Genomic DNA, 922,746 nt, shown 5'->3' on the forward strand with positions numbered 1-922,746 from the left:
ATGACAAATAAAGATTTTTTAGCGCTTATTGAAAAAGAAGCAACATCTATTGATTATGATAGGTACTTAAAACAGTTAACATACAAGAAAATCTCATCTGATGAGAAGCTTGCTGTATTTGAAGTATCAAATAAATATGTAGCTTCATGGATAAAAAGTAAATTCACAGGACTTATTCAAAATTGCTTTGAGCAGTACGATGGTACAAAGCCTAAGGTAGAGATTAAAATAGCTGGTGAAAAAAAATCCAAAAAAGAGATTATAAAAGAGCAAGTACGAAATGAAACAGCAGAAAGTACTATACTAAATCCATCATATACATTTGATTCATTTGTAGTAGGACCATCTAACCAAATGGCCTATAATGCGTCACTTGCAGTATCAAACAAACCTGGAACACAGTATAATCCACTATTTATTTATGGGGGGACTGGTCTTGGAAAAACACACTTACTTCAAGCTGTTGGAAATGCTGCTATTGAAAAAGGTCAAACAGTTATCTATGTAACAATTGAGCAGTTTATGAATGACTTTACATTCTCAATTAAAAACAAAAATATGGAGCATTTTAGATCAAAATATAGAAAGTGTGATGTTCTACTAATAGATGATATTCAGTTCTTAAGTGGGAAAGAGCAAACTCAAGAAGAGTTCTTCCATACATTTAATGAACTACACAATGCAAAAAAGCAAATTGTAATGACAAGTGATAGACTTCCATCACAAATTGCAGGTTTAGTTGATAGACTAAAGTCTCGGTTTGAGTGGGGTTTAACAGCTGATATTCAAATTCCAGGACTTGAAACAAAAATTGCAATTATTGAGAAAAAATCTGAGTTAAACGGTATTGCCTTAACAAGAGAGATTATTAACTTTATTGCTACGAACCTTGATAATTCTATTAGAGAAATAGAAGGAGTGCTTATTAGAATTAATGCAAGTGCTTCTTTATTAAATCAAGATATTACACTTGAGATGGTACAAGGTTTACTAAAAGAGCAAATAAAAGAGACAAAAGAGAATATTAAACTCCCTGACGTTATCGATATAGTCGCACGTGAGCTTAATATTAAACCAAGTGATATTAAATCTAAGAAAAGAACAGCAACTGTAGCAAATGCTAGAAGAGTTGTTATATATCTAGCAAGAGAGCTTACACATAACTCAATGCCTGATATTGCAAAGTTCTTAGGAATGAAAGATCACTCTTCAATTTCTCATAATATTAAGAAAGCAAATGAGTTAATTGAGAAAGATGAAAACTTTAAATTAATCATTGAAAATTTAAAGAATAAAATCATAAATAAGGAGTGGTAAAAAGTAGTAAGAAAAAAAAGTTTCAAAGCAATGTGTGAAAAGGTGTGAATATTTCATTTCGTTATATCACATGAAAGTCTTTCGATACAGTCGTCGATTTGAAAGTGTTTTCATCTTTTCACACACACTACTACTTCCACTAAAGATATATAAATAATAGGAGATATAAAATGAGGTTTATAATTACTAAAAATATCATTGAAAATGTAATAGCTTCAATGCAACCTTTTTTAGAAAAAAAAGATGCTAGTGCAATTACATCACATATATATTTAGAGATTGCAAATACAAAATTAATTTTAAAAGCTACTGATTATGAAATAGGATTAGAGTCTCATATCGATAGTATTAATGAAATAGAAGAAGGTAAGGCAACCGTAAATGGTTCTAATTTACTTGGAATTATAAAAAGATTAAAAAATGAAGATATTATATTTGAAACTACAGGAAACAATCTTGTAATAAAACAAAACAAGTCTATATTTAAATTACCAATGTATGATGCATCTGAATATCCTAATATGCTAAAAGATGAAAATCTTAATAAACTAGATATATCTACATTAAACTTTATTAATTCTATTAGAAAAATAACACCAGCAGTTGATAACAATAATCCTAAGTTTGAATTAAATGGTGCACTAATAGATGTAAAAAATGATAAAATTAACTTTGTAGCAACAGATACTAGAAGACTAGCTATTTCTCATTTACAAAATATAGCAAATAATGAATCTCAATTTATTATCCCTAAAAAAGCTATTATTGAAATACAAAAACTTTTTATAGATGAAGCAAGTATCTCTTATGATGAAACAAATTTAGTAATACAAAATAGTAACTCTAAATTCTTTACAAAGTTAATTAATGGTAAATTCCCTGATTATGAAAGAATTATACCTTCTAACTTAAAATATAGTTTATCATTACCAAAAAGTCAACTAGTAGAGTCAATCAAATTAGTTACATCACTATTTTCAAATATCAAAATTTCATTTACATCAAATGCAATTATATTTGAATCTTTAGATGAAGATAGTGAATCACAAACACAAATAGATATAAATTTAAATATTGAAGAAAACTTCTATTTAGCAGTTAATGCAAAATATTTATTAGATTTCTTAAGTATGACAAACAATGAAAATGTTACTGTTGGATTTAATGAATCCAATTTACCATTCTACTTAGAAGATGAAAAATTCTTTACAATTGTAATGCCAATTGTTTTAGAAAAATAGATTTAAATATATAAAAAATAGAAATTAGAAATAAGGACAAAAATAGATGAGTCAAGAATACGGCGCTAGTAATATTAAAGTTTTAAAAGGTTTAGAAGCAGTTAGAAAAAGACCAGGAATGTATATTGGTGATACAAACACTAATGGTTTACATCATATGGTTTATGAAGTTGTTGATAACTCTATTGATGAAGCTATGGCTGGTTACTGTAGAAATATTAAAGTAACTATGACTAAAGATAATTGGATTAGAGTTGAAGATGATGGTAGAGGTATTCCTGTATCTATTCATCCAACAGAAAATATATCTGCTGCTACTGTTGTACTTACAGTATTACATGCAGGTGGTAAGTTTGACAAAGATACATATAAAGTATCAGGGGGATTACACGGAGTTGGTGTATCTGTTGTAAATGCATTATCTTCTGAACTTAAAATGACAATTCATAGAGAAGGAAAGATTCATTATCAAGAATTCTCTAAAGGTATTCCAAAAGCTCCTTTAGAAGTAATTGGTGATGCTCCTAGAAAAACAGGAACTACAATTGAGTTCTTAGCTGATGATTCTATTTTTGAAGTATGTGATTACCATTTTGATGTTCTTGCTAAAAGATTCAGAGAAGTTGCATATTTAAATCCATTTATTTCTATTACTTTAGAAAATGAAAAAACAAAAGTTAAAGAGGTTTACCATTTTGAAGGTGGTATTAAACAATTTGTAACAGATTTAAATAAAGAAACACCTGTATGTGATGCAGTTTCTTTTTCAGATAAAGCTGATGATATAGAAATTGATATTGCCCTTATGTACAATACTACATATACTGAAAAAACTATTTCATTTGTAAATAATATTAGAACAATTGATGGTGGTACACATGAAGCTGGTTTTAAAGCTGGACTTACAAGATCAATTGTTAAATATTTAAACAATAATGCAAATGCAAGAGAAAAAGATACAAAAATTACAGGTGATGATGTAAGAGAAGGTTTAATTGCAATTGTTTCTGTAAAAGTTCCAGAACCTCAGTTTGAAGGACAAACAAAAGGGAAACTTGGATCTTCTTATGTAAAACCTCTATGTCAAAAGCTAACAAGTGAGTGTTTAGATAGATATTTTGAAGAAAACCCTCAACAAGCAAAAGCTGTAATGGATAAAGCTTTAATGGCAGCGCGTGGTAGAGAAGCTGCTAAAAAAGCTAGAGAGCTTACTAGAAAAAAAGACTCAATGTCAGTTGGAACACTTCCTGGAAAACTTGCTGAATGTCAATCAAAAGATCCTGAAGTTAGAGAATTATACCTGGTGGAAGGGGATTCTGCGGGTGGTTCAGCTAAACAAGGTAGAGATAGAGTTTATCAAGCAATTTTACCACTTAAAGGTAAGATTTTAAATGTTGAAAAATCAAGACTTGATAAAATTTTAAAATCTGATGAAATTAGAAATATGATTACAGCTATGGGTTGTGGTATTGGTGAAGACTTTAATGAAGAAAAAATTAGATATCACAAAGTAATTATCATGACGGATGCGGATGTTGATGGATCTCACATTCAAACACTTCTTTTAACTTTCTTCTTTAGATTTTTAAGACCTATAGTTGAAAAAGGATATTTATATATAGCTCAGCCGCCATTATACAGATATAAAAAAGGTAAAAATGAAATTTATCTAAAAGATGATACAGCCTTATCAAACTTCTTAATTGAAAATGGAGTAGAAAACTTCTCTTTTGCTGGATTAGGAACAAATGATATGATTGATTTATTTAAAACAGTTTCTAGATATAGAGATATGTTACAACAATTAGAAAAAAGATACTCTTTAGTTGAGGTATTAAAACACTTAATTGAAAATCCTGATTTAGTAAAACTAGAACAAATGGATTTATATGAAGTTGTTAGAGGCTTCTTGGAAGACAAAGGTTATAATATTCTTACAAAAAATATTAACTCTGAGATGATACAGCTGTTTGTTCAAACAAACGAGGGGCTAGAAGAGCTTATTATTGATGATGAGCTGTTTGCATCACCTTACTTCTCTGAGGCCACATACATCTTCTCTAAGCTAGTTGAGAGAGATATCTCAATGTTTGATGGAAGAGATTTAATTGAATTACTAGATGAAGTAGAAGGCTTAGCTAAAAAAGGCGCATATATCCAAAGATATAAAGGTCTAGGTGAGATGAACCCTGAACAGTTATGGGAGACTACTATGACTCCTGAAGATAGAAGACTTTTAAGAGTTAAAATCGATGATGCAGAAGCTGCTTCTGATGCCTTTACACTATTTATGGGTGATGAGGTAGAACCAAGAAGAAACTATATTGAAGAACACGCAAAAGACGTTGAGCATTTAGACGTTTAATCTATTTAGAGACTAAATAGAGACTTTTTTAAAAAGTCTCTAAAAAGTCTCCTTTTTTAAAAATCTTACAATTTGAAATAAAAAACCAATCATTTACTTTTTTAATATATAATTTCTTACATATTCAAAAAAAGGATTTAATATGAAGTTATGTGGAGTAGAATTAAAAGCAAATAATGCAATTTTTTCGGTATTTGAGAAAAATGATGATGATATTATAATTTATATTGACCTAAAAATAAAAAAAATCACTTTAGATGATGATGAGTCAAGTGAATGCGTAAAAGAGTTTACAAGTAAAGTAAATAGCTTTTTGCAAGAAAATCAAATAGAAAAACTATTTATTAAAAAAAGAGCAAAAAAAGGAAACTTTGCAGGTGGAGCTGTTACATTTAAAATGGAAGGACTTATTCAATTAAATAGCTTTTGCAAAACATCTTTAGTATCTTCTCAAAGTGTAAGTTCATTTGAGAAAAAAAATATGATTGAATTTCCGAATGAATTAAAAAAATATCAAGAAGGATCTTACCTTACTGTACTTGCAGCTGCCTAAAATGTTATCTAAATAGTTATGTTGAGTTTTTTTATTTTTCTAACTTGATACATAATACTTCTTTTTTTCAAATCTCAAGAAAACCTTTATAAAAAAACTAGAAACTTAAATTCTTTGAAATTTTTACTTAGTATTAAAACAAATGTTTAAATCATTAAATAAACACAATTAAAAACTTATAAAAATCACAAAAAGTTTATTTTTTATTGTTTTTATATTAATAAAACTTTAAACTTATGATATAATTTCACTCTTTATAGATAATTAAAGGAGACTCACATGGGACTTATTGGTAAAACAATAGATGAATTAATAGACCTAGCAAATAGTACTACAAATCTAAGAGAAATGTTATTTTTAGTAAAAAACCCTTCTATGAATGTAAGAAGAGCTCTAGCAAGAAATAGAAATTTATATGATGAAGTATTAAATACACTATTATATGATCCCGTTGAAAATGTTTCTTATATAGCTTCAAAACATCCAAACATTAAAGAAAAAAGAGAATTTGATAATCCAAGACCTTGTGTTACTTGCAATAAGGATGAAAAAAACTTAAATTGTAAGGACTGTGTACTTCTAACAAGTTATTACACAAGCCAATAAGTTTTGAGAGTTAGATAAAACACCTAAGTGTTTTATCTAAAATTAGTTAGCAGGGTTTAAAACGCTAGCAACTTTTTCAGTGTGAGAGAAGATTCTTCCTCTTTTTCTTATGATATTATTTACAATATGATATCCGTGATTTAAAGCGATTGCAATAGATCCACCTGATTTAAATGCAATATCACCAGCAACATATACACATTTTGCAGAAGTTTCTTGGTGCTCATCGAAGATCGGTTGGTTGTTTTCATTTACTTCTACACCACACGACTTTAAGAAGTCAACAGGAGTTGTTCCACCAATTGCGTAAATTACTCTATCATAAAGTACTGAAAAACCATCATTAAAGTTTACTTTTACTTTTCCTGAATCATTTTCTAATGATTCAATATCAGTATTCATTCTAAGTCTTAATTTCTCTTCACCATGGTATTTATGTAAAATCTCTTCATTTGTTTCATTTAATCTTGAAAATTCTGCTTTTCTATAAACCATAGTTACATTATTGCTTTGATCAGCTAAGTCATAAGCATATTCAGCAGCAGAGTTTCCACCACCAACAACTAAAATTTTCTCATTTGAAGAACATTTGTCAAGGTTAAAGTTAACATTTGCTTTAATTGATGGAGGGATTTTGTATGATGGTTTATTAGGTTTACCCATTTTTCCAATAGAAATTACTGCATTTCTAGATTTTACTAGTCCAGAACTAGTATGAATGTATAATAAGTCATCAGTCTCTCTTACAATCTTTTCAACTTCTGTATTAAACATCGAGTCAATTTTCTCACTATCTAATAAATCATCAAAGTAATCAAGTGTTGTTTCTTTTGTTCCATCGTAAAAATCAACATTTCCTTGAAGTTGTGTTACTTGACCTTTATAATCTTTATCTACTCTTTTATTGTCTTTATAAAATTTTCTAATAGTATTTGAGTGATTATCTGTTTTTTCAATTAGTAATATCTCCCCAATTTTATGAGCTGAAGCTTCAATAGCAGTACCAATACCACCAGGACCTCCACCGATAATTACAATGTCATATATTTTTTGTTCCATATTACCTTCTTATAGTTTTTATATTTTGTTAGTTTTATAGCATAAGTATAGCGATTATACTTAAATATGAATTATTATTCAATAAACAATTAAATATGCTAACTATAAGAAAGTTATTATTTAGAACTTACCATTACTATTTTGCCATTTATCTTTTGGTAAAATTTCTTCTTTAATTTTCCAACTTTTTTCAATTTTGTTTCTTTTTACAAAAAACAGTTCATAAAGTGCAATCTCTTTATCTATTGAATTTGTTTCATTTACTGCTAAAACAAACTCACCTTGACCTAACAATAGATGATTTCTTCCATACTTTTTATTTTTGATATGTTTTTTTACAATATCTTTATTTGATTTTGTTTTTTCAATATCTTTTATAGTTGTAGGAAAGTTATTTATTAAATCTTTATTTTTTATACTTTCAATATTATCCCAGTGTTCTACCATTAAGCCATTCTCAAACCTAAAAATATCAATTATATGAGAATAACTATTTTCATATCTCGACAAACTTTGAGCTACAACATAATTATTGTCCTCAAATACTCTTATTACTTTTGTTTCGATATCTTTGCCTTTTAGGTAATCTAAATACCCAACTAATCCATTTTTCCCATTTGCTGCTTGTAAATTATGTTGAATGTACTTTTTGTCATTTACATATTTTAATACACTTCTATCTTGATTTTTATTGAAAGCTTTTTCTAAAACTAAAACTGTTTTTTCTTTGTTTGATAAGTCACTTGCTAAAGTGTTTATTCCTATAATTAAAAGGAAAATTGTTAATAAATTTTTTAATTTCATTTTTTACTCCTGTGGTAATTTTAAGTAATTATATACCTATTAGAATTGATAATAAAGGTTAAAAATGATTTAAAAATGGTAAAAATCGAACTAGATACTATGACTTTGCCTAAAAACACTAGGAGAAATATTGGTATGCTTTTTAAAATATTTTACAAAATTTGTAGTTTCTATAAAACCTAATTCATATGAAATCTCTTTTATAGCTTTGTTTGTGCTTATAAGTCTTCTTTTTGCTTCTAAGATTATGTAGTTGTCAATTATCTGTTTTGTATTTAGTTTTGAATGCTCTTTACATATAACATTTAGGTGTTTTGGTGTGATTTTTAATAAATCACTATAAAAGTTCACGCTTCTGTTTTTATTGTAATTATTATAAAGATGGTTTTTAAATTTATTATATATCAGTGTATATTTTTCATTTATATTTGCTAGGTTTTGTTTTGAGATATCCTCTTGAGCTTTTAAAATTATATAGTTAAATAAGCTACTATTGAGTTTCTCTTTATATAAAGAATTATTTTTATAGTCTTTATAAAGTTCTTCAAATAAGAATTTATATTTTGAAGACGCCTTTGCTAAAATTGAGGGTTTAAGAAGTATATTAAACATAGATTTTTCTAAATTTAGTAGGTTTCTTTTTAAAAACTCATCAGTAAGAAGTATCACGTAACCTTCATAGTTTGCTGTTTTACTAAAACTATGAACTTGATCTTTTGATAAAAAAAGTAAAGTATTATCTTCAATTTTATAGTTTTTAAAATCAATAAAGTGATAATCATTTGATTTTGTAAAGTATAAGATATGATAAAACTTTATTCTATGAGGTTTTGTCATAAAGTGAGTATTTAAATCTATATTTTTAAATAACTCATTAAAACTTGCTATTTCAAAGCCATAATCTTTTAAACTATCCAAAAACTCTACTTCTAGTAATTCTTCCATATTTTATTTTAATGTATAAATACTTCATTTTTCATTTGTACTAAACATGTAAGGGATTTTTAGATAAAATGGCCTAAAATAAAGATATGAAAGGTTATAAAACATATGGAAATGAAATATGGTGAAAAAGAGATTATTGAGTTTGATATTAATAATGAAGAGAATTTTTGGCCTAACACAAATGATAAAAATTATATTATAGATATTGAGTTACCAGAATTTATGGCAAAGTGTCCAAGAAGTGGATATCCTGATTTTGCTACAATAAAACTTCAATATACACCGAATAAAAAAGTTATTGAATTAAAAGCATTAAAAATTTATATTAATACTTTCATGTATAGAGAAGTTTCTCATGAAAACTCTGCAAATGAAATTTTTGATACACTTTTCGAAAACTTACAGCCAAAATGGATGAAGGTTATTGCAGATTTTAAACCAAGAGGAAATGTACATACAGTTATTGAAATTGACAGTGCAAAAATGTAAGGACTTATACCTTGGAAAGATTAGTTACTACCTCACAAGCGGCTCAAATTTTGGGTCTTTCTTTACAAGGTGTACACTATAGAATAAAAAAAGAACAATTAAAATCTATCAAAAAATCAGGTAGAACTTATGTTTATATAAGTGATGAGATGGAAAGAGCTGCTTCAACAAACAAAGTAAATGTTCAAGCAGTTCAAACTCCAAATACTACTAATAACTCACAGACTCAAAAAGAAAATGAAGAGCATATACAATCTATTATAGAAGTAAAAAATGAACAAATTTTGCTTTTAAAAGACTCTATGAAATGGATGAAAAAGCAATATAAGTCAGAAATAAACAGATTAGAAAAAAATCAAAAAAGAATTGTAAAGGTGTTTAATTCAGAAATAAAGCTACTCCAAGGTGCTTTTAATGAAATGAGAACTATTTATAAAAATCAACCTGCACAAATTCAAAATATTCAAGCTTCTCAAACACAGCAAGAACAAAATATTGAAAATAAAGATTTAAATCTTATGACACTACAAGAGTTTTCAGTTCTTATGAAAAAGTATAATAAAACTCAAAAAGAGATAAAAATTATAATATTTAAAGCCATTCAAGATGGTGATAATAGGTTTATTTATAATAAAAGAGATAAAAAACTTCTAATTTTAAAATCAGATTTCCAAGATTTAGTGTAAATTTAGTAAATAAATTGTTATTAGATTTTGTGATAGTGCAAAAAAAAAGAGTACTTTAAAAAAGTACTCTTCTCCAGATACCCAAACACACCACTAAGAGAGGTGCCTTGCTATGTTCCCATCCTGGGGCGTTATCTCAACATAATGATTGTAAGGGTCTAAAGAAGAGCACTCAAAATATTTGAAATATTCTCAGTGTTCCTCTTTGTGAAACGAAATTATACTAAAATAAACTTTAACTTTTTATAAATTAATTTTTTTATTTGGAATAACAGATATAATTTCAAAAAAATTTCATATAAAAAGTATAAAAATTGACAAATAATTTTAATTTAATCGGTATTTTATCGCTTGTTTTTGCGATGTTTATTTGGGGAAGTTCATTTATTGCTTTAAAAGCTGCTATGGATGACTTAGCACCTTTTACTGTAATCTTTATTAGAATGCTTGCAGCTTCTTTATGTTTTGTTTACTTCATAAAAAGTTTTTTGAAGTATGATTTTACAAAAAAAGATATAAAGTTTATTTTGCTATTAGCTATTTTTGAGCCATGCTTGTATTTTATTTTTGAGGCTAAGGCTTTACAGCTCACATCTGCTTCTCAAGCAGGAATGATTGCATCACTTATGCCTTTAATTACTGCAATGGCAGCTGGATATTTCCTAAAAGAGATTATTACAAGAAAACTTATTTTAGGTTCAGCTTTAGCAATGATTGGAGTTGTGAGTTTAAGTGTTAATGCTACTACTAGTGCTAGTGCACCAAATCCTCTATTAGGAAACTTTTTAGAGCTATTAGCTATGAGTTGTGCAGCAGGATATACTATAGTTGCAAGATATTTAACCCATAAGTTTTCAGCTCTTTTTATTACAGCCATTCAAGCATTTATTGGAGCAATATTTTTCTTTCCTTTCTTTATTTACGAGTATTTTAATACTCCTATGGTATTCTCAGTTGAGGCTTTAAGTTGGACTTTATATCTAGGTGTTGTTGTAACTTTAGGTGGTTATGGCTTATATAATTTCGCTTTAACAAAACTAGAAGCTTCAAAAACAGCAGTTTTTGTAAATTTAATTCCTATTTTTACTTTGCTTTTAGCTTATATAATTTTAGGAGAAAAATTAACTAATTTTGAACTTACAGCTTCAGCTGTAATTTTAGCAGGTGTTATACTTTCGCAAATGCCACCTATGAAAATGCCTAAAATTAGAAGGAAGAAAAAAATCTAATGGTTTATTTAACTCTTTTTGTATCAGCTTTAGTATCTGCAACACTAATTCCTTTTGGAAGTGAAGCATTATTAATTTATGATATAAAAGAGGGATATAACCTTTATTTACTACTTTTCTTTGCAACACTTGGAAACTCTCTTGGTTCTATAATAAACTATTTTTTAGGTTTAAAAGGGGAAGAGTTTCTAGTGAGAAAAAAGCTTTTGAATAAAAAAAGAGTTTTAGAAACTAAAAAGTACTTTGATAAGTATGGTTTTTGGTGTATTTTACTTTCATGGGTTCCAATAATAGGTGACCCTATTACTTTCATAGCAGGAGTTTTAAAATTTAATTTAAAACTCTTTATTCTACTTATAGTTATTGCTAAGTTTTCAAGATATGCTTTTATAGCTTTTTTGATTTAAGAATTAAACTCATTTATAATATCTTTGTTTTTAGAGAAGATTTTGTAAATCACTCCTTGAAAAGTAAACTCTAAATAGTTTGCATGAAGCCAAAGCCTTGAGGCTTTAGTCTCTTTTTCTCTTATACTTTGTTCCAAAGTTTTATTTAAATAAGCTTCAGCAATATCATCATTAACTCCATATATAGGATCACCTATGATTCTATGTCCTATTGAGTATAAATGAACTCTAATTTGATGTTGCCTTCCTGTGATGGGTTGAGCCTCTACTAAAGTAATGTTTCTTTCACTATTATATTTTATTGGTTTTATAATAGTACATGACTCTTTTCCTTCATCTCCTGCACTCATTCTAACACCAATATTTTTACCCTCTTTTTGAAGTTTACTATCAATAGTTACTTCCTTATCAATTTCACCCTCAACTATTGCAAGATATGATTTATGATACTGTTTTGTTTCAAACATATCTTTTAATTGTTTTTCAGATTTTTTATTTTTTCCAACAATTACAAGTCCTGATGTTTCTGCATCAATTCTATGAATTAAGTTTGCATTTTCTCCAAAATGGTATCTAATTTCATCTAGCAATGAATATTTAGTGTTCTTAGAAATTGGGTGTACCATAAGGTTCGTTGGTTTATCAAAAATAGCAAAATTTTCAAACTCAATTAGAGGCTTTAAACCCCTCGTAGCACCCTCAAAAACAGCCATGTATATGTAATGTGTATCTATTATGTCTTTTGGTTTTAAAACCTTCATGTTTTCATCAAAGACTCTTCCTCTAGAAGCGTACTTCTGGGCTTTTGTATGGTGTATAGTTAAGTTTTGTAGCAAAAAAAGGCTTAGTTTTTTACCTTTTTCGGCTTTTATTTTCTTTAAAATAAATGGCAAATTCTTTTCCTGAAACAATCAAATAGGGCAATTTTTGTCTTATTTAATTCTTTTGTATTTTTTAGTTAAATTTTTTATCTTATTTAATCAAATTTTTTGACTTTTTTAGATAACATATCATACATAAATTAAAAGAAAAATGTGATAAATTTTGAAAACATTGATAATAGGGGATTTGTAGATGGTTGAAAGATATGCAAGAGAAGAGATGGCAAAACATTGGACACAACATGCAAGATATGCAGCATGGCTTGAAGTTGAAAAAGCAGCTGTAAAAGCTTGGAACAAATTAGGACTTATTCCTGATAAAGATTGTGAAAAGATTGTAAAAAACGCAACTTTCTCAGTAGAGAGAATTGAGGAAATTGAAGCAATTACTAAACATGACTTAATCGCATTTAACACAAGCGTTTCAGAGTCTTTAGGAAAAGAGTCTAGATGGTTCCACTATGGTATGACTTCATCTGATGCAGTTGATACTGGTGTTGCTTTACAAATGAGAGATTCACTAAAATTAGTTATCAAAGATGTAAAAATGCTTATGAAATCTATCAAAAGAAGAGCTAAAGAGCATAAATATACACTAATGGTAGGAAGATCTCACGGCATTCATGGTGAGCCTATTACATTTGGTCTTACTTTAGCTGTATGGTATGATGAAATGAAAAGACACCTTAAAAACTTAAAAGAGACTCTAAAAGTTATCTCTGTTGGACAAATTTCAGGTGCTATGGGTAACTTTGCTCACGCTCCTTTAGAGTTAGAAGAGTATGCAATGAAAGAATTAGGTTTAAAACCAGAGCCTTGTTCAAACCAAGTTGTTCATAGAGATAGATACGCAAGACTTGCTACTGCATTAGCTTCTATGGCATCAACTATTGAAAAATTTGCTGTTCAAGTAAGACACTTACAAAGAACAGAAGTTTATGAAGCAGAAGAGTTCTTTGCAAAAGGTCAAAAAGGATCTTCTGCTATGCCTCACAAAAGAAACCCTATTTTAACTGAAAACATTACAGGACTTGCAAGATCTATTAGAGCTCACGCAATTCCAGCTATGGAAAATGTAGCTTTATGGCACGAAAGAGATATCTCTCATTCATCAAGTGAAAGATTCTGGTTACCAGATGCATTTATTACAACTGATTTCATGTTACATAGAATGAACAATGTAATAGCAAATTTAACTGTAATGCCTGAAAATATGATGAAAAACTTAAATCAAACTGGTGGTTTAGTATTCAGCCAGCGAGTATTATTAGAGTTACCACTTCAAGGTGTAAGTAGAGAAGATGCATATAAAATCGTTCAAAGAAATGCAATGAAAGTATGGGCTGAGATTAAAGAAGGTAAGCCAACAGTAAATAAAAAAGGCGAGTCTTTATACTTAGGACACTTATTATCTGACAAAGATTTAAGAGCTAAATTAAGCGAAAAGCAAATTAGAGAGTGTTTCAACTTTGATTACTACACTAAAAACGTTGATGCAATCTACAAAAGAGTATTTAAATAAAAATACTCTTTCATTTAACAAAAAATTGATAAAAATACTAACAAATATAAACAAGGTAATTAAGAAAGGCAATTAAAATGGCAATTATGATTCAAAAAAGAAATGGTCGTAAAGAGGTTTTAGATATTACTAAAATCCAAAAAATGACTATTGATGCAACAAAAGATTTAGATGGAGTATCTCAAAGTGAATTAGAGCTTGATTCTCAAATCAAATTTGTAGATGGAATGAAAAGTTCTGATGTACAAGATGCTCTAATTAAAACAGCAGTAGAAAAAATTGATATAGATGTTCCAAACTGGACATTTACTGCAGCAAGACTTTATTTATTTGACCTTTACCATAGAGTAGGAAAAGAGACTCATGGTATCAAAGGTGAGCCTTATTGCCATTTAAAAGATTACCTAAAGTATGGTAAAGATGCTGGAAGACTTATCCCAAATTTAGGTGAAGGATATGATTTAGATGATTTAAATAATCATATGGATCCTTCTAGAGATTTACTTTTTAATTATCTTGGAATTAAAACTCTATACGATAGATATTTAATTAAAAACAAAAAAGGTAACCCTATTGAGTTACCACAGCAAATGTTTATGGCAATTGCAATGTTCTTAGCTCAAGATGAAGATAATAAACAACAAGCAGCTAAAGACTTCTATGATGTAGTATCTAAGTTTGAAGTTATGCTAGCAACTCCTACTTTATCAAATGCAAGAACAAATAGACACCAATTATCTTCATGTTATATAGGTTCTACTCCTGATAATATTGAAGGTATTTTTGATTCATACCATGAAATGGCACTATTATCTAAATATGGTGGCGGTATTGGTTGGGATTGGAACCAAGTAAGAGCTTTAGGTGGCGTTATTGATGACCATAAAAGTGCTGCTGGTGGAACTGTACCATTCCTTAAAATCACAAATGACGTTGCTTTAGCAGTTGATCAATTAGGTACTAGAAAAGGTGCAATTGCTGTATATCTTGAGCCTTGGCATATGGATATAGTTGATTTTATTGACCTTAAGAAAAATTCTGGTGAAGAAAGAAGAAGAGCCCATGACTTATTTCCATCATTATGGATTACTGATTTATTCATGGAAAGAGTATTAGAAGATTCTCATTGGACTTTATTTGACCCTTATGAAGTAAAAGATTTATCTGAACTTCATGGTGATGCATTTAGAGCTAGATATGAAGAGTATGAGCAAGATGAAAACATCACAAAAGATAGAATAAAAGCAAAAGATTTATGGAAAAAAATCCTTACTTCTTACTTTGAGTCTGGTTCTCCATTCCTTTGTTTCAAAGATAATGCAAACAAAGCAAATCCAAACTCTCATGTAGGACATATTAGATCTTCAAATCTTTGTACAGAGATTTTCCAAAATACAAATCCTAACCACTATAAAATCAAATTAGAGTTTGAAGATGGAAGTATCGAAACATATGAAGAAAATGAATTAATCACTGTTGATGGTGGTATTCAAAAGAAAGCAAATAAAGTAACTGCACTTGATTCAATCAATGGAAAAAGAGTATTTATCGTAGAAAAAGATAAAACAGATGGAGATACTGCTGTATGTAACTTAGCATCTGTTAACCTATCTAGAATTAACACTCAAGAAGATATTGAAAGAGTTGTTCCTATTGCAGTTAGAATGCTTGACAATGTTATTGATTTAAACTTCTACCCACTAAGAAAAGTAAAAGCAACTAACTTAAAATCAAGATCAATTGGTCTTGGAGTAATGGGTGAAGCTCAAATGTTAGCAGAACAACAACTTGTATGGGGAAGCCAAGAGCACTTTAAAAAGATTGACCAAGTTATGGAAGCAATTTCTTATAATGCTATTAAATCTTCATCTGATTTAGCTCTTGAAAAAGGAACTTACCCTACTTTTGAAGGTTCTAAATGGTCGCAAGGTCTTATGCCTCATGATCACGCACCTCAAGCAGTAAAAGCTTTAGTAAATAGAGATTTATTTGACTCTGCTTATAACTGGGAAGAGTTAAGAGAGAAAGTTAAAAAAGACGGTATGAGAAATGGTTACCTAATGGCAGTGGCACCTACTTCATCTATTTCTATTTTAGTTGGTACTACTCAAGCAATTGAGCCTGTATATAAAAGAAAATGGTATGAAGAGAATTTATCAGGATTAATTCCTGTTGTTGTTCCAAAATTAAGCCCAGAAACATGGTCTTACTACACTCCTGCATTTGAAGTTGATCAATTAAATGTAATTAGAGCAGCAGCTATTAGACAAAAATGGATTGACCAAGGTCAGTCAACAAATATCTTTATGAGTTTAGATAAAGCAAGTGGTAGATATTTACATGAAATTTATACACTAGCTTGGAAACTAGGTCTTAAATCAACTTACTACCTAAGAAGTCAATCTCCTGAAGCTAACAATGATGTAGAAGATAGAAGTATGGAGTGTGCAGGTTGTCAATAAGATAACCTTACACTTTTTTCATACGAAAAATTTAAAAAAATTAATAAAATATATTAAAAACTTAGAGGAAAATCCTAATGGATAGAAAAACAATATATAACCCACAATCAAATGAAAATCTAACAGATAGAAGAATATTTGGGGGAAACCCTGATGGTATGATCAACTTTACAAAGATGAAATACCAGTGGGCATTGAACTTATGGGATACTATGGAAGCAAATACTTGGTTTCCTAAAGAAGTTCAAATGACAGGTGATGCAAAAGATTATAAATATCTAACAGCACCTGAAAAAAGAATGTATGATTTAGTTTTATCACAACTAATCTTCATGGATTCATTACAAACAAACAATTTAATGGATAATATGAATCCATATATCACAGCTCCTGAAGTAAATGCATGTTTATCAAGACAAGCATATGAAGAGGCAAATCACTCTAAATCATACGCTGTTATGGTAGAGTCTATTTCTGATAACACAGATGCTATTTATGATATGTGGAAAACAGATACAAAATTAAGAGAGAAAAACAACTATATCGCAGATGTATATAAAAGCTTAACAGCTGGTGATGAAAGTGATATTACTGATGAGAAAATTTTACTTGCTATGTTTGCTAACCAGATCTTAGAAGGTTTATACTTCTATGCAGGATTTGCAGCAATGTATGCACTAGGAAAATCAGGAAAAATGCTTGGTTCTTCTCAAATGATTAGATTTATTCAAAGAGATGAAGTAACACACTTACTTTTATTCCAAAATATGATTAACTCTGTAAGAAAAGAAAGACCTGATTTATTTACACCTGAATTAGAGCAAACTGTAAGAGGTATGTTTAGAAAGGCTGTAGAGCTTGAAGCTTCATGGGGTTCATATATCACGCAAGGACAGATTTTAGGGTTCACAGACGCTATTATCACTCAATATATCCAATACCTAGCAGATAGGAGACTAGAAGCAGTAGGGTATAAACCAGAATACAACGTAAAACACCCTATTCCGTGGGTAGATGGTTATGCGTCATTTAATGACCAAAGAACCAACTTCTTTGAGGGGAATGTTGTAAACTATTCGAAAGGTTCGATAGACTTCGACGATTTTTAATAGGTCTTTTTCTCAAAGAGAGTCTAACGACTTGACCTAATCTCTGCGTTGGAGCAGTTTTCTTACTCAGTCACTTACTGACTGTAAGCTCCTTCGCAATAAAACTGCTCCGCTTTGACCTTGACTAAAATACCTATTAAAAGGAGTCATTTTATGTTTGATTTTTCTATTCTAAATGTATTAAATAGATTGGGTAAAATTCCATTTTTTATTTTTTTAGCTCTATCTTTATTAACTACAATTTTACTTTTTCATCAAATACTTTTTTAAATCAGTTAGGTTTATTAGATATTAGCGATAATTATAAGTCTTATTTAGGTATTACTTTTTTATTATCATCTATAATTGTTGTAATTAAAAGTATTGATTATTTATTTGTCTCAATTATTAAAGAATATATTGATGATTATAAAAGTCTAAAAAATATAAAACAGTTATTGGAAAATTGCTCTGCAGATGAAAAAGAGTATTTGAAAAAATATATAGAAGAGGATAAATCTACATTTTACTTCCCTATATCTGATGGAATAGCAAATGGTTTAAAGTTAAAAGGTATTTTATTTGTATCTTCGAATATTGGAACACATGGAGCTACTTTTCCTTTTAATATTCAACCTCATGTAAAGAAGACTTTGTTAAATTATCCTAATATTATAAAAGCTTAATATCTTACTAATCCAGACTTTGTGTGAAGTCCTATCTTTAGTATTTTGATTGTTTTTTTAATAAAAAAAGAATATAAATTTGAATTAACAGCTTAAATATAGAAACAGTATCAGGGGAGTGATTAGTTCCCCCTTTCGTTAATATGCTCTAATTGCGAAAATTAGAAATATTAACAGTAATACTGTTAACTTATAATACATGCTTGTCCTTTTATTTGCACTCCCACCCATCACTACCCACAAAGCAAAAAAAAAGGCAAGAGGTTAACCTCTTGCCTTCAGTGCTATTTTTTCAGGTAATCACTCCTGATAGAATAAGCATGTATTTAAGTTAGAATAATTATAGTAAAAATTAATAAGTTTGTCAATACATAATAAAAAAATTATTAATATAATAAACCAAACATTCAAACAAAATTCTATATAATCAATCCATATAAATACAAACAAAATTACTTAGGAGAGAGTTTGAAAAATATATTTATAATAGTTTTGATTGTTGTTTCGATGGCTTATATGGTAAATATTTTAGTTGATAAATACAATAATATCATAGAGCAAGAACAACAGCAAAAACAAAAGGTTTTACCTCAACAGCCAGTACAAAAGTAGTAAAGAAGAAAAACTTCTGTTTTCTTCTTTATATGCTTATGATATTATCTCCTGATTGTATCCAATCAGTTAGAAGTTTTCCCGTGTGAAAAACATCTATATTACAAGCCACTAGGCTATCTTTTACTCCTAGATTTTCGCTACATTTTTGACAAGCTACAATTTTTACACCATCAGCTACCATCTCTTTTACTTTTTCTTGGATTTCTTTATCTTCATTTATTAGCTCTTGTGAGGCTCCCCATACAAGAATAGTTACATCTTCAATCCAGCCTTGTTTTTTTGCGTTGTGTGCATAAAGACACACCATATTTAGTGATGTTTCTTTATTGTTTGTAGTCCATAGTATTTTTGCTTCTGATTGCACTTATCTCTCCTATTTTAAAGTTTCTTGTAAAACTTCTGTAAATCTATTCCATGACTTTTTATCTGCTTCTTCATGGTATCTTTTACTTCCAAATACTGTAAAAGCATGAGGAGCACCGCTGTATGTAATCATTTCATGTTTTAAGCCAGTTTGTTCAAGTTCAACTGCAAGGTTTGCAAACTCTTGCATACTCACAGCCTTGTCTGCTGTTCCATGAAATACTACAACTTTACCTTTTGTATTTTTATAGTCTTGCCCCTTTGGAGTAGAAAGCCCTCCATGGAAAGGTACATAAGCCTTTAGCCCTGCACCACTTCTAGCAAGTTCTAAAATAGCTGCACCACCAAAACAGTATCCTGTACCTAAGGCATTTGCAGTATTTGCACCTTGTTTTTTAGCCACTTCTAGTCCTGTAAAAAGTCTTTTTCTCATTTCTTCTCTATTTGTATATAAAGATTTAGTTAAAGCTTTTTTATCTTTTGTTTCTGTGGGTCTAATACCTTTTCCATATAAATCCACAGCAAAAGCTGCATAACCAAGCTTATTTAGCATTTCAACTCTTTTGATTTCATAGTCAGTAACTCCATCCCAATCATGAACCATATAAACTAAAGGAGCATTTTTAGCAGCTGAACTGTAGTAACCTTCATACTCTTTACCATCAATCTCATAAGTAACATAGCCATTAGCAAAAGCTAAACTTGAAAGAACTGTAAGTGTTGTAAAATTTTTTTTCATATCTTTTCCTTATTCAAACTCTTTTTCTATATTATGATAGTACTTATTTACTTCATTGAATCCCTCAAGGAAGTATAAAAAGTGTCCAACTGTTCTTATCTCATCTTCTGTAATTTTACCTTTCATACTAGGCATTGTATCAAAGTGTCTTATTACAGCTTCTAGACATATAGTCTTTTTTATATCTGGATTATAAAGATAATCTACTAAGAAATCCCCTGTCTCCATAAGTTGAAACTCTATATCATCTTTACTTCCAATTTGGCTTTTAAGTCTATATGATATTTCATTTCCTGTAGGAGCTTTTAGATTTAATAGTTTGTTATCTTCTTCTACAAAGTTTTTCATAAGAAGTCCTATGTTCATAGACTTTTTATGACATTCACTACATTTATTATCAAATATTTGCTCGCCCTCATTATAAAGTTCCCTATCAAACTCATCCGGTGGGGAAGCAAAAACAGCACTTATTAACACAAAAATAGTAAGCAATGTTTTCATAGTCTCTCCTTTTTTAAATTCTAACATAAACATGAGTAAATTACTATATTATATAGCTTCAAGGTATAAAAACATAAAATACGCGTATTAAATAGAAACAAGGATTTTATAATGATAAAAGAAAAAGTAAAAGATTTTTTAGATAAACAGTTAGTAGATTTTACAAACTTTAGGTATGAATTTGAAGAAGATGGTGAGTATTTATATGTTATGTTCAAAGAAGCCTTTGGAGAGCAAGTAGATATTGAAACTACTTTTAAAATAATCAAAGATACTTTATATTTTCATTCTACATCATTTGGATGGAAAGCTGTAGAAAAAGGAAGTGGTAATAAGTTTTTTTGGATAGAAATAACTAAAGAGAGTAAAATATAGATTTTTTGTAATGATATATAAAATTATAAGGCAATGACTATGATAAATACTTCTCACTTAGACCATCTTGTTTTAACTGTAAAAGATATTCATAAAACAGTAGAATTTTATGAAAAAGCCTTAGGTATGAAAAAAGAGATTTTAAAAGAAAATCGAATAGCCTTAAAATTTGGAAATTCTAAAATAAATCTTCATCAATTAGGAAAAGAGTTTGAGCCCAAAGCATTTAACGTAAAAACTGGAAGTGCTGATTTATGTTTTATTATTGATACACCAATAGTAGAAGCAAAAAAATATATCGAGTCTTTAGGTATTAAAATAGAAGAAGGAATAGTAAAAAGAACAGGAGCAAATGGCGAAATAAACTCTATTTATCTAAGAGATCCAGATAAAAATCTTATTGAACTTTCAAATTATCTCTAAAGTTAAAAGTACTTGACTTATGTACAAAAAATGTGATATATTCTTTCCTTGACTGTATAGTCAAAATTAGGAGAGAATATGTCACTGTTTTTTATAATCTTACTTAAGATTTTTCCACTTTATATAAATATAGTTTTAGGTTATGTAGCCACTAAGTTTTTAGATGTAAAAAGAGAGTCAATAGCTAATGTATTGATTTATATTTTAGGCCCTATTGTTGTATTTTCAGCAACACTTAGTGTTAAAATAGATTTATCAATTCTGTTTTTACCTGTCTTTTTATATCTGTTTTGCTCTATTATTGCCTTTTTGTCTCTATTTATCTGGGGTAAATCATGGAATGACCCAACAGGAAATATCTTAGCTTTTAGTGCAGGAACGGGAAATACTGGATATTTTGGTATTCCTTTAGCGATTATATTTTTTCCTCCCCATTTAGCAGATATCTATATCTTTACTGTTTTAGCTTCTCTTTTATATGAAAGTACAAGTGGTTTTTATGTAACTGCAAAAGGAAACTTTACTGTAAAACAATCAATTCAAAAGATGTTGAGACTTCCTATTTTATATGCATTTATTTTAGGTATTATTTGTAACTTAATAGGGGTTCAAATACCTGAGGCTATTAGTGCTTATACTGGACAGTTTAAAGGTGCTTATGGAATCTTAGGAATGATGATGCTTGGTATGGGTCTTATTGGTCTTCAAAGGGGAAGTGATTTAGATGCTAAGTTTATCTCTATTACTTTTATTTTGAAGTTTATTTTCTGGCCTTTAGCAATGCTTGCTGTAATTTACATAGACAAAACATATATTATGTTTTTAAATGAAGATTTATATAAAGTACTATTTTTGTTCTCAATAGTTCCACTTGCAGGAAACACAGTAACCCTAGCAGTACTTTTAAATGCAAAGCCTCAAAAGGCAAGCTTTACAGTGATTTTAAGTACTATAGTTTCTATTCTTTATATACCTATAGTTCTTGCTTTATATGGAGGTTTTTAAATAAAAGAGCAAAAGCTCTTTTATTTATGCAATAAGAAGTTTTTGTAAGTCATCTTTTGCATTAGTAGTAAGTGTAAGATTAAATGTTTCTGATAAAAAATTATAAATATCTTCATTTACAAATTGTGGAGGTTTTGGTCCTAAATAGATATTTTTTACACCTAGTGAGAATAAAGCAAGTAAAATAATCACAGCTTTTTGTTCCATCCAAGATAATACAATTGATACAGGTAAATCATTTATTGGTGTATTTAGTGCCTCACTTAAAGCTTTTGCAATTTCAACAGCACCATTTGAATCATTACATTGTCCTAGGTCTAAGTATCTTGGAATTCCAGTATCTTCTATCTCTCCAAAATCAATATCATTGAATCTAAATTTACCACATGAAGAAGTTAAAATAACTGTATCTTTTGGTAAAGACTCAGTTAGTTCCCTATAGTACTCACCTGGCTTTCCAGGGGCATCACATCCAGCAACTACAAAGAATTGTTTGATTTTACCCTCTTCTAAAGCTTTTAGAATTTGAGGTGCTAAAGTAAGAACTGTTTTATAGTGATGTCCTGTTGTTAAAGTACTATCTTCATTTAAATCAACACCATTTGCATCAGGGCAAGATAAAGTTTTTTCTATTAATTCATCAAAATTATAATCAAGAATAGGAGTTGAACCTTCAATACCAACTATTTTATGTGTAAATACTCTATCAAGGTAAGAACAGTTTTTCTTTGGTGGTACAATACAGTTTGTATTTACTACAAATGTTCCTGTGAATTTTTCCATAAGTTTGGCTTGATCAAACCAAGCTTTTCCTACATTTCCTTTTAAGTGTTTAAACTTTCTTAACTCTGGGTAAGCATGTGCTGGTAACATTTCCGAGTGCGTATATACGTTAATACCTTTACCTTCTGTAGCAATAAGTAGTTTCTCAAAAAACTCTAAGTCATGTCCTGAAACTAAAATAGCTTTTCCTTCTACCTTGTTTTGAGAAACTTTTACAGGTGTTGGAATACCAAATTTATTAGTATGTGCATTTGATAGTCTATCCATAACTTTAACCCCTGCACTACCTATTTTCATTAGCTGATTAATATGGTCTTGGAAATTAAAGTTTACATTTGTAAGTGTAAAATATAGTGTCTCAGACATTACATCATCAATCTCTTTTGTAAGTTCTGGTTTAAAGGTATTTAAATGCTCTCTATAGGCACTAAGACCCTTAAGCCCAAAAATCATAATATCTTGTAGTCTAGCTAAGTTTTCATCCTTACCACAAGTTCCAACTGTTGCACCTGTACTACCACAACCACCTTTTTGACTCATTTCACATTGGTAACAAAACATACTCATGTTATAAATCCTTTTTTATTTTGTATTTTAAAAATTTGAGGAATTATATGAGCTTTAATTGATAAATACATTGATATAAATCAATGAATAAAAATAACTATTGTTTTCAATTTCTGTTTATTGTAGAATAAATGTATAAATAATTAGGATATTCAATGATTTATAAAAACACATATAAAAAGCGTATTATACTTTTTATAATATTAGCTATCTTATCTTTTTTTATATCTGTATTTTTAATTATAAATATAAATAAAAATATTAGTAAACATAAACATATTGAAGAAAATATTGTTTTATCTCAAAAAATAAAATATTATGATGAAGTTCTTACTATGTCTTCAAGAATGGCTTTATATCAAGATACTTTATATTGGAATAATAGATATTACAAGTATGTCCAAAAACTTGATGAGGTAATAAATCAAATAAAACAAAATATGCCCATTGTAAGACAAGAGCTAAAAAAAGTTGATAAAGCAAATATGAAATTAGTAGAGCTTGAAGAAAAAGCTTTAGAATATGCTATGAATAAAAAGTATGAACTTGCAAAAGGTTTTCTTTTTTCAAAAGAGTATGAAGAATCAAAAAGTATTTATCAAAAGGCATTAGATAAAGCACTACTTTTATTAGAAATAGAAGTTAAAGAACTTGAAGAAAAATTTCAAAGGGATATTTTACTTTCATCTTTTGTGACACTATTTTTTATAGCTTTAATTTTGATTTTCTCATACTATATTTTTAAATATCTTATTAATTATAATAAGACTTTAGAAAAAGAAGTAAAAGAGCAAGTAAAAAAAGCAAATAAAAAAGATTTACTTTTAATAGAGCAGTCAAAATTAGCTTCAATGGGAGAAATGCTTGAAAGTATCGCTCATCAATGGAGACAGCCATTATCTTCTATTAGTACTTCTGTATCAGGAATAAGACTTAAAAAGAGTTTTAATGAGTTAGATGATGAAGTTTTAGAGTATTCATTAAGTTCTATTGCACGTGCTACAAATCATTTATCAACAACTATTGATGTATTTAGACAGTTTTACAAGGATGATTCTCTTAAAGAGTTTAGTTTAAAACAAATGCTTTTAAAAGTACAAGCACTTCTTAGTTCGAAGTTTAAGCATAAAGATATTTTGTTTTTAGATGAAAGTATAGATTATAAAGTAATTGGTAGAGAAAACGAACTTGTACAAGTGATTATAAATATAATCTCAAATGCAATTGATGAACTAGAACAGCTTGAAAAAACCAAACTTATAAAAATCCAAACACTTCAAAAAAATGAATTTATTAGCTTAGAAATTATAGATAATGCAGGAGGAATAGATGATGCTATCTTAGATAAGGTTTTTGATTATAAGTTTAGTACTAAAAAAGATAAAAATGGTACAGGTATAGGCTTATATATGAGTAAACTTATTATGGAAAAAGCAAAGGGATTTATTAGTGTAAGAAATATGAAGTTTGAGTATGAAAACGAACTTCAAGTAGGTGCATGTTTTAAACTTGATATAAAAAAATAGTATTTATGCACCTATTTTATGTTTTAAAGAAAATTAGACTTGCTAAGTTTACTTAATTCTTCGTTTATCTCAAAGATTTTGCTTTTAATATCTGTATATCCAAAAGATTCAAGTCTTGTTGTGTGTTTTTCTAAATATTTTTTTGCATCATCAAGATTATCAAAAAGATAAATTCCACCAGCTTCTTTTGCATCTTTATTTTCAGTCCATAATTTAAATATTAATCCATTTTCATTTGCTATATCTTTTGCTAAATCACTCATAGCAGCAGTTAATTCATCACCAAAAGGTCCTTCATGAGGAAAGTCAATCTGCATAAGGTATTTCATGTTATACTCCTTTAAATTTATTAGTGTAAGTTTACACTAAAACTATACTTATGTCAACTAGGTTTACAAAATGTCAATATGTTTTTTATCTTTAGAAACAAGCAAGGTTTTTAATGAGTTAATTTTAAAAGAGTTAGAAGAAGTTGGTTTTTCTGGTCTTTCAAGCTCTCTTATAACTATTTTTCCTTATATAAAAGAGTATGAAAATATTTCTATTTCAAATTTAGCAAAAAAGCTTGGATATTCAAGACAAGCCATGCACAAAAATTTAAAAAAACTAGAAGATTTAGGCTATCTTAGCTTTTCTCAAGAGTTAAATAAAAAAGAAAAAACAGTAATATTAACTAAAAAAAGTGAAAGCTTAATAAGCAAAGCAAATGAGTTTATCCAAAAGATTCAAGATGAACTTTGTAGTACCTTAGGAAAAGAAGAGTTAGATAAATATATAAAAACTCAAAATGTAATTTATGAGTTTTTAGAAACAAAAAATAAGGCTTAAGAAGTCTTATTTCTTATTAAAATACACTTTATTTAAAATCTTCAAACTATTTTTTCTTCCAAGCTAATATTTGTCTTAAAAAAACTCACTATTACAGTTATTTTTTATAAATTTTATATATAATATAGTTTTTAAATAATCTACCTATTTTAGGGAGTAAAATATGTCATTTGGTACAAAGATTTTTTCGTTATTATTTATCTTAATAGCTCTAATAGTTTATACTGTAGCTAGTTTTGATTATAACAAAGTACAAGATAGTTCAGGTCAAGCTATAAGTACAAATGAGAAGCTTATAGACTTCGATACAAAAGTTATTATAAACTATATTGAAGAAGTAAAAAACAAAGCCCTAAAAATTAAAGATGAACTATTAAAAGATAGTTTAGACTCAAAGCCACAAGTTGAATTGAATAAAGTGGATAAGATCGTAGAAAATGAACAAAAAATTCAAGATAAGTTAACTGTTGATGATAATATGGCAGATGAAGAGGCAATGCAAGATAATGAAGATCAAGTAGAAGAAAGTCAAGAAAATTCTCAAGAAGAAGCTAAAGAACAGCCTGTAATTGAAGAGACTTTACAAGAAGAAACTCTAGAAGAAGAGCAAGTGCCTGTGCTAACATCAGAAGAAATACAAGAACAAATAAATGCTATTTTAAAAGATAATAAAATTATATTTAAAAGAGGAAGTGCGGATATCGCAAAAAACTCTTTTTCAAGTGTACAAAAAGTATCAGATATTTTAAAAGAACATGAAAATATAAAAGTAGAAATTGCAGGACATACAGATTCAAGAGGAAGAGCTTCATTAAACTTAAGAATATCACAAGATAGAGCAAATAGTGTTAAAAAAGCATTAGGTTCATTAGGTATTAGTGATAATAGATTAAAAGCAGTTGGTTATGGAGAGAAATTTCCAATAGCAAAAGATGATAAAAACGGCTTATCTGAAATAAACAGAAGAGTTGAAATAAATATAATAGGAGAAAATTAATGTTTGAAATAGCTTCTTTAATTGTACTAAATTTAGTCATAGCAGCATTTGTAGGTCTTTTAATAGGCTTCATGCTAGGTAGAGCTTCAAAGGCTTCATACACACCACCTGTGGATAACACAGAAAGTATGGATGATGGTGCTGGTTTAAAACCAAATGCAAGAAGATCAAATATTAATCCTATATTCAAAAAAAATTCAAGTGTTGATAACAAACCTTTAATTTTATCAAGCCCTAAACAATCAGGGAAGGATAATCTTAAAAAGATAAAAGGTATTAACAGTAAAATTGAAGAAGATTTAAATAAAATTGGAATTTTCCATTTTGAACAAATTGCTAAATGGACAAGTAAAAATTGTGATTGGATAGAAGAGTTTTTACAACTTCCAAGATGTGTTAAAAAATACCAATGGGTTGACCAAGCTAGAATTTTAGCTTCAGGAAAAGAAACAGTATATTCTCAAAAAGTAGAGGATAATGAAGTAGAAGTTGATTAATATAACTAGATCTCTAGTTATATTTAATCTACTTTATAAGTTTAAACCTTAGCAGCTCTTAATTTTCTAATAATTGAAGCTATATCTCTTGAGTATTTTCTAGCTCTTTTAGAGTTGTAACTCCATCCGCCATTATAACTACTCCAAACTCTTCTCCAATCATTTTTATGAACTTTTTTCCAGTATTTAAGCTCAGCAATTGCATTTTTTGTGGCAAATTCGAAGTCTGAAATAAGTTTCATAGCGTATCTATTTCTATTCCATGAAGTATCTCTTACTTTTTCTCTGCTTATAACAGTTTTAATATTTGCTTGGTATAAGCCAAAGTCTTTACTATTAACATTTACAAGGTACTTACCTATAGAAGACTCTTTAATAGCTATAGCCATAAGTGAGTAGCTAAGACCATACTTAGCGCCTTGTTGTTTAATTAATTTTAGCATTTTAATATCTTCCTTCGATAGTTTTGAAGGATTAAAGTTAGTTGCGAAGATATTGCTAATTAACAGTGAAACAAATAGAATTATTTTCAAATTCATTAAGGTTCTCCTTTATTTTCACTTAATTTTGGCGCGCATTATATATAAAATAGAATTATTTGTCAAATTCTAACTATAAATTACTTGTTTTATGCCTTAATTTAATCTAGTATTTAGCTTTTAAGAATATAATTCCGAAAAAATTTTAACGAGTTATAAAAATTGGAAAAAAGAGAATTTAAGAAAACAATAAAAGAAATAGGTTTCTCTTCACAGAAGAGTTTTGCAGAAAATATAGGTGTAAAAGCAACGACTTTTACAACATATAAAAGTATACCAAGTCATATAGAAAGAATTGTAAATATGGCATTAATGGCTAAAAAAAATGGTATTCCTTTTGAAGAAATCAAAGAAGCTATGAAGATAGATTAATAAATCTATCTTTTAGCACTTTTCCTTAATAAGGTTTTCTACACAAATTTCAATCATTTCATAAACTTTATCAAAACCTTCAAAACCTTCAAAGAAGTATGGATCTGGTACATCTTGTCCATCAAAGCCAAAATCTCCTAGTTTTAGTACATCTTTAGCACCTAATTTTTTAAGGTTTGTTATATTTGAATCATCTAAACCAACAACTAAATCATAATTTTTTAAATCTTCAATAGTTACTTGCTGAGCTCTTTGTTTTGAGATATCAAGGTCATTTTGTTTACAAACTTTTATAGAGTTTTCACAAGGTGGCTCACCTATATGCCAGTCACCTGTTCCTGCACTTTGTACATCTAGGTCTAAATTATTTTGTTTTGCGTATCTTTGTCCTACTCCTTGAGCTATTGGAGATCTACAGATATTTCCAAGGCAAACAAAGATAATTGATTTTACTTTACTCATTTTTATCTAATCCTATATTTATATATTTTCTAACTTTTTTTATTTCATCTAAATCGGCACTTACTTTGATAATCTCTTTATCATCATCTTTTACTACATTTCCAAAAGGTGAAATAATCGCACTTCCTTTTGCCATATTTTCATCAGCACTATTACTTGCTATTACAAAACATTGATTTACAAGAGCTAGAGATTTAGAGATAGTTTCATAGTGGTCTTTTCTTTTAAGTCCCCACATAGCAGGATTTAAAACTACATCAGCACCTTTAACTTTTTCCCAAAGTTGAGGAAATCTAAGCTCAAAGCAAATTAAAGTGGCTACTTTAAGACCGTTTATATCAAGAATTTTAATATCTTCTTTATTTCCTGCTTTAAAATGTTCAAGTTCATTTCCTAAAGGAAATAGTTTTAATTTTGATTGAGTATGTAAAATTTCTTGATTATGAAATATATGTAAAGTATTATAAAAAGCATTATTTTGCTTAGTAATAAATGTTAAAGCAATAGTTTTATTCTTTGCAAGGCTTTTTAGCTCTTCTATAGCCTTTATACTAAAATCAGAAGCCTCTTGCATCCTATCATAACAAAAGCCACTAAGAGCTATCTCAGGGGCTAAAATAATAGAGTTTTCTTCACACTTTTGAATCAAACTTTTTAAATGCTCTAAGTTTTTCTGAAAATCTTCACTTGTTTTAATTTGAAGTGCTATTAAGTTCATTTAATACCTTTTTTATTAAGTTTTCTACAGCAGTTTGATAAGAAATAGCTGTAGCATGAGAAGTGGCTTCATATTTAGTAACTAATTTTGGTTCTGTATTTGAAGCTCTAACTAAAGCCCAACCATACTCAAATACTATTCTAATACCATCTACTTTAATTATCTCTTTTATTACAGGAAAACCCCTTTGAGGTTTTTTAATCTCTTCTTTTAGTTTTTTTATTAAAGCGAATTTAATATCTTCGCTTGTAAACATTTCTATATTTGGACTTGTATAAACACTTGGAAGTTTTTCTATTTGCTTATCAAGGTTTACACCTTTAAAAACTAGTTCTAATACTCTAAGTGTGGCATATATAGCATCATCATATCCATAATATCTATCATTGAAGAAAATATGTCCTGATACTTCTGCTGCTAGGTCTGCATTTAACTCTTTTAATTTTAATCTTAAGTTTGAATAACCTGTTTTATCCATAACTGTTTTACCATGATTATTTATTTCATCAAAGATATTTTGAGAGTAAGTAACCTCTCCAATAATGACAGGGTTTTTCATAGTTTGTGAGAAAAGATAGGCTAAAGTATCACCTTTTATATTATGTTTTTGAGTTAATACAGCAATTCTATCAGCATCTCCATCATAAGCAAAACCAAGATTTGTATCTTTTTTAAGAAGTTTTTTTAAACTAGCTAGGTTTTTCTCTTTTGATGGGTCTGGATGATGGTTAGGAAAGTTACCATCTGGTATTGTATTTAAAGCTTTATATTTTAAATCAAGTTTATCAAGTATTTTACATATAACAGTATTTGCAACACCATTTCCACAGTCTATTGCAAACTTTTCTTTAAAACCTTGAAGATGTGAAAACTGTTTTACCATGTAATCTATATAAAGCTTTCTAGCATCTACTTTTTCGTATGTTAAATCTTTTTTGATTTCTATATTTGAATTCTTTTTGATTTGTTTATAAACTTTTATTAAATCATCTGCAAAAAAAGGTTCATTGTTTACTGTGATTTTAAAGCCATTGTATTTTTTAGCATTGTGACTACCTGTAATCATAATAGAAGCATTTGGTTTTATTTTTTGCTTTTTTATTTTAAAGCTTTGAAAAGAAGCAAAATAGTTAACACCAGTTGCAACTAAGCCACAGTTTAAAACCCTACAACCTGAGGCATTAAGACCACTAACAAGTGCTTTAAAAAGCATTTTTGAGTGTTTTCTTATATCATATCCTACAACTACATAGGCATTTTCACAACTTTTCTTTTGGATTTGCTTTCCTAAGTGGTAAGCTATAATCTTTGTGTTTTCTTTTGTAAGTTGCTTGTTTACAACTCCTCTAATGTCATACTGTCTAAAAATATTTTTATCTATCAATTCTTCACTTCTTAATAATTTTTTGTATTATACTTAAGATTTTTTGTTTTCTAAATTAAGTAGAAACTCTTTTTTCTCATCTCCACCTGCATAGACATTTGAAACACCCTCTTCTTTCATAACCCTATGACAAGGAACAATTATATTTAGCATATTTTGAGCACATGGACTCTCTAAGGCTTTCTTTGATTTAAGTCCTTCTATTTGAGAGGCTATTTGTTCAAATGTTGCTGTTTGCCCATAAGGTATTTTTAGAAGCTCTTTCCATACTTGTATTTGGAAAGTAGAACCAACTAACTGCATAGGTAGCTCAAAACTTGTTCTTTGTTTATTGAAATACTCATCAAGTTGTACTCTTAACATATCAAAATACTCACAGTTTGATGGAATAATATCCACATCAAAACTCTTCTTTAAAGTATCTATTCTAGCTTCTATATTAAAAGGTGTAAAGTAACATAACATCACTAAACCTTTTTTTGTAGCTGCTGCAAACATTTGCCCTAGTGGTGTATCTATTGTTGTTGTTAAAATAATCTCTTTTGATTGTGTTTTATATTCTCTCATGGTGGGATTTTATCATAAAGAAATTAAGATATAATACAAATATGCAAAATATGGATACTAAAAATATAAAAGTTTTATTTGTAGAAGATGATGATATAGCAAGACAAAATGGTGTTGAGTATTTAGAAAACTATTTCGATTTTGTATATGAAGCAAGTAATGCCTTAGAGGCTTTAAAAATTTTTGAAAAAGAGCAAGCTCATATTATAATCACTGATATACAAATGCCAAAATTAAATGGTTTGGAGTTTGTACAAAAAATAAGACAAAAAGACAAAAAAGTACAAGTTATAGTAATCTCTGCTTTTTGTGATAAAGACTATTTGTTTAAAGCTATAGAGTTACAGCTTGTAAAGTATCTAGTAAAGCCTGTGGATGACAAAAAGTTTGATGAGGCACTAAGCCTTTGTGTGAGTGCATTAAAAGAGGATAGCTCAAATATCATAAAACTAGATGAGCACTTTAGTTTTGATATGTTTAATTTAACTTTGTTTAAAAATGATGAGCTTGTAAAACTAAGAGCAAAAGAGCTTGATTTCTTATCACTACTATTAAAAAATAAAAATAGATATGTAACCCATAGTGAGATTGAAAACTATGTTTGGAGAGATGATGCGATGAGTAAGGATGCTTTAAAGACTTTGGTTAAAAACCTGAAAACAAAAATCCCAAAAGAACTTATCTCAAACCAATGGGGAGTGGGTTATAAAATAGATGTATGATTTAGCCCTTGTTTTAACTTATGGAATTACTTTTGGAATTGTTTTGATGACAATTATATATACTTTTATTAGGTATGTATACTCTAAAGAAATATTTTATATAAGCTATTGTTTGATGCAAATAGCTTCACTTATCTATATAGTTTCTTATAGTTCAATGTTTGATATAAGCATTCTTGTTCAAGAGTTAGCTTTAGTTATTGCTAGTTTAAGTGCCTTGGTCTTTGCTGTAAACTTCTATGAGGGAAAGTTTATACCAAAGATTACAAACTATAAAGAGTTGATACTAAATACTTTTTTATTAAATGTAGTGATACTTACAGCCTTTTACCACTATATGCTTTTTGAGTATTTGCCTTATACTATTATTTATGCTGTTTTATTTATCTCAGTGATTTTTAATCTAAAGCAAGGAATAAAACCAACTTTAGTTTATGTTCTTGGTTGGTCGGTTTTTTGTTTGATACTTTTTATTGGTGACTTCAAAGGCTTTTATACAACAAATGGCTATATGGATTTAGTAATAGTTGCTTTCTCTATTGAAGCAGTGCTATTTACTATGTCAGTAGCTTATAAATACAATAGTTTAAAGCAACAAAGTCAAAATTATGAAGAGATGCTATTTCAGCAATCAAAACTTGCAAAAACTGGACAAATGCTTCAAAATATCACCCATCAATTTAGACAACCTTTAAATAATATTTCATATATCTTGATGAATCTAAAAAAAAGATATGAAAACAAAAGATTAGATGATGAGTTTTTTTTCAAAAAAACCCAACAAGCAAATGAACAGTTACAGTATTTATCTAAAACTATTGAAGATTTTAGACAGTTTTATACACCATCAAAACAAAAAGATAACTTTTTAGTAAAAGATGCAATACAAAAAGCCATAACCATAATAGAACCTGATTTAAAAAAGCACAATATAGAACTTGATTTTAGTATTAATACCCATGAAAATATTGAGATTTATGGAATTTTAAATGAACTATCTCAAGTAATACTATCTTTACTTACAAATGCAAAAGATGAGTTAATAAATCTAGAAAAACCAAAAATAAAATTAGAGTTAGACTCTTCAAGTGCTGAGGTAGTAATAAAAATACTTGATAATGCAGGTGGTATAAAAGATATAAATAAAATTTTTGAACCATATTACACGACAAAAGATGAAGGCTTAGGCATAGGACTTTATTTAGTAAAACAGATAATAGAAGATAGTTTTGAAGGAAAAATCGAAGTTCTAAATCAAAAAGAGGGAGCTTTATTTACCCTCTTTTTGGAAAAAGCTAATTAGTTTTTTTCTTTGAAAAGTGAATTTCTAGGGTAAATAAAAGATAAGTCTTTTGTTTGAGTAGCTTCTTTATTTTCTAAAGCTTTTATATTTACCTTTATACTTAAAGCTGTATCTTTTTTATCTGATAAAAAAAGTCTCTTTTTAGTCTCTAAAATCACTACTTTCTTTACTCTACTGTTTGGTTTTAGTTTAAATGGCTTAAATCTTTTTACATAAAAGTCTTTATTTTGAACATCTAAATTAAAAGTATAGGCTTTGTTACTTGTATTGTGGAAGGTAAATATATAGTTGTTTGAAACTTTTCCTTCATCTTTTATAGTATAAAGCTTAGTTGTTTTGTTTATATTTACTAAGAAATACTCTTTTGTTGAAGCAAAAGATATTGTAAGTATCACACATAAAGCAAGAGATACAAAATAAGCGATATTTCTTTTTGAGAATATTGATACTTTTTTCTTTTTTATAACTTCATTTGTACTTCCCCAGTTAATAAGTGATTCTTTACCCATTTTTCCCATAACAGTATCACAAGCATCACTACACTCTAAACAGTTGATACACTCAACTTGTAAACCTTTTCTAATATCAATATGTGTAGGACATACTTTTACACAGGCTTCACAAGTAGTACATTCATCATTTTTTTCAAGCTCTTTCATTTTGAAAATTGACTTTACATTGTCTTTGTAAATATCTCCACCTCTATTTGTATCATAAACTACTTGTTTTGTGTCATCATCGTAAAGTACTGATTGAATTCTTGAATAAGGACACACATAAACACAGAAGTTCTCTTTCATAAAAACAACATCATAGATTAAAAATAGTGCAATACTTAAAATAAACATTATTAAAAGTGAATGGTTTAGTGGATCTTGAAGTTTAGCAAAGAACTCTTCAGGTGGTACAAAATACCATAGGAAATTTGATGCAGCTACAAGTGATAAAAATCCCCAGATTAATATAGCTAGATATTTTTTAATTTGATTTGATTTTTTTGAATAGTCAATATCTTTTTGTTTATTTTTATGCCTTCTCATACCTAAAAGTTTTGTCTCAATTAGGTCTCTATAAATAACTCTAAAGATAGTTTGAGGACAACCCCAACCACACCATAATCTACCAAACATTGAAGTTATTGCAAAAATACCAATAAATAAAAGCATTAATAAAAATGGCATTATATAAAGTTCATTTACATTAAAAGCAAAGCCCATAAAATGAAACTGCATTTTCTCGAAAGATAACAGTAATAAGTGGTTCCCATTGATTGTGATAAATGGCAGTAAAAAAACAACAATACTAATGATTGAATATGTAAGATATCTCTTTTGTGTATATTTCATCTAAAACTCCTTTTAAAAGATTTTATAACTACTTGGTGTTCACTTAGTGGTATAAAAAGCTTTTTTCTATTTTTTTGATACAATATTGAATAATTTTATAAAGGTATTTTATGATTGAACTAACAGAGCTTTATATGTTTATAATCGCTTCATTTTTATTATGTTTAGCCCCCGGTCCTGATAATATATATGTTTTAACACAAGGGATGACAAAAAGTAAAAAAGCTGCAATAGTTACTACTTTAGGTTTAGCAACAGGTCTTATTATCCATACATCAGCAGCTGCTTTTGGTATTTCTGTGATTTTTCAAACTTCAGAGCTTGCTTTTGATATTGTTAAGTTTGTTGGGGCTGCTTATTTACTTTATATAGCTTATCAAGCTTTTAAACATAGAAATGAAAAACTTGATTTGAGTGCTCAAAACTCTACAAAAGAGCTTAAAAAGCTTTACTTCAAAGGCTTTATTATGAATATTTTAAATCCAAAAGTATCTATTTTCTTTTTGGCTTTTCTTCCTCAGTTTGTAAATACACAAGCTGGAAATGTACCAATGCAGATGATTATTTTAGGAGCTGTTTTTATGGCATTAACTATTATAGTTTTTTCAAGTATTGGAATAGCTGGAAATTTACTAAGCAAGAGACTTTTAGAAAAACCTAATATTGTAAAGTATATGAATATTTTAACTTCTTTTGTTTTAGTGGGACTTGGAATAAAACTTGCATTATCACAAAGGTAGAGAATGAAAATCTTAATAATAGCTTTTCTTTTAGTAAGTTCAGTTTTTTCTCTTAGTTTAAAAGAAGAGATTGAAAAGTGTACAACTTTAGAACAAAATGAAAATAGACTTGTGTGTTTTGATAAAATAGCCAAAAAAATAAAGCCAAGCCAAGAGTTTATCACCAAAGGTTATATCATGGTTACTGAGTGTAAAAACTGCCATGGTAAGAACTGGGAGATTTCAACTGATGGGGAAATGTTAGTTAAGGATATGAGTGAAGAAGAGATTTATAACTCACTAATTGCTTATAAAAATAAAGAAAAAAAATTTCTTGCTATGAACTTTCAAATGAGCAAATACACAAAAGAAGAAATCAAATTCATGTCTGAATATATAAGTTATGAAATAATGACTTCTAAGTAAAAAATACTTAGAAGTTAAAAAAAGTCTTTACAAAACCAAATAAAATAAATCCTAAAATTAAAAAGAAAATATTAGTTTTATAAACTCTTAGAATAAATAGCCCTATTAAAACTACTAAAAAATCAAAGATTGAGTAAACAGCATTTGGAAAGACTGTATTTATAAGTACTGCAAAAAGCAAGGCAACAACTCCTGCATTTATACCTATCAAGGCTTTTTTGATACTTTGTTTTTTACTCAATGACTCAAAACTATCATAAAAAGCTAAAATCAATAAAAACCCTGGAAGAAAAATAGCTAGTGTTGCAATCAAAGCTCCCATGAAAGCTTGCTCTTCTGTGATTGTTGCACCTAAATATGAAGCAATTGTAAACATAGGTCCAGGAACTGCCTGCGCAAGTGAGTATGAAAGTATAAAATCATCTTTTGATACAAGGCTTCCTAGAGTATCTTGAAGTAGGGGAAGTACAACATGCCCTCCTCCAAATACTAAACTTCCAGTTTCATAAAAAGAGCTAAATATCTTAAGTTCGATACTACTTGAAGCAATAAGAGGCAAGATAAATAAAAGAGCAAAAAATATAAAAAGTGGAAATTTTTTACTTTTTATGTTTGTACTGTTTTCCTCTTTTTTGTTTTCTTTTTTTACAAAAAAATAGCTAACAACTCCTGCAAAAACTAAAACTAAGATTTGCATATATACAAATGAAAAGCTAATAAGTAAAATAGTACTTATTGCAAATATTGATATTGTAAGCTTGTCTTTACAAAAGCTTTTAAACATAGAGATAATAGCATCACTTACAATCACAACTGCAAATAGTTTTAAACCTATAATCAAAGCTTCAATACTGCTATTTTGGCTTGAAGATAAATCAAAAGTGGCTATAAAATATAAAAGTATAAAAGAAGGAAAAGTAAAAGCTACAAAAGCTGTAATAGCTCCTATTAAACCACCTTTTTTAAGTCCTATTGCAAAGCCAACTTGTGAAGAGCTAGGTCCTGGAAGAAATTGGCTTAAAGCTAAAATCCTTGAGTAAGAACTATCATCAAGCCAGTTTAGTTTTTCAACAAATGTTTTTCTAAAATAGCCTATATGAGCCATAGGACCACCAAAACTAAAAAGTCCTAAAGTAAAAAATTTTATAAAAATATCAATGTAGTTTTTCATTACAACCTCTTAAAAAAGAGATGATTATATCTACTTTTTTAAGAAAGGCTTGTAATCAATTTGTAATAATTAATTTACTTCGTCTGTGTATACACAAACGTTGAAGTCTGCAACTAAACCATCAGGGTTTACGCAATGAGTTTCAAAAAACTCTGTGATGTAAGGTTTTTGGCAGTGAAGTTCAAAGTCTTCATTTGATGCCCAGATTTCATTAAAAACTATAGGAAAAGATTTTCCCATAGCATTTGGATGTTCAAAATGTTTTGTAACTATATATTGAATACATCCATCTTCTCTTGTAGTTTGAGGTTCTAAGCCTTGTAAAACTTCAATTAACTCTTGCTCTTTCCCCTCTTTTGCTTTAAATGAAGCAACACAATATACTTTTTTTGACATTATCTTGTTTGCCCTTTTCCGTAGATTTTATACTTAAATGTTGTTAAGTCATTAATACCCATAGGTCCTCTTGAATGAAGTTTATTAGTTGAAATACCAACTTCTGCTCCAAGTCCAAAGGCTCCACCATCTGTAAATCTTGTACTTGCATTTGCATATACACAAGCAGCATCTACAGCATCTAAAAACTTATTTACAGCTGTATAGTTTTCACTTAAAATTGACTCTGAGTGTCCTGAACCATATTTTGAGATATGAGCAATAGCTTCATCTACATTTTGAACTATTTTAATATTTAAAATATTTGCTAAATACTCTGTATCATAATCTTCATGTGTTGCACACTGAATATCTAAGTGTTTTAAAGTCTCTTTACAACCTTTAAGTTGTGTTCCATGTTCCATAAACGCGTCATAAAGTCCAGGTAAAATATAAGGGGCAATTTCTTGATGAACTAGTAATGTTTCCATGGCATTACAAACACCAGGTCTTTGAACTTTTGCATTTAAAGCAATATCTATGATTTTATTATGAGCTGCATCTCTATCAATATAGATATGGCATAAACCTTTATCGTGCTTTATTACAGGAACTGATGAGTTCTCACTTACATATCTAATTAGAGCTTCTCCACCTCTTGGTACGATTAAATCTACATATTTATCTTGTTTGATTAGCTTGGCTACACCTTCTCTTGTAGAGTCTGGAAGTAAAGAAATTGCTTGTTCTGGTAGTTTGTTTTTTGCTAATACTTGTCTTAAAACATTTGCAATTGCTTTATTTGAATGTTGAGCCTCTTTACCACCTTTTAGTACACAAACATTTCCACTTTTAAAACAAAGTGCTGCTGTATCAGATGTTACATTTGGTCTACTTTCATAAATAATACCAATTACTCCAATAGGAACAGATACTTTTTGGATATTTAGGTCATCTTCTGTTACCCATCCATCAAGTAGTCTTCCTACTGGCTCTTTTTGTGAAGCAATTTGTCTAATTGCATCAGCCATTCCTTGAACTCTCTCTCCTGTAAGAAGAAGTCTGTCAAGTAAGGCTTCACTTAAGTCATTCATATTTCCTTCATGCATATCTTTTCTATTGTGGTCAACTATATAATCACAATGTGCCATTAATGCATCAGCCATTTCGTTTAGTACTTTGTTTTTTGTTTTAGTACTAAGGTTTGCAATAGTTCGGCTAGTTTTCTTAGCCTCTTCTAAAAATTGTTGCATTACATATCCCTATATTTTATTTTAATGCGATATTATATCAAAATTAGCTATTAAGTCTTTTAATCACTTATTTTAACTACGTATCTTCCTACAGCTTTACCTTCAAGTAGTAATTCATAGGCTTTTTTTACTTCATCTAAAGCTATTTCATTTGTGATATTTTTAAGGTCTTCTATCTTCCATTTACTTGCTATTTTTTCCCAAGCAGCTTGTTTTTTCTCTAGTTTACACTCAACAGAATCAATACCAATAAGTCTAACCCCTCTTAAAATAAATGGGAATACATTTGTATTTAATTCATGTGAAGATGTAAGTCCACAACAAGTAGCAACACCATCATATTTGATAAGTTTTAAAGCATTTGCTAAAACCTCTCCACCAACAGTATCAACTACACCTGCATATTTTTCACCTAAAAGTGGTCTTTTAGAACTCTCTTCATTAAATTCATCTCTTAAGATAACTTCACTAGCTCCTATTCTTTTTAAGTAGTCAACTTTTTCAGATTTTCCAGAAATAGCTACAACTTTATAACCAATCTTACTTAAAATAGATACAGCAATAGAACCAACTCCACCAGTTGCACCTGTAACTAAAATAGCTCCATTTTCTGCTTTAACGCCATTATCAATTAATTCATTTATTGATAGAGCTGCTGTAAGTCCTGCTGTACCAAATGTCATGATTTCTTTATCAGTAATTGCATCAGGAGTTCTTGCTACCCAAGAAGAAGGAACTTTTACATATTGAGCATGTCCTCCATCTGTATTCATTCCTAAATCATAACCAGTTACAAGTACCCTCTCCCCTGCTTTAAAAATAGGTGATTTTGACTCATAAATCTCACCAGCTAAATCTATCCCTGTGATATGAGGAAAGTTTCTTGTAACACCAGGATTTCCAGCTGAGCTTAGGGCGTCTTTATAGTTTAAAGATGAGTAGTTTACTTTTATAATTACCTCATTATCTCCACACTTTGGCATAGATAATTCTCTAACTTCTGTACTAAACTCTTTATCTGCTATTTTTTCTACAACTAATGCTTTCATATATATAATCCTTAGTTTTGATATTTTTAAAAGTTTAGCTAAAATACATCTAAAGAGCAAGAACTGACAAAAAAGATAGGTACTTACTAAAAAGATGCTATGGAGTATTAAAATGACTAAAAAAATAGATGAAAAAATAGAACAAAGTATTGAGAAATGCCCAGTAGAAACGGCACTTGATGTACTTGCAGGAAAATGGAAAATATTAATTTTATGGTATTTAAGAAGTGAGAAAAAGAGATTTAATGAATTACAAAAACTTCTTCCAAGAACAACACAAAAGATGTTAATCCAAAAATTAAGAGAGCTGGAAGAGGATGGAATAGTTCATAGGGAAGTATACCCAGTTGTACCTCCAAAGGTGGAGTACTCTTTAACTGAATATGGACAGAGTTTAAAACCTATATTAAAACAAATGTATTTATGGGGTGAGATACATAAAGAGAAGTTTAACTCTTAGTTTAAACTTCTCTGCTTTAGAAGAAAATAAATAACTATACTAAGTCCTGTTCCTGATAGAACCATTGACATTATCATAATTTGATACCTTACAGCTATTAGTGGGTCAACTCCTGATAGGATTTGACCTGTCATCATCCCAGGTAGTGATACTAATCCTACTGCTAATAATGAGTTGATTTGAGGTATCATTGAAGCTTTAAATGCGTCTCTTCTTGAAGTTATAAAATCTTTTGTTCTATCATACTCACTTTCAAATCTCTCAATAGCCAAAGATAGGCCATTCATATTATTTGCAAAGACCATTCCTGCAAGTGGTATTACGTACTGTGGTTCGTATATATTTACTAAACCTAATACGAAATATAATATCAAAATTAGATGGATTAAACTAGAAGTAGTAGATGAAATAAATACATTTATATATTCGCTTTTTGTTTTGTTTTTTATGTTTCTTATACATATCCAAGTAGAAACTATTAACATAAAAGAAATGACTACTATTCCCATATAGATATGTTTGTTTTCAAAAAGTATTAAAAGTAAATAACCTATTGCTAGTAGTTGTACTACCATTCTAATGGTAGCATATAAAATCTCTGTTTGATTGCCAACCCAAGATTTATAAAAATACCAAACTATAATTAGTGGTAAAAGTAAGTACAATAAGTTTATTAAAGGAATTGTTTGCATAAACTTATTGTAGAAGAACTTTACTTTTTATCTTCTTTTGTTACTAAAAGAAGATTTGATAGTGAGAGTTTATTTAGTAAATCAAGTAGCTTTACTACTCTTTCGTATTTTACTTCTTTATCAATTCGTACTATCAAAGCTCTTTTTTTATCTATGTCTTTTAAAGACTCTTCAAGCTGTAAAAAATCAGTTTCTTTACTATTATAAGCCAGTTTTTCTTTTGTAATCTCTATTACAACTTCTTCTTTTTTAACAATTTGAGAACTACTTTGTGAAGCAGGAAGGCTTAGATTTAAAATAGTTTCATTTTTTTTAAACTCACTTGCAACAATAAAAAAGATTAATAGTAAAAACACCACATCAATAAGTGGTGTTAAATCCATAGAAATTAGCTCTCTTTTTTTAACTAATCTTCTCACGAGTTATCCTATGTACTATTAAAGACTCATATTTAGCCTCTAGCTTTGTAAAAGCACCTTGAAGATAGTTATATCCCACATAGTGAGGAAGAGCAACTATAAGCCCTCCTACTGTTGTAATAAGTGCAAGGGAAATACCTGAGGCAAAAGAGTTAGCCCCACTTGAAAAACCAGTTGCTGCAATAGTCTCAAAAGATGAAAGTACACCTATAACAGTTCCTAAAAGTCCTAAGATAGGAGCAATAGTTGCGATTATCTTGATAGTATTCATTCCTGATTCACAAGAAAGTAAATATTTTGAAGCTTTATTGTATATCTCATCTTCTAAATGAACAAAGGCTGTAGAGTGTTCTTTTTGTACTTCATTAAAGATATTTGTTACTATTTTTTGGGCTTTTCTTTTTTCAACTTGTAGTTGTATAAACTTCCAAAGTAAAATAGTAAGACCAACTATATTTAAAAATACTAAAATATACATAACATAACCACCTAGGTGTATGTATTCTATTAGCGAGTGTTGCATAGGTTTTCCTTATTGTAGTTTAAACTCTATAGGGATAATTATATCCATATATGAGGCTTTTATTTTTTTATCAAATGCCATAAAAGAGTTTGTATCTGATATTGCTTCAAGTGCTGCTTTATCCAATCTTTTTTTAGAACTTGTTTTTAAAACTTTTATATTTATAAAATTTCCATTTTTTAATACTCTAAAAGAGATATTTACAACTCCTTGTTCTTTTAGTCTTTTTGAGATTCTTGGATAGTGTTTATTCTCATTTATTTTTGCTCTTAGTGCATGTAGATATTGATTTTTTAATCTATCTTGTTCTTTTTTGATTTTCTCTTTGTTTATACTTATTATAGGCTGTACGCTTTTTATAGGCTTTGTTGGCTTTTTTACTAGCTCTTGTTTTGTCTCTTTTACTTCTTTTTTTACTTCTTTTGTTTTTTTAATTTCTGATTTTACTTTTTGTTTAATTATTCTTTCTTTTACTGGTTTTTTCTTTTCAACTTTTTTCTTTACTGTCTTCTTTATAATAGGTTTTTTAGTCTCTTTTTTGGGAAGTTCTTTTTTTATAACAGGCTTTTCTTTAGGTTTTGGTTGTGGTTTTTGTATTTGAGCCATTTGAAGATGTACTTTATGCTCTTTTGCGATATCTTGTTTTATAGGTATGTTTTTATTTTCAGGCATAGGCATACTAAATAAATAGTAATGAATAGTAGAAATTGATAAAAGGGATATTGTAAATAAAAATAAGTTCATAATTGCCGTTTTTCTTTTTTGATTAGGCATATTTTAGTAAAGAAGTGTTAAAAAACTATTAATTACTTAATAAGTCTTTTAAACTATCTAAGGGATTTTTCCCATCAAGTACTAGTTTTACTTCCTTTGCTATGGGTGTATATATTTCATGTTTTGAAGATAGGTTATAAATAGCTTCACTTGTTTTAACACCCTCTGCTACTTCTCCAAGCTCTTCTAAAATATCTTCTAAGCTTTTATTTTCTGCAAGACCAAGTCCTACTCTATAGTTTCGACTCATAGTAGAACTAGCTGTCAAAAACAAATCACCTGCACCACTTAAACCTACAAAAGATGATTTTTTAGCACCAAAGTGCTTACCAAATCTTTGCATTTCTACAAGACCTCTTGAAATTAGTGAGGCTTGTGCATTTTTACCAAGATTTAAACCTTCACAAATACCACTAGCAATTGCAAGTACATTTTTGTAAGCCCCTGCTACTTCAGCACCTATTACATCATCACTATAATAAGTCTTAATAAAGTTAGGGAAAAATGGTTCAAAATCATCATATAGCTCTTTTGAAGATGAGTTTAAAACTAAAGCACAAGGAAGCCCTTGTATAACTTCAGCTGCAAAAGAAGGACCTGAAATAAAACCTATATTTTTTTCAGGTACAAAATCTGCATAAATTTCATTTAAAAACTCTCCTGAGCTTGCTTCTATACCTTTTGAAGCTACTAGGATTTTGTGATTATTGAATTTGAAGTTGTTTTTTAACCAAGCTCTTATTTCTTGAGCAGGAATTGCTATTACTAAAAAGTCACATTTTAAAGCAGTATCTAAATCAACAAAATTCTTAATATCTCTTTTTGTTCTTGATGTGATTAAACACTTTTGTTTTTGTGATAGTGCAAAGTGTAAGGCTTGACCCCATTTACCTGCACCAATTACTGCTATTGAACCTTTCATTTCAGCCTTTCTAACCTAGTCTTTCTTTTAATAATTCATTTACTTTTTGTGGGTTTGCGCTACCTTTTGATGCTTTCATAGTTTGACCTACAAAGAATCCAAATAGTTTATCTTTTCCACTTTTGTATTGTTCTACTTTATCTTGATTTGCTGCAAGAATTCCATCAATGATTTCTAAAATAGCTCCATCATCAGATACTTGTTTTAATCCAAGTTCATCAATAACTGCATCTACTTCAACTTCTGGTTTTTCCATTAAGTAATCAAGTACTTCTTTTGCTGCTTTTCCAGAGATTGTTCCATCTTCAATTGCTTTTACAACAGAAGCTAGCTTTTTGGCTTGAACTGGTGAGTTTTCAAGTGTAACTCCCTCACCAAATCTTGCAGGTAATTCAACTGTCAACCATGTAGCAGCATTTTTACCTGTAATTCCTTCTTTCATCATCTCATCAAAGAAGTTAGCAGTTTCTAGGTTTGCTGTAATAACCGAGGCATCATACTCTTTGATACCAAAGTCATTTACAAATCTAGCTTTTTTCTCATCTGGTAGTTCTGGAATCTGTGTGTATTTTTCCATCATTTCATCTGTAATAATTACAGGTAATAAATCAGGATCTGGGAAATATCTATAATCAGCTGCGTCTTCTTTCCCTCTCATAGATCTAGTTTCACCTTTTTCAGGGTCAAATAGTCTTGTTTCTTGAACGATTTCAGTATCATGAATACCATCTTCCCAAGCTTCAATATGTCTATTTACTTCATATTTAATAGCTTTTTCGATGAATTTAAATGAGTTCATGTTTTTGATCTCACATCTTGTATATAACTTATCATCACCCTTTGGTCTAATAGATACATTAACATCAGCTCTAAATGAACCCTCTTGCATATTTGCATCACTTATTCCTAAGTATCTTACAATAGAGTGAAGTTTTTTAAGGTATAAAATAGCCTCTTCTGAACTTCTCATATCAGGTTCTGATACGATTTCAAGTAGTGGTGTTCCTGCTCTATTAAGGTCAACATGAGAAGCATTTCCGGCATGTATACTCTTACCTGCATCATTTTCTAAATGGGCTCTTGTAACACCAATAGTCTTAGAAGTTCCATCTTCAAAATCAATAACTAATTCACCAAGTCCAACTACAGGCACTTCAAATTGTGAGATTTGATATCCATTTGGTAAATCTGGATAGAAGTAATTTTTTCTATTAAAAATAGATTTTTTATTTATTTGTGAGTTTAAAGCAGTTCCTAGCATAATAGCTTTATGAACAGCTTCTTTATTTAATACAGGAAGTGCTCCTGGAAGTCCTAAACAAGTTGGACATACATTTGTATTTGGTTCTTCTCCAAAACTTGTTGCACATGAACAAAATAGTTTACTTTTAGTATTTAACTGAGCGTGTACTTCTAAACCAATAATTACTTCAAACATATCTGACATAAGTTTTTATCCTTTTTATTTTTTCCTGTTTTATCTTACTATTTTAATATTTGCTGTTAGTCTTTCTTTTTCAAAATAGTCTTTTAAATACTTTTTCTCTCTTATCTTCATAATATCATTGAAGATTTTTCCTTTTACAATTTCAAAGTCTAAAGTAGTTGAACCTTTTTTCTCTTTTACATAAAGCGTATTGTATGCTTTGTTTGATGTGAAAATAGGTGTAAAATTACTTTTTTTAGTTTTATTTAAAATAAATTGTAATTGAGGATTAAGTCTTGCACTATCTAAACTAATAGCATTTCTTGTTACTTCATTTGATACTAATAAAGGGTTTTTAATAGTAGCTAATAAAGCTTTTTTGTTTTTTGATGAGTATTGAATAACTTCTATTGTTTGGGCAGTTTTAAACTGCTCTTGATTGTTATTATAATAGATTTTTAAATCTTCTTCATTTGCAATTTTTAATTGACCTTTAACAAGTTTTTCAATTAATTTTTGTCTAACTACAGTTTTTTTAGCTTCTTGTTCAAAAACATCATAGTCACTGTATTGTTGTCTAACAATAGATTTAAAAGAGTAAACATCCATACCATTCGCAGCTGCTAATTTTTCAATGTAGTTATTTACATCAAAAACATCTGCTGAAACATTATGTTTTTTTACTAATTGCTCAAAAAGTATTTCATCAATAAGGTCATTTACTACCTTATTTTTAGATACATCTTTTTGAACCATTTGTTTATCTATATCATAAAGAGTTATAGGCTCGCCATTTACTGTAATTGCAATACCATTTATAATACCAGCAAAACTAAGCGTTGAGCCTACTAGTAGGGATAATAAAAGTTTGTACATCAAAAATCCTTTTTAATAAAACAGACATTTTACCAAAAAAATGGTAAATATCTGTTTTGACTAAAAAAAGATTATAAATTTTTAGCTTTTGTAACTTTATTTACAAGATAGAAGATTGAGTTATAGTCAAGTCCTGACTCATCACTTAATCCAATTTCACAAGTTTTTGAAGTTGAAAATGCCATTTTAGCACCAGCTGTTTGAGTTTTTAAACTTCTTAATGCAGATTTATTTAATTCAGGAAAATTAAATCCTCTATCCCCTGCAAAACCACAACATTGTACATCAGCAGGAACTATAACTTCTGTAGAGCATAAACTTGCTAGTTCTTTAAACTTAGCTTCTAATCCCATTTTTCTTGAACTACAAGTTGTATGAATTGTAATTGGTTCATTTATAGTTGTAAACTCTAAATCTTTAGCTAAGAAATCTAATGCAAACTCAATAGGCTCATAGATACTAATATCACTTTCAAAGCTTTCCATCATTTTTTTAGTACATGGGCTTGTGTCACAAAGCACTGGATATTCACCATTTTTACTTGCTTTATTTAAAGCTTTCTCAAGCTCTTGTGATTTTTGTTTTGAAGCGTCATTGAAACCTTTTGAACTAAATGGCATACCACAACATAAATTACCCATATCTTCAGGGAAGATTATCTCATATTGAGCTTTTTGAAGTAACTCAACTGTCACATCAAATAGTTCTTTTTCTTCTTGTGATACTGAGCTTCTACCCATAGTTCTATTGATACAAGATGGGAAATAAACTACTTTTTTATCTCTAGATTTTTGTTCAAATTTAGTATTTATTGTAATTGCTTTTGGCATAGATGTAGACCATTTTGCACTTTTACCTTTAGTCCAATCTCTAATTGTATCTGTTACACTTTCCATGCTAGCAGTTCCAATTAATTTATGCATTAAATTTGCTCCATGAAGACCAAATTTCATACCTGTAAGTGTAGTTGAGAAGTTACTTGCTACAAAATTAGCAACACCATTTGCTCTTTGGCTATTTTGCTCTGCTCTTAGGTATTTAGTTAGGCTTCCTGTGTCAATCTTTACAGGACAAGCAGTTGAACACAATGAACATGTCGCACATGTTTCAATTCCATCATATTGATAAAGGTCTAAATACTCTTTAGCTTCTTCATCTTTTCCATTTCTTTTAAGTTCTGAAATTTCTCTATTGATTACAATTCTTTGTCTAGGACTTAAAGTCAATTCATTTGATGGACAAGTTGGCTCACAGAATCCACACTCAATACAAGTATCAACTAAATCATTTGTTGCAGGCATTGCTTTTAGGTTTTTAAGATGAGCTTGGGCATCATCATTGATAATAACACCTGGATTTAATAAACCTTTTGGATCAAATAAATCTTTGATTCTTTTCATCATTGAATAAGCAGTTCTTCCCCACTCTACTTCAATAAAGGCAGCCATGTTTCTACCTGTTCCGTGTTCAGCTTTTAGTGAACCTTGGTATTTTACAGCAACAGAATCAACAACATCATTCATAAACTCATCATATCTTTTAACTTCTTTTTCATCTGAAAAGTCTTGTGTAAATACAAAGTGGAAGTTTCCTTCTAAGGCATGACCAAAGATAAGTGCTTCACTGTAACCATGTTTTTTAAATAAGGCTTGCAGTTCAAGTGTAGCTTCTGCAAGGCTTTCTATAGGATAAGCAACATCTTCAATAATTACAGTAGTTCCAACTTTTCTAACTGCACCAACAGCTGGGAATAAACCTTTTCTAATTTTCCAGTAAAGTGTATACTCTTGTACGTCTTTAGTGAAGTAAATATCCCTTACTACATCAAATTCTTCTAGTAACTCTTCTAACTGTGAAATTTGAATATCTAATTCTTTGTCATTTATAGCTCTTGTTTCAACTAATAAAGCTGTTACATTTTCGTCAAAGTCTTTGATAAAGTCAGGCATTGCTGGATCATTTTCAATACTTGCTAAACCTGCTCTATCCATTAATTCAACTGCATCAACAACTATAGTCTTAGCATCTCTTGCAAGTTTTAGTTTTGTAACTGCATTACAGGCTTCTTTTACATCTTTAAAGTACATTAGAGCAGATGCTTTATCTTTTAAATCCTCAACTGTGTAGTAAGTAATCTCTTCAATAAAGGCCAAAGTTCCCTCAGAACCAATGATTAAGTGTTGTAAAATCTCAAATTCATCATCAAAATCAACAAGCGAGTTTATTGAATAACCACATGTATTTTTGATTTTAAATTTCTTTTTGATTAAAGCAGATAGTTCTTCATCATTTTTTGTTTCAGTAGCAATATTTTTTAAAGCTGTTAAAAACTCACCATGAGATTTTCTAAAAGCATCTTTACTTTCACTACATCCTGTATCAAGCCTTGCTCCATCAGCAAAAATAAGTTTCATTGATTTTAAAGTCTTATATGAGTTCTGTGATATACCACAACACATACCAGATGCATTATTAGCAGCAATACCACCAATCATAGCAGCATTAATAGAAGCTGGATCAGGACCTATTTTTTTACCAAATGGTGCAAGTAGGTTATTTGTTTGTGCTCCTGTAAGTGCAGGTTGTAGTGAAATTTCTGTTTTATCATCTGAGATTCTAAAATCAGAAAACTTTCTTGAAGTGATGATTAATATAGAATCCGAAATAGCTTGACCAGAAAGTGAAGTACCAGCTGCTCTAAATGTTACACTTAGATTCATTTCATTTGATAAAGTAACTATTTTATGAACTTCATCTGCATTATCAGTTTTGATAACAATCTTAGGAATTAGCCTATAAAAAGAGGCGTCAGTTCCATACGCTAAGGTATGTAACTTATCAGTAAAAATATTCTCTTTTTTAATTTGAGTACTAATTTGTGTGTAAAAATCTTGATATTTACCTTCTAACATTTTCTATCCTTTTGTTGTTTTTATTATATTGTTTTTTTTAATTAAAGGAATATGTATTATTCAAGGCGAGGTACAGTATAGATTCTTTGTTGTGGATCATCAATAAATCCAAACATTTTATCTCTTACTTTTAAGATGATACTAGAGATTAGTTTTTTTAAGTCTTTTTTCATAGGCTAACTCCTATTAAAAAGTAAAAGCCAAGCTTTTACTTTTAATTATCCTTAAGCATTTGGATTGATACCAAATACCTCTGGATAGAATGCAACTAATAGAAGAACTATTATTTGTATTGCAATAAACGGTAACACACCTTTGTAAATCTGTGTTGTTCTAACAGTTGCTGGTGCAACTCCTTTTAAGTAGAACAGGGAGAATCCAAATGGCGGTGTTAAGAACGATGTTTGTAAGTTCATAGCAATTAAAATTGCGAACCATACAGGGTTAATATCTAATGCCATAGCAATTGGAACTAAAATAGGAACAATAATATATGAAATCTCAACGAAGTCAATAAAGAATCCTAAAACTAAAATTGCAATCATTGTAAAGATAATGAATCCCCATTTCTCATCACCAGGTAAACTTAACATAAAGTGCTCAACTAACTCTTCTCCACCTGTGTATGAGAATACCATTGAGAATGCAGTTGCACCAATTAAGATACCAAATACCATAGAAGTAATTTTTACAGATTCTAGTGAGGCTTCTTTTACCATAGCAATAGAGAATGTTCTATAAATAAATGATAATCCAACAGCACCTAAACATCCAACAGCTGCTGATTCAGTTGGAGTTGCAACACCACCAAAAATTGAACCAAGAACTAATAAGATTAGTGTTAATGATGGAATAATATCAATTAAAGCTCTAACAACTTGCTTACCTTTTGAACCTCTTGATGGATCAGGTGGAATAGCAGGTGCTGTTTCTTTGTTAATAAATGCTAATACAACTATATATAAAATATATGCACCAACTAATGCTAACCCTGGCCATACAGCTGCTCTAAATAAATCACCTACAGGAACTTGGAAAACATCCCCTAAGATAATTAATACAATTGAAGGAGGAATAATCTGTCCTAGTGTACCAGATGCACAAATTGTACCACAGGCTAAGGAAACATTGTATTTATACTTCATCATTACAGGAAGTGATATAACACCCATCGCAACAACTGAAGCTCCAACAACACCAGTAGAAGCTGCTAATAATGCACCAACTAATACAGTTGAAATAGCAACTCCACCTCTAATTTCTCCAAATAAGAATCCCATAGATTCTAATAATCTTTCAGCAAGTCCTGTTTTTTGTAAAACAATACCCATGAAAATAAACATTGGAACAGCCATTAAAATTGTGTTTTGCATAATTGACATAATTCTAAATGGCATAAAGTCGAACATTAAAACACCCTCAGTTAAACCATCTAAGAATATCGCTGTCATTGTCATGTCTGGGTCTGCATAAGACCAAATTTCATAAATTCCAGCTATCATCCCAAAAAATACTGATACAGCTGCGAATGTAAATGCTACTGGAAATCCAAGAAGAAGCATAAACAATGCAGTAAAGAACATTATAATACCAATCATTTTTTATCTCCTTCTTCGATATTGTGCATGTGGTCTTGAATATCTTGTCTTAAGTGATCAATTTCACTTTTTAAACCACTTTCGTTGTATTGGTGTAAACCTTTAAAAATATTAAGGTTTTTAATAAAGAAACCAACTGATGTGATAATCAGTAAGAAAAATGATAATGGAATCAATGCTTTTACAATCCATCTATTTGTTAATCCACCTGGATCACCACTTTGTTCATTTGATGTGTAAGATTCTATTACATAATCAATTGAACCAATACCAATTAATAAAGCAATTGGTAAAATAAATGTAACTACACCAACCATATTAATGATTGCTTTTTTCTTATCAGTTAATCTGTCATAGATTAAGTCAACTCTTACGTGACCATCTTCTTTTAATGTATATGATATACCTAAAAGAATAATTACAGAGAATAGGTGCCATTCCATCTCTTGCATTGCAATACTTCCTGTATTAAAAAAGTATCTCATAATCACATCATAGAATACATTTAATATCATAAGCACCATAACAAATGCAGTAGTATATCCTATAATATCGGCAAATTTATCAAATGCCCTTTCTATTTTTAACAGCATAAAAATCCTTTTGATTCATGAATAGGTCATATAAATATAAGCTTCCCATATATATTTACATTACCCATTAGTTAAGTTCATCTTGAAGAATATAACCCCTCTTAAGAAGAAGAGGAGTTATAACATATATCTTATAAGTTATCTTTTAAGTATAAGTAATCTGACATTTTAGTCCATTCTCTAGCTTTCTTTTGGTAAGCGTCTTGAGAATCTAAAATCTCTTTTAATAATGGGTTGTTTTTAGTTTTTTCTGCTTTAAGTTCAGCATTTGCTTTCTTCATAGCGTCCATAACTTCTTTTGGGAAAGTTTTGATTTTGATGTTAGGGAAATCTTTTTCAATTTTTGCCCATGCTTCAGCACTCATATGGTAGTTTTGAATATACATATCATATGCAGAAACTCTCATAGCTGTAATTAAGATTTGTTGTAAATCTTTTGGTAACTTTTTGAATTTTCTTTCATTTACAAGGTATTGTAAATCTAAACCTGGTTCATGCCATCCTGTGTAGTAGTAAGGTGCAATTTTGTTGAATCCCATTTTGATATCCATACCAGGGCCAACCCACTCTAGTGCGTCTAATGTACCTCTTTCAAGTGAAGTATATAATTCACCTGGAGCAATGTTAGTAACTGTTAATCCTAATTTTGCCATAACTTCACCAGCAAATCCAGGAATTCTCATTTTAAGACCTTTTAAGTCTTCAGTTGTATTAATTTCTTTTCTGAACCATCCACCCATTTGGTTTCCAGTTGATCCACCAGGGAAAGATAATACTTTATGTTTTTTGTAAACTTTTTTCATAAGTTCCATTCCACCACCGTGGTAGAACCATGCATATTGCTCAGGTGTAGTCATACCAAATGGCATTGTACTAAAAGGCATAGTGTTAATATCTTTACCTTTCCAGTAATATGACGCTGAGTGACCCATATCATATTGACCACCTTTTACCATATCTAAAATACCAAGTGCAGCTTTATGTTTATTTGAAGCATCAACTCTGATTAGTAATTGTCCATCAGACATCTCTTCAACCATTTTAGCCATGTTTTGTGGTGCATCAATAAATGGTGTAAGTGTAGAACCCCAAGTTGTTGCAAGTTTCCACTTGTAAACTTTTTCTTTTGCTACAGCAGCTGTACTTAAACCTGCAATTAATGCAGAAGTTAAAAGTAGTTTTGTTGTCTTTTTTAACATCATCATTCTCTCCTTTGATTTGTTATGCTTAAATTCTAACCTTTAGAAATGATAATGATATGATATTTTCACTGATAAAATGTACTTTTTATGTATATTTTCATATAAATATTTTTATTTCATGCTTATATAATATGTTAAATTATATATTAGGCCTCTTGCCATATTTTTATCATTATTTATATGTAACATTATAAAAATAATTTTGGAGAAGCAAATATGAGAAAAGTTATTATTATAGGGGCTAGCTATGCAGGACTTTATGCAATAAAAGAATTATCTAAGAATAAAGATATAGAGATTTTGCTTTTTGATAAAAAGGATTATCATTACATACAGGTCGAATCTTATGGCTTTGTAGCTACAAAATACAGTATTTCTGATGTAACAATAAACATTAGTAAATATATTAATGATATAAATTCTAATATAAAATTTTATAAAGAAGAAATTACACACTTTGATTCAGAAAAAAAAGAAGTTACATCGTCTAACAATATTAAATACAAATATGATGATTTGATAATCGCAACAGGAGCACTTACAAATTTTCCTCCTCAAGTTCCTAACATTAAGAAGTATTCTATTGGAATCAAAACTCTTCAAAAAGCGACAATAGTTAACCAGTCTTTTGATTCTTTGATAAGTAAAACAGTTTTAAAACAAGAAGATGAAGATAGTGTTTCTTATAATATTGTTATTGGAGGTGCAGGTCTTTCTGGGGTAGAAGTTGCTAGTGAAATGGCCACTTTGATAAGAGAAGTAATACCTTATTCTAAAGCAAGTAATATAAAAGTTTATATTGTGGATGGTATGAAAACAGTTTTACCAAATATGGATAAAAGGCTAATTAGTGCATGCGAGAAAAGACTAGAAAATTTAGATGTCAAAACTTTTTTAGGCACCTTTATTAGAGATGTAGATGAAAATAAAATTTATTTAGATAATGGCGATGTTATTGACTATAACTGTTTTATTTTTACAGGAGGTATTAGAGGTATAACTATAGATTCAAAGAAATTTTATAATGTTAATAAATTAAATCAGTATATTGTAAATGAATATCTTCAATTAGAAGCAGAGGAAAATGTTTTTGTTATTGGAGATGCTGCTGAGATTATGTATGATAATAAATATATTCCTCCTACAGCACAGTTAGCTATACAAACAGGTACATTTGTTGCAAAATTTATAAAAAATAGAATGAGTAATAGATCTAATGAAAATTTTGTTCCTAAATCAAATGGTGTTTTAATTTCACTAGGTGGTTCATATGCTATTGGTTTACTTTTTAATACTTTATTTGTAAAAGGTTATATAGCACATTTTATTAAGCATTTTGTAACATATATGCATAAAATAAAATTTAAAAAGCTCAAGGCAAAATAGTAATCAGCTGCCATTTTTTTGTCATTTAATAAATATATACTAAATTCAAATAAATAAATAGGAGAAGTAACATGTCTAAATTAATTAATTTTGATACGCTATTATTTGAAGATATAAAAAGAGGGATGGAAGTTAGTTATACTCAAACGATAACAGATTGTGATATTAAAACTTTTGCAGGTCTTTCAGGAGATCATAATCCTGTACATATTAGTGATGAATATGCTCAAAATACAAGATGGGAAAGAAGAATTGCACATGGATTAATTTCTGTATCTTTTTTTTCTGGCTTAATGGGTACTAAACTTCCTGGTATTGGTTGTGTTTGGGTTTCTCAAACTATAAAGTTTTTAAAGCCAGTATATATTGGTGATACTGTTACTGCCAAATTAATTGTAACTGATATTGATCCTGAAAGAAGAAGAGTTTTTTTACAATCTATTTGTATTGTAAAAGGGGAAATTGTTATTGATGGTGAGTCAGAAGCTTTTGTTCCAAAACAATAATTCTAAATAAACTTCATTTAGTAAAAGCTATAATTTATAGCTTTTACCTTTATAATTAAGACCTAAAAATATTTTATAAGAGTAATCTTAAAAACAATAAAAAAATTATATTTTTTTATTAAAAAAAAACTTTCATTATCATTAAATTGTCATCTTTTCCAAATATACTTTTTTAAATTAATAAGGAGAGATACATGAATATTAATTTAATTATCACAGCTACAAAAAGGATTTCTTATGCCATTATATAAAAGAGTTGATGGTCAAGAACAACCACATTGGCCTTTAGGTCCTTTTAAGATAAGACTTCCTTTTGTTCATTATCGTTGGGAATTACCTGAGATGATACAAGGTTTCTTTATGTTTGTTGTAGGTTTAGCAATGATTCCATTGCTTCAAACTTATTTAGGTATGCCTTATGAAGCAGCTTTAGCATTTACATTTATTGCAGGAATTGGATACATTCTCCCTGGTCTTCTAGGAGTACCTTTGGTACCAGGGTGGATTACTCCAGCTATTCCAGTTGTTTTATTATATCTAAAAGGTTTTGAACCAGGTCCAGAAGCTATTAAAGCAATGTTTGCTTTACAAATTGAAGTTACACTTATATTCCTATTTTTAGGAATAACAAGACTTGGAAGTAAGCTAGTTAATGCAATTCCCAACTCTTTAAAATCAGGGGTGATTATTGGTGCAGGTGTGGCAGCTTTAATGGGTGAGTTAAAAGTTGGAGGAAGAATTGATACAACGCCTATTTCAATTATTATAGGTTCATTAGTTTCAGCTTATGTATTATTTTCTTTATCTTTTAAAAATGTAATACAAAATAACCCTTTTGCAAAACAAATTGCAAATTTTGGTTTGGTTACAGGTATGATTATTGCTATTTTTGTTGGTTGGGCTGTTGGAGAATATCCTTTACCTGATATACAAATGGGAATTACTCAACCTGATTTTGCTTTGATGTGGAATTATTTAGTATTTGCAAATGGACTACCTTCATATGATGTATTTTTATTAGCAATACCTACAGCATTAATTGCTTATGTAATTGCTTTTGGTGATATTATTATTGGATTTACATTAGTAAAAAGAGTTGATCATATTAGACAAGATGAAAAAATTGAAGAAAATGTAGATAGAGTACATTTAGTTACAGCAATTAGAAATGGGCTTCACGCTTTCTTTGCACCTTGGCCTGGTTTATCAGGACCTTTATTTACTGCAGTTCATGCAACTGTAGCTGAAAGATATGCAATGGGTAAAAAGTCTATGGAATCCATTTATAGTGGTGGAGGAACATTTTGGATTAGTGGAATGATAGCTTTATTTATGTTGCCACTGGTAACTTTCTTTAAACCAGTACTTCCTATTGCTTTATCACTTACTCTAATTCTTACTGCATATATTTGTATTTTAGTTGGAATGGAACAGTTAAAAAATTCTACTGAAAGAGGAGTTGCTGGTATTGTTGCAATTACTTTATCAATGCCTGATCCAAAGTCTACTTTATATGCTGTAGTTATTGGTTTAATCTTATATTTTTTACTTGAAAGACCTAAACTTCTAGGCAAACATGATGGGGAAAATAGTATTTTAGACTCTGAAGAAAACTCAAAAGAAAAAACTGCAAGTTAAATAAACTTATATCTCTTTTGTAAGTACTTTATATAGTACTTACAAGGGATAAATACTTTTTTACACAAAAAAATATTTTAAATATTAATAATCTAATTATATATCTGGTGACATTTTTATGTCATTTTTTCTAATTATACTACTTTTATAAATTAACTAGGAGTAAATGATGAATTTTGAATTAAGTGAAGATCATAATGTATTAATAGATAGTCTTAAGGACTTTGTTAATAATGAAATAAAACCTTTGGCAGTTGAAATTGATGAAAAGCATGAAATCCCTTCATCTTTAATTTCTCAAATAAGTGAATTAGGATTTATGGGTACTTATATCCCTGAAGAGTATGGTGGTGCGGGAATGGACTACTTTTCATATATTTTAACAGTTGCAGAAGTATCAAAAGCTTGTGCTTCTACAGGAGTTTTAATTGCAGCACATACTTCATTATGTTGTGGACCAATCTTATCTTATGGTACGGAAGAGCAAAAGAAAAAATACCTTCCTTCTTTAGCAAGTGGTGAAAAAATTGGTTGTTTTTTACAAACAGAACCTAATGCTGGAAGTGATGTATCTAATATTGATACTAGGTATAAAGAAGAAGAAGATTGCTATGTAATCACTGGATCAAAAATATTTATTACAAATGGTGCATATAAAGGTACTGGAATTGTAATTGCAACAAAAGATAAAACTTTAGGACATAAAGGGCTATCTGCTTTTATTGTTGATTTAGAAAGTCCAGGAGTTGAGATTACAAAAAATGAAGTAAAAATGGGAATTAGAGGAAGTTATACAACGGCATTTGCTTTGGATGGAGTAAAAATTCCTAAAGAAAATATGTTAGGAAAAGAAGGTGATGGTTTTAAAATTGCTATGGAAACTCTAAATGCAGGAAGAATTAGTATTGGAGCACAGGCCTTAGGTATTGCAGAGGGAGCTTTGGAAAGATCGGTTGAATATACTCAAGAAAGAAAGCAGTTTAATAAGCCTCTTTCGGCATTTCAAGCAGTATCTATGAAACTTGCAGAAATGAAATTAAGAATTGAGCAAAGTAAAATTTTAATTTATAAAGCAGCGTGGCTTAAACAGAATAATAAAACATATATTATGGAATCAGCAATGGCAAAATTATCTGCTTCTGAAACTGCAACTTTTGTTACAAAAGATGCAATACAAGTTCATGGTGGATATGGCTTTATTTGTGAGTATGAAGTTGAAAGAATGTACAGAGATGCCAAAATCACAGAGATTTATGAAGGTACTAGTGAGATACAACGTGTGATTATTGGAAAGATGTTGTTTAAATAAGAATAAATTAAGAATAAAAGCCTTTTTAAAAGGCTTGTTTAGGGAGTATTATGGAAGCTACTACAGAGATAACTAGAGAAGTATATTGGAATATAGGAAAAACTGCCACAACGGTTGGTCTAATGTATGCTTTAACTTTTTTAGCAATGGGGCTAGTTGTATATCTTTTTTATAAGAGATATAAGGTATATCAATTAGGAAGACCTTTAAATAGAACAGATAATATTGGTGAAAGAATAAAATATATGCTTACTAATATGATGGGGCAAATTAGAGTTAGAAGAAATAGTAGATCTGGTATTGCCCATAGTTTATTTTTTTGGTCGTTTATAATTCTGTTCATTGGAACATTCTTGATTTTTGTTCAAACAGATATCACGGGAGTATTATTTGATTATGTCTTTTTAAAAGGTGATTTTTATAAGATTTATTCTTTATCTTTGGATATTGCTGGACTAGTTGGAGTTATCATGATGACAGGCTTATTTGTAAGAAGATTTATTCTTAAACCTGAAAACTTGATTACATCTCGGGAAGATACAATTATTCATGTGTTGCTATATATCATTTTAATTACTGGATTTTTAATTGAAGGATTAAGAATGGCTGCTACTGAACTTAAGACCAATCCTGAATGGATGATTTTTTCTCCAGTAGGAATGGTTATTGCAAAAATGCTTTCAGATGTTAGTCAAGTATCTTTATTATTATCTCATAAAATATTATGGTGGTTTCATCTCGTTATAGTTCTTGCTTTCTTTGTTGTAATTCCGCTAACTAAATTAAGACATATGTTTACAATTAGTGCTAATTATGTATTTAAAGATAAAGGTCCTACCGGAAAGCTAGTTACTTTAAATATGGAAGATGAAAATATAGAATCTTTTGGAGCTTCAACTGTAAAAGATTTTACTTGGAAAGATATATTTGATGCAGATGCTTGTATTAGCTGTAATAGATGTGAAGATATTTGTCCTGCCAATGCAACAGGAAAACCCTTATCTCCAATGAGTGTAATTCATAAAATCGGTGATGCTGCTTTTAATGATCCAGAGAGAAACTTAGTTGATGATATTGGGCAAGATGCTATTTGGTCATGTACAACGTGTAGAGCTTGTGAGGATATTTGTCCATCAGCAAATGAGCATGTAAGTAAAATTGTAGATATTAGAAGAAACCTTGTTTTAATGGAAGGTGAATTTGCTGGCGAAGAAGTAATGAAAGCAATGGATAATGTTGAGGTAAATGGAAATCCTATGGGATTAGCATTGGCTTCAAGAGGAGATTGGGCAGAAGGTTTAGATGTTGCAATCATGAGTGATGCTACAGATATTTTAAAAGATCCAGTAGATGTTCTTTATTATGTTGGTTGTTATGCTTCATTTGATGCAAGAAACCAAAAAATTGCAAGAAATTTTGTAGAAATCTGTAATGCTTCAGGTATTAAAGTAGGAATTTTAGGAAAAGAAGAAAAGTGTTGTGGAGAGCCTATTAGAAAAATGGGTAATGAATATTTATATCAAGAATTAGCAAAAGAAAATATTGAAAATCTTCATAAATATAATGTTCTAAAAATCGTAACTACTTGTCCCCATTGTTTTAATACTTTAAATAAAGATTATAGGGACTTAGGTTTAGAAACAGAAGTTGAACACTATACAGTTTTCCTTGATAGGTTAGAGAAACAAAAACTTATTCCTATGGAAGAAAAAGAGTTTGATTGTACTTATCATGACTCTTGTTATTTAGTAAGACACAATGATATTGACTCAGAACCTAGATCTCTTTTAGACTCAGCTGGTGCAAATATCATTGAAATGGCAAAAAGTAAAAAAGATACTTCTTGTTGTGGTGCTGGTGGAGGAAGAATCCTTGCAGAAGAGCATCTAGGAAATAAGAAAATTAATGTTGATAGAGTAAACATGGCTCAAGAAACAGGAGCCCCTACCCTGATCTCTAACTGTCCTTTCTGTCTTACAATGTTTGAAGATGGAATTAAGATGGCAGATTGTGAAGATAGTTTAGTTGTAAAAGATTTATCAGAAATTATAGTTGAAAGACTAAAAAAATAAAAAAGGATGTATAAATGAAAGTGCTTGTATGTATTAAACAAGTTCCAGATATGGAATCAAAATTTAAAGTAAATGCTCAAAATAATTGGTTTGATGAAAATGATTTAGCTTATCGTATCAATGAATATGATGAATATGCTATTGAACAAGCTGTTCAATTGAAAGAGCAATTATCAGATGTTGATGTTACTGTTTTATGTGTAGGTCCTGCAAGAGTAAAAGAAGCCTTAAAAAAAGCCTTAGCAATGGGTTGTGATAGAGCTGTTCATATCGAAGATGCAGAGTCTTATATAAAAGACTCATCTCAGGTTGCTAGTTTAATTGCTGATTTTGCAAAAGAAAAAGAGTTTGACATTATTTTTACTGGAATGCAGTCACAGGATAGAGGTTCTGCTCAAGTTGGAGTTATAGTTTCAGAGTTATTAAATATTGCTTGTGTTTCTACAATTGCTGATTTTGAATACTCTGATGGAATTACAGTGAAAAGAGAGCTTGAAGGTGGATTAAAATCTATTATTAAAGTAGACACTCCTGTTGTATTAACTTGTCAATTAGGTCTTAATACTCCAAGATACCCTACTTTACCAAATATCATGAAAGCAAAAAAGAAAGAACTAATAACTATTGATAGTTTAGAATTATCAAGTAGTGAGAGTTTGAATGAAACGCTTAATTTTTATTATCCACAAAAAAGTGGTGGTAGCCTTGTTTTAGAAGGTGATGTTCCAGAGCTTGCAGATAAATTGATTGCAATATTAAAAGAAAAAACTTCGGTTCTTTAGAAAGGAAATTATTATGAAAATATTATTAGTTGGTGAGTATAGAGAAAATAAGTTATTAGATGTAACATATGACTTAATAGGATTTGCAGATAAATTAGAAGCAGATAAAGTAATGTTAGCAGTTGGTTATGAAGAAGATATTCCAAAATTTGATGGGAAACTTTATTTAGCTGATGCAAATACTCTTGGAGAGTATAATCCAAGTGCACATAAACAATTAGTTTTAGATGTGGTTAAAAAAGAGAATCCAGATTTAATTGTATTTATTCATTCTTCTTTTGGTTGGGACTTAGCTCCTAGAGTTGCTACTTCATTAAAAGCTACACAATTCACAGAAGTAATTGATTATAAAGAAAACTCTTTTATTGTTCCTTCTTGTAATTCAAAATTAAGAAGAGATTTAAAATCTAAGACTGATAAGACAGTTATTACTATTCAAGCTGGAGCATTTACTCCTATTGATGAACCTAGTGGTTCACCAGAAGTTGAAAATATTTCAGGTGATACAGCTTCAAATGTAAACTTTGTAGCTTATGAAGAAGCTGAAGCTAAAGGTTTGGATTTAACAAAAGCAGAAATTATAGTAACTGCTGGTCGTGGTGTTGGTAAAAAAGATAATATCCCTATTATTCAAGCTTTAGCAGATAAGTTAGGTGGAGAATTAGGTGCTAGTAGGCCAGTTGCTGATAATGCATGGGTTGATCAAAGTCATCAAGTAGGAACAACAGGACAAACAGTTTCTCCTAAATTATATATAGCTTGTGGTGTTTCTGGAGCTATTCAACACTTAGCTGGAATGAAAAAATCAGAGTTTATAGTTGCTGTTAATACTGATAAAGATGCACCGATTAATGAAGTTGCAGATATTTTAGTTGTAGCTGATGTACTTCAATTTGTACCAGCGTTAACTTCTAAATTATCATAAAAATAAAAAGTGGAGATATATCGTGGATCTAGATTTTTGGAATGAGAGATGGGAAAAGGAAGAAATTGCTTTTCATATGAAAAAAGTTAATCCTATGTTGATTAAATATTTTCATAAATTAAATCTAGCACAAAAAAAACGTATATTTCTACCTTTGTGTGGTAAAACTTTAGATATTGCATGGTTATTATCAAAGGGTTATTCTATTGTTGGTATTGAGTTAAATAAAGATGCTATTGATGCGCTTTTTCATGAGTTAAATATTACTCCCTTAATATCAAAAGAGAATGATTTTGTTAAATATAGTGCTAAAAATATCGATATTTATGTGGGTGATTTTTTTAAGATGAGTGCAGAAATATTAAAACCTATTGATGCTATTTATGATAGAGCTGCATTAGTTGCTCTTCCTTTAGAAATGCGAATAGAGTATGTTTCTCATCTTTTAAATATTACAAATGTTGCTCCCCAATTACTCATAAGTTATGACTATGAGCAAAATATTATGAGCGGTCCTCCTTTTTCTGTTCCCTTATCAGAAATAGAACATCATTATAGTGATTATTATGAGATTAAATTACTTGATGAGAATATTGATATTCCTAGTGGTTTAAAACGTAAATCACAAGCAATAGAGACTGTTTGTATATTACATAATAGTTAAAATATAAATTATAAAAGGTAAAAAAATGAATATAAAAGAAGTTGGAATTATAGGATCTGGACAAATGGGTAATGGAATTGCTCATGTTTGTGCCTTATCAGGATATAAAGTAGTTTTAATAGATATTGCTCAAGATGCACTTGATAAAGCAATGGGAGTTATTAATAAAAACCTTAGTAGACAAGTTCAAAAAGGAAAAATTACACAAGAAGATATGGATAGTTCATTAGATAGAATATCTATTAGTACGGATTCTAGTACTCTAAACAATGCTGATCTTATTATTGAAGCTGCAACAGAAAACTTCGATTTAAAAGTAAAAATATTTCAAGGTTTATTAGAACACATAAAAGATGAATGTTTATTATCTACAAATACTTCTAGTATGTCTATTACTAAATTAGCAGCTGCTACAAATAGACCAGAAAGGTTTATCGGATTACACTTTATGAATCCAGTTCCAGTTATGAAATTAGTTGAACTTATTCCAGGAATTGCTACAAGTGATGAAATGTTAACAATTACAAAAGAATTTGCTCAGTCTTTAGGTAAAACAGTTGCTACTTCAAAAGATTACCCTGCTTTTATTGCTAATCGTATTTTAATGCCTATGATAAATGAAGCTATATGTGCTTTATATGAAGGGGTAGGAGATGTTGAATCAATTGATACAGCGATGAAACTTGGTATGGGTCATCCTATGGGACCTTTAGCCTTAGCAGATTTTATAGGCCTTGATACTTGTTTAGCCATTATGAATGTATTACATGAAGGCTTTGGCAATCCAAAATATAGCCCTTCTCCATTGTTAGTTAAATATGTAGAAGCTGGATGGTACGGTGTTAAATCAGGAAAAGGTTTTTACGAGTACCCTAAAAAATAACTTCTAGGAGAAATTTATGAGTATTTGGAATAAAAAACTTAGCTTAGATGATCTTAATTCAATGGCTAAGAATACAGCTATTGAGAATTTAGGTATTAAACTTACTAAAATGGGAGATGATACTTTAATAGGTGAAATGCCAGTTAATTCAAAAAGTCACCAAATTCATGGAATATTACATGGTGGAGCTTCTGTATTATTTGCTGAAACATTAGGAAGTTTAGCAGGAGTAATGGCATGTAAAGAAGGTTTTACAGCTGTTGGTTTAGAGATTAATGCAAATCACTTAAAAGGAGTAAAAGATGGTGTTGTTGTAGGTGTTGCAAGTGCTATTCATATAGGAAGAAGTACACATGTATGGGATATTAAAATTAGCCATAAAGAAAGTGGGAAAATAGTGTGTGCTTCAAGATTAACAGTAGCAGTTATAAAAGAATAAAATATGAAAATTAGAATATATTACGAAGATACAGATGCCGCAGGAATCGTCTATCATACAAACTTTATAAAGTTTTGTGAGAGAGCTAGGTCTGAAGTATTTTTCAAAGAAGGTTTATCCTCCCACGATGAATCAAAAAAAGAACACTTTGTTGTAAGAAATATAATTTGTGACTTTGTACAAGTTGCATTTTTAGGAGATCTACTAGAAGTAAGGACTCAAATTCTAGAGAGAAAAAACTCCTCAGTAATACTAAAACAAGATATATTAAAAGACACAGAACTTATTTGTTCTTTTGAAGTAGTATTAGTCTATGTAAAAGATTATAAAGCTATAAAAATACCGGATAATATCTTTAATATATTAAAAAAAATCTAACAATACAATTAATACAATAGCTATGAAATGCCTCCACATAGCTATTGTTTTTATAAAAACTTTAATCTAAAAAATTATTTTATAAATTAATCTTTTAGTCTTGTTATTGCCATAATTTTATCATTATTTACTCATATACTTTCATTGTAAACAAATCTGATTTATAAAAGGAAATACTAGAATGGATAAGAAAATAGAAATAAGTGAAATTGGAAAGTTTCTTACAGACGGTATGACAATTTCCATTGGTGGATTTTTAGGATGTGGAAATGCTCATAATATTATTGATGAGATATTAAAAACAGATGTAAAAGATTTGACATTAGTTGCAACTGATACTTTCTTTGAAGGAAAAGGAATTGGTAAGTTAATAACAAATAAAAGAGTATCTAAATTAATGGCTAGTCATATAGGTACAAATAAAGATACACAGCAACAAGTTAATGATGGCTTTATTGAAGTAGAGTTAGTTCCACAAGGTACTTTAGCTGAGAGATTAAGATCTGCTGCTGCTGGACTGGGAGGTGTTTTAACAAGAACAGGTTTAGGAACATTAGTTCAAGAAGGAAAAGATGTAGTTACAGTTGATGGTGTAGAGTATATTCTAGAAAAACCAATACATATTGATTTAGCAATTCTTAAAGCATATAAATCAGATAAGGCAGGGAATTTACTATATAAAGGGGCAACAAGAAATTTTAATGTTCCTATGGCAGGTGCTGCAAAAGTTACAATTGCAGAAGTTGAGGAAATAGTTGAAAATGGAGAACTTGATCCTAGTATTGTGCATACTCCATTTGTATATATTAATCATATCGTAAAGGTTTAAAAATGTTAGTGAAAGAATTAATTGCAAAAAGAGTCGTAAAAGAGTTTAGAAGTGGGGATTTTATCAATTTGGGAATAGGCCTTCCTACTTTAGTTCCAAACTATGTACCCTCTGATGTAGAAATAATTCTACATTCAGAGAATGGTTTTGCAGGAATATGGGATAAGGCTAATGAAGAAAATAAAGATGAAAATGTTATAGATGCAGGTGGAACACATGTAAATTTAAAACCAGGTGGTGTTTTCTTTGATTCTTCCACATCTTTTGAAATTATTAGAGGTGGACATATTGATATTACTGTTTTGGGAGCTTTAGAGGTTGATGAAAATGGAAGCTTAGCAAGTTGGAATATTCCTGGGAAGTTTGTGCCAGGGATGGGTGGTTCAATGGATTTAGTAAGTGGTGTAAAAAAAGTTATTGTAGCTATGCAACATACTGCAAAAGGACTTCCTAAAATACTAAAGGAGTGTACATTACCTCTTACTGGAAAAAACGTAATTGATATGATTATTACTGAATTAGGTGTTTTTGAATATATTGATGGAAAATTATATTTAATAGAATTAATGGGTGATACATCTTTGGAACAAATAAAAGAGCTTACCCCAGCAACTTATACAGTTGCTCTTAAAAAATAATAAATAGAAGGAACTAAATGAAAGTTTATATAGTTGAAGCAAAAAGAAGTGCAATAGGTAGTTTTTTAGGAACACTAAAAGATGTTAAACCTGGTGATTTAGCTGGACAAGTAATAAAAGATTTAACTAAAAACATTGATAATACAATAGTTGATGAGGTTATAGTTGGAAATATTTTATCAGCAGGTCACTCTCAAGGTATTGGAAGACAGGCATCTATTTATGGGGGCTTACCTGAATCTACAGTTGCATATTCTGTAAATATGTTATGTGGTTCTGGTATGAAAGCTGTTATGAATGCAATTTCTGAAATAAAAGCTGGTGAGAAAGATGTAATTATTGCAGGTGGTGTTGAAAATATGTCTTCAGCACCTTTTTTAGTTTCTTCAAAAGTAAGAGCAGGAACAGCCTTAGGTGATAGTAAATTAATCGATTCAATGAGTGATGCTTTAGTTGATGCCTTTGAAGGCTATCATATGGGAATAACAGCTGAAAATATAGCTCAAAAATTTCATATTACAAGAGATATGCAAGATGAATATGCAATATTTTCTCAAGAAAAAGCTGCAATAGCAGATGATGCAGGAAAATTTATTAATGAAATTACTCCAATTAAGGTTAAAACTAGAAAGGGTGATATTCTTTTTGATAAAGATGAATATATAAATAGAAATACTTCAATTGAGAAATTAAAAAAACTTAGACCTGCATTTAAAAAAGATGGAACAGTTACAGCTGGTAATGCATCAGGAATAAATGATGGGGCTAGTTTTACATTAATTGTCTCAGAGGATGCTATTAAGAAATATAATTTAACTCCTTTAGTAGAAATAGTTGATGTGTCTCAGGTAGGTATTAGTCCTTCTATTATGGGACTTAGTCCTGCATATGCTATTGAAAAACTTTTAGAAAAAAATAATATGTCAATTGATGAAATTGATCTTATAGAAATTAATGAAGCTTTTGCTTCACAAATTCTAGGAGTATTTGAGTTATTGAAAGAAAAAGTGAATTTAACTGATGAGATACTTCAGGAAAAAATTAATGTAAATGGTAGTGGAATTGCTTTAGGTCATCCAGTAGGTGCTAGTGCTAATAGAATAATTGTTTCCTTAGTACATCAAATGAAAAAAGAAAATTCAAAGTATGGATTAGCTTCATTATGTATCGGTGGAGGAATGGGTACAGCAATTTTAGTCAAAAATATAGAATAATTTTATGTATAATGATATAATTTTTATAAATTATTTAGGAATTGATATGAATAAAGAATATTATCATGCTTTAGAGAAAAAATTAAATTTTGAGGATGTTTTATTGGATGCTTTACCTAATCCTATATATTACAAAGATATAAAAGGTGATTTTATAAGATGTAATACTAGATTTTCAGAGCTTACAAATACTTGTAAGAAAGAAATCATAGGCAAATCTGCTTATGAATTCTTTCCTAAAAGTGCTGCAGATAGAAACAAATTAATCGATAAAGAAATAATGAAAACTCTTCAACCTTATGAAGATGAAGTACATTTTATTAAAGATAATGGTGAAGTTAGATACTACAATTTAAGTAAAGCTGTTTGTCAAGATAAATCAGGTGTTGTAAAAGGTATTGTTTGCATTATGACAGATATAACACAAAGAATTAAAGAAAAAGAGATTCTAATACAACAAAGTAAGTTCGCTGAAATGGGTGAGATGATTGCTTCTATTGCTCATCAATGGAATGAACCTTTGGTTGAACTCTCAGCTCAAGTGCAAAAAATGGAACTTTTTTATTCAACCAACCAAATTGATAAAGAGAAAATTTCCAATTTTGTAGAGGATTCTATGATTCCTATTCAATATATGTCTGAAACATTAAGTGATTTTAGAAATTTTTTAAAGCCTTCAACTGTTAAGAATGAGTTTGACTTAAAAAAAGCAATTAGAGAGATCTTTGACATTGTTGGTAAACAAATATTTTATTTTAATATAAAAGTTAATTTTGACTATGATAAAAATGAAACATTTATGATTTTAGGTTATAAAAATCAGTTAAAACAAGTAATACTTAATATTATTAATAATGCAAAAAATAAAATAACAGCTGCCTATGAAAATATTGATTTTGAAGGGGTTATTACAATCAAACTAAGAAATAAAAAAAATTTAACAGTTATCGAAATTATAGATAATGCAGGCCCTATAAAAGATGAAATAAAAGGACAGATATTTGATCCTTTTTTTACCACTAAAGAGAATGGTACAGGCTTTGGTTTATATATGGTGAAAACCATTATAGAAGATAAAATGTCAGGTAAAGTTTCGGCAAGAAATAATGGTAATAATGTAATTTTCTCTATTGAAATACCACATAAAGAAGTATAATATGAAAATATTACTCTTAGAAGACAATCAAACTCTAAATGAAACAATCAAACTTAGATTAGAGCTAAAAGGTTATAAAGTACACTCTTATTCTTGTGGACAAGATGCTTATGATAATATAACAAATGGTTATTCTTGTTTTCTTTTAGATATTCATGTCCCAAATGTTGATGGAATAAAAATACTGAAAAAAATCAGAGATTTTTATGCGGATTGTCCTGTAATCATAATTTCATCAACAGTAGAACTTGATATCATTAAGGAGTCATATAGTTTTGGATGTAATGATTATTTGAAAAAACCTTTTTTTATAGATGAACTTGAAATTAAAATTGATAAATTATGTAATATTCCTACTAATGAGATTATATTAGGAAGAAGTTGCATTTTTAATTTCAAAGAAAGTGTTTTAACAGTAGATAATAAAAGAAATGATCTAACTGAAAAAGAAAGCTTATTAGTTAATCTTTTCGCAATAAATCTAAATAAATTAGTTACTTATGAGAATATACAAAACTATGTTTGGAAAGGTGAATATGCTTCTATTGATGCTATTAGAACATTAATTAGAAGATTAAGAAAAAAAATGCCTCTTACAATTAAAGCTTCATCTAATAGAGGCTATTATTTACTGCTAACTGAAAATTAGGAGTTTTATGACTTTATCTATTGTAGATTTAAAAAATAATGATTTATTTTATAAAGCTTGGAGTTTGTATGAAACATCTTTTCCTTCAATTGAAAGAAGAAGTTTAGAAGAACAAAAGCAAATTCAAAATGATTCTAGATATAAAATGCATGCTTACTTAGATGATAAAACTTTTGTAGGAATAGTATTTTATTGGGACTTTGATAAATTTAGATTTATTGAGCACTTTGCTGTTGATTTAGGCTTTAGAGGGAAATCATATGGTTCAAAAATTTTGAATAGCTTACTAAGCTCACATAAAGAAGTAGTTTTAGAAATTGAGTTAATAAATGATGAAATTAGTAAAAAAAGATTAAGGTTTTATGAAAAATTTGATTTTAAAGTAAATGATTTCAAACACTATCAAGTGCCTTTTAGACAAAAACAAGAGAGTTTAGAACTTCTTTTTTTATCCCATAAAAGAGTATTAACTAATGAGGAATATGAAGAGTTATATACTCAAATGAAAGCTTCTTTAGGAATCTAAGAAGTCTCTACTTTGAATATATAGCCTGTATCTACTACTGTTTGGATGTAGTCCCTTTGAAGTACTTTTCTTAATCTTCTTATTAAACTTCTTATAGATTCTAAAGAAGCAAAGCTTCCTTCCCATACGTAGTTTTCAATACTTTCATAAGATAGAACTTGATTTTTCTTAGTTAAAAACAGGTTCATTAAAAGTCTTTCTTTTTTTGTAAGTCTATGCTCTTGCTTATCTATTACAACTGTTGAGGATTTATAATCAAAATAACAATCCTTGTCAAAATGTAAATAATCATCCTGAATGTTACATAACTTCTCAATTTTGATTTCAAGCTCATCTATAAAGAAGGGTTTTTTCAAATAATCATTACATCCAAAATCATAAGACTCTTTAATTACATCTAGTTCTACACTTGCTGAAATGATAATTACAGGAATAGTTTCATAAAACTCTCTGATTCTTTTTAGAATTTTTATTCCATCAATATTTGGAACATTTATATCCAAAATAAAACAGCTATATCCATCTGTAATTTTTTCATAAACTTCTGCCCCATCCATATAGGCTTCAACAGTATAACCTTTTAGCTTTAGTCTTTTTTTTATTGTTTCATTTAGTTTTTTATTGTCTTCTAAAAGTAAAATTTTCATTTTCAAACCTTTTTATGAGGAAGTTTTATTGTAAAGATAACATTATTATGGTCATTTTTAACTGTAATAGAACCTCTCATTTTATCTTCTATTATAACTTTTGCCATATAAAGCCCAATTCCTGTACCGTCTTTTTTAGTGGTAAAATAAGGCTGGAAGATTGAGCTTATAATTTTATCTTCAATAGCTCCACCATCATCACATATTTCTATTATATTATAATTATCATCTCTTTGGATATTTATATCAATATTTCCTTTTTGCGTGTGGGGATTATCTTGTTCAAGAATCTTGTTTTTAGAGTTATTGATAAGATTTAATAAAACTTGTTTAAACTCATTTTCATAACCATATATTAAAAGCTCTTCATTTTTATTTTTGTAGTTAAATGACATATTAATATTTGAGTAGAATATCTGTTTTCCTATAATTTCATTTATCTCATTTAAAGCTTTAGAAATCGAGAACAGTTTCTTCTTTGTTGATGGTTTTAGGAAGTTTCTGAAATCATTTAGCGTTCTTGACATGTATTTTATTTGAATCATTGAGTCATTTACAAAGTCTTTTACATCTGTATCTTTTAGTTCATTTAATAAATAAGAAGTTTGAATATCCTGAACTTGCGCTGATAACTCTATTAGTGGTTCATTCCATTGATGAGCAATTGCAGCAACCATATCACCCATTTCAGCTAATTTACTTTGTTGGATTAAAAACTGCTTTTGTTGAACTCTTTCAGTAATATCATCCATAATACAAACTATTCCACCAACACTTCCATCGATATTTTTATAAACTGCTTTGTTTAAGATTATATGTTTCATATGACTAGATGAAGTATAAAAAGTAAATTCAGAAGTACTTGTACTAAAGGTTTGCATTAGTTCTTGGTCGATATTTGTATTTTTTAAAGCAACTTCATAGGGAAAGAAATCAAAAGCACTTTTCCCAATTATCTCATCTCTATCTTTACTTACAAGATTTGCAAAACTTAAATTACATCCTTGAAATTTACCTTCTACATTTTTATAGTAAATAGGGTTTGGTATAGTGTCAAGTAGTACTTTATCAAATTCAAGTTGATTTGATAAGGCAAGTTCTAGTTTTTTTCTTCTTTTTATATTTGCCCTTAAAACCACAACAATAATACTTAAAACCATAATTATAATAATCGCTAAGACAATGAATTTTATAAATTTTCTATAAACAGAGTTTGGTTCATTTATCAAAATATAATCGCTTAAATGATTATCTACTTCTATATCAAATCTTTCAAGTTCATTGTAATCAAACATATATCTATTTGGTGATTTATCAATAACTGGAATATCTTGTATCTTTTTACCATTTAAAACATCAATAGCCATTTTTGATACAGATTCACCTTGTGCTATTGCTGATGTTAAAAGTCCTCCTGCAATTCCATAGTTTAAATAAAAGTCCCAAAGCCCATATATAGGAACATTACTTACAGCTTTAACCTCTAAAAAGCTTTGTTTATATGTGAAGTATTTACCTGTTGTATCTTTAAATAAAAGTACAAACAAAATCACATCATTCTCCCCAAGTTTAGAGACTTTATCCTTTAGGGTTTGAATTTCCATTTTATCTACGTACTCTATTGTAAACTCTTTTTGATACTTTTTTATGATGTTTCTTAGGTCTCTTTTTACAGCTAAACCAGTTTTTGATCTATCATTTATAATTAGAAGTTTATTGATATTTGGATGTAAATCTTTTATAAGTTCAAAGTTTTTTTCTAAATCTACTTGTTCAACTACTCCTGTCATATACTTTTTCATATTATTTTCATCAAGTAAGGCTTCATCAAAATTATTTATTCCACAAAAAAGTACAGGTAGGTCTTTGAAAAGATAGTCATGGTATCTAATTGTAAAATCAAAAGCATTATTATCACTTGCAATTATTAAATCAAAATCTCTTGTTTTAAATTGCTCTTTATAAAGTGCAGCTAGTTTATCTAAATAAATGGGATCTGCTATATGTTTAGTATCCATATAAACTGTTGTAAGCTCGATATTATTGTGTTTTGAAAAAGCTTGTTCTATAGTTTTTGAAATATCATCACTCCAAACATATCCTTTATGATATGAGTGAAGTAACAACACTTCTTTTGCATTATTTGCATATAAAAAATTAATTATTAGTAAGCTAAATAGTATAAATTTCTTCATTAAAAACCCTTCTATTTAGCTATTATATCAAGATTTTGTAAAAATTACATATCCAGATTTTGGTCCATGAGCACCAATTACTAATGATTGTTCAATATCAGCAGTTTTTGATGGTCCTGAAATAAATACACCATAACCATTGTCTTCAAAATTGATTTTAGTGTATGCCTCATGCATATTATTTAAAATATCTTTCTCATCTAAAACTGTTACGATATTTTGTGCTATAAAGTATAAAGCTCTATGTCTATTGTCTTCATTTTTCATCCATACAGCACCATTTTCTGCAATTGCAAAATTACCTTTTACAACCGCTAAATCAATATCTTTTAGTTCATAGGCTGTTTCTTTTTCATTTGCATCAAAGTTTTTTAATGAAAAACCTTCAACATTTGAAGCTATGATTTTTTCATCAGGATAAAGTTCACTTATTGTTTTTTCTAAATCTGCTTTATCAATAAGTAAAGCTTTTCCTCCCACTGATTCAATCATTGTAGAGAATTTTTCAAATTTATCTTCAAAAGTTAGACCAAAGTTTTCATATGAATTTGGAAGTTCAACATTTTCAACTACATTATTTTTTCTAATACTATTTAGAATTTTTTCTTTACTAGTCATCTAATTCTCCTTGTTCAAACATCTCTTTGAAGCTTTTCTCTGGCATTTTAGGTAAGTCTCTTTGTCTTCCCCATACATTTGATTTATTGTAAACAAGTGAATTTGGAAGTTTTGGAACAACTTTTCTAGCTACTTTTCCAGCTAAATTAAATAGACTTGGTTTACTCATAAGCCAAGCAGTTACTTTCATTGCCATTTTTTTCTTTGGATCAATTAAATCCATTTCACTTAAGTCTTGTCTTCTTGCATAAAGTTGAGAATCCAAGTCAATCTTTGCAGGACATACATGAGAACATGAACCACATAATGTACAAGCAAATGGTAAAGTACTGTGTTTTTCTGGCTCTTTTACTGCACCTAAAATAGAACCGATTGGTCCAGGAATAGTATATTCATAAGAGTGCCCTCCACTTCTTCTATATACAGGACAAGTATTCATACAAGCCCCACATCTAATACAGTTTAGAGCTTTTTTATATTTTGAAGAACTTAAGAATTCACTTCTTTTATTATCTACAATAATAATATGCATTTCTCCCCCTTCAACAGGACCATGGAAGTGTGAAGTATAAGAAGTAATTGGTTGACCTGTAGCACTTCTTGCAAGTAGTCTTGTAAATACTGATAGGTCTTCTAATCTTGGAATAATCTTTTCCATTCCCATTGACGCTATATGTAACTTCGGAACAGAAGCACCCATATCTGCGTTACCTTCATTTGTACAAACAACAACACCACCTGTATTTGCTATGGCAAAGTTTACACCTGTCATTCCTGCTTCTGCTGTTAAGAAATCTTCTCTTAAACTTGCTCTTGCTGCTCTTGTTAGATAAGTTGGATCATCATTTCCCTTTTCAGTGCCTAATTTTTCATGGAATGTATCAGAAACATCCATTTTCTTTAAGTGAATTGCAGGAAGTACAATATGTGAAGGTGGTTCATTTCTTAATTGAACAATTCTTTCACCTAAGTCTGTATCAATTACTTCAATTCCTCTTTGCTCTAAGAAAGGGTTTAAGTGACACTCTTCTGTTAGCATTGATTTTGATTTTACAAGCTTTTTAACATTTTTTTCTTTTAAAAGTTTATAGGCAATTTCATTATGCTCATTTGCGTCATTAGCCCAGTGAACTGTAATACCTTTTGCATTTGCATTTTTTTCAAACTCTAAAAGATACTTATCAAGATTTGACATTGTATGAGTTTTTATTTGACTTGCATACTCTCTTAATTGTTCCCATTCAGGAATAGATTTAGAAGCTAAGTCTCTTTTTGCTCTTACAAACCATAAAGCCTCATCGTGCCAGTGCATTCTTTCATCATTAGCTACGAATTCTTTTGCATTTTGTGGATGTGTACTCATAGTTCTTCTCCTGCTAAAATTTGTGCAATATGCATTACTTTTATTGGATAGTTGTTTCTATTTATTAGCCCATCCATGTGCATAAGACATGACATATCTGCACCTGTCATAACTCTTGCTTCTGAGTCTAAATGATCTTTAATTCTATCTTTACCCATAGCAACAGATATATCTTCTTCTGATACTGCGAATGTACCACCAAATCCACAACACTCATCTTTTCTTTTAAGCTCAACAAGCTCTATATCTTTTACTATATTTAATATATTTTCTAATTTTGAGTTATATGGAACATTAAGTTCACTTGCAGTTCCAAGCTTTAAGGCTCTATGCCCATGACATGAGTTATGAAGACCAACTTTGTGAGCAAAACTTACATCTATTTTTAGATTCTCTATACCTATTACATCATGTAAAAATTCACAAACTTCATAAATAGAAGCTTTTACTTTATTGTAATCAGAGTCATTATCGAAAAATGGTGCATAATGTTCTTTTACCATCGCAACACATGATCCACTAGGGGCAACTATATAGTCATAGTCTTTGAAGTTTTTAACAAACTGTTTTGCTAAAGTTTCTATACTTTTTGAGCATCCAGAGTTTGCCATAGGTTGACCACAGCAAGTTTGACTCATAGGATAATCAATCTCTAAACCTTGTTTTTTTAATACTTTATATGTTGCTTTACAAATGTCTGGGTAAAGTTCATTCATAAAACATGGAATAAATAGACCAACTTTCATACATACTCCTTTATTGTTATAAACTAATTCTATACTTTGCGTATGAAATATGTATGATATTTTGAGTTTTACTTAACTAATTAGTCAAGTGATTTCTTTAAGTACACACTTATATCATTTTCTAAGTAGCCATTTTGTACTTTTATTTCACATGGAAGTTCCCTGCAAAATTCGATTATATCGTTATAGTCTACATTATTAAGAGTGTCTTTTTTTAAAAAGTTAAAGATAAAACCTTTATTTGAGTTATTGAAACATTTACTTATAAAAATAAGTGTTTCTTCTTTTGTTAATATATTCAAAGCTCCACTACATATATAATAGTCTTTGATTAATAGTGTTTCTTTTAAAATATTTGATACTTTCAAATCTAAATGATTAAGTCTTTTTTTTGCAAGTCTAATCATATCTTCTTCCATATCTAAACCTATATACTCTTTAGGTTCTAAAGAGTTTTTCTTAAGATAAACATAGAACTCAGCAAAACCACAGCCTGCATCAACAATACTGCTGTTTTTTATATCATCAATTATAAAAGAAGTTAAAATTTCAAATCTTTTATATTGAGTATATTTTGATTGCCAATGTACTGCTTCATGACTTATTCCATGTTTTTTGATTACATTAGAGTAAAAAGAGTGGTTGTATTTACTACCTATTTTATATTTTGTATTAAAACTAATTTTTCTGTACCTGCTGTATTACTACATTATTGTCTTTTATAAACTTTGATACAACTTCTGAATTAGTATGCTCATAAGCTCTATCATAAACTATTCTTTTTATACCTGCTGCAATTAGATTCTTAGAACATTCACTACATGGCTCTAAAGTTACATAAATAGTAGCATCTTCAATACTAATACCTTTTCTTGCTGCCCAAATAAGAGCATTCATCTCGGCATGTATCTCATATGTCTTAGACCAATCATGATGATCTTTAGTATATTCACCTTTCCAGTGGTCACTACAGTTTGTATATCCTGATGGAGTACCGTTGTAACCAGTTGATAAAATTCTTCCATCTTTTACAATTACTGCACCAACTTGTTTAGATACACATTTTGAAGCACTTGCAATTTCATGTGCTATGTTTATAAATGTTTGATCATTAAGCATTTTATTCCTATAAAATTTTTTGAAATTATAGCAAATTTAATTGAATAATATTAAATTTATAAAAAAAATTAGTTTTTTCCTTAAAGGAAGCTTTTATTATATGTTAAAAATTTAGTTATAATCTAATTTTTGATAATATATCTTAAAAATTTGACGAATTAAAAGGCTGATTATGGATTTTAAAGAAATAAAAGAACTAATAAGAGTATTTGATAAGAGTGAACTTAACAAACTTAAAGTAAAAGAAGGTGAGTTTGAAATTGCTATGCAAAAAGGTTTTGAATCAGGTACTGTTGTTACTTCAAGTGAGCCAGTTTATACTCAAACTGTAGCACCAGCTGCGGCTCCTGTAGCTGCTGCTGCACCAACTGCATCAGAAGCACCAGCTGCAAGTACAGCAGGTGAAAGCATTAAATCACCAATGGTAGGAACTTTCTACGCTTCTCCATCTCCTGAAGCACCAGCATTTGTAAAAGTTGGAGATACTGTTAAAAAAGGTCAAACTTTATGTATCTTAGAAGCAATGAAGATTATGAATGAAGTTGAAGCAGAGTTTGATTGTAAAATTGTTGAAGCATTAGTAAAAGACGGTGACCCTGTTGAATATGATATGCCAATTTATGTTGTTGAAAAACTATAATAAGAGCTAACTATGGCAGAAATTAAAAAAATATTAATCGCTAATAGAGGTGAAATAGTTCAAAGAGCTATTAGAACTATTAGAGAGATGGGTAAAAAGTCTGTTGCTGTTTACTCTGCTGGAGATAAAAATGCTTCTTATTTAAAGCATGCAGATGAAGCAGTATGTATTGGTGGCGCTAAGTCATCTGATTCATATTTAAACATTCCTGCAATTATTACAGCAGCAGAAATGACTGGATGTGATGCAATTTTCCCAGGTTATGGTTTCTTATCTGAAAACCAAGACTTTGTAGAAATTTGTAAACTTCACGGTATTAAATTTATTGGTCCTTCTACTGATGTAATGGAAAAAATGGCTGATAAATCTAAAGCAAAAGAAGAAATGATTAGAGCTGGTGTTCCTGTTGTTCCTGGTTCTGATGGTGCAGTTCATACACTTGAAGAAGCTAGAAAAACAGCAGAAGAAATCGGTTATCCTATCATGGCTAAAGCATCTGCTGGTGGTGGTGGAAGAGGAATGAGACTTATTATGGATGAGTCTGAATTCGATCAATTATTCATGGCTGCATCTTCTGAAGCATTAGCTGCCTTTGGTGATGGTACAATGTACCTAGAGAGATTTATTAACAACCCAAGACATATTGAAGTTCAGGTTGTTGGAGATTCTCATGGAAATGCTATTCATATTGGTGAGAGAGATTGTTCATTACAAAGAAGACACCAAAAAGTTATTGAAGAGTCACCTGCAATTTTATTAAATGATGAAACAAGAGCTCATTTACATGATGTTGCTGTAAAAGCTACTAAATACTTAAAGTATGAAGGTGCTGGTACTTTTGAATTCTTAGCAGATGATAAACAAAACATTTACTTTATGGAAATGAATACTAGACTTCAAGTTGAACACCCTGTATCTGAAATGGTATCAGGAATTGACATTATTGAATTAATGATTAAAGTTGCAGAAGGTGAAGAATTACCTCCTCAAGAAAAAATCAAATTTAGAGGTCATGCTATTGAGGTTAGAATTACTGCTGAGGATCCAAACTCATTCTTACCTTGCCCTGGAAAAGTAAAACAATGGTTTGTTCCAGGTGGAAGAAATGTAAGAGTTGATTCTCATGTATATGCTGGTTATGTAGTACCACCATACTATGACTCAATGATTGGGAAACTAATTGTATGGGGAAGAGATAGAAATAAAGCTATTAACATTATGAAAAGAGCTTTAAATGAGTTTGAAGTAGAAGGAATTAAAACAACTATTCCTTTCCACCAAAAAATGATGGAAAATGAAGACTTTATCTCAAATAACTATGATACTAAATATCTTGAAGGTTATAAAAGCCTAGAAGACTTATAATAAAAAGAGGCTAATTTAGCCTCTTTTACTCTTAAAGCTTAAATTTATATAAAATTAAGTATAATGAATCCAAATTATACACATTTTATATACCCTATTAATTCTTTTGTACGAAAAGAATATTATAATAAACTGACTTACTCACAAAAAAACAACATATTTGTACAAATGTTTATGTTAAATTTTATTGAGAAGATAACTATATAATCCTGTGTATCAATTTTACAAATTATACTAAGGTAACGAATGACATTTAACGAATTTAATTTAAAAGAAGATTTACAAAAGGCGATAGACAGTGCTGGATTTCAAGAGCCAAGTCCTATTCAAGAGAAAGCAATTCCTGTTGTTTTAAGCGGTAAGGATATTGTAGGACAAGCTCAAACTGGTACTGGAAAAACAGCTGCATTTGGTCTTCCAATATTAAATATGATGAAGTGTGATGGTTCGGTTGAAGCAGTTATAATAGTTCCAACAAGAGAGCTTGCAATGCAAGTTTCTGATGAAATTTTTAGGTTTGGAAAATTTTTAGGTATTAATACAGCAACTGTTTATGGTGGACAATCATATTCAAGACAATTAAAGAACATTTCAAATGCAAGTGTTCTTATTGCAACACCAGGTAGATTTTTAGATTTATTAAGAGACAAGAAAATAAATATTAAACCATCTTACGTAGTTTTAGACGAAGCTGATGAGATGTTAGATATGGGATTCCTAGATGACATTAAAGAGATTTTCACTTTTATGCCTGATGCTAGACAAACAGTTCTTTTCTCTGCAACAATGCCTACGGCGATTAAAAATCTAGCTAAAACGATTTTAGTTGAGCCTGAGTTTATTACAATTACAAAGAAAGAAGTAACTAACTCAAAAATTACTCAAACATATTATGTAGTTGATGAGCATGAAAGAGATGATGCTTTAATCAGACTATTTGATTTTAAAAACCCAGATAAATCAATCATTTTTTGTAGAACAAAAAAAGAAGTTGATAGATTATCTACATTTTTAGTATCTTTAGGATACATGGCTAAGGGTCTTCATGGTGATATGGAGCAAAGACAAAGAGAAGAAGCTATTAGAGCTTTTAAAACATCTAAATTAGAAATCTTAATTGCAACAGATGTTGCAGCAAGAGGACTTGATGTAAGTGATGTAACTCACGTATTTAATTACCATTTACCATTTGATTCTGAGTCTTATGTACATAGAATTGGTAGAACTGGTAGAGCAGGAAAAGAAGGTATGGCAGTTTCAATTGTAACTCCACACGAATTTAGAATGCTTAAGAAAATTGAAAAAACTACAGGTTCTAAACTTGAAGCAAAACAAGTTCCTAATATCTCTTCTGTAAAAGAGAAAAAAGTTACTGATTTAAAACAAAAGATTACAAATCAAGATGTTAAAGATCACGCTTTACAACTTGTTGAAGACTTAAAAGAAGAGTTTGATATTTCAACTATTGCATTTAAATTAGCTTCAATGATTTCTGAATCTACTTATGTTAAAGGTAACAATAAGATAGGTAAATCAGAAAATGATATTGAAAGATTAATTGAAAGAGCTAAAAATAGTAGCGGTTCTGATAAAAGAGGCGGAAATAGAAACTCAAGAGGTGGACACAGAGGTGGATCAAGAAATGGTTCAAGAGGTGGAAGCAATGGAAGAAGAGATTCTAGAAATAGAGACTCAAGAGGTCCTAGAGGTGGAAGCTCAAGTGGTGGAAGCAGAAATAGAAGAAGAGATTAATCTCTTCTTTTATTAATTATAATAGCTTTTTAAAGCTTTCTTAGCTTTTTTGTAAGCTGCTTTTGTATCTTTACCAAATCCTCTAAATACACCATCTTTATTAAAAAACTCAATCATATCAAGCTTTTCTCTAGTTTTTACTTTTACTACTCTAAAAATATCAAACTCGTCTTGTATTTTTTCAATATTTGGAAGATCTTTCTTAGAAAGAATCGTAACTTTCATTTTATCTCCTTTATGTATTTTATCTATATTATATGACTATTATATATAAATAAAAAAAATTTGTCAAATGGAATGTAACATTGATAAATAAATTTTTTGAAGAAATTTGAAAAAAAATCAGGAATATAATATAGAGATATGTTGTAATATAGGTATTTTAGTCATAATAACTTTAAGTTTTCTTAAATGATAAGTAAGGAACTATCCATTAAAATATTAGTAAATTTAAGTTACAAAATGGTTACTAAAAGGGTTACATTGGACATTAAAACATATAACAAGCTTGACAAAGCTACAGATAAAACACTTCCTGGTTTTGCAAAAGTTTCATTGGCATTGCTATTCGTAGCATTAGTATTCTTGTGGTCTTATACATCTCATGGGGATGTTCCTAATAATACATTCTTGATTATTGGTGCAGTATTTGGTGCATATATGGCTATGAATATTGGTGCAAATGATGTTGCAAACAATGTTGGACCTGCTGTTGGTTCTAAAGCACTTACTTTGATGTGGGCTATTATAATAGCTGCTATCTTTGAAGCAATGGGAGCATTTATAGCTGGTGGTGATGTTGTAAAGACAATTAAAAAAGGAATTATCGATCCTGCTTTAATTGCTGATCCACAAATTTTTATCTGGGCAATGACTGCTGCATTGTTATCTGCTGCTTTATGGCTTAACTTTGCTACTTCTGTTGGAGCTCCTGTATCAACTACTCACTCTATTGTTGGTGGAGTTATGGGTGCTGGTATTGCTGCTGCTGGTTTTGCTATTGTTTCTTGGGGAACTATGGGTAAGATTGCTGCATCTTGGGTTATCTCTCCCGTACTAGGTGGTTTAATTGCTGCTGGATTCTTATATTTGATTAAAACCAAAATTGTTTTCAAAAAAGATATGATTAATTCTGCAAAAGTTGTTGTTCCTTATTTAATTGCAATTATGACTTGGGCATTTTCTACTTACTTAATTCTAAAAGGAATTAAAAAAATTATCAAATTAGATTTTATTACAGCTTCAATTATTGGTTTGATTATTGCTGCTATTATTTATTTTGTTGTAAAACCACTGATTGCAAAATCAGCAGACAAATTGTCTAATGATAGAGAATCAGTTAATAGTTTATTTACTATCCCTTTAATTTTTGCAGCTGCACTTCTTTCTTTTGCTCATGGTGCAAATGATGTTGCAAATGCAATTGGGCCATTAGCAGCTATTAATGATGCTATTATGAGTAATGGTATTAACTCTAAAGTAGATATTCCTTTATGGGTTATGGCTGTTGGTGCCCTTGGTATTGCTGTAGGTCTTGCTTTATTTGGTCCTAAGCTTATTAAGACAGTTGGTTCAGAAATTACTGAGCTTGATCAAATGAGAGCCTTTTCTATTGCTATGGCTGCTGCTATTACTGTTATTATTGCATCACAACTAGGTTTACCTGTATCTTCAACTCATATTGCAGTTGGTGGTGTATTTGGTGTTGGTTTTTTAAGAGAGTATTTAGATAACCATGAAACAAGAGCTTTTCAACAAATAAGAAAGAAGTTTAAAAAACATAAAAAAGAGCTAGATTCTATGACAACTGAGTTAGATGAGTTAGAAACAATTGAGAAAAAGTCTAAATCTGATTATGTAAGAATCGTTGAATTATACAAAGGTATAGAAGAAAAGCAAGAAGTTGTTAAACAAGAGAAAAAAGATGTAAAAGAAGCTAAAAGTACAAAATATGTAAAAAGAGATGCAGTTAAGAAAATCGTAGCTGCTTGGATTATTACAGTACCAGCTGCTGCAATGTTAAGTGCTGCAATCTTCTTTATGATTAAAGGTATTATGGGATAATTTATTATCCTGTAATAACCTCTTCAATAGAGTCTATTAAATCTTTGATTTCAATAGGCTTTCTAAGATACATAGTAAATAAACTCTTTGACTCATTTAGCATATTGTCATCATCTGAATATGCTGATACACCAATTATTGGTGTATTAAACTCACTAGAACTTCTAAGTTTTTTACACATTTGAATACCTGTTAAAATAGGCATATTTATATCTGTAACTATTGCATCTATACTATTTGAATGTTCACTAAATAAAGAAAGACCTTCTTGTCCATTTTCTGCAATGTGAACATTTCCAAATACAACATTTAAAAGGGAAGATGTTTGTTCTCTAATAAACTGATCATCTTCAATATATAAAACTGTTTTGTTTTTTAAATTTTCATACATTTAGAAAATATAGCTAAGATTATATTACATTATGATAAAATTCGAAAAAATAATTTAGGATATACTATCGAAGCACTAGTCTCTGTAGCAACTATATACATCTTTATTCTTATAGGATTTACTTTTAAACGTATTTTTAAAAATGAAGTAAATGAAAGAAGTTTTGTAATTTTAAACTTGTATTTTTTACAACCAATTCTTATTTTTTGGGGATTAACTAGAGCTCCTATAACTGAAGAGTTTATAATTTCACCACTTATATATTTCATTGCTATATTTATTACTATGGGAATAGCTTTTTTTTACTCTTTAAAGCTTTTTAGAAATGATTATCAAGATAAATCTATATTCATGGCATCAGCTCTTGTTGGAAATACTGGAAATCTTGGTATTCCTTTAGGAATTGCTTTATTTGGGGAGTCAAGTGTTCCTTATACTTCTATTTTAAATATTGCAAATATATTCTTTATTTATATTTTCTCTGTTTATTTTTTTGCAGGGGATAAGTTTAAATTTAGTGATGCTTTAAAAGAGATATTTAAAATACCTGCTATTTGGTTTGCTGTTGCTGCCTTGGCTTTTAACTATAATGGTTTTGAATTAAGTGATAATTTTGATAAAGTATTTACTATGGGCGCATATGCTGCTATTGTTATGCAACTTGTAATCTTTGGTATATTTATGTCACAAGTTAGAATAAAAACAGCAAATTGGAAGTTGTCATTAAATATCACACTTTTTAAGCATATAATTTTACCTATAGTTGGTTTATATGTTATTTTATTATTTAAAATGGATCCTTTTGTTTCTGCAATTATCTTTTTAGAGTTAATAGTGCCTCTTGCTGTGAATAATGTGAATTTATCAGCTTTATATAATTGTAAACCTATTGATACAACTTTTTCAGTATTAGTTAGCTCGTTTTTCTTTGTTGCTTTAATGTATTTTTATATTTTAATTATAAATAGTTTTTTTGGATTGTAATATGTGTGGAATTTTAGGAACAAATTTTTTAAACAATAATTTTGCTGCTTCTTTGAAGATGTTGAATAATAGAGGACCAGATTATCAAAATTCAATAAAAATTGAAGATAAGCAGTTTGGACATACAAGGCTTGCTATTATTGATTTAGAAGAAGAAGCAAATCAGCCTATGGTTTTTGATGATATAGTTTTAGTTTTTAATGGTGAGATTTATAACTATAAACAACTTATACTTGATGAGCAATTAGAGTGTAAGACAAAAAGTGATAGTGAAGTTCTAATAAGACTTTATCAAAAGTATGAATTTGATTTTTTAAATAAATTAAATGGTATGTTTGCTTTTACTCTTTATGATATAAAAAAGAATAGATATTTTTGTGCAAGGGATAGATACGGTAAAAAACCATTCTTTTATTACTTTAAAGATAAAAAGTTTATTTTCTCTTCTTCTATAAAATCAGTAGTAAACTTACTTGATAATAAACCAAAACTAAATAAAGTAGCTCTTTCAAAATATATGCAGTATTTTGTCTCTTTTGGTGAAGATACTTTCTTTCAAAATATTTTCAAGCTAGATGCAGCTACATATATGGTTTATGAGCCAGATAAAGCCAATGAGCTTAAAAAGAAGCGTTTCTACAAGATAAACACTTATAAAGCTGTAAAAGACGAAAATGAGGCTTTAGAGAAGATTGAAGAGCTTTTATTTAATTCTATTGAGTCAAGACTTACATCTGATGTAGAAGTTGCATCACTTTTGAGTGGTGGAATTGATAGTTCATTAGTATCAGCACTTTATACAAAAATCTCAGGAAAAAAAATAAATACTTTTTCTGTTGGATACAATGAGTATAAAAACTATTGTGAGTTAGATTATGCAAAGATTACAGCAGAACATATAGGTTCAAATCATAATCCAGTTGAGATATCTAAAAAAGACTTTATAGAGCATTTTGAAGATAGTTTAGATGCTTTAGAAGAGCCACATGGTGATTCTGCTGCCATTCCTTTAAATATATTAACTAAAAAAATTCATAAAAGTGGTATAAAAACTGTTTTATCAGGTGAAGGTAGTGATGAGATTTTTTTAGGTTATGATAATTATGCTAAGTTTTTAAAATATTATAGTTTTGAGAAAACTTTATCAAGTGATCAGAATGAATTTCTAGATGATATTATTGGTGCATTGCAAAACAATACTAAAGAGAGTGAGTATTTAAGAAGAATAGTTAAGAAGCAAAATCTTTATAACTCTTTTGGGGAAATATATACAGATATTCAAAAGAAGAGACTTTTTAAAAAAGTTCCAACTTTTAAAAATGAAAAAGCAAAAAAAGATCCAGTTGATTGGATGAGTTATATTGATTTAAAAATTTGGTTAGGTGAAGGATTACTTTCAAAAGTAGATAGAATTTCTATGAGAAACTCTTTGGAAGTTCGAACGCCATTTTTGGACTATAATCTCGTAAACTATATGTTTAGTATTCAATCAGATATTAAAGTTGGAAATACAAATAAATATTTATTAAAGAAAATTGCTTCAAAGTATATCCCTGAACAAATTATAAATAGAACAAAAAAAGGTTTTAACTCTCCTTTTAATGAATGGCTAAATCAAGAGTATGGAAACTCAATTTTAGAAACTATTCTTGATGTAAATAAACATACAAATCTATTTAATGATGAATATGTAAAACATATTTATGACTTATCAAAACAAAGAAAATTTAAACAGCATCTTTACTCATTATTTGTTTTTTCTTTATGGTACAAAAAAGAGTTTTTATCTTAAGATAAAAAATTGTAAAATCCAATGATATAAAAAAGAAAAGAGGATTTATGACAGTACTAATACCTGTTGATAATAAAAGTAGACATGAATGTACTATCGCATCTATTGAAGAGAATAAAGCTTGGGCTTTTATTACTTTAGATGAAGGTAAGATTTCAGATGTTGAATTTTATGATAGAAGAGAAGATATTTTAGAGTGGATTGATGCTGTTGTTGTAATAAATGATAAAGAGTATGTATGGCCTTTTATGGATGAAGGAATTATTGCTTTAATTGCTCCAACACAAAAAAGTATAGATGAAATTGTTGAAGCCTTTTTATTTAAAGACTTGCACGATTTTACTGTTTAATGAAATTTACAAAAAAAGAGCTAAATGCTCTTGAAAAGATTATTGCTTCTAGACGTGATGTTAGAGGCAATAGTTTTACTTCTAAGAAAATCTCCCAAAAAAAACTAAATAGAATTTTAAACGCTGCATTACATGCTCCATCTGTTGGATACTCTCAACCTTGGAGATTTGTTATTGTTGATGATAAACAAAAACATAAAGTATATAAACACTTTAAGAACTCATTTGATAAGAGTAAATTAAAATTTAGAGACAGACCTGTATATAACTCTTTAAAGCTTGAAGGTATAAAAGAATCAAATATAAATATTGCTGTGTATTACAAGAAACCTAAGAAAAATGTATTAGGACAAACATATATGAAAAGAACTGGAGAATATTCTGTTGTTTGTGCTATTTTAAATATGTGGCTAACTGCAAGAGCTATGAATATAGGTATGGGTTGGGTATCTATATTAAAGCCAAAAAAAGTAAATAAAATACTTGATATCAATAAAAAAGAGTATAAATTTATTGGATACTTATGTTTTGGCTATGTAAAAGAGTTTTATGATGAACCTGAATTTAAAACTATCAAGTGGAATAAAACTAATAAAATAAAAGACTGTATCTTATAAATAACTCATATTATCACATAAGCTAAATAATATTTCTATAAATATATAATTCAAAACAAATTTTATATATAGGAGTATTTATGAAAAAAATGATAGGAAAATTAGGTGTAACATCTGTAATACTTATTGCAATGTCAATGTCAGCACAGGCTAAAGAGAAAGTTTATAAATTAAAGATGGCTACAACATGGGGTAAAGCTGCTACTCCACTTATTGATACTGCACACAATCTATCTAAAATGGCAGAAGAGATGTCAAATGGAAGACTTTTAATTAGAGTTGATTCTTCAAATAAACATAAAGCGCCTTTAGGTGTTTTTGATATGGTAAAAGGTGGACAATATGACATGGGTCATACTGCTTCTTATTATTGGAAAGGTAAAGATATAAACACTTTACCATTTACTTCAATGCCTTTTGGTTTAACAGCACCTGAACAATATGCATGGTTTTATCACGGTGGTGGTTTAGAACTTATGCAGAAGGTTTATTCTAAGCATAATCTTTTATCTTTCCCTGGTGGAAATACTGGTGTTCAAATGGGTGGTTTCTTTAGAAAAGAAATTAAGACACTTGAAGACTTAAAAGGTCTTAAGATGAGGATTCCAGGATTTGCTGGAGAGGTTATGGCTAAACTTGGTATTCAAGTTACAAATATAGCTCCAGGTGAATTATATACAGCTTTAGATAGAAATACGATTGATGCACTTGAGTGGGTTGGTCCATCAATGGATATAAATATGGGATTTCATAAAATTGCTCCTTATTACTACACAGGTTGGCATGAGCCAGCATCAGAACTACAAGTTATTGTAAATAAAAGAAAGTTTAATAAACTACCAAAAGATTTACAAACTATTTTAACAACAGCTATTAGAGTTAGTGCTTATGATATGTATATTCACAACTATGATATGAATGCAACAGCATGGGCAAAAATGAAAAAAGAACAGCCTAATATTAAAGTTAAAACTTTCTCAAAAGAGATTATGGATGCTATGAAAAAAGCAAATCAAGAGTTAAGAAATGAGATGTCAGCTAAAAGCCCTTTATTAAAAGAGGTATTAGATTCACAAGATGCTTATATGAAAAAAGCTAGAGAGTGGACTAAAATGTCTGATTACTTATACTTAAAAGATAATTTATAATATCAATTTAAGAGCAGTTTTCTGCTCTTAAATATTAAAAACCTCCATTTGGATTAAATCCAAAATCATTACTATCAAAACTATCAAATCCCATACTATTGTCAAAATTATTCATATAAGGATTAGTATAACCTTTTTGTGAAGATATATTTTGTAATTGCATAATATCCATTTTAGGATCAATTCCTTGAGGACATACAAAAGTACAGGCACTACATAAAGTACAATCCCAAATACCATTTGCCTGAACACTATTTATAATCTCTTCATCTTGTGATTTTAAATCATTTTCATATCTAAGTGCTTTAGTTAATGCAAATGGCCCTAAGAACTCTTTATTTACCTCATACACAGGACAAGAACTATAGCAGGCATTACATAAAATACAATTACTTTGTGTATCTATTTTTAGTACATCTGCTTGAGATATATTTTTAGAAGCTGACTCTTTTATTCCTATATTTGTTTTTTTGATTAGCAATGTTTCATGTGAAACATCTACAACTAAATCTTTTATAACTCTTGAATTTTTAAGAGGTTCTACTAAATCACCCTCCTTTATATTTGTTCTACAAGCAAGTTTTTCTACTCCATTTACTCTTACTGTACATGAACCACAAACACCACTTTTACAACCACATCTATATGTTAAAGTTGGATCATCATTTGTTTTTATTTCTTCTAGGGCTTTTAAAAGATTTTCTTGTGATACTGTAAATTCAAAAGTTTTGAAATCATTAGTAGCTGTGCTGAGTCTATTAATTTTTAATTTCATTTTATATCCTCAAAATTTAAGTCTATTTGATCATTTTTATATGTAAGTATTGAAGGCTTTTCATAAAGTTTATTTGCTTTATTGAAGTCTTCTCTATAATGAGAACCCCTACTTTCTTTTCTTTTCATGGCACTAAAAATCAATGTTTTTGATACACAAATAGAGTTTTCTAATTCAAAATATTCAAGAAGGTTCTTGTTATATATACTTGATTTATCATCAATATGAATTGAATCAAGTGAAGCTTCAAGAGCTTCAAGCTCTTTACTTAATGATAATAAAGTCTCTTCCTCTCTAAATAAACCTGCCTTCTTAAACATCAAATCTCCTAGGGTATTTTTTGTTTTGTGTATAGAATAACTTGATTTATCTCTTTGTAGTAAAGTCTTTATTTTTGATTTATTTTGATTTATATATTTATTTATAGTCTCTTGATTTATAGTTTCAGTACTTAAATTTTTCGTGGCATTTATTCCTGCGATTTTTCCAAATGTAACTATTTCAAGTAGTGAATTTCCACCAAGTCTATTTGCCCCATGTATATCTGTTTGAGCACACTCTCCACATGCATAAAGTGATTTTATTGATGTATTTGTATTTATATCTGTTTTAATTCCACCCATACTATAATGAGCAGCTGGTGTAATAGGAAGTAGTTCTTTTGATATATCAATATTTGAAAATTCACTTGCAAGTCTCATCTCTTGAGGAATTAGCTCTTCAATTTTTTCTTTTTCTATATGTCTTAAATCAAGATATACTTTTTCTTTTTTTACTATTTTTTTAAATATTTCTCTTGAGATTTCATCTCTAGTTGAAAGTTCATCAATAAATCTATTTTCGTTTTCATCTAATAATAATCCACCCTCACCTCTAGCACTTTCACTTATAAGAATATTTGTATTTTCTAAAGTAGTTGGATGAAATTGTACAAACTCCATATTAGATAAATCCGCACCTGCTTTAAATGCTATAGCAATACCATCAGCAGTTGTAGATAAAGAGTTTGTTGTATGATTTTTATATATACCTGCATACCCACCTGTTGCTAATATAGTGCTTTTTGACATAAACTCTTTAACTTTACCATCAACTATATCATAGGCAATACAACCAAAACACTCATTATTTGACACTATTAGTTCTAGGACTTGATGTTCATTATAAAACTGTATATCATTTGATATACATTGATCATAAAGTGTATGAACTATCTTTAAGCCTGTATAGTCACTACTATAACAAGTACGTATTTTTTTAGTTCCACCAAATTTTCTTTGAGCTATTTTGTCATTTTTATTTCTATTAAAAGGAACACCTATGCTATCAAGCCACAAAATAGTATCTTTAGCATTTTTACACATATATTCAATATTTCTTTTATTTGAAATATTATATGAGCCTTTATATGTATCTTCAATATGCTGCTCTACGCTATCATCATCCTCATATAAAACGGCATTAATACCACCTTGAGCTTGAACTGTTTGTGAGTGAGTAGGAAGTGTTTTTGCTATAACAGCAACTTTTGCACCATTTTTTTTTGCATTCAATGCAGCTGTTAAACCCGAAGCCCCTGCTCCAATAATAATTACATCATATTGCATATTTATTCCCAAAAGTCTTTAAGTGCTTCTTGTTTTTTTATAGATTCATTCTTTTTATCTAGACTAATATCAAGTTGTTCAATTTGTGCTAAGGCATTTTCTAATTCATCACTACTTATCGCATCTTCTTTTGGTTGTTTCAAAACAGTAGGTTCACTTGAAGTATTTTGCTCTGTTCTTAATTCAGTAGTTTTCTTTTTTTCTTTTAATTTTTTATTCTCTTTTTTTAGTTTCTCATACTCTTCAATTATTGATTCATATCTATCAAAATCTAAAAGCATAAAACTTGGTTTACCATCTCTTAGTATTACAGCTTTTTCTATTTCTTCATCAGACAATTTATCAAAAACCATTTTACTTTTTCTAATTAATTCTGTAGATGAAAACATCTCTTTTGATGTGTATTGTAATAAGTTCATTATAACTCCTATACATATTATAGTATGTATTATAACACAAATTAAAATATTAGTTTTATAATTTATTTATCTTTATCATTAGTTAGATACTTACTTGAACAATAGTAACAATAGGTATTTGTTTATAAAAATTGTATTTATATTTGTTTTGATTTTGTTTTAATAGTTTTATATGTATTGTAGATTTTATATAAATTTAGAAAATAAATTAAATATATAAGATGTATTAATTTGTGTTTTTTAATACACCTTATATTATGTTTTTATTTATTTGAAAAGATTTGTTCAGCCCACTCCGTAATTGGCCCTCTAAGGACTTTTTCTAGTTTGATAGCAAATGTATTAACTAAACTATTCTCGTGCCTTGTAGCCTTTAATAGAGTTGTTAATGAGTTAGTATATTTATTAACATAGAAGTTATCTATTTGTTTATTAGAACCTAGTACTACAACCTTACATGAATTGTCTATTCTTGATAGAACCATTTGCATAGTTTTATTAGACATATTTTGAGCTTCATCTATTATTACAAAGGCATTAGATAATGTTCTACCTCTCATCTCACCTACCCACATAGTTTCAATACTATAGTTAGTAATTAACTGCTCTATTCTTGCACTTACTTCACTTTCATCTAGCTCTTGAATATTTTCTGGATTCTTTTTTGATTTTTTCTTTTTATAATCACTTCTTATTATATAGTCTAAACTATCCATAAGTGGATGATTATATATTTTAAATTTTTCTTCAAGTCCAGGTAAATATCCTACATCCTCACCCTTATCTAGTGATTCAACAGAGTTTCTTATATATATGATTCTTTGATAGTTTTTCTGTCTCACTAGTCTTAATGCTGCACTTAATGCAAGTAAAGTTTTACCTGAACCTGCTTTAGCTTCAACTATTAGTACATTGTAAAAGTGATTTAATAAAGCATTAGAAAAGAATAGTTGTTCTTTATTTAAAGGTGTAATTATTTGATTTCTTACATCACCTTCATCTAAAAGTCTAATTCTTTTGTTTTGAATTGTTGCTAAAATTACTTGATCTGATGATTTTATTTTAAAGCAATATGAATAATTATGGGCTTCGTGTTCTTTATCAAATTTTATGATTTCTTCATTATCAAGATATTCTTGTTGATTAAAGTCTATTGTAAGCTCTTTTACAAACTTATAATCAAACTCCCCTTTTTCAGATGCTGTTAATGAGTCAGTTTTTATATCAAGGGATATAGCTCTTGTTCTAGCCATTATATCAAGTGAAATAAACTCTATATCTTTTTGATAATATTCTTTTGCAAAACTTGCTACTTCTAAAATCTTTCTATCATTGATTATATTAAGTGATGTACTATTAGTTTTTACATCATAAGTGTCTTTTGAAATTACATCTATATTTGTATTTTCATTTATTGTAAGTCTTATAATCTTGTATTCATCTTGACTTTTTGAGAAGTTTATTTTAGAGTTTTCTAGAATTCTTGCAAACTCTCTTGCTTGAAAGTTTATCTCATCAAATCCACTTTTTTTAGTATCAATCTCATCTAATACTGTTTCAGGAAGTATTATAAGATTGGTTCCATCTTGCGATAATTTAAAGATATTATTTGCATCTTCAAGTAAGATATTTGTATCTAGAACATAGTATTTATCGAAAGACATTAGCTTTTATCCTTTTTAGGTTTCATTATCATATATCCGATAAAGGCAAATAAGGCGATTGTTCCTACTGTAAAGATTATAGATACTGATTTTGTAATAACATACCCTACTACTAAAATTGCAAGCATTGTAGGTATTTCATTATACATTCTAAAGAATTTTCCACTTTTTTTACAAGTGTCATTTTCAAGTTCTTTTCTATATTTCTCTAAAGAAAATGAATAAGCAATTAAAAAAGCTAAGACAGTTAGTTTTGCGTGCATCCAGCCACCTGAACTTAAAATTGAGCTATTAAGTCCTAACATTAATGCACCACTTGCTATTGTAGCCCACATAGCCGGAGCACCTATATATTTATAGATTTTATATTCTTGAATTTTCACTATTTCAACATACTCTTTTTTATCAGAGTTTTCAACATGATAAACAAATAGTCTTGGTAAATAAAATAGCATTGCCATCCATGACATAAATGCTACAACATGAAAAGTAAGTATCCAAGTATAATATTCCAAAATGATTCCTTCTATTTTATATTTTTGATTTTTTCTAACCAATCATTTAAGGTTTTTTCAAAACCTATATTTAAACTTTCATATAGTTCTAAGGGTTTATCTAGATATTGTTGTTCTACATATCCACCATAATCATGAGGATATTTATATCCTACATGTTGTGAATCTAAATGCTTTGGTATTTCTAGTATTCTACCATTTTTAACTTCACTAAGGGCTTTATTTATCGCTTTATATGCACTATTTGACTTAGGAGAGCTTGCTAGGTAAATAATACATTGACCCAATATTATCCTTGATTCTGGATAGCCTATTTTATTGCAAGCTTGCATTGTACTTACTGCTAAATTTAAAGCATTGGGATTTGCATTCCCTATATCTTCACTAGCAAAAATCACAAGTCTTCTTGTAATAAAGTCTACACTCTCCCCTCCATTTATTAGTCTTGCCAAGTAGTATAGTGCTGCATCTACATTTGATCCTCTAATAGATTTTATCATAGCACTTGCTAAGTCATAGTGAGTATCAGAAGATGATACTCCATCCCCTATTACATTCTCTCTTAACTCTTTTAGTAAAGATACATCAATATTTTTTGATACTTTATATGAAAAGTTTAAAAGTGTAAGCATAGCTCGAGCATCACCACTACTAGATATCATTAGATACTCTTTAGCTTCATTTGATAAGTTTATATCCACTTCATTTGTAGCAATTAAAAGTATTCTTTCCATTTCAATTTTTGTAAATGCTTTAAATTCATAAAGAAAAGATCGTGATCTTATTGCATTTGTAAGAGTAAAAAATGGATTTTCAGTACTAGCACCAATAATAATAGCATCATAGTTTTCCATTATTGGAAGTAAAACTTCTTGTTGGTTTTTTGATAATCTATGTACTTCATCTATAAAAACTAAGGGTTTAATCAAAGCATTTTTATATCTATCAAATACTTTCCTTAAGTCTTCAACCTTTATAGATGTAGCATTGAAATAGTAATAATCAGTGTTTATTTCTTTTGCAATAATTTTTGCTAGTGTAGTTTTTCCAGTTCCAGGTTTTCCATAAAAAAATAAGTGGGGTATATCTTTTTTCTTGATAAGTTTATAGAGGGCTTTGTCTTTTGATATTATATGAGATTGACCAACAAAAGTTTCTAAACTTGTTGGTCTTAGTTTATTTGCTAGATCTGTCATCTTCGTTTAAAAAATGTCTTAGGTTTCTATACTCATCTCTTGTTAAGAATCTTGATTTTCCAGTTGGTAGGTTATTTAGTGATACTCCACCAAATTCTAATCTTTTTAAATCTAAAACATCTAATCCAAAGTGTCCAAAGAATCTTCTTAATTCTCTATTTTTTCCTTCATTAATTACTACTTTAATTCTAGAAAAATTTGATTCATTTCTTTGAATATCATAAGCTAAGAAAGGTTTAAAAGTCATTTCTTTAATTTTTGAGTTTTTGTGTGCCCCAAGACTTGCATCTTCAAGTTCTAAACCATTTTGCATAGCATCTTCAACTTGTTTGCTGATTTCACCATTTACTTTGATTTTATATACTCTTTCAAGATTAGAATGTACTAGTGCATTTAAGGCTTCTACAGAGTCCGTTAAAAGCAATAAACCTTCACTGGCATAGTCAAGTCTACCTACAGGTAAAAAGTGTTTATATTTCTTCCCTAATGAATCAAAAATAGTTTTTCTTCCTTGTGGATCATTTTTAGAAACAATCTCACCTTTTGGTTTATTATAAACTATTGCTGTGATTAATTTATCTTTTTCATGTTTAACATTTTGCTTACCAATTTGAACTTTATCACTTGGTAAAACTTTTGTAGCTAAGTTACTTATAACTTTGCCATTAACTTTAACTTTACCCTCTTCTATTAGCTTATCAGCTTCTCTTCTTGAAAAGTTACTATTATGAGATATAAACTTGTTAAGTCTTACAGGTTCAGTAGATTCTTCTTTCGTACTGATCCAGTTATTGTTTTCTTTCATTATTTTATTCCTGCTTCAATTAGGTCATGTATATGTAATACACCTACAAGCTCATCATTCTCTTGAGTAACTACTAATAGTTGAATTTTGTAATCTTCAATAATAGATAATGCATCACTAGCTAATAAGTTCTTGTTTTTTAATGTTCTAGGATTTAGCGTTGCTATGTCTTCTACATTACAATCTAAACTAAAACTTTCATTCATTAGAGCTCTTCTTAAGTCACCATCACTTAATAAACCTATAACCTTGTTATTATCTATGATAATAACATTTCCAAGTCTTCCTTCACTCATTACAACAATTGCATCTTTTAGTTTAGTTTCACGTGAAACTATTGGAAGATTTTCTTTTCTTAGTAAGTCATCAACTTTTACAAAAAGTTTTTTCCCTAAGCTACCACCTGGATGAAATGATGCAAAGTCTTCTTTTTTAAAGTCTCTTTTTTTCATAAGACATACTGCAAGTGCATCACCCATTGCCATTGTCAATGTAGTTGACGATGTAGGTGCTGTATCAAGTGGACATGCTTCTTTTTCAACACTGATATTTATAAAAATATCTGAGTATTTAGCTAAAGTAGAGTTTTCATTTTTTGCCATAGCAATTAAAGGAATATTAAATCTCTTTAAATGAGGAAGAATTTGTACAAGCTCTTCACTCTCTCCACTATAAGAAATTCCAAGAACGATATCATTTTCACCTATCATTCCTAAATCCCCATGCATAGCTTCTGTTGGATGTAAAAAGAATGATGAAGTTCCTGTACTAGCAAGTGTAGCAGCAATTTTTGAACCTACAAGTCCTGATTTACCAACACCTGTAATAATTAGTTTACCTTTTGAGTTGATTATCATATCAACGGCTTTATCAATATCAAAAGATAGATTAGCTGCTGCTTTTTCTATCTCTTTTGCTTCTGTTAATAAAACATCTTTAATAATCTCATTAAAATTCATATTGCCCTACTCCTTATTATTATTGTACAAATATTGTTGGAACAATCATAGGATATTTTTTGTATTTTCTAATACAGTGTTTTCTTACAACTTTTCTTAATTCATCTTCTAAAACTCTAGTATTTTTGAAAATACCTGGCTTTGCATTTACTAAGAATGTATTTAATAAGTCTTCAATCTCTTTTGCAAAGAATCTATCTTGTTTATCAGGAACAAGACCAAATGAAGCTACTTTTGGTTTTTGTGCTAAAGTTCTGTCATTTTCATTGATTTGTGCAACAATCATAACAACACCCTCGTTTGCCATTGTTTGTCTATCAATTACAATATCATCAGAGATTTTGTGGTTTAGTTGATTATCAATATAAACCTTACCTGTTTTAACAGATTTCACTTTTTTAAGATATTTAGGTGATACTTCAACTTGTTCACCATCACTCATAATATATAAGTTTCTTTCTAAAATACCACAATCAATACCTGTTTGACCATGTTTAAGTGCATGGTTATACTCACCATGTACTGGCATAAAGAATTTTGGTTTAACAAGTCTTAACATTAATTTTTGCTCTTCTTGTGCAGCATGACCTGAAACATGAATATCTGCATAATCTTGATAAGCAACTTTTGCACCAGCTTTTAATAAGTGGTTGATAATTCCAGATACACTTCCTTCATTTCCAGGAATTGCTTTAGCTGATAAAATAATTTGATCAGTTGGCTTAATCTTAATATGTCTATGTTCATGAATAGCCATTCTATAAAGTGCTGACATAGATTCACCCTGAGAACCAGTAGTAACAATAAGTACTTCATCATCTTTATATTTATTTACTTCATGTGGATCAATAAATTGATCTTTAGGGAATTTGATATAACCTAAGCTCATTGCTAAATCAAGGTTTTTCTCCATTGATCTTCCAATAACACAAATTTTTCTATTGTATTTTAAACCCTTCTCAATTGCTTGAGAAACTCTATGGATATTTGAAGAGAATGTAGACATAATAACTCTTCCTTTTGCACCTGCAAAAATTCTCTCAAATGTAGGCCCTACAGTTTTTTCAGTTTTTGTAAATCCTGGTGAGTGTGAGTTAGTTGAATCTGATGTTAATAATAAAACACCCTTCTCCCCATAATGAGCTAATCTATGTATATCAGTTGGATATCCATCAATTGGTGTATGGTCAATTTTAAAGTCACCTGTATGTATTATAGTTCCAGCTTCAGTTGTAACAGCGATACATGATGAATCAATAATAGAGTGAGTAATATGCATCCATTCTACTTCAAAGTCCCCTATTTTGATAGGTGTTCTTTTTTGAATAGCTCTAAATAATTTTCTATGTTCTCTCATTTTATGTTCATCAAATTTTGAACCAATCATTTCTAATGGTAATGATGTTCCATAAACAGGGAATTGCATCTCTTTAAATAAATATGGCATTGCACCAATATGATCTTCATGACCATGAGTAATAACAATACCAGCAATCTTATCTTTAATTTGTCTAATATAAGTAAAATCAGGTATTAAAATATCAACACCGTGCATATCATCATCAGGGAAACTCATACCAACATCAATAATAATTGCAGACTTATCAGTCTCCATTACCATCATATTTCCACCAATTTCACCTAGTCCTCCAAGAGGAGTAATTCTAACTTTGGCACTAGTATTTAGATTTAATTTATAGTGTGGATTTAATCTATCTTTTTGAATTTTTTCATTAATTGCATGTGCTTTTTTAAGATCATTTACCCAACCCTGACCTTTTAATGGCTGTTTAGGCCTAGGCTTTCTTTTTTTGTTTTGTGGATTTGGTTTTCTTTGTTCTTTTTTTTCTTCTTGATTTTTAGGAGCAGATGTGTTTTCTTCTGATTTAGTTTCTTCAGTTTTAGTTTCTTCTTTTGCTACAACAGTCTCTTCTTGTTTAGTTTCTTCTTGCTTAGTCTCTTCCATTTTTAACCTTTGTATACATTTGGCTATACAAAGATGAACTAACTTCATGAGGTCTTATATTAGAATCTATTTCTAGCTCTTCATATATAGAAGATAGAGTTTGTTTGTCAAATACTGATGATAGATTTTTAGAAAGTTTTTTTCTTGGTTGTGTAAAACAAGATTTTAAAAACTTTTTAAATTCCTTATCAATAGATTTACTCATATCTTTTTTTATATAAAGTATAGAAGACATAACTTTTGGTGGAGGATCAAATGATTCAGGAGGTACATCAAATAGTATCCTTGACTCACTTGATAAAAGCTCGCTTATAATTCCTAAAGATGAATATTCTTTATCATTTACTTTTGAAGTAAATTTTAAAGCAACCTCTTTTTGAATCATTACCATGATATGTTCACAGTTGTTATCTTCTAATGCTCTTAATATAATATTTGTCGCAATATAGTATGGTAAGTTTGCAATCATGTCATATTTACCATCTTTCAGGGTTCCTTGCTTATCCCAAGCCTCTAAAACGTCAGTGTGGATCAGTTTTAGTTTCCCCTGCTCTATTTGCTCTTTAAATTTCGATTCTAAAATACCAATTAAATCGGTATCTACTTCATAAGCAGTTGTATCTTTGTACTTGACTAAGTATTTAGTCAAATCACCTAATCCAGGCCCAATTTCTACAATATCATTACTGTTGTTGGGCATCGATTGGATGATCTTTCCTAAAATCGATGAATCTATTAAAAAATTTTGTCCGTATTTTTTCTTTGCTTTTACTTTTTCCATTATTCCGAAGAGTATATCTGTTTTTAACTTACAATTAGATAAGATAATTACTAGTTATAGTAAAGGAATTTATTTGAGTAATTTTGCAAAAAGAATAATACCATGTTTGGATGTTGATAACGGAAGAGTAGTAAAAGGTGTAAACTTTGTAGGTTTAAGAGATGCAGGTGATCCTGTAGAAGTAGCTAAAAGGTACAACAATGAAGGTGCTGATGAGATTACATTTTTAGATATTACAGCAAGTCATGAAAATAGAGGAACTATAGTTGATATAGTAAAAGAAGTAGCAAAAGAGGTTTTTATTCCTTTAACAGTTGGTGGAGGAATTAGAAAATTAGATGATATTTATAAACTTTTAAATGTTGGTTGTGATAAAGTTTCAATCAATTCTTCAGCTGTTACAAATCCTGATTTTATTAATGAAGGTGCTAAAAGATTTGGTTCTCAGTGTATTGTAGTTGCAATTGATGTTAAAAAAGTAGAAGATGGCTCTTATCATGTTTTTGTAAAGGGTGGTAGAGAAGATACTGGAATTGACGCATTGCAATGGGCTAAAGAGGTTTATGATAGAGGTGCTGGTGAAATCCTATTAACTTCTATGGATACAGATGGAGCTAAAACAGGTTTTGAACTTAATATTACAAAACAAGTATCATCATTAGTTGATATTCCTGTTATTGCAAGTGGTGGAGCTGGAACTATGGAACATATGAAAGAAGCATTTGATCATGGAGCTAGTGCTGCATTGGCTGCATCAATTTTCCATTTTAAAGAGATTGATATTATGGATTTAAAAAGATATTTAAGACAGAACAATATTCCCGTAAGGATTTAATTATGATAAAAAAAATTATGTTAATGGCAATATTTACTTTATTACCATTACAATTATTTGCATATGATATAAGTTTTAATAAAAAGTTTTCAAGTGTAGTGACTCCTGATGTATTAACTACATTTATTTCTGTAAATATAGAAGGTGATGATGAAAACTTTATAAATAGAAATATAGATAGATTTAACGATTTTATAAAAGATAGTGATAGTGTTACTAAAAAAAATGGTTCATATATTTTAAACCCTAAATATAGATACTATAAAAATAAACAAGAGTTTATGGGATATGTGGGAACACTAAGATATGAAATACAATCAACTAATGCAAAAAAAATAAATAAATTTATTGATGAACTTATTGCTTTAAAGAAAATAGTTGATATAAGAAAAGCTAAGGTAAATATTTCAAATTTATCTTGGAAGATTAGTGAAAGCTTATATGAAAAATCAGTTGATTTATTAAGAATTGAAGTTATTACTTGGGCAAGTAAATATAGTAAAAATTTAAGTGCAAAACTTTTAAAAAGTTGTGAAGTAAAAAATATAAATATAAACAATATTTCAAGAAACAATTTTTTTAGAAGTGAAGCTATGCCTATGAGTGCTAAAGCGGTTTCAGATTTAGCCCCTGTAAATAGTGATAAGACTATTTCTTTAAACCCAAACTTTTTAATGGAGTGTAAATAAATGATAATATGTGCTGGAAGAAATGAAGTATTTCCATTTGCAACACCAATTGGAGTAGGGCTTGTAGAATCTGCTATAAACCTTACAAGACAGTGTTTATTTGATAAGCCAGATTATTTACTATTTATAGGAAGTGCTGGTTCGTATGGTGAACATAAGGTATTTGATATTCTTGAGTCAAAAAGAGCTTCAAATATTGAGCTTAGTTTTTTAACTAATAGTTCATACACTCCTTTAGATAATGTTTTAGAATCAGAAAATAAGTTTGCAAGAAATGATACTATTGTAAACTCATCAAACTATATCTCTACAAACAGTGAACTTACAAAAAACTTTAAAGAGTACGGTATAGGTATTGAAAACATGGAGTATTTTTCTGTACTTCAAGTTGCAAAACAGTTTGAAATACCTGTTGCTGGTATCTTTGTTGTTACAAACTTTACAGATGAAAATGCCCATGAAGACTTTATGAAAAATCATAAAGTTGCAATGGAAAAACTAACTAATTATTTAGTTGAAAAACAAATTATAAAATAAGAGTAGAAAATATGTCAAAATTTGCAGAACCATCTATATATGATTTTACTTTAGATGATTTAAAAAATACTTTAAAGCCATCATTTAGAGCAAAACAAGTATATAACTGGTTATATAAAAACTATGCTTCATCATATGATGAAATGAAAAATATCCCTAATGATTTAAAACAAACATTAGAAAATGAATATCCAATAGATATTATGGAAATTGTGAAAAAAGAACAAAGTAGCGATGGAAGTATAAAATATCTATTTAAATTAAGAGATAACCATACGGTTGAGGCTGTATTGCTTCTAATGAAGAAAAAAAAGATTGATGAAGATGGAAATATCCAAAGAAGTGAGCAGTATACTGTTTGTATTTCTTCACAAGTTGGGTGTAAAGTAGGGTGTACTTTCTGTCTTACAGCTAAAGGTGGGTTTGTTAGAAATCTTACTGTAGGAGAGTACATAGCTCAAATTGTAAATATCAAAAGAGATAATGATATTCCTGAAAATAAGTCTTTAAATATCGTATATATGGGAATGGGTGAGCCACTTGATAATTTCAATAACTTTACTAAAGCAGTTGAAATTTTTTCAGATGAAGATGGTTTATCAATAAATAGAAGAAGACAAACAGTATCAACATCAGGTGTTGCTTCAAAGATTGAAAAACTTGGTGAAAAAGATTTAGGAATACAACTTGCTATTTCTTTACATGCTGTTGATGATGAGCTAAGAAGTGAACTTATTCCTATGAATAAGGCTTATAATATTGCTTCTATTATTGCTGCTGTTAAAAAGTTCCCAGTTGATACTAGAAAAAAAGTTATGTTTGAATATCTTGTAATTAAAGGTAAAAATGATTCTATTGAAGCAGCAAGAAAACTTCTTGTTTTACTAAATGGAATTCATGCAAAAGTAAATTTAATTTACTTTAATCCATATCCAGGAACTACATATCAGCGACCAGAAGAAAAAGATATGATAAAATTCAAAGACTTTTTAAATGATAGGGGACTTATTTGTACTATAAGAGAGTCAAAGGGGCTTGATATTTCAGCTGCTTGCGGGCAGTTAAAAGAGAAGGAAACAAATGGCAACACTTGAGATAGCACTTTTAGCTTTTATAGTAGTAGTGGTAGTAGTTTCGGCAGTAGGTTTTTATATAAGTAATAAAGAAGATAAAGAAGAGGAGAATTAATTTAAAATGGCAATTACAAGATTTGCACCAAGCCCAACAGGATATTTACATATTGGAGGTCTTAGAACAGCTTTATATAGCTATTTATGGGCTAAAAAAACTGGTGGTGAGTTTAAATTAAGAATTGAAGATACAGATAATGCAAGAAATAATGAAGATGCAGTAAGAGCTATTCTTGAAGCTTTTGAGTGGGTTGGAATGCCAAGTGACTGTGAAATTGAATATCAATCAAAAAGAACAGATATTTATAAAAAATACATCGCTCAATTACTAGAAGAGGGTAAAGCATATAAATGTTATATGAGTAGAGATGAACTTGATGCCCTAAGAGCTAAGCAAGAAGCTGCAAAAGAAAACCCAAGATATGATGGTACTTGGAGACCAGAGGATGGTAAAGTATTACCTGAAATTCCTGAGGGAGTTGAGCCAGTAATTAGAATCAAAGCTCCAACTGAGGGAAAAATTGAGTTTGAAGATGGTGTAAAAGGAAAGATGAGTTTTGATGCTTCTCAAGTAGATGATTTTGTAATTGCAAGAGCAAATGGTATGCCTATTTATAACTTTGTTGTTGCTATTGATGACCATTTAATGGGAATGACTGATGTATTAAGAGGTGATGACCATGTATCAAATACTCCAAAACAAATCGTAATTTATAATGCTTTAGGATTTGATGTACCAAAATTCTATCATATGCCAATGATTAATAATCCATCAGGTAAAAAACTATCTAAAAGAGATGGTGCTATGGATGTTATGCAGTATAAAGAAGATGGATATTTACCAGAAGCACTTTTAAACTTTTTAGTAAGACTTGGTTGGTCAAATAAAGATCAAGAGATTTTCTCAATGGATGAGATGTTAGAATTATTTGATCCAAATAATATCAATAAATCAGCATCAGCTTATAATGCAGAAAAGCTTTTATGGTTAAATGCTCATTATATTAAAAATGTATCAAATGAGAGATTAGCAAAAGAGTTAGAGTATTTTGATTGTCACTTAGAAGGACATGATAAAAAAGAGATGTTATTAGACTTATCAAAAGAGAGAGCTCAAACATTAATCGAATTAAAAGATGCAATTTCTAAAATAGTTGAAGTTCCTACATCTTATGAATCAAAAGGTTCTAAGAAGTTTGTAAAAGAGGGAACTGTTGAGATGTTAGAAAACTATTTAGCTTTATTAGAATCAAATAAAGATAGTTTACATTTAGCACCAGATTATGAACTTATAACAAAACCTTTTATTGAAGAAAATGGTTTAAAATTTCCTCAATTATTCCAACCAATTAGAATTGCTTTAACAGGTGGAACACAAGCACCTTCTGTATATGATATTATGGCAATATTAGGATTTGATGAAGTAAAAACTAGAATAAACAATGCAATAGCGCAAAATTTTGGAAAAGAGTAGTACTCTTTACTTGATTATTATTTCATAATAGGGCATAATGATTATACTTAAATAAAGGAAGAATTAACATGAACATTTATGTTGGAAATCTGTCTTACCAAATGACAGATAAGAGTTTAGAAGAAGTTTTTGCTAAGTTTGGCGAAGTTAAAAGTGCTAAAGTTATCATGGATAGAGATACTGGAAGATCAAAAGGTTTTGGTTTTGTTGAAATGAATTCAGCAGACGCTGGAAGTGAAGCTATTGAAGCATTAAACGGTAATGACTGCGAAGGTAGAACTTTAAGAGTTAATGAAGCAAAACCAAGAGAAGAAAGACCTAGAAGACAATACTAGTCATTTTTTCTTATCATAAAAAAAGCCTTAGATACATTGTATCTAAGGCTTTTTTATTTTAGAAACTTTCCCATTCATCATCTGAACTATTAGTATTACTTTTTATTGTTGTATTACTTGAAGGAGTATGTTTTTTAACCTTGATTGGTTTTACTTCTTTTACTTCAATAGCAGAAGAATCATAACTAGGCTGTTTTACCTTAGCTGTACCCTTACCTTCAAAGTTGTTTTTATTAACTGCTTCAACAACTTCTTGTGCAATAGTATTTGTTTCTTGTGCAATAGAGTTTGTTTTATCTGCAATAGCAGCATTTTGTTGTGTAAATTGATCTAATTGTCCAACTGCATCAGCAATTTGAGTCATACCTATTGTTTGCTCATTTGCTGCATGTGTAACATCATCAATAAGTTTACTTGTTTCCACAATCTTTTCATCTAATTGATTAAAGCCTTCAATCATTTTACTACTGATGCTTTTACCTGTATTTGCTTTTACAGTTGCTGTTTCAACTAAATCTTTAATCTCTTTAGCAGCTTCAGCTGATCTGCTTGCTAGGTTTCTAACTTCTTGTGCAACTACGGCAAAACCTTTACCAGCTTCACCAGCAGTAGCAGCTTCAACAGCTGCATTTAGTGAAAGAATATTTGTTTGGAATGCAATTTGATCAATAACTGAAATTGCATCGTTTATGGCAACAACAGTATCATTTATCTCATCCATTGATTTTACAGTTTCATTTGCTAGGCTTTGACCCTCTGCAGCAGATGATTTTGTCTCATTTGAGATATTAAGCATCTGTTGTGCTTTTTGATTTGTTTGTTCAATATTACTTGTAATCTCGTCAATAGATGCAGCAGTCTCTTCAAGTGAACTTGCTTGAGAAGTTGCATTATTACTTAAAGTTCTTACATTTTGAGTTAATTCACTTGAACTATTTTGTAATGATATACCATCTTCTTCACTATCTTGAAGCATATGTGTAATCATTCTATTCATCTCAATAATCTCATTTCCAATCTTACCACAGCTAGAAGAGTCAAGTTTCGCTGTAAAGTCCCTATTTGTATAGCTTCCTAAAACGTCACTAATTTTATTTAAATCTTTTCCTACTAAACTTTCAAGAGTATCAAGCATAGAGTTTAGAAGTTCTTTTAACTCATTTAATGATTCAGTTGAAGTTGAATTTGAAATTCTTTTATCTAAATAACCTTGGCTTACAGTATTAGCAACAGTTTTAACATTTTCAATTAATGAATTGTCTTGTTCAATTCCTACTTTAATTTTCTCTACGTTTGTATTAATTGAATAAGCCATTACTCCAAATTCATCACTACTTTTAACAGCAATGTCATTTGTTGTTGTTGATTCTTTATTTAGGTATTTAAAGAATCCTTCAAGCCCAATAGAAATATCACTTAAGTTAGAGTTCAACTTTCTAACTGATAAATAAATAACACCTGCAATTAAAAGAAGACCTATTAAACTTGCCACTATAGAGAAGTTTCTAATAAATATTGCATTTCCTAAATATTCAGTTGTTGGAGCTAAAACTACAAAATTCCAATATGTATCAGTTCCTTTTAATTCAAAAGGAGTTGAGTAGTAAAATGATTCATTTCCAGTATTTTCAGATATTTTTGTAAATGAATATGGCTTATTTTCCTTAGAGTTTGATAATAGATTTTTATAGTCTTGAGAATTATTAGTAATATCTAATATATCTTTTCCTAAATAATCTTTATTTTTGTGACCAACCATAATTCCATAGTTATCAATTAAGAAAGTATAACCTGTGTCAAATACTTTAATTGAGTTTGCCATTTTAGCAAAAGTATCAAGAACAATATCAACTCCAATAGTACCTAAAAATAATCCATCTTTATACATAGGAAGAGCAATAGTTGTCATAAGTACTTCAACTCCATCAACAGGATATTTGTAAGGTTTAGTGATGAAAGTTTTTCTAGCTTCTCTAGGGCCTTTAATCCATTCTAAATCATCACTATACACTGAACCTGTATCTAGTACATACGAGCCTTTTGATCTTACAACATAAGGATTAAACTGACCTGTTTTATCATATCCAGCTTTTTTTGTACCTTCTGGGATTAAATCAAAAAAAGTACCTTTTTCTTTAACTTTAAACCAAACACCAATAATACTTTTGTTGTGTTCTAAAATAGATTCAAAAAACTTGACAGTCTCTTTTTCACTCATTTTAGTATTATGAGCTACTGCTTGCTCAAACCTTGAAGTCAAACCTCTTGTAACAATAATAGATTGTTCAATTTGACCTTTAATATTTTCAGCATGTTTAGCTGAAAGCTCTTTTAAATATTTCCTTGCATCTTCTTGAGATGTTTTATATGAGTAACTTGATACAAAGTACATAGTAATAGAAAATACTAATACCGTAGCACCAAGAACTTGTAATAAAAGTTTCTTTCCAAAGCTAGATTTCTTTTCCATGTTAAATCCTTTTTTTCGCTATATAAAAATTATACCAGTAAAAAGTATCATTTGAGTTATAAAAAGTGTTATAAAACAAACAAATATATAAAATAATGAAACTAGATACCATAAATGATAATAATGACAATTATATAATAAAAATCAATAGATAATCTTTAAATTATTTACAAATTTTTAGTATTTATAGAAGTTTATTAACTTTTATTTGATAAGATTAAATTTTAAGGATAAATAATGAAAATATTACTTTTAGAAGATGATTTATTGTTAAATGAGATTATCGAAGAGCATTTAGAAGAAAAAGCTTATGATGTTGATTGTGTTTATGATGGAAATGAGGCTTTAGATTATATTTATGAAAGAAACTATGATATATTTTTATTTGATGTTAATGTACCTTCTTTAAATGGTTTTGATCTATTAAAACAAATAAGACAAAGAGGAATAAACACAGCAACTATTTTTATTACTTCTGCAAATTTACTTGAAGATGTTGAAGAGGGCTTTCGTTCAGGTTGTGATGACTATATAAAAAAGCCTTTTGAGTTAAAAGAATTAGATTTACGAATAGAAAATATTTGTAGATTACATAATATCTCTCCCATAAAACTTATCAAAATAGATGAAACAACTAACTTAGATGCGAATAATTTAGAGGTTTTAAAAGAAAATAATAGCTATCATATTACACAAAAAGAGTGTGATGTTCTTTTATATCTAATAAAAAGAAAAAATGTAGCTGTGAGTGTTGATGAGTTAAGTATGAATGTTTGGGCATATGAAGATACTCCAAGCGCATCAACTATTAGAACTTATATTAAAAATTTAAGAAAAGTCTTAAATGAAAATATAATATCAAATATTAGAGGAGTGGGTTATAGATTTAACAGTAAATGAAAAAAGTACTTATTATAAATTTGTTGGACTTTTTTTAGGCTCTTCTTTAATTCTAATTTTATTTTTAGCATTTTTTTATTTTCAAAATGAACAAAGACTTTATTATGATTTAACAAAATCAAAAATGCAAAATAATTTATCAAAACTCTCATCAAATATCATTTTATCTCATATGTCAAATACTAAGTTTGATACTAGTAATTTATTAAAAAATCAAGATTACAAAATAGCTTTTTATGATTATAATAAAAAAAAGAGTTTTGGAAACCTAGATAGAGCAATTGATTTAGATAAAAAAGTTATTGAAATGAACAATAGTCTAATCTTAGTTGATGATTCAACTTTAGGTCATTTAGGAATTTTTTATCTGGCAATAGAGGATAACTCTTATCATAAAAAAATCTATGATTTAAAAATAGATATCTTACTATTTTTTTGTTTAGTCTATTTATTTATAGCAATTATAGGATTTTATCTAGCAAAGTTATTTTTAAAACCTATAAAAGAAGAGAGAATTAAACTAAATAATTTCATCAAAGATACAACACATGAGTTAAATACTCCAATCAGTGCTATTATGATGTCAACTGAAAGCCCAAATCTAAATGAAAAGAAGATAGAACGTATAAGACTTAGTGCCCAAAGAGTCTCTGAAATATATAAAGATTTAACATATATTTTTTTACAAGATAAAAGTAAAAATAGAAATATCCAAAGTCATAATTTAAAAACACTAATTGAAGATCAGTTAGAGTATTTTATTCCACTTGCTAATAAAAAACGAGTTGAAATTGTATGTAATATAGAAAATTATGCTTATGATATCGATAAAGATGATTTTATTAGAGTTATTAACAACCTTGTCTCAAATGCTTTAAAATACAATAAGGTGAATGGGAAAATATACCTAAGTTTAAAGGACAATATCTTAAAAGTAGAGGATACAGGTATAGGAATAAAAAAAGAGAAATTAGATGATATCTTCAAAAGATATTATAGAGCCACAAACGAACAAGGTGGTTTTGGTCTAGGCTTAAATATAGTAAATGATATTTGCAAGGAATATAATATCAAAATTGATGTATCTTCAATATATCAAAAATCTACAACTTTTCAACTAAAGTTTTAACTCCACACAAACTCCATACAAAAAAGATAAGATTCCTAAAATCAAAAAATAGGAGTCTTAAATGAAGTCAATTTTCAAAGTAATTGTAGCAATGTTATTTACAGTTGGTATCTTAAATGCCGAACCTGTTTCTCAAACAGGTGAAAAGGGTGGATATACGATAAAGCTATCATCTGAAAAATCTTTAGTAGTTGGTGAAAATGATATTTTTGTTGAATTATCAAAAGATGGGCAAGTAGTAACAAATGCAAAAGTTAAATCAAAGTTCTTTATGCCAGAAATGCCAGGTATGCCATATATGGAGTACAAAGATAAAGCAAAACTTGTAAATGGTAAATATAAAATGATGATTAATTTCTCAATGGGTGGAACTTGGCAGTATCAACTTAAGTTTAAAACTAAAGAAGGGAAAGTTCATACTGTAAGAGGAAGCGTGAACTTATAATGAAAAAGCTAGCTTTAACTTTAACTCTATGTACCTCTTTTAGTTTTGCTGTATCAATTGATGAGATTGTGTCAAATAGTTTGCAAAATAGTAGTGATTTAAGAAGTTTAAATCAAGCCATTAAAGTTGCAAACGAGAATATCAAACTTACTTCAAAGTGGAGTGACCCAATACTTAGTTTTGGATTTAATGATATTCATTTTGATGAACCATTTAAAAGAGATAAAGAAGCAATGCAAGCAACTTTTATTGGTCTATCACAAGTTATTCCAACAAATGGAAAGTTAGAAATAAAAGAAAAAATTGCTTTAAAAGATATGCAAATAAAAACACTTGTATTAGAAGATAAAAAGTTAAAGTTAAAAGCTAAAATCTATGAATTAGCTTACTCAATAGTGGTTTTAGAAAATAAACTAAAACTACTAAATGAGTATGAAAAAAATATTAAAATATTAGAAGACTTATCTAAATCTCTTTATGAGTTTGGGAAGTCTACACAAAATGAAATACTTGATACAAAAGTTTTGTTTTTAAATGTACAAATTCAAAAACAAAAACTAAAAAATTTAATTGATAATTTATATTTAAAGTTAGAGCAAATATCTTATATGAATATAGATGAAATTTCTCAAAAAAGAATAGAAATAGAAAAACTAGTTTTAAATATGAATGTAAAAGAACATCCTTTCATAAAACAAGAGTATGTAAAATCAAAAAGATATATGTATCTTTCAAAACTTGAAAAAGCAAATGAAGTACCAGATATAAAAGTAAATGTAGCTTATTTTAATAGAGATAACAAGTTTGAAGATTATGCAAATATTTCTGTGAATATTCCCTTAACCATAAATAATACACAAAGTGTAAAATCTTTAAAAGCAAAGTTTGAATCAAATAAAGTATCTTCAAAACTTGATGATACAAAAAGAGTTTTACACACTGAACTTAAAACATATATAAATAGTGCAAATAGTGCATTAGTAAACTATGAACTTATAAAAAATCAAATTATACCCCTTAAGCAAAAGATTCAGAAGAGTCTTGAAAACTACAATAGTTTTTCAAGTGTAAAACCTCAATCTTTAATCAAAAACCTAAATGAGCTAATCTCTTTTGAGATAAAAGCCCTTGATGAGAAGTTTGAATACTTTTCAAACTATTCAAAAACAAAATATTATACATTAGAGGATTAGTAAATGAAAAAATATTATTTTAAAAGTGCAGTTTTTTTATCAATATTTATTTTTACAAGTTTAAATGCAAAGATTATAGAAGTAGAGCAGCTTTTTAATAGAAAAACAGTAAAAGTAAAACAAGAAGAGCTTTCAATAACAAAAAGTTTTTATGGAAAGATGGCAATTGATGAGTCAAAAGTAGTTGATGTGGTTACTAGATTTGATGGATTTGTCACTAATTTAAAGGCTAATAAAACTTTTATGAAAGTAAATAAAAATGAAGAGCTTTTTCAAGTTTATTCAGATGAAATTTACTCAACTCAAAAAGAGTTGCAAATTGCAAAGAGAGTTAATAAAGCACTTTATTTAAGTACTTTAGAAAAACTAAAAGCTTTAGATATAAATAAAAAAGAGTTAGAAAAAATCAAAAGAAATAAACTCTCATATAATGGTGTAAAAGTGTACTCACCTATAAATGCAATAGTTTTACAAAAAAATATAAACCACAAAGGTGCCATCAAAAAAGGTAACCTTTTATTGCAACTTGCAAATATCGAAAAACTTTGGTTTATTGCAAATATTTACCAAAAAGATTTGAACTTTTTAAAAGATGAGATGAAAGCTTTAGTTTATGTAGATGGAATATCTAATCCTATTAAAACAAAACTTGATTATGTTTATCCAACTGTAGATGAAAAAGATAAAAGTGTAGATGTAAGGTTTGTAGTTGATAACAAAGATTTAAAACTTTATCCAAATATGTTTGGAAACATTAAACTAAAATCCATACAAAAAACAATGCTTACTCTTCCTAAAACAGCAGTTTTATCAAAAGGAAGTGAATATTATGTATTTAAACCTATTTCTAAAAAAGAGTTTGAGCCTGTGAAGATTGAAGCAAAGAGATTGTCTTCTTATAAGTATGAAATACTTGATGGATTAGAAGAGGGTGATGAAGTTATAAATAATGCTTTATTCTTATTAGATTCTGATGCGGTTACAAATGCACTTTATGACTCTGATACAGATGATGATTGGTAGGAATATATTATGGTTGAAAGTATAATCTCATATAGTATTAGAAATAAATTTTTAATTCTATTTTCAGTAATAGTTTTAAGTTTTGCTTCTTTTTGGGCAGTAAAAAATACTTCTCTTGATGCAATTCCTGATTTATCACCACCTCAGGTTATTGTACAAGTTAAATGGCCAGGGCAAAGTCCTAAAACAATAGAAGAGCAAGTATCATATCCTTTGATTTCAAATCTTATGAGTTTACCTGATATTGAAACAGTAAGAGCCATGAGTTCTTTTCAAAATGCTTTGATTTATATCATTTTTAAAGATGGCACTGATTTATATGACTCAAGAAATAGAATTTTAGAGCAATTATCACAGCTTCAAGGAACATTTCCTGATGGTGTAAATGTTGCTATTGGACCAGATGCTACAGGAGTTGGTTGGGCTTATGAGTATGCTTTAAAATCAGATACAAAATCTCTTGATGAGTTAAGAACTTTACAAGATTACTATTATAAATATGCACTTTTAGGAGTTGATGGAGTAAGTGAAGTTGCTTCAATTGGTGGGTTTATAAAAAACTATGAGATAACACTAAATCAAGATAAATTAGTGCAGTATGATTTAAGTATAGATGAAATAAAAAAAGCTCTAACTTCAAACAATGATGAACAAGGTGGAAGAATAGTATTAGAAAATGGTTTTGAACATATGATTCAAGCTAAAGGCTATTTACAAAGTGTTGTTGATATTGAAAATATTACAATTAAAACTTTTAATAGTACACCTTTAAAAATAAAAGATATAGCTGATGTAAATATTACTTCAACAAACAGAAGAGGTATGGCTGATTTAAATGGAGAAGGTGATACAGTTGGTGGAATAGTTGTTGTAAGATATGGTGAAAACCCTTATGCTGTAATCAAAGACGTAAAGAAAAAGCTAGAAACTTTAAAAGTAGAGGGAGTTGAAGTAGTTGAGACTTATGATAGAACATCACTAATTGATAAGGCTATTGATACTTTAAAAAATACTCTTATTGAAGAGTCTATTATAGTTATTATTGTTAGTGCCTTATTTTTATTTCACTTTAGAAGTGCTTTGATTATTATCATTACTTTACCTATTACTGTTTTAATTACCTTTTTACTGATGAAACTATTTGGAATGGGCTCAAATATTATGAGTTTAGGTGGTATTGCTATTGCCATTGGAGCAATGGTAGATGCAACTATAGTTATGGTTGAAAATGCCCATAAGTATCTTCAAGGAAAAGAGAATATCTCTAATAAAGAGCGAGTAGAGATTATCATAAAATCAGCAAAACAAGTAGGGCGTCCAATCTTTTTTGCACTTATTTTGGTTGTGGTATCTTTTTTACCTATATTTGCTTTAACAGGACAAGAAGGAAGACTATTTACTCCTCTTGCCTTTACTAAAACTTTTGCCATGATAGCAGGAGCTATTTTATCTATTACTTTAGTACCTATTTTAATGGTATTTTTAATAAAAGGAAAAATATTAAGTGAGAATAAAAATATCTTAAATAGATTTTTCACACTTTTATATTCGCCAATGTTAAAAGCTTCTCTAAAACTAAGATACTTAATAGTATTAGGCTTTATAGGAACCATCATAGCTGCATATCCAGTTTATAAAAAACAAAACTGGGAATTTATGCCTATGATGAACGAACAAACTTTTATGTATATGCCTGTAACTCCTTATGGAATAGGTGTTGATCTTGCAAGAGAGCTTACAAATAAAACAGATAAGATTATCAAGTCTTTCCCTGAGGTAGATACCGTATTTGGTAAAGCAGGGCGAGCAGATACAGCTACTGACCCAGCACCACTTGCAATGATTGAAACGATTATTACTTTTAAGCCTGAAAATGAATGGCGTGAGGGAATGACATATAAAAAGCTTATGCAAGAAATGGATGATAAGTTAAGAGTAGCAGGGCTTATAAACTCTTGGACATATCCTATTAGAGGAAGAATTGATATGCTTTTAACAGGTATTAGAACTCCTCTTGGAATTAAACTTTATGGAAGTGGCCATGAACAACTAGAAACAACAGCTGGATTAATAGAGCAAAAACTAAAAGAGTTTGATAAAACTTTATCTGTATCAACTGATAAAATAAATTCGGGATATTATTTAAATATAGAGGTAAAAGAAGAGCTTTTATCAAGATATGGAATTAGTAAAAATGATATTTTATCAACTATTAGTTTAGGAGTTGCAGGAAGTAAAATCTCAACTTTTATTGATGGTTTAGAGAGATACCCAATAAGTCTAAGATATGAAACAGCTCAAAGAGAAGATATTACAGCTTTAAAAAACTTACAAGTTAAAACAAAGCTAGGTTTTCAGCCTTTAGAAATGTTTGCAGAACTTTACTATGAAGAAGGGCCATCTGTTATAAAATCTGAGAAGGCTTTAAATGTAAACTTTATTTACATCACACCAAAAAATGGTATTTCATCTAAACAGTACAAAGATGAAGCTGTAAAACTTCTTGAAGATATTAAACTTCCAGAAGGCTACTATTTTGAGTGGGCAGGGCAGAGTGAATATCTTGAGTCAGCAATGCAAAGACTTGCATATATCATTCCTTTAACATTTGTGCTTATCTTCATTTTGATATATTTTGCACTAAGAAATATCACTTATACAGTAATAATCTTTTTTACATTGCCATTTGCATTAACAGGTGGGATATTCTATTTAGATTATCTAAACTTTAATATCTCTATTGCTGTAATAGTTGGTTTTTTAGCTCTTTTAGGAGTTGCTGCTGAAACTTCTATTGTGATGCTTGTTTATTTACATGAAGCCATGAATGAGCTAGTTAAAAAACAAGTAAAGTTTACAAAAGAGCATATATTCAATGGTATATATAAAGGTGCTGTTTTAAGACTAAGACCTAAACTTATGACACTATTTGCTATTTTGGGTGGACTAATTCCTATTATGTATATAGATGGAGTAGGAAGTGAAGTTATGCAAAGAATTGCAGCACCTATGATTGGAGGTATGATTAGTTCAGCTTTATTAACGCTTATCATTATTCCGGCAATATTTTATATATATGCAATATACAAGGGTGATAAGTTAAAAGATATTACAGTTAGTCACTAAAGTTATAAATTTAGTGACTACTTAACATTAACTACACAAAAAACATATAAAATTCTTTTATCAAAACAAATAAGGGTTAAATAAAAGGAGACAAAATGGGATTTTTTAGTAAGCTTTTAGGTACAGCAGTATTAACAGCAGGTGTAGCATTTGCAACACCATATAACTTAGATGGCTCACATACAAATGTAGGTTTTTCAGTAAAACACCTGATGATTACAAATGTAAAGGGTGATTTTAAGAAATATGATGCAAAAATTGATTTTGATAATAAAACAAAAAGTTTCAATACTTTTGAAGCAAATATAAATACAGCTTCAATTGATACAGGTATTGAAAAAAGAGATAATCACTTAAAAAGTGGAGATTTCTTCTTATCTGAAAAATTTCCTAAAATGACTTTTGTGATGAAATCATATAAAGCAAATGGTGATGAAGGAAAAATGCAAGGTGATTTAACTATCAGAGGTATTACAAAGCCAGTTACATTAGAAGTTGAAGATTTAGCAACAGTTAAGGACTTCAAAGGAAATAATAGAGTTGGGTTTACTTTAAAAGGTAAAATCAATAGAATGGACTATGACTTAAAATGGAACAAAGCTTTAGAGTTTGGTGGTGTTGCAGTTAGTGAAACTGTTAAGATTATCGTAGATGTTCAAGCAATTGAAAAATAAATAAAAATTTAAATTAAACAAAAGGAAGAAAAAATGAGTAAGAAAATGAAATTAGCAGGAATTATGCTAGGAGCGGCACTTTCAACATCTGCTGCGTTTGCAGGAAGTGGATCTTGTGGAGCTGGAAAATGTGGTGGTGAAACTAAGAAAATGGAAAAGAAAGGTGCTTGCGGTGCTGGTAAGTGCGGTGGTGAAGCTAAAAAAGATATGAAAAAAGGTGCTTGTGGAGCTGGAAAATGTGGTGGTGACATGAAAAGCGACATGAAGAAAGATATGAAAAAAGGTGCTTGTGGTGCTGGTAAGTGTGGTGCTGACAAGAAAAAAGTAGAGAAAAAAGCAACTGGTGCTTGTGGCGCTGGTAAGTGTGGATGAAACGGAGAAGATGATTAGATGATAAATTTAAAAGGCTGTGGCTTAGGACTTCGAAGCGATTTTCTGCTTGATTTAAAAGATACAAAGTTTAGACCAGATTTTTGGGAGGTGACTCCTGAAAACTGGATGCATATGCCAAAACTTTTTGAAAAAGCTTTTGAGGAAGCAGTTTTTGAAAGACCAACTATAGCCCATGGTTTATCTCTATCAATTGGATCTGTTGACAAACTTAATAAAAAGTTTGTCAAACAGATCAAAACTTTTTTAGATAGATATAATATTGAATACTATTCTGAACATCTAAGTTTTTCATCACTGGATAACAGACAGTCTTACGAATTATTACCTGTTCCTATGACTAAAAAAATGATTGAAGTTATAAGTGATAGAGTTAAAGAGGTTGAGGATATTATTCAAAGAAATTTGATACTTGAAAATGCTACTTATTATTTAGTGCCTTATAGTGAAATGGCAGAAGTTGACTTTATAAATGAAGTTATGGAAAAATCAGGTGCTAAAATGCTTCTTGATGTAAACAATGTATTTGTAAACTCAGTAAATCATGGCTTTAAAGCAAGAAAGTTTATTGACCAAATAGATAAAAGTAAAGTTGCTTACATGCACATGGCAGGGCATTATTTTGATGAAGAAGCAAATATGAAGATAGACTCACATGGAATGCCAATAGACAAGGGTGTATGGAAGCTTTTAGATTATACTTTAAAGCAAGTAGATGCTCCTGTTATGATTGAAAGGGACAATAATATTCCTCCTTTAGAAGAGTTGATAAGTGAATATAAACAAATGAGAAAAATTTGTAAAGAAGTTAGAAATGGCTAAATTAGAAAGAGATGTAGAAAATAGATTTTTTGATATTATTTCTAATCAAAAAGAAAATCCAAGTTCTAATGCTTTTGGGATTTATCAAAAGTTGGTATTTTATAGATATGAAGAGATTATCAATAATACCTTTCCACTTTTTTTAGAATATATCTCACCAAAAGAGTTAGAAGAAACTCTATACTTATTTATAAAAAATCCACCTTCAACTCCTTTTGTTTGGCAAATAGCAAATGATTATAGAAAAATGGTGAAAAAGAATAAGCTATTTCATGATAGAAAATATCTATATGAACTTTTATATTTTGACTGGATAGAGTTAGAACTTCTAATGAAAGAGTATAAAGTAAAAAAGCCAAAAGAGTTTTCATGGGATAGTTCACACTCTTTAAGTAAAAGCTCTAGAATCAAGAGATTTAAATATGATATTATAAATGCTAATTATGAAGAAAAAAGAGAAAACTTCACAGTAATATACTACGACTTTTCAAGTGATGAGGTATTATTTAGAGAGGTAAATGAGTTTCTATATGCTCTTTTAAAAAATCTAAATAAAAAAGAATCAATCAAAAAAACACTTAAAAAACTTTGTAAACAAAATGATATAGATTTAAATGAAGCTATAGAGGTTTTACAAGAGCCTTTAAAAGAGCTGCTTTATAATAAAGTTATACTTTAATTGCCACATCATTGACACATAGATTTGTTAAACTTCAAAAAATATTTGGAGTTATAAATCATGATTGGCGCACTATGGACGGGGATATCTGGACTATCTTCACAACAACAAGCATTAGACAATGAATCAAATAATATTGCCAATGTAAATACAATCGGATTTAAGTCATCAAGAATATCATTTGCAGACCAAATGTACCAAGATAGAATTGGTAAAGGTTCAAAGATATTAGATGCAGAGAAACTATACACACAAGGTAACCTAAAATTAACAGGTGTTGATTACGATATGGCCTTAAGTGGTGAGGGTTTCTTTACAGTTGCAAATACAAGAGCAACAGGAACAACTGAGAACTTCTATACAAGAGCTGGAAACTTTAGAATGGGTGATAATGGAACCCTTCAAGATTCAGCTGGAAATGAAGTACAAGGTTGGATGATGACTTCAATTGATCCACAAAAAGATGTAACAAGTACAAATCCAAATGTAAATGTATTTACAAATGATTATACTAAACTTTTATCATCGAAAATCATAAAACATAGTACATATGTAGAAACAATTACAGCAAAAGCCACTGATTATACTCAAACAGCAAAGGGTGACTCAGAAACAGTATTTGACGGAGCAGGATATAAAAGTAAATCTGCAAAAGTATCAGATATTGAAGCTGCAATAAAAGATTATGCTACGTGGCTACAAAGATTATCAGAAGAGCCAGATGGAGCATCAGCAACATCAACAGCACAAGTATCACATATTAACTTTAAAACATCAGATGCAGACTCACTAGTAAGTAAAGAGGGTGAAGAAATATATGTATTTATAGATGGTGTAAAAAAATCACAAACATATATATCAACAACAGCAACTGAACAATGGATTAAAGACTTTTATGTAGATGCAGCTGCAAATACACCATTTGGAGATACATACCTAGCAGATTATAGTTTACCTGCAACAGGAACATTATCATCACCTCCAACAGATGCAGAAATTGATGCTCTAACAAGTGCACAAAAAGATACTTTAAATATGATAGCAAGTAGAATTGAGACATATAAAGGTTTAGCAAATAAGATTTCTGATGAAGTACCAGGCTTAGTAGCACATATATCAGATGAGGGTGGAGGAACAAATAATGATGTATTAGAATTAGATGATACATTAAGTCCAAATTCTCATGATTTATACCAAATGTCAAAAGGTATAATACAGATTAAATCACTTATACCAGGACAAGAGTTTACAATATCAGAAGTGGGTGAAAGTTCAGGTAATACAACAGTACAAGGTAACTATTTAACAACAATTGCAGCTAAAAAAGGTGAGGGTATTGGAGCATTAGAATCATCAAAAGATGCTTTATCTAAACTTATTACTGGTAAGCAAAGAGATGTTTATACTACTAGTGATTTACAACTTGGTAAATCAACTGTTTTTAATTATAATATAACTATATACGATAAAGAGTTAGAACAAAGTATTCCAGTTCCAAATGATGGAGCAACACCACCAAATCCTGTACCTATGTTTATTGATGCAACTGCCAGTAGTCCTTCTGGATCAATAGACAAATTTGTAGAAAATTTTAATAAAGGTTTAGATGCAGATGGAAACCCTCTTTCTCCTGCTATAAGTGATTATGTTGTTGCAAAAAATATTAATGGAAGCTTAGTAATTGAAACGTTAGATGAGAATTATGATGTTGAGTTTACTAGTTCTCTTAAGCATGTACCTTCTATAAAGATTGACTTGAATGAAGTGGTAGACAATTCAATATATAATTTTGATTTAGTTGTTGATGGTACTAATATCTCAATAGGGCATGATTTTACAGGAAATAACATATTAACAAGTAGTGATGTTTTTAATGAAATACAAACCAACTTCTTAACTTCTTTCCCTAATATTCCTGGTCAAGATATTAAAATAAGTAGCTTATCTGATGATACTTTTGTTATTTATTCTACAAATGAGGATACAACTTTTGCAAGTTCAAGTTCAGAAATAGTATCTGAACAAAAGATTACAGGTGTATTAACACCTTCTACTACACCTTCAACTCAGATGCAAATTGGTAATATTGAAATAGCCTCATCCGGACCATTTGTCGGAGGGGAGGTTTTTGACTTTGAAATATTGGGCCAGACATTTTCTTATACGGCAGTTGCAGGCGATACTCAAACTACAGTTAGAGATGAATTATATAATCAAGTTTTATTAAATAATAGTGTAACTGATTATAGTTCTATTTCAACAGTGGGTTCAAATGGGATTAGATTTAATCAAACAAGTTTAAATTTATCACCTTCATTACCAGACTATACTTTAAATATAAATGGTGGAAGTAATACTAATAATTCTGGCGATACTCAAGCTTTTATTCTTCGTTCCGCACATGTTGATAGTTATACTTTAGATCTAGCTAATAAATCAGATTCAACTTTAACATTAAATGTTGAAGGAGTATTATTTACAGTTAGGACTACTCAAGATGCTACAAATGCAATATCACAAACTTTAATAAACACACAATTAAGTGATCAACTTGCAAGTAGTACTTTATCCTCAAGAGTAGATAGTATAGTTCTAAGTGGTACAACACTTACAATTACAGAAAAACTTGATGAAAATGGATATAGACCTTTTTCTTCTAATACTATTTCTGTTCAAGATTTAGATAATCCAAATGATGGTTATGAAACAATGACATACTCTGTTTCAGAAACATTACCTCTTGATAAAAATAATAACTTCAGTGGTAGACAAGGAGCAGGTGCAGAGTTTATTGAGCTTATAAATAAAGTAGATCAAACTGCTACAAAAGGGTCATTACAATTAAGACTTGATACTTTAGGTATTTCTGATTCTGCCTTTGGTGAGTTCTCAGTTGATAGTACGGGTCTTATTATGATGAAACAAGATGGAGCTGATTTTGCAATTGGTCAAGTAGCAATTGCTTTATTTAATAATAATAGAGGTTTAAATCCATCAGGAGATAACTTACTTGCTAAAACAAATGATTCTGGTGAGCCAATTTATAACTTAAATAATGATAAAACTGCAAAAGTTGAAGGAAGTACTTTGGAGTTAAGTACAGCTGATTTAAGTGAGAGTTTAGTAAATCTTATGGTATTTCAAAGAGCTTTTGAAGCAAATGCTAAGTCAATTACAACATCAGATCAGTTATTGAACACTTTAATAAATTTAAAAAGATAGGATTAATTTTTAAGAAGTTCAAGAACTCTTTGTTGGGTTTCGTTACCTTTTGCTTGGGCAAAAGAGCCCCCTTGACTCATTACATTAAGTTTAGAGAAGTTTGCACTCTCTTGTGCGTAGTCAACATCTCTAATAATGCTTTCGGCATTTTTTGTATTAACATAATCTGTCATAAGATTTCTTGTAGTAGATTCAAGTTGGTTTGTAGATGAACCAACATCACTTCTTATGGAGTTTAATTGGCTTAATGAATGGTCAATTATATCTAGTAAATCAATTGCTTGCTGTTTTAAGTTATCATCATTTCTAAATTCTTCAGAAATGGGCTTAGAAATAGGATTTGTATTATCATAAGTAAAGTTAAATGGACCAATTTTTTGTTCATTAACTGGAATAGAGACTTTTCTTTCAATAATATTATCACCTCTTTTTAAAGTTACAGTAATATCTATAGGCTCGTTATTAGGCCAATTATTTGAATAGTTATTTATCCAATATTTATACTCTCCATTTGGAGCTACTGTATCCCAATAAAAATTTTCTTGATTAGGATTATTCATTGAAGTTGAATTGTTTCCAGTGTCATCAATATCCCATATACCTAAAGATGGTGATCCATTAGAAGTATCATGGGTTGAAGAATTAAAGCCAATAGCATTACCATTAGGGTCAGCTACAATAGGGTCTATATCTAAATCTTCATTCCAAGAAAAATTAACTCTTATCACTCCTGATGAGCCTGCTAAGTTTCCTTCTTCTTCTAAAGGATTAATGACTTCATTAAAGCCAGTAATAAAGCCTACTACTTTCTGAGGAATATTTAAACCTAAATCATGGGAGTATGATGAGTCGATTTGTGCAGTAACAATATCTGACTCTTTATTTCCAACATGAAAATGAAAAGGGGTCAATTCTCCTGTTAATAAAGGCATATTATTATAATTCGTTTGTCTTACAATTGAGTCATAATTATCAATTAGTTTTAAAATCTCTGTTTTTATAATTTTTCTACCTTCTTCTGAGGTAGTATCTGTAGCCATTTGAATAGATTTTGTTTTTATAATATCTAATATATTACTTAATTCATCCATTGCTTTATCAGCAATATTTAGCATAGCAATACCACTATTTGCATTTGCAATACTTTGTTTTATTCCACTTGCATGAGTTCTAAGTTTATCTGCTATAGCAATACCTGATGCATCATCACTAGCTTTATTTATTCTAAGTCCTGAAGATAGGTTATTTAATGATTTAGTTGTCTTTTTAGTGTTGTTTGTATAATTTTCATTTATTGCAGAAATTATATTAAGATTCATTTCCTGAATGCCTTAACTGATATCCCTCTTCTAAAACATTTTCTATTAAGTCATAAGGTATTTTTTTTCTTAGTCTTTTTACCATACTTCTTATCGCATCTGAGCTTTTTGATTCACCTTGATAAACAAAGTTTTCTATTTGCTCGTGATTTATGATATCTGCTTTATTTGAAACTAGTAAGTATAAGAAATTTTTTTCATTTTTTGTTAGGCTACATTTTTGATTTTCTATTACTAGCTCTTTTTTATTTCTGCAAAAGTGTATTGATGAGTTGATTTTAAAAATACTTTTGTTTAGGTTTGTTTTTTCTAATCTTTGAATTTTAAATAAAAGTTCATCTATTTCAAAAGGCTTTTTTATATAGTCATCACAGCCTAAATCATAGGCTTCTTTTATCTTAAGAATATCTATTATTGCACTAATCATGATAACATTTGAGTTTGTATTGATTGACTTTATATGAGATAGAATATCTAAACCTTCAATTGAAGGTGTATTTATATCTAAAATAAATAAATCATAATCATTTGATATATTTGAATAAGCTTCAAGTCCATCATAAAAACTTTCAACTATATAATTCTGGCTTTCAAGAGTCTCTTTTATAGCTTCATTCAAACTATAATCATCTTCTAATAATAATATCTTCATTTTTTAATTATATACTTATGAAATGTCATCGCTGTGGCAATTAAATGTATACTCAAATATATTTTCACCATTTTTAGATGAGACATCTATAGATATACTATTTTTTAAAGCCACATCTTTTACTATACTTAGTCCTAAGCCATGTCCTCCTGTTGAATTGTCATATCTTTTGTATTTTTCAAAAATTGCTTTTGTGTTTTCTATTTTTTTACCTTGCGAGGTAAAGATTAAACTATTTTCTTTTAACTCTACTTTTATAGTGGATTTTATTTTAGAGTATTTTATAGCATTTGATAGGTTATTATCTATAAGTCTGGATATTTCAGTTTTTGAAATGTTTAAAAATAAATCATTATTTACTTCAAGCGATATTTCTCTTCCTTGTTCAATAGCAATAGATTTAAAGTAATCAACTCTGTTTTTTAGAAGCTCTTTTATATTTATTATTTCTTTGTCATAATCAATATAATTTTGTGAAATGAAAAATGACATATCTTCATATGAGTTTTTTAGGGTTTTTATTGCACTATTTATTTTTTTTGTGTACTTATCTTCTCCTAAAGTTTTTTCTCTTAATTGATTATTTAACGAAATTATAGTTAATGGTGTTTTTATTTCATGTACTGAGTATTTTATAAATGTATCTTTTTGAGTTAATGATAACTCTTTATCTCTCATCTTTAATAAAAAATAAATAGAAATTAAAAAAATAGTTACTAGAAAAATAGTTAAAATATTTATAGTTTTTATCTCTTTGATTAGACTTTCTTGATCAAACTTAACACTATAAACTATTTTTGCATCTTTAAAAATAGGATTTTCATGTCTAAAGTAGTAGTTTTTATATATTTTATTTTCTATAGTTACTTTTTCTATATGTAAATCAAGATTTTTCAACTTTGAGGATAACTCTTTTGCTTTTGAAATAGTATCTTTGATAGCTTTTTTATTTATTTTTTTTGATTCAAACTCTTTAAACATAAAAGCACTAACATATCCATCTTCAAATACAATGTAAGCATTACTATCAGCTATAATTTCATTTTGATTTATGATATCTTTAATATCTTTTTGAAGCTTATTTGTGTCGTCATACCTATAACTTACTTGCATTAGTCTTGAACTATTTTTTAAATAAGCATCTGTAAAACTAAAAAATTTTTTTGAATAAGTTTCAAATACAGGTGCTGAAATTCCTATAATATTATCTTTTTTATGTTTATCAAACTCTTTCTTTGCAAAACTTAAGTCAAAACCTATATCAGGTTTAAATGTAGTATTGACTATTTTTAAACTTTCATCAGTAATGTAAATATTATAAGGTTTGTTCTTTATACCTTTATTTATTTCTTCATAAATATTTTCAAGGTTTACATCAGGATTATTTTGATTTATGTATGTTTGAACTTTTTTATGTACTTGCAGTAGAGGTTCTTTATTTTTTGAGTACTCATATAGTAAATAAGATAGCAGTTTACTTGATTGGGTTTGTATCTTATAAAAAAGTATTTGCTCATCTTTATGGTGTTTTGCTTTTATATTACTAATTAAATTTGTATATCCTATATAAATTATAATACTGATTAAAAATAGAATTATAAACATAAGAGTTGATATGTTTTTTTTGCTTTTAGATATTAAAATACTCAAACCTTCAATATATTATTTTATTTATAGTATATAATTATTATATTTTTACTAATAGAAACTTTGTAAAAGATGAAATAACAAAGAAAAATAATAATAGCTAATAAAGATACTAAAAAAGTATCATTTTATACATATATTATAACTAAAATTATGTATTAAAAACTCTATATAGTATTAATTATTGAAAAAATATTAAAATAAATTTATTTAATCTAAAGAAATGACAAATGACACATGGCTGACATTTTAATAATATATTATTTTAAGTAATAACACAGGCTAAGAAAATTATTTAGCTCAAAAGGAATATTATGAAAATAAACAAAAAGCTTACAGGTTTAGTAGCATCAGCATTATGTGCTAGTTCATTAAGTGCAGGTGTATCGCTTGCGACAGATGGTACAGGAGATTTTTTAATAGCTCCATTCTATGAAGCTAAAAATGATGTTTGTAGTGAAATAAAAGTATTTAATACAAATGAAACTAACTCAATTTTAGCAAAAGTAGCTATTAGAGAACAAATTAGTTCGCAAGAAGTAGATTTACCAATCTTCTTATCTCCAGGTGATGCATGGTCAGGAACGCTATGTGAAGTAGAAGGAAAGGTTCTATTAAGAAGTACAGATGATTCAAATCATCCTATAGTAAAAGATATTTTGGCTAATGGTAAAGATTTAAATGCTCATAGTTTAAATGCAGGACATAAAAATGTAGATTTTAGAAATGGATATGTGGAAATTTATCCTATTGCACAATTTAATGAAAAAAGCACAGCAAAAGTTAAAAAAGATATCTTAGTTAAAAGATGGGACGCTTTAATAAATGGTAGTTTAAATGTTAGAAATTTAAAAAGAGATGGTGTTGATAACGATAGTTTAAGTGGAAGTATATCTTTTAGAACAAATAATAAAGAAACTAGTACTCAACAAATGAAAGCTTTTGAAAATGCTCACTCTAAACAAAGAGTAGGAGGTAGTATCGCTTATGCAGAAGATACTAGTCCTGAAGTATTATTAGGTCAGCAAGAGAAGTTTGATATTTTAAGATTACTTCAAAACAGTACAACATCAGTTATGTATGAAGACTTTGGTAAAAACCAGTTTATATACTTTAGTTTTCCATTTGGTTACACAGAAGGACAAGAGAGAAGTTTTGAATTTGTAGTAAGAGATATGAGTGAAAATAAAGATTTAGAAAAAACTGTTGTTTTTTCTCCAAGACCAAGACAAATGAATTATGTCCTAGAAAATGAGCTATATATAATGCCAGTTAGTGAACTTATTAGTAAAACTCAAGATTCTACTATGTATAAAAAAGGAATGATTCAAATAAAAAATATTAGAAATAGATCTAATCATCAATTAGGTATTGGTAGATATGCATCTTTCTTACCAACTTCAGTTATAATAGAGAAAAATGGACTAAAAGGTACAGAAAGTTATATTAGTTCTGTAGTTGAAACACCTGTTAAGTAAAAAATTTGCAAAAAATTAACTTTTTAAAACAGAGTAAAAGAGCTATTCTTTTACTTTGTTTATTATCAACATTTTTGTATTCAAAGTATAAACCCATATATAATTTTGAAGATTCTAATTTCTCTTATAATATTGTAGACGGTAAATACAAAGTAATTTTAAGTGATGTTGATACTATCTCTAAAAATGCTTATGGCTTTAAACTATACTTACCAGTTTTTTTAGAAGATTTTTCCTTAGAGATATTAAGAGTTGGTTCAATTGGAAACTTTTCAGGTCTTTTATTTAAAAACTTTAAAAGAGCAAATATTTTAACTGTAAACTCTTATGATTTAAAGTATTATGTAACTAATTATAAACAAAAAAATTTAAGACAGTTAGATTATCTTTTAGAAGATAAAGTCATACCTTATAAAAAAATGACCTCAATGGTTTTAGAAGCTTATAGTATTCCTAAGAGAGTTAGTAAAAAACTTGATAAATTGATATATTTTAAGTTCTTAAGACAAGAGAATATTAGAGGTTTATCTTATGCCTTTTCGATGACTTTTGATAAAAAAACTATTGACTCTTTTGTTAAGAAAAAAAGACTTGAACTTATAAAAGATACTAAGTCTGAGTATTTTTATATTAATACTTTTATGAAAAATCTATCAATGAAAAAAAGATATTATAAGAGTAAAAAAACTGATAAAAAAGTTTATAAACAAAAAGAGAAAAAAGCTGAAAAAAAAGTAGTTAAAAGTACTCTTTCATATAGTCTTGATATAAAAAGAGTATATCAAGCAAAAAAAATAAATGGTAGATATTTATCAAAAAAAGAACTTCTAGAGTTTATAAAGCATACTGATTTAAAAGAGCAAAAAGCAATTGCATTTTATAATCTAGGGGTTTTTTATGCAAAAATAAACACAAACAGTGCAAATAGAAAAGCAATAGAGTATTTCAAAAAGTCAAATATAAAAGAAGCAAATTTTAATTTAGGTATTTATTACTATATAGGTTTATCAATAAAAGAAAATGATAAGCAAGCTTATAAATATTTCAAAAGGTCATCATCTCAAGGCTTTTTAAGAGCTTCCCAAAATGTTGAAATTATGGAAAAATATAAAATAGGTATTTATTAGCCATAGAACTATAAAGTTCTATGACAATGTTTTTTAAGAAGATTGTTTGTATAAAAGTATGCAAATATTGCAGCTGAATTTATCACTATAAAAATACCTATCCAAAGTGAAGCAAAGCTCATTTCAAAATATTTTACTATGATAAATGCAACTATAAGTTTTGCAAAAATTTGTCTATATAAGGCTATGTATAAAATCATTTTTGGCTTTTTGATTCCTTGAAGTGTTGATACACAAATAAATAAAACCACATAAGCATAGAAAATCCAAACTTCAATAAGTAAATAATCTAAACCATAGTTTACAACTATTTCATTTGAGTCAAATTGGGAGATAATAAGTCTTCCAAATATACTTAAAAAGATTATTCCAAAAGTAGAGATTATAAAACCATATTTAATAGCAACTTTTAAAGTCTCAATTACTCTATCATATTTTTTAGCACCATAGTTATTTGATACTAGCGTTAAAACAGCTGTATTAAGACCAAGTGCAGGCAAAAGCATAAGTTGTTCAACTCTAAAACCAATACCATATCCAGCTACTGCTTCCATACCATAGTGTGATACAAAATATGTAAGTATAAGTGAACCTATAGACATAATAAGCATATTTAAACTTGCTGGCAATCCTTGATTTAAAAAGTCTTTATATACTCTAAGGTTTGGTAAAAAGTAATCAAGTCTATCATAGTTTATGATGTTTGTTTGATTTACTTTATAAAGCATGTAAAACATAGTTATTACTTGGATTAAAACTGTAGCTATTGCTATACCTTGAAGCCCCATTTCTGGAATAAATAAAAATCCATATATAAATAAAGGGTTTAGTACAAGGTTTGCAAAGAAACCAAAAATCAAAGTATTTCTGTATGTTTTTGTATCACCCTTTGCTACAAGTATTGCATTTAAAGCAAAGTTAATCATAAAGAAAATACTTCCATATAAAATAGGATTTATATATGTCATAGCATCTTGTAAGTAGGCTTCTTTTGCTCCAAGTAATATAAATAAACTAGGGGAAAAGATAATCCCTAATATAGTTAAAACAATTCCTATTAAAGGAATAAATACTAAACCTTTTTGGGCATAAAGCGAAGCTAGTTTGTATCTTTTTTTTCCAAAGTGATTTCCGATAAGTGCAGTTGTTGCAGATGAAAACCCATATCCAAAGCCAATAATAGTAAAAAATATCATAAAAGATAAAGATAGTGCTGCAACTGCTTGTGTTGAGATAAGACCTGCATAAAATGTATCAACTACATTATACATAGTATTAAAAAACATTCCAGTACTTGCTGGAATTGCTAGTTGTCTTATTAAAGAGGGAATCTCTTTAGTTGTTAATTCGTTTGTTTGTTTCAAAATAAAATATCCTGTAATATTGAATAAAAATGGATTATAGTGTAAAAAGTTTGATTTAAAAAGAAAAAAAGAAGTAAATAATAAAAATTATAAAATAGAGGAATTAATCCTCTATTCTAATCATCATAGGTTTTCTAGTAACTACACTAGCATCTTCTAAAGTTTTGATAGCATCATTTATATCTTTTTCAATAGAAGTATGAGTTGAAAGTAAAATATGTGCTGTTTCATCATCAATTGGTTTTTGAATCATTTTTTCAATAGAGATATTTCTATCTCCTAAAATATTTGCAATTTTTGCTAAAACACCAGCTTTATCTTTAACTGTAAGTCTTAGGTAATATTTTGTTTGAATATCATCTTTTGCCATTAGTGAAAGTTTTTCACTATTTGGAGTTTTAAATCCAAGCATTGGTGAACCTTTACCACGTCTTGCAACATCAATGATATTTGCAATTACAGCAGAAGCTGTAGCATCACCACCAGCTCCTGGTCCATAATACATAGTTTCCCCAACTTTATCTCCAATTACAGAAACACCATTCATTACTCCATCAACTTTTGCAATCATTTCATCATTTGGAATAAATACAGGGTGAACTCTAAGTTCGATTTGGTTTCCTACTTTTTTGGCAATTGTTAAAAGTTTAATTGAGTAGTTAAACTCACCTGCAAATTCAATATCAGCAGGTTCAATATTTTCAATACCTTCAATTAAAATATCTTCAGGTTTAGCATCAATACCATATGCAATTGATCCAAGAATTAGCAGTTTATGAGCAGCATCAAATCCACCAACATCAAATGTTGGATCAGCTTCTGCATAACCTAACTCTTGAGATTCTTTTAAGATAGTATCATAATCAACACCTTCGTTAATCATCTTTGTAAGCATATAGTTACAAGTACCATTCATAATACCTCTAATAGTCTCAATATTATTAGCTGTAAGACCTTCTCTTAAAGCATTAATAATTGGAATACCACCAGCAACTGCTGCTTCATATTCAAATGCAGTATCACCAGCTATTTCTTGTAACTCGTATCTGTGGTATGCTAATAAAGCTTTATTAGCAGTAACTACAGCTTTACCTTTTTCAAGGGCTTTTTTTACAATCTCATAAGGTTTTTCAACCCCACCCATTAACTCAACAACAATATCAATTGATTCATCATTTAATACTTCATCAATATTGTCAGTTAATTTTATAGATACATCTCTGTCTTTTTTTAAGTTTGAAACTACACCTAGTACAGGCTCTATTTGTGTACCAGCTCTTGCAGTAATAATATCTTTGTTATCTTTTAAAATATTTGCAACACTAGCTCCAACAGTTCCTACACCGATAATTCCTACTTTTAACATTTCTATTCCTATTTTTCTAAAGTTTTTAAATAATTTTTTATATTTCTTGCAGCTTGTCTAATTCTTTTTTCATTTTCAATTAGAGCAATTCTTACATATTTATCTCCATATGTACCAAATCCAATCCCTGGACTTACTGCAACTTTTGCTTCTGTAAGAAGTTGTTTTGAAAACTCCATACTTCCTAAGTGCTGTGCACATTCTGGAATTTTTGCCCAAATAAACATCGAAGCGTTTGGAGTATTCATTTTCCAACCTGCATCAGCAAAAGCCTCAAGCATAACATCTCTTCTTTTTCTATATTTTTCAATATGTTCATCAACACAGTCTTGTGGTCCATCAAGTGCAACTGTAGCAGCAACTTGAATTGGAGTAAACATTCCATAATCTAACCAAGACTTAATTCTTTTTAAAGCTCCCACAAGTTTTTCATTTCCTGTGATAAATCCAACTCTCCATCCTGCCATGTTGTATGATTTAGATAGTGTAAATGATTCAACAGCTACATCTAAAGCACCTTTGGCTTGGAAAATTGAAGGAGTTTTATATCCATCAAATGTAATATCAGCATAAGCAATATCAGAGATGATATAAAATCTCTCTTTTTTAGCTAAATCTACTAATCTTTGGTAAAACTCAGGAGTTACCGTAGCTGATGTTGGATTATGTGGGAAATTAACTACTATATATTTTACTCTTGGAATTGATTCATCAATTGTTTTTTGTAATCTTTCAAAAAATAAGTCTTCATCAACTCTATAATCATCACCAAATGCTAATTCAAATTTATGTACAGCAGCACCTGCTAACATAAATGCGTATGAGTGAATAGGGTAAGTTGGATCTGGAACAACTGCTACATCACCTACATTTACAATAGCTTCAACTAAGTGAACATAACCTTCTTTACTACCCATTGTAGCAACTGCATGTTTATCAGGGTCTAAATAATCAACACCATATTTTCTTTTGTACCAATTACAAATAGCAAGTCTTAATTTATAAATACCTGCACTTGCACTGTAGCCGTGATTTTTTGGCTTTTGTGCAGCTTCTGTTAACTTATCTGTAATATGCTGTGGTGCAGCACCATCTGGATTTCCCATTGAGAAATCTATAATATCTTCACCATTTCTTCTTGCTTCCATTTTTATGTTATTTACTTCTGCAAACACATAATTAGGAAGTCTTTTCATTCTTTCAAAATCTATTTCAGGAAACACTTTTCTACTCCTTAGTTATACTAATTCCTCTTCTTAAATTTGCAAGGGAATATAAGTCATCTATTTTTACATAAGATGTATCAACTGGTACATCAACTTTAAAACTTCTTTTTAAACTATTTTCTTTAACAATCTCTAAAATATTCATATTTTCATCATAGAAAGTAATATTTGGATGCCATCTATTACCTGTATTTGAATTGATATTTAAAGAAGTGGCATTTTCAACACTTAGCATATAAGCTCTAAATGGTTTTTTTAATGTCACTTGGCTGTTAATTTTTAAATCTTCAACTTTTGCTAATTTACTATTTGTAAAATCAATTACATAAGTATAATCAGAACTACCCTCTTTAATTATGTTTAGTATCTTGCTATTTGTTTTATCAAGAGACTGTGATAATCTAAGAGGGTTGATGGCGACATCCGTTTTTAGTTTGATACTCCATAAAAGTTCATTTTCTGTAAAGTTTGCTTCTTTTGTAAAATAGTAGTAGTGACCTAAAGATTTTAAAATATCTTTTACAATAAGCAAAGATTTTTTTTCTTTACCTATTAATTTAAAGTTTACATTTATATATTTAGTTGTAGAAAATTTTAGTTTTAATAAATTATTATTACTTAGTTTTTGAGTTACTAATGTATAGTTTAATTGACCATTTTTATAATAAGAACTCTTTTGTGCAAAAATAAAGTTAATAAGGTTTTTATGAGTATTGTAAGTGCTCGAACCTAATAGGTTTTTAACCTTTGTGTTTATATTTGCATTTAAAGTAATACCTAATGCTAAAATTAAAACTAAATTTCTAATCATATTTAATCTCTACTTTTTTAAATTATAAATTAATATTCCTGCTGCAACTGATACATTTAATGAATTAAAATCGTGTTCCATTCCAATAGATACTTTTAAGTCAAGTTTCTTTTGAACTTTAGGTGAAATACCTTCACCTTCACTTCCTAAGAAAAGTGCTACCTTATCTGTTTTTTCGATTTTTCCATATTTTTTTAAATCAGTTCCATCCATTGTTGCACCAATTAAAGCAAAACCATATTGCTGAAGTTCATTGGCTAAATCAACACTCTTTGGATAAAGTGCAAAAGGTACATCTATAAGTGAACCTGCACTTGTTCTAAATATTCCTGAGTTATTTAGTGTTCTTACATTTGAAGCTACAATACCTTCAACTCCAAGTGAGTAAGCAGTTCTAACAATAGCTCCAATGTTTCCAACATCAGTTAATCCATCTAAAACTAAAATAAAGTTCATATTTTTAATATCTTTGATATCTGTATATTCAAACTCTTTTAGTTTTAAGAAGAAGCCTTGATGATTTCCACCTTTAGAAAGTCCTTGGGCTTTCATATTATCAAGCTTAATAATCTTCTTACCAAGCTTTAAGAACTTAGAGAATAGTTTTTTATCTATCTCTTTTGAAAACATTACTTCTTCAATTAAATGGGGATGTTTTTCTAGTACATAAAGTACAATTTGTTTACCGTATATTATCATGACAAGATTTTATCTAAAAGTTGTTGATAATCCTCTTTTATAATAAAAATAGCTTTTACTGCTATATTTAAGCTTTATTATTTTAATATAATTTCCTAAAAGCCATAATACAAAATAAAAAAGAGAACTTCCAATGAATAATTTTATAAAAATAATTGATATAAATGCTTCAAGTGTAAATAAAGAAAATATTGAAAAATTATATTTTGATAATCAAGAACCAGCCTTAGTAATGGGTTTTATCTCTCCTCATGTGGATTTTCATGATGTATCGAGGAAAATAAAGTCTCTTTTATCAAATAACGTAAAAGTGGTATTATCAACAACTGCAGGTGAGTTGTGTACTATTAATGATAATAGTAAAAAACAGAAACTTTACAATGATGCAAGCAGTTCTTGGGACAATATAGTTATACAATCTTTTTCAAAAGAAATGATAGAAGATATTGAAGTTTTAACTATTCCATTATTTAGTGAAAACTTAGATGCAAACTCACTATCTCATGCTCAAAGAGTTGATAAAATAAGTGATTCTATAAAAAGAGTGAATATTCCTTTTAAGATAAATTATGAAGATACTTTTGCTCTAACAATAGTTGATGGTTTATCAAATAGTGAGAGTTTTTTCACAGAGGCAGTTTATAAAAGTGGGAAATTACCATGTTTAATTATTGGAGGTTCAGCTGGAGGAAAACTTGATTTCAAAGAGACATATATTTACAATGGAAATGATGTTTTAAGACACAACGCAGTTGTTGTACTTGTTAAATTAAAACAAGGTATCAAGTATGGAGTATTTAAATCACAAAGTTGTGAAGAAACAAGAGCTTCATATTTAGTAGCTCAAGCTGATGTACTTAAAAGAACAGTTAAAAGTGTTTTAAATAAATCAACAAATCAAATTGTTAGTTTTGTTGATGTGTTATGCTCTCAGTTAAACTGTACTTTACAAGATTTACCAGAGGTTTTAAAAGATTATAATTTTGCTATTAAACTTGAAGATGAAATATATATAAGATCTGTTGCAAATGTGGATATAGAAAATAAAGAGATTGCCTTTTTCTGTGATATTTCATTTGGGGATATTTTGTATTTAGTTAAAAATAAAGATTTTGTATCGCAAACTGAAAGTGATTATAGAAGGTTTAGTTCAAACAAAAGAGTTGAACCTTTTGGAGCTTTATTTAATGATTGTATTTTAAGAAGACTACTTAACCAAGATAGATTAAACTCTTTAAATACTTTTAATGACATTCCAGTAGCTGGTTTCTCTACTTTTGGAGAGTTGCTAGGTCTTAACATCAACCAAACACTAACAGCATTGTTTTTCTATAAAATAGATAATGAAAACGACTTTGCTGATGAGTATGTAGATAACTTCGTGCATAAATATGCTCAATTCTCTTCTTATTATGAGAAAAAGCAACTTCACCAATATCAGTTATTTGCAAGGGTTAGAACTTCTATTTTGGATACTCTAAAAGATGCCTTTCCTTTAATCCAAGATATGGTAAATATCATAAATTCTGTATATGGAAATACAAAAGAGGGTAATGAGATAATAGACAAGGTAAATATCAAATTTGAATCTTTTAGTAATGATATTATGAAAAATGTTGATACAAATAATAACCTAGTTTCTAGTATGCAAACACTTACAAAAAACGCAGATGAGATTAAAAAAGTTTTATCTTCTATTTCTGATATTGCAATTCAAACAAATCTTCTCGCACTAAATGCTGCTATTGAAGCTTCAAGAGCAGGTGAGTATGGAAAAGGTTTTAAAGTAGTAGCAGATGAAGTAAAAAAACTTGCAAAAAGAACTCAAGATAGTTTAAAACTAAGTAATACTTCTGTTGATATAACAGTATCAGGGGTTACTAAGATTTCTAAAATGATTGATGAAGCTAGCAGTAGTCTCGAAACTGTTACTAGTAATGTAGAAGAAATCAGCACATCTTTTGTAGGTGTAAAACAAAGTAGTACTCAAACAAATGCTATTATTGAAGATAAACAAGATAGATTTGAAGCTTTAATAAATAGTATTGAAAGAATTGAACAAATTCAAAGAAGTTTAGAAAAACTTGAAAATAATATGTAAAAAGTAGTTTTACTTTTTACATAAGTTCTTGATAAATCTCTTTTGTTTTTCTTCCAGTCATTTTGGCAAGAAGTTTTGCTTTAACTTTTGGAGCAAGATCTAAGTCTTCAATATCTTTTATACTTAAAGCCTCACCAGTTTTTTGTATAGGTTCAATAACTACTACCCATTCGCCTCTAATATTTTCACTTTTAAACAGCTCATATAGGGCTAAAGTTTTATCTTTATAAGTTTTTTGGTGTAGTTTTGAAATCTCTTTTACTAAAAATATTGTTCTATTTTCATCTTTTTTTGCAAGCTCTTCTAATAGTTTTAAAAGTCTGTGGGGTGATTCATATAAAATGGCTAGTTTATCATCATTTAAAATAGCATCTAATTTTGAACTTCGCTCACTTCCTTTGTGGGCTAGAAAACCATGAAATGAAAAAGTAGTATTAGTAAAACCACTCATAGCATAAGCCGTTAATACAGCATTTGCCCCTGGTAATACATCATATTTTATATCATTTTGTATACAAAAATCTACAAGCGTAGCTCCTGGGTCTGAAACACAAGGCATTCCGGCATCACTTACATAAACAACATTTTTAGTAAAAGTTTCATTTGATAGTGTTTTTAAGACTTGATTTTCATTGTGAGAATGAAAAGATTTATATTCTTTATTTGAAAAGTCTAGGTTATTTTTTTCGCCTAGTAAATTTAAAAGTTTTTTTGTGACTCTTGTATCTTCACAAAAAATTAGCTCGGCCTCCAATAGGGTATTTAAAGCCCTCAAAGAAATATCTTCGAGGTTTCCTATTGGAGTTGGAACTAATGTAAGCATAAATATAATTACTTGTTATATTTAGCTTTGAACTTCTCAACTCTACCAGCAGCATCAACAATTTTTTGCTCTCCAGTAAAGAATGGGTGACAAGCGTTACAAATGTCAATTTTCATTGTTTCAACATTTGATTTTGTTTCGAAAGTATTACCACAAGCACAAGTAACTGCACAAGTTTTGTAATCTGGGTGGATGTCTTTTTTCACGCCATATTCCTTATAATAATTAATGTAATATAAAAGAGCAAGTCTAATGTTGTCCTTTATAAAACTCTTTGTAAGGCGGGATTATAGCGAAAAATACTTAAGAATATCTGAATTTAAGTTTTCTATTATATTTGATGTTTTATTCTCAAATTGCCCTTTATTGAAGGTATTTTGTCTTTTAGCTAATTTTGCAGTATTTAAAGATATTTTCTCTTCTAATTGTTCTTTTGTAATTTTCCCATCTAAATACTCTAAGCCTTCAACTATTCCAATTGAGCTCATACAGTTAGGCTCTCTTGTATATTTATTTTCTAAGTAAATTACTTCATCTATTAGTCCATCTTTTATCATCTGTTTTGTTCTAAGGCTTATTCTTCTTCTTAGTTCATCCCTATCCCATAAAATCTCAAATATTTTAAGATCTGGTGCTATTGGTTTTTTTGGGTTTGCTTTGAAGTATTGTGTAGGAGTTAATTTTGATTCTTTATAGATAGCATAAGCTTTTTCAACTCTATATCTATCATTTTTTTCAATTTTTTGCATATACTCTTTATCAAGACTATAAAGTAAATCATAGGCTTCATCTACTGGAATATCAAGTTTAGTCTTTGAGTCAATACCCGTTGACATGCCTTCAATTAAAGTTTTAAGATAAAAACTAGTACCACCTACAATGATAAGATTCTTTGAGTTTTCTTTTGCATAATTTTTCGCTTTTTTGTAAAGCTTGATAAACTCCATCACATCAAATTCTTCATTTGGGAATACTTCATCTATTCCAAAATGAAGAATATCTCCTCTTTCAAGTTTTGTGGGTTTTGCAGAGGCAATGTCAATTTCTTTATATACACTAAGTGAATCAAGTGATAATATAATTGAGTCTGTTTTTTTGGCAATATCAATAGATAAGCCTGTTTTTCCTGAGGCAGTTGAGCCAATGATTGCTATTTCTTTCATGTGAAAGATTTTACCTAAGTTTTAGTGAAAGCTTACTTTGATTTCTCTTTGCAAGCTTCTAGTTGTTTTGTAAGTTTATTTATCTCTTTTTCTTTTTCAATAAGTTGCGATAATAAATCTGATACATCTTGTTTGCTAGAGTTTAGTACATCGTTTTGTGATTTCGAACTACATGCAGTAAAGAAAATAGTGATACCTAGAGTTAAAATAGTTAATAGTAGTTTTTTCATTTTTCCTTCTTTAAAAAAGATAAAAGCAATATGCTTTTATCTTTTAAATTTTATTATAATCCTAGAGATTTTAACGTTTTTAAAGTTAAAGCTCCCTCGCTTAACTTATTATCTCTTTGATATGCTTGTACAGCAGCTCTTGTTTCTGGTCCATAAACACCATCAACAGAAGTGATATTGTATTTTTTATTTTTTAATGCTTGTTGTAAGTTTGCAACTACATCTTTTGTAGTATTTGTTTCACATAAAATTTCTTGCCATCTTAGGTACGAATCAGCTTTTTTAACTTGAATAGGTACATTTTTGTAAATAGCAGGAATTGTTGTTTTTACTTCTTTTGCAGGAGTATCAATAACTCTTGTTTTAACCATTTTACAAATAGCTGGTGATTTTACTTCTTTAGTTGTAGCAGGTGTTGCAACTACTTGTTTAGTAATAGTTTTGTAAGTTGCAGGAATTTTAACTTCTTTTTGACTTGCAGCAGTGTCTACAACTCTAGTTTTTACATTTCTATATACAGCAGGTGTTTTAACTTCTTTTGTATATGCTGCTTTATCAATAACTTTTTTACTAACAGTTTTATAAACAGCAGGAACTTCAACTAAACATAAAATATCACCTGTACTGTTGTCAACTTTTTCAATCTCACCTCTACCTTTTTTCCAAGTAGTGTAAGCATCTGATACTTTGATTTTTTCAGTAACTGTTTTATATGTTGCAGGAACTGTAACTAACTGAGTCTTTTCAGGTTCTACCATAATTTTTTCAGTAATAGTTTTATATGTAGGTGCTACAGTTACTATTTTTGAGCTCTCAGGAGTAATCATAATTTTCTCAGTAACTGTTTTATATGTTGCAGGAACAGGCACTAGTTTTGTAGATGCTTCTCTTAAAGTTACTTTCTTTTCAACTACCTTGTAAGTTGCTGGAATGATTTCAATTTTTTCTTGTTCTTCTTGAACCATTTTTTTGATGTATTTAGTTTCATAAATAGATGGAACTAATACTTTAGCATAACACTCACCAGCCTTTGCATTTGGTGGAACTAAAGAGTTCGCTACTGCATTTTTATCTTTTGATTCATTGTTCATTGCATTGATTGAATTTAATGCTTTCTTGTTTTGGCTTTCAAGTTCAGAGATTTTACTATCTTTTAATTCAATCTCTTTTTGAAGTTGTGTAATTTTTACATCATTTGCAGATAGATTAGTATCTTTTGATGTACATCCTGTAAATAACAGTAAAGCCGTAGTTGCAGCGATTGCTGAATTTCTTAAATAATTAGTCATCTTTATGCCTTTAAAAATAATTTTAAAAATTTTAGCAAAATAAGATTGAAAATTACTTTAAAATTAGATTAAAGATGTTATAATTTTCAAAATTATCTAAAGGAGTTAAGTTTTGAAAAAAATTTTAGCATCAACATTTATCAGTTTAATCACTATGACAAGCCTAAACGCTGGGGATTGTATCATGGTTAAAGATTTAAATGTACAGTTTAAAAATGATTCTACTATTTATAGTGATTCATCTGAAAGTAAAGAAGTTCAAGAGTTTGCACAATTCTTAAAGAAAACTAAATTATATGCAGTTATCGAAGGACACACAAGTGCAAGTGCACCTGCTGGGTATAATTATGATTTATCTACAGATAGAGCTGCGAAAGTTAGAAACTCACTTGTAAATTTAGGGGTAAATAGTAAACAAGTTAGATATATGGGATTTGGTGAAAGCTCTCCTTTATATAACAACTCAACAGACGAAGGTGCTGCTAAAAACAGAAGAGTAATTGCAGAAGTATTTAATAGTGCTGAAGAATTAGCAACTTATATTGAATCTGAAAAAGCAAGAATTTCTGATATCAAGTATAAAGAACAATAAAAATAAAGACTAAATTTTTAGTCTTTATTTGAAAAACACATTAAACTTACATTTTTAATTATTTTGATAGAATTCCTTTTATGGAAAAACTCATAAAAAAAATTAACGATTTCAATGAACTAGTAATGTTTAAACACTCTATCTTTTCTCTTCCATTTATTTTTATTGCGATGGTTGTAGCTGCAAAAGGATGGTTTGGATTTAAACTACTTATCTTAGGTGTTTTAGCCGCATTAACTGCACGAAACTTTGCAATGGGCTTTAATAGGTATATGGATAGAGACATCGATGCTTTAAATCCAAGAACTGAAAATAGACCAAATGTAGATGGAAGAATTTCTGTAAAATCTATGCTTATTTTTAATATTGCAAATGCTTTAGGTTTTATAGCTGTTGCTTATTTTGTAAATGACTTAGCTTTTTATTTATCAATACCCATTTTGATAATAATTGGTTCATATTCTTATTTTAAAAGATTTTCATATTTAGCACATGTTATCTTAGGTATCTCTTTAGCATTAGCCCCAATAGCAGGGGTAGTTGCTGTAAGTGAATCTATACCTTTATGGACAGTACTTTTAAGTATTGGTGTTATGTTTTGGGTGGCGGGGTTTGACTTGCTTTACTCACTTCAAGATATGGAAGTAGATAAAAAACTAAAGTTACATTCAATACCATCAAAATTTGGTGCACAAAAAACTATGTATATTTCTAGGGTATTTCATACCTTAACAGTACTTTTTTGGTTGTTATTTGTAATAACATCAAATAGCGGTATCTTTGCTTATATAGCAGTACTAGCAAGTGCTATTATGCTTTCATATGAACACTATTTAGTAAATAAAGATTTTACAAAAATAGATAGGGCATTTTTTACTGTAAATGGATATTTAGGAATTGTATTTTTTGTTCTTATAGTTATAGATAATATATTTTAAGTTATATTAATTGTTATATTATCTAGACATTTATGTCTTTTTTCTGTATAATTCGGAAAAATCTTGTAAGGAATAAATATTTATGAGTGAAAAACTAAAAGAAGTTACATATCTTACGGTAAAAGATTTAAAAAATAATGAGATAGTTTTGCCTGGTGACTATTCAAAAAAATTTGCCGAGTTTGCAAAAGAATTAAAAGTAGATATTGAAAATAAACAAGCTGTTTTAGATGAACTGCATTATGACAATAGTAGAGTAGAAAAAATAGTAAAATCTACACATGAAAACTTAGATAGTATCAAAAACTCTACAGCTCAAGCTAAAGTTGCTATTGAAAATAAAGATAAAAAAGCTCTTGATTCAATCACAAGTGAATTAAGCGAAATGCAAAAACAAATACAGTTTTTACAAAAAGAGCTTTTTTCTGATAGTTTAACATCTGCTTATAATAGAAAATGGTTTATGGATTCTTTTTTAGAAAATGAAAGTTTTAAAGAAGAGGGTAAACTTTGTTTTATAGATTTAAACAAATTTAAAAGCATAAATGACACATATGGGCATCTTTTAGGTGATCAGGTTTTAAAATATCTAGTAAGATTCTTATCAAAAGAGCTTGATTATGAGGGAGCTGATGTTGTACGATACGCAGGTGATGAGTTTATGGTACTTTTCACAGGTGAAATATTAAATAGTATAGATATTGAAAATACTATGCTAGAAACACAAGTAAAACTTTCAAAACAAAAACTAAAATCTGCAAAAATAGAAAGCTTACAGTTTTCCTTTTCTTATGGAATAGTAGATTTTAAAGAAGGTGATAAGATAGAAAATATCTTAGAGAAAGCAGATGAACTAATGTACGAAAATAAGATGAAAAATAGGTAACTTAAAAATTTAAGTTTACCTATGCTAATATTCCACCCTTAAAACACACGCGCCTGTGGCTCAACTGGATAGAGCGCCCGGTTTCGGCCCGGGGGGTTGTGGGTTCGAATCCTACCAGGCGTGCCATGTTACTTACAAGCCCGATAACACCGATGTTTTTCCCTTAAAATTTTTTTACTGTGCTACCATTGTGCTAAAAATGTGTTTATCCATTGAAACATTTCCCAAAATCTAGGTTTTTTACAGGTATATATTCAGAGTATTTTTCTAATGTAACTTTTACATTTTCATGTCCTGCAATTTTACTTACATAATTAATATCCTCTCCATTTGATATAAGAGTTGATATAAATGTACCTCTTGTTTGATGTAGATTTCTATAAGGAACATTAGCTTCTTTTAAAGCTTTTACCCAAATTTGTTCTCTTATCTTCCCAGAACTATGATAATGTTTATTTGTTCTAGCTGTTAAGAATACATAAGAGTTTTGTTTTCCAGTTAATTCGTATTGATGTTTAAGGTATGGAATTAGAATATCAATAATAGGAATTGTCCTCTGACTTCTTGCAGTTTTTAGTATTTCTTTTTGAACACCATCAACCATTTGTTCTCTAACTGAGATTGTCTTTTTATTGAAGTCAATATATTCCCATTTTAAACCTATACATTCTCCTGCTCTCATTCCAGTATAAAATAGAGTAGCAATTAAATTTTTATCAGAATCTTTTAATACATTTAAAATTGATTGAATTTCCATAAGGTTAAAAGGTTTTAGTTTAACTCTCTTTACTAGTGGATTTTCTGTTTCTCTAAGCTTCTTAGCTTTTTTAACTGGATTGACTTGAACTATATCATTTTCAATTGCATCTTCATACATTACATTTAGACAAGACCTAATTCTTAAGATACTTCCTTTTGCTAAATGTAGATTCTCTCTTAAGTTGTTTTGCCAATATGTTATATGGTTACTGGTAACCTTATCTAATCTCATATGACCCAATACATCTTTTATATGTTTATTGTAATTTCTTTTATACATAAGACTAGTAGAATTTGAACGACTTCCCTTATGCAGTTCAAAAGACTCTTTCATATATTCATCAACTGTTGGAATATTTTTAACACTTTCATTTTCAAAGAACTTCCCACTATATACCTTTAGAAGTATTTGTGGAATTATTTCTGTTTTAACCAGTTTTCTATTTTCCTTAGTATCGTCTAGGTAAAGAGGTTTTCTAATATTTTGGTTATCAAGAGTAAATCTTATCCAAAGTTTAGAGCCTCTATTAAATAGTTTTGGTTGTGTCATTTTATACATTTATGTAAATCCTTTCACATAAATCCTATAAAGGCACTTCTAACAAGTAATATTTTACACAAAGTTTCATTATAAAATACCTTCAAGTAATTTTTCTGTTATTGCTTTTGTGTCTTTATTCGCTAATGAAGTGGTTACCCATGTATCTAATTCTAACTTATCAAACAAAACTCTACCAGCCTTTTTATAGTAGTGTTTACCCTCAATTAAATAGTTATCTTTTAGTTTATGGATATGCTCTTTTGAATATCCAAGATAATAAGATGCTTCTTTTGTATTTAGCCATCTTTTCTCACTATTAATCTTTTGTTCTAATATATTTAATTTTTCTAATACTTCATTTATTTTTTCTAAATTCTCAAATGGTATATTCATTGTTTTAATTCTCCTTTGATTATCTGTTTAAGGGAGGGAATAAATCCCTCAAAGCTGTATATACTTTTTAAAAAAGTATCAAAAACCTTGTGCTTCATCTGCTGATATATCTAACACTAAATTCCTCTTTGTAGCTTCTTTTAAAGCAACATAGTAAATATGCTTATCTCTTGAAGATAAATGTTTCTTCTCTCTTGTCTTATCAAGATAAACAAGTAAGTCATAATCTTGTAATTTAGATACTGTTTCAGTTCTTAGAGGTTTAATTAAATTTCCATCTTCTAATAGTCTAAGATTTTCAATTTGACCATCTTTATTTATAATCTCTACATCTGTATATCTTTTCTTTAACTCTTTTGTAGATGTTGTTTTATTTAAACTATCTTTTGCTTTCTTGTAAAGCTCATTTATATAATCATCATCTAAATTTAAATTACTAATTAAAGCTTTTCTAACTAAGGCTATAAATTCAAACTCAAATTTATTATCATCATAAATTGATACTTTCCTTTTTAATCTCTCTAATGGTAATGATGATTGTAAAAAGTCTTTTAAATTGTATTCTTGTTTTATTTCTTTCCATAGTGGATGTGTATCAGCTTGATACTTATTGTTTTTAAGTCTTTCTTTTGAAACTGAATCTATATCTATTAATCTAATCTCATCCATTGATATTTGAAATAAGTTTTTTGCATTAGTTAATAAATCATCTAATGTTTCTATTTGGTACTGTCTTAAATGTGTTCTGTGCATTTGAAACTCTATGTTAAATATAGACTCTTCAATATCAAAGTCATTATTTAAAAAGTACTCATTCATTAAGTCATACTTCTTTGATTTCTTTAGCTCTAAAGATTTGTTATATAATCTTAGTTTAAATGGCTCTTTTCCTATATAAATAGTTTGTGTTGAGTTTGCATCTCCTATTTCATTTATAGTTGAGTATTTTCTTTTACGAGTTGAGAACATATCTTTTTTTATAAAAGATAAATCATACTGGATAAAGCAGTTTAAATCTGCTCTTGTAATAGGTATATAATCAGTTATATACTCTTTAACTAAATCTTTGAGTAATTCAATAAGAGAATTAATACCAATAGCATAAATACCATTTCCTTGAAGCTGTACTCTAATATCATTTAAACCTCTGTTCTCATACATACTTTTAAAACCAATTCTAAAAAATTCATTTAAATCTTTAAACCAGTAAAAACCTTCTTTTTTACCAAGAAAGTTTAATCTTGTATCTTTGATAGATACATATAAGTCTTTATTCTCATAATCTATTTCTTTCTTTTGGAACTTACCTTTAATCTCTTCTAGTTGGTCTAATATTTCAAGATATAAATCATCATAGTTTTCATTAGTTTCAAAGAAGAGATAAAGAGTATCAATTCCAAAAAGTTTTTTAACTTTATTCACTTTTATTCCTTTGAGTGTTTTAGAAAGGGGTATTACTAAATACCCTTTTTTCTTGTTGTCACGAAAAAAAGATTTTAAACCGCGAGCGCTCTTAAAATCTGTTTTTTCTTAGACACCATAGAAACTATGTTGTTTTGAGATAATCCCCACATGAACTTCAACATCTTTGTTTACTTTGTCACTATAGAAAGCTATCTTATTATCAGGAATAGAGATAGTATGTAATTCTTTAACTTTTGTACCATTTGACCTAATGTTTTCTACTAAAATTTGTAGTTTAGCTTTTACAGGAGTAGCTAAAGTTTCTCCTTCTTTTTTATATTCCGATTTTGGAATGATGTTTAGTAAATTGCCTTTGATTGTTAGCATAATTTTTCCTTTGTAATTTTTATTTACAAAGAGCTCTTTGATTTAATTTCGATATCGATAGGGGAAGTTTAATAGAAAAGTTGATGAGTTTACATATTAACTAGGAGTATAAAAAACTCTTAGTTAATTTGTTCTTGAAAATAATAGTTTAAAAATATTGATAAAGTTACAGTTTCTTTTTTAGTAAAATTAAATTCATGTTTTATTTGTACTAGTGCTTTAATTAATGAATATGTACTAATTTCTTTGTCATCTTCTTTATTTTTAATATCTTCTTCATCAAAAATTGTAGATAGTCCAAACATTGACATAAAACCAAGTGTAATAAGTTCATTTAAGGCATCATTGGTATTTTTATTGTAATAAGTATAAATAGGAGTATTAGATAGATATGTTTTTACTATGTATTCTTTTTCTATATTTTTAATATTGTATGTAATTGTTTTTTTGTTTTTTGTTTTTTCAACTTCTAAAATAGTATCTTTAAAAAAGAATCTTACTATATTAATGATTGACTCAGATAGTTCTTTATATTGTTTTTTATCTTCATTTTTTATATTTGATTTTATTCTTAGAAATATCATTACACTTTTTAATAGTTCTTCTTTAGATGTTCTAATACCATTGAAAAAATCAGTTAATTGTTTAAATGTTAATATTTCAATATCTGTTAAGTTAAAAGATTGATGGTCAAAGCCTAAATAAGTATTTGCAAAGTTTAACCATTCAGGTAAGTTCTCATATTCCTTTTTTAAAGAATATTCTATAAATTTGATTTGTGTTTTAGTCTTTTTAATTTCTTCTTCATTTTCTAAAGTAAAGAACCTTCCATCTAATCTACTTTTTAAAGTATTCAATTGAGCTGTTAGTAAACTCTTTTTTGAGCTTTGTCTATGCTTAGTACCATAATGATTTCCATTGTATTTTGGGTACTTACTAATTATTTGAGATATTGATTTAATATAATTTAAAACTTCAATAATTTCAATATAAATAGGAGTATTACTTTTAGTTAGGATTTTAACTTTATTATTAAAAGTAAATAAGTTGAATTGATTTATTAGATATTCTACATCATTTTTTTCTAAATCAGGTAAGCAGTACAATATACTGTTATTTATTACATGGAGTTTTGTTATTTTGGTGTCCTCTAAATAGTCACTTTCATTATTGAAATTTAAATGATTTTTAGGAACTAATTTATTTAAAGTTGATTCCCATAATTTTTTATGTTGATTATTAAAACCTTGCAAGAACTTATTAAACACTTGATTCATAAGAATATCTAAATGTTCTTTTGTTATGAATTTACTTGCGTTGACATTTTTGTTTATGTATTGTTCTTTTGATAGTTTATTCATAAATATAATTATATATATGCTTTACTTAATTATTATTATTTTATAATAAATAAAAAAGGAATTAGATGAAAAGAAATATATTTTATATATGTTTATTGTCAATATTTATATTTACGGGCTGTGTTTCTAGTACACCAACGCTTAAACCAAAATATAATAATGTAGAAAAGAGTGTAAATATCGGAAATATTAAACTAGATAAAGTTACATATTATTCTAAAAAAGAGAATAGACCCGCAAATAATCTTCGTTTTGCAAATGGAATAAAATGGTATTATGAAAGAATTAATTTAGATAATGCATATTGTAATAAATTACACATTAAGGTTTCTGAATCAAGAATGGATAAATATTATATTTATTCTTGTAAAGATGATATTTTAAGACATTATAATAACAATTGCAATGTTGAAAAAATATCAGATACTAATATATATGTAGGTAAATGTATGAACTTAAAGAAACAAACTGTTGACGGTATTGAAAAAACTATAAGTAAGGATGTTTATGGAATATGTCAGTCTGAACCTAAAAGAAGTGGTTATGGAACTAAAGTTCAAATAGGTTTATATGGTAATGAGAAGTGTTTTAATTATATAAAAGATAAATTAAAAAAATTAAAGGGAAGGTAGATGTTAATTATGAGAGTTTTAAATATTTTTATTGGATTTCTTGTAGTTATATTTTTTTCAGGTTGTATGGCATCAAGTTTTAACGAAATGAAAAGTGATAGTGATATTGTGCAAAATACATATAAAATTAATCAAAATTATCAAAGGCTTTATAAACGAGGTTTCTCAATGTTTCAAGAGTGTCATGAGGGAGGTTTAATAACAGCTGCAATCATAGCAGATGGAAAATTATATACTGAGTTAAAAGAAGCTGAATTGACAATATATTTAATGGGAGGATTAGGTAGACAGATGCATCATGCTGCTGAGATAAAGGCATTAGATAATGAAAGTTCATTATTAAGGATTTATTCTTATACAAATTACGAAATTATTGATATTCTGAAAAGAGAGATAACAGGAGAATGTTTAACTTGCAATTGTGAATAGAAAGTTTTTTGTTTTATATTTACTCAGAAAAAATTAATTGTAATTAATGGCATGCCGTATCAGGTATTGTGCTAAAATTGTGCTAAAAATAGCTTTATTTTACAAGATAGATAAAACTTATTTTGTTAAGAAGTACCTATTTATAGGGATTTATGGTTTTTTATATCTTGTTTTTGAATTTCCTACCAGGCGTGCCATAAAGCCAGATATGAAAACTTCTTGAGTTTTTTTGTCTGGCTTTTTTTATGTTCATCTTTTATGGTTTAGATACTTTTTAAGTACTTCTTTTAGTTTATTAAAATTTATAGGTTTTGTAAGGTGCTCATTCATTCCTGCTTTTAAAAACTTTTCTTTATCACCTTTTATAGCATTTGCTGTAAGGGCAATTATTGGGATGGATTTATCAAATTTTCTTATTTTTTCACAGGCTTCTACTCCTCCACAAAGAGGCATGTTTATATCCATAAAGATTAGGTTATAACTATTTTCATTAAAAAGCTCTATTGCTTCAAGTCCATTATTTGCAAAGTCTACTTGTAGTTTTAGTTCTTCAAAAATTGCTTTCATTAGCTCTTGATTTATTTCATTATCTTCTGCTATTAATACTTTTTTATTTTTTGTTTTAATAGGATTAATCTTTTCTTCTATTTTTTTTGTTTTTTCTTCTGCAACTTTTAGTTTCAAATCAAAACTAAAAGTACTCCCTTCATTTTCAACACTTTCAAGTTTTATATTAGAGTTCATATGTTCTAATATTCTAGAAATAATTGCCAATCCTAAACCAGTACCTCCATACTCTTTTGAGATACTTTGATCTGCTTGAGAAAATGGTTTAAAAATCTCTTTTTGTTTCTCTTTTTTTATTCCAATTCCTGTGTCTTTTATTGATATATTTATTTTTGCATAATCATTATCTTGTTTTATTAGATTAACATTTAAATATACATTTGATGCTTCTTTTGAGAACTTTATAGCATTTGATATCAAGTTTGATATTACTTGTTGAAGTCTTGTATTGTCAAAGATTAAATATTCAGGGATATTTTTGTTATAGTCAAAATTTATAGTTATATTCTTTTTAGAGGCTTGAGCTTTAAATAGAGTTTGAACTTCATCGCATAGTTCATAAAGATTATTTGATTGGGAGTGAAATTCTAGTTTACCACTCTCTATTTTTGAGAAGTCAAGGATTTCATTTATTATATGAAGCAATGAATTTGCACTTTTTGAGATGATATTTGCTTGTTTTTTTTGTTCTTCTTGTAAGTTTGCATCTTTTAAAATATTTGAAAAACCTATTATGGCATTTAGTGGTGTTCTTATTTCATGGGACATATTAGCTAAGAAGGTATCTTTTGTTTTATTTGCTTTTATTAATTCATTATTTCTTTTTTGAAGGTTCTCTTTCATTTTATTTAATGACTTACTTAATATACCAATTTCATCTTTATTGTTTTGATATGGAATAGATACAGCTTTTTCTTTTCCTATATCTTTTGCTACACTTGATAAATTTGTAAGCATTTTAGTAAGTCGTGAGCCTATTAGGTATGATAATAGTGTTGAGATTAAAATTTCAATTAAAACTATAAGTATTGTTTTTTCTTTATTCTCTTCTATAAAGTTTGTATTAGCTGTATTATCAAAAACTAGATAAATAGAGCCTAGGTATAAGTCATCTTGATGCAGTTTTATATATCTACTCTCAAAACTATTATCTTCATAGTTAAGACTTCTATTTGTTTTTTTATTTAAAAACTCATTTATCTTTTCATACTTAAAATCATACTTTTTAGAAATCAATTTATCTTGAGCATCAAGAACAACTATGGAGTTAATATAGTCTATTTCATAAGTTTTTTGTACTAGATTATCTAATGTAGCTAAGTCATAAATAGCAATAGGTACACTAAGTAACTCTTTTAAAAACTTTTCATTTGAAGATATTTTTTCTTCTGTAAGGGTTTTTGAAGAGCTACTTATGGCTACAAAATTTACAGAAACTATTAAAATAATAAAAAACACTTCTAGTAAAACAAAAGATAAAATAAACCTATATTTAAATGACATTTATTATTTAACACCTATATTTTCAATTACTTTAAACTCATCACTATTAGTGATTTTGAACTTCTTAATGCTAAGTGTTTTTTTAATATCCTCTGGCATATTGATAAAAGCATCTTGAAGTTTTTTTACTGTTTGTTTATCTACTCTTGGATGTGCTGCTATTGGATGACTTGGATAAGGCTTAGTTTTATATACTATGTGCAAGTTTTTTTTATCTTGTTTTGCTTGAAAATTATTGTAAGTTCTTATAATTCCTCCACCTATGTATCCAATATCTCTTGATATACCTTTATATACAGAATCATGAGAATTTACATATAAAACCTTAGCTTGTTTATCTATGTTAAAACCAAATTTTTCTTTTAACTCATATTTAGGTAGAAGTGTTGCTGCAAAGGCATTTGGAGCTGGGAATAAAAAAGTTTTCCCTTCTAGATTTTCTTTTGAAAAATCAATTTTTTTATCTTTTGCAAGTAAAATTCCGATGATATTTTTATTTGCTCTTGTAAATGCGTCATAATTTTGCTGTTTTTTAGCAACTGTAAAGTGATAAGGGTTCATATATGAGATATCATATTTTCCTGCATAAAGCTCTTTTTCAAATTGAGGAATTGACCTTTCTGTTTTAAAAATAACTTTGATACCAGTAGTTTCTTCAAGATACTTTGTAACTTTAACCCATTTATTAAAAAGCTTTAAGGGGCTTTGTTGGGGTACTACACCTAGTGTTAATTGCTGAGCTAGTGCAAAAGAAGCACAAGTAGTTAGTAAAAGTAATTTTTTCATAAGAACCCTTTTTTATTTTATTATATTACAAAAACGTATCATTAGTGTATCAAAAAAAGGTTTTACAAGCTTATTTATCCCCAAAGTTGAAGAGATGGAATATTTGAAACAGCTTTTATAATATCTGTTTTAGAAACAATTCCTACTAATACATCTTCTTCATTTACCACAGGAATTGCATCAAGTTTAAAATCAATCATCACTTTTGCTACTCTTCTAATATCTGAAATTGGATCAGTTGTAATTAGTTCATTTGTTTGAATATCTTCTATTCTTTTTTGAATAATAAGTCTTGGATTGTCAATATCATCCATTATTTGGTTTAAAATTATCTTTTTATTTATAAGACCGTAAATTTTCTTATCTTCGCTAACTACAGGAATTTGACTAACTCTTTTTTCTTTTAAGACTTCATAGGCTTCTTTTAAAGTTGCATTGCTTCTTACAAAAGTACAGTTCTCTGTCATAATATCACCCACATGATAAATAGGCTCACTAGTGTCAATATTTGCCATTTTTTTGTAGCTATTTAAGGCATGGGTATTAGCACCTTGATTTGAGTTTTTTTTATTTTTTGAATCCATATACTCTTGAAATAAAGTATCATCATCAGGTTTTAGTCTAGCCTCATTTGGTGCATCTGTATTTTTAAGTTCATAAAGGTTGTCAGCAGTACTTCTAAATCCTACACTTCCACTATTATAAATTGCAAACATGACTTATCCTTTTATTTACTCTATAATAGTATAAGTTATTTAATAAAAAGTTAATATTTAATCCACTTCATCTTGTGACTTACCAATATAATAACCTTGTGAATAATCAATTCCCATAGATTTTACATAATCAAAAAGTTCTAAATCTTCCACATATTCAGCTATTAGCTTTATTTGTAAGGTATCGCAAATAAATTTGATACTTCCTACTAAAACATGAACTTTAGGATCTTTATGTACAGTTGTTATTAGTGAACCATCAAGTTTCACATAGTCTATATATTCACTAAGTTTTACTATATATTCATAATTTGAGTAACCACTTCCAAAGTCATCAATGGCTACTTGGCAACCATAAGATTTCACATCTTTTAAAAACTCTTTAAACTCTTCAATATTCTCAATAGCTTCTGATTCTACAATCTCAAGTACAAGTTTTTCACTTATATTATATTTTTGGATTTGTTTAAAAAGATGGGATTTAATTTCTTTATCATTTATATCTTCTAAGGTAAGATTTATTGAAAATTCATAATCTTTATCTTGAAAATACTCAAAGGCTTTATCTATTACTATTTTTGTAAGGTCTTTGTATTTTTTAATATCTTTAGCTATAGATATAAAATCATTTGGATAGATAAGTTTATCATCTTTTTTTATTCTAACTAAAGTTTCATATTTATCAATTTTGTTTTTAAAGTTATTGTATATTGCTTGAAATTGTATTATAACATCATCATTTTTAAGGGCATCTCTTATTATTTTTACAGTTTGAAGATTTTTTTTATTTAGTGTTATGTCTTTTGCTAAATTTTCTTCATAAATACAAACATCTATTTTCTTTTCATTACAAACTTCGATTGCAATACTAGCTTCTTGAAGCTTTTCTAGTTTTTTATTGATATTTGAAGTAGAGCTTGTTCCTATTGATACTAAGAGCTCAAAATCATCATAATTGTTTTCTATACTATTTTGAAGGTCTTTAAGAGTTTTTTTGTCGATGTTTTTATAAAAAAGTGCAAAATGGTTTTTTGAAGTTTTATATAATTTAAAGGCATTACTATTTTTTAAATAATTTTTTAAAAAAATAGAACATTTAACTACAATTTTATCTGCAATTTTGTAACCATAGACATTTTGTATTTTTTGGTAGTTATCAATACTTATTAAAACCAATATAAATTCATCATAATATGCACTTTCCAAATCATTTATTAGTTGTTGTTTATTTGGTAATCTTGTAATAGGATCTGTAACATTTTGAAGATTGATTTGGTTTCTTAAACTCTCAGGTTTTTTTGAAAAGTATAATGTTATAGGTAAAAACAATAGTGTTAAAAATACTATAAATACATAAATCAATATTTCATTATCTTTTTGCTCTTTGATTAAAGTATCAAATTTACTTTTAAAAACGATTTTGATATTTTGATTTTTATTTGATAAATCTATTTTCTTGCTAAAAAGCTTTTCATTTATAAAAGAGTCATTACTTAGAACTTTTAAAGCTGCATTTTTACCTAGCTCATTATATATATCAAAACTTTCAAAACTTGAAGTTCTAATTCCTCTTTTTTTATCGTAGTGTAGAAGAAATCTTCCTTTATTATCTATTAGCATTACATTATAAAAAGATGAATTCTCTAGAATTTCAAAGAAGTTTGTTAAATCAATATTTAGAACGACAAAACCTTTTCTAGCTTTTTCTTTTGTCCTTACTAAGGAAGCCATTCTTAGTGTAATAGTTTTGTTTTTATCAACTTTTCCATGTTCTTTATTTAAATTTATGTTAGATAATCCAAGTTGATTATCTTGTAGGTTTATAAATTTTTTAAAATAAGAACTTTGAGATTTATTTTGAAGTTCATCTTCGCTTTTTATAAATATATGATTAGTATTTTTAAGTGTACTCTTTTCAACTCTTATCTTTTCTAATCCATTTTCATCTATGTATCTTATTTGAAAAACATTTGGTAAAAATTTCAAATATGAAGCAAATAAATCATCAACATAATCTTTGTTTTGTTCATTTTGTAAGTATTCTTTAAATAGTTTGTTCTGTGATAGGGAAATTAAAGATTCATTATATAATTTCAAAAAACTTTGTATTTTAGAGTTTTTTTCATTATATTCTTCATAAAATTTATTTGATGAAACTTTATTTATATTTGTAAGGTTGTTATTATCTATAATAAAAAAAAGGATAAAAAAAGATATTATAACTATTGTGAAATAAATAAAAATAAATGAGAATTTATAACTTACTTTATTCATGAGTATGCCTTATTATTTTATCTTATCATATTATATAGTTAAAAAGTATCAAAAAAGTATTGTCACATAGGTATGTTATTATTTATGTTACTATATGGAAAGATATTATAAAATAGTTTTTTAAATAATTTTTAAATCTTAATAGTTTATTGTATAATCAACTAAAGAAAATGTATATAGGTGAGTTCCATGAGTAAAAATAGTTTAGTAGTAATTGGTATTGGAGCTAGTGCAGGTGGATTAGAGGCCTTACAAATTATGCTTAGTAACCTTAATGAAAATGATAATTGTGCATATGTTATAGCTCAACACTTAAGCCCTACTCATAAAAGCATGATGGTTGACTTGCTTTCAAGAACTACTAATATTCCTGTTATTGAAGTAAAAAATGGAATGCTTATAAAAGCAAAAACTATTTATATGACGCCTGAAAACACTGATATATATGTGAAAGAAAATAAGCTCTTTTTGAAAAGTATTGAGCAGTCTTTTGGTCCTAGACCATCCGTAAACTACTTTTTTAGTTCACTTGCAAATAGTTTTACACATAGAAGTATTGGAATTATTTTATCAGGTACTGGAAGTGATGGTTCTTTTGGTATTAGAAATATAAAAGCAGAAGGTGGAATAACAATAGCTCAGTCTCCAAATACTGCAAAATATGATGGTATGCCTTTATCTGCTATGAATACAGGAAAGGTTGATTTAGTAATTCCTATAGATCAATTAAGTAGTGAAATATCTAGAATTGTAAATACTATTGATAGTGATTTTAAGATTACAGAAGATGAAAGAAATTTACAACAAATATACAAAATATTGTTTGAAGAACAAGGTATTGATTTTTCTTTATATAAAAGAAATACGCTTATTAGAAGAATAGAAAGAAGATTAGCAGCTTTAAAAGTTGAAACTTTAAGTGAGTATTTAAAAATTTTAGAAGACTCTAAAGAGGAAGTTGTAAATTTATATCATGATATTTTAATTGGAGTTACAAGCTTCTTTAGAGATACAGATTCTTTTGAGTCTATAAAAAAATACATTGAATTACTAATAAGTAAAAAAGAACAAGGTGAAGAAGTAAGATTTTGGTCTATTGGTTGTTCTACCGGAGAAGAAGCTTATTCTGTAGCAATATTACTTTCTGAAATCCTTGAAGAAAAGATTAGTAAATACAAAATAAAAATATTTGCAACAGATGTTGATGATGAGTCTTTGAAAATAGCAAGAACAGGCATCTATTCTGAAACTTCATTGGAAAATGTTCCAAAAAACTTGATTCAAAAATATTTTAGTGTACAAAAAAACAATTTTGAGATAAAAAAATCAATTCGTGAACTTGTTATTTTCTCAAAACATAATATTATCTCAGATTCTCCATTTTTAAGACTAGATTTAATTACCTGTAGAAATATGCTTATTTATTTTAATCAGAATCTTCAAAATAGATTTTTCCCAATTATTCATTATGCTTTAAAAGATAGTGGCTATTTATTTTTAGGCAAATCAGAATCAGTTGGACAACATTTAGATTTATTTAGTTTAGTAGATAAAAATGCAAAAATATTTAAAGCTCAATTTACAGGAATTAAAGAGCCTCCTAGACTTTATAACTATTCTACATCTTATAAAAATTATGAAGAACCAAAAGTTAAGAAATATAAAAATGAAGAAGAGATTTTAGAAGAAAAAATAAATCAAGCTGTAAGTGAAGTTGTTCTTGATAAGTGTGTAGTTGTAAACTCTTCAAATGATATAGTTTATGTAAAAGGAAATATTCCTTTTTTAAAATTAGGTCAAGGAAGAATGTCTAATAATATTTTTAAGCTAATAGGGGATGAGCTTTCATTAGACTTAAGAAGTACTTTAAATGAAGCGAAGAAAAGTAAGTCAATAAAACTAACACCTTTTAGAGCAATAGAGATTTTTGAATCAATTATAAGATATGTAAGAATTATTGTAGTTCCTTTTAAAGATGAAAAAAGTGATGATTGGATGAGTGTTCTTTTCTTTCAAAGTGAAGAGAGTCAAAACATAAAAGGGCACATAATAAGTTCTACTGATGAAAATGAAGTAATTGAAAAGCTAACTTTAGAGCTTGATAGTACGAAGTCTCATTTACAAAATGTTATTGAAGAGTTAGAAACTTCATATGAAGAGATGCAAAGTTTAAATGAGGAGCTACAAAGCTCAAATGAAGAACTTCAAAGTTCTAATGAAGAGTTAGAAACAACAAATGAAGAACTACAAAGTACAAATGAAGAACTTCAAACAGCATATTCTGAACTTAGGGTTTTATATGATGATAAAGAAAAAAGAACTAAACAGCTTGAAGAATTGACAGAAAAACTAAGCTCAAAAAGTGAAGAGTATAGAAAACAAAAAGAGCTTACAGAAACTATAATAGATACAGCAACAACATCAATAATGATGGTTGATATAAACTCTGAAATAAATTTTGTAAATAAACAAATTTTAACTTTGTTTAATCTTAAAAAAACAGATTTATTAGGTATGAAATTTGATTCAACTGATATGGATATGCAAACTTTTGATGGTAAGAAATTCGATGAAGAAGATACACCTTTTTCACTTATAAGAAAAAACTTTGAGGCAATTTCTGATGTCAAATTAGTAATTCAAGTTGATTTTAATAAGCTTTATTTATTAGTTAGTGGTGCGCCACTTTTTGATGTTGAGGGTAAATTCAAAGGAGCAGTTTTCTGTATAGATAATCTAACTTACTCAGAAATGATGAGAAGTGATTTAGAACATTATGAAAATAGTCTTATTTTAAATAATCCAATAAATGAAGGTATTGGAGATGATAGGTTTGATATTCTTGAAATAGCTTTAATTGATACTACAACTACAATTAGAAATGAGCTAAATAATATCTCTTTAATGTCCCATTTAGTTGAAACTCAAGATGAAAATATAAATGAAAGTATTCATCAGTTAAAGAATAAAATATCTTTATTATCAAAAACATTAGATATAAAAGTAGACACTTATTTAGAAACAATTAAATATAAAAGGTCATATTTAAATCTAGAAATAAAAGCTATGTTAGAGCTTTTCTCTTCTATTTTTGATAATTATTTAATAAATATAGATTATGATCCACAAATACAAACAGACTATAAAATTTCAGTTAAACATATCAGAAAAGTATTATATGTTTTAATAGAGTTTATATTAAGTTTAAAAGTACAGTATTTAGAAACTAAAGAGTTAAACATTAATTTAAAACTAATAAAACAAGATAAAAAAAGTATTTTAGAATTAAGTTTTGAAGATAAAAAACTTTTAGATAGTCAAAAAGAGATACTAGATAGTTTTAATAATAGCTTTTATGAGTTCTTTAAAACAATTGGTGTTCAAATAGAACTAAGTTTTGATAAAAAAATGAAATGTAAGTGTGTAGTATAGTATGAATTCTAATAATGATGTATCTATAAGCTTCTTTTTTGATGATAAAAACATAGAAAATTTTTATATAAATATCTTTAAAAAGTTTAATTTTCAAAATATCGAGACTTTTTCTATCAATCAAGAAAGTCAACTAAAAAAGATAAAAAATGAACTAATTGTAATAGATATAAGTTCAAAAAAAAGTCTTTTAAAAATAAAAAATTTTGATTTTTCTAAAACATCAAAAGTTATAGTTATATCAGCTTTTTTAAAAAAATACCTAACCTTGCCTTCTAATATTGAAAAAAGACTTTATCATTTTTTTTCTAAACCCTTAGATTTTAAAATATTTTCAAAGGTTTTAGAAAGTTGTGTTATCCAAGTAAATAGATATAAGTTTTTGGATAATAAAGAAAGAATATTAGTTGATTTAGTTGATAAATCCCCTTTTAAAATGGCAGTTTATACCTTAGATGAAAAACTAGTTTATGCTAATAAAGATTATATTGATTTAAAAGAGCTTGATTATTTAACTGAAAATAAAAACTTCTCAACTCTTTCTCATTCTGATCTAAAATTTAAAGAGATATTATATAACCTCAAAAAAATAAGCACTTATGTTTATGAGTATGAGTACTTAAATACTTTTTATCGTTCATTTTACTATTTTATAAAAAATGAGAGTTTTGTAGTAGATATTTGTTTTGATATTACAAAAGAAAAAACTCGAATTGATGATTTAAAGAAAAGTGCACTTTTCTTTGAAAAAAGTAGTGAAGGTGTTGTTGTAACAGATAAAAATGCTAATGTACTTACAATAAATACAGCTTTTGCAAAAATTACAGGCTTCACAAAAGATGAGGTAATAGGAAAAAGTATAAATGTTTTATCTTCTGGTATACATGAAAAAAGTTTTTATAAAAACTTATGGGATAATCTAATCTTTCATGGAAAGTGGCAAGGTGAGATTTGGAATAGAAGAAAAAATGGAGAGGTTTATCCAGAGTGGCTTTCAATTACTCAAATAAAAGACCCTAAAACAGATGAAGTAAATTATATGGCTTTGTTTACAGATATTTCATCTATAAAAGAAGCAGATAAAAAACTTCAATTTTATGCTAAGCACGACCACTTAACAGGGCTTTTGAATAAAGTACAGTTTGAAAATATTCTAAATTTTAGTATGGAGCGAGCAAAACGAAATAGTTCTAAATTAGCACTAATGTTTATTGATTTAGATCACTTTAAGGAGATAAATGACACTTATGGTCATAATGTTGGAGACTTAGTTTTAAAAACAGTTGCTTCAAGAATATCAAAAACCTTAAGAAAAGAAGATGTTATAGCTAGAATTGGTGGTGATGAGTTTAATATCTTGATTGATTACATAGAAGATGAAAGTGATGCTTTAGAAATTGGAAATAAATTAAATGAAGCAATAAAAAAAGATATGTATTTAGAAAATGCAACTTTTTATCTATCTTTTTCTATAGGAATATCTATTTATCCCTACCATGGAATAAATACAAAAGATTTAATCAAAAACGCAGATGCTGCTATGTATGAAGTTAAAAAAGCAGGTAGAGATGGTGTTATGCTTTATAACTCAGAGTTTACTAAAAATTTATTAAAAAAAGTAGAACTACAAAACAGTCTAAAAGAAGCCACAAAAAATGAAGATTTTGAAGTTTATTATCAACCAGTAATAAATTTATCTTCTAAAAAAGTAATTGGTGCTGAAGCTCTCATACGATGGTATGATAGTAATACCAATGCTTATATCTCTCCTGAGAAATTTATTCCAATAGCAGAAAATCATGGGATGATTTATGATATAGGGCGTTTTGTAAGAAAACAAGCCTTTGAAGACTTATTGATTATTTTAAATAGTTATGACCCTAATTTTATTATGTCTATAAATGTATCATCAAAAGAGTTTTTCCAAGATGAATACATAAAAGATTTATTGACTATGATGAAAGATTTTTCAATTGATACAAAAAATATCGAACTTGAAATTACAGAAACTCATATTATGAAAAATAGTGATTTAGCTATAAAAATACTTAATAAACTAAAAGAAAACAACATAAACTTGGCCATAGATGATTTTGGTTCGGGGTATTCTTCTTTAAACTATTTAAAAAAGTTTCCAATTAGTAAGCTAAAGATAGACAAATCTTTTGTTTTAGATATGCTAAAAGTTGAAGATGATAGGCTTATTACTCAAACTATTATAAACATATCAAAAATATTTAAAGTAAAAGTTCAAGCTGAGGGTGTTGAGTCAAAAGCTCATGAATTTGAGTTAATGCAGATGGGCTGTGATCTCTCTCAAGGTTACTATCATGCAAGACCTATGCCAATAAATGATTTTTTAAACTTTTTAGAAGGAAGAAATAAATGAAGAAATATGATTTAACAGTTCCTTTAGATGTTTTTAATGAGATAATAAGATATAAACAAGAAATATTAATACTCATGAATGAACACACTTTAAATACTCAAGATAACTCTATAAAAGATGCTTTAGTGCATGTCTCTGAGTCTGAAATATACTATCTTTTAGAATACCATCAAAAGGTTTTTATTAACTATTTGTATTTTAAAGAAGAGAGTATTTTGGAAAACTACTTGCATTGGTTTTATAGAGTTTATTTAAATAAAGATTTACATATAGATTTCTTTTCTTCTATTTATAAACTTTGGGTAATAGCATATTCAAAGTATTTAAATAAAACAATGCTTATTCCTGTAAAAAAGTTTTATGAATTTCTAGATGCAAATAATGAAGAAATTTCAAAAACAGCTATGGAGTTAAAAATATTTTACATAGATAATAAAAGTGATGAATTATATAGTTTTTTAGTAAATGCTCAAAAAGATAAATTCAGAGAAGAAATTTTAAAAAATGCTTCAACACAAGAAGATTTTTTGCACTTTTTTTCAACTCATGTAGTAAAAGCTATGCAAAAAGTTGGCTTCATGTGGGAAATAGGAAAAATAAGTGTAGCAAAAGAGCATATTTCAAGTTCAATACTAGAAGAAATATGCTTTGAAGTAATAAACACTTTTCAAAAACAAGAATCAAATAACAAATCAGTATTACTTGTAAATGCTCCTAATGAGTTCCATGGTTTAGGCTTAAAGTTTATTTCTAAGTTGCTAGAGAATATGGGGTATAAAGTCATAAGCCTAGGTGCAACAGGAACACCTAAAAAAGATATATTAAAAGCAGTAGAAGAGTTTGAACCTTCTTATTTAGTAATAGGTGTGTCAATCAGTATAAATTTATATGAAGTAGCACTTATAATAAAAGAAGTAAATAAATTAAATCACCAAAACTCTTCTAATATAGAAATACTACTTGGTGGAAATGCTTGTAATGATTTAAATAAACCAAAAGAGCTACTTAAAGCACACGAATATTTTAAAAGTGTTGAAGATATAGTAAAGTATTTTGATTAAAATTCTCTAAAAATTAATAATAGAATCTAAGAGTTCTAATTGTAAATTTAATACTCAAATATTATTCATTTAAGCTAAATTTAAGACATGCTAAATAATGTAATAATTGTGTAAAAGTAGTGTAAAAGATGTGTTTATGGGGTGGGCGTAAGTATAAAATAACTTTTTTTAGGCTCAAAGAATATTGATTTATGCAAAATTTAAGCTTTGTTTTAAAATAAATTGTAGTATAATAGTTATATAACATAGAACTAGGCAAGGAAAATATATGGCATATTTTGTAGCATCTATTATAGCTGTGACATCTGCTATGATTATTATTCTTACTAGATATGAGGCGGATGATTCTACTATAAAAGCAGAACTAGAAGAAATGAGAGTGATGTTTGAGCTAGTAGATGGTTATGTGAATACATATATTCAAGCAGGTGAAAGTTTATCGACTTTGAGCTTTAACTTTTTGAATAAAAATGGTTTTTTATTAGAAGGTAGTACAGTTGAAGGTACAGGTTTTGCTTCAACAGTGAAACATCCAAATAAAGATGATGTTGTATGGCAAATCATACCTACTAAAGATCATGAAAACAACTCATACTCACTTATGGTAAATATGAGTGGAAACGCTGCTTTGATGAGTAAAGCTAGATTCTCAGAAAGCTTTATAGGAAGAGAATTTTGTGAAAAAGCTTTATTTGGAAAAGTAAACTATATCTTTAATACTCATGATACTACAAATAAAGTATTTACAGGTACAGGTACAAATAGTGATGGCTTCTTGGTGTGTGAAGTACATAAATAGTTTTAAGTAACGGGTGGTAGGTAGGTATTATGTCAAATTTAATTAATAAACAGAAAGGATAAAAATGCCACAATTGATAGCAATGGTAATAGTAGTAGTTGGAGCTATGATTTATATGTTCCAAACATTTGGAGGAACTGGTGATAAGATTGAGGGAATGGCTCAAAAAACAAGTATTATATCTGAAATAAGAATGATTAAAGATGGTGTTCAAAGAGCAGCAGCGACAAGACAAATTGGAGTAGCAGGTGGTACTGAGGTAACAGCTGGAACTGCAGCAGCTACATTAGAAGGTATTATTGAATTAGGAGATTACTTTCCAGAGCAAGTTAATGAACAACTAGATCCTTTAGATACTCCTGCACGATTAGATACAAATAATACATATCAAGCAATATCTTTTGGAGCTGATGACTCTATGGAAATTACATTAGTTAATAATGTTGCAGGAGCTACACCTGGTTTATTTGTTAATTTATCTCAAGGGACATTAGCTCCAAATGCAGGATTTTTGGAAACTCAAGTAGCATTTGATTTAAGAGGAGTTGCAACTTTTGATAGACAAGCAACAAGTGCAACAGCTGGAGCTTTAGATGCAGCAGCTTTAGGAATTGCCTCAAGAAGACCTGCAGATAATGGTGATGGTGGAACTGATACTGATGGAATGTTTATTATCTATTTCAATGATCTTTTAGCTGATGAAGTTGTAAGACCATAATCTGTTTTACAAAAATGAAAAAACATGCTAGGAAACATATGGCTAAGTTCGGCACTTGCAGTAGTAGCCATATTTTCTGCATCTGTTGCTTATAAATCTTATAGCGATTTGCAAGATGTAAAACATATGCAAGAAAGCTATGAGATTATAAGAGATATTAAAACACTTCTTGCTTACAAATACTCAATCGACCCACAAGATATTTCAAGGGATGAAATCATAGCTTTATTACCCCAAGATGGTAACTGGGAATGGTTACTTTTACTTGATAGAACTTCAAGCGCTTCTTTAGAAAATGATGCCTTACTTCAAGAAGATGGTACTTTACAAATAAATGAAGAGCAAAGACTTAAACTTTTTGCACTAAGAGCAAAGCTTAATGAATCAGGAAATGATGTAACAGGTGTTACAACAGATGGAGTTGTAGGTGAGAGAACATTTATTTTAGATGTGGGAATAGAAGAAAAAAATATTTCTTACAAAGATGAAGCAATACAAAAAGCAATACATAGAGTTATACAAATAGCTTATTATATTTACCCTATTATGAATGCTTCAAATTATGGTAATTTAGTAAAACAATATATTCCATATAATCTTATGTATCAAGACTTTTCAAAAGAGGGTGAGACTTTGCCTTTAAATGCTGATATTTTAAAGCAAAGACAAGAAGAGTATTTTAAACAAAGAGTCTTAGAAGAGCTTTTAAAATCTCAAAGCCCAAGAGATGTAAGACTATACAATAAATTAAAGAGTTTTTTATGATGAAATATATATTAGTTCTATTTTTTATAATAAACTTTTTACAAGCAAATAGTGATTTTTTTGAACAAAGAAAAATCTTAGTTGATAAAGTAAAAAGGATTATTCAACAAGAAGAAGCCATAGCAAGAGCTTATGAGAGATATATTATAAATGAGATGAAATATCCTACAAGTATATCCCAACTAAAAACAGATGAATACTTAGGTAGTAGTTTTAAAAGTAGTTTTGATTCAGGAGATGAACTGCTTTTTGAAGATTATGTTTTAGATAATACTGGAAAATTAAATTTTAATTATAGGTTAAGAACCTCAAACTCTAATATAGATACTTCAATTAGAGCTTTATATAGAAGTGCAAATTATAGAGAAAATACATTTGTTTATGATAACAAGGTTATTATTAGATTAAATGACAGCTATGCAAAAACACTTCATACTTTAATGCAAATGCAAAGCAAAGCTATAAATGCGTGTAGTGATACTACTATAAAGTATTGTTTAAAAGATAATCATATTTATATTTTTAATTCAACGGATAAATTTGAAAATAATGGAAATATAAAACTAGATAACTTACTGATGTTCTTTTATATAGAGAACTTTAAAACAGGCCCTATTATCATCACAGATGATAGAACATTACATGATTCAGAAGAGTTTTTAAACCTAGTTCCAGGGACACAGCTTATTGATTTTAAAAATGAAAAGTATCTAAAAACTTATGATGATATTAGGAGATTACAGTGATTAAAGCTATCTTGATATTGCTAGGTGCTTGTATATCTTTAAATGCAAACCCAAATATCTTAAAACATAAAAATGTTTTATATGTACAAAATCTTATAAAAAAAGAAGAAAAAATTGCTTTAGCATATGAGAACTATTTGTTAAATGAGTTTAAAATACCATCAAGTATAAGTGATTTAATGACATCAAAATATTTGGGTGAAAATTTTGATGTGAAAAATCCTTTAGGTGAAAATATTGAATTTAAAGCAAATAAGACATTAAAATATGCACTTATAAGAAAAGGTTTACCACACCATTTAAGAGCTTTATATTACAGGGATGTATATAGAAACAGAACTAGTGTAAGGGTAGTTTTACCATATTCAGATTCATATATAACTATATCTCTTAAAGATGAGAAAGCAAAAACTATTTTTAATCTTTTAGATACAGGAAATACAATATCTAAGACTTGTGAAAATGTTACAAATGCTTATTGTAATAAAAATGAAATAAGTTTAAGATGGATAGACTCTAGTGCTTCTGATTGGATAGAATATGATAAAGAAGAGTTTAATTTAGGAAATGTAACTGTAAGCAATAAAAGTATGTTAAATAATACGAAACTAAATAGTCTAGCAGTTGGAAGATATATATATGTACAGAATTCAGTTAGATATATCAAACTTATAAACAATGAAATAAAAGAAGTGGATTAAAATGAGAACTTTATTTTTCATATTGATTTTAAACTCTTTTATTTTTGCAAGTATTCAAAATAAAACAGCAATGAATACAATAAAAAGTGTTATAAAAAAAGAGGAGTTCATAGCTCTTGCTGTAAATAAATATATACAACAAACAGGAGAAATACCTAAAACTACAGCAGAGGCTTTAAACTGGACACTTTTAAATAGTGATGATTATCTAGCAGACTTTGAAAGAACTAATGAGTATACATTAAACAATTTAGTTACAAGGTTTGATGCAAACAACAATTTATTTATTTTAGGAGCAATTGAAAAAACAGATGATTATGACTCTAAGCAGATGTTTTTATATAATTTTTATCAATCAGCACTTTTTAGAGTAAATACAATTCCTCCTAAAGATACAAGTCAAGTTGAACTTCTAAAAGGTTCACAGATAAAATACAATGAAGTTGTAAAGCAAATAGTAAAACTAAAAAATGATAATAAATTAATTTCTCTTGATACAAAAGCTTGTCCAAAATTAAACTATTATTATGAATTAAAAGGCGAAGAGTTAATATATAAGTTTTGTAAAGCAGATCAAAAATCAATTCAAGTCTATCAAAGACCTCCTATTATCTTAGAAGATTTAGATGATTTACAGTACATAAAAGCAAAAGTAGGAGATAAAGTTTTTGGTCAAAAAAACAATAACTGGTATGAATATTATTATCAAGGAGATATAAGTGGTACTAGTTGGGTTCCTGTAGAATCAGGAAGTATATTAAATAGCCAAGATGAAGAAGCAGATGCTGAGGATAGAATCATCTCTTATATTCCAAATGCAAAAGATTTAGTTTTAAGAAATGATGGCGGTTGTATGCTTGCAAATGGAGATATTTTTTGTTGGGGAAGTAACCATAATAAAAAAGCAGGAATACAAACACATGGTCAGTTAAATCCAAATTTTTCACCTGATTTTATAAATACCCCTGTAATGTTAAAAGTACAAATTGATAATGAAGTATCAATTACTGATAATACAGGAACTTCGTATACAAGAAGAGATAAAAGATGGTATAACAATCCATATAGAGTAAAGTTTGAAAAAATGGCAATAAATAGTACAAATGTTTGTGGAATTTCACCTATTTTTGATTACTTTCAGTCAGGTTCTTATGTGAAGTTTGGAGGAGATTTATACTGTAATGGACGAATTAATTCATTTTATTTTGAAGATGTTGATACTACACAAAACTTAAAAGAAGTTAGAACATCAATTTTAAAGAAAAATAGATTTTTTTCAACAGGAAAACAAGATAAAACAGAAGATGGAAATGAAACATATCTAATTGATGTTGCGATGGTTGATAGAGCAATGGCAGTTCTATCTCAAGCAGGTGATATTTATACTTTTGGTATTAATAATAAAGGTGTTTTAGGTATAGATAATAGTGACGAAACTTATATTAATAATATCCCTACAAAAGTAGATACGAGTGGGCAAGTCTTTAAGCACTTGTATGCCTTAAGAGATACTAAGACATTTGCTGCTTTAGATGATGATAATAGGCTTTGGGTTTGGGGTGAAAAATCAGATGGAACTGTGCTTTTAAAGCCAACAAAAGATAGTAGTGATAGAAGATTTGATCCAAATAGAGTATTTGTAAATAGTGATACTTTGATTTTAAGAGGGGATAATAAGATTTTTTATAGGTTTGAAAATATTACAAATGGTATTTCAACACAAAGTATCTCAACATCATATGTCCCTTCAACTGCTTTGAGTGTATCAACTATGCTTATACCAAATCACTCAAGTAAAGTTATGGAGAGAAATTATATTTATATAGGTGAAGATAGAAAAATTTATGCACATAATCTAGGTTCTAGTAGAGATGATAAGTTACTAACTTGTAGATTTAAATTTGACAATTACTGTACTGGACAACCTAATAGAGATTTATTTAAAAATATGATTGCAAAGTTTGATAAAACAGCAGATGAAGAAGGTGATTTCTCAAATGTATCTATTTTTAAAACAAATAATGTAAGTGCAGTCTCTTTTGAAGACTTTGAAGATAGTATAAGTGGTTGGAATACAAATCTTGTATATGATGGGAATGAATCTACAAAATTTTTAGGAAGATTTGGTAAGGGAGTGAATTTAGGTTCTAGTACCTTTAGTGCTGATGGTTCACAAGAAGTTTATAAGACATATAGTTTTGGAAGTTCAAATGCAAGTAAAGATGTTAAAATATCCTTTGTAATGTATGAGATTGACTCTTGGGATGCTGGTGATTATGGTGGTGATGGGGGAATAACAGAGTCCTTAACTGTATATATAAATAATAATAGAGTTATCCAAGATACATATAAAGTTGATGGTTCAGGAGAGGACAAAGATGATAGACATGGCTATGCTATAACAGTTTTAGGTTCTTTAGGATGGGCAGATGAAAAGCACTACTATGAACTTGATTCAACACTTGATTCAAATGGAAATCTAAAATTAGGTTTTGGTGCATTTCTAGGTGAAGCAATGAGTAATGAATCATTTGGAATTGACAATATAAAAATTGAAGTAAAAGATTCTCAAAAGTACTTTGTATGTGCTATGACAGGTCTTGGAAGCGCTTCACAGATGTATTGTTGGGGAAATTCTGGAAGATCCCTACCTCTTTTAAGTACTTCTTTGTATGATGTAGGTAAAATAAGTAGTATTAACAAATTATTTATAACACAAAACAGTGAATTAAATAACAGTATGACAAACAATGAGTTTGATAATGCAAATAAACCATTTCTAAAATTTCCCACGTACATAGGGGGTTTTGACTATGAATTCTATTTTAAATAAGGAAAAAAATGATTAAAGTGTTTAAGTATTCCATTTTATTATTTTTACCATTTTTATTTACAGCATGTGGAATGAAAAACTTTCACAGTGATATGATGACTGATATAAAAAAAGGTGTAAATGAAAAAAGTTATGGGAATATAAAAGAGTCTTATTCTCAAACATTAGTAAATGAGAAAAGAAGTAAAAAAGAGTTTATTAGTGTAATAAATGATAAATCGCTTTCAGAAGTTTTAAAAGAACTTGAATTAATAGATGGAAATTTTTACTTTTTAAAAAGCAGCGATACTTTAATTCCAAAAAGCAGAATAAAAATTCATAATATGACAGAGCTAAATCAGTATTTAAATGCAGTTTTAGATAAAGAGCTTTTTATTAAGAAGAGTGGCTCAATTTACCTTGTGAAACTATTAAGTAAAAGTGAATCAAAAAAACAAAACATCAATAGAATATCTTTTAAGTTAAATGGGGAGATTTCAGTTGAAGAGTTAATTAAACTAATCACATCTCAGTCAGGTTATGAAGTTTCAATTGGTTCATATATAAAAGATATTAGTGGTTTTCAAGATAGTATCATCTCAGTAAATACTAGAAATTTAATGGATGCTTTAAACTCAATAGCTCATTCAAAAAATGTTTATGTTGATGTGGATTATGATAAAGAGACTATTTATATTAAAAGATACAAAGATTTAGTAATTGAATTAAATATTCCAGTGCTTGATTTAAAATCAACAAGTCAAACAGCAACTCAAGAAACTAGTGCTGAAAGTACAGTAGAGAATAGTTCACAAATAGTTCTATATGATGAGTTAGATAGTATGCTTAAAAATATTATAGCAAGTGATGATGTATCAACTTATCATATAGATAAGGCAAGTGGTTTAATATTTTTAAAATCTACAAAAAGTGTAGAAAGTGCTGTAAGAACTATAGTAAAAGCCTATGAAGATAGTTTTGCAAAAGAAGCTACAATTGAGTTTGAAAGAATAGAACTTGTATTAAATAAAAATAGAGAGTATGGAATAGGTAGTATTAGTTCAAATAGACAATCAAATACAGGTACAGGTATCATAAAATCTATTAAAGATGCAGGCGAGATAACATTTGAAAGTAATAATGCAACAAGACTACTTCAAATTACAGCAAAAGCAAATAATAAAATAGGAAAGATTTTAAATTATAGTAAAAATGTAATTGTATTAAAAAACAATATTCCATCAGTTCAAGCTATCAGTCAAAATACAGACTATATTGAAAAAATAGAAACAACTAAAGATGAAGATACAAATACTACAACTACAGATATAACAATAAATACTTTAAAAGATGGTACTTCAATCACTGCTATGGCAAAGGTATCAAGGGATAAGATATTTTTAAATATTAGTCCAAGTATTAAAAAACTTATTGATTTTGAAGATGTTACAGTTGAAGGAACTAATATAAAACTTCCTCAATATAAAGATCAAAGTTACAATATTTCTAGACAAATAGCTTTAGGTGAAACTGCTATTGTAGGCTCAATTATAGTACATGATGATTCAAAAGAGTATCAAGGGGTTTTACCTTTAGAAGGTTTTGCCATAGGTGGAAGTGACTCAAAAACTTATGTAAGAAGAGAAATTGTTTATGTTGTTACTGTAAGAGATATTAAAGGCTTTTAGTAATGAGTTTATTTAAAGATCCCTACGAACAGTTTTTACTTGATTATTTAGTAACAAAGCTTGAAAATGGTTCAAATACAAGAAAGGCTTTAGTTTTATATAAAGAGCAAATAACAAGAGAAACAAACTTCAAAAAAAGATTAGAATCTGCAATTAGGGATTTAGAAGTAGGTAAACATAAAATTGAAGCTATCTTATATAAGAATAAGTTTTTAAACTCTTTTCAGTATAGTTTAGTAGTAAATAGTACAAATCCAGTTGATGGTTTAAAACTAGTATTATCTTTTGAAAAAGCAAATTCTAATCTTTTATCAAAAATGATAAATCCTATTTTATTTCCTATGTTAATTATTATAGGAACTTTTTATGGGATGTTGCTTTATTTAGATATTTTACAAAAAGATTTAGTACAACTTAAAAAGCTAAATGCAGACGTTGAACAGTTTTTAGGAATACCTGATTATTTTACTTACGACTTTGCTTATGTTGGTTTATTTATTTCTATATTAATAACTGCGGCAATTTTTCTTGGATATATTTATACAGAAAAGTATAAGCCTGCATTATTGTATAAGGTTTTTAAAACGCAGGCTTTTTCAGATGGAAGGTTTATGTTTAGAATTTTAAATGGTATGTTAAGTGCGGGTATTTCTTTTCATAAAACATCATTAATTTTATCAAAGGATTATTTTAAAGTAGGACTTAGACCTTTTTTTAGAGAGCTAGCAGATGTAATACATAAAAACAAAAAACTATATACAGTTTTTGAAAAGTATAATTATCCTCCTATTATTACAGCAGACATTAAACTATCAGAGTTAAGCCAGACAAGTTATTCAGAAGTTACAAAAGCCTTGTATCAAACAAGTGATACTATGTATGAAAAAAACATTAACTATATAGTTTTGCAATGGAAATTTTTCTTTTGGTTAATTGCTATGTTGATTACAGTTATAGTTGGTTCGGATATTATAAACCTTGTAATTAGTACATTTACTTTTAAAACTTTATATCAATAAGAGACAAAGATGAAAGATATATTAAGTAAATTTTGGAAGAAAAAATTTAAAAGCACAGTTAGAAAAAATCTACCTATGTTTTTAAATAAAGATGAGAAAATAAGTGAAAGCTTACTTCCTAAAGATAAAAAGAAAAAAACCTTTGATATAAAAAAGGTTTTAGAAAAACAGAAAAATAAGATAAACGCTACTTTTAATAAAAAAACAAAAGATGATAAAAACTTAGCAGAGATTATAGAAAGTATGATTAAATCTAAATATAAACTTATTGGTGGTTATGGAGATTTAATTGCTGATGAATCAAAATATTCAGGTTTTGTAAAAAGTTTAGGCTATGAGTATTATCCTTCCTATGCACAGTTATCAGAAAAGTATCAAGATACTTCATATTTATTAAATGAAGAGAAACTAGAACTTTGTACAAGTATGTATATTATTACCTTAGAAGATAAAAGAAGTAAAAATAAAGTATTGGGAATTAGAGATATTGTAAATCTTGATTTTGATATTTTAAGTAAGTTTTATTTTACAAAGATTGTTATTTTAGGTGAGGGTGTTTTATCTTCTGTTTTTGGTGAAGATAGAGAGATTATCTTTACTTCACAAGATGATGTTGAAGATGATGATGAAATTAATAAGTATTTTGAAAAAATGATGGGTCAAGCTATTTTATTAGGTGCTTCTGATATCCATATTCAAAAAAGTACAAGATCAGCTTCTTTATGGTTTAGAATTGATGGTGTAAAGCAAGATATGGGAACTATGCCAATTACTTTAGCTAAAACTTTAAAAAGAAGACTTGTAACTATGGCTGATCAAGAAGATTCAGATTATGAATCTATTAATGGTATGATAAACTATGAGTATGGAAAGAAAAACATCAAGTTTAGACTAGGACTTATCAACTCAAAAATGAACTTTTCATTAGTTATGAGAATGATTGGTGGTAAGGGTGTTGTATCTCATGATTTAAGAGGACTTAATTATCCTCAAGAAACAGTAGATATTTTACATAATTTAACTAGATACGCAAATGGTATGATTCTAATTACAGGACAAGTTGGTTCTGGTAAAACACATTTAATGTATGCACTTTTACAAAAACTTGCACGACAACAACAATATATTGTAACTATCGAAGACCCTGTTGAGTATGTTGATGACTCTTTCTTTCAAATTGATTTATCTGAGTATGCAAGTGCTAGTGAAGAGTTTAAGTATGGTTACCCTGAAGCTGTTGTAGATATTTTAAGACAGGATTCAAATATTATTCTTATTGGTGAAACAAGAGAGCCTGAAACTGCTTATCAGTTAGTAAATGCTTCAAACTTAGGACAGTTGGTGTTTTCTACTATGCATACAAACTCTGCTCCTGCAACAGTATCAAGAATGATAAGTTCACTTGGAATTAATGAAGGTGATATTACAGATAACTTAAGAGGTATTGTATCTCAAAGGTTAGTTAGAAAGCTATGTGAGTATTGTAAAGTGCCAGATGATCAGGGTGGATATACAAATGTTGGATGTGATGAGTGTAATAAGACAGGATTTAAAGATAGGGTTCCTATTGCTGAGGTTGTTAGATTTAAATTAGGTGAGGGTGGAAACTTTGAAGATGCTGCTGAGTATATGACAGTTGAAAAAGCTTGTATGGCTCAATATTATGAAGGCCTTATTACAAAAGAAGATGCAAATGCTATTATTAAAGGAGAAGAGTTATGGTTCGACTAGTAATAACTGACTTTTCTTCAAAAGAGGATAATTATGACTTATATGTAGATGATGAGTTTGGTGATAATCAAACTATGTTTACATATGATACTTTTAAAAAACATAGCCTTGTTTTGTCAAAGTATGATATTCATGATGAAATTTACTCACTAAATTTATTATCAAAAAAACATTTAGATAATAATCAACTTTTGGTGCATATATCAGATGAAGAGTATTATATTTTATTCAATCACAAAACTGTATATACAGCAAAGATAAATTCAAATTTTATTTCAGATGATATTATGAAATCTATTTTAATTACAAAGCATATAGCTATGCTTTCAAGTGGTGGAGAGATAGAGCATATTTATTATGTGACAAATACTAAATATAATGCAGCTATTGAGAATATTCTAAAACAGAATACAAAAAATGAAAAAGGTGAAATAATTGCAGAGAGTTTAGGGAATTTAAATGTACTTATTGAAAAACTAAACCCTTTGGATACTATAAATACCTATACTCTAAAAAGTGCTTATGTTGTTGGACTCATATCATTTATTATAGCAATTGCATTTTATATTTTGCCTACTATTGAAAAAGAGTATATTGAAACAAGTTCTTTAAAAGCAATTGAAAATGAAATTAAAATACAAAAAAGATTAGTGGTTCGTGAAAAGATATTACTTAGAACAGCAAAAAGAAAACATAAAGAACTAACTCAATGTATTAGTAATGGAGTAGTAAAATGATTAGTATTAATTCAAATAAATTAAAAAGCTTATCAAAAATCGCTATTTTATTACTTGTATTATATATCATAGGTTTTACAGTTTTAAAAGCAGCAACTTACTATCAAACACAAAAGAAAAAAGAGTATTTAGCACAAGAGTTACAAAATAAAAAAATCGAGTACTCAAAGCTTAAATTAGAAGTAAATAAAATAAAACAAAAAACCCAAGAAGTAAAAGATAGCTATATAAAAAAAGATGAAATTAAAGATAAAGTAAGTGAAGTTTTTAAAAGAATGTCTGTCTTTGATTATAATTTAAAATATTTAGATGCTAAAGAGATGTGTGTAGATAGACATATAATAATAGCACAACTAACAGCAAATAGTGAAAAAGGTATTGTCGCAGGGGAAGGAATATTATCTTATTTAGGAGAGATTAGAAAGAGTGATACTAATGAAACTTTATATTTCATAGATTATATTTCAAAACCAAAGGAAATTAAGAAGTGAAAAAACTATTTATAATCTTTTTTACTATTGTTTCTTTAAATGCTTCTACTTATATGGACACTATTACTTTCTTAAAAGTAAAAAGACTAGTTGAAAAAGAAGAGCAAATAGCAAAAGCTTATAAAGATTATGTATTTTATAATGCAAAGGGTTCAAGTCAATTAAATTTGATAGATAAAAACTACTTACCTTCTGGTTTTAACCCTTTTAATCTTTTTAATGTGGGAATAAATGTAGACACTAGCAGTCATATGATAAATACACGAATACCTAAAGATATAAAAGATAAAACAAATCTATACGATTATTATTACTCTAATATAAATAGAAAATATACAAGAGCTCCCATAAGTTATGAAAATGATGATGTAAAAATAATTCTAGATGCTAATGAAAAGTACAAAATTAAATATAAAGATGATATAACTACAAGTGATACAGCCCCTACAAATAAATACTACTTAGATTCTCAAGGAGTCTTACATTGGTATGATAATAACTCAGAGTATAAGTTTTCAATCACAGAAGATAAACTACTCGTTGATAGTAGTGTAGGACAGCCAGGTTCTAAAGCATATGAAAATTTTTTTGAGAAATTAGGAAAAGAAGTACTTTATGCTGGACAAGAAACTTTATCTTTAGGATCTACTACAGTTGGTGAGTATGTGAATTTAGGTGAAGAAATAGGTTATGTAAAAATTGGACAAGAAGATAGTGATGTAGGTAAAGCAGTTATTCAGTTTACAAGAAGAGCAGGTGGTATGCTTGTAAATGGAGATATTTACACTTGGGGGAATAATGCTAATAAGATTACAGGAATTGATGCTCAGAATTATTATAATAGTACGGGAATAAAAGTAGATACTGAAACAAGCAATAGGTTTCCTGTCGTAAACACTTTAGTTAGAATGAAAGCAAAAAACTATGAAGATGATTTAATTAATGATAAGAGATATTACTCTTCACCTAAAAGACCTTATTTTGTTGATTTTTTTAGTACAGTTTATCATTCTACATGTGGAGTTACTAATAAAGGTGAACTATATTGTGGTGGAAAAGAAGCAAAATATAAAGAAAGTATATACACTAATATTGATAGTTCAAATGAAGGTGAAAAACTATATAGAGGACTATATTTTGATGGTTCTAGTAATAAAAAAGCTAACAAAATCTTTGCAAATAATGCAATTTGGCTTATTTTAGCAAATGCTACAAAAGATAGTGAGGGTAATTTAGAAAATGGCCAAATTTATAGATGGGGTGAGGATTATGCAGGATTTGCTGGTTCAAGCTCTACTACTTATTGGAAATATTTAAATCAAGGCTCTCCAACAGAGTTAGTAGTATATGACAATGGAGCAAAAGAGTATTTTAAAGATATTACATATACTTTAACAATTGGTTATAGAAAAATTGCTGCATTGTCTAATCAAGGGGAGCTTTATACTTGGGGAGTAGGAGAATATGGGAATAACAATAATTCTACGTGTTATCAAAATCTTAATAATGGAAGTACTTACGTAGGAGTTAACTTATGCATGCCTAATAAAATAGCAGCTCCAGTAGCATTTAAAAAAATAAAAGGTGGCTTACAATCGATTATAGCACTTGGTGAAAATAATCAGTATTATAAAATTTATCAAAACTGGGGATATACTCCAACAGTTACAGCAATTAACAGTATAATTAGTAGTTATTCAAATTATGATTCAAATGATGATGCTGAGCTTTTAGATGTTGATATTTCAAGTAAGTTAGTATCTGGTTCTTTACAAGAAAATAGCGGTGTAGTTTGGATAAATTCAAAAAATGAATTAAAGGGTGATTATTTTACAGTTTCAAATGCAAATGATGACTTTTTTAAAGCCTCTATTGCAAAAATAAAGTGGAAAAAAATAAAAGTAATTGAAGATGACAATGGTATGTGTGGAATAGATATTTACAATCAAATGTATTGTTGGGGTATTATATCATATTTCAGAAATGAGAATGGATATTTAGCCAATAATGCTGGTAATACTTTTATGCTACCTATTTTTAATACAAATTTATATGATTTAAATAAAGATTATATGCTTACAGAAGGCGGGTATAATGGATACCTAACTAATATGACATCAAATGATTGGAGTACTACAAATAGTGATGGTAAGACAGGGGCATTTTTTATGAAGTATCCTACATATATAGGTGGATTTAATTATGAATTTGAGTTTAAGTAAATTTTGAAAAGGGAAAAAATGAAAAAAAATATATTATTTGCTTTATTATTTATGGGATTTATAAGTCTTAATGCCCAAGAAAAAAGCATGAAAGATATTGATAAACTTGATGTTCTAGATAAGCAATCAAAAGAGTTTTTTAATGCTATTACAGGTTTAGAAAAAGACTATTTAGAGGAACAAATATCAAATATTCAGCAAAAGCAAAAACAAAGAGTAATTACTCAAGTTCCAGGTGCAACACCAAGTGCTTCTGGAACAAATCAAATAATTCAATCAAATGAAGATTACGCAAAAAATGTCTTTAAACATGAAAATGAAATTGCAAGACTTACAACAGATTTTACTAGAACAAAAAACCTAAAAGACATAAAAATAAAAAGTATGTACTCTTTTAATGGAAAAAATTTCGTTGTTTTAAAACTTGATAAACAAAGTGAAAATAAAAATACAGAACAAAGTTTGAATATTGAGGGTAGATATAAAATTGGTGATGATATTTTAACCCATAGAATTGTAGGTATTAATACTCAAACAAAAACTGTAAAATTATACAAAAAACTTGATGAAGAATATGGTTATTATATTGTATTAAGTAATTATGGAATTTCAGTTAGTGATCTTAAAAAAGAAGAACAAAAGAAAGAGACTAAAAAAAGAAAAGAAGAAAAAGAGAGTCATAAAAAAGTAATAAGTGAAGAAAATAATGATATAAAAGAGATATTCCAAAAAGCATCTCTTGTAAAAAAGAGTCTTAGAAATATAAATGAGTGTTTATACAAAGTAAAAGTAAGTAGTTTAAATGTTAGAAATGATAATTATGAAGATGCTACTATTTTAAGAATTTTAAGAAAAGGTGATGAGTTTACAATTAAATCAAAAAAAGCAGAGTGGGCACAAATAAATACTATTTATAAAAATAAGTCAGGAGATGTTATGGCTGTTGAAAACAAAAGTAACTGGATTATTTTATTAGATAAGTTTGTTTCTTCAAGTCCAGAGTGTTTATAAAAGGTTAATACTTTGAATAATCAAGTAAAAGAAATGCAGCTTGCTATTAAAGCAACTATTGTAAATATCAAAGAAGAACTTGAAAAAATAAAACCTCAATATACATCTTTATTTGTATTTGATAATATGTTCACAACAGAAAGTAGTGGAAAAACAAAGCTAAATAGAGATTATTACAATCAAATTCATGCAACAATTTTAAATCATATACATAGAATTAGAGATTATCTTTTTGATGTATTAGAAGAAATAAGAGATACTATTGTAAGTATTTTAGATCAACATGGTTTTAAAGATATAAAACTAGATAAAAATCTTATATATGATGATGCAAGTTTCCATGAACTTTTTAAGATGGATTTAGACCTGATGGACTTGCCAAGACTTCAAAAACAAGAGTTAATTGAGAGTTTAGATACTTTAACAATCTATAAAAATAAGATTTATACTTTAAAATATTTTATATCAATGTTTGATACAACACCTTTAAATAAGTATCTTAATAAACTTGGTATGGATGATTTAATTAATAGTAGATTTATTTTTGAATTAATTGATAGTTATAGTTTAGAATATGAAGAACTTAAGAGATTTGAGCAAAATCTAGAAAACTTTGATAATTTTGAAAAAGATACAAAATCTTTAAATGAGTTTGATGGTCCAGTTGAGATTATAAAAAGAAGAATTGATAATTATGTTTATGATAATGTAAGATACAAAATATCATTAGAGTATGAAAATCAAGTAAAGAGACTAAAAAAAAGTGTTGATTTAAGTGTTGCATATTTAGAAAATATAATAGTAAATTTTATTGAGCAATCATGTTTAGACTTAATAAAAAAAGAGCTAAAAAGAGGAAAAATCTCTAAACTTATTGAATTAAAAGTTATCCAAACAAAAAACAGTATTCAGCTAATAGTAAAGAATAATGGGTTCGAAGAAAAAAATATTCATATGATGTATTTAGGCTCAGCAGGTTCTACAAATAGTTATATAGTAGAAGCTAGAAATTTAGCAAGAATGATAGGTGGAACTGTTGATATTTCTACTTTAGATGAAAAAGGTGGAATGCAGTATATATTAGATCTAAAAATCTAATAACTAAAAGCTTTCGCTTTTAGCTATTTTCTAATTATCGTGGAAATTTCCAATAATCTCTTTTGACTTTTGTAAGGCTTTATCAGATGAGTCTTTATCAAATGTTAAAGCAACAGCCATTCTTCTTCCCTCATGTGACTGAGGTTTTCCAAATACTCTAATAATAGACTCTTTTGTAAATGATGAATCAAAAATATCTACTTTTGGATTAAAGCTATCACCTTTTGCTTTATAAGCAGCACTAGCTCCTGCTCCATAATCAATATAATCTAAAGGAAGACCTAATACAGCTCTTACATGAAGTGCAAATTCACTAGCACTTTGAGTAATCATAGTAACCATTCCAGTATCATGTGGTCTAGGACTTACTTCTGAGAAATAAACTTCATCACCTTTGATAAATAGTTCAACACCAAAAATACCTCTACCACCTAAACCATCAGTGATTTTTTTAGCTAGGTCTTGAGATCTCTTTTTTGCAAGTTCACTCATATTCATTGGTTGCCAAGAGAAGATATAATCTCCATCTTCTTGGATATGTCCAATTGGTTCACAAAATACAGTCTCTTTTTCATTTCTAGCTGTTAATAAAGTGATTTCGTAATCAAAAGTAATAAATTCTTCAACGATTAATTCACTAGCATCACCTCTAGCTTCTTTTGCAATTTCCCAAGATTTTTCTAAATCATCAGCACTTTTAGCAATACTTTGCCCATGTCCTGATGAACTCATAACAGGTTTGATTACACATGGGAATCCAATATTGTTTGCTGCATTTTTTAAGCCATCTAATGTAGTAACAAACTCATATTTTGAAGTAGGAATTCCTAAATCAACAGCAGCAAACTCTCTAATATTTTTTCTATTCATTGTTTTGTTTACTGCATCAGCATTTGGTATTACATTAAAACCTTCTTTTTCGGCTTCAAAAAGTGCTTCAATACTTAAAGCTTCAACCTCAGGTAAAATATAATCAGGTTTTTCTCTTCTAATTACATCTAAAACTTCATCTTTATTTTTCATATTAATTGTATAGGCTTTATTTGCTACAAGTTGTGCAGGAGCATTGTTATATGAATCAACTGCAATTGTTTCAATACCTAATCTTTGTGCTTCAATTACTACTTCTTTTCCTAATTCTCCACTACCAAGTAACATCATTTTTATTGAATCTGATTTAAGAGGTGCTGTAAATATCATTTTTCTTCCTTTATTTTATTATAAAATTTTTCATCAAATTTGATTAAGTTGTTTTTGCTAATTACACTATTTAGAATTTCTAAATAGTTATGACCAATACCTGAATAGTTAAGCATAGTTTGTGATAACTGCTCTCCTTGAGGAATTAAGCCTTGTTGTCTTTGCTCATATCTTTTATTTTGAAACTCTTTATAGGCTCTATTTCTATTTAGATTTAGCATATATGCACTAATTGAGTCTTGAACAGTTTTAAAGATTCTAATAAAGTGCCTTGCCCCTTCATCTCTTTGAAGTGGCAGCATTCCAATTTTTGGATTATATGTCCAATGTCCAAATACATTATTAGCTTCTTTAATAAATCTACTTCTTCCCCAACCGCTCTCAACTGCTGCTTGTGCTAGTGCCATAGATGGAGGAACAATATCAATTTTTCTAAGATATTTATCAAGAGTATAAGTCTTTTTGATTCTATATTTTCTTTTTAGTTCAAGAAGTCTGTTAAATGAAGTAGATGAGGGATTTATTGCTAAGATATTTGAGTTTAAATAGTTTTTTACAAACTCTCTTTCATTAAGAATTTTTATATTTTCATTCTCAATTAGTTTATAAAAGTACTTAAAAAAGTATTCTTTTGATTCTTTTGTTGTGTTTATCTTATAGTACTCTTCTGGTAGGGCACCACTTAAAGTAGTGGTGGTTACCAATCCAAAAGTAAGTAGTAATTTTTTTATAATAGTTTTTTTCATATATTAAACTGTAGTTGTAAATACTTTTTTTACAGCACCTTTAAAATAGATTTTTTCATCTATTTTAGAGATTGTAAGTTCTTCATTACTTTTTGGATAAACAAAGGCTTTTTCTTTAATAAGTCCTAAGTCATTAGCTCTTAAAAAACACGCTACCATACCTGTTCCACAAGCAAGTGTCTCACCCTCAACACCTCTTTCATAGGTTCTAACTTTTAATGTTCCGTTTTTTTCAACTTTTGCAAAATTAACATTTGCATTATGCTCATATCTCATTTTTGAACATAAGTCATGATCGTAGTTTTCTAAATCATCTGCTAAAGTTACTAAGTGAGGAACACCTGTATCAATTAGGTACCATGTAAGACCTTCTTGTTCAAATGGCTCTTTTATAACAATAGGCTTTGTCATTTGCGTTTCAACAATATTTTCTTCAACATGGGATTCTATTAATCCAGCTTGAGTTATAAACTTCATTGATGAATTTGCTAAACCATTATTGAAAGCATAGTGGGCAACTGCTCTTGTGGCATTCCCACACATACTAGCTTCACTTCCATCACTATTATAAAAAAGCCATTTGAAATCAGCTTCATTACTTGGAACAAGTGCTACAAAACCATCTGCCCCAATTCCTTCGTTTCTATTACAATACTTTACTGCTTCTTGTGAGTAGTCTTTTTCAATAAAAGTGTGAAAAATTACAAAGTCATTTCCACTTGCACTATATTTTGCATATGTCATATTATCTCCTCCATAATTCTTTCAACTTCACTTTGAAGGTTTTTTAAATCTTTTGAGTTATCTATTACCATATCAGCTAAATCTTTTTTCTTTTCTATATCCCATTGGTTTGAGATTTTTAAGATAGCTTCTTCTTCATTGATATTATCTCTTTTCATTAATCTTTGAATTTGAATATCTCTTGGAGTATAAACAACTAAAGATCTAGGAATTGGATAATGCATTTTCTCAAAAAATAATGGTATATCAACAAAGTAGGGTTTATTTTGACTTTCAAATAGTCTTGATTGTTTTATAATCTCTTCTTTAATAAGTGGATGAAGTAGGGCTTCAAGTCTTAGTTTATTCTCTTCATTTGAGAAGATGATTTTACCTAATTCTTTTCTAATTACTTTGCCATTAGTATCTACATATTGAGCACCAAACATCTCTGCAATTTTAGCACTATTCTCATCTAGGAGTTTGTGAGCTATCACATCTGCATCAATAATTAAGAAACCATGTAGTTTAAAAAGGTTACAAACTGTACTTTTTCCTGTGGAAATTCCGCCTGTTAAGGCTATTGCATTTTTAAATAAATCACTATTCATAGAAAGATTCTACAATAATAATGATTTATTTAAAATTTAATGTAAGATTTTATCTTTTAGCTATACCTGTAAGTGCATTATGTTCACCTTTTGGGAACACAAAAACTGCACTATGGATTTCAGTTGAGTAGTATTGTAAATCATCTAATAAATCAGATCTTTGTAATACAACGTCAGCTGTTGGGTGGTATCTTTTAGAAGCTAAGATAGAAGTTTGGTGTCCAAATCTAAATGGCATAGCAATCCAGAATTTCTCACCTACTAATGTTAAATCAGCTTTTAATTTTTCTTCATTTTTAGAGAATGATTCACTTGCAAAAGTGATTAAACCATCATCTTTTAAAACTCTTTCAATATTAGCTAATAATAATTCATCAATTTCTACATCTGTTAAAATAATTACATCAATATTTTTGTCATCTTTAGATGTTAAAAGTGATTTATCTCCAAACTCAATGTTTGAAACTTTATTATGTTTAGCTGCCTGTTCTTTTAATTCTTCATCTGCACTACCGATAATTAATACATTTGAAGCTTCTTTATGCGTACATAATGGTACGTGTACCATCATTTCATTAAATGCGTTATTATTCATTGTATATAATCCTTAATATTTATAAACATTTTGTTATAATACCAAAAAATTTTTAAACTAAGTTAGATATTAGAAAACTCGTAAAAAAAAGGTGAAAAATGGCAACAGTTAGTTACAAAGATGCTGGTGTAGATATTGATGCTGGGAATCAGTTTGTAGAAAACATTAAACCACATGTTAAATCAACTATGATACCAGGTGTATTAGGTGGAATTGGTTCATTTGCAGGTGCATTCGAATTACCAGAAGGTTATAAAAAACCTGTAATTCTATCAGGAACTGATGGAGTTGGTACTAAATTAAAGTTAGCAATTGATGCTAAAAAATTTGATACAGTTGGAATTGATTTAGTTGCAATGTGTACAAATGATTTACTTTGTAACTTTGGAGAGCCATTATTCTTCCTAGATTATTATGCAACTGCAAAATTAGAAGTTGAAGAAGCAACTGATGTTGTAAAAGGTATTGCTGAGGGATGTATTAGATCAGAGTGTGCCCTAGTTGGTGGTGAAACTGCTGAAATGCCAGGTATGTACAAAGAAGGTGATTTTGATTTAGCTGGTTTTTGTGTAGGTATTGCAGAAAAAGAAGAGTTAAATAGAATTGAAAGAATTGCTGCTGGTGATACTTTAATTGCACTTCCAAGTTCAGGTGTTCATTCAAATGGTTTCTCACTAGTTAGAAAACTATTATTAGAAAAACTAGGAATGACTTTAGATGATGATTTCCAAGGTAAAAAATTATCTGATGTATTATTAGAGCCAACTAGAATTTATGTAAAAGAGTTCAAAGCAAACAAAGAAAATATTAATGCTTTAGCTCATATCACTGGTGGTGGTATTACTGAAAACTTACCAAGAGTTTTACCTGATAACTTAAAAGCTGTTGTTAAAAGAGATTCAATCAAAGTTTTACCAATCTTTGAATTTATGAGTGAACATGTAGAATTAGAAGAAATGTACAGAACATTCAACATGGGTGTTGGTATGGTTCTTGTAGTAAATCCTGCAAATGTAGATGCAGTATTAGCAAACACTGATGGTTATGTAATCGGTGAAATTGCAGAGGGTGAAAAAGGCGTAGAGTTTATCTAGTCTTAGTTTTACAAAATAAAAAAGGGCAAGTTTTTAACTTGCCCTTTTTTTATGTGTATAATATTTTAAAATCTCTATTGTTTTTGAAGCATAACCCCATTCATTGTCATACCAAACTAAAAGTTTTATCATTTTCTTGTTTTTTACATCTGTATATCTATGATCTATTATTGTTGTAAATTTTTCTTTTTTAAAATCACTTGAAACAAGTGGTTCTGTATTATTTAAAACTATTGGGTAGTTTTGATTTTCTTCATACTCTTCAAATATTTTTATAATCTCTTCTTTGTATGAGTCTTTTTGTGTGAATAAACACACATTTATAGCTCCCACTGTATCAGTTGGAACTCTAAGAGAGTTTGATGAGATCAAGTCATGATTTATTGAAGGCATTACGTAAGAGCAGGCTTTAATAGTTGTAGTATTATTTGGGATGATATTTTGAGTTGCAGACCTTCCAAATTCAAAGTTATAGTCAACATCTCTTGTGGCACTTCCTACAAAATTACCATCTAAAACCCTTTGATGATTTAACAGTGGGTGAATTGCAGCTATATCACCACAAATAATATGTTTTTTATCATCTATTATTTTAAGAGCTGGAAGTAGGGCTGTTGCATTGCATGAACTAGTTGAGATTACTTTATGTATATTTGTATTTAGTTCTTTTTCATTTACGCCTAAGATAATGTTAATATTGGCATTTTGATTTGCATGAGTTAAAAATATAGCTTTTACATCAAGTTTTTCAAGTATCTTTATATCATGTTTTACACCACTTGCATCTATAATAAAGTCTATATCTTTTAAATCTATTTCATTTATGTTTTTATAGTTTAATATTTGAATTTTATTTTGTGAGTTTTTTATAAAGTTTTCATCTTTAACTTTAAATTTATCTTCTAAATTTCCATAAGTAGAGTCATGATTTATGGAATAAACTATATTTTTGATATATGGATTTATTTCATTTATTGCAACTACTTCAAAGTTTTCATCATCTAAAAGCTGTTTTAAAATAGCTTTTCCTATTCTTCCTACACCATTTAATAGTATTTTGTGTTTCATCTTAAAGCCTAAAATTAATATGCACTATTTTAGCATAGAAAAATTTAGGCTTATAAATATTATTGTTCATTCATTTCAATAAATAAAAAGTGTGAGTTCTCAGTAGCTTTGATTTCAATATTACTCTCTTTTGTAATCTCCATAGCATCACCATAATTTAACTCAATACTATTTATTAAAGCACTTCCTTCAATTAAAACAAAATAAACTTGTCTATTCTTTTTTATATCAAACTCTATACTTTTATCTTTTTCAAGTTCACTCACATAAAACTGTACATCTTGATAGATTTTTATTTTTGCGTTTCCTTCTTGGGAAGACACTATGTTTAAAAGTTTATTTTTTCTTTCTTCTTGTGTGAACCTATAAGAACCATAAAGTCTAGGAAGTCCTCTTTTAGGAGGATAAACCCAAATCTGTAAAAGTCTTAAATCTTTTGTTTCATGAAGATTATATTCACTATGAAAGATACCATCACCTGCACTTAAGTATTGAACTTCTCCTTTTTTTAAAGTCTCTTGATTACCCATAGAGTCTTTATGTGTAATCTCTCCATCAACTATATAAGAAATAATTTCCATATTTTCATGAGGGTGCATATCAAAACCACCTTGTGGATGAACAATATCATCATTTAAAACTCTTAAAACTCCAAAGTTTACATTTTCAGGGTTTCTATACTCTGCGAAAGAGAAGTGAAATCTACTCTCTAACCAACCTAAATTTGAAGTTCCCATATTTTCTTTTGGTAATTTTTTTAACATTTCTAATCCTTTGTATCAAAAGCAAAACATTCCATTGAGATATTTGAGTAAACAATCTCACTATTAAATGAAATGGCTTTTTTATTTGAAGCACTACCAAATGCAATAAATAGTGGTAAAAAGTGCTCATCACTTGGATGATTCATATAAAAAGTAGGCTCTTTTCTACTTTCTAATAATTTTTGTGTTTTACCATTAGTTATAGCATCATATATATAATCATTAAAATCTTTCGCATACTTTTTTACAGCTGGATTTGCATTCATATCACTTAAATTATGTGTTAATCCACCACTTGCAATTATCATGGCTTCATCTTTTAACTCTTTTAGAGTTTCTCCTAAATTTATAAGTTCTTTATCACTAAAATTTTTAGGCAAGCTTATTTGTACAACTGGAATATCTATTTTTTTATACATCATAGATAAAGTTGTCCATACTCCATGATCAAAGCTGTTTTTGCCTTTGTGTATAGAAGCATTTAAATTATGGGAATTTAAATGCTCTAAAACTTTAAGAGAACAAAGTTTATCACTATTTATTTCGTACTCATATTCATATAATTCTTTTTCAAAACCATAAAAATCATATAATAATTCAGGCTTTTCATAATCTAAAATCTTTAAGTCATTAGTAATATAATGAGCTGAAAAGATTATGATATATTTAGGTTTTTCAAGAGTTTTTGCAAACTTTTTTATATTTTTCTTTGAAAAGGAATTACCTAATATTATATTAGGTGCTCCATGTGAAATAAATAGTGATGGGTACATGATATAGCCTTATTTTTTTAATATACCTTCTAATTCAACAATTAGTTTTACTTTTTCACCAACTGCAACACCACCTGCTTCTAAAACAGAGTTATATTTAATACCATAATCAAATCTATTTACTTTTCCTTCAAGTACTAAACCAGCTCTTGTATTTCCCCAAGGATCTTTGATTGTTCCATTTGTTTCAACATCTAAAACAACATCTTTAGTAACCCCTCTCATAGTTAATTTTCCATAAGCTTTATCATCTTCTACTTTATTTAAATCAAATTTAATTTGAGGGTATTTCTCAGCTGCAAAAAAGTCACTTGCTCTTAAGTGTTTATCTCTTTTTTCATTTGCAGTATTGATAGATTTTACTTCAACTACACCATTTAATGATTTTAAAGTATTTGTTTTCTCATCATAATCAAATGAACCCTTGAAAGTATCAAACTTACCTGTCACATTTGAAATCATCATATGTTTTACTTTAAATCCTATATTTGAGTGACTTGTATCTACATTGTATGTTCCTGCATATAATGCTCCTGCACTTAAAATTGAAGCTAATCCTAGTTTTACTAATTTTGTCATTTTGTTTGTCCTTTTATATTTAATTTTATAAATTTCTTTTGCTACTAGTTAGTACTAATAGTTTAAATTTTTTTAATTTGCTTTATAAACTTTATTTAGAAGTTCATATAAAGTATCTAACTCTTCTTCACTTAAAACTTCTAATAGTTTGTACACATTTCTTGCGTGATCTGGGAATAACTTTTCAATTATGTCAATACCTTTTTGAGTAATAGTTAAAATCGAAGCTCTACTATCATCTGGGTCTTTTATTGCTGTAATCCATCCATCTCTTTTTAGATTTTTTACAACAACTGTAATATTTCCAGGTGTACTCATAGTAAGTTTTGTAATTGAACTGATATTTAAATCACCTCTATGATAAAGTACTTCAAGTACCTTAAACTGATTAAAGGTTAAGTCAAATCCATTTAAATACTCAATTAATTGATTATGAAACTTTGTTCTAAACTTCTCTATTCTAACAATAGTTCTCATAGATTTATCTGTTCTTTTTCCATAACTTTTAATTGATTGTGTATTCATGTTTTTAACTCCTTGTGAAATTATAGTACTAATTAGTACTAAATGTCAAATGATATTTTGCTTAACTTATTACTAACTAGTATTAAATAGTGACTATGAAACGATTTTGTGGGCTTTTGCTAAATTTTAAAATTTCTATGATTTTTTTGCTGTAGACATAAAAATAGCTGCTAAAATTAAAAAACTTCCTGTAATTCTATTTTGAATCTTCATAGCTTTTACATCTTTAATCAAGAATTTTAGCTTTGAAGCAAGTCCTGAGTATCCAGTCATCACAAAAATATCGACTATACATAAAGTAAGACCAATAATCGTAAATTGAAAAAATAGTGATTCATTTGGATTTAAAAACTGTGGAATAAAAGCAACTAAAAATACAGTAGCTTTTGCATTTGTAAGATTTATAAGTGTAGCACTAATAAAAGACTTTTTTGCACTATAAGTATTTAGTTGATTCTCTTCATCGATTACTTCAACTTTTTCAAAAAACTTTGAAAGACCTAAATATACTAAATATGCTACACCAATCCATTTGATAATATTAAAAAGCATTACAGATTTTGCTATCAGTGCTCCAAGACCAATAACTACAATAAAAGTTTGAATTAATAATCCAGCTTGTAAACCAAAAATGGCAGGATATGATTTTTTCAATCCATATTTAATACCATGGTTCATTGATACAACAGCACCAGCTCCTGGGGATACAGAAATTGCAATTGAAGCAAGAAGTAGAGTTAACCAAACATTTAGTTCCATAATTTATATCTTTGTGTTAAATTTGATTGAATATTTTAGTTTATTTACAGTTAAAAGGGCATAAAAAAAGGTAGTACATTTGTACTACCTTTTGAAGAAGGGTGTTAAAAAAGTGCTTAATTATGCAGCTTTTTTAGCAACTTTTTTAGCTGCTTTCTTAGCTTCTTTTACTTTTGTAGGTTTTAATTTTAAAACTTTTTTAGTAACTTTTTTAGCAACTGCTTTTACATCTTTTTTCTTAGATACAACTTTTTTAGTAGCTTTCTTAGCTATTTTTGCAACTTTTTTTTCTTTTAATTCTTTTGCCATTTGTTATTTCCTCTGTTATTTTTATGGTTTTTTACTATTACTTCTGTATAAAAGTAATAAATTATGGAGATTCTACAGGAAAAAAATTTATTTGTCAAGAGAAAATAACAGTTTTTTTATAAAAATTGTTATTTTATATGCTTAACCGTTTAATAATAAACAATTAGCTAAAATATCATGTTTTGCTATAAAGAAAGAAAATTAAGGAATATGAAATGCTATTAACTCCAGGTCCTACTCCAGTACCAGAATTTGTAAGAAAGGCGATGGCTGATGTAACTATTCACCATAGAACGCCAGAGTTTGAAGCAATCTTTGCTGAAACTAGAGAATTACTATTTGAATTATATGGAATGGATGAGGTTGTAATGCTTGCATCAAGTGGTTCAGGAGCTATGGAAGCTTGTATTACAAACTTAACTCATAAAAAAGCTCTTACTGTAAACTCAGGGAAGTTTGGTGAGAGATTCGGAAAAATCTGTAAAGCTTTTGATATTGATTATACTGAAATTAAAAATGAATGGAATGTACCTGTAAGTGTTGAAGCAGTAGTAGAAGCTGTTAAAAATGACAGTGAAATTGATGCAATTTTTATTCAACTTTGTGAAAGTGCAGGGGGATTAAGACATCCTGTTGAACAAATTGCACAAGAAGTGAAAAAAATAAACAAAGATATTGTCATCGTAGCTGATGGTATTACTGCAATTGGTGTTGAAAAAATTGATACTTCTAACTTAGACGCAGTTATTACAGGAAGTCAAAAAGCTTTAATGCTACCACCAGGTTTAGCAGTAATTGGTTTATCAAATGAAGCAGTTGCAAAAATAGAAACAAAAGCTAGAGGTTTTTATTTTAACTTAGCAACTGAGATTAAAAAACAAAGAACTAACACTACAGCATGGACAGCAGCAACGACTTTAATCATTGGTTTAAAAGAGATTTTATCTCATATCAAAGAAAATGGTGGATACGATGCTTTATACGAAAAAACAGCATTAAGAGCAAAAGCTTCAAGAGAAGCATTAAAAGCAATAGGATGTGAGATATTCCCTCAAAGTCCTGCTAATGCTATGACAACTGTTTATACAGAGCATGCACCAGAAATTAGAAAAGTTTTAAAAACTAAATACAATGTAAACATCGCAGGTGGACAAGACCATATCAAAAAATTAATCTTTAGAATTAATCATATGGGATTAGTTGAAGATTATGAAGCATCTTGGGCTGTAAATGCAGTTGAACTTGCTATGGATGAATTAAATTTAAGAACATTTGATGGAACTGCAAACAAAGTATTCCTTGAACAAATGTTTAAAGGAAACTAGTAGTTATGGTTTTTGAACACGAAATTCCAAAAGGAAGTAGATTATATTTTGCAAAGGCTGCAAAAGCTAAAAGAGCTTTAGAAAATAAAGTTTGCGAAATATTAGACGATAATGGTTTTGAAGAGATTCTAACACCTAACTTTTCATACTCACAACATCAGTCAATTGCTGATGAAAAGAAACTTATTAAGTTTTCAGATGAGGATAATGAACAAGTATCTTTAAGAGCTGATTCTACTTTAGATGTAGTAAGAATTATTTCAAAAAGATTAGGAAGAACAACTGACCATAAAAAATGGTTTTATGTTCAACCTGTATTCACTTATCCATCAAATGAAGAGTATCAAATTGGTTGTGAGTGGATAGGTCATGATGATATCTCAGATGTGATGAATTTAACAGCAGATATTTTAAAAGCACTAGATTTAGAACCAGTATTTCAAATATCAAATATCAATATTCCAAAGTTAGTTGCAAGTGAATTAAATATTGATATTGATTTATTTAAAAATGGTGAAATAGCATCACTATTTAAATTAGATTGTAAATGGCTAAACGAGCTTATAAAAGTAAAAAATATTGAAGATTTAAAAAGTGTAATCGAAATAGTTCCAACATCAATAAAAGCAGAGTTAGAAAAACTACTTGAAAAAGCAAGTGAAGTTAACTACAATAATACAGTAATTGCTCCATTATATTATGGTTCATTAAAGTATTACAATGGTGTTTATTATAGAGTAATTAGTGATAATTTAACAGTATGTAAGGGTGGTATGTATTCAAGTGAAGGTACTTGTTCATTAGGTTTTGCCCTATACACAGATAGTTTATTAAAAATTTTAGAGGATTAATATGAGTAAAGCAGATTTAATTGTAGGGATACAATGGGGTGATGAAGGTAAAGGTAAGATGGTTGATATGCTTGCCCAAAATTATGATATGGTTTGTAGAAGTCAAGGTGGACACAATGCTGGTCATACAATCTGGGTTGATGGTGTAAGATATGCTTTACACTTAATCCCATCTGGAGTTTTAAACCCTAAAGCTATTAATATTATTGGTAATGGTGTTGTTTTATCACCTGAGTCAATTATTAAAGAAATGGAACAATTTGGAAGTTTAGAAGGAAGATTATTTATATCAGATAAAGCTCACTTAAACTTACCATATCATGCTTTAATTGACCAAGCTAAAGAAAGACTAAAAGGTGATAAAGCTATTGGTACTACTGGAAAGGGAATTGGACCAGCATATGCTGAGAAAATTTCAAGAACAGGATTTAGAGTTGGTGAATTATTAAATCCAAGTAAATTAACTACTTCTATTTTAGAATTTTTTGAACAAAATAGAGCTATTTTTGATGTATTAGAAATTGATACACCTAATGAAAATGAGTTATTAGCATTACTAGAATCATATAAAGAAAAACTAGCACCATTAATTGCAAATACAACTAACATGGTTTGGGATGCAATTGATAAAGATAAAAAAATATTATTAGAAGGTGCTCAAGGTACTTTACTTGATATTGATCATGGTACATATCCTTATGTAACTTCTTCTAGTACTGTAAGTGCAGGAGCTTGTACAGGTTTAGGTATATCTCCAAAAGATATTGGTATTGTAACTGGTATCGTAAAAGCTTATACTACAAGAGTTGGAAATGGTCCTTTCCCTTCTGAAGATTTTACTGATGAAGGTCAAAAGATTGCTGATATCGGAAAAGAAGTAGGTGTTACAACTGGAAGAGGAAGAAGATGTGGTTGGTTTGATGCTATTGCTGTTAAACATGCTGCAAGACTAAATGGTTGTGATCAATTATCATTAATGAAATTAGATGTTTTAGATGGTTTCCCAAAAATAAAAATTTGTGTTGCATATGATTTAAATGGTGAAAGAATTGATTATATGCCATCAGATTTAGATAATGTTAAACCAATTTATGAAGAATTTGATGGATGGGATACAGTAGAAGGTGTAAGAGATTATAATGCACTTCCTGAAAATGCAAAGAAATATATTGAGAAAATTGAAGAGGTAACAGCTGTAAAAGTGGGAATTGTTTCGACATCTCCTGAGAGAGCAGACACTATTATAAGGGGGTAATACGATGAGAATCAAATTACATCATACACCATATATCTCTAGAAGAATCACAAGGGACATTATCAATTGTGAGTTCGTAGAGGTAAGAAAAGACAAAAATGCTATAGAAGCCGAAATTGAAAGAATCATGGATGCTGATATAGAAAAAGAGTTTGATTTAGACGAAAAAGTTGATGATATTCTTGATGATCAAGATGAAGAAATCGAAATGTTAAATGCCGATAGAAGGCAACTTTTTTGGATGACTAAAAAAAGATTAGCAAACGATTTTGGTGTTATTTTAAATAATGAAGATAGATTCTCTGACATTGCTCATCAAGTTTTAGACTTTTTATGGGAAGAAGATTATATTCATTATACTTGCTCTGACAATCAAGTTAAAAATATCATTTTCTCATCAATTGATGAGTTTATGAAAGGTTTTGAAGAAGCAGATTCATCGGTATTAGCTAAACTTAAAAACTATAAAAGAAAGTTAATACCAGGGACTGAGGATTATGATTTAGTTTATCATAGATTATATGAAGAAGAATTAATTAAAAGAGGGTTAATATAAGATGCAAAAAGTTTGGATTTACTTAGAAAACGGAACATTTTTAGAAGCAAAATCTTTTGGTGCAACTGGTACATCTGTTGGAGAAGTTGTATTTAATACATCACTTACAGGTTACCAAGAAATCATTACTGATCCATCATATGCAGGACAGTTTGTAACATTTACAATGCCAGAAATTGGAAATGTTGGTGTAAATGAAGATGATATGGAAAGCAAAACAGCATACTGTAAAGGTGTATTAGTTAGAAATTATCATCACAAGTACTCAAATTATAGAGCTCAAGGTGACCTAGATTCACTTTTAAAAGAGCACAATGTTTTAGGTATTACTGCAATTGATACAAGATATTTAACAAAAATGTTAAGAGATGAAGGTGCAATGATGATGATTGCATCAACTGAAATATCTGATAAAGATGAGCTTGCTAAAAAACTAAGTGAAAGCCCAAGAATTGAAGATATTAACTATATTGAAGAAGTTTCTACAAAAGAGACATATATTCACAAAAGTGGTGCTTGGAATCATAATGAAAAAGCATACAACAAAGCTGTGATGAGCGATAAAAAAATCGTTGTTGTTGACTTTGGCGTAAAAAGAAATATCTTAAATGAATTAGTTCAATCAGGATTAGAAGTTGAAGTTGTTCCATCAACATTTAAAGCTGATGATTTAATAGCTAGATTTGAAGCAAAAGAAATCGGTGGTATTTTCTTATCAAATGGACCAGGTGATCCACTTACTTTAACAGAAGAGAAAAAAGAAGTGCAAAAACTAATTGGTGCAGGTATTCCAATGTTTGCTATTTGTTTAGGACACCAGATGTTATCAATCGCTCATGGACACGATACATATAAATTACCATTTGGACAACATGGTGGAAATCACCCAGTTGCTAACCCTAAAACAATGATAGTAGAAATCACTGCACAAAACCACAACTACAATGTTCCAGAATCAATTGAGCAAATTGCTGAAATTACTCACAAGAATTTATTTGATGGAACTATTGAAGGTGTAAAATACAAAAATAAAGATATCTTCTCAGTACAACATCACCCAGAAGCGTCTCCAGGGCCGCATGAGTCGAAATATATTTTCGACGAATTCGCAAAAATAGTGAAATAATTCACTTTTTTTGCCGAATTTCGGCGTTAAAATTTAAAATTCACTCGTCACGTACTTAATGTACGCTCCTCATAAATTCCAAATTTCGCCTTGAACTTCAACAAAACAGTGAACTCTTTCACTATTTTAATTATAAATAAAAACTTTTTAAATTTATTAGTATTAAATAGAAAATATATGTAGAAGTAAAAGCATTGCTAGCTAGTCTGATTTAGACTAACTAGCTTTTATTAGATAAACTGTGTAATTAAGTGATAAACTGCAGAGGCTGAGATACCTGCTGCTATTCCGGCGATTACATCGTCACCCATAACACCCCATCCACCTTTTACTTTTTCATCAATTCTTCCAATAATTGAGGGTTTCCATATATCAAATATTCTAAAGAAGATAAATGCTAAGGCTGCCATGATTAGTAGGTTTGATTCTGTTGGTTTACAAATTGATAGTGCTATCCACATTCCTGCAAGTTCATCTATTACGATTTCTTTACTATCATGCTCTCCAACTTCTTTTTCATAAATGTTTATTTGTTTTACTGCAATTACAGTAATTAGTAAAGCTAATAAAAATAGAGTTGATACATCAAATACTTGTAGTATTCCAATTGCCATGATTAATGATACAAATGAACCTACTGTTCCAGGTGCTTTTGGAGATAATCCTGAATATCCAACTGTTAGGAAAAACTTTCTTAAATTCATGTTTTACCTTATTTCTTTTTTTCTATACCAAGTTTTTTTCTCTTTTCCCAAAGAGATTTTCTTGAAATACCAAGTTTCTTAGATAGTTCTGTATCTGGGTATTTTGATTGGTATGATAAAACCATAAGTTTTACATAATCATTAATTGTCATGATATTTGTAGTACTCATAAGTAAGTTTTCATTATTAAACTCTATTTTTCTATATGGAAAGTCTTCTTCACCTTCAAGAGATGAAATGACACAATTCTTATGCTCAATTAGTTTAATAAGATTGTCTTTTGCTGTTCTTTTTAAACTATGATACTCTGTAAGGTATATAATGCCTTTATCGCCTAAAGCATTTAGTTTCTTTTGCCAATTTGCACAGTTAAGTGAGATAAATGAAATAGGCATATCAAGTCTTCTTGATAATTCAAATACAAGTTTATCCGCACATTTTTGTGAGTTTGATTCAACTAATGTTGGGAATGATGGAGGCAAAAATGTATCAGATGTATCAACATCAGCCATAATAAAGTCCATATATTCTCTTAATGTTTGTAATTCCCTTTTTAAGCTTCTACACTCTTTATAATGGTAAATTTTTCTTACAAGTTCATCCATTAAAAATGGCTTCATAATATAGTCTTTTGCACCATCTTTAATAGGGTTTGTAACTGTTTCATCTGATATATATGAAACTAAAAGAAGAATGATAGAGTTTTCTTTATATTTTTTGATTATATTTTTACATAAACTTGATGGAAGTGAAGTAGATAAAAGTACTATGTCATAATCTTTTGATAGGTTATCAATATTTGGTGATTCTATATAATCACAACTGTGTCCGTCATCAAGTAGTCTAGAAACTACCTTTTGTGCTAAATAAATTTCATTTTCAATAATTAAAATATTCATATTTTACTTCCATTTATAGTATTTCAGTGTGGCAATACTTTGAACAGCCACACCCTCTTTTCTACCCACAAATCCCATCTTTTCACCTGTAGTTGCTTTTATATTAATAAACTGCTTCTCAAGGGCTAAAATTTCTGATAATTTCTTTTTTATATCTTTTTTGAAAGGATTGATTTTAGGTTGTTGGGCTAATATTGTAAGATCAATATTTACAATTTCATAGCCAACATTATAAATAAACTCTACAATCTCTTGAAGTAATAGTTTTGAATCAGCACCTTTATATTTTGGATCAGTATCAGGAAAGAACTCTCCAATATCACCAGCACCAGCAGCACCTAATAAGGCATCTATTACTGAATGAATTAATACATCACCATCACTATGGGCTTTAAAACCATAATCACAAGGAATCTCAACACCACCTAAATACATCTTTTTACCATCTTCAAACTGATGAATATCAATACCAGTTCCTGTAAAGAAGTTATTAGAAGCAGGCTTTAAACTAGGCATATCATGTATTTCATCACCGTGAGTTAACTTCTTACTTTTAATACTTCCTTTTACATATTTAATAGAGCCATTAATAGCATTTATTGCTGAGCTATCATCAGTAAATTCAGTAGTAGTATTTAGGGCTTTTTTTAGGATTTCTGTTTTTGAGAGTTGAGGAGTTTGGATAAGTTTTACATTATCTCTATTTATTGTATTTTCATTGTATATAACTGTATCAGAGACATCTAAAACAGGAACAATACAATCATCTACACCTTTTTCATTGAGTAGATTATCAATTACACTTTTAGGAACACACGCTCTTGCTACATCAGTTACCATCACATATTTTGTGGTAACTTCTTTTAAAGAGTTTGCCATTGATTCTTGTCTTGTCTCACCACCTGTTACGTATGTGTAGTCATCATCGAAGTTTTGCATATAGCCAATTTCATTTTTATGGGCAGTAACAATAATCTTCTCAAATTGAGCAAAACCTGATAATCTTTTAGTCACATTAAGCCATAGTGGTTCATTTTCAATTCTAAGCCACTGTTTTTTCGCTTTATGTTGAAATCTAGTAGAATTACCAGCACATAGTACAATTAAAGTAAGGTCAGACACCAATATCCCCTTTGTGTAAAAAAGTTACATATTATAATCTAATGTTACTTATGAAAAGTTAAGAATTATTTAGAATTTCATCTTTTATTGATTGAATTGAACTATTTAAGAGTTTTTCATCAAAGCCATAAGATTTTGATAGTTTGATTGCTGCATCAATAGAAGAATCACCAAGTGTATCTTTGAAATTTGTAAGCTCTTTTGTGATTTTTAAAATTTGAGCTTTTTTCTTATATTCAGAAGTTGCATTGTTTATATCATCAACAAAATTGATAGGATATATTATGTTGTGAGTCAAGCCCCAATGCTTAAATAAGTTCGCAGTAATTTTAGCTGTAGTAAATCCTGTGAAATTTAGTTCAACTGTAGAAACATCTTTTTCTTTATTTAAAGCATCTCTAAAATCATCGATTTTGTTTTCTTGCTCAATTATACTTGCAATTATAAATTTACCTGTTTCTTGTAAAAATGCAGGCATTAGTAAATCATCTTTTAAATCATTGTCTATTTTTGAAACCCATTCATTTATGATTTTTGTAGATAAAGCACTTAAGTTGATAAAATCATCAGTTGACATGCCATAAGCTAAAAGGTTGCATTTTACTGTATTTTGAACAATTGATCCAATAGCCAAAGAAATAGTAAAGTTTATACCAAGTAAGTTAATAGCTCTACTTAAAGTGTCTACACTACTTCTAAAACCAAACATAGATGAGTTTGCTACTTTGAGTATATTCGCTACAAGTAAGGGATCTTTTTCAATTATTGTTATTAATTCATCAGGAGAAGAGTTTTTAACTTTTTTAAACTCTTCTAGTTCCATAATACTATTAGGTAATGGTGGTAGTGAATCGATTTTATCTTTTACTTTATTTTTCATAATTATCCCGTTATTCTTTCTTTAACTATTATATAGAAAAGAAACTTATACAAATAATAAATAGAAATTAATTGCTTGAATTAAGGTTTTATAAACAAATTTAGATATAATCTTCACACAATCAAATAAATATTATAGGATTTTTAAAATGAGAGATTGGCTAGATAATCATAAAAATGATAAAGTTAGAACACAAATGTATTATGCAAAGCAAGGTATTATTACTCCTGATATGGAATATGTTGCAAAAGTTGAAAATTTAGATCCTGAACTAATCAGATCTGAGATTGAAAGAGGAAGATTAATTATTCCTGCGAATGTAAATCATAGAAACTTAAAACCAATGGCTATTGGTATTGCTTCATCTTGTAAAATTAATGCAAATATTGGTTCTTCAGCCTTAGCTTCTGATATTGACGGAGAAGTTGAGAAAGTTGATGTATGTTTAAAATATGGAGCTGATACTATTATGGATTTAAGTACAGGTGGTGACTTAGATGCAATTAGAGAAGCTGTTATTGGACATTCAAACGTTCCTATTGGTACAGTACCAATGTATCAAATTTTACATGATGTAAACAATAAGATTGAAGACTTATCTATTGAAGTTATGTTAAAAGTATTAGAAAAGCAAGCACAACAAGGTGTTTCTTACTTTACTATTCATGCTGGATTCTTACTTCAATTCATGCCTCATGTAGCAAAAAGAAAAATGGGAATCGTATCAAGAGGTGGTTCTTTAATGGCTGCATGGATGATGCACTACCATAAAGAAAACCCATTCTATGATGCTTTTGATGAAATCTTAGAGATTTGTAGAAAGTATGACGTATCATTATCTTTAGGTGATTCATTAAGACCTGGATGTTTAGCAGATGCTTCTGATGAAGCTCAGTTATCTGAACTTAAAGTAATGGGTGAATTAACAAAAAGAGCATGGGAAAAAGATGTTCAAGTTATGATTGAAGGACCAGGTCACGTTCCTTTAAATCAAATTGAAAGAAATATGAAAATAGAGCAAGAGTATTGTCATGAAGCTCCTTTCTATATCTTAGGACCTTTAACAACTGATATTGCTGCTGGATATGATCATATTTCATCTGCAATTGGTGCAGCTGTTGGTGGATGGCATGGAGCTTCTATGCTTTGTTATGTTACACCAAAAGAGCACTTAGGTTTACCAAATGCAAAAGATGTAAGAGAAGGAATTATCGCATATAAAATTGCTGCTCACTCTGCTGATATTGCAAGAGGAAGAAAAGGTGCAAGAGATATTGATGATGAAATGTCAGATGCAAGATACTCGTTTGATTGGAATAAGCAATTTGAACTTTGTTTAGATCCTGAAAGAGCAAAAGAGTACCACGATGAAACTCTTCCTCAAGATGTATTTAAAGAAGCAGAGTTTTGTTCTATGTGTGGACCAAAGTTCTGTTCATATAAAATCACACAAAAAATCGTAAAAGACCACGGTGATGCGATGGTTAACGCTGGATAAAAAGAGTGAAGAGTTTCACTCTTTTCAGCGTTAACGAGCTTTTTATGAAAATAGCAAATCTTGATTTGCGTAAATTTTCAAAAAGGTCAGACAAAATGCTGGATAAAAAAGTGAACAGTTTCACTCTTTTCAGCATTAACGAGCTTTTTATGAAAATAGCAAATCTTGATTTGCGTAAATTTTCAAAAAGGTCAGACAAAATGCTGGATAAAAAAGTGAAAACACAAACTTGTCCAAAACTATCTAAGAAAAAACACTCTTCAAAATAATTTGAAGAGTGCCTTTTTTATTTAAAACTTTCAAAACTATTTCCAAAAATCAAAATTACAAAAACAATAAAACTAAAGCCTTTAAAATTCTATGTATTTCATAAACTTTTGATAAAATATCACTGTTTAAAAAAGTAAATAAACCTTTACTTTTTACAAAAAAATAGAAAATTTAGCTTAATTAAGACAAAAATTATCCTATTTCAATTATAATACAAAAAATTTAAATATAAAACTTTATAAAAAGGATTTTTCTATGGCAAATATAGAAGATATTAAAAAAGAACTTGAGAAAGTTAAGTACCCTGGATTTGAAAAATCTATTATGGACTTTGGGTTCGTAAAAGATGTTCAATTAGAAGGAAATATAGCTTCAATTGTATTAGATATTACATCTACTGCTCAAGAAGTTGAAGAACAATTAAGAAAAGATATTCATGCCTGTATCAATGCTATTGGACTAGAAGTAAAACTTGGGTTCAATAAGCCACAAGCTCCAAAACAAAACTCTAACTCTGTAAGTGGTAAAAATATTGCTCCTCAGATTAAGAAAATTGTAATGGTAAGTTCAGGAAAAGGTGGAGTTGGTAAATCAACTACAACTGTAAACTTAGCAGTTGCTGCTTCTATGCAAGGTAAAAAAGTTGGTATTTTAGATGCTGATATCTATGGTCCAAATATTCCTAGAATGATGGGATTACAAGGAAAAGAAGTAGAAGTTATTGGTGAAAAAGCAAGACCACTTAATGCATATGGAGTAGATGTAATGTCTATGGGTGTATTAATGGATGAAGGTCAAGCAGTTATTTGGAGAGGGGCTATGATTATGAAAGCTATCCAACAACTGTTAAGAGATATTTTATGGGAAGAGTTAGATATTCTTTTCATTGATATGCCTCCTGGTACTGGTGATGCACAATTAACACTTGCTCAAAGTGTTCCTGTTGCAGCAGGTATCAATGTAACTACTCCTCAACATGTTGCACTTGATGATTCAAGAAGATCATTAGATATGTTCCAAAAGTTACATATTCCTGTAGCTGGTATTGTTGAAAATATGAGTGGATTTATTTGTCCATCATGTGAGACAGAATCAGATATTTTTGGAATGGGAACTTGTGAAGATTTAGCTGATCAATATAATACTCAAGTATTAGGAAACCTACCAATTGAGCCTGCAATTAGAGAAGGTGGAGATGGTGGTAAACCAATTACTTACTTTAATCCAGAATCAATCTCTGCAAAAAGATATATGGAAGCAGCATCAAAAGTAATTGCTTTCTTAGACAATGTAGATGATGATAGAACTAATGCTGATATTCAACCAACTACACCTCCTGGTGTAAGTGCTTGTTCAACAACAGCTGCAAGTGCTAGCTCTGCACAACAAACTCAACAATCATCAGGTGGTAGTTGTGGTACAGGGTGTGGTTGTCACTAAGACTTCAAGATAAAAAGTAGCAAAGCTACTTTTTATCTTATTTAAAATACTCTAAATAAATCTCTTCAATTTTTTGTTTTACTAGATGTTCTTTCCACTTGTGTCTTTCGCAAAATTTTAGAATCTCAGCTTCTTTCTCTTCTTCGTTACAAAAAAAGTATAATTTCTTTACAAAAGGTTTAGGAATATTTATAATTGCTTTTTCAAAATAGTTCTCTTTACACTCTTTAGAGCAAAAAACTTTTGAAATAGGTATTTTTTTAGAGCAGTATTGACAAGTATTTGCCATAATAACTCCTTTTTTGGAATTATATCTTTTAAAGTTTAAGTGCAACTTACTTGCATGAGTTGCACTTTAAAATTAATTTATTTAGTTCTTGAGTTTTTTTCTTCGATTCCAGACATACCAAATCTTCTAGCTAACTCTTGTTTAACTCTATCTGGGCTTATATTTTTTGAAGCAAGGGCAACTAAAACGTGATATGTAATATCAGCTGCTTCATAAATAATCTCTTCTTCATCATTATCTTTTATTGCAAAAGTAAATTCACCTGATTCTTCTACAATTTTTTTAAGCATAGAGTTTTGTTCACCATTTAAAAGTTTTGAAGTGTATGATTTACTTGGGTCATCATTTTTTCTTTCAAGTATAGTGTGATATAAGGTATCTATTACTCCATAAGCAGCTGTTGTATCAACTTCTACTTTTGATACTTCTTCATTTGTTTGTAAATCAGTAAAGAAACATGATTTTCTTCCTGTATGACAAGCTACACCTTCTTGATTTACTTTTAATAAAAGTGTGTCGTTGTCACAATCAAGCATAATATTTACTATTTCTTGTGTGTGATTAGAGCTTTCACCTTTTTTCCAAATTCTTTGTTTTGTTCTGCTAAAGTAGTGAGCGTAGTTTGTCTTGATTGTTAGCTCTAATGCTTCTTTATCCATGTATGCTAGCATTAATACTTCATTTGTTGTTGCATCTTGTGTAACTACAGGAATTAAACCATTAGTTTTTTCCCAATCAATTTTTTCTATTGCTTCCATTTTTGCCCTTAAAATTTTTTGCTTATATCAAGTTTTAGTTTTTCTACTTCTCTTGTGACTTTATCTACTTCAACTTCGCCGCCTATTTCTATATCTTTTTCTTTAAGCTTTTCTGTCTCAGCTATAGTTGGAGGAGGTGAATATTTTTCTTGCTTGTACTTTGAATATCTATCGTCTTCAAGTGGTATATCTAAGTTTATTTCATTTTTATTCTTAATACTCTCTTCTTGTTTCTCTTGTGCAAAGATAGTTGTTGTAAGTAAAAAAGTTAGTATTAAAATTAAGTTGTTTTTTTTCATTTGATTACTTTGTATAAAGTAGGGAAAACCCTACCTTATTATTTACCGTGTATTGCAGTATCTCTTGATTTGTCTTTAGTATCAACCCAGATATTTGGAGTTGAACCACCAGGAGTTAAGAAAATCTTAGCATCTTTGTTTTCTCTAAGTGCGTCGTTGAATTTCCCTTGAACTTGAATTTGTTGCATTCTTAATAAATCAGATGTTAAAGATTTTGCAATCTCTTTATTTGCTGCTGATTGAGCTTTCGCTTCAATAGTTACAGCATCTGCTCTACCTTGTGCTTCAATTCTGTTTTTATCAGCCTCACCTTTTGCAAGTGCAGCTTTTTTCTCAGCTTCTTGTTTTGCTCTTAAAACCTCGTATCTTACTCTTTCAGATTCTTGGTTAGCAATTTGAACTCTTTCAATTTGTTCTTTAATTTTTTCAGGTAATACAATCTCTCTTAATTGAACAGATTCTACACTTACAGGTGTATCTTCTAAAGCTTCAACTTGAGTTCTAATACCATTTTCAATTAAAGTAGCAATTTCATTTCTTCTTGTTGGTAATTCTTCTGCGTTAAATCCACCAACAATATTTCTTACAATATTTCTTACAACTGGATCAACAATTTTGTCTTCCCATCCAAGACCCCATGTAGCAATAGTAGTTGGAGCTCCATCTGCTGTTAATCTATATTGAACAGTTAATTCAATAGAAACAGGTAAACCTCTTGCATCTAAGATATTAATTGCTGGGTTTGATCTAATACTTTGGTCAAATCCACCCATTTGTTCAACACTTCTATAGTTGATAAGTCTTACTTTTGTATCAACTACAATAACTTTTTGGAATACTGGAAGGTATAAATGGAAACCAGGAGTTAATGGTTTATCTTCATATTTACCTGTAGTAACTTTAATACCTACTTGACCTGATTCAATAATCACAAATGGTTTAAAGATAAATAATGCAGCAATAATTATGATAATCACATAAATAAATCCTGCTTTTTTACCAAAGTTCTTGAAAAATTCTGGTGGCTCAAAAGGTGGTTGATAGTTTCCACCACCACCATTATTGTTGTTAGAACCACCACCATTATTCTGTTGTCTGTTTTTAAAATAGTCGTTGTCTATTGGCATTTTTTCCCTTATTTTATATTAATTTTAAAATATTAACTAAGATTAGTTAATGTATGTTAAATACTTAGTGTATTTTTCATTTCTACCTTGAACTACATCAAAGTATGCTTTTTGTAATACTTCTGTAATTGGACCTCTTGAACCACAACCTATAATTCTTGCATCAATATCTCTAATTGGTGTAACTTCAACAGCAGTTCCAGTAAAGAATGCTTCATCAGCAATATATACTTCTTCTCTTGTTAATCTTCTTCTTGTTACTGTGTATCCTAAGTCTTTTGCTAAGTCAATAACAGTAGCTTGAGTAATTGATTCTAAAGAGTTGTCATTTGGTGGAGTAATAATTTCTCCGTCTCTTACAATAAAGAAACAAGCACCAGAAGCCTCAGCAATGTAACCTTGGTCATCTCTTAATAATGCTTCATCATAACCACACTCAACAGCTTCACCTTTTGCCATTTGAGAGTTTAAGTAATTAGCAACTGCTTTTGCTTTACCCATTCCAGAAGTATTTGAGTTTCTAGTCATAGAGGCAATTTTTACTCTAACACCTTTTTTCATTCCTTCTTCACCTAAATATGCTCCCCATTCCCATGCAGAAATAGAAACATTTACAGGAGCTTGTTTATGATAAAGTCCCATAACTCCATATCCTAAGTAAACAAGTGGTCTAATATAAGCACCTTCAGTTAATTCATTTTTTTGTAATAATTCAATTTGTGCTTTATTTAGTTCCTCAGTACTAAATGGAACATCAATTAGTGTCATTTTAGCTGAGTTTATAAGTCTTTTAGTATGCTCTTCAAGTTTAAAAATAGCACATCTTCCATCATGAGTTTTATATGCTTTAGTACCTTCAATAGCACCATTTCCATAGTGAAGTGTATGTGAAAGAACATGTACTTTTGCATCATGCCAATCTACAAACTTTCCATCCATCCATATATATTTTGCTTCAGTCATCTTATAAATTCCTAATGATTTAATTTTTAATGATTATTCTATCTAAGATATTATTAAATTTAGGTCATAATTTAAAAGCTAGATTTCTTTTAGGGCTTTGAATAGTTACTTATGGTATATTATCAAAAAAATTTTAGGATTAGTTTTTTAGATGAGTAGATTTATAAAAAATATTGTTTTAGGTACATCGATTATATTAGTTATTGCAGGTTGTTCGGTTAAGGATTTTGATAAAATAGTTCAGCCAAAGAAAAAAGAGTTTGTTTATGAAAGACCAGTTGTTTCTGATGAACTTTTAAAGACAGTTCATGAGATAGTAAAAGCTATGTCTCAAAATAATTTACAACTTTTAAATAGTAAATTTATAAATCAAAACTTTGGTTTATATAACTTATATAAAATAGATGGTTTTGAAAACTTTACTTTTCAAAAAATGTTTTTCAATGTAGTTGAAGAAGAGACTATAAAGCTTGAAGAGTTTTCGCATTTTGTATCAAGAGTGCCTAAAAAAGCTATAAACTTACCAATAATAGAAACTGATTCTACTTTTAATTGTAGTCCTTACAATGATGCTTATTACGGCTGGACAAATCATGGGCTTTTTTTAAGTACAAATACTTCTACAAAATTAAAAAAATTTATGGAAGAGAAAAATATGCTTAAAAAAGACTCTTTTAAAAAAGAGGATTTTCATAAAGCAAAAATGATTGAACTTATGTCATATAAAGTTATATTAACACCTGAAATTGTGTTTCATTTAAATAAGCTAAATGATGGTAAATGGTACATAACTTTAATAGATAGAATAACAACAAACTGTAGCGTAAAAAAGGATTCTAAAAAATGAGTCAACAAGAATTTTGGAATAGTAAGTTTTCAAGAGATGGTTACCTTTATGGTATAAAACCAAATAGTTTTATTGCTTCAAAAGTAAAATCTTTTCCAAGGGGCGGAAAGGTTTTATGTTTAGGTGAGGGTGAAGGAAGAAATGCTATATTTTTAGCAAAAAGAGATATGGAAGTAACAGCAATTGATGCTTCAGATATCGGACTTTCAAAGCTTCATTTTAGAGCCTTAGAAGAAGGTGTTACGGTTGAGACTATTTGTGCTGATTTAAATGACTGGGAAGTGAAAGAACAATACGATGTAATAGTTGCTTCATATTTGCATATGTATAAAGAAGATAGAGCTAAACTTTTTGAAAAAATTCAGGATTCACTAAAACCTGATGGAATTTTTGTTGGTGAGTTCTTTTCTGTAAATCAACTAAACTACAATAGTGGTGGGCCAAAAGACAAAGATTTACTTTACACAATTGATGATTTTAAAAAAGCTTTTGCTTTGTGTCAAGGTGATATAAATGAAGTAGTAACTATTTTAGATGAAGGTAAAGGTCATCAAGGTGAAGCTTCTGTAATTAGAGTAGTTGTAGAAAACTAAAAGAGAAATTTTTTCCTAAGTTATAAATTGGTATATTATAACTTAGATATATAATAATTATAAGATTTTCAAATAAGAGTAAAAAATATGATAGATAAATTAAAAAGTATAATAAATGAAAGAGTATTAGTTATTGATGGAGCTATGGGAACACAGCTTCAATTAGCGGATATTAAAGACAAAGAGTGGGAATATGAGGGAATAAATTTAGAGGGTTGTAATGAACTTTTAAACTTAACAGCTCCTCATGTTTTAGAAAAGATTCATGATGATTATTTAGAAGCTGGGGCTGATATGATTTCAACAAATACTTTTGGTTCTATGCCATGGGTATTAGATGAGTATCAAATTCCTGAGACATCATATGAATTATCTAGACTTGGAGCAAAACTTGTAAAAGATTCTTGTGATAAGTTTAGTACACCCCAAAAACCAAGATATGTTTTAGGATCAATTGGACCTGGTACTAAACTTCCATCATTAGGTCATATAGCTTATGATGATATGTATGAAGGTTATAAGATTATGGCACAAGGACTTGCTGATGGAGGAACAGATGTGTTCTTACTTGAAACTTGTCAAGATCCCTTACAAATTAAAGCAGGATTACATGCTTTAAATGATGTGGCACCTCATATTCCTGTTATGGTATCTGTAACTATAGAGCTTAGCGGTACGATGCTTATAGGAACAGATGCTATGACAATTGCTGCAATTTTAGAACCATTTAATATTTTATCACTTGGATTTAACTGTGGTACTGGTCCTAAACAAGTACACAAACATGTAAAAACATTAAGTGAAATTTGTAAGTTCCCTATTTCTGTTCATGCAAATGCAGGACTTCCACAAAATAAAGGTGGAAAAACTTACTATCCAATGCAGCCTAAAGAGTTTACAGAGTTAACAAAAGAGTTCTTAGAGTTTAATGGAGTTTCATTTTTAGGTGGTTGTTGTGGTACTACTCCTGAACATATTAAAGCATTAGTTACAGATATTGAAGGTGTAGTTCCTAAGAAGCCTAGTGGATTTTTAAAAGCTTCATTAGCAAGTTTATTTAATGTAGTTCCATTAAAACAAGACCCAGCACCACTTCTAATAGGTGAGAGATCAAATGCTACAGGTTCAAAAGCCTTTAGAGAATTACTAAAAGCAAATAACTATGAAGGAACTTTAACAGTTGGTCAACAACAAGTTAGAGCAGGAGCTCACGTAATTGATGTATCAGTTGGATTTGCAGGTCGTGATGAAAGAGAAGATATGGATAAAGTTGTAGGACTTTACTCTCAAAAAGTATCACTTCCTTTAATGCCTGATTCAACACAAATTCCAGCACTTGAAGCAGCACTTAAACAAATAGGTGGAAGACCTATTATCAACTCAGTAAACCTTGAAGATGGTGAAGATAAGTTTGATGAGATTTGTTTACTAGCTAAAAAATTTGGTGCTGCTCTTGTTTGTTTAGTTATTGATGAAATTGGTATGGCTAAAACTTTAGAGAGAAAATTAGAAGTTGCTGAGAGAATTTATGACTTATGTGTAAATAGACATGGCTTTAAACCTGATGATTTAGTATTTGATATGCTTACATTTACTATTGGTTCTGGTGATGATGAGTATAGAACAGCTGGTGTTGAAACTCTTGAAGCTATTAAAGAGTTCCAAATAAGACACCCAGAAGTTGGAACTACTTTAGGACTTTCAAATATCTCTTTTGGACTTGACCAAAAAGCTAGAATTTACTTAAACTCAATTTACTTAGACCATTGTGTAAAAGCAGGACTTACAACAGCGATTGTAAATGTAAAACATATTTTACCTCTAAATAAAATTTCTGATGAAGACAGAAAAGCTTGTGATGATTTAATCTTTAATAATCAAGAAAATGGTGACCCATTATTTGCCTTTATTGACCACTTTGCAAACGTAGGTGATATGGAAGAACAAAGTGATGAAGAGTACCAAAAATTAGAGCCAGTTGAGAAAGTTAAAAAACTTTTATTAGATGGTGATAAAGATAGAATGTTACCACTTGTAGAAGAGTTAAGACATGAAGTAGAACCAGAAGTTATAGTAAATGAATGGCTTATTGATGGTATGAAAATTATTGGGGAACTGTTTGGTTCAGGTCAAATGCAGTTACCATTTGTACTTCAAAGTGCTGAAACTATGAAAGCAACAGTTGATAGCTTAAATCCTTATTTACCGAAAAAAGAGAAAGCTAGTGAAACTGTACTGGTACTAGGAACTGTAAAAGGTGATGTACATGATGTTGGTAAAAACTTAGTTGATATTATTCTTTCAAATAATGGATTTAAAGTAATCAATATTGGTATTAAAGCAGATTTAAATGACTTTATTATTGCTGTAAAAGAGAATAAAGCTCAAGCTATTGGAATGAGTGGATTACTTGTAAAATCAACAGCTGTGATGAAAGAAAATCTAGAAACACTTCAAAAAGAAGGAATTGATATTCCAGTACTTTTAGGAGGAGCTGCACTTACAAAAGGTTTTGTAAATGATTATTGTAGACCTATTTATGATGGTCCAATATTCTATTGTAGAGATGCCTTTGATGGAGTTGTTTCTATGCAAAGAATTGAAGAGGGTGATTTAGATAATACTGCACTTGCTGCTGATCTAATTGAAGAAGTTGATACAAGTGATAGGGTTGCAAAAGAAGAAGTTGAAATTCCTCCATATGAAGAGATAGAACTTCCAAAACCTACGCAGTTTACTTTCCCTCCACTTTGGGATAGAGTTGCAAAAACTGGTGATGAAGTAGATAAAGAGTTAGTGTTTAAATGGATTAACCATAGAGTTTTATTTAGACAAAGATGGGGATATAAAAGAGGAAAACAAAAAAGTGCAGATTTTATCAAGCATGAAGAAGAAGTTGTTAAGCCTTTATATGAAGAGTTAAAAGAAGAGTTAATTGATAAAAATATCTTTGATCCAATTGCTATTTATGAATACTACCCTTGTATGTCTTATGATAATAAACTTTATATTTTTGACAAAAAGTATTTATTTAACTCAGAAGATGAAGCTAGAAATAATAAGCCATCTTTGGATGAAGCGATAAAAGTATTTGAGTTCCCAAGACAGCAAAGAAAACCTTTTAGATGTATTGCTGATTATTTTGCAAATGATAGACTTGATGTAGTTGGATTTACTCTTGCTAGTGCAGGGCTTAAAGTAGCTGATTATGAAAGAGAGTATTACAACAAGGGTGAGTTTAATAAATATTATCAAATTCATGGACTTGGAGTTGAACTTGCTGAGGCTTTAGCTGAGGTTTTACATAAGCAAATTAGACTTGATTTAGATATTGTACCAAAAGAAGGACCAACACTAAATGATGTTCAAATGAAACAGTATGTAGGTTGTAGATACTCTCCTGGATATGCAGCTTGTCCTGATTTAGCTATGAATAGAGATATCTTTGATTTACTAGATCCTGAAAAATTTGGAATTGAGTTATCTGAGACATTCCAAATGCATCCAGAACAAACTACTTGTGCAATAGTAGTTCCTCACCACGACGCAAAATATTATAATATTTAAAAAGTAGGGTTTCCTACTTTTTAAAGTATAAAATAACTTCCAAAAACCCCATTAGATAGGGATTTAAGTTTATATAGGGCAAAATATATAAAATAATTACATCATGGGGTTTTAAATGGGGTTTTTAAAGAAAAAATCAACACTACTTTTACTATTAACTACTTTTTTTATAAGTGGATGTACAGTAACTCCCCAACCTCTAAGCAAAGAAGAAATAGCACTAAAAGCAAATCAAGATTTAAAACTAATAAATAGAATTTCTCCAATTATTACAGAACCAATTACAATAGATGAAGCAATAAATAAAGCCCTAAAAAATAATGTAAGAAATAAAATCAAGTTAATGCAAACAGCCCTAGCAAAACAACAAATTGATTTAGTTTATTATGACATGTTACCAAATCTAACTACAAGTGCAGGATACTCAAAAAGAGATGAGTATGCTGCATCTGCTAGTACTTCATTTAGTGGTGGAAATCCTGAGCCAATAACAGGTGAGCCTTCATACTCAGTATCTCAAGATAAAGAAAGAATTGATGCTGATATTTCTTTTAGTTGGAATGTTCTAGATTTTGGATTATCGTATGTGAAAGCTCAACAACAAGCTGATAAATACTTAATGGCAAAACAAAATGAAAGAAAAGTAATTCACAACATCGTACAAGAAGTAAGAAGAACTTACTATAAAGCTGCATCAGCTCAAGCCTTACTTAAAAAAATTGTTCCTATGATGAAAGATGTACAAGTAGCTTTAAATGATTCAAATAAAATTAAAAAACTTAGAATCAACTCGCCAATGGAGTCTTTGGCGTATCAAAGGGATTTACTTGAAGTATTAAGATCTCTTCAAGCTTTAGAGAGAAATCTTATGAATGCAAAAGTCGAGTTAGCTGAGCTTATGGGTTTAAAAGCTGGAACTCATTTTACACTTGCACAAGAAATTAAAACAGATTATGAGCTTCCCAAATTAAATCTTGGTTTAAAGCAAATGGAAATAATGGCTTTAGAGAATAGACCTGAGATTTTAGAGAGTAGATATAAACAAAGAATTTCACATAAAGAAACAACAAGAGCAATTTTGCAAATGCTTCCTGGAATTAAACTAAACAGTGGTATTTCTTATGATAATAATGATTATTTACTAAATAACAATTGGACTTCATACGGTGCAACTATTTCATGGAATTTATTAAATATCTTTAAAGCAAATACAAGTCAAAAAATTGCAAAAACAAAAATAGCTTTAGCAAAAGAACAAAAACTTGCTATTTCAATGGCAGTATTATCACAAGTTCATTTATCACTTGCAAACTTTGAACAGTCAAAAAAAGAGTATAAGCTTTCAAAGAAATATTTAGATGTGGCTCAAGAAATATACAAGTTAACAGAAGTTACAAATAAACTAAATATGAATAGTAGATTGATTTATACAAAAGAGAAATTAAACTATATCTTAGCACTTCTAAGACACTCTTCATCTTATGCAAATGTACAAAATAGCTATGGAAGAGTTTTTGCTTCAATTGGAACTTATGAAGATATAGGAAAAGAGACTTTAGAAAAAAATAGTGTTATAAAAGTAAAAGAGCCTAAAAAAACTAAAAAGAAAAAAGTAGAAATCAAAAAAGCTAAGCTTGAAAAGTTGGTAAAAACTGCTCAAACAACTCAAAATGTATATTTAAGAAAAGAAGCTCATAAAGATAGTATTTATAGTGTGGTTTTACTAAAAAATAGAAAAGTAAAGGTTTTAAGAGAGTTTGAAAATAAATATGGAAAATGGATAGAAACACCTCTTGGATATATCTATAAAAGTGCTGTATTTATAAAAGATGAAAAAGAAGATAATTTAAGTTTAGCAAGTAAAAAAGAGATAAAAAAGAGTATTTTTAAAGGGGTAGCTTTTAAAAATGCAAATATAAGAACAGAAGCAAATTGGCAAAGTCCAGTTCTTTTTTTACTTCCTAAAAACCAAGAAATAAATATTGAAGAGATTATATCAAACAACAAAGATGTTTGGTATAAAACATCTTTTGGATATATAAGTAATTTAGTGATGGATATAAAAGAGTAGAGAATGAAAAAGATATTTTTAATAGGATTTTTAATCACATATATTTTTGCCCAAGATGAAATTAGTTCAAGGGCTGTTATCACTTCTTATGATAAAACTATTTTATCAAGTGAACTAGCTGGAAATATCACTTATTTAAAAAAAATTGAGGGTGATTCTTTTAAAAAAGGTGATCTTTTAATAAAATTAAATTGTGATATTTATAAAGCACAAAAATCAAAAGCTGCAATTGAAAAAAATATAGCTTATTTAAAATATAAAAAAAATAAAAAATTAGAAAGCTTTAAATCAATAGGTAAGTTTGAAGTTGATATTGCAAGAGAAGAGTTTAGAAAACAAGAAGCAGAGTATAAAATAGCTTCAATAAATGTAAAAAGATGTAATATCTATGCTCCTTATAACGGAAGAGTAGTGACAAGAGAAGTCTCACAACATCAAAGTGTAAAACCAAATGAACAGATATTAGAGATTATCTCAACAGAGAGTTTGGAAGCAAAAACTTTTGTTCCCTCAACATGGTTAGCAATTCTAAAAAAAGATATGAAAGTTGTTTTAAACATAGATGAAACACAAACTTCAATTAGTGCAGTAGTAAAAGAAATAGGTTCGGTTGTTGACCCTATTAGTCAGACTGTTTTAGTTAGAGTCTCACTAGAAAAACCTTATGACAAAATAATACCAGGAATGAGTGCAACAGCAATATTTCAGATAAATGAGCAAAACTAAAGGCTTAATATGAAACGAAATCCACTAATAAGTGCCTTAGAACCAAGAGTTTTATTTGATGGGGCAGCAGTAGCAACTGCTGTTGATGTTTTAGATAATAATAGCTTTGAAAACAATGACACACCTGATAACCCTCCACAAGAAAATAAAAATAAAGAAATGGTTTTTATAGATAGTGAAGTTGAAAATAAAGAAGAAATAGTAAGTCAACTTGATGAAGACATAGAAGTCTATTTTTTAAATGATAAAAGTGATGTTTTAGAACAAATAGATACTATCTTAGAAAATAAAGAGGGTATTGATACTTTACATATAATCTCCCATGGTAAAGAAGGTGAACTCCTTTTTTCAAATGGCTCTTTAGATTTAGAAAATATAGACGATTATGAACAAACTTTAAAAAATATATCAAATAGTTTAAATAAAGAAGCTGATATTTTACTTTATGGATGTTCTATTGGTCAAAATAATCAAGGAAAAGATTTTGTAGATAAACTTGCCTCTTTAACAGATGCAGATGTTGCAGCATCTGATGATTTAACTGGTGATAAAAAACTTGATGGAGATTGGAACTTAGAGTATAAAAGCGGTACTATTGAAAGTCAAAGTATAGTTATTGAAAATTATGAAACACTTTTAGCAAATGATGCACCTTATCTTTCAACTTCCACTGATTATGACTCAATCCCTGCAAGTGATTTTTCAGATAATAGTGCATCTTTCGCTTTTGACAATAATGTAAATACCTCTTTTTCTTTTCCTTTAGGTTCAGGAACAAGCTTTGATTTTGATGCCTCAAACCCTTATATTGTAAACTCTTTTGCCATTACAACTTCAAATGGTTCTGATGATCTTGATCCAACAAAATTTGCTATTTATGGTTCAAATGATAGGTCAAATTTTGATCTTATTGTATCTATGGATATAAATCCTAGTACAAACAGAGGGGAAGAGGTAAAAGTAGAATTTTCTAATACAGAAGTCTTTAGATATTATAGAGTTGAGTTTAATAAAATCAGAGGTGGTGGAGCAGGTGAAGTTGCTGAAATTAAACTTGGTGGTTCTGATGTAACCACTTTTACATACACAGAAGATGGTCCCTCTTCTGAACTTGTAAATTTAGTGATTTTAACTGATGATGGAGTAGATTTACAGAGTGCTGAAATATCAATAACAAGTGGCTTTACAAGTGGAGATACTTTGGAGTTTACAAATGATGATAATTCAGTTTATGGAAATATACTATCTTCATATGATTCATCATCAGGTGTTTTAAGTCTTAGTGGAACAGCGACAATTGAGCAGTATAAAAATGCACTAAAAGCAATAAGATTTTATTCAACAAATGATTCTCCTGAAACAGCTTTTAATCAAAGAACTTTATCTTGGAAAGTAAATGATGGAGTAAATGATAGTAATATCTCTAAAACAGTATTAGAAATAATTGGAGTAAATGATACTCCTATAATTGATAATGCAGATGATAGCTCAAACTTAGTTGAAGATGGAATTATTAGTGCATCAGGAGATATAGATGTAATTGATAAGGACTTAAATGATACCTTATTGGCTAGTTATATCTCAAATAGTTTTGAAGCATATGAAAGTGATGGAGTAACTTCTCTTTCTTTGAGTCAAAATCAACAAAATGACATAATCAATGGCTTTAACTTTACAAATAGTAGTGTAAACTCAAACACAGGAACTTTTTCTTGGAGCTATTCTGTATCAAATGATAAGTTAGATTTTTTAGCAAATAATGAAAGCGTAATCGTAAAATATACAATACAAGTAAGTGATAGTAATGGGGCTTCTGTTAATCAAATAATTACAATCAACATACAAGGTGTAAACGATACAGTTAGTGTAAATAGCACAAGTAGTACAGCAGATGTTGTTGATAAGGGTGTGGTTTCTCAAAATGGAGTAATAAATTTTGTTGATACAGATACAACAGATAAAATTACTGCTTCTTTACTTAGTACAAGTATAAATGGTTATAGTTTAAGTTCACAAGAAGAACAAGCTATTTTAGATGCTTTTTCTTTTACAAATGCAAATCCAAATAGTAATACAGGTTCTATAAACTGGGACTTTACAATCTCTCAAGGAGATATTGAGTTTTTAGGTGAAAGTGAAGTAATCACAGCAGTTTTTACAATAGAAGTAAATGATAATAATGGTGGAACAAGACAGCAAGATATTACAATACAGATAAAAGGAACAAATGATAAACCTTCAATTCAAGTTGTAGATGATGAAGGTCGAGTATCTGAGGGCTCAACCCTAAGTGATAGTGGAAAAATTAGTTTTAATGATATAGATAAAACAGATCAACCAAGTATAAGTGAAACTCTTACCAATATGCAATCAGTGGACTCAAATGGAAATAGTATCACAGTAAGTCCTTCAAATCAAACTATCTTAGAAAATGCCTTTTCAATTACTCAGTTAACGCCTAATTCAAATAGTTCTGAAATTCAATGGGATTATTCTTTAACTGAAAGTCAATTAGACTTTTTAAGTCAAGGTGATGAGATTACTTTAACCTTTCAAATAAGAGTACAAGATGCCCAAGGTGAGTTTGAAACACATGATATTACTATATTAATTGTAGGTGAAAATGATGTACCTTTAATAACAGCAGTTGAAGTGGAAGGTCAGATACAAGAAGGCGCAACTTTAAGTGATAGTGGTTCAATTGATTTTTCTGATATAGATAAGGATGATACACCTGTAGGGAGTTTTGATGTAAAAGATGTAATTGCTAAAGATAGTAATAACCTAGATTTTACTTTAAGTACTGCACAAAGACAAGCAATAGAAAATGCTTTTTCAATAACTAATCTTTCTTCAAATACAAACACAGGAACAATCACTTGGGATTATAATATAAATGAATCAGATATAAACTTTCTAGCCCAAGGGGAAACAGTAACAGCAATATTTACAATAACTGTTACGGACAATGATGGACAAACTTCAACACAAGATGTTGAAATAACAATCCAAGGAGCAAATGACACTCCCTCACTAAGTGGTTCAGATATATCAGGAAGTATTCAAGAAAGCTCAACTTATAATGATAGTGGAACAATAAACTTTAATGATTTAGATTTAAGTGATGAAATAAGTATTAGTGATTATTTTGATTCAATTACAGCATATAGAGCTGATGGAGTAACAACTTTTAGTTTAACTACACAACAAGAAATTGATTTTTTAAATGCTTTTAGTATTTCAAGTGTAGGTGAGGGAACTAATAGTGGAACAATTACATGGAACTATACTATAAGTGAAGCCCAACTTGATTTTTTAGCTGAAAATGAGTCCGTAAGAATCACATATAATATAGAAATTACAGATACTCAAAATCAAAAAGATATGCAAACTATTACAATAAATATTGGCGGGCAAAATGATGCACCAATAGTTTCAGATGATAATATCGACTCAATAATCACACATGGGCAAGATTATTCACAAGAAATTTCATTTTTATTTACAGATGTTGATAATAGTGATAATTTAGTATATGAAGCCGTAGGGCTTCCAACTGGAATAAGTTTTGATCGTGTTACTGGTTTAATAAGTGGAACACCTCTTGAAATAGGAATATTTGAAGTTACAATCACAACTTATGACTCTTCATCTATGCAAGCTTTAGCTTCAAGAACTTATCAAATTGATGTTTTAGGACCTCCAAAAGTAGTTGACCCAGAGTTTGAAACTGCAAATCCAATAGAACCACCTACACAAGTAGATGAAGTGGAAGTATCTGACAACTCACAAAAAGTTGAACAAGTAGGAGTTATTGGAAGTAATACAGTTCAAGAACAAGAAAATAGTAAGTTTAGTGAAGACTTTCAAAAACTTGATACCTTAGCTAAAGGATATACAGACTTTAAGACTATAGATGAAGCACAGGCTTTTACAAATGTGAACCAATTTAATCTTTTAAAATCTATTGATATTACTTTAGGAACAAGAGGAGAGATTGACTTTCAAGTTCAACAAAAAGAGGCATATGATACTTTGGGACTTACAATAGAAGATTTTTCTTATATAAATGATTATATGCAGTTAAAAATAGTAGATATAAAACAAGCAAGAGCATATGAGGTTTTAATGGCAAATGGAGATAAACTACCAAGTACAATAGTTTTTGATGAAAAAACAGGGGAGTTGAAAGGTTTACTAAAAGACAATATGGAGTTTGTTATAAAAGCCTATGATTTTGATAATAAAACTAGAATATTAAATATAAAAATAGATATATCAGCACTAAAAGAAGAAGCTATACAAATTACTTTATCTGATATAAATAATGACTTTTCATCTCAAGTTGCAAGTCAAAGTAATGAAATAGAGTCTTATGGTACAAACTTAGTGCAACTATTTTCAAGTAAAGATGCCTAAGGATTATTTTTGAAATTAAATGTGGCAAATCTTCTTCAAATAGAGCATAATTGTAGGAACTCACAAAGCTATGAAGAACTAAGATATACAATAGTAAATGAAACTAGAAAATTAGTGCCATATAAAGCAGCTTTATTTTTTAGCCTTGATTCAAAACAAAATCTAAAAGTAGAAGCCATCTCAGATGTTGCAACTATAAATACAAACTCTATTTTTGTACAAACTTTAGAAGGTATTGCCTCAAAGGCTTTAAAAAATAGTGATACTTTACATGAAATAGATACTCAAAAACAGTTAGATAACTATGAAGAAAAAGTTTTAAATGAATACTCTTATAAACATCTTCTTTTTATTCCCATTAAAGTTGAAAAAAACGATGCTTCAATACAGTATTATATGGTTTTATTAAATGATGAAGCTTATGAAAAGAAACATTTAGAAGTGATAGCTCATCTTAGTTCTTCATATGCTTATTTTTTATATGCAACAACAAAAAATAGTTTTAGAAGTAAAATTAAAAAATCAAGATTTTTTAGTGGCTATTTTAAATACATTTTTATACTGCTTATTTTACTTATGTTTATTCCTGTTAAACTTTCAGTTTTAGCACCTCTTGAAGTGATACCAAAAAATCCTTTTATTGTAACTTCACCCCTTGAAGCAGCAGTTAAAAAAATAGAGGTAAAACCAAATGATGAGGTAAAAGAAGGTGATTTATTAGTAGTTTTAGATGATACTTTTTATAAAAATGAGTATGAAATAGCTAAAAAAACTTTAGATATTTCTAAGGCTCAATTACATACCTCTTCCCAAGCTAGTTTTTATGATATAAATCAGAAAAGAAAAATAGCAGAACTAAAAACACAAGTTGAGCTTAAAAAAACAGCTTTAGAATATGCAAAACAGCAATTGGAAAAAACGAAAATCTATTCAACAAAAGATGCAATAGCAATAGTTCATAATCCAAATGAATGGAAAGGTAAACCTGTAGTTATAGGTGAAAAGATTCTTTATTTAGCTAATAAAAAAAGTGTAGAACTTAAAATAATGCTTCCTGTAAGTGATGCTATTTTTATAGAAAAAGGCTCAAAAGTAAAAGCTTTTTTTGACAATGACCCTTTAAACTCATGGGAAGCAAAGGTTAAATATATATCTTACAAACCCCAACTTAGTAATCAAAATATCTTATCATATGAGATAGTAGCCTCTTTTGATAATCTTGAACTAAATGAAATACCAACTATTGGATTAAGGGGAACTGCAAAGATATATTCACAAGAAGTGACACTATTTTTCTATTTATTTAAAAAGCCTATAACCTCACTAAGACAGTATATAGGTTGGTAGTTTATGCTAAAAAATAAGCAAAAACTACTTCCTACTCTAAGGCAAGATTTAAAACTTTTAGAGGCAATGCCAAGTGAAACTGGGGAGAAAAACTGGCTTATTTTTGACCCCTTACAAGATAAGTATTTCAATATCTCTTATGATGCTTTTAAACTTTTAAATCATTGGCAAAATAATCAAGATGTAGATAAGTTTTTAGATTTTTTACAAAAAAATGACTATGAAATAGATGAAAACTCTTTGGATATTTTTATTGAGTTTCTAAGAAAAAACTCTCTTTTACAAGCTAGTAATTCACAAGATGTAAAGCAACTTTATGAAGAGTATAAAAAAACAAAGGTTTCACCTTTTAAATGGCTTTTAAAAAACTATCTTTTTATAAAAATACCACTATTTAAAAGTGACAAATTCTTAGAAAGAAATCTATCAAAAGTTAGTTTTTTTTACAGTTCTTTTTATAAAAATTTAGTTCTATTTTTAGGCTTTATTGGGATTTTATTTGCCCTTAGAAATTATGAAGAGTTTATGAATACTTTTTCTTATCTTTTTTCTATGGAAGGTATGATTTATTATATTTTATCAATTATTTTTGTAAAAATCTTACATGAATTAGGTCATGCTTTTACAGCAAAAAGAAACGCTGTTCGAGTTCCCACCATGGGTGTAGCTTTTTTGGTTTTATTTCCTGTAATGTATACAGATACTACAGACTCTTGGAAACTAAAGTCAAAGTATAAAAGACTTCAAATAGTCCTAGCAGGTGTAAAAACAGAGCTATATCTAGCATTAATAGCTACTTTTCTTTGGGCTTTTTTACCTGATGGTATTTTAAAAACCATAGCTTTTATAATTGCAACAACAAGTTGGATTACATCAATACTTATAAATATAAGTCCTTTTCTTAGATTTGATGGTTATTATGCTTTAAGTGATGCCACAAATACAAAAAACTTACAGCCAAGAAGTTTCGCTATGGCTAGATGGTTTTTAAGAAAATATATATTAGGGTTAAACATAAATCCTCCTGAATTTTTGCCTTTATATAAGCAAAGATTTTTTATCATTTATGCAATTGCAACTTGGATATATAGATTTTTCCTTTTTTTAGGTATTGCCTTACTTGTGTATTTTTTTGCTTTTAAAGTTTTAGGTATTATTCTATTTATAGTTGAGATTGTTTGGTTTATTTTAATGCCAATTTATAATGAATTGAAGATTTGGTTTAAAAAGTTTAATGAAGTGAGTTTAAATATGAGAAATATTACTAGTTTGATTTTGTTTGTTCTGTTTTTAGGCTTTTTAATCTATCCTTGGAATACTAAAGTAAGTATGCCAGCAGTTCTAGAAGCAAAACAGTTTAATCAACTTTATGCCAAAGATGAAGCTTTTATACAAGAGATATTTATAAAAGAGCAAAAGCAAGTAAAACAAGGGGAGGTTTTAGCAGTTTTATCTTCTCCTAAAAAAAGCTTTGAATTAAAGCAAGTAGATAAAAAAATAAAGCTTTTAAATCTAAAGCTAAATAGTATGGCAGGAGCAAAAAAGCTTTTAGAAAATAGACTTGTTTTAGAAGAACAGTTATTAAAACTTGAAAAACAAAAAGAGTCATTAAAAAAAGATATAAAAAATCTTCAAATAAAAGCACCTTTTGATGGAATAGTTTCTCTAAATGAAAACTTAGAAAAAAGCACATGGGTAAATAAAAAACAGCCTTTATTTACTATATACAATCCAAACTCTTTTGAGGTAATAGCTTATTGTAAAGAAGAAGATTATTCATATATAAAACAAAGCAAAGAAGCTAAACTATTATTAGATAATGCCCTTGAAAAGATTGATACTTCTATTTTAAGTATTTCTACATTTTCATTACCAAATATAGAATTTAAAGAATTAAGCTCCTTATATGAAGGTAGCATCGCTTCAAGTAAAAATGAGAGTGAAAATATAGTAAGTCAAAAAGCTTACTATAAAGTTTTTGCAAAAGTTAAAAATTTAGAAAAAAACTTCTCTTATCGACAAAGAGGGGTCTTAGTTGTAGAGTCAAAACCTCAAAGTATTCTTGAAAAAGCTTATATAAAAGTTTTAGCAACGCTTATTAAAGAGAGTGATTTTTAAGGTATTAATTTTTATTTAACTCTATTGTAAATAAAGCACCTTTATACTCTTTTTCTTCATGTATGAAGCTGTTGTTCTCTACTTTTAAATTGCCTTTCATAGTTTTATGTACCATTTGTTTACTCATATATAAACCAATTCCAGTACCTTGTGTTTGGTGTTTTGTAGTAAAATATGGCTCAAATACTTTTGGAATAATTTTTTCATCAATTCCTTTTGCATTATCTTGTATTTGTATAAAAACACTATTTTTTTCTTCATATATATTTATCAAAATTAGTTTTTCATAATCTTTATTTTCAAGTGCATCTTTTGCATTGTTCAAGATATTTATTAAAACCTGTATAAGCTCATTTTCATGGGTTGTTATCTCCACATCTTTTACATTTAAAACTATCTCAATATCATTGTTTTTAAATTGAGCATCAATTAGATTTAGAGTTTTAGAAACAAGTTGTTTTGTTTTAAATGAAAAAGCAGGTTTATTTCTATTTAAAAAGTTTCTAAAATCATCAATTGTATTTGATAAATATTTTGCAGATGTTACAATCTGATCAATACAATCATCAAACTCTTTGTCATCTAAGCTATTTAGTTCTTTTTTAAACTTCATTCCTGTTGCAGTTATAGTAATTAAAGATAGAGGTTGTCTCCATTGATGAGCAATATTTCCCATCATTTCACCCATAGCTGCAAGTTTTGCTTGTTGGTTCATAACTTGGTTTTGTTCATTGTTTTTCTTTATTTCATCTGCAACTTTTTTTCTTAGGTTTTCATTTAATTTTTTAAGAAGAACTTGTCTGTAAATCAAGAAAACTAAAAAAAGTATTATAAATATTAAAGCAATAATTTTAAATAAAAGGTTATAGTCAAAACCTCTTTCATAATTAACAGAAATCCAATTATTTAAAATGGCTTGTTTTTTTGTATTCTCAATACTGTTTATTGCTTTTTCAAAAATTGATTTAAGTTGTGGTATATCATTTCTAGTTCCTATACTTAGACTCCAAGTTTCTTCAAACTTACCACTAATTTTTAGTTGACCTATATACTCTTTTTGTATATGGTATCCAACTGTTCCAAGGCTACCAATAAATCCATAAACTTCATCGTTTTGTATCTTTTCAAGTCCTTCTTCAATGTTTTCTACTTCAATGATATTTAAATACGGATATTTGTATTTTAAGATATTTGCATATGCATAGTCTTTAACAATTGCAAGTTGTTTCCCCTTTAAATCAGAGATTGTATTTACAAAGGGGTTGTTAAGTTTTGAAGCAACTACCACCGGTATTTCTAAATAAGGCTTTGTAAAGTCTAAAAATAGTTTTCTATCTTCAGTTGGCATTATCAAAGAGAAAATATCACATAATCTTTTTTTACCAAGTTCTAAAGATTCACTCCAGCTTTTTGTTGGAATTAGTTCTATTTTTGTATTTATTTTATTTTCTATCAGTTTTATAAAATCAGCTGAAATTCCTATGTGTTTACCATCTTCAATACTTTCAAAAGGCATCCAACTAGGATCAATACACATTTTTATTGTTTTCATTTCTTGTAGAATTTGAAGTTCTTTTTTTGTAAGGGTATTTTTACTTTTAATATGTTCTTGATAAATTAAATCATCAATATCTAAAGGTTTTTCAATCAGTCCCATAACTCTATATGTATTTTCTATTAATGCAATTTTTTCTTTAGTAATAGGACCTATTTTCCCATCTTTGTTATAAACAAGTTTTTTCATTTCTTTTGCTTCAAAAAGAAGACTTTCTAAACTTTTGTTTTGAGGGTTGTAGTTTTCAAAGATAATTTTTGCTGTTTCATTTATATTATCAAAAGCATATTCCCATCCTTTTATACTAGCTTCGTAGAAGTTCCTAACTGTAGTTGGATTATTTTGGGCAAACTCTTTTGATGTGAAGATTAGTTCTTCATAAAAATCAAAACCATAATCCTTTGGATGAAATATTCTTGCTTCATAACCTAACTCTTTTAGTAAAAAAGGCTCATTTGTAGTATATGCTTGTACAAAGTCCGTGTTATTATTTATCAAGTCTTTTACATCAAAAGTATGCTCTACAAAAGTAATTTCATTTGTAGATACATTTTTACTTGCAAGCATAGCTTGTAAAGTTGCAAATCTTTGTTTGTTATTTACAGTCATAATTCTTTTATTTTTGATATCCTCTAAAGAATTAATACGCGAGTTTGCTAATGCCAAAAGCATCAAAGGTGAAGATTGAAAAATAGAGCCAATTAAGACTATTTCTTTACCGTTTGATTTATCAATAATTAGTGAGCTTGAACCTGTTCCAAAGTCTGATTTTTTTGTTAATACTCTATTTGTTAAGTTTGTTTTAGCTGTATATTTATGAAAGCTTACATTCAAGCCAGTATTTTTATAAAAGCCTTTCTCTTTTGCCATATAAAAGCCAGCAAATTGAAATTGGTCATGCCACATAAGCTGTATAGAAATATCACTTTTTTCATTTGCATATAAAAAAGAGTAAAAAAAAGTCAAAAGTATTAAAACTATTTTTTTCATAGCAAAGCCTAAATGTTTTATTTATATTTTACCTAGTTTATAGTGTTTTAGATTAAATTTTTATATAAATTTTATTTATATAAAAAATATAAAGAAACATAAGCATTAAGTAATATATAAAGTTTTCAGTTTGTTTGATTAACCCATTATTATCCTTATTTTAGATAAGATATATATAAAATTTTATAGGGAAAGTTTCATGCCTAAAAAAAGAACATTTAAAGAAAAGATTTTAGATTATATTTACATCACATCAAAACAACCAATACTTTTAAGAGATTTATTAATCGCAAATAGACAATACAATGAAGGAATGCATGTAGATCCTGCAAAGTTAGGATTTAGACTTAGACTTACAAGAGCTTATTTAGTTTATTTAGGTTTAGTTTTATCTATTATTGTTCCTATTTCATTACTTACTCATAAAACATTAGCAAAGATTGATTCTCATGTTTCTATCTTAGGAGCTATGGCAATAACAGCAGCAATTTTTATTGGCTTTAATTTTTTTAGATCAAGAATGAGAGATTCTATTAGTTTACTTCTTATTAAAAGATCATGGAAGTTGCATTTTCCTTTATTTCCTTATGAAGATTACTCAAAAAAAATAGAAGAAATTTTTGAAAAGTCACTAAAAGATGAAGTTTCAAAAAGAGATTTAGAAAGATATATTTTAGATAATTTAAGTGAATAAGTGTAAGATTTTACTTACACTTTTTTTCACATTCATTTAAAGATTCAAAAGGAATATTTCCTCCACATCCTCCCCAAATAAACTGCTTACATTTTTTTTCATTTTGGTCAAAATAATATTTTGAGAACATTGCTTTACACATTCCAGTTTTTGGAAGTTCATAGCATTTACTATCAAGTTTTACCTCTTTTGTGGAACTACAAGCACTAAAACCTAAAACTATTAAGATAGAAAATATGATATTTTTGTACATGAAAGAAAGCCTTTTTATAATTTTTATGTTAGTATATATGTTACAACAAATTTCATTATATAAAGTTGGTGCAACTTGATTTTCGACAAATTTACAAACGGATATGTATTTACGTTGGGCGCAGAGTTAGAACTAAGAATTCTTAATGCTGATGATTTAAACTGTGCAAATGAGTACGACTATTTCAAAGAAAATATTTCTGCAAGATTTAAAGACAATATTACTTCTGAATTTTTGCAATGTATGCTAGAAATAAACACACCTGTATTTAATAATTTATCAGATTTGATTAAATACTTTAAAGAAATTACTTTAGAATTAAATAGTTTAGCATCTAAGAAAAACTTACTTCTTCAATCAAGTGGTTCAAGTGCTTTAAAACAAGAGCATTTAGAATTATCTTCAAATAAAAGATACCAAGAACTATCAAATGAACACAAAATACTTTTAGATGATTTTTCAATATGTGGTTTACATGTGCATGTGGGCTTCAAAAATTTTGATAAGGCTTTGAAAGCTTATAATTTTTCACTTTCATATATGCCTATATTTCTTGCTTTATCAGCTTCATCTGTTTACTCAAATGGTCAAGATACGGGTATTCACTCTTATAGAACAAAGGTTTTTGATAGGCTTCCAAAAGCTTCAATACCTGAATACTTTACTAGTTATACTCAAATGAAAAATGTATATAATGTACTGTATAAAACAGAGGTAATACAAAGTGAAAAAGATGTTTGGTGGGATGTGAGAATTCAGCCAAGCTTTAAAACTATTGAGTTTAGAGTTTGTGATGCTATAAATGATTTTGATAGATTAGAGATAATTATAGGATTATTTAGAGGAATATGTAAACTCTCTCAATTAAAAGAGGTTTCTTTTGAGCCTATGCAAGTTTTAAAACAAAATATGTGGAAAGCTTCAAGGTACTCAATGAATGCAAACTTTATTTGTAAAAGTCAACAAAAAACTATAAGAGAAGTTACAAATAAACTAATAGATGAACTTTATGAACATCATATTATAAGTGATGAATTCATGGATAAAGCAAGAGAAATTGTAAGTAAAAACTCAATTGCACAAGATATGATAGAAATTTATGAAAAAACAAATGACTTAAGAGAAGTAGAAAAAATAGGAGTGATTAAATGAAAGGCGTAGTCTCAGCAGGGGATACAAACTCAGCTCAAGCAGGAGCTGATATATTAAAACAAGGTGGAAATGCCTATGATGCAGCACTTGCAGTAATGCTTGCAGCACCTTTAACAGAACCTTTGTTTACAAGTCTTGGAGGAGGGGGATTTCTTCTTGGACTTGAAAAAGGCAAAAAGCCTGAACTTTATGATTTTTTTGTACAAGTTCCAAAAAAAAGAGTGGAAGAACCAGAGTTTTATCCAATATATGTAGATTTTGGAGCAGCTGTTCAAGAGTTTCATATAGGAGCTGGAAGTGTAGCTATTCCAGGACTTGTTGAAGGTATTTATCAAGTACATAAAGATAAAGGAACACTTCCTTTATCTGAGATAATCAAACCAGCAGTTAAATACGCAAGAGAGGGTGTATATCTATCTTCTATGCAAGCAAGTTTTGTAAAACTTCTAGAGCCAATTTTCACATCTACTAAATCCTCTATGGATGTATATGGGGTAGATGATAAAAATCTAATTGATGAAACACATCTATTTAAAAACCCAGCATATGCTGATTTTTTAGAAGCCTTTGCAAAAGAGGGAAGTAAAGTTTTCTATGAAGGGGTAGTTGCTGATGAAATAGAGAAAATCATGAAAGACAATGATGGACTTATTTTAAAAGAAGATTTAAAAAACTATCAATGTATTAAAAGAGAGCCTATTGATTTTAACTATAAAGGTTATGAAATAGTTACAAACCCACCGCCAAGTGGAGGAGGAATACTAATAGCCTTTACCATGAAAATACTTGAAAAGTATGACCTAAAAGATTTTAGAAGTTTAGAGTATGTAAAAGGAATGATTGAGGCTTTTAATACTACAAGTGATTTTAGACGTGAACATGTAGATGAGTTTTTACATGATGAAAAACTAAAAGATATTTTACAAAATGATAGACTTATCAAAAACTACTGTACTACTATGCACTCAAGACTTAATCTATGGGGAAATACAACGCACCTATCAGTAATTGATGAGTTAGGAAATGCTGTATCAGTTACTACTACAAATGGCGAGGGTTCAGGTCATGTAATACCAAGTTCTGGAATCATGCTAAATAATATGATGGGAGAAGAGGACTTAAACCCTCATGGTTGGTTTGCATGGGAAGAAGGACTTAGACTTCCATCAATGATGGCACCAACAGCAGTACTAAAAGATGGAAAACCAGAGCTTATATTAGGAAGTGCAGGAAGTAATAGAATACGATCAGCTATAACTCAAACTATTGTTAATAATCTTGATTATGGCAAAAGCTTGCATGAGAGTATAAATAGTCCAAGAATACACTTTGAAAAAGGAAGTGTTTGTATGGAGCCTGATTGTTCACAAGCTATACGAGATGAGTTAGAAAAACACTATAAACTTCAATACTTTGATGATTTAAATGTATTTTTTGGTGGAGTTCAAGCTGTTGATGGAAACCTAAATGGTGGTTGTGATAGTAGACGTGGTGCTGCTGTAATAAAAGTGGATTAAATTTGAAAACAAAAGCTATCTATCATAAATAGCTTTTGCCTCTTTGTTTCTTTGTTTTTTTAGTTCCATATCTATGTACTTTCCAATATCATCTTGGCTTTGTTTAAAAGCTAAAGTAATCTTTCTTTTTACTGGAATATGTTGATAGATAAGGTAACCAGCTTCATAAAGTGATAACCTTATTGGTGTGGCTATTGCATAAGTAGATAAAATAGAGTCTTGTTTTGAGATTCTAAAAATATCATCAAAATACTCTTTTGTCCAAAGCTCCATATTTACCTCACTTGAAAAAGCATCTTGGTAAACTATATCAAAAAACTCTTTTTCAAAGCTTCTAATATACTCTCTTGCATCACCTATAAAAACCTCTATTTTTATATCTCCATCTTCATAAAAGTTCTTAAGGCTCACTTCTTTGATGATGTGCTTTATTTCATCAAACTCTTTTGGAAACTCAAAGTTTTCTAAAGACTTTACTAAATCTCCATCAAGTTCTGGTGAGTAGATATTTACTTTATGTGAAAGCTTATTCTTTTTTATGTAGTACAAAGTAGTAAAAGTGTTGTAGCCTAAGCCAAAACAAATATCTAGGATATTTAACTCTTTTTTGTTTTTTTGAAACTCTAAAGTTGGTATGATATGTTTTGATAAAGCTTCATTTACAGCACCATCATCGATATTGTGATAGTGCTGATTGTACTTTGGTGAATAAAGGGTGTTTGACCCATCTATTGTTTTTACTATTTCTTGCAAATTTATAGTCCGTTGTCCCAATGGTGCATTTTTTTTGCAGTTATTGTGTTGTATTCATCAAATAAATCGATGTTGTTTACAGCTTGAAAACCAGTATTTTCTATAAGCTCCAAAAGTTCATAAATATTATCATTTGTTTTTTTCTCCAAGATGATAATATTTCCTGAGTTTTCAATAGCCTTATACATAAGCTTCAAAATTTTATCTTTGTTTGGACAGTAAGATAAAATATCTCCTAAGATTACATACTCATACTCTCTAGCTGTTGCTCTAAGTCTTGCTGAGGTTTCATCTTCAAACTTGATGTATTTGATGTTTCCGTCGTTTTTTTCTCTTACTTGCTCTAGGGTATTTGTAACTAAATCCAAAGAGTTATCCACATGTAAAATAGCGATATTTGGATAATCAGCAAATAACTCTTTGAAAAGCTCTAGCTTTTTACTCAAAACTTAGTTTCCTAGTGAGTTTAGTTTCTCTTCTGATAAAAATAACTCTTTGTTTGACATAACACCAATTTCGCTATCTAAAATATCTTGTGCGATTTGTTTTGCTTCTTCTAGTGAGTGCATTTCGTATGTACCACATTGGTATTCGTTTAGTTCTGGAATGTCATTTTGAGTTTCAACTTTTAATACATCTTCCATAGCTGCTCTCCAAGCTTTACCAACTTGCTCTTCTGATGGAGAACCTAATAAACTCATATAAAAACCAGTTCTACAACCCATAGGAGATACATCAATAATCTCAACTGTATCAGAGTTTAAATGCTCTCTAATAAATCCAGCAAAAAGGTGCTCTAAAGTGTGAATACCTTTTTCTCCTAACATCTTTTCATTTGGAACACAGAATCTTAAATCAAATACAGTGATAATATCACCAGATGGTGACTTCATTGTTTTTGCAACTCTAACTGCTGGTGCTGGCATAATTGTATGATCAACTCTAAAACTATCTAATAATGGCATATTTTTTCCTTTTTGTAATTATAAATTATTCGATTTTCTAAAGAGTGATTGTATCTAAAGTTTTGTAAGTAGTAGCTAATTTGATTTTTTTATAGTTTCATACTTATCTAAAATCTCATTTATAAACTTAGTGGCTTTTTTCTTTTGTAAATATGTGTAAAGTATCACTAATACTACACCTATTCCATAAGTAAGTAAAATAGCTAAGATAATCAAAATAGTAAGTACCAAAGTATCATGTAACTGTCCTTCAAGATGAAATGAAGTTGCTTTTTTTTGTTTGTCTAAAGTGATTTTACAGTTGTACTTCAAGAGTGTATCAAGATGAAGTTTTTCTATTTCAAGTGAGCTTTTATCTAGTTTTGTTTCGTACTCTTTGTCTTGAATAAGTGAAGTCTTTAACTCTTCTAAAAACTCTTGCTTTGAAAGTGTAGAGGGTAACTCTTTTTTTATACTTATATCAAATAGTCCCATAAATAGCCTTGTTTTATTTTTAGTATAGCAAAACAAGATAGTAAGAGTTCAAAAAAACTGAACATAAAATATACAGCTGTATAAAATATGAAAGTGTAAAATTAAAGCAAAACTAAATAACATTTTTACTACCATATAAATAATATAAAATAATGAAAGTAAAATATAAGAACTTAATCTATAATAATTAATTTAAGATTTAGTTCTAACTCTTGAGTTTTTAGCTCTTCTCATGAGTGTATTAACTCTATCTTCATATTTATTCGATAAACTTGTTGAAAGCTTACTTTGATATTTAACATTTTGAATATTAGAATTATGTGACAATTCAAGATCCTCTAACAAAAAATATTTATATGTAAAATAACCTTTTTTTGTTTTTTTAGAATAATGGATTACTTTTTTCTTATTTTTTATAGAAACATAATAATCAATATGTTTATAATAGTCATCCAAATTGGGATGTATAAATTTATAAAAGTTTCTATTCTTATAGTTTAGTGATATTTTTTTTAAATTTATTTTTTTTAAAAAACTAATATCAGTTTTTTTAATTCCGGCATTACATCTTCTGCATGAAATAGAAAGGTTGTTATTAACATCAAACATAAATTCTTTAAATATAGATTTAGGGAGAATATGTTCAATATCAATTACCATATATGTTTCTCCATGTAAGTTTTTTCTACAATAAGAACATTCATAATTCTCTTTTTCTAATAAAAAGTCTTTTATTCTTCTTTTAAACTTTTCTAGTTTAATTTTTGTTAACTTTGAATGCTTTTTCGTATGACTCCAGGCGTCTGTATAATGAAATTTTTTTAAACTATTAATAAGTCTTACATCATCTTTTGTGTATATAAACTTATTCTTATTTTTTTGAATCAATTTCACAACCTATCTCATAAATACCATCTAATAATTCAATTTGTCTAACATCATAAACAAAATTTTTGTAGTTTGAAATTTTTGAATTAAAATCTTCAAATATCAGTGTTCCTTCATCTAACTCATTTAATAAATCAACTAGCTCATTTGACAACGACCTATTTTCAGGAGTAATAATATTAAATACTTCTCTAAGTAGTGTTTCATGGTTTAATGAATTATTAAGTAGCTTTTTATACGATTTTTTTTCTGAAACAAATATATTAATTTGGTTATCTAAAAATTCAGATACAGATATAAGAATAGGAGAGTGAGTCGCAATTATTATTTTAGAATTATATTCAGAAAAGAAATTTATTAATGTTTTAATAAAATCTTTTTGCCATTGTGGATGTAAACTATTTTCTGGTTCATCTATTAAAATCACACTTCCATAACTACTTATATGGTTTAAAATATATGTAAATATACTTATTAGTGTTAATTCTCCTGAACTCGCATGAGAAAGTGGAATATCAAGATTATTTCTTGATAGAAAAAAGTCAAAAGATATATTTAATTTCTCTGCGGTAAGTTTATTTACTGAATTAATAAAATTTTCAGCCTCTGTAATATTGTTTGAATGTCTGATCCATAATATCTCATCATTATTTTGTAAAAATTTATATTCATTTATAAAAATATTGTTTTTTTCATTAATATTACTTCGATCTTTTTTTGTTAAATTGTTAATATTTAATTTTAATCCAATTTTATCCTGATAGTCAATTAGTTTTAAAAATTCTAAAAATTTATTAAAATTCTTTTTCTCATAAATACATTTTTCTATTGTCTTTGAGATGGTTTTAGGCCCAGTTTTTGCACCTAAAAAATGATACTTGTCTTCATCAAATTCTTTCAAGTCTTTTTTAGAGATGTCTGAAAACTTGTCATATATTGAACTCGATATTGCTATTACATGTTTATTTTTTCTTAAATATTCAAATACTAAATTTCTTAAAAGTTGGCTCTTCCCTGTACCATTCTTACCAATAATAATAGAAATATCATTATTAGTATTTAATAATTCAATAGGTACTTCTCTTACTGTCTGAGTTTCCATATTTTTTGATCTTTTGATATACTTTTTTAATAAATCCATTAAAGGAGGAATAGCTTCTGTTAAATATGCTCCTTGTCGTAAAGAAATTATATCTCTATTTATATATTTTATATAAAAAAGTTTATTATAATCTCTTTTAATTTCTTGAAGTACTTCATTATTATTGATAAAAAACTCTCTAATATTTATATCTGGAATATAAGGAGTGAATTTTTCTAATTTGATTCTGTAATAATCTCTATCTTCAATAGTTATTTCTTCTAGTTTAGATATAACTATTGATTGACCAATAAATGCATCTTTTGATTGATCTAAGTGTATGATAATGTCTCCTATTTCAATATCTCTCATACTTTTATAAATATCAGCATTATTTTTACTCCTAGCAGGAGAAAGTAATACTTTTTTAAATTGACCCTCTTTATTTAATATTCTTTTATGCGAATATGTTTTCTCTATCCAAAATTTCATTTTTAGCCTATTATAAATTTCATTTGTATATATTATTAAATTACTACTTAATAAAATATTATTACTAAAAAACAATATAAGTAACTTATCTTTTTTTATTATTTCAATTTTATATTATTCATAAAAGTACATAGTTAGAATTTGTATTTATAATTATTAATGTTGAGTAGATTATTCTAAATATGGTGTACTATCTATTAATCACTAGAAAGATAATATTCCTAAATTAAAAAGTAAGTTTATAGATATTTTAGATGAGCTAAATAAATAATAGTCTAATCCTTCAATCTCTTAGCAAAAATAGGAGCTATATTCATCACTATAAAAAGTCTTACTATATGGTGTAGGGTTATATATGGCACATTTGCACCTACTAGTATTGCTATTAGGTTTAGTTCGGCTTGTCCACCTGGACTAAAAGCTAGGATTGTAGAGATGATAGGGAAACCAAAACTAAAGTAAGCGATACTTATAAAGATACTTGATATTAAAGCTAGTATGATAAAGTGCCCAAATGTTCCTATCAAAGTTGAGATGATTGTTTTCATCTTCACACCTCTAAAAGTAAAACCTATGATTGTACCAAATACCACTTGTACAAACTTCAAAAACTCATCAGGTACGGTTGTTGTGATAACTCCTGTAGAGTGAACAGCTATACTTGCTATCATAGGACCTATTAGATAGGCAGCTGATAGTTTTATTTTTTTTGCTATTACTCCACCTGCTACACCTATAAAAACTAAAGCTAAAAATTCAGGTATATTTATAGTAGTTATTGGTTGTGTGATTAGTTTGTTTCCACTTATGTCTACTTTGAAGATATACTGTATTACAAAAGGTAGAGTAACTACTATAAAGAAAAGTCTTGAAGATTGAACCAAAGTGATTTTTGAGATATTTGCTTTTATCTCTTCACCTATGATTACCATCTCTATTACACCACCTGGCATGGAGCTTAGGTAAGCAGTCTTTTTATCAAAACCTTGAAATCTATAATAGTAATACATCCCACAAAGAATAGTCAAAATAGTAAAAGGTATCACAAGAAGTAAACTATAAAAATATACATCAATATACTGCAATATCTCAGGAGTAAAAGCACTTCCAATAGTAAGACCTATAAGTATTCTAGCAGGAGTTGAGAAAGGCTTAGGGCTTAATATAGGAAGCTTTTCAAACCTCATAGCAATAGAAGAAGCAAAGATAGCTCCTAAAAGCCAAGGCAAAGGTAAACCTAAAAAAATAAATACAATAGAACCACAAACACCAATTCCTAAAGCTAATAACATTTGGTATAGAGTATGTAAGTTAATCATGATATTCCTATGGTATATAAAAGTATTATAGAAATTGTATTAAATAAAAACTTCAATTCCCAAAAGGAGGAAGCAAAAAAAATGGGTTGAAGTATTTATTCCTAGTCACAGGATAGGTATATTTGGAGGTATTAGGTTTAAATACTTGCTCTTCTATAATACTCATAAAGTAATAGTAGTAAAATAAAATGTAAGAAAAATCAAATCTAAACTTCTATACTAAAAATAGCACCATTTTGCGAATTTTTAACTTTGATAGCTCCATTCATTTTTTCTTCTATAATAAGTTTAGTCATATAAAGCCCAATACCAGTTCCATAATCAAACTTTGTAGTAAAGTAAGGATCAAATATCTTATCTATGATCTCTTTATTTACGCCACCTGCATTATCTTCTATACATAGATTATTATCATCTTTCATATAGATTTTTATTAATGGGTTTTGTATTTTTCTTTCTATCAAAATATCTTTTGCATTTGAGATTATATTTACTACAGCTTGAGCATATTCATTTTTGTAGCCATTTATTTTAAGGTCTTGCTTTACTTGTATATCTATTTGTATATTGTGGTATTTCAATGTTGAGTTTACAATCTTCACAGCATTTGTAAGAGCTTCTTGTATGCTAAACTCTTCTTTTATAGAGTTTGGATTAAAGAAATTTCTAAAGTCATCAATAGTTCTTGACATATATTCAAGTATATCGTTTGCTTCATCAACTCTTTTTGTAAGATACTCTTTATCAAGCTCTTTAAAATCATATGCAGATTCTATATCAAAGAAAAGCCCTGATATTTGAGATAGAGGCTGTCTCCACTGATGAGCTATATTTCCTATCATCTCGCCCATAGCAGCCATTTTTGACCTTTGTATTAAAAGGTTTTCTTGCTTTATATTCTCTTTTTTTAGTTGGGTTCTCTCAGTTATATCTCTAAGAGATGCAAAAAGTAAGTTTTCATTGTCATATGAGTATACGATGACATTTAACTCAATAGTTTTTATATCACCTTCTTTTGTTTCAAGTTCTACTGTTTTAAATAGTGACTTATCTTCTTCAAGGGCTTTTATATCAAGATTTATGAAAAGTTCAAAAAACTCTTTATTTACTAATTCATCTTTTTTATATTTAGTGACTTCTAGTGCTGTATCATTGAAACTTGAAATTCTAGTATTATCTTGCGATAATTCAGAAATTATAAATGCATCATTTGTGTGATTAAAAAGAAGTCTAAACCTTTGTTCATTTCTTATTACTTTTCTTTTATACTTTTCAAAAAGCTTTTCTATTTTTTTTGTAAATAAAATCGAGAAGATAAAGAAAATAATAGTCATAACAGTTATGATAATAAATAGTTTGATGATATTTTTATACATATTATCCAAAGATATAACTCTTTCTTTCTCAATAATATTATATATTTGTGATAAGTCAACTCCCACAGCTATAAAGTATCTAAGGTTTCTAAGAAAAGTTCCATAAAAGACTTTTTGATTGTTATCGTAGATGAGGTAGTCATTTCCTTTGTAATTTGACCTTATCATTAGTTTTTGTATTGCTTCAAGTTCATCTTTTGAAGTTTGTATATTTTTTTCTATAAGAAGATTACTTTGTGTTGTGATATTATTTAAACTATTTATTTTATATATAAATAAAAATTCTTCGTTATTGAAGTTTTGAAGTACTATTTTTTTTAGTAGTTTTTCTTTTAACTCTTCTTTTCTACTCTCCAAAAATGAAGCTGAACCTATGATAAGTCCAAGCTCTTTTAGATGTCTTGAATATGTGATTCGTTTATTTGGCTTATACCAAAAGTATTCCACGTAGTTTTGTTTATCTTGTTTTACATTTATCATCTCATTTATAAACTTCACACCGTTTATATCTTCAAAATCTAAAAAATTTACCCCTTCATCCCTTGGGTTTTCACTATTTAAAAGTAAATCTCCATTTGTATCATAGATGAAATAGTGAATATCACTTTGTTTTTGGGCTATTTGTCTAATAGATGAAATGATTAGCTTTTTTTGCTCTTCTTTTGATAAGTTTTTTGAGTTCTCAAAAAGTGAATAGGCAAGATTATGAGCAATAATAGATTGGTTTTTGATTCTTTGTTTTTTACTATTTAAAATAGAGAGTCTTTCAAACTCAATATCATTTTTTAGGTTTTCTATGGCAGTTTTTATGTAAAACTTTTCTCTATCTATTATAGTATTTTTGAAGTTTTTGATATGACTTTTGAAGTTGTCATATTCTGTTTTTATAAGATTTGAACCTATAATAGTTGCAACAAGTAGTATGATAATAGTAGAACTAAGAAGTGTGATTTTTTTGATTCTTTGTTCTACATTTTCCTCATAGTTTTTTTTCAAGATTTAGCTTATACCCCATATTTGATATGTTTTTTATACAATTAAAAGGAATTTTTTTCCTTAAAAACCCAATACTAGTTCGAAGTGAATTTAAACTCATAGGCTCATCTTCCCAAACATACTGTTCAATCTCTTCATAGTTTACAACTCTATTTTTATTTGTAACTAAAAGCTTTAAAAATAGTAGTTCTTTTTTTGTTAAATCAAGAGCTTTTTCATCTACATAAAAAAGTGATGTTGTGTTATCAAAGTAGAAATTTTCATCTAAATATATCTTTTTCTCTTTTGTTTTTTCTAAAGTCTCAATAGCTTTTGTAAGAGCAGGAAGTAAATTTCTACTTGTAAGTGGTTTGATTATATATTTTTCCAAATTAAGCTCAATGGCTTCTAGTAAATAGTCTTTGTCACTAAAGGCTGTTGAGATTATGATTTTTGTGGTTTTATCTGTTTGTCTTATTTTTTTTGCAAGTTCAATGCCGTTTAATTTGGGCATATTTATATCTGTTAGTATTATATCAGGTTGGTGTTTTTTATAAAGTTCAAAACCTTCTTCTCCATTTTCTGCTTCATAAAGTTTATAAAACATTCGAGTTAGAAACCTTGAGTTTACAGTTCTTACACCCTCATCATCTTCTACATATAGTATTGTGTACTCTTTAAACTTTTCCATGATAAATCCATGTGAAAAAAAGAAGCTATTAAGCCTCTTTTCTTTTTTCTTTCATTTTAGCTAAAAGTTCACTAATTACTGGCATAAATAAAACTAAAACAGTAACTATTAAAATACTTAAAGTAATAGGTCTTTCCCAAAGAAAAGCCAACGAACCATCACTAATAGTAAGTGCACGTCTAAGATTGTCTTCCATCATTCCACCTAAAATAAATCCTAAAATCATAGGTGCCATAGGATAATCAATAAGTCTTAAGAACAATGCAACAACAGCAAAGATAGTCATCATATAAATATCAAAGTTGTTAAATGTCACTAAATAAACCCCAATTAATGAGAAGAATATAATAAGTGGCAACAACAGCTGTCTCGGTAATGTTAATAACTTAGCGATATAAGGTATTAAAGGTAAATTTAAAATTAAAAGAACAATATTTCCTATATACATAGAAATAATAACTGACCAAAATAGGGCAGGGTTATCAACATACATTGTAGGTCCTGGTTGAATTCCATAAGAAATCAATGCACCTAAAATAATAGCAGTTGTACCAGACCCTGGAATACCAAGAGTTAAAAGTGGTACAAAAGAACCTGAACATGCTGCATTGTTTGCACTCTCAGGAGCTGCTAAACCTTTTATATTTCCTTTTCCAAAAGTAAGTTTCTCTTTTGCTTTTGCAAAACTTCTCTCCATTCCATAAGCTAAAAATGAAGCAATTGTAGCCCCAGCTCCTGGAAGAACACCTACAAAGAAACCAAGAACTGATGACCTACCAACTGTAGGTGCCATTTCTTTTACTTCTTCTTTTGTAAGTTTAAGTGAACCTATTTCTTTTTTTAACTCTTCTTTTTCTTCTTTTGAATGCTCTTTATTTTCAAGAACATTCATAAGTGCTTCTGATAAAGCAAAGGCTGCCATAGCTAAAAGTAAAAATGAAATACCATCAATTAAATCTAATCTTCCAAAAGTAAATCTAGCAAGTCCTGAGTCACTATCTGTACCAACGGTTGCAAGCATAAGACCAAAGATTGTCATAATAGCTGCTTTTAAAAATTTTCCTTTTCCAGCAAAAGCAGCAACAGCAGTTAATCCTAATACCATTAAAGCAAAGTAATCAGATGACTGAAAACTTAAACTAACACTTGCAAGAGCAGGGGCTGCAATTAGTAAAAACACAGCAGCAATAGTACCACCTGTAAATGAAGCATAAGCTGCAATTGCTAAAGCCTTACCTGCTTGTCCTTTTTTAGCAAGAGGGTAACCATCAAATGAACTAGCAACAGTTCCTGCAACACCTGGGGCATTGATTAGAATTGATGAAGTTGAACCACCAAAAATAGCACCATAATAAACACCTGCAATTAAGATAAGCCCAGAAGCTGGATCCATACCATATGTAATAGGAATCATAAGTGCAATAGCTGAAATAGGTCCAAGTCCAGGAAGCATTCCAATAAATGTACCTGCAAAACAACCAATCGCTACCATAAAAATATTGTAACCTGAAAGGGCAGTACTTACCCCTTGAAATATACCATCCATCATGATTCACCTCCTGCTAAACTATCAAAAATCATTCCTGGGTCTATATATACACCTAAAAGATTGTTTAGTATCAGATAAAAACCTACAGATACTCCCACTGATATTAAAAATATTCTCTTTAAATTTCTCTCTTTTAGTATTAAAAAACCAATCCCTAAGAAGATAATTGTTGCTATTATAAATCCTAAAGTTCTAATAGTAAAACCATAAAAAATCATTGCAAGTATAAATAAAGCAGTGGTTTTAAAATCTAAAGTTTTAAGATATGATAAAGATAATATATCTTCGTCTTTTTTTACTATTGATAAAATTAAGATTAGTATTGATATAACAATTCCTGCAACTCCTATATAAAAAGGAAAAGTAGAAGCTGTCATCACTTCAAACTGAGATCCTGGCATCTTTTTTATGTTAAATACATTGTAAAAATAAAAACATGAAAAAACTAAAAAGAATATTGCTCCAATTGAATTTTTTGTCATAATAAATCCTTTGTCAAAGTAGAGATTTCTCTCTACTTATCCTATAGAAATCCCATTTCTTTCATAAGTGAAGAGATAATTTTCTCTTGCTTTTCTAAGAAAGTATTAAACTCTTCTTTTGGTTGATAAAGATTAGTCCATCCATTTCTTTTTCTTACATCTTCCCACTCTTTTGTATCATACATTTTTCCTAAAGTAGCTGCAAAAGCATCAACTTTTTCTTGTGGTAAGTTTGGTGCACCAAAGAATCCTCTCCAGTTTGCAAAATAAGCATCAACACCCATACTTTTGAAGCTTGGAATTCCTTCAATATCTTCATTTGAAGTAATACCAATAATTCTTACTTCACCTCTTTTGTGTTTTTCAAGTACTTCTCCAAGTCCAGTTGAAAGTACATCAACCTCACCAGTTAAAAGTCCTGCAAGAGCTTTTCCACCTGCATCATAAGCTACATATCTAACTGAGATTGGGTTTCCACCTGCTGCTTTAAATACTTGTGCAGCAACTAAGTGATCCATAGAACCTCTTGAACTTCCACCAGCAATTTTTACTTTTCTTGGGTTTTTATCAAATTCAGCTTTTACATCTGCCCATGATTTGTATTTTGAGTCAGTTTTTACAACTAAAGCACCATAATCGGCAACAACAGAAGAAACTAAAGTTAAATCTCTAAATGATTGAGGAAAAACACCTTGTAGTGATCTAATAACAATAGGAGTTGAATTTACCATTAAGGTATCTTGTTGTTTTTTAGCAGTTTCAATTAAATAAGCGATGGCTTTACCACCTCCACCACCAGACATGTTTTCAAATGATGTTTCTTTAACTAGGTTAGAATTCTTAAGTGCCTCTCCAACACCTCTAGCAGTTCCATCCCAACCACCACCAGCTCCACCTGGAATTAAAAAGTGAACTTTATCAACACTAGAAGCTAGTGTTGCTGTTGCACTTCCTGCAACTAGTAATCCAGCGATTGTTAAACTTTTACAAAATTTCGTAGCTATATTTTTCATTTTTCTATCCTTTTCGTTTTTGTATATTTTAAGTTTAGGTGAAAAAAATGTAAGAAAAATAAAATTGTGATAAAAAATAGGGATTTTAAAAGATTTATCATATAAACCCCAAATCCAAAGAAAGGAAGCGAAATTGGATTTGTAGGTTTATATTATTTCATGTTAGTATTAAGTCAAATATTTTAATAATATTTTATTATGCTGCCCTAGAAAAAAGGAGCCTCCCTAGAGCAAGCATAGAGAAATTACATTCTAATTTCTTCTCTTTTTTGTAAGAATGCCCATCTCTCGTCAATTCTTTTTTGCCATTCTTCAATTAAGTACTCATTCTCTGGTTTGAATAAGTGTTTGAATCTTGGTTGTGCACCTAAGTAATCTCTTACTGGTACAATATTTTTAGGTCTGTAAGTTATGTTTAATTCTCTTCCCTCAATGATTTCATATAATGGGAAAACTAATGAATCAACTGCTAAATCAGAAACTTCAATAGTTTGGTTTGGTGCGAATTTCCACTCAGTTGTACAAGCAGACATTGCATTGATAAATACAGGACCTTCTGTATCAAATCCTCTTTGAATTTTCTTAACCATATCTTTCCATTTATTTGGAGCAACTTGTGCAACATAAGGAGCACCGTGAGCTGCCATAATAGATACGATATCTTTCTTCTGTCTTTTCTCACCATAAGAGTGAGATCCAGCAGGAGCAGTTGTAGTTGAAGAACCAATAGGAGTTGAAGAAGATCTTTGACCTCCTGTATTTGCATATACTTCGTTATCTAAACAAACGTACATGAAATCATGTCCTCTTTCAAAACAACCTGAAATCCATTGGAAACCAATATCATAAGTAGAACCATCTCCACCAAATGTTACAAACTTTGGTTGTGGCTCATTAGCATCAATTCTACCTTTGTTTCTTAAGGCTTTGTTCATAGTCTCAACACCTGCCATTGCAGTTGAAGAGTTTTCAAATCCAATATGAATCCAAGAACAGTCCCATGAAGTATGAGGGTAAATTGCTGTACAAACTTCTAAACATCCTGTAGAAGCAGATACAACTAAGTTATCATTAGTTGCATTTAAAACTTCTCTTACGATAATAGAGTGAGCACAACCAGGACATAGAAGGTGTGAACCTTCAAATCTCTCTGCTGCTGTTGAAAACGTTTTTAAGTTTTTAATTACTTTTTGTGTACTCATATTTATTTTCCTTCCACATTGTAGAAGCTTAATTCAGGACCTCTAACACCAATTAATCTTTGGATGTTACCTGATAGTTTACCGTCTTTTGCTTCTTTATCTAATGTTCTAAAGATATCTTTTAATCCTGCAACTGTCATATCTCTACCACCTAATCCATAGATTAAGTTAGACATTAAAGGTCTTGCAGGTGTATTGAATAATGCACCAGAAACTTCGTTGTATAATGCACCAACAGTTCCACCAGGAGCTGATCTGTCCATACAAGCTACTGCTTTTACATTTTGTAATGCTGCTGCTACTTCTTCAAGAGGGAATGGTCTAAATAATCTAGGTGCAACAACACCAGCTTTAATACCTTCTTCTCTTAATTGATCAATTGTAATCATTGCAGTTTCAAAAGTTGAACCTAAACATACGATTGCAACTTCAGCATCTTCCATACCGTAAGATTCAACTAGTTTATATTCTCTTCCAGTTAATTCTTTAAATTCAGCAAATACTTCTTCAACTACATTTTTAGATGCCATTAAAGCAGCATGTTGCTTAGCTTTGTGTTCAAAGTGCCAATCTTGCTCAGTTTGTACACCGTGAGTTACTGGTTTATCAAAGTCTAATAATGCATTAACTTTTGTATATTCACCTACAAAGTTTGCAGCTACATCATCTTTTAAAGGAGTAACATTTTGAGCAGTATGCGAAGTCATAAATCCATCTTGGTTAGAAATTACTGGTAATCTAACAGCTGGATGCTCAGAAATTTTAAATGACATTAAAGTCATATCATAAGCTTCTTGTGGGTTAAATGCGTCGATTGATACCCATCCTGAATCTCTTGTTAAATATAAATCAGAGTGATCTCCATTTACATTTAAAGGTGCAGCTAATGCTCTATTTACTAGACATAATACAACTGGGATTCTCATACCTGATGCTTGGTATAAAGTCTCAATCATAAGTGCTAAACCTTGAGAAGAAGTTGCAGTTGCAACTCTACCACCAGCAGCACCAGCACCAATACATCCTGACATTGCAGCATGTTCAGACTCAGTCATAATAACTTCACCATCAATATATCCATTTGCGTGGAACATTGCATAGTTTTCTACTGTAGCAGTTGAAGGTGTAATAGGATAAGCAGCAACTACATCAACGTCAGCTTGTCTGAAAGCTTGAGAGTTAGCCATGTTACCATCCCAAACCTCTACTTCGTTTAATTCCATTTGTCTACTATTCATTACTTTTCACCTCTTTTCTTCTTTTCTGGCCATTTCGAAAGAGCACTTTCAACAGTTTCATACTCTTCGAACATTAATAAAGATTTTGGATTCGTAGGACATACACTTACACATAAACCACATCCCTTACAGTGTTCGTAATCAACACCTTTCATCTCTTTATTTCTAGCAATAATTGAAGTATCCGGACAGAATACCCAACAGTTTTGACAGTCAATACATGTTTCAGAATTCCAAACTGGTTTAATAACTCTCCAGTCTCCTACTGACATGCTCTTTGAACTTGTCTCAGAATAATTTCTTTCTTCTGGTTGTATATCAGCAATGTTGTAATCAACATCACCTTCGAATGTATATAAAGCAGCACCTGGTACTAGCTCATCCCATCCCATTTCATTAATTGGTTTACTCATATCTTATCCTTTAGTGAACTTCGTCGTAAGCTCTTTGGATAGCAATCATATTAGCATCAATAATATTTTGAGGTAATTTTTTTAATACCCCTTTCATTGCTTCTTTAAAGAACTCTAATTCGTACATTCCGCTAACTTTCATAAATGCACCTAACATTGGTGTATTTGGAATTGCTCTACCAATAGTATCTCTAGCTATTTGTAGACAGTCTAAAATGTATACTCTATCTTCAATTCCTTGTAATTCAGGAACAGAGTCTATTAACTCTTGTTTGCTAAGGTGTGTAGTAATAATATATTTTGTAGTATCTTTACCATTAGCAGTAAAATCATCAGTAAATGCTAATCCTGGATCTAGTATAAAAACAAAATCCGGACTCATAAATTTTTCGTGATTTAAAATAACTTTATCATCAATTCTATTGTAGGCCGTCATTGACGCACCTCTTTTTGCTGAACCATAAAATGCAAAAGCTTGAACTTCTTTTCCAGATTGTGCAACAATTGAACCAAGTCCTTTTGCTCCAGTAACTGCACCTTGACCTGCACGGCTATGCCATCTAATTTCTAACATAGAGGCTCCTTAATTATTAAATTTGACTTAAAAAATTTAATTAGTCTTGATTATTATATATATTTTTAACTTAGAAGCTACTTTCATTAAGTTTAATTAAGCTTAATATGTAACTTTTCAACACACTATTAAAATTTTTAAATACTAGTTTTTTACTATAAATAATAGTCCAAAATAATAAATTCGATGTTATTAAAAATGTTATAAAGTAGAAAAGGTTCTATTCTATAGTTATTCATAAAGATTAAACATTTATTATTATTTTAGTGAACTATAATATAAAGTATACCTTAAGTTTATGTAGGAATTATGTATTAATATTAAAAATTAAGTTTAAAATAAGGTGTATCTATTTAAGAATAGTAGTAAAAAGAGCAAAAAAAATTTAATTTTTTTGCTCTTTAATAAATTTTACAGCTTCTAAGGCATTAGTTTGTATATATTCAGTATAAAGTGAAAGTTCTTCTTCTTTTCCATAACCACATAAAACGCCAACACTATTTACATTAGCTTCTTTTGCTGCTATTAAATCAAGTTTAGTATCACCTATCATCCAAACATCGTGAGAGTTCTTATCGTAATTCATTTGTTCTAGAGTTATATTTATAGGTTCTGGGTGTGGTTTAGGATTTTCTACATTTTCTCTTCCCGTAACTATTTCAAAGTGTTTATCTATATTTAGGTTTTCTAAAAGAGGCATTGTGTACATTCTAGTTTTTGTTGTTACAACTGAAACCCTTGCATATGATGCAGCGTATTCTACAGCTTCAATTGCATTTTCTAAAAGATATGTTTGAGCTTTTGAGATTTGTCTATATTGGTTCTTATATGAATCAACAAAATCCCATTTTTTACTATCTTCAACTCCAAGATTTACATACATTACATCAAGTGGATAACCAATAAGATTTTTTATATCTTCAGTTGTTCCAGTAAAATCAAAACTTAACTCTTTAAATGAGTGGTAAAAACATGAAACAATTGCATCTGTTGAGTCTATTAGTGTTCCATCTAAATCAAATAGTATTATAGTATCTTTATTCATTTATGTTTATTCCTTTATCCAATCTTTTTGATTGTGTGTTATTCCTGTAAAAGCAGGTTCTATATTTTTTATATCTTTATTTACAACTGTAATAGAGTTAGGAATATATAAAAATATATAAGGCAAATCACTAGCTATTATTTTAAATATTTTTCTATATATTTCACCTAACTCTTCTCTATCTACAGTTCTTGCACCTTTTTCAATCAAACTATCAACTTCTTTGTTTTTATATCCTACAAGATTAAACCTTCCAATCTTCGCAGAGTCACTATGCCATAAAGGATAAGCATCAGGCATTAAAGCTAAACTCCAACCTAAAAGAACTGCTTCATAGTTTCTTGGATGAACAACTGTATTTAAAAAAGCTTGCCATTCCATAACTCTAATTTTCATTTTAATACCTGCTTGTGCTAATTGATATTGAAGTATTTGCGCAGCGTTTATTCTTGTATCATTTCCTGTATTTGTAACTACTTCAAAAGTAAATGGATTATTTTCATCAAAGCCAAGTGATTTTAAAATCTTTTTAGATTTATTTATATCTTGCTTTATTGTTTTAACTTCATTATTATAAGCAAAACTTCCAGGTAAAAAAGGTCCATTACAAACTTGCCCGTGTCCAAAAAAGAGTATATCTACTAATTGTTCTTTATTTATTGCTAAAGATATAGCTTCTCTTATTTTTTTATTTTTGAATTTTTCATTATTTAGATTGAAGCCTAAATAAGAATAGGAAAAACTTTGACTCTCAACAATTTTATAGTTTTCTTTAAACTCATTATTGATTTGTCTATCAATTTGAATAGGAGTTAAACTTCCTATATCTAATCTTTTTTGTTTTAAAAATAAAAATGAAGTATTAGTATCAGGTAAAAACTTGAAATGAATTTCATCAATTTTTGCTCGTCCATCAAAATAGTCATCATTTGCATATATTCTAATATCAGCACCTGTTTCAAAACCATCTATTTTATATGGACCTGTACCTATTGGTTTTTTATTAAAACTACTTGTCATTAAGTCTTTTTCATCTTTTAGTAAATGATAAGGTAAAATTCCTACCATCCAAGTCTCTAAGGCTTTGAAATAAGGCTTTTTATACATTATCTCAATAGTATAATCATCTAAAGCTTTTACACTTTTTACTTGCTTGAAATTTGATTTAATGGATGTGAAAACTTTTGGTGAGATTATTTGCTCATAAGTAAAAATCACATCCTTTGAAGTAAATTTTGTTTTATCATGCCATAAAACATTTTTTCTTAATTTTATAAGTAAATGAGTAGGTGTCTTAAACTCATAAGACTTTGCTAAATCAACTATTGGTTTGCCATCCTTATCATATTTAAATAGGCCATTAAAAAGCCAACCTGATACTGTTGAACTAGCTGTATCATTTGAAAGAATGGGGTTAAGTCTACTTGGACTTGAACTAATTGACATATTTAATGTACTTGAATAAACACTTGTAACAAGCATAAAAAGTAAAGGTAATGTTTTAAATAGTAGTTTTAGATTTTTCATAAGGTATTGTAGTAAAATTGTGATAAAAAAAAAGGAAGCAATTTCTTGCTTCCTTTTGTGTTTTGTAAAAACAAAGTATAAAAAGATAAAATATTGACTATCTTTTTGAGAATTGACCGCTTTTTCTTGCTTTTCTTCTTCCGTATTTCTTTCTTTCTACTGCTCTTGCGTCTCTTGTTAATAATCCGTAAGGCTTTAAGATAGTTCTGAATTGCTCATCATAAGCAACTAGAGCTCTTGAAATTCCGTGTCTAATAGCATCAGCTTGTGCAGAGTAACCACCACCTAAAGATTTAACTACGATGTTTACAGAAGTTTCTTGTTTAGATACTTCTAATGGTTGCATAACTCTTTTTTTGATTGCTTCGTGTCCACCTAACCATGCGTCTAAAGACTGACCGTTGATTGTAAGTTGACCGTTACCATTTTCTAACCATACTTTAGCTACAGCTGTTTTTCTTCTTCCTGTTGCGTAAACTTTTGCCATTAGTCCTATCCTTTAATTTGCGCAGTGTGAGGGTGCTCTGAACCTGCGTATACTTTTAATTTTTTTAACATTGCTTTACCTAGAGTAGTTTTTGGTAGCATACCTCTAGTTGCAAGTTTATATAACTTCTCAGGGTTGTTATTTAACATATCAGACATTTTATGAGTCTTAGTTGAACCAAAGTATCCTGAGTGAGTGAAGTAATTTTTGTCTTCTAATTTAGCACCTGTAAATTTTGCTTTAGATGCGTTTATGATTACAACGTAATCTCCACAATCAACATGTGGTGTGAAGCAAGGTTTATTTTTACCTCTTAAGATAGTTGCAACTTCAGTAATGATTCTACCAAAAACCTTACCTTCTGCGTCTACTACTATCCAATCTCTTTCGATTTCGTTAGCTTTTGCCATTTGAGTAAATTTCATTTATTTTCTCCGCTTTTATTAATGAGGTGGAATAATAGTGTAGTGATACTTAAAAAATACTTAAATTAAGTAAAATTTAAAATTTTATTGAAAATTCTGAACCTTTATTATGAACAGAGTCTATTTCTAGCTCAAAAGAGTGCAGATTTAGGATAGATTGAACGATAAATAAACCTAAACCTAAAGAGTTATTCCAGCCATTTTTAGAAACTCTGTAAAATTTTTGTTTGATTCTTTCTAAATCGTTCTCTTCAATTCCTATACCTCTATCAATTATTCTAATGCAATCAGAAGTTATTTCTACACTTACTTTATCTTCTGAATATTTTAAAGCATTTTCTACAAGGTTTGAAATAGCCATACTAATTAAAGTCGAGTCTACTTTTAACTCAATATCTTCACCTATAAGTTCAATCTCTCTGTTTTTATAGTTATCATTTAAATCAGATATTATCTCTTCAATCAATTTTTTCATTGAAGTTGCTGTTAAAATGATTTCTTGTTTACCTTCTTCAAGTTTTAAAGTAAGTCTTAATTTATCAATAATATCTGACATTTTCAGTGAATTTGAATGAATTTTTGTTAAAAACTTTCTTTTTATACTTGGGGGCATATCTTCATCGTTTAAAATAGTTTCACTATAGCCTGATATAATTGCAATTGGGTTTTTAAATTCATGGGATAAAGCAGAAATTATTTCATCTTTTTGTCTATTTGCTAATTTAAGTTTTGCATTTTGTTTAGCTTTTTGTTTCTCTTTTTTCTTAAGTTTTATTGCAACTTTATTTAATATCTTTGTGATTTTATGAAATTCTAAAGTAAAACTTGATTCTAAATGTGAAGTTGTTTTTTTAGAGCTAAGTTGTGTAAGAAAATCTAATATAGCCTCTGTTTCATATTTTATTTTTAAACTAATAAAGTAAGAAGCTAAAAAAGCGACTATTATAAAGAAAGTAATAAAAGCAAATATTTGTATTGCTAAACTCATAAAGTTATCAGTGATATTATCTGTATAATCAGACATTCTAATAAAATAAATCTTTTTGTTTATATTTACTTTTTTTGCTATATAAAGTAGCTCCTTGTGCATAGTAGTTGAATATCTAATACTTTTACCAATACCAAAATCTTTTGCTTCTAAGATCTCTTTTCTATTTGAGTGGTTCTCTAATAGCTCTTTATTTTTATCACTTTCAGCTATTACATTACCTTTTTCATCAACAATAGTAATTCGAAGTTCTATTTGGGAGTGTAAATCTTTGATTATGTTATCCACATTTTTTAAATCATTTAAAACTATTGATAATGTATCTATATTTTGAATAAGATTTTTTTCAATTTGATTTAAATATATATTTTTAGACCAAAAATATGTGACAATACTTAAACTAATTAAAATAGCAATAAATATAAGTGAGAAAGTTCTTAGAAAAAGTTGATGTATTTTTAACAAAAAATGTAACCTTCCCCTCTAATTGACTTGATATAATTTTTCTCTCCATCAGGGTCAATTTTAGCTTTTAGTCTTTTTACTGCAACATTTACAGTTTTCATTTTCTTATCAAGTGAGTCTTCCCAAACAGAATTTAGTAAATGTTCTCTTGTCATCAAAATATCTTTGTTTTTCATAAACTCTAAAAGTAAATCATGCTCTAAATGAGTTAGTTCTAACTCTTCATCATCAATAAAAAACTTTTTATTTGAAGATTTGTAAACTATATCTCTTATTTTTAGAATGGCAATATCTTTTGTTGATCTTTTAATGACAGCTTTTATTCTAGCTACAAGCTCCTTTACATTAAAAGGTTTTGTTATATAATCATCAGCATGTGATTCAAAACCTTCAAGAATATCTTCATCCTTATCTTTAGCAGTTACATAAATAACAGGCGTTGTATAACCTTTTTTTCTAATATCATTAATAAATGTAGTCCCCTCGCAACCTGGAAGGTTTCTATCCATTAGGATTAAATCAACTTTTTCTTCATCAAAAATCTTTTCAAGGTTTTTGTCAACATTTAAAAAACCAATAGTTTCAAAACCATCTTTTTGAAGTGTATACTCTAAAAGTTCTAGTATATCCTCTTCATCTTCTACGATTAAAATTACTTTATCTTCCATTATTTATATCTCTTTTATTTAGATAGGATTTTACTTCTCTTTTTTTATTTCACCAGGAGAGAATTTTATTGCTAAAATTCTAAAGATAAAAAACACAAAAATTACTATAAGTAAAAAGCTTATGTCAAAATAATCTTTATTGACATTTGTTGATAGTATTATAACATCACGAATTAAAAAAATGATAAAAATATCAATAACAAATCTAAGTCTTAGTTTATGTTTTTTAATAAAGTCAGAAATCATCTTAACAACTTCCATTACTACAATGAACTCAAGCATTAAGATAATAGCCTTATAAAAGTCTAATCCTGTGGCAAAAATAGCCACAAAGATTATAGTAGCAGCAAGCACTTCAAAGTTTGAACTAAAGTACGCTTTTATTTTTAATATTGCTTTTTTCATTGAAGAAGAACAATTATTTAGATTGCTCTATATCTCCTCCCATTTCAGCAAATAATAAAAGATTAGCAATAGATGCAGCTCTATCTGCTGTTTTTGCAAGCTTTCTTAATGCACTTAAAACATCAAAATACTCTTTTGATAATTCTAAGTTTTTAGAGATAAGTTTTAGAATATTTTTTTCAATCATTGAATATAAATCATCTGTTTTACTCTCTTCAACAATAACTCTTTGATATTTCTCTTCTATATGTTTTGAGTTCGTTTCTTTTAGCATACTCATTGAAGTTTGAAGGGCTAAAGTTGCTGATTTTTGTAAAGGAATTGCATACTCTAAAATTGTTTTAGTATTTAAATCATCACTAAATGCTTTTCTAAAAATTTTTGCAAAGGCTTTTGTATTTGCACCTGCTCTTACTAATTCATTTGTGATTTTTAAATAAGAAACTAATTCTCTTAAATCTTTTGCTTCTGGTGAATATAAAGCTAAAGTTGTAACAATTAAGTTATCAATTTCATTTGATTTATTAGAAATCTTTTTTACTGATAAATCAATCTCTTTTAACTTTGATAAGTCCTCATCTTTTAAACCTGTAAGTGTTAACTCTAAGGCTTCAACAACACTATTTCCAATCTCTAAAATCTCATCTTGGATTTTTACTTTTTTCTCTTCATATGTTCTTAACATTTCTTATCCAAACCTTCCTGTGATGTAATCTTCTGTTTTCTTATTATTAGGATTAACAAAAATTGTTTCAGTTTCATCATACTCTATTAGCTTTCCTAAGTGAAAGAATGCAGTATAATCAGCAACTCTTGCCGCTTGTTGCATATTATGAGTTACTGTGATTATTGTATAATCTTTTTTAAGCTCTAACATAAGTGCTTCAATCTTTTCTGTTGAAATAGGATCAAGTGCTGATGTTGGTTCATCCATTAAGATAACCTCAGGTTTAACAGCAATAGTTCTAGCAATACATAATCTCTGTTGTTGTCCACCAGAAAGTGAAGTTCCAGGTTGATTTAGTTTGTCTTTTACTTCATCCCATAGTCCAGATTTTCTAAGTGAAGTTTCAACTAGTTCATCACACTCCTTACCTTTTCTTACAATTCCATGTTTTAATGGAGCATAAGCAACATTGTCATAGATTGATTTAGGGAATGGGTTTGGTTGTTGAAATACCATACCAACTCTTTTTCTAACACTTACTTCATCTACATCTTTATCGTAAATGTTTTTCTTGTCAATTACAACTTCACCATCAATTTTTACGATGTTAATTAAGTCATTCATTCTATTTAAACATCTTAAGAATGTTGATTTACCACATCCAGAAGGTCCAATTAATGCAGTGATTTTATTTTCATATAAATCAGCAGTAATATTGTGTAAGGCATGATTATCACCATACCAAAGGTTTAATTCATCTACTTTAATTTTTACTTTATTATCTTTTGACATTTTAATTTTTCCTTCTACCATTTAACTTCGAATTTTTTTCTTAAATATATTGCAAGTGCATTTAGTGAAATAAGTACCGATAAAAGTACCATAATACCTGCTGCTGTTTTTTCTATATACATTTTTTCTGGCATACCTGCCCATGTGAATAACTGTGCTGGCATAACTGTTGCTGCATCTGTAACCATACTTGGAGCATCTGGAATAAATGCAATCATACCAATAATAATCAATGGTGCAGTCTCACCCATAGCTTGTGCTAAACCAATAATAGAACCTGTTAAAACCCCAGGGAATGCAAGAGGTAAAACATGGTCTCTTGTAACTTCTATCTTTGTAAGACCAAGTCCATAACCAGCTTGTCTAATACTATCTGGAACTGCTCTTAAAGCTGCTCTTGAACTTACAATAATAATTGGTAAGGTCATAAGTGCTAGTGTTAAACCACCAACTAAGGGTGAACTTCTTGGCATCCCAAAAAGGTTGATAAAAATAGCAAGCCCTAAAAGACCAAATAAAATTGAAGGAATTGCCGCAAGGTTATTGATATTTACTTCAATAAATCGTGTAAATTTATTATCATCTGCAAACTCTTCTAAGTAAATAGCTGTCATAACCCCAATTGGGAAAGCAACTAGCATTGTGATCATTAGTGTTAAAACAGAACCAACCATAGCAGAGAATAAACCTGCATACTCAGGAGTTTTAGAATCCCCTTGTGTAAAGAAAATTGAGTTGAATTTAAGTTCAACTAAACCCTGTGCTTTCATATCATCAACTAAAGCTCTATCTTTTCTTTTTAATCTATAGTGATGTTCTTTAATATACTGATCAACTTGATCATCAGCTAAAACCCATTGAGTCTTTTTTGTGTTAAGAAGTGTAGGGTCATTTTTAATTATTAAAGGTAATTCTCTAAGCCAAGCTCTTGAGATGATATTTCTATATTTTCTATCAACAGCTTTTCTATAATCTTTTACAGCCTCTTCACTATAGTTTACTTCAACTTTTACATAAGTTACGTTAAAAGCAGGAATACCTTTTCCAATAATATCAAATAAAAAGAATGCCAAAAATGCAATAGAGAAGACTAATGAAGTTAAAGTAAACTTTTTAAATCTTCCTGCACTTGCGTGTCTTTTCTTTAACGATGGATCGTAAAATGGGTTTTCTTTTTGTTTTTGTTTATCTTTTTTACTAATCATAATGTGTTCACTTTATATTTTTCTTTGAATTTTCTAATTAATGACAATGAAATCATATTTAAAACTAATGTAACAATAAATAGTATTAAACCTAAGGCAAATGCTGATAATGTTTCAGGAGAATTAAATTCAAAATCACCAACTAATGAGTTTACAATTGTAACTGTAACCGTAGTCATATCTTCAAGTGGATTCCATGATAAGTTTGGTCTAAGACCTGCTGCCATAACAACAATCATAGTTTCACCTAAAGCTTTTGAAAGTCCTAGAAGTGAAGCTGAAATAATACCTGGCATGGCAGATGGTAAAACGATATTTTTAATAACTTCACCATGTGTCATACCTAAACCATAAGCAGCTTTTCTTTGAGAATCAGGAACTGATCTAATAACATCATCTGAAAGTGATGATATAACAGGAATGATCATAATCCCCATTACGATACCAGATGCTAAGGCTGAGTTAAAAGTAGCTTCTAGACCTACAGTATTTGCTGCTTTAACAATAAAAGGAGCTACTGTAATTGCTGCGAAGAAACCATAAACAACTGTAGGAATACCTGCAAGTACTTCTAAGATAGGCTTTAAATAGTCTCTTAATTTCGGGCTTGCATATTCACTCATGTAAACAGCAGATCCTAAACCAATAGGTATAGCAACACTAAGTGCAATAATAGTAATTACAAATGTACCTGCAAAAATTGGTACTGCACCAAATTTACTTCCTACAACTCCAGGTGTCCATTCACTTCCTGTAATGAAGTACCAAAAACTTCTCATTTGGAAAAATTCAATTGCTTCAAAAAGAATTGAAAATAAAATACCAAATGTAGTTAAAATTGCAATAACAGAAGCTGTGATTAATGCTAATTTAATTAGCTTTTCAATAACTTCCGTTTTTTTGTTCTTAGATTCAAAAGTGCTCAAATAATTGCCTTTTTGTATAAAATTTGAGCAGATTATAATTAAAGATGGTTACACAATGGTTACAAGGTTTAAATAGAGGCGCAAAGTGGGAAGTTGTATTTTTTTGAGTGTTTTTTCAAAAGGCTAATTGTATAGTCGAAGTTTTGTATTTTTGACTTTTCTGATACTTCAATTATAGCACAAGAGGTTGATAATAGATGAAATTTTCTTTTTTGATCAAATCTGTCTTTTGTAATAATGTAGCCATTTTTTTTATCAGAACTATTATAAAGATTTTTCACGCTATCTTTAAACTCTTTTAATACATTATTTGTAAGTTCAAATAAATCTTCAAAACTTTTGTTTTTTGCACCAATAAAGAAATCATCTCCTCCAATATGAGCGATAAAAAAATCATTTGAGTATTTCTTCTGAATTAATTCAGAGAAAATCAAAATAGCTCTATCCCCTTGTCTAAAACCATAATAGTCATTAAAAGGCTTGAAGTCATTAAAATCAAAATAAAGCATATGTGAAATATGAGAGCTTTTATTTTGAGAAGCCTCATATATAAAGTTTTCTATTTGTTGATTTCCAGGTAACTTAGTAAGAGGATTTTGATTTGATGCTATTTCAATATTTCTTTTGTGTGATAATTCAAGTAAAGAATTTAAGCCAATAAAGCCTTTATATTTATTTGCATTGGTAATAAATATACCCATAGATTCTTTTGAATTATGATTAAATCTATCTAAAGTTTTATCAATACCCCAAGATGACTCAACTGAGACTACTTCTTTTATATATTTTTTTAATGTTGAAGATATGTTTTTATTTTTAGCTAGTGATAATCCATATTGTGAATAAGATATTTTTTTTATATCAATTTCATAAATCACACCAAGTAGATTTTTATAATCATCAATTATTGGAACAAAGATATTTTTAGTTTGATTTTTAAAATAAACAAATAAATCATGTAGGGAGCTATTTATATTTAAAGGTTCTATATTTTCAATATATTTTTTTTCTATTATGTGAATTGTATCGTTTCTTTTATCATTATGTATTAAGTCAATAATCTTTTTATACATAGGCTTTATTTCATTTGTTTTTACAGTAGGCTTTTGAACTAAGTATCCTTGAATAAAATCAACACCCATATCTTTACAAGTTAAGAATTCATTTTTAGTTTCAACACCTTCTGCTATGACTTTCATTCCCATTACATGAGCCATTTCTACAATTGAGCTACAAAATAGTTTTTTCTTTGAGTCTGTATCAATATTTGATACAAAAAATCTATCAAGTTTTATAATATCTGCCTCTGAAAAATATAGAAGTTTTAAGCCAGAAACACCAATTCCAAAATCATCAATTGCTAATTGGTATCCACTTTTTTTATAAGTCTGTAACATGCTTGATAGAGCACTTTGTTCTATAGTTGTACCTTTTTCACTTAGCTCAAAACAAACTGTACTTTTTGTTAAATTATACTTTTCAAGTATCTTTGAAGTATTACCTGATCTATAAGTTTTGTTATAAATTATTCGGTTATCTAGATTATAAAATAGTCTTAAATTTTCCACCTCAATTTGTGAAAACTTGCTAATTGCTTTTTCTCTTAGTATTAAATCTAGCTCATATATAATATCTTCTTGAAAAGCCATATCAAAAAGCTCTTGAATTGAGTTTACATATTCAGTATCATTTACATTTCTAAGTAAGGCTTCAACAGCAAAAGTTTTACCTGTATGAGCATGAATGATTGGTTGAAAGGCATAATCTAACCTTCTTAAAATTGTATTCCATTTTTTTGTCATTTTTTAATCCAAAGAGAGTTATAAGCTTACTGATAGGCTTTTATCTCTTCGTTCGCGTGAAACAGATAAAAGCCTATGAGTAAAGTTACAAAGAGGAGGGAAGCTTCTCCTCTTTATAATAATTTGTTAGTTTTAATTAGTGTTTTTTTAATGCGTCTAAAGTTAATTTTTCTCTTTTTGAAACAGATGCTCTAATAGCATTTCTTGTAGCATCAGGTAAAGCAATTAGACCGATTTCACCTAAAATTCCATCTTTTCCAATCATTTTTTCACTCATGAATAAATCAACATATTTGTTCATTGCTGGAACTTTTTCAGAGTGAGAATTTTTCACGTAGAAGAATAATGATCTAGATACTGGGTAATCTCCTGATGAAATAGTATCTGGAGTTGGAGCAATACCATTGATTGTTGCACCTTGTAGCATATCATCATTTTCAACTAAGAAAGAGAATCCAAATACACCAAATGCAGATTTGTTTTTATTTAATTTTTGAACGATTAAGTTATCATTTTCACCAGACTCAACATAAGCACCATCTGTTCTAACTACAGAGTATTTTTTATATTTTTTGTTAGCTTTTTTGTCAGCTTTGTAAAGGTTAGTGTATAAAGGCATTTTTTTGAATACTTTTTGCATTACTAACTCTTCAAATGCATCTCTTGTACCAGATGATTTTGGTGGTCCATAAACAATGATTTCTCTATTTGGTAATGAAGCGTCAATATCAGACCATTTTTTGTATGGGTTAGCAATTAATGATTTACCATCTTTTGAAGGTACTTCTTTAGCTACTGCTAATGCTAAGTGTTCTCTTGAAATATCAAAAGGAGCATTTGAGTTAGATTGTGCGAATGCAATACCATCATAACCAATTACAGATTCAGTGATATCAGTAACACCATTTTCTTGACACATTTTAAATTCTTTAGCTTTTATTCTTCTTGAAGCATTAGTAATATCAGGAGTATTTAATCCATTACCAGCACAAAATAGTTTCATACCACCACCTGAACCAGTTGATTCAACTACTGGAGTTGGGTATTTAGTTGTAGCACCTAATTCTTCAGCAACTGATGATGCGAATGGATATACAGTAGATGAACCTACGATTTTGATTTGATCTCTAGCACTTAAACTAGTAACTAATAATGCACTTGCCCCTAAAGCTAAAAGTGTTTTTTTCATGTTTATTTTCTCCGTTAAATAAATTTTATGGTGAAAGTATAATATGAGTAGGTTACATTTTGGTTACTATTTAACTAAGTGAAAAAAAGAGAGGAACATATCGTTTATAATAAAGGTATATGAAAATAAAAAGTATTTAAAATTAGTTTACTAAAGAGAATTTTTCTTGGAACTCTTTAAGTGCTCTAACAAAAAGTTCATCACAATCAGTTGGTCTATAAAGTACAGCTTCAACCCAAATGTCATTTTCTTGAATTTTACAGAAATCTATTACTTCATAAGTATGATTGTTTTTGTAGTGTTTGTAAATTGTATTTTTTGAGATATTCATATTAAGAAAAAAACAAATGGATTATAATCCATTTGCTTCAATAAGTTTTGTTTGATGATCAGCAATAAGAGGATCAATTACTTCATCAAACAATCCATCATTCATTATTGCATCCAGTCTATATAAAGTAAGATTTATTCTATGGTCGCTAATTCTTCCTTGTGGATAATTATAAGTTCTAATTCTTCCACTTCTATCTCCTGTACCAACTTGTTCTTTTCTGTTGGCACCTTCAGCTTGCATTTTCTCACTCATTTGCACATCATAAAGTCTAGCTTTTAAAACTTTCATAGCTTTGTCTTTATTTTTGTGTTGAGACTTTTGATCTTGGTTTGTTACAACAAGACCAGTTGGAATATGTGTAATTCTTACAGCCGAGTCTGTAGTATTTACAGATTGACCACCATTTCCACTAGCTCTCATTACATCAATTTTTAAATCATTTGGATCAATTTGAACATCAACATCATCAACTTCAGGCATTACAGCTACAGTAATAGCAGATGTATGGACACGGCCTTGAGACTCTGTTGCAGGTACTCTTTGAACTCTGTGTGTACCACCTTCAAATTTTAACTTTGAAAATACATGGTCACCTTTTACCAAAATTACAATCTCTTTATATCCACCTGATTCACTCTCTGAAGAGTTCATGATTTCAACTTTCCAATTGTTATTTTCTGCATATCTTAAGTAAGCTCTAAATAAGTCACCAACAAAGATAGCTGCTTCATCACCACCTGTTCCTGCTCTTAACTCTAAATAAATATTTTTATCATCATTAGGATCTTTAGGAATCATTAAAAATTTAATTTCTTCCTCAAGCACAGGTTTTTTTGATTCAAGTTCTTTAAGTTCTTCTTTTGCAAGTTCACCTAATTCATCATCATCTAAAAGCATTTTATTCTCATCAATATCTTCTAATACTTGAATATATTCTTGAGCTTTTTTAACTATTGGTTCGATGTTTGACTGCTCTTTTGAAAGTTCAGTCATTTTTTTAATATCACTAGTAATATCAGGAGAGATTAACAGATCATTAATCTCATTGTACCTATTAATAAAGGGTTGTAATTTTTCTTGAGTCATATTTACCTATATTCTTTTAACTGTTGACTATAAATTATATAGCGTTAACTTTAGTTTGTAATCTAGAAACTTTTCTAGCAGCATTACCTTTTTTAAGGATACCTTTAGATACACAATGGTGGATGTATTTGTTTGCAGTAGCCATTGCAGTAGTTGCAGCTTCTTTGTCAGCAGCTTCAACAGCAGCTAATACAGCTTTGATTACGTTTTTAATTCTTGTTTTGTAGAATCTGTTTCTTTCAGTTCTAACCTTAGTTTGTCTAGCTCTTTTCTCAGCAGATTTATGATTTGCCATTTTATTTAACCTCTTTGTAAAATTTTTAAGGGTAGAATGTTATCTAAAATAACTTAAACTTAGTTTAATTTTAGGAAGATTTAATGAAGCTATTTGGAACTGATGGTGTTAGAGGTAAGGCTGGTGAGTTTTTAGATGCAATGACTGTACTTAAATTAGCAAAAGCTGCAGGTATCTATTTTAGAAAGCATTCAACAACTAAAAAAATTCTTGTAGGAAAAGATACAAGAAGAAGTGGTTATATGATTGAAAATGCTTTAGTATCAGGATTAACTGCTGTAGGTTATGATGTAATTCAAATTGGTCCTATGCCAACTCCTGCTATTGCATACTTAACTGAATCAATGAGATGTGATGCCGGTATTATGATATCAGCTTCTCACAATCCTTATGAAGATAATGGTATCAAGTTTTTTGATAATCACGGTAACAAACTTAGTGTATCTTGTGAGAAAAAAATAGAAGAGATTTTTAACAATCAAGAAATTATGATCAGTGAGCAAGTAACAGGAAGGAATATCGGTTCTTCTAAAAGAATTGATGATGTAATTGGAAGATATATTGTTTCAATTAAAAGCTCATTCCCTACTGATTTAAACCTTAGTGGTTTAAGAATTGTTCTTGACTGTGCAAATGGTGCTGCTTATAAAGTTGGCCCTACAATTTTAGAAGAATTAGGTGCTGATGTAATTACTATAAATGATAAACCAAATGGTTACAATATTAATGAAGATTGTGGAGCAATGCATCCTGAAAATGTTGGAAAATTAGTAAGAGAATATAGAGCTGATATTGGTCTTGCACTTGATGGTGATGCAGATAGATTAGTTGTTATAGATGAAAATGGTGATGTTGTTGATGGTGATAAATTAATAGGTGCTTTATGTAAATTTTTAAATGATGAAAAGTTATTAAAAGGTAAAGCATGTGTTGCTACTATTATGTCAAATAAAGCTTTAGAAGATTATCTAGCAAAAGATGATATAGAACTTCATAGATCAAATGTTGGGGACAAATATGTTCTTGAAACTATGAATGCTGAAAATATAAACTTTGGTGGTGAACAAAGTGGACATATTATTTTTGCAGATGCTGCAAAAACAGGAGATGGCTTAGCTTCGGCACTTCAAGTTTTAGCATTAGTGCTAAAATCAGGTAAAAATGCAAGTGAAGTTTTAAATCCATTTGATTTATATCCACAATCACAACACAATATGAAAGTTGATGAAAAAATACCTTTAGAAGAAATTAAAGGTTATGCAGAACTAATCTCTAAAATGAAAGAAAAAGGTTTAAGAGAAGTAGTAAGATACTCAGGAACTGAGAATAAGATCAGACTACTTTTAGAAGGGAAAGACAAAAAAGTAGTTGAAGAGGAAATGGAAGAATTAATTGCATTCTTCAAAAAGGCACTATGAAAAAAAAGTTTAATATAACTTTAATAATATTTGCTTTCATCTTTGTAATTGATCAAGTTGTTAAATATGGTTTTGTAAACTTTGATTGGGATGTAGAAGGTCCTATTATGTCTTTGCAACTTGCATACAATTACGGAGTTGCTTTTTCAATGTTTGCTTTTTTAGCTGAGTATTTAAAATATATTCAGCTTTTAATTTTAGCAGGTGCTACAATATACCTTTTAAAAAATAAGGATGTTTTTAATGACTACTATATTGCAATTGCACTCATTTACGCAGGAGGACTATCTAATATTTTAGATAGGTTTACTTATGGGGCTGTTGTTGATTATTTTTATTGGCATTATGGCTTTGAATTTGCTATATTTAATCTTGCTGATGTGATTATCAATTTAGGTGTAGCTATTGTAATATTTATTCAAATTAAAAAAGCAAGAGAAGAGAAAAAACAAAAAGAGTTAAGTTCTTAATATTTGGGAGCTTAAAATAAATTTAGATATAATCGCAAAAAATTATATAAATAAAGTATAGGAAGAGTACAAGATGGGTCAAACGATTACAGAAAAAATTTTTAGTGAACACGTAGGAAGAGAAGTAAAAGCTGGAGAGATTGTAAGAAGTCCAATTGATATGGTAATTGGTAATGATATTACAACTCCTATTTCTATTAGAGCATTTGAAGAAAGTGGAAGAGAAAAATTAGCTAATCCAGATGGATTTGCTATTGTATTAGACCACTTTATTCCAGCAAAAGATATTGCATCAGCTAACCAAGCTAAAATCTCTAGAGATTTTGCAATGAAACATGATTTAAAACACTTCTTTGATGAAAAAGATATGGGTATTGAGCATGCATTATTACCTGAAAAAGGTTTAGTATTACCTGGTGATGTTATTATTGGTGCAGATTCACATACATGTACACATGGTGGTTTAGGTGCATTTTCAACTGGTATGGGTTCAACTGACATCTCATTTGGTATGATTACAGGTGGTAACTGGTTTAAAATTCCAGAAACAATTAAAGTTGTAATGACAGGAAAACCATCACAATATGTATCTGGAAAAGATATCATTCTTGAAGTTATTAGACAATTAGGTGTTGATGGTGCATTATATCAAGCATTAGAATTTGTTGGTGATACAGTTCAGTACTTAACAATGGATGATAGATTCTCTATTTGTAATATGGCAATTGAAGCAGGTGCTAAAAATGGTATCTTTGCTTATGATGAAGTTACAGAAGATTTCTTAAAGAAAACAGCAGAATTAAACGGTGGTTTAAGAGCTGAGCCAAAAATTCATTATTCTGATGAAGATGCAATTTACACTAGAGTAATTGAAATTGATGTGGCAAAATTAGAGCCAGTTATTGCTTATCCTTTCTTACCTGATAATGGTCATTCTGTTTCACAAGCAGTTGCTGATGAAATTAGAGTTGATCAAGTATTTATTGGTTCTTGTACTAATGGTAGATTATCAGACTTTAAAGCAGCAGCAGAAATCTTAAAAGGTAAAAAAGTAGCAAGACATGTAAGACTTATCTTAACTCCTGGTACTCAAAAAATCTTAAGAGATGCAACAAAAGCAGGATACATTGATGATTTAGTTGATGCAGGTGCTGTTGTATCAAACCCTACATGTGGTGCATGTTTAGGTGGATATATGGGGATCTTAGGTGATAATGAAGTGTGTATTTCTACTACAAACAGAAACTTTGTAGGAAGAATGGGTTCTAGATCTTCTAAAATTTACTTAGCAAACAGTGCAGTTGCAGCAGCAAGTGCTATTTCTGGATATATTACAGACCCAAGAAGCTTATAATGCAAAAGCCTTCATTTGAAATACCATGTGTAATTTTATGTGGAGGTAAAAGCTCACGAATGGGAGAAGATAAATCTCTTCTTCCTTTTGATGATAAATCTACATTAACTCAATATCAATTTGATAGATTAAAACCTTATTTTAAAGATATATACATTTCTTCTAAAATTGATAAGTTTGACTTTTTAGACAAAAACAGACTTTTACTTGATGAAAGTGAAGTTTACTCTCCTATTGCTGCAATAGATTCAATTTTAAATAAACTAAATGAAGAAAAAATCTTTATTATTACTGTTGATACTCCTTTGGTTTCAATAGATTCAATAAATAAGCTTATAAGCTCTTCAGATGATTATGATATTACAGTTGCAAAAACAATAAGAACTCATAACTTATGTGGAGTATTTTCTAAATCTATAAAAAATACTACAGAGAAAATGCTAAATGATGATTTTCATAAAGTAGGATTTTTACTACAAAATAATAAAACAAATATTATACAACTACCAAATGACGATGAATTTATCAATCTTAACCATAAAGAAGATTATTTAAAATCACTAAATTTAATAAGCTAATCTTATAATTAAAATCAAAAATAAACTTATGGTATAAGTCTTTATTTATCTCTTTTTAGATATTCTTTTTTGAAAAGTAAAATAAGAAATATTTATAATTATACTAAAAGGAAAACTTATGTCAAAAAAAGAATTTGATGAAGCTTTAGAGATAATAGATGAAGAAATAAAAAAATCAGGATTAAGCAGAAGGGATGCTTTTAAACTTGCAGGTTTAGGAACAGCATCTTTTCTACTTAATCCTAAAGAAGTGCAAGCTGCAACTAGTGCAAATGCTAGTGAAGCAAAAGGAAAGATACTTATAATCGGTGGAGGTTTAGCTGGAATTGCAACAGCAGCTAGATTGTCAAATACATTAACTAATCCAGATATAACTATAATAGAACCAAATCCTAAGTCAGTTTCCTATCAGCCTGGAAATACTTTAATAGCTGCTGGTATTTATGAAAAATCTGATGTTATGTATGATACAAGTGATTATTTACCAGATGGATGTACACTTATAAAAGACAAAGCTGTGGAGTTTTATCCTCAAAACAATAGTGTTGTTTTACAATCAGGGAAAAGAGTTGATTATGATTTTATGATTGTAGCTGCTGGACTTACATTAGACTTTGCTTCAATTAAAGGTTTAGAAGATATTGGCGATAAGTTATCTTTAGATAATGGTAAAGCTATTACAGATAAATTTGCAAACAGTGGAGTTTGTTCTATTTATAATACTGACTCAGCAGTTGCAACATGGACACAAATGCAAAAGTTTATACAAGAAGCAAAAGAGGGTAAGAAAGTAAAAGGTGTATTTACTCACCCAAATACTTCTATTAAATGTGGTGGTGCACCTAAGAAAATCATGTATCTTACGAATTCAAGACTTGAGGAAGCAGGAGTAAGAGATAATGCTGAACTTACTTTCTATCCAAATGGAGCTAGTATGTTTGGAGTAAAAGAGTATCACGAAGCAATTTTAGCACAGTTTAAAAAAAGAGATTTTAAATGGCACTATAAACATAATCTTACAGCTGTAAATTTAGATAAAAAAATAGCTACTTTTGATAAAAGATGGGATGAAAAAGGTGCTTGGGATGAGGACTTAGAAGAGTATGATATGATAACTAAACATCAAGATGTTGAAGTTCCTTTTGACTTTTTACATATCACTCCACCTATGAAAGCTCCTGATGAAATTGGAAAGTCAGAAATAGGTTCAGCAAAAGGCTGGATTCCTGTAAATAAAGAGACACTGCAACATGTAAAGTTTGATAATATCTTTGCCATAGGAGATATAGCAGCTGTTCCAATGGGAAAAACAGGTGGAAGTGTAAGAAAACAATACAAAGTATTAGTTGATAATCTAATTGCCTCAATGGAAGGAAAAGAGTTAAAAGCTAAATATGAAGGATATACAGTATGTCCTTTAATTACGGATATTGGAAAAGTAATGCTTGCTGAGTTTAACTGGACTAAAAAGCCAACTCCTTCATTTCCTTTAGATCCAACACAAGAGAGATATATTTGGTGGCTGATGAAAGTATATATGCTAAAACCTATGACAATGTATGGGATGTTATCAGGAAGAGCATAGAATGAAAAGGCATTTATCCATTTTTTTAATAATACTATTTATACTATCAATTATTTTTCATATTGAAGAATGGGTAAATAATCCAATATTACATATAAAAAATCTAAGCCATGCAGGTGCATTTGGTTTAGGTTCTTTTCATCCTCTTATTTTTGCATTGTTAGTTTATATTATATTCGTGACACCTTTTATAATATTTATAAAAATAAAGAAAAAAATCTCAAAAAAATAACAATAATAATCTAGTCTTATTCTTATTATATTTAAATCTTATAGCTTGTAAATTCTTTGTAATTATTCTAAGCTAAAATTGCATACAATGATTAGAAATATTAGTTTTAAACAAAAAAATGAATAAGTATTCATAATAAAAGTAGTATAATTAATATAGATAGTTTGTATTAAAGGAGAGCAAAATGAGTAATGATTTACGACATGAGTTTGAAAATGAACTAAATAAAAATGGTATATCAAGAAGAGATGCCTTGAAGTTAATGGGTGCTTCAGGAACAGTTTTATTTATGGGTAATGAAGCACAAGCAAGTACAGCAAATGCAAGTGATGTAAAGGCAAGAATTATAATAGTGGGAGGAGGATTAGCAGGAATTTCAACAGCTGCAAGGCTTGCAAGTAGTCTTTCCTCTCCTGATATTACAATAATAGAACCAAATGATAAATCCGTGTCGTATCAACCAGGAAATACATTTATTGGGGCAGGGCTTTATGAAAAAAGTGATGTTATATATGAAACTAAAGATTATTTGCCTAATGGAGTAAAACTTCTTAAAGATAAAGCAATAGAATTTGATCCAAAAAATAATAAATTAAGAGTTTCAAAAGGTGAAACTTTAGAGTATGATTTTTTAGTTATTGCTGCTGGTTTAGTACTTGATTTTGAAAAAATTGAAGGTTTAGAAGAATTAGGTCATATGTATACAGTTCAAGACTCTCCTAAAATGAATAAGTTTTTTAAAAATACAAATGCAAATACTATTTATAATGTTGATGGTGCTGTTCAAACTTGGAAAAACATGCAAGAGACAATAGAAAATGCCAAAAACGGTAAAAAGCAAAATGCAGTATTTACTCATCCTAACACAGCGATTAAGTGTGGTGGAGCACCAATGAAAATGATGTATTTAATGAACTCAAGATTAAATGAAGTTTCAGCTAGTGCAAGAGCTAATGTGAATATGACTCTATATAAAAATAGTAGTAAAATGTTTAGTGTAAAAGAGTATGAAGAGGCAATTTTACAACAATATAGTACAAGAGATATGAATTATCATCTAAAGCATAATCTAACAAAAGTGGATTTAAAAAATAAAGTTGCAACTTTTGATAAATTTTGGAATGAAAAAGGTGCATGGGATGAAGATTTAGAAGAGTATGACACTATTGTAAAACATATGAATGTGGAAGTTCCATATGACTTCTTACATATAGCACCACCTATGAAAGCTGCACCCGAAATTGCTAATTCAGAAATAGGATCTACAAAAGGTTGGGTTCCTGTAAACAAAGAAACACTTCAACATGTAAAGTTTGATAATATTTTCTCTTTAGGAGATATTGCAGCTGTTCCTTTAGGGAAAACAGGTGGAAGTGTAAGAAAACAGTACAAGGTTGTAGCTGAAAATATAATCTCTCTTATGGAAGGAAAAGACTTAAAAGCTAAATATGATGGATATACAGTTTGTCCAATTATAACAGATATTGGAAAAGTAATGCTTGCTGAATTTGATTGGTCAATGAAACCAAAACCATCTTTTCCACTTGATCCAACACAAGAGAGATATATTTGGTGGTTACTAAAAGCATATATTTTAAAACCAATGACACAGTACGGTATGCTTTCTGGAAAAGTTTAATTTTAATAAAATAGGGGGATTTTATGAAAACAAGTTTATTTTTAGGTTCAGTAATAACAGCAACACTTTTATTTACAGGGTGTGCAATAAGTCAAACATCTTTGGATAATGCAAGTCCTAAGGTTAAAATGTTAATTGAAAAAAACAATTTAGAAGTTGTAAGTTTTGATTATGTAAAAGAAAAAGTTGCAAAAGGTTCAAGAAAAAGCGCAAAAGCAATTTTAATTGATGCTAGACCAGAAGCTAAGTTTAAAAAAGGTGCAATTCCTTCAAGTATAAATATTCCAGATACAAAGTTTGAAGAGTTTTATTCTCAATTAAAAGATGTAAAAAAAGATAAAGAACTTATTGTTTATTGTGGTGGATGGAAATGTGGTAAGAGTCCAAAATTAGCTTCAATGCTTAAGAAAAAAGGTTTTACGAATATAAAACTATATCAAGCAGGTGAACCTCAATGGTCTAAAAAAAGTTATTTGGATGTAGATTTAGTTGTTGCAAAAGCAGCTCAAGCTAAAAATAGTGCTGTATTAGTTGATGCAAGACCATATGCAAAATATCTTCAAGAAACAATTCCTGGTGCTATTTCTATTCCTGATACTAAATTAAAAACATTAGAGGGAAGATTTCCTGTAAATAAAGATGAGAAAATCATTACATTTTGTGGTGGGTATGTATGTGCGAAATCACATATTGTTGCAAATAGATTATTAGATTTAGGATATAGTGATGTATCAGTTTTTGCAGGTGGTATGCCAGCATGGAAAAAAGCTGGACTTGCCACTACAAAAAGTGCAAGTAATGCCAAAACAACTGATATTAAAACAAAAGTTCAATACAGTAAAAATGGTTTAAAAAAAGGTCTAGATGAAGGAAGTGTAGATGGTGAATGGTTATATAGTTTAATCAAAAACAATAAAGTGCCTTCATATATCCAAATAGTAGATGTAACTGCTCCTGATGAATTCAATAAAGGTCATTTAAAAGGTGCTATAAATATCGAAGCTGAAAAACTAAATGCAAAAGAGTTATACTCTAAACTTCCAAAAGGCAAAACTATTGTATTTAATTGTACAGCAGGGGGAAGATCAATGGATGCATGGGTAAAACTAAAAGATGCAAAAATTGACATGGGTGAAATTTATTACTTTGATGCAAATATAGATTGTAAAGGTGATAATTGTAAAATAGAGGTTAATGAACCTTTAGGTGTATAAATAAAAAAAGGAAGCAAGGTAAAACCTTACTTCCTTTTAGTTTTTTATGATTTGCAAATTTATTAGTTAAGTGCTTCTTTAGCTTTTACTACTAATGAAGCAAATGCAGCAGAATCATTCATAGCCATATCAGCTAAAATTTTTCTATCTAATTCAATTCCCGCTAATTTCATACCGTTCATGAATCTTGAGTAGTTGATATCATTTAATCTACAAGCTGCATTGATTCTGATAATCCAAAGTCTTTTGATATCTCTTTTCTTTTGTTTTCTATCTCTGTAAGCATATACTAAAGAGTGCTCTAATTGCTCTTTTGCTTTTCTAAAGTGTTTTCTTCTACCACTAAAGAAACCTCTAGCTTGCTTTAATACTTTTTTGTGTCTTCTTCTTCTAACTACACCAGTTTTTACTCTAGGCATTTCTTTCCTTTACCGTATATTATATTGTTAATATTAGGTGTCAACTTTAAAGTTGAACTTGTCCACATATGTGGAGGGACTTATAATTTTTATATAAAATAAATAATTACGCTTTGTTTAACATTCTTTTAATTCTAGTTGCGTCAACTGCTGCAACTGTTTTAGGACCTCTAAGATTTCTTTTTCTCTTTTGAGTCATTTTAGTTAAGATGTGGCTTCTATAAGCTGATCCTCTTTTAATAGAACCATTTTTTTTCACTTTAAATCTTTTTAAAGCGCCACTGTTAGTCTTCATCTTTGGCATGGAAGAATCCTCCTTTTAAATTTGCATTTTCAAATAAACTGAAAAAGTTCGTGATTTTACTTAAAAATTACTTAAAAGATGTTTAAAGAAGGATTTTTGAGAGTAGAAGAGAGTAGTATCTCTTCTATTTATATAAATGTTAGTGTTTTTCGTCTTTTTTAGGAAGAACCATCATATTAACAAATCTTCCTTCTTGTTTAGGTTTTGCATCTCTTACCCCATACTCTTCAAGCATTGGCCATACTCTTTCAAGTACATCAGCTCCAGCTTGAGGATGAGCCATTTCTCTACCTTTTAAGAATACTCTACATTTTACGTGGTATCCTTTTTCTAAGAATTCAATTGCATGTTTAACTTTATAATTAATATCATTTTCAGCAATTTTTACAGAAAATTTAACTTCTTTTACAACGATAACTTTTTGTTTTTTCTTAGCTTCTTTTTTCTTTTTTTCTTGTTGGTATTTGAATTTACCATAATCCATAATCTTTGCAACAGGTGGTTTTGCATCTGCTGAAATAAGAACTAAATCTAATCCTAAATCATCTGCTGTTGATTGTGCATCTCTTGTAGGGATGATACCATAGTTAGTACCATCATCTCCCATACATCTTACTTCTTTAGCAGTAATGTCCTCATTCATTATTGCTTCGTTCTTTTTACCTTTTCTCATACTACTCAAATTCTACTCCCTTTATTTATTTCATTTAACATTGTGATAAATTCATCTTTAGTCATATTAGACTGTTCTCTTTTTCTTCTATCTCTTAATGCAACAGTTTTATTTTCTACTTCCTCATCCCCTACAACTACAATCATAGGAACTCTTTGTTTCTCTGCCATTCTGATTCTTTTATTTAAAGATTCATTCATGTCAAAGATTTTAGAATCCATTTCATTATATGTTAGCTCTTTTTGTAACTCTTTTGCATATTCTACATGAGTGTCTGCAATAGGTACAAAGATTACTTGAGTTGGTGCTATAACAAATGGGAACTCCCCTGCGCAGTGCTCTGTTAAAATACCAATGAATCGCTCAAATGAACCTAGAATTGCTCTGTGAATCATTACAGGTTGCTCTTTAGCACCCTCTGCATTGATATATTCAACTTCAAATCTTTCAGGTAAGTTCATATCTACTTGAACAGTACCACATTGCCATTTTCTTCCAATAGCATCAAGGATTTTAATGTCGATTTTTGGACCATAGAATGCTCCTCCACCTTCATCAATACCATACTCTAAACCTTCTTGGTCAAGTGCGTCCATGATACCTTTAGTAGTCATTTCCCAGAATGTATCATCACCGATTGCTTTCTTAGGTTTAGTAGATACTTCCATCTCATATTTAAAGTCAAATAATTTCATTAATGAATCAACAAACTCTAATACATCAATGATAACATCTTTAACTTGATTTTGAGTACAGAAAATATGTGCATCATCTTGAGTAAACTCTCTTACTCTAAATAATCCGTGCATTGCTCCACTCATTTCATGTCTATGAACAACACCATACTCAAATAGTTTTTTAGGTAAATCTTTGTAAGAAACTAAATCATTTTTGAAAATTTGAATATGACCAACACAGTTCATAGGCTTGATACCATACTCTTGCTCATCAATTTCAGTAAAGTACATATTTTCTTTATAGTTTTGGTAGTGACCAGAGATCTTCCACATGTCAGATTTTAACATCTCTGGACCTCTTACAGGTTCATAACCTCTAACTCTATGTGCTTTATATAATAAATGCTCTAGTTTAGATCTAAGTCTTGAACCATTTGGTAACCATAATGGTAACCCAGCACCCACATCTTCATTAAATGTAAATAGCTCTAATTCTGTTCCAAGTTTTCTATGATCTCTTTTTTTAGCTTCTTCAAGCATTCTTACGTAATCATTTAATTCTTTTTTGTCAAAGAAAGCAATACCGTAAATTCTAGTAATCATTTCATTCTCTTCATCACCACCAAGATATGCTCCAGCAACTCTTGTTAGTTTAAATGCTCTAATCATTCTAGTATTTGGTAAGTGAGGTCCTCTACATAAATCTTCAAAGTCACCTTGTTTATATAGGGTTAATGTATCATCAGTGATATTTTGTAGTACAGCTTGCTTTAACTCATCGTTAGCAAACTTGTTTAAGATCTCTTCTTTTGAAGTTTCATATCTTTCAATAGGTAGTTTTCTATTTGCAATCTCTTTCATTTTCTTCTCAATCTTTGGAAGATCTTCATCTGAGATTTTAGATTCAACTTTAAAATCGTAGTAAAATCCTTCTTTTACAACAGGACCTACGAAAAACTTAGCTTCAGGATATAATTCTTTAATAGCTTGTGCCATCATATGAGCACATGAGTGTCTAAGAATCTCTAAAGATTCACTAGAGTTGTCAGCTTTAATATCCTCTCCCTGAATGTCTAAAGCTTCAGCAGTTTGAAGGTCATATATTTGACCATCTTTTAATACACCAATAGGTTCCAATAAATTCCTTTTTTTTATGTTTTTTTATTAAATTTAGCTTATTTTATCGCAAAGCTTCTTAAAGTTAATTAGATATTTCATAATTTAACAAAGTTTTGTTACAATTAAGTATGATTTTAAACCTATCGAAGATAAAAACGGAAAGCCTACTATTATTTTGTAAAGACTTGATTCTTTCTTACAAAGATAAGGAAGATATAGATAGTTATGGAATAGATAAAGAAGTGGTTGAAAAATTTAACAAAATTGGCGATGATATGCTTACTCAGATAAGTAGTGTAACTTTATCTTCAAATTATTATTTACAAAATAGAAAGCATTATAGAATAAAAGCCATTTTAAATGCTTATAATTTTATCAATCAAGAGTTATCCAAACTTTTAAAGCAAAATCAATCTTTTAATCCCTCAATGCTTTATTTTGCCATGTTAGCACTTTGGTTTAAAGAATTAAATAAAGAAGCAAAATCAAAAGAGTATATTTACTTTATCTTATATCCTTATGGAAATGTTTATGATGACTTTATAGTAAATATAAAAGATAAAGAGTTTAAAAAGTTAAATATAGAAATGTTGGATTTAGCAGAGAAAATTATTTATAAGTTTGATAGAATCTCTTTATCATAAATTTTAAGGAAATACTTCCTTAAAATCTATATCTAATATTTGCTGTAATATTTTGAGCTTCTTTTACATTATCCCCTATAACTTCCTTTGGTGCTCCTAGCTCTCCAAAAAAGCCATTGCTTCCTGTGTAATCATATTTTATATTTGTATATCTCATTGTAAGACTTAAGGCTTTTGTTAGTTGTTGATGTCTATATACTTCCCAAGCTGTACCACGAGCAGCTATTTTACTTCCAGCCATTGTATCCTCACCATAAGTCATAGATCTCCAATATTTACTACCTTTATTCCATTCAACTCCAATTTTTGCGTCATCAGGACTTAAAGGACATGGTGCATTAATTCCTAACCAAATAGAATGACCTGTTTTAGAATCACTTGAACCTAACATACTCATACCTTCTTTTGGATGAGTTTTACTCATAGCAAATGAAGCAAAAAAAGTTGTATAGTCTAAAATATCATTTATACCATCACCAATACCATCAGTTTTAAACATTAAAGTTGCTAAATCTATTTTCCCAAAGTCTTCAAATGAGCTTCCACCATTTTTCATTCCTATCAAATTCCAAGCTCTAGCATAGTTTGTATGAATAGAGTATTGACCATCATCATAAGGAACATAAATTAATCCAGCCATATCAATATTTTCACTACTTGAATCTTTTGTATAAGCAGGTGCCCCATCAGTTGAGAATCTAAGTTTTGCATTTGTTAATCCTCTACCCATACACATTTTTGCCCATGAACCTGTCATTCCTGTAAGTTTATCTATATTAAATCTTGCACTTGCTCCATCAAACTCTACATTTACAGTATGAGCTAAGGCTGATTTTCTTTTTTGATCTACTCTATAGTTTATACCTAAACCATCAGTTGATGGACGTCTTCCAACACTTGCTGTCCATGAAACATCATCATTTCCTAAAAATGAATCATTTGAGTATAACCAGTAAGCCTCTTTTACTTTTAATTCATTGTCATTCGTAGCACTCTCATTTGTAATCCAATCAAAATTTGCATTGTTATTTGTACTTGATGAGTTTTCTCCATAAAGTTTATTGTATGAAAGCATTCCATAAAATAGTGAGTTTTCATCAGCTTTAAACTTCATACCTAAATTTAATCTATTAGACATAAGAGCTTCATTTTTAAGTCTTTTACCATTTGCTAGTTTATAATTTAGCTTATCAAGCTGTGTTCTAAAGTCAACATTCCACTTGATATTATCATCCGCATCATGAGCTTTAACTTTCTGAATTTTTTTAGAGTTTGTTTTTAGTTTTTTCTCTATTTTTGCAATTCTTTTTTCATCTAGTTTTGGAGTTTCATTTTGTTTTTGCATTTGTTTTTCTAATGCATCAATTTTTGCTTTTAATATTTGTATTTGATCAAACATATCTTTATTAATATCATTTGCAAAAGTTGTAGTTGTAAGTGTAGTAATTGCAGCTAAACTTAATAATACTTTTTTCATATTTAAAATCCTTGTTTAAATTTTTCGTATTATAAGTTTTATTAATTTAATTTATAGTTAAAGTATTAGTTTGAGTTATAATAATTTAGATATAAAAAAAGCTTGGTTTTTAAACCAAGCTTTTAAAATAGTGACTTTTTGATTAACAAGAAGGAACATTTCCTGAATCATTTGCATAGTCATAAGAGAATTCAAAAATATGCTCAACCCAGCTATCTTTAATATCTGATTCTTTTACATTTGGACAAATTTTTACAAACTCTTTTTTGAAGTTTCCATTATCCATAATCTCTTGCCACTCGTCTTGAGAGTGCTTTGCAGCAAATTTTGCTCCATTCATTCCACAAGGTTTTTTGAACTTTTTAATAAATAGTTTTTGACCCTTTACAGAACTTGCACTTAAGGTCGTAGCAGATACACCTAATACTAAAGTAGCAGCTAGTAATAACTTTAATAACTTCATTTTACACTCCTAATGATTATTTGGATACAATTATATCAAATACAGATAAATACTATCTTATAAAATATTAGAAAAGCGAATACTATATGAAACATTTTTTATTAAAACAAGTTGTGGGGTATCTAGTAGATAATGTCCATAAAATAAGACTTTGTAAGAGAATTGACAATAATACAATTATAATAGAATTTAATAATATGAATATATTATATTTTGATATGACAAAAGGAAATAGCTCAATTTTTAAATCAAAAGAACTACTTAACTCAAAGAAAGATTTCAATGCACCTTTTGATGTTGTGCTTCAAAAAAGACTTAATAACGCTAAGGTAGAAGATGTTTGTTTATATCAAGATGATAAAGTAATAAATATAAAAGTTAATTCATCTTCTTCATATAAAAAACTTACAACAATTTTGCAATTGGAGTTTACAGGTAAACATACAAATATAATTCTTTTAGATGAAGACAGAGTAGTACTTGAAGCTTTAAGACACATTGATGAGTTTTCATCAAGTAGAATTGTAAAAGTGGGGCATAAATTAGATGAGATTCCAAAGCAAGATTTTATTCCAAAAGTAGATAAAGTTGAAAATATTGAAGAGTATTTACATGAGGTATTTACTCAAAAAGAATTAAAAAGTTTGGAGAATTTAAAAAAACAAAAAATAACTCAAATAGATAAAAAAATAAAAAAATTAGAAAAAACTATAAACTCTCTATCCAAAAAAGAAGAGTTAGAAGAAGAGTCTAATAGTTTATATGAAAAAGCAAATTTGATTTTAGGAAATATTCATAATATAAAACCATATCAAAAAACTTTGAAAACTTATGATTATAGTGGTAATGAAGTAGAAATAGATTTAGAAGAGAATGCCTCAGCCTCAAAGTATTCAAATGATTTATTTAAAAAAGCAAAAAGAGCTAAACAAAAAGCAGAAAATATTTCACTTGAAAAAGACAATTTAGATGAAAAACTAGCATTTTTACATAGAATGAAACAAAATATTCAAAATGCAAATTCTATTCAAGAATGTGAGTTCTTATATCCTAAGAAAGAGAGAAACCAAGCAAAAATTAAAAAAGCTCAACCCTATGAAAGTTTCTTTTTTGAAGGTTATAAAATCATGCTAGGAACAAGTGAAAGAGAAAACATATATTTACTCAAAAACTCAAAAGCAAGCGATTTTTGGTTTCATCTAAAAGATAGAACATCTGCTCATGTAATAGTTCAAAACTCAAAAAAAACAATTCCAGATTCAGTAATAGAGCAAGCAGCAATACTTTGTGCCAAATTTTCAATGGATAGTTCAGGTACTTATGAAGTTGACTTTACTCAAAGAAGAAACGTAAAAGTACAATCAGGTTCAAATGTTTTATATAACCCATATACAACTATAGTTATCAAAATTTAATCAAAAGCCAAACTTTAGTATAATCTAGTTAATTTTAATTAACACAAGGTTTACTTTATGGCTGATATAATCAAAGATAGTTCTACTAGAATTAAGACAGGTTTAGTTCTAATTATTGCAATGGTAATAGTTGGATATATAGATTCATTTTTTATAATGTGGCTTCTATTTGGTACGATGCTAATGATTTCAATTAGCGAATCAAAAAAGCTTTTTGCTTTAAAAAGTGATAGTATTTATGTATACACAGCTCTTTTATGGTTTGCTGCATATTTCCATACAAATCCAGAAGATTTAATATTTATTGTTGCTATTGGTTATGCTTCTCAATTGGCATACAAAAAAACACTTGACAAAAAAATGTTCCTACCTCTTCTTTATCCAACGGCTTCATTTTTATTTTTATTATCACTATACTCTGAATATGGAGTTATGACTCTTTTATGGTTACTTGTGATTGTTGCAGGTGCTGATACGGGTGCTTATTTTGTTGGTAAAAGTATAGGGAAAACTCAATTTTGTGAAACAAGTCCTAATAAAACAATAGAGGGTGTAATAGGTGGAGTAGTGACTGCTGGTATCTTAGGAACAATCTTTGCCCATGATAATCTGAGCTTTGTAATGGCTATAGTAATTTCTGTTATTGTTGCTTTTGCTTCTGTATTTGGAGACTTATTTGAATCATATTTAAAAAGAGAAGCAGGGGTTAAAGATAGTGGAAATATTCTTCCTGGTCATGGTGGAATTTTAGATAGAACAGATGGATACCTTTTTGGTGCGATTGTAATGTTAGTTCTTCTTAGGATTGTAATGTGATTGTATTAGGAAGTACAGGTTCTATTGGTATTAATACTTTAAATATTGCAAGAAAGTTCAATTTAAACGTAGAGGTTTTAGTTGCAGGAAGAAATATTGAAGTACTAAACAATCAAATAAAAGAGTTTAATCCTAAAAAAGTTGTTATAGCTTCAAAAGATGATCTTCATAAAGTAAACCATGATGATGTATCTTTTGGTGAAGATGCTATTTTAGAAGCTATTGAAAACAGCACTTCAAAAACTGTAGTAAATGCACTTGTTGGTTTTCTTGGATTAAAACCAACTCTAAAGGCTATAAAGTGTGGTAAGAAAGTCGCTTTAGCAAATAAAGAGTCTTTAGTTGTTGCAGGAAAGTTTATAGATAAAGCCTCTTTAAGTCCTATTGATAGTGAACATTTTGGCTTATGGTATTTATTACAAGATAAAAAGATTGACTCTATGTTGGTTACAGCAAGTGGTGGATCTTTTAGAGATTATCCCCTTGACTCACTTGCAAATGTATCTATAAAAGAAGCATTAAATCATCCAAATTGGTCTATGGGAAATAAAATTACAATAGATAGTGCTACTATGACAAATAAGATGTTTGAACTAATGGAAGCTGCATGGTTATTTGATATTAGAAAACTAGATGCGGTTATTGAAACTAAATCCCTTATACATGCACTTATAAACTTTAAAGATGGAAGTACAACTGCGCACATAGCAAATGCTTCTATGCAACTTCCAATTGCTTATGCGATTTTAGGAAAATGTGATGAGCAAGTACTAGAACCAGTTGATTTAGTTGAAGTAGCCTCTTTAGAATTTAGAAAAATAGAACAAGCTAGATACCCTATATGGGAAATAAAAGATGAGATTTTAAATAATCTTGATTTAGGAGTTGTTTTAAATGCAGCAAATGAGGTAGCTGTGTCAAAATTTCTAAATAATGAAATAGGCTTTTTAGATGTATCTAAGATTAGCTTGGATGCAGTAAATAAATTCAATCATGTAAAAGCAAAAACAATTGAAGATATATTTGAAATAGATAAAGAAGTAAGGAACTACTGTGAGTCTTGATATGTTAATTCCTTTTTCAATTTTACTGATATTAGTTATTTATCTAATTTATACTAGAAGTAAATTTGAAAAAGATATAGTACAATTATATGATAAGAAGTTTGAAGAATGGAAAAGTACTTCAACTTTCAAAGAAGAGAAAAAAGAAGATTTACCAAAAGTTTTGGTAGGTTTAGTATATAAGCAAGGATATAAGTTAAAAATTGAACTTCTTGATAAAAGTGTAAAAGATAATCTTGAAAAAGGGAAGTTTCAAACAGATAACTTAAAAGGATAAGTTATGAAATATATAGTTTTTTTAGTTTTATTTTGTTCTTTATTACAGTCACAAATATTTAGAAAAAGTAATTTAGAAGTAGTCATTGATACAAATACAAAGCTTATGTGGATAGATAATATTGATGTAATAAAAATCAAAAAAGATCATGAAAGCTCAATTGAGTATTGTGAAAATCTAGTTTTTGCAGGCTATTCAAATTGGAGAATTCCAACAATTGATGAATTTAAAACTATAGTAAATAAGAAAAACTACAAAAACTATATAAACTACAGATTTAAATATAATGTACCAGATGGTTATTGGGCTTTAAAAGCTCATTGGAGAACATTATGGTTTTATGCTGATTATATGCACTTTGTAAGTGGTACACCGTATTATGATAGTAGACATAAAAAGAAATATATCAGATGCCTTAGAAGTATGTAAATAGGAGATAAAAAATGCAAAGAATATTAATATTACATGGATTAGGTGGGAGTGATTATCCTCACTGGCAAGCTGTATTAGCAGGAGACTTAATCAAACAAAATTATACAGTATCATTTCCTGCTTTTCCAAAAAGAGATAATCCACAATTAGAAGAGTGGAAAGAGTTTTTAAAAAAAGAGATTGAACATTTTAAACCTGATACTGTTATTTGTCACTCATTGGCAAATGTATTATGGTTTCAAACTTGTGAAGACTTAGACATAAATCTAGAAAAACTAATGTTAGTTGCTCCTGTATCAAGAAATAGAGTAGTTGAAGCAGCCCAAACATTTTATCCCTATACACCGCCTAAAAATTTAAAAGCTAAAGAGATTATTATGTTAGCATCAACAAATGATCCTTATATGACAGAAGAAGAAGCAATGCAGTTAAAAGAAGATTTAAATGTAGAAATTATTATTATGAAAGACGCAGGACATATAAATGCTGATTCTGGATTTGGAAGTCATGATTTTGCACTTGATTGGTTAACAAAAGAGAAAAATGATAAGGGTTATATATAAATGTCAAAAGAGTTAATCCTAAGTATTGAATCAAGTTGTGATGATAGTTCAATCGCTATAACAGATATAAACACTTTAGAGTTAGTTTATCATAAGAAAATATCTCAAGAACTTCAACATAGTATGTATGGAGGAGTAGTTCCTGAGCTTGCTGCAAGACTTCATGTGGAAGCTTTACCAAAAATATTAGAAGAGTGCAAAGAGTTTTTTCCTTTATTAAAAGCAATAGCAGTTACAAATGCTCCTGGTTTGTCTGTAACACTAATGGAGGGAGTTACTATGGCTAAAGCCCTAAGTATTAGTCTAAATCTTCCATTAATTGCTGTAAATCATCTAAAAGGTCATATTTATTCACTATTTATAGAAAAACAAGAAGTCTTACCAATGACAATACTTTTAGTATCAGGTGGACATACACAAATCATAGAAGCAAAATCTTTAAATGATATGAATATAATAGCTTCAACAATGGATGATAGTTTTGGTGAAAGTTTTGATAAGGTAGCTAAGATGATGGGTTTAGGTTATCCTGGCGGCCCAGTTGTTCAAGAGTATGGATTAAAAGGTGATGAAAATAGATTTGATTTTCCAGTTCCTTTAAGACAAAGTCCACTTATTCAGTTTAGTTATAGTGGTTTAAAAAATGCAGTAAGAATGCAAATAGAAAAACTAGAAAACCAAGAGGGTGGTATAACAAATCAAGATAAGTATGACGTGTGTGCATCCTTTCAGAAAACAGCAGTATCTCATATAATGCAAAAACTAAAAAAACAGTTTAAAAAAGTAGTACCTGAAAATTTTGCAATAGTAGGTGGAGCTAGTGCTAATATACATTTAAGAACTCAAATAGAAGAGTTGTGTAATAAATATAAGACAAATTTACATTTAAGTGAACTAAAATATTGTTCTGACAATGCTGCAATGATTGGAAGAGTTGCAGTTGAGCAATATAAGCAAAATGATTTTGTAAATGTAAATGAAATTGATGTGCAAACTAGACTAAAGGGTATGTAGTATGATATTTGAAATAGGTGCAAAATTAGAAGGTGACAGTTTTGATACTTCTAAGAACGATAAAAAAAATAAAAACAAATCAAACAATGATATAGTTCCTAAAAATCAACATCAATTAGTATTTACCTATGAAAAAAGAAAAGGTAAACCAGTAACAATAGTAGGAAGATTTTATTTAGAAGAGAAAGACAAAAAAGAAGTACTTAAACTTTTAAAGAAAAAGCTTGCTTGTGGTGGAGCTATAAAAGAAGAGTGGATAGAATTACAAGGTGATGTAAAAGAGAAAGTAAAAACTGTTTTAGAGGCTGACTCTTGGAAATTTAGAAAATAAGGATTAATATGAAGAAACTATTTGATGAGGTAAACTCTTTAGATAAAAGGTGTTACGAAGAGTTTGCATTAAGTGAAGATATTTTGATGGAACACGCAGCCTCTTCAATGGCTTCATATATCCAAGAAAACTATAAAGATAAAAAATCTATATTGATTGTTTGCGGTTCAGGTAATAATGGAGCAGATGGAATTGCACTTGCAAGACTTCTTTTTAAAGCTTATGATATATCTTTATACTTTTATAGTAAAGCAAAATCCCAAATGTCACAACTACAATTAAATAGAGTTAATAAACTTGGAGTAAATATTACAGACAGTTTATATGAAGCTGATATTATTGTAGATTGTATTTTTGGGAGTGGTTTAAATAAACCATTAAAAACTGATGCGATTGAATTAATAGAAAAACTAAATGATCTTAACTCTATAAAAATTGCTTGTGATATTCCAAGTGGTATAAACAAAAAAGGTCAAGTTTTAAGTATAGCTTTTGAATCAGATATTACAATCACAATGGGAGCTTTAAAAACATCTTTATTTACAGATGTGGCAAAAGAGTACGTTGGAGATATAAAAGTAGCTAATTTAGGTCTTCAAAGAGAAGTTTATGAAACTCAAACAAATAAGTATCTTTTAGAAAAAGAAGATATGATTTTACCTTTAAGAACTAAGAAACATAATTCGCATAAAGGAACTTTTGGTCATTTAAATGTAATAGCAGGTTGTAAAAAAGGAGCAGGGGTTATTGCTGCAAAAGCTGCTTTTGGGTTTGGAGCTGGATTAGTAAGTGTGGTTTGTCATGAAGAACTTGATTTACCTTATCACATTATGCAAACACACTTTTTAAGTGAAAACTGTACAGCAATAGCAATTGGTATGGGACTTGGTAAATATGATAAAAAAGAGATTGAAGATATTTTATCAAAAGATGTACCAATGATTATAGATGCAGATTTATTTTATGAAGAGTTAATTTTAGATGTTTTACATAAGGATATAATTTTAACTCCACATCCAAAAGAGTTTTGTGCTTTACTAAAACTTTGTAATATAGCTGATATTTCAATAATAGAACTTCAAGACAACAGGTTTTATTATGCTTCATTATTTACAAATAAATATCCAAATGTTACACTAGTATTAAAAGGTGCAAATGTGATAATATCAAAAGCTAATCAAGTTTTTGTAAACTCTTTTGGAAGCTCAGTTTTAAGTAAAGGTGGAAGTGGTGATGTTTTAAGTGGACTTATTGCATCATTATTGGCTCAAGGTTATAAGAGTATTGATGCAGCAATAAGTGCAAGTTTAGCCCATACATTAGCTGCAAAGGCTTATAAAAAGAATGATTACTCTTTAATACCATCAGATTTAGTAGAAGAGGTAAAAAAGTTATGAACGCAGTAATAATTCAAACAACATGTGCTTCACAAGTAGAAGCAAAAAATATTGCAAAGGTTTTAGTTCAAGAAAAACTTGCTGCTTGTGTTCAACTACACGAAGTAGAATCTATTTATTCTTGGGAAGATGAGTTATGTTGTGATTTTGAAACAATACTAAATATAAAAACTAGAAAAGAAAACTTTGAAAAAGTTAAAAGCAAAATTAAAGAATTACATAGCTATGATGTGCCGGAAATTATCCAAATAGATATAACAAATTCAAGTAAAAAATATACAAAATTTATAAGTGATTGTTGCTAGTATTAGTGACCATTACAATATATACAAAGCATTATTGGAGGAAATTAAAAAATGAACGATGATATTTTAAAAGTTGGTGATTACGAATTTAATAGTAGATTAATTGTAGGTTCTGGAAAGTATGATTCTTTTCAAACTACAAAAGATGCTACATTAGCTTCAGGAAGTGAATTAATTACAGTTGCAATCAGAAGAGTAAATATTACAAATCCAAATGAAGAGAATCTATTAGATTACTTTAAAGACACAAATGTAAAATTACTTCCAAACTCAGCTGGATGTTTTACAGCTGAAGAGGCAATTACAACTTTTAGATTAATGAGAGAAGCTACAGGTATTGATATTATTAAATTAGAAGTTATTGGTGATGCACAAAAGACACTTTATCCAGATGTAATTGAAACTATTAAGGCTTGTGAAGTTTTAAAGAAAGAAGGTTTCACAATTATGGCTTATACTTCTGATGATCCAATTGTTGCAAAACAATTAGAAAATGCTGGTGCTGATGCAATTATGCCATTAGCAGCACCAATAGGTTCAGGATTAGGAATTCAAAACCCATACAATATTGCATTTATTAGAGATGCAGTAAAAGTTCCTGTATTAGTTGATGCAGGTCTTGGATGTGCAAGTGATGCTTCTTATGCTATGGAGTTAGGTGCAGATGGAATTTTAGCAAATACAGCAATTGCTCAAGCTCAAAACCCAATGGCAATGGCAGAAGCATTCAAATATGCAACAATAGCAGGAAGATTATCTTATAAAGCAGGTAGAATTCCTAAGAAACCATATGCAACAGCAAGTTCTCCAATTGATGGATTAATCCAATTTTAGGGGCTTCTAGAAGAAAAATCAAAATTTTTTGATTTTTCTTCAAAAAACCCTTGACAAAGTAAAAAAAATATATTATAATTCCGTCCACTTTTTGAGAGAAACATCTTAAAAAGAGTTAAGTGTCGGGGCGTAGCGCAGTCTGGTTAGCGCACCTGGTTTGGGACCAGGGGGCCGGAGGTTCGAATCCTCTCGCCCCGACCATTTTTAAAATTCATGTGGTAGGTATAGCTCAGTTGGTTAGAGCATCTGGTTGTGGTTCAGAGGGTCGTGGGTTCGAATCCCATTACTTACCCCATTTTTATATTATTGCCTCCTTAGCTCAGCTGGATAGAGCAACGCCCTTCTAAGGCGTAGGTCAGACGTTCGAATCGTCTAGGGGGTACCACTGATTTACAAAGGTAAATCATTTTTAGTTTTTTTGTGAAAAAACATTGCGGATGTGGTGAAATTGGTAGACACGCCAGACTTAGGATCTGGTGCCTCACGGTGTGGAGGTTCGAGTCCTCTCATCCGCACCACTTTATTATTGCGGGAGTAGCTCAGTTGGCTAGAGCCTCTGCCTTCCAAGCAGATTGTCGCGAGTTCGAGTCTCGTCTCCCGCTCCATTAAAAAGCCTTAAATAAAATGTTTTAAACACTTTATTTAAGGCTTTTTATTTTTACAACATTTGCCTCCTTAGCTCAGCTGGATAGAGCAACGCCCTTCTAAGGCGTAGGTCAGACGTTCGAATCGTCTAGGGGGTACCACTTTTAACCAAAGCTTTTAGCTATATGAACTTAGGTTCTTCTAGCTGAAAGCTTTTTTTTTGCCTGAAATAATAAAGCAAAATTCACTAATCTAGAAGTATAATACAGTCTAAAATTATGTTCATTAAAAAAAATCCTATTATGTACTTTTATATTTTTATCAATAACTACATCTATCACAAAATTAACAATCTACGTTTCCTTTTAGAAAATTGAACGCTTACTATGACTAAATATTTTATATAATATACCTCAATGTAATTACTCTTCTATATGAATGTCAACAATTTTATTTTTAAAATTCCTTATCAGTTGTTTTTATACAAGTAAAAATTAGTAAAACAGAAAAAAAGAATAGTAAAAATCAAATAAGGTAAAAAGAATAAAAAATATAAACTCTAAAAAGTAATAAAATATAGAGTTTTCAATACAAAAACCCACAAATTCCAAAATTTAAGCTTTAATTTAGAAAAATCGCTTGACAAGCGAGAGATATTTGTCTATAATTCCCATCCAATTTCAGAGGAACGACAAGAAGTTCTAAAAGAGATTATGATCTTTAAAAACAGAAGGTTAATAAGAAGTAATTTTTATAAACCGAATATAGAATAAACGATATAAAAAACAAGAAATACAATTCTTGTCTATTTAAGTTTTTTACTAAAGTAAAAAGCATTTTGAGTGATAATTTTGTAATTTAATACAAAAATTGTCAGTTTCAAATACTTCATTTATGGAGAGTTTGATCCTGGCTCAGAGTGAACGCTGGCGGCGTGCTTAACACATGCAAGTCGAACGAGAACGGGTTATAGCTTGCTATAACTGTCAGCTAAGTGGCGCACGGGTGAGTAATATATAGGTAATGTGCCCTAGAGAAGAGGATAACATTTGGAAACGAATGCTAAGACTCTATATGCCTTTAAGACAAAAGTCTGCAAGGGAAATATTTATAGCTCTAGGATCGGCCTGTACGGTATCAGTTAGTTGGTGAGGTAATGGCTCACCAAGACAATGACGCCTAACTGGTTTGAGAGGATGATCAGTCACACTGGAACTGAGACACGGTCCAGACTCCTACGGGAGGCAGCAGTGGGGAATATTGCACAATGGGGGAAACCCTGATGCAGCAACGCCGCGTGGAGGATGACACATTTCGGTGCGTAAACTCCTTTTATATAGGAAGATAATGACGGTACTATATGAATAAGCGCCGGCTAACTCCGTGCCAGCAGCCGCGGTAATACGGAGGGCGCAAGCGTTACTCGGAATCACTGGGCGTAAAGAGCGTGTAGGCGGGTTAATAAGTTTGAAGTGAAATCCTATGGCTCAACCATAGAACTGCTTTGAAAACTGTTAACCTAGAATATGGGAGAGGTAGATGGAATTTCTGGTGTAGGGGTAAAATCCGTAGAGATCAGAAGGAATACCGATTGCGAAGGCGATCTACTGGAACATTATTGACGCTGAGACGCGAAAGCGTGGGGAGCAAACAGGATTAGATACCCTGGTAGTCCACGCCCTAAACGATGTACACTAGTTGTTGTGAGGCTAGACCTTGCAGTAATGCAGTAAACACATTAAGTGTACCGCCTGGGGAGTACGGTCGCAAGATTAAAACTCAAAGGAATAGACGGGGACCCGCACAAGCGGTGGAGCATGTGGTTTAATTCGACGATACGCGAAGAACCTTACCTGGACTTGACATAGTAAGAACTTATAAGAGATTATGAGGTGTCTGCTTGCAGAAGCTTATATACAGGTGCTGCACGGCTGTCGTCAGCTCGTGTCGTGAGATGTTGGGTTAAGTCCCGCAACGAGCGCAACCCTCGTCGTTAGTTGCTAACAGTTCGGCTGAGAACTCTAACGAGACTGCCTGGGTAACCAGGAGGAAGGTGAGGACGACGTCAAGTCATCATGGCCCTTACGTCCAGGGCTACACACGTGCTACAATGGGGTATACAAAGAGCAGCGATACGGTGACGTGGAGCAAATCTCAAAAATATCTCCCAGTTCGGATAGTAGTCTGCAACTCGACTACTTGAAGTTGGAATCGCTAGTAATCGTAGATCAGCAATGCTACGGTGAATACGTTCCCGGGTCTTGTACTCACCGCCCGTCACACCATGGGAATTGAACTCATTCGAAGCGGGAATGCTAAAGTAGCTACCCTCCACAGTGGATTCAGTAACTGGGGTGAAGTCGTAACAAGGTAACCGTAGGAGAACCTGCGGTTGGATCACCTCCTTTCAGAGAAAGAGATAAGATTCGATTCTTATCTCAGAAACTAACAAAGTTAGTAAAAAAAGGGAATATCGACCTTTTCTATATTCGGTTTATAAAGATTATTTATAATCTTTAAACATTCTTTATTTGATAATAAAGGATATGATATTTAAAAACATAATGTTAAAGTCTTAAAATTTTTCTAGCGAATATTTAAATGAAAGTTTAAATATGAACTAAAATAAGAAACAATTTTTAAAACACAACTTTTTTATTGAATATAGTAATATATTTAATAAGATAGTAGCCAAGGAATAATTATTCAAACGGTGAAGTAATGTAAATTACTTTATCAACATAAAAAATAAGCTATTAAGGGCTAATGGTGGATGCCTAGACTGTAAGAGGCGATGAAGGACGTACTAGACTGCGATAAGCTACGGGGAACTGTCAAGAAGTTTTGATCCGTAGATTTCCGAATGGGACAACCCAGTATATAGAGATATATATTACACTGCAAAGTGGGCGAACCCGGTGAAGTGAAACATCTCAGTAACCGGAGGAAGAGAAATCAAATGAGATTCCGTTAGTAGCGGCGAGCGAACGCGGATTAGGACAAACCCTATGCTTGCATAGGGGGTTGTAGGACCAAGATATAAGATCAAAGAAGATAGAGGAAATAGTTGGAAAGCTATAGCATAGAAGGTGATACTCCTGTACTTAAAATCTTCAATGACTTTATTGGTATCCTGAGTAGGTCGGAACACGTGATATTTTGACTGAATCTAGGGGGACCACCCTCTAATCCTAAATACTACTTACAGATCGATAGTGAACAAGTACCGTGAGGGAAAGGTGAAAAGTACTCCAGTGAGGAGAGTGAAATAGAACCTGAAACCATTAGCTTACAATCATTCGGAGCCCTATGATTTATCAGGGTGACGGACTGCCTTTTGCATAATGAGCCTGCGAGTTGTGGTGTCTGGCAAGGTTAAGTCAAGTACGAAGCCGTAGCGAAAGCGAGTCTTAATAGGGCGAATTAGTCAGATGCTGCAGACCCGAAACGAAGTGATCTATCCATGAGCAGGTTGAAGCTGGTGTAAGAGCCAGTGGAGGACCGAACCGGTGGGCGTTGAAAAGTCCTCGGATGACTTGTGGATAGGGGTGAAAGGCCAATCAAACTTCGTGATAGCTGGTTCTCTCCGAAATATATTTAGGTATAGCCTTGTGTAGTAGCATATAGGGGTAGAGCACTGAATGGGCTAGGGCTGCTTACCGCGGTACCAAACCCTATCAAACTATGAATACTATATGTGTAATCACAGGAGTCAGGCGTAGGGTGATAAAATCCTATGTCGAGAGGGGAACAACCCAGACTAACAGCTAAGGTCCCAAAGTCATATCTAAGTGGAAAACGATGTGGAGTTACTGTGACAACCAGGAGGTTGGCTTAGAAGCAGCCATCCTTTAAAGAAAGCGTAACAGCTCACTGGTCTAGTGATTCTGCGCGGAAAATATAACGGGGCTAAGATATGCACCGAAGCTTTAGACTCAGATTTATCTGAGTGGTAGGAGAGCGTTCTATTCAGCGTTGAAGGTGTACCGGCAAGGAGCGCTGGAGCGGATAGAAGTGAGCATGCAGGCATGAGTAGCGATAAAAGAGGTGAGAATCCTCTTCGCCGAAAACCCAAGGTTTCCTACGCGATGCTCGTCATCGTAGGGTTAGTCGGGACCTAAGTCGAGTCCGAGAGGGGTAGACGATGGCAAATTGATTAATATTTCAATACCAACAAATAAGCGCGATGTGGGGACGCATAGAGTTAATCGAGCTCACTGATGGAATAGTGGGTCGAAGGACGTAGGCTGTAACTTAGGCAAATCCGGGTTACATTAGGCCGAGATCTTACAGGCTCTTGACACTCTTCGGAGGAGATAGAGAATCGATGATACTGTCGTGCCAAGAAAAGCCACTAAGTATATTATTTGTTGCCCGTACCGTAAACCGACACAGGTGGGTGGGATGAGTATTCTAAGGCGCGTGGAAGAACCCTGGTTAAGGAACTCTGCAAACTAGCACCGTATCTTCGGTATAAGGTGTGCCTACTTTGGTATAGAGATTTACTCTCGAAAGCTAAAGAGGTTGCAACAAAGAGTCCCTCCCGACTGTTTACCAAAAACACAGCACTTTGCTAACACGTAAGTGGATGTATAAGGTGTGACGCCTGCCCGGTGCTCGAAGGTTAATTGATGATGTTAGATTTATCGAAGCATTTGATCGAAGCCCGAGTAAACGGCGGCCGTAACTATAACGGTCCTAAGGTAGCGAAATTCCTTGTCGGTTAAATACCGACCTGCATGAATGGCGTAACGAGATGGGAGCTGTCTCAACCAGGGATCCAGTGAAATTGTAGTGGAGGTGAAAATTCCTCCTACCCGCGGAAAGACGGAAAGACCCCGTGCACCTTTACTACAGCTTGACACTGTAGCTTGGATATTCTTGTGCAGGATAGGTGGGAGGCTTTGATTCATAGACGCCAGTATATGATGAGCCATCCTTGAGATACCACCCTTGAATATTTGAGTTACTAACTACGTAGAGTTATCCTCTACTAGGACAATGTCTGGTGGGTAGTTTGACTGGGGCGGTCGCCTCCTAAAAAGTAACGGAGGCTTACAAAGGTTAGTTCATGGCGGATGGAAATCGCCAGTTGAGTATAATGGCATAAACTAGCTTGACTGTGAGACATACAAGTCGAACAGAGACGAAAGTCGGTCATAGTGATCCGGTGGTTCTGTGTGGAAGGGCCATCGCTCAAAGGATAAAAGGTACGCCGGGGATAACAGGCTGATCTCCCCCAAGAGCTCACATCGACGGGGAGGTTTGGCACCTCGATGTCGGCTCATCGCATCCTGGGGCTGGAGCAGGTCCCAAGGGTATGGCTGTTCGCCATTTAAAGCGGTACGCGAGCTGGGTTCAGAACGTCGTGAGACAGTTCGGTCCCTATCTTCCGTGGGCGTAGGAAAGTTGAGGAGATTTGTCCCTAGTACGAGAGGACCGGGATGAACGTACCACTAGTGTACCAATTGTTCTGCCAAGGGCATCGTTGGGTAGCTATGTACGGATGTGATAAGAGCTGAAAGCATCTAAGCTCGAAGCCAACTTCAAGATGAACTTTCCCTGAAGATCCCAGCAAGACTAGCTGGTTGATAGGCTAGGTGTGTAAGCGTTGTAAGACGTTTAGCTGACTAGTACTAATAGATCGTTTGGCTTTTTTTAATATATTTCTTGGTTTACTATCTTATTAAGTATATGCATACTTGATAAATGTGTGAATTGTTTCATTCATTAAGACTTTAACATTATCTTTACACTCATTACCTAATGTGAGTATAAAGAGTTTATTTAGAACTTTTTATACTCATATTGCTGGTGGTTACAGAGAAGTGGAAATACCCAGCCCCATTCCGAACCTGGAAGTCAAGCACTTCATCGCTGATAATACTGCAGGTTTCACTTGTGGAAACGTAGGCCGCTGCCAGCTCTTGAGTATATTTATTAAGCTTTTATCTATTTGAACTTCTCTAAAGTTCCTTTAGATAGAAGCTTTTTTTTTAGCTGAATTTTTTAGCCCCCATTCTTCTATTTTTATTTTACATATTCTTTTATTCTTCTTCCTATTACTTTCTTATTTACTTTACATGCAACTGTGCCATTGCTCTAAGAACTCTTCTCTCTTATGTAAAATCTAGAAAGTCTATTTAAAAATACATAGTATTTATAGATTTTTATCTACTTTCAATGAATAAATTTATAAAAATACTTAGATTTTTTTAATAAAAAATGAGTAGTTTTTTACTTTGATAGATAAATTAAAAGAGAAAAATACAAATTTGAAAATTCTTTTCTATGATTTTCTAAAGAAATCACTATCTTATTCTCAAAAAATCAAAAATAAACACAAACAAAGTAAAAAAATTGCCTTTTTTTATAAAGAAATTAAAGAATAATTCAAAATATAAAACAGAAACAATTTAAATTTATTTTAATAAACAATATATATATTGTGTTTATGCATTACTTTAATAATAATAGTTAAATTAAATGACAATTTGTAAAATTTAAGCTTTAATTTAGAAAAATCGCTTGACAAGCGAGAGATATTTGTCTATAATTCCCATCCAATTTCAGAGGAACGACAAGAAGTTCTAAAAGAGATTATGATCTTTAAAAACAGAAGGTTAATAAGAAGTAATTTTTATAAACCGAATATAGAATAAACGATATAAAAAACAAGAAATACAATTCTTGTCTATTTAAGTTTTTTACTAAAGTAAAAAGCATTTTGAGTGATAATTTTGTAATTTAATACAAAAATTGTCAGTTTCAAATACTTCATTTATGGAGAGTTTGATCCTGGCTCAGAGTGAACGCTGGCGGCGTGCTTAACACATGCAAGTCGAACGAGAACGGGTTATAGCTTGCTATAACTGTCAGCTAAGTGGCGCACGGGTGAGTAATATATAGGTAATGTGCCCTAGAGAAGAGGATAACATTTGGAAACGAATGCTAAGACTCTATATGCCTTTAAGACAAAAGTCTGCAAGGGAAATATTTATAGCTCTAGGATCGGCCTGTACGGTATCAGTTAGTTGGTGAGGTAATGGCTCACCAAGACAATGACGCCTAACTGGTTTGAGAGGATGATCAGTCACACTGGAACTGAGACACGGTCCAGACTCCTACGGGAGGCAGCAGTGGGGAATATTGCACAATGGGGGAAACCCTGATGCAGCAACGCCGCGTGGAGGATGACACATTTCGGTGCGTAAACTCCTTTTATATAGGAAGATAATGACGGTACTATATGAATAAGCGCCGGCTAACTCCGTGCCAGCAGCCGCGGTAATACGGAGGGCGCAAGCGTTACTCGGAATCACTGGGCGTAAAGAGCGTGTAGGCGGGTTAATAAGTTTGAAGTGAAATCCTATGGCTCAACCATAGAACTGCTTTGAAAACTGTTAACCTAGAATATGGGAGAGGTAGATGGAATTTCTGGTGTAGGGGTAAAATCCGTAGAGATCAGAAGGAATACCGATTGCGAAGGCGATCTACTGGAACATTATTGACGCTGAGACGCGAAAGCGTGGGGAGCAAACAGGATTAGATACCCTGGTAGTCCACGCCCTAAACGATGTACACTAGTTGTTGTGAGGCTAGACCTTGCAGTAATGCAGTAAACACATTAAGTGTACCGCCTGGGGAGTACGGTCGCAAGATTAAAACTCAAAGGAATAGACGGGGACCCGCACAAGCGGTGGAGCATGTGGTTTAATTCGACGATACGCGAAGAACCTTACCTGGACTTGACATAGTAAGAACTTATAAGAGATTATGAGGTGTCTGCTTGCAGAAGCTTATATACAGGTGCTGCACGGCTGTCGTCAGCTCGTGTCGTGAGATGTTGGGTTAAGTCCCGCAACGAGCGCAACCCTCGTCGTTAGTTGCTAACAGTTCGGCTGAGAACTCTAACGAGACTGCCTGGGTAACCAGGAGGAAGGTGAGGACGACGTCAAGTCATCATGGCCCTTACGTCCAGGGCTACACACGTGCTACAATGGGGTATACAAAGAGCAGCGATACGGTGACGTGGAGCAAATCTCAAAAATATCTCCCAGTTCGGATAGTAGTCTGCAACTCGACTACTTGAAGTTGGAATCGCTAGTAATCGTAGATCAGCAATGCTACGGTGAATACGTTCCCGGGTCTTGTACTCACCGCCCGTCACACCATGGGAATTGAACTCATTCGAAGCGGGAATGCTAAAGTAGCTACCCTCCACAGTGGATTCAGTAACTGGGGTGAAGTCGTAACAAGGTAACCGTAGGAGAACCTGCGGTTGGATCACCTCCTTTCAGAGAAAGAGATAAGATTCGATTCTTATCTCAGAAACTAACAAAGTTAGTAAAAAAAGGGAATATCGACCTTTTCTATATTCGGTTTATAAAGATTATTTATAATCTTTAAACATTCTTTATTTGATAATAAAGGATATGATATTTAAAAACATAATGTTAAAGTCTTAAAATTTTTCTAGCGAATATTTAAATGAAAGTTTAAATATGAACTAAAATAAGAAACAATTTTTAAAACACAACTTTTTTATTGAATATAGTAATATATTTAATAAGATAGTAGCCAAGGAATAATTATTCAAACGGTGAAGTAATGTAAATTACTTTATCAACATAAAAAATAAGCTATTAAGGGCTAATGGTGGATGCCTAGACTGTAAGAGGCGATGAAGGACGTACTAGACTGCGATAAGCTACGGGGAACTGTCAAGAAGTTTTGATCCGTAGATTTCCGAATGGGACAACCCAGTATATAGAGATATATATTACACTGCAAAGTGGGCGAACCCGGTGAAGTGAAACATCTCAGTAACCGGAGGAAGAGAAATCAAATGAGATTCCGTTAGTAGCGGCGAGCGAACGCGGATTAGGACAAACCCTATGCTTGCATAGGGGGTTGTAGGACCAAGATATAAGATCAAAGAAGATAGAGGAAATAGTTGGAAAGCTATAGCATAGAAGGTGATACTCCTGTACTTAAAATCTTCAATGACTTTATTGGTATCCTGAGTAGGTCGGAACACGTGATATTTTGACTGAATCTAGGGGGACCACCCTCTAATCCTAAATACTACTTACAGATCGATAGTGAACAAGTACCGTGAGGGAAAGGTGAAAAGTACTCCAGTGAGGAGAGTGAAATAGAACCTGAAACCATTAGCTTACAATCATTCGGAGCCCTATGATTTATCAGGGTGACGGACTGCCTTTTGCATAATGAGCCTGCGAGTTGTGGTGTCTGGCAAGGTTAAGTCAAGTACGAAGCCGTAGCGAAAGCGAGTCTTAATAGGGCGAATTAGTCAGATGCTGCAGACCCGAAACGAAGTGATCTATCCATGAGCAGGTTGAAGCTGGTGTAAGAGCCAGTGGAGGACCGAACCGGTGGGCGTTGAAAAGTCCTCGGATGACTTGTGGATAGGGGTGAAAGGCCAATCAAACTTCGTGATAGCTGGTTCTCTCCGAAATATATTTAGGTATAGCCTTGTGTAGTAGCATATAGGGGTAGAGCACTGAATGGGCTAGGGCTGCTTACCGCGGTACCAAACCCTATCAAACTATGAATACTATATGTGTAATCACAGGAGTCAGGCGTAGGGTGATAAAATCCTATGTCGAGAGGGGAACAACCCAGACTAACAGCTAAGGTCCCAAAGTCATATCTAAGTGGAAAACGATGTGGAGTTACTGTGACAACCAGGAGGTTGGCTTAGAAGCAGCCATCCTTTAAAGAAAGCGTAACAGCTCACTGGTCTAGTGATTCTGCGCGGAAAATATAACGGGGCTAAGATATGCACCGAAGCTTTAGACTCAGATTTATCTGAGTGGTAGGAGAGCGTTCTATTCAGCGTTGAAGGTGTACCGGCAAGGAGCGCTGGAGCGGATAGAAGTGAGCATGCAGGCATGAGTAGCGATAAAAGAGGTGAGAATCCTCTTCGCCGAAAACCCAAGGTTTCCTACGCGATGCTCGTCATCGTAGGGTTAGTCGGGACCTAAGTCGAGTCCGAGAGGGGTAGACGATGGCAAATTGATTAATATTTCAATACCAACAAATAAGCGCGATGTGGGGACGCATAGAGTTAATCGAGCTCACTGATGGAATAGTGGGTCGAAGGACGTAGGCTGTAACTTAGGCAAATCCGGGTTACATTAGGCCGAGATCTTACAGGCTCTTGACACTCTTCGGAGGAGATAGAGAATCGATGATACTGTCGTGCCAAGAAAAGCCACTAAGTATATTATTTGTTGCCCGTACCGTAAACCGACACAGGTGGGTGGGATGAGTATTCTAAGGCGCGTGGAAGAACCCTGGTTAAGGAACTCTGCAAACTAGCACCGTATCTTCGGTATAAGGTGTGCCTACTTTGGTATAGAGATTTACTCTCGAAAGCTAAAGAGGTTGCAACAAAGAGTCCCTCCCGACTGTTTACCAAAAACACAGCACTTTGCTAACACGTAAGTGGATGTATAAGGTGTGACGCCTGCCCGGTGCTCGAAGGTTAATTGATGATGTTAGATTTATCGAAGCATTTGATCGAAGCCCGAGTAAACGGCGGCCGTAACTATAACGGTCCTAAGGTAGCGAAATTCCTTGTCGGTTAAATACCGACCTGCATGAATGGCGTAACGAGATGGGAGCTGTCTCAACCAGGGATCCAGTGAAATTGTAGTGGAGGTGAAAATTCCTCCTACCCGCGGAAAGACGGAAAGACCCCGTGCACCTTTACTACAGCTTGACACTGTAGCTTGGATATTCTTGTGCAGGATAGGTGGGAGGCTTTGATTCATAGACGCCAGTATATGATGAGCCATCCTTGAGATACCACCCTTGAATATTTGAGTTACTAACTACGTAGAGTTATCCTCTACTAGGACAATGTCTGGTGGGTAGTTTGACTGGGGCGGTCGCCTCCTAAAAAGTAACGGAGGCTTACAAAGGTTAGTTCATGGCGGATGGAAATCGCCAGTTGAGTATAATGGCATAAACTAGCTTGACTGTGAGACATACAAGTCGAACAGAGACGAAAGTCGGTCATAGTGATCCGGTGGTTCTGTGTGGAAGGGCCATCGCTCAAAGGATAAAAGGTACGCCGGGGATAACAGGCTGATCTCCCCCAAGAGCTCACATCGACGGGGAGGTTTGGCACCTCGATGTCGGCTCATCGCATCCTGGGGCTGGAGCAGGTCCCAAGGGTATGGCTGTTCGCCATTTAAAGCGGTACGCGAGCTGGGTTCAGAACGTCGTGAGACAGTTCGGTCCCTATCTTCCGTGGGCGTAGGAAAGTTGAGGAGATTTGTCCCTAGTACGAGAGGACCGGGATGAACGTACCACTAGTGTACCAATTGTTCTGCCAAGGGCATCGTTGGGTAGCTATGTACGGATGTGATAAGAGCTGAAAGCATCTAAGCTCGAAGCCAACTTCAAGATGAACTTTCCCTGAAGATCCCAGCAAGACTAGCTGGTTGATAGGCTAGGTGTGTAAGCGTTGTAAGACGTTTAGCTGACTAGTACTAATAGATCGTTTGGCTTTTTTTAATATATTTCTTGGTTTACTATCTTATTAAGTATATGCATACTTGATAAATGTGTGAATTGTTTCATTCATTAAGACTTTAACATTATCTTTACACTCATTACCTAATGTGAGTATAAAGAGTTTATTTAGAACTTTTTATACTCATATTGCTGGTGGTTACAGAGAAGTGGAAATACCCAGCCCCATTCCGAACCTGGAAGTCAAGCACTTCATCGCTGATAATACTGCAGGTTTCACTTGTGGAAACGTAGGCCGCTGCCAGCTCTTGAGTATATTTATTAAGCTTTTATCTATTTGAACTTCTCTAAAGTTCCTTTAGATAGAAGCTTTTTTTTAGCTGAATTTTTTAGCCCCCATTCTTCTATTTTTATTTTACATATTCTTTTATTCTTCTTCCTATTACTTTCTTATTTACTTTACATGCAACTGTACCATCGCTCTAAGAACTCTTCTCTTCTATATCTCTTCGCTCCTATTGCGTATTTATATTCCATATATGGATGTCCTAAATTCCAAAGTTTATAGTTTTCTTTTTCTAGATATTTGGCTGTTAATATTAATTGTAATGTTCCATAATTATTGTATTTCTTTTCTTTTGAACTAAATCCTGTAAGTGATGTGTAAGTATTTCCTATTTTATATCCTATTTCACCTGCGATTATCTCTTTTGTTTTTTTATCTTTTACTAAAAAAGTTTTAATTTTAAAGCTTTCAGAATCATCTTTAAATAGTTCTATAAGTAAATTTTTATAATCTCCTATTAACCAGTTAGGATTATGATATTCATCTAATTTATTCAATACTTCTTTTATATTACTATCAACTTCAAATATATACTCTTTTTTGTTGATCAATTTTTTTACTTTTTTGCTAATATGTAAATTTTCAAAGTAAAGCAATGCATATTCAAATTGTATTTCAGGAAGTAAAAAAAGTTTGTCGTTATCAATTATTGTAGTACTTATAAATCCAAAATAACATAAATCTGTATAGAAATCTTTTGAAAAATCATCACTAAAGTAATAATTACTTTCAGTGTTAGCATATATTTCATTTATCAAAATATCTTTATCTTGTATATCTTTGTGTTGTAAATAGTAAATTGTATTATTTTCGCTCATATTCTTCTTTATTAAAAAATGGTTTAGTTAAACTAACGTATAATCAAAATTAAAAAAGACATAATATTGAATGAATTAATTGTAAATGATGATAGTTCTAACTTCTATAATTATATAACAAAACTTTTAAATGAATGTAACTTTTTCGTTTTTAATGTTGCATTTGTAAATTTTTCAGGTGTTCAACTTTTGCTTGATAGTTTTGAAGAACTAAATAAAAAAGGAATTAAAGGAAAAATTTTAACTTCTACTTATTTAAATTTTACTGAACCTATTGCTTTAGAGAGATTAAAAGAGTTTAATAATATAGATTTGAGAGTTTATGATAGTACTATAATGCAAATTGGTTTTCATAGTAAGGCTTATATTTTTGAATTTAATGACAAATATGAAGTTATTGTTGGCTCTGCAAATTTAACTTCAAGTGCTTTTAAATCTAATATTGAATGGAATTGTAAAACAATTACAAAAAAAGATGACACTTATATAAAAGATATATTTTTACAATTTGATAAATTATGGGAACAATCTCACGATTTAAATGAAGACTTTTTAGAAAAGTACAAAGAATTTTATAATTTAAACAAAAATAAAAATGAATTTACTTTTGAAAAAGATATTAAAGCCAATAAAATGCAATCAGAAGCATTAAAGAAATTAGAGTACTTAAGAGAAAAAGGAGAATCTAAAGCTCTTGCAATTGCTAGTACTGGCTCAGGAAAAACATACTTGAGCGTTTTTGATGTAAAAAAATATAATCCAAATAGATTATTATTTATTGTTCACAGAGAAAATATTTTGATTAAAGCTAAACAAAGTTTTGAATCTATTATAAAAAATAAAACAATGGGACTTTACACAGGTAATAAAAAAGAACTTGAAAAAGATTTTATATTTTCTACAGTGCAAACACTTAGTCAAAGTTTAGAAAATTTTGATGAAAATAGTTTTGATTATATTGTTGTTGACGAAGCTCATCATATTAGTAGTAATTCATATAAAAAGATTATTGGGTATTTTAAAGCAAAATTTTTGCTAGGACTTACTGCCACACCTAATAGAATGGATGGGGAAAATATATATGAGTATTTTGATGAAAATGTAGCTTGTGATATTAGATTAAATGAAGCATTAGAACATAAACTTATTACACCTTTTCATTACTATGGAGTTACTGATATATGTGTTGATTACACAAATACTGAATTAAATAAAATTGAAGATTTGTCAAAGCTTTTAATGCTAAATAAAAGAGTTGATTTTATAATTGAAAAAATGAATTTTTATGGTTTCAGTGGTAAAAAAAGAAAGGTACTAGGTTTTTGTGTTTCTAAAGAACATTGTAATTATATGGAAAAATCTTTTAATAAAAGAGGAATTAAAAGTATTAGTTTAACTAGTGATGATTCAATTTTGAAAAGAGAAAAAAATATAAAACTTCTTGAAGATGATAAAGAGGATTTAGAAGTTATATTTTGTGTTGATATTTTTAATGAAGGAGTTGATATACCTTCAATAAATACAATTTTGATGTTAAGACCAACTAACTCTGCTATTGTATTTGCACAACAATTAGGAAGAGGTTTACGTAAATATAAAAATAAAGAGTTCCTTACCTTAATTGATTTTATTGGAAATCATCAAAGAGCTTTTTTGATAGCTTTAGCTATGGTTGGTAAGAAAAAAATTGATAAAGAAAGTATTAAACTATCACTTTTAAATGATTTTGCTTCTTTTAAAAATGCTTTTATAAATATTGATAAGATTTCAAAAAGAAGAATTTTAGAGCAAATCAATAAAGAGAATTTTAATAGTATGAAATATTTAAAAGATGAATATTTTAAATTTAAAGAACAAATGCTAAATAAAATCCCAATATTATGTGATTATATTAATTTTGATGAGTTTGTTGATCCTTTGAAATTTGTAAGTGAGAGTAAGTCTTATGTTGAATTTATATCTAAGGTTGAAAGAGAACATAGTTTAAACCTTTTATGTGAAAATGAAAACTTCTTAAAAACTTGTAGATTTATTGAATATTTATTACCTATCAAAAGAGTTCATGAGTTTGTAATATTAAGAGTTTTATTAAAAAGTGAAAAAGTAAGTTTATCTCACTTAGAAATTGAGCTAGAAAAATATCAAAAGAAAATAGATAAAAATACTTTAATCCATGCTATAAATTTTTTAAAACAAGACTATTTTGATAAGGCTCAAATATCTAGATATCCAAAATTAATTGAATTTGAAGATGATTATATATCTAGTTCTGAAATATTCAAAGATTTATTAAAAGATAAAAATAAAAGAGTGTTTATAGAACAAGGCATAAGTTATGGAATAATAAATTATGAAAAAACATTTGCTTTGGAATATTATGGCTTGCCTGCATTAAAACTTTATGAGAAATATAATATGTTAAATATAGCACAACTTTGTAATTTTAATAAAATTCACTCTTCTTTTAGAGGAAGTGGATTTTTAAAATTTGAAGATGATTTTTTCTTATTTATTACTATTGATAAAGAAAAATATAAAAAAGCACAAAAATATGTTAATGATTTTATTTCAAAAGAGGTATTTAGTTATTCTAGTAAGCCAAGTCATAGTAGTATAAAAGGTGATGGTTTAAGACTTTGTCAAAATGAGAAATTTAATGTAAAGTTGCATATTTTTGTTAGAAAATATGCAAAAGTAGATAAAAAGACTCAAAGTTTTATTTATTTAGGTCTTGCTAATACAATTTCTTATGAAAATGAAAAACCAATTGATTTAAAATTAAAACTTGAAAAGCCTTTGCCTACTAAGCTTTATGAAGAGTTTACAATACTTGTGGATTAGTTTTTCTTACCATAAGTTATCTTATTATTATTTTCATCAAATAAAGGATATTTTTTTTCATTAAGTTTCATTTTTTCAATTATTGCTTCTTCTAAATCTATATCAAGTTTAATACATAGTCTAATCAAATAAACTGCAATATCAGCAATCTCTTGCTTTGCATGTTCTTTTTTTTCATTGCTTAGGTTTTGTGACTCTTCAAGATTTAGCCATTGAAATATTTCTAAGAGTTCACTTGCTTCTACATTTAGTGCCATGCTAAGATTTTTTGGATTGTGATGTTTATCCCAGTTTCTGTCATTTGAAAATTTTAATATTATTTTTTTTAGATTTTCTAGATCCATGCTATTCCCTTGCTGTTTATGTAGTTTATAATATCAAGTATTATAGGTGCTCTTATATATAATATATATTAAAAAGTATATAATTGCGCGAAATTAAGGAGAATAAGTTCATGGCTAGTAAAAAGCAAATTGAAGAGCTTAGAATTGCTTTAGAAGTTAGAAGAGAAAAGATTCTTGAAAATATAGATGAAAGCAAAGAAAATATAGAAAGTTTAAAAAGTCAAGAGATAAATGATGACTTAGATTATGCTGAATTAGCAAGTGATTCTTTTACTGAGGGAATGATTGCTAATCATCAATTAGAAGAATTAAAGCAAATTGATGATGCTTTAAAAAGAATTAAAAATGACGAGTACGGTAAATGTGATATGTGTTCAATTACTATACCAATAGGTAGATTAAAAGCTAAACCATTTGCTAGATATTGTACTGAATGTAGAGAAGTATATGAAACTGAACAAAGGAAGAATTCTTAAAGTGATTAAAAGAGTATATAACCATAGTGCAAAGGTTCTTAATTTTGAATTTGTACAAAATGAGAATGATTTTATTGTAAATGAACTTCCATTAAGATTTTCAAATAGTGGAAATTTTCTTATTATAAAAGTAAAAAAAGTAAATTTAGACACATGGGATTTAATTGATACTTTTGCAAGGTATTTAGATATTTATACAAATGAAATAGGTTATGCAGGCTTAAAGGATAAAAAAGCAACAACAAGCCAATACTTGTCAATACCTAAAAAGTATTCCAAAAAAATCCAGCTTTTTAAACATAAAAAAATAGAGATTTTAGATACAGTTTTACATAGTAAAAAACTAAATATTGGTGATTTAAAAGGTAATAGGTTTAAGATTAATCTTCATAATACAAGTATCGAGGAATTAAACCATATTCAAAGAAGATTAAAGAAAATTTCAAAAGAGGGGCTTCTTAATTATTTTGGTTATCAAAGATTTGGAAGAGATGTAGAAGAAAATTTAGAAAAAGCAAAGCAGATTGTAGAAGGTGATAAAATTATTAAAGATAGGAAATTATCAAAGATGCTTATTATGGCTTATCAAAGTAATTTCTTTAATTCATGGCTAGTAAATAGAACAAAAACTTCAACAACGAATTTTGACTTGATAAATGGAGATGTTTTTTTAGATATTAAAAAACAAAAATATATTACTCCTAAAATAATTACAAAATCTATTGAAGATAGTGTTTCAATTAAGTCGATTGTTCCAACTGGTTTACTTCCAGGAAGAAAGGTTTTTAGAGCAGTTGGTGAAGCAAGACAAATTGAAGAAAAGTTTGACGATACATATATACAAGAAAAAGGTTATAGACGAGAAGCTATAGTTTTTCCAAAAGATATTGTATGTAAATATGATAATGATAAGAAGGTTTGTAATTTAGAATTTAGCCTACCTAAAGGCTCTTATGCAACAGTTTTAGTTGAGTATTTAGCTAATAAGAATTTTTCATAAATAGTGCTTAAAACACTATTTATGGAAGTGTGATGAATTTATCATCGAAATAGATTTTGTTATCTAAAACTATCATTCTTTCTTCGTTATCAAAATCAAATTCTAAAACTTCACTTCTTGTAAAGTCTTCATTTAATTTAATAGCATAACCTTGAGATTCAATAGCATATAATGCGTTTGTAAAAGATAATGCATGGATTTTAGAGTATTTAAATTTCTTTTTTGATACTTCTTTTAAATCTAAAGCTAGTTTGATTAACTGCCCATCAATTGTTGCAATGTAAACATATTCATCTTTTAATATAATATCTCTAATTTCATAATCTTTTGAAAGAATTTCTTTTGTTGAAATAGAAACTACTTTATTAGCAGTTGCTGTTATTAGTGTTTGAGATGGCTTATCTACATCTAAAAAGATAATATTATTAAATTGTCCTTTTGGATCAACAGAAATATTTTTTACTGAATCATTGCTAATTGTAGATACGATAATTACTTTTCCATTTAAAGTAGGAAATAAAATTAGATTTCCCATAAAGTAAGGATTAACAACCCTTGTATCATTTGCTAATGATTCTGATAAGTAGTCTTTAAATAGAGTTTTTTTAGTTTTAACATTTAAAAGCTCTATTGAGTTATCAGAGTAGATTAGTGCTAGTTTATCATCTTTAAGTGATGCTGCAATTACAACATTGTCTAAAATTAGTTCTTCATCACCAATTAAGATTTTATCTTTTTTGTTTGATGCAATTACTTTTCCATCAATTGATAGATTTAGGAATTCAAAGTTTTCTGGTAATTGAAAATCTGATAAACCATATCTTGTTATAACTTCATTTGATTCTAGCGTTGCTCCAACTCTATTCATAGATTTTATAGATGATGGTAAAGAAGAAGCTTGTACTTCTAGATCATTTTCAACATCTTCTGGTTCAAAATATTTTTTTGATGAACAAGCTGTAAATAAAATTACAGCTAAAAGCGAAGTTAAAATATATTTCATATTTATCCTTATTTTGTTGCTAAATAGTGATTAAGTAGCTTAGCAAGCTCTGTAGCTTTTGAACTATCTGGAATTAATTTTAAAGCAGTTTTTGCTTCTTCATATTTTCCCTCATTTGCAAGTAATAATGCTTTATTAAATATTGCAAACTCTTTTAATAGAAAATCATTTTGCATTGATAAATCATTTAGTTTTTCAACACTATTTTCATTTAATGCTTTGTCATAGGCAACTAACTCTTTTAGATATTTAACATTGATACCATCTTTATTTCCATTTATATAAGATGCAACTTGGTAAAGTTTTTCATTAGTCTCTTTTAGAACTGCCAATGCCTCTGTGTCTTTTGGATTTTGTAGAACAGTTTCAAAGGCTTTATTTGCCTTTATTGAATTTTGTTCATCCATGTAGCTTTTTACATTATAACCTATTGCTAATGCTATTAGTAAAACTACAGCTACTATGATTGGGAATTTATATTTCTTGAAAATTCTTTCAACTTTTACTGTACCTTCAAGAAACTTTTCTTCGCTGTTTAATTCACCTTTTACAAAATCAACATTTTCTTTCATACTCATAATTATTAACCTCTTTATAATATAGATGTATATTACAAAATTTTTGATAAAATCTTACTTTTATGAAATTTTTTGTATAATTTATCTTTATAAATTTTAAAGGTTATATGTATATGAAAAAACTAATATTAGCTTCAACTTTAGTAATAACATTGACGCAAGCGGTTTTTGCTAAAAACAGTGAGCAAGAAGAACAAGAACCAACTAGGTTTGAATCTTTGTCAAAAATGACAAAAGTTATTGGCACTGTTGAGAAATATTATGTTGATGATATTAAATTACAAGAAATAGTAAATAAATCTCTAAAAGGCTTAATGCAAGAGCTAGATGCACACTCAAGTTTCCTTGATAAAAAATCTTCAAAAGAGATGAGTATTCAAACAAAAGGTGAATTTGGTGGTCTAGGTATTACTGTTGGAATGAGAGAAGGTGCTTTAACTGTTATTTCTCCAATTGATGATACTCCTGCATATAAAGCTGGAATAAAAGCCTCTGACATTATCTTAAAAATTGATAATAATGCAACGCTAAATATGACTTTAGATGAAGCAGTATCTTTAATGAGAGGAAAACCAAAAACTGACATTCTATTAACAATTGTAAGAGAGGGTGAAAATAAACCTTTAAAAATAAAAATTACAAGAGATATTATAAAAGTTGAATCAGTTTTTGCTAAAAAAATTGAAAATGAAAAACTACTATATTTAAGAGTTAGTAGTTTTGATTCAAAAGTTGTAAGTGGTTTAGAAAAAGCTATTAAAGATAATAATAAAGATATTGATGGAATTGTACTTGATTTAAGAAACAATCCTGGTGGACTTTTATCACAAGCAATTGGTACAGTTGATTTGTTTATTGATAAAGGTATTATAGTTTCGCAAAAAGGTAGAGATGAAAGTACAGAAGAGAAGTTTTCTGCTACAACATCAAGCACTATTACTAAAAAGCCTGTAGTGGTTTTAGTAAATGCAGGTTCAGCTTCAGCTTCTGAAATTGTAAGTGGATCATTACAAGATCACAAAAGAGCTATTGTAATTGGTGAAAAGACATTTGGAAAAGGTTCTGTTCAAGCAGTACTTCCAATTACAAATGATAGAAGTGAAAATATAAAGCTTACTATTGCTAAGTATTATTTGCCAAGTGGTAGAACTATTCAAGCAACGGGTGTAACTCCTGATGTAATAGCTTATTCTGGAGAAGTTCCACAAGATACTAACTCAGAATTTAAAATAAAAGAAGCTGATTTAAAAAAACATTTAGAAGGTGAACTTGAAAAAGTTGACTCTAAAAAAGAAGTAAAGAAATCAGAAAAGAAATCAGATAAAAAAATCATTTCTAAAGAAGACATAACAAAAGACAACCAACTAAATACATCAATTGGTATTTTAAAAAGTTTAATCATTATGAATAAGTAAAAACTTATTCATAATCTTATTGTAAGGGGAACTAATGAAAATCAGTGATATTATATCACTTGGTCTATGGCCAGAATCAAAAAAAACAACGTCGCAAAAAGGTATTACTCAATTAGAAGAATTAGGTTATAATCTTTTTTATATAGGTAAAAATGCTGACCTTTATACATGTCCAGGAAATGATCCAAAGGTTCTTTTAGTAAGAAGTGATAGATGTTCTGTATTTGATATTCCATTAAATTTAGAAATTGAAGGAAAAGGTATCTCTCAAACGGCTATTTCTAATAGTGGAGCTTTATTTGCAAATAAAGCTGGTATTAAAACTGCAATTTTAAATGAAAAAGTTGATCAATCTTTAGAAATAGCACCAAGATGTCAGATAATGGAGTTATGTAAACCATTAGAAGCTGAAATTGAAGGTGATATTGTACAATTTGAGTTTATTTTTAGAAACTATTTAACAGGTTCATTATTTGAAGCTTGTCAAAATGGAAGAGACCCATATGGTTTAGAACTTTCTTCTGATTTACCACAGTGGCATAAATTTGAAAATCCTATTTTCACACCAACAACTAAAGGTGTAAAAGATATTCCTTTAAATTCATTAACTGTAAGAGAAAAGTTCCCTGAGATAATTAATAGTTTAGAAAACTTATTTAAAGAGTTTTCTAAATTTGCATTAGATAATGGAATTATTGTTGTTGATACTAAATTTGAAGTATTTGTAAATTCAAATGATGAATGGTTATTAGGTGATGAAGTTTTAACTCCTGAAAGTTCTAGATTTATTTCAAAATCTGATTTTGATGTAGCTAATTATATCTCAATGGATAAACAAATTTTAAGAGATTTTGGTAAAGCTGATAATTGGAAAGAAAAAGCAAAGACTTTAAAAGCTGGTGAAAAGTTAGATGTAGTTGTACCTCAAGAAATTAAAGATAAAATCTTAAATGGTTATACAACTATTCAAAATAATTTAGGTAAATAAAACTCTCTAAAGTAGATAAAGAGAGAAATTTAGATATAATCGCAAAAATATTAAAGAGAAGGGAATATATGAAAGCAATTGTAAATGTAGCATTAAAGCAAGGTGTATTAGACGATCAAGGTAAGGCAACTCATCACGCATTAGATACTTTAGGATTTAAAGAAGTAGTAAATGATGTAAGAATTGGTAAACAAATTATTATTGAATTAAACTCTACTAATGAAGATGAAGCAAGAGAAGAAGTAGTAAAAATGTGTGAAAAGCTTCTTGCTAACACTGTTATTGAAGATTACCAAATAGAATTAGTAGGTTAATATGAAAATATCAGTATTACAATTTCCAGGAACAAACTGTGAATATGATACTCAATACGCTTTTGAGAAATTAGGTGCGCAAGTTGAGATTGTTTGGCATAAAGATAAAAAAATACCAGAAGATACTGATCTTTTAGTTATTCCTGGTGGATTTTCTTATGGGGATTACTTAAGATCAGGTGCTATTGCTAGATTTGCAAATATTATGGATTCTGTTCAAAATTATGCTGCTAAAGGTGGTAAAATTTTAGGAATTTGTAATGGTTTCCAAATTTTATTAGAAGCTGGTTTATTACCAGGTGCTATGAAAAGAAATGATTCTTTACATTTTATTTCTAAATTTAATCATTTAAGAGTTGTTGATAATGACAATAACTTTTTATCTTTAATGAAAAAAGATGAAGTAGTAAATATTCCTGTGGCACACCATGATGGTAACTACTTTATTGATGCAAAAGGTTTATCAAAATTAGAAGAAAATGGACAAATTCTTTTAAAATATTGTGATGAAAATGGTCAAGATATGAATATAAATGGTTCAGTTGCTAATATTGCAGGTATTTGTAATGAATCAAAAAATGTATTTGGATTAATGCCTCACCCTGAAAGAGCTATGGAAGATTTACTTGGTTGTGATGACGGAGTAAAAATGTTAAAAGGGTTTTTACAATAAGAAGATAGAGTAATCTATCTTCTTAGATATAAAAGTAATTATGAAAAAAATAATAACTACACTTATATTAACAAACTTACTATTTTGTCTTAACTTATTTGCTGCGAAAAACCTGTACTTATCTTATAAAAGTGTTCCTAAAAATGTTTATAAAGATCAAAGATTTGAAGTTGTAGTTAAAGCACTTATTACAACTAAATATTTTGATGAAATAAATACAACTTTTAATGGTGGAAATATAAAAGCCTTAAACCCCTCAAATCAATGGAAAAAAATAAGCTCAAATGTATATGAAAACTCTTTTCATTTTAAAGCTTCAAATGCAAATTTTAAAATACCGAGTTTTAATGTACAATTATTAAAAAATGGAAACTTAATAGATAGAAGTGTTTTAGGGGCAATTAATATTAGCTATTCAGATATTGCAAAGGGTGATAAAAGATTTACTAATATTATTGCAAAAGATTTAAAACTAAAAGCATATAAAACAAAGCAGTATAATAACAAAGAGTCTTTAACTATTATAGATATTGATGCTATTGGTTCTAACTTAGAAAATTTTAATCTACAAGGTATAGAAGAACAAGGCATATCAAAGTTAACAGATAACTATCCAAAGCAAAATCTTATATACTATTTTGTAATGCCTGTTCATAAGAAGAAAGTGGTTTTTAACTATTATAATACAAGTACTAAAAGTTTAGAAACTATAACTGTTCCTCTCATTTTACAGAATGAATTAGTAAGCACTCAAACAGATTTAAATCCAAATGATTCAAGTTTTGAGAAATATAAAAAAATGGCAGTTGCTGCTTTATTTATTGTATTTTTAATCATATATATTTTAAAAAGAAAAAAGATATTTTTATTTATTACAATTATCTTATTTATAATCACTTCAATTTATTTAATGCCAAATAAAAAAGGTATTGTAAAAAAAGATACATTTATTTATATCTTACCTACAAAAAACTCTACAATTTTCTTTAAACTTAATGAAAAACAAAAAGTAGAAGTTTTAAATGAAAAAAGTGATTTTATAAAAATCATGGGTATAGACAAAAAATTTATAGGTTGGGTAAAGGAAGAGAATTTTGAAGAGAATTAGAGGGATAATAATTGTAATTCAATTTTCAATTACTGTAGCAATTACAGTTTTAGCTATGTATATGTTTAGAAATCACACTCATAAAGTAATAAAAGTTTGGATGAAACTTCAAATGTGGTTTTTAGGTATTAAACTTGAAGAGCATGGAAAACTTGACGAATCTTGTGATATGGTGATGTTAAATCACCAATCTTTACTTGATATTATTGTTATGGAATATATTCATTCAAGAGATTTAGCTTGGGTTGCAAAAAAAGAGATTTCTGATCTTTTCTTTTTTGGACATATTATAAAAGCTCCTAGAATGATTAGTATTGATAGAGAAAATAAAGCAGGTATAATTCATCTTTTAAAAGAAACAAAAGATAGGTTAAATAAAGGTAGACCAATTGCTATGTTCCCTGAGGGAACTAGATCAAATGGTAAAGAATTGCTTTCTTTTAAACCAGGTGCAAAAATGGTTGCAAATAAACATGGTTTAAAAGTTCAGCCTGTTCTTTTATTTAATACAAGAGATATTTTAGATTCGAAGAAACTAGAAGCTCAACCGGGAATAGTAAAAGTTGTTTATCTAGACCCAGTTCAAGCTGATAAGAAAACTGATTGGTTTGAACAAACTGAAATAAAGATGAATGAAGTTTTTCAAGAAGAGCTAAAAAAAGATGTCTCTTAGTTGGCAAACTATTTTAGCAATTGGCACGGGGGGATTTCTTGGTGCTATTGCTAGAGCTTATAGTGTTCATCTAAGTAATAAATATATTCCTTTAGAGTTTCCTGTAGGTGTCCTTTTAGTAAATATTGTAGGCTCTTTTTTAATAGGTCTTCTATTTGCTTATTTTAATTATTTTACAATTAATGATAGTTTAAAAGCTTTTTTAACTACAGGATTTTTGGGTGCTCTAACAACTTATTCAACTTTTGCAATTGAGTCTTATCTTCTTTTTAATACTTCTATATTTTTAGCAATTTCTAATATGTTTTTAAATCTTTTAGGAACTGTATTAGCTGCTGGAAGTGCTTACAAACTTTTAAATTTCTTTCTTAAGTAAAAATTTTATTGTTTTTCTAAATCATTTTTTTTAAGGATTAAGAAGATATAATATTTGATAAAAATTAAAAATTAATTATAAGGATTTCTCATGGGTATGCCAGGTGGTATGGAATGGATTTTAATAGCTTTAGTAGTTTTACTACTATTTGGAGGTAAAAAAATACCAGAACTTGCAAAAGGTTTAGGTTCAGGAATCAAAAACTTTAAAAATGCTGTAAAAGAAGATGAAGAGCAAGTTGTAGATACAAAAAAAGCTGACGAGTTAGAGAAAAAAGCTGAAACTAAGTCAGAAGATAAAAACGAATCAAAAACGGTATAAGAGAAGAAATTGCAGAATTTAGTAAAAGAATTTATTGAAAAAACTTTAGAGAAAGAAGTAGTATTAGAAAAACCCAAAGATATTACTTTAGGTCATTATGCTACTCCTGTTGCATTCTCATTAGCTAAAGAGTTTAGAAAATCACCTATGATAATTGCTCAAGAATTAGCAAGTAAATTTGATGGTTGTTCTATGTTTGAAAAAGTTGAAGCTGTAAAAGGTTTTATCAACTTTAAATTATCAACATCTTTTTTAGAATCATTAGTTGATGAAGCACTTAATAAGCAAATGGATTTTGCAAAAGCAAATAATAAAACTGAAAAGATTTTATTAGAGTATGTTTCAGCAAATCCAACAGGTCCTTTACATATAGGTCATGCAAGAGGTGCTGTATTTGGAGATACACTTTTTAGAGTAGGTGATTATCTAGGATATGATATAACTACTGAGTATTATATCAATGATGCCGGTGCTCAGATGGATCTTTTAGGTCTATCTGTTTCATTAGCTGCAAGAGATTTTATTTTTGAAGAAGATGTAACTTATCCTGAAACTTATTACAGAGGTGATTACTTAATTGATATTGCTAAAGTTGTAATTGAGAAGTTTGGAAAAGATGTTATTTATGATGAGTCTAAATATAAAGAGATTGCATTTTTTGCAAAAGATTTAGTAATGGATATTATTGTAAAGGACTTAAAAGATTTAGGTGTTGAGTTTAATAACTTTGTGTCTGAAAAATCTCTATATTCATCTTGGGATAAAACTAAAGAAGTTCTAGAAAATAATGGATCTTTATACAATAAAGACGAAAAAACTTATCTAAAATCAACAGAATATGGTGATGATAATGATAGAGTTGTTGTAAGAGACAATGGTATTCCTACTTATTTAGCAGGAGATATTATTTATCATAAAGACAAATATGATAGATCTTATGATAGATATATCAATATTTGGGGTGCAGATCACCATGGATATATTAAAAGGGTAAATGCTGCTATTGAGTTTTTAGGAAATGATTCTAGTAAATTAGAAGTTTTACTTTCTCAAATGGTGCAACTTTTAAAAGGTGGTGAACCTTATAAAATGTCCAAAAGAGCTGGTAATGTGATCTTAATGTCAGATATTACAGCTGAAATTGGACCTGATGCTTTAAGGTTTATTTTCTTAACTAAAAAAAGTGATACTCATTTGGATTTTGATATTGATACTTTAAAAAATCAAGACTCAACGAATCCTATTTTTTATATCAATTATGCACATGCTAGAATAAATCAAGTATTTAAAAAAGCAGAACTTAATATATCAGATGTACAAAATGAGAAATTTGATAATTTAAATCAAGATGGATTAAATTTAATTTATGAATCGCTATTATTAGAGTCTATATTAGAAGAAGCATTTACAAAAAGAGACATGCAAAAAGTAACAGATTATTTATACTCTTTAGCTTCATCTGTACATAGATTCTACAATGACAATAAAGTAGTTGGTGTAGATGATCAGAATGCTTATTTAAAAGTATTATCAATGGCTGCGTTAAGTATTAAAGTTGGATTGTCTTTATTAGGAATAAAAGCTAAGGAGATTATGTAATGAAATGGTTTTTAGTTATTTTTGCTTTAGTTATTGGTATTGCAATAGCTACAGGATATATGGGTGGAGCAAAAGAAGCTACATCTAATTATAGTAAAATCATGAGAGGAGGAGAGTAATTAACTCTCCTTTTTTTATCTCTTTTCGTCTAATTGGCTTAAGAACTCTTCTAAAGAGTATTTTGTTCTTGCTTGTTCATTCATTAAGTTAATGAACATATCACCTAAATCAATAATTGTCCAGTCATCATTTTCATCTACTCTAACAAACTCTTCACCTAATGGCTTAAGTTCAGTTTTTAAGTAGTTTAATAATGCAAAACCATGCTTAGGGTTTAGTGTAGTTGCTATTACAACGTAATCAACTATATAGTCTTTATTTGTTAAATCAACAACTTCTATACTTTCAGCTTTTTTGTCATCAAGTACTTCTTTTATCTTTTCAATTCTTTCGTTCAAAGTTTACCTTTTTTCATGTTTTTATATGATGTATAATATCATCTTTTATCTGATAGGGAATAAAATTTAAGTCAAATTCTTCCCTAAGTTTTGAAGAACTAATGTTTATATCAATATTCAAAACTTTATAACTATCTATTTTATTGTCTACGTAACCATCTCTTGTTGCTACAACAAACTCTACTAATGAGTTTAATTCATCAAATTTGTACCATTTTTCTAAACTTTTTAGATTATCAGCACCAATTATAAGATAAATTTTTGATGGTTTATATAAGTTTTTTAAATAATTAACAGTTTTTATTGAAGGAACTGCTTCATTTTGTTTTATTTCAAAATCACAAATTTCAACTTTTTTGTTTTTTTGAAATATTTTTTTTAGTAGCTCATATCTTGTATTAGGCTCTAAATGATAGTTAGTTTTAAAAGGGTTTAAAAACGTAGGAACCACTACAATTTTGTCTATTTCTAAACTTTTTAATGCTTGTTCAACAATCTTCACATGTGCTATATGAACAGGGTCAAAACTGCCTCCAAATACTGCTAGTTGCACCTATTTAAAACCTTTATAATTTACTTAAATAATATTATAGCAATTTTTGGATAAAATATCTACCATTAAGATTTAAATAAAGGGAAAATATGGCTGTTAAAGTTGCAATTAACGGATTAGGTAGAATTGGAAGATGTGTTGCTAAGATCGTAGCAAGTAGAGATGATGTTGAATTAGTAGCTGTTAATGCAAGTGGTAGTGAAGAAATGATTCAATACAACTTAAAATATGACACTGTACATGGGAATGCAGATGTTGTAGTTAAAGATGGTTATGTATGTATTGGAAATGACAAAGCAAAGCTATTATCTGAGAGAGATCCAGCAAAATTAAATTTTGTTGATTATGGTGCTGAAGTTGTTTTAGAGTGTACGGGAGCATTCTTAACACAAGAGAAATGTCAAGCTTATATTGATGCAGGAGTTAAAAAAGTTGTAATGTCTGCACCAGCAAAAGATGATACACCTACATTTGTTATGGGAGCAAATGAAGATACTTATGCAGGTCAAGCTATTGTTTCAAACGCATCTTGTACTACAAATGGTTTAGCACCTGTTGCTAAAGTTTTAGATGATACTTATGGAATTGAAAAAGGTTTAATGACTACTATTCACTCTTATACTTCATCTCAACCTATTTTAGATGCAAAAGATAAAAAAGATCCAAGAAAAGGAAGAGCCGGTGCTACTAACTTAACACCTGCAAGTACTGGTGCTGCAAAAGCTATTGGAAAAGTAATGCCACACTTAAATGGAAAGTTAAATGGTCAAGCAATTAGAGTACCAACTCCAAATGTTTCATTAGTTGACTTAACAGTAACATTAAAAAAAGAGACAACTTTAGAAGAAGTACAAGCTGCATTTAAAGATGCTTCACTTGGTTCTTTAAAAGGAATCTTGGGTGTTGATGAAGAGTACAGAGTAAGTTCAGACTTTAATGGTGAAGAATTATCAACTGTAGTTCCTTTAGATACTATTCAAGTAATCGAAGGAAATATGGTAAAAGTATTATCTTGGTATGACAATGAATGGGGATACTCTACTAGACTTGTAGATATGGGTGTTCACGTAGCAACAAACTAGTAGGTTAAGGAAGAAGATGAAATTACAGGAAATTAAAAATATTGATGTAGCTAATAAAAGAGTTTTTATTAGATGTGATTTTAACGTACCAATGGATGAGTACAATAATATTACTGATGATAGAAGAATTAGAAGTGCATTAAATACAATTAGATATTGTATTGACAATGATTGTTCTATTATTTTAGCATCACACTTTGGTAGACCAAAAAATGGTTTTGAAGAGAAATTCTCTTTAAAACCAATTGCAAAAAGATTACATACTTTATTAAAGCAAGAGATTAAAATGGCTCCTGGTATTGTTTGTGATGAAACAATTTCTATGGCAAAATCTTTAGAAGCAGGTGAAATCTTATTATTAGAAAATATGAGATTTGAAGCAGGTGAGACTAAAAATGATGAAGCTTTAAGTGCTAAACTAGCTTCAATGGCAGATATTTATGTAAATGATGCCTTTGGTGTATCTCATAGAGCTCATGCTTCTGTTGAGGGAATTGCTCAGCATTTTGATATTAATTCAAAAGCGGCAGGATTCTTACTAGCAAAAGAGATTAAATTTTTCCATCATATTGTAAACGAACCAAAAAGACCATTTGTATCTATTGTAGGTGGTTCAAAAGTCTCTGGAAAATTAGAAGCTTTATATAACTTAGTACCAAAAGTTGATAAAATTCTTATTGGTGGTGGAATGGCATTTACTTTTCTAAAAGCTCAAGGTTATGAAATAGGTAACTCTTTGGTTGAAGAAGATTTAATTCCAGAGGCAATTAAAATTATGGAAGAAGCAAAAGAGCTTGGTGTAAAATTATATTTACCTGTTGATGTTGTAGCAGCAGAAGCTTTTGATGCAGAAGCATTTGCAAAACCAACAACAACACAAGAAATTCCAAAAGGTTGGATGGGACTAGATATTGGACCTGCAACTGCACTTTTATTTTCTCAAGCACTTGAAGATGCTCATACTATTTTATGGAATGGTCCAATGGGTGTTTATGAAATGGATAAGTTTGCTAAAGGTAGTACAAAAATTTCTCACGCAGTAGCTTCTTCATATGCTACAACTGTAGTTGGTGGTGGTGATACTGCTGACTTAGTTAGAGTTACTGGTGATGAAGATGAAATGACATTTATTTCAACTGGTGGGGGAGCATCTCTTGAGTTAATTGAAGGGAAAATTCTTCCTGGTGTAAAAGCACTAGTTATAGAAGAGTAGTAAAAAATACAAAATAAAAAAGGTTTCAATTTTTATTTAAAAATTGAAACCAATTTAAAAGGAATTTTATGGCAATTATTGCTAGTAATTTTAAGACAAATCATACAAGAAATACTACATCATCTTTTGTTGAAGAAGTAAATAAATATTTAGTGTCAAACAATATTTCAAATGAAGTATATATTTTCCCAACAGCAACTTCACTTGATAAATTTGATATAACATCAACACTAAATATTGGTGTACAAAATGCTTATGCAACACAAAAAGGCTCTTTTACAGGTGAAATTGGAACGCAACAATTAGATGAATTTGATGTAAATACTATTTTAATTGGTCATAGTGAAAGAAGACATATCTTAGGTGAATCACAAGATGAAATAGCAAAGAAATTTGCATTTTATAGTGACCTTGGATATAAAATAATTTATTGTATAGGTGAACCTTTAGAAGTAAAAGAACAAGGCTTAGAGCAGACATTAGAGTATATTTATGAGCAATTTGAAGGTATAAATATAAACTATGAAAAACTTGTTTTAGCTTATGAGCCTGTTTGGGCTATAGGAACAGGAGTTACTGCTACAAGTGAAGATATCACAGATGTTCACTCTGCAATTAAGTCAAAAATTGATAAACCACTTTTATATGGTGGTTCTGTAAAAGTAGAAAATGTAAGAGATATTTGCTCACTAAATGGAGTTGATGGTGCTTTAATAGGTACTGCTTCTTGGATTGTTGATGACTTCATTCAAATTATAGAAAATACAAAGGATTTATAAGATGTTTATGAAAGGTAAAAAAGGTGTAATTTTAGGTGTTGCAAATAATAAGTCTATTGCTTATGGTATTGCAAAACAGTGTGCAGCTCAAGGTGCTCAGATTGCATTTACTTATTTAAATGACTCTTTAAAGAAAAGAGTTGAACCAATTGCCGAAGAGTTTGGAAGTGCTGATTATGTATATCCTTGTGATGTATCAAATCCAGAAGAGATTAAAGCTTTAAAAGAATCAATTGAAAAAGATATGGGTCAAATTGACTTTATTGTTCACTCAATTGCATTTGCTCCAAAAGAGGGATTATCAGGAAGATTCTATGATATTTCTAAAGAAGCTTTTGATGTTGCTATGGATATTTCAGTTTACTCACTAATTGAAGTTACAAGAGAGTTAAAACCTTTATTATCTGATAACTCTTCAATTTTAACTTTAACATATTATGGTGGTGCTAAATACATCCCTAACTATAATTTAATGGGTGTAGCAAAAGCTGCATTAGAAATGACTACAAAATACTTAGCAGAGGATTTAGGTAAAGATGGAATTAGAGTAAATGCTATTTCTGCTGGACCTATTAAAACATTAGCAGCAGCTGGTATTGGTGACTTTAGATTTATGCTTAAATGGAATGAAGCTCATGCTCCATTAAAGAAAAATGTATCAATTGATGAGGTTGGAAATTCTGGTATGTATCTATTATCAGATTTAAGTTCAGCCGTAACTGGTGAAATTCACTATGTGGATTGTGGTTATAATGTTATGGGTATGCCAGCAGTTAAATTTGACGAAAATGGAAGACCTGAAATTGCATGGAATGGCACGGATAAGTAAGTATAAAGCTTAAGCTTTTGGCAAATACCTACGTTGTCAAGTAAATTTTGAACACTCACTTACTACAAGTAAGCTCCTGCTCAAAATTTACTTTCCGCCTTGGTCTTTACTCAAAATCATAACTTTCTACCACTTATTTAAATTATAATTATCAAAACAAAAAAGTTTTAGTTTTTAATTTATTGAAATTTTAAATTAAGATTTTAAAGAGGAATAGGTAATAAAAGAGTATGAATATAAATTTTAAAGAATTAGCAAACAAGTATCAAACGCCATATTATGTATATGATTTTGATCATATTACGGCACAATATGAAGAACTAAAAGGGGCTTTTAAGGCTAGAAAATCTCTTTTAGCTTATGCGGTTAAGGCAAATTCAAATTTATCTGTTATTAAACATTTAGCAAATTTAGGTGCTGGGGCTGATTGTGTATCAATTGGTGAGGTTAAAAGAGCATTAAAAGTAGGTATTCAACCTTATAAAATCATTTTTTCAGGAGTTGGAAAAATTGATAGTGAAATTAAAGAGGCTTTAGAACTTGGTATTTTAATGATTAATGTTGAAAGTGCAGCTGAACTTGATAGAGTTGAAGTGATTGCTAAAGAGTTAGGAAAAGTTGCAAGGATTTCTATTAGAGTTAATCCAAATATTGATCCACAAACTCACCCTTATATTTCAACTGGTTTACATGAGAATAAATTTGGTGTAGATATTGATACAGCAAAAAGAATGTATATTCAGTGTAAAAATAGTGACTCTTTAGAACCAAGTGGTATTCATTGTCATATTGGTTCACAGTTAACTGAGTTAGAGCCAATTAAAGAATCAGTTAAATTAGTAGCTGATTTAGTAAGAAATCTTGAAGCAATTAAGATTGATTTATCTTTCTTTGATGTTGGTGGTGGATTAGGTATCGTATATGATGATGAAAAACTTATTGATACAAATGAATACGCACAATCAATTTTAGAAGCTTTATTTGGTCTAGATATTACTGTTGTGTGTGAACCAGGAAGATTTTTAGTTGGAAACTCTGGTGTATTTGTAACTAAAGTATTATATGAAAAAATAAATGGTGAAAAAAGATTTGTTATTGTTGATGGGGCTATGAATGATTTAATTAGACCATCTTTATATAATGCATACCATAAAATTGAAGTATTAAATGATAATAAAGAGTTAAGTGATTGTAATTTAGTAGGTCCTGTTTGTGAAAGTGGTGACTTTTTTGCTAAAAATATTGACTTACCAAAAACACAGCATAATGATTTAGTTGCTATTTATAGTGCAGGGGCTTATTGTTTTACAATGGCTTCTAATTATAATACTAGAGGAAAAGTAGCTGAAATTGCTGTGGAAAATGGAGTTGATAGAATAATTAGAAAAAGAGAGACTTTTGAAGATTTAATTGCTTTAGAAGAAGAGTACATCAAATAGCAGAATAAAAGGGTACAAATGAACGAGCATGGATTATTAGACTTAAGAAATAAGCTAGATAGTATTGATGAAGAACTTTTAAAACTTATAAATGAAAGAATGGAAGTTGTTCATCAAGTAGGAGTTCTGAAAGCAAAAAGTGGTGGAGCTATTTATAGACCTGAAAGGGAAAAAGAGATTATTGATAGATTAGAAACTATGAATAGTGGAAAATTAAATAGAGCAGCTATTGAAGCACTTTTCTTAGAAATATTTGCAATTTCTAGAAATTTAGAATTACCTGAAAATGTGGCATACTTAGGACCTGAGGGAAGTTTTACACATCAAGCAGCTGAGGGTAGATTTGGTGCTATGAGTTCATATGTATCAATAGCTTCTATAAATGGTATTTTTAGAGAAGTAGATACTAAAAAAGCAAAGTTTGGTGTAGTACCTATTGAAAACTCTTCAAATGGAATAGTTACAGATACTATCAATTGCTTAAATAAGTATAACTTAAAAATTATTGCAGAAGTTGTTCTTGATATTCACCATACTTTTGCAAGTACATGTGATAAGGTACAAGACATTAAAAGAATTTATTCAAAAGATATTGCTTTTGAACAGTGTAGAAAATTTTTAGCTAATTTTGGATTAGATGAGGTTGAGCAAATTCCTATTGAATCAACAACAAAAGCTGCAAAACTTGCAGCAAAAGAGCCATTTAGTGCAGCTATTTGTCCTCACGTTGGAGCAAAACTTAATAATCTACCAATCTTATTTGAAAATATTGAAGATAAAGATAACAATAAAACAAGATTCTTTATAATAAGTGATTTTGAAAATGCACAATCTGGAAATGATAAAACATCAATTTTAGTTGAATTTCCTGATAGACAAGGGGCTTTAGTTGAGTTTCTAACTGATTTTAATAATTCAGGTATTAACTTAACAAAAATTAAATCACATATTGTACATGGTAATTCTATTTTCTTTATTGATTTTGATGGTCATAAAGATGATGAAAATGTTAAAGGTATATTAGAAAAACATAAAGATACTATAAAAGTTTTAGGATCTTATGTAAAAGAAATAAACGATATTTAATCAAAACACAGGAAGCAAAATGAAATTTAATAAAGTTTTAGAAAATGTGACAACATATGAAGCAGGTAAGCCAATTGAGCTTGTTGTAAGAGAATATGGTATTGACCCAAAAGATATTATAAAACTTGCTTCAAATGAGAACCCATATGGTACATCTCCAAAAGTTGCACAAAAAATTCAAGAATTATCAAAAAATATGTTTATTTATCCTGATGATTCTATGTTTGAACTAAAAGAATCTTTGGCATCAAAGTTTGATGTGAATGAGTCAAATGTAATTATTGGTTCAGGAAGTGATCAAATTTTAGAGTTTTGTGTACATGCTAAGTGTAATGAAAACTCAAAAATGTTAATGTCTAAAACAACATTTGCTATGTATGAAATATATGGTAAGCAAACAGGATGTCAAATCTTAAAAACACAAGATGATGAGCATAATTTAGAACAGTTTAGTGCAATGTATAAAGAGCATGGAGCTGATATTATCTTCTTATGTCTTCCTAACAATCCTTTAGGAGAGTGTTTAGATAAAGAAGATGTTTATAAATTTTTAGAAACAGTTGATGAAAATACATTAGTTGTTGTAGATGGAGCTTATCAAGAGTATGCTTCATTTAAAGATGAAAATAAAAAGATTGATGCAAAAGATTTAATTAGTAAATTTCCTAATGCAATTTATTTAGGAACTTTCTCAAAAGCTTATGCTTTAGGTGGAATGAGAGTTGGATATGGTGTAGCTAATGAAGAGATTATTAAAACTTTATATAAATTAAGAGCACCATTTAATATTACGACTTTATCACTAGCTGCTGCTATTGAGGCTTTAAAAGATGAAGAGTTTGTACAAAGCTGTATAGCTTTAAACTTTGAAGAAATGAAAAGATATGAAGATTATGCAAAACAAAAAGGTTTTGATTATATTGATTCATATACGAATTTTATTACTTTAAAATTTGGTGATATGTACAGTTCAAAAGAAATAGCAACACAGCTTTTAAAAAGAGGTGTTATTGTAAGAGATTTAACTGGTTATGGCGTTAATGCAATTAGAATAACAATTGGTTCTCAAAGCCAGAACACAAAAGTCTTTAGTATCTTAGATGAGGTATTAGAAGAAAATAAATAAATAAGATATTATTATGGAAGTAAAAAACAAATCATTAGAAGAGTTAGAAGACATATCTCAAAAAATTAGAGATAGAATTATTGACGTAGTGTCAAGAAAAGGTGGACATTTCTCTTCAACATTAGGTGCTGTTGAATTAACACTTGGAATGCATTATGTTTTTGATGCATATAAAGATCCATTTATTTTTGATGTATCACATCAGTGTTATCCTCATAAGCTATTAACTGGAAGATGGGAAGAGTTTGAAACTATTAGACAGTTTGAAGGTTTAAGTGGTTTTACTAAACCAAAAGAATCTCCTGCTGATTATTTTGTAGCAGGACATAGCTCAACATCTATATCATTAGCAGTTGGTGCTGCTAAATCAATACAGCTTAAAAAAGAAGATAGAACGCCTGTTGTGATGATAGGTGATGGTTCAATGACAGCTGGTATGGTTTATGAAGCACTAAATGAATTAGGTGATTTGAAACTTCCTGTTGTTATTATTTTAAATGACAATGAAATGTCAATAGCCAAGCCAATAGGTGCAATATCAAAGTACCTTTCAAAGCTTTTAGCAGGTAAATACTACCAAGGTTTCAAAGGTAAAGTTGATAACTTTATAAAGAAAAATATGCCAGAAGGTACTACTTATATAGCTAAGAGAATGGAAGAAGCTATGAAGCTTATTACTCCTGGAATTTTGTTTGAAGAGATGGGTATTGATTATATTGGGCCTATTGATGGACATAATTTGGAAGAAGTAATTGATACTTTACAAATAGCAAAAGCTATGAAAAAGCCTGTAATTGTTCATGCAAGAACAGTAAAAGGAAAAGGTTATAAAGTAGCTGAGGGGCAACATGAACACTGGCATGGAGTAGGTCCTTTTAATGTAGAAGATGGGGCTTTTGTAAAAAAAGAAGCTCCAAAAGCAGCAACTGCTGTATTTGCAGATGCACTTGTAAATTTAGCCTGTAAACATGAAAATGTTGTTGGAATTACAGCAGCAATGCCAAGTGGTACAGGAATAAATAAGCTTATGGATAAATTTCCTGATAGATTTTGGGATGTAGCAATTGCTGAACAACACGCTGTTACTTCAATGGCAGCTATGGCAAAAGAGGGGTTTAAGCCATTTGTAACAATTTATTCAACATTTTTACAAAGAGGTTTTGATCAAATAATTCATGATGTATGTCTTATGGGCTTACCAGTAGTTTTTGCAATAGATAGAGCTGGAATTGTAGGAAATGATGGTGAAACACATCAAGGAACATTTGATATTTCATATTTAAGATTTATACCAAATATGGTTTTATTTGCTCCAAGAGATAATGAAACATTACATCAAGCAATAGAGTTTTCATATACTTTAGATAAGCCATGTGCTATTAGATACCCAAGGGGTGCATTTATTGAAACTAATTATAAAAGTGAAACTTTTGAATTAGGAAAAGCGCAACTTTTAAAAGAGGGAAAATCAAATAAATTATTTATTGGATATGGAGCAGCTGTAGGAAGAGCATGTAAAACTGAGGCTTTACATGAAGAAGACATAGCAGTTTTAGATTTAAGATTTGTAAAACCACTTGATAAAGAGACTTTAAAAGATTTAGCATGTAAATATGATGATTGGTATGTATTTAGTGACTCGCAAAAACAAGGTGGAGTTGGAAGTGCAATTTTAGAGTTTTTAAATGAAGAAAAAGTATGTGTAAATCTTACTTCATTTGAGTATGAAGATGATTTTATAAATCATGGAGATACAAAAAAAGTAGAAGAGTCATTAGGATTATTTCCTGAACAACTAGTAAAAAAGGTTAAATAATGAGTATATCATTAGATGAGCTATTAAAAACAGCTTCAAAAGAAGAGATTTTAGAAGAGTATGAAAAAGCCTTAGATAAAAGTGAAGAAGAGGATTTTTGGAAAGATAAAATCTTACCTTATGTGGATGCAACTTTGTCAGTTCTTTTACCACTTAGAGATCAAAATTTACTTTTTACTCCTGAGGGAAGAAAAGTAGAGCAGATTGATAAAGATTTTTTTTATAGATGGTGTGATTTAGTATGTTTAAGAACAATGGCATTTATACTAGAGCAATCAAATGAAAATAACTCTTTACTTAGAACTGATTATAAAAATGCAGAGTATAAAACTATAGATTTGAAAATTTTAGGTGAATATTTAAACTCTTATAGAGTAAATCTTACAGATGAAGACAATCTAGATTTTCCTGTAGCAAACTACAATCTTCACACAGGTATGTTAACTACTATAAAAACTTTAATTAAATAGGTAATAGTTTACCTATTTAAATCTCATAATTTAACTTTTGGATTTTATCATATCCATAAATATCATCAGTAAATTTCAATTTCCCATCTTTTATATAAGAAGTTATATATGTAATATGTAAAGGAAGCTTCTTACTTAAACTAATAGAATCGGTTTTTTCATTGTCATAGATATATCTCACACTTTTATATGTTTTAGGAGTATATTTTTTTGTGATATGTTTCATCAAAGAAATAGGGTGCTCTAATCTAATACAACCATGACTAACAGCTCTAATACTTTCTTTTGGAATTTTAAATCTCCATGACCCAATAGTATCATGCATATAAACAGCATGGTCATTTTTGAACATATACTTTACTCTACCCATTCCATTTGTTTTTGAAGGAAGTTGGATAAATTTATATGGAATATATTTAACATCCTCTTTTAAATATTTATCCCACTTCACCTCACTAAATTTTACTTTTTTAGCATCTAAATCATATCTTTTTTCTCTAATTACTATATTTTTCTTTTTTAAAAACTTCTTATCTTTTAAAGCTTTAGGAATAATACTTTTTTTAGCAATAGAACTTGGAATATTCCAAGTAGGATTAACTATAAAATAAGATAGTTTACTTGATAAAATAGGCGTTTGATTTTTCTTTGAACCTACAACTGTACCAAAGCTTTTTACATTTTTGCCATTTTCATATAAACTAAAATTGTATGATGGAATATTTAGTTGAATAAAATCATTTGATTTATAGTCTTTTAAAACTTTAAGTCTCTCAATATTTAGGTTTAATCTAGCTTTTTGCTTTTTATTTAAATCAGAACTATTTTTAAAAGAAATAAATTTAAAAAAATCAGGATGTGAGGGAGTATGATTGTCTAAAATACTTTTAATAGAAACATTGTGCTTCTCATACTCTTTAATGATATTTTGAGTATTTATTTTTTTTGTATAAAATTCATAAGAGTATTTCAAATCTTTATATTTATTTTTCTTAATCTCAGATTTAAAAGCCTCTTTGTTAATACATGAGTTCTCAAGATTTTCAACATAAATAGGGAAAAACTCTTTTAATTTTTTAGATATTTCTTCTTTACTTTCAAGTTTTTCAAGTTTTGTATAAAAATCTTTTTGACTACATAAAGAAGAATAACTATCTTTTTTTAAAATCTCTAAAAACTCTTTTTCTTTTTTTGATAAAGTATCTAAGATATTTATCTTATCTTTTAGTACTTTCTCTTCAATTTCTTGAACTTTTTTATCTTCTTTATAATCAGTATTTATAACATATTGGTTTTGAACAGTTTTATTACTACAAGCTGTGAAAGCAATAATTATAGTAATTAAAAAAATGTAAGTGTTTATTTTCATGTAAGCCTTTCAAGATTTTATTTTACAATAAATTTATATAAATATTATTAAATTAAGATTTGTCTAATTATTTGTATCATTAAGAGTTTTACTTATCACATTAGTAGTTTCATTTTTAACATTTGTATTTTGATTTTCCATCCATGTAGAATAAGCTATAAAAGCTCCAACTCCAATCATTACTAATAAAATTGCTACAAGAATATTTTCTATTGCACCTTTTTGATTTTTAATTATAGATTTAAAGCTTTTATACATTTTTTATCCTTTACATAAATGCGATTAATTTTTGGGCACATAAGCCCATGGCTGTACTTTCATAGCCCTTTACATTTTTGATATAGGGTTTGCAAAAGCCTTCAACCATAATAGCTCCTGCTTTTCCAAAACATTCACCTGATTTGATATATTCATCCATATGTTCTTTATCAAATTTATCAAACTCATAAGTTGTAATACTAATATCTATAAGCTCTTTTTCTTTTGATTTATAAATCATACAAGTAATAACTGAGGTTTCATTTCCACTTTGAAGTTCTAACATAGCTCTTGCATCTGCTTCATCTTTTGCTTTTCTAAGTAGTTTATTATTGGCTGTAACAACTGAGTCAGCCACAAGTAAGGGCATATCATCAACTCCGTACTTTTTATAAAGTTCATCAAACTTTCCTTTTGTTGCTTCATAACAAAAAGATTTAGGATTAGTTGTTTTGATAGAGTCTTCATCAAAATCACCTCCATTTTGAATAAAGTCAATTCCAAAGTTTTTAAGTATTAGAGCTCTTGTTGGAGAATTTGAACCAAGTCTTATCAAGTTAAACCTTTTTTATTTAAATTATACTCTATTAGTATATAATAAGAGTTTTAAAAATTGAATATTTTATAGGATTAAATAATGAACATAGTTGTAATAGGTGCAGGTGGAATAGGTGCTTTTTATGGAATGATTTTACATGATGTAGGATGTAATGTTAAGTTTATAGCAAGAGGACAAAACCTTGAATATCTTAAAAATAATAAAATGAAAGTAAGTCATCCAAATTATACTATTGAAGATAATATTGATACATATAGTCTTGATGAGTTTATATCTAATAATAGCCCTGAAGATATAGATGCTATATTTATTGCTACAAAGGGAATGAGTACAGAGTCTATCTCCCAAAAACTTGCATTATGGACTAAAAATGCAAAGTCACTACCTTACTATATTTCACTTCAAAACGGTGTTGATAATGAAGATATTATGGAAGAGTATTATAATAAAGAGTATGTTATAGGTGGACTTACAAGACTTATTGTTTCTCATACAGTAGGACTTGGGCATGTTCACTGTGAGGGGGGAGTTGAAACTTTAATAGGAGCAGTAAATCCAAATGAAGAAAATAATAGCTTTTTAGAAAACTTAAAAATTGTTTTAGATAAAACTCAAACAAAAACTATTATTTGTGAAAACATAAAGTTAGAGCTTTGGAATAAACTTATAGTTAATAATGGTGTAAATGCAATATGTGCCTTACTAGAAGAAGAATCAGGTCCTTTAATGAAAAATGAAAAAACTTCAAAACTTATCTATGGACTTATGAGTGAAGCAGCACTTGCCTCAAATGCTGTAGGTGTAAACCTAAGTCAAGAAGATGCTAAGAAAATGTTTGAGTTATATACAAAATTTCAATCTGTAAAACCATCTATGTGGGTTGATAAAGAGAATAATAGAGATTTAGAATTAGAGCAAATTTGTGGAGTTGTTATAAAAAATTGTGAAAAACAAGGACTTGATGCACCTTATACTAGAACTATTTCTACGCTTTTAGAGTTTACATACAATAGACAAAGAAATAAGTAAAACTAAAAATCGCAAAAAAATCGCTTGATTTTTTAAGTTAGTATTTCATAGATATAATTAGTCATAAGAAAAAGGAATTTAATGAATAAAACAGTTGTATATCAAGGTGTTGAGGGAGCATATTCTCATCTTGCAAGTAGTAAACTTTTCCCTAACTCAAAATTTATAGCATCTGATTCTTTTTTGGAATCAATGCAACTAGTAGAACAGGGAAAGGCAGATTTTGGAGTTATTCCTATTGAAAACTCATCAGCTGGTAGAGTTGAAGAGATTTATAGGCTTGTTCCTAAAATGCAATTAAATATAATAGATGAATATTTTCATCCAATAGAGCATGCCTTGATAGCTGTAAAAGGATATAAACTAGATGAGTTAAAAACAGTATCTTCTCATCCACAAGCTCTAGCTCAATGTATGAATAATATAAAAGACTTAAACCTAAAAGCAATATCAGAATTTGATACAGCAGGTTCTGCTATGAAGTTAGAACAAACAAATGATAAAAGCCATGCTGTAATAGCCTCAACTCTAGCTGCAAAGATTTATAACTTAGAGATTGTAAAAGAGAAGTTTTCAGATTATGCTGGAAATGTTACTAGGTTTATTGTTTTATCAAAAGAATCAAAAATACCTAAGTTTGAAGAAAACAAAGCATATATAACATCTCTTATATTTAGTATGAGAAATATACCAGCAGCACTTTATAAAGCCCTTGGTGGTTTTGCTACAAATGGAATTGATTTAATCAAAATAGAGAGTTATTCAGGTATTGGAAGTATGTATTCAACTCAGTTTCATGTGGATTTATATGGACATACGGATGAAAAAAGACTGCAATTAGCCCTTGATGAACTGAGGTTTTTTGTGGAAGAATTGAAAGTTATTGGTGTCTATGAAAGACATGAGTATAGAGATAAAATGTGTGAGTTAAATAATTTATAAAATGAAGCAATAGCTTCATTTTATTTGTTGATATACTCAACTATAATATCTCCCATTTGTGAGGTACTTAAAACCTCTTTTGCATCAAAAGATGCTAAATCTTTAGTTCTATATCCATCTTTTAGTACATCTTTAATAGCTTCTTGTATTATGTTTGAGGCTTCTTCTTCATTTAGTGAATATTTAAGCATCATAGCTGCACTCTCAATTGTAGCAATTGGATTTGCTATTCCAAGTCCTGCAATATCAGGAGCAGAACCATGAATAGGTTCATAAACTGATGTTTTATTTCCAGTTGAAGCACTAGGAAGAAGACCAATTGAACCTACAACCATTGAAGCTGTATCACTTAAAATATCTCCAAAAATATTTCCTGTAACTATTACATCAAATTGTTTTGGGTTTCGCACTAATTGCATAGCTGCATTATCTACATACATATGAGAAAGTTTAACTTCAGGATACTCTTTTGATAACTCAATCATAGTTGACCTCCAAAGTTGAGATACCTCTAAAACATTTGATTTATCAACAGAACATAATCTCTTATCTCTTTTCATGGCAAGCTCAAAGGCAGTTTTTCCGATTCTTTGGATTTCTTCTTTTGTATAAACCATTGTATTAAAGGCTTTTTGTCCATCATTTTGCTTTGGTTCACCAAAATATATACCACCAATTAACTCTCTTACAACCATAATATCACAGCCTTTTATGATCTCAGGCTTTAGTGTTGAGGCATTTGTAAGTTCATCATAAACAATGGCAGGTCTTAAGTTTGCAAATACTCCTAACTCTTCTCTAAATTTTAAAAGTCCAGACTCAGGTCTTAGATGCCTAGGTAAGTTATCCCATTTTTCACCACCAATAGCACCAAATAAACAAGCATGAGATTTTAAAACCCCATCAACTGTCTCTTTTGGAAGAGGGTGACCTATTTTATCAATGGCTACTCCACCCATTAGATACTCTTTATATTCTAAGTTAAAATTACATTTTTTAGCAACTGCATCTAAAACTTTTACAGCTTCATTTATAATTTCAACACCAATTCCATCACCTTTGATTAATGATATATTATAATTTTTCACATATTCTCCTTTTATATTGCACTTTGAACTACACCCGCATCAGCTCTTAAAACTGCACCATTTGTAGCACTTGATATTGGACTTGCTGTATAAACAATCATATTTGATACCTCATCTACTTCTGTAAATCTTTTAAGTAGCGATGTTGGTCGTATATTTTTAAAAAAGTCTTCTTGCATTTGCTCAAAAGTGAAGTTCATTTGTTTTGCATAATCATTTAAAAAAGTAGTAACACCCTCTGATTTTGTAGGTCCTATGATGATAGAGTTTGAAGTTACATTGGTACCAGCTGTTAGCTCAGCTATTCCTCTAGCGATTGATAATTGTGCAGTTTTACTCATACCATAGTGAATCATCTCTTTTGGTATTTGATAAGCTGATTCACTTGAAATAAAGATAATTCTTCCCCAATTTTGCTTTAGCATAGAAGGTAAGTAAGATTGAGATAGTCTTACTCCACTCATTACATTTGTATTAAACATACTAAGCCAATCTTCTTCCTCTAAACTTGTAAACTCTTTTGGCTCAAAAATTCCAAGGTTATTGATTAGAATATCTACTTTTGATAGTTGTTTTATTAGTTTATCGCAGCCTTCTTTACTTGAAAGGTCAGCAACTATTCCCTCAACTTTTGCATTTTTGTTATAAGATTTTATTTTTTTGATAGCTTCTTGAACATTTTGTTCATTTCGTCCATTTATATAAACATAAGCACCCTCATCACATAGTTTTTTAGCTGTTGCAAAACCAACACCTAAAGTTGAACCTGTAACAAGAGCAGTTTTATTTTCAAGCTTTAAATCCATACTAATACTCCTTTATAAAAATAAAGGCATCTTAGTAGAATTTAATCGTATTATTATCGCAGTTTATTTAAAATAGTTCTATTTTATAACCTGAGTTATTTTGATTTACTATTAAATCTTTATGTATTTTACTTCTAAGCCTAAATAAAACAGACCTAAAAGCAGCATAGCCAGCTGGTTCATCTTGCCAAATTGCATACTCCATTTGTTCTTGCGATACAAATTGCCCAGCACTTCTACAAAGTAAATCAATAATCTTTTTCTCTTTAGAAGTTAGTTTTATAGGTTCATCTCCATAATATAAAACTTCAACTTCTTTATCATAAAGATAACCATATTTAAGTTGTATTGTTCTATGGTTTTGTTCTTTATTTAAAGATAATTGATGCTCTAAAGTTTTGTTTATATTTTCAACAGCATCTAGTTTTTTGATTTTTTCATTATCTTCTTTTGCTTTACTAAGAGCCACTTCAATAGCTGCATGTAAGCTTTGTTTTTTATATGGTTTGATTATATATCCATATGCTAAAGTTTGAGAAGCTTCTTTTATAGTTTTTATTTCTGAATTAGCTGTAAGAAAAACCACAGGTACCTCAGGAATTGAGTTTTTTAACTCTTTAGCAAGTTCAATTCCTGTAGTTGGACCTTTTAGATAAATATCCATTAAAATCAAGTCAGGTTTAGCACCTTTTTCTAATAAAGCTATAGTTTTACATCTATTTGGAGCAACTCCACAAACCTTATATCCTAATTCATGTAGTGTTTCTTTTAGATTTAGTGCAATTATTGATTCATCCTCAACAATTAAAATTTCAATTTTGCTCATAATTACTCTCCCTCATCCTTAGAAAAAATTATATTACACTCTAAGCCGTTATTATTCTTAAACTCAATAGTTCCATCAAGTTGATCTTCAATAATTGAGTGGATAAGTTGCATTCCTATTGAATCACTTTTATATAGTGAGTCTATATCTTCAAGTCCATCTCCATTATCACGGATTTTTACATGTATAGTATCTTTGTTTTTTTTCATATGAATACAAAGTAAATTATCTCTATCTTCTTGAAAGGCATGTTTTAAAGAGTTTACACAAAGTTCATGTAAAACCATTCCTATTTGAATACACCTATTTGTAGAAAAACTTAAGTTATCAATATATACTTCTACATTTAAAGTCGTATTTTGAGAAATATATAACTCTTTTATATCATCAACAAGTCTTTTTATATAGTTTTTGAGATTTATATATGCAAGGTTTTCACCTAAATATAAAAACTCATGAACTAAAGCCATAGTATGAATTCTACTTCTACTTTGTTGTAAGATATAAATCATATCTCTATCTTTTGTTCGTCTCTCTTGCATGTTTAATAAGGAAGATATTATCTCCATATTGTTTTTTACCCTATGATGAATCTCTTTTAGTAATATATCTTTTTCTTCAACTGACTTTTGTAATTCTTGATTCATTTTAGTGATTTTTGTTCTGTATTCTTGTCTTTGTGTCATATCTCTTGAAAAAGCACAAATATATTCATTTCCATTATGTGTAAAGCCATGACCTGAAACTTCCACAGGGAAAATTGTTCCATCTTTTCTAATTTGTGTAGTTTCTAATCTCCAATTTTTATGATGGTAGATATTATACATACACTCTTTTGCAGTTTCCCTATCAAAATTTGGGTCCATATCTTCTAAATACATGTGATTTAAGAATTCATCTTTACTTCTTCCTATCATTTTACAAGCAGCTTCATTTACATAAATGAATTTCGCATCTAATGTAAACCAGTATATAGCATCAATAGAGTTGTTCAATGCAAACTCATAAGGAACAAGCCTTTCTTTATCTTTATCTTTTAACTCTTTGTATGAAGCCTCAATTCTTGAAACAACTTTTTGCATATGATTTAGCATGATAAATAAAATTATTCCAGTTGCAATTAAAAATAAAATTCCAAAAGTTAAAGGCCCTTCCTTACTTAAAGAATGATACTTTGAAAACTCACTTACAAGTCTATCAATAAACAAAATACCAACAGCTCCTATTAGTATATATGTTAATGAAAACTTTGTTGGTATGGATTTATTATTTAAAATATAGTTCTTAACTCTTCCCATTTTACTGCTCTTATTATAGATTTGAAAAATTATATCATAAATAAAAATATTCACTAATAACTGCGATAATTTTGCGATTTTTTTCCATTAAGATTCAAATTGAATTAAAAATTCATAATTGAAAAAGGTAGGTGTTATGGCTAATGAATCACCGTTTGAAAGAAAATATGTACATGTTACTGATGTTAAATCAAACGATTTAGTTGAGTTTGATTTCTCTATTGGTGATCCATGTATGTATGTTGAACTTGCATTGCCGAAAAAGCAATTTGATGAGTTTTGTAAAAGAAATGCAGTTAAGCATTTAACAAGAGATCAAGAAATTGATGTGGAAAACGACAAACATAAGTGGCAGTATGGTGTTGTTGGAACACTAAGTAAATAAAGGAGTTGAAAATATGTCTTTAGATATAAAAAGTATAGATATTAAGCCAAAAAGAGAAACTTTTGGACACGTGGAAAGAAGAATTGGTGAAGGTAAAATGGCTTCAAGATATGAAGAGGCAACATTTGATATTCAGCCAGTTGCAAACTTTCATTATAGACCTTATGCAAATCCAGAGTTTGAGTTATATGATCAAAATAAAACTAGCATTAAAATGGAAGACTGGTATAAATTTTTAGACCCAAGACAATACCACTATGCTTCATATGTAACAGCAAGAGCAAAACAACAAGAAGTTGCAGAACAAAACTTTGTTTTTGTAGAAAAAAGAAATATGTTAGATGTAATGCCAGAAGATATAAAACAAGAAATCTTGAATTATGTTTTACCCCTTAGACACTATGAGTGGGGAGCAAATATGAATAACCTTCAATTATGTTCAGAAGGATATGGTGCAGCTATTACAAATGCTTATATGTTCCATGCAGAAGATAGATTAGGTAATGCTCAATATCTTACAAGAATTGGATTATTACTTAGTGAAAATGAACCAGCTGTTTTAGATGATGCAAAAGATAAATGGTTAAATGATGAAGCATGGCAGCCACTTAGAAAAGCAATGGAAGATAGTTTTGTTTTACAAGATTGGTTTGAGCTTCATATAGCGCAAAATGTAATTTTCGATGGTTTTATTCATCCTTTAGTATTTGATAAGTATGAGCAAGAACTAAACCAAAGAGGTGGAACAGCTCAAACAATGATGACAGAGTTTATCACATCTTGGAATGATGAATCTGCTAAATGGATTGATATGACAGTTAAAGTTGCAGCTTTAGAACGTGATGAAAATAAAGACTTATTAAACCAATGGTGTAAAAAGTATATTGATATTGCTAGTAATGCAGCCCTAGCAATTGCTAAAAATATAGTTAATAATCCAGAAGAAACAGTTAATAACATACAAGAGCAATTAGTGGCAAGATTAAATAAAAATGGTTTAAACCTATAGGAGAAAGAATGTCAAAGGTATTTTTAGCACTTCAAGCAGTAGATGAAACAAGAGCTATTATTGAAGCTATACAAGAAGATAATGAAAATGTTGAGGTTGAACCACAGCCTGCCATGGTAAAAATCTCAGCTGAGAAAAAAATGGTAATTAATGCTCAAACTGTATCTGACAAATTAGGTAGAGATTGGGATCCACAAGAGTTACAGTTAGTTTTAATTTCACTAGCTGGAAATGTTGATGAAGATTATGACCACTTTACAATTTATTGGGAAAATTAGGAGAAAATATTATGACTATGAGTACACAAAAAAGAAAAAAACGTCTAAATATGAAAGACAAATATAAGTATATGACAAGACTTGGTTGGGAAACTACATATCAAGATATGGATGATGTTTTCCCTGAAGATAAATTTGAGGGTATAAAAATTCATGATTGGGAAGCTTGGGAAGATCCATTTAGAATGACAATGGATGCTTATTGGAAATACCAAGGTGAAAAAGATAAGAAACTATATGTAATTATTGATGCTTTTGCTCAAAATAATGGACAAAAAAATATTTCAGATGCAAGATATGTATCAGCATTAAAACTGTTTTTAACAGGTGTTTCACCTTTAGAATATCAAGCACATAGAGGTTTTGCAAATATTGCAAGAGCTTTTAGAGGTGATGGTCCAAGAGTTGCATGTCAAATGCAAGCAATTGATGAGTTAAGACATGTTCAAACACAAATTCATACTTTAAGCCACTATAACAAATACTTTAATGGTTTCTCTGAGTGGGCACATTGGCATGATAATGTATGGTATTTATCTGTTCCTAAATCATTCTTTGATGATGCAAGAGCAGCAGGACCTTTTGAGTTTATTATTGCTATTGGATTCTCATTTGAGTATGTATTAACAAATCTTTTATTTGTACCATTTATGAGTGGTGCTGCTTATAATGGAGATATGGCAACAGTTACATTTGGATTCTCAGCTCAAAGTGATGAGGCAAGACATATGACTTTAGGTTTACAAGCTATCAAGTTCTTATTAGAGCAAGACCCTGCAAATGTTCCTATTGTTCAAAAGTGGATTGATAAGTGGACTTGGAGAGGTTATAAAGTTTTAGGACTAGTATCTGCAATGATGGATTATATGTTACCTGATTCACCACAGTCTTGGAAGGAAGCTTGGGAGTTATATTTTGAGCAAAATACAGTTGCATTATTTAAAGATTTAGAAAGATATGGAATTACAGTTCCAGATTGTGCTGCAACAATAAAAGCTGAAAAAGATCATATTTCTCATCAAGTTTGGATGACATTATATACTCATAATGCAGCAGCACCTTTCCATACGTGGATTCCAGATGAGAAAAAAATGGATTGGTTAAGTGAAAAGTATCCTGAGACTTTCGATAAATATTACAGACCAGTTTATGAACACTGGAATAAGTTAGAAAAAGAAGGTAAGAGATACTATTCTGAAATGCTTCCTCAGTTATGTCAAACTTGTCAATTACCAATGTTAGCAACAGAAGTTGAAAAAGGTGAACCAACACAAATTGCCCATAGACATACTATGTACAATAATGAGAGATTCCATTTCTGTTCAGATCATTGTCAAGATATTTTTGAAAACGAACCTGAAAAGTATATTCAATCTTGGTTACCAGTTCATCAAATCTTCCAAGGAAACTGTGGAGGTGCAACACTTCCAGAAGTACTTAAATGGTATAAGGTTGAATTTGGACAAGATAATCTTGATTATGTAGGTTCTCAGGATCAAAAAATGTGGAAAGAATGGAAGGGAGAAGCATAATGGCAATCGTAAGTAAAGGTGAATATCCAGTAATTATGATGGATAGTGTAGATAAGTTTCATGGTAACCAATTAGTATATGTAGGTTGGGATAAACATAAGTTAATCAATTCAGCGATGGCTTTTCCTTTACCACCACAAATGCCTTTTAAGGCATTAGTGCATGAAGTAATGCCAGGTTGTTATAAAGATCATCCAGATTTTGAAAAAGTAGTTTGGGATGATTCTGTTATTTGGAGATTAAACGGTGAAGAGTTTACTCCTGATTTTGAAAAATCTCTTGAAGATAATGGAATTGATCATAAATCATTAGTTAGATTTGAAACACCAAATCTAACAGGAATTAACGGAGTAGGAATGTGAGTTATCAAGTAGAAATAGAACCAACAGGAGATGTAGTAGAAGTTCAAGATGGTCAAACTATTCTTGATGCTGCATTAAGACAGGGGGTATATATTCCCCATGCGTGCTCTCATGGTTTATGTGGTACTTGTAAGGTAGAGATATTAGAAGGTGAAGTTGACTACGGTGCAGCTTCTCCTTTTGCCCTTATGGATATGGAAAAAGATGAGGGAAAATGTCTTGCTTGTACTGCAACACCAATGGAAGACTGTGCTATAGAAGCTGATATAGATGAAGATCCAGATGCTAAGTCAATACCTGTAAAAGATTTTATGGGAACAGTTGTTGAGGTAAAGGATTTAACACCTAGAATAAAAGGTATTTTTATAGAATTAGATGAAGAGATTGAGTTTCAAGCAGGTCAATATGTACAATATCATGTACCAGGATTTGAAGAACCAAGAGCATTTTCTTTATGTAACTCTTCAAATGATAAAAAAATTGTAGAGTTAAATATTTCTTTAGTTCCAGATGGAGAAGCAACTCCATGGATTCATAAAAATGTAAAAGTAGGTGCAAGAAGAAAAGTATCAGGACCTTATGGAAGATTTTTTGTAAGAGAATCTGCTCAAAAACCTATGATTTTCTTTGCAGGTGGTTCAGGTCTTTCTAGTCCAAAATCTATGATTTTGGAGCAGCTTGAAAATGGAAGTAAACAAGAAATAACACTTTTTCATGGTGCTAGAAATGAAGAAGAGTTATATTATGCAGATTTATTTAGAGACTTAGAGCAAAAGCATGAGAACTTTACATATGTTCCTGTTTTATCCGATGAAGATACTCCTTCTTGGGAAGGAAAAAAAGGTTTTGTAAATGATGCTGCAAAAGAAGTTTTTGAAAATGATTTCTCTGGAAAAAAAGCATATCTTTGTGGACCTCCACCTATGATAGATGCTTGTATTACAACACTTATGAGAGGAAGACTTTACGAAAAAGATATTTATACTGAAAAGTTCTTCTCAAAAGCTGATCTAAATGCTGAGAATCAGCGTTCCCCTTTATTTAAATCAATTTAAAATTTTTAAAAAGGTCTGTTTTACGGACCTTTTTTTATTTATAAAACTTTTTTTTAAAAAGTAGTTTTTGCGATTTTTCTGCGAAACTATTTCTGTAAAGTTAAAAAGTCAAAAAGCTATGACTTTTAAATAAAAAAGGGGATGTTTTGAAATATGAAATCTTCGTAAAAAATAAAGACAAAACTAAAACTTGTCTTGAATCTAAACATCTTATGGATGGTTTATATGTATATGATAATCTAGTTCCAAAGGGTTGTCATAATGGTGCTTGTGGACTTTGTAAGGTTAAAGTTCATAGAGGAGACTATAAAAAATGCAAAATGAATAGAAAACACATCTCATGTGAAGAAGAGAGTGCAGATATTCTTTTAGCTTGTAAGACATTTCCTAGAAGTGATATGGAAATAGAATTTATAGGTAGAGACTCATCTAAAGAAAAATCCCAAGTTTATGTACTTGGTAATTAAATAATTAGGAGAAAGTAATGAGCGGTATTATGAGATTAGGTCATGTTGATATTAATGTATTAGATATTAATGAATCAAGAGACTATTATGAAAATATTATAGGTATGGAAGTTACAAGAGAAGACTCTGATGGAACACTTTATTTAAAGTGCTGGGATGAATGGGATAAATACAGTCTTATTTTAAGACCTAGTGAAGAAGCAACATATAATAAGGTTGCGTATAAAGTAGAAAAAGATTCTGATATAGATGATTTTAAAGAAAAAATCGAAAAATATGGAATTCAAACAGAGATTTTAGAAGCTGGAATTATTCCTGAATGTGGAAGGGTATTAAAGTTTATATCTCCAAGTGAGCATGAATTTAATTTATATGCTGAAAAAACATTTGTAGGTAAAAAAGTAGGTCATACTAATCCTGCCCCTTGGCCAATTGAGGGAAAGGGTATCAAAGCTCACTGGATTGATCATATTTTATTAATGACTCAAGGTCCTGAAAAATTAATGGAAGCTACTAAGTTTTTTGAAGATGTATTTGATATGAAATTAGCAGAGCAAGTATGTGTAGGACCTGAGGGCTCAGTTCAGGCTGCAACATGGCTAAGTGCTGGAAATACTCCTCATGATTTAGCTTTTGTTGCTGGAGCAGAAACTGGTATGCATCATTTTGCATTTTTCTTAGATGGTTGGAACGACATTTTAAGGTCAGCAGATGTTATGGCTATGAATAATGTAAAGTTAGATGTTACTCCTCAAAGACATGGTATTACAAGAGGTGAGACTATTTATTTCTTTGACCCATCAGGACATAGACTTGAGACATTTGCAGGACTTGGTTATGCAGTTTGTAAAGATATGCCAACAGTTACTTGGACAGAAGATGAACTATGGAGAGGTATTTTCTATCATACAGGGCAAGAAAATGGTGCATTTACAACTGCATATACATTATCAGCTTATAAATAAAAGAAAAATTTAGGAATTTAAAATGTTGACAAAAACATCAAAAGATTTGACAAGTCAAACAGCTTTAAAGCTTTGTGAGTTATCAATTGAAAAGGCTAATGAATTAAATATAAAAATAAATGTAAGTGTTACAGATTCAAAAGGAATTGAACTTGCATTTATAAGAATGGATGATTCATTTATTCATTCAAGTCAAATAGCAAAAGATAAGGCTTACACAAGTGCAAGTTTTGGTTTTGATACAGATACATGGACACAAATTTTTAAAAGTGAAACTCATTTAGAACAAGGTTTTTCTAATCAAGATAGATTAATACCTTTTGGTGGAGGGCTTACTATCTTTGAAAATAAAGAAAAAGTAGGAGCTATTGGGGTTTCAGGTGGAACTGAACAAGAAGATATTATTTGCGCAAAATATGCAATAGAAAGGTTAGGATTAAATAATGAATAAAGTACAACACTATATTAACGGACAATTTTTAGATTCATCATGTGGGGATTTTTTTGACAATATCAACCCTATGAATGGACAGCTTTTATCAAAAGTAGCCCTAGGACGAGAAGATGAAGTAAATGCAGCAGTAGCAGCAGCTAAAGCAGCCCTTACTGGTGAATGGGGTCAAATGAAATTAAATGACAGAATTGCAATGATGTATGAAATTGCTGAGGAAATTGATAGAAGATTTGATGATTTTTTAGAAGCTGAATGTTTAGATACGGGTAAGCCTTATTCAATTGCAAGACATATTGATATTCCAAGAGGTGCTGCAAACTTTAAAGTATTTGCTGACACTATGAAAGCTGTTGCAGATGAAGCTTATAGAATGGATACGCCTGATGGGAAAATAGCAATGAACTATTCTATGAGAAAACCTAAAGGTGTTATTGGAGTTATTTCTCCTTGGAATTTACCATTACTTCTAATGACTTGGAAAGTTGGTCCTGCTATGGCTTGTGGAAATACTGTAGTTGTTAAACCATCACAAGTTACACCTACAACAACATCTTTACTTGGTGAAGTAATGAGTAAAGTAGGAGTTCCAGCAGGGGCATATAATGTTGTTCAAGGTAAAGGTTCAATTACTGGAAATTTACTAACAGCTCATAAAGATGTGGATGCTTTAACTTTTACAGGTGAGACAAAAACAGGTGAAATGATTATGAAAGCTTGTTCTAATGGTGTTAGAGATGTATCCTTAGAACTTGGTGGGAAAAACCCAGCTATTGTTTTTGCTGATTGTGATATGGATAAGGCAATTCGTGAAACTACAAGATCATGTTTTGCTAATTCAGGACAAGTATGTTTAGGAACTGAAAGAGTTTATGTTCAAAGAGAAATTTTTGATGAATTTGTATCAAAACTAAAAGAATCAGCATTAAAACTAAAACTTGGAATTCACAATGACGAATCAGTTGATATGGGACCAGTAGTAAGTGAAGCTCATAGAGATAAGGTATTAGAGTTTTATGACATAGCTAAAAAAGAGGGTGCAAATGTAATCTTAGGTGGTGGCGCTCCTAAAATGGAAGGTGATTTAGCAAATGGATTCTTTGTTGAACCTACTATTTGGACTGGACTTCCAGAAGATGCAACAGTTGTAAAACAAGAAGTATTTGGACCTTGTTGTCATATCGCACCTTTTGATAGTGAAGAAGAAGTTATTAAAATGGCAAATGACACAGATTACGGACTAGCATCTACAATTTTTACTGAAAATCTAGATAAAGCTCATAGAGTAGCTTCTCAAATTGACTCAGGAATTGTATGGATTAATTCATGGTTCTTAAGAGATTTAAGAACACCATTTGGTGGAATGAAAGGTTCAGGAATTGGAAGAGAGGGTGGTCACCACTCATTAGAATTCTATACTGAACTTAAAAATGTATGTATAAAAATGTAAGGGTATAAAATGGCAATGACTCAAGAAAAAATTGAAAAATATGGAAATGAATTATATGAAGCCCTAAAAGGAAATCATACTATTGAGCCAATCTCAAATAGAGAACCTGATTCTACAATTGAAGATGCTTATGCAATTCAACATCACTTTTTAAAAAGAAGAATGGAAGATGATGGAAGTAAAATTATTGGTAAAAAGATTGGTGTTACATCAAAGGTTGTTATGGACATGTTAGGTGTTCATCAACCTGATTTTGGTTATCTTTTATCAGATATGATTTATTCAGATGGTGATGTGATTAATGTTACAGATGGAATGATTCAACCAAAAGCAGAGGGTGAAATAGCCTTTGTTTTAAAAGAGGATTTATGTGGACCAGGAGTTACAGCTGCTGATGTAATTAAGGCAACAAAGTTTGTAATGCCTTGTTTTGAAATAGTTGATTCAAGAATAAAAGACTGGAAAATCAAAATCCAAGATACAGTTGCTGATAATGCCTCTTGTGGATATATAGTATTTGGAGGTCAGAGTGTCTCTCCTTTAGATGTGGATTTAACAACTTGTGGAATAACTTTAGAGAGAAATGGTGAGTTATTACATACAGGATCAGGTGCAGCAGCTCTTGGTAGCCCTGTAAATGCAGTAGTTTGGCTTGCAAATAAACTTGGTGAGTTTGGTGTATCTCTAAAAGCAGGTGAAGTTATACTATCAGGGGCTTTATGTGCAATGGTTGATATAAAACCAGGTGATAATATGACTGCAAGTATTGGTGGCGTTGGTTCTGCCTCAATCAGATTTGAATAAAAGGTAAATACAATGGAAAAAATAAATTGTGCATTAATTGGGTCTGGAAATATTGGAACAGACCTAATGTATAAACTAAAAAGAAGTGAAATATTAAATCCTTTATGGATGGTTGGTATTGACCCTGAGTCTGATGGTTTATTAAGAGCTAAAGAAGATGGTATGAAAACAACAGCCGAAGGTGTTGATGGATTACTTCCTTTTATTAAAGAAGATGGTGTAAAGATTGCATTTGATGCAACATCAGCTTATGTTCATGGTGAAAATAATAGAAAATTAGCGGAACTTGGAGTTCAAGTTATTGATTTAACTCCTGCTGCAATTGGACCATTTTGTGTGCCATCAGTTAATATGGAAGAGCTACTTGCTCAAAATACTCAAAATGTAAATATGGTTACTTGTGGTGGGCAAGCTACTATTCCTATGATAGCAGCTGTATCAAAAGTTCAAGAAGTTGAATATGCAGAAATTGTAGCAACAGCAGCTTCTAAGTCAGCAGGTCCAGGAACTCGTGCTAATATTGATGAGTTTACTGAAACTACAAAACTTGGAATAGAGCAAGTAGGTGGTGCTAAAAAAGGTAAAGCAATTATTATTTTAAATCCTGCAGAACCACCTTTAATGATGAGAGATACAATTCATTGTTTAACAAGTGAAAAACCTGATGAAGAAGCTATTACTAAATCAATCCATGAAATGGTTGAAACTATGCAAGAGTTTATTCCAGGGTATGTGTTAAAAAATGGACCAGTTTTTGATGGTAATAAAATCTCTATTTGGTTAGAAATTGAAGGTTTGGGGGATTATTTGCCTAAGTATGCAGGTAACCTAGACATTATTACAGCAGCTGCAACAAACATTGCAGAACAAATGGCTAAAAAGATTAAAGGAGCATAAGATGGATTTACAAGGTAAAAAAATAAAAATTCATGATATGTCTTTAAGAGATGGAATGCACTCAATTAGACATCAATTTTCACTTGAAGAGATGACAAATATGTCAACAGCAATGGATAAAGCAGGTGTTCCTTTTATTGAAGTTACTCATGGAGATGGACTTGGTGGTTCATCACTTAACTATGGATGGGGAAGACATACTGATGAAGAATGGTTAGATGCAGTAGTGCCAAATATGACACAAGCTAAAATCTCAGCTCTTTTACTTCCAGGAATCGGTATTGTAAAAGATTTAGAAAAAGCTGTTGATCATGGTATTTCTATGGTTAGAGTAGCAACTCATTGTACGGAAGCTGATTGTTCAGCCCAACATATAAAAGCTGCTAAATCAATGGGACTTGATACAGTTGGATTTTTAATGATGGCTCATATGGTTGATGAAAAAAGATTAGTTGAGGAAGCTTCTAAAATGGTTTCTTATGGAGCTACAACTATTTATGCAACTGATTCAGCTGGCTACTTACTTCCTGATATGGTAAGTTCTAGAATTAAAGCATTAAAAGCAGAGTTTGGTGATGAGATTGAACTTGGTTTCCACGGACATAATAACTTATCAATGGGTGTTGCAAACTCTTTAGCAGCTATTGAAGCAGGTGCTACACGAATTGATGCTTCACTTGCAGGTTTTGGAGCAGGTTCTGGTAACACTGCAACTGAAGTATTAGTAGCTGTTTGTAATAGAATGGGTGTTGATACGGGTGTTAATCTTGAAGCTATTGAAGATGCAGCTGAGGATATTGCACTTCCTATTATGGGTAAACCTACAAGAATTTCAAGGGATTCTATTACTTTAGGTTATGCAGGTGTTTATTCATCATTTTTACTATTTGCTAGACGAGCAGAAGAAAAGTATGGAATAGATGCAAGATCTTTACTTGTTGAATTAGGTAGAAGAGGAATGATTGGTGGTCAAGAAGATATGATTGATGATTGTGCTATGGAATTAGCTAAACAAAAAGGATTATTATAATGGCATTAGATAAAGCAACAATAGAAAAACTTGCAAAGCATTGTGAAGATGCTGAATTGCAAGCTTATGAGATCACAAAAATTACTGATGATTACCCAGAAATGACATATGAAGATGCATATGACATTCAATGGACTGCAAGAGCTGCAAAAGAAGCAAGAGGTCATAAAATAGTTGGTATGAAAATGGGGCTTACTTCACAGGCTAAAATGAAACAAATGGGAGTTCCAAATCCTTGTTATGGATATCTTGCTGATTACTTTGCCTATGGTGATGGTGCAGAAATACCATATGACGAATTAATTCACCCAAAAGTTGAAGCTGAAATTGCTTTTGTATTAAAAGATGATTTAAGTGGACCTGGATGTCATATAGATGATGTATTAGCTGCTACTGATTTTGTAATGCCTGCTGTTGAGATTATTGATTCAAGATATAAGGATTTTAAATTTGATTTAAAGTCTGTAATTGCTGATAACTCTTCATCTTCTAGATATGTAAGTGGTGGTATGGCAAAAAAAGCTAATGAAGTTGATTTAAAAACTTTAGGTGTTGTAATGGAAATAAATGGTGAGGTTGTACAACTTGGAGCAGGAGCTGCAGTTCTTGGTCATCCAGCAACTGCTATTGCAATGCTTGCAAATATGATGAGTGAACGAGGTGAGGTTTTAAAGGCTGGGTCTTATATTTTAAGTGGAGCAATTACAGCTGCAACTACTGTTAATAAAGGTGATAATGTAACTGTTAAGTTTCAAGATTTAGGAACTTTATCATTTAAATTTGTATAGAAAATAAGAGCAACTTGTTGCTCTCTTTAGGGTTTGCTTCTTTAAAGATGGCTTTGCCATCTTGTTAAAAGAAGTTAAAAATGAAATGGTCCCTTTGTAAAGGTCCCCTTTAAAAAATGGTAATTTTTTAAAGCACCTTTTGATGAGACATTAAAAAAGGAGCTTTTATGCCAATAGCAACTATAAATATAATCGAAGGTAGATCTGATGAGCAAAAAGAGAAGCTTATAGAAAAAGTAACTCAAGCAATTCACGAAGCTATAGATGCACCAAAACAAAATGTTAGAGTGATTTTAAATGAAATGCCAAAACAACATTTTGGAATAGGTGGTGAGAGTGTAAAAAAGATGGGGCGATAAATTGTTAAAATTAAGTGTATTAGATCAATCCCCAATTCATGATGGAAAAGAAGCAAAACAAGGTTTATTTGATACTATTGAATTAGCAAAATCTTGTGAAGACTTAGGTTATCATAGATATTTATTAGCAGAGCATCATGATACACCTGGTTATGCTTCTTGTGCCCCAGAGATTATGGTTAGTGCAGTTGCTTCAAATACTTCAAAAATTAGAGTTGGTAGTGGTGGCGTTATGCTAAATCATTATAGCTCTTTTAAAGTAGCAGAGATTTTTAATACACTTAATGCTTTATATGATAATAGAATTGATTTAGGTGTAGGAAGAGCTAGTGGCGGAAGTTTTTTAGCTACTAGAGCTTTGCATTCAAATCAAAGTGACTACTCAAAAAAGGTTTATGAAACAATAAACTATTTAGATAAAACAGTTCCTTTAAATTCTTCATTTAGTGGATTGACTTTATCCCCAATTCAAGAAAATAGTACTCCTGTGTATTTACTAGGTTCTAGTAATTCAAGTTCTTCTTTAGCAGGAGTTCTAGGTGCAGGTTTTATCTTAGCATTATTTATAGGAACACATGAAAGAAATTCTTCAATAATACAAGAGTATAAAAAAACATTTAATAAAAGTCATAATTTTAAAAAGCCAAAAGCTAGTATTGCAGTTGCTTGTATTGTTGCAAAGGATAAAGAAGAAGCAAGATATATAGCAAGTACACATACTTATTGGAAGTTACAAGCTTTCAAACAGCCTACAAGGGATGATTTACAAAGCCCACAAGCAGTTCAAGAACTAATAAAAGATTTAAGCCTTGAAGATAGACAATATTATGAAGAAACAATGAATACCATGATATTAGGTAATGCAAAAGAGTGTAAAGAAGAAATAGAGAAATTAGCTTTAGAGTATGAAGTTGATGAGGTAATTATTGTGAATGTGACTTATTCTTTTGAGCATAGAAAAAGATCATATGAACTTTTAGCAAAAGAGTTTGATTTAAATAAGGAGTAAAAATGTCAAATCCAGAAATAGCAAATAGTATTAATACGGGTAATTATAATACTAACTATCATGATTTAGGTGAGGGTGAAGTAGTTTTATTTATCCATGGTTCAGGACCAGGGGTTTCAGCCTTTGCAAACTGGAGATTAGCAATGCCCCAGCTTGCAAAAAACTTTAGAGTAATAGCTCCTGATATGGTAGGCTTTGGTTATAGTGATAGACCTAATGATATTACTTATAGTATGGATGAATGGGTAGAGCAAGCTATTAATCTAATGGATGCTTTAAAAATAGAAAAATTTAATATTGTAGGTAACTCTTTTGGTGGAGGCTTGGCTTTATGTTTAGCTATAAAATATCCAAATAGAGTGAATAAAATGGTATTAATGGGTGCAATGGGTGTTGATTTTGAAATAACAGCTGGACTTGATCAAGCATGGGGATATACTCCAAGTATAGAAAACATGAAAGCTTTATTAGATACATTTGCTTATAGTAGAGAACTAGTAACAGATGATTTAGCAAAAATGAGATATGAAGCTAGTATTAGACCTGGATTTCAAGAATCATTTAGTTCAATGTTTCCCGAACCAAGACAAAATAGTGTAAAATCAATGGCAAGTGATGAAAAAGAAATAGCTTCTATTGATAAAGATGTTTTAATTATCCATGGTAGAGATGATAAGGTGATTCCTTTTGAAAACTCAATTAGATTGCATAATCTAATAGAAAAGTCACAATTACATGGTTTTGGACAATGTGGACATTGGTCTCAAATAGAACATAAGGATAGATTTAATAAACTACTTGAAGATTTCTTTTTAGAATAGGAGTAGATATGAACTTTTTAATTTTAGGTACAGGTGGAATAGGCGCATTTTACGGAGCAAGATTATTAAGTTCATCAAATAAAGTTACATTTGTCGCAAGGAGTTTGCACCTAGAAGCTATAAGAAAAAATGGCTTACAAGTGCAACATCCTGATTTTTCCTTCTCTCAAAAAGTAGATGTATCACAACTACAAGATATAGACTTCACTTCTTTAAATATTGATGTAATAATTCTAACTACAAAATCAAATACAACTAGAATAATAGCAAAAGAGCTTTCTTTTAAACTAGATACCTTAAAAGATAAACCATATATTTTATCTTTACAAAATGGTGTTGAAAATGAAAAAATCTTATGTGAATATTTTAAAAAAGATAAAATAATAGGCGGACTAACTAGAAAAATAGGTGCTCATATTATAAAACCCTCTTTTATAGAAGCCACAGGTAAAGTAGAAACTCTAATAGGTTCAATTTCCCAAACTAAAGAGAACACAGCTTTTTTAAAGAAATTAAATAAAAGTATAAATGAAGCTGGTATTTTATGTGAAGTTGTTGATGATATAAATAAAGAGCTTTGGAAGAAACTTATTATAAACAATGGAGTAAATGCTATTTGTGCTTTACTCAAAATTAAAACTGGTGTTTTAATGAATAATGAAAAACTTTCATCTTTAGTTTATGGTCTAATGAAAGAGACTCAAAGTGCTGCAAAAGCTTGTAGTATAGAAATTACTAACAATGAACTAAGTCAAATGTATGAGTTAATTAAAAATTTTGACTCAATTAAACCCTCAATGCTAGTTGATAGAGAGTTTAAAAGAGAACTAGAAATAGATGAAATTTGTAATGTAGTAATAAACTATAATAAAATGCAAAATATAGATAGCCCTTATACTAAATCAATCTCTTATTTACTTGATTTTGTGTATAAAAATGAAAAATAAAACTATTTGCGATTAATCTGCGATAAGTTTTTATTACTATTACTTTTGAAATAGGTGCAAGTGATATATTTACTTTTGAAGTTGTAGTACCTATTATGTTTTTTGCTTTTAAACTTATAAATGCTTTCTTTTTATCACTTACAACTTCAAAGCGACTTATATGAAGTTTCTCCTTTCATAAAAAAATGATTTAGACATAAATACGGCATTTTATATGCCGTATGCCCTTATTTTAACTTATAAAAAGTGCGATAATTTTGCGATTTAATTTAATTAAAATCTTTAATGTAGAGTACCAACTATATATTGCGCGTGTATGGTAGTCTAGAAAATTTCGAAATCTTGGAGAGATAAAATGAAAAAAATTACAAAATTAAGTATGGCTGCATGTTTACTACTTAGTAGTTCAGTTTTTGCTGATACTTTAGAAGAAGCATTTTCTAATTCAAAAGTAAAGGGTGAATTAAAAGCACAATACTTTGATAAGCAAAGTCCAGTAGATGGTAAAAACGATAATATTTTTGTTACAGGTGGAAATATAAATATCGTAACTGGTTCTTTTTATGGCTTAAATGCAGGAGTAACATTTCAAGCTTCACATGTAGTAGATAGATCTATTGAGGCAACAAATGATTTTGCTAGCACAATGGATGCATCAGGTGCAGTAATGTCTGAATCATATCTAGCATATACTTTAGATAATACAACACTAAAAGTTGGTAGACAGTATATTACAACTCCTTTAGTTGCAGGTTCTGGTTCTAGAATGATTAAAGAGTCATTTGAAGGTGTAACTTTAACAAATACAGATTTAGCTGATACAACTATAGTTGCTGCATATGTAAATAAGTTCCAAGGAAGAACAGATGGTGCTGAAAACCCAGGTGAGTTTGATAAGTATGAAGATGGAGCATATACTTTATATGTGAAAAACAACTCTATTGAAAACTTGACACTACAAGGTCAGTATTTAGATGTAGATGGAAGTACTGCAAATACTGATAAAAATGCTTTATATATAGATGGTGTTTATGATGCTAGTATTGCAAAAGTTTCACTACAAGTAATTGATTCTACAAATGATAGTAATGCTAAGTCTGATGGTAGATTATATGGGGCTAAAGTTAGTGGAAATATAGGAATGGTTAATTTAACTGGATTATATACAAGTACTACTGATGATGGTGATGTATTTGTTGGTGCTGGAAATGGTGCTGATTCTGGTTATACAGCTTTACCAATTCATGGTGGAAGTGTAACATATAAAGCAAACACAGATACTATGGTTGCAGTTGCTGCTACACAATTAGCAGGAGCTACTGTTGTTGCATATATAGGACAAGTAAAATCACCTGATAATAACAACTTAGGTGGTTCAGATAAGATTGATGCATATGGTGGATTTGTACAGTATGCCTTTAATAAAAACTTTTCAACAAAAGTTATGTATGAAAACGCTTCATTTAGCGATACTTTAAAAGATTCAAATGCTTTAAGAGTTTATACTTCATATAAATTTTAGTAATTTAATATAGTATAAAAGCTATTTTTAAGGGTTCAAGTATATACTTGAACCCTTTTTTAATTTAAAATTTTTTCAAAAGAAGTTATTATGCAGTATTATATTTTATTAGTTTTAGCAGTACTTTTTTGGTCAGGTAATTTTGTATTTGGAAGATTAGTATCTACAAGTATTGAACCAACTGAGCTTTCATTTTATAGATGGTTTTTTGTTTTAGTATTACTTTTACCATATATATTAATAAATATAAAAAGATTAACAAAAGCCTTGCGTAAAGACTTTTTACTTTTATTTTTATTGGGCGGTGTTGGTGTTGCAGGATTCAATACCTTTTTATACTATGGATTACAAACAACAACAGCAATAAACGCTTTATTAATTAACTCAGCTATTCCTATTATGATTGTAGTTTTATCTGCAATTATTTTAAAAGTTAAAATTAAAGCTATTCAAGTATTTGGGATTTTTGTATCTACTTTAGGGGTTATATATCTTATTGTAAAAGGTGAATTATCAATCTTAAGTACCTTAGAATTTTCAAAAGGTGATTTATGGATATTGCTTGCAGGACTTTTATGGTCTTTATATTCTATCTTTTTAAAATTCAAGCCAAAAGAGCTTAAAGCTTTTGACTTTTTAGCTATTACAACTTTTATTGGTGTTGGATTTTTAACTATAGCCTTTTATTATCAAGGATATAGTTTTAGTGTTGGGTTTATAGAGAATAAAGAGTTGTTTTATTCATTAATATACATGGTAATTTTCCCGTCAATCTTATCTTTTTATTTTTGGAATATATCAACAGTTGAGGTCGGAGCCAATAAAGCAGGTCAGTTTGCCCATCTAATGCCAATCTTTGGTGCAGTATTAGCTTATATCTTTTTGGGTGAAAAACTAGAGTTTTATCATTTAGTTGGGGTTATTCTAATAGCTCTTGGAATTTATTTATCAATATTTTATTTAAAGAAAGACAAAAAAAGTGAATAAGGCATTAGCAAGTTTAAGTGGAATATTAATTTTTTCATCATTTTTAATAACTTTTCTTGCTTACTTTTTTAATAACTCTTTATTAATTATTGCAGGTGTTTTAGCTTGGCTTTCACTTAGCTTTTCATATACATCTCTAAAAAGTAAAAAGATGTTAAACATACTTTTACTTTTAAGCCTTATTGCCTTTGCTATTTGCTTTTTCTATGGTTTTAGTATTGATTTTGTAAAAGTTTTTACTGTAAATCAATACTTACTAACTCTTTTAATTGGAGTTGGTTTTTTAAGATTAATAGCAACTCCTAAGAAAGATAAAAGTGCTAATCTTCCAAAAGGAAAACAATCTTTTTTAAAGACTTATCTTGGCGTTCATTTATTTGGATCTGTAATAAACTTGTCTTCTTTGATACTTGTTGCAGATAAATTATATAAAAAAGCTAATCTTACAAAAACTCAAATAGTTTTACTTACAAGAGCTTTTTCTACAGATGCTTACTGGTCACCTTTTTTTGTAGCTTTTGCAGCAGCTTTAACTTATGCACCAAATTTAAAAGCAGGTGTAATTTTGATAAATGGACTAATATTAGCTTTTATAGCATTTTTGTTTACATACTATGAAGTAAATAAAGATAAGAGTTTTAATTTAGATGAATTCAGAGGTTATCCTATGGCTTTTGATACTTTACTTTTACCTTTTTGTTTAGCTGTATTAGTATTGCTAACAAATCATTTTTATCCTGATATTAAAGTGATTGTTTTAATCTCGCTATTTTCTTTTTTATTAACAATCTTAGTTTTACCAATAAAAAAAGGAGTATCTAAAACTACAAGTAAGATAGTAAATCATATTTTTGAAGAGTTACCAAAGATGAAAGTGGAACTCTCACTATTTTTAATAGCTGGAATGTTTGGTATTTCTGTTAGTTCAATACTTTTAGGACTAGAATTAACACTTCCTTTTGAAGAGTTTGATTGGATTATAGCTTCAATTCTTTTAGCTATTTTTATAGTTTTAGCCTTTGTTGGAATTCATCCTATTATTACAATTGCTATTATTGGAGAGTTTTTAAGTTCGGTAAATCATACACTATTAGCTGTGACATTTTTGATGGCTTGGGCTACAACTGTTTCAACCTCGCCATTTAGTGGATTAAATTTAACAATAGTTGCTAGATATAATTTAAATGCAAAGGATATTTTTAAAGCCAATATTTTTTATGCTCTAAAAATGTACATAGTAGGGGTGGTTTGTCTATATATTTTGTCAAATTTTATAAAATTGTAATAAAATCATACAATTATCATATTTGTAGATTATAATTACAGTATTAAAGAGGTAGATGCATTTCTCATTTGTATCCTTTCTGCTTCCTAAATTATAAATTTAAGTGCATCTATCTCATTAACTCATACAAATTACAAAAAGCCTCATTTATATTACTCTTTTAATCATATTTAATTTTCTATAGCAAGAGTAGTAAGTGCAAAATGAACTCATTTCTCCTGAACATAATTAAAACTTTGAGGCTTATGTATTATAAATCTTTAATAATTCTTCTTGATGTCCAATAAGCCTTTTTATAAAAAGCTTTATTTAATTTTGTAAATTTAACACCTTTTATTGAAGCATGCATAAAATTACCATCACCCATATAAACTCCAACATGTCTATCTATTTTACCTGTTTTAAAAAATACTAAATCACCTAGTTTAAGCTGAGACTTTTTAATTTTCTCACCAACTTTAACTTGTGTTCTTGTACTTCTTGGTATTTTGATATTAAATTTTTCTTTGAAAATTCTTTGAGTAAAAGCAGAACAATCAATACCTCTTTTTGAATTTCCTCCAAATTTGTATTTTACACCTTTCCATTCAGTATAAAATTCCATTAAAGAGTTTTTGATGATTTCATCATTACTTAATTGCTTTTGTATTTCTTCTTGTTCAATCTCTTGTTCAAGTTTAGTTTCTTCAAGCTTTACTTCTTTTATAGTTTCTGGTTCAAAATGCTTTAAAGCTTCTATTTGTTTATTTATATTTTGATTAGATGTCTCTTTATATGCAAGTGTTTTAGTGCTATTACATGCACTAAAAAAAAGTGTTATAAAAATAAAAAATGATAAGTTTCTTATCACATGTACTCCTGTAAAATTAGATTAATCTTACATTATACCCTTTTTTTTCTTTGTGTTTAAAACAAGACTCTTTTTGCTTTCCAGTAGTGTTTTTTATAATATCTATTATTTAAAGAAGAAATAATCACACCTTTACTTGTTGATGCATGCATGAATCTTCCATTATCAAGATAAATACCCACATGTCTTGAGTCCCATCCTGTTTTGAAAAATACTAAATCACCTAGTCTAAGTGAGTTTTTATTTATGTATTTACCAACTTTATGTTGATATTTTGTAGTTCTTGGAAGTTTTAAGTTAAAACTATTTCTATAGGCTTTTTGAACAAAAGCAGAACAATCAATACCTCTTTTAGTACTTCCACCCCATTTATACCTAACCCCTCTCCATTCTTTGTAAAAATTTTTTAGTTGATTGTTTGTTTCAAGTAGAGTATGTTCAAGTGAAGCACTAGGATAAGGAAGATTATCTAACTCTTTGTAGCTACTTATAAATTTTTGTGAACTATTTTTATATGAACATCCAGTTGTAAAAAATAGGCATAAAAAAATAAGGATTATTGATTTTATCATAATATAAATGTTTTCCTATTGGCAATGAATAAAAGTATATTATTACAAAAATAACACGATGTCAATTAATTACCTCAAAAATGCTATAATTTGTTTTTACGAAAGGATTTAAAATGAGAACAGTATTATTTACTTTAATAAGTCTTGTTTTTTTTACTGCTTGTATGCCTATTAAATATAAAAACTCTTTTGATACTTTAGAGTTAAAGACACAAAATGAGCTTTCAACTCTTGGACTTTGCACAAGAGACTCATATATAAAAACTATAAATGATAGTAAATATAAGAAGCTATTCATTGAATATATTTCTTTAAACAATTCATGCACTTGGAATGGTCTTCCAAGAGGTCATTTTATTTATCAATTTAAGAAGCATTTTAATATTACAAGTATGAAAAAAATTCAAAGATTTGATTATGATAATTATGAGTTTACAAGTTATTTAATTGATGACAAATATTACATTGATTTAATATATAAGTTTGGCTTTAAAGAAGATCTATTTATCTTAGATTATGAAGGTTTTTATTTTCAAGAGTTAATACAGAAGTATGATAACTCTTATGTTAATAAAAATATAAATAAAAAAAGATTTCAAAAAGAGTATTTTAAAAGCTTAGTTAAGATGAATATAGTAGAAAACTATTTTGAAAAAATATATTTGAAAGATGAATTATAGTGAAAAAGCTAGATTTGTTTATCGTAATATATTGTATTGTAATTGTTTTATCTGTTATGTATGCAACACAACCACTTCAACCATTGCTTGCAAAAGAGTTTGACATTTCAGTTGTAAAAGCTTCACAGTTTACAGCTATAATCATGCTTTTTTTAGCAATATCACCGATTGTTTATGGATATGTTTTAGAAAAGGTTTGTGCAAAAAAGATGCTTATGTATTCATCAGCTATCTTGCTAGTAACAAATATTTTCTTAGGTTTAAGTACAAGATATGAAACTTTTTTATTCTTTAGATTTTGTGAAGCTTTAGTGGTACCTGCTATTTTAACTGCACTTATGAGTATCTTAGCTAATATTGATAAAGAAAATATCAAATATAATATGGCTATTTATGTAGCTGCAACTGTACTTGGAGGAATGATTGGAAGAATATTCTCAGGAGCAATTGCCACAAGTTTTTCTTATGAATATGTTTTTTATTCTTTATCTTTAGCAATTTTTATTTCACTATTTTTTATTAAAAAACTAAAGTATGAAGGAGATGCAAGTTTATCAAAACCTAAGGTAAGTGATATTACAAATATTTTAAAAGATAAGAGATTTGTTTTAGTTTACTTATTAATGTTTTGTGTTTTTTTTGTATTTGCAGGGATATTAAATGTACTACCATTTAGAGTAAAAGATATAAGTAGCTCAATTAATGAGTTTCAAATTAGTCTTTTATATTTAGGTTATGGTATGGGAATTTTAGTTTCACTTTTTTCAAAAAAAATTGTAAAACTTTTCAAAACAGAACTGAATACAATTTTAGTTGGATTAGCTATATTTACAATAATAAACTTTTTTCTTGTTAGCAAAAGTGTAGTGTTCTTGTTTATAATGTTATTCATCTTTTGTATTGGTATGTTTACAGTACATACTATGAGTACAGGTTTAGCAAACTCTATGAAAAGTGAGCAAAAATCACTTACTTCTGGGATGTATCTTACTTTTTACTATTTAGGTGGAGCAATGGGGTCATTTTTACCATCGATAATTTATGAACATTTTGGATGGGATATTATGGTTTATACATTTATCTGTATTCTCTTTTTTATGTTTATATTAGTGTATAAAAATAAAAAGTTATTTGATTAAAAGGATTTATATGTCAAATTTAAGTAGTAAATCAATCTATATCTTAGGAATATCAATTTTCTTAGGTTTAAGCTCACTTGGGTATTTTTTAGTAAAGGGTGTGAAAACTTATAAACAATTTGATAGAAGTGTAACTGTAAAAGGTTTATCACAAAAAGAGTTTAAGGCAAATATAGTTTTATGGCCTATAAAATTTGCAGTTGCTAGTAATGATTTAAATGATTTAAATAAACAAATTGAAAGTAATACAAAAACAATAATAGAGTTTTTAAAAGAACATAAAATTATGGAAGATGAATGGACAATACCAGCACCTTGAATAAATGATAAGTTAGCAAATAGTTACTCAAATGAAAATATGAGATTCAGATATAGTGCAAATCAAACTATTAATGTTTACTCTAAAAATGTTGAGTTAGTAAGAAGTGCTATTTTAAATATTTCATCTTTAAACAAAAAAGGTATTTTATTTAGAGTAAATGATTATGATTCAAAAGCTCAATATTTTTTTACAAATTTAAATGAAGTAAAACCAATTATGATAGAAGAAGCCACAAGAAAAGCTAGAGAAGTTGCTTTGAAGTTTGCTAAGGATTCAAATAGTAAGCTAGGTAAAATTAAAAAAGCAAGACAAGGTCAGTTTTCTATTTCAAGTAGGGATCAAAATACTCAACATATCAAGAAAGTTAGAGTTGTTTCAACAGTTGAATACTATTTAGATGATTAAGAGGATTAAAATCCTCTTAATGTAACTCCTAGAAATATAGCAATAATTCCTAGAATAATATTTAATGGAATAAAGTATTTAGCTATTGGTTCTAACTGCTGTTTTGCTGCAGGTAAATTACCACTTTCAAAAGCCTTTGATGCTTTGTTTCTTTTTATATATATAGTAATAAAAACTACAGTCATTATAGTCCAAATCACTTCCTTTGCAATTACTACATTATATAAAGGTGTACCTTTAAAGCCTAATGCTATTATCATAATAATCGCTGTTAATAAAAGTAAAACAATTGCAGGAATAACCATATTAAAAAATCTTCTAAGACTCTCTAATGTTCTTCCTAGTTTTATCTTTGGGTCTGTAATATCTTGCATTGAGTAGTGAACGGCAAATCTAATTGCTAACATTCCACCTACCCATAATACAGCAGAGATTACATGTAGAAAAACTATAATTGATGAATAGTTATCAAATAGTTCACTCACTTTGTAATCCTATAAGTTTGCTTTTGCATAATCTAAAGCAGCTTTTTTAGCATCTTCAATTTTAGATACATCTTTTCCACCAGCTTGTGCGAAGTCAGGTCTTCCACCACCTCCACCACCAACGATTGGTGCAATATTTTTGATCCAATCACCAGCTTTAATAGATGTGTTTTTGCTTCCTGCAACAATCATAACTTTTTCACCTTTTGGTTGAATAAGTAGAGCTGCTAGTTTTTCATTTGCATTTTTCATATCATCAATTAGTTTTTTAATATCACCATTTTTAACAATATCAACTACAACTTTAACATCACCAATCATTTCTTCAGCTATAGGAGTTGCACTTGCACTTTGTGCCTCTTCAATTTCTTTTTTAAGCTCTTTGATTTGATCTTTTAGTTTTTTGATACCAGTAATAGCATCTTGGTTTTTAACTTCAGTTTGAACCTCTTGGTATTTTTTCATAAATGATTTTGCATATGAAATAGCAGACATTCCACATACAGCTTCAATTCTTCTAACACCTGCACTTACACCTGATTCTTTAGTAATATAAAAAGAACCAATGTCATGTGTATTTCTTACGTGTGTTCCTCCACAGAACTCAACAGATATATCACCAAATTCAACAACTCTTACTACATCACCATATTTTTCACCAAACATAGCAATAGCACCTTTTTTCTTAGCATCTTCAATAGCTAACTCTTCAACACTTCCAACAATTCCTCTTGAAATCATAGAGTTTACTAAATCTTCTACTTCTTCAATTTGTTCTTGTGTCATTGCTTTTGGATACGTAAAGTCAAATCTTAATCTAGAAGAATCATTTAAAGAACCTGCTTGTGCAACTGTGTCACCTAAAACCATCTTTAAAGCACTTTGTAAAAGGTGAGTAGCACTATGATGTTTTGCAACTTCATATCTATTTACTACAACAGCTTTAACTTCTTCATCTTTACTAATGTCAGAATTTTCTACTTTTACTTTTGAAAGATTTAATCCATGGAATTTTTGTGTATCTTCAATAATCGCAATATGCTCATTATCTTCTAATGCACCAATATCACCTGCTTGTCCACCAGAAGTAGCATAGAATGGAGTTTTATCTAACATAACCCATCCAGATTCACCTTTTTTAAGAGATGTAACTTCTTTGAAGTTTTCATCTAAAAGTGAAAGAATTTTACTTCTATAGTTTGTATTTTCATATCCTACGAACTCATTTTCACCATATTGCTCAAGTAAAGCTTTAAAGTCACCTGAAGTAGCAGCATCTCCACTACCTTTCCAAGCAGCTTTTGCTTTTGCTTTTTGTTCTGCCATTAGGGAATCAAATTTTTCAATATCAACTTTGATATTTTTATCTCTTAACATATCTTCTGTTAAGTCTAAAGGGAAACCTTTTTCATCATAAAGTTTAAATGCAATCTCACCAGAGAATATATCTTTTGTGTTCTCTAATTCTTCTTCAAATAAAGCCATACCTGATTCAATTGTTTTAAAGAATCTAGCTTCTTCTAGAGTTAATTGCTCTTTTATATAATCTTTTTGATCAATTAAGTCACTATAGTGTGTACCCATCATATCACATAAAGTATCATATACTTGTGCTAAGAAAGGTTTTCTAAATCCAAGTAAGTAACCATGTCTTACAGCTCTTCTCATAATCCTTCTATTTACATAAGGTCTTCCCTCATTTCCAAATAAAATACCTTGAGATAACATAAATGAGTTTGCTCTTAAGTGGTCAGAAATTACTCTGTAAGAACCTATATTTTCGTCATTAATTTTATTAATTGCAAGTTCTTCAATTTTTTTGATAATTGGCTGGAAGTTTGAAGAATCAAAGTTATTAAGAACACCTTCTTTAATAGCAATAACTCTTTCAAGTCCCATACCTGTATCAATTGAAGGTTTTGGTAATGGATTTAATTTCCCACTTGTATCTCTTTCATACTGCATAAATACAAGGTTCCAGATTTCAAGGAATCTATCTCCTTCTCCACCTAAATAATCTTCATCACTATTAAAATGCTCTTCACCTTGGTCATAGAAAATTTCAGAACAAGGACCACAAGCACCAGTATCTCCCATAGACCAGAAGTTATCTTTATCGCCGAATCTTTTGATTCTAGAAGCATCAATATGTTTTTGCCATAATTCATAAGCTTCATCATCACTATCATGAATAGTAACCCATAATTTATCAATTGGAAGTGCTAGGTTTTTTGTTACAAATTCCCAAGCATAAGCAATTGCTTTTTCTTTGAAGTAATCACCAAATGAGAAGTTTCCTAACATTTCAAATAGTGTATGGTGTCTTGCAGTATAACCTACATTTTCTAAGTCATTATGTTTACCACCAGCTCTAACACATAACTGACAAGATGTAGCAGTTGGGTTAGATGGAGTTGGAACATCACCTGTAAAAATATCTTTAAACTGCACCATTCCAGCATTTGTAAACATCAATGTTGGATCATCTGGCACTAAAGGCATAGATGAAACTACCTCATGGCCTTTATTTTTAAAAAACTCTAAATACTCTTTTCTTATATCCATAAAACTATCCATTTTTATTAAAATAGAGTTATTTTATCTAAAAAGAGATTTAGGCTAGATTATAAAAGAAATTTTAAGTTAAGCTAGGCTAAAATTAATAAGTTTTATTTATAAAATGTTTTGATAAAGAGAACTAAAAACTAATAATAAGGAAATTAAAATGGGTAAATATATTGAATTAACTCCTGCAAATTTTGAAGAAGTTACAAAAAGTGGTGTTTCACTAGTAGATTTCTGGGCTCCATGGTGTGGACCTTGTAGAATGATTGCTCCAGTTATTGAAGAGTTAGCTGAAGAATTTGAAGGAAAAGCAAACATTTGTAAAGTAAATACAGATGAAGAGCAAGACTTAGCTGTAAAATACGGAATTAGATCTATTCCTACTATTATCTTCATGAAAGATGGTGAAGTAGTTGATCAAATGGTTGGAGCTTCTTCTAAACAAGCATTTGCTGACAAAATTAACTCATTATTATAATCGTAATAAAAATACAAACAATTATTAAGAAAGGTAAGACATTTTAGTCTTACCTTTTTTTATGTCCTGTTTAAGCTAGATATTATTTATTAAATGATAAAATTTTTCCTATAAAATAAAAAAGGACAAATTATGAGTAAATATATAGAGCTAAATAATGATAATTTTGAAGAAACAACAAAAGAAGGTATAGCCTTAGTAGACTTTTGGGCACCATGGTGTGGACCGTGTAGAATGCTTGCACCTGTTATTGATGAATTAGCGCAAGAGTTTGATGGAAAAGCAAAAATCTGTAAAGTTAATTCTGATGAAGAACAAGACTTAGCCGTTAAATTTGGTGTAAGATCTATTCCTACAATCATTTTTATGAAAGATGGAGAAGTTGTAGATACTATGATTGGTGCATCTTCTAAACAAGCATTTGTTGATAAATTAAATTCATTAATCTAATTAAATCAAAATACTAAATTTTATAAATACTAACAATTATTAAAAAACTAAGAGTAAATCTCTTAGTTTTCTTATTTTTTTCTAAAAACACTTAAATGTCATATTAAGGTCACTTTTCTTTTCTAATATTTCAATATAAGAAATAAAAAGGAGATGTCATGCTTCAAAGTCAAACTTTTAAAATAGCATTACCAATTATTGTTGCAATTATTATTGCAATAATGCCAACGCCAGAAGGTTTAAGTGTTAACGCACAATACTTCTTTGCAGTATTTTTAGGTGTAATAGTAGCACTTATTTTAGAGCCAATTCCAGCCGCCTTAATAGGTTTAATTGGAGTTTCATTTAGTGCCGCTTTCGGATTAGTAGGTGAGACTGCTAAAGCCAATAGAGATTGGGCTTTAAGTGGTTTTTCAAATGGGGTTATTTGGTTAATTTTTGCAGCATTTATGTTTGCACTTGGTTACAAAAAATCAGGACTTGGAAAAAGAATTGCTTTACTTTTAGTAAAAGCCTTAGGTAAAACTTCACTTGGTCTAGGATATGCAGTTGCTTTTGCAGATGGTATTTTATCACCATTTATGCCATCAAACACAGCAAGAAGTGCAGGGACTATTTTCCCAATTGCTATTAATATTCCACAAATGTTTAATTCTACTCCTGAAAATGAGCCAAGAAAATTAGGGGCATATATTTCATGGGTAGCAATTGCTGCAACTTGTGTTACAAGTTCTATGTTTTTAACAGCATTAGCACCAAACTTATTAGCTGTGTCATTAGTTGAAAAAAATGCAGGTATTTTAATTTCATGGGGTGAATGGTTCAGTACACTTGCTTTAATTATGATACCACTGTTTTTACTAGTACCATATATTACATATTTAGTATATCCACCTGAACAAAAAACTTCACCAGAAGCTCCTACATGGGCAGCAAAAGAATTAGATGCAATGGGTCCTATAACTAAAAAAGAGTTAATAATGTTAGGTCTTGGAGTTTTAGCTTTAGTTATGTGGATTTTTGGAAAATCAATTGGTATAAATGGAACAGTAGCTGCATTAGTTGTTTTATGTTTACTTGTTTTAACAAAAGTTATTGATTGGGAAGATGTTATTACAAATAAAGCTGCAATTAATGTATTTATTTGGTTTGCAACACTAGTTGCAATGGCAAGTGGTCTTAAAAAAGTTGGATATTTAAAATGGGCAGCAGGTTTAATATCAAGTTGGTTAGCAGGTGTTGACCCTGTGAATATTGTGATAATACTTGTAGTATTATTCTTCTTATTCCATTATCTATTTGCAAGTGTTACAGCTCACGTAGTTGCACTTTTACCACTTTTCCTAGGAATTGGAATGAATTTAATTCCAGCAGAAATGGTACCATCATTAGCAATACTTTTAGTTGGTTCACTTGGACTTATGGGAATTATTACTCCATATGCAACTGGGCCTTCACCTATTTGGTATGGTGCTGGATATATTTCACAAGCTACATGGTGGAAACTAGGAGCAATATTTGGAGCACTATTCTTAGCTTCATTAGTTCTTTTAGGCTTCATTATTCTTTAAATAAAATAGCACCAATAAAGGTGCTATTTTTATAAAACTTACTATAATAAGTTTATGAAAAAAACTCTATTTTTACTTTTAATTTTCACAACTTTTCTTTTCTCAGATTCAATAAATAAAAATATCTTGATAATAAACTCTTATCACAAAGGCTATAAGTGGAGTGATGATATTGTAAAATCAATTGAAAAAGTTTTTTATAAACACACTAACTTAGATATAAATGTTCTATATATGGATTCAAAAAAAATTACTTCAAAAGAGTATAGTAAGAACTTGAAAAATCTTTATAAGGTTCAGTTAAAACATAGAAAGTATGACTTAGTTATTACTATTGATAGATTTGCATATGATTTTATCCTTGATTCCTATGATGAACTTTTCATAAATACAAAAATCTTTACAGTAGGAATAGAAAACTTTTCACAAGAAAAGCTTATAGAAAAGGCTTTAGAAAATAAAGTTTGGGCTTTACTTGAAAAAAGAGATTTAAAAGCTAATATAAAATTAGTTGAAAAGATTATTCCAAGTATCAAAAACCTATATATTATAAATGATAAAAGCATAAATGCTACACATACAGAGCCTTTGATAAAGGAGCTATTTGTAGACTTTACAGGACGATATAATCTTATTTATTTGAAAGAAGATAATCTAAGTAGTTTGAAACACAGATTTTCCAAGCCTGAGAATAATAGTGCAGTTTTGTTTATAAGGTTTTATAAAAATAGTGATGGCACGCTAAATAAGAACTATGAAATCTCAAAATTTATAAATGATTCTAAGGTTCCTATTTTTATTACAGATTCAGTATTTAAATATAGTGGCGTAATTGGTGGAAAGATAGTAGATTTAGAAAAATTTGGTACTCAATCAGGTCTTATGGCTTTAGATATTTTAAATAATAAAGAGTTAAAAAAAGTTAATGTGTTTGATGATTTCGCATATATTTTTGACTCTAAAAAGCTAGATGAATTTACTATTGCAATAGCTCAGATTAATGACGAATACGAACTGGTAAACAAAAGATTAACTTTTTTTGATAAACATCGTGGTTTTATAAATTTTGTTTTTATAATATCTCCAATTTTGATATTTTTGATTTTAGGTTTAATTCATAATATTTATATGAGAGTTAATACGCAAAAAAAATTAAGACAAAGAATAGATTTTGATGAAGTATTGTTAAATGCCATTGAAAGTCCAATTTTTTGGCAAGATGAAAAGGGAAGAATATTAGATTCAAATATGATGTTTTGTAATATTATAAATGTTGAAAAAAGTCATATTTACAATAAAAGATTAGATGAGTTTAGTGACAATAGAAGTGTGAAAATAGTTCAAAAAGCTTTGTTGAAATATAAAAAGAATTCAAAAAAACACTCTTCTTTTAAATTAAAAGTTACCAGTATTGATGAAAAAATTTATTTTATTAAACAAACTACTTATTGTGATAGTAAGACTAAAAAAACAGGTACTGTAACTATTCTTACAGATATTACAAAAGAGAAAAAAGCTGAACTTGAAAGACAAAAAAACCAGCAGTTTATAATTCAGCAATCAAAACTTGCTGAAATTGGTGAAATCTTCTCTTCTATTGCTCATCAATGGAAATCTCCTTTAGTTGAAATAACAACAATTGCTCAAGAGAGCTTTTACTCTTCATCAACACAAAAAAGTGAAGATGAATCTTATGTAAAAGATATTATGACACAAGTTGAATACATGAATAAAACAATAAATGACTTTCAAAATTTTATGGTTCCTTCAAATAAAAAAACTATTTTTGATGTAAGTTTAGCCATTGATGAGCTTTTAAAAATAGTAAATCATAATATAAAATATAACTATATTAATCTTGAATTTAATTATGACAAAAACATAAATTTAAATGTATTGGGTTTTAGAAATGAGTTTATGCAAGCTATTTTGAATATAATAAACAATGCAAAAGATGAATTGATAAAAAAAGATTTTAATGATAGATTTATTAAAATTAATATTTTAAATGAAGGTAAAAATTTAAAAATTCAAATTTTAGATAATGCAGGTGGAATTAAAAAAACAGCTTTAAAAAAGATATTTAAAGCTTATTTTTCTACAAAAAAAGAAGGACATGGGATAGGTCTTTATATGGCAAAAATGATTATTGAAGATAAAATGAATGGAGAATTACAAGCAAGTAATGCAAATGATGGAGCATTGTTTGAGATTATTTTGGAGTATGTAGAGTGAAAATTTTAGTACTAGAAGATAATGAAAGATTGCTTAACTTAATAAGAAACTCTCTTAAAAAAGAGTCTTATTATGTGGATACCTTTATTGATGGACAAAAAGCACTTGAAAATCTTGATAATGGTTACTCATGTTTCATTTTAGATATAAATGTTCCTAATATTGATGGGATTTCACTTTTAGAGTTATTACGAGTTAATCATAAAGATACTCCTGTGATTATAATCAGTTCAAATCATGATTTTGAAAAAATTCAAAAGTCTTATGACCTAGGTTGTGATGATTATATAAAAAAACCTTTTTATATTTTTGAGCTTATCCAAAAAGTAAAGAAACTTTGTAGAGTTGAAAAAATGTTTTTACAGTTTAATGATAATCTTAAATATGATTTTAAAAATAGAATCATGTATAAAAACAATGAAGAAATTGAACTTACTAAAAAAGAGATTTTATTTTTAGAACTATTTTCTAAAAATCTTCATCATATAGCAAATTATGAAGAGATTTATGAGTATGTATGGGAAGGTGAAGATACGAATTTAACTAATATTAGAGCTATGATAAAAAGATTAAGAAAAAAGCTTTCTAATGAGTCAATTATAAGTGTTAAGGGACTAGGATATAGCTTAAATAAAGAGACTAAATTAGTATAAAAGCCTAAGCTTTTATAACTTTTTTCTTATCAAAATATCTTTTTGTCTCGGAACTTACTACTTTTGAAAGAATTAATAAACCAATTAAGTTTGGAATAGCCATAAGACCATTTGCTAAGTCTGAGAAATTCCAAACAAGTCTAAGCTGGGAAACACATCCTACATATATGATAGCAATAAAAAAGATTCTGTAGTAGAATATTTTTTTATCCCCTAATATATACTCAAATGCTCTCTCTCCATAGTACGACCAACCAAGTATTGTGGAGTATCCAAAAAGAATAGTTGCAAATACTATAACTAAAGCTCCCCAATCACCTAAGAAGTATTCAAAACTTTTTAGTGTTAGTTCACCAGCATTTCCACCTTGAGTCCAAATAGGTGCCATTAAAATGATTAAAGCTGTCATTGTACAAACAATTAATGTATCTATAAAAGTTTGAGTCATAGAAATTAATGCTTGTTTTACCGGATCACTAGTTTTAGCAGCAGCTGCTGCTATTGGAGCTGAACCAAGTCCAGATTCATTTGAAAAAACTCCCCTTGCAATACCATATCTAATGGCTGCTGCAATAGCTGCACCCGCAAATCCACCTGTTGCTGCAATTGGATTAAAGGCATAGTAAAAAATCATTCCTAAGGCATCACTTACTTTATCAATATTACTTGCAATAATTATTAGTGCTGTAAATAAATATATTGCAATCATAAATGGTATCAAATATGTGGTTACCTTACCAATAGTTTTTATACCTCCTAAGATAACAAAAGCAGTAATCATTAGTAAAACAATTCCTGTTACTTCAAAAGAAATACCAAACTGTGTATTTAATGCATTTGCAACAGCATTTGCTTGTGCCATATTACCTATACCAAAAGAGGCAATTACAGTAAAAAACGCAAATGCCATAGCAAGTTTTGGCATATTTGCACCCTTGAAAATATAGTACATAGGACCACCTTTGTAGCCATTTATACCTTTTTCTCTATATTTTACTGCTAGAATTGCTTCTGAGTATTTAGTTGCCATACCAACTAATCCTGTAACCCACATCCAAAAAACAGCCCCAGGTCCTCCCATATTAATAGCAGTTGCAACTCCCACAATATTTCCTATACCAACTGTTGCAGCAAGAGCTGTCATAAGTGCAGCAAAGTTTGTAATATCACCTTTATTTGAATTCTCTTTTTCAAAAATTAGCTTAAATGCATGCCCTAATGCCCAAAATTGCATACCTTTTAATTTTATTGTTAAATAAAGACCAGTTCCAACTAATAAAATTAACATAGGTGGTCCCCAAACTAAAGATGCAGTTGATGAGATTATTGTGTTTAAATTATCCATATATTTCCTTTAATTATGAAATAATAGCATAAAAGTTATAAAGTAAAAATTGATGACTTTAAGTTGATATTTATTATTAAACGATAAAATTTCTCCATTAAGTTTTTTCTTTTGATTAAACTATAACTTACATAGTTTTTAGTATTATACTGTTTTAATAAATACTATGAACTATAATAAATATAAATGAAACAAATAAAAGGATACTAATATGTTAGATTTAGCAATCATTGGTGGTGGACCTGCTGGTTTAACTGCTGGGCTTTATGCTACAAGAGGCGGTTTAAATAATGTTGTTATGTTCGAGATGGGAATGCCAGGTGGACAAATCACTGGTTCTTCTGAGATTGAGAACTACCCAGGTCAAGGTGAAGTAATGACTGGTATGGAACTAATGCAAAACTGGCCAGAACAGTGTCAAAAATTTGGTTTAAAACATGAAATGAATCAAATTACAAGTGTTGTTAAAGAAAATGATATTTTCAAATTAACAGCAGTTGATGGTAAAGAATATGAAGCTAAAACTGTATTAATGGCTACAGGTTCAGTTCCAAGAAGAGCTGGTTTTGAAGGTGAAGATAAATTCTTCGGTCAAGGTATTTCAACTTGTGCTACTTGTGATGGATTCTTCTATAAAGGTAAAGAAGTTGCAGTAGTTGGTGGTGGAGATACAGCTTTAGAAGAAGCAGTATATTTAGCAAAACTTTGTTCAAAAGTTTATTTAGTTCATAGAAGAGATACATATAGAGCAGCTCCTTCTACAATTGAGCATATGAAAAACACTGAAAATATCGAAGAAGTTACAAATGTAACTGTTGAAGAAGTATTTGGTGATAACACAGGTGTTCTTGGATTAAAAGTAAAATCTAAAGAATCAGGTGAAATTAGAGACTTACCAACACCAGGTGTTTTTGTATTTGTTGGTAGAGATGTTTTAAATGACCCTATCAAAAATGAAGATGGATCTTTCCTTTGTGATGTAAATGAGCAAGGTGAAGTTATTGTAAATCTAAAGATGGAAACATCAACACCAGGTTTATACGCAGCAGGTGACATTAGAATTGATGCAGCAAAACAAGTTGTTTGTGCTTCAGGTGATGGAGCAACAGCAGCTGTAAATATTATTGAATATATAGGATAAGGAAGCTAAAAAAGATGATTAAAGTAGGTATTTTAGGAAGTACAGGTAGAGTTGGTTCATTGCTAATTGATGATTTAGCTAATGACGAGCAAGCAAGAGTAGGTGCAGTACATGTTTTTGATAAATTAAAAAAGCCAGTACCTGAAGATACAGTAGTTACAAATGACTTTGCAGTTTTATTTGAAAACTCTGATGTAATTATTGACTTTTCTGCTCCAAGCGCAACAGAAGCTTTACTTACAGAGGTAGTAGAAAATGGTGCTAGAAAACCATTAGTTATTGCTACAACTGGATTTAACAAGCATCAACAAAATTTATTGTTAGAAGCTAGTAAATTAGTACCAGTATTATATGCTACTAATATGAGTTTAGGTGTTGCAGTTTTAAATAAACTTGTACACTTAGCTTCAAAAACACTTGCCGATTTTGATATTGAGATTGTTGAACAACACCATAGACATAAAGTTGATTCACCATCTGGAACAGCATTAACATTAGCAGAACATGCAGCTGATGCTAGAGATTTAAATTTAGATGATGTAAGAGTTTCTGGAAGAGATGGAAATATTGGGGCTAGAACAAAAGATGAAATCGCTGTTATGGCATTAAGAGGTGGTGATATTGTAGGAAGACACACTGTTGGATTATACAATGATGGTGAATTCTTAGAATTAAATCATACTGCAACTGCAAGAAATACTTTCTCGCAAGGTGCAATTAAAGTAGCAAAATGGATTATCGGAAAAGATCCAAAACTTTACTCAATTAATGACGCTTTAGGTCTATAAAATAAAACAAAAACAAAATTCAAAACTAAGAGGAAAAGACATTTACACTTTCACTTCTTCCTCTTTCCAAAGGTTAAATAAATGTGTGCAATAGTTGGAATTTACGGAAATGATAACGCAGCAAGATTAGCTTCACTAGCTTTATTCTCAATGCAGCATAGAGGTCAAGAAGCAACAGGTATTTCTTCTTCATGTAATGGAAAGATTTATACAAAAAAAGATAGAGGTTTAGTATCAGAGGTTTTTACTGATGAGGCTTTACAATATTTAAAAGGTAATATGGCTATTGGTCATAATAGATATTCTACAGCAGGTGGAGATTCTATTTTAGATGCACAACCAGTATTTGCAAAGTATAAATTAGGTGAAATATCAATTGTTCATAATGGTAATTTAATTAACAAACAAGAAGTAAGACAAGACTTAATTGACAAAGGCGCTATTTTCCAAACAGGAATGGACACAGAAAACCTTATTCATTTAATCGCTAAAAATACAAAAGATAGATTAAGAGATAGAATTAAAGAGGCTCTAACTAAAACTATTGGAGCTTATTGTTTTATTGTTCAATCAAGATCAAAACAGTTCGTAATTAGAGATAGATATGGAATTAGACCATTATCTTTAGGAAAAATTAAATCAGGTGGTTATATTGTTGCATCTGAAACATGTGCATTTGATTTAGTGGATGCAGAGTTTGTAAGAGATGTTGAACCAGGAGAAATGTTAATCTTTAGTGAAGATAAAGAAGAACCAGAATCAATTCAATTATTTGAAAGTCAATATAGACCTTGTGCTTTTGAATTTGTATACTTTGCAAGACCAGATTCAGTTATTGACGGTAAAAATGTATATAGAACAAGAGAAAACATGGGTAGAGCACTTGCTAGAAATGATGAGAAATCAGAAATAAATGTTGATATGGTTGTTCCTGTTCCAGATTCAGGAGTTCCTGCTGCACTTGGATATGCTGCACAAAGTGGAATTCCTTTTGAGTATGGAATTATTAGAAATCACTATGTTGGAAGAACATTTATTGAGCCAACACAAGAGATGAGAAACTTAAAAGTTAGAATGAAATTAAGCCCAATGAAATCACTTATTGCAGGAAAATCATTACTTGTTATTGATGATTCAGTTGTAAGAGGAACTACATCTAAAAGAATTGTAAAAATGCTAAAAGATGCTGGTGCGAAAGAAGTTCACTTTAGAGTTGCTTCTCCTGAAATAAAATTCCCTTGTTACTATGGTATTGATACACCAAATAAAGAAGAATTAATTTCAAATAATATGTCAGTTGATGAAGTATGTGAATACATTCAAGCTGATTCATTAAAATATCTTTCTATAGATGATTTAACAAATGCTATTGGAAATGATAGAAATTATGCTTTAGAGAGTTTCAATGGGGACTACTTCGTAAAAGAGTAAAATGAGTAATTTAAAAGACGTTTTAACAATAGGTAGATATTTTAAAAACAAGTTTGGAGAAAAAGTATATAAAGTTCCTATCTCAATATCAGGATTTACATGTCCTAATATTGATGGAACTGTAGCTAAAGGGGGTTGCTCTTTTTGTGAGAATGACTCTTTTTCTCCTAATCTAAAAGAGAAAAAAACTAAATTTAAACTAAACCCAAAAATTGAAGAAAATCCGTATTTAGAAAATCAACTAAAACAACTTGAAATGCAATTTACAGCAACAAGAGACAGACTACAAAATAAGTTTGGAGTAGCTAAGTTTATTGTGTATTTTCAATCTTTTACAAACACATATGCACCTTTTTCAACACTAAAAGCTTTATATGAAAAAGCCTTATCTTTTGATAATGTAATAGGCCTTAGTATTGGTACAAGAACTGATTGTGTAACAGATGAGATACTAGATTATTTAGTTGATTTATCAAAAGATAAAGAGATTTGGGTTGAGTATGGTATTCAGTCATTCTATGATGATACACTTGATGTTATTAACAGAGGTGATAGTGTTAAAAATATGAAATACTGGATTAATAGAAGTAAAGAAAAAGGATTAAATGTTTGTGGACATTTGATTTATGGACTTCCAGGCGAAAGTCAAGAGATGATGCTTGAGTCATTTAAGCAAACTGTTGAGCTTGATGTTGATTCAATTAAATTTCATCCTTTATATGTGGTAAAAAATACTTTATTAACTAATGAGTTTAGAAAAGGAAGATTTACTCCTATAACTGAAGATTTATATATAGATACAGTAGTAAAATCAATAGTTGATTTGCCAGAAAATATTTCAATTCAAAGAATAACAGCTGGAATTGATGATGATACACTTCTATCACCCAATTGGTGTAGAGATAAACACACTCAAATGAAAAAAATAAGATTAGCTTTAGAAAAAGAGGGTCTCAATTATTAAAATAAGTATTAGATTTCTAATACTTATTTCATTTTTAGAAGATAGTCAACAACATTGTCTATAAAGGCATCATGTTTTCTATCTTTTCTGTAAGCAATATATAACTTTCTAACCATTTTTTGATTATTAATTCTTGATTCATATAAAGCACCAGATTTTAAAAGTGATTCAATTGCATTTCTTGAAACAATTGAAACAGTTGGTGTTGCATTTTTATCTGAGTGTAAAACTGTTTGTACAATAGTTGTAGCACTAGTAACTTCACTAGTTACATCAAATGTATCACAATCAGGGAAATTCGCTTTGTCAAGATTCTCTTTAAAGATTGCTCTTGTATGAGAGTCAGGATTTCTACATACCCATTTGTATGACAATAAATCTTCTGCTTTTGCTCTTGAAGGAAGTTTTTGGTTAGAGAAAATTACTATTTCATCTTCCATCCATTCTCTATAAATAATATCTTCATTTGGAACATAGTTTTCAACTAATGCCATATCGATTTTTTTATCAAGTAAATCTGCAATTGCTTCATGAGAAACTGAAACATTTATTGATACTTCATTGTTAATATTTTCTTTAAGATTATTTAAAAATCTAGGTAAAATATAATTCCCTATAATAAAAGATGCTCCGAAAACAAAAGTAACATCTTTGTTCATAATTTTTAGTAGTTCTTTTTCGCCATTTGCAACACATTTTTCAATTTTAAGTGCAATAGAATATAGCATTTGACCTTCTTTTGTAAGTCTAATTCCATTTTTCTTTCTATCTACAACTTGAACATCTAAGTAGTCTTCAATATATCTCATTTGTTGTGTTACAGCAGGTTGAGAAATACCAAGTTTTGCTGAAGCTTTTGAGAAAGACTTTTCTCTAACTACTGTTAGAAATGTCTCTAGTTTAGCAAAATCTGTTAGCATTATAACCTCCGTAAAATAAATTATGATTATAATAACATTTATTTATATATAGAATAATTAAGAGAAATAGTGAATTTAATTTATATGTGGTATAATTATATATTATTGGGAGAAGAAATGTCAGAAAATCTATTATCATTACTAAACGATTCGCAAAAAGATGCAGCACAACATATTGATGGTTCACTGTTGATTTTAGCAGGAGCAGGATCTGGAAAAACAAAAACAATCACAACAAGACTAGCATACTTAATTTCAATTGGAATAGATCCAAGTTCTATTTTAACGCTTACTTTTACAAATAAAGCAGCAGCAGAGATGAGAGAAAGAGCTTTTAGTTTAATTGACCCAGCAATGATAAATACTCCACCATTATTATGTACATTCCACAAGTTTGGATTACTTTTCTTAAAATTTCATATGAGTGAACTTGATAGAAAAAACAACTTTATTATTATCGATACTGATGATAAAAAACGAATATTAAAATCAATAGAAAAAGATATAACAACATCACTTTTAGTTAGTGAAATATCAAAATATAAGAATACTTTAATCACGCCTAGTGAAGCAAAAGCAGGTGCTGAATTAAAACTTTATCAACAAATAGCTGATGTATATGAAAAATATGAAGCTTATTTAGCAAAAAACAATCTTGTTGATTTTGATGATTTAATTTTACTTCCTTATTTGATTTTAAAAAACAATGATAAATTAGCAGAAGAGATTAGTCAAAAATATCAATACATTATGGTTGATGAGTACCAAGATACAAATGAACTTCAATATAAGTTACTTAAAAAACTTTGTACATCACACAATAACCTTTGTGTTGTTGGTGATGATGATCAATCTATTTATGGCTGGAGAGGTGCTACAATTAAAAATATTCTTAATTTTAGTAAGCATTTTGAAGATACAAAAGTTGTAAAACTAGAAGAAAACTATAGATCAACAGATACAATATTAGATCATGCCAACCAGTTGATTGAGCATAATAGAGATAGACTTGGTAAAAAACTTGTAGGAACTAGACAAAAAGGTGATTCAATAAGAATTTATGAATCACATGATGAAAATGAAGAAACAAGAAAAATCATTGATGATATTAAAAAACTTTTAGATAGTGGTATTAGTGCAAAAGATGTGGCAATCTTATTTAGAGTAAATGCCCTATCAAGATCTCTTGAAGAAGGTTTCAATAGAGCTGGGCTTAACTATAAACTAGTTGGTGGTATGAAGTTCTATGAAAGAGCAGAAATTAAAGATTTAATTGCTTATTTTAGAGTACTTACAAATTCACATGATAACTTCTCATTAAAAAGAATTGTAAATAAACCAAAAAGAGGTATTGGAAAAACAACTATAGAAAAACTTGATGCCAAATCAGCAGAACTTCAAAAACCTATTTTTGAAATTATTCAAAGTTTTGATGCCGAAGAATTATCAGCAGTTGTTGGAAAGAAAAACTCAAGAACTTTGAAAGTATTTGAAGCTTCTATTATGGATTTAAAAGAACAGCTAAAAGAATCTAAGATGAAATTTTTAGATTTATTTGAGGAAGCTTTTGATTACAGAGCATCTTATGATACTGTTCCAGATGGTTTTGATAGACAAGGAAATATTGATGAGTTTTATGGTTATATTAGAGATTTCTTTATTCAAAATCCACATTTAGATTTAAAAGACTTTTTAAATGAAATCGCTTTAGAGAGTGAAAATGATGGTCTTTATAATGAAGCAGTTTCAATGATGAGTATTCATGCTTCAAAAGGTTTGGAGTTTAAACATCTATTTATTATTGGTTTTGAAGAAGGTTTCTTCCCAATTACAGGTGATGGAAGTGATATCGAAGAAGAAAGAAGATTAGGTTATGTAGCTATTACAAGAGCGATGGATAATCTTACTTTATCTTTTGCTCATTCAAGATTTTATAAAGGTAAGAGAGCATCTTTAACAAAATCTAGATTTTTAAGTGAATCAGGACTTATTAAAGGCTGTTTAACTATAGAGAAACACTCATCATTTAAAAAAGGTGATTTAGTTCAACATAAGATATTTGGTATGGGAAGAGTTCAAAAAGCTAATAAAGCTGGGAAAGATTATAAACTAACTATTAATTTTGGTGGACAAAGAAGAGATATCTTATCTTCATTTGTAGAAAAGATATAAGAGAGTTTTTAATTGCAAAAAAAGTTATATAATAAAGAGCCTTTAAATAAGTTAGTTGTTGTAAAAAAACCAATTTTTAGAAGTTCAAACTCTTATTTAAATCAGATAAAAAGAAAATATAAAAATAAAAAGGCAGGTTTTAGTGGAACACTAGACCCCTTTGCTTGTGGATGCTTAATAGTTGCCTTTGGACAATACTCTAAACTTTTTAATTATATGAGTAAAACACCTAAAACTTATAGAGCAGTTGTATGGCTTGGAGCTCAATCTGAATCCTTGGACATTGAAAATATGATTAGTATTGAAGATGAACAAAGAGTTAATCTTGAACTTATAAAAGAAGAAATATCTAAGCTTCAAGGAATACATGAATATTATCCACCAAAGTTTTCTGCTAAAAAAATAAATGGTAAAAGAGCTTATGACTTAGCAAGACAGGGTGAAGAAGTGAAGATGAAAAAATCATCTATGACTATAAGTGATACGAAGTTTATTTCTTATAATCATCCTTTTATTACTTTTGAAGCTACAGTTAGCGAGGGCTCATATATAAGAAGTCTAGCTCAGATACTACTTGAAAGACTTAATAGAAAAGGTACATTATCATATTTAGAAAGACTTAATGAAGGTAAATTCTTTTATGAAAATGAAAAAGACTTAAATCCACTTGATTATATTGATTTACCAAAAAATAAATATTCTGGTACAAAAGAATGGCTTGATACTGGGAAAAAAATATCAATAGATTATTTAGAAAATAAAAATGATGGTAAATATCTTATTGTATTTGATACGTTTTTTAGTATAATCCAAATTGAAAATAGTGAAGTTAAATACTTATTAAATAAGGTTACTTTGTAATGCAAGCTAAATCATATGCTAAAGTTAATGTATTTTTAAAAATAGCAGGAAAAAGAGATACATACCATGAACTTGTATCTAGGTTCATACGAGTTCATAGTCTGTATGACGAATTCTCTTTTGTTAAAACGAATAGGAAAGCTTTTAACATTATAGGGGATTTTGGATGTAAATTAGAATCAAATACTGTATATAAAGCATACAATTTGATAAAACACATGAAAAATGTAGAAGATTTTTTTCAAGAATATAGTGTAAAGATTGATAAAAATATCCCAGAATTTGCAGGCTTAGGTGGTGGTAGTTCTAATGCTGCTACTTTTTTGTTAATGGCAAATAAATATTGTAATTTAGGTTTATCAAAAGATGAATTATGTGATATTGCTGTAAAAATTGGTGCGGATGTTCCATTTTTTGTATATGAATATGATAGTGCTAATGTTACAGGTATTGGAGAAGTTGTTGAAATATTTGACGAAGAGCTTTTAGATATAAAAACAATTACACCAGATATAAAATGCGATACGGGTAAAATTTTTACGCATTTTAGAGAACATTTTTATAAAGAAATATGTAAAGAAGAAAAAGAAAAACTATTAAATATGAAATCAATAGATATTTTGAAAGAGTTAAATATTAGTGAAGCAAATGATTTGTACGAACCTGCAATCATGGCTGAACCACTTTTAGAAGAGTATGCAAAAAGTAATTGGTACTTTAGTGGAAGTGGAAGCTCTTTCTTTACTATAAACGAGGAAGAATAATGGCTAAAAAGAAAGAAAAAGAGAAAAATCTTGTATTTAAAAATAAAAAGGCATGGCATGATTATCATATTTTAGATACATATGAAGCTGGCGTTTCTCTTCAAGGAAGTGAAGTTAAAGCTATAAGAGATGGTAGAGTTAATCTAAAAGATACACACGTAAGAATTATTAAAGATGAAGTATTTTTATTAAATATGCATATTTCACATTTGAGTACTGCTCATACAACTTTTAGACCAAATGAAAGAAGAGATAGAAAACTTTTACTTCATAGAAAAGAAATAGAAAAGCTTCATACTAAAGTTACTAAAGATGGTATTACTATAGTTGCTTTAAAATTATACTTTAATTCTAAGAATATGGTTAAGGTACAAATAGCCACAGCGCAGGGTAAAAAACTTCATGATAAGCGTGAAGATATGAAGAGAAAAACTATGCAAAGAGAGACTCAAATGACTCTAAAAAACTGGAAGTAAAAAAACTTCCATTTAATAATTAAGCTTATCAAATAAACATTATTAATTAGAGAATATATATTTAAATATGAAAATTCATTCACCAAAACAAAATATTGTAATTTTAGATAAAAAGCAATAAAAATATTTAAGTATACAAATTGTAATACTAATATTAGTAAAAAACACATAAAAACTCTAAGAGACCCTTAAAATAGACTTTTATAGAATTATATTGCTTGACAACAATCAATATAAATATAAGTAAAATTTATAATTTTCGCTAAAAATTGAAAATAGTATTAAAATAGCAAAAGAGATAATTATTATCAATATAGATTAATTATTAATTTGTTAATTAATTGTTAAAAAAACCCTTAAATATCACTAAAATTAAGAAAAAATTTAGTGCCCTTTGGCTAATATTTAGGCATAAGTGACGCTTTGTGACTTGTATATAAAATTAGTAGGAGGAGATTGATGCAAAACGGTGCAAAAATTGAGTACGATTACTCAGTTGCAAAAGCCTTTACATTTGCAACAATTTTGTTTGGTATCATTGGTATGACAATTGGTGTTATACTAGCGTTTCAATTAGCTTTCCCAGGTTTAAACAACCTAGCAGGGGAATATGGTACTTTCAGTAGATTAAGACCTTTACACACTAATGGTGTTGCTTTTGGTTTTGCTCTAAGTGGTATTTTTGCGGCATGGTATTACCTTTCGCAAAGAGTATTAAAGGTTTCTTTAAAAGAATCGCCATTTTTAATGGCAGTAGCAAAATTACATTTTGCTTTATACTTCATCACTATTCTTTTAGCTGTTGTTACTCTATTTATGGGTATTACAACTTCAAAAGAGTATGCTGAGTTAGAGTGGCCATTAGACATTTTAGTTGTTGTATGGTGGGTTTTATGGGGAATTTCAATTTTTGGTTTAATTGGAATTAGAAGAGAAAGAACTTTATATATCTCTATTTGGTATATGATTGCTACATTTATTGCTGTTGCAATGTTATATTTATTTAACAATATGGAAGTTCCAACTGCATTAGTATCAGGTTATGGATCGTGGATTCACTCTGTTTCTATGTATTCAGGTACAAATGACGCACTAGTACAATGGTGGTATGGACACAATGCTGTTGCATTCGTATTTACTACACCAATTATTGCGATGATTTATTACTTCTTACCTAAAGAATCAGGACAAAATGTTTATTCTTATAAACTTTCTATCTTAGCATTCTGGGGATTATTATTTGTTTACTTATGGGCTGGTGGACACCACCTTATTTATTCAACTGTTCCAGATTGGATGCAGACAATGGGTTCTGTAATGTCAGTTGTATTAATTTTACCATCATGGGGATCTGCTATTAATATGCTTTTAACTATGAAAGGTGAATGGCAACAGTTACAAACAAATACATTAATTAAATTCATGGTATTAGCTTCAACTTTCTATATGTTATCTACTATTGAAGGTCCAATTCAAGCTATTAAATCTGTAAATGCAATTGCACACTTTACTGACTGGATTCCAGGTCACGTACATGATGGTGTATTAGGTTGGGTTGTATTTATGATTATGGCTGCTTTATATCACATGGTTCCAAGAATGTATAAAAGAGAATTATACTCTAAGTCATTAATGGATACTCAATTCTGGTTACAAACAACTGGTATTGTTTTATACTTTACATCTATGTGGATTGCAGGTATTACTCAAGGTATGATGTGGAGAGCTTATGACGAATATGGTTCATTAGTTTACTCATTCATTGATACTGTTGTAGTATTAAAACCATACTATACTATTAGAGCTGTTGGTGGGTTATTATACCTAATCGGATTCTTTATGTTTGCATACAACATTTATAAAACAATTAAATGTGGTAGAGTATTAGATAAAGAACCAGTTAATACAACGCCTGTAGCTGCATAAGAAGGAGGGAAAAATTATGTTTCATTGGTTTGAACAAAGACCGTTTTTCTTTGCGGTATTAGTATTCGTATTTATTTCATTTGCAGGTATCGTAGAAGTAATTCCAGATTTTGCAAAACAGTCTAGACCAACAGTTGGTACTAAACCATATACATTATTAGAGTTAGCAGGTAGACAAGTATATATCAAAGATTCTTGTAATGCGTGTCACTCTCAATTAATTAGACCATTTAAATCAGAAACTGATAGATATGGTATGTACTCATTATCTGGTGAGTATGCTTATGATAGACCATTTTTATGGGGATCAAAAAGAACTGGACCAGACTTAATGAGAGTAGGAAACTACAGAACTACTGACTGGCATGAAAATCACATGTTAGATCCAGAATCTGTTGTTCCTGGTTCAATTATGCCAGCATATCCTCACCAGTTTGAGAATATTGCTGATTTAGAAACTGCATATGCAGAAGCATATACAGTAAAAACAGTATTCAATACTCCATATGATGTAGATATTGATGGAGATGGACAAATTGATGTTCCATTAGGTGATTTTGAATCTGCTATTGCAAAAGCAAAAGCTGATGCAAAAGAGATTGCTGCTGATATGAAAAATCAAGCTGTAAAAGATGCTGTTGCAAACGGTCAGGTTCCTGAAATAGTTGCATTAATTGCATATTTAAATTCTTTAAAATAGAGGTTCTTAAATGGATTATGAAACACTGGTTACTGTGCAAGGTTATGCTAAATTCTTTTTGATTTTAGCTGTATTTATTATTTTTTACTCTTATGCTTACTCTATATACAAAAGAGATAAAAGTGGTGAAAGAGATTTTGAAAAATATTCTAAACTAGTGCACGATGATGCAGATGTTTCAACTCCTCTAGAAGATAGAAAAAAAGATAAAGATATAGATAATAAGGAGACATAACATGAAATCTATGGTAGTAGGTGGAATTGTTCTTATCATCGCTTTATTAGCAGGAACTTACTTCGCAGCAGGTGATGCTTTTAGTAGCGATATTTCGAATATAAATAGTTTAACAATGTTAGGTGCTGTAGCAATTATTACTATTGTAGTATTTGTTGTACTTAAGTATGTTAATCAAATGAAAAATGATACAGCTAGTGGTGAATTAGCTGAAGATAATTGGGATGGTATCGGTGAGTATAAAAATCCTATTCCTACTGGATGGGGATTAGCATTTATTGGTACTATCATTTGGATGTTCTGGTACTTTACTGTTGGTTATCCAATTAATGGTTTCTCACAAATTGGACAATGGAATGAAGAAACTTTAGAATATAACAAGAAGTTTGAAGCAAAATGGGAAAACCCATCACAAGAAACACTTGAAGCAATGGGAAGTTCATTATACTTAGTACAATGTGCTCCTTGTCATGGTGTTGATGCTGAGGGAATTAACGGTAAAGCTCATAACTTAACAAAAAGATTTGCTAAAGATCAAGTTGTACATGTAATCAAAAATGGTGCAAACAACTTAAAAACTGCATATCCAGCTGGTATGCCTCCAATGATGTTAACAGAAGATAAAGACATCAATGAAGTAGCTGAATATGTTGCAAATGGTTTCCAAGGTGAACAACCAGCTTCTTATGCTGTTTGTGCCGGATGTCATGGTATGGACGGTAAAGGAATGGCTTATGTTGCTCCAAACATCAGAGAGTATGACGATGCTATCGTTATGGCTGTATTAAAAGATGGTAAAAAAGGAAACATTGGTGTTATGCCAAGTTTTGATGGAAGACTTAACGAAACTCAAGAAAAAGCTTTAGCTACATACATTAGAAGTTTAGGAGAGTAATATGGCTGGAAATTCGCAAATGAATGAAAATGAAAGAGGAATCTTTAAATTACATGGTATTACAGGGATGCTTATAGCAACTGCTTTATTACTTACAATTCTAGTAGTTTTAACTGTTAATGCAATTAAGGTTCAACAAAATGAGGCTGATAACTATTACAAAGTTAACCAAGATTTAAATGGTTTAAAAATGAATAGTTCAGACAACCACAAGCAATATGAGCTTGTTGGTAATGGTAAGTAAGGAGTAAAGTATGGAAAAAATTATAGGTGTTTTACTTTTAGTTTCTGCCGTTATGACAGCTTACTATGGGTTCTTTGACTCAACTAGAGTGTTCGTTGGATAAATGAAGAATTTAGTTAATTTTAAAATAGCAGTGTTTTTTTCACTGCTATTTTTTTTATCATCAAACTTATTTGCACAAGGTTATATCTTAAAAGATGACGGACTAATTGATGCAAGAGCACAAGAAAAAATAAATCAAATTGGAAATGAAGTTAAAACTAAATTAGGTGTAAGTATTTATATTTATACTATCAAAGGTTTAGATTTACCAGAAAAACTTCCTATGAAAAAGAAATTTGCTACAATTAAAGCTCATGAAAATGAACTTTTACCGGCTCTTAAAAAGCCTTATATTCTTTTAACTGCGTTTATAGAAGATACACATGTAAATTTAATTCACTCAAATGATTCATTAAAACAAATTGTTGATAAAGATGATATTTTAGATGGATATGTTGTACCTTTATTGGCTTCAAAAGATAAGAACACACTTTTTGCTAAAGTTAGTGCTTCTATGTTAAATGGTTATGCATCAATTGCAGATACATTGGCTTCAAATAAAGAAGTTAAACTTGAAACAAGTATTGGAAATGAAGGAAAAGTTTCTAGTACTATATGGAGAGTGTTTATGTATACTATTATTGTAACAGGACTATTAGCTTATACTTATGCAGTATTAAGAAAAAGGAAATCATAAATTTATGAAAAATAGAAATTACTGGCCGCTTTTTTTTATAGGAATATTTTCATTCGTATTTTCAATGATTATATGGACTATATATAGTACTTCTCAGGCTAACATCGATGAAGATGAAAGCTTTATGAAGGAATATCAAGATGTAGATGCATCATATAATGATATTATGAATTCAAATAAAAAATTCAATAGTTTATATGATCTAAAACTAGTTTTAAATGATAGAAGTTTTGATTTAAATGTTGATGATATTATGCACTCACAAAGAGTATTAGAAAAAAGATCAAAACATAGAGATGTTATGATTTTAGGAACTAATACTATGAAAATATTTGCAATTGACAAAAAAACAAATATTAAAAAAACAATTGATATTAATTTAAAAGTTACAAAAAGTAGTACTATTGATAATGATATTTTATTAGATAATAGTAAATTTAAAAACAATAACAATGAGTATGTAACTCAATTTGATATTACAGAAGAAAACAACTGGAATATAACAGGTATATTTAATATTGATGGTAATGCAGGTTATATTTATATAAAAACAAATGCTAGAAAAAAATAGATTATTTGTTTTCCCCACATCAAGAGCTATTAGAACTTTTTTAGGTGACTTAAAAGGTTCTAATAGTCTTCTTCCTTTTACTCTTACAATTGACGAGTTTTTTAAAAAATCTACTATTATAAATGATAAAAAGTATTGCGATGAAGAGCAAAGATTTTTATTTTTAAAAGAAGCTATTAAAGATATTGATGTTTCTAAACTTGGAATATCAGATAGTTTTACAAAGTTTTTAAAACAAAATGAGTATATATATAGATTTTTTACAGAACTTTCAAGTGAAAAAATATTGATAGAAGATATTAAAACAGCAGATACTTATGATTATTATTTTGAGCATTTAGAGATATTATCAAAGATTTATGACAATTATGTGCAAATACTTGATAAGAATGGCTTTGTTGATAGGGTGACATATTTTAAGTATTTTGATTTAAATAAAAGCTATTTAAATAAGTTTAGTGAAATAAATCTGGTATTTGAAGGCTACTTTACAAAAGTTGAGTTTGATATAATAAAAGCTATTTCAAAAGAAGTTAGTTTAAATATAAAGTTTTTTTCAAATGAATATAATCAAAAATCTCTAGAAGTATTTAAAGAGTTTATTGAAGATGATAAAATTGAAATAGATTTTGAGTATGTTGTAAATATGAGTGAAAAAAAAGTCACTTATAAAAATGAGATGAAATCACAAAATGGTTATGTTGAAATTAAAGGTTTTAATTCAAGAGTTAATCAAATAGCTTTTATCAAAGCTTCGATTGTAAACTGTATTCAAAAAGGAATAAATCCTTCTAATATAGCATTGGTATTACCTGATGAGAGTTTTGCTTCTACAGTGCAGTTATTTGATAATGAACGCTATTTTAACTTTGCTATGGGTAAATCAATTGAAAATAGAAAACTATATGAAGTATCAAATGCAATTTATAACTATCTTAATGAAAAAGAGATAGTTAATATTGAGAGATTAAACTATTTAAAAATTGATAAAAAATATGTTGATGATAATATTCAAAAAATTTATACAAAAATTTGTACAAAAGAAAACTTTGAGTTTTTATGTGAATATATAAAAAGCTTTGAAAATAATAATGAATTATGTGAAAAGTTTGATGACCTTGTTTATAAATTAAAAAGGTTACTTTTTATTTCAGAAAATCCTCTTTTAGTAAAAGATGTATATAAAGTTTTACTTCAAAGAATAAAAGAGATAAAACTAGATGATATAAATTCTGGAAAGATTACTGTTTTAGGATTGCTTGAAACAAGAGCAAATAGTTTTGATGCTGTTATTATATGTGATTTTAATGAACAGTTTATTCCTAAAGCATCTGTAAAAGATAAGTTTTTGTCTTCAAAAATAAAAGCTATGACAAATCTTCCAACTTTAAGCGATAGGGAACTTTTACAAAAGTACTATTATAAAAGGTTGATTGACTCATCAAAAGAGGTTTATATCTCTTATGTAAACTCAGATTCAAACCAAATTACAAGATTTGCAAATGAGTTATTTGCAGAGAAGATAGATTATAATGTATACGATAACTCATATAGACATATTTTATACAATAACCATACTTTGAAACATTTCGATAAAGCTATAATTGATAGAGTTGATTTAACGAAGTTCTCTTGGTCAGCTAGTTCACTTAAGAGTTTTTTAGATTGTAAAAGAAGATTTTACTTACAATATGTTTTAAAAATCTCAGATCATGATATATCTTTGAAACCAAAATCTTTTGAACTTGGAAATATAGTACATGAGATATTAGAAAAGTACTATACTATTGATGAGAGCAATTTAGAACTTGATTTTAGAAAAATTGAAAATCTTTTTAATGACTACAGAAGTGAAAACCCACTTTTAGCTCTTGATTTAGAAATATGGAAAAAGAAACTTCATGATTTTTATATTTATGATTCTAAAAGGCTTCAAGACTCAAAGATTTTAGCTTTAGAGAAAAGTTTTGAGATAGAGTTTGATGGTTTTAAATTAAAAGGTATAGTTGATAGAATTGATTTTAATAATCAAACAAATAGATATGAAGTAATAGATTATAAAACATCTTCATCTTTAAAAGTTGATACTTTTAAAAATTATGAAAAAGCTATTGATTTTCAATTAGAGTTTTATTATCTTGCTGTAAATGATTTATATAAAGATGATAATATTGATACTTTTTATTATGACTTAAACTCTGTTAAATTAATTGAAGAAATAGCTTTAGATAAAAAACTTGAACTTTTAAGTACTAAACTTGAAGAGCTAAAAGAGTTAAGTAAAAATGATATAAGTTTTGAAAAAACTGAACAAAAATCATCTTGTAATTTCTGTATTTATAAAACTATTTGTGATAGGGAATAGAGATTAAGGCAGAGTGCGAATATAAGATTCGCTTCTGCTCTTAAGTATTATTTACTAGTAGCTATAAGTACATCTTCAATAATCTTAGTAATATCACCATCTAAAATAGCATCTACATTTGAATATCCAATATTACTTCTAGTATCTTTTACTTGCTGATATGGTTGAAGAACATAAGATCTAATTTGATGTCCCCACCCAATTTCACTTTTTTCAATACCATCTTTATCTGCTTTTTGTTTTTCAAGTTCTAATTCATATAGTCTTGATTTAAGCATTTTCATAGCACTTGCTTTATTTTTGTGTTGAGATCTGTCATTTTGACATTGTACTACAATACCTGACTCAATATGTGTGATTCTAATTGCTGATTCTGTTTTGTTTACATGCTGACCACCAGCTCCACTTGCTCTATATGTATCAATTCTAATATCTTTATCTTCTATTTCAATATCAATATTATCATCAATTTCTGGACTTACCATAACAGATGCAAAAGAAGTGTGTCTTTTTGCATTTGAATCAAAGGGTGAGATTCTAACAAGTCTATGAATACCATTTTCAGCTTTTAGATATCCGTAAGCATTTTCACCTTTTACTATAAATGACACATCTTTGATACCAGCTTCATCCCCTGGCTGATAATCTAGTAGCTCAATCTTATAGTTGTATCTCTCAGCCCATCTTAAATACATTCTATAAAGCATTTGTGCCCAGTCCTGAGACTCAGTACCACCAGCACCTGGGTGAATAGATACAATTGCATTTGAAGCATCATCAGGATTACTTAACATAACAGAAATTTCAGTTGATTTTATAAGTTCTCTTAACTCCTCAGCTTCTTCATAAAGCATCTCAATAGTATCTTCATCTCTTTCTTCATTTGCTAGTTCAAAAAGGTCATTTGTTCCACTTAAAGCTTCATTTGCCTTATTAAATTTACTTAGTTTTGAAAGAATTCTATTTTTTTCAATACCTATTTTGGTAGCTGTGTCAACATCATTCCAAAAGTCTTGTTGTGCTTCTAGTTCTTCTATCTCTTTTAATCTTGTATTTAACTCATCAGGCTTTAAAACACCAGTAATATTATCAAGTTTTGTATTTAATGTCTTTAGTAGTTCACTATATTCGTATGCGTCCATATAATTAAATCCTTTGGATGGATTATACAAAAAAGTTGTATAAGAAGTGGTTAGAGTAAAAGCTTTTTAAAAATTAGAACCGATTGGTTCTAATTTAAGATTATTTATTTATTGATTTTAAATAGTTACTTATATTTTTCAAGTCTTCTTCTGTAGTACTAGCAGCATATGGTTGCATAATAATAGCTCTACCGTTACCATATCTTTCATCATCATTATCTCTATCATATGATATGTAAGCATTTATTGCTATTTGCATTTCTTCATAAGAAAGTGTGTTTAAAGGTCTTGAAGCATTCATTGCATTAAGTTCTCCTTTTTGACCATGACATGATTGACATTTGTTAACATAAAGTTTTTTACCTTCTTCTTTAGCTTTAATTTTTCTTTCAATCTCTTGTTCTTTTTTTTCTTGTTCTTTTTTAGCTTCTAGCCTTTTTACAATTCTAGCTTCTAGTTCTTCTGATGAAAGATTTGAATTTGTAGTTACAAAATTAGATGAAGATTTACTATCTTTGAAAATATAAATAAAATTATACTTTCCTTCATTTGTTGTAGTGATTTTTATATCATCTACAGTCCAGCCATTTTCTTTCATATCTTTGATATTGTAGATGCTTTTACATTCTCCTCCATCAAGTTTTGTTTTTTCAATTGTACTCATAGAGTTATGGTTTTCTTTAAAACACATAGTTGTTTGTGCAAAAAGTGCTGTTGAAGTTAATAGTGTAAGTGTTAGTGGTTTTAAAAGTCTCAATTTTTATCCTTTTATTTAAAAAGGATAGTTTAGCATAAATACTCTTATATAAAATTTTTAGGCAAAAAAAAAGCTAGAACCGAAGTTCTAGCTTTCCATAAGTTTAGTAGTATAAACTAAACGCTTATTAGAATTTGTAAGTTAAGTCTAATCTTGCGTGAGTTTTGTCTGTATCAACATTATTTACTTCTTGAGTATAGTCAGCATATCTAACAGTTAATGTTGTAGATTTAGCCATTTTGTAAGAAACTTTTCCTACAATTTCTGATGCTTCAGTTTTAGAAACATCAGCTTCACCCCATCCGTAATCTAATGCAAAAGATACATTTTCCATTACAGGTACAGTTGCACCGATAGCATATGCTTTCATATCAGCAACATTTCCAGCAACAAAGTTAACTAATTCAATAGTATTTGCTGATGAATCATCAGTTACGAATGCAGCATTATCTTCATCATTGTTTAAGTAAGTAGCTCTTAAAGCAACGTTAGCAACTTTTCCTGATGCTGATAAAATGTAAGTAGTACCATCTTTTTTTGCTGCATCTTCAAAGTCAGTTGTAGCATATCTAGCACCTAATGCAATATCAGCAACTTTAGTAGAAGCAACTAATGTAGTATTTTTAGAGTGGTCAGATACTGTAACATACCATGCTTCAGCATTTACTGGACCAACAGAACCTAATAAAGCAGCTGCATTAATGTCTGATGTAAGTGAAATCCCAGAGTTGTTAACAAAATGTGCACCAACTGCTGTAACAGGACCTACAGTATACATACCAACAAAACCTTCACCTTCTTCACCATCAGTATTTGGAGTGTTAATGTCCATTCTACCAGCATTAACTGTAGCACCATTATTAGTGTAAGAGAAGTATGCATTAGATAATTCTAATGCTTGTTTATCATCAGTAGCAGTTTCTTCATTTTGCTGAGTATCAGCTTCAATATCAATAACAGCAGTTAAATTGTCATTGATTTTATTTTTTAACTTAATATCAGCATCAATTTCAAACCCTGATTTTGACCCATCGTTATCAGTTTCAGTTACAAAAGATTCAACATATAATTTACCCGATACGTTTACACCTTTGATTGCTTCTTCTAATGATCCAGCGTTTGCTGCAGTCATAGCCATTGCAGCTACTAAACTTAATTTTGCGATTTTTTTCATTTGTTCTCCTAAAATTTCGAAATCTTTTATCAGTTTACCGGAGCGCGCGAACTCATTTAAAAACTAGTTTTAAAACTTTTCCGGCTTACCGTTACGGTCATTCTACTGCACTAAATTTTAAAGTTTTCTTAAAAGTTATGTATTTCATGTTAATTGAGTGTTAATTTAAGGTTACTTTTAATTAACAAGCTATTAACTCTTGATTAATTACTAAGGGATACAATACAATCACTTAAAATATCTGGCTTTGATATTTCAATTTTTAGATTATTAATTTTATACAGTTTGTATAGCTTTCCCTCCATGTAGGCGATTGCTTCTTCTAGTAGTTCAAATTTTTTCTTTTTCATTTGTTTTTTTATAAAGTCTGAAACTTCACTATAATCTATGAAATAATCTTTTTTATAAATGTAGTTAAATGATACATTTATAATAACTTTTTGTTTTTCTTTTCTTTCAAAGGGAAGTATTCCAATGATACATTTGAATGTTAGTTCTTTTATGTTTATTCTTAGATTTTGTTTCATATTGTTTATGTCCTTATGATTTATTGTAGTAGAAAATTTAGATTTATTTTTTGATTAAGAGGAGATAGGGGAAGAGCTATCTATAGTAGATAACTCTCTTTTCATTGGGAAAAAAAACTTATGTTAGATAACTTTTTTTTCCTCTCCCTTGATAATTCTTACTATATTTGGGATATGTTTATAGTAGATAATAAATGCTATTAGATACATAGGAGCATTTGAGCCTATGTCTAAGCCATCATTCATAAGTGTAGCACTTACTATTACAGCTGTTAATCCTAAAAGTGAAGATAGTGATGAAATTTTTAGAACTTTTGCAGCTATTATCCACGTCAGAGCTCCTATTAAAGTTGCAACTGGTACTAAAGCTATATATACACCAAGTCCAGTAGCAACTCCTTTACCACCTTCAAGTCCTAGGTATATAGAATAACAGTGACCTAAAACTGCTAAAACAGCAATCATCCATAAAGTTTGTTCATTCATTCCCATACTCATAGCTATTAAGATTACTACTGTACCTTTTAGTGCATCAAGTATTACTGTTGCGATACCTAGTTTTTTTGCTAAGCTTGGATTTGTTTCTTTTACTACTCTTAGTACATTTGTTGCACCAATTGATTTACTACCTTGAGATTTTATATCAACACCTGCGAAAGTTTTTGCAAGAAGAAGTCCAAAAGGAATAGAACCTATTAAATATGCTGCAAGATAAAATAGCACATTAGGGTTTGTTAAAAAATCCATTTATTACCTTTAATTTGTTGTTTATAGTGAGTTTTCACCTATTTAGTTAAAAGGATTATAACTAAAATTTAGTTATATTATCATTTAAATATGTTTTATTGAAGGTTTATTTTGAATTTAAAAGAAGAGATAATAAAGCTTAAAGAGGAGCTAGATGTAACACTTGTAGCTCATTTTTACCAAAGAGATGAAGTTTTTGAATTAGCAGATATTACAGGTGACTCTTTAGAATTAGCAAAAAAAGCAAAATTAACAGACTCAAAATTTATTGTTTTTTGTGGTGTTGGTTTTATGGGTGAGAGTGTAAAAGTACTTGATCCAAATAAAAGAGTTTTAATGCCAAAAATTGCATGTTGTGCAATGGCAAGAATGATTGATGAAGGTTATTACGAGCAAAATTTAAAACAAATAAATGATGCAGGAATACCAAATGAAAATATTTTACCTATTACATATATTAACTCAAGTGCAAGAGTGAAAGCAAGAGTTGGTGAGATGGGTGGTATGGTTTGTACTTCATCAAATGCTTATAAGATTATTGAAAAAGGTTTAAAGTCTGGCAAAAAAATATTTTTTGTTCCAGATAGATGTTTAGGGCAAAACTTTGCAAAATCTTTAAATCTAAAATCAGCAGTTGTTGGTGATGGAACTGATTTAAAAGAAGCTGATATTATATGTTACAACGGTTTTTGTTCAGTTCATCAGCAGTTTACTGTAGAAGATATAGAGTTTTATAGAAACAAATATCCTGATATTTTAATTGCAGTTCATCCAGAATGTGATCCAAGTATTTGTGATGAGGCTGATTTTGTAGGTTCAACTTCTCAGTTAATTAAATATATTAAAGAGTTACCAGAAGATCAAAAGATTGCAGTGGGAACTGAGTTTAATATGGTAAATAGACTAAGAGAAAAGAATACTTATATTTTAAGTTCTACAAAGCCTGAGTGTCCAACTATGAATGAGACAACATTAGAAGATGTTTACAATACTTTAAAATCAATTAAAGATGACAATATCTCAAAAGAGAATGAAATATTTATTGATGAAGAGACTGTTAAATACGCAAGAGTAGCATTAGAAAGGATGTTTGAAGTATGATAAACATAAAAAAATTTGTTAAAAATGCCATTATAGAAGATAATGGTAGAGGGGATTTATTCTTTGATGTTGCTCCAAAAGGAAGATTTACAGCAAGAGCTATTTCTAAATCTGATGGTATTGTTGCAGGTATTCAGTATGCAAAAGTATTAGCAAGAACTGAAAAATTTGATTGTAAATTTCTTAAAAGAGATGGTGAAGAGATAAAAGCAGGTGAGGTTATAGCTGAACTTGAGGGTAAAGCTTCCGTTTTACTTTCATCTGAGAGAACTTTTTTAAATATGCTTCAACATGCAAGTGGTATTGCAACAGAAGCAAATAAATATGCAAAACTTTTAGAAGGTTATGATGTTGTTTTACTTGATACAAGAAAAACAAGACCTCAATTAAGAGATTTTGAAAAGTATGCAAGTAGAGTAGGTGGTTCTATAAATCACAGACTTGGACTTGATGATTGTTTAATGCTTAAAGATACTCACTTAAGAACTATTAAGGATTTAAAAGGCTTTATTAAAAAAGCAAGAAAAAGAATCTCTTGGGTTACAAAAATAGAGATTGAGTGTGAAACATTTTCGCAAGTAGAAGAGGCTATGGAAGCGGGTGCTGATATAATCATGTGTGATAATATGACTCCTGAACAAATTAAAGATGTAGTTAAATACAGAGATGAAAAATATCCTCATATTTTATTAGAAGCTAGTGGAAATATAAATCTTGATACTATTCAAACTTACGCAAAAACAGGTGTTGATGCAATTAGTAGTGGAAGTATTATACATCAAGCTACATGGTTAGATTTTTCAATGAAGTTTGATTAATAACAAAAAGTATTGTTAACTTTTTGTTATCACAAGTTCAATAGAATTAAAAGCTTAAGCAAAAGGAGAAGGATTGGAAAAAGATTTTATTGTTAGTAATAAAATAGATATGGCTGATTATACAAAAGCCTTAGATTTAATAGAAAAGAGTAAATATATACTTATCATTACTCATGTAAATCCCGACCCTGATTCTATTGGTTCAGCTTTAGCTTTATCAAATTTACTTCATGAAAATAGAATAAAGCATAAAGTATTTAACATAAGTTCTGATTTGCCAGAGAATTTAAATTTTATTGAAAGATTTGACAAAATCACAGATCAGTTGCCTAAGTTTTTTGACTTAGCCATATCTGTTGATTGTGGAACATATAAAAGACTAGGTTTTGAATTAGACCCAAGTATTCCACTTATAAATTTTGATCATCATAAATCAAATAATGGTTTTGGAACTATAAACATAGTTGATTCACAAAAAAGCTCAACAGCTGAAATAGTATATGACTTTTTTAAACACAATGGTTTATATATCACAAAAAATTCTGCAACTGCACTTTATGTGGGGATATATGATGATTCATTGGCATTTTCATTGGGAAGATGTGATGAATTAACTTTTGATAAGGTGAACTTTTTAGTTCAATGCGGAGCAAATCCATCTGCAATTGCAAATAAGCTTTTAAGAAGAGATTCACTAGCAAAATATAGAATCATACCTAAGGTATTAAATAGTTTAGAACTTTACAAAGAAGGTGAAGTCGCATCAATTTATGCAAAAGAACTATGGTTTAAACAAACAGGTGCACACAATAGAGATTGTGAAGATGCCTTAGATATGATTATGAGTATGGCAATTGTAAGAGTTGCAATTTTTGTAAGAGTTGTAAATGGAAGTACGAGAGTATCTCTTCGATCAAAAGGAAAATTTGATGTTGCAAGAATTGCATCAAATTTTGATGGTGGAGGGCATTTAAATGCTGCTGGCTGTGCTATTGATACAATAGATGAGCAAGAAGCAAAAAATTTAGTAATAAAGGAAATTTTTGAGTTTTACAAGTAGAAAAAAGAGTAATAAAGTTAAAAAATTATTAGTATATATTGTTGTTCTTTTAATAGTAGGTATAACAGCCTTTGTTTTTTTATCTCCAACTTTTGAAAAGAATGCTCCTAAAGTAGAATTTTCACAAGATAAGTTTTGGAATTTTAAGAAGCCATTAGAGATTAAGTTTTCAGATGATAATGAAATAAAATCGTATAAAGTTGCATATTTTGATGGAAAAGAGTTAAAAAAACTTGAAACAAAGGTTTTAAATAACAATGGAAAAGAGATTTTAGTAGAAGTTATACCTCCTAAGTTTAATAGACTTCAAACCGCTCCTAAACAAATTGTTTTAAAAACAGAAGTTATTGATAATAGTAAATGGAACTTTTTTAAGGGTAATATAACAAGAGAAGATATTAATATTGATATTGATAGAAAAAATCCAGTTGCAAATGTAATAGCTAATTCTTATTTAATAAGACAAGGTGGAAGTGCTAGTGTTGTTGTTGAAGTAAAAGATGAAAATCTAAAAGATTTTTATATCTCTTTTAATGATGAAGAGAGATTTGAACTTATTCCTTTTTATAAGAAAAACTTTTATATGGCAATTGTTGCTTGGCCAGTTACTATTGAAGAGTTCAAAAGAGTTAATTTAGTTGCAATTGATAAGGCTGGAAACAAAACTACTACAAAAGTACCATATTATATTAAAAACTTAAATGTAAAAGTTGATGATATAAAGATATCTAGTAGTTTTGTAAATAAAGTTAGTAAAAATGTACTTTCTAAAAGTGGATATGATATTCCAGATGGAATAGCAGAAGCTTTTGTAATGGCAAATAAAGACTTAAGAGCCGAAAATGTTAAAATTATAAAAGATGTATCTAGACAAAATTTAGATTATTCAATTGTTACAAGTTTTGATTTAGATGCTTTTAATCAATTAAGAGGTTCAAAGACATTTTCAAGATATGCAGAAAGAAGACACTATTATTATAATGGCAAAAAAATAGATGAAGCTTGGCATTTAGGAATGGACTGGGCTAGTATTAGAAATGCAAAGATTTATGTAACAAACCCTGGAAGAGTTGTATTTAAAGAGTATTTAGGGATCTATGGACACACAGCTATTATTGATCATGGCTTTGGTTTATCTACTCTTTATGCTCATACAAGTAAGTTAAATGTAGAACTAAATGATTTTGTAAATGCAAAAGAACATATTGCAAATACAGGCTCTACTGGAGCAGTATTTGGAGATCATCTTCACTTTGGTGTATTGGTTCAAGGTCTTGAAGTTAATCCTTTAGAATGGATGGATAAAAAGTGGATAGATATTAATATAAAGAAAATTTTAAATCAAGCAAAGAAAGTGATAGATACTAAATGAAACAAAGAACAATAGCTAAAAGTGTTGAAATTGTAGGAGTAGGACTTCACAAAGGAGTTCCAGTTAAAATGAAACTTGAACCATTAGATTCTGATATGGGGATAGTTTTTTATAGAGTGGATGCTGGTGTTACTATACCTTTAGAAATTGATAATGTTGTAGATACTAAAATGGCAACTGTTATTGGGAAAGATGATGTTGTTGTATCTACAATTGAGCATCTTTTATCAGCTGTTTATGCATATGGAATTGATAACCTAAGAGTAGTAATTGATAATGATGAAGTTCCAGTACTTGATGGAAGTTCATCTGGTTATTGTATGTTAATTGAAGAAGCAGGTATAAAAGAGCTTGAAAAATCAAAAAAAGCTATAAAAGTAAAAAAAGAAGTTGAAGTAACGACACCAGAAGGGAAAAGAGTTTGTTTAAAACCATCAAATAGAATCATATATGATTTTCAAATCTCTTTTGAACATCCATCAATAGGTGAGCAAAATTTTCATTTTGATTACTCTATTGCTGAATATAAAGAAAATATTAGTAGAGCTAGAACCTTTGGATTTTTGCATGAGGTGCAATACTTAAGAAGTATTGGTCTTGCAAAAGGTGGTTCTATGGAAAATGCTATTGTATTGGATCAATCAAAGGTTTTAAACCCTGAGGGTTTAAGATACACAGATGAGTTTGTAAGACATAAAATATTAGATGCAATTGGTGATATGGCACTTCTTGGTTATACAATGGTTGGTGAATATGATGCAATTGCTGGAAGCCATCACTTAAATCATCTTTTAACAAAAGAGTTATATAAAGATGAAGCAAATTATGAAATAATTGATTTAGAAGAAGCTAATGAAGAAGCAGAAGTATTTGAACTTGCTTATTCAAAAGTAGAAGTTTAGGACAAAAATTTGACAGAAGTTTTAGTTATTAGTATCTCTAATCCTATTTTAATAGGTATATATAAGAATGAAAATTTAATAAAAGAGTATAAGTTAGAAGGTAAAACTTCTGACTTACTTCCCCAACTATTTGAAAAAATATTAAAAGAGTATGATATAGATAGATTAAACTATGTAAACACACCTGGGTCTTACATGGCGATAAAAGTATCATATGTATTTTTAAAAACTGTAAGTATCACTAAAAATATTGAGTTAAGAGCCTGTAGTGGTTTTGAATTTAATGAAAACTCTCCAATAAAAGCCCTAGGAAAAAAGTACTTTATTCAGGATGAAAATGAAATTAAAGTAGACTTTTTAGAAAAAGATTGTATAATTCGCGACTTTGAATTACCTAAGAGTATAGATAAAATAAATTTTAATAAACAGACATTACCAATTTATAATTTACCTGCTGTTTAAGAAGGAAATAGATGAAAGTAAGCGTTCCAGCTACTAGTGCAAATTTAGGACCAGGGTTTGACTCACTTGGTATTGCAATTACTATGAAAAACCAAGTAATCATTAGACCATCTAAATTTCATAGTGTATCATTAAAAGGAGAGGGTGCTAATAACCCTGTATTAAAAGATAACAATATGTTTATCTCAATTTTTAATGATTTCTATCATAATTTGTCACATAAGAAAAGACATTTTAGATTTGAATTTTTTAATGAAATTCCATTATCAAGAGGTTTAGGAAGCTCTTCTGCTGTTATTGTTTCAGCAATTGCAAGTGCCTATGCTATTGAGGGAATTAAACTTGATAAGAATAAGCTACTAAATCTAGCTTTAGCATATGAAAACCATCCTGATAACATTACACCAGCTGTAATGGGTGGATTTAATGTAGCAACTGTTCAAGACAATGAAGTAAGATATATTAACAAATCAATACCAAAAGCTTTGAAAGCTGTTATTGTTGTTCCAAATAGACCTATTTCTACACAATTATCGAGAAAAACCTTGCCTTTTAAATACTCAAAAGATGATGTAATATTTAATATTTCACATTCATCATTATTAACAGCAGCATTTATGAGTGAAGATTGGAAGATGTTAAGAACAGCATCTTTAGATAAGGTTCACCAAAAATATAGAATGAAACAGATGCCAGAACTTTTTGATGTACAAAAATCTGCACTTAGAAGTGGAGCTTTAATGAGTACTCTTTCAGGTTCAGGATCTACTTTATTTTCTATTTGTTTTGCCGATGATGCAAAGAGAATTGAGAAGGCTTTAAGAAATAGATTTTCACACTTCAAAGTATTTACTAGTGACTTTGATAACACTGGTGTGAAGATAGATTTATAAGTTTTTTGATAAATAAGTATATTTTAGGTATAATAATTGGCTAATTCGAAAAAAACTTTAAGAACTTGTGTTTTTTGTAGAGGTAAATTTGAACAAAAAGAGTTGTTAAGGTTAAAATGTGAAGAAAAGAAAATTGTATTATACAATCACAAAGGTAGAAGTTTTTACATTTGTAGTTGTTGTATAGAGAAAGTACAGTTAGATATTAATCAAAGAGATTATAAAAGATTTGAAAACGCACTATGTAGAGAGTGTAAAAATAAAGATAAGTATGTTCTACAACTTAAGGAGATTTTAGCAGATGTCAGATAAAGTAAGAGTTTATGAAATTGCAGATGAGGCAGGGGCGAGCAGCCAAGAAGTAATAGCGAAAGCGAAAGATTTAAGTATTGAACTTAAGTCGCCTCAGAGTGCAGTTTCTTACGAAGATGCAGAAGAAATTGCAAACTATATAATGACCGGTAAGAGTAAAAAGTTAGCTAAGAAAGCTACACCGGAAACAAAGAAACCTACAGTTAAAAAAGTTGAAAAACCTGTAGAGAACGAAGACTCAAAAGCAGAAGAGAAAAAAGAAGAAGCACCAAAAACGGTTGAAGTAAAAAAGACTGAAAAGAAAGAAGAAGCTATATCTAAACCTATAAATAATGTAGAGAAACCTCAAACTGAAGAAAAAAAAGAAGAAGAGAAAAAAGTAGAGAATAAACCTAAAAAGATTATTCCAAAAAGAAGAGGTCTTAAGATTATTAAGAAGAAAAAGCCAAGACCTGAACCAAAAGAAGAAGTAATAACTCACTCAGCGCCAACTGATAAAGCTAAAATGAAATCACTTAGTGAAATTTTAGGTGCAGATAAAGAAGAGAAAAAATCTACTCCTCAATATAACTCAAATGATGAAGCTGCAAAAAAAGCTAAAGCTAAAAAGAAAAAGCAACCAGCAAAAACACATGTACATGGTAAAAAGCTAGAAGTACAAAGAGATACTAATGATTTCAATAATACTTCAACAGACTCACTTTTAGGTGAAGAAGTTGTTTTACTTGATATGGACTTATCTGATACTTCAAAACTTTTTGAAGAATCAAAACCAAATAATAATAATCAAAACAAACAAGCAAGAGGATCTAAACCTGCAGCATTTGGTAATAGACCTCAAGGTTTAAAAAGAAGAAAAAGAAAGAAAAAAATCAGAAGAGCTGAAGAAGTTGTAGAAGTTACAGAAGTTACAATTCCTGAAGATATTAGAGTTTACGAATTTGCTGAAGCTTGTGGTAAATCAGCATCTGAAGTAATTTCTGTATTATTTGGTCTAGGAATGATGGTTACTAAAAATGACTTCTTAAAACAAGATGAGCTGGAAATTCTTGGTGAAGAGTTTGAAATTGAAGTAACAGTAAAAGATGCTTTAGAAGATGCTAATTATATTGAAGAATATCATGAAGAAGATATTGATGATTCAAACTTTGAAACAAGACCACCAGTAGTTACTATTATGGGTCATGTTGATCATGGTAAAACTTCACTATTAGACAAAATTAGAGAATCTAAGGTTGCAGCAGGTGAAGCTGGTGGTATTACACAACATATTTCTTCTTATACAGTTGAAAAAAATGGTGAAAAAATCACTTTTGTTGATACTCCAGGACATGCCGCGTTCTCTGCTATGAGAGCAAGAGGTGCAAGTGTAACTGATGTTGTAATTATTGTTATTGCAGCTGATGATGGTGTTAAACCACAAACTGAAGAAGTTATTTCTCATGCAAAAGCTTCTGGATGTCCTATTATTGTTGCAGTAAACAAAATAGACAAAGAAGCAGCTAATATTGACATGGTTAAATCACAAATGGCAGAGAGAGATATGACTCCTGTTGATTGGGGTGGAGATATTGAGTTTATTGGAGTATCAGCTAAAACTGGTGCTGGAATTGACGATTTACTAGAAAATATATTACTTCAATCTGAAATCTTAGAACTTAAAGCTGATCCAACTGCAAAAGCAAAAGCTACTGTTGTTGAGTCTTTACTTGAAAAAGGTAGAGGTCCAGTTGCTACTATTATTGTTGAAAATGGTACTTTAAGAGTTGGTGATAATATTGTTTGTGATACTACATATGGTAGAGTAAAAGCAATTACTAATGATATGGGTAAACCTGTAAAAGAGTTAGGTTTATCTGAAACAGGTTCTGTTCTAGGATTAAGTGATGTTCCTGCAGCTGGTGCTATTATGGTTGCACAAGATTCTGATAAAGAAGCTAAAGATATCGCTACTAAAAGAGCTGAGCATGAAAGAGCAAAAGAATTATCTAAGTCTACTAAAGTTTCTCTTGAAGAGATGAGTGGATTAATTGCAGAAGGTAAAATCAAACAACTTCCAGTAATTATTAAAACTGATGTTGGTGGTTCACTTGAAGCTATTAAAGGTTCATTAGAAAAAATTGCTAATGATGAAGTAAAAGTAAAAGTTATTCATGCTGCTGTTGGTGGTATTACTGAATCTGACTTAGTTTTAGCAAGTGCATCTGAGGGTTGTATTATCTTAGGATTTAATGTAAGACCAACTGGTTCTGTTAAGTCAAAAGCAAAAGCTGATGGTATCACAATAAATACTTACTCAATTATTTATGATTTACTTGATGATATTAAAGATACATTATCAGGTATGATGAGTGGTGTTATTAGAGAAGAAAATACTGGTCAAGCAGAGGTTAGAGATACATTTGTTGTTCCTAAAGTTGGTACAGTTGCAGGTTGTATCGTAACTGATGGTAAAGTAATCAGAGGTGGAATGGCAAGAATCATTAGAGATGGTGTTGTTACTTATACAGGTAAAATTTCATCACTTAAGAGATTTAAAGATGATGTTAAAGAAGTATCTAATGGTTACGAGTGTGGTGTAATGTTTGAGAAATTCAATGATATCCAAGTTGGTGATTTTGTTGAGACATTCATTCAAATTGAAGAAAAAGTTTCTATTGACGATAAATAATGAAAAGTATTAATCTACAAAGAACTGAATCTTTACTGATGGAGCTTATACCAGAAGCTCTATCAAGTATGGCTGATGAAAGAATAAGATCTCTACCTATTACAGGTGTAAACTGTAAAAATGGTAAGTATGATGCAATTGTATATTTTGATGGAAGTGATTACGATAAAAATGAAATCAATCAAATTATCTCACTTCTTAAAAAAGCTAATGGTAGAATGAAGTCTCATGTTTTAGCAAGTACAGGTTGGTATAAATGTCCTAACTTTAAATTTGTTAATGATACTTCACTTGAACAATCACGAAATATTGAAGCACTTTTTGCTAAAATAAGTAAAGATAAAAAAGAAGAAGAGTAATGAGTTTAGAAGAATCAATTAAATTAGCTGTTGAGAGTTTAGATGCTCAACTTTATGATATTGTAACTACAAAAGAAAATGATAGAAATATTTATAGAGTTTTAGTTACTGCTAAAGGTGGTATAAACTTAGATAAATGTGCTGAAATATCAAGAATGATTTCACCTATTTTAGATGTTGAAGAGCCAATGAGTGGAGTTTATAATTTAGAAGTTAGCTCACCTGGAATTGAGAGAAAACTTAGAACAAAAGATCATTTTAAAGCCTCAATAGGGGATAAAGTGAAAATAAAAGATATTGCTACAGAAACTTATAAAGGTGAACTTTTAAGTGCTGATGACAATAAAATACTTATTAAAACTGAATTTGGTGAAGAAGAAGTTGAATATGATTCAATTCTTTCTGCATCTACTTATTTTGAATGGTAATAGATTTTAATCTATTACTATTTTTTACAAAACTAATCTAACTATTTATTTAGCCTTCTTAATATATACTTCTTTCAAATATAAACAATTATTGGAAGTAAAATATGAAAATTAATGATAACTTTTTTATGAAATTAGCAATTGATGAAGCATGGAAATATCAATTTATAAGTTTCCCTAACCCTGCTGTTGGATGTGTTGTTGTAAAAGGTGAAAGTGAAATACTAGCAATTGAGGCACATAAAGAAGCTGGACAGGCTCATGCTGAAGTAAATGCACTAAAAGCTGCATTTTTAAAATATTATCCTAATGATATTTTAAAAACAAAAAGTAGTTCAAAACAAATACATGAGTATTTAATCAAAAATCACAATGGTTTTTTTAATGATTGTAAAGTTTATGTAACACTTGAACCTTGTAACCATGAGGGTAAAACACCTGCATGCGCTAATTTATTAAAAGAATTAAAACCACAAAAAGTAATAGTAGCTCATGAAGATTTAAATAACATAGCTAAGGGAGGCTGTGAGACTCTTAAAAATGTAAATATAGATATAGATATAGGATGTATGAAAAAAGAAGCCTATGAGCTTTTATATCCATTTTTGAAGTGGAATAGTGGTACATTTATTTTTTATAAGATGGCTCAAACTTTAAATGGCAGTATTGATGGAAGTATTTCATCAAATTCAGCTAAAGCATATGTGCATACGCTAAGAGACAAAATTGATTTAATGTTGATTGGAGGAAATACAGTCCGAACTGATATGCCAACACTTGATGCAAGATATATAGCAGGACGTGCCCCAGATGTTTTTATATATAGTAAAAACAAAGTATTTGATACAAACATACCTTTATTTAAAATACCAAATAGAAAAGTACATATAAGTGATGATTTATTTAAATTACTTGATTATAAATTTGTAATGGTTGAGGGAACATATAATTTGCTTGATACCTTAAAAGATAGATTAGATTATATTGTTTTATTGGTAAACCCAAAAATAAGAAATGGTGCTAATGCTTTAAATGAAATTGATATTGATTTTGAAATAGTTCATGAAAACTATATAGGTGAAGAAAAGATTATGTTCTTAAAGCGAAAGAGTTAATATAAATTATTATTGAAACTTTTAATATTTGTTGTTAGAAACAAGAGAAAGATTTTTTTGATGAAGGAGCTTACAGGTGTAAGTGACTGAAGATAAGAAATCTTTATCGCAGTTTATAGCGATAAAGATTAATAGTTTATTTAACTTTTTCTAAGTACTCACCAGTTCTTGTATCACATTTAATAGAATCACCTTCTAGAATGTGAAAAGGAATCTGTACAACAGCACCTGATTCTAAAGTAGCAGGTTTTCTACCACCTTGAGAATCACCTTTAAAGTTAGGTGGAGTTTCTACAATTTTTAGTTCAACAGTCATTGGTGGTTCAACAGTAATAGCTTTACCATTAAAGAACATCATATCAACATTCATTCCATCAATAATCCATTTCTCTGCATCACCTACTTGCTCGTAAGTTAAACCAATTTGCTCATATGTATTAGTATCCATGAATTGTAACATTTCACCATCATCATATAAGAATTGCATTTGATTTTGTTGTAAATCAGGAGTTTCACACTTATCACCTGCATGGAAAGTTTTTTCAATTACTTTTCCATTTAAAAATGATTTGATTTTACATCTAACAAATGCAGCACCTTTTCCTGGTTTTACATGTTGATATTCAGTAATTTTGTAAGGAACACCATCTAATTCGATTTTCATTCCCTTTTTTAATTCACTCATTCCAATTGCCATAACTACTCCTTAAATTTCAGCATAAGAAACAGAAATAGCTGCTTCAAGCTCTTCAAGTTTACTTACTGTGTTCATACAAACTTTTTCATCAACTAAGATAACTGCTAATGCACCATCTTTTCCTCTTGATAATCTAAAGTCAGCAATATTGATATTTTCTTGAGCTAAAATTGAACCTACTTGTCCAATAACTCCTGGAACGTCATTATTTCTCATAATAATCATTTTACCTTTTGGCTCAATGTCTAATGAGAAATTATTTATATCAATAATTCTTTGTACATCTTCATTAAATACAGTTCCACAAATTGTCTGAACTCCATTTGATGTAGTGATTTTTACAGAAACTTTATTTTGGTATCCGCTATGAGCAGAGAATTCAGAAGTAGTAAGTTCTATACCTTTTTCTTCTGCAATAAAGTTAGCATTTACATAATTGATTTCATCACCAGAAGCTACTGATAAAGCACCCACTGTTGCAAAAGTTTGTAATGAATCTAAGTATTCTGAAATTTCACCCTCAGCTGATACATTAATAGATCTAATTTCACTTTTGTCATTTTGAGCAATTAAAAATGCCATTTTTTGAGTTAATTCAATATATGGTTTCACAAAAGAAGGAATTTTGCTTTCATCAATAGGTAAATTTAAAGCATTTGGATATGCTATACCTCTTGCTGATTCAATTGCATTTTCAGCAGCTTGAGTAGCAATTTTCTTTTGAGATTCTTTTGTATTTGCACCTAAGTGTGCAGTTACAGTTACATTTGGTAAATCTAGTAAAGGATGATCAATTGCAGGCTCTTTGATAAATACATCAATACCAGCCATTGCAATTTTTCCTGATTTTAAGTTGTTAACAAGAGCATCTTCATTGTATAATCCACCTCTTGCACAGTTAATTAAAATCACACCATCTTTCATTTTAGCAATTTGCTCTTCACCAATCATATCAAGTGTTTCTTGATTTTTTGGTGTATGAATAGTAATGATGTCACAATCTAAAATATCATCAAAATTAGTTGTGTATGAAATACCTAAATCAGTTGCTTTTGTTGAAGGAATGTATGGGTCGTAAGTTTTTACGTCCATTTCAAATGATTTAGCTCTTAATGCAACTCTATGTCCAATGTTACCAAATCCAATAACACCAAGTTTCTTTCCATAAAGTTCATTTCCATACCAATCTTCTCTTTTCCAGATTCTATCTTGTTTTAATTGGTTATGAGCGTATGGGAATTTTCTCATACAAGATAACATATGTGCCATTGTTAATTCAACAGCTGCTATTGTATTTGCAGTAGGAACATTCATAGCGATTATTCCTCTTTTACTACATCCTTCAATATCAACATTATCATACCCAACACCAGCTCTAATGATAGCTTTTAAGTTTTGTGCTGCATCTAAAAATTTTTCATCAACATCAGTAGATGATCTAGTGATCACTACTTCTGCGTCTTTTATTACATTTAAAAGTTCTGTTTTATCTATATCTGCTGCATATACATAGTTTACATCATCAGTGTTTTGTAAGATGTCTAAACCATCTTCATGTATATGGTCACAAACTACGATTGTGTGTTTACTCATTTTAAATAAATCCTAATTATTTGATTTGATCTTTTAGTAAATCACCTAAAGTCATAGATGAATCATCATTAACAGCTTTTAGAACTTCTCTTTCTTGTTGTTGCTCTAATCTTTTAACAGATAATCTAACTCTATTTCTTTTAGTATCGATATTTACTACTACTGCTTCAATTTCATCACCATTTTTAACTTCTTCAGCTTCTAATGGTCCAAAGTCTTCATTTCTAATAAGTCCATCTAAGTTATCTTCTAACTTAATAAAGATACCAAAATCTTTTGCATCTTTTACAGCACCTTTTACAATGTCACCGATTTTGTGCTCATTTTGGAATTTTTTAGCAGGAGACTCAGAAATTTCTTTAATTGATAATGAAATGTTTTCTTTTTCTCTATCAATTTTAATAATCTTAACTTCTACTTCATCACCTTTTTTGTATAAAGATTTACATTTTGCATTTGACTCCCAAGAAGCCTCTTCATTATGTAATAATCCATCTACTTCTCCAATAGTAACAAATGCACCAAAATCAGTTAAAGTTGCAATGTTTCCATTTACAACATCACCAACTTTGTGATCTTTTGTAAATTTAGAGAAAGGTTTTTCTTGTAAGTTCTTTAATGAAACTCTTAATCTTTTTTTATCTACATCTAATTCGATTACTTCAACGTTAACTTCTTCACCTAAAGTTAATAATTCTTTTGGGTTTTTAACGTTTTTATTCCATGAAATTTCAGAAATATGTAATAGTCCTTCAATATCATTTCCTAAGTCAACAAATGCACCGTAAGATTCAAAGTTAGAAACAGTAACAGTAATTGTATCACCAACTTCTAATTCATCTTTAATTTCTTCCCATGGATTTGCTAATGCAGCTTTGATAGATAATGATAAGTGTTGTTTTGCTTTGTCATAAGATAATACAACAACAGTTACTTCATCACCTTCATTGTAGTAGTTAGCTGGATTTACAGGACCTTTGTAAGAGATTTCATTGTAGTTTACTAAACCATCAATTCCACCTAAGTCAACAAACATTCCGTAAGAAGTGATTTTTTTAATGATACCATTTACAGCTTCACCACTTTCTAAAATCTCAGCTACTTTGTTGTCTTTTTCAGCTTTTGCTTCTTCGATTAATTTTTTTCTAGAAACAATGATAGAGTTTTGTGCAGTATTAACTTTTAATACTTTAGCTTTAACTTTCTTACCAACTGCTCCATGAGCTTTTAAGTAAGACTGAGCCATAGGCATGAAGTATTCACATCCCTCTTCATCTTCGATGATAAATCCACCTCTGTTTTTAACAGAAATTACTTTACCTTCAATTGTTACATCTTCAACATTTTCACCATGTTTAGCTACAAATGCATCAAATTTTTCTTTTTGTAAAACTTTTTTATGAGAGATATTAGGTCTTTCCCCTCTACTTCCCATTAGCATTACAGGGATAGTATCACCCTCTTTATATTTAACTTCGCCACCAATTGTAATATCAGCAATATTTAACTGACCTTCAATTTTTTGACCAACATCAACTAGAACTCTCTCACTAGAGATTTCAACAATTACACCATCAACTACAGAGTTGTTTTCAGCATTCTCGAAAGACTCATTAAGCATTTGCTCAAAATCAAAATCTTCACCTAAATCAATATCTTCGATACCCATTTTATTCCTTCATATTTACCGTTTTAATTAAATGGGATTATTATACAGAATTGATGCTTAAATTCTCTAGTTAATTTTTTCTATTTTATTTACGACCTCTTGAATAATCCAATCAGGAGTACTAGCTCCTGCTGTTACTCCACAAAGTTTTTTACCCTCAAACCATGAATTTTCAATTTCATTATGATTTTCTATTAGGTAAGAGTCTTCACAATTTTCTTTACAAATTGAGTGTAATTGTTTTGTATTTGAAGAGTTTTTTCCTCCAATTACTACCATTACGTCAACTTCTTTTGAAAGATCTCTTGCTGCATCTTGATTTTCAAATGTTGCATCACAAATAGTATTGAAAACCCTTACTTCTTTATTTCTTAAGATAAGGTGATTAACAATTTCTAAATATTTTTCTTTCTTTTTTGTAGTTTGAGCAACTGTTGCAATTTTACTATTTTTGAAATTAAGGTTTTTTATTTCATCAATTTCCATTATTACATGAACATCATCTTGATCTTCACCATAGGATTTTACACCTTTAACCTCAGGATGTGAAGAATCACCAAATATCAAAATAGAATAACCCTCTTTTGACATCTTTTTTACTATTTGTTGAGGAGTTGTTACAAAAGGACATGTGGCATTGATAACTTTTGCTTTTTGTGCTTTTAAATCTTTTAAATCATTTTTTGGAATACCATGAGTTCTAATAATTACGGTATCATCATCTTTTACTTCTTTTAAATTTTGATAAAGTCCAACATTAAAGTCATTTTTTAATCTATTGATTTCATCTTGATTATGAATAAGAGGACCCATAGTTGCTGAATTTTCATATGCCTCTGCTATTTTAATAGCTCTTTTTACACCAAAACAAAAACCATAGCTTGAAGCTAATTTTACTTTCATTTTTAATCCTTAAAATTTACCCAAAACAGGGTGTTGTATTTATAATTAAGAACCAAAATTAAGAACAAAACTGTTCTTAATATAATGAGTCAAGTATTTCTTTAAAATTAGGGAATGAAGTCTCAATACAAGCCGTATCATTGATTTGCATATCACATAAAGTTCCAGCAATTGCAAAACTCATTGCAATTCTATGATCTCCATGCGAATCAATAGTGGCAGCTTTTATTTCACCACCAACTATTTCATATCCATCTTCATACTCAGTATAGTTAACACCACATTTTTCTAGGTTTGTAACTACTGACTTAATTCTGTCTGATTCTTTTACTCTAAGTTCTTTTGCATTTTTTACTATTGACATTCCATTTGCTACACTCATCGCAATTGATAGTGCTGGAAGTTCGTCTATTAACCAAGAGATGTTTTCTGAAACTTCTACACCATTTAACTCTTTGTGTTTAATTTCAATATCTCCTATAGGTTCATAAATATTCTCTTTTTCAACAAAGTTCACCTCTGCACCCATTCTTTGAAGTACTTTGTATGCTTCAACTCTTGTAGGGTTTAGCGTCACATTTTTAATTACCACTGAACTATTTGGTGTAATAGCTGCAGCTACTGCAAAAAAGAATCCAGATGATGGATCAGTTGGAACAGTAATATTTAGTGGTTTTAAGTGAGCTTTTAAAGGATGAATATTTATAAACCCCTCATTATCATTTTCTAAAGTAGCACCCATACCTTTTAACATTCTTTCTGTATGGTCTCTTGTTAATTCATTTTCTTTATATTTAGAAATACCATCTGCTCTAAGTGCTGCTAAGATCATTGCTGATTTTACTTGTGCAGAATCAACTGGTGAGTGATAAGTAAATGCTTTTAACTCTTTTACACCTCTGATAAACAGTGGGGCTTTATTTCCATTTTCTCTTCCATCAATATTTGCACCAATACTTCTTAATGGGTCTGCAACTCTTTTCATAGGTCTTGCGTGAAGATATTTGTCACCAGTAAGAGTAAATGCACCATCAACAGATGCAAGTAAACCGCAAAATAGTCTCATTGCAGTTCCAGAGTTACCACAGTCTAAAACATTTGCAGGTTCACTTAAAATATCAGTTGGAGTGATTTCAACAGATGAACCATCTCTTTTGATTTTTGCACCAAGTTGTTCAACAATACTTAAAGTATTTAAAGTGTCTTCTGCTGTTAAATAGTTTTTTATATATGAAGTTTTATTAGAAAAAAGTGAAAACATAGCACATCTGTGCGATATTGATTTATCACTTGCTATTGAGTCAATCTCTACATTAAATGGCTTATTTAATCTTTTTATATTAAACGTATTCACTTTTTTCCTTTTTTATCTAATTGTTATTGATAGTTTTTCTTCAAGTGCTTTTAAAACACCATCCATAGATTTAGTAATATCTTCTTCTTCTAAAGTTTTTTCATCATTTTGTAAAACAAATCTAATTGTCAAACTCTCATTTTCGCCTAGGTTTTCATCATTATAAATATCAATTAAATTAAATTGTTTGATATTTTTATCATTAATAGCATTAATAACATCTTTAATTTCTTTGTATTTTAAAGATTTAGGTGCAATAATACTTAAATCTTTTTTAGATGCTTGGAATTTTGAATATGAATCAACTTTTATTAAGTCATTAGCAATTGCATCAAAATCAATTTCAGCGATAAATGTGTCATTTAAGTCATACTCTTCTGCAACACTTGGATGAAGTTTTGAAATATACCCAACAACTTTACCTTCAACTATTACATTTGCATTTTGGTATGGGTGAATAAAACTATTAGAAATTTCAGTCATTTCTTCTAAATCAAATTTACCTACTGTATTTAAAATCTTTTTTGCAAAGCTAAAGAAGTCAATATTTGAAGGTTTTCCACTATTTGAAATATCTTCAAGTTCTTTTGCTCCCGTTTGAACAAAAGAGATTCTTTTGCTTTCATTTCTATTTTCATTAAAAATAGTTCCTATTTCAAAAAAGGCACTTGCTTTTGTACCTGTTTTGAAGTTATTCGAACAAGCTTCAACAAGGTTTAGTAAAATTGTACTTCTGAATGTATTTAATTCTTTCGCAATTGGATTTAAAATATCAAGTTCTTCTTTTACAACAGGGAAGTTGTATTTTTCTAAACTCTCTCTTGAAGAAAAAACATAAGTTAATGTTTCAAAGAAACCATTTTCAATTGCTTTAAATCTAAGTTTATTTTTCTTTAGTAAATCATTTGAAGTTTTATTTACTCTATTTACTTCATCGATGGCTAAAGGCTTAGATTTAATATTATCAATACCAATAATTCTTACAATCTCTTCTGTAATATCAGCAATATTTTTAATATCATGTCTAAATAAAGGAATCTTAACAGATAAAATTCCATTAGCTCCATCTTTTACTTCAAAACCTAGTGAATTTAAAATTCTTTCAATATCAAGTTTAGGAACTTCTTGACCGATAATTGCATTTACTTTATTTACATCTACATCTAAGATAGTTTTTTCTTTATCTTCTATAAATGTTTCAGCACCTTTGTAAATCAAAGCACCAAAAGTAGAAGTTAAAGTTGTAAAGTAATCAATTCCATATTGAACATCTGGCTCACTACCTCTTGATGATCTATAATAAACATCACCTGTTTTTATTTTAGTTTCAAAAACTTGTTTCGCTAATAATTCTGGGTTAACATAAGAAGCTTCAACAATAAAGTTTAATTCACTTGGAACTACTTCTTCATGCTCAATGGCAATTTTACTTAATTGCTCTTTTCCATATACATTATCAAAGCCTTTTTCATCTTTTTTTACATGAAGAACACTTAAGTTATCTGTAATATCAGCTTTATCTTTTGCATAAGCATTTAAGATTACACCATTACAATGAGTTACATATGATAATACATTTTGAATATCATTTTCATCTTTGTATTTTCCTATTGCACCAACTCTTAGTTTTTGTATAATAGGTAATTTAAAATCAGAAAAATCAACAGCTTTGTAGATTAGTGATGAGTCAATACTACTATCACATTCAACTTCTAAAACTTGTCCTATTCCAATTTCATTGTAGTTTACATTTTTTTCAAATTCATTTAAAGGAATGTTATAAAATGCTGACAATTCTCTTGCAACACCATTGATACTTAAACAATCACCTTTATTAGCAGTAAGTTCAATTTCAATAATCTCGTCATTAACAAGTTTATATTCATTTAACTCTTTTCCTAAAACTAATTCACCAATTGAGTCATCTAGTACCAAAATACCATCATTAAGTTGTGGTAAGCCAATTTCAGTAGAAGAACAAATCATACCATTTGATTCAACACCTCTTAGTTTAGCTTTTTTGATTTTAAACCCACCACCTAAGTTACATCCTACAGTTGCAACAGGTACATATTGTCCTGCGTCTACATTTTTAGCACCACAAACAATTTGAACTTGTTCTTCACCTAAGTCAACTTGACAAATATTTAATTTATCTGCATCTGGATGTTTCTCTTTTTGAGTTACTTTTCCAACTACAACTTTAGGAGCTATTAAAACTTTTTCTACACTATCAACTTCTAATCCAATTGAATTTAGTGTCTTACAAATATCATCAGTTGATATTTTTGATATATCTATAAATTCTTGTAACCAGTTTCTTGTAATAATCATTTAAATTGTCCTAATAGTTTCATATCGCTTTCAAATAGAGATCTTAAATCACCTATATTGTGAATTAGCATTGCAAATCTCTCAACACCTAAACCAAATGCATAACCTGATTTGTTTTCATATCCAACAGCTTTAAATACGTTTTCATCAACAACACCACAACCTAATACTTCAAGCCACCCTGTGTGTGAACATACTCTACAACCGTCACCTTTACAGAAGACGCATGAAATATCAACTTCTGCTGATGGTTCTGTAAACGGGAAGAAAGAAGGTCTAAACCTAACATCAACATCACCAAACATATGATGTAAAAATTCAACTAATACATGTTTTAAATTAGCAAATGATACTTTATCTTCATCATCAACTACCAATGCTTCAATTTGATGGAACATTGGAGTATGAGTAATATCAAAGTCTCTTCTAAATACAGTTCCAGGGGCAATCATTCTAATTGGCGTATCTTTATCTTGACCTAGCATTGTTCTAATTTGAACAGGAGATGTATGTGTTCTTAATAGAGTGTAGTCTTTATTATAAAATGTATCTTGCATATCTCTTGCAGGGTGATACTTTGGTAAATTTAGTGCTTCAAAGTTATGGAAATCATCTTCAACAAGTGGACCTTCCTCAACTGCAAAGTTTAAGTTTTGGAAATATGTAATAATTCTATTCATTGTTTCAACTACAGGATGAGTTGCTCCACATGATAGCTCATTATTAAATCTTGTTACATCAATTTTTTCAGCTTCAAGCTTTTTATTTAATGCCTCTTTTTCTAAGATCACTTTTTTAGCTTCAATAGCTTCTGTTACTTGTGCTTTTTGCTTATTTAAGTTTTGAGCAAAGGCTTTTTTCTCTTCATTTGGAATAGTTTTCATTTTTGCAAACTCTAAAGTTAGAACACCTTTTTTACCAAGTGTTTCTACTCTTAGGTTTTCTAAGTCTTCAAGACAGTTTGCATTTTCAATTTTTTCAATCCACTCTTTCACTTACTTGCTCCCTAAGTTATTATATATTTTAATTTACTTGTCATTTCTATAAATTGGAGATTATACTTAAAGATTTATTAGAGTTTGGTTATAATATTTCAACTATTTTATTACAAGGAAATATAATGTGTATTTTTTGCAAGATTGTAAAAGGTGAGATACCTAATCAAACTGTTTTAGAAGATGAAGATTTTTTAGCATTTAATGATATTAACCCAGCAAGAAAGGTGCATGTTTTAGTTATTCCTAAAGAACATTATGATTCTTTTGATGTTATCCCTCCAAAGTTAATGGCTAAAATGACTGAGTTTATTCATAAGGTTGTTTCAAAATTAAATATTAAAGAAGATGGATATAGATTAATTACTAATATTGGTGAGCATGGTGGGCAGGAAGTTGCACATTTACATTTTCATATTTTAGCAGGTGAATATGTTGGTAGATTAGTAGGTGAACAAGTAAAAAAAAGCTAAGAAGTTTAACTTCTTTGCTTTAATCATTAGACTTATTAATCTTGGAAAGATCCAAGTGCCATAAGTTTTTCATATTTCTTTTGGTGTCTTTGAGCTGTTGTCATAGTTTTCAATTCATTGATTGACTCTATTACATACTCTTTTAAGGCAAGTACTGCTTGCTCTTTTTGTCTATGAGCTCCAATTAGTGGTTCATTAATTACATCATCAACTAAATTTAATTCTTTTAAATTTTCAGCAGTAATTTTTAGTGCATTTGCAGCAGTTTCTACTTTTGTTGGATCGTTCCATAAAATTGCACTACAACCCTCTGGTGAAATTACAGCATATACTGAATATCTCATCATAGCAAGTTTATCTGCAACAGAAATAGCTAAGGCACCACCTGAACCACCTTCTCCAATTACAATTGAAATTGTAGGAGTTGTTAAATCAGCAAATTCAAATAGGTTTTTTGCGATAGCTTCTGATTGATTTCTCTCTTCCGCTCCAATTCCTGGGTATGCACCTGGTGTGTCAACTAACATAACGATTGGAATTTGGAATTTATCTGCAAGTTTTGCAGCTCTTAAAGCTTTTCTATATCCTTCAGGACTTGGCATACCAAAGTTTCTAATAAGCTTATCTTTAGTTCCTCTACCTTTTTGTTCACCAATAACCATCACCTTTTGACCATCAATATAACCTAAATAACAAACAATTGCTTTATCATCCACATAGTGTCTATCCCCATGTATTTCATATGCATCTGTTAATAGTTCATTGATATAATCCATTGCGTAAGGTCTATCTGGATGTCTAGCTAATTGAAGTTTCTGGTAATCACTTAAGTTTTTAAAAGTTTTTTCTACTTCTTTCTCAAGTTTTTTTTCTAAGATTTCTACTGCATGCTCGTCTGCTTTTGTCTTAGCTACAATAATGTCTTCTTCAATTTTCTTAATTTTTTCTTCAAATTCTAAATAAGCTGCCAAGTTATTACTCCCTTTAAAAAAAAAGAGCTAGGGATACTAGCTCTTTTTGATTAGATTAATTCTTTATTTGTTGTTATGCTTCAAATTTTTTAAAAATAACAGTTCCATTTGTTCCACCAAATCCAAAGTTGTTACTCATTACAGTAGTTAATTCAACTTTTCTTGCTATATTTGGAACGTAATCTAATTTACACTCTTCATCTTGATTATCAAGATTAATTGTTGGAGGGATAACACCCTCATTTAATGATTTAATTGCAAAAATTGCTTCAATCGCACCAGCTGCACCTAAACAGTGACCTACTTGACCTTTTGTTGAAGTTACAGGAGGACAGTTTTCTTCTCCGCCAAATAATTCTGCAATTGCTTTTGACTCATTCACATCTCCAACAGGAGTTGAAGTACCATGAGAATTGATATAATCAATTTTAATTTCTTCACCAATATTAGCTTTTGCCATTTCTAATGCAGCTTTCATAGATCTTAATGGACCATCCATTACAGGAGCTGTAATATGATTTGCATCACCTGATTCACCAAAACCTATAATTTCACAATAGATTTTTGCTCCTCTAGCTTGTGCAGATTCTAAAGTTTCAACAACAATTGCACCTGAACCTTCACCCATTACAAAACCGTTTCTATCTTTATCAAATGGTCTAGAAGCTCTTTTAGGCTCATCATTTCTTGAAGATAATGCTTTCATCGAAGCAAAACCACCCATACCTGCTTCACAAATAGCAGATTCAGCACCAACAACTAGAATTCTATCTGCACCATTTGTAGCAATAGTTTTAACTGCATCATTTAATGCATGAGTAGAAGCTGCACAAGCTGTTACATGAGATAAAGAAGGACCTTTTAGTCCATGTTCAATTGAGATAAATCCACTTAACATATTTACTAATGATGATGGAATAAAGAAAGGAGAGATTCTTTTAGGACCTCTGTTTTCACATACAACTGAGTTTTTTTGGATTGTACCTAATCCACCAATTCCTGAAGCTGAAATAATTCCAAATCTAGATGAATCAGCATCACTTACTTTCTTGTTTTCATCAGTAACAAAACCTGAGTCTATCATAGCTTCTTTAGCAGCTTTTATTCCTAATTGAATAAATCTATCCGCCTTTTTAACTTCTTTTTTATCCATTACTGTTGTAGGATCGAAATCTTTTACTTCACCTGCAATTTTTACAGGAAACTCACTTGCGTCAAATAGTGTAATTGTGTCAATTCCACAAACACCATCAACTGCCGCGTTAAATGATTCTTCTACATTATGTCCAATAGAATTAATAGTACCTAAACCAGTTACAACAACTCTTTTCATTAAAAATGCCCCGTATTTATTATTTAAACTATTCAATCTTTTACTATATTAAAAAATTCAATAATTAAAATTTATGTAATTAAAATAGAAGACTAATATAATTAGTCTTCTATGAAACTTAAGCGTATAAATTACGCGTTATTTTCGATGTATTTAATAGCATCAGAAACAGTTAAGATTCCTTCAGCGTCTTCATCAGGGATTTCGATATCGAACTTTTCTTCTAAAGCCATAACTAATTCAACTACATCTAGTGAATCTGCACCTAAATCTTCGATAAACTTTGAATCTTCTTTAATCTCAGCTGCATCACAATCTAATTGCTCAACTACTACTTCTTTTACATCATCTAATAATGCCATATTTATTTCCTTTTATAAAATTATCTACGTATTATAACTAAAAAGATTTTAAAAAGTCTTTTAAATTATAAAATTTTAGTTTAGTTTAATTTCTAAACGTATAAACCACCATTAACTTTTAAAATCTCACCTGTAATATATGAAGAATGATCACTTAATAAAAATGCTACTGCATCGGCAATCTCTTTTGGTTGACCAAATCTTGATAATGGAATATTTTTTTCATATTCAGCTTTTACATCATCTTTTAATTCATCAGTCATATCAGTTTGAATAAATCCAGGAGTTACTGCATTGTATCTAATACCTCTTGCTGCTGCTTCTTTTGCGAATGATTTAGTCATTGCATTTAAACCACCTTTAGAAGCAGAATAATTTGTTTGGCCAGGATTTCCCATCTCTCCAACAATAGAAGAAATATTTACAATAGAACCAAATCTTTTTTTACCCATAACTTTAAGTGATGCTTTACATCCAATAAATGCAGATGTTAAGTTTGCAGAAATTACATCGTTGAAATCTTCAACTGACATTCTTAATGCTAATTTATCTCTTGTAATACCTGCATTATTTACTAAATATGATAGTTCACCATCTGCATCAATTACAGTTTTAATAGCAGCTGTAAACTCTTCTTCACTAGTTACATCTGCTTTTACTATAGCAGCTTTTCCGCCAGCAGCTTCAATCTCTTCTTTGATTTTTTCTGCAGCATCAGCTCCACTTCTATAGTTAATCCAAACTTTTAAACCATAGCTAGCTAGAGTTTTAGCAATTTGTGCACCAATTCCTCTACTAGCTCCTGTAACTAATACATTTGAACCTGTAAAATTCATATTATTCCTTTTTCGTTTAGTAAATTTCAAAAAATTTGCGTATTATATCGCAAGTTTTTATATAAAAAGATTATTGAGTTTTTTAAACGCCTCTTTTATTGTTCCATACTCTAATATGAAGTCTATCACAATATTTGAAACCATTTTTTATAGCCATGTTAATTACTGCTTCATCATTTTCATTTATTGTTTGTGCATCATCACCCATTGGCATTAAGTATACTTCACATTTAGGTATGTTTGAGAGTATGATTTTAATCTCTTCTTGAGCCTTTTGCATAAAATCTTTATTTATTACAAATTTTAAATAAGAGTTTTCTGTATTAGTTAAAACTTTTTCTAAAGTTTCATAATTAACTCTTTTTTTTAGTGGTTCTAGTGAATTACTTAGTTTTACACTCATTGAAAATAAAATCTTTTTTTGATAATCATATTCAAAATTTAGATTTAAAGAAGCATTTGTTTCAATTGTAACTTGATGTCCATTTTCAATATAGTGTTTAAGTAGTTTTTGAAACTCTTCTTTATTCCAGTAAAGTAAAGGCTCGCCACCTGTTATAACTATATCCATCTTATAGTTATAATCATAAAGATTTGTTAGCTTATCTACTTCACTTACTATGTCTTCATAAGTTTTATATTTAGTCCATGAGTCTTTAAAAGCTGGGTCTACTGCATAGTATGTATCACAAGCACATTTTTTTATTCCACTTGGTGTTTCATACTCTACATTAAAGCCAACACATTTAAAATTACATTTTCCAAATCTAATAAATACAGATGGAGTTCCTACAAGTTTACCTTCACCTTGAATAGTAGGACCAAAAATCTCATTTATCTCAAGCATAAAAAGTACTTTTACTTTTAGGTGTTTCTAAAAACTCAACATGAGATACTTTTACACCTAATTTATTCATCTTTTTTTGCACTATTTTTAAAAACCATGCTGATAAATTTTCACTTGTAGGTACAAAGTCAACTAAAACGTAACCTTCATATAGTTCAGTTAAATATGTTTCTTCATCTTTAAATTTTGTTAAATCTACTAAATAGTAACCCTCATCAAATTTAACTAATTCTTCTTTTTGTACATCTGATAAAAGTTTTGAGTATAAAGGGTCATTTATATCTAAGATAAATTTATGGTCAAGCACATCATCTAAAAAGGCTTTAAACCAATTTAGGTGTTTAAAGTCTGTAACCATTCCATCTTTTAATTCATCTGCTTCTAAATAAACTAATATTTTCCCTTGGTGACCATGTAAGTGCCTACATTTTAAGCATCCATCTAGTGAGAATTCTGTGTTTAAAGTTTGAGACCATACTCTATGACCATAACAAAAATCAAACTCTTTTGATATTTTCCATTTCATCATAAAGCCTTATAAGGTATAGGGTCTTTTGCATTTGCTAAATTAAAGCCATTAAGTCTTAATCTACAAGAATCACAAACTCCACAAGCCTCATCTTCTTCTTTATAACAAGACCAAGTATGTTCTAATGGAACGTTTAATTCTAATGCTTTTGAAACTATTTGAGCTTTACTTAAGTGAACTAAAGGAGTTTTAATTTCTATATTAGTTGTTTCTTTAGTTCCTTGATTTATTGCTTTTGTAATATCTGCAATAAATTCATCCGTACAATCAGGATAACCAGAACTATCTTCTTGAACAACTCCTATATACATAGCTTGGGCTTCTTCTTTTTCAGCAATTGCAGCAGTAATTGATAAAAATATACCATTTCTAAATGGTACATAAGTAATAGGAACTCCTGCTTCAACACCATTAGTTGGTACATCAATATCTTTATCAGTTAAAGCACTTGCACCTATTTGTGTAAAAAAAGGAATATCAATTTCATATTTTTCACTAATTTCTAAATCATCACAAATATTTCTAAAGGCTTCTAATTCTCTTTTTTCTGTTCTTTGTCCATAGTTAAAATGAACTGCGATAATTTCATAACCATCATTTTTTGCTATATAAGAAGCTAAAGTGGAATCCATACCTCCACTTAAAATACAAATTGCTTTTTTATTTGATTTGCTACTCATTTGTTAAAAAATCCTTTTTTATTTCTGTAAAAAATTTCCAATTTATAGGAAGAACCTTAACTTTTGCATTTTCTTTTAAAAAATCAACATTTTCATTTAAAGCTATCATGCTATTACAATTTGATAATGTTGATACCATTCCTGGACTTCTTTTTTGACAAACATTAAATGATTCTCCATCAAAAAAACCTGGAAGCAAAGTAATTCTTCCTGCTTTGTTTTTAAAGTCTTGTGATATATTTGTTTCTATGTAGTTTGGATAAATTTCATTTGAACCTAAAAGTTTTTGAATTATTAATTTTCCAAACATTTCAAAAATCATAGCACTTGCTAGGGGATTACCTGGAAGGTTAAGAATTAAAGTGTCACCAATTTTTCCAAAGACTGTAGGTTTTCCAGGCTTTATTATAATTCCATCAAAAATTGTTTCAAATTCAAGCTCATTAAAAGCCTCTTTTGTAAAATCAGCATCTCCTACTGATACTCCACCTGAGGTAATTATCATATCTGCATCTAAAGAGTTTTCAATTAATTCTTTTATTGCATCAACTGAATCTTTAGCTTGACCTATAAATCTTACATCACAACCTAACTCTTTTGCTCTTGCAATTAAAGTTGGAGTGTTTGAATTATATATTTGATGATCTTGGATTTTTTCATAATGAAGTTTTAACTCTTCTCCACTTGAAAATACAACGATTTTAGGTTTTTTATAAACTTTTATATGACTAATACCTTGTGAAGATAATAGGGTGATTTTTGAAAAGTTTATGTTTTCGCCAATTTTTATTAAAAGTTCATCCTCTTTTATATCTTCACCAATATATCTAATATGTTGAAATTTTTTTACATTTTTTATAATTTTAATTTTTTTATCATTAAGTTTGTGTGTATCTTCTTTTGGAATAATAGCTGTTGTATTATTTGGAACTCTTGCTCCGGTCATTATTTTTACACAGCAATTGTTTTTAAGTAGTGTATTATTGTTATCTCCTGCAAAAACAGTATCAATAACTTCTAACTCTTCATCTTTATTTTCATAAAGTATTGCATATCCATCCATAGCTGAGTTGTTAAACTTAGGCAAACTTGATGTTGCATAAATATTTTGAGCACAAACTCTATTTAAAGCATCCTCAATTGGTATGATTTCAAAATTTTGTTTTAGATGAAGTTGTGAAATAATATTTATAGTATCTTCTACACTAATAGCCATTATTATTCCTTTTGATATTTAAAATAAAAAACTTATGACAAGTTAGATATAATAGCGAAATTTTTTAAAAGTGAGATAAACAAATATGGAATTAATGCAAAGTGCGATTACGACACACGTATATACAATTTACTTTTTTTTAGCAATTATGTTATTTAACCTTTACTCAGTTATTAGTGTAAAAGAGTTTATGAAATTAGCAAAGAGACTAAAATTTATGACTCCTTTATATCATTTAACAAATGCAATTGTAATGTATACAGGAGCAATTGTTGCTTTTTATGCTCATGCTATGAGTTTTACTATTTTTATAATGATACCAACTTCAATATTCCTTTTAGTTATTGAAATTAAAAGATATAAGAAGATGAGAGTTATTAAAAGTGCTGATAAAGAACTTCAAGAAGAGTTTTATAAATATGCAAGAAAAATTTATACTATTGAGATTATGGTATTAGTATCAATTTATATAATTAGTAAGGTATTTTAAATATGCAGTTTTCTTATCATGAAGATGCTAAAGAATCAAACCTTGCAATTAATAATGATACATATAAATATTTAATTAAAGCTAGAAGACATAAAGTAGGTGATGAAATCTATTTTAGAAATTTAAATGATAGTTTTGCTTATTTATATAAACTAGAATCAATTGGAAGAAAAGATGCTCTTTTGTCACTAGTAAGTAGTGAAGAAAAGATAGTTGAAAATGATAAAAAACTACACCTTGCTTGGTGTATGGTTGACCCAAAAACTATTGAAAAAAATATAGCTTCATTAAATGAATTAGGTGTAGATAAAATTACATTCGTTTATTGTGAGTTTTCACAAAAAAACTTTAATGTAAATATAGAAAAATTAAATAGGATTTTATATAATTCTTCAAGCCAATGTGGAAGATCTTCAATTATAAAGCTTGAAATTTGTGATAGTTTAGAAGAGTTTTTACAGAAAAATCCAGACTCATATTTTTTAGATTTTTCTACAACTAATATTGAAACAAAAAAACATGATATTAAAACTTTAATAATTGGTTGTGAAGGTGGATTTTCTCAAGATGAGAGAATTACTTTTGATAAAAACAAAGTAGTTGGTTTTAAATCAAGTTTAATACTACGGAGTGAAACCGCAATAATAAGTGCAAGTTCAAAAGTACTGATATAAAAAAAGCCAAGCTTTTAAAGCTTGGCTTTTTTTTATGCTAATAATAAATTACTACCAGCTTCTTACAATTGAGTGACATCTAGAACATGCATTTAACATATCAGAATATGCATCAGCAGCACTTAAATAAGCTTTTTCATCTAAATTTAACTCTAAAACATTTAAGTCTAAGCTAATTCTTTCACTTGCCGCAGCAGCAACATTAACTAAGTGTTTTTTGTTTTGTGGTAAGTAGTTTTCAATAACTTTCTTTTCAGAGAAAAGTTCATTTCCTTGTTTTACTAAAGCAGAACCTTCTTTAATTAATTCAAGGTTGTTATTTAAAAAACCTTTTTGGATTTGAGTCATACCTTGTTCCATAATAGACATAGATTTTTGCATAACATCTTGAGCATTAGCAACACCAAAAGCTAATGTACATGCAACTAATAATTTTGCTAGTTTCATTTGGTTTCCTTTATGATTTTATTAAAAAAGGTTAGGGGATTCCTAACCTTTCTATTTTTAAGAGTTCTTAGTGAACTTCTCTCCACATTTTTTTCTTCCATAAGAATGCAAAGATTGCAAAGATTACAAAGTAGATTAAGAACTTAGGTCCTAATTCAGATCTTTCATCTTTACTTGTATCTCCAACTTCTTCCATGTAAGTAATAACTTGTTTTTGAGAATCTTCAGTTAAACCAACTCTAGGCATTGCAGTACCTTCAAGGTGTTTTTGTGGATTATTAATAAATGTTGTTAAGTAACCCTCACCTCTAGATCTAATATATTGTGATAAGTCAGGAGGTAATTTACCCATGTACTTTTTAATATCAGAATCAGGAGTTAATGAACTCATTGTTCCATTTAGCATATCAGCATATTTAATACCATGACATCTTTGACAAGCATCAGTAAATACTGCTTTATTTGTCATTTCTTCTGGAGCAATTGACTGTAAGTAAGCTACCATATCAGCAATCTCTTGTGCTTGCATCCAACCGTAACCTGGCATTGGATGAACTCTTCCATCTTCAAATTTGTGTTCAACTTTTGAAGCTTTTGCAGGATTCTTAATGAATGCTGCTAAATAATCAGCATTGTAAAGGTATCCAGCAGTACTTAAATCTGGTGGAACAACACCATAAGCAGCAGCTGAACTTGCGTTATCCATAACTTGAGGGAATCCCTCAGCATTAATTGAGTGACAAGCTGTACAGTTAGTTGTAACTAATGTTTTACCATTTGCTGCATCACCACTTAAAGCTTTTACATCTTTAACATCTTCTTGAACATCAGTGAATTTAAAATCAGCTGGTTCTACATGAGGGTGCATTTGAGAGTGAGCAAATGGCTCAACTCCCCAGTAAGTAACTAGCGTTAAGGCTACTACTACTGCTAAAATTTTTAATTCTTTCATTATGCATCTCCTCTCTTTTTAGCATCTGCTTTTGTAATAAATGGTAATGCAAGGAATAAAATGATGAATAATGTAGCTACTACAAATCCAACCCAAGCATTTACACCTGTTGGAGGTAATTTTCCATATACAGTTAATACAATTAAGTCAGCCATTAAAATCCAGAACCAAATAAAGAATTTAGGTCTTTTGTGTGCTGGTAAGATTTTTGGATCTCTATCTAACCAAGGTAATACTAGGAAGATAACGTTTGCAAATGCAAATGCAATTAATCCAATATCAAATGCTTTAATAGGTCCAACATCAAAGAAGAATCCTCTTAATACTTCATATGACCATAAGAAATACCATTCTGGGTAAATATGTGCAGGAGTTACCATTGGATCAGCAGGATCAAAGTTAACTGGGTCCATTGCAAAGTTATAATGGAAGAATACTAAGTAGAAGTAGAAAATTAAGAAAATACCTAATACAGCTAAATCTTTAGAAATAAATACAGGCCAGAAAGGAATAACTTTTGATTCTCTTTTGTTACCAGCTAAGTATTTTTCAGCTTCTTCATCAAAATCAAATTCATCAGAGTTTTGATTATTAACGTGAGGAATTCTTAATGTATAGAAGTGTAATCCAATAATTCCCATAATTGTAATAGGTAATAAGAACACGTGTAACATAAAGAATCTAGTTAATGTAGCATCAGCAACATTAAAGTCACCTCTAATCCATACAACTAATGCATCACCAATAACTGGAACACCACCAAATAAGTTAGTAATAACCATTGCAGCCCAGTAAGACATTTGTCCCCATGGTAACATATATCCAGAGAATCCAGCAGCAGAGAATGTCATGAATAATAACATACCTGAAATCCAGATCATTTCTCTACCTTGTTTATAAGAACCATAGTAGATACCTGTAAACATGTGAATATAGATGATTAAGAATACAACAGAAGCAGCAACACCATGCATATGTCTAAATAACCAACCAAATGCAACTTCTTGCATAATTGTATAGTTAACTGAATCAAATGCTAAAGCAACATCTGGCTTGTAGTACATCATTAAGAATAAACCAGAAATTACTAAGATACCAAAAGTAGTAGCTAATAATACACCCATTGCCCATAAGAAGTTAATATCTTTTGGAATCCAATACTCAGTCATTAAAACTTTGTTTAAAGCTGTAGTATTAAGTCTTTGATCTAACCACTCACCAACTGAGTTAGCTTTTTCAAATTTTGCCATAAACTACTCCTTATGCCGTTGCCATCGCAGCAGCGATTTTTTTGTATTCAGGACCTTCTTCACCTAAAGTGATTTCAGTTCCTTTTACACTAAATGGAGGTAGGTCAAGTGGTCTTGGAGGAGGTCCGAAGATTTGTTCAGCAGAAGGGTTGAACTCCCCACCGTGACATGCACATTTCCATTTATCTTTTTTCCATGCTGGAATACAACCTAAGTGAGTACATAATCCAATAGCAACAGTATATCTACTATCACCGATTATTAAATCTCTTTCATTGTCTTTCATTTCAGCAGTTTTTTTAAGAAGAAAAATTGGTTTTCCTCTCCAAGTAATCGTAACAGGATTTCCGGCTTTTAATTCACCTAGTTCTACTTTTGTAAAACCACCTGCTAATACGCTTGGAAGTGGATCCCATACTTGCTTCATACCAACAAGTGACGCAGCACCACCTACTGCAGCAACAGCAGCAAATGAATAACCAAGAAAATCTCGTCTATTAGTTTCATTAGACATATTTGGCTTCCTTTTTTTTTAGTTTAAAATCCATATATTATATTGTTTTCTTACTTAAAATGATTTGACTCAGGGGATAAAATGTTATGTTTATGCTATTTTTTGTGAAAAATTTACCCAGTATGGTAAAATAGGGGAAAGTTATTTTAATTATTAGAGAATTTTAACATTCTCTAATAAATTTTACGATTTCTTCTTCAATATTCTCTTTTTCAATCACTTGATTGTGATTGATTTTTGCTGTAAATAAGTCTTTAATTGACTGAGGTAAAACAGCTTTATATTTAGATGAGATTTCTTCTAATGCTTCTTTATCTGCATATTTTTCATCGTCTTGTTTAAGGGCATTTAGAACTGTTGGAGAGAATTTTGTCCATTCAGCTGTTGAGTAAATTACAGTAGTAATTTTCTCTTCTCTTAGTTCATCATAAGCTTTAATACAAGTTGCTGTGTGAGGATCCATTAAGTAACCATCATCTAAGAAAGATTTGATGATTTTTGAACCATATTTATCATCAGAATTTACAGCACTAAAGTACTCTTGAAGCTTAGCTGTTTCATCTTTACTCATTTCAAAGATTTTTTTCTCATTTAGGTCATCTAGTAACTCTTTCGTTCTTTTTGCTCCAAAAAGTGAAAAAATCACTCTTTCTATATTAGAAGATTTTAAAATATCCATAGCTGGAGATTTTGTAAGTTTTAACTCTTTATCTCTAATATCATAAACACCTGTGTTAATCCATTCAGTTAAAATATTGTTTTCATTTGAAGCAACAAGAAGTTTTTTGATTGGAACACCCATTTGTTTTGCATAAAATCCACCAAGTACATTTCCAAAGTTTCCAGATGGAACTACTAGGTAAATTTCTTCGCCATATTCAACCTCACCTTGTTTTAATAACTCTAAGTAAGAGTGGAAGTGATAAATGATTTGGAAAATAATTCTACCAAAGTTAACAGAGTTAGCAGCAGATAGTTTAATGCCATCGTTTTCTAGTTCTTCTTTAAACGATTCACTAGCTAAAAGTTTTTTAAGTGCTGTTTGAGCATCATCAAAATTTCCTTTAATACCTAAAACTTTTAGATTATCTCCATCTTCACATACCATTTGTAATCTTTGTACATCAGAAGTTCCACCATCTGGATATAAACAAGCAACTTGAATATTTTCTTTATTTTTAAAAGTGTTTAGTGCAGCAGGACCAGTATCTCCTGAAGTTGCAGCTAAGATTAAGTACTTTTCATCTCTTTTTTTAGCAATAGAGCTTAAAATTGAACCAAAAGGTTGTAATGCCATATCTTTAAATGCTCTTGTTGGTCCATGATATTGTTCATGTACAAATAAGTCATCTTTAACTTTAACTACAGGACAAGGATCAGCAGCATCATCAAAATTGTCATATAAATCTAAAGCTTTATTAATCTCTTCTTCATCAATATCTATTTCAAAAGCTTTTAAAATAGCATATGCTAATTCTTTATATCCATCATTAATATGATTTAAAAGAAAGTTTTCTTCAAGTTGCGGTAACTCTTTTGGTACATAAAGTCCACCAAAAGATGCACTAGGATTTAAAATAGCGTATGAAAACTCTACTTCTTTATCTTTAATTCCATCATTTCCTCTAGTTTCTATAAATTTCATTCTTCTTCCTTACGCTTCATCGCTTAGTAGTTTTTCCATATCAATTCCATTGTTTGGATTGTCTTTTCTAACAAATTGTGTTCCAATTCCATCACTTGTGAATAACTCAAGTAAGATTGAGTGTTCAACTCTACCATCTATGATGTGAGCTTTATTCACTCCATTGTAAATAGCATCAATACAAGAATCAACTTTTGGTATCATTCCTCCACCAATTGTTCCATCTTTTTTATAAGCTTCTACATCATCTTGGTCAAGTGAGTTAAGTAAAGTACCTTCTTTATCTAAAACACCTACTGTATCAGTTAAAAATAGAACTTTTTGAGCTCCAATAGCAGCAGCTATTTTAGATGCTGCTACATCTGCATTTATATTAAATCCAGGGTGGTTAGGTTCTGCACTATCAGCAATTGGAGCAATTACAGGAATAAAACCTTCTTTGATAAGATTATTTATCATATCTCCATTTACTTTTGTTACAACACCTGTGTAACCAAATTTACCATCTTCTTTAGGAACTGCATTTATTATTGACGAGTCTTTTCCTGAAATACCAATAGCTTTTGCTCCATGGTGGTTTAGTAAAGATGTGATATTTTTATTTATCTCTCCACTTAAAACCATTTCTACAACTCTCATAGTATCTTCTGATGTAACTCTATGTCCATCTACAAACTCTGACTCAATAGATAACTTATCAAGTAGTTCAGATATTCTAGCACCTCCACCATGTACAATTACAGGTTTTATACCTACAAGTGAAAGTAAAACTATATCTTCAGCAAACTTCTCTTTTAATTCTGGACTAGTTTGAGCTGAACCACCATATTTAATAACAATAGTCTTCCCATAAAACTTTTTTATATGAGGAATTGCATCAAGTAGGGTTTGAACTTTTTGATGTTTCTTTTGCATAATATTTCCTAAGATGTTTTTTAAAGGCAAATATTATATCAAAAATTATCTTAGTTGTTTTCTTTTATCATACTTTTTTCAAAGATCACAGTTTTGTTTCTACCACTATTTTTTGCTTCATATAATGCAATATCAGCATTTTTAATGCACTCTTTTAAATCAATACTATCTTTAGGAAAAACACAAGCACCAATACTTAAAGTTTTGTTTATAGTATTTGAAGGAGTCACAGGAATATTTTTTTTCATAAAGGCTGTTCTTATTTTCTCAGCCACACTAACTACACTTGCTTCATCACAATTATGTAATAAGACAATAAACTCTTCTCCTCCGTATCTAATAATAGTATCAGAGTTTCTAGTATTTTCATTTAGTGTTTGAGCTACTATTTGAATAGCTTTATCCCCAATATCATGGCCGTAAGTATCATTTATTTTTTTGAAAAAATCTATGTCAATCATTAACACCCCATAAGGTATTTTTGCTCTATTGCTTTGAGATACAATTTTAGGTAGTTGGTCTTCTAAGTGTTTTCTATTATAAAGACCTGTTAAGGCATCTGTTCTTGCGTTTTTTTCCAAAATATTCATAAGTTTATTTGTGATAATAACTGATTTTGCAGCATCAATGTAGTCATTTATAAAAGGAATATTGTATTTTATTTTTTCAATCTCTTCTTTATCTTTTGCAAAAAAAGAGATAATTAAATCTAATTCATTTGATATTGAATAAGGAATACAAAGGTAGTTTGTATTTTTATCTTCACATGATATACAAATATTTTCAAATACAGTTGAGTCAACTATTTGATTTGTTTTATCTGCTCTGCATTGTACGTTTTTATTACAATACTCTTTATTTCCTATGTATACATTTTTTGCTTCACCTGTTCTTGTATAAGCTTCTTGAATATTGAAGTTTTCTATATTAATTCTAGCCTTGATAACATGAGCTAATCTTTTATAAATAGTGTCTAAATTATCATCGTGTTCTATTGTTTTTCTAAATTTATAAACTGATGATAGTCTTGAGACAGTTTCTTGAACATTTATTAAAGGGTCACTATTTTCATGGGTTTTGCTAGATAGAAAAATAGATATGTTTTTATCTATATCAATTAAAGTTGTTTCAAGTTTATTTAGTAAGGTATTAATCCAAGTAGAGACTTCTTTTGCATCTTTGTTATTTATATCTAATACTCTTTGTGAGTAATCGCCTTCATTGGCATTATTCATTACTTTTTTGATTGAAACAAAAAGTTTTAAAAATGGTGAGATTAAATAGTTTATTAAAAAAGCAATTGTAAAAATAAGAACTAAAGCAATAGCTGTTGTATTTAAAACAGTACTAATTCCCTTTTGTTTTGAATCATCAACAGGAATAGTAATAGTAATAGCACCTAAAGTATCACCTTCTTTTGCATTTGAATGGCAATTAAGACAGTTTATTTCCCCACTTGAAGTTGCTTTATATGGAATAGTAATTCTATAAGTACTATTTGAAAAAAGCTTTTCATCTATTACTTTTATTTCTTTTCCAGTTTTTAAAACTTTTTTATCTATCTCATCTTGAGGAACTTCGTTATTTAGTCCTTCCCCATACATTTCAATTACTTTATGACCACGGCTTAACCAAACTTTATCAATATGTGGTAAGTCTTCTAATTGTTTTAAAAATATTTCTCTTTCATCAATTACACCTGTTAACATTTGAGTTGTTAGTGCATGCTCTACGGTTTTTGCTAAAATAGTTGCTTTATTATCAATACTTTTAATTCCATACTCTCTAAAGTTATAAGTAAAGTTTAGAATCATAAGAATAAACATAAAGAATATAACAGTGGTAACAAGAAAAATAATCTTACTATTCGTTTTTATACTGCATTCCTGAAATTTTATAATAGTTAATAATGCAATAATATAATAAAAATGTTTAAGTTTTGATGATTAATATAGTATTTTATAACAATTACTTTAGTATGATTTGCTTATGAAAAAATATTTAGCATTAAAAGCAAGTGCAGGAAGTGGGAAAACTTTTGCACTAACAGTAAGATATATTACTTTATTATTAAAAGGTGCAAAAGCAAGTGAGATTTTAACTCTAACTTTTACAAATAAAGCTGCAAATGAAATGAGTGAGAGAATATATAAAACTCTACTTACTTTAGGTGATGATGAAGCATACTTAAATGCAATTTGTGAACAATCATCTATGAGTAAAGAGCAGATTCTAGGAAAGAAGAGTTTTTTAGTAAAATCTTTCTCAAATGCAACTTTATCTATATTTACAATTGATAAGTTTGTAAATAAAATTCTTAGAGAGTTTTGTGGATATATTGGAATATCAGATGATTTTGAAATTAAAGAGGATGATATAGAAGCTTTAAGTATTAAGTTTTTATCTTCATTAGATGCTCAACAATTTGATACTTTAATTGACTTTTCACTTTATGAAAAAAAGAAGTTTAACTCAATATTTGAACTTTTTAAAATTTTACTTGAAAAGAATGAAAAGATTGAACCTATTAGAATTGATGGAAGTTTAATTAATCTTCAGAAGCAAGAGGTTTTAAAATATGCATATAAAATAAAAGAAGCCATTTTATCTTGTGATGTGGCCTCAAACTCTGCTAAAAAAGCTGTTGATTTTGAAAACTTTGACTCACTATTTGAAAAAACATGGCTTTCAAAAGAGGTATTAAGTGATTATAGCTATTTTAAAAAATGTTCAAATGAGATTTTAGAAAGCTATTTCGTAGATTTAAAACAGCAGTTGCAAGCTTATTATAAATTAAGAGCAAACTACAGTTTATCAAAACTTTTTGAACTTTTTTTAATGTTTAAAGAGTTCAAATTAAATTACAATAAAAATAAAAACTATTTAGAGTTTAATGATATTTCAAATTTAGTTTATGATTTATTAACTAATAAAATTGATAAAGAGTTTTTATACTTTAGACTAGATTCTCAATTTAATCACATATTAATTGATGAGTTTCAAGATACATCTTTAATTCAATATAATATTTTGAAACCATTAATTGATGAGATTTTGTCAGGGGATGAAACTAGATTTAAAACCTTTTTTTATGTGGGAGATGTAAAACAATCTATATATAGATTTAGAGGTGGTAAAAAAGAACTTTTTGACCATGTGGCTAATACAAATAAACTTTTAGAAGTAGAAGTCTTAAATACAAACTATAGGTCAAGTCAAAATGTAGTTGAGTTTGTTAATTCACTTTTTATAAATATTCCAAACTATGAATATCATAATCAACAATCAATAAAAAAAGGTGGTTTTATAGAAGTTGTTGAGGATGAAGCTTTAGATGAAGACGATAAATTTGAAAATGTAGCTTCAAAAATTGCAAACTTAATAAAAAGTGGAGTTAACTCAAACGATATAGCAATTTTAACTTATACAAATGATGATGTATTAAGTTTATATTACTATTTAAAAAAGAAGTTCCCAAAACTTAAAATATCTACTGAAATGACTTCAAGGTTAATAAATCAAGAAAATGTAAAAGCTGTAATAAATGCTATCAAATATTTATATTTTAATAAAGAAATTTACAAAGAAAATCTAAATGCTTTAATGGGAAAAGAGCTTACTAGTCCTGTTGAATTACAAATTGATTTTGATAAAAAGTCAGTTAGTAAGATAATAAAAGATATAGCTTCTAGTTTAATGATTATTGACCAAAATATTATAAAGCTTATAGAAGTTTGTGAAAGCTTTGATAATATTGTAGAGTTTGTTTATGAAGTAGATAAACTAGATGCAACAATACAAAATAGTGAAACAGTTGGTCTTCAAATATTAACTATTTTTAAATCAAAAGGTTTAGAGTTTAAAACAGTAATTTTACTTGATAGAATTAAAAGAAAAAATGCAGATAAAAGCTCTCTTCTTTTTGAATATGATAGTGTAAATTTAAAAAATATTTTTTATAAAATAAAAGGCTATGAAAACTATAATGATGATTATGCAAGAGCAATTGCAAAAGAGAAATCTTTGTCTTTACAAGATGAAATAAATATTTTATATGTAGCACTTACAAGAGCTCAAAATAATATGCTTGTTTTTAAAAAGAAGAAATCTTCTGTATTTGATATTTTAGATATGACTCCTTGTAAAATTGGACAATTAGAGTTAAGTTCAAATATATCTAAAAACTTTGATAGCTTTGAAAAAGTAGAGTATACTCCTATGGACTTAGGTATTCAAGAACAGCAAATATCAAAAGAAAAAGATAGTAGTAGCGAAATTTTATATGCAAGATATTTTGGTATTGCAACTCACTTTTGTTTAGAAATGATGAATAAGTTTACATATGAAAGTTTAGATTATTGTTTAAAGATTACTGTTTCAAGATACTCTAATTATTTAAAAGAAGAAGACTTTGAAAAAATTAGATTAAGAATTACAAATTTAATTGATAATAAAAAGTTTCAAGACTTTTTAGAAGATGCTACATTTATCGCAGAGCAATCGCTTATTTACCAAGGTGAAGTGAAGATAATAGATTTACTTTTACAAAAGGGTGATGAGTATTATATCTTTGATTACAAAACTACGAAGAGTGAAAATTCATTTGAACATAAAAATCAAGTAAGGCACTACAAAAAAGCAATTAGCGATATATTTAATACAAATAAGGTATCTTCATACCTTATTTATTTAAATGAAGATAAGTCTATTCTTGATGAAGTCTAAACAAAATATCTAATTGAAGCAAATCCATAAGGGTTTGCTTTTTCTATTTGTTCAACTTGCTCATTTGATACAATTCCCCCAAGGGCAATAATATCCATATCCTCATATAAGTTTATAGCTTGAACAAGGGCATTTATACCTTTTGCTTCGCCTTTATTGGGAGTATCAAATATAGGTGAGAATGTTACGGCATTTGCATATGATTCTTGAGCTTTTTCTATGTCTGATAAATTATGACATGAGATAACTACATAAAGATCTAAGTCTCTGGCTTTTTTAATTTTTTTAAATTGTTCAGAGGTTAAGTGTACCCCTGTTGCACCTAGTTTTTTAGCTAGCTTAAAATCTTTGTTTAATAGGATTTTTTCTATATTAAACTCTTTACAAGTTTGAATAAATACATCTGCTAGTTCTTCAAAGTTTTCACTTGTTTTATCTCTAAAACATGCTATATCAATACTGTTTTTTTCAAGTATTCTTTGTAGGTTTTTTTTAAATAAGTCAAGGTTATTTGAGTAATATTTTGGGTCAGTAATAAGATACTTTTTCAAAGGAGGTTTCATTTTATACTTTTTGTTAAATTTTTTCTTAAGTATAATATTTAAATACTAATAATAATATTAATAAAAAAAGGGAAGGATAAAATATCCTTCCCTTTTATGTGCTTTATGTAGTTTCTAATTAAAAATTAGTGATCTTCATGTTCCATCATAATAGAACCAGCAATATAAACATAAGTTAAAATCATGAAAATAAATGCTTGTAATAATCCAAATGCAGTTAACATAAAGAATCCAGATAATGGCACAATCCATGGTACTAACATTAATAATACCATTAAGAACATATCATCACCTCTAATAGCACCAAAAAGTCTAAATGATAAAGAAATAATTCTTGAAATGTGAGAAATTATTTCAATTGGGAACATTAATGGAGCTAATACAGGCATTGGACCCATAAAGTGCTTAAAGTAATTAACAAAACCATTTGTTTTAATACCTAAGTAATTATAGTATACAAAAACAATTAATGCTAATGATAATGTAAAGTTGATGTTTGCTGTTGGAGACTCAAATCCTGGAACAACACCCATTAAGTTAGAAATAACAATTACTAAACCTAAAGAACCAATTAATGGCATATAAACTCTAGCGTTTTTTTCACCCATTGTATCTGCACCCATAGATACAACACCACCAATGAATGCTTCCATAACATTTTGTGAACCAGTTGGAACTAGTTGCATTTTTCTAGTAGCTGCATTTGCTATTAAAAATATAACACCAATCGCTAAGATGTAGTGTGATAAGATTATCCATTCTTGACCGTGGCCACCGATGCTACCTAAGAACGTAAACAGTCTTCCTTCCATTTTTTTCCTTTTTGTTGTTACTCAATACTAAATTATGTCGTATATTGTATAGTTTTTTTTCTAAAATCTTTCTTTAGGTTTTAACTTAGATATTAATTTAAACTAAATTTGTTTGAACTTATACCCATTTTGTTTCAATTTTTCTCTAATTTGCTTTTGGTGTTCATCACCTTTTGTTTCAAGAGCAATTGTGATCAAAGCCTCTCCAAAGTCCAGTTTTATCGAGTCTCTGTCATAATCTATTTGAACAATATTTGCTCCACAATCTCTAAAGATTTCACTTAAATGTGTTAATGAACCAGGTTTATCCATAAGTGTTACCATAAGATTCATTTTTCTATTTGATTTTACTAAACCCTTCTCAATAATTTGTGCAAGCATAGTAACATCAATATTTCCACCACTTACAAGAGCACAAACTTTTGTATCATCCATTTCAATTTTATCATGCATAATAGCAGCTGTTGCAACAGCTCCTGCACCTTCAACTACAAGTTTATGTTTTTCTAGTAAAAATAAAATTGCATTTGCAATTTCATTATCAGTAACTTCAACAATATGGTCAACATAATCAATAATAATATTTAAAAGTTTTGGGTTTACATTTTTTACTGCAATTCCATCAGCAATAGTTCTAACTGATTTTGAATCTAGAGGCATTTGAGATTTATATGACTCTTTCATTGCAGTAGCACCACTTGAAACAACACCAATTATCTTAATATCAGGATTTATAGCTTTTGCAGCTATTGCAATACCAGAAATTAATCCACCACCACCAATTGGGACAATTATTTGTTTTAAATCAGGAATTTTTTCTAAAATTTCAATGGCAACTGTTCCTTGTCCTGCAATCACATCATCATCAGCAAAAGGGTGAATGAATTCACAATTCTTTTCTTCTCTAAATTTCATAGCAGCTGCATATGCTTCATCAAAATTTTCACCAGTTAATACAACATTTGCACCATGGGACATTACTCCTGAAACTTTTGTAAGAGGAGTAGCTTCTGGCATAAAAATAGTAGCTTCACAGTTGAATTGTTTTGCTGCAAAGGCTAAGCCTTGAGCATGATTCCCCGCACTTGCTGCAACTACACCTTTATCTCTTTTCTCTTGTGATAAATTCGCAATTCTATTATACGCACCTCTTAGTTTAAAGCTTCCTGTTAATTGTAGGTTCTCTTTTTTTAGGTAAATATCACTACCTGAATCTTCACTTAAAATAGGAGCTTTTGTCATTGGTGTAACTTGTGCTACACCTTGTAAATTTTTATGTGCTTCTTTTATTTTATCAAATGTAATCATTTTTATACTTTTCATATTTAATTTTGCGAATAATATCTAAAAATAGTTTTTACTCTATTGAAGTAAAAACTATTTTACAAGAGCAAAAGCTCTAATTATTCATAATCCTTTCTTATTTGTTTTACTGCTTCAACCATATTTGTAAGGCTTGGTTTTACTTCTTCCCATTTTCTTGTTTTTAGTCCGCAATCTGGATTTATCCATAATTGCTCTTTTGGTAATACCTCAAGTAATAGTTCTATTTGTTTTTTTAGTTCTTCTACACTTGGAACTCTTGGACTGTGAATATCATAAACTCCAGGTCCAACTTCTTGTTTGTATCCAACTTCTTTAAATATTTTAAGTAGTTCATTTCCACTTCTTGCTGTCTCAATTGAAATTACATCAGCATCCATATCTTCAATTGTTTTAATAATGTCATTAAATTCACTATAACACATATGTGTATGAATTTGTGTTTGTTTTTTTGCAGTACTTACACATATTTTAAAATCTCTTGTTGCCCAGTTTTCATACTCTTTTATATTTTCAGTTCTTAAAGGATAACCTTCTTTAAATGCAGCTTCATCAACTTGAATGATTTTAATTCCTTCCTTTTGTAAATCTTCAATCTCATCACTTAAAGCAACTGCTATTTGTTTTGATACTTCACTTCTTGTTTTATCATCTCTTACAAAAGACCAGTTTAAAATAGTAACTGGACCTGTTAGCATTCCTTTCATGATTTTATCTGTTTTACTTTGAGCATAAGTAATCCAATCAACAGTTATAGCTTTTGGTCTACTTATATCCCCATAAATAAATGGTGGTTTCACACATCTACTTCCATATGATTGAACCCATCCATTTTGAGAAAAACCATAACCTTTTAGTTGTTCACCAAAATACTCAACCATATCATTTCTTTCTGGCTCTCCATGAACTAATACTTCAATTCCACACTCTTCTTGGAAAGCAATACAATCATCAATATATTGTTTCATATCTTTTTCGTATTGTTCTTTTGAAATTTCGCTTTTTTTGAAATATCTTCTTGATTTTCTTACTTCAGGAGTTTGAGGGAAAGATCCAATTGTAGTAGTTGCTAAATCTTCGTATCCTAAAATCTCTTTTTGTAATTTGATTCTTTCTTCATATTTTCCATCTCGCTCTAACTTTGTAAAGTTATCAACTCTTTGCTGTACTGATTTATCATGAATAATCTCAGAGTTTAGTCTATTATGATTAGACTCAATATTATCATTGTAAGCATTTTGTTCATTTTCGTTTAATGAATTGACACCTTCAAAAAATACTTTTGTAATTAAATTTAATTCATCAAGTTTTTCGCAAGCATATGAAAGCCAAGATTTTATTTCACTTTTCATTTTTTCTTCATACTTTAATGTATATGGAGTATGAAGTAGCGAACAAGATGATGAGATGATTAAATCTTCTTTATTTATATGTTTACTTATTTTACTTAATAGTTCTAAAGAATTTTGAATATTGTTTTTCCAAATATTTCTACCATCAACTACACCTGCAACTAATTTTTTCCCACTTTTAGAAATCTCATCTAATATTTCAAAGTTTTTTTGACCATATAAAAAGTCAAGTCCTAAAGCATAAATAGGTGTGTTTACTAAAATCTTACTAGCTTCATTTGAGTGCTCAAAATATGTAGTAACAATAATATCAATATTGCTAGATACATTTGCTAATAAATCATATGTAGGTTTAATTAGGCTTAAAACTTTTACATCATTATCTTTTACTAAAATAGGCTCATCAATTTGTACAGTTAGACTCTCATCTAATTTTGAAATCTCTTCTAATAACTCTTTATATATAGGAAGAATTTTTGAGTGTAATTCATATACATCACCATTATCAACTCTTTTTGATAATCCTAAAAATGTAAGTGGACCTATAATATTGATTTTAGTTTTTAAACCAAACTCTTTTGCTTCTTTATATTCATTTATGATTTTCGAAGCATTTAATTTATACTCATCTTCTAAGCTTAATTCAGGAACTATATAATGATAGTTTGTATTAAACCATTTTGTCATTTCCATTGCTACGCTATTTTTATTACCTCTTGCCATAGAAAAATATAATTCTTCATTTTCTAAATCTTTAAATCTTTTAGGAATGGCATTTAATAATACACAAGTATCTAAAACATTATCATAAAATGAAAAGTCATTTGATGAGACAAAATCAATTCCTGCTTTTTGTTGATATGACCAGTGTCTTTGTTTTAACTCTTTTGCAACAACTTCTACTTTTTCAAATGAACATTTATTTGACCAAAACTCTTCTAAAACTTTTTTAAGCTCTCTTTGTTCTCCAATTCTTGGAAATCCTATTACATAATTTTTTGACATTCTTTATCCTTAAATTTTATATTTTTATTTGTATGATTATTGATTGAAATTTAAAGATAATAGTGGAGGGTGTACTCCTGTTCGTCTAAATGCGAAATAAGTAGTATAATATGGACATCTAGGAATAAACTTAAATAAAGCGATAGCTACTTTTGTCTTTTTCCTAAAGTGGCAGTCACAATGACAAGGTTTATTTTGATTAGTAATGATTGATAAAGTGCAAAGTAAATCAGGGGGATCTTCTTCTAATACTTCATCCTCATTTTTAGATGATCTATATCGTAAAGTCTTTTTCGCAATAGTAATTTGGTTTTCAATAGTTTTTTGAACACTATGAGCTAGTATACTAGCAAATGTAAAATAGCTTTTTCCAAAACCTCTTGGTGACTTCACAAGGATCCTTTCATAAAAATTAGGCGCAAAGTATAGCCAATAAAAACTAAACTTAATTTAAAATAAGATAAAATTCCAAAAAAATTAAGGCTTAATTTGAAATTTACATTTGTGACTCTTTTCCCAAATTTAGTAGAACCATACTTTCAAGACTCTATTTTAAAAAGAGCAGTTGATTCAAATTTTATTAATTATGAGTTTTATAATCCAAGGGATTTTACTACTAATAAACATAATAAAGTTGATAAACAAATGGTTGGTGGAGGAGCTGGAATGCTTATGACTCCTCAACCACTTTTTGATTGCTTAGATAAAATAAAAGAATCAAACGAAGAAGCTTATATAATATTTCCTTTAGCTGCTGCAAAACCTTTTAATCAAAATGATGCAAAAAGATTAGCCAAAAAGAAAAACATAGTTTTTGTTAGTGGAAGATATGAAGGTATTGATGAAAGAGTTATTGAAAAATATGCAAATGAAGTGTTTTCAATAGGAGAGTTTATACTTACAGGCGGTGAATTACCATCACTAGTTATGGCAGATGCAATCTCAAGAAATGTAGATGGAGTACTTGGAAATTCTGATTCTTTAGTAATGGAGAGTTATGAAGATAATATCTTAGAAGCACCATCTTTTTCAAAGCCTGAAAATTTCCAAAATTTAAGTGTCGTTAAAGAATTCTTAAAGGGAAATCACAGTAAAATAGCCGACTTAAAATATAATCTGGCTATTTGCAAGACAAAATATTTTAGACCAGATTTAGTTACAAACAAAAAAATCAAAAATTAAAGTGTGATACCCCGCAATTTGCAAATGCGGGCACTTTCACCAAAGGTAAAGACATGAAAAATAGATATATTGCAGCTTTTGAAGCAGCGCAAATTGCAAACAAAGAAATTCCTCAGTTTAGAGCTGGTGATACAGTAAGACTTGGTGTTGAAATTAAAGAAGGTGCTAAGACAAGAGTTCAGACTTTTGAAGGTATCGTTATTGCTAGAGCTGGTAATGGTGTTGATTCTACTTTTACGGTAAGAAAAATTGGTGCTAACTCTGTTGGTGTTGAAAGAATTTTCCCATTATACTCTGAATCTTTAAAAACTTTTGAGGTAATCAGAAGAGGTAGAGTAAGAAGAGCTAAACTTCACTACTTAAGAGGATTAAAAGGTAAAGCTGCAAGAATTAAAGAGCTTAAAAAGTAATTAACTAAGGTTAAAACCTTAGTTTAGACTATGTCTAAGATATTAATTCATACTACCTCAAAGGTAGAAGCAAAACCAATCATAGAGTTTTTTAATTTGAAAGAATTAAACGACTCTATGAAAAACATTTATTCTAATGAAGATATATTACTTATCGTATCAGGCGTAAGTAAAGAAGAGATCTTAGAATCATTAAACTACATATTTAAAAACTACGATATTTCTAAAGCATTTGATTTAAGCATAGCCTCTTGTAGCGATGGCACAATTGCATTAGGAACACTTTTTTGTACAAATAGATTTATTTTTGGACTTAACTTCGCAAATATTACTACTGTTGAAGAGACTTTAGAAAGTGATGAAAACTTAGAAACACTTCTAGTTGATAAGCAAGCATCTTTCTTTAAAGATAGTTGTAAAGAAAAAATCAAAGACTTTTATATTTTAAAAATTGTGTCTGATTATTTTGATGAAGAAAAACCAAGTAATGAAGAGATTTTTAAACTTATAAATGACTCTATCGAAAGATGGAAAAAATTAATTTAGGATATAAATGTTAGCAGATATAGTAAATTTTGTAGTAGATACTGTTGGTAGTTTAGGTTACGCAGGTATTTTTATTATGATGTTTTTAGAGAGTTCTTTTTTCCCTTTTCCCTCAGAAGTTGTAATGGTTCCAGCTGGATACCTAGCATATAAAGGTGAAATGAATCTATTTCTAGCTATTTTCTTTGGTATTTTAGGTTCCCTAGCAGGTGCACTTTTAAACTATTTCTTAGCAGTTAAATTTGGTAGAGCTTTTTTAATTAAGTATGGTAAATACTTTTTTATAAAAGAAGAAACTATTGATAAAATGGAAGATTTTTTCAAAAGTCATGGTCATATATCAACTTTTTCAGGTAGATTAATCCCTGCTGTTAGACAATATATCTCATTCCCAGCAGGACTTGCTAGAATGAACTTACTTGTTTTTTCTATTTATACTACACTTGGTGCAGGTATATGGGTAATAGTTCTTACACTTTTAGGTTACTTTATTGGTGATAATGAAGCCTTAGTAAAAGAGTACTTAAGATATATTATAATAGGTATTTTATTAACATTAGTAGCTTTAGGATTCTGGTACTACAAAAAAGTTAAAAAACAAAAAGTTTAAGAAATAAACGCATAATTTTTATGTTACAATTCTTTTTTTTAAAGGATTTAACATTAATACTCAAACAACAGCATATAAATATGCACTAATAGCAATATTCTTTTGGTCAACAGTTGCAACAGCTTTTAAAATCTCACTTGATTATTTAACTCCATATGAACTAGTTTTATATGCATCTATTAGTTCTACTTTAGTTCTATCTTTTGTAATAGCATATGAAAAGAAGTTTGCTTTAGTAAAAGAGTATATTAAAAACAATTTTAAAATTGTTTTTTTACTTGGACTTATAAATCCTTTTTTATATTATGTTGTTTTATTTAAAGCCTATGATTTATTACCTGCTCAAGAAGCACAAGCAATAAACTATACTTGGGCTTTAATGTTGGCATTTCTATCTGTAATATTTTTAAAACAGAAACTTACAATAAATGATATTCTTGCAGGTATTATTTGTTATTTTGGTGTTTTAATTATCTCTACAAAAGGTGAACCTTTTTCACTTAATTTTTCAAACCTTGATGGTGTATTCTTAGCTTTACTATCAACAGTTCTTTGGTCTATGTATTGGATTTTAAATACAAAATCAAAAGTTGACCCAATAGTTGGACTTTTTAGTAATTTTTTAGTCTCTCTTCCAATAATTATTGTTTATTTCTTATTTACTCAACCACTAAACTTGCCATCATTAAATGGCATTTTAGCTGCAAGTTATGTTGGAATGTTTGAAATGGGTATAACATTTTTATTTTGGTTAAAGGCTATGCAAAGTGCAACTTCAACTTCAAAAATAGCAAATCTAATTTTCATATCACCATTTTTATCTTTAGTATTTATATATTTTATTGTTGGAGAGCAGATTTATATATCTACAGTTATTGGCTTAAGTACTATTGTTTTAGGTTTAGTAATTCAACAATTTAAATTCTCAAAAAATAGCTAATATTACACCTTAAATAGCATTAGAATAGCAATTGTAACTATTTTGTAACAATTGTCTAAAAAGTATATAATTTACCTACAAAAATTAAGAATCAGTTAAGTTTTGCTATGAAATAATGACTAAAGAAAAAAAGGTACTACTTTTAGTAGTACTAAAATTTATTTAGAGAATTTAAAATGGCAAAACAAAAAAACAAAAGAACAGTAATTCAAAAGGTTATAAATAACCATCTAAAAACTAATAAAAAAGAGATATCTCAGTTAACTATTAAAATTGATAAAAGACTAGATAATGCTTTAGTTGTTTTAAGTCAGTCATTAAATATTTCAAAAAATAGATTGATTGAAGATATTCTTTGCGAAAGTGGAATAATTCAAGAAGTAGATGAAAACTATGTAGGAGATGATAATGAATAATTTTCCTTCAAAAAGTGATGTTATTGATGCAGTAATGACAGGAATGCAAACTGCTAAAAAGAACTACTCTTTTTGGACAGCTGATGAATTATATTTATCTTATGCTCCACCAAAGTTTTTAACTATTCATGTATCTCAAGAAATTGCAAAACTTGAAAATCCACCAGAGATTTTTATAGATGCAACAATTGCAGATATTTTAAGATGTTCATTACCTAAAAGAGATGCATTTAGAGAGTTTATGAAAGAACACTATTTAACTCCTGATGTTGTATGTCTTACGCTTGATGAGAGGTTTGAGCATAAAAGTGATAATGACTCAATTTCAAGAGTAATTATGAGTATAAAAAATGGTGTAAGAAATGTACAAGAAGAGTATAAAAATGATGTTGAAACAATGTGTAAAATGATTTCAAGAGATAAAAAAGAAGACTCTACTTTAGACTATGGTGTGTTTGCATTTTATTTAGATATTTCAAATACAGCAAGAAAAAAAAGTGAAAAAAGAGTTGAAGAGATAATTGAAGCATTTGACAAGATTGTTTACTCACATAAAAATTTAAAATCAAGTTTTAAAGGAGGCGAGATTAATAAGATAGACAACATAGGTGAATGGTGTGTGGGTTGCTATATTATAGAGCCTACTTTTTAGAAGAGTTAAAATCAAAAAATTTAAGGAGAGATATATGAATTTTAAAAAATTAACAGGTGCTTTAGCACTAAGTGCTGTTGTTGCAAGTTCACTTGTAGCAGCTGATACTGTAAAAATAGGGGTACAAGCTCCAATTACTGGAAAGTATGCAAATGAAGGTCAAGGAATTGATCAGTTTGTTAAATTAATTGTAAATGAAAAAAATGAGCAAGGTGGATTATTAGGTAAACAAATCGAAGTTGTTACTTGTGATGATGAAGCAAAAGCTCAAAAAGCAGCTGTATGTGCTAAGAAATTAGTAAACGCTGGTGTATTTGCAGTAATTGGATCTTATACTTCAGGTGCTACTCAAGCAGCTCAAACTACATATTATAGAAGTAAAGTATTACAAACTTCAGATGGTACTTCTGATGACTTAATCAAGAAAAAATACTGGACTTTCTTTAGAAACTCATTCCCAAATTCAGCACAAAGTGATTTTACAGCTGAGTATATGGTAAATACAAAAAAGTATAAAAATATCGTAGTTTTATCTGATTATTCTTCATACTCAACAGGTCTTGGTGATGCAACAGAAGCTTCTATCAAAAAACTTGGTGGAAATGTTGTATTTAGAGGTAAAATCAAATCAGGAACTCAAAACTTTACAGCAATGTTAACAAAAATCAAAGCTATGAAACCTGATGCTATTTATTACTCTGGTTATTATACTGATGGTGGATTATTAAGATCTCAACAAGCTCAATTAGGAATTAAAGCTGATTTCATCGGTGGTGATTCAAATGACAACCCAGATTTCTTAAAACTTGCAGGAAAAGCAGCTGAGGGAACAGTACTTATTAACTTCCCAACTCCAGATATCTTACCATACAAAGAAGCTAAAAAATATTTAGGTATGTATGAAGATACTTACAACATGAAGCCACCTTCAATTTGGGCAGTTGTAAATGCTGATGGATTAAGAGCTATTATGCATGGTGTTGAGCAAACAAAATCTTTTGATACAAAAAAGATTTCAGATTACTTACATACTCTAAAAGATTACCCAGGTATTACAGGACCAGTTACTTTTAGAAATGATGGTGAAAGAATTGGTGCTAAATTTATGGTTTACAGCATTCAAAAAGACGGCTCTTACAAAGTAGTAGGGCAATAGATCTTAAAGGTAAAAAATGGATATTTTTCTTCAACAGTTAATTAATGGTTTAACTATAGGAAGTTTATATGCATTAGTAGCATTAGGATATACAATGGTTTACGGTGTGATGAGGTTAATTAACTTCGCACACGGTGACCTTGTTGCCTTTTCTGCTTATGTTGGACTTACTATTTTTACTCAATTTTATGGTTCAAATGCACTAAATATTGTAAACATTGTAATTGTATTTTGTTTAACAGCAATAGTAGTAGCATTCGTGGGTGTTCTTCTTGAGCGTCTTGCTTATAGACCTTTAAGAACTGCACCAAGGTTAAGTGCGGTAGTTTCTGCACTAGGTGCATCACTTGTTATTCAAAATGCAATTATGCTGATTTGGGGTCCAAATATGGAGATTTTCCCATCGAATATTTTCCCAGATACTTCGTGGACTTTTGGAACAGTAATTATTTCATTTACACAATTAGTAATTTTAGCTTTATCAGCAGTGTTAATGATAGGTCTTTATATCTTCATTAATAAAACAAAAGTTGGTACTGCAATTAGAGCAACTGCAATCGATCAAGATGCAGCAAAGCTTATGGGTATTAATGTAAATAGAATTATTATGACTATTTTCATTATTGGTTCTATGCTTGGTGCTATTGGTGGATTGTTTATTGGTGTTTACTATAGAGGTTTAACATTTGATATGGGATGGCTTTATGGTTTAAATGCATTTATTGCAGCAATTATTGGTGGAATTGGTTCAATTCCAGGAGCAATGCTTGGTGGATTACTACTAGGATTATTTAATGCAATGATTTCAGGATATGTTTCTACAGAATGGGCTGAAACGTTTACATTTATTCTGTTAATTGTAATTTTAATCTTTAGACCAACTGGTATTCTTGGTGAAAAAACAGCGGAGAAAGTATAATGATTAATAGAAATCTTTTAATAGCCTTTGTAGCAGTAATGGCAGTTTTCCCGTTTTTAGTTGATTCAGCTTGGTTATCAATTGGTATTACATTTTTAGTATTTGCAGTTGTGGCATTTTCACAAGATATTATTCTTGGACGTGCTGGTATTTTTAATATGGGTCATGCCATTTTCTTTGGTATTGGTGCATATACAACAGCTATTTTAAATGTACACTATGGATTAGAAATTATTGCAACAATACCTTTTGCAATTATATTTCCTATGATTGTAGCGGTATTACTTGCTGGTCCAATTATTCACTTAAGAGGGGATTACCTTTTAGTTGCAACTATTGGATTTAATATCATTTTTGAACAAGTTTTATCAAATGATATTTTTGGTTTAACAGGTGGTCCAAATGGTATTTTTGGAATTGATGTAGTAAGAGTATTTGGATATGAATTATGGTCTGATACTGCAATTTACTATATAGCATTTGGTTTACTTTTAATTACATTACTTATTATCAGAAACTTAGATACATCTGCATTTGGTAGAGCATTATACTATATCAATAAAGATGAGATTGCAGCAAAATCTATGGGAATAAATATCTCATATTATAAACTATTTGCTTTTGCATTAGGTGCTGCTATTGCAGGTGCTGCTGGTTCAGTATTTGCTATTCAGTATTCAGCTGTATCTCCTGAGTCATTTAACTTTATGCAATCAGTTATGTTCTTTGCTATTGTACTTGTAGGTGGTTCTGCATCACTTCCTGGTATTATCATAGGAACATTTGTAATGTTTGTATTACCTGAATTATTTACTGAGTTTGACGAAGCTAGATATTTAATCTTTGGTGCAGCAATGGTATTAACTATGATTTTAAGACCAAATGGTGTATGGCCAGCTAAATTTGGAATTGTTCCTAAATTTATCAAAGAAAAAGCAAATAAAAGCCAAGGAGAGAAATAATGGATTACGTATTAGAAATAGAAAACGTTTCAAAGTTTTTCCATGGTTTAGTTGCAATTGATGATTTAACAATCAAAGTAAAACCTGGTCAGATTTATGGAATTATTGGACCTAATGGTGCAGGAAAAACTACACTTTTTAACTGTGTAACAGGTATTTATACTCCTGAAAAAGGAAGCATTAAATACAAGGGTGAAAATATTACAGGAATGAGCCCTCATAAAATTGCCCAAAGGGGAGTTTTAAGAACATTCCAAAATATTAGATTATTTAAAGAGATGAGTGTAGCTGAAAATATTATGGCTGGTTGTCATACAAAGTCAACTCAAAAATGGTACCACTCAATTGTTCATACATCTGCTTACAGAGCTGATGAGAAAAAGCATTGGGAAAAAGTTGAAGAGCTAATGGAGTTTTTTGGTTTAACAAAATTTGCAATGCATGCAACAGGTGATTTATCTTATGGAGTTCAAAGAAAAGTAGAAATGGCAAGAGCCTTAGCTGCTGACCCAGAAATTCTAATCTTAGATGAACCAGCTGCAGGCCTTAATGAAAATGAAACTATTGAGTTAACAGCAATTATTCAAAAGATTAAAGAAATGGGTCTTGGAATAATGATGATTGAACATGACATGGATATGGTTATGAACTTAACTGATTATATTACTGTTATTAACTTTGGTAAAGAGATTTCTCAAGGTGAACCTAGTTTTGTTCAAAATGATCCAAAAGTTCTTGAAGCTTATATTGGTTCAGATGATGATGAGGAGGATGAATAATGGTAAATAATGAAGTATTACTGGATATTAAAGATCTTCATGTTTCATATGGAGCAATTGCCGCTATTAAAGGTATATCTTTACAAGTTAGACGTGGTGAAGTTGTAACAATTCTAGGAGCTAATGGTGCTGGGAAAACTACTACTCTTAGAACAATTTCAGGACTTTTAAAAGCAAAGTCAGGTCATATTATTTTTGATAAGAATGATATTACTTCTACTCCTGCTCATGATATTGTAACTTTAGGTATGAGTCACTCGCCAGAAGGAAGAAGAGTTTTTGGAACACTTACAGTTGAAGAAAACTTACACATGGGTGCTTATACTTTAAAAGATCATGATAAAGAAACATTAGAGTGGATTTATGACATTTTACCAAGACTAAAAGAAAGAAGAAAACAGCTTGCTGGAACACTTTCTGGTGGTGAGCAACAAATGCTTGCAATTGGTAGAGCTATTATGTCGAAACCAAAACTTTTAATCCTTGATGAACCATCACTTGGATTAGCTCCTATTTTGATTAAAGCAATTTTCAAAGCTGTAAAAGAAATCGCTCAAAGTGGAGTTACTGTTTTATTAGTTGAACAAAATGCAAAGGCTGCATTGAAATTAGCTGATAGAGCTTATGTACTTGAAGTTGGAAAGATTACTCATGCTGGAACAGCTGATGAGTTATTAAATTCAGAAACAATTCAAGAAGCATATTTAGGAAAAAAACATTAATTAAGAAGAAGAAAAATATTTAAGTAGCAAGAGGGGCATACTTGGCGGTTGCTCCCCTCTTACGAGCACAAATGAAAAGCGTGCGCTCTAAGCTACTTAAAATTCATTTAAAAAACAATAAATTTTAAGGAAAAATAGATGAAAAATGAACAAGAACTAATAGAATCGTCAATTAAACTTGCTGAGAAATGGCAAAGTAGAGCATCTGAGTTAATTACTGATTATGAAAAAGAGTTTCATGCTAAGATGAAAAATATGTTAGCACATCCAAAAGATAAAGTTCTTTTGATTGAGCTAATGGATCAGTCTTTTAGATGTGATGCAAATTCAAGAATTGCTGATCAGATTTTATTTTTATTTGAAAAGTATGGATTAGCAAAATTCTTTACTACAAAAGATAAAATATTATTATGGTTTTTTAAGAATATTGGGGTTTATTTACCTGATGTTTCGGTTCCATTATTTGTTGATCAAATTAGAGATGATACTAAAACTGTAGTTTTAAAAGGGGAAGAAGCACCTTTTAATAAGCACCTTAAAATGAGAAGAGAAGAGGGAACTAGAGTAAATGTAAACTTAATTGGTGAGGTTGTACTTGGAGAAGAAGAAGCGGAAGAAAGAATTGAAAAATATTTAAAAGCTTTAGAAAATCCTAACATTGATTATATTTCTATTAAAATTTCAACTATTTATTCTCAAATTAATCCATTAAATTTTGAAGGAACTGTTCAAACTTTAGTTAAAAAATTAACTAGAATTTATGAACAAGCTCAAAAACATCCTTATATTGCCCCAGATGGAAGTAAATCTAATAAATTTATTAACCTTGATATGGAAGAGTATAGAGATTTAGATATTACGGTTGAGGTATTTAAAAGAACTTTAGATTTACCACAATTCAAAGATTTCTATGCAGGAATTGTACTTCAAGCATATATTCCAGATTCATTTTTAGTTCAAAAAGATTTATGCCAATGGGCTAAAAAAAGAGTTGAGAATGGTGGACATCCTATCAAGTTTAGACTTGTAAAAGGTGCTAATATGGAGATGGAAGAAACAGAAGCATCTCAAAAACATTGGGAAATGGTAACTTACACAGATAAAACTGATACTGATTCAAACTATAAAAGAATGATTAGATATGCACTTGATTGCGAAAATGCAAAGTATATGCATGTGGGAACAGGTTCTCATAACTTATTTGAACAAGCATTTGCAGTAAGTTTAGCTGAAGTTAATAAAACTTCACAATATCATACAATTGAAATGCTAGAGGGAATGAGTGATTCAGCAAGACTTGCAATAAAAGAGATTTCTAAAAATGCTATTTTATATGGTCCTACAGCTTCAAAAGAGCAATTTACAAATGCAATTGCTTATTTAGTTAGAAGACTTGATGAAAATACAGGTCCAAATAACTTTATTAGATATTCATTTGGTTTAGAAGTTGGTTCAAGAGATTGGAAAATGCAAGAGCAACTATTTAGAAAATCTTTTGAAGCAGAAAAAACATCTTTTGTTGGTGCAAAAAGACAGCAAAATAGACTAGAAGAAAATTGGTCTGATTTTAAAGGTTCATCATATGATTTAGGTGAATATCATGCTGAAGCTGATACTGATTTTATTCTTCCAGCTAACCAAGAGTGGGCAAGAAATATTGTAAAAAAATGGAAGTTCTCAAAAGATACTGAACACAAAATCGCTCCTGTTGTAGTTGGTGGTGAGGATTTAGTAGGTGATAGAAATATTGTAGATGCTATTGATAAGTCTCAAGTAGAAGAGGGTGTTTTAGCTGGTAAGTTTGCAAATGCTACTGCTGAAGATTTAAAGAAAGCAGTTGAAGTTGCTAAAGCTGATGTTGACGGATGGAGAAGTTTATCTCATAAACAAAGACATGCGATGTTAAAAGAAGCTGCTATTAAAGTTAGAGAGAGAAGAGATGACTTAATTGGTGTTGCAGCTGCTGAGGTTGGTAAGATATTTACGGAAACTGATGTTGAGGTTTCAGAAGCAGTTGATTTTATTGAGTTTTATGCACATAGTACAGAGTATTGGGATAAATATGAGAACTTAGAGTTTAGTGGAAAAGGTGTAGGTGTAGTAGTACCACCTTGGAACTTCCCTGTTGCTATTCCTTTAGGTGGTGTAGCTTCTACTTTAGCTGCTGGTAATACTGTTATTATTAAGCCTGCATCAGTTGCTGCTTTAACTGCATATGAAATGTGTAAATGTTTCTGGGATGCGGGTATTTCTAAAAATATTTTACAATTTGTTCCTTGTCCAGGAAGACTTGCAGGTGAACATTTAATTGGAAATAAAGATGTTGATTTTGTAATTTTAACAGGTGGAGAAGATACAGCTTATAGTATGTTAGAAACTAGACCTGATTTATTCTTAACTGCTGAAACAGGTGGAAAAGATGCAACAATCGTTACAAATATGGCAGATAGAGAACAAGCTGTTAAAAATGTATGTTTAAGTGCATTTAATAACTCAGGTCAAAAATGTAGTGCAACTTCACTTCTTGTATTAGAAGAAGAGGTTTATAATGATAAGTCATTTAGAAAAGCTTTAGTTGATACTGCAAAATCTATGAGTGTTGGTTCTGTTTGGGACTTCTCAAATAGAATTGGTACTTTAGCAAACCCAGTTGGTGGAGCTTTAAAGCAAGCAATTAGTGAACTTGAAGGAAATGAAGAGTGGGCATTAGCACCTGAGTATGCTCAAGGTAATGAGTTTATGTTAAAACCTGCTATTAAGTGGGGAGTAGATGAGGGTAACTTTATTCATAAAAATGAGTTATTTGGACCAGTTCTTGCTGTTATGAAAGCAAAAGATTTAAAACATGCAGTTGAGATTGTAAACTCTACTGGATATGGATTAACATCAGGTATTGAATCACTTGATGAAAGAGAAGTTAAGTACTGGAAAGCAAACTTAAAAGCTGGTAACCTTTATGTAAATAGAGGAACAACAGGTGCAATCGTTCTTAGACAACCATTTGGTGGTATGGGTAAATCTGCAATTGGTGCAGGTAGAAAAGTGGGTATTTACAATTATGTTACTCAGTTTGTTGATTATAATGAGACTAAAACACCAAGTGTAAGTAGAAGATATAACTCTGATTTAGCAAGCTTTATTGAGTCTTGTGCAAAAACTCATAATAATAAAGAGGATTTTGAAAAATTAGGTCTTGCATTACAATCGTACTATGAAAACTATGAAAATGAGTTTTCTCAAGAAAAAGATTATTGCAAGGTAAGAGGTGAAGATAATCACTTTAGATATATACCTTTAGAAAATGTATTAATTAGAGTATCTTCTGATGATACACTATTTGAAGCCGTTTCAAGAATATTAGGTGCAAGAGTTGCAGGAGTTCATTTTAAAGTATCAATTGAAAATAATAAGCTTGTTAAGGATTTCTTAGAAGCTAATAAATCTGAGTTATTTACTTCAAGAGATGGTTTAGTTGAGCAAAGTGAAGAAAAGATGATGAAAAATATTTCTTCATATGATAGAGTTATTTACTCAGATATTGCAAAGGTTAGTCCTGCTGTATTTAAAGAGGCTAATAAATCAGTAACTTTCATAGTAAGACAAAAGCCAATGATGGAAGGAAGATTAGAACTTCTTAATTACTTCATTGAGCAATCTGTTTCTCACTCTTACCATAGATATGGAAATATTGGAGCAAGAGAACTTAACAAATAATAAGAGAGACTTCTCTCTTATTGTTTAAACCTTACAGTCTATAATATCTGTTGTTTCCTATCTTGTGATTATTATGGGCTGTAAGTTTTGAATAATAAAAATTAATAATAGATGTTTCATCACTTTTTAACTGCTTTACTTATATAATCTCAATATAAATTTAAATTTGGGAAAAATATGTTTAACACTTTATCAAATCTTATTGCACCTAACATCGCAATTGACTTAGGAACTGCAAATATTATTGTTACTACAAAAGATAAAGGGGTTATTATAAATGAACCCTCAGTAGTTGCAATTCAAAAAAATAACAAAGGGCAGGATAAGGTAATAGCTGTTGGTCTTGAAGCAAAAAGAATGCTTGGAAAAACACCTTTAAATATACGAGCAGTAAGACCCATGAAAGATGGAGTTATTGCTGATTTTGATACAACTGAGACTATGATAAACTATTTTATTCAAAAAGCTTATAAGAAAAACTTCTTTTTTAAACCAAAGATTATTATATGTATTCCACATGGAGTAACGCCAGTTGAGAGAAATGCTGTAAAAGAATCAGCAATAGCAGCAGGTGCTAGAAAAGTATATCTAATTGAAGAGCCATTAGCAGCAGCAATTGGAGCTGGGATTCCTGTAAATAGTCCTAATGGGCATATGGTAGTTGATATTGGTTCAGGGACAACAGAAATTGGTCTTACTTCCTTAGGTGGACTTGTTTTATGTAAAGCTACTAGAACAGCTGGTGATAAGTTTGATGCAAAGATAGTAAAATATGTAAAACAAAAATATAGTTTAACTATCGGTAATGAAGCTGCTGAAATAGTAAAGTTTGCTATAGGAACTGCTATTAAACTTGATAAACTTTTAACAGTTGAAGTTAAAGGAAAAGATAACTTTGGTTTTTTAAAAACAATTGAGATTAACAGTGAAGAAGTTAGAGAAGCAATAGAAGAGCCTTTAAAAGAGATTTCAAACTCTGTTAGAAAACTATTAGAGCAAATGCCACCTGATTTAGCTTCTGATGTTATTGATAATGGAGTGATTTTAACAGGTGGCGGGGCTCTTTTAAGAGGTATTGATAAGTATTTAGCCAATATTATTAAGCTGCCTGTTAATATAAGTGAAGATCCATTAATGGCTGTTTCAAATGGAACAACTGAAGTTCTTAAAAACATGGAACTTTTAAATCTCTTAGATGACTAAAATGAATAGTGATTTTTACAAAGAATTACAAAGTATTACTTCTATAAAAGAAATCAGTAAAAGTAGTAGTTATAAAGATATGCCTAGTGATTGGTATATTGTAGTAACTGATGTGAAAAACTCAACCATAGCTATTGAAAATGGTAAATATAAAGAAGTTAATATGGTTGGGGCTTTAAGTATTATCTCTATTTTAAATATAGATAAAACTCTTGATTTACCTTTTGTTTTTGGTGGAGATGGAGCTTTTATATTAATTCCAAAACAAATGTTAGAGCAAACAAAGCAAATTTTATTAGCAACTCAGAAAATCTCAAAAGAGAGTTACTCTTTGGATTTAAGAGTTGGTATTGTTCCTATTTCTAAAATCTATGAAAATAAAAAATCACTTTTAATTACTAAGCTAAAACTAAATGAAGATAGTTCTCAAGCTATTATAAAAGGTGGTGGTTTAGAGTATGCAGATGATTTACTTAAAAATAGCCAAGAGTTTCTAGTTAAAGATAAGCTGCTTGATTCAACTGTAGTTGATTTAGAAGGTTTAGAGTGTAGATGGGAAGCAATAAAATCACCCAAAGATGATACTTTAGCTGTAATGATTAAATGTAAAGATGATACTTACTATGAGAAGCTTTTATTTGATATAGAAAATCTTATTGGGGATAATAAAAAAAGATCACCATTAAGCAAGAAAAATTTAAATCTTAGTTTTAAAAACAATGATTTAAAAGTAGAAGCTAGTATTTATGAAAAGACATTTTTTAAAAAGTATATAAAAGTTTTAGGCTTTAAACTAATAAATCTAATAGGACTTGCACTTATGAGCTTTAAAGTTGACAAGTGGGGAGAGTATAAGGATAGGATTTTATCAACTATAGATGCTGAAAAATTTGATGACTTATTAAGAATGGTAGTTTCAACTAGCAGTGAACAAACAAATAAATTAAAAGAGTACTTAGAAAAAGAGTATAAAAGTGGAAATATTGTTTATGGGGTACATAAATCAAACTCAGCATTAATGACATGTCTAATCTTTGAAAGACATGGAAGACATACTCACTTTGTGGACTGCTCAAATGGTGGTTATGCAATAGCTGCAAAAGCATTTAAAAAAAGAGCTTTTATAAATAAAAGTCACAATTAGATATAATCTATTTAAATATAAGGATAGATTACTTGAAAGAACTTACAAACTATTATACAAACAAAGATATATTATTTAAAGAAATTGAAAAAGTAGAACCAAAAACTTTAGCTTCAAGAAAAAAAATAGAAATATATAGCGCAACAAGTGTTGACTCAAAATATTATGCAATTTTCAAATTTGATGCGAAAAGTAGATTTTTAAGAAAAAATGCTGATGAATTGATGGTTTTATGTGAAAAACTAGCTTCATATAAAGAACATAATTTTAAGAAAAAAGAACTAATTATCTCAAGTCCTTTATGCTCAAAAGCAAAAAAGTATTTAGAAGAAAACTCATGGAGTGTTAGAGTTGATTTTATGTGATATAGGAAATACAACTTTTCATTTTTTAATTAAGGGAAAACATAAAAGAGTAAGTTTAAAAGATGAAGTTCCTAAATTTAGAGAACAAATAGTTTTTGTATCTGTTAATAAAAAAGCTACAAAGAAACTTCTAAAAGTAAATCCAAGTGCTATAAATATAAAAAAATATTTAAAATTTGAAACTGATTATATAGGTCATGGAATAGATAGAGCCTTGGCTTGTGTATATGAAAAAGATGCAGTTATAGTTGATGCAGGAAGTGCTATTACTGTTGATATTATGTGCAAAGGAGCTCATAAAGGTGGCTTTATAATGCCTGGATTTAGAGCTTTTATGAAAACTTATCCAAAAATATCTAAAAAACTAAAGTTTGATTTTGAAAAAAATATAAATTTAGATAAAATACCGCTTCAAACAAAAGATGCTATACAATATGCTATGTTAAAATCCATTATTTTACCTATAAAAGAGATAAGTAAAGATAAAAAAATAATATTCACAGGTGGAGATGGAAAGCTTTTAAGCCAATATTTTAAACATAGTATTTATAAAAAAGATTTAATATTTGAGAACATGAAAAGGATTATTGATGCTAACGATTGCATTGCCTAAGGGAAGAATTGCCAAGGAGACTTTAGCCAAGTTTGAGAAAGCTTTTGGTGAAGAGTTTGTATTTGAAGATAGAAAGTTAATACTTGAAAAAGCTGGTTTTAGATTTTTAAATGTAAGAAATCAAGATGTACCAACTTATGTAATGCATGGGGCAGCTGACTTAGGTGTAGTAGGACTTGATGTATTAGAAGAAAAAGAGTATGACTTAATCAAACTACTTGATTTAGAACTTGGTAAATGTAAGGTTGCCTTTGGTTTAAGAAAGGGCGAAGAGCTTGACTTAACTAAAAGTAAAATTACAGTTGCTACAAAACATGAAAAAATTGCAAAAAAATTCTTTGAAGAAAAAGCAATGGCTGTTGAGATTATTAAACTTTATGGTTCTATTGAACTTGCACCTTTAGTTAATCTTTCTGATTGTATTGTTGATATTGTAGAAACTGGTGAAACTATGAAACAAAATGGACTTGAAGTAGGACCTACTATCATGGAAAGTTCAGCTCACTTAATAGCTAATAAAAATGCATTTTATGCTAAAAAAGATTTAATCTTAGATTTAAAAGAGAAGATAGAAGAAGTACTTTAATGGGATTAGATTTATACTCAAAAATTGAGCCTTATCTAGATTTTGAAGATGAGGTTTATACTCTTCACAGACAGTTTATGGAGTTTGTGATGGTAAATGAACTTGACAATATCATAGATATAGGATGCGGTCAAGGATACTTTTTAGAAAACCTTAGAATCAATGGGAAAACTGCATTTGGTACTGATCTAAGTCTTGAGCAAATAAAAGTGTGTAAAGCAAAAGGTTTAGAAGCAAGTGCCATACCTTTGGAGAAAGTAGAAAAAAAATATGATTGTGCAACAGCTATTTTTGATGTATTAAATTATATGGATAAAGAGTACTTAGAAACTTTCATAAAAGATGTATCAAAGGTTTTAAATAAAAATGGCTACTTTATGTTTGATGTAAACTCTTATTTTGGATTTGATGAAATAGCGCAAGGGTGTATAACTATGGATTTAAAAGATAAATTCATATCAATTGATGCGATTTTTGAAGATGAAAAACTACAAACTAACCTAACACTTTTTACTAAACAAAAAAACAATCTTTTCTCAAAAGAAGCTGATTTTATAGTGCAAGAGTATCACTCAAAAGAGTTCTTAAAAAATATTCTTGAGTCAAATGGCTTTAATGTTCAGGAGATTAGAGAATTTAACTTACATTGTGAAGAAGAATCTGATAAACTTATTTTTATTTGTAAGAAAAATTAATAATTTTTAACTAGGCAACTTCTAGGCAACTTTTTTACTTTATAATTAAAGTATATGAATATTATCTAGAAGGAACTGCCATGATCAAGTTACTAGTTAGACAAACAAATGGAGAAATCCAAGAACAAGAAGTTCAAAATAATATGAACTTTCAGCCCTTAGAAGGGGAGCAATTCTATTTTGTAGGTGCTGATAATTATACATTTAGCCTATCATCAGATGAAAGTTCAGTAATCTTAGTATTAGATGATAAAGGTGAAAAAGTTCAAATTGTTTTAGACAATATGGCTGACTTAATTAAATCAAATGATTCTACAAATGTTTTCTCATTAAATACTGCTTTAGGTGTTTCATCTACTACAGATGGGGATCAGGAGATTATAAAAACACTAAATAATCCTACTCTAGAAAACAATCAAATCCTAGACCTTTTAAAAGATGATTTATCAAATAGTACTATGGCAGAAATTGATGGTGCAATAATTGATGACTTTGGCTCTTTAGTTGAAAATTTAGATGCAGCAGCAGCTGGTGGGAATCAAGGTGAAGCATATTTAAATATTGTTGAGACTAGAGGACAAGATTCAACTCCTGCTGATACATCAAGAAGTGAAAGAATTGATGAAGATACTCCAGATGAAGATACAGAGGATACAGAGGATACAGAAGACACTGAAGATACACCACCTCCTCCAACAAATGATGATGAAGCTGAATTAACAGAAGATACTGTACCAGAAGACACAACAGATGAAAGTACAGTAGATGAAGATACAAGAGATATAATTCCAGAAGATACAACAGATGAAAGTACTGTAGATGAAGACACTACAGATACAATTCCAGAAGATACGACTGATGAGAATACTGTTGATGAAAATACAATGGATGCAATTCCAGAAGATACAACAGATGAAAATACTACTGACGAAAACACAATAGATGAGATTCCAGAGGATACTACACCTGAAAATACAGTAGATGAAGACACTACAGATGAAAATACTATAGATGAAAACACAACAGATGAAGTACCAGAAGACACAACAGATGAAAATACAGTAGATGAAAACACGACTGATGAGGTGCCAGAAGATACAACAGATGAAAATACAATAGATGAAAATACTACTGATGAGATTCCAGAAGATACAATAGATGCAATACCAGAAGATACAACAGATGAGAATACAATAGATGAAAATACTACTGATGAGGTACCAGAAGATACAACAAATGAGAATACTGTAGATGAAGATACAACAAATGAGGTACCAGAAGATACAACAGATGAGAATACCGTAGATGAGAATACTACAGATGAAGTACCAGAAGATACAATAGATGAGAATACAGTAGATGAAAACACTACTGATGAGGTACCAGAAGATACAACAGATTTTGTACCAGAAGATACAACAGATGAGAGTACAGTAGATGAAGATACAACAGATGAAGTACCAGAAGACACAACAGATGAAAATACAGTAGATGAAAACACTACTGATGAGGTACCAGAAGATACAGTAGATGAAAATACAGTAGATGAAAATACTACTGATGAGATACCAGAAGATACAACAGATGAGAATACAGTAGATGAAGATACAACAGATTTAGTACCAGAAGATACAACAGATGAGTCTACAGTAGACGAGAATACTATTGATGAAGTACCAGAAGATACAACAGATGAAAATACAACAGATGAAGACACTACAGATTTAGTAGCAGAAGATACAACAGATGAGTCTACAGTAGATGAAGATACTACAGATTTAGTAGATGAAGATACAACAGATGAGTCTACAGTAGATGAAGATACAACAGATTTAGTACCAGAAGATACAATAGATGAAAATACTACTGATGAAGATACAACAGATTTAGTACCAGAAGATACAATAGATGAGAATACAGTAGATGAAGACACTATAGATTTAGTACCAGAAGACACAACAGATGAAAATACAACAGATGAAGATACTGAAGATACAGAAGATACTGGACCAGAAGATACAATTTATGAAGAATCAACGCCAGAAGATACATCATATGATACTAATGAAGGTCCATATGCAATTTCTCATGCAGTGTTAAAATTAGCAGATGGAACTACAGTTAAAATTGATGAATATACACAAGGTAGTGAAACTAAAGAGTATAGTGACCCTGAAAAATATTTTGATGCAATTGAAAATGAATATGGTTCACCTGTAGTTGATTATATAATAAAAGCTAGTACAAACTATTATGATAAAGAAGGTAATGAGATAGATCTTGATGATATCACTTGGGTTGAGCAAAAAAAGAATGGTTCAGATGCAACAGATGAATCAATAAATAAGTCTTCATTAACTTCTGATAATTCTGATACAACTGAAGATACAGTAGATGCTACTGAAAGTTGGGTTAATGGAGATAATGAAAAAGTAGATGAAGATACTTCTGATAATTCTACGGAAGTAGTTTTAAAAGATGCTTGGAATATAGATACAAGTTATGACATCCCAGAAGATACTGTAGATGAAGATACAACAGATGAGATTCCAGAAGATACTACAGATGAGTCTACAGTAGATGAAAACACTACTGATGAAATCCCAGAAGATACAATAGATGAGAATACAGTAGATGAAAACACTACTGATGAAATCCCAGAAGATACGACTGATGAGAACACTGTAGATGAGAATACTACTGATGAAATCCCAGAAGATACAATAGATGAGAATACAGTAGATGAAAACACGACTGATGAAATACCAGAAGATACAATAGATGAAAATACAGTAGATGAAAACACTACTGATGAAATACCAGAAGATACAACAGATGAGAATACAGTAGATGAGAATACTATTGATGAAATACCAGAAGATACGACTGATGAGAACACTGTAGATGAAAACACGACTGATGAAATACCAGAAGATACAACAGATGAGAATACAGTAGATGAGAATACTATTGATGAAATACCAGAAGATACAACAGATGAGAACACAGTAGATGAAAACACGACTGATGAAATACCAGAAGATACAATTGATGAAAATACTACTGATGAGAATACTATTGATGAAGTACCAGAAGATACGACTGACGAGAACACTGTAGATGAAAATACAATTGATGAGGTACCAGAAGATACAACAGATTTAGTACCAGAAGATACAACAGATGAGTCTACAGTAGATGAGGATACAACAGATACTGTACCAGAAGATACAACAGATGAGAGTACAGTAGATGAGAATACAACAGATTTAGTACCAGAAGATACGATTGATGAGAATACACTAGATGAGAACACTACTGATGAAGTGCAAGAAGATACAACAGATTTAGTACCAGAAGATACAACAGATGAAAATACTACTGATGAAGATACAACAGATTTAGTACCAGAAGATACAACAGATGAGAATACAGTAGATGAGAATACAATAGATTTAATACCAGAAGATACAATAGATGAAAGTACAATAGACGAAGATACAATAGATGAAAATACTACACCAGAAAATAAAGTAGATTTAATACCAGAAGATACAACAGATGAGAATACAGTAGATGAAAACACGACTGATGAAGTTCCAGAAGATACAACAGATGAGAATACAGTAGATGAAAACACGACTGATGAAGTTCCAGAAGATACAACAGATGAGAATACAGTAGATGAAGATACAACAGATGAAGTACCAGAAGATACAACAGACGAAGATACAACAGACGAAGATACAACAGATGGCTATGAGAAATATTTTGATGGTGATGGTAATGAAGTAACAAATAGTAATCCAATAGATTTAGGAGAAGGCTTTGATAAAATAGAAATAAATCTTAATGATAGCGATATGGTAGATGTAAGTGATATTGCTAGTAAATTAGGAAATATAGAAGTTCTAGACTTTACAGATGAAAAAGAACAGAAAATTGATTTAAATATTGAAGATATTATTGATATTACAGATGATGATAATGAGCTTGTAATAAAAGGTGATGATGGAGATGAAATTAATTTAGAAGACTCATCTGATTGGACTAAAAGTGACACTTCAACTACTGTTGAGGGTGAAGATGGTGAATTCTTTGAATATACGAATAATAATGTAACAGTTTTAATAGAAAACGATGTGGATGTAGATGACATCTAATAGTTATATTATATTAATAACAAACAAGCTACAATTTCCTTGTTTGTTATTTTATTTCAAACAAATCACTAATAACAGGCTAATAAATGGATAAAAAACTATCTGAAAAAATCTCCACTGCAATTATCTCTTTAGACACAATGAGAAAAACTGTATATGATAAATTTTCAAAAATGGCACATTTACAAAATAAGAATTATTTAGAGATTTGGAGTCATTATCCAATGTGTGGTAAAGGAAATTTTAATCCAAAAACAATGGTTAAAGAGTCTTCAATTATAGAGTCTTATTTATTATTAAACTATCTTCGAAAAGAAAATATAAATTGTAGGTTTTGGTATAACAATGCATTGTTTATTTATAATGAAAAGTTATTTAGAATTGTTGGAAAAGATATTATAGAGGTTGATTTAAAAGGTTTGTATTATTTTAGTCTTAGAGAATCATTCTCTCATCCATTCTTTTCAATACTAGAGATTCTTCTTGAACAAAATAACGGAAAATTAGCAAAACCAAATAAAGCAACAATGGTAAATGTTGGATGTATGAATAAAATGCATGCTTTAAAACGTCTTTATAAAACTAGAAGTAAATATATTCAAGATGTAATAATTCCTTATAACCTACAAGCAAGTGACTATCCAGTTTTTATGGAATTTATAAAGAAAAATTTAGGAAATAAAATAGTTTTTAAAAATGATGGTATTCAAGAAGGAAAAGGTGTAATATTTAAGAATATTGAAAACAAAATAGACTACCCTGAGCTTAAAAAGTCTTTATCTATTCATAAGCATAGACAAAGAGAACTTCTTATAACACCAGCATTTGATATAAAAGATGAATATAGATGTTACTTTACAAATTATGATGAGAATGCAAAAGTTTTTTCAATTAAACAAAGACAAAATTTAACAGATGAAGAAGAGTATTATGAGAAGGAACATATTCATATTAATGTTAATATGAAAGTGAAATGGCATGAAGTAAAAAATAATAGTAACAAATTCGAATTTGCTTCAAATATTGCTAAGGAAATGATAAGACTAATGGATTATGATACTGGTTGTATTGAGTTTGCTATTACAAAGGAAGATAAAATAGTGTTTTTTGAAGTAAATCAAATGGCAGGTCCTTTACCATTTGAAGGTGATGATACAACAAATATCAATGATTTTTATCTTTCTATATTTGATGAGATGGTAAAGTAAGATAATATGACACAAAAAAATTTGATAGATAAACTTGAAAATGAAAATTTAGAGTTGAAAAAATTATTAATTGAAGAGAAGAAAAAAAATAAAATTAAAGATGAATTATGTATCCAACAATCTAAAATGGCTGCAATGGGTGAGATGATTGGAAATATTGCTCATCAATGGAGACAGCCCTTGATGGAGTTGTCTTCTGTACTAATGGTATTAGAATCAAAGATTGAACTTAATGGAAAGATTTCAAATAGTGAGGTATTAGAAGCTATAAAAAAGTCTGATAAACTTACAAAACATATGTCAAATACAATTGATGACTTTAGAAGTTTTTTCTCTAAAGAAAAAGAAAAAGTGAAGTTTATAATTTCTGATCAAATAAAAAGAGTTGTAAATATATTAAGTACAACTTTAAATAATAAAGATATAAAAGTAAATATTGTTATTAAGTCGAACCCTATAATATTGGGTTTTAAAAATGAATATTCACAAGCCTTAATTAATATAATAACTAATGCTAAAGATGAACTAATAAATAGAAAAATTGAAAATGGACATATTGATGTAAAGGTTTATGAAGAAAATGGCTTTTGTATAACTGAAGTATCAGATAATGCAGGAGGGATAAAACCCGAATACATAAATGAAATATTTAAACCATTTGTTACATTTGATAAAAAAAATGGAACAGGAATAGGTCTTTTTATGACGAAATTAATTGTTGAGAATAATATGAATGGAAAAATAGTCGTTCAAAATGAAAATAATGGAGCAAAATTCAAAATCTCTTTACCTATTAAAAGTTAGAAGCATTTTAATTGATATCCAATACCTGAAATATTTAAGATTGATTCTTTCCCTATTTTTTTTCTAAGTTTTGTTAATACAGACTTAAAAGCTCCTTCTGTTGCTTCAAATTCATCTTCCCATAAATGAACTTTAATCTCTTCTTTTGTAACAGTTCTATTCTTATTCTCATATAAGTATTCTAGTAGAAGTATCTCTTTATTTGTAATATCTTTTCTATCACCATTTCCAAAAAGTTGTTTTTTTGTAATATCATATTTTATATTATTTGGAAAATTGGCTATAATTCCATTGTGTTGTAGGTACTCTTCAGTAGCCTTAAATAGGGCATTTTTTAAATCTGTTAAATTTATAGGTTTTAATAAATAATCAGTTAGTTTTAGTTTTGTTGCATCAAGTAATAAGTTTGTTTCAGTATGTGAAGTCAATAAAATAACTGGAATATATTTATTTTCTTCTCTTATTATTTTTATTAGTTCAATTCCAGAAAGTTCCGGCATATTTATATCACTAATTATTATGTCAATTTTATTTTTTTTATAAATTTCCAAGGCTTCAGTTCCATTTTTCCCTGTTATAACACTCTTTGAGAACATTGATAAAACTTTTGAAATATTTTCTCTTATCTCTTTTTCATCTTCAATATAAAGAATATTAAGTGTTTTGATAAGTTCTAAATCATTATTTATTGACATAAAAAGTGCCCCTTAGTTCTTAATTTAAATGCTTTATTACAATATTATAACTAATTAGAAGGTAAATTAAGCATAAATCAAATACAATATAACAAATAATGTAAATAATTTTATAGTTGGGGTCTAATGTGTACTAAAAATATCAAAATAACTACGTTATCTTTTTTCTTAGCAACAAGTTTAAATGCAATAACATTAAAAGAAACAGTTTTAAGCGTTATTGATAGTAATGCAGATGTATTATCCGAGAAGTTTAATAAAGAAGCATATAAAAAATATGTTGATGAAGAAAAAGGCGATTATTTACCTACTTTAGATTTAGATGCTTTTATTGAAGAATCAAAAACAACTTTAAATAGAGATAGTCAAGCTAATGATCCTACAACTGCAAAAAAAGATGGATGGAATGCTATTTTAAGATTTGAACAGGTTTTATATGATGGTGGAAGAACACCAAGTGAAGTAGAAGAGTTTAGACATAGTTATATATCAAATAAATATAGAAGTGATAGAAGAGTTGAAGAGATAGTTCGTAGTGCAGTTGATAGTTATTTGAATTTAGTAAAGTATCAAGAACTTATAGATATTTCAACTCATAGTGTAAATGTACATGATGACTATTTAGTGATTGCTCAAGAAAAAGAAGAGATTAGTGGAGAAGTTTTAGAGAGCTATCAGGTTAATTCTAAAAAGCATTTTGTAATTGATAGACTAATGGAGCAAAAAATTGATAATACAAATGCTTTAAACACTTATGAACAACTAACAAACCAAGAAATCTCTGGAAATATATGTAGACCAATTATAAATGAAAAGTTAATTCCTAAAACTTTAGAAAAGACTATTGAAGAAACTATTAGAACTAATACAAAAATATTAGAAGTAATTTCAAAAGTAAAAGAACAAAGAGAAAATTATATTCAATCAAATGCAGCAAATCTCCCAAATCTTAAATTTCAATGGCAAATGTCTTGGGATGATGATTTAGCTGAACCAGAAGATGGAAGAGAAGATATAAATAGAGTAAGACTAATTTTAAATTGGAATTTATTTGAAGGTGGAAAAACAAAAATAGCAAAACAAAGAGAAGAGCTATTTTTAAAAGAACAACAAAAAGTATTGGATAATACAATAAAAGAAGTTGTTAATGAAGTTAAAACAAGTTATAAAAACTATTACGCAAAAAAAGCAAAAATAGAAAACCTAAAAAAATATGTTCAAGATAATAAAAATATTAAAGAAGTTTATTTAAAACAGTTAGAAGATGGAACAAGAACATTTATTGATATCTTAAATGCAGAATCTGAGTACTTTAGGTCTCAAATTGATTCAATAGAAGAAGAGTATGAGCTTTTTGCTATTTACTATGATTTATTAATGCAAAGAAATATCCTATCAGATTCTATAATAAATTCAAAAATACAAGTGTGTCCTACTTTTGAAAGTATATCTGTAAAAGCAAAAGAGGATAAGAAAGTTAATAAAGAAAAAGAAGAAAAGTTAGATTCTGATTTAATAGATTTACTTGATAATGGATTATCAGAGGAGAAAGAAGAAAAAAAACCTGAACTAAATAATACAAATTTAGATGAAGAGATAAATAACTTAATTTTCGAAGAAATACCAGCTTCTTATATTTCAAAAGATGAAAAAAGTGATAGTTTAAATTTAGAAGATGATTTACAAATAGAAGAAAAAAATAATGTTTTAATAGAAAACTCACCAATTCTTCAAGGAAAATATACAATTAATATCGCAACACTTAAAAGTGATGAAGATATACAAACATTTTTAACTAAAATGAAACTTGATAATAAAAATATTATTTTGTACAATACAAATAATAGAACAAAAGTTTTATATGGAAACTATGAAACCTCAAGTGAAGCTTTAGATAGTTTAAAAAAGTTTTCATTAGAGTTATTAGAAAAAAATGTATACATTGATACTTTAGAAAAGCATAGAAAAATATTAAAAAAATATAAAACTGTAAATAAGTAGGGAAGTAATGGGTGAGAATATAAATACACAAGATAGTGATTTATTAAAAGAAAAAAGAAAAGTCGATTGTTTATTAGAGTGTTTACTTTTTCTATCAAAGTATCACCAAAGAGCTGTTTCAAAAGAAGCATTAGCCTATGGTCTTGGAATACATGGTGAGGTTTTAAATCAAAGTAACTTCATATCATCTGCTAAAAAAATAGGTTTAATCTCAAAGCCTTCTCAAAGAGCAAATATTAAAGATATTGATAGATTAGCACTACCTGCTGTTATTTACACTCAAAATAATTGTGCAGCTGTTTTACTTGATTATGATGAACAATCAAATAGCGCAACTGCAATCTTTCCTGAAATAAGTCAAGGTGAAACAAAAGTAAGCCTTGATGAACTTGAAAAAAGATATACAGGTAAATGTATCATTATAAAACCAGCATATAATTTTGAAAATAGAGTAAGCAAAGGCGTAAAAATAGAGCAACCTAAAAAATGGTTTTGGGGTGCAATGAAAAGAAACAAAGATTTATATATTAAAGTTATTATTGCTTCAATTTTTATTAATATTTTTGTAATTGCTACACCTTTATTTATTATGAATGTATATGACAGAATTTTACCAAATAATGCTATTGAAACTTTATGGGCATTGGCAATTGGTATTTTTGTTGTAATGACTTTTGACTTTATACTAAAAATTATTAGATCAAAATATCTAGCAAAAGCTTCAAAGAAAGCTGATATTATTATGTCAAATAAAATATTTGACCAATTACTAAATATTAGACTTGACCAAAGACCTGCTTCTACAGGTATGTTTGTAAATAGGCTTCAATCTTTTCAAGCTATTAGGGATTTTTTTGGTACAGCAACTATTGCGACTATAGTAGATATTCCATTTTTATTTATATTTATAGCAATAATCTTTTATATCGGTGGTCCTTTAGGTTGGATTACTGTTGCAACTTTAGTTATAGCTATACTTTTCTCACTTATTATGCAAAAGCCAATTCAAAAGTATGTTAAACAATCTTCAAAGGAAGAACAATTAAAGCATACTACCTTAAATGAAACAGTATCCGGTTTAGAAATAATTAAAAGTGTAAGAGGGCAAAATAGAATGAAAGCCCATTGGGATAAATCAATTGGTCAAACAGTATATTTTAATGAACAATCACAAGAATTATCTCAAATAACTTCATACTTTACGTCATTTATCTCTCAATTATCAAATATATTTATTATTATTGGTGGGGTTTATTTAGCAAGTACAGGTGATTTAACAATGGGTGGTATAGTTGCTGCTATGCTTTTAAATAGAAGAGCAATTTCTCCTGTATCTCAAATAGTAAATATGGTTTTAAGATATGATAAAACAGTATTAGCTTTAGACAACATAGACAAAATAATGCAAATGGAAGTTGAAAGAGAGAATAAAGTATATTTAAGTAGACCTGATTTAAAGGGTGAAATAGAGTTTAAAGATATTACATTTTCATATAAAGATAAGAACTATGAAGTTCTTAAAAATATTAATTTAAAGATTAAACAAGGTGAAAAAATTGCTATTTTAGGAAGAATAGGTTCTGGAAAATCAACTTTAGTAAAACTTCTTCAAAATTTATATGTACCTAAAAAAGGTTCAATCTTAATCGAGAAAACTGATGTAAGACAAATTGATCCTGTTGATTTAAGAAGGTCAATAGGTGTTGTTCCTCAAGAACCATTTTTATTTATGGGGAGTGTAAAAGACAACATTACAATTGGTGAACCATTTGCTACAGATGAAGAGATTTTAAAGGCTTCTAAAATCGCTGGTGTTCATGAATTTTTAGGTAAACATGAATCAGGTTATGATTTCATGCTAGGTGAAAGAGGAGAAGGTTTAAGTGGTGGAGAAATACAATCTATCACATTAGCAAGAGCCTTAGTTAGTAATCCAGATATTATGATTTTAGATGAACCAACAAACTCTATGGATAAACAAACTGAAAAACAGTTTATTAACAAACTTCATAATATTTTAGATGATCAAACTGTAATTGTTGTTACTCATAAAACATCAATGCTTGCACTTGTTGATAGAATAATTGTTTTAGATGACGGTAAGATTATAGCTGATGGCCCTAAAGAGAAAATTATTGCTTCAAAAAAGGAATCAAATGAAAAATGATGTAAGTTTTGTTCATAGCCTTTATGGTCAAGCAAATGAAAAAGTTAAGTTAAAAGTTGATTTAGTTTTTTTTGCAATTATTCTTTTTGTAACTTGTATGATAGTTTGGGCAAGTTTTGCCCAAGTTGATGAATTAGCAAGAGGTGAAGGTAAAGTAATTCCTTCTTCTAAAATACAAACTATCCAGTCTTTAGATGGCGGCTTAATTGAAGACATTTTAGTAAAAAGTGGAGATAAAGTAAAAATAGAACAAGCTTTAGTAAAAATAGATACAACAAGATTTCAAGCAACATTTGAAGAGAATAAAGAGAGTTATAATCAATGGCTAACAATGGTAGAGAGATTAAAACTTGAAGCAAATATAGATATAAGTAAAAAAATACCAAAATTAAACTTTTCTAAAAAAGTAAAAGAGATTGGTAAAGGATATTTAGAGTCACAAAGAAAGCTTTATGAAAATAGAATTGATGAGCTTAAAACGTCATTAAAAGTTTTTGATTCACAAATTAATCAAAAAAGACAAGAGTTAGCAGAAACTAAATCTAAAATATCTCAAGGAAGAACAAATTTAAAACTAATAAAAGCTCAAAGAGCTACTGTAAAAAGAATGGTTGAATCAGGTTCAAAATCAAGAATTGAGTTAATCACTGTTGAAAAAGAGTATCAGCAAACAAGAGGAGACTTAAGAACATTTAATCTTACAGTGCCGAAGATACAGTATGCAATAACAGAAGCAAAAGAGAAGAAACAACAAAGGGTAAAAGAATTTAGAACTGAAGCCTCAAAAGAGTTAGAGAGGATTTTAGTTGAGATAAAAAAAGTAGAAGCAAGACTTGTTGCGGATACTGATAAGATAGAAAAAACTGTAATAAAATCAAATGTAAATGGTACTGTAAAAGAGATTTATATGAACACTATTGGTGGGGTTGTAAAATCAGGTGTTACTTTAATGGATATTATTCCTGATAGTAAAAACTTGTTAGTTGAAGCAAAAATTGATCCTAAAGATATTGCTTTTATTAATCCTAGCCAAGATGTTATGATTAAACTTACAGCTTATGATTACTCTATTTATGGGGGATTAGATGGTAAGATAGTTGAAATTTCAGCTGATAGTATTGTAGATAAAGACTCAAAAGATGGAAAAAGTTATTATAAAGTAATACTTGAAACAGATAAAAACTATTTAGAAAAAGATGGTGAAAAACACCCAATTATTCCAGGAATGATTGCAAGAGTAGATATTGTAACAGGTAAAAAAACAATAATGGATTTTATTTTAAAACCAATTTTAAAAGTTAAAGAAAACTCTTTAAGTGAAAAGTAGTAGAAGGATTAGTATGAAAAAAACTTTATTAGTAATAGTAGCAATTTTTTTATTTTTAACAGGTTGTTCTTTTAGTCAAAATAGTTCAAATATTAAAATAGAAAACAAAGTTGACGAATTACAAGACTTTATAGGTGAAACACCATTGCATGATGCAGTTCGTGCAAAAGATATTAATCAGGTAAGAAAACTTCTAAAAAGTAATATAGAAGTAAATCTAAAAGATAAATATGGTTATACGGCACTTCATTTATCAGCAAGATTAGATGAACTAGAAATTGCAAAATTTTTAGTAAAAAATGGTGCAACTGTAAACAGTATAGATATATTTAAAGATACTCCTTTACTAGATTCAACACGAAATAGTACAAATACAATGTCTAAATTTCTTATCTGTAATGGTGCAAAGAAGAGTGTAAAAGATAGACATTCTATGACACCTTTACATAATACTTCAAAAAATAGTGATATTTTTATAATGAAGATGATTCAAACAAATGATATATCAAAAATGTGTGAAAATCTTGATATTACACTTGACTATTACAGTGCTGATGAAAATAAAATTTGTGGTTCAATTATTAAAGGTGTAGCTACTAAAGTTAAACTTACTATAGTAAATGAAAATGTTGAAAACACAGAGCCTTTTGGTACTTATGAATCAAAAATTGCAGATAGCAAATATTGTGCATTTTTAGATAAAACTTTAGATATGTCAGAATCTTATCTTATTACTGCTATTGGAACAAATACAGTAGATAAAGATATAGAAATTGCAAATTTAGCAGATTTAATAAAAGAGGAAGAGCCTTTAGTTGAAGAGGTACCAACTAAGTTTATTTCTGGTTTATACGAAGATTTAATGGAAGAGTTTAAAGATGATTTTGAACCATGGAATGCAAAACTTGAAAAAGATGGATTAATTTTTAGATTTATGAAACCAAGTGTTTTATTTACTAAGGGAAGTAGTGATTTAAAAGAGTCATACAAAAATATACTTGATGACTTTTTCCCAAGATATTTAAAGGTTTTAAATAAATATAAAAATGAAATTGCTGAAGTTAGAGTTGAAGGTCATACATCATCTGAATATAGTAGTGTTAAAACATTAGAACAAAAATATATGAAAAATAAAATACTTTCGCAAAAAAGAGCAAAACAAGTTCTTGATTATACTTTAAATATGCAAGAAAAAAAAGTTCTTGAAAATAAAGAGTGGCTAGATACACTTTATAACTCTTATGGAATGTCATCAGATAATCTAATTTTAGATGAAAATGGAATTGAAGATAAAAATGCATCAAGAAGAGTTGAGTTTAATATAGAAAAGATCATGGAATAAGGCAAAGTTATGAAAAAAACATTTTATATAATACCTTTAGTTCTTTTAATATTTACAGCTTGTAGTAACAAAGAGTATACAACAGCTGTAACAGTAAAAGATAAAGATGGTCTTATAAATAACAAAGGAGAACTTCTTGTAAAGCCTGTTTATGAAAAAGTATATTTTTTAGATAATATGACTTCAAATAGATATGAACATCCTAATTATGTTAATTTCCATTGGCTTCATTTAAATGAAAAAAAGTTTGCTGTTGTTAAAAACATTGATGGAAAATATGGAATTGTTGATAGACAAGGAAACTTGAAGTTAAAAGTAGTCTATGACTCTATTGGAAATTTTTTTAATGCTTATGCTAAAATCGAATTTAATGGTAAATATGGTCTTATAGATGAAGAGTTTAACATAGTTTTAAAACCTATATATGATGGTGTTAGAGATGTAATTGATAGTTCAATAATTGTAAAAAATTATGAAAAAAACGAAAAAGTTCAATATGGATGTATAAATAGTAAAGATATGTCTTTAGTTTTACCTTTAGATTATGATATGATTTTTTTATCTAGCGAAGATAGAATGAGAGTTCAAAAAGATAATAAGTGGGGTTTTATAGATACTAAATGTAAACTAATTACTAAAATAAAATATGATAAAGTTGGAGATTTTTCTAATTCTGTAGCTAAAGTTCAAAAAGATAAACTCTGGACATATATAAATAAAGATGGTAAAGAATTAAATAGTATTATATTTGAAAACGCAGATAACTTTTAGTTATCTAGTTTTCTTGCTCAAAAAGTTCATTTATATACTCTATCTCAACTCTATTTCTTCCATTTGATTTTGCTTTATAAAGTGCTTCATCTACTCTTTTGAATAAAACTTCTTTTTCTTCACCTTTGTGAAATTGACTAACTCCAATAGAGCAAGTAATATTACCAATTTCTTCAAATTTATGTTTTTCCACAGTTGCACGAAGCTTTTGGGCTACGAACATAGCTTGTTCTATATTTGTTTGAGGAAGCATAAGTACAAACTCTTCACCACCCCATCTAGCAACAATATCACAGTCTCTTGAACAAACAGTAAGTATTTTAGCTACTTCTTTTAGTACTTTATCTCCTATTAGATGACCGTAAGTATCATTTACATTTTTAAAGTAGTCTATATCAAGTAACATAATAGATAAAACTTGATTATCATATCTATTTGTTTTTTTTATTTCATACTCTAAATAAGAATCAAATTTTTGTCTATTATAAATTTTTGTAAGAAAATCATAAGAGGCTTTTTCTTCAAGTTTTGAAGTTTTTGATAATAACTCTTCATTTATCTTAGAGATTTTATTTCCCTCTTCTTTTATAAAATCAATCCATTTATTATATACAATTCTTAGTAATTCTTTTTGCGTTAAAATTCCTACAAGTTTGTTTTCATCATCTGTTACAACTATTCTTTTAAAGTGTTTATCTTGTATAAAATCAAGTGCATCAGAAATGGTTGCATTTTCATTTAAAGTATAAACAGGTTGACTCATATACTCTTTTATGGGAAGCTTTAAATCAGAGTTTTTATGAACAAGATTTATAAAATCTTTTGTTGTATATATTCCAATAGGATATTGCTCATTATTTATGATAATCACAGAATCACTATGATTATCTCTCATAAGCTCAATTGTGTGTAAAGTTGTAGTGTTTTCATAAGTTGTTACAGCTTTATACTGCAAGATAAGTTTTGCAATTGTTTGCTTTTTTATTAGAATTTTTGGGTCAATATTATTGATTATATCACTATATGAAAGAATACCAAGTATTTCATTTTTATCTAAAATAATCATATATCTATCTGTAATATCAACTTCATTTAAAACATTTAGAATGCTTAAGTCTTTTTGTACCACTTTCGCTTTTGGTAAATCAAGCTCTTTTAGTGAAATGTTTTGGTCTATTGAACCTAATTTATAATCAATTAGATGATCAATTGTAAGCATAAAATATTTATGTTTTTCTTCTACAGTGTCAGAAACTACTATATTTCTTATATTAGCATCAGCCATTTTTTTTATGGCTTCTTCTAATGTAGAGTTTCTGTCAATTAAGACAACTTTTTTTATAGCAATTTCTTCAACTGTAGGCATCATACTTTAAATCCTTATATTAATCCAACTGCGTCTCTTAAAATTCTCATTTTTTCACTAGCGATTTTAGAAGCTTTTGAAGCTCCAAAAGCTAAGATTTCATGAACTTCTTTTGGATTTGCAAGTAAATGTTCTCTTTTTTGAACATATGGTTCAAAGTGTTCATTGATTTTATCAAGTAGTGTTAGTTTAAAGTGACCATAACCTTCACCTGGTGTTGCATATCTAACTTGTAACTCTTTTAATTCATCTTCATTCATAAATAGTTCACAAAGCTTATAAATATTACAGTTCTCGTGATTCTTTACTTCATCAAGCTCTTTTGAATCAGTTACTATTCCCATAACTTGTTTTTTGATTTTCTTTTTTGTATTGAACATATCAATAGTATTACCGTATGATTTAGACATTTTAGCCCCATCAGTTCCTGGAACTGTAGCTACAATTTCATCTACTTTTGATTCTGGCATTACAAATAGTTCTTGTTTATATGCGTGATTAAAAGAGTTTGCAATATCTCTTGTCATTTCAACGTGTTGGATCTGGTCTTTTCCAACTGGAACTATATTTGAATCATAAAGTAAAATATCAGCTGCCATTAAAACTGGATATGAAAATAATCCATGGTTAGCTTGAATACCTTTTGCTGTTTTGTCTTTATAAGAATGGGCTCTCTCTAAAAGTCCCATAGATGTATGATTTGAAAGTAGCCAGTAAAGTTCTAGTACTTCTTTTACATGGTGTTGTACCCAAAATGTAGATTTCTCTGGGTCCATTCCTAGTGCTAAAAAGTTAACTGCAGCTTCAAAAGTGTTTTGCTCTAAAAGCTCTTTATCCTTTACTGATGTTAATGCATGGTAAGATGCAATAAACGCAAATAATTCTCCATCGTTTTGAGATTCAATCATCTTCTTAATCATTCCAAAATAGTTACCTATATGAATTGTTCCTGATGGTTGAATTCCTGATAAAATTCTCAAATCTAATCCTTATAATTTTTTGAGAATTATATCAAAAAAAACTATAATTACTGGTTATTTAACTTAGTACTAGCCTTTGAGATTATAAGTTCTAAGTGCATGATTAAATCATAATATTCACCCATATAAGCAAGTGGTACTTTTGTTTCATCTTTTATTTCTTTTTTTAGTTTTTCAAGTTCACTAAGTTTTTGAATTAGCTCCTCTTTACTTGATTTATCTAAACTTAAATCTAAATCTTGAAGTTCATCATACCATCTGTAAATCTTTGATCTAATACTCCATCTATATAAAGGAAATATTCCTTTAAACAGTGGAATAGACAAAGTAATAAGAGGAATTAAAAGAATTTTTAATCTATCAAGAGTTGAAGCTATCCAATATGGAAATATTTTCTCCAACCAAGTGTCACCATTTTTCATATATATACTTGCTTCTTCATTTTGAGGTAGTGGTAGATTTAGGCTATTTGGAAATTGTCCTTCTTTTGAAAAAAGTGTTTTCTCGCTATGTACTTCTTTTACTTTTTTAAGTAAAATTCTTACTAACTCATCAGAAAACTCTTTATGAGCTACAAGTGTTGCTGTACTTGACAAGAGTTTTTTATCAAGGGATGGTATATTTCTTAATAAATCAATAGTTCCTTCATGTAAATCAAGAGGTGTTAAATAGTGAAACTTTCTACTATAAGCATTTGCTCTTTTAAATGAAAATAAAGATATTTCTTTACTATTCAAAAGTTTTTTTATAATTTTAGAATCAGCAGATGTGACTAAAAATAAAGCATCAATTTCTTTTGAGAGTAGTTTTTGTGTGGCTACTTTTGAATCATAATTAAATAAAGTACTGTTTTTTTCATATACACCATTTATATTTAGAACATCTAAGGCTAAATCTTCAGTGCCACTTCTTTTTTGACCAATGGCTATTTTTTTGCCCTTTAAATCCTGAATATATGATAAATCATTTATATTAGAATTGTAAAATATCCATAAAGGTTCATAATAAAGTGAAGCAAGTGATTCTAAATTTTGGCTTTTTTCAATAACTCCATTTTGTATAAATGCTATATCAACTTTTTTTTCATTTAAAAGTTGTATATTTTCAATAGAGCCAGAACTATTTATAATATTGACTTTAACTTTTTCTTTTTCTAAAAGTTCTTTATATTTTAGGGCTGTTTGGTAATATTGACCTGATTTTGAACCAGTTGCTATAGTGATTTCTTTTTTGGGACTTGGTTTTATAAACTGGGCAGTAAAATAAAATACTCCCACAACAAGTGCAATCACAGGGATAGACACTAAGATAAATTTATTTTTCATATAGGACTCTTTTTTGAATAAAAACTTTTATTATATTTTACTAAAAGAAGTTTATATGATGATTATGTTAGAATTCGAAAAAATTTATTAGGAGATAAAATGGCAACAGTAAGAGTTGAAAGAGCATGTGGATGCTTTAAAAATTCAGATTATAAACAAGAAATGACTTTTGAAACAATTGATGAAGCTTTAGAAAAAGCAAATATGATGTGTATAGAAATGAATGAGGACTTTTGTCATAAGCATAAATTTGTAGCTGTTTATGATGAGCCAACAGGTGAAGTAATCATCAAAATGCAAATGAACGGATAAAATTAAATAGATTATTTTAAAGGGATTTAGATTTTAAAACCTAAGTCCCTTGCTAAACTCTTAGCTCTTCTTTTTTCATATCTATTTTTTGAGGCTTTTTTAAGATATTTAGTAAGTCTTGGTTTATTATCTAACTCATAATAACTTAATGCTAAAAGTGTATATCTTTTTCCATCTGCTTTAGATCTTGTTTTGAAGTTGTGTTTTTCTAAAACGCTTATTGCTTTTTTAAAACTATTTTGATTATAGTAAATATTCCCAAGTATTAATTGATATTTATCATTTTTTGCAAAAGGTGAGTTTTCGAGTAGTTTTATGGATTTGTCATAGTTTTTTGCATTTAAATATAAAGAGATTAAGATATTGAAATTTTTTTGATTATTCTTAACTGTTTTTTCATTTAAAGCTTTTTGCATATATTTTGCTGCTTTATTATAAACCCCATAATCACTTAAAATACTTATTAAATATAAAAGATTTTTTCCCTTACTTACAATATTGTTTTTATATGTAAATTCTAAAGTTGCTAATGACTTTCTTTTTTGTTTAGTTCTTTCATAAAGTGAAATTAACTGCATCCAATAGGTTTCGTTTTTTTTATAGATTTTAGTCATATCTTTTAGAGTATTAATTGCAAGTTTATATTTTTTACTTTCTACATAAGCTGAATAAAGCATTCTATACCAAGACTCTTTATTTTTGTCACCCTTACTTAGCACAAGAACTTTTTTAGTATAAGTTGCACTATTTGAGTATTTTTTATTATAGTAATAAGATAAAGCTATGTTTTCATAAAGTTCTTTATTTCTTGCTACTTTTGAGTTAATCAACTGCTTTGAATATTTTACAGCTTTTTCATACTTTTCTAAACTAAAATATATTTTAGATAGTGAATATTTTATTTTTAAAATATCATCTTTTTCTAAACTCTTGTATGAGATTATCTTTTCATAATCTCTTGCCACAGCTTTATAGTTTTTTCTTTTTAGATTTATATTTGCTAAAGATTGTAGAGCGTATGACTTTGTTAGATTATTTATATCTTTTTTTAGCAAAATTTTAATATGATTTTTAGCTTTTGATAGCTTATTTTGTTCTATTAGTTTATTTACCTTTTGTAAGTTTTTGTAATCACTTGCTTTTATAGTATCTTTTGCATTTAAAACTGCAATAGAAACTAGTAGTATTAAAATTATCTTTTTCATCTTTGTAACCTAAAATTAAATGTTATTGTTGCATTTCTATCAAACTCATTTCTCTCAAATTTCCATTTTTTTATGGCATAAATAGAGTTTTTATCAAACACACCTTTGGGCTTTGATTCAAGTATTTTTACATTACTTACATTTCCATGTTTATTTATTAAAAAACTTAGTTTTACATAACCACTTTGTTTTCTTATTTTTGCACGTCTAGGAAATCTTGGATTTACTTTTGAAATGGCAGTTAAACTATTTGCATCAACTAATCCTGCATTCATTTCAATTTGTGCACCACTTAAAGAAGAAAGTGCAGAAATATCAACTTGTTTTGATTGAACTTTAAAGGCTTTGACTTTTATGTTCTTATTTATTTGTGTATTTACTTTTGTTTTAATTTCAATTTTTTTTGGTGGTTTCTTTTTGAGTGGCTCTTTTGGTTTAACTCTTTTTTTTCTTTCAATTTTAGTTTCATTTTTTTCTCTTAAATAAACTAAATGCCTAGTCTCTGATTTCTCTTGCAACTTAGAGTTTTTACTAGTAGTCATTAAATTCATAGCAAAAAATATAGCTACACTTATAACAGCTGATAAAATAAGAGCTATAAGTAGTCTCATTTTAGTTCTCTTTTAGTGTTGATATTGAGATATTAAAAATACCTGCAAGTCTTATTTGATCCATAACTTGCACTAAAATACCAGTTTTAGACTCACTATCTGACTGAATAACTATAGAGTTTTGAGTATTTGTAGCTTTTAGTCTTTCTATATTGGCTCTAACTGACCTAATATCTACCATTCTTTTATCGATCCATATTTCATTATTATTTCTAATTGCTATTAGAATATTTGCAGCTCCTTTTTGTTGAGCAGATGCAGCACTTGGTCTGTTGACTTCAATACCTGCTTCTTTTACAAAAGATGTTGTAACAATAAAAAATATAAGCATAATAAAAACAACATCAAGCATTGGAGTTAGATTTATTTCAGTTTCTTCTTTATGATGTTTTTGTGAAAATCTTCTCATTTTATAACCTTTGAAAGTTCTAATTCTAATTTTTGAGTATGGTACTTTATAGATAAATCTAATCTTTTTTCAAAAAGTATTCCACTTAAAGCTACAACCATTCCAGCCATAGTTGGAATGGTTGCCATTGAAACACCATTTGCCATAGATTTTACATTGCTTGTACCCATAATTGCCATCACATCAAATACTTCAATCATTCCTGTAACTGTTCCTAAAAGACCAACTAAAGGACAGACTATAATCAATGTCTTTATAAATTCAAGACCTGTTTTTAGTTTGAAGTTAGCTTCTTCGACTATACATCTTTTGATTTCATCTTTAAATCTATTTTTTTCATTTAGATTCTTCAAGTCTTCAAGTACTTTTTTCTTATATTTTTTGTACTCAAAACTTATATAGATATATCTTTCAATCAATAGTGTCCATAAAAATAAAGCAATGGCAAATACTATATATAAAACAAAGCCTCCTTTATCAAAGAAGGCTAATAAGTCATCTAAATATACTTCAATCATCTTATTTCAAGGTCTTTGCTAGTAGTCCAATACTTTGCTCTTCTAGTATAGATACAAGTTCATCTGCTTTTGAAGAGATATAAGTGTATGCAAATAGAAGTGGTATTGCAGTGATTAAACCTAAAACCGTTGTAATTAAAGCAGTTGAAATACCTCCTGCCATTAGTTTGGGGTCACCTGTACCAAAAAGTGTTATAGCTTGAAAAGTTGCAATCATTCCTGTAACAGTTCCTAAAAGTCCTAAAAGAGGTGTAACAGCTGCTAGAAGCTTCACAAAACTTTGACCTTTTTTGATTTTATTTGTTTCTTTTATGATTGCTTCACCAATTTTTATTTCTAAATTATTTATTGAGTCATTTATATTTTTATAGAATATATCTGCAATTTTTCCTAAAGAGTTGTTTTGTTTTGGCTTGTCAAGGTTTTTTATTTGAGATTTGATTTTAACTGAGGCAATATTTAAAACAATGATTTTATATAAAGCAAATAATAAACCAAGTCCTCCAAGAGCAAGGATTATATACCCAACAATTCCACCTTGTTTTACTCTATCAATAATAGTAGGATTATTTTCAAGCATTTCAAAAAGTGTTCCTCTTGTTGGGTCAATTGTAATATTTGTAATAGTAGTGCTGTTTTCAAACTTTTTTGCTTGATTTAAAACTGAACTGCTTGGTTGAACTGCTAGCTCAATTAAAGCTTTCATATCATTTGAGTAAGTTAGATATTTACCATTAGAGACAGCAGCAAAAAGACCGATTCTTGTAACTTCATTTGTTGTTTTTTCACCACTATTTAAAATCACATCTGCTTCATATCTTGATACATTTCCGGATTGAATAATTTCATCTAACATTCCATGCCAAAATGATTTTAATTCTTCTAAATTTGGAAGTTTTTTAGAGTTTGCAAGTTTATTAAACTCTTCTTCTTTTAAAGGATTTTGAGAAGCTGTTAATGAGTTTTGATAGTTTGTTAAAAAGTCTGCTGATATTTGTCTTACGCTACCAAACATTTCACCTAAATTTGCAGATTTGTTTTTTAGCTCTCTTTCTTTTTCTTCTAGTAAAACTTCATTTTCATCAATTTTTGTTTTTAACTCAGAACTTTTTTCTTCAATAGTTTTTAATTGAGTTTTTTTTTCTTTTAATAAAGAAGCTTGTTTATTTTTATCTTCTAAAAATTCTTGAAGCCTTTTCTTTTCTTCATTTATTTCTTGTTTTGAATCACTTTTGATACTTTGTAGAATATTGTTTAAATCAAGTGAAAAAGCAAGATTTGAAACTAGGGCTAAAGTTAATATATATTTAATCATTATTTCTCCTTTGTAGCTAAAAAGGGAAGATTTAAGAAATCAACGTTTTGTTGTTTTTTTGCAATTTTTATTGCTTTTCTAATATTTGATTTAGACTTAGCATCATCTATTGTCTCCCAAAATTTTGTTTTATTGTTAAAGTATCCATACTCTTTTAAGTCTAAACTTTGATAATATAAAGCAACTCTTCCTAATCTTAAAAAGTTATATGTTTTATCATTTAGTTTAGATTGATAGCTTTCAATCGTCTTTGCATAGTCATACTCTACTTTAAAGGCTTCAAGAATAATTCTATATTTTTCATGAGTTTGAATATCTGCTTTATCTAAAATATCTTTTAGTCTTTGAACCCTAGTAGTTCTCTCTTCTAGTAAAAAAGGTGTATCTTGTTTTACAAGAGCTTCAAGAGAATTAATCATGTCAATCATTAATGGAAAAATATTTTTTTGTGTTTGCTCAATATCAATAATCTGTTGATTTAAACTTGAAAGCTCTTCTTCTTGAGATTTTTTTATTTTTTCTAATTGCAAATTATAAACTTTTGTACTTTTTATAGCACTTGTTGTATATTTGTACTCATTTAATAAATGTTCTTTAATTCTTTCATTTTTATCAATACTATTTTGATAAGACTTTAGTTTTGAGTTTGTCTTTTCAATAACATTTATTGATTTATCAATGGTATTTGCATATGAAATTAATTGGAGGCTTAATAAAACCAAAATAGTTTTATATATTTTTCTCATTTGTATCCTTTTTTCATTCTATGATTATTTGTGATTATGCCAAGTAAAAATGACAATAAAATCACATAAATGATTTTCAATATCATTTAGGTATAATTTTGAGAATCATAATCAAATAAATATTACAAGATACTTAGCTAATTTTATTCATGACAAGAAATAGGCTCTTTTCTAAAAGGCTTCATATAGAAAAGTTTAGATATAATCACCAAAAATTTTATAGATGAAAGATTAAGATGATTGATATAAGATTACTACAAAGAGATTTTGAAAATGTTGCTGCTGCACTTACAAGAAAAGGTGTAGATTCAGAAATTCTTGATAACTTAAAAGCTATTTCAGAAGAAGCAAAGCTTAAAAGACAAGAAATGGAAAATGTTACGGCTGAGCAAAATAAGCTTTCAAAAGAGTTTGGAAGATATAAAAAAGAAGGTCTTGATATTGCACCACTTCAAGCAAATATTAATGAACTAAAATCTAAAAAACAAACTTTAGAGGATGATGTTAGAGTACTTGAAGAAAAACTTACTTCTATTGCTTTAGGCGTTCCAAATCTTCCAGATGAAAATGTTCCAGATGGAGCTGATGAAGATGAAAATGTTGTTCTAGAAACAATTGGTGAAAAACCATCTTTTGATTTTGAGCCAAAAGAACACTGGGATTTACCTAATGGATGGCTAGATTTTGAAAGAGGTGTAAAGCTTGCAAAATCTAGATTCTCTGCTATTAAAGGTCAAGGTGCAAGATTAGAAAGAGCTTTAATCAACTATATGCTTGACTTTAATAGACAAAGAGGTTTTGAAGAGTGGTATGTTCCTTTTATGGCAAACTCAAATACACTTCAAGGTACAGGTCAATTACCAAAATTTGAAGATGATTTATTTAAAATTGAAGGGGAAGATTTATACTTAATCCCTACAGCAGAAGTATCACTTACAAACCTTTATAATGATGAAATTGTACCAGCAGATGAGTTACCACTTATGCTTACATCTTATACTCCTTGTTTTAGAAAAGAAGCAGGTAGTGCAGGTAGAGATACAAGAGGACTTATAAGACAACACCAGTTTGATAAAGTTGAAATGGTTGCCATTACAAAAGCAGAAGAGTCAGAAGAAGTATTCGAAAAAATGGTATCTTGTGCAAGTGATTTATTAACATCATTAGGTCTTGCTCATCAAAAAGTACAGTTATGTACAGGTGACCTAGGATTTAGTGCAGCAACAACTATTGATTTAGAAGTTTGGTTACCAGGTCAAAATAAATTTAGAGAAATCTCTTCAATTTCAAACACAAGAGAATTCCAAGCAAGAAGAGCAAAAATCAGATATAAAGATGGAAAGAAAAATGTATTAGCTCATACATTAAATGGTTCATCATTAGCTGTTGGAAGAACACTTTTAGCTATTATGGAAAACTATCAAAGAGAAGATGGAACAGTAGAAATTCCTGCAGTTTTAAAGAAGTATATGTAAGAAATAGACGTAAGTCTACTTCTTATAGTAGTTTCTCAGGCTTCCCAAAGTAATAACCTTGTGAGTAAGTAACTCCCATTTCATTTAAGATATTATAAATACTCTCATTTTCTACAAATTCTGCAATAGTTTCAATTTTTTGTTTCTTTGCAAAAGTTACGATAGTTTCAACTACATTTCTACTATATGGGTCGGTTTCTATATTTTTTATTAAACTTCCATCAATTTTTAGAATATCAGGTGTATACTCTAAAAGTCGCTCAAAATTTGAGTAACCACTTCCAAAGTCATCAATAGCAATTTTTACATCACCTAGTTTTTTTACTTTTGCAATAAAATCTTTTACACTTTCAAAGTCTTTTATATTTTCATTTTCTAAAAGCTCAAAAATCACTCTACCTTTATATTCAGGTTTTGAAGTAAGCTCAATTAGTTTATTTTTAATATCTTCATTTTCCATATCTAAAACAGAGAGGTTGATACTCACACTATTTTCAATATGGTCTAGCACCTTAAAAGAACTTTCAATTACTCTATTTGTAATCTTAGTATAGTATGTTCCTTTTTTTGATACATCTAAGAAAAAGTAAGGTGATATGGTATTTCCATTTTCATCAATAAGTCTTACTAAAGATTCATACTTTGCAATTTCTTTTGTTTTATTATCAATAATCGGTTGAAAGTAAGAGACTATATTATAGTTATCAAGGGCTTTTTTTACCATATGAATTGTTTCTATATTTTTTTGTGCTCTTTCTTGAGCTTCTTCTACTAAGTTATTTGCAAATACCATGCTTTTATTATCTTCTAAAGCTTTTTCAATTCCATATTTTGCATTTTCATATACATTTTTTTCTCCAAAACAATAACTAATGGCAATTGATACATCATACTCAATATTTTCAAACTTTATTGTAGAATTTTTAGTGTTTTTTATAAGTGTTAGTAGCTCTAGTTCTATATTTATATTATGTTTCTCAATATTCTTCATACTATTACTAATAGCAAAAAGTCCATCTCCTAGCTTGAATATTTTCTCATATACTTTACAGTTTTTTTGAAAAAGACTTACTATTAAATCTTCAAATATTTCTTCGATTTTATAAACAGTTGCTGTATCATAAAACTTATCTAAAATGTCAAAATTCTCAATTTGTATTAATGCTAAAAAAGAGTTTTCATAAGACTCTAAAGAAGCAACTAACTGCTTTTTTTCACTCATGATTTCTGTTACGTCATTTCTTAGTGCCATATACTCTATAACTTCATTGTTTTGATCTAAGAGGGGCTTTATAGTAGATTTTACAAAATAGCTTTTTCCATCTTTTGCAAGGTTTTTTATAATCCCACTCCATGGCTCTTTTTTTATTTTAATTGTATGCCAAAGTTCTTTGAAAAGCTCTTTGGGGTTATCAGGATGTCTTACAACATTGTGATTATTTCCAATTAATTCTTCTTTTGAGTAGCCAGATATTTCACAAAAGTTTTCATTTACAAAAGTGATAACTCCTGAGGCATCTGTTTTTGAAATTATAGAGCTTTTATTTGTTATTTCTTGGTATTGTTTAAGAATAAGTAGATTTCTTTCATTTTGTCTTTTTAATGATGTTTTTTCAATAGCTTTTTTTACAACCTCAAATAGTTGTTGTGCTTCAAAAGGTTTTAATATAAAATTATCAACATTAAGTTTTATTGCTTCAAGCATAAATTTACTCTCGGAATGTGCTGAAACAATTATAGTAGCAAGATTTGGGTTTTTTTCTTTTAGTATTTTTAACAGTTCAATTCCATTAAGTTTTGGCATATTTATATCAGTGATAAGTAAATCAATATCTTTATGTTTTTCAAAAAGTTCTAAAGCATTTTCTCCATCTTTTGCAACTATTACTTCTTCAAAAATAATATTTAGTAATTTTTCTATTGCATCTCTTGTAAGGTGTTCATCTTCTGCGTATAAAACTTTGATATCACGGGCATTTTCTATTAGTTCATTAAACTGTGAATTCTTAAACATTTAATCTCTTTTTATTGTTATTAAAAGATTATATTATGATTATAATAAAAAGTTGTTAATGTGATTTGTTTTAAGGTAGTAAAATTCCAAGTTTTATCAAAAGAGGTTAAAATATATAAAAAGATAAAACTTGGGAATTGAATTAAACTGATAGTTTCGATTGTGTTTTTATAAAAAAGAAGCTTCATCTTCGAAAAAAATTGTTACAGCTACGTAATTTTTAACTAAGGAGAGATAATTAAGATAAAACCTCTTGTTTTATGGAAGAGATTATATCATAAAAAAAGTAAAAATGCTACTTTAATGCTACGTTTATAGTAAAAATTTCGTAATTTCTATTTTTAAGTTTAAATTAATTTTATAAATTACTCTAAATATTATTTAATAAGATAAAAATAGTAGATTAAAGAACCTTTCTATTTTTATATGCAAGTAAAATTGCTATTGTTATAATGATAAGGGTTATAGGAATAAATGTAGGTATTGGTATAGGATCGCCTGCTGCATAAGAGTGTTTTCCTGCAAGGTAGTAGTTTACTCCAAAGTATGTCATTATAATAGATGAGTAACTTATTGTTGAAAGTACTGCTAAAGTGAAATCATTAAGTAATCCTTTTATATATTTTAAGTGAATAATTATTGCATAAATGATTATTGATACTAAAGTCCAAGTCTCTTTAGGATCCCAGCCCCAGTATCTTCCCCATGACTCATTTGCCCAAATTCCACCTAAGAAGTTTCCTATTACAAGTAATACTAGACCGATTAGAATAGACATTTCATTTATTCTGTTTGCTTCTTTTATGCTTAGTAAAATATTAAAAAAATTCTCATCTTCTTTTTTAGGGTTTGCAAGAATAAATAAACATAAACAAATAAAACCTAATAAAGCACTAAGTCCTAAAAAGCCATAACTAGCAGTAATTACACTAACATGAATAGTTAGCCAATATGATTTTAAGACGGGAGTAAGAGTAGTTATTTGTGGTTCCATCCAAGATAAATGAGCTACAAATAGAGTTACTCCACTTAAAATAGTTGTAGTTGCTAATGCTAAATGAGATTGTTTTGAGAAAAATATTCCTGATAATATAATAGCCCATGCAATATAAATCATTGATTCATAACCATTAGACCATGGTGCATGACCACTTACATACCATCTAAGAGCAAGTCCTAGTGTGTGAATACTAAATGCAAGTACTAATAAAACAAGAACTACTTTGATAATTTTATTAAGTTCAATATTTGATTTAAAAATATTAACAAATATTAGAATAAGTAGAAAAAAACCTAAAAGTAAATAAAAAGGAGTCAATCTTTCAAATATGTTATATTTATTAAAAATTAGTTCAGCTTTTATTTTAAACTCATTTGGAATAATATGTTGTGCATTTTTTTCTTGATAAGCTTTTAAAGCTAATAAAGCTTTATTTACATTATCCCAAGAAGTTTTATTTTGACTTGCATCACTTAACGAAAAATAATAGTCTTCCATTAGATTTTTAATATGTTCAGAGTCCTGTGCTATAAGAAGTTTTATAGCTTCATTTATATTTAACCATTTATCATTTTTGTCATTAACTTTAGGAAAAACTCTTAAAAAGTCTCCTGTAAATAAAGTGTAAGCGATATTAAGTCTTTCATCTATTTTTATTAAGTCTTTATCAAAACTATTTCTAAGAGCTGGTTTTTTTGCATTTGCTTCTTCTAGTGCTATTTGAAGTTTATAATTTCCTTGTTGGTTATAAATATCATTAAAGCTAATTGTTTTACTTTTTTTATTAACTCCTATAAGTTTTTTTAGTTTAGAGTCTTTTATTTTTATAAAACTAACTTCCTGCCAAATTTTAGGATAAAGCATCATACTTAAGAAAAATTGATTTGCATCTAATCCATATAGTTGGTTTTTTCTACTGATTTTGTTGATAATTTCAATAGCTAAAGAGTTTATAGGTTTTATTCTTCCTTGATAGTCTTGTACTAATAAACTTCCAAATAGTTCTGAGTGATTTTTATCTATATTTAAAACATGAGGATTTTTATTTAAAATCAAGTTATTTGCATAACTTGTGATAGGAGTATAAAAAAATACTAGTGCCAAGAAAACTAAACCAAGGGCTTTTTTTGTATGGTAAGTTTTTTTTATCTCTTCAAGTGTATATTTTTTTCTAGCTAATTTCTTAAATCTACTTTTTTTAATAAATAAACTTAATAGCAATCCTGTAAAAAGTAAAAAATAACCTATATATGTAGGCAGTTTCCCTGGGTCTTTATTTACTGAAAGAATTGTGGCTGATTCATCTTGTTTATATGAAGATTGAAAAAATCTATAACCTTTGTAGTCTAAGACATTGTTCATAAAAATAGTATATTCTAAAGTATCTTTACTATACTTATCATAAATTTTTATATCACTTTCATATGTCGAAGGAGAATTTGAACCGGGATATCTTTTTAATCTAAAGTCATTTAATAGGATTGAAAATGGAAGCTCTAAAATTTTAGCACCCCATGATAAAGATATTGTTTCCTTATCAAGTTGTACATTTTTTGTAAGTCCCTTTGTTGAACCACCTTTTCCAAATAATGACACTTGTTGTGTTTTACCTTTATATTCTAAATCTAAAACTACTGCATTTAGTTGTATTTCTTTTGGTATGTTTTTGTTAGCACTCACTGTTTTTAAAATACCTTTAGTAGTTGCCTCATTTACCATAAATTGAGTTTGTCCAACTTTATATATTTGCTCTAAAATTAAAGGTGTATCTGTATTAGCTTGTAAAGTTTTTACTTTCTTAAAATCCTTTGTGTAAACCTTTGCTTCAATATTTGTTTTTATAAAAATGTTTTTATCTTTAGTTTCAAATATGATTGTAGGTTTTGAGGTTTTTATCTCTTTATTTAAAGCAAATACTAAAAAGTTGGTTTCTATAGTATTATTGTTTTCTAAATCAATACTTTTAGTACCCATTTGTTCTGATACTATAATATTAATAAGTGGTTTACCATCATTTGATGGAACAATTTTTTCTACTGCATTTTGCATATATCTATTAAATTTTATGGTTAACTCATTTTTATTTATAAAAGTATTAAAATTAACTGAGCTTTGAGATAATGGTGTCATTAAAACTTTTTTATCATATATAATTTTATCACCATTTTTTATTTGTATATATTCATCATTTGAATACATTTTATTTTCTAAACTTCCTTCAGGAATTGTCATATATGCTTCATATCCCATATATCTTGTTAAAGCAGCACCTAAAAGTATAAATACAAATGAAATATGTATAAAAAAGATAAAAAATTTATCTTTTTTATACATTTTAAACCAAACAATATTAAATACAACACCAACTACTAAAATAAGCATTATTAGTTCAAACCATGTTTGTCCATATATAAAAGATTTTGCCCCTAAAGGTCCAAAATCATTTTCAACAAAAGTTGCTAATGCACAAGAAACAGCCATAAAAAATAGTAAAACTATCATTGCTTGCATACTAAATAAAGATTTGAGTGTTTTTTTCATAATTGATCCATATATAACTGTTTGTAGTTGTATTAGTTTTTATATTAAAAAGAAATAGAAAATAAAAAAGAGGGATAGCCTCTTTTTTATTTTTAGTTATAAGAAGTTTTATCTTCTAAATTTTTAGTTGACTCTGGATTATATAAACCTTTTTTTTCAGCTTCTTTTTTCCACTCTTGCATTAAACCTTTTTGGAATTTTTTCTTATCCTCAACAAGTTTTTCAAATGGTAAACCAATGATTTCTTGTGCTTGTTTTTTATCTTTAATTTCAGGTGCTACATAATCACTTGCTCCATATTTAGCTAATACTTTAGCTAATTTTATTCTAGCATTTCCTGCTTTTTCTATAGATGTACCTAATATCTTTAATGTTTCTTCTGGTGCATGGAAGAAAGCAGGGTGTGAAGCTACTGCATAGTCCCATCTCCATTGAGCGTGTCTTATGTCTTTTAGTATAGGTGCCATCTCTTCTTTTGTTGCTCCAATTTCCCAAGCTTTTCCAGCTTCTAAGTGAGCATTTGCAATAGCTGTCATAGCTTTTTGGTGTAAATTATCTTTTCTTTCTCTCTTTTTATTAATATTATCTAAAAGAGATTTTTCACTTGTTCTATGACAATTCATACAAGATTTATCCATATTTTCAAGTGGGTTCCCAATATTATGGTCTGTATATTTTATACCACCTTCTTGAGTGTAAGGCATGTGACAATCTGCACAAGAAACATTATTTCTTCCATGTGCTCCTGTTTCCCACATTTCCCAACCAGGATGTTGTGCTTTTAACATTGGTGCTTTAGATATTTTATGAGTCCAATCTTTAAACTCTAAATTATCATAATATTTTTCCATTGACTCTACTGAAGTTCCCTCACCCCATGGTAAAGTAACAACTGCAGCTTTTTTGCCATCAGCAAGAGGTGTTTTTTTGAAGTAGTATTCAACATGACATTGAGCACAAACCATTGATCTCATATCTTGTTGAGTTGCATCCTCTAAAGGTTTTTTCCCTGCTGCTTTAAGACCTGTATTTAAATATTCTCTATTTACTTGTAGCTCCATTGTTTTTGGATTGTGACAGTCAACACATCCAATAGGATTTATAATATCAGAACCATATTTAGACCACTTACCAGTAAAGTACTCCATATCACCTTCTTTATCCATTATTCTTGGAACATCAGGCGATTTACAAGTCCAACATGCTGTTGGCATAGGTCCTGTTTTTTCATCAACAGGAGCACCTGTTCTTAATGTGTTTCTATTATCTTCTATGGCATAAAAGTGCCCTCTTGGAGCATTATAATCTTTTGCAAAACCATATCCTGCCCATAAAACTACGAGTTCAGGATGTTTTTTCAGCATATCTTCTATTTCATCAGAGTGTTTTGTTTCTTTCCAAGAATCAAATTGTCTTGGATAGTGTTTTTTAAACTCTTCATTTTTTGTTTCCCATCTATCAATTTTGGGTACTTCTTTTAATTGTGCTTGTTCTACTTTTTTTTCATTAATTGAAGCTATTAACGCAGACATTAAACCAATTGCTATTATACTTATAACAAGTAGTATTTTGTATTTTTTCATAACGAACCTCTATTTCATTTGTTCTTTAATTCCAAGATTGTATGGAGTTGAAATTAAACTTCTAACTTTTCCATGTGGCACGTATTTGTGACACTCCCAACATTTCCTACTATTTTCAAGACTTCCTTCTTCTACATTGTGATATTTGTCAGCATTTATTTTTAGTGTCGCATTTTCACTTGCATGACATCTAACACAATTTGCTTGCACACGGCTTGCTCCATCTTCACCTATTTGAATATTATTCTTATAGGTATTTAGAGTGAATGCAACAGAGTGATTCCACCCATCTATTGCTTTAGCTTGATATTTAGCTATAGCATCCCCTACAGGTAGGTGACAATCAATACATCCTGCAACATTTTTATGTGAACTTTTTTCCCAAGTAGCATAAGCTGAATTCATTGTGTGACAATTGATACAGGCTTTGGGGTCACTTGATAAATATGACAGCATATTTGATGCATAAACAGTGTAAACAAAAAGAGAAGTGGCAATAAGAAGACTTAAAACTGAGCCATAAATTACAACTTTCTGATTTTTTTTCATCAATAATCCTTTAAGTTACATTGTAATTATAAAATTTATATTTTTTTAAAATCTTGATTTAGGTCAAGAGTATGAATAGCTATTCAATTTTTAATAAGTATTTTTTATTTTACTTTTTTTAAAAATAAATATCTGATTGTATTATTTGTGTCAGAAGTTCCTAAATATAGGCTTTTAAGTCCACATAAGTATAATATTTTTTTATATTAAAGAAAACTAGTTTAATATAATTTAAATTTGGTAAAAATTTATTTACTTTAATGCTTTGTAATTAATATGTAACTATTATGAAAAATATTATTAAGCTTAAATTGAATTTTGTTATTAAATCTATTTAACAAATACTTTACTATCATATAATTTTCCATCAATTCTTACTTCAAAATATCCTTTAGTAATATTAAAATGTTTAAATGTAAACTCTTGAGCTATTTTGATTTTATACTTATTATAAATGGGAATAGATTTCAAAAAATGACCTCTTGAATTACCTATATTTACTTGAGGAGTAGTTATGTTAGATTTTGAGAAAACAACTACTTTTGAATAACATAATCCTTCATAATCATTTTTTGTTTTTCTTAGATGCTGAATATTTTCACCATCACCATTTCTATCAAAAATTCCAATAGCATAGGCCTTGATATTTGGTGTGGCAAAAAGTTGTATTGTTAGCGATATTATTAATAGTATTTTTTTCATATTTAATAATACAATAGAATTGTGAACAAAATATAAATTAGTTTATCTTTTCATAAATCACTTTTCTAACATAATCATTTGTTTTTAGTCTTAATTTATCATATTTGATCTGGTATTCTAGTTTTTTTTCAAAAGTAATAGGAGTTCTAAGTGATTTATATTCAACTAATTTATTTTCTTTATGTACACCAGATATTTCTGCATAAACCCAATAAAATCCTTGATCTTTTCTAAGATTTTTTATATATCCACTCCATTTAGTATTTTTTTGTAAACTTTCCCATAGCTCTTTAAATACTGTTTTAGGCATATCAGGATGTCTTACTATATTGTGATGCTCGCCAATTAATTCATCAGCTTCATAACCTGAGATTTGAGCAAAGGTATCATTTACATAAGTAATAATACCTTTTAAATCTGTTCTTGATACAATAATTTCATTTTTAGGAACGATAGTTTCACATAAAAAATGACTTGAGTTATATTGCATATTATTCTCCTGTATTATCAAATACTTTTGTAAATCCTATTAAGTCTTTTCTTTTTAAGTCACCATTATAAACTATATCTTTTGGATCAATGTCTTTTTCATTTAGAATTTTTGGAACAGCTTCTGCGTTATTAAGTACTTCTAGGTGTGAACTTAACTCTTCTTCACTATAGGCCATTTGCATATCAGCACTTGCTACATGAGGGATACTTTCAATAACTTTTAACTTTTTTAGTTCCTCTTCAACATTTTCACCTTCAATTGTGATAATTACTTTTCCTGATTCATCATGCATATGATAATCACATGCCTCACATTTTTTTAATGATTCCACAACTTCATCTATATACTTTGGTAATGTTTGTACTACAATACTTGAAATATTCATATCTTACTCCTTAATTTTATAATAGTTTATTTTTTTGTCATCACTTGATATAAAAAGCTCTTTTTCATTGATAAAAAGAATTTTTGAAATAATTGCTAGATTTTCAATTAGTTTAAATTTCTTTATCTTACTTTTTGTATCAAAAATTAAAACATTGTTTTCTTCATCATAAGCTATGCCTACTTTTTTACCACTTGGGCTTAGTCCTACACTATAAATCAAAAATGGTGCATTTATATATTGTGCTTTATTGTTTAACTCATCATAAATAACAGCTCTTCTATCTTGTCCTGCTGTTGCTATAATATTGTTTTTTGTATCAACTTGAAAAACATTATCTAGATTCTGATTTTTAAATTCTTTAATTACTTGAAGGTTATCTGTGTTTAGCATTTTTAAAATACCACTTTCATCAGCAACAATAACACTTTTTTTATTTTCATTTAAAACAAAATCAGAAAACTTTGATAAGGATACATCTACTTTTAGAACTTTTTTCTTTGATTTTATATCATATATATAAAGTTCATTTGATAGTAATGAAAAAATCATTCTATTTTCATCTAAAAACTTTGCTTTTGCAATGAACATTCTTTTTTTATCTGAGATAATAGTTGTGAATTTACCATTTTCATAAATAGTTAAATTCCTTCCACCTTTTTCACCTTGTGAAACACTTAGAATTTTATCTTTTAATATATCTATACTATATATTTTTGAATTAACTATATCCCCCATAAAATCTTTAATTTTAGGGAATAGAATAGTTGAAACTTTTTGTTTTGTTTGTATATTAAATATATCTATGCTTGAAGCATCACTAGCGGCATAAATCTTATTTTCTTTAACTATAAGTTCAGTTACAGCTCCACTTGCTTCATATTGAAATAAAGGTTTTATTTCATTTGCATTTAAAGTAGTAAGTAGAAAAGTTAAAAAGAAAAAAAACTTATTCATATGCAAGCCCTTTTTTATATTATTTTAATTGCACTTGTAGGACAATATTTAATACAATATCCACAAGAAGTACAGTTTTCATTTATTTCAGGTCTAAACATTGCTAGAAAATCAATAGCATCATCTAAACATGGGTCTTTACATGAAAAACACATTGTTTGATTCCAACTTAAACAAGATAATGGATCAATCTCAATTTTAACAGCTATATTTTTTTTATCTTCGATATTTAAGACTTCATGTTCACAGGCATTTGCACACTCATCACAATAGGTACAACCACTATTTTCAAAACTAATAGCTGGCGTTTCATTTTCTAATATTAAAATTATATTTTCTTCACAAACAGTACTACATTTTTTATCACTACATTCAATACAGTTTGTTAAAAAAACTTCTTTATTTCTAAAATAAGGAGGTCTTATAATTTTCTCTTGCTTTTCTTTTTTTGTAAAAGATGAAGCAAGAGAACTAAAAAGTTCTCTTCTTTTCATATTATTTTACACCTTCATTAATTGTATCAATTAAGTTAGATTTTTCATTAAGTCCTTTGCTTCTAAATTCAGCTTGGAATTCATTTTTAGGAACAAGGTTTCCTTCTGATTGTGGAGCATGACATTGTGAACAGTTAAATCTTGAACCTGATAATGTATGAAGTTCTTTACTTACTGTTTTTAAATCACTTGTATTTTCTACTATTTTACCTTCTTTAACTATTTTACCATTCTTAGCTAAAGATGTTTCTGGTCTAAAGTCTGTAAAGTGAGACTTAGGAATTGGTGTTGCTCCCATAGACTGTGCTATTGCAGGCTCATGGCAAGCTGTACATTGATTATTATTAATAGTAATTGGTAACATTCCTTCAACACTGTGAGGAATCATTGGAGGAGCATTTTCAAAAGCTCTTTCAATCTTAGTACTTGTTCCTGCTGGTTTGTCAGAATATTTTGTTTTATCACCTGTTGTATTAGATTCTGTGTATAAATCTGTTTTTCTTAAACCTAACGACTCTTCACTTACTGTTTTATTTGCTGTTGCACACCCTACAGTAAATATTGCTGCAGCAGCTATGATTGCTATTGTTACTTTACTGAACTTCATTTTCTCTTTCCTTTATTAATTTTCTTATGGAAAAGTTTAGTGAATCATCATCACACACTTCAACACATCTTCCACAGTTTGTACATTCAGCTCCCATTATAGGTGCTGATTCTTTTGTAATAATATGTAAAACATGGCTTTCAGGACAAACCTCTTTACATTTCATACAAGCTGTACAAGCCTCATGATTATGATGAACTTTAAAAAAACTAAACCTTCCTATTTGTGAATAAACACCACCTAAAGGACAAATATGTCCACACCATCCATTTTTTAAAACGAATAAGTCAAAAAGAAATATTACTAATATTGTTGCCCAACCAAAACCAAGACCAAAGATAATTCCTCTATGTACCATTGAAATAGGAGAAATCAATTCAAATGCTGCTACACCCATAAAAAATGAAATTATAAAACTAATTGCAATAAGCCAATATCTTATATTTTTTGAAGCAGGTTGCTTTTTTTGAATCTGATTAAAACCTAATTTTCTTCTAAGAAAATTAGCTAAGTCTGTAATCATATTTACAGGACAAACCCAAGAACAAAAAGCTCTTCCTCCAATTATCATATAAAATAAAATGATTAAGAAAGCTCCTAAAATAATGTCAAATGAAATAGTGGCACCAGCCACAAACATTTGCATTACTGCATAAGGATCACTTAAAGGAACTAATTCTAAAACGAGTGAACTACTTAAATTTCCCATTAAGATATTTATTCCATATACATTAGCAATAATATATAAAACCATTATTGTAATTTGTGTGATTCTTCTAGCAATAAGAAATCTATATTTTTTTATTAAAGTTTTCATTAATATAAATCCTCCATACCGCTATTTAAAGAATCAAGTGCTGACTTTTCATTTATGCCTGTTGTATTTTTTTTACTTGTAGCATTTTCAAGTCTTTTCTCATCATTCTTATCCCAGCCTTTGATGTAGTAATCACCTGCTTTTCCTAAAGCTGTTTCTCTATGAAGAACAAAGATAGCTGCTTTTTGGGTAACACAAGCTTTTTCACATAAGCCACAACCTGTACATACATCTGCATGAACAACTGGCTTTAAAAATGCATGTTTTCCGGTTCTTTCATTTTTTGTATATTCAACACTTATTGCTTCACCAAGTAAAGGGCAAGCTCTATAACAAGCATCACATTGAATACCCCAAAATGCTATACAACTATTATCATCAATAACTGCAACACCCATTCTAGATTTATTAATATCTAGTTCATTTTTCTCATTTTTTACAGAATTTAAATTAAGTGCATCTGTAGGACAAACAGGTACACAAGGAATATCTGTACACATATAACAAGGAATATCTCTTGGTTCAAAGTATGGTGTTCCAAGAGGCTTGTTATCACCTGGTTTTGCTAGTCTTAAAGTATCAAAAGGACATGCTTCAACACACATACCACATTTTATACAAGTTGCAAGAAAATCATCTTCTTTTAAAGCCCCAGGTGGTCTTAGTATAAGCTGTGAAGCTTTTACTTCATCTACATAGGCACTCCAAGTAAGACCTCCTAATACTGCAAGACCTGTAGCTCTTGCAATATTTAGAAAAAATCTTCTCCTCTCACTAATTGGCTCTTTTTTACTAGCTTTCATTTTTGACTCTTTTTAATTGAAGGATTGTATATGCTTTCAACAATACACCCTTCTTATTTATGCTTTATAAATTTTTACCGCACATTTTTTAAAGTCCGTTTGTTTTGATTGAGGACAAGTATAATCAGCACAAACTTTGTTGATAAATACTTTTTCATCAAACCAAGGAACAAATACTAAACCTTTAGATGGTCTATTTCTACCTCTTGTTTCAACTCTAGCTTTAACTCTTCCTCTTCTTGACTCAACCCAACATAAACCACCTTGTTTAACACCATATTTCTTAGCATCTTCAGGATGCATATAACATAATGCCTCAGGTACTGCTCTGTATAGTTCAGGAACTCTCATAGTCATTGTTCCACTATGCCAGTGCTCTAGTACTCTACCCGTACTTAACCATACTGGATATTCACTATCTGGCATTTCAGGAGCATCCATATAAGGACGTGCAAAGATTTTTGCTTTATTTTTAAGTGGTGTTTTGTTTTTATCAGTAACACCTTTTAAATCACCCTTTGGTAATGCTTTTGCTAATTTTCCATAGAAAGCAAAATCACTATTTGGATTGGCTTTTTTTGCATAAGGGTCATATTTAGTATTAAATCTCCATTGTGTTTCTTTACCGTCAACAACTGGCCATTTAAGTCCTCTTACTCTATGGTATGTATCAAAGTCAGCTAAATCATGTGCATGACCTCTACCAAATTCTGCATACTCTTCAAATAAGTATTTTTGAATAAAGAACCCATAACCTTTCCATGGTTTACCATCTGAACCAATTACATTTCTTGAATCTCCAAAACCATCAGTATTATCATATCCTGCTTGAATTTCGTCATCTTGTGATAGTTTGTAAGATTTTGCTTTCTCATTTGCAAATAAGATGTCATACATAGTAGTATTCTCATCGTATCCCATTTTAGAAGCTTCAGCTCTTACATCTGCTAATTTTTTACCATTTCTAAGAGTATATTCACCCCATAAATCTTTTACTGTAAATCTTTTTGAAAGTTCAACCCATTGCCATGTATCAGACATAGAATCACCTACAGGCAATACTTGTTGTCTCCAATGTTGTGTTCTTCTTTCAGCATTTCCATAAGCTCCCCATTTTTCATAAATCATAGCAGATGGTAAAATAAGGTCAGAAACTTTTGCTGAGATACCTGGGTATCCATCAGAAGTTACAATAAAGTTATCCATTTTTCTTGCTGCTTTAATCCAGTGAGATGCACTTGCTGTATCTTGATAAGGGTTACATACATTTACCCATGCAAATTTAACAACACCATCTTCAATATCTCTATGAATTTTCATAATATGTTGATTTCCAACAGGATTTAATGTACCTTTTGGAATCTTCCATGAGTTTTCAGTGATTTTTCTATGTTTAGGATTTTTTACCATCATATCAGCTGGAAGTCTATGCGTAAATGTACCTACTTCTCTTGCAGTACCACAAGCAGATGGTTGACCTGTAAGTGAGAATGCACCAGAACCTGGTTTTGCTTGTTTATTTAATAAGAAGTGAACATTGTATGCTAAAGTATTTACCCACGTACCTCTTGTATGTTGGTTCATACCCATTGTCCAAAATGATACTACTTTTCTATTTTTTTCAATATATAAATCTGCTAATTCTTTGATTTTTTTCATAAACACTTCATCAGATTCATCAGGATCACCTTTTGAAACTTGTGTTGTATATTCAGCTGTATATGGTTCTAAGAATTTTTTGTATTCATCAAAAGAAATTTCCCAGTGTTTTAATCCAGCTGGTTTATTTACCATCTTATCCCCAGCTTTGTAACCATAAGGTTTAAGTGCAGGAGCTTCATCTTCTGAAACGATTTTTTCCATTTCTTTAGAAATAGTTTCCATTTCTTTATCTGTATATTTACCTTCTTTGATTGATTTTTCATCAGATCTTCTCATCCCATAACCCATATTAACAGGACTTGCTGCAAATACAATATGTTCTTTAACAAAGTCCCAATCAATTGCTTCAGGATGGTTATATACGATTTCTCTTGCAATATAGTTCCATAAAGCTAAGTCTGAATTAGGTTTGAAAATTATTTCAATATCAGCTATATCAGAAGTTCTATGTCTATATGTAGATAAGTTTACAATTTTTACTTTTTTAGGATCAGATAGTTTTCTATCCGTAACTCTTGACCATAAAATAGGGTGCATTTCTGCCATATTTGAACCCCATGTAACAACTGTATCAGTTAGTTCAATATCATCATAACATCCAGATGGCTCATCAATACCAAAAGTTTGATAAAAACCAACAACCGCAGAAGCCATACAATGTCTTGCATTTGGATCAATAGCATTTGATCTAAATCCAGCTTTCATCATTTTTTGTGCAGCATAACCTTCTTGAACTGTATATTGTCCAGAAGCAAATACACCTACACCTTCAGGACCTTTTTCTTTTAAAGCTTTTTTGATGTGAACTTCCATCTCATCAAATGCTCTTTCCCAAGAAATAGGAGCGAAATTTCCATCTTTATCAAACTCACCTTTAGCATTAACTCTTAATAAAGGTTGTTTTAATCTATCAGCACCATACATAATTTTGGCATTAAAGTATCCTTTAATACAATTAAGACCTCTATTTACAGGAGCTGCAGGATCCCCTTTTACTGCAACAATTTTACCGTTTTTAGTTGCAAGCATAATCCCACAACCAGTACCACAAAATCTACAAGCTGCTTTATCCCATCTCCAGCCACCTTGTGCTGCATCTGCTTTAGCCTGTAATTCCATTGGTACACTCATACCAACTGCTGCTGCTGCTGATGCTGCTGCAGAGCTTTTTAGGAAATCTCTTCTTGAAAGCGACATAACTTCTCCTTTGAATAATTAAGTTTTGTAGGATAATTGTAACAATAATGTAAGCTAAAGAAATTGACCCATGTCAATTAGATTAAGTTTTAATTAAGATAATAATTGTCCTATTTCCAAAACTTTTTTAAAAAATCAATAGCTACTTATGTATTTTTAAATATAATATTATCTTTATAAAAGGATTATTTTGGACTTTATTAATTTATCTTTATTAGCTGTATTTATTCCTACTTTTTTTGTTGTTTCTATTACTCCTGGAATGTGTATGACTTTAGCTCTTAGTATGGGAATGAGTATAGGCTTAAAAAATACACTTTATATGATGTATGGAGAACTTGTAGGAGTTGGTTTGGTTGCTACATCTTCTGTAATTGGTGTTGCAACTATTATGCTTAAATATCCAACAATATTTTTAATACTTAAGTATGGGGGAGGAGCATATTTATTTTATCTTGGTATTCAAATGTGGCTTTCACGTGGGAAAATGGCTATAAATCTTGATGAGTACAAGTATAGTATTTCAAAGAAAAACCTAATGATGCAAGGTTTTATAACAGCAATTGCAAATCCTAAAGGTTGGGCATTTTTTATAGCACTTCTTCCTCCTTTTATAGATCAAAGTTTACCTATGTTTTCACAATTAACAGTATTGATTTTTATGATATTACTTTTAGAGTTTTCATGTTTAATTATTTATGCAACAGGTGGAAAAACTTTACGTAAGCTATTGCAAAATAGTTCAAATGTAAGATTGATAAATAAGATAGCAGGAAGTATGATGATGGGAATAGGGGTATGGTTAGCCTTTGGCTAATTCCCCTAAAAAGTCTATTTTTTACCTTTAAATTCACTTTTATTTACATTTTCAACAACAGTACTAGCAATATCTTCTGTTAATTTAGAAATGCTATTTGCCTCTTCTGCTACTTGTGCATTTTCTTGTGTAAATCTATCTAGTTTATTTATTGTATCGCTAATATGAAGCATTACTTTTGTTTGTTCTTGTGCTGCATTTGCAACATCTGTAATAATATGATTTGTTTCATTTATTTTACTTTCTAATGACTCAAATCCATTAATCATATTAGAGCTAATCTCTTTTCCTTCTTTAGCTTGAATAGTAGCATCTTCAACTAATTGTTTAATTTGATTTGCTGCTTCTGCACTTCTTGAAGCTAGGTTTCTTACTTCTTGCGCAACTACTGCAAAACCTTTACCAGCTTCACCAGCTGTTGCTGCTTCAACAGCTGCATTTAGTGAAAGAATATTTGTTTGGAAGGCAATTTGGTCAATTACACTAATTGACTCATTAATTGTTTGAACTTTTTCATTTATTTCATCCATAGCATGAACTGTTTTATTTGCTAAATTTTTACCTGTTGATGAAGATTTTTTTGTTGTTGAAGATAATTCAAACATATTTTGAGCTTTGTTACTTGTTTGATTAATATTTTCAGTTACTTGCGTAATTGATGCAGCTACTTCTTCTAGTGATGCTGCTTGATTAGTTGCATTTGTACTTAAGGTATTTACATTTGATGATAATTGTGTTGAACTATTTTTTAATTTTAAACCATCATTTTGATTATCAACTAACATCTCAGTAATAATCTCATTCATATTAAAAATCTCTTTTCCAATTTTTCCAGTATGGCTTGTATTTAAAGATTCTGTAAAATCTCTTTTTGAGTATAGTTCTAGGACTCTACTTAGTTCATTTATATCTTTACCTACAAATGTCTCTAATTTATCAAGCATGTTATTGATTAAATCTTTTAATTCATTTAGAGAAGGATTATCACAAGTGTTTTCTATTCGATTATCTAAATGACCGTGACTAACTTTACTTACTACAGTTTTTACATTTTCAATTAATTCATGGTCTTGTGATAAATGAATTTGTATGTCTTCAATATTTTTATTAATAACATTAGCCATTTTACCTATTTCATCTGTAGTATTAATATCAATTTTCTTAGCAGTTTTATTTGTTCTATTTAAATATTTAAAAAAGTCAATTAATCCATCTTGGAATTTTTCTAAAGGATTTGATATTACTTTTGTAATAAGTAAAAAAATCATTATTGAAAGAATAAGAGTTAAAATAATAGTAGCAATAATAAATATTTTTTGCACTTCCTGAGATATTTTTAAAAATTCATCTTCATATGAACCAGCAACAATTACCCAATCCCATTTATCATATGTTGTAAAGGCTGCTATTTTAGTATTTACTGAGCCATTTTCATTATACTCATAATGAAGAACTCCATTTTTACTATTAATCATATTTTTTATAAATTCATTTCCATTGGCATCTTTTAGTGTAAATATGTTTTTACCTTCTAAAGATTTGTGAAGAATAAGATTACCTTTTTTATCAAGAATATAAATATATCCACTATCTCCAATAAGAACTTTTTTAAGCTCTTTTTTTAGAGTTGCTAAACCTTTTGTAAAATCATATCCTATAAATAAAGCACCTATAATTTCATCATTTTTTATTATTGGTGAGTAAACTGACATATAAGTTTTTCCTGCAAAAGATTCAAGACCAATAAACTTTTTCTTTTCATTTATATTTTTATAGGTTTTTGAATCTTTTTTAATAGTGTCAAGTAAAATTCTTTCGCCATTTTCATCTTTTAATGATGAGGTGATTCTCATATATTCATCACCATCTTTTACATATACAGCTGAAACAGCTCCTGTTAATTCCTCAAACCTATCAACAGGGTCAAAGTTTCTATTTAATCTTGCAAAACCATCAAAAAGTGCTAGAGTTTCAACACCATTTATTTTTACTCTTCTTTCACCTTTTTTTCTAAGATTTAAAAAAGATTTTTCAAATACATTAAAAAGTGTTAAAGAATTTTTTTCTAAAGTATCATTATAGATTTGTGTTGTTTGTAAGTAGTTGCCAACTTGTACTTGTAGGTTTTTTTCTAGGTCTTTAATTAGTTTAGTATTGATATTTTTTATCATAAAAACTGTAAATACTGTCATTAAAATAAGAATAGTTATTCCAATAAGAGTTGATATTTTTTTGTTTATAGTATTGTTTAACATAGAAGTACCTTTCTAACATTCTATATAATTAACGGCTAAACCGCCCATAGAAGTCTCTTTATATTTATTTTGCATATCTTTTCCTGTATCATACATGGTTTTGATAACAGAATCTAATGAAACATAATGTTTCCCATCTTCATTTATAGCCATTCGTGCAGCATTTACAGCTTTCATAGCTGCCATTGCGTTTCTCTCAATACAAGGAATTTGTACAAGTCCACCTATTGGATCACAAGTAAGTCCTAAATTATGTTCCATTGCAATTTCAGCTGCGTTTTCTACTTGCTTGATATTTGCACCTAAATATGAAGCCATACCAGCCGCAGCCATAGAACAAGCAACCCCAACTTCCCCTTGGCATCCCACATCAGCACCTGAAATAGAAGCATTTTTTTGATATAAAAGACCAATAGCTCCAGCAGTTAGTAAAAAATTAATTACTACTTCTTCTTCATTTTTGTGATTTAAAAAGTTTGTTATATAGTGCAATACAGCTGGAATGATTCCTGATGCACCATTTGTTGGAGCAGTTACTACTCTACTTCCACTGGCATTCTCTTCATTAACTGCGAGGGCATATAGATTTATCCAGTCTACTATTGCCAAAGGGTCATTAGGAACTTTCGCTTTTAATTTTTGATGAATATTAAAAGCACGTTTAGGTACTTTTAGACCACCTGGTAAAAAGCCTTCCCCTTTAAGTCCTTGTGAAACACAGCCTTTCATAACATTCCAAATTTCTAATAAATCTTTTTTTATATTCTCTTCGCTTTTATAGACTTTTTCATTTTCTAATATAAGTTGTGAAATACTTAGATTATTCTCTTTTGCTTTTTGTAATAACTCTTTTGCACTAGCAAAATCATAAGGAAGAGTTTTTTCATTTGATTTTTTAGAATCAATTTCATCTTCACTTATTACCTCTCCTCCACCAATTGAATAGTAAGTTTTACAAAATAGTTCAGTTTCATTTTTATAAATACTTAGTTTTATTGCATTTGGATGAAAATCTAGGGTTTTATTTGTGTATAAAATCAAATCATTTTCATATGAAAAATCAATCTTTTTTTCATCTAATAGCTTGATTTTTGATGAACTTTTGATTTCATCTATTTTTTGATTTATTGTATTTGTATCTACTGTTTTGGGTTCATTTCCCATTAGACCTAATAAAACAGCACTATTGCTATGATGACCAATTCCTGTAGCCCCAAGTGAGCCAAATAATTCTATTTTAATTCTGTCGAAATTTGAGAAGTGATTTTGCTTTTTTATTAAATCTACAAACCTTTTTGCAATAAGCATTGGTCCTACAGTATGAGAACTAGAAGGTCCAATACCTATTTTAAAAAGGTTAAAGATAGTCATTTTAGTGATCTAATATTTGTTGTAAGAATAGTTTTAATCTATCTGATTGAGGATTGTCAAAGAACTCATGTGGAGTATTTTCTTCTACGATTTGTCCTGCATCCATAAAGATAACTCTATCTGCTACTTTTTTTGCAAAGCCCATTTCATGAGTTACACAAACCATAGTAATTCCATCATTAGCAAGTTCAGTCATAACATCTAAAACTTCACCAATCATTTCAGGATCTAATGCTGCTGTTGGTTCATCAAATAACATAATATCTGGATTTGAACATAAACATCTAGCAATTGCAACTCTTTGTTGTTGTCCTCCTGATAATTGATTTGGATACTTATCAGCTTGGTCTGCAATTTTAACTCTCTCTAAATAGTGCATAGCTGTTTTAATAGCTTCTTTTCTTGGTTTTTTACCAACCCATGTTGGAGCTAGAATTAAGTTTTCTAAGATTGAAAGATGAGGAAAAAGGTTGAAGTGCTGAAAAACCATTCCAACATGAGTTCGCACTTCTCTAATTCTTTTTACATCTTCTGTTAATTCTAAACCATTAATAATAATTTGACCTTCTTGGAAAGCTTCAAGTCTATTCATACATCTAATAGTTGTAGATTTACCAGACCCTGAGGGTCCACAAATAACAACTCTTTCACCTTTTTTTACATTTAAATTAACATTTTTAAGTACGTGGAAATCCCCGTACCATTTATTAACTTCTTTTAGTTGTATCATATATTCTAATTCACTCATTTTGTAATCCTATCTTTTTATTATCTATGATTTGTATTAAATCTATTTTCAATTGATTTAGCATATTTAGACATACTAAAACAAATAACCCAATATATCATTGTTACGAAAACATAACCTTCTGTTTCAAATCCTAACCAGTTTGTATCACTATTTGTAAGTGTTACCATTGCAAGAACATCAAATAATCCAATAATCAAAATAAGAGTTGTATCTTTGAATAGTGAAATAAATGAACCAACAATATTTGGAATAGAAATTTTTAATGCTTGTGGTAAGATTACTAATCCCATCTTTTTCCAATAAGTTAAACCTAAAGCATCTGCTGCTTCATATTGTCCTTTTGGAATAGCTTGTAATCCACCTCTTATAACCTCTGCTATATATGCAGCTTGGAATAAAGTAATACCAATTAATGCTCTTAGTAATTTATCAAAATCCATTCCCTCAGGGAAGAATAAAGGTAAGATTACAGATGCCATAAATAAAATAGTAATTAAAGGAACCCCTCTAATAAACTCAATATATATAATAGATATTGTTCTAATAATTGGCATATCAGATTGTCTTCCTAGTGCAAAAATAATACCTATAGGAAAAGAAGCAATAATACCAACAGATGCAACAATAATAGTAAGTAGTAATCCACCCCATTTATCAGTTTCAACTACTTCTAAACCAAATCCACCTGCAACTAAAATATAAGTAATTACAGGGAAAGAAAGAATGATAAAAGCTTTAACTTTTATATTATCTATCATTTTAAATGCAATTACATAAACAACAAAAATAAATAAAGCTAAGTTAGGTCTCCAGTATAATTCTTCTGGATAGAAACCATAAATAAACTGATTGAATTTCTCAAAAATAAAAATCCATCTAGCACCATCTTTTGTAATCTCTTCTTTTGTACCACTCCATGTAGCATCAAAAATCATCCAATCTAATAAAGGAGGAACAATTAGATAAAGAAAATAAAATGATACTAATGTTAAAACTGTACTAAGAATAGAATTAAATAAATTCTCTTTTGCCCAGTGAATAATACCTTTTGTACTTGAAGGAGCAGGTCTTGCTTCTAGTTTTTCATAAATAGCCATTATCTCTCCTTTATTTGCATTTTTTTATTTGCATAGTTCATTAGTACTGAAATAAGAATACTTAACGTTAAATAAACTGCCATTGTCATTAAGATAATTTCAATTGCTTGTCCCACTTGATTTAGTGAAGTACCTGAGAAAATAGTTACTAACTCTGGATAACCAATAGCTGTAGCTAGTGATGAATTTTTTACTAAATTTAGATACTGATTAATTACAGGTGGAATAATAACTCTTAATGCTTGTGGTAAAACAACTTTTTTAAGAATAATATAGTCTTTTAATCCTAAAGCATGAGCAGCTTCTTTTTGTCCTTTTGGAACAGCTTCAATACCAGCTCTTACGGCTTCTGCTATATAAGTAGCAGTATAAATACTAAGTGCAAAAGCTAAGGCAAGTAGTTCTGGAATTAGTGTCCATCCACCTCTAAAGTTAAAACCTTTTAACTGTGCATACTCTAATGTAGCAGGTGTACCACTTAAAAAATAAACTAAAACAGGTGCACCTATTAAAATTGCTAGAGAAGTTCCAAATAAGGGAAACTCTTCTCCTGTTTCATCATGTCTTTTTTTGGCCCAATTTGATAGATAAATAACAGCAACAATAGCTAATACAAAAGCAATTATAACTGCAATAAAACCACTTTCTAAAATAGGCTTAGGAATATATAAACCACGATTATTAAAAAAAATAGAGTCAAAAAAAGAAATACTTTGTCTTGGACTTGGTAGGGCTGCTAAAACAACGTTATACCAAAAAAGAATTTGTAAAAGAATAGGGATATTTCTAAATGTCTCAACATATACCATTGATAGTTTTGAAACCATCCAGTTTTTTGAAAGTCTACCAATACCTACTAGTAAACCAATAAGAGTTGCGAAGATAATACCAATAGCAGAAACTAAAATTGTATTTAATAAACCAACTATAAATACTTTTCCATGGGTATCTGATTCATCATATGCAATTAATGATTGTAAAATTCCAAAACCAGCTTCACTGCCTAAGAAATCAAAACCTGTATTAATTCCACGTTTTTCTATATTTATAAACATATTATTTAAAACAAAATATGTAAATAAAAATATTGCTGCAAGTGCCATTACTTGATAAATAATTGCTCTGTTTTCAGGATTGTTATAAAATGCACTTGAAAGCATTGGGGGTTTATTTTTTTTATTCATTTTTTTACCTTATAAAAAAGGGGGATTAATCCCCCTTGATTTGATAGAATTTAATATTCTAAAGTATTAGATAAGATTATCTAATTGGTGCTCCATACTGTAAACCACCATCAGTCCAAAGTTTATTTAAACCTCTATCAATTTTAAGTGGAGAGTTAGCCCCAACATTTCTTTCAAATGATTCTCCATAATTTCCAACATTTTTAATAATGTTATATGCCCATTTTGCATCTAAACCTAAGTTTTCACCAGCTTTTCCTGATTCTCCTAAGATTCTTTTAATACCTGGATTTTTAGATTTTAACATTGAGTCTACATTTGCTTGAGTGATTCCAAACTCTTCTGCATTAAGCATTGCAATATGCGACCATTTTACGATATTAAACCATTTATCATCACCTTGTCTTACAACAGGTCCTAATGGCTCTTTTGAAATAATTTCAGGAAGTACTTTTACAGAATTTGGATCTTTTACTTTTAATACTAAACCATAAAGTTGTGAAGCATCAGAAGTTACAACATCACATCTTCCAGATTTAAATCCTTCAATAGTTTGACCAGATGTATCGTAAGTGATTGGTTTATAAGTCATTTTGTTAGCTTTAAAGTAGTCAGTTAAGTTAAGCTCAGTTGTAGTTCCTGCTTGAATACAAACTGTAGCACCATCTAACTCTTTTGCTGAATTTACACCAATATCCTTGTTGATTAAGAAACCTTGACCATCTTAGTAGTTTACACCAGCAAAGTTAAGACCTAAAGATGTATCTCTTGTATTAGTCCAAGTAGTTGATCTAGATAATAAATCGATTTCACCACTTTGTAATGCCGTAAATCTCTCTTTAGCAGTTAAAGCTACATACTTAACCTTTGATGGATCACCAAAAACAGCAGATGCAACAGCTTTACACATATCAACATCTAAACCTTTCCATTGTCCACTAGAATCAGTTGCAGAAAAACCAGCAATACCAGTAGATACACCACAATTTAAAACACCTTTTTTCTTAACAGAATCTAATGTATCTGCTGTAGAAACACTTGCTAATAAAGCTACCGATGCTATACTTAATGAAGCAGTTTTTAAAAATCTCATTTCTCATCCTTAAAGTTTATTTTGTAAATTCTAGATTTTGTAATTAATTGAATTTAACTTGTAATTCAGTATATTAGGTAAATATAGCATTTGGGTAGCAATTGTATATATAAAATAGACAATTTTGAAAGTTTTTGAAACTTTATTAAAATTAATAATAGACAAAAAAATTAAAAAGAAATAAAGTGTTTAATTAAAATAGGTAAATGAATAAAAAGTCCTATTTATTGGGCTTTTGTGATTTTGAAGAAAAAAAATGGCTTAATTAAACCATTTTAATTCATTTCTTAAGTTTACTACTTCACCTACTATTATGATTGCAGGACTTTGAGCTTCTTTTGATTTTGAAACAATGTTGCTTAATGTTCCAGTTGTTACTTTTTGGTCTTTAGTTGTACCATTTGAGATTATAGCACATGGATAATCTTCTTTTTTACCCACTTCTAAAAGTTTACCAACAATTAATTCAATATTATGTAATCCCATTAAAAATACAATAGTCTCATCTTCTATAAAACTATCCCAATTTATTTTGGCGATATTATCACTGCTTTTTCTATGACCTGTAACAACTCTAAAAGAAGGAGTAACTCCTCTATGTGTAATAGGTATACCAGCATAAGCAGGTACTGAAATAGCTGAGGTAACTCCTGGTATGATTTCAAACTTTATATCTCTTTGTTTTAAATATAAAGCTTCTTCTCCACCTCTACCAAATACAAAAGGATCTCCACCCTTTAGTCTTACAACATTTTCGTACTTTAAAGCACTTTGATAAATAAGTTCATTTATTTCATCTTGAGGAACTCTATGGTTTCCCTTTTCTTTTCCTACAAAAATAAGCTTTGCATCTTTTTTTGCTTCTTTTAATATTTCGATATTTGCTAATCTATCATATATTATTACATCAGCATTTTGTACAACTCTTAATGCTTTTATTGTCATAAGTTCTATATCTCCAGGACCTGCTCCTGTTAAATATACCTTCGCCATTTTATACCTTAATTAAATTTTTGAAAGTATACTAGATTATACCTTATAGTATTATAGTGTATTAAAATACTAGGGATTAGAATATGTGTTTTGCAAAACTCTATATTAATGAGTTTTGCAGTTGTTTATTAAAGAGTCCAATTGTTTTTTTAATTCTTGAAGTTTTTTTGATGAATTGATTAGTTCTTCTTGTGATTCAATAACCATATCTTCACTTTTGTTTAATTGCTGTGATGAGATATTTGTATTATTGTTAAGTTCATCAAGAATTTCATCAAATTCATTTGTGATTTCTTCAAGTTTTTTTGAAGCGCTACTTGAGTATTCAACGGCTGAATTCACTTTATTTATAAAACAGTTAATTGTATCTGTTGCTTCAACAATCTCTTTTTCTGCTTCAATCTTAATAGGAACTAAAGGTTCATTCCCTTCACTTTGAACAACTTTCTTTGAATACTCTAAGAACTTCTTAGCATTTACTTCCATTTTTTTTAATTGAGAGAAACTATATATGATTAGGAATATTATGATTAACGCAAAGACATATTGCATATATTGTATGTATTGAGATTTTCCTTCTGTATATGTTGTATACATTGATACAAGTTTATCAACTTCTTCCAAAAGATGATTGTTTGTTTTATAAATAGTATTAACAATACTTTTTAATTCTTTTTCATTATTTAAATCTCTTTTTAAAGATAACTCTTTAAATCTATTTATATTGTTATAAAAGTTATTCCATAAAATCTCAACTTTTGAAATTTGTGAAGCAATTTCATCTGTGGGAGCTTTAAAAATACCAATTAGCTTATTACCATCTTTTAATGAATTCAGATTATAAATAAACTCTAAAGTTGCACTATCTAATTCTGTAAAAGAATAGGCATTATTATGATATAAATAAAAAATATTTTTAGAAATCTTTTGCGTTAACATTCTTTCTTTACCCGCAATGTTAATTACTAAGGCATCTTTTTTATTTTTATCACTTAAGTAAACAGTAGTTGCAATAATTATAGTCATCAATATAATAAATAAAATACCTATGACTCTTATTTTTCTTCCGATTGTATTTTGGTTCATACTCCTACTCCTCTAAAAGTAGATGTTAATTCTTCTTTATTTATGATTTTCACTTTTCCGCTTTCTATTTCTATAGTTTCATTTCTAACTAGTCTTTTTAGTACTCTAGATAGAGTTTCAGGTTGAATATGTAACATGAATGAGACTTCTTGTCTTTTTAATTTATTAAACATTTCAAGGTCTTGGTTAAGCATAAAAGCAACTTTTGCAGTTGCGTCAAATACAAGTTCTCTATTTACAATACATTGTAACTGATGGGTTTTTTCTAAAAGAATTTCCATTAAATCCATAGTTAAAATATTTTTTGATAAAAAAAGTTCTTGAAACTTTTTAAAGTCAATTGATAAAATAGTTGAATCTTCTGTGAACTCTGCATTTGAAAAACAGTAAATTTCATCATTTCTTAATGAAATTAGTTCAGAAATCATTGAGTTCTCATAGATATGATATAAAAAAATATCATTGTCAAATTTATCAACTTTATATATTTTAATTAAACCTTTTACTAAAAAAAGTAAATTATTTAAAGAATCACTTTCATAGTATAAAATGGAGTCTTTTGGGTAGTTTATTACATTTGAAATAGATGACATTTCATCAATTTGTTCATCGCTTAAACTATTAAAAAAACTTATTTTTGAGATGGTTTCTTGTATTCTCAATTTGAACCTTTTAATTTGTTAGATTTAAGCTATTGTATATTATCCTACAAAAAAAATAAATTAAATGAAACATTTATAAGGTATAAAATGAGTTTTAAAAAATATATAAAAGCAGTTGGAACAGGGCCTAAAGGTAATAGAGAACTTGAAGAAGATGAGATTATTGATGCAATTAAATTAATATTAAATAGAGATGTTACAGATGCACAAATAGGAGCTTTTTTAGTAGCTTGGAGAACAAAGTTTGAAACAATAGGTGAATTAAAAGGAACTGTAAAAGCTCTTAAATCTTTTATGAATCCAAAAAAAGTTGAGGACTCTATGGAACTTGGATATTCTTTTGATGGTAGAGTGAAGAACCCATTTCTATTTCCATTATTTGATGGTATTCTTGAAGAATTTTATCAAAAAAACAAAGATATAAGAAAATTAAACCTTGTTATTTCAGGTGATTTTGTGCAACCTGCAAAAAATGGACTAACAACTAAAGAAATATTTGAAAATCTTGACCTAGGTCGATTTTTATTCTACTTTAATAGGATAGAATACTTAAATAAGTTGAGTGATTTAACAACTTTAAGACATGAATTAGGACTTAGAACAGCTTTTAATACAGTAGAAAAGCTTTTAAATCCAGGTTTAAGTGAATATGGTGTGACAACGGCATTTCATAAACCATATGTTCAAAAATATTTAGATATTTTTGAAGAAGATTTTAAAGAAGTTATTGTAGTTAAAGCAAGTGAAGGTAGTCCTGAGGTGTTTAAAAATGGTAAGTTTTGGAGAAAAGTTGAAAATGAAATTGTAGAGACATCTTTTGATTTAAAAAACTATGGTGTTTTCTATGACAAGGAATTTGATAAAATCACTTTAAATGAAGCTTTAAATATAGTTAAAAACCCAGATGATGCGATATTAAGACTAGCAAAGTTTAATGTAGCTTTATACTTAGTATTTTCAAACAGAGTAAAAACTCTAGAAGAAGCTTGGGAAAGGTTAAATTAATTTTACCTTTTAAGGAAAATTATATTATGCTTCAAACATAAGAAAATTTAGGATAAGAAAATGTTAATTGACGGATTTGGAAGAAAAGTAGATTATTTAAGAGTATCAGTTACAGAAAGATGTAATTTTAGATGTCAGTACTGTATGCCTGAAAAACCTTTTTCTTGGGTTCCAAAAGAGAATCTACTTTCATATGAAGATTTATTTAAATTTATAAAAGTTGCAATTGACGAGGGAATAAAAAAAGTAAGAATCACAGGTGGAGAACCACTTCTTCGTGAGGGTTTAGACGAATTTATAAAAATGGTTTATGATTATAAAAACGATATAGATTTAGCCTTAACTACAAATGGTTTTTTACTTCCAAAAGCAGCTCAAAAATTAAAAGATGCAGGACTTAAAAGAATTAATATTTCATTGGATTCTTTAAACCCTGCTACTGCTTCTAAAATTGCACAAAAAAATGTACTTGAGACTGTTTTAAAAGGTATTCAAGCAGCAGATGATGCAGGCTTAAAAATAAAAATAAATTGTGTTCCTATTAAAGGAATAAATGATGAAGATGTTCTTGAGGTATTAGATTTTTGTAAAGAAAAAGGCTATACTGTAAGATTTATTGAATTTATGGAAAATCATCATGCAAAAGATGGTGCAAAAGGTTTAAATTCAGATGAAATTAAACAAAGGGTTTCAAAAAAATATGAAAACTTTGAAATAGTTCCAAGAGATACAAGCTCACCAGCACAATATTATAAGCTTGAAGATGGATATGAGTTTGGTATTATTGAGCCACACAAAGATGATTTCTGTTCAGCATGTAATAGGATTAGACTAACTGCTGAGGGTTATTTAATTCCATGTTTATATTTTGAAGATGCAATGAGTATAAAAGATGCAGTAAGAGCAAATAAAATTGATGAAGCCACTGCTATTTTGAAAAAAGTTTTAGAAGATAAGCCAGAAAAAAATAAATGGTCAGTTAAAGATGATAATGAAGTATCATCAAGAGCTTTTTACCAAACAGGTGGATAAATTTAGAAGAGCCTTTTAGGCTCTCCTAGGAAGTATCCTTGAGAATAATCTATCCCCAATTCTTTTATTTTTTGTAATACATCGTCATTTCCAACAAATTCAGCAACAGTTTTAATTTTTTGTTTAACTGCAAATACAATAATAGATTCAACAACATGTTTACTATATTCATCTGTTAGAATATTTTTTATTAATGAGCCATCAATTTTTAATATATCTGGTTGAAATTGAAGTAATCTTTCATAGTTTGAATAACCACTTCCAAAGTCATCTATTGCAATAGTAACACCTGCTTGCATTTTACTTTTTAAAATAAACTCTTTAACTAAATCAAAATCTTTAACTTCTTCATCTTCTAGAAGTTCAAAAGTAACTCTTCCGTGATTTTCTTTTTTGCTTACAAGCTTCCATAAAAGAGTTCTTAATTTAGAGTTTTCAATATCAGATGAAGATAGATTTATTGTTATACCTTTATCTGTATGTTTTAATGCATTAAAAGAGTTTTGTATTACAAGTTCTGTAATATCTGAGTAGTAACCTGTTTTTTTTGCTACATCTAAAAATTGAAAAGGTGATAATATATTTCCATTTTTATCTATAAGTCTAATTAGAGATTCATATTTTTCAATTTTGTTTGTTCTATTATTTATAATAGGTTGGAAGTATGAAATAAAACTTCCCTCTTTTGCAAGAGCATCTTTTATAATACCAATATTTTTAAGTTTATTTCGTGCTTCTATTTGAGCACGTCTATGGAAGTTTTTTGCATCAATTATTGGTATTTTATATTTTAAAGCATGTTGTATAGCTAAATAAGCATCATCTAAAATATGATTCCCTTCTTTAGCATAACTAATACAAATATCAACATCATAGCTAGTTTCCATAAATGAAATACCAATCTCTTTAAATTTCTCTATTACTTTTTTAAGAGTGTATTCGATCTTCCCATCACTTAATTCTTCATTTTTTAAGAACGCAAAAAGCCCATTATTTAGGTTATATACTTTTTTAAGATTAAAATCATAAGGGAAGTAGTTTAAAATTACTTGCTCAAACTCAAATTCAAAAGTATGCATTAAAGTTTCTGAATAAAATTCTTTAAAAAGATCATAATTTGCAATTTGTAAAAATATCAATGTTGGATTTTCTAAATATGACAAGTCAGCAAGAAGCTGTTTTTTAGGGTTCATAACATCTGTAATATCATGTCTTATTCCAATAATCTCTTTAATATTTCCATCTATATCAATAATTGGAGAAATAGTTGCATCCACATAATAAGAAGTACCATCACGTCTTAGGTTTTTTATAATACCTTTAAAAGTTTTATGTTCTTTTATATGTTTCCACATGTCTTCATATATTTTTTTAGGCATATCCGGATGTCTTACTATATTATGAGATTTTCCTAGTAGGTACTCTTGTGAATATCCGCTTATTTCACAAAATTTATCATTTGCTTGAGTGATAATTCCCCTTGGATCAGTTTTGCTGATAATATCACTTTCATTTAAAACTCTTTTATACTCATTTAATTCTTTAGCTTGTTCTGCAATTGTTTCAATATATTCAGCTTGTGAAATATGTAAATCTGCTTTTAAAAGAATCTCTTCTGTTAAAAAAGGTTTTTTCATAAAATCAATAGCTCCATGTTTTATAACATATGCATATTTTTGTCTATCTTCACTACTTGAAAGAATTATTACTGGAATATTTTTTGTTCTAGTATCTTTTTTAATTAGTTCTAAAACTTGTGTACCAGATATTTTAGGCATTTCTAAATCTAAAAAAATAAGATTTATTTTACTATGGTGTTTTAAAAAGTCAATGGCTTCTTGTCCATCTTTTACACTAGATATTTTATAGTTTTTTGTTTCTAAAATATTAGTAATAGATCTTCTTACAAAAGAAGAATCATCCACAACTAATATTTCTTTTTCTTTATTTTTCGATAGATTTATAATTAAGTTATGTAAATCTTTTACAAGAGTTTTTAATGGTGTTTCTTTTGAAAAATAATCAACAACACCATGTTCAAATAAATAGTTTCTTCTTTGAATATCACTACTTCCTGTAAGCACGATAATTTTTGATTTATTTTTTTTATCTGATAAGTTAAGTATTAGTTCATCCCCTTCTCCATCTGGAAGGATTAAGTCAAGTAGAATATAATCAATATCAGGTGTCTCGTCTATTTTTTCATGGGCTTGCTTGATAGTAAAAGCTTGTAGAATTTCAAAATTAGGCTTTCTTAATAATGCTAATAAAGTATTGCTATAAGTTTTTGAATCCTCAATAATTAAAATTTTAGTCATAAAGTTTAAAGCCTTTGAGTTTTAGTGTCTAATAATTAGACGAGATTATAGCATAGTAATATTAAATTATTAAAATATAATTATGAGAACTAAAAAATATAACGTAGATAATTTTTAGTTTTTATAGGCTTTTTTTACTCTAAGAATAGATTAGATATAATACCGTCTATTTAATAAACGAATTAATAGGAAATTATATACTTATGAATATAGATTTAATCATTCAAAACATTATGAACCCTCCAATATTGTTTTTCTTTTTAGGAATGCTTGCAGTTTTTTTCAAATCAGATTTAAATATCCCTCAACCTTTACCAAAGTTTTTTTCTTTGTATTTATTAATAGCTATTGGTTTACATGGTGGATATGAGTTATCAAAAAGTGGTTTAGACCTTTATATTTTAAAAGCTTTATCTTTGGCTGTATTTATGGCTATTTTAGTTCCAATTTACAGTTACTTTATATTAAAAGTTAAGCTTGATACCTACAATGCAGTAGCAATATCTGCAACCTATGGGTCTATTAGTGCAGTTACTTTTATAACAGGTATCACTTATCTTCAAACTATTGGTGTAGAGTATGGTGGATATATGGTTGCTGCTATGACTTTAATGGAATCGCCAGCGATTGTAATAGGTCTTGTTTTTGCAGCTATTTTTGCAAAAGATAAATTAAAAGAGGGCGAAGTAGCTGAAAAAACTGATTATAAAGAGATTTTAAGAGAGGCATTTTTAAACCCTTCTGTATTTCTTTTAATTGGAGCTTTAATAATTGGTATTGTAACAGGACAAAGAGGTTGGGACTCAATGGAGCCTTTATTTGGAACTTTATTTAAAGGTGTTTTAGCATTTTTCTTACTTGATATGGGACTTGTTGCTGCAAAAAGACTTTATGAACTTAAAAAAGTTGGTATGTTTTTAATTGTATTTGCTTTAGTAATGCCCCTAGTTAATGCATCGATTGCAATATCATTTGCTTACTTTTTTGAGATCTCAAAAGGAGATGCTTTCCTTTTAGCCTTATTAAGTGCCAGTGCTTCTTATATAGCAGTACCAGCAGCTATGAGACTATCAGTACCTCAGGCTAATCCAAGTATTTATTTACCACTTAGTCTAGCAGTAACTTTCCCTTTCAATATTTCATTAGGGATACCTATTTACTACTACTTTATAAATTTAATATGGGGCTAACATGAAAAAAATGAAAAAAATAGAAATAGTTTTAGAATCAGTTTATACAAATAAACTTTTAGAACTATTTAGAAAAAATGGAATAACTAGATACACTATTATCAAAGATATAGAAGGTAATGGAGAACATGGTCTAAGACAAGCAGATGAAGTTACTGATGTATTTAGTAATAATTATATTTTTACTGTTTGTGATGAGCAGGTCTTTTTAAATACAAAAGAAGACATTAGAAGTTTTTCAAAAAAATATAGTGGTAAATGTATCGTATCTGATGTAATGTGGTTATTATAAAATATTTGTAAAGAGGGAAGAATGACAAAAGATTTTAATTATTCTAATTTGAAATTAGGAATTATTGGTGGTGGACAACTTGGTAAAATTATGGCAGTTAAAGCTAAAAAAATGGGTTTTCATGTAACTATACTTGATCCTACACTTGACTGTCCAGCAGCTCAGGTTTCAGATAAGCAAATTGTAGGTGGTTTTTTTGATAAAGATAAACTTGAGCAAATTGTAAAAGATAGTGATGTTACTACATTTGAGTTAGAGCATGTTGATACATCAGTTCTTAAAAAACTTTATGATGAGGATAATAATATCCACCCATCACCTTACTTAATTGAGTTAATTCAAGATAAATTCAAACAAAAAGAGTTTTTAGACAAAAAAGGAATTCCAGTTCCAAAATATAAAAATGTACAAACTCCTGCTGATTTAGAAAGCTTTGGATTGCCTATTATTCAAAAAGCTAGAAAAGGTGGATATGATGGTAAAGGTGTTGCTTTATTAAAAGATAAAGATGATTTACAAAATGCACTGCCTGGTGAGACTTTTATTGAAGAGTTAGTTGATATTAAAAAAGAATTAGCTGTAATGGTTTCAAGAAATATTGAAGGTCAAATTGCTTGTTATCCTGTGGTTGAAATGTTATTTGATGATAGAGTAAATATCTGTGATATTGTAATTGCTCCTGCAAAAGTTGATTCTAAAATAGAAGAAGCTGCAAGAAAAATGTCAATTGATTCTATTGAAGCTTTAGATGGTGTAGGTATTTTTGGTGTTGAATTATTCTTAACAAATAATGATGAACTTTTAGTAAATGAAATTGCGCCAAGACCTCATAATTCAGGACACTACACAGTTGAAGCCTGTGCAACTTCTCAGTTTGAGCAGATTATTAGAGCTGTAACAAATTTACCATTAGGTTCAACAAAATTAATAACACCAGCTGCTATGGTTAACTTACTTGGAGAAGAAGGTTTTACAGGTGAACCTGTAATTGAAGGTATCCATGAAACTTTAGAAATTGATGGATTATCATTTCACTTTTACTCTAAAAAAGAGACAAAACCATTTAGAAAAATGGGACATATTACAGTTTTAGATGATACTGTAGATGGAGCTTTAGAAAAAGTTGAAAAAGCAAAAGAAATATTAAAAATAAAAGGGAGCAAAAAAGTATGAGTAAAAAACCATTAGTTGGGATTATTATGGGGAGTGATTCAGACTTACCTGTAATGCAAGATGCTGCAAAGATGTTAGAATTTTTTGGAATTGAGTATGAATTAACAATCGTATCAGCACACAGAACACCTGAAAAGCTTTTTGAGTATTCTAAAAAAGCAGAAAAAAGAGGACTAAGAACAATTATTGCAGGAGCTGGTGGAGCTGCTCATTTACCTGGAATGGTTGCTTCATTAACAGCATTACCAGTAATTGGTGTACCTGTTAAAACTTCTTCTTTAAGTGGATTAGATTCATTATTATCTATTGTTCAAATGCCAGGGGGAGTTCCTGTATCAACAGTTGCAATTAACAACTCTAAAAATGCTGGAATTTTAGCAGCTCAAACTATTGGAGTAAAATCTAAAGAAGTTAGAAAGAAAATCTCTGAGTATAAAAAACAAATGAGAAAAGAAGTTGAAACTAAAGCTGTTAAGCTTGAAGATATCAAGTATGAAAAATATTTAAAAGAAATGGGAAAATAAATCCTAATTCTTTTAAAAGTTAATCTAAGTTTAATTTAAACATAGTATAATTCGCGACCACTTTAATTTGAAGTGAGAATAAATATACCTATTAGGAGGTCATGATGGCTTTAGATCAGGACGTAAAAGCAAGTATAGTAGCAAAATATGCAAAAAAAGATGGTGATACAGGTTCAGCGCAAGTTCAAATTGCAATTTTAACAGAGCAAATCAAAGTATTAACTGAGCACTTAAAAATCAACAAAAAAGATCACTCTTCAAGATTAGGTCTTTTAAAAATGGTTGGAAAAAGAAAAAGATTATTAAAATACTTAAAAGCTAAATCTTACACTGAATTTACTGAATTAGTAGCTTCATTAGGAATTAGAGCTAAGTAATTAGTCTATTTAATAAATTTAGAAAAAGGTCACAAGGGAGCTTGTGGCCTTTTTTTTGGTCTTTTTTCTAAGTAAAATGAATAGTAATTATCATTTTTAACACTTCACAATAACTTATCTTAACCATACTTCATGTAAAATACAAATAATAAAAAATATCGGGACAAAAATGTTATTAACAAAAAAAAGTGAATATGCCTTACTTTCTTTGATTTCAATTGCAAAAAGTGAAAATCCAAAGAATGTTGACGTATTATCAAAAGAATTAGACATTTCAAAATCATTTTTAGCAAAAATCATGCAAAATCTTGCAAAACATCAGATTGTAGTATCTCATAGAGGTGTAAATGGTGGATTTGCTCTAAAAAAGTCATGGGATGAAATTACAATATTAGAAATTACAACAGCAGCAGAAGAGAAAATACCATCAGTTTTTGAGTGTGCACCATCAATAGATAGTTGCCCAAGTCATAAAGGTATGCTATGTACAATTTGGCCTCTTCTAAATAACTTACAATCAAAAATCAATGGCTTTTTAGAAGAATTAACGCTAAAAGATATTGCTTCATGAAACTATTTCATATTTCACATAATGACTTAGATGGTTATGGTTGTCATTTAATTACAAAAGAGTATTTTAAAGAAGGTTTTTTCTACAATGCTAATTATGGTTTAGAAGTTAAGCTATGTATTAAAAAAGTTTTAGAGCAAATAGAAGAATTTAAAGATGAAGAAATTTTATTTTTAATTAGTGATTTAAATCTTACTTTTCAAGAATCAAAAGATTTAGATAGAGATATAGAAGCTCTAATTAAAGATGGTTACAATATAAAACTTCAACTTCTAGATCACCATGCAACAGGACAAAAAAGTGCTGATAAATTTCATTGGTACTATTTAGACACAACTAGATGTGCTACAAGAATTGTATATGATTATATGTTTGAAGAGTATGATGGTTTTATTTGTGATACAAGTGCTTGGATGAAGCCTTTGGTTGATGCGATAAATGCTATTGATATTTGGTTAGAAGACCAACATAAAAACTTTGAGTTTGGAAAAGTTTTAATGTCAATGGTTAGTAAAGCAAGAGAAATAAACAATGTACTTTTTGCAGATTTAAATAGAGAATATAGAATCTTTTTACTTAAAAAAGCAGTTGATTTTATAAATGAAAAAGATGGAAATATAAAGCTTGATAATCAAGTACACTCTTTCAAAAAAGAGTTTTTAAGGCTTGATAAAAATGATGATACTTTAGATAATCTAAGTGCTAAATATTTAGTTAAAACACTTGCAGATGTAAAAGAGAATCTTACTGTTACTTATAATGGACACAAGGGATTATTAACTCATTGTTTAGGTTCTATTTCAATTCCTGCAAATGCTTTTTTAAAGGCAAATCCTGATTATGACTTCTTTATTGATATCGGAAGAAAAGGAAATGCTTCATTTAGAGCAGATGGAAAAGTAGATGTTTCTTTAATGGCTCAAAAGCTTGCAAATGGAGGAGGTCATGTAAATGCCTCTGGTGCTAAGTTTGATACTTTTAAAGAAACTATACATTATGAAGAAGTGAAAAACTTCATTCAACAAAGATTAGATAAACTCTAATCTTTGTTGATATAACTAGTATGAGTTTTTACCTCACTTTTCAAATCTTTTTTATTTAAATCTTGAACTACATTTATTACTATAATTATAAAAAGAAAATATACAAATCCTTTTTTCATAGCCCTTATCATTTACTTTTCCTTAATATTTCTTAATGATAATTTATAAGCCATATATATAACTATAGGCCATGAACAAAGCCAAATAATTGAACTTAGATACTCCATATTAATCTCCTAATAATTGTGTGCGTGAGGATCTTCTATTTCCTCTTTTGTGATTTTTACTTTATCCATTTGATACCAAACATATGTGATATATGCTATTACAAAAGGCACCATAAAAGATACATAAGACATAGTTGTTAAAGTGTAGTGACTACCTGAACTGTTTTGTATAGTAAGTGAGCTTTGTAAATCATATACAGATGGGTAATATGCTGTATTATTAAATCCAACATTTAAAAATAGTGCCATTACAGTTAAAACTATTCCTAATCCACCTGTTTTAATACAACAAGTCATATTAAAGTGAATAGTTACAACAACAGCTACTACAACCATAATAATTCCTAAAATAAAAAGAGCAAAAACTATAGGCATTTCTAAAAAGTTATGTAAATATTTGTATTCAACTAAATAAACAAAACCCTCAGTATCATAAGCAAAACCATCTTTTGTAAATAGTAAAAACAGAAAAACAGAAAAGAAAAATAAAAAGATAGGCATATTTATTTTTATACTTTTAATAGCTCTTTGTCTAATAATGACATGGTCTATATTGTTGATGAAATATAAAGCACCAGAGATTCTAACTAAAAAGAATAGGGCAAAACCAAGACTTAGATTAAAAGGACTTGCTAAAGCCTCTAATCCTCTTAAACTTGTATGCCAGTGAGAAAAGTTGTTTTCATCTACACTAAAAGCAGAACCTGAAAAAAATGTAGCAATAGCAACTCCAAGTAAGATGACACCTAAACTTCCATTTATGTATAAAAAGCTTTCATATACTTTTTGACCTAAGAAGTTTTGAGTCTTTTTTCTATACTCATAAGATACAGCTTGAATAATAAAACAAAATAAAATTGACATCCAAACCCAATAAGCCCCACCAAAACTAGTAGAATAAAACAAAGGAAAAGCTGCAAATAAAGCTCCTCCAAATAAAACAAGCGTTGTAAAACCAAGTTCCCATTTTCTACCAAGTGAGTTTACAAGCATTGTTTTTAAAGTCTCATCCCCTTTTGAAATAGTTCCAAACAGAGTTTGCCCACCTTGCACAAACATAATAAATCCAAAAATACCACCAAGTAATGAGATTATGATCCACCAGTATTGTTGTAATTGTAGTAGTGTTAGTTCTTCAAACATGTTAATGACCTCCATTTGGACCAATTGAAATTTGTCTTAGCATGATTTTAATTTCTGCTATTAAAAGTGCAGTAAATAAAAAGGCAAACATATAAAATGTAATTTTTACATTTGTAGATGAAATATCAGTTGCAGCAATTCCAACAGGCATTAAGTCTTGAATAGCCCAAGGTTGTCGTCCAACTTCAGCTACAATCCATCCTGCTTCACTTGCTATATATCCTAAAGGAATTGAAGCTACTGCACTTATTAAAAGCCATTTATACTTTAAAATATCTTTTTTAAGAACAAAGAATAATAGTAAAGCAAATAAGGCTAAAAACCAAGAGCCAAGAGCTACCATAATATGGAAAGCATAAAAAGTAATACCAACAGGAGGCACAATATCTTCAGGTTTATTAAGATGCCCATATCCAAAATACTTTATATTTTCTCTAAGTATTTTTTCATGTTTTGTTATAGCTATTAGGTCATTGTTTCTTTTAGCTTCTTTATAATCTTTTAGTGCTTGTATTGCTATTTTACCTTGAGCCATTTTTTGTGAAGTTGGAATAATATTATATTTTTCATTTCCATAAACTAGATCTTTAAGTCCTGGAACAAAAGCATGAATATCATGGTATCCCAGAAGTGATAGGGCATAGGGTGCTTCTAGTTCAAAAAGAAAAGTATCTTCATCATTTGTAAGAGTTTTCTTAGGATTTAAAATACCAAGAGCAACTATTCCTGCATCTTTTTTTCCTTCATAAAGACCTTCCATTGCTGCGAGTTTAACTGGTTGTTTAAGAGCTACTTGGTGGGCTGATTCATCTCCATTTATTATAATAAAAATAGAAGAGATTAAACCAAAAGTAGCTCCTATAATCATAGATTTTTTAGCAAACTCTATTTCTCTTCTTTTTAGTAAATACCAAGCAGAAATACCAACTACAAATAGTGATGCAACTATATACCCACTAGAAATTGTATGTAAAAACTTTGAAATTGCAACAGGAGAAAATAAAACTTCCCAAAAGTTATTCATTTCATTTCTTACAGTATCAGGATTAAAAGTCATTCCCACTGGATATTGCATCCAACCATTTGCGACTAATATCCATAATGCACTAAGATTTGAGCCAATTGCAACTAACCATGTTGAAAGTAAGTGAAATCCTTTTGATACTTTATCCCAACCAAAAAACATAACAGCAAAAAAAGTTGACTCCATAAAAAAAGCCAAAATCCCTTCAACCGCTAAAGGTGCTCCAAATATATCTCCTACAAACCAAGAGTAGTTTGCCCAGTTAGTCCCAAACTCAAACTCCATTATAATTCCTGTAGCAACACCAATAGCAAAGTTTATGGCAAAAAGTGTCATCCAAAATTTTGTAGTTTTTTTCCAAAAATCACTATTTGTTTTCACATAAATAGTTTCCATAATTGCAATAATAAAACCAAGTCCTAATGTAAGTGGTACAAATAACCAGTGATATATTGCTGTTAGGGCAAATTGAGCTCTAGACCAGTCTACTAAATGCTCTTCCATTATCTATCCTTTGTAATATTTTTATATACAAAATCTATTTTTGTTTCTTGTGTTTTGTATGTATTTTTAAAGTTGTCATCATAAATAAAATATTTTAGAAGTACTAAAATAAAAAAAAGTTTTATAAAAATTAGTTTCCAAAGTGTTTTACCGATTTTTAGGTTTTTAAAGCCTTCAATATACATATTTAAAAAGTTTTTTAATAACATAAACTAATCACCTTTCTATAATTTAAACTTATATATTGAAATGATAAAGGAATAAATATTAAAAATATATAAAATGAACATAAGTTAAACTTATAATAAGTTTCTTCATTAGTGAATAATTATTTATTTAATTAAGTTTATTGTGTAAAAGTGGATAAAAATTGTCTTAAATAGTTTCAATAAAAAATAAATAATATTTCAATATTTATATTTTTTTTCTTAATAAGTTTTATATGATATAATTATTGATTATGATAATAAAAAATAAAGGATATAAAATGGAGTGCGAATTTCCAAGTGTAAATTCTAATAATGAAGAAATAATTGAAATATTTAATAATACAAAAACTATAGCAATTGCAGGACTATCACCAAATGAAGAAAAAGCTTCAAATAGAGTTGCTAAGTATTTACAAAATGCTGGTTTTAAGATAGTTCCTATTTACCCAAAAGAAGATGTGATTTTAGGTGAAAAAGTATATAGAAGTCTAGAAGAAATACCTTTTAAGATTGATATGCTTGATATTTTTAGAAAGCCTGATGCTATTGCTGCTGTTGTCGATGCTGCTATAAAAAGAGGAGATATAGATACTGTATGGACTCAATTAGGTTTAGTAAATAATGAAGCTGCTGCTAAAGCAAAAGAAGCGGGTATGAAAGTAGTACAAAATAAATGTACTAAGATAGAACACGCAAATAATTTTTAATAAAAAGCTTTTAAAGGTTTTTTAGTTTTGATGGGTTGTTAAGCACAAGCTTGGCAACACATCCAGATTTTTCATCTTTTCTATTTTTTAAAGTGATTTTTGCTCTTAATGCATCTGCTGCATTTTTTGCTAAGAATAGTCCAAGACCAACACCACTTTGATTACCAACTCTTTTAAATGGTGCAAATAAATCAATATTTTCATCAATACCTTTACCTTCATCTGTTATAGTAATAATGATTTTTTCTTTGCCTTTTTTAAGTCTAATAGCTATTGATTTATCCTCAGGTGTAAACTTAATAGCATTTTGAACAAAGTTTTGAAGTATTTGATTAAATAAAGTTACTTGCATAGATACTTTTAGATGATTTACATTTGAAAAAAATGTAACAATGATATTTTTTTGAGCACTAAGCATTCTGTAATCATTTGTTTTTTTCTTCATAAATTCAACTAAATCTAAATCTTGAGTTTGTTCAAACTGAGCACCCTCAGCTCGTCCTATATCTAGGATTGAAGAAATCATGATATTCATATCATCTATTTGTTTTACAGTTAGTTTTAAAGTCTCTTCATAAGCTTCTGGGTCTCTTTTTTTTCTAAGAGTTACTTCATTTTTTAGTTTCATAACTGCTAGTGGAGTTTTAAGCTCATGGGCAGCACCAATAAATAGTTCTTTTTTAAACTTAACGTATGTCTCAATTCTATTTGTAAGGGAATTAATAGAATCTGATAATGAGTGAAACTCAATGGGTAAATCTTTTTTATCTATTTGTGTTAAAGAGTTTTCATCCATATTTGAAAGTTTTTTATTTATTTGAATAATAGGTTTAAGTAGTGATTTAGATACTACAAGTGAATAAATAAGCATAAGTAAAAAACCTGGAATTGCTAAAATAAATAGATTTTTGAAGATTATAGAGTAAAGTATTTCTCTTTCAAAGTTGATATTTCTTACAAGCTGAATAAATTTTCTTTTTTCCATATTATATGGATATAAAAGTTTTATATAGTGATTATTGTCTTTTCTATATGTGAAAAATTTATAATTTTTAAGTTTTGGATTATTTACTAAATCAATTGATAAATCATCATCTTGAATTGTTTTAAAGTTTTTAAAGTTAAATTCTTTATTTTCATGTGAGATTTTGTAGATTTTTTTTGCATCTTTTAGCATGTTTTTTTGAATATTTTCATAAGTTGTACTTCTTGAATATTCGTAAAAAATAAAAGATAAAGCGATAATAAAAAGCGAAGTAGCAATAATTAGTTTTGTATAAAACTGTTTATATATGCTCTTCGCTTCCATTTATAACCTAAAGGAAATTGATTTATTTATTTTCGTCTTGAGTATCAGGGTAACAGAATCTGTAACCTCTTCTTCTGATTGTTTCAATTGTAGAAATATTTAATGGTTTATCCATTTTTTGTCTAATTTGGTTAATTGCAACTTCAATTACGTTTGGAGTTACTAATTCTGGCTCTTCCCAGATAGCGTCTAATAATTGCTCTTTAGATACGATTTGATCTCTGTGTCTAGCTAAGTGAGTTAATACTTCAAAAGGTTTACCTTTTAATTCGATTTCTTCACCGTTGTATTCAATTTTTTCTTCATCAGGGTTGATTGCAAGACCTTCGATTTCAATGATGTTTGTTCCACCAAATCTTAATCTAGCTTCGATTCTTGCTAATAAGATATCAAAGTCAAATGGCTTTTTAATAAAGTCATCTGCACCTGATTTTAAAGCTTCAATTTCTGATTCTTTATCATCTCTAGCTGAGATAATAACAACAGCAGTTCTTGAACTTCTATTTTTTACGATTTTACATAGTTCAATTCCATCACCATCTGGTAACATCCAGTCAGTTAAAACTAAATCATAATTTCTAATATCAATAAAGTATTCAGCATCTTTATAGTTTTCAGCGGCATCTACTTGGTATCCAAAGTCAGTTAGCCCCTCTTGTAGTGTTCTATTTAAAGTTATTTCGTCTTCAATTATTAAAATTCTCATATATTTGTTATCCCTTAAATTTAAGTTAAGTTTAAATTTTGTCGGAATTGTACCATAAATCTTTTGAAATTTAAAGGCTTTTTAAGGAAAATTTTAAAATTTCTTAAGAATCTGTGTTTTTTTGGGATTTTTCCATTATATTAATTTTTTATTAACAAAGAATAGTTACAATACCTAAAACTTTTTACTAAGGAAAATTATGAAGAAAATTATTTCAAGTGTTGTTGCAACACTAGTATTATCTACGGCTTTAAGTGCAGCTGATCACTATGCAACTGTAGATGGAGAAAAAATTACTAAAACTGATGTAGCTATGGTTTTACAAGACCCAAGAATGAAGTTTGAAGCTTTACCAAAAAAAGCTCAAGAGCAAGTATTAAATCAAATCATCAATAAGAAACTTTTAGCTAAAAAAGCTATGAACGAAGGAATTGAAAAAGATAAACAATACAAAGATGCTTTAAATAGAATGAAAGGTGATTTAGCATTTCAAGTTTGGCAACAAAATGAACTAAAAAATATGAAAATTTCTGAGTCTGAACAAAAGAAATTTTATGATGAAAATAAAGATAAATTCAAAACACCAGCAACTTTAAAAGCTAGACATATTTTAGTAAAAACTGAAAAAGAAGCAAAAGATTTAATTAATCAATTAAATAAAGCATCAAAAAAAGAAGCAAAATTTATTGAATTAGCTAAAACAAAATCTCAAGGTCCTAGTGGGAAAAATGGTGGAGATTTAGGTGAATTTAATGCTCAACAAATGGTTCCAGAATTTGCAAATGCAGCTCAAGCTTTAAAGAAAAACAGCTATTCTAAGACACCTGTGAAGACACAATTTGGATATCATATTATCTATTTAAATGACAAAAAAGCTTCTAAGTCATTATCTTTTAATGAAGTAAAGGGTAATATTTCAAGAATGTTATTACAAAATAAATATAATAAAAAAGTAAAAGACATCACTGACGAATTAAGAAAAAAAGCAAAAATTGTAATTAAATAAATTTAATAAAAAACACAAGGAGAACAAGTTGGGTGTATTAGATATTGTAAAGCCAGGGGTATTAACAGGTAGTGAAGCTAAAAAGCTTTTTGCATATGCAAAAGAGAATAAGTTTGCTATTCCTGCAGTAAATGTAGTAGGAACTGATTCAGTAAATGCAGTTTTAGAAGTAGCAGCAAAAGTTAACTCACCTATTATTATCCAGTTTTCAAATGGTGGAGCTCAATATTTTGCAGGTAAGGGTTTAAAAGTAGATAACGCTTCTATTTTAGGTGGAATTAGTGGTGCACAACATGTGCATACTATGGCAGAGGCTTACGGAGTTCCTGTTATTTTACATACTGACCATGCTGCAAGAAAACTTTTACCATGGATTGATGGTTTATTAGAAGCTAGTAAAAAGCATTTTGAACAAACTGGTAGACCTTTATACACATCTCATATGTTAGACCTATCTGAAGAGCCTTTAGAAGAAAATATTTCTACATGTGTTGATTACTTTAAAGTGATGAATGAATTAGATATGATGATTGAAATCGAGCTTGGTATTACAGGTGGTGAAGAAGATGGTGTTGATAATACAGAAATTGATAACGCACTATTATATACTCAACCTGAAGAGGTTTGTTACGCTTATGAAAAATTAGGAGAAGTTGGACCTAACTTTACAATAGCAGCATCTTTTGGAAATGTTCATGGTGTTTATAAGCCAGGAAACGTTGTACTTTCTCCAAAAATCTTAGATAACTCTCAAAAGTTTATCAAAGAAAAACACTCAACTGAAGATAAAGCAGTTGACTTTGTATTCCATGGGGGTTCAGGGTCTGCTTTAGAAGAGATTAGAGAAGCTATTGAGTATGGTGTTATCAAAATGAACATTGATACAGATACTCAATGGGCATTCTGGGATGGTGTAAGAGCTTATGAAGCTAAAAATCATGATTATTTACAAGGACAAATCGGAAACCCAGATGGTGAAGATAAACCAAATAAATCTTATTATGACCCAAGAAAATTCTTAAGAGCAGGACAAGAATCTATGATTGCAAGATTAGAAGTAGCATACTCTGATCTTTGTTCTTTAAATAAAAACTAACAAAACTAAAAACCAGCTTTTAGCTGGTTTTAGCTTATAAATTAAAATCTAATTTTATATTAAAACTATATAATATTTCCAAAGGAAAGAAGATGAATATAGTTTTAAAAACACGAGAAAAAAAAGATGATGAAATAGAAATTATCTTACTTAAAAACACAGAAAAACTACCTACAAAAACGAAAACAATACTAAGAAATATAAATTTTAAAAGCTCAAATTTTAATACATATTTTGAGACAAGTTCAAAAAAACTTTTTGTATATATAAAAGAAAAAGATAGTGAGTCTATAAAAATAGCAATTAGTAAAGCTGTAAATACTTTGAAAAAATACACTTCTTTTTATATTGATATAAACTTTTTAAAAAAAGAGTTAAAAATAGAAGATTTAGTTCAAGGTTTTATTTTAGGGTCTTATGAGTTTTTAAAATATAAAAAGAAAGAAAAAAGCTTAAAAACACTTTGTATCAATATAAAAAATTCACAAGAGAATAAAACTAATCTAGAAAATAGATTAAAAGATAGTTTAAAACTATGTCAAAGCGTAAATTTTGTAAGAGATATAGTTAATACACCTGCTCAAGACTTTTATCCTAAAAGCATGGCAAAAGAAGCTTTAGAATTAGCAAAGAAAGCTAATATGAGTTGTAAGGTATATGGTGAGGATTATATGCAAGAAAACTCTTTAAATGCCATGTATGCTGTAGGAAAAGCATCAATACATGAGAGTCAGCTAATACATCTAAGCTACAAACCATGTAATCCCGCAAGTACGAGGACAAAAAAAGCAAAAGCTAAGATAGTTTTAGTTGGTAAGGGTGTTACTTATGATACAGGAGGTTTGAGTCTTAAAAGAGGTGATGGCATGGTTTCTATGAAGATTGATAAAGCAGGAGCTATATCAATTTTAGGAGTTATGAAGTATTTAAGCCAATCAAATTTAGATATTGAAGTTCATGCTATTTTAGGAGCAGTTGAGAATATGATAGACTCAAATGCTTATAAACCTGATGATGTGATTAAAATAGGAAATAAAACTGTTGAGATTACAAATACTGATGCTGAAGGTAGACTCGTTCTTGCTGATTGTTTAGTTTATGCTCAAAAAAACATAAATGATATAGATTATATTTTTGATTTAGCAACACTTACTGGTTCTAGTATAGGAGCATTTGGTGGATATACTAGTGCTGTATTAGGACACAGCCAAAAACTAAAAAAACAAATATCAAAAGCTTCAAGTAAAAGTGGTGAGCTAGTTGGTTTTATGCCTTATAATATTTATATGCAAGATATTTTAAAAAGTGGTGTTGCTGATATTTTAAACTCAAGTGCTAATAAAAATGGTGCAGCAATTATTGGAAGTATGTTTTTAGATAATTTTATTGATAAAAAATATAAAAAGAAATGGCTACACTTTGATATAGCAGGGCCTTCATATAGAAAGACTACATGGGGATATAATCCTTATGGTGCAACAGGTGCAGGAGTTAGACTTGTAGTTGAGTTTTTAAAGCAATTAAGTGTGAAGAATCAATAATTTATTGATTCTCATACTTAGGGTATAGATTTATAATACTTCTTTCAAACTCTTCTTTAAACATAGAATAATCTTGAAGTTCTTTAGGATGTTCTTTCTCTAAAATCTCAAAAGTATCAAGACCTTCATTTACTGCATTTTTTAAAGTGCTATGTAAATATTTTAAATAAAAGATATTCTCATCTATTACTTTTTTATCATATGATACTTTTCCATGTCCTGCAACTAAAATTTTAAAATCAATTGTTTTTAGTTTTTCTAAAGCTTTTATCCAATCTTGAAGATTTGCATGGGGAGTTGCTAATGCTCTTTTGTTGAAAATTAAATCAGAAGCATAAACTATTTTTGTTTTTTCATCATAAATAACTACATCACTTTTTGTATGACCATTTAGATATAAAATCTTTAGTTTATATCTATCTAAAATAAGCTCTTTTTCTTCAAGTAAACTATTTGGAACTTTAACCTTAGTAGTATAAGCAGCTTTTCCAATTAGATTTACCATATTGCTTATATATAATTCACCATTGTTTTTTATATCTTCTTTTGTATAGTCTGTTGCAAAGATTTTGGCATCTTTAAAAGCATAGTTGCCTAAAAAATGATCTGGATGATGATGAGTATTAAAAATAAACTTTATAGGTTTATTTGTAATTTTTCTTATTTGCTCTTTTAACTGTTTTGCATAAGCAACACTTGAACCTGTATCTATTAATATTACAGAATTTTTAGTGATTATAAAAGCAGTATTTGCTATATCTCCACCATTTTCTTTGGAAAAATACTCTTCTTTCCCATATACATAATAGCTATTCTCATTTAGTTTTATGGCTTTGATTTTGTAGTCAAAGTCATTTGCAAAACTAAAAATAAAAGCTGTGATGATTAATAGTAAAATCTTCATCACAGTTCCATTTCAAAATCATTTCCATCATTATCTAGAAAGTTTATTTTATATGATTTACTATTGTCTTTTACTTCAAAAATAAATCTAGGATTTTCACTAATAGCAGAACTAGTTTTTATAGTTGAAATAAGTTCATTATCATTCTTTATAGTAATAGTGTTTATGTAAAATTCAACATTTCCAAATATTAGACCAGTTTCCATAGGATGGAAAATAGAAGCTTTAATTCTATTTCTATCTTTCTTTTCAAAGATTTTACCTTTGGTTTTACCTAAAAATTTTGCAAAATCACTATTAGTAGAGGCTTGACTTGAAACATCACAACCTCCACCATTACTTCTTATATTTTTACTTCCAACATGCCAAATACCTTTGCTATCTAATACTAAGGCTCTAAGAGGGGTTTCTTGAGCTACTTTAATATTTGTTGAAATCACAGGAAGGATTTTTGTTGTTTGCATATCTACAACTCTAGGAATTGGGTTTAAATCTGCAAATAAAATCATTCTTTTGGCATCTTTTATTTTTGAGGCATTTACATAAATAGGAACTTGTACAGGGTTATCTGCAAATTTTGGAACTTTGATTTGTATATTTTCATCATCAAAAACATACTTTTCATCACCTATTATTTGTTTTATTAAATCTCCAAAAGTAGGAGATTCAATAGGGTTTTTAGCAAAAAGACTTGTACTTATTAAAAAAGTAGAAATAAAAAGAAGTAATAATTTCATAATAAATCCTTATTGAGTTTTTGAAATTGGAGGCATATATTCAAGCCCATATTTTTCAAATATTTTTTTGATAGTTCCGTTAACATAAGCTTTATGAAGTACTCCATCTATATGATAACTAAGAGGTCTATACATACTAGAAACTGCTGTAGCTAAATCCCAATGTGATTTTACATTTGGTAGAGCTTCACTTATAAAGTATTTGTCTTTATTATTCTTATAATCTAAAAGATATTCAAGCTGTGATTTTAAACCAGCAATTGCATCAATTTTTCTATTTTTAAAATCATTTATAGCTTTATCAAATTTAAAATAGTGTTTAACATTTTTACTAATTAAACCTCTTGCAAAACCAGTTATATGTGTATCAGGTAGAGTATCTAACTCAACACCAATAGTATGATATGCAAAAGTTGCTAATGTTTCAAATTCATCAATTATATCTTTATGTGTTGCAATAACCCATTTTTCACTTTGGTAAGGTCCTTTGATTGTAACCATTTCATTTTCAAGTTCACCTGTTGATTTATCTCTCATTCTTAAATAATCATAATCATAAGGAATTCTAAACATAACATCTGCTTTTGTTTTATGTACTAGATTACCTTTCCAAATTGTATTTCTTAAATCATCAGCTAAGTTTTCATCAGAACCTGTAACATACCAAATAGGTTTTACATTAAGAGATTTTGCAATAATCTTTCCAAGTTCTATATCAATACCTTTTAGCTCTCCATTCTCTTCGTAAGAGTAAGGGGGAAAGTTCTCATAAACAGCTAGTACAATATTTCCACTCTCCTGAATATGTTCAATACTTCTAGCATTTGCAAATAAACTTACTAAAACTATTAATACTGTTGATTTAAGTAGGTTCATTTCTTACTCTTTTGGTAAAGATAAGATATATGTTCTAATAGCCCACATAGCTTCTTGGTTTAATACACCTTCAAATGGAGGCATGTAAACATTACCATTTCTAACAGCACCGTTTCTTGCTCTTTCCATAAACCACTCATCACCATCAAAACCAGCTTCTAAAGCTCTTAAGTCAGGAGCAATACCACCTGAAACTGCATTTAAACCGTGACATCTTGCACAGTTTTCACCATATGCATATTCACCAATTTCTACAGCTTTTTTATTATCTGTTTTATATGGATTTTCATCTAACCACTCTTCACCTAATGGCTCTAAACCTTTTGTATCAACTTCTTGGGGAGTAACACTTCCATGTCCAAATGCAAACACTGCTGAAAATAATGCAGCTAATCCTAATTTTTGTATTTTATTCATTTTTCTTCCTTTTGTATATTTTAGATTTTGAAATTATAAACACTTTTTATAGCCTGATTATAGCGATTAAAAATAGGGCTTTTTTCGCTAAATTCATGCTATAAAACTCCTATACAATACTTGATATTTAAGCTTTGGAGAAAAAATACATGATTAAATTTTTAGTAACACTACTAATAACAATAATAAGTATTATAAACGTTAATGCAGAAGATAAGTTAAAAGTAGGTGTTTTAGCCTATGGAACAGTTAACTGGGAACTTGATGTAATCAAACATAATAAACTTGATAAAAAGTATGGATTTGATTTAGAAGTTTTAAAACTCGCTTCAAAAAATGCTTCCTCTGTAGCAATGCAAGCAGATTCTGTAGATATGATAGTTACTGATTGGCTTTGGGTAAATACTCAAAGGGCAAATGGAAAAGATTTTACTTTTTATCCATATTCAAAGGCAACAGGTACAATATACACAAAACAAAATGCTAAAACACTTTTAGATTTAAAAGGTGAAAAGCTTGGAGTTGCAGGTGGACCTTATGATAAGAGTTGGTTACTTTTAAGAGCATACAGTAAATATAAGCATGGAAAAGATTTGAAAGATTTGATAACTCCTGTATTTGCAAGTCCAGTTATCTTATATAAAAAGATATTAGATGGTTCTTTAAATAGTGCTATTAATTTTTGGCATTTCAATGCAAAGTTAAAAGCTAAAGATGCAAAAGCCTTGATTGAAATGAGTGATGTTTTAAAGGATTTAGGTGTAAAAGAAGATATTTCATTAATTGGATGGACATTTAGAAGAGATGTTGCTTTAAAAAATAAAAAGCTTTATAACTCATTTATAAAAGCTAGTCATGAGGCAAAAGATATTCTTTTATCAAGTAGTAAAGAGTGGGATAGAATAAGACCTCTTATGAAAGCAAAAGATGAAAAAGTTTTTCTATCATTAAAAGAAGGATTTAAACAAGGAATTATAAAAGAATTTTCATCTAAAAATATTGAAGATTCAAAAAAAGTATTTGAAATACTTTTAAAAGAGGGTGGGAAAAATCTAGTTTCAAATGCTAAAAGTTTAGATGAAAAAACTTTTTGGAATTTCCAAAAATAAAAAGAATTAAAAGTGTCAAGTAAAAATATCAGAATCATATCTGTAATAACTTTTTTAGGTATTTGGGAAATAGCAGCTTTTTTTATAGGAAGCTCAAGCTTTCCATCTATTAGTCAAATATCAATAAGTTTATATGAACATACCTTTAATTCAGACTTACTTTATAATTTAGGGATCACTTTATATAGAGTATTTGTTTGTTTTTTTGTAGTTATGTTACTTGGTATTGTTTTTGGTATTTTAATGGGAGTATCTAAAAAAATAGATGATATTTTTGATTTTATTTTAATTCTTGGATTAAATATTCCAGCATTAGTAACAATAGTTATTTGCTATATTTGGTTTGGACTTACAGATTTTGCTGCAATTTTAGCTGTAATATTAAATAAACTTCCTATTGTAATAGTAAATGTAAGAGAAGGTACTAAGGCAATTGATAGAAAATATATGCAATTAGCAAAAGTATATAAAGTATCAAAAAAAGAGACTTTCTTTAAAGTTTTTTTACCACAAATATATCCTTATATTATGGCTTCTACAAGACTTTGTTTATCTTTAATTTGGAAGATTGTATTAGTTGTTGAACTTCTTGGAAGAAGTGATGGAATAGGTTTTAAGATTTCAATGTTCTTTCAATTTTTTGATATTACTTCAATATTAGCTTATTCATTTGCTTTTGTTTTAGTAATACTTTTAATTGAAAAACTATTTTTAAAACCAATAGATTCATATATCAATAAATGGAAATAGCATGTTAGAAATTTGTATTGAAAACAAAAGTTATAAAGAAAAAACTGTTTTAAAAGATATAAATATAAGTCTAAAAAAAAGTGAGTTTATATCTATAATAGGTCCATCTGGTTGTGGTAAAACAACACTTTTAAATATTTTGGCATCACTAGATGATGATTACATTGGAGAGCTTAAAAAAGATAGTGATGAAATATCTTTTATGTTTCAAGATGATAGATTAATACCATGGCTAAGTATAAAAGAAAATCTTTTATTGATTTCAAAAAACAAAGATGAAAATAAAATAAAAGAGTTTTTAAAGCTGATTAATTTAGAAGAAGTTTTAGATTTTTATCCTAACTCTTTATCTGGTGGCATGAAAAGAAGAGTAGCTTTAATAAGAGCTTTTATAAATGAACCTAAGCTTATATTTTTAGATGAACCTTTTATTTCACTGGATTATCCAACAGCTATGCAGTTAAAAGAGGAATTTTTGAAATTGTGTGAAAAATTTAATCCAAAAGTTGTTTTAGTAACTCATGATTTAAGTGAAGCAATATATTTTTCAAATAGGATTTTCTTTTTATCAAAAAATCCAGCAACTATAATCTTAGAGTTTGAAAACAATAAAAACAGAAAATCCAATCAACGAAGAGTTGATGAGGTAAAAAATGAGATATTTGAAAAATATCCAAATATATTAAAAGGAGAAATATGAAAAAAATAGTTTTAAGTTTAATGCTAGCTCTTGCAGTATTTGCAAGTGAAAGTAAAATGCAAATTTTTCAACCTATGACAAGTACATGTCCAAAATCTTGGTTAGATGATATGAAAAAGATAGCCAAGGAAGTTGAAATAGTTCAAATGGTAAATGTAAAAGGTTTAAAATATAGTGTAGGTGTTCCAAGGGAAGTTCAATCATGTAATACAACAATCTTTAAAGATTATGTATTTGAGGGAAATGTTCCAGCAAAAGCTATAAAAGAGTTCTTTAAAAGTGTCCCAAAAGATTCAATGGGGCTTTCTTTACCCTCTTATGAAAATGATAAAGAAGTAAAAACAGTATATTTACTTTTAGATAATGGCACTTACAAAGAGTTTGGGAAATATTAATCCAAACTCTTTAATATTAGATTTTTTAACTTTTCATTTACTTCTTTAAAAATCTTATCATCAAAATTTAATTTATGATACTTTTTATAAGATATAAAAACTTCATTTTTAACTTCATAAATAGAGATACCTAAAGGACAATAAGTAATATTTGAAGGGTTTTCTTGAATCATTTTCAAAGTAAAGCTACTTTTACACATAAGTAGATTTATACCATTTGTTAAAACAGCTTTTTGCTTTAAAGCTTTGGCTACATTTGATGTAGATTTTGCAAGATTTAGTTCATGGACTATTATAAAACCTTGAAAACTAATTTCATCTTTTAGATTTACTAATACTTCTTGAAAACTTTCACTTTCTACCTTAACACTAAAAAGATTTTCATTTTCTATGATTTTATAGTTTGCACTCAAAGTACAAACCATAAAACAAAAAAGTATTAGCTTTTTCATTACTTTTTACACTCCATTTCAAATGGTGCTATACCTAAAGTATCAAGGTCTGTTTGAGGATGTAAGAATCCAACTTGTGGTGATGTTGAAACTAATGCTCTTGGTTGAACAAGTGCTACAGGCATTCTTAATTGACCGTTAAACTCTCTAAAAGTAAGTTTTCTTCCTTTGTATGCTGCTAGTTCAAACTCTTTTGAGTAGATATATTTTATATTTGTTTGTAAATCAGCTGTTTTTGTATGAGTTAAAGCATTTACTATTGTTCTAATCGCAACCCAGTTTGAATAATCAGTAGATTGCATCCATCTTTTTGCAAACTTTTCAAATCTACTTTGCATTTGTGCAGCTCCCCAAGCTTCAATAACTTTATGCCATGTAACTGGTGTTAAACCTTGTGTTCCAGCAACTGGTCTTGGAAGCCAAGTGTTAAAATACATAAACTCACCAAAATCTCCATAATAATCAGCCAATAATATTAAGTCATAATTCTTAGCTTGTGTAAATACAGGAAATTCACTACTGGCTTTTCTTCTAATATCACTATTATTATCCCAAACTTTTTCTTCTACTATATTTGCAGCAAACTTTTTAATAGATCTTTTAATATCTTCTTTAATAAGTAAGTCTTTTTTATGTTCACCACTAATTAAAAAGATGTCTTTAAAGTCTCTTTTTACTAAAAATTGCACTAATCCATCATATAGCATAGCATTACTTGCTATTGTATGTAAAAGATTATCTTGACAATAGTTTTTTCTAAGATGTGAGTTTTGACTTTTTGCATTAATAAACAGAGTCTTTGATGCAAGTTTATTTGCTAAAAGTTCTTTTAATAAATCATCTTCTACATTTAAAATAACATAGCTATTCTTATCATTTATAAACTTCTCATATGTACTTATAAGCTCTTCTTTTTTGTAAGAAATAGCTTCTACTAGGTTATATTTTTGGTTTAAGAATCTAGCACTTTTATTGCTATCCCTTACGGCTACTTGGGCACCTTTTAAACCTAAATCATCAGGCTCTTCTATAACATTTGATAATACTGGTGGCTTTTTGATTTTTTGCTCTAGGTATAAAATATTTACTTCTAGTATATTTGCATTTAGAAAAGTTGCAAATATAAGTAATAATGGTAATAGTCTCATAGATTTTCCTTCTTAATTTTTTAAGAGTATACATAAGATTTATAGCCTAAGTTTAGCAAAAAACTGTTGCTAAACTCAGGCTATAATTATTCATTACAATGTCGAAACTTAAAATTTAGGAGAAAAAATGAAAAGATTTTTAACAGTTGCAATTATGTTAATTTTAACAGCTGAGTTTGCTTTCGCAAATATAAAGGGCTTATTACATTCAAGAACAACTTTAGAGCCTATTACAATTGGTGCAGGTAAAACTTTAGCAGATAAACCTTATAATTTAAAAGCAGGTAAATACTATAAGTTAGTATTAAAAAGTGATGGTTCAAGAGAAGTTCCTATTGTAGGTCCTGAATTTTTTAGAAATATCTGGGTTAATCAAGTATCTATTAATGATATTGAAGTAAGACCATTAGGAATTGATAGTTTTGAGTTTGATGATGAGGGTGAGATTGAACTTACTTTTATACCTATCAAACCGGGAACTTATACTTTAGGTCTTCCATCAGCTAAAAGCGATAGAGAAAGAGCTACTTTTATCGTAAAATAAATAATATATCTTATGGTATAAAGCAGTTTTTGCTTTATACCAATACTTCTCTAAATTCTTTTCTTCTTGCAAAAAAACTTTGCTAAACTCAGGCTATAAATATGATATACAATGCTTTTATTAAATTAAGGAGAAGAGATTATGAAAAGATTACTACTAGCATCTGCATTATTATCAACAAGTTTATTAGCAGATACTATTTTTGTTTCAAATGAGAAAGATAATACAATTACAGTTATAGATTCAAATACAGATAAAGTTATAAAAACTTATGAGGTTGGTCAAAGACCAAGAGGTATTTTATTAACAAATGATTATTCAAAACTATATGTATGTGCAAGTGATGATGATACTGTTCAAGCTATGGATACAAAAACTGGAGAGATTTTATACAGTCTTCCATCAGGTGAAGACCCTGAACAGTTTGCTCTACATCCAGATGGAAAAGAACTATACATATCAAATGAAGATGACGGTATTGTAACAGTTGTAGATGTTCAAAAAAAAGATGTTGTAGCTCAAATAGAAGTTGGTATTGAGCCTGAGGGAATGGCAGTAAGTCCAGATGGATCAATAGCTATTAATACATCTGAAACATCAAACTTTTTACATTGGATTGATACAAAAACAAAAAAGATTGTTCATAATACTTTAGTAGATCAAAGACCAAGACATATTGAGTTCACGAAAAGTGGTGATAAGATTTGGGCATCAAGTGAAATTGGTGGAACTGTAATGGTTATTGATACAAAAACAAAAGAACCTCTTTCAAAAATCTCTTTTAAAATTCCTGGAATTTTTAAAGATTTAATTCAACCAGTAGGAATTAAACTAACAAGTGATGGTAAATATGCTTTTGTAGCTTTAGGCCCTTCAAATCACGTAGCTGTAATTGATGCAAAAACATATAAAGTAATCAAATACTTATTAGTTGGAAGTAGAGTTTGGATGCTTGATTTTGCTAATAATGAAAAGAAACTTTATACTACAAATGGTGTAAGTGGTGATGTTTCTGTTATTGATGTAGAATCTTTAAAAGTTAAGAAAACTATTAAAGTTGGAAGATACCCTTGGGGCTTAGCAGTAATTCCAAGTAAATAATCATGGAAAAAAATATTCTAGAATTAAAAGATGTAGATTTTTCTTATGGAAGTAAAAAGGTATTAAATAATATATCTTTTAGTATAAAGCAGGGCAGTTTTTCTGTTCTGCTTGGACTAAATGGAGCTGGAAAATCTACAGTATTTTCACTAGTTACAAGACTTCTAAAACTTGAAGTTGGAACTATAAATATAAATCAACATTCAATAAAAAACTACTCAAAATCCTTAAAAGATATTGGTATTGTTTTCCAAGAACCAACTTTAGATTTAGACTTAACTGTACGACAAAATCTTTATTACTATGGCTCACTTAAGGGTTTAAATTTTAAAGATACTATTGAGTCTGTAAAAAATGAAATCCTTAGACTTGAACTTCAAGACTCACTAGATATTACTGCTAGAAAACTAAATGGTGGTCATAGAAGAAGAGTTGAAATTTTAAGAGCTTTAATAAATAAACCAAAGCTTTTACTTTTAGATGAGCCTACAGTTGGGCTTGATTTAAAAAGTAGATTTGATATTTTAGATTATGTAAGAGACTTAGTAAAAAGAGAAAAATTAAGTGTTTTATGGATTACTCATCTTTTTGATGAAGTAAAAGAAGATGATGATATATCTTTTATCAAAAAAGGTGAGATTATAGAGTGTGGAATTGTAAAAGATATAGTTAAAAAATATCAAAAAGATAACTTGGTTGATACCTTCAATCAAATAGTAAGGTAAAAGATGAATATTTATATAAATTGTATGAAAGGAATTATCTATAAAGAGTTAATTCGATTTGTAAAGCAAAAAAGTAGATTTTTTTCAGCATTAGTGCGACCTTTATTATGGCTATTTATCTTTTCTGTGGGATTTAAAACTGCCTTAGGTTTAGCAATTGCTCCACCTTATGAAACATATATTACTTATGAAACATATATAGTTCCTGGACTTGTTGGTATGGTTTTACTTTTTAATGGTATGCAAAGTAGCCTTACAATGATATTTGATAGAGAAATGGGAAGTATGAAGATTTTATTATCATCATATATAAATAGAAACTATTTGCTTTTTTGTAAGATGTTTGCAACAGCAATTGTATCAACAATACAAGCTATAACATTTTTACTTATTGCAAAAGTCTATGGAGTTGATATATCTTTTTTAGCTATTTTGGCAACTATTCCAATTATTATAATCTCATCAATAATCTTAAATGCTTTTGCTTTATTTATTTCATCAGTAATTAAACAATTAGAGAATTTTGCTACTGTTATGAACTTTGTAATTTTTCCGATGTTCTTTTTAAGTAGTGCCTTATATCCTTTATGGAAAATAAAAGATTCCTCACTTATTTTATTTAACATATCATCTTATAATCCATTTACTTACATAGTTGAATCAATAAGATTTAGTTTGTATCTAAAAATAGACACAAACTCCTTAGTAATTGTATTGATTTCTTTAGTTGTTACCCTACTAATGGCCTTTATAGGTTTTAAATCAAAAAAAGTAAATAATAGCTAAACTGAGGCTATATTTCTTATGTATACTTCTTTTCAGACAAATTTTTCAGGTTTGTTATCAAAATTAAGAAGGAGAGAAGATGAATAAGAATAGATTGCTAACTAGTGCAGTTGCCGTTACACTAGCTGCACTAATTAGTGGATGTGCTATGTCTAACAACACGGGAAATAATAGCATAACAAAAGTTACAAAACCATCATTTGCACCAGTTACATATGATGAAATCGTAAATGATGCAAAAACACCTGGTGATGTAGTTAGTTATGGTTTAGGGCCAAAAGGTCAAAGATACTCAACATTAACTCAAATCAATAAAGATACTATTAAAGATTTAGTTCCTGTATGGAACTTTAGTTTTGGTGGGGAAAAACAAAGAGGACAAGAGTCTCAACCTGTAGTTAAAGATGGAGTTATGTATGTAACTGCTTCTTACTCTAGACTTTTTGCTATTGATGTTTTAACTGGTGAAGAGTTATGGCAATATGATGCAAGACTTCCTGATGCAATTTTACCTTGTTGTGATGTAATTAACAGAGGTGCTGCATTATATGGTGATTTAGTTATTTTTGGAACACTTGATGCAAAACTAGTTGCTCTTGATAGAAAGACTGGTAAAGTTAAATGGAAAAAAAGAATTGCTAAGTATAAAGATGGATACTCATTTACAGCTGCTCCACTTATTGTAAAAGATATGTTAATCACTGGTGTATCTGGTGGTGAATTTGGTGTTGTTGGTAAAGTAGAGGCTAGAAACCCAAATACAGGTAAACTTTTATGGACTAGACCAATGGTTGAAGGACATATGGGATACTTAAATGGTAAAGAAAATGGTATTACTGGTACTTTAAATGCTACTTGGGAAGGTGATACTTGGAAACATGGTGGTGGTGCTCCATGGAATGGTGTAACTTACGATCCTGAAACAGACTTAATTTATGTTCCAACTGGAAACCCTGCACCTTGGAATTCTCACTTAAGAAAAGGTGATAATTTATACACTGCTTCAAGAGTTGCTGTAAATCCTGATACTGGTAAAGTTGTATGGCATTACCAAACTACTCCTAATGATGGATGGGATTATGATGGTATGGCAGAATTTATACCATTTGATTACAAAGATGAAAATGGAAATGTTGTAAAAGCAGGTGCTACTGCTGATAAAAATGGATTCTTCTATGTTTTAGATAGAGTTAATGGTAAATATATCAGATCTACTCCTTTTGTTGATAAAATTACATGGGCTAAAGGAATTGATGAAAACGGTAGACCAATTGTAAATGAAGATAACAGACCTGGAGCTCCTGTAAATGGGAAAAAAGGTAAATCTGTATTCTCAGTACCTTCATTCTTAGGTGGTAAAAACTGGAATCCAATGGCATACTCGCAAAAAACTGGATTATTTTATGTTCCTGCAAATGAGTGGGGAATGGATATTTGGAATCAACCTGTTTCTTATAAAAAAGGTGCAGCATACTTAGGTGCTGGATTTACAATTAAACCTATTTATGAAGATCACATTGGTGCTATCAAAGCTGTTGATCCTGTAACTGGAAAAATTAAGTGGATTTATAAAAACAAAGCACCATTATGGGGTGGAGTTTTAACTACTGCTGGTGGTTTAGTAATTACAGGTAATCCAGAAGGTAAACTTTTAGCATTAGATGATGAGACTGGTAAAGAGTTATATTCATTTAATGTTGGATCTGGAATCGTTTCTTCTCCTATTACTTGGGAGCAAAATGGTGAGCAATATATAGCTGTAGTATCTGGTTGGGGTGGAGCCGTTCCTTTATGGGGTGGTGAAGTTGCAAAAGCTGTTAAGCTTTTAAACCAAGGTGGTTCAGTTCACGTGTTTAAATTACATAAGTAGTTTGAACACAAAAATCTTACAAAGGAGGTAATTGTTATGAAATGGGAAACACCTATGTTTGTAGATAATAGATTTGGTTTTGAAGTAACAATGTATATTTGTAACGAGTAGAACCTAAGTTTGAGTAAACTAGCTTTTAGCTAGTTTGCTCTTTTTATAATTAAGTCTAGACTAGACTTAATTATAAAAAGAGTTAAGGGTACAATTATGAGAATAGAAGTTTTAGGATCAGGAGCAGGTGGAGGACTTCCTCAGTTTAACTGTAACTGCGATAACTGTAAGGGTTATAGAGAAGGTAAAGAAACTATCAAAAGAAGAACACAAAGTTCTATTACTATAAGTGAAGATGGTGAAAACTGGGTTTTATTTAACACTTCACCAGATATTTTAGAGCAAATTCATAATTCCCCTTTTTTGCATCCAACTAAAAAAAGAGAAACAAAAATAAAAGCTATTGTTTTCAATGATGCACAAATTGACCATACAACAGGTCTACTTATGTTAAGAGAGGGATGTCCTCATCAAATTTACTGTACAAAAGAGGTAAATGAAGAGCTAAATACATCATTTCCTATTATGAAGATGCTAAAACATTGGGATGGTGGTGGAACTGCTTGGCATGAGATTTTACCAGATTCAACTACAAAATTTGAAATTCCTGTAATGCCTAGTTATGAATTTTACGCACATGCTTTAATCTCAAATGCACCTCCATATTCAGCCCATAGAGATCAACCTAGAAAAGGTGACAATATAGGAATTACAGTTGTAAATAAAAATACTGGAAAAAGACTATTTTATTTACCAGGACTTGGTGTTATGGAAGACCATGTTTTTGAAGAAATGAAAAATGCAGATGTTCTTTTAATTGAAGGAACATTATGGACAAATGATGAAATGATAAAAGGAAATTTCTCAAATAAACTAGGAACTGATATGGGACATATTCCATTAAGTGGGGAACAAGGACTTATTAAAGTTTTAGATAGCTTGGAAAAACCAAGAAAAATACTAATTCATATCAATAATACAAATCCTATTTTAGATGAGAGTAATGATGAGTATAAAGAGCTTATTTCACATGGAATTGAAGTTTCTTATGATGGTATGAGTATAGAAATATAATAAAGGAGAGAATATTATGACTAAAAAAATTGACCAACTACTTTCAAAAGATGAGTTTGAAAAAAAATTAAGAGCTATGGGTAGAATGTACCATATTCATCATCCCTTTCATATTAGAATGTATAAAGGTGAATGTACAAAAGAAGAGATTCAAGGATGGGTAGCAAATAGATTTTATTATCAAACAGCTATTCCTATTAAAGATGCTGCAATCATGTCAAATAATCCTCCTTTGGAAGATAGAAGAAAGTGGATAGATAGAATTATTGACCATGATAGTGTTGGTGGAGGAATTGAAGCTTGGCTTGAATTAGGTGAAGCAGTTGGATTAAATAAAGAGGATTTAATCTCTCATAAATATGTTTTACCATCTGTTAAGTTTGCAGTTGAAGCATATATAAATTTTGCGAAACAAAGACCTTGGAAAGAGGCTGCTATGTCATCTTTAACTGAAATGTTTGCTCCTGAAATTCACCAACAAAGACTTAATACTTGGCCTGATAATTATCCTTGGATTGAACCAAAAGGTTTAAGATATTTCCAAAAAAGATTAAGTGAAGCAAGAAGAGATGTTCAACATGGATTATCATTAACTTTAGAAGAGTTTAATACAGTTGAACTTCAAGACAAAGCTTGTGAAATATTACAATTTAAATTAGATATTTTATGGACAATGTGTGATGCTTTATATTTAGCATACGAATTAAAACAACCTCCATACTTTAATATTGAAGGGGTAGAAGATGAACAAAGAAAAATTAATTGTAGTGAATAATCACTTTCAATTACAGTTTGAAAAAGCACAAGACTGTTTTGTATTATTATATCCTGAGGGTATGGTTCAATTAAATCAAAGTGCTGGTGAAATAATGAACCAATGTGATGGAACAAAAAGTTTTAATCAAATAGTAGAAACTTTAGAAAAAAAGTTTGAAATGTCTGGATTAGAAAAAGATATAGAAGCCTTTTTTAATGAAGCATTTGAAAGAAAGTGGGTGCAATATGTCGATTAATAATAATGAGAGATTAGATATAAAACCACCTCTTTGGGTACTTTTAGAGTTAACTCATAAGTGTCCTTTGGAATGTTCATACTGTTACAATCAACTTGATTTTGTAAACACAAAAGATGCTATGAGCAAAGATGATTGGTTTAGAGTGATGGATGAATCAAGAGAGCTTGGAGCTGTTCAACTTGGTATTTCAGGTGGAGAGCCTTTACTAAATAAAGATATAGTTGATATTGTTCAAAGAGCAAATGATTTGAAATTTTATACTAATCTTATTACATCAGGAGTTGGTGCTCCAAAAGGAATAGTAAAAAAACTAAAAGATGCAGGTCTTAAAACTGTTCAGTTAGGTATTCAATCACATGATGAAAATACTATGACTTTAATTACAAACAACAAAAATTCATATAAAGAAAAAATGGTTTTTGCTAAAGAAGTAAAAGATGCAGGACTTCAACTAATTGTAAATACTTGTATTACAAGACAAAATATTCATCAAGTAGGTGATATTATTGAGTTTGCTCAAAGTTTAGATGCCGATTATTTAGAAATTGCTAATATTCAATACTATGGATGGGCATTAAAAAATATAAATGCACTACTTCCTTCTCAAGAACAATTAAATGAAGCAAAAGCTAAAGTAAATGAGTATAGACAAAAAGATGATGCAATGAAAGTATTTTTAGTTGTACCTGATTATTTTGCCGAAAGACCAAAAGCTTGTATGAATGGATGGGGTAGTACTTTTTTAACTATAAACCCTGATGGTGTCGCACTTCCTTGTAATACAGCAAATACTTTACCTTTGGATTTTCCAAATGTTAAAGAAAACTCTATAAAAGAAGTTTGGTATGACTCAAAAGCCTTTAATTATTTTAGAGGTGATAGCTGGATGAAAGAACCATGTCGTACTTGTGATGAAAGAGACAAAGACTTTGGCGGTTGTAGATGCCAAGCCTTTGCCCTAACAGGAGAGATGAATGCTGCTGATCCTGTGTGTTCAAAGTCACCTGATCATGCAGTTGTTACGCAAAAAATCCAAGATAGTATAACTTATAGTGATCAAAAGATTTTTTACAGAAATAGAAAAAATTCTATTTCATTTTCTGAAGTTAGATAGGAATAAACCTATCTTCTTCTTTTTTTTCTAGTTTTTGAAATTCTTTTTGTATTAATTTTGAAATTGTATGTTAGATACTTTTTTATCATATATTCAGATAAATCATACATCTCATCCAAACTTGTCTTAACTTTCCAAGTTGGAATATTATCTTTTTGAGATATATTTTTCTTTACTGCTATATTATTTTCATTATAGATATTTAGTATCTTCTCAATAGGGAAGCTTTCAATGAACGTATATGAACAAAAAGATTTTTCGAACTCTTTTTTATAACTGTATATCAAACTAAAAGCAAGTAATTCAGGAATCCAATACGAACCTTTCTTTAGTTGGGAAGAAAAGATTGAGGTTAGGAATTTATAATAAGCCCTCATTGGTTCTAAATTTGTTGATATTTTTTTAAGTGTCGAAGACTTATTTTGGTTCTGGAAAACATATGAAAGTGTTTGGCTTGTTACTATATTATTGTCTAAATAATTTTTTAGATTTTTTACATTTTCATGAATAAACTTCGTTTCATTTTCATCTTTTGGTAATTGCATTTTTTTGTAATCACTTAAAAGATGATGAACAATAATTAGTAGTGTATCTAATTTTAATTTTTGTAAATTTATAGATTCACATTGCTGTAAAACTAAATTCATTTGTTTATTTAAGTCCATAATTTTCTTCCTAAAATACTTACTTATATTTGAATTGCAGTTATTGTATGAAAATAAAAGAAATAATTCTTCTTTTTAAGTGCTACTAAAATTGTTTATTAGTGCTAATTTTATATTTGTTTTGTGCTATAATTATTGTTATGAAAAAACAAACACTTCAAAAAAGAACAAAAATAGCAAATGATATAATGTTTTATATTTATACTCATATTGAAACAAACATCGATATAGAGGAACTTAGCATTGATTTGAATGTAAGTAAATTCCATATGCACAGAATTTTCAAAGAAGCATTTGGAAAAAATATTTATGAGAGTATTAAATCAATTAGATTACAAAAAGCATCTAATTTACTTCTTACAAATAAGTATTCAACAATATCAGAAATTGCAAATGAGTGTGGATACTCTTCTCAATCATCTTTTATAAAAACTTTTAAAGAAAGGTTTGAGATGACTCCAAAACAGTGGAAAAAAGGTGGATATAAAGAATACTCAAATAATATCTTACAACAATCTCCAAAAGCTATGGAGTCAAAGGCAGACTTTAATGAAATAACACCAACTATTGTAAAAATGCCTTTTAGAAAAGCATACTATATTAGAAATAGGGGTTATAATATAAATATAAAACAGACTTGGCAGAAAATGCAAGTTTGGAGACTAACAAATGATATAAATGAATATAAAGAAATCGCACTTTTTCATGATAATCCTTCAATTACTCCTTTAAATGATTGTCAATATATTGCTTGTATTGAAACAAATGAAGATGAAGAACTTAAAAGTGATAGACTTCCTGATTTTAAAATAGCTGATGGGGTTTATGCGAGATTTGATTTACAAGGGATTCATGGGGATGTGTTAAAATTTACACATTGGGTTTATCATGAGTGGCTTCCTAGAAGTGAGTTTGAAACAACAACCAAACCATCATATGTTGAATATAGAAAAAACAACTTTTTAAGTGATGATAATGAGTTTGATTTAAGCTTTTATGTATCTATAAAATTTTAGATTAGAGGTTAGTTTGGTCTTTCAACCATATAACCACTTCCTCTAATGTTTTTAATAAAGTCTTCTTTTAAAACTTTTTTTACTCTATTTACTTCTGCTCTTATAGTTGCATTATCTATAAAATCATCATTCCATACATAAGTTCTAAACATATCATATTGTACAACTAAACTTCTATTATGAGCTAGTAGTTCTATAATTTGAAGTTGTCTTTTAGGTAGTATATGCGGTTCATTATTAAAGTATAAAGTCATAGTCTCAGCATCAAAACTATAATTCTTTGATAATCTTTTGTGTTTTTGTGGAGCAATATTTGTTTTTAGAATTTTATTTATTCTAAGTGTTAGCTCTCTTAAATGGAAAGGTTTTTTTAGATAATCATGACAACCTATATTAAAGGCTCTATCTATATCTTCTATATCAATAAGTGCTGATATAAATATAGTAGGTATCATTCTTTTATTTTCATGTAATTGTTCTAAAACACTTAATCCATCAATATTTGGTACATTTATATCAAGTATTAATAAATCAAACTTTTCATTTTCTAAAATATTTAAGCACTCATCACCTTTTGTAGTACTAGTAATAGAGTGACCAGTTGATGTTAAATATTCTGTAATCATCTCATTTAACATAATATCATCTTCTAAAAGTAATATTTTCATTTCTCAATTCCTTTAAATGTATAAGTAAATGAAGACCAGTTTTCACCAGATTCTAGTTTTATTCCAACATTTTCTTCACTACAAATTCTTTTTACAAGATTTAGTCCTAGACCAAAACCATCTTTAGATTCTTCTTCTCTATAATACTCTTCAAAAATTTTTTGAGGTTCTAGTATTTGAACTGAATGACTCTCAATTATGAAATCACACTCACTATTTCTGTAAACTAATTTTACAGTTATAGTTTCGTTTGGTAATGTATATTTAATTGCATTTGTAAGATTATTATCAACTATTCTTTGAAGTTTAATCTCATTAAAATTTATTTTTATTTCATCTAAATTATGAATAAACTTTAGTTTAGATTTAAATTTTAAAGCTGTTTGAGTAAAAAACTCAATTCTACTTCTAACAAAATCTACTAAATTTATTTCATGTGTTGCTTTATTTACTTGATCTTTTTTTACTAAGTAACTTAAATCATCATAAATACTAAAAACATTTTTCATTGCAACTTCAATATTAGATAAATATTTATTTTTTCCATGCTCAATTTCATACATATCAATATTCCCCATTATTATTGATAAAGGAGTATTTGTTTCATGAATTGTATATTTTAAAAATTGTTTTTGCGACTCAACTAAATTTTGAGTATATTTATTTCCTTCTTCTAACTTTTTTGATTGATTACTATAATCTTTTGAAGATTGTTCAATTAGATGAGTTAAAGCCTGTAAACTTCTTGCTTGTTCACTTATATCGTCATTATCATTTTTTTCTTCAATCTCTTTTTCATCATAAGTTATCTCACTGTTTTCACTAAGTCCTACAACTGTTAGTGTTTGATTTAATAACTCATTGTGTCCTTCATTATGATAAAACTCTCCATAGGTAAAAAACCCAGAAGTATTTGCAATCTCTGAAAAAGGCTTTATCTCGATATCAATTAAATCTGGAATATATCTTCTTCTTGCCATGCAAGTATAGATAAAAAATGACTCAACACCTGTTACAGAACACTTATTAAATAAAGACTGTAATGGATTGTTCATTATAAGCTCAACATTACCAAATCCTAACTTTACAATATCCCCTTTATTTAAATTACCTGCAAAGCTTAAGCTTCCATCATCATGTTTTTGAATTACGGCTCTAGCTACGGGTATTCCATTTTTTTGTACAATCAAAGGAAACTCTATTCCTGTTGCAGGTAGTGCTTTTGCAACATATTCACCAAGATACTTTTCATAGAAAGCTAAAGGTGATAAACCTGAGATTTTATAAACTCTATTATCTTTAACTTCTTGTATCTCATGGTTTATTCCTATTGGTGACCAATTAAAGTTATAGGCATTACAGATTTTTAGTTCTTTTGAATTTAAAGATACAGCAACAGCACCTTTTGTGATAATTTTATCTTGACATAAAATAAATGTTTCTTTAAAGGTTGCATTATCAGCTGCCATTCCACCACTTACAACTACTTTACTATTAATAGAGCTTATACCTTTTAAAAACTCTTCCCCATTTGTAGTTTCACCATCAGTAAATGTAATAAGTAGTTTTGTATCTTCAGTGCATAACTGTTTTGCTATTTCTTGGCCATTTGTATAAGAGTTGTCATTTTGTACATAGGCTACTTTTAAATGAGTTTTTTCAAATACAGATATAGATATTACTGTTTTCTTTGTAGAAATATTTGCATTATCTATCTCACCATCAGTTGAAGAGCCAATACAAATAGCTTGTGGAAGCTCTTTTTTTAATTTATTTAGAATATTTTTCATGATCACTTTTGATTGACCACAAAAAATCTGTATTAATATGTTTTTTTCTTTTTTTAAAGTATTAAAATCTATTAACAGTTCTAAAGATTCATCTTTGATTGTATAGTTAAATGTTTTCATAAAAAAATTGTAGCAAATAAATTAAAAAAAACAAAGAAAAAAAAGACAATAGAAGCACCAATTTTAGGGATTTTGTGTCAAAAAACTACATTGCTATATTCAAGCTATACTTAGGCTAAATTCACGCTATATTTCTCGTGTAAACTTTCATCAAGCAGAAAAATTATGGCACAGCAAATAATTTTCTCAAAATAATTAAAATAATAAAAAGGATGAAAAATGATTTATAGTAAACCGCAGTACAAAGCTCAATATGAGAACTTTATTGGTGGAGAATGGCTAGCTCCAAAAAGTGGAGAGTATTTTGAAAATATTTCACCTGTTGATGGAGAAGCATTAACAAGAATTCCTAGATCAAATGAAGAAGATGTTGATGCGGCAGTTGCAGCAGCTAGTAAAGCTTTTGAATCATTTAAACACACTTCTGTAATAGAAAGAAGTAACTTATTAAATAAAATTGCTGATGCAATTGAGGGTAACTTAGAAGCTTTAGCAATTGCTGAAACTTTAGATAATGGTAAAACTATTAGAGAAACATTAAATGCTGATGTTCCTTTAGTTGTAGATCACTTCAGATACTTTGCATCTGTAATTAGAGCTGAGTCTGGAACTGTTGCAGATTTAGATGAAAACACTATTTCTCAAGAAGTATATGAGCCATACGGAGTTGTTGCTCAAATTATTCCTTGGAACTTCCCATTATTAATGGCAGCTTGGAAATTAGCTCCTGCATTAGCAGCAGGTAACTGTGTAGTTATGAAGCCAGCAAGTGCTACTCCAATGTCAATCTTAGTATTAATGGAAACAATTGCAGATGTATTACCAGCAGGTGCAATCAATATTATTAATGGTGCAGGTGGAAAAATTGGTAAACACTTATCAACTCACCCAGACATCAAAAAAGTTGGATTTACAGGTGAAACTACAACTGGTCAGTTAATTATGCAATATGCAACTGAAAATATTATTCCATCAACATTAGAATTAGGTGGTAAGTCACCAAACATCTTTATGGAATCAATTATGGATGCTGATGATGAATTCTTTGATAAAGCAATTGAAGGTTTAGTATTATTCGCATTTAACTCTGGTGAAGTTTGTACTTGTCCATCAAGAGCATTAATCCAAGAATCAATCTATGAGCCGTTTATGGAAAGAGTTCTTGAGAGAGTTAAAGCTATTAAATTAGGTGATCCATTAGATACTGATAATATGATGGGTGCTCAATGTTCATTAGCTCAAAAAGAGAAAATTGCTGAGTATATTAAAATTGGTAAAGAAGAAGGTGCTGAGTGTCTAATTGGTGGAGATATTTTAGAGTCTGAAAAATATCCAAATGGATTCTATATTCAACCAACATTATTCAAAGGTCACAACAAAATGAGAATCTTCCAAGAAGAAATCTTTGGACCTGTACTTGCTGTTACTACATTTAAAACAGAAGAAGAAGCATTAGAAATTGCAAATGATACTATCTACGGATTAGGTTCAGGTGTATGGTCAAGAGATGCTCACCAATTACATAAATTCTCAAGAGGAATTGAAGCTGGTAGAGTATGGGTGAATTGTTACCACTTATACCCATCACATGCATCATTTGGTGGATATAAAAAATCAGGTATCGGTAGAGAAACTCACATGATGATGTTAAACTCTTACAGACACACAAAAAATATCTTAACTTCTTACAGCAAAGATGCTTTAGGATTCTTTTAATAGATAATTTAAAACTTAATTAAACCCCTTATTGTGGTACAGAAGGTTCTCTCTCCCTTTTCCTTCTGTACCTTTTTTGTTTTATATATAAAAAGGATAAATTATGGCAATACAAAGAGTAGACGTTACAAAAGAAGCTTGTGATGTGATTAAAAAACTTCAAGAAGAACATGGTGAATTAGTATTTAACCAAAGTGGTGGTTGTTGTGATGGAACAGCTCCTATGTGTTATGCAAAAGATGATTTTTATGTACCAAGTAGAAATGTAAAGCTTGGTGAAATATGTGGATGTGAGTTTTTTATAGATAAAGACCAATTCGAATATTTTAGACACTCTTTTATTACAATTGATGTAAGAGAAGAAAAGTCGGCTTTTGGTAACTCTTTTTCTCTTGAGATAGATATGGGTTATCAGTTTATAACTAAATCTAGAATCTTTACAGATGAAGAGTATGAGCAATTAAAAAAAGAAGAAGAGGGGAATTAATCCTTTTTTTCTTCTTGACTTGTTACAAGGGCAAGGTTTGTTAAATCATGTTTTTGTAATAAATCTAAAACTTTCACAACTCTTTGATATTCAACTTTTTTGTCAATTCTAACAAGTACAGCTTTTTGTTTATTTTCAATAGCTTTTAGATTATCTTCTAGTGATTGAAAAGATACTTCTATTCCTTTTATTGCAAGTTTATTTGAACTAAGTTCTATAAAAACTTGTTCTTCATCTACTTTTAACTCTTTAGCATTTGAATTTGGCAAATCAAGTATTAAAGCTAGTTCGTCTTTTTTAAACACTGAACTTACAATAAAAAATAAAAGTAGTATAAAAACCACATCTATGATTGGGGTTAAGTCTAAACCTAAAGGTTCTCTTCTTTTCATACTATTTAATTGTACTTTTTGCTTTTAATTCAATAGAATCAATTTGTGAAATAAAATGATTATAAGCAATATGATGAGGTATTGCTACTATTAAGCCTGCTATTGTTGTAATTAGTGCGATTGAAATACCATTTGAGAAAACACTTGGATCACCTAAACCATTTTTTGTAATAACATCAAAAGACTGATAAACCCCAATTACAGTTCCAAGTAATCCTAAAAGTGGTGCAATTGTAGCAATGTTTTTTATATATGTAAGACCACTTTCTAGCTTTTTTACTTCATACTCAATTTGTGAAAAAACTGAGTTTGTTGAGTTTTTATCAAGTTTTGTCTCAATCTTTTTTATCATGGCATTTTTTCTTGGAAGTGTAAATAGCTTCCATAAAATTATAGTAAATCCAATAGTATTTAAAGCTATTAAGATATAGACAATAAGGCCACCTTTTTGTATATAAAAAAGTATATCCATGTTTATCCTCTTATAAGTTTTTTTGTTATTGTACATAAATTTTATTAATAAATGGTACAATTTTAAAATGAATTACACAAACTCTCCCATAGAAAAAATCACATTTAACAATAATAGTTTTTATATAAAAAGAGATGACTTACTACATAAAGACTTTTCTGGTAATAAAGCTAGAAAATTTTATTATTTCTTGCAAAAAGATTTGATTGGAATAAAAAAAATAGTATCTCATGGTTCTGCTCAATCAAATGCAATGTACTCTTTGTCTGTTCTTGCAAAAATTAAAGGAACGTCATTTGATTATTATGTAGATCATATTGCCTCTTTTTTAAAAGATAATCCTACTGGAAACTATAAATATGCTTTAGAAAATGGTATGAATATTTATGAAAAAGAAGTGCCAAATAACTTTGAAGATGATGTTTTATTTATAAAAGAAGGTGGAGCTTTAAACGAAGCCCAATTTGGCTTGAAAATACTTGCAGATGAGATAAAGATTTGGGCAGAAGAAAATAGTATAAAAAATTTAAAGGTTTTTTTACCAAGTGGTACAGGAACAACAGCATTATACTTACAAAAATATTTGCCATATGAAGTAATAACTTGTGCTTGTGTAGGAAATGAAGAATATTTGAAAAAGCAATTTTTTCAATTAGAAAACTCAAATCATCCAAAAATTTTAGCAAAAACAAAAAAATATCATTTTGGAAAACTCTATAAAGAGTTTTATGAAATTCATTTAAGATTATTAGAACAAACGAACATTAAATTTGACCTATTATACGACTCTTTAGGAATAAAACTTTTTGAAGAGTATATAAGAAATGATAATAAAACAAGTAATAACTATCTTTATATTCATCAAGGTGGAATAATTGGTAATGAATCCATGCTACAAAGGTATAAAAACAAGTACAAAGAGTTATAAAACTTATGCTAAAATGTTTGCATGTTACAAACAAATGAAAAAAATATACTAAATTTAATAAAATATGCACCAACTTTTATAGTAATTGTACTAATTACACTAGTTAGCTACTTGTATTTTTTAGAAAAAGATGCTCAAAATAAAGAAGATATAAAAAAATTAAAAGAGCGTTTTATTGAAAAAAGTAAACAAGATATAAAGAATCAAGTAGATATAGTTTATGAATATATAAATTATGAAAAACTAAACAGTACTAAAAACCTTAAAAATAGTCTTAAAAAAGAAGTACATCAAGCCCATCGAGTTATGATGTACATATATAATAAATACAAAAATACACATACAAAAGAACAGATTGTAATAAAGATTAAAGATGCTTTACGAAAACACTCTTTTAATGATGGAAGAGGTTATTTCTATATTTATGATTTAAATGCTGTGAATATATTACACCCTTTAAAACCCCAACTTGAGGGTAAAAATCTCTTAGAATTTCAAGATAAAAGAGGCAATCATATTTCAAAAGATATTTTAAAAGGTTTAAGTCAAAGTGACGAGTTTTTTTATGAGCTTTATTGGAATAAACCAAAGTTTTTAGATATACAATTTAAAAAAATCACATACAACTATATATTTAAACCTTATGGCTGGTTTATTGGCACTGGTGAATATGTGGATGATTTTGAAAAAACCTTAAAGACAAAGATTTTGGATTATATTCAAAAAATTAATTATGGTAATGAAAACTATGTCTTTGTAATTGATTATAAAGGTAATTATTTATCCCATATAAGTAAAAACTATATTGGTTTAAATAGACTTGAATTAAAAGATAGCAACTCTTTTTACATTACAAAAGAGATAATAAAAACTGCAAAAAATGGCGATGGATATTTGACTTATAACTCTACTGTAAAACCAAAAACTGGTAAAAGCTATGAAAAAACCACATACATAAAAGGTTTTGATTATTGGAAGTGGGCAATTGCAACTGGCTTTTATATGGATGAGTTAGAATCAAATTTAAAAGCCATAGAAAAAGAGGCTAAACTTAGAAAACAAGATGGTTTATATACTATTTTTATATTTGGACTTTTACTAAGTTCTATTTTTATTTTAATTTCAATCTTTTTATCTAGACAATTAAAACTAAGATTTTTAAAACATAAAAAAGAGTTAATCTCTCAAATAAATAAAAACAATGAAAAAGACTTGATTTTATCTCAGCAAGCAAAAATGGCAGCTATGGGTGAAATGATAGGAAATATTGCTCATCAATGGAGACAACCATTAAATGCAATTACAACTCAATCATCTGGCTTAAAGTTTAAAAATGAGTTTAGCTCAATTGAGAAAAAAGAGATAAATGAAAGTATGGATAATATTACTCATACAGTAGAGTATTTATCAAATACTATTGATGATTTTAAAGACTTTTTTAATCCCAATAAACAATATGTAAGTTTTACTATAAATGAATTATTTATAAAAGTCGAAAAGCTCTTAGGCGTTCACTTTAAAAATAGAGGTATTGAAATAATAAAGGATATCGATGATATTCAAGTTTCTGGATATGAAAATGAACTTTTACAAGTAATCATAAATATTTTCAACAATGCAAAAGATGAATTTGAAAGAAAAAGCATAGAGAAAAGATATATTTTTGTAAAAGCCACACAAGAAAATGAAAAAGTAATTATTACAATCAAAGATAATGCTTTTGGAATTCCCGAAGAAATTATAAAAGAGATATTTAAATCACATTTTACTACAAAAGAAAAATCAAATGGCACAGGTATTGGACTTTATATGTCAAAACAGATTTTAAAACGATTTGCAAAAGGTGATATTGAAGCTTCAAATGAAACTTACAAATATAAAGATGTGAGCTATAAGGGAGCATGTTTTAAACTAAGAATCTTGAAGGATTTTTCTTTATGAGAAAATTACATACTTTTAGATATAATCTTTGACTATGAAAAAGAAGAATATTATATTAATAGGTTTTATGGGTGTTGGTAAGGGTACAGTAGCTAGAGGATTAGTAAAATCTTCTGATATGTTTGCTATTGATACTGATGACTTAATTGAAAGTATGGAAAATAGAAAAATTAAAAAGATTTTTGCCCAAGAGGGAGAACCATACTTTAGAGCATTAGAAAAGAAAACTGCATTATGGTTAGAGCAAAGTGTTAATAACACTATTATTTCAACTGGTGGTGGCTTTTATAAGCAAGAAAATATTAAAAATATTGGTACGGTAGTTTATCTGAAATCATCATTTCAAGGGATTTTAGACAGAATAAATGCTGCTCCAAATGCTGCTAATAAACTTAGAAAAAGACCACTTCTACAAAACTTAGATGAAGCAATAAAACTTTATGATTCAAGAGTACCACAGTACGAAGAAGTTGCTGATATTGTTGTAGATGTTGAGAAAAAGCCTTTAGAAAATATTGTAGAAGAGATATTAGGACAAATTTAATGAAAATTATAAATACAAAAGACTCAAACTTTAAAGAAGAGTTTGGTGGAATTTTAGCTAGAGCAAAAAGTGATATTAAAGGCGTATCTTCAATAGTTACAGGAATTATTGATGAGATTATTGAAGAGGGAAATGAAGCTTTAAAAAGACATATTGAAAAGTTTGATAAATGGGAAGTTAAAGACGATAGTGATTTAATGATTTCTCAAGAAGAGATGAAAAAAGCTTATGACAATATGGATGAAAAATTAAAAGCAGCATTACATACAGCTTATGACAGAATCAAATCTTATCACGAAAAACAACTTCCAAAATCATGGTTAGACTTTGAATCAAATGGAACTATTTTAGGTCAAAAAGTAAGTGCTGTTGATAAAGCTGGACTTTATATCCCTGGTGGAAAGGCTGCATATCCAAGTAGTTTACTTATGAATGCAGTTCCTGCAATAGTTGCAGGTGTTGAGGAGATTGTAGTATGTACTCCAACTCCTGATAATGAAGTAAATGAATTATTACTAGCAGCTTGTCACTTATGTGGTATTTCAAAAGCTTATAAAGTAGGTGGAGCTTCTGCCATTGCTGCAATGGCTTATGGAACTGCTACTATTCCAAAAGTAGATGTTATTACAGGTCCAGGGAATATTTTTGTTGCAACTGCTAAAAAGTTAGTTTTTGGTGAAGTAAATATTGATATGATTGCAGGACCTTCTGAGATTGGAATTTTAGCTGATGAAACTGCAAAGCCTAAATACTTAGCAATTGATTTATTATCTCAAGCTGAGCATGATGAAATGGCTAGTTCTATTATGATTACAACTGATGAAAATATTGCAAATGAAACATCAGTAGAAGTTGAAAACTACTTAAAAACATTAAGTAGAGAAGAAATAGCTAGAAAATCAATTGAAGATAGAGGTGTGATTATCGTAACTTCAACAATGGAAGAAGCCTTAGAGCTTATGAATGAAATAGCTCCTGAACACTTAGAAGTTATGACTAAAAATGCTTTTGAACTGCTTCCATATATTAAACACGCAGGTGCAATTTTCTTAGGTGAAAATACTCCTGAACCTATTGGTGATTATATAGCAGGACCAAATCATACTCTTCCTACAGGAAGTACGGCTAAATTCTACAGCCCTTTAAATGTAGAAAACTTTATGAAAAAAAGCTCAATTATCAACTTCTCAAAAAATGCAATTGATGAGTTAGGTGAAGCTTGTGCATTACTTGCTGATACAGAAGGTTTAACAGCGCATGCAGAATCTGTTAGAGTAAGAATAAAAAATTAATAAAAAGAAATAAAAGGAAATAATATGTCAATGTTCGGTGAATGGTTTACAGAAGACGAAGATGATATTTTTATGGGAAGCCCAAAATCAAAATTTTTTGATGTAAGTAAAACTGCTTCTCAGGATATCGTAGAAGAAGAATGGGATAAAATTGTTGAAAAAGTTGCGGCTTTAGAGATGATGTTATCGCAAGGTAAAGATGAAAACTTTGATATTAATGAAGAGATTAAAGAATTTAAATTAGAAAATGAAAAAGAGTTAGAAGCTATGAAAAAAGGTCTTTATGTAGAGTTTACAGGTGAGATCATTTGTAGATTAGACTCATAAGGTAATATTTGTGGAAGAGTTACAACAAGTTAAAGATCAAATAAAAACATTTGTAAAAGAGTGTAATGATGAAAAGAGTCTAGTTCTTTTAGATAAATTAGCAACAGGAAAAATGCTAAGATCTAAACTAGTTTTAAAAATTGCAGGAGTTACTGAACAATCAGTTAAACTATGTGCAGTTATTGAGATGATTCATGCAGCATCACTTTTACATGATGATGTGATTGATGAAGCTGATACTAGAAGGGGACAGCCATCTGTAAATGCTTTATATGATAATAAAACATCTATTATGTTTGGAGATATCTTATATTCAAAAGCCTTTACTGAGTTAACTTCAATGCCACATGAAATAGCACATACTGTTTCAAGTGCAGTTACACTTTTAAGTATTGGTGAAATGTTAGATGTTGATTTGACAGATAGTTTTAACTCTTCATATGAGAAATATAATGACATGATTTATAAAAAAACTGCTTCACTTATTGAGGCTAGTGCAAAAAGTGCAGCTATATTAGCAGGTCTTCCAAAAGAAAACTATGCTTTATATGGTAAAAATCTTGGTCTTGCTTTTCAAATGATAGATGATATTTTAGATATTACACAAGATAGTGATACTTTAGGAAAGCCTGCAATGCTTGATTTTGTAGAAGGTAAAGTAACTATTCCTTATTTATTACTTCATGAAAGACTTGAAGATAAGTCAAAATTAGAGTCTTTATATAAAAAAGAGTTATCCAATGAAGAGAGTTCTTGGATTAAAGAGATGATGAAAGAAACAAATGCTCTTGCTGACTCTATTAAATTAGCTAAAGATTTAGGTAATGAAGCTATAGAAGCAGTTAAAGATGAAAAAGATAGCGAAACACTTATTTTTATAATGAAAGCGATGATTGAAAGAGAGTTTTAGATGAGTTATTTAATAATTAGTTTTTCCCATAAAAACACTGATATTTCTATGAGAGAAAAACTAGCCTTTGGAAGTGATGAAGATAAAGATAGATTTTTAAGATCACTTCTAGATTATGAAAATACTAAAGAAGCAGTGGTTTTATCTACATGTAATAGGGTTGAGATTATTACAAGGTCTTCAAATATTAATGGAAGTTCAAAAGATATTCTTTCAAAACTTGCAAAATACTCTTCTTTAGATTTTGATGAATTATATGATAGAGCAGATATTTATGATAATAATGGGGCTATTCATCATCTTTTTTCAGTTGCTTCTGCACTTGATTCACTAGTAATTGGTGAAACACAAATTGTAGGTCAATTAAAAGATGCTTTTAGATTCTCACAATCAAAACAATATTGTTCATCAAATGTAACAAGAGCTATGCATTTTGCTTTTAAATGTGCAGCAGCAGTTAGAAATGCTACAAGTTTAGGAACAGGTTCTGTATCAGTTGCTTCAACAGCAGTTGCAAAAGCTAAAGAGCTTGTAGGGGATACAAAAGGTGTTAAAGCCTTAGTTATCGGTGCAGGTGAGATGAGTGAACTTACAATAAAACATTTAATCTCTTCAGGATTTGATGTTATTTTAACAAGTAGAGATAAGAAAAAAGCTCAAATATTAGCAGATACTTTTGATGCAAATATTGATGTTCAAGACTATTCACAGCTTTCACAACTTTTAAAAGAAACAAAGGTAATGGTTACAGCAACAGCTGCCCCATATCCTATTATAACAGAAGATATTGTAAGTCCTACATCATATGAACGATATTGGTTTGATATAGCAGTACCAAGAGATATTGATGATATTGAAATGTCAAATTTAGATATTTATGCAGTTGATGATTTACAAGATATTGTAAATGAGAACATGAGTTTAAGAGCTGAACAAGCAAAAACTGCATATTCAATAGTAAGTAAAATGTCTATTGAATTTTTTGATTGGTTAAAATCTTTAGAGATAGAACCAATTATTAAAAACCTTTATCTAAAAGGTAATGAAGTAATTGATAAAAAAGTTGATAATGCCATAAAAAAAGGTTTTATTAATCCAGAAGATGAAGAGAATATAAGAAAACTTTGTCAAACAGTAATTACTGAGTATTTACACACACCCTCACAACAGTTAAAAGATATTTCTAGAAATATGGAGTGTGATGTAGTAGTAGGAACAATTCAAAATATGTTTGGATTAAGTGATGATTCAGCAGTATTTGATAGTTTTAAATGTGAACATTTAGATAAAAAATAAAATATAGGAAACAGTTAATGAAATTTAGTAATATGTTTATTCCAACAACAAAAGAAGCTCCAAAAGATGCAACTTTAGCATCTCATCAATATTTAGTAAGAGGTGCTTTTGTATCTCAAACTGGTGCTGGTATTTATGATTTTATGCCTTTAGGTAAAATAGTATTAGAAAAAATTAGAGCAGTTGTAAAAGAAGAAATGGATAAAAGTGGAGCAAATGAAGTTCAGTTTGGTTTTGTAACACCTTTATCTTATTGGGATGAATCAGGAAGATCAGCTACTATGGGTAATGAACTTTTAAAGTTCAAAGATAGAAAAAATGCTGATTATGTTTTATCTCCTACAAATGAAGAAGCTGTTGTTAATATGATAAAAAACAGAATTACTTCTTACAAAGATTTACCTGTAAATTTATATCAAATCAACACTAAATTTAGAGATGAAGCAAGACCAAGATTTGGTCTTATGAGAGGTAGAGAATTCTTGATGAAAGATGCTTACTCTTTCCATGCTTCAAAAGAGGATTTAGTAAGAGAATTTAATCTTATGGAAGAAACATATAAAAATGTTTATAATAGATTAGGTTTAGATTTTAGAGTTGTTGAAGCCGATAGTGGTGCTATTGGTGGAAGTGGTTCAAAAGAGTTCCATGTTCTTGCAAACTCAGGTGAAGATACAATTGTTGTTTGTCCATCATGTGAATATGGTGCAAATATTGAAGCAGCAGTTAGAAAGCCAAATAAAAAAGAAGCATTAGAAACTATTGCTCTTGAAAAAGTAGAGACTCCTAACTGTAAAACTATTGAAGAAGTAAGTGAGTTTTTAAATGCAGATTCTTACTACTCTATGAAAGCTGTTATGAAAAAAGCAGTTTATGAAGATAAAACAGAAGTAGTATTATTCTTTGTAAGAGGAACAGATGAACTAGAAGAAACAAAAGCTTGTAATGCAGTTGGAGCTTTAGAGTTAGAAGATGCTAATGATGAAGATTTAGAAAAAGCTGGTTTAGTTGCTGGTTACTGTGGAATAGTTGGACTTCCAGAAAATATTCAAGTTATAATCGACAATGAATTAAAAGAAGATAATAACCTTGTTTGTGGAGCAAATGAAGAAAACTATCACTATAAAGGTGTAGATTTAACTTCTATGGAAGGTTTAACTTTTGATGATTTAGTAACTGTTCAGGAAGGTGACACTTGTTCTTGTTGTGGTGGAAGATTAGAGTATACAAAAGGAATTGAAGCTGGACATATTTTCCAATTAGGTTCTAAATATAGTGAAGCTTTAGATGCAAAATTTTTAGATGCAAACGGTAAAGCGCAAGCTTTTGAAATGGGATGTTATGGAATAGGTGTTTCAAGATTAGTTGCAGCAGTGATTGAACAAAACCATGATGAAAAAGGTTGTATCTGGACTAAAGAGACTGCACCATTTTTAGTTGATGTGATCGTTTCAAATGCAAAAAAAGAAGAAGAACTTGAAGTGGGTGAGAAAATCTATGAAGAGTTAAAAGCAAATGGAATTGATACTATTTTAGATGATAGAAAAAATGCTAGATTTGGTTTTAAAATGGGCGATTTTGAACTTATTGGTTTCCCTTATGCTATTGTAATTGGAAAGAAACTAAAAGAGGGTAAAGTTGAACTTGTTAATAGAAAAACTTTAGAAAAAACAGAAGTTGAAATAGAAAATGCTGTTTCACAACTTTTAGAAATTATAGGATAATTTTTAAACTTATTTATGTTATAATTTCATAAATTATTTAAAGGAAAACATTTGGAAAACAAAGTTAATGAAGTAACTAACAAGTTTAGTTCATATATCCCAGAGAATATAGTTGAGATTTTAGGTGGGTATGTTTTTTCACTTTTAATGGCAATTTTAATATTTTTAGTTGGAAAATGGATTGTAAATAGAATAGTAGCAGTTTTAGGAAAGTTATTAAGAAAAGTAAAAGGTATGGATGAAACTCTAGTTAAGTTTCTAGAAAATATCGTTTATTATGCTTTAATGATTGTTGTTATCTTAACAGCATTATCAGAACTTGGTGTTGAAACTACTTCATTCTTAGCAATCTTAGGTGCTGCTGGTTTAGCTATTGGTCTTGCATTAAAAGATTCATTAGGAAACTTCGCATCAGGTGTTATGATTATTTTATTCAAGCCTTTTAGAGTTGGTGATTTTGTAAGTGCTGCTGGTGTATCTGGAACTGTAACAGAAGTAGGAATTTTTAACTCTGTATTTACAACTCCTGATAATCAAAGTATCATTGTTCCAAATGGTGCTATAACAAGTGGTTCTATCACAAATGTAAATGCACATGATACAAGAAGAGTTGATTTAGTTGTAGGTATTGGTTATGATGATGATATTAAAAAAGCAAAAGATGTTTTAAATGATATTATCAATTCGAATGAAAAAGTTTTACTAGACAAAGGTGTAACAGTAGCAGTTTCAGAACTTGCTGACTCTTCTGTAAACTTTGTAGTTAGAGCTTGGGTTAAAACACCTGATTACTGGGGAGTTAAATTTGATTTAACAGAAACAGTTAAATTAAGATTTGACCAAGAAGGAATTTCTATTCCTTATCCACAACAAGATGTTCATCACCACAACAACGATTAAGATACCTAAGGTATTAAAACAAATTCTAATCGCACTACAAGAAGAGAAAATAAAGCCTCTTCTTGTTGGTGGTTGTGTTAGAGACTCCCTTTTAGATATCCCCTGTAAAGATTATGATGTAGAACTTTTTGGTATTGATACTTTAAATGAAGTAGAATCAATACTAAAGCGTTTTGGAAATGTAAAACAAGTTGGCAAATCCTTTGGAGTACTAACTTTAAAAATTGATTCTTTTGATTTTGACTTTGCGCTTGCAAGATTAGAGAAAAAAATAGCTTCTGGACATAAAGGCTTTGAAGTTATAAATGATAAAAACCTAGAATATGACAAGGCTAGTTTAAGAAGAGATTTTACTATAAACTCAATTGCCTATGATTTCTTTGAAAAGAAATTTTTAGACCCAAACAATGGAATAAAAGATTTAGAAAATAAAGTTCTTAGACATATAAAAGATGAGACTTTTGTAGAGGATCCCTTAAGAGTATATCGAGCAGTTCAGTTTTGTTCTAGGTTTGATTTAACTTTAGATAAAAAAACTTCACAACTATGTAAACAAATGGTTCAACGAGGTGATTTAGAAGAGTTAGCAAAAGAGAGAGTTTATGAAGAGTTTAAAAAACTATTTTTAAAGTCACCAAAACCCTCAATAGGCTTAGAACTTTTAAATACTTTAGGAGTATTAAAATATTTTCCTGAATTAGAAGCTTTAAAAGGCTGTATACAAGACAAAGAGTATCATCCTGAGGGTGATGTATGGATTCACACTCTAATGACAGTAGATGAACTCTCTAGAATTTTAGAAGAGTCTAAGATAAAAGATGAATATAGAAAACTCTATTTATTTTACGCAATTCTTTGCCATGATTTAGGAAAGCCATTTTGTACCCAAACTACTGATGAGGGAAGAGTAACTTCTCATAAGCATGAGGTTTTAGGAATAGAACCAACTATTATCTTTTTATCTAAACTTACTAATGAAAAGAAGTTTATAGATTTAATTACACCACTTGTGAAAAATCATTTAGCACCTTTTCAATTATATCTTGCAGAGTCATCATTAAAAGCTGTAAAGAGATTATCTTTAAAAGTGAATATTGAGGATTTATGTTTAGTTTGTCTTGCTGATTGTTTGGGAAGAGACATAAAAGATAAGGAGAAGTGTCCCAAAGCAACTTTTTGGCTTTTAGAAAAAGCAAAAGAGTTAAATATAGAAAATGAAGCTTTAAAACCTTTAGTTCAAGGAAGAGATTTAATAGCTTTAGGATTAAAACCCTCAAAAGAGTTTAAAACTATTTTGGATTATGCTATGGATTTACAAATAGATGAGAACCTAGAAAAAGAGAAGATTTTAGGAAAAATTAAAGAAATAATTTAAGTATATTTATAGTTTATAAAGTTATAATTCAATAATTATAAAAAAGGATTTAAATGAAAAAATTATTATTAAGTACTATTGCTGTTGCAGCATTAAGTTCATCTGCATTTGCTAATTCAAATACAGGTTGTGGATTAGGTTCAGTTTTAATTAAAGATCAAAGTACAACTGTAATGCAAGTTCTTGCAGCAACTACAAATGGTACTTCTGGTAACCAAACTTTTGGTATTTCATCAGGTACATTAAATTGTTCTCAACCAGCTAACTTTGCTTCAAATGACAAATTAAATAAATTTGTTGCTGATAACATGGATGAATTAGCTTTAGATATTTCAGCAGGTAAAGGTGAAACTTTAAATACTGTTGCTAAATTAATGAATGTTCAAGATTCTTCTACATTTAGTGCAAAATTAAAATCTAACTTTTCAAACATTTATGCAAGTGAAAATGTTACATCTTCTACAGTAATTGATTCTATTGCTAAGTATATGTAATTCTTTTTTAAATAAAGTAACTAAGATAATACTTCTTAGTTCTTTATTTATTTCATACTCATTTTCTTCTACTGCTACAGAAGATTTTATCAAAAAAAATAAACTTTATAATGATTCATATTGGTCAAAACTTTTACATTATAAAAATGGTAAAAGTGAAGTAGATTCTAATAATTTTTTTATTTCAAAAAATGGAAAAACTAATTTAAAAGAAGAATTATTAGAAACTATAGACTCATTACAAAATGGTACAAATAATACTTTATGTAGGTTCCCTCTAAGAGTAAAATGGTTAAAAGAAAAAATACCTAATCTTGAAAGTAAAATAAAAAAATATCAATGTAAAGATTTAGATTTATATCTAAAAGAAATAAATGCAAAATTTGCAAGCCTTATTTTCCCTACATCTCATATAAATTCTCCTGCTTCAATGTATGGACATACCTTTTTAAGATTGTCAGGGGATGAAAAAACACCTTTACTTGGTAATGCTGTAAATTATGCAGCACAAACAGAAGAAACAAATGGTTTGATTTTTGCATATAAAGGTTTGTTTGGTGGTTATAAAGGAAAATATTCAATACTACCTTACTATAAAAAGATAAAAGAGTATAGTAATTTAGAGCAAAGAGATATTTGGGAATATAAACTAGACCTAAGCCAAGAAGAAGTAGAAAAAATAGCTTTACACTCTTATGAACTAAAAGATGCATACTCATTTTACTACTTTTTTTTAGAAAATTGTTCATATAATCTTCTTTGGTTACTTGAAGTTGCAAGAGATGATTTAGAACTTGTTAACAATTTCTATCTAAAAGCAGCACCTCTTGACACAATAAAAATATTAAAGAAATATGATTTGATAAAACAGTCCGATTATAGATACTCTAAAATGACAAAAATGAAACATATTTTAGATAATGAGATTTTAAATAAGAACTATATAAAAAGCTTTGTAAAAGAGAATAAAGAATTACCAACAAGCTTAAGTTTAAAAGATAAAGCAGCATACTTAGACTTAAAAATTGAATATACTCAATATTTGAGAAGTAAGAATAAAATAGAAAAGAAAGATTATTTAAAAAAATATTTAAAACTTTTAAAACAAAGAAGTAAAATATCAATTGTTTCAGATTATGAAATAAAAAAAGCTAGTAATCCTCTTTTTTCTCATGATTCAGCAAGAGTAAGTTTAACTTATAATAGTGATAAAACTTATGAACTATCTGGTAAGCCTGTATATAGTAATATCTATGATATCTCTTATGGATATTTAGATGGTGCTTATATAGACTTCTTTGATTTAAATCTAAAAAAAGATGATGATAGAGTTTTTATTGATAAGTTTAAAATATTAGATATTAGTTCCTTATCAAAAAGAGATGAATTATTTAAACCTCTATCTTGGGGAATTGAACTTTCTTATGAAAGATTTAAAAGTCAAGAGGATTATATGAAACTAAAACCTAGTTTTGGAGTGACTTATGGAAATGAAAACTATTTTATTTATGCTTTAGGACAATCAAAGGCATACAATAAGTTAGGGGATAATTTACTTTCTTTAGGTTCAAAAATTGGTTTTGTTGCGAATAAATTTGAAGATATAAAACTAGGTTTATCTTATGAATATGACAAGTATAATAAAGGCTTTAAAAATAGAAACTTTGAAGTTTTTTCAACTTATAAAATAGATGAAAATTTATCTTTAAATTTGAAATATATAAATGACAATTTAATAAAACAAAGAGATATTAGTTCTTTCTCTTTGTTTTACTATTTTTAAATCAAGGTCTTATTACATAATTTTGGCTTCCATTTACAACATGGAAAATAGTTACCCCATATTTTTTGGCATAGTATTTCATAAGTAGCTTTTGTAAAGTTGGCTCAGTTGATGGGGTAAACCAAGCATTATTTGAAATAGCTATCATGTATTTTGTATCATTTAAGTTTTCAAATATCTTATCAGTAGTTGCCTCATAACAAATAGCATTTCTTATTTTTGTTCCATTTATTATAAAATCAGTTGCTTTCGAAGCTTTTGAATAATCAGAAGCACCTCCATAAAAAGTATTATTGATTAAATCAACAAAAAACTTTGGAAGTGGTATTTCTTCTCCAAAAGGAACTAATACAACTTTTTTTGCTATTTGAACTTCTCCTTTTGAGAAAAGATAAGTTGCATTATAAATTTTTTGATCTTCTAAGTATAATCCACCTGTAAAAATAGTAATCTCATAAGACTTTTCTTTTAGGAAATTTAATAGATCTCTTTGATTATTTAAAACTATTGGAATTGAAGTCTCAGGTAAAACTACAAGGTCTTTATTTAAAGATATTGCTTTATCTATTTCATTTAAATTCTTATTTATTAGAGTGTTTCTATTTTCTTTTTTCCATTTTAAATCTTGAGGAATATTAAATTGTGATAGATGAATATCAAGATTTGGATTATCAATTATTTCTCCCTGTGGAGATTGAAATGCAATAAAAAGTGGAACTAAAGCTAAGATTTTTAATCTTTTTAGTTGTGAAGCCATTAAAACTGCTGCTAAAATTAGAGCAAAACTCTCTTTTGTGGTATTAAAATATGAATCTATAAATAAAAGTTCAAATTTCATCCAATTAAAACCAAAAGGTGCTATAAAAGTAAATGCAAAAATTGCTATTACTCTATATAAAATATTATTGATTAATCCAAATAGTGAAAATAAAATTCCATAAGCAAGCCCTATAACTATTAGAAGTACCGGAACTAGGTATGTAAGCTCATAATATTGTAAAGATACAGCAATCCAATAAAACCAAAAAATACCTGTTGTAAAACCTGTAATAAAAAGTGATTTTCTAGGAATTGTTACTAAAAAATAAATAGCTAAAACACCTAAAATAGAATTTAAGGCAAGATATTCAATATTAAAATGACTTAAGTATATAAAAGCACTTAATAATATAGACGTAGTGAAGCCTTTTATTATAAAGTTTTTGTTAAAATTATCGCGTTTTACTAAAAACATACTAAACTACTTTTGAAAAGGAATTTTGATGGAAGGTTCAAGTGCTGATTTAATAAGCTCATTACTACCCCTTGTTGCATTATTTGCAATTTTTTACTTTTTGATTATAAGACCACAACAGAAACAAGCGAAAACGCATAAAGAAATGGTTAGTAATCTTAAAAAAGGTGATAAGATTGTAACAAATGGAGGCTTAATGGTAGAAGTAACTAAAGTAGAAGATGACTACTTTGTAGTGAAAAATAGTGATGGAACTGAAATGAAATTAATCAGAGAGTTCGTAGCTAAACTTTTAGAAGACTAATAATCTTTTTTTAAGACATGTAAGTTTCTTACATGTTTTATCTTTAAAAATTCAAACCCCCCTTACTAAGGATTAAGATTGAAAATCTTTAATTATAGACTTATAATATTTGCATTAAGTATTATTTTTGGTGTTGTTTTTTCAATTCCCTCACTTATGCAAACAGATAGCGGTAAAAAAATCTCATTAGGACTTGATTTACAAGGTGGATTACATATGCTTTTAGGTGTTAATACACATGAAGCAGTAACATCTAAAATCAAAACAATAGCAACTTCAGTTAAATATTTTACAGATGATGAAGATATTTTAATAGATAGTTTAGCTATTGATGAAGAATCTATTACATTTACAGTTTTAGACCCTGATGAATTAGCTAGAATGGATGAAATGTTAGCCAAGATTAAAGGTCTTGAAATTTCAAAAGTAAATACAGATTATACTGTAAAACTAACAAGTGAAGAAATTGAAAGAACAAAAGACTTATCAGTATCTCAAGCTGTTGAGACTATTAGAAATAGACTTGATCAGTTTGGTTTAGCAGAGCCTACAGTTGTAAGACAAGGTACTACTGATATTGTTGTTCAATTACCAGGTATTAAAACAGCAGAAGATGAAAAAGCTGCAAGAGAACTTATCTCAAAACCTGCAAACTTAGAACTTATGGCTATTGATGAAGTAAGAGCTGATCAAGTATATACTATGAGTGAGGCAGAGGCTTCTCAATATGGTGATATTATCTTAGAAGATACAAAAAATGCAGCAGTTAAATACCTTGTAAAAGAAATACCTATTTTAAGTGGTTCTCAAGTAATAGATGCACAAGTTGCATTTGATACAGCAAACCAGCCAATTATTAACTTTACACTAAATTCAAGTGGAGCTAGAATTTTTGGTGACTTTACAGGTAAAAATGTAGGTAGTAGATTAGCTGTTGTTTTAGATGGAAAAGTTTACTCAGCTCCAAATATCAGAGAAAGAATTGGTGGTGGAAGTGGTCAAATCTCAGGTGGATTTACTGTACAAGAAGCTGGAAATGTTGCAATTGCTTTAAGAAGTGGTGCTTTACCAGCATCTGTTAAACTTTTAGAGAAAAGAAGTGTAGGACCATCACTTGGTGCTGATTCTATTAAAGCTTCTACTATTGCTTTAGTTTCTGGATTTATTATAGTATTTATCTTCATGATTGTTTACTATAGAAGAGCAGGTATCATTGCAAATATTGCACTTGTTACAAATATTTTTATTATCATTTCTGTAATGGCAATGTTTGGAGCAACTCTTACACTTCCTGGTATGGCAGGTATTGTATTAACTGTAGGTATGGCAGTTGATGCCAATGTAATTATTGGTGAGAGAATTAGAGAGTTATTAAAGCAAGGTGTTTCTGTACCAAAAGCAATTGAAGATGGATATTCAAATGCAATGAGAGCTATTTTAGATGCAAATATCACTACACTTTTAGTTGCTGTGATTTTATATGCATATGGAACAGGTCCTATTAAAGGATTTGCTATTACAATTTCTATTGGTATTTTAGCTTCTATGTTAACTGCAATTTTAGGTACTCATGGTATTTATGAAGCCTTAGCTAGTAAAATCTCAAAAGATAAAGACTTAAAAAAATGGTTTGGAGTTAAATAATGGAATTTTTTAAATCAGATAAAATTTATAACTTTATGGGTAAGAGACTTCCTTTTTTAGGGTTCTCTTCACTTCTTGTTATTGCTTCACTTGTAATACTATTTACAAAAGGTCTTAACTTTGGTATTGACTTTGCTGGTGGTACTTTAGTTCAAGTTCAATATGAGCAAAAAGCTCCTATTGATAAAATAAGAGATGTTTTAAATGAAACTAAATACAAAGGTTCATCTATTACTGAGTTTGGAACTCCTGAAGAAGTTGTAATTAGAATTACAAATACATCTCCTGATATTGCAAATGATATTAGTGATGAAATGCACAAAATCTTAGATTCAACTGGAAGCTTTGAAGTAAGAAGAGTTGACATGGTTGGACCTAAAGTTGGTAATGAACTAAGAGAAAAAGGTTTAATGGCTTTAGGTTTATCTCTTATAGTAATTTTGATTTATGTATCATTTAGATTTGAATGGAGATTTGCCGTAGCTTCTATTTTGGCTTTAGCACATGATGTTACTATTGCATTGGGAGCTATTGCACTTGTGGGTGTAGAGGTAAACTTAGATATTTTAGCAGCTATTCTTACGATCCTTGGATATTCTCTAAACGATACAATTATTGTATTTGATAGAATTAGAGAGGGAGTTCAAACATCTAAAGAGAGTATTCTTGATAAAGTTGTAAATGAATCAGTAAGTAAAACACTTTCTAGAACAACACTTACGTCATTAACAACATTCTTTGTTGTTGTAACACTTTATTTATTTGGTGGAGAGATTATCAATGGATTCGCATTTACAATGCTTGTAGGTATTATTGTAGGTACTTATTCATCTATTTTTATTGCTGCATCATTCTTAGTTCAGTTAAAATTCTCAATTTCTGATTATAGAGCTAAAGAAGCAGAAAAATTAAAAAAACAAAAAGAAAAAGATAAGCTAAGAGCTATGTACGAGCAGGGTACAGTTTAATATAGTTTTGTTTTGATTTTAAAAAGGGAAGAGTTTTTACTCTTCCCTTTTTTTATTTGTATACTATGTATACAGAGGCTATATTTAGGCTATTTATGGGCTATAACAAAGCTATAAACTTATTTTATAATTACTTTAAGAAAATAAATAGGGTAATTATAAAATGTTTAGTAACAAACAAAATATAAAATTTTTACAAAAGTCAAAACAAAATAGAAATGACATAGTTTGTATCAATATCTTAGATTACAAAAATAGTTCATATCAAAAAAGTGAATACTCAATGTTTGTAAATAGTAACTTTGAAACTATAGGTTTTGACAATCTAAAAAGATTAGAAAACTATATCTTAACTTTAGTTGATGATGTAATAAAATCAAGACAAGGTAGATATGTAATCTTTGATTTAAAAAGTGAAAGTAGTGTGGTTCACACATGGGAGAAAGATTTTTTAAATGATAGTTATGTGAAATGTTGGGTCGAGCCATTTTATTATGAGGATGATTATGCTTGTATCGGTGAAGCTTTTGAAAACTCACAAAAAGGAATAAATAATACTTTAGTAAGGTCAATTAAGCATAAAAATGCATATTGTTTTTTCCCAAATTTTGATGAAAAAGATAACCATTTTAATACAAACAAGAATCTATTTTATCAAAGAATAGAAACTCCTTTAAAACTTTTTATATTTGGAGTGTCAAAACAAAGTGAAGAGTTAGTTAAAGTTTCAAACTATCTTGGGTGGCATACAACAGTTTGTGATATAAGAGGTAAAAACTTCAGAAACTATAAACTCGCTGATGAACTTTTAATACTTGATTCATATGAGAGTGCATATAAACTAAAAGAAAAAGAGTTTGATGCCGTAGTTGTGATAAATGCAAGTTCTAATAAAGAATATATAAAAGCTGCACTTGGTTTAAATGTAAGTCATATTGCTATTTTAAACTCTAATAAAAAAGTAAAACAGATAATCGATGAATATCATATGGAAGAAAATATCATAGAAGATAAAAGAGTTCATCATATAAGTAAAGCTCAATATGACAGTATAGAAACAGCAGCATTTAAAGTCTGTGCTTTGGTTCAAAATAGAAGAAAAGATGAGAAAGGAAAAGAACATGAATTTAATTAGTTTTGTACTTTTTATGTTTGCATATTTTGCTTTAGTTTGGAAATTGGGGTTTTCTTTTTAGTTTTTTGAAAACTAATACAAAGAGGAAGTATCTCTTTGTGTTCATACTTTTAATAAATAGGATGCTTTCTACTTTTTCTTTTATAAGAAAAACTAGGAAAAAGAAATCCTATCGCAAATTGTATTTTTGGGGATTTTGTTCAATCTTCGCTAAAATTTAAAAACTCGCTGTCGCTCTAACAGCTTAAATTTCTTTACGCTCATCAATCACAAAATCTTATCCCCAAAATACAAAGCTATTCCTTCTTCAAAAGTGTGAGCATTTTGAAAATAGCGTTAAGAAAAATCTATCTAAATTCGTAAAGAAATTTGAACTGTCTGAGGTGAGGTACGAACTGAGTTTTCAAATTTTAGAATTTCGATATATTTTTTAGCTATTTACAAACTCTGCTCACGATTTTTTGTTTCTTTTTTCTAAAAAAAGAATATGAAGAAAACTACAAATAAGAGTAAAAAGATAAAATATAACTAATTATTTAAATATGAAAGTAAGTAAAATGTGTAATGTAAAAGATTGTGAGTTAGATGAATATGAAAATGGTAAATGTATTTTACACTGTGAAAAAAAAGATTGGTATGAATCAGAAAATGATAAAAAAAACTGGGAAAAATCAGAAAATAAAATAAAATTATTTTGGGAAATTATAGACGAAAATATTGAAAACCTAAATAGTGTTGATATTGATATTGATGAAATACGAAAAATGTCAGAAGAAGATAATAAGGAATTCCATTCTTATTTATTTGATAGGGTAATTTTCCCTTGTTCAATTGATAATAGTTCACCTTTTTATGCAATTAATGAACATATCGACTTTAATAAAGATGAAGGACTAAATTTAAATTTTGAAAATTGTGAGTTTTTAGGAATTATTAATCTTGAGTATATTTTCAAATCTAAAAATATTAGATTTTATAGGTGCAAGTTTGATGAGAAGATTAGTTTTTCTAGAATGGTTTTTAAAAATGATTTTTTATTTGAAGGTTGCGAAGTACAAAAAAGTATATCTTTTAGGAATATTGTTTTTAATAAAATATGCTCTCTTATTGATACAAAATTTTATCAAAAATTAGATTTAATTCATTGTCGCTTTAATGATACATCATTAATGAATAATATCACAGTAAATAATTTTACTATAGATAATAGTTTTTTTAGAAAAGAAGTTAATTTTATAGATTCTAAGATTGATGTATCAAATCGTGAAACTGCAAGAATTATAAAAGACTCTTTTGAACAGCAAAATAATATCATTGAAGCAAATAAATTTTATGCAATTGAAATGCAAAAAAGAGAAGAAGAATTAAAACCTTCAAAAAACTTTTTTGAATGGCTTGTTTTTAAAACTCATGGTTTAGCTTCAAATCATTCACAAAACTGGTTATTAACTTTATTTTGGATTATTATATTTACTTTTATATATTCTTTTTATAGTTATATAAATATTATGAGTACTAAAATAGTTGATATTTCATTTTTTGAGATATACAAAGATGTTATTCTATATGAAAAGTTTATAGAGATTAATGAATTAAGTATTTGTATTTTTATTACCTTCTTTATTGGTTTAGTTATTTGGTTAATAACATTTAAATTTAAAATTCTAAATAAATCTATTTTTTTTATTTTTATAAGTTGTATATTTTATTTTTTTTATAGTTTTATTACAGGTGACTGGAAATTATTCTTATTTTCTAATAATGTCAATCCTTTTTCAATAGTAACACAAAATGAAAAGATTAGCTTCTTTGAGTTACTTTACAGAATAATAATTGCATACTTAATCTACCAGTTTATTATCTCTATAAGACAAAACACAAGAAGAAAATAGTCAATAACATAAAAAGTCACAAAGCCCATGATATTGGGCTTTAAACTTATTTCATATAAAATACTAATGAAATATTTATATATTATTAACCGGAGTTAATTATGGAAAAAAATAAACAAGGATTTTTGTATCAATTTAATGGTTTTACTTCAAAACATGGTACAGATTGGTTCTTAGCTCTTACTTGGATTTTTGTATTTGAAATCATCTCTTCTATTATTGAGTATAAGTTTTTAGACTATTCAAGAACTTATGTGATAGATATTCAAGCAGGTGTATTCAAAGAACTTTTGATAGCTGTATTTGTATCTTTTTTTGTATGGCATTTTGTTTATAGTATTATTGAAATGCAAAAAAATCAGTTTTATTTTTTAGTTATGTATGTTGCACTTATTGCTTATTTTGTTGTGACAAACGATATAACTTTTAATCTTTTATTTCACAATATTATTAACCCTTTTGAGTATGAGATAAATGGCTTTACACCATATACAGCCGTTCAGATATTTATAAAAATAATCATGCTTTATCTTTTTTTTATGATGTTTAAAGGCCTTAGACACAAGTTTTCAAAATAACTTATAAAGCATTACCAAAGCCATTTTTTACCTTTTTTTAGATAGTATATCTGCTTAAAATTAAAATAGTAGAAACTATAAAAGGATAAAAATGGATTGGGGTAAAGTAACTTATATTTTCTTTTCACTAATGTCACTTACTACAACTGCAGGTTTTCTTTATGAGCCAAATGCAATAGCTTTATTTATTGCAGCAGGAGTAAATGTAATATCAACGATTCTAAAAGTTGGGGTTAGAAATCTTCTTGCAGCAGAGTTGTTGGCAAGTTCATTAGTTGCTGATTTACACCTAATTCCAGCATTTATGGTATTAACTTTCATGCACGACTTACCACTTGCTATCTCCCTTGCAATTGGTGCAGTAGTAGCAAACGTTTTCTCAATAGCTTTAGCTTTAATTGAGAGTGCAAAAATTCAAGAGAAGGACGACTTTTAATGGAGTATAATTCAAAACACGTTGAGCAAAAGTGGCAAAACTTTTGGTCAGAAAATAAATCATTTGAACCAAGTGATGAGCAAACAAAAGACAAGAAATATATCTTAAGTATGTTTCCATATCCAAGTGGTAGAATCCATATGGGACATGTTAGAAACTACTGTCTAGGTGACGCATTTGCTAGATTTTATAGAAAAGAAAACTATAATGTTTTACATCCAATTGGATGGGATAGTTTTGGTATGCCAGCAGAAAATGCAGCTATTAAGCATAATCTTCATCCGAAAAAATGGACTTATGAAAATATTGATTACATGAGAGATGAGCTTAGAGCACTTGGATTATCTTTTAGTGAATCAAGAGAATTTGCTACATCTGATGAATTATACACAAGATGGGAACAAGAGTTTATCATCAAAATGTTTGAAGAAGGACTTTTATACAGAAAGTCAACTACTGTAAACTGGTGTCCACATGACTTAACAGTTTTAGCAAATGAGCAACTTGAAGAGGGTTGTTGTTGGAGATGTGGAACTGAAGTTGTTCAAAAAGAGATGCCTGGATATTATGTAGGTATTACTAAATATGCTCAAGAATTACTTGATGATTTATCTTCATTAGAAGACACTTGGCCTTCTCAAGTTTTAACTATGCAAGAAAACTGGATAGGAAGAAGTGAAGGTTTAGAGTTTGAATTTGAGTTATCAAAAGATTCTAGATACAAGCTTAATAGAGAGTTTAAAAAATATTCAGTATTTACAACTAGACCAGATACAATTTATGGTGTTTCTTATTCAGCATTAGCACCAGAACATCCAATTGTAAAATATATAGTTGATAACAAATTACTTCCAGAGAAAAAAATCAATGCTATTAAAGCAATGCAAAAAGTAAGTGAAAGAGATAGAGCAACACAAGATAAAGAAGGTGTTTCTTTAGAGATTGATGTAATCCATCCTTTAACTGGCGAAAATATTCCTGTATGGGTTGCTAACTTTGTATTAGCTTCTTATGGTGGTGGTGCTGTAATGGCTGTACCTGCTCATGACCAAAGAGACTTTGAGTTTGCAAGTCAATATGACTTAGCAATCAAACAAGTTATCCAAGGAAGTGAAGGTCTTATTGAAAACCCAAGTGAAGCATTTACAGGGGAAGGTGAGCTTATCAATTCTGAAAGCTTTACTGGACTTAAAAATACAAAAGCTAAAAAAGCTATTATTTACCATTTTGAACAAAACTCAATTGGTACTAAAAAAGTAAACTTCAAACTTAGAGATTGGGGAGTTTCAAGACAAAGATATTGGGGAGCACCAATTCCATTTGTTCACTGTGATGATTGTGGATTAGTTGCTGAAAAATCAGAAAACTTACCTATTGCTTTACCTGAAGATGTTGAAATAACAGGTGAGGGAAATCCTCTTGATACTCATCCAACTTGGAAGCATACAACTTGTCCATGTTGTGGTAAACCAGCAGTAAGAGAAACTGATACTTTAGATACATTTGTACAGTCTTCTTGGTACTTCTTAAGATATGCAACAAATCCAAAAGTTTGGAATGAAGAGGGTATTTCAAAAGCTGATTCTGACTACTGGATGGATGTTGATCAGTACATTGGTGGTATTGAGCACGCTATCTTACACCTTCTATATGCAAGATTTTTTACAAAAGTATTAAATGATTTAGGATATACAAACTCAAGAGAGCCATTTAAAAGATTACTTACTCAAGGTATGGTACTTAAAGATGGTGCTAAGATGTCAAAATCTAAGGGAAATGTAGTTGATCCTGATTTAATCGTAGAAAAATATGGAGCTGATACAGCTAGAATGTTTATTTTATTTGCTGCACCTCCTACAAAAGAGCTTGAGTGGAATGATTCTGCTGTTGAAGGTTCATTTAAATTCATCAAAAAGTTCTATGAAAGAGCTTCAAATGTAACGGCTAAGGGTATTGAAGAGTTTAAAAATATTGATCACTCATCATTATCAAAAGAAGAAAAAGAAGCAAGAAGAAAAGTATATGAAGCACTTCAAAAGTCAAATGATGTATTTGAAAAAACATATGCTTTCAATACTTTAATTGCAGCTTCAATGGAAGCTATGAATGCACTTCAAGCACAAAACAATGAAGCTGTATGGGCAGAAGGTTATTACATCCTTACAAATATTTTAGAGCCTGTAATTCCTCATGCTTGTTGGGATTTAGCAAATGGCTTATTCCAAAGAGAAAACTTCAATAACTCTTTAGAAGTGAAAGAAGAAGTATTTGCTTTAGATTCAATTGCACTTGCTGTTACAATTAATGGTAAGAAAAGAGCAGAAATAGAAGTATCACCTGATGCTTCAAAAGAAGATATTTTAGCTCAAGCTAAAGAAGTAGCTTCTAAATGGCTTGAAGGTAAAGATATAATCAAAGAGATTGTAGTACCAAATAAATTAGTAAACTTAGTTATAAAGGGATAAAGAATAATGAAAAGTATGAATAATGTAAGGAAAGTACTATTCGTACTTTTCACTTTATTATCTACATCTTTTATTTTAAATGGATGTGGATACAAACCCTCAACATATTATGCTAAAAAAGAGTTAGGTCAAAAGGTTTTTGTAAAGTTATTTGTAGACTTAAAAGACCCTAGAAATGCTGTGATTATTAAAGATTCACTAAATCAAGTATTACTTCAAAAGTTGAATACTAATTTAGTATATGATGAAGCTTTAGCTGATACTATTATGAAAATAAAAATTGGTTCAGTAAATATGCAAGAGTTACAGTATGATAAAGAAGGGTACAACAAACTTTATAGAGCCCTTGTTACACTTAATATTCAGTACAATAAAGTAAATGAACAAGTAAAAAATATCTCTTTAGAAGGGGAGCATAACTTCTCTATTGATGATGGTACAACTATTACAGATACAAAAAGATTTGAAGCTATTAAAAGTGCTGCAAATGATGCTTTAGATGAGTTCTTATCAAAGTTAGCCGTACACTCTTTTGATAAGTAGTTTCTATGACTACAGATTTAAAAAAAGCTAATCTTGAAGAGTTTTTGAAATACAAAACTCTTTATTATGACAAAATAGATTTCAGTACAGTAAGAAATTCTTGGGATATTTTAAGTCAAGAAATAAAACTTCCTTTTGTGATACATATTGTAGGAACAAATGGAAAAGGAAGTACTGGAAGATTCTTATCTCACTATTTATATAAAAAAAATTACAAAACACTACACTACAGCTCTCCTCATATCGTAAAATTTAATGAAAGAATTTGGATAAATGGAAGTGATGTAAGTGATTTAAAACTTGATGAAGCTCATAGATTTTTACAAGATATATATGATATTGAACTACTTTCTAAACTTACATATTTTGAATATACAACACTACTAGCTATATACTTATCAAAAGATATGGATTATTTAGTTTTAGAAGCTGGACTTGGAGGAGAATTTGATGCTACAAATGTAGTACCAAGTGATTTATCTTTGATTACTACTATTGATTTAGATCATCAAAGTTTCTTAGGAAATACAGTTGAAGAAATAGCTATTACAAAAATGCGTTCAGTTGATACTAAAATGCTAGTTGGTTACCAAATTCATGATAGTGTAAAACAAAGTGCTTTTGAAGTGCAAAGACAAATTAAAGATGAAAGAAATAAAGACATAAGTATAGAATTTCTTGAAGAATTTAATAAATATAACTTAAAAGAGAGTTTTGCATCATATTTAAAAAGAAATTTACACTTAGTTATAAAATGTTTAGAAGAGTTACACATCGATATTGACTTATCTTTATTTGAGGATGTAAAACTTTTTGGAAGATGTCAAAAAATTGCTTCAAATATCACTATTGATGTGGGGCACAATCCCCTCGCTGCAAGGGTTTTGAAAGAAGAATTTAAAAATAAAGAAATTACTTTAATTTATAATTCTTATGCGGATAAAGATTATGAGGAAGTTTTAAAAATATTAAAACCAATAATTAAAGAGATAATTATAATAGATATTGATGATAATAGGATGGTTGAAAAAAATAATTTATTGAAAATTATAAAAGATTTAAATATAATAAATATTCCAAGTATAGAAATAAACGAAAATAAAGAGTATTTAGTATTTGGTTCTTTCTTAGTTGTAGAGAAATTTTTATCAATGATTGGTTTTAATGAAAAATAGATTAATAATTACTGTTTCAGATATAAAAGGTACAAAGTCATATAATTTACATCAGTTTATAAAAAAAATACTTTTATTTGTTATTATAGGTATATTAGTTATAATTGCAGGAAGTTTTGCTTTTATATCTTATTTAAGTAATGAAGTAGATGAAGTTAGAAAAGATAAAGAGAATGAATTAAAGGTTTTAACTCAAAAAGAGGAAAAACTTGTAGCTCAAAATAAATTTTACTCTATGCAAATAAAAAGTAAAATAAAAGATATTGATGAGTTAAGTTCAAAACTTGATGAAATTCATACTATAATTGGTGTTGATAAAGATGCTACAACAGAAGAGATTACTAAAAAAACTCTTGAAGCGATGAATATAAATAAAAGAAGATATACTTTAAGGGTTATTCCAAATGGAAAACCTTTAGATAAGATAACTACATCTTCTGGTTTTGGTTATAGAATACATCCTATTACTAAAAAAAGACAGTTTCATAGAGGTTTAGATATACCTGCTAATAGAAAAACACCAGTTAGGGTTACAGCTGATGGTGTAGTTGAATATGTTCAAGCAGCAAATAGAGGTTCTTATGGAAGAGTTATTAGAATAAACCATAACTTTGGCTTTAAAACTGTATATGCTCACTTAAATAAAACAATGGTTAAAGTTGGACAAATAGTAAAAAAAGGCGAGATTATAGGACTTAGTGGAAACTCAGGTCGAAGCTCAGGCCCTCACTTACACTATGAAGTAAGATATGCAAACAAAGTTTTAAATCCGAAAAAGTTCATCAAATGGAACTTAAACAATTATGATTACATCTTTAAAAATGAGAGGAGAGTGCAATGGGAGTCTTTAATAAGTCTAATAAGGGATCAACATCAAATGGAGCAACAGTAGTTGCTGCAGGCACTTGTATAATAGGTGGTATTAGTACAAAAGGTACTGTGCATATTGATGGAAAATTTGAAGGTGTTATTTTAGAAGCTGATGTTATATCAATAGGAACAGAAGGTGAGGTTATTGGAGATATAAAAGCCAATAATTTAGTTGTAAATGGCCTTTTTGATGGAAAAATTGATTGTAATGAAGTTCAGATTTTAGAAGAGGGACGAGTTATAGGTGAGATGAGATATAACGAACTTGTAATTGATCCAAAGGGTAAATTTGAGGGAAGAGGAATTAGAAAAAATTCTGAATTAAAAAGTAGATATAACGAGATTGAACAAAAAATCAATAATATTGTAGTTGGTCCATCAGCAATTGCTCATGATAAATCTTAAGAAAAAATTAGAAGTACTTTATTCTCAAAAGAAACAAATTGAAGATGAGATTAAAGCCTTAGAGCTTCAAATACAAGAAGAAGCTAAGTTAAAAAAGAACTTTACAAAAGATGAGAAAATAGATATTTTTAAATCTTTATTTCTTGCAAGAAGTGATATTTATGCAAAAAAATGGATTAGTAAAGATGGAGATAAACAAGGCTTTTATCCTGTAACACAAACTTTTAAAGGGGAAGATTTTCTTCCTATTACAAACCATGATATAGAATCACACTTAAGAGGTTTGGTTCACCTAGCAACTTATTGTATAGATTCAAATAATAACTCAAAATTTATAGCCTTTGAAATACTTGATGAAGATAAGTTTAAACTACAGATTGCTTTAAACTCTTTGAATATCAGAGCTTATTATGAATTGAACTCTTATAATAGTTTAATTGCATGGATTTTTTTTGAAGAAGCTATTTCTTCAAAAATAGTACATAACTTTGGTAAATTTGTAATGAAAAAAGCAAATATAAGTGCTAAGCTTTATCCAAATAGTGAGTTTGCTACAAAAGCAAGCCTTGGAAATAGTATAGAGTTACCACTTCATTTAAACTATAGAAAAAAGAATAAAACTGTTTTTATTGATACTAATACAAATAAAATTTATGAAGATCAATGGATGGTTTTAAATAATGTCTCAAAAATAAATAAAGAGACTATTTATAAGTTTTCACAAGTAAGCACATCAGCAAATGATGAAAAAGATTTTGGGAATATAGAGTTTCCTCTAAATATGATTGAAATGGTTTTATTTGATTTTATTTATATTCCAACACAAAACTTATCTAAATCACTGATTAATAAACTTAAATCTTTTGCTTCTTTTGAGAATCCTCAAATCAAAGTACTATTAAGCCTTAGAAAACCTTTGTATAATACTCCAAGGGTGCTTCAAGGCTTTGAAGAAGATGAAAGTCATCTTATGCTTCCAAGAGGTCTTAAAACAAAAGTATGTGACTTTTTTAATGAAAATGGTGTTAAATATACTATTGATGATAAAAGACACTTTGAGCAAATACATACAAAAAAAGTGAAATTTACCTTAAGACCTGAACAAGATGAAGCTATAAAGCAGATTTTAAAAGCAGATTTTTCTATTTGTGTGGCTCCTCCTGGTTTTGGAAAAACATTAATTGGTGCTAAGATGTTTGAGCAAAGAGCAGTTAGTACTATGATTGTTGTAAATAAAAATATGCTTTTAAATCAATGGATTGAGAGATTTGTTGATTACTTTGAGTATAACAAAAAAGATATAGGTTATTTAGGAAAAGGAAAAAATAAACTAAATGGAATAATAGATGTTGCAACAATGCAAAGTTTAAAAAACTCCCCTGAGATTATCAATAAATACTCTTTTGTGATAGTTGATGAGTGTCACCATATTCCAGCAGTTACTTTTGAGCAGATTATCAAAAACTTTAAGGGAAAATATATCTTAGGTTTAAGTGCAACCCCAAATAGAAAAGATGGCTTACAACCAATTTTATTTCAACAATTAGGTGAAGTAGCATATGAGTATAAAAAGAAAAGAACTCATACAAATAAACTAAAGATAATTAGAACAGAATTTACAAGCGAGGCTGATAACTATGCGACTATAATTAATGAACTTTGTGTCAATGAAGCTAGAAATAACTTAATAATTCAGCAAATAAAAGATAATATATCTAGAAAGATTTTGATTCTTACAGACAGAATTGAGCATATAAATATTTTGGAAAATTTTTTATGTGAAGAAAAAATAGAGTATGTTAGTATTCATGGAAGTATGAATAAAAAAGAGCAAGTTGAAAATATGAATAAGGTTAGAGAATCATCTTTGATTTTAGCTACTACTTCGTATTTTGGTGAGGGAATAGACTTTCCTCACCTAAATACGATAATGTTTGTAACACCTATTTCATATTATGGTAGACTTGTGCAATATTTAGGAAGAATTGGTAGAGGAAATCAAGAGTGTTTAGCTATTGATTTTTTAGACTCAAAAAACCCTATGTTAAACTCTGCTTACAAAAAAAGGCTTGAAGGCTATAAGCAGATGCATTATAAATAAAGGAGAACATGGATGTTAGGGATTATTGTCTCAACAATTGCAATTGCATTAATCGTAAATTTAATTCTAAAAAAGTTTCATTTACCTACTATCATTGGGTATATTTTTACAGGAACAATTATAGCTTATGCTTTTGAATTACATGATGCTGTAAATAACCATACATTAAAAGAAATAGCTGAATTTGGGGTTGTTTTTTTAATGTTTACTATTGGATTAGAATTCTCAATTGAACATCTAAAAAAGATGAAAAGGGAAGTGTTTGTAACAGGAAGTTTACAGATACTAGTTACTGCTACATTTGTATTTTTAGTATGTTACTTTGCAATTGGACTATCTACTGAAACATCTGTTATCATAGGTGCTGCACTTGCCTTGTCTTCAACAGCTATCGTACTTAAAACTTTTAATGAAACAAAAGAGATAAATAGACCTCATGGAAGACGTGTTTTAGGTATTTTAATTATGCAAGATATTGCAGTAATTCCTATTTTACTTATGATTTCTTTCTTTACTATGGGTGATGATAAAAGTGTAGGTTATATGATATTTGAAACATTAGTTGCTGCATTTATCTTATTAACACTGCTTTATGTTTCAGGAAAGTATTTATTAGAGCCATTTTTAACATTGGTTTCAAAAACTAAAACAGATGAGCTTTTTGTAGGTTCAGTACTTTTACTTGCAATTGGTTCTTCATATTTAGCTCATTATTTTGGTTTTACTTATTCACTTGGAGCTTTTGTTGCAGGTATGATGATTAGTGAGACAAAGTTTAAACATCAAGTTGAAGCTGACCTAATACCATTTAGAAATATTCTTTTAGGTGTGTTCTTTATTACAGTGGGTATGCAAATTAACTTTACAGTAATTGGTGAATATATTTGGATAATTCTTCTTTTACTTCCAGTTTTAATGGGATTGAAATATGCAATCATTTATACAATTGTGAAGTTTGAAGATAATAAAAGGGTTGCATTTAAAACAGCTTTATCATTGATTCAAATTGGTGAATTTTCACTTGCAATTTTAGAACTTGCAAGAAGTAAAGATTTAGTTGATCCTACTTATTCACAAGTATTGATTGTAACTATTGTAATTTCTATGGTATTAACTCCAATTATTCTGAAAAATTTATCTAAAGCAGCAGCTAAACTTGTTCCTGAAGATGTTATGATGATTAACTCAGCACACCATGTGGATGAAGATAAGAAAAACCATGTTGTAGTACTTGGATATGGAAGATTCGGTCAATCTATTGTAAATGAACTTAAAATGTTAGAACAAGATTATGTTGTAATTGAACATAATATGAAATTTTATCAGTTAGGTGAACAAAGAGGTGAGCCAATAGTTTTTGGAAATGCAGCACATAGACATATTCTAAACTCTGTAAATATTAAAACAGCCTCAGCTGTTATTGTTGCTGTTAATAACCCAGAAGCCTTACAGCTTATTTGTCATGCAATTGATGATTTAACTCATAATGCTAAGACAATTATTACAGTTACAAGTGAACAAGATAAGAAAGCTCTTGAAGGTTTACATCTAGAGCATATTATTGTTGAGACGAATCAAATAGCTAAATCAGTAGTTGATGAGGTTATGTATTGTAGATTAGGTTAAGTAGTTAACTATTTAAATAAAAGATAAGGATTTTAATCCTTATCTATATATCTTTTTCTTGCGCTATCTTTTATTTTATCAACTTCAACTAAGATAAATCCATCAACACAATCAGCAAATTCAGGGTCAATATTAAAATCGCAAAATTTAACACCACCTTCTGATGCGATATCAGAGTACTGTTTATAAAGTGTGGGTACTGCACAGTTCATATTTGATAGAGTAGATTTTAAAAGTTTAAAGTCAGCTCTTTTATCTTCTAAATGAAAAACTTCTTTTACTTCATTTACACTATTTGAGTATTGATAAGGGATTTTTGCAGTTACTAAACTAGCTTTTGTTTTAAAATAATGTGAATAGTAATAAACCATCATATCTTTTGCTGCTTTTGGAAAAGATGCACTCATAGATACAGGTCCAAACATATATTTTATATGTGGGTTCTTCTTAAGATAAGCTCCAATTCCATACCATAGGTAATCTAAGGCTCTTGTTCCCCAGTATTTAGGTTGCACAAAACTTCTTCCAAGCTCAATAGAATTTTTTAAGTATGGAATCATATCTTCGTTGTAGTCAAATAGTTTATTTGAATAAAAACCTTTAACTCCTATATTTTTATAGATAAAATCAGAATTACCAATTCTATATGAACCAACTATTTCTAAATCATTTTTATCCCATAAAATAATATGTTGATAATATATATCAAACTTATCAGTATCTCTTTTTTTGTTGATACCCTCACCAACCTTTCTAAAAGATATTTCTCTTAATCTTCCAAGCTCTTTTAATACAACAGAGTCTTCTGTGTAGTCATAAAGGTATATCTCTTTCCCATCTTTTGTTTCACCTATTAATTGAGAGCTTTTAAGCTCTGATAATATATCTGCTCTTCTTTGAGGGTGAGCAATTGCTGATTGTGTTTGAAAAAAAGATTTTTTTCCTTTTTTTAGTGCATATAAATGCTTTCTATAAAGATTTACTAAAAACTTTTTATTTATTCCTTTTGGTAATATATTTTCATTAGGAATAATCTCTCCAATTTTGATATTAATTCTTTTTGATTTCTTTTTAAACATCTCATTTGATAAAAGTAAAGTTGAAAAAGTTTTATTTAAAACAGATACTGTATAAAATGTTTTAGAATTTTTTGCATTTAAATATATAGGAAGTATTGGTGAACCTGTATTTTGGGCAAAGTTTAAAAAACCTTTACTCCAAATAGGATCTTTTATACCTTTTGAAGTGGCACGACTAACTTCACCTGCTGGGAAGATGATAATAGCCTCTTCATTATTTAAGGCATCATAGATGTTTTTAATATCTTTTTTAGATTGTCTAATTTTATAATTATCAATTGGAATTAAAAGTGAGTTTAAAGCTTCAAATCCAACTAAAAAATCATTTGCAACAATTCTTACATCTTTTCTTACTTGTGAGATTAGTCTAAGTAAACATAGTGCGTCTAATCCACCTAAAGGATGGTTAGCAATAATTACTACTTTTCCTGAACTTGGAATGTTTTGTAAATCATTACTTGAAACAGTATAGTCAAAGTCAAAATAGTCTAAAACAGCATCTACAAACTCAAAACCTTTTAAATGTTCATTTTGTGATAAGAACTGGTTAATCGAGTCTTCATGCACTATCTTTCTAGCTATTTTAAATAAAGATTTTTTTAAAAAGTTCTGTTTTTTATTTATATTAGGAAACTTTTTTTCTATCTCTTTTTGTACATCAATCATATATTCTCCTTAATGTAATTGTAGTTTCCTTTGATTACAAAAAGGTAACAGTAACCTTTTTTAGTGACCATAAACAAATTTGTTACTAAATTGTAATTTTAAGTCTTTATAATCACAAGATTTTATATGAGGATAAATTAATGAATAAAAGAAATATACTTTTTACAAGTCTTTTTTTGCTTACAAATTATGGTTTTGCACAAGACTTAAAAAGTAAAAATTTATATAATAAAACAGCATATATTTCAAGTCAATGTTATACAAAAACAGTAAATGATTTAAATGAAAATATTTTACATAACTCTTGTTTCAGCTGTCATACAAAAAATAAAGAACCAAACTTTACCTTAGCAGATGCAGATTTACAAGAGGCATATGATTTTCCATCTTCTGCTTTTAAAAACCCTTGGACTAATCTTTTTAAAGATAGAACTTATCAAACAAAAAGTATTTCTGATGAAGAAATATTAGCTTATGTGAAAGAAGATAATTATAAAAATAAAAAAGGAGAATTTGTTTTAAAGCCTAAACTTGAAAACATTTCAAAAGATTGGGACTTTAATAATAATGGTAAATGGGATGGATATATACCTGATGTAGCTTTTTCCTTTGATAGAGATGGTTTTGATAAAAATAAAAAAGGAGAATATACAGGATGGAGAGCCTTTGCTTATTATCCTTTTCTAGGAACTTTTTGGCCGACTAATGGAAGTTTTGATGATGTACTAATTAGGCTTCCTAAGAGTTTTTATTTGAATAAAAAGGCTTTGTTTGATAAGGAAATATACACTATAAATCTTGCAATAATAGAATCTTTAATAAAGCAAAAAGATATTTTGATAGAGGAAGTAGATGAAAAAAAATATGGTGTTGATTTAAACCAAAATAATAGACTAGATTTAGCAAAAAATGTTGTTTTTAACTGGATGACACCTAAGTATGACTTAAAAACAGGAAAGCTAAAAGATTTTTCTATGTCTTATGTGGGAGAAGCAAAAAAGCTTTTAGAAAATGGAGAGCTTAATATTGCACCTGGTTTATATCCTGTTGGTACAGAGTTTGCACATACAGTAAGGTATCTTGATGTACAAAAAAATGAAGTTAAAATGGCTTCAAGAATGAAAGAGTTTAGATATGCAAAGAAACATCATTGGAATAATTATACACAGCTTTTAAATTTAGGTTATGCAGAAATAAAAGAGAAACATGATTTTCCAGAAAGGGTTGATGTATATTTAGGGAACATGGAAACTGGACTTAGTAACAAAAGAGGTTGGCTTTATCAAGGTTTTATTGAAGATAATAAAGGTGACTTAAGACCTCAAACTTATGAAGAAACACTTTTTTGTATGGGCTGTCATAGTAATATAGGAGCAACTGCTGATTCTACCTTTGTATTTCAAAGGAAGTTTGAAGGGCCTGATATGTCTTATGGTTGGTACCATTGGAGTCAAAGAGGTTTAAAAGGTGTAAAAGATAGAGTTTTAGATGATGGTCAAACAGAGTATGTTAGATATCTAAAGTTAAATAGTGCAGGGGATGAGTTTAGATCTAATGATGAAGTGATGAATAAGTTCTTTGTTAAAGATTGGGAAAAGGATATAGAAAATATTGAAAGAGATTTGATATCTAAATTAGAAAATCCAAAAATTGTTTTAAAGCAAGATTGGAAACTAAAAAAGAATGAAATACAGAAACTAAAAGAAGATATTACTCATCTTATAATACCAAGTAAACAAAGAGCAATACAACTAAATAAAGCATATAAAGTGATAGTTGATGAACAAAGTTATATTTATGGTAGAGATACTCATGTAAAACCAGCAAATAATGTTCATAAAACTATAAAAGATGGTCAAATGACACATTTACAAAAGGTTCAAAAATGATAGAGTATTATGGAGGTTTTTTAAATTATATAGTTTCAAAACAGCAAGAGTTAAATTTACTTATATCTGATTATTTTGATAGATTAGATAGTGGTGAAAGTATGGTTTTCTTTTCTATTTTATTTGTTTCTTTTATTTATGGTTTAGTACATGCCTTAGGTCCAGGTCATGGAAAGATGGTAATTGCCAGTTACTTTTTAGCCAAAGAAGCAAAAATAAAAGAGGCTTTTAAAGCAGGTTTTTTAACTTCAATTATTCATACCATATCAGCTCTTTTAATCACTGGAGTTTTATATCTATTTTTTCAAAGAGCTGTAACAAAGCATTTTCAAGATATAAATGCCAATATGTATAAAATCTCAGCAGTGTTTATAATTTTAATTGCTTTGTATTTATTATATGAAGTAATAAAAGATAGAAATGAAGAAGAAAAGGTACAAAGACTAAAAAGTAAAAATTTACTAGCTGTTAGTTTATCTATTGGAATAGTACCTTGCCCAGGTGTTATGACAATAGTTCTATTTTCAATGATTCTTGGATATATAAATTTAGGAATTTTAAGTGCTATAACAATGAGTATTGGTATGGGACTTACTATATCATTAGCTGCAATATTAGCAACACAGGTTAAAAATAAAAGATTTAGTAAGTATAAGTATTTTATGAATATTTTAACTTATGGTGCAATTGTTTTATTAATCTCTCTAGGAGTATTTTTATTAGTATGAAAAAGATTTTAATTATAATAGTTTTTTTTATTGGTATTGGTTTAAATGCTCATCCTCACTTTTTTATAGATTCAAACATCTCTTTTGAAAAAGGAAAAATAAAAAACCAATGGTTATTTGATCGGCTTAATTCAAGAGTTTTGCTTTTTGATTTTGACAAAAATTCAAATAAAAAATTTGATGAAGAAGAAAAACAAGAGTTTATAGAAACACATTTTAAAACACTAGAGCAAAATAACTATAATATCTTTTTATCAGATGAAAAAGAGTATGAAATTAAGCCTTCAAATATTGATGTTAAATTTCAAGAAAGAAGAGTTTCTCTTACTTTTGATATTGATGTTGATTTAAGTAATGAGTTTACAATGTGTACAATGGATGAAAAGATTTATATGGCATTTAAGTTAAATGAAGTGAGTTCTTCTAATAAATTAGATGTTCAGAAAAGTGAATATGATTTTTGTTTAGGGGTTTCAAGTGAATAAAATTTTAATAATATGTAGTTTTCTACTTAGTTCTAGTATAGCTCATCCCGTTAGTTATACAATAGATTTAGATGTTTCTTATGATATAAATGTGCAAAAAGCAAAAATTATTTGTAAAAGTAACAGTAAAAATAAATGTGGTTTATATAATTACCATCTAGTAGATGAAAATGATAAGATAATACTAACTAAAAGGTATCCATTTTTAAAAAAACAATCTTTAGTTAAGCTCTCAAGTAAGCCTTTTAAGCTTGTTTTCTTTTTACGAAAGACTCCTGAACATAATTATATAAAATTATTTGAATAGAACCTACTTTAGCTCATAAAAAGAAATAAATATCTAATACAAAATAATATTTTAAATGAGATAGCCATTTTGATAACCATTATTTTTTTGTAACTATCTTGTAATTTTTCTTTATTAAAATTTCCGCACAAATGACATGGAAGTCTAGAAATTATTTATAATAAAGGAAAATTATGAAAAGAAATTATTTGAGAATAAGTTTTGTTGCTTCAGCTATTTTAGCCTCTATTACTTTTATTGGATGTGGTAGTTCTTCATCTTCACAAACATCAACTTCACAAGGTTCAACTGGAACATTAAGTCTAAATCCGAATTTGGCAAATATTGATTATACATGTGGAGATACAAGTGGTACTACAAACTCTAATGGAGAGTATACGTATAAAGATGGTGAAACTTGTACTTTTACCATAGGAGGAAAAAAATTAACTGCAACTCCTAGTTCAAAACTTACTATTGCTTCAATTGCTGAGCAAAATGAAGATGTTTCTAGTGAAGCATTATCAGCATTTATTATTGCAAAAATGAGTAAAAAAACTGGAAAAGATTATGATATTAATAATCTTCCAGAAACTTTTGAGTTACCTGAAGATATTGAAGGTAGTTCTTCTGATGCATTAGATTTTTCATCTATTGAGAAATTATCTGAAAAATTAGATGATGCAGATATAAAAGAAAAAATCAAAAAAATCAAAATTGATGTGAGCAAAAAGTTTGCTAATAAAGTAGATGTAAAATTTAAAGAAATACAAACACCTACAACAGATGCTAAAAAAACAACTAGACAAGCTTCTTCTGAAGTTGTAATAAATGGTAAAACTCAAAATATATCATATAAAACAATTATGGCTACAGGTGATAGTAATAATGGTGAAGTATTTGGATTATCAAAAGATTATATGGACGAAACAATTACTTTTAGTGGTGGAACTGTAGATGATGGCTCACCATATATTTGTAATGGTACAAATAGTGGAGTTGGTTCGGGACTTGATTATACATCATTTTTAAATAAAGATGGAAATTTATATATGGTATCACAGTTTGAGTGTCAAGTTGGCTCTATGTATATGGTAGAGTTAGAGCAAAATGAGCAAACGGGTGAATTAAGTGCAAAAGAAAATAGTATGAAGTTCATCTCACAAAAAGATGAATTTGGTGGCTTTGTTCATTGTGCAGGTCAAAAAACACCATGGGAATCTCACTTAGGTTCAGAAGAGTATGAACCAGACGCTAAAGCTGTGGAGCAAGGTGCAGATTCAGTTACTGGATTAACTGGAAACAAGTATTATGATGAGGTTGCGAAATTCTGGAAAGGTGATGCTACTAAAATGTCGCCATATTACTATGGTTGGACTCCTGAAGTAAAAATCACTGATGATGGTGAAGCTGATTATACAAAACACTACTCAATGGGAAGAATGTCTCATGAGTTAGCATATGTTATGCCTGATAATAAAACAGTATATTTATCAGATGATGGAACAAATGTTGGATTATTTATGTTTGTTGCAGATAAAGAAAAGGATTTAAGTGCAGGTACATTATATGCTGCAAAATGGAATCAAACTTCAGAAGTTGGAGTTGGTGCTGGTGAGGCTGATATTACTTGGGTTAACTTGGGTCATGCAACAGATAGTGAAATTAGAGAGTATTTAGATAAAGATGGAAATATTGCAACAAATGATGCAGTTAAATTCTCAGATATTTTTGATTCAGTATCTGGAGATACAAATGCAGGTACTTGTCCAACTGGTTATAAAGCAACTAACACAAGTGCTGGTTTTGAGTGTTTAAATTTAAAAGAAGGTATGGAAAAAGCTGCTTCAAGATTAGAGTCAAGAAGATATGCTGCTTATATGGGAGCAACAACTGAGTTTAGAAAAGAAGAGGGTATTACTTTTGATAAAAATGCAGGTAAACTTTATGTTGCAATGAGTTCTGTTGAAAGAGGAATGGAAGATAACAAAAAAAGTGAAGTAGCTAATACTAAATATGATATTGGTGGAAACAATGATATTAAAGTTGAATATAATCAATGTGGGGCTGTTTACTCTTTAGATGTAGATACAGAAATTGCTAAAGATACTGCTGATACTACAATTAACTCTGAGTATGTAGTAAAAAATATGAATGCAGTAATAAGTGGAACACCAACTACTTATGCAGATGGTTCTGTTTATGCTAACAATACTTGTGATGTAAATGGTATTTCAAATCCTGATAATGTTACTTTCTTAGAGAACTCTGATATTTTAATGATTGGAGAGGATACAGGTAAACATGAAAATAATGCTGTATGGGCATACAATGTAAAAACTAAAGAGTTAACTAGAACATTCACAACTCCACTTGATGCTGAAACAACTTCACCATTTTGGTATAGTAATTTAGCAAATGGTTATGGATACTTATCAGTTGTAACACAACACCCTATGAAGTCTCAATCTTCTACACTTGCTCAAAAACAATCAACTATTGGATATGTAGGACCATTTAAAAACTTAGATGAGTTAAAAGAATCAAATAAATTAAACTCTTTTGAAAAAGTAGCAACACTAACTACATCTATAGAAGGTGGAAGTGAGATTGTAGCTTTTGATAGTAATACAAATAGAATGTTTACTACAAATGGAGCTAATAATGCTTTAGATATTAATACAGTTTCTTATGATGAAGATAAAAAAACAATGAGCTTAACATCTTATAAATCAGTTGACTTATTAATTTATGGAAATGGTGTAAACTCAGTTGCTGTTGCAAGTGGAAAAGTTGCAGTAGCAGTTGAAAAAGTAGATTCACAAGATTCATCAAAACAAGTAAAAGGTTCTGTTGTTGTATTTGATACAGCAGGAGAACATATTCAAACTATTGAAGTTGGGTATTTACCAGATATGCTTACATTTAACGAAGATGCTTCAAAAATCATTGTAGCAAATGAGGGTGAGCCAAATAGTGACTACTCTTATGATCCAAAGGGTTCAGTTGGAATTATTGATGTTAATAATAACTACTCATATACTGATTTAACTTTTGATGGTATTGAAATTCCAAGTGATGTAGTATTAAAAGATGGTGTTGATGCTTCTTTAGATTTAGAGCCTGAATATGTAACTGTTTCAGGAAATAAAGCTTATGTAACACTTCAAGAAAACAATGCTTTAGCTATTGTTGATATTAGTTCTAAAAAGATTGACTCAGTTGTTACTTTAGGATTTAAAGACCACTCAAAAGAAGAAAATGCAATAGATATTGAAGAAGAAGGTATTACAATGCTTAAAACTTATAAAGGTTTATATGGTATGTATCAACCAGATTCAATTGCTTCTTATGAAATAGGTTCTAAAACATATTTAGTAACTGCAAATGAAGGCGATGGAAGAGAGTATGGTGAGTATTCTAATGAAAGTAAAATCAAAAAATTACCTTTAGACTCTTCTATTTCTTTTGCTTATGAAAACGAAAATGATTTAAAAGTTAATAATGAATTAGGTAAAAATAGTTCAGGTGATTATGAAAAATTATATACTTTTGGTGCTAGATCATTCTCTATTTGGGATGAAGAAGGTACTTTAGTATTTGATAGTAAAAATGAACTATCAAAATTAACTGCTAAGTTTATGCCAAATTTATTTAATCAAGATGATGGAGAAAAAGATGGAAGAAGTGGAAACAAAGGTGTTGAGCCAGAAGCTTTAGCTGTTGGTGAAGTAAATGATAGAACATATGCTTTTGTTGGTTTAGAAAGACAAAATGCAATTGTAATCTATGATATTACGGATGCACAAAACTCTAAATTTGTTAAATATATTAAATCAGATAAAAATGAAAACATTTCACCAGAGGGCATGAAGTTTGTAAAAGCTGAAGATAGCCTTACAGGTAATGCTTTACTTATGGTAGCATATGAAGTAAGTGGTTCTACTGCTATTTATGAAATCAAATAAAACTCTTTAAAAACTTTTCTTACAAAACTTATGTTAAAATCCCCTTTTAATTAGGGGGATTTTACAAATGAATAAATCTGATATTACAAATTTAGCGGCTTTATTACTTATGGCTTATGGTTATTCAAATGGCTATGACACTATCTTTACAATAGGTCTTTTTGCTTTAAGTGGATCACTTACAAATACACTTGCTATTCATATGCTTTTTGAAAAAGTTCCATATCTTTATGGCTCTGGTGTTATTGAAAATAAGTTTTCACAATTTAAAAAGTCAATTCATGATTTACTTATGAATCAATTTTTTACAAAAGAGCATCTAAAAAGATTTTTTGAAGATGAGGTAAGTAGTGCAAAAAATACTGTTGATTTTGAAAAAATCTTAAATAAAACAGATTTTACACCTGCATATGATTCTTTAAAAAGTGCTGTAATGGAATCATCTTTTGGTGGAATGTTAGGAATGTTTGGTGGAGAGCAAGCACTAGAGCCTTTAAAAGAGCCTTTTACTAAAAAGCTTAGAAGTTCAATAGTTGATATTTCAAAAAGTGATTCTTTTCAAGCTGTTTTAAATGAAGCACTAAAATCAGATGATTTAAGTGATGATATTTACAATAAATTAAGTTCAATCGTAAATAAAAGATTAGATGAATTAACACCTAAAATGGTAAAAGAAATGATTCAAAAAATCATAAGAGAACATCTTGGATGGTTAGTTGTATGGGGTGCTGTTTTTGGTGGACTAATTGGGTTTGTTAGTACATTTCTTTAGTATTTAAAAAAGCTGAACTATCAAAATAAGACTGGACTATTAAAGTCCTGTCTTATTTTACAAAGATTTTGAATGCTCTTTAAGCCATTGTTTCGTTACTTCATCGATGGCTTTGTTTTCTCTACTTACTTTATAATCTAATTCAGCAATTACTTCATTTGAGAATTTTAAATTATCTAATACTTTTAATTCTTCTTGTGAAAATAGATTCTTTTTATCTTCTCTTAAAAGTAAAACAGCTTTATCCACTATTCCTAAAAGTCCTTTTGGATCACTTAGTTCTCTAATTTTATATTTATAATGTAAAAATTGTGGTTTCCATAAAGGCACAACTACCCATTGATTATTTTTAACAGCTGTTTCATATGCTGAAAAACAATCTTCTTCTGTTCCTGTATGAAATCTATACCCTGCATTACTTAATCCATACTCTTCCATCATCTTAATAGAAAATCTAGTAATTCCTGCACCTGGAGTAATTCCTTGTATATCTTTTTTCATTTTTTCAATTACTTCTGGCTTTAAAAGATCAGAAATCTCAGCCACATCTTTTTGCGGAACATAATCAGGTACACCCCAAAGTGCATAAGGTTTATAATGTAAACCAAGTTCAATTAAAGGAGTTGTTTTTTCAGTGTCTTCTTTGTATATTCCATGACTAGACGGTAGCCAAGCAGAAGTTAATAAATCAACTTCTCCAACTTTAAGTTTTCTAAAGTTTTCTACATGTGGAGAATATATTCTCTCTACTTCATAACCTAAATCTTTAAGTACATTAGCAACAAGTGAACCTGCTATACGATGAAATGAAAGATCTGTTACACCTAGCTTAATTTTTTTATTTGTTTTTCTAAAATCAATAGCACTTAATGTTGAAGGTGTTATTGATAAAGCTAATACTCCTAATCCCAATCCTAAAAAGTTTCTTCTGTTCATAATATTTTCCCTTTTTTATTTTATATTTATTTTTCAATTTCTGCAAAGATGTAGATTAAAGTTGGTGAATTAAGGGGTGATGAACTCATCCCTTGGGCTGTTCTTGTATGAACCCCTTTATCACCAAAAACTTCATTGAATAGTTCACTTGCACCATTTAATACGTCCGCATGATCATAAAAGTTTGGTGCAGTTTGTATATTACCTTCAACTCTAATTATTTGTTTTACCTTTGATAAATCTCCATTTGTTGCTTCTTTTAATTGTGCTATTGCATGAATTGCACAAAGTCTAGCTGATTCATATCCTGTTTTTATGTCAACATCTATTCCCAATGTTCCTTGGAATGCTAAAACATCACCATTCCAAGGAAGTTGACCTGACGTACAAACTATATTTTCAGAAAATAATGCCCATGATTTATATGCACCAACTCCTGCTTTTGCTTCTGGTAACTCTATGTTAAGCTCTTTTAATCTTTTTTCTATATTATTCATTTTTTATCCTTTTAGATTAAATTATTTTTCATCATTTATTTTTATAGTCTTATTTTTATTTCTCATATAAATAAATAAGCCAGTAAATGCAAAAATTAAAATTATTGGAAATGTAGTTAAGGTTGATAGTACAGCTTGTCCTGCAACTAAATCAGGATCAGTATTAGCATTTACTGATTCTAATGCTTTTTGTTTTGCATTATCTATCCATCCTCCAACAACAGGATTCCACATACTCACAGCAAACATTCCAGCTCCTCCCATCATAGATAGACCTAAAGCTCCTGTTTCATGATTATTTTCTGCTACAAAACCTAGCATAGTTGGCCAGAAATATGTTATTCCAATTGCAAAAATTATTGCTGATAAATAAGTCATAGTTCCAGTTGTTATACTTAATAAATATAGTCCTATTGTGGCAAAAATAGCTGATAATAGTAGTACTCCTGTAGTATTAAACCTACTTATTATAGGTCCTGCAAAATATCTTAAGACAGCCATCAGTCCTGTTATCATTGCTAAAGCTAACATAGGTGAGGCTCCTGAGGCTTCTAGTATTGTATTAATCCATTGTCCTGTTGCTAATTCTGTTGTAGCAGTTAAAGTCATACAGATAATCATAAATAAAAATAAAGGTGAAAATAAAGCTTTAAAGTTATTTGATGTGGATTTAGACTCTTTTTCAAATGTAGGGAATGTATTTTTAAATATCATAATTCCATAAATTAATGTAGGTATTAACATAAATGCAATTTGATATTGCCAACCAAGACCTGCATCTGTCATAAATTTTGAAACTAAAGCTCCAATAACGATACCCGCAGGAAACCATACATGAAATTTATTTAACATAGTACTTTTATTTTTTTTGTAACTATCTGCAATTAGTGGATTACAAGCAGCTTCTACTGAACCATTTGCAAAGCCTACAAATAAACTAGATATAAATAAGCCCCAAAAATCACCTGCTATTATAGTTAATCCTAATCCTACTAAATGGGAAAAGAAAGCTAATGTAATAAGCTTTTTAGGACCTAAGCTATTATAAAAAAAGCCACCAAATATTGTAGCAAGTGGAAATCCTAAAAATGCCATGGAATTAATCCACCCAAGTTCAGTACTGCTCAAACCAAAATTACTACCAAGTTCTCCTAATATTCCTGCTCTAATTGCAAAAGTCATAGCTGTAACGGCTAATGCAATACAACATAAAATAAATATGTTTTTATGATTTATTTTTTCCATAGATAATATTTCTCCTTTTTTGATTTATAGAGTATATATCTTGCAAATGTGTTTTAGATGTATAAAATCAAAATAAAAGGTTAAATTTTAAAAATATATTAAGTTATAAAACTATTTAAGTAAAACAGTTTAAATTCCATATTAAACCTTATTTATATACAATACAAATTTATTTTATAAATAAGTATAATAGTATAGAATCATCAAAGAATTAAAAGGAAAAATATATGGCTCAAGAGCAAATTGATGTATTAGTTTTACTTGATGTTGGCGGACTTCAAGATGAAGAAAAATTAGAAAAGTTTTTAAAAAGAAAGAGTTTCAAAGCAGTTGAGGGCGAAAAACATGTTTATACTTCATTTTCTACTACAACTTTAGTTACTACAAAAGCTTTTATTTTAGAGATTTTTAAAGAAGGTCTTCAAAAAGCAGGTTTTGAAAATGCAAACTTAGTATTTTTATTAAATGAAACACCTTATCCTCCTCACTATTTTGATAAAGAAACAGGTTTCTTTGAAGAGTTAAAAGAAGAAAAGTAGTGAAAAGTATTTACGAATTTTTAAAAAATTTAAAAGATGAAAAAAGATTAAAAGAGTGTGAACTTTTAATTGTAAATGATGATAAACAAGCCCAAATAGCAAAAGATATTGTCTCTTATCTAGGCTTTAGTCCTTTTGTATTATCTGATTTTAGGGCAAACTTTGGAGATGATTTACTTTCTTTTAGTGAAGAAATTCAAGATATAACAAAAGCTTTAAATGGTTTCTATACTTATAAGAAACAAAATAAGATTTTAATCTCGCCTATACGTACTATCTCATATGCTATGCCTAAAGCAAAATGTTTTGATAATTATGAAATAGCCTTTGCAGATACTATAAACCTTGAAGAGTTAAAATCAAAACTTTATAATTGGGGTTACTATTTTGTAGATATTGTTACCTCAGAAGCAGAAGTTTCTATAAGAGGTGATATTTTAGATATTTGTCCTTTAGGACATGAATTTGGATATAGAATTTCTTTCTTTGATGATGAAGTTGAAAGCATAAGAAAGTTTGATATTGAAGATCAAAAATCTTTTAAAGAAGAGATTGAAAGTATTTCTATATCACCAGCTTTTTTAGCACTTGATGAGGAGACTTTTGAGGGAATAAACGAACAAGTTCAAAGTGTAGAGTCTGATACTTTTGTAAAAGATATTCACTCTTTAGGTTTTTGGTATTTAAACGATTTAGGTGAGTATCTTCCTCAAAATATGAATAGTTTTATCACACAAGAAGCTTTATCAGAGTTGGAAGAAGTTTATGTTTTTGAAGAAAAAAGATTAAATAAAGACAAATTTTTAGCAACTCCTCAAATATATAATTCAAAAATCTACCAAGAAATAGCTCCTGCAAATATAAAAGAGTTTATCTCTTTTCATAAGGATAAAAAAGTAAATATTATCTCTTCCTCAGAAGCTAAAGTTAAAGCTTTTGATTTAGAACTTAGTGATACAAATATTAACTATATTTTTGAGTCATATATTTTAAATCTTATTGGTGATGATGAAATCATCATTTCTTTAAATAAAGAGATAAAAACAAGAAGAAAGAAAAGAGTAAAACTTGTACTTGATGAACTTCAAGAAAATGATTTTGTTGTTCATGAAAAACATGGTATTGGTCAATACAAAGGAATTGAGCCTGTTACAGTAATGGGAGCTAAAAGAGACTTTGTTATTGTTATGTATGCAGGTGATGATAAACTTTTAATTCCTGTTGAAAATATTGATTTAATTGATAGATATGTAGCTGATGGAAGTTCTTATGCAACTGTTGATAAGCTTGGAAAAGGAAGTTTTGCTAAGCTTAAAGATAAGGTAAAAGATAAATTATTTGCAATAGCAAATGATATTATCAAAATTGCAGCAGCAAGAGAGCTTATAAATGGTGTGAAAATAAACACTGATAAAAAAGCTTTACTTGATTTTCAAAAAGACGCAGGTTTTGATTATACAAAAGATCAATCAAAAGCAGTTAGAGATATTTTTACTGATTTAAGTAGTGGTCGAGTAATGGATAGACTTTTATCAGGTGATGTAGGTTTTGGTAAAACAGAAGTTGCAATGAATGCACTTTTAGCAGTTATTTTAGATGATAAGCAAGCCTTATTTGTTTGTCCTACAACACTACTTGCTACACAACACTTTCATGGAATGCAAAAAAGATTTGAGCAGTATGGTTTTCCTATGGCTAAACTTGATGGAAAAACTACAAGTAAAGAAAAAAGTAATATCAAAAAAGGACTTGAATCAGGTGAGATTAAACTAGTTGTTGGAACTCACTCTTTACTTGGAGTTAAAACAAATGATTTAGCTTTAGTTGTTATTGATGAAGAACATAAATTTGGTGTAAAACAAAAAGAGAAATTAAAAGCTTTAAGAGAGGATGTTCATATTTTCTCAATGAGTGCTACTCCAATTCCAAGAACTTTAAATCTTGCCTTATCCAAACTAAAAGGTATGAGTGCTTTACTTACTCCTCCAAGTGAGAGATTAGGGGTTAGAAGTTATGTTAAAGAGTACAGTGATAAACTTATAAAAGAGATAATTCTAAGAGAGAAAAGAAGAGGTGGACAACTTTTCTATGTTCATAATAACATTGCTTCAATAGAAGCCAAAAAAGGCGATATTGAAGAGATTATTCCAAATATCAAAGTTGAAGTTATTCATTCTAAGATAAAACCTGCACAAGCTGAAAAAATTATTGATGGTTTTGAAAACAAAGAGTTTGATATTTTACTTGCTACTTCTATTGTAGAATCAGGTCTTCACTTACCAAATGCAAACTCTATTATTATTGATGGGGCTGATAGGTTCGGTATAGCTGATTTACATCAATTAAGAGGAAGAGTTGGTAGAAGTGATAAGGAAGGTTTCTGTTATTATGTTGTTGAAGATAAAAAACAAATCACAAATGATGCAGTAAAAAGACTTGTTGCTTTAGAATCAAACTCATATTTAGGAAGTGGTACAGCTCTTGCACATCAAGACTTAGAAATAAGAGGTGGTGGAAATATCATAGGTGAAGCTCAAAGTGGTCATATCAAACAAATAGGATATGGTTTATATCTTAAGATGTTAGAAGAAGCCTTAGCAAGTTTAAGTGGTGAAACAAAAGAAGAAAATAAAACTGTTGATATAAAACTTGCTATTTCAGCTTACTTATCTGATGAGTATATTACAGAAGATAGAGTGAGATTAGAGCTTTATAGAAGACTTTCAAAATGTCATGATAAAGATGAAGTTTATGCTATAGAAGAAGAAATGGAAGATAGATTTGGTAAACCTGATCTTCCAACAAAACAGTTCTTAGAACTTATTATGATTAAAATATTAAGTTTATCTAAGAAAATAAAAACTATCTCATCTTATGAAATGAATATAACATTTGTAAAAGATGATGACTCAAAAGAGACTATAAAATCACCATCAAAAGATGATGATGATATTATAGCAACTACTTTAAAGTACTTAAGAAAATAAAAAGAAGAGAGAAATCGCAAAACTCTCTTTTTTAATATTTAAAGTTTTTTATTTTGCTACAAGAATTACAGTTTAAGCTACTTTCACTATTTGTACATGATACACAAGGGTGATTTGCACACTCTCTTAAATCCCTTTGTTCTGTACAGTTTCTATTTTGTAATGCCATAAATGATACATTTAAGGCAGGGTCAAAGGCTAGTCTATTGATTATTCTACTAGGAGTGTTTCTATTTTTTGCTAATGCTCTTCTAACATTAGTAGAAACATCAAACTTTAATTCATCCATTATATTAACATCACTTGTATTTAATGCTAAGCTAATTTTCTCTATTTGACTTTTTACTAGATTATTTGCACTCATAATAAATCCTTTTTTGTATAACACTAATTATAACAGTAGAAAGTATCACAAAAGTAGCATTTTTGATTTTGTTATATTATAAGTTATATAGATAAATTTTAATAGAAATGAAATATAAGTTTATAAAAAAAAAGAGAAAAGTAAGCACAATAACTTTTCTCTTTTTGAATAAGGAGGAGTTTAAAGGAAGCAAATACTACTGCTTACTCTATAAATAAATTAATGGGTTTAATTTATTCGTATAGGTATTATAATAAGAATTCATGTATAAAAAGTGTATTTTTTACATGAATGTCAATTTTTTTTAAAATTTAATTGACAAACTACTTGTGCATGGTCACTTTTAAGAATAGATCCATCATGATTTTCTTCTATATGTTTATTAAATATCTCATAATTTTCTACATTTGCAATAGAATCTTTATTTTTTTTACTAAAAGTATTACTTATAAAAATAAAATCTAATACATTTCCCTTTCCTATATAGTAGCTTGTAGCTTCTCTTTTTATCTCTTTTTGTTCTGGATGAGGATTATAGATTTTTCTTTCATGTTCATAATAAGCATCTTTTAAAATAAAAGTCTCTTTTCTATTTTCATCATGATATTTATTATTTGATAGGGCATCAATAGTAATAGAATGTAATCTATCATTTAAGTCACATAATAGAATATATGGTTTTTCTTTTAGTTTTTTCATATCAAAAAATAGTGATGAAGCTTCACAGAGTCTTTGTTTTAGAGATTTACTAAAGTTTTCTTTTAATGCTTTTTGAACTTGTTCATTTTTTTGCTCTAAGCTATGCTCTTCTTTAAAAATATACTCAAATTCATTTTCTCTATTTGATTTTAGATGACAAACATATATTGTAATAGTTTCTTGATTTTCTAAAGTTATATCAGCTTTAATTGGAGTTCTAGCAAATTTAAATTTTCCCTTTAAATAATGTTTCTTGACACTTGGCATATGTGTTTTTACATTTTTAATATTTGATATAGGATATTTTGAGGCGAGGGCAACTGTTGTACTTATATATATTAAGTCATTTTTTTCATGAACTTTTGGTGTGTCTACAGTTACAAAGTATTCAAATCCTAACTCTTGACATAAGTCTTTTAGCGCTTCTTGAGAAAATACTTCTTGAAAGCCAATCACATCACAGTTCATTGAAGTGATTTGTTCTTTTATCCAAGTTTTTTTTTCTATCCATTGTTCTTGTGTAAATTTATCTTTTTTTTCATACCAGCTGTAAGGTGGTTCTACAAACTGAAATAGGTTAAATGTTCCGACTCTAATTTTCATAAAATAAGTATATCAAACTTTTCAACAATCTTTGGTTATGATTAGGCCATGAAAAAACAATATGATGTAATAGTAGTTGGTTCTGGCGGAGCTGGAATGATTGCAGCAATAACTGCAAAAAAATTAGGATTTGATGTTTTACTTTTAGAAAAATTAAGCTCTCTTGGAGCAAAACTAAAAGCAACTGGTGGTGGAAAGTGTAATCTTACTAATACTTTAAGTAAAGATGACTTTATGAACTCTTTTGGAAGAAACGGTAAGTTTATGATGAAAGCTATTAATATGCTTGATAAAAATGATTTAAGAGAATTTTTTTCAAGTATAGGAGTTCAAACAGATACAAAAGATGGATTTAGAATATTCCCTGTTACTCATAACTCTTCTACAATTATAAGTGCTCTTCAAAAAGAGTTAGAAAGACTTGAAATAGATATATTATGTGATTGTAAAGTAGATAGACTTTTATGTGATAATGAAAAAATCACAGGAGTTCAAACACAAAAAGGAAACTTTGAAGCACCACATATAATAATAGCAACAGGAGGGCTTGGCTTTCCTATGCTTGGAGCAAATGGTGATGGTTATGAGTTTGCAAAAGAGTTAGGGCATAAAGTAACAGACCTTTATCCTGCTATGCTTCCTGTTTATGTAAAAGAGACTTGGGTCGCAAATTGTACAGCTGATACTATTGCAAAAGCAATTGTAAGAATTGATTTAAAAAAAGCTAAAAAACTAAAAGCTGTAGGGGATTTAATCTTTACTTCAAAAGGCTTAAGAGGTCCAGTTATTTTAGATTTTTCAAGGGAAATTACTCCTTTACTTGAAAAGTATGATGAAGTTCCACTTTTAATAAATATGGTAAAAGGTAAAAGTGAAGACGAGATTTTTCAACACTTAAAAAAACAAGGTACTTTAAAGCCTGATGTAAATGTAGTTGAGCTTTTAAGTACTCTTTTGCCTGTTTCTGTATCAAAAGAGTTATGTTTACAAGTAAAAGCAAATCTTGATAAAAAGTTCAAAGACCAAGATGGTCAGATAAGAAATGATTTAGTAAAAATAGTAGCAAATACACCTTTTACTGTTACAGACTCAGTCGGGTTTAAAAAAGCTATGATTACAAGAGGTGGAGTGAGTTTAAAAGAAATAGACCCAAATACAATGCAAAGTAAAATAGTTGAAGGTTTGTATTTTTGTGGTGAAGTCATGGATTTAGATGGACCATGTGGTGGATATAATCTTCAATGGTCTTTTTCAAGTGGTTATTTAGCTGGTCATTTAAATAAGTAGTAATAAGAGTTTACTCTTTTACTACTACTTGATTTCTTCCTTTTTCTTTTGCTTCATATAAAGATTCATCTGCTAACTTATAAAGTTCATTTTCGTCTTTTAGTTTATTAGATTGTTTTGAAACTAGCCCAATTGATACAGTTATATATTTACTTGTTTGGCTATCTTCATGTTTGATTTTTAAGTCTTCTATAATCTTTAGAATATTTTTTGAAAACTCTTTAGCCTGCTTACTAGTTTTACTTATGAATAAAACTCCAAACTCTTCACCACCTAATCTAAAAGTATAATCACCGGCTCTTTTAGTTGCATTTTTTAAGGCATTTGCAACTTCTTTTAAGGCTTCATCTCCTGATTGGTGTCCATACCTGTCATTATACTTTTTAAAGTAATCAATATCTATCATCATAAAATTAATTAAAGAATTATTTCTTTTTGCTCTTAAAAACTCTTTTTCTATAATCTTATTAAAAAATCTTCTATTTTTAAGTTTAGTTAATTCATCAGTTATTGACAAATATTCTACTTTTTTCTTATCGGTTATATCATGCCTAATTGCTGTATAACCCTCGATTTTATCTTTTTTATAAATAGCTTGTATTATTGTATCAACCCAATATTCTTCGCCATTTTTTCGAAGATTTAAAATCTCTCCTCTCCAAATCTCTCCTGCTTTTAAATCTTTCCACATATTTTCATAGAACTCTTTTGAGACACTAGGATGTCTTACAATATTATGAGATTTTCCTATAAGTTCTTCCCTTGTATATCCTGAAATTTCACAAAATGCATCACTTACATTTGTAATATCTCCTTCAATATCTGTGGAAGATGTTATAACATGAGTATTAATGATTTCTAAATAATCTTGCTGTTTAATAATAGCTTTATTTCTAGATTTTAAGGTTTTATTTAAACTATTTGCCAAATCCTCAAACTCATCATAAGTTAAAAGCTCAGTATTTATTTTTTGATTTTTTCTTGAAGCTTTTCTGAAAGAGTTTACAAGGTTACTTATATTATTTTCAAGTTTTAAAGACATTTGTTTTGAAATTAAATATACCAATAAAGACAAAAACATAAAAACTAAAACTAAACTAATAGACTGATTTGTTATATTATTTTGTAGTTCTTTTTTTCTAATTTCAATATGCTTTTTAACTTCATCAGTATATAAACCACTTCCTATAATCCATCCCCATTTATCATAGCTTTTTACATATGAGATTTTTTCAAACTCTTCGCTTGTATTTAATTTTTTAAAGTTGTAAGTAAAAAAATCTCCACCATTTCTGATTTTTTCCATTTGTAAATTAAAAAGATCTATATTTTTGTACTCTTTTGGTTTTTTAAGTTTTTCCCCATTGAATACTAAAGCTTTTCTATCGACTCTATTTACAAAGATATAACCATGTAGTCCATATCTAATACTTGCAATATCTTTTAAAATAGTTTCTTGTATCTCTTTTGTCATATCATCGATATACTCACCAGTTCCTATATGCCAATTAAAAGGCTTAAACATTTTTACATATGTTAATTTAGGATATTGTACACCATCTTTTAAGTCAGGTTTTACAAAATGAGTTTTTAAAAACCCCTCATCTTTTTTTAAAGCAATATTTGATTGCTCTTGAATAAATAGTTTTCCAGCTTTATCTTTTAAATTCCAGATATTAGTATTTTCATTTAATTTTGATTTTGTATTAAAAAGTATGGCTTTGCCGTCATTTCGATTTATGAAAAAATATGCTCTCTTACTTGAAAAAGAGATGTTTTTTAAAGCAGTTACTATTAAGTATTTTATTTCTTTGTCTGTTTTTATATTGACATTATCATTATATATTGAAGTTGCTATTGTATGAGCTAAGTGAACTCTTTTTTCTAATAATTCTTTTATGTGATTATTTATTTCTTTTTCTTTTTGTTCAATTTGATTATAAACCTTGTTAACTTCTGTTTTAACTTCTCTTTTTTTGATATTAATATAATCTTTTTGTATAAGGTTACTTTCTTCTTTAAAGTTTTCAAACTGAAAATATAAAGATATTATAAAAGTAAAAAATATTGATATAAAAGCAATTGTAAAGTTTGTTCTTGATGTTATATTCGATAATTGCATAAACTTTCCAAATAATTATTTTATGTTTAGTATAGTATAAAAACTATTAATATACATTTCTTTTACATACAAAATATAAGCAATAAACTTGTAATTAATATTAAATTAACACATCTATGTTATATTTTCATAAAAAAAGGACACATCAAATGAAAATGAAACTTTTATCTTTACTGTTTTTAAGTGCTAGTACACTTTTTGCTTCTTCTTTAAGTGTAAAAAATGCTTACGTAAGAGCAACTCCTCCAAGTCTTCCAAATAGTGCGGCTTTTATGGAAATCACAAATACATCAAATGAAACTATTTCACTTGTTAGTGCAACATCAAGTGCCTCAAATATTGTAGAGTTACATACTCACGATATGAAAGATGGTGTTATGAAAATGTATCAAGTGCCAAAAATTGATATAAAAGCAAATTCAACAACTGTTTTAAAGCCAGGTGGTTTTCATGTTATGTTAATTGATTTAAAAACAAAGCCTTTAAAAGAAGAAATGCAAGTAGAAGTAGACTTAAGCTTCTCAAATGGACAAAATATAAAAGTTTTTGCTCCTGTTAAAAAAGTAATGGCTGGAATGATGATGAAAAATCATGGTATGCATAATAAACAAAAAATGTCTTGTGGTTCAGGAAAATGTGGTCAATAAACAATGAATAAAACTCTATTTATTCAAATTGCTGTAATTATTTCGATTGTAGCAGCATATTTTCTTATTGATTTTAATAAAGTTTATAAATACTTTCAAGGAGAGGTAAAATATACAGTTCAAGACACTAACTGTGATTTACACAAAAGTGCTTGTAAAGTAGTTTTAAATGATGGAAAAGAGTTTACTTTAGAGGTTTTTCCAAAAGATATTCCTCTAATGAAAAACTTGAAATTTAAACTGATCAGTAGTGAAGAAGATTTAGAAAATATCTCTTTAAATATTTATGCAACAAATATGTTTATGGGATATTTCGATCTAAAATTTCAAAATCTAGGAAATGGAGTTTATGAAGCAGAAGGTACTCTTCCCACTTGTCCTGTAGGAAATATGCAATGGAATGCAGATATAAGTTTAGAAAAAATGAATGAAAGAACTGGTGCTAGATTCCAGTTTCAAACAACAAGGTAAGAAATGAAAAAGTTATCATATTTAATCTCAGCTATTATTGCAGTGGGTATTATTGTTTTAATTGAACCATATGTAAATGAAGCCAAAGAAAAAAGTAAATACTCATTTGAAGTTGAGTCAAAAGATGGAAAAATAAGTTTAGATAGTTATAAGAGTAAAGCTTTAGCTATTTATTTTGGATATACATTTTGTCCTGATGTTTGTCCAACATCTTTAAGTTCACTTGCTCACGCTTTAAATAGCTTTGATAAAGATAAAGTTGAAAAAAACTTTGAAGGTCTTTTTATCTCAGTTGACCCAGACAGAGATAAACTTGAAGATTTAGCCTCATATGCAAAGTATTTTCACCCAACATTTAAAGGTGCTACTTCAAATAAAGAAAATATTGATGATATTGTAAAAAGATATGGGACTTATTATAAAAAAGTAGAGTTAGAAAACTCATCTATGGGCTATTCGGTTGCTCATACTTCATATATTTATTTTTTTGACAAAGATGGTAATTTTATAAAAAAAGTTGATCACTTTTCAAACCCTGAACAATTAAAAGAAGTTTTAAAGTCTATACTTTAATTCTTCTTTGTTTGTTAAACTTACATTAAACTACTATTCAAGTACCATTTAAAACCTAATGTCATAATTCTATTATAAAAAATAAAAGGATATAAAATGACAAAAAGAACAAAAATCTTAACAGCACTAGTTTTAAGTACAACATTAGCAACATCAGCTTTCGCATCTTGTGGAAATAAAGGTGAGTGTAATATGAATAAAAGTCATAAAATGATGAAAAAACATATGGGGCATAAAAAAGCCCATAACTCAATTTTTTCAACACTAAAAAAACTAAATTTAACAGATACTCAAAAGCAAGAAGTAAAAAAAATTATGATGGAGTCTAAGAAAACTACACCACTTAGCGAGGCTTTTTCAAAAACTTCATTTGATAAAGAAAAATATATCAAAATTATGAGTGAAAAAAGAGAGAATATGATAAAATCAAAAGCTCTTAAAATAGAAAAAATATATGCTTTATTAGATGAAAAACAAAAAGAGCAATTTAAAATGTTACTTGATTTAAAAAATGAAAAGAGACAGCAAAAAGGTATGAATTTTGATAAAAATTGCAATGGTAGAGGATGATTTAGAACTTGCAGATGTTTTAACTCAATACTTAAAAAAATTTAATATAGAAGTTACAAATTATGAAGAGCCATTTATGGCTCTTTCATCTTTGAAGTTAAATAAATTCGATTTAGTTATTTTAGATTTAACACTACCTGGAATGGATGGTTTAGATGTATGCAAAGAGATTGTAAAAAACTTTGATATTCCTATCATAATCTCAAGTGCTAGAAGTGATATTACTGATAAAGTAACTGCCTTACAACTTGGTGCAGATGACTACTTACCAAAACCTTATGACCCTCGAGAACTTGAAGTTCGAATAAAAACTATTTTAAGAAGATTTAATCACACAAAAGAGAATGAATCAAAAATTGTAAAAAAGTTTGTATTAGATGAAGAAAAAAAACAAATAAGTAAAAATGAAAATTATGTTAAACTTACAGCAGCAGAATATGAAGTTTTATCTCTTATGATTAAAAGAGAAAATTTTGTAATTTCAAGGGAAGAGATATTTGAAAATTCAGATTTATTAAATCAAGATTATGAAAGTTCAGGATCATTGGCTGTGATAATTAACAGAATTAGACAAAAGATTGAAGATAATCCAAAAGAACCTAAGTATCTTCAAACAATAAGAGGAATGGGGTATAAATTTACACAATGAATAGATCATCAATATTTTTTACAATAACAGTTAGTTTTATTATTTCAATTATTTTAGTAATTGTAAGTTTCTTTTTATTAATGACACATAATTATAAAACACAAGAAAAAGAGTTAATGGATAGGTATATTCCAATAGTAAAAAAAGTAATGACAAAGCACCATAAAGGTGGTTTAGATATGAAATTTGCTGTAGGTTTGAAAGAGTATAACTACGAACTTTTTACAAATAAAGGCAAAATAAATGCTATTACATACAATCCAAAAACAAAGGTTTTAATTCAAAGAGAATCACCCAAAAGAGATACAATCTTTAGAGTTTTAAAACTAAATGATTTTAATTATATTTATATGAAAAAAAGAGGCGAGACTATTCTTGTAAAAGATAATACCTTAAGCTCTCATAGCTCAAATATTTACATAATCTTAGTATTTGCTATAGTTATTATAACTATTATTTTGATGTATTTAATAACTCTCAGAAAATTAATGCCTTTAAAAATTCTAAAAGATAAAGTTAAAACCTTAGGGGATGAAAACTTTGATTTTGAGTGTTGTAATCTTGATGGGAAAGATGAAGTTTCACTTTTAGCAGTTGAATTCAAAAATGCAGCTAAGAAGCTAAATGATGTGAAAGAATCAAGAAATGTTTTTATTAGAAATATAATGCATGAGTTAAAAACGCCAATTACAAAAGGAAAATTTCTAACTGAGATTGAAAGAAATGATAGTAATGATGATAAATTAAAAGAAGTGTTTAATAGACTTGAAGCTTTAATAAATGAATTTGCATCAATAGAAGAGTTGATCTCTTCTACTAAAAATGTAGAGAAAAAAGTATATTTTATTGATGATATAGTTGACAATGCAAAAGATATTTTGATGGTTGAAGATGATGATGTAATTAAAAAATATGAGAATAAGAAAATAGAAGTAAACTTTAAACTATTCTCTATTGCTGTTAAAAATCTAATTGATAATGCTTTGAAATATTCTTCAAATAAAAAAGTAGTTATAAAAAGTAGTGATGATAACTTGATTTTTGAAAATGAAGGCGAGCCTTTAAAATTTGATTTAGAAAAATACTTTGAACCCTTTTTTAGCTCAGAAGTAAATAACAAAGACTCTTTTGGATTAGGTCTTTATATAATTTTTAATATTTTAAAAGCAAATCATTATACTTTAGAGTATAAGTATGAAAATAAAACAAATAGATTTATTTGTAAAAAGGATGAAGTATCTACGATATAGCAATTATTGGTGCAGGAGCAAGCGGTTTGATGTTTGCTTCAAATTTAAATAAAAGAGTATTTAAAAATGTTTGTATTATTGAATCAAATGCAAAAATTGGTGCGAAAATAAAAGTTTCTGGTGGTGCTAAGTGTAATATCACAAATGAATTAGTAAGTGAGAAGAATTATTTAGGAGATAGAAGTTTGGTAAAAGATTTACTTAAAGACTTTTCAAAAAATGAAACTTTAGAGTTTTTGAATAAAAATGGTGTTAAACCTAATCTTAATCCTAAGATTGTAAAAGGAACTTACTTTTGTAAATCATCACAAGATGTTATAGATATGTTTACAAAATTAACTTCACATATCAAAAAGTATTTAAATACTAAAGTTCTAGATATTTCTTATGAAAATGATGTTTTTAAGATTAAAACAAATAATAAAACAATTGAAGCAAAAAAAGTTGTAGTATCAAGTGGTGGTTTATCATATGCTAGTTTAGGGGCTTCTTCTATTGCTTTTGATATAGCTAAAAAATTTGGTCATACAATAGAAAAACTTGAGCCTGCACTTGTCGGTTTTACTGTTCAAAAAGAGCAATTCTGGTTTAAAAATTTATCAGGTGTTTCAACTTATGTAAATACTTATGTTGATGGAAAAAAATTTGAAGGTTCATTTTTATTTGCTCACAAAGGCTGTTCGGGGCCTGTTATTTTAACTAGTTCATTATATTGGAAAAAAGGAAAATTAGCTATTGATTTTCTTCCTAAAACTGACTTGTCAAAATTATTAAAAGGTAACAAGAAAATATCTTCAGCTCTTCCTTTTGCTAAAAGATTTACAAGTGAGTTTTTAAATTCAATTGATTTAAAAGACAAAGCTGTAAGTGAACTAAGTACAGAAGAGAAAGAGAAGTTAGAGCTTTTAAAATATTATGAATTCTCACCTGCTGGTAATTTTGGATACACAAAAGCAGAAGTAACAAAAGGTGGTATAAATACAGATGAAATCCAACATAATAACTTTGAAAGTAAAAAACAGAAAAATCTATATTTTATAGGGGAATGCCTTAATATTACCGGTGAGTTAGGTGGTTTCAATTTTCAAGTATCTTTTAGTGAAGCCATAAGGTGTGCTAGGAATATATAAAATAACTAGTTCTTTTTATTATTTTTTATACATGATTTATTAAAAATCAGCTATTATTATTCCTTATAAGTACTTACTAAGGTTGATTGATGTTTTTTGGAAATAAGAAATTAGAAAATGAAGTAGTATCTCTTAAAACTGAGATAGAAGAACTAAAGGCACAGCTTGCTCAAAAAGATAAAGACCTTGAGCAGTTGAATCTACAACTAAATAATAATCCCTATGAAGAAGATCTTAACAAATGTAAAAAACAACTAGAGCTTTTTAAAGAAACAGCAATGCTTTCTCAAGAAGAAGGTTTAGTAGTATTCTCACCTTCTGATGAAGTTTATTTTGTAAATAATATAGCAAAAGCAAATATAAGTGATTATTCTGTTGTCTTAAATGCCGTAAAAAGTAATAGTGATAGATTAATCATGGATGATTGTGAGGCAAGTGTTCTTATAAAAGATTTCCATGGGTACAAAATAGCATCATTGAGAAAAACTTCTATTCATGATAATAAAGAGGGTGGATTATTAGAAAGACATAATAAAAATATGACTAACTCTTTAACTTCAACACAGGTTACTTATATGTCTCTTCTTGAAGATTTACAAGGAATGATTAAAGAGTCAAGAGATACAGCAAGTGGTTCAACAAAAGGTTTAAATTTAACTACTAAAATTGTAGAAGATACACAATATCTAAGAGAAGAAATCCAAAAAGAAAATGATATAGTAAACTCACTAGTTTCTAAAAGTAAAGATATCTCAGAGGTAATTACTTTAATTCAAGAAATAGCTTTCCAGACAAATATTCTTTCATTAAATGCAGCAGTAGAAGCTGCAACTGCTGGTGAAGCAGGAAAAGGCTTTGCTGTAGTTGCGCAAGAGGTTAGAAACCTTGCAAGTAGAAGTGCTGATGCAGCAACGCAAATTAAAAATGTAGTTGATTCAATTCAAGCTGATACTGCAAAAATCAAAAATAGTTCAGAAGTTGTAGGAAAAGGTGTAGTTGAAACAAAAGAGAGAGTGGATACACTAAGTGAACTTATGGTTTCATTCCAAAAAAATTCAAATAGATCAGTATATGAAGTAGAGAGTATTTCAAATAAAATCTTCATTAATCTTGCAAAATTAGACCATGTTATCTATAAAAACAATCTGTACCAACTAATCTTTGGAGGTGAGCATAGCTTTAAAGCAGTTGACCACCATAACTGTAGACTTGGTAAGTGGTATGATACAGGACTTGGTAAGGAAGAGTTTAGTTTTGTTCCATCATACAGACATTTAGAAAAATACCATGCTGTTGTACATGATGAAGCTAATTTACTTGCTAAAGAGTGTTCAGGTCATTCTGTGTCTTGTTCTAAACAATTAATTGAAGATAAAATTGAATTAGTTGAAAATGCGAGTGAAAATGTATTTATCTATTTAGATAAGATTTTAGAAGAGAAAAGTGAAGCAATAATGAAAGAAGCAGCTAAAAAGCTTTTTGATTAAGAAGGAATTATAATGAATGAAAAATATAAAGTTTTAGTAGTAGATGATGAAAGAGAAATTCTTTCTATGTTAAGTAGATATTTAAATAGAAGTGGAAATTTTGATCTAACAACTCAAACTAATCCAGTACTTGCAATAGATAGTTTAAGTCACAGCTCTTATGATATTATTTTACTTGATATTATGATGCCTCAAATGAATGGTTTAGATGCTTTAGAAAAAATTATGGAAATAAATAGCAATCAAAAAGTTATTATGATGACTGCTTACTCAACACTAGATAAGGTTTTAAAATCTCATAAACATGGAGCAACTCATTATGTAATGAAACCTTTTGATTCATTAGGTTCTTTAGAGAAAAAAGTCTTAGAAGTTTTAAAGTCATAAATATGATTAATAAAAACCTATTATTTAGGTTATTAATAGGTTTTATTGCAATTTCTATACTTACTATAATTGTAATTGAAAATAAAAAAGAAGAGAGTTTAAACAACACTCTTCTTTTAGAAAAAGAAAAACTCAAAAATTCTTATAAAAATACCTTAGATATATTTTACGAAAAAGCAAATTTAATTTTTTATAATAACTTATATGATAAACAAATTAATACACTTTTTATTAATGCCCAAAAAGAAAAACTTTATGAATATTTAAAAGATGATTTCTTTTTCTTAAAATCAAAAGGCTTAAAACAACTTAGTTTTTATACAAAAGATAATAAAAAACTATTAAGTATGAATAAGTTTTTAAGTAGTAGTTTTTTATTAAATAAAGAAGAAGTTAAAAAAGAACATATAAAGATTAAGGTATTAGATGAAGATAGTGTTTTAAGTTTTACTAAACCAATTTTTGATAAAGATTTAAAGTTTATGGGAACTATTCAATTAGAATTTTCCCTTAATAGTCTAATTAAAAATATTATGCAAAACATAGAGTTTAATAGTTTTTTTCTTTTAGAAAATAAAAGTGTAAATTCAAAAATTTACAAAACTTTTATTTTAAACAAAAATTTTGTAATTAGAAACGATAATTTTACTAAAAAAAGATTTGAAGAAGATATTCTTCTTAATATAAAAAATCACTCTACAGACGATATAAAAATACAAATGAAAAATAATAGAGCCTTTAGTTTTTTATATAAAAACAAAGGCGTTTTAAATCCTGTATTTTTCATACCTATAATTAAAGAATCAAATAGAAATATTTATCTTTTTTCATACTTAAATAAAAAAGAGTCTTTATATAATCAAATAGAAATAAATTATAATTTATTTCTATTATTTGTAATTTTCTTATATGTCTTACTTGTACTTTTTTTATATAAGTTTTTAAGTGCTAATAAAAGTAAAAATAGTTTAGAAAAAAAACACAAAGACTTCTTAGATGCAATTGATAAATATGTAGTTATGGTAGAAACTGATACTAAGGGTATTATAACTAATGTAACACAAGCGTTTTGTGAGATATGCGGATATACAAAAGAAGAGCTTATTTCAAAAAATATAAATGTATTAAGGCACCCTGATGTTTCTCCTAAATTTTTTGAAGCTTTATGGAAGCAGTTAAAAGAGAATCATAAATGGGAAGGTGAAATAAAAAATTTAAATAAGTTTGCAAATTCATATTGGGTCAAAGGCACTATTACTGCAAAATATAATAGCAATAATGAAGTAATAGGATATATGTCTATTCGAGTAAACACAACTGATTCAAAACAACTAAAGAAAATAAATAGCTTATTAAAAGAAGATTTATCAAATAGATTAAATGAAATAAAAATGAAAGATAAAAACCTTCTTGATAGTACAAAAGTTGCATTAATGAGTAAGGTTTTAGATGCAGTAGCCCATCAATGGAAAACACCAATTTCAAATATTTCAATAAACTTATCAAGCTTAAAAGCAAAGGTAAGTGCTTCAAGAATAAAAAAAGATGAGATTTTTACTTTAAGTGAAAATATTGAGCAAGAATTAAAGTCTTTATCTTTAAGTTTAAATGAGTTTAAATCATATTTTATAAAAACAAGTGATAATGATAAATATGATATTAACGAAGTTATAAAAGAAGCAGTTTCATCAGTAAAAAATGATATAAATACTTTAAATGCGACAGTTTCTCTAAACTCTAAAGAAAATATTTTATGTTATGGAGTTCATAATGAGTTTAAACATATTATTGTAAATATAATAAAAAACTCTTTGAAAGAAATAGCAAGTGAAAAAATCAAAAATCCTACTATTGATATTTCAGTTATTAAGGATAAAGATGAAATATTAATTAAATATTGTGATAATTTAGAGAAAAAAAACAGAGCTATAAAAAACATATTTGAAGAAGAAAATAGTCAAAATATCAAAGAAGAAGATATGCTTATTTATATTACAAAACTTCTAATTGAAAAAGCAGGGGCAAAAGTTTGGTTTGAGCAAAATAATGAAGGTTTATCTTTATATATAAAACTTGTATCAAAAGATAGAAGAAAGATGATAAGGTAAATTATGAAGATAAATTTTTATATAAAACTGTTTTTTACTTTTATTTTATTTGCAGCTTTTTTACTTACTTTTTCTTTATTTAGTTTTGAAAAATTTTATAAAAAAGATATTGAAGATAAAAATATAAGTACTATTTTTTCAAGTTTACAAGATACACAAGAAATGTTTGATGAATATAAAAATACAACAAATAGAATATTAATAGATATTAAAAAAAGTAGTGCTTTAAAAACTTACTTAGAAGATGCTAGTGATAAGTTTTTAAAAGAACTTGTTTTAAATTTAAAAGCTATAAAGCCTGAATTACATAGCTTTAGAATTGTTGATTTTAATGCAAATGAGAATTTGAAAATATATTTTGATAAATACGAGAATATAAAAGAAAAAACAAATTTAAATAATATAAAAAGAAGTGAATTGTTTAAAGAAATCTTATCTTCTAATAAAAATGAGATATATCAATCAAGTATTTATTTATTAAAAAAAGACAATGAAATAGCATTTCCTTTAGTATCTTTACAAAGTTATATAGTAAAAGTGAAAGGCTTTTTTATAATTTTAGATATTGATATCAAAAAAGTGTTTGAAAAAATACAAAGAAATTCAATCTTCTATACCTATGTTTTAGATGAAAAAGGAAATTTTTTCCTACATGAAAATAGCAAATATAATTGGTCTAAATATTTTATCCCAAGTTACAATTTAAAAGATATTTATGCTAATCATAGGGAACATATTCTAAATAAAGAAGATTTTATTTATGATGAATTTATTTCCAAAAGAATATATATCTCAAGTGATAAATACATCATAGTAATAGTAAAAACAAATGAACATTTCACAGAAAATAGTTTAGATGCTTTTGAAGATTATTTTAACTCAATAGTAATAGTTGGTCTTTTACTAGCTATAGTTTTAACATTAGTTTTAACAGAGCCAATATTTAAACTTAATAAAAATGTTATTGAAAAAAATAAAGATTTGAATATAAGCGTTCAAAAAAGCTATATAGAATTAAATGATAGTTTAAAAACAATAGATAAGCATATTATGTCCATAAGACTTGATACCAATGGGACTATTACAGATGTAAGTACTGCCTTTTGTGATGTGTCTGGTTTTTCAAAAGGCGAGTTAATAGGACATCCACACAAAATACTTATTCATCCTGATATGAGTAATGAGACTTATGATGAGATTTGGGAGTATATAAAAAAAGGAAACTCTTACAACTTTGAGCTAAAGTGTATGAAAAAAGATGCTAGCTTTTTTTGGTCAGAATCTTTTATAGAACCAAATTATGATATTCAAAATACACTTATAGGTTTTACGGTAATTAGAAATAATATTACAAATAAAAAGACAATACAGAAATTGTATGATGATTTAAATATACAAGTAAATCAATATAATACAATATTTGAAAATGTAAATAGTGGAATTGCTTTGATAAATATAGAAGGTAGTTTTCAAAAGGTAAACAAACCCTTTAGTGATTTACTTTTATATAATTTTGATGAGCTGTTTTCAATGAGTTTTTTTGATCTAATAGAAAAAGACTCAGTAGAGTTTTTTGAAAAATTATTTGATGAGGCTTTACATCTAGGCTCTATTAAAAATATAGAAAAAATATTTATAGATAAAAATGGGGAAGAAGTTCATCTTGAAATATCATTAAGTGTTTTATCTGATAGAAAGCATTTTGTTTTAGTTTTAAACTCTTTAGAAGATAAAAGAAAACTTCAAGAATTAAATCAAAACCTAGAGCAAAAGATTAAAGATGAGGTTGAAAAAAGTAGACAAAAAGATAAAATACATCAGCAAGAACAAATAAAAAATGCCAAATTAAGTTCAATTGGAGCTTTAGCTGCTGGTATTACTCATGAGATAAACACACCTTTAACTTACATAAAAGGTAATTTTGAAATGATGGGCTATGATATTGAAGACTTACCTCCTAGTGAGATAAGAGAAAGAATGCTTGAAGATAGTGTGAAAATTAATGATGGTATTAATAGAATTGCTAATATTGTTGAATCAATGAGGGAAATATCTCAAAGTTCTAATGAAAAAAAAGAGAGTGTAAATATTTACTCAACTTTAATTACAGCTCTAACAATGGCATATAATAGATCAAAACAAGTATGTCCTATTTTAATAAACGAAGAAGAATTTAATTTAGATAAAATAGATAAAAATAGATATGTTTACAAAAGCTTTGCTCAGAAGCAAAGGCTAGAGCAAGTTTGGATTATTATTTTAAATAATGCTTTAGATGAATTAGTAAAAATCGAATCTTATGAGAATAGATTATTAAAAATAAATCTTTTTGAAGATGAAAGTCATATTATAGTTAGGTTTATTGATAATGCAGGTGGTATTAACAAAGATATTATTGATAATATCTTCCAACCTTTTATATCTTCAAAAGAACATAGTGGAATGGGTGTTGGTTTAAATATAGCAAAAAAGATTATTGAACAACAAAAAGGTGAAATTGTAGCATTCAACAAAAATAATGGTGCAGTTTTTGAAATAAAATTAGAAAAAGAAATAGGATAAGAAGATGAAAAAAATTGCATTATTGATAGTTGTATTTATATTATTAGCATTAGCACCATTTGGTGTGAAAAGTATAATTGATGAGCAAGTACAAAAACAGACAATTGTACTAGAAAAAAAGGGTGTAAAGATTGAAGTTTTAAACTCAAAAGGTTATATCAAAACACAAAGAGAATTTGAATTAACAATAAAAGATGAAGTTAAGTTTAAAAAGTTTTTAAAAGCCTCTTTTATTGAGAAGTACCCAACATATGAAGGATTAATAGATTCTTTAATAAAAAAAGATAGTAAAGCATTTGATGAGTTTTTAAGAGGTATTGTTTTTAAAGGAAGTATTAATAACTCAAATATTAACTACAATAGCGACATAAATGTAAATATATATCTTTATAAGTTCTCAGATAAAATCATGAAAAAGCTAAATGAAAACAAAGATAAAAACCAAGAGATTTTATCTTTTTTAGAAAAAAAAGCCTTAGCTTTTGATCTTGTATTAAGTAATGATGCATCTCTTAAAAAACTTACTTTACAAGATATAGATGAAAACATAGTTTCTAAAAATAGTAGAGGTCAAACATCAAATAATGATTTAAAAATCTTATCTTTTTTTATAAATAATTATTCTCAAAAAGATTTATTAAAAGCTAAAATTAATCTTGACAAATTTTTAATAAAAACACTTACTTCAAATAAAGAATCGATCCTTGATTTAAACTCTTTAGTATATGACTTTACTTATCTAAATGAATATATTAATAGCTCAAATTTAAAATTGGAAAATTTTTTATTTTCTGTTAATGATATAAACTTAGGTGTAAATGGAGTTGAATTAAAATCAAAAGGTGAAGTAAGAAGTGGTTTATATCAAACTAAAGTAGATTTAAAAACTAACAGTATTGAATTTTCATCAAGAAAAGATAATTTATCAATTGAATCAATACTATTTAATGTAAAACTTAATGATATTTTATATGATAAATTAAAAGCTTTAAATACTGCGTATATAAATATAGAATTAATTACTTTAGATAATAGTTTAAGTGAAAATGAAAAGAAATTAAAATTAGCTTCTGCAATTGATAATTTAGCACTAAATATTGATGAGGTTTTAAATAATGGAGCAGGACTAAAAGCAAACCTTGATGTAAAAGATTTAAAACAGACAAATGTATCCTTTAAAAATATAGACTTAAATGTAGACTTATTTCTAAATAAAAACACTCTTTCTTTTAAAACTTTAAATAAAAAAGAGTTTTTGTCAAATGTTGATGGAAATATAGTTTTAGTTTTACCAAAAGATGATTTTACAAACTTTGTAAAACTAGTTAATCCTACTTTTGGAATGCTTTTAAGTGTTTATGCAAAAGAGCAAGAAAATGATATTTTATTTGATGTGAAAATAAATAAGGGTGTAATTACAATAAACGATAAAAAGCTAAACTAAAACTTTTACTTGATACAATTTGCCAATTTAAAATCTACAAGGAAAAATTTGAGATTAGCATTTATAGGTGATATAGTAGGTAGACCTGGAAGAAAGATAATAAAAGAGAACTTAGCAAAGATAAGAGAAGAGTATAATATTGATTTTGTAATTGCAAATGCAGAAAATGCAAGTCATGGTTTTGGTTTAACTATCAAAAACTGTGACGAGCTACTTAAATCTGGAATTGATGTAATAACTGGTGGAAACCATACTTTTGATAAGAAAAAAGATATGATGGTTCTACTTGAAACACAAGCTGTCTTAAGACCAGATAACTACCCTGAAGGAGTTACAGGTTCAGGTCTTAGGATTTTTGAAGTTAAAAAAGATGAAGAAGAAACTGAAAAATTAGCTGTTGTAAACTTAATGGGACAGTTTGCAATGCCAACTGTTGAGAATCCATTTAACTGGGCAAAGAAATTAGTAGTACAACTTCATGAAGATGGAATTAAAAATATTTTTATTGATTTTCATGGGGAAGCTACTAGTGAAAAAAGAGTTATGCTTATGATGTTTAAAAACCAAGTAAGTGCAATAGCTGGAACTCACACTCATGTTGGAACTGATGACTTACAGATTATGGAAAATACTGCATATATTACAGATATTGGACTTACTGGATGTAGAGACAATGTAATTGGTATGGATGCACATGTTCCCATTCAAAAGGCTTGTACTGGAATTGGTGGACATTTTGAAGTTCCAAATAATTGTAAATCAATTTTACAAATGATGGTTATTGATATTGAAGAGGGTAAAGCAAAAGACGCTTTTAAAATCAAAAAACTTTGTAATCAAAATGAACATATTATTACTAAGGCAATGATTGACTAGTATTGACAACTCCTATGATTTATTGCTTTTTTTAAAGAAGCAAGATTTAATAGAGGAACATTTAGAGTATTGGTGGCCAAATAATAATGACTTTGAAATATTAATTGGCGCAATACTTACTCAAAATACTAAATGGGTAAATGTAGAAAAGTCCTTAGGAAATTTAAAAAAGCTTGATTTATTGTCTTTAGAAGCTTTAAGTCAAGCCGATTTACCTTTACTTATTGAAGCAATTACTCCAAGTGGTTTTAAAAACCAAAAATCAGTAAGACTTATAAAACTAGCAAAAAATATTTTAGAAGAGTTTAGCTCTTTTGAAAATTTTAAAGAAAATGTAACAAGAGATTGGCTTCTATCTCAAAAAGGTATTGGGCAAGAAACTGCAGATGCGATTTTATGTTATTCATGTCATCAAGAGTACATGGTAATAGATTCATATACTAATAGATTATTAAAAAGATTTGGATATGAGTTTGACTCATATTGCGATATACAGACATGGATAGTATACGGAATTAATGAAAATTACGATAAAATAGCCAAACTTTATGGCTATGAGATTAGTTTAAACAAACTTTATGCACGGTTTCATGGCAAAATTGTCGAGTTTATGAAACGCAATCCAAAGGGTTAATTGATGATTATAATTCCACAAACAAAAGGTGGTGTAGGTAAGTCTACAGTTGCTATGCAAGTTATTGCTCCATATTTATATAAAAAACATGGGAAAAAAGTAACATACATTGAAGTTGATGATGAAAACAATGATAGTAGGTCTTTTACAAGAACTGAAATTGTAAATAAAAGAATGCTTGGAACAAATAGAATAACTGATTTAGATGAGTTGATCTTAATGGATGATAACCATGAGGTTATTGTAGATGTTGGTGGAAATAAAACTTCAACACTTGTTCTTGATGAGATTAAAAAAGTTGGTTCTTTTGGAAATGTAAAATGGATTATTCCTTTAGGTGATGGTGAGCTTGATGGGAAAAATGCAATTGCAACTATGAAAAAAATCAAAAAGATTGAAAAAAATCCTGAAGAAAACTTGATTTTTGCTTTAAATAGAGCTATTTCAATGGATGAGGATTATTATCAAGAGCAATATATAAACTTTTTTGGTCATAAGTATTTAGATTCAAATTCTGTTATTTGTGATTTTGTAAAAGATCCAAAGTATTTCCCTGTACAAAATGATAAAGTAATTACTATGAGTAGATACTTAGGTTCAACAGTTTGGGAAATGGCTTATAATAACACAGACTTTGGAGCAAAAGCTATACAAGCAAAAGAGATGGGCGATATTGAAAGTGCTAGAAAATACCTTTTCTTCAGAAGAATTCAAACAGAAGCTAAAGATTATGTAATTAATGTATTAAACAGAATCTTTTGTGATTTAGATCAGTGGATTGATATTAAGAAATGAGTGATATGAGTTTTAAACAAGCAAAAGAGCTTGTTGAACGAATGGAGTTTTCAGAACTTTCTTTAAGGAAGGCAACTAAGAATTTAGAAAAATCATCTAAGGCTTTTGAAGAATCAAACTTATATTTTAATGAAACATTAAAAAAGCAAGAAGATGTATTAACTATGGTACCAAAAGCAGATAAAAAAATATCATTTTTATATCTTGCTTTAGCTATAAACATTGGATTTATTCTAGGTCTTTTAGTTGGCAAATTTATTTTTTAAAAATATGAATAGGATTTTATAAATTATGGGTAAACAAGAAAAAATTGTAACAATGTTTAATGACATTGCGGGAACTTATGATGTGGCAAATAGAGTTTTATCAATGGGAATTGATAAGTCTTGGAGAAACAAAGCTTGTAATAAAACATTTGAACTTTATAATCAAAAAGAAATAGAAAAAGTTGTTGATGTTGCTTGTGGTACAGGTGATATGATAATGTTTTGGAAGCAAATTGCAAAAGAGAATAGTATTACTTTAAAAAATATCATTGGGATTGACCCAAGTGTTGGTATGATGGATGTTGGAAAGAAAAAACTTCCAGATGTAGAGTTTATTGAAGCATTTGCTACTGATATGCCACTTGAAGATGAAAGTACTGATATTATTTCAATTTCTTATGGAATTAGAAATGTAGTTGAAAGACAAGAAGCTTTTGATGAGTTTGCAAGAGCCCTAAAAAAAGGTGGACTTGTTGTAATCTCTGAGTTTACAAAAAATGAAAAAACAAATCCTCTTGATTATTTAACTGATTTTTATATGAATAAAATTTTACCTACTTTAGGTGGATTAATTTCAAGAAATAAAGAAGCATATACTTATTTACCAAACTCAATTGATGAGTTTTTAACAAAAGATAATTTATGTAAAGAGTTAAAACAAGCTGGATTAGAACCTGTTCATGTGAAGTCTTTTTCGATGAATATTTCTACTTTAATTATTGCAAGAAAACTGTAGTTTTCTTGTAGTAAGGATTATAATTGAATAAGCCTATTAGTGTAAGCTCATTAAATGCTCAGATAAAATCACTTCTTGAAACAACTTTTATAAAAGTTTATGTGGAAGGTGAAATCTCAAACTTAACTTATCATAACTCAGGACATATTTATTTTTCTGTAAAAGATAATGGCTCTACCATTTCATGTGTAATGTTTAGAGGAAATGCAAAATATCTTAAGTTCCAACTTGAAGTTGGACAAAAAGTAGTAATCACAGGAAATATTACTGTTTATGCTCCACGAGGAAATTACCAACTTTTATGTAGTAAGATTGAGCCATCAGGTCAAGGAGCACTTGCACTTGCCTTTGAGCAACTGAAAAACAAGCTAGAACAAAAAGGTTATTTTAATCCTGAAATAAAAAAACAACTTCCTAAATATCCAAAAAAAATTGCACTTGTTACATCAGCTACAGGGGCTGCAATTGAAGATATGAAAAAAGTAGCTCATCATAGATGGCCTTTGGTTGAGTTTATTTTAGTTCCAGCACTAGTTCAAGGTGAGGGTTCTGCTTATGATATTTCACAAAGTATAAAATATGCAGATAGTTTAAACTGCGATATTATGATTGTTGGTCGTGGTGGTGGAAGTATAGAAGATTTATGGTCTTTTAATGAAGAGATTGTAGCAAATGCCATTTATGAAGCTAGAACTCCTATTATTTCAGCAGTAGGTCATGAAGTTGATTATTTGATTTCTGACTTTGTAGCTGATGTGAGAGCTGCAACTCCTTCAAATGCTATAGAAATAGCACTTCCTGATATAAATGAACATAGAATATATTTAGATAGTTTAGCAAATGAATACATATCAAAAACAAAAAGAGTTGTAGAAATAAAACAGCAAAATCTTACAAATTTAAAAAGATTGTTTGAACAAAACTCACTTGATTCAAAGTTTAACTTTATCGAGTCACAAATTAAGCTTTTAAAATCATCTTTTCAAGCAGATATTTCTCAAAAAATTGTGGTTGCAAATAATGAATTGAATTTCTTAAAAACTAGTTTTTCAAATAAGATTGAGCAAAGACACTCTCAAATGCAAAATCAAGTTATAATGCTTAAAAATAGTTATGAACAAAATGATCCAAAAAGAAAAGATAAGAAGGGATTTGTTCAAATTACTAAAAATAATAAAGTGATTTCACTAGAAGATTTACAAAAATCTGATAAAATATCTCTTCAAACACCGACATATATTGCAAGTTGTACAATTGATGAAATACAAAAGCAATAAATTTTTAAGTTTAGAATAGATAAAATAAGCATAACTTCTAGTATAACATGTAATCTTTGTATTTATTGCAATACATATAATTTATAATTAACTAGTAATATAGCTTTTAAAAGGAAACCTTATGGAAACTAATGAAAAAGAAAATGTAGAAGTTATTGATTATGCGAACACAAGTGAGTTTATGACTTTCGAACTTGGTGCAATGAAATATGCAATTGAATTACCTAAAATCAGAGAAATTTTAACTTACCCAGAAAATATCACTATTTTACCAAACACTTCTAGTTGGGTAAAAGGTCTTATTAATTTAAGAGGTGAAGTTGTACCTATTTTAGATGTAAGAATTAAGTTTAATACAAATGAAAATCCAGTTTATGATGAAAACACTTCAGTAATTGCTGTAATAACAGAAGATAGTAGAATGATTGGTATTGTTGTTGACTTAGTTGATGATGTACAAAGACTAGATACAAGTACTCTAGCACCTGTTTCTGAGATGGGGTCTGCAATTCCTGCTAAATATTTAAAAGGTTATGTAAGATTAGATAATAACGAAATGCTTGTAATTATGGATATTGAAAAAGTGGTTGCGAAAGAAGAGTTAAAAGACTAATATGACGGATATGATCGAGAGATTAAGAGAATTAAAAATTCTTTTTGTTGAAGACGAAGCTGATTTAATGGAAATAATAACAGATGCTTTAGATAGTTTAGATGTTGAATATTATAGTGCTACAAATGGTGTTGAAGCCTTAGAAATTTTTCATAATAACCCTAATATTAATATCATAGCAACAGATATAAGTATGCCTCAAATGGATGGTTTAGAATTAATAAAAACCTTAAAGAAAGATAAAAGTTTTGATATTCCTATAGTTATAATGTCAGCACATTCAGAGTCTGAATACATAACAGAGGCTGAAAACTTAGGAATAAATGCAAAAGACTACTTACAAAAACCATTTGATTTTATGAACTTTATAAAAGTGATTTCAAATATGGATATCAAATAATAAAATAAATGGACAAAAAACTTTTAAAGAAATTAAGATTACTTTATGTAGAAGATGACGATGTTGTAAGAAACGAACTACATGAGTTATTATCTGATTTCTTTGATAAGGTATTTGTAGCTAAAGATGGACAAGAAGGTTTTGATGTTTATCATGAAAATAAAGATGAAATTGATGTAATTCTAACAGATATAAATATGCCACACTTAAATGGTATAGATATGTTAAAAAAGATTAGAAAAGATTCTAAGAAAATACCTGTTTTTATAACAACAGCACACTCTGATAATGACTTACTAGCAAAAGCTATAAAATTAAAAGTATATGAATATATAATAAAACCTGTAGATGTAAGATATTTGTTAAATGAAATGAACGAATTAGCAAATGTCTTATATCAAGATAGCTTACTTAGAAAACAAAATAAAGAACTTGAAGAATACAAAAGAGTAATTGATGCTAGTAGTATTGTCGTTAAGTGTGATGAGCATATGAAAATCTCTTATGTAAATGAACTTTTTTGTCAGACTACTGGATTTAATGAAACAGAACTTTTAGGACAAGATTTTAAAGTTATAAAGCATCCAGATATGAATGATGAAATATATACAAAAATGTATAGCCAAGTTTTAAATAATAACTCTTGGCATGGAGTTTTAAAAAACCTTACAAAAGAGCATAAAACTTTTACTACTGATTGTTATATTATTCCAATGTTAAACGATATGGGTGAAATAATAGGTGCTATTTCTATTCAAAGAGATATTACTGATGAAGTAAATAAAAAAAGAAATATACAATTGTCTTTGATGAAAGATAAAAGTGAGATTTTTATTAGAAGTAAAGAAGGTTCAATTGAGCAAAATATGATAATAAATAATCTAAAAAAAGAACTTGCCGTTATAAAAAATGATTTTGAAAAAGCTCAAAGGGATATAGATAAATATATTTACTCATTAGAAAAATACAGTCTTCAAAATAAACATCTAAAAACTGAGCTTGCAAGTTATAAAAAGAAAGCAAGTGAGCATTCAAATATATTAAAACTTACAAATGAAAATGCTCAGTTAGAGTATAGAGTTAAAAAGTTAAATGAAAAAGTTGATGAGTTAAGTTCAAAATATGAAAAACAAATACATCAAATGAAATTAAATCATCAGTTAGAAATAGATGATTTAGAAGATAGTTTAAATGAAATAACTGAAAAATACGAAGCTATCGAAACTGATGATGTTTTAGTTCAAAAACTAGAATATTGGAAAGAAAAAGCAAAAAGCGAAATCTCAAGAATTGAGAGTTTAGAAAAACAAATAGTTGCCCATGGAGATAAAGAGTTTATGAGTAGAGTTTTTAAATAGAAGCTAAAAGCTTCTATTTAATAGTAATTGATTCTATTTTTTGATCAACTAGAGGTTTATTTCCTCTTTGTGTTGGTACATTTTCAATTTTTTTTACAATATCAAAACCTTTTACTACATAACCAAATATAGTATGTCTTCCATTTAGCCAATAAGTAGGTACTGTCGTAACAAAGAATTGACTTCCATTAGTATTTCTACCTGAATTTGCCATTGCTAGAATTCCAGGTTTGTCAAATAAAGCTTTTGGTGAGAATTCATCTTCAAAAGGCTTTCCCCAAATAGACTCTCCACCTCTTCCTGTACCTGTTGGATCTCCACCTTGAATCATAAAGTTTTTAATAACTCTATGAAAAATCAAACCATCGTAGTAACCATTTTTTGCGTGAGTCACAAAGTTTTCAACAGCTTTAGGAGCTAAGTCTGGTCTTAATTCAATTTCAAAAGAACCACCAGTTGTTTTAAAAACGGCAATTGGATTAGCTGCTTCTAAAAGTAACACCATTGAGCAAAGAATAAATAAAATTCTTTTCATATTCTACCCTTATAATTTTATTTTGTAGGAAATTAGTATATTATGTTTGGTTTAAAAAAAAATTAAAATTAAATTTTTAGTAAAATTTAAAAAAAAAGTGTTAAAATTCGCTGATTTATTGTAGAATGCGAAACAAAAAAGGAAAAATAATGTCTATGCCATCAATTCCACAACCGACATTTTATATATTTAAGTGTGAGCAAGCATCTCCTCCAGGGATGCCAAAGCCATCATGTGTAAATGAAAATACAAGAGATTTATTTAATCATACTACTCAAAGTTTGATGCAAAAAGGATTGATGGGGCCTGTACAGGTTGTAAGAACATCATGTTTAGGAAGATGTCAAATGGGACCTGTTATGTTAGTAGAGCCAGGACATCATATGTACTGTCAGCTATCTAAGGAAAAAATAGATAGAATAGTTGAAGAACATATAATAGGTGGAAGCCCTGTTGAAGAGTACTTAATACCGCAACAGTACTGGGGTAAACCAGTTAATTTAGGAAGTTAAAAAAGAGGAATTAAATATATGACATTTGATATGCTATATAGTAAAATTCATAGAGCAACTGTTACAGATGCTAATTTAAACTATGTTGGATCGATAACAATTGATGAAGAGCTTATGCAAGCTTCTCATTTAAGAGTTGGTCAAAAAGTTGATATTGTAAATATCAATAATGGTGAAAGATTTCAAACTTATGTAATTAAAGGTAAGGCTGGAAGCAAAGATATGTGTTTAAATGGTGCTGCTGCTAGAAAAGTAGAAATTGGTGATAAAATTATAGTTATTGCTTATGCTTCATATGATGAGTCTGAGCTAGAAACTTATAAACCAACAGTTGTAATCGTGGATGAGAAAAATAATATTGATATGATTACAAATGAATTAGTAGGATCTGACCATGTTTGATGGAATTGATTTAAAAAATCTAGATTTAAACTCTATGATGAAACAAGTTCAAGATATGGCTGATAATGCAAAAGAAGAGAATTCAAACAAAATATTCACTTCTAAATCAGGTGGTGGTATGGTAGAGATTTCTATTAATGGTAATTCAGAAGTTATTGATTTACAAATTGATGATTCTCTACTTGAAGATAAAGACTCACTGCAAATTTTACTGATTTCAGCAATGAATGATGTAATTAAACAGTCAGATGAAAATAAAAAAATGATGGCTATGAATATGATGGGTGGTATGGGTAATCCATTTGGACAAAAGTAAATATGAAAGAACTTTTAGAAAAATTTGAAGATTACTTGCAAAGTAATCTTCCCTCATCAAATACATTCCATCCCCATTTTGAAAAAGCTTTAGGGGATATGCTTCAAGCAGGTGGTAAAAGGTTTAGACCTATGCTTTTACTTTCTGTTGTAAAATCAAATAAATCACTTCTTATTGATAATAGTATGCCAGTAGCTCTTGGACTTGAAATGCTTCATACTTATTCTCTTGTTCATGATGATTTACCATCTATGGATGATGCTGATTTAAGAAGAGGTTTTCAAACACTACATAAAAAGTATAATGAAGTTACAGCTATTTTAGTTGGAGATGCTTTAAACACAGAAGCTTTTAAACAAATATCAAATGCACCACTTCATAATGATATAAAAATTGAATTAATTAAAACACTTAGTTGTGATGGTGGTATAAATGGTATGATTATTGGGCAAGCAATTGATTGTCAATTTGAAAACCAAAAGCTAGAACTTGCTCAATTAGAGTTTTTACATATTCATAAAACTGCTAAGTTGATTGCAGCATCTTTAAAAATGGGTGCAATAATAAGTGAGTATGATTTAGAAACTCAAGAGAAACTTTATAACTTTGGGATTGACTTAGGTTTACTTTTCCAAATTCAAGATGATATTATCGATGAAACACTTTCAGAAGAAGAAGCAGGAAAGACTACACAAAATGATGAAGCTAAAAACTCATTTGTAAATCTACTTGGACTTGATGGTGCTATAAAAGCAGCAGATGATTTAGCATTGAAGTGTGAGAATATAATGCAAACTTTAGATACTAACCTAAAAAACTCTCTTGAAGAGCTACTATTAAAGTATATAAATAGACATAAATAAGAGTTTTTTCAAACTCTTAGTCATTTTAACTCAAAGTACTTGACAATTAATCAAAAATTTTATAAAATTTTAGCACTTAAAAAATTAGAGTGCTAAAAGTACAAATAATAATTATAATAAAACTTAATAAAAGGAAATACTATGAATTTTAAACCACTAGGTAAAAGAGTTTTAGTACAAAGAACAGAAGTTGAAGAAAAAACTGCAAGCGGAATTATTCTTGTAGACTCAGCAAAAGAAAAACCAAACACGGCAATAGTTAAAGCAATTGGTTCAGAAGTAACTGAATTAAAAGAGGGTGATACTATTGTATTTGAACAGTTCAGAGGAACTGAATTCACTTTAGATGGTGAAGATTATTTAGTATTAGATATTGAAAATATTATAGGAGTTATGTAAGATGGCAAAAGAGATTTCATTTAGTGATAATGCAAGAAATAAGTTATATACAGGTGTTGAAAAATTAGCAGATGCTGTTAAAGTTACAATGGGACCAAGAGGAAGAAACGTATTATTACAAAAATCTTTTGGTGCTCCAAATATCACAAAAGATGGTGTATCAGTTGCAAGAGAAATTGAACTTGAAGATACATTAGAAAATATGGGTGCTCAACTTGTAAAAGAAGTTGCTTCTAAAACTGCTGATGAAGCTGGTGATGGTACAACTACTGCTACAGTTTTAGCTCACTCTGTATTTAAAGAAGGTCTTAGAAATGTAACTGCTGGTGCAAATCCAATTATCTTAAAAAGAGGTATGGATAAAGCAACAGAAGCAATCTTAGCAAACTTAAAAGCTGCATCTAAAGAAGTTGCTAATAAAACTGAAATCGAGCAAGTTGCTACTATTTCTGCAAACTCTGATACTGCTATTGGTTCTATGATTGCCGAAGCTATGGATAAAGTTGGAAAAGATGGTGTTATTACTGTTGAAGAAGCAAAAGGTATTTCTGATGAGTTAGATGTAGTTGAAGGTATGCAATTTGATAGAGGTTTCTTATCTCCATATTTTGTAACTAACACTGAAAAAATGACTACTGAAATGGAAAACCCATTCATTTTATTATACGACAAAAAAATCTCTAACTTAAAAGAGATGTTACCTATTTTAGAATCAGTTAATCAAGCTGGAAGACCTTTATTAATTATCTCTGAAGATGTTGAAGGTGAAGCTTTATCTACATTAGTTGTAAATAGATTAAGAGGTTCTTTAAATATTGCTGCTGTTAAAGCACCAGGTTTTGGTGATAGAAGAAAAGCAATGTTAGAAGATATTGCTGTATTAACAAATGGTACTGTAATTTCTGAAGAAATGGGTATGAAACTTGAAACTGCTGAGTTCTCTTGTTTAGGTACTGCTGCTAGAGTTGTAATTGACAAAGATAACACTACTATCGTTGATGGTACAGGTTCTGCAGATGCAGTACAATTAAGAACTAACCAAATTAAAGCAGAAATGGAAGCTACAACTTCTGAATATGATAGAGAAAAATTACAAGAAAGATTAGCAAAACTTTCTGGTGGTGTTGCTGTTATTAAAGTAGGTGCTGCTTCTGAAACTGAAATGAAAGAGAAAAAAGACAGAGTTGATGATGCATTATCTGCAACTAGAGCTGCTGTTGAAGAAGGTATTGTAATTGGTGGAGGAGCTGCATTAATTAGAGCTGCTGCTAAAGTTAACTTAGAGTTAGATGGTGATGAGCAAATTGGTGCTGACATTGTTTTAAGAGCTATTAAAGCACCTATGAAACAAATTGCATTAAATGCTGGTTTTGATGCTGGTGTTGTTGCAAATGAAGTTTCAAAATCACAAAATGAAAACTTTGGATTCAACGCTGCAACTGGTGAGTATGTAGATATGTTCGAAGCTGGTATCGTAGATCCTGCAAAAGTTGAAAGAGTAGCAATGCAAAATGCTGTATCTGTTGCATCTTTATTATTAACAACTGAAGCAACGGTTACTGATATCAAAGTTGATGCTCCAGCTGCTCCTGCAATGCCTGATATGGGTGGAATGGGCGGTATGCCTGGAATGGGAATGTAAGTAAAGGTCTGAGAAAGAGACCTGCGTCTCTTTCGTCCTTTACGCAGACTTGATGGTCGGAATGAAATGAAGCCATCATGTCCGAAAAAAAAGCGTTAAGAAAAAGTGAATAGTTTCACTTTTTTAGCTTTCGCAGACGAAGTGCTCACAGCGTAGCGTAGCCACGAAGTCCGAAGGACAAACCAGAGTTTCTCGACTCTTTCGAGAAACTCACTCCTCTTATTTATACTTAATTTTAAATAATCATATTTCTACAAACTATTTAATTTTGAAGGTGTATATCCATAATATCGTTTAAATACCTTTATCATATATGATTGGTCTGTAAATCCTGACTCAAAAGCTACATGAGATAATGGAATATTTTTTTTGATTAAATCTTTTGATAAATTTACTTTTTTTATTTGTAAGTATTGATTTGGTGTAATACCAATATGTTTTTTAAACTCTTTAATCAAGTGATATTTTGTGATTCCAACCTCCAAAGCTATATCTGACAATGAGATTTCTACTTTCTTATCATATTCATTCATAAATTCTATTGCTTTATTGATTGTTTCTTTTGTACAAGTTATATTTGTAAAGGAAAGGAGTTTTTTATTTGTATGATACTTTAAAATGTATTCAATAAATTGAATTATATAAGTCTCTATATCAATATCATTATAGTTTTTACTGCTTATTAGATTGAAGATAAAATTAAAAAGTTTTATTGCTTCTTTATCATTAATTATAGGATTAAATAAAATGTTTTTTATAGAACTGTCTTGAGTTAAGTTTTTTGCTATTTCATTTATAAGTTCACTATTAATCATCACATTTAAGTATGACCAACTACTATTTTTAGTTGAGTGTAATTCATAAGGATTTACAACCTGAAGCGTTCCTAAACCTAAATTAAATCTATTTTTTTCATTTTCATATAAGTGCTCACCTTTATATATCAAACTAAAAGAGTACTCTTCATGGAAATGCTTATCTAATGTTATGTTTTTAAACTTATTATTGATAAATGATAATTGCTGTTCTATATTCTTCATACTTTTACTTTCCTTTATAATTATACTATATAAACTATTTTTGGCATAGTAAAATATTGTGAATTAACTATATATCAATATTTTACTATAGAAAAAACTCATAAAAAGATATATTTTGAAAAAAAGGTATTTATGTGAATAATACTACATTAAAGATTCTACTTTATGGCCTATTAGCAGCATTGTTTTTTAGTTCAACATTTATTTTTAATAAGTTTATTGCCCAAGATGGAGGTCACTGGTTTTGGTCAGCAACTCTTAGGTATATTTATATGTTATTGCTTCTATGTATGGGTTTTTATATATTTAAAGGCTATGCGTATCTAAAAGCTTTATTTTCAGAGTTTTTTAATCACTTACTGTTTTGGAGTATTGCAGGTTCAATTGGATTTGGTATATTTTATGCATTGATTTGTTATGTTGCTGAGAGTTCACCTGCTTGGGTGGTTGCTACTACTTGGCAGTTTACAATTATCTCTACTCTTTTTATTTTATTCTTTTTTGGTAAAAAAATATCAAAATCAACATGGATTTTTGTTGGGCTTGTTTTTATTGGTATTTGTTTGATTAACCTTACCTATATCACTATTGATAATATTACAAGTCAAATTTTTAGTATATTTTTGATTCTTATCGCAAGTTTTGCATATCCAATTGGTAATCAGTTAGTTTGGGAACTACAAAATAATAACGAGAAATTATCTACTCAAAGAGAAAGTATATTAAAAAACACTTTTTCAAAAGTTTTTTTACTATCTTTAGGTAGTTTACCTTTTTGGCTTGTTTTATCTATATTTTTTGATGTGGGTATTCCTTCTAAAAATCAGTTTACATCTATGTTCTTAGTGGCTATTTTTTCTGGTATTATGGCAACTTCATTGTTTCTATATGCAAGGGCAAAAGCAAATAGTTCTTCAAAGATTGCACTTGTTGATTCTACTCAATCTGGGGAAGTTTTGTTTACATTGTTATTTGAGATACTGTTTTTATCTATTTTAATACCTTCTTCAATAGGAATAATAGGTATATGTATAGTGGTGATTGGTTTAATAGGATTATCTTTAGTTTAATTTCTAGATTAATTTAAGCTTTTTTTAATACTAAATGATGTTATAATACTTGTATACGAACAGTATGGAGGTGTAAATGACGAAGGTTTCACATTTTTAGTATTGTTAAACACTAATAAAATATTAAATTTGCTATCAAGTAGATTGTATGAATAAGTGTATTTATTTATAAATTTAAAAGGGAATAGATTTTTAGAATCTGTTCCCTTTTTTTATGTTTAGAGTTTATGTAAAGGAAGCTCGATAGTAAAGCAAGCCCCTTTATACTCTTTTCCTTTGTGTGTAAATTTTAAATTTTTTACTACAACTTCTCCATCCATACTATCTTTTATTATTCTATGTGTCATAAAAAGACCTAATCCTGTACCTTGGGATTTGTGTTTTGTCGTGAAGTAGGGTTCAAAGATTTTATCAATAATATCATCATTTATACCATTTGCATTATCATAAATTCTAAGATATCCATAGCTATTTATTTTTTCTAATTCTATGAAAATATATCTTTCTTCAATATTTCTATCTTCTAGAACATCTTTTGCATTTGTAATGATATTTACAATTGCTTGTGTAAGTTCATTTGGGTAGCCCTTCATAATAATATCTTCATTTTTTCTATTTATTACGATTTTAATATGAGAGGTTTTTATAATACCTTCAAGAAGAGTTAAATCTTTTTGAATTATTTCATTTAAGTCAAAAACAGTTTTTTCTTTGTCATCTTTTATAAAGTTTTTAAAATCATCAATAGTTTGTGAAAGATGTGCTGTTGTTAACATTATTTGATCAAGGGAATCGTTTAATGTCTGTGATTCAAGTTTTCCTAGTTCTTCATAAAGTTTAAGACCACTTGCTGTTGTTGAAATTAAGCTTAGCGGTTGTCTCCATTGGTGGGCTATATTTGCTATCATTTGCCCCATATCAGCTAGTTTTGCCTGTCTTGTAATAAGTCTATCTTTTTCTTTTAAATTGCTAATATCTATTATTGTAGATATTCTTTTCTTTTTGTTATCAAGTTGAATTACTTGCCCACTTACAATAGCAGGGAAGTAAGTGTCATCATCCCTTTTTATATAAACTTCATATGTTCTAATATCACCTGATTCTAAGTTTCTTTTAACTAAATCTTTACTTTTTTCACACACAAAATCTAAAAGTTTTTTCTCTTTTATCCTTGTATTTTTTTTTAATCGTAAAAGCTCTTTCCCATATTTATTTATAATCTCACAGTTTCCATACTCATCAGAAATGATTAACCCTTCTGTTAAAGCATTTATCATTCTTTGGAATTCATCATTTTTTTCTTCAAGTTCTTTTTTTGATTTTTTAAGTTTGTAGTTTGTCTCTCGAAGTAGTGTTGTATCATATACATAAACTACAACAAGCTCTTTTTCTAAATCAAAAGGTGAAATAGTAATACTTTGTTGCATATTATAAAAAACTGAATCTGCAATTTTATTTAGTTTTATATCAAATAAATAGTTTATTTGTTCACTATTATAAAATGTTGAAGAGTTTAATCTAAGAGTTGTTTTGATTTTTCTTGAAAGAATTTTAGAGTTTATATTTTCATAAAAGTCCAAAAGGTTCTTATCTTTTATATCTTCTTCTTTGATTTTAGTTTGCACTTCCATCCATCTATTCCAAAACTTAACATTTAAGTCTTTATCTAAAATCAAAATACCACTATTTATAGTTTCGCAGATTAGATTAAATTGATTTTCAAACATAATTAATACTCATCTAATATTTTATTGATTGTTCTTTTTATATGCAAAATAGACTCATCTGTAGCAAGCATCAACAAGTGACCATATATATTTTGTTCTGAAAAGTTTAATTCAGTAGAAATTATGATAACTTGCTGATATTGCTCTATTAAATTATCTTCTAATTGTGAAGCACTATTAATTAAAGTAATACTTGGAGGTGAAAATGAAGCATATGAATTCATCTCTTTTATAAGAGAACTAATAGTTGTAGAAGATAGAATATTTGTAATTTCTAAGATAATATCACATATTTCTTCATCACTAAGGTTTTCATCATTTATTAAATCAAACTCTTCTGAAAGATTAAGTGCGGAGGGTCTATCAATAATAAAAAGGTTTTCACCTTGAAAATCGCCATTTATTAGTTGTGATGATACAAAATGTTCTTGATTTTTTAGTTGTTTATCCAAGTAAGGTTTTAATTCACTTACATTTATAATATTAATATTTGGAATTGCTAAAGTTGCAAATGCATCAATAATATCAGCAATAGCACTACTAGCAGAACCATAAGCAATATTCATTAACTCTTGTAAACAATCTTTTTCATCTTCATTTAAACTTATGCTATTCATCTTATTTTCTTCTTATTTTATTATAATTTACTTATTATTATCTATTTGTTGGCTTATTTTAAAGCTTTTATAAAACTTTTTCTACATAACAATAATTTATTTTTTATCTTCATAATTCTATTATACAAAAAAATTATGAAAAATAGTAGCAAATTAAAAAAAGCCAATTTTAATTGTATCATTTTTAGATTAAAGTATATTATTGAAACTTAATGAAGATTAGATAGAATAAAAAAAATAAAAAAAGAGTAATAATGATAAATAAAATAGTAGAAATAGTAAAAGAAGCATCTTTGATTTTAAAAGAGGGTTATTATAAAAATAAAGATGTAAACTTTAAAGGTAAAAAAGATTTAGTTACAAAGTATGATGTTGCAGTTGAAAATTTTTTAAAAGAAAGACTTTCACAAGAGTTTAAAGAGTTTAATATTATTGCAGAAGAATCAGACAATAGTAATATTGAATTTAATGACTCAATTATAATTGATCCTATTGATGGAACAACAAATTTTGTAAATCAAGTACCTCATACTTGTATCTCGTTAGGTGTTTATAAAAATAAAAAACCTTTTATTGGTGTTGTATATAATCCAATTTTAGATGAACTGTATACAGCACAAGTTGGACAAGGAGCGTATTTAAATGGTGAAAAATTAGAAGTTTCAAAAGAAAATGACTTCCAAAAAGCTCTTTTATCTACAGGTTTCCCATATACAAGTGGTACTTGTGAAGATGATTTAAATGATGTTATTAAAAAAATAAAAGATATATTACCGAAGTGTCAAGATATAAGAAGACTAGGTTCTGCTGCTATTGATTTATGTTATGTAGCAAAGGGAACTTATGAAGGATATTATGAAATGAATTTAAAGGCTTGGGATGTAAGTGCAGGGCTTATTATTTTACAAGAAGCAGGTGGAAAAGTAAGTAATATAGATGGAAATGAATATACGCTATTTGAAGATAAATATATCGTAGCTTCAAATAATCATATACATGAAGATTTGATTAAAAATCTAAATCTTTAAAATAAGGCTTTTCAAGATGTATCAAAGATTCTTGATGCATCTTCATATATTTATTAGTACTTTCTTTATTATATTTATAAAATAGAATTCCTTTTATTGTAATACAGTGTTCTAAATCCTCTTTTTTATTAAACTTATCAAACTCATGGAAAGTATCTATATATTTGTCTTGATAATTATCTAAAATAGGAACAAAAAAATCTTTATTAACATTTGAATTCTCTACTATTAAAGAGTCCTTGTTATTTTTATTAACAGCAGGACAAAGAGAATCTATATAAATCTTATTATCAATGTTTGCACTTAAAGGGTATGTTCTACATATTGAAGACCTTTTTTCATAAATGCCACACCTAAAGTCTTTTAAATGTGGACAAAAGTCTTTGCCATTTGTAAGAATAATTACAGGTTTTAGATAACCTAATTCACCAAAAATAAAAAGAATAGGATAGTTCTCATATATTTCTTCAAAATCAGATAATATAATTTGAGAAAATACAGTTCCTTTCCTTCCATCACAACAGTTTGCTTCACAAGTTTCACATGAAGAGAAAGTAAAATAGTCATTGCTTGTATCTATAAATTGTTTCATAATCAGATTGTAGCAAAAAAAAATTACGAAATTCTAAATGATATAATAAGTTATGCAGTTATCAAAGCATTTTTTTAGTTAGACTTAAATATAATAACACGATATATTTTCACTTAAAAAGGTATTACATGTGCGGAATTGTTGGTTATATTGGTAAACAAAATACAAAAGAGATTTTACTTGATGGTTTAAAAGAATTAGAGTATAGAGGTTATGATTCAGCTGGAATTGCTCTATTAAATCAAGAAAAAATTGATGTTTATAAAGCTTTAGGAAAATTGAATAACTTAAGAGAAAAAGTGGATTCAAATACTAATGCTTATGAAATTGGAATAGGTCATACGAGATGGGCAACGCATGGTAAGCCAACAGAATTAAACGCACACCCACATTTAGGTGAATACTCTTATGTAGTTCATAATGGAATTATTGAAAACTACAAAGAATTAAAAGAAGAACTAATTGCAAAAGGACATAAGTTTGTATCTCAAACAGATACAGAAGTTATTGTACACCTTTTTGAAAACTATCAAAACGAATTAAATGACACAACAAAAGCCTTTCATAATACTATTGAAAGATTAGAAGGTGCTTTTTCAATTCTTTTAATCTCAAAGGCAGCACCAAAAAAAGTATACTTCTTTAAACATGGAAGCCCTTTAATAGTAGCAAAAGGAAATGAGGAAAACGAAGTTTTATTTGCTTCTTCTGATGCACCTTTAATTGGTTTAGCAAATGATGTAGTATATTTAGAAGATGGAATAGGTGGGGTTGCAAGTGCTGAAAATGGAATAGAATTCTTTTGTGATGATTACTCTTGGTCTACTTTACCTTCTTCTAAACAATATGCTCAAAAAGATGGTTTTAGATTCTTTATGGAAAAAGAGATTTACGAGCAAAGTGATGTAGTAAGTGATTGTATGCTAGGTCGTATAAAAGATAATGAAACTTTCTTTGATGAGATAGATGCTTCAATAATTGAAGGAATTAAAGAGATTAAAATTTGTGCTTGTGGTACATCATATCATGCAGGACTTACAGCGGCATATCTATTTGAAAGACTTTCAAAAGTTAAATGTAATGTAGAAATTGCAAGTGAGTTTAGATATAAAGAACCTTTATTAACAGATGATACTTTATTTATAGTAATTTCACAAAGTGGTGAGACAGCAGATACTTTAGAAGCTTTAAAAATGGCAAAAAATGCAGGATTAAAATCACTAGTAGTATGTAATGTAGATAATTCATCTATGACAAGAGTTACTGATTATAAGATACTTACAAGAGCAGGAATTGAAAAAGGTGTTGCTTCAACAAAAGCTTTTTCAACACAAACAGTTGTTTTATGGATGTTAGCCTTATATTTTGCAAAAGAAAAAAATGTAATAGATAATGAAGTTTTACAAAATGAACTTCATGCTTTAAGAGAAGTTCCAAAGTCACTTATTGTAAATGACAAAATTCATGAAAAAACAAAAAGATTATCAAAAAGATATTTACATGGGCATGGTTTCTTCTTTATTGGAAGAGACGTATTCTTCCCATTAGCTTTAGAAGGGGCATTAAAATTAAAAGAGATTTCATATTTACATGCAGAGGGTTACCCAGCAGGTGAGATGAAACATGGACCTATTGCTTTAGCTGATCCTGAACTATTTACAATAGCACTTATGCCTCAAAACTTACTATATGACAAGATTAAGTCAAATGTTGAAGAGTTAAGTGCAAGAGATAGTACTATTTGTGCAGTATCTCCTCTTGATTTTGAATTAGCAGACGATTTTATAAAAACTGAAAAAACAGATCATTATATGTTAGAGTTTTTTGAAATGCTAGTTGCTTTACAACTTCTTTCTATGGAAATATCTATTAGATTAGGAAATGATGTAGATATGCCAAGAAATCTTGCAAAAAGTGTGACAGTAGAATAAAAAATTCTACTTTACACGTATAAAAGAATATTTTAGATAAAATTTATCACTTTTTTACAATTTTTGTAATTAAGAAAATTCAAACTTTTATTTTTATTTTTATAAATTTTTTAACTTTAAACGCAGTTGGAAAACAAAAATGGAAAACAAAAGAATGGAAAACAATGAGACTTTGGTCTTTGGAAAACAAAAGGATGGAAAACAAAAATGGAAAACAAGACACAGTATTTATTTACAAGTGAAGTTGTAAGCCCTGGACACCCAGATAAATGTGCAGATATTATTGCCGATTCAATCGTTGATAAGCTAATTATTGAAGATTCAAACAGTAGAGTTGCATCGGAAGTATTTGTAGCAGGGAAAGATATCGTTATTGGTGGAGAAGTAAAATCTAATTGTCAATTAACTAATGAAGATTATGAAAAGATTGTACTAGAAGCACTAGCAAAAATTGGTTATGATGGAAAATCATCATTTACAAATGAGCAGTGTTTACACCCTGATGATGTGAGAGTTCAGGTTTTATTAAACCAACAATCACCAGATATTGGTCAAGGAGTTGATCAAGAAACAGGTGAAATAGGTGCAGGTGACCAAGGAATCATGTTTGGTTTCGCCTCTACTGAAACAGCTGATTATATGCCAGCAGCTATCACATATGCAAGAATGTTATGTGATAAAGTGTATAATTATGCTTTAAAACATAATCACAAGCTTGGAGTTGATATTAAAACTCAAGTTACTGTTGATTATGGAACAAAAGAGAATTTTGAGAATTGTAAACCTCAAAAAATTCATACTATAGTTGTAAGTGCACCTTCTGTTGAAGATATGCCAATAGAGGAAGTTAGAGAGTTGATTCAAGGTTTAATTGATGATACTGGACTCCCGACATCTATGTATGACAAAGAAAAAACAATTATTCATATCAACCCAACAGGAAGATATGTAAGCCATTCATCATTACATGATAGTGGATTAACAGGAAGAAAACTTATTGTTGATTCATTTGGTGGATATGCACCAATTGGTGGAGGAGCTCAAAGTTCTAAAGATTATACTAAAGTTGATAGAAGTGGATTATATGCAGCTAGATGGTTATCAAAACATATTGTAGCAGCAGGTCTAGCAACTAAAGCTTTAGTTCAAATTTCATATGCAATTGGAGTTGCTAAACCAACTTCTGTGTCTGTTGATACATATGGAACATATACAAAATATGATGATGATAAGTTATCTTCTTTTGTAATGGAGAACTTCTCTTTAACACCAAGATGGATAACAGAAAAATTTGATTTAGATAAACCAAGTGCACAAACTTTCCTTTATGCTGATGTAGCATCAAGAGGTCAAGTTGGTCAAAGTGACTATCCTTGGGAAAAACTAGACGAATTAGACAAATTTAAAAACTTATAATTTACAAACAAAGGGTTAATATGGATTTAAAGAATTTATTTAGCAAAATTTCTTTTGATAGTAGTTCAAAAGAGCAACCTACTAAAAAAGATGCACCAAGTCACTGGGTTAAGTGTCCTGAGTGTAATTCTTTAATGTTTTTTAAAGAGGTAGAAAATCAAGATAACATTTGTCCCAAATGTAACTTTCATATGAGAGTTGGAGCAAAAAGAAGAATTGAAATACTAACTGATAAAGATAGTTTTGTTGAGTATGACGCAGATTTAAAACCAAATGATCCTTTAAAGTTTGTAGATAAAACTTCTTATAAAAAAAGAGTAGAACAAGCTGAAAAGAAAACTGGAAGAACTTCTTCTGTTGTAAGTGGTGAAGCTACTATAAATGAAATCCCAGTACAAGTTGTTGTATTTGATTTTTCATTTATGGGTGGTTCATTAGGTTCTGTTGAGGGTGAAAAAATTGTAAGAGCAGTTGATAGAGCAATTGAAAAGCATCAAGGTTTAATTATTGTTTCAGCATCAGGTGGTGCTAGAATGCAAGAATCAACTTTTGCTTTAATGCAAATGGCTAAAACATCAGCTGCATTAAAAAGATTAGATCATGCTAAGCTTCCTTATATATCAATCTTAACAGACCCTACAATGGGTGGTGTTTCTGCATCATTTGCATTCTTAGGTGATATCATTATGGCAGAGCCTGGTGCTTTAATTGGTTTTGCAGGGCAAAGAGTTATTAAGCAAACAATTGGTGCTGATTTACCTGAAGGTTTCCAAAGAGCTGAATTTTTACTAGAAAAAGGTTCAATTGATATGGTAGTAAATAGAAGTGAAATGAAAAAAACATTAACTGATTTACTAAGTATGTTTAAAAAAGAGAAAATTGCTAACTAATGATGAGTAACTTTGAAGAGGCTTTAGGTTTTGAACTTAAAGCCTCGAACCTTCTATATATTTTGTGTGATTTCGAAACACTTCAAAAAAAATCTTTAAATCTTGAAAAATTTGTAAAAATTTGCAAAAAACTAGACGTTAAAGTAGTTCAATACAGAGATAAAATATCTTCTAACTCTATTCAAAAAGAGAATCTTTTCTATCTGAAAGAAAATCTTAATATTCCAATTATTATTAATGATAAGATAGATCTAATAGAGTTTGCAGATGGTTTACATTTAGGTCAAGAGGATTTTGATAAAATCCATAATGATAAAAAAATTGCAACAAAACTAATTAGAAAAAAAATAGGAAAAAAACTTTTAGGTTTATCTACACATAATGAGATAGAGATCCTAGAAGCAAATGACTTAGACCTTGATATGATAGGTTTAGGGGCATATAGAAGTACAAGTACAAAAGATGTATCAACTCTTTTAGGAGATAAGATTTCCTATTTAGCAAAAATCTCAAAACACCCTGTTTGTGCTATTGGTGGTGTTAAAGTTGAAGATAAAATAGAAAATATTAGATTTAATGTAGTTGGTTCTGCTATTTATTCAACATAAAGGTATGATTTGCAAAAAATAAATATATATACTATTGCTAAACCTTCAAAAGATGAATTTGATAAATTAGTAAGTGAATTTAATAAAATGTCTTCAAAGTATGCAAAGGTTGAATTACATTATATCTTTAATAAGACTATTGCAAAGGCTCAAAATATTGGTGAAAAAGAAGCCCAACAAGCTTATAGTGATGTTTATGAACCATTACTAAAAGGTCATAATATTGCTTTAGATGTATTAGGCAAAAAAGTAGACTCATTTTCTTTTGCTAAACTTTTAGAGGGTAAAAATGAAATAAATTTCTTTATTGGTGGTGCATATGGCTTCCAAAGAGAGTTTCTAAAGAAATGTGATAGTATAATATCCCTAAGTGATTTGACAATGGCACATAAAGTCGCAAATGTTGTTTTAGGGGAACAAATTTTTAGAGCATTGAGCATAAATCATAATCATCCATACCACAAATAATTTATATGTTATATGAATTTTTGTATAATTTCAAAATTTAAAAATAAGGGTATAAAAAGTGGCAAACGCAAAACAGATTGAAGAATTAAAGCAAACTTTACTTGAAAGAAAAGAGTTAATTATAAATAATATTAACGAGAGTAGAGAAAGTATCAACTCTTTAAAAAATTCTGAGTGTAATGATGAGTTTGATTATGCAGAAGTTTCTAGTGATAGTTTTAAAGAAGGTATAATAGCGAACCAGCAAGTTAAAGAACTTGAAGAGATTGAAGATGCAATAAAGAGAATTCAAAAGGGAACTTATGGTGTTTGTGAAATGTGTGATGAATCAATTGCCATTGGGAGATTAAGAGCAAAACCATTCGCGAAGTTTTGTACACCTTGTAGAGAGATTTACGAAGTAGAAAAATAGTAAAAAGGATTAAAGATGGGTTTTAAGAAATATGTTGTTTTTTCTGTAATATTTATCATAGCAATATACGGTTATGTATTTAGTTTAGAGTTAGGAAATTATAAAGTAACTGTACTTGATATTTCACTTGCTTTACCAGTTGCTGTTTGGATAATAGTACCATTAATACTATTATTTATTGCAACAATAGGACATATAGTATTTTATGGTTTACTGAATATTTTTAAGCAAAGAGCTATAGATAAAGATCATGAAACAATGATAAATATGATTAAGTCTAATTTATTAGAAACAAATTTTAATAAAAGATTTAAAACAAAAGGTTTCAAAAACCTATCTAATATTCTTAATCAATTCCAATTAAGTGTAAAAGATAAAACTTTCTCATCTAAAGATGAAGAATTAAATAATGTAGTAGCAGCTATTCAAGATATAAATGCTGGTAAACATATTGTAGATAAAAATCTTAAATTTAGTGAAGTTTCATCTATTACAAATAGAAACTTAATAAACAAGGTAAATGAACAAGCTGATTTTGCTGTAGATGTTGTTAAGAAAAGTGAAAATTATTCAGAAAATGTAGTAAAAGCTGCTTTTGAAAAAGTACTTGAAGATAAAAGTATGACTACTATTAAAAAAATCTATAAAAACATCAAGTTAGATAAGCATTTAGCAAGAAGGCTTTTTGAAAAAGATGCTGCTAATAATGAGTTTGGATTTACAAGTGAAGAGATTTTAAAAATTGTAAAAGATTTAGATTACACTAATGAAGATTATATGTCTTTAGCTAAGAACTATGAGTCTATTTTACAGCCAGATCAAATTATTGCATTATTTGAAAAGCTTTCATCAGAACTAGATGAAGCAACACCTGCGTACTTACATGTTTTATTTGAGTATGAAATGATTGATAAAATTAGAGACATTATCGCACCAACTGCTGATGATGAATTCACTGCATTTAAAGCCTTATTAGAGTTAAAAGACGCTGGTAAGCACTACGATTTAGAGTCTATTTCTTATAAATAATGAAAAAAATTGATTTTAACAAACCTCTAGTGGTATTAGCGCCACTAGCAGGATATACAGATTTACCTTTTAGGTCAGTAGTTAAGAAGTTTGGTGCTGATATTACAATTTCTGAAATGATCTCTTCAAACGCTTTAGTATATAAGTCTGAGAAAACATTAAGAATGATTGAAAAATCACCAAGTGAAGATCCTTATATTGTCCAAATAGCAGGTAATAAACCTGAACTTGTAAGAGATGCGGTTGAAATACTTAATGATATTGATGGTATTGATGGTATTGATTTAAACTGTGGTTGTCCAGCTCCAAAAGTTTTTAATCATGGTTCTGGTTCAAATCTTCTAGGGGATTTAAAAAAACTAGAAGAGATACTTTCGACAGTTAAAAGATATTCTAAGAAAGAGTATACAACTGCAAAAGTAAGAATTGGTGTAAATGATAAAATCCCAGTTGATATTGCAAAAGCAGTAGAAGCTTGTGGCGTTGATTATTTAGCGGTTCATGGTAGAACAAGAGCAGGCAAATATAAAGCACCTGTTGATTACGATGCAATTAAAGCAATGGTAGAAGCTGTTTCTATTCCTGTTATTGCTAATGGTGATATAAAAGACTATGATAAAGCAAAAGAGGTTTTAGAATATACTAAGGCCAATGGCGTAATGATAGGTCGAGGTGCTATTGGAAAACCTTGGATTTTCTATCAGTTAAAACATGGTATTGAAGATATATCAGAAGAAAAGAAAAAAGAAATTATATTAGAACACTTTGATTCAGTGTTAGAATTCCATGGAGAGCATGGAGCTTTAATGTTTAGAAAACTTTTACACTCTTATTCAAAAGGTTACAATGGAGCCCATGAATTCAGAGATATCATTAATCGAGTTTCAGATAAAAATGTAATGAGAGATATGATAGAGAACTTCTTTTAGTACTCTTAATTATATTCAAAAAATTATTTAGATAAAATATCCTATTTATACGCAAGATAATCTAAATCGTATAAAGTACAAAGGATATATTTGTCTGATAATTATTATGAATTAACAATAAAACCAGAAAAAAATTATGAACTTTTTTTAGACTTACTTAGTTCTTTAACTAATGATGCTATTGAAGAGCTTGATGGCACTTTAATAGCTAGAAGTGAAGAAGATTTAAGTGATGTTGAAGAGGGGATTTTAAAGTTTGCACAAGCTTTAGAAATCAAATGTGAAACTATATGTTTAGAAAAAGAAAATATTGATTGGATTAAACAGTATCAAGAATCAGTTAAATCAGTTGAAATTGGTAACTATTTTGTAAGACCTTCATGGGAAGAGAAAAAAGATGACAAAATAGATATTATAATTGACCCTGCTTTATCGTTTGGATCAGGTCACCATGAAACTACATCTTCTTGTATCGAAGCTATTGATAAGTATGTACAAAGTAAACAAACTATCTTAGATGTGGGAACAGGAAGTGGTATTTTAGCTGTTGCTGCTGCTAAAAAAGATTGTATAGTTGATATTTGTGATACTGATGAAGTATGTATTAAAGATACAAAATCAAACTTTGAACTAAATAATGTTAGTTTTAAATCCTCATGGATTGGTTCTGCAAATAATGCAAAGTCAAAATATGATGTAGTAATAGCAAATATTGTTGCAGATGTTTTAAGTATGATTGCAGGTGACTTAAAAAAATGTTTAAATGAAAAAGGTATTTTAATTATTTCAGGTATTTTAGATAAGCACCTTGCTAGAGTTCAAAATAGATTTAAAGATTTAGAAGAAATTGAATTAATCCATAAAAATGAATGGGTTACAATAGTATACAAAAATAAGGAGTCATAGTTTATGAATAATAAACCTCAAAATAACAATAATGGTGGAGATAACAACAACTTTTTTAATAATAATCCATTATTAGTATTTGTAATTTTTTCAATAGTTACAATTTTTGCTTTCAAAGCAATATTCCCTGAAGATCAAATGAGTGGTTCTTCAAATTCACAAGTTGCAGCATTTGGACAGTCTCAAAACAAAACTGTTCCATACTCTGATTTAAAGCAATTAATTACAACTGGTAAAATTGAATATGTTGGAATTGGTAATACACAAGTAAAAGCAGTTTCAAAAAATGGTAATCAAGTTATTACTTATACAGCAAGAAGAGTTATTCCTGATGATACTTTAATTCCTAGTTTAGAAAAAAATGGAATTGCATATGGTGGAGTAAATGAAGAGAATGTCTTAGCTGATATTTTATTTGGATGGGTTTTACCTATTTTTATTTTCTTTGCTATTTGGATGTTTATTGCAAAAAGAATGCAAAAATCAATGGGTGGAGGAGGAGGTGGTGGCCTTCTTGGAATTGGTTCATCTAAAAAGATGATTAATTCAGAAAAACCAAAAGTAAAATTTGAAGATATGGCTGGAAATAAAGAAGCAAAAGAAGAAGTTCAAGAAGTTGTTGATTTCTTATCTGATCCTGAAAGATATGTAAAACTTGGAGCTCAGATTCCAAAAGGTGTTTTATTAGTAGGACCTCCAGGTACTGGTAAAACATTACTTGCAAAAGCTGTTGCTGGTGAAGCTGATGTTGAGTTCTTATCTGTTTCTGGTTCTGCATTTATCGAAATGTTTGTAGGTGTTGGTGCTTCAAGAGTGAGAGATTTATTTGAACAAGCTAAAAAATCAGCTCCTGCAATTATCTTTATTGATGAGATTGACGCAATTGGTAAAAGTAGAGCTAGTGGTGGACCTATGGGTGGAAATGATGAGAGAGAGCAAACATTAAACCAGTTATTAGCTGAAATGGATGGTTTCTCAACAGAAGCAGCACCTGTTATTGTATTAGCTGCTACAAATAGACCAGAAGTTTTAGATCCAGCATTATTAAGACCAGGAAGATTTGATAGACAAGTACTTGTAGATAAGCCTGATTATGAAGGTAGAATTGAAATTCTTAAAGTACATATCAAAGAAGTAAAACTTGGTAAAAATGTAGATTTAAAAGAAGTTGCAAAAATGACTGCAGGACTTGCAGGTGCAGACTTAGCAAATATTATCAATGAAGCTGCACTTTTAGCAGGTCGTGCTAAAAAAGAACAAGTTGACCCAAGTGATTTTAAAGAAGCAGTTGAAAGACAAATTGCTGGTTTAGAAAAGAAATCAAGAAGAATTTCTCCAAAAGAAAGAGAAATTGTAGCTTATCATGAATCTGGTCATGCTTTAATTGCTGAGATTACAAAAGGTGCTAAGAAAGTAAATAAAGTTTCTATTGTGCCAAGAGGTTTAGCAGCTTTAGGTTATACTTTAAATACTCCAGAAGAGAATAAATACTTAATGCAAAAACATGAATTAATTGCAGAAGTAGATACACTATTAGGTGGTAGAGCTGCTGAAGAAGTATTTATCAATGAAATTTCAACTGGTGCAGGTAATGACCTTGAAAGAGCTACTGATATTATTAAATCTATGGCATCTGTTTATGGTATGAGTGATGTTGCTGGACTTATGGTTTTAGAAAAAAGACAAAATCAGTTCTTAGGTGGACAAACTCAAAAAGACTTCTCTGATGATATGGCAAAAAGTCTTGATGAGCATGTGAAAAACTTATTGAATGAAAGATATGATGCAGTTCTTGAGTCATTAAGAAATCATAAAGAAGCAATTGAGCAAATGACTGCTGAATTACTTGAAATAGAAGTTATTTCAGGTGAGAGAGTAAGAGAAATTATTAAAGAAAATGGTGGTGTGGTTTTTGAAGAAGAAGATTTACACTCAGCACCAATCAAAGACAATAAAGAATCTGATGAAGCTGAAACTAAGAATGATGAAGATTCAAAAGAAAATGAAACTACAAAAGATACAAAAACTGAAACATCTGAAAATAAAGATGAAAATAAATAACTAAATTCTTTTTTTATAAAAAGTAAGCAAATGCTTACTTTTTATTTACTATAATATCTGCTATAATGTAACAAATAATATAATTTATTAAGCTGGAAAAACTATGAAATTAATTTTCAAAATATTTTTAACTATTTTATTGTTAAATATAAATTTAAATGCAAATGAAAAAAAATATGAATTTAGTTCAACGTTTGGTTTCTTACAAACTGGAACTATATTAAATAGATTTAAAGATGCAAGGGTTGCTATGAAAGTTTGGCTTGAAGATATAGCATCATCGTATGGTGGTGATTTATCTTTAAAGTTTTATGATAGTAATAACACATTATACAAAGACTTTGTTGATCATAGAGTTGATATGATAGTTTTAAATCTGCCTTACTATTTTATAAATAGAGAAAAAATTGATAAGGATGCAATAGACTTTTGGTCTATTGCTATGAGTAAAGATAGATATATAAAATACTATTTGATTAGTTCAAAAAATAGTAAAATCAATAATTTCAATGATATTAAAGGAAAATCCATAAGTATCACTTCAAATGACACAGTTGGAAATATATGGATAGATAAAAAATCTTTACAGACTTTTAGAACTTCTTATAAAAATATATTTTCTGAAATTCATCCTGTTCTAAAAGAATCAACTGCACTTTTAAATGTATTTTTTAAAAAAAGAGATTTAGCTGTTGTTACTAAAAAAACTTGGGATACAATGGTGGAATTAAATCCATCAATTAAAAATAAAATTAAAATAATTGATGAAACAAAAGAAAATCATCTTCCTTTTATTGGTTTTTTCTCAAAATATGCAGACAAAAGATCAATTGATGCTTTTTTTGAATTAAGTGCTAATTTAAGAGATTTAAAAGGAAGTAGTCAGGTTATTGATCTTTTAAAGTTTGAGTCAATTTTTAAAGTAAAAGAAGAGTCTTTGATAGAACTTGAAAATTATTATAAAGAGTATGATATTTTAAAAAAGAGATATGAATGAATAGTATTATAACAAAAGTATTTTTACTTATTTTTATTTCTATATTTACTGTTTTAGCAGTATTTTCATACAAAGCAGTAGAACTTCAAAAACAATCAATTTTAGATAACCTTAAATCACAAGCTAAAAGCATTGCCTCATCTATTACATATGTTAACACCGATTATATGATAATTGATGATGAAATTAAGTTATTAGAATTCTCTTATAATTATATTCAAACTTCTAAGAATCTACACTCTTTTTCAATCACTAGAAAAAATGGAAATAGCTTAGTTATAACTAAGTCCAAATGGAGTGTTGAAACTACAATAAATAAAGACTATAACTTTGAAGAAGAATCAAAAATTACTTATTCTAAGTATGCACAAAAGGCTGCTTATTTTTATAGATATCCCATTATACTTTCTGGTATTAAATGGGGATGGATTGATTTAGAATTATCTCTTGATGAATATTATAGCAAGCTTGATACTATGTATACACAGTTTTTTTATTTAGCAATTACCATGGTTGTAGTTGCATTTTTCGCTTCTTTTTTTATTGCAAAGATGGTTAGTAGACCAATTGTAAAATTAGAGGCTATATCAGAAAATATTTCAAATGGGGATTTAAGTAAAAGAGCAGAAATTAACTCTTCAGATGAAATTGGAAGATTGACAAAAAGTTTTAATAACATGGTTGATAACCTTGAATTATCACAATATAAATTAAAAAAATCTCATGACGAACTAGAACTAAGAGTTTATGAGAGAACAAAAGAGTTAAGAGCTTTAAATGATACTTTGGAAGATAGGGTAAAAGAGGAGATTTCTAAACAAAAAGAACAAGAGCAAATTTTAATACAACAATCAAAGCTTGCAGCTATGGGTGAGATGATTGGAAATATTGCACATCAATGGAGACAGCCTTTAAATGCTTTAGGTTTAGTAATGCAAAATATTCAGTTTTCTTATCAGATGGATGAGCTTGATGATGAATTTATGCAAAGATCAATTGATAAGGTTAATACTTTAACAAAAAGTATGTCAAAAACTATTGATGATTTTAGAAACTTTTTTAAGCCAACAAAAGAGAAGCTACAATTTAATTTAAAAGATTTAGTTTTAAAATCAAGCTCTTTAGTTGAGTCTGCATTTAGTCATCATGAAATAAATATAATGCATAAAGATTTTGTTGATATTGATGTATATGGATTTGATAATGAGTTCTCTCAAACAATTCTTAATGTATTAAACAATGCAAAAGATGCAATTGTTGAAAATAAAATAAGTGATGGTATTGTAAGCATAACTTTAGATCAAGATGAAAAGTTTGGAAGAGTAATTATTCATGATAATGCTGGCGGTGTTCCAGAAGATATTATTGAAAAAATATTCAATCCATACTTTACTACTAAAGAAGAGGGCAAAGGGACAGGAATAGGTCTTTATATGTCTAAAATAATAGTTGAACAAAATATGGATGGGAAATTAGAAGTTAAAAATGAAGATGATGGAGCTACTTTTACAATTAGTATTCCTTTATTTAAAGGGGAGAAATGAGTGAGATAAAAAAACAGTTAGAGTATCTAAAAGAACTTGTTGTTTTGTATGTTGAAGATGATGAAAAAATAAGAGAAGAAATAATATTTTTTTTAGAGCGACGAGTTAAAAAGCTAATTGTGGCTTGTGATGGACAAGAAGGATTAGAACTTTATAAAGAAAATAATGTTGATTTAATTATCACAGATATTCAAATGCCAAGACTTGATGGTATTAAAATGAGTGAGCAAATAAAAAGTATAAATAAAGATGCTAGAATAATTGTAATTACGGCATTTAATGATAGTGATTACTTACTTGACGCTATTAATTTAAATCTGAAGAGTTATCTTACAAAACCCCTTGATTTGATGAAATTATTGAATAGTATGGTTGATAGTGCAAATGACTTATATCTAAAGAATAAAAATCAAGAACTAATCAATACTTTTGAACAGTATAAAAGTGTTGTTGATGAAAAAACTATAGTTTCAAAGGCAGATATTAATGGAAAGATCATTTATGCTAACAAGCCATTTGAAGAAATTTCTGGGTTTTCTAGAGATGAGATTTTAGGTAAATCTCATAATATTATTAGGCATGAAGACACAAGTGATGAACTTTTTGCTGACTTATGGAAAACTATTTTAAATAAAAAAGTTTGGACAGGAAAAATTAAAAATAAAAAGAAAAATGGTGATTATTATATAGTTGATACTATTATAAAACCTATTTTAGATTTAGATGGGAATATTCAAGAATTTATAGCTTTAAGAAACGATATAACAGAGCTTGAACGTTCTAAAGAGTACTTTCAAAATGAGAACTACAAAACAACAAAGAGTTTAAAAGAATCAATAAGTATTGCAAAAACTTACCAAGAAGCAATTGATAATTCCAATATGATTATAAAAATTGATAAAAATAGAAAGATAAAATCAGTAAATGATGCTTTTTGTAGAGTAAGTAAATATGAAAAAAGTGATTTAGAAGGTAAAGATTATACTATTTTAAAAAGCCCCGACATTAGCAATAGAGAGTATGAGAATTTTATAAATGAAATGTTCGATACTTTAGCCGAGGGTAAAACATGGAAAGGAAAAGTTTCAAATATTGGAAAAGATGGTAAAAATTTCCATTGCAATACATATGTAATACCTCTTAAGAATAATGATGGTGATATTTATGAGTATATGGGGATAAGACATGATATTACAAAAATTGAAAACCTTCATAAAGAGTTGGAAGATACTCAACGAGAATTAATATATAGACTTGGAGAGGTTGGAGAAACTAGAAGCAAAGAAACAGGTAATCATGTGAAACGAGTAGCTTTATATTCAAAACTATTAGCTAAAAAATCAGGTTTAAGTGAAAATGATATAAATAGAATTTATACAGCATCACCTATGCATGATATAGGAAAAATTGGAATTCCCGATAGTATTTTAAACAAGCCAGATAAACTAGATGATAATGAGTGGGATATAATGAGAACACATTCTTCATTAGGCTATAATATTTTAAAGAGTTCCTCTAGACCGATTTTACAAGCAGCAGCAATTATTTCATTAACTCACCATGAAAAATGGGATGGTACAGGTTATCCAAATGGACTAAAGGGTGATGCTATTCATATATTTGGTAGAATTACAGCCATTGCAGATGTTTTTGATGCACTAGGGAGTAAAAGAGTCTATAAGCAAGCTTGGCCTTTAAAAGATATTTTAAGTCTTTTTGATGAGCAAAAAGGAAAGCATTTTGACCCAGAACTTATTGAATTATTTATGAGTAACTTGGATGAATTTTTAGAAATAAAAGAGAAATATGAAGACTAAAATAGAAAAGATTGATAAGAAGCTGTTTAATAATATAAGTATATTATATGTAGAAGATGATTCTATGACCTCAGATGAAGTCTCTTTTTTCTTTCGTAAATATATAAATAAATTTTATGTTGCAAAAAATGGAAAAGAGGGTTTAGAGTTATTTAAAGAACATAAACCCGATATGGTTATAACTGATGTTCAAATGCCTATTATGAATGGTCTTACAATGAGTGAAGAAATACTTAAAATTAGTCCATCCACTCCTATCGCTTTAACAACTGCTTTTAGTGAAGGAAACTATATTTTAAGAGCAATTGAGTTAGGTATAGATAAATATATATTAAAGCCAATAAATATAAAAGAGATGTTTGCTGTAATTCAAAAGTCATTAAATCTAAAAACAAAAAAACATTTAGAATATTATGATGAGTATATTGAATTTATCTTAAATTCAAATCCGACATTTATGTTTATTATGCATAGTGAAAAAATTGAACATGCAAATGATTATTTTTTAGATTTATTAGCTTGTAATGATATTCAATCATTTCAAAGTCAAATTAAAAGTTGTGAAGATCTTTTTGAGATAGAAGAACTAAAAGATGAAAATGTTAATTGGATTGAGTATATAAAAAATAGTTCTAAAGAACAACATGTTATATCTTTTAAAAATCCTAGTTTCAAAGACTATTTTAATAAACAATTTATTGTAAGCTATAAACATTTTGAGACAATAAATAAAAGTGTTTTTATCTTTAATAATCTAAATGAAATAAAACTAAATAAAATCAATTCCCTTGCAAAAGAAATTTTAAAAAAGAATACATTAGATAATGAAAGTTTATTATACTTAGAGCAAATAATTAGCACATCAAATCAAGAGTTAAAAATAAATGAATAGTTTTAGTATAAAAATTAAATTAATTGTAATCTTTATTTTAATAAAAATAATTCCCTTATTATTAATATCATATATAGCATATAATGGTGCATTAAAATTGGATGCATATCTTAAAAATAGTACAGATTATGTTTTTTCTCAAAGTAAAGAAATTATTATGCAAACAGCAGATCAGTCTATTGATGATAGTATTAAGAATTTAGATAAAAAGTCTCAACTCTCTTTAGAAAGGTTATCCCTAGAAATATCACAAAAGATTGCTCAGTTTTTATACCAAAGAGATGAAGATTTAATTTTTTTATCAAAATTACCTATAAGTCAAGATATATTGCAAAAGTTTTATGAAAGTAAAAATAGATATATAATTAGTCATGGTGAATATATTTATGATGATAAATCAAATACTTGGATAAAAAAAAGTAAAAGTAAAGAAAAAATATCTAAAATAGAAAATATTCTAGAAGATAATACAAGAGAATTTAATTATACAAATTTAAAAGAATTAAATAAAAAACAAATACCTATTTATAAAGAAATCTCTTTATTTGATTTAAATGGAGTTGAAAAATATAAAGTCTCTTCAATTAATCAAAACCTACTTGATGTTTCAAAAAAATATAATACCTATATAAACTCTGAAAACTATTTTAAAGAAATTCATTCATTAAATAAAGGTGAAATTTATGTTTCAAATGTAATTGGAGAATACGTAAAGAGTAATGTTATAGGTACTTTTACAAAAGAAAAAGCAAATAAGCAGAATTTAGATTTTGACCCAAGTAAACATGCCTATGCTGGAAAAGAAAATCCTTTAGGAAAAAGCTTTGAAGGTATTGTTAGATTTATTACACCTATTTATGAAAACAGTAAAAAAGTTGCTTATTTGTCTTTAGCTTTAGATCATGAGCATATTATGCAGTTTACAGATACAGTAAATCCTACATCTAATCAAGCAGTGCAAGACATAGCTGATGCAAGTGTTGGAAACTATGCTTTTATGTGGGATAATAAAGGAAGAAATATTTCCCATCCAAGAGATTATTTTATAGTTGGTTTTGATAAACAAACAGGAGAATATGAGAAACCATGGTTAAGCAAAGATCTGGAAAATGAACTTCAAGAATCTAAAAAAGAGTTTAATGAATTTTTAGGACAATATCCAAGTTTTAATAAGCAGTCATTGAAAAATAAACCTAATATTAAACAATTACTATACGATGGAAATGTAGGATTAGATTGTAGATATTTAAATTTTGCTCCTCAGTGTACAGGTTGGATGCAATTGACAGAAGATGGAGGATATGGCTCTTTTTTAATTTATTGGAGTAATGTTTGGAAACTAACTACAGCTGCATCAATTCCATACTATACAGGACAATACAAAGATACTAAAAGAGGCTTTGGATTTGTAACAATTGGGGCTAATGTAAATGAATTCCATGAAGCAGCTAATCAAACAAAAAAGAGTATTGAAGAAATATTAGTTAAGCAAACAAATAGCATGGAAAAAGTTGTAAAAGAGAATGAATTTGAAATTATTAAGTTTATTGACTCTTTAATAAACGAATTGACATTTGTTACTATTATTATGATTTTACTTGTAATAATAGTTGCTTTATATTTATCTTCATATATAAGTAAGAAAATTGAAAACTTATTGCTTGGAACAAAAATGTTTTCAAACAATGATTTTTCTTATCGAATTGAAGTTACTTCAAACGATGAAATTGGAAAACTTGAAAATTCATTTAATGAAATGGCATCTAAGCTTGAAAGAGTTTTAAATGAATATAAAGATTTAAATAAATCTTTAGAGAGTAGAGTAAAAGAAGAGATAAAAAAGCAAAGAGAACAGGAGCAATTATTGATTCATCAATCAAAATTAGCTTCAATGGGCGAAATGATTTCTAATATTGCTCACCAATGGAGACAACCTTTAAATGCATTGAGTTTAGTTATTCAAAATATAAAGTTTGCGTATGAAATGGATGATTTAAATAAAGATTATTTAGATAAATCAGTTAATAAAGCTAATCTTTTAACAAGTAATATGTCAAAAACTATAGATGATTTTAGGGATTTTGTAAAACCAAATAAATTAAAAACTGATTTTGATTTACAAACCTCAATTGAAGAAGCAATTTCTTTAGTAAAGGCTAGTTTTTCAAATAATGAAATTCAAATAGAAAAAGAATTTGATGCTGATGGTTTTAAAATACTTGGATATAAAAATGAGTTTGAGCAAGCAGTATTAAATATTTTAAACAATTCAAAAGATGCATTAGTTGAAAAAGAAATTGACAATAAAAAAATAATAATAAAAACACAAGTTAAAAATAATAAATATATAATTAGTTTTTCAGATAATGCAAATGGGATAAGAGAAGAGGTATTAGAAAAAATATTTGAACCCTATTTTACTACTAAAGAAGAAGGTAAGGGTACAGGTATAGGGCTTTATATGGTAAAAACTATTATTGAGAAAAATATGATGGGTAAAATAAAAGCCTTTAATTATAAGAATGGATTATGCACAAAGATAATATTTTACATTTAAGCATTGAAATAGTATAAATATATATAACTTTAATATTATTAATGATAAAATAAAAAAAATAACTAGGTATAACGAAAAATAATGAAAAAAATAAATAAAGAACTACTTTCTAACCTTACTGTACTTTATGTTGAAGATGAAGATATGATTCGAGAAGAAGTAACATATTTTTTAAATAGAAACATACCTAATTTTCATACTGCAAAAAATGGAGAAGAAGGTTATGAACTTTTTCATAAAATAAATCCAGATTTAATTATTACTGATATTCAAATGCCAAAGATGAATGGTATTGACATGCTAAAAAAAATTAATAAAAAGAGTGTGCCAGTTATTGTAACTACAGCTTACTCTGATTTAGACTATTTTTTAAAAGCAATTGAACTTCAAGTAAATAAATTTGTAATAAAACCTATTGACCTAATGCAGTTGATATATGATATTCAAGACTGCTTTTTAACTAATCACTTAAGAGATCAACTTTTTGAGAAGGATAATTTACTTGAAATTGTTGATGAAAACGTTTTATTATCAATTACTGATAAACATGGAGTTATAATTGATGCAAGTAGTGCATTTTCACAGTTTGTAGGATATGATAAAACAGAACTTATAGGCAATAAACACTCTCTTTTAAGACACGAAGATACTCCTGATGAATTTTATGAGAATATGTGGAATCAAATACATTCGGGAAAGGTTTTTAGTTCAGAAATTAAAAATAGAAAAAAAGATGGAGAGGTTTATTGGGCTAATCTTACAATAACACCAGCTTTTAATAATGGTGAAATAGTAAACTTTACTGCAATTAGACAAGATATTACAGATAATAAAAAATTACAATTATTATCAATTGAAGATGATTTAACAAAACTTTATAATAGAAGACATTTTAATGAAATTTTAGAAAAAGAAATAAGAAGAATAAAAAGAGAGAATATTAATTTAAGTCTTTTATCTTTAGATATTGATCATTTTAAAAAATATAATGACACCTATGGTCATCCAAAAGGTGATGAGATATTAAAGCAAGTTGCAAAAGCTTTAAAAGAATCAACTTCAAGAGCAACTGATTATGTGTTTAGAGTTGGTGGAGAAGAGTTTTGCATTATATTTTCAGGTTTAGATATAGAAGATTCTATGACTTATGCAAAACAAATTGTAAAAAATATTGAAAACCTTAAAATTGAGCACGTATGTAATTCTGCAAGCGAATATGTAACAATATCAGCAGGACTTATAGTTCAAAATTCAAAATATATTGAGGATGAAGAAGAATTATATAAAGCATCAGATAAAGCATTATATAAAGCAAAAGTGAATGGAAGAAATCAAGTATATTTATCAAATAAATCAAAATAGTCTTGACAAATTTAATTTTATTAATTATACTTAAGCTAATTAATTTATTCAGGAGAGAAAATGAAAATTTTTGATTTTTACAACAATCAATTTATAAAAAGTGTTAACTCTCTTCTTCTACTTAAAATCTCTCTCTAATTACTTAAATTAGACTTTACATATTTAAATCAAATATAAAATAAATCGTTATAGTTTTCTTTTTTATAAAATAAAAAAAGATATAATATTGTATATTTTAAAGGGTACACACAATGGATAAAAATAAAATTATAGTTTTTGATACTACATTAAGAGATGGTGAGCAATCTCCTGGTTGTTCTATGAATACAGAAGAGAAAATAAAAGTTGCTTTACAGTTAGAGAAGTTAGGTGTTGATGTTATTGAAGCTGGTTTTGCTGCTGCTAGTCCTGGGGACTTTGATGCAGTTTCTAGAATTGCAGAGCAAGTTAAGAACTCTTCAATTTGTTCTTTAAGTAGAGCTGTTGAAAATGATATTAAACAATCTGGTTTAGCTGTTTCAAAAGCTCCATTACATAGAATTCATACTTTTATTGCAACAAGTCCAATTCATATGCAATACAAGTTAAAAATGAGTCCAGATGAAGTTATAAAAAGAGCAGTACATGCAGTAGAGTACGCTAGAACATTTGTTGATGATGTTGAATTTTCATTAGAAGATGCTGGAAGATCTGAGATTCCATTTATGAAAGAAGTTATGGATGCTGTTATTGCTGCTGGTGCTTCAACTATTAACTTACCTGATACAGTTGGTTATAGATTACCAAATGAATTAGGTGCAATGGTAAAAGAATTATCTGAATTTGCAGGAGATAGAGCAAGAATTTCTGTTCATAACCATAATGACTTAGGTTTAGCAACAGCAAATACTTTAGCAGCAGTTTCAAATGGAGCTAGACAAATTGAAGTAACAATCAATGGTTTAGGAGAGAGAGCTGGTAACTCATCTTTAGAAGAAGCAGTAATGGCTATTAAAACTAGAAAAGATGCTTTTGGTGAATTATATACAAGTATTAATACTCCTGAAATTTATCCAACTTCAAGATTAGTTGCTACTATTACAGGTGTTGAGCCACAACAAAATAAAGCAATTGTTGGTAAAAATGCATTTGCTCACGAAAGTGGTATTCACCAAGATGGTGTATTAAAACACCAAGAAACTTATGAAATTATGAAACCAGAAGATGTTGGTGTATTTAAAGACTCGACTTTAATCTTAGGTAAACACTCAGGAAGAGCAGCATTTAGAGATAAAATTGATCACTTAGGTTTTGACAAGGTTAGCGATGAAGAATTAAACGCAGCATTTGAAAGATTTAAAATTTTAGCTGATAAGAAAAAAGATGTTACTGATGATGATATTAGAATGTTAATTACTGATGAGTCATTAAATAGTGGTAAAACTTATGAATTAGTTGGATTACAAATCTCTGATTGCTCGAACGGTATGCCAATGGCAGCAGTATCAATTAAACATAATGATTCAATTATGCAAGATGCAAATATTGGTGAAGGTACAATGGATGCAATCTTTAAAACTATTGATAGATTAACAGGAATAAATGGAAGCTTACAAAGTTATAATGTAACTTCTGTAACAGAAGGTAAAGACGCACTTGCAAAAGTTACTACAAGAGTAAGTTTTGATGATAATGCACCTTCATTTGTAGGACATGGTTTAAGTATTGATACTATGTTAGCAACTGCAAAAGCTTACTTAGGAAGTGTAAACTCATACCTTTCTCAAAAAGAGAGACTTTCTAAAAATAGCGAACACCAAGTTTAATATTATAAAGTAGAATTTCTACTTTATAATAATCCCTTACATATTTAAAAATAACTTAACTCATATACTCAACTTTATCCAATAATTCAGTAAAAACAATGTAAAATCTATATATTAACTAAAGTTAAAATAACTTTAGGATTAGTAGGAGACATAAAATATATGATGCAATTTAACTTCTTTTTGAAGCTATTAAGAGAATCATTTAGGGATTTAATTCCTATAGTTGTAGTTATTCTTTTCTTTCAACTAGCAATTATCCAAGCTGTACCCGAGGGGTGGGTTAGCACTGCGATTGGATTAGCTATTGTTGGTGTTGGATTAGCTATTTTTTTACAGGGACTTGAAATTGGTATCTTCCCAGTTGGGGAAGGTTTAGCAAGGGATTTTGCAAAGCATGGAACAATGCTTTGGGTACTCTTTTTCGCTTTTTTGATAGGATTTGGTACTACTATTGCAGAACCAGCCCTTGCAGTAATAGCAGATAAAGCAGCATCCATTTCTAGTGGTCGTATTGATGCGACTATGTTAAGGCTTGTTGTTGCAGGATCTGTTGGATTTGCTATTTTCTTAGGTGTATATAGGATTTATAAAGGGCATCCAATACATTACTATATTATTGCAGGTTATTTATTAGTTGTTAGTGTTACTTTCTTCGCTCCAAAAGAGATTATTGGTCTTGCTTATGACTTAGGTGGGGTTACAACTTCAACTGTAACAGTTCCTTTAGTTGCTGCACTTGGTATTGGACTTGCAACAACTATTAAAGGAAGAAATCCTGTAGTTGATGGTTTTGGTCTTATTGCCTTTGCATCTTTAACTCCTATGATTTTTGTACAAATTTATGGTATTGCTGTTTACAACTTAGTTGATGCAAAAGATGTAGCTGCTGTTGCTGTTGAAGCTGCTGTATCTACAAATACTAGTATTTCAATTACGTCTTTATTGATGGGACTTTTTAATGTTGTAAAAGATGTTGCACCTATCTTATTTATCATTCTTTTCTTTCAATATGCTGTATTAAAGAAAAAAATAGAAAATATTAAAACTGTATTTTTAGGTTTTTTCCTTGTAATTTTAGGTCTTGATGCTTTTATTCTTGGGCTTGAAATGGGTCTATTCACTCTTGGTGAAACTATGGCTTATCAATTAACAAAATCTGATTCTGTAATGATGATTTATGCCTTTGCTTTTGCTATTGGTTTCTCAACAACTATGGCAGAGCCTGCACTTATGGCTATTGCTAAAAAAGCAAAAGATATTTCAGATGGTAAAATTAATGATTTTGTTTTAAGAATATTTGTTGCTTCTGGTGTTGCTATTGGTATTGCTTTAGGTGCCTTTAGAATTGTAGATGGTGGGCATATTCACTACTATATTATTGTGGGATATATGACAGTAATTATTCTTACATTTATTGCACCAAAGTATATTATTCCTATTGCTTATGATAGTGGTGGAGTTACAACTTCAACTGTTACAGTTCCTTTAGTTGCTGCACTTGGTATTGGTCTTGCTACAAATATTGAGGGTAGAAGTCCACTTATTGATGGTTTTGGGCTTATTGCATTTGCTTCTTTATTTCCAATGATTACTGTAATGCTTTATGGTATTATCACTGAAAAAATGGGTGTAAAATCAGATACTGAGATTGAAAAAGAAGAGCTATTAAAAGATGCTTTAGTTGATGCTGAAAATATGAATTTAGCTACGGTTAATATTGATGGTTCATCAGTAAGACACTCTTTAGACTTAGAATTTAGTGCTGTTGTTATAATAGTTCCTGTTGATAAAAAACTTGATGCCATATCTGCTGCACATAAAGCAGGGGCTTCTGGGGTTACTGTATTAAGAGCAGACGGTATCGGTCTTGAAGAAATGGCTAATTTCTATAGAACAAGTTTTGAAGCAAATGATGCCTTGCTTCTATTCTTATTACCTAAGTATTTAGTTAATGATGTTATAAAATCAATTATTCATTCATTACATATAACTACTACAGGAAAAGGTATTGCTTTTGCCTTCCCATTAACTCACATGAAAGGTATTTCTTTATCAAAAGAAGATATCTTTAAAGAGAAAGCTTATGAAGTTAAAATTGATAAAAATGATAAAGAAGAAGTAAAAGAAGATGATGAAACAAGCCACAAAACTAGTTCAGCTTCAAGATAGTATTAATACAGGGGAACCTGTATTAATATATTTTTCAGGAGAGAATTGTTCGGTATGTAAGGTTTTAAAACCAAAAATTGAACAAAGTATAAAAAAAGAATTTTCAAGATTTGTAATGTATGAAGTTAAGACTGATTTGTATAAAGAACTTACAAGCCATTTTACGGTATTTTCTATACCTACAATATTGGTCTATTTTGATAAAAAAGAGTTCAAAAGATATGGAAGAAACATATCTATATCTTTATTTATTGAAGAGCTTAAAAGACCATATACTTTAATGTGCGAGTAAGGATATATGAAAAGAACACTTTTAATTTTTCTTTTAGTATTTATTGCAATGCAAGCAATACAAACAGAACAAAAAAACTTTGCTGTTGATAAATCTTTAGAGATTCAAGCACCTGATGAGATTATGACTATGTTTAAAACTTCTTGTTATGACTGTCACTCAAATGAAGCTAACTGGCCTTGGTACTCAAAGATAGCACCTTTTTCTTGGATTATTACTGAACACGTAGATGATGGAAGAAAATGGTTGAATTTTTCTGAATGGGAAAATTATACCGAAGAAGAAAAGAAGAAAAAGCTAAAAGGTATTTATCGAACTGTTTATGCTGTAATGCCTTTAAACTCATATCTTTGGCTTCATGAAGAAGCTGACCTTACAAAAGAGCAAAGAAAGCAAATAAGAGATTGGACGGGAGTAAGAAGATAAGGTGAGAGAAGAAGTAGCAGAGCTTTTAGCAGATAAAAAAACACTATTAACTATCACATATTTTAAACTACAAGAACTTTTTGAAAAAAAATATGGAGAGAACACTGTAGTTCTTATGGAAATAGGAACTTTTTTTGAAGTATATGAAGTTAACAATGATGAAATGAAAATAGGGAAAGCAAAAGAAATTGCTGAACTATTAAATATTCAATTAACAAGAAAAAATAAAACTATTCTAGAAAACTCTCCTGAAAATCCTATTATGGCTGGAGTGCCTGCTATATCTTTTGATAAACATTTAGCCAGAATAATCGCTGAGCAAAAATATACAGTTGTTGTAATAAAACAAAAAGGTGTTCCTCCTAAAGTTAGTAGATATTTAGATACAGTAGTAAGCCCTGGTACAAACTTTGATTTTGTAATTGATCAAGATGAAAACAATATTACTTCTTTGGTTGTTGAGCAAATAAAGGGTATTTATTTACTGGGATATAGTGCAATTGATGTAACAACTGGTAAATGTTATTACAACGAAGTTCACGGAACTAGTGAAGATAAATTTTATGCTTTAGATGAAGTATTTAATTATATGAATATGCATAAAACAAATGAAGTAGTTGTTAGTTTTGCAGATAAAAATATCAATCAAAAAGAAGTAATTGACTATTTAGAACTGAAATTAAAAACCTTTCATATAGGAACTTTTAGACCAAAGATAAACTATCAAAATGAGTTGTTTAAAAATGTTTTTAATATCCAATCTTTATTAACTTCAATTGAACATTTGGATATGGAAAGAGTTCCTTTAAGTACAGAAGCCTTAGCTATTTTGATTGATTTTGTTATAGGACATGATTCAAATATAGTTCAAAAACTATCTCTTCCTCAAAAGCTTGATATTGGAAAATATATTTATCTAGGAAACAATGCCCTAGAGCAGTTAAATATAATAGAAACAAATCATAATCCAAGTTTGATTAAACTTATGAATAACACTTCAACAGCAATGGGAAAAAGGCTTTTAAAAGAAAGACTAACTCATCCTGTAAAAGATACAAAAGAGATACTTAGAAGATTTAACCTTTCAAAAGAGTTGTTTGATTATCATGGACCAATAGAAAATGAATTAGCAAATATCTACGATATTGAAAGACTTACAAGAAGAATAAAACTAAGCAGACTTCATCCTTTTGAGTTAAACTATTTATATGATTCATTGCTTAGTATAAAAGAAGTAGTTACATTTATGGAGAACTACAAGTTTTTAACACCTCCTTGTAGTAGTGCTGAACTAACACTTTTTGTTCAATCAATTGATTCAACTTTTGACTTAGCAATTTCAGGTAAATATATGCTAAAAGATGTTGAAGCAAATATGGTCTGTGAGGGAATAAATACTCAAATTGATGAACTAAATGAAGAAAATATTGAACTTTATTCAAAGTTGGAGCTTTTAAGAAAACATATTTTAAAGTTTTTAAATGCAAAAGATGATTCAAACTTTGTAAGTATAAATAGACTTGATAAAGAAGGTTTCTTCTTAAGTATGACTAAAAATAGGTTCAATCTTATAAAAGAAGAACTATTAAACTCTCATATTATAGTTGATGATGACTTGCTTTTATTTAAAGACTTTAAAATAAAAGTTCAAACAAATTCAGTTAAGATTTTTTGTAAATTAACTGAAAATGTAAGTGATAAATATGTACATAATCTAAAAAAAATAGTTGAGCTAAATAAACTAGTATTCAAAGAAAAACTAGTTGAATTTGAAAAGAAGTTCTCTAAACTTTTAGAAGAGTTAGTTCAGTTTATAGCTGAGGTTGACTTAACTGTATCAAATATCAAAACAGCTAAAAAATACAACTATACTTGTCCTAAAATAGTAAAAACAAAGGATGAAGAAAACTTTGTGGAACTTATAGATTTAAGACATCCAATCATTGAAGCAAATGAAGAGCAGGGTATTTATGTACCAAATGATATTATCTTAGGTGAGTTATCTTATGCTTCTAAAGAGTATAAAGATAATGTAATTATTAAAAACTCAAATCCAATAAATCTCAAAGATAATAAAATGCATGGAGTTTTACTATATGGTATAAATTCCTCAGGTAAATCCTCACTTATGAAATCAATAGGTATTGCAGTTATATTGGCACAAGCTGGATTTTATGTACCTGCTAAATCTATGAGATTTTCAATATTTGATGCTGTTTATACTAGAATTAGTGGGGCTGATAATATAGCAAAAGGTTTATCTTCTTTTGCAGTTGAGATGTTAGAGCTTAAAAATATTTTCAATAGAGCAAGTAAGAAATCACTTGTTTTAGGTGATGAAATCTCCCATTCAACTGAGACAATGAGTGGCTTAAGTATAGTTGCAAGTGCTATTTTAAAACTAGCAAAATTAGAGTCTATTTTTGTATTTGCAACTCATTTACACCAACTCCCAGAGATAAAAGAGATTCAAAATCTTAAAAATATAATAGCTCTTCATTTATCTGTAATGTATAAAGATGATGAGGATAAACTTATCTTTGATAGAAAGTTAGCATATGGAAGTGGCTCTTCTATGTATGGTTTAGAGTATGCAAGATCACTTCATATGGATAAAGAGTTCTTAAGTGTAGCAAATGACATAAGAAAAAGACTAACAGATGATTATGATAAAATAGAAAGACTTACTCATAGAAAAACATCTAAGTATAATAAAAATGTATTTGCTTCTACTTTTAAGTCAGATTTTTAAAAAAGTACAATAACTTAATTATATTAAAGTTTTTTAATAAAAAATAAAAAGTACAATAAATATTGCAAATTGTAATATTTTTAGTCTTCTATTAATTTTTATGATATATTTTTTTATGGCAAGAAAATCAAAAAAACTGAAATTAAATTTATTAGAAAAAGATACTCAAGAAAAAGTTGAAAATAAAATACATTTTGATACTCAAGAATCTTTACTAGCTAAAGAACATTATGGCTTTTATCTAATTGGAACTTTAACAAGAGCAACTTCAAATTATGATCCACGAATATATTTGTCTTATAATCACAAGGTTAAATATTTTAAAGAAAAATCGAAAAAACAGGCTTCTTTTAAAAAACAAATAAGAAGAAGTTTAGTAGAAGTATTTGACGGTAACGAAGATTATATGAGTTTAATAAAAGATTTCATAAATAAAAAATTATGGGATAAAACTTATAAACGTACTAAAATCAAACATATTATTATTGGACTATCATTATTTATAAAGCATTTAAAGAGTATAAATAAGATATATCTAAGCTTTGAAGAAATAAATAAAATTGATTTAGATTTAATATACAGTGATCATAAAAAATCAGGTCTTAATACTATTAGGAGTCTAGATATGTTTTTTGGTGAATTAGGCATACCTATTAATCAAATTCTTATTTCAAAAAGAAATATGAATTTACCTATTAGAAAACTTGGAAAAAAACTAGATTATTCTATATCATCTAGTTTAGTCTTTCAATTTGAAAAAAATATTAAAGACTGTTTTGTTAAAACTAAAGTGATTGTTAATGAATATTGGGATTGGATTGAAGAGTTTAATTCAGTTTCATTTATAACTGATGATGATTTGTTGAGAACATTATTTGATTTTTTAGAAGAATACCCAAATAGAAGAAATAATATTTATGTGCAATTATTATCCTTAAAACTACTTAGTGATTTTAATATGGATGTTGATTTCTTATTTTACACTAAATCAGAAATAAAAACAAAATTAAATGCTGAACAAATTCGTAACCTAGAAATTAAAAAAATGGAATTAAAAGAAAAGTCCTTAAAGGGTAAGAATATAAATATAAAGAATAAAAAATATGCTTTTTATTGGTTACGAGAAATATTTCCTAAATATCCATTTGATAATACTATTTCAGACAAATATAAAAACTTAACACAATCTGAACTTCCTTTAGTGAGGAGTTGGATTAGAAAACATTTTGATGTAGCATTAAAAGATTTAGATGATAAAATGTACCCTCAAAATAATGATATTTATCCATTATATCTCTTACTATTAATTAAAACAGGTGTAAATCAGGAGGTTTTAAAGAATTGGAAAGTAAAAAGAAATACAAATGGTTTATATTCTCCTGTATGTGATGAACTTGATTTGTTTACTATTATAGATGGAACAAAAGAAAGAAGTAATTCAAAAATATCAGTTGTTTTACCAAATGATTCCTTAGTGAAAAAATATTTAGATTTTTATATTAAATGGGCTACTCCTATATACATGCATTCTGAAAGCAATAAGTTATTTCAATATGCTAATAATTCTGGTGGAATTAGTAAAAAGTATCAAGAAATAGGCAATGGCTTCTTGACTAATATAAAAAATTCACCTACTTCATTTTTTAAAGTTTATGAAATTATTGGTATCAATAGGGAAAGACTAAACGAAATAGATCATACACAAATAAGAAAAAGTCATAATTACCAGGATTTTTTGAGAGGTAAGAGTGAATATGAAAGACAATTAAAGAAAAATCACAAATCAAATGATACAACTAAAATTCATTATGAAGATCAAAACTTTGAATGGGTACAAAGTAAAAAACATAAAATTGCACTTACACAGAATCTTATTGTTGGAATATTTAAAGGAGAAATTACAAGAGAAGAACACAAAACAGCGAATTTATTTGTAGTTGGACCAATGTCTGACTGTAAGAATAATAGAATGCCTACGTTTGAAAACACACCTGTGCTTAAAGAAAATGAATTTTGTATTGATTGGACTAAGTGTTTAAGTGGTTGTGATAAGTCTTGTGTGATTCCTAAAGTTCATGGTCCTGTAATTTTTTCATGGATTAATTATATGGATGAGCAAAGAAATGATTTTGTAAGAGAACAAGATTGGGAGAAGGAGTATTTCATAGATTATCAATCAGCTCAAAATACTATAACACATTTTACTCAAGAAGAAATTGATTTTTCTAAAAAAGAAGCCGATAAATATAATAACTTTGTGAAAATGAAGTTTTCAAGAACTGTAAAATTGAAAGGATATACTAGTGAAGAATGTATTAACTAAATTAGAAAATGTAACAACAGAAAAAGAGTTATATTCATTATTTAAAGATGAAAAGTTTCCTAATTCTGGAAACTCTAATTTTTTTGATAGAAGTATTTCTCTTGTAGCTACTGGGGGTATTTTAACAAATTATGAAGTAAAAGTTGAAGGTATACCTGGTTTTTATATTAGATTATTACTTTTTCTTAAACTAAGTGGTTTAATGGGTAATATTCCTAAAGGAAATGGTCAATACTCTTATTTTGGTTACTTACATTCTTTTATGTATACAGTAACTAACTATAGCAACATTAAAAGGATAGACGACATTGATAGTAATATTGTGGACAAATATATAATTGATAATGTAGACATAGAAAAATTTACTAGTACACATATTAGGAAAAAAATATTGACTTTTACAGAATATCTAAGTTTTAATATAAAACTTCCTTTTTTTCTCCAAGTAAATGAACAAATATTGGAATCGGTAAGATTTAAACAATTAGTTTCTGATGGTAAGAAGGAAGCTGTAGAGAAAATTAATGGAGTTGGATTAAGGAAAACATATCCTTTAGTTGATTTAAAAATTATTATATCAGACTCAATAAATTATATTGAGTCTCACTCAAATGATTGCTTAGAAGCTGCAAGAATTTATAAAAAAATTCAAAATCTTAATTCTGAGTTAAAATATAGAACTATTTATAAAGTATTTATGGAAACTGAGATTCAATTTGAAGAGCCCATATTAAAAAAAATACAAAAGAAAGTACTTCTAAGTAAGACAAAATATTTAAATGCTGGAAATGGCAAAAATTTAGGTAGAAGTATTAATGAAATCCCTGTAAACTCTTTACATAGATGTGTAGAACAATTAGAAGTATCTTGTGTTGCTGTTATTTTGTTAATGACTGGTATGCGAGTTGGTGAATTAACTATGCTTGATAGAAATATAGAAATATCTCATGATGAACATTATTATTTAGACCGTATTGTATATAAAACTGCTGAAACTGCTGATGGAGAAAGTTTATCTATGCCTGTACCTCTTATTTGTAAAAAGGCATTAGAAATATTATCTGAATTAGCATATATAAAAGATGGTAAAAAAACAGGGAGTATAATATTAACTGCTTTAGAATATAAAAACGTACAAAGTGTCAGACCAATAAGAATTAACCAATTACTAATAAGATATTGTGAAAGATTGAATTTAGATCCGATCACACCTCACCAGTTTAGACATGCGATGGCTTTTTTGATAGTACATATAAATGAAAGTGATGGATTGGAACTTGCTAGAATGTTTCTTGGACATTCCTCAATAATAATGACATTACAATACATGGCTTATTATAATAATGAAATAAAAGATGCAATTGACGAATTAACAAAAGAAGAGTCTATTTATTTTGTAGAAAAAATTACTAAATATGTATATGAGAAAAAAAAGATATTTGGTTACAAAGGTGAGAGGTTAATGCCTAATCATAAGTTTGCAGGACAACAAGTAGAAGATTTTGTAAAATTAATGAGAAAGGGTCTTTTGAAGTTAATTGAAGAAGAAAAGTTAGCAATAATTCAAACACCAGTTAGTTTATGCATGCATGATTTATCTAAATATGAAGACTTATCTTGTCAAAGAGGATTTAATATAAAAGATATCGTTGCTAATGGTCCAGCTCCATCAAGATGTAAGGGTGCTAATTGTGCTAATGCTTTATTTTTTGAAGAACATATAGAAAAGTTGAAAGATAATATGTATGCAGATATAGAACCTTCTTTAAAAGAAAGATTAGAAAAAAATACTTATTTTATGGAAGCAGGTGGCTTTGAACAAGATCCTTATAGAAAAGTAATAAAAGATTATGATAATTATAAAAAAACTGGATCATAAGTATGGCAAGAGATACAAAAGATATTAGAGACTTAAAGTTAAAAGCATTGAGTGAAGCTATAGATATACTTAAAAATGAATCTACACCAACTTCTAATAATGTAACTATATCAAAAGTTATTGATTTGGCAAATGAATTGTATGACAGTAAATTGCCAACAAAAATTAGTCCTACGAGTTTAAAAAAACCCACTAGTATTGAATTTAAAACATTAAAAGAAGAGATTGAGAGTTATAAAAAAGAACATAAGAAAATTAAAAGTACTGTATCTAAAAAATCAATAGATGAAGTTAAAAGACTCAAAAATCAAATAGATAACTTATTAATAGAAATATCAAAATATTATGATGATAAATTATTGCTAAATGAAGAACTTATCCAAAAAGAAAAAACTATTAAAAAATTAAAGAATGAAAGAGACTTGTATTTTAATAAAATTAAGTTATTAGAAAGTCAATTAAAATGAATATTGAAACAAAAACAATTTCACACCCTAATTTAAAAAATAGAGAAATTACATTACTTTTAGTTAATAATAATATAGATATTCCATCAACAGAGTTTTTCATTTATGAATCAAGATATGGAGGTAGACATGGTTCTTTATTGGGAAAGAGTAGTCATTCAAGTATTGCTTTTCAAATAGCAGAATTATATCGTCATTTAAATGAAATGGGTTTAAAATGGAATGAGGCTACAGAAAATGAAATAAGAATAATAAGAAATGCAATGTTGTGTTGGGATACAAATAACAACAAAGACTATAAAAGTTATCCATATGAACCTATTAAAAATGATTCAATGAATCATAAATTAAATACTTGGTTCAAATTTTATAAGTATATGGAAAAAATCAATATTTCAAATAACATGGTTTTAACTACAAGAAAGTCTAAAAAATTTAAACCAAAAGGATTACTAAATCACTTAGATAAAAGATCTAGTTTAATTGAACATGAATACGTAGATACATGGACTTTAAAAGTAAAACCTTCTCCTAAATTTTTATCTTATCATGCATTAAGTAGAACAGAGTTCTCTAAACTAAGACAACATTTACGAAATATAGATGTTGTTTATGAAATGATTGTTTTATTTATGGTTGAGACAGGGTTGAGAATTACGGCTGCTTTAGAAGCTGTTGAATCTGACTTTAAAGGATTATTAAAGTTGTATGCAAGTGGAAAAGGAATTAATGATATAACTAAAAAGTCATATATAGCAAAAGGAGGTGATATTAAACAATATGATTTACCTTTAAGAACTATGCAAGAAATAAATGATAATTATTTAATAAGAATATATAATGAACGTAAGTATCTTTATGAAGAAAGATGTGAAAGACTTAATATTGAGATAAATGATAGTCTAATTTGGATTTCAAAACGAGGGAAAGAAATAAAAAAACATGATGTTTGGACTGTATTTAATGAAGTATCTGAAAAAATGGGAAGAACTGTAAATAAGATTACTCCTCACTGGTTAAGACATACATTTGCAACATGGACTATTATGGATGTTGCAAATGTAAAGGGAATACCACTTGAAAATACAGGGGTTACACCTAATCCTTTATTGATTTCTGCTTTACAACAAAAACTTGGTCATGCTGATGTTATAACTACAATGAGATATATTGCTACAGCATTAAAACTAATGGGTTTAGATTTAAATGACGGAGGAGTCAAAGTATCACTAAGAACATTTTTACAAGATAAAAAATCTCAGGAATTAGTAAAAAGAGAAGCAAAAATAGAATTTGGTGATAATTTTGATGAAGAAAATTTTGATGTTGTAAAATACGCACTCTCAAGAGAAATCGTTATAGATGATGAATTAGTTCAAAGTAAAAACTATAATTAAATAAAATAAGAGATATTTATTTTAAATTTAATAGTTCTTGCTATGATGTGAAGTTATTTTATGAAATACTATTTATAGTTTAAATAAAACAATAATTTAATAATATTTAGATAAAATAACTTAAATGATATATTAGGATAAATAATATAATGGCAAAAGCTAAAAAGCAAAAGAGTATTGAAGAGACACTATGGGATAGTGCAAATAAGTTGAGAGGAACAGTTGAATCATCTGAGTACAAACATATTGTATTAAGTCTTATATTTTTAAAATTTGTAAGTGATACATTTGAAGAGAGAAAAGAACAGTTAATAGAACAAGGTCAAGAAACATTTGTTGATATGGTAGAGTTTTATACTATGGAGAATGTTTTTTATCTTCCTGAAAACTCACGTTGGTCATATATCAAACAAAATGCAAAGCAAGATGATATAGCACTTAAAATAGATACAGCATTATCTACAGTTGAAAAAAACAATCCATCTTTAAAAGGTGCATTACCTGATAACTACTTCTCAAGATTAGGACTTGATGTAAGTAAACTATCTGCTTTAATAGATACTATCAATAACATCAATACTATAGAAGACAAAGGTCATGATATAGTTGGTCGTGTATATGAATACTTTTTAAGTAAATTTGCCATAGCTGAAGGTAAAGGAAAAGGAGAGTTCTATACTCCAAAATCTATCGTAAATCTTATAGCAAATATGATAGAGCCATACAAAGGTAAAATCTATGACCCTGCTTGTGGTTCAGGTGGTATGTTTGTACAGTCTATGAAGTTTATAGAAGCTCATAAAGGGAATAAAAAAGACATTTCTATATATGGACAAGAATATACATCAACTACATATAAACTAGCAAAGATGAACTTAGCAATTAGAGGAATATCTGCAAATCTTGGAGATGTACCAGCTGATACATTTGCAAAAGATCAACACAAAGATTTAAAAGCTGATTTTATTATGGCTAATCCTCCTTTTAATCAAAAAGATTGGAGAGGAGCAAATGAACTTCTAGATGATCCAAGATGGTCAGGATATGAAGTACCACCAACATCAAATGCAAACTATGGATGGATACTTAATATGGTATCAAAATTATCTCAAAATGGTGTAGCAGGATTTATCCTTGCAAATGGAGCATTAAGTGGTGGTGGAGATGAATATAAAATAAGAAAACAGCTAATAGAAAATGATTTAGTAGAATCTATTGTTATCTTACCTAGAAACCTTTTCTATACAACAGATATTAGTGTTACTATTTGGATTTTAAATGCAAACAAAAACAAAAGAGAGTTTGAGCAAAATGGTGTAAATAAAATTCATAGAGATAGAACAGATGAAATATTATTCATGGACTTAAGACAAAAGGGTATTCCATTTGAAAAGAAATATACTCAATTAGATATTGAAACAATAGATGAAATTTCATCTATTTACCATACTTGGCAAAGTGATAAAGACAAGTATGCAGATATAGCTGAATATTGCTACAGTGCTTCAATAGATGAAATTGTTAAAAAAGACTATTCCCTAGTTCCTAGTAAATATATTGAGTTTGTAAATAGGGATGAGAATATAGACTTTGATACAAAGATGACAGCTTTAAAAGATGAGTTTACACAACTACTAAAAGATGAAGAACAATCAAAACAAGAATTATTAACAGTATTTAAAGAGTTGGGTTATGAAATCAAACTATAAAAAGCTTGGTGAGTATATTAGATCTATAAACAATAGAAATAAGGAGCTAATTTCTGAAGATTTACAAGGACTTAGTATGTCGAAAGAATTTAGAAAAAGTACTTCAAATATTATCGGTACAGATTTAAAAAATTATAAGTTGGTTTATAAGCATCAATTTGCTTGTGATTTTATGTCAATTATTCGTGTACACAAATTTCCTGTAGTTTTACATGTAGAGATAGAACCAATAATTGTTTCACCAGCATATACTGTCTTTGAAGTGATTGATGAAGAGGTACTCAACCCACAGTATTTGATGATGTGGCTTAGAAGAACTGAGTATGATAGATATGCAGACTTTAGGTGTGATAGTGCTATAAGAGGTGGTTTTAAATGGGAAGAATTATGTGAATCAGAAATTCCAATTCCATCAATAGAAAAACAAAGAGAGATAGTAAAAGAGTATCACTCTATTACAGATAGAATCAAACTAAATGAACAATTAAACCAAAAACTAGAAGATACAGTACAAAGTATATATACAGAGTGGTTTGTAAATTTTGAATTTCCAGATGAAAATGGTAAGCCATATAAATCTAGTGGTGGGGAAATGGTTTTTTGTGATGAATTGGATAGAGAGATTCCTAAGGGGTGGGAACTATTACCATTATCTGATTATTGTGATATTAATTTCAGTAAGAGAATCTTTCTTTCTGAATATACAACAGAGGGTGTACCTTTTTATCGAAGTAAAGAGATTATATTAAAAAAACAAGGCAAGTCAATTTCAAATGAACTGTATATATCAAGAGAAAGATATTCTGAAATAATAAGTAGATTTGGTGCTATTTCAAAAGGTGATATTTTATTGTCAGCTGTTGGCACTATTGGAGTTAGTTATATGGTTCAAGAAGAAGAGTTTTATTTTAAAGATGGGAATCTTTTCTGGTTCAGGAATTTTAAAGATGATAGCATAAATTCTTATCTATATGAATGGATGCAGAATGAAGAATTTAAAAAAGCTATAGATGAAATCACTTTTGGTTCAACTCAAAAGGTAATTACTACAACAGCGTTATATGAAGTAAAAGTACTATTACCTTCTAAAAAAATCAGAGAAAAGTTTAGCAATCTTAGTAGCACTATAAGAAACAATATTAATATGAATAACCATCTGACTTTTTGCCTTGAAGAATTACAAGAAACTTTACTTTCAAAAATGGCAACTATAGAGGGGTAAGGAGTAGATAATGAATGATAATTTTAGAAAAATCAATTTATACATATTGTCACTAGGGCTTTTATTTGCATTTTTCATTATTATTACTATTAAATTTCCTGATGACTGTTTCAATATTAAAGATTTAGAAGATTGGAAAGATATTCTATTATCAAATATCATCCCAATCATTTGCCTAGTTATGCTTTCTTACAGTTTATTTGCATATAAAAAATTTGAATTTGATTTAAAAGGAACTACAAGTATTCCATTTGAAGTAACAAAAGTTGAAAGTATTAATTATGAACACTTAACTTTTTTAGCAACATATATTATTCCATTAATAAGTTTTGATTTCGGAAGTATAAGACAGATGATTGTTTTAGGGGTATTACTCATTGTAATGGGTGTGATATATATAAAAACAGATTTATTTTATGCAAATCCATCATTAGCATTACTAGGGTTTTTTATCTATAAAGCTAATGGTTCTTTTAAAAATGGAGATAGAGAAAATATAGTGATTATCAGTCGTGAAAAAATAATACTTGGGCAGAAAGTATCATATATAAAGCTTGATGATAGAATTTATTATGCAAAAGGAGCAAATTAGTGAATGAGCAAGAATTAAAGGATGAAGTGCAATTTTTTGATGATAATTTTGATGAAATAGGTGTTTCAATTTATGCAATGTTAAAAAATGAATCAAACCCCGTAAAACTTGATATAGAGGGGGAAGCTCTTGTAGGACTAAAAACATTATTTTTTGATAGTGTTAGAAAAACAGTTATTGATAATGAAGAACTTTCTATTTTAAATTTATCAACATCAGATGAAAGAGTTGATGCTGTTTATCTTTACGATGTAGATATTCCTGATGAATTAGCTTGTGTTAACAATGTTATAACTACAGATGATTTACCTTTAATGAATATATCCGATACAAGTTTATTAGATGTGCAAGCATTGCTAATAGAAATAGGAAACAATGAAAGTCAAATGGTCTTATATAAAACTATGGCTTCTATTAACATTTATGGTCGAGCTAACTTCTTTTTGAAAAAAAGTGAAACACGATTAACTCAAATTGATGATGAATTTTTAAGAGTAAGTCCAAACTTTCAATTAATGAAAGTTAATGACAATCTATTTGTACTTGACTTAAAAAGTCTTGAAAAAAACTTTGGCTTTCATGAAGTTATTAAAAGAGAAGCAACTGTAGGACTTACTGCAATTGAAGAGATGCTTTTAGTAGAGAACACTGAAGTTTTACATGAACTGATAGATGATGTAAAATATGCGAGGAAGTTTACAAAAGTAGCCAAATCATCTCCTGTAATCAGAGCAAACATTCCAAATCAAAATATAATAAACTTTTGTAAAGCTTTTCCTAGATTAGTTGGAAAGATTAGATTTAATCAAGGTGAAGATAAAATCTTACTAGATACAAAAGTCTCTAAAGACTTATTTATAAAAGTTTTAATGGATGATTTCTTAACATCTGAACTTACAAAGTTTCATTATGAAAGTGTTGCAAAAGATGGAGTAGAAGAAAACGATGGAGAAGAAGAGAGTTAATATAATAATATGAAAAAAGATAATGTAAAGGAAAAACTAGAGATACACTACTATCTTACTGATGGTAGTCATTCAATGAATGCTTTTGTAAGAAATAAAGCTGAGAAAGATCTTCTTGATTCACTAAGAAAGATTGGTGAGTTACTTGACAATGAATTAGATATTGAAACAGAAACTTATCAGGAAGGCGGACTTGTTGAATGGTTAGCTATTGGAGTTCCTGTATTACATTATTTATCACCATCTATTAACAATATTATTACTCACTACTTTACAAAAAATGCAGATTTAGAAGAATTAGATAAAAAAATAAAAGAAGAAACATTAACAAATCTCCAACTGGACAACATATCTAAAATAAAAGATATTGAAAGAGATATAGATAATAAATTAGATAACAAACTTGTACAAAAATATGTTTCTAATTTTTATAAGAGAATTAACGATTATAAAAAAGTTGAAAAGATTGGTTTTAAAGATATAGAAAACAATTCTGAAGAGTTGATTGTCTATAGACAATATTTTAAAAACTTTATTTTAGAAGATAATGTAACTCTTGAAGAAGATGATGACGCTATGATTGAAATCATTTCTCCTGTATTAAAAGAAGGTAAATACAACTGGAGAGGGAAGTATAAAGGTGACAAAGTTGATTTTAGTATGGGAGATACTAAGTTTAAGCAAGAAGTTATTGAAGGGAAACATACTTTTTTAAATGGCTCACTTATCTCTTGTCATTTACAGATAAAAACTACTTTTGATGAATTTGGAGATGAAAAACGAAAGAGTTATTCAGTTCAAAAGGTTTATGGAACTCAAGAGTTAGAGTTAGGAGAATTAAAACTTCGGGAGAGTGGTAAAAAAAAGAAACAAGATAAATGGTTTAATGAACATTGCCCAAGTTTATTTGATGAAAAGAGTAATAATGAATAAATTTACAGAAGAAAAACTAGAACTAGCATTTATAGAGTTACTTGATAAGCAAGATATAAAACATCAAAGTGGTAAAGATATCCAAAGAGATGAAAGTGAAGTCTTAATAAAAGAAGATTTAAAAGAGTATCTATCCTCAAGATATAAATCTGATAATATAACAGATAGTGAAATTACTCAAATTATCAGAAAACTAGAATCATACCCTGTAAGTGACCTTTACGATACAAACAAATCTATTATGAAGTTAGTATCAGATGGTTTTATCTTTAAAAGAGAAGTTACTTCTAAAAAAGATATTCATATCCAATTTATAAACTATGATAATGTATCTAAAAACAATTTTAAAATAGTAAATCAACTTGAAATAGTTGGCTACGAAAAAAGAATCCCTGATGGCATACTGTATATAAATGGTATACCATTAGTGGTGTTTGAATTTAAAAGTGCTATAAGAGAAGAAGCAACTATTCATGATGCTTTTATACAACTTACCACAAGATATAGAAGAGATATACCTGAACTTTTTAAATACAATGCTTTTTGTATCATAAGTGATGGAGTAAATAATAAAGCAGGTTCATTTTTTGCACCTTATGAGTTTTTCTACTCTTGGAGAAAAATTACAGGAAATGAAATTGATGTAGATGGTATTGCATCTATGCACTCTATGATTCAAGGGATGTTTGATAAAGAGAGATTAGTTGATATTATTCACAACTTTATCTATATGCCTGACAAATCTAAAAAAGAAGAAAAGATAGTATGTCGTTATCCTCAATACTATGCTACAAGAAAACTCTATGAAAATATAAAACTACATCAAAAACCACATGGTGATGGGAAAGGTGGTACATACTTTGGTGCTACTGGTTGTGGTAAAAGTTTTACTATGCTTTATTTAACTCGTATGCTTATGAAAAGTGTAGATTTCTCAAGTCCAACAATCATACTTATTACAGATAGAACAGATCTAGATTCACAATTAAGTCAACAATTTGGAAATGCAAAAGGTTTTGTAGGTGATGATGGAATAGTAAGTGTTGAAAGTAGAGAAGATTTAAGAGAAAGATTAAAAGGTAGAGAAAGTGGTGGTGTATTTTTAACTACTATACATAAGTTTACAGAAGACTTAGAAATCTTGAGTGAAAGAATAAATATCATCTGTATATCCGATGAAGCACATAGAAGTCAGATAAACTTAGACCAAAAAGTTAAGACTACAAAAGATGGTGTGAAAAAAACTTATGGTTTTGCAAAGTATCTGCATGACTCACTACCAAACGCTACTTATGTAGGTTTTACTGGTACACCTATTGATGCTACACTAGATGTATTTGGAGATGTAGTTGATAGCTATACAATGACAGAATCAGTTAGAGATGAAATTACTGTAAGAATAGTATATGAGGGAAGAGCAGCTAAAGTTCTACTTGATAATAAAAAACTAGATGATATAGAAAAATACTATGATGAATGTGCAAAAGCTGGAGCAAATGAACATCAAATAGAAGATAGTAAAAAATCAATGTCTAGTATGAGTAAAATACTTGGAGATCCTGATAGAATAAAAGCTTTAGCTAAAGACTTTATAGAACATTATGAAAAAAGAGTAAGTGAGGGAGCTACATTAAAAGGTAAAGCTATGTTTGTATCTAGTAGTAGACTAATAGCTTATTCATTTTTTAAAGAGTTAATAGCTTTAAGACCTGATTGGAATGAAAAAATAGTTTGTGATGAGGGTATTGAACTTTGTGAGAAAGAGAAAAAAGAGATACTTCCTCTTGAAAAAGTTAAGATGATAATGACTCGAAATAAAGATGATGAAAAAGAGTTGTGGGATATGCTTGGAACTAAAGATTATAGAAAAACTCTTGATACTCAATTTAAAAATGAAAAATCAAACTTTAAAATAGCAATAGTTGTTGATATGTGGCTAACTGGATTTGATGTTCCATTCTTAGATACTATCTATATTGATAAACCAATACAACAACACAATCTTATTCAAACTATCTCAAGAGTAAATAGAAAGTTTGAGGGAAAAGAAAAGGGTCTTGTAGTTGATTATATAGGTATTAAAACAGCCATGAATAAAGCTTTAAAACAATTTTCACAAATAGATAGTAAAAACTTTGAAGATATAAAAGCATCTATAGTGGTTGTAAAAGATCAATTAGATTTACTTGCTAAACTATTCCATAAGTTTGATGCAGAGCCTTATTTTAAAGGCAGTGCTACCGAACAATTAGATTGTTTAAATAGAGCTAGTGAATATGTACAACTTACAAAAGAGCTTGAAACTAGATTTATGTATATTGTTAAAAGACTAAAATCTGCTTATGATATCTGTTGTGGTAGTGAAGAGTTTATTCAAAGTGAAAAAGACCATATTCATTTTTATTTAGCAATTAGAAGTATAGTAGTAAAACTAACAAAAGGTGATGCACCTGACACAACACAAATGAATGCAAAAGTAAAAGAAATGATAACAGAAGCACTTAAAAGTGATGGTGTTGAAGAGATATTTAAACTAGGAAGTGAAGATGAAGCACAGGTTGATATTTTTGATGAAGATTATATCAATAAGATAAATAAAATTAAATTACCAAATACAAAGATAAAACTACTTCAACAGTTACTCTCACGTGCACTTGAAGACTTTAAAAAAGTAAACAAAGTAAAAGCAGTAGATTTTAGTAAGAAATTTACAGCACTTGTAGATAAATACAATGAAAGAAAAGAAGAAGATGTCCTTCTTAGTGAAGTCCTAGAGGACTTTACTGATGAGATTATTGACTTGTATCATGATCTACAGAAGGAAAAAGAGTCTTTTGGAGACATGGGTATAGACTTTGAAGAAAAAGCCTTTTATGACATCTTAAAAGCTATTGCTATTAAATTTGATTTTTCTTATCCCGAAGATAAACTAATTGAGCTTTCTAAGGAAGTAAAAAAAGTAGTAGATGATAAAACTAAATATACTGATTGGAATGTAAGGGATGATATTAAAGCTGAACTAAAAGTTGATCTCATTATGCTTTTAGCTAAACATGGATATCCCCCAATTACAAAAGATGAAGTATTTAAAGAGATATTTGAACAAGCAGAGAATTTTAAAAAATATAAAAGCAGCTAGTAGATATTTATTTTATATGTTAGGAATAAAAATGAAAAAACAATACATCTTTGTATATGGAACACTAAAAAAGTTTTTTTCAAATCATCATTTTATTGAAAATGAAAAATATATTGATGATGCAATAACTATTGAAAAATATGCAATGTATCCAGTAAAAGGGAATGCTTTTCCTTTTGTAATTAATAGTGAATCAATTAACTATATAAGAGGTGAAGTCTATGAAATTACTTCTAGGGATACTTTGAGACAAATAGATTATTTAGAAGGTTATCCTGAACTATATTTAAAAGAAGTTGTAAAAGTAAAACTTTTAGATGAAACTATTTTAGATGTATTAATGTATTTTAAGAATGAATCAAATCATATTGATGCTATAGATAAGAGTAAAACTAGTTTAGATGAATGGTTATAGCTTTTTAAATCTATATATCTTTAAAAAAATCAGTAATATTAACATCTAATACATCAGCTATCTTAATAAGATGTTCAATATTAAAATGTTTGTTTTGTAGGCATAATTCACAATTAGAAATAATACCAACAGATTTATGTCCAATCGCAATTGCTAAGCTTAATTGACTTATACCTTTTTCTTTTCTAATTTTTTTTACATTTTTTCCTATTTTTTTATATAACTCTTTTATGTCATCTTTAGAAATTTCACAGTTTTTTATCAATATTCATACCTATAGTTAGTTTTTTCTAAGTATAATTCTTATAAAATATTTTGACAACTACCTATAGTTAGGCAAGATATGAATATATATAATAAAGAAATAAAAGAGTTAGAAATAAAAGTATTAGAAAAAGTAAAAAATAAACTTTTATTAATTGTAGAATCAAAAATAAGATCAAATTCAAAAGCTTTTATTGAGTTAAAAAATTTAATTAATAATATTAGTTCAGAAATATTTCTTTTAAAACAAGATGCAGATGGTGAGAGTTTAAAAGAAAATAGTATTGTTAAAATTAATACTTCAACTTTAAATCAATTATTCTCATTAAAAGTAAAACTTCAAATTAATACAATTGCAGAATTATTAGATTTATTAGTCAATAATTATGATGAACTATTTCTTATTGATTCATTGATTAAAATTAAACCTTATAGTTTAGATAGAAACAAAGCAAAAGATTTAAATGAAACTGATTTTTATATTTGTACTCAAGAAAATGATCTAAATTCTCATTCAATAAATAATACAACTAAAATACTTTATAAACTTGATGACTTGGTTATTTATGACAACAAAGAGTATTTGGATTTAAATGCATTTAAAACATACACTTTTGATAATGAAACTTTTAATATTTCACCTATGTATACTTTACAAGATATTGATTTATTTATTTTTATTTGGAATAAAAAGTTAATTTAGCTTTAGTGAGTTGAAAATATTACACAATGAAATGAATTTTAATATTAGTCTTTATTTTTTATATAATTATTTTATAAATAAGGATTAAAATGAAAACTAACACTTTTTTTATATCAGATGCATCATATTGTAGCTTAACAAAAATAGCAGTAATAGCTTCTCTTTGTCCAATAAGAAATATTCAAAAAACACTTACACTGAAAAATATTGATTCAGTGAATAAAGCAGAAACTTTGGCTGTTTTGCTTAGTATAAAATTAGCAATAAAGTATAAAATAAAAAATGCAGTGTTTATCTATGATAACAATTCAGTTGATAGATTATTAATTGAAAATATATTCCAAAGCTCATTTGATTGTATCCAACTTTTATGGGTTAAAAGAGACTTAATTAAATCTGTAGATAAGCTAGCAAGAGATACTTTTAGAGAATTAGTCTTTCCAGTAGAAAGAACGGAAAAATCTTTAAAAAATAGTATAGTAAATATATTTAAACAATATGATGATAATCTGAAAATTAAGGCTGCTATGAAAATTGCAAATAAAAAAGAATATAAAGTATTAGAAACATTTTTAAATAATAGATATAGACTAGAGTCTTTGCATGAAGTAAAGTTAAAAAATACAGGATTAATGAAATTTGTATATCAAACATTAAGTGATGAGAAAAAAAAGAAGTTTTATTCTTATTTAGAAAAGGTTGTTCCAAAAGTGAAAACTACCAAGCAGTTTAAACAGTATCAAAAATATGAAGTTCTTTATACATATATAGAAAATATTAAAGAAAAAGTTTTTTTATATAATCCATTTAAAAATGTAAAAAATACTGCTTCAATATCATAAATAATTAACGTGTATATGTTTAAATGATTTAAAAAATAGCAATTATGATTTTTTAATTATTTTATAATCTAGTTCTAATCCCTTAGAAGTTTGAATATAACCATTAATTATTATTTCATTTCTGTGAACTTTATTATGACATGATTCACATAATCCTACTAAGTTAGCTTTATGATTAACTCTAACATGTCCAATAAAACCATTTTCATCAGCATGTTGTTGTTCTAGAATATGATGTGTATGATCAGCAAGATTAGAACATTCATTTATTTCACAAAAAATTACTACTTTTTTTGAATTATATTTGCTTTTTTGCACTTTTTACCTTTTTCATATTATGAGGGGATTATTTTAGTATAGCAATCCTTTGAGTTTTTTTATATTTTTATTATCTTGTCTTAAATTCAATATTTTTTTTATTGTACTTTTTATGAAATAATTTAAATATTAAATTTGAGTAATTATTGTATTTAGTTTATAAAAATTAATTGTACTTTATATTATTAAAGAAAATTAGTGAAACAATTATATAAAGGAACTTGTAGTGGAATTGTACTAATTTTTTTCAAACATAATATTTTGCGTGATTTGTGGCAAGCCTTGCGATGATGTACACCATATAAAAGAACAAGCTAGAGCAAATAAAGATGGCTTTATTGAGCATATAAATGCAAATCATAAATACAATCTAATACCTCTTTGTAAAGAACACCATAAAATGGTGCATGATGGAAGAATCAATGTAAATGGATTCGTTGCAACATCAAATGGTTTAGAACTTCACTATACAGATGCAAGTGAAAAGTAGACTTCTTAAAAAGTCTACTTTTATCTAATAACTACTTTTTTCACCATTTTTTAGTATATCTTTTGTAAATCTAATTACTTTATTTCTACCTGTTTCTTTTGCTTCATATAAACAAAGGTCAGCATATTTTATACATTTCCAGAATTGATCTGTATCTCTTGGGAAGAAAGAGTATCCTATACTTACAGTTTTACTAAAAGATTCATTGTTAAAAGTAAATACAATTTTAGAAAACTCTTGATTAATTCTATTTGCTAATTCTTGAGCACTCTCTTCTGTAGGGTTTCTCATAATAATTAAGAACTCCTCACCACCAAATCTTATAATAAATTCATCATTTGTAATATTTTCTTGCATAGTCTTTGATAATTTTTGCAAGATTGCATCACCTGCATCATGACCATAAGTGTCATTAATCATTTTGAAGTAATCAATATCTAAGAACATTACCACATAAGTAGTATCTTGCGCTAACTCTTTTGGCATTGTTTTCTCTACAAATTCATCAAGATATTTTCTATTATAAAGACCAGTTAATCCATCTACTAAGTTTCTTTGTCTTAGAACATCCATTAACATTCTACTTTCTAAGATAGGTTTTGTCTCTTCTAAATATTTTTTTATAATACCAATTTGATATTTATTATGTTTTATACAAGCTTCATCCTCACATAAAATATGAATAGTAATAGATTTTTGATCATTTATTACAAAAGGTATACATATATATTCTTTATTACTTTTGCAACTTGCAACTCTACATATCTCAGGAAAGTTCTCTGAACATATAATATTAGAAGTTCTTTCTGCTCTACATAACTCTTTTATATCTTTTTTCAAATTACAACAAGGTTTCTTATCTTTTGGGCCATATATTATTTTTCTTTCATCTTTTTGTATGTCATTTTCAAAGATATAAAAATCTTTGATTTTTAGTTTATTTGAAAGAACTTGAATTAATCTATAGTAAATATCATCTTTTGTTAAATCAGTTTCAATTGTCTTTTTATAGTTGTAAATTTCTGAAATATCTTCAATTATTTCTTTTGCTGTAAGAAGTTTGTCATTATTTAAATTAGATGATCTATTATGTACAAAAGCAGTTAAGTTTCTCTCAATTCCTGTTAGTACAGTTTCTAACTTTTCAATAATCTCATTTAGCCACATAAAGGCCTCTTTATCTTCTTTTAGAATTCCCTCAGGTGCTCTTACTGAATAGTTACCTTCATGTACCTTTTTTAAAGTCTTTGTAATTGAATCAAAAGAAGTAGTATAAGGTTTTATTTTTCTACTAATAAAAATCAGAATAAAAATCAAAAATAATACAACTATAGCAATAATATTAAGAAGAATAGCAATATTTGATAGTCTATCTTCATGTATGTCAAACTTTATTGATATTGCTCCTAAAACTTCTCCTTCTTTTGCATTGTGACAGCTTAAACAGTTTGGTTTATCCATAGCGGATGCAATATATGGAATGGTTATTCTAAGTGATGCTTCTTGTAAGCTTTCATCAATAATAACTTCTTCTTTTCCTGTTCTTAAAACCTTTTTATCTATATCATCTCTTGGAAGTTCATTAGTTGCTTCTGTGCCAAACTGTTCTGTTACTTTTGGAGATCTTGTAACCCATAATTCATTTAATTCTACCATTCTTTCTAAGCTATCTAAAAAAACATCTCTTTGATGCATATTTCCATTTACCATATGGGAAGTTAAACTATTTTTAACAATTTCAGCAGTTAAATAAGCTCTTTTTTTAGCCCCCTCATATCCACTTTCCCTTGAGCCTATGGCAACAAGTGCAACAATAATAAGTGTTAAAAGTGTAACCATTGAAAATATTATAAGAGTTATCTTTTTGTTTGAATTCATATGTTTTCCTAGCTTATTAAGATTATTTTTAAATATATTAACATAAATAATTTAATTAAGTCTTTATTTTAAGCATAAAATTATGTTTTTATTGTTATTTCATGATTATAGCTTTTATTAATAATTTTATTTATTTTGATTTGATGTTTTTATCTTTTAATGTTTTGAGAATATTTCTAATAAGTAGTATTGCAAAGAAAAAAGCAATACTTGTATTTATATAAAAGCCTTGCATATTTTCATCTTGATAGAAGGTATATGCTAAGGCTGAAAAAAGTAGCGTGATTATTAAACACATAGCTATATGTTAGTTTTCTAAGGCTTTAAATCCCTCTTCTAAGTCAAGTGTTCCCTCATAGAATGCTTTTCCTACAATTACACCTGCAACATTTCCATTTGCTTTACAGTTTGTGATATCATTGATGTCTTTTACTCCACCACTTGCAATAGTATCAACTCCTGAAGCTAATGCAATTGATTCAGTAAACTCGACATTTACTCCACAAAGCATACCATCTTTAGAAATGTCAGTACAAATGATAGCTTCAACACCTGCATTTGCAAACTCTTTTGCTAAATCAGTTGCTCTCATAGTTGAAACTTCTGCCCAACCTTCAACAGCTACCATTCCATTCATAGCATCAATACCAACAGCTATAGGATATTTTGCTGCCATATCTTTTACAAATTGTGGATCTTTTACAGCAATTGAACCTAAAATTAATCTGTCAATTCCAAGTTCAACATACATTTTGATAGTCTCTTCATCTCTGATTCCACCACCAACTTCGATTTTTAGATTACAATTTTCTTTGATTTTTTTGATTTGCTCTAAATTTGCTGGTTCTCCTGCAAATGCACCATTTAAATCCACTACATGAACCCATTTAGAACCTAATTCTTCAAATCTTTTTGCAACTTGCCAAGGCTCATCTGAATAGATTTTTGCACTATCCATAAGTCCTTTACTTAATCTTACAGCTTTCCCGTCTTTTAAATCAATCGCTGGTAAAATATCCATACTTTTAATGTCTCCTATTTTTAATTCTTCTTTTCTTTTAGCATAAATTATCTATTGTTTCATTAATAGTTTTGTACTTAAATTCAAAACCTAAATCCATAAGGTTTTTAGGAATAGCACTTTGTCCATCTGTTAGAACCTTTGCCCCTTCACTAAATATTATATTTAAAACAAATTCAGGTACTGGAAGTATAGTAGGTCTTTTTAGTGTTTTTCCTAAAGCAAGAGTTAAACCTCTATTTGTTGTTGGAGTAGGGGCTGTTAAATTGAAAACATCTTCATGATTATTTTCAATTACAAATTTATATGCATTTAATAAGTCTTCAATGTGAATAAAGCTAAAGGCTTGTTTCCCACTTCCAATAACTCCACCAAGACCAAGTTTAAAAGGTGTTATCATCTTTTCTAGTGCACCACCATCTTTTCCTAAGACTATACCGAATCTAAAGATGGATACTTTTGTATCTTCACTTTTTGCCTTTAAAGCTTCTTCTTCCCAATCCTCAGCTAATTTTCCTAAAAAATCTTCTGTATGTGTACCATTTTCATCATATGTTTGTTTATTATCATAAATTCCAACAGCTGAAGTTGAGATAAGTTGTGAAGGTTTATTTTCAACTGTATTTATTGCTTCAACTATTGCTTTTGTTGTATCAATTCTACTTGTGTAAAGTAGCTTTTTATAACTTTCACTCCATCTATTGATGATATTAGCACCTGCAAGATTTATCACTATATCACTTTGATTTATAATCTCTTGTAGTCTTTGTTGATTTGATAAGTCACCTCTTGCAATTGGCAATACTTTATAACCTAGGTCTGTAAAATATCTTTTAAGATTTGTTCCTACAAATCCACTTGATCCTGTAATTGCTATTGTTTTCATTTGTGACTCCTTTTATATAAATACTATTTTATTTTTATAAAGTTTTCTAAAATCTTAATACCATTATCATGAGATTTTTCTGGATGTGGTTGAAATCCATAAACATTATCTTTATTCACAGCACTTGCAAACTCATATCCATAAATTGTTTTACCAATTATATTTTCTTCTTTCGTTTGTGCGTGATAAGAGTGAACAAAATATAAATATGGGTTTTCAAGTCCTTCAAATAAAGAGTGTTCTTTATTTATAATTGTATTCCATCCCATATGAGGTATTTTTATATCCTCATGCATTTTTGATTTATCAAACTTTACAACTTCTCCATCTATTAAACCAAGACCTTCTGTGTGACCAAACTCTTGTGAACTTTCAAATAGAAGCTGCATACCTAAACAAATACCAATCATTGGTTTTCCAGTTTTAGAAAACTCATAAATTGCTTCTTTCATACCTGTTTCATTTAGATGTTCCATTGCATCAGCAAAAGCACCAACACCTGGTAATATTACTCTATCAAAATTCTTTAGTTCATTTGGGTCTTTAACAATTGAAGCTTTTGCATCTATTAGATGACAAGCATTATAAACACTTGCTAAATTTCCCATGTTATAATCAATAATTCCTATCATATATACCCTTTAATAAAAATGTATTATACTAAAGTTTTGCATCAGCTAGGGTTAAAGAGAATAACACTTGATTATTTCTTTTTTCTAAAACTTTTTTTGCTTCTTTTATTGTAGCACCTGTTGTGATTAAATCATCACATAAAATTGTCATTTGATTAGATATTTTTGTACATTTGAATTTTCTTGGATTTTTTTGTCTAAATTCAAGGTCTTTTCCTGCATATTTGACTATATTCTGTGCTTTTAAGCAGTTGTATTTAGGCTTGATATTTTGTGAGTTTAAATGACGTGCTAATATTGCTGTATGTGAAAATTCATGCCTTACATGATCATCAATAGGAATTGCTAAAATATTTTGAGCATATGTAAAATTTTGTGCAAATTTAAAAAAAGAAAGTTTTGCTAAAAGATTAAAAACTCTATCCCCATGAAAATAGTATTTAGAACTAATTAAATCTTCTATATCACTTAGCGCATAAAAAGAGTAATTAAAAAAACCTTTTTCAATCTCTCTTTTATGAAAAGAGGCTTGAAGTAGGGTATTTTGACATTTTTTACAAATAATTTGAAAAGATAGGTTTTCACATAATATGCATTTCATATTTCATAATACTATAAGTTATATTTATTTTATTTTAATAAAGAATAGAAGAAAAAGAAAATCGTGAGCTTGATTGAAAATACGCTAAAAAATGAAGTTATGTTCTAAAATTGTCAAACAACTCGTACTTCACTCAATCAGTTACAATTTCTTTACGAACATAACTTCCTTTTTTTTAATGCTATTTTCAAATGCTCACATTCTTTTATCTTTTATGTTTTATGTTTTTATTTTTGATATAATAATTAAAAAATTACTAGGTACAATATATGGATACAGAAAAAATTCTATTACTTATACTGGGAGCTATAGTAGGTTTTTTTGCTTCAATTGCAAAAGATTATTTTAGTGAAAAGACAAAAAGAAAATATAAAGAAATTGAAATAAGAAGAGAGAAAGCTGAGGAACTTTATCTTTTACTAGAAAGCTGGAGTAATGCGTTTTTTTCTAGAAATAGTATGTTAATTTTAGTTATGAAAAATGAGATTACTTATAATGACTATTTGGATAATTTTATAGAAGAAGGGAAAAAAAGAAATGTTAATTACAAAAGGATTGATATGTTGATCAATTTATATTTTAAAAGTTTATTACCTCACTATTTAGAAATTTTAAAACAAAGAGATACTATTGCTGATATTGAAAGTATACACAAAAAAGAATACAAAAAAGGAAATATTAATGGACAAAAATTTATTAAACTTTTTAATGATGAGACTATAAAGTTGCATAATTTAATTGATGACTTTAAAAAGGAAGTTGCTATTGATATAAATAAACTGATTAAAACTTAAATTTTCGTGAAGATTTGAGGTGGAAGGTAAAATTTATTGAGGAACTTAGTAAATTAAGTTCAGTCAATAAATTTTTACTTTAATGAAGATTTATAAAAATTAGATTTTAAGAACTGCCATGAATGCTTCTTGTGGTACATTTACCTTACCAATAGCTTTCATTCTTTTTTTACCGGCTTTTTGTTTCTCTAAAAGTTTTCTTTTTCTTGTAATATCACCACCATAACATTTTGCAGTTACGTTTTTACCTGTTGATTTTACTGTTTCTCTTGCAATAATTGTAGTTCCAATACTTGCTTGAATAGCTACTTCAAATAATTGTCTTGGTATCATTTCTTTTAAAGCTTTAATAAACTCTCTACCTTTTGTTACAGCTTTGTCTTCAGGAACAATAATAGATAAAGCATCTACTACATCTCCTGCAACTCTAACATCTAGTTTTTTAAGATTTCCTTCTCTAAATGCAATTGGCTCATAATCAAATGAGGCATAACCTTTAGTAGTTGATTTTAGTTTATCATAGAAGTCCATTACAATTTCATTCATTGGAATATCATATTCTAGTAATACTCTAGCTCCAAGGTAATCCATCTTTATTTGAATACCTCTTTTATCATTTAAAAGTTTGATTACATTTCCTAAAAACTCATCAGGTACTAAAATAGTAGCTTTTACATATGGTTCAAAGATTGTTTCAATATGATTTGGTTCTGGTAATTCAGAAGGGTTTTGAATATCAATTCTTTCACCATCTTTTTGTAAAACTTCATATACAACAGTTGGAGCTGTTGCTATTAAGTCAAGATTAAATTCTCTCTCAAGTCTTTCTTTGATTACTTCCATATGAAGCATACCTAAGAAACCTGCTCTAAATCCAGAACCAAGTGCTGCTGAACTTTCAGGTTCAAAAGAAATAGAAGAGTCATTTAATTGAAGTTTAGTTAATGCTTCTCTTAAGTCCTCAAACTTATCAGTTTCAATTGGGTAAAGCCCTGCAAATACAAATGGCTTAGCAGGTTCAAATCCATCAATAGCAATAGGTGTTGGGTCTTTTGCATCAGTCATAGTATCACCTACAGCAATACCATCTAGTGTTTTAAGACCAAGTACAACAATTCCAATTTCACCTGTTTTGATTTCATTTGTATTTTGTCTTTTTAATGGATGTGGATACATTAAGTTAAGAACAGGATGTTCAACTTTTGTATTCATCATTTTAAGCATTTGATTTTTTTTGATACTTCCTTCATATACTCTTACAAGTGCAAGTGCACCAAGATAGTTATCAAACCAAGAATCATAAATAAGTGCTTTAGTTGGAGCATTTTCATCACCTTGTGGTGCAGGTACTCTATCAACAATTGAGTCAATTAAATCTCTTACACCAAGACCTGTTTTTGCTGAAATTAGATTGTTTTCTGTACAGTCAAGTCCAATAGCCTCTTCAACTTCTTCAAGTACTCTATCAGGATCTGCTGATGGTAAATCAATTTTATTTACAACTGGTAAAAGTTCTAAGTCATTATCCATTGCAATATAAACATTTGCAATAGTTTGAGCTTCAACCCCTTGAGTTGAATCTACAATAAGTAAAGCACCCTCAGATGAAGCTAATGATCTACTTACTTCATAGGAGAAGTCAACGTGACCTGGAGTGTCAATTAAATTTAGAACATAATTTTCTCCATCTTTAACATAGTCAAGTCTTACACTTTGAGCTTTGATTGTAATACCACGCTCTTTTTCAATATCCATTGTATCCATTACTTGTGCAGACATATCTCTATCTGCTACTGAACCACACTCTTGGATAATTCTATCTGCTAGTGTAGATTTTCCGTGGTCAATATGAGCAATAATACTAAAGTTTCTAATATTTTTTTGCAAGGCTAATCCTCTTTATTTAATTATATATTCGCGATTATACCCAAAGTTATGTAAGTTTATAGTTAAAAGAAAAAATAAGGGTTTTATTACAAGATTTAGTATTTACTAAATCTTGTAAAAAGTTTTGTTATTGGTTTATAAGTCCAGTAACTCTTCTGTTTTGTGCTCTGCCATCAGTAGTATCATTTGTTGCAATGGGTCTAGTTTCACCATAACCAACAGCTGTAAGTCTAGAAGGCTCTATTCCTGTTTTAATTAGTTCTTTTACAATAGAATTTGCTCTTCTTAGAGATAGAATTTCATTATATTTCTCACTACCTTTTGAGTCTGTGTGAGCTTCAATAGTAGCACTTAGATTTTCATCTTCTTTTAATATTTCAGAGAATTTAGTAATTTGATTATTATATACAGATTTTACATCAGCTGAATTATAATCAAAGTTGATTTTTAAGTTAACTGTTGCAACACATCCAACTTCATTTACTTTAACACCTGGTGAAGTATTTGGACATTGATCAAGTCTATTAACTACGCCATCTTTATCATCATCTAATTCACAGCCATTTTCATTTACTTCAACACCAGGAAGCGTATCTGGACATAAATCTTTTGAGTTTACAACTCCATCATTATCATCATCTGCTTCTTTTATAACTTCTATAGGTTTTGGTTCTTCTTCTATTACTGGAACTTTTGCAACAATAGGCTCACTATATTTTTTTCCAAGAGGCATAGCTAAACCTAATGTATACATAATATCGTTTCTACCATTTTCAAAAGCATGTAAATGTCTTACATCGCCTTTTACAGCCATACCATAATAAGGAATATCATATCTTAAACCAAGACCCCAGTTAAAGAAAATAGAATCTTCATTTTCTCCTACTTCTTGAGAAACATCTTGATTTCCTAGACCAGCTAGAGCATAAGCTCCAAGTCTATCTGTAATACCATATTTTTTAATTGCATTTAAAAATAGAGTATTCATATTAGTGTTTGAACCACTTTTATACTCAACACTTTGACTTCTTAAAAAACCAAGTTCTACTTGATCTATTATCATGTTATCTAAGTTTTTTGCAATAGATAAACCACCATTTAAGTAATTGTCATCTTTTAATTTATTACTTGAATCACTTAAAATTCCTGCTGCATATCCAGTAACTTCATATCCATATTCATGACTTGGATTACTTGCTGCAAATAATAAAGAAGATGAGATTACTGATGCTAATATAAGTTTTTTCATCAAAATCCTTTGAAATAATTTGACAAATTATATCATAAAAATGTAGAAAGTAAATTAAATAATTGTAAAGTATATATGAAAATAAGTATAAAAATTAGTTAAAAAAAAAGGATTAGTAAAAACTAATCCTTTTTAGTATTAAAATAATATAAAATTATTTAGAGATTACAGCAGTAACTCTTCTGTTTTCTGCTCTACCTTCAGCAGTTTTATTTGTAGCAACTGGTTTAGCTTCACCATAACCAATAGCTTTTAATCTTGAAGCTTCTACATTTAACTCAGTTAAAGCTTTAATAGTTGAAGCAGCTCTTCTTTGAGATAAGTTTTGGTTGTATGCTTTACTTCCTACTGAATCTGTATGAGCTTCAATTGTAGCTTTTAATTTTGTATTGTTTTTCATAACATTAGCAAATTCTACAATTTTTGAAGTATATTGATCATTGATTTTTGCAGAGTCATTAGCAAAGTTGATTTTTAAATCAACTAATGTCATACATCCTACAGTATCAACTTTTGCATCAGCCATAGTACTTGGACATTGATCTAATCTATTTACAACACCATCTTTATCATCGTCTAATTCACAACCTTGTGCATTAACAACTGCATTTGCAACTGTATTTGGACACTTGTCATTTGCATCAATTACACCATCATTATCAGAATCAAGTGGTGCAGGTTCAATTACCTTTTCTACTACAGGAGCAGGTTTAGGAGCTGCAACTTTTCCAAATGGAATTGATAAACCAACATTGTATAATAAAGTGTTATCACCATGATCAGTTTCGATTGCATGTCTTAAGTCAACTTTTACAGCCATATCTTCGTAAAATTTGATTTTAACACCAGCACCGTAGTTACCGAATAGTCCGCTTTCATTACCTGCGAACTCATCATTAAAGTACTCAACACCAGCACCAACTAAAGCATATAGTGTATATGTAGAGTTTAAGTCATACTCTTTAATTAAGTTAGTAAATACTCTTGTTACACCTGTATCTCTATTTGCTACATTTTGGTAGTTAACATCTTCAATAGATCTTAAAAATCCTAATTCAACTTGGTCAAAAATTGAATCTGTTTGATTAAAGCCAATAGCTAATCCTGCATTACCATATGATTTTGGTAAATCTGTATTATGCTCAGCAAAAGCAGTAGAATACATAGGAGTTATTTCGTACTTATACTCAGCAGCATTTGCACTTAACATCATAGATGCACATGCAATTGTAGATAGAATAATTTTTTTCATAGTTTATCCTTATTTGATAATTTTCAATATTATAACTAAAAATTTATTGATTTATTATTAAGCAATAAAAATTGAATTTACTGATTCGTTATTATGGATTCTTCTGATAGTCTCACCTATCATAGTTGAAGCCGATAATACAGTCACTTTTTTAGCATCTTTTTGTGTAGGAATCGTGTCAGAAACAACTAATTCATCTAAAACACCTTTTTCGATTCTATCATAAGCAGGTCCTGAAAGTACACCATGTGTACAACATGCCATAACAGAATTTGCACCTTTTTTCTTTAAAACTTCAGCAGCTTTTACTAAAGTTCCAGCTGTATCAACCATATCATCTACAAGGATAACATCTTTACCTTTTACATCACCTATGATATTCATCACTTCTGATACATTTGCTTTTTCTCTTTTTTTGTCAACTATAACTAAGTCATAATCTAGTTTATCTGCATAAGATCTAGCTCTTGCAACTCCACCAATATCTGGACTTGCAATAATTGGGTTTTTAAAGTTTTTAGATCTAATATAATCTACAAATAAAATTGAACCAAATAAATTGTCAGCAGGGATATTAAAGAAACCTTGGATTTGAGCAGCATGTAAATCAATAGTTACAACTCTATCAATTCCAGCTTTTTCTAATAAATCAGCAGTTAATTTAGCAGTAATAGGAACTCTAGGAGCTGCTTTTCTATCTTGTCTTGCATAACCATAGTATGGAATAACCGCTGATATTGACTTAGCACTTGATCTTTTTAGTGCATCAACCATAATTAGAAGTTCCATTAAATTATCATTAGCAGGAGCACAAGTAGGTTGAATAATAAACACATCTTGACCTCTTACACTTTCTGTAATTTGAACAGAGATCTCTCCATCACTAAATCTGTTTAAAGTAGCACTTGAAACTGGAACACCTAAATATTCCCCAACTTTTGCTGTAAACTCAGGATTAGCTGAACCACTAAAAAGTTTAAATGTTGACATATAATTTTCCTTGAATGATTGTTGTTAGTATTGTGTGATTTTATCTAAAGAGTACTTAATGAAATGTTATATGTTTTAATGAGGTAAAAACAAGATTAGTATAGAGTTTAATCTTATTCTATATTAAGTTATTTTGTAGCTTGTATCCAACCACTACCAAGAACTTTTTGCCCATCATAAAATACAGCAAGTTGTCCTGCTGCTACACCTAATGCAGGTTCATTTAGTGTAATAATTGCAATGTTATTTTCAATTTTTATATTACATGAGATGGAGTTTTTTCTATATCTTAGCTTAACACTACAATCAAGAGTTTTGTCTTTTATAAACATATTTAAGTTGTTTACTATAACTTCATTTACTTCTAAAGCAGTTCTTTTACCTACAGTAATTGTATTATCTTTTGGATCTAGTTTTGTAACAAAGTGAGGTTCTTGTGCTCCATAAACTGTAAAGCCTCTTCTCTTACCAATTGTATAATGAGCATAACCTTTATGCTCCCCTACAATATTTCCTTTTTCATCTAAAACATTTCCTACTTGATCTATATTTGCATGTTTTTTAATTACATCTGTATAAACAGTTTCAACGAAACAAATCTCTTGCGATTCGCTTTTTTCTGTAATTTTCTTAAAAGCAACATCAAGTTTAGCACCAAATTTAACAATATCTTCTTTTTTGTAAGTACTTAAAGGAAACATCATAAAAGGAAGTGCTTCAGGACTTACTTGTGATAGAAAATAGCTTTGATCTTTTGTTTTATCATCAGCTTCATAGAAAAACTTACCATCAGTTTTTGCATAATGTCCAGTAGCTAAGAAGTCTGCACCATGGCTTTTAGCAAAATCTAACATTGCGCCAAATTTAATTTGTCTATTACATTTTACACATGGGTTTGGAGTTGTTCCTTCTAAGTATGAATCCACAAAGTAATCATAAACTTCTTTAGTAAAATCATCTGCTAAATCTAAAACGTGATATTTAATATTTAGAAATTCAGCTACATCTTTGATGAAAGATAAGTTCTTTTCATGGTATCCATCATTTCTGTTATGAAGTTTTAAGTAACAACCCTCAACTTCATAACCTTCTTCTTGTAGCATGTAAGCAGTAACTGACGAATCAATACCACCACTCATGCCTACCATAACTTTTTTCATTTTAGTAATAGTTACTAATAAAGCCACCACCAAGACAATAGTCGCCGTCATATAATACAAGACTTTGTCCTAGCGTTACAGCTCTTTGAGGCTCATCAAATTTAACTAATACTTTATCCTCACTAGATTCTACTACTGTACAAGTTTGTTTATGTTGTCTATACCTTACTTGTGCCATTAGTTTATCACCAACTTTTGGTGCTTCTTCTAAAACCCAATGCATATGACTAGCTTCTGTGTGTTCACTCATTAATAAAGGATGGTTTGTATCTTGTACAACTGTTAAAGTGTTGTTTTCAACATCTTTTTTAGCAGCATACCATGATTTGTGAGTATTGTTTTCACCTTCATTTCCTTTAATACCACCAAGTCCAATACCTTTTCTTTGACCTAGTGTGTAACAAATAAGACCCTTGTGTTTTCCTAAAACTTTTCCATTCTCATCAATCATATCACCTGGAATTGCTTTTAGGTGTTGTGTAATAAAGTCATCAAATCTTTGATTTCCAATAAAACAAATACCAGTACTGTCTTTTTTATCACTTACAGGTAGGTTATGCTCTCTTGCAATTTCTCTAACTTCTGTTTTAGTTAAATCTCCAAGTGGGAACATCGCATGGCTTAATTGTTCACTTGATAAGGCGTGTAAAAAGTAACTTTGATCTTTTGAGCTATCTTTTGGAGTATCAAGAACATAATGCTCATTATGTTTAGCAATTTTTGCATAATGTCCAGTTGCAATCATATCAGCACCCATTTTTTTAGCTTCATTTAAAAACACATTAAATTTGATTTCTTTATTACATAAAATATCAGGATTTGGAGTAAGACCTTTTTTTAAACCTTCTAAAAATACATCAAATACTTTTGTTCTGTACTCTTCAACAAAGTCTTTACCTTTTACTTCAATGCCAATAAGTTCACCAACTTTTTTCGCATCTTCAAACTCTATTCTATTAGGACATTGGCTACCTTTGATACCATATTCCCAATTTCGCATAAATAAGCCTACTACATCATAGCCTTGTTGTTTTAATAAAAGTGCAGTAACAGATGAATCAACTCCACCAGACATTCCAACAACTACTTTTTTTTTCATTTATTTATCCTTTTCATCTCTTCTAAAGGAATAATCACCGATTCTCTATTTGCCCAGTCTTTATGAGGAACTATAAGGTTCTTCGTATTTATTTTTTTCTTATCAAAAAATATTATATCTATATCTAGAGTTCTAGGCGCATCTTGAAAGGATCGCTTTCTTCCAAATCTATTTTCTAGCCTTTGCATATTTCTTAAAAAATCATTTGGGGCTAGATTAGTTTTAATCGCGATTATACCATTTAAAAAATAATTTTGCTCTAAGTATCCAAAAGGAGGATTTTTAAGTAGGGGACTTGACATAAGAATATCAAATCTAGTATCCTTCATAAGGCATAAGAATAACTTATCAAAAGTTTTTTTTACATCCCCTAAATTACCCCCTATACCAATAGTTACTTGGTATCTTTTATTTGATTGTTTTTTTGAACAAAATGGAAAATTAGCAGTTTTATAAAGTGTTAATTTATCGTTTAATTTTTTTTTCAAATTTATCTCTTTTTTTAAAGTGAAATTTTAAAGAATTATTGCTTTACCATTTTTCATTACAACAGTATCTTCAATTCTTACACCAAATTCATCAGGTAAATAAATACCTGGTTCTATCGTAAATACCATATTATCTTCAATGATTACATCACTTCTTGTATTAATATTTGGAAACTCATGTATATCAAGACCAACTCCATGACCAGTACTATGAATAAAGTATTTACCGAAACCTGCTTTTTCAATTACATCTCTAGTAAGTTTGTCAATTTGACTTGCTTTCATACCGCTTCTTGCATTTTGTATTGCATTTAGTTGTGCTTTATATACTAAATCATAAATTTTTTGATGCTTTTTATTTTTAAATTTTTGCTCTCTTTTAAAAGAGAAGTTTTCAAAGTTAGCATTTGAAGTACATGTTCTATCTGAACAGTACCTTTTATATTTTACACCTGCATCTACTAAAAGTAAATTGTTTAGTTTTAGTTTTTTATTTGTAGGAAGGGCGTGAGGTTTTGCTGCGTTTTTATTTATTGCAACAATTGGGTCAAAACTAAGTTGCAGTTTTCCTGCTTGACTCATTTTTTCAATAGCTTTAAAATGTAAGAATTCTTCTGTTTGATTGAAACCATTTTTTCTAATATATTTAGCAAAATTATCAAAACCTTTTCTTCCTAGTTTTGCTGCTTTTTTTAAGTATTTTATTTCTTCATCTGTTTTGATAATTCTTTTTTCTTTAGAAAAATTTCGCTTTGGAATAAATTGTGTTTTTAAATCACTTGTTAGGTTAGTATAAGTTGAATATTTAAAATCATTTGGATCAAAAACTATTTTTTTAATCTTATTTTTTTTAAGAATTTCTTTTGCAGTTTTGATTAAATCACTTGATTCTATAACTTCACAGTTCTTTGTGTACTCTTGGGCTTCAATAGTATATCTTGCATCAGTAATAAAGTATTTATCTGCACCTAAATTTATAAAAATTACATTGTCGCATGAAAAATTAGCTTCAAAATAAATAGCGTTTTCATTTAATAAAATAAAATTTTTCATAATCTCTCTTTCTTTGGTATGATTTAACATAAATTTAAATATAATCTTACCTAAATTTTATAAAAGGAATATAATATGAAAATAGCAGTAATTCAAGGGCCAAACTTAAATATGTTAGGAATTAGAGAACAACATATTTACGGTCCAATGAGTTTAGAACAAATTCATGAGCAGTTAAAAAATGCAGCAGCTCAAAATGGAGTAGAACTAGAATTCTTCCAATCAAACCTTGAGGGTGAAATTGTTGATAAAGTTCAAGAGTGTTTAGGTGAGGTTGATGGTATTATGATTAACCCAGCAGCATTCTCTCATACTTCAATTGCAATTAAAGATGCATTATCAGCTGTAGAATTACCAACAGTTGAAGTTCATATTTCAAATATTTATAAAAGAGAAGAGTTTAGACAAAAATCAGTTACAGCAGGTGCAGCAACTGGTGTTATTACAGGTTTTGGACCATTTGGATACCACATGGGACTTATAGCTTTAATGCAAATCATCTCAGAAATTAAAGCAGTAGAAGAGTCTTCTCAAAACGCTGAATAAATTAAAAACTTTATGAAAATCTTAAGTTCAAAGTGGGTTGTTACCTGCGATGAAAATAATAGCATCATTGAAGATGGTGCTATTGTTTTTTCCGATAAAATTATTGATGTCGACACAAAAGAAAATATCCAAAAAAAATATCCAAATATTCAAATCCAAGAACAAAAAGAAAATTCTGTTTTAATGCCAGGGCTTATAAACTCTCATGTTCATTTAGAGTTTAGTGCAAACTCTACAACATTAAAATATGGTAACTTTATGAATTGGTTGAATTCTGTTATTAAAAATAGAGATACTTTAATTGAAAAAGCAAATAGTAAATTAATTGAAGATAAATTAAAAAAAATGAAAAAATCTGGTACTACAACTATTGGTGCTATTTCTTCTTACTCTTTTGATTTAGAACCTTGTTTAAAATCACCATTAAATAAAGTCTTTTTTTGTGAGGTAATTGGAAGTAAAGCTGATATGGTGGATACTTTATTTGCTGACTTTAAATCAAGACTTAAAAATGTGAAAAAACATGCAAGTAAGAATTTAATTCCTGCTGTTGCAATCCATTCACCTTATTCTGTTCATCCTTTTTTATTAAGAGAAACATTAAACATAGCAAAAGAAGAAAGTTTAGCTGTAAGTTCTCACTTTTTAGAATCACCAGAAGAATTTCAATGGCTTCATAAAGATGAGGGCTTATTTATTGACTTTTTCAAAAATCTTTTAGGTCAAGATAAAGCTGTTACAAAACCTATGGAGTTTTTAAATCAATTTAAAGGTGTGGAAAAACTCTCTTTCACCCATTGTGTTGAAGCAAGTAGTGATGACTTAAAAAAGATAGAAGAATTAGATGCAACTATAAACCATTGTGTTACTTCAAATAGAGTTTTAAACAATACTAAACTAGATATAAGCAATTTGAATAATATTAATCTTAGTATTGGTACTGATGGATTAAGTTCAAATAACTCTTTATCAATGTTTGATGAATTAAGAAACGCTTTAATGATTCATGTTGATGAAAATATAGTTGAATTATCAAAAAAGCTTTTAAAAGCTGCAACTATTGGTGGAAGTAAAGCTCTTGGTTTAAATAAGGGTGTATTAAAAAAAGATGCTGATGCTGATGTGATTTCTTTTACTTTACCTGATGAAATAGAAGATAAAAATGATTTAGCAATGCATATAATTTTACATACTAAGTTTGTAAATAAAACTATTATAGGAGGAGAGGATGTTTAATTTTATAAAGAAACTTTTTTATCCAATTATTGCTGTTTTGGATTTTATTACAAAATATTTTAAAACAGTAGTTTTTTTAACAATTATATATTTTGTAGTATATGGTACCGGAAGTAATAATGAAAGTAAAGGCTCTTATGAAGTTGCTAATTTACAAAAAATAGTTCTTTTTGGACCAATTTTAGATGTAAATAGAACTTTAGAGCAACTGCAAAAAGCAAAAGAGTCTGATAATATAAAAGGTGTTTTACTTGAAGTAAACTCTCCAGGTGGAGCAGTTGCACCTTCTGTAGAATTAGCTTATGCAATAAAAGAGCTAAAAGAAGTAAAACCTGTTGTTGTTTATGCAAGTGGGGTAATAGCTAGTGGTTCATATTATGCTTCTATTTGGGCAAATGAAATTATTGCAAATCCAGGAAGTATGGTTGGGTCTATTGGTGTTATTATGCAAGGTGTAAACACAGAAGAGCTAATGGCTAAAATTGGCATTTCAACTCAAACTGTAAAAGCTGGTAAATATAAAGAATCAGGAACACCAACTAGAAAATGGTTCGATTATGAAAAAGAACAATTGCAATCTATAATTGATGATACATATAATATGTTTATTACTGATGTTGCAAATGCAAGAGGTTTAAAAGTAGAAGATCACACTAAGTTTGCAGATGCCAAAGTTTTTACATCTAGACAAGCAAAAGAAGTAGGTTTAGTTGATGAGGTTGCTACTATTTCATATGCAAAAACAAAGCTTGAAACTTTAGCTAAGATTGAATATCCTATATGGAAAAAACAAGATAAGTTTGATAAATTTATGGACAAAATCATAAATGAAACTGTTTCAAAAATTACAATGAGTTTTGCGAGTTCTTTAAAGGCTTATTAATGCTTTATTTTTCATATGGTTCTAATATGTCAAGTAAAAGATTATGCGCAAGAGTTCCTAGCGCAAAAATGTTTGCAGTGGGAACTTTAGATAAACACTTACTAAAATTTCATAAACATAGTTTTAGAGATGATAGTGCAAAATGTGATATTGAATTTACTAATAAAAGTGAAGATATAGTTTATGGAGTACTTTATGAATTTGATTCAAATGAAAAACCTAATTTAGACAATGCTGAGGGTTTAGGTTTAGGCTATGAAATCAAAACAGTTGAAATAAAAGTAGAAGATAAAATATATGAATCATTTACTTATTATGGTACAGATATAGATAAAAGTTTAAAACCTTTTCATTGGTATAAAAACCATGTATTAAAAGGTGCAAATGAGTTTAACTTACCTAAAGATTATATATTAAAGTATATTGAGAATATAGTATCAATTGAGGATAAAGATAAGGAAAGGGAACTTTTGGAGTTGAGTATTCAAAAGTAGATATAAAAAAAGGGTGAAGCAAAAGCTTCACCCTTTTTTATTGTACTTATATTTTATATATTAGTTACCAGTAGTTGTAACTACTTTATAAGTATCATTTGCAATTACATACTCTTCATTTGTAGGAATTACAAAGATTCTTCCTGATGAAGCTGGAGTTGCGATATCTCTTGCTTCTTTAGATCTTTTGTTGTTTTTAACTGGATCAATAACTACACCCATGAAGTCTAAACCAGCACAAACTTTTTCTCTAATAAGAGCAGCATTTTCACCAATACCACCTGTGAAACAAATAGCATCAACACCGTCTAATGCAGCAGCATATGCACCTACATAATGTTTAATTTTGTAAGCAATCATATCAATTGCTAATCTACATCTATCATCACCAGCAGCAGCACCATCTAATACTTCTCTTAAGTCAGAAGATTTACCAGAAATACCAACAATACCAGATTTTTTATTCATAACATTTAATGCTTCATCAATTGTTAATCCTTCTTGACTCATCATGTACTGTAATGCACCAGCACCAACATCACCAGCTCTAGTTCCCATCATTAAACCTTGAACAGGAGTAAGACCCATTGAAGTATCAATTGATTTACCATCTAATACAGCAGAAACAGATGAACCATTTCCTAAGTGACATACAATAATTCTAGTGTTATGTTTTTTATCTAACATTTGTCTTGCTTCGTTTGATACGAAGAAGTGAGAAGTTCCGTGGAAACCATATTTTCTAATAGCATGTTTAGTATATTGCTCATAAGGTAATGCATACATATAAGCATAATCAGGCATAGTTTGGTGGAATGCAGTATCAAATACAGCAACATTTGGTTTACCTGGCATTAATTCTTGACAAATTTCCATACCCATGATATTTGCAGGGTTATGTAATGGAGCTAATGGAATTAATCTTCTCATAGTTTCAATTACTTTTTCTGTAACTAAAACTGAACCAGAAAACTCTTCTCCACCGTGAACTGCTCTATGTCCGATTGCTTCAATATCATTAATTGAATCAATAACTTTACCTTCACCATTTGTTAAAGTACTTAATACAGACTCAATAGCTTCTTTATGAGTTGGCATATCAATTTTCATTTCTAATTCTTTTTCACCAAATTCATGCTTTAAAACACCGTCAATACCAATTCTTTCACATAAACCTTGTGCGAATACTTTTTTATTTACTGGATTCATTAATTGGTACTTAAGAGATGAACTTCCTGCGTTTAAGATAAATACTAACATATTTTGCTTCCTTTTATTTTAGTTAATTTATAGTTTTATTATTTGATTTGTGTTGCTGTAATAGCCACTAAGTTTGCGATATCATCAACAGAACAACCTCTTGAAAGGTCATTTACTGGTTTTGCTAAACCTTGAACAACTGGGCCGTGTGCTGCAGCTCCAGCGAATCTTTGAACTAATTTATATCCAATATTACCTGATTGTAAATCTGGGAATACAAGAACATTTGCTTTACCAGCTACTTCTGAATCAGGTGCTTTTTTAGCTCCAACAGCTTCAACGATAGCAGCATCAGCTTGCATCTCACCATCAAATGAGAAATCAACATTTCTTTCTTGTAAAATATCAACAGCATATTGAACTTTATCAACTAATGGGTGGTTTGCACTTCCTTTTGTTGAGAAAGATAACATAGCAACTCTTGGATCTAATCCTACAACAGAGCTAGCAGTAGCAGCAGTGGCACAAGCAATATCAGCTAATTGTTCTGCATTTGGTTCAGGAATTACAGCACAGTCTGCAAATAATATTAAACCATTATCACCAAACTTACCATCAGCTGTTTCCATAATAAATGCAGATGATACAGTGTTAATACCAGGTGCAGTTTTAATAACTTGAATTGCAGCTTTTAAAACATCAGCAGTTGGTGAATTTGAACCGGCAACTAAACCGTCAGCATCTCCAAGTCTAACCATCATACAACCAAAAAATCTTGGCTCGTTTAACATGATTTCAGTAGCTTCTTCTCTTGTTAAACCTTTTTTCTTTCTAAGCTCAACTAACTCATCAATATATCTATCAATGTTTTCAAACTTTTTAGGGTCAACAATTGTTGCTCCTTCAATGTTCGCATCACATGATGAAGCATCAGATTTGATTGTTTCTTCATTACCAATTAATACAACATTTGCAGTTTTCTCTTCAAGAACCTTTTGAGTAGCTTTTAATACTCTTTCATCTTCTGTCTCTGGAAGAACAATAGTTCTTAACTGTAACTTTGCTTTTTCTTTAATGCTTTTAATTAAACCCATTTAAGTTATCCTTTCTACTTTAAAACTTATGAAAGATTATAATTTATAACCGTAGCAAAAAAATAGCATTGGTTTATAATCTTGATCGTTTATATTGTATATTATATTTTTCAAAAAGTACATAAAATATACATAATATTTATAAAAAAATGAAAATGTGCAAAATTGTAATAAAATCTGCTCTAAATGGGCTTGGAGTGTTATATTTTACATGTTTGCTGTACTATAATTGTACATGATGAATAAAAATTAAGCTTTATTCATAAGCAACAAAAGTAATTGTATACTTTTGTTAAATGCTTACACTTTTTAAGTAGTTATCTTATTTTTAACTTTGGGATATTTTTAAGTTTCAAGAAAATTAATGAAGTCATTAATGCATCATTATAAGCATCATGTTTTCCCATAAAAGGAATATCAAGTTCATTCATAATAGTGTCAAATCTCAAATCAATATTTCCTTGTGGAATAGTCTCAATTTTATAATCATGATAAATTCCTGAAACTTCTATTCTTCTATTTGGTAAAGAAATACCAAGTCTTGGTTTTACATATTTATCAATCATTGCAATATCAAACTCTAAAAAATATCCAACTAGTGTTCTATTTCCAATGAAGTCTAAAAATTCATAAATTACATCTTCTATGTCTAAAGCATTTTCTAAATCGATCTCTCTTATATGATGTACTTTTATTGCTTCTTCTTGTAGTTTTGTTTTTGCTTTTACAAATCTTACAAATTTTTTACTTGAAATTATAGTGTTGTTTTTTATAATCACTGCACCTATTGAAATAATTTCATCTTTTTTAGGATCTAATCCTGTTGTTTCACAGTCAAAGCAAACATATTCATCTTCATGTGCTTTATCAAATAAGTATTGATACTTCTCATTTTTTAAATTCTTTTTATTAAAATAGTTTTTTATACTTCTAAACATAATTCAGCCGAAAGTGATATTCTAATTTCTTCTTTAATTTATTTACAATTTTAAAAGAGTCTTTTAATAGATCTTTTTGCATTGTATTTAAATCATCAGGATTAATATAGTTATCAATATTTTCTTTTTTATCAATTTTTTCTAAATTTGATTTTAGTTTTAAATTTGATAAAAAGTTAAATGCCATTATGACTTCTTGAGCAAATTCATCATCAAATACACCTAATTCTTTTAAAGATTTAACTCTTTTTATTGTATTTGTATTAAATAGTTTTTTTTCTAAACTTAATGCTCTAACACTTTGAACTAAAATAAATATTCCACCTTTTTTTATATCAAGCTCATTTTTATGCTCTTTATCTGCACTATCAAATACAAAACCATCAAAGAAACCTAAAGGCACATCAAAGTTCATGATTACTTTTGCAAATTGAGAGTTAAAAGTCTGTGTATTTCCTACTACTTTGAATAAATACTCTTTTAAATCAAGAATTATTTGTTTTTCTCCTGCTGCACAAAGTGAATCATAGAAAATTGCTGTATTCATCATATTCTCTGGATTTGGTTCATTTACCCAAGAGTATATTAAATCTTTGAAATCTTTTTTTGTTCTAGTCCAATATGGGTTTGAAACCATAATATTACCTTCACACCTTGGAAAACCAAAGTCAACTAAGGTTTCTGTAAATTTATGAGTAAACTTCTTTAACTCTTCATCACTTATTTGGCAATCATCACTTAAAATTAAAGCATTATCTTGATCAGTTTTTAATATCTGCTCAGCTCTTCCTTCACTTCCCATAACAACTAAACAAGATTTTCCTTTTAATTCTTCTGGAGCTAAGAAACTAAATAGTTTTGTAAGTAGTTTTCTATTTAATTGATTTATTAGTTTTGAAATAAATTCAATTTTAACACCCTTAGCGTTTAGTGACTTAACAATTTTCATAAATGAAAGAGAAGCCTCTTTTAGATCTTCAATAGTTTCTGCTTTTATTATTGTATTGGAAACAGAAAATGTATTTGTAGCAAAAAAAGATGATAAAGAGATTTGGTCTATTATTCCAACAATTTCTTCTTTGCTATTTTTTACAACAACTCTTTTTAGTCCATGTTTTGCCATAATAAGTTGTGCATTAAATAAAAAGTCATCTTCATAAACATAAACAAGACCTTTTGATGCTATTTTGATGATTTTATCATCAAAGTCCATTCTATTTAGAATCACTTTTTGTCTAAAGTCTGAGTCAGTTACTATATATAATTCTTCATTTTCATCTTTTAGAAGAAGTGTTGGTACTTTTTCTTCTTTGATAATTGTCGCTGCTTCAAAAATAGTTTTACTAGTATCTGTTATTACTGCTCTATGAACATTTGCATCTTTTACTTTTGCAATCATGATATTTGCAATCTCTTTATTTTTTTCTTGATCAACATGGTTATTTAGTTTTTGTGAGATTGATTGAAAAAAGTAACTCTCTAAGTTTTGATTCTCATGCAAAGTTTTGATAAATATTTCTCTTGGTAAAGAGTAACAAATAGTTTCTTGTGCTGTAACAAATGTATGTTTTGAATAGTTTTCTATTAATGAAATAGCATCAAATAGTTCATTTTTTGAAAAAATTGATAATACTTCATCTTCTTGTTTTTCTTGAACTATACCTTTTAATACAAAATATAAAAACTTTGGCTCAGACCCTTGTTTTTGTATAATTTCATTTTTTTTGAAATATACAATATCTATATGTTCTGAAAAATCATCTAATTGAGCTTTTGTTAAGTGCTCAAAAGGATGAATTGAACTTAAAAATGCTTTTTGTTCTAATATACTCATTTATGCTTCCTACTTTCTCTTTATTTATTTTAGCTAATAAAAAATAAAATAATAATTACTAGAATTAAATAGTGTAAAATATGATATAAGTAAAGTTAATAGTAATAATATAAGTTAGATTTTAAAAATTTGTAGTTAATAATAAATATCAAAGAAGATTACTTCTTTGATATTTTAAAAGGCTTAGTGATCAACAGCTCCTGCTGCACCAATACCTGTATTTGCTCTAATATTTTGAGCTTTGAATAATTCTTTTTCTGCTTTTCCTTTCTCAGAACTATCAGTCTTAGAGAAGAACCAGATAGAAACAAATGCAATTGTTACAGAGAATAGCGCAGGGTGTTTATAAGGGAATAAAGCTTCTTCATTTCCTAAAATTTGTACCCATACAATTGGTCCAACAATTACAAGTGTAACAGCTGAGATAAGACCACATAGTCCACCTAAGAATGCACCTCTTGTTGTTAACTGAGACCAGTAAATTGATAGGAATAAAATAGGGAAGTTAGCTGATGCTGCAATACCAAATGCAAGACCAACCATATAAGCAATATTTTGTTGCTCAAATGCAATACCTAAAGTAACACCAACAATACCTACAGCAACAACAGTAATTCTAGAGATTTTTACAACTTGTTCATCTGTTGAATTAGTATTAATTACATTTGCATAAAGGTCATGTGAAATTGCCCCTGCTGCTGAAAGTGTTAGTCCTGAAACAACAGCTAAAATTGTAGCAAATGCAACAGCTGAAATAAATCCTAAGAATGCATTTCCACCTAACATATGTGATAAGTGAATTGAAGCCATATTGTTTCCACCAAATAGTTGACCTTCAACAAAGTATGATGACCCAGCATCAGAATTTAAGAATGCAATTGCACCAAAACCAACGATTGTAATAATGATCCAGAAGTAACCAATAAACCCAGTTGCATAAACAACAGATTTTCTAGCTTCTTTAGCATTACCAACAGTAAAGAATCTCATAAGTACGTGAGGAAGACCAGCAGTTCCTAGCATTAAAGCCATACCTAAAGAAATAGCTGAAATTGGATCTGAAATAAATCCACCAGGAGCTAAGATAGACTCACCAGCACTATGGTTTTCAACAGCTGATACAGCTAAAGATTCAAAACTAAAGTCAAAGTGATATAAAACCATAATTGCCATGAACGAAACACCAGTTAAAAGTAAACATGCCTTAATAATCTGAACCCATGTAGTTGCAAGCATACCACCAAATGTTACATAGATAATCATCATAATACCTACAAGGATAACTGCATATTCATACTCTAATCCAAATAATACTTGAATTAATTTACCAGCACCAACCATTTGTGCAATAAGATATAAAACAACAACAGAAATAGTACCAAATGCTGCTAATGTTCTAATTTGTTTTTGACCTAATCTATATGCAGCAATATCAGTAAATGTAAACTTACCTAAGTTTCTTAACTTCTCCGCCATAAAGAAAAGAATAATTGGCCATCCAACTAAGAATGATACAGCATAGATAACTCCATCATAACCTTTCATATAAATAAGACCAGATACACCTAAGAATGCAGCTGCTGACATATAGTCACCTGCAATTGCTAAACCATTTTGAAAACCTGTAATTCCTCCACCAGCTGTATAAAAGTCACTTGCTGATTTTGTTTTTTGTGCAGCCCAATATGTTAAACCTAATGTTCCTAAGATAAATATAAAGAACATGATAATAGCAGGTATATTTAAATCTCTTTTTGTAGCTTCAAAAGATGCGTCACCTGCTGCAAATGCTGTTAAAGCAATAACTGAAATAAGTGCTAAAATTCTAAACATTACACTAAATCCTTTACGTCGTTTTTAATTTCATTTGTTAGATCTTCAAACTCCCCATTTGCTCTTCTAACATAAATCACAGTTGTGATAAAACTGATAATTAAAATAGCTAATGCAATAGGAAATGCAACAGTTGTTAAACCATCACCTATTTTAGTTGCTAAAATCTCTTTGTTAAATGCAATTGTTAAGATAAATGCATAAAACATCACTAATACAAATATCCCTAATTTGATACCAAAACTATTTCTTTTAGAAACTAGTTCATGATATTTAGGGTTATTGTCAATCCTCTCTACTAATTTTTCGTTCATTCTGCTTCCTTTTTCGTTATTGCATAAATAAAATTATGCATAAAACTAATTCTTATTGTCTTTAAAGCTAATATTTTTTATAGCAATAAAATAGCAAATAAGAAAAAACAGTTTTATTATACATGTAAAAAATTATTTATAATTGAAAAAAATTGATAAAATATGTAAATAAAATGTAAAAAATGTAAAAAAGTAACAAAAAAAGCCATGTTTATATATGTAAATTAGTTATAATTTTTAAGAAAAGTTTTATAATTTCATAAAGTTGTATAAAAGTAGTAATTATAGTGTGAAAATTAGTAATACTTATAATAGTTTGTTACTAAAGAGAAAAATCTCTTTAGTAAAAGGTTTAGTGATCAACTGCTCCTGATGCACCTATACCTGTTTCAGCTCTAACACTTTGAGCCTCAAATGCTTTTTGTTCATCTTTTGCTCTTTGAGAGTTATCAGTAATTGAGAAGAACCAAATACCAATAAATGCAGTAGCAACAGAGAATAAAGCAGGGTGTTTATAAGGGAAGATAGCTTCTTCATTTCCTAATACAGAAACCCATACAACTGGACCTAATATAACTAAAACAACTGCTGTAATTAATCCTAATAATCCACCAATTAATGCACCTCTAGTTGTTAATTTAGACCAGTAAATTGATAAGAATAGAATTGGGAAGTTAGCAGATGCAGCAATAGCAAATGCAAGACCAACCATAAATGCAATATTTTGGTGCTCAAAAGCAATACCTAATAATACACCTACTACACCAATTACAATAACAGCAATTTTTGAGATTTTAATCTCTTGCTCTTCAGTAGCATTTGGGTTAATAACAGATGCATAAAGGTCATGTGAAATAGCACTTGCACCTGCAAGTGTAAGACCTGCAACAACTGCTAAAATTGTAGCAAATGCAACAGCTGAAATAAATCCTAAGAAAATATTTCCACCAACAATATGTGATAAGTGAATTGCAGCCATATTATTTCCACCAAATAGTTGACCATCAACAAAGTAAGCTTGACCTTCTGGTGAGTTTAAGAATACAATTGCACCTAAACCAATAATTGCAATAACTAAGTAGAAGTAACCAATAAATCCAGTTGCGTAAACAACAGATTTTCTAGCTTCTTTAGCATTACCAACAGTAAAGAATCTCATAAGCACGTGAGGAAGACCTGCAGTTCCTAACATTAATGCTAATCCTAATGAAATGGCAGAAATAGGATCAGAAATAAATCCACCAGGTGCCATAATAGCTTGACCTAAATCGTGAGTTTCAACTGCTTTTGTTGCTAAGGCTTCAAAAGAAAATCCAAAGTGACTCATTACCATGTATCCCATGAAAGTAACACCAGATAATAATAATACTGCTTTAATAATTTGTACCCATGTAGTAGCTAACATACCACCAAATGTTACGTAAATAATCATCATTACACCAACTAAGATTACAGCATATTCATACTCTAAACCAAATAATACTTGAATCAGTTTACCTGAACCAACCATTTGTGCGATAAGGTATAAAGTAACAACTGCTAATGAACCTAATGATGCAAGAGTTCTAATCTCTTTTTGACCAAGTCTATACGCAGCAATATCAGCAAATGTAAATTTACCTAAATTTCTTAATTTTTCAGCCATTAAGAATAAAATAACTGGCCATCCAACTAAGAACCCAACAGCATAAACTAATCCATCATAACCTTTTAAGTATACTAAACCTGAAAGACCTAAGAAAGATGCAGCAGACATATAGTCACCTGCAATTGCCATACCATTTTGAAAACCTGAAATCCCTCCACCTGCTGTATAAAAGTCAGATGCAGATTTTGTTTTCTTAGCTGCCCAATATGTAATACCTAGTGTACCACCAACAAAAATAAAGAACATAATAATCGCAGGAATATTTAATTCTCTTTTTGTTGCTTCAAAATTCGCATCACCTGCAGCAAATAGTGCTACTGCTAAAACTGAAAGTAGTCCTAATATTCTAAACATTATAATAAATCCTTTACATCTGCTTTTACTTCATTTGTTAAGTCTTCAAATTCGCCATTTGCTCTTTTAACATAAATAAGTGTTGTTATGAATCCAATGATAATAATAGCTGCAGCTACTGGAAATGCAACTGTCATTACACCTTCACCTGTTTTAATTCCTAAAACAGCTGGATCAAATGCAATTGTTAAGATAAATGCATAAAACATTACTAATACAAAGATTGATAGTTTTAGTGCAAAACCATTTCTCTTTTTTACCAACTCCTGATATTTAGGGTTGTTTTTGATTCGTTGTACTAACTCATCATTCATTTTTTGCCTCCTTAGTTATTTTATTTAAATTTTTAATACAAATTTTACTTGAAGTGTCGAAAGTAGCATTAGTATAGCATTTAAATAAAAATAACATTAATTATACATATTTATATTTATAAGGAAGTGTAATATTTATAATTTAAGTTGAATTTAAATTTTGAAAATAAGAAGTGTAACTTTTAGAAGCTAAAAAAAGAGAACTTTTTTAGTATAAAAGTTATCTTTTTTAATTAGTGTAGAATGTAGTTTTAGCTGGAGTTAAGTCTTTAAGTTTTAAGAACATCATTGAAGTCATAATAGCATCATTTAAAGCATCATGTTTTCCAAGTTCTGGAAGATCTAATTCTTTCATGATAGTGTCAAATTTTAAATCAATAAATTCATAATCACTTGATCTTTTTCTAGTTTTGTAATACATAGATGAAACTTCGATTGTCTCATTAGGTAAAGAAATACCAATGTATTTTTTTGTATATTTAGAAATCATTGCAACATCAAATTTTATGTAGTATCCAACGATTGGACGATTACCTATAAAGTCTAAAAGTTCTAATATAGCATCTTTAGGATTTATAGCATTTTGTAAATCAATAGGTCTTATATGATGTATTTTAATAGATTCTGCGTCAATTTTTTTAGAGGGTTTAACAAAAATATTTAAGGTTTTTCTCATTAATATTTTATTCTCTTTAATAATAACAGCACCAATTGATAGGATTTCATCTTTTCTTGGGCTTAGCCCGGTTGTTTCACAGTCTAGGCACACATATTCATCTTTTAAAGGTTCATCAAAAAGAGATTCATATTTTTTATCTTTAAGTGATCTTTTTTTCCAGTTTCTTAAAAAATTTGCTAACATTATGAAATCTTGTCTATTTTAAAAGTGTAATTTATAAACTTTTTAAAGTCTATTACTATCTTAAATGAATCTTTTAATAAGTCTCTTTCTATTTTACCAAGAGAGTGTGTATCAATTTCATTTATAACTTCTTTATTTTCTCTTAAATATTCTAAGTGAGCATTTAATCTTAAAGTATTTACTACATCAAAGGCTTCAAGTAATTCATCTGCTCTATCTTTTTCTAAAATTTTTCTTTGCTCTAAAATTTTTATTCTTCTAACAGTTGTTGTTTCTCTAATTCTTTCTCTTAAAGCTAAGCTTCTAATACCTTGAACTATGGGAAATACCGCAGTTTTTTTAATATCAATAGTATGTTTTTTTGTCATAAAATTTGCAACTGTACTAGGTGTATCAAAAGTTAAAGTGGCCTTTGCAAAATATGCCATAAATACGTCTTTATCATGGAGTTTATTGAATAAGTCATCCTTTAAATTAATTAATAGTTCTTTATCTCCTGCAACGGCGTAAGAGTCAAAAAATATAGCTAAATCCATATAGTTTTGCATATCAGGTGCTTCAATCCATCTTGCAGTCTCTTTTTTGTATTCATCAACTGTTTTACACCAAAATGGATTAGATACCATAATATTACCTTCACATGGCGGGTATCCAAAATCAATTAGAGTTTCTGTCATTTTTTCCATGTATGGTCTATATTGTTCAACATCTACACCACTTTTTATTACCAAAGCATTGTCTTGGTCAGTTTTTATGATTTGTTCATTTCTTCCTTCACTTCCCATTACAATAAAACAAGCATCTTTTTGTAATTCTTCAGGAACTATTAGTTTATAAAGTTTTTTATAAACTTTTGTATTTAATTGACCTATTAAATTAGAAATATGATGAACCTTTACACCTTTTGCTTGAAGGGATTTAATAATATTTAATAAATCTTTACTTGAATTTTTTAAAGCATCAATAGTTTTAGATTTTTTAATTTGTGTGTCAACAATATAAGTATTATTTGCAAAATGTGATAAAACATCAATTTGTTCTAAAATTCCTTGCATTTCTCCTTGTGAGTTTACAACTCCAACTCTTTTAATATTTCTTTTTATTAATACTGATAGGGCATCAAATAAGTAATCATCATTAAAAACGGTCATTAAGGGAAATATTGCAATTTCTTTTACAGGAATACTTAAGTCTCTGCCTTCTAGTAAAACTTTAACTTTTAATAGTGAATCAGTAATAATTCCATACTCATCATCTCTTTTGACAATAATTGTTGAAGTTTTATATTCCATTGATTTTTGAATAGCATCTAAAAGTTTAGTATCTTCTTCTACTACACAAGCATCATGAACAAGTGCATCATCAACTTTTGCAATCATAAAAGATGATAATTGAGAAGTATATTCTTTATCTTTAAGTGTTTTTATTCTATTTACAAGGTTTTCTAAAAAGAAGTCTTTGAATGCTTTATTATTTTCTAAAAGATTTAAAAAAGTTTTTTTCTCTAACTCATAACAAATTAGGTCTTCATGAACTTTAAAAGTATTTTTACTTTTTCCATATATTAAAGAGTTTGCATCAAAAGAGTCTTGCTGATGATAATCCATTACAACTTCATCTTCTTTATATTCATAAACTGTACCCTTTATTATGATAAAAAAATAGTTTGGAATTTTTTCTGGACTAATTAAAGTTGAGTCTTTAGCATAGTAGGCTATGTCCATATGTTTGATACAAGTATCTAGTTGCTCTTGTGTTAGTACTTCAAAAGGGTGGATATTTGATAGAAATGCTTCCTGGTCTTGTAGACTCATTGAAGTCTCCTTGTAATAGTGTTTTTTTATATTAGTAAGAATAATAACATAAAAAAACACTAAAAGTATACCCGAGGGTATACTTGTTAGTTTTAGTGATCTACAGCCTCACCAGCTCCTGAAGGGATTCTGATTTTCTCTACTAGATCTTGAATTTCTTGTGGTGGTTCTGGTGTCATTCTAGAAACAACTACTGCCACGATTAAGTGAAGTAATGTACCGATTGTACCAATACCAGTTGGATGAATTCCTAAGAAGTAATCTTTTGGATCTCCACCTAAGAATACAAAGTAAATAATGTAACCGAATGTGAAAATTAAACCAGTTAAAATACCAGCAATTGCACCTTCTTTGTTCATTCTCTTATCAAATACCCCAAGGATAATTGTTGGGAAGAATGCTGCTGCAGCTAAACCAAATGCAAATGCAACAACTTGTGCAACGAAACCTGGAGGGTTAATCCCTAAGTAACCAGCAACACAAATAGCAGCTACTGCTGAAATTCTTGCCCACATTAACTCAGTTTTTTCGTTTAATGTAGATTTACCAGTTTCTTTATCTTTAAAGATAACTTGACCCATTAAGTCATGTGAAATCGCTGAAGCAATTACAAGTAATAAACCTGCTGCTGTAGATAATGCTGCTGCAAGACCACCAGCTGCGATGAACGCAATTACCCAGTTAGGTAAGTTTGCAATCTCAGGGTTTGCAAGTACCATAATATCTCTATCAACATATAACTCATTTGCAATTCCATTACCTTTAGCTAATTCAGCCTCAGATGCAGGTCCAGCAGCGTTAGTAGTTAATCTATGACCATCTTCTGCTCTTTTTTCACCATCGAATGCAGGCTTACCTTTAGCACCTTCGAAAGCTTTTCCAGTAGCATATTGGATTTTACCATCGCCATTTCTATCATTCCATGCGATTAATCCACCATTTTCCCAAGTTTTAAACCAGTTACCGTCATTTGGTGTACCATCAGCGTGCTTTAATTCACCAGCAACAAATGCTTTATACTCAGTATTTTGTAAGTTTTTAATTAAGTTCACTCTTGAGAATGAAGATACAGATGAAATAGTTGTATACATTAATGCAATGAAGATTAATGCCCAACCAGCTGAAATTCTAGCATCTTTAACAGTTGGAACTGTAAAGAATCTAACAATAACGTGTGGTAAACCAGCAGTACCTAACATTAACGCAGTAGTTAACATAAACATATTCCATAAGTTACCTGGTTGAGTATACTCATTGAATCCTAAATCAGAAACAGCTGTATCTAGTGCATGCAACAGATATGTGCCTTCTGGAATTACTTGTACTCCTGAATCAAATGCAAATGTAGTTTGAGCGAAAATACCTAATTGTGGTAAGAACGTATCAGTAACTTGTAGTGATAAGAAAATTGCAGGAATCATGTATGCAAAAATCATTACTACATATTGAGCAACTTGTGTATATGTAATACCCTTCATACCACCAAGAACAGAGTAGAAGAATACAATTGCCATACCAATTAATACACCTGTATTTACGTCAACTTGTAAGAATCTTGAGAATACGATACCAACACCTCTCATTTGTCCAGCAACATATGTGAACGAAACGAAGATAACTGAAATAACAGCAACTAATCTAGCTGTGTCAGAGTAATATCTGTCACCAACAAAATCAGGAACCGTAAACTTACCAAACTTTCTTAAGTAAGGTGCTAATAACATTGCTAGTAGAACGTATCCACCAGTCCAACCCATTAAATAAGCACCACCATCAGAACCTTTGAATGAAATGATACCTGCTAATGAGATAAATGATGCAGCTGACATCCAGTCTGCAGCAGTCGCCATACCGTTTGCTACTGGGTGAACTCCCCCACCTGCAACATAAAAGTCTTTAGTTGAACCAGCTTTTGCCCAAAGTGCAATACCAATATAAATTGCGAATGAAATACCTACGAATAGGTAAATTAATGATTGTAATTCCATCTTTTCTTTCTCCCTACTCGTTTACGCCGTATTTCTCATCGATACTTGTCATAACCTTTACATATATAAAGATTAAGATAACAAATACGTAAATTGCACCTTGTTGTGCAAACCAATAACCTAATTTAACACCACTAATTTCAATAGCGTTAAGTTCATTTATGAATAAAATTCCACATCCGAAAGAAACAACGAACCAAACTACTAATAGTTTAAGAATCATTGAAATATTTTCTTTCCAGTATGCTTGTGCTTTTTCTGGACTCATATTCTGCTCTCCTTATTGATTTTGATATTAAACTCTAATGCGTTTAATAATCTAACATTGAAAGTATAATAAGTCTAGATAGCAAAAAGGTAGCAATTGAAAAGAAATTTGAAAAAGTTTTTTTGAACGTAGGATGAAAGTAGCAAAATGGCTCAAGAAGAGCCATTTTATGGTGGTTTATTAAGAAGAATAATATCTGTCGATTTTGTAACCTAAACCTCTGATATTTTTGATAAAGTCCTCTTTCAGTGCTTTTTTAAGCCTTGAAATCTCTGCTCTAATAGTAGGGTTGTCAATATTCTCCCCGTCCCAGATATCAATTCTGAATCTTTCAAAGTCAACTATCATGTTAATATTTAAAGCTAATATATGAATTATCTCTAATTGTTTTTTTGTAAGACTTTGTGGTTCACCATTAAAGTATAGTGTTTGTTTGTCTTTTGAGTATGAATAATTCTCTGAAAATCTAATATGAGAGGTATTACTTTGCTCTTTTTTTAAAATTAGATTGATTTTAATACCTAACTCTTCTAAATGGAAAGGTTTTTTTAAATACTCTCTCGCACCTAATTCATATGCTTTTGAAATATCTTCTATATCTATTAACGCAGAAATAAATATAGTAGGTATATAGATTTTCTTTCTATTTAAATCTTCTAGAATTGTAAAACCATCTTTAGATGGAACATTTATATCTAATATTAATAAATCAAAAGATGTATCTATATTATCTATTGCATCTTGACCATCAGTAAAATTCTCTACCATGTGACCAATATTTCTTAAATACTCACAAATGGCATTATTTAGCATTAATTCATCTTCAAGTAGTAGTATCTTCATTTATTTTAAACCTATATGTAAATTTTGTTTCCTTGTCATTAGACTCTAGTTTAACAGTAACGCTATTTTTATTACAAATATCTCTTACTATTTTTAATCCTAAACCAAAGCCACCTCTAGCACTATTTTCCCTGTAGAAGTCATCAAAAATCTTGTTTTGAGCTTCTATTTTTTTGGAGTTGGTACATACTGAGAATTCAACCTCCTTATCATTTATATAATCTAATCTAACAAAAATAGGGGATTTGGGAAATGAGTATTTTATTGCATTTGAAAGATTATTATCAATAATTCTTTGAAGTTCTGTTTTATTGAATTTTATATAAATATCTTCTTCAATATTACTTATAAAATATAAAGAATTAGATACTGCTATTTCATCAAAGAAATCGATTCTATGTGTTAAAATCTCTGAAAACTCTAAATACTCTTTTTCGTAAACAACTCTGTCTTTTTTTATAAGATAAGATAAATCATCATAAATATACTGAATTATTTTTGAACCTGATTCAATATGTGTAATATATTTATTATTTGGTACTTTCATTTTAAGTAAATCAATATTTGTTTGGATTATTGATAGTGGAGTATTTATTTCATGTACTGAGTTCTTAATAAAATCTTTTTGAGATTGAATTAGCTTTGTAAGTTCTCTTGTCTTTTCATCAACTTTATACTCTAAGTTTTTATTTAAATCTTCAAGCATATGAGTTTTTAGTTTTATATTTGTCATTGCATCATTTGCATAGTTTGCAATTACTTTAAACTCTCCAAATATAATTCTATTTTGATCAATTTCTTCATCATTATCTTGCGACTCTTTAAAATACTTACCTATTTCTTTAACATCATTTACTATTAAAATCGTAGCATTCTTATAAATAAATATTGAGTAAAGAACCAGCATTATAGTTAATGAAGTTATTTGTAAAGTATAATCTGACATTTTTTGATTATACTCTTCATTTTTTTCTCTAACTAATTGATCTATCTCATCTAAATATACACCTTTTCCAATAGTCCAATTCCACTTTTTGTAAGAGTTTGAATATGATATTTTATTTGCATTTTTATCAATATCTGGTTTATACCAAATGTACTCAACATATCCACCAGAATATTTTTTAGAGTTTTCAATAAGTTCTTTTATAACAAATTTACCATTGTTATCTTGCATACTTATTCTATTGTCACCTATTTTATCTTTTGTAATAGGATGAAAAAGTAAGTTACCATCAAAATTATAAACAAATATATAGTCATTTACATTTTCACTTTTTTTCATTTGAGATATGGCTTCTAATACTTCTTTTTGTATTTCTTCTTCAGGTTTTATACCTTCATATTTTTTATGATAATAGTTTATAAAACTAATTACAGAATTAATATCGTTTTTTAAAAGTTCTTTTTGGTTACTTGTGAAATCTTCTTTTAATACTACAATTTTTTCTTGTAATTCATCATGGGCATTATTGATAATAATAAAGGTAAAAAATGAGATTAGTACTACAATAAATAAAATACTGTAAACTATTAGGTGGTATAAACTTTTTGCTCTGAACATTTATTTTTTGCTTCCTGTGATTTGACTATAATAGGATAGCCTTTTTTATATAAAATAATACTTTTATAAGGGACTAAATAAATTATTAAAAGATAAGTGTGTGATTTTAAATCATGGCGCGGATGACGAGACTCGAACTCGCGACCTCCTGCGTGACAGGCAGGCATTCTAACCAACTAAACTACATCCGCATGATTTTATAATAAGAAAGTGGTGGTCGATAGAAGACTCGAACTTCTGACATCTACCTTGTAAGGGTAGCGCTCTACCAACTGAGCTAATCGACCTTGATGGTGACCCCTAGGAGACTCGAACTCCTGTGGCATGGATGAAAACCATGAATCCTAACCGCTAGATGAAGGGGCCATCAATAAAAAGTGTATATATGGTGACCCGTGAAGGATTCGAACCTTCGGCCACCTCCTTAAAAGGGAGATGCTCTACCAGCTGAGCTAACGGGTCAATATAAATAAAAAGTGGCGCGGATGACGAGACTCGAACTCGCGACCTCCTGCGTGACAGGCAGGCATTCTAACCAACTAAACTACATCCGCACACTTTAAGTAATGGTGACCCCTAGGAGACTCGAACTCCTGTGGCATGGATGAAAACCATGAATCCTAACCGCTAGATGAAGGGGCCACATAATAACAATAAATTTTTAATGGTGGTCGATAGAAGACTCGAACTTCTGACATCTACCTTGTAAGGGTAGCGCTCTACCAACTGAGCTAATCGACCAAAATGGTGACCCGTGAAGGATTCGAACCTTCGGCCACCTCCTTAAAAGGGAGATGCTCTACCAGCTGAGCTAACGGGTCAATACAAATAAAAAGTGGCGCGGATGACGAGACTCGAACTCGCGACCTCCTGCGTGACAGGCAGGCATTCTAACCAACTAAACTACATCCGCACACTTTAAGTAATGGTGACCCCTAGGAGACTCGAACTCCTGTGGCATGGATGAAAACCATGAATCCTAACCGCTAGATGAAGGGGCCACATAATAACAATAAATTTTTAATGGTGGTCGATAGAAGACTCGAACTTCTGACATCTACCTTGTAAGGGTAGCGCTCTACCAACTGAGCTAATCGACCAAAATGGTGACCCGTGAAGGATTCGAACCTTCGGCCACCTCCTTAAAAGGGAGATGCTCTACCAGCTGAGCTAACGGGTCATGCTCTAATTTAAGTTGTTCTTCTTAAATTGGACTGGAATTATAATAGAAAAAAATTTATTTGTCAAGCTTTTTTTGTAGAAATTTCAAAATTTCTTTCAAAGAGGTTTGAGAAGCAAGGTTTTGTATGTCTTTTCTGTCTCCATCGAACTTATTTACTTTAATAATACTTTTTTTGTTATTATTACAAATCCCAATTACAACAGTTCCTACAGGTTTATCTTTGCATCCACCTTGTGGTCCTGCTATTCCTGAAATGGCAATTGCATATGTTGCATCAAATTTTTTAATTGCACCTTCTAACATCTCTTCTACTGTTTGAGTTGAGACTGCACCATGTTTTTTTAGAGTATCTTCTTTTACACCCAATTCTTTTGATTTGATATTGTTTGAGTATGAAACTATTGCTCCATTGAAAATATCAGAAGAACCTGCAATTTGTGTAATCATATGTGCAACTAATCCACCTGTACAAGATTCAGCAGTTGTTATTGTTTCATTTCTTGCTCTAAGAAGGTTTTGAAGTGTTATCATATCATTTTCATTAAATATATTGCTAAATGCCATTTTTGTGCCTTTATGATAGCTTATTGTTTGATTATTGATTTATATTGTAGTAAAAAAAAAGTTTTGTGTCTATATAGTAGAAATATAAAATAAGAGAAAACTCTTATTTTATATAATAATGTGTAGGTATTAGTCTTGTTCTGTAAAGTCAGCTAAGAATCTATCGTGATCAAACTCTAAATTTAAGTAGTCACAGATAATTTGTGTATCTCTTTCTGCATTTCCAAGACAAGAAGTTGCACCTGGAGATGGAGTCATATTAAAAATGATACCTGGTAATTCAGTAATTGATGCTTCACCAAGCATTAATTTTTGCTCTTTCTTATTAAGAACTTGCGGTCTTACACCACCAAATCCTTTTGCATATTCTAAATCATCAGGAGTTAAAGAAGGTACAATTTTTTGTGCATCTTTAACAAATAGTTTTTTATTAATACCTGGAACTTCGAATAAGAAGTTTTTTAATACATAGTTTCTAATGTCACTATCTTTAAATAAATCCCAGAATATTTTAAGAATATTGCCATCTAAATTCATTGTTTTAAGACATTGGAAGAATGATTTTCCACCTTTGTATCTTTCAAGAACTAATAAAGCTAATGCAGTTGGTCCAAATCTAGTTTTTCCATCTTCTAAAATATCAGGGTCACCATGAAGTGCAGCAAATGGTAATTTATCATTTTGTACCATATAAACTTTACCATTTAAGTATTTGTCATTAGTAATGTAGAATGAACCAGCCATTGATAATGATCCCATGTGTTTACCATAACCCATTTTATGAGCTAAGTATAATGAGTGAGCACCTGCGTTTGTAACAACAAAATCAGCAGTATAAACAGTACCATTAACTGTAGTTACTTTAAATTTATCACCAACTTTTTCTACTTCATCAACTTCTGAGTTATAGTAAATATCAGTAGTTTTTTCTGGATTAGCTTCTTGACCAGCTTTAGCAAGCTCTTTTGTCATCTCACCATATTCAACAGTTGTATACTCATTATCAGCACCCATTGCTACAATTGGTTCTGGTCTTTCTTTTGTTCTTTCTTTGTCAGCATATACTAATAAAGGTTCTTTTTCTTTTAAAGTTTCTTTATCCCATAATTCTAAATAAGGGAAAATTTCTTTAAATTCATTATATCTATTTGTAATAAATTCAACTTCTTCTTCACCTACACCTAAAGCCATTTTTTGGTGTTTAAACATAATCTTATCTTGTAAGTTATACATTAAACAGAACTTTTCAATCATTTTTGCAGTTCTTTTTGTAATCTTAGCTTTTTCAAAAGTATAGTTAGTTTCAATATCTCCAACGTGAATAGTTTGAGAGTTACTAGTACCTTTTGAGTTTAAAGTAGCTAAGTCTTCATACTTTTCTAACATACAAATGCTTTTTGCATTAGTGTATTTTGCTAGCTCAAAAAATAAAGCTGCACCAGAGATACCTCCACCAATAATTAAGACTTCATAATGTTTCTCATTCATATTTATAGTTCCTATCTGTTTCAAAATATGGAAGGAGTATATCATATTGAAGTTATATTTAAGTTAAATAAAATAAATAGTTGTGCAATTTAACAATAAAATATAGAGTTTCGTAACACCTATGTTTGAGATATAGTAAAAAGCATTGTACAGTTTTTGTACATAAGAAAAACTAAAAATATGGCTAATCATTTTTTTAATCATTATTAGATATAATCTACGATTTAATAAAAACTATAAATATTTAGATAAATAAGGTACTTTAAGATGGATTACAAAGAGAGTTTATTATTACCAAAGACAAAGTTTCCAATGAGAGGAAGCTTACCTCAAAACGAGCCTAAAAAATATAAAAAATGGGACGAGGAAAACGTTTACGAAAGAATGAAAGAAAATAGAGAAGGGGCACCTTCTTTTACACTACATGATGGACCACCATATGCAAATGGTCACATTCATATAGGTCACGCATTAAACAAAGTTTTAAAAGATATTATAAATAAATTTCACTATTTTGACGGAAAATCGATTAGATATGTTCCAGGTTGGGATTGTCATGGTTTACCAATTGAGCAAAAAGTTGAAGAAAAGATTGGAAGTACAAAGAAAAAAGAGTTACCGAAATCTAAGTTAAGACAATTATGTAGAGATCATGCTACAAGATTTGTTGATATTCAAAAAGAAGAATTTAAAAGACTTGGTGTTTTAGGTGATTGGGAAAATCCTTATTTAACAATGGACTTTAAATTTGAAGCTAATATTTATAGGGAATTATGTGCTATTGCAAAGCAAGGACTTTTAGTACAAAGATCTAAGCCAGTTCATTGGTCTTGGGCAGCTCAAACAGCATTAGCTGAAGCAGAAATTGAGTATGAAGATAAAACATCTCCATCAATTTATGTTGCATTTAAACATGAAAAACTTGATGCTAGTGTTATTATCTGGACTACAACTCCATGGACTTTACCTGCAAATACTGGTATTGCTTTAAATGGTGAAGAAGAGTATGTTTTAACTAGTGATAAATTTATTGTTGCTAAAAAACTTTATAATTCTTTAGTTGAACAAGAAGTAATTTCAGGTGAAATAGTTGACTCTGTTTGTCCTAAAGAATTAGAAAATACTCATGCAATAAATCCATTAAATGCAAGACAATCTAAAATCATCTTAGGTGAACATGTAGAAATGGATGCAGGTACTGGTGCAGTTCATACAGCTCCTGGACATGGTGAGGATGACTATAAGGTTGGATTACAATATGGTTTAGATGTAATTATGCCAGTTGATGCATATGGTAAATATGATGAAACAATTATAAGAGAAAAACTATTTAATGATACAGATAAATATTTAGGTGTTCACGTATTTAAAGCAAATGAGTTAATTCTAGAAGAGTTAGGTGATGCTTTACTTAAACATGTTGATATTAGACACTCATACCCACACTGTTGGAGAACGCATAAGCCTATTATCTTTAGAGCAACTAAACAATGGTTTATTTCAATTGATGATCAGTATGGGAAAGAGAATAAAACACTTAGAGAAAATGCTTTAGATGTAGTTGAAAACTTAACTTTCTATCCTGAATGGGGAAGAAATAGATTAAGATCTATGCTTGATGGAAGACCTGATTGGTGTATTTCTAGACAAAGAGACTGGGGTGTGCCTATTGCATTCTTTAGAAATAAGAAGACTGATGAAATTATTTTTGATGAAAAAGTTCTTAACTTTACAGCTATGATTTTTGAGCAAAAAGGTTGTGATGCTTGGTATGATTTACCAATTGAAGAGTTATTATATCCAGGAAGTGGACATAATCCAGAAGATTTAGAAAAAACTATGGATATTTTAGATGTATGGTTTGATTCTGGTTCTACTCAAAATGCTGTATTAAGATCTAGAAACTACGATGCTGGAACTTTCCCTGCTGATATGTATTTAGAAGGAAGTGATCAGCATAGAGGTTGGTTCCAATCTTCACTTTTAACTACATTAGCATCTTCTGAAATCGCACCTTATAAATCTATTTTAACACATGGATTCACTGTTGATGAAAAAGGTGAAAAAATGTCAAAATCGAAAGGAAATGTTGTTGCTCCTGACAAGGTTATGAAGCAGTACGGTTCTGAGATTTTAAGAATGTGGGTTGCTATGAGTGATTATCAATCAGATTTAAAAATCTCTGATAATATCTTAAAGCAAAATGCAGAACTTTATAGAAAAATTAGAAACACAGCAAGATTTTTGCTTGCAAATGTAGATGATTTACAAGAGATTATTTCAGTTGATAAGATGGGTGAGCTTGATAGATGGATTTTATCTAAAGCTAAATCTGTATTTGATGAAATTGAAGCTTCATTTAATGTATATGAATTCTCTAAAGGTTTAAATAAATTAAACAACTTCTTAGTTGTTGATTTATCAGGTATTTATTTAGATGTTTGTAAAGATAGATTATATTGTGATGATAAGAATGATATTCATAGACTTGCATCTCAAAGTGCAATGGCAATTATTGCTAGAAAGCTAATCTCTACTTTAGCTTGTATCTTAACATATACAATGGATGAGTTATTAGAGTTTGCACCTGCTTGTATTAAAGGTGATACTAAAGATATCTTTGATTTTGAAAAGGTAGTATTACCAGAAGTTCAAACTTCAATTAGTGATGAACTTTTTGTAGCAGCTAAGGAAAAGTTTGCTGAAATCAAAGATGCTTTAAGTAAAGAAAAGACTATTAAATCTACATTAGAGTTAAGTATTTACACAAATTGTGAAGAGATTCTTAAATTGGGTGAAACAGAAGCAGCTGATTGGTTTATTGTAAGTTCTATTACAAATAATAAACAAAGTTCAGATATACTTGGAAAATTCGAAATTGATAATTTCGAGTTTGAAGTATATAAAGCTGTAGAACACAAATGTCCTAGATGTTGGAAGTTTACAGCAAAAGAAGAAGACACTCTTTGCCAAAGATGTGAAGAAGTTTTAAACTAAAATTAGGGTAAAGATGTTTCAAGATGAAATAACATTAACATTTATATTTCAAACAATAGCAGTTATTTTTGTATTAATTGCTATTGGAATATTTTTTGTTAAAAAAAAATCAAAAGGTGATTAAACATGATGCCATTTACTGATGAGGATTTAAGACCTCCTGTTAGTTCTATAATAGAAAGTAAAGTTGCACCTATGTTAGCTAGAGATGGTGGAGCAATTGAACTACTTGATATAAAAGATGGAAGAGTTTTTGTTCAATTGCAAGGTGCATGTGTTGGATGTAGTGCTAGTGGAAGTACTTTAAAGTATGTAGTTGAAAAAGAACTAAAAGCAGCAATTCATCCCGATTTAGAAATTGTAAATGTTCCACAAGGAATGGAGAATAAATTAGAGGAAATTTAATGATAAATGAAAATAGATTATTAAATGAAGCAAATAGTTTCTTTACTCAAAAAAAGTTTGATAAAGCACTATTTTTGTATTCACAACTATCTTCAAATTTCCCTGAAAATAAAGAGTATCCAGTTTATGCTCTTTTTTGTGATATTGCTTCTGAAGACGAAGAAAAAGCAATATCACTTTTTGACTATTTTAGTGTAGTTAAAGATGAAAATATTGATGAAGCTATACAATATGTAGAAGATGTAGTTAATGCCTATGATGGTGATATAGATAAAATGATGAATGTTTTAAAGGATTTAAATGAGTCAACAGTTGATTCGCTTGATGCTATAAGATATGATGATTTTAAAACTCTTATCGAGTCTAGAGGTTCTTTTAGAATTGCATTTGAAGATATTATGTTCTCAACAAAAGTTGCTATTGAAAATAAAGATGATTTTTTTGACTTTGTTACAAAGTTAATTGATAATGATTTTAATAGTACTGCTTACACTTATTTAGATGGATTTAATGAATATTTTTCATATGATGAACAAATAGAAAAACTTTATAAAAGATTAGAAGAGAAACAACTTGCAAATAATCATAAATAATCGAGTATTTACAGATAACTCAAACGAAGCAAATAAAGATACTACATTTGTAGTATCTAAACAGAATAAAAGATTTGTTGAAGATGCAAAAAATAATGGATGTTTAGATTTTGTTGAAGCAAAAGATTTAAAAAACCACTTAGATATGAGTAGTATTAAAGTTGTAGGTATTACTGGAACAAATGGTAAAACTACAACAGCAGCTGCTATTTATTCAACACTTTTAGACTTAGGCTATAAAGTTGCCTTACAAGGTACAAGAGGCTTTTTTATAAATGATGAAAGAGTAGAGGACTATTCTTTAACAACTCCTGTTCAATTAGGGAATTTTGCACATATACAAAAAGCAATTCAAAATGATTGTGACTTTTTTGTAATGGAAGTTAGTTCCCATGCGATTGAGCAAAAAAGAATCGAAGGTTTAGAGTTTGAACTTAAGATTCATACTAATATCACAAGAGACCATTTAGATTATCATAAAACAGTAGAAGAGTATATCAATGTGAAAAATTCATTTTTTGCAGATGAGACTAAAAAGCTTATAAACAAAGATGATCCTGTGGTTGTGTTTAATGCAAAAAATGCTTTATCATACTCTTTAGATAATCCTTCAACTTATAATGTAAGTGCTTATTCTTTTAAAAATGGAATGCATGTAATGCTTTCTCATTTAGGAAAAATGCACTCTTTTTCATCTTTAATGATGGGAATATTTAATGTTTATAATCTAACAGCTGCAATTGGTGCTGTTCATATGCTTACAAGCAAAGATTTAGATGAGGTTTGTGAGGCACTTGAAGGTTTTGCAGGGGTTAGTGGTAGAATGGAAACTATAAGTGATAAACCACTTGTAATAGTTGACTTCGCTCACACACCTGATGGTATGAAAGAAGTTCTTCAAAGCTTTAATGAAAAAGATATTATTTGTGTATTTGGAGCAGGTGGCGATAGAGATAAAGATAAAAGACCTCTTATGGGTCAAGTAGCTGCTACTTATTCAAAACATATAATAGTAACTTCTGATAATCCAAGGTTTGAAGATCCAGATTTAATTATTGAAGATATTTTAAAAGGTATCAAAAATCATCAAAGCGTAAAAGTTGATGTGAATAGAAAAACAGCTATTAAAACTGCAATTGAAATGGCAGATGAAAATAGTGTTGTTCTAATTTTAGGAAAAGGTGACGAAGCTAGTCAAACAATCTATGACAAGAAATTTCCTTTTTCAGATAAAGAAGAAGTATTAAAGCATATTTAATTATATGCTTTAATAATTATACCTCGATTACTTTTTTGTGATTCTACAAAATAGTTTGTAGGAGTTAGTACTAACTCTTGTCCTACTATTTGTCTTATATTCCAAGTAAGCTCTAAAACTCTATCCCTTGATAAACCTCTTAAGGCATACTTATTTAATCTTTGTGGTGTTGAATAGTTTTCAAGTTTAATTTTTTCGATTCCATCAAATAGCTCTTTATCTTTTTTATCAACTACGGGAATGATTTCAAATCTTAAAGCATTTTTATTTTTATCTAAAAAGTTATGAATCTTATCAAGGCACTGTTTTGAAGGCTGTATTGCTCCTGCCTTATAATCATAACAAGTAAGTCTATTAAATTTTGCACTATTGTAAAACTCTTTAAATTTTTCTTTTGTTAGGTTTTTATCTACTATTTTAATCTCTTTTATAATCTCTTTTTCTTCAATAACCTTTTTTTCTTTTATGATAGGTTCTTTAATTTTAACTTCAATAGGCTCTTTTTTTACTATTTCTTTTGTAGATAAAGTGGTGATTTGATTTTCAAGTTCAATAATATTTTTATTTTGTTTATTTAATAAATAAATACAAATAAATAAAATCACAAGAATTATCAAAAGAAAAGCATACTGCAAAGTAAAAAAGCTTTTTTTATTTTCTGTTTTGGGTGTATTTGAAGACTCTTTAGGTTTTGTTTCTTCACTTCTCGTATTATTTATATTTCTATCTTTTTTATGCTCTTTAAAATGATCTGTATTTACTGATTTTTTTAAGAGTTCTTTTAATTCTTCTTTCTTTTGTTCTTCCATTTATCCTCTTTATTTTATGATTTGTTTCTTAAAAAAATTAGTATACATAAACTCAATACACTTATAAAAAGTGGATAGAAAAATAAATAGTCTTTGATTATTACTCTATTTTGTTCTATCTTTGATTTTTCTAATAAATCTATGTCTTTATATATCGTTTCTAAACTTTGAGTATTATAAGCTCTATAGGATTTTCCACCTGTAAGTGATGAGACTTTATCAAGTATATAATTGTTTGAATTTCCAATAGAGATACCATATACTTTTATATTATATTTCTTAAGCATTCTTTCTATTACTTGTAAAGGAATAGAGCTTGCATTATCCATTCCATCACTTAAAAGTATTATGATATTAGAATTTGCTTGTTTATCTTTTAGAACTTTTATACTTAAAGCAAGGGAGTCTAAAATAGCTGTTTTATTACCTAAAATACCAACTTCAAAATATTTTAAGATCTCACTTTGAGCCTGCTTATCAAAACTAAGTGGACTTGCAATCATTGCACTTTGCCCAAATAATACAAAAGCGATATTATCATTAACTCTTTTTTCTATAAAACTTGAAACTATTTGTTTTACAGAATCAAATCTTGTTCTACTATAATTACTCTCATCAAATCCTAACTCTTGCATAGAACCACTTGCATCTAAGTTTAAAACTATGTTTATACCATCATTTTTTATAACTTGGGAATTGTTTATTTTAATAGGAGAAGCTAAAGCAAGAATAGCAAAAACAATAGTGAGATATTTTAGAACACTTGTAATAAAACTTGTTTTCATATTTGATTTACTAAATATATGAAGATGAGGTATTAAATATGAAGGGCTTTTTGCTTTACAAAAAACTGCACAAAATATAAATAACAGTATTAAAAGTAAAAGGTAAGGGTATTCAAATGTAATATCAAACATCTACTATATCCATAAAAGTTGATAGTTTTGCTTTTGTTTTTTCTTCGATAGTATCAACTTCTTTTTTATATTTATACTCTTCAAGCTCTTCTATTAGTTCATTTGCTATTTTTTGCTCTCTTTCATTTTTTGCTAAAAGTCTTGCGTATTTAGTAATAATATATGCACTTTGTTTAGGGTCTTTAAAATCTAAATTTTCTAATATTTCAAAGTACTCTTTTCTTAAGTCTTTCTTTCTATTTTTTAAAAGTTTAATGATGAATAAAACTAACAAAAATAGTAAGACAAGTGCTAAAAAAACTAAAGCTGAAAAAATAAAAATCGAGTTGTCAGGAATATCAGCTAAGCCTTTTATCTCATTTAATTTAAGTTCATTATCTATCATGAAAGAACTCCAATTAGTTTTTTGATTGGATTTTCATCAGTATAGATTTTTGTAAATCTAATACCACAATCTTGAAGATGTTTAAAAAGTTTATGGTCATTTTCTTTTATTCTTTTTATATAGTTTGTAATTGTTGAGTTATCTAAAACTCCTTCATACTCTTCAAAACTACTTGGATCAATTAGATTTACATTTCCTAGAGCTTTTGGCTCTTCTTCAAATTTATCTCTTATTATCAGAACTACTATTTCATGTTTTGAATTAAGTAGTTTTAAATCAAATTTTTCAATATCGAAAAAATCACCTATTAAAAATATTATTGATTTATGATGGATAGATTTAAAAAGTTCATCTAATACTTTTTTATAGTTTATAGTTTTATTTAAAACATTATAGTTATATATATTTTCAGCCATTAGGTTTACATTGAAAACTTTTTTAGATTTTCTAGTACAAAGCTCTAAAGTATCATTTGCTATATATGAAGTAAAAGGATCACCTTGTTTTGTACAAATAAATCCTAAAGTTGAAGCTAATTCAACAATTACATCTTTTTTTAATTTCTTAGTACCAAAATAAGTAGAACCACTAAGTAAATTGATGATTTTTATATTTAGCTCTTTTTGAGAATGAAAGACTTTTACTATTGGTTTTTGAGCTTTTGCACTAATAACCCAATCAATATTTTTTACATCTTCCCCATACTCATACTCTTTAAGTTCACAAAAATCATAACCTTCTCCTTTTTGTTTGGAAATATTATTTCCAATAACTTCTGAAAAGGCTTGTTTTTTAGTCTTTATAAGTATTTTTTTTAGTGCTAGATTCATATCTTACGGAATATCTACTTTTTCAATAATTTTTTGTATTAAATCATCCACATTTATCTCTTGTGCTTGGGCTTCATAACTTAAAATAATTCTATGTCTTAATACATCTTTTATTACAAGTGCTACATCTAAAGGTGATACATAGTCATTTCCTCTAATATAAGCATTTGCTTTTACAGCTTTAAACATATCAATTGTAGCTCTTGGACTTGCTCCAAAGTGAATATAATCACTTATTTCTTCTAAAGCATAATCACTTGGATTTCTTGTTGCACATATAATATCTACTATATACTCTTCAAGCTCTTTATCAATATGTATATTTTTAATTTCTTCTTTTATTTGCTCTAGGGTATTTTTATCTATGATTTTATTTATAGTTTCAAAGGAGTTCATAGTAGCTTTTTTAGCTATTTCGTACTCTTGTTCTTTATTATTGTAATCAACCACAACTTTAAACATAAATCTATCAAGTTGGGCTTCTGGAAGAGTGTAAGCTCCTTCTTGATCAATAGGATTTTGCGTTGCTAGAACTAAAAAGGGTTTATCAATTTTAAAAGTATTATCAGCAATAGTTACTTGTTTTTCTTGCATTGATTCAAGTAAGGCAGACTGAACTTTTGCAGGGGCTCTATTGATTTCATCTGCTAAAAGCAAATTTGTAAAAATAGGTCCTTTTTTGATTGAGAACTCTTGAGTTTTCATATTATAAATTTGAACACCTAAAATATCACTAGGAAGTAAATCAGGCGTAAACTGAACTCTTTTAAACTCTAAATCAATGGCATTTGCAACAGCTTTTACAGTTGTTGTTTTAGCAAGTCCTGGAACTCCTTCTAATAAAATATGTCCATCTGTAAAAAGACCAATCAAAATAGAGTTTATCATTTGGTCTTGACCAATAACTCCTTTTGAAATTTCATTTTTAAGTAATAGTATCTTTTCATGTAGGCTCAAAAAAAATCCTTTTATTAATTTGTGATATTTTATCGAATTATTTTAAAAGGTAATTTTAAACATAGCCCCATGATTTGATATATATTCTACTTTACCATGTAATTGAAGTGTACAAATTGAGTTTATAAGTTTTAATCCTAAAGTTTGAGAGTTTTTAACATCAATTTTTTTATCAATTCCTTTTCCATTATCTTTTACTATTAAGACATAATTATCTTTTTCTTTAAATAAAGAAATATAAAGTTTAGCTTTTGGTGTATTTTCAAAGGCATATTTATAGGTATTTGTAACTAGTTCATTTATGATTAAAGCACATGGTATTGCTTTTTGAATATCAAAGAAAAACTCTTCAACTTTAAACTCAATTGCTACTTTTTTTTCATAATCATAACTAGTTGAAATATCATTTACCAAACTATGAATATACTCTTTTATGTTTATAGCATTTAGATTACTTGACTCATATAGTTTTCTATGAAGTAACTCCATTGTGTATATTCTTTCTTGTATATCATTTAAAGTTTTTATTGTATTTTCATCATCAATTTTTGATTGTTGAAGTTTTATTAAGCTTATTGTTAGTGCTAAGTTATTTTTTACTCTATGATGGATTTCTTTTAAAAGGGTTTCTTTCTCTTCAAGGGATACGGTCAACTCTTTAGTTTTTTCTTCTACTTTTTTATCTAAAGTATCAATACTATTTTCAAAATTATCAATCATTTTATCAAAGGCAATTCCTAAAGTTCCTATATCATCATCACCTTTTACAAAACTTCTAACTGATTTATCTCCTTTGTTTATTTGCTTTGCTGTATTTGTTAGAGTATTTATACTTTTAAAAAGTCTTTTAAATAAGAAAAAAGCAATTACTAAAACTAATATAAATGAGATTAGACTTGCAGGTAGTATTTTTAGAAGAACAGAATCCACTTGTTTTGATAAATCTTTTTTATATAAAGTTTTTACAAGTAAAAAAATGTACTCTTTACTTTCATCTTCTGATAAATCTCTAACCCAAGTTATAGCTTCTTCGTTATTTAATATGTGGGATATGGGTTTTTTATTTCTAGCTTCGAAAACTTCTTTTGCACTTAGGTTTCCTGTGGAGATGTTTTGTACATTTGACATCTTACTTAGAGTATATCTTTCTTTTCTTATCTTTTTATCTTCACTGAAAAGTGCTTTTGTGTTTTCATCTTTAATTCTAGAGTTCATCCAGATAAGATAAGTTTTACCTTCATGAAGCTTTGTAGTAGTATTAAAGGCTTTTTGGACATTTTGTTTTATATCTTTTTCGAAGGGAGTATGATTTTTATTCAAAGTATATTTACTTGCAAATATTGTAAGCTCAAGATTTTTTTCTAGTCTTAGAGTGTAAAAAAAATATTTTTTATAGTAGACATAGTTTCTACTTAAATCTTTTAATTTATGCTCTTCCCATTTATTATATTCTTTTAATTTATAATCTTTATATATATCTTTTTTTGAACTTACATATAAACTATCCTTTGTTTTAATAGCGAAATTATTTGCTTTTAAGATACTATTTTGGGATAGTTTTTTTATAAGTAAATCAATATTAGAACTATTTGAAAAACTACTTTTAATCTTATGAAGTTCCAGTTCAATTTTTTTTTGGTTTAATTGTACTTCAAGATTTGATTGCATCATTATAGCTTTTCCAGCAACTTTTATTTGCTCTTGAGTTATACTTAGAACTTGTTCGATTTCATTTATAAGTCTTTTGTATTGATCTTCTTGTATCTTTGGAACTATAAGAGAAAAAAGAATGATCAATAAAAACAAAGCAAGTGAAAATAAAGAAATTATAACCTTAGCATTTAAAGAATATTGTTTTATATCTAATAGCTTAGTCAACAGTTTTAACCCTCAATTTATAACCTTGTTCAAAAATATTTTCAAAAAGATTTACCTTTGTTTTTAATTTTAGTCTATATATAAGTGTTCTTAATTTTCCTAAATCATAAATATCTTCTCTCCAAATATAAGCAAAAATATTTTCAAAACTTGCAGTATAATTTGTAGTATTTGCAATTAAATTAAAAAGTTTCTTTTCATTTTTAGTAAGTTTTATCAATTCACTATTTTTGTATAAAGTACAGTTTGTTTTGTCAAATTTTAGATTATCTTCTAAGTATAAAAATGAAGAGTCATTTTTTACTAGTTCATTTTTTCTTTTGAAAAAATATCTATGTTTATGTAAAGCTGTATTTATTGTAGCTTTTAGTTCTTCATCTCTACAAGGTTTTATCAAATATCCATAAGGTTCACACTCTAAAGCTTTGTTTATAGTTTTGTCATTTGTGTATGAAGTTAGAAATATAATAGGGATTTTAAATCTATTCCAAATTATATTTGCTACATCAATTCCACTTTGAGTACTGTTTAAATTAATATCCATTAGTACTATATCAGGAAAATTATTTTGTGCATGAAGTATAGCTTTTGATGGTATGGTTTCAATTCCACTTACATTAAAGCCCATTTTATTAAGGCTAACTTCAAGTGCCATTGCTAAAACGATTTCATCTTCTACAATTAATATATTTATATCATTTATTTTCATTGAAGTTAAGGGTTTTGTCAATGTAATGCCTTTTAATTTTTATGTAATGATACTAATTATCAATTTAAATATTGATAAAATAAACAATTTTTTTAATTTTGTGATTAATTAGTGATTTTATATGAGTATGATTCTCAATATTAAATTAAGACATAGGAAAAAGAATGAAAAATAAAATATTAATATCTTTATCTTTAAGTGCTGCCATAGCTTTAAGTGCAAATGCTAATAGCAAGGATTTAGGTGAAGTAAATATTAGTGATACAGCTTTTGAGTCACATATCAAAAGCATCACATCTGATAAGTTAGATTTAGTTCAAGCAACAGATGTAAAAGATATCTTAGACTCACTTCCTTCTGTAAATGTTACAGGAAGTTCAAGATATTCTCAAAAAGTTTATGTAAGAGGTTTGGAGGATAAATTTTCAAATATTACGATTGATGGAGCAAGAATGACAGGACAACTTTTCCATCATTCTGGTGATCAAACTATTGATGCACAAATGCTAAAAATAGGTTCAATTGAACTTGGACCAAACTCTGCATTAAGTGGTCCTGGTGTTGTAAATGGTTCTTTTATTTATGAAACAAAAGATCCTAGTGATTTATTGGAAGATGGTGAGTCTTTTGGTGGAAAACTTTCATTGTCACATGAAACAGGATATAACAGAGATAGTATAAATCTTGCACTTTATGGAAGCGCTAGTAAATACTTAGATGTATTAGGTATAGTAAATGTAGTTGATGATGGATATCTAGAAACGCCAGTTGGTGATGTAAAAGATAAAAAAAGTAAACTTGAAAGTGGTTTATTAAAAACTGTATTTAAAATAGATGAGAGTAACACTCTTAAGCTATCTTACAATAAATATAATGATGGTGGAAATAGAAATATTTCAGGTGAAAAAGGTAATGCAACAGAAGTTACAGATAATGATTTCAATGAAATCACAAGAGATACATATACTTTAGACTATGAGTATAATCCAAATAGTGATTTAGTAAAAGTTGATGCAACTGTTTTTTACAACACACAAGAGATGTTTAGAGAAAAATCAGATACATTTGATAGTAATGGTGTAAAGTCAGGACAAAATGGTAATAGATATTATGAAAACACTAGTGAAGGTTTTGACTTAAGAAATAGAACGATTTTAGGAAATCATATACTAACTTATGGAATTGATTATTCAAAAGATGAACAATCAAAAAATTCAAGTGGAGACCAAGGTACATCATATAGTTCAAGTAGTAATAGTGATGTAGTAAATAATAATAATATTGATGGTTCAGGAACTTTAACATCAAGTGGTTTATACTTTGAAGATGAAATTCTACTTGGAGATGTAGTTTTAAATCTAGGTGCTAGATATGATAAGTTTAAATTAGGTGGATGGTATAGTGGTAGTTTTGATGAGGTTTCACCAAAGTTTAAAGGGAAGTACCAATTCAATGATGAGTTGAGCTTTAGAGTAGGTTATGGTAAGATTTTCAAAGCTCCTGCATTACCTGAAACATTAACTCTTTCTCAAAGCGATATTGATACATGGAGTTCAAATGGTGTAAAAGCCCAAGAGGGACATAACTATGAAGCTGGATTTGATTATGATTTATCAAGTGCATTAAATGCTGATAGTTCAATCTTTGGATTTACAGCTTATAAGTATAATGTAGATAACTATTCTCACCCAACAAAAAACAATGCTCTAGCACCGCAATATGATGTGAAAATTTATGGTTTTGAGTCTATGTTTGAATACAATAAAAATGATTTAGGTTTAAGCCTTTCACACTCTTATTCTGATGGAGAAGAAAAAAGCTTAAGTGATGGAAGTAAAAAAGATCCTAAAACTGCAAAAATTCATGCATTTAAGGCAGGTGTTGATTATAGTTTTTCAAGTGCACTAAAACTAGCTTATAATGCACAATATGTTTTAGGTAACAAATACCAATATACAGCAAATCAAACTGTAGAGAGAAAAGCTTATGCTGTTCATAATCTAAATTCAACTTACAAGTTTGAATCAGGAACTCTAAAAGGTGCAACATTAAACTTTGGTGTTGATAATATCTTTGATAAAAAATATGCCCAACATACTGCATTTGGAGTATATTTTGATAATCCAACTTATACAGACTATGAAGTTGGTAGAAACTTTAAAGTTAAGTTATCTTACAAGTTTTAGGATTTAAATGAGCGCATTTAGTAAAAAAATAAGGTCTCTTCATAGAGACCTTGGATATTTTGTAATAGGACTTACTTTAATCTATGCTATTACAGGAATTGTTCTTTCAGGTAGAGGTCTTGGTTGGTTTAAAGTTGAATTTAAAGATTCACTAGTAATTGAAAAAAATATTTCAAAAGATAGATTTAATGATGAGTTTAAAAAAGTTGTTTTACAAGGAAAAGTAGAAGAGATTTTTGATGAATCATCATATGCAAATGTAAAAAAGCATTTAAAATTAAAATTAATCAAAAAAGAAGATGAGGTTTTGCATTTTAATGCATGGAGAACATTAAATATAAAATATGAGCAAACAAGTGGTAATCTAGACGTGCGATATAAAGGATACCCAGTTGCTTTAGAAGTTTTTGTTCATGCTCATAAAGCAAAACACGATAGTGCTTGGTTTTATCTAGCAATAATTTATAGTGTAATCTTATCTTTTCTTGCAATATCATCTTTTTGGATGGTAAAAGGAAAAAACGGCTTCAAAAAAAGAGGCGTTTACTTCATGCTAGCAGGTTTTGCAGTAGTAGCAGTCTTTTTATATATCTAAGAAAATAATCAAACTAGGCAATAAGTTTTGCGATTTCTTGTTGCCTAGGTTTGAAATCCTTGAAAATATTAAAATATGTCTATCTTATAGGATTTTGTCTAACTTGATATCATAACATTAAAAATGAATTTCTTTTAAGTAATTTTATGTGTAATTAATATATAATATATTAATAATAAATAGTTATGAATCTTAAATATGGAGTAATTATGACTGAGCAAGAAATATCACAAATTTCTAAACAAGTAGTAAGTGACAGTAAATTTTGGATTGGGCTTATTGGCGTGATTGGTGCAATAGTAGGTTCTATACTAACGATATTAGGCAATTTTGCACTTGAATGGTTTAAATCTAAAAGTCAAAAAGAACTTGATAAATCCCGTCAAAAAATATTAAAAAAAATGCTCGAAGATCCTTCGTTTGAATGGCGAAAACTATCTACTTTATCTGCCGTGGTTGGTTGTGATGAAGAAATGACAAAACACCATCTTATAGCAATCGGAGCAAGAGGATCAGAAGATAATGGTGGTTTGTGGGGATTGATTTCAAGACATCCATTAGAAGAAATTAGACACAAAGATTCATAACAAATCACTGGAGCCAATAAATTACACAGTGGGCAATTTATTGGCTCATTTTAAACGTTAGGCTCTAAATAAAAGTAAGTATTTATGTGCAAATGAAATAGGGGCAGTCGCCACCTTACAAATAACTTGAAATTTTAAAATTTAGAAAATAGGGGTCAGGTCATGAATTTTCACTTTAAAAAAAGTCAAAATCATAATTCAACATCTGATTTCTATTAGTATTAGTCCATAAAGGAATAATATTAGATAAAGATAATATATCATGATAGTTACATTTTTGTTGTGCCTTTCTATATTTAGTTTTATTTTATTTGAGAAAATAAACTATTTCTATATATTTACTTTATCTCTTGCAACAGAAAGCTTTTTAAAATCTATATATGATATAAAAAATGAAACAGGCAATAAGTCAATGTATATATAGTAGAGAAATCAATCAAAAGTTAAGATACTTAGCTTTAAATGATTAAGCTTTGCAAAAATCACTTAAACAAAAATTAAACTTCTCTTAGCTAAAATCACGGTTCTAATTTTAATTAGAAATGTCACATGTGTCAAATTCCTGTTATGGGTTGTGCAATTTTGCATTAAGGGACACAGAGGCAAAACCCAATTTTAAATATATCCAAGGAGATACTATGGTTACAATGAAAGACCTATTAGAGTGTGGTGTACACTTCGGACACCAAACAAGAAGATGGAATCCAAAAATGAAAAAATTCATTTTCGGTGTAAGAAAGAACATTTATATTATTGATTTACAAAAAACATTAAGATATTTCAGATATACATATAATGTAGTAAGAGACAGAGCTGCTGAAGGTCAAACAATGATCTTTGTTGGTACTAAAAAACAAGCTTCTGAAGCTGTTAAAAAAGCTGCTGAAAATTGTAATATGCCATACGTTAACCACAGATGGTTAGGTGGTATGTTAACAAACTACGGAACAATCAAAAAATCTATTAGAAAATTAGAAATCATCAAAAAGATGAGAGAAGAAGGTCAATTAGACTTACTTACTAAAAAAGAAGCATTAATGCTTTCTAGAAAAGAGCAAAAATTAGAGCTTTACCTAGGTGGTATTAAAGAAATGAACAAATTACCAGATATGATGTTCATTATTGATGCAGTTAAAGAAAAAATTGCTATCAAAGAAGCAAGAAGATTAGGAATCACTGTTATCGCTCCTTTAGATACTAACTGTGACCCTGATTTAGTTGATTTACCAATTCCAGGTAATGATGATGCAATCAGATCTATTCAACTATTTTGTAACGAAATGGCTGCAGCTATGAACGAAGGTAAAGCAGCATTAGCAGAAGAAGAAGGTCAAGAAGAAGAGACTGTTTCTGCAGAAGAAGCACAAGAAGTAGTAGCAGAAGCTGTAGCTGAAGGTGAAGCTGAAGCAACAACTGAAGAAACAAAGGAAGCATAATTATGGCAGGAGCAACTCCAAAATTAATTAAAGAATTAAGAGAAAAATCTGGTGCAGGTATGCTAGATTGTAAAAAAGCTTTAAATGAGTGTAATGGTGACATTGAAGAAGCACAAACTTGGTTAAGAGAGCAAGGTCTTGCAAAGGCTGCTAAAAAATCAGGTAACGTTGCTGCTGAGGGTATTATTACTATTTTAGTTAATGATGATAATACTAAAGCTACAATGACAGAAGTTAACTCACAAACTGACTTTGTTGCAAAAAATGAGCAGTTCTTAAACTTAACTAATCAAATTACAACTCATGCACAAGAAAACAACATCAATGATGCAGAAGCTTTAGCTGCTTCATCAATTGAAGGTCAAGAGTTTACTACTTTCTTAAACGAGAAAATCGCTGTTATCGGTGAAAACTTAGTTGCTAGAAAAGTTATTAACGTTGAAGCTCCTGTAGTAAATGCTTACGTTCACTTAGGAAAAGTAGGTGTTATCTTAGGTGCTAAATGTGATGAAGCTGCAAAAGAAAAAACTACTGATTTATTAAAGAAAGTTGCAATGCATGCTGCTTCTATGAAACCAACTGTTATTTCTTACCAAGACTTATCAGCTGAATTTATTGAATCAGAAAATAAAGCAATTATTGCTGATATTGAAAAAGAGAATGAAGAGTTAGTAAGACTTGGTAAGCCTCTTAAAAATATCCCTGAGTTTGTTTCTAAACAACAATTAACTGATGAAGCAGTTGCAGCTGCTGAAGCTTCTATGAAAGAAGAGTTATTAGCTCAAGGTAAACCTGAAAAAATTATCGGAAACATTGTTAAAGGTAAAATTAACAGATGGATTGAAGATAACTCTCAATTAGATAAAGCTAATGCATTATTATCTCAAACTTATGTTATGGATGATTCAATGACTGTTGAAGAAGCTATTAAAGCTTGCGATGCATCAATTGAAATCGTTGAGTACGTAAGATTCGAGCTTGGTGATGGTATCGAGAAAAAAGAAGAAGATTTTGCTGCAGAAGTTGCTGCACAAATGGGTAACTAATAATTATTTATAATTATAACTACTTAAAAGGACTATGTAATGGGTGTACAAGATAATAAAGAGGCACTCATTACACCTCCTCTTTTAGAGGCTAAAAAACTATTTCATAAATTCGATTATGAACTTTTTAAAAATATAAATCTAGCATTATACAAAAAACAATCTATTGCAATTATTGGTACAAGTGGAAGTGGTAAATCAACACTTTTAAATATATTATCATCTCTATTAAAACCTTTTGAGGGTGAAGTAGTATTTGAAAATAAAAGTTTGTATGATATAAAGCAGAAAAATCTTTTAAAGATAAGAAGAGAAGATTTTGGTATAATATTTCAAGCTCATTATCTTTTTAGAGGGTTTAGTGCAAATGAAAATTTAGATATTGCTAAGTTATTAAGCAATGAAGAAGTAGATACTAAGCTATTACAAGATTTAGGTATAGCGCACGTTTTAAAGCAAGGTGTGGGAGAGTTAAGTGGTGGACAGCAACAAAGATTGTCTATTGCAAGAGTTTTAACAAAAAAACCACAAATTATATTTGCAGATGAGCCAACAGGTAATCTTGATAAAGATACAGCAAATATGGTTATGGATACACTATTTAATTATATTAAAGAGAATGAAGCAGGATTAATACTTGTAACACATGAAAATGACTTAGCCATGAGATGTGATAAGGTATATAAGCTTGAAGACAAAGAATTGCAGGAGTTAAAGTGAATTTATTATTGATATGTGAAACTGCAATAATAGAGCAAATTTTTTCATTGGTTTGTAAAAAGTTAAATTTAGAATTAACAATTACAGATGATACTAATGTAAAAGAAAAATATGATTTAATTGTTATAGATCAAAGCTTTATAGATGATAAATTTAATATAATTAAGCAGTACTCAAAAAGACTTGGAGCTATTTCAAGTGAAGAATTACCTTTTGATAAATCAAGAGATTTTATAATTCCTAGACCTTTTTTACCTACTAAACTTCAAGAGATTATAAAAGAAGAAATAGAGAATATAAAAGAAGATGAACGAGAAGCTACAAAAGAGTTTTTAAACTCTTCAAAGCCTACAAATTCTTCTTCAAATTTAGAAGATGACTATTTTGAAGATGATGAAGTTACTATTCCAATAACTGACTATGTTGAGTCTTTAGCTGATGATGTATACTCAGATATAGAAGATGATAATGATGAAAGTATAGTAAGCCTTGCTTCTTTAAAAGAGGGTGGTGTACTTGACGATACTGAATTAAGTAAAATCAATAATATTTTAAAAGAAGAAGAAATCCAAAATGAAGTTCATATGGATCAACAAGATTGGAAAGATATTTCAGATATTATAGATGATGCCTTAGAAGAAGTAAAAGAGTATGAGTTTAACCTAGATGAAGGACAAGGTAAATCAGATGTTTTACCTTATAAACTTGTACTTAGTGATTACAGTATCAATGAACTAAAGCCATTTTTAGAGAAGTTTAATCAAGAAGTAATTGATAAACTTTCAAGTGGTAAAAGTGTTGATATTAGATTAGTTTTAAAGGATAAATAGTTGATTAAAGAAAAACATGGTGCAATTCTTATCTTATCAGGACCTAGTGGCTGTGGCAAGTCAACTTTATTAAAAGAAGTATATAAAGATATTGAAGATTACTACTTCTCTATATCTACAACTACAAGAGAGCCTAGAGAGGGTGAAGAACATGGAGTTGATTATCTTTTTACATCAAAAGAAGAGTTTGAGAAAGATATAGAAAATGGTGATTTTTTAGAGTATGCAAATGTTCATGGAAATTATTATGGAACATCATTAAAGCCAGTTAAAGAAGCTTTAAATGAAGGAAAACTAGTAATCTTTGATATTGATGTTCAAGGTCATGAATTAGTTAGAAAACAGCTTGATGATGTTGTTACTTCTGTTTTTATCACAACTCCAAATTTAACTGAATTAGAAAATAGATTAAATAGTAGAGCTACTGATTCAAAAGATGTGATTGAAAAAAGAATCAAAAATGCAAAGCATGAAGTAGAATTTTTTCAAGATTATGATTACTTTATAGTAAATGATAATTTAGAAGAAGCATCAAAACAATTAGTTAGTATTGCTAATATTGCAAGAATAAAAACAAAACTATTTAATAAAGAAAATATAGTATCAAGTTGGCTTAAATAAGCCTACTTAATGCTATCGTAGTTTATAGGTCTTTCGAAGTAATATCCCTGACAGTAGTCAATTTTTAACTCTTTTATTTTATTATAAATCTCTTCTTTTGATACAAATTCAGCAACAGTTTTAACTCCAAACTCTTTTGAGAAATTAGCAATAGTTGTAACAATAATCTCTAAATCTTTTGAAGTATTTATATTTTCAATTAATGAACCATCAATTTTTACAAAATCAATATCTAGAAGCGTTAATAAGTTGAAGTTTGAATAACCTGCACCAAAGTCATCAACTCCAACAGAACAGTTGAATTTTCTAACATTTTCAATAAATTTTGTTACTTCATCAAAGTCTGAAATCTCTTCTGATTCTAGTATCTCAAACTCTAAAAGGTGAGAATAGTCTTTGTTTTCTTCTAGTATTTTGTAAACAAATGAAGTTGTTTCTTTATTTGCAATATCATCAAAGGAGATATTTACAGATACTCTTTTATTTTTATTTTTGATAAGTTTAAAAGAGTCATCAATAACTATTTTAATAATATTTGGATAAAGTTTTGTTCTTTTTGCAACATTTATAAAATTGATTGGTGAAATCTCTTTATTGTCTTTTGTTACGTATCTAATTAAAGCTTCATACTTATAAATTTCTTTTGTTTTAGTATCCACGATTGGTTGAAAATAAGCTTGAAAAAGATTCTCTCTAAATCCTATTTTAACTTGTTTAACCCATTTTATATTTTCTTCAAATGACTCTTGAATATTAAATGCTTCATTATAAATCATAATTCTTTGCATTTTACTTCTTGCATAGTTAATAACTCTTTGAGAGTATTTAAAGGCTCTTGAACCATCACCTTTTGCAATTCCTATTGTTACATTAATATCAATTTCATCATCATTTATAAATAGAGAGTCTTTTTCGATTTTATCTGCAAAGCTTTTACATAAATCATAAAACTTATTTACATCTACATCTTTATCTTTTGACACAATGGCAAACTTATCTGCTTCCATTCTATAAATTTTAAAGTGATCAGCACTAAAATGTTTTTTGATAGTTTTAGCAAGCTCAGATAAAATTATATCTCCGTTTTTTTCACCAAAAAGGTCATTGATAGTTGAAAACTCATCAATATCAAGAAGTGCCATCAAATCAATATCAGTATTTTCTAAATCTTTTTTTAATCTATTTCTATTTGGTAAGTTTGTTAGTTTGTCAATATATAAGTCTTTTAGTTCATGGTAAAGTAGTGATTGAGACATTACTTGTAATAGTTTTGCCACATCAATAGGTTTTAAGACATATTTATCCACTCCAATATCAATAGCTTCTAATAGATACTCTTTATTTGAAAAAGCAGTAGCTACTATAATTGGGATATTCATGTTTATTTTTTTGATTTCTTTAACCATTTCAAGACCGTTCATATTTGGCATATTTACATCTGTGATGATTAAGTCAATCTCGTCTTGATACTTTTTAAAAAGTTCTAAACCCTCTTGCCCATCTTGTGCTAGATATTGTTTTTTTGTGAAACCTTTTAGTATTTGATGTGTTACGTCCCTTAAGTCTTTTTCATCTTCTGCATAAAGGATTGTTACGTTTTTTAGTATAGAAATATTATTATTTACCATTAAGACTTACTCCATAATTATTACGATATAATATCATATTTAGATATAAATAAAGTTAATCATAGAAAAAACAGTAACTTCTTAACTAAATTAAAGTTTCAATCAAAAAATTATTTATGAAAAATAGGAATTATAAAAAGTGTCAAAAGTAAAGTGTAATCATTGTCATTTAAGTTTTGATGATGATATTATGATAAAAGAGGGTGAGTTAAATTTTTGTTGTAAAGGTTGTCAAGGAGTTTACCATTTATTAAAAGATGATGGTTTAGACTCTTTTTATGATAAGTTAGGAAATAAGACAATTACTCCACCTTTAAAAACTGATAATGATGATTTAGAAAAATTTAATACAGCAAGTTTTGAAAGCTCTTATGTAAGAGTGACTCCTGAGGGGTTTAAACAGATTAATTTAATCATTGAAGGGATTCATTGTGCAGCTTGTGTTTGGTTAAATGAAAAAATTCTTTTTGAAACTCAAGGAATAATTGAAGCAAATATAAACTTTACAACAAACAAAGCTGTAATTACTTGGGATAGTGATGATATAAAATTGTCTGATATTATTCTAAGGATTAGATCTATTGGTTACAATGCTTATGCTTACGACTCTTCTGTTGCAGATAAAAAAGCCACACAAGCAAAAAGAGATTATTTTATAAAAATGATGGTTGCTGTTGTTGGTAGTATGAATATCATGATGCTTGGAGTTGCAAAATATACTGGCTTTTTTACTGGAATGAGTGAAGAAGTAAAATGGATGGTTCACTTAGGTGAATTTTTACTTTCAACACCTGTATTATTTTACTCTGGATGGATATTTTTTAAAGGTGCATATTTTGGTTTAAGAAATAGAGTTTTAAATATGGATTTTCTAGTAGCTTCTGGTGCGACTCTTACTTATATTTACTCTCTTTTTATTCTCTTTGGTGCAAAAGGGGAGAGTTACTTTGATTCTGTTGCTATGATTATAACCTTTGTACTTGTTGGAAAATATTTAGAAGTTATAGGAAAAAAATCAGCTGTTGATACCTTAGATAAAATTAAATCTACACTACCTTTAGAAGCTGTAGTAATCAAAGATGGAATAAGAGATACTATATCTTTAAATAGTATAAATATCGGAGATACAGTAGAAATAAAAGCAGGGGATAAAGTACCAGTTGATGGAATAATCACAAAAGGAAGTGCTTCTTTTGATGAGTCATCTTTGACAGGTGAGTCAATTCCTATGTATAAAAAACAAGGGGATTTACTTTATAGTGGTACAATTAATACAGACTCAGTTGTGGAGTTTGAAGTAAGAAAAGATTTCAAAAACTCAACTTTCTCATCAATTGTTACATTACTTGAAGACTCTTTAAGCTCAAAACCAAAGATACAATCAAAAGCAAATGAAGTATCAAAAGGTTTTACAGTTTCAATTCTTACTTTATCATTATTAACTTTTTTAGTTTGGTATTTTTTTGGAGTTGATTTAGGCTTTGATTATGAGGGAACAAATCACTTTGAAAAATCATTTATTGTGGCTATTTCAGTTATTGTTATTGCTTGTCCTTGTGCTCTTGCTCTTGCAACACCAATGGCTAGTTTAATAGGTATCTCTTTACTGGCAAAAAAAGGACTTTTGTTTAAAGAGGCAAAATTTATAGAATCACTTGCTTTAACAAACACAGTCGTTTTTGATAAAACAGGTACTTTAACAAAAGGAAAACTAAAAGTAGTAAATTCAAATATTTTGGATGATGATATCAGTAAGCTAAACTTATTGTATTCACTTGTATCATCTTCAAAGCATCCTGTTAGTAATGCTGTGAAAAAATATCTTTTTGAAACTTATGACTTGCAGTATCAAAATCTTGAAGAGATAAAAAGTATTGATGCCAAAGGTTTAAGTGCAAAATACAAAAATACACAAGATGAAGAGTTTATTTTACTTGGTGGAAATGAAGAGTTAATAAAATCAAATAATATTAAATATGAATTTAAAACAAATAAAACTGTTTATATCTTTGTTATAAATGAAAAAGTTATTGCTACTTTTGAATTAGAAGATGAAATAAAAGATAAAGCAATTGAGCTAATCTCTTATTTAAAAGAAAATAACATAGAAACAGTAATGCTAACAGGTGACAATGAAAATGTAGCTAAAAGTGTTTGTGAAAAACTTTCAATATCAAAGTTTTATGCTAGGCAAACGCCAGTTCAAAAGGCTGATTATATTAAGAGTTTAAGACAAGAGGGTAAAACTGTAGTTATGGTTGGTGATGGAGTAAATGACTCTGTAGCTTTATCAAATGCTGATGTTGCAATTGCTATGGGGAACTCTGCTGATATTACTATGCAAGTTTCTGATATTGTTTTATTAAACTCATCTTTGTCTTCATTGAAGAAATCTTTTGAGATTTCAAAGAGAACTTACAAGTTTATAAAGCAAAATTTAGCTATATCTTTAGTTTATAATATAGTTACAATACCATTTGCTATGTTTGGATATGTAATACCTTTAGTGGCAGCACTATCTATGAGTTTAAGTTCACTACTTGTAGTAGTAAACTCACTTAGAATAAAAATGAAATAGGAAAAATTTATGATTAATGATACTTTGTTTATGATGTTGATTGTTGGATTGATTATCTCTTTTGGACTTTTATTGCTTTTTGTATGGGGTGCTAAAAATGGTCAATTTGATGATTCAAATAAAATGGTAGATGGTTTACTTTTTGATAGTGAAGATGATTTAAATGATGCTATAAATAAAGAGAAAAAATTAAAAGATGCTAAAGAGCAAAAGATAAAAAAAGATGAGAAAAAAAACGAGGTTAGTTAAAAACTAACCTCTTGAAGAATTACTAATTATTTAAATGCAGCAATTTGCTTAGCTAAATCAGCAATATCAGCGTCAGAAAGTCTAGCAACTTGACCTTTCATAACACCTTTCATAGCTCCACCGTAAGATCCGTCTTTGTAACCTTTTAATGCAGCGATAGTTTTAGCTTCATCCCAACCTTTAATGATTGCAGATTTACCTAATGCAGCTTTTTCACCGTTAGCACCGTGACATCCAGCACATGCAGCGAAAGATGCAGCAGATAATGTAGCAGCAGTTGCTGCAGCGAATAATGTAGTTAATACTAATTTCTTCATTGTTTCTCCTTGAATTTGAGTAAATATTTTAGCTATTTTTTCTTTTGGTTGGCTTAATATTTACAATTAATTTTTTATTGTCAATATAAGTGTTACCTATAATTGTGTACAAATTGTGAAGATTTCATAAGCTTGATTTTGCAAAGCTAAAGGCACTTTTTTATATAGTATGTTCTTAAATTACAAAGAGGTTTTTTATGGAAGAAGATATAGTTTTACAAATTGATAATTTAAGCTTCTCTTATAAAAAAGAAACACCCATTTATGAAAATTTTTCAATGACTTTAAAAAAGGGTGAACTTTTTACAATTTTTGGTAAAAGTGGTAGTGGAAAGACTACACTTTTTGAATTAATAATAGGTAGTTTAAAACCTCAAAGTGGAACTATAGAAAAGCAGAGTTTAAGTCTTATTTTTCAAGATCCTTATAACTCTTTTCATCCAACTTTTAATATAATTGAACAAATAAAAGATGTAATTAATTATGACTTTTATGAAAATATGAATAACTATTTAAAAGAACTGAGCTTGGATGAGAGTTTACTTTATAAAAAACCTTATGAGTTAAGTGGTGGGCAACTTCAAAGATGTTCTATTTTAAGAGCACTTTTAATGAAGCCTAAACTTCTTTTAGTTGATGAACCAACATCAGCTTTAGATAATATCATCGCATATGATGTAATGAAACTTTTAATAAAATATTTAGACTCATGTGCAATACTTTTAATTACGCATGATATTGATTTAGCTACTTGGTGTAGCGATAAAATTATAAGATTGGATAAAGATGGAAAACAATAAAAAAGCCTTAGTTCTACTTAATATGGGTGGAGCAAGAAGAAAAGATGAATTGAAACTTTTTTTAACAAATATGTTTAACGACAAAAATATCATAGCAGCCCCAAAACTAATAAGAAAAATGATTGCATTTTTTATTACAACTTCAAGACTTAATAGTGCATGGAAAAACTATGAAGAAATAGGTGGTTTCTCACCACTAAACCCACTAACTGAAAAATTAGTTGATAAAGTAAATGAAAATATAAAAGAGTATAAAACATATCAAGTTATGAGATATACTCCTCCTTTTGCAAAAGATGTAATCGAAGATATGAAAAAAGATGGAATAGAAGAAGTTGTTTTACTTCCTTTATATCCTCAATTTTCAACAACTACTACAAAATCATCTTTAGAAGACTTTAAAGCTTATGCAAAAGACTCTTTTAAGATAAAAACAAAAGGAACATTTTATAAAAATGAAGCTTTTAATAAATGTATTATTGAAGAGATAAAAGAAAAAACAAACTCTCAAGCAGGTGAGTTTAATCTTATTTTCTCTGCTCATGGTTTACCTCAAAAGATTGTAGATAAGGGTGATCCTTATGAAAAACAAATGAACAAGCATGTGAAGATTTTATCAAAAATGCTTGAAGAGGAAGGTCAAAACTTTAAATCAATAAACCTAGCTTATCAATCAAAAGTAGGTCCTATGAAGTGGCTTGATCCTTCACTTGATGATATGCTTGAAAACTTTAAAGATGAAAATGTGATTATTTACCCAATTGCTTTTACAGTTGATAATTCAGAAACTGATTTTGAACTTGATATTGAGTATAGAGAAATAGCAGAAGAAATTGGTGTAAAAGAGTTTAGAGTTTGTAAGTGTGTAAATGATAGTGATATGTTTATTGAAGCTATTAAGGATATGATAAAATTCAAATAGGAAAACAAATGGAAATTAGTGTAGAACAAGTTCTGCTTGAAGTTGCTAGAAATACAATTTTAAGTGAGTTTGATAGTAGTTTTGAAATTAATAAAAAAAAATTAATAGAAAAATATCCTATTTTAAATGAACAAAGGGCTTGTTTTGTCACTTTAAACCTACATGGAAAACTAAGAGGTTGTATTGGTTCATTAGTAGCTCATCGAAGTTTACTTGATGATGTGATTTCTAATGCTTACAATGCAGCTTTTAGTGATTTAAGATTCAATAGATTAACAGCTTTGGAGTTTAAAAATATAGATATTGAAATATCTGTTTTAACTCCTGCTGTGAAACTTGAATATGAGAATACACAAGATTTAAAAGAAAAAATCAAAATAAATGAGCATGGAGTTATTTTAGAACTTGAAGGAAAAAGAGCAACTTTTTTACCTCAAGTTTGGGAACAGCTTTCAAGTTTTGAAGAGTTTTTTACTCACCTATCAAAAAAAGCAGGATTCTCTCAAAACTGCTTAGAACATAAACCTAGTATTTATACATACACTGCAATAAAGATAAAGTAATGAATTTTTATGAAAAGCAAAATGACAGACTAGTTTGTCAACTATGCTCTTATTATTGTAAATTAAAAGAAAATCAAACAGGTATTTGCGGAGTAAATAAAAATATAGGTGATAAAATAGAGTGTCTAGTTTATGGATATCCTGCTGCTATGAATATAGATCCAATTGAAAAAAAGCCTTTATATCATGTTCTGCCTCAGTCAAAATCCTTTTCAATAGGTACTGTTGGGTGTAATTTTAGATGTTCATTTTGTCAAAATCATGGTATTTCTCAAGAACATAATATAAATAAAGCTACTTATTATAGTCCTAAAGACATAGTAAAAATGGCAAAACATTATAAGTGTGATACTATTTCTTATACATATAATGAACCAACGATTTTTTATCCTTATGCAAAAGATTGTGCTATTGAAGCCAAAAAACATGAAATAAAAAATGTATATGTCTCAAACGGTTTTGAAAGTAGTGAAGTAATTGATGATATGAAAGGTATTATCGATGCTGTAAATATTGATTTAAAATCTTTTTCTGAAAGCTATTATAAAAAGAGTTTAGGTGGAAGTTTAAAGCAAGTATTAGAAAATTTAAAGCATTTTAAGAAAAATGGTATTTGGGTGGAAGTAACTACACTTATAGTTCCCACAAAAAATGATTCAAAAGAAGAATTAGAAAAAATTGCTAGCTTTATAAAAGAAGAACTTGATGAGTTTACACCTTGGCATGTTTCAGCATTTCATCCTGATTATAAAGAAATGGATTTACCAAACACTTCTTTTGAGTCTTTAAAATTAGCAAATGATATAGCAAAAGAAGTTGGACTTAAATACGCTTATATTGGAAATATAGGCTTTGATAATCACACTTATTGCCCAAATTGTAATGAAAGTATTTTGAAAAGAAATAGATTTCAAGTTCTAGAAAATAAGCTTAGAAATGGCAAGTGTCCTAAGTGTAATTATGAAATACAAGGAGTTTTTCCTAAAATGAAAACAATAAGGAAAACAGGTTTTATGGGAAGTTTCTATCCTGAAAAAAAAGAAGAAATTTTAAGATATATAAATGAGTTTAATAAAAACTTTCAAGTAAATGGAACTTTTAAAACAAAAGCTATGATAGTTCCCCATGCTGGATATGTATATAGTGGTTTTACTGCTAATATTGCATATAATATATGTAAAGATAAAAAGCCTAAAAGAGTAATCGTAATAGGTCCTACTCATAATGTTTACTATGAAAAAGCAAGTGTTGCTTTATATGATGAGTATGAAACACCTTTTGGAAATATAGAAATTGATAAAGAGTATTCAAAAAGTTTAATAGATAAGTATAAGGTTTTAGATTTTAATGAAGAATTACACCTAGAACACTCTACTGAAACTCAAGCTCCTTTTATAAAGCACTATTTTCCAGACTCTTCGATAATTGAAATAATTTATGGAAAAATAGACTATCAAGAATTATCCAAAGTAATAGATGAGTTTTTAGAGGATGAAGATAATCTTATTTTAATTTCTACTGATTTAAGTCATTTTCATAATAAGCAAACAGCAAATAAACTAGACAATATTTGTTTAAATGCAATTGCAAAAAAGGATATGAGTCTATTTGATAAAGGCTGTGAAGCTTGTGGAAAAATAGGTGTAAAAGCTGTGATTGATTCTGCAATTAAAAAAGATTTAGATACAAAAGTTTTACACTATTGTACTTCTTATGATAGAACAAAAGATGCTTCAAGAGTAGTTGGTTATACTTCTGCTTTAATAGGAGAGCAAGAATAGATGTTTTTTCTTAAAAAATTTATAGCAGCTTTTTTACTTCCCATGCCTATTGCTCTTTTTATGTTTGCTTTAGGAGTATATTTTTTATTTAAGAATTCATATACAAAAGCAAAGATTGTACTTTTTTTTACTATTTCTTGGTTAGCATTACTTTCTTTTCAGCCAATATCAAATGCAATTTTACAGCCCTTGGAAGATTCTCACAAAGCTTTGATTCAAACTCCTGATGTAAAATATGTACTTGTATTGGGAAATGGTCATGCAAGTAATGAGAACTTAAGTATTACTTCTCAGGTAAATATGATAGCTCAAAATAGACTTAATGAGGGAATTAAGCATTTTAATAAACTAAAAGATGCAAAATTAATAGTATCAGGTTATGGTGGTTATGATAAAAATCCCCATGCTTTTATGCAGCAACTTTTAGCAAATGCACTTGGTATTAAAAGTGAATATATCTTAAGACTTGATACTCCAAGGGATACAAAAGAAGAAGCTATTAAGGCAAAAGAGATTATAAAAGATGAAAAGTTTATATTAGTTACTTCTGCTTCACATATGAAAAGAGCTATGTTGCTTTTTAAGAAGCAAGGATTAAATCCAATAGCAGCTCCTACAAATCATTTAGTTCATGAAGAAAAAGGTTTTGCTTCGTATTTTTCAAGTAGAAATTTATATAAAGTAGAAGTGGCATTTCATGAATATATAGGATTATTGTATTCAAAGATTATGGGATATATTTAAAATTAAAAAAAAATTGATATAATTGCGACGAAGTTGCAAGAAGGTGAAAATTGAAAATATTAGAAATAAAAGATTTATCATTTGAATATACAAAAAATATAAAAGTATTAGAAAATATAAATTTAGAAATAAACAGTGAGGATTTCTTAGCAATCATTGGACCAAATGGTGGTGGAAAATCAACACTTTTAAAACTTATTTTAGGGCTTTTAAAATCGAAAGATGGCTCAATTATAAAAACTTTAAAAAATGAACAAATAGGCTATGTTCCTCAAAATACAAATTTAAATACAGACTTTCCAATAACTGCTTTAGAAGTAGTTTTAATGGGACATATCACAGCAAAAAAAAGAATCTTTGGTTATGCAAAAGAGGATATCTCTTGTGCTAAGTATTCATTAGAGCAAGTAGGAATGAAAGGTTTTGAAAACAGAAAAATTGGTGATTTAAGTGGCGGACAAAGACAAAGGGTATTTATAGCACGTGCACTTTGTTCTAATCCAAAAGTTATATTACTTGATGAACCAACTGCAAGCATAGATGTAAAAGGTCAAAATGAAATTTATGAATTATTAAAACAATTAAACAAAGATATTTGTATAGTTGTTGTAAGTCATGATATTTCAGTACTTTTAAACTATGCAAAAAAAGTTGCCCATGTGAATAAGAACTTAGTTTATCATTCATTAGAGAATATTCAAGAAAATATAAAAACAACAGACGAACACTTATGTGAAGTTGAACTTTTATCAGCTTTAGGTAAAACTCAAGTTTGTTGTGACCATAAGCATTAAGGAATGAGATGTTAGAAGCTTTACAATATGATTTTATTCAAAATGCTTTAATAGCTGGAATTTTAATCTCAATTTCAGCAGGAATTATAGGTTCACTAGTAGTTGTAAATAGACTTACCTTTTTAACAGGTGGAATAGCTCATAGTTCATATGGTGGAATTGGGCTTGCTATTTATCTAGGAATTCCAGTTTTATTTGGAGCAACTGTTTTTGCAATAATTACAGCTGTAGTTATTGCTATGCTTACACTTAAAAATAGAAATAGAGCAGATTCAATTATCGGTTTGATGTGGGCATTTGGTATGGCTGTTGGTATTATATTTATTGATATAACACCTGGTTATAATGTGGATTTAATGTCTTATTTATTTGGTTCTATTATTGCTGTATCTAATGGGGATGTTTTATATATGACTATTTTAGACATATTTATTATCTCTATAGTTATGATTTTTTATAAGCAGATATTAGCTGTATCTTATGATAGTGAATTTGCTTCATTAAGAGGAATTAATACTAAGTTTTTTTATACACTTATTTTAATTCTTGCCTCACTTTGTGTGGTTGCAGCTATAAAAGCTGTAGGTTTAATTTTAGTAATTGCATTACTTACAATACCTACATATTTAGCTGAAAGTTTTGCTTCAAGACTTTCAACGATGATGATATTAAGCTCAGCTTTAGCAACTCTATTTACAATAATAGGACTTGCTATTTCATACTATTATGATATTAGTTCAGGTGCAAGTATTATTATCTCAGCAGTTGTTATTTTAACTGTTGTTAAACTACTTAGAAGATAAGACAGACTATATTTTATAGTTTGTCTTAACTTATTACAACTTTATTTCTTCCTGCATTTTTTGCTTTATACACGTTTTCATCGGCTCTTTTTATTGTATTTTCTATCTCTTCATTTTCATTATAAATTGTAGCACCAATAGAACAGGTTTTCTCTCCAACTTTTTCAAATCTTTGTTTTTGTATTGAAGCCCTTAAATGTTCTAAAGCATTTTCTAAATCATCTTTTGAGTCTACTTTAAGAAGTAAAATAAACTCTTCTCCACCCCATCTAATAAGAATATCATCTTTTCTAGAATACTTATGTATAGTTTTTACAAACTTAATAAGTACATCATCACCTACATCATGTCCAAAAGTGTCATTTACAATTTTAAAATGATCAATATCAAGTAAAGCAAGTGCAAATTTAGAATTGTCTTTATTATATTTGTTAATTATATTTTGGTAGTTTTGATCAAAAAACTCTCTATTGTAAGCATTTGTAAGTTTATCATGAATTACTTTGTTTTCAAGTACTATGCTATCAATAACAGTGTGTGAAATATCAGTAAAACTAACAATCAAAGTATCTTCATCAAAGTCATTTACTGTAATTGAAAAGGCTTTTGGATTAAAATCTTTTCCTACCATTGAAATAACTCTTTTATTATCAGGTATATCTTTTAGTGTTTCTATCCAGCTTTTATTTTTTGGAACTTTTCCTAAATGAAAGAATCTATCATTTTCTATAAAGTACTCTGAAATACATTTATGTATTTCTTTAAATTGTTCTAGACTCTTACAGTTAACAAACTCTAAAAACTGTTTATTTGCAAAAGTTATAGTTTTTTTATGTATTAAAAAAACAATATTATCCTGTGTGTCTACAAATTTTTCCAAGTTTTTATGAGACTTTTCAAGCTTCTCTTGTGCTTTTTTCTCTTTTGTAATATCTCTTAATGAGGCATAAAGATACTTAGTTTTATTTAAGTATATAAATTTTACATAAACTTGAACATCAATATTTGTTCCATCTTTTTTTCTATATATTGTTTCAATAAATTCATTTTTCTTAATGATATTATTTATTTGCTCTTCACTTAAAGAAACAGCATTTATTTCCCAATCTTTTTTACTTAAAGTTAAAGCTTCCTCTTTTGAATATCCTAAAAACTTTGCAAAAGAATCTGAACACATTACTAGCTTTCCATTTTTATCTAGTATATGTACTCCATCTGTGGCATTGTATAATAAGGACTCAAACTTGATTTTTTCATTTTTGATAATATAGCTTTTAAAAGTATGTAAAATTCCTAAAAGAACTAAAATAGCTATTATGAAAAGAAGTTCTTTGTTGTAACTATTTTTAATCTCATACTCTTTTATCTCATATTTTTTAATTATAGAATTAATAGTTTCTTTACCAATTTTATTTAAACTTTTATTTAAAATCTCTGTTAAAATTGGATCAAAATTATTGTTAACCCCAATTGTAGCTTTTACTATAATATTTGGAATTGAACCATTTATCTTAAACTTATCAAAACCATAATCTTTTATAATATACTCTACAGTAAGACTGTTTTCAATAAAATGAGCTTTTGTATTCTCTTCAATATTAGACATTATTTTAGAAAGATTTGATTCAAGTATAAGATTTAATTTTGGATGTTGCTTTTTTAATGCAAGATAATAATTCTTATCTCTTATAAAAAAAATATCAGTTTTCATATCTTCAATATTTTTTACAAACACAGATTTTATGCTACTTAAAATCTTAAAAGAGTTTTTATAAATTGTTTGTGTTGAATACATATTATCAAAATTGTGTAAATCTTTTTTTATAAAAGTTACTAAATCACATTGATTAGTTTTTATTTTATCTTGAAAATCTTTTTGTGATGAGATGGATAAAATATCAAATTTAATATTATTGCTTGAACTTATCTTATTTAATATATCTGCTGAAATCCCTAATAGTTTTTTATTTGTTTCTAAAGAGATAGGATAATAGTTATATTTACTACACACGCTAAAGGTATTTTGTTTTTCTAAAAACTTCTTTTCCTTATAAGATAATTTAGTGATATTTTTAGGAATGTATTTATGTTCATGAAGCATATGCCATTTATGAAAAAGTTTTTCTTTTTCTTTTGGGTGCACACCTTGTATAGCTTTGTCTAAAATAGAAGAAAGGATATTATTTTGTTTATTAGTTGCTATAAAAACTTTATTGATTAATTCTGTATCAAGTAAGGCATTAATTGAGAAGTTTTCATCTAAAAGTATTTTTTCTGCAATATATGTAAGTACTGAATAATCTTCTGTTATTGCATCAACTTTATCATTTATCATAGCTTCTATTAATTTGTATATACTAGTATATCTTACAACTTTTATATTTGGATATTTATCTTTCAGTACACTATTAATATAATAACCTTCCATAGTACCTACAGTTTTGTTTTTAAGCTCTTTAAAGTTTGAATAGTTTTTTTTACTTAAAATTGCTGTTTTAATAGTAAAAATTGAATTTTTATTAAAGTTGAATCTTTTTTCTCTTTCTTTTGATTTAATCATATTTGAAACAATATCAATTTCATTGTTTTCTAAAGCATCTAAATGTTCATTCCAAGTTTTGTTTTTTATAAACTCAAACTTTACTGGAAGTTGTTTTTCAAGTAGCTTCATATAATCATTTACAAAACCCATTTCTTTATTATTTTCTGTAAAATTGTATGGTTCCCAATCCATCTCAGTATGAAGTTTTAGAGTTTTTTTATTTAAAAGATACTCTTTTTCTTCTTCTGTAAGATTAAAAGAATAGAGTACATTGACCAATAATAGTAGTATGATTGTAATTTTCATAGTAAATCTTTCATGAGTTTAATTATCTGAAATTTAAATATTAGATATATTTAAACTAGGGTTTTATTAAAATTATTTTAACAGTTTATTCATTAAAGTATCATATAACTAAAAATATAACATTTAAAAATTAAGATAGTTTAAAAATTTAGATATAATACTTTAAAATTTAAAGAACGGAATTACCAAAATGAATGAAAAAATAGAAGTTGGAAAAACTAATACTCTAAGAGTTAATAGAGTTACAGAATTTGGGCTATTTTTAATAGCTAAAAATGATGAGGAAGTATTACTTCCAAACGCTTATATAGACAAATCAATGGAAGTTGATACTTTTGTAGATGTATTTATATACACAGATAGCGAAGATAGAATAGTTGCTACTACACTTAAGCCTTATGTATATTTAAATGAATTTGCCTCACTTGAAGTAGTTGATACTGCTAGATTCGGAGCATTTGTTGATATTGGTTTATCAAAAGATATATTAGTTCCTAAAAATAAGCAAAGAAGTTCATACACAGTAGGTGGCTACAAAGTACTTCAACTTGAACTTGATGAAAGAACAAATAGACTTATTGCAAATGAGAAGTTTACATTAGAAAAAAATGAAGAGAAATTTGAACAAAATGATGAGGTAGATATTTTACTTTATTCAAAAACACCTTTAGGTTTTAAAGTTATTGTAAACAATAAAACAGAAGGAATGATTTTTCATAATGAAATCTTTGAAAATATAAAAGTAGGGGATAGAAAAAAAGCTTATATTAAAAATGTAAGAACTGATGGAAAGTTAGATATATCTTTACAAAAGATTGGTAAAAAAATATCTGATGATAAAGTAATAGAACTACTTAAAGAGAATGGTGGTTTTATGAAATATACATATAAAAGTGATGCCGAAGATATAAAAGATACTTTTGGTTTAAGTAAAAAAGCTTTTAAAGCAACACTTACAAAACTTATAAATGATAGTAAAATAACACTAGAAGATGAGGGAATTAGACTCAAATAGTAACATTTGTAAATTGACACCCCTTAATTAAGACAAAATTTATCCTGTTTTATTATAATGGTGGCAATTAATTAAAACAAAGGACAAATATGGCAACGACTAAATTAAAAGGTAATGTTGTAAACTTAACTGGAAATGAAGTAAATGTTGGTGATAAAGCACCAGTTGTAAATGTAGTAGCAAAAGACTTATCAAATGTACAAGTTGGTGGAGAGTCTGGAAAAACTCAAATTGTAGTTGTAGTTCCATCATTAGACACTCCTGTATGTGCTGCTGAAACTAGAAAATTCAACGAAGAAGCTGCAAGTATTGAAAATGCAGAAGTAGTTGTAGTTTCTATGGACTTACCATTTGCAATGGGAAGATTTTGTACAACTGAAGGAATTGAAAATGTAACTGTTGGTTCTGACTTCAGAGCTAAAGAGTTCGCTAATGCTTATGGTGTATTAATTGCTGATGGTGCTTTAGCAGGTGTTACTTGTAGAGCTGTATTTATCATCAATGCTGCAGGTGAAGTAACTTTCAAAGAGATTTGTCCAGAAATTACAGAAGAACCAAACTACGCAGAGATTTTAGAAGCTGCAAAAAACGCTTAATAATCAAAACTTATTAGTTTACTAAACATATCCTTTACACTAAAAGATTAAACTTCTTTTATAAAATGTGTAAAGGATATTTATGAAAATAATCAAAAAGCCATCTTGGCAACTAAATGAAAATGAAGTAACTCCCAAAGAATTATTTGACAAAAGAAGAAACTTTTTAAAACTTGGTGCTGCAAGTTTAGTAGCTAGTGGAGCTATTTTAGAGACTTTAGCAAAAGATAACATTCCTATAAAAAATTTAGATTTTATAAAAGATAAAAATTTAAATAACTTAAAATTAAATACCTATGAACAAATCACTACATATAATAACTTTTATGAATTCACTACATCTAAAACAAGAGTAAAAGATTTAGCTAGAACTTTTGATACTTCAAACTGGACTATTGATATTGATGGTTTAGTTGAAAAAGAGATGACATTAGATTTAGATGATTTAATGAAAACTATGAGTTTAGAAGAGAGAATCTATAGATTTAGATGTGTAGAAGGGTGGTCTATGGTTGTACCTTGGATTGGCTTTACTTTAAAAGATTTAATCAAAAAAGTAAAACCTTTATCAAAAGCTAAATATGTAAGATTTGAAACATTACTTGATGAAGAGCAGTTCCCTGACCAAGCAAGAGGAATTTTTGCAACTATTAAATATCCATATGTAGAAGGTCTTAGAATGGATGAAGCTATGAATGACTTAACACTTATGGCTGTGGGTTTATATGGTTCAAAAATGCCAAATCAAAATGGAGCTCCTATAAGACTTATTGTTCCGTGGAAATATGGATTTAAATCAATAAAATCAATTGTTAGAATTTCTTTTGTAGAAGAACAACCTGTTAATTCTTGGCAAGAACAAAATTCAAGAGAGTATGGTTTTTATGCAAATGTAAACCCAAATGTAGATCATCCAAGATGGTCTCAAAAAAGAGAAAGAGTACTTGGTAAATTTTTCAAACAAGACACTTTGATGTTTAATGGTTATGAAAAAGAAGTAGCACATCTTTATAAAGGGATGGATTTAAGAAAGTTTATATGATGAAAAGATTAGCAATTCACATAACACTATTTTTACCTCTTATATTTTTATTAGTTCAATTATTTATAATTGAAGTAAATGATCCAGTAAAATATATATATACAATAAGTGGAATAGTTTCAACAGTAATATTATTTTTTTCTATTACTATTTCACTTATTAAAAAAAGAGTAAATCTTCTAAAATACAGAAGAGCCATAGGTCTATGGGGATTTTTTTATGCCTTAGTGCATATGATAAATTTTGTAGTTTTTGATGCTCAGTTTGACATATATTTTATACTTGAAGAGACTTTTGATAAGCCTTTTATTTATCTAGGAATGATTGCATTTTTTATTTTACTATTTATGGCAGCTACTTCAACAAGAAAGCTTTTCAGAAAATATAGTAAATATCACGCAAGTGTTTATTTAGCTTTACTTTTAATAACTATTCATTTTGTTATGGCTCAAAAAACTATTGATATTGATATGTTTTGTTATATTGCTGTGATTTTGGTTATTGGATATTATAAACTATTGCAAATAATAGTGAAAAATAGTAAGGTTTATACAAGTTAACTTTTGGTTAATCATTTATTATAAATCAGTTAATGATGAGAGGTTATAATTTTCCTATAGATAAGTTGACGCAGCGACTTATTTATGTAAGTATTTTTAAGATAAGATTTCTTAAATATAAATAATTTTTTTTATGTTTCCTTGTGTTAAAAAGAGGTGTCAGAAATGGCACCTCTTTTTTTTGTCTAATTTTTTGTTATTCAATAAGTCTTAATGAATTTATGCTAATATTCCCAAATGACAAATCCTACTGAAAAAAATATATAAACCTATGCCATTATCAAATCTAAATGAAGAACAACTAGAAGCAGCCACTTGTAATAGGGGATTTAACCTTATTATTGCTAGTGCAGGAACTGGAAAAACATCTACAATTGTTGGAAGAATTGCAAACCTTATAAATAATGGTGTTCAACCAAAAGAGATACTTTTATTAACTTTTACAAATAAAGCCGCAGCAGAAATGGTACAGCGTGTAGCTAAATTTTTTGGAAAAGATGTAGCTAAACAAATTATGGCTGGAACTTTTCATTCTGTTTCTTATAAACTATTAAAAGAGCTAAATAAAAACATAACTTTAAAACAACCAAATGAATTAAAAACATTGTTTAAATCTCTTTATGAAAAAAGAGTTTTTTATGAAAGAGAAGAGGGTATAAATCCATATGATGGTGGTTATCTTTATGATATGTACTCACTTTATCTTAATTCAAATGAGGGTGAAGGTTTTGGAGAATGGGTAAAAAATAAAAACCCAGATCATGAACTTTATGTGATGATATATGAAGATGTAGTTTTAGAGTTTAATGAACTTAAAAAGAAATATGGTTATGCAAACTTTGATGATTTACTTACAATTATGTTAGAAACTTTAGAAGAAGAAGAGTTTGAATTTAAAGAAATTTTAGTAGATGAATATCAAGATACAAACCCTTTACAAGGTAGACTTCTAGATGGATTTAGACCTAAATCACTTTTTTGTGTAGGGGATTATGATCAAAGTATTTATGCTTTTAATGGCTCTGATATTGGTATTATTTCAACTTTTTCAAGTAGATATAAAGATGCAAAAGTTTATACACTTAGAAAAAATTATAGGTCTTCAAAACCAATACTTGATTTAGCCACAAAAGTAATAGAACATAATGAAAGAATTTATGAAAAAAACCTTGAAGTTATGAGAACTCAAACAAACCATAAACCAAGGCTTCTAGCTTTTAATGAATTGTTTTCTCAGTATCATTATATTTCAGAGTTGATTTCACAAAGTGAAACACCTCATAATGAAATAGCCATAATTTTTAGAAACAATTCTAGTGCTGATGGTATTGAAGCTAACTTAAGAGAGTTTTCTATTCCTGCTAAAAGAAAAGGTGGAATGTCTTTTTTTGATTCTGTTGAGATAAAATTTATTCTTGATATGCTTGTGATGCAACTTTCACACAATGATATGATGGCCTTTATTCACGTACTTGAACATGGTAAGGGAATTGGAAAAGCTATTGCTAAAGATGTTTTTGATGCTTTGATAAAATTAGGTCATGGAGATATGTTTAAAGGTTTATTCTCACCTGACCAAGATATAAGAAATCCATATGAGTCAAATAAAGTTAAAAATATACAATTAGGTTTATTTGATGATTTTATTGAGTTAGGTTCAGTTTCTAAATTTAAAGACTGTGGTTTTGAAGAGGCATTTTTAGGGAATCCTATTTTAAAGCATCCAAAGCTCTCGGTTGATGGAGCTAAATATATTTATGACTTTTATCTTTTATTAAAACATTTAAGAAGAAGTAGAAATCCTGAAACTTTAGTAAGCAATATATCTTCATCTATGATGTACTCAAAAATCAAAGAGATATTAGCAACTAAAAGAGCCACACAAAAAGATGGAACAGTAAATGTAGTGCAAAAAACCAAAGGTTTAGCAAAAATAAACAGAAAAATCATGCTTCTAAAAAATCTATCTAGAAATTTCAATGATTTATCAAAATTTGTAAACTCAATGATTCTAGGTGGAAGTGAAATGAGTGAGGGAGATGGGGTAAATCTTTTATCTGTTCATGCTTCAAAAGGTTTAGAGTTTAAAGAAGTTTATGTAATTGACCTGATGGATGGAAGATTTCCAAATAGAAAGTTGATGAGTAAGGGCGGAAGTATAGAAGAAGAGCGAAGACTTTTTTATGTTGCAGTTACAAGAGCTAAGGATGTACTTTATTTATCCTTTGCAAAATATGACAAAATAAAAAAACTAACTTTTGTGGCTAGTTTGTTTTTAAAGGAAGCAGGCTTAGTAAAAGGTGATGAGGATGAAAAAATAGCAGGAGACCCTCAAATATAATATAAGGATTATTTAGCTATAATCGCGTATATTTTAAAGAAAACATAACATTATAAATAGGAAGTTTTATGAGTAACAAATACGAACCATCAAAAGTTGAAGATAACTATTATAAGATTTGTGAAGATAGAGGTTACTTCGAAATCGATGGAAACAAAGATATACAAGAAGAGGGTAAAAACTTTTCAATTATGATGCCACCACCAAATGTAACAGGTTCACTACATATTGGTCATGCACTTACATTTACACTACAAGATATTATTACTAGATATAAAAGAATGGACGGGTTTAAAACTTTATGGCAACCTGGAACAGACCATGCTGGTATTGCTACTCAAAATGTTGTTGAAAAACAACTTTTAGCTGAAGGTACTACAAAAGAAGAACTTGGAAGAGAAAAGTTCTTAGAGAGAGCTTGGCTTCAAAAAGAAACTTCTGGTGGAAATATTGTTCATCAGATGAGAAAACTTGGAGTTACTCCTGCTTGGAAAAGAGAGAGATTTACAATGGATGAGGGTCTTAAAGAGGCTGTTAAAGATGCATTTGTATCTCTTTATAATGATGGACATATCACTCAAAATAACTACATGGTAAACTGGTGTACGCACGATGGTGCATTATCTGATATTGAAGTTGAACATGAAGAAGTAAATGGTAAGTTCTACCATATGATTTATAAGTTTGCTGATGGTAGTGGTGAACTTCAAGTAGCAACAACTAGACCTGAAACATACTTTGGGGATACAGCTATCATGGTTCACCCTGATGATGAAAGATATACAGACATTATTGGAAAAGAAGTAGTTCTACCTTTAACTGATAGAAAAATCAAAGTTATTACAGACTCTCATGTTGATATGGAGTTTGGAACAGGTGTTGTAAAAGTAACTCCAGCTCATGATCAAAATGACTACGAAGTGGGGAAAAGACATAACTTAGAATTTATCAAGTGTTTTGATGAAGCTGGTATTTTAAATGACTACTGTGGAGAGTTCCAAGGTTTAGAGAGACTTGAAGCAAGACCAGTTATTGTAAAAGCTTTAGAAAATGCAGGATATATTGTAAAAATAGAAGATCATAAACATCAAGTAGGTCACTGCTATAGATGTAAAAATATTGTTGAGCCGTTTATTTCTCAACAATGGTTTTTAAGTGAAAAAGTTGCAAAGTCTTCAATTGAGAAAACAAAAGCACATAACAACTTCCACCCTCAACACTGGATTAATTCTTATACTGCATGGATGGATGAGTTAAGACCTTGGTGTATTTCAAGACAATTATGGTGGGGACATAGAATTCCTGTATTTACTTGTAACTCATGTAACCATCAATGGGCTGACACAGCAGATGAACCAGAAGCTTGTCCTAAGTGTGGTGAAAAACACTATACTCAAGATCCTGATGTATTAGATACTTGGTTCTCTTCTGCACTTTGGGCTATGTCACCTCTTGGTTGGGGAAATAATGGGAAATTACCAGAGTTATATGATTTAGAGCAAGATATGAAAGACTTCTATCCAAACTCTTTACTTATTACAGGTTTTGATATTATGTTCTTCTGGGTTGCTAGAATGATGATGATGGGTGATCACTTCCAAGGAGAGCTACCATTTAAAGATATTTATATGCATGCACTTGTAAGAGATGAGCATGGAGCTAAAATGTCTAAATCAAAAGGAAATGTAATTGATCCTCTTGATATGGTTGAAGAACATTCAGCTGATATTATTAGATTTACATTAGCATACTTAGCAATTCAAGGAAGAGATATTAAGCTTGGAGCTAAAAACTTAGAGCAGTTTAGAAACTTTACAAATAAACTTTATAATGCAGCTAATTTCTTAACATTAAATGTTGATACATTTGCTGATTTAAAAGATATTGAGATTAAAACTGCACTTGGTAAATATATGCAATCAAGACTTTCTCATGCTGTTGAAGATGTAAGAGAGGCATTAGAAGCATTTAAATTTAATGAAGCAGCTTCAATTCTATATAAATTTGTATGGACTGAGTTCTGTGATTGGGGTATTGAATACTCTAAGGCTTCAAAAGAATCAATTTCTGAACTAGGAGCTATTTTCAAAGAGACTTTAAAATTAGTTTCTCCATTTATGCCATTTATTTCAGATTACTTATATCACAAATTATCAGGAACTTCATTAGAAGATGGAGCAGAATCTTTAATGGTTACTTCATTCCCTAAAGAGATTACACAAGATAAAGAAACAGAAGATATGTTTGCAATCATTGAAGAGGCTATTACAGCATTAAGAAGAGCAAAAGTAGTTATTGATATGGGTAACTCAAAAATTGCAAAAGCTTATATTAAATTAGATAAGCAAATAGACGCTGCTTTAGCAAAACCATTTATTGAAAAACTAGCAAAAGTTGAAGATATTGAGTTTGTAGATGCAAAAGTTGAAAACTCTATCACAGATGTATCTGATAATTTAGAGGTATATTTACCCACAAGTGAAATTGATATGAGTCCAATTATTGATAAATTAACTAAGCAAAAAGAGAAAACTCAAAAAGAATTTGATAAACTAAACGGAATGTTATCAAATGAAAGATTTGTTGCAAATGCTCCTGAAGCAGTTGTTGCAGAGAATAAAAAAGCATTAGAAGATGCAAAAACAAAACTAGAAAAAATTGAAAATGAATTAAAAGCTATTTCTTAATAGCTTTTAATAAAAAAGGCTTGAAAATGAGATTTAAAACAGGTATAAAAGTTTGTCTATTAACACTATTTATTTTTCTTTTTCAAGGCTGTTCTATAAATCAGTCTAGCCTTTCTAGTGCAGTTCAAACTAACTCAGCTTCATTAGTTGCAAGTTATAGAAACGAGATTTTAAAAGATTTAAAAGAGTATAAGAAAAAACTTGATTTACGAAATCCTTATGATTTCAATGAAAAACTTTCAAAGAGTATTTACTCTCAAATAGCTTCAAAACAAGACTATATAAATATCATTCAAGATGGATATAAATTAGAAACGGCAAATGAGTATTTATATTATGCTTTTACTCAAAATGATATAGAAAATAGAAATGATTTTTTAATTATTGGTATGTACAAGCTAATCTATAAAGCCTTTGGATTAGAAAATAAACATCAATTTATAGCAAGTCAATACAATAAAAAGTATATGCAAGAGCTTTACACTTATTTACAAGTAATAAGATGGAAAATAAGAGAAAATAAAGACTTCAAGGGACAATATCTTTTTAATACATGGCAAAATAACTGGCAATTAGAACTTATGAAAAAAAATGATAGTGACTTAAATACTATTAAAAATCTTGAATATATAAAGAATAAAAAAGAATCAATTTATAGTCATTCAAATTTTTCTTTTGAAACTTTAATGGAAAGAATACTTTTAAATGTAAAATATTCATTAAGACAAGTTGATGTTGAACCATATGAATTAAGTATATCAGCTATTAGAAGTTTTGCATTTATAATATAAACTTATAAAAATAGAAGTTCATTTATTATAAAATATAATAACTCCATATTATAGAAGTAATAAAATGAACTACAAAAAAGATACCTACCGCTTTATATCCATATTTACGAGCTTTTTGATTATTGCTGTATTTTTAGCAAGTTTATATATAGTAAAAAAAGAAAAAACTCTAACAACTGAAATCTATGATTCCTTAGTTGAAGATATCAAAAAAAGTACCCAAACTTTAATAGATAATAAAAAAAATGCTAACATGGCTATATCGATTCCTTTAGTTCGTGATGCTAGTATAATAAACGCAATTAAAACAAATAATTTTGATTCTTTAGATTTAGAAACCTTATCTTTACAATTAAGAGAAAACACAAACTATAAAAATTTGTGGATGCATATTTTTGATAAGAACGGAGAGTCTTTATATCGATCATGGCTTAAAAATCAGAAAGAATTTCCTCAAAGTTCTAAAAAAATAAATTCAAGTAATAAAGAAATAAAGAAATTTATAGAAGTATATGAATTTGGATTAGGTTTTAAAGCAATTGTACCTATAAAAGAAAATGGTGAAAATATTGCTTATTTAGAATCTATTACCAAGTTTAATTCCATTTCAAAAAGTATAAAATCCCATGGATTTGAAGCTATTGTAGTAGCTAATAAAAAATACAAGAATAAGATAAAGTATCCTTTTTCAAAAAAGTTTGTAGGTTCTTATTATGTTGCAAACTTAGATGCTTCTGCAAAGATATTAGATGATTTAAGTGAAAAAAAAATTGACAAGCTACTACAAATTGGAAATCACTCAATTTATAATGAATATTTATTTACAAAAGTAAAGGTTGAAAATGATTTAGCTTATATTTTACTTTTTAAAAAGCTTGATACTATTGATACAAAAACTATTAGTGATTTTAAAACTCAAGCTTTTATGTTGATACTTTTTTTAGTAGTGGTTCTTATTTTTATAATTGTTGTATATTCTTATAGCAATTATATGAAAAACATGAATAAGCTAAATAAAAATTTAATAAGAAGTGTAAGAAAAATAAAATCACAAAAAAATAAAACTCAACTTCTTTTAGATTCTCAACTAAATATTATTGTTATAACTGATGGTGAAGAGATAATAAACTCAAATCAACAGTTGCTCAACTTTTTTCCTCAGTTTAAAACACTAAAAGAGTTCAAAAATGAATATACTTGTGTTTGTACTAGGTTTGTTCCTTTTGAGAATGATGAATCATATATCTTAGAAAAAGATTATGATGGATTAAATTGGGCAGAGTATATTTTGGCAAACCCCCAAGGTTCATTTAAGGCTGCTATGTATAATAGTGAAGATGAACTTAGACATTTTAAACTAAATGTTTCCCAAAACAATGTGGATAGTTTTATAATTGTAACATTAACTGATATTACACATGAAATCAATTTACAAGAAGAATCAAAACAAAAAGATAAGCTAATTTTTCAACAAAATAAAATGGCTTCAATCGCGCAAATGCTTCACAATATTGCACATCAATGGAGACAGCCTCTAAATGTTATTACTACATCAGCAAGTTCTCTTCAATTTTACAAACAAATGGGAAAACTAGAAGATAATGACTTAGATGAATCATGTAGTCTTATTGTAAGTAAGGCAAAGTTTTTATCAAATACAATTGAAAACTTTAGAAACTTTTTTGAAATTGATGAGTCTTTACAAAGAAAAAGTATAAGTGAAGTAGTCTTTCAAACAATTGAATATATTGATAGTATCTTACTTGAAAATAAAATCATATTAGAGTTTGAAGTACAAAATGATTTACAAATAAATATTTACGAAAATGAGTTTAAACAGGCTTTGTTAAAAGTTTTAGAAAACAGCATTGATTCCCTAAAAAAACAAACAGTGGAAAAAAGAGTTATTTATATTTCAATTAAAGATAAAACTTTATGTATAAAAGATTCAGGTGAGGGTGTTGATGAAGAAATCTTAGAAAAGATATTTGAGCCTTATTTCACTACAAAACATAAAGCTCAAGGGGTTGGACTTGGTTTATATATGGTTCAAGAGATTCTTACAAAACAAATGAATTTTAAAATAAGTTTGAAAAACTGTGAATTTAAATACAAGGAAGAAACTCTAAAAGGTTTAGAGTTTAGCGTGGATTTAAAGCAAGACTCTTAAGCCTTGCTTTTTCTTAGTTTGTGAGTGATTGTATATAAAACTGGTAAATATATAAGATTTAAAATTGTTCCCCATAAAAGACCAAAGCCAAGTGATATGGCAATTGGTTGGAAGATAACTGCTTGACCTGTTGGGAAGAATATAAGTGAACTCATACCAATAAGTGTTGTTACAGTAGTTATTATAATTGGTCTAAATCTTTTTGTAGCTCTTTGGAATATCTCATTTAGAGTTTTTGCTTTTTTAAGATATGTCATCATAATAATACCATCATTAATAACAACTCCAGCAAGCCCTAAAGCTCCAATCATTGAAGGCATTGATAGATTTAATCCCATTATTTTATGACCTATTAAAACTCCTAAAATTGAGAAAGGAATAATACTCATAACTATAAAAGTTTCTCTAAATGAGTTAAATAAATAAAGCATTGAAAGCATTATTAAAACAAGTGCTAAAGCAGTTGCTAAGAGCATATCATTTTTAAGATTCTTTTTCTTTTCAGCTTCACCTTTTAGAATTATTCTAATACCATTTTCTTCTATTTTATCAAGTGTTGCTTGTATCTTTTCAAGTACTTCTGATGCTGTAATAATATCAGGGTCTACATTTGCATAAATATAGAAGTTCTTTTCCCCTTGGTCTTTAATAAGTTGTTCAAAGGCTCTTAAAGTGTTTATTTCTACAACTTCATATAAAAGTACATTTGTTCCATCATTTAAAGGAATTTGAGTATTTTTAAAGCTTTCAAAATCATCTTTATTTTGTGATTTGATTTTAATATCTAACATCTCTTTTTCATCAAAACTCACACCTTTTTTCTTTAATAAATAAAGATTTGAAAGGTATGAACCTACAAATGATTCAGTAAGTCCAAGTGATTCTCCATAGTTGTTTACTTTTAGTTTTATTTCATCAATACCAAATTTTAAAGAGTTAGATACAGATTTTATTCCTTCAAAACTTTTTATTTGATTATGTAACTCTTCAATTGTTTTTATGATTTTTTGATTATCATTTGAAACTAATCCTATTTTTATATCTGATTTTACAGGACCTACTTTTCTTTCTAATACTGAAATCTCTTCTAAATTATATTTTTCTTTAAACTTTTTCTTCTCAATAAATTTCTTTATTTTTGAAGCAATTTTTTTAGATTTTTCAGTTCTATCTCGACCTTCTTCATCATAATAAAAACTCAAATTTGGAGTTACATATTTATCTAAAATATTAGATGGTTTTAGCTTCTTAAGTTCAACAGTCATATACATAACATAAGGAAAATTTTCGCTATTTCCTCCTACATCTCGTCTAAAACCTGCAACAGAGTCAATACTTTTTATAGAAAACTCTTCTTCTTTTTTCATAAACTCTTGCTCAATTTCTTGAACTATTCTAAACGATTCTTCTAGTGTAGTATTTGCATTTGCTTTTAGTGTAAGTTTTACATCTGAGGCATCAAATTTAGGGAATAGTTGAAATTTAGAACTTGTAAATTCATAGAAAGTTAATAGGGGAACCATAATAATAAATATAGTTAAAAATGTCTTTTTCCAGTTCATAAAGAAGTGAATAATGGCATTGTAAACTTTATTTGCTTTTTCCCATGATGTAACTTTAGCACCGTTTTTTAAAGTATGCGCTGCATGAATAGGTAAAAATAAAAATGACTCAATTAGTGAAGCTACAACTAAAGCACTTAAGGCAATAGGAATTAGTTTCATCACCTCTCCCATAGTTCCACTAATCATTAAAATAGGTAAAAATGAGAAAAGAGTTGTAAGTGAAGCAATAGTTACAGGTTTTACCATCTCACTTGCACCCATAATAGCTGCTTGCTTAGGTGGATGGCCTTCTTCTATATGTTGTTGAATATTTTCACTTACAACAATAGCATCATCAACTACAATACCAATAGCTATTAAAACCCCAACAAGTGAAATCATATTTATTGTATATCCACTAAAATACATATAAATAGCAGCAATTACAAAGGATGTTGGAATACCAACAGCTATAATTATTGACATTCTAAAGTTAATCAAAATCATTACTAAAATAGTAATAAGTATAATTCCTAAAAGAATATTTGATACAACAATATTTAATCTATCAGCAATTCTTTCACTATTATCATCTGCTATAGTGATATTTATATCTGGGTTTTGCTTCTCTAAATTAGGAAGTAGTTTTTTGATTTGAGTTACTATTGTCAAGGCATCAGCGCTATCAGTTTGCTCAATTGCTAGAGATAAGGCATTTTTACCATTAAATGAATAAAGAGTAGAAGCGTCTTGATATTTTTTTGCAATAGTAGCAATATCTTTTATGTATATATTTTTATCATTTATTTTGATTAAGGTATTTGCAAAATCTATTGCATTTTTTGCACCATTATATGTGGAGATATAATAGTGTTTTTTAGGGTCTTCTATTTTTCCTACTGGAAAAATATATGAGATATTTGATATTGTATTAAAAATTTCATTTTTATTTAAACCTAAGGCTTCAATCTTTTTATCATTTAGAAGTACCTCAAAATACTTATCCGAATCCCCATAAATAGTAATATCATTTATGCCTTCAATACTTAAGATTTTACTTTTTAGATTATCAGCAAAGGGTTTTAACTCATCAGTATTGTATTTTGCTGAAGTTAAAGATATATCAACAACCGATCTACTTCTTTCTAGTACATTTACACTTGGTTCATCCATATCTGATGGTAGATTTGATTTTACAAGTGCTATTGTATCTTTTATTTTATTGGCTTCATTGTATCTGTCTTTTCCTTTTTTAAGCTCTAATACAATAGAAAATCGACCAGGAGATATGACTGTTGTCATATTATCAACACTATCAATATTTTTTAGATTATCTTCAATCTCAGCAACTGCCATTCTATCGAGAATATCAACAGAAGCACCAGTATATGAACCTCTAATTGAAATCATATCAAGTTCAAAGCTAGGGAAAATCTCTTTTGCCGTTTTGTTATAAGACCAAACTCCTATGGCAAAAACTAAAATAAAAAGTGTGTAGTTTACTCTTGAATTATTAACAAAAAATCTAAGTAATTTATCAAACATATATAACCTTCTTTTATAATAAAAAAGAAATTATATTACAGGTTTATTAATCTATTATTAACGTAAGTTTTTTAGTTAAAGCAAGTAGATTTTTTTATCTACTTGCTCCATATAAATTAAACTTTTTAACAGTTTGTAAGTCGTCATCTTCTTTTACATTCTCAGCAAATACTTTTATATTTAAAAGTGATGATAGTTCTGCAATTGCTTCCACAAAACTTTGTTTTGAAGGATCATTACAAATATTATTTGTATAGTCTCTAGCTAATCTAATATAGTCTAAATTAAAGTCTTTGATATTATCAAGAGCAATAAACTTAGTTTCAAATCTTTTGATAATTATTTTTGCATTACATTTATGTATTTCATCTGCAAAGAATTTAAACTTGTTTACATCTTTAGCTGCTGCATAAGCTGTAATTGAGAATACTAATTGACTTGCAATACTTTTATTTAATGCTAAAGTTTTATCTAGCCATGCAATAAATGCGGTATTGTTTATAGATTCTAAAGATAGATTAATAGATATTTCATGTTTTACATTATTGATTATGATATGACTAATTACTTTTTCAATAACTTTCATATCAAATTGCATAATTTTTTCATACCTTTCAGCAATAGATACAAAGGTACCTATTGGAATATCATTACTATCTTTATCTTTTGCACTTGTAAAGGCTTCTTGCATTAAGATAGTATTTTCATTTCCTTGCTCAAGTTTTCTTGCATCTGAGATATATTTTACATTAAATTTAGAGTTTTCAATAATGTCAAATACTAAATCTCTCCAAGACTCCATATCTCTTGATAAGTCATTTTTATCTCTAATATGAGCTTCATTTGAACCAATAATTGTAGCTTTCTCATAAGCTTCATTTGCTGCTTGAAGCATTTCAGGAGTTGTTCCTATTTGATTAAAAGGAGTTGCTCCCATATGAACTATATCTTTTTTATTGTATTCATTTGAAAGTTTTTCAAAATTTTCTTTTAGTTTTTTTGTAAATAAAACAGCATCTTCATATGTGAAGTTTTTACCAATCATTGCAAACTCTGAACCAAAAAACCTATAAGCTTTTGAAGTGCATTTTTTATTTTCTAGTTTAGTTGATTTTAAAATATTTGCAAATTTTTTAATAAAGTCATTTACTTCTTTGTTTGTATGAGATTTTGCAAAACTTGCTAAGTCAAATATCTTGATAATAAACACATATCCATCATCTTTGTGAATAAACATATTTTTCATATCTGTTTCAAAACTTTGTTTTAACTCTAAAGATGTGATTTCATCTTTTGAAAGTTTGTAAGTGATTGATTCAAGATTTTTATTTAGTTTATTGATAATTGCTTCTATTTTTGTAGACATATCATTCATAGCAATTGCTACATTTTTTATTTCAGTTGTCCAAGGAAGTTCTTTGATTGTATCAAATTTACCAACAGCTATATTATTTGCAAGTTTTTCAATTCTTTTTAGAGGTTTTAGTAAGTACTGAACAAACACAAATAAAATTATCATTGAGATTATAAAAGCAACAACTGCATAAAGAATAGCCCCTTTAAACTGCTCATACAATTTAGCATAAGCTTCACCTGCATTTGCACTTACATAAATCACAGCTGTAGTTTTCCACCCATCAGATATTTCACTATATTTTTCTTCAAGTTTAATAGTAACTAAGTCTATAAACCATTTTGGTACATAGTCAAACTTTTCTTTTCTAAGGGCTTGAGCAATAACTTTATTTATTGTAAGACTTGCGAAGGTATCAATAGTTTGACCCTCATCATTTTGTACTGTAAAATTAAAAGTGATATTACCACCGTTTTTATAATCATTTGCTGGAATAAAAGAGTATTTTTTTTCTTCAAGTGCAAAACCTAAGTCTTCATCTGTTTTACCATTTTCAAGTTCTGATAACTCTTGAGAGATTTCTAAATCTGATGAGTTTTCTTCAAGTACTCCAAACTCTTTATCAATATTAATAGTTTTTATTTTCCAATCTAAACTATCCAAATCAGAAGAAGCTTCAATCAAACTAGATTCACTTATTGTAAAGTGAGCATCCTCAAGTCTTATTTCTTTATAAAACCCTCTATTTGCAATAGCACTTATTATTGTTCTAATTTCCGCACTATTCTTGTCATGAATTAAAGGTTTTAAAGTCATACCTAGTGATGTAGCCGTATCTTGTGCTTTTGTGATAGACTCACTTTGTAAATAAGCTTTTGTGTTGTTTACACTTATTATAAAGTTACCAAAAAATATCATGAAAAAGATAAAGGCAATTATAATATACAACTGTTTTGATAAAGACATGTTTCTTCCTTTTTTAAATTCTACTCATTAAGCTTTTCCAAGCTTTTAGATTATTTCTTCCCATTTTAACTGAACCTTTGTTTTTTGCTTGCCATAGACCACTTGCATTAAAACTATAAATTGGTTTTAAATCTTTTCTTTTGGAAGCAAGTTTTAGTTTTTTGTTAATATTGTCTAAAACAATAGGTGTTGCCCCTGGTTTATGATAATAAGTTAAAACCATATGAGCTTGGTCATATTTACTATTTCTTTTTTGATAAATTACATATGTAATTCTAAGTTTTTCTTCAGGAATGCCAAGCTTTCTTAAACTAAAATATTTAGCAATAGCAAAGTCTTCACAATCTCCTGCACCTGTACCCATAAATTCAAAAGGTGTTGCCCAATAGTCTTTTTTTCTCCAGTGTCTTGGATCAGTTTTATATTTTATTTTATTAAAAAAATCATTTACATTTTTAAGCTTATAAAGTATTTTTTCATTTTGGTTTTTTTGAAGCATTTTATCCCAAAGTTCGACTCTTTTTTGGGCTCTATCTCCATATTTGTTTTTTACTTGTTTTAGCTTTGAGTTTGTAATAAATTGTGTTGAGGTTGCAGTTGAGTTTATTATAAGTAAAAAGAAGAGGGTGATTGAACTGTAAAGTAATACTTTTCTCAAAACCCGCTCCTTTTTATTTTATTTTATAGTATATGTCTTTAAAATCTATTTTAAAAGAGCTTTGATTGATTCTTCATCAATTTTTTCATCACTATATTTAATAGCGATAATTCTTTCAGTATTGTTTAAGTACCACTCATCAATACCTTCATGTTCTAAGTTATCTTTTTTATCTAAGTTGTATTCATCCATCGAAAGATATACAAATCTTTTCTTTGTTGGATTTGGCATAGTAATAATTAATATTGCCCATGCTACACAAACAATTGCAATAGCTATTACTATAGCAGTTAATGAAGCATTTTCAAAGAACATACCACCAAGTAATCCACCTAGGAATGTACCTAAATATCCAAATGAATTAAAGATACCTAAAACTAAACCTCTTTGATGAACTTTTGCAAATTTTGTTGCAAGTGATTGCATAATTGGTTCGTGCATATTAAATCCAATAAAGAATAAAACAACACCAATAATAAATACAAGAGATGAGCCACTTAATCCAATAACTAAGTAAGAAATACCAAATAATGCAATACCAATTACAAGAATCTCTTTAAATTTTCCTTTTTTCTCTGCAATTATTGCAGCAGGAGCCATTGCTAAAAATCCAAAAATCATAGCTGGTAAATAAACTTGCCATAAATCAGACATTTGCCATTCATATGATCTTAATAAAACCATTGGAATAATCATAAATGCAAAAGTCATTAAACCTTTTTGTAAAAAGTTTGTAATATTCATTTTTACTAAGTTTGCATTTAAAAGTACAGAACTTAACTTTGTTTTTCCATTGTATGTATGTGTAATACTTGGAGGGTTTGGAACCATTTTTAATAAAACAAAAATTGAACCTAAAGCTAAAGCCATAGTGATATAAAATAGACTTTCAACTCCTAAAGCAGAACCAATTGTTGGACCTGCAAGCATTGAAACTGCAAAAGAAATACCAATAAACATACCCATAGTAGCCATTGCTTTTGGTCTTTGTTCTTCTTTTACTAAATCACTAATCATTGCTGTAACTACTGCTCCAATAGCACCTGCACCTTGTAAAAATCTTCCTAACATTAAAGTATATATATCTGTTGATATAGCACAAACTACTGAACCTATTGCAAAAAGAATAAGTCCCATAATAATAGTACCTTTTCTTCCAAGCTTATCACTTATAATTCCAAATGGAACTTGAAATAGCATTTGTGTTAGTGCATAACCACCAACAACAATACCTACAAGTGTAGTTGTTGCTCCTTCTAAATTTATAGCGTATACAGATATTACTGGTAAAACTAAAAATAGTCCTAAGAATCTTAGGGCTATAATTAAACTAAGTGGTAAAACCGATTTAATCATTTGTAATCCTAAACATAATATAATTTGTCGTGATTATATATAATTAATACTTAATAGTTTGTTCAAAGGAAAAGTAGTGAAAATAGTTTTAGCTTCAGGTAATAAAGGAAAGATAAAAGAGATTGGTAAATTAATGCCAAATGATGAAGTTATTGCCTTTAAAGATATTTTAGGTGATATAGAGATTGTAGAAGATAAGGATACTTTTAAGGGTAATGCAATTAAAAAAGCAAAAGTAATTTATGATGAATTAGAAAAGAAAGGTTATAAAAACCATCTTGTAATTTCTGATGACTCAGGACTTACCGTTCCTGAACTGAATAATGAACCAGGAATTTATTCAGCAAGATATGCCGGTGAAAATGCAAGTGATAATGAAAATAATGAAAAATTAATAAAGAGCTTAAAAGAAAAAAATATAAAAAGAACACCTGCATATTATACAGCTTGTATAGCAATAGTCTATCAAGGAAATATTGAAACAGTTCATGGTTGGATGCATGGTGAGGTTATTGATGAGCAAAGTGGAAATGAAGGTTTTGGTTATGACCCTTTATTTATTCCAAAAGGTTTTGATAAGACTTTAGGGCAGTTACCTCATGAAGTGAAAAAAGAGTTTTCTCATAGAAGTAAGGCTTTAAATTTAGCTAAAAAAGTTTTAGATGTAATTATCTAAAAATCTTTTTCAAACTCTTCGTATACAGATATATCATAATATTTTGACTTAACATATATTTGTATATGAAAGTTTGAAGTTTGTTTCTCTATAAAAGCTTCAATTACAAAAAAATCATCAGCAATACTTAAATGCTCTATAGTATTTAAATTTGCTAAAGAGTTTATATACTCTTTTAAAAACGCTTTATGATTTTTTGCTTGTATATATAAATATTGATTTACTTCATTTTCATTTTTTATGGATTTTGTTGTAGCAATTTTTATGCTTAGATATGAAAAAAGTGTTATTAATATGATACTTAAAAGTAAAACAAAGGACTTTTTCATATTTTAAATATCCAATTTAGAAAAATCTCATTTTTATACTTTATGTCTATTTTTATTAGACTTTGTTCTTTTTTCATCTTAAAATCTGTGATATTTTCTAAAAGAATAGAATTCTTATAAAAAATTGTACTATCCCGATATTTTATGTCTTCATAAAAATCAGCTTTTTTATCTAAAAAAGCCTTAGTAGCAAGTAGGTCTATTTTAGCTATTTCTTGTTTTTGAATTGTGTCACTATTTGTATATAACTCTTTTATAAAAACTAAACTATATACTATAACTATTGATGATATAAGTGTCGTTAAGATTAGTTCTAAAAGTGAAAAGCTAGATTTCATATTTGAACAGTTTGATTGTTTTATCTTCATATTTATACTTTTTAACACTTAAGGTTATTTCATTTGAGTTATTTATCTTAATTCTTATATTATTTTGAGTTTTTTCAAAACTACTATAATCTTTTGAAGTAAATCTATTTTCTAGTTCATTTAACTTTTGAAAGTTGTTGTTTTTTGAATCATAATAAGTGAGATTTGAAAACCCACTTATTACAAATAAAAGTAAGCTTATGCTTATTAGGGTTTCTAAAATAGTAAAACTATTTTTTCCCAAGTTCACAAGCTTTTTCATATGCTTTGTTTACAGCTTTTATCATAGAGTCTCTAACAGCTCCCTCTTCAAGTTGAGAAACACCAGCAGCAGTAGTTCCACCTGGTGACATAACTGAATCTTTGATAATAGCAGGATGATTTGATTTTAGAAGTTTAGATGTTCCTTCCATTAATCCTTGAACTAACTCATAACAAGTATGTCTTTCAAGTCCAGCTTTTACTCCACCATCAGCTAAAGCTTCTGCTATTAAAGCTAGGTAAGCAGGTCCAGAACCTGCTATAGCAGTAGCAATATCTAGTTGATTTTCAGTATTTACCCAAATAGCTTTTCCAATTGATGAAAAAATTTCAACAGCTGTAGTTTTTGCTTCTTTATCTCCTGTAATAGTTGTAGTAGAGAATTGAACTGAAGCTGCTACATTTGGCATAGTTCTTACGTAATGTTTTGCTTCAATTTGTTTTTTTAATGTATCAAGAGTAGTTCCAGCTAAAATAGAAAATAGCATGTTTGCTTTTCCTGAAAGTCTTGCAGATACACTATGTAAAGCATAAGGCTTTACACAAAAAAGAATATTTTTATCTGTAATATCTTCATTGTCATCTAAAATTTTGATAGTAATTCCTGGGATTTTTTCTTGAATAGTTTTTAGTTTATTTTCATCTCTTCCTATGATTTCAACTTCATGGTTTTTAATAAGTCCCTTAGCTAGGGATTGAGCCATAACTCCATTACCTATTAAAGTTAGTTTCATTTTAATACCTTTTTAATTATTTTTATTATTATAGCAGATAATTCCTAAGCTAGTATTAGATAAAATATCAACTTTACAAGAAAGGATTTTATATGGTAACTAGCTTTAAACTAAAAAATTTATTATTTGCCACAAGTTTAATTTTTATTTTTACGGCTTGTTCTTCAAAAAACGAGTCAAGCACAGAGTACAATAAACCAGCAATTTATTGGTATAACAAAATGGTAACTCAGCTTTCAAGAGGTGATACTGATTTAGCAGATGATACTTATACATCATTGGAAAGTGAGCATAGAAACTCGCCATTAATTCCAACAGCAATACTTATTTTAGTAAATGCACATATTGATGCAGAAGAGTATGCTTTAGCAAACTTCTATTTAGATGAGTATATTAAAAGATTTGCATTAAGTAAAAATATTGATTATGCTAGATATTTAAAAATTAAAGCTAACTTCTTAGGGTTTACTTATCAAATGAGAGACCAAAAACTTATAGAAGATACTATTAATGATATAAAAGAGTACAAAGTTAAGTACAGTTCATCTCCATATATGCCTCTTGTTGATACAATGAATGCAAGATTATATATGGCAAAAGCACTTTTAGATGAAGAGATTGCAAAACTTTATGAGAAAAAAGGTAAAGAAAAAGCAGCTAAAATCTATATGGATAGAGTTAAAGAGTCATGGGTTGACCCAGAAGACATCAAACCTGTAGAAGTACCATTTTATAGATCAATTTTTGAATAATATATAAGGACTAGGAGTAAATATATGGAATTAGAAAACTACGATGAATTTCCACAAAGACTACCACTGATAATTGAAGATGAGATATTTTTATACCCTTTTATGATTGCTCCACTTTTTTTAGATAGTGATGAGAATATAAGTGCAGTAGAACAAGCAATTGAAGAGAATAAATTAGTTATTGTTGCTGTTTCAAAGCATGGAAAAGAGGGTAAAAGAGATAGTGACTCTTTTTACGATGTAGGTGTTATTGGAAATATTATGAGAAAAGTAGCTTTACCAGATGGTAAAATAAAAGTACTTTTCCAAGGTCTAGCAAAGGGTAAAATCACTGATTTTGATGATCAAAACCCTATTAGATGTGAAGTTAATATTTTAGAAAACCAAGAGTTCAATGAAGAGAGTGTTAACTCTGAAATATCTGTTTTAATTGAGCATGTAAAAAAACTTTCAAGATTAAACTCTAAGTTCCCTGCTGATTTAATCAAAACAATTGAAGAAAATGATGATGCAACTAGAATTGCAGATTTAATTTCATCAGTTTTAAAAGTTAAAAAAGATGATGCTTATAAACTTTTCTCTCAAACTGATGTAGAGCAAAGACTACTTGATATTATTGAAGTTATCAAAAAAGAGATTGAGTCATTTAAAATTCAAAAAGAGATTACTCAAAAAGTAAACTCAAAAATTGAAAAAACTCATAAAGACTACTTTTTAAAAGAGCAAATTAAAGCTATCAACAAAGAGTTAGGAACTGACAACAAAAAAGATGAAGAGATTAAAGCTTATAAAAAAAGACTTAAAAAGCTTAAAACTTCAATGCCAAAAGATGGATACAAAGAGACTAAAAAGCAAATAGAAAAACTTTCTAGAATGCACCAAGACTCTCCTGATGCTTCACTTTTACAAACATATATTGAACAAGTACTTGATATTCCATTTGGAGAGTACTCAGATGAAAAAATCTCTGTTGATAATGTAGAAAAACAACTAAATAAAGATCATTACTCTTTAGAAAAAGCAAAAGAGAGAATCTTAGAATACTTTGCAGTAAAGCAACTTTTAGAGCAAAGAAATGTAGAAGATTTAAAATCTAAAGGTACTGTTTTATGTTTTGTAGGACCTCCAGGTGTTGGTAAAACATCTTTAGCAAACTCAATTTCAAAAGCACTTCAAAGACCACTTGTAAGAGTAGCGTTAGGTGGAATGGAAGATGTAAATGAACTAAGAGGACATAGAAGAACTTACGTTGGAGCAATGCCAGGTAGACTTGTAAAAGGTTTAATCGATGCTAAAAAAATGAACCCTGTAATGGTTCTTGATGAGATTGATAAACTTGGAGCAAATCATAGAGGTGATCCAACTGCTGTAATGTTAGAGGTTTTAGACCCTGAGCAAAATCATGAGTTTAGAGATTTATACTTAAACTTTGCTATTGATTTATCGCAAGTGATTTTTGTATCAACTGCAAATGATGCTAGAAGAATTCCTGCTGCTCTTAGAGATAGAATGGAATTTATTCATATTTCTTCATATACACCAAATGAAAAATATCATATTGCAAAAGACTATTTAATTCCACAAGAGTTAGGGAAACACGGTTTAAATAAAAGTGAGATTAGTCTATCTAAACCAACAATTGAAGCAATTATTTCTAAGTATACAAGAGAAGCTGGAGTTAGAAATTTAAGAAGAGTATTCTCTAAACTATTTAGAAAAGCTGCTAAAAAGATTTTAAGTGATAATGGTGCTTCAAAAGTATCTATTTCAACTAAGAATTTAAAATCATATTTAGATAATCCTATTTTTGAAATAGACCCAGCTGATAAGAAAAATGCTGTTGGTATTGCAAATGGACTTGCATGGACAGCAGTAGGTGGAGATGTTTTAAAAACAGAAGCTATTAAGTTAAAAGGTAAGGGTATTTTATCTGTTACTGGTAACTTAGGTGAGGTTATGAAAGAATCATCTAGAATCTCTTATTCTGTAGTAAAAGTTCTTATTGATAGTGGAATATTAAAAATTGATGATGAAATTATCCCTAAAACTTTCAAAGAAAAAGAAGAAAACTTAAAAGTTGATGCTAGTGAAGTTTATAAAAGATATGATATTCACTTACATATTCCAGAAGGAGCAACACCAAAAGATGGTCCTAGTGCTGGTATAACAATGGCATTAACAATTGCTTCAATTTTAAGTAATAGAGAGATTCAATCAGATGTGGCAATGACAGGTGAGCTTACACTTTCAGGAAAAGTTTTACCAATTGGTGGATTAAAGGAGAAGTTAATTGCAGCTCATAAAGCTAAAATGACTAAAGCTTTAATTCCTAAAAAGAACTATGAAAGAGATTTAGAAGATATTCCTGATGAGGTTAAAAAATCTATGGAAATTAAAGCTGTTAATACAATCGAAGATGTATTAAAAGAGGCTTTACTATAAAGAATAACAAATGCGAAATTTGAGGCAAAGCCAAGTAATAAATAACTTTTTTACCCTTGCTTCAATTATAATTATTTCAGTAACATTGACTCTGTATGTAAAATATATAGTCAATGAGCCTGAAATTACAAAAGAAAAAGTCACACCTCTATCTTGTGAAGATATAACCCTTACAAAATACAAAGTATATAATCAACAACTTTTAAATGACTCCTTAAAAGCCTTAAAAAAAGGCTATTTCAAATTAAATGGAAGCTACAAAAAAGCAAAAATTTCAAATGTAGAAGACTTAATTAGTTTAAATAAACTTGATGAACTTTATATGCAAGCAATACACAGAGCACCAAAAAAAGATATAAAGAAATATTTAAATATAGAGTATAAATTAGTAGAAAAAAACAGTACAGATGATAAAATAAAAAGAAAGCAGTTTTATTCAGGCTCAATTCTTACAATATTTAAAGCAGAAAATAAAGAGATATTTAAGATATTTACAGATTTTAGATTGTATGATGATAAAGAGATTTTTAATAGAATAGATTGTTCAATAAAGGTATATAAAAATAATGCTAAGAAGTTATAATCAATCAAAGTTTACAGCAACAAATATAATAATAGTCATAACTATTATAATGTATATTATTCAAGAAAGTATAAACCAAGGAGGTTTGCTTTTTGGTTTAAATATGTATTTTATTTTATATGATTTTTGGTGGCAACCACTATCTACTATGTTTGCTCATGGAGGTATCTTCCATCTTGCTATGAATATGTTCGTACTTTATCAATTTGGTGGCTTAATAGAGAGATCTAGAGGTTCTAAAGAATTAGTCCTTTTATATTTTATCTGTGGTATAGCTACATCTTTAATCTCTTTTGCTTATATATATTACTTAGATAACTATGTGAATTTAGTAGGTGCATCAGGTGCTATTTGTGCTATTTTAGGATATGTAGCTTTTTGGGATAAGGCTCAAAGAGGTGGGATTATAACATGGGTTTTACTAATCTCTGTAGCACCACTACTTATTGGACTTCCAATAGCTTGGTATGCTCACTTTATTGGACTTGCTGTTGGATTTTTATATGCGATAATTAGAAAATGATTTTTTAGTTAAATAAAGAATCTAGTATAAAATAATACTTTTTTGACTACTTTTTAAGGACTTTTCAATGATATAGTATAATAAAATCATTAAAAGGTGTGAGTGATGAAAAAAGCATCAATCAGTTTTAAATTAATGTCTTTAATTGTTGGAAGTCTACTAATTCTTTCTATAATTATGTTATCAATTAGTATAACTGAAAGTATTAGGCACTCAGAAGAGGAAAAATTAGCACAATTAAAATCAATAACAGAAGCTAAGAAACAACATGTTTCCTCTTATTTTAAAAATATTGCAGGATTGATTACTTCTACGGCAAATTCAGCATCTACACAAGATGCTATGAAAGAATTTATTAAAGGCTTCTACACTATGAATGCTCAATCTGGTGGTGAAATTAATATGGCTGATGTGAAAAAAGAGATTTCATCTCATTATGATAATTTATATATAAAAGATATAAATTTCAATTTGCCAAATATTCAATCAAAAAGAAGTACTAGTGAGTATCTTCCCAAAAATGCAAATGGTATTCTTGCACAATATATGTTTATTGTAAAAAATGAAGAAAAAATTGGAGAAAAAAATAAATTAACACAGTCTAATTTATTCTTTAATAACTATGCTTTTGCTCATATTAGATACCATGAGACATTTAATGAAATTCTAAAAAAGTTTTCATTAGCGGATATTTTTCTAGTTGATGTACAAGGAAATATTGTTTATAGTACTTTTAAAGAAAAGGATTTTGGAACTAACTTAAAAAATGGTCCTTATTCAAATAGTTCTATTGCAAAGATTAATGAAAAAGCTTATAGTTTAAAAAAGGGAGAAACAGCTTTTTCTGATTTTAAACCATATGAACCAAGCTATAACTCTCCTGCATCATTTATCGCAGCACCTATTTTTAATAATCAAAATACAAGAGTTGGAAACCTTATTATTCAAATTCCAACAAAGGTAATTGATGGAATTATGAATTTTGATGGAAAGTATAAAGAGGCTGGATTAGGAGAAAGTGGTAATTCATTTTTAATTGCAAGTGATTATAAAATGAGAAATAATCACAGACATTTAAAAACATTTGATGCTGAATATGTTAAAAAATCAGGTACAACAATAGGACTTTATGAAATCAAAAATGAAGCAATTTCAAAGGCTTTAAAAAATGAATCAGGTGGAATTCTTCTTGAAAATAATGAAGGTAAAAAAATCTTAAGTGCTTATTCTGGATTAAAAGTATTTGGACAACAATGGGGTGTGATTTCTCAAATTGATGAAGAAGAAGCACTTCAAGATATAGTAAAAATAAATATTATTTTAGCTTCAATATCTTTTGTTGTTTTACTTGTGATTATATTTATTTCAGTATTACTATTAAGAAACTCTATTATTAAACCTTTGAAAAATTTTGAAGAAGGTTTAATGTCATTCTTTAAATATTTAAACAATGAAATAAATGAAGTGAAACATTTAGATGATTCAAAAGAGGATGAAATTGGACAAATGTCTAAAGTTGTAAACAAAAATATTAACAAAACAAAAGATATTATTGAAAAGGATAGGGAGCTTATCAATGAAACTGTTTCAATTCTTTCTGAGTTTGAAAAGGGTGATTTATCTAAAAGAATAAATACAGTTTCATTAAATCCTTCATTAAATGAATTAAAAAATGTTCTTAATAAGATGGGTGAAAATTTAGAAGCAAATATTCAAAATATTTTAGCTGTACTGGAAGAGTATACGAACTATAACTATTTAAATAGAGTTGATAATAGTGCTCTAAAAGAACAACTTTTACAGTTAGCACAGGGTGTTAACTCTTTAGGTGATGCTACAACTCAAATGCTCCTTGAAAATAAAACAAATGGTATGAAACTTGATAGTAGTTCTGATATTTTATTAACAAGTGTAGAAATATTGTCAAATAACACAAATGATGCAGCAGCATCTATTGAGCAAACATCTGCTGCACTTGAAGAGATAAATTCAAACCTTATTTCTAATAGTCAAAATGTTCAGAAAATGTCTACAAATGCGCAAGAATTAACTCAATCAGTAAAACAAGGTGAAGAGCTTGCACAAAAAACTACTGTAGCAATGGATGAGATAAATGAGCAAGTAAGTTCTATTAATGATGCTATTACTGTAATTGATCAAATTGCATTCCAAACAAATATTTTATCATTAAATGCAGCTGTAGAAGCAGCAACAGCAGGTGAAGCAGGAAAAGGTTTTGCAGTAGTTGCACAAGAAGTTAGAAATCTAGCTTCACGATCAGCAGAAGCTGCAAAAGAGATAAAAGAGCTTGTTGAAAATGCAAATATCAAAGCAAATGAAGGTAAAGCGATTGCAGATTCTATGATTGGTGGATATACTGGTTTAAGTACAAATATTAATAGTACTATTGAGTTAATTGAGTCTGTTTCTATTTCTTCAAGTGAACAACAACAAGGTATCTCTCAAATTACTGAAACAGTAGCAAGATTAGATAAACAAACACAAGAAAATGCCTCAATTGCTCAAAATACAAATGATATAGCTCAAGAAACTGATGTTATATCAAAAGCAATTGTTTCTGATACAAATAATAAAGAGTTTAAAGGTAAAGATAGTATAAAAATTGAAGCTAAAGATAGAAATACTGTAACCTTAGAAAATAGAAGTATAAGTACAAAAATAGAGCAAAATATTAATGAAGAAAATAAATGGGAAAGCTTTTAAGCTTTTCCTTTTTAAGCTCTATTTATAATACTTACTTGCAAACTCTTTTATTTTTCCTTCATGAATTATATCTTTTAAAGCTTGGTTGATTTCATCCATCCTATTTATAAATGCAGACTTCTTTGATATTGCTATGTATAAGTCTAGCTTTTTAGCGGGTCTATAATCAGTTTTTTCTACCATGTTTTGAAATCCTGATTTTTTTATTTCATAATCTGCTTGACAATCTGTCCCAATTATAACTTTTATTCTTTTTAAAGCTAACATTTTTAAAAGTTGTTTCTCATTTGTTACAGCTCTTTTTTTTAGTGTTTTGTCATTGTCAAATTTTTTGAAATATATAGAATTATTTACATAACCTATTAAATGAGGTTTTAAGTCTTTATAATTTTTGATAGTCTTACCTAAACCTTTTTGAGTATAAAATACAGGAGAACATGAGTAGTAAGGTACTGAGCTATATTTTATATATTTTTGTCTTTCTTTTTTTATAGCTATACCACTCATCATATCAACTGTACCATTTTTCATATTTGCTAAACTTCTAGCCCATGGGTAGTATTTAAATTCTGTTTGAGTATTTAGTCTTTTTGCTAATTCTTTCCATAAATCAAAATCAATTCCAGAATAGGTGTTGTTTTGTGTTATACGAAAGGGAGGCCAATCATCTGTTGGGATTATGATTTGTTCTTTAGCAGATATTGGTAAAAGAGTTATAAAACATAATATAATTATTTGTATAGGTTTATTTAACATTGCAAACTCCTTTTTGTAAAAAGTTATAATTGTAACAATATTTATAACATATTATAATGGAAATACAAATGCCTGTCAATTATAGTTTTGTAAAGAACGTAACGGCACCCATCACAACTAATACAAAAGCAAGAGTAATAAATATATCTTTTAGTGTTACAGTAGGATTTAAAATACCACAATAAGGGCATTGTCGTTTTTTTGGTTCGATTTCTCTTTTGCAGTTTTTACAAGTAGCTATGGTGTATCCTTTTTTTGTTGAGATATTAGCATAAAGAGCGTTAAAAATAAAAATATTTCAATTTGTAAGATATCTGTATGCAAACAAATTTTTGAGTTATACTTGCAAAATGTTTTTACATTTAGATTTAGATTGTTTTTTCGTATCAGCTCATAGAACTATTGATAATAGTTTAGAACATATTCCAGTTGCGGTTGGAGGACGGAGTAATCTTAATATTTTCTCATCAAAAAAAGAAGTAAGAAAAATCTCTTCAAATTCAGGAGCTTTTGTAAGTACTATTCTTACAAATGAGGGAGAAAAAAGTTTTCAAGATTACTTTGTAGATGAAAATGGCAAAATAAGAGGAATTATAACTACTTCGTCATATGAAGCTAGAGCTTTTGGAGTAAAGACTGCAATGAGCGTAAATGAAGCTTTAAAACTATGCCCAAACTTGAAAATGCTTTCTCCAAACTATCCTTTATACCATGAATTATCTCAGAAGTTAAAAGAGCTACTTATAAAAGAAATACCTTTAGTTGAACAGTTCTCAATAGATGAGTTTTTTGGTGATGTGTCAGGGTATATAGATGAAGATGAGATTGTTGAATTTGCTTATAATCTAAAAAAGAAAATCTATAAAGAACTGAAACTTCCTATTTCAATAGGTATTGCAAATACTAAGTTTTTATCAAAACTTATAACAGAGTATGCAAAACCTGATGGAGTTAAATATGTAGGTCTTGATCATATTGCAAATTTTACTAGAAATATTCCCATTGAAGAGTTTCCTGGAATTGGAAAAGGCTTTCAAAAAAGACTTAAAGGTTATGGAATAAAAACCTTAGGGGATATAAGAAAAAAAAGAGAGCTGTTTTATTCTTGGAAAAAACCAGGAATTGATTTATATAATCGTATATGTGGAATAAGAGATACAAAACTAACTTTAGAGAGAGAAAAAAAGTCAATAGGAATAGGACGAAGTTTTGATCCTATATTTGATAGGGATGAACTTAAAAGAAGAGTTATGATTCTTAGTAGATATTTATGTTTTTTAGTAAAAAAAGCAAATGTAAATCCTTTGACATATGCAATAAAAATAAAATACGAATATAAAATCAAATCAAAAAACTATATAAATGTAAATAGAATATTTAATGAAACAGATTTTAAAGAAGCAATGACAAATCTTTTTTTAGAAAATGACATTCATCCGACACATGGTGTAGTACAACTTAATATAACAGTATCAAACTTTGCAAAAGTAAATGAGTATACATACAATCTTTTTGAGTATGAAGGGGATCTGAAAAAAAGAGCACTTACAAATCAAGTACAAAAACTAAGAACAAAGTTTGGGGTTGATATAATCAAAAGTGCTAGTGAAATAAAAAAGTAGTAATTTAGTATATTAATCTTCAAATGCTATAATACAAAAAACAAAAAAGCGAATAAATTATGGGTATAAAAGATAAGTTAAAAGAAAAATCAAGCAGATTATTAAATATAGCATCAGAAAATACTACAAAGGCTTTTGATTATCCTAAGCTAAAAAGTGAACAAGTAAAAGAAGCTATTAGATTAAAGGTAAGAGAAAAAGCTATTTTAGCTACAAAAGCTAGGCTTGTAGAGAATCATAAGAGCTTTGATGATTTTAGTGATGATGAACTCGAAATAATTATTGCTGATGAAGAAAGAAAGATTATGGATGATTTAAAAACAAAGTCTTTAGTTGTAGCTCTTGCTGCTCTTGGTCTTAACTTTTTTGTGTAGGCTTTTAGATGTTTAAACAAGTAAAGTCTGCACTATTTTGGTACTATTTATATAAGTTTAGAAAAAGAGTTATTTTAATTGCTCTTCTTTTACTAATTGCTATTTTTGCTAATGCAATTTATTCTGACATAGTTGAATATTTAAAATTAAAAGATAAATTAGAATTTTTAGAATTAGCACTTATTATAAAATGGATGATTGTTATTTTTAATCTTACCTTTTCTATATATTTAGTATTAACGCTTTTTAAAAAAACAGAAGTTGTAACAAAAAATAGTATAAAAGAAAAAAATACTTCAAATAATAAAAAAATGTCATCAAGAAGTGAGCTAACAGATAGAGAAAAGTCTTTTCTTCATAAAGATAAATTAAAATCAAAAGCAGATTATTTAGTTGATAAATAACTTTTCTACCTTTATTTAATAGGCATTATTGTATTATATAATGACAAATAAAATTTATAAGGTTACTATTGAAATCGATATTTGAGATCACTCTTTTATATGTTGAAGATGATCAGGACATCCGAGAGGAACTATCATATTTTTTAAAAAATAGAGTAAGAACTCTTCATGTAGCAAAAAATGGTGAAGAAGGTCTAGAATTATATAAAGAAAATATGCCAGATTTAGTGATTTCTGATATAAGTATGCCCAAAATGGATGGCATACAAATGAGTGAAAAAATAAAAGAATTTGATGAAAATTCTAGAATAGTAATATTAACTGCATTTAATGATAGTGATTATTTAACAAATGCTATAAATTTAAGTATAGATAGATACCTTATTAAACCAATAAATCTTAAAAGCTTACATGACGCAATAAATAAAATATATAAAATTATTCTTTTAGAAAGAGAAAATAAAGAAGTAGTTAATCTTTTAGAACAATACAAAAAGGTAGTGGATTTAAGTGCTATCGTATCAAAGACAGATACAAATGGTGTTATTACTTATACGAATAAGAGGTTTGAAGAAATATCAGGCTATAGTAAAGATGAATTAATAGGAATTCAACATAATATAGTAAGACATGAAGATGTTTCTTCAAAACTTTATGAAGATTTATGGCATACAATAAAAGATGAAAAAAAACCTTGGTTTGGTACTATAAAAAATAAAAATAAAAAGGGTCAAGCTTATTATGTAGATGCTGTAATTGAACCTATAGTAGACTCTAATGGTAAAATCATAGAGTATATAGGAATAAGACATGATATTACAGATATTATGAATCCTAAAAGACAACTTCTTGATGATATAAAAAACATGTCAACACCAGTGTTAATTTTAGCAAATATAAATAACTACAAGATATTAAAAGAATTTTATACAGAATCTCAAAGAGATAAATTTGAAGAGGTCTTCTCTAAAGTCCTTGCTCAATGTTTTCCTAAAGCTTTAAGTGTGGATAGAGTATATATTTTAGGTGGAGGATTATTTGGTTTTCTAAAGAATGAAGAACTAAATGCGGGACATATAAATATATATTTGCATAAATTACTTATAAATTTAAAAAGAAATGATGTTTTATTTGAAGGTAATAAATACGATATGGATATTCTTTTAAGTTTCTCATATGATAAGAATAATCTTTTTGATGATGCTATTACTGGAATAAGACAACTTAAAAATGATAAAAAAGAGAATATTCTATTTTCAAATGGTTTTTATGAAGAAAAACAAAAAGAAGCAAAAGAAAAACTAAAAACTCTTACTTTAATAAAAAATGCTTTGAACTCTGAAAGAAAAGTATTATCTTTCTATCAGCCAATAGTATGTAACCAAACACAAACTATAGAAAAGTATGAGTCTTTGCTTAGAATTATAAATTCAAAAGAAGAGATAATATCTCCTTTTTTCTTTTTAGATGTAGCTAAAAAATCTGGTTATTATCATGACTTAACAAAAAAAGTAATAGAAAATGCTAGTAAGATTCTTCATAGGAACAAAACTATAAAAATATCTATTAACTTATCTTCATCAGATATAGAAGATTTAGAGATTCGTGATTTACTTTTTGAACTAGTTACTATGAAAGAGAATAAAGGAAGAGTAACTTTTGAGCTTCTAGAAGATGAGGAAGTACAAGATTTAGAAGCTATAAAAATTTTTATTGAACTTGTAAAAATAGCGGGTGATGTAAAAATATCAATAGATGACTTTGGAAGTGGTTACTCTAATTATGAAAGGTTAAATGTGTTTCAACCTGATTATATAAAGATAGATGGAAGTTTAATTAAGGATATTTTAACTAGTAAATATAATCAAAGTATTGTAAAGTCTATTATTATTTTTGCAAAAGAAAATGGTATAAAAACTATTGCAGAGTTTGTATCAGATGAAAAAATTCATCAAAAGGTTAAAGAGCTAGGTGTTGACTTTTCACAAGGTTTTTACTTTGGAAAGCCAGAACCTATAATCTCATAAAACTATCTTAGTGTTTTATAAAGCTGTATAGCTTCATCTATTTTTTTTCTTTCAGGTTTTCTTCTACAAGACATATAGCATTGCTCACCTGCTTCATTTTTATATGGATATACAGTTGCAAATACCCAATAATATCCACCTGATTTTGTTTTGTTTTTTACATAACCTTGCCATACTTTTCCACTTTTTACAGTTTTCCATAAATCTTCAAAGGCAGCTTTAGGCATATCTGAATGTCTTACCATATTGTGAGGTTGTCCTATAAGCTCATCAAGATTATATTCTGCTATATCACAAAATTGTTCATTTGCAAAAGTTATTATTCCTTTTGCATCTGTTTCGCTTACTAAAAAAGCATCATCTTTAAGTACTGTTTCTCTTGACATGATTTTTACCTCTTTCTTTTTTGGAATTCTAAATCACAATTATGTTCTTTTACCCTGTCTAATAGTTCAAATATTACATTTATTTGTAACTCAATATTCTCAGTTACTGAGATTATTTGACCATTTTCATAACCCTCAGCATATAAATCAACACTATCTTGAACCATATGGTGGAATCTTTGATGCGTAGTTTTTAGCTCTTCCCACAATTCACCTTTTGTGAAATCTAAGCCTTGTTGTTCACTTGCAATAAGCCATTTACCCATATCGCACTGCGTGTGGTCTTTTACAGTAAATTTATTTCCTACTTTACAGTCACAGAAATTTACATTTTTAAAGTTGATATGATCTGATTTTAGTTTATTTAAATCAAAAATGTAATCAGTATTACATACTCTTCTTTTTGCATCAGGATCAAATGCCGTTCTATCAACTGCCCCTTGAAGTTGTACTGATAGCTCTTGTGTTGTTTTTGCCATTTGACTGATATTTGAAGCAAGTTGAGCGTTACTTTGTGTTGCTTGGTCTAGTGAGTTTACTGTATCATTGATTTGATTCATTGCTTCTTGTTGTTCTTTTGAAGCATTTGCAACTTCATCAATAAGCTCAATTGTTGTAGATATACTTTTGTCAAGATTATTGAATCCATCAATCATTTGTGCCGATACTTCTTTACCTTCTTTTGCTTTTGAAGTAGCACTTTCAACTAAAGACTTGATTTCATTTGCAGCTTCTGCACTTCTTGAGGCTAAGTTTCTTACTTCTTGAGCAACAACAGCAAAACCTTTTCCAGCTTCACCAGCTGTTGCTGCTTCTACTGCTGCATTTAGTGATAAAATATTTGTTTGGAATGCAATTTGGTCAATTACTGTAATTGCTTCATTAATTGTATTAACTTCATTACTTAGTTCATCCATTGATGAAGAAGTTTTACTTGCTAAGTCTTTACCAAGTTGGCTTGATTTTGTAACTTCACTTGCATGAGCAGCCATCTTTGAAGAGTTTTCTGAACTAATAGCAATAGTTGAAGTTACCTCTTCAATTGCTGCAGCTGTTTGCTCTAGTGCAACTGCTTGTTGATTAGAAGCTTTACTTAACTCCTCAGAAGCTTCTGATAAGTCTTTTGCACTAAATGTAAGTCTTTTATTTGAGTTATCAATAAGTGCCATAACTTCATTGATTGTTGATTGAGTTACTTTTGTACCACTTAAAAGTGAAGCTATAAGACCTGTAACACCTTCAATTCTAGGAATAGGTTTATCATATTTTGCATTTGCTAGTTCAATTAGAGCATTTGATAAAGTTGTAAGATTTGCTTGAGTTTTATTTATCATTCCATTGATTTCATCTACAAGTCTTTGCATATCAGTTGATGAAGCTTTAAGTTCTATTCTCTCATTATAAAGACCTACATTTACTTTACCCATTACTACTCTTGCTTGATCAATTACTTTTTTATCTTGATTAGCATTTCGCTCTAATTTATCAATATATAAATCAAAGTTTTTAGCAATATTCCCTAGTTCATCATTGCTTTGAAGGTTGATTTTTGTTCCTGTTGAATTACTATTATTTACTAAGTTTTCAACTCCATCATTTAGTTTTTCAACACTTGATAAAATACCTTTGATAATAGTAAGTAGGAACATTACACAAATAAATAGAGCAATAGTTAGTGCAATTGCTATTTTCTCAGCATTTTCTATAACTTGATTACTCTCTTTTAGTGTTGTGTTTAGATTTGAAGTTTGTTCTCTTTCAATAGTTAAAATTGAATTTTCAATAGCATCAAAATTTTCATCAACTTTAACCATTGAACTATTTACTTTCTCTTCCATAATATTAAAAGTTTCACCCTTTTGAGCCATGTTTTTACCAGCTTGAATCATAGCTTCAATGGTATTTTTTACTTGCATATCATCAAGGTGTCTAAATAAGTCCTTTTTTATGCTATCTACTTCTTCAAAGCCACTTATATCTCCAACGGCTAAGGCATCTGTTAATATTTCTTGTATTGACACAATTTGGTATTTTAATTTCATCATTGTATAGTTGTCATAGTTTGAAGATGTAATATTACTGATACTTTTTTCTATATCATCTACAGCTTTGTCAAACTTCTTCATCTCAAAAAGAGAGTCTTGTCTTGCAGTAAATTTTTCAATACCATATTGACCCATGGCTTTTAAGTTTTTGATATATGAATTTAATTTTGAATCAATATTCTCTAGTTGCGATTTATTATCTTGTGAAGTTATTTGACTATCTATTTGTTTGTGAGTTTTTGAATACTCTTCTTTTAACTCATCTATTACATATAAACCCTCAGGATCTGCAACAAGTGCAGTATCTGTAGCAACTTCTTGTAAGTTTTTAAGAATATATTTTAAGTCTTTATATAGACTTAATACTTTTGTGTCATTTATTGTTTTTTCATTTGCTTCTTCTATTTTACTAAATGAGTAAAATAAACCTGCTGCATTTAAAACAACAAGTAATGAAAAGGTACTCGCTAAAACTAGAGATTTTTTCTTAATATTCATATATATAACTCCTTGTATAACATAGAATTATAGATGAGTTAATCTTATACTTAATTTAAGTGAGACTTATTTTCAATTAAAATGACACAATTCTGACATAAATAATACACTCTGGTTATTTTTTTAACCAAAGTGCCTGAGTAGGGTATGCAAACTCACAATTATTCTTTTTTGTAAGCTCTGAAATCTTTACTAAAACATCCTCTTTTACTGTAAGCCACTCTTCCCAATCTGGACTTCTTGAAAAGCAATAAACTAAGATATTTACAGATGATGGTCCAAACTCATCAATATATACTAAAAGAGTTCTTTTTACACCTTGTAAGTCTTCTCTTTTTATAGCTTCAAACTTTCTAGTACTTGTTAATTGAGCATTTTTACTTGTAGCTATACCTGTGTGATTTATAAGCATTTCATAAATATCTTCTCTTAATTGAACTATGTCATCCATTTTTGATTCATAGGTGATTCCTATTTTCATTTGAATTCTTCTACCAATTCTTCTTTTTGACCAGTTCATAATATGAGTGTTTGCAAGCTGTGAATTTGGAACTGTAATCATAGCATTATCAAAAGTTCTAATTCTTGTAGTTCGCATTCTTATATCAACTACTGTTCCTTCAATGTCTCCTGATTTTATCCAATCACCTTGAGAAAAAGAGTTATCAGTCATGATACTAAGAGATCCAAAGAAGTTTGTAAGAGTATCTTTAGAAGCTAGGGCAATAGCTATACCCCCAACCCCAAGCGAAGCTGCTATGGCTTTAATATCAATACCAAGTTGTGAAAATAAAAATAGTATAACTAAAAGAATTAATACAATTTTTATAATTCTTAAGATGAAAACAATCATCTCTTTTCTTACATTTGGATATTTTTCAAGTAAATTTTGTGCATAGTAATTTATACTATTGTTTAAAATAGCATATAATCCCCATGTAAGAAGTGCCATATAAATTGTATTTATCCAAGGTATCACTTTTTCAATTAATATAGGATCTTTTATCAAAATATATATAGATATTTGAATAGCAAGTAAATATAAGGCATAAATCATTGGTGTGTTGATTGACTCTTTTAAATATGCACGTATTTCATCTGTATCATCATCTTCATCTTTTGTATTTTTTCTTTGTACAAAAACTTTTGCAATAAATGTAGCTAATAGCGAGATAATTTTTAAATTTAAAAGTCTAAAGAATGCAATAATAAATATCACTACAACAAGCTCACCAATTGAAAACTTAAAGTGATAAGATGTTAGGTTTGATATAAATGAGACACCTTGTATTTCATCAATCTTTTTTACAAAATATTTTAGGTTAAACTCATCAACAAAAAAGTTTGATTTCCTAAATTTTGATATATTTTCTTTTAGATATTCAAGTACAAATACTTGGGTATGTCTTTGGTTATAAACATTTATATAGTTTTTTGTTAAATCTTCAGAAATATAGTTTGAATAGTCCTTGTGTTCTTCATAAATAGCTTCATACTTTTCTAAAGAAGTTTTTTTCATTTTTTCTATACTATTTTCTAGTAAATTTACAAAATATTGTCTTTCTCTAAACTCTCTTTTTCCTTTAATGATATTCTTTAAAGTCTGCTCATATAATCTTTTTTCTTTTAAATAAATCACTTTAAGTTCATCTCTTGTAACTGCAAGAGAGTTGTTTGCTCTTTTGTTTATTGTAATTTTATTTGAAAGTAAAGTTAGTTGTTTTTTATAATCTTTTTCATTGTCTGATGCTTCTAGTAAAGACTCATTATTTATGTTTTCAATTACTGAATCTAAAAGTTTATTTTGTAATTCTATTTGTTTTTGCTCTTCACTTTTAGTTTCTTTAGTCTTTTCTATTGTTTGTTTTTCTACTGCTTTTAATGAGTTGTTATTGATAACGACTTCTGTTTGTTTATTTTCTTGATCTTCTGGTTTTATTAGTTTTACAGGCTCTTGAGTATTAGTCTGAGAAAACAAAAAAAGTGGTAAAATTAATGATAAAAAAATCTTTCGAATCATAGTTTCTCCATGGTTTAAATTATTAAAATTATATCTTATTTTTCTATTGAGGCACTTAGTTTTTGGTATATACCTAAATCAATTATTACTAAAATTGCTGTTAAAATTAACACAGCAGGATAAATCAAATGAGTTATATTTGTAACATATTAGATTGAAACTGAACTTAATTATTTTTATTTTATTATTTAATAAATATGAATACGATTTCTTATGATACTTTATTGAAATTATTGTATAATAATTATAACAATTTAAATAACATTTATTTATACCTAAAATAAGTGGCTACTTTTTTACATAATAATAAAAGGTCTATAATAATAATGAAAAACAGGAATAAAGAAAAGAGATTATTAAACATTATCAAATTTGGTGTTCTAGGAATTATTATTGTTTTATCAATTCTAATTTCAAGTGTATTTATTCAGCAGAAGAAAAGTGAGATTAATGCAGAAATTCTTTTAATAGAAGAAAACTATATGAGTCATAATAAATCTACAGTTGAAAACTTAGTAAATAAAATTCATAAATTTATTGAAGTAGAAAAAGAAATTGAAATTGAAGAGTTGAAGACAGAAGTAAAAGAGCAAGTAAAACAAGCTCATTTAATAGCTTTAAGTATTTATAATAAAAATGTAGCAAGAGAAAATTATTCTAAAGAAAAAACTATAAATGAAATAAAAGAGACTTTAAGAACAATAAGATACAACAATGATTTTGCTTATATTTTCATCTATGAACTTAATGGTAAAAGTATTTTAAACTCAGAGTTTCCTAATCTAGAAGGAAAAAATCTTTGGAACTTTAAAGACGCAAGTGGAAAGTTTATAATTCAAGATATGAATAGAATATTAAAAGAAAAAGATGAGACATATTATGAGTGGTATTGGAAAAAGAGTAAAGATGATGATTCAATTGATAAAAAAATAGGTTTTTTTAAGAAGTTTGAACCTTATGGGCTTTTTATTGGTTCAGGTGATTATATCTATGAATATGAAAAATATGTACAAAATAAGATTTTAAAAAAGCTAAATTCAATAGAATTTAAAGCTCCAGAACATATTTTTGTTTATGATTCAAAAGGTATTTGTTTATCAAATCCAAAAAAAGAACTTATTGGAAAAAATAGATACAACTCGCAAAATAAAGAAGGAAGGTATGTCTTACGAGAAATACTTAAGTATGCTCAAGAAAATAAACAAGGCTTCGTAAGATATAAAGGTAGTGTAATCCTAAATAAAAACAATATCACAAATGATAAAGTTTCATATGTAAAACAGTTTGAGCCTTGGGGTTGGGTTGTAGGAAGTGGTTTCTATATGGAAGAGTTATACTCTTTATTAGATAAAAAGCGAGCAGAACTAGAAAAATCAAGCGATGAAGCTATTAAGAAAATAGCCTTAATAAGTCTATTTTTTGTTTTATTAATGATATTTGTGTCTTTTTATATATCAAAAAGAATTGATAGTATTTTTTATGAATATAGACAAAGAGTTGATAGTGAAATGAAAAATGCCTATGAAAAGGAGAAACTTTTAATCCAACAATCAAAAATGGCAACAATGGGTGAAATGATAGGAAACATAGCTCACCAATGGAAACAACCCCTAAACTTAATGTCCATGTCAAATAGTTTAGTAAAATTAAATCAAGAAGATAAAGACTTTAGTACAAAAGAAGAGATAAATGAGGCCATTGATAATATAGATGTATCTATAAAGCATTTATCAACTACTATTGATGACTTTAGAAACTTTTTTAAACCTGATAAAGAAAAACGAGAATTTGATTTAAAAATATCTTTTGAAAAAACTCATAAACTTATAAGTTCACAATTTAAAAATAATGACATACAGTTATTAGAGGATATAGAAAGTATTAAAGTTTTTGGTTTTCCAAATGAGCTACTACAAGTCTTAATTAATATCATTAAAAATGCAAAAGATGAACTAATAAAACTTGAAAAAGGTAAAAAAAGAGTATTGTTTATTCAAACAAAAGTTGAAAACAACTATGCCTATGTAACAATAAAAGATAATGCCGGAGGAATACCTAAAAATATAATGCCAAGAATCTTTGAAGCATACTTTACTACAAAAAAAGATGATGAAGGAACAGGAATAGGGCTTTATATGAGTAAACAAATCATAGAAGGAATGGATGGCAAAATAGAAGCTTCTAATCAATCTTTTGAGTTTGAAAGTGAAGAATATAAAGGTGCACAGTTTATTATAAAGTTGCCTTTAGCCTAGTTTTTAAATCAGACTAATTTGTATTTTGTATAATAAGTAAGTTTAAGTCTTGTAAGTATAATGGTGCGACCGGAGGGATTTGAACCCTCACACCAGTACTGGCATTAGCCCCTCAAGCTAACGTGTCTACCGTTCCACCACGGTCGCAATAAAGACGAAATGATACTTGTTTATACCATAAAAAACCCTTAAATATAGCAAGTTTTACTAGGTATTATGATTGTAAAAACTGCTCCTTCTTTATTGTTTTTTACTTCAATACTTCCATTTAGGTGTTTTTCTATTATTTCTTTTGACATATATAGTCCAAGGCCTGTACCTTGGGATTTGTGTTTTGTAGTGAAGTATGGTTCAAAAACTCTGTCTATTATATCTTCTCTTATTCCACCTGCATTATCACTTATATTAATAGTGCATGTGTTATTGATTTTTTTTGTATGCAATTTTATTTTCTTATTTTCTACTTCACTATGTGACAAGGCATCTTTGGCATTTGTGATTAAGTTTATCATTACTTGTGTATACTCATTTATTGGGCCTTTTATATTACAGTTTGACTCATTTATGATATCAAGTTCAATATGCTCCAACTTAAGCATTGGGGCTGTTATTTTAAGGCTTGCATCTATTAGTTCTTGCATAGTAAAAGTTGTAGCTTGTTTTGAAGGTTTAAAAAAGTTTTGAAAATCATCTATTGTTTTAGACATATGTTTTGCTGTGTTTGTTATGTGTTGAAGATTCTCTTTTATATCTTTTTCATCTACTTTTCCAAGTTCTAGTTGAAACTTAGTACCACTAGAAAGTGTTGATATACTGCTTAGTGGTTGTCTCCATTGATGGGCTATGTTTTTTATCATTTCTCCCATTGCTGCCATTTTTGATTGATTGAAAAGCCTTTGTTCATTTTGTTTGTTTTTTTCTATTTCTTCTTTTACTCTATTTTCTAAATTTTTGTTTAGTTCTTCAAGCTCTTTTGTTTTTTCTTTTACTAGTAAATCAAGATTTTTATTTAATCTTTCTAGTTCTTCTTTTGTCTTTTTTTCTTCAAGGTATTTTTCTTTTAGTTTATCTTCTTCATTTATTTTATTTGGGTACCATCTTCTAATTATTAAAAATATTATTGATATAGCTGCTATTGCATTTATTAGTTTTGGTATAAAAAGATAGTTGGGATTTGAAAGAATCAAAAATATATCCTTAGGTAATACTCCATATTGAGAAGCAAGTCTAGTCCCAAAGTAAAGACTCTCAATAATTGTCCTGATTGAATCGATAATTAAGATTAAAAATAACACGGTAAATAAAGATTTAGATGAAAGTTTACCCTTTGCAATTTCTTTTATTGAAAAGTATAAAATATAAATCCAAGAAATAGTTAATAATAAATAAATTAAAAGTGTGATTAATTTCATTGAGCCTCTTGGTTTGAAGATAACACATAGTATAACAAGTAATATTTTAATGTTCTATTTAACTAACTAAAATAGAACAAAGTCAAGAGAAAACTCTTGACTAATTATCTCTAAACTGTTTTTGATGTACCGTTTCAAGTATTTTTTGTGCTAAAGTTGAAGTGTTTTTAGCAATATTATGTGTTTGTGTTGCAACAGATGCATTGTTTTGTGTTTGCTGATCTAATCTATTGATTACATCATTTATTTGTTCTATACTTGTTTTTTGCTCTCTTGAAGAATCAGATATATCACCAATAGCTTCAGTTGTTTTATAGATATTTTCATTTAATTTTTCATATCCATTTATCATTTCATCAGCTATTGTTTTACCATTGTTTGTTTTGGCAGTTGCTTTTTCAACAATATCTTTGATTTCTTTGGCAGCTTCTGCTGATCTTGCTGCTAGGTTTCTTACTTCTTGTGCAACTACTGCAAAACCTTTTCCTGCTTCACCAGCAGTGGCTGCTTCAACTGCTGCATTAAGTGATAAGATATTCGTTTGGAATGCAATTTGGTCAATAACGGTAATAGCATCTGCTATTGCTTGTGTTTGTTCATTTATCTCATCCATAGATACAACAGTTGAGTTTGCTAAACTTTGTCCTTTTTTAATTGATTGAGACAATTCCTCAGAGTGGGCAGACATTTGTGAAATTCTTTCAGTATTGTTTGCAACAGTACTTGTAATCTCTTCAAGAGCAGCTGCAGTTTCTTCTAGTGATACAGCAGTTTCATTTGATGATTTATTTAAAATATCTACATTTGTAAGTAGCTCATTTGAACTCTCATCTAGTTGTAAACCATTATGCTTATTTTCTTGAAGCATTTGATTGATAATATCACATAGATTATTTAGACCTATTGCTACATTACCATTTGCATTTTCTATACTATTTTTAAAGTTTAGCTCAGAGTATTCTTTTAGATGAGTTAAAATAGGATTTATATCATTATTTACATTTTTATTGATTGTTTCAATCATGTCATTTAGTATATCTTTCAATTCATTTAATGACTTATTATTTGTAGATGCTTGAACTTTTATATCTAGTTTTCCATTGTTCACTTGTGCAACTACATCTTTTACATTTTCAATAAGTTCTTTATCTTTATTTAAACTCTTTGCAACTTCTTCCATCTCAAAATCGATAGTTTTAGCCATGTTTCCAAACTCATCATTTGTATTTATACTAAGTTTTGTGATTTTTGATTCTTCGCCTTTTAGATATTTAAAGAAAAATCTTAGCCCATCTTCTACTTTTTTAATTGGAGATAAAATTTTTAAAAGTACAAAATATAAAAGTGTTAAAATAATTGCAAGAAGTGCGAAATATAAAATTATTTCTTTTATTGTATTTTTTTGAATTTCTTCAAAAATTGTATCTTTATCTAATTGAACAACTAATATCCAGCCAGTTTCAGAAATATTACTATGAGCGATTAGTTTTTCTACACCATTTTTGTCTGTAGCTTCTAAAAAGTTTAAATCTGAAGATAAATCAAATTGTGAGTATAAGTCACTTTTTTTATTTAATAAGTCTTTGTTTTTATGAATTAATACATTTCCCTGCTTATTAAGTAAGTATGCAAACCCCTCACCATTTACAGAAACATTTAAAATACTATTTACAATAGTATCAATAAAAATATCAGAACCCACTACACCTATTAGTTTATTATTTTGATATAAAGGAGTATATACTGATATTACAAGTTTTTTAGTTGATACATCAATATAAGGTTTTGACACACCTGATTTTTTAGTACTTACTGCATCTTTGTACCAAGGTCTAACTCTTGCATCATAATTATCTTTTGGAACATTTAAAATTTGTCCATTTGATAAAACAAGTGAACCATCTGTATTGAATCCGACATAAACATCTACAAATTTTCCTGCATTTTTAGATAATTCAAGTTTAGCTAAAAGATTTTTATCATCTGCATTTATTTCTGTTTTTTCAAGATCTTTTGTAAGTGCTTCAATGATATCAATTTTTGATTGTATATATGCATCAATAAACTTTGAGCTATCTTTTGCAAGACTTAATTCTTCATTTTTTACTAATGAATATTGACTATTATAGTTGTTTGAAGTATTGTAAAAACCTAATATAAAAAAAGATATAACAATACATATTGAAACAACTGCTAGTATTTTTGTTTTTAAACTAGTTGTTTTCATGGGCTTCTCCTTTTGGACTTTTTTTATTATATCAAGGAAAAGTGTCATTTTGGAGTTACTATTGTAAAAAATATAACTTTTTATAATAATAGTATATAAGGAATAGTTGAGTATAAGTTAAAATAATAATTTAAAAATGTTGAATTTTATTTTAGGCATAAAAAAAGGCCAAGAGTAAAAACTCTTGACCTTTTTAAGTTATCAGTTCTGTAGTAAGTACTGATTACCCTAAGAATGGGTTAGCATATAATGCGATCATCGCAATTACTAATGCATAAATAACTTGTGCTTCGATCATCGCTAATGCAATGAACATAGTAGTCATTAATTTTCCACCTAAACCTGGGTTTCTAGCAGTACCAGCGATTGTTGCAGCAGCAGTGTTACCCATACCGATAGCACCACCAAGTGCAGCAAGACCAAGACCAATACCTGCAGCAACTACAGAGTAAGCTTTTAAAGTTTCATTTGCAACTGCACCATCAGCAGCGAAAGCAGCACCAGCAATAGCTAGCATTAAAAGAACGATTTTTTTCATTCTAGATTCCTTAATATATTTTTATTTACAAAGTCTGTTCGGATAGCGTAAATCTGTCAATAAAGACAAACCCATAGACACATAAATGCGATCCATGTCCCTACTTATCACTTTGATTGGCGGTAGTATATCTTTTTGTATATTAAACAATTATTAAGTGTTATATGTTAAAAATAAAACTAAAGAAAAATTTAAGTTTAATGAAATTGCTAAAAGTATACTGTTTAAATATTTTGTTATAATATTTTAATAGTTTAAAGAAAGGATATCTTATGGTAAAATTTTTTATGGCAATGACCTTTATTCTTATAACCATGATAGGTTCTGTTTTTGGTGTGCTTTTTACAAAACCAGGAAACAATTTAATTGCTTCATATATTGAAGATATAGTAAATTCTGAAAATAAAGAAGCTAACTTTAAAGTTGAAAATTTTCAATTAACATTTGACAGTGTAAATTTTGATGCAACAATCGCAAAAAGTTCTAATATAAATATCAATGGGGATTTAAAGATATTTTCAAAAACTGTAGATTTAAAATATGACATTGATGTTAAAGACTTATCAACATTAGAACCTTTGATAAATCAAAGATTAAATGGTCCTTTAAAAACAAAAGGTACGTTTAAAGGTGACGAAAACTTTTCAGTAATAAATGGTACTTCAACACTTGCAAGTAGTGATACTTCATACAACTTAGAGCTTAAAAACTATGAGCCCTCAAATATAAACCTTTCAATTAAAAATGCAAATATCTCAGAACTTTTATATTTAGTAAATCAAGCAAAATATGCAAAGGGTGTACTAAATCTAAATGCAAACATCAAAAATGCAAAACTTCCTACTTTAGATGGAAATATAGTATCAAGTATTATAGATGGTAAAATCAATAATGATATTGTAAACAAGAGTTTTAATTTGGCATTAAAAGATGAGATTACATTTAAATCAAGAACAAATGCTATTTTAACACCAAATAAAATCACAGCAAAAGCAACACTTATAAATTCATTATCGACTATCTCTTCTGATGAGACTGTGGTTTTATTAGATAAAAATCAAGTGAAATCAAACTATAAAATTGATATTGCAAATTTAAGTAAATTAGAGCAAATAATCGGTATAAAATTAAACGACAAGTTTTCAACTCATGGAGTTGTTGAAGTAAATAATGGAGTTATTGATATAAAAGGTAGAAGTGATGTGTTTGATAGTTTTACAAACTATGAAACAAAAATAGAAAATGCAAAACCTAGTTTTTTATATTTAAATATAAAAGATGCAAAACTTGATAAACTACTATATCTTTTAAATCAGCCAAAATATTCTACAGGAAACTTAGACCTAATAGCAGATATTAAAAATGCAGATATAAATAATCTTGCAGGTTTAGTTACAACTCAAATAAAAGATGCAAAACTTGTAAATAAAGTAATAAACAAACAGTTTAATCAAAAACTAAAACAAGCAGTTACTTATAAAGTTGATACAAAAACAAATCTTGAAAAAACAAATGCTATTACAAATGGAAATGTTGACTCTTCACTTGCAAAACTTGATATAAAAAATGCAATATTTAATATAAAAGAGGCTTCTTTAAATAGTAATTATGTATTAAATGTACCAAGTTTATCAAAATTATATGATGTAACTCAGACAAAAATGAGAGGAAAACTAGCCTTAAATGGTAAGTTAGAATCTAAAAAAGAGAGTTTATTAGTTACTGGGGCTTCAAAACTTCTTGGTGGAAATTTAGACTTTAAACTAAACAACAATGATTTTACTGCAAATGTAAAAGGTGTAGAGATAAAAGAGTTGACTCATATGATGTATTATCCAGAGGTGTTTGATTCGACTTCTAATTTAGCTTTAAACTACAACCTTTTATTAAAAAAAGGAAAACTAACAGGAAGTCTTATAAAAGGACACTTCTTAGCAAATGACTTTTCAGTCTTAATAAATCAGTTTGCAAAATTTGACTTAACAAGAGAGATTTATGATACAGTTGATATAAATAGTGATATAAATAATATGGTTTTAAAAACTATTGTAAATATGAAGAGTAAAAATACTCAAATTGATGTAACAAAATCACTTCTTGATTTAAATAAATCATATGTAAATGCAGACATAAAAGCCAAAATAAGAAAACTAAATCTTGATTTTAATGTAAAAGGAAATATGAAAAGTCCAAAGGTAAAACTTAATACAAAAGGTTTACTAAAAAATAAAATCGAAGAAAAAATCAATGATAAATTAGGTGATAAACTAAAAGAAAAACTAGGAGATGAGGGAGCAAAAGAACTTCTAAATAACTTCAAGTCTTTATTTTAAAAGCTAAAAGAGTAAGAAAACCTTACTCTTTTAATTTTTTAGTTAAAGGAAGTGCTACCATACTCCAAGCATGAACACCACCTCTATACCAAAGAAGTTTATCTTTTGGATAACCTATATTTATTAGATGTCTGATACTTTTTGAAGAGAGGGGACACCAAGCTCCATTACAAAAAAACACTGCTGTTTTTGCATTTGTAAAATCAAACTTATCATCATCTATAACTTTTACACCTAATGTTTTATATGCTCTATAGAAATCCTCTTCAAAATCAAAATCATATTTTAAATCATCATAATATATATTTACAGCACTAGGAATAGTTGCAAAGTCAAACCAAGCTTTATTTCTTGAATCAACCAAGATATATTTATCAGGGTTTTTTGTTGATTTTGAGTAAATAAAATGCATTAGTTCATTTTCACCTAGATTTTTTATATCTTTATCAATCTTATTGTTTTGAATAGCTCCTGTTGTAGTAATAAAAACTTTCTTACAAGACTCATCAATATCTTCTTTTATATATGACTCATCAAAAAAATATGGACTAACACCAATTCCTATACAACTTCCATCTACTTTTCTCTCGATTGTATATTTTTCTTTTGTATTATTTGAGTAGGTATGAGTTACTTCAAAACCACTATATTGTAAAGCCTCAGGTTTAACTGCGAATAAACTTAAAGACAAACTTACTAGTAATAAAATAAATCTAAACATAATAGCTCCTTTGTATTATTATATCTTATACAATCAAGTATAGATTTATTCTCTTAAATAATATCTTAAACATTTTTTAGATTGTTATGATAATTATTATCATTTTTAAGTTTAATAAAAGTTTTTTTTAGATTTAATTACATTAATGATAATTGATATTAAAATTAAAATTAAAAAGGAACATAATGTTTAATAAAACTAAAATTTTTGCAGCTTCTTTATCTGTAGTGGCTGCTTTAGCTTTAACTGGTTGTGCTACATCATCTCAAAGTACAACACCAACACAAATGACACAACAAGCAAATACTATCTTAGGTGCATATTCAAATATTGCACTTGCAAATTACAATGATGCTTTAAATGATGCAATCAACTTAAAATTTAGAATTGATGCTTTTGCTACAAAACCAACTAAATATACTTTTGAACAAGCAAAAAAAGCTTGGTTAATTTCAAGAGAATCTTATGGGCAAACTGAAATCTTTAGATTAGCAAATGGTCCTATTGATGCTGAAGAAGGATGGGTTGCAGATTCTTATGGTTCACTTGAAGGACAATTAAACGCATGGCCTTTAGATGAAAATATGATTGATTATACTATTGATGCAAATGGAAATAAAACTTCTGGAAATATCATAGATACAGCAGGTGTATTTAATCCAGGTGGTGAAGACGCTCAAGCTGTAAATGTTAAGAAAATTACTGTTGATGCTTTAACTGCATTAAATGAAAATGGTGGAGATGCAAATGTATCTACAGGTTATCATGCAATTGAGTTTTTATTGTGGGGACAAGACCAAGATTATTCTAACTTTATCAAAGATTCAGTTACTAAAGGTGCTTTAACAGCAGGTCAAAGAAGTTTAACAGACTTTACAGCTGATAAAAATGCAGATAGAAGAATTGCATATTTACAAGCAGCAGCAGATAAAATCGTATCTGATTTAACAACTGTAAAATCAGCTTGGGAAAAAGATGTAAATGGAACAGCTGGATTATACCAAGCAGCATTACAAGGTAAACTTTTAGGTGATAATGCTTCTAAAAATATTTCAAAAGAAGAAGCATTAAAACAAATCATTGCTGGAATGGGTGTATTTATCAAATCTGAATTAGCAAATGAAAGAATTGCAGTTGCGGTTTTAACTCCATCAGAAGAAGATGAACATTCTTGTTTCTCAGATAATACTCACAGAGATATTGCTATGAACTATTTAGGATTTAGAAATATTTTAACTTCAACTTACGATGGTAAAAAATTTGGTCCTTCATTATTAGATGCAGTTGATGCTGATACTAAACAAAGAATTTTAAATAAAATGGCGTCAATTGAAGCTAAAATCAATATAGTTGATGAAATGGCAAAAACAAAACAACATTTTGATTACCAAATTCAACCAGGAAATCCTCAAGCAAAAGTTATTGTAAAACTTAAAAATGAGATGAGAAAACTTGGTGATGAGATGGTAAATGTAGCAAAAGCAAATGGAATTAGTTTAACAACAGATGATGTTACAGATGCAGAAGAAACACAAATCTAGTTTTTCTTTTTTACAAAAAGCTATTTTAACTAAAAGCCTTGTAGTAATTTTTACTACAGGGCTTTTTGCCGTTAATAATGAAGGCAAATATTTCTCATCAGAAAAAAATAAGTCATTACTTGAAAAGCCTGTAAAAGGACTAAATGATGAACAATATGATCAGTTTATTTTAGGAAGAAGTTTTTTTGTAATACCTTGGGTAGAAGCTCCAAGTGCAACAACTGCAAGGGATGGTTTAGGACCACTTTTTAACTCAAATACTTGTGTGTCATGTCATCCAAGAAATGGAAGAGGAAGTTTATATAATAATAAAATGAAACCTTCAAGGTCACTTGTAGCAAGACTATCTATCCCTTTTGATAATTCAAAAGAGCATAAAGAACTATTTGAAAAACAAGGTTTTGTTCCAGAGCCAAGATATGGTTCACAAATATCAGTTAATGGAATTCATGGTGTGCCTTTTGAAGCTAGAGTTGATGTGAAGTTTCAAGAGATAAAAGTAAAGTTTCCTGATGGTGAAGTAGATACTATCTTGAAACCAAAATATGAACTTATTGATAAAAACTATGGCAAGCTTGCTAAAAATACAGCAATCACTTATAGAATGGCTCAATCTTTAAATGGTTTAGGATTATTAGAAAAAGTATCAGATGAAGAGATTTTATCAAATGAAGATGAGTTTGATAAGGATGGTGATGGTATTTCTGGCCGAGCTAATAGAGTATATTCTCCTCTTACAAAAAAAGAAGAGATTGGAAGATACACATGGAAAGCAAGTGCTGCCACTGTTATAGAACAAATAGCAGGTGCAGCAAACAATGACATGGGTTTAACAACTTTTTTACAGTCCAATGAAAACTGTACTTCTTTTCAAAAACTTTGTAATGAAGCGCCAAAACCTTGGCATAAAAAAGATATTACAGATGAAAGATTAGGTGCTATTGATTTTTATATAAGAAATTTAAAAACATATAAACCCAAAAAAGATGAAGAGCATTTGGAAGGTTTAGAAATTTTTAAAGGCTTAGATTGTGCAAAGTGCCATAAAACAAGTCTTAAAACTGTAGATGGTTTTAATATAGAACCTTTTACAGATATGCTTTTACATGATATGGGTGAGGGCTTAAGTGATGGAAGAGTTGAGTTTAAAGCTAATGAAAGAGAGTTTAGAACAGCTCCTTTATGGGGATTGGCTCTTCATGAAAAGATAAATAAAAAAAAGCCAAGATTATTACATGATGGAAGAGCAAGAGATTTCCAAGAAGCAATACTTTGGCATGGTGGTGAAGCAGAAATATCAAAACAAAAATATATGAGTGCTTCAAAAGAACAAAGAGAAAAATTAATTAAATTTTTAGAAAGGTTATAATGAAAAAACTATTAATAACAACAGCATTTTTAGCAACTAGTATGTTTGCACAAACTAGTTTACACTCGATTTTAGAAAATGTATCAGTTCCAAATGTAAACAAAACAATAGAATCTGCAAAGAGTTTAAAAGAAAATACAAACAAAAAGAATTTTGAAAACTTAGTGTCAGAGTGGAAAAAAGTAGAAGCTTTATATTTTGCAGGTGATATTGATGAAAATTATATTGATACACCAAGATATATAGATGTATATCATAATTTAAAAGAGGATTTAAGTGAACAAATGCAAAGAGCAATTGATTCAAATGATGAGCCAAGAATTGCACTTTTTAAGAACTCATTTAGAACTATAAATGCTTTGGAGTATGTACTTTTTAATGATGAAATAATCACAAAAAGAGAAAAACTTCTTGCTGTAAATATCCTAGATACTATTATTTCAAATTTAGAAGATATTAAAGATGTATATAAAGAGTATTTAAAAACAGGTTCAAAAAGTGAAAAGTGGGAAAATTCACTTGTAATAAATACACTTATTTCAAGTTCTTATAGATTAAGAGAGTGGAGAGTTGGGGAACCATCAGGATATGCTGCAAAATATAAAAATGATCCAAAAAACCAAAGAGCAGAGTATTATCTAAGTAAAAACTCACTAAATGCAATAAAAGCTATTTTAAAAGCTCATGATGAGGTAATTGGTGATAAGTCTTATGAAAACTTTGCAACAATGGCTAAAAATGCAGGGGCAAAAAGAGCTATTATTGAGGCACAAGAGGCTTTAAGTAAATCATTAAAAGAGTTAGAAAACTATAAAAACGATGACTTTTCAAAAGCAAAACTTTTATATGAAGCAACAAAAGAGCTTCACAATGCTTACTATTTATCACTTGTTGAAGAATTAGCCGTAACTGCAAAAATACTTGATGCTGATGGAGATTAAAAAGTGAGTGATTTTTTTGCACTAGAGTATTTTATAAACCCAAATAAAAGAGTATTTTGGGGATATATCTTATCTTCTATTTTAATAGCATGTATATATTTTTATTTTAATAAAAAACAATTAAGGTTAACTTTATCTTCAAAGCTTTGGTTTCATCCAAGTGCGAAGCTTGATTATTATTACTTTTTTATTGGATATTTTATAAAAGTATTTATGCTATTTCCCATAGTAATTAGTGCAAAAACTATCGCTTTATTTATAAATAAACAGCTTTATTTAGCTTTTGACTTTTATGAAAACAGCTTCTTTTCTTATGAGGCTGTTTTGCTGATGTATACAATTTGTCTATTTCTTGTAAGTGATTTTACACGGTATTGGACTCATAGATTTTTACATACTATTCCATTTTTATGGGAATTTCACAAGATACATCACAGCGCAAAGGTATTAACACCTATTACATTTTATAGGGTTCATCCAGTTGAGAACTTACTTTTCGGACTCAGATACTCTCTTAGTATTGGACTTGTAACAGGGGTGTTTATATACTTTTTTGGTGCGATGATTGATATATACGCTATTTTAGGGGTAAATGTACTTGTCTTTGCTTTTTCACTTATAGGCTCAAATTTAAGACACTCTCATGTTGCTTTTTCTTATCCCAAATTATTGGAGAGATTTTTTATCTCACCAAAACAACATCAAGTACATCATAGTAAGAAGTATTTCAATAAAAACTATGGTGGATATTTGGCTATTTGGGATTGGGTTTTTGGAACATTGAAGTTTTCAAAAGATGTAAAAGTTTTAAAATTTGGTTTAAGAAGAGAGCAAATGAATGAGTACAATTCAATAGCAAATTTAATAATAGCACCATTTAAAAATTTAGTAGGAGGTAAAAGGTAATGAAATATATAAAATCATTTGCCTTAGTTATTGCAACGGCTTTAGTATTTACTGCTTGTACAAACAATGCAGAGGTATCAAAAGCTCAAGAGTTAGTAAATGTAAAAGTAAAAGAGGATTTAGGTAGATCGCTATTTTTTGATGTAAACCTTTCAAAAAATAGAACTCAATCATGCTCAACTTGTCACAATCCACAAAAAGGATTTGCCGATGATAGAGATAATGGAATAAAAGCAATGGCTTCACTTGGAGATGATGGAAAATCATTGGGGGATAGACAAGCTCCAAGTGCAGCATACGCTAAGTTTTCACCAAAGTTTCATTTTGATGAGAAAAAACAAAAGTATATAGGTGGTCAATTTTGGGATGGTAGAGAAGCAACGTTAGCAGGTCAAGCAGGTGGACCTCCTACAAATCCTATTGAAATGGGAATGCCAAGTAAAAAAGCTGTAGTTGATAGAATCAAAGAAAATCCTTATTATGTAAAAACATTTAAAGAAGTTTATGGAAAAGATATTTTCTCTTCAAATGAAGAAGCTTATAAAGCAATGGCAGATGCAATAGAGAAGTTTGAGATGACAGATGAGTTTTCACCTTTTGATTCTAAATATGATAGATATTTAAAAGGTGAATATGAATTAACTGTATTAGAAGATTTAGGAAGAACACTATTTTTCTCAAATAACAATAACTCTTGTGCCACTTGTCATGTACTAAAAGGTGAAGATAAGTTAGGTGAGATATTTACAAACTATGAGTATCATAATATTGGAGTTCCAATAAATCACGAACTTAGAGCAAAAAATGGTGTAACACAAATTGATAATGGACTTTTAAATAACCCAACTGTAAGTGATGAAAAACACAAAGGAAAATACAAAGTTCCAACACTAAGAAATGTAGCAGTAACAGCACCATACATGCACAATGGAGTCTTTAAAGAGCTAAAAACTGTAGTTGAGTTTTATGATAAATACAATAATCAAAATAGAAAACTAAATCCTGAAACAAATAAACCTTGGGATAAACCAGAAGTTGAAGAGACTATCTCACTAGAAGAGCTAAAAGCTAAAAAACAAAATGACAGAAAAGTAGAAGCCTTAGTAGCTTTTATGAAACTACTTACAGATAAAAAATACGAACATTTACTTGAAAAATAGAACACGAATAATTTCGTGTTTTATTTTTCTAAATTTATGTCTATTTTACTTCCAAATTCAACAAAAAAATGATATTATCAATAAAAAAGGATTCGTTATTTTAAAAGTTATTTCATATTTAGTATTCTCAACACTATTATTTGCAAATAACAACTCTGATTTTTCAAGTGAGTTTAAAAAATTAAAAGAAGAAAAACAAGCTTTGATTGATAGATATGAGATTAGAGTGGAAGTTGCAAGACTTGATAAAATGTACAAAAGAGTAAGGTTACTTTCTAAAACTCTTACTTGTTTTAAAAACACAAGAAGTAAAAGAGAAATTGTACAGTGTAAAAATGATGAAAGAAAAAGAATAATGGAAATAATTAGAAAGAATTCATAAAAAGATACCTTTACGATACACTTTTTTTATAAAATAATCTCCATATGAAATATAGGAGAAAGCTACAAATGAAAAACTACCCTTTAAAACTTACATGTAAAACAACAAACGAAAAACCAATTGATACTTCAAGTGAAGAAGATGATGATTGGAATACTTTTTAAAATACTTAGCTTTTAATTTAAGAGATATAAAACCAAAGCCTTTATATACTTAAGCCATATAAAAATTATGGAGAGATAATTATGAGTAAAAAAAGAGCTTTAATTACAGGTGGAAATAAAGGTATTGGTTTAGCAGTTGCAACTGCACTTTTAGAACTTGACTATGAGATTGTTGTAGTTGCAAGAAACTTTGATAATTTTCAGTTAGGTGGCTTACCAAATGTAACGGAAATTCAGTATGATTTATCAGATATTGAAAACTTACCAGTTTTAGCTAAAGAAGTTGGTGAAATAGATGTACTTATAAACAACGCAGGTTATATGCAGCCAAAATACACTTATGACAACTATCCAAAAGAAGCAAAAGAACACTTAATGAATGTAGACTTACATGCACCAGTTGAGCTTATGAATCTTTTTAGTGTTGGCATGAAAAAAAGAAAATATGGAAGAATAGTAAACACAGCTTCAATCGCAGGTCAAATAGGTCACCCAGATGTATGGTATGGTATTGCAAAAGCAGGACTTATAAATGCTACTAAAATTTATGGAAAACTTCTTGGAAGTGATGGTATCACAGTAAATTGTGTAGCTCCAAGTGCTGCTGAGACTGATATGCAAAATGACAATGATGAAAAAAGAAAAGCAGCCTTTAAAGCAGCAGTTGTTACAAACAGATTTGCAGAACCTGAAGAAGTTGCAAAAGCTATTGTTTGGTTAGCTACTGATTGTCCTGAGTATATAAATGGTATTACTATAGATATAAACAACACTTTCTACGCAAGATAAAACTAGAGTTTAACTCTAGTTTTTATGCTCAATTAAAACTTCTTATTTAAAACATCAAAAAAATAAAATATAGATATAATAATATATTTTTTAATTACTCTTTTAGAACACTTGTTCTATAATTAGAACAAATGTTCTAAAAGGTGTTTTATGACAAGTAGAAAAAATCTAATAATTCAAGAATCAATAAATCTTTTTAATGAAAAGGGTTGTATAAATACAAGTACTAGACACATAGCTTCAAAGCTTGGTATTAGTGTAGGGAATTTGTACTATTATTTTAAAAATAAAGAAGAGATTATCATAGCTATTTATGAAGAGTTTATGTCTTTGATATCAAAACAGCTTACAAGCGTAAGAGATGGACAAGATTTAGCCTTTGATTATTATGATTTTTTACAACAACAAATGACTTATGAGTTAAAGTATCGTTTTTTCAGACTTGAACTTAACAATATCTATCAAAACTACCCCAAAGTAAAAGAGGCTTTTGAAAAAAGCCATATTCAAAAAAAACAGCAAATAAAATATGTTTATACCCATCAAATAAAATATGGATATATGAAAAGACTAGAAGAAGATGAACTTGATTTTTTAGTATCAAACACTTGGATTATCGTAACTCAATGGGAAATCTATTGGCTCATAGATAGGTTGGATGACGAAAAGCAAAGAAGAAGAAATGGTATCTTAAATATTCTATATTTTATAAAACCTTATATGACAATAAAAGGTTTAGAAGATACAAATCTATTAACTTCAATTAATTATTTAAACAAAAAGGCATAAAATGAGAAAAATTTTTATTTTGATATTTATAGTTTTTACAAGCCTTGTTTTTAGTAAAGATTATAGTCTAAAGTTAGTTGTGGATAAAACATCACAAACTTATATACAAGCTATAAAAAAAGAGAGTAAAAAACTTTTTTCAAGTAGTGATAAAATAAACTATAAAATAGAAGTTTGTTCTAAAGGTTGTCAAAATTTACTTAGGAATAAAGATGCAGTCTTTTTACTAAATAGTATAGGCTCAAAGCCTAAAAAACAAGACTCTTATATAATTACATATAATCTAATATCATCTATTTATGATGAAAATAGAGTTATACGAACTACTGCTTTAGGTATTTTTGAGTATCTAAAAGAGAAAAAAAGAAAAACTATACATATAAAAAACAAAGCTTTAGTTTTCAAAGAAGAAGAAAACAAAAATCTAAAAACTTTAAATCTAAAAGAGGTTTTAAACCTAGCTGTAAAAAATAATCTTAAAATAAAAAGAAATCAAAATAGCATAAAACTTCAAGAAATAGGTGTTCATGAAACAAAAAGTCTATATAAACCTAAAATAGATATTTTCTCAAACTATATAGAAATTGATGAAGATAGAGCACTTGCTAGTAGAGGTCTAAATCCCCAAAGAACAATGGAAGCAGGAGTTAAAGTGTCTCAGCTTATTTATTCAGATAAGGTTTTGAAAAATATAGAGATAAATAAACTTTTATATAAATCTACAAAACAAGAAGCCAAGGCTTTAGATGATGAGATTTTATACAAAGCAACACTTATATATTTAAACATAATTAAAGCAAAACAATACAATAAAATCATAAAAATAAAACATGATTTCATACAAAGAAATCTTTTATTTGCAAAACAAAGAGTTCAAATAGGAGTACAAGATAGAAGTGATGTATATAGATGGCAAAGTGAATTGGCAAATGCAAATATTCAATTGGCAACTTCTCAAAAAAAGTTAAAAAAGCTAAAAGTGGAACTATCAAACTTACTTAGAATAAAAAATGAATATGATTATTTAGAGTATGGACTAAACTCAAAACTTTTTAAACTTTTAAATAAAGATGCAATTACATATCTTAAAGATGTGAAAGTTCAAGAAGCTTTTACAAGAAATATAGTTCATACTCATCCAAGATTAAAGCAAATAAAAGAGCTAATAAAAGCAAAAAATGAACACTTACAAATGAATAAAGACTCTTATTATTTGCCAAGTATTGCCTTTGAGGGAAGTGCAAAAAAAGTTCTAAAAAGAGGTGGTGAAGCATCTGATTTACCAAGAACTTGGGATGATAAAGAGTATCAAGCTGTTATTAATATAAATCTTTCTTTATATGAAGGTGGAGTTAAAAAATCAAAGATTCAAAAAAATGAAGTAGAACTAATCGATTTAAAACTTCAATACAATGATGTAAAAAACCTAATAATAGAAAATGTAAGAAAAAACTATGAGTCATTATCTCACTCTTACTCAAAAATATCATATTCTAAGGACTCATTGAACTCTTCAAAAAAGAATTATGAGTTAATTGAAGATAAATATAAAAAAGGAAAAGAGAATATTATCTCACTTTTAGATGCTCAAAACTCATATATAGTTTCAAAGTTAAATCTAAGTATTTCAAATATTGAATATCTAGTGGATTTAAGTTCTATTTATTTTTTTAGTGGACGAATAGATATTTTACTTGATGAGATAAAAAAAGAAGAAGTTGAAAAAAAAATACATGAGATTATAAAGGATAAAAATTGAAAAACTTAGTTTTAGCCATATTTATTTTAGTAGCTTTTACTGCTTGTCAAGAAAAAGAAGAAAAAGTGCAAAAACAAGATATTAAAACAGTATTTGCTACTTTACCAATAGCTAAAGATTCAAATGAAAATAGAGTTTTTAATGCAACTGCTATTTCAAATAATGAAACAAAATTAAGCTTTAAAGTTGAAGGAAACATCATATATCTAAAAACAAAAATAGGTGATGAAGTAAAAAAAGATGAGTTAATAGCAAAGTTGGATTCAAAGCCTTATGAACTAAGAGTTTCTCAAATAAAATATGCACTAAGTGAAGCAAGGGCTAGTTTACAAAATGCCAAAAGTACTTATGAAAGAGTTAAGAAACTATACATAAATCAAAATGCAAGTGTAAGCGATATAGATAAAGCAAAAGCAGCCTATGAAGCTACAAGTGCAAAGGTTAAAAATATCACAAAAGAGCTAGATTATGCAAAACTAAAACTTTCATATACAAAACTTTACTCACCTATGAATGCGTATATTTCTCTAAAGTATGTACATGAAAATGAAAATGTAGCAGTAGGAACACCTGTTGTTTTATTAGGAGATAAACTAATAGATGAAGTATCAGTTCAAGTTCCTGAGTCAATAATCAATAGAATAAAACAAAATGATTTAGTAAAAGTTGTATTTACTTCACTTGATAAAAATAGAGTATTTACAGCAAAAGTAAAAGAAGTATCAAAATATGCTTCATCTAAAAGTAAAACTTATAAAGTAGTGGCAAAGCTAAACAATAGCTCAAATTTAATCAAGTCAGGTATGTCAGCTGATGTTTATTTTAATCTTTTAGATGATTCAAAAACTAGTATTTATTGTGTTCCATCAAATAGTGTTTTAAATGATAAAGAGGGATATTTTGTATATACCCTTATAAGAAATGAAAAAAGTCAAAAAGATTATATGGTTAAAAAAACTATGGTTAAAGTAGGAGAGTTAACATCTGATGGTTTTGAAATACTTGAAGGTTTAAATAGTGATGATTTAGTTTTAAAAGCTGGTATGAGTGAGGTGTATGAGCAAATGAAAGTTCAAATATCAAACTTAAAAGACTTAGGAAAATAAAATGTCTATTACAAAATTTGCTTTAGAAAAAAGCACTGTTACTATAGTCTTTTCATTTATGCTTTTAATCTATGGAGTAATATCATTTTTTGATTTACCAAGGGCAAAAGACCCTGGCTTTATCATAAGAACTGCTACTGTTGTGACATATTTCCCAGGAGCTAGTGCAAAAAGAGTAGAGCAGTTAGTAACTGATAAACTAGAAAAAACCATACAAGAAATGCCTCAAATTGATAATATAAAATCAACTTCAAAAAATGGTGTATCAATAATTTTTGTAAATATTTTAGAAAAACACAAAAATATGAGAGAGATTTGGGATAGTCTTAGAAGAAAGGTTGAAAAAGGAAGTAGGGCATTACCAGATGGAACAAGCCAGCCAATAGTAAATGATGAGTTTGGAGATGTTTACGGAAATCTTATTTCTATTACTAGTGATGGCTTGAATTATAGTGAGCTTGAAGATATGGCAAATGATGCTAAGGATATTATCTTAAGAGTAGATGAGGTTGCAAAAGTTGAGCTTTTAGGACTTCAACCCCAAAGAGTTTATGTCGAGTTTGATAATGCAAAACTAGCAAAATTAAATCTAAGTGCTTCATATTTAAAAAATATATTAGAACAAAAAAATATAGTTTTATCAGGTGGAAGTATAAAAGTAGATAGTTCAAGATTATCAGTAGAACCAAGTGGAAACTATGAAAATATAAAACAAATTGCAAATACCATAGTTCCTTTATCTACAGGCGAGTATATTTACCTAAAAGATATTGCAAATATTAAGTATGAATACAAAGAACCAAGTACTTTCATAGTAAGAAAAAGTGGACAAAATGCTATAGTTTTAGCTATTTCTATGAAAAAAGATGGGGATATTATAAAACTAGGAGAAAAACTTGATAACTTGATGCTTGATATTCAAAATAAGCTTCCTTTAGGTGTTAAACTTGAAAAGCTTTTTGATGAACCAAAAATTGTAGAGCAAATTGTAGGAAACTTTGTAGATAACTTACTTCAAGCTATGGCTTTAGTTGTTTTAGTGATGTTATTTTCACTAGGATTTAGAACAGGTCTTATAGTTGCTGTTTTAATTCCAATGTCGGTTTTAACTTCTTTTATTATCATGAGTATTTTTGATATTTGGCTAGATCAAGTATCTCTTGCTGCACTTATTATCTCTTTAGGTCTTTTAGTTGATAGTGCTATTGTTATGAGCGAGTCTATCATGGTTTTAATGCAAAGGGGAAAGAGTGTATTTGAAGCTTCACTTCAAAGTGCAAATGAACTAAAAGTACCACTTCTAACATCAGCACTTACAACATCAGCAGCCTTTTTACCTATATTTTTAGCAAAATCAAGCACAGGAGAGTATACAAACTCTATTTTTAAAGTAGTTACAATTACACTTCTTTCTTCATGGGTTTTAGCTCTTACTTTAACGCCTGTTTTAAGTAAGTATTTTATGAAAAAGAAAAAACTTGAAGCTAAAGAGAGTAGGTTTTATTTCTATTATAGAGGTTTTTTAAAAACGGTTTTAAGATTTAGATATTTAACTGTTTTAGTTGTAATTTTAATTTTTGTGGGCTCACTAAAAGTTTTAGATATTGTTCCAAAGAAGTTTTTCCCACCTTCAAGTGAACCTAGTTTTACTTTAGAGCTTAGGCTTCCAGTGGGAACAAATATAGATACAACAAAACAAGCAGTAGGAAAAATAGAAGAGTATATAAATCAAAAATATATTGTAAAAAAACAAAGTGTTAAAAACTTTGTTTCTTTTATAGGTCAGAGTGCTCCAAGGTTTTGGTTAGCTTATGACCAAGAGTTAGCTAGTGTAGAATATAGTACTATTTTGGTAAATGTAAAAGAGTATAAAAATCTACATAGTGTAAAAAAAGATGTAGAAGAGTTTACAAAAAATAGTTTTCCTAATATGCAAGTATCAGCAAAAGTTTTAGCAAACGGACCTCCTGTTAAACAGCCAATTGAGATAAGAATAAGTGGAAAAGATATTGACAAACTATTTGAGCTTAGTTCAAAAGTAAAACAAGAGTTATCAAACTATGATGAAGTGAAAACAATAGTTGATGATTGGGGTATTAGAAATAAAAAGTTTGTAGTTGATATTGATGAAGCAAAGGCTTTAAAAGAGGGTATTTCAAATCTTGATATAGCAATATCTCTGCAAAGTGCTTTAAGTGGTTTTGAGGTTACTACTTTTAGAAAAGATGATAAGTTAATACCTATAGTTTTAAGATCAAATGAGAATACAAAAGATGATTTAGATAGATTTAAATCTATTAGTGTTTATTCTCAAAGTAGTGGAAAAAATATACCTTTGTCTCAGGTTGCTTCTGTAAAAGTAGTTTTTGAAGAATCAAAAATCATAAGAAGAGATAGACTAAAAACAGTAACTGTTGGGGCAAATATAAACCAAGGAGCAAATGCAATAGCAGTATTTGAAAAAATACAACCTTTTATGAGCGAGTTACAAGAAAAGTTTCCTTTAGGTTATTATTATGAGTTTGGTGGAGAGTATGAAGCCTCAGGAAAAGCAAATAAGTCAATAGTTGAGAACTTACCTCTTGCTTTCATGGCAATAGTTTTACTTATGGTTGCACAGTTTAATTCTATTAGAAAGCCAATTATTATTCTTGTATCTATTCCTTTAGGACTAATTGGAGTATCAATTGGACTTTACACAATGAACTCATATTTTGGATTCATGACTCTTTTAGGAATTATTTCTTTAAGTGGTATTGTAATCAATAATGCAATAGTTCTTTTAGAGAGAATAAAACTTGAAAATGAAAATGGTTTAAATCTTTATGACTCTATTATTGAAGCTTGTGTGAGTAGGTTTAGACCTATTATTCTTACAACAATTACCACTATTTTTGGACTTATTCCTTTATGGTATAGTGGAGGTGAGATGTGGGAGCCTATGGCTATTTCAATTATATTTGGTTTGATGTTCTCAACAGTTTTAACCTTAGGGTTTATACCTGTTTTATATGCGATTTTTTATAAAGTAGAGAGGTCTTAAAATGTTTAAAACACTTTGGTTTAAAGTTTTAGTAGGAATGGTTCTTGGGGTTGTAGTTGGACTTATGTTATCTCCAAATGCTTTTGCTTTAGTCTCAAAAGAAGTGGCTTTTACAATTGCTCCTTGGGTAGCTTTAGCTGGAAATATCTTTTTAGCTCTTATCAAAATGGTAGTAATACCTCTTGTAATGAGCTCAATTATTTTAGGTATCACAAGTGCTGATAATACGGAAACTTTAAAAAGTTTAGGTATGAAAATAGCTCCTTATTTTGTTTTTACAACTATTGTTGCTGTAACTTTAGGCTTAATAATTGCCTTATATATAAATCCAGGACAATATGTATCAAAAGATATTTTAAATACTATTAGCACAAGTAGTATTGTAATCAAAGAGGTAAATCCAATCTCAAATACTTCTATTCCTGATATGATTGTAGATTTAATCCCTGTAAATGTAAGTCAAGCTGAACTTGATGGTAATATCCTATTTTTTGTAATACTTGCTATTTTTGTAGGTGTTGCTTTAATGAATATGGAAGATGAAGACTCAAAACCTATGAAAGATTTAGCTAAGTCATTTCAGGCTTTTTCTATGACAGTAGTTAGTTGGGCTATGAAACTTGCACCTTATGCTGTTTTTGGTTTACTTTGTAGTATTACTATTAAAATAGGTTTTGATGCAATATCATCTATGTCGATGTATGTATTTACAGTTTTACTGGGATTATTTTCTCTTTTATGTTTTTATTTAACAGTTGTTTATTTAAGTTCAAAAATAAAGCCTCTTGATTTTTTAAGAAAAGTAAGAGAAGTACAACTTATGGCTTTTTCTACTTCATCATCAGCTGCTGTTATGCCTTTATCTATGAAAACAGCAGAAGATAAGCTAAATGTCCCAACACCAATTTCGAAGTTTGTAATACCTTTGGGTGCAACTATAAATATGGATGGAACAGCAATTTATCAAGTAATAGCAGCTATATTTTTAACGCAATTATTTGGAATAGATTTAAGTCTAACTCAGATGGTAATCTTAGCTTTAACAACAGTTGCTGCATCTATTGGAGCTCCTAGTACACCTGGAGTTGGTATTGTAATACTTGCAACAATACTTCAGAGTTTAGGAGTTCCTGTTGAGGGAATAGCACTTATTTTAGGAGTTGATAGAATACTTGATATGTGTAGAACTACTATAAATGTCACAGGGGATTTAACAGCCTCTTTAGTTATGAAAAAACTAGTAAATATCTCAAGCCAAGAAGCAGATGTGGCAAAAGAAATAAACGCTTTAAAACAAAAGGTAAGTAAGGAAAACTAAAAATGCAAAAGAAAAAAACAGTATCCCTCGTCTTAGGAAGTGGAGGGGCTAGAGGTTATGCTCATATTGGAGTTATAAAAGAGTTAGAGAAGCAAGGCTATGAAATAAAATCTATTTCAGGTTCATCAATGGGTGCTTTAGTTGGTGGTTTATATGCAAGTGGGAAACTTCAAGCTTATGAGGATTGGGTTTTAAATTTTGATGCTTTAGATATCTTAAAGTTAGTAGATTTTTCATTTTCAGATGGTGGAATGATAAAAGCAGATAAAGTCTTTGATAAAATCGAAGAGTTTATAGGTGAAGATGTTTTGATAGAAGATTTATCTATTCCTTTTACAGCAACGGCAACTGATATTTTAAATAAAAAAGAAGTATGGCTAAAAAAAGGAAGTTTAAAAGATGCCATAAGAGCTTCAATTGCAATTCCTACTATCTTTACTCCAAAGAAATTAAATGGAAGAGTTTTATTTGATGGTGGTATTTTAAATCCTGTTCCAATATTGCCTGTCACATCTGAATTTACAGATTTGGTAATAGCTGTTAATCTAAATGATGATGCGATTATCAAAGATAAACATAAAAAAATATTTCAAGAAGATGATAGCTATTTCAAGAAAACTATTGGTAAGTTTTTGAATAAAAAATTTACAAATACAAAAAAGAAAAAACTTTCATATTTTGAGATTTTAAACTTATCTATAGAGAGTATGCAAGATGTAATAGCAAGACATCAGTTAGCAAGTCATAAGCCTGATATTATGATAAATGTTTCCTCAAAAGCTTGTGAATTTTATGATTTTCATAAAGCAAAAGAGCTTATAGAGTATGGACGCTGTATTACAAAAGATGTCTTAAAAGACTATTAGTAAAAATTATATTTTAAGAAGTATAAACGTCACTTCTTAAAATAAGTAAATAGAAATAATCCTATAATCATAGCTAGAATAAAAATATTTGAAAAAAGCATGATTATAAAAAATACTCCGATTAAAAAAATAGCACTATATTTAAAAAAGCCTTTATCAAAAAGAATAACTGCTGTAATAAGACCAATAATTGCATTTGCAATAAAAAAGGCATCTGCAAAAGCTACTAAGTTATCTAAAGTTAAATAATCAAGGCTTACTAAAACTAAAGTTATTATATAAATAATAGATAAAAAGTTTAATGCTCCTATGGGTGTATTATTTCTTAGATGCTTTGAGGTATATATTGTAAGTTTTAAAGATGAAATAAGCCTAGCCACTCCTCCTACAAAAAGAATAAGTGTTCCTATACATAAAATTATAGAAATTGTAGCAAGTAGTAAATCAGAGGTATTAGCAAATAAAGGCTTTATTATCCATACTAATTTAAACTCTTCATTTTTAGGAAAATCTCCAAAACAAATGGCTAGTGTTACTAAAATATAAACTAAAGATACAATAATTGCAGAGAGAACTACAGACCTAGTTATTATGTTTGTTTCTTTAACTTCATTTGAGTAATTACCTATTACTTCCCATCCAACTATTGCCCAAAATGCTAAAACAAAAGAGTATCCAATTTGTGAAACTTCTATATTTGGAAAAGAAAAAGAAAACTCATTTATATTAAATAGTACATAGATACTTGATAAAAGAAAAATAATAGTTATTGTTGAACTAACAATTAGCATTAATTTACCCAAGAAGTCTATTTTTATAAGAAGTAGACAATAAATGATTAAGTAAATATAAAAACTTAGTTCAACTAAAGAAGTATTAGGAAAATAAACTTGTATAAATTTTGCTGCTATTAAAAGTACAGCAACAGGTCCAAAAAATACAGCACAAATCAAATAAAAGGATGTAAGTAATTGATATTTTTTACCCATTGCTTCTTTTGTCGCAAGACTTACTCCTCCATCACCTGGATATAAAATTGCAAGCTTTGCAAATATTAAAGCAAAAACAAAACCTAGACTTAAAATAACTGCCCAAATGATAAGTGAAAAATTTCCAATCATATTATATAAAAGCGGAGGTAATAGTATAAGCCCTGAACCTAAAATAGGCCCTATAATTAGCCCTGATAAGGTAAAGGTATTTAGTTTTTTATTTTCAGTGCTCAACTTTTCCTCTTTTTTTGAAAATCTTTATATTATTTAAAATTTTCACAGCTATTAGTGTTAATATAGTACCTATTAGAAGTGAAATACTTAAGTGCTCTTTTAAGAAAATAATACTAAATAAAATAGCAAATAATGGTACTAGAAATATAAAAGAACTTACTTCATTTGTTCCAAGTTTCTCAATACCTATAAAATATACAGTTGTCGAAAAAGTTGTTGAAACTATAGCTAGTCCCAAGATATTTATCCAAAAAATTGTGTCATAACTAGAGTAATTAAACTCTAATGATTCTGTAAAGAATACAGCAACCATAATAGATGTAATAATATACATATATAAAGTAAACACCATAGGCGAGGTTTTAGTAATTTTAGAGCTTGTTATTGTAAGAGCAGGCCACAAAATAGAAGCTCCTAAGAAATACATATTTTGTATTGTAAATATTTGCTCACTTGAAAAAGACCAAACATTTAACATAGTCATAACTCCTAAAGCTCCAATTGCTAATGCAAAATAGTCTTTTTTTACTATTTTTTTACCATAAAAAAAAGCCATAATCAAAAAGGTATTTATTGGAATTAGTGTTGTTACAAGTGCTCCACCAAGTGAAGCTGTACCAAACTTTGTTCCTAAAAAATAGCATTTCATATAAGCTATCATGATTACTGATGCTAAGATAGCTAAAAGAAAACTTCTTTTATTTATATAAAAATATTTTCTAGTAAAGATAAGTACAGGAACTAAACTTGCAATTGTAAAGAAGTTTCTTAAAAATATAAGTTCATATTCATTTATATATGAGCTTAAAACTTTTGCATTTACCCATGAAGCTCCCCATCCAGCCATAGCTAGAAACATCAAAAAGTAAAATAGGTTTTTATTTGTATCTGTCATAATATAGTCTTTTAAATAAATTTAAAAAAGTATAGTGAAAAGTTTTTTTTATTTATAGAATAAAATTGCTATTCTTTTTTAAAGTAAGAGGAGTATATCCAAAAAACTTCTTGAAGTTTCTTGTGTAGTGAGATTGGTCATTAAAGCCAACTTCAACACTTGCTTGACTTATTGATACACCTTTTTGAATAAGTCTATTTGCTTTATTTAGTCTTTGATTTATTATAAAAGCATGTGGTGTTAGACCAAACTCTTTTTTAAATAGTCTTAAAAAGTGATATTTACTTAGGTTTACATTTGATGCAAGTGCATCAAGTGTAAAGTTAGTATCTAATGAGTCATTTATAAGTTCATAAGTGTTTTTTATAAGTTTTCTATCTTCAAAGATTTTATTATACTCTTTAGTATAAATTGTATTTGAAAGTATTAATTCACTTAAAGCCTCAATCAATAATGATTCTACAAACATCTCATCTTCTTTAGTAAAATAGGCTGTAAAAAAGTTATGTAGTTTTAAAAATAAAAGTTTGTTTTCTACAATATGTCTTTGAAAAAAAGGAGTTTTTTTTTCATAAAATATTTGCTCATATAGATTTGATAATAAATCAACTGTTGGATAGAAATTTGCATGGCTCCACTCTTTTGATTTTCCTGAGTGAACCTCTCCTGGGTTATTTATTCTTATTGAGTATTCATAAGAATCATATGTCTCAAAAGAATTATATGATTTTAAAACACCTTTATATGTAAGACCTATAGTATATGTATCATGGTAGTGTTTTGTAAAATCATTTGTTGATTGTTTAACATTTTCAAAAAGAATATTTTGTAGTATTTTTGACATATTATATCTTAGTTAAATTTTCTTTTTGAAAATAGAATAATATTGCTATTTTTTATACAAAAGAAAAAGCTTTTAAGCTTTTTCTTTTTTTATAGAAAGAAGTAGTAAAACACCAATAAGTGCAGCTACAAATGAAGCAGCAAATACACCAAGTTTAACAGCAGCTATTGTTCCCTCGTCTAAGAAGGCTAAGTGCGTAATAAAGATAGACATTGTAAATCCAATACCAGCTATAAATCCAACTGCTAAAATCTCTCTCCAAGAAATAGCATCTGGTTTTTTAACTAAATTAAATTTATGAGCTAGGTATGTAAGTCCTAAAATACCTACAGGTTTACCAATAACTAGACCACAAACAACACCTAAAACTATCATTAGGTTTGCACTTACTGTACTAAAGTCGATTAAAACTCCTGCATTTGAAAATGCAAATAAAGGCATAATAAAAAATGCTGAAAGACCATGTAGATTGTGTTCAAGTCTAACTAAAGGATTTTGAACTCTATCATATCTATATGCAATAATTTCTAGTTGATCTATTTGATGATGATTTAAAATAGGAATTGGATCCATGTGTTTTTCAAATTCATCCACAGACTCTCTAGTTTCCTCAATAAATCTTTTTTCATCTATTTTAGAAGTAATTGGAATAGCAAATGCTAATAAAACACCTGCAATAGTTGCATGAATACCAATAGCATGAATATAAACCCAAAGTAAAATACCAAGTAATAAGTAAGGAGTTAAAGTAGTAACACCTCTTTTATTTAAAATCCAAATTAAAGCATAAACAATCCCTGCATGTAAGAAGTATTGTGATTGAATTTCACTTGTATAAACAGTTGCAACTACAAATACAGCACCTAAATCATCAACAACTGCAAGAGCAACTAAAAAAACTTTTAAAGCAGGATTTACTCTTGTTCCTAAAAGCATTAAAATACCTAAGGCAAATGCAATATCTGTAGCCATAGGTACACCAAACCCTAGTGGATTATCTGGGTTAAATCCTACATAAATAAGAGCAGGTATTAACATACCACCAATTGCAGCAACGATTGGAAATGAAGCTTTACTTATGCTTGATAGTTCACCTACTAACATTTCTCTTTTGATTTCTAATCCTACCATTAAAAAGAATAATGCCATCAATCCATCATCAATCCAATAAGTAAGTGTCATGGAAATAGAGAAATCACCTAAGTTTATTCCTAGTGGCATATGCCATAAGTCATAGTATTCTTGTCCCCAACTTGAATTGGCAACAATTACAGCTGCGACTGTTGCAATAAAAAGAATAATACCACTTAGAGCTTCTTTATTTATATATCTCTCTATAGTAATTAATTGTTTAATCATTTATGTTCCTTATTTAAGCAATTTGGACAAACACCTTTTATTATAATGTTGTCAACTTGGTAATCTTGTAGATTAAAATTTAACTTTTCATGAATACACTCAATCTTAGAACAAACACTACAAATAAAATGAGAGTGTTTTGTTTTTGATATTTCAAAATATCTTTTTTTATCATTTGACTCAAAAGAGTTAATAATATTTTGTTCCTCAAACTTTGTAATATTTCTATAAAATGTAGCTTTATCCATTGAAAGACTGTTCTTGATATCCTCATAACATAAAGGCTTATCTGATTCAACTAAAATCTCCAAGATGGCTTTTCTTGCAGTAGTTAGTTTTATATTTTTTTCATGTGTTAATTTTTCTAAGTTCATAGTTAGATTATATCAATTTTAATTTAAAAGAACTTTATTATTTTTGTCAAGATACAACTAAGTTGCATTAAAGTTTTTATGTAATATTATTTCACAAATGCAACTAGCTTGCAAAATAAATGTAAAAATTAAGGAAAATATATGAAAAAAGTTTTATTGTCTTTATTCTTTTTTATTGGTATGAGTTTATTTGCCAATGAAGTAACTGTAAGTATATTACCACAAAAATATTTTGTTGAAAAAATAGCAAAAGATAAAGTTGAAGTAAATGTTATGGTAAAAGCTGGCTTCTCTCCTGCAACATATGAGCCAAAAACATCACAAATGAGAAAATTAGCTAAGTCAAAAGCTTATTTTTCAATTGGTGTGCCGTTTGAAAAAGTATGGTTAGAAAAGTTTGAAGATGCAAATAAAAATATGCTTGTAGTTGATACTACTCATGGAATAAAAAAACTTGAAATGCAAGCTCATGAACATCATGATGAAGAAAAACATGAAGAGCATAAAGAAGAAAAACATCACGACCATGATGAACATAAACATGAAAAACACGATGAGCACAAACATGAAGAACATGCACATCATGACCATGACGAACATAAACATGAGAAACACGATGACCATGATGAACATGAAGGTCATGATCACTCTGGATTGGACCCACATGTTTGGTTAGATCCTATGTTAGTAAAAGTTCAAGCGAAAAATATCTATGAAGCTCTTGCTAAAATAGATTCAAAAAATAAAGATTTTTATTTAGCAAACTATAAAGATTTTGTAAAAGAGTTAGAATCTTTAAATAAAAAATTAGAATCAATTATTGAGCCTTATGAACATAAAGCATTTATGGTTTTCCATCCATCTTGGGGATATTTTGCAAAAAGATACCACTTAGAGCAAATTTCAATTGAAATTCAAGGAAAAGAGCCAAAACCTGCTCAATTAGTAGAATTAGTAGATGAAGCAAAAAAACATGATATAAAAATCGTATTTGTAGCACCACAATTCTCTCAAAAAGGTGCAAAAGTTATTTCAAATAGTATTAAAGGTTACACTGCTACAATTGACCCATTATCTTACGAATGGGATAAGAATTTATTAAAGGTAGCAAACGAGATTGCAAAAAGTTATAAATGATACGATATATACTATTAATATTAATTTTTAAGGGCATCCTTTTTGGATGCTCCTTATGTTCAGTTTATTCTCCTAAAACACATGTTTCTGTTTCTATAGAAGCCAATGATAAACTTATAAAAAATGCACAAGTTAAATGGGTATTTGCAAAAGAGTTTACAAAAGAGCTTTTAAATCTCTATGATACAAATTTAGATGCAACATTTGATGAAAAAGAAATAGAAGTAATTCAAGATGCACTACTAGCTTACATAGAACCCAAAAATTACCTTACTCACTTAACTTACAGTACTAAAATAGAAGAAGTTTCACGAACACTTGATATAAAAAAATATAAATTTAATTTCATAGATGGGATATTAAGTTTTGATTATGAGTTTGATTTAAATTATGAAATAAAACACAATCATAAATTATATATTGAAGTTTATGATGATGCAAGTTACTTTATCATGCTTATTGATGAGAATAATCAAAATTTTAATATTCCTTATGAGTTAAAAAAAGAGATGGACTATAATAGTGTAACTTATACTATAAATGCACCTTCTCTAGCTACAAGTGAAACAAAAGAAGAAGTAAAACAAAGTGCTTCTGAAGTTAGAAAAAAAGAAAAAAATCTTATTGAAAAATCTTTAGAAGAAGAAAATGTTCAAAAAGAAGAGACTCTTTTAGGTGGCTTTGTAAAAAAAGTAAAATATTACTTAGTAGAGATAGAGAAGGGTGAAGATAACTGGGCTTTACTTTTCTTACTTGCTGTATCTTTTGTATATGGAATAATACACGCTATGGGACCAGGACATGGAAAAGCTTTAGCCTTTTCATACTTTAGTACTCAAAAAAGTTCATATTTTCAAGCCTTTATTATTTCACTTGCAACTGCATTTATTCATATAGTTGGGGCATTGATTTTAGTTGTGATTTCTATTTTTCTACTTCAAAGTGTTTTAAATAGTTTCTTAGATGATTCTATAAAGTACATCACTCAAACAAGTGCAGTTTTAATCATGCTTTTATCTATGTATATTTTATATAGAAAACTAAAGAAAAAATCTTGTGCTTGTAGTGCTTGTTGTAGTACAGAAGAAAATAAACCAATGTTTTCAACAACTGGAAATATTAATTTTGTTCAAAAGTCTGAAAGCAAAATTCATTTTAACAATGAAAGAAAAAAGCAAGACTTGATATTTGTACTAACTGCTGGACTTATTCCTTGTCCTGGAACAGTTGTACTTTTTGTATATGCTTTTATTTTAAAAACATATTTTTCAGTAATATTAGCAAGTATTGCTATCTCTCTTGGAATGGGACTTGTAATCTTTGCTTCATCATTTTTAGGAGTTTCTTTAAATAAAGTATCAGCTAAATCTACTAAAATAATCAATATTGTAGAAGTATTAGCACCTATTGTTATGTTTGCCTTAGGTTTATTACTTCTTTTAAACGCAGATATTTTTTAAGGAACTAAAATGGATATTATCTCAACTTTGAGAAAATATCTTCCAAGATTTAAAAAAGTACTAGAACTTGGAAGTAAAAAAGGTAATGACTTAAAACTACTTCATGAATACTATGAAGTAGTTGCAAGTGAAGATGAAAAAATCAAAACAAGATTCTTAAAAGATGAGTTTATTGATATACGAGTTATTGTACTTGATAAAATTACTGTAGATACTCACAAAAAATTTGATGCTATTTTTTCAAGAAATACCTTAGATAATTTATCTCTTCTTCAAATCAATGAATCTTTGAAAAATCAAAAAAATATTTTAAATAAAGAAGGTTTGATTTTTCATATTTTAGATGATAGTAAAGTTGAGAAAAATGAAGTTATGGTACTAGTACATGAAAATTATGAACTTTTAGAAGAGGGTACTTTTGATAATAACTTTTATTTTTTAGCAAGAATACTTGATTGAAATCAAGGTTAATTTCTCTCTTTAAAGATAAAATCGTTTCATATAATTAAAAAGGTTTTATCATGGAAAAAATAAATATTTATGACCATCTTGAATATGGCGAAGATAAAGTAAAAGTATCACCTATGTTAGAAACAGCTTTTTCAAAAGAGATAAGAATTGTTTTTAAAAAAGAGCAAATTATGAAAGATCATAAAACACCATATCCCATAACTGTTGAAATTTTTGAAGGCTCAATAGACTTTGGTGTTGGAGAAAAAGTTTATAATCTTATAAAAGGTGATATTGTAAGTTTAGAGGGAAATATTATGCATAATCTAAAAGCAAATGAAGACTCAATTGTAAGACTTACATTGTCTAAAAGCGATTCATTACTTAGAGTAAAAAATGTCTTAAAACTATAAACTAGAGTTTAAACTCTAGTTTATTCATCCTCTTTTGCAAACTTCTTATATAAGAAATCTAAAATAGCTTCTCTACATCTAATATATTCAGGATCACTTTGAAGAGCAACTCTATCTCTAGGACGCTCTAAGTTTACTTCTAGTATTTCTCCAATAGTAGCTTCAGGTCCATTAGTCATCATGATTACTTTATCACTTAATAAAACAGCTTCATCAATATCATGAGTAATAATAATTACAGTATTTTGAACACTTTGTTGAATTCTCATTAAATGCTCTTGAAGATTTGCTCTCGTAAGTGAATCAAGTGCACCAAAAGGCTCATCCATAAGTAGTACATCAGGTTTAATAGATAAAGCTCTGGCAATACCAACTCTTTGTTTCATACCTCCTGATATTTCACCAGGAAATTTATCTTTTGCATGGTCTAAATTTACCATTGAAACAAAATGTTCTACTCTTTGTTTTAATTCTTGTTTATTTAGATGTGGCATTACTTTTTTTACTGCCATTTCAATATTTTCAAAAACAGTTAACCAAGGAAGTAAGGAGTGATTTTGGAATACCACTGCTCGCTCCGGTCCTGGTCCTTTTATCTCTTTATTTTTGAGTAGTATGTTTCCTTGTGTTTGTGCATCAAGTCCAGCTATCATGTTTAATAAAGTTGATTTTCCACATCCACTATGACCAATAATTGAAATAATTTCATTTTTTGCAATTTTTACATTTACATCAACTACGGCTTTATACTCTTTTCCTCCTGGAAGAGGAAAGGCTTTATATATGTTTTCTAATTCTAAAAAGTTATTGTTACTCATGATTTTTCCTTATTCTGTTTTACATCTTTTTTCTATAGTCAAAATAATCTGCAATTTTTCCCATAATTACATCTAAAATAAAACCTATAATACCAACTAAGATAATACCTATGATAATATTGTGATATGAAAGGTTGTTGTACTCATCCCAAATCCAAAAACCAATACCAATACCACCTGTTAGCATTTCAGCTGCTACAATAACAAGCCATGCAATACCTAAAGATAATCTCATTCCTGTAAAAATATATGGAACAGCTACTGGTAAGATAATTTTAAATACCTTTTCAATTGGTGAAAATTGTAAAACTTTTGCTACATTTAAATAGTCCTGATTTACATTTTTTACGCCAAGTGCTGTATTTATAATAATAGGCCAAATTGATGTAACAAAAATTGTTGAAATTGCTGTTGCATCTATATCTTGAAATACAAAAAGTAATAATGGTAACCAAGCTAAAGGTGACACAGGTTTAAATATTTGTATAAATGGCTCAAATGCATACTGAAAGTTTTTACTCATCCCAATAACTAAACCTAATGGAACTCCTACTAAAACAGCAAGTCCAAAACCTGAAAACACTCTTTCTAATGAAGCTACTATTTGCCAAAATACACCTTTATCATCCTGGTTTTCAACATAAAATGGGTCTGATAAAACACCTTCTAACTCATCTCCATCTGATGTCTCTCCACCAAATGCATATATATAAGTATCACTTGGTGTTGGAAAATCCTCAACCATTGCTGCAATTCCTGACCACACTTGAATTAAGACTACTAGTACTATTAGGGGAAATAGTATTTTTTTATAGATTTCTTTTTTCATTTTTAACCTTTCTTTGTTCTTTTAGATGCCTAGTATTATTCAGGAGGAGAATTAATATGAACTAGGCATTTAAAAAAACAAGTTTATTTCTCTTTATTAAAGTAAGTCTAAAAGACTTACTTTGTAACATATTTAGGGTCTGCACAACCAGCAGGTCCATAGTGACACTCATATTTAGGTTGGGCTGTATTAACCTTCCACTTATTAACTTTCAACAACTCTTCTTTTGAAACAAGTGAATTCTGAACTTTAAAGTCAAAGATATAATCAACTGCTTTATTTGGATCCCAAACTTTTCCATCTAGAAACTTGTTATATTCATCAACACCATCTTTTTTCCAAGGACTTGGAGGTAGTTTATAATCAACCTCTTTAGCAACTTGGGCAAATAAATCAGGTCTATAAACTTTTTCAATTAAAGCTTTCATATCAACAGGTTTATCAAGTTGTCCCCATCTGTACATTTGTGTTACAAACCACATACCATGTGAATAAAATGGATATGAAGCATAATTATTTGCAAATACATTAAACATAGGATTTGATGAGTCTACACCTTTGTTATAAAGGAATGTTCCACTCATAGATTTTTGTAAAACTTTTTTTGGAGCTTTTACATAGTTCTTCTTAGCTAAATACTTAATAGCTTCTTCTCTATTTTCCCATGAAGAATCAAGCCATTTTTGAGCTTTTATAACAGCTCTCATTACAGCTTTTGTAGTTTCTGGATTTTTCTTCACAAAATCAGCTCTTGCTTGAAGTACTTTCTCTGGATTATTGTTCCAAATATCATAGTTTGTTACAAGTGCTGAACCTTTTCCTTTTAGCACTATTCTTGAATTCCATGGTTCACCTACACAATATCCTTCAATATTTCCAGCGATTAAGTTACTTGGCATTGTTGGTGGAGGAAAAGGTTTAATAGTACAATCTTGGTCAGGTCTAATCCCAGATGAAGCCATCCAATATCTTAATTCATAATTATGTGTTGAAACAGGATGAACCATACCAAAGTTTAGAGGTTGATAGTTTTCACCCTCTGCTTTTCTTTTTGCATCAATATATTTTTTAAGAGATTCAGCAGATACAGGTCTTTTATTTTTATCTAATCCGTATTTTTCCATTTCTTCAATAATGTTATTACCATATGTAATAGCATTACCATTAAAGTCTAAAGATAATAAAGCTTGTAAATGAGCATTACCATTGATACCTAAAGTTGCAGCTATTGGCATACCCGCTAAAGCATGTGAAAAGTCGTACTCTCCACTAATAACTTTTTGTTGAATACCAGGCCATCCACCGCCTTCTTTTGTAACATGTACATCTAAACCTTCTTCTTTAAAGAAACCTTTTTCTTTTGCTATTACTAATGGAGCACAGTCAGTTAATGCAATAAAACCAATTTTTAACTTTGTTTTTTCTGGTGCTGCTAAAAGTGAACTTGTAATAATAGAAAGACCTAATCCGATTTTTAATACCTGCTTAATCATGTTTTCTCCTTAAATTTACATTAATGATTTTGATGTAACCATTATAACACTAGCTTTTTGTAAAATATACTATTTTTTTGTATAAAAAACAGACAATTAAATCTTAAAATTACATAAAATTTATTTTATAATGGATTGAAGTAAAACGTTAGTTTTTTACATCCACTATATAAAGGAATATTTTATGATTAAATCAGTTTGTGGTTATTGTGGTGTTGGATGTGGACTAGAATTCGATGAAAGCAAGCTTCTTGGAGATGTGGCTTATCCTGTAAATGAAGGAAAGGTTTGCTCTAAAGGGGTTAGTGAATTAGTAAGTATTCAAACACCAACTAGATTATTGAGACCAATGATGAGGGATACAATAGATAGTGAGTTTAAAATATCATCTTGGGAAAAAAGTATACAAAATATTGTATCAAAAATTAAGCAGTCTAAAAAAGATAAAGTAGGTTTCTATTTATCTGGTCAGTTATTAACAGAAGATTATTATATTGCAAATAAATTAGGAAAAGGTTTTTTAAAAACTAATAATGTAGATACAAATAGTAGAACATGTATGTCAAGTGCTGTAGTTGCTTATAAAAAGTCATTAGGTGCAGACTTTGTACCTCTTAGAATGAAAGATATAAATAAAGCAAATCTGTTGATTTTAGCAGGAGCAAATACAGCAGAAGCACATGTTGTTTTTCATAATAAAATTAAAAAAGCAAAAAAGCAAGGTCTACAAGTAGTTGTAATTGATCCTCGATATACAGATACAGCAAAAATTGCTGATATTCATTTAGCTGTGAAACCTGGAAGTGATATTGACCTTTTTAATTTGATTTCTAAAAGAATTATTGATGAATGTTTAGTTGATGAAGAGTTTATAAACTCTCATGTAAATAATTATGATTTATTAGTAAATAAGTTTAAAAGAGTTCCTGTAACAAAGATGTTAAAAAGAACAGGATTAACAAAAGAAGAGTTTGAAAAGTTTTGGCTTTTATATAAAAACAGTCCAAATATAATAACTGCTTGGACAATGGGACTTAATCAATCTGTTCAAGGTGTTGATAAAAATCTTGCTTTAATTAATACTCATCTTTTAACAGGAAAAATTTTCAAAGAAGGAAATGGTCCTTTATCTTTAACAGGTCAACCTAATGCAATGGGTGGTAGAGAGGTTGGAGGACTTTCAACAATGCTTGCTGTTCATTTAGGTTTTGATGAAGAATCAATCAAAAAAGTTGAAGAGTTTTGGGGTGTAAAAGGTATTAGCAATAAACCTGGACTAACTGCAACACAAATGCTTGAAGCTAATCTTGAAGTATTAATTGTTTGTCATACTGATCCAATTTATCATCTTCCAAATAGAAATAAAATGGAAGAGCTTATAAAGGAAATCCCTTTAGTAATAGAGATAAATGCTTATGAAAACTCTGAAACTTCAAAATTTGCACATATAAAACTTCCAGCAGCTCCTTGGGGAGAAAAAGAAGGTACTCAAACTAATCTAGATAGAACAATAACTAAACAAGAAAAACTAACAAGGACTTCTATTGATTGTAAAGCAGATTGGGAAATATTTCAACTTATAGCTCAAGGTTTAGGCTTTAAAAAAGACTTCAACTTTTCTCATCCAAAGGAAATATTTGAAGAGTATCAAGAAATGACAAAACTAAACTCTTATATGGATATTTATGAGGCTAATTATGATGAATTAAATAGTGAGCCTTTTATTTGGGGTGAGAAAATAGTTGAAAATAAAGAGTTTTTGACAAAGAATAAAAAAGCAAATTTATTTTTTGTAGAAAACAAACTTTTAAGTGAAAAAGCATCTTTAGAATATCCATTTATTCTACTTACAGGAAGAACAAGAGACCAATGGCATAGTGGAACAAAAACAAATCTTCCAAGAACTCTTTTAAAATTTAAAGAATTGAATTTTTGTGAAATAAATAGTGAAGATGCAAATAGTTTAGATATTAAAAATGGTGATGAAATTATAGTTAAATCAAAAAGAGGTGAATTGATATCTTATGCTCAAGTTGTTGAGACTATAAAAAAAGGAACGATTTTTATTCCTGTTAGTAATAGAGATATGAATTATCTAACAAATGACATATATGATAAAGAATCATTAGAACCTGACTATAACCATAGTGCAGTAAAAATTGAGAAAAGGATATAAGTATGAAAGAAAAGTTAATAGTAGTTGGAAATGGAATGAGTGGGCTTAGAGTTATCGAAGATTTACTTGAAATAAATAAAGATAAATATGATATTACAATTTTTGGGGAAGAGCCATATGTGAACTATAATAGAATTATGCTCTCTTATATTTTATCTCAAGAGAAAACTTTTGAAGATACAATTATTAATCATGAGTCATGGTATACACAGAATAATATTACCTTACATAAAGGTGATAAGGTTATATCTATTGATAAGTTAAATAAAACAGTGACTTCTCAAAATGGAAAAGTTGAAAATTATGACAAACTTTTAATAGCTACAGGTTCTAAACCTTTTATTCCTCAAACAGTAGGAAGTAATCTAAATAATGTAATTGCATTTAGAAATAAAGCTGATGTTGATACTATAATTAAGACAATAGATAAATCAAAAACAGCAGTTGTAGTTGGAGGTGGATTACTTGGTCTTGAAGCAGCTTATGGAATTGCTATGCATGGAGTTAAAACTATTTTAGTTCATAGAAGTGGCTCGATTCTTTCACAGCAACTTGATAGTACAGGAGGTAAACTTCTTCAAGAGAATTTAGAAAAATATGGAATAGAGTTTAAGTTAAATACAACAATAAAACAAATAAATGGAATTAGTGATGTTGAAGAAGTAGAGTTTAGTGATGGAAGTAGTGTTGAGTCAAATATTGTAGTGTTTGCAACGGGGATTATTCCAAATAAAGACTTAGCAATTGAGGCAAAACTTGACACAAAAAAAGGAATTATAGTAGATGATTTTATGGCTACAAGTGATAAATCAATATTTGCTGTTGGTGAGTGTGTTGAGCATAAAGGAAATACTTATGGTTTAGTAGCACCTTTATATGAACAAGGAAAAGTATTAGCTAAAAAACTTGCTGATGTTGAGGTTGATGGGTATAGTGGCTCAACTTTATCAACAAGACTTAAAATATCTGGTGTTGATTTGTTTAGTGCAGGGGACTATTTAGGGGATGAAACAACAGAAGAGCTTATTTTACTTGATGAAAAAGTTGGTATTTATAAGAAACTTGTAATTTATGATAATAAGATTATAGGTATTGTACTTTATGGGGATACAGCGGATGCTTCATGGTACTTAAAACTTCTAAAAGAGCATACAGATATTAGTGATTTAAGGACTAAAATTTTATTTGGGAAGTCAGCACTCTCTGGAGATAGTGGACATGGTGGAGATGATGTAAACTCTATGAGTGATGATGAAGAGGTTTGTGGTTGTAATGGTGTTTGTAAAGGTGATGTTGTAAATGCTATTAAAGACAAAGATTTAAAATCTCTTAGTGATGTAAAAAGTTGTACAAAAGCTGGCGCTTCATGTGGGTCATGTTTAGGTTTAGTTGAACAAATATTGGTAAATACTTTAGGTGATGAATACAACGCCGTTGAAGAGGGTATTTGTGATTGTTGTGATGTAGGTCATAAAGAGATAAAAGAGTGTATAAATGAAAATGAGTTTTCAGATGTGTATGAAGTTTTTGAAAAGCTAAACTGGAAAACTAATGATGGTTGTATCAAGTGTAGACCAGCAATAAATTACTATTTACTTGTAAAATATAACGATGATAAATACAAAAATGATAAAAGAAGTGCTTTAGTAAATGATAGAAATTATGCAAATATTCAAAAAGATGGAACTTACTCTGTCGTTCCTAGAATTTGGGGAGGTCTTACTAGTCCTCAAGAGCTAAAAGATATTGCAGATATTGCAGTGAAATATGATGTTCCAACTGTAAAATTTACTGGGGGTCAAAGACTTGATATGTTAGGTGTTAAAAAAGAACAATTAGCCCCTATGTGGAAAGATTTAAATGATTGTGGTTTTGTTTCTGGACAAGCTTATGCAAAAGGTCTTAGAACAGTTAAAACTTGTGTAGGAAGTCAATGGTGTAGATTTGGTACACAAGACTCAATGGCTATGGGTGTGAAACTAGAAAAGTTAACTTGGGGTTCATGGACTCCACATAAGTATAAAATCGCAGTATCAGGATGTCCTAGAAACTGTGCAGAAGCAACTATCAAAGACTTTGGAGTTGTTGCAGTTGATTCTGGATGGGAAATACATATTGCAGGAAATGGTGGTATTAAAGTTAGGGTTACTGATTTACTTTGTAAAGTTGAAACTGATGAAGAGTTGATTGAATATACGAAAGCATTTATGCAATTTTATAGAGAAGATGCTTACTATTTAGAAAGAACAGCTCATTGGCTTGAGCGAGTAGGTCTTGAGTATGTAAAGAAAATTATGCTTGATACTCAAAAAAGAGAATATTATGTTTTAAGATTTGAAGAGTCTCAAAAGAGTGCACAAGTTGACCCTTGGGCAAAAGCAATTGAAGATGGATTTACTAAAGAGTTTAGCCCTATTGTCATAAAACCAGAAGAATCAGTAAGCTTTGAAGCAAAGGAGATAAACTAATGCAAAACTGGATTAAAATAACAGAACTTGAAAATATCCCATTAATGGGGGCAAGAGTTATAAAGTATGAAGATTTAGAAATAGCTATTTTTAAAACAAAAGATGGCTCAATTTATGCAATAAATAATATCTGTCCTCATAGGCAAGGTAAACTATCTGATGGTTTAGTTCATGAAAAAGTAGTAACTTGCCCCCTTCATAATACTGATGTAGACATGATAAGTGGTGAGTCAATTGGTGAAGAATATGAATGTACTAAAACTTATGAGTTAAAAATAGAAAATAGTTTAGTCTATTTAAATTTAAAGTAGTTAATAATGGTAAAGGTATACTTAACTGGTGCAGGACCAGGAGATAAAGAGTTATTAACTCTAAAAGCATATAAACTTATACAAAAAGCTGATGTGATTATTTATGATAATTTAGTAAATAAAGAGATCTTAGAAGAAGCAAAAGAGGGTGTTGAACTAATTTATGTAGGCAAAGTAAAAGATAATCACACATTACCTCAAGAGCAAATAAATGAATTGATTTATGACTGTACTTTAAAATATGAGTGTGTTGTAAGACTAAAGGGAGGTGACCCTTTTGTCTTTGGAAGAGGTGGAGAAGAGGCTCTTTATTTAAAACAAAGAGGTGTTAAGTTTGAAATAATTCCTGGTATTACTTCAGCTATTTCAGTTCCTGCATATGCTGGAATTCCAGTAACTCATAGAAGTGTATGTTCATCTTTTAGAGTAGTAACTGGACATAAAAAAGTAAATGAAAGTATGCATGATATTAACTGGAATAGTTTTAAAGATGATGAAACTTTAGTATTTTTAATGGGACTTCATAATATTCAACTTATTACTTCAAAATTACTTGAAATAGGAAAAGATAAAACTCTTTCTTGTGCAATCATTTCAAATGGTACAACAAAAAAACAAAAAACAATAGTTGGAACTTTAGAAAATATAGTTGAGAAATCAAAAGAAGCAATAACACCTGCTGTTTTTATAGTAGGTGAGGTTGTAAACTTGCGAGAAGAATTAAATTGGTTTGAAAACTAAAAAGAGTTTTAGAACTCTTCTAGTTTTTTAAATTCATTTATAATTTCATCAATTGGTTCAACTCCAACAGAAATTCTAAGTAAATCTATAGGAAGACCAATTTCTTCTAAGAACTTGTTTCCCTCTTCTGACTGGATTAGATCCCAGTGAGCTAAATAAGTATATGGCATAAGAAGTGTAAACTCAGTACCTAAGCTAGGTCCTTTTGCAAAGTTTAGTTTGTCATATACTTCTTTAAAAGGTTTGTTGAAAGTAACAGAGATAATACCTGTAAGGCTATTATCATCTCTCATTGTTTGAGAGTAGTTGTCTTTGTTTTCATCATTTAGACAGTAAAAAACTTTATCTATGTAAGAGCATTTTTCAAAATAAGCAGCTAAAGCTTTTGTGTTTGAACTTACTTTTTTAACTCTACTTTTGTAATCTTTTATCTCATATGCTAATCTTTGTTTATCTTTTATATAAACTGGGTCACAATGTTTGAAAAACTCTGTTGTCATATGTGATAGATTATTTCTTTTATTTAAAATAATTGCACCCATTAAAACATCAGCATTTCCACAAGCAAATTTAGTAAGAGATTCTACAAATATATCTGCGTAATCTTCTAAGTTTAGATTATAAGGTGTAGCAAAAGTTGTATCAATAACTAAAGGTATATTATACTCATCACATAACTTTCTTAATCTTTTAATATCTACAGTTTTTAAAAGTGGGTTTGTTGGAACTTCTGTAACTATAGCACTAACTTTTAAACCATCTGTTTTTAAATACTCCTCAAGTAAATCAAGATTTAAAATATCAGGAAATACTTTTGATTCTTGGTAGTGATGATTTACTATATTCATAGTATCTAAATAAAGCCAACCAAACTGAACTAAAACAGTTCGTCCATTGTGAGCTTGAATAGAGTTTATTCCTCTTACAACTGAATAAATAGCGTTCATTCCAGATGGTGCTAGGCATACTTTATCTTTTGGCTGATTATAGGCATTAGCTAGTGTGTCTATGATAATGTCATGGGCTTTTGATTCATCTTCTAGTTCTTCTTCATGAATGCTATCTATTAATCCTAAATCAAAAAGGTATTTTTCAGCAAGTCTTGAAGAAAGGTTGCAACCCACATGTTGAATATAGCTTAACACTCTTTGTAATTGACAAGTGTTTTTTTGAACTAAAATAACACCAAAAGCTTCATCTACTTCAAGCTTATTATTTATATAGTATTTATCACTTACAAGTTTCACAGCTTTTTGAGAACTAAGCACTACTACTTCATAATCATCACTTACTTTATACTTATCTTTGATATAAAGTCCAAGCTGTTTTAAATAAGGATGTAAAACAAACCTTGGATAACCACTTTTTATAGTTTCAAGTATTTCAGGAGTTTGTAGCTCATAATCAATCACATCTTGTAAATAAGGCATCGATACTGAAACCGCATGTACATTGTTTACAGGTAGAGTTTCTCCTGTTGGGATGTGATTAAAATAGTTTTTGTTCATTTATTACCTTCTTACTTTACTGCCTGTTTTATATCTTCGATTAAATCTTCTACGTTTTCTAAACCAATTGAGAATCTTACTGTTCCCTCAGCTATTCCAATAGCTTCTAACTCTTCTTTAGAAAAAGAAGCATGAGAAATCTTAGCAGGAATTTCTACTCTTGAATCAGGGCTTCCAAATGAACACTTTTCTCCATAAATTTTAGTGTTTTCTATAAACTTTTCAGCTAATTCAAGTGATGTAAAGTCTGCACAAAACAGTCCTGGAATATAATCCATCTGCTCTTTTGCTAGCTTGTGTTGTGGATGTGATTCTAGTGCTGGATGAGTAACTTTAGTGATATACTCTTGCTCTTCTAAGAACTTCGCAATAATTATAGAGTTTTTCTCATGCTCTTTCATTCTAACTTTTAGAGTTGGAATACCAAGTGTGATTAGATAAACATCCATTGGGTTTTGAGATCTTCCACCTGCATTTGCATAGTAGTGAACTTCATCGCTTAACTCTTTTGTTGCTGCAACAATAGCACCTGCAACTACTGCTCCATGACCTGAGATATATTTAGTTGTTGAGAAAAGAGAAAAATCAGCTCCAAGCTCAATAGGTCTTTGAGAGATAAATGTAGCAAGTGAGTTATCAACTGCAAATAAAGCATTGTAGTTATGTGCTAAGTTAGCTACTTTTTTTAAATCAATGATTTTAAGACCTGGGTTTGTAGGACTCTCACATAAAACTAAATCAATAGGGTTGTTTTTTAGAATCTCTTCCATAGTATCAAACTCTAAGAAGTTAGCAAAATGAACTGTAACATTATACTTTTCTTTAAATACTTTAAGAAGTCTAAATGTTCCGCCATAACAGTCAGCTTCTACTAAAATATGTGAGTTTGCTTTTAGAGTTGTTTCAAATAAAAGTGCAACAGAAGCAATACCTGTGTGTGTACATACACATCCAGCACCACTTTCTACTTCAGTGAAAAGATTTTCTAACATCTCTCTTGTTGGGTTGTCACTTCTTGTATAGTCATAAATTTTGTCACCATCTTGCTTTTTTAAATCAAATGTTCCTGTGTTATAAATAGGAAAGTGAGAAGCACCAGCTTGTTCAGCAAATGGTGCAAATTTTGCAATATGGCTTAATGATGTTTCAACATGTTTCTTCATAAGAGTCCTAATAATACTTTTTAAGGGATTATATCGAAGTTTAACTAAGAGAAAAAATTGAGTAATTTTTATTATAATTAAAAGTTATACTATTTGCTAAAAGAGGCAAAGCCTCTTTTATTTATTCGAAGTATTCTTTTACAGTTTCTTCTAATTCTTCTACACTTAAAACACCTGAGTGTCTTCCAACTTCCATACCATCTTCTAGGTATACAAGTGTAGGAACTCCAAAGGCTTTAAATCTTTTTGTTGTTGCTTTTTGTTTTGTTACGTCTACTTTATAGATGTAGATATCTTTTGGTTTAGTACTTGTAGCATATTTTGTCATGTTCTTCTCTAGAACCTTACAAGAGCCTCACCAGATTGCGTGAAAATCAACTATTACGTTTTTACCTGCTATTTTTTCATCAAAATTATCATCTGTTATCTCTTCAAATGCAAAAAGAGACGTTGATAGAAAAAATAGCATCATAAGTACTATTTTTTTCATGGTTTACCTTTTTAAATTTTTTTTAGTATAGATTTTTTTCGTTTAGTTTATGTTAAGAGTGAAACAGGACAAAATTTATCTTATATTGAGTCTTTTTTTGATAGTGTGAATTAAATACAAACAATTATAAAAGAGAAAATATATGAAATTAAATGAATTAGAAGTAAATATTGATTATTTTGAATTTGATGAGAATTTATATCAAAAATTAGATGCAACACCTGTTTTAAATCCTAAGTTAGTTTCTTTCAACAAAAAAGCTTGTGATTTAATAGATTTAGATTGTAAAGAGTGTGAAACACAAGAGTTTTTAGACTTTATGAATGGAAAGAAGCTTTTAAAAAATTCAACTCCTTATTCTATGGTATATGCAGGTCATCAGTTTGGCTATTTTGTACCACAATTAGGTGATGGAAGAGCTATAAATCTTGGAAGTGTAAACTCTTGGCACTTACAAACAAAAGGTTCAGGTCTTACAAAGTATTCACGACAAGGTGATGGAAGAGCAGTTCTTAGATCTTCTATTAGAGAATATATTATGAGTGAAGCTATGCACTCTTTAGGAATTCCAACTACAAGAGCTTTAGCTATTATAGACTCAGAATCATTTGCACATAGAGAGTGGGAAAGTGAGTCTTGCTCCATAGTTATGAGGCTTTCACCTTCTTGGATTAGAATAGGAACTTTTGAATTTTTTGCAAGAACTGATGATGCTAAAGCAAATCTAACTCAATTGGCTGATTATGTGATAAGCCAGTCATACCCTCACTTAGAAAATGAGCAAAATAAATATCAAAAGATGTTTTATGAACTAGTTGATAGAAGTAGTGAGCTTGTAGCTTATTGGCAAGCTTATGGTTTTATGCATGGAGTTTTAAATACTGATAACTTCTCTATGGCAGGTCTTACTATTGATTATGGACCTTATGCTTTTATGGATTACTTCGATAAAAACTGTATTTGTAATCACACAGATAATGAAGGGCGATACTCTTATAATAATCAACCATATGTTGCAAGATGGAATTTGATGGTTTTAGCAAATGCAATGGGCTCAATCATAGATGAAGAAAAAGCTATAGAGTATTTACACACCTTTTTACCACAGCATGAAAATGTATACTTAAATCTTATGAACAAAAGATTAGGATTAGATGGTTCTAAAAGTAGTGATAACAATGCTTCTTTAGTAAAAGAGTTATTAGGAAGTTTAGAAAGCTCACAGATGGATTATAATGTATTTTTCTACAGATTGACTAATCTTAGCAGTTTTGATGAACTAAACAGTATTACTGATATTGCTGTTTTTAGAGAGCCTTTGATAAATTGGTTTGATTCATATAAAGAAGTATGTGAGAAAGAAGAAAGTAGTTTTGAAAGTAGAAACGCTATTATGAAAAAAGTAAATCCTAAATATACTATCAAAAACTATATGCTTCAAGAAGCTATTGAAAAAGCCCATGAGGAAGATTATACTTTAGTAAATGACTTACTTAAAATTGCTCAAAATCCTTTTGATGAACATGAAGGTTTTGAGAGATATTCAAATCCTACACCACTAGAACACGCAAATTTAAAACTTAGTTGTTCTTCATAAACTAAAGCTTTTAAGCTTTAGTTTTTATATGGAAGTGAAAACTCTATTTCTACATCTGAATAAGATTTATTTTCATGATATGGAGCACATTTTTTAGCAAAAGCTAGAAAAGAGTTTTTCATATTGTAGTCCAAAATATCAATTTTTCCTTTTGCATAAATAAGGTCATTTAGAATCTCAAATCTCATAGGAACATCTTTTGTTGTTTCGTTCATTGTAAGTTTTAGATTTAAAGCTCTATCTTTTACATTTACTTTTGAAATTGAAGCTATTATTTGCTTTGAAGTTGCAAGTGAAAAAAGTGTTGAGGTGATATTATTATCTCTGTACTCGTTTTTTGAGTCAAAAGAAGCAGTTTTTATAGTAACCTTTGCACTTTTTAAAAACTCTTCTAAGTCTTTGTTTTCTTTTATCTCAACTTTTATGTCTTTAAAGGTACCAGAAACAGGAGCTTTTTCCATGGTTTTAAACCCTGTCCATTTGATTAGTAAGTCTCCATTTAGTTCATAAGCATTAAGGTTTGTAATTAATGCAAAAGCAAAAATAGATGTAAGTAGTATTTTTCTCATTTTAAGTCCTTAGTAAAATTTTTATCATATGATATAAAAGAAATACTTATAAGATTATTTAAAGGTTTTATTTGAAGTTATTTATGGATTAATTGTAATATTGACCGACCGTCGGTCGGTTAATTAAAAAAAGATTAAGACTTCTTTTAATATACTCACATTATATATTGACTGACCGTCGGTCAATCAATTATTTTTTGTTTTGTAAAAAGCTTTGAAGGAGTGAAATGAGCCCAAGAAAAGTAAATAAAGAAGAAAAAAGAAGAGAGGTTGCTCTTGCTTGTTCTGATTTAATACATGAAGTTGGAATGAAAAAAATCACTGTTGCCCAAGTTGCTAAAACAGCTGGAATTGGTAAGGGAACTGTTTATGAATATTTTGATAATAAAGATGACATAATTTTTGAAATAATTAATATCCACATTGAACAATATCTTGATAGTTTTAAAGAGAGTATAAAAACAGTTAAAAATACAAAAGATAAAATTAGACACTTTTTTAAATTTGTTTTAGATGATAGTGAAGATAATATTAAACATTTTAATGGATATAAAGAGTTTTTATCTATTGTTTTAGCAGATGAAAATAGTGCAATGAAAGAGTTTAACTGTGATACTCATGATTTCTTTAAAAATCAGTTATCAGAAATATTAGAAGAGGGTGTAAAAATTGGTGATTTAAAACCTGAATCTATTGATTTAGCTGAGAGTTTACTAATCTTTGAAAAAGGCTTAGTTTTAATGAAAATGAGTCAAAATGATCATCAAGTTCAAGAAAAATTTGAACATTTTTTAAATACACTTTTTAAGCTAATTGAGATTAAAAAATGATACCTGCAAAATACAGAAATATAGTATTTGCATTTTTTATGTCATCTATTATGAGTTTTTTAATGAGTATGATTATTACATTTATAAATTTAGGTTTAGTAGATGATTTTTTTATTAGATGGATGGAAGCTTATATAAAAGCATTTTTATTTGCTTTTCCAATCATCTTTGTTGTTGCACCATTTGTGCATAAGATTACAAATAAGTTAATTAAATAAGGAAAGATAATGATAAAAAAGATTTTAGTTACTGCTTTTTTAGGTTTAGGGCTTTTACATGCTCAAGGGCCTTCTTTAGTTGAAACAACTACATTAGTAAAAGGTGAAGTAAACCCATTACAAGAGTTTGTAGGAACATTAAAGTTTGATAATGAATCAACACTAGCTGCTCAAAATTCTGGCTTAGTAAAAAAAGTAAATTTTGAAGTTGGAGATAAAGTATCAAAAGGAAAAACATTAGTTCAAATTGATGATGATTTATTAAATGCTCAAATAAAAGCAGCAAGAGCAAATTTAAGTATTGCAAAAGATGAGCAAAGAAACTCTTCAAAAGATTATGAAAGATATAAAAAACTTTTAGAGTCAAAATCAATTACTCAAAAAGAGTATGATGATGCACTTTTAAAATCAAATTCATCAAGAAGTAATGTAAAAGCTTTAGAAGCTAAACTAAAAGAACTTACAATTCAAAGTTCTAAAAAAAGAATTAAAGCTCCTTTTTCAGGTGTAATAGTTGAAAAAAATATTAGTTTAGGTGAATGGGTAAATGCAGGAACTGCAATAGCAAAAATAGTTGATACTTCAAAAGCGGAGATTACATTTAACATTCCTTTAGAAGTTGTTGATGGTTTAAGAATGGGTGATATGTATGATGTTCAAGTTGGAAAACAAACAGTTAAAGCAAAGCTTACAGCAGTAATTCCAAATGGAGATAAATTAACAAGAACTTTTCCTGTTAAATTTAAAGCAAATGTAGAAAATAGTTTTGTATTTGATGGTCAAGAAGCAAAAGTTAGCCTTTCAAAAGATGCCATAAAACAAGCTTTAGTTTTACCAAGAGATGCAGTTATTAAAAGATTTGGTCAAAGAGTTGTATTTGCTGTAAATGAAAAAAATATAGCTATGATGATACCTGTAAAAATAGTAGGATTTATATCAAATAAAGTTGCTATTGAAGGTCAAGGATTGAGTGAAGGTATGCAGATAGTTGAAAAAGGAAATGAAAGAGTTTTCCCAAAATCACCAGTAAAAATTATAAATAAAAAATAAATATAGCTAAGAAAAAAGGAACAAATAAATGGATTTAATCAAGTTTTCCATAAAAAACCCAGTTACTATAATCGTATCAGTACTAATTGTAGTAATTTTTGGTTTTTTATCACTAACTAAACTTCCTTATCAATTAACTCCAACAGTTACTAAACCTGAGATTAAAGTAACTACTTCATGGGCAGGGGCTACTCCCTATGAAATCGAGCGAGAGATAATTGAAGAGCAAGAAGAGGCATTAAAAAGTTTAAATAATCTAATAGAATATGAGTCATCTTCTAAAGATAATTATGGAGAAATTACTCTTACATTTAAACTTGGAACTGATATTAGAGCTGCTTTACAAGATGTATCAAATAAGTTGAATGAAGTTAACTCTTATCCAAGTGCTGCAAATGAACCTGTAATTGAAACAGCAAGTGCAAGTCCTGTTATTTGGATGATGCTTCAAACTCTTGATGGCAATGATAGACACGTTGATGAGTATAAAACATTCTTTGAAAATGAAATAAAACCAGCTATCAAAAGAGTTGAGGGTGTTTCTGGAACAATGGGTGGTGGTGGCCGTGAGCAAGAAATGCAAATTGAGTTTGATGTAAATAAACTTGCTTCTTATGGTCTTACTATAAATGAAGTTATTAATACTTTACAAAATGAAAATGTAGATGTTTCAGCAGGTATTCAAAATCTAGATAGAAGATCATATAGAATTAGAACAGTACATAAGTTCTCTACAACAGAGGATATAGAAAATGTTATTCTTATTTCAAACAGAGAACAAAGAGTAAGAGTTAGGGATATTGCAAAAGTAAGTTTTGGTTATGAAACAGCTAGTACTGTAGCTATGTTCTTAGGAAAAGACGGTATTTTCTTAGGTGTTCAACCTAATAGTGAAGCAAATATTGTAAAACTTACAAATGATGTGGAAAAAGTTGTAAATGAATTAAATGAAACTGTACTAAAAGAAAAACAGTTAAAAATTCACTGGTTATATGACCAAAGACCATATATCGTGGGTTCAGTTGATTTAGTTCAACAAAATATTATGATAGGTGCAATTCTTGCAGTTATTATTCTAATTACATTTTTAAGAAGTATTTCACCAACTGCTGTTGTTGCAGTTGCAATTCCTATATCAATTATAGGAACATTTATTATTCTTGAAGCTATGGGAAGAAGTTTAAATACTATTTCATTAGCAGGTATTTCCTTTGCTGTTGGTATGTTAGTTGATGCTGCTATTGTTGTACTTGAAAATATTGATAGACATAGAAAAAATGGTGCTAGTATTAGTGAAGCTGCATATAAAGGTGCTAGTGAAGTTTGGGGTGCATTAATTGCATCAGCTTCAACAACAATTGCTGTATTCTTACCTATCATTTTCTTAGAAGATGAAGCAGGTCAGTTATTTAAAGATATTGCTATTGCTGTAACATCAGCTGTATCATTCTCTTTATTTGTATCTATTGCAGTAATTCCAATGCTTTGGAAGAGATTTGCATCTATTTCAAAAGCAGAGCCAAAAGATGCAGGAGCTATTGCTAAATTTGGACAAAAGATAGTTGACTTAATTATGTCAATTGTAAATATTTCTTTAAAGAATTTATTTACAAAAATAGTTACGATTTTATCATTAGCAGCATTTTCAGTAGGTGCTATTTATGTTTTATTCCCTAAGTTAGATTATCTTCCTCAAGGAAATAAAAACTTGATTTTTAATATCTTGATTGCTCCTCCTGGTCTTTCTTACCAAGAAAGATATGATATGGGTGCATATTTAATGAAAAGAATTGAGCCACATGTAAATCAAGAAGTTGATGGAGTTCCTGGATTAAATAGAGCCTTCTTCGTATCTTTTGGTGACTTTAACTTATTTGGTGGAACATCAATGGTTGAAGATAGAGCAAAAGATTTAATTCCAATGTTTAGACCAATAGTAAACTCAATGCCATCTGTATTTGGTGTATCCTTACAATCAGGGGTATTTGAAAACGGTATTGGTGAGGGTAATACTGTAAATATTGATATTAGTGGTGAAAGTATTGAAGATATTGCAAATGTTGGTGGACAGTTGTTTGGTGCAACAATGGGAGCATTACAAGGTAGTCAAGTAAGACCAGTTCCATCAGTTGAGCTTTTATATCCAGAAGTTAGAATTAAACCAGATCAAGATGCTCTAAAAGCCTTAGGTATGAGTTCAAGGGATTTAGGTATTGCAGTTGATGTACTTATGAGTGGTAGAAAATTAGGTGATTTTGAACAAGATGGTAAAAAGAAAATCGATTTAGTATTAAAAGCTAGCGATGAGTATATTCAAACACCACAAGATATTATGAGTTCGCAAATTGCTTTACCAAATGGTGCTTTAGTTCCTGTATCTTCACTTGCTTCTTATGAGTCAACTACAGGTATTTCAGAAATTAGACACTTAGATGGTAAAAGAACAATTACTCTTCAAGTTACGCCACCTGCTGGTATGACTATTGATGAGGCTATGAGAAGTATTGGTGGTATGCTAGAGGGAATGAAAGCAAAAGGTGCTATATCATCAGATGTTGATATTAATTTATCAGGAACAGCTGATAAATTAACTGAAACAATTGGATTGTTACTTGGTAACTTTTTATTAGCACTAGTTATTGTATACTTACTTATGTCAGCACTATTTGGTAACTTTGTTTATCCAATAGTTATTATGTTTACAGTACCTTTAGCTACAGCTGGTGGGTTTATTGGGCTTGCATTAACAAATAAGTTTATAGCACCACAGCCTTTAGATATCTTAACTATGCTAGGGTTTATTATCTTAGTTGGTATTGTTGTAAACAATGCAATTTTGATTGTTCACCAAAGTTTAAACTATATCAAAAATCATGGTATGGAGCATAAAAAAGCAGTTATTGAAGCAACAAGAACAAGAGTTAGACCAATTTATATGAGTTCATTAACTTCTATTTTTGGTATGTTACCACTAGTATTAGTTCCAGGTCCTGGTTCTGAGTTTTATAGAGGTTTAGGTTCTGTAATTACGGGTGGTTTAGCATTTTCAACAATCTTTACGATTTTTGTAACACCTGCATTATTAATGTTCTTTATAAAATTAGAACAAGCAGTTTCAAATAAAAATAAACCAGTTGATGTAAGTAAAGCATAAAAGGATAAGTGTATGAAAAATATTAAAAATAAACTATTAAAACTATCTTTAGTGGCATCTATTTTTGTAAGTGGAGCAAGTTCTTTAGATTTAAAGCAAGCAGTAGATTTAGCACTTAAAAATAATCATGAGCTTAAAGCACAAGCTTATGATTATAAACAAAGTGTTCAAAATATAGAGCTTTCAAACGCAAACTATTTGCCAAAACTTGATTTAGCTTATGGATATAATAAAAGAGATGAAATAGTAGGAAATCAGTCTAAAGAAGATGCCTCTTTTAGTGCAGCACTTTCTTATAATCTATTTAATGGATTAAAAGATATTTCAAATAAGCAAGCTTCACAATATCTATCAAAATCATCAGATTACTCTTTAACAGCTTTAAAACATGATATTGTTTTAGAGACTAAAAAAGCATACATAAACTATCTTGATAAGTTAAATGTGTTAAAAACTTATGAGAGTGAGTATAAGCTTTTTGATAATCAATTTAAAGATGCAAAAAATAGATATGAGCAAGGTTTATTAGCAAGAAATGATTTTTTGCAAGTTCAGGTAAATATGTCAGGGGCTAAACAAAATGTAGTAAAAGCAAAATCTGATGTAAAAATTGCAAAACTTCAATTATCAAATATTTTAGGTGGATATGACTTATCAAATGAATCTATTGAAAACTTTGAAGCTAAAAGTATTGTTTCATCTACATATAAGCAAGAGCTTTTAGAAAAAAGAAGTGAAGTTGAAGCTTTAAAAATGAGTCTTGAAGCACTTAAAAAACAAAGAAAAGCACAAAAAGGTTCATACCTTCCAAAACTTGATGCTAAAATCGCTCATAATAGATTTTATGAGGATTTAGGATTTAACGAAATAGATGGAAATGACAATCAAAATGTAGCAACACTTAGTGCATCTTGGAACTTATATGATGGAGGTTCTACACAAACACAAGTAGCTATTTACAATACTCAAATATCTAAGCTAAAAACACAAATTCAAAAAACACAGCTTGATATAAATTTACAGTATGAAAATGCAAAATCAACTTTAGAGGTTGCAAGTGATAACTATGAAACAGCTTCATTAGCTTTAAAACAAGCAAAAGAGAATTATGAGATAGTAAATAACAGATTTAAAGAAGGAGTTTCAACTTCAACTGATTTAACAGATGCAAACTTCTTATTAACTTCTGCAAAACAAAAATATAATAGAGCATATTTTGATAAGTATTTATCAATAGCAACTCTTGATAGAATTTTTGAGATAAAGTAAAATCATGAGTTTTTTAAAGAAAGAGTTTGAGCTATTTGTTTTAATCACTCTTTCTTTAATATTTTTAAGTCTAAACTCTATTTTATGTAAAATCGCTTTAGTAAATGAGTATATAGATGCTTACTCATTTACTTTCTTTAGAGTCTTTTTTGCTTTTTTGACCCTACTTATTTTAATCACATTAAGAGAAAGTAAAAAAGAATCTAAACTAAAGAAAATAAGTTTAAAAGGTAATTGGCTTAGTTCTTTTATGCTTTTTATATATGCAATTGGCTTTTCTTACTCTTATTTAAACTTAGAAGCAGGTTTTGGGACACTATTACTATTTACAGCAGTTCAATTAACAATGCTTATTACTTCACTATTTTATAAAGAAAAAATCAATATAAATAAATTTATTGGAATCATATTAGCTTTTATTGGTCTATCATACTTACTATATCCTAGTAAGGATTTTGATATTTCATATTTTCATTTAACTTTGATGGTTATTTCAGGAATTGCATGGGGAATTTATTCTGTTATTGGTAAGAGCTCAAAAGATGCTTTATTTAATACTTATGATAACTTCTTTAAAGCTTTGATATTTACAGTGATATTTTTTGTATTTGTTTTATTTAATACCCTTCAAATTAGTGTTAATGGAATTTTATTAAGCTTTTTATCTGGAAGTATCACCTCTGCTATAGGCTATGTTATTTGGTATAAAGTCTTGCCAAATATTAAAATAGTTACGGCAAGTATTTTACAGTTACTTGTTCCTGTTATTGCTATTATTTTAAGTGTTGTTTTTTTAGGAGAGATATTTACCATGAAACTTTTAATAGCAACATTACTTGTATCAGTTGCTGTATTAATTTCAGTAATAAAAAAAGAGTCTAATCAAAATACTTAAAGTCTTTGTCTTCACTACCATCTTTTTTTCTATTTTTAAATTTCCACATAGTTTTAAAATATTTAAAAGACTGATAAGAAACATAGCTATATAAAAACTATCCCAATAAGAGAAGCAAATTTGATAACAAAATTTGCTTCTCTTTTCATGTTAAAACTTCTCATGATGAATAAATTCAGTTTTAAACTATGAAAAAACTCTCTGCAACTGCATTATCCCAACAGTGACCTTTTTTACTCATACTTTGAATGACTCCATTTTTCTAAAAGATATTTATGTTCATATGAAGTATATTGACTTCCTCTCTTTATAGTAAATTAACCCTTTATCTAGATTTCTTTTTTTATTGCCATTTTTAATGAATCATGATCTTGAATAGCCATAATAGTATCAAAGTAAAAAAAGTTTATTAATATTACAATAATTAAAATTGAGGCAAACAACATTGGTTTGCTTGTATCAGTTTTATTTTTTTGAATATTCTCAGAAAAAAAGAAATCATGACCTCTTTCTAATTTACCTAAACTACTTAAATAAGTCCTTGCATAAATATATAACATCACAATAAAAACTATAAGATTTACAAATATTGTATATGTAAATAAAAATTTACTTTTAAAATATAGTCCTACCGTTGACGAGACTATTGCCATGTTCTCAATATTTGTAAATAAAGGGGATATTAAATTAAGGGCATTAACTATTGTTTTATTATTTGCAATATCATTTTCACTAAATATTAAAGAAGGTAATATTATTAAAATTGATGTTATAGAAAGGACTATAAGATTGTAGTCCTTTCTATATGGTATTGTTTGGTTTAGATTCATTTTCAATTAAATTTTAATTTTAAATATTTTCGTATATGAGATATTAGTTCTAAAATAATATATGACATATATCCCATTGGAATACTACCAATTGAACACCATATTGTCACAGCAAATGAATTGTTATAATAATAACTTGTTATATTTGCTTCTGTTATTAAATCAATAAAATATCCTAAATGAATTGTTTCAAATATTACAAACATTAAAAGAAAATTACCAATTACTAAATTAAATGGACGATCTACTTTTTTATTTTGAATTGTTTTAATATAGTACACTTTTTTACAATTATTAAGGTAGCCTAAACTACATAAGTATGCTTTACCATAAACATATAACATAACGAAAAATAGTATTGCTCCTACAACAATACTATAGTTATAAATAAACCTGACTTTATTAGCAATACCTGTAGAGTTTGCAAGTTCTGCGGCTCTATCAATATTTCTCAGATAATCATTAAACATATGAGATAGAGAAAATAAATATTCATTACTTACTACCATCTCATCTGATATAAAAATCAAAGGTATAAACATTAACCCTGCTATAAGTATGTAAAAATACTTCTGCAAAGATCTTTCTGCTATTAATGTATCTTTATTATATTCATATTCTTTCATATTATACCTCTACCATGAATTAATTTCATCTTTGTAATCGCTAAATGCACTATCATAAAAATCTTCTCCCATTTTTTCACCTACGTAGGAACCTATTGCTAAACCTACCGCTCCAAAACCAACTGTAGCCAGATCATAGTATTTACTTTTATGTTTTTATATTTATATCTTTTAGTCATTAAGTTTTAGTTTAGAAAGAATTATGCTTAACTTTTTTAGAAGAAGTATTTACAATGAAACTTTTAATTGCAACATTACTTGTCTCAGTTGCTGTATTTATTTCTGTAATAAAAAAAGAGTCTAATCAAAATACTTAAAGTCTTTGTCTTCACTTCCATCTTTTTTTCTATTTTTAAATTTCCACATAGTTTTAAAATATTTAAAAGATTGATATGAAAGAACTAAAGCTATAAGAAACATAGCTATATAAAATATTATAAAAATTAACTCCATATTATACTCCTTAGTCTAAAAAGCCTTTATTTTTAGAATCACTTTTTTCATTTGAAATACCTTTAAATGAATCTGTCCATTTAAGTTCACCTGGAACACTATTTGTTGATGTGGGCATGTTCTTAGATGGTTCTCTTAATTTATTTTCTGAAAATGAAAAACTACCACTTGGTTGGCCGATTATAATTATTGAAAATATAAGTATTACTAGTACAACTAAAACTTTAAATATTTTTTCAGATAATGAATTCTCTTCTTGGTTTTTTTTCTTTTGACTCATTGTTAAATCCTAATTACATATAGTACATTCTTACATATTTGTATTTAAGATTATATTATTTTTTATGTCAACAAAATGTCAAGAGATATTACATTTTAAAATTGACAATTGTTATATATAATTTCGTACAATCACTACTAGCATATGCTTATTAAAAGTAGCAGTGCAGTTTTCAACATTATAATCGTGATTAGAAAATATTCTCCAATATTTTTAAGATGAGATAGATTAGGATTTTTTAGTAAAAAGATAGTCATTTCCATGTCAAAAAAATTGACTATTAAAATTCTTTTTACACCCCCCCCCTAACAAATTAACAGTTTATTTAACTAGAACTAAAGAATACTACTTATCTCATCTTCTTTACAAAATATTTTTTATAAAACCCTTCTATAAAAGTCACATAGTATCTTTTACAATTATTGTCAAGAAATTGTCAATAAATAATGTGTAAGTATCTTGACATTTAATCAGTATAATTTGACACTTTACAAATAAATAGTTAAAAATTTTACTAGGAGTTTAAATGAAACTATACGCACCTTGGGAAAAGGCTTTTAAAAAAGTATCAACACCTTTTGAAGAGTTCTTACATGCCCAAACAACAACAGGTTTGATTTTGATAATAATGACAGTTTTGGCATTAGTATTAGCAAACAGTCCTTTATATGAAACATATGCACACTTTTTTCATACATATATTGATTTTAATGTAGGTTCATGGGAACTTTCTCATTCTTTACATCATTGGATAAATGATGGTCTTATGGCAATTTTCTTTTTTCTAATTGGATTAGAAATAAAAAGAGAAATAACAGCAGGAGAATTATCTAACTTAAAAGTAGCAATGCTTCCTATTTTAGCCGCTATTGGTGGTATGGTTTTCCCTGCACTTATTTATATAAGCTTAAACTATGGAACAGAAGGTGCTGCTGGTTGGGGTATTCCTATGGCAACAGATATTGCTTTTGCAATTAGTGCTTTAGTTTTATTAGGAAAAAGAGTTCCAACTGCACTTGTAACATTTTTAGTTGCACTTGCAATTGTAGATGATTTAGGTGCTGTATTAGTTATAGCAATATTCTATACTGAAACTATAAATATGTTTGCATTAAGTGCAGCTGGTGTGATGTTTGCTGTTATGATTACTTTTAATAGATTTGGTATTCATATGATTTTACCATATTTTGTAGTTGGTTTATTTATGTGGTTCTTTATGCTTGAATCAGGTGTTCATGCAACTATTGCAGGTGTATTAGCAGCCTTAGCAATACCATCAACTCCCAAAAGAGCACCAGAGACATTAACACAGGATACAAAACATTTATTAGATGAATATGATAAATATCCTATACAAGAAAATCATATGATGCATGAAGAACAAAAGAAGATTTTAACAAATATTCAAGATAAAATCGATCAAGTTGGAACACCAGCTGCTAGATTAGAACGAAATCTTCATTTACCTGTTGCACTATTAATTATCCCAATCTTTGCTTTAGCAAATGCAGGGGTTAAAATCGATTTTAGCTCTATTGGATCAACAATAGTTGAACCTGTTTCTTTAGGAATTATTGCTGGACTTATTTTAGGAAAAGTTATCGGAATTTTTGGAGTTTCATGGCTAGCAGTAAAATTAAAAATTGCTCAACTTCCAAAAGATAGTAATATGAGTCAAGTATTTGGTGTAGCGTTTTTAGGTGGTATTGGATTTACTATGTCTATTTTTGTTGCAGATTTAGCCTTTGTTGGAAATCCAGAGCTTATTTTCCAAGCTAAGATAGGAATTTTGAGTGCTTCTTTATTTTCAGGTTTATTTGGATATTTTTGGTTAAAATCAGTATCAAAGAAAAAACAAACATCATAAGATGTAAGAAAATAAGGCTAAAAAGTGAAAAATAAAAATGTTCTATTGATTGAAGATAATATTGAACTACAAGAACTTATAAGTAATTTTTTAAAAGACTATAACTATTCATGTAGTGTTTATTCTCAACCTTTAGAAGCATTAGAGGAATTTGAAGCAAATCACTTCAAATACTCTATTGTTATTTTAGATTTAGGTCTTCCACGAATGGATGGCTTTGATCTTTTTAAAAAGTTAAAAGAGATAAAAAATATTCCTATTATTATATCAACAGCAAGGGATGATATAGGAAATAAAATTTATGGTTTTGAACTTGGAGCTGATGATTATCTCTCAAAACCTTATGCGCCAAGAGAATTAGTTTTAAGAATTGATGCTACACTTAAACGATATAATGATAGCGATGAAATTCAAATAAATGATTTATTAATTGATTTAAATAAAAAAAGAGTTTTTTTAGAAGATCATCAAATTGAGTTTACTAAAATAGAATCAGAAATTTTCTTCATGTTTATTGATAATCTAAATAAAGTTATATCAAGAGAAGATATTGTAAATCAAACTTCGTTAAAAGATGATACAAAAAACAGAACTATTGACATGCATGTAAGTAATATAAGATTTAAGATAAATGATGACTCAAAAGAAGCAAGATATATCAAATCAGTTTGGGGAATAGGGTACAAGTTTTGTGATAACAATTAGACAAAGACTTTTTATATCTTTTTCACTTATTTTACTTATTATTTTATCCATAATTGGAGTATTTTTTTACACTATTTTTAATCTAAGTGAGATTCATAAAAGTCAAACTCATAGGTATGATCAAATAAGACGAGTTGAAAAATTAAAAGAGTTTAATAACTCTTTTTCTTGGATTGTTTTAGATATTGTAACTGACTATGAAAAAATGGATGTAGTAAAAAAGCGTCTAAGTAAATCTAATGAACTTTTTAAAACCTTAGTGTTGAAAAAAAAACAGATTATTCAAAACTCTGAATCTCTAAGTGAAAAGAAAAATTTAGAGTTAATATTTAAGTATTTTCAAAAAATTGAGAGATTAATTAGATATGAGCTTTATGAGTTGGTACTTATAAGTAAAAATGAGAAAAGTTTCCACTTATTTAATAAAAAATTTGATAACTCAAGTTCTAAAATAACTAAACTTTTAGATGAAGAAATAATGTATCTTCAGTCCCAACTTGATAAAACTGAGCAAAGTAGAAATCAGTTTATTGACACAATAAAAGTTGAATTAGTAATACTATTTTTTATAGCTTTTCTTTTATCTTTTATTATTTCTTCTAGAATTACTAAAAAAATCAAAGACAAACTAGATAAATTAAATAAAGGTGTTTTACAGCTTTTTAAAGATGACGAAAATACCATAAAAGTTGATATTGGTAAAAACAATGAGTTAACTGAAATAACATATAATCTAAATTCATATCTTGAAAAACAAAGGGATATTATCCACTCAAGAGAAGAACTTTTAAGAAATATAAGTCATGAATTAAAAACACCTATTTCAAAAGCAAAATTTTTACTTGAAAATTTAAAACAGAGTAAAAATGACAAAGAAATTGATAGTTTAAATAGTGTAATTATTGATATTGAAGAGCTTACAAATAAGCTTTTACAAAGAGAGAAACTTAATTTTGCAAAGGTAAATCCTTCTAAGTTTAAAACAAGTACTTTAATTCTTGAGTCATTATCGAAACTTTCAATTGATGATGAGTCTAAAATAGAACTTGATATAACAGATGATTTCTATATTCATGCAGATAAGTATTATTTGACAATCGCACTAAAAAACTTGATAGATAATGCAATGAAATATGCAGATGAATATCCTATTAAAATTGAAGTAAATGAAAATAAAATTGAAGTTAAAAATATTGCAAATAAACTTTCAAGTGACCTTATATATTATACTCAGCCATTTACAAGAGAACCAAATCAACAAGTAGGTCATGGCTTAGGATTAAATATAGTAAATAAGATTATCCAGATGCATGACTTTAAACTTGAATATAACTATAGTAAACCATATAACATCTTTTCAATTGTATTTTAAAATACAAAATAAATATGTCAAGAAAGTGTAAAGAAAAACTACGTTTAGAAATTGACAATTATCTATTACAATTATATTAGCCACAAACAAGAAATAAAACTTAAAGGATTTAGTATGACTTTCTTAAGAAACTTAATTATTTTAGTAGTTGTATCTTTCGCAGCTATTGGTTTTATAAGTACTAGCTTATAAAAACTAAACAATTAAATATATAGTTCCTATTAAAGTAAAACTACCTACGTGTCATTGGTAGTTTTACGCTTTTTCATCTTTTATATTATTCTTGTATTAGCCTGCTAGTACCGGATACTTTAATTGAACTATTTGGAATACTATTAAAACTTACAAATAATTGTGAAGGTTGATTCATATCAAAACCTTGTAAAATCTCTATATCACCTGAAGTTTTTAAACCAATATCTCTTAAATACTCAGCCAATGCAATTGCAGCAGAACCAGTTGCCGGATCTTCGTAAACACCACCATATGCAAAAGCATTTCTTGAGTGATATAAGTTTTCATTTTCTTGCCATAAAATACTAACTGTTACAATTTTTTCTTTTTCCATCAAAGTTTTTATCTTTGAAAAATCATATTTCATTTCTTTTAGTGTCTTTCTCTCTTTTACAAAAATGATTAAATGATTATTACCTGAAAATGAGACTTTTATTGGAAACCTTTCATCTAAATCATCTTTTTTTAATGAAAATCCATCAAGCACTTTATCAATATATTCTTTGGCTAAATCTTTAGAATGTGTTTCTATTGAATTTATACTTGTAAAGCTTTCACCATTTTTTTCTCCCACCTCAATTTTTATAGTTCCATTATTTAGAATTAAATTGTAAGTTCCAAAACCATACTTTTCTCCTATAGAATAACCACTTGCAATAGTTGCATGTCCACAAAAGGCAATTTCTGTTTCAGGTGAAAAGTATCTTATTCTAAAAGAGTTATTTTCTTTTATCAAAAATGCTGTTTCAGAAAAATTAACTTCTTTTGCTATTTCAAGCATTTGTTTATCTGTTAACATTTCTTCACAAAATAAAACACCTGCTGGATTACCACCTTTGTTCTTATAGGAAAATGCTGATATTTTTTCTACGTTCATTACGAATCCTTATATTTAGTAAGTTATCTAGTATTATAGAGTATTATGAAAATTTACTCTTCTCTTTTAATAACATAAAATATGCTCTATATTGCTATTTTTTATTGAAATTTGTATAATATCTTATGAAAAAAGATACAAAACATATTAGAGCAGATATAGTTAATAAATCATTAACCTACATTTACAAGTATATTGATACTAATATCACATTAGATGAATTAGCTAGATTAAATAAGGTTAGTAAGTTTCATTTACATAGAATTTTTAAAGAAGAAACCGGCGAAAATATTTTTGATAGGATAAATTCTATTCGATTGCAAAAGATTGCAAATTTACTTATAAGTAATAAGTACTCAACTATTAGTGAAATAAGACAGTCTTGTGGTTATAGCTCACATTCATCTTTTATTAAAGCATTTAAAAAGAGATTTAACTTTACACCCTCACAATGGAAAAAAAATGGATATTTAGAATATTCAAAAAAAATTGTTTCATTTGATATCTCTCCCAATGATAACTTTTATACGATAGAACCTATAATAAAAAAAACTTCTAAAAGAGTATGTGCATATATACGACATAAAGGTTATGATTTATCAGTTACAAAAACATGGAGTCGTTTAATGGCTTTTTCATATGAAAAAGAGTTAAACAATACAACTCAAATTGGAGTTTTTTATGATAATCCTATTAATACAGCTTATGAAGAGTGTAGTTATATAGCTGCAATTGAAGTTGATAATAGATTTATTTCAACTAATTCAATAAGTAAGTTAGAAATAGAGGGCTCACTATGTGCTGTTTTTCATTATGAAGGAATCTATGGTGATGCTGTTAAACTTTTGGTCTATATTTATAATTATTGGTTGCCCAAAAGTGGGTATGAGGCAAAGAGTTTGCCACCTTATGCTCTGTACCATAAAAATCATTTTTTAGATGAAAATAGAGAATTTAGCTTAGACTTTTATATTCCTATTCAAGTTGTTTAAACTATAAATATATAAAGTTAATAGTTTGGAGTTAGTCTTTCCCATACTTTTTTAGTAATGAATCATAAAGCCCCTCATTTCTAATATCTTCAACAATTTTTTTAAGTTTCGTACGTATTTCATTGGGAAGGTCTTTTCTTACAAAAATCCATTGTTCTTTATTTTTTTCAATTGTTAGAACTTTACCAAAATCTTTTGAAGATAAACGAAGGTTTTTTTTCCAAAAATAGTATGCAGGTTCAGAAAAAACTGCAGCATCTAAGCCTTGACGATTGTATAAAGTAATCAATGATTCTTTATATCCTCTTATATAAGTGATTTTATTGGGCAAACCTTCTAACTGTTTGTACGAGGCATTATGATGATATATTAGATTTTTATTTTTTAAATCTTTAATAGTTTGGATATTTGAATCTTTTTTTGTTACGGTGATAACATCAATATAGTGTTGAATTTCAAGCTTATCTCCTGCTTCAAGTGATTGTTTATGCGCTTGGGATGATATTAAATCAGCTTTTCCTATTTTAAGTTCTGTTAACATTCTAGGAAAAGGACGGATTTTATGAGTATAAGGAAGACCTGAACGTTTTGCTATCTCTTCTGTGAGTTCATATATAATTCCATGAGGTTTTCCTTGTTTGTCAATCCAGCCATATGGAGGTAAATCCATTGTTACAAATTTTAATGAAGTATTTTGATTATTTGAAGTTTGTGCGTTAAGTATGCTTAGAGAAAAAAAGTATAAAGTACTAAGTAAAATAAGTTTAAATTTTTTTATACACATAGCTTAATCCTTATATTTAATATTTATAGTATTAGTAATTATATGATAAAAAGACTTATTAAGATTAATTGTTTATATTTTATAAGTAAATTAAATTTTAGAACTAAAAAGTAATTTTTATTTTTAATTAAAATAAACTTAGCTAAATTTAATAAATAGGATTAGCAATAGCTCAAAAAAGGAGTTCTTATGCTTTCTTTATTATATTTACATACTATTACATTTTTTATTATTTTTGTTAATTTTTTGATTTTTAACAAAAATATGTCAAATGATTTAGGTACAAAATATTTTTTTATTAACTATCTTTATCATAAACAAAAACAAACAAGTTGTTTTATTACTATATATCCTTTTGTAATTATCCTTTTTTATTATCTAGCAGAAAATATTTTTTTATTAAGTACTTTTTTTATATCTATACTTCATGTATATTTTTTATATGAACTCACTTCAAAAAAGAGTATAAATAAAAGAGAAGCTTACATCCATTGGTACAAAGAAAATGCAAATCATAGTTTTTCAATGCATTCACATGATGTATTAAGAAAGGATTTTAATTTTCTAAATCAAAAAGTAAGTAGAATTCTTTTATTTAAATTTGAAATTATATTTTTTATATCTTTAGTTATAGAAAGTGAAATACTATATGAGCTTATAACTATTTTAGATAAAATATCTTAAATATAATTCTCTTTTATTTCAGCTTTATATGACCTGAAAAAGCATGACTTTGCACCAGTATGGCAAGCAGAACCTCCTACTTGTTCAACCGTAGCTAAAATTGTGTCTAAATCACAATCAACTTTTAAATCTATTAGTTTTTGAATATGACCACTGCTTTCGCCTTTTTTCCATATTCTGTTTTTACTTCTTGAAAAGTAGTGTACAACTCTTGTTTCAAGAGTTAAGTCTAAAGCTTCTTTATTCATATATCCAAGCATTAAGACTTCATTTGTTTTATACTCTTGTGTGATAACTGGAACTAAACCATTAGATTTTTTAAAATCAATTTTCATAAATCTCCTTTATGCAACTAAGTTGCATTATGTTATGATAGCAAATGATTTTTAAATGCAACTTAGTTGCATAAAATATAAATATAAAAGGCTTAAAATTGAAAGATAAAAATAGTTTTATAATAAATTCTGCTTTAGATATGCACCTTCATTTAAGAGATGATGATATGCTAAAGCTTGTAGCACCAAAAACATCAAATACTTTTGCTGGTGCCTTAATTATGCCAAATCTTTTACCTCCTATTACGACGAAAGAAGCTTTATTAGCATACAAAAAAAGAATTCAAGAAGCATGTAAAAATGACGAGTTCGAACCTCATGTAACTATCTTCTTTCAAGTTGATTACTCATATGAGTTTTTAAAAGAAATTAAAGATGAGATTATTGCAGTTAAACTATATCCATTTGGTGTTACTACAAACTCCGAAACAGGAGTTTCTTCTATGGATGTTGAGGTTTTAAGACCAACTTTAGAATCTATGGAAAAACTTGGAATTCCTTTATGTGTTCATGGTGAGACAAAAGGTTTTATGATGGATAGGGAAAAAGAGTTTTTACCTATTTATGAATCTTTGGCTATTAATTTTCCAGATTTAAAAATCATGATGGAGCATATTTCTAGTAAAGAATCAATTGATTTACTAAAAAAATATGATAATCTTTATGCAACAATTACAGTTCATCACTTAATGCTTACACTGGATGATGTAGTAGGTGGAATGTTAAATCCCCATGCATTTTGTAAACCAATAGTTAAAAAACCTGAGGATAGAAAAGCTTTACTTCAATTAGCTCTTAGTGCTCATCCTAAAGTGATGTTTGGTTCAGATTCAGCTCCTCATCAAAAAAATACAAAAGAGTGTCATCATGGAGCAGCTGGTGTATTTACTTCACCTATCGCACTTCAGGTACTAACACAGCTTTTTGAAGAGCATGGAAAACTAGATAACTTAAATGCTTTTATTAGTTTAAATGCACAAAGAATTTATAATCTAAATCCAATTAAAAAAGAGATTAGATTAATCAAAAAAGATTTCATAGTTCCAGAGGTATACTCATATAAAAGCGAGCAGGTCGTTCCATTATTTGCAGGGCAAAAACTTGTTTGGAGTATTTCTTAAGATTAGTAAGGTAGTTTTAACTATCTACCGTATTTATTTTAAATTTATAGAAATTCTATAGTATTTCTACCTTTATTCTTAGCCATATAAAGAGCAGTATCTGCTCTTTTAATTAGTTCATTTATTGTTTCATCTTTTTTATATGTAGTTATACCAAGGCTAGCTGTTTTTTGTTCTTTTATTCCAAAATCATAAATTGCTATTTCTTTTCTTATTTTTTCTGCTAATATTAATATACCTTCAAGATCTGTTTCACAGCAAATAATCATAAACTCTTCTCCACCCCATCTTCCAAGGATATCAGTTTTTCTTAAATTGTCATGTATTATTTTTGCAAACTCTTTTAATATATCGTCTCCTACTTGATGCCCATAAGTATCATTTACTTTTTTAAAATAATCTATATCAATAAAGACAATACCAAAGGGTTTGTTATATCTATTTGCTCTATTTACCTCTGAAATTAGAACTTCATCTAGTTTATTTCTATTATAAAGTTTTGTAAGATTATCTCTTGTGGATAGTTCTAATAGTTGTTTGTTTTTTTCTTCAATTTGAGCTGTTCTAATTTTTATTTCATCTTCTAATTTTGAATTATATTTTTGGGATAATTCTTTCGCTAAAAGCAAGTTTTTAATCATTTTTGAATAGTTCATAAATAAATTGCCTATTTCCCCTGCATAGTTTGTTTTGATTTTATGGTTTAATTCGCCTTTTGCAATCTTGTTTGTAATATCTGTAATTTCTTCAATAGGAACAAAAAATCTTATATAGTAAACTAAACCAATTATTAAATAAAGTACGGATAATAAAACAGCTATGGCTATTTGTGTTTGAAGACTTGATTCATTTAACTGTCCTAAAATTTGTTTATTTGGAACTGTATTTATTATAATCCAATTTGTTGTAGGAATTCTTACAGCAGAAACCTGATGTATTCTATTCTCATTATCGTTTTCTTTCGTAAATTCAAAGGAATAGTATGGTTTATCTTTCAAGTTATGTATTGCTTGACTTGATAAGTTGTTTAACCATGAGTTTTGAGAATTTATATATTCTGTATTATTTTTTTTAAGTTCTTCTAAATCTTTATTATTTAAATAGTATAGTAAACCCCTATATGAATCTTTATTTTTAAGTTCTATTTCATCATTATATTTTTGATTGTTTGTTGATATTGCTTTTCCTTTTTGAGAAATTACAATAGTAGTTGAATTATCATAAAGTTCAATATTTTTCATGAATTTTTCAAGAATTTGTTGAATAGTTATATCATGAGAAACAACACCTTGTAGTTTTTCAGTTCTGTCATAAAAAGGATAAGAAACAGTAACCATTTGCCCAACGCCACTTAAGTCACTGTAGGGTTCTTCCCACCCATAAGTTTTGTTTTTAAAATCAGCAGCTTCATACCAATGTTGTGTTGTAGGTGCTGCTGCATGTTTTTCATACTTCAAGTTTACAGTTGGATAGATATGAAGTACATTATTGTATGTACTAATATAAATATAAGAGTATTTATAGTTTCTGTAGATACCATGAAATAGTTCTTTTAATTTTTCTGCTGTTTCTAATCTATAAACCACGTTTTTATTAAACAGAGTTTTTTTATCCACAAAGCTTTGCAACTCATGACTCATATGTTTAGTTTCAGGATTATTTAAACCATCATATATAAAACTTCTTGTATGAGTGTTTTCAATCATTTTGTTTTTCCACTCATCTACAGGGGTCTTACTATTTTCTTTAATTTGTTCATAATTTCTCATATATGCATCAGCAATGATTTTTGTTGAGTATTGAACTTTTTTTAGTTCAGAGTCAACTTGTTCTGAAACTTTTAAAGAGATTGTTTGAAGGTTTTCTAATGCTTGATTTTTAGTTTGATTGGACAATGAAGTAAATATATAATTTAATATTAAAAAAATTGCTAATGCTTCAAGTATAATCACAGAGAAAAATATTTGTTTTGTCTTAAATTTATATAAAAATGACATATTGATTTGTCCTTATTAAAATACTTATTAATTATATCTTTAGTATCTATACATAAGTATAAAACACTTCCTATCCTCATAAATAAATCAAGTATTCTTTAGTTACAGAGAGTATAATACTTTTATAAATATTGAGGAGTATAAATGGATTATAAAAAGTTTGCAGATTTTTCCCCTTGTGATTATGCAGGACCATTAAAAAGAGAGAGTTTTATGGATTCTGGTATAAAAGAGTTATGGACAGGTATTCCAAGAATATCAGGACCTGCGTTTACTGTTGAGATGGTAGCAGGTGAAAATTTAGCTCTTCATAGAGCAATATATGAAGCACCTATAGGCTCTATTATTGTAGCTCAGTCAAATACTATTGATTATTCAGTAATTGGTGGAAATGTTGCTTTAATTGCTAAAAAAAGAGGAATAACAGGTTTTGTAATTGATGGAACAGTAAGAGATATAGCTGAAATAAGAGAAAATGAAGTGGCAATATTTGGAAGAGGTGTATTACCCATGCCAGGAGGCAAAAAAAATGCAGTTCCAGTTAATGTTCCTATTAAAGCAGGTGGTATATCTGTAAATCCTGGTGATATAATAGTTGCTGATGAAGAGGGAGTTGTTGTTATTCCAAAAGATAAATCAGAAGAGATTTATGAAAAAACTAAATCAAATGTTGAAAAAGAAAGAGCCATGAGTTTTGAGCAATGGGCTTCTAATCATAAAGAAAAAATAGACTCATTTTATAAGTAAGGAAAGATAAAACTACCTTTCTCTTGGGTAGTTTTTCTTATCTTCATACATATTTGTATCTGCTATTTTCATCATATTATTTATATCTTTAAAAGAGTTTTCAAATTGACAAACACCGAAAGAAGCACTTAGTTCTATTTTTATATCTTCAAAAGTAAATAGATTTGATTTTAGATTTTCTTTTATTTTTTTTATTACTACTTGTGTACTATCTTTATCATTTTCAGGAAGTAAAAGTATAAACTCATCACCACCAATTCTAAAAAAGAAATCTGTTTCTCTTATATTTTGTGATATTAATTTAGTGAAAAATATTAAAACTTCATCTCCTACATCATGACCATAAGTGTCATTTATTGGTTTGAATTTATTTAAATCAATTAAAACTAAAGAGAAATTGTGACTGTTTCTTTTTGCATCACTAAAGAATAAAGAAGAGTATTCATCAAACTTCTTTCTATTAAAGATTTTTGTTAAAGAGTCAGTATTACTTTGACTTACTATTGTTTGGTAGGAACTAACAAGTTCTTTATTCTGTTGATTAAAAGACTCTTCAAGTAGTTTTAACTCTTTTATTTTTGTTTCAATTGATATTTGAGTATTTAAATCATGATGACTAGAAGTGCTTTTTACTTGCTTTGCTAAATTTAAAATAGGCTCTACAAAATATTTATTTAAATAGTGATATAAAGTTGAGAAAAATACAATAACTATAATCAAAAGTAAAGTTCCTGCCATGATTAAAATATCTTTTAATGATATTTTTAAGTCCAAAATAGGATGTTCAATATGAACAATACCTGCTACATCATTTACTTTAGAATCACTATGACACTTAATACACTCAGCTTTAAAAAGAATAGGAGAACTGAAATCTAAATGCTTATCATGCTTGTTTATAACAGCTTCTTTAAAATCAAAAACACTATTATCTACATGGGTATTTGATAAGTGGTTTTCTTCTTTTAAAATTTCAATTTTTATATGAGGAACAGTTTTTTGTAAATGTTCTATTGTTTCATCTAAACTTTGTTTATCTCCACCATTTTTCATAACTGTATATAAATTTTGGAAGATTAAATCAGCCATTATTTGCGTGTCATCTTTGATACTTTTATCAATACTTATTGATTTAAAGTATAATCCAAATATTATAAATATCGCTAAAACAATAGATATTGAAAGTAATATTGTGTTTCTAACAAATTTATTATAACTAATTCTTTTTTTCAAAAAAACCCCTTGTATGTATGTATATTATAACTTAAAAGGGTTTAAAAATAGTAAAAATAACTAAATGTAATCTTAGAGATAGTATATTTTACAAAAGTAAGTTTATGCAACTTTTACATAATTTTAAGTAGACTTTCAACTTTGTTTTTGAAACAACACCAAATGATATGTAAAAGGAAAACAGATGAATTCTGTAATTATTGCCGTTATGGTTATGGTATTACTCTCATTAGTTAGAGTAAATATTGTTATTGCTTTAATAATTGGAGCAATTGTAGGAGGACTTAGTGCAGGCTTAGATATAAATGAAACTATAAAAGCTTTCAATGCAGGTCTTGGAGATGGTGCTACTATTGCACTTAGTTATGCAATGCTTGGAACTTTTGCTGTAGCTATTTCAAAGTCTGGAATCACAGATTTATTATCAAATATGATAATAAAAAAAGTAGGAAATAGCTCTTCATCTATGCAGTTTATTTATATTAAGTATCTAATGTTAACTCTTATTTTATTTGCTGCAATTTCTTCTCAAAATCTTATTCCTGTTCATATTGCATTTATTCCTATTTTAATTCCACCTTTACTTCACTCTATGTCTGAGTTAAAACTTGATAGAAGAGTTGTAGCTTGTGTAATTACATTTGGTTTAGTTGCAACTTATATGTTACTTCCTATTGGTTTTGGTGGAATATTTTTAAATGAGATTTTACTTAAAAACTTAGTTGATAGTGGTGTTGAAGCTTCAAGAGCTCAGCTTCCAGTGGCTATGTCAATTCCTGTTTTAGGAATGTTTTTAGGTTTACTTACAGCAATGTTCTTTACTTATAGAAAAAAAAGAGTTTATGATGTAAGTATGATTCTTGAAAGTGAATCAGAAAAAAATGAGATTAATAGCTTTTATATTCTTATTGCTTTAGTATCAATTGTGACAGCTTTAGGTTTACAACTTTATACTAACTCTATTATCTTAGGTTCTCTTGCGGGATTTGTAATTTTTATAGTTGCAGGAGTAATAAAAGCAAATCAAACACAAGACTTCTTTACAAAAGGTCTTAAAATGATGGGAATGATTGGATTTATTATGATAGCAGCAAATGGTTTTGCAAATGTAATAAATACAACAGGAGGAGTTGAAACACTAGTTACTTCTATTTCTGATTTAATAGGAGATAACAAATCTTTAGCGGTACTTCTGATGCTGGTTGTTGGTTTATTTATTACTATGGGAATTGGTTCATCTTTTTCAACTATACCAATTATTGCTACAATATATGCACCTTTATGTATGCAATTAGACTTTTCAGCTATGGCAACAATCACGATTATAGGAACAGCAGCAGCTTTAGGTGATGCAGGAAGCCCGGCTTCTGATAGTACTTTAGGACCTACTTCTGGTTTAAATGTAGATGGTCAACATGACCATATCTGGGATACAGTTGTTCCTACATTTATTCACTATAATATTCCATTGATTTTATTTGGATGGTTTGCCGCAGTATATGTTTTCTAAGAATTAAAGTAGATAAATATACTTTAATCTATATGTTCACAAGGTTTACTAAATAAGTAACCTTGTGAATAATCTATGTCTAAACTTTCAATTATTTTTTGAATGTTTTCATTATGAACAAACTCAGCAACACAAGATATCTCAGCACCTTTTGCAAAACTAGATAAAGCTTTTGTTATTTCATAACTTTTTTTATTTGTATCAATATCTTTTATATATTTAGCATCAATTTTGATAGTATCAATATCTAAATCAATAATTCTCTCAAAGTTAGAATACTCCCTACCAAAATCATCAATGGCTAGTTTTAATCCCAAATCTTTTAATGCTTTTAGTTGTTTGATATGATTTTTCTTACCTGTTGAGCTTATTCCCTCAAGTATTTCAAGTGTAACTCTTGAAGGTTTTATATTATGAATTTGTAAGGCACTTTTTAAATAAGATACTAAATAGTTTTTACTTAAATCCTCTTCTGTTATATTAATAGAGAACATATAACTATTCTTACTCATATAATCAAAGCTTTTATCAATAATGATTTTAGTAATAGCAGGTAAAAAACCAGATAATTTTGCTGCATCTAAGAACTCATAAGGAGATATGATTTTATCATCTTTTTTGATTCTAGCTAAGACTTCATATTTTGTAATTACATTCTTTTTATTATCATGAATTCCTTGATAAAAAGGACATATTAAACTTTTTTCAAGTGCTTCTCTAACTAAGTTTGTTGCATTTATAAATGATTGAGTTTTTTCATAAGTTATATCATCATCTTTTTTAAATATATATGATCTATTTTTTCCTAAGTCTTTTGCTTTTTTTAGTGCAATTGATGAGTTTCTTAAAAGGTTTTTTTCACTATAAACTGCACCAATACAAAAAGTAATATTGATTTTTAGTTCACCTATATTCATAGGATTTGAGAAGAAAAAGTTTTTAATCTCTTCTATTTTTTTATTTATATCAATTTTACCTTCATAAAGTAGGGCAAATTCATCTGAATTAAATCTAAAACTATTGTGTTCGCTAAACTTTTCTTTTAAAACTTTTGCTATTTTTCTCAAAAGTTTATCTCCTATACTAAAGCCATAAGCTGTATTAATATAGTTGAAATTATTTATATTCAACAATAATAAAGTTCTAGGTTTTATTTCATATGTTACTTTTTCAAAGTAAGATTTATTGTAAATATCTGTTAATGTGTCATTGTATGCTAAGAAATTTGATTTCTCTTCATTTTCTTGATTTTTTAATACTATTGTAACCATTGATGAAGCAGCTTCTAATAGTTTTTTATGGAAGGCACTTGGTACTCTTTGCTCAAAAGAAGTAAGTGCAAAAGAGCCAATGGCATTTTTATTTGCATCCCTAATTGGCATAGACCAACAAGAAGATAATTTAAAATTAAGTGCAAAATCTCTTACCTCTTCCCATCTTTTATCTGTTTTTGTATCTTTTACAAAGACTGCTTCATTTCTAAAAACTGCATTAGCACAAGAACCTGATTTAGTACCTGGAACTAAACATTCTAGTTCTTTTTGAGCCTCTATTGGAATTGATGGTGCTGCTATTACATTTAGATGGTTTTCAGTTTTATTTAAAAGCATGATTGAGGCTACTGAGTTAGGAAGAAGTGTTTCTGCTAGTTTACATAGCATTTTTAAAATAGATTTGCTTTCATGTTGTTCAGCTAGCATATTTAATATTTCTTGTTGAATTGTTAGTATTTTATTATATTCTAAAGGGCTTATTAAAACCTCTTCTTCTAATAGTTCTAAATCCATATAGTTATTACTTTTTCCCATTTTCATACTTTTTGTTATTTATAATTTTAGTATTATATATTTTAAAATATTAAAAAGAGGTTTGAGATAGATACAAGGTGCTATTTATAGGATATTGTTTAGTGGAAAGTATTTATAAATAAAGAAGTAATATTTAAGATTTTGAAGTATTAATAATCTTTTTCTTTCCACTAATTTTATTATTATGAAAATTTAATATAGAAATTTATATTACAGCTCCTGAGGCTTCCATGATTTCTCTTCCTTCTTCACTCATTAAGTCTTTTGACCAAGGAGGCTTAAATGTAAGATTTACTTTTGCTTCATCAACTTCATCAACTGCAAGTGTTACATACTTTACTTGCTCTACTAGACTCTCAGCAACAGGACAAGCAGGACTTGTAAGTGTCATTAAAACATTACAATGTAGGTAGTTTCCTTTTTCTTCAAAATCAAACCCATAAATCAAACCTAAATCATAGATATTTACAGGAATTTCAGGGTCAAATACATTTTTTAAATTTTTTATAATTTTTTCTTCTATAATATCTTTATTGTCTAATAATGACATAACTTTTCCTTTATGAGTTTAAAGCAAACTCTTTTATCTTTTTGATCATTCCAATTACTCCACTTTGTCTATTTGGAGTAATAACTTCAGCTAATTGTAGTTCATGAATAATATCCATATCAACTTCTTTTAATTCTTCAATTGTTGAACCTGAGAAAATTTGCAAAATCATGTAAACTAAACCTTTTACGATTATTGCATCACTTGTTCCATAAAAGTATAGTTTCCCATCTTTTTGCTCACAAATAAGCCACACCTGCGAAGTACAGCCATGTACTAAGTTTTGAGGAGTTTGATGTTTTTCATCTAAGGGTTCTAATTTTTTTCCTAAATCGATAATGTATTCATATTTTTGTAACTCATCTTCAAAGAACTCTAAATCCTCTTTTATCTCTTCAACTCTTGCTTCTATATTACTCATTTTATATCCTCTTATTTCAACATGCTAATAGCTTTTTTAAGTGCAACTATTAAGGCATCTACATCATTATAATCATTATAAAATGCAAGTGAAACTCTAATTGTTCCTTTTATTCCTAGTTGATTCATAATTGGTTGAGCACAGTGATGTCCAACTCTTAATGCTATTTTCATTTTATCTACTAAAATACCAACATCATCATGAATTAAACCTTTAATATTAAAGCTTCTACTTCCTATTGAGTCTTCAATATCATTATAAAACTCAATATCAGGAATTTTTCTAAGCTCTTCATCTAAATATTGATACACATCTTTTTCAATTGCTTCAATATTCTCATATCCAACATGATTTAGATATTCTAAGGCTGCTGCAAAACCTATGATTCCAGCTATATTTTGAGTTCCTGCTTCAAATTTATAAGGTGCATCAAGAAGAGTTGACTTTTCAAAATCAACTTGGTCAATAGTTGCTCCACCTGTTTGATAAGCTTTTAAATCTTTTAGATATTTCTCTTTTACATAAATAGCTCCAACACCTGTTGGTCCAAAAGTTTTATGGGCAGAAATAGCAAAAAAATCAGCATCTATACTTTGTATATCAACTTTCATATGAGCTAAACTTTGAGCTCCATCTATCATAACAACAGCACCATATTTATGAGCTAGTTCACAAATAGTTTTTATATCATGGATTTTCCCAAAGGCATTTGAAATATGAGTTATAGATACAAAAGCTTTAGGATTGTTTTTTAGCAACTCTTCAAAATGAGCAAAATCAAAACTAAGATTATCATCACACTTTACAACTTCAAATCCTGCACCTAAAGTTCTTCCTTGCATATGCCAAGGAACTATATTTGAGTGATGTTCTAATGAAGAAATTATTACAGTTTTAAAATCCTTTGCAAAAGACTCAGCTATAAAATTTATAGATTCACTTACACCTTTTGTGAAAATAAGTTCTTCATTTTTAGACGCATTTATAAACTCTTTTAGTACTTTTCTTGCATTTTCAAACTTTTGAGTGGCTTTATTTGCATGACCAAAGTTACTTCTATGAGTATTAGAACAGTAGTGTTCATAATACTCAATTTGAGAGTTTACAACCTCTTTTGGTTTTTGTGTTGTTGCTGCATTATCTAAATATATAATATCTGAGTTTTCAAAATATGGAAAATCTTTTTTAAACATATCTATCCCTTTTATATGAGTCAATAAACTCTTTTATTAGTTCATCGCTAATATTATCATATATTTGTCCCTCAAAAGCGTTTAAAAGCATATCATATGCCTTATCTTTACTAATACCTCTTGATTCTAAGTATAATAGTTGGTCTTTATCAAGTGTTCCAGTAGTTGCTCCATGACTAGCTTCAAGTTCATCTATCAAAATCTCAAGATGTGGTTGAGCAAAAATAGTTGCATCATTTGATAATAAAATAGTATTTGAGTTTTGGAAAGCTTTAGAATATAAGGCTTTTTTATTTACTATTGATTTTGCTTTAAATACAGCTTTTGCTTTATCTTTTAGTGAGTGTTTATAGTTTATATCACTAGTTGAACTTTCATTATTATGAATAGTTTTGATTAGATTTGCTGTATTTGAACTATCTTTTGATTTTACTAAACCATTTAAGTTATACTCAATATTTTTATTATCAATACTATTTTCGTAACTATTTACAATTAATCCAGTACCTAATTCAAAATTTGAAACCTTACATTTTGAGTTATCTTCTTGTTTAAAGATTGCATTATATAAAAATGTGTTTTCTTCATTTATATCTTGAACTTTTGCATACTCAAAATCTGTATCTTCTTCTATATGAAACTCTCTATTTACACTATAAGCACTATTTTTTGATGTATTTGTAAATACTTCAATAAGTGATGCTTTTGCACCTTTTTTTACTTCTACTTTTATAGAGTTTGTATAAAAAGTTTCATCATCTTTGATTTTATGAACTAAACAAATAGGTTCTGGAATATTTGAGTTAATACTTAAAACTATTTGTTTTTTCTCAAAGTTTTTAGTGATTTCAAATAGTGGATTTTCATAATTATTTGTATCTTCTATTGAATCTAATCCAACTATATCTAGTTCATAACTTTTAACATTTTTAAAATCATATGAAAAAAGAGCTTGTAAATCTACTTTTCTAAACTCTTCATCATATTTTGAAGGAAGATTAATATTTTCTAAATCACTTATTCTCATCTTTTATTCCTATTCCCTCAAAACCTTTTTCATCAAGTTCTAAGGCTAGATTATAATCTCCAGTTTTTACAATTTTTCCATCATTTAAAATATGTACATAATCAGGTTTGATTAACTCTAAAAGTCTATCATAGTGAGTAATCATAAGAACTGATTTTTTTCCATCTAACATACCATTTATTACATTTGCAACTGTTTTTATAGCATCCACATCTAAACCTGAATCTATTTCATCAAGCATTATTAAATCAGGGTTTAATAATAGCAGTTGAATTAGTTCATTTCTTTTTTTCTCACCACCACTAAAACCATCATTTAAATCTCTTTGTAAAAGTTTTTTATCAAGATTATATTTTGCAGTTTCTTCTTTTACATGTTTTAAAAACTCCATTGCATCGATCTCTTTTTCACCTGCATAGGCTTTTTTTTCATTGATTGCAGTTTTTAAAAAGTAGCTATTATTAACACCTGGAACTTCAACAGGGTTTTGGAAACTCATAAAAATACCTTCATTAGCTCGCTCGCTAACTTCTAAATCAAGTAGGTCTTTTTTCTTATAAGTTATTGTTCCACCTGTAACCTCACAGTCATAGTGGGCACTTAAAGTTTTCACAAGTGTAGATTTTCCTGCTCCATTTACACCCATAAGTGCATGGATTTCCCCTTCTTTGATTTCTAAATCAAGACCTTTTAAAATCTCTTTTTCATTTATATTTACTTTTAAATCTTTTATACTTAACATTATATATTTCCTTAAAATGTTTTTTCTTTTATTTTTAGGTCTTGGATATCTTATCCAACACTTCCCTCAAGTGATATATTTAACAGCTCTTTAGCTTCTGCTGCAAACTCCATTGGTAATTCTTTTAATACTTCTTTACAGAAACCATTAACTATCATAGATACTGCATTTTCAGGGTTAATACCTCTTTGTTCTATATAGAATAGTTGCTCATCTGAAATTTTTGAAGTTGTTGCTTCATGCTCAATTTTTGCAGTCATATTTTTAACTTCATGGTATGGATATGTATGCGCATTACAGGCATTTCCAATAAGAAGTGAATCACATTCAGAGATATTTCTTGCATTATGGGCATTTTTACCAACTCTTACTAATCCTCTATAGGCATTTATTCCTTGCATTGCAGAAATACCTTTTGAGATAATAGTTGATTTAGTATTTTTACCTAAATGTATCATTTTTGTACCAGTATCAGCTTGTTGGGCTTTTGATGAAATAGCTACTGAGTAAAACTCACCAACACTATTATCACCTTTTAGAACACATGAAGGATATTTCCATGTTAAACTTGAACCTGTTTCAACTTGTGTCCAAGAGATTTTTGAGTTATCACCCTTACATAAACCTCTTTTAGTAACAAAGTTTAAAATACCACCTTTACCTTGTTCATCACCTGGGTACCAGTTTTGAATAGTCGAATATTTTATTTGTGCATTATCTAAAGTAACTAATTCAACAACTGCTGCGTGAAGTTGTCTCTCATCTCTTGTAGGAGCTGAACATCCTTCATTGTATGATACATAACTTCCCTCATCACAGATGATTAAAGTTCTCTCAAACTGACCTGTATCTAAGGCATTTATTCTAAAGTAAGTTGATAACTCCATTGGACATCTAGTGTTTGGTGGAATATATACAAAACTTCCATCTGTAAATACAGCAGAGTTTAAACAGGTAAAAAAGTTATCACCAACAGGAACGACAGAAGCTAAGTATTGTTTTAAAAGTTCTGGATATTTATTTGCAGCTTCTGAAATAGAACAGAAAATAATTCCTAACTCTTCTAATTCTTCTTGATAAGTTGTCTTAACTGATACTGAATCAAATACAGCATCAACTGCAACACCTGCTAATTGCTTTTGTTCCTCTAAAGGAATACCTAACTTTTCATATGTTTTTAAAATCTCAGGATCAACTTCATCAAGTGAACCTAAAGGTTTTTTTGGTGCAGAATAGTATGCAATGTCTTGATAATCTATTGTAGGATATTTTAAATTCGCCCAATCAGGCTCTTCCATACTCTTCCACTTTTCATAAGCTTTTAATCTAAAATCTAAAAGCCATTGGGGTTCATCTTTTTTTGCTGAAATTGCTTTAATAACATCTTCATTTAAACCCTTAGGAAATGTATCACTTTCTACTAAAGTTTCAAATCCTAATTTATAATCACTATTAATAACATCATGTATCTGTTGATTTTGACTCATAACAGACTCCAATTTTTTTAAATTTTTAAATAGGACAAATATTGTCTTATTTGAAGAATAACAGTAAAATAATTAAAGAGAACTTAAATAGGACAAAAAAAGTCCTATTTAAAATATTTGCTACTTTTTTTCTATTTTATATTATATTCTAATCTCTTAGTATAGTACGAAATAGGGTAAGTTAACATTAAATAACCAATGGCAAGAGGAATATAACTCTCTAAAGTTGAGTATGTTATTGCATCAACTTCTTGGGCATTCATAGTAAATTCTGAAATAGCAATAATAGATAATAAAGATGAGTCTTTAATAATAGAAGCAAATTGACCAGTAAGTGCAGGAAGCATTCCTTTAAAAGCTTGAGGAAAGATTATATATCTATACATTTGATAGTTAGACATTCCTAAACTTAAACTTGTTTCAAATTGCTCTTTTTCAATAGATTGCAGGGCAGCTCTTATAATCTCACATACATAAGCACCTGAGAAAATAGCAAGTATAAAAGTTCCTACTATATATCTGTTTTCAAAACCTAAGTTATTTGCAAATACATAAAAGAAAATTAGTATTTGTACTAAAAGAGGTGTACCTCTAATGATCTCTATGTAAAATCTTGCAAAAAATCTTAAAATTATAAGTTTTGAATTTTGCGCATATGCAAAAAATAGACCTATTATAAAACTTAATATCAATGCAAAAAATGAGATTATTATAGTCATTATAAAACCATTGATAAATTTTTGTTTGTATTCATATACTTGTGGCCAGTTAAAGTCATAAGATATATTTGCAAACATTAAATATACAGGAGTTATTATAATAAGTGTTAAAAATAGTAAATTAAAAAGATAAACCACCTTTGAAAGTGGTTTATCATTTTTATAGCTTAGTTCATTAATAAAAAAGTCTTGAATTTTGATAGGACAGTCCTAGAAAAAGAATGGAATATCAAGCTCATCAAAAGTAGCTTTTGCTTCTTTTAAGTGCTTATTTGCAAACTTATCAAATGTTCCATTTGCTTTTGCTTCTTTAATAAACTCATCAACTTTTGTTTTTAAAGGATCATCTTTTCTTAAAGCAACACCCCAGTATTCAAAATCTTTTTGAAAAGGTTTTAAAAGTGCAACTGTTGTATCTTTATGTTGAACATAGTTTTTATAAATAGTTAATTGATCATATAAGAAACCATCTGCTTTACCTTGAACTACTTCTAATACACAAGCATTTTCTTTATCAAATACTAAAATTTCTGCATTTTTAAGATTTTTTGTTGCATAAACATGTCCAGTTGAACCTTTTTTTACTGCAATCTTTTTACCTGAAACATTTAATTCATCAATTGAAGTAACACCAGATTCTTTATTTGCTAAGATAGCTAAAGATGATTGAGCATAAGGAGTTGAAAAATCAATTGATTTTTTTCTCTCTTCTGTTATAGTCATTGATGAGATAATTAAATCAATCTTTCCAGTTTTAAGTGATGGAATTAATCCTGCCCATGCAGTATTTTCAATAACAACTTCTCTTCCTAAATGTTCACCTAGTTTTCTAGCAAAGTCAACTGATACACCTTGTGGATTACCATCAATATCACTCATTTCAAAAGGAGGGTAAGCAAGTTCCATACCAACTTTTAAAACTTCTTTTTTTGTTTCTTTTATTTCTTCATTGTTTTGTGTTTTATTATCACAAGCTGTAAATAATACAGCAGTAAATAGTGTAATAAGTAGTAATATTTTATTTTTCATATTTTTCCTTGGATAATTTTTTTTTAATTATCTCTACTCTTTACTTAACATTTCTTTATTTGTATTTGTAGAATTTATCAATATTACAATATAATACACGCGAAATTTAAGAAAAAGAAATTGAAAATATAGTATTTATTACAGTTTTTTGTTACAAAATGGAATAAAATTTATTGATGCTCATTAATTAAGACAAATTTTATCCTATTTAGAATAGAATACAAAAAATCAAAAAGAAATATAAATAATAATTATAATTTAAGATTGATAGTTATTATCATAAAGAATAGGAAATAAAATAATGATGGAAGTTTATTTAGACAATAATGCAACAACTATGGTTGACCCAAAAGTTTTTGAAGAGATGAAGCCATTTTTCATTGAAAAATATGGTAACCCAAACTCTTTACATAGGTTTGGAGCAGGAACACATCCTAAAATGCTTGAAGCATTAAATTACTTATATGAAGGTATTAACGCAGCTGATGAAGATGATATTGTAATTACTGCTAATGCAACAGAAAGTATTAATTCAGTTATCAAAGGTATCTGGGTTGACAAAATCTTAAATGGTGATAAAAAACATATCATTACTTCAGAAGTAGAACATCCAGCTGTAACTGCTGCATGTAAATTTTTAGAGTCACAAGGTGTTGCAGTAACTTATTTACCTGTAAATGAACAAGGTGTTTTAGAAGCAAGTGCTGTTAAAGAATACATCAAAGAAGATACAGCGTTAGTTTCTATAATGTGGGCAAACAATGAAACAGGTAAAATTTTCCCTATTAAAGAAATTGGTCAAATTTGTAAAGCAGCTGGTGTTCCTTTCCACACAGATGCAACACAAGCAATAGGAAAAGTAAAAGTAGATGTTCAAGATACAAATGTTGATTACTTAACTTTCTCTGCTCATAAGTTTCATGGACCAAAAGGTGTTGGTGGAACTTATATTAGAAAAGGTTATACATTAACTCCATTATTACATGGTGGTGAACAAATGGGTGGATTAAGAGCTGGAACTGTAGATGTTGCATCTATGGTTGGTATGGGACTTGCTATGAAACTTGCAACTTCTCCTATTGCTTTAGCTCATGAAGAAGGTCACATCAAAAGATTAAGAGATAAGTTAGAAAATGCTATTTTAGAAATTCCAGAAACTATTGTTATTGGTGGAAAAGAAAATAGAACTCCAAATACAACTTTAATATCAATTAGAGGTGTTGAGGGTGAATCAATGTTATGGGATTTAAATCAAAATGGTGTAGGTGCTTCAACAGGAAGTGCTTGTGCAAGTGAAGATTTAGAAGCAAACCCAGTTATGAATGCTTTTGGATCTGATAGTGAATTAGCTCATACAGGTGTTAGATTATCTTTAAGTAGATTTAATACAGAAGAGCAAATTGATTATGCAATCAATGTTATTAAAAACGCAGTTGAGAGATTAAGAGGACTATCGAGTTCTTATGCTTATGCACCTGAATCTCACAAATCAGCTTTATAATAAATACAAATAAATATAAATAAGAATAAAAAAAGGATAATACATGGCTAAAAATGATTTAATTAGCGGTTCAATTTGGGATGAGTACTCAAACGAAGTAGTAAATAGAATGAATAATCCACAACATCAAGGTGAGATTACAGAAGAGAGAGCGAAAGAGTTAAATGCAAAATTAATTATTGCTGATTTTGGAGCTGAATCATGTGGTGACGCAGTAAGATTATACTGGGCAGTTGATGAGTCAAATGATAAAATTTTAGAATCAAAATTCAAATCTTTTGGTTGTGGTACTGCAATTGCATCTTCTGATGTTATGGCTGAATTATGTGTTGGAAAAACTGTAGATGAAGCTGTAAAGATTACAAATATTGATGTTGAACATGCACTAAGAGATAATCCAGATACTCCTGCTGTTCCACCTCAAAAAATGCACTGTTCTGTAATGGCTTATGATGTTATCAAAAAAGCTGCTGGAGAGTACAAAGGTGTAGATATGGAATCTTTTGAGGAAGAGGAAATTATCTGTGAATGTGCAAGAGTTACTTTAGCTACTATCAAAGAAGTTATTAAATTAAATAATTTAAAAACTGTTGAAGAAATTACAGATTATACAAAAGCAGGAGCTTTCTGTAAATCATGTATTAAGCCTGGTGGACATGAAGAAAAAGATATTTACTTAGTAGATATTTTAAAAGATACTAGAGCTTCTATGGAAGAAGAACAATTAAAATCTGCTGCTGATGCAAGCCAAGCTGGATCTTTATCATTTGATAAAATGACTTTAGTTCAAAGAATTAAAGCTATTGATTCATTATTAGATGATGAAATTAGACCAATGTTAGCAATGGACGGTGGTAATATGGAAATTATTGATATTAAAGAAAACTTACCTCACTATGACTTATACATTAGATACTTAGGTTCATGTTCAGGATGTGCTTCTGGAAGTACTGGAACATTATATGCAATTGAATCTGTATTACAACAAAAGATTGATGAAAACTTAAGAGTTTTACCAATCTAATTTTTATATATTCAAACAATTATTTAAAAGGTCTATGTTTTCACATAGGCCTTTTTTTATGTACTTAATCTTATAATGTTATAATATATTTAAATAAAAAGGAGTATATTATGACAGCTCAAGATAAAGAATTAGAACAATTACACGATACTATTATTGATGATGTTGAATCTTTGGTTTCAAAGTATATGTCTATTGTTGGATGGGATGTTCCAGAAAATGATGAAGATGAAGCACAAAGAAAAATATTAAATATTGTAAAAGAAGCAATTAAAGATATAGAAAACAAAAACTCATAATATCACTTATGTTATAATACGCCAAAACAAGCTTATTATAATATAGGGATATAAATGTCAAATCAAAATAATCAAATATTAAAAAATACTAATGCTCAAATTTTAGATGAATTTAACGCGTCTATTATGTTTGATAAAGAGTTGTACTCTCAAGATATAAAAGGAAGTATCGCTCACTCACAAATGCTTTGGGAGCAAGGAGTTCTTACAAAAGAAGAACAAGAAGCTATTGAAAATGGTTTACTTCAAGTAAAAGAAGAAATAGAATCAGGTAAATTTGAATTTACATTAGCTACAGAAGATATTCATATGGCAGTTGAGTCAAGACTTACAGAAATCATAGGTGAGCCTGGTAAAAAACTTCATACAGCTAGAAGTAGAAACGACCAAGTTGCAACAGACTTTAGACTTTATGTACAAGAAAAATCTTTAAGTATTAAAGATCAATTAAAACAATTAGTTGAAGTTTTTGTAGATGTAGCTTCAAAACATACTGAAACATTAATTCCTGGAATGACTCACTTACAACACGCACAACCTTTAAACTTTGCTTATCATATGTTAGCGTATGCAAATATGTTTAAAAGAGATTTAGAGAGATTTGAAAGCTCGTATGAGAGAAATAATTATTCACCACTTGGAAGTGCAGCACTTGCTGGAACTCCTCATAATATAGATAGAAATTCAACTTGCCAAAAACTTGGTTTTACTGCACCTACAGCTCATGCTATGGATACTGTATCAGATAGAGATTTTGCACTAGAAATTTTATTTAATATTTCAACTTCTATGATGCATATTAGTAGAATCTCAGAAGAGTTAATTACTTGGTCTTCTTATGAATTCCAATTTGTAAGAATGTCAGATGAGTATGCTACAACTTCATCTATTATGCCTCAAAAGAAAAACCCTGATGTACCTGAATTATTAAGAGGTAAAACAGGAAGAGTTTATGGAAACTTAATCTCACTTCTTACAGTAATGAAAGGTTTACCATTAGCATATAATAAAGATACTCAAGAAGATAAAGAGGGTGTTTTTGATTCTGTTAAAACTATAGAAATCTCACTTAAAATTTTAACAGAAGTTATTAAAACTATGATTGTAAATGTAGATAAAATGGAAAATGCTTGTAAAATAGGTCACTTAAGTGCTACGGATTTAGCTGATTATTTAGTACAAAAACAAAATATGGCATTTAGAACAGCTTATTATATTACAAAAGATGTGGTTGCTCAAGCTAATTCTTTAAATAAAGATATTAGTGAATTAACAATTGATGAGATTAGAAGCTCAAATGATGAATTAAAAGATATTAGTGAAGAAATAGTAATGTATTTAGATTTAAGAAACTCTATGAATGCTAGAACTTCATTAGGTGGAACATCAACAAAACAAACTGTTTATCAAATAGAAGAGTTTAAAAAGTGGTTAGCTTCTAAGTAAGAAGCTAACTAAAATATAGAATAAAAAGCAATGAGTTTTAACTTATTGCTTTTTTTATAAGAATCTTTTTGTCATATCGTAAAGTGATTGAATATCAGTTTTACCAACAAATCCATCAACACCAATTTGATTCATTTTTCCTCTTACCGCATCAGTTGTCATTGAAGAGTTTACAATAACAGGAATATGTTCATATTTACTATTATTTTTAATAAATGAAGCAACTTGGAAACCATCAGTCCCAGGCATTTCAATATCAGTAATAACCATACCAATATCTTTAGGCTCTAATTCTTCAATTCTTTTTAAAAGCTGTGTACCATCTGTGTATACTTCAAATCTCACACCTGTTCTTTTAAAGAATTTATTTAAAACTTCTCTTGCTACACCTGAATCTTCAGCTGCTAAGATAAGTTTTGAGCCATCAAGTTTATCTTCAACATATTTTCTAACATCATCTTCACCATCATCAGTCCAACCCACATCTCTTAATAGTTGTTCGGCATTAAATACTGTACATAGTTCATCATTATTATCAACTTTTACGTAAGTTGTGTAAGTGATTCTTGCATTAGTTTCTTCTGAGTGTCTTAATTGATCAGTAGTTTTTTCTACAATATCAAGCATATCTTTTACTAAGAAACCAATTTTTTTATGATTAAACTCACAATAGATAATAAGTTTATATTCACTTATATCTAAAGCAGGAAGGCCTAACCATACATCAAGGTTGATTAATGTTACAGGTTCACCTCTAATAGTGGCAATACCCGCAATTACATCACTCTCTTTTGGTGTATCATTAATAGTAACTTCATCTCTGATTATGAAAGCTTTTACTTTTGCTATATTAATTGCATAAATATTATTATGACCAGTGTAAAAAACAGCTAATTGTTGAACGTTTCGTAAATGACCTTGAGTCATTTGCTCAACACTACCACTAATACCACTCATGAGAATCCTTTATTTGTTATACTAATATTATATATCTTTTATTCTTTAAGTAACTTTAAGTTATTTTTCCATTTTTCTTAGAATCTTTTGCATTGCAACCGATGCCATCATTAGACCAAAAGAACCTGTTACTCCCTCAAAGCTTCCTTTTTCTATACAGTTTGGGTTTTCTGATGAAAATATTACTTTAAATTTTCTTTTAAAGCCTTCTTTCTTAAGTTGTGTTCTTATTTTCTTAATAAATGGGTCATTGTATGTGTCCCATATAGATTTAAATTCAATTTTACTTGGATCTATTCTTTTAGCACCACCACTTGTAGTAATTACTTTTGTGTAGTATCTTTTGATAAGATGAACTTTTGGTGTTACATCATCAATTGCATCTAATATATAATCATATTGTGAAAAATCAAAATTGTCAATCCACTCAGGAGTAACTTTTGCATGAATTGCTGTAACTTCTGGATATTTTTCTTTTAAAGCATCTACTTTAACTCTACCAATGTTTCCATGGCTTCCCATTTGTCTATTCATATTTGATTCTTCATAAGTATCAAAATCAACTATTGTAATGTTTTTTATCCCTGTATTGTAAAGTGCATCTAAAGCAAAGCTTCCCACTCCACCAACACCTAAAAGTATAAGGTTTACATCTTTAAATTTGTCAAATTTATCTTGACCAAAAAGTTTTATAGTTCTATCATACTGCATATAATCTACTCTTTTAAAATTTTTGGGTATTATATCATAAATTAATTTATTGGAGATGTTGATGGAAAAAGAACCTATGACAAATGCAGGATATGCAAAAATTACAGGGGAATTAGACTTTTTAAAATCTAAAGAAAGACCTCATACTGTAATTGAATTAGATGAAGCAAGACAACTTGGTGATCTAAAAGAAAATGCAGAATATCATGCAGCTAAAGATAAACTAGCACTAATTGATGCTCAAATTGCTGAATTAGGTGCAGTTATTTCAAAGGCAGTGATTATTGATCCTTCAACACTTCCTCATGATAGAATAAGTTTTGGATCAACTGTAAAATTAGTTGATACTGCAACAGATGAAGAGTTTACATATGCAATTGTAGGTGGAGTTGAGTCAAGTGCTGAAAAAGGTCTTATCTCATTTAATTCTCCTTTAGCAAAACAGCTTTTAGGTAAAGAAGAGGGTGATGAAGTTACTGCTACTTTACCAGGAACTACAAGAACTTTTGAAATTTTAGAAGTATTTTACAAGGAGTTTAGTTTATAATGAATGTAGCAATTATTGGAGCTAGTGGTTACACTGGTTTAGAATTAGTAAAAATTTTAATCAATCATCCTAAATTTAACATCACATATATTGCAAACTCTACAGGAGAGCAAAATGTACAAGACTTACATCCTTGTTTAAAAGATGTAATTGATATTGAAGTGAGTAAAGCTGATGCTAAAGAAGTTTCAAAAGTTGCTGATTTAGCTTTTTTAGCATTACCTCACAAAACTTCTATGTTTTTCGCAAAAGAACTTTTAGAATTAGGTGTAAAAGTAGTTGATTTATCGGCTGATTACAGACTTGATTTAGAAACATATGAAAAACATTATTGTCCTCATGAAGATAAAGAGCATATAAAAGATTCTGTTTATGGATTACCTGAGTATTATGGTGAAGAACTAAAAGCTTCAAATTTAGTAGCAAACCCTGGATGTTTCCCAACAGCAGCACTTTTAGCACTTCTTCCTTTTATGGATGTTATTGATGCAGATGCACAAATCTTTATTGATGCAAAAACAGGAATGAGTGGTGCAGGTAAAGGTTTAAAAGAGATTACACACTTTGGTCATTTAAATGAAAATTGTCACTCTTATAATCCATTTAAACATAGACATATGCCAGAAATAGAAGAAAAAGTTAAACTTTTAAAAGATGTTGATTGTCAAATCAACTTTGTACCTTATTTATTGCCTGTAACAAGAGGTATGATTGTATCTGTATTTGCAACACTAAAAGAGGAAGTTGATGTAAAAGAGATATTAAATAATGCCTATAATGATAGTGAATTCGTAAGAATTAGAGAAACTCCTGTTGATTTAAAATCAACAGCAGGAACAAACTATTGTGATATTTTTGTTGATAGAAATAAAAAAGCTTTATTTATAAACTCATCAATAGATAACTTACTTAGAGGAGCTTCATCTCAAGCTGTGGTAAATGCAAATATCATGTGTGGCTTTGAAGAGGGTGAGGGTATTCCTAAAATTGCATATGTACCATAATATACAATTAGAAGAATCAGCTATTTTTGTAGCTGATTCTCACTTCAATAAAAAAAATAGGCACTTCCAAAGCTTTCTTAAAAAACTTGAAAATCAAGAAATAAAAACAAAACAACTTTTTTTAATGGGCGATAATTTTGATTTTATTTCAGGTGAAAGTAAATATTTTATCAAGCAAAACCAAGAATTAATAGAAATTTTAAATAAATTATCAAAGGAGATACAAATAGTTTATTTAGAAGGAAATCATGACTATAATCTTGCAAAACTTTTTCCAAATATATTGGTAATAAAAAGAGAAAAACAACCATTAATAATAAAATATAAAGAGCAAAGTATTGCTTTATCCCATGGGGATAATTTTATAAATTGGCACTATGATTTATACTGTAAGATAATAAGAAATGGGCCTTTACTAAAATTTTTAAATCTTATAGACTTTAATAATATTATTTCTAAAAAAATAGATAATGCACTTTTAGAAAAAAACATCTGTCATCTTATAAAGGACTTCAAATCCCTAGCTATTAAAAGAATTAGTAACTATAAAAGTGATATAATTATCGAAGGTCATTATCATCAAGGTAAGACTTATAACATAGATAATAAAACTTATGTGAATATTCCATCTTTATGTTGTGATAATAAATATACAGTTTTTAGAAATGAAAAATTTGAAGGAGAACCTTTATGAACTTAATGTTCTTTGGTTTTATTGTTTTTATTTTAGTATTAATTTTTATTGTAACTTATTTTATTTTTAATAATAAATCTAAATGTTCAGACTCAATTAAGATTGATACAAATGATATAGAAGAAAAAGAAAAGATAGAAATATCACATTTACCAATTCCCTCAAAAATCCAAGATTTTAATACTCTAACATTGATAAAAGCTTCTAGTAAAATATTTGATATTTTTAAAGCGGTAGATTATGCAAATAGATCTGAACATAGTTTAAATAAAGTTGAATGGCATACTTGGCAAGTATCTATACTTTTATATCTTTTGAAAATGGATTATAATTTAAATGTTGAAGTTAGTAAAGATAGTTTTCATCCTTTTATATATGAAATGAAAAAAGAAGAATTTTTATTAAAAGTAGAAGATATTTTAGAAAAGTATTTATATGATGTCGATATAAGTAAAAGTAAAGATGAACTTTGTAAAGATATGATTCTTTCAGGAAGAGAAATATCAATACTTTTCTTTTTTATACTAAATAAAAAGAGATTTCTAAAATAGTTAAAAAAGCTTCAATTCGATATAATCGCCCATGGCAAAATTTAAAGTAGAATCAGAATACTCTCCTGCAGGAGATCAACCAAAAGCAATAGAAGCTTTAAGTAAAAGTATCCAAGATGGAAACCAATATAATACACTACTAGGTGTAACAGGTAGTGGTAAAACTTACACTATGGCAAAGGTTATTGAGAAAACTCAAAAGCCTACACTTATAATGACTCATAACAAAACTTTAGCTGCTCAATTATACTCTGAATTTAAGCAGTTCTTCCCAAACAATCATGTTGAGTACTTTATCTCTTATTATGATTATTATCAACCTGAAGCTTATATTCCAAGAAGTGATTTATTTATTGAAAAAGATTCATCAATTAATGCTGAACTTGAAAGATTAAGACTTAGTGCGACAGCTTCTCTTTTATCCTTTGATGATGTTATTGTTATTGCATCTGTTTCAGCTAACTATGGTTTAGGTAATCCAGAAGAGTATAAAGCAATGGTTCAAAGAATTGAAGTTGGCTTTGAATATTCTCAGAGAGAATTTCTACTGAAACTTGTAGAAATGGGTTACAAAAGAAATGATAAATTCTTTGATAGATCAGACTTTAGAGTAAATGGAGATGTTATTGATATATTCCCTGCTTATTATGAAGATGAATTTATTAGAGTTGAGTTTTTCGGTGATGAAGTTGAAACGATTACTAAACATGAGTATTTAACAAATGATAAGGTGAAAGAATTAGATGAGGTTATTATCTATTCTGTAAACCCTTTTGTTGTATCAAATGACAAGTTAGCAACAGCAGTTAAGCAAATAGAAGAAGAATTAGAAGAAAGACTTATTAATCTAAAAGCTAATGATAAATTAGTTGAGCATCAAAGATTAAAACAAAGAGTTGAGTTTGATTTAGAGATGATTGAGGGAACGGGTATGTGTAAGGGAATTGAAAACTATGCACGACACCTTACAGGTCAAAAGCCAGGTGAAACACCATATTCACTTATGAACTATTTTGAATCAATGCATGAAGAGTTTTTGCTAATAGTTGATGAGTCACATGTATCTCTTCCTCAGTTTAGAGGAATGCACGCTGCTGATAGATCAAGAAAAGAGGTTTTAGTTGATTATGGTTTTAGATTACCAAGTGCTTTAGATAATAGACCTTTAAAGTTTGATGAATTTATAAGTAGAAAAGCTTCATATTTATTTGTATCTGCAACACCAAATGAACTAGAAATTGAAAAAAGTGCGGTGGTAGCTGAACAGATTATTAGACCTACAGGTTTACTTGACCCAAAAATAGAGATTATGGATAGTGAACATCAAGTTGAAAAGCTTTTTGATGAGGTTAAAAGAGTAGTTGAAAAAGATGAAAGAGTTTTAATCACAGTTTTAACTAAAAAAATGGCAGAAGAATTAGCTTCATACTATTCTGATTTAGGAATAAAAGTTAAATATATGCACTCTGAAATTGATGCAATAGAAAGAAATCAAATTATTAGAGAGCTTAGGCTTGGTGAATTTGATGTACTTATTGGTATTAACTTACTAAGAGAAGGACTTGATATTCCAGAGACTTCACTAGTTGCTATTTTGGATGCAGATAAAGAAGGGTTTTTAAGAAGTAGAACTTCTCTTATTCAAACAATAGGTAGAGCTGCAAGAAATCAAAATGGTAGGGTTATTCTTTTTGCAAAAAGAATAACAAATTCAATGCAGTTTGCAATTGATGAAACAGCTAGAAGAAGAGAACTTCAAGAAGCACATAATAAAAAGCATGGCATTACACCAACATCAACAAAAAGAAGATTAGATCAAAATTTAAAACTTGAAGAGTATGATGATTTAGCTTGGAAAAAAGATAAAATGGAAAAAATGCCAGCCGCAGAGAGAAAGAAGATATTAATAGAGTTAAATAAACAAATGAAAAAAGCTGCAAAAGATTTAAACTTTGAAGAAGCAATTAGATTAAGAGATGAAATTGATAAAGTGAAGAAAATATGAAAAAAGCAACAAAAAAAGATATAGAAATTATAAAAGAAGCATTTGTTGAAAAATACTCAGATGCTGTTACTGAACTTGATTACAAAAATGATTATGAGTTATTGATAGCTATTATTTTATCAGCGCAATGTACTGATAAAAGGGTAAACATAATAACACCTGCACTTTTTGAGAAGTATCCAAGTGTAAAAGAACTTGCTATTGCAAATTTAGAAGATGTAAAAGAGTTACTAAAATCATGTTCGTTTTTTAACAATAAATCAAAAAACATAATCAAAATGGCACAAAGTGTATTAGAAGATTTTGATGGTGAAATTCCTCATAATCAAAAAGAACTTATGAAATTAGCAGGTGTAGGAAATAAAACTGCAAATGTGTTTATGATTGAGTTTGAAGGTGCTAATCTAATGGCTGTTGATACTCATGTATTTAGAGTTTCACATAGATTAGGTCTTAGCGATGCTAAAAATGTTGACCAAACGGAAGCTGATTTAGTAAAAAGATTAAAAGGGGATGATTTACATATTTTCCATCAAGCAATGGTTTTATTTGGAAGGTATATTTGTAAGGCAGTTAAACCTGATTGTGATAATTGTCTTTTCCCTCATGTATGTAAAACAAAATCATCTTTTAAACCTCAGTAGTTATTAAAATAGTAGATATTTATCTACTATTTTAATCTACACTCTTCTTTGAAGTTTTTGAAAACATACTCATCTTCTATTCTTTGAGCTTCAACGTCTTTTGCCTCACAAACTAATTCTTTACTATCTTTATTTATAATATAAATAAAATCATAGATTTGTTTGCTACTACTTAAAACTTCTATATTTGATTGATTAATAGAGAGTTTCTCTATTTTAATACCTCTTTCATCTAAATAGTATGCTTTAAAAGCATTTGGCAGTTTATTTTCTTGTAAGTGATTAAAATAAAATAATCCTCCTATAGCTAAAACAACTATACTTACAAAACTAATTAACTCTTTTTTTGTAAATATCTTTTTTATCTTATAAACCACATAAATTATTAATGCAATAATAAGTAATGAAAATATTAAAATTTGCATTTCTATCCTTTTTTATTATTCAATCTTTGTTTAAAAGCATCTCTTGATAAATATTTTGAGTTTGTAGGTTTTGATATAAACTCATCTTCTAAAACAGCTTGTTTTTTTACAGCTTTTTTATTTTGAATTTTATTTAATATACCTTTTTGATCAACATCTATATTGTTTATTAAACCTGCTTTTAGGTTGTTTAAAATTGTCAAAACAGTATCTAAATTTTGTTTATCTACATCAAGGGTGATTTTACTCAATATCTATCCTTTTTTTCTTTGGATTATAACAAAGTTTCACCAAACTTAACATTTATTTAACTAATAATTAATATTAAATTAACACCTATATTAGATAATTCAAGAAAAGTTTATCAAGGAAAATTATGAAAAAAATCACTACTATTTCACTTTTATGCGCTGCGAGCATTTTAGGTGCAAATGATACTATTAAACTTGAAAAAATAGAAGTTCAAGAAAAAGTAAATGCTAAGATAGTAAAAGATGTAAGTAATGAGCAAATTAAAAGTGCTGATTTAGCAGAATCTCTTACAAAAAATATACCATCAATCTCTATTGTAAGAAGAAGTGGTATTGCTAATGATATTATTTTAAGAGGTCAAAAGAAAGACAATATTAACATCTTGATTGATGATGCAAAAATCTATGGCGCATGTCCAAATAGAATGGATCCACCAACTTCTCATGTGTTATCAAATAACATAGAAAGCGTTGAGGTTATTGAAGGGCCTTATGATGTTGAAAACTTTGGTACATTAAGTGGTAAAGTAAAAGTAAATACTAAAAAGCCAACTAAAGAGTTCAAAGGTGAAATAAATGCAGGAGCAGGAAGCTTTGGATATCAAAAGCTAAGTGCAAATATAAGTGGTGGAAATGATAAGGTAAAAGTTTTAGTTTCTGCTTCAACTGAAAAAAGTGACCAATATGAAGATGGAAATGGAAATGACTTTTTAGAACAACAAAAAGCTAATGGTGTTGGAGGTTTTAGCCAATACTCAAATGATAAAGAAGAAGCATATGAAAAAAAGACACTTTTAACAAAGCTTATTTTTAATATAGATGATAGTAGTGAAATAAAACTATCTTACAATGCAAATAGAAGTGATAATGTTCTATATCCAAATACTCCAATGGATGCTGATTATGATGATTCAAATATTTATACTTTTGGATATATAAAAAGAGATTTAGGACAATACTCTAAAGAGCTGAGTTTAGATTATTATTATTCAAATGTTGATCATCCAATGAGTACAAGATTAAGAAATTATGATTTAAATTCAAACATGATGATGAGAGACAAATATATGACGAATCATATGAAAAGCTCAATTAAAGGACTTAAAATTAAAAATAGTATGGAGTTTTCAGATACTTTATACACTTTTGGTTTAGATGCTAGTCAAAGAAATTGGAAAGGACAAAAGTTTGCCAGTGTTGCTGCAACTGGTGTAGTTGTTCCAACATCTATATCTACAAGTTTAGCATCAACTGATACAACAAATAAAGCTTTATTTGCAAAAATACAAAAAACATTTGGTAAATTAGATTTAGAGTTTGGTTCAAGATATGATTATACTGATATTGATACTATAAGTTCAACAAGTAATGATAAAAAATATACTTCTTTAAATGCAAATATATTTGCTACTTATAATACAGATGAAAATACTAAATACTTTGCCGGATTAGGAAAAGCTTCAAGAGTTCCTGATGCAAGAGAGTTATATTATGCGGGTAGTGGAAATGATGACTTAGACCAAACTAAAAACTATGAATTAGATTTAGGATTTGAAAAGACTATAGGAAACTTTAATATTAGAACAAAAGCATTTTATTCAAAACTTGAAGATTATATTTATAATACAGGAACATTTACAAATATTGATGCAAAAATTTATGGTTTAGATATTAGTGGTTTTTACTATTTAAGTGATGAATTATCTTTTGATTATGGTATTGCATATCAAAGAGGTAAAAAAGATGGAGATTTTGCAGATAAAGATTTAGCTGAAATTGCACCACTTAAAGGAAACTTCGCAGTTAATTATGAAAAAGGTAATGCTAAATTTACAACTGAAATTATAGCTGTTGATAGTTGGGATAGTTTTGATTCAGATAATGGTGAGCAAGCCTTAGGTGGATATGCTGTTGTAAATACAAAGTATAGTAATAATATTACTAAAAATATTGGCTTTACATTAGGGATTGATAATATTTTTGATAAAACGTATACATCAACAAATACTTATAATGATATTAAGTATATAGGTTTAGGACAAACAGAATTATTAAATGATCCAGGCAGATATTTTTACGCAAATTTAAAATACAGTTTTTAATAGTTAAAGAATAAGTTTGAAAGCTTATTTAATATAAGCTTTCAAATTATGTAGAATTTTTAAGTTATTTGTTTTTATTTTTTGGGTCATTTTTATCATCACCAAAAAACATCATTTTTTTCCCTAGTAGTATTAAGGCTACAACGATAAACATCATTAGGTATATTTCCCAAGGCTCTCTCATTAAAAATCCTTTTTTATTTTAGTTTTATGCTCTACAAGAACCTGTTTTTCCTAAAGCATTGATTTTTTCAACTCTTCCTTCGTGTCTTCCACCTTCAAAAGAGGCTTCATTCCATGCTTCAACTATAGCTTCAACCATACCATAGCCAGATACTCTTTCACCTAAACAAATAACATTTGCATCATTATGTTCTCTTGCCATTTGAGCTGAGTATTCATTGTGACAAAGTGCAGCTCTAATACCATCAAATTTATTTGCAGCCATACTCATACCAATTCCAGAACCACAAATCAAAATACCTTTGCTTCCTTCATTTTCTAAAACATTTTCACATACTTTTGCAGCAAAATCAGGATAGTCAACTCTATCTTTACTGTTAGGTCCTAAATCAATAACTTCATGACCTCTTTTTTCAAACAACTCTTTTACGTAAGCTTTAATATCAATACCAGCATGGTCAGCTCCAATAAAATACTTCATTAATAAATTCCTTCTTTATGTTCTATTTTAAACTCTTTATTTTCCATATCTTCTTCTATTGTTTCAATAGATTTAAACATTCTATCCCATCTAATTTCGTAGTTGTCATCCCAAGAAAAGTAAATAAACCATGGCTTACCAACTATATATTTGTATGGAACTGTTCCCCAAAACCTTGAGTCATTTGAATGGTCTCTATTATCACCCATCATAAAAGTTTCATCTTCTGGGATTTTTATAGGCATCATATTAAATAGTTCACTTGGGTTTAAACCATTATTTACAACACTTGGGTCTGTGTGAATTCCTGGATGATCTTTTTTATATGGATTTATAACCCATAATCTATCACCAACTTCTATGATACTCTCTTTTGGATAGTTTGCTTTTACAAATTCATTTCCTTCTTTAGGGTGTAAAAGAAGATTTTTCTTTTGAATAGCGATAATATCTCCACCAGTAGCAACAGCTCTTTTTACATAGTGAATCTTTTCATTTTTAGGGTATCTAAATACAACAATATCACCTCTTTGTGGTCTATCACCTTCTATTAAGTGTCCATTGTCATTAAAGTCAGGTAAAACTTTCACTTCAATCCAAGGAATTCTAGGTGTTGCTATTCCATAAGAAAATTTTTTTACAAAAAGCATATCTCCAATTAATAAAGTGTTTTTCATTGAACCACTAGGAATTACAAAAGCTTGCGCTACAAAGAAAATAATTGATAGTACTATTACAATTGTACCAGTCCATGAAGAGGACCAGTCATAAATTTTTCTAAGCATTTGTACCTTCTCTTTTATCTCTTAATTTTGCAGCTTTAAGAGTATTTTTAAGTAGCATACCAATAGTCATTGGTCCAACTCCACCAGGTACGGGTGTAATAAATGAACATTTTTCTTTACAATCTTCAAAGTCAGCATCACCTGTTAGTTTACCTGTATCAAGTCTATTAATTCCAACATCAATAACAACAGCACCATCTTTTAACATATCACCTTTAAGTAAGTGCGGAACACCAACTGCAATGATTACAATATCAGCAGCTTTTGTGTGAGCTGATAAATCTTTTGTTCTTGAGTTACATACTGTTACAGTTGCTTTTGCATTTGTAAGTAAAGAAGCCATTGGTTTACCAACAATATCAGATGAACCAATAACAACACAATTTTTACCGCTTAATTCTATGTTGTTTTCCTCAAACATTCTCATTACACCAAAAGGTGTTGCAGGTATAAATGAATCTAAATTTGAAACCATTCTTCCTACATTATATGGATGGAAACCATCTACATCTTTAAATGGATTAATTGCTTCTAATACAGTAGTTGTATCAATATGCTTTGGAAGTGGTAATTGAACTAAAATACCATCAAGTTTAGAATCATTATTCATCTCATCAATTAACTCTAATAACTCTTCTTGAGTTGTAGATGATGGTTTAGTATGAACAACTGAATAAATTCCAGCATTTTCACAAGCTTTATGTTTACTATTTACATAAGTTGCACTTGCAGCATCGTCACCAACTAGTACTACAGCTAAACCTGGTGTTATTCCTTCTTTATTTTTAAGTTCTTCAACTTCAACTCTTACTTCTTCTTTGATTTTCGCAGATAATGCTTTCCCGTCTATTACTGTCATGGAGTTTAACCCTTATTATTTGTTAATTTTAATGAGATATATTATCTAAAAATCGATTACAAAAAGTTAAACTTATAAATATCTAAAACTTAAACAAACTTAAAGTTAGTTTCAGGTAGAATCGCGCTTCAAATTTAAAACAAGGATCGTTTATGTTAGAGGGTATCGTAAGAGATAGTATGACAAAACAAGCAACAAAAACTTTAAGAAGAGAAGGTTTCTTAATTGCAAACATCTACGGAAAAGGTTTAGAGAATATTTCAGCAGCATTCAAAAGAAATGACTTCATTAGATTTATGAAAAATAAAGATAGTTTAGCATTTGATGTAAAAGTTGGAGATAAAGAGATTAAAGTAGTAGTTCAAGAGTACCAAAGATGTCCAATCACTTCTGATTTATTACACGTTGATTTAATGGTAGCACAAGCAGGTGTTAAAGCCGCTTATAAAGTTCCTGTAATTGCAACAGGTCTTGCAAAAGGTATTAAAAACAAAGGTCTTTTAATGGTTCACACTAAAAGAGTTCCTGTAAAATGTACAATTGAAGATTTACCACAAAACTTTACTTTAGATGTAACTGATTTAGACGTTGGAAACAACATCTTAATTAGAGATTTAGAGTTACCAGAAAATGTTACTTGTCACTTAGACCCAAGAGTTCCAGTTGTTGGTATAATTAAAGCTAAGTAATTTTAGATTTATGAACTTAATAGTTGGTCTTGGAAATATTGGTGAAAAATACCAATTGACACGACATAATGTAGGCTTTTTAGTTATCGATGAGATAACTAAAGGTCTTACAACTGCAAATATAAACAAATCAAATTTTCATTCTACACTTTTAAAATCAGGCTATAGCCTATATTCAAAACCTACAACTTATATGAATAACTCAGGATTAGCAGTTCATGCTATTAAAGAGTATTATAAAATAGACTTAGAAGATATTATTGTTATTCATGATGATTTAGATTTACCTTTTGGAACTGTTAAGTTCAAAATAGGTGGAGGTCATGGTGGACATAATGGTCTAAGATCATTAGATTCACATATTGGAAAAGATTATATAAGAATTAGAATAGGTATTGGTAAACCTGCAAATAAAAGTGAAGTTGTAAATTATGTATTAGATAACTTTTCAAAAGAAGAATTAAATAAACTACAAGATATAATACCTCATACTATTAAAGCGATTGAAGCACTTAAAAGTGGGGAAGACATCGCTCAAGTAAAATCTAAATTTACATTGAAATAAGATGAGCATATTAACTAAATATATTTTAAAGAAATACTTACTAAATTTTATCATTGTTTTAATCTCCTTGGAACTTTTTTTCGTAGGGATTGATTTTTTACAAAACTTTAAAGACTTGCCAAACTCAGCTAACTTACAGCTTTTATATATTCTATATAATGCTTTTTTTACATTAACGCTTGCATTGCCATTATCTATTATTTTTGGATGGATTATTACTTTAGTTTTATTTATTAAAAATAATGAACTAGTTGCTTTTAATGCTGTAGGAAGTGCAAGTAGCAAAATCTATGCACCAGTTGTTAAAGTATCATTATTCTTAATTGCACTATTGGTTTTATTACAAGCCACACCTTTGGCTTATTCTTATGATCAAAAAAGAAAGATAGCAAAAGGAGAGTATTTTACAAATACCAAGTCAGATATTTTTTTAAAATATAATGATAATTATATATATTTTGAAAAATTATTACCTTTGGAAAAAAAAGCTGAAAATATTCATATTTATAAAGTAAAGAATGATGATATTACTCAAACAATAATTGCAAAAGATGCTTATTTTCAAAATGATAGATGGTATGTAGTAGATGCAAAAATCATTACTAAACCATCAAATCTAGAACAAAATGATGCTAAGTTAGATGTAAAGTATGAGAAATTTTTACATACTTTAGAAGGTTTTAGACCTAAAATTTTAGATAATGTATATGAATCAAAATCAAACTTTTCTATTTTTGATGCAGTATCAGCTTTAATACTATTGTCAAATCAAGGAATAAATACAGATAAGATAAGAGGAGCTTTATATAATCAAATAGTAGTTCCGTTTTTTGTTGTTCCTATTATTTTACTTACATTTGCTTATGCTTCTTTAAATAGTCGGTTTTTTAATATGGGAAGATTTGTTTCTTCTTCTGTTTTTGGAACATTAGTGGTTTGGGGAATATTCTTTATGCTATTTAAATTTACTAATGGTGGTATAGTGACTCCAGAAGTATCTATTTTACTTCCAATGATAGTATGGCTCTTAAGTGCACTTTATATTTATAATAGAAAAATGAATTCATAAAAAGGTTTGGTTTAGATGAAATCACATGCAAAAGCATATGGAGTTGTTCCATATTTAGTAGAAAAAGACGATATTAAAATCTTATTATGTAAATCAGTAATGAGCAGGGAAAAATGGGGTTGTTTAAAGGGTATGAAACTTAAAGAAGAAACTGCTTTTGAGTGCGCTAAAAGAGAGTTTTTTGAAGAAAGTTCTATAGATATTGAAATAGGTATTTTTGAGGACTATTTTGAACAAATCAATTTAGAAAAAGATGTTGGAGTTTGGTTGGTAAATGCCAATAATATCGAAGGCTTACAAAGTAAATTTGTTAATTATACTCTAAAAACAAATTATCTATCTTGGGAAAATTCAAAGGTTAAGTTTTTTTCACTTGATGAATTACCACCTTTAAAGAAAAAACAATCTAAACTTATAAATGAGATTAAGGATTTTTTAGAAAGTAAGAGTCTATTCCATTAGCAATACCTTTTGCTAATAGTTTTTGATATTTACTACTATAAAGTCTTTTACTTTCAATTGGATGAGACATATATCCAAGCTCAACTAAAATAGAGGGCATCTGAGCCCCTACAAGAACCCAAAATGGTCCTTCTCTAACTCCTGAGTCATTAACGCCTTTATAGCTTTTTTTAACTGATTGTAGTAATCCTGCTTGTACATCAATAGCAAGTTTATGAGAAGCTGTAATTCTTGGTCTATTTAGTGACTCTAAGAATGCAGCTTTTGTAGAGTTACTCATCTTTCTAATATCTACACTATTTTCTTTTGCAGCAACTCTTTTTGCTCTTTCACTTCTTGCTGGACTTAAGAAAAAAGTTTCAATTCCTGATACTTTATTTGCTCTACTTTTAGCAATAGCATTTGCATGAATTGATATAAATATATCAGCATTCTTTTTATTTGCTAATAGAGTTCTATTTCTCACTTTTATAAATTTATCGTTATGTCTTGTAAGATAAACTTTGTATCCTCTTTTTTTAAGCATTGTGTATAGTTGCTTTGAAACTTTTAAAGTTACTACCTTCTCATATCTTTTGTTAGGTCCTATAGCTCCCACATCATGTTTTCCATGTCCTGGATCAATTACTATAACCTTATCTTTAAAAATATTATATTGAGGATTAATAGCTTTTGATGTTGAAGTAGGAGTAATATTTAAAATCTTTATAACTAGTTGTCTTTTATTAACAACATAAATTAGTTTTAAATCTTTTTTATTGCTAAGTCTCAGTCTTAAGGTATTTGGTTTTACCTGTCCTACTGATATTTTATAAATACCATTCATTTCAAGTTTTATTGGTTTGGCAAACTTAAATTTACCCTTGATATCAAATACTTCATCTATAAAGCCTTTATTTTTGTAAGTAACATAATTTACATCTTTTTTAGATATGTTTTTATTAAATTCTACAATGACTTTATTATCTTGAGTATAAAGTGTTCTAATAGAGTTTTTTGTATCTATAAAATTATTCTCTTTTATAGATGGGTTAATGACTTTTTTATTTGGTTTAGTTTCTACTTTCTTTTTTACAGTTAAGTCATCAATTGAAATGATTATTTGTTTTCTATCTACCATATATGAAGTCTTAAGATTTCTTTTATTTGCTATTACAATTCTTAAAGTGTATGCTTTAAATTGTCCTACAACAACTTTATCAACACCTTTTATAGATAGTTTAGTATCTCGTGCAAAAGGAAAGTTTCCTTTTAAATCATAAACATCTTTTGTTGCAGAATCATTTTTTAATTCAAAAAATCTTAACACATCATCTTTTGTAACTTCTTTTGAATAGCTAATTACTATATTGTTTTCAACTGTATATACAGATTCAATTTTATTTTTTGTAGAAGTTTGTATTTGTGTATTTTTAGTATTTGTTTGTTTTTTAGGTTTTGATACTTCTTTCCCTAAAGTTTTATTTTCTTTTTGAAGTAAAATTTCAAGTTTTTTCTTATCAGTAGTTGTATCTTTATTTAGTTTTTCACCTAAAATAATTAGTTTTTGTAAAGCTTGTTTTTTTTGCTCATTATCTTTTTTAAGCACTGCTTTTAGGTAGCTCATTTTAGATGAATGGTACTCATCTTTTAAGCTATCACTAAAAGCATTTAATGTAAATGTTATTAGTAAAAGGTTAAGAATAAAAAATTTTTTTAAAATTTTTATTCTCCTTTTGTAAGTTTTTCAATTAGCTCTTTTACAGTTATGATTTTATTTATTCTATAACCATTTGCACCTGTAAAGAATAATCCTGTATCTTCATCTCCATTATAAGCAGCACCTAATCTATCTGCAATACAATAACCAACTGCTTTTGCTTCAACTCCTCTATTACAAGGAGCTACACAGTTTGAAATACATTGTACTTTTGGAGCTGTATTATTTTCCATAGAGAATTGTAAATTAGTTCTAACAGATCTTGCTGGTAATCCAACAGGTGATTTCCCTAATTTAATGTCTTCTTCTTTTGCATTTAAAAGAACATTTTTAAGGTTTGCATGAGCATCACACTCATATGTTCCTATAAATCTTGTTGCCATTTGTACACCAGTACAACCTAAGGCTTGATATTTTTCAATATCTTTTTTGTCCCATACTCCACCAGCTGCAATAATTGGAATATCTTCACCCCAATTTTTAGATTCTTCAATAACTGGCCCAACAATATTTTCTAGTTGGAACTCTTCTTTGAAACAATCTTCATATTTAAATCCTTGATGTCCTCCACTTAGTGGACCTTCAACGATAATTGCATCTGGAACTTTATTATATTTTTTCCATTTTTTACAAATAAGCTTTAAAGCTCTTGCACTTGATACAATTGGAACTAAGGCAACATCTGGATAATCTTTCGTAAATTCTGGCATATTAGTAGGAAGACCAGCCCCTGTAATGATAATATTAATACCTGCTTCACAAGCATCTTTTACCATTCTTCCATAGTCATTACAAGCATGTAAAATATTACATGCTAATGGTGCATCACCACAAATTTTTCTTGCATTCTCAACAATTTCAAAAAATGAATCTCTTGAATAAAAATTTGCTACATCTTTAGGTTTGTCTTTTCTCATTACTACTTGTACATTTTCGCTTTTGTTTCTGTAGTAACCAGTACCTACAGATGAAATAACACCTAATCCACCTTCTTTACTTACATTACCAGCTAATTGATCCCAACTTATTCCTACACCCATTCCACCTTGGATAATTGGGTGCTTTATTTCATATTTTCCTATTCTCAAAATTAGCCCTTATTTATTTTATTAATATCTTAGCGAAATTCTTTTTACCTTTTTGTAAAATATACTCACCGTTTACTAAATTTAGTTTATCATCTGTTACTTTTTGTTGATTTATTTTAACAGCACCAGCTTTTATATCTCTTCTTGCTTGTGATGTAGAATTTACAAGGTTAGAATCAACTAATACTTGACAAATCCAAGAATTTTCTTCAAAAGTATATTCATCCATTTCAGTTGGAATATCTTTTTTAGCAAATACTTTTTTGAACTCTTCTTTTGCTCTCTCTCCAGCACCAGCTCCATGGTATCTATCAACAATTTCCATAGCTAAAGTATCTTTTGCATCTTTAGGATGAACTTCTTTATTTTCTACTGCTGTTTTTAACTCTTCTATTTCTTTTAAAGATTTAGAAGATAAAAGCTCAAAATATCTCCACATTAATTCATCAGAAATTGATAATACTTTACCAAACATATCAAATGCTTCATCAGTTACACCAATATAATTACCTAATGATTTAGACATCTTTTGTACTCCGTCTAAACCTTCTAAAATAGGCATCATAAGTACAGCTTGCTGTTTTTTACAGTTATATGCTTTTTGAAGTGTTCTTCCCATAAGTAAATTAAACTTTTGGTCAGTTCCACCCATTTCAATATCTGTATTCATTGCAACTGAGTCATATCCTTGTAGTAGCGGGTATGTAAATTCACTTACTGCAATTGGAGTATTTGAAGCATATCTTTTAGAAAAATCATCTCTTTCAAGCATTCTTGCAACTGTTAAATTTGATGCAAGATTTATAATTCCAGCTGTTCCTAATTCATTTAACCATTTAGAGTTAAACATTACTTCTGTTTTATCTTGATCTAAAATTTTGAATACTTGTTCTTTATATGTTTCTGCATTTTTTAGAACTTGTTCATTACTTAAAACTTTTCTTGTTTCACTTTTTCCTGTTGGATCTCCAATACTAGCTGTAAAGTCTCCAATAAGAAATTGTACAATTCCTCCAAATTTTTGGAACGTTGCCATTTTTTGAATTAGAACTGTATGTCCTAAATGTAAATCAGGAGCAGTTGGATCAAATCCAGCTTTTACATAGAAGTTTTCACCTGTTTCAAAATATCTTCTTACAAGCTTTTCAATTCTTTCATTATCAATTATTTCAGCAGTACCTCTGTTTATCTCTGCTAATGCTTCTTGTATTTTCTGTTCCATTAACTTCTCTTATCCTTTACTTAATTTTTATATGCGTCTTTTTTTGAAAAAAACTCTATTACTTTTACTTTTTTCTCTATTATTTTTCTAACTTCATCGATATTTGCTTTATTAATTTCAAACTCTATATCACAATACTGTCTATATGAGTGCTTTTGTCTACCATAATCCACTGATAGTATATAACCTTCATATTGGCTCATATAAGTAAGTAGTCTTGCTAACTCTCCTTTAGTATTAGGAAGGCTTACAAGCATTTTATATTGATATAAAGTATCTCTTGTCCATTTACAAAATAGCATTTGATGTTTTTGTTTTATTTTTTCATATGCTTTATCACACATCTTATGGTGTAAAATTGCTTCATTGCCATTTCTAAATGCAACAATGTCATCACCAAATTTAGGGTGACAACAATGGTCAAATGATACAGAATTAATACTAAAATTTGAATATATTAATACATTATCAAATTTATACTCTTTTACCTTACTAGTTAAGATTTTAAATCTTGTAACTAAACCCTTATCTTTTACAATACTTTTTTCAACTGTTTGTTTTACATATTTAAAGTATTCAAGAATTTCAGGTACTTTATATGGTGCTTCATATGGATATTTTTTTGATACTTCATTATGGTATCTCGAAAAAATAGTATCAATAATATTTTTTCCTGACATTTCATCAATTTCTCTTTTTCTGTGAGTACATAAAAACTTGATTTGTTTTTTTGCTCTTGATGTTTTTACCATATCATACCAAGTACATCTTGCTATTTCTTTATCTCCTGTTTCAATTGAAACAATATCAGTGCTTTTAAGTTCTGTTAATAAAGGTTTTTTGATTTTATTGATATAACAAGCTGTTGCTTTTTTACCAATATCACTATGAATAGCAAAGGCAAAATCATAAGCAGTTGAGCCTGTTGGAAGATTAAATGTTTCACCTTTTGGAGAGTAAACCACCATATCTTCACCATGTAGCTCATTTTTTGTATCTTGATAAAACTCTTCAATATTATCATTTGTGAATTCTAAAGACTTAAGCCAGTTTAGATTTGTTGTATTTTTTTCACCTGATTTATATTTCCAATGAGCAGCAATACCAAACTCTGCAATTTTATTCATCTCAAAAGATCTAATTTGTATTTCATAAATCTTTGAATTTGAAAAAACAGTTGTATGAATAGTTTGATAACCATTCTCTTTTGGTGTTGCTACATAATCTTTAAACCTCGAAATTAAAGGCTTAAACTCTAAATGTATAAATCCTAAAGCCTTATAACAAGCAATATCATCTTCAACTAAAATCCTAATAGCAAATAAGTCAAGCACTTCATCTATAGAGATACCTTTTCTTTGCATTTTTAAGTATATAGAGTAATGGTGCTTAACTCTACTGTAAATTTTAAATTTATCAGGATCAAAGCCATTTTTCTCTAAAAGTTTAGTTGTTGTTGATATAAAATTATTGAAGTTCAACTGCATTGCATGTTGTTGTTCTTCTAAAAATTGATCAATTTTTTTATACTCATTTGGATAGATATAATAAAATGCTAAATCTTCAAGTGCATTTTTTAGTGTAGAAATACCAAGTCTATTTGCAATTGGTACATAAACTACTAATGTCTCTTCGGCAATTCTTTTTTGCTTATTAGCAGGAAGTGCTGAAAGTGTTAGCATATTGTGAAGTCTATCACAAAGTTTAACTACTAAAACTCTTACATCATCGATTGATGCTATAAGCATCTTTCTAAATGTTAAAGCTGAGGATATAAGTTTTGAGTCATTGGTGTTATTTGATGGTACAAACTCAGTTTCTCTGATTTCTACAATCTTAGTTAATCCATCAACCATATGAGCAATATCACTTCCCCATTCTTCTTTTACATAGTCAAGGGAAAAATGTGTATCTTCAACAACGTCATGAAGTAAGGCAGTTGCTATAATAGCTTCTTCTTGTGAGAAGTGTGCGGTAATACAAGCTACTAGAATAGGGTGCACGCTATATGGTTCACCGCTTTTTCTAAACTGACCCTCATGAGCCTTTATAATAAAGTTGATTAAATCTTGTAGTTTAGGGGAAAGTTCTGTTTGATTGTGAAGTTCTGCTAATGCATCTTCAATAGTATTAATATTTTGAATTTTTGTAATAAATGGATCCATGATCACCAACTAAGTTATAAAAGCTTTAAGCTTTTATAACTACTCTTCTTCTACAAAACCATCAATTTTTAAAAAACCATTTGCAATTTCATCAATTGCAATATCAGTATATTTCATGTTTTGTGTATTTTGTTCTAATAGTGGTTTAGCACCTTTACTTAATTCATCAGCTCTTTGACCAACAGCAATAGCTAAGATGTATCTGTCATTATTTACTTGCTTTAAGGCTTTTGTCATTCTCTCTTCTAATCTCATCATTGAAAATCCTTTTTTTCTATTTAACAATTGAACATTTACTGTAATCACCATTTACGATGTTTAGTAAATTGCTTTTTTCATTCATGTTTGCAACAACAATTGGAAGCTTGTTATCTTTTGCAAGTGCAATTGCAGTGTCATCCATAACTTTGATATGATCTTCTAAAGCTCTATCATATGAAATTGTATCAAGCTTAATAGCATCATCAAATTTCATTGGATCTTTATCATATACTCCGTCAACTTTAGTAGCTTTGATTAGCATAGATGCACCAATCTCTGTAGCTCTTAAAGTTGCAGCTGTATCAGTTGTAAAGTATGGGTTACCAGTTCCCGCACTAAATATTACAACTCTGCCTTTTTCTAAGTGTCTCATTGCTTTTCTTACAATAAATGGTTCAGCTAATTGTTCCATTTTAATTGCAGTTTGTAATCTAGCACTTAAACCCTTGTGCTCTAATGCTTCTTGCATTGCAACACCATTTATAACAGTTCCTAACATACCCATATAATCTGCACTAGTTCTTTTGATAACACCATCAGCAGCAGCAGTAACACCTCTAATGATGTTTCCTCCACCAATAACAATACCAACTTCAATACCGTTATCAACTAGCTCTTTAATTTCATTTGCGATATAGTCTAGGATTTTAGTATCTATACCATAACCTTCAGCACCAGCTAATGCTTCTCCGGAAAATTTTACAAGTACTCTTTTATTCATCTATGTTCCTTTACAATTTTGCGATTATATCTAAGTTTAGATTAATATTTGATTAACAATAGCTTAACTTAAAGCCCATTCATAAAAGGGAAGTACATTTATTTTGTATTTTTTATGCTTAATTATCTCAGTATTTGAAATAGTTATAATAAAAAGTTCTTCAATATTATGTTCACTCATATTTTTATATATTTTCTTTAAAGTTGAATTCATTAAAAAAGTATTAAAAAAAGGAATAGCAACTATTGCTTGACTGGTATCTTTGATATAAAAATCAATATAATCTAAGTAGTAAATTTCTTTATTTTTATGTATTAATTCTAAGAAAATCATATTTGCAAACTCATTTTTAAACTTTTTATTATGACTTATTATATTTAAAAAAGAGTGATTATATGAGTAGATTTTTTTTGTTGCTTTTTCTTGATTGAATTTAGGAAGAAAATATATTGTATTTTCATGCTCTAAATTTTTACAAGTATTATAAAACTTATCTTTTGATATTTTTATTTTAGTTTTTAAAGTGTTAAATAATTGATATAAAGATTTCTTTTCATCTACATTTTCAAATAAAATATTTAAAATCTCAAAATGTGTATTATCTTTTGCTTGAAGTTTTATAACTTCTTGCAGTCTTTGTATCTTCCTGTGCTCTTCAAAGTTTAAAACTTCTGGTAAATTACCATATTTTAAGAAGTTATTAAAACTTTGAGTTGTGTTTTGGTATCTTTTATCATGAAGTAAGTACTCTTCAAAATCCAAAGGAAGTACTGTAATATCTCTAAAGCCTTTTAGTTTCTTATCTATATTTGAGCTAATTATTATGCTTTCACAATATGGGATTTCGAAACTAAAATCAAAACTCTCAATTACTAAAACTTTGATTTTCTTTTCTCTTAAAAAATCATCTAGATGTAGTTTTACTTCCTCTATATCATTTCTTGGATCAGTTAAGTCTATATAAATATATTCATTAGTTTTAAAATTTGATAGATAATCATATATTAAAAAGCTTTTGCCTACTTTTGAAGCACCTTTTACTACTGTTTTTGGGTGGGTTACTCTTATTTTTCTCTCAATGAAATTAATTTTAGAAAAATTAATTTCATAGCAGGCTTCTAGTGTTTTCATTTGCTACTTATTATTTAGTAGAGAAACAGCCTCTTTAATTGCATTTATATAACTTTTTGTATTAAGTTTTTGATTTTTATACGCAATATTAAATGCTGTTCCATGATCAACAGAAGTTCTTATAATTGGAAGATTTAAACTTACATTTATACTTTGATCAAAATATAAAGCTTTTAGTGGTGCTAAGCCTTGGTCATGATACATGGCTACAAAGTATGTATAGCTTTTTCTAGACATTGGTGAAAACGCAGTATCAGGAACTAATGGCCCTTTGAAAATATCTTTTTCTAAAATTTTATTTGCATTTTTAATGGCTTTGAATATTTGTACTTCTTCTTCCCCTAAAACACCATTGTCACTTGCATGGGGATTAAGACCTAAAACGCCAATATTTTTGGCTTTTACATTTTTATAAAAGTCTATTAAAAATTGAGTCAAATCCTCTTCATTTACTTTTTTAGCCACTTTTCTTAAGGGGATATGTTCTGTAAAAAGCCCTACAAACATTTTTTTACATCCAAGCATCATAATTGCATTTTTCCCAAAGTAGTCTCTTAGAACTTCTGTGTGACCTTTATATTTTATATCTGCTTTACTCCATGACTCTTTGTTAATAGGAAGAGTACAAACAGCATCAACTTCACCTTTATCAGCTAAAGTAATGGCTTCCATAAATGAATCAAATGAGTATTTACCTGCTTTTCTAGTAACAACTCCTGCTTTTATTTCATGTTCACCTTTAACTTTAGTAGTTATAAAGTCTTGAGGAATTTCAAGTTTTAGTTCATTTGCTGCACGTTTAAGCATTTTGTTACTTATACAGTATATTGGATTACAGTATTGTGATATTTTTTCATGTGTTCTTAGTGCTATTTCAATACCAATACCATTTAAATCACCAATACTTATTGCTATTTTAGGTTTCATTTTTTACCTTATTTTATTAAGTTTTTCATTTCAATAATTGCATCTTTTAAGCCTGTAAATACAGATCTTGCAATAATACTTTGTCCGATATTAAGCTCTTCAATTCCTTGAATATTTGAAACTAAAATTACATTTTGATAATTGAGTCCATGCCCTGCTGCAACTTTCAAATCATTTTTTATTGCTAATTTACTAGCTTTTTTTAACTCACCAATAGAGTTTTGAAGTTTTATGTTTAACTCTTTTTTACTTAATTCTAACTCTTTAATACTATGGTGTGTATTTCTAAGATTTGTATTAAGCATTGCGTAGATATTTGCAAAAGAACCTGTGTGAAGTTCAATCCACTCAACATTTAGTTTTTTTGATAATTCAATTGCTTCTTTATTTGGGTCAATAAAAAGAGAAACTTCAATTTCATTTGCATGAAGTTTTTTAATAGCTTTTTGAAGTTTTTTATATGAACCTTTTAAGTCAAGTCCACCCTCAGTCGTAACTTCTTCTCTTTTTTCAGGTACTAAGGTAGCACGTGCAGGTTTCAATTTACAAACAATATCTATAATATCTTCATCAATTGCACACTCTAAATTTACAGGAAGTGCAGATTGTTCAATTATTACTTTTGCATCATTATCATGTATATGACGTCTATCTTCTCTTAAGTGTATAGTGATTTGATCAGCTCCTGAAAGCTTACAAATACTTACAGCATCTAGTGGGTTTGGGTCGTTGATTTTTCTAGCTTCTCTTAAAACAGCAATGTGGTCTATATTTACGCCAAGTAACAAAGTAGGTCCTTTAATATTGGATTATTTCAATGATGAAATCATATCCAATATTAAATAAAGAAGAGAATAAAAGTTTGATTTATTAAGATAAGTCTTTTAGTGTTGCTATATTTGCAGCAAGTTTGTTGTGAACTTCTAGATATTCATCTTCTGGAATAGAATCAGCTACAACACCAGCACCTGCTTGGAAAATTACAGTGTCATCTGTAAGCATTGTTGTTCTAATAGTAATACAACTATCCATATTTCCATCAAATCCAAAGTATCCAATACTTCCTGAATAGAAGTTTCTTTTGATACCTTCAAATTGAGCGATTAATTCCATTGCCCTAATTTTTGGAGCTCCTGTCATAGTTCCTGCTGTAAAAGTAGCCATAAATAAATCAAACATATCATACTTTGTATCATCAATAACAGCTTCTACATCAGATACTATATGCATAACATGTGAGTATTTTTCAATTCTCATTAAGTCTGTAACTTTTACAGTTCCTGCTTTTGCAACTCTTCCCACATCATTTCTTCCAAGGTCAACAAGCATTAGATGTTCAGCATTTTCTTTTGAATCATTTTTAAGCTCATTTTCCATTTGTAAGTCTTTTTCTAAAGTCTTACCTCTTTTTCTTGTTCCTGCAATTGGTCTTAAAAGCAAGTGTCCATCAACTAGTTTTACCATAACCTCAGGTGAACTTCCTGCGATACAAAAGTTTTCATACTCTAGGAAAATTAAATAAGGACTTGGGTTTTTACTTCGAAGAGATCTATAAAAACTTAAGTTATCAACCTTTGCTTTTTGGATAAATCGATTTGACATCAGAATTTGGAATACATCCCCTGATCTAATCATTTCTTTTGAACGAGCAACCATATCAAAAAATTGTTCTTTTGTGAAATTAAACTTACCTTCATCTAAAATTTCAGCTTTTTTAGGGGCTTGATATACATAAGGAGTATAAAGCTCTTTTTCTATTTTTTCAAGCTCATTTTTTAATGAGTCAATAGAAGTTAACATAATTAGTTTAGATGTTTTATGTGAAAAACCTAAAATTATATTTGGTCTAATTAAATCTAAATCAGGGATATTTAACTGGTCTTCCAAAGAGTTCATTGATTTTTTAAGTGTTGGCTCAAACTCTTTACCAATATCATAGCCAATATTCCCAATAAATCCATCTACAAAACCAATACCAAGCTCTTGTGCTTTTTGTTTATAAAAATCTTTGTCAAAATCTTTATAATATTTTTGTAAAAATTTTAAAGGGTTAGAGTCGACTTCTTTTGTAATTCCCTCTTCATTTTTAAAGTAACAAATACCATTTTCATACCAAACTCTTTCTCTTGCTCCAATTACAATAAATGAGTAGTTCCCATCACTTGAATTGATAGTACTTTCAAAAAGAAAAGTTACTTCATTTGTATATAAAGCTTTTATCTTTTCATAAATTGAAACAGGTGTAAATTGGTCTAAAAATAGTTCTTTACTATAAAAATTCATTAATCTTCCAGTCTAAAATTTAAGAACATAAGCACCGCTTAGGTTCAGTTTTTTCTTTATATCATCTATATTCTGCTTAGCTGTTGCTCTAGAAGAATATGGTCCTATAAGTACTTTATTGTACATTTTTCCTTTTACTTCAACTTTATATATTTTATATTTTAAGTTTGCATCTCTTATTTTATTTATATAGCTTGCACTTGGTGTTTTACTAAAGGCACCAATTTGTACAAAATATCCTTTTGGAGCTGCATCTGAAGTGTTTTGAATCAATTGTTTAACAGTTTTCTTAGGTTCTTGTTTTGTAACTTTAGGTTCTTCTTTTTTTATTTCTTTTTTAACTTCTTCTTTTTTCTCTTCTACTTCTTTTTTCTTTTGCTCTTTAATTTTAGCAATTGTAGCATCTAAATCACTCTCTTCAATTGAAGCTTCTTTTTTAGGTTCTTCTTCTTGAATTACACTTTGTTTAATCTCATTTAGTTTTTCTTCTGAGATTATTTCTTCATCATCATTACTTTTTTTAACTCTATCATTCATGATTTTTTGAAAGTTTTCTTCAATATTTGCATCTTCACCTGTTTGAGCTAATTGTGTTTCTGTTTGATTTGATGTAAAAGGATCTTCTTTTGGACTATCTGTTAAAAGGCGAATAACAATAATAGTTAATAAAAATACAACAACCAATACTAAACCTAAGATTAGATATCTTTTCTTGTTTTCTTCATTTGATTTTGAAGATTGAAGCATTATATTATCTAGTTCTTGCTCACTTGGGTCTTCATTGACTCTTGGAGATTTAGGAGGAGTGTTATTAAAATCAGGTGAAGTTGACTGCCCGATATGGTTTTCAACTTCTTCTAGTTCATTTAGTTTTTGTTCTAACTCTTCTCTTTCTTGATGTACTTGGATTTTTTTTAAAAAATCATCGCCTTTAATTTCCATAATTGATCCTTATTTATCAAAATTTAGTAAGTAGACTGAGTGTAAATAACAAAGTTATTAGCTAAATCTTTAAGTTCAGCCTTAATACTTGCTTGTAATTCAGTGTTCTCAATATCGTCTAAAATATCAGCAATTTTGTTTGCAATTAATTCAAACTCTTGCTCTTTCATTCCTCTTGCTGTTAAAGCAGGTGATCCAATTCTAACCCCTGATGTTACAAATGGAGATCTTGTTTCACCTGGTACTGTATTTTTATTTACAGTAATTCCAGCGTTTTGTAATGCTGCATCTGCATCTTTTCCTGAAAATTCTTTGTTTAAGAAAGATACTAATACTAAGTGATTATCTGTTCCACCAGATACAATATCGTATCCTCTTGAAACTAATACTTCACCAAGTTTAGCTGCATTTGCTTTTACTTGCTTAGCATAATCTTTCCATTCAGGTGCTAAAATCTCTTTAAATGCTACTGCTTTTGCTGCCATTACGTGAACTAATGGTCCACCTTGTAATCCTGGGAAAATAGCAGAATTGATTTTCTTAGCAATATCTTCATCATTTGATAAAATAATACCACCTCTTGGACCTCTTAAAGTCTTATGAGTTGTTGAAGTTACTACATCAGCATAAGGGAATGGACTCATATGCTCACCTGCTGCAACTAATCCAGCAATATGTGCAATATCAGCAAATAAAATAGCACCAACTGCATCAGCAATTTCTCTAAATTTAGAAAAATCAATTTCTCTTGCGTAAGCAGAAGCTCCACAAACGATGATTTTTGGTTGAGTGATTTTAGCAATTTCCATTACTTTATCATAGTTAATTCTACCATCTAATTCTACACCGTAGTAGAATGCTTGGTAGTTCTTACCTGAGAATGATGGTTTAGAACCATGAGTTAAGTGACCACCATGAGATAAGTCCATACCTAAGATTTTATCACCAGCTTTTAATAATGCTGCATAAACAGCACCATTTGCTTGTGAACCTGAATGTGGTTGTACATTTGCATAAGAACATCCAAAGATTTCACAAGCTCTATCAATTGCTAATTGCTCAGCAGCATCAGCAAATTCACATCCACCATAATATCTTTTATAAGGGTAACCCTCAGCATATTTGTTTGTAAATACTGAACCCATAGTTTCCATAACAGCAGGTGAAGTAAAGTTCTCACTTGCAATCATTTCTAAGTGTGTTGTTTGTCTATCTAACTCTTGCTCAACGATATCAAATATCTCTTTATCTGCCTCTTTTAACGATGCGTTTGATATATAGCTCATAGTTTTCTCCTATATTATTTTTCTTTTTCCTAAGAAATAAGAGTTAGTAACTCTTAATCTTCCTCTTCTCCATGAAGATCAATTTCATGTTTGATTGGTTTCATTGCTGGGAATAATAGTACATCTCTAATAGAGTGCTCATTTGTAAGCATCATTACTAATCTATCCATACCAATACCTTGTCCAGCACATGGAGCCATTCCATATGATAAGGCATTTACAAAGTCTTCATCCATTTCATGTGCTTCATCATCTCCACCAGATTCTTTTGCAGCCATTTGTCCTTCAAATCTTCCTAGTTGATCTAATGGATCATTAAGCTCAGAGAAGGCATTTGCAATTTCTTTACCTGCGATAAATAACTCAAATCTATCAGTTAAATGTGGTTTTTCATCATTTCTTCTAGCAAGTGGTGAGATTTCAACTGGATATTCTGTAATGAAAGTAGGGTTGATAAGTTTATCTTCTACATATTCATCAAATAGCTCACCTTGTAATTGACCTAAATTCATAGCTTCATTTACATCTAAGTTTTTCTCTTTCATAAAGGCAATAATTTTGTCTTTATCTTCTGTAATATCAGCTGGAACTCCACCAATACTTGTAAGTGATTCAATTAAAGGAACTTCGCTAAATTTAGTGAAGTCAATTTCAAGTTCACCATAAGGTAAAGTTGTAGGTAAATCTAAGTGTTCAAATAAATACTCAAAGTACTCTTTTGTAAGTTCAATTAAGTCTTTATACGTTTTATAAGCCCAGTAAAACTCAATAGAAGTAAATTCAGGATTATGTGTAGCATCCATTCCTTCATTTCTAAAACATCTATTTATTTCAAATACAGCTTCAAATCCACCAACAATACATCTTTTTAAGTATAACTCAGGTGCAATTCTTAAAAATCTATCTACATTTAAGGCATTGTGATGAGTCGTGAATGGTTTAGCATTTGCTCCACCTGCAATTGGGTGCATCATAGGAGTTTCAACTTCTAAGAAACCTTTATCTTCAAAGAATCTTCTTGTAAGTGAGATAACTTTTGATCTTACATGGAAAGTTTTTCTAACTTGTGAGTTCATGATTAAGTCTAAATATCTTTGTCTATATCTTAACTCCTTATCTTGAATACCATGGTATTTTTCAGGTAATGGAGAGATAGATTTAGTAAGAATTTTTAAATCATGTACATGCAGTGATAACTCACCTTTATTTGTAACAAAAGGGTAACCACTTACTTCAATAATATCACCAACTTCTACATTTTTCTTGAAAATGTCATTGTAGAAACCTTCTGGTAAATTGTCTCTTGCTACATAAATTTGTAATATTCCTGATTCATCTTCGATTTTTAAAAATGATGCTTTACCCATAAGTCTGAAAAATTTAATTCTTCCTGCAACTGTATAGTGTCTATTTTCATCTCTTTTATCTTCTTTTTGAAAAATATCTGTATTAACATTTAAATATTTACTAATTGTCGTATTTCTATCACTATTATTTGCGTATGGATTAACACCTAAATCTCTTAATCTATCTGCTTTATCAATTCTTTGTTGTATATATTTATTTTCAAACAATATAAAATTCCTTTAGTTATTTTCTTCTTTATTTTCTTGTGTATTTGCTATGCTATTAAGTTTTTCTTTTACAGTATCAATTTGCTTTTGTGTTGCAGTTTTTGTATCTTCAAGTTGTTGTTCAACTTTATTGATAACTTCTTGTTCAACTGATTTTTTAACATCATTTACTGTATCTTCAACTGTTTTACTTACTTCATTTTTTGTATTTTCTAAAGCTTCTTGAACTTTTTGTGAAGTTGGTTTAGTTTCTGTTGATGTAGCTTCTTTTGTAGTCTCAACTACTTTATCAACTGCACCACCTACTGAATCAGTGATTTTAGTAGTATCTAGTTTTATAATATATGAACCAACACTAACTAAATGAGGCATTACAACAGAACCTGCTGTTTTATCATCAATTGCTTTTTTAAATGATTCTACTTGATATAATGCATAAGCAATAACAGAGAAAATTAAAAATACCTTACCTGCACCAAATATAAATCCAAAAATTCTATCAACTATACCTAATCCACTTGCACTAAAGATTTTGCTTATAATCATTCCTAATAAGTAAACAAGAATCCAAAATCCAATTAATGCAACAATAAAACCTATTAATTTAATAGTTGTTTCATTTTCTAAAGCTAAAATAGGAGCTATTAAATCTCCAATATTTTCAGATATTCTTGAAGCAACAAAAATTGCACCAATTATCCCAATAATTCCAAAAACTTCTTTGATTAGACCTCTAAAAAGCCCTTTAAGTCCTAACACTAAAGTAATACCAAGTATTACCATATCAAAAATAGTAAACTCTTGCATAGATTTCCTTTACATAATATGCGATAGTATATCTAATCAATTCATAAGAAAACTTTAAAAAGTTTTTGACAAAAATTTAATCTTTTTTAGATAAAATCTCTTCATGATAAAAAGATACCCAACAAAACAAATAAAAGTAGGAAATGTACTAGTTGGTGGTGATGCACCAATTCCAGTACAATCAATGACATTTACAAAAACAAGTGATGTTGCTGCAACAGTAGAGCAAATAAGAGCTTTACACTTTGCAGGAGCTGATATTGTAAGAGTTGCAGTGCCTGATATGGATGCTGCTAATGCTTTGAAAGATATAAAAAGTCAAGTTGATTTACCTTTAGTTGCAGATATACATTTTAAATATAAACTAGCATTAAAAGCAGCAGAGGTAGTTGACTGTATTAGAATTAATCCAGGAAATATAGGTGATAAGAAAAGAGTAGCGGAGGTTGTGAAAGCTTGTCAAGAAAGACAAATTCCTATTAGAATTGGAGTTAATTCAGGTTCACTTGAAAAACAATTTGAAGATAAATATGGTCAAACACCTGAGGGAATGGTAGCAAGTGCTGATTATAATATCAAGTATTTAGAAGATTTAGGTTTTACAGATTTAAAAGTATCTCTAAAAGCTAGTGATGTTCAAAGAACAGTTCAAGCTTATAGAATGTTAAGACCTATGAATAATTATGCTTTTCATTTAGGTGTTACAGAAGCTGGAACACAGTTCCACTCTACTATAAAATCTTCAATAGCCTTAGGTTCACTTCTACTTGATGGTATAGGTGATACTTTAAGAGTTTCTATGACAGGTGAGTTAGAAGAGGAAATTAAAGTAGGAAAAGCAATCTTAAAAGATGTAGGAATTGCAAAAGAGGGATTAAATATCGTATCTTGTCCTACTTGTGGAAGAATTGAAGCTGATTTAGTAAGTGCAGTTGCAGAGATTGAGAAAAGAACAAATCATATTAAAACTCCTTTAGATGTTTCTGTTATGGGATGTGTTGTAAATGCAATTGGTGAGGCTAAAAGTGCTGACGTTGCTATTGCTTTTGGAAAAGGAAGTGGTTTAGTTATGAAAAGAGGTGAAATTCTTGCTAGGCTAAAAGGTGATGAACTTATAAATAAGTTTGTTGAAGAAGTAGAACTTGAAGCACAAAAAAGAAAATAATGGATAGTGTATATAGTATAAATATAGAAAGAGCTGTATTAAGTTCTATTTTATTTAATCCAGATGAGTTAGAAGAGATTTTAGGGGTTTTAAAAGCAAAAGACTTTTATCTTCCTGCTCATCAAAAAATTTATGAAGTTATGATTAAACTTCATGAAGAAGATATGCCTATTGATGAAGAGTTTATTAGAAAAAGACTTGATCAAAAGGAAGTTGATGATTCTATTTTAATAGAAATACTTTCAGCAAACCCAATCACAAATACAATTGCTTATGTAAGAGAAATAAAAGATGGTTCAATAAAAAGAGAGCTATCAACTCTAGCAACTACTATTAAAAAAGTAGCAATCGAAGAAGAAATACCTGCAAATGATGCTTTAGATACTATCCAAGGTGAGTTATATAAAATCTCAACAGATAGTGCTACAACAGAACTAAAAGATATGGAACATATCACAAGTGACACTCTTTCATATATAAAAAGAATGAAAGAACTTGGGAATACACACTTAATAGGTGAAACAACAGGTTTTGATGCACTAGATAGAAGAACAACAGGACTAAATGAAGGTGATTTAGTAATCATCGCTGCTAGGCCTGCGATGGGTAAGTGTTTAGCAAAAGGCACAAAAGTTTTAATGTATGATGGTTCTTTAAAAAATGTAGAAGATGTAAAAGTTGGAGATAAGTTAATGGGAGATGATTCTCATCCTCGAAATGTACTTTCAACTACAACTGGTAAAGAACAAATGTATTGGGTTCGACAGAATAAAGGAATTGATTATAGAGTTAATGAATCTCATATATTATCTTTAAAAAGAAGTCGTACAGAAGGACCACATAAAAATGGTGATATTTTAAATATAAATGTAAAAGAGTATTTAGAAAAAAGCGATAAGTTTAAAAGTAACTATAAAGGTTATAAAGTTCCAGTTGATTTTAAAGAGAATGATACTGTTTTAGATCCATATTTCTTAGGTTTATGGTTAGGTGATGGAGCAAGTAGAAAGCCAGCTATTTATACAGAAGACAAAGAGATTATAGATTATTTAGATTTTTATGCAAAAAGTTTAAACTTAAAATTGAAAGAATATATAGCAGAGGGTAAATGCCCTGAGTATTCAATAAGAAATGAGGGTAAAGTAGATGGCAAAACAACTTTTTCTTTAGAAGGACTTTTGAGAAAAGAAAACTTGCTTGAAAATAAACATATCCCTAAAAACTATTTAATTAATTCAAAACAAAAAAGATTAGAACTTTTAGCTGGACTTTTAGATAGTGATGGTCATTATGACAAAGCTGCTAATGGCTTTGAAATAACTCAAAAAGATGAGTCTTTAGCAAAAGATATTAAGTTTTTATGTGATTCTTTGGGATTTAGAACTTCTCTTATTGAAAAAGAAGCATCAATAAAAGATATTGACTATAAATGTCAAGTTTTTAGAGTAAGAATATTTGGAAATATTGATATTATTCCTACAAAAATTGAAAGAAAAAAAGCTAAAGAGTGGACTTGCAATAGAACATGGAATCAAACAGGAATAACTATCGAAAAAGATATAGTTGATGATTACTATGGTTTTGAGATAGATGGTAATAAACTATTCCTTTTAGAAGATATGACAGTTACTCATAATACTGCCGTTGTTTTAAATATGGCTTTAGCTAATGTTGAAGCTAATAGAGGTGTGATTTTTTTCTCACTTGAAATGCCTGCAGAGCAACTAATGCTTAGAATGCTTGCAGCTAAAACTTCTATTCCTTTACAAAATTTAAGAAAAGGTGATTTAGATGATAATCAATGGTCAAATTTGAGTTCGGCTTTTGATGATTTAAATACTAAGAAACTTTTTGTTGATGATGGTGGTAGTATTAATATTAACCAATTAAGAGCAAGAGTACGTAAACTTGCACAAAATGATGATAATAATATTTCAATGGTTGTTATTGACTACTTGCAACTTATGCAAGGTACTGGAAATAAAGATAGACACCAAGAAGTTTCTGATATTTCAAGGGGTCTTAAAATGCTTGCAAGGGAAATGAAAATACCTATTGTTGCACTTTCTCAGTTAAATAGGGGACTTGAAAACAGGCCTGATAAAAGACCTATGTTATCAGACTTAAGAGAGTCTGGGGCTATTGAGCAGGATGCTGATATTATTATGTTTGTATATAGAGATGATGTATATAAACAAAGAGATGAAGCTAGAAAAGAAAAAGAAGCAAAAGATAAAGGTGAAGAATACAAATCTAATTTTGTTGATAAGCCAGTTGAGGAAGCAGAAATCATCATAGGTAAACAAAGAAATGGACCTATTGGTACTGTAAAACTTGACTTCCATAAAGCCCTTACTAAGTTTGTGGATAAACCTGATGATAGTCATCACCATGGAGCACCTGTAGAAGTTGTATTTGAAAATGTAGCTGATACAGAAAAAGAGACAAACATGGATATGCCAGATATTTTATAATAAACTATAAATATATAATAAATTTAATTATAATTTAAACTAACACGCAATATAATCTTTTATATTACTTTATAAAGGATTATATTATGAAAAATGGTTTTTCACTACTTGAATTAATATTTGCGATTTTAATCATAGGGATTATTGCCTCTGTTGCTGTACCAAAGTTTATTGACTCAAAAGATGAAGCTTTGGCTTCTACTATAAAAAGAGACATAGTAAGTGCTACTACAGCTATTCAAAGTTATGCTATGCTTGATAGTAGTTTGACTAATATTGATACTGCTATAGTATTGAGCAAAACAAACTGGACAGTTACAGCAGGAAAAGCAGTTTTTAATGATGCTACTAATAAAGCTTGCATTACTATAGAAATCAAAGATGCAAGTAATGTAAAAAGTTTAGTTATTGATATTGATGAAACTTCAACTGATTCTGTTTGTGAAAAGTTGGAAGATGATTATGATATCGAAGATGTAACTTATAAATTATAAAAAAGATGCGAATTATTCGCATCTTTTAATGACTCAAAAATATTCTCTTTAAAATATCTAAATCAAATTTTTAATTAATCTAAATCTTCATTATTTTATGATATTATATCCCAAAAAATCATGAGGAATCTTTCAATGAGGATTATATATAGTTTACTACTTGTATGTAGTGTGTTATTCTCCGCTACATTAACACCTACTCAATTAGAATTGGCTAAAGCTGCTGGCTACAGTGAAGCTGATATAAAAAAAGAGTTATCTAAAAAACAGAACACAGAAAACGAAGTTCAAAAAGAACAGAAGGTAGAAAATGATGTTGTTTTAGATGAAAAAGGTATTCAAAAAGAAGAGTTAAAATCAGAAGATAAAAAACTAGAAAGATTTGCTTCTCTATTTTTCAACAACAAAAATAAACTAAACCCATATAGTATTCCAACTCCATCAAATTATAGTTTAAATCATGGAGATAAAATATCACTTAAAATCTACGGTGGAACAAATGAAGATTTTGTTTTAGATGTAAATAAAGATGGTAATATAAATATTCCTCAAGTAAAAGAGCTTAAAGTAATAGGTCTAAATTTTCAAGAAGCAAAAAAGCTTATCAAAGAAGAGACTAAAAAAGCTTACCCAAATAGTACAAATATTTTAGTTGATATATCAGAATTCTCATCTATTCAAGTTACTATTTCAGGACTTGTAAATGCTCCTGGTCTTTATAACCTTTCTTCTTTTTCTACTATAAAAGATGCACTTATTTCAAGTGGAGGTATTTTAGAAAATGGTTCATATAGAAATATCCTACTTAAAAGAGCAGGTAAGGTGTATAAGTCATTTGATTTATATTCACTTGTAAGATATGGTGATGCAAGTAGTGATACCATTTTAAAAAATGGTGACATTATTTTAGTTAAACCTATTAGTAAAGAGATTAAGCTTACAGGTGATGTAAACTACAATGCAATTTTTGAACTTAAAAAAGGCGAAAGTTTTAGGACACTATTTAACTTTGCAGCTGGTTTTAAAGCAAAAGCAAACCAAAATGCAATAAGTCTTAAAAGATATGAAAATGATACTATAAAAGTATATACATTAAGTAAAGAAAAACTATATAAATTTACTCCAAAAAATGGAGATGAAATCAATGTATATTCTACAAGTATTTTAGGTGCAAACCTAGTAAAAATTTCAGGAAATATCGTAGCACCAAGTGAAAAAGAACTTCCCTCTGATAAAAAGCTTTCAACACTTCTTCAAAATGAATTAAATCAGTTTGGAGAAAATGGATACTTTAAAAAAGATACAAATTATAACTTTGCAGTTATTAAAAATGACAATAATATCAAAAGTTTCAATCTTCAAAAAGTACTAGATAAAAAAGAAGATCATATTATCAAAGCAGGTGATATTATCACTATTTACAAAAATTCAGATTTAAAAGAAAAACCTTATATTTATGCAAAAGGTGAAGTAGTAGATAATAGTAAAAGAAAATATGAATTTTATGAAGGTATGAGTGTATCTGATCTTTTTGGACTTGTGAAGTTTAATAGTGAAGTATTTGATGATGAAGTGCGAAAATCTGTAAGAGTGGATAAAACAAAAGTTCAAATTACAAGACTTGATAATAATCAAAAATCAACATTTTTAGTAAACTTAAGTGAAAACAAAAACTTTAAACTTAAGAAATATGATGAAGTAAGATTCTTTGATTTCTCCGCTGTAAATGATAAAATGACAGCAATCATAAAAGGTGAAGTATTTATCCCTGGAACTTATGACATAAATGAAAATACAACTATAAATGACATAGTAAATATATCAGGTGGACTTACAAAAAAAGCTTTAAAAGCTAGATTTGAGGTTGTTAGATACTATACAGAAGACTATGAGAGAAAAAGAAAAGTCTTAGCTTTAGATATGAACAAAGCATTAAACTTAAAAATAAAAATCTTCTCAGATGATGAAATCACTATCTTCCCAATAGCAAACTGGAATGATAAAAAATATGTAAATATCAAAGGACTAGTTAGATACCCAGGTAAATACGCAATAGAAGAGGGTGAAAAACTATCAAGTGTGATTTTAAGAGCTGGTGGTTTCTTGCCAAATGCCTTTGTGGAAGGTGCTGTATTTACAAGAGAAGAGGTTAGAGAACTTCAAGAAAAAAGACTTCAAGAAACACTTGATAGACTTGGGAATCAAGTACTGAAAGCAAGCACTTCAAGTGAGAATTTAGGTGAAGAAAAAGATGAAACAGCAAAAAAACTTCAAGCTATAAAACAGCTAGAAAATGAAGCAAAAAGAAATAAACCTATAGGAAGAGTATCTTTAAATCTATATTATGATCTAAATAGATTTAAAAAATCACCTTATGATATAGCACTAAAAGATGAAGATACTTTATATATTCCATCAATTAGTGATACGGTATCTGTTGTAGGTGAGGTTTTAAATCAAAATACCTTTGTATTTAATGATGACTTAAATACTGATGATTATTTATCAAAAGCAGGTGGTGTAACTGAGCTTGCAAATGAAGATTATATATACATAGTAAAAGCAAATGGTGAAACAGTAAAATATGAGTCAAGCTACTTTTGGGGTAATGACAAAGAGATATTCAAAGGTGATACAATAGTTGTACCTATGGAGTTTGATATGTTCTCTGATATGAAGTTTGCAAAAGATGTATCAAGTATACTTTATCAGTTTGCTATTACAGCGGCTTCTCTTAAAACTGTAGGTGGTATATAGTATGAGTGAAAAGCTTAGTGTAAATGAACAAGCTTCATATATAGAAGAAGATGAAATAGATTTAAGAGAGCTTTTTAATACTATCTTAAAATACAAATACAAGATACTATTATTTGTATTTGTGATTACAACTATTACTTTTGTGTATGTTTTAAGTATACCAAACTCATATAAGTCAAGTGTAGTTTTATCTCCTCAAAGTGAACAAAAATCAGTTGGAGGAGGTCTTTCATCTTTAGCTTCACTAGCTGGAGTTAGTCTTGGTGGTGGAAGTTCAAAAGATCCAGCTGTGATGATGCAAACAGTACTAGGGGATTATAGTTTTAATGAAATGATGGTAGAAAAATACAATCTTACTTCAAAACTAGAAAATCAAGAAAATTTAGTTTTTGCTTTAGGTCTTGATAGTGTTTATAATATGTTTAATTCAAAAGATGAAGATGAACAAGATACTAGATCAAAAGAAGAAAAAGTATATTCGACTATAAATAGTTTGAAAGAAATTTTATCTGTTTCAGCTGATAAAAAATCTGGACTTATTACTTTAAGTGCTGAGCTTCAAGATAGATACTTAGCAAAAGAGCTTGTGGATATATATCTAAAAGAAATAGTAGATAAAGTAAGAACTTCTGATATGAAAGAGATAGATGAACAAATCAAGTACTACAACAAAGAGTTAAGCTCAACATATGATGTATCATTAAAAGAACAACTTAGTAAATCTCTATCAGGTTTATATCAAAAGAAAGTGTTCTCACAAGCAAATGACTATTACTTTGTATCAAAAGTAGTAGATAGTAGGGTCTCTTATATAAAAGAAAAGAGTAAACCAAAAAGAGCTTTAATACTTGTAGTTTCATTCGTAACTTCATTTATTCTTGGAATATTTTTAGTGTTTTTCTATGAGTTTATAAGAAGTGAAAAAACAGATGAACTTAAAAACTCTTAGTATCCTTCCTTTAACTGCAAGTTTTTTACTTGCAGCAAAAACACCTGAAAATATCACAGCTACTTATAGTGGAAATACAGGTGTTTTTGAAACACCAAATGCTAGAATCATGAAAGACTGGTCTATGAGGTTTTTTCTAAATGAAGATAAACCCTATAGGTATTATGGGCTTACTGCTACTCCTTTGCCCTTTATAGAAGCAAACTTTCATATGACTCAAGTATCAGGAGTTGCAGGATTTTCTGATAGTGAAGGTTATGGAAGTTATAAAGATAAATCTTTAAGTGTAAAATTTCTTTTAAAAAAAGAGGGTGAATATACACCAGCTCTTGCTATTGGTGCTGATGATATTTGGGGTACTTCTCTTTATACTTCAAAGTATTTGGTTCTTTCTAAAAATATAGGTTACTTTGATTTATCCCTTGGATATGCAAAAGGTAGACTAGGGGGTGAAGATCTTAAAAAATATGAGGCAAACTCTTCAAATTCAGGAAGTTTTGATAATAACTCAATAAACTTTCTAAAAAATACAGATTGGGGTGGTGGAAAACCTTTTGGTTCAGTAGTTTTTAATGCTAGTCCATCTTTTTCTTTGATGGCTGAGTATGCTCCTATAGATTATGCAAAAGATAAAGTAAACCCATATACTGTTGGAGATTATGAACTTCCAAAATCAAAGTTTAATTATGGTCTTAAGTATAAGTACAGTAACAACTCTATTTTTAATCTATCTTATCAAAGAGGAAATACCATATCATTTGGATACACATATCAATTTGGATTTGATAGAACTGGTATGTTTGATCACCTTCCTGATCCAAGATGGAAAGCTAGTGATGAAAAAAAAGCAGAGTATAAAAATCTAAATGAAAAAGAGTTATCAGATAAACTCTCAAAAGAAGTAGCAGCAGAAAAGTTCAAGTATGTAAAAACAGCAGTAAATGAAAACAGTGTTTGGACAGAGATAGATAATCCAAGATACTACAATGAACTTAAAGCAGCAGGAAGAGCAATCTCAGCTGTAGATGAAGTAGCACCAAAAAAATATGATACTATTTATATGACTATCAAAGACAAAGAGATAAAAAAGAAAACTATAAAAGTAAATAGAGCTGAATTTGATATGTATGAAAATCAAAAAGTAAGTGATGCATATATGAGAGATGCTATTTTGATTTCAAATGATACCGATGGTATGTATGAAAAATTTTCAAAAGGCAAAGATTTATATATAAGTGATTCTGTTGCTACTGAAAAGTTTAGATATAAGTTTGCTCCAAAAATTGGAACTATGTTAAATCATAAAGACAAACCCTTTGCTATGAAAATATCTATGGCTGCAAATGCTTCTTATGAATTCACCGACAACTTTGAAGTTCATGGTTCAATAGAACATCCTTTATATCATAGTGGAACTGAGCTTTCATCATCACCTCTTGAAGAGGGTAAGTTATCTCTTAGAGGTGATATTACAGAGCATTTTACATATAATGACACACAAATGTCTCACTTAAGTATGGTATATAAAGCAAACGCTTTTAATGATTCTTTTTTTAAAGCGGAGCTTGGATACTTGGAGTACTCATTTGCAGGAGTTGACTTAGAATGGTATAAACCTATGTTTGATGAGAGATTTGGAATAGGACTTCAATATCAAAATGTATATAAGAGAGAAGTTGACGAACTTTTTGGAATAAAAGATGAGTATAAATACGATGCTAAGTTTTTAAACCTTTATTATTTAGTAAATCAAAAGTATGATTTGCACATGGGTGCAAAAATAGGGCAGTTTTTAGCAGGTGATAAGGGTATCAGACTAGAAGTTGCTAGAAACTATAAAAACTTTACATTTGGAGCTTTTGCTACATATACAGATTCAAAAAAAGTATTTGAAAATGAAGATAACAAAGGTTATATAGATAAAGGTGTATATATAAAAGTACCTCTTGAAGTGTTTACATATAAAAATGTAAAAGATAGACTTAGATTTGGACTTACTCCATGGACAAGAGATGTTGGTGTAAGTGCATCAACACTTGATAGTTTATATCCTATGAATAATAGTGAAAATAATACACAAATTATGAAAAAGTATATAAATAATCTAAGAGAATAAAATAAAATTTTTAAATTTAAAGATTTTATGGTAAAATAACGCAAAACTTAAAAAAAGGATATTTTCTATGAAAAAATTATTATCAATCGTTTTCGCTTCTTCTTTATTTGTAGCTAGTGCTGTAGCTCAAACAGGTGCTGCTGGTTCAGGTGCTGCTGGTTCAGGTGCTGGAGGAGCAGGTGCTGCAGGTTCTGCTGGAGCAAGTGCAGGTGCAGGTGGAGCTGCCGGAGCTGGTGCTGCCGGAGCTGGTGCTGGTACTGTCGGAGCTGGAGCTGCTGCTGCTGGTGGAGCTGCCGCTGCTGGTGGAGCTGCAATTGGTGGAATTAGTGCTGCTACTGCTGCTGCCGCTGCTGCTGCTGCAGGTGTTGCTGCTGCTGTTGCTTCTGGTAACAACTCAACAACAACTCACCACTAATTAAAACTATAGAAACCCAATATTTCTTGGGTTTCTACTATCTTCCACAAACTTTTAAAATAATAACTTAAATCACACTTTATAAAAACTTAGATATACTACATCCCAAAAAACATAAACATATAGGGAAATAAAATATGCCTTCATCAATTTTCAGAGAATATGACATAAGAGGTATCTTTGAGCAAGAACTAAACGAAGATATGGTAAAAAAAATAGGCTTTTATCTAGCAACTAAACTAAAACAAAAAGTAACAAGTGCTAAATACATGGCTGTAGGTTATGATGCTAGAACTCATTCACCTATACTAAAAGACTGGTTAAGTAGTGGTATAAATAAAGCTGGACTTGAAGTACTAGATATGGGACTTGTTCCAACTCCTGCAAACTATTTTTCAAACTATGTAGAGTTTGATAAAAAACAAGTAGATGGTTCAGTTATGATAACAGGTTCACATAATCCACCCCAATATAATGGATTTAAAATCACACTTGATAAAGCTCCTTTTTTTGGTGAAGAGATATATGCTCTTGGAAGAGAAATCTTAGAAGATACTCAAACTATAGAGAATAGTACAAAAACTATAAGCATAGATGCAAAAGATAAATATATAGACTATATAGTTGAACACTTCTCAAAACTTAATTTAAAAGGTAAAAAGTTTATCTTTGATTGTGGAAACGGAGTTGCTGGTGTAGTTTTAAGAGATATACTTGATAGGCTTGATATTTCATATGATATTTTATTTGAAGAGCCAGATGGAACTTTCCCAAATCATCACCCAGACCCAAGTGATGAATCAACGCTAAAAGATATAAAAGAAAAGTTAGCTAGTGGTGAATATGAGTTTGGTTTTGCATATGATGGAGATGCAGATAGAATAGCACTTTTATCAAAAAGCTATAACTTCAAAGGTGATATTTTAGCTATTTTCTTTTCACGATTTATAGAAAATCCTACAGTTATTGGTGAAGTAAAATGTAGTCAAATTATGTATGACACTATCAATACTTATGGAAAAGCTGTGATGTATAAGACAGGTCATAGCAATCTAAAGGTAAAAATCAAAGAGTTACATGCCTCTTTCGCAGCAGAAGTATCTGGACATCTTTTCTTCAATGACAGATATTTTGGATATGACGATGCTATTTATTCTACATTTAGAGCTTTAGAGCTTATAGCTGATGGTTTTGATTTTGATAAAGAGTATGAATCTTTACCAAAAGTATATAGCACAGATGAGATAAATATCACAGTAACTGAGGATACAAAATTTCCATTAGTAGAAAAACTAAAAGCATCACTTGAAAATCCACCAAGTTTTATGCCAAAGATAAAAGATATTATTACAGTAGATGGTATAAGAGTAAACTTTGAAGATGGATGGGGACTAGTTAGAGCTAGTAATACTACTCCAAAACTTGTGACAAGATTTGAAGCAAAATCACAAGAAAATGCAAAATTATATGAAAACTCACTTATGAGACTTTTTGAGCAAATAAAAGAAGAGGTATAGAAGTATGATAAAAAGATGTTTATTCCCAGCAGCAGGATATGGTACAAGATTTTTGCCAGCTACAAAAGCAATTCCTAAAGAGATGCTGCCAGTACTTACAAAACCACTTATTCAATACGGAGTTGAGGAAGCACTAGACGCAGGATGTAGTACTGTTTCAATAGTTACATCTAAATATAAAAAAGCAATAGAAGATCACTTTGATACAAATACTGATATAGAAAACTCTATAAAAGGATCTTCAAAAGAAGAACTTTTAAGTGATGTAAATAAGATTATTGAAACTACAACTTTTTCTTATACTAGACAACTAGAAATGAAAGGTTTAGGTCATGCTATTTTATGTGGTGAAACTCTAATAGGAAATGAAGCTTTTGCAGTAATCTTAGCAGATGACTTGTGTGATAATACTTCTAGTGAAGGTTCAGTTCTAAAACAAATGACAAAACTGTATGAAAAATACAAATGTTCAATAGTAGCAATAGAAGAAGTACCAAAAGATAAAACAGATAAATATGGTGTAATTGATGGTGAGCAAATAGAAGAAGGTATTTTTAGAGTATCAAATATGGTAGAGAAACCAGACCCAAAAGATGCTCCAACAAACCTAGCAATCATAGGAAGATATATATTAACGCCAGATATTTTTGATATTTTAAGAGAAACAAAACCAGGAAAAGGCGGAGAGATACAAATAACTGATGCCTTACTAGAACAAGCAAAACAAGGAAAAGTAATAGCTTATAAGTTTAAAGGAAAAAGATTTGATTGTGGAAGTGTAGATGGCTTTGTGGAAGCTACTAATTACTTTTATGACAAAACAAAAGAAGCGAAGTGATTCACTTTTCTTCTTTTCAAATATTTTGCTATAATAAAACAAAAAAGGTTTATTATGAAAACAATAAAATTAGAAATAGATGATTCTAAAATTGATATTGTTTTGAATATTATAGATAATCTTAAAGATGATGTTATTAGTAAATATGAAATTATAAGTGATAAAAAGGAATCAAAAGATTTTATAGATATATCAGAAGAATCATTATATAAAATTTGGGAAAATGATGAGGATAGCGACTATGACAAGTTTTTGTAAGTATGATATTGTTGTAGTAAAGTTCCCATTTGCAAGTAGTTTGAAGTATAAAGCTAGACCTGCTGTTATAGTATCCTCAGATATTTATAATGAAAATAGTAGAAATACTCTTCTTATACTTGCTATTTCTAGTAGTATAGTAAATAAGCTTGACTTTGAAATTGAAGTTAAACTTTGGAAAGAATCTGGTCTATTAAAACCATCAATTTTTAAATCATCAGTAGCAACTATAGAAAAAACATCAGTATTAAAGAAATTAGGTAAATTGAAAAAGGAAGATATAAATAGACTTGACTCATTTATGAATATACTTTGTTAGAATAGAATTAATTAGCTTAAATATATCTCATTTAAGTTATAACAAAATAACTTTTCAGTAAAATACACCAAATAATACACCAAAAGATAGGAAAAGTAAAATTGAAATACGAAAAGAATTTCTACCAAATCAAATCAAATAGCGAGATATTTGAAAAGATAGTGGAAGAGAAAAAAGTTATAGGATATTATAACTTAGTAAATCAAGATACTTCAGAGATTTTAACTTTTTCAAAAACTGTAACAAAAAAAAATATAGTTGTAGTTGGTATTGGTGGAAGTAGTTTAGGAACTTATGCAATAAATAGTTTTTTAAGAAATAAATCAAATACTAAAAAACTTCACTTTTTAGAATCAACAGATCCCTTGGAGCTTAAAAAAAGATTATCATATATATCTGATATAAATGATGCATTATTTATCATCATCTCAAAATCTGGTACTACTATAGAGACTATTTCAGTTTTTAAATACTTACATAGTTTAGTAAAAATAGATAAATCAAACTGTGTATGTATAACTGAAAATGATAGTAAACTAAACTCATATGCAAAAACAAATGATATAAAAACATTTGAAATCCCTAAAGATGTAGGTGGAAGATTTTCTGTGTTTTCACCTGTAGGACTTTTACCTTTGTCTATTATGGGAATAGATATAAAAAAACTACTAGATGGATGTAAAGAAGTAAATAATAGCTTTTTTGAAAAAGAAGAGTACTTTGACTCTATCTTTGAAAAAGCTAGATTTATGGTAGAGAATAAAAATAGATTTAATATAAATGTAATTTTTTCATACTCTTCTCTTTTAGAAGGCTTTAATAAGTGGTATATTCAATTATGGGGTGAAAGCTTAGGAAAAGTAAATATAAATGGAACAAGACAAGCCCTGACTCCAATAGGTCTTATTGGTCCAGTAGACCAACACTCTTTTCTACAACTAATAATGGAAGGTGTAAGAGATAAAACAGTTACATTTATAAAAGTAGAGGACTTTGAAGAAGAAACAGTAATACCAGATATATCAATACCTCATTTAGAAGAGTTAGACTATGTAAATAATATCAAGTTTAAAGACTTGATAAATATGCAAGCTGATTCAACAATACAAGCAGTACAAGATATAGGGAATATCCCAACAGATGTAATTACAATAGAAAAAGTAGATGAGTTTAATATAGGAAAACTCATGTACTCATATCAACTATTAACATCAATAGTTGGAAGCTTTATGCAAATAGATACATATAATCAACCAGGTGTTGAAGAAGGTAAGATTATTTTGAAAAATAAGTTTAGAAATGAGGATATGAAGTAGATGAAAATAGCAATAGCAGGAACAGGATACGTAGGCCTGTCAAATGGAATACTATTAGCACAACATAATGAAGTAATAGCATTAGATATAATTCCTCAAAAAGTAGAACTTCTAAATAATAAAAAATCACCAATAGAAGATAAAGAAATAATTGAATACTTACTAAGAAATGATTTAAACTTTAAAGCAACACTAGATAAAAAGCAAGCTTACGAAAATGCAGACTTTGTAATAATCTCAACACCAACAGATTATGATCCTGAAACAAACTATTTTAATACTAAGTCAATAGAGTATGTAATAAAAGATGTTCTTGAAATAAACCCAAATACAATAATGGTAATAAAATCAACAATTCCTGTAGGATACACAAAAGAAATATCAAAAAAGTTTGATACAAATAATATTATCTTCTCTCCAGAATTTTTAAGAGAAGGAAAAGCACTACACGATAATCTATATCCTTCAAGAATTATAGTAGGTGAACAAAGCCAAAGAGCCGAGACTTTTGCAAAACTACTAGAGCAAGGTGCAATAAAAGAAAATATAGATGTTTTATTTACTGACTCAACAGAAGCAGAAGCAATAAAACTATTTTCAAATACATATCTAGCTATGAGAGTATCATACTTTAATGAACTAGACTCATATGCACAAGCTCATAATCTTGACTCAAAACAAATTATAGAAGGTGTAGGATTAGATCCAAGAATTGGTAGTCATTATAATAATCCAAGCTTTGGATATGGTGGATATTGCCTTCCAAAAGATACAAAACAATTAAGAGCAAACTATGAAGATGTACCACATAGCTTAATATCAGCAATAGTAGAAGCAAACTCTACAAGAAAAGATTTTATAGCCCAAAGTATTATAGAAAAACTAAATCTAACACCTGTAAACCCTGATAATATAGAAACTGCAAAAAAAGTAGGAGTATATAGACTTATCATGAAAGAAGGAAGTGATAACTTTAGAGCTTCAGCTATTCAAGGAATTGTGAAAAGAATCAAAGCTAAGGGAATAGAAGTAGTTATCTATGAACCAAATTTAGAAGATGATGTGTTTTTTAACTCAAAAGTAGTAAAAGATTTAGATGAGTTTAAAAAGCAAGTAGATGTAATAGTAGCAAATAGACTTAGTGAAGACTTACTTGATGTTCAAGATAAAGTTTATACTAGAGATATTTTTAATAGTGATAATTAAGAAAAGGAACAAAATGAGATATGAAAAGATAAAAGAAGAGCTCTTAAATAATCCAAAGAGATGGTTAATAACAGGATGTGCTGGATTTATAGGCTCAAATCTTTTAGAAACTCTTTTAAAACTAAACCAAAAAGTCATAGGTCTAGATAACTTTTCAACTGGTCATCAACATAATTTAGATGATGTGAAAAATTGTGTTTCAAATGAACAATGGAAAAACTTTTCTTTTATTAAAGGTGATATTTCTGATTATGATACTTGTGATATTGCTTGTAAAAATGTAGATATTATTTTAAATCAAGCTGCATTAGGTTCAGTTCCAAGATCAATTGATAATCCTGTAATTTCAAATAATTCAAATGTAACAGGTTTTTTAAATATTTTAACAGCCGCAAAAGAAAATGGTGTAAAAAGATTTGTATATGCTTCATCTTCATCTGTTTACGGTGATAGTGTTGAGCTTCCAAAAGTAGAAGAAAGAACAGGTAGTCTTTTATCACCTTATGCTGTTACAAAATATGTAAATGAACTTTATATGGGAGTTTTTTATAAGTGTTATGGCTTTGAATCAATTGGACTTAGATATTTTAATGTATTTGGTAGAAGACAAGATCCAAATGGAGCGTATGCAGCAGTAATGCCAAAATGGATTTCTTCAATATTAAATGGTGAAAATGTTTACATAAATGGTGATGGTGAAACATCAAGAGACTTTACATATATAGATAATGTTATTCAAGCAAATATTTTAGCAGGAACTACAACAAATAAAGAAGCTTTTGCTCAAGCATTTAACACAGCAGCAGGTGGAAGAGAAACACTAAATAATTTATATAATGCAATAACAAATGGTATAAAAGAAAAATTACCAGAATTAGAAGTAAAAGAAGCAGTTTATAGAGATTTTAGAGCAGGAGATATAAGACATTCAAATGCAAATATTAATAAAGCAAAAGAACTATTAGGATATGAACCAACTCATACACTTGAAACAGGCTTACAAGAATCAATAGCTTGGTATATAGAGAACTTAAAGAAATAAATATTAATTGGGAGAGATGAATAAATGAATAAAATTTGTGTAATAGGTCTAGGATATGTGGGATTGCCATTAGCAGCAGCATTTTCATCAAAATATCATGTAGTAGGATTAGATATATATCAAGAGAGAATTGATGAATTATCACGTGCGTTTGATAGAACATTAGAATTAAATGAATCACAATTGCAAGAAGCTATTGATAATGGTATAAAATTTACTTGTAGTATAGATGATATAAAAGATTGTAATATTTATATAGTAACAGTACCAACTCCAATTGATAAAAATAAAAGACCAGATTTAACTCCCTTAATTAAAGCAAGTGAAACTGTAGGAAAAGTTCTAAAAAAAGATGATATCGTAATTTATGAATCAACTGTTTATCCAGGAGCTACAGAAGAAGATTGCGTACCTGTACTTGAAAAGTTCTCAAATCTAACTTTCAATAAAGACTTCTTCTGTGGTTATTCACCTGAAAGAATTAACCCAGGTGATAAAGAACACACAGTTACAAAGATTCTAAAAGTAACAGCTGGTTCAACTCCTGAAATTGGAAAAAAAGTAGATGCATTATACTCTTCTATTATAACAGCTGGTACTCACTTAGCACCAACAATAAAAGTAGCAGAAGCAGCAAAAGTAATTGAAAATAGTCAGAGAGATATAAACATTGCATTTGTAAATGAATTAGCAATTATCTTTAATAAACTTGGTATTAATACAAATGATGTACTAGAAGCAGCAGGAACAAAATGGAACTTCTTACCATTTAAACCAGGATTAGTTGGTGGACATTGTATTGGAGTTGATCCATATTATTTAACACATAAAGCACAATCAATTGGATATAACCCTGAAATTATTTTAGCAGGAAGAAGACTAAATGATAATATGGGTATATATGTAGCTAATCAAGTAATAAAACTAATGATTAAAAAAGGTCATAAAATAGAAGGTTCTAATGTATTAATGTTAGGAATTACTTTTAAAGAGAATTGTCCAGATATTAGAAATTCAAGAGTAATTGATGTAGTAGAAGAATTACAAGAGTTTGGATGTAATATAGATGTATATGATCCATGGGCAGATAAAGAAGAAGTTAAACATGAGTATTCTTTAGATTTAGTAAAAGATATAGACACATTAAAATATGATGGAATAGTAGTAGCTGTTGCTCATGATCAGTTTAAAACTTTAGATTTATCAAATAGAGATAAAGCTGTTTTATTTGATATTAAGTCTATTATTGATGATGTTGATGGGAGACTTTAATGTCAAAAGTTTTAAATCTGATAGGTCGAACACAAGAACTTTTTTGTGATGATATAAATAAACATGATAATGAGTTAAAGAAAATAGTATCAAACTCTACATTTTTAGTTATTGGTGGTGCTGGAAGTATTGGTCAAGCAGTTACAAAAGAAATATTTAAAAGAAATCCTAAAAAAATTCATGTTGTTGATATATCTGAGAATAATATGGTTGAATTAGTTCGAGATATAAGAAGCAGTTTTGGATATATTGATGGAGAATTTGCAACATTCGCCCTTGATATTGGAAGTATTGAATATGATGCTTTTATAAAATCAGATGGTCAATATGATTATGTTTTAAACCTATCTGCACTTAAGCATGTAAGAAGTGAAAAAGATCCATTTACACTTATGCGCATGATTGAAACAAATGTTTTCAACACAGATAAAACACTTCAACAATCAATTGAAAATGGAACTAAAAAGTATTTTTGTGTAAGTACAGATAAAGCTGCAAACCCTGTTAATATGATGGGTGCAAGTAAAAGAATCATGGAAATGTTTGTAATGAGAAAATCAAAACAAATAGATGTTTCTATGGCTAGATTTGCAAATGTAGCTTTTAGTGATGGAAGTTTATTACATGGATTTAATCAAAGAATTCAAAAAAATCAACCAATAGTCGCTCCTAATGATATAAAAAGGTATTTTGTAACACCTCAAGAATCTGGTGAATTATGTTTAATGTCTTGTATCTTTGGTGAAAATAGAGATATATTTTTCCCAAAATTAAGTGAAAACTTACATCTTATCACTTTTGCAGATATTGCAGTAAAGTATTTAAAGAATCTTGGATATGAACCATATTTATGTAAAGATGAAGATGAAGCTAGAGAATTGGCAAAAACTCTACACTCTCAAGGTAAATGGCCTTGTTTATTTGCTTCTAGCGATACAACAGGTGAAAAAGATTTTGAAGAGTTTTTTACAGATAAAGAAGTTTTAGATATTAATAGATTTGAAAATCTTGGGATTATAAAAAATGAAGCTTTATTTAATGAAGATAAATTAAATTATTTTGAAACAATAATTAAAAACTATAAGGCAAATTTATCATGGACAAAAGAAGATATTGTAAAAGAGTTTTTTAGAATGATTCCAGATTTTGGACATAAAGAGACTGGTAAATATCTTGACGGGAAGATGTAATATGCAAAAAACAGTTGATTTTATAAAACAAACATTTAATACAAATGAGTTTATCCCTTTACATGAGCCGAGATTTATAGGTAATGAAAAGAAGTATTTAAATGATTGTATCGATTCTACATTTGTATCAAGTGTTGGAAAATATGTAGATACTTTTGAAAAAGAGTTTGCAAAAAGAGTTGGAAGTAAGTATGCGATAGCAACTGTAAACGGAACAGCTGCACTTCATATTTCACTACTTTTAGCAGATGTGAAAAAAGATGATGAAGTTATCACTCAACCACTTACTTTTATTGCAACTTGTAATGCTATCAGTTATATAGGAGCAAAACCTATATTTGTGGATGTTGATTTAGATACGATGGGTTTAAGTCCTGAATCACTTAAGAACTTCTTAGAAACAAATTGTGAAATTATAGAAAATAAATGTATAAATAAAACAACTGGAAAAACTATAAAAGCATGCGTTCCAATGCATACATTTGGACACGCTTGTAGAATAAATGAGATAAATGAAATTTGTGATATTTGGTATATTTCCTTAGTAGAAGATGCAGCTGAAAGTTTAGGCGGTTACTATAAAGACAAACATACAGGAACTTTTGGAAAAGTTGGAGCATTTTCTTTTAATGGAAATAAAATCATAACTTCTGGTGGTGGTGGAGTTATCGTTACAGATGATGAATCATTAGCAAAAAAAGCGAAGCATATCACTACTACAGCAAAAGTCCCTCATCCATATGAATATGTACATGACGAGATAGGATATAATTATCGACTTCCAAATATTAATGCAGCACTTTTAGTAGCTCAGTTAGAACAAATTGATAAATTTTTAGAATCAAAAAGAAATTTAGCCACAAAATATAAAGAATTCTTTTTAGAAAACAATATAAAATTTATTACTGAACCAAAAGATTCAAAATCAAATTATTGGCTTCAGGCTATTTTACTGGACGATGAAAATCAAAGAAATGAATTTTTAGACTTTACAAATAAAAATGGTGTAATGACAAGACCAATTTGGAAGCTAATGAATGAACTTGAAATGTTCAAAGATTGTCAAAAAACAGATTTGAAAAATGCGAAATATCTTGAAAAAAGAGTTGTAAATATACCTAGTTCGGTGATTTTATAATGAAAGAAAAAATAGTTCTTATTGGTGGTGGAGGACACTGTCATAGTGTTATTGATGTAATTGAGCAAGAAAATAAATATGAAATTATTGGAATAGTAGATATAAAAGAAAATATAGGTAAAAAAGTTTTGAATTATAAAGTTATTGCTTGTGATGATGATTTAGATACAATTTTTCAAACTTGTGAAAATGCAATTATAACAGTAGGACAAATTGAATCAAACCAAATAAGAATTAAAATTTATAATAAATTAAAACAAATAGGATTTAATTTACCCGTAATTATTTCACCATTTGCTTATGTTTCAAAATATGTAGATGTGAATGAAGGAACAGTTATTATGCATCATGTTCTTGTAAATGCAAATTCAAAAATAGGTAAAAACTGTATAATAAACACAAAAGCACTTATTGAACATGATAGTGTTATAGAAGATAATTGTCATATTTCGACAGCAAGTGTAATAAATGGTGGGGTTACAGTAAAAGAAAATAGTTTTTTTGGAAGTAATGCAACTTCCAAACAATATATAGATATAAATGGATTTATAAAAGCGGGGAGTTTAGTAAAGTGAATAAAGTATTTATAATCGCAGAAGCAGGAGTAAACCATAATGGTTCAATCGAACTTGCAAAAGAGTTGATTGATGTAGCTAGTGAAAGTGGAGCAGATGCAGTTAAATTTCAGACATTTAAGGCAGAAAAATTAGTTTCAAAAAATGCACAAAAAGCAGATTATCAAAAACAAACTACTGATACAAAAGAATCACAATTTGATATGATAAAAAAACTTGAACTTGATATGGATACACATAAAGAACTAATGGCTTATTGTAAAACTAAAAATATTATGTTTCTATCTACTCCGTTTGACCATGATAGTATTGAACTATTAAATGATTTAGGACTTGAAATATTTAAAATACCAAGTGGTGAAATTACAAATTTACCATATCTTAGATATATAGGAGAGCTAAACAAAAAAGTAGTTCTTTCAACAGGTATGGCAGATATTGGTGAGATAGAAGATGCTTTAGATGTACTTCATGAAGCAGGCACAAAAAAAGAAAATATCACAGTACTACATGCAAATACTATGTATCCAACACCTATGGAAGATGTAAATCTAAAAGCTATGGTAACTATAGGAAATACATTTGATATTGACTTTGGGTATAGTGACCATACCTTAGGAATAGAAGTTGATATTGCTGCAGTTGCTATGGGAGCAAGCTGTATTGAAAAGCATTTTACTTTAGATAAGACAATGGACGGGCCCGACCATAAAGCAAGTTTAGAGCCAGCTGAATTAAAAGCTATGGTAGATGCTATACGAAATATAGAGTTAGCTCTTGGAAGTAGTGTAAAAAAACCATCAAAAAGTGAAATCCCAAATATGAAAATAGCTAGAAAATCTATAGTTGCAAAATCTGAAATAAAAAGAGGTGAAATTTTAGATAAAGATAATCTTGCTATAAAAAGACCAGGTAATGGAATAAATCCTATGCGATGGGATGAGATAGTTGGAACAATAGCAACTAAAGATTATAAAGAGGATGAAATAATATGAGTAAATCATTAGTTTTTAATAAAATTCCACTTGAAGAAATTGAAATTGGGATGACTGTAAGTTATTCTCAAACTATTACTGATACAGATATTAAGGAGTTCGCAGGATTGTCAGGAGATAGAAATCCAGTTCATCTAGATGAAAATTATGCCAATAATTCAAGATTTAAAAAAAGAATAGCTCATGGAATGATGACAGCCTCTTATTTTTCTGCTTTGTTTGGTACTAAAATTCCAGGAGAAGGTTGTGTGTATACTTATCAATCTTTAAACTTTAAAAAACCTGTTTATATTAATGATACCGTTGAAGCTATTGTTACAGTAACAGGTATTGATTTAGAAAAAAGAAGAGTAAAATTTAAAACCGTATGTAGAGTTGATAAGAAAATAGTGACATATGGAGAAGCTGAACTTTATGTTCCTATTGAATTTAGAAAAATTATGATTAATGATAAAAGTGAGTTATTACAATATAAGGCACAAATTTTAGACTTATTTGAACATAGTTTTGGCAGTAAAATGGATGAAAGTCTTTGGGACTGGGCATATATTGAAAATCCAAATGGAAATCCAATAGTTTCACTTTATTTTGATGGAGAAAAACTTGTTGGGCATTATGCCGTAATTCCAATAAGATTTATACTCAATCAGAAAAATTTAGATGCTGTTCTTTCAATGACAACTATGGTGGACTTAGCTTATAGAAAATATGGTATTTTTATTGAACAAGCAAATGAAGTCTATGAGAAAGCTAATGGGTTAGGTTACAAATTTGTATGTGGCTTCCCAAATAAAAAATCAGCTCCAGGATTTAAAAAACGATTAGATTGGATACTTGAAGAAGATTTATATGTTGCTAATTTTTCTTATGATGAATTGCAACAAATAGAAAGAAAGAGTTATCCAAATGCAATATCTTTTAATATACAAAATAAAGAAAATCTAGAGTGGAGACTAGCTAAAGCAAACCAAAACTATTTTAAAAAAAATAACAATATTCTAAAAGAGTTTGAAGGGAATTTTGACATAATATTTAACGGTGTTGATTTTTCAAATCTTGATAGAGATAAAAAATATAATTTATTGCTAGACCATAGTTTAGATAAACATTTAGATAAAAAAGAGTTTGATTATATTTTTGGATATAGGTTATTTGATATTTCTTTAGAGGGTATTGAGTTTAAAAAAGATTTGATTATATCGGATGTATTTTAATGAAAAAGATATTAGCTTTTAGTTCTATTCGGTCTGATTATGACTTGATGTCACCACTTTATAGACTACTTGATGAAGATAAAGAAATTGATTTTAAAATCATCGTAAGTGGGGCTCATTTGTCTACAAATTTTGGATATAGTGTTAATCAAATAAGAAAAGATGGGTTTGATATATTATTAGAAATAGAAACGTTGTTAAATTCTGATACAGGCCTTTCACGAGCAAAAAGTGCTAGTTTATTGTTTCAAAATAGTTTAGAAACTATTGCAAAATTTAATCCAGATTTGATGATATATGCAGGTGATAGAGAAGATGTGATAATATATTCGATGATTGGTGGTTATTTAAATATTCCAACAGTACATGTATTTGCAGGAGATCATGTAGAAGATGGATATATTGATAATCCTATTCGCCATGCAACATCAAAACTTTCAACTTCACATTTTGTAACTCTAGAAGAACATAAAAAAAGACTAGTTCGAATGGGGGAAGATTCTATGAGAGTATTTGTAACTGGAAATATTTCGCTTGATAAATTCGTACAATTTCAACCACTAGAAAAAGAAAAGATAAAAAATGTTTTTGATATAAAAAGTGACTTTGAAAATTTTGCATTAATGATATTTCATCCAATTACAGAAGAAGTAGAAAATGTAGATACTTATTTTGAAAACATACTAAAAAATCTTGAAGAAAGAAAAATTAATACATTTGTAAGCTATCCAAATGTTGATGAAGGGAATCAAAAACTTGTAAAGGTAATAGAAGAATATAAAGATAATAAAAATTTTATATTTTATAAAAACCTAGACAGAAATATTTTTATGTCTATATATAAACATTCAAAATTTATCATAGGTAACTCTTCATCTGGTATTTGTGAGGCAGCAAGTTTAAAAATACCTGCAATAAATGTTGGGTTAAGACAAAGGGGAAGATATTCAGAAAAAAATGTACTTTTTTGCGGGACAAACTATGAAGAAATTGGTAAAAATATAGATAAAGCTACCTCAGAGGATTTTCTTAATAATTTGAGCAATTTAAAAAACCCATATGGTGATGGAAACAGTGGTAACAAAGCTTACGAAATTATAAAAACTATAGATTTTAAATCTATGATAGCAAAAGTTGAAGATCCCTTAAAAGTAGAATTATTATGAAAAATAAAGTTTTAATTATAGCAGTTCATCCAGATGATGAAACATTAGGATGTGGCGGAACCTTACTTAAGCATAAAGTAAATGGTGATGAGATTCATTGGCTTATTTGTACGACAATCGATAAAAAACACAATTACTATGAAAAAAGAGAAAAAGAGATTGAAGAGGTATCAAAACTTTATGATTTTGATAGTGTTCATAATCTTAGACTTAAAACAATGCAAGTAGATGAATATAGTATGACTGAACTAGTAAGTAAAATTTCAGAAGTTATAAATGAGATTCAACCAAATATTGTTTATCTTCCTTTTAAAGGAGATGTACATAGTGATCATAGAAAAATATTTGAAGCAAGTTATAGTTGCACAAAATCATTTCGTTACCCATTTATTAAAAAAATATATATGATAGAAACACTTAGTGAAACAGAATTTGCACCAAGTACTAAAGAAGATAGTTTTATACCTAATTCTTTTGTTGATATAAGTGAGTTTATTAACAAAAAGATTGATATTATGAAAGTGTTTGAAAGCGAAATATCAGAACACCCATTTCCACGTAGCGAGAGAAATATAAAAGCTTTAGCAACTTTAAGAGGTGCGACATGTGGATATGAATATGCAGAGAGTTTTATACTTTTAAAGGAAATATTATGAAAAATATACAAAATATAAAACTAAGTATAGATTCTACGATAAAAGAAGCATTACAAATTATAGATAATGGAGCATTACAAATTGCTTTAATAGTTGATGAGGATGATAAGTTACTAGGAACCTTAACTGATGGGGATATTAGAAGAGGATTATTAAAAGGTTTGGATTTAAATAATTCTGTAGAAACTATAATTTTTAAAACACCAACTATTGCAAAAATTAGTAATACTAAAGAAGAGATTTTAAAACTGGCACTTTCAAAAAAACTTCATCAAATTCCAATAGTAGATGATAGTGGAAAAATTTTAGGTATACAAGAAATAGAAGAACTAATAAAACCAAAAGATAAAATAAATAAAGTTATTTTAATGGTAGGAGGACTTGGTACTAGGCTTCGACCTCTTACAGAAAACACCCCAAAACCGATGTTAAAAGTAGGAAATAAACCAATTTTACAAACTATAGTAGAAAAGTTTGCAGAATATGGATATACAAATATAGTGATGTGTGTAAATTATAAATCGCATGTTATACAAGACTATTTTGATGATGGTAAAGAATTTGGTGTAAATATAGAGTATATATTAGAAGAACAGCGAATGGGAACAGCAGGAGCTTTAAGCCTACTAAAAGAAAAACCAACCGAACCATTTTTTGTGATGAATGGAGACTTACTTACAAATGTAAATTTTGAACATCTTCATGATTTTCATACTAATAACAACTCTATGGGAACGATGTGTGTAAGAGAGTATGATTTTCAAGTTCCTTATGGAGTTGTAAATATTGAAGGAAGTAGAATAAAGTCAATAGAAGAAAAACCAACACATAACTTTTTTGTAAGTGCAGGTATTTATATGCTAAGTCCAGAGGTACTAAAATATATACCTGAAAATGAGTTTTATGATATGCCAACACTTTTTGAAAAGCTTATAAGTGAAAATGAAAATGCTATTTCTTTTCCACTTAGAGAATATTGGTTAGATATCGGAAGAATTGAAGAATATAAAAAAGCGAATGAAGAATATGACGGGGTGTTTTAATGTTAAATGGAAAAACTTTTTTAGGGATTATTCCTGCACGTGGTGGTAGTAAAAGATTACCTGGAAAAAATGTACTTGATTTGTGTGGTAAACCATTAATTGCTTGGACTATAGAAGAAGGATTGAATAGTAAATATATAGATAAGGTTGTTGTTTCAAGCGATGATGATGTGATTTTAGAGATTTCCAAAAAATTTGAAGCAGAAACTATGAAACGACCTGATGAATTTGCAAGTGATACAGCCTCTACTTTTGATGTTATTAAGCATACCATTAGTAATCTTGAAAGATATGATTATATAGTTTTACTTCAACCTACAAGTCCATTGAGAAATGAAAAACATATAAATGAAGCAATTGAACTTCTTGAAAATAAAAATGCAGATGCAATAATAAGTGTATGTGAGATGGAACATTCTCCACTTTGGTCAAATACTTTGAATGAAGGTCTTTCAATGCAAGACTTCTTAAGAAAAGAAGTTTTAAATAAACGAAGTCAAGACTTAGAAAAGTACTATAGACTAAATGGAGCTATTTATATATGTAAAACCACTAAACTATTGGAAGAAAAAAGTTTCTTTTTAAAAGAAAATATATATGCTTATAAAATGGATAGAAAAAGCTCTATTGATATAGATGAAGAAATAGATTTTAAAATAGTGAAGTTCATTAAATGTACTTAAATTTATTTATAGTTGAGTCACCTTTACAACTTTTAAGTGCATATGAAGCAATCAATTATTTTGGTATTAAAAAGTATAAGATATTAATTAGGTTGTCAAATAGTAAGGAAAATGATAATCAAATTTTAAAATTATTAAAGTGTCTTAAAGTTAAGGATATGTCTTATGTTTTTTCTTTAAATGCAAAGAATAAAACGTTATTAGATTACTTGAAAATTACTTTTTTTAAAATGCTCTTTTTTTATTTGAATAAAAGAGTAAAAAAACTATTCTTAGGTAATTTTGAATCAGGTTTTATGAAGATATTAATGAAAAATATAAATAAGAAAAAAATAATTTTACTTGATGATGGGGCTAAATCTATTGTAATACAATCAAAATTTAACAATATGAATAATTTTGATTTTTTTACTTTTTTTGATCTAGATCCATTAGAAGGTCAACAAATATATAGTAATAGTTTTTCGATGTTAAAAAATAAAATCAAAAATAAAGAAAAAGCTAACTTTGTATTATTTTTAGGAACAAAATTAAGTGAATTGGATATTGTTTCTGAAGAATATTATATTAGATGTATTAAAGAGATTGCTATTTATTATATAAAAACTAAAATAATATATATACCTCATAGAGAAGAGAATAAGAATAAGTTAAAGTTACTAGAAAAAAATATTTCTAATCTAAAGATAAAAAAGATAGATTATCCTGTAGAATTATTTGGTTTAAATGAATCTTTTATCCCTCAAGTAGTAGCATCTTTTTATTCAACAGCACTTTTTACAATGAATAAAATCTATTGCTGTAATAGTAATGCTTTTAAGTTTGATTATGAAAAATCTATATATAAAGAATCTATAGATAAAGTTTATCACGACTATGCTAATAAAATTAAAGTTTTGGAATTAAATAGTGTTAATTAAAAAAAGTTTTCAATACCTTATACTTTCAATGTTTCTTTCATTGATTCCTTTTTTTGCTGTTCCTTTTTATACTCATTACTTAACGAGTGAAGCTTTAGGTACTTTTTCTATTTATCAATCTTTTTTTTTAATAATCGGAGCATTTATTGGTTTAGAAAGCTATAGAAGTTTTGAAATGTTGTTCTTTAAAGAACCTGATAATATTTCTAAAATATTGTCAAATATACTATTTATCACATTCTTCTGTACTTTTGTTTTTCTTTTTTTTATGTATTTTTTCAGTCTTTTTACAGAAATAGATATTGACTTTTATTTTTTGCTTTTTTTACCTATATTGTGTTTTTCTACACAGTTATATAATATAGTCTTATCTCACTATCGTAATATTGGTAATTTTAAATTATTTTCCTTTTTTGAGATAACTAAATATACTTCAAATTATTTATTAACTATAATACTTGTTATAAAAGGTTACTCTTGGGAAGCATTGGTTTATGGACTGATATTTTCTAATATTTTAGTTTTAGTTTTTTCATTAATTGTATTTTCTATTAATTATGAAATTTCTCTTAAAAGTGTTGATAAAAATACAATTTTAAGAATTCTTAAAATATCAGTTCCTTTTGTGCCATACTTATTAGGCGGGATAATTGTTACAGTAAGTGATAGATTTTTAGTAGATTTTTTGCTTTCAAGAGAAAGTGTAGGTATATTACTTGTTGGTGTTACATTTGCATCGGGCATAAAAATATTAAGTAACTCAATTATTAAAGCATGGAGCCCTTTCTTTTATAAAGAAATGAACAATATTACTGATAAATCAAAAAGTAATATTGTAAAATATTCATATTTATATTTTATAACTTTATGTATTTTATCTATTATATATATTTTTTTCATATGTTATTTTTATCCATATTTAGTTGATAATGAATATTTAAATTCCATTTCGATATTTTTTTGGATGAGTTTTGCTTTTTTCTTACGTGGAATAAAACAGATTTTCGGTTTATACTTAATTCATGCTGAAAGAACAAATTATGTTATGATGGATTTTTTAATAAGTATTCTTTCTAACATTTTTTTTAGCTACTTATTGATAATATATATAGGACTTGATGGTGCAGCAATTGGTACATTTTGCTCTTTTTTACTAGCCTCAATTTGGTATATTTATATAAGTCAAAAAATAGTAAAAATGCCTTGGTTAAAAGTTTTAAATAATTGGAGAGATAAATAATGCCTTTTTTAATGGTTGATAAAATGGATACAACAGGTAAAGGAATCTTAATTTTTAAACATTTAGAAATTAAGTTACTTGAAAAAATGCCAAAAGAAATAATTAGTAAATTAAAAAGTAAATATATACTTGGTATGTATTTTGGGTCTTTTTATAAGTTAGAAGAAGACTTAACATATATCGATTTTTATTTAGCAGAAGATAATGTTCTAAAAATTGAGAATAGTACTATGCCACGAATTAATTTAAATGGATATAATTTTATTGGAAAAGATTTTGAAATTAAAGAAAATGTTTTAGAAAAATATTATGATTTAATTTTTATTGGGAATGTTTCAAGAAATAAAAACCTTATAAAAGTAATTGATACTATAAATAAATTAATAAAAAAAGATGTTAATATAAAGGTTTTAATAGTAAATCGAAGTCTTTCTGGAGTTTACAATAAAATATTAAAGTATTTTATTTATAGAAAATTAAATAGCATAAATTCTTTAGATAAAAAAAATATTACATATATTGAGATAAATAATCCTAAAGGTTACCAACTATCTAAAAAGTTAATTAAAGACTTAATGTTACAGTCAAAGGGTTTAATTATTGCATCAAAATATGAAGGTGCGGCTAGAGTTGTTGCAGAAGCACAACTGTTAGGTTTAAATATTTTAAGTTATGAAAAAATGAAAGGTGCTACAAATAATCATTTATCTGAGTATGATATTCTTTTTAATGATTTTAATAATTTAGAAAATAAAATTTTAGACTTTATAAATAATTATGATAGTTTTTATTCGAAAAAAGATATAGATTATTCAAAGATTTATTTAGAGAAATATAATAGAATAAAACTTTGTGAAAATATTTCAGAAGTTTGTAATATTAATTCTAGTGTTTTATTAAAGTCTATAGAACATATATCTTTATATAACTCTATTTCTTCTCATTCTGCAATATTGCCAAGAAAATATGTATCTAATCCTCAAAATGATGAAATTTCAGATCATTTAACTATGTATTCACTACTGTGTTACTTAACTTCTAATAAGTCAAAACTTTCATATTTACTTTATTTTAAAAATGTAGATATCTTAAATAAATGTCTAAACCCATTTTTAAAAATACTAAGAAAAATATTATATTAATGTCCAAAATTATGCAGAAATACATTCTGATTTTTTCATTAGTATGTATATATTTTAATTTAAATATTGAATTATTTACAACGAGACAATTTGGAATATTTTTATTGTTTTTATATCTTTTTACACAATTAAAAAGATATAAATTTAAAATGAGTTTCAACTATACTTTTTTTATATTAATATATATGTTTTTATTCTCTTTTTATATAACACCTTTTATAAATATTAATTATAGTATATTTGTAAAACAATTATTTGGAATAGTTTTAGTATATACTGTTTTTCTAATTATTTCATCAAATGAAAGAATTTTGATTACAAAGTCAGGTCTAATAACTTTTTTCTCTTTAGGATTACTATTACATACACTATATATATTTGTTTTTTTAGATATAGATTTTAATAATTTTTTAATTTCAAGACATATAATGATTGAATCAGGGTTTGCAATAAACTCTTCTTATAATCATTATATACTTATTCCAATATTAATACTTTTTGTTTTAATTATGAATGGTAATAGTTTTTTTACGAATATTTACCTTATTATTAGTTTTATTTTGTCTCTATTTATTTTAATATTACCTTTATCTAGACAAAACATTGCAACTTTTTTAATTGTAGCTTTATTACTTCTTATTCGAAAAGTTAATTTTTTTAAGTTATTAATATTACTGTTAGCTGTATTTTTAGTTTTTTTATACTTTTATAATATAGATGAAAGTTTTATTTTTAATTTCACTAATAGTTTTGCAGGAAGGTTTGAAAAAACAATTACCTTATTAGAGAATTCAAATTCTGAAAGAGTAAAACAATTTTATGAGGCACTAAGAATAGGAATAGAATATCCTTTTGGTATAGGGCTAGGAAATTTTCATAGTTTTCAACAAGGTTTAGTACATACATCGACAGAGTCTGGTATATTACAAATTTTCGCAGAGCTAGGTTTTTTATTTTTTATTATATTTATTTCATTTTTATTTAAATTATTAATAGATATTAAAAGTTTGAAAAAAGTAAATTATAATATGTATTTACTTTTGTCTTCTTATTTTTTTGGAATGTTGTTTTTAATGAATTTTAATGAGATATTAACAAATTATTTATTTTGGGCTTTTGTTTTATTTGTTTATTTATTAAAAACTAATAAAATATGTTTTAAGGAGTATTAATGTTAAATTATTTTTTTGAAAAATCTCTTAGTTTAATTTTTAACATTTTTAGGTATAACTATTATAAAAAGAAATATAAATTACCAAAAGATTTTAGATTTAATGGCTACTTTATTAAAATTTATGGTGATGGAAAAATACAAGTGGGTGATAATTCGTATATTAGCTTTTTTTCTCATATAACAATGGGAAAAGATACTAAAGTTATTATCGGTAACAATGTTAGCATAGCTCATAATGTTAGAATTTACACTATATCAATTGATACAACTGAATATATTTTAAATAAAATTAAAAAAGATAAAATAGGTAATGTTTATATTGGAAATAATGTGTTGATTGGAACAAATGTTTATATAAATCCAGGAGTAAAGATTGGAGACAATGTAGTTATTGGTGCAAACTCTGTTGTAACTAAAAATATACCGTCAAATTGTATTGTTGCAGGAATGCCTGCAAAAGTAGTGAAAACTTATGATGTTAAGGAAAAAAATAATGATTAAAAAAATAATTAAAAGTAATAAAAGTCTATTTTTTATGGCTTTAAAATTTAAAGAAAATAAGTTAAAACCTAGAGAAAAGATTGAAGAACCTTTAAATAACTATTTACAAACTTTATATAAAGATGGTGTAGTAGTGATACCTGATTTTTTTACAGAAGAGGAATGTAAAAATATGATAGATGCATATGAATCTATTGATAAGAAATATGTTAAGTATTATGAAAATGATAAAAGAATATTTGGTATTGAGAAAATAAGTCCTATTCATAAAAGATTGTTTCATGATAATAATGATTTTAAAAAAATAGGAGAGGCTTATTTAGGGGATGACTTAGTACTTCAAACTACAATGGCTGCAAAAATAACTACTGATAATAATCAAAAGTTTGGGTCAGGTGGTAGTTGGCATAGAGATAGCTTTTCTAGACAATTTAAAGCAATTGCATATTTAAGTGATGTTGAAATGAGTAATGGACCTTTTATGTATATAAAAGGTTCACACACTTTAAAAAATATTAAAAAAGTTTTATTCAAACTAAGAAATCATAAACCTATTTCTAGTTTTAGGTACAATGATGATGAAATTAAAGAATGTTGTAAAATACTTGATTCTGAAATTAGTTATTTTACAGCTCCTAAAGGTACTTTGATTTTAGCAGATATTAGAGGACTTCATACCGGTATGTCTATAGAAGAAGGTCATAGATATGCAGTTTTTAACTACTATATTGCAAAATCATTTCACCAAACTAATAATAATATTGAAAAATTGGCTAATTATTAATGTATACTGTTTCAATAATAACTCCATCATATAATTCAAAAGAGGTTATTTCAAGAACAATTGATTCTGTATTGTCTCAAACCTATCAAAATTGGGAAATGATTATAGTTGATGATGTCTCTAAAGATAATTCAAATGAAATTATAAAAGAATATACAGAAAAAGACAATAGAATAAAACTTATTAATTTGGATAAAAATAGTGGTCCAGCAGTAGCAAGAAACAAAGCTATAGCAGAAGCAAAGGGAAGATATATAGCATTTTTAGATGCTGATGATTTGTGGAAACCTAAAAAGTTAGAAAAACAAATAAGTTTTATGACTGAAAAAGACTGTGCTTTGTCTTATAGCTCTTATGAAACTATGACGGAGGAGGGAAAACTTTTAGATAAAGTTATAATGCCTCCTTCTAAACTTTCATATAAAGATTTATTGAAAACAAATTATATTGGATGTCTAACAGCAATATATGATACTCAAAAAGTTGGAAAAGTTTATATGCCTTTGATTAAGAAAAGACAAGATTATGGCCTTTGGTTAAAGATACTTAAAAAAACTGATTATGCTTATTGTATAGAAGAACCACTTGCTACATATAGACTTATGTCAAACTCAGTATCTAGTAATAAGTTTAAGCTTTTAAAATATAACTATTTATTGTTCAGAGAGTATGAAGGTTTTTCTTCTATTAAAGCATTTTATTATCTATGTTGGAATATTTTAATCAAACTTTTAAAGAGATAAAAGAAAAGAATCAAACCCCTTTCTTTCCCAGAACAATCAAAATAGTTTTCCAAACTACTTTTATCTCAAGCCAAGCATTCCAATATTTGATATAGTATAAATCATACATAAGTTTTTGTTTCGCATCTTGGGCATTTGCTCCATACGGGTACATCACTTGTGCCCATCCTGTGATACCTGGTCTTATTAGATGTCTTTCATTGTAGTATGGTATCTCTTTTTCAAACTGCTCTATCCAGTATTTTCTCTCAGGTCTAGGTCCTATGAAGTGCATATCACCTTTTAGGACATTTAGTATTTGTGGTACTTCGTCTATTCTTGTTTTTCTCATAGTTTCACCCCATGCAAATATCCTAGGGTCGTTTTCACTAGCAAATTGCGCCCCGTCTTTTTCTGCATCTAGTCTCATAGATCTAAACTTTATACATTTAAACTCTCTATTGTTTTTGCCAACTCTTAGTTGCTTAAACATACTAGTTCCTGGTGATTGTTGTTTTATCTTTTTTCTTGCATATAAAAGAATAGGCCATGAGATAAGAAGTAGTGTTATAGCTCCTATATAGTCAATAATTCTTTTTTGGATATATTCAAAGGTATTAAAAGCTTTGATGTTTTCTAGATATGCTAGGTCTTTATGATCATCTGGTATATAGCACTTTTCTAGATATTTTTCCATGAATTTTTCTATAGTTATTATCGATATGTTTTGAGTGAATTGTAGATTTGTAAGATATTTGATAATCTCATCATCTACAGTTGCTTTTGTGTTTAGCACTATAGTTTTAGATTTTCTTTTTTTTAGGGTTTGTTTTATCTCTTTTAAAACCTCTTCTGATTCTTTATCTGTATATCTTACGATAGTTGTTTGTATATTTTTCTTTTTTAGTCTTTGTTTTTCAAATTTTGTAAATTTATATTTTCTTCCAAGAATTAGCATGTTTACCTTTGTGTTAATAAAAGTTTTTAATTATTATATCTTTTATTTGTTTTGAAGAAAATTATTTGAGTAAGTAGTCATTAAAAGAAATGAATGAATTCACTATATTTCATCACTAACTATTTTGCCAAAAAGCACTATATATAGTATGATTTTTCATACTAAATAAGGAGCTTCATATGCAAACAATACTAAAAACTATACAGCCAGTATAACTGAACTTAAAAAGTCTCCTAGTCAGCTATTAAAAGATGCAGGTGATGAGACAGTAGCAATACTAAATTACAATGTAGCTAGTGTTTATCTTGTACCTTGTGATGTTTATGAAAAAATGATAGAGATAATAGATGACTATTATTTATCTAAAGAGGTAGAAGAAAGGTTAGAGTATAATGAAAGTGAATTAATAGAAGTACATATCGATTACTTATAGTCTTAAATTTACAAGATACTCTAATACAGAGTGGAAAAAGTTAAATGCAAGTACAAAAGAACAGTATAAAAAAAACTTAGAGAACGTTTAGTGAATCTAAAGTTCCCAAAGATAAATTAAGTGGCTTTGAAAATGTATATAAAATCAAACTAAGAAGTGTTGGTTATAGATTGGCATATGAAGTCAAAGAAGAAGAGATAGTAGTAATAGTATTAAATGTAAGAAAAAGAAAAAACAATAAAGTATATGATAGTTTGAAATATAGATAAACTTCATCCGACTTTCACAAAACAGTAGATATAATGACTACAGAAAAACAAAACCCAAGGTAAAATATGAGTCTAAAAAAACTGCCAATAGGAATACAAGCATTTAGTGAAATAAGAAGTGATGATTATGTATATGTAGATAAGACAGATATAGCACTAAATATGATAGAAAACTATAAATATCTGTTTTTAAGTAGACCAAGAAGATTTGGAAAGTCACTTTTTTTAGATACCTTGAAAAATATCTTTGAAGGGAAGAAAGAATACTTTTCTGGTCTTGCAATAGAAGATAAATGGGACTGGAGTAAGTCATACCCAGTTATTCATATAAACTTTGCAAAAGGTTCTTTAAAAACAAAAGAAGCACTATATGATAGATGGGATGAGATACTAGAAGATAATCAAAAAAGATTAGGTGTAAAGTGTGAACATAAAAATAGAAGATGTTTTAGTGAGTTGATAATAAAAGCCAATGAAAAGTATAAACAAAAAGTAGTAGTACTAATAGATGAATATGATAAACCAATCTTAGATAATATCGAAAATACAAATTTCGCCTATGAACTAAGAGATATACTTCTAGATTTTTATTCAGTGATAAAAGGAAGTGATGAATTCTTGCGGTTTGCATTTTTAACAGGTGTTTCAAAATTTACAAAAACATCAATATTTAGTGGACTTAATAATATTACAGATATAAGTCTTAGTAAAAAGTTTGCAGATGTATGTGGTTATACTCAAAAAGATTTAGAAACAACATTTGCACCATATCTAAAAGATGTGGATATGAAGAAACTAAAGAAGTGGTACAATGGCTATAACTTTTTGGGAAGTGATATGTATAATCCTTTCGATATTTTGCAGTTTATATCACATGATTTCTTGTATAAAAACTACTGGTTTGAGACAGGAACACCAACTTTTTTGATGAAACTAATAAAATCACAAAACTACTTTTTACCAAATCTTTCAAATTTAGTAGTAGGAGAACAACTACTAAATAGTTTTGATATAGAAAATTTAGAATTAGAAGTAGTGCTTTATCAAAGTGGTTATCTAACTATTGATAGAGTTGAAATACTTGGAGTACAAACTCTTTATTATTTAAAAATACCAAATCTTGAAGTGCAGTCTTCATTTAATGATTATGTAATTCACCTTTTTCATAATAATCAAGTAGAAAAAACAAATCATCAGATAAAAATAGACTAATAGAACAAGAGGCATTAAAATGGGGAATAAAACTTTAATTTATAAACAAAAAGTTGAACATAATTTAGATGAAAGTTTAAAACATCTTTCTAAATTAAAATCAGCTTTTGTAGAACTTGAAAAAAAATTTAATTTTCCAGTTGATAAAAAGACATATAATGAAATATCACATGACTATGATAATAGTGATAATCATGCAATAAATATTATAAATACAATATATAGTTTACAAGGTGAACTTGAAAAAATACTAAATAATATAAAAAAAATTATTGTTTAAAAATATAAAATATAAACGATAAAATATTAAAGCTGATAAATTTGCTTTTATAAAACAATAGTTATAATACTTCATCGGAAATAACTAAAATATCATCTAAAAGGAGTAGCTAAAAAAGCTACATGGAAACTATAAACCTTAAAAATAAAAATCCAAATATTCTAGTAATTGGTGATCTTATGATAGATCACTATTTATGGGGTTCATGTGATAGAATCTCTCCTGAAGCTCCTGTTCCTGTCTTAAAAGTTACAAAAGAAACAAATGTTTTAGGTGGGGCAGGTAATGTTGTAAATAACCTAAACGCATTAGGAGCTAATATTGGGGCTTTAAGTGTTATAGGTGATGATAAGATAGCCAATGAACTAAAATCCATGCTTGAAAGCATAGAAACAAAAAACTTTTTAGTCGTTCAAAAAAATAGAGAAACTTCAAAAAAAAGTAGACTAATAGCCTCAAACCAACAGATTATAAGATATGATAAAGAAACGACTTTTGATATAGATAAGAAGAGTGAAGCGAAGCTTTTAGAGATTTTGGAAAAACAGATAAAAAACTATGATTTAGTTTTATTATCTGATTATGGAAAGGGTGTTTTAACAAACTCTCTTACTAAAAATATCATATCTTTAGTAAACTCACAAAACAAAAAAGTTTTAGTTGATCCAAAGGGAAGTGATTATTCAAAATACAAAAACTCGTATCTTTTAACTCCAAACAAAAAAGAAGCTAGTCTTGCTACAAATATAGATATTACTGATGAAAAGAGTTTATATATAGCTATTTCAAAACTAAAAAATGATTATAAATTAGATATATCCTTGATTACTTTAAGTGAAGAGGGAATTGCGATATTTGATGAAGAACTTAGGGTTAAACCTACAGTTGCTAGGGAAGTTTATGATGTTACTGGTGCTGGTGATACAGTTTTAGCTTCTATTGCTTTTGCTATATCTTGTGGACTTGATATAAATACAGCTGTGTCTTTTGCGAACTTAGCTTCTGGTGTTGTTGTTGGTAAACTAGGAAGTGCTACAGCCACACTTGATGAAATCATAGAATACGAAGCAAGCCTAAATCAAAACTCAAGTTCTTCTCAAATCAAAACAAAAGATGAAATGATAAATTTATCAAAAAAGCTAAAACAAAAAAACAAAAAAATAGTATTTACAAATGGCTGTTTTGATATTTTACATGTGGGTCATATCAAGTATCTTGAAGTTGCAAAAAGTTTTGGAGATGTTTTGATTTTAGGATTGAATACAGATAGTTCTGTAAAAAGATTAAAGGGAGAATCAAGACCTATAAATCCCCAAGAAGATAGAGCTTATACTTTAGCTGCTTTAAAAAGTGTAGATTATGTAGTGCAATTTGATGAAGATACACCTTATGAACTTATCAAGGCTTTAAACCCAGATGTTCTTGTAAAAGGTGGGGATTATAAAGGCAAAGAAGTGGTTGGACAAGATTTAGTAAAAGAGCTTAGGCTTGTAGATTTTGTAGAAGGAAAAAGTACCACTTCAACAATCCAAAGGATTAAATCAAATGATTAAGACAATTTCACAAGAGTTGCAAAACCATTTAAGTATAGTAAATAGTGTAATAAATAGCATGGAAGACCAGCTAAATGAAACTTCGAAACTTATACTTGATACTCTAAAAAATGGCAATAAGATTTTAATCTGTGGAAATGGTGGAAGCGCAGCAGATGCACAACACATAGCCTCAGAACTCACAGGAAGATATAAGACAAACAGAAAAGCCCTTCCTTGTATAGCTCTTACTACTGATACAAGTGCTTTAACTTCCATAGGAAATGACTATGGTTATGAAAAAGTATTTGCAAGGCAAGTTGAAGCTTTAGTAAATGAAGGTGATTTATTTATAGGTATTAGTACAAGTGGAAATAGTCAAAATATAATCACAGCACTTAAAACAGCAAAAGACTTAGGCTGTAATACTCTTGGTTTGAGTGGAAATGATGGAGGAGAGATGGATGAACTTTGTGATCTAAACTTGATAGTTCCAAGTTCTAACACTCCAAGAATTCAAGAAATGCATATTTTATTTGGACATATTTTTTGTCAGCTAATAGATGATGAATTTACAAACTAAACAAAAAGTTATCTTTTTAGACAGAGATGGTGTGATAAATATAGATAATAATTATGTCTATAAAATAGAGGATTTTGAATTTAAAGAAAAAGTATTTGAAATCTGTAGGTATTTAAGAGATTTAGGGTATGAGATTATTATTGTTACAAACCAATCTGGAATAGGACGAGGATATTATACTAAAGATGACTTTTTCAAACTTACTTCTTGGATGATAAAAGAGTTTGAAAAAAATGGCATAAAAATAAAAGATGTATTTTTTTGTCCTCATCTTCCAAGTGATAACTGCAAATGTAGAAAACCAAAGGTAGGTATGATAAAGCAAGCTTGTAGTAAATATGAAATAGATTTACATAACTCTTGGATGATAGGAGATAAAATCTCAGATATGAACTTAGCAATAAATGCAGGTATCAAAAATAAAGTTTTTGTAAAAAATAGTGATAAAGAGATAGGTGAATTAAAAACTTTAGATATTAAAAATATAATATCTTGTTTTGATGAATTAAAGCAGATAATAAAAAACTAAAGGCAAAAGATGAAGTACACAAATATAGATTTTAATAATAAAACTATTTTAATCACAGGAGCAGCAGGCTTTATAGGTTCAAATCTTTGCTTTTATTTTCAACAAAACTATCCAAATGCAAGCATCATAGCCTTTGATTGTTTTAGATCAAATGATAAGTTTTCAAATGGAAATCCAAAAAGCTTTGGGCACTATGAAAACTTATTAGGTTTTAAAGGCATTGTTATAAGTGGGGATATAAATGATAAACAGGCTTTACAAAACTTAGAGAAAAACTATAGTTTTGATTATATTTTTCATCAAGCTGCTATTTCTGATACTACTGTTTTAGAACAATATATTATGATAAAAACAAATGTAAATGCCTATGAAGATTTATTAAAAATCGCCATAAAACATAAGGCAAATATGATTTATGCAAGTTCAGCTGCAACTTATGGAAATAGTTCTAAGTTTGAAGTAGGATATGAATCCCCAAATAATGCCTATGGTTTTTCAAAAGTAATGATGGACAATATCACTTATGAGTACCTAAAGAAAGATTTAGATATTCAAATTGTGGGCTTAAAGTATTTTAATGTATACGGACCAAGAGAGTTTCATAAAGGAAAAACATCTTCTATGGTAATACAATTTGCCCATCAAATACTAAGAGGTGAAATACCAAGGTTATTTGAAAGAAGTGATGAGATACTAAGAGATTTTATTTATATAGAAGATGTAATTCAAGCTAATATAAAAGCTTGTACTCCTA

870 protein-coding genes, 20 tRNA genes, 6 rRNA genes, 1 other RNA gene and 2 pseudogenes (1 of these 899 only partly in view) are annotated in these 922,746 nt (G+C 28.8%); 527 read left to right on the forward strand and 372 right to left on the reverse strand.

The window, feature by feature from the left end; translation table 11 throughout:
• The 5 genes from dnaA (at position 1) to NJU99_RS00025 (ending at position 6,082) form a co-directional block, all read left to right on the forward strand.
• The gene (dnaA, locus tag NJU99_RS00005) at positions 1–1,317 is read left to right on the forward strand and encodes a chromosomal replication initiator protein DnaA (RefSeq protein WP_254576689.1); all 1,317 of its coding nucleotides are present in this window, start codon (positions 1–3) and stop codon (positions 1,315–1,317) included.
• 170 nt (positions 1,318–1,487) lie between these two features.
• A complete protein-coding gene (gene dnaN / locus NJU99_RS00010; protein WP_254576690.1) occupies positions 1,488–2,558 on the forward strand; it encodes a DNA polymerase III subunit beta in 1,071 nt (356 codons plus the stop codon).
• Between the two features lie 46 nt (positions 2,559–2,604).
• On the forward strand, positions 2,605–4,923 hold the full coding sequence (gene gyrB / locus NJU99_RS00015; RefSeq protein ID WP_254576691.1) for a DNA topoisomerase (ATP-hydrolyzing) subunit B: 2,319 nt from the start codon (positions 2,605–2,607) through the stop codon (positions 4,921–4,923).
• Positions 4,924–5,065: 142 nt separating this feature from the next.
• Positions 5,066–5,476 carry a DUF3010 family protein gene (locus tag NJU99_RS00020; protein ID WP_254576692.1) on the forward strand — a complete coding sequence of 137 codons (411 nt, stop codon included), beginning with the start codon at positions 5,066–5,068 and terminating at the stop codon, positions 5,474–5,476.
• A gap of 279 nt (positions 5,477–5,755) precedes the next feature.
• Complete coding sequence (locus NJU99_RS00025) at positions 5,756–6,082, forward strand: hypothetical protein (protein WP_254576693.1); 327 nt, start codon at positions 5,756–5,758, stop codon at positions 6,080–6,082.
• A 42-nt stretch (positions 6,083–6,124) separates the two neighbouring features.
• On the opposite strand, the gene NJU99_RS00030 is transcribed toward NJU99_RS00025, so the two are convergent.
• From NJU99_RS00030 to NJU99_RS00040, 3 genes are all read right to left on the reverse strand, one after another.
• A complete protein-coding gene (locus NJU99_RS00030; RefSeq protein ID WP_254576694.1) occupies positions 6,125–7,141 on the reverse strand; it encodes an NAD(P)-binding domain-containing protein in 1,017 nt (338 codons plus the stop codon).
• Positions 7,142–7,261: 120 nt separating this feature from the next.
• On the reverse strand, positions 7,262–7,945 hold the full coding sequence (locus NJU99_RS00035) for a nuclear transport factor 2 family protein (protein ID WP_254576695.1): 684 nt from the start codon (positions 7,943–7,945) through the stop codon (positions 7,262–7,264).
• Positions 7,946–8,035: 90 nt separating this feature from the next.
• Positions 8,036–8,890, reverse strand: a complete 855-nt coding sequence (locus tag NJU99_RS00040) for an AraC family transcriptional regulator (protein WP_254576696.1) — start codon at positions 8,888–8,890, stop codon at positions 8,036–8,038.
• Between the two features lie 111 nt (positions 8,891–9,001).
• Between NJU99_RS00040 and queF the strand changes: the two genes are divergently transcribed.
• Together queF and NJU99_RS00050 are read left to right on the forward strand one after the other, a co-directional pair.
• A complete protein-coding gene (queF, locus tag NJU99_RS00045) occupies positions 9,002–9,379 on the forward strand; it encodes a preQ(1) synthase (RefSeq protein WP_254578110.1) in 378 nt (125 codons plus the stop codon).
• Positions 9,380–9,390: 11 nt separating this feature from the next.
• Positions 9,391–10,065, forward strand: coding sequence for a MerR family transcriptional regulator (locus NJU99_RS00050; RefSeq protein ID WP_254576697.1), 675 nt, complete (start codon positions 9,391–9,393; stop codon positions 10,063–10,065).
• A gap of 67 nt (positions 10,066–10,132) precedes the next feature.
• On the opposite strand, the gene ffs is transcribed toward NJU99_RS00050, so the two are convergent.
• An RNA gene (gene ffs / locus NJU99_RS14970) (signal recognition particle sRNA small type) lies at positions 10,133–10,230 on the reverse strand.
• A 149-nt stretch (positions 10,231–10,379) separates the two neighbouring features.
• On the opposite strand from ffs, the gene NJU99_RS00055 reads away from it, so the two are divergent.
• Together NJU99_RS00055 and NJU99_RS00060 are read left to right on the forward strand one after the other, a co-directional pair.
• Positions 10,380–11,294: a DMT family transporter gene (locus tag NJU99_RS00055; RefSeq protein WP_254576698.1), complete on the forward strand. Its 915-nt coding sequence runs from the start codon at positions 10,380–10,382 to the stop codon at positions 11,292–11,294.
• A complete protein-coding gene (locus tag NJU99_RS00060) occupies positions 11,294–11,701 on the forward strand; it encodes a YqaA family protein (protein WP_254576699.1) in 408 nt (135 codons plus the stop codon). Before NJU99_RS00055 ends, NJU99_RS00060 begins: the two co-directional genes overlap by 1 nt.
• On the opposite strand, the gene NJU99_RS00065 is transcribed toward NJU99_RS00060, so the two are convergent.
• Positions 11,698–12,594: an RluA family pseudouridine synthase gene (locus NJU99_RS00065; RefSeq protein WP_254576700.1), complete on the reverse strand. Its 897-nt coding sequence runs from the start codon at positions 12,592–12,594 to the stop codon at positions 11,698–11,700. The two genes, NJU99_RS00060 and NJU99_RS00065, sit on opposite strands and share 4 nt — an antisense overlap.
• 181 nt (positions 12,595–12,775) lie before the next feature.
• Between NJU99_RS00065 and purB the strand changes: the two genes are divergently transcribed.
• The 5 genes from purB to NJU99_RS00090 all read left to right on the forward strand — a co-directional run bounded on the left by purB (position 12,776) and on the right by NJU99_RS00090 (position 18,952).
• The gene (purB, locus tag NJU99_RS00070; RefSeq protein ID WP_254576701.1) at positions 12,776–14,104 is read left to right on the forward strand and encodes an adenylosuccinate lyase; all 1,329 of its coding nucleotides are present in this window, start codon (positions 12,776–12,778) and stop codon (positions 14,102–14,104) included.
• A 77-nt stretch (positions 14,105–14,181) separates the two neighbouring features.
• On the forward strand, positions 14,182–16,566 hold the full coding sequence (locus NJU99_RS00075) for a ribonucleoside-diphosphate reductase subunit alpha (RefSeq protein WP_254576702.1): 2,385 nt from the start codon (positions 14,182–14,184) through the stop codon (positions 16,564–16,566).
• Positions 16,567–16,643: 77 nt separating this feature from the next.
• Positions 16,644–17,675 carry a ribonucleotide-diphosphate reductase subunit beta gene (locus tag NJU99_RS00080; protein ID WP_254576703.1) on the forward strand — a complete coding sequence of 344 codons (1,032 nt, stop codon included), beginning with the start codon at positions 16,644–16,646 and terminating at the stop codon, positions 17,673–17,675.
• 290 nt (positions 17,676–17,965) lie between these two features.
• On the forward strand, positions 17,966–18,340 hold the full coding sequence (locus NJU99_RS00085) for a super-infection exclusion protein B (protein WP_254578111.1): 375 nt from the start codon (positions 17,966–17,968) through the stop codon (positions 18,338–18,340).
• 468 nt (positions 18,341–18,808) lie between these two features.
• On the forward strand, positions 18,809–18,952 hold the full coding sequence (locus NJU99_RS00090; protein WP_254576704.1) for a hypothetical protein: 144 nt from the start codon (positions 18,809–18,811) through the stop codon (positions 18,950–18,952).
• A gap of 28 nt (positions 18,953–18,980) precedes the next feature.
• Here NJU99_RS00090 and NJU99_RS00095 read toward each other — a convergent pair whose 3' ends face one another.
• The 3 genes from NJU99_RS00095 to NJU99_RS00105 are packed head-to-tail and all read right to left on the reverse strand — an operon-like array spanning position 18,981 to position 20,558.
• Positions 18,981–19,319, reverse strand: a complete 339-nt coding sequence (locus tag NJU99_RS00095) for a DsrE family protein (RefSeq protein ID WP_254576705.1) — start codon at positions 19,317–19,319, stop codon at positions 18,981–18,983.
• Between the two features lie 9 nt (positions 19,320–19,328).
• Complete coding sequence (locus tag NJU99_RS00100; RefSeq protein WP_254576706.1) at positions 19,329–20,057, reverse strand: dienelactone hydrolase family protein; 729 nt, start codon at positions 20,055–20,057, stop codon at positions 19,329–19,331.
• Between the two features lie 9 nt (positions 20,058–20,066).
• A complete protein-coding gene (locus NJU99_RS00105) occupies positions 20,067–20,558 on the reverse strand; it encodes a cytochrome c family protein (RefSeq protein WP_254576707.1) in 492 nt (163 codons plus the stop codon).
• A gap of 111 nt (positions 20,559–20,669) precedes the next feature.
• Between NJU99_RS00105 and NJU99_RS00110 the strand changes: the two genes are divergently transcribed.
• From NJU99_RS00110 to NJU99_RS00120, 3 genes are all read left to right on the forward strand, one after another.
• The gene (locus NJU99_RS00110) at positions 20,670–20,933 is read left to right on the forward strand and encodes a hypothetical protein (RefSeq protein WP_254576708.1); all 264 of its coding nucleotides are present in this window, start codon (positions 20,670–20,672) and stop codon (positions 20,931–20,933) included.
• 39 nt (positions 20,934–20,972) lie between these two features.
• Complete coding sequence (locus tag NJU99_RS00115) at positions 20,973–21,356, forward strand: VOC family protein (protein ID WP_254576709.1); 384 nt, start codon at positions 20,973–20,975, stop codon at positions 21,354–21,356.
• A 78-nt stretch (positions 21,357–21,434) separates the two neighbouring features.
• Positions 21,435–22,361, forward strand: coding sequence for an AEC family transporter (locus NJU99_RS00120; RefSeq protein WP_254576710.1), 927 nt, complete (start codon positions 21,435–21,437; stop codon positions 22,359–22,361).
• A 24-nt stretch (positions 22,362–22,385) separates the two neighbouring features.
• Here the strand turns inward: NJU99_RS00120 and hcp are convergent, their stop codons facing one another.
• Positions 22,386–23,711, reverse strand: coding sequence for a hydroxylamine reductase (gene hcp, locus NJU99_RS00125; protein ID WP_254576711.1), 1,326 nt, complete (start codon positions 23,709–23,711; stop codon positions 22,386–22,388).
• A gap of 155 nt (positions 23,712–23,866) precedes the next feature.
• On the opposite strand from hcp, the gene NJU99_RS00130 reads away from it, so the two are divergent.
• On the forward strand, positions 23,867–25,237 hold the full coding sequence (locus NJU99_RS00130) for a sensor histidine kinase (RefSeq protein ID WP_254576712.1): 1,371 nt from the start codon (positions 23,867–23,869) through the stop codon (positions 25,235–25,237).
• A gap of 23 nt (positions 25,238–25,260) precedes the next feature.
• On the opposite strand, the gene NJU99_RS00135 is transcribed toward NJU99_RS00130, so the two are convergent.
• On the reverse strand, positions 25,261–25,566 hold the full coding sequence (locus tag NJU99_RS00135; RefSeq protein ID WP_254576713.1) for a monooxygenase: 306 nt from the start codon (positions 25,564–25,566) through the stop codon (positions 25,261–25,263).
• A gap of 70 nt (positions 25,567–25,636) precedes the next feature.
• On the opposite strand from NJU99_RS00135, the gene NJU99_RS00140 reads away from it, so the two are divergent.
• The 3 genes from NJU99_RS00140 (at position 25,637) to NJU99_RS00150 (ending at position 27,559) form a co-directional block, all read left to right on the forward strand.
• Positions 25,637–26,065: a MarR family winged helix-turn-helix transcriptional regulator gene (locus NJU99_RS00140; RefSeq protein ID WP_254576714.1), complete on the forward strand. Its 429-nt coding sequence runs from the start codon at positions 25,637–25,639 to the stop codon at positions 26,063–26,065.
• Between the two features lie 163 nt (positions 26,066–26,228).
• Positions 26,229–27,062 (forward strand): OmpA family protein, encoded by an 834-nt coding sequence (locus NJU99_RS00145; protein WP_254576715.1) that lies wholly within the window; start codon positions 26,229–26,231, stop codon positions 27,060–27,062.
• The gene (locus tag NJU99_RS00150) at positions 27,062–27,559 is read left to right on the forward strand and encodes a hypothetical protein (protein WP_254576716.1); all 498 of its coding nucleotides are present in this window, start codon (positions 27,062–27,064) and stop codon (positions 27,557–27,559) included. The genes NJU99_RS00145 and NJU99_RS00150 overlap by 1 nt, the downstream gene beginning before the upstream one ends.
• Positions 27,560–27,600: 41 nt before the next feature.
• Here NJU99_RS00150 and NJU99_RS00155 read toward each other — a convergent pair whose 3' ends face one another.
• Entirely contained in the window at positions 27,601–28,098 is a 498-nt protein-coding gene (locus NJU99_RS00155; RefSeq protein WP_254576717.1) for a transglycosylase SLT domain-containing protein, read from the reverse strand.
• A 162-nt stretch (positions 28,099–28,260) separates the two neighbouring features.
• Between NJU99_RS00155 and NJU99_RS00160 the strand changes: the two genes are divergently transcribed.
• Complete coding sequence (locus tag NJU99_RS00160; protein ID WP_254576718.1) at positions 28,261–28,470, forward strand: hypothetical protein; 210 nt, start codon at positions 28,261–28,263, stop codon at positions 28,468–28,470.
• A 12-nt stretch (positions 28,471–28,482) separates the two neighbouring features.
• On the opposite strand, the gene NJU99_RS00165 is transcribed toward NJU99_RS00160, so the two are convergent.
• The 4 genes from NJU99_RS00165 to NJU99_RS00180 are packed head-to-tail and all read right to left on the reverse strand — an operon-like array spanning position 28,483 to position 31,601.
• Positions 28,483–28,932 carry a low molecular weight protein-tyrosine-phosphatase gene (locus tag NJU99_RS00165; protein ID WP_254576719.1) on the reverse strand — a complete coding sequence of 150 codons (450 nt, stop codon included), beginning with the start codon at positions 28,930–28,932 and terminating at the stop codon, positions 28,483–28,485.
• The gene (locus NJU99_RS00170; protein ID WP_254576720.1) at positions 28,925–29,650 is read right to left on the reverse strand and encodes a carbon-nitrogen hydrolase family protein; all 726 of its coding nucleotides are present in this window, start codon (positions 29,648–29,650) and stop codon (positions 28,925–28,927) included. The genes NJU99_RS00165 and NJU99_RS00170 overlap by 8 nt, the downstream gene beginning before the upstream one ends.
• A complete protein-coding gene (locus NJU99_RS00175) occupies positions 29,625–31,034 on the reverse strand; it encodes a phosphomannomutase/phosphoglucomutase (RefSeq protein ID WP_254576721.1) in 1,410 nt (469 codons plus the stop codon). The genes NJU99_RS00170 and NJU99_RS00175 overlap by 26 nt, the downstream gene beginning before the upstream one ends.
• Positions 31,035–31,067: 33 nt before the next feature.
• Entirely contained in the window at positions 31,068–31,601 is a 534-nt protein-coding gene (locus tag NJU99_RS00180) for a methylated-DNA--[protein]-cysteine S-methyltransferase (protein WP_254576722.1), read from the reverse strand.
• Positions 31,602–31,642: 41 nt separating this feature from the next.
• Between NJU99_RS00180 and NJU99_RS00185 the strand changes: the two genes are divergently transcribed.
• Together NJU99_RS00185 and NJU99_RS00190 are read left to right on the forward strand one after the other, a co-directional pair.
• Complete coding sequence (locus NJU99_RS00185; RefSeq protein WP_254576723.1) at positions 31,643–32,323, forward strand: response regulator transcription factor; 681 nt, start codon at positions 31,643–31,645, stop codon at positions 32,321–32,323.
• Positions 32,316–33,626: a sensor histidine kinase gene (locus NJU99_RS00190; protein ID WP_254576724.1), complete on the forward strand. Its 1,311-nt coding sequence runs from the start codon at positions 32,316–32,318 to the stop codon at positions 33,624–33,626. Before NJU99_RS00185 ends, NJU99_RS00190 begins: the two co-directional genes overlap by 8 nt.
• Here NJU99_RS00190 and ccoG read toward each other — a convergent pair.
• Positions 33,623–34,972: a cytochrome c oxidase accessory protein CcoG gene (gene ccoG / locus NJU99_RS00195; RefSeq protein ID WP_254576725.1), complete on the reverse strand. Its 1,350-nt coding sequence runs from the start codon at positions 34,970–34,972 to the stop codon at positions 33,623–33,625. The two genes, NJU99_RS00190 and ccoG, sit on opposite strands and share 4 nt — an antisense overlap.
• A 110-nt stretch (positions 34,973–35,082) precedes the next feature.
• On the opposite strand from ccoG, the gene NJU99_RS00200 reads away from it, so the two are divergent.
• Both NJU99_RS00200 and NJU99_RS00205 read left to right on the forward strand, forming a co-directional pair.
• Positions 35,083–35,712: a LysE family translocator gene (locus NJU99_RS00200; protein WP_254576726.1), complete on the forward strand. Its 630-nt coding sequence runs from the start codon at positions 35,083–35,085 to the stop codon at positions 35,710–35,712.
• 3 nt (positions 35,713–35,715) lie between these two features.
• On the forward strand, positions 35,716–36,117 hold the full coding sequence (locus tag NJU99_RS00205) for a c-type cytochrome (protein WP_254576727.1): 402 nt from the start codon (positions 35,716–35,718) through the stop codon (positions 36,115–36,117).
• Positions 36,118–36,124: 7 nt separating this feature from the next.
• Here the strand turns inward: NJU99_RS00205 and chrA are convergent, their stop codons facing one another.
• The 4 genes from chrA to NJU99_RS00225 all read right to left on the reverse strand — a co-directional run bounded on the left by chrA (position 36,125) and on the right by NJU99_RS00225 (position 39,965).
• Complete coding sequence (gene chrA / locus NJU99_RS00210; protein ID WP_254576728.1) at positions 36,125–37,288, reverse strand: chromate efflux transporter; 1,164 nt, start codon at positions 37,286–37,288, stop codon at positions 36,125–36,127.
• A gap of 69 nt (positions 37,289–37,357) precedes the next feature.
• Positions 37,358–37,684 (reverse strand): putative quinol monooxygenase, encoded by a 327-nt coding sequence (locus NJU99_RS00215; RefSeq protein ID WP_254576729.1) that lies wholly within the window; start codon positions 37,682–37,684, stop codon positions 37,358–37,360.
• Positions 37,684–38,916, reverse strand: a complete 1,233-nt coding sequence (locus NJU99_RS00220; protein WP_254576730.1) for a glutamate-5-semialdehyde dehydrogenase — start codon at positions 38,914–38,916, stop codon at positions 37,684–37,686. Before NJU99_RS00220 ends, NJU99_RS00215 begins: the two co-directional genes overlap by 1 nt.
• A gap of 59 nt (positions 38,917–38,975) precedes the next feature.
• Positions 38,976–39,965: a YhdH/YhfP family quinone oxidoreductase gene (locus tag NJU99_RS00225; RefSeq protein WP_254576731.1), complete on the reverse strand. Its 990-nt coding sequence runs from the start codon at positions 39,963–39,965 to the stop codon at positions 38,976–38,978.
• A gap of 112 nt (positions 39,966–40,077) precedes the next feature.
• Between NJU99_RS00225 and NJU99_RS00230 the strand changes: the two genes are divergently transcribed.
• Entirely contained in the window at positions 40,078–40,425 is a 348-nt protein-coding gene (locus NJU99_RS00230) for a winged helix-turn-helix transcriptional regulator (RefSeq protein ID WP_254576732.1), read from the forward strand.
• On the opposite strand, the gene NJU99_RS00235 is transcribed toward NJU99_RS00230, so the two are convergent.
• From NJU99_RS00235 to NJU99_RS00285, 11 genes are all read right to left on the reverse strand, one after another.
• Positions 40,422–41,117 (reverse strand): ABC transporter permease, encoded by a 696-nt coding sequence (locus NJU99_RS00235; protein ID WP_254576733.1) that lies wholly within the window; start codon positions 41,115–41,117, stop codon positions 40,422–40,424. The two genes, NJU99_RS00230 and NJU99_RS00235, sit on opposite strands and share 4 nt — an antisense overlap.
• Before the next feature lie 20 nt (positions 41,118–41,137).
• The gene (locus NJU99_RS00240) at positions 41,138–41,536 is read right to left on the reverse strand and encodes an ExbD/TolR family protein (protein WP_254576734.1); all 399 of its coding nucleotides are present in this window, start codon (positions 41,534–41,536) and stop codon (positions 41,138–41,140) included.
• Positions 41,520–42,059: a MotA/TolQ/ExbB proton channel family protein gene (locus tag NJU99_RS00245; protein ID WP_254576735.1), complete on the reverse strand. Its 540-nt coding sequence runs from the start codon at positions 42,057–42,059 to the stop codon at positions 41,520–41,522. Before NJU99_RS00245 ends, NJU99_RS00240 begins: the two co-directional genes overlap by 17 nt.
• Before the next feature lie 9 nt (positions 42,060–42,068).
• The gene (locus NJU99_RS00250) at positions 42,069–42,803 is read right to left on the reverse strand and encodes an energy transducer TonB (protein ID WP_254576736.1); all 735 of its coding nucleotides are present in this window, start codon (positions 42,801–42,803) and stop codon (positions 42,069–42,071) included.
• 58 nt (positions 42,804–42,861) lie between these two features.
• A complete protein-coding gene (locus tag NJU99_RS00255) occupies positions 42,862–43,755 on the reverse strand; it encodes an NAD(P)H-dependent glycerol-3-phosphate dehydrogenase (RefSeq protein ID WP_254576737.1) in 894 nt (297 codons plus the stop codon).
• A gap of 10 nt (positions 43,756–43,765) precedes the next feature.
• Positions 43,766–45,193, reverse strand: a complete 1,428-nt coding sequence (gatB, locus tag NJU99_RS00260) for an Asp-tRNA(Asn)/Glu-tRNA(Gln) amidotransferase subunit GatB (protein WP_254578112.1) — start codon at positions 45,191–45,193, stop codon at positions 43,766–43,768.
• A gap of 39 nt (positions 45,194–45,232) precedes the next feature.
• Entirely contained in the window at positions 45,233–46,057 is an 825-nt protein-coding gene (locus NJU99_RS00265; protein WP_254576738.1) for a peptidylprolyl isomerase, read from the reverse strand.
• 71 nt (positions 46,058–46,128) lie between these two features.
• On the reverse strand, positions 46,129–48,969 hold the full coding sequence (locus NJU99_RS00270) for an FAD-binding and (Fe-S)-binding domain-containing protein (protein ID WP_254576739.1): 2,841 nt from the start codon (positions 48,967–48,969) through the stop codon (positions 46,129–46,131).
• 224 nt (positions 48,970–49,193) lie between these two features.
• Positions 49,194–50,567 (reverse strand): TRAP transporter large permease, encoded by a 1,374-nt coding sequence (locus tag NJU99_RS00275; protein WP_254576740.1) that lies wholly within the window; start codon positions 50,565–50,567, stop codon positions 49,194–49,196.
• On the reverse strand, positions 50,564–51,160 hold the full coding sequence (locus NJU99_RS00280) for a TRAP transporter small permease subunit (protein ID WP_254576741.1): 597 nt from the start codon (positions 51,158–51,160) through the stop codon (positions 50,564–50,566). The genes NJU99_RS00275 and NJU99_RS00280 overlap by 4 nt, the downstream gene beginning before the upstream one ends.
• 131 nt (positions 51,161–51,291) lie before the next feature.
• The gene (locus NJU99_RS00285; RefSeq protein ID WP_254576742.1) at positions 51,292–52,359 is read right to left on the reverse strand and encodes a TRAP transporter substrate-binding protein; all 1,068 of its coding nucleotides are present in this window, start codon (positions 52,357–52,359) and stop codon (positions 51,292–51,294) included.
• 219 nt (positions 52,360–52,578) lie between these two features.
• On the opposite strand from NJU99_RS00285, the gene NJU99_RS00290 reads away from it, so the two are divergent.
• From NJU99_RS00290 to NJU99_RS00370, 17 genes are all read left to right on the forward strand, one after another.
• A complete protein-coding gene (locus NJU99_RS00290; protein WP_254576743.1) occupies positions 52,579–53,748 on the forward strand; it encodes an NAD(P)/FAD-dependent oxidoreductase in 1,170 nt (389 codons plus the stop codon).
• A gap of 71 nt (positions 53,749–53,819) precedes the next feature.
• Entirely contained in the window at positions 53,820–54,254 is a 435-nt protein-coding gene (locus NJU99_RS00295) for a MaoC family dehydratase (protein WP_254576744.1), read from the forward strand.
• 237 nt (positions 54,255–54,491) lie between these two features.
• Entirely contained in the window at positions 54,492–55,892 is a 1,401-nt protein-coding gene (locus tag NJU99_RS00300) for a solute carrier family 23 protein (protein WP_254576745.1), read from the forward strand.
• A 169-nt stretch (positions 55,893–56,061) separates the two neighbouring features.
• A complete protein-coding gene (locus tag NJU99_RS00305) occupies positions 56,062–57,201 on the forward strand; it encodes an acyl-CoA dehydrogenase family protein (protein WP_254576746.1) in 1,140 nt (379 codons plus the stop codon).
• 50 nt (positions 57,202–57,251) lie between these two features.
• A complete protein-coding gene (locus tag NJU99_RS00310) occupies positions 57,252–59,273 on the forward strand; it encodes a heterodisulfide reductase-related iron-sulfur binding cluster (RefSeq protein ID WP_254576747.1) in 2,022 nt (673 codons plus the stop codon).
• A gap of 14 nt (positions 59,274–59,287) precedes the next feature.
• Entirely contained in the window at positions 59,288–60,055 is a 768-nt protein-coding gene (locus NJU99_RS00315; protein ID WP_254576748.1) for an electron transfer flavoprotein subunit beta/FixA family protein, read from the forward strand.
• A 13-nt stretch (positions 60,056–60,068) separates the two neighbouring features.
• Positions 60,069–60,980, forward strand: coding sequence for an electron transfer flavoprotein subunit alpha/FixB family protein (locus NJU99_RS00320; RefSeq protein ID WP_254576749.1), 912 nt, complete (start codon positions 60,069–60,071; stop codon positions 60,978–60,980).
• A gap of 22 nt (positions 60,981–61,002) precedes the next feature.
• Positions 61,003–61,644: a thiopurine S-methyltransferase gene (gene tmpT / locus NJU99_RS00325; protein ID WP_254576750.1), complete on the forward strand. Its 642-nt coding sequence runs from the start codon at positions 61,003–61,005 to the stop codon at positions 61,642–61,644.
• Positions 61,645–61,669: 25 nt separating this feature from the next.
• A complete protein-coding gene (locus NJU99_RS00330) occupies positions 61,670–62,527 on the forward strand; it encodes a 3-hydroxybutyryl-CoA dehydrogenase (protein WP_254576751.1) in 858 nt (285 codons plus the stop codon).
• Positions 62,528–62,543: 16 nt separating this feature from the next.
• Positions 62,544–62,966, forward strand: a complete 423-nt coding sequence (locus NJU99_RS00335) for a hotdog fold thioesterase (RefSeq protein ID WP_254576752.1) — start codon at positions 62,544–62,546, stop codon at positions 62,964–62,966.
• 3 nt (positions 62,967–62,969) lie between these two features.
• Positions 62,970–63,344, forward strand: coding sequence for a YbgC/FadM family acyl-CoA thioesterase (locus tag NJU99_RS00340; protein ID WP_254576753.1), 375 nt, complete (start codon positions 62,970–62,972; stop codon positions 63,342–63,344).
• Positions 63,345–63,525: 181 nt separating this feature from the next.
• Positions 63,526–64,173 carry a CoA transferase subunit A gene (locus tag NJU99_RS00345; protein ID WP_254576754.1) on the forward strand — a complete coding sequence of 216 codons (648 nt, stop codon included), beginning with the start codon at positions 63,526–63,528 and terminating at the stop codon, positions 64,171–64,173.
• An 8-nt stretch (positions 64,174–64,181) separates the two neighbouring features.
• Complete coding sequence (locus tag NJU99_RS00350) at positions 64,182–64,811, forward strand: 3-oxoacid CoA-transferase subunit B (protein WP_283256452.1); 630 nt, start codon at positions 64,182–64,184, stop codon at positions 64,809–64,811.
• Between the two features lie 17 nt (positions 64,812–64,828).
• A complete protein-coding gene (locus tag NJU99_RS00355) occupies positions 64,829–66,025 on the forward strand; it encodes a thiolase family protein (RefSeq protein ID WP_254576756.1) in 1,197 nt (398 codons plus the stop codon).
• Between the two features lie 46 nt (positions 66,026–66,071).
• Complete coding sequence (locus tag NJU99_RS00360) at positions 66,072–67,181, forward strand: two-component system sensor histidine kinase NtrB (protein ID WP_254576757.1); 1,110 nt, start codon at positions 66,072–66,074, stop codon at positions 67,179–67,181.
• A gap of 1 nt (position 67,182) precedes the next feature.
• The gene (locus NJU99_RS00365) at positions 67,183–67,830 is read left to right on the forward strand and encodes a response regulator transcription factor (protein WP_254576758.1); all 648 of its coding nucleotides are present in this window, start codon (positions 67,183–67,185) and stop codon (positions 67,828–67,830) included.
• A gap of 7 nt (positions 67,831–67,837) precedes the next feature.
• The gene (locus tag NJU99_RS00370; RefSeq protein WP_254576759.1) at positions 67,838–68,356 is read left to right on the forward strand and encodes a GNAT family N-acetyltransferase; all 519 of its coding nucleotides are present in this window, start codon (positions 67,838–67,840) and stop codon (positions 68,354–68,356) included.
• Here NJU99_RS00370 and NJU99_RS00375 read toward each other — a convergent pair.
• From NJU99_RS00375 to NJU99_RS00405, 7 genes are all read right to left on the reverse strand, one after another.
• A complete protein-coding gene (locus tag NJU99_RS00375) occupies positions 68,353–69,003 on the reverse strand; it encodes a response regulator transcription factor (protein WP_254576760.1) in 651 nt (216 codons plus the stop codon). The genes NJU99_RS00370 and NJU99_RS00375 overlap by 4 nt on opposite strands.
• A 2-nt stretch (positions 69,004–69,005) precedes the next feature.
• Positions 69,006–71,198 carry a sensor histidine kinase gene (locus tag NJU99_RS00380; RefSeq protein WP_254576761.1) on the reverse strand — a complete coding sequence of 731 codons (2,193 nt, stop codon included), beginning with the start codon at positions 71,196–71,198 and terminating at the stop codon, positions 69,006–69,008.
• A gap of 27 nt (positions 71,199–71,225) precedes the next feature.
• The gene (locus NJU99_RS00385; RefSeq protein WP_254576762.1) at positions 71,226–71,816 is read right to left on the reverse strand and encodes a LutC/YkgG family protein; all 591 of its coding nucleotides are present in this window, start codon (positions 71,814–71,816) and stop codon (positions 71,226–71,228) included.
• Positions 71,809–73,179: a lactate utilization protein B gene (locus NJU99_RS00390; protein WP_254576763.1), complete on the reverse strand. Its 1,371-nt coding sequence runs from the start codon at positions 73,177–73,179 to the stop codon at positions 71,809–71,811. Before NJU99_RS00390 ends, NJU99_RS00385 begins: the two co-directional genes overlap by 8 nt.
• Positions 73,176–73,925, reverse strand: coding sequence for a (Fe-S)-binding protein (locus NJU99_RS00395; protein ID WP_254576764.1), 750 nt, complete (start codon positions 73,923–73,925; stop codon positions 73,176–73,178). Before NJU99_RS00395 ends, NJU99_RS00390 begins: the two co-directional genes overlap by 4 nt.
• An 80-nt stretch (positions 73,926–74,005) precedes the next feature.
• Positions 74,006–74,608 (reverse strand): class I SAM-dependent methyltransferase, encoded by a 603-nt coding sequence (locus NJU99_RS00400; RefSeq protein WP_346731826.1) that lies wholly within the window; start codon positions 74,606–74,608, stop codon positions 74,006–74,008.
• Positions 74,604–75,044: a deoxycytidylate deaminase gene (locus tag NJU99_RS00405; RefSeq protein WP_254576765.1), complete on the reverse strand. Its 441-nt coding sequence runs from the start codon at positions 75,042–75,044 to the stop codon at positions 74,604–74,606. Before NJU99_RS00405 ends, NJU99_RS00400 begins: the two co-directional genes overlap by 5 nt.
• 172 nt (positions 75,045–75,216) lie before the next feature.
• Here NJU99_RS00405 and accB point away from each other — a divergent pair, with 172 nt between their 5' ends.
• From accB to NJU99_RS00420, 3 genes are all read left to right on the forward strand, one after another.
• Complete coding sequence (accB, locus tag NJU99_RS00410) at positions 75,217–75,684, forward strand: acetyl-CoA carboxylase biotin carboxyl carrier protein (RefSeq protein ID WP_254576766.1); 468 nt, start codon at positions 75,217–75,219, stop codon at positions 75,682–75,684.
• 12 nt (positions 75,685–75,696) lie between these two features.
• Positions 75,697–77,049, forward strand: a complete 1,353-nt coding sequence (locus NJU99_RS00415; protein WP_254576767.1) for an acetyl-CoA carboxylase biotin carboxylase subunit — start codon at positions 75,697–75,699, stop codon at positions 77,047–77,049.
• A gap of 246 nt (positions 77,050–77,295) precedes the next feature.
• Positions 77,296–78,801: a DEAD/DEAH box helicase gene (locus tag NJU99_RS00420; protein WP_254576768.1), complete on the forward strand. Its 1,506-nt coding sequence runs from the start codon at positions 77,296–77,298 to the stop codon at positions 78,799–78,801.
• Between the two features lie 12 nt (positions 78,802–78,813).
• On the opposite strand, the gene NJU99_RS00425 is transcribed toward NJU99_RS00420, so the two are convergent.
• Positions 78,814–79,026, reverse strand: coding sequence for a hypothetical protein (locus NJU99_RS00425; RefSeq protein ID WP_254576769.1), 213 nt, complete (start codon positions 79,024–79,026; stop codon positions 78,814–78,816).
• Positions 79,027–79,263: 237 nt separating this feature from the next.
• Here NJU99_RS00425 and NJU99_RS00430 point away from each other — a divergent pair, with 237 nt between their 5' ends.
• Complete coding sequence (locus NJU99_RS00430) at positions 79,264–80,865, forward strand: inorganic phosphate transporter (protein ID WP_254576770.1); 1,602 nt, start codon at positions 79,264–79,266, stop codon at positions 80,863–80,865.
• A 4-nt stretch (positions 80,866–80,869) separates the two neighbouring features.
• Here NJU99_RS00430 and NJU99_RS00435 read toward each other — a convergent pair whose 3' ends face one another.
• Entirely contained in the window at positions 80,870–81,256 is a 387-nt protein-coding gene (locus tag NJU99_RS00435) for a response regulator (protein ID WP_254576771.1), read from the reverse strand.
• A 66-nt stretch (positions 81,257–81,322) separates the two neighbouring features.
• Here NJU99_RS00435 and NJU99_RS00440 point away from each other — a divergent pair, with 66 nt between their 5' ends.
• The 5 genes from NJU99_RS00440 to NJU99_RS00460 all read left to right on the forward strand — a co-directional run bounded on the left by NJU99_RS00440 (position 81,323) and on the right by NJU99_RS00460 (position 86,147).
• Complete coding sequence (locus NJU99_RS00440) at positions 81,323–82,240, forward strand: AEC family transporter (RefSeq protein WP_283256453.1); 918 nt, start codon at positions 81,323–81,325, stop codon at positions 82,238–82,240.
• Between the two features lies 1 nt (position 82,241).
• Positions 82,242–84,032 (forward strand): asparagine synthase (glutamine-hydrolyzing), encoded by a 1,791-nt coding sequence (asnB, locus tag NJU99_RS00445; RefSeq protein ID WP_254576772.1) that lies wholly within the window; start codon positions 82,242–82,244, stop codon positions 84,030–84,032.
• Between the two features lie 47 nt (positions 84,033–84,079).
• A complete protein-coding gene (locus NJU99_RS00450; protein ID WP_254576773.1) occupies positions 84,080–84,382 on the forward strand; it encodes a hypothetical protein in 303 nt (100 codons plus the stop codon).
• Positions 84,382–84,999: a 5,6-dimethylbenzimidazole synthase gene (gene bluB, locus NJU99_RS00455; RefSeq protein WP_254576774.1), complete on the forward strand. Its 618-nt coding sequence runs from the start codon at positions 84,382–84,384 to the stop codon at positions 84,997–84,999. Before NJU99_RS00450 ends, bluB begins: the two co-directional genes overlap by 1 nt.
• An 80-nt stretch (positions 85,000–85,079) precedes the next feature.
• Positions 85,080–86,147 carry a TRAP transporter substrate-binding protein gene (locus tag NJU99_RS00460; RefSeq protein WP_254576775.1) on the forward strand — a complete coding sequence of 356 codons (1,068 nt, stop codon included), beginning with the start codon at positions 85,080–85,082 and terminating at the stop codon, positions 86,145–86,147.
• Between the two features lie 34 nt (positions 86,148–86,181).
• On the opposite strand, the gene NJU99_RS00465 is transcribed toward NJU99_RS00460, so the two are convergent.
• The 10 genes from NJU99_RS00465 to rsmA form a co-directional block, all read right to left on the reverse strand.
• Complete coding sequence (locus tag NJU99_RS00465; protein ID WP_254576776.1) at positions 86,182–86,922, reverse strand: succinate dehydrogenase/fumarate reductase iron-sulfur subunit; 741 nt, start codon at positions 86,920–86,922, stop codon at positions 86,182–86,184.
• Positions 86,919–88,529 (reverse strand): FAD-dependent oxidoreductase, encoded by a 1,611-nt coding sequence (locus NJU99_RS00470; RefSeq protein WP_254576777.1) that lies wholly within the window; start codon positions 88,527–88,529, stop codon positions 86,919–86,921. The genes NJU99_RS00465 and NJU99_RS00470 overlap by 4 nt, the downstream gene beginning before the upstream one ends.
• Before the next feature lie 2 nt (positions 88,530–88,531).
• On the reverse strand, positions 88,532–88,948 hold the full coding sequence (locus tag NJU99_RS00475) for a hypothetical protein (protein WP_254576778.1): 417 nt from the start codon (positions 88,946–88,948) through the stop codon (positions 88,532–88,534).
• Between the two features lie 263 nt (positions 88,949–89,211).
• Complete coding sequence (locus tag NJU99_RS00480) at positions 89,212–90,612, reverse strand: PhoH family protein (protein ID WP_254576779.1); 1,401 nt, start codon at positions 90,610–90,612, stop codon at positions 89,212–89,214.
• Complete coding sequence (gene hemJ, locus NJU99_RS00485; RefSeq protein WP_254576780.1) at positions 90,612–91,127, reverse strand: protoporphyrinogen oxidase HemJ; 516 nt, start codon at positions 91,125–91,127, stop codon at positions 90,612–90,614. The genes NJU99_RS00480 and hemJ overlap by 1 nt, the downstream gene beginning before the upstream one ends.
• An 11-nt stretch (positions 91,128–91,138) precedes the next feature.
• Positions 91,139–92,323 carry a replication-associated recombination protein A gene (locus NJU99_RS00490; protein ID WP_254576781.1) on the reverse strand — a complete coding sequence of 395 codons (1,185 nt, stop codon included), beginning with the start codon at positions 92,321–92,323 and terminating at the stop codon, positions 91,139–91,141.
• Positions 92,304–93,128 carry a pseudouridine synthase gene (locus NJU99_RS00495; protein WP_254576782.1) on the reverse strand — a complete coding sequence of 275 codons (825 nt, stop codon included), beginning with the start codon at positions 93,126–93,128 and terminating at the stop codon, positions 92,304–92,306. Before NJU99_RS00495 ends, NJU99_RS00490 begins: the two co-directional genes overlap by 20 nt.
• Positions 93,128–94,087: a KpsF/GutQ family sugar-phosphate isomerase gene (locus NJU99_RS00500; protein ID WP_254576783.1), complete on the reverse strand. Its 960-nt coding sequence runs from the start codon at positions 94,085–94,087 to the stop codon at positions 93,128–93,130. Before NJU99_RS00500 ends, NJU99_RS00495 begins: the two co-directional genes overlap by 1 nt.
• A gap of 19 nt (positions 94,088–94,106) precedes the next feature.
• Positions 94,107–96,053 carry a ribonuclease J gene (locus tag NJU99_RS00505; RefSeq protein ID WP_254576784.1) on the reverse strand — a complete coding sequence of 649 codons (1,947 nt, stop codon included), beginning with the start codon at positions 96,051–96,053 and terminating at the stop codon, positions 94,107–94,109.
• Positions 96,040–96,834, reverse strand: a complete 795-nt coding sequence (gene rsmA / locus NJU99_RS00510; RefSeq protein ID WP_254576785.1) for a 16S rRNA (adenine(1518)-N(6)/adenine(1519)-N(6))-dimethyltransferase RsmA — start codon at positions 96,832–96,834, stop codon at positions 96,040–96,042. The genes NJU99_RS00505 and rsmA overlap by 14 nt, the downstream gene beginning before the upstream one ends.
• Positions 96,835–96,907: 73 nt before the next feature.
• Here rsmA and hisF point away from each other — a divergent pair, with 73 nt between their 5' ends.
• The 6 genes from hisF (at position 96,908) to rbp (ending at position 101,834) form a co-directional block, all read left to right on the forward strand.
• Positions 96,908–97,669, forward strand: a complete 762-nt coding sequence (gene hisF / locus NJU99_RS00515) for an imidazole glycerol phosphate synthase subunit HisF (RefSeq protein WP_254576786.1) — start codon at positions 96,908–96,910, stop codon at positions 97,667–97,669.
• Between the two features lie 2 nt (positions 97,670–97,671).
• Positions 97,672–98,358, forward strand: a complete 687-nt coding sequence (locus NJU99_RS00520; protein WP_254576787.1) for an SIMPL domain-containing protein — start codon at positions 97,672–97,674, stop codon at positions 98,356–98,358.
• Positions 98,359–98,895: a phosphorylase family protein gene (locus NJU99_RS00525; protein WP_254576788.1), complete on the forward strand. Its 537-nt coding sequence runs from the start codon at positions 98,359–98,361 to the stop codon at positions 98,893–98,895. It begins immediately after the preceding gene.
• Between the two features lie 11 nt (positions 98,896–98,906).
• Positions 98,907–99,989: a dual-specificity RNA methyltransferase RlmN gene (rlmN, locus tag NJU99_RS00530; RefSeq protein ID WP_254576789.1), complete on the forward strand. Its 1,083-nt coding sequence runs from the start codon at positions 98,907–98,909 to the stop codon at positions 99,987–99,989.
• A gap of 100 nt (positions 99,990–100,089) precedes the next feature.
• Entirely contained in the window at positions 100,090–101,499 is a 1,410-nt protein-coding gene (gltX, locus tag NJU99_RS00535; RefSeq protein WP_254576790.1) for a glutamate--tRNA ligase, read from the forward strand.
• A 68-nt stretch (positions 101,500–101,567) separates the two neighbouring features.
• A complete protein-coding gene (gene rbp / locus NJU99_RS00540; protein WP_254576791.1) occupies positions 101,568–101,834 on the forward strand; it encodes an RNA-binding regulator in 267 nt (88 codons plus the stop codon).
• A gap of 58 nt (positions 101,835–101,892) precedes the next feature.
• Here the strand turns inward: rbp and NJU99_RS00545 are convergent, their stop codons facing one another.
• A complete protein-coding gene (locus tag NJU99_RS00545; RefSeq protein WP_254576792.1) occupies positions 101,893–104,304 on the reverse strand; it encodes a methyl-accepting chemotaxis protein in 2,412 nt (803 codons plus the stop codon).
• A gap of 237 nt (positions 104,305–104,541) precedes the next feature.
• On the opposite strand from NJU99_RS00545, the gene NJU99_RS00550 reads away from it, so the two are divergent.
• From NJU99_RS00550 to NJU99_RS00600, 11 genes are all read left to right on the forward strand, one after another.
• Positions 104,542–105,204 (forward strand): response regulator transcription factor, encoded by a 663-nt coding sequence (locus NJU99_RS00550; protein WP_254576793.1) that lies wholly within the window; start codon positions 104,542–104,544, stop codon positions 105,202–105,204.
• 124 nt (positions 105,205–105,328) lie between these two features.
• A complete protein-coding gene (locus NJU99_RS00555) occupies positions 105,329–106,333 on the forward strand; it encodes a sensor histidine kinase (RefSeq protein ID WP_254576794.1) in 1,005 nt (334 codons plus the stop codon).
• A gap of 61 nt (positions 106,334–106,394) precedes the next feature.
• Positions 106,395–106,778: a FixH family protein gene (locus tag NJU99_RS00560; RefSeq protein WP_254576795.1), complete on the forward strand. Its 384-nt coding sequence runs from the start codon at positions 106,395–106,397 to the stop codon at positions 106,776–106,778.
• Complete coding sequence (locus tag NJU99_RS00565) at positions 106,778–107,971, forward strand: TolC family protein (protein ID WP_254576796.1); 1,194 nt, start codon at positions 106,778–106,780, stop codon at positions 107,969–107,971. Before NJU99_RS00560 ends, NJU99_RS00565 begins: the two co-directional genes overlap by 1 nt.
• A gap of 3 nt (positions 107,972–107,974) precedes the next feature.
• Positions 107,975–108,994: an efflux RND transporter periplasmic adaptor subunit gene (locus NJU99_RS00570; RefSeq protein ID WP_254576797.1), complete on the forward strand. Its 1,020-nt coding sequence runs from the start codon at positions 107,975–107,977 to the stop codon at positions 108,992–108,994.
• A gap of 9 nt (positions 108,995–109,003) precedes the next feature.
• Positions 109,004–112,120, forward strand: coding sequence for an efflux RND transporter permease subunit (locus NJU99_RS00575; protein WP_254576798.1), 3,117 nt, complete (start codon positions 109,004–109,006; stop codon positions 112,118–112,120).
• A gap of 95 nt (positions 112,121–112,215) precedes the next feature.
• Positions 112,216–112,794, forward strand: coding sequence for a YceI family protein (locus NJU99_RS00580; protein ID WP_254576799.1), 579 nt, complete (start codon positions 112,216–112,218; stop codon positions 112,792–112,794).
• A gap of 33 nt (positions 112,795–112,827) precedes the next feature.
• The gene (locus NJU99_RS00585; protein ID WP_254576800.1) at positions 112,828–113,166 is read left to right on the forward strand and encodes an HvfA family oxazolone/thioamide-modified RiPP metallophore; all 339 of its coding nucleotides are present in this window, start codon (positions 112,828–112,830) and stop codon (positions 113,164–113,166) included.
• A gap of 18 nt (positions 113,167–113,184) precedes the next feature.
• Positions 113,185–114,006: an MbnB/TglH/ChrH family RiPP precursor modification enzyme gene (locus tag NJU99_RS00590; protein ID WP_254576801.1), complete on the forward strand. Its 822-nt coding sequence runs from the start codon at positions 113,185–113,187 to the stop codon at positions 114,004–114,006.
• Positions 113,999–114,685 carry an HvfC family peptide modification chaperone gene (locus tag NJU99_RS00595; protein ID WP_254576802.1) on the forward strand — a complete coding sequence of 229 codons (687 nt, stop codon included), beginning with the start codon at positions 113,999–114,001 and terminating at the stop codon, positions 114,683–114,685. Before NJU99_RS00590 ends, NJU99_RS00595 begins: the two co-directional genes overlap by 8 nt.
• A 60-nt stretch (positions 114,686–114,745) precedes the next feature.
• The gene (locus NJU99_RS00600; RefSeq protein ID WP_254576803.1) at positions 114,746–117,907 is read left to right on the forward strand and encodes a flagellar hook-basal body complex protein; all 3,162 of its coding nucleotides are present in this window, start codon (positions 114,746–114,748) and stop codon (positions 117,905–117,907) included.
• 2 nt (positions 117,908–117,909) lie between these two features.
• Here the strand turns inward: NJU99_RS00600 and NJU99_RS00605 are convergent, their stop codons facing one another.
• From NJU99_RS00605 to NJU99_RS00615, 3 genes are read right to left on the reverse strand one after another with little or no spacing between them, the layout of a single operon-like run.
• The gene (locus tag NJU99_RS00605) at positions 117,910–119,226 is read right to left on the reverse strand and encodes a flagellin N-terminal helical domain-containing protein (RefSeq protein WP_254576804.1); all 1,317 of its coding nucleotides are present in this window, start codon (positions 119,224–119,226) and stop codon (positions 117,910–117,912) included.
• Positions 119,216–119,878: a response regulator transcription factor gene (locus NJU99_RS00610; RefSeq protein WP_254576805.1), complete on the reverse strand. Its 663-nt coding sequence runs from the start codon at positions 119,876–119,878 to the stop codon at positions 119,216–119,218. Before NJU99_RS00610 ends, NJU99_RS00605 begins: the two co-directional genes overlap by 11 nt.
• A gap of 15 nt (positions 119,879–119,893) precedes the next feature.
• Positions 119,894–121,483 (reverse strand): sensor histidine kinase, encoded by a 1,590-nt coding sequence (locus tag NJU99_RS00615; RefSeq protein ID WP_254576806.1) that lies wholly within the window; start codon positions 121,481–121,483, stop codon positions 119,894–119,896.
• Between the two features lie 356 nt (positions 121,484–121,839).
• On the opposite strand from NJU99_RS00615, the gene NJU99_RS00620 reads away from it, so the two are divergent.
• Both NJU99_RS00620 and NJU99_RS00625 read left to right on the forward strand, forming a co-directional pair.
• Complete coding sequence (locus NJU99_RS00620) at positions 121,840–123,003, forward strand: hypothetical protein (RefSeq protein ID WP_254576807.1); 1,164 nt, start codon at positions 121,840–121,842, stop codon at positions 123,001–123,003.
• A 5-nt stretch (positions 123,004–123,008) separates the two neighbouring features.
• On the forward strand, positions 123,009–124,130 hold the full coding sequence (locus tag NJU99_RS00625; RefSeq protein ID WP_254576808.1) for a tetratricopeptide repeat protein: 1,122 nt from the start codon (positions 123,009–123,011) through the stop codon (positions 124,128–124,130).
• An 8-nt stretch (positions 124,131–124,138) separates the two neighbouring features.
• On the opposite strand, the gene NJU99_RS00630 is transcribed toward NJU99_RS00625, so the two are convergent.
• The 5 genes from NJU99_RS00630 to rlmB all read right to left on the reverse strand — a co-directional run bounded on the left by NJU99_RS00630 (position 124,139) and on the right by rlmB (position 129,596).
• Positions 124,139–125,494 (reverse strand): MATE family efflux transporter, encoded by a 1,356-nt coding sequence (locus NJU99_RS00630; protein WP_254576809.1) that lies wholly within the window; start codon positions 125,492–125,494, stop codon positions 124,139–124,141.
• Positions 125,495–125,597: 103 nt separating this feature from the next.
• Complete coding sequence (locus NJU99_RS00635; protein ID WP_254576810.1) at positions 125,598–126,860, reverse strand: homoserine dehydrogenase; 1,263 nt, start codon at positions 126,858–126,860, stop codon at positions 125,598–125,600.
• A gap of 8 nt (positions 126,861–126,868) precedes the next feature.
• A complete protein-coding gene (locus NJU99_RS00640; protein ID WP_254576811.1) occupies positions 126,869–128,083 on the reverse strand; it encodes an LL-diaminopimelate aminotransferase in 1,215 nt (404 codons plus the stop codon).
• Positions 128,084–128,087: 4 nt separating this feature from the next.
• Positions 128,088–128,897, reverse strand: coding sequence for a hypothetical protein (locus tag NJU99_RS00645; protein WP_254576812.1), 810 nt, complete (start codon positions 128,895–128,897; stop codon positions 128,088–128,090).
• Between the two features lie 9 nt (positions 128,898–128,906).
• Positions 128,907–129,596, reverse strand: coding sequence for a 23S rRNA (guanosine(2251)-2'-O)-methyltransferase RlmB (gene rlmB / locus NJU99_RS00650; RefSeq protein ID WP_254576813.1), 690 nt, complete (start codon positions 129,594–129,596; stop codon positions 128,907–128,909).
• Positions 129,597–129,729: 133 nt separating this feature from the next.
• Here rlmB and NJU99_RS14890 point away from each other — a divergent pair, with 133 nt between their 5' ends.
• Complete coding sequence (locus NJU99_RS14890; protein ID WP_283256433.1) at positions 129,730–131,697, forward strand: methyl-accepting chemotaxis protein; 1,968 nt, start codon at positions 129,730–129,732, stop codon at positions 131,695–131,697.
• Between the two features lie 16 nt (positions 131,698–131,713).
• Here the strand turns inward: NJU99_RS14890 and rsmI are convergent, their stop codons facing one another.
• The 5 genes from rsmI to NJU99_RS00685 all read right to left on the reverse strand — a co-directional run bounded on the left by rsmI (position 131,714) and on the right by NJU99_RS00685 (position 135,202).
• The gene (gene rsmI, locus NJU99_RS00665; protein WP_254576814.1) at positions 131,714–132,520 is read right to left on the reverse strand and encodes a 16S rRNA (cytidine(1402)-2'-O)-methyltransferase; all 807 of its coding nucleotides are present in this window, start codon (positions 132,518–132,520) and stop codon (positions 131,714–131,716) included.
• 8 nt (positions 132,521–132,528) lie between these two features.
• A complete protein-coding gene (gene rpmE, locus NJU99_RS00670; RefSeq protein WP_254576815.1) occupies positions 132,529–132,726 on the reverse strand; it encodes a 50S ribosomal protein L31 in 198 nt (65 codons plus the stop codon).
• Between the two features lie 81 nt (positions 132,727–132,807).
• A complete protein-coding gene (miaA, locus tag NJU99_RS00675; protein WP_254576816.1) occupies positions 132,808–133,683 on the reverse strand; it encodes a tRNA (adenosine(37)-N6)-dimethylallyltransferase MiaA in 876 nt (291 codons plus the stop codon).
• Positions 133,684–133,715: 32 nt separating this feature from the next.
• The gene (locus tag NJU99_RS00680; protein ID WP_254576817.1) at positions 133,716–133,913 is read right to left on the reverse strand and encodes a hypothetical protein; all 198 of its coding nucleotides are present in this window, start codon (positions 133,911–133,913) and stop codon (positions 133,716–133,718) included.
• A 53-nt stretch (positions 133,914–133,966) separates the two neighbouring features.
• Positions 133,967–135,202, reverse strand: coding sequence for a peptidoglycan-binding domain-containing protein (locus NJU99_RS00685; RefSeq protein ID WP_254576818.1), 1,236 nt, complete (start codon positions 135,200–135,202; stop codon positions 133,967–133,969).
• Between the two features lie 112 nt (positions 135,203–135,314).
• On the opposite strand from NJU99_RS00685, the gene NJU99_RS00690 reads away from it, so the two are divergent.
• From NJU99_RS00690 to NJU99_RS00705, 4 genes are all read left to right on the forward strand, one after another.
• Positions 135,315–135,794, forward strand: coding sequence for an OmpA family protein (locus tag NJU99_RS00690; RefSeq protein ID WP_254576819.1), 480 nt, complete (start codon positions 135,315–135,317; stop codon positions 135,792–135,794).
• Between the two features lie 80 nt (positions 135,795–135,874).
• Positions 135,875–136,732, forward strand: a complete 858-nt coding sequence (gene mqnP, locus NJU99_RS00695; RefSeq protein ID WP_254576820.1) for a menaquinone biosynthesis prenyltransferase MqnP — start codon at positions 135,875–135,877, stop codon at positions 136,730–136,732.
• 82 nt (positions 136,733–136,814) lie between these two features.
• A complete protein-coding gene (locus NJU99_RS00700) occupies positions 136,815–137,618 on the forward strand; it encodes a GGDEF domain-containing protein (protein ID WP_254576821.1) in 804 nt (267 codons plus the stop codon).
• Positions 137,619–137,667: 49 nt separating this feature from the next.
• Positions 137,668–137,744, forward strand: a tRNA-Arg gene (locus tag NJU99_RS00705).
• Between the two features lie 79 nt (positions 137,745–137,823).
• On the opposite strand, the gene NJU99_RS00710 is transcribed toward NJU99_RS00705, so the two are convergent.
• The 5 genes from NJU99_RS00710 to NJU99_RS00730 form a co-directional block, all read right to left on the reverse strand.
• Positions 137,824–138,936, reverse strand: a complete 1,113-nt coding sequence (locus NJU99_RS00710) for a tyrosine-type recombinase/integrase (protein WP_254576822.1) — start codon at positions 138,934–138,936, stop codon at positions 137,824–137,826.
• Positions 138,937–139,005: 69 nt separating this feature from the next.
• On the reverse strand, positions 139,006–139,311 hold the full coding sequence (locus tag NJU99_RS00715; protein WP_254576823.1) for a helix-turn-helix domain-containing protein: 306 nt from the start codon (positions 139,309–139,311) through the stop codon (positions 139,006–139,008).
• Between the two features lie 78 nt (positions 139,312–139,389).
• Positions 139,390–140,733 carry a hypothetical protein gene (locus NJU99_RS00720; RefSeq protein ID WP_254576824.1) on the reverse strand — a complete coding sequence of 448 codons (1,344 nt, stop codon included), beginning with the start codon at positions 140,731–140,733 and terminating at the stop codon, positions 139,390–139,392.
• A 108-nt stretch (positions 140,734–140,841) separates the two neighbouring features.
• Positions 140,842–141,102 carry a hypothetical protein gene (locus tag NJU99_RS00725; protein ID WP_254576825.1) on the reverse strand — a complete coding sequence of 87 codons (261 nt, stop codon included), beginning with the start codon at positions 141,100–141,102 and terminating at the stop codon, positions 140,842–140,844.
• 119 nt (positions 141,103–141,221) lie between these two features.
• The gene (locus NJU99_RS00730; protein WP_254576826.1) at positions 141,222–142,463 is read right to left on the reverse strand and encodes a hypothetical protein; all 1,242 of its coding nucleotides are present in this window, start codon (positions 142,461–142,463) and stop codon (positions 141,222–141,224) included.
• Positions 142,464–142,528: 65 nt separating this feature from the next.
• Between NJU99_RS00730 and NJU99_RS00735 the strand changes: the two genes are divergently transcribed.
• Together NJU99_RS00735 and NJU99_RS00740 are read left to right on the forward strand one after the other, a co-directional pair.
• Entirely contained in the window at positions 142,529–143,095 is a 567-nt protein-coding gene (locus NJU99_RS00735) for a hypothetical protein (RefSeq protein WP_254576827.1), read from the forward strand.
• Positions 143,096–143,524 carry a hypothetical protein gene (locus NJU99_RS00740; protein ID WP_254576828.1) on the forward strand — a complete coding sequence of 143 codons (429 nt, stop codon included), beginning with the start codon at positions 143,096–143,098 and terminating at the stop codon, positions 143,522–143,524.
• A gap of 249 nt (positions 143,525–143,773) precedes the next feature.
• On the opposite strand, the gene NJU99_RS00745 is transcribed toward NJU99_RS00740, so the two are convergent.
• From NJU99_RS00745 to NJU99_RS00760, 4 genes are all read right to left on the reverse strand, one after another.
• On the reverse strand, positions 143,774–145,594 hold the full coding sequence (locus NJU99_RS00745; protein WP_254576829.1) for a hybrid sensor histidine kinase/response regulator: 1,821 nt from the start codon (positions 145,592–145,594) through the stop codon (positions 143,774–143,776).
• Positions 145,595–145,597: 3 nt separating this feature from the next.
• On the reverse strand, positions 145,598–146,380 hold the full coding sequence (locus NJU99_RS00750) for a phosphate/phosphite/phosphonate ABC transporter substrate-binding protein (protein ID WP_254576830.1): 783 nt from the start codon (positions 146,378–146,380) through the stop codon (positions 145,598–145,600).
• Positions 146,381–146,454: 74 nt separating this feature from the next.
• Positions 146,455–147,096, reverse strand: a complete 642-nt coding sequence (locus NJU99_RS00755) for a CBS domain-containing protein (RefSeq protein ID WP_254576831.1) — start codon at positions 147,094–147,096, stop codon at positions 146,455–146,457.
• 57 nt (positions 147,097–147,153) lie between these two features.
• Positions 147,154–149,370 (reverse strand): EAL domain-containing protein, encoded by a 2,217-nt coding sequence (locus NJU99_RS00760; protein WP_254576832.1) that lies wholly within the window; start codon positions 149,368–149,370, stop codon positions 147,154–147,156.
• 189 nt (positions 149,371–149,559) lie between these two features.
• Between NJU99_RS00760 and NJU99_RS00765 the strand changes: the two genes are divergently transcribed.
• The 17 genes from NJU99_RS00765 to NJU99_RS00845 all read left to right on the forward strand — a co-directional run bounded on the left by NJU99_RS00765 (position 149,560) and on the right by NJU99_RS00845 (position 172,790).
• Positions 149,560–152,802 (forward strand): CheR family methyltransferase, encoded by a 3,243-nt coding sequence (locus NJU99_RS00765; RefSeq protein WP_254576833.1) that lies wholly within the window; start codon positions 149,560–149,562, stop codon positions 152,800–152,802.
• Between the two features lies 1 nt (position 152,803).
• Positions 152,804–155,191 carry a putative bifunctional diguanylate cyclase/phosphodiesterase gene (locus tag NJU99_RS00770; protein ID WP_254576834.1) on the forward strand — a complete coding sequence of 796 codons (2,388 nt, stop codon included), beginning with the start codon at positions 152,804–152,806 and terminating at the stop codon, positions 155,189–155,191.
• On the forward strand, positions 155,188–156,252 hold the full coding sequence (locus NJU99_RS00775) for a cobalamin B12-binding domain-containing protein (protein ID WP_254576835.1): 1,065 nt from the start codon (positions 155,188–155,190) through the stop codon (positions 156,250–156,252). The genes NJU99_RS00770 and NJU99_RS00775 overlap by 4 nt, the downstream gene beginning before the upstream one ends.
• A 268-nt stretch (positions 156,253–156,520) precedes the next feature.
• Positions 156,521–157,051, forward strand: a complete 531-nt coding sequence (locus tag NJU99_RS00780; RefSeq protein ID WP_254576836.1) for a hypothetical protein — start codon at positions 156,521–156,523, stop codon at positions 157,049–157,051.
• 64 nt (positions 157,052–157,115) lie between these two features.
• Positions 157,116–157,769, forward strand: a complete 654-nt coding sequence (locus NJU99_RS00785; protein ID WP_254576837.1) for a hypothetical protein — start codon at positions 157,116–157,118, stop codon at positions 157,767–157,769.
• A 24-nt stretch (positions 157,770–157,793) separates the two neighbouring features.
• On the forward strand, positions 157,794–158,534 hold the full coding sequence (locus NJU99_RS00790; RefSeq protein ID WP_254576838.1) for a hypothetical protein: 741 nt from the start codon (positions 157,794–157,796) through the stop codon (positions 158,532–158,534).
• Positions 158,531–159,280: a hypothetical protein gene (locus NJU99_RS00795; RefSeq protein WP_254576839.1), complete on the forward strand. Its 750-nt coding sequence runs from the start codon at positions 158,531–158,533 to the stop codon at positions 159,278–159,280. The genes NJU99_RS00790 and NJU99_RS00795 overlap by 4 nt, the downstream gene beginning before the upstream one ends.
• Entirely contained in the window at positions 159,277–159,981 is a 705-nt protein-coding gene (locus NJU99_RS00800) for a hypothetical protein (protein WP_254576840.1), read from the forward strand. Before NJU99_RS00795 ends, NJU99_RS00800 begins: the two co-directional genes overlap by 4 nt.
• Position 159,982: 1 nt before the next feature.
• The gene (locus NJU99_RS00805; RefSeq protein ID WP_254576841.1) at positions 159,983–162,814 is read left to right on the forward strand and encodes an RCC1 domain-containing protein; all 2,832 of its coding nucleotides are present in this window, start codon (positions 159,983–159,985) and stop codon (positions 162,812–162,814) included.
• Positions 162,815–162,822: 8 nt separating this feature from the next.
• Positions 162,823–164,481, forward strand: coding sequence for a hypothetical protein (locus tag NJU99_RS00810; RefSeq protein WP_254576842.1), 1,659 nt, complete (start codon positions 162,823–162,825; stop codon positions 164,479–164,481).
• Positions 164,482–164,483: 2 nt separating this feature from the next.
• Positions 164,484–165,500 carry a hypothetical protein gene (locus NJU99_RS00815; RefSeq protein ID WP_254576843.1) on the forward strand — a complete coding sequence of 339 codons (1,017 nt, stop codon included), beginning with the start codon at positions 164,484–164,486 and terminating at the stop codon, positions 165,498–165,500.
• A gap of 9 nt (positions 165,501–165,509) precedes the next feature.
• Positions 165,510–167,231, forward strand: a complete 1,722-nt coding sequence (locus NJU99_RS00820) for a GspE/PulE family protein (RefSeq protein WP_254576844.1) — start codon at positions 165,510–165,512, stop codon at positions 167,229–167,231.
• Positions 167,219–167,968, forward strand: a complete 750-nt coding sequence (locus tag NJU99_RS00825) for a hypothetical protein (RefSeq protein ID WP_254576845.1) — start codon at positions 167,219–167,221, stop codon at positions 167,966–167,968. The genes NJU99_RS00820 and NJU99_RS00825 overlap by 13 nt, the downstream gene beginning before the upstream one ends.
• Entirely contained in the window at positions 167,965–168,459 is a 495-nt protein-coding gene (locus NJU99_RS00830; RefSeq protein WP_254576846.1) for a hypothetical protein, read from the forward strand. Before NJU99_RS00825 ends, NJU99_RS00830 begins: the two co-directional genes overlap by 4 nt.
• Positions 168,456–170,681, forward strand: coding sequence for a hypothetical protein (locus NJU99_RS00835; RefSeq protein WP_254576847.1), 2,226 nt, complete (start codon positions 168,456–168,458; stop codon positions 170,679–170,681). The genes NJU99_RS00830 and NJU99_RS00835 overlap by 4 nt, the downstream gene beginning before the upstream one ends.
• A gap of 18 nt (positions 170,682–170,699) precedes the next feature.
• Positions 170,700–171,692 carry an SH3 domain-containing protein gene (locus tag NJU99_RS00840; protein WP_254576848.1) on the forward strand — a complete coding sequence of 331 codons (993 nt, stop codon included), beginning with the start codon at positions 170,700–170,702 and terminating at the stop codon, positions 171,690–171,692.
• A gap of 12 nt (positions 171,693–171,704) precedes the next feature.
• A complete protein-coding gene (locus tag NJU99_RS00845; protein WP_254576849.1) occupies positions 171,705–172,790 on the forward strand; it encodes a hypothetical protein in 1,086 nt (361 codons plus the stop codon).
• A gap of 30 nt (positions 172,791–172,820) precedes the next feature.
• Here NJU99_RS00845 and purT read toward each other — a convergent pair whose 3' ends face one another.
• The 5 genes from purT to NJU99_RS00870 are packed head-to-tail and all read right to left on the reverse strand — an operon-like array spanning position 172,821 to position 176,665.
• Entirely contained in the window at positions 172,821–173,990 is a 1,170-nt protein-coding gene (gene purT, locus NJU99_RS00850; RefSeq protein WP_254576850.1) for a formate-dependent phosphoribosylglycinamide formyltransferase, read from the reverse strand.
• Positions 173,987–174,736 (reverse strand): glucosaminidase domain-containing protein, encoded by a 750-nt coding sequence (locus tag NJU99_RS00855; RefSeq protein WP_254576851.1) that lies wholly within the window; start codon positions 174,734–174,736, stop codon positions 173,987–173,989. The genes purT and NJU99_RS00855 overlap by 4 nt, the downstream gene beginning before the upstream one ends.
• Positions 174,737–174,739: 3 nt before the next feature.
• Entirely contained in the window at positions 174,740–175,480 is a 741-nt protein-coding gene (gene dapF, locus NJU99_RS00860) for a diaminopimelate epimerase (protein WP_254576852.1), read from the reverse strand.
• Positions 175,477–176,070: a dephospho-CoA kinase gene (gene coaE, locus NJU99_RS00865; protein WP_254576853.1), complete on the reverse strand. Its 594-nt coding sequence runs from the start codon at positions 176,068–176,070 to the stop codon at positions 175,477–175,479. Before coaE ends, dapF begins: the two co-directional genes overlap by 4 nt.
• Before the next feature lie 49 nt (positions 176,071–176,119).
• Positions 176,120–176,665 carry a spermine/spermidine synthase domain-containing protein gene (locus NJU99_RS00870; protein WP_254576854.1) on the reverse strand — a complete coding sequence of 182 codons (546 nt, stop codon included), beginning with the start codon at positions 176,663–176,665 and terminating at the stop codon, positions 176,120–176,122.
• A gap of 98 nt (positions 176,666–176,763) precedes the next feature.
• Between NJU99_RS00870 and purM the strand changes: the two genes are divergently transcribed.
• On the forward strand, positions 176,764–177,759 hold the full coding sequence (purM, locus tag NJU99_RS00875; RefSeq protein ID WP_254576855.1) for a phosphoribosylformylglycinamidine cyclo-ligase: 996 nt from the start codon (positions 176,764–176,766) through the stop codon (positions 177,757–177,759).
• Between the two features lie 33 nt (positions 177,760–177,792).
• On the opposite strand, the gene NJU99_RS00880 is transcribed toward purM, so the two are convergent.
• The 7 genes from NJU99_RS00880 to NJU99_RS00910 form a co-directional block, all read right to left on the reverse strand.
• Positions 177,793–178,827 (reverse strand): glyceraldehyde 3-phosphate dehydrogenase NAD-binding domain-containing protein, encoded by a 1,035-nt coding sequence (locus tag NJU99_RS00880; RefSeq protein WP_254576856.1) that lies wholly within the window; start codon positions 178,825–178,827, stop codon positions 177,793–177,795.
• A 59-nt stretch (positions 178,828–178,886) separates the two neighbouring features.
• On the reverse strand, positions 178,887–179,591 hold the full coding sequence (locus tag NJU99_RS00885; RefSeq protein WP_254576857.1) for a pirin family protein: 705 nt from the start codon (positions 179,589–179,591) through the stop codon (positions 178,887–178,889).
• A 2-nt stretch (positions 179,592–179,593) separates the two neighbouring features.
• Complete coding sequence (locus NJU99_RS00890; protein ID WP_254576858.1) at positions 179,594–180,364, reverse strand: DODA-type extradiol aromatic ring-opening family dioxygenase; 771 nt, start codon at positions 180,362–180,364, stop codon at positions 179,594–179,596.
• A 9-nt stretch (positions 180,365–180,373) separates the two neighbouring features.
• Positions 180,374–180,943, reverse strand: a complete 570-nt coding sequence (locus tag NJU99_RS00895) for a YceI family protein (RefSeq protein WP_254576859.1) — start codon at positions 180,941–180,943, stop codon at positions 180,374–180,376.
• A 72-nt stretch (positions 180,944–181,015) separates the two neighbouring features.
• Entirely contained in the window at positions 181,016–181,468 is a 453-nt protein-coding gene (locus NJU99_RS00900; RefSeq protein WP_254576860.1) for a MarR family winged helix-turn-helix transcriptional regulator, read from the reverse strand.
• A gap of 135 nt (positions 181,469–181,603) precedes the next feature.
• Positions 181,604–182,227, reverse strand: coding sequence for a LysE family transporter (locus NJU99_RS00905; protein ID WP_254576861.1), 624 nt, complete (start codon positions 182,225–182,227; stop codon positions 181,604–181,606).
• A gap of 120 nt (positions 182,228–182,347) precedes the next feature.
• On the reverse strand, positions 182,348–182,536 hold the full coding sequence (locus NJU99_RS00910) for a hypothetical protein (protein WP_254576862.1): 189 nt from the start codon (positions 182,534–182,536) through the stop codon (positions 182,348–182,350).
• Positions 182,537–182,751: 215 nt separating this feature from the next.
• Here NJU99_RS00910 and NJU99_RS00915 point away from each other — a divergent pair, with 215 nt between their 5' ends.
• From NJU99_RS00915 to carA, 5 genes are read left to right on the forward strand one after another with little or no spacing between them, the layout of a single operon-like run.
• Positions 182,752–183,861, forward strand: coding sequence for a pyridoxal-phosphate-dependent aminotransferase family protein (locus NJU99_RS00915; protein WP_254576863.1), 1,110 nt, complete (start codon positions 182,752–182,754; stop codon positions 183,859–183,861).
• 5 nt (positions 183,862–183,866) lie between these two features.
• Positions 183,867–184,712 (forward strand): ATP phosphoribosyltransferase regulatory subunit, encoded by an 846-nt coding sequence (locus NJU99_RS00920; RefSeq protein ID WP_254576864.1) that lies wholly within the window; start codon positions 183,867–183,869, stop codon positions 184,710–184,712.
• Between the two features lies 1 nt (position 184,713).
• Positions 184,714–185,967, forward strand: a complete 1,254-nt coding sequence (locus NJU99_RS00925; protein WP_254576865.1) for an adenylosuccinate synthase — start codon at positions 184,714–184,716, stop codon at positions 185,965–185,967.
• Between the two features lie 4 nt (positions 185,968–185,971).
• Positions 185,972–186,523: a DUF507 family protein gene (locus NJU99_RS00930; RefSeq protein ID WP_254576866.1), complete on the forward strand. Its 552-nt coding sequence runs from the start codon at positions 185,972–185,974 to the stop codon at positions 186,521–186,523.
• 1 nt (position 186,524) lies between these two features.
• On the forward strand, positions 186,525–187,649 hold the full coding sequence (gene carA, locus NJU99_RS00935) for a glutamine-hydrolyzing carbamoyl-phosphate synthase small subunit (protein ID WP_254576867.1): 1,125 nt from the start codon (positions 186,525–186,527) through the stop codon (positions 187,647–187,649).
• Positions 187,650–187,879: 230 nt separating this feature from the next.
• Here the strand turns inward: carA and NJU99_RS00940 are convergent, their stop codons facing one another.
• From NJU99_RS00940 to NJU99_RS00955, 4 genes are read right to left on the reverse strand one after another with little or no spacing between them, the layout of a single operon-like run.
• Positions 187,880–188,353, reverse strand: a complete 474-nt coding sequence (locus NJU99_RS00940) for a phosphatidylglycerophosphatase A family protein (protein WP_254576868.1) — start codon at positions 188,351–188,353, stop codon at positions 187,880–187,882.
• Between the two features lie 8 nt (positions 188,354–188,361).
• The gene (locus NJU99_RS00945; RefSeq protein ID WP_254576869.1) at positions 188,362–189,252 is read right to left on the reverse strand and encodes a DNA-binding transcriptional response regulator; all 891 of its coding nucleotides are present in this window, start codon (positions 189,250–189,252) and stop codon (positions 188,362–188,364) included.
• Positions 189,253–189,255: 3 nt separating this feature from the next.
• Positions 189,256–190,374 carry a bifunctional 2-C-methyl-D-erythritol 4-phosphate cytidylyltransferase/2-C-methyl-D-erythritol 2,4-cyclodiphosphate synthase gene (locus NJU99_RS00950; RefSeq protein WP_254576870.1) on the reverse strand — a complete coding sequence of 373 codons (1,119 nt, stop codon included), beginning with the start codon at positions 190,372–190,374 and terminating at the stop codon, positions 189,256–189,258.
• 58 nt (positions 190,375–190,432) lie between these two features.
• Positions 190,433–191,254: an HDOD domain-containing protein gene (locus NJU99_RS00955; RefSeq protein ID WP_254576871.1), complete on the reverse strand. Its 822-nt coding sequence runs from the start codon at positions 191,252–191,254 to the stop codon at positions 190,433–190,435.
• 148 nt (positions 191,255–191,402) lie between these two features.
• Here NJU99_RS00955 and thiC point away from each other — a divergent pair, with 148 nt between their 5' ends.
• The 3 genes from thiC (at position 191,403) to NJU99_RS00970 (ending at position 194,462) form a co-directional block, all read left to right on the forward strand.
• On the forward strand, positions 191,403–192,752 hold the full coding sequence (gene thiC, locus NJU99_RS00960; RefSeq protein WP_254576872.1) for a phosphomethylpyrimidine synthase ThiC: 1,350 nt from the start codon (positions 191,403–191,405) through the stop codon (positions 192,750–192,752).
• A gap of 44 nt (positions 192,753–192,796) precedes the next feature.
• A complete protein-coding gene (locus tag NJU99_RS00965) occupies positions 192,797–193,021 on the forward strand; it encodes a hypothetical protein (protein ID WP_254576873.1) in 225 nt (74 codons plus the stop codon).
• Between the two features lie 256 nt (positions 193,022–193,277).
• On the forward strand, positions 193,278–194,462 hold the full coding sequence (locus NJU99_RS00970) for an Mrp/NBP35 family ATP-binding protein (RefSeq protein ID WP_254576874.1): 1,185 nt from the start codon (positions 193,278–193,280) through the stop codon (positions 194,460–194,462).
• 37 nt (positions 194,463–194,499) lie between these two features.
• Here the strand turns inward: NJU99_RS00970 and NJU99_RS00975 are convergent, their stop codons facing one another.
• From NJU99_RS00975 to NJU99_RS00995, 5 genes are all read right to left on the reverse strand, one after another.
• The gene (locus tag NJU99_RS00975) at positions 194,500–194,751 is read right to left on the reverse strand and encodes a DUF2116 family Zn-ribbon domain-containing protein (protein ID WP_254576875.1); all 252 of its coding nucleotides are present in this window, start codon (positions 194,749–194,751) and stop codon (positions 194,500–194,502) included.
• Positions 194,752–194,828: 77 nt separating this feature from the next.
• Entirely contained in the window at positions 194,829–195,509 is a 681-nt protein-coding gene (hisIE, locus tag NJU99_RS00980; protein WP_254576876.1) for a bifunctional phosphoribosyl-AMP cyclohydrolase/phosphoribosyl-ATP diphosphatase HisIE, read from the reverse strand.
• Between the two features lie 8 nt (positions 195,510–195,517).
• Positions 195,518–195,808 carry a hypothetical protein gene (locus tag NJU99_RS00985; protein ID WP_254576877.1) on the reverse strand — a complete coding sequence of 97 codons (291 nt, stop codon included), beginning with the start codon at positions 195,806–195,808 and terminating at the stop codon, positions 195,518–195,520.
• A 38-nt stretch (positions 195,809–195,846) separates the two neighbouring features.
• Entirely contained in the window at positions 195,847–196,935 is a 1,089-nt protein-coding gene (locus tag NJU99_RS00990) for an SPFH domain-containing protein (protein WP_254576878.1), read from the reverse strand.
• Between the two features lie 42 nt (positions 196,936–196,977).
• The gene (locus tag NJU99_RS00995) at positions 196,978–197,898 is read right to left on the reverse strand and encodes a branched-chain amino acid transaminase (protein ID WP_254576879.1); all 921 of its coding nucleotides are present in this window, start codon (positions 197,896–197,898) and stop codon (positions 196,978–196,980) included.
• A gap of 151 nt (positions 197,899–198,049) precedes the next feature.
• Here NJU99_RS00995 and NJU99_RS01000 point away from each other — a divergent pair, with 151 nt between their 5' ends.
• The 8 genes from NJU99_RS01000 (at position 198,050) to NJU99_RS01035 (ending at position 213,586) form a co-directional block, all read left to right on the forward strand.
• Positions 198,050–198,745, forward strand: coding sequence for a hypothetical protein (locus NJU99_RS01000; protein ID WP_254576880.1), 696 nt, complete (start codon positions 198,050–198,052; stop codon positions 198,743–198,745).
• The gene (locus tag NJU99_RS01005) at positions 198,742–199,338 is read left to right on the forward strand and encodes an SAM-dependent methyltransferase (RefSeq protein WP_254576881.1); all 597 of its coding nucleotides are present in this window, start codon (positions 198,742–198,744) and stop codon (positions 199,336–199,338) included. The genes NJU99_RS01000 and NJU99_RS01005 overlap by 4 nt, the downstream gene beginning before the upstream one ends.
• An 87-nt stretch (positions 199,339–199,425) precedes the next feature.
• A complete protein-coding gene (metH, locus tag NJU99_RS01010) occupies positions 199,426–202,905 on the forward strand; it encodes a methionine synthase (RefSeq protein ID WP_254576882.1) in 3,480 nt (1,159 codons plus the stop codon).
• 115 nt (positions 202,906–203,020) lie between these two features.
• On the forward strand, positions 203,021–204,976 hold the full coding sequence (locus NJU99_RS01015) for a TolC family protein (RefSeq protein WP_254576883.1): 1,956 nt from the start codon (positions 203,021–203,023) through the stop codon (positions 204,974–204,976).
• A gap of 3 nt (positions 204,977–204,979) precedes the next feature.
• A complete protein-coding gene (locus NJU99_RS01020) occupies positions 204,980–205,702 on the forward strand; it encodes an efflux RND transporter periplasmic adaptor subunit (RefSeq protein ID WP_254576884.1) in 723 nt (240 codons plus the stop codon).
• Positions 205,703–205,711: 9 nt separating this feature from the next.
• On the forward strand, positions 205,712–210,121 hold the full coding sequence (locus NJU99_RS01025; protein ID WP_254576885.1) for a DUF4347 domain-containing protein: 4,410 nt from the start codon (positions 205,712–205,714) through the stop codon (positions 210,119–210,121).
• A gap of 9 nt (positions 210,122–210,130) precedes the next feature.
• On the forward strand, positions 210,131–211,468 hold the full coding sequence (locus NJU99_RS01030) for an efflux RND transporter periplasmic adaptor subunit (RefSeq protein ID WP_254576886.1): 1,338 nt from the start codon (positions 210,131–210,133) through the stop codon (positions 211,466–211,468).
• A gap of 3 nt (positions 211,469–211,471) precedes the next feature.
• Positions 211,472–213,586 (forward strand): site-2 protease family protein, encoded by a 2,115-nt coding sequence (locus NJU99_RS01035; RefSeq protein ID WP_254576887.1) that lies wholly within the window; start codon positions 211,472–211,474, stop codon positions 213,584–213,586.
• Between the two features lie 4 nt (positions 213,587–213,590).
• Here the strand turns inward: NJU99_RS01035 and NJU99_RS01040 are convergent, their stop codons facing one another.
• Positions 213,591–216,131 (reverse strand): ABC transporter substrate-binding protein, encoded by a 2,541-nt coding sequence (locus NJU99_RS01040; RefSeq protein ID WP_254576888.1) that lies wholly within the window; start codon positions 216,129–216,131, stop codon positions 213,591–213,593.
• Positions 216,132–216,330: 199 nt separating this feature from the next.
• On the opposite strand from NJU99_RS01040, the gene NJU99_RS01045 reads away from it, so the two are divergent.
• Complete coding sequence (locus tag NJU99_RS01045) at positions 216,331–216,825, forward strand: hypothetical protein (RefSeq protein WP_254576889.1); 495 nt, start codon at positions 216,331–216,333, stop codon at positions 216,823–216,825.
• Positions 216,826–216,835: 10 nt separating this feature from the next.
• Here NJU99_RS01045 and NJU99_RS01050 read toward each other — a convergent pair whose 3' ends face one another.
• Entirely contained in the window at positions 216,836–217,078 is a 243-nt protein-coding gene (locus NJU99_RS01050; protein ID WP_254576890.1) for a BPTI/Kunitz domain-containing protein, read from the reverse strand.
• Between the two features lie 114 nt (positions 217,079–217,192).
• On the opposite strand from NJU99_RS01050, the gene NJU99_RS01055 reads away from it, so the two are divergent.
• Both NJU99_RS01055 and ggt read left to right on the forward strand, forming a co-directional pair.
• Positions 217,193–218,230, forward strand: coding sequence for a carboxylate-amine ligase (locus tag NJU99_RS01055; RefSeq protein WP_254576891.1), 1,038 nt, complete (start codon positions 217,193–217,195; stop codon positions 218,228–218,230).
• On the forward strand, positions 218,227–219,747 hold the full coding sequence (gene ggt / locus NJU99_RS01060) for a gamma-glutamyltransferase (RefSeq protein ID WP_254576892.1): 1,521 nt from the start codon (positions 218,227–218,229) through the stop codon (positions 219,745–219,747). Before NJU99_RS01055 ends, ggt begins: the two co-directional genes overlap by 4 nt.
• A gap of 15 nt (positions 219,748–219,762) precedes the next feature.
• Here the strand turns inward: ggt and NJU99_RS01065 are convergent, their stop codons facing one another.
• From NJU99_RS01065 to rpsT, 32 genes are all read right to left on the reverse strand, one after another.
• The gene (locus NJU99_RS01065; protein WP_254576893.1) at positions 219,763–220,500 is read right to left on the reverse strand and encodes a tRNA (5-methylaminomethyl-2-thiouridine)(34)-methyltransferase MnmD; all 738 of its coding nucleotides are present in this window, start codon (positions 220,498–220,500) and stop codon (positions 219,763–219,765) included.
• 2 nt (positions 220,501–220,502) lie between these two features.
• Positions 220,503–220,946, reverse strand: coding sequence for a hypothetical protein (locus NJU99_RS01070; RefSeq protein ID WP_254576894.1), 444 nt, complete (start codon positions 220,944–220,946; stop codon positions 220,503–220,505).
• Positions 220,947–220,949: 3 nt separating this feature from the next.
• Positions 220,950–221,465: an S-ribosylhomocysteine lyase gene (gene luxS, locus NJU99_RS01075; RefSeq protein ID WP_254576895.1), complete on the reverse strand. Its 516-nt coding sequence runs from the start codon at positions 221,463–221,465 to the stop codon at positions 220,950–220,952.
• 75 nt (positions 221,466–221,540) lie between these two features.
• On the reverse strand, positions 221,541–221,939 hold the full coding sequence (locus tag NJU99_RS01080) for a hypothetical protein (RefSeq protein ID WP_254576896.1): 399 nt from the start codon (positions 221,937–221,939) through the stop codon (positions 221,541–221,543).
• A gap of 192 nt (positions 221,940–222,131) precedes the next feature.
• Positions 222,132–222,827, reverse strand: a complete 696-nt coding sequence (locus NJU99_RS01085; protein ID WP_254576897.1) for an HNH endonuclease — start codon at positions 222,825–222,827, stop codon at positions 222,132–222,134.
• Entirely contained in the window at positions 222,811–224,400 is a 1,590-nt protein-coding gene (locus NJU99_RS01090) for an AAA family ATPase (protein ID WP_254576898.1), read from the reverse strand. Before NJU99_RS01090 ends, NJU99_RS01085 begins: the two co-directional genes overlap by 17 nt.
• 275 nt (positions 224,401–224,675) lie before the next feature.
• Positions 224,676–225,719, reverse strand: coding sequence for an AbrB family transcriptional regulator (locus NJU99_RS01095; RefSeq protein WP_254576899.1), 1,044 nt, complete (start codon positions 225,717–225,719; stop codon positions 224,676–224,678).
• Between the two features lie 206 nt (positions 225,720–225,925).
• Positions 225,926–228,091, reverse strand: a complete 2,166-nt coding sequence (locus tag NJU99_RS01100; RefSeq protein WP_254576900.1) for a cache domain-containing protein — start codon at positions 228,089–228,091, stop codon at positions 225,926–225,928.
• Positions 228,075–228,761, reverse strand: a complete 687-nt coding sequence (locus NJU99_RS01105; protein WP_254576901.1) for a response regulator transcription factor — start codon at positions 228,759–228,761, stop codon at positions 228,075–228,077. Before NJU99_RS01105 ends, NJU99_RS01100 begins: the two co-directional genes overlap by 17 nt.
• 28 nt (positions 228,762–228,789) lie before the next feature.
• Positions 228,790–230,310 carry a tripartite tricarboxylate transporter permease gene (locus NJU99_RS01110; protein ID WP_254576902.1) on the reverse strand — a complete coding sequence of 507 codons (1,521 nt, stop codon included), beginning with the start codon at positions 230,308–230,310 and terminating at the stop codon, positions 228,790–228,792.
• Entirely contained in the window at positions 230,307–230,792 is a 486-nt protein-coding gene (locus NJU99_RS01115) for a tripartite tricarboxylate transporter TctB family protein (RefSeq protein ID WP_254576903.1), read from the reverse strand. Before NJU99_RS01115 ends, NJU99_RS01110 begins: the two co-directional genes overlap by 4 nt.
• 41 nt (positions 230,793–230,833) lie before the next feature.
• The gene (locus NJU99_RS01120; protein ID WP_254576904.1) at positions 230,834–231,805 is read right to left on the reverse strand and encodes a tripartite tricarboxylate transporter substrate binding protein; all 972 of its coding nucleotides are present in this window, start codon (positions 231,803–231,805) and stop codon (positions 230,834–230,836) included.
• Positions 231,806–232,050: 245 nt separating this feature from the next.
• Positions 232,051–233,007, reverse strand: coding sequence for a thiamine pyrophosphate-dependent enzyme (locus tag NJU99_RS01125; RefSeq protein WP_254576905.1), 957 nt, complete (start codon positions 233,005–233,007; stop codon positions 232,051–232,053).
• Positions 233,008–233,009: 2 nt separating this feature from the next.
• Positions 233,010–234,245, reverse strand: coding sequence for a 2-oxoacid:ferredoxin oxidoreductase subunit alpha (locus NJU99_RS01130; RefSeq protein WP_254576906.1), 1,236 nt, complete (start codon positions 234,243–234,245; stop codon positions 233,010–233,012).
• Positions 234,245–234,658: a 4Fe-4S dicluster-binding protein gene (locus NJU99_RS01135; RefSeq protein WP_254576907.1), complete on the reverse strand. Its 414-nt coding sequence runs from the start codon at positions 234,656–234,658 to the stop codon at positions 234,245–234,247. The genes NJU99_RS01130 and NJU99_RS01135 overlap by 1 nt, the downstream gene beginning before the upstream one ends.
• 10 nt (positions 234,659–234,668) lie before the next feature.
• Positions 234,669–235,232, reverse strand: a complete 564-nt coding sequence (locus NJU99_RS01140) for a pyruvate flavodoxin oxidoreductase subunit gamma (protein ID WP_254576908.1) — start codon at positions 235,230–235,232, stop codon at positions 234,669–234,671.
• A 385-nt stretch (positions 235,233–235,617) separates the two neighbouring features.
• Positions 235,618–236,277: an HAD family hydrolase gene (locus NJU99_RS01145; protein ID WP_254576909.1), complete on the reverse strand. Its 660-nt coding sequence runs from the start codon at positions 236,275–236,277 to the stop codon at positions 235,618–235,620.
• A gap of 6 nt (positions 236,278–236,283) precedes the next feature.
• The gene (locus NJU99_RS01150; RefSeq protein ID WP_254576910.1) at positions 236,284–237,804 is read right to left on the reverse strand and encodes a peptide-binding protein; all 1,521 of its coding nucleotides are present in this window, start codon (positions 237,802–237,804) and stop codon (positions 236,284–236,286) included.
• 97 nt (positions 237,805–237,901) lie between these two features.
• Positions 237,902–238,291 (reverse strand): 30S ribosomal protein S9, encoded by a 390-nt coding sequence (rpsI, locus tag NJU99_RS01155; protein WP_254576911.1) that lies wholly within the window; start codon positions 238,289–238,291, stop codon positions 237,902–237,904.
• A 5-nt stretch (positions 238,292–238,296) separates the two neighbouring features.
• Positions 238,297–238,716, reverse strand: coding sequence for a 50S ribosomal protein L13 (rplM, locus tag NJU99_RS01160; protein ID WP_254576912.1), 420 nt, complete (start codon positions 238,714–238,716; stop codon positions 238,297–238,299).
• A 76-nt stretch (positions 238,717–238,792) separates the two neighbouring features.
• A complete protein-coding gene (locus NJU99_RS01165; protein ID WP_254576913.1) occupies positions 238,793–240,169 on the reverse strand; it encodes a sensor histidine kinase in 1,377 nt (458 codons plus the stop codon).
• On the reverse strand, positions 240,163–240,837 hold the full coding sequence (locus tag NJU99_RS01170) for a response regulator transcription factor (protein WP_254576914.1): 675 nt from the start codon (positions 240,835–240,837) through the stop codon (positions 240,163–240,165). Before NJU99_RS01170 ends, NJU99_RS01165 begins: the two co-directional genes overlap by 7 nt.
• A gap of 30 nt (positions 240,838–240,867) precedes the next feature.
• Positions 240,868–241,242, reverse strand: coding sequence for a phosphate-starvation-inducible PsiE family protein (locus NJU99_RS01175; protein WP_254576915.1), 375 nt, complete (start codon positions 241,240–241,242; stop codon positions 240,868–240,870).
• A gap of 13 nt (positions 241,243–241,255) precedes the next feature.
• Entirely contained in the window at positions 241,256–241,927 is a 672-nt protein-coding gene (locus NJU99_RS01180) for a phosphate signaling complex PhoU family protein (RefSeq protein WP_254576916.1), read from the reverse strand.
• Positions 241,928–241,930: 3 nt separating this feature from the next.
• Positions 241,931–242,701 carry a phosphate ABC transporter ATP-binding protein PstB gene (gene pstB, locus NJU99_RS01185; protein ID WP_254576917.1) on the reverse strand — a complete coding sequence of 257 codons (771 nt, stop codon included), beginning with the start codon at positions 242,699–242,701 and terminating at the stop codon, positions 241,931–241,933.
• Between the two features lie 14 nt (positions 242,702–242,715).
• A complete protein-coding gene (gene pstA / locus NJU99_RS01190; RefSeq protein ID WP_254576918.1) occupies positions 242,716–243,906 on the reverse strand; it encodes a phosphate ABC transporter permease PstA in 1,191 nt (396 codons plus the stop codon).
• Positions 243,903–244,832 (reverse strand): phosphate ABC transporter permease subunit PstC, encoded by a 930-nt coding sequence (gene pstC, locus NJU99_RS01195; protein WP_254576919.1) that lies wholly within the window; start codon positions 244,830–244,832, stop codon positions 243,903–243,905. Before pstC ends, pstA begins: the two co-directional genes overlap by 4 nt.
• A gap of 68 nt (positions 244,833–244,900) precedes the next feature.
• On the reverse strand, positions 244,901–246,634 hold the full coding sequence (locus NJU99_RS01200; protein WP_254576920.1) for an EAL domain-containing protein: 1,734 nt from the start codon (positions 246,632–246,634) through the stop codon (positions 244,901–244,903).
• A 136-nt stretch (positions 246,635–246,770) separates the two neighbouring features.
• Entirely contained in the window at positions 246,771–247,823 is a 1,053-nt protein-coding gene (locus NJU99_RS01205; protein ID WP_346731813.1) for a PstS family phosphate ABC transporter substrate-binding protein, read from the reverse strand.
• Between the two features lie 142 nt (positions 247,824–247,965).
• Complete coding sequence (locus NJU99_RS01210; protein WP_254576921.1) at positions 247,966–248,154, reverse strand: DUF1653 domain-containing protein; 189 nt, start codon at positions 248,152–248,154, stop codon at positions 247,966–247,968.
• Between the two features lie 21 nt (positions 248,155–248,175).
• Positions 248,176–249,243, reverse strand: coding sequence for a peptide chain release factor 1 (prfA, locus tag NJU99_RS01215; protein ID WP_254576922.1), 1,068 nt, complete (start codon positions 249,241–249,243; stop codon positions 248,176–248,178).
• A gap of 34 nt (positions 249,244–249,277) precedes the next feature.
• Positions 249,278–249,538, reverse strand: coding sequence for a 30S ribosomal protein S20 (gene rpsT, locus NJU99_RS01220; protein WP_254576923.1), 261 nt, complete (start codon positions 249,536–249,538; stop codon positions 249,278–249,280).
• A gap of 83 nt (positions 249,539–249,621) precedes the next feature.
• Here rpsT and glmM point away from each other — a divergent pair, with 83 nt between their 5' ends.
• From glmM to NJU99_RS01255, 7 genes are all read left to right on the forward strand, one after another.
• Positions 249,622–250,956 carry a phosphoglucosamine mutase gene (glmM, locus tag NJU99_RS01225; RefSeq protein WP_254576924.1) on the forward strand — a complete coding sequence of 445 codons (1,335 nt, stop codon included), beginning with the start codon at positions 249,622–249,624 and terminating at the stop codon, positions 250,954–250,956.
• Positions 250,953–251,426 (forward strand): signal peptidase II, encoded by a 474-nt coding sequence (gene lspA / locus NJU99_RS01230; RefSeq protein ID WP_254576925.1) that lies wholly within the window; start codon positions 250,953–250,955, stop codon positions 251,424–251,426. The genes glmM and lspA overlap by 4 nt, the downstream gene beginning before the upstream one ends.
• Positions 251,427–251,499: 73 nt before the next feature.
• Positions 251,500–252,780, forward strand: a complete 1,281-nt coding sequence (locus NJU99_RS01235) for a 3-isopropylmalate dehydratase large subunit (protein WP_254576926.1) — start codon at positions 251,500–251,502, stop codon at positions 252,778–252,780.
• Entirely contained in the window at positions 252,780–253,358 is a 579-nt protein-coding gene (gene mobA / locus NJU99_RS01240; protein WP_254576927.1) for a molybdenum cofactor guanylyltransferase MobA, read from the forward strand. The genes NJU99_RS01235 and mobA overlap by 1 nt, the downstream gene beginning before the upstream one ends.
• A gap of 118 nt (positions 253,359–253,476) precedes the next feature.
• On the forward strand, positions 253,477–254,943 hold the full coding sequence (locus NJU99_RS01245) for an NAD(P)/FAD-dependent oxidoreductase (RefSeq protein WP_254576928.1): 1,467 nt from the start codon (positions 253,477–253,479) through the stop codon (positions 254,941–254,943).
• 416 nt (positions 254,944–255,359) lie between these two features.
• A complete protein-coding gene (locus NJU99_RS01250; protein ID WP_254576929.1) occupies positions 255,360–256,814 on the forward strand; it encodes an NAD(P)/FAD-dependent oxidoreductase in 1,455 nt (484 codons plus the stop codon).
• Positions 256,815–256,837: 23 nt separating this feature from the next.
• The gene (locus NJU99_RS01255) at positions 256,838–258,028 is read left to right on the forward strand and encodes a rhodanese-like domain-containing protein (RefSeq protein ID WP_254576930.1); all 1,191 of its coding nucleotides are present in this window, start codon (positions 256,838–256,840) and stop codon (positions 258,026–258,028) included.
• Positions 258,029–258,090: 62 nt separating this feature from the next.
• Here NJU99_RS01255 and rplT read toward each other — a convergent pair whose 3' ends face one another.
• From rplT to thrS, 4 genes are all read right to left on the reverse strand, one after another.
• Positions 258,091–258,447, reverse strand: coding sequence for a 50S ribosomal protein L20 (rplT, locus tag NJU99_RS01260; RefSeq protein WP_254576931.1), 357 nt, complete (start codon positions 258,445–258,447; stop codon positions 258,091–258,093).
• A 106-nt stretch (positions 258,448–258,553) separates the two neighbouring features.
• Positions 258,554–258,751, reverse strand: coding sequence for a 50S ribosomal protein L35 (gene rpmI, locus NJU99_RS01265; protein ID WP_254576932.1), 198 nt, complete (start codon positions 258,749–258,751; stop codon positions 258,554–258,556).
• A gap of 139 nt (positions 258,752–258,890) precedes the next feature.
• Positions 258,891–259,424 carry a translation initiation factor IF-3 gene (gene infC, locus NJU99_RS01270; RefSeq protein ID WP_254578116.1) on the reverse strand — a complete coding sequence of 178 codons (534 nt, stop codon included), beginning with the start codon at positions 259,422–259,424 and terminating at the stop codon, positions 258,891–258,893.
• A 5-nt stretch (positions 259,425–259,429) separates the two neighbouring features.
• Positions 259,430–261,238: a threonine--tRNA ligase gene (gene thrS / locus NJU99_RS01275; protein ID WP_254576933.1), complete on the reverse strand. Its 1,809-nt coding sequence runs from the start codon at positions 261,236–261,238 to the stop codon at positions 259,430–259,432.
• 95 nt (positions 261,239–261,333) lie between these two features.
• Here thrS and NJU99_RS01280 point away from each other — a divergent pair, with 95 nt between their 5' ends.
• Positions 261,334–261,864: a hypothetical protein gene (locus NJU99_RS01280; protein ID WP_254576934.1), complete on the forward strand. Its 531-nt coding sequence runs from the start codon at positions 261,334–261,336 to the stop codon at positions 261,862–261,864.
• Positions 261,865–261,883: 19 nt separating this feature from the next.
• Here the strand turns inward: NJU99_RS01280 and NJU99_RS01285 are convergent, their stop codons facing one another.
• Both NJU99_RS01285 and NJU99_RS01290 read right to left on the reverse strand, forming a co-directional pair.
• Positions 261,884–263,341: a DUF3373 family protein gene (locus tag NJU99_RS01285; protein WP_254576935.1), complete on the reverse strand. Its 1,458-nt coding sequence runs from the start codon at positions 263,339–263,341 to the stop codon at positions 261,884–261,886.
• A 142-nt stretch (positions 263,342–263,483) separates the two neighbouring features.
• Positions 263,484–263,804: a cytochrome C gene (locus NJU99_RS01290; RefSeq protein ID WP_254576936.1), complete on the reverse strand. Its 321-nt coding sequence runs from the start codon at positions 263,802–263,804 to the stop codon at positions 263,484–263,486.
• A gap of 86 nt (positions 263,805–263,890) precedes the next feature.
• Here NJU99_RS01290 and NJU99_RS01295 point away from each other — a divergent pair, with 86 nt between their 5' ends.
• The 23 genes from NJU99_RS01295 (at position 263,891) to rrf (NJU99_RS01405) (ending at position 284,652) form a co-directional block, all read left to right on the forward strand.
• Positions 263,891–265,219 (forward strand): NFACT RNA binding domain-containing protein, encoded by a 1,329-nt coding sequence (locus NJU99_RS01295; protein WP_254576937.1) that lies wholly within the window; start codon positions 263,891–263,893, stop codon positions 265,217–265,219.
• Between the two features lie 57 nt (positions 265,220–265,276).
• Positions 265,277–266,035, forward strand: a complete 759-nt coding sequence (locus tag NJU99_RS01300) for a phosphatidate cytidylyltransferase (RefSeq protein ID WP_254576938.1) — start codon at positions 265,277–265,279, stop codon at positions 266,033–266,035.
• Positions 266,032–267,099, forward strand: a complete 1,068-nt coding sequence (gene dxr / locus NJU99_RS01305; RefSeq protein WP_254576939.1) for a 1-deoxy-D-xylulose-5-phosphate reductoisomerase — start codon at positions 266,032–266,034, stop codon at positions 267,097–267,099. Before NJU99_RS01300 ends, dxr begins: the two co-directional genes overlap by 4 nt.
• The gene (locus NJU99_RS01310; protein WP_254576940.1) at positions 267,089–267,376 is read left to right on the forward strand and encodes a hypothetical protein; all 288 of its coding nucleotides are present in this window, start codon (positions 267,089–267,091) and stop codon (positions 267,374–267,376) included. The genes dxr and NJU99_RS01310 overlap by 11 nt, the downstream gene beginning before the upstream one ends.
• Positions 267,377–267,379: 3 nt before the next feature.
• On the forward strand, positions 267,380–267,805 hold the full coding sequence (locus NJU99_RS01315; RefSeq protein ID WP_254576941.1) for an Lcl C-terminal domain-containing protein: 426 nt from the start codon (positions 267,380–267,382) through the stop codon (positions 267,803–267,805).
• Positions 267,806–267,819: 14 nt separating this feature from the next.
• Positions 267,820–268,371 (forward strand): RBBP9/YdeN family alpha/beta hydrolase, encoded by a 552-nt coding sequence (locus NJU99_RS01320; protein WP_254576942.1) that lies wholly within the window; start codon positions 267,820–267,822, stop codon positions 268,369–268,371.
• Positions 268,372–269,385 (forward strand): tRNA (adenosine(37)-N6)-threonylcarbamoyltransferase complex transferase subunit TsaD, encoded by a 1,014-nt coding sequence (gene tsaD / locus NJU99_RS01325; protein ID WP_254576943.1) that lies wholly within the window; start codon positions 268,372–268,374, stop codon positions 269,383–269,385.
• A gap of 1 nt (position 269,386) precedes the next feature.
• Positions 269,387–269,716: an SUI1 family translation initiation factor gene (locus NJU99_RS01330; protein WP_254576944.1), complete on the forward strand. Its 330-nt coding sequence runs from the start codon at positions 269,387–269,389 to the stop codon at positions 269,714–269,716.
• Between the two features lie 8 nt (positions 269,717–269,724).
• Positions 269,725–271,113: an NAD(P)H-hydrate dehydratase gene (locus NJU99_RS01335; RefSeq protein ID WP_254576945.1), complete on the forward strand. Its 1,389-nt coding sequence runs from the start codon at positions 269,725–269,727 to the stop codon at positions 271,111–271,113.
• Positions 271,110–271,418 (forward strand): divalent-cation tolerance protein CutA, encoded by a 309-nt coding sequence (gene cutA / locus NJU99_RS01340; RefSeq protein ID WP_254576946.1) that lies wholly within the window; start codon positions 271,110–271,112, stop codon positions 271,416–271,418. Before NJU99_RS01335 ends, cutA begins: the two co-directional genes overlap by 4 nt.
• Before the next feature lie 51 nt (positions 271,419–271,469).
• Entirely contained in the window at positions 271,470–272,252 is a 783-nt protein-coding gene (locus tag NJU99_RS01345) for a thiazole synthase (protein WP_254576947.1), read from the forward strand.
• A gap of 123 nt (positions 272,253–272,375) precedes the next feature.
• Positions 272,376–272,453: transfer RNA gene (locus NJU99_RS01350), tRNA-Pro, on the forward strand.
• A gap of 17 nt (positions 272,454–272,470) precedes the next feature.
• Positions 272,471–272,547, forward strand: a tRNA-His gene (locus NJU99_RS01355).
• A 13-nt stretch (positions 272,548–272,560) separates the two neighbouring features.
• Positions 272,561–272,637 (forward strand) — tRNA-Arg (locus tag NJU99_RS01360).
• Positions 272,638–272,685: 48 nt separating this feature from the next.
• A tRNA-Leu gene (locus NJU99_RS01365) sits at positions 272,686–272,770 on the forward strand.
• 10 nt (positions 272,771–272,780) lie between these two features.
• Positions 272,781–272,857 (forward strand) — tRNA-Gly (locus NJU99_RS01370).
• 64 nt (positions 272,858–272,921) lie between these two features.
• A tRNA-Arg gene (locus tag NJU99_RS01375) sits at positions 272,922–272,998 on the forward strand.
• Positions 272,999–273,728: 730 nt separating this feature from the next.
• Positions 273,729–275,245, forward strand: a 16S ribosomal RNA gene (locus tag NJU99_RS01380).
• A gap of 338 nt (positions 275,246–275,583) precedes the next feature.
• A 23S ribosomal RNA gene (locus tag NJU99_RS01385) occupies positions 275,584–278,498 on the forward strand.
• Between the two features lie 149 nt (positions 278,499–278,647).
• A 5S ribosomal RNA gene (gene rrf / locus NJU99_RS01390) occupies positions 278,648–278,763 on the forward strand.
• Positions 278,764–279,617: 854 nt separating this feature from the next.
• Positions 279,618–281,134, forward strand: a 16S ribosomal RNA gene (locus NJU99_RS01395).
• A gap of 338 nt (positions 281,135–281,472) precedes the next feature.
• Positions 281,473–284,387 (forward strand): 23S ribosomal RNA (locus NJU99_RS01400).
• 149 nt (positions 284,388–284,536) lie between these two features.
• A 5S ribosomal RNA gene (rrf, locus tag NJU99_RS01405) occupies positions 284,537–284,652 on the forward strand.
• Together the 16S, 23S and 5S rRNA genes form the textbook arrangement of a ribosomal RNA operon.
• Before the next feature lie 152 nt (positions 284,653–284,804).
• Here rrf (NJU99_RS01405) and NJU99_RS01410 read toward each other — a convergent pair.
• Positions 284,805–285,509: a hypothetical protein gene (locus NJU99_RS01410; RefSeq protein WP_254576948.1), complete on the reverse strand. Its 705-nt coding sequence runs from the start codon at positions 285,507–285,509 to the stop codon at positions 284,805–284,807.
• Positions 285,510–285,575: 66 nt separating this feature from the next.
• Between NJU99_RS01410 and NJU99_RS01415 the strand changes: the two genes are divergently transcribed.
• Entirely contained in the window at positions 285,576–288,350 is a 2,775-nt protein-coding gene (locus NJU99_RS01415) for a DEAD/DEAH box helicase (RefSeq protein ID WP_254576949.1), read from the forward strand.
• Here NJU99_RS01415 and NJU99_RS01420 read toward each other — a convergent pair.
• The gene (locus NJU99_RS01420; RefSeq protein ID WP_254576950.1) at positions 288,347–288,694 is read right to left on the reverse strand and encodes a nucleotide pyrophosphohydrolase; all 348 of its coding nucleotides are present in this window, start codon (positions 288,692–288,694) and stop codon (positions 288,347–288,349) included. The two genes, NJU99_RS01415 and NJU99_RS01420, sit on opposite strands and share 4 nt — an antisense overlap.
• A 110-nt stretch (positions 288,695–288,804) precedes the next feature.
• Between NJU99_RS01420 and dksA (NJU99_RS01425) the strand changes: the two genes are divergently transcribed.
• Together dksA (NJU99_RS01425) and NJU99_RS01430 are read left to right on the forward strand one after the other, a co-directional pair.
• Positions 288,805–289,170, forward strand: a complete 366-nt coding sequence (gene dksA / locus NJU99_RS01425) for an RNA polymerase-binding protein DksA (protein WP_254576951.1) — start codon at positions 288,805–288,807, stop codon at positions 289,168–289,170.
• Position 289,171: 1 nt separating this feature from the next.
• A complete protein-coding gene (locus NJU99_RS01430) occupies positions 289,172–290,170 on the forward strand; it encodes a tRNA pseudouridine(13) synthase TruD (RefSeq protein WP_254576952.1) in 999 nt (332 codons plus the stop codon).
• Positions 290,171–290,189: 19 nt separating this feature from the next.
• On the opposite strand, the gene NJU99_RS01435 is transcribed toward NJU99_RS01430, so the two are convergent.
• Together NJU99_RS01435 and NJU99_RS01440 are read right to left on the reverse strand one after the other, a co-directional pair.
• Positions 290,190–291,173 carry a hypothetical protein gene (locus NJU99_RS01435; RefSeq protein ID WP_254576953.1) on the reverse strand — a complete coding sequence of 328 codons (984 nt, stop codon included), beginning with the start codon at positions 291,171–291,173 and terminating at the stop codon, positions 290,190–290,192.
• Between the two features lie 8 nt (positions 291,174–291,181).
• A complete protein-coding gene (locus tag NJU99_RS01440) occupies positions 291,182–291,751 on the reverse strand; it encodes a hypothetical protein (RefSeq protein WP_254576954.1) in 570 nt (189 codons plus the stop codon).
• A gap of 113 nt (positions 291,752–291,864) precedes the next feature.
• Here NJU99_RS01440 and NJU99_RS01445 point away from each other — a divergent pair, with 113 nt between their 5' ends.
• The 9 genes from NJU99_RS01445 (at position 291,865) to argS (ending at position 299,218) form a co-directional block, all read left to right on the forward strand.
• Positions 291,865–293,166: a S41 family peptidase gene (locus NJU99_RS01445; protein WP_254576955.1), complete on the forward strand. Its 1,302-nt coding sequence runs from the start codon at positions 291,865–291,867 to the stop codon at positions 293,164–293,166.
• A gap of 34 nt (positions 293,167–293,200) precedes the next feature.
• Complete coding sequence (locus tag NJU99_RS01450) at positions 293,201–294,154, forward strand: phosphoribosylaminoimidazolesuccinocarboxamide synthase (RefSeq protein ID WP_254576956.1); 954 nt, start codon at positions 293,201–293,203, stop codon at positions 294,152–294,154.
• 68 nt (positions 294,155–294,222) lie between these two features.
• On the forward strand, positions 294,223–294,468 hold the full coding sequence (purS, locus tag NJU99_RS01455) for a phosphoribosylformylglycinamidine synthase subunit PurS (protein WP_254576957.1): 246 nt from the start codon (positions 294,223–294,225) through the stop codon (positions 294,466–294,468).
• A gap of 1 nt (position 294,469) precedes the next feature.
• A complete protein-coding gene (purQ, locus tag NJU99_RS01460; RefSeq protein ID WP_254576958.1) occupies positions 294,470–295,141 on the forward strand; it encodes a phosphoribosylformylglycinamidine synthase I in 672 nt (223 codons plus the stop codon).
• A 40-nt stretch (positions 295,142–295,181) separates the two neighbouring features.
• Positions 295,182–296,249 (forward strand): hypothetical protein, encoded by a 1,068-nt coding sequence (locus tag NJU99_RS01465; RefSeq protein ID WP_254576959.1) that lies wholly within the window; start codon positions 295,182–295,184, stop codon positions 296,247–296,249.
• Positions 296,236–296,922, forward strand: a complete 687-nt coding sequence (locus NJU99_RS01470; RefSeq protein WP_254576960.1) for a lysophospholipid acyltransferase family protein — start codon at positions 296,236–296,238, stop codon at positions 296,920–296,922. The genes NJU99_RS01465 and NJU99_RS01470 overlap by 14 nt, the downstream gene beginning before the upstream one ends.
• Complete coding sequence (locus NJU99_RS01475) at positions 296,912–297,298, forward strand: fluoride efflux transporter FluC (RefSeq protein ID WP_254576961.1); 387 nt, start codon at positions 296,912–296,914, stop codon at positions 297,296–297,298. Before NJU99_RS01470 ends, NJU99_RS01475 begins: the two co-directional genes overlap by 11 nt.
• Before the next feature lie 90 nt (positions 297,299–297,388).
• On the forward strand, positions 297,389–297,619 hold the full coding sequence (locus NJU99_RS01480) for a Sec-independent protein translocase subunit TatA/TatB (protein WP_254576962.1): 231 nt from the start codon (positions 297,389–297,391) through the stop codon (positions 297,617–297,619).
• Positions 297,620–297,628: 9 nt separating this feature from the next.
• On the forward strand, positions 297,629–299,218 hold the full coding sequence (gene argS, locus NJU99_RS01485) for an arginine--tRNA ligase (protein WP_254576963.1): 1,590 nt from the start codon (positions 297,629–297,631) through the stop codon (positions 299,216–299,218).
• 134 nt (positions 299,219–299,352) lie between these two features.
• On the opposite strand, the gene rsfS is transcribed toward argS, so the two are convergent.
• Together rsfS and nadD are read right to left on the reverse strand one after the other, a co-directional pair.
• Positions 299,353–299,676 carry a ribosome silencing factor gene (gene rsfS / locus NJU99_RS01490; protein WP_254576964.1) on the reverse strand — a complete coding sequence of 108 codons (324 nt, stop codon included), beginning with the start codon at positions 299,674–299,676 and terminating at the stop codon, positions 299,353–299,355.
• A gap of 13 nt (positions 299,677–299,689) precedes the next feature.
• The gene (nadD, locus tag NJU99_RS01495) at positions 299,690–300,229 is read right to left on the reverse strand and encodes a nicotinate (nicotinamide) nucleotide adenylyltransferase (protein WP_254576965.1); all 540 of its coding nucleotides are present in this window, start codon (positions 300,227–300,229) and stop codon (positions 299,690–299,692) included.
• 89 nt (positions 300,230–300,318) lie between these two features.
• Here nadD and gap point away from each other — a divergent pair, with 89 nt between their 5' ends.
• The 9 genes from gap (at position 300,319) to NJU99_RS01540 (ending at position 310,069) form a co-directional block, all read left to right on the forward strand.
• Positions 300,319–301,311 (forward strand): type I glyceraldehyde-3-phosphate dehydrogenase, encoded by a 993-nt coding sequence (gene gap, locus NJU99_RS01500; protein WP_254576966.1) that lies wholly within the window; start codon positions 300,319–300,321, stop codon positions 301,309–301,311.
• 16 nt (positions 301,312–301,327) lie between these two features.
• The gene (locus tag NJU99_RS01505) at positions 301,328–302,524 is read left to right on the forward strand and encodes a phosphoglycerate kinase (protein WP_254576967.1); all 1,197 of its coding nucleotides are present in this window, start codon (positions 301,328–301,330) and stop codon (positions 302,522–302,524) included.
• Positions 302,525–302,592: 68 nt separating this feature from the next.
• Entirely contained in the window at positions 302,593–303,303 is a 711-nt protein-coding gene (locus NJU99_RS01510) for a triose-phosphate isomerase (protein ID WP_254576968.1), read from the forward strand.
• Between the two features lies 1 nt (position 303,304).
• Positions 303,305–304,132 (forward strand): enoyl-ACP reductase FabI, encoded by an 828-nt coding sequence (fabI, locus tag NJU99_RS01515; RefSeq protein WP_254576969.1) that lies wholly within the window; start codon positions 303,305–303,307, stop codon positions 304,130–304,132.
• Between the two features lie 230 nt (positions 304,133–304,362).
• The gene (gene lysA / locus NJU99_RS01520) at positions 304,363–305,571 is read left to right on the forward strand and encodes a diaminopimelate decarboxylase (protein WP_254576970.1); all 1,209 of its coding nucleotides are present in this window, start codon (positions 304,363–304,365) and stop codon (positions 305,569–305,571) included.
• Positions 305,572–305,589: 18 nt separating this feature from the next.
• Positions 305,590–306,657 (forward strand): chorismate mutase, encoded by a 1,068-nt coding sequence (gene pheA / locus NJU99_RS01525; protein ID WP_254576971.1) that lies wholly within the window; start codon positions 305,590–305,592, stop codon positions 306,655–306,657.
• A gap of 19 nt (positions 306,658–306,676) precedes the next feature.
• On the forward strand, positions 306,677–307,783 hold the full coding sequence (gene hisC, locus NJU99_RS01530) for a histidinol-phosphate transaminase (protein ID WP_254576972.1): 1,107 nt from the start codon (positions 306,677–306,679) through the stop codon (positions 307,781–307,783).
• Positions 307,784–307,796: 13 nt separating this feature from the next.
• Positions 307,797–309,599 carry a 1-deoxy-D-xylulose-5-phosphate synthase gene (dxs, locus tag NJU99_RS01535; protein ID WP_254576973.1) on the forward strand — a complete coding sequence of 601 codons (1,803 nt, stop codon included), beginning with the start codon at positions 307,797–307,799 and terminating at the stop codon, positions 309,597–309,599.
• Positions 309,599–310,069 carry a hypothetical protein gene (locus NJU99_RS01540; protein WP_254576974.1) on the forward strand — a complete coding sequence of 157 codons (471 nt, stop codon included), beginning with the start codon at positions 309,599–309,601 and terminating at the stop codon, positions 310,067–310,069. The genes dxs and NJU99_RS01540 overlap by 1 nt, the downstream gene beginning before the upstream one ends.
• Positions 310,070–310,085: 16 nt before the next feature.
• Here the strand turns inward: NJU99_RS01540 and NJU99_RS01545 are convergent, their stop codons facing one another.
• The 3 genes from NJU99_RS01545 to maf all read right to left on the reverse strand — a co-directional run bounded on the left by NJU99_RS01545 (position 310,086) and on the right by maf (position 312,252).
• Positions 310,086–311,438, reverse strand: a complete 1,353-nt coding sequence (locus NJU99_RS01545) for a L,D-transpeptidase family protein (protein ID WP_254576975.1) — start codon at positions 311,436–311,438, stop codon at positions 310,086–310,088.
• A gap of 63 nt (positions 311,439–311,501) precedes the next feature.
• The gene (locus NJU99_RS01550; RefSeq protein ID WP_254576976.1) at positions 311,502–311,696 is read right to left on the reverse strand and encodes a hypothetical protein; all 195 of its coding nucleotides are present in this window, start codon (positions 311,694–311,696) and stop codon (positions 311,502–311,504) included.
• A 10-nt stretch (positions 311,697–311,706) separates the two neighbouring features.
• Complete coding sequence (gene maf / locus NJU99_RS01555) at positions 311,707–312,252, reverse strand: septum formation inhibitor Maf (protein ID WP_254576977.1); 546 nt, start codon at positions 312,250–312,252, stop codon at positions 311,707–311,709.
• An 81-nt stretch (positions 312,253–312,333) separates the two neighbouring features.
• On the opposite strand from maf, the gene NJU99_RS01560 reads away from it, so the two are divergent.
• Positions 312,334–313,284, forward strand: a complete 951-nt coding sequence (locus NJU99_RS01560) for a ketopantoate reductase family protein (RefSeq protein ID WP_254576978.1) — start codon at positions 312,334–312,336, stop codon at positions 313,282–313,284.
• A gap of 81 nt (positions 313,285–313,365) precedes the next feature.
• Positions 313,366–314,226, forward strand: coding sequence for a prephenate dehydratase (locus tag NJU99_RS01565; RefSeq protein ID WP_254576979.1), 861 nt, complete (start codon positions 313,366–313,368; stop codon positions 314,224–314,226).
• Positions 314,227–314,246: 20 nt separating this feature from the next.
• Here NJU99_RS01565 and leuB read toward each other — a convergent pair whose 3' ends face one another.
• From leuB to NJU99_RS01585, 4 genes are all read right to left on the reverse strand, one after another.
• Entirely contained in the window at positions 314,247–315,314 is a 1,068-nt protein-coding gene (gene leuB / locus NJU99_RS01570) for a 3-isopropylmalate dehydrogenase (RefSeq protein WP_254576980.1), read from the reverse strand.
• Positions 315,315–315,325: 11 nt separating this feature from the next.
• Positions 315,326–316,120 carry an SDR family NAD(P)-dependent oxidoreductase gene (locus NJU99_RS01575; RefSeq protein WP_254576981.1) on the reverse strand — a complete coding sequence of 265 codons (795 nt, stop codon included), beginning with the start codon at positions 316,118–316,120 and terminating at the stop codon, positions 315,326–315,328.
• Positions 316,121–316,187: 67 nt separating this feature from the next.
• On the reverse strand, positions 316,188–316,946 hold the full coding sequence (locus NJU99_RS01580; RefSeq protein ID WP_254576982.1) for a response regulator transcription factor: 759 nt from the start codon (positions 316,944–316,946) through the stop codon (positions 316,188–316,190).
• A 2-nt stretch (positions 316,947–316,948) separates the two neighbouring features.
• Entirely contained in the window at positions 316,949–318,244 is a 1,296-nt protein-coding gene (locus NJU99_RS01585) for a sensor histidine kinase (protein ID WP_254576983.1), read from the reverse strand.
• A gap of 136 nt (positions 318,245–318,380) precedes the next feature.
• On the opposite strand from NJU99_RS01585, the gene NJU99_RS01590 reads away from it, so the two are divergent.
• From NJU99_RS01590 to NJU99_RS01690, 21 genes are all read left to right on the forward strand, one after another.
• Complete coding sequence (locus NJU99_RS01590; protein ID WP_254576984.1) at positions 318,381–318,629, forward strand: phenol hydroxylase subunit; 249 nt, start codon at positions 318,381–318,383, stop codon at positions 318,627–318,629.
• Between the two features lie 13 nt (positions 318,630–318,642).
• On the forward strand, positions 318,643–319,638 hold the full coding sequence (locus NJU99_RS01595; protein WP_254576985.1) for an aromatic/alkene monooxygenase hydroxylase subunit beta: 996 nt from the start codon (positions 318,643–318,645) through the stop codon (positions 319,636–319,638).
• Between the two features lie 8 nt (positions 319,639–319,646).
• The gene (locus NJU99_RS01600; RefSeq protein ID WP_254576986.1) at positions 319,647–319,916 is read left to right on the forward strand and encodes an MmoB/DmpM family protein; all 270 of its coding nucleotides are present in this window, start codon (positions 319,647–319,649) and stop codon (positions 319,914–319,916) included.
• A gap of 11 nt (positions 319,917–319,927) precedes the next feature.
• Entirely contained in the window at positions 319,928–321,448 is a 1,521-nt protein-coding gene (locus tag NJU99_RS01605; protein ID WP_254576987.1) for an aromatic/alkene/methane monooxygenase hydroxylase/oxygenase subunit alpha, read from the forward strand.
• Positions 321,448–321,810, forward strand: coding sequence for a phenol hydroxylase subunit P4 (locus NJU99_RS01610; RefSeq protein WP_254576988.1), 363 nt, complete (start codon positions 321,448–321,450; stop codon positions 321,808–321,810). Before NJU99_RS01605 ends, NJU99_RS01610 begins: the two co-directional genes overlap by 1 nt.
• On the forward strand, positions 321,807–322,865 hold the full coding sequence (locus NJU99_RS01615; protein ID WP_254576989.1) for an NADH:ubiquinone reductase (Na(+)-transporting) subunit F: 1,059 nt from the start codon (positions 321,807–321,809) through the stop codon (positions 322,863–322,865). Before NJU99_RS01610 ends, NJU99_RS01615 begins: the two co-directional genes overlap by 4 nt.
• 146 nt (positions 322,866–323,011) lie before the next feature.
• On the forward strand, positions 323,012–323,332 hold the full coding sequence (locus NJU99_RS01620) for a 2Fe-2S iron-sulfur cluster binding domain-containing protein (RefSeq protein ID WP_254576990.1): 321 nt from the start codon (positions 323,012–323,014) through the stop codon (positions 323,330–323,332).
• A gap of 17 nt (positions 323,333–323,349) precedes the next feature.
• Complete coding sequence (locus tag NJU99_RS01625; protein ID WP_254576991.1) at positions 323,350–324,297, forward strand: catechol 2,3-dioxygenase; 948 nt, start codon at positions 323,350–323,352, stop codon at positions 324,295–324,297.
• A 22-nt stretch (positions 324,298–324,319) separates the two neighbouring features.
• The gene (locus NJU99_RS01630) at positions 324,320–324,748 is read left to right on the forward strand and encodes a GlcG/HbpS family heme-binding protein (protein ID WP_254576992.1); all 429 of its coding nucleotides are present in this window, start codon (positions 324,320–324,322) and stop codon (positions 324,746–324,748) included.
• Positions 324,741–326,198, forward strand: a complete 1,458-nt coding sequence (locus NJU99_RS01635; protein WP_254576993.1) for a 2-hydroxymuconic semialdehyde dehydrogenase — start codon at positions 324,741–324,743, stop codon at positions 326,196–326,198. Before NJU99_RS01630 ends, NJU99_RS01635 begins: the two co-directional genes overlap by 8 nt.
• 9 nt (positions 326,199–326,207) lie before the next feature.
• Positions 326,208–327,002, forward strand: coding sequence for a 2-oxopent-4-enoate hydratase (gene dmpE, locus NJU99_RS01640; protein ID WP_283256434.1), 795 nt, complete (start codon positions 326,208–326,210; stop codon positions 327,000–327,002).
• 12 nt (positions 327,003–327,014) lie between these two features.
• A complete protein-coding gene (locus NJU99_RS01645; protein WP_254576994.1) occupies positions 327,015–327,899 on the forward strand; it encodes an acetaldehyde dehydrogenase (acetylating) in 885 nt (294 codons plus the stop codon).
• 1 nt (position 327,900) lies between these two features.
• Positions 327,901–328,929 (forward strand): 4-hydroxy-2-oxovalerate aldolase, encoded by a 1,029-nt coding sequence (gene dmpG / locus NJU99_RS01650; RefSeq protein WP_254576995.1) that lies wholly within the window; start codon positions 327,901–327,903, stop codon positions 328,927–328,929.
• Positions 328,929–329,717, forward strand: coding sequence for a 2-oxo-3-hexenedioate decarboxylase (gene dmpH, locus NJU99_RS01655; protein ID WP_254576996.1), 789 nt, complete (start codon positions 328,929–328,931; stop codon positions 329,715–329,717). Before dmpG ends, dmpH begins: the two co-directional genes overlap by 1 nt.
• Positions 329,718–329,884: 167 nt before the next feature.
• Positions 329,885–330,076 carry a 2-hydroxymuconate tautomerase gene (thmT, locus tag NJU99_RS01660; protein WP_254576997.1) on the forward strand — a complete coding sequence of 64 codons (192 nt, stop codon included), beginning with the start codon at positions 329,885–329,887 and terminating at the stop codon, positions 330,074–330,076.
• 1 nt (position 330,077) lies between these two features.
• Complete coding sequence (locus tag NJU99_RS01665) at positions 330,078–331,085, forward strand: MsnO8 family LLM class oxidoreductase (RefSeq protein WP_254576998.1); 1,008 nt, start codon at positions 330,078–330,080, stop codon at positions 331,083–331,085.
• A 2-nt stretch (positions 331,086–331,087) separates the two neighbouring features.
• Entirely contained in the window at positions 331,088–331,906 is an 819-nt protein-coding gene (locus tag NJU99_RS01670; RefSeq protein ID WP_254576999.1) for an alpha/beta fold hydrolase, read from the forward strand.
• 8 nt (positions 331,907–331,914) lie between these two features.
• Positions 331,915–332,853, forward strand: a complete 939-nt coding sequence (locus NJU99_RS01675) for a ketopantoate reductase family protein (RefSeq protein WP_254577000.1) — start codon at positions 331,915–331,917, stop codon at positions 332,851–332,853.
• A 355-nt stretch (positions 332,854–333,208) separates the two neighbouring features.
• Positions 333,209–334,375, forward strand: coding sequence for an OprD family outer membrane porin (locus NJU99_RS01680; protein ID WP_254577001.1), 1,167 nt, complete (start codon positions 333,209–333,211; stop codon positions 334,373–334,375).
• 90 nt (positions 334,376–334,465) lie between these two features.
• A complete protein-coding gene (locus tag NJU99_RS01685) occupies positions 334,466–335,362 on the forward strand; it encodes a DMT family transporter (protein ID WP_254577002.1) in 897 nt (298 codons plus the stop codon).
• Complete coding sequence (locus NJU99_RS01690; RefSeq protein WP_254577003.1) at positions 335,355–336,647, forward strand: tellurium resistance protein TerC; 1,293 nt, start codon at positions 335,355–335,357, stop codon at positions 336,645–336,647. Before NJU99_RS01685 ends, NJU99_RS01690 begins: the two co-directional genes overlap by 8 nt.
• Before the next feature lie 250 nt (positions 336,648–336,897).
• Here NJU99_RS01690 and NJU99_RS01695 read toward each other — a convergent pair whose 3' ends face one another.
• Together NJU99_RS01695 and NJU99_RS01700 are read right to left on the reverse strand one after the other, a co-directional pair.
• Positions 336,898–337,497 carry an NlpC/P60 family protein gene (locus tag NJU99_RS01695; protein WP_254577004.1) on the reverse strand — a complete coding sequence of 200 codons (600 nt, stop codon included), beginning with the start codon at positions 337,495–337,497 and terminating at the stop codon, positions 336,898–336,900.
• 56 nt (positions 337,498–337,553) lie between these two features.
• Entirely contained in the window at positions 337,554–338,069 is a 516-nt protein-coding gene (locus NJU99_RS01700) for an NlpC/P60 family protein (RefSeq protein WP_254577005.1), read from the reverse strand.
• Between the two features lie 113 nt (positions 338,070–338,182).
• On the opposite strand from NJU99_RS01700, the gene NJU99_RS01705 reads away from it, so the two are divergent.
• From NJU99_RS01705 to NJU99_RS01720, 4 genes are read left to right on the forward strand one after another with little or no spacing between them, the layout of a single operon-like run.
• Positions 338,183–338,749, forward strand: coding sequence for a hypothetical protein (locus NJU99_RS01705; RefSeq protein WP_254577006.1), 567 nt, complete (start codon positions 338,183–338,185; stop codon positions 338,747–338,749).
• Entirely contained in the window at positions 338,749–339,888 is a 1,140-nt protein-coding gene (locus NJU99_RS01710) for an MFS transporter (protein ID WP_254577007.1), read from the forward strand. The genes NJU99_RS01705 and NJU99_RS01710 overlap by 1 nt, the downstream gene beginning before the upstream one ends.
• 10 nt (positions 339,889–339,898) lie before the next feature.
• Complete coding sequence (locus tag NJU99_RS01715; protein ID WP_254577008.1) at positions 339,899–340,207, forward strand: hypothetical protein; 309 nt, start codon at positions 339,899–339,901, stop codon at positions 340,205–340,207.
• Positions 340,208–340,246: 39 nt separating this feature from the next.
• The gene (locus tag NJU99_RS01720) at positions 340,247–340,615 is read left to right on the forward strand and encodes a hypothetical protein (protein WP_254577009.1); all 369 of its coding nucleotides are present in this window, start codon (positions 340,247–340,249) and stop codon (positions 340,613–340,615) included.
• A 5-nt stretch (positions 340,616–340,620) separates the two neighbouring features.
• Here NJU99_RS01720 and NJU99_RS01725 read toward each other — a convergent pair whose 3' ends face one another.
• Together NJU99_RS01725 and alaS are read right to left on the reverse strand one after the other, a co-directional pair.
• The gene (locus tag NJU99_RS01725) at positions 340,621–341,100 is read right to left on the reverse strand and encodes a hypothetical protein (protein ID WP_254577010.1); all 480 of its coding nucleotides are present in this window, start codon (positions 341,098–341,100) and stop codon (positions 340,621–340,623) included.
• Between the two features lie 9 nt (positions 341,101–341,109).
• Positions 341,110–343,665: an alanine--tRNA ligase gene (alaS, locus tag NJU99_RS01730; RefSeq protein ID WP_254577011.1), complete on the reverse strand. Its 2,556-nt coding sequence runs from the start codon at positions 343,663–343,665 to the stop codon at positions 341,110–341,112.
• A gap of 160 nt (positions 343,666–343,825) precedes the next feature.
• On the opposite strand from alaS, the gene trxA (NJU99_RS01735) reads away from it, so the two are divergent.
• The 5 genes from trxA (NJU99_RS01735) to NJU99_RS01755 all read left to right on the forward strand — a co-directional run bounded on the left by trxA (NJU99_RS01735) (position 343,826) and on the right by NJU99_RS01755 (position 349,052).
• Positions 343,826–344,143 (forward strand): thioredoxin, encoded by a 318-nt coding sequence (gene trxA, locus NJU99_RS01735; protein ID WP_254577012.1) that lies wholly within the window; start codon positions 343,826–343,828, stop codon positions 344,141–344,143.
• 132 nt (positions 344,144–344,275) lie between these two features.
• Positions 344,276–344,593 carry a thioredoxin gene (gene trxA, locus NJU99_RS01740; protein ID WP_254577013.1) on the forward strand — a complete coding sequence of 106 codons (318 nt, stop codon included), beginning with the start codon at positions 344,276–344,278 and terminating at the stop codon, positions 344,591–344,593.
• A 158-nt stretch (positions 344,594–344,751) separates the two neighbouring features.
• Complete coding sequence (locus NJU99_RS01745) at positions 344,752–346,164, forward strand: DASS family sodium-coupled anion symporter (protein WP_254577014.1); 1,413 nt, start codon at positions 344,752–344,754, stop codon at positions 346,162–346,164.
• Between the two features lie 54 nt (positions 346,165–346,218).
• The gene (locus NJU99_RS01750; protein WP_254577015.1) at positions 346,219–348,399 is read left to right on the forward strand and encodes an ATP-binding protein; all 2,181 of its coding nucleotides are present in this window, start codon (positions 346,219–346,221) and stop codon (positions 348,397–348,399) included.
• Positions 348,396–349,052 carry a response regulator transcription factor gene (locus NJU99_RS01755; protein WP_254577016.1) on the forward strand — a complete coding sequence of 219 codons (657 nt, stop codon included), beginning with the start codon at positions 348,396–348,398 and terminating at the stop codon, positions 349,050–349,052. Before NJU99_RS01750 ends, NJU99_RS01755 begins: the two co-directional genes overlap by 4 nt.
• Before the next feature lie 4 nt (positions 349,053–349,056).
• Here NJU99_RS01755 and NJU99_RS01760 read toward each other — a convergent pair whose 3' ends face one another.
• A complete protein-coding gene (locus NJU99_RS01760; RefSeq protein ID WP_254577017.1) occupies positions 349,057–350,397 on the reverse strand; it encodes an alanine/glycine:cation symporter family protein in 1,341 nt (446 codons plus the stop codon).
• A 211-nt stretch (positions 350,398–350,608) separates the two neighbouring features.
• Here NJU99_RS01760 and trxB point away from each other — a divergent pair, with 211 nt between their 5' ends.
• The 4 genes from trxB to mnmL all read left to right on the forward strand — a co-directional run bounded on the left by trxB (position 350,609) and on the right by mnmL (position 354,721).
• On the forward strand, positions 350,609–351,538 hold the full coding sequence (gene trxB, locus NJU99_RS01765) for a thioredoxin-disulfide reductase (RefSeq protein WP_254577018.1): 930 nt from the start codon (positions 350,609–350,611) through the stop codon (positions 351,536–351,538).
• Positions 351,539–351,552: 14 nt separating this feature from the next.
• Positions 351,553–352,326: a 4-hydroxy-tetrahydrodipicolinate reductase gene (gene dapB / locus NJU99_RS01770; RefSeq protein WP_254577019.1), complete on the forward strand. Its 774-nt coding sequence runs from the start codon at positions 351,553–351,555 to the stop codon at positions 352,324–352,326.
• A gap of 81 nt (positions 352,327–352,407) precedes the next feature.
• On the forward strand, positions 352,408–353,757 hold the full coding sequence (gene purF, locus NJU99_RS01775) for an amidophosphoribosyltransferase (protein WP_254577020.1): 1,350 nt from the start codon (positions 352,408–352,410) through the stop codon (positions 353,755–353,757).
• 1 nt (position 353,758) lies between these two features.
• Positions 353,759–354,721, forward strand: coding sequence for a tRNA modification radical SAM protein MnmL/YtqA (mnmL, locus tag NJU99_RS01780; RefSeq protein ID WP_254577021.1), 963 nt, complete (start codon positions 353,759–353,761; stop codon positions 354,719–354,721).
• A gap of 23 nt (positions 354,722–354,744) precedes the next feature.
• Here mnmL and NJU99_RS01785 read toward each other — a convergent pair whose 3' ends face one another.
• On the reverse strand, positions 354,745–355,641 hold the full coding sequence (locus NJU99_RS01785) for a LysR family transcriptional regulator (RefSeq protein ID WP_254577022.1): 897 nt from the start codon (positions 355,639–355,641) through the stop codon (positions 354,745–354,747).
• A gap of 117 nt (positions 355,642–355,758) precedes the next feature.
• Between NJU99_RS01785 and NJU99_RS01790 the strand changes: the two genes are divergently transcribed.
• From NJU99_RS01790 to NJU99_RS01845, 12 genes are all read left to right on the forward strand, one after another.
• A complete protein-coding gene (locus NJU99_RS01790) occupies positions 355,759–357,813 on the forward strand; it encodes an ATP-dependent helicase (protein WP_254577023.1) in 2,055 nt (684 codons plus the stop codon).
• A gap of 12 nt (positions 357,814–357,825) precedes the next feature.
• Positions 357,826–358,674, forward strand: coding sequence for a tRNA pseudouridine(55) synthase TruB (truB, locus tag NJU99_RS01795; protein ID WP_254577024.1), 849 nt, complete (start codon positions 357,826–357,828; stop codon positions 358,672–358,674).
• Positions 358,674–359,438 (forward strand): 4-(cytidine 5'-diphospho)-2-C-methyl-D-erythritol kinase, encoded by a 765-nt coding sequence (locus NJU99_RS01800; RefSeq protein WP_254577025.1) that lies wholly within the window; start codon positions 358,674–358,676, stop codon positions 359,436–359,438. The genes truB and NJU99_RS01800 overlap by 1 nt, the downstream gene beginning before the upstream one ends.
• Positions 359,438–359,914 carry an SsrA-binding protein SmpB gene (gene smpB, locus NJU99_RS01805; RefSeq protein ID WP_254577026.1) on the forward strand — a complete coding sequence of 159 codons (477 nt, stop codon included), beginning with the start codon at positions 359,438–359,440 and terminating at the stop codon, positions 359,912–359,914. Before NJU99_RS01800 ends, smpB begins: the two co-directional genes overlap by 1 nt.
• A gap of 459 nt (positions 359,915–360,373) precedes the next feature.
• Complete coding sequence (ccoN, locus tag NJU99_RS01810; protein WP_254577027.1) at positions 360,374–361,840, forward strand: cytochrome-c oxidase, cbb3-type subunit I; 1,467 nt, start codon at positions 360,374–360,376, stop codon at positions 361,838–361,840.
• A 16-nt stretch (positions 361,841–361,856) separates the two neighbouring features.
• A complete protein-coding gene (gene ccoO, locus NJU99_RS01815; protein ID WP_254577028.1) occupies positions 361,857–362,540 on the forward strand; it encodes a cytochrome-c oxidase, cbb3-type subunit II in 684 nt (227 codons plus the stop codon).
• 10 nt (positions 362,541–362,550) lie between these two features.
• Positions 362,551–362,775, forward strand: a complete 225-nt coding sequence (locus tag NJU99_RS01820; RefSeq protein WP_254577029.1) for a cbb3-type cytochrome oxidase subunit 3 — start codon at positions 362,551–362,553, stop codon at positions 362,773–362,775.
• A 1-nt stretch (position 362,776) separates the two neighbouring features.
• On the forward strand, positions 362,777–363,670 hold the full coding sequence (locus NJU99_RS01825) for a c-type cytochrome (RefSeq protein WP_254577030.1): 894 nt from the start codon (positions 362,777–362,779) through the stop codon (positions 363,668–363,670).
• A gap of 1 nt (position 363,671) precedes the next feature.
• Positions 363,672–363,914: a DUF4006 family protein gene (locus tag NJU99_RS01830; RefSeq protein WP_254577031.1), complete on the forward strand. Its 243-nt coding sequence runs from the start codon at positions 363,672–363,674 to the stop codon at positions 363,912–363,914.
• 103 nt (positions 363,915–364,017) lie between these two features.
• Positions 364,018–364,653 (forward strand): hypothetical protein, encoded by a 636-nt coding sequence (locus NJU99_RS01835; protein WP_254577032.1) that lies wholly within the window; start codon positions 364,018–364,020, stop codon positions 364,651–364,653.
• Positions 364,654–364,657: 4 nt separating this feature from the next.
• On the forward strand, positions 364,658–365,224 hold the full coding sequence (locus NJU99_RS01840) for a hypothetical protein (RefSeq protein WP_254577033.1): 567 nt from the start codon (positions 364,658–364,660) through the stop codon (positions 365,222–365,224).
• The gene (locus NJU99_RS01845; RefSeq protein ID WP_254577034.1) at positions 365,208–367,589 is read left to right on the forward strand and encodes a PD-(D/E)XK nuclease family protein; all 2,382 of its coding nucleotides are present in this window, start codon (positions 365,208–365,210) and stop codon (positions 367,587–367,589) included. Before NJU99_RS01840 ends, NJU99_RS01845 begins: the two co-directional genes overlap by 17 nt.
• A 47-nt stretch (positions 367,590–367,636) precedes the next feature.
• Here the strand turns inward: NJU99_RS01845 and prfB are convergent, their stop codons facing one another.
• From prfB to plsY, 5 genes are all read right to left on the reverse strand, one after another.
• Entirely contained in the window at positions 367,637–368,731 is a 1,095-nt protein-coding gene (gene prfB / locus NJU99_RS01850) for a peptide chain release factor 2 (protein ID WP_254577035.1), read from the reverse strand.
• A 100-nt stretch (positions 368,732–368,831) separates the two neighbouring features.
• The gene (locus NJU99_RS01855) at positions 368,832–369,488 is read right to left on the reverse strand and encodes a c-type cytochrome (protein WP_254577036.1); all 657 of its coding nucleotides are present in this window, start codon (positions 369,486–369,488) and stop codon (positions 368,832–368,834) included.
• Between the two features lie 127 nt (positions 369,489–369,615).
• Positions 369,616–370,662, reverse strand: coding sequence for a major outer membrane protein (locus NJU99_RS01860; RefSeq protein ID WP_254577037.1), 1,047 nt, complete (start codon positions 370,660–370,662; stop codon positions 369,616–369,618).
• Between the two features lie 203 nt (positions 370,663–370,865).
• The gene (locus tag NJU99_RS01865; RefSeq protein WP_254577038.1) at positions 370,866–371,189 is read right to left on the reverse strand and encodes a dihydroneopterin aldolase; all 324 of its coding nucleotides are present in this window, start codon (positions 371,187–371,189) and stop codon (positions 370,866–370,868) included.
• A gap of 123 nt (positions 371,190–371,312) precedes the next feature.
• Positions 371,313–371,936, reverse strand: a complete 624-nt coding sequence (gene plsY, locus NJU99_RS01870; protein WP_254577039.1) for a glycerol-3-phosphate 1-O-acyltransferase PlsY — start codon at positions 371,934–371,936, stop codon at positions 371,313–371,315.
• 111 nt (positions 371,937–372,047) lie between these two features.
• Between plsY and nadA the strand changes: the two genes are divergently transcribed.
• The 12 genes from nadA (at position 372,048) to ribD (ending at position 383,429) form a co-directional block, all read left to right on the forward strand.
• Positions 372,048–373,037, forward strand: coding sequence for a quinolinate synthase NadA (gene nadA / locus NJU99_RS01875; protein ID WP_254577040.1), 990 nt, complete (start codon positions 372,048–372,050; stop codon positions 373,035–373,037).
• Positions 373,034–373,855, forward strand: a complete 822-nt coding sequence (nadC, locus tag NJU99_RS01880; RefSeq protein WP_254577041.1) for a carboxylating nicotinate-nucleotide diphosphorylase — start codon at positions 373,034–373,036, stop codon at positions 373,853–373,855. The genes nadA and nadC overlap by 4 nt, the downstream gene beginning before the upstream one ends.
• 73 nt (positions 373,856–373,928) lie before the next feature.
• Positions 373,929–374,915: a DHH family phosphoesterase gene (locus NJU99_RS01885; RefSeq protein ID WP_254577042.1), complete on the forward strand. Its 987-nt coding sequence runs from the start codon at positions 373,929–373,931 to the stop codon at positions 374,913–374,915.
• Positions 374,899–376,287, forward strand: a complete 1,389-nt coding sequence (locus NJU99_RS01890) for a M23 family metallopeptidase (protein WP_254577043.1) — start codon at positions 374,899–374,901, stop codon at positions 376,285–376,287. Before NJU99_RS01885 ends, NJU99_RS01890 begins: the two co-directional genes overlap by 17 nt.
• Complete coding sequence (lpxC, locus tag NJU99_RS01895) at positions 376,284–377,189, forward strand: UDP-3-O-acyl-N-acetylglucosamine deacetylase (RefSeq protein WP_254577044.1); 906 nt, start codon at positions 376,284–376,286, stop codon at positions 377,187–377,189. The genes NJU99_RS01890 and lpxC overlap by 4 nt, the downstream gene beginning before the upstream one ends.
• 9 nt (positions 377,190–377,198) lie before the next feature.
• Positions 377,199–377,651, forward strand: a complete 453-nt coding sequence (locus NJU99_RS01900) for a hypothetical protein (protein WP_254577045.1) — start codon at positions 377,199–377,201, stop codon at positions 377,649–377,651.
• A gap of 11 nt (positions 377,652–377,662) precedes the next feature.
• On the forward strand, positions 377,663–378,544 hold the full coding sequence (gene thrB / locus NJU99_RS01905) for a homoserine kinase (protein ID WP_254577046.1): 882 nt from the start codon (positions 377,663–377,665) through the stop codon (positions 378,542–378,544).
• 36 nt (positions 378,545–378,580) lie between these two features.
• Entirely contained in the window at positions 378,581–378,856 is a 276-nt protein-coding gene (locus NJU99_RS01910; protein ID WP_254577047.1) for a YlxR family protein, read from the forward strand.
• Positions 378,846–381,527, forward strand: a complete 2,682-nt coding sequence (gene infB / locus NJU99_RS01915) for a translation initiation factor IF-2 (protein ID WP_254577048.1) — start codon at positions 378,846–378,848, stop codon at positions 381,525–381,527. Before NJU99_RS01910 ends, infB begins: the two co-directional genes overlap by 11 nt.
• Positions 381,527–381,886: a 30S ribosome-binding factor RbfA gene (gene rbfA, locus NJU99_RS01920; RefSeq protein ID WP_254577049.1), complete on the forward strand. Its 360-nt coding sequence runs from the start codon at positions 381,527–381,529 to the stop codon at positions 381,884–381,886. The genes infB and rbfA overlap by 1 nt, the downstream gene beginning before the upstream one ends.
• The gene (gene rimP, locus NJU99_RS01925; RefSeq protein ID WP_254577050.1) at positions 381,886–382,314 is read left to right on the forward strand and encodes a ribosome maturation factor RimP; all 429 of its coding nucleotides are present in this window, start codon (positions 381,886–381,888) and stop codon (positions 382,312–382,314) included. Before rbfA ends, rimP begins: the two co-directional genes overlap by 1 nt.
• 104 nt (positions 382,315–382,418) lie before the next feature.
• Complete coding sequence (gene ribD, locus NJU99_RS01930; protein WP_254577051.1) at positions 382,419–383,429, forward strand: bifunctional diaminohydroxyphosphoribosylaminopyrimidine deaminase/5-amino-6-(5-phosphoribosylamino)uracil reductase RibD; 1,011 nt, start codon at positions 382,419–382,421, stop codon at positions 383,427–383,429.
• 136 nt (positions 383,430–383,565) lie between these two features.
• Here the strand turns inward: ribD and efp are convergent, their stop codons facing one another.
• The 7 genes from efp to NJU99_RS01965 form a co-directional block, all read right to left on the reverse strand.
• Positions 383,566–384,126, reverse strand: coding sequence for an elongation factor P (gene efp, locus NJU99_RS01935; RefSeq protein WP_254577052.1), 561 nt, complete (start codon positions 384,124–384,126; stop codon positions 383,566–383,568).
• A gap of 9 nt (positions 384,127–384,135) precedes the next feature.
• Positions 384,136–385,719: a phosphoglycerate dehydrogenase gene (gene serA / locus NJU99_RS01940; protein ID WP_254577053.1), complete on the reverse strand. Its 1,584-nt coding sequence runs from the start codon at positions 385,717–385,719 to the stop codon at positions 384,136–384,138.
• A gap of 16 nt (positions 385,720–385,735) precedes the next feature.
• Positions 385,736–387,388, reverse strand: a complete 1,653-nt coding sequence (locus NJU99_RS01945) for a 30S ribosomal protein S1 (protein ID WP_254577054.1) — start codon at positions 387,386–387,388, stop codon at positions 385,736–385,738.
• A 66-nt stretch (positions 387,389–387,454) separates the two neighbouring features.
• A complete protein-coding gene (locus NJU99_RS01950; RefSeq protein ID WP_254577055.1) occupies positions 387,455–388,291 on the reverse strand; it encodes a 4-hydroxy-3-methylbut-2-enyl diphosphate reductase in 837 nt (278 codons plus the stop codon).
• A gap of 76 nt (positions 388,292–388,367) precedes the next feature.
• On the reverse strand, positions 388,368–389,645 hold the full coding sequence (gene aroA, locus NJU99_RS01955) for a 3-phosphoshikimate 1-carboxyvinyltransferase (RefSeq protein WP_254577056.1): 1,278 nt from the start codon (positions 389,643–389,645) through the stop codon (positions 388,368–388,370).
• Between the two features lie 12 nt (positions 389,646–389,657).
• Complete coding sequence (gene pheT, locus NJU99_RS01960; protein WP_254577057.1) at positions 389,658–391,979, reverse strand: phenylalanine--tRNA ligase subunit beta; 2,322 nt, start codon at positions 391,977–391,979, stop codon at positions 389,658–389,660.
• On the reverse strand, positions 391,976–392,974 hold the full coding sequence (locus tag NJU99_RS01965) for a phenylalanine--tRNA ligase subunit alpha (protein ID WP_254577058.1): 999 nt from the start codon (positions 392,972–392,974) through the stop codon (positions 391,976–391,978). Before NJU99_RS01965 ends, pheT begins: the two co-directional genes overlap by 4 nt.
• A 125-nt stretch (positions 392,975–393,099) precedes the next feature.
• On the opposite strand from NJU99_RS01965, the gene NJU99_RS01970 reads away from it, so the two are divergent.
• On the forward strand, positions 393,100–393,447 hold the full coding sequence (locus tag NJU99_RS01970; protein WP_254577059.1) for a histidine triad nucleotide-binding protein: 348 nt from the start codon (positions 393,100–393,102) through the stop codon (positions 393,445–393,447).
• A gap of 35 nt (positions 393,448–393,482) precedes the next feature.
• On the opposite strand, the gene accA is transcribed toward NJU99_RS01970, so the two are convergent.
• From accA to NJU99_RS02010, 8 genes are all read right to left on the reverse strand, one after another.
• The gene (gene accA, locus NJU99_RS01975) at positions 393,483–394,418 is read right to left on the reverse strand and encodes an acetyl-CoA carboxylase carboxyl transferase subunit alpha (protein WP_254577060.1); all 936 of its coding nucleotides are present in this window, start codon (positions 394,416–394,418) and stop codon (positions 393,483–393,485) included.
• Between the two features lie 73 nt (positions 394,419–394,491).
• Positions 394,492–395,751: a beta-ketoacyl-ACP synthase II gene (locus NJU99_RS01980; protein ID WP_254578064.1), complete on the reverse strand. Its 1,260-nt coding sequence runs from the start codon at positions 395,749–395,751 to the stop codon at positions 394,492–394,494.
• 131 nt (positions 395,752–395,882) lie between these two features.
• On the reverse strand, positions 395,883–396,113 hold the full coding sequence (acpP, locus tag NJU99_RS01985; protein ID WP_254577061.1) for an acyl carrier protein: 231 nt from the start codon (positions 396,111–396,113) through the stop codon (positions 395,883–395,885).
• Between the two features lie 92 nt (positions 396,114–396,205).
• A complete protein-coding gene (fabG, locus tag NJU99_RS01990; protein WP_254577062.1) occupies positions 396,206–396,949 on the reverse strand; it encodes a 3-oxoacyl-ACP reductase FabG in 744 nt (247 codons plus the stop codon).
• Positions 396,950–397,031: 82 nt separating this feature from the next.
• Positions 397,032–397,796 (reverse strand): 7-carboxy-7-deazaguanine synthase QueE, encoded by a 765-nt coding sequence (locus NJU99_RS01995; protein ID WP_254577063.1) that lies wholly within the window; start codon positions 397,794–397,796, stop codon positions 397,032–397,034.
• Positions 397,789–398,322 (reverse strand): 6-carboxytetrahydropterin synthase, encoded by a 534-nt coding sequence (locus NJU99_RS02000; protein WP_254577064.1) that lies wholly within the window; start codon positions 398,320–398,322, stop codon positions 397,789–397,791. The genes NJU99_RS01995 and NJU99_RS02000 overlap by 8 nt, the downstream gene beginning before the upstream one ends.
• Positions 398,322–399,005, reverse strand: coding sequence for a 7-cyano-7-deazaguanine synthase QueC (gene queC / locus NJU99_RS02005; RefSeq protein WP_254577065.1), 684 nt, complete (start codon positions 399,003–399,005; stop codon positions 398,322–398,324). Before queC ends, NJU99_RS02000 begins: the two co-directional genes overlap by 1 nt.
• The gene (locus tag NJU99_RS02010) at positions 398,998–400,221 is read right to left on the reverse strand and encodes a molybdopterin molybdotransferase MoeA (RefSeq protein ID WP_254577066.1); all 1,224 of its coding nucleotides are present in this window, start codon (positions 400,219–400,221) and stop codon (positions 398,998–399,000) included. The genes queC and NJU99_RS02010 overlap by 8 nt, the downstream gene beginning before the upstream one ends.
• Positions 400,222–400,306: 85 nt before the next feature.
• Between NJU99_RS02010 and NJU99_RS02015 the strand changes: the two genes are divergently transcribed.
• Together NJU99_RS02015 and NJU99_RS02020 are read left to right on the forward strand one after the other, a co-directional pair.
• The gene (locus NJU99_RS02015) at positions 400,307–400,711 is read left to right on the forward strand and encodes a hypothetical protein (protein ID WP_254577067.1); all 405 of its coding nucleotides are present in this window, start codon (positions 400,307–400,309) and stop codon (positions 400,709–400,711) included.
• 2 nt (positions 400,712–400,713) lie between these two features.
• Positions 400,714–401,385 (forward strand): 16S rRNA (uracil(1498)-N(3))-methyltransferase, encoded by a 672-nt coding sequence (locus tag NJU99_RS02020; RefSeq protein WP_254577068.1) that lies wholly within the window; start codon positions 400,714–400,716, stop codon positions 401,383–401,385.
• Positions 401,386–401,436: 51 nt separating this feature from the next.
• Here the strand turns inward: NJU99_RS02020 and NJU99_RS02025 are convergent, their stop codons facing one another.
• The 7 genes from NJU99_RS02025 to NJU99_RS02055 form a co-directional block, all read right to left on the reverse strand.
• A complete protein-coding gene (locus NJU99_RS02025) occupies positions 401,437–401,832 on the reverse strand; it encodes a hypothetical protein (protein ID WP_254577069.1) in 396 nt (131 codons plus the stop codon).
• Between the two features lie 67 nt (positions 401,833–401,899).
• The gene (locus tag NJU99_RS02030) at positions 401,900–402,784 is read right to left on the reverse strand and encodes a c-type cytochrome (RefSeq protein ID WP_254577070.1); all 885 of its coding nucleotides are present in this window, start codon (positions 402,782–402,784) and stop codon (positions 401,900–401,902) included.
• On the reverse strand, positions 402,784–404,034 hold the full coding sequence (locus NJU99_RS02035) for a cytochrome b (protein ID WP_254577071.1): 1,251 nt from the start codon (positions 404,032–404,034) through the stop codon (positions 402,784–402,786). Before NJU99_RS02035 ends, NJU99_RS02030 begins: the two co-directional genes overlap by 1 nt.
• A gap of 10 nt (positions 404,035–404,044) precedes the next feature.
• Entirely contained in the window at positions 404,045–404,548 is a 504-nt protein-coding gene (locus tag NJU99_RS02040) for a Rieske 2Fe-2S domain-containing protein (RefSeq protein ID WP_254577072.1), read from the reverse strand.
• Positions 404,549–404,711: 163 nt separating this feature from the next.
• Entirely contained in the window at positions 404,712–406,193 is a 1,482-nt protein-coding gene (gene thrC / locus NJU99_RS02045; protein WP_254577073.1) for a threonine synthase, read from the reverse strand.
• Between the two features lie 9 nt (positions 406,194–406,202).
• Positions 406,203–407,108: an acetylglutamate kinase gene (argB, locus tag NJU99_RS02050; protein WP_254577074.1), complete on the reverse strand. Its 906-nt coding sequence runs from the start codon at positions 407,106–407,108 to the stop codon at positions 406,203–406,205.
• Between the two features lie 50 nt (positions 407,109–407,158).
• Complete coding sequence (locus NJU99_RS02055) at positions 407,159–408,922, reverse strand: GGDEF domain-containing protein (protein WP_254577075.1); 1,764 nt, start codon at positions 408,920–408,922, stop codon at positions 407,159–407,161.
• A gap of 175 nt (positions 408,923–409,097) precedes the next feature.
• Here NJU99_RS02055 and NJU99_RS02060 point away from each other — a divergent pair, with 175 nt between their 5' ends.
• Positions 409,098–411,833, forward strand: coding sequence for a RecB-like helicase (locus tag NJU99_RS02060; protein ID WP_254577076.1), 2,736 nt, complete (start codon positions 409,098–409,100; stop codon positions 411,831–411,833).
• On the opposite strand, the gene NJU99_RS02065 is transcribed toward NJU99_RS02060, so the two are convergent.
• The 5 genes from NJU99_RS02065 to NJU99_RS02085 form a co-directional block, all read right to left on the reverse strand.
• A complete protein-coding gene (locus NJU99_RS02065; protein ID WP_254577077.1) occupies positions 411,830–412,384 on the reverse strand; it encodes a thiamine phosphate synthase in 555 nt (184 codons plus the stop codon). The two genes, NJU99_RS02060 and NJU99_RS02065, sit on opposite strands and share 4 nt — an antisense overlap.
• Before the next feature lie 137 nt (positions 412,385–412,521).
• Entirely contained in the window at positions 412,522–413,208 is a 687-nt protein-coding gene (locus NJU99_RS02070; protein WP_254577078.1) for a F0F1 ATP synthase subunit A, read from the reverse strand.
• Positions 413,209–413,310: 102 nt separating this feature from the next.
• Complete coding sequence (gene ilvA, locus NJU99_RS02075) at positions 413,311–414,516, reverse strand: threonine ammonia-lyase (protein ID WP_254577079.1); 1,206 nt, start codon at positions 414,514–414,516, stop codon at positions 413,311–413,313.
• 95 nt (positions 414,517–414,611) lie between these two features.
• On the reverse strand, positions 414,612–416,888 hold the full coding sequence (metE, locus tag NJU99_RS02080; RefSeq protein WP_254577080.1) for a 5-methyltetrahydropteroyltriglutamate--homocysteine S-methyltransferase: 2,277 nt from the start codon (positions 416,886–416,888) through the stop codon (positions 414,612–414,614).
• 36 nt (positions 416,889–416,924) lie between these two features.
• Positions 416,925–417,281, reverse strand: a complete 357-nt coding sequence (locus NJU99_RS02085; protein ID WP_254577081.1) for a hypothetical protein — start codon at positions 417,279–417,281, stop codon at positions 416,925–416,927.
• A gap of 96 nt (positions 417,282–417,377) precedes the next feature.
• Here NJU99_RS02085 and trmD point away from each other — a divergent pair, with 96 nt between their 5' ends.
• The 22 genes from trmD (at position 417,378) to NJU99_RS02195 (ending at position 440,677) form a co-directional block, all read left to right on the forward strand.
• Positions 417,378–418,070 (forward strand): tRNA (guanosine(37)-N1)-methyltransferase TrmD, encoded by a 693-nt coding sequence (gene trmD, locus NJU99_RS02090; RefSeq protein ID WP_254577082.1) that lies wholly within the window; start codon positions 417,378–417,380, stop codon positions 418,068–418,070.
• A gap of 53 nt (positions 418,071–418,123) precedes the next feature.
• Complete coding sequence (rplS, locus tag NJU99_RS02095; RefSeq protein ID WP_254577083.1) at positions 418,124–418,480, forward strand: 50S ribosomal protein L19; 357 nt, start codon at positions 418,124–418,126, stop codon at positions 418,478–418,480.
• A 30-nt stretch (positions 418,481–418,510) separates the two neighbouring features.
• Entirely contained in the window at positions 418,511–419,026 is a 516-nt protein-coding gene (locus tag NJU99_RS02100) for a hypothetical protein (RefSeq protein ID WP_254577084.1), read from the forward strand.
• A 7-nt stretch (positions 419,027–419,033) separates the two neighbouring features.
• Entirely contained in the window at positions 419,034–419,636 is a 603-nt protein-coding gene (locus NJU99_RS02105; RefSeq protein ID WP_254577085.1) for a DedA family protein, read from the forward strand.
• A 130-nt stretch (positions 419,637–419,766) separates the two neighbouring features.
• Positions 419,767–420,576, forward strand: a complete 810-nt coding sequence (locus NJU99_RS02110) for a DMT family transporter (RefSeq protein WP_254578065.1) — start codon at positions 419,767–419,769, stop codon at positions 420,574–420,576.
• Positions 420,577–420,752: 176 nt separating this feature from the next.
• On the forward strand, positions 420,753–420,992 hold the full coding sequence (locus tag NJU99_RS02115; RefSeq protein WP_254577086.1) for a hypothetical protein: 240 nt from the start codon (positions 420,753–420,755) through the stop codon (positions 420,990–420,992).
• Positions 420,985–421,644 carry a hypothetical protein gene (locus tag NJU99_RS02120; protein WP_254577087.1) on the forward strand — a complete coding sequence of 220 codons (660 nt, stop codon included), beginning with the start codon at positions 420,985–420,987 and terminating at the stop codon, positions 421,642–421,644. The genes NJU99_RS02115 and NJU99_RS02120 overlap by 8 nt, the downstream gene beginning before the upstream one ends.
• Positions 421,645–421,678: 34 nt before the next feature.
• On the forward strand, positions 421,679–422,800 hold the full coding sequence (locus NJU99_RS02125; protein WP_254577088.1) for a branched-chain amino acid ABC transporter substrate-binding protein: 1,122 nt from the start codon (positions 421,679–421,681) through the stop codon (positions 422,798–422,800).
• 16 nt (positions 422,801–422,816) lie between these two features.
• On the forward strand, positions 422,817–423,719 hold the full coding sequence (locus tag NJU99_RS02130) for a branched-chain amino acid ABC transporter permease (protein ID WP_254577089.1): 903 nt from the start codon (positions 422,817–422,819) through the stop codon (positions 423,717–423,719).
• Positions 423,719–424,681 (forward strand): branched-chain amino acid ABC transporter permease, encoded by a 963-nt coding sequence (locus NJU99_RS02135; RefSeq protein WP_254577090.1) that lies wholly within the window; start codon positions 423,719–423,721, stop codon positions 424,679–424,681. The genes NJU99_RS02130 and NJU99_RS02135 overlap by 1 nt, the downstream gene beginning before the upstream one ends.
• Positions 424,681–425,460, forward strand: a complete 780-nt coding sequence (locus NJU99_RS02140) for an ABC transporter ATP-binding protein (protein WP_254577091.1) — start codon at positions 424,681–424,683, stop codon at positions 425,458–425,460. Before NJU99_RS02135 ends, NJU99_RS02140 begins: the two co-directional genes overlap by 1 nt.
• The gene (locus tag NJU99_RS02145) at positions 425,460–426,182 is read left to right on the forward strand and encodes an ABC transporter ATP-binding protein (protein WP_254577092.1); all 723 of its coding nucleotides are present in this window, start codon (positions 425,460–425,462) and stop codon (positions 426,180–426,182) included. Before NJU99_RS02140 ends, NJU99_RS02145 begins: the two co-directional genes overlap by 1 nt.
• Before the next feature lie 138 nt (positions 426,183–426,320).
• Positions 426,321–429,896 carry a proline dehydrogenase family protein gene (locus NJU99_RS02150; RefSeq protein WP_254577093.1) on the forward strand — a complete coding sequence of 1,192 codons (3,576 nt, stop codon included), beginning with the start codon at positions 426,321–426,323 and terminating at the stop codon, positions 429,894–429,896.
• Positions 429,897–430,073: 177 nt separating this feature from the next.
• Positions 430,074–431,099, forward strand: coding sequence for a rod shape-determining protein (mreB, locus tag NJU99_RS02155; protein WP_254577094.1), 1,026 nt, complete (start codon positions 430,074–430,076; stop codon positions 431,097–431,099).
• 1 nt (position 431,100) lies between these two features.
• Entirely contained in the window at positions 431,101–432,243 is a 1,143-nt protein-coding gene (locus NJU99_RS02160; RefSeq protein WP_254577095.1) for a DUF3095 family protein, read from the forward strand.
• 32 nt (positions 432,244–432,275) lie between these two features.
• Positions 432,276–432,608: a hypothetical protein gene (locus NJU99_RS02165; RefSeq protein WP_254577096.1), complete on the forward strand. Its 333-nt coding sequence runs from the start codon at positions 432,276–432,278 to the stop codon at positions 432,606–432,608.
• The gene (locus NJU99_RS02170) at positions 432,586–433,221 is read left to right on the forward strand and encodes a type III pantothenate kinase (protein ID WP_254577097.1); all 636 of its coding nucleotides are present in this window, start codon (positions 432,586–432,588) and stop codon (positions 433,219–433,221) included. Before NJU99_RS02165 ends, NJU99_RS02170 begins: the two co-directional genes overlap by 23 nt.
• A complete protein-coding gene (gene hisG / locus NJU99_RS02175) occupies positions 433,199–433,807 on the forward strand; it encodes an ATP phosphoribosyltransferase (protein WP_254577098.1) in 609 nt (202 codons plus the stop codon). Before NJU99_RS02170 ends, hisG begins: the two co-directional genes overlap by 23 nt.
• Complete coding sequence (locus NJU99_RS02180) at positions 433,807–434,502, forward strand: class I SAM-dependent DNA methyltransferase (RefSeq protein WP_254577099.1); 696 nt, start codon at positions 433,807–433,809, stop codon at positions 434,500–434,502. Before hisG ends, NJU99_RS02180 begins: the two co-directional genes overlap by 1 nt.
• A gap of 80 nt (positions 434,503–434,582) precedes the next feature.
• A complete protein-coding gene (locus NJU99_RS02185) occupies positions 434,583–438,665 on the forward strand; it encodes a midas domain-containing protein (protein ID WP_254577100.1) in 4,083 nt (1,360 codons plus the stop codon).
• An 86-nt stretch (positions 438,666–438,751) separates the two neighbouring features.
• Entirely contained in the window at positions 438,752–439,873 is a 1,122-nt protein-coding gene (locus NJU99_RS02190; protein WP_254577101.1) for a hypothetical protein, read from the forward strand.
• Between the two features lie 6 nt (positions 439,874–439,879).
• Entirely contained in the window at positions 439,880–440,677 is a 798-nt protein-coding gene (locus tag NJU99_RS02195; protein WP_254577102.1) for a sensor histidine kinase, read from the forward strand.
• Here the strand turns inward: NJU99_RS02195 and NJU99_RS02200 are convergent.
• Positions 440,674–441,372, reverse strand: a complete 699-nt coding sequence (locus tag NJU99_RS02200; RefSeq protein WP_254577103.1) for a response regulator transcription factor — start codon at positions 441,370–441,372, stop codon at positions 440,674–440,676. The genes NJU99_RS02195 and NJU99_RS02200 overlap by 4 nt on opposite strands.
• A gap of 126 nt (positions 441,373–441,498) precedes the next feature.
• On the opposite strand from NJU99_RS02200, the gene NJU99_RS02205 reads away from it, so the two are divergent.
• From NJU99_RS02205 to NJU99_RS02225, 5 genes are read left to right on the forward strand one after another with little or no spacing between them, the layout of a single operon-like run.
• The gene (locus NJU99_RS02205) at positions 441,499–443,373 is read left to right on the forward strand and encodes a TolC family protein (protein ID WP_254577104.1); all 1,875 of its coding nucleotides are present in this window, start codon (positions 441,499–441,501) and stop codon (positions 443,371–443,373) included.
• 7 nt (positions 443,374–443,380) lie between these two features.
• On the forward strand, positions 443,381–445,540 hold the full coding sequence (locus tag NJU99_RS02210; protein ID WP_254577105.1) for a type I secretion system permease/ATPase: 2,160 nt from the start codon (positions 443,381–443,383) through the stop codon (positions 445,538–445,540).
• A complete protein-coding gene (locus NJU99_RS02215) occupies positions 445,530–446,867 on the forward strand; it encodes an HlyD family type I secretion periplasmic adaptor subunit (RefSeq protein ID WP_254577106.1) in 1,338 nt (445 codons plus the stop codon). Before NJU99_RS02210 ends, NJU99_RS02215 begins: the two co-directional genes overlap by 11 nt.
• A 13-nt stretch (positions 446,868–446,880) precedes the next feature.
• Positions 446,881–448,209 (forward strand): ankyrin repeat domain-containing protein, encoded by a 1,329-nt coding sequence (locus tag NJU99_RS02220; protein WP_254577107.1) that lies wholly within the window; start codon positions 446,881–446,883, stop codon positions 448,207–448,209.
• A 9-nt stretch (positions 448,210–448,218) separates the two neighbouring features.
• Positions 448,219–448,980 carry a WG repeat-containing protein gene (locus tag NJU99_RS02225; protein WP_254577108.1) on the forward strand — a complete coding sequence of 254 codons (762 nt, stop codon included), beginning with the start codon at positions 448,219–448,221 and terminating at the stop codon, positions 448,978–448,980.
• Positions 448,981–448,984: 4 nt separating this feature from the next.
• On the opposite strand, the gene NJU99_RS02230 is transcribed toward NJU99_RS02225, so the two are convergent.
• The 3 genes from NJU99_RS02230 to NJU99_RS02240 are packed head-to-tail and all read right to left on the reverse strand — an operon-like array spanning position 448,985 to position 452,651.
• On the reverse strand, positions 448,985–450,349 hold the full coding sequence (locus tag NJU99_RS02230) for a diguanylate cyclase (protein ID WP_254577109.1): 1,365 nt from the start codon (positions 450,347–450,349) through the stop codon (positions 448,985–448,987).
• 11 nt (positions 450,350–450,360) lie between these two features.
• Positions 450,361–451,326, reverse strand: coding sequence for a tryptophan--tRNA ligase (gene trpS, locus NJU99_RS02235; RefSeq protein WP_254577110.1), 966 nt, complete (start codon positions 451,324–451,326; stop codon positions 450,361–450,363).
• Positions 451,327–451,373: 47 nt separating this feature from the next.
• Positions 451,374–452,651: a TAXI family TRAP transporter solute-binding subunit gene (locus tag NJU99_RS02240; RefSeq protein WP_254577111.1), complete on the reverse strand. Its 1,278-nt coding sequence runs from the start codon at positions 452,649–452,651 to the stop codon at positions 451,374–451,376.
• Positions 452,652–452,750: 99 nt separating this feature from the next.
• Between NJU99_RS02240 and NJU99_RS02245 the strand changes: the two genes are divergently transcribed.
• Positions 452,751–452,963 carry a hypothetical protein gene (locus NJU99_RS02245; protein WP_254577112.1) on the forward strand — a complete coding sequence of 71 codons (213 nt, stop codon included), beginning with the start codon at positions 452,751–452,753 and terminating at the stop codon, positions 452,961–452,963.
• A 26-nt stretch (positions 452,964–452,989) separates the two neighbouring features.
• On the opposite strand, the gene NJU99_RS02250 is transcribed toward NJU99_RS02245, so the two are convergent.
• From NJU99_RS02250 to NJU99_RS02275, 6 genes are read right to left on the reverse strand one after another with little or no spacing between them, the layout of a single operon-like run.
• A complete protein-coding gene (locus NJU99_RS02250) occupies positions 452,990–454,168 on the reverse strand; it encodes a tetratricopeptide repeat protein (protein ID WP_254577113.1) in 1,179 nt (392 codons plus the stop codon).
• Positions 454,165–454,779, reverse strand: a complete 615-nt coding sequence (locus NJU99_RS02255) for an energy transducer TonB (RefSeq protein WP_254577114.1) — start codon at positions 454,777–454,779, stop codon at positions 454,165–454,167. Before NJU99_RS02255 ends, NJU99_RS02250 begins: the two co-directional genes overlap by 4 nt.
• A gap of 1 nt (position 454,780) precedes the next feature.
• Positions 454,781–455,188, reverse strand: a complete 408-nt coding sequence (locus tag NJU99_RS02260; protein ID WP_254577115.1) for an ExbD/TolR family protein — start codon at positions 455,186–455,188, stop codon at positions 454,781–454,783.
• Positions 455,185–455,706 carry a MotA/TolQ/ExbB proton channel family protein gene (locus tag NJU99_RS02265; RefSeq protein WP_254577116.1) on the reverse strand — a complete coding sequence of 174 codons (522 nt, stop codon included), beginning with the start codon at positions 455,704–455,706 and terminating at the stop codon, positions 455,185–455,187. Before NJU99_RS02265 ends, NJU99_RS02260 begins: the two co-directional genes overlap by 4 nt.
• A gap of 1 nt (position 455,707) precedes the next feature.
• The gene (locus tag NJU99_RS02270) at positions 455,708–457,021 is read right to left on the reverse strand and encodes a MotA/TolQ/ExbB proton channel family protein (RefSeq protein ID WP_254577117.1); all 1,314 of its coding nucleotides are present in this window, start codon (positions 457,019–457,021) and stop codon (positions 455,708–455,710) included.
• Positions 457,021–457,767: a DUF3450 domain-containing protein gene (locus NJU99_RS02275; RefSeq protein WP_254577118.1), complete on the reverse strand. Its 747-nt coding sequence runs from the start codon at positions 457,765–457,767 to the stop codon at positions 457,021–457,023. The genes NJU99_RS02270 and NJU99_RS02275 overlap by 1 nt, the downstream gene beginning before the upstream one ends.
• Before the next feature lie 236 nt (positions 457,768–458,003).
• Here NJU99_RS02275 and serS point away from each other — a divergent pair, with 236 nt between their 5' ends.
• Positions 458,004–459,242, forward strand: a complete 1,239-nt coding sequence (gene serS, locus NJU99_RS02280) for a serine--tRNA ligase (RefSeq protein ID WP_254577119.1) — start codon at positions 458,004–458,006, stop codon at positions 459,240–459,242.
• 22 nt (positions 459,243–459,264) lie between these two features.
• On the opposite strand, the gene NJU99_RS02285 is transcribed toward serS, so the two are convergent.
• The 13 genes from NJU99_RS02285 to napA form a co-directional block, all read right to left on the reverse strand.
• The gene (locus NJU99_RS02285; RefSeq protein ID WP_254577120.1) at positions 459,265–461,256 is read right to left on the reverse strand and encodes an EAL domain-containing protein; all 1,992 of its coding nucleotides are present in this window, start codon (positions 461,254–461,256) and stop codon (positions 459,265–459,267) included.
• A 403-nt stretch (positions 461,257–461,659) separates the two neighbouring features.
• Positions 461,660–464,797, reverse strand: coding sequence for a cytochrome c biogenesis protein (locus tag NJU99_RS02290; RefSeq protein ID WP_254577121.1), 3,138 nt, complete (start codon positions 464,795–464,797; stop codon positions 461,660–461,662).
• Between the two features lie 92 nt (positions 464,798–464,889).
• Positions 464,890–466,380: an ammonia-forming cytochrome c nitrite reductase gene (nrfA, locus tag NJU99_RS02295; RefSeq protein ID WP_254577122.1), complete on the reverse strand. Its 1,491-nt coding sequence runs from the start codon at positions 466,378–466,380 to the stop codon at positions 464,890–464,892.
• A gap of 9 nt (positions 466,381–466,389) precedes the next feature.
• Positions 466,390–466,929, reverse strand: coding sequence for a cytochrome c nitrite reductase small subunit (gene nrfH, locus NJU99_RS02300; protein ID WP_254577123.1), 540 nt, complete (start codon positions 466,927–466,929; stop codon positions 466,390–466,392).
• Positions 466,930–467,259: 330 nt separating this feature from the next.
• Complete coding sequence (locus NJU99_RS02305; RefSeq protein ID WP_254577124.1) at positions 467,260–467,631, reverse strand: hypothetical protein; 372 nt, start codon at positions 467,629–467,631, stop codon at positions 467,260–467,262.
• 37 nt (positions 467,632–467,668) lie between these two features.
• Positions 467,669–468,121 carry a PAS domain-containing protein gene (locus NJU99_RS02310; RefSeq protein ID WP_254577125.1) on the reverse strand — a complete coding sequence of 151 codons (453 nt, stop codon included), beginning with the start codon at positions 468,119–468,121 and terminating at the stop codon, positions 467,669–467,671.
• A gap of 1 nt (position 468,122) precedes the next feature.
• Complete coding sequence (locus tag NJU99_RS02315) at positions 468,123–468,509, reverse strand: chaperone NapD (RefSeq protein WP_254577126.1); 387 nt, start codon at positions 468,507–468,509, stop codon at positions 468,123–468,125.
• A gap of 3 nt (positions 468,510–468,512) precedes the next feature.
• The gene (locus NJU99_RS02320) at positions 468,513–469,466 is read right to left on the reverse strand and encodes a WD40 repeat domain-containing protein (RefSeq protein ID WP_254577127.1); all 954 of its coding nucleotides are present in this window, start codon (positions 469,464–469,466) and stop codon (positions 468,513–468,515) included.
• 14 nt (positions 469,467–469,480) lie between these two features.
• Positions 469,481–469,960 (reverse strand): 4Fe-4S binding protein, encoded by a 480-nt coding sequence (locus NJU99_RS02325; RefSeq protein ID WP_254577128.1) that lies wholly within the window; start codon positions 469,958–469,960, stop codon positions 469,481–469,483.
• 1 nt (position 469,961) lies between these two features.
• The gene (locus tag NJU99_RS02330) at positions 469,962–470,567 is read right to left on the reverse strand and encodes a nitrate reductase cytochrome c-type subunit (RefSeq protein WP_254577129.1); all 606 of its coding nucleotides are present in this window, start codon (positions 470,565–470,567) and stop codon (positions 469,962–469,964) included.
• Positions 470,554–471,384, reverse strand: coding sequence for a quinol dehydrogenase ferredoxin subunit NapH (gene napH / locus NJU99_RS02335; RefSeq protein WP_254577130.1), 831 nt, complete (start codon positions 471,382–471,384; stop codon positions 470,554–470,556). The genes NJU99_RS02330 and napH overlap by 14 nt, the downstream gene beginning before the upstream one ends.
• Complete coding sequence (gene napG / locus NJU99_RS02340; RefSeq protein WP_254577131.1) at positions 471,384–472,187, reverse strand: ferredoxin-type protein NapG; 804 nt, start codon at positions 472,185–472,187, stop codon at positions 471,384–471,386. Before napG ends, napH begins: the two co-directional genes overlap by 1 nt.
• Positions 472,188–472,244: 57 nt before the next feature.
• Positions 472,245–475,046: a nitrate reductase catalytic subunit NapA gene (gene napA, locus NJU99_RS02345; RefSeq protein WP_254577132.1), complete on the reverse strand. Its 2,802-nt coding sequence runs from the start codon at positions 475,044–475,046 to the stop codon at positions 472,245–472,247.
• Positions 475,047–475,236: 190 nt separating this feature from the next.
• On the opposite strand from napA, the gene NJU99_RS02350 reads away from it, so the two are divergent.
• Positions 475,237–475,863, forward strand: coding sequence for a LysE family translocator (locus tag NJU99_RS02350; RefSeq protein WP_254577133.1), 627 nt, complete (start codon positions 475,237–475,239; stop codon positions 475,861–475,863).
• Positions 475,864–475,877: 14 nt separating this feature from the next.
• Here the strand turns inward: NJU99_RS02350 and NJU99_RS02355 are convergent, their stop codons facing one another.
• The 10 genes from NJU99_RS02355 to NJU99_RS02395 all read right to left on the reverse strand — a co-directional run bounded on the left by NJU99_RS02355 (position 475,878) and on the right by NJU99_RS02395 (position 486,355).
• On the reverse strand, positions 475,878–478,118 hold the full coding sequence (locus NJU99_RS02355; protein ID WP_254577134.1) for a methyl-accepting chemotaxis protein: 2,241 nt from the start codon (positions 478,116–478,118) through the stop codon (positions 475,878–475,880).
• A 12-nt stretch (positions 478,119–478,130) separates the two neighbouring features.
• Positions 478,131–479,489: an L-serine ammonia-lyase gene (locus tag NJU99_RS02360; protein ID WP_254577135.1), complete on the reverse strand. Its 1,359-nt coding sequence runs from the start codon at positions 479,487–479,489 to the stop codon at positions 478,131–478,133.
• 1 nt (position 479,490) lies between these two features.
• Positions 479,491–480,237, reverse strand: coding sequence for an amino acid ABC transporter ATP-binding protein (locus tag NJU99_RS02365; RefSeq protein WP_283256435.1), 747 nt, complete (start codon positions 480,235–480,237; stop codon positions 479,491–479,493).
• A gap of 20 nt (positions 480,238–480,257) precedes the next feature.
• Positions 480,258–481,337, reverse strand: coding sequence for an amino acid ABC transporter permease (locus NJU99_RS02370; RefSeq protein WP_254577136.1), 1,080 nt, complete (start codon positions 481,335–481,337; stop codon positions 480,258–480,260).
• A complete protein-coding gene (locus NJU99_RS02375; protein ID WP_254577137.1) occupies positions 481,337–482,521 on the reverse strand; it encodes an amino acid ABC transporter permease in 1,185 nt (394 codons plus the stop codon). Before NJU99_RS02375 ends, NJU99_RS02370 begins: the two co-directional genes overlap by 1 nt.
• A gap of 76 nt (positions 482,522–482,597) precedes the next feature.
• Entirely contained in the window at positions 482,598–483,113 is a 516-nt protein-coding gene (locus NJU99_RS14975; protein ID WP_429726342.1) for a type 2 periplasmic-binding domain-containing protein, read from the reverse strand.
• A 132-nt stretch (positions 483,114–483,245) separates the two neighbouring features.
• Entirely contained in the window at positions 483,246–483,614 is a 369-nt protein-coding gene (locus NJU99_RS14980; RefSeq protein ID WP_429726343.1) for a transporter substrate-binding domain-containing protein, read from the reverse strand.
• 261 nt (positions 483,615–483,875) lie between these two features.
• Positions 483,876–484,607, reverse strand: a complete 732-nt coding sequence (gene cobA / locus NJU99_RS02385) for a uroporphyrinogen-III C-methyltransferase (RefSeq protein WP_254577138.1) — start codon at positions 484,605–484,607, stop codon at positions 483,876–483,878.
• A gap of 105 nt (positions 484,608–484,712) precedes the next feature.
• Positions 484,713–485,693 carry a type IV pili methyl-accepting chemotaxis transducer N-terminal domain-containing protein gene (locus NJU99_RS02390; protein ID WP_254577139.1) on the reverse strand — a complete coding sequence of 327 codons (981 nt, stop codon included), beginning with the start codon at positions 485,691–485,693 and terminating at the stop codon, positions 484,713–484,715.
• Complete coding sequence (locus NJU99_RS02395) at positions 485,690–486,355, reverse strand: Crp/Fnr family transcriptional regulator (protein ID WP_254577140.1); 666 nt, start codon at positions 486,353–486,355, stop codon at positions 485,690–485,692. Before NJU99_RS02395 ends, NJU99_RS02390 begins: the two co-directional genes overlap by 4 nt.
• 87 nt (positions 486,356–486,442) lie before the next feature.
• On the opposite strand from NJU99_RS02395, the gene NJU99_RS02400 reads away from it, so the two are divergent.
• On the forward strand, positions 486,443–487,360 hold the full coding sequence (locus NJU99_RS02400) for a glycosyl transferase (protein ID WP_254577141.1): 918 nt from the start codon (positions 486,443–486,445) through the stop codon (positions 487,358–487,360).
• Between the two features lie 60 nt (positions 487,361–487,420).
• Positions 487,421–488,392 carry a GTP 3',8-cyclase MoaA gene (gene moaA / locus NJU99_RS02405; protein WP_254577142.1) on the forward strand — a complete coding sequence of 324 codons (972 nt, stop codon included), beginning with the start codon at positions 487,421–487,423 and terminating at the stop codon, positions 488,390–488,392.
• 2 nt (positions 488,393–488,394) lie between these two features.
• On the opposite strand, the gene NJU99_RS02410 is transcribed toward moaA, so the two are convergent.
• The gene (locus tag NJU99_RS02410) at positions 488,395–490,710 is read right to left on the reverse strand and encodes an EAL domain-containing protein (protein WP_254577143.1); all 2,316 of its coding nucleotides are present in this window, start codon (positions 490,708–490,710) and stop codon (positions 488,395–488,397) included.
• Positions 490,711–490,913: 203 nt separating this feature from the next.
• On the opposite strand from NJU99_RS02410, the gene NJU99_RS02415 reads away from it, so the two are divergent.
• From NJU99_RS02415 to NJU99_RS02445, 7 genes are all read left to right on the forward strand, one after another.
• Complete coding sequence (locus tag NJU99_RS02415; protein ID WP_254577144.1) at positions 490,914–491,900, forward strand: sodium-dependent bicarbonate transport family permease; 987 nt, start codon at positions 490,914–490,916, stop codon at positions 491,898–491,900.
• 1 nt (position 491,901) lies between these two features.
• Positions 491,902–492,192: a P-II family nitrogen regulator gene (locus tag NJU99_RS02420; RefSeq protein ID WP_254577145.1), complete on the forward strand. Its 291-nt coding sequence runs from the start codon at positions 491,902–491,904 to the stop codon at positions 492,190–492,192.
• A gap of 21 nt (positions 492,193–492,213) precedes the next feature.
• Positions 492,214–493,365, forward strand: a complete 1,152-nt coding sequence (locus tag NJU99_RS02425) for a 5-(carboxyamino)imidazole ribonucleotide synthase (protein WP_254577146.1) — start codon at positions 492,214–492,216, stop codon at positions 493,363–493,365.
• A complete protein-coding gene (gene purE / locus NJU99_RS02430; RefSeq protein ID WP_254577147.1) occupies positions 493,362–493,889 on the forward strand; it encodes a 5-(carboxyamino)imidazole ribonucleotide mutase in 528 nt (175 codons plus the stop codon). The genes NJU99_RS02425 and purE overlap by 4 nt, the downstream gene beginning before the upstream one ends.
• 104 nt (positions 493,890–493,993) lie before the next feature.
• Positions 493,994–494,266, forward strand: coding sequence for a 30S ribosomal protein S15 (rpsO, locus tag NJU99_RS02435; protein WP_254577148.1), 273 nt, complete (start codon positions 493,994–493,996; stop codon positions 494,264–494,266).
• A 169-nt stretch (positions 494,267–494,435) separates the two neighbouring features.
• On the forward strand, positions 494,436–494,837 hold the full coding sequence (locus tag NJU99_RS02440; protein WP_254577149.1) for an Rrf2 family transcriptional regulator: 402 nt from the start codon (positions 494,436–494,438) through the stop codon (positions 494,835–494,837).
• Positions 494,834–495,880: a DHH family phosphoesterase gene (locus tag NJU99_RS02445; protein ID WP_254577150.1), complete on the forward strand. Its 1,047-nt coding sequence runs from the start codon at positions 494,834–494,836 to the stop codon at positions 495,878–495,880. Before NJU99_RS02440 ends, NJU99_RS02445 begins: the two co-directional genes overlap by 4 nt.
• 236 nt (positions 495,881–496,116) lie before the next feature.
• On the opposite strand, the gene NJU99_RS02450 is transcribed toward NJU99_RS02445, so the two are convergent.
• Genes NJU99_RS02450 through NJU99_RS02460 form a run of 3 tightly spaced genes read right to left on the reverse strand, consistent with a single transcriptional unit; the run spans position 496,117 to position 498,987 of the window.
• Positions 496,117–497,250, reverse strand: coding sequence for a cytochrome d ubiquinol oxidase subunit II (locus NJU99_RS02450; RefSeq protein WP_254577151.1), 1,134 nt, complete (start codon positions 497,248–497,250; stop codon positions 496,117–496,119).
• Position 497,251: 1 nt separating this feature from the next.
• Complete coding sequence (locus NJU99_RS02455) at positions 497,252–498,781, reverse strand: cytochrome ubiquinol oxidase subunit I (protein WP_429726351.1); 1,530 nt, start codon at positions 498,779–498,781, stop codon at positions 497,252–497,254.
• Complete coding sequence (locus NJU99_RS02460; RefSeq protein ID WP_254577153.1) at positions 498,778–498,987, reverse strand: DUF4492 domain-containing protein; 210 nt, start codon at positions 498,985–498,987, stop codon at positions 498,778–498,780. The genes NJU99_RS02455 and NJU99_RS02460 overlap by 4 nt, the downstream gene beginning before the upstream one ends.
• Positions 498,988–499,265: 278 nt before the next feature.
• Between NJU99_RS02460 and NJU99_RS02465 the strand changes: the two genes are divergently transcribed.
• Positions 499,266–499,694, forward strand: coding sequence for a CoA-binding protein (locus NJU99_RS02465; RefSeq protein WP_254577154.1), 429 nt, complete (start codon positions 499,266–499,268; stop codon positions 499,692–499,694).
• Positions 499,695–499,704: 10 nt separating this feature from the next.
• On the opposite strand, the gene NJU99_RS02470 is transcribed toward NJU99_RS02465, so the two are convergent.
• Both NJU99_RS02470 and hsrA read right to left on the reverse strand, forming a co-directional pair.
• The gene (locus NJU99_RS02470) at positions 499,705–501,003 is read right to left on the reverse strand and encodes a HAMP domain-containing sensor histidine kinase (RefSeq protein ID WP_254577155.1); all 1,299 of its coding nucleotides are present in this window, start codon (positions 501,001–501,003) and stop codon (positions 499,705–499,707) included.
• Positions 501,004–501,025: 22 nt separating this feature from the next.
• Positions 501,026–501,709: a homeostatic response regulator transcription factor HsrA gene (gene hsrA / locus NJU99_RS02475; RefSeq protein ID WP_254577156.1), complete on the reverse strand. Its 684-nt coding sequence runs from the start codon at positions 501,707–501,709 to the stop codon at positions 501,026–501,028.
• A gap of 199 nt (positions 501,710–501,908) precedes the next feature.
• Here hsrA and NJU99_RS02480 point away from each other — a divergent pair, with 199 nt between their 5' ends.
• The 3 genes from NJU99_RS02480 to NJU99_RS02490 all read left to right on the forward strand — a co-directional run bounded on the left by NJU99_RS02480 (position 501,909) and on the right by NJU99_RS02490 (position 505,352).
• Positions 501,909–502,715, forward strand: coding sequence for a peptidylprolyl isomerase (locus NJU99_RS02480; protein ID WP_254577157.1), 807 nt, complete (start codon positions 501,909–501,911; stop codon positions 502,713–502,715).
• A 28-nt stretch (positions 502,716–502,743) separates the two neighbouring features.
• Positions 502,744–503,811 carry a class II fructose-bisphosphate aldolase gene (gene fbaA, locus NJU99_RS02485; protein WP_254577158.1) on the forward strand — a complete coding sequence of 356 codons (1,068 nt, stop codon included), beginning with the start codon at positions 502,744–502,746 and terminating at the stop codon, positions 503,809–503,811.
• Between the two features lie 92 nt (positions 503,812–503,903).
• Positions 503,904–505,352: a leucyl aminopeptidase gene (locus NJU99_RS02490; RefSeq protein WP_254577159.1), complete on the forward strand. Its 1,449-nt coding sequence runs from the start codon at positions 503,904–503,906 to the stop codon at positions 505,350–505,352.
• A gap of 1 nt (position 505,353) precedes the next feature.
• On the opposite strand, the gene NJU99_RS02495 is transcribed toward NJU99_RS02490, so the two are convergent.
• From NJU99_RS02495 to pedF, 4 genes are read right to left on the reverse strand one after another with little or no spacing between them, the layout of a single operon-like run.
• Positions 505,354–506,256, reverse strand: a complete 903-nt coding sequence (locus NJU99_RS02495) for a quinoprotein relay system zinc metallohydrolase 1 (protein ID WP_254577160.1) — start codon at positions 506,254–506,256, stop codon at positions 505,354–505,356.
• Positions 506,256–506,993 carry a quinoprotein dehydrogenase-associated SoxYZ-like carrier gene (locus NJU99_RS02500; RefSeq protein ID WP_254577161.1) on the reverse strand — a complete coding sequence of 246 codons (738 nt, stop codon included), beginning with the start codon at positions 506,991–506,993 and terminating at the stop codon, positions 506,256–506,258. The genes NJU99_RS02495 and NJU99_RS02500 overlap by 1 nt, the downstream gene beginning before the upstream one ends.
• Positions 506,994–507,002: 9 nt before the next feature.
• Positions 507,003–507,869 (reverse strand): substrate-binding periplasmic protein, encoded by an 867-nt coding sequence (locus tag NJU99_RS02505; RefSeq protein ID WP_254577162.1) that lies wholly within the window; start codon positions 507,867–507,869, stop codon positions 507,003–507,005.
• A 3-nt stretch (positions 507,870–507,872) separates the two neighbouring features.
• Complete coding sequence (gene pedF, locus NJU99_RS02510) at positions 507,873–508,286, reverse strand: cytochrome c-550 PedF (RefSeq protein WP_254577163.1); 414 nt, start codon at positions 508,284–508,286, stop codon at positions 507,873–507,875.
• A gap of 149 nt (positions 508,287–508,435) precedes the next feature.
• On the opposite strand from pedF, the gene NJU99_RS02515 reads away from it, so the two are divergent.
• Genes NJU99_RS02515 through NJU99_RS02530 form a run of 4 tightly spaced genes read left to right on the forward strand, consistent with a single transcriptional unit; the run spans position 508,436 to position 511,240 of the window.
• On the forward strand, positions 508,436–509,395 hold the full coding sequence (locus NJU99_RS02515) for an ABC transporter substrate-binding protein (protein WP_254577164.1): 960 nt from the start codon (positions 508,436–508,438) through the stop codon (positions 509,393–509,395).
• A gap of 12 nt (positions 509,396–509,407) precedes the next feature.
• Positions 509,408–510,145: an ABC transporter permease gene (locus NJU99_RS02520; protein WP_254577165.1), complete on the forward strand. Its 738-nt coding sequence runs from the start codon at positions 509,408–509,410 to the stop codon at positions 510,143–510,145.
• Between the two features lies 1 nt (position 510,146).
• Positions 510,147–510,845: an ABC transporter ATP-binding protein gene (locus NJU99_RS02525; protein ID WP_254577166.1), complete on the forward strand. Its 699-nt coding sequence runs from the start codon at positions 510,147–510,149 to the stop codon at positions 510,843–510,845.
• On the forward strand, positions 510,842–511,240 hold the full coding sequence (locus tag NJU99_RS02530) for a DUF411 domain-containing protein (protein WP_254577167.1): 399 nt from the start codon (positions 510,842–510,844) through the stop codon (positions 511,238–511,240). The genes NJU99_RS02525 and NJU99_RS02530 overlap by 4 nt, the downstream gene beginning before the upstream one ends.
• On the opposite strand, the gene NJU99_RS02535 is transcribed toward NJU99_RS02530, so the two are convergent.
• Together NJU99_RS02535 and NJU99_RS02540 are read right to left on the reverse strand one after the other, a co-directional pair.
• The gene (locus NJU99_RS02535; RefSeq protein ID WP_254577168.1) at positions 511,237–511,692 is read right to left on the reverse strand and encodes a DUF302 domain-containing protein; all 456 of its coding nucleotides are present in this window, start codon (positions 511,690–511,692) and stop codon (positions 511,237–511,239) included. The genes NJU99_RS02530 and NJU99_RS02535 overlap by 4 nt on opposite strands.
• On the reverse strand, positions 511,692–512,840 hold the full coding sequence (locus tag NJU99_RS02540; protein ID WP_254577169.1) for a type 1 periplasmic-binding domain-containing protein: 1,149 nt from the start codon (positions 512,838–512,840) through the stop codon (positions 511,692–511,694). Before NJU99_RS02540 ends, NJU99_RS02535 begins: the two co-directional genes overlap by 1 nt.
• Before the next feature lie 127 nt (positions 512,841–512,967).
• Here NJU99_RS02540 and NJU99_RS02545 point away from each other — a divergent pair, with 127 nt between their 5' ends.
• From NJU99_RS02545 to pqqE, 10 genes are all read left to right on the forward strand, one after another.
• Positions 512,968–513,384, forward strand: coding sequence for a cupredoxin domain-containing protein (locus NJU99_RS02545; RefSeq protein WP_254577170.1), 417 nt, complete (start codon positions 512,968–512,970; stop codon positions 513,382–513,384).
• Positions 513,385–513,525: 141 nt separating this feature from the next.
• Positions 513,526–514,485 carry a PQQ-dependent catabolism-associated beta-propeller protein gene (locus NJU99_RS02550; protein ID WP_254577171.1) on the forward strand — a complete coding sequence of 320 codons (960 nt, stop codon included), beginning with the start codon at positions 513,526–513,528 and terminating at the stop codon, positions 514,483–514,485.
• Between the two features lie 2 nt (positions 514,486–514,487).
• Positions 514,488–515,210, forward strand: coding sequence for an ATP-binding cassette domain-containing protein (locus tag NJU99_RS02555; protein WP_254577172.1), 723 nt, complete (start codon positions 514,488–514,490; stop codon positions 515,208–515,210).
• A gap of 3 nt (positions 515,211–515,213) precedes the next feature.
• Positions 515,214–515,996, forward strand: coding sequence for an ABC transporter permease (locus NJU99_RS02560; protein ID WP_254577173.1), 783 nt, complete (start codon positions 515,214–515,216; stop codon positions 515,994–515,996).
• Between the two features lie 79 nt (positions 515,997–516,075).
• The gene (locus tag NJU99_RS02565; RefSeq protein ID WP_254577174.1) at positions 516,076–517,866 is read left to right on the forward strand and encodes a PQQ-dependent methanol/ethanol family dehydrogenase; all 1,791 of its coding nucleotides are present in this window, start codon (positions 516,076–516,078) and stop codon (positions 517,864–517,866) included.
• Positions 517,867–517,902: 36 nt separating this feature from the next.
• Positions 517,903–517,977 carry a pyrroloquinoline quinone precursor peptide PqqA gene (gene pqqA / locus NJU99_RS14985; protein ID WP_404307570.1) on the forward strand — a complete coding sequence of 25 codons (75 nt, stop codon included), beginning with the start codon at positions 517,903–517,905 and terminating at the stop codon, positions 517,975–517,977.
• Between the two features lie 96 nt (positions 517,978–518,073).
• Positions 518,074–518,991 (forward strand): pyrroloquinoline quinone biosynthesis protein PqqB, encoded by a 918-nt coding sequence (gene pqqB / locus NJU99_RS02570; RefSeq protein ID WP_254577175.1) that lies wholly within the window; start codon positions 518,074–518,076, stop codon positions 518,989–518,991.
• Positions 518,992–519,007: 16 nt separating this feature from the next.
• Complete coding sequence (pqqC, locus tag NJU99_RS02575; protein ID WP_254577176.1) at positions 519,008–519,766, forward strand: pyrroloquinoline-quinone synthase PqqC; 759 nt, start codon at positions 519,008–519,010, stop codon at positions 519,764–519,766.
• Positions 519,735–520,004: a pyrroloquinoline quinone biosynthesis peptide chaperone PqqD gene (gene pqqD / locus NJU99_RS02580; RefSeq protein WP_254577177.1), complete on the forward strand. Its 270-nt coding sequence runs from the start codon at positions 519,735–519,737 to the stop codon at positions 520,002–520,004. Before pqqC ends, pqqD begins: the two co-directional genes overlap by 32 nt.
• Positions 519,994–521,121 carry a pyrroloquinoline quinone biosynthesis protein PqqE gene (pqqE, locus tag NJU99_RS02585; protein ID WP_254577178.1) on the forward strand — a complete coding sequence of 376 codons (1,128 nt, stop codon included), beginning with the start codon at positions 519,994–519,996 and terminating at the stop codon, positions 521,119–521,121. The genes pqqD and pqqE overlap by 11 nt, the downstream gene beginning before the upstream one ends.
• An 8-nt stretch (positions 521,122–521,129) precedes the next feature.
• Here pqqE and NJU99_RS02590 read toward each other — a convergent pair whose 3' ends face one another.
• Positions 521,130–521,786 (reverse strand): hypothetical protein, encoded by a 657-nt coding sequence (locus NJU99_RS02590; RefSeq protein ID WP_254577179.1) that lies wholly within the window; start codon positions 521,784–521,786, stop codon positions 521,130–521,132.
• A 140-nt stretch (positions 521,787–521,926) separates the two neighbouring features.
• On the opposite strand from NJU99_RS02590, the gene NJU99_RS02595 reads away from it, so the two are divergent.
• Positions 521,927–522,802, forward strand: a complete 876-nt coding sequence (locus tag NJU99_RS02595; RefSeq protein ID WP_254577180.1) for an AraC family transcriptional regulator — start codon at positions 521,927–521,929, stop codon at positions 522,800–522,802.
• 8 nt (positions 522,803–522,810) lie between these two features.
• On the opposite strand, the gene NJU99_RS02600 is transcribed toward NJU99_RS02595, so the two are convergent.
• Both NJU99_RS02600 and NJU99_RS02605 read right to left on the reverse strand, forming a co-directional pair.
• Positions 522,811–523,470, reverse strand: coding sequence for a response regulator transcription factor (locus NJU99_RS02600; protein WP_254577181.1), 660 nt, complete (start codon positions 523,468–523,470; stop codon positions 522,811–522,813).
• Positions 523,467–525,380, reverse strand: a complete 1,914-nt coding sequence (locus NJU99_RS02605) for an FIST N-terminal domain-containing protein (protein WP_254577182.1) — start codon at positions 525,378–525,380, stop codon at positions 523,467–523,469. The genes NJU99_RS02600 and NJU99_RS02605 overlap by 4 nt, the downstream gene beginning before the upstream one ends.
• A gap of 219 nt (positions 525,381–525,599) precedes the next feature.
• Between NJU99_RS02605 and NJU99_RS02610 the strand changes: the two genes are divergently transcribed.
• The gene (locus tag NJU99_RS02610) at positions 525,600–527,096 is read left to right on the forward strand and encodes an aldehyde dehydrogenase family protein (RefSeq protein WP_254577183.1); all 1,497 of its coding nucleotides are present in this window, start codon (positions 525,600–525,602) and stop codon (positions 527,094–527,096) included.
• 103 nt (positions 527,097–527,199) lie between these two features.
• Positions 527,200–527,583 carry a DUF779 domain-containing protein gene (locus tag NJU99_RS02615; protein ID WP_254577184.1) on the forward strand — a complete coding sequence of 128 codons (384 nt, stop codon included), beginning with the start codon at positions 527,200–527,202 and terminating at the stop codon, positions 527,581–527,583.
• Here NJU99_RS02615 and NJU99_RS02620 read toward each other — a convergent pair.
• Positions 527,580–527,975 carry an ExbD/TolR family protein gene (locus NJU99_RS02620; RefSeq protein ID WP_254577185.1) on the reverse strand — a complete coding sequence of 132 codons (396 nt, stop codon included), beginning with the start codon at positions 527,973–527,975 and terminating at the stop codon, positions 527,580–527,582. The two genes, NJU99_RS02615 and NJU99_RS02620, sit on opposite strands and share 4 nt — an antisense overlap.
• Before the next feature lies 1 nt (position 527,976).
• On the reverse strand, positions 527,977–528,447 hold the full coding sequence (locus tag NJU99_RS02625) for a MotA/TolQ/ExbB proton channel family protein (protein ID WP_254577186.1): 471 nt from the start codon (positions 528,445–528,447) through the stop codon (positions 527,977–527,979).
• Positions 528,448–528,514: 67 nt separating this feature from the next.
• Here NJU99_RS02625 and NJU99_RS02630 point away from each other — a divergent pair, with 67 nt between their 5' ends.
• Genes NJU99_RS02630 through NJU99_RS02685 form a run of 12 tightly spaced genes read left to right on the forward strand, consistent with a single transcriptional unit; the run spans position 528,515 to position 541,961 of the window.
• Positions 528,515–529,375: a 1-aminocyclopropane-1-carboxylate deaminase gene (locus NJU99_RS02630; protein WP_254577187.1), complete on the forward strand. Its 861-nt coding sequence runs from the start codon at positions 528,515–528,517 to the stop codon at positions 529,373–529,375.
• 21 nt (positions 529,376–529,396) lie between these two features.
• Complete coding sequence (locus NJU99_RS02635; RefSeq protein WP_254577188.1) at positions 529,397–531,316, forward strand: sensor histidine kinase; 1,920 nt, start codon at positions 529,397–529,399, stop codon at positions 531,314–531,316.
• A 34-nt stretch (positions 531,317–531,350) separates the two neighbouring features.
• Positions 531,351–531,860 (forward strand): shikimate kinase, encoded by a 510-nt coding sequence (locus tag NJU99_RS02640; protein WP_254577189.1) that lies wholly within the window; start codon positions 531,351–531,353, stop codon positions 531,858–531,860.
• Positions 531,860–533,152 (forward strand): histidinol dehydrogenase, encoded by a 1,293-nt coding sequence (gene hisD, locus NJU99_RS02645; protein WP_254577190.1) that lies wholly within the window; start codon positions 531,860–531,862, stop codon positions 533,150–533,152. The genes NJU99_RS02640 and hisD overlap by 1 nt, the downstream gene beginning before the upstream one ends.
• 24 nt (positions 533,153–533,176) lie before the next feature.
• A complete protein-coding gene (locus tag NJU99_RS02650) occupies positions 533,177–533,479 on the forward strand; it encodes a DUF2018 family protein (protein ID WP_254577191.1) in 303 nt (100 codons plus the stop codon).
• Between the two features lie 10 nt (positions 533,480–533,489).
• Positions 533,490–534,389 (forward strand): polyprenyl synthetase family protein, encoded by a 900-nt coding sequence (locus tag NJU99_RS02655; RefSeq protein ID WP_254577192.1) that lies wholly within the window; start codon positions 533,490–533,492, stop codon positions 534,387–534,389.
• A complete protein-coding gene (hemA, locus tag NJU99_RS02660; RefSeq protein WP_254577193.1) occupies positions 534,390–535,685 on the forward strand; it encodes a glutamyl-tRNA reductase in 1,296 nt (431 codons plus the stop codon). It begins immediately after the preceding gene.
• A 17-nt stretch (positions 535,686–535,702) separates the two neighbouring features.
• Positions 535,703–537,409 carry a proline--tRNA ligase gene (locus tag NJU99_RS02665; RefSeq protein ID WP_254577194.1) on the forward strand — a complete coding sequence of 569 codons (1,707 nt, stop codon included), beginning with the start codon at positions 535,703–535,705 and terminating at the stop codon, positions 537,407–537,409.
• A 51-nt stretch (positions 537,410–537,460) separates the two neighbouring features.
• A complete protein-coding gene (locus NJU99_RS02670; RefSeq protein WP_254577195.1) occupies positions 537,461–538,309 on the forward strand; it encodes a mechanosensitive ion channel family protein in 849 nt (282 codons plus the stop codon).
• Positions 538,284–539,684 carry a CCA tRNA nucleotidyltransferase gene (locus NJU99_RS02675; protein WP_254577196.1) on the forward strand — a complete coding sequence of 467 codons (1,401 nt, stop codon included), beginning with the start codon at positions 538,284–538,286 and terminating at the stop codon, positions 539,682–539,684. Before NJU99_RS02670 ends, NJU99_RS02675 begins: the two co-directional genes overlap by 26 nt.
• A 53-nt stretch (positions 539,685–539,737) precedes the next feature.
• Positions 539,738–540,178: a DUF3015 family protein gene (locus NJU99_RS02680; protein ID WP_254577197.1), complete on the forward strand. Its 441-nt coding sequence runs from the start codon at positions 539,738–539,740 to the stop codon at positions 540,176–540,178.
• Positions 540,162–541,961 carry an Lnb N-terminal periplasmic domain-containing protein gene (locus tag NJU99_RS02685; protein WP_254577198.1) on the forward strand — a complete coding sequence of 600 codons (1,800 nt, stop codon included), beginning with the start codon at positions 540,162–540,164 and terminating at the stop codon, positions 541,959–541,961. Before NJU99_RS02680 ends, NJU99_RS02685 begins: the two co-directional genes overlap by 17 nt.
• A gap of 1 nt (position 541,962) precedes the next feature.
• Here the strand turns inward: NJU99_RS02685 and NJU99_RS02690 are convergent, their stop codons facing one another.
• Positions 541,963–543,195, reverse strand: a complete 1,233-nt coding sequence (locus NJU99_RS02690; RefSeq protein ID WP_254577199.1) for an apolipoprotein N-acyltransferase — start codon at positions 543,193–543,195, stop codon at positions 541,963–541,965.
• A 28-nt stretch (positions 543,196–543,223) separates the two neighbouring features.
• On the opposite strand from NJU99_RS02690, the gene yajC reads away from it, so the two are divergent.
• The 14 genes from yajC to NJU99_RS02760 all read left to right on the forward strand — a co-directional run bounded on the left by yajC (position 543,224) and on the right by NJU99_RS02760 (position 559,337).
• Positions 543,224–543,499 carry a preprotein translocase subunit YajC gene (gene yajC / locus NJU99_RS02695; RefSeq protein WP_254577200.1) on the forward strand — a complete coding sequence of 92 codons (276 nt, stop codon included), beginning with the start codon at positions 543,224–543,226 and terminating at the stop codon, positions 543,497–543,499.
• 78 nt (positions 543,500–543,577) lie between these two features.
• Positions 543,578–545,143, forward strand: coding sequence for a protein translocase subunit SecD (gene secD, locus NJU99_RS02700; RefSeq protein ID WP_254577201.1), 1,566 nt, complete (start codon positions 543,578–543,580; stop codon positions 545,141–545,143).
• Entirely contained in the window at positions 545,143–546,111 is a 969-nt protein-coding gene (secF, locus tag NJU99_RS02705) for a protein translocase subunit SecF (RefSeq protein WP_254577202.1), read from the forward strand. Before secD ends, secF begins: the two co-directional genes overlap by 1 nt.
• 163 nt (positions 546,112–546,274) lie before the next feature.
• On the forward strand, positions 546,275–547,246 hold the full coding sequence (locus NJU99_RS02710) for an XdhC family protein (protein WP_254577203.1): 972 nt from the start codon (positions 546,275–546,277) through the stop codon (positions 547,244–547,246).
• A gap of 557 nt (positions 547,247–547,803) precedes the next feature.
• Positions 547,804–549,138 (forward strand): hypothetical protein, encoded by a 1,335-nt coding sequence (locus NJU99_RS02715; RefSeq protein ID WP_254577204.1) that lies wholly within the window; start codon positions 547,804–547,806, stop codon positions 549,136–549,138.
• 101 nt (positions 549,139–549,239) lie between these two features.
• Entirely contained in the window at positions 549,240–549,716 is a 477-nt protein-coding gene (locus tag NJU99_RS02720) for a hypothetical protein (protein ID WP_254577205.1), read from the forward strand.
• Positions 549,717–549,807: 91 nt separating this feature from the next.
• Positions 549,808–550,152, forward strand: a complete 345-nt coding sequence (locus NJU99_RS02725) for a DUF6394 family protein (RefSeq protein ID WP_254577206.1) — start codon at positions 549,808–549,810, stop codon at positions 550,150–550,152.
• Positions 550,152–552,617, forward strand: coding sequence for a leucine--tRNA ligase (gene leuS, locus NJU99_RS02730; RefSeq protein WP_254577207.1), 2,466 nt, complete (start codon positions 550,152–550,154; stop codon positions 552,615–552,617). Before NJU99_RS02725 ends, leuS begins: the two co-directional genes overlap by 1 nt.
• A gap of 6 nt (positions 552,618–552,623) precedes the next feature.
• On the forward strand, positions 552,624–553,160 hold the full coding sequence (gene lptE, locus NJU99_RS02735; protein ID WP_254577208.1) for an LPS assembly lipoprotein LptE: 537 nt from the start codon (positions 552,624–552,626) through the stop codon (positions 553,158–553,160).
• Positions 553,161–553,165: 5 nt separating this feature from the next.
• A complete protein-coding gene (locus tag NJU99_RS02740) occupies positions 553,166–554,335 on the forward strand; it encodes a folylpolyglutamate synthase/dihydrofolate synthase family protein (protein WP_254577209.1) in 1,170 nt (389 codons plus the stop codon).
• Positions 554,325–555,227 (forward strand): M23 family metallopeptidase, encoded by a 903-nt coding sequence (locus tag NJU99_RS14895; protein ID WP_283256436.1) that lies wholly within the window; start codon positions 554,325–554,327, stop codon positions 555,225–555,227. Before NJU99_RS02740 ends, NJU99_RS14895 begins: the two co-directional genes overlap by 11 nt.
• Positions 555,173–555,610 (forward strand): bactofilin family protein, encoded by a 438-nt coding sequence (locus NJU99_RS02750; RefSeq protein WP_254577210.1) that lies wholly within the window; start codon positions 555,173–555,175, stop codon positions 555,608–555,610. Before NJU99_RS14895 ends, NJU99_RS02750 begins: the two co-directional genes overlap by 55 nt.
• On the forward strand, positions 555,597–557,711 hold the full coding sequence (locus NJU99_RS02755) for a DEAD/DEAH box helicase (protein ID WP_254577211.1): 2,115 nt from the start codon (positions 555,597–555,599) through the stop codon (positions 557,709–557,711). Before NJU99_RS02750 ends, NJU99_RS02755 begins: the two co-directional genes overlap by 14 nt.
• A 12-nt stretch (positions 557,712–557,723) precedes the next feature.
• Positions 557,724–559,337: a cation:proton antiporter gene (locus NJU99_RS02760; RefSeq protein ID WP_254577212.1), complete on the forward strand. Its 1,614-nt coding sequence runs from the start codon at positions 557,724–557,726 to the stop codon at positions 559,335–559,337.
• 32 nt (positions 559,338–559,369) lie between these two features.
• Here NJU99_RS02760 and olsF read toward each other — a convergent pair whose 3' ends face one another.
• Positions 559,370–561,082 carry a bifunctional ornithine lipid synthase OlsF gene (olsF, locus tag NJU99_RS02765; protein WP_254577213.1) on the reverse strand — a complete coding sequence of 571 codons (1,713 nt, stop codon included), beginning with the start codon at positions 561,080–561,082 and terminating at the stop codon, positions 559,370–559,372.
• 140 nt (positions 561,083–561,222) lie between these two features.
• Between olsF and NJU99_RS02770 the strand changes: the two genes are divergently transcribed.
• The 6 genes from NJU99_RS02770 (at position 561,223) to NJU99_RS02795 (ending at position 569,210) form a co-directional block, all read left to right on the forward strand.
• The gene (locus tag NJU99_RS02770) at positions 561,223–562,971 is read left to right on the forward strand and encodes a hypothetical protein (protein ID WP_254577214.1); all 1,749 of its coding nucleotides are present in this window, start codon (positions 561,223–561,225) and stop codon (positions 562,969–562,971) included.
• Positions 562,968–563,699 carry a nickel/cobalt transporter gene (locus NJU99_RS02775; RefSeq protein ID WP_254577215.1) on the forward strand — a complete coding sequence of 244 codons (732 nt, stop codon included), beginning with the start codon at positions 562,968–562,970 and terminating at the stop codon, positions 563,697–563,699. Before NJU99_RS02770 ends, NJU99_RS02775 begins: the two co-directional genes overlap by 4 nt.
• Complete coding sequence (locus NJU99_RS02780; protein ID WP_254577216.1) at positions 563,696–564,184, forward strand: DUF1007 family protein; 489 nt, start codon at positions 563,696–563,698, stop codon at positions 564,182–564,184. Before NJU99_RS02775 ends, NJU99_RS02780 begins: the two co-directional genes overlap by 4 nt.
• On the forward strand, positions 564,177–564,491 hold the full coding sequence (locus NJU99_RS02785; RefSeq protein WP_254577217.1) for a hypothetical protein: 315 nt from the start codon (positions 564,177–564,179) through the stop codon (positions 564,489–564,491). The genes NJU99_RS02780 and NJU99_RS02785 overlap by 8 nt, the downstream gene beginning before the upstream one ends.
• Positions 564,492–564,664: 173 nt before the next feature.
• A complete protein-coding gene (locus NJU99_RS02790) occupies positions 564,665–568,438 on the forward strand; it encodes a choice-of-anchor I family protein (RefSeq protein WP_254577218.1) in 3,774 nt (1,257 codons plus the stop codon).
• A 67-nt stretch (positions 568,439–568,505) separates the two neighbouring features.
• Positions 568,506–569,210 carry a DUF445 domain-containing protein gene (locus NJU99_RS02795; RefSeq protein ID WP_254577219.1) on the forward strand — a complete coding sequence of 235 codons (705 nt, stop codon included), beginning with the start codon at positions 568,506–568,508 and terminating at the stop codon, positions 569,208–569,210.
• Between the two features lie 57 nt (positions 569,211–569,267).
• Here NJU99_RS02795 and NJU99_RS02800 read toward each other — a convergent pair whose 3' ends face one another.
• The 3 genes from NJU99_RS02800 to NJU99_RS02810 are packed head-to-tail and all read right to left on the reverse strand — an operon-like array spanning position 569,268 to position 571,888.
• On the reverse strand, positions 569,268–570,146 hold the full coding sequence (locus NJU99_RS02800; RefSeq protein ID WP_254577220.1) for a glycine betaine ABC transporter substrate-binding protein: 879 nt from the start codon (positions 570,144–570,146) through the stop codon (positions 569,268–569,270).
• Positions 570,147–570,172: 26 nt separating this feature from the next.
• Positions 570,173–570,643 carry a RidA family protein gene (locus tag NJU99_RS02805; protein WP_254577221.1) on the reverse strand — a complete coding sequence of 157 codons (471 nt, stop codon included), beginning with the start codon at positions 570,641–570,643 and terminating at the stop codon, positions 570,173–570,175.
• Positions 570,644–570,664: 21 nt separating this feature from the next.
• The gene (locus NJU99_RS02810; protein ID WP_254577222.1) at positions 570,665–571,888 is read right to left on the reverse strand and encodes an MFS transporter; all 1,224 of its coding nucleotides are present in this window, start codon (positions 571,886–571,888) and stop codon (positions 570,665–570,667) included.
• Positions 571,889–572,115: 227 nt separating this feature from the next.
• Between NJU99_RS02810 and NJU99_RS02815 the strand changes: the two genes are divergently transcribed.
• Both NJU99_RS02815 and mfd read left to right on the forward strand, forming a co-directional pair.
• Complete coding sequence (locus NJU99_RS02815) at positions 572,116–572,427, forward strand: hypothetical protein (RefSeq protein ID WP_254577223.1); 312 nt, start codon at positions 572,116–572,118, stop codon at positions 572,425–572,427.
• Positions 572,427–575,414, forward strand: coding sequence for a transcription-repair coupling factor (mfd, locus tag NJU99_RS02820; protein ID WP_254577224.1), 2,988 nt, complete (start codon positions 572,427–572,429; stop codon positions 575,412–575,414). The genes NJU99_RS02815 and mfd overlap by 1 nt, the downstream gene beginning before the upstream one ends.
• A gap of 31 nt (positions 575,415–575,445) precedes the next feature.
• Here the strand turns inward: mfd and NJU99_RS02825 are convergent, their stop codons facing one another.
• Entirely contained in the window at positions 575,446–575,778 is a 333-nt protein-coding gene (locus tag NJU99_RS02825; RefSeq protein WP_254577225.1) for a hypothetical protein, read from the reverse strand.
• A 294-nt stretch (positions 575,779–576,072) separates the two neighbouring features.
• Complete coding sequence (locus tag NJU99_RS02830) at positions 576,073–577,080, reverse strand: endonuclease/exonuclease/phosphatase family protein (protein WP_254577226.1); 1,008 nt, start codon at positions 577,078–577,080, stop codon at positions 576,073–576,075.
• Positions 577,081–577,128: 48 nt separating this feature from the next.
• Between NJU99_RS02830 and NJU99_RS02835 the strand changes: the two genes are divergently transcribed.
• A complete protein-coding gene (locus NJU99_RS02835; protein WP_254577227.1) occupies positions 577,129–578,367 on the forward strand; it encodes a BaiN/RdsA family NAD(P)/FAD-dependent oxidoreductase in 1,239 nt (412 codons plus the stop codon).
• Positions 578,368–578,377: 10 nt separating this feature from the next.
• Here the strand turns inward: NJU99_RS02835 and NJU99_RS02840 are convergent, their stop codons facing one another.
• Positions 578,378–580,489, reverse strand: a complete 2,112-nt coding sequence (locus NJU99_RS02840) for a cache domain-containing protein (protein WP_254577228.1) — start codon at positions 580,487–580,489, stop codon at positions 578,378–578,380.
• Positions 580,490–580,638: 149 nt separating this feature from the next.
• On the opposite strand from NJU99_RS02840, the gene NJU99_RS02845 reads away from it, so the two are divergent.
• From NJU99_RS02845 to NJU99_RS02945, 21 genes are all read left to right on the forward strand, one after another.
• Entirely contained in the window at positions 580,639–581,136 is a 498-nt protein-coding gene (locus NJU99_RS02845; protein WP_254577229.1) for a copper chaperone PCu(A)C, read from the forward strand.
• A 3-nt stretch (positions 581,137–581,139) separates the two neighbouring features.
• Complete coding sequence (locus tag NJU99_RS02850; protein ID WP_254577230.1) at positions 581,140–581,607, forward strand: hypothetical protein; 468 nt, start codon at positions 581,140–581,142, stop codon at positions 581,605–581,607.
• Positions 581,608–581,610: 3 nt separating this feature from the next.
• On the forward strand, positions 581,611–582,180 hold the full coding sequence (locus NJU99_RS02855) for an SCO family protein (protein ID WP_254577231.1): 570 nt from the start codon (positions 581,611–581,613) through the stop codon (positions 582,178–582,180).
• A 96-nt stretch (positions 582,181–582,276) separates the two neighbouring features.
• Positions 582,277–582,750 carry a Spy/CpxP family protein refolding chaperone gene (locus NJU99_RS02860; protein ID WP_254577232.1) on the forward strand — a complete coding sequence of 158 codons (474 nt, stop codon included), beginning with the start codon at positions 582,277–582,279 and terminating at the stop codon, positions 582,748–582,750.
• A complete protein-coding gene (locus NJU99_RS02865; RefSeq protein WP_254577233.1) occupies positions 582,722–583,399 on the forward strand; it encodes a response regulator transcription factor in 678 nt (225 codons plus the stop codon). Before NJU99_RS02860 ends, NJU99_RS02865 begins: the two co-directional genes overlap by 29 nt.
• A complete protein-coding gene (locus tag NJU99_RS02870) occupies positions 583,396–584,649 on the forward strand; it encodes an ArsS family sensor histidine kinase (protein ID WP_254577234.1) in 1,254 nt (417 codons plus the stop codon). The genes NJU99_RS02865 and NJU99_RS02870 overlap by 4 nt, the downstream gene beginning before the upstream one ends.
• Complete coding sequence (locus tag NJU99_RS02875) at positions 584,637–585,779, forward strand: aminoacetone oxidase family FAD-binding enzyme (protein ID WP_283256444.1); 1,143 nt, start codon at positions 584,637–584,639, stop codon at positions 585,777–585,779. Before NJU99_RS02870 ends, NJU99_RS02875 begins: the two co-directional genes overlap by 13 nt.
• 89 nt (positions 585,780–585,868) lie before the next feature.
• On the forward strand, positions 585,869–587,266 hold the full coding sequence (locus tag NJU99_RS02880) for a methyl-accepting chemotaxis protein (RefSeq protein WP_254577236.1): 1,398 nt from the start codon (positions 585,869–585,871) through the stop codon (positions 587,264–587,266).
• A gap of 12 nt (positions 587,267–587,278) precedes the next feature.
• Positions 587,279–587,653: a response regulator gene (locus tag NJU99_RS02885; RefSeq protein WP_254577237.1), complete on the forward strand. Its 375-nt coding sequence runs from the start codon at positions 587,279–587,281 to the stop codon at positions 587,651–587,653.
• Positions 587,654–587,655: 2 nt separating this feature from the next.
• Positions 587,656–589,761 carry a PAS domain S-box protein gene (locus NJU99_RS02890; protein WP_254577238.1) on the forward strand — a complete coding sequence of 702 codons (2,106 nt, stop codon included), beginning with the start codon at positions 587,656–587,658 and terminating at the stop codon, positions 589,759–589,761.
• Between the two features lie 3 nt (positions 589,762–589,764).
• Complete coding sequence (locus NJU99_RS02895) at positions 589,765–592,323, forward strand: PAS domain-containing sensor histidine kinase (RefSeq protein WP_254577239.1); 2,559 nt, start codon at positions 589,765–589,767, stop codon at positions 592,321–592,323.
• A 4-nt stretch (positions 592,324–592,327) separates the two neighbouring features.
• Entirely contained in the window at positions 592,328–593,767 is a 1,440-nt protein-coding gene (locus NJU99_RS02900; RefSeq protein WP_254577240.1) for a YdgA family protein, read from the forward strand.
• A 48-nt stretch (positions 593,768–593,815) separates the two neighbouring features.
• Positions 593,816–594,643 (forward strand): TIGR00282 family metallophosphoesterase, encoded by an 828-nt coding sequence (locus NJU99_RS02905; RefSeq protein WP_254577241.1) that lies wholly within the window; start codon positions 593,816–593,818, stop codon positions 594,641–594,643.
• Entirely contained in the window at positions 594,636–595,277 is a 642-nt protein-coding gene (locus NJU99_RS02910; RefSeq protein ID WP_346731815.1) for a 3-methyladenine DNA glycosylase, read from the forward strand. The genes NJU99_RS02905 and NJU99_RS02910 overlap by 8 nt, the downstream gene beginning before the upstream one ends.
• 3 nt (positions 595,278–595,280) lie before the next feature.
• On the forward strand, positions 595,281–596,072 hold the full coding sequence (locus NJU99_RS02915) for a nucleotide-binding protein (RefSeq protein WP_254577242.1): 792 nt from the start codon (positions 595,281–595,283) through the stop codon (positions 596,070–596,072).
• A gap of 5 nt (positions 596,073–596,077) precedes the next feature.
• Positions 596,078–596,338: a hypothetical protein gene (locus tag NJU99_RS02920; protein ID WP_254577243.1), complete on the forward strand. Its 261-nt coding sequence runs from the start codon at positions 596,078–596,080 to the stop codon at positions 596,336–596,338.
• 25 nt (positions 596,339–596,363) lie between these two features.
• Entirely contained in the window at positions 596,364–597,074 is a 711-nt protein-coding gene (gene ubiE / locus NJU99_RS02925) for a bifunctional demethylmenaquinone methyltransferase/2-methoxy-6-polyprenyl-1,4-benzoquinol methylase UbiE (RefSeq protein WP_254577244.1), read from the forward strand.
• 23 nt (positions 597,075–597,097) lie between these two features.
• Entirely contained in the window at positions 597,098–598,351 is a 1,254-nt protein-coding gene (gene xseA, locus NJU99_RS02930) for an exodeoxyribonuclease VII large subunit (protein WP_254577245.1), read from the forward strand.
• Positions 598,352–598,472: 121 nt separating this feature from the next.
• Entirely contained in the window at positions 598,473–598,964 is a 492-nt protein-coding gene (locus tag NJU99_RS02935) for a chemotaxis protein CheW (RefSeq protein WP_254577246.1), read from the forward strand.
• 1 nt (position 598,965) lies between these two features.
• A complete protein-coding gene (locus tag NJU99_RS02940; protein WP_254577247.1) occupies positions 598,966–599,364 on the forward strand; it encodes a response regulator in 399 nt (132 codons plus the stop codon).
• Between the two features lie 8 nt (positions 599,365–599,372).
• Positions 599,373–600,722 (forward strand): response regulator, encoded by a 1,350-nt coding sequence (locus NJU99_RS02945; RefSeq protein WP_254577248.1) that lies wholly within the window; start codon positions 599,373–599,375, stop codon positions 600,720–600,722.
• A gap of 13 nt (positions 600,723–600,735) precedes the next feature.
• Here the strand turns inward: NJU99_RS02945 and NJU99_RS02950 are convergent, their stop codons facing one another.
• Entirely contained in the window at positions 600,736–601,257 is a 522-nt protein-coding gene (locus tag NJU99_RS02950; protein WP_254577249.1) for a peptidylprolyl isomerase, read from the reverse strand.
• A 149-nt stretch (positions 601,258–601,406) separates the two neighbouring features.
• Here NJU99_RS02950 and NJU99_RS02955 point away from each other — a divergent pair, with 149 nt between their 5' ends.
• The 6 genes from NJU99_RS02955 (at position 601,407) to groL (ending at position 605,391) form a co-directional block, all read left to right on the forward strand.
• Entirely contained in the window at positions 601,407–601,769 is a 363-nt protein-coding gene (locus NJU99_RS02955; RefSeq protein WP_254577250.1) for a (2Fe-2S) ferredoxin domain-containing protein, read from the forward strand.
• An 18-nt stretch (positions 601,770–601,787) separates the two neighbouring features.
• The gene (gene panD, locus NJU99_RS02960) at positions 601,788–602,171 is read left to right on the forward strand and encodes an aspartate 1-decarboxylase (RefSeq protein ID WP_254577251.1); all 384 of its coding nucleotides are present in this window, start codon (positions 601,788–601,790) and stop codon (positions 602,169–602,171) included.
• Positions 602,164–602,487 (forward strand): YbaB/EbfC family nucleoid-associated protein, encoded by a 324-nt coding sequence (locus NJU99_RS02965; protein ID WP_254577252.1) that lies wholly within the window; start codon positions 602,164–602,166, stop codon positions 602,485–602,487. The genes panD and NJU99_RS02965 overlap by 8 nt, the downstream gene beginning before the upstream one ends.
• Before the next feature lie 2 nt (positions 602,488–602,489).
• Positions 602,490–603,350, forward strand: a complete 861-nt coding sequence (locus NJU99_RS02970) for a polyprenyl synthetase family protein (RefSeq protein WP_254577253.1) — start codon at positions 602,490–602,492, stop codon at positions 603,348–603,350.
• Between the two features lie 141 nt (positions 603,351–603,491).
• Positions 603,492–603,749, forward strand: coding sequence for a co-chaperone GroES (groES, locus tag NJU99_RS02975; RefSeq protein ID WP_254577254.1), 258 nt, complete (start codon positions 603,492–603,494; stop codon positions 603,747–603,749).
• Position 603,750: 1 nt separating this feature from the next.
• On the forward strand, positions 603,751–605,391 hold the full coding sequence (gene groL, locus NJU99_RS02980) for a chaperonin GroEL (protein ID WP_254577255.1): 1,641 nt from the start codon (positions 603,751–603,753) through the stop codon (positions 605,389–605,391).
• Between the two features lie 251 nt (positions 605,392–605,642).
• Here the strand turns inward: groL and NJU99_RS02985 are convergent, their stop codons facing one another.
• Positions 605,643–606,431, reverse strand: a complete 789-nt coding sequence (locus NJU99_RS02985; protein WP_254577256.1) for an AraC family transcriptional regulator — start codon at positions 606,429–606,431, stop codon at positions 605,643–605,645.
• A 134-nt stretch (positions 606,432–606,565) separates the two neighbouring features.
• Here NJU99_RS02985 and NJU99_RS02990 point away from each other — a divergent pair, with 134 nt between their 5' ends.
• A complete protein-coding gene (locus tag NJU99_RS02990; RefSeq protein WP_254577257.1) occupies positions 606,566–607,501 on the forward strand; it encodes a multidrug resistance efflux transporter family protein in 936 nt (311 codons plus the stop codon).
• 218 nt (positions 607,502–607,719) lie between these two features.
• Here NJU99_RS02990 and NJU99_RS02995 read toward each other — a convergent pair whose 3' ends face one another.
• Together NJU99_RS02995 and NJU99_RS03000 are read right to left on the reverse strand one after the other, a co-directional pair.
• Entirely contained in the window at positions 607,720–609,228 is a 1,509-nt protein-coding gene (locus NJU99_RS02995; RefSeq protein WP_254577258.1) for a PAS domain-containing sensor histidine kinase, read from the reverse strand.
• A gap of 2 nt (positions 609,229–609,230) precedes the next feature.
• Positions 609,231–609,845, reverse strand: coding sequence for a chemotaxis protein CheC (locus tag NJU99_RS03000; RefSeq protein WP_254577259.1), 615 nt, complete (start codon positions 609,843–609,845; stop codon positions 609,231–609,233).
• Between the two features lie 254 nt (positions 609,846–610,099).
• Here NJU99_RS03000 and NJU99_RS03005 point away from each other — a divergent pair, with 254 nt between their 5' ends.
• Positions 610,100–610,873, forward strand: coding sequence for an inositol monophosphatase family protein (locus NJU99_RS03005; protein WP_254577260.1), 774 nt, complete (start codon positions 610,100–610,102; stop codon positions 610,871–610,873).
• Here NJU99_RS03005 and NJU99_RS03010 read toward each other — a convergent pair.
• Positions 610,854–611,465: a YkgJ family cysteine cluster protein gene (locus NJU99_RS03010; protein ID WP_254577261.1), complete on the reverse strand. Its 612-nt coding sequence runs from the start codon at positions 611,463–611,465 to the stop codon at positions 610,854–610,856. The genes NJU99_RS03005 and NJU99_RS03010 overlap by 20 nt on opposite strands.
• Positions 611,466–611,593: 128 nt before the next feature.
• On the opposite strand from NJU99_RS03010, the gene glmS reads away from it, so the two are divergent.
• The 32 genes from glmS to NJU99_RS03170 all read left to right on the forward strand — a co-directional run bounded on the left by glmS (position 611,594) and on the right by NJU99_RS03170 (position 653,772).
• The gene (gene glmS, locus NJU99_RS03015) at positions 611,594–613,396 is read left to right on the forward strand and encodes a glutamine--fructose-6-phosphate transaminase (isomerizing) (RefSeq protein ID WP_254577262.1); all 1,803 of its coding nucleotides are present in this window, start codon (positions 611,594–611,596) and stop codon (positions 613,394–613,396) included.
• Positions 613,397–613,603: 207 nt separating this feature from the next.
• Positions 613,604–614,812, forward strand: coding sequence for a methionine adenosyltransferase (gene metK / locus NJU99_RS03020; RefSeq protein ID WP_254577263.1), 1,209 nt, complete (start codon positions 613,604–613,606; stop codon positions 614,810–614,812).
• A gap of 20 nt (positions 614,813–614,832) precedes the next feature.
• Positions 614,833–615,702, forward strand: coding sequence for an acetyl-CoA carboxylase, carboxyltransferase subunit beta (gene accD / locus NJU99_RS03025; protein WP_254577264.1), 870 nt, complete (start codon positions 614,833–614,835; stop codon positions 615,700–615,702).
• Positions 615,702–616,310, forward strand: coding sequence for a thiamine phosphate synthase (locus NJU99_RS03030; RefSeq protein ID WP_254577265.1), 609 nt, complete (start codon positions 615,702–615,704; stop codon positions 616,308–616,310). Before accD ends, NJU99_RS03030 begins: the two co-directional genes overlap by 1 nt.
• Positions 616,311–616,319: 9 nt before the next feature.
• Positions 616,320–616,778, forward strand: a complete 459-nt coding sequence (locus NJU99_RS03035; RefSeq protein WP_254577266.1) for a 23S rRNA (pseudouridine(1915)-N(3))-methyltransferase RlmH — start codon at positions 616,320–616,322, stop codon at positions 616,776–616,778.
• Between the two features lie 58 nt (positions 616,779–616,836).
• Complete coding sequence (dksA, locus tag NJU99_RS03040; RefSeq protein ID WP_254577267.1) at positions 616,837–617,190, forward strand: RNA polymerase-binding protein DksA; 354 nt, start codon at positions 616,837–616,839, stop codon at positions 617,188–617,190.
• Between the two features lie 15 nt (positions 617,191–617,205).
• Positions 617,206–618,219: a hypothetical protein gene (locus NJU99_RS03045; RefSeq protein WP_254577268.1), complete on the forward strand. Its 1,014-nt coding sequence runs from the start codon at positions 617,206–617,208 to the stop codon at positions 618,217–618,219.
• Entirely contained in the window at positions 618,219–619,148 is a 930-nt protein-coding gene (locus tag NJU99_RS03050) for a tRNA dihydrouridine synthase (protein WP_254577269.1), read from the forward strand. Before NJU99_RS03045 ends, NJU99_RS03050 begins: the two co-directional genes overlap by 1 nt.
• Before the next feature lie 90 nt (positions 619,149–619,238).
• The gene (locus tag NJU99_RS03055) at positions 619,239–620,054 is read left to right on the forward strand and encodes a 50S ribosomal protein L11 methyltransferase (RefSeq protein ID WP_254577270.1); all 816 of its coding nucleotides are present in this window, start codon (positions 619,239–619,241) and stop codon (positions 620,052–620,054) included.
• A 3-nt stretch (positions 620,055–620,057) separates the two neighbouring features.
• Positions 620,058–622,115: an ATP-dependent zinc metalloprotease FtsH gene (gene ftsH, locus NJU99_RS03060; protein ID WP_254577271.1), complete on the forward strand. Its 2,058-nt coding sequence runs from the start codon at positions 620,058–620,060 to the stop codon at positions 622,113–622,115.
• Between the two features lie 103 nt (positions 622,116–622,218).
• A complete protein-coding gene (locus NJU99_RS03065; protein ID WP_254577272.1) occupies positions 622,219–623,112 on the forward strand; it encodes a PhnD/SsuA/transferrin family substrate-binding protein in 894 nt (297 codons plus the stop codon).
• Positions 623,109–624,656, forward strand: coding sequence for a HAMP domain-containing sensor histidine kinase (locus tag NJU99_RS03070; RefSeq protein WP_254577273.1), 1,548 nt, complete (start codon positions 623,109–623,111; stop codon positions 624,654–624,656). Before NJU99_RS03065 ends, NJU99_RS03070 begins: the two co-directional genes overlap by 4 nt.
• Entirely contained in the window at positions 624,653–626,473 is a 1,821-nt protein-coding gene (locus tag NJU99_RS03075; protein WP_254577274.1) for an HD domain-containing phosphohydrolase, read from the forward strand. Before NJU99_RS03070 ends, NJU99_RS03075 begins: the two co-directional genes overlap by 4 nt.
• Positions 626,463–627,365: a response regulator transcription factor gene (locus NJU99_RS03080; protein ID WP_254577275.1), complete on the forward strand. Its 903-nt coding sequence runs from the start codon at positions 626,463–626,465 to the stop codon at positions 627,363–627,365. Before NJU99_RS03075 ends, NJU99_RS03080 begins: the two co-directional genes overlap by 11 nt.
• Positions 627,358–629,922, forward strand: coding sequence for a sensor histidine kinase (locus NJU99_RS03085; protein WP_254577276.1), 2,565 nt, complete (start codon positions 627,358–627,360; stop codon positions 629,920–629,922). The genes NJU99_RS03080 and NJU99_RS03085 overlap by 8 nt, the downstream gene beginning before the upstream one ends.
• Positions 629,923–630,003: 81 nt before the next feature.
• On the forward strand, positions 630,004–631,284 hold the full coding sequence (locus tag NJU99_RS03090) for a GGDEF domain-containing response regulator (protein ID WP_254577277.1): 1,281 nt from the start codon (positions 630,004–630,006) through the stop codon (positions 631,282–631,284).
• A gap of 251 nt (positions 631,285–631,535) precedes the next feature.
• Positions 631,536–633,089 (forward strand): 2-isopropylmalate synthase, encoded by a 1,554-nt coding sequence (locus tag NJU99_RS03095; RefSeq protein ID WP_254577278.1) that lies wholly within the window; start codon positions 631,536–631,538, stop codon positions 633,087–633,089.
• Between the two features lie 162 nt (positions 633,090–633,251).
• A complete protein-coding gene (locus NJU99_RS03100; RefSeq protein WP_254577279.1) occupies positions 633,252–635,261 on the forward strand; it encodes a DUF1538 domain-containing protein in 2,010 nt (669 codons plus the stop codon).
• Positions 635,224–635,553: a thioredoxin family protein gene (locus NJU99_RS03105; RefSeq protein ID WP_254577280.1), complete on the forward strand. Its 330-nt coding sequence runs from the start codon at positions 635,224–635,226 to the stop codon at positions 635,551–635,553. The genes NJU99_RS03100 and NJU99_RS03105 overlap by 38 nt, the downstream gene beginning before the upstream one ends.
• 6 nt (positions 635,554–635,559) lie before the next feature.
• The gene (locus tag NJU99_RS03110; protein ID WP_254577281.1) at positions 635,560–635,979 is read left to right on the forward strand and encodes a heme-binding domain-containing protein; all 420 of its coding nucleotides are present in this window, start codon (positions 635,560–635,562) and stop codon (positions 635,977–635,979) included.
• A 1-nt stretch (position 635,980) separates the two neighbouring features.
• The gene (locus NJU99_RS03115) at positions 635,981–638,731 is read left to right on the forward strand and encodes a MutS-related protein (protein ID WP_254577282.1); all 2,751 of its coding nucleotides are present in this window, start codon (positions 635,981–635,983) and stop codon (positions 638,729–638,731) included.
• 115 nt (positions 638,732–638,846) lie between these two features.
• Positions 638,847–641,054, forward strand: a complete 2,208-nt coding sequence (locus NJU99_RS03120; RefSeq protein WP_254577283.1) for a hypothetical protein — start codon at positions 638,847–638,849, stop codon at positions 641,052–641,054.
• Complete coding sequence (locus tag NJU99_RS03125; RefSeq protein ID WP_254577284.1) at positions 641,035–642,933, forward strand: tyrosine-type recombinase/integrase; 1,899 nt, start codon at positions 641,035–641,037, stop codon at positions 642,931–642,933. Before NJU99_RS03120 ends, NJU99_RS03125 begins: the two co-directional genes overlap by 20 nt.
• A 2-nt stretch (positions 642,934–642,935) precedes the next feature.
• Positions 642,936–643,400, forward strand: coding sequence for a hypothetical protein (locus NJU99_RS03130; protein ID WP_254577285.1), 465 nt, complete (start codon positions 642,936–642,938; stop codon positions 643,398–643,400).
• The gene (locus NJU99_RS03135; protein ID WP_254577286.1) at positions 643,397–644,797 is read left to right on the forward strand and encodes a tyrosine-type recombinase/integrase; all 1,401 of its coding nucleotides are present in this window, start codon (positions 643,397–643,399) and stop codon (positions 644,795–644,797) included. Before NJU99_RS03130 ends, NJU99_RS03135 begins: the two co-directional genes overlap by 4 nt.
• Positions 644,798–644,946: 149 nt before the next feature.
• Positions 644,947–646,506 carry a type I restriction-modification system subunit M gene (locus NJU99_RS03140; protein WP_254577287.1) on the forward strand — a complete coding sequence of 520 codons (1,560 nt, stop codon included), beginning with the start codon at positions 644,947–644,949 and terminating at the stop codon, positions 646,504–646,506.
• Positions 646,490–647,728 (forward strand): restriction endonuclease subunit S, encoded by a 1,239-nt coding sequence (locus tag NJU99_RS03145; protein ID WP_254577288.1) that lies wholly within the window; start codon positions 646,490–646,492, stop codon positions 647,726–647,728. Before NJU99_RS03140 ends, NJU99_RS03145 begins: the two co-directional genes overlap by 17 nt.
• 10 nt (positions 647,729–647,738) lie before the next feature.
• Positions 647,739–648,320 (forward strand): anti-phage protein KwaA, encoded by a 582-nt coding sequence (gene kwaA, locus NJU99_RS03150; protein WP_254577289.1) that lies wholly within the window; start codon positions 647,739–647,741, stop codon positions 648,318–648,320.
• Positions 648,320–649,285 (forward strand): anti-phage protein KwaB, encoded by a 966-nt coding sequence (gene kwaB, locus NJU99_RS03155; RefSeq protein ID WP_254577290.1) that lies wholly within the window; start codon positions 648,320–648,322, stop codon positions 649,283–649,285. Before kwaA ends, kwaB begins: the two co-directional genes overlap by 1 nt.
• A 9-nt stretch (positions 649,286–649,294) precedes the next feature.
• Positions 649,295–650,218, forward strand: coding sequence for a hypothetical protein (locus tag NJU99_RS03160; protein ID WP_254577291.1), 924 nt, complete (start codon positions 649,295–649,297; stop codon positions 650,216–650,218).
• Positions 650,211–653,357 carry a type I restriction endonuclease subunit R gene (locus tag NJU99_RS03165; RefSeq protein WP_254577292.1) on the forward strand — a complete coding sequence of 1,049 codons (3,147 nt, stop codon included), beginning with the start codon at positions 650,211–650,213 and terminating at the stop codon, positions 653,355–653,357. Before NJU99_RS03160 ends, NJU99_RS03165 begins: the two co-directional genes overlap by 8 nt.
• 31 nt (positions 653,358–653,388) lie before the next feature.
• The gene (locus NJU99_RS03170) at positions 653,389–653,772 is read left to right on the forward strand and encodes a gamma-glutamylcyclotransferase family protein (RefSeq protein ID WP_254577293.1); all 384 of its coding nucleotides are present in this window, start codon (positions 653,389–653,391) and stop codon (positions 653,770–653,772) included.
• Positions 653,773–653,782: 10 nt separating this feature from the next.
• Here the strand turns inward: NJU99_RS03170 and NJU99_RS03175 are convergent, their stop codons facing one another.
• Complete coding sequence (locus NJU99_RS03175; protein WP_346731816.1) at positions 653,783–654,037, reverse strand: helix-turn-helix domain-containing protein; 255 nt, start codon at positions 654,035–654,037, stop codon at positions 653,783–653,785.
• Positions 654,038–654,115: 78 nt separating this feature from the next.
• Here NJU99_RS03175 and NJU99_RS03180 point away from each other — a divergent pair, with 78 nt between their 5' ends.
• Complete coding sequence (locus NJU99_RS03180; protein ID WP_254577294.1) at positions 654,116–654,739, forward strand: hypothetical protein; 624 nt, start codon at positions 654,116–654,118, stop codon at positions 654,737–654,739.
• Positions 654,740–654,828: 89 nt separating this feature from the next.
• Entirely contained in the window at positions 654,829–655,581 is a 753-nt protein-coding gene (locus NJU99_RS03185) for a ribonuclease H family protein (RefSeq protein WP_254577295.1), read from the forward strand.
• Between the two features lie 42 nt (positions 655,582–655,623).
• Here NJU99_RS03185 and NJU99_RS03190 read toward each other — a convergent pair whose 3' ends face one another.
• Complete coding sequence (locus NJU99_RS03190) at positions 655,624–655,899, reverse strand: hypothetical protein (RefSeq protein WP_254577296.1); 276 nt, start codon at positions 655,897–655,899, stop codon at positions 655,624–655,626.
• 262 nt (positions 655,900–656,161) lie between these two features.
• Here NJU99_RS03190 and NJU99_RS03195 point away from each other — a divergent pair.
• A pseudogene (locus tag NJU99_RS03195) lies at positions 656,162–656,389 on the forward strand (HNH endonuclease); the annotation flags it as partial.
• Between the two features lie 24 nt (positions 656,390–656,413).
• Here NJU99_RS03195 and NJU99_RS03200 read toward each other — a convergent pair.
• The 6 genes from NJU99_RS03200 to NJU99_RS03220 form a co-directional block, all read right to left on the reverse strand.
• The gene (locus NJU99_RS03200; RefSeq protein WP_254577298.1) at positions 656,414–658,267 is read right to left on the reverse strand and encodes a GGDEF domain-containing protein; all 1,854 of its coding nucleotides are present in this window, start codon (positions 658,265–658,267) and stop codon (positions 656,414–656,416) included.
• Positions 658,268–658,397: 130 nt separating this feature from the next.
• A complete protein-coding gene (ypmT, locus tag NJU99_RS14990; RefSeq protein ID WP_429726345.1) occupies positions 658,398–658,565 on the reverse strand; it encodes a protein YpmT in 168 nt (55 codons plus the stop codon).
• Between the two features lie 9 nt (positions 658,566–658,574).
• Positions 658,575–659,288, reverse strand: coding sequence for a 1-(5-phosphoribosyl)-5-[(5-phosphoribosylamino)methylideneamino]imidazole-4-carboxamide isomerase (gene hisA, locus NJU99_RS03205; protein ID WP_254577299.1), 714 nt, complete (start codon positions 659,286–659,288; stop codon positions 658,575–658,577).
• Positions 659,289–659,325: 37 nt separating this feature from the next.
• Entirely contained in the window at positions 659,326–660,174 is an 849-nt protein-coding gene (locus NJU99_RS03210; RefSeq protein WP_254577300.1) for a TIGR01777 family oxidoreductase, read from the reverse strand.
• 23 nt (positions 660,175–660,197) lie between these two features.
• On the reverse strand, positions 660,198–660,806 hold the full coding sequence (gene hisH, locus NJU99_RS03215) for an imidazole glycerol phosphate synthase subunit HisH (protein WP_254577301.1): 609 nt from the start codon (positions 660,804–660,806) through the stop codon (positions 660,198–660,200).
• A 28-nt stretch (positions 660,807–660,834) separates the two neighbouring features.
• Positions 660,835–661,407 (reverse strand): ComF family protein, encoded by a 573-nt coding sequence (locus NJU99_RS03220; protein WP_254577302.1) that lies wholly within the window; start codon positions 661,405–661,407, stop codon positions 660,835–660,837.
• 269 nt (positions 661,408–661,676) lie between these two features.
• On the opposite strand from NJU99_RS03220, the gene NJU99_RS03225 reads away from it, so the two are divergent.
• Positions 661,677–662,201 (forward strand): hypothetical protein, encoded by a 525-nt coding sequence (locus tag NJU99_RS03225; RefSeq protein WP_254577303.1) that lies wholly within the window; start codon positions 661,677–661,679, stop codon positions 662,199–662,201.
• A 99-nt stretch (positions 662,202–662,300) separates the two neighbouring features.
• Here NJU99_RS03225 and lepA read toward each other — a convergent pair whose 3' ends face one another.
• The 8 genes from lepA to NJU99_RS03265 form a co-directional block, all read right to left on the reverse strand.
• Positions 662,301–664,088 carry a translation elongation factor 4 gene (gene lepA / locus NJU99_RS03230; RefSeq protein WP_254577304.1) on the reverse strand — a complete coding sequence of 596 codons (1,788 nt, stop codon included), beginning with the start codon at positions 664,086–664,088 and terminating at the stop codon, positions 662,301–662,303.
• A gap of 127 nt (positions 664,089–664,215) precedes the next feature.
• Complete coding sequence (locus NJU99_RS03235; RefSeq protein WP_254577305.1) at positions 664,216–665,337, reverse strand: OmpA family protein; 1,122 nt, start codon at positions 665,335–665,337, stop codon at positions 664,216–664,218.
• Positions 665,338–665,491: 154 nt separating this feature from the next.
• Positions 665,492–666,589, reverse strand: a complete 1,098-nt coding sequence (locus NJU99_RS03240; RefSeq protein ID WP_254577306.1) for an OmpA family protein — start codon at positions 666,587–666,589, stop codon at positions 665,492–665,494.
• A 57-nt stretch (positions 666,590–666,646) separates the two neighbouring features.
• Positions 666,647–667,579, reverse strand: a complete 933-nt coding sequence (locus NJU99_RS03245) for a ribose-phosphate pyrophosphokinase (protein WP_254577307.1) — start codon at positions 667,577–667,579, stop codon at positions 666,647–666,649.
• Positions 667,580–667,707: 128 nt separating this feature from the next.
• On the reverse strand, positions 667,708–668,739 hold the full coding sequence (mnmA, locus tag NJU99_RS03250) for a tRNA 2-thiouridine(34) synthase MnmA (RefSeq protein ID WP_254577308.1): 1,032 nt from the start codon (positions 668,737–668,739) through the stop codon (positions 667,708–667,710).
• A 1-nt stretch (position 668,740) separates the two neighbouring features.
• The gene (gene mnmA / locus NJU99_RS03255) at positions 668,741–669,838 is read right to left on the reverse strand and encodes a tRNA 2-thiouridine(34) synthase MnmA (RefSeq protein ID WP_254577309.1); all 1,098 of its coding nucleotides are present in this window, start codon (positions 669,836–669,838) and stop codon (positions 668,741–668,743) included.
• Positions 669,835–670,326: a 2-amino-4-hydroxy-6-hydroxymethyldihydropteridine diphosphokinase gene (gene folK / locus NJU99_RS03260; protein WP_254577310.1), complete on the reverse strand. Its 492-nt coding sequence runs from the start codon at positions 670,324–670,326 to the stop codon at positions 669,835–669,837. The genes mnmA (NJU99_RS03255) and folK overlap by 4 nt, the downstream gene beginning before the upstream one ends.
• A 27-nt stretch (positions 670,327–670,353) precedes the next feature.
• The gene (locus tag NJU99_RS03265) at positions 670,354–671,379 is read right to left on the reverse strand and encodes a M24 family metallopeptidase (protein ID WP_254577311.1); all 1,026 of its coding nucleotides are present in this window, start codon (positions 671,377–671,379) and stop codon (positions 670,354–670,356) included.
• Positions 671,380–671,454: 75 nt separating this feature from the next.
• Between NJU99_RS03265 and aroQ the strand changes: the two genes are divergently transcribed.
• The 4 genes from aroQ to NJU99_RS03285 are packed head-to-tail and all read left to right on the forward strand — an operon-like array spanning position 671,455 to position 674,538.
• Positions 671,455–671,925, forward strand: coding sequence for a type II 3-dehydroquinate dehydratase (gene aroQ, locus NJU99_RS03270; RefSeq protein ID WP_254577312.1), 471 nt, complete (start codon positions 671,455–671,457; stop codon positions 671,923–671,925).
• 12 nt (positions 671,926–671,937) lie between these two features.
• A complete protein-coding gene (mqnF, locus tag NJU99_RS03275; RefSeq protein ID WP_254577313.1) occupies positions 671,938–673,161 on the forward strand; it encodes an aminofutalosine deaminase family hydrolase in 1,224 nt (407 codons plus the stop codon).
• Complete coding sequence (sppA, locus tag NJU99_RS03280; protein WP_254577314.1) at positions 673,154–674,044, forward strand: signal peptide peptidase SppA; 891 nt, start codon at positions 673,154–673,156, stop codon at positions 674,042–674,044. The genes mqnF and sppA overlap by 8 nt, the downstream gene beginning before the upstream one ends.
• Complete coding sequence (locus NJU99_RS03285) at positions 674,044–674,538, forward strand: gamma-glutamylcyclotransferase family protein (protein WP_254577315.1); 495 nt, start codon at positions 674,044–674,046, stop codon at positions 674,536–674,538. Before sppA ends, NJU99_RS03285 begins: the two co-directional genes overlap by 1 nt.
• A gap of 60 nt (positions 674,539–674,598) precedes the next feature.
• Here the strand turns inward: NJU99_RS03285 and NJU99_RS03290 are convergent, their stop codons facing one another.
• The 28 genes from NJU99_RS03290 to NJU99_RS03425 all read right to left on the reverse strand — a co-directional run bounded on the left by NJU99_RS03290 (position 674,599) and on the right by NJU99_RS03425 (position 694,641).
• On the reverse strand, positions 674,599–675,798 hold the full coding sequence (locus NJU99_RS03290) for an acetate/propionate family kinase (protein WP_254577316.1): 1,200 nt from the start codon (positions 675,796–675,798) through the stop codon (positions 674,599–674,601).
• Between the two features lie 38 nt (positions 675,799–675,836).
• Positions 675,837–676,832 carry a phosphate acetyltransferase gene (gene pta / locus NJU99_RS03295; protein ID WP_254577317.1) on the reverse strand — a complete coding sequence of 332 codons (996 nt, stop codon included), beginning with the start codon at positions 676,830–676,832 and terminating at the stop codon, positions 675,837–675,839.
• Positions 676,833–677,149: 317 nt separating this feature from the next.
• On the reverse strand, positions 677,150–677,770 hold the full coding sequence (locus tag NJU99_RS03300) for a 3'-5' exonuclease (RefSeq protein ID WP_254577318.1): 621 nt from the start codon (positions 677,768–677,770) through the stop codon (positions 677,150–677,152).
• On the reverse strand, positions 677,763–679,604 hold the full coding sequence (locus NJU99_RS03305) for a putative nucleotidyltransferase substrate binding domain-containing protein (RefSeq protein ID WP_254577319.1): 1,842 nt from the start codon (positions 679,602–679,604) through the stop codon (positions 677,763–677,765). The genes NJU99_RS03300 and NJU99_RS03305 overlap by 8 nt, the downstream gene beginning before the upstream one ends.
• Positions 679,605–679,787: 183 nt before the next feature.
• A complete protein-coding gene (locus NJU99_RS03310) occupies positions 679,788–681,437 on the reverse strand; it encodes a cation acetate symporter (protein WP_254577320.1) in 1,650 nt (549 codons plus the stop codon).
• Positions 681,437–681,751, reverse strand: a complete 315-nt coding sequence (locus NJU99_RS03315; RefSeq protein ID WP_254577321.1) for a DUF485 domain-containing protein — start codon at positions 681,749–681,751, stop codon at positions 681,437–681,439. Before NJU99_RS03315 ends, NJU99_RS03310 begins: the two co-directional genes overlap by 1 nt.
• A gap of 352 nt (positions 681,752–682,103) precedes the next feature.
• Complete coding sequence (locus NJU99_RS03320; protein WP_254577322.1) at positions 682,104–683,753, reverse strand: cation acetate symporter; 1,650 nt, start codon at positions 683,751–683,753, stop codon at positions 682,104–682,106.
• The gene (locus tag NJU99_RS03325) at positions 683,753–684,067 is read right to left on the reverse strand and encodes a DUF485 domain-containing protein (RefSeq protein WP_254577323.1); all 315 of its coding nucleotides are present in this window, start codon (positions 684,065–684,067) and stop codon (positions 683,753–683,755) included. Before NJU99_RS03325 ends, NJU99_RS03320 begins: the two co-directional genes overlap by 1 nt.
• A gap of 229 nt (positions 684,068–684,296) precedes the next feature.
• The gene (locus NJU99_RS03330) at positions 684,297–684,929 is read right to left on the reverse strand and encodes a 3'-5' exonuclease (protein ID WP_254577324.1); all 633 of its coding nucleotides are present in this window, start codon (positions 684,927–684,929) and stop codon (positions 684,297–684,299) included.
• Entirely contained in the window at positions 684,929–686,743 is a 1,815-nt protein-coding gene (locus NJU99_RS03335) for a DUF294 nucleotidyltransferase-like domain-containing protein (protein ID WP_254577325.1), read from the reverse strand. Before NJU99_RS03335 ends, NJU99_RS03330 begins: the two co-directional genes overlap by 1 nt.
• A 92-nt stretch (positions 686,744–686,835) precedes the next feature.
• Complete coding sequence (locus NJU99_RS03340; protein WP_254577326.1) at positions 686,836–688,731, reverse strand: sodium:solute symporter family protein; 1,896 nt, start codon at positions 688,729–688,731, stop codon at positions 686,836–686,838.
• Between the two features lie 13 nt (positions 688,732–688,744).
• On the reverse strand, positions 688,745–688,999 hold the full coding sequence (locus NJU99_RS03345) for a DUF4212 domain-containing protein (RefSeq protein ID WP_254577327.1): 255 nt from the start codon (positions 688,997–688,999) through the stop codon (positions 688,745–688,747).
• Between the two features lie 180 nt (positions 689,000–689,179).
• Complete coding sequence (locus tag NJU99_RS03350; RefSeq protein WP_254577328.1) at positions 689,180–689,842, reverse strand: response regulator transcription factor; 663 nt, start codon at positions 689,840–689,842, stop codon at positions 689,180–689,182.
• Positions 689,823–691,406, reverse strand: coding sequence for a sensor histidine kinase (locus tag NJU99_RS03355; RefSeq protein WP_254577329.1), 1,584 nt, complete (start codon positions 691,404–691,406; stop codon positions 689,823–689,825). The genes NJU99_RS03350 and NJU99_RS03355 overlap by 20 nt, the downstream gene beginning before the upstream one ends.
• Positions 691,407–691,520: 114 nt before the next feature.
• Positions 691,521–691,597: transfer RNA gene (locus NJU99_RS03360), tRNA-Asp, on the reverse strand.
• A gap of 20 nt (positions 691,598–691,617) precedes the next feature.
• Positions 691,618–691,693, reverse strand: a tRNA-Val gene (locus NJU99_RS03365).
• Positions 691,694–691,697: 4 nt separating this feature from the next.
• A tRNA-Glu gene (locus NJU99_RS03370) sits at positions 691,698–691,772 on the reverse strand.
• Between the two features lie 20 nt (positions 691,773–691,792).
• Positions 691,793–691,868 (reverse strand) — tRNA-Lys (locus NJU99_RS03375).
• Positions 691,869–691,883: 15 nt separating this feature from the next.
• A tRNA-Asp gene (locus tag NJU99_RS03380) sits at positions 691,884–691,960 on the reverse strand.
• A gap of 13 nt (positions 691,961–691,973) precedes the next feature.
• Positions 691,974–692,048: transfer RNA gene (locus tag NJU99_RS03385), tRNA-Glu, on the reverse strand.
• A 23-nt stretch (positions 692,049–692,071) separates the two neighbouring features.
• Positions 692,072–692,147, reverse strand: a tRNA-Val gene (locus NJU99_RS03390).
• Between the two features lie 4 nt (positions 692,148–692,151).
• A tRNA-Lys gene (locus NJU99_RS03395) sits at positions 692,152–692,227 on the reverse strand.
• A gap of 15 nt (positions 692,228–692,242) precedes the next feature.
• A tRNA-Asp gene (locus NJU99_RS03400) sits at positions 692,243–692,319 on the reverse strand.
• A 13-nt stretch (positions 692,320–692,332) separates the two neighbouring features.
• Positions 692,333–692,407 (reverse strand) — tRNA-Glu (locus NJU99_RS03405).
• A gap of 23 nt (positions 692,408–692,430) precedes the next feature.
• Positions 692,431–692,506, reverse strand: a tRNA-Val gene (locus tag NJU99_RS03410).
• 4 nt (positions 692,507–692,510) lie between these two features.
• Positions 692,511–692,586, reverse strand: a tRNA-Lys gene (locus NJU99_RS03415).
• 57 nt (positions 692,587–692,643) lie between these two features.
• A complete protein-coding gene (locus tag NJU99_RS03420; RefSeq protein ID WP_254577330.1) occupies positions 692,644–693,153 on the reverse strand; it encodes a CinA family protein in 510 nt (169 codons plus the stop codon).
• 129 nt (positions 693,154–693,282) lie between these two features.
• Positions 693,283–694,641, reverse strand: coding sequence for an FAD-dependent oxidoreductase (locus tag NJU99_RS03425; RefSeq protein WP_254577331.1), 1,359 nt, complete (start codon positions 694,639–694,641; stop codon positions 693,283–693,285).
• 267 nt (positions 694,642–694,908) lie between these two features.
• Between NJU99_RS03425 and ileS the strand changes: the two genes are divergently transcribed.
• The 4 genes from ileS to NJU99_RS03445 all read left to right on the forward strand — a co-directional run bounded on the left by ileS (position 694,909) and on the right by NJU99_RS03445 (position 699,894).
• The gene (ileS, locus tag NJU99_RS03430; protein ID WP_254577332.1) at positions 694,909–697,638 is read left to right on the forward strand and encodes an isoleucine--tRNA ligase; all 2,730 of its coding nucleotides are present in this window, start codon (positions 694,909–694,911) and stop codon (positions 697,636–697,638) included.
• Between the two features lie 126 nt (positions 697,639–697,764).
• Positions 697,765–698,043 carry a NifU family protein gene (locus NJU99_RS03435; protein WP_254577333.1) on the forward strand — a complete coding sequence of 93 codons (279 nt, stop codon included), beginning with the start codon at positions 697,765–697,767 and terminating at the stop codon, positions 698,041–698,043.
• Positions 698,043–698,636 (forward strand): hypothetical protein, encoded by a 594-nt coding sequence (locus tag NJU99_RS03440; protein WP_254577334.1) that lies wholly within the window; start codon positions 698,043–698,045, stop codon positions 698,634–698,636. Before NJU99_RS03435 ends, NJU99_RS03440 begins: the two co-directional genes overlap by 1 nt.
• A complete protein-coding gene (locus NJU99_RS03445; protein ID WP_254577335.1) occupies positions 698,617–699,894 on the forward strand; it encodes a UDP-N-acetylmuramoyl-L-alanyl-D-glutamate--2,6-diaminopimelate ligase in 1,278 nt (425 codons plus the stop codon). The genes NJU99_RS03440 and NJU99_RS03445 overlap by 20 nt, the downstream gene beginning before the upstream one ends.
• On the opposite strand, the gene NJU99_RS03450 is transcribed toward NJU99_RS03445, so the two are convergent.
• Genes NJU99_RS03450 through NJU99_RS03480 form a run of 7 tightly spaced genes read right to left on the reverse strand, consistent with a single transcriptional unit; the run spans position 699,891 to position 706,400 of the window.
• Positions 699,891–700,703, reverse strand: coding sequence for a hypothetical protein (locus NJU99_RS03450; RefSeq protein WP_254577336.1), 813 nt, complete (start codon positions 700,701–700,703; stop codon positions 699,891–699,893). The two genes, NJU99_RS03445 and NJU99_RS03450, sit on opposite strands and share 4 nt — an antisense overlap.
• A 14-nt stretch (positions 700,704–700,717) precedes the next feature.
• Entirely contained in the window at positions 700,718–701,620 is a 903-nt protein-coding gene (locus NJU99_RS03455) for a VWA domain-containing protein (RefSeq protein WP_254577337.1), read from the reverse strand.
• On the reverse strand, positions 701,613–702,005 hold the full coding sequence (locus tag NJU99_RS03460) for a hypothetical protein (protein ID WP_254577338.1): 393 nt from the start codon (positions 702,003–702,005) through the stop codon (positions 701,613–701,615). Before NJU99_RS03460 ends, NJU99_RS03455 begins: the two co-directional genes overlap by 8 nt.
• Positions 702,002–702,835, reverse strand: coding sequence for a DUF58 domain-containing protein (locus tag NJU99_RS03465; RefSeq protein WP_254577339.1), 834 nt, complete (start codon positions 702,833–702,835; stop codon positions 702,002–702,004). The genes NJU99_RS03460 and NJU99_RS03465 overlap by 4 nt, the downstream gene beginning before the upstream one ends.
• Positions 702,836–702,838: 3 nt before the next feature.
• The gene (locus NJU99_RS03470; protein WP_254577340.1) at positions 702,839–703,792 is read right to left on the reverse strand and encodes an AAA family ATPase; all 954 of its coding nucleotides are present in this window, start codon (positions 703,790–703,792) and stop codon (positions 702,839–702,841) included.
• A 42-nt stretch (positions 703,793–703,834) separates the two neighbouring features.
• The gene (locus NJU99_RS03475) at positions 703,835–705,670 is read right to left on the reverse strand and encodes a histidine kinase dimerization/phosphoacceptor domain -containing protein (protein ID WP_254577341.1); all 1,836 of its coding nucleotides are present in this window, start codon (positions 705,668–705,670) and stop codon (positions 703,835–703,837) included.
• Positions 705,663–706,400 carry a response regulator gene (locus NJU99_RS03480; RefSeq protein ID WP_254577342.1) on the reverse strand — a complete coding sequence of 246 codons (738 nt, stop codon included), beginning with the start codon at positions 706,398–706,400 and terminating at the stop codon, positions 705,663–705,665. The genes NJU99_RS03475 and NJU99_RS03480 overlap by 8 nt, the downstream gene beginning before the upstream one ends.
• Positions 706,401–706,543: 143 nt before the next feature.
• Here NJU99_RS03480 and NJU99_RS03485 point away from each other — a divergent pair, with 143 nt between their 5' ends.
• The 8 genes from NJU99_RS03485 to gmk all read left to right on the forward strand — a co-directional run bounded on the left by NJU99_RS03485 (position 706,544) and on the right by gmk (position 714,400).
• Positions 706,544–708,565, forward strand: coding sequence for a TonB-dependent receptor domain-containing protein (locus tag NJU99_RS03485; protein ID WP_254577343.1), 2,022 nt, complete (start codon positions 706,544–706,546; stop codon positions 708,563–708,565).
• Between the two features lie 7 nt (positions 708,566–708,572).
• Positions 708,573–709,160: a hypothetical protein gene (locus NJU99_RS03490; RefSeq protein ID WP_254577344.1), complete on the forward strand. Its 588-nt coding sequence runs from the start codon at positions 708,573–708,575 to the stop codon at positions 709,158–709,160.
• A 209-nt stretch (positions 709,161–709,369) separates the two neighbouring features.
• Complete coding sequence (locus NJU99_RS03495; RefSeq protein WP_254577345.1) at positions 709,370–709,747, forward strand: hypothetical protein; 378 nt, start codon at positions 709,370–709,372, stop codon at positions 709,745–709,747.
• A 638-nt stretch (positions 709,748–710,385) separates the two neighbouring features.
• Positions 710,386–711,183, forward strand: a complete 798-nt coding sequence (rpsB, locus tag NJU99_RS03500; protein ID WP_254577346.1) for a 30S ribosomal protein S2 — start codon at positions 710,386–710,388, stop codon at positions 711,181–711,183.
• 2 nt (positions 711,184–711,185) lie between these two features.
• Entirely contained in the window at positions 711,186–712,229 is a 1,044-nt protein-coding gene (gene tsf, locus NJU99_RS03505; protein WP_254577347.1) for a translation elongation factor Ts, read from the forward strand.
• Positions 712,230–712,268: 39 nt separating this feature from the next.
• A complete protein-coding gene (locus NJU99_RS03510) occupies positions 712,269–712,949 on the forward strand; it encodes an ABC transporter ATP-binding protein (protein ID WP_254577348.1) in 681 nt (226 codons plus the stop codon).
• Positions 712,946–713,779, forward strand: a complete 834-nt coding sequence (locus NJU99_RS03515; RefSeq protein WP_254577349.1) for a hypothetical protein — start codon at positions 712,946–712,948, stop codon at positions 713,777–713,779. Before NJU99_RS03510 ends, NJU99_RS03515 begins: the two co-directional genes overlap by 4 nt.
• 3 nt (positions 713,780–713,782) lie before the next feature.
• Positions 713,783–714,400, forward strand: coding sequence for a guanylate kinase (gene gmk, locus NJU99_RS03520; RefSeq protein WP_254578069.1), 618 nt, complete (start codon positions 713,783–713,785; stop codon positions 714,398–714,400).
• A gap of 2 nt (positions 714,401–714,402) precedes the next feature.
• Here the strand turns inward: gmk and NJU99_RS03525 are convergent, their stop codons facing one another.
• Positions 714,403–716,028: an EAL domain-containing response regulator gene (locus tag NJU99_RS03525; RefSeq protein ID WP_254577350.1), complete on the reverse strand. Its 1,626-nt coding sequence runs from the start codon at positions 716,026–716,028 to the stop codon at positions 714,403–714,405.
• Between the two features lie 139 nt (positions 716,029–716,167).
• Here NJU99_RS03525 and NJU99_RS03530 point away from each other — a divergent pair, with 139 nt between their 5' ends.
• Entirely contained in the window at positions 716,168–718,606 is a 2,439-nt protein-coding gene (locus NJU99_RS03530) for a heavy metal translocating P-type ATPase (RefSeq protein WP_254577351.1), read from the forward strand.
• A gap of 9 nt (positions 718,607–718,615) precedes the next feature.
• Positions 718,616–718,855 (forward strand): cbb3-type cytochrome oxidase assembly protein CcoS, encoded by a 240-nt coding sequence (gene ccoS, locus NJU99_RS03535; protein ID WP_254577352.1) that lies wholly within the window; start codon positions 718,616–718,618, stop codon positions 718,853–718,855.
• Between the two features lie 26 nt (positions 718,856–718,881).
• Here ccoS and NJU99_RS03540 read toward each other — a convergent pair whose 3' ends face one another.
• On the reverse strand, positions 718,882–719,172 hold the full coding sequence (locus NJU99_RS03540) for a c-type cytochrome (RefSeq protein WP_254577353.1): 291 nt from the start codon (positions 719,170–719,172) through the stop codon (positions 718,882–718,884).
• Between the two features lie 197 nt (positions 719,173–719,369).
• Between NJU99_RS03540 and NJU99_RS03545 the strand changes: the two genes are divergently transcribed.
• Genes NJU99_RS03545 through NJU99_RS03580 form a run of 7 tightly spaced genes read left to right on the forward strand, consistent with a single transcriptional unit; the run spans position 719,370 to position 725,579 of the window.
• Positions 719,370–719,972, forward strand: a complete 603-nt coding sequence (locus NJU99_RS03545; protein WP_254577354.1) for an ATP-binding cassette domain-containing protein — start codon at positions 719,370–719,372, stop codon at positions 719,970–719,972.
• The gene (gene hemH / locus NJU99_RS03550; RefSeq protein ID WP_254577355.1) at positions 719,959–720,894 is read left to right on the forward strand and encodes a ferrochelatase; all 936 of its coding nucleotides are present in this window, start codon (positions 719,959–719,961) and stop codon (positions 720,892–720,894) included. The genes NJU99_RS03545 and hemH overlap by 14 nt, the downstream gene beginning before the upstream one ends.
• Positions 720,895–720,902: 8 nt before the next feature.
• Positions 720,903–721,457 carry an AmmeMemoRadiSam system protein A gene (gene amrA / locus NJU99_RS03555; protein WP_254577356.1) on the forward strand — a complete coding sequence of 185 codons (555 nt, stop codon included), beginning with the start codon at positions 720,903–720,905 and terminating at the stop codon, positions 721,455–721,457.
• Positions 721,457–723,238 carry an AmmeMemoRadiSam system radical SAM enzyme gene (gene amrS / locus NJU99_RS14950; protein WP_346731817.1) on the forward strand — a complete coding sequence of 594 codons (1,782 nt, stop codon included), beginning with the start codon at positions 721,457–721,459 and terminating at the stop codon, positions 723,236–723,238. Before amrA ends, amrS begins: the two co-directional genes overlap by 1 nt.
• Positions 723,239–723,982 carry an ElyC/SanA/YdcF family protein gene (locus NJU99_RS03570; RefSeq protein ID WP_254577357.1) on the forward strand — a complete coding sequence of 248 codons (744 nt, stop codon included), beginning with the start codon at positions 723,239–723,241 and terminating at the stop codon, positions 723,980–723,982.
• Positions 723,983–724,032: 50 nt separating this feature from the next.
• On the forward strand, positions 724,033–724,776 hold the full coding sequence (locus tag NJU99_RS03575; protein WP_254577358.1) for a metal ABC transporter ATP-binding protein: 744 nt from the start codon (positions 724,033–724,035) through the stop codon (positions 724,774–724,776).
• A gap of 8 nt (positions 724,777–724,784) precedes the next feature.
• Positions 724,785–725,579, forward strand: coding sequence for a metal ABC transporter permease (locus NJU99_RS03580; protein ID WP_254577359.1), 795 nt, complete (start codon positions 724,785–724,787; stop codon positions 725,577–725,579).
• A 25-nt stretch (positions 725,580–725,604) separates the two neighbouring features.
• Here NJU99_RS03580 and NJU99_RS03585 read toward each other — a convergent pair whose 3' ends face one another.
• The gene (locus NJU99_RS03585; RefSeq protein ID WP_254577360.1) at positions 725,605–728,427 is read right to left on the reverse strand and encodes a diguanylate cyclase; all 2,823 of its coding nucleotides are present in this window, start codon (positions 728,425–728,427) and stop codon (positions 725,605–725,607) included.
• Between the two features lie 190 nt (positions 728,428–728,617).
• On the opposite strand from NJU99_RS03585, the gene NJU99_RS03590 reads away from it, so the two are divergent.
• The 8 genes from NJU99_RS03590 to NJU99_RS03625 all read left to right on the forward strand — a co-directional run bounded on the left by NJU99_RS03590 (position 728,618) and on the right by NJU99_RS03625 (position 739,629).
• On the forward strand, positions 728,618–729,442 hold the full coding sequence (locus NJU99_RS03590) for a CvfB family protein (RefSeq protein WP_254577361.1): 825 nt from the start codon (positions 728,618–728,620) through the stop codon (positions 729,440–729,442).
• Positions 729,443–729,531: 89 nt separating this feature from the next.
• Complete coding sequence (gene prx-suh / locus NJU99_RS03595) at positions 729,532–730,038, forward strand: thiol peroxidase Prx-SUH (RefSeq protein ID WP_254577362.1); 507 nt, start codon at positions 729,532–729,534, stop codon at positions 730,036–730,038.
• Between the two features lie 82 nt (positions 730,039–730,120).
• The gene (msrP, locus tag NJU99_RS03600) at positions 730,121–731,080 is read left to right on the forward strand and encodes a protein-methionine-sulfoxide reductase catalytic subunit MsrP (RefSeq protein ID WP_254577363.1); all 960 of its coding nucleotides are present in this window, start codon (positions 730,121–730,123) and stop codon (positions 731,078–731,080) included.
• The gene (locus NJU99_RS03605; protein ID WP_254577364.1) at positions 731,077–731,640 is read left to right on the forward strand and encodes a protein-methionine-sulfoxide reductase heme-binding subunit MsrQ; all 564 of its coding nucleotides are present in this window, start codon (positions 731,077–731,079) and stop codon (positions 731,638–731,640) included. The genes msrP and NJU99_RS03605 overlap by 4 nt, the downstream gene beginning before the upstream one ends.
• A gap of 271 nt (positions 731,641–731,911) precedes the next feature.
• Positions 731,912–733,981, forward strand: coding sequence for an ATP-dependent helicase (locus NJU99_RS03610; RefSeq protein ID WP_254577365.1), 2,070 nt, complete (start codon positions 731,912–731,914; stop codon positions 733,979–733,981).
• Positions 733,982–734,049: 68 nt separating this feature from the next.
• Positions 734,050–736,668: a valine--tRNA ligase gene (locus NJU99_RS03615; protein ID WP_254577366.1), complete on the forward strand. Its 2,619-nt coding sequence runs from the start codon at positions 734,050–734,052 to the stop codon at positions 736,666–736,668.
• Positions 736,669–736,694: 26 nt separating this feature from the next.
• A complete protein-coding gene (locus NJU99_RS03620) occupies positions 736,695–737,459 on the forward strand; it encodes a hypothetical protein (protein WP_254577367.1) in 765 nt (254 codons plus the stop codon).
• 64 nt (positions 737,460–737,523) lie between these two features.
• Entirely contained in the window at positions 737,524–739,629 is a 2,106-nt protein-coding gene (locus NJU99_RS03625; protein ID WP_254577368.1) for an ATP-binding protein, read from the forward strand.
• Here the strand turns inward: NJU99_RS03625 and NJU99_RS03630 are convergent.
• The 4 genes from NJU99_RS03630 to NJU99_RS03645 form a co-directional block, all read right to left on the reverse strand.
• Positions 739,626–742,718, reverse strand: a complete 3,093-nt coding sequence (locus NJU99_RS03630; protein ID WP_254577369.1) for an efflux RND transporter permease subunit — start codon at positions 742,716–742,718, stop codon at positions 739,626–739,628. The two genes, NJU99_RS03625 and NJU99_RS03630, sit on opposite strands and share 4 nt — an antisense overlap.
• Before the next feature lie 94 nt (positions 742,719–742,812).
• Positions 742,813–745,038: a bifunctional diguanylate cyclase/phosphodiesterase gene (locus tag NJU99_RS03635; RefSeq protein WP_254577370.1), complete on the reverse strand. Its 2,226-nt coding sequence runs from the start codon at positions 745,036–745,038 to the stop codon at positions 742,813–742,815.
• 13 nt (positions 745,039–745,051) lie between these two features.
• Positions 745,052–745,696 carry a transglutaminase-like cysteine peptidase gene (locus NJU99_RS03640; protein WP_254577371.1) on the reverse strand — a complete coding sequence of 215 codons (645 nt, stop codon included), beginning with the start codon at positions 745,694–745,696 and terminating at the stop codon, positions 745,052–745,054.
• 45 nt (positions 745,697–745,741) lie between these two features.
• Positions 745,742–747,052, reverse strand: a complete 1,311-nt coding sequence (locus tag NJU99_RS03645; protein WP_254577372.1) for an MFS transporter — start codon at positions 747,050–747,052, stop codon at positions 745,742–745,744.
• 76 nt (positions 747,053–747,128) lie between these two features.
• Between NJU99_RS03645 and rdgB the strand changes: the two genes are divergently transcribed.
• Entirely contained in the window at positions 747,129–747,728 is a 600-nt protein-coding gene (rdgB, locus tag NJU99_RS03650; RefSeq protein ID WP_254577373.1) for an RdgB/HAM1 family non-canonical purine NTP pyrophosphatase, read from the forward strand.
• On the opposite strand, the gene NJU99_RS03655 is transcribed toward rdgB, so the two are convergent.
• Genes NJU99_RS03655 through NJU99_RS03670 form a run of 4 tightly spaced genes read right to left on the reverse strand, consistent with a single transcriptional unit; the run spans position 747,725 to position 749,420 of the window.
• The gene (locus NJU99_RS03655) at positions 747,725–748,057 is read right to left on the reverse strand and encodes a hypothetical protein (protein WP_254577374.1); all 333 of its coding nucleotides are present in this window, start codon (positions 748,055–748,057) and stop codon (positions 747,725–747,727) included. The two genes, rdgB and NJU99_RS03655, sit on opposite strands and share 4 nt — an antisense overlap.
• The gene (locus tag NJU99_RS03660; RefSeq protein ID WP_254577375.1) at positions 748,054–748,425 is read right to left on the reverse strand and encodes a hypothetical protein; all 372 of its coding nucleotides are present in this window, start codon (positions 748,423–748,425) and stop codon (positions 748,054–748,056) included. Before NJU99_RS03660 ends, NJU99_RS03655 begins: the two co-directional genes overlap by 4 nt.
• A complete protein-coding gene (locus NJU99_RS03665; RefSeq protein ID WP_254577376.1) occupies positions 748,385–748,669 on the reverse strand; it encodes a hypothetical protein in 285 nt (94 codons plus the stop codon). The genes NJU99_RS03660 and NJU99_RS03665 overlap by 41 nt, the downstream gene beginning before the upstream one ends.
• Positions 748,656–749,420: a pyrroline-5-carboxylate reductase gene (locus NJU99_RS03670; RefSeq protein WP_254577377.1), complete on the reverse strand. Its 765-nt coding sequence runs from the start codon at positions 749,418–749,420 to the stop codon at positions 748,656–748,658. Before NJU99_RS03670 ends, NJU99_RS03665 begins: the two co-directional genes overlap by 14 nt.
• Positions 749,421–749,512: 92 nt before the next feature.
• On the opposite strand from NJU99_RS03670, the gene NJU99_RS03675 reads away from it, so the two are divergent.
• The 5 genes from NJU99_RS03675 (at position 749,513) to NJU99_RS03695 (ending at position 756,444) form a co-directional block, all read left to right on the forward strand.
• Positions 749,513–750,172, forward strand: a complete 660-nt coding sequence (locus tag NJU99_RS03675) for an outer membrane protein assembly factor BamD (protein WP_254577378.1) — start codon at positions 749,513–749,515, stop codon at positions 750,170–750,172.
• Between the two features lie 24 nt (positions 750,173–750,196).
• Positions 750,197–752,614, forward strand: coding sequence for an endopeptidase La (lon, locus tag NJU99_RS03680; RefSeq protein ID WP_254577379.1), 2,418 nt, complete (start codon positions 750,197–750,199; stop codon positions 752,612–752,614).
• A 10-nt stretch (positions 752,615–752,624) separates the two neighbouring features.
• Positions 752,625–753,197, forward strand: a complete 573-nt coding sequence (locus NJU99_RS03685; RefSeq protein ID WP_254577380.1) for a hypothetical protein — start codon at positions 752,625–752,627, stop codon at positions 753,195–753,197.
• Positions 753,181–753,720 carry a rhomboid family intramembrane serine protease gene (locus NJU99_RS03690; RefSeq protein WP_254577381.1) on the forward strand — a complete coding sequence of 180 codons (540 nt, stop codon included), beginning with the start codon at positions 753,181–753,183 and terminating at the stop codon, positions 753,718–753,720. The genes NJU99_RS03685 and NJU99_RS03690 overlap by 17 nt, the downstream gene beginning before the upstream one ends.
• A 105-nt stretch (positions 753,721–753,825) precedes the next feature.
• A complete protein-coding gene (locus NJU99_RS03695; RefSeq protein WP_254577382.1) occupies positions 753,826–756,444 on the forward strand; it encodes a methyl-accepting chemotaxis protein in 2,619 nt (872 codons plus the stop codon).
• Between the two features lie 18 nt (positions 756,445–756,462).
• Here NJU99_RS03695 and NJU99_RS03700 read toward each other — a convergent pair whose 3' ends face one another.
• Positions 756,463–757,200 carry a substrate-binding periplasmic protein gene (locus tag NJU99_RS03700; RefSeq protein ID WP_254577383.1) on the reverse strand — a complete coding sequence of 246 codons (738 nt, stop codon included), beginning with the start codon at positions 757,198–757,200 and terminating at the stop codon, positions 756,463–756,465.
• Positions 757,201–757,550: 350 nt separating this feature from the next.
• On the opposite strand from NJU99_RS03700, the gene NJU99_RS03705 reads away from it, so the two are divergent.
• The 4 genes from NJU99_RS03705 (at position 757,551) to NJU99_RS03720 (ending at position 761,627) form a co-directional block, all read left to right on the forward strand.
• Positions 757,551–758,822, forward strand: a complete 1,272-nt coding sequence (locus NJU99_RS03705; RefSeq protein ID WP_254577384.1) for a DNA polymerase Y family protein — start codon at positions 757,551–757,553, stop codon at positions 758,820–758,822.
• 59 nt (positions 758,823–758,881) lie between these two features.
• A complete protein-coding gene (locus NJU99_RS03710) occupies positions 758,882–759,196 on the forward strand; it encodes a hypothetical protein (RefSeq protein ID WP_254577385.1) in 315 nt (104 codons plus the stop codon).
• An 8-nt stretch (positions 759,197–759,204) separates the two neighbouring features.
• Positions 759,205–759,600 carry a hypothetical protein gene (locus NJU99_RS03715; protein WP_254577386.1) on the forward strand — a complete coding sequence of 132 codons (396 nt, stop codon included), beginning with the start codon at positions 759,205–759,207 and terminating at the stop codon, positions 759,598–759,600.
• A 68-nt stretch (positions 759,601–759,668) separates the two neighbouring features.
• On the forward strand, positions 759,669–761,627 hold the full coding sequence (locus NJU99_RS03720; RefSeq protein ID WP_254577387.1) for an EAL domain-containing protein: 1,959 nt from the start codon (positions 759,669–759,671) through the stop codon (positions 761,625–761,627).
• A gap of 2 nt (positions 761,628–761,629) precedes the next feature.
• Here the strand turns inward: NJU99_RS03720 and NJU99_RS03725 are convergent, their stop codons facing one another.
• From NJU99_RS03725 to NJU99_RS03735, 3 genes are all read right to left on the reverse strand, one after another.
• Positions 761,630–762,013: a PAS domain-containing protein gene (locus NJU99_RS03725; RefSeq protein ID WP_254577388.1), complete on the reverse strand. Its 384-nt coding sequence runs from the start codon at positions 762,011–762,013 to the stop codon at positions 761,630–761,632.
• Positions 762,014–762,018: 5 nt separating this feature from the next.
• Positions 762,019–764,556 (reverse strand): methyl-accepting chemotaxis protein, encoded by a 2,538-nt coding sequence (locus tag NJU99_RS03730; protein ID WP_254577389.1) that lies wholly within the window; start codon positions 764,554–764,556, stop codon positions 762,019–762,021.
• A gap of 115 nt (positions 764,557–764,671) precedes the next feature.
• Positions 764,672–766,576, reverse strand: a complete 1,905-nt coding sequence (locus NJU99_RS03735; protein ID WP_254577390.1) for a mechanosensitive ion channel family protein — start codon at positions 766,574–766,576, stop codon at positions 764,672–764,674.
• 326 nt (positions 766,577–766,902) lie between these two features.
• Here NJU99_RS03735 and NJU99_RS03740 point away from each other — a divergent pair, with 326 nt between their 5' ends.
• The gene (locus NJU99_RS03740) at positions 766,903–768,831 is read left to right on the forward strand and encodes a sensor histidine kinase (RefSeq protein ID WP_254577391.1); all 1,929 of its coding nucleotides are present in this window, start codon (positions 766,903–766,905) and stop codon (positions 768,829–768,831) included.
• 61 nt (positions 768,832–768,892) lie between these two features.
• Here the strand turns inward: NJU99_RS03740 and NJU99_RS03745 are convergent.
• The 4 genes from NJU99_RS03745 to NJU99_RS03760 all read right to left on the reverse strand — a co-directional run bounded on the left by NJU99_RS03745 (position 768,893) and on the right by NJU99_RS03760 (position 773,008).
• Positions 768,893–768,978, reverse strand: a tRNA-Leu gene (locus tag NJU99_RS03745).
• A 41-nt stretch (positions 768,979–769,019) separates the two neighbouring features.
• Positions 769,020–770,243, reverse strand: coding sequence for a sensor histidine kinase (locus NJU99_RS03750; RefSeq protein ID WP_254577392.1), 1,224 nt, complete (start codon positions 770,241–770,243; stop codon positions 769,020–769,022).
• A 100-nt stretch (positions 770,244–770,343) separates the two neighbouring features.
• A complete protein-coding gene (locus NJU99_RS03755) occupies positions 770,344–772,470 on the reverse strand; it encodes a methyl-accepting chemotaxis protein (RefSeq protein ID WP_254577393.1) in 2,127 nt (708 codons plus the stop codon).
• 223 nt (positions 772,471–772,693) lie between these two features.
• Positions 772,694–773,008 carry a F0F1 ATP synthase subunit C gene (locus NJU99_RS03760; protein WP_079579822.1) on the reverse strand — a complete coding sequence of 105 codons (315 nt, stop codon included), beginning with the start codon at positions 773,006–773,008 and terminating at the stop codon, positions 772,694–772,696.
• Between the two features lie 272 nt (positions 773,009–773,280).
• Here NJU99_RS03760 and NJU99_RS03765 point away from each other — a divergent pair, with 272 nt between their 5' ends.
• On the forward strand, positions 773,281–775,341 hold the full coding sequence (locus NJU99_RS03765) for a hypothetical protein (RefSeq protein WP_254577394.1): 2,061 nt from the start codon (positions 773,281–773,283) through the stop codon (positions 775,339–775,341).
• A 22-nt stretch (positions 775,342–775,363) separates the two neighbouring features.
• Here NJU99_RS03765 and NJU99_RS03770 read toward each other — a convergent pair whose 3' ends face one another.
• A complete protein-coding gene (locus NJU99_RS03770) occupies positions 775,364–776,062 on the reverse strand; it encodes a rhodanese-like domain-containing protein (protein WP_254577395.1) in 699 nt (232 codons plus the stop codon).
• A gap of 185 nt (positions 776,063–776,247) precedes the next feature.
• Here NJU99_RS03770 and NJU99_RS03775 point away from each other — a divergent pair, with 185 nt between their 5' ends.
• The 13 genes from NJU99_RS03775 (at position 776,248) to NJU99_RS03835 (ending at position 792,195) form a co-directional block, all read left to right on the forward strand.
• Positions 776,248–777,603 carry an imelysin family protein gene (locus tag NJU99_RS03775; RefSeq protein WP_254577396.1) on the forward strand — a complete coding sequence of 452 codons (1,356 nt, stop codon included), beginning with the start codon at positions 776,248–776,250 and terminating at the stop codon, positions 777,601–777,603.
• Positions 777,581–778,972, forward strand: a complete 1,392-nt coding sequence (locus NJU99_RS03780; RefSeq protein WP_254577397.1) for a di-heme oxidoredictase family protein — start codon at positions 777,581–777,583, stop codon at positions 778,970–778,972. The genes NJU99_RS03775 and NJU99_RS03780 overlap by 23 nt, the downstream gene beginning before the upstream one ends.
• Positions 778,972–779,913 (forward strand): imelysin family protein, encoded by a 942-nt coding sequence (locus tag NJU99_RS03785; protein WP_254577398.1) that lies wholly within the window; start codon positions 778,972–778,974, stop codon positions 779,911–779,913. Before NJU99_RS03780 ends, NJU99_RS03785 begins: the two co-directional genes overlap by 1 nt.
• Before the next feature lie 3 nt (positions 779,914–779,916).
• Entirely contained in the window at positions 779,917–780,819 is a 903-nt protein-coding gene (locus tag NJU99_RS03790; RefSeq protein WP_254577399.1) for a sterol desaturase family protein, read from the forward strand.
• On the forward strand, positions 780,819–781,979 hold the full coding sequence (locus NJU99_RS03795) for a cytochrome-c peroxidase (RefSeq protein WP_254577400.1): 1,161 nt from the start codon (positions 780,819–780,821) through the stop codon (positions 781,977–781,979). Before NJU99_RS03790 ends, NJU99_RS03795 begins: the two co-directional genes overlap by 1 nt.
• Positions 781,969–782,361 carry a hypothetical protein gene (locus NJU99_RS03800; protein WP_254577401.1) on the forward strand — a complete coding sequence of 131 codons (393 nt, stop codon included), beginning with the start codon at positions 781,969–781,971 and terminating at the stop codon, positions 782,359–782,361. The genes NJU99_RS03795 and NJU99_RS03800 overlap by 11 nt, the downstream gene beginning before the upstream one ends.
• A 245-nt stretch (positions 782,362–782,606) precedes the next feature.
• On the forward strand, positions 782,607–783,314 hold the full coding sequence (locus NJU99_RS03805; protein WP_254577402.1) for an SDR family NAD(P)-dependent oxidoreductase: 708 nt from the start codon (positions 782,607–782,609) through the stop codon (positions 783,312–783,314).
• Positions 783,315–783,464: 150 nt separating this feature from the next.
• Complete coding sequence (locus NJU99_RS03810; protein ID WP_254577403.1) at positions 783,465–784,103, forward strand: TetR/AcrR family transcriptional regulator; 639 nt, start codon at positions 783,465–783,467, stop codon at positions 784,101–784,103.
• Position 784,104: 1 nt separating this feature from the next.
• Positions 784,105–785,862: a TolC family protein gene (locus NJU99_RS03815; protein ID WP_254577404.1), complete on the forward strand. Its 1,758-nt coding sequence runs from the start codon at positions 784,105–784,107 to the stop codon at positions 785,860–785,862.
• Positions 785,859–786,968, forward strand: coding sequence for an efflux RND transporter periplasmic adaptor subunit (locus NJU99_RS03820; protein ID WP_254577405.1), 1,110 nt, complete (start codon positions 785,859–785,861; stop codon positions 786,966–786,968). The genes NJU99_RS03815 and NJU99_RS03820 overlap by 4 nt, the downstream gene beginning before the upstream one ends.
• A 1-nt stretch (position 786,969) precedes the next feature.
• The gene (locus tag NJU99_RS03825) at positions 786,970–790,011 is read left to right on the forward strand and encodes an efflux RND transporter permease subunit (protein WP_254577406.1); all 3,042 of its coding nucleotides are present in this window, start codon (positions 786,970–786,972) and stop codon (positions 790,009–790,011) included.
• Between the two features lies 1 nt (position 790,012).
• Positions 790,013–791,329, forward strand: coding sequence for a dicarboxylate/amino acid:cation symporter (locus tag NJU99_RS03830; protein WP_254577407.1), 1,317 nt, complete (start codon positions 790,013–790,015; stop codon positions 791,327–791,329).
• A 2-nt stretch (positions 791,330–791,331) separates the two neighbouring features.
• Positions 791,332–792,195, forward strand: coding sequence for a patatin-like phospholipase family protein (locus tag NJU99_RS03835; RefSeq protein WP_254577408.1), 864 nt, complete (start codon positions 791,332–791,334; stop codon positions 792,193–792,195).
• A 29-nt stretch (positions 792,196–792,224) separates the two neighbouring features.
• Here NJU99_RS03835 and NJU99_RS03840 read toward each other — a convergent pair whose 3' ends face one another.
• The 5 genes from NJU99_RS03840 to NJU99_RS03860 all read right to left on the reverse strand — a co-directional run bounded on the left by NJU99_RS03840 (position 792,225) and on the right by NJU99_RS03860 (position 796,893).
• Positions 792,225–793,421 (reverse strand): APC family permease, encoded by a 1,197-nt coding sequence (locus tag NJU99_RS03840; protein ID WP_254577409.1) that lies wholly within the window; start codon positions 793,419–793,421, stop codon positions 792,225–792,227.
• The gene (locus tag NJU99_RS03845) at positions 793,411–794,316 is read right to left on the reverse strand and encodes a DMT family transporter (protein WP_254577410.1); all 906 of its coding nucleotides are present in this window, start codon (positions 794,314–794,316) and stop codon (positions 793,411–793,413) included. Before NJU99_RS03845 ends, NJU99_RS03840 begins: the two co-directional genes overlap by 11 nt.
• Before the next feature lie 52 nt (positions 794,317–794,368).
• Positions 794,369–795,160: an AraC family transcriptional regulator gene (locus NJU99_RS03850; protein WP_254577411.1), complete on the reverse strand. Its 792-nt coding sequence runs from the start codon at positions 795,158–795,160 to the stop codon at positions 794,369–794,371.
• Positions 795,161–795,232: 72 nt separating this feature from the next.
• Positions 795,233–796,519: a Na+/H+ antiporter NhaA gene (gene nhaA / locus NJU99_RS03855; RefSeq protein ID WP_254577412.1), complete on the reverse strand. Its 1,287-nt coding sequence runs from the start codon at positions 796,517–796,519 to the stop codon at positions 795,233–795,235.
• Positions 796,516–796,893: a Fur family transcriptional regulator gene (locus NJU99_RS03860; RefSeq protein WP_254577413.1), complete on the reverse strand. Its 378-nt coding sequence runs from the start codon at positions 796,891–796,893 to the stop codon at positions 796,516–796,518. The genes nhaA (NJU99_RS03855) and NJU99_RS03860 overlap by 4 nt, the downstream gene beginning before the upstream one ends.
• Before the next feature lie 141 nt (positions 796,894–797,034).
• Between NJU99_RS03860 and NJU99_RS03865 the strand changes: the two genes are divergently transcribed.
• The 4 genes from NJU99_RS03865 (at position 797,035) to NJU99_RS03880 (ending at position 800,353) form a co-directional block, all read left to right on the forward strand.
• Complete coding sequence (locus tag NJU99_RS03865; protein ID WP_254577414.1) at positions 797,035–798,030, forward strand: metal ABC transporter solute-binding protein, Zn/Mn family; 996 nt, start codon at positions 797,035–797,037, stop codon at positions 798,028–798,030.
• Positions 798,027–799,490 (forward strand): nickel/cobalt transporter, encoded by a 1,464-nt coding sequence (locus NJU99_RS03870; RefSeq protein WP_254577415.1) that lies wholly within the window; start codon positions 798,027–798,029, stop codon positions 799,488–799,490. Before NJU99_RS03865 ends, NJU99_RS03870 begins: the two co-directional genes overlap by 4 nt.
• A gap of 9 nt (positions 799,491–799,499) precedes the next feature.
• Positions 799,500–799,949 carry a class I SAM-dependent methyltransferase gene (locus NJU99_RS03875; protein WP_254577416.1) on the forward strand — a complete coding sequence of 150 codons (450 nt, stop codon included), beginning with the start codon at positions 799,500–799,502 and terminating at the stop codon, positions 799,947–799,949.
• A 62-nt stretch (positions 799,950–800,011) separates the two neighbouring features.
• Entirely contained in the window at positions 800,012–800,353 is a 342-nt protein-coding gene (locus NJU99_RS03880) for a cupin domain-containing protein (protein WP_254577417.1), read from the forward strand.
• Positions 800,354–800,373: 20 nt separating this feature from the next.
• Here the strand turns inward: NJU99_RS03880 and NJU99_RS03885 are convergent, their stop codons facing one another.
• The 3 genes from NJU99_RS03885 to NJU99_RS03895 all read right to left on the reverse strand — a co-directional run bounded on the left by NJU99_RS03885 (position 800,374) and on the right by NJU99_RS03895 (position 803,493).
• On the reverse strand, positions 800,374–801,171 hold the full coding sequence (locus NJU99_RS03885) for an ABC transporter ATP-binding protein (RefSeq protein ID WP_254577418.1): 798 nt from the start codon (positions 801,169–801,171) through the stop codon (positions 800,374–800,376).
• Between the two features lie 19 nt (positions 801,172–801,190).
• Positions 801,191–802,000 (reverse strand): nitrate ABC transporter permease, encoded by an 810-nt coding sequence (ntrB, locus tag NJU99_RS03890; RefSeq protein ID WP_254577419.1) that lies wholly within the window; start codon positions 801,998–802,000, stop codon positions 801,191–801,193.
• A gap of 116 nt (positions 802,001–802,116) precedes the next feature.
• Positions 802,117–803,493: a CmpA/NrtA family ABC transporter substrate-binding protein gene (locus tag NJU99_RS03895; protein ID WP_254577420.1), complete on the reverse strand. Its 1,377-nt coding sequence runs from the start codon at positions 803,491–803,493 to the stop codon at positions 802,117–802,119.
• A 184-nt stretch (positions 803,494–803,677) separates the two neighbouring features.
• On the opposite strand from NJU99_RS03895, the gene NJU99_RS03900 reads away from it, so the two are divergent.
• The 4 genes from NJU99_RS03900 to cobA (NJU99_RS03915) are packed head-to-tail and all read left to right on the forward strand — an operon-like array spanning position 803,678 to position 809,189.
• Complete coding sequence (locus tag NJU99_RS03900) at positions 803,678–805,669, forward strand: molybdopterin oxidoreductase family protein (RefSeq protein WP_254577421.1); 1,992 nt, start codon at positions 803,678–803,680, stop codon at positions 805,667–805,669.
• Between the two features lie 2 nt (positions 805,670–805,671).
• On the forward strand, positions 805,672–808,137 hold the full coding sequence (gene nirB, locus NJU99_RS03905) for a nitrite reductase large subunit NirB (RefSeq protein WP_254577422.1): 2,466 nt from the start codon (positions 805,672–805,674) through the stop codon (positions 808,135–808,137).
• A complete protein-coding gene (gene nirD, locus NJU99_RS03910; protein WP_254577423.1) occupies positions 808,137–808,448 on the forward strand; it encodes a nitrite reductase small subunit NirD in 312 nt (103 codons plus the stop codon). The genes nirB and nirD overlap by 1 nt, the downstream gene beginning before the upstream one ends.
• Positions 808,449–808,454: 6 nt before the next feature.
• On the forward strand, positions 808,455–809,189 hold the full coding sequence (gene cobA / locus NJU99_RS03915) for a uroporphyrinogen-III C-methyltransferase (protein WP_254577424.1): 735 nt from the start codon (positions 808,455–808,457) through the stop codon (positions 809,187–809,189).
• Positions 809,190–809,197: 8 nt separating this feature from the next.
• On the opposite strand, the gene NJU99_RS03920 is transcribed toward cobA (NJU99_RS03915), so the two are convergent.
• From NJU99_RS03920 to NJU99_RS14900, 4 genes and pseudogenes are all read right to left on the reverse strand, one after another.
• Complete coding sequence (locus NJU99_RS03920) at positions 809,198–810,697, reverse strand: PLP-dependent transferase (protein ID WP_254577425.1); 1,500 nt, start codon at positions 810,695–810,697, stop codon at positions 809,198–809,200.
• A gap of 11 nt (positions 810,698–810,708) precedes the next feature.
• Positions 810,709–811,860, reverse strand: coding sequence for a trans-sulfuration enzyme family protein (locus NJU99_RS03925; RefSeq protein ID WP_254577426.1), 1,152 nt, complete (start codon positions 811,858–811,860; stop codon positions 810,709–810,711).
• A gap of 121 nt (positions 811,861–811,981) precedes the next feature.
• Positions 811,982–812,203 (reverse strand): annotated as a pseudogene (locus tag NJU99_RS03930) (thioredoxin family protein); the annotation flags it as partial.
• 12 nt (positions 812,204–812,215) lie between these two features.
• Positions 812,216–812,350 carry a YbbN family protein gene (locus NJU99_RS14900; protein WP_283256437.1) on the reverse strand — a complete coding sequence of 45 codons (135 nt, stop codon included), beginning with the start codon at positions 812,348–812,350 and terminating at the stop codon, positions 812,216–812,218.
• 142 nt (positions 812,351–812,492) lie between these two features.
• On the opposite strand from NJU99_RS14900, the gene NJU99_RS03935 reads away from it, so the two are divergent.
• A complete protein-coding gene (locus tag NJU99_RS03935) occupies positions 812,493–813,947 on the forward strand; it encodes a protein adenylyltransferase SelO (RefSeq protein WP_254577428.1) in 1,455 nt (484 codons plus the stop codon).
• 17 nt (positions 813,948–813,964) lie between these two features.
• Here NJU99_RS03935 and NJU99_RS03940 read toward each other — a convergent pair whose 3' ends face one another.
• Complete coding sequence (locus NJU99_RS03940) at positions 813,965–814,516, reverse strand: YceI family protein (RefSeq protein WP_254577429.1); 552 nt, start codon at positions 814,514–814,516, stop codon at positions 813,965–813,967.
• A 227-nt stretch (positions 814,517–814,743) separates the two neighbouring features.
• Between NJU99_RS03940 and NJU99_RS03945 the strand changes: the two genes are divergently transcribed.
• The 6 genes from NJU99_RS03945 to NJU99_RS03970 are packed head-to-tail and all read left to right on the forward strand — an operon-like array spanning position 814,744 to position 821,932.
• Complete coding sequence (locus NJU99_RS03945) at positions 814,744–815,346, forward strand: TetR/AcrR family transcriptional regulator (protein WP_254577430.1); 603 nt, start codon at positions 814,744–814,746, stop codon at positions 815,344–815,346.
• Positions 815,343–815,564: a DUF2798 domain-containing protein gene (locus NJU99_RS03950; RefSeq protein WP_254577431.1), complete on the forward strand. Its 222-nt coding sequence runs from the start codon at positions 815,343–815,345 to the stop codon at positions 815,562–815,564. The genes NJU99_RS03945 and NJU99_RS03950 overlap by 4 nt, the downstream gene beginning before the upstream one ends.
• A 9-nt stretch (positions 815,565–815,573) precedes the next feature.
• Entirely contained in the window at positions 815,574–816,614 is a 1,041-nt protein-coding gene (locus tag NJU99_RS03955) for an efflux RND transporter periplasmic adaptor subunit (protein WP_254577432.1), read from the forward strand.
• A gap of 28 nt (positions 816,615–816,642) precedes the next feature.
• Complete coding sequence (locus NJU99_RS03960) at positions 816,643–819,768, forward strand: efflux RND transporter permease subunit (RefSeq protein ID WP_254577433.1); 3,126 nt, start codon at positions 816,643–816,645, stop codon at positions 819,766–819,768.
• Positions 819,769–819,780: 12 nt separating this feature from the next.
• Positions 819,781–821,037, forward strand: coding sequence for a TolC family protein (locus tag NJU99_RS03965; protein ID WP_254577434.1), 1,257 nt, complete (start codon positions 819,781–819,783; stop codon positions 821,035–821,037).
• 4 nt (positions 821,038–821,041) lie between these two features.
• Positions 821,042–821,932, forward strand: coding sequence for a DMT family transporter (locus NJU99_RS03970; RefSeq protein ID WP_254577435.1), 891 nt, complete (start codon positions 821,042–821,044; stop codon positions 821,930–821,932).
• Positions 821,933–822,261: 329 nt separating this feature from the next.
• On the opposite strand, the gene NJU99_RS03980 is transcribed toward NJU99_RS03970, so the two are convergent.
• From NJU99_RS03980 to NJU99_RS03995, 4 genes are all read right to left on the reverse strand, one after another.
• Positions 822,262–822,762, reverse strand: a complete 501-nt coding sequence (locus NJU99_RS03980; protein ID WP_254577436.1) for a hypothetical protein — start codon at positions 822,760–822,762, stop codon at positions 822,262–822,264.
• 2 nt (positions 822,763–822,764) lie between these two features.
• On the reverse strand, positions 822,765–823,388 hold the full coding sequence (locus NJU99_RS03985; RefSeq protein WP_254577437.1) for a hypothetical protein: 624 nt from the start codon (positions 823,386–823,388) through the stop codon (positions 822,765–822,767).
• A gap of 300 nt (positions 823,389–823,688) precedes the next feature.
• The gene (locus NJU99_RS03990) at positions 823,689–823,841 is read right to left on the reverse strand and encodes a hypothetical protein (RefSeq protein WP_254577438.1); all 153 of its coding nucleotides are present in this window, start codon (positions 823,839–823,841) and stop codon (positions 823,689–823,691) included.
• Positions 823,842–823,851: 10 nt separating this feature from the next.
• Positions 823,852–824,121 carry a hypothetical protein gene (locus NJU99_RS03995; protein WP_254577439.1) on the reverse strand — a complete coding sequence of 90 codons (270 nt, stop codon included), beginning with the start codon at positions 824,119–824,121 and terminating at the stop codon, positions 823,852–823,854.
• Between the two features lie 526 nt (positions 824,122–824,647).
• Here NJU99_RS03995 and nhaA (NJU99_RS04000) point away from each other — a divergent pair.
• The 3 genes from nhaA (NJU99_RS04000) to NJU99_RS04010 are packed head-to-tail and all read left to right on the forward strand — an operon-like array spanning position 824,648 to position 828,065.
• Positions 824,648–825,988 (forward strand): Na+/H+ antiporter NhaA, encoded by a 1,341-nt coding sequence (gene nhaA, locus NJU99_RS04000; protein WP_254577440.1) that lies wholly within the window; start codon positions 824,648–824,650, stop codon positions 825,986–825,988.
• Positions 825,989–826,012: 24 nt separating this feature from the next.
• Positions 826,013–826,693, forward strand: coding sequence for a response regulator transcription factor (locus NJU99_RS04005; protein ID WP_254577441.1), 681 nt, complete (start codon positions 826,013–826,015; stop codon positions 826,691–826,693).
• Positions 826,680–828,065 carry an ATP-binding protein gene (locus tag NJU99_RS04010; protein WP_254577442.1) on the forward strand — a complete coding sequence of 462 codons (1,386 nt, stop codon included), beginning with the start codon at positions 826,680–826,682 and terminating at the stop codon, positions 828,063–828,065. The genes NJU99_RS04005 and NJU99_RS04010 overlap by 14 nt, the downstream gene beginning before the upstream one ends.
• Before the next feature lie 277 nt (positions 828,066–828,342).
• Here NJU99_RS04010 and NJU99_RS04015 read toward each other — a convergent pair whose 3' ends face one another.
• The gene (locus tag NJU99_RS04015) at positions 828,343–829,176 is read right to left on the reverse strand and encodes a PhzF family phenazine biosynthesis protein (protein WP_254577443.1); all 834 of its coding nucleotides are present in this window, start codon (positions 829,174–829,176) and stop codon (positions 828,343–828,345) included.
• A gap of 125 nt (positions 829,177–829,301) precedes the next feature.
• Between NJU99_RS04015 and NJU99_RS04020 the strand changes: the two genes are divergently transcribed.
• The gene (locus tag NJU99_RS04020; RefSeq protein WP_254577444.1) at positions 829,302–830,168 is read left to right on the forward strand and encodes an AraC family transcriptional regulator; all 867 of its coding nucleotides are present in this window, start codon (positions 829,302–829,304) and stop codon (positions 830,166–830,168) included.
• Between the two features lie 31 nt (positions 830,169–830,199).
• Here the strand turns inward: NJU99_RS04020 and NJU99_RS04025 are convergent, their stop codons facing one another.
• Positions 830,200–830,952, reverse strand: coding sequence for a substrate-binding periplasmic protein (locus NJU99_RS04025; protein WP_254577445.1), 753 nt, complete (start codon positions 830,950–830,952; stop codon positions 830,200–830,202).
• A gap of 189 nt (positions 830,953–831,141) precedes the next feature.
• Between NJU99_RS04025 and NJU99_RS04030 the strand changes: the two genes are divergently transcribed.
• Positions 831,142–831,636, forward strand: coding sequence for a hypothetical protein (locus tag NJU99_RS04030; protein ID WP_254577446.1), 495 nt, complete (start codon positions 831,142–831,144; stop codon positions 831,634–831,636).
• On the opposite strand, the gene hisI is transcribed toward NJU99_RS04030, so the two are convergent.
• Positions 831,633–831,971: a phosphoribosyl-AMP cyclohydrolase gene (gene hisI / locus NJU99_RS04035; protein ID WP_346731818.1), complete on the reverse strand. Its 339-nt coding sequence runs from the start codon at positions 831,969–831,971 to the stop codon at positions 831,633–831,635. The genes NJU99_RS04030 and hisI overlap by 4 nt on opposite strands.
• Positions 831,972–832,069: 98 nt before the next feature.
• Here hisI and pyrC point away from each other — a divergent pair, with 98 nt between their 5' ends.
• Entirely contained in the window at positions 832,070–833,092 is a 1,023-nt protein-coding gene (gene pyrC / locus NJU99_RS04040; RefSeq protein WP_283256438.1) for a dihydroorotase, read from the forward strand.
• A 44-nt stretch (positions 833,093–833,136) separates the two neighbouring features.
• Here the strand turns inward: pyrC and NJU99_RS04045 are convergent, their stop codons facing one another.
• Entirely contained in the window at positions 833,137–835,089 is a 1,953-nt protein-coding gene (locus NJU99_RS04045) for a diguanylate cyclase (protein WP_254577447.1), read from the reverse strand.
• A 144-nt stretch (positions 835,090–835,233) separates the two neighbouring features.
• Between NJU99_RS04045 and NJU99_RS04050 the strand changes: the two genes are divergently transcribed.
• Positions 835,234–835,836, forward strand: coding sequence for an RraA family protein (locus NJU99_RS04050; RefSeq protein ID WP_254577448.1), 603 nt, complete (start codon positions 835,234–835,236; stop codon positions 835,834–835,836).
• Between the two features lie 12 nt (positions 835,837–835,848).
• Here the strand turns inward: NJU99_RS04050 and NJU99_RS04055 are convergent, their stop codons facing one another.
• Positions 835,849–837,069: a GGDEF domain-containing protein gene (locus tag NJU99_RS04055; RefSeq protein ID WP_254577449.1), complete on the reverse strand. Its 1,221-nt coding sequence runs from the start codon at positions 837,067–837,069 to the stop codon at positions 835,849–835,851.
• A gap of 184 nt (positions 837,070–837,253) precedes the next feature.
• On the opposite strand from NJU99_RS04055, the gene NJU99_RS04060 reads away from it, so the two are divergent.
• Positions 837,254–838,579 carry a Na+/H+ antiporter family protein gene (locus NJU99_RS04060; RefSeq protein WP_254577450.1) on the forward strand — a complete coding sequence of 442 codons (1,326 nt, stop codon included), beginning with the start codon at positions 837,254–837,256 and terminating at the stop codon, positions 838,577–838,579.
• Positions 838,580–838,602: 23 nt separating this feature from the next.
• On the opposite strand, the gene NJU99_RS04065 is transcribed toward NJU99_RS04060, so the two are convergent.
• The 9 genes from NJU99_RS04065 to NJU99_RS04105 form a co-directional block, all read right to left on the reverse strand.
• Positions 838,603–840,387: a sensor domain-containing diguanylate cyclase gene (locus NJU99_RS04065; RefSeq protein ID WP_254577451.1), complete on the reverse strand. Its 1,785-nt coding sequence runs from the start codon at positions 840,385–840,387 to the stop codon at positions 838,603–838,605.
• A 205-nt stretch (positions 840,388–840,592) separates the two neighbouring features.
• A complete protein-coding gene (locus tag NJU99_RS04070) occupies positions 840,593–840,937 on the reverse strand; it encodes a metal-sulfur cluster assembly factor (protein ID WP_254577452.1) in 345 nt (114 codons plus the stop codon).
• Positions 840,938–840,947: 10 nt separating this feature from the next.
• On the reverse strand, positions 840,948–841,358 hold the full coding sequence (locus NJU99_RS04075; RefSeq protein ID WP_254577453.1) for a SufE family protein: 411 nt from the start codon (positions 841,356–841,358) through the stop codon (positions 840,948–840,950).
• An 11-nt stretch (positions 841,359–841,369) separates the two neighbouring features.
• The gene (locus NJU99_RS04080) at positions 841,370–842,551 is read right to left on the reverse strand and encodes an aminotransferase class V-fold PLP-dependent enzyme (RefSeq protein WP_254577454.1); all 1,182 of its coding nucleotides are present in this window, start codon (positions 842,549–842,551) and stop codon (positions 841,370–841,372) included.
• Complete coding sequence (locus tag NJU99_RS04085; RefSeq protein ID WP_254577455.1) at positions 842,544–843,578, reverse strand: SufD family Fe-S cluster assembly protein; 1,035 nt, start codon at positions 843,576–843,578, stop codon at positions 842,544–842,546. The genes NJU99_RS04080 and NJU99_RS04085 overlap by 8 nt, the downstream gene beginning before the upstream one ends.
• Positions 843,565–844,320, reverse strand: a complete 756-nt coding sequence (sufC, locus tag NJU99_RS04090) for a Fe-S cluster assembly ATPase SufC (protein WP_254577456.1) — start codon at positions 844,318–844,320, stop codon at positions 843,565–843,567. Before sufC ends, NJU99_RS04085 begins: the two co-directional genes overlap by 14 nt.
• Before the next feature lie 50 nt (positions 844,321–844,370).
• Positions 844,371–845,807, reverse strand: a complete 1,437-nt coding sequence (gene sufB / locus NJU99_RS04095) for a Fe-S cluster assembly protein SufB (protein WP_254577457.1) — start codon at positions 845,805–845,807, stop codon at positions 844,371–844,373.
• A 131-nt stretch (positions 845,808–845,938) separates the two neighbouring features.
• Positions 845,939–846,604 (reverse strand): amino acid ABC transporter permease, encoded by a 666-nt coding sequence (locus NJU99_RS04100; protein ID WP_254577458.1) that lies wholly within the window; start codon positions 846,602–846,604, stop codon positions 845,939–845,941.
• Between the two features lie 132 nt (positions 846,605–846,736).
• Positions 846,737–847,555, reverse strand: coding sequence for a transporter substrate-binding domain-containing protein (locus NJU99_RS04105; protein ID WP_254577459.1), 819 nt, complete (start codon positions 847,553–847,555; stop codon positions 846,737–846,739).
• 304 nt (positions 847,556–847,859) lie between these two features.
• On the opposite strand from NJU99_RS04105, the gene NJU99_RS04110 reads away from it, so the two are divergent.
• From NJU99_RS04110 to argH, 4 genes are all read left to right on the forward strand, one after another.
• A complete protein-coding gene (locus NJU99_RS04110) occupies positions 847,860–849,056 on the forward strand; it encodes a NifS family cysteine desulfurase (RefSeq protein ID WP_254578072.1) in 1,197 nt (398 codons plus the stop codon).
• 43 nt (positions 849,057–849,099) lie between these two features.
• Complete coding sequence (locus NJU99_RS04115; RefSeq protein ID WP_254577460.1) at positions 849,100–850,080, forward strand: iron-sulfur cluster assembly scaffold protein; 981 nt, start codon at positions 849,100–849,102, stop codon at positions 850,078–850,080.
• A 110-nt stretch (positions 850,081–850,190) separates the two neighbouring features.
• Complete coding sequence (locus NJU99_RS04120) at positions 850,191–850,379, forward strand: hypothetical protein (RefSeq protein ID WP_254577461.1); 189 nt, start codon at positions 850,191–850,193, stop codon at positions 850,377–850,379.
• A 54-nt stretch (positions 850,380–850,433) separates the two neighbouring features.
• Positions 850,434–851,825, forward strand: coding sequence for an argininosuccinate lyase (gene argH / locus NJU99_RS04125; RefSeq protein ID WP_254577462.1), 1,392 nt, complete (start codon positions 850,434–850,436; stop codon positions 851,823–851,825).
• A 54-nt stretch (positions 851,826–851,879) separates the two neighbouring features.
• On the opposite strand, the gene NJU99_RS04130 is transcribed toward argH, so the two are convergent.
• Together NJU99_RS04130 and NJU99_RS04135 are read right to left on the reverse strand one after the other, a co-directional pair.
• A complete protein-coding gene (locus tag NJU99_RS04130) occupies positions 851,880–852,782 on the reverse strand; it encodes a chemotaxis protein CheV (RefSeq protein ID WP_254577463.1) in 903 nt (300 codons plus the stop codon).
• A gap of 60 nt (positions 852,783–852,842) precedes the next feature.
• Entirely contained in the window at positions 852,843–853,493 is a 651-nt protein-coding gene (locus NJU99_RS04135; protein ID WP_254577464.1) for a tRNA threonylcarbamoyladenosine dehydratase, read from the reverse strand.
• 61 nt (positions 853,494–853,554) lie between these two features.
• Here NJU99_RS04135 and greA point away from each other — a divergent pair, with 61 nt between their 5' ends.
• The 6 genes from greA to nth are packed head-to-tail and all read left to right on the forward strand — an operon-like array spanning position 853,555 to position 858,938.
• Positions 853,555–854,040 carry a transcription elongation factor GreA gene (gene greA, locus NJU99_RS04140; protein WP_254577465.1) on the forward strand — a complete coding sequence of 162 codons (486 nt, stop codon included), beginning with the start codon at positions 853,555–853,557 and terminating at the stop codon, positions 854,038–854,040.
• Positions 854,040–855,044 carry an N-acetyl-gamma-glutamyl-phosphate reductase gene (argC, locus tag NJU99_RS04145; RefSeq protein WP_254577466.1) on the forward strand — a complete coding sequence of 335 codons (1,005 nt, stop codon included), beginning with the start codon at positions 854,040–854,042 and terminating at the stop codon, positions 855,042–855,044. Before greA ends, argC begins: the two co-directional genes overlap by 1 nt.
• Positions 855,034–855,738 (forward strand): UDP-2,3-diacylglucosamine diphosphatase, encoded by a 705-nt coding sequence (locus tag NJU99_RS04150; protein WP_254577467.1) that lies wholly within the window; start codon positions 855,034–855,036, stop codon positions 855,736–855,738. The genes argC and NJU99_RS04150 overlap by 11 nt, the downstream gene beginning before the upstream one ends.
• The gene (locus NJU99_RS04155) at positions 855,735–856,289 is read left to right on the forward strand and encodes a hypothetical protein (RefSeq protein WP_254577468.1); all 555 of its coding nucleotides are present in this window, start codon (positions 855,735–855,737) and stop codon (positions 856,287–856,289) included. Before NJU99_RS04150 ends, NJU99_RS04155 begins: the two co-directional genes overlap by 4 nt.
• Positions 856,290–856,320: 31 nt before the next feature.
• Positions 856,321–858,294, forward strand: a complete 1,974-nt coding sequence (uvrB, locus tag NJU99_RS04160; protein WP_254577469.1) for an excinuclease ABC subunit UvrB — start codon at positions 856,321–856,323, stop codon at positions 858,292–858,294.
• Positions 858,291–858,938, forward strand: coding sequence for an endonuclease III (gene nth, locus NJU99_RS04165; protein WP_254577470.1), 648 nt, complete (start codon positions 858,291–858,293; stop codon positions 858,936–858,938). The genes uvrB and nth overlap by 4 nt, the downstream gene beginning before the upstream one ends.
• Positions 858,939–858,964: 26 nt before the next feature.
• Here the strand turns inward: nth and NJU99_RS04170 are convergent, their stop codons facing one another.
• On the reverse strand, positions 858,965–859,363 hold the full coding sequence (locus tag NJU99_RS04170; protein WP_254577471.1) for a hypothetical protein: 399 nt from the start codon (positions 859,361–859,363) through the stop codon (positions 858,965–858,967).
• A gap of 2 nt (positions 859,364–859,365) precedes the next feature.
• Complete coding sequence (locus NJU99_RS04175) at positions 859,366–859,614, reverse strand: hypothetical protein (protein ID WP_254577472.1); 249 nt, start codon at positions 859,612–859,614, stop codon at positions 859,366–859,368.
• 125 nt (positions 859,615–859,739) lie between these two features.
• Here NJU99_RS04175 and NJU99_RS04180 point away from each other — a divergent pair, with 125 nt between their 5' ends.
• Complete coding sequence (locus NJU99_RS04180; protein ID WP_254577473.1) at positions 859,740–861,716, forward strand: TonB-dependent receptor; 1,977 nt, start codon at positions 859,740–859,742, stop codon at positions 861,714–861,716.
• Positions 861,717–861,924: 208 nt separating this feature from the next.
• Here NJU99_RS04180 and rpiB read toward each other — a convergent pair whose 3' ends face one another.
• Genes rpiB through folD form a run of 3 tightly spaced genes read right to left on the reverse strand, consistent with a single transcriptional unit; the run spans position 861,925 to position 864,024 of the window.
• A complete protein-coding gene (gene rpiB, locus NJU99_RS04185) occupies positions 861,925–862,380 on the reverse strand; it encodes a ribose 5-phosphate isomerase B (RefSeq protein ID WP_254577474.1) in 456 nt (151 codons plus the stop codon).
• On the reverse strand, positions 862,380–863,165 hold the full coding sequence (gene lepB, locus NJU99_RS04190; RefSeq protein ID WP_254577475.1) for a signal peptidase I: 786 nt from the start codon (positions 863,163–863,165) through the stop codon (positions 862,380–862,382). The genes rpiB and lepB overlap by 1 nt, the downstream gene beginning before the upstream one ends.
• Positions 863,158–864,024 carry a bifunctional methylenetetrahydrofolate dehydrogenase/methenyltetrahydrofolate cyclohydrolase FolD gene (folD, locus tag NJU99_RS04195; protein WP_254577476.1) on the reverse strand — a complete coding sequence of 289 codons (867 nt, stop codon included), beginning with the start codon at positions 864,022–864,024 and terminating at the stop codon, positions 863,158–863,160. The genes lepB and folD overlap by 8 nt, the downstream gene beginning before the upstream one ends.
• A 152-nt stretch (positions 864,025–864,176) precedes the next feature.
• Here folD and NJU99_RS04200 point away from each other — a divergent pair, with 152 nt between their 5' ends.
• Genes NJU99_RS04200 through NJU99_RS04215 form a run of 4 tightly spaced genes read left to right on the forward strand, consistent with a single transcriptional unit; the run spans position 864,177 to position 866,809 of the window.
• The gene (locus NJU99_RS04200) at positions 864,177–864,713 is read left to right on the forward strand and encodes a 50S ribosomal protein L25/general stress protein Ctc (protein WP_254577477.1); all 537 of its coding nucleotides are present in this window, start codon (positions 864,177–864,179) and stop codon (positions 864,711–864,713) included.
• A 10-nt stretch (positions 864,714–864,723) separates the two neighbouring features.
• Positions 864,724–865,278 (forward strand): aminoacyl-tRNA hydrolase, encoded by a 555-nt coding sequence (gene pth, locus NJU99_RS04205; RefSeq protein ID WP_254577478.1) that lies wholly within the window; start codon positions 864,724–864,726, stop codon positions 865,276–865,278.
• 1 nt (position 865,279) lies between these two features.
• Positions 865,280–866,347 carry an LptF/LptG family permease gene (locus NJU99_RS04210; protein ID WP_254577479.1) on the forward strand — a complete coding sequence of 356 codons (1,068 nt, stop codon included), beginning with the start codon at positions 865,280–865,282 and terminating at the stop codon, positions 866,345–866,347.
• A gap of 15 nt (positions 866,348–866,362) precedes the next feature.
• The gene (locus NJU99_RS04215) at positions 866,363–866,809 is read left to right on the forward strand and encodes an NUDIX domain-containing protein (protein ID WP_254577480.1); all 447 of its coding nucleotides are present in this window, start codon (positions 866,363–866,365) and stop codon (positions 866,807–866,809) included.
• Here NJU99_RS04215 and NJU99_RS04220 read toward each other — a convergent pair.
• The 14 genes from NJU99_RS04220 to NJU99_RS04285 all read right to left on the reverse strand — a co-directional run bounded on the left by NJU99_RS04220 (position 866,772) and on the right by NJU99_RS04285 (position 882,915).
• Complete coding sequence (locus NJU99_RS04220) at positions 866,772–868,415, reverse strand: N-acetylmuramoyl-L-alanine amidase family protein (RefSeq protein ID WP_254577481.1); 1,644 nt, start codon at positions 868,413–868,415, stop codon at positions 866,772–866,774. The two genes, NJU99_RS04215 and NJU99_RS04220, sit on opposite strands and share 38 nt — an antisense overlap.
• 98 nt (positions 868,416–868,513) lie before the next feature.
• Complete coding sequence (locus NJU99_RS04225; RefSeq protein WP_283256439.1) at positions 868,514–869,596, reverse strand: nitronate monooxygenase; 1,083 nt, start codon at positions 869,594–869,596, stop codon at positions 868,514–868,516.
• Positions 869,597–869,609: 13 nt separating this feature from the next.
• Positions 869,610–870,818, reverse strand: coding sequence for a tyrosine--tRNA ligase (tyrS, locus tag NJU99_RS04230; protein WP_254577482.1), 1,209 nt, complete (start codon positions 870,816–870,818; stop codon positions 869,610–869,612).
• A 20-nt stretch (positions 870,819–870,838) separates the two neighbouring features.
• Positions 870,839–872,983, reverse strand: a complete 2,145-nt coding sequence (locus tag NJU99_RS04235) for a RelA/SpoT family protein (RefSeq protein ID WP_254577483.1) — start codon at positions 872,981–872,983, stop codon at positions 870,839–870,841.
• 39 nt (positions 872,984–873,022) lie between these two features.
• Entirely contained in the window at positions 873,023–873,241 is a 219-nt protein-coding gene (locus NJU99_RS04240) for a DNA-directed RNA polymerase subunit omega (protein ID WP_254577484.1), read from the reverse strand.
• Positions 873,242–873,257: 16 nt separating this feature from the next.
• Positions 873,258–873,965, reverse strand: a complete 708-nt coding sequence (gene pyrH / locus NJU99_RS04245; protein WP_254577485.1) for a UMP kinase — start codon at positions 873,963–873,965, stop codon at positions 873,258–873,260.
• Between the two features lie 63 nt (positions 873,966–874,028).
• Positions 874,029–875,096, reverse strand: a complete 1,068-nt coding sequence (locus NJU99_RS04250) for an ATP-binding protein (RefSeq protein WP_254577486.1) — start codon at positions 875,094–875,096, stop codon at positions 874,029–874,031.
• A gap of 3 nt (positions 875,097–875,099) precedes the next feature.
• On the reverse strand, positions 875,100–876,023 hold the full coding sequence (gene pdxA, locus NJU99_RS04255; protein ID WP_254577487.1) for a 4-hydroxythreonine-4-phosphate dehydrogenase: 924 nt from the start codon (positions 876,021–876,023) through the stop codon (positions 875,100–875,102).
• Positions 876,024–876,031: 8 nt separating this feature from the next.
• Positions 876,032–876,811 carry a pyridoxine 5'-phosphate synthase gene (locus NJU99_RS04260; protein ID WP_254577488.1) on the reverse strand — a complete coding sequence of 260 codons (780 nt, stop codon included), beginning with the start codon at positions 876,809–876,811 and terminating at the stop codon, positions 876,032–876,034.
• An 82-nt stretch (positions 876,812–876,893) separates the two neighbouring features.
• Positions 876,894–878,306 (reverse strand): anthranilate synthase component I family protein, encoded by a 1,413-nt coding sequence (locus NJU99_RS04265; protein ID WP_254577489.1) that lies wholly within the window; start codon positions 878,304–878,306, stop codon positions 876,894–876,896.
• Positions 878,307–878,318: 12 nt separating this feature from the next.
• Positions 878,319–879,248, reverse strand: coding sequence for an SPOR domain-containing protein (locus NJU99_RS04270; RefSeq protein ID WP_254577490.1), 930 nt, complete (start codon positions 879,246–879,248; stop codon positions 878,319–878,321).
• Positions 879,249–879,271: 23 nt separating this feature from the next.
• Positions 879,272–880,534 carry a serine hydroxymethyltransferase gene (locus NJU99_RS04275; protein WP_254577491.1) on the reverse strand — a complete coding sequence of 421 codons (1,263 nt, stop codon included), beginning with the start codon at positions 880,532–880,534 and terminating at the stop codon, positions 879,272–879,274.
• 53 nt (positions 880,535–880,587) lie between these two features.
• Entirely contained in the window at positions 880,588–882,108 is a 1,521-nt protein-coding gene (lysS, locus tag NJU99_RS04280) for a lysine--tRNA ligase (protein ID WP_429726347.1), read from the reverse strand.
• A gap of 12 nt (positions 882,109–882,120) precedes the next feature.
• Positions 882,121–882,915, reverse strand: coding sequence for a CvpA family protein (locus tag NJU99_RS04285; RefSeq protein ID WP_254577492.1), 795 nt, complete (start codon positions 882,913–882,915; stop codon positions 882,121–882,123).
• Between the two features lie 103 nt (positions 882,916–883,018).
• Here NJU99_RS04285 and ispG point away from each other — a divergent pair, with 103 nt between their 5' ends.
• From ispG to NJU99_RS04440, 31 genes are all read left to right on the forward strand, one after another.
• Complete coding sequence (gene ispG / locus NJU99_RS04290) at positions 883,019–884,080, forward strand: flavodoxin-dependent (E)-4-hydroxy-3-methylbut-2-enyl-diphosphate synthase (RefSeq protein WP_254577493.1); 1,062 nt, start codon at positions 883,019–883,021, stop codon at positions 884,078–884,080.
• Complete coding sequence (gene dnaB, locus NJU99_RS04295; protein ID WP_254577494.1) at positions 884,080–886,554, forward strand: replicative DNA helicase; 2,475 nt, start codon at positions 884,080–884,082, stop codon at positions 886,552–886,554. The genes ispG and dnaB overlap by 1 nt, the downstream gene beginning before the upstream one ends.
• Positions 886,555–886,640: 86 nt before the next feature.
• On the forward strand, positions 886,641–887,048 hold the full coding sequence (locus tag NJU99_RS04300) for a prepilin-type N-terminal cleavage/methylation domain-containing protein (RefSeq protein WP_254577495.1): 408 nt from the start codon (positions 886,641–886,643) through the stop codon (positions 887,046–887,048).
• 135 nt (positions 887,049–887,183) lie between these two features.
• Positions 887,184–889,805 carry a polysaccharide biosynthesis/export family protein gene (locus NJU99_RS04305; RefSeq protein WP_254577496.1) on the forward strand — a complete coding sequence of 874 codons (2,622 nt, stop codon included), beginning with the start codon at positions 887,184–887,186 and terminating at the stop codon, positions 889,803–889,805.
• Between the two features lies 1 nt (position 889,806).
• On the forward strand, positions 889,807–890,754 hold the full coding sequence (locus tag NJU99_RS04310) for a Wzz/FepE/Etk N-terminal domain-containing protein (protein ID WP_254577497.1): 948 nt from the start codon (positions 889,807–889,809) through the stop codon (positions 890,752–890,754).
• Positions 890,735–892,870, forward strand: a complete 2,136-nt coding sequence (locus tag NJU99_RS04315) for a YjbH domain-containing protein (protein WP_254577498.1) — start codon at positions 890,735–890,737, stop codon at positions 892,868–892,870. The genes NJU99_RS04310 and NJU99_RS04315 overlap by 20 nt, the downstream gene beginning before the upstream one ends.
• Positions 892,871–892,937: 67 nt before the next feature.
• A complete protein-coding gene (locus tag NJU99_RS04320; protein WP_254577499.1) occupies positions 892,938–893,285 on the forward strand; it encodes a hypothetical protein in 348 nt (115 codons plus the stop codon).
• 137 nt (positions 893,286–893,422) lie between these two features.
• Positions 893,423–894,802, forward strand: a complete 1,380-nt coding sequence (locus NJU99_RS04325) for a phosphomannomutase/phosphoglucomutase (protein WP_254577500.1) — start codon at positions 893,423–893,425, stop codon at positions 894,800–894,802.
• Between the two features lie 4 nt (positions 894,803–894,806).
• The gene (gene galU, locus NJU99_RS04330) at positions 894,807–895,640 is read left to right on the forward strand and encodes a UTP--glucose-1-phosphate uridylyltransferase GalU (RefSeq protein WP_254577501.1); all 834 of its coding nucleotides are present in this window, start codon (positions 894,807–894,809) and stop codon (positions 895,638–895,640) included.
• Between the two features lie 54 nt (positions 895,641–895,694).
• Positions 895,695–895,898, forward strand: coding sequence for a hypothetical protein (locus tag NJU99_RS04335; RefSeq protein ID WP_254577502.1), 204 nt, complete (start codon positions 895,695–895,697; stop codon positions 895,896–895,898).
• Positions 895,882–896,217, forward strand: coding sequence for a type II toxin-antitoxin system PemK/MazF family toxin (locus NJU99_RS04340; RefSeq protein WP_254577503.1), 336 nt, complete (start codon positions 895,882–895,884; stop codon positions 896,215–896,217). Before NJU99_RS04335 ends, NJU99_RS04340 begins: the two co-directional genes overlap by 17 nt.
• Positions 896,218–896,318: 101 nt before the next feature.
• Positions 896,319–897,533 carry a glucose-6-phosphate isomerase gene (locus NJU99_RS04345; protein WP_254577504.1) on the forward strand — a complete coding sequence of 405 codons (1,215 nt, stop codon included), beginning with the start codon at positions 896,319–896,321 and terminating at the stop codon, positions 897,531–897,533.
• Positions 897,534–898,739 (forward strand): nucleotide sugar dehydrogenase, encoded by a 1,206-nt coding sequence (locus tag NJU99_RS04350; RefSeq protein WP_254577505.1) that lies wholly within the window; start codon positions 897,534–897,536, stop codon positions 898,737–898,739.
• A 13-nt stretch (positions 898,740–898,752) separates the two neighbouring features.
• A complete protein-coding gene (locus tag NJU99_RS04355) occupies positions 898,753–899,781 on the forward strand; it encodes an SDR family oxidoreductase (protein ID WP_254575967.1) in 1,029 nt (342 codons plus the stop codon).
• 24 nt (positions 899,782–899,805) lie between these two features.
• Entirely contained in the window at positions 899,806–901,053 is a 1,248-nt protein-coding gene (gene tviB / locus NJU99_RS04360; protein WP_254577506.1) for a Vi polysaccharide biosynthesis UDP-N-acetylglucosamine C-6 dehydrogenase TviB, read from the forward strand.
• On the forward strand, positions 901,053–902,243 hold the full coding sequence (locus NJU99_RS04365; RefSeq protein ID WP_254577507.1) for a UDP-N-acetylglucosamine 4,6-dehydratase: 1,191 nt from the start codon (positions 901,053–901,055) through the stop codon (positions 902,241–902,243). Before tviB ends, NJU99_RS04365 begins: the two co-directional genes overlap by 1 nt.
• Before the next feature lies 1 nt (position 902,244).
• Positions 902,245–903,381, forward strand: a complete 1,137-nt coding sequence (locus tag NJU99_RS04370) for a LegC family aminotransferase (protein WP_254577508.1) — start codon at positions 902,245–902,247, stop codon at positions 903,379–903,381.
• Positions 903,381–903,956 (forward strand): NeuD/PglB/VioB family sugar acetyltransferase, encoded by a 576-nt coding sequence (locus NJU99_RS04375; RefSeq protein ID WP_254577509.1) that lies wholly within the window; start codon positions 903,381–903,383, stop codon positions 903,954–903,956. Before NJU99_RS04370 ends, NJU99_RS04375 begins: the two co-directional genes overlap by 1 nt.
• Positions 903,953–904,951: an N-acetylneuraminate synthase gene (gene neuB / locus NJU99_RS04380; RefSeq protein WP_254577510.1), complete on the forward strand. Its 999-nt coding sequence runs from the start codon at positions 903,953–903,955 to the stop codon at positions 904,949–904,951. The genes NJU99_RS04375 and neuB overlap by 4 nt, the downstream gene beginning before the upstream one ends.
• A complete protein-coding gene (locus NJU99_RS04385) occupies positions 904,948–906,165 on the forward strand; it encodes a GNAT family N-acetyltransferase (protein ID WP_254577511.1) in 1,218 nt (405 codons plus the stop codon). The genes neuB and NJU99_RS04385 overlap by 4 nt, the downstream gene beginning before the upstream one ends.
• On the forward strand, positions 906,165–907,331 hold the full coding sequence (neuC, locus tag NJU99_RS04390) for a UDP-N-acetylglucosamine 2-epimerase (protein ID WP_254577512.1): 1,167 nt from the start codon (positions 906,165–906,167) through the stop codon (positions 907,329–907,331). The genes NJU99_RS04385 and neuC overlap by 1 nt, the downstream gene beginning before the upstream one ends.
• Positions 907,328–907,987, forward strand: coding sequence for a PIG-L deacetylase family protein (locus NJU99_RS04395; RefSeq protein WP_254577513.1), 660 nt, complete (start codon positions 907,328–907,330; stop codon positions 907,985–907,987). Before neuC ends, NJU99_RS04395 begins: the two co-directional genes overlap by 4 nt.
• Entirely contained in the window at positions 907,984–909,030 is a 1,047-nt protein-coding gene (locus NJU99_RS04400) for a nucleotidyltransferase family protein (RefSeq protein ID WP_254577514.1), read from the forward strand. Before NJU99_RS04395 ends, NJU99_RS04400 begins: the two co-directional genes overlap by 4 nt.
• Complete coding sequence (locus NJU99_RS04405; RefSeq protein ID WP_254577515.1) at positions 909,030–909,713, forward strand: acylneuraminate cytidylyltransferase family protein; 684 nt, start codon at positions 909,030–909,032, stop codon at positions 909,711–909,713. Before NJU99_RS04400 ends, NJU99_RS04405 begins: the two co-directional genes overlap by 1 nt.
• Positions 909,714–910,021: 308 nt before the next feature.
• On the forward strand, positions 910,022–910,633 hold the full coding sequence (locus NJU99_RS04410) for a polysialyltransferase family glycosyltransferase (RefSeq protein WP_488153834.1): 612 nt from the start codon (positions 910,022–910,024) through the stop codon (positions 910,631–910,633).
• On the forward strand, positions 910,623–911,873 hold the full coding sequence (locus NJU99_RS04415) for an oligosaccharide flippase family protein (protein WP_254577517.1): 1,251 nt from the start codon (positions 910,623–910,625) through the stop codon (positions 911,871–911,873). The genes NJU99_RS04410 and NJU99_RS04415 overlap by 11 nt, the downstream gene beginning before the upstream one ends.
• Positions 911,873–913,015 (forward strand): glycosyltransferase, encoded by a 1,143-nt coding sequence (locus tag NJU99_RS04420; protein WP_254577518.1) that lies wholly within the window; start codon positions 911,873–911,875, stop codon positions 913,013–913,015. Before NJU99_RS04415 ends, NJU99_RS04420 begins: the two co-directional genes overlap by 1 nt.
• Before the next feature lie 428 nt (positions 913,016–913,443).
• Complete coding sequence (locus NJU99_RS04425; RefSeq protein ID WP_254577519.1) at positions 913,444–914,187, forward strand: O-antigen ligase family protein; 744 nt, start codon at positions 913,444–913,446, stop codon at positions 914,185–914,187.
• Complete coding sequence (locus tag NJU99_RS04430; protein WP_254577520.1) at positions 914,187–914,690, forward strand: acyltransferase; 504 nt, start codon at positions 914,187–914,189, stop codon at positions 914,688–914,690. The genes NJU99_RS04425 and NJU99_RS04430 overlap by 1 nt, the downstream gene beginning before the upstream one ends.
• On the forward strand, positions 914,683–915,474 hold the full coding sequence (locus NJU99_RS04435; protein ID WP_254577521.1) for a phytanoyl-CoA dioxygenase family protein: 792 nt from the start codon (positions 914,683–914,685) through the stop codon (positions 915,472–915,474). The genes NJU99_RS04430 and NJU99_RS04435 overlap by 8 nt, the downstream gene beginning before the upstream one ends.
• Entirely contained in the window at positions 915,474–916,217 is a 744-nt protein-coding gene (locus NJU99_RS04440) for a glycosyltransferase family 2 protein (protein WP_254577522.1), read from the forward strand. The genes NJU99_RS04435 and NJU99_RS04440 overlap by 1 nt, the downstream gene beginning before the upstream one ends.
• Before the next feature lie 10 nt (positions 916,218–916,227).
• Here the strand turns inward: NJU99_RS04440 and NJU99_RS04445 are convergent, their stop codons facing one another.
• Positions 916,228–917,154 carry a sugar transferase gene (locus NJU99_RS04445; protein ID WP_254577523.1) on the reverse strand — a complete coding sequence of 309 codons (927 nt, stop codon included), beginning with the start codon at positions 917,152–917,154 and terminating at the stop codon, positions 916,228–916,230.
• A 211-nt stretch (positions 917,155–917,365) separates the two neighbouring features.
• On the opposite strand from NJU99_RS04445, the gene NJU99_RS14955 reads away from it, so the two are divergent.
• The 8 genes from NJU99_RS14955 to rfaD all read left to right on the forward strand — a co-directional run.
• Positions 917,366–917,587, forward strand: coding sequence for a type II toxin-antitoxin system Phd/YefM family antitoxin (locus NJU99_RS14955; protein ID WP_346731819.1), 222 nt, complete (start codon positions 917,366–917,368; stop codon positions 917,585–917,587).
• Positions 917,588–917,730: 143 nt separating this feature from the next.
• Positions 917,731–917,856, forward strand: coding sequence for a hypothetical protein (locus NJU99_RS04450; RefSeq protein ID WP_254578075.1), 126 nt, complete (start codon positions 917,731–917,733; stop codon positions 917,854–917,856).
• Between the two features lie 66 nt (positions 917,857–917,922).
• On the forward strand, positions 917,923–919,068 hold the full coding sequence (locus NJU99_RS04455) for an ATP-binding protein (RefSeq protein WP_254577524.1): 1,146 nt from the start codon (positions 917,923–917,925) through the stop codon (positions 919,066–919,068).
• Positions 919,069–919,087: 19 nt separating this feature from the next.
• On the forward strand, positions 919,088–919,348 hold the full coding sequence (locus NJU99_RS04460; protein WP_254577525.1) for a hypothetical protein: 261 nt from the start codon (positions 919,088–919,090) through the stop codon (positions 919,346–919,348).
• Positions 919,349–919,470: 122 nt separating this feature from the next.
• A complete protein-coding gene (gene rfaE1, locus NJU99_RS04465; protein ID WP_254577526.1) occupies positions 919,471–920,901 on the forward strand; it encodes a D-glycero-beta-D-manno-heptose-7-phosphate kinase in 1,431 nt (476 codons plus the stop codon).
• Positions 920,894–921,463 (forward strand): D-sedoheptulose 7-phosphate isomerase, encoded by a 570-nt coding sequence (gene gmhA, locus NJU99_RS04470; protein WP_254577527.1) that lies wholly within the window; start codon positions 920,894–920,896, stop codon positions 921,461–921,463. Before rfaE1 ends, gmhA begins: the two co-directional genes overlap by 8 nt.
• Positions 921,444–921,992, forward strand: coding sequence for a D-glycero-beta-D-manno-heptose 1,7-bisphosphate 7-phosphatase (gmhB, locus tag NJU99_RS04475; RefSeq protein WP_254577528.1), 549 nt, complete (start codon positions 921,444–921,446; stop codon positions 921,990–921,992). The genes gmhA and gmhB overlap by 20 nt, the downstream gene beginning before the upstream one ends.
• Positions 921,993–922,001: 9 nt before the next feature.
• Positions 922,002–922,746: the 5' portion of an ADP-glyceromanno-heptose 6-epimerase gene (gene rfaD, locus NJU99_RS04480; RefSeq protein WP_254577529.1), read on the forward strand. It continues 257 nt past the right edge of the window; 745 of the gene's 1,002 nt are visible here — the first part of the coding sequence; its start codon is at positions 922,002–922,004; the stop codon falls past the right edge of the window.

It is taken from the genome of Arcobacter roscoffensis, assembly GCF_024267655.1.
Taxonomy (GTDB): Bacteria; Campylobacterota; Campylobacteria; order Campylobacterales; family Arcobacteraceae; genus Arcobacter_B; species Arcobacter_B roscoffensis.

Coding starts and splice junctions, on each gene's coding strand:
- NJU99_RS04445 (WP_254577523.1), bottom strand. CDS start 917,154: ATGCTAATTCTTGGAAGAAAATATAAATTTACAAAATTTGAAAAACAA.
- ypmT (WP_429726345.1), bottom strand. CDS start 658,565: ATGTGTTTAATAATCACGCTACTTTTTTCAGCCTTAGCATATACCTTC.
- NJU99_RS02800 (WP_254577220.1), bottom strand. CDS start 570,146: ATGAACAGAAGAAACTTTTTAGGATTGGGATTAGGAGTATTAGCTTTA.
- dnaB (WP_254577494.1), top strand. CDS start 884,080: ATGGATAGTGTATATAGTATAAATATAGAAAGAGCTGTATTAAGTTCT.
- nirB (WP_254577422.1), top strand. CDS start 805,672: ATGAAAGAAAAGTTAATAGTAGTTGGAAATGGAATGAGTGGGCTTAGA.
- NJU99_RS03980 (WP_254577436.1), bottom strand. CDS start 822,762: ATGAATCTAAACCAAACAATACCATATAGAAAGGACTACAATCTTATA.
- NJU99_RS01720 (WP_254577009.1), top strand. CDS start 340,247: ATGAGATTCAGATATAGTGCAAATCAAACTATTAATGTTTACTCTAAA.
- amrS (WP_346731817.1), top strand. CDS start 721,457: ATGAATTTTTATGAAAAGCAAAATGACAGACTAGTTTGTCAACTATGC.
- olsF (WP_254577213.1), bottom strand. CDS start 561,082: ATGATTGATGTACAAAAAGAGATAGAAAAAAAGTTTCCTAATATAAAT.
- cobA (WP_254577424.1), top strand. CDS start 808,455: ATGGTAAAGGTATACTTAACTGGTGCAGGACCAGGAGATAAAGAGTTA.
- NJU99_RS01285 (WP_254576935.1), bottom strand. CDS start 263,341: ATGAAAAAAGTATTATTAAGTTTAGCTGCAATTACTACACTTACAACT.
- NJU99_RS03645 (WP_254577372.1), bottom strand. CDS start 747,052: ATGATTAAATCGGTTTTACCACTTAGTTTAATTATAGCCCTAAGATTC.
- NJU99_RS01420 (WP_254576950.1), bottom strand. CDS start 288,694: ATGGATCTAGAAAATCTAAAAAAAATAATATTAAAATTTTCAAATGAC.
- NJU99_RS04300 (WP_254577495.1), top strand. CDS start 886,641: ATGAAAAATGGTTTTTCACTACTTGAATTAATATTTGCGATTTTAATC.
- NJU99_RS00165 (WP_254576719.1), bottom strand. CDS start 28,932: ATGAGTAAAGTAAAATCAATTATCTTTGTTTGCCTTGGAAATATCTGT.
- NJU99_RS02955 (WP_254577250.1), top strand. CDS start 601,407: ATGTCTATGCCATCAATTCCACAACCGACATTTTATATATTTAAGTGT.
- hisH (WP_254577301.1), bottom strand. CDS start 660,806: ATGATAGGAATTATTGATTATAACATGGGAAATTTAGCAAGTGTTTAT.
- queF (WP_254578110.1), top strand. CDS start 9,002: ATGAAATATGGTGAAAAAGAGATTATTGAGTTTGATATTAATAATGAA.
- NJU99_RS00985 (WP_254576877.1), bottom strand. CDS start 195,808: ATGAAAAAAAACAACTTAATTTTAATACTAACTTTTTTACTTACAACA.
- NJU99_RS03795 (WP_254577400.1), top strand. CDS start 780,819: ATGAAATATATAAAATCATTTGCCTTAGTTATTGCAACGGCTTTAGTA.
- NJU99_RS00030 (WP_254576694.1), bottom strand. CDS start 7,141: ATGGAACAAAAAATATATGACATTGTAATTATCGGTGGAGGTCCTGGT.
- plsY (WP_254577039.1), bottom strand. CDS start 371,936: ATGGATTTTTTAACAAACCCTAATGTGCTATTTTATCTTGCAGCATAT.
- smpB (WP_254577026.1), top strand. CDS start 359,438: ATGGCTAAAAAGAAAGAAAAAGAGAAAAATCTTGTATTTAAAAATAAA.
- sufC (WP_254577456.1), bottom strand. CDS start 844,320: ATGTTAAGTATAAAAGATTTAAAAGTAAATATAAATGAAAAAGAGATT.
- dnaN (WP_254576690.1), top strand. CDS start 1,488: ATGAGGTTTATAATTACTAAAAATATCATTGAAAATGTAATAGCTTCA.
- mnmA (WP_254577308.1), bottom strand. CDS start 668,739: ATGAAAAAAGTTATGGTAGGCATGAGTGGTGGTATTGATTCGTCAGTT.
- pqqB (WP_254577175.1), top strand. CDS start 518,074: ATGAGAATAGAAGTTTTAGGATCAGGAGCAGGTGGAGGACTTCCTCAG.
- NJU99_RS00355 (WP_254576756.1), top strand. CDS start 64,829: ATGAAAGTTTATATAGTTGAAGCAAAAAGAAGTGCAATAGGTAGTTTT.
- NJU99_RS01345 (WP_254576947.1), top strand. CDS start 271,470: ATGAACGATGATATTTTAAAAGTTGGTGATTACGAATTTAATAGTAGA.
- NJU99_RS01995 (WP_254577063.1), bottom strand. CDS start 397,796: ATGCTTGAGATAAATGAGATTTTTGGTCCTACTATTCAAGGTGAAGGT.
- NJU99_RS00715 (WP_254576823.1), bottom strand. CDS start 139,311: ATGAATATACCATTTGAGAATTTAGAAAAAATAAATGAAGTATTAGAA.
- accD (WP_254577264.1), top strand. CDS start 614,833: ATGGATTTAAAGAATTTATTTAGCAAAATTTCTTTTGATAGTAGTTCA.
- NJU99_RS03325 (WP_254577323.1), bottom strand. CDS start 684,067: ATGAATGATGAGTTAGTACAACGAATCAAAAACAACCCTAAATATCAG.
- NJU99_RS02640 (WP_254577189.1), top strand. CDS start 531,351: ATGAAAAAGAAGAATATTATATTAATAGGTTTTATGGGTGTTGGTAAG.
- NJU99_RS02365 (WP_283256435.1), bottom strand. CDS start 480,237: ATGAGTGAATTAGAATATATGATACAACTAAAAGAAGTTAATAAATGG.
- NJU99_RS03625 (WP_254577368.1), top strand. CDS start 737,524: ATGAACTACAAAAAAGATACCTACCGCTTTATATCCATATTTACGAGC.
- mobA (WP_254576927.1), top strand. CDS start 252,780: ATGCAAAAGCCTTCATTTGAAATACCATGTGTAATTTTATGTGGAGGT.
- yajC (WP_254577200.1), top strand. CDS start 543,224: ATGGAAGGTTCAAGTGCTGATTTAATAAGCTCATTACTACCCCTTGTT.
- NJU99_RS02060 (WP_254577076.1), top strand. CDS start 409,098: ATGAAAAAATATTTAGCATTAAAAGCAAGTGCAGGAAGTGGGAAAACT.
- NJU99_RS01205 (WP_346731813.1), bottom strand. CDS start 247,823: ATGAAAAAAACACTTTTAGCTTTAGGGGCAAGTGCATTATTAGTTACT.
- hemH (WP_254577355.1), top strand. CDS start 719,959: ATGGAAAACAATAAAAAAGCCTTAGTTCTACTTAATATGGGTGGAGCA.
- NJU99_RS01800 (WP_254577025.1), top strand. CDS start 358,674: ATGCAAGCTAAATCATATGCTAAAGTTAATGTATTTTTAAAAATAGCA.
- NJU99_RS00755 (WP_254576831.1), bottom strand. CDS start 147,096: ATGTTTGCAATTTATAATAGTGGAAGTGTAGGATTTAGAAGTACTGCT.
- NJU99_RS02860 (WP_254577232.1), top strand. CDS start 582,277: ATGACAAAAAGAACAAAAATCTTAACAGCACTAGTTTTAAGTACAACA.
- NJU99_RS03885 (WP_254577418.1), bottom strand. CDS start 801,171: ATGAGTAACAATAACTTTTTAGAATTAGAAAACATATATAAAGCCTTT.
- pta (WP_254577317.1), bottom strand. CDS start 676,832: ATGGGTTTAATTAAAAGCATTAAAGAAAAAGCAAAGTTACAGTTAAGA.
- NJU99_RS00815 (WP_254576843.1), top strand. CDS start 164,484: ATGAGTTTATTTAAAGATCCCTACGAACAGTTTTTACTTGATTATTTA.
- NJU99_RS00645 (WP_254576812.1), bottom strand. CDS start 128,897: ATGATTAGAAATTTAGTTTTAATTTTAGCATTAGGTATTACTTTAAAT.
- thmT (WP_254576997.1), top strand. CDS start 329,885: ATGCCAATAGCAACTATAAATATAATCGAAGGTAGATCTGATGAGCAA.
- glmS (WP_254577262.1), top strand. CDS start 611,594: ATGTGCGGAATTGTTGGTTATATTGGTAAACAAAATACAAAAGAGATT.
- NJU99_RS03465 (WP_254577339.1), bottom strand. CDS start 702,835: ATGAATCTAGCACTAAAAAAAATACTTATAAAGACTAAAAAACAAGCC.
- NJU99_RS00910 (WP_254576862.1), bottom strand. CDS start 182,536: ATGGCAAAAGAATTAAAAGAAAAAAAAGTTGCAAAAATAGCTAAGAAA.
- NJU99_RS02240 (WP_254577111.1), bottom strand. CDS start 452,651: ATGAAAAATAAATTTATCTTAGTGTCTATCCCTGTGATTGCACTTGTT.
- NJU99_RS02125 (WP_254577088.1), top strand. CDS start 421,679: ATGAATTTTAAAAAATTAACAGGTGCTTTAGCACTAAGTGCTGTTGTT.
- prx-suh (WP_254577362.1), top strand. CDS start 729,532: ATGGCAACGACTAAATTAAAAGGTAATGTTGTAAACTTAACTGGAAAT.
- nadC (WP_254577041.1), top strand. CDS start 373,034: ATGATAAACATAAAAAAATTTGTTAAAAATGCCATTATAGAAGATAAT.
- purM (WP_254576855.1), top strand. CDS start 176,764: ATGGCAACAGTTAGTTACAAAGATGCTGGTGTAGATATTGATGCTGGG.
- NJU99_RS00560 (WP_254576795.1), top strand. CDS start 106,395: ATGAAGTCAATTTTCAAAGTAATTGTAGCAATGTTATTTACAGTTGGT.
- NJU99_RS01135 (WP_254576907.1), bottom strand. CDS start 234,658: ATGAGTAAACCAATTAATGAAATGGGATGGGATGAGCTAGTACCAGGT.
- NJU99_RS02550 (WP_254577171.1), top strand. CDS start 513,526: ATGAAAAGATTACTACTAGCATCTGCATTATTATCAACAAGTTTATTA.
- NJU99_RS02600 (WP_254577181.1), bottom strand. CDS start 523,470: ATGAAAATATTACTTTTAGAAGATGATATTATGTTAAATGAGATGATT.
- NJU99_RS00995 (WP_254576879.1), bottom strand. CDS start 197,898: ATGACTGAAGCAAAATATATATGGATGGATGGAAAGTTTGTAGATTGG.
- NJU99_RS01145 (WP_254576909.1), bottom strand. CDS start 236,277: ATGAATAAAGATACTATAATACTATTTGATTTAGATGGAACACTAATA.
- NJU99_RS01095 (WP_254576899.1), bottom strand. CDS start 225,719: ATGATTAACTTACATACTCTATACCAAATGTTATTAGCTTTAGGAATT.
- NJU99_RS03935 (WP_254577428.1), top strand. CDS start 812,493: ATGAAATTAAATGAATTAGAAGTAAATATTGATTATTTTGAATTTGAT.
- tyrS (WP_254577482.1), bottom strand. CDS start 870,818: ATGGAACAGAAAATACAAGAAGCATTAGCAGAGATAAACAGAGGTACT.
- NJU99_RS02160 (WP_254577095.1), top strand. CDS start 431,101: ATGAATAGTGATTTTTACAAAGAATTACAAAGTATTACTTCTATAAAA.
- NJU99_RS01335 (WP_254576945.1), top strand. CDS start 269,725: ATGAAGAAACTATTTGATGAGGTAAACTCTTTAGATAAAAGGTGTTAC.
- NJU99_RS02835 (WP_254577227.1), top strand. CDS start 577,129: ATGAAAAAACAATATGATGTAATAGTAGTTGGTTCTGGCGGAGCTGGA.
- lon (WP_254577379.1), top strand. CDS start 750,197: ATGGAATTAGAAAACTACGATGAATTTCCACAAAGACTACCACTGATA.
- NJU99_RS03490 (WP_254577344.1), top strand. CDS start 708,573: ATGAGCGCATTTAGTAAAAAAATAAGGTCTCTTCATAGAGACCTTGGA.
- purT (WP_254576850.1), bottom strand. CDS start 173,990: ATGATATTTACAGCACCTCTTAAATCAGATTCAATAAAAATGATGTTA.
- NJU99_RS00750 (WP_254576830.1), bottom strand. CDS start 146,380: ATGAAAAAATTACTTTTACTAACTACTTGTGCTTCTTTTGCACTAGCT.
- gmhB (WP_254577528.1), top strand. CDS start 921,444: ATGATGAATTTACAAACTAAACAAAAAGTTATCTTTTTAGACAGAGAT.
- NJU99_RS02985 (WP_254577256.1), bottom strand. CDS start 606,431: ATGAAGAATATAGAACAGCAATTATCATTTATCAATAATAAGTTTAAA.
- NJU99_RS02135 (WP_254577090.1), top strand. CDS start 423,719: ATGATTAATAGAAATCTTTTAATAGCCTTTGTAGCAGTAATGGCAGTT.
- NJU99_RS00735 (WP_254576827.1), top strand. CDS start 142,529: ATGAAAAGAAATATATTTTATATATGTTTATTGTCAATATTTATATTT.
- NJU99_RS03780 (WP_254577397.1), top strand. CDS start 777,581: ATGCAGAAGAAACACAAATCTAGTTTTTCTTTTTTACAAAAAGCTATT.
- NJU99_RS03290 (WP_254577316.1), bottom strand. CDS start 675,798: ATGTTAGTATTTATCTTAAACGCAGGAAGTTCATCTCTTAAGTACCAA.
- NJU99_RS00385 (WP_254576762.1), bottom strand. CDS start 71,816: ATGACTAGTAAAGAAAAAATTCTAAATAGTATTAGAAAAAATAATGTA.
- NJU99_RS03435 (WP_254577333.1), top strand. CDS start 697,765: ATGATGCCATTTACTGATGAGGATTTAAGACCTCCTGTTAGTTCTATA.
- NJU99_RS03180 (WP_254577294.1), top strand. CDS start 654,116: ATGAATATATATAATAAAGAAATAAAAGAGTTAGAAATAAAAGTATTA.
- NJU99_RS04365 (WP_254577507.1), top strand. CDS start 901,053: ATGTCAAAAGTTTTAAATCTGATAGGTCGAACACAAGAACTTTTTTGT.
- NJU99_RS03675 (WP_254577378.1), top strand. CDS start 749,513: ATGGTAACTAGCTTTAAACTAAAAAATTTATTATTTGCCACAAGTTTA.
- NJU99_RS01970 (WP_254577059.1), top strand. CDS start 393,100: ATGTGTATTTTTTGCAAGATTGTAAAAGGTGAGATACCTAATCAAACT.
- NJU99_RS04060 (WP_254577450.1), top strand. CDS start 837,254: ATGAATTCTGTAATTATTGCCGTTATGGTTATGGTATTACTCTCATTA.
- NJU99_RS03000 (WP_254577259.1), bottom strand. CDS start 609,845: ATGAATAGCATAAGTTTAAATGAAGATGAAAAAGATTGTTTACAAGAG.
- ccoN (WP_254577027.1), top strand. CDS start 360,374: ATGCAAAACGGTGCAAAAATTGAGTACGATTACTCAGTTGCAAAAGCC.
- pstB (WP_254576917.1), bottom strand. CDS start 242,701: ATGTCAAAAGATAATAAAGTAAAAATTAAAGTAGATGAATTAAACCTT.
- NJU99_RS00905 (WP_254576861.1), bottom strand. CDS start 182,227: ATGGAACTAAATGTTTGGTTAACTCTACTTCTTGCTTCAATTGCAATT.
- NJU99_RS02375 (WP_254577137.1), bottom strand. CDS start 482,521: ATGAATAAAAAAAATAAACCCCCAATGCTTTCAAGTGCATTTTATAAC.
- greA (WP_254577465.1), top strand. CDS start 853,555: ATGGAAAAAGAACCTATGACAAATGCAGGATATGCAAAAATTACAGGG.
- NJU99_RS04020 (WP_254577444.1), top strand. CDS start 829,302: ATGAAAAAAGATACAAAACATATTAGAGCAGATATAGTTAATAAATCA.
- NJU99_RS02325 (WP_254577128.1), bottom strand. CDS start 469,960: ATGAAAAGAAGAGAACTTTTTAGTTCTCTTGCTTCATCTTTTACAAAA.
- NJU99_RS00255 (WP_254576737.1), bottom strand. CDS start 43,755: ATGAAAGGTTCAATAGCAGTAATTGGTGCAGGTAAATGGGGTCAAGCC.
- miaA (WP_254576816.1), bottom strand. CDS start 133,683: ATGAAAGAAATAGCAATCATTGGCTCAACTGCCTCAGGAAAAACAGGC.
- lptE (WP_254577208.1), top strand. CDS start 552,624: ATGAAAAGTATGAATAATGTAAGGAAAGTACTATTCGTACTTTTCACT.
- NJU99_RS02560 (WP_254577173.1), top strand. CDS start 515,214: ATGAATATTTATATAAATTGTATGAAAGGAATTATCTATAAAGAGTTA.
- NJU99_RS02790 (WP_254577218.1), top strand. CDS start 564,665: ATGAAAAGAAATTATTTGAGAATAAGTTTTGTTGCTTCAGCTATTTTA.
- NJU99_RS00820 (WP_254576844.1), top strand. CDS start 165,510: ATGAAAGATATATTAAGTAAATTTTGGAAGAAAAAATTTAAAAGCACA.
- NJU99_RS02360 (WP_254577135.1), bottom strand. CDS start 479,489: ATGACTATCTTTAACCTTTTTAAAATAGGTATTGGACCTTCTAGTTCT.
- folD (WP_254577476.1), bottom strand. CDS start 864,024: ATGACAGTAATAGACGGGAAAGCATTATCTGCGAAAATCAAAGAAGAA.
- pdxA (WP_254577487.1), bottom strand. CDS start 876,023: ATGAAACCTAAAATAGCAATAAGTATTGGTGATTTAAATGGTATTGGT.
- NJU99_RS04115 (WP_254577460.1), top strand. CDS start 849,100: ATGGCTAAAAATGATTTAATTAGCGGTTCAATTTGGGATGAGTACTCA.
- nth (WP_254577470.1), top strand. CDS start 858,291: ATGAAAAAAGCAACAAAAAAAGATATAGAAATTATAAAAGAAGCATTT.
- napH (WP_254577130.1), bottom strand. CDS start 471,384: ATGAAAACTTTAATAAAAAAATATAGATTTCTTATTGCTAGAAGAATC.
- NJU99_RS01105 (WP_254576901.1), bottom strand. CDS start 228,761: ATGGAAAAGTTTAAAGAGTACACAATACTATATGTAGAAGATGATGAG.
- NJU99_RS00555 (WP_254576794.1), top strand. CDS start 105,329: ATGCAAAATAATTTATCAAAACTCTCATCAAATATCATTTTATCTCAT.
- NJU99_RS00495 (WP_254576782.1), bottom strand. CDS start 93,128: ATGAAAGAAAACAATAACTGGATCAGTACGAAAGAAGAATCTACTGAA.
- NJU99_RS03700 (WP_254577383.1), bottom strand. CDS start 757,200: ATGTTAAATAAACCTATACAAATAATTATATTATGTTTTATAACTCTT.
- metK (WP_254577263.1), top strand. CDS start 613,604: ATGGAAAACAAGACACAGTATTTATTTACAAGTGAAGTTGTAAGCCCT.
- NJU99_RS01465 (WP_254576959.1), top strand. CDS start 295,182: ATGAAAAAAATAATAACTACACTTATATTAACAAACTTACTATTTTGT.
- NJU99_RS02315 (WP_254577126.1), bottom strand. CDS start 468,509: ATGAATATTTCAAGTATTGTAGTACAAACATTACCAAAGTATATAGAT.
- NJU99_RS04240 (WP_254577484.1), bottom strand. CDS start 873,241: ATGATGAGATTAGAAGAGAGAATGACAAAAGCCTTAAAGCAAGTAAAT.
- NJU99_RS01450 (WP_254576956.1), top strand. CDS start 293,201: ATGAAAATCAGTGATATTATATCACTTGGTCTATGGCCAGAATCAAAA.
- NJU99_RS00110 (WP_254576708.1), top strand. CDS start 20,670: ATGATAAAAGAAAAAGTAAAAGATTTTTTAGATAAACAGTTAGTAGAT.
- NJU99_RS02460 (WP_254577153.1), bottom strand. CDS start 498,987: ATGTTATTAAAAAACTTTTTAAATATGTATATTGAAGGCTTTAAAAAC.
- NJU99_RS01835 (WP_254577032.1), top strand. CDS start 364,018: ATGAAGAATTTAGTTAATTTTAAAATAGCAGTGTTTTTTTCACTGCTA.
- NJU99_RS03740 (WP_254577391.1), top strand. CDS start 766,903: ATGAAAAACAGGAATAAAGAAAAGAGATTATTAAACATTATCAAATTT.
- NJU99_RS00885 (WP_254576857.1), bottom strand. CDS start 179,591: ATGTTAAAAAAATTACCAAAAGAAAATATGGGAACTTCAAATTTAGGT.
- NJU99_RS03870 (WP_254577415.1), top strand. CDS start 798,027: ATGATACGATATATACTATTAATATTAATTTTTAAGGGCATCCTTTTT.
- NJU99_RS04275 (WP_254577491.1), bottom strand. CDS start 880,534: ATGAGCTATATATCAAACGCATCGTTAAAAGAGGCAGATAAAGAGATA.
- NJU99_RS00105 (WP_254576707.1), bottom strand. CDS start 20,558: ATGAAAACATTGCTTACTATTTTTGTGTTAATAAGTGCTGTTTTTGCT.
- NJU99_RS01540 (WP_254576974.1), top strand. CDS start 309,599: ATGAGTATATCATTAGATGAGCTATTAAAAACAGCTTCAAAAGAAGAG.
- NJU99_RS02440 (WP_254577149.1), top strand. CDS start 494,436: ATGTTATTAACAAAAAAAAGTGAATATGCCTTACTTTCTTTGATTTCA.
- NJU99_RS04235 (WP_254577483.1), bottom strand. CDS start 872,983: ATGGATCCATTTATTACAAAAATTCAAAATATTAATACTATTGAAGAT.
- NJU99_RS00830 (WP_254576846.1), top strand. CDS start 167,965: ATGATTAGTATTAATTCAAATAAATTAAAAAGCTTATCAAAAATCGCT.
- NJU99_RS03080 (WP_254577275.1), top strand. CDS start 626,463: ATGAAGACTAAAATAGAAAAGATTGATAAGAAGCTGTTTAATAATATA.
- NJU99_RS01005 (WP_254576881.1), top strand. CDS start 198,742: ATGAGTCAACAAGAATTTTGGAATAGTAAGTTTTCAAGAGATGGTTAC.
- trxA (WP_254577013.1), top strand. CDS start 344,276: ATGAGTAAATATATAGAGCTAAATAATGATAATTTTGAAGAAACAACA.
- NJU99_RS02665 (WP_254577194.1), top strand. CDS start 535,703: ATGAAATTTAGTAATATGTTTATTCCAACAACAAAAGAAGCTCCAAAA.
- NJU99_RS02795 (WP_254577219.1), top strand. CDS start 568,506: ATGAATAAATCTGATATTACAAATTTAGCGGCTTTATTACTTATGGCT.
- NJU99_RS04435 (WP_254577521.1), top strand. CDS start 914,683: ATGATTAAAAAAATAATTAAAAGTAATAAAAGTCTATTTTTTATGGCT.
- NJU99_RS00310 (WP_254576747.1), top strand. CDS start 57,252: ATGGAAGCTACTACAGAGATAACTAGAGAAGTATATTGGAATATAGGA.
- NJU99_RS02825 (WP_254577225.1), bottom strand. CDS start 575,778: ATGAGTGCAAATAATCTAGTAAAAAGTCAAATAGAGAAAATTAGCTTA.
- rlmN (WP_254576789.1), top strand. CDS start 98,907: ATGTCAAAATTTGCAGAACCATCTATATATGATTTTACTTTAGATGAT.
- NJU99_RS01245 (WP_254576928.1), top strand. CDS start 253,477: ATGTCAAAAAAAGAATTTGATGAAGCTTTAGAGATAATAGATGAAGAA.
- NJU99_RS02420 (WP_254577145.1), top strand. CDS start 491,902: ATGAAAAAAATGAAAAAAATAGAAATAGTTTTAGAATCAGTTTATACA.
- NJU99_RS01200 (WP_254576920.1), bottom strand. CDS start 246,634: ATGACAAAAAAATGGAATACAATTTTAAGAAGGTTAGATTATGCCTTT.
- NJU99_RS01565 (WP_254576979.1), top strand. CDS start 313,366: ATGAATAAAACAGTTGTATATCAAGGTGTTGAGGGAGCATATTCTCAT.
- NJU99_RS02370 (WP_254577136.1), bottom strand. CDS start 481,337: ATGGCTATTTATGAAAAACTAGAAGCAAGACCTGCTCCTTCAAGTACA.
- NJU99_RS01750 (WP_254577015.1), top strand. CDS start 346,219: ATGAAAAAAACTCTATTTTTACTTTTAATTTTCACAACTTTTCTTTTC.
- NJU99_RS02290 (WP_254577121.1), bottom strand. CDS start 464,797: ATGAAAAAAACACTCAAATCTTTATTTAGTATGCAAGCAATGATAGTT.
- rpsT (WP_254576923.1), bottom strand. CDS start 249,538: ATGGCAAATCATAAATCTGCTGAGAAAAGAGCTAGACAAACTAAGGTT.
- NJU99_RS00855 (WP_254576851.1), bottom strand. CDS start 174,736: ATGAAAAAAACTATTATAAAAAAATTACTACTTACTTTTGGATTGGTA.
- NJU99_RS03965 (WP_254577434.1), top strand. CDS start 819,781: ATGAAAAATATTAAAAATAAACTATTAAAACTATCTTTAGTGGCATCT.
- NJU99_RS04265 (WP_254577489.1), bottom strand. CDS start 878,306: ATGAATTTTTATAGTAAAGAACTATTTTTAGACCAATTTACACCTGTT.
- NJU99_RS02145 (WP_254577092.1), top strand. CDS start 425,460: ATGGTAAATAATGAAGTATTACTGGATATTAAAGATCTTCATGTTTCA.
- NJU99_RS00040 (WP_254576696.1), bottom strand. CDS start 8,890: ATGGAAGAATTACTAGAAGTAGAGTTTTTGGATAGTTTAAAAGATTAT.
- NJU99_RS00870 (WP_254576854.1), bottom strand. CDS start 176,665: ATGAATAATAACGCATTTAATGAAATGATGGTACACGTACCATTATGT.
- rlmB (WP_254576813.1), bottom strand. CDS start 129,596: ATGATAATATACGGTAAACAAATTGTACTTTATGTACTAGAAAAACAT.
- NJU99_RS03160 (WP_254577291.1), top strand. CDS start 649,295: ATGAAAAAAGATAATGTAAAGGAAAAACTAGAGATACACTACTATCTT.
- NJU99_RS00595 (WP_254576802.1), top strand. CDS start 113,999: ATGGCTAAATTAGAAAGAGATGTAGAAAATAGATTTTTTGATATTATT.
- accB (WP_254576766.1), top strand. CDS start 75,217: ATGGATTTTAAAGAAATAAAAGAACTAATAAGAGTATTTGATAAGAGT.
- rplM (WP_254576912.1), bottom strand. CDS start 238,716: ATGAAATTTACTCAAATGGCAAAAGCTAACGAAATCGAAAGAGATTGG.
- NJU99_RS04105 (WP_254577459.1), bottom strand. CDS start 847,555: ATGAAAAATAAAATATTACTACTTATTACACTATTTACTGCTGTATTA.
- pedF (WP_254577163.1), bottom strand. CDS start 508,286: ATGAATAAAATACAAAAATTAGGATTAGCTGCATTATTTTCAGCAGTG.
- NJU99_RS02425 (WP_254577146.1), top strand. CDS start 492,214: ATGACAAAAGATTTTAATTATTCTAATTTGAAATTAGGAATTATTGGT.
- chrA (WP_254576728.1), bottom strand. CDS start 37,288: ATGAAAAACTACATTGATATTTTTATAAAATTTTTTACTTTAGGACTT.
- NJU99_RS00565 (WP_254576796.1), top strand. CDS start 106,778: ATGAAAAAGCTAGCTTTAACTTTAACTCTATGTACCTCTTTTAGTTTT.
- NJU99_RS00270 (WP_254576739.1), bottom strand. CDS start 48,969: ATGTTAGAAGGTAAATATCAAGATTTTTACACACAAATTAGTACTCAA.
- NJU99_RS04030 (WP_254577446.1), top strand. CDS start 831,142: ATGCTTTCTTTATTATATTTACATACTATTACATTTTTTATTATTTTT.
- NJU99_RS03970 (WP_254577435.1), top strand. CDS start 821,042: ATGAGTTTTTTAAAGAAAGAGTTTGAGCTATTTGTTTTAATCACTCTT.
- NJU99_RS00460 (WP_254576775.1), top strand. CDS start 85,080: ATGAAAAAAATGATAGGAAAATTAGGTGTAACATCTGTAATACTTATT.
- hisIE (WP_254576876.1), bottom strand. CDS start 195,509: ATGGAAGCAATAGAAAAAATTGATTGGGAAAAAACTAATGGTTTAATT.
- NJU99_RS00810 (WP_254576842.1), top strand. CDS start 162,823: ATGATTAAAGTGTTTAAGTATTCCATTTTATTATTTTTACCATTTTTA.
- NJU99_RS02850 (WP_254577230.1), top strand. CDS start 581,140: ATGAATAAAACTCTATTTATTCAAATTGCTGTAATTATTTCGATTGTA.
- purQ (WP_254576958.1), top strand. CDS start 294,470: ATGAAAATATCAGTATTACAATTTCCAGGAACAAACTGTGAATATGAT.
- NJU99_RS03095 (WP_254577278.1), top strand. CDS start 631,536: ATGGATAAAAATAAAATTATAGTTTTTGATACTACATTAAGAGATGGT.
- pth (WP_254577478.1), top strand. CDS start 864,724: ATGAACTTAATAGTTGGTCTTGGAAATATTGGTGAAAAATACCAATTG.
- NJU99_RS03670 (WP_254577377.1), bottom strand. CDS start 749,420: ATGAAACTAACTTTAATAGGTAATGGAGTTATGGCTCAATCCCTAGCT.
- mqnF (WP_254577313.1), top strand. CDS start 671,938: ATGAAAATCTTAAGTTCAAAGTGGGTTGTTACCTGCGATGAAAATAAT.
- NJU99_RS02185 (WP_254577100.1), top strand. CDS start 434,583: ATGATCAAGTTACTAGTTAGACAAACAAATGGAGAAATCCAAGAACAA.
- NJU99_RS02940 (WP_254577247.1), top strand. CDS start 598,966: ATGACGGATATGATCGAGAGATTAAGAGAATTAAAAATTCTTTTTGTT.
- NJU99_RS04325 (WP_254577500.1), top strand. CDS start 893,423: ATGCCTTCATCAATTTTCAGAGAATATGACATAAGAGGTATCTTTGAG.
- argB (WP_254577074.1), bottom strand. CDS start 407,108: ATGCAAAAGAAACATCAAAAAGTTCAAACCCTACTTGATGCAATTCCT.
- NJU99_RS00740 (WP_254576828.1), top strand. CDS start 143,096: ATGTTAATTATGAGAGTTTTAAATATTTTTATTGGATTTCTTGTAGTT.
- NJU99_RS00430 (WP_254576770.1), top strand. CDS start 79,264: ATGGTTACTAAAAGGGTTACATTGGACATTAAAACATATAACAAGCTT.
- ilvA (WP_254577079.1), bottom strand. CDS start 414,516: ATGATTACATTTGATAAAATAAAAGAAGCACATAAAAATTTACAAGGT.
- msrP (WP_254577363.1), top strand. CDS start 730,121: ATGAAAATAATCAAAAAGCCATCTTGGCAACTAAATGAAAATGAAGTA.
- NJU99_RS02020 (WP_254577068.1), top strand. CDS start 400,714: ATGCAGTTTTCTTATCATGAAGATGCTAAAGAATCAAACCTTGCAATT.
- NJU99_RS02715 (WP_254577204.1), top strand. CDS start 547,804: ATGTGTAATGTAAAAGATTGTGAGTTAGATGAATATGAAAATGGTAAA.
- NJU99_RS03610 (WP_254577365.1), top strand. CDS start 731,912: ATGCCATTATCAAATCTAAATGAAGAACAACTAGAAGCAGCCACTTGT.
- NJU99_RS00795 (WP_254576839.1), top strand. CDS start 158,531: ATGATGAAATATATATTAGTTCTATTTTTTATAATAAACTTTTTACAA.
- NJU99_RS03240 (WP_254577306.1), bottom strand. CDS start 666,589: ATGAAAAAAATTATTCTATCTACAATTGCATGTGCATCTATGATGTTA.
- panD (WP_254577251.1), top strand. CDS start 601,788: ATGACATTTGATATGCTATATAGTAAAATTCATAGAGCAACTGTTACA.
- NJU99_RS02540 (WP_254577169.1), bottom strand. CDS start 512,840: ATGAGACTATTACCATTATTACTTATATTTGCAACTTTTCTAAATGCA.
- NJU99_RS01610 (WP_254576988.1), top strand. CDS start 321,448: ATGGCAATCGTAAGTAAAGGTGAATATCCAGTAATTATGATGGATAGT.
- NJU99_RS01015 (WP_254576883.1), top strand. CDS start 203,021: ATGGGGTTTTTAAAGAAAAAATCAACACTACTTTTACTATTAACTACT.
- glmM (WP_254576924.1), top strand. CDS start 249,622: ATGAAGCTATTTGGAACTGATGGTGTTAGAGGTAAGGCTGGTGAGTTT.
- NJU99_RS03120 (WP_254577283.1), top strand. CDS start 638,847: ATGGCAAGAAAATCAAAAAAACTGAAATTAAATTTATTAGAAAAAGAT.
- NJU99_RS00380 (WP_254576761.1), bottom strand. CDS start 71,198: ATGAAGAAATTTATACTATTTAGCTTACTAATAATTAATTTTTTATAT.
- nrfA (WP_254577122.1), bottom strand. CDS start 466,380: ATGAAAAAATACAAAATACTACTTGTTATAAGTATAATAGCAATTGGT.
- cobA (WP_254577138.1), bottom strand. CDS start 484,607: ATGGCGAAGGTATATTTAACAGGAGCAGGTCCTGGAGATATAGAACTT.
- NJU99_RS02545 (WP_254577170.1), top strand. CDS start 512,968: ATGAAAAGATTTTTAACAGTTGCAATTATGTTAATTTTAACAGCTGAG.
- NJU99_RS00185 (WP_254576723.1), top strand. CDS start 31,643: ATGCAAAATATGGATACTAAAAATATAAAAGTTTTATTTGTAGAAGAT.
- NJU99_RS02870 (WP_254577234.1), top strand. CDS start 583,396: ATGAATAGATCATCAATATTTTTTACAATAACAGTTAGTTTTATTATT.
- NJU99_RS03135 (WP_254577286.1), top strand. CDS start 643,397: ATGAATATTGAAACAAAAACAATTTCACACCCTAATTTAAAAAATAGA.
- gmhA (WP_254577527.1), top strand. CDS start 920,894: ATGATTAAGACAATTTCACAAGAGTTGCAAAACCATTTAAGTATAGTA.
- ileS (WP_254577332.1), top strand. CDS start 694,909: ATGGATTACAAAGAGAGTTTATTATTACCAAAGACAAAGTTTCCAATG.
- NJU99_RS02590 (WP_254577179.1), bottom strand. CDS start 521,786: ATGGACTTAAATAAACAAATGAATTTAGTTTTACAGCAATGTGAATCT.
- NJU99_RS02010 (WP_254577066.1), bottom strand. CDS start 400,221: ATGGCTATTAGTGTAGAAGATACTATAAATATTATTTCACAACTTCAT.
- NJU99_RS00120 (WP_254576710.1), top strand. CDS start 21,435: ATGTCACTGTTTTTTATAATCTTACTTAAGATTTTTCCACTTTATATA.
- NJU99_RS03165 (WP_254577292.1), top strand. CDS start 650,211: ATGAATAAATTTACAGAAGAAAAACTAGAACTAGCATTTATAGAGTTA.
- NJU99_RS03725 (WP_254577388.1), bottom strand. CDS start 762,013: ATGTCAAGAGAAACAGTACTTAAAGATGATGCTTTTTTAGTAAGCGAA.
- NJU99_RS00785 (WP_254576837.1), top strand. CDS start 157,116: ATGCCACAATTGATAGCAATGGTAATAGTAGTAGTTGGAGCTATGATT.
- NJU99_RS03425 (WP_254577331.1), bottom strand. CDS start 694,641: ATGAATGAGAAACATTATGAAGTCTTAATTATTGGTGGAGGTATCTCT.
- NJU99_RS02895 (WP_254577239.1), top strand. CDS start 589,765: ATGAAGATAAATTTTTATATAAAACTGTTTTTTACTTTTATTTTATTT.
- NJU99_RS03895 (WP_254577420.1), bottom strand. CDS start 803,493: ATGATTAAGCAGGTATTAAAAATCGGATTAGGTCTTTCTATTATTACA.
- NJU99_RS01045 (WP_254576889.1), top strand. CDS start 216,331: ATGCCTAAAAAAAGAACATTTAAAGAAAAGATTTTAGATTATATTTAC.
- NJU99_RS00585 (WP_254576800.1), top strand. CDS start 112,828: ATGAGTAAGAAAATGAAATTAGCAGGAATTATGCTAGGAGCGGCACTT.
- rplS (WP_254577083.1), top strand. CDS start 418,124: ATGAAAAATAGATATATTGCAGCTTTTGAAGCAGCGCAAATTGCAAAC.
- NJU99_RS01745 (WP_254577014.1), top strand. CDS start 344,752: ATGCTTCAAAGTCAAACTTTTAAAATAGCATTACCAATTATTGTTGCA.
- NJU99_RS01580 (WP_254576982.1), bottom strand. CDS start 316,946: ATGAGCAAAATTGAAATTTTAATTGTTGAGGATGAATCAATAATTGCA.
- NJU99_RS02505 (WP_254577162.1), bottom strand. CDS start 507,869: ATGAACCTACTTAAATCAACAGTATTAATAGTTTTAGTAAGTTTATTT.
- NJU99_RS00975 (WP_254576875.1), bottom strand. CDS start 194,751: ATGGCAAATACTTGTCAATACTGCTCTAAAAAAATACCTATTTCAAAA.
- serS (WP_254577119.1), top strand. CDS start 458,004: ATGATTGATATAAGATTACTACAAAGAGATTTTGAAAATGTTGCTGCT.
- NJU99_RS02055 (WP_254577075.1), bottom strand. CDS start 408,922: ATGATTCTAAACTTTACTTATAACTTTAGAGAGTATGGAATTAAAAGT.
- NJU99_RS02000 (WP_254577064.1), bottom strand. CDS start 398,322: ATGAAATGGAAAATATCAAAAGAGTTTGATTTTTGTTATGGTCATAGA.
- NJU99_RS03075 (WP_254577274.1), top strand. CDS start 624,653: ATGAGTGAGATAAAAAAACAGTTAGAGTATCTAAAAGAACTTGTTGTT.
- NJU99_RS02255 (WP_254577114.1), bottom strand. CDS start 454,779: ATGAGACTACTTATAGCTCTTATTTTATCAGCTGTTATAAGTGTAGCT.
- NJU99_RS00825 (WP_254576845.1), top strand. CDS start 167,219: ATGGTTCGACTAGTAATAACTGACTTTTCTTCAAAAGAGGATAATTAT.
- NJU99_RS04155 (WP_254577468.1), top strand. CDS start 855,735: ATGAACTTAATGTTCTTTGGTTTTATTGTTTTTATTTTAGTATTAATT.
- hsrA (WP_254577156.1), bottom strand. CDS start 501,709: ATGAGAATTTTAATAATTGAAGACGAAATAACTTTAAATAGAACACTA.
- sppA (WP_254577314.1), top strand. CDS start 673,154: ATGTTTAATTTTATAAAGAAACTTTTTTATCCAATTATTGCTGTTTTG.
- NJU99_RS01590 (WP_254576984.1), top strand. CDS start 318,381: ATGGCTAATGAATCACCGTTTGAAAGAAAATATGTACATGTTACTGAT.
- dnaA (WP_254576689.1), top strand. CDS start 1: ATGACAAATAAAGATTTTTTAGCGCTTATTGAAAAAGAAGCAACATCT.
- NJU99_RS01860 (WP_254577037.1), bottom strand. CDS start 370,662: ATGAAAAAAATCGCAAAATTAAGTTTAGTAGCTGCAATGGCTATGACT.
- dksA (WP_254576951.1), top strand. CDS start 288,805: ATGGCTAGTAAAAAGCAAATTGAAGAGCTTAGAATTGCTTTAGAAGTT.
- NJU99_RS02690 (WP_254577199.1), bottom strand. CDS start 543,195: ATGTTTTTAGTAAAACGCGATAATTTTAACAAAAACTTTATAATAAAA.
- NJU99_RS04310 (WP_254577497.1), top strand. CDS start 889,807: ATGAGTGAAAAGCTTAGTGTAAATGAACAAGCTTCATATATAGAAGAA.
- NJU99_RS03540 (WP_254577353.1), bottom strand. CDS start 719,172: ATGAAGAAATTAGTATTAACTACATTATTCGCTGCAGCAACTGCTGCT.
- NJU99_RS03950 (WP_254577431.1), top strand. CDS start 815,343: ATGATACCTGCAAAATACAGAAATATAGTATTTGCATTTTTTATGTCA.
- rpsI (WP_254576911.1), bottom strand. CDS start 238,291: ATGGCAAAAGTTTACGCAACAGGAAGAAGAAAAACAGCTGTAGCTAAA.
- NJU99_RS03210 (WP_254577300.1), bottom strand. CDS start 660,174: ATGAAAACAATAGCAATTACAGGATCAAGTGGATTTGTAGGAACAAAT.
- NJU99_RS02355 (WP_254577134.1), bottom strand. CDS start 478,118: ATGTTAAACAATACTATAAACAAAAAAATATCAACTCTTATTGGAATA.
- NJU99_RS04405 (WP_254577515.1), top strand. CDS start 909,030: ATGTTAAATGGAAAAACTTTTTTAGGGATTATTCCTGCACGTGGTGGT.
- NJU99_RS01680 (WP_254577001.1), top strand. CDS start 333,209: ATGAAAAAAATTACAAAATTAAGTATGGCTGCATGTTTACTACTTAGT.
- metH (WP_254576882.1), top strand. CDS start 199,426: ATGATAGATAAATTAAAAAGTATAATAAATGAAAGAGTATTAGTTATT.
- NJU99_RS03100 (WP_254577279.1), top strand. CDS start 633,252: ATGATGCAATTTAACTTCTTTTTGAAGCTATTAAGAGAATCATTTAGG.
- NJU99_RS01945 (WP_254577054.1), bottom strand. CDS start 387,388: ATGGGTATCGAAGATATTGATTTAGGTGAAGATTTTGATTTTGAGCAA.
- hemA (WP_254577193.1), top strand. CDS start 534,390: ATGAGTTATTTAATAATTAGTTTTTCCCATAAAAACACTGATATTTCT.
- NJU99_RS01560 (WP_254576978.1), top strand. CDS start 312,334: ATGAACATAGTTGTAATAGGTGCAGGTGGAATAGGTGCTTTTTATGGA.
- ubiE (WP_254577244.1), top strand. CDS start 596,364: ATGGGTAAACAAGAAAAAATTGTAACAATGTTTAATGACATTGCGGGA.
- NJU99_RS02150 (WP_254577093.1), top strand. CDS start 426,321: ATGAAAAATGAACAAGAACTAATAGAATCGTCAATTAAACTTGCTGAG.
- NJU99_RS03735 (WP_254577390.1), bottom strand. CDS start 766,576: ATGATTCGAAAGATTTTTTTATCATTAATTTTACCACTTTTTTTGTTT.
- NJU99_RS03545 (WP_254577354.1), top strand. CDS start 719,370: ATGGAAGAAGATATAGTTTTACAAATTGATAATTTAAGCTTCTCTTAT.
- NJU99_RS04170 (WP_254577471.1), bottom strand. CDS start 859,363: ATGCAAATTTTAATATTTTCATTACTTATTATTGCATTAATAATTTAT.
- NJU99_RS00465 (WP_254576776.1), bottom strand. CDS start 86,922: ATGAAATTAAAAATTAATAGACTCAGCACAGCTACTAATGATTTCAAA.
- NJU99_RS04075 (WP_254577453.1), bottom strand. CDS start 841,358: ATGAGTAATATAGAAGCAAGAGTTGAAGAGATAAAAGAGGATTTAGAG.
- NJU99_RS03750 (WP_254577392.1), bottom strand. CDS start 770,243: ATGAAATTAATCACACTTTTAATTTATTTATTATTAACTATTTCTTGG.
- rfaE1 (WP_254577526.1), top strand. CDS start 919,471: ATGGAAACTATAAACCTTAAAAATAAAAATCCAAATATTCTAGTAATT.
- NJU99_RS02215 (WP_254577106.1), top strand. CDS start 445,530: ATGAAAAATGATGTAAGTTTTGTTCATAGCCTTTATGGTCAAGCAAAT.
- NJU99_RS02710 (WP_254577203.1), top strand. CDS start 546,275: ATGTTTAGTAACAAACAAAATATAAAATTTTTACAAAAGTCAAAACAA.
- NJU99_RS00700 (WP_254576821.1), top strand. CDS start 136,815: ATGAGTGAAAAACTAAAAGAAGTTACATATCTTACGGTAAAAGATTTA.
- NJU99_RS00480 (WP_254576779.1), bottom strand. CDS start 90,612: ATGTCTTTCGATAAATACTATGTTCTAGATACAAATATCTTACTTGAA.
- NJU99_RS04100 (WP_254577458.1), bottom strand. CDS start 846,604: ATGTTTGCAAATATATCTTATGACTTTAACTGGCCACAAGTATATGAA.
- NJU99_RS03440 (WP_254577334.1), top strand. CDS start 698,043: ATGATAAATGAAAATAGATTATTAAATGAAGCAAATAGTTTCTTTACT.
- NJU99_RS03350 (WP_254577328.1), bottom strand. CDS start 689,842: ATGAAGATACTACTACTTGAAGATGAATTAATGCTAAATAATGCCATT.
- metE (WP_254577080.1), bottom strand. CDS start 416,888: ATGTCAAAAAATTATGTAATAGGATTTCCAAGAATTGGAGAACAAAGA.
- NJU99_RS02755 (WP_254577211.1), top strand. CDS start 555,597: ATGATAAATCTTAAGAAAAAATTAGAAGTACTTTATTCTCAAAAGAAA.
- NJU99_RS02445 (WP_254577150.1), top strand. CDS start 494,834: ATGAAACTATTTCATATTTCACATAATGACTTAGATGGTTATGGTTGT.
- NJU99_RS03730 (WP_254577389.1), bottom strand. CDS start 764,556: ATGAATATTAAGAAAAAATCTCTAGTTTTAGCGAGTACCTTTTCATTA.
- NJU99_RS03320 (WP_254577322.1), bottom strand. CDS start 683,753: ATGTTTAGAATATTAGGACTACTTTCAGTTTTAGCAGTAGCACTATTT.
- nirD (WP_254577423.1), top strand. CDS start 808,137: ATGCAAAACTGGATTAAAATAACAGAACTTGAAAATATCCCATTAATG.
- NJU99_RS03105 (WP_254577280.1), top strand. CDS start 635,224: ATGAAACAAGCCACAAAACTAGTTCAGCTTCAAGATAGTATTAATACA.
- NJU99_RS02410 (WP_254577143.1), bottom strand. CDS start 490,710: ATGACTAAAATTTTAATTATTGAGGATTCAAAAACTTATAGCAATACT.
- NJU99_RS02720 (WP_254577205.1), top strand. CDS start 549,240: ATGGAAAAAAATAAACAAGGATTTTTGTATCAATTTAATGGTTTTACT.
- NJU99_RS00220 (WP_254576730.1), bottom strand. CDS start 38,916: ATGCAACAATTTTTAGAAGAGGCTAAGAAAACTAGCCGAACTATTGCA.
- NJU99_RS03690 (WP_254577381.1), top strand. CDS start 753,181: ATGCTAAGAAGTTATAATCAATCAAAGTTTACAGCAACAAATATAATA.
- NJU99_RS00205 (WP_254576727.1), top strand. CDS start 35,716: ATGAAAATCTTAATAATAGCTTTTCTTTTAGTAAGTTCAGTTTTTTCT.
- NJU99_RS00710 (WP_254576822.1), bottom strand. CDS start 138,936: ATGTATAAAATGACACAACCAAAACTATTTAATAGAGGCTCTAAACTT.
- NJU99_RS00990 (WP_254576878.1), bottom strand. CDS start 196,935: ATGCCAATAGACAACGACTATTTTAAAAACAGACAACAGAATAATGGT.
- NJU99_RS01295 (WP_254576937.1), top strand. CDS start 263,891: ATGAAACATTTTTTATTAAAACAAGTTGTGGGGTATCTAGTAGATAAT.
- NJU99_RS03860 (WP_254577413.1), bottom strand. CDS start 796,893: ATGAACTTAGAAAAATTAACACATGAAAAAAATATAAAACTAACTACT.
- purF (WP_254577020.1), top strand. CDS start 352,408: ATGTGTGCAATAGTTGGAATTTACGGAAATGATAACGCAGCAAGATTA.
- NJU99_RS02260 (WP_254577115.1), bottom strand. CDS start 455,188: ATGAGAAGATTTTCACAAAAACATCATAAAGAAGAAACTGAAATAAAT.
- rpmI (WP_254576932.1), bottom strand. CDS start 258,751: ATGCCAAAGATGAAGACTAACAGTGGCGCTTTAAAAAGATTTAAAGTG.
- NJU99_RS00550 (WP_254576793.1), top strand. CDS start 104,542: ATGAAAATATTACTTTTAGAAGATGATTTATTGTTAAATGAGATTATC.
- NJU99_RS03760 (WP_079579822.1), bottom strand. CDS start 773,008: ATGAAAAAAATCGTTCTTTTAATGCTAGCTATTGCTGGTGCTGCTTTC.
- NJU99_RS02450 (WP_254577151.1), bottom strand. CDS start 497,250: ATGTTTGAAGAACTAACACTACTACAATTACAACAATACTGGTGGATC.
- NJU99_RS01110 (WP_254576902.1), bottom strand. CDS start 230,310: ATGATGGATGGTATATTTCAAGGGGTAAGTACTGCCCTTTCAGGTTAC.
- ftsH (WP_254577271.1), top strand. CDS start 620,058: ATGAATAATAAACCTCAAAATAACAATAATGGTGGAGATAACAACAAC.
- alaS (WP_254577011.1), bottom strand. CDS start 343,665: ATGGATATAAGAAAAGAGTATTTAGAGTTTTTTAAAAATAAAGGCCAT.
- NJU99_RS01595 (WP_254576985.1), top strand. CDS start 318,643: ATGTCTTTAGATATAAAAAGTATAGATATTAAGCCAAAAAGAGAAACT.
- bluB (WP_254576774.1), top strand. CDS start 84,382: ATGAAATTTACAAAAAAAGAGCTAAATGCTCTTGAAAAGATTATTGCT.
- NJU99_RS02265 (WP_254577116.1), bottom strand. CDS start 455,706: ATGATTGAAGTATATTTAGATGACTTATTAGCCTTCTTTGATAAAGGA.
- NJU99_RS00390 (WP_254576763.1), bottom strand. CDS start 73,179: ATGAGTACACATCCACAAAATGCAAAAGAATTCGTAGCTAATGATGAA.
- groL (WP_254577255.1), top strand. CDS start 603,751: ATGGCAAAAGAGATTTCATTTAGTGATAATGCAAGAAATAAGTTATAT.
- NJU99_RS02845 (WP_254577229.1), top strand. CDS start 580,639: ATGAAAATGAAACTTTTATCTTTACTGTTTTTAAGTGCTAGTACACTT.
- NJU99_RS04370 (WP_254577508.1), top strand. CDS start 902,245: ATGCAAAAAACAGTTGATTTTATAAAACAAACATTTAATACAAATGAG.
- NJU99_RS00305 (WP_254576746.1), top strand. CDS start 56,062: ATGAATTTTGAATTAAGTGAAGATCATAATGTATTAATAGATAGTCTT.
- NJU99_RS01825 (WP_254577030.1), top strand. CDS start 362,777: ATGAAATCTATGGTAGTAGGTGGAATTGTTCTTATCATCGCTTTATTA.
- NJU99_RS03925 (WP_254577426.1), bottom strand. CDS start 811,860: ATGAAGAAACATGTTGAAACATCATTAAGCCATATTGCAAAATTTGCA.
- NJU99_RS01090 (WP_254576898.1), bottom strand. CDS start 224,400: ATGAAATTTTGGATAGAGAAAACATATTCGCATAAAAGAATATTAAAT.
- NJU99_RS02245 (WP_254577112.1), top strand. CDS start 452,751: ATGGCAACAGTAAGAGTTGAAAGAGCATGTGGATGCTTTAAAAATTCA.
- tsf (WP_254577347.1), top strand. CDS start 711,186: ATGGCAGGAGCAACTCCAAAATTAATTAAAGAATTAAGAGAAAAATCT.
- NJU99_RS02890 (WP_254577238.1), top strand. CDS start 587,656: ATGATTAATAAAAACCTATTATTTAGGTTATTAATAGGTTTTATTGCA.
- NJU99_RS02285 (WP_254577120.1), bottom strand. CDS start 461,256: ATGTTTAAGAATTCACAGTTTAATGAACTAATAGAAAATGCCCGTGAT.
- NJU99_RS03635 (WP_254577370.1), bottom strand. CDS start 745,038: ATGTCTTTATCAAAACAGTTGTATATTATAATTGCCTTTATCTTTTTC.
- NJU99_RS04270 (WP_254577490.1), bottom strand. CDS start 879,248: ATGGAAATTAAAGGCGATGATTTTTTAAAAAAAATCCAAGTACATCAA.
- NJU99_RS02885 (WP_254577237.1), top strand. CDS start 587,279: ATGAATGAAAAATATAAAGTTTTAGTAGTAGATGATGAAAGAGAAATT.
- NJU99_RS00360 (WP_254576757.1), top strand. CDS start 66,072: ATGAATAAAGAATATTATCATGCTTTAGAGAAAAAATTAAATTTTGAG.
- NJU99_RS02555 (WP_254577172.1), top strand. CDS start 514,488: ATGGAAAAAAATATTCTAGAATTAAAAGATGTAGATTTTTCTTATGGA.
- NJU99_RS04130 (WP_254577463.1), bottom strand. CDS start 852,782: ATGAGTGGTATTAGTGGTAGTGTTGAGCAAATGACTCAAGGTCATTTA.
- NJU99_RS02190 (WP_254577101.1), top strand. CDS start 438,752: ATGGATAAAAAACTATCTGAAAAAATCTCCACTGCAATTATCTCTTTA.
- NJU99_RS01130 (WP_254576906.1), bottom strand. CDS start 234,245: ATGAATAGTAGACAAATGGAATTAAACGAAGTAGAGGTTTGGGATGGT.
- NJU99_RS03810 (WP_254577403.1), top strand. CDS start 783,465: ATGACAAGTAGAAAAAATCTAATAATTCAAGAATCAATAAATCTTTTT.
- pstA (WP_254576918.1), bottom strand. CDS start 243,906: ATGATTAGTAAAAAAGATAAACAAAAACAAAAAGAAAACCCATTTTAC.
- NJU99_RS03685 (WP_254577380.1), top strand. CDS start 752,625: ATGCGAAATTTGAGGCAAAGCCAAGTAATAAATAACTTTTTTACCCTT.
- NJU99_RS04200 (WP_254577477.1), top strand. CDS start 864,177: ATGTTAGAGGGTATCGTAAGAGATAGTATGACAAAACAAGCAACAAAA.
- NJU99_RS03420 (WP_254577330.1), bottom strand. CDS start 693,153: ATGGCATTTAGCAATATATTTAATGAAAATGATATGATAACACTTCAA.
- NJU99_RS02525 (WP_254577166.1), top strand. CDS start 510,147: ATGTTAGAAATTTGTATTGAAAACAAAAGTTATAAAGAAAAAACTGTT.
- NJU99_RS01865 (WP_254577038.1), bottom strand. CDS start 371,189: ATGAAACAAAATCTAAGAATAAACATAAAAGAACTAACATTCAAATGT.
- purB (WP_254576701.1), top strand. CDS start 12,776: ATGGTTGAAAGATATGCAAGAGAAGAGATGGCAAAACATTGGACACAA.
- NJU99_RS00200 (WP_254576726.1), top strand. CDS start 35,083: ATGATTGAACTAACAGAGCTTTATATGTTTATAATCGCTTCATTTTTA.
- NJU99_RS03265 (WP_254577311.1), bottom strand. CDS start 671,379: ATGAAAAATTTTATTTTATTAAATGAAAACGCTATTTATTTTGAAGCT.
- NJU99_RS01120 (WP_254576904.1), bottom strand. CDS start 231,805: ATGAAAAATATAGCTACGAAATTTTGTAAAAGTTTAACAATCGCTGGA.
- NJU99_RS01505 (WP_254576967.1), top strand. CDS start 301,328: ATGAAATTACAGGAAATTAAAAATATTGATGTAGCTAATAAAAGAGTT.
- NJU99_RS01645 (WP_254576994.1), top strand. CDS start 327,015: ATGGAAAAAATAAATTGTGCATTAATTGGGTCTGGAAATATTGGAACA.
- NJU99_RS03580 (WP_254577359.1), top strand. CDS start 724,785: ATGTTAGAAGCTTTACAATATGATTTTATTCAAAATGCTTTAATAGCT.
- NJU99_RS03770 (WP_254577395.1), bottom strand. CDS start 776,062: ATGTTTAGATTTATTTTATTACTAGTAAGTTTGTCTTTAAGTTTATTC.
- NJU99_RS04375 (WP_254577509.1), top strand. CDS start 903,381: ATGAAAGAAAAAATAGTTCTTATTGGTGGTGGAGGACACTGTCATAGT.
- NJU99_RS00770 (WP_254576834.1), top strand. CDS start 152,804: ATGAATTCTAATAATGATGTATCTATAAGCTTCTTTTTTGATGATAAA.
- NJU99_RS02210 (WP_254577105.1), top strand. CDS start 443,381: ATGGGTGAGAATATAAATACACAAGATAGTGATTTATTAAAAGAAAAA.
- NJU99_RS00180 (WP_254576722.1), bottom strand. CDS start 31,601: ATGAGAGAATATAAAACACAATCAAAAGAGATTATTTTAACAACAACA.
- nhaA (WP_254577440.1), top strand. CDS start 824,648: ATGAAACTATACGCACCTTGGGAAAAGGCTTTTAAAAAAGTATCAACA.
- NJU99_RS04350 (WP_254577505.1), top strand. CDS start 897,534: ATGAAAATAGCAATAGCAGGAACAGGATACGTAGGCCTGTCAAATGGA.
- amrA (WP_254577356.1), top strand. CDS start 720,903: ATGGAAATTAGTGTAGAACAAGTTCTGCTTGAAGTTGCTAGAAATACA.
- NJU99_RS00365 (WP_254576758.1), top strand. CDS start 67,183: ATGAAAATATTACTCTTAGAAGACAATCAAACTCTAAATGAAACAATC.
- NJU99_RS02740 (WP_254577209.1), top strand. CDS start 553,166: ATGACTACAGATTTAAAAAAAGCTAATCTTGAAGAGTTTTTGAAATAC.
- NJU99_RS02100 (WP_254577084.1), top strand. CDS start 418,511: ATGTCTAAGATATTAATTCATACTACCTCAAAGGTAGAAGCAAAACCA.
- NJU99_RS00100 (WP_254576706.1), bottom strand. CDS start 20,057: ATGAAAAAAAATTTTACAACACTTACAGTTCTTTCAAGTTTAGCTTTT.
- argC (WP_254577466.1), top strand. CDS start 854,040: ATGAATGTAGCAATTATTGGAGCTAGTGGTTACACTGGTTTAGAATTA.
- NJU99_RS04430 (WP_254577520.1), top strand. CDS start 914,187: ATGTTAAATTATTTTTTTGAAAAATCTCTTAGTTTAATTTTTAACATT.
- NJU99_RS00415 (WP_254576767.1), top strand. CDS start 75,697: ATGGCAGAAATTAAAAAAATATTAATCGCTAATAGAGGTGAAATAGTT.
- NJU99_RS00225 (WP_254576731.1), bottom strand. CDS start 39,965: ATGAAAGCATTAGTTGTAGAAAAAATAGCAGATAAAGAGTTTAGTACA.
- NJU99_RS00285 (WP_254576742.1), bottom strand. CDS start 52,359: ATGTTAAAAAAGACAACAAAACTACTTTTAACTTCTGCATTAATTGCA.
- NJU99_RS03985 (WP_254577437.1), bottom strand. CDS start 823,388: ATGAAAGAATATGAATATAATAAAGATACATTAATAGCAGAAAGATCT.
- NJU99_RS00345 (WP_254576754.1), top strand. CDS start 63,526: ATGGATAAGAAAATAGAAATAAGTGAAATTGGAAAGTTTCTTACAGAC.
- pqqC (WP_254577176.1), top strand. CDS start 519,008: ATGACTAAAAAAATTGACCAACTACTTTCAAAAGATGAGTTTGAAAAA.
- NJU99_RS03695 (WP_254577382.1), top strand. CDS start 753,826: ATGAAAAAAGCATCAATCAGTTTTAAATTAATGTCTTTAATTGTTGGA.
- NJU99_RS04305 (WP_254577496.1), top strand. CDS start 887,184: ATGAGGATTATATATAGTTTACTACTTGTATGTAGTGTGTTATTCTCC.
- NJU99_RS00590 (WP_254576801.1), top strand. CDS start 113,185: ATGATAAATTTAAAAGGCTGTGGCTTAGGACTTCGAAGCGATTTTCTG.
- tviB (WP_254577506.1), top strand. CDS start 899,806: ATGAATAAAATTTGTGTAATAGGTCTAGGATATGTGGGATTGCCATTA.
- NJU99_RS02725 (WP_254577206.1), top strand. CDS start 549,808: ATGGATTGGGGTAAAGTAACTTATATTTTCTTTTCACTAATGTCACTT.
- hisC (WP_254576972.1), top strand. CDS start 306,677: ATGAAATTTAATAAAGTTTTAGAAAATGTGACAACATATGAAGCAGGT.
- NJU99_RS01080 (WP_254576896.1), bottom strand. CDS start 221,939: ATGGGACTATTTGATATAAGTATAAAAAAAGAGTTACCCTCTACACTT.
- NJU99_RS14980 (WP_429726343.1), bottom strand. CDS start 483,614: ATGAGATTTTTAAAAACTGCTTCATTAAGTATAGCATCGGTAGCTTTA.
- NJU99_RS00895 (WP_254576859.1), bottom strand. CDS start 180,943: ATGACAAAATTAGTAAAACTAGGATTAGCTTCAATTTTAAGTGCAGGA.
- NJU99_RS02815 (WP_254577223.1), top strand. CDS start 572,116: ATGGCTCAAGAGCAAATTGATGTATTAGTTTTACTTGATGTTGGCGGA.
- NJU99_RS00435 (WP_254576771.1), bottom strand. CDS start 81,256: ATGTATGAAAATTTAAAAAACAAAACAGTTTTATATATTGAAGATGAT.
- hisD (WP_254577190.1), top strand. CDS start 531,860: ATGAAAATTATAAATACAAAAGACTCAAACTTTAAAGAAGAGTTTGGT.
- NJU99_RS00680 (WP_254576817.1), bottom strand. CDS start 133,913: ATGAAAAAACTACTATTAACTATTTTAACTCTAGGTATCACTATTTTC.
- NJU99_RS03875 (WP_254577416.1), top strand. CDS start 799,500: ATGGATATTATCTCAACTTTGAGAAAATATCTTCCAAGATTTAAAAAA.
- gatB (WP_254578112.1), bottom strand. CDS start 45,193: ATGTTTGAAGTAATTATTGGTTTAGAAGTACACGCTCAGTTAAATACT.
- NJU99_RS04440 (WP_254577522.1), top strand. CDS start 915,474: ATGTATACTGTTTCAATAATAACTCCATCATATAATTCAAAAGAGGTT.
- NJU99_RS02935 (WP_254577246.1), top strand. CDS start 598,473: ATGGAAACTAATGAAAAAGAAAATGTAGAAGTTATTGATTATGCGAAC.
- NJU99_RS14975 (WP_429726342.1), bottom strand. CDS start 483,113: ATGACTTATAAACCAATCACTTACGATACATCTGGTCAAACTATTGAA.
- NJU99_RS02310 (WP_254577125.1), bottom strand. CDS start 468,121: ATGCAATATAACTCAAGTCATTTTTTATGTGAAACTATCGTTCCTAAA.
- NJU99_RS00780 (WP_254576836.1), top strand. CDS start 156,521: ATGGCATATTTTGTAGCATCTATTATAGCTGTGACATCTGCTATGATT.
- rpiB (WP_254577474.1), bottom strand. CDS start 862,380: ATGAAGTATTTTATTGGAGCTGACCATGCTGGTATTGATATTAAAGCT.
- NJU99_RS02780 (WP_254577216.1), top strand. CDS start 563,696: ATGAAAAAGATTTTAATTATAATAGTTTTTTTTATTGGTATTGGTTTA.
- pheA (WP_254576971.1), top strand. CDS start 305,590: ATGAACGAGCATGGATTATTAGACTTAAGAAATAAGCTAGATAGTATT.
- dmpG (WP_254576995.1), top strand. CDS start 327,901: ATGGATTTACAAGGTAAAAAAATAAAAATTCATGATATGTCTTTAAGA.
- NJU99_RS02205 (WP_254577104.1), top strand. CDS start 441,499: ATGTGTACTAAAAATATCAAAATAACTACGTTATCTTTTTTCTTAGCA.
- NJU99_RS00925 (WP_254576865.1), top strand. CDS start 184,714: ATGAGTAAAGCAGATTTAATTGTAGGGATACAATGGGGTGATGAAGGT.
- NJU99_RS03485 (WP_254577343.1), top strand. CDS start 706,544: ATGAAAAATAAAATATTAATATCTTTATCTTTAAGTGCTGCCATAGCT.
- NJU99_RS01600 (WP_254576986.1), top strand. CDS start 319,647: ATGTCAAAGGTATTTTTAGCACTTCAAGCAGTAGATGAAACAAGAGCT.
- NJU99_RS00970 (WP_254576874.1), top strand. CDS start 193,278: ATGGCAAATATAGAAGATATTAAAAAAGAACTTGAGAAAGTTAAGTAC.
- NJU99_RS02995 (WP_254577258.1), bottom strand. CDS start 609,228: ATGTTTGAAAATCAATTTAATCTAATCTGCGAAACTATAAATAGTGGT.
- NJU99_RS01255 (WP_254576930.1), top strand. CDS start 256,838: ATGAAAACAAGTTTATTTTTAGGTTCAGTAATAACAGCAACACTTTTA.
- NJU99_RS04355 (WP_254575967.1), top strand. CDS start 898,753: ATGAGATATGAAAAGATAAAAGAAGAGCTCTTAAATAATCCAAAGAGA.
- NJU99_RS03990 (WP_254577438.1), bottom strand. CDS start 823,841: ATGGAGTTAATTTTTATAATATTTTATATAGCTATGTTTCTTATAGCT.
- NJU99_RS00145 (WP_254576715.1), top strand. CDS start 26,229: ATGTCATTTGGTACAAAGATTTTTTCGTTATTATTTATCTTAATAGCT.
- NJU99_RS01175 (WP_254576915.1), bottom strand. CDS start 241,242: ATGAAAAAAGCAATATTAAAAATAAAAGCGTACTTTAGTTCAAACTTT.
- ccoG (WP_254576725.1), bottom strand. CDS start 34,972: ATGAAATATACACAAAAGAGATATCTTACATATTCAATCATTAGTATT.
- NJU99_RS02305 (WP_254577124.1), bottom strand. CDS start 467,631: ATGAAAAAAATACTATTAATAATATCGCTAACAATACAACTTTTTGCC.
- NJU99_RS00685 (WP_254576818.1), bottom strand. CDS start 135,202: ATGACTAATTATTTAAGAAATTCAGCAATCGCTGCAACTACGGCTTTA.
- NJU99_RS02515 (WP_254577164.1), top strand. CDS start 508,436: ATGATTAAATTTTTAGTAACACTACTAATAACAATAATAAGTATTATA.
- NJU99_RS01445 (WP_254576955.1), top strand. CDS start 291,865: ATGAAAAAACTAATATTAGCTTCAACTTTAGTAATAACATTGACGCAA.
- NJU99_RS03070 (WP_254577273.1), top strand. CDS start 623,109: ATGAATAGTATTATAACAAAAGTATTTTTACTTATTTTTATTTCTATA.
- NJU99_RS02250 (WP_254577113.1), bottom strand. CDS start 454,168: ATGAAAAAGATAATTTTAATACTACTAGTTTCTATTGCAGTTTTAAAT.
- NJU99_RS00370 (WP_254576759.1), top strand. CDS start 67,838: ATGACTTTATCTATTGTAGATTTAAAAAATAATGATTTATTTTATAAA.
- NJU99_RS03085 (WP_254577276.1), top strand. CDS start 627,358: ATGAATAGTTTTAGTATAAAAATTAAATTAATTGTAATCTTTATTTTA.
- lysA (WP_254576970.1), top strand. CDS start 304,363: ATGAATATAAATTTTAAAGAATTAGCAAACAAGTATCAAACGCCATAT.
- NJU99_RS02605 (WP_254577182.1), bottom strand. CDS start 525,380: ATGAAAACATTTAACTATACAATCAAAGATGAATCTTTAGAACTGTTA.
- NJU99_RS02950 (WP_254577249.1), bottom strand. CDS start 601,257: ATGAAAAGAATTTTATTTATTCTTTGCTCAATGGTGTTACTTTTAGAA.
- NJU99_RS03140 (WP_254577287.1), top strand. CDS start 644,947: ATGGCAAAAGCTAAAAAGCAAAAGAGTATTGAAGAGACACTATGGGAT.
- NJU99_RS04110 (WP_254578072.1), top strand. CDS start 847,860: ATGGAAGTTTATTTAGACAATAATGCAACAACTATGGTTGACCCAAAA.
- napG (WP_254577131.1), bottom strand. CDS start 472,187: ATGAAAGCTAGTAAAAAAGAGCCAATTAGTGAGAGGAGAAGATTTTTT.
- mnmL (WP_254577021.1), top strand. CDS start 353,759: ATGAGTAATTTAAAAGACGTTTTAACAATAGGTAGATATTTTAAAAAC.
- NJU99_RS01125 (WP_254576905.1), bottom strand. CDS start 233,007: ATGAGTACACAAAAAGTAATTAAAAACTTAAAAACGTTTTCAACAGCA.
- ribD (WP_254577051.1), top strand. CDS start 382,419: ATGAAAATTAATGATAACTTTTTTATGAAATTAGCAATTGATGAAGCA.
- NJU99_RS02115 (WP_254577086.1), top strand. CDS start 420,753: ATGGCAAAACAAAAAAACAAAAGAACAGTAATTCAAAAGGTTATAAAT.
- NJU99_RS02465 (WP_254577154.1), top strand. CDS start 499,266: ATGGAGTGCGAATTTCCAAGTGTAAATTCTAATAATGAAGAAATAATT.
- NJU99_RS00425 (WP_254576769.1), bottom strand. CDS start 79,026: ATGAAAGTTACGATTCTTTCTAAGAAAGATCTTCCAAATATTGAAAAA.
- pqqD (WP_254577177.1), top strand. CDS start 519,735: ATGAACAAAGAAAAATTAATTGTAGTGAATAATCACTTTCAATTACAG.
- NJU99_RS01790 (WP_254577023.1), top strand. CDS start 355,759: ATGTCAGAAAATCTATTATCATTACTAAACGATTCGCAAAAAGATGCA.
- infC (WP_254578116.1), bottom strand. CDS start 259,424: ATGAGAAAAGGTAAAAAGAACGAAGCAATAATGAATGAGGACATTACT.
- prfB (WP_254577035.1), bottom strand. CDS start 368,731: ATGGACGCATACGAATATAGTGAACTACTAAAGACATTAAATACAAAA.
- NJU99_RS03955 (WP_254577432.1), top strand. CDS start 815,574: ATGATAAAAAAGATTTTAGTTACTGCTTTTTTAGGTTTAGGGCTTTTA.
- NJU99_RS03340 (WP_254577326.1), bottom strand. CDS start 688,731: ATGGAATTACAATCATTAATTTACCTATTCGTAGGTATTTCATTCGCA.
- NJU99_RS01320 (WP_254576942.1), top strand. CDS start 267,820: ATGCAAAGAATATTAATATTACATGGATTAGGTGGGAGTGATTATCCT.
- NJU99_RS00320 (WP_254576749.1), top strand. CDS start 60,069: ATGAAAATATTATTAGTTGGTGAGTATAGAGAAAATAAGTTATTAGAT.
- NJU99_RS01440 (WP_254576954.1), bottom strand. CDS start 291,751: ATGAGTATGAAAGAAAATGTTGATTTTGTAAAAGGTGAATTAAACAGC.
- NJU99_RS04210 (WP_254577479.1), top strand. CDS start 865,280: ATGAGCATATTAACTAAATATATTTTAAAGAAATACTTACTAAATTTT.
- NJU99_RS01550 (WP_254576976.1), bottom strand. CDS start 311,696: ATGTATAAAAGCTTTAAATCTATAATTAAAAATCAAAAAGGTGCAATA.
- nrfH (WP_254577123.1), bottom strand. CDS start 466,929: ATGAAAAAAAATCAGAAAGTTGTAATTTATGGCTCAGTTTTAAGTCTT.
- gyrB (WP_254576691.1), top strand. CDS start 2,605: ATGAGTCAAGAATACGGCGCTAGTAATATTAAAGTTTTAAAAGGTTTA.
- NJU99_RS01670 (WP_254576999.1), top strand. CDS start 331,088: ATGTCAAATCCAGAAATAGCAAATAGTATTAATACGGGTAATTATAAT.
- NJU99_RS00760 (WP_254576832.1), bottom strand. CDS start 149,370: ATGAATAAAGTAAGTTATAAATTCTCATTTATTTTTATTTATTTCACA.
- NJU99_RS01250 (WP_254576929.1), top strand. CDS start 255,360: ATGAGTAATGATTTACGACATGAGTTTGAAAATGAACTAAATAAAAAT.
- NJU99_RS02535 (WP_254577168.1), bottom strand. CDS start 511,692: ATGAAAAAGCTAATACTTTTTTGTTTTATGGTTTGTACTTTGAGTGCA.
- pheT (WP_254577057.1), bottom strand. CDS start 391,979: ATGATTATTACAAGAAACTGGTTACAAGAATTTATAGATATATCAAAA.
- NJU99_RS02830 (WP_254577226.1), bottom strand. CDS start 577,080: ATGAAAATTAGAGTCGGAACATTTAACCTATTTCAGTTTGTAGAACCA.
- NJU99_RS04215 (WP_254577480.1), top strand. CDS start 866,363: ATGAAATCACATGCAAAAGCATATGGAGTTGTTCCATATTTAGTAGAA.
- NJU99_RS00020 (WP_254576692.1), top strand. CDS start 5,066: ATGAAGTTATGTGGAGTAGAATTAAAAGCAAATAATGCAATTTTTTCG.
- NJU99_RS03865 (WP_254577414.1), top strand. CDS start 797,035: ATGAAAAAAGTTTTATTGTCTTTATTCTTTTTTATTGGTATGAGTTTA.
- NJU99_RS02965 (WP_254577252.1), top strand. CDS start 602,164: ATGTTTGATGGAATTGATTTAAAAAATCTAGATTTAAACTCTATGATG.
- NJU99_RS03960 (WP_254577433.1), top strand. CDS start 816,643: ATGGATTTAATCAAGTTTTCCATAAAAAACCCAGTTACTATAATCGTA.
- moaA (WP_254577142.1), top strand. CDS start 487,421: ATGTTAATTGACGGATTTGGAAGAAAAGTAGATTATTTAAGAGTATCA.
- hcp (WP_254576711.1), bottom strand. CDS start 23,711: ATGAGTATGTTTTGTTACCAATGTGAAATGAGTCAAAAAGGTGGTTGT.
- ccoS (WP_254577352.1), top strand. CDS start 718,616: ATGATTAATGATACTTTGTTTATGATGTTGATTGTTGGATTGATTATC.
- NJU99_RS01605 (WP_254576987.1), top strand. CDS start 319,928: ATGACTATGAGTACACAAAAAAGAAAAAAACGTCTAAATATGAAAGAC.
- efp (WP_254577052.1), bottom strand. CDS start 384,126: ATGGCAATTGGAATGAGTGAATTAAAAAAGGGAATGAAAATCGAATTA.
- NJU99_RS03225 (WP_254577303.1), top strand. CDS start 661,677: ATGGATACAGAAAAAATTCTATTACTTATACTGGGAGCTATAGTAGGT.
- NJU99_RS01705 (WP_254577006.1), top strand. CDS start 338,183: ATGAGAACAGTATTATTTACTTTAATAAGTCTTGTTTTTTTTACTGCT.
- NJU99_RS14890 (WP_283256433.1), top strand. CDS start 129,730: ATGAATAATTTTATAAAAATAATTGATATAAATGCTTCAAGTGTAAAT.
- NJU99_RS00335 (WP_254576752.1), top strand. CDS start 62,544: ATGAGTATTTGGAATAAAAAACTTAGCTTAGATGATCTTAATTCAATG.
- kwaA (WP_254577289.1), top strand. CDS start 647,739: ATGAATGATAATTTTAGAAAAATCAATTTATACATATTGTCACTAGGG.
- NJU99_RS04460 (WP_254577525.1), top strand. CDS start 919,088: ATGGGGAATAAAACTTTAATTTATAAACAAAAAGTTGAACATAATTTA.
- NJU99_RS14900 (WP_283256437.1), bottom strand. CDS start 812,350: ATGAAAAAAATAGTACTTATGATGCTATTTTTTCTATCAACGTCTCTT.
- NJU99_RS01315 (WP_254576941.1), top strand. CDS start 267,380: ATGAAATATATAGTTTTTTTAGTTTTATTTTGTTCTTTATTACAGTCA.
- thiC (WP_254576872.1), top strand. CDS start 191,403: ATGAGAGATTGGCTAGATAATCATAAAAATGATAAAGTTAGAACACAA.
- NJU99_RS03030 (WP_254577265.1), top strand. CDS start 615,702: ATGATGAGTAACTTTGAAGAGGCTTTAGGTTTTGAACTTAAAGCCTCG.
- mreB (WP_254577094.1), top strand. CDS start 430,074: ATGTTTAACACTTTATCAAATCTTATTGCACCTAACATCGCAATTGAC.
- NJU99_RS04135 (WP_254577464.1), bottom strand. CDS start 853,493: ATGCAGTATGATAGAACTATAAAACTTTTTGGTCAAGATAAATTTGAC.
- NJU99_RS00230 (WP_254576732.1), top strand. CDS start 40,078: ATGACTAAAAAAATAGATGAAAAAATAGAACAAAGTATTGAGAAATGC.
- rpsB (WP_254577346.1), top strand. CDS start 710,386: ATGGTTACAATGAAAGACCTATTAGAGTGTGGTGTACACTTCGGACAC.
- galU (WP_254577501.1), top strand. CDS start 894,807: ATGATAAAAAGATGTTTATTCCCAGCAGCAGGATATGGTACAAGATTT.
- NJU99_RS00395 (WP_254576764.1), bottom strand. CDS start 73,925: ATGAAAGTTGGTCTATTTATTCCATGTTTTATGAATGAACTTTACCCA.
- NJU99_RS03010 (WP_254577261.1), bottom strand. CDS start 611,465: ATGAAACAATTTATAGATACAAGCAATGACTATTTTACTTTCTCTTCA.
- NJU99_RS03590 (WP_254577361.1), top strand. CDS start 728,618: ATGAATGAAAAAATAGAAGTTGGAAAAACTAATACTCTAAGAGTTAAT.
- NJU99_RS01760 (WP_254577017.1), bottom strand. CDS start 350,397: ATGGATAATTTAAACACAATAATCTCATCAACTGCATCTTTAGTTTGG.
- NJU99_RS00130 (WP_254576712.1), top strand. CDS start 23,867: ATGATTTATAAAAACACATATAAAAAGCGTATTATACTTTTTATAATA.
- NJU99_RS02270 (WP_254577117.1), bottom strand. CDS start 457,021: ATGATTAAATATATATTAACTTTAGCCCTAGTTTCAAATCTTGCTTTT.
- NJU99_RS02490 (WP_254577159.1), top strand. CDS start 503,904: ATGAATATAGTTTTAAAAACACGAGAAAAAAAAGATGATGAAATAGAA.
- NJU99_RS00575 (WP_254576798.1), top strand. CDS start 109,004: ATGGTTGAAAGTATAATCTCATATAGTATTAGAAATAAATTTTTAATT.
- NJU99_RS00155 (WP_254576717.1), bottom strand. CDS start 28,098: ATGAATTTGAAAATAATTCTATTTGTTTCACTGTTAATTAGCAATATC.
- NJU99_RS02530 (WP_254577167.1), top strand. CDS start 510,842: ATGAAAAAAATAGTTTTAAGTTTAATGCTAGCTCTTGCAGTATTTGCA.
- rplT (WP_254576931.1), bottom strand. CDS start 258,447: ATGCCTAGAGTAAAAACTGGTGTAGTTAGAAGAAGAAGACACAAAAAA.
- carA (WP_254576867.1), top strand. CDS start 186,525: ATGCAAAAAGTTTGGATTTACTTAGAAAACGGAACATTTTTAGAAGCA.
- NJU99_RS04320 (WP_254577499.1), top strand. CDS start 892,938: ATGAAAAAATTATTATCAATCGTTTTCGCTTCTTCTTTATTTGTAGCT.
- NJU99_RS04120 (WP_254577461.1), top strand. CDS start 850,191: ATGACAGCTCAAGATAAAGAATTAGAACAATTACACGATACTATTATT.
- hisG (WP_254577098.1), top strand. CDS start 433,199: ATGCTAACGATTGCATTGCCTAAGGGAAGAATTGCCAAGGAGACTTTA.
- NJU99_RS01625 (WP_254576991.1), top strand. CDS start 323,350: ATGAGCGGTATTATGAGATTAGGTCATGTTGATATTAATGTATTAGAT.
- NJU99_RS00730 (WP_254576826.1), bottom strand. CDS start 142,463: ATGAATAAACTATCAAAAGAACAATACATAAACAAAAATGTCAACGCA.
- NJU99_RS00245 (WP_254576735.1), bottom strand. CDS start 42,059: ATGCAACACTCGCTAATAGAATACATACACCTAGGTGGTTATGTTATG.
- purE (WP_254577147.1), top strand. CDS start 493,362: ATGAGTAAAAAACCATTAGTTGGGATTATTATGGGGAGTGATTCAGAC.
- NJU99_RS02025 (WP_254577069.1), bottom strand. CDS start 401,832: ATGAAACTAGCAAAATTATTAGTTGCATGTACATTAGCTTTTGGTGTT.
- NJU99_RS14895 (WP_283256436.1), top strand. CDS start 554,325: ATGAAAAATAGATTAATAATTACTGTTTCAGATATAAAAGGTACAAAG.
- NJU99_RS02770 (WP_254577214.1), top strand. CDS start 561,223: ATGAATAAAAGAAATATACTTTTTACAAGTCTTTTTTTGCTTACAAAT.
- pqqE (WP_254577178.1), top strand. CDS start 519,994: ATGTCGATTAATAATAATGAGAGATTAGATATAAAACCACCTCTTTGG.
- NJU99_RS04065 (WP_254577451.1), bottom strand. CDS start 840,387: ATGGGAAAAAGTAATAACTATATGGATTTAGAACTATTAGAAGAAGAG.
- NJU99_RS00290 (WP_254576743.1), top strand. CDS start 52,579: ATGAGAAAAGTTATTATTATAGGGGCTAGCTATGCAGGACTTTATGCA.
- NJU99_RS03245 (WP_254577307.1), bottom strand. CDS start 667,579: ATGTCAACATTTAAACTTTTTAGTGGTTCAGCTAATCCTGAGTTTACA.
- NJU99_RS01575 (WP_254576981.1), bottom strand. CDS start 316,120: ATGGATTTAAAGCTTGAAAATAAAACTGCTCTTGTTACAGGTTCAACT.
- NJU99_RS00915 (WP_254576863.1), top strand. CDS start 182,752: ATGCTATTAACTCCAGGTCCTACTCCAGTACCAGAATTTGTAAGAAAG.
- NJU99_RS00900 (WP_254576860.1), bottom strand. CDS start 181,468: ATGAATACACAATCAATTAAAAGTTATGGAAAAAGAACAGATAAATCT.
- NJU99_RS04395 (WP_254577513.1), top strand. CDS start 907,328: ATGAAAAATAAAGTTTTAATTATAGCAGTTCATCCAGATGATGAAACA.
- NJU99_RS02620 (WP_254577185.1), bottom strand. CDS start 527,975: ATGAAAAGAAGAGAACCTTTAGGTTTAGACTTAACCCCAATCATAGAT.
- infB (WP_254577048.1), top strand. CDS start 378,846: ATGTCAGATAAAGTAAGAGTTTATGAAATTGCAGATGAGGCAGGGGCG.
- NJU99_RS00610 (WP_254576805.1), bottom strand. CDS start 119,878: ATGAAGATATTATTATTAGAAGATGATTATAGTTTGAATGAAGCTATA.
- NJU99_RS02775 (WP_254577215.1), top strand. CDS start 562,968: ATGATAGAGTATTATGGAGGTTTTTTAAATTATATAGTTTCAAAACAG.
- NJU99_RS01150 (WP_254576910.1), bottom strand. CDS start 237,804: ATGAAAAATCTAAAACTACTATTTAAAACATTACCTTTACTTTTTATG.
- NJU99_RS01020 (WP_254576884.1), top strand. CDS start 204,980: ATGAAAAAGATATTTTTAATAGGATTTTTAATCACATATATTTTTGCC.
- NJU99_RS03305 (WP_254577319.1), bottom strand. CDS start 679,604: ATGAGTATATTAGAACAAAAAGCATTTTTAAGTTCAATTCATCCTTTT.
- ggt (WP_254576892.1), top strand. CDS start 218,227: ATGAAAGGCGTAGTCTCAGCAGGGGATACAAACTCAGCTCAAGCAGGA.
- NJU99_RS00605 (WP_254576804.1), bottom strand. CDS start 119,226: ATGAATCTTAATATAATTTCTGCAATAAATGAAAATTATACAAACAAC.
- NJU99_RS01840 (WP_254577033.1), top strand. CDS start 364,658: ATGAAAAATAGAAATTACTGGCCGCTTTTTTTTATAGGAATATTTTCA.
- secF (WP_254577202.1), top strand. CDS start 545,143: ATGGAATTTTTTAAATCAGATAAAATTTATAACTTTATGGGTAAGAGA.
- NJU99_RS03755 (WP_254577393.1), bottom strand. CDS start 772,470: ATGAAAACAACTAGTTTAAAAACAAAAATACTAGCAGTTGTTTCAATA.
- NJU99_RS03235 (WP_254577305.1), bottom strand. CDS start 665,337: ATGAAAAAACTTATATTAGCATCAGTAATCTCATCTTCTTTATTATTT.
- NJU99_RS03805 (WP_254577402.1), top strand. CDS start 782,607: ATGAGTAAAAAAAGAGCTTTAATTACAGGTGGAAATAAAGGTATTGGT.
- NJU99_RS00965 (WP_254576873.1), top strand. CDS start 192,797: ATGAAAATAGCAAATCTTGATTTGCGTAAATTTTCAAAAAGGTCAGAC.
- NJU99_RS02200 (WP_254577103.1), bottom strand. CDS start 441,372: ATGTCAATAAATAATGATTTAGAACTTATCAAAACACTTAATATTCTT.
- napA (WP_254577132.1), bottom strand. CDS start 475,046: ATGTCGCTTTCAAGAAGAGATTTCCTAAAAAGCTCTGCAGCAGCATCA.
- NJU99_RS02495 (WP_254577160.1), bottom strand. CDS start 506,256: ATGAAGATTTTACTATTAATCATCACAGCTTTTATTTTTAGTTTTGCA.
- NJU99_RS00725 (WP_254576825.1), bottom strand. CDS start 141,102: ATGCTAACAATCAAAGGCAATTTACTAAACATCATTCCAAAATCGGAA.
- NJU99_RS00920 (WP_254576864.1), top strand. CDS start 183,867: ATGGTTTTTGAACACGAAATTCCAAAAGGAAGTAGATTATATTTTGCA.
- NJU99_RS02650 (WP_254577191.1), top strand. CDS start 533,177: ATGTCAATGTTCGGTGAATGGTTTACAGAAGACGAAGATGATATTTTT.
- NJU99_RS00275 (WP_254576740.1), bottom strand. CDS start 50,567: ATGATTGGTATTATAATGTTCTTTACTGCATTGTTTATGCTTCTTCTT.
- NJU99_RS03455 (WP_254577337.1), bottom strand. CDS start 701,620: ATGTTTGATATTACATTTGAATACCCTTACCTTTTACTTTTAATACTG.
- NJU99_RS00580 (WP_254576799.1), top strand. CDS start 112,216: ATGGGATTTTTTAGTAAGCTTTTAGGTACAGCAGTATTAACAGCAGGT.
- asnB (WP_254576772.1), top strand. CDS start 82,242: ATGTGTGGAATTTTAGGAACAAATTTTTTAAACAATAATTTTGCTGCT.
- purS (WP_254576957.1), top strand. CDS start 294,223: ATGAAAGCAATTGTAAATGTAGCATTAAAGCAAGGTGTATTAGACGAT.
- NJU99_RS00775 (WP_254576835.1), top strand. CDS start 155,188: ATGAAGAAATATGATTTAACAGTTCCTTTAGATGTTTTTAATGAGATA.
- pyrH (WP_254577485.1), bottom strand. CDS start 873,965: ATGAATAAAAGAGTACTTGTAAAATTTTCCGGAGAAGCATTAGCTGGT.
- NJU99_RS03450 (WP_254577336.1), bottom strand. CDS start 700,703: ATGGAAGAACAAAAGAAAGAAGAATTAAAAGAACTCTTAAAAAAATCA.
- NJU99_RS01140 (WP_254576908.1), bottom strand. CDS start 235,232: ATGTTAGAAATTAGATGGCATAGCCGTGCAGGTCAAGGTGCAGTTACT.
- NJU99_RS01170 (WP_254576914.1), bottom strand. CDS start 240,837: ATGGAAGATAAAGTAATTTTAATCGTAGAAGATGAAGAGGATATACTA.
- queC (WP_254577065.1), bottom strand. CDS start 399,005: ATGAGTAGCAAATCAAATAAAAAAGCAATTTGTATTTTAAGTGGAGGT.
- NJU99_RS03185 (WP_254577295.1), top strand. CDS start 654,829: ATGAAAACTAACACTTTTTTTATATCAGATGCATCATATTGTAGCTTA.
- NJU99_RS03765 (WP_254577394.1), top strand. CDS start 773,281: ATGGTAAAATTTTTTATGGCAATGACCTTTATTCTTATAACCATGATA.
- NJU99_RS03525 (WP_254577350.1), bottom strand. CDS start 716,028: ATGGTAAATAATAATATTTCTATACTAAAAAACGTAACAATCCTTTAT.
- NJU99_RS01545 (WP_254576975.1), bottom strand. CDS start 311,438: ATGAAAATAAACACTTACATTTTTTTAATTACTATAATTATTGCTTTC.
- NJU99_RS02635 (WP_254577188.1), top strand. CDS start 529,397: ATGTTACAAACAAATGAAAAAAATATACTAAATTTAATAAAATATGCA.
- NJU99_RS03940 (WP_254577429.1), bottom strand. CDS start 814,516: ATGAGAAAAATACTACTTACATCTATTTTTGCTTTTGCATTAATTACA.
- NJU99_RS01435 (WP_254576953.1), bottom strand. CDS start 291,173: ATGAAATATATTTTAACTTCGCTTTTAGCTGTAATTTTATTTACAGCT.
- gap (WP_254576966.1), top strand. CDS start 300,319: ATGGCTGTTAAAGTTGCAATTAACGGATTAGGTAGAATTGGAAGATGT.
- NJU99_RS04015 (WP_254577443.1), bottom strand. CDS start 829,176: ATGAACGTAGAAAAAATATCAGCATTTTCCTATAAGAACAAAGGTGGT.
- dmpE (WP_283256434.1), top strand. CDS start 326,208: ATGGCAATGACTCAAGAAAAAATTGAAAAATATGGAAATGAATTATAT.
- NJU99_RS04080 (WP_254577454.1), bottom strand. CDS start 842,551: ATGTTTAAAAAAGATTTTCCATATTTTGAAAACTCAGATATTATATAT.
- NJU99_RS00600 (WP_254576803.1), top strand. CDS start 114,746: ATGATTGGCGCACTATGGACGGGGATATCTGGACTATCTTCACAACAA.
- NJU99_RS02130 (WP_254577089.1), top strand. CDS start 422,817: ATGGATATTTTTCTTCAACAGTTAATTAATGGTTTAACTATAGGAAGT.
- NJU99_RS03845 (WP_254577410.1), bottom strand. CDS start 794,316: ATGACAGATACAAATAAAAACCTATTTTACTTTTTGATGTTTCTAGCT.
- NJU99_RS04455 (WP_254577524.1), top strand. CDS start 917,923: ATGAGTCTAAAAAAACTGCCAATAGGAATACAAGCATTTAGTGAAATA.
- tsaD (WP_254576943.1), top strand. CDS start 268,372: ATGTCAAAAGAGTTAATCCTAAGTATTGAATCAAGTTGTGATGATAGT.
- NJU99_RS04180 (WP_254577473.1), top strand. CDS start 859,740: ATGAAAAAAATCACTACTATTTCACTTTTATGCGCTGCGAGCATTTTA.
- NJU99_RS03585 (WP_254577360.1), bottom strand. CDS start 728,427: ATGAAAATTACAATCATACTACTATTATTGGTCAATGTACTCTATTCT.
- NJU99_RS03620 (WP_254577367.1), top strand. CDS start 736,695: ATGAGATTTAAAACAGGTATAAAAGTTTGTCTATTAACACTATTTATT.
- NJU99_RS04250 (WP_254577486.1), bottom strand. CDS start 875,096: ATGAAAACACTAGAAGCCTGCTATGAAATTAATTTTTCTAAAATTAAT.
- NJU99_RS00840 (WP_254576848.1), top strand. CDS start 170,700: ATGAAAAAAAATATATTATTTGCTTTATTATTTATGGGATTTATAAGT.
- NJU99_RS02810 (WP_254577222.1), bottom strand. CDS start 571,888: ATGGAAAAAATAAATCATAAAAACATATTTATTTTATGTTGTATTGCA.
- hisI (WP_346731818.1), bottom strand. CDS start 831,971: ATGAAAATTGATTTTAAAAAATCTAATGGTTTAGTTCCAGTTATCACA.
- coaE (WP_254576853.1), bottom strand. CDS start 176,070: ATGAATAGTGATTTATTTAAAAATGCAATAGCCTTAACAGGCGGAATT.
- NJU99_RS03995 (WP_254577439.1), bottom strand. CDS start 824,121: ATGAGTCAAAAGAAAAAAAACCAAGAAGAGAATTCATTATCTGAAAAA.
- rbp (WP_254576791.1), top strand. CDS start 101,568: ATGAACATTTATGTTGGAAATCTGTCTTACCAAATGACAGATAAGAGT.
- mnmA (WP_254577309.1), bottom strand. CDS start 669,838: ATGAAAAAAAAAGTAGTTGTTGGAATGTCTGGTGGAGTTGATTCATCT.
- NJU99_RS01980 (WP_254578064.1), bottom strand. CDS start 395,751: ATGAAAAGAGTTGTTGTAACTGGTTTAGGTACTATTAATTCTATTGGA.
- NJU99_RS02920 (WP_254577243.1), top strand. CDS start 596,078: ATGAGTTTTAAACAAGCAAAAGAGCTTGTTGAACGAATGGAGTTTTCA.
- NJU99_RS04050 (WP_254577448.1), top strand. CDS start 835,234: ATGGATTATAAAAAGTTTGCAGATTTTTCCCCTTGTGATTATGCAGGA.
- fabI (WP_254576969.1), top strand. CDS start 303,305: ATGTTTATGAAAGGTAAAAAAGGTGTAATTTTAGGTGTTGCAAATAAT.
- NJU99_RS01025 (WP_254576885.1), top strand. CDS start 205,712: ATGAAACGAAATCCACTAATAAGTGCCTTAGAACCAAGAGTTTTATTT.
- NJU99_RS04150 (WP_254577467.1), top strand. CDS start 855,034: ATGTACCATAATATACAATTAGAAGAATCAGCTATTTTTGTAGCTGAT.
- trxB (WP_254577018.1), top strand. CDS start 350,609: ATGTTAGATTTAGCAATCATTGGTGGTGGACCTGCTGGTTTAACTGCT.
- NJU99_RS00745 (WP_254576829.1), bottom strand. CDS start 145,594: ATGTCATTTAAATATAGGTTTATTTTATCTTTTGTTTTACTAGAAGTG.
- NJU99_RS03785 (WP_254577398.1), top strand. CDS start 778,972: ATGAAAAAACTATTAATAACAACAGCATTTTTAGCAACTAGTATGTTT.
- hisA (WP_254577299.1), bottom strand. CDS start 659,288: ATGGATATTTTACCAGCGATTGATTTAAAAGACGGGAAAGCTGTAAGA.
- NJU99_RS00280 (WP_254576741.1), bottom strand. CDS start 51,160: ATGCTGTTAAAAATAGAAAGGGCATTTGATAAATTTGCCGATATTATA.
- aroQ (WP_254577312.1), top strand. CDS start 671,455: ATGAAAATAGCAGTAATTCAAGGGCCAAACTTAAATATGTTAGGAATT.
- dmpH (WP_254576996.1), top strand. CDS start 328,929: ATGGCATTAGATAAAGCAACAATAGAAAAACTTGCAAAGCATTGTGAA.
- NJU99_RS00945 (WP_254576869.1), bottom strand. CDS start 189,252: ATGAATATTTTAATTATTGAAAATGAAATTTATTTAGCACAAAAGGTA.
- dapB (WP_254577019.1), top strand. CDS start 351,553: ATGATTAAAGTAGGTATTTTAGGAAGTACAGGTAGAGTTGGTTCATTG.
- NJU99_RS03615 (WP_254577366.1), top strand. CDS start 734,050: ATGAGTAACAAATACGAACCATCAAAAGTTGAAGATAACTATTATAAG.
- thrC (WP_254577073.1), bottom strand. CDS start 406,193: ATGAAATTTATAGAAACTAGAGGAAATGATGGAATTAAAGATAAAGAA.
- NJU99_RS03200 (WP_254577298.1), bottom strand. CDS start 658,267: ATGAATTCAAACAAAAAGATAACTCTTATAATATTTTCAATGGTTACA.
- NJU99_RS03045 (WP_254577268.1), top strand. CDS start 617,206: ATGGGTTTTAAGAAATATGTTGTTTTTTCTGTAATATTTATCATAGCA.
- ccoO (WP_254577028.1), top strand. CDS start 361,857: ATGTTTCATTGGTTTGAACAAAGACCGTTTTTCTTTGCGGTATTAGTA.
- NJU99_RS00300 (WP_254576745.1), top strand. CDS start 54,492: ATGCCATTATATAAAAGAGTTGATGGTCAAGAACAACCACATTGGCCT.
- NJU99_RS02500 (WP_254577161.1), bottom strand. CDS start 506,993: ATGAAATTATTACTTCTTTTTATTTCTACTTTTTTAATAAGTACAAGT.
- NJU99_RS03315 (WP_254577321.1), bottom strand. CDS start 681,751: ATGAACGAAAAATTAGTAGAGAGGATTGACAATAACCCTAAATATCAT.
- NJU99_RS00470 (WP_254576777.1), bottom strand. CDS start 88,529: ATGCAATATGATGTAATTATTATTGGAGCAGGGGCTTCGGGTTTAACA.
- rpsO (WP_254577148.1), top strand. CDS start 493,994: ATGGCTTTAGATCAGGACGTAAAAGCAAGTATAGTAGCAAAATATGCA.
- NJU99_RS02595 (WP_254577180.1), top strand. CDS start 521,927: ATGAAAAAACAAACACTTCAAAAAAGAACAAAAATAGCAAATGATATA.
- NJU99_RS02140 (WP_254577091.1), top strand. CDS start 424,681: ATGGATTACGTATTAGAAATAGAAAACGTTTCAAAGTTTTTCCATGGT.
- NJU99_RS03630 (WP_254577369.1), bottom strand. CDS start 742,718: ATGTTTGATAAATTACTTAGATTTTTTGTTAATAATTCAAGAGTAAAC.
- NJU99_RS01685 (WP_254577002.1), top strand. CDS start 334,466: ATGCAGTATTATATTTTATTAGTTTTAGCAGTACTTTTTTGGTCAGGT.
- NJU99_RS00170 (WP_254576720.1), bottom strand. CDS start 29,650: ATGAACTTAATAGCACTTCAAATTAAAACAAGTGAAGATTTTCAGAAA.
- NJU99_RS02220 (WP_254577107.1), top strand. CDS start 446,881: ATGAAAAAAACTTTATTAGTAATAGTAGCAATTTTTTTATTTTTAACA.
- NJU99_RS04385 (WP_254577511.1), top strand. CDS start 904,948: ATGAGTAAATCATTAGTTTTTAATAAAATTCCACTTGAAGAAATTGAA.
- NJU99_RS00295 (WP_254576744.1), top strand. CDS start 53,820: ATGTCTAAATTAATTAATTTTGATACGCTATTATTTGAAGATATAAAA.
- NJU99_RS03145 (WP_254577288.1), top strand. CDS start 646,490: ATGAAATCAAACTATAAAAAGCTTGGTGAGTATATTAGATCTATAAAC.
- NJU99_RS00635 (WP_254576810.1), bottom strand. CDS start 126,860: ATGTTAAAAGTAGGAATTATCGGTGTAGGAACTGTTGGAGCTAGTGTT.
- NJU99_RS01050 (WP_254576890.1), bottom strand. CDS start 217,078: ATGTACAAAAATATCATATTTTCTATCTTAATAGTTTTAGGTTTTAGT.
- dapF (WP_254576852.1), bottom strand. CDS start 175,480: ATGACATATGCAAAATATAGTGCAAGTGGAAATGACTTTGTAATTTTT.
- NJU99_RS00235 (WP_254576733.1), bottom strand. CDS start 41,117: ATGCAAACAATTCCTTTAATAAACTTATTGTACTTACTTTTACCACTA.
- NJU99_RS01845 (WP_254577034.1), top strand. CDS start 365,208: ATGCTAGAAAAAAATAGATTATTTGTTTTCCCCACATCAAGAGCTATT.
- NJU99_RS04220 (WP_254577481.1), bottom strand. CDS start 868,415: ATGAGCTACCTAAAAGCAGTGCTTAAAAAAGATAATGAGCAAAAAAAA.
- NJU99_RS04340 (WP_254577503.1), top strand. CDS start 895,882: ATGACAAGTTTTTGTAAGTATGATATTGTTGTAGTAAAGTTCCCATTT.
- NJU99_RS02680 (WP_254577197.1), top strand. CDS start 539,738: ATGAAAAAATTATTATTAAGTACTATTGCTGTTGCAGCATTAAGTTCA.
- NJU99_RS04085 (WP_254577455.1), bottom strand. CDS start 843,578: ATGAGAATAAGTGATTTAGAAAATATTAATCTTCCTTCAAAATATGAT.
- NJU99_RS02970 (WP_254577253.1), top strand. CDS start 602,490: ATGAAAGAACTTTTAGAAAAATTTGAAGATTACTTGCAAAGTAATCTT.
- NJU99_RS04315 (WP_254577498.1), top strand. CDS start 890,735: ATGAACTTAAAAACTCTTAGTATCCTTCCTTTAACTGCAAGTTTTTTA.
- trxA (WP_254577012.1), top strand. CDS start 343,826: ATGGGTAAATATATTGAATTAACTCCTGCAAATTTTGAAGAAGTTACA.
- NJU99_RS03300 (WP_254577318.1), bottom strand. CDS start 677,770: ATGTTTAGAAGTATAAAAAACTATTTTAATAAAAAGAATTTAAAAAAT.
- NJU99_RS01700 (WP_254577005.1), bottom strand. CDS start 338,069: ATGATAAAATCAATAATCCTTATTTTTTTATGCCTATTTTTTACAACT.
- NJU99_RS00450 (WP_254576773.1), top strand. CDS start 84,080: ATGACAGTACTAATACCTGTTGATAATAAAAGTAGACATGAATGTACT.
- NJU99_RS02615 (WP_254577184.1), top strand. CDS start 527,200: ATGGCAATACAAAGAGTAGACGTTACAAAAGAAGCTTGTGATGTGATT.
- NJU99_RS03900 (WP_254577421.1), top strand. CDS start 803,678: ATGATTAAATCAGTTTGTGGTTATTGTGGTGTTGGATGTGGACTAGAA.
- NJU99_RS03570 (WP_254577357.1), top strand. CDS start 723,239: ATGTTTTTTCTTAAAAAATTTATAGCAGCTTTTTTACTTCCCATGCCT.
- NJU99_RS00135 (WP_254576713.1), bottom strand. CDS start 25,566: ATGAAATACCTTATGCAGATTGACTTTCCTCATGAAGGACCTTTTGGT.
- NJU99_RS04025 (WP_254577445.1), bottom strand. CDS start 830,952: ATGTGTATAAAAAAATTTAAACTTATTTTACTTAGTACTTTATACTTT.
- NJU99_RS03330 (WP_254577324.1), bottom strand. CDS start 684,929: ATGTTAGCAAATTTTTTAAGAAACTGGAAAAAAAGATCACTTAAAGAT.
- NJU99_RS04420 (WP_254577518.1), top strand. CDS start 911,873: ATGCCTTTTTTAATGGTTGATAAAATGGATACAACAGGTAAAGGAATC.
- NJU99_RS00330 (WP_254576751.1), top strand. CDS start 61,670: ATGAATATAAAAGAAGTTGGAATTATAGGATCTGGACAAATGGGTAAT.
- NJU99_RS02195 (WP_254577102.1), top strand. CDS start 439,880: ATGACACAAAAAAATTTGATAGATAAACTTGAAAATGAAAATTTAGAG.
- NJU99_RS01585 (WP_254576983.1), bottom strand. CDS start 318,244: ATGGGAAGAGTTAAGAACTATATTTTAAATAATAAATCCATACCAACA.
- NJU99_RS02400 (WP_254577141.1), top strand. CDS start 486,443: ATGAGTTTTAAAAAATATATAAAAGCAGTTGGAACAGGGCCTAAAGGT.
- NJU99_RS00505 (WP_254576784.1), bottom strand. CDS start 96,053: ATGGAAGAGACTAAGCAAGAAGAAACTAAACAAGAAGAGACTGTTGTA.
- NJU99_RS00025 (WP_254576693.1), top strand. CDS start 5,756: ATGGGACTTATTGGTAAAACAATAGATGAATTAATAGACCTAGCAAAT.
- NJU99_RS03050 (WP_254577269.1), top strand. CDS start 618,219: ATGAAAAAAATTGATTTTAACAAACCTCTAGTGGTATTAGCGCCACTA.
- NJU99_RS03605 (WP_254577364.1), top strand. CDS start 731,077: ATGATGAAAAGATTAGCAATTCACATAACACTATTTTTACCTCTTATA.
- NJU99_RS03825 (WP_254577406.1), top strand. CDS start 786,970: ATGTCTATTACAAAATTTGCTTTAGAAAAAAGCACTGTTACTATAGTC.
- NJU99_RS02630 (WP_254577187.1), top strand. CDS start 528,515: ATGAATTACACAAACTCTCCCATAGAAAAAATCACATTTAACAATAAT.
- NJU99_RS04400 (WP_254577514.1), top strand. CDS start 907,984: ATGAAAAATATACAAAATATAAAACTAAGTATAGATTCTACGATAAAA.
- NJU99_RS01635 (WP_254576993.1), top strand. CDS start 324,741: ATGAATAAAGTACAACACTATATTAACGGACAATTTTTAGATTCATCA.
- NJU99_RS01410 (WP_254576948.1), bottom strand. CDS start 285,509: ATGAGCGAAAATAATACAATTTACTATTTACAACACAAAGATATACAA.
- NJU99_RS00490 (WP_254576781.1), bottom strand. CDS start 92,323: ATGACAGATCTAGCAAATAAACTAAGACCAACAAGTTTAGAAACTTTT.
- NJU99_RS01290 (WP_254576936.1), bottom strand. CDS start 263,804: ATGAAGTTATTAAAGTTATTACTAGCTGCTACTTTAGTATTAGGTGTA.
- NJU99_RS03355 (WP_254577329.1), bottom strand. CDS start 691,406: ATGTTCAGAGCAAAAAGTTTATACCACCTAATAGTTTACAGTATTTTA.
- NJU99_RS00930 (WP_254576866.1), top strand. CDS start 185,972: ATGAGAATCAAATTACATCATACACCATATATCTCTAGAAGAATCACA.
- NJU99_RS01035 (WP_254576887.1), top strand. CDS start 211,472: ATGCTAAAAAATAAGCAAAAACTACTTCCTACTCTAAGGCAAGATTTA.
- NJU99_RS00060 (WP_254576699.1), top strand. CDS start 11,294: ATGGTTTATTTAACTCTTTTTGTATCAGCTTTAGTATCTGCAACACTA.
- NJU99_RS02750 (WP_254577210.1), top strand. CDS start 555,173: ATGGGAGTCTTTAATAAGTCTAATAAGGGATCAACATCAAATGGAGCA.
- NJU99_RS03285 (WP_254577315.1), top strand. CDS start 674,044: ATGCTTTATTTTTCATATGGTTCTAATATGTCAAGTAAAAGATTATGC.
- prfA (WP_254576922.1), bottom strand. CDS start 249,243: ATGACTCAAGAAAAATTACAACCCTTTATTAATAGGTACAATGAGATT.
- NJU99_RS02855 (WP_254577231.1), top strand. CDS start 581,611: ATGAAAAAGTTATCATATTTAATCTCAGCTATTATTGCAGTGGGTATT.
- NJU99_RS02015 (WP_254577067.1), top strand. CDS start 400,307: ATGGAATTAATGCAAAGTGCGATTACGACACACGTATATACAATTTAC.
- NJU99_RS02945 (WP_254577248.1), top strand. CDS start 599,373: ATGGACAAAAAACTTTTAAAGAAATTAAGATTACTTTATGTAGAAGAT.
- NJU99_RS00250 (WP_254576736.1), bottom strand. CDS start 42,803: ATGAACTTATTTTTATTTACAATATCCCTTTTATCAATTTCTACTATT.
- NJU99_RS00150 (WP_254576716.1), top strand. CDS start 27,062: ATGTTTGAAATAGCTTCTTTAATTGTACTAAATTTAGTCATAGCAGCA.
- ispG (WP_254577493.1), top strand. CDS start 883,019: ATGATAAAAAGATACCCAACAAAACAAATAAAAGTAGGAAATGTACTA.
- serA (WP_254577053.1), bottom strand. CDS start 385,719: ATGAGTAAACACACAATCGTAGTTTGTGACCATATACATGAAGATGGT.
- NJU99_RS00615 (WP_254576806.1), bottom strand. CDS start 121,483: ATGTTTATAATTCTATTTTTAATCAGTATTATAATTTATATAGGATAT.
- thrB (WP_254577046.1), top strand. CDS start 377,663: ATGAAAGTAAGCGTTCCAGCTACTAGTGCAAATTTAGGACCAGGGTTT.
- NJU99_RS04285 (WP_254577492.1), bottom strand. CDS start 882,915: ATGCAAGAGTTTACTATTTTTGATATGGTAATACTTGGTATTACTTTA.
- NJU99_RS03710 (WP_254577385.1), top strand. CDS start 758,882: ATGGGTATAAAAGATAAGTTAAAAGAAAAATCAAGCAGATTATTAAAT.
- uvrB (WP_254577469.1), top strand. CDS start 856,321: ATGGCAAAATTTAAAGTAGAATCAGAATACTCTCCTGCAGGAGATCAA.
- gltX (WP_254576790.1), top strand. CDS start 100,090: ATGGCAATTACAAGATTTGCACCAAGCCCAACAGGATATTTACATATT.
- NJU99_RS02120 (WP_254577087.1), top strand. CDS start 420,985: ATGAATAATTTTCCTTCAAAAAGTGATGTTATTGATGCAGTAATGACA.
- NJU99_RS01830 (WP_254577031.1), top strand. CDS start 363,672: ATGGCTGGAAATTCGCAAATGAATGAAAATGAAAGAGGAATCTTTAAA.
- NJU99_RS03110 (WP_254577281.1), top strand. CDS start 635,560: ATGAAAAGAACACTTTTAATTTTTCTTTTAGTATTTATTGCAATGCAA.
- NJU99_RS00140 (WP_254576714.1), top strand. CDS start 25,637: ATGTCAATATGTTTTTTATCTTTAGAAACAAGCAAGGTTTTTAATGAG.
- NJU99_RS02880 (WP_254577236.1), top strand. CDS start 585,869: ATGTTTTTTGGAAATAAGAAATTAGAAAATGAAGTAGTATCTCTTAAA.
- NJU99_RS00520 (WP_254576787.1), top strand. CDS start 97,672: ATGATAAAAAAAATTATGTTAATGGCAATATTTACTTTATTACCATTA.
- mqnP (WP_254576820.1), top strand. CDS start 135,875: ATGGAAAAACTCATAAAAAAAATTAACGATTTCAATGAACTAGTAATG.
- NJU99_RS02030 (WP_254577070.1), bottom strand. CDS start 402,784: ATGAAAGAATTAAAAATTTTAGCAGTAGTAGTAGCCTTAACGCTAGTT.
- NJU99_RS02320 (WP_254577127.1), bottom strand. CDS start 469,466: ATGAATAAGTTTTTTTTCTTTTTAACTTTTCTACTTACTACTTTAAAT.
- NJU99_RS03220 (WP_254577302.1), bottom strand. CDS start 661,407: ATGAAATGCATATTATGTGAAAACCTATCTTTTCAAATTATTTGTAAA.
- NJU99_RS03170 (WP_254577293.1), top strand. CDS start 653,389: ATGAAAAAACAATACATCTTTGTATATGGAACACTAAAAAAGTTTTTT.
- NJU99_RS01300 (WP_254576938.1), top strand. CDS start 265,277: ATGGCTGATATAATCAAAGATAGTTCTACTAGAATTAAGACAGGTTTA.
- NJU99_RS00620 (WP_254576807.1), top strand. CDS start 121,840: ATGAAAATAAACAAAAAGCTTACAGGTTTAGTAGCATCAGCATTATGT.
- acpP (WP_254577061.1), bottom strand. CDS start 396,113: ATGGCATTATTAGATGATGTAAAAGAAGTAGTAGTTGAGCAATTAGAT.
- NJU99_RS00940 (WP_254576868.1), bottom strand. CDS start 188,353: ATGAATTTAAGAAAGTTTTTCCTAACAGTTGGATATTCAGGATTATCT.
- rbfA (WP_254577049.1), top strand. CDS start 381,527: ATGAAAAGTATTAATCTACAAAGAACTGAATCTTTACTGATGGAGCTT.
- lepB (WP_254577475.1), bottom strand. CDS start 863,165: ATGCTTAGAAAAATTTATGACTGGTCCTCTTCATGGACTGGTACAATT.
- NJU99_RS00115 (WP_254576709.1), top strand. CDS start 20,973: ATGATAAATACTTCTCACTTAGACCATCTTGTTTTAACTGTAAAAGAT.
- NJU99_RS02275 (WP_254577118.1), bottom strand. CDS start 457,767: ATGAGAAAAATATATAAAACTATTTTGGTTTTATTAAGCCTCCAATTA.
- NJU99_RS03460 (WP_254577338.1), bottom strand. CDS start 702,005: ATGATAGATAATGAACTTAAATTAAATGAGATAAAAGGCTTAGCTGAT.
- NJU99_RS02105 (WP_254577085.1), top strand. CDS start 419,034: ATGTTAGCAGATATAGTAAATTTTGTAGTAGATACTGTTGGTAGTTTA.
- NJU99_RS01330 (WP_254576944.1), top strand. CDS start 269,387: ATGATATTTGAAATAGGTGCAAAATTAGAAGGTGACAGTTTTGATACT.
- fabG (WP_254577062.1), bottom strand. CDS start 396,949: ATGAATTTTACAGGTTCAAATGTATTAGTTACAGGAGCTAGTAGAGGA.
- rsmA (WP_254576785.1), bottom strand. CDS start 96,834: ATGGAAAAAGTAAAAGCAAAGAAAAAATACGGACAAAATTTTTTAATA.
- NJU99_RS02565 (WP_254577174.1), top strand. CDS start 516,076: ATGAATAAGAATAGATTGCTAACTAGTGCAGTTGCCGTTACACTAGCT.
- NJU99_RS03775 (WP_254577396.1), top strand. CDS start 776,248: ATGTTTAATAAAACTAAAATTTTTGCAGCTTCTTTATCTGTAGTGGCT.
- NJU99_RS01000 (WP_254576880.1), top strand. CDS start 198,050: ATGAGTAGATTTATAAAAAATATTGTTTTAGGTACATCGATTATATTA.
- NJU99_RS03660 (WP_254577375.1), bottom strand. CDS start 748,425: ATGAAGATAAAACAATCAAACTGTTCAAATATGAAATCTAGCTTTTCA.
- NJU99_RS01475 (WP_254576961.1), top strand. CDS start 296,912: ATGTCTCTTAGTTGGCAAACTATTTTAGCAATTGGCACGGGGGGATTT.
- NJU99_RS01715 (WP_254577008.1), top strand. CDS start 339,899: ATGTCAAATTTAAGTAGTAAATCAATCTATATCTTAGGAATATCAATT.
- lspA (WP_254576925.1), top strand. CDS start 250,953: ATGAAAAAAAAGTTTAATATAACTTTAATAATATTTGCTTTCATCTTT.
- NJU99_RS00475 (WP_254576778.1), bottom strand. CDS start 88,948: ATGAACTTATTACAATACACATCAAAAGAGATGTTTTCATCTACAGAA.
- NJU99_RS00405 (WP_254576765.1), bottom strand. CDS start 75,044: ATGCTTAATGATCAAACATTTATAAACATAGCACATGAAATTGCAAGT.
- dxs (WP_254576973.1), top strand. CDS start 307,797: ATGGAAGTAAAAAACAAATCATTAGAAGAGTTAGAAGACATATCTCAA.
- NJU99_RS01210 (WP_254576921.1), bottom strand. CDS start 248,154: ATGAATATCTCAAAAAATACAATTTACAAACACTACAAAAACAATCAT.
- NJU99_RS04425 (WP_254577519.1), top strand. CDS start 913,444: ATGATTGAATCAGGGTTTGCAATAAACTCTTCTTATAATCATTATATA.
- NJU99_RS02225 (WP_254577108.1), top strand. CDS start 448,219: ATGAAAAAAACATTTTATATAATACCTTTAGTTCTTTTAATATTTACA.
- NJU99_RS00890 (WP_254576858.1), bottom strand. CDS start 180,364: ATGTACCCATCACTATTTATTTCACATGGAGCACCTAATATAATATTA.
- NJU99_RS01115 (WP_254576903.1), bottom strand. CDS start 230,792: ATGACAAAAAATTCAATTGGAGCAATATTCTTTTTAGTTTTTTCATGT.
- NJU99_RS03705 (WP_254577384.1), top strand. CDS start 757,551: ATGTTTTTACATTTAGATTTAGATTGTTTTTTCGTATCAGCTCATAGA.
- NJU99_RS00545 (WP_254576792.1), bottom strand. CDS start 104,304: ATGGAAAAGAAATCTAGCTTTGGAAAGAAACTTTTATTACAAGTTCTT.
- NJU99_RS02035 (WP_254577071.1), bottom strand. CDS start 404,034: ATGGCAAAATTTGAAAAAGCTAACTCAGTTGGTGAGTGGTTAGATCAA.
- NJU99_RS02470 (WP_254577155.1), bottom strand. CDS start 501,003: ATGGAAGCGAAGAGCATATATAAACAGTTTTATACAAAACTAATTATT.
- NJU99_RS03880 (WP_254577417.1), top strand. CDS start 800,012: ATGGAAAAAATAAATATTTATGACCATCTTGAATATGGCGAAGATAAA.
- NJU99_RS01630 (WP_254576992.1), top strand. CDS start 324,320: ATGTTGACAAAAACATCAAAAGATTTGACAAGTCAAACAGCTTTAAAG.
- NJU99_RS00955 (WP_254576871.1), bottom strand. CDS start 191,254: ATGAAAAATAAAGTAAAAGATAAAATCGATTCACTACCACCATTACCT.
- NJU99_RS00805 (WP_254576841.1), top strand. CDS start 159,983: ATGAGAACTTTATTTTTCATATTGATTTTAAACTCTTTTATTTTTGCA.
- NJU99_RS00265 (WP_254576738.1), bottom strand. CDS start 46,057: ATGTACAAACTTTTATTATCCCTACTAGTAGGCTCAACGCTTAGTTTT.
- NJU99_RS00790 (WP_254576838.1), top strand. CDS start 157,794: ATGCTAGGAAACATATGGCTAAGTTCGGCACTTGCAGTAGTAGCCATA.
- NJU99_RS02070 (WP_254577078.1), bottom strand. CDS start 413,208: ATGGAAGGAAGACTGTTTACGTTCTTAGGTAGCATCGGTGGCCACGGT.
- NJU99_RS01785 (WP_254577022.1), bottom strand. CDS start 355,641: ATGCTAACAGATTTTGCTAAACTAGAGACATTTCTAACAGTAGTTAGA.
- groES (WP_254577254.1), top strand. CDS start 603,492: ATGAATTTTAAACCACTAGGTAAAAGAGTTTTAGTACAAAGAACAGAA.
- NJU99_RS04335 (WP_254577502.1), top strand. CDS start 895,695: ATGAAAACAATAAAATTAGAAATAGATGATTCTAAAATTGATATTGTT.
- cutA (WP_254576946.1), top strand. CDS start 271,110: ATGAACGCAGTAATAATTCAAACAACATGTGCTTCACAAGTAGAAGCA.
- NJU99_RS02390 (WP_254577139.1), bottom strand. CDS start 485,693: ATGAACCAAAATACAATCGGAAGAAAAATAAGAGTCATAGGTATTTTA.
- NJU99_RS02480 (WP_254577157.1), top strand. CDS start 501,909: ATGAAGAAAATTATTTCAAGTGTTGTTGCAACACTAGTATTATCTACG.
- NJU99_RS03715 (WP_254577386.1), top strand. CDS start 759,205: ATGTTTAAACAAGTAAAGTCTGCACTATTTTGGTACTATTTATATAAG.
- NJU99_RS00315 (WP_254576748.1), top strand. CDS start 59,288: ATGAAAGTGCTTGTATGTATTAAACAAGTTCCAGATATGGAATCAAAA.
- NJU99_RS02675 (WP_254577196.1), top strand. CDS start 538,284: ATGTTCATCACCACAACAACGATTAAGATACCTAAGGTATTAAAACAA.
- NJU99_RS00500 (WP_254576783.1), bottom strand. CDS start 94,087: ATGAATTTTAATGAGATTATTAAAGATGTTTTATTAACAGAAGCAAAA.
- NJU99_RS02840 (WP_254577228.1), bottom strand. CDS start 580,489: ATGCAATTATCGAATATAACATCAAGAACAAACTTTACAATTGCTTTT.
- NJU99_RS00340 (WP_254576753.1), top strand. CDS start 62,970: ATGAAAATTAGAATATATTACGAAGATACAGATGCCGCAGGAATCGTC.
- nhaA (WP_254577412.1), bottom strand. CDS start 796,519: ATGATTAAACAATTAATTACTATAGAGAGATATATAAATAAAGAAGCT.
- NJU99_RS01480 (WP_254576962.1), top strand. CDS start 297,389: ATGGGTATGCCAGGTGGTATGGAATGGATTTTAATAGCTTTAGTAGTT.
- ntrB (WP_254577419.1), bottom strand. CDS start 802,000: ATGAAAAAAGAAATCTATAAAAAAATACTATTTCCCCTAATAGTACTA.
- NJU99_RS00420 (WP_254576768.1), top strand. CDS start 77,296: ATGACATTTAACGAATTTAATTTAAAAGAAGATTTACAAAAGGCGATA.
- NJU99_RS01510 (WP_254576968.1), top strand. CDS start 302,593: ATGGCAATTATTGCTAGTAATTTTAAGACAAATCATACAAGAAATACT.
- sufB (WP_254577457.1), bottom strand. CDS start 845,807: ATGAGTCAAAATCAACAGATACATGATGTTATTAATAGTGATTATAAA.
- NJU99_RS02040 (WP_254577072.1), bottom strand. CDS start 404,548: ATGTCTAATGAAACTAATAGACGAGATTTTCTTGGTTATTCATTTGCT.
- NJU99_RS00035 (WP_254576695.1), bottom strand. CDS start 7,945: ATGAAATTAAAAAATTTATTAACAATTTTCCTTTTAATTATAGGAATA.
- NJU99_RS01950 (WP_254577055.1), bottom strand. CDS start 388,291: ATGAAAGTAAAATTAGCTTCAAGCTATGGTTTTTGTTTTGGTGTAAAA.
- NJU99_RS04410 (WP_488153834.1), top strand. CDS start 910,022: ATGAAAAATATAAATAAGAAAAAAATAATTTTACTTGATGATGGGGCT.
- NJU99_RS04045 (WP_254577447.1), bottom strand. CDS start 835,089: ATGTCATTTTTATATAAATTTAAGACAAAACAAATATTTTTCTCTGTG.
- NJU99_RS02610 (WP_254577183.1), top strand. CDS start 525,600: ATGATTTATAGTAAACCGCAGTACAAAGCTCAATATGAGAACTTTATT.
- NJU99_RS03655 (WP_254577374.1), bottom strand. CDS start 748,057: ATGAAAAAGTCCTTTGTTTTACTTTTAAGTATCATATTAATAACACTT.
- NJU99_RS01180 (WP_254576916.1), bottom strand. CDS start 241,927: ATGTTAAGAACATATGAAGAGAAAAAAGTAAAAATCCAAGATGAGATT.
- NJU99_RS02180 (WP_254577099.1), top strand. CDS start 433,807: ATGGGATTAGATTTATACTCAAAAATTGAGCCTTATCTAGATTTTGAA.
- NJU99_RS01235 (WP_254576926.1), top strand. CDS start 251,500: ATGGGTCAAACGATTACAGAAAAAATTTTTAGTGAACACGTAGGAAGA.
- NJU99_RS03495 (WP_254577345.1), top strand. CDS start 709,370: ATGACTGAGCAAGAAATATCACAAATTTCTAAACAAGTAGTAAGTGAC.
- NJU99_RS03510 (WP_254577348.1), top strand. CDS start 712,269: ATGGGTGTACAAGATAATAAAGAGGCACTCATTACACCTCCTCTTTTA.
- NJU99_RS02760 (WP_254577212.1), top strand. CDS start 557,724: ATGTTAGGGATTATTGTCTCAACAATTGCAATTGCATTAATCGTAAAT.
- NJU99_RS03835 (WP_254577408.1), top strand. CDS start 791,332: ATGCAAAAGAAAAAAACAGTATCCCTCGTCTTAGGAAGTGGAGGGGCT.
- NJU99_RS03850 (WP_254577411.1), bottom strand. CDS start 795,160: ATGTCAAAAATACTACAAAATATTCTTTTTGAAAATGTTAAACAATCA.
- argH (WP_254577462.1), top strand. CDS start 850,434: ATGTCAAATCAAAATAATCAAATATTAAAAAATACTAATGCTCAAATT.
- NJU99_RS02625 (WP_254577186.1), bottom strand. CDS start 528,447: ATGGATATACTTTTTTATATACAAAAAGGTGGCCTTATTGTCTATATC.
- NJU99_RS00525 (WP_254576788.1), top strand. CDS start 98,359: ATGATAATATGTGCTGGAAGAAATGAAGTATTTCCATTTGCAACACCA.
- NJU99_RS03310 (WP_254577320.1), bottom strand. CDS start 681,437: ATGTTTAGAATTTTAGCACTTATTTCAGTTATTGCTTTAACAGCATTT.
- NJU99_RS02230 (WP_254577109.1), bottom strand. CDS start 450,349: ATGATGCCTACAGTTGAAGAAATTGCTATAAAAAAAGTTGTCTTAATT.
- NJU99_RS03815 (WP_254577404.1), top strand. CDS start 784,105: ATGAGAAAAATTTTTATTTTGATATTTATAGTTTTTACAAGCCTTGTT.
- NJU99_RS04070 (WP_254577452.1), bottom strand. CDS start 840,937: ATGTCATTATTAGACAATAAAGATATTATAGAAGAAAAAATTATAAAA.
- NJU99_RS03005 (WP_254577260.1), top strand. CDS start 610,100: ATGATAAATAAAATAGTAGAAATAGTAAAAGAAGCATCTTTGATTTTA.
- NJU99_RS00570 (WP_254576797.1), top strand. CDS start 107,975: ATGAAAAAATATTATTTTAAAAGTGCAGTTTTTTTATCAATATTTATT.
- NJU99_RS03090 (WP_254577277.1), top strand. CDS start 630,004: ATGAAAAAAATAAATAAAGAACTACTTTCTAACCTTACTGTACTTTAT.
- NJU99_RS00080 (WP_254576703.1), top strand. CDS start 16,644: ATGGATAGAAAAACAATATATAACCCACAATCAAATGAAAATCTAACA.
- NJU99_RS00075 (WP_254576702.1), top strand. CDS start 14,182: ATGGCAATTATGATTCAAAAAAGAAATGGTCGTAAAGAGGTTTTAGAT.
- NJU99_RS00375 (WP_254576760.1), bottom strand. CDS start 69,003: ATGAAAATTTTACTTTTAGAAGACAATAAAAAACTAAATGAAACAATA.
- NJU99_RS00190 (WP_254576724.1), top strand. CDS start 32,316: ATGTATGATTTAGCCCTTGTTTTAACTTATGGAATTACTTTTGGAATT.
- NJU99_RS01675 (WP_254577000.1), top strand. CDS start 331,915: ATGAACTTTTTAATTTTAGGTACAGGTGGAATAGGCGCATTTTACGGA.
- NJU99_RS03945 (WP_254577430.1), top strand. CDS start 814,744: ATGAGCCCAAGAAAAGTAAATAAAGAAGAAAAAAGAAGAGAGGTTGCT.
- NJU99_RS03335 (WP_254577325.1), bottom strand. CDS start 686,743: ATGAGTCTACAAGACCAGGAAGCATTTCTATCAAATATCCACCCTTTT.
- NJU99_RS00215 (WP_254576729.1), bottom strand. CDS start 37,684: ATGTCAAAAAAAGTATATTGTGTTGCTTCATTTAAAGCAAAAGAGGGG.
- NJU99_RS02900 (WP_254577240.1), top strand. CDS start 592,328: ATGAAAAAAATTGCATTATTGATAGTTGTATTTATATTATTAGCATTA.
- NJU99_RS02415 (WP_254577144.1), top strand. CDS start 490,914: ATGAATATAGATTTAATCATTCAAAACATTATGAACCCTCCAATATTG.
- NJU99_RS02805 (WP_254577221.1), bottom strand. CDS start 570,643: ATGAATAATATAGAAAAAAGATTAAAAGAGCTTAACATAGAGTTACCA.
- neuC (WP_254577512.1), top strand. CDS start 906,165: ATGAAAAAGATATTAGCTTTTAGTTCTATTCGGTCTGATTATGACTTG.
- NJU99_RS00880 (WP_254576856.1), bottom strand. CDS start 178,827: ATGAAACACAAAATACTATTAAATGGTGTAGGAAGAATAGGAAAAGCT.
- lpxC (WP_254577044.1), top strand. CDS start 376,284: ATGAAACAAAGAACAATAGCTAAAAGTGTTGAAATTGTAGGAGTAGGA.
- NJU99_RS00765 (WP_254576833.1), top strand. CDS start 149,560: ATGAGTAAAAATAGTTTAGTAGTAATTGGTATTGGAGCTAGTGCAGGT.
- NJU99_RS01040 (WP_254576888.1), bottom strand. CDS start 216,131: ATGAAAAAAATAGTTTTAATACTTTTGACTTTTTTTTACTCTTTTTTA.
- leuS (WP_254577207.1), top strand. CDS start 550,152: ATGGAGTATAATTCAAAACACGTTGAGCAAAAGTGGCAAAACTTTTGG.
- NJU99_RS02915 (WP_254577242.1), top strand. CDS start 595,281: ATGATTATAATTCCACAAACAAAAGGTGGTGTAGGTAAGTCTACAGTT.
- NJU99_RS03830 (WP_254577407.1), top strand. CDS start 790,013: ATGTTTAAAACACTTTGGTTTAAAGTTTTAGTAGGAATGGTTCTTGGG.
- NJU99_RS03130 (WP_254577285.1), top strand. CDS start 642,936: ATGGCAAGAGATACAAAAGATATTAGAGACTTAAAGTTAAAAGCATTG.
- rimP (WP_254577050.1), top strand. CDS start 381,886: ATGAGTTTAGAAGAATCAATTAAATTAGCTGTTGAGAGTTTAGATGCT.
- NJU99_RS03920 (WP_254577425.1), bottom strand. CDS start 810,697: ATGAACAAAAACTATTTTAATCACATCCCAACAGGAGAAACTCTACCT.
- luxS (WP_254576895.1), bottom strand. CDS start 221,465: ATGCCATTATTAGATAGTTTTAGAGTTGATCATACAATTATGCCAGCA.
- rsmI (WP_254576814.1), bottom strand. CDS start 132,520: ATGCTTACATTAGTTCCAACTCCAATAGGAAACCTCGAAGATATTTCT.
- NJU99_RS01820 (WP_254577029.1), top strand. CDS start 362,551: ATGGATTATGAAACACTGGTTACTGTGCAAGGTTATGCTAAATTCTTT.
- NJU99_RS02330 (WP_254577129.1), bottom strand. CDS start 470,567: ATGAAGTTCAGTAAAGTAACAATAGCAATCATAGCTGCTGCAGCAATA.
- NJU99_RS03345 (WP_254577327.1), bottom strand. CDS start 688,999: ATGAGTCCAGAAAAAGCACAAGCATACTGGAAAGAAAATATTTCAATG.
- NJU99_RS03065 (WP_254577272.1), top strand. CDS start 622,219: ATGAAATTAATTTTCAAAATATTTTTAACTATTTTATTGTTAAATATA.